Genomic DNA, 914,409 nt, shown 5'->3' on the forward strand with positions numbered 1-914,409 from the left:
GATCGGGCGGCAAGTGATCCTGCGCGGCGACGGCGACGATCCGGATCGCTATGGCAGGCAATCCGCCTTCGTATATCTTGATCCCTCTGCGCGTTCGATACAGAGTGAACTTCTCGAGCGCGGCGAAGCGCTTGCGTCAGGCGACATTGCTGACAAGGCCTGCGCGGCAGAACTTGCGACGGCGGAAGCGGCGGCGCGGCAGGCCCGGCGTGGAACCTGGGCAAACTCGTCCATCATAAAAAACGTTGAGAACCCGGTCGATATTTTGACACGCGTCGGTCAATTCACCGTCGTCGAGGGGAAGGTCCTGTCGGTCAGGCAAGCGGGCGGAACAATTTATGTCAACTTCGGCCGGCGCTGGACACGAGACTTTGCTGCGACTATTTCGAGGCGCATGATACCATATTTCGAGGCTGCGGGCATCGCTCCGGTCTCTTTGGAAAATCGCCGCGTTCGTGTCCGCGGCTGGGTCGAACGGCGGGGCGGACCGCGGATCAACGTGCTCCGGGTCGGGCAAATCGAAGTGATCGGCGACTAGTGCAGTTGGGAATTCGCTTCGAGCGAACCTCCAGGGCCCGGTCGCGACGGAATGGTAAGGTACTGGCGGTTCCATGCCCGGCATCCGCAAGGGTCTGCTGAAAAGTCGCGAATGTTGGAATACAACCACCAACCGAACGGAGACGTTGCGACGATGGCGGTGAGCGCAAAACGGCGCTGGACAGGAGCGGGTCGCCGCCTTTTGGCGACGGCGCCCGCCGCGCTGTTGTGCACGGCGTTTGTCCTTGCCGGCTGCGGCGACATGAGCCGATTCCAGACCGCATCGCATCCATCCGCCAAGCATGCAAAACCGGCGCGGACAGCGGTTCAGACCCCGGCCGCGGAACGCGAGCACGAGCGCATCCTCGCCTCTTACGGCGGCGCCTACGACGACCCCCGACTCGAGGCGCTGATCAACAAGACAGTCGCGCGCCTGGTCGCGGCGTCCGAGCGGCCCGATCTCACCTACAAGGTCACGATTCTCAATTCAGGCGCCGTCAACGCCTTCGCGCTGCCGACGGGCCAGCTCTACGTGACCCGCGGCCTCCTCGCGCTCGCCAACGACACCTCGGAACTGTCCTCGGTGCTGTCGCATGAAATGGCGCATGTTCTGGCCAAGCACGCTGCGATCCGCGAGGACCAGGCGCGTCAGGCCGCCCTCGTCAGCCACGTCGTTGCCGAAATGGGCACCGACCCGGATTTGTCGGCGCTGGCGCTCGCCAAGTCCAAACTGACGCTGGCGAGCTTTTCACGGGCCCAGGAATTCGAAGCCGACGGCATCGGCGTCGGGATTTCCGCGCGCGCCCATTTCGATCCCTACGGCGCCGCGCGCTTCCTGACGGCGATGGAACGCAATGCGGCGCTCAAGGCCGGCAAGTCATCGCTGGACCCGCGCTCGCAGGATTTCCTGTCGTCGCATCCCGCAACGCCGGAGCGCATCCAGAACGCCCAGGCCAATGCCCGGCAATACAGTGCGCCCGCGCAAGGCGAACGCGACAGCGAGGCCTATCTCGATGCGATCGACAACATCGTCTACGGCGAAGATCCAAGCGAGGGATTCGTTCGCGGCCGGCGTTTCCTGCACCCCAAGCTCGGCTTCACGTTCCAGGCGCCGGAAGGTTTTTCGCTCGACAATACCGCCCAGGCGGTGATCGGCGTCCGCGAAGGCGGCAGTCAGGCGATGCGCTTCGACGTCGTCCGGGTGCCTGCGGAACAGAAGCTCACAGAGTACCTCAACTCCGGCTGGATGGAGAATGTCGACAAGGCTTCGACCGAGGAGTTGACCATCAATGGTTTCCCCGCGGCAACGGCCGTCGCCAACGGCGAGCAATGGCAATTCCGGGTCTATGCCCTGCGCTTCGGCAGCGACGTCTATCGCTTCATCTTCGCAACCCGTCACAAGACGACGGAGAGCGAGCGCAATGCCCGCGAAACGGTCTCCTCGTTCCGCCGCCTGACGCTGAGCGAGATTCAGGCGGCGCGGCCGCTGCGGATCAAGGTCATCACCGTGCAACCGGGCGATACGGTGGAATCGCTGTCGCACCGCATGGCCGGCGTCGATCGTCCTGCCGAACGCTTTCGTGTGCTCAACGGCCTCGATCCGCGTGCGCAGGTCAAGGTGCGCAGCCGGGTCAAGATCGTGGTGGATTGATTCTGCGCCCGCGACGCAAGGACGGTTCAAACAGGCATCGCAACGAACGCCGCTCGACCTCTCCCGCATGCGGGGAGCGCCCTATCTCCGGGCTTGACCCGAGGATCGGCCGACAACGTCGGGCAGGGTGGAAACTCTTGTTGACCCCCTCATTCCCAGCCTGCCGCCGGCAAGAGGGAAAGCAAGTTCGCATCGCTTCGATGATCTGACGAACGCTCCAAACAAAAAGGCCGGCCAAGAGGCCGGGCCTTTCTTGTTCCTTGCAGTCGAGAAGCCGGTTACGCAGCTTCGTCGGCGACCGCCGCGTCGTCCCCGTCGGGGTCGGCGTCAATGTCGCCATCGGTCTCGGCGTCAGCCTCCGCCTTGGCGCCGCGGCGCGGGCTCTTGGCGAGTTGTCCTTCGATTTCCTTGACCGCTTCGGTTTCCGTCACATGCTGGACGACGGCGATCTCGCGCGACAGGCGATCGAGCGCGGCTTCGTAGAGCTGACGTTCGCTGTAGGATTGCTCGGGCTGCGACTCGGAGCGGAAGAGATCGCGGACCACTTCGGCGATCGCGACGATGTCCCCCGAATTGATCTTGGCTTCATATTCCTGCGCGCGGCGCGACCACATGGTACGCTTGATGCGCGCGCGGCCCTTCAGCGTTTCGAGCGCCCGCTTGACCAACGTCGGATCCGACAGCTTGCGCATGCCGACATTCGCGATCTTGGCAGTTGGGACCCTCAGGGTCATCTTGTCCTTCATGAAATTGATGACGAACAGTTCGAGCTTGGCGCCCGCGATCTCCTGTTCTTCGATCGCCAGAATCTGGCCGACGCCATGCGCCGGATAAACCACGAATTCATTGGTCTTGAAGCCCTGGCGCTGGGTCAGAACCTTCTTCGGCTCCTCGACGCGGAGCGCGCCGGCCTTGGCCGCGGGCTTCGCGACAACCTTACTGGCAACCACGGTTTTCGGCGCGGATTTCGCCGCCGGTTTCGCAGTCCTGGAACCTGCCTTCGAGGCCGATGCGGCCTTCTTCAAACCAGCAGTTTTCGAAGCAACGGTCTTGGCGGGCATTTTCGCAGTCTTGCTTGGCATTTCGCCTCTTTTATTTCTTGAGGGTTTTCCGGCCGAGCCCTTGGCAGCCGTCCGGGTATTCGTGGCGGCGGTCCGGGCACGCACTCGTATTGCACTGCGGCGAGCCGCAGACGCCCTGGAAATATTCTTTTTTCGTGTTTTCTGTGACACCGTGTGCGCGTGGACTTGCCACGCCCTGTTGGATGTTTTCACAGGAGCCCTTTGGGCTCGCAAGCAGCAAAAACGTAGTCGATCTCCGAAAACGCGCCTAATCTAGCACATTTTCCGCAAAAATCAATGGTTTATACCCGCGGACCCGCATTCGGGCGGGCTTTTCGGCGGTCCTGGTCAAAAAACAAGATTAAAGCGGCGCCCGGTCCGACCATATAGCCATAAACTCAGTCTCCGGAACCCGGGGCAGGAGAAAAATACTTCTCGAATTTACCTTCCACACCCTCGAATTCCTTGGCGTCCGGCGGGGCATCCTTCTTCTGCGTGATGTTGGGCCAGCTTCTGGCGTATTCCGCGTTCAATTCAAGCCACTTCTCCAGCCCCGGCTCCGAGTCGGGCTTGATGGCTTCGGCCGGACATTCCGGTTCGCAGACACCGCAATCGATGCACTCATCGGGATGAATGACGAGCATGTTCTCGCCCTCGTAGAAGCAATCGACAGGGCAAACTTCAACGCAATCGGTGTATTTGCATTTGATGCAGGCATCGTTGACGACGTAAGTCATCCAAGGCTCCGGACGGTCAGATTTGCAGGCTGGGGTACCGCAGGAACAGCGCTGCCGCAAGCCGCAGCGACGTGCCATGCGTGCGATCAGCTTCCGCCAGAAACGTCGGACGTTTCGTCATAAAGCGCTTTCGCGGCGGTGGCGTTGCCTCGCCGTTCGGCGAATCCGGTGACTCTGAGGATACGGACGCTCCGATCCAGTCTGATCGTGAGCACGTCATCGACCTTGAGGGGATGTCCAGGAGATTTTTCCCGCGCCCCGTTGACGCGGACATGGCCGGCCTCGACGAGGGCCGCAGCATGGGTCCTGGCCCTGACCACCCGCGCATGCCACAACCATTTGTCGAGACGCTGGCGCTGCAAGACACCCAACAAGGCCACACCAAGAAATCGCATCAAAGAATCACATCGGGAACGCAAATCGACCCACGGCGGGCGGGCGCCCGCTCAGTCCTTGCGACCGGAAAGTTGCTCCTTGAGCGCAGCCAGTTTTGCAAACGGCGAATTCGGGTCGATCGAACGCTCACGCTCGCGCGGCGCGCTGCTGGCGTAGGGGCGGTGGGAGGGTCCCGCATCCGGACGTCCGTCACGACCTCCCTTGCGGGAGCCCTGAAAACGGCTCTTGTCCTGATCCCTGTCCCTGCCCTTGCCCTGGAAACGCTCGCGCGGCGGACGTCCCTTGCCCTCGCGCGACTCACGGCCGGGCGCGCGCTCGCTCCCGGCGGACGCGGCTTCGGCTGGCGCATCGGCGGAGGGCCGGCGGCGGCGCCGCCCATGCCGCTCGCGTCCTTGCGTCCCCTCACCCGCTCCTCCATCCGCGGCCGCGGATTGTTGCGCGCCGTCCCGCCCGGGCTGTTGCCGGCGATGGCGATTGCGATCGTAGTGCGGACGCCGATCGGCAGACCGGCCACCCGGCCGCCAGACCTCGACCGTTGCGGGCTCGGCGTCCGTCGCGGCCGCCGGGGAGACATCGACCGCGGCGGTTTCGGCGGATGTTTCGCTCCCGGGCGCGCTCGCGGCATCGACGGCCGCTGACTCGCCTGGCGCTGTATCGGCGGGTGCGGATGCAGGAGTATCGGAAGCCGGCGAGACCGCGAAGTCGGACGACCCCGCCGCCGGCGGCTCCTCGACCACCCCAGATGCGACTTCGGTCGCCGCAGCGGTCACCTCCGACGAACCCGCCTCCGGCGTGGGCGCCGGCTCCGCAACCGATCCGGCATCAAGCGCGCCCGCGCTGTCCGGCGCAGGTTCCTGTCCTTCGGGCATGGCGTCCTGCGTAGCCGATTCCTCCGGCGCGCTCTCCGAGACTTCGGCGGGCGCTGCCTCCGCGCCATCGGTCGCCGGAGCGGCCTCTGTAACGGCTGGAGACGTAACGGGTGGAGGCGCCGGGCATCGCTCCATGCGATAGCCGAGCGCACGCAGGATGGAGGCGAATTCCTCGCCGGCGGTGCCGACGAGCGACGTCATCGCCTGGGTCACAACGAAGCCGCGACCATCGAATGCGCCGGCCGGCATCGAGCCGAGCGCGCCTTTCCGCCACGCCAGCGCCGGCCGGATCAGATCGGCCAGTCGTTCGAGAATATCGACGCGCACGACCCGCTCGCCACATTGCCGATAACCAAGCGCACGATAGGCGTCCTGACCGAGCAGCTTGTCGGCCGGAAACGAGGTGCGGCCGCTGGCGGCCAAGTGCTGCGCGCTCGACAGCGCCGACAGATCGACATTGTCCTGCTTCTGCGCCCATAGCAGCGAGGCCAGCGCGCGCGCCGCCGGTTTCAGAAGCGCCGGGAAATGGATGTGATAGGCGCCGAAGCGCACGCCGTACTTGCGCAAGGACGCGCGCGACGGCTGATCGAGATCTTTCATCTCAGTAGCGATCTTCGACCGCTCCAGCACGCCGAGCGCCTCGATCAACTGGAATGCGATGCCGCGCGCGATGCCGGTGACATCCTCCGCCTTGGTCAGTTCGAACAACGGTCCCAGCAATTTCTCGACGTGAGTCTTCAGCCACAGATCGAGCCGCGCCTGCACGGCATCGCGCGGCGCGCCGCTCAGCCGCTCGTCGGAAATGATCCGGATCCGCGGCCGGAGCACATCGTCGGCGGCGACCAGCCGCGCCACGGCGTCGCCGGTCCAGCGGATGGTGCCGTCCGAGGTCAGCACGAACTGATCGTCCGGCGCGGCGGAGAGCTTTTCTGCGCGCGCCTCGATTTCGCCGGCCAGCGCTTTCTGCGCGATCGCCTGCAACGCCTTGGCGTCCGAGCCGGCCTCAGTCGCATCGGGCGCGAACGTAAAGCCGTCGAGACGGCCGATGACATGGCCCTCTACGATCACCTCGCCGGTCTTGCCGATTTCCGTATCCAACATCGTGTTTTCCCGCAGGCGGCGCATCAATACACTGGTCCGGCGGTCAACGAAACGCTCAGTAAGCTTTTGGTGCAGCGCATCAGACAAATTATTTTCGGCCTCTCGCGCAATTTCCTGCCAGTGGCCGGGGTCTGCCAGCCAGTCCGGCCGGTTGGCGACAAAAGTCCAGGTCCGGATTTGCGCAATCCGCCCCGACAAAGTGTCGATATCGCCGTCCGTGCGGTCGGCCTGTGCAATCTGTGCCGCGAACCAGTCCTCGGGAACGCAGCCCTTGCGCATCAGGAAGCCGAACAACGTCACCACCAGTTCGGCATGGGCGGCCGGCGCGATCTTGCGGTAATCCGGAATCTGGCAGGCGTCCCACAACCTTTCCACTGCCGTCACGCCCTGCGCCATGGCGCGGACGTCGACATCGCCGGCGGCGTGATCGAGCACACGCAAATCCTCGGCGATCGGCGCGCGCGTCAGCGCCTCGTGCGATGGCGTCAGCGCCAGCGAGACCTGCAAGGCGTCCAGCGAGGAGAAGTCGAGATCGGAGTTGCGCCATTGCAGCGTCTTGACGTTCTCGAACGTATGGTTCTGCAGCGCGTTGACCAGTTCGGGCTCGAACGGCGCGCAGCGTCCGGTAGTGCCGAACGTGCCGTTGCGCGTCGCGCGGCCGGCCCGGCCGGCGATCTGCGCGAATTCCGCCGGTGTCAGCCTGCGAAACTGGAAGCCGTCGTATTTGCGGTCGGACGCGAAGGCAACGTGATCGACGTCGAGATTGAGGCCCATGCCGACCGCGTCGGTGGCGACGAGGTAATCGACGTCGCCCGACTGAAACATCGCAACCTGCGCATTGCGGGTGCGCGGGCTGAGCGATCCCAACACCACTGCCGCGCCGCCGTGCTGGCGGCGGATCAGTTCGGCGATGGCGTAGACTTCGTCGGCCGAGAAAGCGACGATCGCGGTGCGGCGCGGCTGCCGGGTGATCTTGCGGTCGCCGGCGAACTCGAGTTGCGACAGCCGCGGGCGGGTGATGATGTTCGCGCCCGGCAAGAGCCGCTCGACGAGCGGACGCATGGTTGCGGCGCCCAGGAGCAGCGTCTCGTCGCGGCCGCGCCGGTTGAGAATTCGGTCGGTGAAAACATGGCCGCGTTCGAGATCGGCACTGATCTGGATTTCATCGACGGCGAGAAACGAAACGTCGAGATCGCGCGGCATCGCTTCCACGGTCGAAACCCAGAAGCGCGGCCGGACCGGCTTGATCTTCTCCTCGCCGGTGATCAGCGCGACGGAATCCGCTCCCGTGCGCTCGACGATCCTGTTGTAGATCTCGCGGGCGAGCAGCCGCAACGGCAGGCCGATGATGCCGGAGGAGTGCGCCAGCATCCGCTCGATCGCAAGATGGGTCTTGCCGGTGTTGGTCGGACCAAGCACCGCCGTGACGCCGGCACCGGGCGCGCGACCGTTGCCGGGCGGAGAAGTCGAAGACGAAAAGACCATGTTTTCCGAAGGCTTTCGTGGCGCTGATGGAACGGAATCGGACCACTTGGATCAAGGGTGTTTCACTATGCGACGCCCGCAGGGCCGCGGCTTAAACTTTGGAACGAGTCCGGAACGAATCGCGCCCGAATCGCTGACTCTCATGCTCTCTGGCTTCGTTCACCGCAACATCTCGCGTTCAGATCGACATGCGGCAACTAGATCAAGTTCCGCCAAGATCAACAAGAGCGGTTGCTTCTCTTAAATTGTAAATTCACCGGACACATGAATCCTCGGCAGGAGTCAATAGGAATCCCGCGAAGCGAGACGCTTCCCGACCGAAGCGGCGGCGCCGCCTTTATTGCGTTTTGGACGCGGTCTTGGGCGGAATGGCCGTGGTGATGAACTGGGTCGCTTCCAACTTGCCGGTACCGAGCGGGGTCGGAATTGTCAGGCGATAAGGCACGAGCACACGCGTGCCGGCAATCGGCGCGAGCCAGATCTCCATGTCGCGCCGGGCGGCGAGATATTTGATCGCAAAGCGATCCGGAACATAGCCGGCGATCGGCGAGAAATAGATCGCGCAGACCACGACCGGGCCGTGATAGCCCTTTTCCGACTTCACCGTTTCCATGCGCTTGAAGTCGAGGCGCAGGTCGTAGCGCATGCGGCCGTCGAAGATCCCGGTCGAGGCATGACAGGCATCCGGACCGAGCGGATCGGCAGTGCCGGGGACACGCAGCAGCGTCGCGCTCATCGGGTCGAACACGCCGCGCTTGTGCGCATCCGTGACCGGAATGCGCTTGGCATCGACCGGAGGGGTCGGCTCGATGACGAAATCCTTTACATTGCCGCCGGCCAGCGACATGCGAATGGTCTCCGATTTCTTCGACGACGAGATGGTCGCGGTATAGGTCGCCGGAACCAGCGCGCCGTTGACGATACGGCCCTGCGAGGAGCCAGTGCCGCCGCCATGGGCAAACACCTTGAGAAGTCCGGTGGCGCCACCGCTCGCCGCGGCTGAATATTGATCGTCGAGGATATCGACCGCCCAGTCGCCGGTGCCGACAAGAATCCCCGCCAGGGTAACGTCATAGCGAGCCTCGAGCTTGCCCTGCGCGGCTGCCGGGGCGGTCATCGCCAGCATGGCCGCAAATATCGAGAGCGACGCGCCGGCCGCGAGCCGGACCGAGGCGGGCATGGACCGGAGCAACGTCATACGGATATGCTCACTTAAGGGGTAGTCCTGCACATTGGTCGCCGCGACGTCGCGGCTCGCACGCCGCCCATGCGCAAAGCCGGGCCAGAGCCATGATGTCGGAACGGATTGCGCTTTTTGTATGATGGAAGGGTTGCCCGTGAAACCGGCCAACGAAGCAGGACGCTCTCATTTCATGCGTAAATGACGAGAAGCCGCCTTCCGTGCCTTGACGCCCCGCCGCTCTCCTCCTATACGTCCGCGGTTCCTGAAATGGACGCGATTTCGAACGCCCCGAGCCCGCCCCCGAGGGCCGGCGCCGGGGACGACAGAGGATTTTCGCCATGTCCCGGCGCTGCGAACTGACAGCCAAGGCTCCCCTGGTGGGCCACAGGGTCAGCCACTCCAACATCAAGACCAAGCGGCGTTTCCTGCCGAATCTGGTGAACGTCACCTTCCTGTCCGAAGCTCTGGCCCGACCGGTGCGGCTGCGGGTGTCGACCAACGCGCTCAAGAGCGTCGATCATCGCGGCGGCTTCGACGCCTTTTTGCTCAAGGCGAGGGACTCGGAACTGTCGCCGAAGGCGATCGAGATCAAACGCCAGATCGAGAAGAAGCAGGCCGCCAAAGCGGGCTGACAGCGGCGAGCCGTCATTCGCTCGCGTTCATCGTCGCCGCGAAAGCATACAGGCCGGGATCGGGCGAGCCGAACCCGGCTTTTGCATTTGCAGACGCAATCGGTCTTCACGCAACAGGCTGCAAAGCTCAGTGCCCGTGAGGCCGCAATTCGCCGGGTACGCCGCGCTGTTCGAGCCCGCCTGCTGCGATCCATCGCTCGGTCTTCCTGGCTGCCCGCTCGATGTGTTCTTCGGTGCGCGAAAAATCATAGGGCGAGCCGACCAGCGGGCAGAGCGGCGGCACGACATGATACTCGATCGAGGGATCGATACGTTCCAGATCATCGACCATCTGCCGCGCGATCAGCAGCGTCACCGCGTGAAGCACGTTGGCGACCGCGCCTTTCGGCGGCACCTCGCCGGCACACGCCGTTCCGGTCGGCAGAATGATGAGACGCCGCGCGCCCTTCTCGATGGCGACCCCGATCGGCGTGTTGCTCGAGATCGCTCCGTCGGCGAGAAACATGTTTTTGTAGCGAACAGGCGCGAACACGCCGGGAATCGACGTGCTCGCCACGATCGCCTCGGCGGCCAGGCCTTCGGACAGCACGACGGCGCCGCCGGTCACGATATCGGTGGTGACGATATGCACCGGCAGCTTCGCGTCCTGAAGATTGTCGTAAGGCAGGTGATCGTCGATCAGCCTGCGCACGCCGTCGTGCGAGATCAGAAAATCCCGCCGCCATAGAAATCCGAGCAGGGTCCTGACCGAGACCGGAAATACGTCCTGACGGCGGAGGCTGCGCCAGATATCCGCGAGACGCTTCACGCCGTCGAGGGTTGGAACGCCGGCGTAATAGGCGCCGTTCAAGGACCCGACGCTCGATCCCACCACCATGTCGGCGACGACGCCGTGCGCGGCGAGGGCATGCATCATGCCGACCTGGATGGCGCCGAAACTCCCGCCGCCCGCGAACACGAACGCGGTTTTGCGGGATGAATCGCCGGACGATCGTATTGAAGCTGACAAACCCGCGGCTCCTTCTGGTGGCCCTGATTCTAACATCTGGAGTCCTCATCGTTTCACGGAAACGGTGAAGACTCGAGGTTCTCGATTTGACGCGTTTTCTTCACGCGAACCGGATTCCATCCTCACGTCAAGCCCGAGGACATGCTTCGCTCGAAAACGCTATAAGTCATGTTGGAGCGCCGACGCCCCGCCCTATTCGGCCAGCGTGAACTGCAACAGCAGCGTCCGCTGGATCAGCAAAAAATTGTCATCGGACACAAGCGTCACGACGATATCGCCATTGTCATCGACGAACGCGTCCAGCCCTTCGAAATTGTCGATCTCCTGCCCAAGGTCCGCGCCGAAAATCGAGGGGCCGTCCACCAGCGCTCCGGGTTCTATCGCCGTCATCGCGATGCGGCGGATGCGGACGCCGATACCGCCGGTCAGCGAGAATTTGCGTTCGAGGATCAGCAGGTCGCCCGTGGTGGGCAGCAGGCAGGCATCGCTGATGTCGAAATTGTCGGTGCGGCGGATCGCGAACTGACCGGGCGACGGTCCGCCGATCAGGAACGCCATGACATTGCGGCCGGCATCGAGTCCGCGTTCGGAGATCGCGATCAGCGTGCCGCTGAGCGGCCTGCCGGGTGGAACGACCACCAACGCCTCCAGCCCTCGGTTGAACGGCAGCCTGCGCACGGCCGGCGGCGCCTCGACGTCCTCGCCGCGCGCGCGCGTAAAGTCCTTGCCGAAATCGAACCGCATGATGCGGTTGACCCGCTCGATGCCGACATAGACGAACGATCCGTCGAGCGCGATCGACTCGGTGTCGAACCGGCCATGCGCGGTGATCGGCCTGCCGTCGCGACCCAGCATCGGCGCGGCCTCGACATCGGCCAGCCCGGTCATTTTCTTGGATTCATAGACGATCCGACCTGTGAACCAGGTGCCCTTGTCGCTCGCCGAGATGAATTGCCGCCCGCTTGGATCGAGCCGCAGGCTCGACAGCCCTCCGAAGCCGGGAAACGACGAGGTCAGGACCAGACCGCTGCGAAAGGCGAGCGCACCGAAACGCGTGCGCGAGCGGTCGCGCAGGTCGAAGGAGGAAATCGGCCTCGCATTGACCGTGATCGACACCGGCGCCGGGGGCGTCAGTTCGTCCGGGGGCGGCTGCGTCCGAGGATGCGTTGCGAATTGCGCGCGGGCGGCGGTGAGATGCGGCAACACGAGGCCCGTTGCCGTCAGGCTCAACAAGCGGCGGCGATCGATCAACGGAACCATTGCGGAGAGGACCATCTGTCAGCGATGTGTCCCGGACGCAGTGCGGCATTCTCATGCCGCGCTGCCGAGCCGGGACCGCTGCGAAGGCTGCCTGTGTAACGGTCCCGGGTCTGCGAAGCAACGCCATCACGCATCGAAGGCGCGCATGAACGCGCTGATGGCGTTGCGTCGCACCCGGGACACAGCCATGGGAAAAGTTACGAATGCAGCCTGCGCGAACCCCGCGCCGGAACCAGCGGCGGATCATGCGTCTCGCTGAACAGTTCAGCGAGCTGTTCGGTGATGGCGCCGCCGAGTTCTTCGGCGTCGACGATGGTCACCGCGCGGCGATAATAGCGCGTCACGTCGTGGCCGATGCCGATCGCGATCAATTCGACCGGCGAACGGGTCTCGATTTCATCGATCACCCAGCGCAGATGACGCTCGAGATAGTTGCCGGGATTGACCGACAGCGTGGAATCGTCGACCGGCGCACCGTCCGAGATCATCATCAGGATCTTGCGCTGCTCGCCGCGCGCAAGCAGCCGCTTGTGCGCCCAATCCAGCGCCTCGCCGTCGATGTTCTCCTTGAGCAGGCCCTCGCGCATCATCAGCCCGAGGTTTTTCCGCGAGCGCCGCCAGGGGGCGTCGGCGGACTTATAGATGATGTGACGCAGATCGTTGAGGCGACCCGGCGCGGCCGGCTTGCCGGCGGCGAGCCACGCCTCGCGCGATTGCCCGCCCTTCCACGCCCGCGTCGTGAAGCCGAGAATTTCCACCTTGACGCCGCAGCGCTCCAGGGTGCGCGCCAGGATGTCGGCGCAGGTCGCGGCCACCGTAATGGGGCGTCCGCGCATCGAGCCGGAATTGTCGAGCAGCAGCGTCACCACGGTGTCGCGGAAGGTCGCCTCCTTCTCGTGCTTGAAGGACAGCGGCTGATAGGGATCGATCACCACGCGCGACAGCCGCGCCGGATCGAGAATGCCTTCCTCCAGATCGAACTCCCAGGCGCGGTTCTGCTGCGCCATCAGGCGGCGCTGCAGGCGGTTGGCGAGCCGCGCCACGATGCCCTGCAGGTGCGCGAGCTGCTTGTCGAGATAGCTGCGCAACCGTTCCAGCTCGTCATGATCGCAGAGGTCTTCCGCCGCGATCACCTCGTCGAACTTCGGCGCGAAAGCATGATATTCGGGGCCACGCGGCTCGTTGGCGCCCCTGGCGTTGGGCCGCGTCGCCTCGCCCGGCGTCTCGTCGTCGCCAAGCTCGCCGTCGTCGAAAGTGTCGCTGGCGGCAGCCTGCGCGCCCTCGACGGCGCTGTCCGATATCTCGTCGGTGGACTGCTGCGCCTGATCCGCGCTCATCTCCTGCACGACATCGCTGTCGGACGAACCCTCCGCCCCGGACTGATCGCCGTCGCTTTCGCGGTCGTCGTCCTGGTTCTCGTCCTTGTCGGCTTCAGAGTTGGCGTCGCTGCCGAGATCGAGTGCGGACAGCAGGTCGTGCACGGCGTCGCCGAACTTCGCCTGATCCTCGGTAAGATGGCTGAGCTGGTCCAGCCGCGTGCCGATCTTGTCTTCCAGGTACGGACGCCACAGATCGACCATCTTGCGCGCGGCAGCCGGCGGCGCGAGGCCGGTCAGCCGCTCGCGCACCAGCATCGCCAGCGCATCCGGCAACGGCGCATCGGCGATGTCGGTGATCTCGTCGTACTTGCCGCGATGGAAATGGTCGTCGAGCATCGCGGTGAGATTCTTCGCGACGCCTGTCATCCGGCGCGAACCGATGGCCTCGACGCGGGCCTGCTCCACCGCGTCGAACACGCCGCGCGCCTGCGGATTGCCGGGCATCAGCTTGCGATGCACTTTCGGATCATGGCAGGCGATCTTCAGCGCGATGGAATCCGCGTGCCCCCGCACGATCGCCGCGTCGCGCCGGCTCAGTTTGCGCCCGGGCTCCGGCAACCGGGCCTTGCCCGGCGACAGGCCCGGCCGCTCGGCGGCAAACGTCACCTCGAGTTCCGATCTCCGGGCAATCGCGCGTAGGCAGGATGCGACCGCGCGCTTGAACGGCTCGCTCGGCGCCTCCTTCGGCCCGGTCCGGAACTTGCTGCTCGGTGGTGGTGTGCTCATGAAACCCTGACTGGTCGTCCTCGCGAACGCGGAGACGACCAAGCGATCCGCGTTCACCTTCAAATCCCGCCACCGTAAAGGGGAAGAGGGAGAATCAGCTCAGCGCCACATTGACCGCGGATTCCGCCAGTTCGACGTTGAAGCACCGCTGGTAGAATTCAGCGACCAGCGGCCGCTCAAGCTCGTCGCACTTGTTGAGGAACGTGACGCAGAACGCGAAGCCAAGATCGCCGAAAATCTCGGTGTTCTCCGCCCAGGTGATGACCGTGCGCGGGCTCATCACCGTGGAGAGATCGCCGTTGGCGAAAGCGTTGCGCGTGAGATCCGCAAGCCGCACCATCTTGCCGACGGTGTCGCGGCCTTCCGGCGTGCGATAGTGCCGAGCCTTGGCCAGCACGATCTCGACCTCGTTGTCGTGCGGCAGATAGTTCAGCGTGGTGACGATGTTCCAGCGGTCCATCTGCGCCTGGTTGATCTGCTGGGTGCCGTGATAGAGGCCCGAGGTGTCGCCGAGGCCGATGGTGTTGGCGGTCGCGAACAGGCGGAACGCCGGATGCGGCTTGATGACCCGGCTCTGATCGAGCAGCGTCAAGCGTCCGGACGATTCCAGCACGCGCTGGATCACGAACATGACGTCGGGGCGGCCGGCATCGTACTCGTCGAAGCACAGCGCCACGTTGTTCTGGTAGGCCCACGGCAAAATGCCGTCGCGGAATTCGGTGACCTGCTTGCCGTCCCTGACCACGATCGCGTCCTTGCCGACGAGATCGATGCGGCTGATGTGGCTGTCGAGATTGACGCGCACGCAGGGCCAGTTCAGCCGCGCCGCGACCTGCTCGATATGGGTCGATTTGCCGGTGCCATGGAAGCCAGAGACCATGACGCGGCGATTCCTGGCGAAACCGGCCAGAATGGCGAGCGTGGTGGCACGATCGAAGCGGTAGTCCGGATCGACATCGGGCACGTGCGGATCGGTTGCGGAATAGGCAGGGACCTCGAGATCGCTGTCGATCCCGAACACCTGCCGCACCGAGACCTTCATGTCCGGCAAGCCGGCGGAGGGCTCGGTCTTGGTCATGGCGGCGGTCGTCATCAATCCTCCGAGGTTCGGGCGCGCTCCCGAAACCAGAACTGCGCGTGGCTTGCGGATGAGTGGGTCGCGTGAAATTAGCAGAGAGCGGAAGCCGGCAGAAGCCCCCGCGCGATCAAAGTTCCTTTATGATATCATCAAGATATGCGCTGGCGGCGGATTTTGAAGGGTTATCCGGCGAATCAGCGGAGGCTGCGAGGACATCATCCGGAACCGAACCATCAACCGCCAAGGGCGTTGCCGACCGCAGAGTGTGCTAATTGGGGCCGGAAATCCGTCCCCGCGGGACGCCGGAAGCGGAATTTTCGTGAGTTCACTGATCGACCCATTGGTTGCTTTCGTCTCGGCCCACGCCTGGCTCGCCTATCTCACGATATTTCTCGCGGCATTGCTGGAGGCGGTTCCGGTGCTGGGTTCGCTCGTGCCCGGCTCGACCATCATTCTGGCGCTGAGCGCGCTGATTCCCGGTGGCGACCTCCAACTGCCGGTGGTGCTGGCCGTCGCGGCCTCCGGAGCCGTGATTGGCGACGGAACGGCGTTCTGGATCGGCCACCGCTCCAAACGCGAAATCCTCGACGCATGGCCGATGTCCAGATATCCCGGCGTGATCGCGCAGAGCGAGACGTTCTTCAATCGCTGGGGGACGCTCGCGGTGTTCTTCGCGCGATTCGTGCCGCCGATCCGGGCCTTCGTGCCGATCACGGCCGGCGCGCTGGCGATGCCGCCGTTGCGGTTTTATGCGGTGAACATTCCGGCGATCCTGCTCTGGGCTCCCGCGCACGTCTTGCCCGGCGTGCTGGCAATATCGGCGCTGCACGAGTATGGCGGGCTGCCTCACCATACTCACGTCGGCAAACTCATCTGGATTCCCGCGGTGATCGTCATCGCCGCGATCGCCGGCATCGTGACATGGTGGCGCCGCCGCCGGCGCGGCATCAACGTGCCCGCCAAAACCGCATCTGAGCGAACCGGCTAACCATCGGATCCGTCATGACCAAACCTCTCGTGGTTTCCATCCCCCATCGCCTCGGCAAGGATGAAGCATTGCGCCGAATGAAAGCCGGGCTCGACAGCGTCCAGACGCAATACGCCCAGTTCATCCAGGTCAATGAAGAAGTGTGGAGCGGTGACCGTCTGGCGTTTTCCGTCACCGCCATGAAGCAGCAGGTGTCGGGACTTCTGGACGTTTTCGAGGATCATGTCCGCCTCGAAGTGACCCTGCCGTGGCTGCTTAACAGCCTGGCCCACGGAATTCAGAGCGTCATCCGCAAAAAGGGCGCGCTGATGCTGGAGAAGAAGTAGATAACGCAAGACTTCAGGCGCCGCGCACCACCGTCTTCAGGTAATTGTACGCCTTGATGATCTCGATCAGGCGATCCTCCGTCGAGCGGTCGCCACCATTGGCGTCGGGGTGATGCTGCTTCACCAGCGCCTTGTATTTCGCCTTGACGGTTTCGATCGTGGCGTCGGCGCCAAGTCCCATCACCTGCAGCGCCTTACGCTCCGCATTGAAGATCTTGCGCGTCTCGGGTTTGGCTTCGAACCCCGTCCCCGGACCGGGACGCCACTTCCCGCGGCCGTTGAGTTCGCCAAGCATGCTGAAGGGATCGGCCATGCCGTCGAGATCGATGGTGCCGGTCTTTCCTTTGCCCCCGGTGCCGTTGGCGCCCATCTTCCAAGTCGGGCGATGGCCGGTCAGCGCGTCCTTCTGATAGCGCGCAACCGCCTCCGCGTTCATGCCCTGGAAAAAATTATAGGACTGGTTGTAGGCGCGGACATGGTCGAGGCAAAAATGGAAATACCCGCGTTCGTTGCCGCGGCCTTTCGGCGCGCGGTGCGATCCCCGGTTCTGGCAGTCGGGCCATTCGCACGCGGCCGCTTCCTCGCGCGCGCGCGGCTGCTTGGCACCAGCCCTCGGCTTGATGCGGATGTTGTCGAAGAATTTCGATGTATCGATCGGCATGACCATCTTTGACACCGCAACGCTCTACGCTTCAAGTCTTGACATCGCATTTATTCCGCCATCGCCTGCGCGCCATTGACGGACGAAAGCGATGAGCGTTAAGTCGCCCGCCATGAGCGTCAAGGACGACATCGCAAAGAAACTGACCGAGGCTTTCACGCCGGAGAGCCTCGACGTCGCCGACGAATCGCACCTTCACGAGGGTCACGCGGGCCATCGGCCGGGCGGCGGAACGCATTTCCGGGTTAATATTGTATCTCGGACGTTCGAAGGGAAGAGCCGGGTCGATCGCCACCGCATGATCAACACGCTGCTGGCGGAGGAGTTGGCGGGCGGCGTTCACGCGCTGGCGATACGGGCGCTCGCGCCGAACGAACAGCAGCGCTGAACGCGGTGCGCAGGCGATTCTCCTCTACCGGGAGGCGATCCCTTCGCGCCTTTTGCGCTAACGTTGATATCCGCGAATGGCCCGCAAAAGGCCTCTCGAAGCTGCGTCCGGCTGATGCCTGCGGCGGTCTGCCGCCGCTTCGTTCAAAGATTTCGACCTTGCCTTTATCGGAAATTAACCTGCTCCCCGGAACATCGGAACAAATTACCTCCGTCGTTACGGCAGAACGCGAACGCGGTCGAGCGTGACGCGCTCTGACTCGCTGGGATCACACCATGTCCGAAGCCGGCTCAACGGCGCTTATCGAGGAACTGGAAAGCGCAGTAAAGAGCGGCTCGTCCGAGCGGCGGCTCCAGATGCTTCGCCAGGTCACCGACCTGTTTCTGTCCGATGCGGACAGGCTGAACGAGAACCAGATCGGCGTCTTCGACGACGTTCTCGTTCGGCTCATGGAGCAGATGGAGGTGCGTGCGCTGGCGCAACTCGGCACCACGCTTTCGGGCTCGAAAGTCGCTCCGAGGGAGACTGTCCGCCAGCTTGCCTATCATGAGGAAGTATCCGTCGCGGCGCCGGTTCTGACGAGGTCCGCCAGGCTGTCCGAAGGCGACCTGATCGAGATCGCAAATCTGCGGGGGCCGCAACACCTGCTGGCCATCTCGCACCGGAACACTCTGAGCGAAGGCGTGACCGACGTCCTGCTCAGGCGTGGCGACTCGCAGGTCTCCCACGCGCTGGTTCGAAATACGGGCGCCCGCTTCTCTGAATTCGGCTACGCCACCCTGGTTGAAAACTCCGAAAAGGACGATGCGCTCGCCGAAAAACTCGGACTTCGGCTGGACATCCCGCTCAAGGTGCTGCGCGAGCTTCTTTCCAGAGCCGGCGCCGCCGTGCGCGACCGCCTGCTCAAGGCCGCGCCTCCGGAGATGCGGGAAAAGATTCAGGAGGCGATCCGGTCGGTCGTCGAACAGATCGCCTCCCCCGCCCTCGCTCCGCAGAATTATACCGAATCGGAATCGATGGTCCTTGCCCTGAACCGGGCTGGAAAACTGGGCGATCAAACCATCAACCGGTTTGCGACGCAGGGCGAATACGTTCACATCGTCGCGGCACTCTCGCTTTTGAATTCGGTAAAAATCGAAGCGATCGAGCCGCTGATCACCAACCCCCGTCCCGACGGACTGATCGTCGCCTGCAAGGCCTCGAGGCTGGACTGGTCGACGACCAGCATGATCCTGCGCAACCGCCCGCATTGCCGCCCGCTGACAAGGCAGGAATTCGAGAATGGCAAGGAGGTGTTCGACGCGCTCTCGCTGTCATCCGCGCAACGCACGATCCGGTTCTGGTCCGCGCGCGGCTCCGCGCGGAAAGCCGATGCGCCGAACACGGCAATCGCCATTTCGGATATCTGAGCCATGGGCTGGGGCAACCGAAAAGCGGATCGGGTGACGTTCGCCGCCGGCTATACCGTCCTGATAATGGGAATCGACGGAACGTGGCAACGGTCCTGCACCTTGCTCGACATTTCGAACAGCGGCGCGCGGCTTCAGGTGAAGGATTCGATCGAAGGACTGAACCTCAAGGAATTCTTCCTGCTGCTATCGTCGACCGGCCTCGCCTTTCGCCGTTGCGATCTCGTGCGTGTCAACGGCGACGAGATCGGCGTCAAATTCGTCGAGGACAAGGTTCCCGCCAAGAAGAAAGGCCGCGCGCTCGCCAGATCCGATTCGTGAGGAGACGGGTCCCGTGATTCGCCGTTGTGAACCGACGACGCAGACGTGCAGAGCCAGGCTGCATTCCGCTTTCGCACCTCGACCTCGAAGATCGCGCGCGCGCCGCCCGGGCCGTCAGAGCGCCGTTCGCTCCCTCTGAGGTCTGTTCTCCATCGCCTCCGCCTCCCGCGGCACCGGCTGGATGCGCAGCGCGGTGATGCGGTTGCGCTCGCGCCGCAAGACCCGGAAGCGAAAACCGTGAAACGTAAAATTCTGGCCGCGCTCGGGGATCGAGCGAGCCTCGTGGATCACAAGCCCCGCAATCGTGGTCGCCTCCTCGTCGGGAAGGTGCCAGTCCATGGCGCGGTTGAGATCGCGGATCGGCACCGAGCCGTCCACCACCACCGATCCGTCGGCCTGCTGCCGGACCCCGGCCACCACCACATCGTGCTCGTCGGAGATGTCGCCGACGATCTCCTCCAGAACGTCTTCCAGCGTCACCATGCCCTCGACTTCGCCGTATTCGTCGACCACCAGCGCGAAGTGGGTCTTGCGGCGGCGAAACGCCTTGAGTTGATCGGAGACCGGACGCATTTCCGGCACGAACCACGGCGGCAACGCAATGGCGCTGACGTTGATGCTCGCTATGTCGCCTTCGGAGGCGTCGATTGCCCGCAGCAAATCCTTGGCGTGGAGCACGCCGATAATGTTTTCCGGCTTGTCGCGCCAGAGCGGAATGCGGGTGTATTCGCTGGCAAGCACCTCGCGCACAAGCTCCTCCGGCGGCAGGTCGGCATTGATCGTCACCATTGCCGTGCGGTGGACCATCACGTCCGACACCGCGAGATCGCCGAAACGGAACACATTCTGGATGTATTCAGCCTCGCCGCTTTCGATTCCGCCGTGTTCGGCGGATACGCCGACCAGTCCTTCAAGCTCCGCGCCGGTCAAGACCTCGTGCTGGGAAACTTCCTTGACGCGAAGCGCGCGCAGAATGGCTCGCGACGCTGAATTGAGCAGCCAGTTCATCGGATAGAACAGGCGATAGGATACGTAGAGCGGATAGGCGATCCATTGCGACACCGGCTCGGGCTGGCGTATCGCCAGGGTTTTCGGCACCTGCTCGCCGATCACGATGTGCAGCGACGAGAACACCAGAAAGCCGGTGAGGAACGAGGTCAAATGCAGCGCCGGCTCCGGCATGCCGAGCGGCCGCAGCAGGGGGTCGAGCAAGGCCGCCACCGTCGGCTCGCCGACCCAGCCGAGGCCGAGCGAGGCCATGGTGATGCCGAGTTGGCAGCAGGCGAGATAGGCCTCGATATTGCCAAGGATGTCCTGCATCAGCCGCGCGCCGAACGCGCGGCGCTCCGCCATGGCCTTGACGCGAAAACCGCGGCTTTTCACCAGTGCGAATTCGGCCGCAACGAAGAACGCATTGGCCGCGAGCAGCAGCAATGCGAGCAATATCTGAAAGAGCGTCGAACTCATCGCGGGTCCATGACCATGCCGGACTATAACGTCTTCGTGCGAAGTAGGTTACTGGTTCGCGTCAAGAAAAAGCGTCAAATCAAAATCATAGAGCTCCGCTTCTGATCAGAAGCGGAAAGGCCTAGGCCGACGCGTCCGCGAGCTTGCGGGCAAGAAAATCGCGAACCGTCGACGGTTCGACATCGGAGGATACGACCGCCTGGCCGATCGCCTTCAGAAGAATGAAAGTCAGCCGACCGCGCTTCACCTTCTTGTCCTGCGCCATCAGCGCCATCAAGCCGTCCGCGTCCTCCAGACCTTCCTGCCTGAAACCGGCGATGTCCTGCAAGCGCGTCGGCAGACCCGCCTCCGCCAAATGCCGCTGGATACGGGACACGTCGGCATCCGCGATCATCCCGAGCCGTGCCGACAGTTCGGCGGCCAGCACCATGCCGACCGACACGCCCTCGCCGTGATAGAGCCGGTCGGAAAATCCGGTCGCGGTTTCCAGCGCATGGCCAAAAGTGTGACCGAGATTGAGCAGCGCCCGTTCGCCGGTCTCGCGCTCGTCTCGGGCGACAATGGCCGCCTTGGCGCGGCAACTGGCGGCGACTGCGTGTTCGCGCGCCGCGCCGCCCTTGACGATGTCCGCATGGTTGGTTTCCAGCCACGCGAAGAACGCCTCGTCGCCGAGCAACCCGTATTTGGCGACCTCGGCATAGCCGGCGCGAAACTGGCGCGGCGACAGCGTATCCAGCACCGCGGTATCCGCGACCACCAGGATCGGCTGATGAAAGGCTCCGACCAGGTTCTTGCCTTGCGGCGAGTTGATCCCGGTCTTTCCACCCACCGAGGAATCCACCTGCGCCAGCAACGAGGTCGGCACCTGCACGACATCGAGGCCGCGGCGGACAATCGCGGCCGCAAAGCCGGCGAGGTCGCCGACCACGCCGCCGCCGAGCGCAACGACGAGATCGTTGCGCTCGATTTTCGCTGCGATCAGCTCCTCGCAGACGAACTCGATGCCCTCGTAGCTCTTGGAGGTTTCTCCTTCGTCGACGACAACCCGCGAGGTCGCGATGCCGGCGTTTCGCAGCGACGTCTCGGTCGCACGCAGCCAATGGGTCGCGACACGCTCGTCGGTGACGACGGCCACGCGCGCGCCGGGACGCAGCGCGGCGACCCGTTCGCCGAGCGAGGACAGGATGTCGCGGCCGATGACGATGTCATAGGAGCGATCGCCGAGCGCGACGTCGACTATGATCGGGTCTGGATTTTTCAACGGAGCAGTCATCACGTGGCGTCAAATCCTTTGCGTCAGGTCCTTCGTCAGCTCCATCGCCGGGAGCCTCCGGCGGCTTCAGCTTGCCCGGCCCGCCGCCGCGAGCCTGCCGTGAAGCAGGTCGATGCATTCATCGACGATCCTATCATAGGGCACGTCGCGCGATGCGACGGTGATATCCGCCAGTTGGTAGATGGGTTCGCGCTCGGCGATAAGCCGCCCGATCGTCGCGGCGGGATCGGCCGTTTGCAGCAGCGGCCGATCAAAGCGGCGCCTGACCCGGCGCAGAATCACCTCGGCATCGGCCTTGAGCCAGATCGAGATTGCCCGCTCGCGGATACGCGCGCGAGTCTCCTCGCGCAGCACCGCGCCACCGCCGGTCGCAAGCACCAGCGAACCGTTTCCAAGGAGCCGCGCGATCACCCGCACTTCGCCGTCGCGAAAATACGGCTCGCCATGGGTTTCGAAAATTTCGGGAATCGACATTCCGGCGGCGAGTTCGATCTCGCTGTCGGCGTCGACGAACCGCAACGCAAGACGCGACGCCAGACGCCGGCCGATCGTGGACTTCCCGGCACCCATCATGCCGACGAGCACCAGGGACCGCCCGCCGAGCGCAGCAACGATCGCGGCTTCATGGGATCTGCCGGCATTGGCCGGTGAAACGGCATCGGAGGTCAAAGGGACACCTGTCGGAATGCGGTTGCTCACCGTGAACCGCTCCTGCCTGCCAGCTATACTACTCTCGTCGAGCTGGTCGCCAGAGACTCTTGCGCGGAGCCGGCGAACATGTTGGTACTCGTTGCACTCGCCCGAAAGGTTAACATCACGCTCAGGACTGCAAATGCCCAGCCTGCTCCGCTTCCTGACTGTCGTAGCAGCGATCGGCGCGATCGGCTACGGCGTGGTTTTCGCGCTGGCGAATTTCGTCAACCCGGCGCAGCGGGAAATGACCGTGACCGTCCACCCGGACAAATTTCTCAAGAAATAGCTGCTACGCTTGCGGCATGGGATCCGACAAAGCCTCAGACGCGAAGCTGACGAACCTTTTCCTCGATATGCTGGCGGCCGAGCAAGGCGCCGGCGGGAACACGCTCGGCGCCTACCGTCGCGACCTCGAGGACTTTTCCGCGTTCCTGACGCGCGCGGGCGAAAATTTCGTCACCGCCGGCACCCAGACGTTGCGGGACTATCTCGGCGATCTCGACATCAGGGGCTTCAAGTCGTCGAGCGTCGCCCGCCGTCTTTCGGCGATGCGCCACCTGTTCCGCTTTCTGCTGAGCGAGCGTATCAGGCAGGACGATCCTGCCGCCATCCTCTCGGGACCGAAGCGCGGACGAAGCCTGCCGAAAGTGCTGTCGATAGCGGATGTCGATCGTTTGCTGGCGCGGGCGAAGGCCGCGATCGATATGCCCGATGCCTCGGCCACCCGGCGACTGCGCGCCGCGCGGCTGTATTGCCTGCTCGAAGTGCTCTACGCCACCGGGCTCCGCGTGTCCGAACTGGTCTCGCTGCCGCTGTCGGCCGCGCGGCGCGACGCGCGCATGATCGTGGTGCGCGGCAAGGGCGACAAGGAGCGGCTGGTGCCGCTGAACGACGCCTCGCGACAGGCGATGGCCGCCTACCTCGCCGCGATGGACGACCGGCGGGGGGAGGGCGAGGCGGCCACGGCAAAGCCGAAATGGCTGTTTCCCTCGTTCGGCGAAAGCGGCCACCTGACGCGGCAGCATTTCGCGCGCGAACTGAAGGAACTGGCGGCGGCGGCGGGGCTCGCACCCCGGCTGGTCTCGCCGCACGTGCTGCGTCACGCCTTCGCAAGCCATCTGCTGCATAACGGCGCGGACCTGCGAATCGTCCAGACGCTGCTCGGCCACACCGACATCTCGACGACGCAAATCTACACGCACGTCGTGGAAGAACGGCTGAAGAGCCTGGTGCGCGACCTGCACCCGCTGGCGGAAGCCTGACGCACGGCGATGCAAGCTGGAATATCGGACCCTTGAAACGCCAACGGCATCCGGTGTTACCAGACCACCACACGGCCGCACCAAATCCGGTCTCGGTCAAGTTTCGTCTTCCATCCGGCGCTGGCCGTTCTAATCTGAGGGCAATTGTAAGGTCGATTCGCATCGGCCTCATGCCGCCGGTTCGGCGACCCACAGCAGCCGAACCGTCGGGCTACCTCAGATCCAGCTTGAAACCCCGGCAACGCCGGGGTTTTTTTGCGGGGTGATGCGCCCGCCGAAAAACCCGGACCTGCTCGGCACTTGACTTCGCGCCTATCAGCCGCGAAAGAGCGCAGCGCCTGCCCGCCGGCAACCGCTCCAGCCGTCTTTGTCGGACCCCATAAACGTTTGAACTAAAGGATTTTTTGCTCTCCCCGCCGATAACTTTCGTCCCCCGACCCGTTCGTCCTATATTGCTGAAATGCCGGACCCCATGCGCAGTTACCTCGATTTCGAAAAGCCTGTCGCCGAACTTGATTCCAAGATCGACGAACTCCGCGCGCTCGCCGCCTCCGGCAGCGACATCGGCCAGGAGATTTCGAGCATCGAGGAGAAGGCCGCGCAGGCGCTGAAGGACCTCTACGACAATCTGACGCCGTGGCAGAAGACCCAGGTGGCGCGGCATCCGCAGCGGCCGCACTTCTCGGATTTCATCAACGGCCTGATTACCGAGTTCACGCCGCTTGCCGGAGACCGCAAGTTCGGAGAGGACGAGGCGCTGATCGGCGGTTTCGGCCGCTTCCGCGGCGAAAGCATCTGCGTCATCGGCCAGGAAAAAGGCGCAACCACGGAGAGCCGACTCAAGCACAACTTCGGCATGGCGCGGCCGGAGGGCTATCGCAAGGCGGTCCGGCTGATGGACATGGCCGACCGCTTCGGCATTCCCGTGTTGTCGCTGATCGATTCCGCCGGGGCCTACCCCGGCATCGGCGCCGAGGAACGCGGTCAAGCCGAAGCGATCGCGCGCTCGACCGACACTTGCCTGTCGCTCGGCGTCGCCAATGTCGCCGTCATCATCGGCGAGGGCGGCTCCGGCGGCGCGATCGCGATCGCCACCGCCAGTCGCGTGCTGATGCTGGAACATGCGATCTATAGCGTGATCTCCCCGGAAGCGGCGTCGTCGATCCTGTGGCGGGACAGCAGCAAGGCGCAGGAAGCCGCGACCAACATGAAAATCACCGCGCAGGACCTGCTGCGTTTCGGCGTGATCGATGTCGTTCTCAAGGAGCCGCCGGGGGGCGCTCATCGCGACCCGGCAGCGGTCGTCGCACTCACCGGCGATGCCATTGCCGAAGCCTTCAACGATCTGCGCAATCTCGACCGCGACACGCTTCGCAAACAGCGACGGCAGAAATTCCTCGACATCGGGCGCAAACTGGGCTGAGCAGGGACCGCCGCTCTCGCCGGAATTGCGATGCGGATGCCTTGACAGCAGCGGGGCGCCGTCCGCGCTTCGCAGCCAGCGCGAATCAAGGCTTTTTCCGGACTGGGGCGAAACCGCCCTATTTCAGCCCGGTCCCGGATATTTAACCTCCGTTCACCATCCCCACCATGGATTTCGCCGTGCCGGCCGGTCCGGCTTGCGGGGTCTCAGGCTTAAGGATAATATTTTATTCAATGGCTTGGGGCACGGACGCCATGAATTTGGGGTGCAGGCTTGCCCGTCGCTTGCGGAGCTTTGCTTTGATCCATCGCTCGGCTTTGATCCATCGCACGCCCGGGCGCGCGATCATGACGTTGGCCGTGCTCGCATCCGGCGCCCTTCTGGCCGGCTGCAACACCGACGATGCCTCGCTCGCGAGCAACGCCAAGGCCAACCAGCCCGTCCCGCCAAAGCTCGTCGCCACCATGACCAAAAAGGACATGGAGCTGCAGTCGCCGATCCTGATCCGCCTGTTCAAGCAGGAAGCCGAGCTTGAAGTCTGGAAGCAGGACCGATCCGGCAAGTTCGCCTTGCTCAAGACCTACCCGATCTGCCGCTGGTCCGGCGATCTCGGCCCGAAAATACGCGAAGGCGACCGTCAGGCGCCGGAGGGATTCTATAGCATCACGCCAGCGCAGATGAATCCGCGCTCGGCTTACTATCTCTCATTCAACACCGGCTATCCCAACGCATTCGACAAGTCGCTGGGACGCACCGGTTCCGAACTGATGGTTCATGGCGACTGCTCCTCGCGCGGCTGCTATGCCATGACCGACGAACAGATCGCCGAGATCTACGCACTCGGCCGGGAAGCCTTTTTCGGCGGCCAGCGCGCCTTTCAGTTCCAAGCCTATCCGTTCCGCATGACGCCCGTGAACCTTGCGAAGCATCGCAACAACCCGAACATGCCGTTCTGGAAGATGATCAAGGAAGGCAACGATCATTTCGAGGTGACGCACCAGGAGCCGAAGGTCGAGTTCTGCGAGCATAAATACGTGTTCGATCCGGTAGCGCCTCCCGGCTCGACCAAGCCTCTGCAGTTCAACGCATCCGCGCAGTGCCCCGCTTACGTCGTCCCCGACGACATCGCGAGCGCCGTGCGCGAGAAGCAGCAGCGTGACAACGCCGAGATCGCGAAGCTGATCGCGAAGGGGACGCCGGTGGCCAGGCTCAACACCGGAATCGACGGCGGCATGAACCGTGTGTTCGCCGCGAAACTCCCGAACGGGCAGACGGGGTTGTCGGATCCGATTGAACCCGGCTTGAAAAACACGGCGTTCTCGCCGGCGCCAGGCACCATTCCACCGACCGTCAATCCTCCGCACGATCCGGCAGCGCCAACGGTCGCGACCGCATACGAGCCGGAGATCGAGGCGACGAGACCGTCGTCATCGCTGCTCGCCCCATCAACACCGAACAACATCTTCAGCAGCCTCGCCCACAAGATCGGCTTCGGCACCGCCGATACGACCGCCACCATCACGCCGGCCGCCGCTCCGGCCAAGCCGAAGGTGGTGGCCCGAGAAGCGCGTAGCGCTCCGCATCGCCCGGCCGTGGCTGCAAACCACGCAGCAACCAAACCGGCTGAAAAGAGCGCTGACAAAGCGGCAGGAGTAAAGCACGTCGCAGCCGCGCGGCCGCCGTTGAAGCCCTCTGTCGACGCATCCGCCCCGCCGCCAGCTTCGATTCCGGGCGCGGCACCGGTGGCATCATCGAACTCGTTCGACAGCCGCTTCTCGGCGTTCCGGTAGTTCCGCTTTTATCGGTGCCCGAGTTGCAAGGATCGTTATCCGCTTCGCCAAAATGAGAGCTGTGTAGCGGTTTCCGCCCGCTCCGGACCGGGGAAGCTGAGGTTGCGAAGCTTCAGTGTTCCACGGAGGGGCCGGATGAACATCCATAAGAATGCCCGACTGACGCTGATCGCTGATTCATAGGGTTCCGTGATAGTGGGCGAAGATTGCCCCGTTGCTGCCAGGCAAGGCGGATCCGGGGCGGAGGGGAGCGGACAATCGGCTGTTCGTGAACGGCTGCCTGTGGGTGCTGCGATCGGGCGCGCACTGGCGTGACCTGCCAGAGCGCTATGGCCGCTGGAAGACGGTGCATCGGCGGTTCAGCCGGTGGCGCCATGGCGGCGTGTGGGAACGGGTGTTCGCCGCCCGCCGTTTCGCCACCCGCTACGACGGACGCCATTCACTTCACAGGATTCGTTCACCTCGCCACAGCCATGATCTGGATACAATGAATGTCGATCGGCCCTAGCGCTATCCCTTTGAGGATGATCTTATCCGAAATCCGGTTTCCGCTTTTCGCCGGCGCGGCCCTTCGGAGCGGGACCAGCCCTGCAATGAACGCCGAATTTCGGCGAGCCGCCTTGAGAGCGTCGGCGCCGTTTCTCGTGAGACCTCCGACATGACTCGCATTGACGCTCACGGACTGAAGATCGCGCCGGTTCTGTTCGATTTTATCGAGCAAGAGGCTACGCCCGGGACCGGCATTTCGCCGGATGCCTTCTGGGCCGGGCTTGCCGCCATCGTCCGCGATCTTGGGCCGAGAAACCGCGAACTGCTCGCGGTGCGCGACGCGCTGCAGGCGAAGATCGACGGCTGGCATCGCGCCAACAGAAGTCATCCGTTTGACGTGGAAGCCTATGCCGCGTTCCTGAAAGAGATCGGCTATCTGCTGCCCGAGCCCGAGACCCATTTGGTCGAAACCGCCGATGTCGACGAGGAGATCGGAAAGATCTGCGGGCCGCAACTGGTGGTGCCGCTGACCAACGCGCGTTACGCGCTGAACGCCGCCAACGCGCGCTGGGGCAGCCTTTACGACGCATTGTACGGCACCGACGCCATCCCGCACGCCGCCGGCGAGACCAGAGGTTACGACAAGGCGCGCGGCGACAAGGTGATCGCGAAGGCCAAGGCGTTCCTCGACCAGGCCGCACCGCTTGCGGCCGGCAGCCATGCCGATGTCGTGGAGTACGTCGTGACCAATGGAGCGTTAAGGGCGAGACTCCATAACGGCGGCGAGACCGGCTTGACGTCGAAATCGCAGTTCGCGGGCTACCGGGGCGATGCCAGCGCACCGTCCGCGATCCTGCTGGTGAACCACGGCCTGCACATCGAGATTCAAGTCGACCGCAGCCACGCCATCGGCAAGGACGATGCCGCAGGGGTCGCCGACGTGATCCTTGAGGCCGCCGTCAGCACCATTCTCGACATGGAGGACAGCGTCGCAGCCGTCGATGCCGAGGACAAGGTTCTGGTCTATCGCAACGTCCTCGGCCTGATGAACGGCACGCTCACCGACACTTTCAAGAAGGGCGGCAAGACCATGACGCGCGCCCTTAACGCCGATCGGGTCTACACCGCGCCCGACGGCGGCGAGCTAAGGCTGCACGGGCGCAGCCTGCTTCTCATTCGCAACGTCGGCCATCACATGTTCACCGACGCGGTGCTGGACGAAAACGACGCCGACATTCCGGAAGGCATGCTCGACGCCGCGGTGTCCGGCCTGCTCGCGATTCATGATCTCAACGGCGCTTCGACAACGAGGAACAGCCGGACGGGTTCGGCCTATGTCGTCAAGCCGAAGATGCACGGACCGGACGAGGTCGCGCTGGCCTGCGAGCTGCTCGCCCGGGTCGAGACCATGCTGGAGCTGCCCGAGAACACACTCAAAATTGGCGTCATGGATGAGGAGCGCCGCACCACCGTCAACCTCAAGGCCTGCATCCAGGCGGCCGCGAAACGCGTCTGCTTCATCAACACCGGATTCCTCGACCGCACCGGCGACGAGATCCACACCTCGATGGAAGCGGGACCCATGATCCGCAAAAACGAGATGAAGGCGCAGCCCTGGATGAAGGCGTACGAGGATTGGAACGTCGACATCGGCCTGATCGACGGCCTGCCCGGCCACGCCCAGATCGGCAAGGGGATGTGGGCCGCGCCCGACAGGATGGCCGACATGCTGGCGCAGAAGATCGCCCATCCCGAGGCCGGCGCCACCACCGCATGGGTGCCTTCGCCAACCGCGGCGACGCTGCACGCGCTGCACTATCATCAGGTCGATGTGCTGAAACGCCAGCAGGAGCTGAAAGCCGGCGGCCGTCGCGCAAAACTTTCCGACGTCCTCACCATTCCAGCGTCACAGTCGAATTGGGCGCCCGACGATGTGAAGCAGGAGATCGACAACAACTGCCAGGGCATTCTCGGCTATGTCGTGCGCTGGATCGATCAGGGCGTCGGCTGTTCGAAGGTGCCCGATATTCACGATGTCGGCCTGATGGAGGATCGTGCCACGCTGCGCATCTCCAGCCAGCATCTGGCGAACTGGCTGCATCAGGGCGTCGTCACAGAGAATGAGGTGATGGAATCGCTCAAGCGGATGGCCGCCGTCGTCGACGCTCAGAACGCCGGCGATCCCCTCTACAAGCCGATGGCGCCGCAATTCGACGGGGCCGCCTTCCAGGCCGCGTGCGATCTGGTCTTCAAGGGACGCGAACAGCCGAACGGCTACACCGAATACATCCTGACCGGGCGGCGACGCGAAGCCAAGGCGAAATCAAGGCGGAGATAAAGAAGGGTCAAGACTGAGGTCAAGACGCCGGCCGAGGGTTGATCCTGTTGCTGGAAGGAATTGATCCTGTTGCTGGAAGGAAAATGTCCCCGACGCCGCCGCCGGGGATATTCTTGTTTGTCCAGGGCGCTGACGCCGGCTTCAGAATATCGGAAGATATCTCAGCGCCGAGGCAACACCCAGCACGATAACGGCGACGCGGGCGATCTGCTTGCTGCGGACGTCCAGCGGCGCCACGCTGATGAAGTACAGCACAAGAACAACGACGAAGAACGTAATCAGGACGCTGATGAGCATTATTGCCTCTCCACAATTGATCGCAAGATTTCAAGACGGAGAAAGCGCCCTCGCGACATTTGGCGCGCGAGGCAATCCCGACAGGGCCTGAAAGTTCCGCCGAGCGGCGCATGACGCGTCGGGCAATCCGACCATGTCCGCGCTATCGACCTCGTGGAGATCGATGGCTTCATCACCGCTTCCGGTCTGTCTTTCGCCGCCGAGAGGCGCCGAACAAGGGACAGTCTCGCCAACCGTCTGACGGACGGGTCGCGGAACTTAAGCCGCGACGGCACGTTGGTTGCGCATATCCGTTCGGTTTTCAGGAGCGTTGGATGGCAAGCGACGACGAGGAAGCAATGAAGAACTTGACCGATAAAGCGACTTACGACCGCCTTGAGAAGGATTTGTCAGCCGTGAAAAACGATATCTCCGCCCTGGCGGATCAAGTCTCCGACGCGCTTGGTACATTCACAGGCTCTGCTAAAAAACAGGCTCGCCGCGGGTACAGGCAGGCCAGGGCCAATGTGGATTCCGTTCTCTCCGATGTATCGGAGCGCGGCAATGCGGCGCTCGATGCGGCACAGAACGCCGTAAGCTCCATCGAGGACACGCTGGAGGAAGCAATCCAGCAGCGTCCTCTCGCAACGGTCGGGCTTGCGATCGGGCTGGGATTTCTGATCGGCGTGACCTGGCGCCGGTGAGGCGCCGGTGATTTCAGTTTGGTCGGGCCGCGGCGAACCTTGTCGCCGCCGCTCTGATTCTGCCAATCATTTCAACAATCGATTTTCAAGCCGGGCGAGGCGTTGAATGTTTCAGCGGGCGATCGATGACCTCAAGGAGAGCGCGGGCAATGCCGTGCGGCTCACCTCCGTCGCCGCCGTGGCGGTCGTCGCAGGCTCCGTCACAATCGTGTTTCTATGTGCCGCCGGGTTTGTCTTCGTGCTTCAGACCTACGGCTTGATCGAGGCTTGCCTCGCCGGGGCGGCTATCTTCTTCCTGATCACCGTGATCGCGGTCGCGAGCTATGCGATCCGGCGAAACGCCATGAAAAAAAGAGCAGCCCAAAGAACCAGAGCGACGGCGCAAAACTTTCTCGCCGATCCGATGGTCGTGGCGGCGGGGCTTCAGTTGGCCCGCACGGTCGGCATCAAGAAGCTGATACCGATCCTGGCCATCGGCGGCCTGGCGCTGGGATTATTCGCGGGCCGGCGCGACCGCGATGGCGACACCTGATTTCCTTGGCAATGACACAAATGGCAAACGTCAGGTCACGCAGCGGCCGGGCTGAAGCTGTTTGGCGATATCCGTTAGAAGACTCACCACCGGCTCGCATGCGATCATCCGCCTGGCACGGGATGACGACGGAGCGCGGCGTGAGCGCGGCTTCACGGCGCGATTGCCCGCTACCATGTGGCGGCCTTCCGGAATGCGGATGACGATCGAAGCATCCGGCAAGCGTTCAAGGCGAACGGAGACGGTTCGGCCCTCGGCCTGCGACGCTCGTACAACGCCGCGGTCAGCCTTGACGGCGCGATTGACCATTGCAGCGTTGACATTCTCGCTCGCAGCGAGATCCCGGCTCGACGCAAAATGCGTCGTACCCGGGAGCATGACCACCGCCAGCGCGCCGAGAACTCCTGCCGATACCCGAAACATCGTTGCCTCGCCCGTTGTCCGCGCATTGCAGCGACTTCGTGTCGTCGCTCACCGCGACGGAATAACGCGGTTGGCGAGACTTCGTTCAGTCGACGGTTCGAAAAAGAGAGCGGGTGGAACGCTTCCCGGATGGCCGCGTTATCGGTACAGCCGGTCACTCCCCTGCCCCGCCCGACCGGCTACGAGGACGCGGCTGATGGTGATGCCAGCCGCGTCCGTTTTTTGTTCCGCATGGGATCGCTGACCGCCGCGGAAGCGCTCGTCATGCCGTTGGGCCGTGGCCTGCGTCACGCTGGTTCGCAGTCTCGATCAGGACGCGGCGGCGCGCGGCTCCCTGTTGCGCGAATTCCGGTGGAAGAATAAGGCCTGGCTCGCGACCGCGGAGACCATGGCCGGCTGGAACGGTTTCGAGATAAGGAATGCCGGCTCGGGCCGCTCGCCCGTCAGGAACCGTTCCGGATAGGCCGTGATGAAAACGACGGGCACCTCGACGACGCGCAGGAGTTCGTTGACGGCGTCCAGCCCGGAACTGCCGTCAGCAAGCTGGATATCCGCCAGAATGAGACCTGGCTTCTTGGTTTTGGCCAGCGTGATCGCGTCGGAATGAGTGCGTGCAACGCCGATCACGCGATGTCCGAGATTCTTGACAAGACTTTCAAGATCCATCGCGATGAATGTCTCGTCCTCGATAATCAGGACGTCGGTTGCGATTTCAGCGGCCATTTCGCGGCCGGCGATATCGCTCAGCTTGCGAACCTCGCTAACGGGAGCCTGCAGGACGAACGCGGCCTCCTCCTCCGAGAAGCCTTCCAGCGACAGCAGCAGGAACGCCTGACGCGGCAACGGCGTGATGTTCGTCAGTCGCCGCTCCGTCGGCGCCAGGACCGGCACCTCGTCGATCCCGCCATTGATCGAAACCGAATTCCAGATCTGGGTAAACAACCGGAATAATCCCGCCCGTGGCCCGTGCCGCTCGTCGAGCAACGTCGGATCCTGGAGCAGCGCCTCAAGCATAGCCCCGACATAAGCGTCTCCGGACGCCTGGTTTCCAGTCAGGGCGCGCGCGTAACGTCGCAAGAGCGGCAAATGTTCGGCAACCACCTGTGATCGAAACATCCCAATTCATCCTTTTTGAGACGACTTAATCTCGGGCTCGCATCTCCTTAGACGACGCGCGGCGCATCGGCGAATCCCGGTCCGCCGATGCGTTTGTCTACGCCTCAGCACGACAAAAGTTCCCTGGCGCCGGAACTTTCCCTCACGCTTTGAATTAGCCCGCGAGAGTTCCGTGAAGACGGCGCAATGAACAGGAAATCAATCGATCTTTCAATAGCTTGAAACTCTGGGAATGAAGCAAGGTCATGAAAGATTCAAAGCCATCACCCGGCAAGGGCGGCCTCAATGCCGAGATTCAGTCCCGAATCGGACATCAGCTTCGCGCCATGTACGATGACGTCGTGAGGCAGGGGGTTCCGGACCGTTTTGCGGAATTAATCAGAAAGCTTGATGCGCCGGGACCCGATCATGCCCAAGTAAACCCCACGGGTGACTTCGATACCAAAAATGACGGGAGGGACTAATGCCTCTCACAGATTCACTTCGCGAGGACATCCTGGCATCGGTGCCGAACCTGCGCGCATTCGCGATTTCGCTGAGCGGAAATGGTGATCGTGCGGACGACCTCGTGCAGGAAACCCTGCTCCGCGCGCTCGCCAATATCGACTCGTTCCAGCCGGGATCGAACCTTCCGGCATGGTTGTTCACAATCCTGCGCAACCTGTTCCGCTCGGACTATCGCAAGCGACGGCGCGAGGTGGAGGATTCAGACGGCAGTTATGCGAAAACGTTGAAATCGCAGCCCAGCCAGAACGCCCATCTGGAATTCGAGGAATTCCGTGCGGCGCTCGACAAGCTGCCACAGGATCAGCGCGAAGCCTTGATCCTGGTAGGCGCTTCCGGATTCTCCTACGAGGACGCCGCGAAGATCTGCGGGTGCGCCGTCGGCACCATCAAAAGCCGCGTCAACCGCGCGCGATCGAAATTGAGCGCTCTGCTTTACGTCGAGGGCACAGAGGATTTTGGCCCGGACGACACCGTTCGGGCCGTGATCGGCAGCGGCCGATAGCTCCCCACGAAGCTCCGCAACGCCTCCCCGGAACGGCGGCGGGGCAGCGGGAATTTACTCTCCCGCCTTCCGCTCCAACCGGCCTCGAGTGCTTCGCACTTTGACGGAAGCATCCCGGTTATCCGTCATTGCCGGGTTCGACCCGGTGATCCATCGATCTTCAGAGAAGACGGATGGCCGGGTCGAGCCCGCGCATGACGCCGGAGCGCGGATTGATTCCGTGTCATCGTGAACCGCTCTAAGATGTGGCCGACCTGACGGGCGCGGATATCTGAGTGGTGCGATCTCTCTCCGTCACGTCCACGACGGTCTCCATCGGAGCGGCGAGTTCATAGACATAGCTCGCTTCGGTAAAATACCGTTTGGAAATGCCGCCCAACGCTTCCGGCGCAACGCGATCCAGCAGGATGATGCCGAAATCGCTGTCCTCGCGGCGGGTCGCGGCACTGGTATTGAATTCCTCCCACCGAAAGCGAAACGTCGCCTCGCTGCCCTCGCCCTCGACTCCCCAATGCACGACCACGTGCGGATGCTTGCCGACCAGCGAGAGTCCCTCGTCGGAATGCGATGCCAGTTCGAAGAATAACAAGGAAAGGCTCTGGGCTGCGCGCGCGCTCACGGTGATGTCCGGCCCGTTGATGGCGATGCGGTCAGCATGAGGAATGGCGCGGGCCTCGAACAGTCCCCTCAATTTGACGCCTTGCCACTGGCTCTCGCTGAGCAGCGAGACGACGTTGGACATGGCATGTATCCGGCCGATCAACAGTTCGCGGGCGACTTCGATGTCGGAGCCGTGCCGTAGCGTACGCGTGACGATCGATTGAATCACCGCAAGAATGTTTTTAACCCGGTGATTGAGTTCGTCGATCACAGCGGTCAGGCGCCGTTCGAAGCTGATCCGCACCTGGATTTCCCGACTCAGCCGCAGGTTGTTATAGGCGACATATCCGAACAGACCGCAAATGATGCTTGTCAACGCAAGACCTATCGCGGCGACCGCAGCGGCAAGTTTTCGCGCGCGGAGGACCGCGTTTGTTTTCGGGTAGTAGGCAAGCGACCAGTCCCGCCCGCCGAAAGTCACCGTTCGGACGACCCGCGGAACGGGATCGCCCGGCCGTCTGAGACGTGACGTGACATGACCACTGTCGTCGGAGATCCATTCCGACGCCGGGTTTCGCGGATCCTTCAGGACAACGGAGAACAACGACAATTCGTCGTTCGTCAGCATCAGCGACGCCAGCCGATAGGAAAACGTAATAAAGCCGGCCGCCGTCTCGCTTCCCTCCTGGAAAACCGGCGTTGCGATAACCAGCCCCATCGGGCCATCGGGCCGCAGCAGATTGATCGGATCCGACACCACCGATGTTCCGGTCTGCATCGCACGAGCGAGCATCGGCCCCAGGATCGGCTGCCCGTCGAGCGAGCGGCCTGGAAATGCGGATGTCTCCGCGTTCTGCGGCACGACGTCCATCAACACGTCGATCGGTCTGTTGAGCGACCGCAGATCGCGCGAGGTATCGTCAAAGCTCCTGATCTGCGGATTTGGAAACCCGGCCGACGCCAGGACCGCGCTGGCTTCCGAAAGCTCGCTCGGCTTCAGCCGTGCAACCCAGCCGGCTATTACGAAATCGGTCTTGAAGGCATAGATCGAGGCGCGCAACGGGCTGAGCATGTTGGCCTGCACCGTGGCGGGCGACCGAAACAATCCCGAAGCGACCCGCGCCAGCAGCTCTCGTTCGATGAGACGCTCCTGAACCAGGCTGGCATGGACGTCGATCGCGCGCGACAGCGCGATCCTGTCGATGGTCAGCTCCTGATCATGAGCGCGCCAGGCGGCAAGACCCGAGAGAAACACCCCGATCACCGCGACTATCCCGATAACGAAACCCAGCCGAACCACGTGCCTACCCGGAAATCAGGAGAATGAAGCCGTTCGCGCCATTGGCCGGCCGTTACCGTTGAGAAGCGGCGCCCCCGCCCCGAGGATATCCCACGTCAATCGTCCCGCCCCGGCCTGGTTCCGTCCCGGCCGGCGAAACCCGGGACGATCGTTAATAGACCCCGGCCAACCGCGTTCTGGATTTACGATGCTGAAAGGCTTGCAGCCCGCCCGCATCGACCCGTCGATGGCGGCGGAGCTAAGCCGCGGGCCGCAGTCGCGCGCCATCGTGGTCTGCCACCCTGAACGTGCGCACCGTGCCGGGCGTTTCTCCCGCAACCGCGACCGGGATAAAATGCTCGGTACGGCCCCGGGTGGCGCTTTCGATCAACACCTGACGCGTCGCGCCGATCTCCGCCGCCAGCCGCCGACGCAGCGCCGCTTCGGCCGCCGCGCGCAGCCGCCGCGCGCGGTCCCTGATCGCCCCGCCCGCGACCTGCGGCATCCGCGCCGCCGGCGTCCCCGGGCGCGACGAATAGGGAAATACATGCAGGAAAGTGAGATCGCACGCGGCGACCAGATCCAGCGATCGCGTGAACATCTCCTCGGTCTCGGTGGGAAAACCGGCGATGATGTCGGCGCCGAAGGCGATGTCCGGCCTCAGCCGCCGCACCCGCGCACAGAAGTCGATCGCCTCCCGGCGCGAATGCCGCCGCTTCATCCGCTTCAGGATCATGTCGTCGCCGGATTGCAGCGACAGATGCAGATGCGGCATCAGCCGCTCCTCGTTGGCAACGACGTCGAGCAGGTCCCGGTCCGCCTCGATCGAATCGATCGACGAGATTCGCAACCGCTTCACCTCAGGCACATGCCGGAGGATCCGCTTGACCAGTCCGCCCAGCCGCGGCACGCCCGGCAGGTCGGCGCCGTAGCTTGTGAGATCGACGCCGGTCAGCACGATTTCCGCATGACCCGCCTCGGTGAGCGCGCGCACCTGATCGACCACCGCGCCCATCGGCACCGAGCGCGAATTGCCCCGCCCGAACGGAATCACGCAGAAGGTGCAGCGATGGTCGCAGCCGTTCTGCACCTGCACGAAGGCGCGGGGCAGCCCGCCTTGAAAACCCTCGACGAGATGCGGCGCCATCTCCCTCACCGCCATGATGTCGGCAACCGCGACTTTTTCTTCGTTTGCGATCCCGAAACCGGCAGCGGCCGCGAATGCGGTCCGCGCCTCGCGCCAGGCGACACCTCGCATCTTGTCGTCGTTGCCGATCACGCGATCGACTTCGGTCATGCCAGCAAACATCGTCGGCTCGATCTGCGCCGCGCAGCCGGTAACGACGATGCGCGCCGACGGCCGTTCTCGCCTCAGCCGCCGGATCGATTGCCGCGCCTGCGCCACCGCCTCGTTGGTGACCGCGCAACTGTTGACGATGACGACGTCGTCAAGCCCGGCGGCGGCGGCGTTGCGGCGGATGACTTCGGATTCAAAGGCATTGAGCCGGCAGCCGAAGGTGACGACGTCGACCGGCATCACGCGACAGATGTGAACAATGCGGGATCGAACCTGCCGGCATATTCGAACACGGCCGGACCCGTCATCAGCACATGATCGCCGTGCTCGCACCACTCGATGGTCAGACCGCCGCCGGGCAGCAGCATCTCGACCGTGCGGTTGGTCCGTTTGAGCCGCGCCGCCGCCACTGCCGTCGCGCAGGCCGCCGAACCGCAGGCCTTGGTCAGGCCCACGCCGCGCTCCCAGGTCCGCATCACGATGTGATCGCGATCGACGATATGCGCCAGCGTGATGTTGGCGCGCTCGGGAAAGATAGGATGATTCTCCAATAGTGGCCCGAAGCGTTCAAGGTCATAAGCATTCACATCGTTGACCCAGAAGATCGCGTGCGGATTGCCCATGCTGACCACCGACGGCGAATGCAGCACCGGCGCATCGATCGGCCCGACCTGCAATTCGATATAGCGGGTGTCGCGGAATTCCTCGGCGAGCGGGATATCCCGCCAATCGAATTTTGGTAGCCCCATGTCGACGGTGTAGAAACCGCGCGTGGAACCTCGCCAGCAATTCAACAGCCCGGCACGGGTCTCGAAAGTCAGCACGGTCTTGCCCGTGGCCTCAAACACCTGCCGCGCCACGCAGCGCATGCCGTTGCCGCAGGCGTTCGCTTCCGAACCATCGTTATTGTAGATTCGAACGAAGGCCTCCGTGCGTGGCGTCCGCGGGGGCTGCAGGACCATCAACTGATCATAGGGAACGCCGCCCGGCGAGGCGATCGCGCGTGCCTCCTCGGCCGTCACCGTGGCGGCGCTGTCGCGCAGATCGACCACGACGATCTCATTGCCGATGCCGTTCATCTTGCTGAAAGCGTGGTTTGCGAGCGCGCCCATCTCCGGGATCCATTTTCCGGCGTCCGTCTTCCGCTTTATATGGCGAATAGGCCTGATTAGCCAGTGCGAGCGGCATCCGCCATGGTAAACGCAATATGTGAGCCTGCGCCCCACACCCGCCACGATGCGGCATGACATATTTTCTCATGACATACTCTGTCGCGAGTCGGATATCAGAACGGCTTATCAAACATCGCATAATTCCGCCGCAACGGCGGCTAAGGGTCAGGTCTTGCGGATATCGGCCAGCGAGACATCGGCCAGCACGATCAGGGAGACCCTCTCGATGAATTGCCCCCGCCTCTTTCGCCGCCTCGCGATCGCAATGATCGCGGTGGCCTTGTCACCGGGGCTCCCCGCCGTGTTCGCCCAGACGCCACCCGCAACCCCTCCCGGCGCAACGGCGCCCGCAACTCCCGCCCCGCCGGCTGCGCCGACCCCGCCCGGAACGGCAGCGCCGGCGACGCCGGCTCCTCCCCCGGCCGAAGTGCAGACGCCGGCGAATCCGACCGGCGAGGCTCCGAAGCCCCCGGCCACCGCGCCGGCGCAAACCGCCGATCCCTTCGGCGAGGAATTCATGCTGGTGCCGAAGACCGTCCTGACCCTGCGAAACAATGCCACCTGGGACACCGCGTTCGAGACGCTGATCGATTCCTTCAAGTCGCTTGCGGCCGTTCTAGACCAGCGCGGCGTCAAGGCCGCCGGCAACATGATGATCGTCTATACCTCGACCGACGACAATGGCTTCTCGTTCCTGGCGGAAGTCCCGGTCGACCAGGAACTGAAGGACCTGCCAAAAAACATGAGCATGGGCAAGTCACCGGAGGGCAAGGCGCTGAAATTCGTGCATCGCGGCTCCTACGACAACATGGACAACACCTATGAGGCGATCACCAACCACCTTGACGACAAGAAGCTCGAAGCCAAGGATACCTTCATCGAGGAGTACATGACCGATCCGTTGAAGACCGAGGAAGACAATCTGGTCATCAACATCTATGTGCCGCTGAAATGAGAGCCGTCATGCAGAACCGAACTCCCCTCTCCATCGCCGTAGCCGCCGTCGCCGCTCTAGCCGCGATGCCGGCGCAAGCCGATGGGACGCCGCCACCGGCGATCTCGGTGACCGGCGAGGCCACGATCTCGGCTCCGCCGGATCTTGCGCAGATCGAGGCCGGCGTCACCACCGACGCCAAGACCGCGCGCGAGGCGTCCAACGCCAACAATGCCGCGATGGGCAAGGTGCTGCTGGCGCTGAAAAGCGCGGGCCTGGCCGAAAAGGACTATCAGACCTCGCGGCTGTCGCTGCAGCCGCAAACCGCGCAAAGTCGTACTTCCGGTAATTCTCCGCAGATCGTCGGCTATCGCGCCACCAACCAGGTCACGATCAAGCTGCGCGATGTCAGCAAGATCGCCGGCGTGATCGACGCGGTGACCGCGGCCGGCGCCAACGACATCGGCGGCATCAATTTCACGGTCTCCAACGCATCGAAACTGCTCGACGACGCGCGCGCGCAGGCGATCGCCGACGCGCGGCGCAAGGCGGAAATCTACGCCAAGGCCGCCGGCGTCACGCTCGGCGCGCCCTTGAGCATTTCCGAGCACGGCGTGGCGATGCCGGTTTTGTATCGCCGCGCCGCAGCGCCGATGGCCGCGGAGGTTCCCATCGCGCCCGGCGAGGAAAGCCTTCGCGTGACGGTCGGCGTCTCCTGGGAGATCAAGGCTAATCCCTGAGGCCGGAGCGCATTATTCCCGTACGTCAAATTTCAAGAACCTGCCCCGGCTTCAGAACGAGAAAACGCTCGGCCGGAACGCCGGCTTTATCGAGCGCTTCGGCCAGCGCTATCGGGGGCGCGTCGATCGCCTCGTCGGTGAGCTGGAATGTGCCGTGATGATGGGCGAGCGCGATATCCGCGCCGCAATCGGCCAAAGCCTTTACGGCGTCTTCGGGGTTCATGTGCTGATTCTTCATGAACCAGCGCGGCTCGTAAGCACCAATGGGCAGGATCGCAGCGCGCAGCGGCCCGTGCCTTTCGCGCACGCGCCGGAAGTGCACGCCGGTGCCATAGCCTGAATCGCAGACGATGTAGAGCTTGCCGGCCGGCGTCTCCAGCACGAAACTCGCCCACAAGGTGCGGTTGCGGTCGAACAGGCCGCGCGCCGACCAGTGCCGCGTCGGCACCAACGTGACCGCGAGGCCGTTGCCAAGTTCGACCCGGTCGTGCCAGTCGAAAGCCTCCGCGCGGATCGTGGCGTCGGCAGCTCGCATGACGAGGTCGTTGCCAAGCGGCGTGATCACGCGCGGCGAGAACCGCGCGGCAAGCCGCGACAGCGTTGTGACATCCAGGTGATCGTAGTGTCCGTGCGAGACCAGCACGGTGTCGATCTTCGGCAGGGCCCCGAAGGCGATGCCGGGGTCGTTGTGCCGTTTCGGCCCGGCAAATGAAAAAGGTGAGGCGCGTTCCGACCAGACCGGATCGACCAGGATGTTCACCCCTCTCGTCTGGATCAGCCAACTCACGTGGCCGACGAAGGAGAAACGCACCTTGTCTCCGTCAACCCGCGACGGCGGCTTGTCCGAATAGGGCGAGGGCGCCCATTCTGGCCACCTATGGCGTTCGCGGCCGCCCTCGATTTGCCAGCGCAGCATTTCCGAGAGCCGTGGCGGTGCGCCGTCGGGATCGAAAAAATGTCTGCCGTCGAAATGATCGGAGATGGGGCCGGAATATGTTTTCATGCGAAACGCCAGATTGCGGACAGGGCGGCGGCCGTCCCGAGGCCGGCGAGCCCCGGGGAGAAACCGGCGACGGCACGGGCCCTCGGGAACTCGATTCGGCGGATTGCCTCGGCACCAAGTCTATATGACCGCCCGGCCGCCTCGCGAGAGGCCAGGTATTGGCCGTTTTTCTTGACTTTCGCCGCCAGCTCGCGATAAATCCGCCAGCTTTACGGAAAGACTCTTCTTTTCGACTCGCCGACCGGCCGCAGGGGCCGGAGGTCAACGCCCGACAGCGCTGTGCGCCCTCGGGCGCAAACGTGTTTTGGAACTTCGTCCCGGCGGTGGCTTGGACACTCTACGAGACGTCATCATCCGCGAAAGCGAATGATCCAGTATCCGAGAGCGCCTCGATTGAGCCGGGAAGCTTCGGAATACTGGATATCCGCTCTTGCAGGCATGACGGTGGTCATCGAGCGGCAGCGCCGCGCCTTGCCCCTCACCCGGACCGCTCATGCGATCCGACCTCTCCCCATCGGGGGGAGGTGGAGATAAGGAAGCAACCATGTTCGACAATCTGTCGGAACGGCTCGGCGGCATTCTCGATCGGCTGACGCGGCGCGGCGCGCTGACGGAAGCCGATGTCGACGCCGCCATGCGCGAGGTGCGCCGGGCGCTCCTGGAGGCCGACGTCTCGCTCGACGTGGTGCGCAGCTTCACCGACAAGGTCCGCGAGCAGGCGATCGGCGCCACCGTGGTCAAATCGGTGACGCCCGGCCAGATGGTGGTGAAGATCGTCCATGACGAACTGATCGCCACGCTCGGCGCCGACGGCCAGACCATCGACCTCAACGCGGTGCCGCCGGTCATCATCATGATGGTCGGCCTGCAAGGTTCCGGCAAGACCACCACGACGGCCAAACTGGCGCGACGGCTGACCGAGCGCGACAAACGCAGGGTCCTGATGGCCTCGCTCGACATCTACCGCCCGGCGGCGATGGAGCAGCTCGCGGTGCTCGGCCGCGACCTCGACATCCAGACGCTGCCGATCGTCGCGGGCCAGAAGCCCGAACAGATCGCGCGGCGCGCGCTGGAGGCCGGCAAGCTCGGCGGCTACGACGTGGTGCTGCTCGACACCGCCGGCCGCACCACGCTCGACGAAGAGATGATGTCCGAGGCGGCGAACATCAAAGCCGCCGCTCATCCGCATGAGGTGCTGCTGGTCGCGGACTCGCTGACCGGCCAGGACGCGGTGAACCTGGCGCGGTCCTTCGATGAGCGCGTCGGCCTCACCGGCATCGTGCTGACCCGAGTGGACGGCGACGGCCGCGGCGGCGCGGCGCTGTCGATGCGTCAGGTCACCGGCAAGCCGATCAAGCTGATCGGCACCGGCGAAAAGACCGACGCGCTGGAGGATTTCCATCCCTCCCGCATCGCCGGCCGCATCCTCGGCATGGGCGACGTGGTCACGCTGGTCGAAAAGGCCGCCGCCAATATCGACGCCGAGAAGGCCGCGCGCACAACCGAAAAGCTGCGCAAGGGCCAGTTCGACCTCAACGACATGCGCGAGCAGTTGCTGCAGATGGCGAACATGGGCGGCATCTCCGGCCTGATGGGCATGATGCCCGGCGTCGCCAAGATGAAGAACCAGATCGCCGCGGCCGGTCTCGACGACAGGATCATCAAGCGCCAGGTCGCGGTGATCGATTCGATGACGCGGCAGGAGCGCAAGCATCCCGATATCCTCAAGGCCAGCCGCAAGCGCCGCATCGCCGCCGGCGCCGGCCAGAAGGTCGAGGAGGTCAACAAGCTGCTCAAGATGCATCGCAGCATGGCCGACATGATGAAGATGATGGGGACCGGCAAACGCGGGCCCCTCGCCGGCATCGCGCAGGCCATGGGGTTCGGCGGCGGCATGCCGATGCCCACGCCCGAACAGATGAAAGCGCTTGCCGAGAAAATGCCCAAGGGCGCCGACGGCCAGGCGCAACTGCCGAAGGATCTGGCGGCGGGGCTGCGCGGCGGCCTGCCCAACCTTCCCGGCCTCACCGGACTTGGCGGCAAGCCCCGACTGCCGGGTCTCGGCTTCCCCCGGAAGAAGAAATGAGTCAGGGAGTGCAAGATGCTTGGAATTGGTCAATCATTTGGCCAAACATCATCACGATCGTAGTTACGATCGGAGCTTTCATCCTTGCTTACGTTACTTCGGTCAAAAGTACAGCCCGAATGACAGAGATCGTTCGCGATACAAAATTGGCGGATCTCAGAACTCGTTGGATCGAAGATACTCGCAAGGCTCTAGCTGATTTTGATGAGTTGGCAATAAACTTAGTCAATCCGCCTGATATGGCGGTCCAGAATGAGAATGTTGCGCGCCTACTTCGTCTCAAAACATACATTCGTCTAAAACTTCATCTTCCCGAAACGCTTCATGAGAAGGCAATGAAGCGTATCGAACAGATATTTTTACTCTCTAGCCAAGGGAAGCCTTTCGCGAACGAGAGCGAAGAAGTTGGTCGGTTGTTCAACAAAATCTTCAAGATCGAATGGAATCGCGTTCTCGTTCATCTGGGTGAGAAAACAGCCGAAGACGCAGAACGAGAAAAAACAGAACTTCTAAAAGGAGAATAAAATGCCCGTCGTGATCCGCCTCGCCCGTGCCGGCACCAAGAAACGGCCGGTCTATCATGTCGTCGCCGCCGATTCGCGCTATCCGCGCGATGGCCGTTTCATCGAGCGGCTCGGCTACTTCAATCCGCTGATGCCGAAGGACAATGCCGACCGCCTCAAGCTCGACCTCGACAAGGTCAAGGCCTGGCTCGCCAAGGGCGCGCAGCCGTCCGACCGCGTGGCGCGTTTCCTCGATGCCGCCGGCGTCAAGAAGCGCGCGGCGCGCAACAATCCGGAGAAGGCCGTGCCGCGCAAGGAGCGCAAGGCGCAGGCCGAAGCCGCCGCGAAGGCGTAAGGCCGAACCGGCATGACGGCGCGCATCTGCGTGGCCCGGATCGGCGCCGCGCACGGCCTGCGCGGCGAGGTGCGGCTGTGGACCTTCACCGAGGATCCGATGTCGGTGACACGATACGGCCCGCTCTCGACAAAGGACGGCGCGCGGCAGCTTGAGGTCGCGCGCGCGCGAGCCGCCAAGGACCACCTCGTTGCAACGCTTACGGGCGTGACCACGCGCGAGGAGGCCGAACGGCTTAACGGCGTTGAACTCTACGTCGCGCGCGAGAAGCTTCCCGCGACGGACGAGGGCGAATTCTACCACGCCGACCTGATCGGCCTCGCCGCGGTCGATGCGGCCGGTACGCGGCTGGGGACCGTCGCGGCCATCCATAATTTCGGCGCGGGCGACATCATCGAGATCGCGCCGCCACAGGGCGCGACCCTGATGCTGCCGTTTACCGATGCGGTGGTGCCGACCGTGGACATCGCCGGCGGCCGCGTGGTGATCGAGATGCCCGGCGAGATCGAGGGCGAGGAGCCGGATTCCGTTTAGAGCGTTTTCGAGCGAAGTGGAACCGGTTCGCGTGAAGAAAACGCGTCAAATTAAGTCGGTGCAAGGGACCTTCCAGCTCTGTGGTCATGCCCGGCCTTGTGCCGGGCATCCACGTCTGTCTTTCTATGCCACAAGACGTGGATAGCCGGGACGTCAGCGCGAAGACGCGCTTCGCGCTTTAGCCCGGCCATGACGTTCCTGAGTGACCGGCTTGGTGCCTATCGATGACCTGGAGCGTGACCGTCCTGACGCTGTTTCCTGACATGTTCCCCGGCCCCCTCGGCGTCAGCCTCGCCGGAAGGGCGCTGGCCGCCGGCCTTTGGGCGCTGGACATCCGCGATATCCGGCACTCGGCCACTGACCGACACCGCAGCGTCGACGATACCCCGGCCGGCGGCGGGCCCGGCATGGTGCTGCGGGCCGATGTGCTGGCCAGAGCCATCGACGCGGCGCAGGCCTCGCCGGACCGGCCGCGCCTGCTGATGAGTCCGCGAGGTCGGCCATTGACCCAGTCCCGCGTGGCGGAACTCGCCGCCGGAACTGGGCCGCTGATCGTCTGCGGGCGATTCGAGGGCGTCGACCAGCGGGTGATCGAGGCCCGCGGGCTCGAGGAGATATCCATTGGAGATTATGTGCTGTCCGGAGGCGAACTCCCTGCGATGACGCTGATCGACGCCTGCGTCCGGCTTTTGCCCGGGGTGATGGGCAAGGCGGAATCGGGCGCGGACGAGAGTTTTTCGCACGGACTGCTCGAATATCCCCAGTACACCCGCCCGCAGGAGTTCGAGGGTCGCCCGATTCCGGACGTGCTTCTGTCCGGCGATCACGCCAGGGTGGCGGCCTGGCGGCAGGCCGAGGCCGAAGCGCTCACACAGGCTCGGCGGCCTGATCTCTGGGCCGCGCGGAGCCGTCAAATTCCGCCAAAAAGCAAGACAGGCGGGTGACAAAGCCCCGGCTTTGCTCTATAGGGAGCCCGAAATCCGCGCAGCGAGCGTTTTCAGGCAAAGTGGAATCCGGTTTGCCGGTCGAAAATGCTCTCACTCGTTGAGTTGCGCGTATTCTGTTCGCAAAACCGGTACCCACTTTTGCGAAATACGCGCCACGGGATAGATGAATTCCGCGCAGCCCCCTCAAGCGGCCGGGCGCGCCGCCGAAGGAGATTTGCAATGAACATCATTCAGCAGCTCGAAAAAGAGCAGTTTGACAAACTGTCGGCGACCAAGACGATTCCCGAGTTCGGCCCCGGCGACACCGTGATCGTCAACGTCAAGGTGGTCGAAGGCGAGCGCACCCGCGTGCAGGCCTATGAAGGCGTCTGCATCGGCCGTTCAGGCGGCGGGCTCAACGAGAGCTTCACGGTCCGCAAGATTTCCTACGGCGAAGGCGTCGAGCGCGTGTTTCCGCTGCTCTCCCCGATGATCGATTCGATCAAGGTGGTGCGCCGCGGCAAGGTGCGCCGCGCCAAGCTTTATTACCTGCGCAACCTGCGCGGCAAATCGGCCCGCATCGTCGAGAAGCAGGACAAGCAAGACAAGCAGGCCGCAACGAGCTGAGCGCCTTCCCGCTCCGCCTGCAACGTTTTTGAAAGCGCGGCCGCTGCCGCGCTTTTTAATTGCTTCGCCCGCGCCTATCTATCCGGAATGCAAGCTTCGCCGATCATTAGAGCGTCGCTTCTGATGGAAACAGAAGCAAGGCTCCGCGATTTTGTTTTGACGCGTTTTCGTCACGCGAACCGGTATCCATCCTCGGTCAAGCCCGAGGATATGCGTCGCTCGAAAATGCTATAGATTGTCGCGGCGGATGCGGCCGTGGTAAAAGGCGGACATGGTTACGGATCATATCAGTAGCGACATCGGCCGATTCATGGCGCGCATCGTGATCGACGACCGCAGCCGCTTGCCCGGACGCTTCTTCGGACGGTTCACGACGTCGGCGACCTGACGCTGCATCCTCGCGCCGGCGATAGTCCCGCGCGCCCGCTGCGACTGCTCGAAGACTTCCAATAGGCTCACGTCCATGTCCAAACCGACCACCCTGTACGACAAGATCTGGAACGATCATCTGGTCCACGAAGCCGAGGACGGCACTTGCCTGCTCTACATCGATCGTCACCTCGTCCATGAGGTGACGTCGCCTCAGGCGTTCGAGGGCCTGCGCGTCGCCGGCCGCAAGGTCCATGCGCCGGAGAAGACGCTTGCCGTGGTCGATCACAACGTGCCGACGACCGATCGCAGCAAGCCCAATCCCGACCCCGAAAGCGCCGAGCAGATCGCGGCGCTGGCAAAGAACGCCCGCGATTTCGGAATCGAATATTATGACGAGTTCGACAAGCGGCAGGGCATCGTCCACGTCATCGGCCCCGAGCAAGGCTTCACCCTGCCCGGCACCACCATCGTCTGCGGCGACAGCCACACCTCGACCCACGGCGCGTTCGGCGCGCTGGCGCACGGCATCGGCACCTCCGAGGTCGAACATGTGCTGGCGACGCAGACACTGATCCAGAAGAAGGCGAAGAACATGCGCGCCGTCGTCGATGGCCGCTTGCCCGACGGCGTCACCGCCAAGGACATCATCCTCGCCATCATCGGAGAAATAGGCACTGCGGGCGGCACCGGCTACGTGCTGGAATACGCCGGCGAGGCGATCCGCGCGCTGTCGATGGAAGGCCGCATGACCGTCTGCAACATGTCGATCGAGGGCGGCGCACGCGCCGGCCTCGTCGCGCCGGACGAGAAGGCCTACGCGTTCCTGAAAGGCCGTCCCAAGGCGCCGAACGGCGCCGACTGGGATGCCGCGATACGATATTGGGAGACGCTGCGCAGTGACGACAGCGCCCACTTCGATCACGAGATTCGGCTCGACGCCGCGAAGCTGCCGCCGATCGTGACCTGGGGCACGAGCCCCGAGGACGTGGCATCGATTACCGGCGTGGTTCCGGATCCCCGCAAGATCGAGGACGAGGCCAAGCGCCTCTCCAAGGAGCGCGCGCTGCATTACATGGGGCTGACCGCGGGCACGAAGATCACCGACATCCGGGTCGACCGAGTGTTCATCGGCTCATGCACCAACGGTCGTATCGAGGATCTGCGCGCGGCGGCGAAGATCGCCGACGGCAGAACCGTGAACGGCAATGTCAACGCCATGGTCGTGCCGGGCTCCGGCATCGTCAAGGAACAGGCGGAAGCCGAAGGCCTCGACAGGATCTTCATCAAGGCCGGATTCGAATGGCGCGAGCCGGGCTGCTCGATGTGCCTTGCGATGAATCCCGACAAGCTGAAACCGGAGGAGCGTTGCGCCTCGACCTCCAATCGCAACTTTGAGGGACGGCAAGGTTTCAAGGGCCGCACGCATCTGGTGTCGCCTGCGATGGCGGCGGCCGCCGCGATCGCCGGACATTTCGTCGACGTCCGCGAGTGGCATTGAAGGCCTTCGAGCGGACTCACGCCCGGCACCAAGTACGAACGGATGATCGATCTGAAGTTTCTCGAACGGGCGTGACACGCTACTGTTTGTCGTGGTCGCGACGGACTTGCGCTCGTCGTCGCGATGAAGCACAAGATCAATCGCGCGATTGAGGCCAGCGCGTCCGGTCGCTCACCGAACGAGATTTACGAAGTCACTGAGATTCCGCGCGCATTGCTCCGGGCGAAACGCAGGAGCTGCCGATGATCGACAAGGCCGATCGGAACAGGTTATCAACGAGGGATACGACGGCAAATCCTTTCCGCCTCGACTGGGTGGGTTGCCTTTGCCGAAGAATTCCGTCACTCGTAATGACGTAATGAAAAAAGCCAAGACCAAAGCCCCTGCCCGCAAGGCAGCAAAAATGCCGCGTCAATCCGATAAGCCGAAGGCACCGCCAAACAAGAAGGCTGCAACGGCTTCCGCACGACCGACAAGTGCAAAAGGCCGAGCCGCCGCGCCAACGGCCGCAACGAAGACCGGCCGCAAGGCTACTCTGCATATGGCCGAGAAATCGTTCGCAACTGCCCAACAGAAGACTCCCGAATTGCTCTCGACGAAGCCGATCCTGACCCCGATGTCAGCAACCACAGCCGCGCCCGCCGAGACGGCCGCGCCAAAACCGGCGGTCAATCCGGCTTCGCGCGCCGACGTGCCCCCTGAAACCGGCTTTACGCTGCAGGTCGACGGGCATTTCAAGAACCAGTTCGACACCCTGGCTCAGGCAAAACAGGCCGCCACCGAATTGAAGTCGCGATTCCCGATCCTGCGCATCGAGATCTACGATGCGGAGAATAAGACACGGTTGCCGGTCTGACTTTGCGCCACCGCGCCGGCTTACGACGATCGTGACGGTTTGAAACCGCCGCACATACACCGTTTATGGATAAAAACGCCGCCATCATGAACCAATAGAGCGTTTTCAAGCGAAGCGGCTACCGGTTCGCGTCAAGAAAACGCGTCAAATCAAAATCATAGAGCCCGCTTCTGATTCCATCAGAAGCGGAAAGGCTCCAGGGCCGGGAAGCCCTCACCAGGACGGATCGAGGCCATAACCAAAGCCAAATGGAAAGAATGGCGCCGGCCCCCGCGGCACGTAGTAATTTGGCCGTTCATAATAAGGCCGATAAGGGCCGCTCACATAAACACGCGGGCGATGATGCCGACGGCCGTGAAGTCGATGCCCGCGATGGGCGCGCCGGGCCGCGCCGACATCAGTCAGCGGCATCGAGTGCGCGGCGACGGCGACAGAGCGGGGAGTCGCTTCTGCGCCTTCGATGGATGCCGCGCCTGACAACGCCATGATCGCCGCCGCAAGGCCGACGCCGAGACATATCTTCATGGCACTCCCCTTGGATTAATGCGCTTTCAAGCAAAGCGGATACCGGTTCGCGTGAAGAAAACGCCATAGCACCCATGATGTCTGCATTGCTCCAAAAAACAGGCCCGCAATGCAGGCCTGTTCGACTGGAGCCTTTCCGCTTCTGATGAAATCAGAAGCGGGACTCTATGATTTTGATTTGACGCGTTTTCTTGACGCGAACCGGTAGCCTCTTCGCTCGAAAACGCTCCAAGGGCATGTTTCGCCAGGCCGACTGCCAGGACCGGATCAGCGCCAGTGGCGATGATGTCCATGGTGACGATGATGATGGTAAGGCCGCCAATGATGGTGATAATGGCGATGGGGCCGCCAGTGGTGGTGATGGTAATGATGAGGCCGCCAATGGCGATGGTGATGATGACCCCACTGCACGTTGGTCGTCAGCTTGCCGGCGTCGCCCTGAGCGGTGGCGGCGATGCCCGGGCTGACGGGAGTTGCCGCCTGCGCCTGCTGCGCGGGAGCCGCGACGACCAGAAGCGCGCCGAGGGCGGCGAATCCTAGAATTTTCTTCAAAAGCATGTAGACCTCCATGGAACAGAACCGGTAACGGCGAACCGCAGCAGATGGTTCCATCGCCGTCGCGATGGGAACGACGAAGCTAGAGGCGCAGACGTGAATGCGACGTGAATGGGCTGGCCGCATGACCGGCGACGATGCGCCGCATCCTTGGCGCGTGATCCCCGGTCGAACTGTTTGACGTAAAGGCCACGCACATTGGCCGCATCTTACATCGCGATCCGACACAAAACGGTATCTGCTTTTGCGGATATCGCTGGGCCTCGCCGACTCGTTGAAAACCGATGCATGAAGACGGCCATCGCGTCCCCTGCGCCGGACCGTCAGCCGTGGCGCCAGTAACAATTCATCCGCGGCACGATCACGGTGCCGCTCGGCCGGAATTCCTGCACGTAATGCGCAGTGCAAGCGCGCACTGCGTCGGGACCGGGATTATATCTCGGATAGACCCCGCGCTCGTCCTCGCGATAGATGCGCACACGCGGCCGTCGCTCGCGCGCCCGGGATACGTCGGTTGTCACGGCGCGTTCAGCGTTCAGCGCCGTTTGCGCCTCTGCGCGATCCTCAAACATGATCGTCCCCGGCAGCAGAAGCAGAAGCACTGCCGCGCTCGTCGCCAGCCTTACCGCTGTCATCCTGATGTCCATCGCAGCGCCCCGGTTTTTCGTGTTCGCAGCCGACGGTCTCCGATTGCCGCGCCCGCGTCAACCGTGCCGCCGCCCGGATCGTAAAAAACGGTGCTCTGGCAACAAAACACGGTTAAACAAACGGCATGTGGACGTCCGCCAAGGCCCCCTCGCTGGCAGACATGGAAACCATGGCGCACGAGGCGTTTGCACGCCTGCCCGGGCATTTCCGGCGTCTGTGCGAGGGCCTCATCATTCGCGTCGAGGATTTCCCGACCGAGGAGGTACTCGACGAGATGAAGGCCGACAGCGAATACGATCTGCTGGGGCTGTTCCAGGGCACGGGCCTGCCGTTCCAGAGTCAGGACGACATCGCCAGGCTGCCCAACCTGATCTGGCTCTACCGCCGTCCCATCATCGACTACTGGGCCGAACACGACGAAACGCTGGATCACATCATCAGCCATGTGCTGATCCATGAAATCGGTCACCACTTCGGGCTCTCCGATGCCGACATGGAGGCGATCGAGGCGCAGGCGGCGGGTTAGGCCTTGGATCAAGGCCGGGATCGGGATAAAAACGGCTGCTCACGAGGATTCCTGTCATGGATAAATTCACAACGCTGGAAGGCGTGGCGGCACCGCTGAAGATCATCAATGTCGATACCGACATGATTATCCCGAAGCAGTATCTGAAAACCATCAAGCGCACCGGCCTTGGCAAGGGCCTTTTCTCGGAGCAGCGCTATAAGGAGGACGGCTCGGAGAATCCGGACTTCGTCCTCAACAAGCCGGCCTATCGCAACGCCAAGATTCTTGTCGCCGGCGACAATTTCGGCTGCGGTTCGTCGCGCGAGCACGCGCCGTGGGCGCTGCTCGATTTCGGCATCCGCTGCGTGATCTCGACCTCGTTCGGCGACATCTTCTACAACAACTGCTTCAAGAACGGCATTCTGCCGATCCGCGTGACCCAGGCCGACCTCGACAAGCTGTTCGACGACGCCGAGCGCGGCGCCAATGCGACCCTGACCATCGATCTCGCCAACCAGGAAATCCGCGGCCCCGACGGCGGCAAGGCGACATTCGCGTTCGAGATCGACCCGTTCCGCAAGCACTGCCTGCTGAACGGCCTCGACGACATCGGCCTGACGATGGAAAAGAAGTCGGCGATCGACAGCTACGAGAACAAGGCGAAGCGCGAGCGCGCCTGGGCCTGATCTTCCTCCTCGCGCGCGCCCCGAGAGCGCGGGCTGCCTTCCAAGCCTTGTCGAAAGCGTCCGGCTGTGGTTTCACCGTGCGGGCGACGGACGAGGTGCCACGTGAAAGCTTTCCCGCAACAACTGATCGACGGCTATCGGGCCTTCGCCACGCAGCGGCTGCCGACCGAGCAGTCCCGCTATCGCGCGCTGTCCGAACGCGGCCAGTCGCCCGAAACGATGGTGATCGGCTGCTGCGATTCGCGCGTCTCGCCGGAGGTGATCTTCGATGTCGGGCCGGGAGAGCTGTTCGTGGTCCGCAACATCGCCAACCTGGTGCCTGTCTATCAGCCCGACGCCAATGCCCATGGCGTTTCGGCCGCGCTGGAGTTCGGGGTGCAGGTGCTCAAGGTGAAGAACATCGTGATCCTTGGCCACGCGCAATGCAGCGGCATCAGCGCCATCATCAACAAGGCGGCGCCGCTGTCGCCCGGAGACTTCATCGGCAGGTGGATGGCGATGTTCATCAAGCCCGGCGAGGTGGTCGAGCAGCGCGATCGGGAAACGATGAAGGAATTCGCCACCCGCATCGAAAAGGCGGCGGTATTCCGCAGCATCGAGAACCTGATGACCTTTCCCTTCGTCCGGAACGCGGTCGAAAGCGGACATCTCAGCCTGCACGGTGCCTATTTCGGCGTCGCCGAGGGCTCGCTCTACGTGCTCGACCGGGCGGCCAAGGAATTCCGCAGCGTCAGGGACAACAGCCTGATTTGAGACGCAGTCCCTTGATGGAAACGCTTGCCGCGCACTCGGATATATTTCGGCGGGAGAGGGTTGGGGGTACGGACCGACGACTTGCTGCACCTCCTCACCCGGCACCATAACGCGTCGAAGCCGCGCGTGACGGCGCTTGTGGCGCCGACCTCTCCCGCCGGGAGAGGTAAAAGGACCAACACGTCATGGCGTCAATACGAAGCCGGAAACGCTCCGCGACTGAGAGCCTTTCCGCTTCTGATGGAATCAGAAGCGGGCTCTATATCTTTGATTTGACGCGTTTTCGTTGCGCGAACCGGTAGCCACTTCGCTTGAAAACGCTCTAAGTCAGGCAGCTTTCCGCTTGGCGCTGATCAGCTTGCGGTTGATCAGGCACTCGGCGATCTGCACCGCGTTGAGCGCCGCGCCCTTGCGCAGATTGTCCGACACGCACCATAGCTGCAGACCATTCTCCACCGTCGCATCCTCGCGGATCCGGCTGATATAGGTGGCGTCCTCGCCCGCCGACTCGTATGGCGTGACGTAGCCGCCAGGCTCGTGCTTGTCGATCACGAGACAACCCGGCGCGTTGCGCAGAATGTTGCGCGCTTCGTCCGGCGTGATCGGATTCTCGAATTCGATGGCGACGGCCTCCGAATGGCCGATGAACACCGGCACGCGCACGCAGGTCGCGGTCAGCCTGATTTTGGGATCAAGAATTTTCTTGGTCTCCGCCATCATCTTCCATTCTTCCTTGGTGTAGCCGTCCTCCATGAAGACGTCGATCTCGGGGATGACGTTGAAGGCGATACGCTTCGGAAACTTTTTGTTAACCAGTTCGCTCGCGGTATAGACAGACTTGGTCTGCGCGAACAGCTCGTCCATCCCTTCCTTGCCCGCGCCCGACACCGACTGGTAGGTCGCAACCACGACCCGCTTGATCACGGCCTTGTCGTGCAGCGGCTTCAAGGCCACCACGAGCTGGGCGGTCGAGCAGTTCGGATTGGCGATGATGTTCTTCCTGGTGAAGCCGGCGACCGCGTCGGCGTTGACCTCCGGCACGATCAGCGGCACGTCAGGGTCCATCCGCCAGGTCGAGGAATTGTCGATCACGACCGCGCCGGCGGCGCCGATCTTCGGCGACCATTCCTTCGACACGGCGCCGCCGGCCGACATCAGGCAGATATCGACGTCGCTGAAATCGTAATTCTCCAGCGCTTTGACTTTGAGGATTTTGTCGCCGTAGGAGACTTCGGTGCCGACGCTGCGGCGCGAGGCCAGCGCCACCACCTCATCAGCGGGAAATTTCCGTTCGTCCAGGATGTTGAGCATTTCGCGCCCGACATTACCGGTCGCTCCGACCAGCGCGACTTTGTAACCCATCGTTTTCTCTCCGAAGAAATTGTCTTCCTTGTCGCCCGCGCGCGAAATAGAGGAAGACGGTGCGCTTCTAGGCGAGAAACGCCGTCAAGACAACGCCACACCCTGGCTTCGGACGCGACCGATTCGGCGAGGCCCTGCCGAAACCCGTTCCACCTGCGTGGCCAGGGCGGCGCCGGCGCGCGACGGAGCGAAGTCTCCGCCCACCGCTCAGACCACGATTATATTGACCATATATAGATATAGGCGCGCGTTTTCCCTCGCTCCGCGCTTTGCAAATAGTTTATTGAAAACAGATGCTTATGGCTGTTTCGGACCAACCTCGTGATTGCTCCGTTTCCGACGCGCGGCATGTCTCAAGTCCCACCATCGAACCGGTGGATCAAACATGTCGATCCGAGGCAACGTTTCGTCGCCGTCTGCATTATTCTTCCAAGGTGTGGCCCAATTGGACTTGTCGCGTCCGCCCACCGCACGGTAAAAAGACGGTCACTCGGTTCTATGAGGACACGATGACTTTGAAATTCCCCGCCGCGAAAACCATCGCGCTGTTTCTTGCGGCGGCAGCCTTCGTAGCGGTCGGCTTTACCGCCACCGACGCAAGCGCGGCAAAGCGCAAGCACTATGATCGCAGCGGCGCTTATGGTCCGAGCGGGCCCAACGTGTCCTACCAGGCCGGGCCCCGCACGCGCGTGTATATCTCGAAGCGCTCGTGGCTGGATGCCGGCACCGAGGTGTTGCCAGGCGACCGCAAATTTACCGACTATGCCTTCCCGCCGGCCGTCGGCTATCCCTCGTTCGCCCGCGAGAATCTGAACCGGCCGATCGACCGTCAGCCGCTCAGTTCGCCGTCTGATCTCGGCGGATATCCGACCGCGTTTCCGCTGTACTGATCAAGAACCCGCCCGAAAAGAAAATGCCCGGCACAACCGGGCATCCTGTTGAGCGCCACCCTCGATTGGTCGTTTCCCGCGAAGGCGGAGACATACACCCCGCTGCTTGGCGACGCTGTCGGCTTCATGTCTCTGCCCAACCAAGACTCCTCGACATATGGTCCCTGCCTGCGCAGGGACGACGCCGGGTTGGCGCTCAGGCGTGCAGCGCCTGAAGTTCCTCCAGGACCGCCTCGCCCATCTGCGAGGTGCTGACCACGGTTGAACCTTCGGATTTCAGGTCGGCCGTGCGCAGGCCCTTCGCGAGCACCGCCGCGATCGCGGCATCGAGCTTGTCGGCGAGTTCGCCCATGTCGAAGGAATAACGCAGCGCCATCCCGAACGAGGCCAGCATCGCGATCGGATTGGCCGCGCCTTGCCCCGCGATATCGGGCGCCGAGCCGTGCACGGGCTCGTAAAGCGCGCGGCGCTTGCTGGTTTTCGCGTCGATGTCGCCGAGCGAGGCGGACGGCAGCATCCCGAGCGAGCCTGTCAGCATCGCCGCGATGTCGGAAAGCATGTCGCCGAACAGGTTGTCGGTGACGATCACGTCGAACTGCTTGGGACGACGGACGAGTTGCATGCCGCCGGAATCCGCGAGCTGATGCTCCAGCGCGACATCCTTGTACTCGCGCTGATGGACCTGCGTCACCACCTCGTGCCAGAGCACGCCGGACTTCATGACGTTGCGCTTCTCCATCGAGGTCAGCTTGTTGCGGCGTTTGCGCGCGAGATCGAAGGCGACGCGGGCGATGCGCTCGATCTCGTAGGTGTCGTAGACCTGGGTATCGACGGCGCGCTTCTGGCCGTTGCCGAGATCGGTAATCGTCTTCGGCTCGCCGAAATAGACCCCGCCAGTCAGTTCGCGCACGATCATGATGTCGAGGCCCTCGACGAGGTCCCGCTTGAGGCTGGAGGATTCCGCAAGCGCCGGATAGCAGATCGCCGGGCGCAGGTTGGCGTAGAGCGCAAGCTCCTTGCGCAGCCGGAGCAGGCCCGCTTCCGGCCGTACGTCGTAAGGCACGGGGTCCCACTTCGGACCGCCGACAGCGCCGAACAGCACGGCGTCGGCGGCGAGCGCCCTCGCCATGGTGGCGTCGGTGATGCTGACCTTGTCGGCGTCATAGGACGCGCCGCCGACCAGCCCATCCTCGGTGGCGAAATGCGCAATGCCCTGCGTATCCAGCCAGCCGACCAGCCGCTTCACCTCCGCCATCACCTCGGGGCCGATGCCGTCGCCGGGCAGCAGAAGCAGCTTGTAGGTCGCCATGACAAAGTCCTTGCAAGGTGATTGCGTCATTCCGGACGCCAAGCGCAAGCGCGGCGATCCGGAATCCAACCCAGATGTCAGATACGGACTCCGGACTCGCGCCCTTCGGCGCGCCCCGGAAATGACGGAAACGCCGATTGCTAGGACGGCCTTGCGCCGTTGGCAAGACGCCTTTCCGCCAATTGCCCGGCCGCCGGAAGCTGCCACAATACGCGCGGCCGGAGATTCTCGTTGAGCGCACCAGATCGACCAACCGTGCCCGCGAGCCTCGCGTGGCTGATGCTGATCCTGTCGCTTGCGCCCTGCATCGGCCTCGGCCTCGGCCGTTTCGCTTACTCGCTGGTGCTGCCGGACATGCGCGACAGCCTCGGCTGGTCCTATTCGGCAGCCGGCTTCATGAACACGATCAATGCGGCGGGTTATCTCGCCGGCGCGCTGATCGCGGCCTCGGTCGCAAAACGCTTCGGAACCGCGGCAAGCACACGCTGGTCCACGGCGGTCGCGGCCGCCTCGCTGGCGCTCTGCGCGCTGACGGGAAACTTCATCGTTCTCAGCTTCGCCCGCCTGATCGTCGGAATCGCCGCGGCGATCGGATTCGTCGCCGGCGGAACGCTGGCGGCCACGATCGCGCAATCGCAGCCGGCGCGATCGAACTTCCTCATCAGCCTGTTCTACATCGGTCCCGGCATCGGCCTACTCTCCTCGGGACTCATCGCGCCGTTCGTGCTGCAATATTTCGGACCGGGGTCGTGGTGGATCGTGTGGTGGGCGATGACCGCGCTCGCTCTCGTGATGACGGTGCCAATGTTCGTCGCGCGCTTCGAGATCGCCGCGCGCGGCCCGCAGACGGCACAGGGACGCTTCGCGATTCGTCCCGTCATTATCTTCCTCGCCGCCTACTTCCTGTTCGGCGCCGGCTATATCGCCTACATGACGTTCATGATCGCCTATGTGCGCGACGGCGGCGGCGGCGCGCTGGCGCAAAGCGCGTTCTGGAGCCTGATCGGCCTGAGCACGCTTGCTACCCCGTGGATCTGGCGCCGCACGCTCGGCCTCGACCGTGGCGGCCTCAGCATGGCCATCGTCCTCGGCGTCAACGCCGTCGGCGCGGCGCTGCCGCTGCTGGGCCATACGCCGCTCCTGCTCGGATTGTCGGCGCTGGTGTTCGGCGTGTCGTTTTTTGCGGTGGTGACCTCGACCACCGCGTTCGTGCGCTTCAACTATCCGCCCGCGGCATGGCCCACGGCAATCGCGGCAATGACGATATCCTTCGGCATCGGACAGACGGTCGGGCCTGTCATGGTCGGCGCGATCACCGACGCCATGGGCAGCCTGTCCTACGCGCTCAACGTCTCGGCGGCGATGCTGGCGGCCGCCGCGATCCTCTCCGCGTTCCAGCGGCGGTTGCCGCGCATCGCGTTGCCCGACTTTACTCGATGACGCCGCAGGCGATGCGGCCGCCGGCCTCGCCGGTCGGGTCGGTCTTGTAGTCGTCCGCCGCCGCGTGGATGACAATCGCCGTGCCGTTCGGCTTCAGGACCGAGTTCGGCTTGTCCTTGTCCAGCGTGACGGCGGTATTGACCACTTCGAATTTCAATTCGCCCGAGGCAGGCACGCTGATATTCGGCATGTCGCCGGCGTGGTGACCGTCGGCCGCCATCATGCCGTGCTTCCTGTTGCCGGGGTTGAAGTGCCCGCCTGCCGAGGTGAATGGCGGCTCGCATTTGCCGACCGCGTGAATGTGGAATGCGTGATCGCCGGGCGGCAGGCCTTTCAGGGCGGCCTGCAGCAAAACCCCGTCATCGACCTGCGTCAATTCGACACTGCCGACGTCGGCGCCCTCGACATTCTTCAGCAGCGCCTTGGCGGAATTGGCCGAAGCCGCGGTCACGGTCAGGATAAGAAGCGTCGTCGCCATCAACAGGATACGAGCGATCATGGGAACCTCCGGCTGCGGACATCAGCGCCTTGGACGAATGAGCGTCGTCGGCGCATGTTTATAACAGCCAGGAAGGACAGCGGCCAGTTGCGTCAGATGCCGCTAAAGGAATTATAACCCTGGTCCTCCCAGTAGCCGCCCTTATAGTCGTTGGTGACCTCCATCGAGATCACGTACTTTGGATTCTTGAAGCCGAGCTTGGTCGGAACCCGAATCTTCATCGGGTAGCCGTACTTGCGCGGCAGGATTTGACCGTCGAACTTGAAGGACATCTGGGTCTGCGGATGCAGCGCGGTCGCCATGTCCAGCGGGCTGTTGTAGCCGTCGACATCGGCGCACTGGAACCAGCAATATTTCGCGCGAGTGTCCGCGCCGACAAGTTTGAGGAAATCGCGCAACGGCGTCCCGCTCCAGCTTCCGATCGCGCTCCATCCCTCGACGCAGACATGCCGCGTGATCTGCGTGACCTCGGGCAGCTTGTAAAGTTCGTCGAGCGTCCACGATTTCCTGTTATCGACAAGGCCGCGCACCTCGAATTTGTAGTCCTCGCCGTCGAGGTCGGGCGCTTCGTCCTCGGAATAGTAGCCGTTGAACGGAAACGGCCGGGTGATGTCGGCTTCCGTATAGGTCGGCGCCAGCGTGTTCGGATTGAAGATCGCGGCCTGCACCTTGTCGTTGAACTTTGAAACCTGCGTGAGCAGCTTCTCCGCCGAGAAGCTGTCCGATACGTCGCATCCGGTCAGCAACGTCAACGCGCCGAGACTGGCGCCGCCGGCGACGAAGCGGCGGCGCGCCGGATCAGGCAGCAATTTCGTGGCGTCCCTGACAAGCAATTTCCTGTCGACGCCCGGGATCAGAAGCGAACGGAGACGGCGCATGGCTAGCTCTCCCAGAGCATGATCCCGAAAAGTGGAAACCGGATTTCGGATAAGATCATGCTCAATCAAAAGAATAAGGCCAGGTCTGATAGACCTAGCGACCCGTAACCATCGCGCGCAGGCTTTTTGGCACCAGCAGCGCGAGCGCGACATGCACGACGAGAAACGCGACGATCAGCGCCATGCAGGCGAAATGCACATAGCGCGCGAAATCGTAGCCGCCGAACACGGCCGTCAGCCACTGGAACTGGACCGGCTTCCAGATCGAGAGACCCGACAGCACCACCACGATTCCGGCGACGATGACGATGGCGTACAACAGCTTCTGCACCTGATTATATCTCGACAGATCGGCATGGGACAGCTTGCCGCTCAGCGCCGCCCTTGTATCGGCGGCCACGCCCGACGAGGTGATCGGCAGCAGTTTTCGGCGAAAGCGTCCGGTGGCGAGGCCGAGAACGAGGTAGACAAGGCCGTTGACCATCAACAGCCACATCGCCGCGAAATGCCACAGCAACCCGCCGGCGAGCCAGCCGCCGAGCGTGATCGAACGCGAGAAGGTAAAGTCGAACAACGGCGAGGCATTATAGATCTGCCAGCCCGACATGATCATGATGATCATCGCCACCGCATTGATCCAGTGGACGACGCGCACCCACGCCGGCTGAATGACCTTGGCGGGAGGAGAGACGGCGCGACCGTCGCTGGCTGAAACGCTTGTCATAAGAAAATCAACGCCCATCGGCCATCGGTGATGCGTGAGAAAGGTGCGCAGATATTGTATGCCGGTATCTATTACGGCGTTGCCGAATATCACCCGGATCGGCACGCCAATTCCTCACAAATTAGCGATCAGACCACCGGGATCAACGCCAGCAGGAACTTCGTCATGAACGCCAGCCTGTTCTCACGCCTGTTCGACGATCTCGGCGATCCGGGCCGGCTCGCGATCGAAATGCCGGACCGCCGTCGCATCACCTATGGCGACCTGATCGCATTCTCAGGAAGGCTGGCCAATATCCTGGTGGCGCGCGGCGTCAAGCCGGGCGACCGCGTCGCGGTACAGGTCGAAAAGTCGGTACCGAATCTCGCACTCTATCTCGCGACGTTGCGCGCCGGCGCGGTGTATCTGCCGCTCAACCCGGCCTATACGCTCAGTGAACTCGGCTATTTCATCACCGACGCCGAGCCGTCACTGGTGGTCTGCGATCCGTCGAAGGCGGAGGGCATCAAGTCGTTGGCGGCGAAAGTCGGCGCTGGTGTCGAAACGCTCGGCGCCGGCGGCGAGGGATCGCTGACGGAAGCGGCCATGGCGGCGGAGCCTGACTTCACGACCGTCGCGCGCGCCAAGGATGACCTTGCAGCGATTCTTTACACTTCGGGCACGACCGGGCGCTCCAAAGGCGCGATGCTGACCCACGACAATCTGGCGTCGAACGCCTCCAGCCTCGTCGACTTCTGGCGCTTCACCGACAGGGACGCGCTGATCCACGCGCTGCCGATCTATCACACCCACGGACTGTTCGTGGCGACCAACGTCACGCTGCTGGCGCGCGCCTCGATGATCTTTCTGCCGAAGTTCGATCCCGGCCTCGTCATCGAACTCATGACGCGCGCCACGGTGCTGATGGGCGTGCCGACTTTCTACACGCGCCTGCTGCAAAATCCGGCGCTGACGCATGAATCGACCAGCCACATGCGGCTGTTCATCTCCGGCTCGGCACCGCTGCTCGCCGACACTCACCGCGAATGGTCGGCCCGCACCGGTCATGCCATCCTCGAACGCTACGGCATGACCGAGACCGGCATGAACACGTCGAACCCCTATGACGGCGATCGCGTTCCCGGCGCGGTGGGGCTCCCGCTGCCCGGCGTCTCCGTCCGCGTCACCGATCCGGAAACCGGAACGGAACTGCCGCGTGAGACCATCGGCATGATCGAGGTCAAGGGGCCGAACCTGTTCAAGGGCTACTGGCGGCTGCCGGAGAAGACCCGAGCCGAATTCCGCGACGACGGCTTCTTCATCACCGGCGACATCGGAAAGATGGACGAAAAGAATTATGTGCACATTCTTGGCCGCGGCGCGGACCTCGTTATATCGGGCGGCCTCAATGTCTACCCGAAGGAAGTCGAGAGCGAGATCGACGCGCTGCCGGGCGTGGTCGAGAGCGCCGTCATCGGCGTGCCGCACCCGGATCTTGGCGAGGGCGTCACCGCCGTCGTGGTCCGCGGCAAAGACGCCGAAATCAGCGAGGCCCGGGTGCTTGACGCGCTCAAGGATCGGCTGGCGAAATTCAAGATACCGAAGCGCGTGATCTTCATCGACGAACTGCCCCGCAACGCCATGGGCAAGGTGCAGAAGAACGTCCTGCGCGACAGCCACGCCGGCCTCTACAAGACAAGCCAGCCCTGAAATCGTGCTTCAGGCATACCGCCTCCGGGCTTGTTATGTTAAGGAAACACGAGTGCTGTAACCCTGAACCACCATTCTCAAGAGCGATTTGAACGTTGCGCGGGCTGTTTCGACTCCATAAATATACAAAATGTATGAACCGAGTTTGCTTATCGCGGATCCCGACCGGGCTGGCGCCGCGCGCCCTCAACCAGCGAAGGCATCGATGACCGCCAGAATCGAACGTCCGCTTTCGCCGCACCTACAGATTTACCGCTGGACCCTGACGATGGCATTGTCCGTCGTCCATCGCGCGACCGGCATGGCGCTTTATTTCGGAACCCTGCTGCTGGTCTGGTGGCTGATTGCTGTGTCATCCGGGCCGGGCGCCTACGCCGCGGTCCAGTCCTTCACCGCGAGCTGGATCGGCCGGCTGATCGCATTCGGATACACCTGGGCGCTGATGCATCACATGCTGAGCGGCGTTCGCCACCTGGTCTGGGACCTCGGATACGGATTCAAGCCGGCCGAGCGCGAATGGCTCACGCGGGCGGCGCTGATCGGCGGCATCCTGCTCACCGTGCTGCTGTGGATCGTCGCCTATGCGATCGGAGGCGGACGATGACCATGCCGCCGCTTTCGGGTCCGAAGTCGATGCGGACGCCGCTGGGGCGGGTTCGCAACCTCGGCGCGGCCCATTCCGGAACCAGGGACTTCTGGCGGCAGCGCGTGACCGCGGTCGCCATGATCCTGCTGATCGTGCCGATGGTCGTGGTCATGATGATCCTGCTCGGCCGCAACCAGGCGGGGGCGGCGCAGATTCTCGGCTCGGCGCCGATCGCCATCATCATGCTGCTGTTCGTCGTCGCGAGCATCTGGCATATGAAGATCGGCATGCAGGTGATCATCGAGGACTACGTGCACGACGAGAAGATCAAGCTGATGTCGATCATGGCCAACAACTTCTTCTCCGTCACGCTGGCGCTCGCCGCCGCCTATGCCATCTTTAAACTGTCATCCGGAGTGTAGCATGGCCGGAAACGGCAGCGCGGCGGCCGCCAACGTCAAGGCCTATCCCATCGAAGACCATACTTACGACGTCGTCGTCGTCGGCGCCGGCGGAGCCGGCCTGCGGGCCGTCGTGGGGTGCGGCGAAGCCGGTCTGCGCACCGCCTGCATCACCAAGGTCTTTCCGACCCGTTCGCACACCGTTGCGGCGCAGGGCGGCATCTCCGCCTCGCTCGGCAACATGCACAAGGACGACTGGCGCTGGCACATGTACGATACCGTCAAGGGGTCGGACTGGCTCGGCGATCAGGACTGCATCGAGTACATGGTGCGTAACGCGCCGGAGGCGGTCTACGAACTCGAGCACTGGGGCGTGCCGTTCTCGCGCACCGAGGAGGGCAAGATCTACCAGCGCCCGTTCGGAGGCATGACCATCGATTACGGCAAGAGCCAGGCCCAGCGCACCTGCGCCGCCGCCGATCGCACCGGCCATGCCATGCTGCACACGATGTACGGCCAGGCGCTGCGCCACACCGCCGAGTTCTTCATCGAATTCTTCGCCATCGATCTCATCATGGACGATCAGGGCGCCTGCCGCGGCGTGATCGCGCTGAAGCTCGACGACGGCACGCTGCACCGCTTCCGCGCCCAGACCACCATCCTCGCCACCGGCGGCTACGGGCGCGCCTACGCCTCCTGCACCTCGGCGCACATCTGCACCGGCGACGGCGGCGGCATGGCGCTGCGCGCAGGGCTGCCGCTGCAGGACATGGAGTTCGTCCAGTTTCACCCGACCGGCATCTACGGATCGGGCTGCCTCGTCACCGAAGGCGCGCGCGGCGAAGGCGGCTATCTCGTCAACGCCGAGGGCGAACGCTTCATGGAGCGCTATGCGCCCTCCGCCAAGGACCTTGCCTCGCGCGACGTCGTCTCGCGCGCGATGACGATCGAAATCCGCGAAGGCCGCGGCGTCGGCAAGAAGAAAGACCACATCTTCCTGCACCTCGACCATCTCGACCCGAAAGTGCTGCACGAGCGGCTGCCGGGCATCTCGGAATCGGTAAAAATCTTCGCCGGCGTCGACGTCACCCGCGAGCCGATACCGATCCTGCCGACCGTGCATTACAACATGGGCGGCATCCCCACCAACTTCCACGGCGAAGTGGTGACCAAGAAGAACGGCGACGACAATGCGGTCGTGCCGGGCCTGATGGCGGTGGGCGAAGCCGCCTGCGTCTCCGTGCATGGCGCCAACCGACTCGGCTCCAACTCGCTGATCGACCTCGTGGTGTTCGGCCGTGCCGCCGCCCGGCGCTGCGCCGAAAAGCTCACCGCCGACGCCAAGCAGCCCGATCTGCCCGCGAACTCCAGCGAGATGGCGCTCGGCCGCCTCGACAGGTTTCGCTACGCCGCCGGCGGCACGCCGACCGCGAAACTGCGCGAAAGCATGCAGCGCGTGATGCAAGCCAACTGCGCGGTTTTCCGCACCCGCGACGTCCTGACCGAAGGTCAGAAACTGATCCACAAGGTTTATGACGGAATCGCCGACATCGCCGTGTTCGATCGCTCGCTGGTGTGGAACACGGACCTAATGGAGACGATGGAATACGATAATCTCATCTCCCAGGCGGTGGTGACGATGGAGTGCGCCGCCAATCGGACCGAAAGCCGCGGCGCCCATGCACGAGAGGATTATCCCAACCGCGACGATCAGAACTGGATGAAGCATTCGCTGGCGCGGCTGGGCGATCGCGGCGTCACCACGATCGACTACCGCCCGGTGCATGATTTCACGATGACCAACGACGTTCAGTACATCCCGCCGAAAGCGCGGGTATATTGATCTGAAACGAAGCGTCATGCGCGGGCTTGACCCGCGCATTGACCTTCACACGAAGATGGATCGTTGCCGGGTCAAGCCCGGCAGTGACGGGCAGACAGCAAGGGCAGACCCGATGGTTAAATTCGCGCTTCCGAGAAACTCAAAGGTGACCGGTGGCAAGACCTGGCCGAAGCCGGAAGGCGCGACCGAAACGCGCGAATTCAAGGTCTACCGCTGGAATCCAGACGACGACAGCAATCCCAGGGTCGATACCTTTTATGTCGACGTCAACGAGTGCGGCCCGAGGGTGCTCGATGGCCTGATCTGGATCAAGGACCACATCGACCCGACCCTGACCTTCCGCCGCTCCTGCCGCGAAGGCGTGTGCGGCTCCTGCGCCATGAACATCAACGGCCAGAATACGCTGGCCTGCACCAAATCGATGCACGACATCGCCGCCGATGCGGTGAAGGTCAATCCGCTGCCGCACCAGCCCGTCGTGAAGGACCTCGTGCCGGACCTGACGAATTTTTACGCGCAATACGCCTCGATCGAACCATGGCTGAAGACCACGACGCCGACGCCGCAGAAGGAATGGCGGCAGAGCCGCGAGGACCGCGAAAAGCTCGATGGCCTCTACGAGTGCATCCTGTGCGCCTGCTGTTCGACGGCTTGTCCGAGCTATTGGTGGAACAGCGACCGCTTTCTCGGCCCCGCCGCGCTGCTGCAGGCGGCGCGATGGGTCAGCGATTCGCGCGACGAAGCCACCGGCGAACGGCTCGACTATCTGGAGGATCCGTTCCGGCTCTATCGTTGCCACACCATCCTGAATTGCACCAAGGCCTGTCCGAAGAACCTGAACCCCGCGGAGGCGATCGCCATGCTGAAGCTGAAGCTGGTCGAGCGGCAGGTCTGATCTCCGGCGCGATAACGGCCCGCGCGCGCCGCCTCAATCCGTGATCACCATGGCCCAGAAGCGCCGATAGGGCGACGACGGCTTCGCAACCGACGCGACGCCGACACGCCGCGCGCCCGGCATCTGGAGATTGGCGCGATGTCCGCTGCTCGCATCCCATTGCCTGATCGTTTCCGCGCAAGTGAGAAAACCGGCCGCGACATTCTCCGCCGCCAGCCGGCGATGGACCGGCGCGATCCGAACAAAGAAATTGCCATTCACGTTGTGGCTCACCGTCTCCGCCCGTGCCATCGCCGCGGCCTGTCGCCGAGCGATCCGAACGAGCGCCGCATCGGCGCGAACGGCTGACAGTCCATGGGCGCGGCGATAGGCGCTGATCTCGGATGCGCAGCCGCCCGCATGAGCCGCGCCGTTCGCGATCATGGCCGACGCCACGACCATAACCAGGGAAACGGTTTTCATGCGAGCGTCCTCCTCACCGCAAGTTCCACGACGCCGACGCGCGGCGCAAGGGCCACAGCCGGTACCGGAACATCACGCCATGCGAACCGTTAGCACTGCAAGAGCCCCGATCTTCAAAGTCATGGAAGCAGCAATCAAGAATTGCTGCGGAGACATGCCAACTTCGGATGGAGATGCGTGATGGATGTTCAACCGACGGAAGTGCCGCCCGTCAAGCCGGGCCGTCCGACGGAGCCACCGCGCGAAGAACCGCCTGGAAGTCCGCAGCCAGGTCCCGACATTCCGCCGCCGGTGCATGAACCGAACTCGCCGTCCCCGCCTCCGCAAGAACTGCCGGGCCGGCAGCCGGAGGAATTACCGACACAGGCCCCGCCCACACCGCCCGCGCAGCCTCCTGCGACCGATTCAACGCGACGACGCGAATGATGCATGATCTGAATGCAACATGAATTCCAGGCGCTTTTTTTCAACGCCTCCGAAAATAAAATCGGTCTTCCCTGCTGATCGCTGCCACATTACAGCCTCATGACTATCCGTTGATCATGCAAATCTCCACCATCGGCCAGCAAGCTGTGGGTTTGTTGCCGAACTTTTTTATTGGGACAAAAATTGCCATGATGAACTTTCACCTCGTGCTGCTGGCCTCGTCGGCTCTCACTGTCACGTCGCTGACGACAACGCCGTCGCACGCGCAGTCCGCGCCGGTCCAACTCGCGCAGGCTTCCGCGCCCGCCGAACAGGGAGAGGAACGGCGGAAAGGCCCGCCTCCGAAGACCGCCCCGAATCATCGAGCCCCTCCCGGCGCGCCCGCACACCCTTCTCCTCCGTCTCATGCGGCGCCGCCCCACGCGCCGTCTTCTCCGCATGTGACTCCGCCGGCGGCCGAACGGCCAAGGCCGGTGGCACCGCCTTCCCATACAACGCCGCCAGTCGCGCCGAGAGCCGCGACGCCTCCGGCTGCCCCGAAGCCACCAGCGCCTCCAGCCGCCGCGCAGCCGCCGTCTCGATCAAAGAGCGCTCCGCCCCCGGCTGCGACAAGGCCAGCTCCGACACATTCTCCCAACGCACAACCGCAAACCACACCGCGCTCGACACCGCCCGCAAACGCGGAGCCGAATGCAATGCATCGTCAGGAGGGAGGCCGCAGTGGAGCGGGTCGCGAGCACGGCGGGCCTCGCGATCACAACGAACCTCGAGGTCGCGGCGGCCAACCGGCCGGCACTGCACCGGCGCAAACAGCCCCGACGCCCACCACGCCTTCGACATCGCCCCGCGCGACATCGCCCCGCGCGACATCGCCCCGCGCGACACCGACCACGCCATCCGCGCGCGAGGTTGTGCCGCCGAACACTGTCGCCCCCTCGCCGACTGCATCGCCGAACGGGACCAGGGCCGGATCACCGCCGAACGCCGCTCCCGGCGGCCAGAGCGCGCTGCCTCCGGGCGCGCCGGTCTCCCGTCACGGACCGCCCACCGTCACGACGCCGCTGCCGCCACCGCCGTCAAACGCTCAGGATTTAAGACCGATCGCGCCGGACGCAGCACGGAAGGGACCGCGCAATATCGATGCGTTCCGCTCCGAGCGTCGGCAGACCGAGCAGGGCGGCCGCACCATCATCACCGAGCCGGGCCGCGTGATTGTGCGCGATCCGAGCGGACGGTCGTTCATTCGGCATAACGAGGAAGATCGCTTCCGCTATGGCGCGCGCGATATCCGGCAGGAGCATGTCGGCAACGATACCCGCACAGTGGTTACGCGGCCCGACGGCACGCAGATCATCACCATCAACGATCGTGACGGCCGCATGCTGCGCCGTATTCGCCGCGACCAGCGCGGTCACGAAGTGATCATCATCGACAATAGCCGTGGCTACGGCGGCGTCGGGGCGGGCTTCGCCGCGGGCATGGTGGCCGGGGCGATCGGAGGCTATTTCGTCTCGCTGCCGCCGCCGCGTATCAGGATTCCGCGCGACCACTATATCGTCGAGGCCGAAGATGCGCCGCCGGAGTTGATCTACGATACGTTGATGGCGCCGCCGGTGGAGCCAATCGAGCGTGCCTATACGCTCGACGAAGTCCGCTACAGCCCGATGGTGCGCGCGCGGATGCCGAGCATCGACCTCGACACCATCAACTTCGAGACCGGATCGTGGGACATCACTCCCGATCAGGCATCGAAACTGAAGGTGATCGCCGACGGCATCAACCGCGCGGTCTCACGTAATCCCCGCGAGGTGTTCCTGATCGAGGGTCACACCGATGCGGTCGGCAATGACGTCGACAACCTGTCGCTGTCGGATCGTCGCGCCCAATCCGCTGCCGAACTGTTGACGCAGCAATTCCAGGTACCGCCGGAGAACCTGGTGACGCAGGGTTACGGCGAGCAGGACCTGAAGGTACAGACCGAGGGCCCATCGCGGGAGAATCGCCGCGTCACGGTGCGCCGGATCACGCCGCTGCTGGACGGCGGAACGGCCTCCGCCGCGCCGCCACCGCCGCGCTGATACGCGGTTCACGAGCACAAATGGCCGGGAGCGATCCCGGCCATTTCTGTTCTTGTCGAAAACCACTTTTCACTATCGTCATGCCCGGGCTTGACCCGCGTATCCATCCATCTCCTTCCGAAATGGATGGATTGCCGGGTCATAGTTCTTCGAACGGCTATGCCCGGCAATGACAACCTCCCGACCCTACAACCCCAGCTTCTTCCTGCGCTGGCCGAGCGTGCGCAGCCGCAACGCATTGAGCTTGATGAAGCCGGCCGCGTCGCGGTGATCGTAGGCCACCGCCCCTTCCTCGAAGGTGACGAGATCCTGATCGTATAGCGAGTATTCGCTGTCGCGGCCGACGAGGATGACGTTGCCCTTGTAGAGTTTGAGCCGCACCTGACCGGTGACATATCTTTGGCTCTGGTCGATCGCGGCCTGCAGCATCTCGCGCTCCGGCGAGAACCAGAAGCCGTTATAGATCAGCTCGGCATATTTCGGCATCAGCTCATCCTTCAGATGCGCCGCGCCGCGATCGAGCGTGATCTGCTCGATGCCGCGATGGGCGACGAGAAGAATGGTGCCGCCGGGCGTCTCGTACATGCCGCGTGACTTCATGCCGACGAAACGATTCTCGACCAGATCGAGCCGGCCGATGCCGTTGGCGCGGCCGAGTTCGCTCAGCTTCGCGAGCAGGGTGGCGGGAGACATTTTTTTGCCGTCGATGGCGGCGGCATCGCCCTGCTCGAAATCGATCGTGATGTAGGTCGGCTGATCCGGCGCAGCCTGCGGATCGATGGTGCGCGAATACACGTAGTCCGGCACTTCCTGCGCCGGGTCTTCCAGCACCTTGCCTTCGCTGGAGGCGTGCAGAAGGTTGGCGTCGACCGAGAACGGCGCTTCGCCGCGCTTGTCCTTTGCGATCGGGATCTGATGCTGTTCGGCGAATGCGATCAGTTGCTCCCGGGAACGCAAATCCCACTCGCGCCACGGCGCGATGATGGTGATGTCGGGCTTCAGCGCGTAATAGCCGAGTTCGAAGCGGACCTGATCGTTGCCCTTGCCGGTCGCGCCGTGCGCGACCGCATCGGCCCCGACTTTCTCGGCGATCTCGATCTGCTTTTTCGCAATCAGCGGTCGCGCGATCGAGGTGCCCAAGAGATACTGGCCCTCATAGACCGCGTTGGCGCGAAACATCGGGAACACATAGTCGCGGACGAATTCCTCGCGCAAATCCTCGATGAAAATGTTCGCGTCCTTGATACCGAGCAACTGCGCCTTCTTGCGCGCCGGCTCAAGCTCCTCGCCCTGACCGAGATCGGCCGTGAAAGTCACGACCTCCGCGCCATAGGTGGTCTGCAACCATTTCAAGATAATCGAGGTATCGAGCCCGCCCGAATAGGCAAGCACCACCTTCTTCACCTTCTTGCTCATGAAAACCCTGCGAACGACATGAATCCGGCGGGACTATAGGCGGAACCGAACCTCGTGCAAGGTCCCTCGGGCGCTTCAGACCGGCTTCTCCGGCGCAGGCGCCGGGCCGACATCGCGCCCCCACCACCGCTGCCGCATCCGATAGCCGGGCCAGGCGAAGCGCGTCAGCGCGGCGTCTATCTCCGCGTCACTCCTTCGCGTCGACGGCCAGCGGTAGATGTAGCCATGAACCAGCCAGATCACCAGAAACGCCACCAGACCGGCCGTCGCCACATCGGTGAAGAAATGACCACCGAACGCCATCCGCAGCACGCTGGTGACGACGCCGAACGTAACCGCGCCCGCATAGGCCAGCGGCCGCCACACCGGCGGCGTCAACGCGGCCGGCGCCAGGGTCCAGAACGCTGTCGCGCCTTCGCCGGAGAAAAATGAGCAGTTCCGGCCGCACTCGCCGCGCGGGTCCCACCACGCCATGAATTTCCACGGGCCGTTGAATTCCGTCACCATCACCGGCCGCGGCCGTCCCCAATGGCTCTTGAACGTCAGGTTGGTCAGGATGCCCGCGCTGAGCAGCATGGTGATCAACAGAAACGCCACGGTCCGGCCCGACATCATCAGCGGGCGATCCGGGCGAAACATCTTCACGGCCAGCGCGACGATCGCGGGCAGCGCAAAGGCCCACGCCACCCACATCGCAGCATAGCGCGCGAATGAGGCCAGCGCGTTCGACTTGAACGGAAAGGTTTTGGTCGCGGGATCGTAGAACAGCGCCGCGAGGCGCAGGTCATATTCGGGATGAATCCCGAACACGATCCCGATCACGAGCGCAAGGCCGAGCGCAATGATCAATCCGGCGCGGTTCATGACGTGCGGTTCAGAACACGATCCCGAAAAGTGGAAAACCGGTTTTCGGATAAGATCATGCTCAATCAAAAGGCGAAGGCTAGAGCGGGTTTGCTTTAGACGGAATCGGCAGTCCGTCATGCCCGGCTTTATGCCGGGTATCCACGCCTTCGGAATTCAGCAAAGAAAAGACGTGGATGGCCGGGACAGAGCCCGGCCATGACGAAGCAGGTGTTTCCATCAAAACCTAAACCGCTTTTGAGTCCGATTCAACGCGATTGAACCAGACTCTAGCCGACGACGACGGGCATGGAAAGCCCGCGCGATTTCAAGTCCGCGCCGGCAGATCGGGAGGCTGCGGCCCGCGCGGCGGCTCGCGCCACGCGCCGGCGTTTCGTCCGGCGATCAGCCAATAGGTAAAGCCCGCCATAACTCCGGCGCCGGTCATGATTTCCAGGTGGCGGCGCACGATGCCTTCGAAATGCAGGGTCGCGGGATCGAACGGGATCAGCCCGAGGTAGCAGGCGGCGCCGCAAATCGCGCCCCCGGCCGCGTAAGCCAGTATGCCGCGGATATGAAAGGCTTCGGTGATGAGAACCAGGATCATCGCCGGCACCAGAGCGAAGCCGCTGACGAAGATGAAACCGAAACCGAGCACGATGTTGAGCGTATCGGGATCGGGCGGCTCGATGCCGAGGTCGATGAATTCGGGATAGAGCAATGCAACCACAACAACCATCCCGGCAACGAAGCCGGCAGCCAGAAATCCGAACAAGATCGCGAAAAGCCGGCCGATCAGCGCCATGATCACGGTCCATTCGCGATAGCGGCGAGCATCTCTTTCGTCATGCCCGTGTCATGCCGGGCTTCCACGTCTTCCCTGTCTCTTCATAGAGACGTGGCCGGCCGGAACAAATCCGGCGATGACGGGCCTATATCTCATCCCAAACATGCACATGGCCTCAATCCGTCATCGCCATGGCGCGCAGCGCCTGACGCTCGCGGGCCGACAGTTTTTCGGTTTCGGACTTGAGCTGGCCGCAGGCAGCCAGAATGTCGCGGCCGCGCGGCGTGCGCACCGGCGAGGAATATCCGGCGTTGAAAATGTATTCGGAAAATTTCTCGATCTGCTCCCAATCCGAACATTCATAGCGCGTTCCGGGCCACGGATTGAACGGGATCAGGTTGATCTTGGCGTGAATGCCCTTGAGCAGCTTCACCAGCAGCTTGGCGTCGTCGAGCGAATCGTTGACGCCCTTCAGCATGACGTATTCGAACGTGATGCGTTTGGCGTTGGAAGCCGCGGGATAATCACGGCACGCCTGCATCAGCTCGGCGATCGGATACTTGCGGTTCAGCGGAACGAGCTGGTTGCGCAGCTCGTCGCGCACCGCATGCAGCGAGATCGCCAGCATGACGCCGATCTCCCCGCCGGCGCGGACGATGTTCGGCACCACGCCGGACGTCGACAGCGTGATGCGGCGTTTCGAGATGCCGATTCCCTCGTTGTCGGCAACGATCAGAAGCGCGTCGCGCACCGCGTCGAAATTGTAGAGCGGTTCGCCCATCCCCATCATCACGATGTTGGTGACGAGGCGATTGCCATGAGGCGTCTCGCGATCGGCCCAGTCGTTCAGCCGGTCGCGCGCGACCATGATCTGGCCGACGATCTCGCCCGCCGTGAGATTGCGCACCAGACGCTGGGTGCCGGTGTGGCAGAAAGAACAGTTCAGCGTGCAGCCGACCTGCGACGAGACGCACAGCGTGCCGCGATCGGTCTCGGGAATGTAGACGCATTCGACCTCGTGCGGCGTTTCGAGGTTGTCACCGCTCGGCAACCGCAGCAGCCACTTGCGGGTTCCATCGTTGGAGATCTGCTCGGCGACGACTTCGGGGCGATCGACGGTGACGTGCTTTTCCAGTTCGGCGCGCATGTCCTTCGAGACGCTGGTCATCTCGCCGAACGTCCTCGCACCGCGGACATACATCCAGTGCCAGAGCTGTTGCACCCGCATCCTGCGCTGCGCCGGCGCGACGCCGATGGCGGCGAGGTGTTCGGATAGCTGCGCGCGCGACAGGCCGATCAGCGACGGCCTCGCCGGCGGCACATAGGCTTCAAGCGGTTTCTTTTCCAATGGAGCGTCGCCGACCGACATGTCGCTTGCGTGCGACACGCCGGCGATGGCGGGGGCCTCAGCCGGACCGGTGTTCAAGTTGCGGGGCGCTTCGCTCATGCCGCATGACATAAGCCTTTCGCGGCCCCCTGAAAAGCCGGCAAATACTTCAGGCCGCTAGCGCCTGCAATCCTGCGCGACCTTGTCCAGCGCCTGTGACAAGCCCTTGAGGGAAAAGACGTCGGTGGTTTGCGTCCCCCTGGACGACACCCCCTTGACGGTCGCGTCGGCGGACTTGCGCATGGCGTCGATCAGCCGGTCTTCCTCGGCGGCGTTCTTGATCCAGATGCCATCGCCCTGCGTGTACATCTCGAAGTTCGCGCCGCCGACTTCAAACGTGGCTTCCGAGCCGGGTTTGAGCGGATAGCCCATCGTGACCGACACTTCGTTCACCACCTTCTCCGCCGGCCGGGTCGAAACGAAGGCGTAAGCCGGATCGCGCGGGCGGTTCGGCGGATTGGTTTTCGAGGAGGTCGGCTTGGAGAGAGCGAAGCAGACCTTCTTGCCGTTCGGCGATGCGGTGTAGGCGCCCCACGCGCCGAACTGTCCGAGCAGCGTTGGCTCCGAGCTGCCGGCCGTGGGCGCGCCGAATGCGGGAGCAAGACCCGCTCCCAGCAGGCTTCCCACCAGAACTGTCAGCAATTGCCGCATAGACATCATCAAATCTCGTCCTTCATCATGTGACTGGAAGATCGCTTGACGTGCGCGGATCACGCATCATCGGGAATAGCCGGAAATGCCTGATTTGTGAAGGCGGCCCCATCCTTGCGGCTTGCATCACGATTCGCAAGCGAACTGCGCGAATATTCCGTGCGTTCTGAAGCGAATGCCGAAACCGCGATCGTGAACTCAATCGCAGCAGTGCAAACCGTGCAATTGAACGTGCGGTGACGCGAGCGGTCGGATAACGGCGGCAGCAGGCCATGATCGCGTGCGCGGCCACCCCGCACGGTCGCATCATGGACCAGTAGATCATGCACGGAGCATTCAGGCCACTTCGTTCCCTATGCCACGCTTCAACGCCGCACGCGCGGCCTCGCGATGCTCCGGCTTGATATTGCCCGCGACGATCCTGATGGCGGTCGCAAGCACGGCGGCATCGTCGGTGAAACCGAGCACCGGTAATACGTCGGGAACAAAATCGAACGGCAGGATGAAATAGGCGATGGCGCCGAGCAGCGACGCCTGCACATGGCGCGGCGTCTGCTTGTCGAAAGCGCAGTAATAGGCGGCCAACAGGTCTTCGGCGAACGGCAGGTGAGCGACGACGCGTTTCAGCTTGCTCCAGAATTGCCGGCGCACGCTGTCGCGATCCTGCGCCAGCCGGTCGGCCGGCTCGAATCCCACGCTGTGTTCGGATGCCATCGTCGGAGCCCTGAATTGCGGTTGCCAGTTCCCTCTTACGTGGGAGCTGTTTTCCCCGCCGCAAGTATGGACATCGCTCCGTTCAGGCGCCGCCGCACTGCCGGGCGATCGCGTCCATCGCCTTGGCGAGCCTGATGTCGCGCTCGGTCACTCCGCCGGCGTCGTGGGTCGCGAGCACGACCTCCACCGTCTTGTAGATATTGCGCCATTCCGGATGGTGATCGTTCTTTTCGGCGACCAACGCGACTCGCGTCATGAAACCAAAAGCCTCATTGAAATCCCGAAACGTGAAAACCCGCGCGATGGCGTCGCGGCCCTCCACCCCTGACCAGCCGGACAGCGCCTCGAGCGCCGCTCTTCGCGCCTCCGACGACAAAAGTTCCGTCATGTCACCTCCTTTGATCCCTTCTTTCCAGTCGATGCCACAATGTGGGCAGAGAAGCGGCAACGATCTGAGCCATAACGAGAACGTAATTCCAATCCTGCCAACATCGCGCTCGAGCAGTTCCACAACGCGGTCGTAATATGGCTTTGATGCGTTTCAGACCACCGGACGCCTGAAAACTACCATGTAATATTGATTTTTTGCGAAAGTCGGCATATAAGATGCATTAACGATATATCTTATGGAAGGAGGCCGTGACGCACCGATCTCGTCCCAGCCTTGCCGATGTCCGGATCAGGCTCACGAGGTGGCGGGCGACAACAGCTTCCCGACCATGAGCTTGTGGGTATATGGTGGTCGCGACCGTGGATGCGTTGGCGCCGAGGCCGATCCAGTTCCTGTTCTATCCGGTTCCTGTTCTCGTGGAGTCTTCGAGATGACTTTCGTTGTCACCGAAAATTGTATCAAGTGCAAATACATGGATTGTGTGGAAGTGTGTCCCGTCGACTGTTTCTACGAAGGCGACAACATGCTCGTCATCAATCCCGATGAGTGCATCGACTGCGGCGTTTGCGAGCCGGAATGTCCGGCCGAAGCCATCTTCGCCGATTCCGAGCCGGGACTCGAGAACTGGCTCAAGCTGAACGCCGAATACGCTTCGGTCTGGCCCAATATCACCATCAAGCGCGACGCGCCTGCGGATGCGAAGGCTTTCGACGGGGTTACCGGCAAGCTGGAGCAATATTTCTCGGCAAACCCCGGGCAAGGCGACTGAGCGGACGGCTGCCGCGTTCAATAATCGCCAGACGCGATGGTGTGACCCGCATCTGAACGAAGAACCAAATGACACGGCTTGCAGCCGAGAACATCAAGTTGAAACGAGTCTACGAGCCTCCCGCGAAAAGCGACGGCACGCGGATACTGGTTGACCGCTTGTGGCCACGGGGCCTTCGCAAGGCTGACGCCGCCGTCGATCAGTGGATCAAAGATATCGCGCCAAGCACCGAACTGCGCAAATGGTTCGGGCATGATCCGGCCCGGTGGCAGGAATTCCGGCAGCGATACGCGGATGAGATTCACGAACACCCGGAGCAACTCGACGAACTGCGCGCCTGCGCCCGATCAGGCCGGATAACGCTCGTCTTCGGGGCTCACGACGAAGCACACAACAATGCGGTCGTCTTGAGAGACATTCTTCTGGGCCGCATTGGCGCGCGGTCTCTCCGTTCTCCCTCCAGCTAAACATCTTCGAGTGAAGCGTGTTCTCGGGCTTGACCCGAGCATGGATACCAGTTCGCGCCGCTATTCATGCGCCGCCAAAATATCCACCCTGATCGACGGCGACGCCGACGATGCGGCGAGATCAGCGATCATCCGGCGTCGTGCCTTCACGGCCGGACATTGCAGGCATCCGATTCAACGCAGTTGAACCGGACCCTGGATTCGACGCTTGCACAAGCCGCGGAAGCTAAGCCGACGAGCCACGCAAGCTCCGTTCAACGAGGCGGACAAGGCGCCTGGAAAACTCAAGCGCATCGCCGGGACGATCGCCGTCAAGCACGCGTGCGTCGTCGAGCAGCATTCGCGCCGCATCCTCCTTGAACGCGCGGTCGTTATCTCCAAGCGCCGCCAGAGAAGCAATCAGCGGATGCTTCGGATTCACCTCGAGAACCGGCTTGGACGCGCCGGCGAGTTGTCCGACGCCGACAAGAATTTTTTCGAGCTGCCGATCAGGTCCCGACTCCGCCGCCACGAGGCAGACAGGGCTGTCGGTGAGACGCTCGGACGAGCGCACGTCGGAAACCAGATCGGCGAGCGTCGCCTTGAGAAAGGAGAGGAAGTCCGTGACATCAGCACTGACGTCCTGCGAGGGCTCGGCGCCCGCGTCGACACGCGGGATCGCCGCCAAATCGGCTCCGCCCTGCGTCACGGATTTGAACGGCTTGCCATCGAAGCTCGGTCCCGACGTCACCCAGAAGCTGTCGACGGGATCGGATAATAGCAGAACCTCCACGCCGCGGGCGCGGAAACCCTCCAGATGGGGGGATGCCGCAAGACGCGCGGCGTCCTGCCCGGCGAGATAATAGATCGAGGTCTGGTTGTCCCTCAACGCGCCGACATAGTCCTTGAGGCTTCGCAACGATCCGGCCGTGGTCTTGAATCGACAGAGTCCGAGAATGGCGTCGCGCCGGTCGTAGGCATCATAAATGCCTTCCTTGAACATCGGACCGAAGGCATCCCAGATCTTTCCGTAAGCCGCCGCGTCTTTCTCTGCGAGCTTCTCGAACTCGCTCAGGATCCGGCCGGTGATGCTTTTCTTGATCGCAGCCAGAACCGGGCTTTCCTGAATCATTTCCCGCGAGATATTGAGCGGAAGATCGGACGAGTCGACGACGCCGCGCACGAACCGCAGATAGCGTGGCAGCAGATCGGCGTCGTCGGTAATGAAGACACGCTTCACGTAGAGCTTGATCGGCCCCTTGCGATCGGTCTCGAACAGATCGAAAGGCCGCGTTCGCGGCACGAACAGGAGCGCGGTGAACTCCTGCCGCCCTTCGGCGCGGAAATGCACCGTGAGCGCCGGTTCGTCGAATTGACCAGCAACGCTGCGGTAGAAATCGGCGTAGTCGGAAGCGCTGATCTCGCCGCGCGGCTTGGTCCACAGCGCCGCGCCATCGGCAATCTCGGTCGGGGCCGCTCCGGGCTTCTCGACAAGCATGATCGGGACCGGCACATGACCCGATTGCTCCTTGACGATCTGTTCGAGCTTGGGCCTGTCGGTATATTCCTTGGCCTCTTCCGTCAGGTGAAGAAGCACGCGGGTGCCTCTCGCAGGGCCCTCGCTCTCCTCCACCGGAGTAATCGTGAACGTCCCCTTGCCGTCAGAAGACCAGCGCCAGACTTCGCCTGCACCGGCGCGCCGCGAGATCACGTCGACCCGATCCGCCACCATGAAGGCAGAGTAAAAGCCGACCCCGAACTGACCGATCAGATTCACTCCGTCGCCTGCCTCGGCAGACTTCGCCTGCTCGATCTTGGCCTGCTCGATGAAGGCCTTGGTGCCCGAGCGGGCGATCGTTCCCAGCGCGTCGACCATCTCGTCATGGCTCATGCCGATGCCGTTGTCCTCGATCGCCAATTGCCGCCGTTCCGCGTCGACAATTATGGTAATCTGCGGCCTGGTGTCGTCCGCCAGCAACGCGGAATCGCTGATTGCTTCATAACGCAGCCGCTCACAGGCGTCCGCGGCGTTCGAGATCAACTCCCGCAAGAACACGTCCTTATCGGAATAGACCGAGTGCACCATCATCTGGAGCAGCTTGGCGACATCCGCTTCAAATACGCGGCTTTCGGCCGCGCCATCCCTGTCGATTGTCGAGGTCATAGTCGTCCTACCCTTGATCTACCCGGTTCCGATTCCAGCATTCGCATCCTGCACGGGTATGAGCCCCCGCGGAATCCGGACACCGACGTCGGATGATATAGAAAATATGCAGCCGCCGTACCAGTGGGCCGGTCATACCATTCCGCCCTCGTTCGCGCCGAAACGGTGGACGGTGAAACCGATCCGGTGTCCCTCCCTCATCGCTGCGCGACTTCGAGCGATCGTGCGACTCAAGGTCGCGCCGATGCAGAACCGTTATCGCCGTCGCGCCGGGCCCCATGCCTCGCTGCTCGCCGCTCCGCTTGCGCGGCCAAATATCACCATCCGTCGCGTGACGCCGCAAGCAAACAGCAGAGCATCGAGCCGCGTTATGAGTCGGTTCAGTTTAGAACAAACCTAATCTCGTCCTGTAGCAAAGCACGGGTGGCTTCGGTAAACAAATCACGCTGGCGACCGGTGCCGTTCGTACCTCTTCGATTTATGAAATCCGACAGCGCGGCGAGACGAATGGACAATTCCAGATTGATGGTCGGAAGCGACGAACTCTGGCAGCGAAAGAAACGTCGCGCTTTCTTTATCAACCAGCTTTATCAATGGCACTGGATCAGCTCGGGTCTCTGCCTGATCGGCATGTTGTTGTTCGCCCTCACCGGAATCACGTTGAACAATGCCGGAAAAATCGAGGCCAAGCCGACGGTGACGATGCGCGAAGGGCAACTGCCGCAGGCCCTGACCAACGATCTGAAGTCCGAGCCCGGCTCCCTCAAGGCGGCCTTGCCGCCCGGCGTCAGCGGATGGCTGCAACGCGAGATCGGCGTCAACACCGCCGGCCGCGACACCGAATGGTCAGACCAGGAAGTCTATGTGGCATTGCCGCGGCCCGGCGGCGACGCGTGGCTCAGCATCCAGCGCGACAGCGGCGCGGTGTCCTATGAAGTCACGGACCGCGGCTGGATCGCCTATTTCAACGATCTGCATAAGGGCCGCCATGCCGGCAAGACATGGAGCTGGTTCATCGACGTATTCGCGGCCGCCGCGGTCATCTTCTGTCTCACCGGTCTGTTGCTTCTGCAGCTTCATTCCAAGCGGCGCCCCGCCACATGGCCCGTGGTCGGCATGGGGCTGATTATTCCGACACTGCTCGCTGTTCTTCTCATTCATAGCTGAAGGTCAACAATGCGTCTCCTGATATCCGCCGCGCTCACCACCCTCGCCGCAGGCTCGTCGCTGGCTTCCGAAGCCACGATCGACATCGATATCCCGCAGCTCAACGTCGCCGAGTACCACAAGCCCTACGTTGCGATGTGGGTCGAGGCGGCTGGTGGTGGCAAGGTCACCAATCTTGCCGTGTGGTACGACATCAAGCACAAGGATAAAGAGGGCACGAAATGGCTCAAGGACATGCGGCAATGGTGGCGCCGCACCGGCCGCGAGCTGACGATGCCGGTCGATGGACTGTCGAGCCCCACTCGAGCGCCGGGCACCCATCAGATCAAATTCGATGGCGCCGGCAAACCCCTCGATAGGTTGACCCCGGGCAGCTATCAACTCGTCATCGAAGCCGCTCGCGAAGTCGGCGGCCGTGAGTTGCTGAAAATTCCGTTCGAATGGCCGCCGAAAGCTCCCGCAACCGGCGCGGCCAAGGGCGAACGCGAGCTTGGCTCGGTCTCGTTGAAATTGACCCCTTGATCCCGGTGCCGAGGCGAACTTCTGAACCGCCACGCCGGGCCAACGAATACGCCGCGCATTTGCCGCGCATCCAGCTTTCAAGGAAAGGGATTTCGCCATGACCCACCCTCTCAAACTCGCCCTGATCGCAGCCGCGGTCTCGCTGCTTGCTCTGCCCGCGCAGGCGCATCGCGGCTGGTTGCTGCCGTCGGCCACCGTCTTGTCGGGACCGGACGTCTGGGTCACCGTCGATGCCGCCATCTCCAACGACCTGTTCTATTTCGAGCATCACCCGATGCAACTCGACAATCTGTCGATCGAGGGTCCTGACGGCAAGGCCGTCACGCCGGAGAACATGGCAAAGGGCCGCTTTCGCAGCTCCTTCGATTTCAAGCTGGCGCAGCCAGGCACCTACAAATTGATGGTAGCCAATCAGGGTATGTTCGCGAGCTACAAGCTGGACGGCCAGAACAAGCGATGGCGCGGCAAGACGGAAGAATTGGCGAAGGCCATTCCCGCCAAGGCGACCGACGTCAAGGTCACCGAAAGCCGCAGCCGCATCGAATCCTTCGTCACATCGGGGAAGCCTTCGTCCGACACGCTGAAACCGACCGGCGTTGGACTTGAAATGGTTCCGGTCACTCACCCGAACAACCTCGTGGCCGGAGAGAAGGCAACGTTCCGCCTGATGCTCGACGGACAGCCGGCCCGGGACGTTGCTGTCGAGATCGTCCCGGGAGGGATCCGCTATCGCGACAAGCTGAACGACAGCAAGGTCACCACCGATGAGTCCGGCGCCTTCAGCGTCACATGGCCGGGACCCGGTTTCTACTGGATGAGCGCATCGGTGCGAGACGACAAGAGCACGATCAAGAACGCGCAGCGCCGCAGCAGCTACGCAGCCACGGTCGAAGTGCTGCCGCAGTAACGACGGTGATGACGGCTTCGGCCTTCCGGCGCGTGGCTATCCCGTCGGTGACGGCGATGCCACCCGCCATTCCCGCCGGGTCGCGCATGCAGGAACTGAGCGGAACGACCATGGGCACGACATGGTCGGTCAAGTTCGTCGGCTCGGCCGCCAGCCTGCAGACGCTGCGCCGGATGATACCCCTCGCGCTCGATCGCGTGATCGCGCAGATGAGCCCGTGGGAAGACCAGTCCGACGTCAGCCGGTTCAACCGCTTGCCGCTGAACCAGTGGCAGGAGCTGCCGCGCGAGCTGGGCCGGGTGATGGCGAGCGCGCTGCGTATCGCTGAGGAATCCGGCGGCGCCTACGACCCGACCGTGGGCGCGCTGGTCGACCTCTGGGGTTTCGGCCCGAGCGGACCTCGCGAAACACCGCCGCCGCCGGATGAGATCGCCCGGCTTCATCAGGCTTGCGGATGGCGGCAACTCGACCTCTGCGCCGAAGCCCGCCGTCTGCGTCGTCGCAATTACGCGTCGATCGATCTCTGCGGTATCGCCAAGGGCTTCGCCGTCGATCTGGTGGCGGAGACCTTGCTTGAGCTTGGCATTCACCATGCGCTCGTGGAGATCGGCGGCGAATTGCGGGGATGCGGGGTCAAGCCCGACGGCAACCCGTGGTGGGTCGGGATCGACCGGCCCGTCCATCTTTCGGCCAGCCCAACCCCCGAGCCAATCCTGGTTGCCCTGCACGATCTTGCAATCGCGACGTCCGGCTGCGAGCGAGGATTCACGCGTGGCGCACGGCGCTTTTCCCACACCATCGACCCGAGAACCGGATCGCCGGTCGCCAACGGCATGATCACCGCGACAGTCCTGCACCGCTCCTGCATGGAGGCCGATGCCTACGCGACGGCGTTGATGGTGCTGGGTCCGAACGCCGCCACCGAGTTCGCCGTCAGGCACCAACTCGCAGCTCTCATTCGCTTCACGGGCAACGACGGCGACAGCATCGCTGAACGGATCACTCCAGCCCTCGATGCCATGCTGGCTTGACTTCCGGACTTGTCCGCCGCCTTGTGTTTTTCAGTCGGGCTTCGCGGTCAGGTCTGCGCCCACTGTCGCAGCAGATTATGATACAGCGACGTCAGCGACACCACCGAGGGGTGCTCGGGATGGTCGGCGTTGAGGCGAATGATCGACATATCCAGATCGAACATCATCGCGCGTCTCGTGACCTCGGCGATCATGCTCTCGGTCCAGAAAAATGACGCGACGCGCGAACCGCGGGTCACCTTGGTGACATGATGCACGCTGGTGCCGGGATACACGATCATGTCGCCGGCCGGAAGCTTCACGGAATGCATGCCGTAGGTATCCTCGATCACCAGTTCGCCGCCGTCGTATTCCTCGGGCGATGACAGGAACAACGTCGAGGACACATCGGTGCGCACGCGAATTCCGGTCCCGGGAACGGTGCGAATGGCATTGTCGACGTGGGAGCCGAAATTCATCTCGCCCTCGGCGTCATAACGATTGAACAACGGCGGAAAGATCGTCTTCGGCAAGACTGCCGACATGAACAGCGGATTCCGGTTCAGCGCGGATAGCACCATGTCGCCGAGCTCGCGAGCTTCCGGCGTTCCCTCGGGCAATTGCAGATTGCGCTTCACCTGGGCCGATTGATGCCCGGCCGTGACGCGGCCGTCCACCCATGCCGCGCGCGCCATCACCTCGCGGCAGTGCTTCACCTGCTCCGACGTCAGGACATTCGGAATTCGCACCAGCACCGGGACATTCCTCGAGATAAGGAGCCGGCGCCTTACGACGCCGGCTCCGATACTGCCGCTTTCGCGATCGACCGTGACGCCGGCTACTTGCTCACGTAACGCGCAGCCTTTACCGGATAATCCGGAACCGGCGGTGGCGGCTCGAAGTGATAGCGATAGGTCAGGATCGCCGAGCGGCCGGCTGCCGGAACGGCATGGCCGCCATAATACTGCGCGTAGTAGTGCTCGTCGGTCAGGTTGTAGATGTTGAGCTGCAACGTCGATTCCTTCGTGACCTTGTAGCTCGCCATCACATCGAACTTCCAGTATTCGGGCACGTAGATGGTATTGGCGGTGTTGGCATAGGCTTTCGATTGATAGGTGGCTCCGCCGCCGACCGTCAGTTGCGGCGTGAAGTCATATGTCGTCCACAGGCTGAAGGCGTGCTCCGGAGTATTCGGCAACTGCTTGCCGACGGAGTAGCGATCCGCCGCCGAGGCCGTCGCGGGAACGCTGACGATCGAGGAATCCTGGTAGGTATAGCCGGCGAAGATCTGCCAGAGGTCGGTCAGCTTTCCCGCCAACCCGGTTTCGAAGCCCTGGACCCGCTGTTCGCCCGCCAGAATCGTCGGCATGGTCGCGGCATCGGGTCCGGCATTGGCGATGCGCGCGTTCTCCTTGAGGATATGGAATAACGCCGCCGTGTAGCTCAACCGCCCATTGAGAAAATCGATCTTGGTGCCGACTTCCGTGGTGGTGCTGGTTTCGGGCGCCAGCGACACCGTGCCCGACGACAGCGTGCCGAATTCCGCCGACGGATTGAACGAGGTGCCATGCGCGACATAGACGCTCGATTGCTGGGTGGGGTGGAAAACGCCGCCGACGCGCCAGCTCGTCTGCCGGTCGTGGGAATCGAACGCGCGGTTGGCGGGCGTTGCATTCATCGGGTCGCGATAGGAAGCACGCACATCGTCGTAGCGCACCGCCCCGAGCAATTCAAAATACTGGTTGATCTTGATCTGGTCGGACGCATAGACCGCAATGGTATCAATCTTGGTGCGATTCACGTTGCCGAACGGCCCCTGATAGACCGGTTGCGACACCGGATCGATCACGCTGGTTCGACAATAAGCGCCCGGCGTCGATACGCACCAGAAATTGGTGCGCCCCCGCTGATAGCGGGTCTGATGACTGGCCTCGATGCCGGTGGCGAGGGTATGCGTCAGCCCCCAGGTATCGAATTTCCCGACCAGGTCGGTCTGGTTGACCAGCAAGGCGTCGTTGGTCTGCGTATTCCAGTGCTCCTGCAACATCGTCATCTGATCGACGGGATAATTGTAGAACACCGGGGAAAGTGGGCTGGCAGACGTGTTCGTGAAAGCCGTATTGGTGTTGCCGCCGAGACCGCGCGGCGGCGTTGGCGCGGCATAGCGCTGGTTGTCGACATACCGTGTGGCATTGGTGAGCTTGAAGCCGTTGTCGAACTCGTGGTCGAACTTGAGCGTCGTGATGTTCGTGGTCGTTTCCACGATGTCGCGATATGGCCCGACCTTATTGCCGTAGAAGGTATTACGCGGCACCGGTATCGGCGTCACTGCGCGGCCGTCGCCATAATAGCCTCCGCTGACTCCGGTGCCGGCCCCGTTCACCATCGGCGCCGGCAGCCACGGATGGCCGTAGTCGGGAACGCTTTGCTCGCCCTGATAAATATGGCTCAACGTGATCTTGTCGCGGTCGGTCACATCAAAGGCGACCGATGGCGCGACGCCCCATCGCCGGGTGAAGACGCTGTCGCGGTCCGGCGTTGGCACGTCCTGATAAAGCGCCGCGATGCGCCCGGCGACATTGCCCTGCTTGCCGCTGGCGTCGAGGGTGCCGCGATATCCCGCGGCGCTGGTGCCGCTGATCGCTCCGTCGAAGAACGTCGCGCCGGTCGGCAGCTTGGACACCGTATTGATCGCGCCGCCGGTCGAGCCGCGACCGAAGGCGAACGACGAAGGTCCCTTGAGAACTTCGACGCGATCATCGCTGAACAGGTCGCGATTATACCAGCCGGGATCGCGCAAGCCGTCGCGGTACATATCACCACGCGCGGTAAAGCCGCGGATAAACGGGCTGTCGCCCTGCTGGCCACCCTCGCCGGCGCTGAACGTGATGCCCGGGACCGTTCGCAGCGCTTCCTCCATGCTGGTGAGGTGCTGATCCCGAATGACTTGCTGGGTCACCACATTCACGGTCTGCGGCGTATCGCGCAGCGGCACGCCGAGACGCGAAATCCCGGCCTGCGCGGGAGCCTGATAGCCGGTGACGCCATGTCCGTCACCAACGATCGGGTTGACCTGAACGTTGCTCGGCGGAGCGGCAACCGGCGCAGGCGCAGCCCGTACCGGCGCGCGGTGCACGGTTCTTTTCTTGGCCTGCCGCTTCGGCGCCGTGACGCGAACCTGCGGAAGATCGTCGGCGCTGGACGCGGGCTGAGCGTCGGCGGAGTCGGGGATCAGCATCACTGCGGCGACGCCGATCATCGCCTTGCCCCATCCGACGATTGATGAATGTCCTGCTGCTCCGTCGCCGTTACTTGCATTGCTCACGTGAGCTACCGATGAAATGCCCATTCGCCCCATCCTTGATTGCTGACATCGCAGAGACATAAATCGGTATCCGCAACGTCGCTCGTCATTAGCTAAAAATTTTCGGTGAGCAACACTCGCGCGCAGCAATTCGCAGCAGTCTATAGAGGTTCTAGTCTTCGTCGCCTTCGATTGAGACCGAATGTCGCAGGCTCATCCGTGTCGCGATATCGCAGCGGACATTCGTACCTCGCTTTTTGAGATCGCTGAGCAGAATGGTATGCGGGCAGCAAACTCTTATGGCGTGACGACGAATCAACGCGTGACAGCGGAAGCAACCGTGCCGTCGCGCCGCTCGTCTTAAAGAGATTCTAAGATGCACGCGCCGTTTCCCTGTTTGATTCAAAAAAATCAGACGCTAGACCAACCGTGGATGCTTGCGCATCCGTCTTCGTCCCCGCGCGAACGGTCCAGAACAGCGCATGATCATAGAGCGTACCAACATGAAGCTGTCTCCGAACCTCTCGAGCAGGACGGCGCGCAACGAGCGAACGCGAACCGCAAAAGCTTCTGCGATCGCGCTTGCATCTTTTTTGATGTTGTCGCTCGCCCCGCACACCGTCGGCGCACAGCCCCCGGCGCAGCCCGCCACGCACGAGGCGACTTCTTCCGGACAAGCTCCGACGGTCACGCCGCCAGCCTCTCTCGCGCCGCAGACGGCGCAACCCGCATCGCAGCAGCCGCCGCCTCAGCTATCGCCCGCCGGACCGCAGGCCACGCCGGCCGCGCCACCGTCTGAACATCAGGCGCCGCCCGCAGCGGAAATAGCCGACGTTGCCGAGTCGATTCTTCCACATGAGTTGACGCCCATCGGCATGTTCCTGGCTGCCGATTACATCGTGAAGACGGTGATGATCGGCCTGGCCCTCGCTTCGGTCGTAACGTGGTCGGTGTGGCTTGCGAAAACGATTGAATTGCTCGGCGCGCGGAGCAAACTGATGCGCGACCTCCACCGTGTGGAAGCCGCACACTCCCTTGAGGAGGCGAACAAGATACTGCAGCACGCCGGTAGCGATATCGCGACCCTGACCCACGCCGCGCGCGATGAGATTCGTCGATCGCAGGACGCCATGAACCATGATGGCGTCAAGGAACGGATCGCATCGCTGTTCAGCCGTATCGAGGCCGCCGCGTCACGGCGCATGACCCGCGGGACCAGCATTCTGGCCACCATTGGATCGACCGCGCCGTTCGTCGGCCTGTTCGGCACGGTTTGGGGCATCATGAATGCCTTCATCGGCATCTCGAAATCGCAAACCACAAACCTTGCCGTCGTCGCGCCCGGCATCGCCGAGGCATTATTGGCGACGGCGATGGGACTCGTCGCCGCAATTCCGGCGGTGATGGTCTACAATATGTTCGCGCGCGCCATCACCGGCTACCGCGGTTTGCTGGGAGACGGTTCTGCGGAGTTGATGCGCATGGTGAGCAGGGATCTCAACCGGGCCGAGATGATTCCCCATCAGCGAGCCGCGGAGTAACACGCGTGGGCGCCCAGCTTCAGCAAGCATCGCCCGAAGACGAGATGGCGCAGGTCAGCGACATCAACGTGACGCCGTTCATCGACGTCATTCTGGTGCTGTTGATTATTTTCATGATCGCCGCGCCATTGGCGACGGTCGATATTCCTGTCGATCTGCCGGCATCGACGGCCGTCAGACAGCCGCGACCCGACAAACCGATCTTTGTCACCTTGAAGGCCGACCGGACGATCGCAGTCGGCGAAAACCCGATCTCGCGCACCAATCTCGCCGGCTCGCTTGACGCCCTGACCTCGTCCGATCGGACCAAGCGGCTGTTCGTCCGCTCCGACAAGACCATCCCCTACGGCGAGGTGATGGCCCTGATGAACGATCTGCGGGGAGCGGGCTACCTGAAGATCGCGCTTGTCGGGCTTGAGTCCGCGGGCTCGCAGTCCGGCAACGCGACGCAATCCGGCGGGAGCGCGCAATGAATATTCCCTATCGTCGCATAACACGGCACGACCTGCTGCGCTGGGGTACCTGTTTCGTCGCGATGCTGTCGCTGCACGGCGCGGTCGCCGCGGCGTTGCTGATGACTCCGGAAGAAGGCGACACCTACGACACCGTGACGGCCATCGAAGTGGATTTCACCACGGAGTCTTTCCGCGAGGCCCAGGCCCGGGACGTCGCACCCGGCGAGGAGCAGATGCAGACTGACGAAGCCCCTCCGCCTCAGGAGAAGGCCGAAGTCAAGACGGAGAAGGAGCCGGAGCCCGAGCCGCCGCTTCCGCAGGTCGTCGAACCCGACGTCGCGCTCGAAACCCCTCCCGACCAGAAGAAGCCGGAAGAGGAAAAGAAGGACGAGAAAGAAAAGACGCCGAACGCAACGCCGCCGCTCGTTGCCGCGTCGGCGACGACGGCGCCGACGGCCGCGGCGGCACGCAAGGCCAGGCTGGTAAGCTGGAAGAGACAACTGGCCCTGCATCTGCAACGCAACAAGCGATATCCGCGCGAAGCCCAGTCGCATCACGAGACAGGCACCTCGAAGGTGACTTTCGTCGTCGATCGTCAGGGCCGCATCGTCTCCAGCAGAATCGTAAAAGGAAGCGGATCGGAAGCCCTCGATCGCGAAACGCTCGAACTGCTGCAACGCGCCCAGCCATTGCCTGAACCGCCCAAGGACGTAGGCGGAACGCAGTTCGCATTTACGATGCCGATCCTTTTTGAGTTTCGATGATCCTGCGCCTGGCCCGGCGCGCGCTGAGCTTCGGCATCCGCGGAAATCTGAAACAGTACGAAACGACGGCCCGCCGGATCATCGCTCTGGAGCCAGGTCACCGGCATCTCTCCGCCGAAGGGCTGCGTGATCGCGTCGCCGAACTACGACGACAGGTCCAAAGCGACATTGCCCTCGACAGGATCAAGGAAGAGACCTTCGCGCTGGTCCGCGAGGCGTCGCGTCGCGCATTGAACGAACGCCCTGTTCCGGCGCAGATCATCGGCGCCCTGGCGCTTCACGACGGCCATATCGCCGAGATGAAGACGGGCGAAGGCAAGACACTGACCGCCACGCTGGTCTGCACGCTCCATGCCTTGACCAGCGAAGGCGTCCACGTCGCCGTGCCCAACGATTATCTGGCCGAGCGCGATGCCCGCTGGATGCGGCCGCTCTACGATCTGTTGGGATTGAGCACCGGCGTCATCACCCAGGAGATGGACGACGACAGCCGGCGCGAAGCCTATCGATGCGACATCACCTACGGCGTCGCCAGCGAGTTCGGCTTCGACTATCTGCGCGACAATATGAAGTTTTCCCTCGCGGAAACCGTCCAGCGCGGCCATGCCTTCGCTCTGGTGGACGAGGCCGACGCCACGCTGATCGACGAGGCCGGCATGCCGCTGGCGTTGTTCGGCCCGCTCGGCGACCGGTCGGATTTTCATCAGGCGATCGATGCCGTCATCGCCTCGTTGCAGCCCTCGCATTACGAGATCGACCGTCGGCGGCGCGTCGCGCTGACCGAGGCGGGATACAGCGAAGTCGAGAAGCGACTGCAACAACGCGGACTGCTGAAGGACTCAACGACGCTGCACGACATCGCCTCGATTTCGCTGCTTCATCACGTCGTGCAGTCGCTGCGGGCTCACGTCGTGCTTGCACGCGACCGCGACTACGTCGTTTCAGACGGCGGCGTGACCATTGTCGACGGACTGACGGGACGGCCGATGCCGGGGCGACGCTATGACGAAGGGCTGCATCAGGCCCTGGAGGCCAAGGAAGGTTGCGCCATCGGCGAGGAAACGCAAACGCTGGCGTCGATCACGTTCCAGACCTATTTCCGTCGTTATGCCAGGCTTGCCGGCATGACCGGCACCGCGAGAAACGACGCCGGAGAATATAACGAGATCTACGGCCTCGACGTGATTTCGATTCCGACTCACCGCCCGATGATCCGGATCGACGAATCCGTGCTCCACGCCACTGCCGCCGGCAAGTTGCGGGCGATCCTGCGGGAGGTGGAAGACGCAGCCGCTCGCGGCCAGCCCGTGCTGATCGGCGCGCCATCCATTGCGCGATCGGAAGCGCTGGCGGCAATGCTTGAAGCCAATGGCTGGCGGCCGCGCAACGAGCAAACGCAGGACGACGACACGGTCCGCACGTTCGCAGTTCTCAATGCCAAACATCATGCCCGCGAGGCGCGGATCATCGCCGAGGCGGGCGCTCCCGGCGCGGTGACGATCGCCACTGCGATGGCAGGCCGCGGGACCGACATCCGGCTCGGCGGCGAACATGCGGACGAGGCCACCCGCGCCCGGGTGATCGCCGCAGGCGGGTTGCTGGTGACCGGCACGACCCATCACGATCACGGACGGATGGATGAACAATTGCGCGGCCGCGCCGGGCGGCAGGGCGATCCGGGGCGCTCCATCTTCCATGCCTCACTGGAAGACGAATTCCTGGTCAATGCCGCAATCGGTGTCCCGCCGGCAGACCGGACCGCCGCGATCGCATCGTCGGTCGCGACCCGCCTGATCCGCGCGGCCCAGAAACGGCACGAGACCCGCAGCTTCGATCGGCGCCTCGCACTTCTGCGATTCGACGCAATCGTTCAAAGCCAGCGCGATCATGTCTACGATTTGCGCCGCGACATTCGCGACGGAAACGATACCATTACATTGGCAAAGCGCCTGCGCCATGAAACGATCGACGACCTGATCGAGCGGTTCGCCGCTCCGGCCATCCCATGGGACATCGCCGGACTGGATCACGCGATCCGATCCGTCCTGACCCTCGCCGTCGATATCAGCTTTCCAACCGCGGGTTCCAGAGGCGACGCAAAGGCGCTCGCACAGCGCATTTGCGCCATAGCCGACCGCTGGATCGACGGCAAGATCGCCAGCATGGGCGAGACCATGTTTGCAGATATCCTTCGCCGGCTGATGATGGCGTCGATCGATCACCTCTGGTCGGAGCAGTCGGAGCGCCTCGATCATCTCAGGCGCCGGATCGGCGACCGCCGGCTCCCGCCGCACCAGGTGGTCGCGGAGTTTCAGATCGAAGCGTTCGCGCTGTTCGAACGGATGATCGCCGACTTCCGCCGCGACGTGACGGCATATGCCATGCGCGTGGGCATCCGTCCTGCATGACGGGGGCCAACAGAATGGAGCGGCCGCGAGGGATCCATCTCTCACGGCCGCTCCGGGGTCTCGAGTGTCGATCAGTCGATGCGCGGCAGGGTCTCGAACTGATGGAACGGCGGCGGTGACGGCAACGACCATTCGAGCGTGGTCGCACCGACTCCCCAGGGATTGGCCACTGCCCGCTCCTTGCGAACGAAGGCATAGATCATGCCGGCGACGAACACGGCCGCGCCTGCCGCCGATACGTAGGCTCCGATCGACGAGACGTAGTTGAAGCCGGCAAATGCATCCGGATAATCGGCGACGCGTCGCGGCATCCCCGCAAGACCGAGGAAGTGCATCGGGAAGAATGCCAGATTGACGCCGATGAACGTCAGCCAGAAGTGCAGCTTGCCGAGAAACTCCGAGTACATGTATCCGGTAATTTTCGGAAACCAGTAATACCAGCCGGCGAAGATGGCGAACACCGCGCCGAGAGACAGCACATAGTGGAAATGCGCAACGACATAGTAGGTATCCTGCAGGACCCGGTCGATGCCAGGATTCGCCAGCACCACACCGGTGACGCCGCCGATCGTGAACACGAATACGAAACCGGTCGCCCACAACATCGGTGTCTTGAAGGTTATCGAGCCGCCCCACATGGTGGCGATCCACGAGAACACCTTCACGCCGGTCGGCACCGCGATCACCATGCTGGCGAGGGCAAAGTAGGCCTGGGCGGTGCTCGACATGCCGACGGTGTACATGTGATGGGCCCAGACCACGAAGCCGATGACCCCGATCGCCACCATGGCATAGACCATTCCGAGATAGCCGAAGATCGGCTTCTTCGAGAACGTCGAGACAACATGGCTGACGATCCCAAAGCCCGGCAGGATCATGATGTAGACCTCAGGATGACCGAAGAACCAGAACAAATGCTGGTACAGCACCGGATCGCCGCCGCCCTCGGCGGCGAAGAAAGTGGTGCCGAAATTGCGATCTGTCAGCAGCATCGTGAGCGCGCCGGCGAGCACCGGCAGCGACAACAGCAGCAGGAACGCCGTGACCAGGACCGACCATGCGAACAACGGCATCTTGTGCATGGTCATGCCCGGCGCGCGCATGTTGAAGATCGTGGTGATGAAATTGATCGCGCCCAGAACCGAAGATGCTCCCGCGAGATGCAACGAGAGGATCACGAAATCCACCGCCGGGCCGGGATGACCGCTTGTCGACAGCGGCGCATAGAGCGTCCAGCCGGTGCCGGCACCATCCACGCCGGGCTCGCCTTCGACGAACATCGAAATGATGAACAGAGAAAACGACGCCGGAAGCAGCCAGAACGAAATATTGTTCATGCGCGGAAACGCCATGTCAGGCGCACCGATCATCAACGGCACCATCCAGTTGCCGAACCCGCCCATCATCGCCGGCATCAGCTTGAAAAAGATCATGATCAGGCCATGGCCCGTAACGAATACGTTGTAGGCATGCGGATTGGAGAAAATCTGGAGACCTGGCTCCTGCAACTCCATCCGCATCAGGACCGAGAAGGTCGCGCCAATCAATCCCGCGCAGATCGCGAACACGAAGTACATCGTGCCGATATCCTTGTGGTTCGTCGAATACACGTAGCGCCGCCAACCGGTGGGGTGAACGTGAGCGTGTGGATCATTCGTCAGAGCAGCGGATACCATATCGACCCTTTCCAAGCGATAGCCCGGATGACGTCATGACTTCACCCGAAGCCAGACCTTCATCTCGAGACAGAGGGTTCAGTTCCGAATCAAATGTTCGAAACGGCGGGTTCGATTGTTTGAATCGGATCGGGCCGAGCTTCTTTCACGGGTCAAACCCTTGGCGCCGAAGGCGTGAGGGAGTGAGCTTTTCGAAAGAAACCGCGTCATGCGGCGGCCGTTGTTTACTCTCGGCCGTTATCGACTTTTTGCAAGCGAGAAATATTGCACATTAAATTCGGGAAAACAGATATGTCGACGGGATCGGGCGCGGCGATGCGTTGTTTCGCATCGCGCGTCTCGCAACGTCAGAACGGGATATCGCGCTGGCCGTTCATGCTTCAAAAGAAACGATTTGAGAACGTCATCGCCGGGTGTGTTCGTCCGACGAACGGCGTCGCTTCGCTCGCCTGCGACACTCGCGACCATCATCCATTGCAGCATTTCAAGATGAATGCCCGGATCAGGTCCGCGCATAATAACCAATGATTCCGGCAGATGCCGAACCGCTCTAGAGCATGATCCCGAAAAGTGGAAACCGGTTTTCGGAAAAGATCATGCTCAAACAAAAAGATGAGCGACGAGTCTGGTTCAACGCAGTTGAAACAGACTCTAGATTCCGCGGCATCTTCGCGCCGTCGTCTCCGCTCTTTTCGCGTTTGGTGGCCTTTTCGGTTTTGAATGAACGATCTGGCGCATGGCCTCGATCGCGCTGGCAAATAAATCGCGATCGCCTTCGAGAGGATAGACGACGTATGCGGGCATCGAGAATTCAGGAGCGCCGCTGACCTGATTCAGCCGTCTGGTCTTCAGGTGAGGCATGACGATCCGCCTGGGAAAATAGCCGGAGCCTCCATTCTCCAGCACGTGCTGCAATCCAAGCCAGCCGATGTTCACGCTCAGCGGGGGGCTGCCAAAATTCGGAAAGCAGGCATTGTGCCGCGCATAGAACTCCGGTCCCCAGTCGACATACACATAGCCGGACCGAGGCTCGGGTTTGCCTTCCGGATCCGTTGAGACAAGGATGAGGTGCTCTTCGAACAACTGCTCGATCTTCAATCCCGGACGAACCTGCGGAGTATACATCACGCCGATGTCTATCCGCCCTTCGATGAGTCCCTGCATCAATTCCGGCTCATGGCCACTTTCGGCACGAATCGAGATTTCCGGCCTGGCCTCCCCTATGAGTTGAAGCCACTGCAACAGAAATTCTTCCCACAAGCCGATGCGGCACCCGACAACCAGCGTTCCGCTAAATCCTTCGGGTATGCCTATGTCATGACGCGCCTGCTCCATCGTCCGCACCAGTGTGGCCGCGTGCCGCTGGAATTGCCGGCCGGCGGAGGTCAGCGCCGTGCCGGCCTTGTTGCGGACGAAGAGCATGCAACCCAACTGGTCTTCGAGCGAGTGAATGCGCATGCTGACCGTCGACTGGCTGACGTGAAGCCGATCCGCCGCACTGATGAAGTTTCCCGACGTCACGACGGCGAGGAAGGTTCTGGCCAGTTCTGTATCCATTGAGGCGGTCTCCTGACGTCTGCCAAAAGCCGATCGCAAGTCCAGCGGATAATGTAAGCGGCCAGCTACCGAACCGGATTCGGCGATTGACGAGGCGCGGCTCCGCTCGCTCGGCTTCTAAGATCTTTGGCGCGAACGGCTCCTCCCCGCGAAGCCTGGCCTAGGGAAGGAATTTAGTCCGGCGGCACGGTTGACCTCCCTCACAATTACGGGCGCTTCCAAGCACGTGCTCGTGATCGTTCCGACAACCGGCGGTTTTCTTGCCGCCATCCGCGCCTGACGCACACGCGGTCCTTGCCGGCGGTTGGGGGAGCGAAATGCAGGTGAGCACAGATTCATTCTATTGTACGACGGATAGTGTATGATGGGGAACCAAAATGCTTGCGCGCCGGTTGTATCGTCCGGTGGAGACATCCATCCTGCATCATCCTCCTTATTCGGGCGCTGATCGCGGGGAGCATGGGGCAAATACGCCGTAAGACGCATTAATTTCCGGAAAAAACCGGCGCAGGGATAGACAGACAGGATGATGGAGGTCGTCACATGTTAAAGATGTCCGGTTTGCCGGCCGCCTTGGTCGCGGCTGCGGTTGCGATGTCATTCGGCGCAATGCCGTCTGGCCCGGCCGTGGCAAAGGACCTCGTCCTGGGAGCGTCCGTGCAATTGACCGGACCGATCGCCAATACCGGCCGGTATTATCGTGACGCCTATCAGCTCGCGGTCGACAAGATCAACGAAGCTGGCGGGGTCAAGGTCGGCAACGAGGCATACAATCTCGTGCTCAAGCTTTACGACAATCAGTCGGACGTCAATTTGAGCGTGCGCCAGTACACGCAACTTGTGTCCCGGGACAAGGTGAATTTCCTGCTGGGGCCGTTCGCAAGCAATTTCGCGCTGGCGGATTCGGCGGTGTCGGAAAAGTACCGGATTCCGATGGTCCAGGGCGGCGGCGCGTCGGACCAGATCTTCGCGCGCAAGTTCAAGTATATTTTCGGAACGCTGGCGCCGGCCAGCAACTATTTCGGCTCAACGGTGGAGATGATGAAGGGGCTCGACCCGGCCCCCAAATCGGTCGCGCTGCTTTATGCCGACGATGCCTTCGACGTCTCGGTCGCTGAAGGGACGCGGCCCAAATTGAAAGCGGCGGGCTTCACCCTTGCCATGGACGAGCGCTACAGCACCAACGCCACGGACTTCAATTCGCTGCTCTCGCAGGTCAAGAGCAAGAACGTCGATGCGGTGCTGGTGGCGGGCCACGAAACCGAAATTCTGAATTTCGTGCGGCAGGCCAAGAGTCTTGCTGTCGCGCCGAAGATGTATTCCTTCACGGTGGGCGTTCCCAGCGAGGATTTCCGCAAGGCCCTCGGCAAAGATGCCGACTACGCTTTCGGCATGACGGCCTGGCTTCCTTCCGCCGACCTCAAGGATCGCTGGTTCGGCGATGCCGCGCAATTCGCCTCGGCCTTCAAGACGAAGTTCGGCTACGATCCTGATTATCATGCCGCATCCGGCGCGGCCGACGTAGAGGCATTGGTGAAAGCGGTGGAAGATGCCGGAACGATCGACCCCGGCAAGGTGCGGGACGCCCTGTCGAAGGTGAAGTTCGACAGTCTTTACGGACAGATCGAGTTCGACGAGAATGGCCAGATTGATCTGCCGCAAACCGTCATTCAGGTGCAGGGAGATGAACTGGTTGCGATCTACGGCGTCCACGGTAAAATCGCATCGCCGAAATATCCGATGCCGGCCTGGAACGCGCGCTAGCATGGTCCCGGAAATATAAGATCATGCTCAATCAAGAAAATAAGGCTGGAGTCAGATTCAACCACGTTGAAGCTGACTCTGGCGGGAATCGCGAACGACCCGCCGGCTAAAAAGGGGGCTGGACGACGTTGGATCTGCTCGGGCAAGTCCTCATCAACGGCATCCTTCTGGGCGGGTTGTATGCGATGATGGCGCTCGGCCTCGCGCTGGTGTGGGGCGTGCTGAATATCGTCAATCTCGCGCACGGCGCGTTCATCATGCTCGGCGCCTATGTGTCGTGGTATCTCTTTACATACCTGCACATCGACCCGTTTCTGGGACTGCCGATCACCGCGGCGGTGATGTTCGCGATCGGGTACGGCGTCCAGCGCGGCATTTTGAACCTGATCGTCCGCGCGCCGATGTTCAACACGCTGCTGATAACGTTCGGTCTGGAGGTGGTGCTGACCTATCTCGCGCAGCTTGCCTTCTCGGCCGACTTTCGCACCATCAATCCCGCCTATGCGGGCGACAGCATTGTGCTGGGGCCGGTCGTGTTGCCGCTGGCGCGGCTTCTCGCCTTCGGCGTGGCCATCGCGCTGACGATCGGCATGTGGCTGTTCCTGCTGCACACGAGGCTCGGACGCGCGATCCGCGCCACCGCGCAGAATCTGGTGGCGGCCCGTCTCTACGGCGTTGAGCCGCGGCATCTCTACGCCGTCACCTTTGGTATCGGAATCGCGCTCGCGGGAGCGGCCGGAGGCCTTTATGGAACCGTATCGCAGATCAATCCGTACATCGGCGCGTCATTGACCGCGAAGTCGTTCGCCATCTCGATTATCGGCGGATTGGACAATCCGCTCGGCGTGATCGTCGGAGGCTTGTTTCTGGGAATCCTCGAATCGCTGACCGCGCTCTACGTCGGGCCGACTTACGCCGACGTGGCGAGCTTTGGCGTGCTGGTGCTGGTCCTGATCGTGCGGCCGACCGGCCTGCTCGGAAAAGCCGCGTGAGGGCGCTTCGCATACCGCTTATCCTGGCGGCGCTCGCCGTTCTCGCGGCGGTGCCGTGGTTCGGATCGGACGTCCTGATCCAGTTCGGAATCAACGCCTTGCTGCTCGCCGTTCTGGCGCAGGGCTGGAATATCATCGGCGGCTATACCGGCTACGCGTCCTTCGGCAATTCGGTGTTCTACGGGCTCGGCAGCTACGGCGTTGGCATCGCGATGGCGCAATGGCAATTGCCGTTCGCCGTCGGTCTGGTGTTCGGCGTGGCGCTTGCGGTCACCTTCGCCGTTCTCCTCGGAATTCCGGTTCTTCGGCTGAGGGGGCACTATTTCGCGATCGCGACGCTGGCGCTCGCTCAGGTCATGACCGCAATCGTCTCCAACGTGGGATTGGCCGGTCAGAATATCGGGCTCGTGCTGCCCCCGCTCAACAACGATTCTCTTTTTTACGAGCTGTCGCTCGGACTGCTGGTGGTGGCGACACTGACGGTTTTCTGGCTGACGCGCAGCCGCTTCGGCTTCGGACTGATCGCGATCCGCGAAAACGAAGAAGGCGCGGAAGTGATGGGCGTCAACACGACATTGTACAAGACAATGGCGTTCGCGCTTTCCGGCGTCTTCAGTGCGCTGGCCGGCGGCATTCACGCCTACTGGGTGACGTTCATCGATCCGGAAAGCGCATTCGATATCAGCCTGAACGTCAAGATGATCATCATGGCGGTATTCGGCGGCCCCGGCACGGTTCTGGGACCGATCGTCGGGGCGCTCTCGCTTTCGGCGATCTCCGAATTCCTGTCGAGCGAGATCACCAGCCTTGCGAGCCTTTTCTTCGGCATCGTCGTCGTGGCCGCGGTCGTCCTTATGCCGCGCGGTCTGGCGGACATGCTGCGGCGATTCCGCAAGACCGGGTGGCGGTACTTCGCCGAGAATATCCGGGCGCACCGGCTATGACCCCGGCGCTCGAAATCAGGAACGTGACCCGCCGCTTCGCCGGCCTGATCGCGGTCAACAACGTCAGTTTTCTGCTGCAGCCCCGGGAAATCCTCGGAGTGATCGGTCCAAATGGCGCGGGAAAAACCACGCTCATCAGCCTGATCAGCGGCACGCTCGCGCCGACGTCCGGAGACGTCCTTTTCGAAGGACAGTCCCTCGCCGGCATGCCCGCCTACCGCCGCGCCCGGCTGGGCATCGGGCGCACGTTCCAGATCATGCGGCCGTTTCCCGGCTTATCGGTGCTGGACAACGTCGCTGTCGGCGCCCTCTTCGGTCACGGCGGAGGACACGCCAGACTCGCGAAGGCCCGCGAGCAAGCCCGCGCTCAACTTGATTTTGTCGGGCTCGGCAAGTTCGTCGATCAACGCGCGGACGAGTTGGGAGGCCCCGGCCGCAAGCGGCTGGAGCTGGCAAAGGCTCTGGCGATGCAGCCGAAGGTGTTGCTGTGCGACGAGGTCATGGCCGGGCTGAACCTGGTCGAGATCGACGAGGTGATCGAGGTGATCCGCAAGGTTCGTGACACCGGAATCAGCGTTCTCGTCATCGAGCACGTCATCAAGGCGATCAAGAGCCTCTCGGATCGGCTGCTGGTTCTGCACCATGGGGAAAAAATCGCCGATGGCGAACCCGCAAGCGTGCTGGCGAACCAGACCGTCGTCGAGGCCTATCTCGGCAAGAGGCGGATATGAACGCGAAGCCGGCGGCCAAGAACCCTCTTCTGGACGTCCGCTCGGTCAGCGCGGGCTATGGCGGAATGCCGGTGCTGCACGATGTCGCCCTGACGGTCTATCCGGCCGAGATCGTGGCGCTGGTCGGCAGCAACGGCGCGGGCAAAACCACCTTGCTGCGCACGCTGTCGCGGGTGCTTTCCGCCACCGGTGGCATCGTCATGAACGGTCACGATCTGATGCCGATGACCTCCGATCAGGTCTTTGCCGCCGGACTGGTCCAGGTTCCTGAAGGCCGCCAGTTGTTCGACCGCATGAGCGTGCAGGACAACCTGCTGATGGGCGCCTACAGACGAACCGACAAGGCCGCCGTCGCGCGCGATCTCGATCGGATGTATGCGATGTTTCCGCGTCTGTCGGAGCGCCGTCGGCAACTCGCCGGAAGCATGTCGGGCGGCGAGCAGCAGATGTGCGCGATGGCGCGCGGCCTGATGGCGGCGCCGGTCCTGTTGACGATCGACGAGATGAGCCTGGGACTGGCGCCCGTTATCGTCGAACAGTTAATGGAGGTTCTGACGACGATCCGCGACGAAGGCGTAACCGTGCTGCTGGTCGAACAGGACGTCAATTTGGCGCTGTCGACCGCCGATCGGGGCTACGTGATGGAAACCGGTCGCATCGTTCATGGCGGCTCCGCCAAACAGCTCATCGACGATCCGGAAGTGCGGCGCGCCTATCTTGGTCTCTGAGCAACCGCTTATGGCGTTTCGAGCGAAGCATGTCCTCGGGCTTGAACCGATGATGGATCCCGGTTCTCGTACAGGGAATGCTCAGCGGTGGTCCCGTCCACCAGCGCCAGCGCCTCCTTCAAGACGTTGACGCCGGCATCGGCCTTCGCGCCGTTCTCGGCGAGATGGCGGCGGAACGCCCGCGCTCCCGGCACGCCATGAAAGGCGCCGACAAGGTGCCGGGTGATGGAATGCAATCGCGCGCCGCCCGCGAGTTGATCCTCGATGTAGGGAATCATCGCCTGGATCGCGCACTTCATCGTAGCGTGCGGCGGCTCCTCGCCGAACAGTTCGGAATCGACTTCCAACAAACGCCATGGCTCCTGATAGGCGGCGCGGCCGAGCATGACCCCGTCGACATGCGCGAGATGGCTTTTAGCTTCTGAAATGCTGTCGATGCCGCCGTTGATGATCACGGGCAGATCGGGAAACGACGCCTTCAACCGGTAAACCCTGTCATAGTCCAGCGGCGGAAGATTCCGGTTCTCCTTCGGCGACAATCCCTGAAGCCACGCCTTGCGCGCGTGGACGATCAGGGCGTCGGCGCCGGCGGCCACGACCTTTCGCGCGAAGGTGTCGAGGCCGGCTTCCGGATCCTGATCGTCGATCCCGATCCGGCACTTCACGGTGACCGGAACGGACACTGCGCGTTTCATCGCGTGAACGCCGTCGGCGACGAGATCCGGCTCGGCCATCAGGCAGGCGCCGAACCGTCCGTCCTTCACGCGGTCGGACGGACAGCCGACGTTCAGATTAATTTCGTCGTAGCCGAAATCCTCGCCGATGCGCGCGGACGCCGCAAGATCATCCGCGCGCGATCCGCCGAGCTGGAGCGCAACCGGATGCTCGACATCGCTGAACCCCAGCAAGCGTTTCCGCGCACCGTGAATGATCGCACCGGTGGTCAACATCTCTGTATAGAGCCAAGCATCGCGCGTGAGCAGGCGATGGAATACACGGCAATGCCGATCCGTCCAGTCCATCATCGGCGCAACGGAAAATCTATGTTGTTGATTTAGCTGCATTTTTTCAGTATATTCAGATCGTTAGGTTACGTCGTGTGCACTCGTTTCCACGCTGTCATACGACGTTTTTTCCGAACTTTCGACGCCTCAGTGCACACGTAATGGCGACTTTTACCAGATTGAAGTCCGGTTCGTGGCGGGTCCAAATCCGTCGCAAGGGGAAGTACGTCAACGAGACGTTCCTACGCCGGAAGGACGCCGAGGAATGGGCGCTAGACCTCGAACGACGAATTGATCGTCAAGAACCTGCAAACACGCGATCGCGGGACGTCAAGCTTTTCGGCGATCTCATATCCCTTCATCGGCAAGACCTTCAGGAAGTCGGCAAGAAGATCGGACGGTCGAAGAACGCCAGCTTGAACTTCCTGGATACGCGGCTTGGGCATCTCCGATACGGTGAGCTTGATCGCGAGCGGCTTATTAAATTTGGAAAAGAGCGTGCGGCTGAGGGTGCCGGTCCGGTCACCGTCGGCATGGATATCGGACATATCAAGACGATCTTGACCCATGCTGCGGCTATTCACGGCGTCGTCACCTCTGTCGAGCCGCTGGATCTTGCTCGAGTTGCGCTCGCTCGCCTCGGTCTCGTCGGCAAGGGGGATGAGCGCGATCGGCGTCCGACTCAAGACGAATTGGATCGGATTATCGCAGGCTTCCAGGCGAATGAGCGACAGCAGATCCCTGTTGATCGGATCGTTCGCTTCGCTGTTGCAACTGCAATGCGACAAGACGAGATTGTCCGCGTTGAATGGAGCGATTGGGATGCCTCAAATCGCATGTTGCTCATTCGCGACCGGAAAGACCCACGAAAGAAGAAGGGTAATGACCAGCGAATTCCGTTGTTGGATGTTTCCGGGTATGATGCAATGAAAATCATTGAGGAACAGGGGCGATATTCAAATAGCCGCGAAGGTCGCATATTCCCCTACAACGGAAAGTCAATCGGCACGGCGTTTCGCCGCCAGTGCAAAGATCTGAAGATAAAAGACCTGCACTTTCACGACCTTCGCCATGAAGGAACGAGCCGATTATTCGAAGCTGGATTTTCGATCGAGCAAGTTGCTCTGGTTACGGGCCATAAAGACTGGAAGATGCTTCGACGTTACACTCACATCAAACCCGAAACGCTTCACACAAACCGTGCATCGAAAGTGGCGTGATCCATCATCGCCCACCATTGTGGCGCCAATGAATTTACGGTCCTCCGGTTTGGCCGCAGAAGGGAAACAACATTCAGCAGTTGGGATATTGCTAATTGTCACGAAACTGGTGTTATGGCACGACAGCCGGATCCTAAAAAAAGGCGGCGACATGCTTTTCACAGTGTATTTGGTTGTCTTCACGTTGGCCTCATTGTCGTTGCTCCACCTCGTTCTAAGGCCGTACTTTGGACTGAGCGCTTCTGTTTGGATCTGGGTGGAATATATTTGGTGCGCTCTCTCATTTATCGCCCTGTTCCTCGCTAACATCCAAATTAAAGACAAGACGGAAGCGCTCGAGGCAGACCTTTATAAACCGCAGATAGCCAAGATGTGGGAAAACATTGTCGCCACGGGAAATGTCATCCAGGGCCACCTCACGCCGGAAGTGAAGCACTATTAAAAGAGCATCCATCCATTAACGCGACCGAGTTAATACAGATCGGACGCCTGAAGCGATTTGACGAAAAGATGCCGGCATATGTCGACCTACAGAACTTCTACTGGCGAGGTGGACCGTTTCTTTTTTGCAAGGCGATGTTTGGCGAGGACATGAACGTTGCGGAACAACGAGGGATCATTTCGACCTTCAAATTTAGCATGAGCCCTTCGGAGCATTTTTGGATCGAAGCTGCACAGGAATGTGCTGACGCGAGAGAACTCAGCGACAAATCGGTTTACCTCGTTGGCTATGAGAGTCAGAAATCTGGAATGCAGATCGCTTATAGCGTATCATATTTCTGGAGCTTCTTCCTTGCATTCGGATTAGCGCTGAAGCTGACAAAGACGACGAGCGATTTTGCAGCGCTGCGAAAACGAAAAGTGGCCGAGTCACCCGTATCAGCATCAACTTGACAGGTCATTCCCGTCCAGCACAGTGACATCGCAGCCTCGATAAGCTTGTCGCGGCTTCGAGCGAGAGTCAAGAAAGCGCGAATAGAAGGTCTTCAAGCCAACTGGCGCGATGAGAGTTGGAGCCGGAGATCCGAGTGTTGGCCTGAACGATGACATCAACGCCAAAGCGCGCCGACGCGGAAGCGTTTAGACGGGGTGGTGACTGTTCTCTAAAGGCCGCTCCCATCCCTCGTGAGGTACACAGAGACGTTCACGGGCTTAAATTGTCATCGGTCCTTATTCCGCGTTGGCTCCCGTAAGGTCAGCGCTCGCAAGTACATTATCATAGAACCCGCGCTTTCTCCGCAGCTCCCGAATATCGATTGCAACAGCTTCGCGAAATTTGTTGATCGCTACCGACGCCTCATCAATTCGGTTCGGCAGATCATTCCGCGCTTTCAGTTCAGATTCATCTATTTTTGCTTTGTCATCGTCGGAAAGGTCGTACTCGGGGTCGTCTGCGTAAACAGACCCATTGTAGTCCGACATACAGTTGCTGAGCCGCCCGAGGATATCGATAAGGTTTTGACGTGCCGACCGTTATCTCGGCCCCTCCCATATCTTTGCTCGGACCGGTCGAGGCATCGACGCGGTTGAGGGCCACCCAACTGGCATTGCCCTGTTGATTGAAGGTCAGCGTGGTCAGCGCGCCGACGTTGAAGGTGGTCCAGTTCAGGACCGCCTGGGAGGCGGTCTGGTTGACGGTGACGTTGGTCTGACCGGATGCATCGACCGACTGGGTCGGCTGATCGGCGCCGCTCCAGCCGGCCGGCGGATTCGGCAGCAGACCGCCGGCGCCGAGGCCGTTCGGGATGGTGGTCGGCAAGGTCGCGGATTTCTGCGAGGCCAGCGCAGCGGCGCGCGCGGCGGCCTGAACCCCCTGCAAGGCCTGGAGAGCCTGCGTGGCGCGCGCCAGCGAACTCGCCGCCTGCTTGGCGACAGCGGCAGCCTGCTGCGAGGCCTCGGTCGCGGCGTCCGACGCAATGGTTGGCGGCGCAATCGTCGTGCCGCCGCTGCCAAAGCCAGAGCGCGCATGTACCGCCGGCGCCGATGCGAACAGGATCGCAATGGCGCTGGTCCCCGCCAGCAGCGCTTGGCGCGACAGCGTGTGCCGCGCGATGCGCTGCAGCGGCATCTGCGCAGACGTGGTCTCGGCCATGTATGTTCGTTGGCGCGAACGGCGGGCATTGCGGATGGAGGTCGAGACCATGGCAGTCATCCCCGGGATGAAATCAGACTGGACTATTGAAGAGAGACCTTGGGTTGGCCCGGACTCTTGTCCGAAGCGCCGTCAGCGGCCTGAGCCTGGTTTTGCGCCTCGCGGTTTGGCGCGTCATTTTTCCTGGCCAACGCTTGCAAGGCTTCCCGCAGATAGCCGATCAGGTCCTGCAAGAGGCGGTCCCAGAGCCTCCGCTCGCGCAGGAGCAGATCACGTCCGTCCGGACGATCGATGGAAAAGGTCGGTGCCGGCAAGCGGGTGAAGGACAATGAGCTCTGAGATTCAATGGGCGCCGCAGCCAGAATGACGGCAGCAGGCAGGACGTTCGGGTCCCACAGCGTCAGCGCCTGATCGCTGCGCTGTCTGGGATCACACGGGAAACCTCAAGCCCCAGCGCTTCGCCAGCGCCAGGGCCACCTCCAGGTCAGGGGATGTTCCGCCAACGGCATGGAGATTCATCTGCGCGTACTCCTGGCGGTAGTCGGGATCGCGTCGCAGAAACTCCCAGGCAAACGCCGGGCGCTGTGCGTCATGGAGATAATCGGTCGCATCGGGCGACCGCCACCCTGCTCCGTCCGGCATGCGAAGCCTCCCGCGCTACGCAAAGGTGCATGCCCCCCGACCCAAAACCCAAGGTCGACTATTTGAATCCTCTCCGGCGCACAGAAGTCCCCGACTTCGCAAAGCGTATTGCATCGCGAGGCCGGCGATGGTGCGAAAGATGGCCGCGATATCCTGAAAAACGTGCGGCTGGTCAGATCATTGTGATGGCCGGAGCAGATCGCGGTAGCCGACGTGGCTCATCCATCGCGCACGTGCAAGATGACTGTCATGCACGATGCGCGCGCGCTCGGGTTCGCGCTCGGCATCGAGACCAAAGATGATCTGCACGACCTCGCGCCAGTCGGCCCCTTCTTCCGCAGCGTCAAGCAGGCGAAGATAAGTTCGTAAATGCCGCTCGTCATAGGGAGTGAGATGCGGCACGTCCGGAGGGCGGTCATCGAAAACAGCAATGGTCATGGGCAGTCGCCCGAACTCGTTTACGCGGATTTACGACGCCCTTGCTTCGCCTTGATGACGACCGGAGGGCATTTGTGGGACCGCCCGGCCGTGCCGTTGGCGTGAGGCGCTGGCGCGCCCCGGCCTGATTCAACAGATTCCCGGGGCGGGGCCAAGTCTTTTTGTCGAGTATACTCCGTAGTGAAATACACTGCACGAAGAACACTTCGCGGATGGATATTCGCGACGTGTTCGCGCGCAACCTGCGCCGCCATCGTTATGCCAAGGGCCTGTCGCAGGAAGCGTTGGCGCATGAGGCGGACATGGATCGGACTTATGTCAGCGCACTCGAACGCGGCCTCTACAGCGCCAGCATCGACACCATCGCGAGGCTTGCAGACGTGCTTGGCATCGAGCCCGACGAACTGCTGCGGCGTGCGAAGGCCTCGCGGAACAAGGCATCGAGTTCCGCGCGCGCCTGAGCGTCCCAGATGGGCGGGACCAAAACCGGAGGAGAGATGCTCATGTTCGCAACACGGGTTGCGTCGCGCGAAAACCTGTTTGCCTGATGCCGTTAAAGACTGTCGTGCAGGAAGCCCGAGGTCATCCCGGTTTCACAACGCATGCGTATGGGGGCTGCGAGGAGATCAAGGTATCAGCGATGACGAGCATTCGTCCCGAAGACCGTGCGCCCTTCATGGGGTTTCGCGATTGTCCGGCGTGTGGTGAGGCCTTGTTTGCCGCCGAGCAGGCCACATTCGCCTGTGTCGGCTACATCGTTTTGCGGTGGCGCTGCGACGCCTGCGACCACGCACTTCAGACTTACGCAGAGGTGCCGCGCGGCCCGTCGGCGCGCGCAGCTTAAGCGCTTTTGTCGAGCCGCGATGTGGCGCATGACGCTTTGGATGTGACGCGAGAGCATAAGCGATGCCCCGCCGCCCCACCTGGCCTTCTTCTCTCAATCCTCGTGCTGCAGTTCTGCTGTGCCAGCGCGATTGCAGACGATGCCACCGACATCAGAACCCGCCTGCAGCAATGGACAGCCACCTTCACCGGCCGAGACAAAGTTGGGGCTTGCGACCTGTTCTCAAAATCGCTGATTTCCGATGTGCGGGATCAGGGGGAGGCGAACTACGAAACGCGGTGCGCAATAATCAGCTAAGCGCCCGACGATCCGAAGCGGTCATTCCATTACGATCTCAACATCAAGGATGTCACCATGTAAAGTCCGTCCCAGCAGGCCGGCTGAGCACTGAAACTGACGATGCGCTCGCCAGGGGACATATCGCGAGCGCACGCGCTTTACCTTAAGGCCAGCGCTTTTTACGGCGCGTCCTTTCACCCCATCTACGGCGCCTCGTCGATCCAGATCTGAGCAACAGCGAGCGTGAGATCCATATCGCCGAGCCGTCGATGAGACGGCACGCGGTGTCTGCAAACTCTCCAGAACAATCTTGAGTTTCTCATCATCGATCCAGCGACGCCGTCGACCAGTCTCAACAACCTCGAGCCGTTCAACCTGAGCACTGAGCTTATTGCTGTCCATAAGGACTGTTACACAACACTCGTCTCAACCGGACAAGGCGGCCCTCACCGGAGGGAGACGATGAGGCGTGCCGATACGGCTGCATGACAAGGGCTCGGTTTATCCATCCTTCCATTTGATCGAGCAGCCAAGGGACGGGTTTTGATCGGCTGGCGCCACACCGGTCTTCGCAATCGCGCGCATGGCTTCGACGAGTTCTCGAGGCGCCCCCGCGCGGGGCGGAGTTTTGCGGCCTTCGTCGAGCCGGCCGCGGTACTTGAGCTTGCGGTCAGCGCTGTAACCGAAGAAGTCCGGCGTACACACTGCCCCATACGCTCGCGCGACTGCCTGGGTCTCATCGTGCAGATAGGGAAATGGAAAACCATGAGCTTTGGCGAAATGCTTCATATTCTCAAATGAATCTTCAGGATAGCTCGCCGCATCGTTTGAGCAAATCGCCACAAAGCCAATGCCCTCCGACATCAGCACCCGCGCATCCGCGACCATGCGGTCGATTATCGCTTTGACATAGGGGCAATGGTTGCAAATGAAGACGACGACGGTGCCCTTTGCGCCGGCAAGGTCGTCCACACTGTAAGTCTTGCCGTCGGTCGCCGGAAGCCGAAACTCCGGCGCCGGCGTATCGAAAGTAACTTGGTCGGCTGTCATCGCCATGTCGCGTCTCCTTTGTCGCCACGATAGAAATTGTGATCGGTTTCGAAGTGCCCTTCGGCTCAAACGGTGAACCTCTTCGTCCTCTCTTGTAGATCGCGGCAGTTCCAATCAAACGATAAACCATCAAATTGTCACGCTTGATGCCGTAGCTATCTACCAGCGCAATGAAGCGGTCGGGCGAGAGTTGAAACTTCCCAGGAGGGACCTCGTAGGGCAAGGGCAACTCCTCGAGCGACGCCTTGCCCTTCGGCGCCATCTTGCTACCTTTCTTCCACTGGCTATCGGATAACCTCCGAGGTCTGGTCAGTCCGATCCGGCGTTCCCGCGCAGGTCGGCCGCTTTGTCAGCAGGTTATCGGAGCTTGTCGCCGTGTGGAAGAAAGAGACCATCGCGCATCACGAGGCCGGACACGCCGTGATCGCGCGCGTGCTGGACATCCCGGTAAGCTGCGCGACCCTCGATGCACTCGACGGCGCCAGTGCCGTGGTGACGAGGTCAAGGGCGACACACCTCGCCTTCGACGACCTTGAGGCGCCGGAGAAGTACGCCATTGTTGCGCTGGCCGGCCCACAGGCCCAGCATCACTATCGTCCCATGTCCCTCGCGGCCCAGAATCGCGCGTGCGACGGCGGCTGGCGCGTGGATCGCGCCAACGCGACAAGCCTCCTGGCGATGCTTGTTTTGCGGCAGCACGGCAAGCCTGCGATGCCGGGCAGCTACGTCGAGTTGGACGGCCCTGAGACAGAGGAGTTCGACCGCCTATTCAGCCGTACGACCCAAAGGACTGCCGATCTGGTCGAGGAAAACTGGCCTGCGATCCAGCGCGTCGCTGCAGCCCTGCTGAGCCGTCCCGCGCTTACCGAAGCCGATATCGACGCCCTAATCGCGGGGCACGACAACTAGCTGGTCTATTCTATCCCGATGTCTAGTCTGCGTTCAAACCCTGCCTTTTCTCCCGGGCAATAGCGCGCAACCAGGGAAACGCCGAACGACGTCAGCACCGTTCCGCCGCCATTCTTGCCGCCGATGCGCCGGGCCACGGCTTTGCAGCCGCAGATATGATTAATCTCGTCAACCAGGTCCCAGGCTCGTTTGTACGACATATCCATTGCGCGCCCGGTCGCCGAGATCGAGCCGCAGGATTCGATAGCCTCAAGCAGTTTCAATTTTGCCGGGGCCGATGCGAGCATCCATCGCAAGATCGACGCGAAGAGACAGGGAAGGCGGGGACGTCGCGTGCTTATGCATATCACGATCCGCTTCAATCAATTTTGTGAGCCGAGACCTCGGCTCACAGCCGTTGCTGGCGGCGTCGCCGAGGCAAGCCGGACATCGTGTCCTACTGAATTCAGACGATGGGCTGGTCGGCCCGCTTCCGAGGCTTGGTTCCGTAGAAGTTGCCGTGCGGTTCGGAGGTTGTAAGCGTGCCGGCTTGGGCCGAGGCGATCAGGTCCTTGGTGTGGCGGATTTCCGCGGCGGCACGGTCGAAATAGCTGTCGAGCGTCGCGGGCTTGATGTCGCGGATCACGTCGGCGGCGTAGAGCGCCTTGACGTCGGCCACGACGCGGCTGATGTCGGCGGCGTTGAAGCCTTCCGTCGCCGCCTTGACCCGCTCTACGTCATAAGCGCCGAGCCTCTCCGGCAGCTTGGCAAGATTACCGTCGAGGATTTCCTGGCGGGCGCGCGCGTCGGGCAGTTTGGTCTCCAGCCATAGTTCGACGCGGCCGGCCCGCAGCAGTGCCGCGGGCATCTGGTTGGGATCCATCGCCGTCAGGATCACCGCGACCTTGCCGGAGGTTTCCGTCTCCAACCCGTCGAGCATCGTGAGCAGGTAGCGGTTGAGGCCATGCAACCGCTCGCTCTGCATCAACACGTCGGCATCGTCGATGAAGATCACGGACGGCGTGCAGAGCTTGGCCTGGTCGAACACTGCCCGCACCTTGTTGTAGAATGGATCGGCCGACTCGCTGAAGATGGTGCCATCGATCATGAAGAACTTGCCCTTCATGCGATGCGCAAGCGCGCGGCCGACGCTGGTCTTGCCGGTGCCGGGCGGGCCGTAAAGCAGGACGCCCTTCTTCGGGGTGAGACCGAGATCGCCGAAGCGGGAATCGAACAGCATCGGATTGACGATGAAGGTCTGCAGTTTCTCGGCGATCTCCTCGAAGCCCTTCAGGCTCGAGAAGTCCACCTTCGCGACCTCGCCGAGCGAGACGTTGCTGCTCAGCATGCGGGTGTCGAGCAGGTCGAGCACAGTCTGGTCGTTGGCCGCAACATCGTCGCGGATCAGCGCACAGACCTCGTTGAGCTGATAGACGGATAGCTTGGAGGCGAAACTGAAGATGCGCCTGGCATCGAGCCTTCTGGCCCGCTCCGCACCAAGGTTGCGCTCGAGGAAGAAGCTGTAGTCGTCCGGCGTCAGTGCACCGAGCGGCAAGAACACCGCGCGTCCGTCGAGCTGGGGAACCAGCTTGAGGCGATCTGTGGCGGTAAATACCAACCGCTTGCCTTCGGCGCGGGCTGTTTCGAACAACGCCTGTAATGTTGTGTTCAAATAGTACGGGCGCGGATAGGCCATTGGAAACTTATTCGTGAAGCAAAACAGGTCGAGGTCCTCGACAAAGACGATGTCGGCCCTGTCGAGCGCGGCGTCGACCACCCGGTGCAGCCCCTCTTCATACGAAGGATGGTTCGCCCCTTCGGAAGCCTGCAGCACGTCGCGGCAGGAGATGCGGATGCCGCCGAATTCCTCGATCAGCCTGTTGAGCAAGGTGGTCTTTCCAGCCCCGACCCCACCGATGAGCACCGTCACGGGAACAGCGAGAACGGTCTCCCGCAGTCGCTGGAGGGCGTCGGCCTGGGTGGGCGACAGTTCTGCCGGCGCTGCGGCGGAATGGCCATGCGCAAAGATGGAGGACGGAATCGACAGGTTCATGACGAAGTGTTCCTTTCAGTCAGGTCGGCAGGGTTGATCTGGCGATGGCAGCAATGAACGGTTGCGATCGGCATATCGGTAAGCCACGACCCGCCGCATTCGCCGGCGGCGAGGTAAATGATGCGGGTATGCAGGGCGGCGAGCGAGGCGCGGTGTCCCGCGCTCAGGATCGCCGCATCGGGAAGCCGTTCGGCGAGCAGGCGATGGAGCGCGACCTCGGACTCCTCGTCCAGCGCCGAGGTCGCCTCGTCGAGCAGCAGGATGTCGGGCCGGTGCAATAGCGCGCGAGCGAAGGCGATGCGCTGCCGCTCGCCGCCGGACAGGCCGGATGCGGATGCGAATGCGATGTCATCGTCGTCGAGCCGAGCGATAAGCGCCGGTAACCCGACCGCGACGAGCGCGTCGCGCAACATCCCGTCAGAGATCGAATCTGCGAGACCAGGATAAGCAAGCGCGTCGCGCAGTGCGCCGAGCGGCAGGTAACCGCGTTGCGGCAGCGCCATCAGGCGCGCCCCGCGCTTGACGCTCACGCTGCATTCGCCGAACGGCCAGATGCCGGCCAGCGTCCGTATCAGGCTGGTCTTGCCGGCGCCCGAGGGACCACGAAGCAGGACGCGCTCGCCCGGGGGCCAAGGCGAGGTGAGTAGCAGAAGCGATAGGCGCACCGTCCGGCCGCCGCACCACGAGATCGCGGGCAAGCAGCGCAGGACCATCGCCGTCATGCGCGACATGCTCGATCCGGCTGCCTGCGCTCTCCTGCACCGCCACAAGCGCGGTCTCGAAGCCCGACAACCGGTCGATCACCGCGCCCCAATCGGTGAGCTTGGTGTAGTTGCGCATCAGGAACGAGAGTTCCCAGCGGATGCGGAAGAACACCCCCGAGGTCTGGGTCACGCCGCCGAGTTGCATCGCGCCGGAGAAGTAAAGCGGCACCGACATCAGATAAGGAAAGGCGATCGCGATGCCGTTGAAGGCGGTCGCGACGACGCTCAGCCAGCGCTGCCGCGACAGCAGCTCGTACCAGTTGGTGATGATGAAACCGAAGCGCCGGTCGAGCCCGGCGCGCTCGGCCGCCTCGCCGCTGAAATGCGCCACCTCCTCGGCGTTCTCGCGCAGCCGCGCCAGCGAGAAGCGGAAATCGGCTTCCGCCTTCTGCTGCGCGGCGTCGAGGCCGACCAGCGAGCGGCCGACGAGATGCGTCACCCAGGTGACCGGGCCCGCGATGAGAAACGAGGTCGTCACCAGCAACACGGGCATGGAGACCGCGATCCCCATCAATTTGATCGGAACGTTGGCAGGGATTGTCGCCAGCACGGTGGCGAAGGAAGCCAGCGTCACCAGCGTGGTCAGAAGGCCGAGGCCGGTCGAGATCGCATACGTGACATAGAGGTTGACGTCCTCGGCGATGCGCTGGTCCGGATTGTCAGGCGCGTTGCCGGCAAGCTGCACCCCGTAATGCGCGCCGTCCGCGAGCCAGGCATCGAGATAGCGTCCGGTAAGCCAGCGCCGCCAGCGGATCGTGAGGCATTTGTTGAGCGTGATATTCCCGAACGCAAGAACAACGTTGACGATGGTGATGCAACTGAAGACCACAAGGAGCTGAAACAGGAAGGCATTCCAGTCCCTGGCGCCGACCGCGTTGAACAGCGCCGCGTTCCAGTAGCTCGACGCCACCGCCACGCCGACCCCAGTGAGATTGAGCGCGACCACCCCGGCCAGCAGCGCCCGCGCCTGCCAGCGCTCCTCCGAGCGGAGCCACAACACACCAATGCGCCAGCCGGCCTTCGCCAGAACGATCACGCGACGGCGCGAACTCGTCTCCTGCCTCGGCTGCGCAGGGTTACTCATGAGAGCGGCCTTTGCGCCGGGCGCATGGGACCGACGAGACGCAAACTTGTCGTTTCTCATGCCCCGACATCAGACCTTGATACGCGTAGATCAAAACTTGGCGGTGGCTGAAAACGTGTAAGTTCTCGGAAATCCAAGGGCGATGGCGCCGGCGCCGTTTTGAATCCAATAATGGTGGTCGGCGACGTTCTGCACGTTCAGGCGCATGATCACCGGTGTGCCGTTGAAGGCCGTCTCATAGCGCAGACCCACGTCACCGACAGCGTAGGCCGGAACAAGGAGTGTATTTCGCGCATCGAGATAAGACGAGCCGACGTAGCTCACGCCTCCGGTCAGGTAGAGACTCTGAAGGAAGGGCAATCGGTATTCGCCATAAAGTGACGCCCTCCATTTTGACACAGCCAGTGGTCGTTTGCCGAGAAGAGTAGGATCATTGGTTTTCGTTACTTCCGGATCGAGATAGGTGCCGCCGCCCCTGATGGTCAGGTCGTCGGTGACTTTGCCGGTTGCGGTGAATTCGATGCCCTTGTGGATCTGACGGCCGTCCTGGTTCTGGGTCAATGTGCCATCGGGGTTGGTGACAATATAGTTGTTCGCCTTATCGATCTGAAAGGCGGCGAGGGTGAGGAAAACGCCGCCGACATTGGCCTTTGCCCCGAACTCGATCTGCTTGCTGATTGTGGGCGGCAGAATCGCTCCGGCATTCGTATAGATAGGCTGAAGGGGAACAGTGCCACCGGCCTGGAGCGCTTCGATATAAGTGCCGTAGAGCGAGACGTTGGACGTCGGCTTGAAGATCAGTGACGCGGTCGGCGTGACGGCCGACTTGTCGTAGCTGTTGGCTCCTACCAGCCCTGTTTTTTGGTTGTAGTTCAGCGAAACAATCGACGCGCGGTTTACCCCGGCCAGAATCGAGAAATATCGATTGAGGGTAATGTCATCGCCGATAACGATATTGGTGGCCGAGACCTTGGCATAACGGGTTTCGGGGCCTGATCCCAGAGGGTCGAATACGAGTGGTGCGGAGTTCTGGAGAGCGGTAAGGGTTGGATATACGGGACTGGTGATGGTTTTATTGTAACCGGTTATTGGGGTGGAGAAGTCGGTTGTATTACCGTTTGCTCCGAACGTGAGCTTGTGCTGAATGCCGAACGTGTCGAACTTCCGGTCGACGTAGAGATAGCCGCCCGCCTCTTCCGATAGAGGTCCCTCTTGGGACCAAGCTTGGTAGTAGTACTTCCCATCGGCTCGTAGAAACAACCTGTTCGGTGCTGCGGTGGTTATGATCGCCTTGTTAGAGATGACAGCCGCCCGCACCGTCGTGTCGTCATCGATGTCCCATCGGACATTGGCGCCTACCAGGTCGTACGCGTTATGGGAGGTGCCCCAATTCGGCAGGAGAGGTCTATGCGTGTCGAAATCCGACGCGGAGGGAATTCGTCCTGCTTGTGCGACATTGAACCAGGTTGCGACGTCCCCGGTGGACCAATAGTCGTGGTGTGCCATGTTAAGCGAGACTTTGAGAGAGTCGGTCACATGCCAGTCCACCGCGCCGCTGACGAAGGCCCGCCTCTCACCGACGCCAAGGACGTTATCGCCGTCCTGATAAACCGCGTTGAACCGGTAGCCGAACTTCCCTTCCTTATCGATCGGGCCACCCAGATCGAGATGGTTGAGAAACTGCGTGCCGCCAGAATTGCCAACCGTATAATTGAACAGAGGCGTCGCGGTCGGACGTTTGAGGACATAATTCGTCATTCCGCCGACGCTGCCTGTGCCGTAAAGAAAGCCCGAGGCCCCGGAGAAAACTTCCACGCGCTCGAGGCCTTCTAGGTCGTTGTTGCCATACACGAACCCGGTGAGGGGGATGCCATCTATTTCAAGACCTGTACCGAAGCCTCTTGCGACGGGATGCAGGCCATAGCCCTGGTTACTGGTGCCCGACGTGACATAGACGAGAGGGTTGAATTTGAAGAGTTGATCGTCCGTCGCCGCGATCGTGTTTTGCAGCAGCTCCGCTGATGTCACGTCAATCGAATACGGTGTATTGAGAATAGGTTTGTCGCCCCAGGGGCCCGTGGTTTTGGCCGTCTCGACCCTGTAACCCTGCGCCGCGGTGCCCTCGTGCTGGTCGTCGGACGAGACTCTGTTGTTCGTCCTGATCGGACGTACTTCAACATGTTGCCGCACGTGAGAAGGTTGCGCGCGTCTTGCAGCGACGCGGCGTGCAGGACGGGAAGAACGAGCACGATGCGTCATTCGGTGGGGCTCGTCGACGTGAATCGCGGGAAGGTCCGACTGCTGCTGCTGTTGTTGCTGCGCAAAGGCTGGCCCGCTATCGCTGGTCATCAATGCAAGTGAACTCACCGCTCCCAGGCCGATGGCCTTGAGGAAATTCCCCGCTGCCCCATTCATCTCGTGTCCCTGCTTCCTTATTACTGGTCCTTCCTGGGACCTCAGTTGAAATTTGCGTTTCCCGTCTCCGACGTGCCTTTGCCAGACCAATCAGGTAGTAACGTTATATTCATAATAATATAACGTATAGCAGTAACCATAATTATGTCGATCAGGACAATGTCCAACGCTTCGCCGGACAACCCCCATCGTCCGGGCTCGGTAGTGCGCGAGCCATCGTTATGTCCGCACCAACACAGCGTGACTAAGCAAGATTCTTGTATACCGTCAAGAGGTATATACCGTAATAAGGTATCTACTGTGATGCGGCATCAACCTTGCAGACTCAGGTTTTCAGAGTGGGGGTTCTCTTCGAACGCTTGGATCAATAACGTGCCTTGGCTGAAATCCTGATTCGAGGGTGGGTATGTCAATCTGGCTTTTTTTCCGCATCGAGTTCACGCGCGTAAATCCCGTGGGACGCAAGAAGTTCGGATCTTTGGCGGGGATGGGTACCGGTAGAGTCTGCATCCTTGAAGCGATTGATCGATATGGTTCGATCTCGGCCGGCGCTCCTGCTGTCGGCCTCAAATTTCAGCAGTTCTGGCGACAAGTGCAGGACCTCAATACGCAATTCAAGGAACCGGTCGTCGATATCCGGCGAAGCGGGCGCAACAGGGGAGCGTTCTTGACGCCCTTGGGCAAGGAGGTAGTCAGACGCTATCGAGAAATGGAGCGCATTACCAATAAGACGCTTGAAAAGCATTATCGGGAGTTCGAGGCGCTGGTTGGCATCGATTCCACCACACCGCCGTTTGTCCCGCGCTGGGCGCAACTGATCGATCCGGGAACGATCGCCAAACCGGCAAAGAAACGCGCCAGGACGCGGCAGCCCGTCGCCAAGCGTCCGCCAAGTAAAAAGATCAACGCGCGAGCCACGAAGCGCGTACTTGGTCGCTCGCGCGAGAGCAGGTCATAGTATCTGACGTAAGAGCCCCGCTCTCAACCGAAGAAAATCGCGACGCGCAAGTCGGAGTTGTCGCGAACTGAGCGACGAGATGATGGAATGAATATCATGCATGCGCGGTGCGAATGCTGCGGTAGTCGGTATTCTCAGCGCGGCGCTTTCCTTTTCCTCACGATCTGGAAATCACCGCCATGGATCGTAGTTGTCCTGCTCGCTTTGGCTGGAGTCGTTTTCCATGGCATGTTGAGATGAACTCGGACATGTTGCGCTGTCTGGCGATAAGCGTCTTCCCCATAAGAACTATGTTGAATTTGAAGCAACACGCGGATGTCATGGGTCCAGTGCTGATCTATCGATATCGTCCCCAATTTCCTGCCGCAGCTTCGGCCCCTTGGCGAGCCGACGCCCTAGCGCTTCGAGGAACTTGTCGTAGAGCTCGCCGTCCTTCGCGTGGGTCGCAGCCTGGGCAGATTTCGGCAGCGGCGCACTGTGGGACTAAACACCTAGTCTAAATAACCATTTACTCCAGCGCAAACTATCGACCATCTCAGGCGCTGCTGCTCCAGGTCACGCCGCTTCATCAGGCTCCGGCGTTGGGCCATCACTTATGGTCAGTGTGACGGACGCTGGATGCTGGACTTGCCCTGCACTTGGCTGGTCCACTTCGAGACCATCATAGCAAACGTGATGATCGCCCAAGCGGTGAACCCGAACAGAGCCGTAGCAATCAACGTCTTCCGCATTGGGCGGTGCCCTTCAGCCAGCTAACGTGCTCGAAATCGCCGGAACTGTAGTCCGGATTGCGCACATGCGATAGCGCCCGGCGAAGTCTGATATACCGCCTATCTTCTATATCAGAGCAACGATCCAATAGACGCCAATCGCCATCTAAACGGCGAAGGCGGCGAAACGAGCGCTTACCGCCGCGACGCTCGTCGAAGTTAGACGAATGATCGATCCACCGGGACGGCGCGGGGCCGTTCGTCGTCAGTGATTCCAAGGGCGTGCCGATGGCCTACGTTCACTGCCGCGATGATCTTGAAGGCGTCCGCTTCGCTCACAGCCATCTGACTTCTGACTTCGCGAAGCACGCCGGATAGCGAACGGAATTGCGCGATAAGCGCCATTCCAGGAATCATATAGGCAATCGAGAGCGGGACTACAAAAGGGTTAAGCCAGTGCTGATCACCGCTTTCAAGCAAAACCCCCTTCTCACGCCCCAGGCGCAAGTCATGCTGGCGATTCGCTACGGCAAGTGGAAGCCGATGGGTCATGCGAAGTAAGTTCTTTGCCACCACGCTCGCTTTAGCTCTTTCATCGCCTGCGCTCGCAGAACCGGATCACCGGACAGGCGTCCGTCACAGACGCAACACGCTCGAAATTCATGGGTAGCGCATTCGCTTGTCGGGCATAGACGCGCCCGAGTCCGACCAGCTTTGTCGCGGTGACGACAGCTTGCAACATCGATGCGGTGCCAAGGCAGCTAACGAGTTAGATCGCTTCATTGCTGGCAGGTCGGTTGGCTGCGAAGGCGTCGGTCGGGATCAGTATGGGCGCACGGTCACGGTATGCTCGATCGATGGTGAAGACGTTGCGGACTGGCTTGTTCGAAATGGGCTTGCGTTTGATTGGCCGCGATACTCAAACGGAAAGTATTCAGGCGCGCAGAAGGAAGCGGAGCGCGCGGGGCGTGGTGTTTGGGCGGGATCGTATGTCGTGCCGTGGGCCTATCGGGCGTGCATCAGGAATGGCGGACGGCCTGGTGGATGTTCGGATTGATGCTTCTGCGAAGTGACCGCTCACCAAGAGTACTTTAACACCCCTTTGCCGGCGTAGCTTTCGGTTGTGTTCGAGAACTCGCCTTCGAAAGTGGCGGCGGCTGCGAACCCATTGGCCCACGTCATTTCAGCGGCAGCCGTGACCAGTGCGGCCTCGCGCGCTTGCGCCGCACCATTGACGACAAACGACGCACCGGGCAACGACTGGAACGTCGCCGCGATCACGCGATCGGTGTCGAAGTTGTGAGCCCACGCCGCGCGGCCACGCAACGTCAGGATGGCATCGTTGAGTGCGAACGACTTGTCGGTGCGCACGCCGAGTTCGGAGCGTGATGCAGTTGCATTCTTCGCCGCGTAGCTGAGCGCGAACAGATTACCGCCCTGTTCGGCATAGGCGGGCAGATCATAGCTGGTGAACTGCCCCGCGACATAGGGCGTGACGCCCATCCATGAGGCGGCAATGTGGTAGCCGCCTTCGAGCCGTCCCGAGAAAGCACTGGCGTTAAAATTCGCACGCAGCCGCTCGATGCCGTTCGTCGTCACGATACGGTCCGTGGTAACGTCCTGCCAACCATAGGCGAGTGCGCCGCTGAGATAGGCATTTCCGATACTGTGACGCGCGTTGACACCGACCTGGAATAGATCGGAGCGCCCGGTGCCGAACCCGTTGTCGACGCGGAACTGGGTTCCGCCGCCGGCCATTGCAAAGCCCACCAGCGTATCCGGCGATATCCGGTAATCGGCGCCGACGGCGGCACCATAAACACTGCTGGTCGCGGTGTTAGAGCCGCCAACGCTGTTGCCATCGGTGGTCTGCGAACCGCCGAAGCCCGCCGCCCAAACATTCCAGCGTTGATCGAAGGCCGGCACCAACGGAGGCGCTTTGCGATAGATCGCGGCATAGGCCTCGCGTTCGGAAGCGTTGCGCGTCTTGCCGTTGGCTGCATAGCCGAGCGCGCCGGCACCGTCTGCATAGGCCATTGGCGCCGATGCCGCGCCGATGCCACCACGCCCGGCCATAAACGGGTCGGTCATCACCCCCATGAACAGGCTCATTGCGTTGAATGTCGCCTGTTGGGTGCCGGTGCCCAGTTCGCCGGAAACTTGTGTCAGCCCCTGCGGCGACAGCGCGCCGAACGCCAACGGAATCCCGCCGGTGCTATTGAAGAAGTTGGTCAACGTGGTCGCAACCGCTTGTTGATTGCGATTGAGGCCGCTGGGCAGAGCAAAATTCAAAGTCAGGTCGAGATAGGCGTTGTTGCCGTCATAGGCGAGCGCCGCGGCCTTGAAGTTGGTCGGGAGGTTGGTGTTGACCGGGCCTGAGAACGTCCCGCTGATGCCGCCGTCCGCGGTAAGAATAGTGTAGCGCTTCCCGACGTATGCGCCCGGAGCGAACTGCGCAGCCACCGTCGCGCCGCCCAGCGCCGCGCTGCCGGTGACATGGGTGAAGTCGGATGCCGTCGGCGACACTTCGACCATGTAGGTCGAGGCCGCCGTCAGCGTCAGATTGCCGGCCACCGTCAGCGTGCCGATCGAATTGCCCGGCGCCAGCGTGCCGCCATCGATCGTGGTGTTGCCGACCGTGCCGTTGCCGCCGAGCGTGCCGCCCGTGTTCACCGTTGTCAGCGACGACGACGCGATCGAGCCGTTCACCGACAGCGTGCCGGCATTCACCGTCGTCGCGCCGCTGTAGGTGTTGATGCCGGTGAGGGTGAGCTTGCCGGTGCCGGCTTGCACGACCTTGCCGGCATCGGGGCCGTCGTCGGAGATCACGCCGCCAAAGCTGTAAGCGTTGGAGCGGTTGAAGATCAGCGTGCCGCCGTTGGTGACGTTGCCGGCGATGGAGCCGGTGGTGCCGCCGTTGCCGATCTGTAATGCCCAGCACGAACAGATCGCGGTGCCGCCGGTGTATGCATTGGCGCCGGTCAGGGTGAAGATGCCGCTGGTGCCGACGGTGCCGACCCGTAGCGCGACCGATCCAGCCGGGCCGTCGGCGATCGTGCCGGAGAAGGTGGTATTGACGCTGGTGCCGCCGACGGCCAGCGTCGCGGCACCGCCGCCGGAGTTGGTCACCTTCCCGGCGCCGCTCAGCGAGCCGATGAACTGAAATGAACTGTTGAGATCGAGAGTTGCGCTCGCGGCGACGGTAAAGTCACTGTTGCTGCTCAGCGTACCGGACGGGTCTGCCCGCAGCGTGCCCGTCACGACGTTGCTCGCGCCGGAATAGTCGGTGGAGCCGGAGATCAGCAGCGTACCGGCGCCGAGCTTTGTCAGCCCGCCGGTACCGGAAAGTGTCTGCGACAGATCGAACGTATGGTTGATGTCGGCAATATCGAAGCCGCCACCGTTGGCGCCCCAGACGATGGGGCGCGCGGTGGAATTGAACGTTGTCCCCGTCACCCGTAGCGTGCCGCCGTTAAAGGTCAGCGCGCCTGAAACATCGCCGAGGCTCGCATCGGACGACACCGACAACGTGCCCTGAGTCAGCGTCCATGGCGTCACCGCCGTCGTCGCGTTCGTCAGCGTCCAGGTGCTCGTGCCTGTCTTCTCGAAACTGGTGAACCCCTGATATTGCGCAGCCGCGCCGATCTTCGAGACATCGAAACTGCTGTCAGCCGACCCGCCGAGGGTCAGCATGTTGCCCATGCCTGCCGTCGCATCGACATTGCCGACGATCGTCGACCCTGCCTGCAATTCCAGCCGGTTGGTGCCACCGGTGAAGGTGACGGCGTTGGCCCGCGTCAAGCCATCGCCGCCCATTCCGCCGGAAATCGTCCCTGCATTGACGATGGTGAGGTTCGACCCGACGATGCCCACGCCACCGGCGCCGCCCGCGCCGGCCGTCGCGCCCAGACCACCCGGACCGCCGGAATTCGGACCGGGGCCGCCGCCACGACCGCCGTTACCGCCGGGACCGCCGAGACCGCCAGCGCCCGAGGTTCCCGAACCGCCAGAATCGCCAGGATCGCCGGAACCACCACTCAAACCTGAACCTGTACCGCCATTACCGCCCGCACCGCCAAAGCCACCGGAGCCACCGAGGGCCGGGAAAGAAGCGTTGCCGCCGCTGCCGCCGTTGCCGCCCGCGCCGCCGTCACCGCCACGGCCCTTGGCGGCAACGCCTCCCATGCCGCCGGCCCCGCCGTCCCCGCCGACGCCGGCGCCAGAGCCGCCAAGACCGCCACTGCCACCGATACCGCCCGATCCGCCATCGCCGGAGGTAGCGCCACCCGCGCCCCCTGGGCCGCCGGCCCCGCCGAGACCGCCCGTCCCGCTCGTGCCGGAGTTGCTTCGGCCGCCAGCCCCGCCAGCCCCGCCAGCGCCGCCAGTGCCGATCGAGCCGGCGCTGCCGCCAGCCCCGCCTGCACCGCCGCTACCGCCGATGTCGTTAACGCCGCCATTGCCGCCCGCGCCCCCTGCGCCGCCATTGCCGCCGCTGGTATTCTGGAGCCCCGGGGCGGCGCTGCCGCCGGCGCCTCCGTTGCCGCCGGCAATCATACCGGTATTGAGCAGGGTCAAGTTGCTGCCGCTCACCGCGGCCCCGCCTGCGCCGCCCGTGCCCGCCGTACCGGAAGCGCCACCGGCGCCCTGGTTGCCGCCGCTACCACCGTTGCCGCCGCTGCCGCCCGCGCCGCCGACGCCGCCGGTGCCCGAGGCTGCCAAGTTACCGTTGCCGCCACTGCCGCCATTGCCCGCCGCGCCGCCGCCGCCGCCATCGGCCACGCCGCCCGTGCCGCCCTGTCCGCCAACAATGGCCCCGGCATTTTGCAGGGTGAACCCGCTGCCGGCGACCGCCGCGCCGCCGGCACCGCCGACGCCAGCCTGTCCGCCGGCGCCGCCCGCTCCGCCGTTGCCGCCCGCGCCGCCAGGGCCGCCGTTGCCGCCGATGACAGCGGCATTCAGACCGGCTGCACCGTCCGCGCCGTTGCCGCCCGCGCCGCCATTGGCGCTGCCGCCGATGCCGCCGGTGCCGCCGATCACAGCCGTATTCCCGTCGATGGTGAAGTTCGCGCCGGGAGTGGCGGCGGCATCGCCCGCTCCACCGATGCCGCCGCTGGTCGCCGCGTGCCCCGCCGTGCCGCCGCTCCCTGAGGTTGTTCCTCCATCTCCGTTGGTTCCGTCGCCGCCGAGGCCGGGATCTCCCGTCGCGCCCACGGTGCAGGTTGCGTAACTGACGCCGTTGATCGAAGGACAGGGGGTTGCCCATGCCGACGGCGCGTATGATCCCGCCGTGAGCGCGGTGGAGCACAACAGGGCCAGCATCGCCGCGCGATGTCCGCGATTCGAAATTTTCGGCATTGCACGCCGGTCTGAGATTGCCGGCCGTCCCGGCCACCGATCCATGCCCATCCCGATGCCCCTGCCGATGCGGCGCCTCGCCCCTTCTGATCTTCCCTTAGACTGGCAAATAGCTGCCGACGCAATCCGGAAATTGCCGACTACCCTGTCAACCAAGTGCTGTTTTTAAGGGGGGGGGCGAAACCGGCAGTCACACCAGGCGGAAAGACCGCCCTGTCCGAAGCTCTACAGCTTAGCGGGCGGCCTCAGCGAGGTGACAGCGCTTGAGATCAGACACTGGACCACCTCCTTCATTGTTGATGATAAGGAGAAGCTAGTGAGTTTCTTTCTTAGGTCAAATATCGGCTAGGGCTCGCCCCGATCTGCCGCGCATCACTCATTGTCTTTTTCCTGCGTGATGAGCCTGGCGCTCCGCTGTCCGGTGAAATAAATCCAAAGCCAGTTTAATACGACGGCGAGGCGGTGGCGCAGGCCGATCAGGAAGTAGATGTGGGCGACGCCCCATAGCCACCAGGCAAGCCAACCCGTCAATCTGATCCAACCGAAATCGACGACCGCCGCGCGCTTGCCGATCGTCGCCAGGCTGCCGGCATCCTTGTAGCGAAATGGCGGCAAGGCATTCCCGCTGCACAGCCGCGCCTTGATCGTTTCGGCAACGTAGCGCCCTTCCTGCTTTGCCGCCGGCGCGATGCCGGGAACCGTCTTGCCGTCCGGCATCCTGACATGCACGGTGTCACCAATCGCGAAAATATTCGCATGCCCCGGCACGGTCAGGTCCGGCGACACAAGAATGCGGCCGGCCTTGTCCGCCGGCGCATCCAACCACTCCGCTGCAGGCGATGCCGCTACGCCCGCAGCCCAGATGACGGTCTTCGCCGATAGGTGTTCTGCGCCGCTCGTGACACCCTCCGCCGTACAGTCAGAAACCGCCTGTCCGAGCCTGATCTCGACTCCGAGTTTCATCAGAGCCTGACGCGCATAGTCGGACAGGCTTTCGTGAAAACCGGAAAGAAGGCGGGAACCGGCCTCGACAAGGACAACACGTGCCTGGCGGGTGTCGATGATGCGGAAATCCCCTCGCAACGTGTCATGCGCCAGTTCGGCGATCGTGCCGGCAAGCTCCACGCCGGTCGGGCCGCCACCGATGACGACGAATGTCAAGAACTCCGCGCGTTCCGCTCCGTTCGTTGAGCGCTCGGCCTGCTCGAACGCGCCAAGAACGCGCCGCCTGATCGTCGTTGCATCCTCGAGCGTCTTAAGCCCGGGCGCATGGCGTTCCCATTCGTCATGGCCGAAATAAGCGTGCCGAGATCCGGTGGCTAGAACGAGCGTGTCGAACGGAACGGCCGTACCGTCCGCGAGCAGAACCAGTTTTTCCCGGCTGTTGACGCCGACGACCCGGCCGAGCAGCGTCGTAACGTTGTCGCATCGACGAAGCAAGGAACGGATTGGCCAAGCGATTTCCGACGTTGCCAAAGAGGCGGTCGCGACCTGGTAGAGCAGCGGCTGAAACAAATGGTGATTGCGCCGGTCGATTACCGTGACGCGGACCTCCGCCTTCGCAAGACCCCGCGCGACGTCGAGACCGCCGAAACCGCCACCGACGATGACGACATGATGTGCAGAATCAGGAGCATTCGCGCTTCCGCTATCGGCCATGGGTCTGCTCCGCTATTGTGTTGCTAAACAAATGACTCGCGGCTCAACCGTGGGAGCAGGCGCACGGCATTCTCTCTCGTAATGGCGGCGATATCCGAGGACGTGAATGTCGCAGAATCCTGCATCGAACACATAGTCGCTGCCAAACAGAATTCTAGAACCGTCGACTATCGCAAGCAGAGACCGAAGGTGCACGGAGATGCTGAAAGCGCCGTATCGTAACAGAACCTTCCGAAAGACTATGCCGGCCTCTCCGGGAGCCCATCCTCCTTTATCGACCGATGGTCGATACGATAGACCATCAGTCGATTTGCAAGTCTGACCGATGGAGCGATGCCAATCCTCGCCGCCGCCACGACTGCCAAGAAACCGAACCGCCTTGCACGACGCTCATGACCTCGCGGCCGAGCTGACGGTCGACGACCGTCCGCCATGGGACAAGCGTGAACTCGTGCGCCTTCTCGATGATCGCGAACTTGCCGCCGGATAGCTGCGGTGCCGGTGAAGCACCATTGGAGTTGCTTGGTTGCGCCGCTAACCAGCTCTCCCATGCAATTTGATCAGCAAATGAAACTATCGGAAGGCCAGAACGCAACTCAGTCATTCTCTACCCTTAGTGCGGTCCGTGGACTCGATAAAGGTCCGCTTCCGTTAACCCGGGTCTGGTAGCTGCGCGATCCGCGAACAACCAATTGTAACCTTTCGCTCCGCCTCAATTTTGGCGAGCCATGGCGTAAACGCAGTTCTCCGTTTCATCGCGCCGGATGCCATATCATGCGTATGCAACTTGTTCGATCAGACCGCTTGGGAATCCTGAATGTCGATCCGGCCTGGCGTTGTCCCGCCGCCACCTCGTCATGCGTGCTCGGCGATCACCGCCAGGAAGGCCGGGCCGTAGCGGGCGAGCTTGGCGTCGCCGACGCCGGGCACCTTCGCCATCTCGGCGCTTGAAGCGGGACGCGCCGTCGCCAGTTCGATCAGCGTCTTGTCGTGGAAAATCACATAAGGCGGCACGTTCTGCGCGCGCGCCAGTTCTGTGCGCTTGCGCCGCAGCGCCTCGAACAGGTCGCGGTCGACGTCGGCGACGGCGGATTGCGCCACGCCGCGCGCGACCTTTTGGCGTCGCGCGCGCGGAGCCGCCGGCACGCGCAGCCACAGCGTCGGCTTGTCGCGCAGGAAATCGCGGCCGGCGGGCGCGATCGAGAGGCCGCCATGACCGGCGAGATCGACCTCGACAAGGCGCAGCGCGATGAGCTGGCGCAGGATCGCACGCCACGCGCGATTGTCGTGTTCAGCGCCGATGCCGAAAGTAGAAATGCGGTCGTGGCCGAACCGGGCGATGCGGTCGTTCTCGACGCCGAGCAGCACGTCGACGATATAAGCCTGCCCGAAGCGCTCGCCGGTGCGGTAGATGCACGACAGCGCCTTCTGCGCGGCGGTCGTGCCGTCGAACAATTCCGGCGGCGCGGCGCAGGTGTCGCAATTGCCGCACGGCTCGCAACGGTCGCCGAAGTAGGACAGCAGAACCTGACGGCGGCAGCCCGCCGTCTCGGCCAGCCCCAGCAACGCGTCGAGCTTCTGCCGCTCCATCCGCTTGCGCGGGTCCGGCGCGTCCGATTGCTCGATGAAGCGGCTGCGCAGCGCAATGTCCTCGGGGCCGTAGAGCATCAGCGTGTCCGCGGCCAGGCCGTCGCGCCCGGCGCGGCCGGTCTCCTGATAAAAAGCCTCAATGCTGCCCGGCAGGTCGATATGGGCGACGAATCGCACATCCGGTTTGTCGATGCCCATGCCGAAGGCGATGGTGGCGACCATCACGACCGCCTCGCCATGCTGGAAGCGCATCTGGTTGGCTTCGCGCGCCGCCTTCTCCATCCCCGCGTGATAGGCGAGCGCGTCATGGCCCTGCTCGCGCAGCCAGGCAGCGGTTTCCTCGGCCTTCCGTTTCGACAGGCAGTAGACGATGCCGCTCTCGCCCCCATGCCGCTTGAGGAAGTCCTTCAGTTGGGCGCGCGGATTGTCCTTCTCCTCGATCGCGTAGCGGATGTTGGGCCGGTCGAAGCCGGCGATGAAGGCGTCGCTCTCGGCAATGGCGAGATGCGACAGGATTTCGGCGCGCGTCGGCTCGTCGGCCGTCGCCGTCAGCGCCATCCGCGGTATGTCGGGAAACTGCCGGACAAGCGCGTCGAGCTGGCGGTAAGACGGACGGAAGTCGTGTCCCCATTGCGATAGGCAGTGCGCCTCGTCGATGGCGATCAGCGACAGCTTCGCCCCGCCGAGCCGCTCCATCACGTCGGGGCGCAGCAGCGTCTCGGGCGCAACATAGAGCAGGTCGAGATTGCCGTCATGGATGGCGCGCCACAGCGCGCGCCTTTCGTCCGGCCCCAGATCGGAATTGAGGGCGGCCGCCCTCACGCCCGCCTGCCGCAAGGCCGCCACCTGGTCGGCCATCAACGCCAGCAGCGGCGACACGACAAGCCCCATGCCGGGTTGGACGATGGCGGGGATCTGGTAGCAGAGCGACTTGCCGCCGCCCGTCGGCATCAGCACGAAGGCGTTGTTGCCGCCGATGACATGCGCGACGATGCGCGCCTGCGGCCCCCTGAACGCATCGTAGCCGTAGACGGTCTTGAGGATTTCGAGGGCTTTGGCGGTCATCGGCATCAGCACGGCGAATCACGAAAACGCCCTTCATAGCAGCTTCACCGTGATTGCGATCCTTGAAGATCGCCTATGGACCGCGTGGACCCATAGGTATCCGACGATCATCGGATGACGCCGCAAGCCAACGAACTTCCTCCTCATCAAGATGATCGATTTTCAGGTGCATCGGCCCGGCGTTTTGCCGATACCGGATTCCTTCGCTGCAATGCTTGTGATCTCACCATCCTCGCGGGAATACGTCGGTCGGACATGACGACCTCTAACGACCGACAACACGCCGGAACCAGTCGTCCAGCAACGCCTTCTCGTAGGCATAGCGGTCGCCGGATAATCGCGCTGATGGATTCATCTGGTAATTGATGTCTGTAAGTGTCTCCTCGCCGCTGCGCGTGCGCTTTCCTTTCTCGGTCAGGACATAGCTTAGCGTGATGCGCGGCGGAGTGACGTCACGCATGATCCTGACGTCAGAGAAACGCGATGGCTCGTTCTCTCCGGCAAGGTCGATATTCCGGATATCGATGGTCAGGTTCTGGTTGGACGCCAGAAGCCGTGCTCCGAGCTTCTCGAGGTATGCCCTGAACGCTGCAAGCGTGGCATCGACCCCTCCCGCGTCGAACGAACCGGCGTCCGCATAACGCTCAGGGTTTATGAAATGGACCTTGACGCCCGCGAGGCTCTTCCCGGGCGCAAGCGTCAGAACGACAAGTATGGCTCCAAGAAGCATATTCCGGATCATGGCGAGCCTCCGTGTTCTTTGGCAAATGGGTCTGCCGTGGAGCATCGTCCAGGCTCCGCTACATCCTGAACCGCACCGGAACCACGAGCTGCACGATCTGCGCGTTAAGCTCCGGCGGCGCTGGCGGCAGCGGCGAGGCGCGCTCGATCATCGCGAGAACCTCGTCGTCGAGTTCGGGACAGCCAGACGAGCGGACCAGATGATAGGTGAGCACGCGGCCGTCGCGATTCATCCCGAAGCTCAAGAGCGCTGTGCCCTCCCGGCGATGCGCGCGGGCCGCGTCCGGATAGCGCTTGTAGCGATCGAGGTGGGACAGCAGCTTGTTCTTCCAGGCGGACGGGACGTTGGAAGGCCTCGCGCTCACGCCGGTGGTCCCTGTCGCGCCGCCATCGTGAAGATCGGTCGCGGCGGGTCGATTCGATGCCGGCGCAATCGCCAATGGGGTGTCTCGACGCTTCGCGGGCGATATCCGGCGCGCAAAAGCCTGCGGCGTGGACGATGCGCGCTTGGCGGAAGCGACTGTCGTGACAGCGGTAGCCGCGGCCGCAGCCATAGGAGGTGCCGCCGGTGGCTCGTCCCGCTGCTCAACGGCGGCCGTTTGCAGCCGGTCGATTGAACCGGCGTTTCGGGGACTGTCATCGTCAGTCATGCTCGGCCGCCGATAAGTCATCGCTGCGAGAGGCGCCGGCGCAGACACGATGTCGACCGCAATGACCGTCGGCAGTTCGCCGAGGATCGGTTCACCCGCCCGCTGGTAGCCGAGCGCGGACAGCACCGCGAGGTGGCCGATCAAAACGACAGCGATGCCGCCGGTGCGCGCGACACCACGCCGTATCAAGCCGCCATGCGCGATCGCGGCCGGCATCAGGCCTCAGGCTCGGCCAGCATCGATATCCGGATTTGGCGGCATGGTCGTTTGCGCCTTTCGCTCTCATGGGCTGGATGCCTGCCCATCCGGAAATGATCCGGTCCCGGCCGGCTCCCGTGCCGATGAATGACAGATACGCCGGCGCCGCGGCTCCATCAATCTGCTGGTTTAATTGAAAATTTGAATTGTTCTAGTCTGGGCTGGCGGAATGAGCCGCAAGTAAATGGACCTCGATAAGTCGACAGAAGCTTATGAACTCGCTTTCGAGGCGATGACGAGATTCGCCACGATCGCGAAGCTTACCGAAGCATTCCCGCGCGGCGCGGGTCGAGAACCCTTGCAGGGATCATCAACGAACACGATGATGCGTCATCATCGATGGCGGGCCATCCTCCGATCGGATGATGTAGCCCACGCCTTTTCTGCTTATTATGACGGGGCCGTGGGCTTGCTTGTGGCCAACGCGCTTTCGGGTATCACTCAAGGAGGATGCCGCCAACGATAACCCACGGAGGATCACCTCAATGGGAAAGCCCAGCTATTCGAATGCCATCGCCGCGATCTACGAAGCGGCGGCGCAACCCGACCTGTGGCCCAGCGCATTGGAATTGATCGCCGACTACGTGGGCACCGACAGCGGGATGCTGCTGTACCTGCCCGCATCGCGGGATAATGGTTTCATCATTTCCGGCCGTCTGCGCGAGGATTTGAACCATCTTTTCCTGAAGCACCACACCAAAAATCCTTATGGCTGCGCTTTTGCGCGCGCGCCAATCGACCGGGCGCTTGCGACGGACATGGTCGTTCGAAAGGACATCCTCCATCGCAGCGCGTTCTATGCGGACATCCTCGCGCCGCAGGGAATTTCAGAGATCGTCGCCGTCAGGCACTCGTCCCTGTCGGGAGAAGGGCCGGGCGGCATCCTGTTCAATCTGTCGGCGGCGCAAACAAACGACGCGGAAAATGCGCTGGCGCGCCTCGACGAACTCAAATCTCACCTTTCTCGTGCGATCGACCTTACAATTCTGGCAAGTCGTTTGCCGGCCGAAAGCGACACCTCGATCAAGTGCTTGCGACGGTGTCCGGTGCCGTGGTCCTTCTGGATCAACACGGCGGCATCCTCAGAATGACCTCGAATGCTGAAACGTTGTTGCGGCAATCCGACGGGCTTGTCGTCGTCAAAAGCGACCCGCTGACACTCGCCGCACAGACACATGCAGATTCGTTACGGTTCGCGGCGAGCCTCAAGCAAGCGCTTGCGGTCGCAAAAGGTGAAGAGACGAGCCTGGAAGGGTTGATGCAAATCGAACGCCCGTCCGGCCGCCGGGCTCTGCTGATTCGCATGACACCGCTGTTGCCGCAGACATTGTCTCCGTGGAATGCGTTCGACGCGATGGCCCACGTCATGGTGCAGATTGTCGATCCGCAAGCCTCCGCCGAAGCACAAGCCGAGCACCTTCGCCTGCTGGTGGGATTGAGCGCCGCGGAGACGCGGGTTGCCGCCCTTTTGGGTGGCGGGCTTGGCCTGCCGGAGACGGCACGCGTGCTTGGCGTCTCGCTGAGCACGGTCAAGACACACACAAAGCGCATATTCCATAAAGCCGACGTGCATTCATCAACAGCCCTTGTCCGGCTGCTGGCCTCGATTCCGATCGGGCCGCCAGGCTAGAGTCTGTTTCAACTGTGTTGAATCAGACTCGTCGCTTGTCTTTTTGTTTGAGCATGATCTTTTCCGAAAACCGGTTTCCACTTTTCGGGATCATGCTCTAGAAGCGTCTTCAAGCAAAATGGCTACCGGTTCGCGTAAAGAAAACGTGTCAAAACCATAGAGCCCCGCTTCCGATTCCATCAGAAGCGGAAAGGCTCGAGTGGAGACATTCGTTACCCGGTTGGCAGCGAACGCGAGACGCGAATGTCAAATCCAAAACTCCACTGGAAACCCGATTTTAACATTTGCAAGGACGCCTGCTGCAACCGGATGCAAATGTCAGAATCGGACCGCCAGCAGGTTGTTCATCGCGGCAATCGGATGGGATGACCCGACGGCCTTCGGCGAGCGTCATCCGTGATCGCCTCGACGATATTTCCAAGCCCGAAGCCTCCGGCATCGTCCGATCGGGTGACGCATCAACCAGCCCGACTCGCTAAACTAACCGCCATGATCGGCCGAGATGCGAAGCGGGAAACGCCTGCGCGACGCCGATCGACGTGGGCATTCAAAAAGCCCGTCCTGACTTTGATGACTTCCGCCATGGCCAAGCTGTTCTCATTCGACGAATACTCGACCCGCATTCTGACCGGTCTCAACATCGTCGAGACTCATGAATTGCAGGAACTGGAGCAGGTCATTCCTTCGCTCGCGGAATGGAACGCCTACACGATGCAGCCCGTTTCCGAGCGCGAGAAGCGATGGGCCTATCTATCGCAAAAACACATCGAGGCGATCAAGCAATCGGCTGGATAAGCCTGCCATGCGATCGCCGGACTGCGATCATGCTTGCGCGCCGCCACCGGTCGTCGCGAGATAAAGCCGCATATCGCGCCTGATATCGCATTTACGCCGTTCCCGTGGCGGACGGTGCGCAGCATTCGGTGGAGATACGCCGCAGGCGCGAAGACCGTCAGACCTTGCCAGGGCCGCGATCGCGCGTTTCGCTGGAGCCGTTCCGGCCTTGATGGAATCAAAGCCGGGCTCTGGCTTTTTGTTTCGACGCGTTTTCTTTACGCGAACCGGCATCCACTTCGCTTGTAAACGCCATGGGCGCGTGCCGGACAGGGTGCCACCGGAGAACAGGGTACAGCGGAATCGAGTCGTCGCGAAGCGCCAGAACAAGCCGGTGAACATTGATCGGAATCAGCGCGCAGTGCAGCAGGGCGACCGGCATGAGGTGCATTCCGATTCCGTAGGTGAGGAACGCGACATTGCTGAAGAGCGCGACGATGCGCAGCGGGATCATGCGCTTCATGTAAAATGTCAGAAGCACCAGAAACGAGGCGATGTAGCCGACGTAATCCATGGCAACCCCTTCAACACGGAAAGGTCGCGCGCATGGCCATATCCAGCGCTTCATTTCAGAGGAGCACATCGCATGCAACCACGTCGTCCCCCGATCGGAGGATTGCGATCGTCTCGTTAGCGGAACGTTCATAACATCGCTAAGAGATGAATAAACGATCGTCCCCCGATCGGGGGATGCGCATCCCTCGAACGGAGGATAAAACAGGCATGCGGATGACGGTCATATTTGAGGGCAACGCATGGCGCAGGTTTTTGCGGAAATATAGCAGGGGTTCGCTATGTCGAGGCAGAAGACCTCTTTGCTCGACCTCATCTATAGCGCCATCGCCGATCCCGGCCGCTGGCCGGAGATTCTCACGCGCGTCGCCGATCACCTGGGTGCGGTCGGCGGATTGCTCATGCACATTCCGACGGCGGGCCAGGGCCGCGTCATCGACATTTACGGGCGGCTGTCCGAAGAACACGCCGCGATCGTTCGCGAGTACTACCCGTGGAATCCGTGGTCGAAAGCGATGCTCGACGTTCCCGTCAACCGGGCCGTCATCGTCGGCTCGCGTCTGAAGCCGGGCGAGATTTTCAAGACAGGGTTCTACGCCGACGTTCTGCGGCCCCAGGGTCTTGTGGACATCATGAATGTCAATCATGCCGCGTTGGCGCAGAACGGTGGCGTCGGCGGGTTCGGATTTTGCCTGTCGCCCCGCGGCACGGAGCAGGCTCATCATCGTGTCCGCCGCATGCAGCATCTGGTGCCACACCTCAGCCGGGCGCTCGAAGGTACCCTGCAACTCGGCCGTCTCGCTGACGGCAGGCAACAGTTGGCGAGCGTGCTGCAACTGATGCCCAACCCCGCGCTGCTCATCAACGCGAAAGGCCGCATCACGTTCGCCAACGCGGCGGCGGAGGTGCTGCTGCGGATGGGCGACGGTTTGTCGGCCGATAGCGAAGGCGACCTCCAGTTCACCGCCGCCTTTCCCGCCGAGAGCGCCGCGCTGACGGGAATGCTCTCGCAGGCGCTCGCCGTCGCCGCCGGCACCGGCGATACGCTCGGCGAGCCGCTGCGGCTCACGCGCCCCTCCGGCGCGCCGCCGCTGCTGGTGCTGCCGGTGCCGCTGCCGCCGCCCGCCTTCGAACTATGGAATCTGCTGGAGCCCGCGCGCGTCCTGGTGCTCATCATCGATCCGTCTGCGCAAAGGCGGCGAAAGGCATCGACGGTTCAAGCCGCATTCGGGCTGACACTCGCCGAAGCAAGGGTCGCCGTCCTCGTCGCCGACGGGCTGACCGGGCCGCAGACTGCGGACGCGCTGGGCATTTCGCTTTCGACCGTGAAGACGCATCTCAAGCGCTGCTTCGACAAGATCGGCATCCATTCGCAGGTCGCCCTCGCGCGCCTGCTCGCCACCCTGCCGATCGATCCGACCGGCGGATGGAACTGACATGGCACGCCGCCAGGACGCGCTCCTCGACCTGATTTACGGCGCGATCGCCAACCCGGACCGGTGGCCCGAAGCCCTGACGCAGGTAGCGGATCATCTCGGCGCCATCGGCGGAATGGTCATGCACATCCCTGCCGCCGGCAACGGGCATGTCACCGCGACCTACGGCCGCCTTTCCGCGCAATACGCGGCGGTCGTTCATAACCACTATGCCTGAAATCCATGGGCGGTCGCAATGCAGGCCGTCCCGTTGAATCAGGCGGTCGTCGCCAATTCGTTCTTGCAACCCGGACAATTGTTCAAGACAGCCTTCTACGCCGATGTCCTGAAACCTCAGGGAATCGTGGAGGCCATAAGTTCGAGGCATCATGCGTGTTCGCCGGAGGGCGGGACCGGCGGATTTGGATTCATGCTGTCGGCCCGAGGCGCGGGGCAGGCTCACCATAACGTTCGCCGCATGCAACGTCTGGTGCCGCACCTCAACCGGGCGCTCGACGGCACGCTGTACCTCGGCCGCTTCGCGGATGGCGCGCGTCAGTTGGCCAGCGTGCTGCAACTGATGCCAAATCCCGCTTTGCTGATCAACGCGAAAGGCCGCGTCGCGTTCGCCAACGCGGCGGCGGAGGTGCTGCTGCGGGCAGGCGACGGTCTGTCGATCGATCGTGACGGCGGCCTGCAACTCGCCGCCGCCGTTCCCGCCGAGAGCGCCGCGCTGGCGAGAATGCTGGCTCAGGCGCTCGCCGTCGCCGCCGGCACCGGCGATACGCTCGGCGAGCCGCTGCGGCTCACGCGCCCCTCCGGCGCGCCGCCGCTGCTCGTGCTGCCGGTGCCGCTGCCGCCGCCCGCCTTCGAACTGTGGAATCTGCTGGAGCCCGCGCGCGTCCTGGTGCTCATCATCGATCCGGCTGCGGAATGGCGCGGCAAGGCGTCAACGATCCGGGCGTCCTTCGGGCTGACGATGGCCGAGGCCCGCGTAGCCGTGCTGGTCGCCAGCGGCCTCTCGGGCCCGCAGGCCGCGGACGCGCTGGGCATTTCGCTTTCGACCGTGAAGACCCATCTCAAGCACTGCTTCGACAAGATCGGCATCCATTCGCAGGTCGCCCTCGCGCGCCTGCTCGCCACCCTGCCGACCGATCCGAGCGGCGGATGGAACTGACGTCACGGTGATCTTCGCGTCTCGCCACTGGGAACGGGCCGGCATCCACAGGAGATCCGATCTAATTTTTTATCCCCTCACCTTCCGGTCCCGATCGCTCCTTCAGCCCGCGACCACCGGGCCGCCGGCTTTTTTCCATGCATCGATGCCGCCCTCGATATGCGCGGCGTTGGCCAGGCCGGCCTCCTTCGCCGCGGTGACGGCCATGGCCGAGCGCTCTCCGAAAGCGCAGAAGAACACGATGCGGCGTCCGGTCGCGGCGGCGACTTCGCGCAGCATGCCGCCGGGCTTCAGGCTGTCGGCGATATCGGGATACGGCGCATGCAGCGCGCCCGTCAGCGTGCCGTGTTTGACGCGCTCGTGAGCTTCGCGCAGATCGACCAGCAAAATGTCGGGCTGGCCGAGCCGGGCGATCGCCTGGCGCGGCGTCAGCGCCAGACCCTGCTTCGCCAGATCGTCCTGCCTCAGGCCGACATGCATGTTGGCGGGGATCACCACGTCCATCAGCTTCGGGTTCGGCAATTTCAGGTTGTTCATCAGCTCGATATAGTCGTCCACCGAGCGCACCTGCAGCCGCGGATTGTAGCGCTTCTCCTCGCCGATGGTGGAAACCGTGTCGCCCTTGTAGTCGTGCGCGGGGAACACCATGGTCTCGTCCGGCAGCTTCAAGAGCCGGTTGAAGATCGAATCGTACTGCGCGCGCGCGCTGCCGTTCTGGAAGTCGGTGCGGCCGGTGCCGCGGATCAGCAGCGTATCGCCGGTGAAGACGCGGTCGCCCATCATGTAGCTATAGGAATCGTCGGTGTGGCCCGGCGTGTACATCACGTCGAGGCCGATGCCTTCGACCGTGATCTTGTCGCCGTCGCTGACGCGCATCGAGACCACGTCGGCCTTGGTCTGCTCGCCCATGACGGTGACGCAATGGGTGCGATCGCGCAATTCGCCGAGCCCGGTGACGTGATCGGCATGAAGATGCGTATCGACGGCCTTCACGAGCTTGAGATCGAGTTCGCGCAGCAACTGGCAGTAACGGTCGACCTTCTCCAGTACCGGATCGAGGATCAGCGCCTCGCCACCGGCGCGACTCGCCAGCAGGTAGCTGTAGGTTCCGGAGACGCTATCGAACAATTGGCGAAAGATCATGATCGCGCAACCCTGCTTTCCGGGGCAAATATTTCTCGCCCGTCGGATATAACAGTAAACTTATGCTGAGTTCGCGCGATTACAACGGATCAGAGATCCCGCCGACGGCTTGCGGGTCACTTTATCCTCCAACCCGCTTCAGCTCCGCGACCAGCCGGTCGATCGCATCTGGCAGCATCGGCCCGCCGCACACCGTGAGGTCTTCGGGAATGACGATGCGCCGCGACGGCGGATACAGCTTTTCCAGCGCCGGATGCAGCAGCAGCGCGCTGCCTTCGTCCTCGGCGACGTCGCGGCCGTCGGATATCAGGATGAAGTCCGGCCGATCGGCCACGATGGCTTCGAGCGTGGCAAACCCGCTGGCGTGGCTGCCAAGGCCGGCCGCGGCGTTCGACAGTCCCGTGATCGATAGCAACGCGCTGGTGATGCTGTCGTCGCCCGAAACCCAGCCGCGTCGCGACAGCGCCAGCACCCGATAGGGCTTGCGCGCCACTGCCTTTCTCGCACGGGCGATCGCGGCATCGAGACGCGCGACCTGGGCTTCCGCGCGATCCGGGTGCCCGACGAGATCGCCCATCCGGCGGATCTGCGCCTTCACGTCGTCGATCGACCTTGCGATGTCGAATTCGGCGACCCTCATTCCCTGGCGTTTCAGCAATTGGCGCGTCGCTCGCTTCATGTAGAGGCCGGCGACGACCACGTCCGGTTTGAGCGTCAGCACGTCTTCCGCTTCGCCCGACAGCCGCCGATATGTCCGCGCCTCGGCTGCCGCCCAGGAGCGCGCAGCGTCCCGCGAATAAGGGCTGAGGCCGACGATCTGGGCGGGATCGGCAAGCGTCATCAACAACTGATCGGTGCAGACGTTGATCGAGGCGACGCGCGGCAGGCCGGCGGCCTGCGCCTGCGTTGCAAGGGTCAATGTCAGGACAGCCGCGGCAAGGCCACTGCTATTCTGACCGATCCAGCTCCGGATCGCCTTGCGAAGACGATGCAACCGCGCGACAGGCGGCATCGCGATCATGCCTCCGACCATGGCACGATGACGGTTTCGCGTTGATAGTCGGCCCGATAGGTCCTGACGCGAAAGATAGTCTCGATGATCGTCTCCGAAAGTGCGTCTGCAGGCGGTCCCTGCGACACCAGACGCCCCTCGGACAGCACGAGAGCGATATCCGCAAACCGTGCCGCGAGCCCGAGATCGTGCGTCACCACGATGACGAGCGTTCCGTTGTCGGCCGCGGTCCGCAACCTGGTCATGACCTCGATCTGATAGCGTGGATCGAGCGATGCGGTCGGCTCGTCGGCCAACAGAATTGGAGCTTCCACGGCCAGCACCCGCGCCAGCGCCACCCGGCCGCGCTCGCCGCCGGACAATTCCGTCACCGGTCGATCACTTAAACTTACCACGTCGGTCGCCTGCATCGCCCGCATCACCGCGGCGGCGTCCGCCCCGGTCAGTCGCGCCGGATCGACCGCGCCATGCGGGTAGCGCCCGAGCGCCACGATATCCCGCGCCGGCAGCGGCCAGTGCATCTGGTGGCCCTGCGGCAGGTAGGCGAAACGGCGCGCGCGCGCATCGAGGGCGAGCGAGGACAGCGCGTCGCCGCAAACCTCGATCGTCCCGTCCGATGGCAGGAGGCCCGCCAACGCCCGCAGCAACGTGGTCTTGCCGGCGCCGTTCGGCCCGACCAGCGCGGCAAGGCACCCGCGCGGGAGCGCCAGCGAAATGTCGCTCAGGACAACCCGCTTTCCGAGACTCACCGACAGCGACGAGGCAATGAGAATGGCGGCTTCGCTCATGCGAGGCCTCCGCCCAGCGCGCGACGCTCGCGCACGATCATATACAGGAAGAACGGCACGCCGATCAGCGCGGTCAGCACGCCGACCTTGATGTCCGATGTCGAGGGAATGAGGCGAACCGCGATATCGGCCGCGAGCAGCAGCGCAGCGCCGGTCAGCGCGCTCGGCACCATCAGCCGCGCCGGGTCGTAACCGATCAGGGGACGCATCAGATGCGGCGCGACCAGGCCGATGAAGCCGATGGCGCCCGCGACAGCCACCGCGCCGCCGACGCCGAGCGCGACGCCGAGGATCGTCCACAACCGCAATCGGCCGACATCGACGCCGAGGCTCAGTGCGGATTCCTCGCCGAGGCTGAGCGCGCGAAACGCATGGCGCCGGCTCATCAGGATCGCGGCACCCACGACGATGAACGGCAGCGCCAGCGTCACATGGCGAAAGCTGCGGTCTTCCAGCGAGCCCAGCAGCCAGAACGCGATCTCCAAAGCAGCGAACGGGTTGCGCGACAGGTTCATGGTCAGCGACGTCGCGGCTCCCGCAAGCGAGGAGATCGCAAGCCCGGCAAGGATCAGGATCAGCAGGCTGGCATTGCGTCCCGCGACCGCGAGCAGCACGAACACGGAAGCAAACGCCGCGACGATGGCGGCGACCGGAAGCGCGAAGGACCGCACGTCGATCCCTCCGAGCGCGATGACCAGCACCGCGCCGAACGCCGCCGCCTGCGGCGCGCCGAACAGCGAGGGCGACGCCAGCGGGTTGCGCAGCAGGCCTTGCAAGGCCGCTCCCGACAAACCGAGAATGGCGCCGATCGCGAGCCCGAGAATCGCGCGCGGCAACCGGATGTCCTGCACGATGATCCGCTGGACCTCGCTGCCGCCGCCGAACAAGGCGTCGAGAACGGTCGCCGGCGACAGCCTCACAGGACCCACGCCGAGCGACACGAGCATCAAAAGCGCGACTCCCGCACACAGCGCGACCGTCACGACCGCTCGCCGGCGGGCCGCGATGTCTTGCGTCACCATGCAGCGCCGGTGCTGCGGCAACTCGTCGGACCAGCCGGTCCGACAGCACAGTTCGGGAAACCCAAAATTCGGGAAACCATGGCGACCCTTTCCGCCGACCCACCGTCGCGCGCGGTAAATTGCGTCACCGGCCGGTCTCCTGGCTCGCGGCCGTTATCCGGATCCGTCTTCCCTTACATGCGTGGCATGTTCGGCGGCGGAATGGACGTGGATGGCCGCTTACAGTTGCGGGGGCAGCCGCGGCGTTGGGACCGATAGCCCCGCACCGCGTTCCCGTTTCACCTCCCTTAGAGTGCTTCACGCTTTGACGGAAGCATCTCGATTAGCCGTCATTGCCGGGCTTGCCCCGGCAATCTTCAAGAGAAGATGGATGCGCGGGACATAGGCGAGCGAAGCAACGCCGTTCTTCGAACGGCTATGCCCGCGCATGACGCCGGAGCACGGAATTAATCCCGTGTAATCGTGAACCGCTCTTAGGAGGCACCGGTGACACCGCAAACAAGCACAGCGGAACAGGACGTGCAACCCATTGCCGGGATGAACATCAGAGCTGCGCGAGATAGCGAGGCAGTTCCTGTTCGAATTCCGGGAAATAGCGTGAAATCACCGAAACATCGAAGCGCGCGAGGATCGACTCCTTGGGCTCCCGGTCGAGCAGAAACCGAAAGGCGGCCTCGAGGCAGCGCTCGGGCGTGTGCGTGCCTCCCGTCAATTGCCTGCTTTTGGCGTCAGACATCGTGACGCGGTGATGGGTCTCGCTTTTTCCTTCCCGGACCACGACCTCGAAATCGAGCGGGTCACCCCCGCCCACGCGCTGAACCTCGATCATGCTGTTCCCTCCCGGCAATCCACGGCGCGACGCTCCATGGCGCAACGCTTTGTTCTCTCTCGATAAAAACAGATATCATGCAGCGCAACAATCCATCGAGACGGCGGACGAAAAATGTTCAAAAAACATCTGTCGATCCGGTTGTTCTTGATTGCGAAAAAATGGAGCCTATGCTTGCCGGCTAACTGCCGCTGTTTGCTCCTGCAAAAGAATGAGTTTTATGCTGACCATTGCATTTGGCGTCATCGCACTTGTTTTGAGTTTCGGGTTTCCTGTTCCTCAGGAATTTTCGGCGTTTCGGCTCATAGCAGCTTTCGGGGTGATGGTTGGATATCAAGCGGGCCAGCTTGTCAGCAGGTTCGTGAGACCGCGACCTAAGCGGTTCCTGACTCTGAGCGTCAGCGTATTATTCTGTTGTTATTTTGTGTTTGCCTATGCCCAAACGCTTAAAATGGGATCAGCCAATACGTCGGCCATCGTGAACCTGAGCGTGCTGTTCGGCCTGGCGTTTTTCTGGCTGGGATTTCTGTTGCCATTCACGCGTATTCCCAAAGAACTCAATATCCTGTCGTCAAAGGCGATCGAACGTTTCGCAAAACGCTCCGGGGATTGAGCCGATAAGTCGGTTCGCCCTTGAATTGAGCACACGCGAATAGATCATCGGGATTGTCCGCCGCATTCGCATCGGCTGATTCAACTCGCCGACGTGTGGCCATGGACTCCCGGCCGGATGAGAAAGGCGCTGATACCTTCGTCACGCGAATGAAAGGGGGCGCCGATTGCTCGACGCCCCGGGAGCCTGATTCAACTTCGCTGAATAAGCTCCAGCCCTGTCCTTGATTGAGTCCTTTGATTGAGCATGATCCCGTCCAAAAACCGGTTTCCACCCCGATTCAACGAGGCAGGCTTTTCGGGATCACACTCCGATCAAATCAGGTTGCAAAATACACGAGGTAGACAATCACGAAGGCAGCCACGACCAGCCCGGTCCCCGCGACCAAGACGTTCCTCACCGTGGGTCCGCGCTCTGCTCCTCGCGCTTCCATTGCAGTCTCGACTATGCGTCCGTTTTCTCGCTTCACCATCGTTCCTCCTGAGTGTGTTGGCATGGTGCTGGACGGGCGACACCTGGAGCCGACCAATCCAACCTGCGCTTGGTCCGAGATGATCTAGCCCGGACGTATCACCTCGTCGTTGTAGTAGTCGTCCAGCTCCGCACGTCGGGCCGACCAGTCAAAGAGTTCGGAGCCGTGCTTAGGGGCGCCTTTCAGGCGGTTTCCGCTTATGTCGCTGCGGTAACCGTCAAGGTCGGCGTCGTATCGGAGCAGTTTCCATGGCACCGGGTAATGATCGTCGCCGATGCCAAAAAATCCACCGACGCTGAGCACGGCGTAGGCAACTTCTCCGCTGGTCTTGTCAATCATGACGCAGTCAATCGAGCCGATCTTCTTGTCCTCGGCCCCGTAGACGGCCTTGCCCGATTCTTTGTCGCTGGCGGTCAGGTTTTCGGTGTTTCCTTCGATAGACATCAGCTTCTCCTTTGTGAGAGACAGAAGCGAACGATGCCGCAAACATTCCTCCATTGAGGCTGTCACTCGCTTGCCGGCGTGATGGGGGCCAACGCCCGGATCCGGGATTGGTTCACCGCCATCCGCGGCGCATTCGTTCTGGCGAGAACCGAGTGATGGAGTGATGAAGCGCGCAGTCCGCGCAGGGAAAGGAATGTTCCGTGATTCCCGCGCGCAAGACTGCCTTGACCTGGCGGTTGGAACCGGCGCACCGGCTCTCGGCTACTTGACTTCCCCGGCGGCGGTTCGTTTGTTCCAGCAACGTGCGCCGATATAACGCACGAACGATCGAGGTCTTGGAGAACTAACGGCTCTTGCGTCGTGACCCTTCAAGGTCATCGGCGCGTCCTCAGGCCTTGATGGCCGCCTTCAAGACAGCAAGTGTCAGCCGTGCGTCCATCGACCGACCGATAGCGTAACCAACGATCAACCGCGACCAGGCATCGAGAATGATGGCGACGTAGATAAAACGGCCGGCAAGGAGACATAGGTGATGTCGCTGACCCAAAGCTGGTTGGAACCACTCGGTATGATGTCCTTCGCCAAGTTCGGGGAAGATCGGACCATCGTGATCGCTGTCGGTCGTGGCGATGGACTGTCGCCTGATCTTCGGCAGCAGATCGTGTTCACGCATGAGGCGGCGAATCTCCTTGTGGTTCACGACAGTGCCTTGCTGCCGCAGGGCCGGCACCGACGCGGCGGTAGCCGTAGAAGCCGAACTCAATCCTCTTATAGTCCAATTTTTGGCCAACCACCACCACTTGCCACTTCGTTGATTTAATCTGACTGTCCTGCCATTAACATCGCGCGGACTTCGGTTACGCCATTCCCATCTAAAGAGAGGTCCAAGTGTTCAATGGTAAATCCGTATTTGTTTCCGGCGGTACGGGCTCTTTCGGACGCAAGTTTGCGAATATACTGCTCAAGCGCTACGACTTGGCGCGCCTCGTTTTCTATTCACGCGATGAGCTCAAGCAATTCGAGATGCAGCAGGAGGTAAACGCGCCCTGCATTCGCTGGCTGATCGGCGATGTACGTGATGGCGCGCGTCTGATCGAAGCGACGCGTGGGATTGACTATCTCGTTCATGCTGCCGCCATGAAGCAGGTGACAGCATCTGAATATAATCCAATGGAATGTATCCGCACCAACATTCATGGCGCGGAGAACATTGTGGCAGCTGCGCTTGCCAACAACATTGAGCAGGTGGTCGCGCTCTCAAGCGATAAGGCGGCTAATCCGATCAACCTGTATGGCGCCACCAAGCTTGCATCGGATAAACTGTTCATTGCTGCCAACAATATGGCAGGCAAACGACGTACCGCCTTCTCGGTCGTGCGCTATGGCAACGTTGCCGGCTCGCGCGGATCGGTCGTCCCATTTTTCGAAAAACTGATAGCGCAAGGCGCGACGTCATTGCCGATTACCGACACCGCCATGACTCGTTTCTGGATCTCGTTGCAGGAAAGCGTCGACTTCGTTCTGAAGTGCTTCCAACGTATGCAGGGCGGCGAAATCTTTGTACCGAAGTTGCCGTCGATCCGGATAGTCGACCTTGCAACGGCGATGGCGCCGCACCTGCCACAGAACTTGATCGGTATCCGGCCGGGCGAAAAGCTGCACGAGATATTGTGCCCTGCGGATAACAGCCATTTGACGCTTGAATTCAGCGATCATTATGTAATCCGGCCGTCGATCAAGTTCCACGATCGCGGTTATGATTATCTGGAGAACCGCCTCGGTGAGACGGGTGCTCCTGTAGCGCGAGGTTTCGAGTACAACTCCGGTACAAACCCCGTCCTGTACTCTGTGGAACAAATCCGGGAATTTTATGAACGGACCAAGACATGATTCCCTATGGTCGTCAGGACATCTCCAGCGCCGATGTCGAGGCGGTCGTCGAAGTCCTTCGGTCAGACTTCCTAACCCAGGGGCCGATGGTCCCCAGGTTTGAGGAGACGTTGGCGCGGGCAGTCGACGCGCCCGAAGCGGTCGCCTTTTCCTCGGCGACTGCGGCGCTGCACGTCGCCTGTCTTGCGCTCGGGCTCGGCCCATCGGATCGACTCTGGACGGTGCCGAACACCTTTGTAGCCTCCGCCAGGTCTCTACTGTGGAGCGACCGTCGATTTCGTCGATATCGATGCCAAGACCCGAAACATGGGCGTCGAGGCACTGGCCGCCAAGCTCGAAGCGGCCGAACGCGACGGCACCCTGCCGAAGGTTGTCGTTCCGGTGGACTTCGCCGGTACTTCCGCAGATCTTGCCGCCATCCGCCGGCTGGCGGACCGATACGGCTTCCGCATCCTTGAAGACGCGAGCCATGCCGTTGGCGGATGCTACCAGAACAGGCCCGTCGGTTCGGGCGAACTCGCCGACGTTACCGTTTTTTCGTTCCATCCCGTCAAGATTGTGACGACAGGAGAAGGCGGTGCGGCGACCACGCGTTCCGCCGAGATCGCCCATCGCATGCGCCTGCTTCGCAGCCATGGCATTTCGCGCGATCCCACTGACATGACCGCCGTTCCCGAAGGCCCCTGGTGCTACGAGCAGGTGATGCTCGGCTTCAACTACCGTATGACCGACATTCAGGCGGCGCTCGGCGTGAGCCAATTTGATCGCCTCGCCGACTTCGTCGCCCGGCGGCAGGCGATCGCGGCGCGTTATCACGAAGGGCTCGCCGGCCTTCCGGTGATCCGCCAGTTCGTGCCGGAGGGCACTCTCTCGGCGTTGCATCTGTACGTCATCGAACTGGATGAAACCGTACGACGCACGCGCGCCGAGGTTTTTGCGGCGATGCGCTCTTCAGGTATCGGCGTCAACGTCCATTACATCCCGGTCCATCTGCAACCATGGTACCGGGCCCTGGGATTCTCCCGTGGCGACTTTCCGGCTTCCGAAAAATATTACGACTTCGCGCTGACGTTGCCTATTCACCCGAACCTGAGCAACGCACAGCAGGATTACGTTATGGAACGGTTATCCCGCGCGCTCGAATCCTGAGGATCTAAATTGTTGTTTTCTGGTTGGTTTGCGTGATCAAAAATTTGAAAAACAGATCGCAGGGATCCTCGTGGCGCCATGAATATCAGCGAGTTTCTGGAAGAAAACCGGCGATTCTGGACATCCTCTACCCCGCCCAAGCCTACCCTGCCCAAGTCTGACTCGCCCCGGTCTGACGGCATCTTGATCCTGGACCTTTATCACAATGACAACGTGCACTCCCACCTGTTCGCAAATTGCGTCGTTGCGAAGTGCATACAGCAGATATGGGGAGGTGAAATCGTCGGGATTTTCGCCGATGACGTTGGTGATGTTCGAGGGGGTGATGTTCGAAGGACAGACGTTGAAGCGAACCTGGCGCTCGCTCGCTCGTTTGGCGTCAATCGCTTTTACAATATTTCCGAATTTCGCAATCGTCTCCTGTCCGATCCGGTTTGGCCAGCCAATGCAGAGAGTGAGCTTCGCAAACGACTGCACGGCAAGTCGGGATCCTCGCTCAGGCAGGCAATCCGCTCGTTGTCAGAACCGCGATCCCCACGATGCGGCCTTCTGATTTACAATGAATTTCTGAGGCGATTTGGCTTCGGCACCATCGACGATCCGAGCGACGAACTCATCGCAGTTGCTAAGCTCGTACTGGCCGACTACGAAGCCCTTCCCATGATGTTTGGAAAGTCCCCGGTTCGAGCGAGTGTATTGGGGCACATTTGCTATTCGGTATCGGGACAGCTGGCTGATTTTGCGGCCATGCACGGCGCGCCAACATTCCTGGTAGAACAGTACATCCCGGTTGCCGTTACGCGATATCGGGATCTGACCGACTTGTCGTGCGGTATTCCCGGCGACTGGAAGGAGATGGTGGAAAGGTACGCTTTCGATCAAGCTCTACTGGATGATCCCAGGCTTGACCTGTTCGGCGGCGCTGTTGAAGGCACGCTGGCGCGGACGATCGACCCGCTATTGAACCGTGATGTTGTCGATCGGCTACCGGCTTCTCGCGAAGCCTTCCTTGAGAACTGCGGTGTCAACCCCGAAAATCCTACGGTCTGCGTATTCGCGCATGTGTTTCAAGACGCCCCGCTGACGCGGCCAAGGCAACTCTCGGACGATTACTGGCAGGCTGTTGTCGACGTCGTCGATCTTGCGCGACAACTGACGCATCTCAACCTGATTATCAAGCCGCATCCGCTGAATGACAGCCATGATTGGAAGCGTTCGTGGGATACGCTGCGTAAATACTGCGCCGACATTGGAAACGTCGGATTTGCAGATGGCGCCCTCAGCGCCGGCGAGGTCATGAAGCATTGCGATGCCGGTCTCACGGTCCGTGGAACGGTTCTCTACGAACTGGCCGCGGCTGGACATCGAATGATCGCGACCGGCGAAGACAAGTTTTCCGGCCTTGGTATTATCGAGGAGGCGTCCAGCATGGAAGCTCTGAGGGGCATCCTGTTAGATGTGTCGCGAAAGGCGTGGTCGATGCCGCAGGATCAGCGTCGGCGCGCCGTGGCTTATTCCTACTGCATGCTCCATGGATTTCGCAGCAAATCGATTTTAATTCCCGACAAACGTTGGGCTCCTGAACAATATTTTCGCAGCGCGACGCTGGCGTTGTCGAATTTCAGATTGGAAGAGGATCCCCTCTTCATAAATCTCAAGTCGTTTCTCCGGGACGACCTGCCAATGCTGGTTTCGAAAGAGGCATTCCCGTGACCAGTTCGAAGCGGCAGGATTAATCTTTTCCGGACTCTGTTCAACCGACGTTAGCGGCGCCATGGCGGGACCGTCACGCGATCACGGACCACGTCAGCGCTTCACCATAGGCGATGTCGCGCGCGGCGGTGCGGCCGATGACGTCGGGCAGATGCTTCGGCGGCAGGCCGAAGCCGGGCCGGATGACGCGGATGTTCTCGCTCGTCAGAGGCTCCCCCGCCTTGATCGGCTTGACTGCGTAGATCGAACGGCGAAACCGCATGTTGGCCTTCTCGCTCCGGACGGGGCCATATCCGACAGATCCCAGCGCCGACCACGCCGACTTGCAGTCGTCGACCAGCCGCTTGAACTCGTGCGGTTCGAGCGAAAACGCGGCGTCCGGACCACCGTCGGCGCGCGAGATCGTAAAATGTTTCTCGATGATGGAGCCGCCCAGCACGATCGAAGCGACGCAGGCGGCGGAGCCCGGCGCATGATCGGAAAGGCCGGACACGGCGCTGAAGGTCCGGCCGAGATGCGCCACCGTCCGCACATTCGCTTCCTCGATCGGAGCCGGGTAGGCACTGGTACAGTGCAGCAGCGCGATGCCGCCGGCGCCGTTGCCGCGCGCTGTTTCGACCGCCTCCTGAATCTCGCCGAGGCTGGCCATCCCGGTCGAGAGGATCATCGGTTTGCCCTGCTTGGCGACATATTTGATCAGCGGCAGGTCGATCAACTCGAACGATGCGATCTTGTAGGCGGGCGCATCGAGCCCCGCGAGCAGGTCGACGGCGGTCTCGTCAAAGGGACTGGAGAACATCGTGATCCCAAGCTCACGCGCCCTCGCGAACATTTGCCCATGCCATTCATACGGCGTGTGAGCCTGCTGGTAGAGCTGGTGGAGCCCGTAGCCGTCCCACAGGCCGCCCTTGATCAAAAACTCCTCGCCATCGTGAGGAATGGTCATGGTGTCGGCCGTATAGGTCTGGATCTTGATCGCGTCGGCACCGGCGGCGGCGGCGGCTTCGATCAGCTCCAGCGCCTTCAAAAGCTTGCCGTTATGGTTCGCCGACAGTTCGGCGATGATGTAAGGAGGATAGTCCGGGCCGATCTTGCGCCCCCCGATGATGAGTTCCGGGCTCTGCGTCACAATTTACGCTCCTGGTTTGTCTTGCGCGACGTCAAAGGCGCTGCCCAGGAAGCCGGAGCACAAGCCGGGTTGCATGAGAGCATCCAGAAGGGCGGCGGAAACAGCGCCCAACGAGTCAGCCCGGTTGCGCCGGAACGCCCGCAACTCTGCGGGTGCAACGATTTCAAGTTCAGAATATTCGCGATTCCCCAGCGCCGCGAAGCGTCGCTGGATTTGCGCAGCCGAGGCGGCGGTCGCGAGCATGATTCCGACGTCGGTGACGTGGCTTTGCGGATCCTCGACGAGCGCGACGGCTCTGGAATGCTCCGACAGCTCGGACACTCCGATGCCGGTTTCTTCCTCGAGTTCGGTCAGGATGCATCGTTCGAGGCTCACCTGCCCGGTCGGCCCGACTGCCGCGTCGTCAACGCCGCCGGACGGCACCAGCTCCCAGCGCCCGGCGTCCATCTCGGAGCGGCCGCTGCGCCGGCCGAATAAGACGCCATCCGGACAAGACAGGATGCCCGTGACGGCGAGCGGCTTGATCTTCAGCGCGGCATGAAGGCTCGGCTCGCGCCGTTGTGCGAGGAAATAGCGGTACTCCGACATCCAGCCGACGATCGTTCTGGCATCACAACAATCGACGCTGAACAATCGCCCGTTGTGGAGATCGTGGGAGCGCAGCTCCTTTTCGCGCTGCCAGATTTCGTCCACGCGTGCCTCGATGTCCGGGCTAACGGTTGGCGCTTTCGCTGCCAGCGTTACTCTCGGCTCCGACTGAAGCAGATGAACATTCAGCATGCCGGTAGTCTTCCAAGGAGATCGGTGAGACGTTCGATGAACACGACCTGACCGGGCCACCCGGCGCGATTGTTCGGGGGCGCCAATGCCCACGTTTTGAGCCCCGCGGCAACTGCCGACATCGCGCCGATGCGGGAATCCTCGACGGCATGCGACAAGGCGGCCGAGCAATGCATCCGCCTCAGTGCCCTGATGTAGGGTTCGGCAGCGGGCTTGCCCGCGCTCACCTCATCGCCGCCGACGACATCGTCGATCCTGTCGGCGAGCCCTCCGGATGCGAGCCATCGTTGCGCGGACAATTTGGGCGACGACGTAACTATGGCGATCTTCAACCCGCACGCGCGGGCGTGCGCCAGCAATTCATGGGCGCCGGCAGCGGGACGCACGCTTTGCTGCGCCTGCGACACCATGGCCGAGTATTTTTGCAGGAGGTCGGCCGGTGTTCCGGGCAGTTTGTGAGCCATCCTCAGCCGTTCGATAATCTCGCCAAGCGGCGGTCCGTTGAGCCGCTGAAACTCGACCTCGTCGCCGCTCGCGCCGAAGGAGGCGAGAAAGGAATAATAGACGTTTTTCAGCGCCGTCAGGCTGTCGGCGAGCGTGCCGTCAAGATCCAGAAAGAGGCCGCTGTGGAGCGGGCTGGCGTCAGTTTCCGGCATCAAGGCTTCCGACAGACAAACATCCGGCCTTGCCCAAAGGCGCCGAATGCGTTCGATGTCTCCGCCGATACCGCTATGTTGAGCAGGGTTGCCGCATGGACCAGCGGATGGTCGTAATCCACGGTGCCCCCATTGATGGCCGGGACCAGCACATAGAGCATCAGGTCGTGAAGCGAAATGAAATCCTCGATCTCGACCTCAAGGCCGAGCGTTTTGAGGTGCGGCAGGATGCGTGTTTCGTCGAAGAACAAGTTGAATGCGGCGGGCGTGCGCGCGGGCAGGTCCAGCAGGGTGCGGCAATGATTTTGCCGATCATAGGTCGCCATCGAATTCTCGATCATGATCAGATGCCCGCCCTCCCGCACCCTTGCGGCAAGGCCGGTGATGGCACGCATCTGCAATTCGACGGATTCGATGTTGATCAGGCAGCGATCGGTAAAAACGACATCGTATTGCGCCAGCAATCCCGACGCCGCCGAAAGCTCGAGCGCGTTGCCGATCCGGAAGCTGGACCTGTCCTGGAAGCCGTTGGCCGCGGCTGCTTCACGCGCGGCGTCGATCATTTCCGCGGTATAGTCGATGCCGTCGAGTTGCATGCGCGGGAATTTTGCGGCAAGGCCGAAGCAGTTCAAGCCATTGCCGCAACCGACTTCGAGAACGTGTGCCGACGCATCGCCGAGCCCGATCGCGGACATCCGGCGCGCCAATGCGTCGATCTCGAGCATCTTCGCGGTTCCGGTTCTGGTGGTGGCGCCGAGCGCGGTGCCGAATTTCGATGCCCAGTCCCGCCAATGAGCCTTGACCTGCTCGGGATCCATCATAGCCCTTCCATCTGCCTCTTCCGCGGCTCGCCTGACATTGCCGGGGTTTACTCTCCTGTGCGCCCGGAGCCAATGAACGGAGCGGTGGCCTTCCGCAGGTTCGTGACGAGAGCATGTACAATGACCCGCTGCTCGTTTTAGTTGTAGTAATGACGTGAAACTTCAAGGGGAACCAGCACATATGACCCAGATCACAGCACAGGAGGAATTCTGGGCCGGGGAGTTTGGCGACAACTACATCGAGCGGAATCAAAGCCGGAACGTGCTGGCCGCCAAAACCGCGATGTTTGCCCGAATTGTCCGGCGATGCAGCAACGTGCGGTCGGTTCGGGAGCTTGGCGCCAACATCGGTCTTAATATCCTGGCCCTCAAGACCCTGCTTCCATGCGCAGCGTTCCAGGCCATCGAAATAAACAGCCTGGCCTTCGAAAGGCTGGCGACAATACCCGGAATAGCTGCTTCCAATACGACGTTGTTCGAACCGGTCGGGTGGTCGAGCGTCGATCTGGCGTTTACCGCCGGTGTCCTGATCCACGTCAATCCCGACATGCTGCCGGTGGCCTATGAAAGGCTCCATGAGGCCAGCAATCGTTATGTCCTCGTGGCGGAATACTACAATCCCTCCGTGGTCGAGATCAGCTATCGCGGTCACAGCGGGCGTTTGTGGAAGCGGGATTTCGCCGGCGAGATGATGGACAAGTACCCCGATCTAAAACTTGTCGATTACGGGTTTATCTATCATCGAGACCCGGCATTCCCTGCTGACGACCTGACGTGGTTCCTGATGGAAAAGCGGGCCTGAAAATGTCGGGAGGGTGCACTGGCGACGTCGTCGGCTATATGATGAGCGCCGTTCCCGGTTTCCACGATGCCAAATGACGTCGTCATCATCACCCAGGCGCGCATGACGAGCACCCGCCTTCCGGGCAAGATCCTGATGCGCGCCGGGGAACGCACACTTCTTGAAACGCATCTCGATCGCCTCGCCGATGTCGGCGTGCCCGTGATTGTCGCGACGACAACGAATCTCTCCGACGATCCCGTCGTCGAACTCTGCGCCGCACGCGACGTTCCGGTATTTCGTGGCAGCGAGAATGACGTACTGGAACGTTACCAGGGAGCGGCGCGGGCACACGAGGCTCGCCACGTGATCCGCGTGACGTCGGACTGCCCGCTCATCTGTCCAGACGTAATTCGCGCCGGCCTCGACGTCTATTCGGGCTTGAAGAGCGAGTCCGTTTATCTCTCGAACGTCGAAAAGCGGACCTACCCTCGCGGCATGGATTTCGAGATTTTTTCCCGGCGCTCACTCGACGTCGCAGCGGAGAATGCCAGGCTTCCGTCCGAGCGCGAGCATGTCACAGGATATATTCGCACGTCGATGCCGGATATTCGTCACGAGTCCTGCACGGATGAAGACGATCTCAGCGACTGGCGCATTACCGTCGACACCGGCGACGACTTCAAGCTCGCCAGGCTTTTGATTGAAGACCATCATGCAGCCGGGATGGATTATCCGGGCTTAAAGGCTTTGCTGAAAGCGCATCCGGAACTCAAGAAAATCAACTCTCACATTCAGCAGAAACCGATCTAAGAAACTGGAAAGACCCAACGGACATCACTGGAGGATGCGCGCACCTTGAGTCTCAAGATCAAAAAATGCCGGCCACGGCGCGGCTTATTCTCCTTGAGTCCACTCCGTCTAATATTCGCTCGGCAACAGAATGACGTTGTCGATAAACCATAGCGTAACACCAGGCGCCTGAAAGTCGGTAAAGATCATCTCCAGCCGATACAGACTGCCGCCGTTCCCGTCTTCGCATGTCGGCATGACCCGACTTTGCTCTACGGCCAGCTTCCACACCTGAAACGGCTGGCCGCGCACAGATGCATTAATTGTTCAAGTCTGTAAGAATATTGATGGTCATGTGATCCTCTCTTTGTTGGTCAAGAGTTGCATTGGCTGATGCAGCCTTGGCCCTCGCCGAGAGCGGGGTGTGCAAACCGCAAGAGAGAATCCGCCGGCGTGGAGCGGGCTGGAGCGAAACGACGACACGGCCCAAGGATTATCCTTGTGGTGCGCCGAGGAACGCCGTGATAGGCTTCAAGGCTGTCCAACTGCCACGCATCGACGACATGGAGCCACTCCGTGGCGAGAAAACGCGGAGTGAAGCTGGTCAGTGACGCCTCGCCCGCCGCCATCTTGAGCGCCCCGCGAATCTGGTCCTCGGTCGCCGCCCTCGGGTGGTGTCCGAAGGCCAGCGTGAACAGTTCGTGCGCTACGCTTTTGAAGGGCAGCACGGTCACGCGGGGAACGACGCCACTGTCTTCGCCAGCCAGTGAGGATGCGCAGCTTGCCTTCAGGCGCATTTGGCAAGCGGCAGCGAAAATGTCGTGAGTAATAGCCGCGCCTGCCGATGCTGGCGCAGGATGTTCGCGGCGCGATGTAGGGCAACGACGGTCTTGCCCGTTCCGGCGGAGCCGGAAATACCAGCAAGACCCGTGCAACCAGCGATACGACGCCATTCCTGTACGCTACCGTGTATTTTGCCACGCGACGCTTAAAATCTCTTATAGCTTCAATGGCTTAATTTTACCGAACGGTGGCGGAGAGAGTGACCGCCTCCGCCTAACTCATGAAGGACCGTAGAGAACCGCTAGCTGGCAAAAAAATATTAAGGCTACCGTGTGATACGACCGTTTTGATCGCCGAAGCGCGCCGATATAAACCGGTAAGAACCGGCTGCTTGACCGGGGGTCAACACGGGGGCGTATGATGGCGTTAAGTGCGCGGCAGGTTGATATCCTTAAAGCGCCGGGACGCTATGGCGACGGTCACGGCCTTTGCCTTCAAATCACGCCAAGCGGCGCTAAAAGCCAGACAACAACTTCTTGATGGTATCGATCGAAGCGCGCCGGTTCGAGCGCGCGAAAGCGGCTTTGGAAGCGTCAAAGGCGGTCACTTTTGAAGAGGCCGCGACGACGTATTTCGATGCCCATCAAGCGAAGTGGAGGAATGCGAAGCACCGCAACCAGTTTATCTCCACTCTAAAGGAATACGTGTTTCCCAAGCTCCGGAAGCTCGCCGTAGCGGATATCGACATAGGATCGGTTCTTTCGGTCCTTGAACCGATCTGGCCTACGAAAACTGAGACTGCCAGTCGTGTGCGCAGTCGAATCGAAGCCGTCCTCGATTGGGCAGCCGTCCGGAAACTACGGACCGGGGACAACCCGGCGCGCTGGAAAGGCAACCTGCAGCACGTCCTGCCCGCTCGCTCGCGGCTCGCCAAACCGCAGCATCATGCCGCGCTTCCCTATGCCGAGATACCGGTTTTCATGGCATCGCTTAGAAAGCGGGACGGCGTGGCAGCGCATGCACTCGAGTTTACGATTCTGACCGCGGCACGAACTGGAGAAGTGGTCGGCGCTCGCTGGGAAGAGATTGATCTCACCCCTACACTTTTTCCCAAAAATGGAAGCGCTATCTTCCATTCCCTGGAAATCTGCACTAGTATCCGTCCATGCTGGTGATCGGCACGGACATTGTTGAACAATATTGCGCCGAACGGTCCGGTCATCGGGGTATTGATGCGGCGCGCTCTCAATACAGAGCGTGGCTTGCGATTGCAGGAGTTTCGGATTGGCGGACGCCGCAGGACGTGAAGCGTTCGCACCCCAAGGCGAGCATCCTGAAAGGCGGACGGGTGGTATTCAATATCAAGGCCAATGACTTCCGGCTGATAGCCTTGATGCAGTATCGTGATGGCGTGGTGATGATCCGCTTTTTCGGCAGCCATGAAGAATATGACAAGTGAATGCGGAGACGGTGTGATGAAGACAACTTTGATCGTTATCCAGAACCAGGCTGATCATGAGGCGGCCAAGGCCCTTGTCGGCAAGCTGATCCAATCGAGCGATGCCGCCGATCGTGCGCGCATGGTGGCGCAATCGCGCCTTATCGAAGCCTATGAACGTACACGCTGGCCACGCAAGGCGCCGCCATTGCCTGATTTGCTGAGCTATCTGGTGGAGCACCATGGTTTGACGCGTGCCGATCTTGTGCCGCTTCTGGGCACGGCGAGCCGCGTTAGCGAAGTGATGTCCGGCAAGCGCGAATTGAGCATGACGATGGTGAAGCGTCTGCGCGAACGTTTCCACATTCCGGCCGACTTGCTGATTTCGGCAAGCGAGAGTGTTGCGGCTTAGGTGGATACCGTCCTTGCCGCGGCGGGCGAAGATGGCTTCCTTCTCGATCGTGGCAAGGGTGGAGCGGACCGCACGGGCCTGGGCTGTTTCGAGGTTGCGCCGCAGATCGTCATCCGCAAAGACCCTCGCCAGCGAAACCGAGCGCGGCGCGGAAAACGTCAGGTCGAAAGCAGGAACGCGCTGATCCGCCTTTCCGCCCGCATTGGTGATGAGCGATTGCCCGTTCTCGCCGAGCCATTCATAGAGGCGCGCGAACTCCTTCGGCTGGACCGTTGTCGCATCACGCCGGCCGAGATCGCCCGACGGCGCATATCAGACGCCGTCGAGCTCCCGCTCGCCAAGGTAATATCGTCACCGAGCACATAATAGGCGCTGGACGCCGCCACATTCCACGCTGCAACCACGGCAATGATCTCCAGACTCGAGACCATCGGGATGCAATCTTTTCAGGTGAGAGAGTTGGATTCTGACTCTCTTAATTGGCGCTTTTCACTCAGAATCCAAAAATGCGGAACAGCGAAGCGATAAGGAGCTTCTCACAAGGAAGTCGCCACACCTCCTTCATTGACCGATCGGGAGGTGCGATCAAAAAGAGCTATGGATTTCCCTGGCCGATCGGTTTTGTTTGCCGGCATCCGCCGAAGACTTGTCTGGCGCCTTGCTACCCCGGTCTCGTCCCGGTTTTAGCCGGGACCTACAAACGGGAAGAGTTGCATGCGCTTTTCAAGTCTTGTGGCTCCGAGCCGCGGGTGTCTTCGATCGCCCAAGTATGGAGTGTTGTTGATCTGCAAAAAGTCGGCGCCACCACGCCGGCGCGGAGCAAGACGATCGACTATTCCCCCCTCAGGAAATAGATAATCTACGGTTCGACTGACAATCCATCTAATGTTAAATCGAGCGAGCGAACCACCATAACAGGGTGCATGTTCTATATTACGGAGACTTCTAGTGAACGAAGTTGCTGGTGCGTCAAACGTTAGAGCGGCCTTTCCCGCCCACCCCGGGAAGGATGTCATCTTCGATAACGGAACTACCGTTATCTCGCTGAAGAAATCCCGAAGAAAAAGACATGACGCGATCGTCATTACCTTCGACCCCATGATGGCACTCGATATTTCTAAGCCGGCGTTTGGAGAAGCATTCTTGAGCGAGGCGGGCTTTGATCTTATAACCGTCCAAAAGCGTCGGGAAAATTGGTACCAAGATGTTTCGGACAGCGACATCGCCGCCATAACGAACGCGCATAGATTAAACTACGGCCGCGTGTTCACCTATGGGTCAAGTATGGGGGCATATGCGGCATTATACTTCGCCAGGTCGTTAAATGCTACTGCGTTGGCTTATTCGCCTCGCGATCCGACCTACTACCGATATGCCGGGGATCTAGCCTTCACAAAACGCTTCAACATGACGCACAGAAGCTTACGGGAAGTTGGCGACTCCAGCACGCGGCATCTCGTTATTTTCGATCCTTTAAATAATATCGACGGACCTTATTTCAAGCAAGAGGTGGCTCCAGTCTTTAAAGCAGCGATATTTGGGAAACTCCGGTATACGGCGCATCCATCAATCTATGCGCTCCATGAGGCGCGCCTGATCAAGGATATGGCCCTAGAGTTCTTCGGTAACAAATTTCCAAACATGCGAAATATCGCTTTGGCAACTCATACAACTAGAACCTACCTGACGAGCCTCGCCGCAGCGTGCGACAAACGTCATCCGCACTGGGCATCTTCGATTAGATCGAAGATTCTTCCGTCATCGTAACGGCGCGCTGTCCAACGCTCATTCAGCTCAGCGAGCATAAACGGCGTTTCCTCCAGCCGCGCCGGGTGAAAATTCCTTCCAGAGGCTCAGATGAGCGTCTAACATCTCGTCTTCGGTCCACGGCTGTTCGAGGGACCGGTTTGTCGCGATCCATTGCTGCTCGTTCCCAACCAGCTTCAACATAAGCTCGGCCAGAGACCGGCCGTCTCGCGGTGAGAAGGTGAACCCGTTTTTCTGCGGGATCACTCTTTCCTGCAGGGCTGCAATTGCAGAAGCAATGACCGGCCTGCCGAACATCCACGCTTCGGAGACGACAAGACCGAAAATCTCCCACCACGTTGAGGGCACGATGACCCAGTCAACCGATGCCATCCGCTCGGTCAGTTGATCGCGCGCATATGGGCCGTTCTCGCGCAAGGTAATCCTGCCGGATTGGGATTTGCGCAGCTCCTCTACCTGCTGATTGATTTTCTCCAGATAGGGGCCGGATGCGTAATGCTTGTTGCCGCCATTTATCTCGACCACGATACCTTCCGCCGGAAGCCGTTTCTCTCTTGCGAGTAACAACAAAGCATCCAGTATGACGTCCACGCCCTTGTTGTCGATGAACTGACCGAAAAATCCAAAACGATTGACTTGCCGGGAATGCTGACTGCGGTCAAATGCAGTGCCCAGGTTGGCTTGACCGTTTGGTATGACCACGCACTTTTCCTGAGGCAATCCCCATTCCACATATCGCTCGGCTATGAACTCTGATGGAAAGACAAAAACGTCGCACTCCGCAAGAGCCGCCTTCAGGCGCGTCGATCGCAGCGTCACAAACTCCGGACGAAGATCTGGAAAACATTTATTGCACGAGAGGGGAGAAGACGCCCGACAGAGATCGCGCGAGCCTTGCTTCACCATTTGCCCGTCGGCCATGCATATGGCCATCATTTCGTGGAACGTAAAACAGATGACTGCATTCGGTGCCGCGATCCTGGCCGCACGAATCGATTCCACCCCCACGCGATGATAGTGATGGAAGTGGATGACATCTGGCTTGAGCCGCTCGATCAATTCGCGAAAAAACTGGATCGAGCGCCAGTCTCCGACCGAAAGGTGCAGAAAGTCATAGTACTGGGGGAAGTAAAAGTACTGCCGCTCCTCTCCTTGGACGGGGACGATGGGTGCGCCCGGTTTGCCGTATACCTGATCGTGATTGGCCTCAAGCGCGGCGATAAAGTAGGCTTCGTGCTCCTGCTTCAGGCTAGCCTGAAACATTTCAAATGCCACCTGTTGAGCGCCTCCCGGTGCTACCGAAGGATGAAGGTAGCTAACGTAGATAATTCTCATGGAGCCCGCCTGCTCGTCTTGGCGAGATGCTTGTCGAAATAGTCGCCATGCTCCGCAGTAAAAAAGTAGCGGTTCGCTATCGATGCGCCGCGATATTCTTCACCTCGGGCACGCGACCCCTGTCCTTCGAGATGCACGAGGCGAATTTGCGGATGTATGCAAACGGGCCCGTTCAAAGCGCTCCAGCGCAACGATAAATCGGCATCTTCGTAGTGGCCATAGATGTAGCGCGTGGAAAACCCACCGAGCTTTTCAAATAGAGGCCTTTCAAAGCCCATCACCGCCCCGGTTATCGCCGGCACGGTCTTGGGCTTCTGCCACTCCCGTTCAGAGAAAGGCACGCCCTTGTCAAAATGCTCGACGCGCAACAAGCGTCCGTATGGAGCCAGCAGAGAATCGTCGGTCCGATTCAGAGAATTGCGGCGTACGAACGAATCGTTGTCGATGAACATGCCGGAATGCATGAGATTGTGATCGTCGTAGAACAGCAAACCGCCCCACAACGTTTTTCCCAATTTGGCTTCGGCCAGCACCTGCTTCATCTGCCGGGCGTAAGCGGGAACCGCGTATACATCAGGATTGATGATGAAGATTCGGCTGCTTGCCGCATGATCGATAGCGACATTGTTTGCCGCGCCAAAGCCTGCGTTATCGCCCAGAACAATGACAGTGATCATCACATCGTACAGGTCTGACATGAGGCGCGCATATCGCAGAACCTCGTCGGCGTCTTCGGGCGAGTTGCAGACGTAGATCCATTCGCCGAAGTCTATTCCGGAAGCCCTGAATAGCATCGGCTGAAGCTTGATCGGCTCGGTCGAACCAAATAGCACCGTCACGAAAGAGCTGGATACCTTGCGCGGCCTGAATCGCTCGACGTAAGAGCTCGAAACAGCTGACGTCACGTGAGACCGAAAAAGCTGGATCAGAGCCTTTCCGGAAGCTCCGCAGAGAAAACCATTCAGAGCCGCTTGTTTTCCAGAATGCGCTTCACACGTAGCGATAATTTGCAACAGCGTGTTAAGAACGCGCTTGTCGGACACGATCTCAGGGGTGACTTTTGTCTGAAAGGTGCCAGTCAGCGAGGCGACTTGAAACAGCAGCGACTGCTTCAAGAGAGTCTTCGAAGGAGACTGCCCAAAGGCAACAAACCCGTAGTCGTATGCGCCGTCCCTGACGTGCTGCTCGACGTCTTTCCGGGCCTGCCTGAAACAGGCCGCTGGCGGCAGTTCGATCGTGAACTCTCCACCGATCAGCTTCATCCGTGGGGTTTCACAACCCTCATCGGCGAGCCAGCCGATGATCAGACAGAACCCCGACTCCGACACCAGGTACCGTTCGACCGAGCAGGCCACGGTCCCGGTCTCCCGGCGAATGGTAGAGTGCTTGTTCTCATCGATGCCGAAGCGCAAATAATGATCCAGCGCACTAACTGCCTCACCCGAGGTCAACGCCGTGCGCGCTCCCGGATTGGATTCGAGATATCGGGCTTCGTCAAAGTTGCGAATAGCGACAGGAAGCACTTCTAACATATTCCTTCCTCAACTTAATTCAGCGGGGCGGGGCGGGGAGCGCCAGCTCGCGGTATCCGCGCCTGACAAAATCGTCGTGCGCCTGTTTTTCTTCAACAGATTGCCGCGCGCGCATATAACGGCGCGCATACCATTGGGCGTCGACGCCCGGCTTGGATGGCAACCTGCCTTCGGCATATCCGAAGTTTTCGAAGTGCTCAGCAGCGCTGGCTACTTTGCCATCGAGCATCGCCTCTGCAACGTCAGGATAAGTTTCGATATACCATTCGCTGTCTACGATCGGTCGGGAGCCGAGACGTCCCTCAAGATATCCGACCGCTCGAAAATGCGCCCACCCCGATGGAAACCCGTTACTGCTGACCGCGGCAGCGATGTCGGGATAAGTCGTAAGATACCAATCTTCATCGAAATCCCAGGACGAGATGTACAGATCGAGAAGCCTCGCCAGTATCTTCCGCGGGAGCTTGACTTCGTCTGCATCGGTCTTGAATTGATCAGGTAAATCACCAAAGGCAACCCGGGGATGCGGGATATTCACCATTCGACCTCGTCCTCATTAGAATTCCCCAACATGGGCGCTGCGGCATCCCCGTACACTTCAAAACCAAACCTTGGAGCCAGCTATCGAGAAAACGATTGCTCCTATGTGAACGACTGTCGTCCCCACAAATCCCCTCCTAATTCGTGCCCCTGAGACGCCTTGCGGCAAGTTCGGAGCCACGCGAACCGGCGCCTCGTACCAGCGTTTCCTTAGCAGGGCATCGCGATAGATACGTTGCAGCACGATCTTGTTCGTTCGCCCGAACATCTGAATGTTTTCTGCTATCATTGTAGGACTAAGGAATAACGCACAAGGTCGCGATCTATGGTTAGATAACAGCCTTTCATCCTGCCTCGCATGACGTACAGATATGGCTTTTTGCGAATATCCTGAAAGTTTCGATCGGAGGCCGTAAGATCGACTACCGAAGGGTAAGCATAGCGATCGCCACCGCAGGACTTGGACCACAGCATTTGGACGGAGAGGAGTATTCCTCCCGGTTTCCAATTCAACAGATCCTTCGAGGTCATGTAGCCGATCCGGCCAACTGTTTGATCTGCGCCCTGCGCGGAGTAGATCGCGATATATGTGTCGCCAGCCCGAACGATCGAAGATATACGGCCAGGTACGCTGAGCGGCTTACAGGGCTTGCGCCCACCCTTGTCGGAGTAAGGGTCGTAGGCGGAAGGCTCAAAGCCATCGCCAGTCCAATATCGCCACGCGGCGGCGTGCGTGAGATCGCTGGTGCGAAAAAGACAGGTACCTGAAGGCTGATCGCCGCCGCCGGTCGTGTAAATTGAGACGTAGAACTGGGTGCCTTGCTTAATGATGTTGGACGGGCCAAAAAATCCCCTCGGCACGCCCGGATGACTCCGATGGGTAAAGTCTGCAGCGCCGATCGGCTTCATCGGAAGCTTATGGAATGATCGGCCGCCGTCATTAGAGCGCAATGCAACGACAGCATTGTACCAGCATTGCAGATAGCTATGGAAAGGGCAGGCGCCCGCCACCTTTTGTCCGTGAAATTCGTTGTCGCCTAAAGCAAAGATAACGTTCCCATCGTCCGTCCACGTAGATGCAAGCCATGTCCGATAGGCAAATCGGGAAGGATCTGGATTCACTTCGCTTTCCATTACAGGAGTGCAGTCTCGTGAAAACGAGCCATCCGAGTGCATAAAAAGCGACCGAGTGATGTTGTGAGAAAGAAATCCAACGACTGTTCCATCATTCCTTCGAAATGCTCGAAATGGCTCATCAGGAATATTCAGCTCGCTGCACCGCTGTTGATTATAATTGTATATGATCTCGGGACCACCGCTTACCGCTAGTGATAGCGGAAACGCTGGGTTTACAGTGATAAGGGTGGCGGCTAGAAAGATTAGAGCGCTCCGCCACCAGGGGGATAAATGGCCTATCAGAGCTTTGACGGTCAAATTGGCGACTCCAAATCTAACGAGAAGCTGGATCGGATTAGACTACCCAATTCCCTGCAGGGCAAGTCCCTCTTGGATCTCGGGTGCAATGAGGGATTTTTCAGTATAGAAGCTGCGCGCCGCGGTGCATCTCGCGTGTTGGGAGTTGACCACGATGATCGGGCGTTGGGATCGGCACGCAGGCGAGCCGAACAATTGGATCTGAAGATCGAGTTCCGTAAAGGGAATATGACCGATCTTCCAAACGAAAAGTTTGATTATATTCTTTTGCTTTCAGCGTTGCACTATATAGCCGAGCCCGCGAGGCTTTTGGCCGGCATCCGCGACATTTTGAATGATGATGGTTTGTTAGTTCTCGAAATCGGTGTCGCGCGCCGAAATCACGCCACGACAATCGGGCGCGCATTACGTTCGATCGATGACCGCTTTTTTGCGACCGAGGAGCTCTTGCGCGGAGTTTGGCTGCGTGATTACGCGGTCAGAGATGTCGGCCCTAGCGTCGAACAAGAGGGCGATCCCATTCCGCGGCGGGTCTTCCATGCGAATAAACGTAGAACCGACGTTATTTTCGTTTTGGGTAAGGGAGGCATAGGCAAGACTTCCCTGGCGTGGCAACTTGGTAGCGCCGCTGTAATTTCCACTGACCAATTATTTACGCCGGCACGTGGGCATAAGCCAAAATCCTCAGTTTCTCAGATCTTGTATGATGCAGCAGTGCAGAAGGCAAATGGGTCTATTTGGGCTGCTTGGGACATGATTAAAGACAAGAATGAAGTGCGCCAAGGTTTTAGCGACGTGATCGCGCGCGCAATTCGCCAATGTGCCGGAGCTGATGTTGTCGTCGTGGAGGGCTTCGTACTTGAAGAAATCTTTATTGATGTGAAAACGTCCCTGGGTAGTGATTTTTCATGCTGGGTATGTCGTCAGGCTTAACGTTTGAAAAAGAACTTTCGGCAAACCGCCGAGGACATTTTTACTCTCCTTAAACGACCAAGCCACGATTGAATGTGCTGAGCTTCGTCTCAGGCATTTGACTTGATGTGGTCTGAACCGCTCCGGATTTGCCGGAGGCTCCAATTCCTGGGAAGTGGAGCTATAGGCAAGACGACGAACAAGTTCTCCCCGGGAGTGTGCCAGCGCGCGGTGCGGCTGGGCCCTACGTGGTATGGAAGGGACGCCGAGTTGTTCACCGTCAAAGCAGGCGCTGGTCGAGGCCTGGAGTCCTGAACAGATCGCGCATTGGCTTCAGCTCGATTACCCCAAGGATGCGACTACGCGCATCAGTCATGAGACAATCTATCAATCCCTGTACATTCAGGGACGCGGAGCATTGCGCCGCGAACTGACAGTCTGTTTACGTTCAGGCGTGCCTTGCGTCTTCCGCGAGAGCGGGCTCGATGCTGCGGTAAGTCGCTCGTCATGCTGCTGACCGAGGGGCAGATGAGCGACCACTAGGGCGCACGCCTGATGCTGGAGGCTCTGCCGCCCCGCGGCGCACTGATCGCCGACCGCGGCTACGACAGCAACTGCTTCCGCTCAGCCTTGAAAGCCCGAGGCACCGTGCCCTGCATCCCGCCGATCAGAAGCCGCAAAACACAGCTTCCATACGACAAGGCTCTCTACCGAACTCGCCACAAGATTGAGAACCTGTTTGCCAGGCTCAAGGACTGGCGGCTTATTGCCACCCGCTACGACCGATGCGCACACACCTTCATGTCCGCCATCCGCATCGCAGCAGCCGTCATCTTTTGGCTCTGATCAATGAGTCCTGAGCCTAGACCCGCTGTTGCGCTTTGATGCGGATCGAGCAGCAAATAGCTTCTTCGCGAGGGCCTAACGAAATCCGCCCAAGCCCTTCGATACTAAGTGAGCACACAGCCGAAACTGATCGTGCTGTAAACTTTTCTGCTATCAGCATGGCGCTCTTTTGCGCGACGGAGCCCAATCTCCGCCACAACTTTGGGCTCTAGTTTCGTAAGACATAACGATAGCAATAAACAATAAAGGTGAAGGGTGTTGCCTCTTTTAATAAAATTACTCTATGCGGTTTCCCGGGTTTGCGCTCAATGAACTTTGAGCTGGCTCAATAGCCAAAATGATTTGCCGTTCCCCGGCGCCTTGGACACATCGAAGCTTTGCACGTTCAGTCTCCTCCGGGACCCGCATTGATTTTGCTTGCTCGTTCCTTCCAGCGCTGCTTTAGACTTAACGCCTTAACTCAATTTACGTCTTAAGTTGCAACTCTGAGCTAGCTGTGTGTCACAGCGGAGAAGCTTCATAGTAAACTACGACTCCAAACATGCCCGTGCCAAAGACTTGCAAGGAATGCTATGATTCCGGATCTCTACAAGCGTCTCCGAGCGATTGAAGTCTCGCCTGAGTTTTCCGAAAAGGACCTTATGCGTCCCGGACTCGGTCCCGGCGCTGATAAATTCTACTTCGATGCAGGTAGAGGCGCGATCAGAATGATCCTTACAGCGCTTGTAGCTCGCCTCGGCTACGCGGGTGGTGTAGCGGAGCTTGAGGACATTCACGACTTCGGTTGTGGCTACGGCCGCGTGACGCGTTGGCTTAAAGCCGAATTTCCGAAAGCGCATATCTGGACTAGCGATATGGATGAAGGGGCTCAGCAATGGTGCCGCGACCACTTGGGCTCTACGATCCCTCGTGATGTTTATGCGAAAGAAGCCTTCGACCTAGTCTACCTAGGTTCAGTATTCACGCATCTAAAAGCCTCCGTCAGCGAAGCGCTGCTGCGGCAGCTTATTCCCTCACTGAAGCCGATGGGCGTTCTGTTGTTCACATCACAAGGTCGATGGTCCTACGAAGATATAAAGCGCGATCCCGAGAGGACAAATTATCGCACAAAGCTGCTCACGTCAGCTCGTCTAACCGAATTAGCTGATCAGTTTGAGCGTGAAGGTTACGCCTATCAGGACTACTCTTCACAACATGACTACGGAATCAGCTTGATCGATCAACGTTGGTTTGCAAGTCGCATTGGGCAAAGTCCCGATGTCACACAAATAATGATGCAAGAAAAAGCGTGGGGTAGTCACCAAGATGCATATGCTTACCTTAAGCTACCGATTGCCGAGCGACGCTTGGGTCACATGTGAGCACGGGAGATTAGCGATTAGTTGAGCCACGGATCCCTGGAGCCAGCCCGAGCAAACTTCGGATATTTTTAACATCACTCCGGGACTCCATGACATGCGTGGAGTCATCGTTTGTAGCGTTTTCGAGCAAAGTGGATGCCGGTTCGCGTGAAGAAAACGCGTAAAACAACAATCTAGGTGTTTAGGTCACGAACCCATAAATGGGATTCCGTTTGGACGGGAGGCGTGATTCAATCTCCGAAGCACGGGAGGATTGAATGGCGCGTTTTGATCTGACGGATTTTGAATGGTCTGTGATCCAGCCGCTGTTGCCGAACAAATCGCGCGGCGTTGCACGGGTGGACGACCGACGGGTGCTGAACGGGATTTTCTGGCGGCTGCGCACCGGCGCGCCGTGGGCGGACATTCCGGCGCGCTACGGCCCGCATACGACCTGCGTGAACCGCTTCAACCGGTGGCGCAAGGCCGGCGTATGGGATCGAATTCTGTCGGCGGTTTCAAAGGCTTATGAGGGCGACATTCAAATGATCGATTCATCGTCGATCCGGGTGCACCAGCACGCCGCCAACGGTCAAAAAAACAGACGCGATCCCGTTGCATGGGTCGCTCGCGCGGCGGGCTGACCACCAAGATCCACGCGCTGGTGGATGCGTGCGGCTTGCCGATCGTCCTCAAGATCACCGAAGGCCAGGCGCATGACGGGCGCAGTGCGCAGGACATGATCGACACGATTGGGCGCGGCGACGTGCTGCTGGCGGACCGGGCCTACGACTCCAACGCCCTGCGCCAGACCCTGGCCGCGCGCGGCGCGACAGCCAATGTAAAGCCGATGCCAAATCGCGTCATGGCCCTGAGGTTCAACAGGCGGCTCTATCGCAAGCGCAACCTGGTCGAACGCTTCTTCAACAAAATCAAGCATTATCGCGCTGTCGCAACCCGCTACGACAAGCGCGACGACAACTTCCTCGCTGCCATCAAGCTCGCCTCAATCCGAATCTGGTTGCGATTTAATGAGTCGATGACCTAGATGTTTAGTCCCACAGTGTGATGGCGTATCATTATCGTCGTCAGAGAGGGACGCGCTATGGGCCAAGTTCTTCACGGGAGCGCCACGACCACGCACGCCGTTCGAACGGAGCTACAGCGATCGCAGGCTTCAGCCGCGGAACTCGCGCGGCGCTTCGGGATCAACGAGAAGACCGTGAGGAAATGGCGGCTCCGTCAGACGGTCGAGGACGAGCCGATGGGTCCGAAACAGCAGCGAAGCTCCGTCCTCTCGGGCATTGAGGAGGCCGCGATCGTCGCTTTGCGCGTGCAGTCCCGTCTGCCCCTGGACGACGTCTTCGTCGCACTGAAGGACGTCATCCCGCACCTGACGCGCTCGTCATTGCATCGCTGCCTTCAACGTCATGGAATTTCTCGGCTGCCGAAGATCGATCGTGAAAAACCGAAGCGGTTCAAGGCTTACGAGATCGGCTACTTCCACATCGACATCGCCGAGCTGCGATATGAAGGCGGCAAGGCCTATCTGTTCGTGGCCGTGGACCGGACCTCCAAGCTGGTCTTCGCCAGAATCTATCGGAAGGCAACCAAGCTCGTGGCGGCGGGTTTCCTCAAGGCGCTGGTGAGAGTTATTCCCTACAAGGTCCACACGGTGCTGACGGATAACGGCGTTCAGTTCGTCCAGCACGACAAGAGAGCCGAGGGCGGCTTCGTCGCTCACGTCTTCGGAAGGGCCTGTGCCGAGAACAGTATCGAGCACAGGCTCACCAGGCCCTATCATCCTTGGACCAACGGCCAGGCTGAACGAATGGTCCGAACCATCAAAGACGCCACCGTTCGCGCCTTCCACTACGCCTCGATCGACGACCTGCGACGCCACGTCCGGGACTGGTTGCTGGCCTACAACTACGCCAAGCGGCTCAAGGCACTCCGCTTCAAAACCCCGCTCGAAGCCATCAAACAAATCAGCGCCGAAAAGCCACAGTTGTTCACCCGTCAGCCAAGCCATGACATGCTGGGACTAAACACCTAGGGTCCCGCTTCTAATTCCATCAGAAGCGAAAATTCTCTAAGGACCCATCGTGCGCCTTAGCGAAAGTATTATGGCCCGGTTTCGCCGGAAACTCGCACCGCTCTCGGTCCTTCTCGCGAAAACGTCTTTCGGCTCATCTGAGGCGAACTTGGTCGAGAGAGGTAGTTGATCCGCATCTGCTTCGGCCTAAAGAAGAATTGGAAACGGAGCAAAAGCATTCATTTCGAACCGACTGAACCGCCCCGGATTTGCCGGGAGGCCGTTTGGTTTGAGTCAGGCTGCAATGGCTAGCTCTTCGATTATGGCGTACTAGAGTCGGAATACGGCAAGGTTATCTTGCCCTTTGTTGTGCTGCGCCGCCTCGATTGCATCCTTGAACCCACCAAAGATGCCGTTCTGAACGCTCATGCCGGATCGCCGCCCGGCATAGACGAGCAAACCCGCGACATGATGTTGTATGGTGCGGTCGGCGGCGGCATCCGCGTTTACAACACCAGCCCGCTGACATTCGCCAAAATCAGGGCGCAGAACCCAAGCGACGTTCACAAGAACCTCATCGCTTACATCACGGCCTTCCCGGACTCGGTTCGGGATGTTTTTCTCGACAAGTTCCTTTTCACGGATCAACTGAAGCGGCTCGCCGACGCCACCATCCTGTGGAAGGTGTTCGAGCAATTCGCCTCGCTCGACCTTCGCCCGGAAGCCGTCTCGACGCTGGCGATGGGCTATCTGTTTGAAGACCTGATCCGCCGCTTCTCGGAAATCTCCAACGAAACTGCCGGCGAGCACTTCACGCCGCGCGAAGTGATCCGGCTGATCGTTGACCTCATCATCGTCAACGACGATGAAAAGCTCCGGGGCCAGGGGATCATCCGGCAGATTTACGACCCGGCGTGCGGCACCGGCGGGATGCTCGCGCTCGCCGAGGAGGCCCTGAAGGAGTTCAACCCCGATATCCGCGTCGAGCTTTTCGGCCAGGAATTGAACGGCGAGTCCTTCGGCATCTGCAAGTCCGACATGCTGGTGACGGGTCACGACCCGGAAAACATCGCCTTCGGCAACACGCTAACGCAGGACGCCCACAAGGACCGGCGCTTCCACTACATGCTGTCCAATCCTCCCTATGGCGTGGATTGGAAAAAGTATCAGGAGCCGATCCGGGAGGAAGCGGCGACCCTGGGCAATGACGGCCGCTTCGGCGCGGGCCTGCCGCGCATCTCAGACGGCCAGCTTCTCTTTCTCCAGCATATGATTTCCAAGATGCGGACCGACGAGATCGGTTCGCGCATCGGCATCGTCATGAACGGCTCGCCGCTCTTCACCGGCGGGGCCGGTTCGGGCGAGAGCGAAATCCGCCGCTGGATGCTGGAAAATGACTGGATCGAGGCCATTGTCGCGCTGCCAACCGACCTTTTCTACAATACCGGCATCCAAACCTATGTCTGGCTGCTGACCAACCGCAAGGATCGGAAGCGGCGCGGCAAGGTCCAACTCATCGACGCATCCGGCGAACGGTTCTGGACGCCCATGCGCAAGAATCTCGGCTCCAAGCGCAGGGAAATCCGCGACGACGGACGCGAGACCATCACGCATATCTTCCATGAGATGGCGAACGGCGGCGGGCCGTGGAGCGCGGTGTCGAAGATTTTCGACGCCAGCGATTTCGGCGTCCGCGAGATCAGGGTGGAGCGCCCGCTTCGCCTGAATTTCCAATCCAGCCCCGAGCGCATCGCGCGGCTGAAGCTCGCCAAGCCGTTCCTGAAGCTGGACCCCGCCGAGCAGGATGACGTTTTGAACGTCGTCGCCGATCGCCTGCCGACGACATTGTTCATGGAGCGCCCCGCCTTCGAGGTCGCCTTGACCAAGGCGCTCAAGGGCGCGGGCGTGAAAATCGGCGCGCCGGTCAGGAAAGCCATCCTTTCCGCGCTGTCGGAGCGGGACGAATCCGCCGCAGTCTGCCTCGATGGCGACGGCAGGCCGGAGCCGGACCCGGAACTGCGCGACCATGAGCTTGTGCCCCTCAAGGAGGATTGGAAGGATTATGTCGCCCGCGAGGTGACGCCCTTCGTGCCCGACGCATGGGTGGACGAGACCTATAAGGATGACACCGACAAGGGCGTCGGCCGCGTCGGCTACGAGATCAATTTCAACCGCTACTTCTACCGCTATGCCGCGCCGCGTCCCCTGGCCGAGATCGACGCCGAGTTGAAGACGCTGGAAACGAACATCGCCAACCTCCTGAAGGAGGTGGCGGGATGAGTTTCTGGTCAACGAAAGAAACAACGGAACTGAGACCGCTCAAATACCTGGCGCGATTCAATCCTGAAGTGTTGCCCGAGGATACAAACCCGGATTTCAAGTTCAACTATATCGACATCGGAGGCGTTACGCTCGAAGACGGGGTGCGCCACGAGGAGGCCATGCGCTTTGAAAGCGCGCCGAGCAGAGCGAGAAAGCCAGTCCGCGCGGGCGATGTGATCGTTTCCACTGTCCGAACATACCTCAAGGCTGTCGCAAGGATCGACGAAACCCATGACGGCGCAGTCGTCTCCACTGGCTTTGCCGTGCTTCGGCCCAACGCCGACGTTGATGCGGGTTATCTTTATCGGCTTTGCCAAGCAAATGCCTTTGTCGCAGACGTAGAGGCACGATCAACGGGCGTGAGCTATCCAGCGATCAACCCTTCGACTCTTGCGGCGATCAAGGTTCCCTTTTCCGACCTCACCACCCAAAAGGCCATCGCCGCCTTCCTCGACCGCGAAACCGCCCGCATCGACAAGCTGATCGCGAAGAAGGAGCGGCAGGTCGAATTGCTGCATAAGCGGGCCAGGCAGGCTGTCGCCGAGCTTGTGACGGGCGCTACCGTGGAGGGCATGGCTACCGTGGAGACGGGGCTCGACCATATTCCACGCATCCCCGCCCATTGGTCACTCCTGCGAGCGGGGCATCTTTTCCACGAGGTGGCGGAGCCCAATACCGATGACCTTCCGGTGCTCTCGGTCTCAATCCATACGGGCATATCGGACAGGCAGCTCGACGACGAGGAACGCGACCGCAAGGTAAACCTCATCGAAGACCGTTCGAGCTACAAATGCGTCAGGCCCGGATATCTGGCCTACAACATGATGAGGGCATGGCAGGGAGCAGTCGGTGTCTCGACTGTCGATGGCGCAGTAAGCCCCGCATACGTAGTCGCGAAGCCGACACGCGACCTCCATAGCCTATATTATCAGTTTCTTCTTCGCACCCCGCCCTTCATCGAGCAGATGCGGCAGGGGTCGAAAGGGATCACCGATTTCCGCCTGAGGCTATATTGGGAGCAATTCCGTCTCATCATGTTGCCTGTGCCTCCACTGGAGGAACAGCGCCGCATTGCGGCCGAAGCCGAGCGGGAGCTTGCCCATGCCGACGAGGTGGCGGCCAAGATCGTTCGCTCCGTTGCACTCCTACGGGAACACCGCGCCGCCCTAATCACCGCAGCCGTCGCGGGCCAGATCGACATCCGCGAAAATCTGCCGGCTGCCATACCCACGTCAGACCGGGACAGATTCCGCCTCGTCGTTGGGGCGGAGATCATCCACCAGCATCGAAGTAATCCTAAGTTCGGGCGGGTGAAGCTGCAAAAGGAACTCTATCTTGCGGAAACTCATGCCGGGATCAGCGAGCTTGACGGAAACTATCTGCGTGAAGCGGCCGGCCCTCTGGACCGTGTCCTGGTCGAGGAGACCGAAAGGGCATTGGAGGCGGAAGGTTTTTATCGCAAGCACCAGCCTGGCGGAGCGGGGACGCTCGTCACCTACACGCCACTATCGAAAGCTGGCCAACATGCCGACAACCTGAAAGCGCTTCTCGGTCCCCGAGCCGACACACTTCGTAGCCTCATCAATCTTCTGCGCGACCTCGATAAGGAGGCTGTTGAGGCCGTTACCACGCTCTACGCTGTCTGGAACGACGCCCTGATTGATGGCCATCAGCCCGACGACGTCACGATTATCAACGGCGTTTTGGCCGAGTGGCACGTCGAAAAGGGCAAGAAATTCAAAACCGATGACCTTTCCCGTTGGCTCGACTGGATGAAGCGGCAGGACCTCACACCACGCGGCCAAGGGACGAAAACAACAACGGGACGACTGTTCGTCTGATATGCCGGGAGGGGGCACCATGAAGCAATTTCACGGAACCATTGAGGAATTGAAGGCCGCCGTCGCAGCCTGCGGCCTTGCCGGTGACTGGACTGAACGCGCGGAAAACGGCGGGCACCATTCGTTCCGTGCAAAGACTGGTGAGATGCTCAACTGGTGGCCGCCCAAAGGCACGGTCAATTTTCAGGGTAAGAACCAAGATATATTCCGCGACAAACTGGCGGCTGCGCTCGGCGCACCGGCGCCGGTGAAGCCAGCAGAAGCGCCGGCAGCGGCGAAAATCTTTGTCGTCCATGGTCATGATCGCGATGCGCGCGACCAATTAGAACTCGTTCTTCGTCGCCTCGGGCTTGAGCCGTTTATCCTTCAAAACGCTGATGGCGGCGGAAAGACGATCATCGAAGCCCTTGAGCTCAACATTTACAAGGAAGCTGCTTTCGGCGTGGTGCTACTCACGCCTGACGACTATGGATATTCGAAGGCCGAAAATGAGGCAGATCGCAAGCCCCGAGCCCGTCAGAATGTGATCCTTGAAATGGGAATGGTTATGGCTTCGCTTGGGCGCGAACGCATGGCCATCCTCCAGAAAGGGGCACTTGAACGGCCGTCTGACACTGATGGCATCCTTCGCATCGAGTTCAATGACCATGTTCGGGAGATTGTACCGAAGCTGGTGCAGCGCCTTCAGGCCGCCGGGTTTCAGATTGACCCGCAGGCCATTGCGGCGGCGTCAGCATGATGCGCGCCGAGGTATTCACTGAAGAGGCCATGACCCGGCCGCTCTTCGAGGAACTCACAGGCGAACATGCCCGCGCGGATGAATGGTCAGGGCCGCACGGTTTTGCCCTCGGCGGGATGATGCAGGCCAACGCCGCATCGCTTGCGGAGGAATATTTTGTCGCCGCCAACGAGCTGGTGGACGCGATCAAGGACAAGCGCATCGCCGACTACCGGATCGGCAACGCGGCGCTGTTTCTCTATCGCCATTCCTGCGAACTCGTCCTCAAGGCCGCCATGCCCGATGCGAAGCGGGTTCATGACCTGATCGCCCTCACCGACAGATTCGTGGCGATGGTGAAGGAGCGATACGGGCAGGACGTTCCCGCATGGATCGTGCGGCGCATGAAGGAACTGGCCGCGATCGACCCAGGCTCGACCGCGTTCCGGTATGGCGCCTATGGGACGCCGATCGATGCGGCCGACCAGCCGATCGAGTTCGAAGCCTATGTCAGCCTGTCGCACCTGCAAGCGGCGATGCTGGCGCTCAACACGGCCCTGGTTTCGGCAGTCGATGAGATAAAAATGGCGGGGGGGGATCGGCCATGAATTACGAGCAGCCATCGACCTCGCACCCATATGCCAAGGGTTTTTCCGAAGACACCGTCCACCGGGAGGAGGTGCTGGAGGTCCACCTGTGCCAGGCGCTTGTGGAACGCCAAGGCTATCGTCCCCGCCGTCCTGAGGACTATGACCGCGCCTCCGCGCTCGACAAGACGCTGGTGATCGAGTTCGTCAAGGCGACGCAACCCGACGAATGGGTGAAGCTGGAAGGCCATTATGGTACTTCCGCCGAAGCCGAGTTCTTCAAGCAGCTTGAGCAGGGATTGAAGCAGCGCGGTACGCTGGATGTGCTGCGCAATGGGCTGAAGCTGGTTCCGAACCTAAAGTTCTTCTTGGCGGCCTTCAGGCCGGCGTCCGGCGTCAACCCGGCTTTGGTGACGCTGTTCGAGAGCAATATCCTCAGCGTCATCAATCAGCTTCGCTACAGCGCGAAGAACGAAAACGCCATCGACGTGGGGCTGTTCGTCAACGGCCTGCCAGTGGCGACGCTGGAACTGAAGAATACCCTGACCGGCCAGAATTTCCGCCATGCCGAGCGCCAGTATCGCCATGACCGGGCGCCCGCCAATGAGCCGCTGCTGACATTTAAACGAGGGGCCTTGGTCCATTTCGCGGTGGATCAGGACAACGTGTCCATGACCACTCGCCTCCAGAACGGAAAGACCCGGTTCCTTCCCTTCAATCGTGGGCATGACGGCGGCGCGGGCAACCCGGATATCGACGGGGAGTTTCGTATCGCCTATCTCTGGGCGGACCAGCCCGAAGGGCGGGCGATTTTCTCCCGCGACATCCTTCTCGACATCATCGGGCGGTTTCTCCACCTCGACGGCACGAACGGCAAGGAAACGCTGATCTTTCCGCGATTCCATCAGATCGACGCGGTTCTGAAGATGCTGGCCCATGCCTGCGTCAACAGCAGCGGCAACAACTATCTGATCCAACATTCGGCGGGATCGGGAAAATCTAACACGATCGCCTGGACGGCGCATCGGCTGGTGACGTTGCATGATCCGTCCGACCAGCCGATTTTCGACACCGCGATTGTGGTGACGGATCGCGTCGTTCTCGACCGACAGCTTCAGAACACCATTGCCCAGTTCGAGCAGACGCCCGGCGTCGTCCGCAAGATCGACGGAACCTCACGGCAGTTGAAGGCGGCGATCGAGGGTCAGGCGAAGATCATCATCACCACGATCCAGAAGTTTTCGACCGAACATCTTCGCGTCATCAGCGGACAGGGAACGCGGCGGTTTGCCGTGCTGATCGACGAGGCGCACGGCTCTCAGTCCGGCAAGAGCGCCCAGGCGTTAAGCGATGCCCTCAGTCGCGATGAAGAGGCCGGGACGCCCGACGAGATCGAAGACCTGATCGCGGAATACCAGCGCCAACGCGGCCCGCAGGCGAACATCAGCTACTTCGCCTTCACGGCGACGCCCCGCAATGTCACGCTTGAGCGTTTCGGCACGGTGGGCGCCGATGGCCTCCCGCATCCGTTTCATCTCTATTCCATGCGGCAGGCGATCGAGGAGGGTTTCATCCTCGACGTGCTTCAGAACTACATGACCTACAAGGCGTATTACGCCCTGGAAAAGACGATCGACGACGATCCGGAACTGGACACACGGCGCGCGCAACGGAAGGTCGCGCGGTTCGCCGCCCTGCATCCGACCGCCCTGAGCCAGAAGGTTGAGGTGATGGTCGAGCATTTCCAGCGCCATGTCAGACCAGAGCTGGACGGCCAGGCGAAGGCTATGATCGTGACCTCAAGCCGGGAAAGCGCCCTCCGCTATTATTTCGCGCTCAAGACCTACATCGAGGACAAGGGATATCGCGACCTCAAGGCGCTTGTCGCCTTCTCCGGCGAATTGCACGTCGATGGCAATACCTACACCGAGGCCGAGCTGAACGGCTTCGGCGAAGGCGAGTTGCCCAAGCGCTTCGATACGCCAGAATACCAAATCCTCGTCGTCGCGGAAAAATATCAGACCGGCTTTGACCAGCCAAAATTGTCCGGGATGTATATCGACAAGAAGCTGGCGGGGTTGCAGGCCGTCCAGACCCTGTCGCGGCTGAACAGGATTTACCAGGGCAAGGAACGAACCTTCATCCTCGATTTCCAGAACACGACGGATGACATCAAGGAAGCGTTCCGCCCCTTCTATGAGGTGTCCAGCCTCGAAGCCGTTTCCGACAAGAACCAGATCTACCAGTTGGAAACGCGCATCCGCACATTCGGCTATCTCGACAGCAGCGAGATCGAGCGGTTTGCCGCGACCTTTTTCAAGGGAACGCTATCCACTCAGGATCGCGTGACGCTGGAATCTCTGGTTCGTAACGCCGTGGCGCGGTTTGAAGCCGAGGATGACGAGGGCCGGCAGGAAGAGTTCCGGCAGCTATTGAGGAGCTACAAGCGGTTCTACAGCTTCGTCGCGCAAATCGTCCGGCTGGGAGATACCAGCTTGGAAAAGCTCTATGCCTACACCGATTGGCTGGACCGGATGTTGCCCAATCGGGAACAGCCGCCGGAAGTCGAGATAACGGATGAAATGCTGCGCCTGCGTGCCTTCCGTGTTCAACAGAAAGAAGCTGGCTCCGCGTCGCTCGCAGCGGGCGATGCCGTTCCGCTCACCGCGATCAGCGAATTTGGGGCCAAACCCTATACCGAAGATGAGGCGAAGGCACTTTCAGAGATTGTCCGTTCCTTCAACGACCGGCACGGAACGCAATTCACGGAAGAGGATTTCATCCGCCTCGAACAGGTGAAGCGCAAGGCGCTCGATGAGGAAATGGCGGCGGTGCTGCGGAACAATCCGCCGGATGTTTCCCGTCCGACTTTCGTGCGCCGCCTCCTCGAAGAGACAATCAAACAATATCAGCGCGACAGCAGCCTTCAAAGCATCATCATGACCAATGCGGAAGATCGCGATCGCATCTTCAACCACCTCTTCAGCCGGGCCTTGCGCGAGGTGCGAGAAACGCGAACCCCCTGATTTTCGCGATAGCGTGGCGGCGCTCGCGATCTCAGGGAGATGCCGAAGGAAATGGGTGAGCCATCTTGCGAGCGAGGTCGAGCAGGTTTCGGAGTATGGCGCTCTGATTGTAGGGCGACCAGACGGCCGAAAACGCAACCGGCTCCGGTTCGTCGGTGACAGGCAGGAACCTGACCCCGGGTGTCGGCAGCAGCGATGATGCCGCCGCGACGATAGTGATGCCGAAGCCTTGCCCGACCATCGACAGCAGCGTGCAGCGTTCCACGTCAAAGCGCAGGATCGAACGAGTGGGCCAGCGTCCGGCGAGGCGCAACAGGATATGGTCATGCGCCTGGGGTCCGGTGCCGCCGTGGCGGACAAGGAACGTCTCGCCGGCTAGATCGGCCCAGGTTACGGTGGGCCGTTCGGCGAGACGATGTCGATCCGGCAGCGCAGCCAGAAGCGGTTCGGTCCATATCCGGCGGGAATGGCAATCGGGCAGTTCAGGGATGCCCGCGACGAACACGATGTCTAGATGGTCGGCGCGAAGCTGCATCATTGTATCGCGCGCGGTGCCTTCGGTAATCTCCACGTCGATGCCTGGGTGGTCTTCCCTGTATCGCTCGATCAGTCCAGCGAGGAAGCTGCGCGGGATCAGGGCATGGACGCCGATGCGAAGTCGGCCACATTCCCCATGCGCCGCCATGCCGGCCGTTTTCACGGCATGGTCGAGTTGATCGACGCCGACCACAACAAGCTCAACGAAGTGACGGCCGGCTTCCGTCAGCCGAACGCCTCGCGCATGACGCTCGAACAGGAGGATGCCAAGGTCTTCTTCCAGCGTCTTCACGCGGGCACTCACGCTTGACAGGCTGACGCCCATGGCCTTGGCAGCATGGCGGAAATTAAGATGTTCGGCGACGGCGAGCGTCTGGATCAACGACGCAAGGGGAATGCGTCCGCGTAGCAAAAGCGACGGCTCAATAGGATCTGCAATCTTTCGCAATCGCCGCCGCATTCGTCACGTCCGCATCGCGATTGAATCATCTTTACAATTGTATAAATTTACACGATGGTATAAAAATGGCAATGCTGAAGCGAACAGAACGGTCTCGGAAGCTCATCCTTGACGCAGCGGACGAAGCGTTCCGCGAGTTGGGTTTTGCCAACACGTCGATGGAAGAAATCGCTACCCGCGCAGGGCTGACACGTAAGACGGTCTACAACCTGTTCAGCTCAAAGGATGAAATCGCGTGGTGGCTCATCGCCCGTGTGGAGGCCGGCGACGAGGCTTATCGGGTGCGAATAGAAGCAAACGAGGATGTTCGTGTGCTTTTGGAGAAAGTCTTTCTCGACAGCGCGGGCTGGTGCTTAGCCAATCCCTCGCTCGCGAGACTGGCCCTTGCCCCCACCGAGCGTCCATCTCTTGAACCACCTACCGACCGGCCTTCCTTTCAGCGGCTTGTGCGCGACATTCTTGTTCTCGGCCAACGTCAGGGCGTCATTCGCACGGACGACGACCCTAATTTCATGTCGCTTGTCCTGCTCGGTGTCTACGGCCAAGCGATGCTTACGGCTCTCGCGGGCGGCCCGTTCAGCGAAAATGACGTCAAACATATCATCCGCATCGTTATCGAAGGTATCGGCGAGAAATCCCTGCCTTCACTCACTTAGAAAGTTTTCCAATGGTTGGATCGGCGGTGCTGAAAGTACTTGGTCAAGAAATATGGATGGCTGATGGCTCCGATGTCCTGGCCATGATGGGGTTTCGCTATCCAACTCGCATGGCTGTCATAAAACTGACTAGCAAACGTCTTCTCGTTTGGTCGCCTATCGCGTTGACGACAGAAATTCGCAGCAAGGTCGATGCGCTCGGAGAGGTGCGCTATCTGATTGCTCCCAATTCGCTGCATCATCTATTTATCGCGGATTGGAAGCGCGCCTACCCGGACGCAAGGATATATGCAGCACCCGGCTTGCGAGAAAAGCGCAAGGACATTGACTTTGATAGTGAGCTTGACGGGACACCTCTTCCAGAATGGTCCAATGAGATTGAATATGTCGTAGTGCAAGGCAATTCGATAACGAGCGAGGTAGTGTTCTTTCATCACAAGAGCGCCACCGTGATCTTTACCGATTTAATCCAGCAGTTTCCCGAAGGTTGGTTTTCAGGCTGGCGCGCTGTCGTGGCGAAGTTGGACCTCATGATCGGTCGAGAACCATCGGTTCCTCGAAAATTCCGTATGGCTTTCACTAACCGTCATACAGCGCGCGAATCTATCGAACGCATCTTGGCTTGGCCGGCCGAGAAGATTCTAATGGCTCATGGGACGCCTGTGATGGAGAACGGCCAAGCATTTTTGCGACGTGAATTCGGATGGCTAGTCGCCTGAGCAATGTTCCAATCCCCTCTGCCGCCCCAACTGCCACGATACCGATCCGCCCTGCACGACGCCCGCGATCTCGCGGTCGGGTTGGCGGTCGATAATAAACCTCCGCAAGACAAGGCTATCCGCTCCGTTGCCTTTGCGCGGCGGTGCCGCGCGATGGCGGGCGGCGCTGCGATATTTGAGGTCTCCGCGCCGCCCGCCATCGGTCACGCCCGATCCTGTGGCGGCTGGATTCCGTCATGTGCGCCTGCTGGGCGGCCCGCGTCGAACGCCGCTTTCCCCTTTTCGACCCACAGCACCCGCGCGCGTTGGCCCTCCTCGCTTCGGAGCTTTTCGGCCATCCAGAGCAGCGCGCCGAGGATCATGGCGCGGTCATCGCCGGTCAGGTCCACGATGCCTGCCTTGATGACAAGGCCACCGAGTTCGATCAGGTGGCGCGTTCTTTTGCGGCGCTCGACCTGCCATGTCCGCATGTCATGCCGCGCCCGCGCCGCCTGATGCCGGTTGCGGGCCGCGCGGTTGCGATGGAGCACCGCCAGCGTCGCGATCAGGCGCTGATGCAGTTCGTCGCGACCGGCCTTGAAAGAACGCGGCACCGCGTTTCGCCCATGCCTCCCTCTTTCCGGCATCTTTGGTTTCGGCCAATGCGACCAACGCACCGGCCAGTTCGTCGGCGGTGAGCGCATCGGCCCCGGTGGCGATGACCAGTTCGCCAAGCTGCTGCACCTTACGGGTTTTGAGTTCCCGCGCCTTGTCCTCCAGCGCCTTCAGTTCCGCGTCATAGTCTCTGGGCTTCCGCATCATTGTGTCCTTTCCCGGTCGCAAGTGGATGATGCAGCAAGGATAGTTGCGCAGACGGAAGAGTGCAGTATTGTTGCCGGGACGGTTTGGCACGGCCCGGTCCATCCCGAGATTTTTTCGAGGGAGGGCGCGCTTATACGTCGTTCCGACGTGCGCTTGGCCGTGCCAATGCTTGATCGCGATGGCGATCTATCATCTTCACGTCAAGGTCATTGGCCGTAAGGCTGGGTCGAGCGCGGTGGCGTCCGCCGCCTACCGCTCGGCCTCGCGGATGCGCGACGAACGCATCGACCGCGTGCAGGACTTTACCGCCAAGCGCGGCGTCGTCCATTCCGAGGTGCTGTTGCCGGAGAATGCGCCTGAGCAATGGAGCGACCGCGAACAGTTCTGGAACGATGTGGAGGCGTTCGAGGTGCGCAAGGACGCCCAGCTTGCGCGCGAGGTGGAGTTCGCCATTCCGCGCGAGATGACGCAGCCGCAGGGCATCGAGCTTGCCCGCGACTTCGCGCAGGCGGAATTTGTCGATCAGGGCATGATCGCAGACCTCAATGTGCATTGGGACATCGGCGAGGACGGGATGCCGAAACCCCATGCGCATATCATGCTCACCATGCGCTCCGTGGACGAGAACGGCTTTGGCCAGAAGGTGCGCGACTGGAACCGCACGGAGATGGTGGAGCGGTGGCGCGAACGCTGGGCCGAACATGTCAACGAGCGGCTTTCCGAACTCGACATTGATGCGCGGATCGACCACCGCAGCTTTGAGACGCAGGGCATCGGGCTTGAGCCGCAAAGCCAGATCGGCGCACCGGCCCAAAGGATCGAAGGCGAAGGGATCGAGGCCGCCGACCGTGCGGACATGCACCGCGAGATCGCGCGCAGCAACGGCGCGCGCATCATCGCCGATCCTTCCATTGCGCTGGATGCGATCACACATCAGCAATCGACCTTCACACGGCGCGACATGGCGATGTTCGCGCACCGCCACAGCGATGGCATCGACCAGTTCAACGAAGTCATGGGCGCGATGCGTGGTTCGCCCGATCTGGTCGGACTCGGGCAAGACGGATGTGGCGAAGATCGCTTCACCACCCGCGACATGATCGAGGCGGAACAACGCTTGCATCGTGCGGCGGAAATGATGGCGGAACGCGAACGCCATGAAGTCAATGACCGCGACCGCGAAGCCGCATTGGCGCGGGCGGAACAGCGGGGCCTTGTCTTGTCCGGTGAGCAGGCCGACGCGCTGGCGCATGTCACGGACGGGCGCGATCTTGGCATTGTCGTCGGTTATGCCGGGACGGGAAAGAGCGCCATGCTTGGCGTGGCGCGCGAGGCTTGGGAGGCGGCAGGCTTTGAGGTTCGTGGTGTGGCGCTCTCCGGTATCGCGGCGGAGAATCTGGAAGGCGGATCGGGCATTGCTTCGCGCACCATCGCCAGCATGGAACACGGCTGGAAGAACGGGCGCGACATGCTCACTTCCCGCGATGTGCTTGTCATCGACGAGGCGGGCATGGTCGGCACGCGGCAGTTGGAGCGCGTATTATCTCATGCTGCGAAAACCGGAGCCAAGGTGGTGCTGGTCGGCGATCCGCAGCAGTTGCAATCCATCGAGGCGGGCGCAGCGTTCCGCTCGATCCATGACCGTCATGGCGGCGTCGAAATTCATGAGGTCCGCCGCCAGCGCGAGGACTGGCAGCGCGACGCCACCCGCGATCTGGCGGCCGGCAAGACCGGAACGGCGATCCATGCCTATGACCGTCATGGCATGGTGCATGAGGCACAGTCACGCGAGCAGGCGCGCGGCGATCTGATCGACCGCTGGGACCGCGATCGGCAGACGACACCCGACAAAAGCCGCATCATCCTCACCCACACCAATGCCGAGGTGCGAGAACTCAACAAAGCCGCCCGCGACCGGATGCGCGCGGCGGGCGATCTTGGCGAGGATGTGCGCGTCACGGTCGAACGCGACGCGCGCAGTTTTGCCGCCGGAGATCGCGTCATGTTCCTGCAAAACGAACGCGGGCTTGGCGTGAAGAACGGTACGCTCGGAACCATCGAGCAGGTTAGCGCCACCAGCTTGACCGTGCAGACCGACGATGGCCGCTCCGTCGCCTTCGACCTCAAGGATTACAACCGCATCGACCATGGTTATGCCGCGACCATCCACAAGGCTCAGGGCATGACGGTGGATCGCGTTCATGTGCTGGCGACGCCGGGTATGGACGCCCACGGCAGTTATGTCGCCTTGTCACGCCACCGTGACGGCATGGACTTGCATTATGGCCGCGATGACTTCGCCAGTCAGAACCGACTTGTCCGCACCCTGTCACGCGACCGAGCGAAGGACATGGCCTCGGATTACGAGCGCGCCGATCCGGAGCAAAGCTACGCCGAGCGGCGCGGCATCACCTTCCGCGAGCGTGTCGCCGAGATCGTCAGGAAGATCGTGCCGGAGAAGGTGCGCTCCATGTTCGACGATCTGCACCTGGCCGCAGACGGCGCGGCCGGTTCAGACGCGGCACAGCGGCCGGAACGGGAAAATGCCGGCATGGAGGCGCAGCGCGGCACCGCAGCGCCGGAGCGGGAGATTGCCGAAGACCCGGAAGCGGCCTTGCGCCACGCCCGCAGGCAGGCGCTCGTACGCCATGCCCGCGCGTCCGACGCGATCCTTGAGGCCAAGCATCGGAGCCTCACCCCTTCCTACGAGCAGCGGCGCGAGCTTGGCGCGGCAAGGCGCGCATTCGATGAGGTGCACCCCCACGGATGGCAGGATGCGGAAGCCGCCTACAGCAAGGACAACAGCCTCGCCCATGAAGCGGGATCGGGCCAGACTGGCCGCGCCATTCGCGCCCTTCAGCTCGAAACCGAACTCCGCACGGACCCGAACCGCCGCGCCGACCGCTTCGTGGAACGCTGGCAGAAGCTCGACCAGACCAGCCAGCACCAGTATCAGGCGGGCGATATGTCGGGTTACAAGGCTACGCGGTCGGCGATGGGCGACATGGCGAACAGCCTGCAACGCGATCCGCAGCTTGAATCCCTGCTCGCCATCCGCAAGCAGCAACTCGGCATCGGGACCGGGATCGAATCGCGCCGCAGTCTTGGCCGGGAACTCGCCTTCACGCATGGCCTCGACCTCGGCAGAGGCCGGGGCATCGGACTCTAGACCCGTCCTATTTGCCGCCGTTCGCCGTCGATGGCCCGACGACGCCTAAAACTCTCTTGCGCAACGATAAATCCCCGCCCCTGTCTGGTTCAGCAGCAACCAGAAACAGCCAGCAGGAGGCAAGACTACCATGCGCCAACCAGAGCGTATCATTCGCCTGAAGACCGTTCTTGCCCGCACCGGCCTGTCCCGGTCCACCATCTACCGCAAGATCGCCGAAGGCACCTTCCCGCGTCAGATCACGATCAGCACCAACGGCGCGGGCTGGCATGAAACCGATATCGATCGCTGGATCGCAAACCCTGTTGCGTGGCGGCCAGAAGCAGGTGTTGAAGATGCTCCGTGAGGCCGTGTGCAGTCGCATTCAGCGCACGAGCGAAGTTTTCCGTCATCGCGTTCGTTTCAATTTATCAATACAATCTGCCCACGCCTGCATCAATTCAATCCGCTCCGGCCAATAACTCGCCCGGTTATAAGCGCGCCGGATTTCGTTCTGCTCCTGATGCCCGAGCGCAGCCTCGATCACGTCAGGCCGAAAACCCCGTTCGTTCAATATCGAGCTTGCCGCCGCCCGGAAACCGTGAGCGGTCATCTCATCTTGGGTGAACCCCATCCGCCGCAGCGCGGCGTTCATCGCGTTCTCCGACAGGGGACGGGCATTGGAACGGATAGAGGGAAATACGAGCGCGCTCTCGCGTGCGACCTCCTTCACCTCGCGCAGCACATCGAGCGCCTGTCGCGAGAGCGGCACATCATGCGGTCTGCGAACCTTCGTGCGCGCGCCGTTGATGCGCCAGACGGCCTCCTCCAGGTTGATCTCTGCCCATGTGGCGCCACGGACCTCACCGGGGCGGGTGAAGGTCAGCGCCGTGAACTGGAGAGCACATCGGAGCGTCGGCCAACCGTCATAAGCGTCTACGGCAGCCAGAAGCGCACCGAGAAGTTTTTCGTCGGTGATCGCGGCCCGGTGCTGCACCTTGGGTGCCTTCAGGGCACCGCGCAAGAGAAGCGTCGGATCGTCCTTGGCTCGTAGCGTCGCAATAGCAAGCCGGAAGACGGTGCCGATCACGCTACGCAGCCGTCGTGCCGTTTCCCGGCGTCCGCTGCGTTCGATTTTTTGCAGTAGCGCGAGGATTTCCGCCGGCGTGATGTCCGCGATTGGTCGAGTGCCAAGATCGGGGCCAGCAAGGTCGATAAGCAGCCATCGGTTCTTCGCGACGGTGGACACAGCCGCGCCCTCATCCTCGATTCGTTGAAGATATTCCTCGGCGATGCCTCCGAAGGTGTTCGTCGCCGAGATGACGGCAGTTAGCTTCGCGGCCTTCTTGTTGGCCCCCGGATCGGTTCCCGAGGCCAACAGCTTCTTGGCCTCGTCGCGCAGCTCGCGCGCCTCAGCGAGGGATACGGTCGGATAGGCACCGTGGGAGAGCTTCTTCTGCTTCCCGCTGAACCGATACGCTTGGTTCCAGAGCCGCGTGCCGCTCGGCTTCACAAGGAGGTAGAGCCCGCCGCCGTCGGAGAGTTTGTATTCCGTTGCCCTACCCTTGGCGGTGCGGCACGCCGTATCTGTCAAAGACATTGACGCCTCCCGATTGTTGGCCTCAGGCCAACAAATACCGAGATGAGGCCAACATCAAGGCCAACAAATTTGTGGGATCGGATGATATTCGAAGATGCAGATTGAGACGAGCGGTGGCGTCAAAATTCAAAAATATTCAGTTACTTCAATCAATTATGAGGCAGAATGAGGCGTTCTGAGACAACGGGAGAAAAAGGTGATGGTGCCCAGGGGCGGGCGCAAAAAGAAGCGCAGAGACAAGTAGTTACGTGAGGTGGGAAATTCGTTTTGTTTCCCACTATTCCATAGCTTTTTGATTGCCCGTTCCCACCGATTTAACGGCGGCGGTTCGATTCCCAAAAGCGGAATCGAATTGACGCGATCTGCAACACAACAGGAAAACCCATGAGAGTCATTTCTATATCGCCCCCGCAGGGCGACCGCGAAGTCGCGCGCGCATCCATCGAGTTTGATGGTGGTGTCCGCCTTCACAACATCAAGATCACCGACCGCGGCGTGTTCGCACGCGATGCCAGCTTTGACCAGAGGGCCGTGAAGACCATCCTCGACCATGTGAGGCGCTCGCCTAATGACCACCGAAGCTAAGCCCGACTTAGACGCCCTGCCCCATCCCTACTGGGTCGACGGCATCAATGACCCCAAGGACACCAGCCGGCTTGTGAAGCGGGTGAAACTGTCAGACCTGATGAACTATGACCCGCGGGCCGCATACAAACACAAGCGCTTGTGGGAATTTCATCTCGGCTGGGCGCATAAGGATTACGGCTGGACCAGCCTCGCCAGTACCCGACGGATCCAGACCGAGATGCAGGCGCGCAGCCCAACCAGCGATGCGATGTCACTCCAGCACATCGCTGCTGGCAACCGGGATCTAGTCGAGTGGCAATATCTATTCGAAGAGGAGAAGGGCAAGGGCCATCGTGGTACCCGGTACAGCATCAACTGGAGCCTGCTTGAACTTGCCGCCAACGGCCAGTTTCCGGTTAGTGTACACCTACAGGGTGACGCTATTAGCGTACACCTTATAGGTGACGCTGCCGTCACCCACGTGGGTGACGCTAATTCGGTTAGCGTGCACCCTGTAGGTGACAAAGACCCTACTACTAAGACCCGTCTAAAAGACGGGGCTATAAGTAGTAGTAATTCTGCAGCGTCGGCTACGCCGCCCCACGTCGCTGGGCTGGCGCCCGCGTCGGGGGAAGCGCCGCAGGGGTTTGAAGAGTTTTGGACGGCCTATGCCCATAAGCAGCAACGCGCGAAGGCCAAGGCGGCATGGGCGAAGCTGGACCCATCACCGGAGCTTGTCAGCACGATCATCACCGAGGCTGGCCGGTGGGCGGCGCACTACGCGGAACACGCTGTGGAGCCACGCTGGCGCGTCCTACCCCATAACTGGTTGGCTGGTGAGAACTGGCTGCAGGATCTCCCGATTGTCCATAAGGACGCGAAGTCGGCCGCGATCGCGAATGTGAGGGGGAGGGCGAAACCCGCCTCCACCACCAAGTCAGCCACCCACGGCATCGGCGCGAACATCAAGCACTTCTCCGTTACCGGCTATACCGAGGAAGGCTCGCCTTTCAGCGACTGGTTTGCCACAGTCAGTTTTCAGGCCGACGACGGTACGGCGTTCAGCCAGCGCTTTCATGCGTTATCTATCGATGGGGACGGGCCAGACCTTGATGCTTATAATGCGATGGCCAAGGCCGTCTTCGGCAAGGGCAACCCGGTCGAGGATTGGGTTGGTCGGCGCGTTGGAGTGACCGACGACAAGGGTCTCGAATTCTGGTGGTTACCGCCCGAGGTGTCTCCGCCGCCCACCCCGGCCAGGCGCTACCTCACCGCCGACGAGGCCGAACGCGAGGCCTTTGAAGCGTGGTGCGCCGAGCAGGATGAAGCGGCATAGCGCCCAAGCGCACACACGGCCCGCTGTGGCCCCGCACAGCCCACCAAATTTATTTCCCGACCCCGTCCCGCTTTTTGCCAGCAGTTCGATATTTGTCTGTATGGCTCGTTGGCGAACCAAAACCACGACACTGAAGAACGGGACGCGCCGCGTTCTAATTTTCGGCGAGCGTTGACGCTCGCGCGCGCCGAACCTTAGCTTAGATCAATATTTATTTTCGCAGTACCAGGCAAAAATCCAGTCCATCGGTTCAAATCCTGGGTATGGGGCCACGACGAGGCCAACGGCACGGCTTAAACCGTGTCGCCGCCAGCGCGTTCGGCGAAATAGGCGCGCACTACGAGCAATCCCGAACTGAAACTAACAGACGGAGTCTGCATGCAATCCCATGCAAACGACAATACCCCCGCCACGGCTGGGCAATTCAAGACGCTTGCCGAAAGGCGGGCGTTTCTCGAACAGCAACGCGTCAGCCAGCCCGAGGGCGAGGAAAGCCACCGGGGCGGCGCGTGGCCGCAGGGGCAACGCCTGTTCAAGGCGGGCAACATGGTCAGGCTCACCGGCCTTGCACAATGGCAAATCGAAAACGCCATGCCACGGCTTTCGGCCGCGAACGATAACATCGCGGTGAATTTCGACCACACCGAAACCGTGCAGCGCGATAGCGTCGACGCGGATGAAATCGCCGAGGCGATAGAACTGGAGAAGGAGCACCCCGGCGAATACTGGCGGCCAGACAAACTGGAAGTCTACGTCCGCGACAAGTGGCGGAGCATCAATGCCGAGGTGGAATTCGCGCGCAAGCACTCCAGCTCCACTCCCGCCTGGCTCGTTGACGATGAAGACGAGGAAGACAAGATGGCGAGGGTTATCGACACCAACCGCCTCAGGCAGCGTCTAGGGCCGCAGACCTGCTCAATACTCGACGCCGCGGCCAGCGACGCCACTACGGAGGAAATCGCCGAAATAGCAGGGTGTGGCAGAAAGTCCGTACCTAAGCATGTGGACGCAGCGATTGATGAATATTTAGCAGTCGCCGCATAGCCGGCCAAAATCTGCGGCACCAAATCTAAAAGGGTGAGGGACGCGAAAATTAATGCGACCTCCGTTCCCCGCGCGCCACTGTCCCTCCCGACCGGGCGCGCGGGCATCCTTCATCATTCAGGCTTCCAGCTGTTGGCATCACGCGCCGCCATTCACTTCGATTCAATTCGTGGCGCCATCGCAGGCGGCATGTCTGATGCACAAGCGCTGAAGTCGATACCAGGCGCACCTTCACCGGGCCGGTGGTCAACATGGCTTTCGGACAATCCCGAGAAGAAAGCCGAAATCGAATCGCTTCGGCCTGGTCGCGCCACCCCCGGTGTCGACGCCATCGCCGCGAACTTCGACGCAATGCTGCGGTTGCTAGAACAGGGACACACACCCGAAAGCGCCGGCAAGGAACTTGGAATCTTCGGGCGCAGGCTGCACGACTACCTCCGCAAGAATCCCGAGAAACGCCCGGCCTATGTCGCAGCCCTGAAGAAGCGCGAGCGGAGTCCGAACAAGCGCGGGACTCGAATATCGAAAGAATTCAAGCGCAAGCGCTTCACCGTCGAGCAGTTCGATGATGCGGTTGAATTCATCCGCGACCACCGTGGCATGGACTTATCAGGCGCTTTGCTTAATCGGCGCGACCTTCCGGCGCTTGAGTCGATCATCTTTCGCGCGAACCGTAATCCTACATTCGCTGCGCAATACGCCAAAGCGATGGCCGCTCACGCGATGGCCAACGTTAATGTGTACATCAGGGACACCAGCGTCGCGCCGAGCCTCTTACTTTCGAGTTTAATGCGCCATCCGCTCTACGCTGCGGCATGGAAGCATTTCAAGAAACTTGAAGATCGCGACGACTTTATTTCGGAAACCATTCTCGCCGTGCTCGAAGGCGAGATTTCATCCGACGATATCGGAAAACGCGACACCTTCAAACGCATTCGCAGGCGAGCGAGTGGCCGCACGATTGAATCGCTCGACGTGCCGGCCTTTCGCGGGCGTGACAGCGACTCGCGTGAAAGCCTCGGCGACACCATGGCAAACGATACCCCGATTTTTCATTATTAGGAGAAACACGTGACTGACATCGCAATCACTGCCGACTCTGTTCTAGGCTCTGGCTCCGCAACCCGCGCGACTGGCACGGCTGGCGAGGCCATCACAGCGGGGCAGATCGTTTATTTCGACACGACGGTGAACAAGTGGAAGTTGGCCGATGCTGACTCAGCCACCGCAGCCGTCAACCACGCCGAAGGCGTTGCTTTGAATGGTGCCGCGCTTAATCAGCCGGTTACGGTGCAGAAGGACGGTGATGTCACGATCGGAGGGACGCTTACCGCGGGATCGCCGTACTACCTGAGCGGCACGCCTGGCGGCATTGCACCAGCCGCGGACCTCACCACTGGTGACAAGGTTTGCTTACTTGGACTTGCCAAGTCCACGACCGTGTTGACGCTTGATATCCAATTCCCTGGCGTGACGCTGTAGTGCGTCGTGAACATCCGCAAGAATGCGCCGGCCGTTTGGGCGGGGCGGATCGTCAAAACCGTTTCGTTTGATACGAGCGAAGCGTTGATTATCTGGATCGATCACCTCGGTAGAATTCAGGAACGTCACGTTCCGATTGCGTCGTTGACTTCGTTCGCCGACGCCATGCAGCCGCGGTCATGTTGGCCGGACGCAAACACTCAAGAAGAAACGAGCGCGCCGCGCATTCGTGGCTGGAGGGCAGCATAATGGGTTGGTTCTCCCGCAAATCCGCATCTGTGCCTGAAACAAAAAGCGAGTTGACTGATCCAACTTCGGATTCGTGGGCTGCGCTCTGCGACGCATTCAGCGTGTCGGCGTCTGGCGTCAACGTTACCGTCGACGTTCTCATGCGATGCCCGCCCGCTAAGGCCGCGGTCAGCATCTTGCGTGAGTCCACCGCGATGGTCTCATGTAGTCTATTTCGAGACGACGCAAACGATAGCGAGCAAGCGGCGAAGGATCATCCCGCGTTTGCGCTCGTCAATCGCTTCAGCAATGAGTTCATGTCCGCGGCAGAGGTTCGTCGCCGCGCAACGCAGGATGCCGTTATTTATGGTGACGGCTTCGCATTAGTGACGCGCATTGACGGCCGACCCGCGGAAATTCTTTACGTCCCGCACCAAGCAGTTGTTTTGGAATACAAGCCGGACGGTGAGCCGCGTTATCGCATCGATAGCCGCGAGTATGGCCCGGCTGATGTCATCCACCTGCAAACACCAAACCCAAGCAATCCGCTGCAACAGCGTGGACTGGGGTTGCTGCACACCGGCCGCGATGCGATCGGACTCGCGGTCCTTTTAGAGCGTAGTGCATCTCAACTCTTCAAAAACAATAGCCGGCCCGGTGGCGTCCTATCGTTTAAGGGCTCGCTCAATGCCACCGCAGCCGGCCGCATTGCGCAGATGTGGCGATCGGCGCACAGTGGCGACAAGGCAGGCGGTATTGCCGTCATTGACAACGAGGGCAGCTACACCCCGATAGCCTTCACTTCGGTCGACAGCGAGATGGTTGCGCAGCGCAACCTTGCTGTGTCTGAAATCTCGCGTTTAACCCAAGTCCCCGTCACGTTGCTGGCAGATATGTCGCGTGCGACATATTCGAATTCAATCCAGTACGATTTGCAATTCATCAAGTACGGATTGCAACCATGGCTCCGCGCCTGGTGCGATGCTTATGCACGTTGTTTGCTGTCACCCGACGAGCGCAACAGTATGCACTTTGAATTCGACCTCGATCAGTTGCTCCAGGCTGATCCAACAGCACGCGCCGCGGCGTTTGCACAGTATCGCTCGGCCGGTGTGCTGACGGCTAACGATGTTAGGCGCGATCTTAACAAGCCTCCGCTCCCCGACGGCGACGTGCTGGCGTCACCGCACGTTCAGTCCCCAACGAATGACAACACCAACCCCAAGGAAAATGCAGCTTGAAGACCGACCACGGCAGCGTCTTTGAATTGGACATTAAGTCAATTCAGGAAGACGGCACCTTCACGGGATATGCGAGCGTCTTTGACGTTGTAGACTCGCACAAAGATATCGTCGTCAAGTCTGCGTTTAAGAAGTCGCTCGTAAAACGTCCCGCCGCGAAAGTCAAAATGCTTCGGGAGCATGACCAATCTGAGCCGATCGGCAAGTGGTTGTCGCTGGTCGAAGATGACCGCGGATTGAAAGCAACCGGTCAGCTTATTCTGGACACCACAAAGGGTGCCGAGACCTACAAGCTGATGAAGGCCGGTCTGCTGGACAGCCTCTCGATTGGCTATCGCACCGTCAAAGATCGAATGGATCGGACCAAGGGTGCTCGCATTCTTGAACAGATCGACCTTTGGGAAATCTCCGTGGTCACGTTTCCAAGCAATACCGAGTCCACCGTCACCTCGGTGAAATCGAATCCCTCAATGCAATTCCGCGCGTTGATTGAGGCGATCAATTCAGCGCGTACATCTATTAACAGTTAGGATACGCACTTAAATGTCTTTCCACACTCGACTCGAAACCAAGAACGCGGCCGACAACGAAGAAGTCGACGGCGCTGCCGAAATCAAGTCGGCGCTTGAAGCCTTGACCGTTGACGTCAACACCAAGACCGCGCCGGTTGCCGACCTCACCAAGCGCCTCGACGATATCGAGACCAAACTGGCCCGTCCGAACATCCAGACCAATAAGGATGACGAGCCGTCTGCCGAGCGCAAGGCGTTCACAGGCTACTTGAGGTCCGGCAAAGAAACGCTCACCGCGGATGAAGTAAAGTCGCTCACGATCGCCCCGGATAGCTCGGGCGGTTATCTGGCTCCTGCAGAGTTCAGCGCGGAAGTTGTGAAGGGTATTGTCGAGCAATCGCCCGTTCGCCAGGCTGCTCGCGTGGGTAACACTTCAAGCGGCGAGGTTCTCATTCCTAAGCGCACCGGCAGACCGACCGGAAAGTGGGTTGGCGAAACCGAAACCCGCACCGGCACCGAGTCCAGCTATGGGCAGGTTGAGATCCCGATCCATGAAATGGCGTGTTACGTGGATGTCAGCCAGCGCCTTCTAGAAGACGCCGCGGTCAACGTTGAAGCCGAAGTGGCCTTCGACCTAGCCGAGGAGTTCGGTCGTCTGGAGGCTCTTGGTTTCCAGCGTGGTGACGGCGTCAAAAAACCGCTTGGCGTTATGGCGTCGGACGGTATCGCGTACACCCCAACGGGCAACGCTTCGACGCTCGGCACGAATCCTGCCGACACCATCATCGATGCCTTCTACGCGCTGCCGGCTTTCTATCGCAATCGCGGCGTATGGATGATGAATTCGAAAACCATCGCCGCGGTTCGCAAACTGAAGGATGGCTCGACGGGTGCCTACTTGTGGCAGTCCGGCCTTGCGCAGGGTGATCCGGCGACGATCCTCGGCCGCCCGTTGATTGAGGACAACACCCTCGACGATGTTGGCAGCGCAGCAGAGCCGATCGTGTTCGGCGACTTCGCGTCGGCATACCGAATTTACGATCGCGTCGCGTTGAGCCTGCTTCGTGACCAATATTCCCAAGCCACAGCTGGCCTCGTGCGGTTTCACGCGCGCCGTCGTGTTGGTGGTGCATTGGTCCTTGCCGATGCGCTCCGCAAGATCAAGTGCGCGACTTCGTAATCCCAATTGCTAAGGGTGGCCCACAGCGGCCACCCCATTGTCTCAATTCAAAAGGAACTTCTAATGCGCGATATCGCGAATAACATCGGTGTCGACCAGACGCTTGCCCCCGTCGATTATGCTGCCACCACCAAAGGCACGGCGGCCGACCTTCAGGGCTTCAACAGCGCGGCTGTGATCGTCAACACTGGTGCGATTACCAGTGCAGGCCTGTACGTCGTTAGCGTTCAAGAGTCAGACACCACGACGGACGGCGACTTTACCAATGTCGCGGCGGACGATCTTGTCGGCTCGCTGCCGGCCAGCCTTGCGGCCACGTCGGCCTACAAGGTCGGCTATGTTGGCGGCAAGCGCTACATCCGCGCGGTTATCACAAAGACATCGGGCACCTCGATCGTTGCCGGCGCCATCGTCGTGAAGGGCAACGCAGCCGACAAGCCGGTAGCCTAGCGATATGCGGCGCGCGACGTTTAGCTGAACGTGCGCTGCAGGGGAGTCGCTTGGTGTGTGGCGACTCCCCACCGTTTCCTTACAGGAGACCGACATGACCATCAGGAAGCCGATAGAGATCATCAAGCAATTGCTTGTGTCGCGCGGTGTAGACGATACCACGGCCGAGCAAATCATCGACGCTCTTGAAACCGCGGGTTGGCGGTTCATCCGCGATGCCGATGCCATCGTGTTTGCCTAATGCCCTTTGCCGCTCCACGACTCTGCACATGCGGCAAGGTTGTGCCTGCCGGTAAGCGGTGCCAGTGCGTAATCAAACGGAAAGCTGAACGTGACCGACTGCGACCTACAGCGCCGCAACGTGGATACGACTCTAGCTGGGGAAAGCTGCGAGCCTCTTGGTTGGCTAAGCATCCAGTGTGTGTCGACTGCGGTGGTGCTGCATCACTGGTGGATCACATACAGTCCATTCGTCGTGCTCCGCATCGCAGGCTTGATGTGACCAACCTCCAGTCAATGTGCGCAACATGTCATGGCCGGAAGACAGCGCGCGTTGATGGCTCATTCGGAAGGAAGACCAATGACGTGTAGCACCTGCAAGCGCATCAGATCGGCAGCATTCGCTGTCATCCGTACAGTGCTGCCAAAGGCTAAGGAAGACGCAGAGAAGCCCGCTGATGCGCCTTCGGATTGATGGCACCGCGTTGCGTCTCGCTTGAACCATCGCACCACGCGCCACACTGCCGCAGGGTCATGCCATCCCCCGGGTGGTCGCAGACTTCGGCCGATCGCCTAGCTACCGGCGGTCCAGCAGCGAACAAGAGGGCTGCTAATTGGGGCACCCTCTAAATCGTAGGATTGTCAATCACTTACGTGGACACTGATTGGACCCGCTCACGGCAATGGTTGCGATCGCGCATCTGCGTTTGCGGCTTACCATCCTCGAAAGACACCCGGAGTTTTTAATGGCCACACCTAAACTACAGGGCCTCGCAAAAGCAATGGCGATGCTCGAGCACAACCTAGAGGACGGCGCCGGTAAGTTGCTGTCCAAGATCGAGTCGGTCGAAACGCGCGGAGTCGCGGCCATCGCAAAGGGGCATAAGAAGATCGACGATAAGGCGGCCCTTGTCGATGAGATTGAGTCATACGTGACCGCGTTGGAAGGTGCCAATGGTGGCGACCCTTTGGAAGACTCTGCCGTTACATCAGATGCAGGCGCGCAGCCAGTGCATACGAATAGGTGGCCGTGATGGCGTTTGCAACCCTAGAGCAGCTTAAGGCCCAGACGAACACCACGTTCAACGATGATGACGACGTGCTGCAGCACTATCTGGATAGCGCGGAGGAGTACGTTCGCGGTTTTCTGGATGTTGATCCCGAGGCACAGGATCCGCCGTTGCCCGTGCCGGACACAGTGAACCAGGCGGTCCTGCTCATAGCGGCGGGCTGGTATGAGACGCGCGAGAACGCTGTACCCGACACCCTGCGCGAGATTCCATTCGGTGCGCGGGAATTGCTCAATCAGGTGAGAGGCTGGACGTTCGGATGAGCCACCATACGCGAGGGCGGAAGGGCGCGCCACAGCCGATTGCCGACGCGATCCGCACTGTTCCAGCTCCTCCGAAACACTATGGGCCGACCGCGAGGGCAGCGTGGCGCAAGATTGCGCCTGTCTTAGTCGAAAGGCGCGTGCTCAGTGCGGCAGACGTCCATGCGCTTGAGCGTTTCTGCGAGGCACAAGGCGACATTGCCGATGCGCGTGAGGCCATCGGGCGCGACGGTGCTTATGTCACCAACAGACTGGACGAGTTGAAGCGGCATCCTGCCTTTGCGACCTTGCGCGAGGCAACTGCGGAGTCGCGGCGATGGGCTGCTGAGCTTGGCATCACACCGGCCAGTAGATCGCGCGCTGGAGTTCACGAAGACTCCGACGACGGCGATGATAATCCTTTGAGTGTTGAATAATGACTACTGCTGGCGATTTACGGGAGAAGATTGAACTGCTCAAGCAGGTTTCCGTCAGCGACGGGGCAGGCGGTTCGACCTTATCGTGGGAAGTGCAGGTTACTGCGCGCGCTGCGATCAAGGTCTTGAAGGCATCCGAAACGGTGCTTGCCGGCCGTCTCCAAGGCACGCAGACGCTTGTCGTTACATTGCGCTGGCAATCTGCGCTCGGCGATGTCGATGGCACTTGGCGATTGCGCAACGTGCGCACTGGATCCGAGTATAACATTAGGGCTGTGACGCCCGACGTGCGCCGGCAGTGGGTTGATGTTCTGTGTGAGACGGATGCGCTCTGATCGTGGCGGGCAAAGATCCATACCCACATTGGTTGTTTGACGACACCGAGATTCCCGATCCGATGGGATACGGCGAGCGCGCCGTAAAATTTCTGCGGCGTTTGAAGCATCCCAAGAGCAGGGCGCCGGGCAACGCCTTCACTCTCGATCCCTGGCAAGAGAAAATCATTCGGGCCATCTATTCGCCGCGCAATCCTGACGGCTCGCGCATCGTCAAGACGGTCGTTCTGCTAATCCCAAGGGGCAATCGTAAGTCCAGCCTGAGCGCGGCGATTTCGCTAATCCACGCCATCGGACCAGAGAAGATTCCCGGCGGCGAATGCGTCCTGGCGGCTGCGGATCGCAAACAGGCTTCAATCGCCTTCAAAGAAGCGACCGACGTCGTTCGCATGGACAAGCGGTTGGTTTCCGCAACGCGCATCTACGATGCATTCAATTCGGCAAAGAAAATCGTTCTGAAGAAGGGCGGATCGTTTCTCGAAACTATCAGCAGCGATGCAGGCACAGCGCACGGCAAATCGATTGCCTGCCTTGTGGCCGATGAGTTGGCGCAGTGGCGCGGCACCGACCTTTGGATTGCGCTAAAGTCATCGCTTCCGAAGGTTCGCGACAGTTTGTTGGTTGTCGCGACCACAAGCGGCAAGGGTCAGTACAATCTCGCGTGGGAAATCGTCGACCGTGCGCGCAAGGTCGCGACCGGTGAGATCGACGACCCTTCGATGCTCCCGATCCTGTTCGAAACGCCGGCAGACGCCGACTGGAAGGATGAGGCGCTGCTTTATCGCGCGAACCCCGGCCTCGCGCTTGGCTATCAGGACATCACCGGCCTGCGGCAGCTTGTCAAAGAGGCTGAGACCAGTATGACGGCGCGCGAGATGGTACAAAATCTCCATCTTAATGTCTGGCTGGACTCGTCGGCCGCGCCGTTCGTCGATATGGCCGTGTACGATTCACAGGGCGGCGAGATCGATGTTGCCAGCCTTGAAGGGCAGCTCTGTTGGCTCGGCGTCGATCTATCCAGTTCGATCGATCTTTCGGTTATCGTCGCATGTTTCCGCGATGGCGATGATTATATCGTCGTTCCGCACTTCTTTTGTCCGGCCGATAACTTGCGGCAACGGCAAGAGGCAACCGGCCAGCCATATATCGAGTGGAGTAAGGCCGACCTGATAACGGCCACGCCCGGCAACGTGATTGACTTTCGCGCCGTCGAGGATCGTATCCGCGAGCTTTGCGAAACCTATAGCGTTCAAGAGATCGCCTTCGATCCGGCTCTCGCGCGAAACGTCATGAACAACTTGAGCGAGGATGGCTTGCCTGTAGTCGAGCATCGCCAAGGTTCGCTAAGCATGATGCCCGCGCTGGCCGAGCTAGAGCGGGCTATCGTCGCAAAGCGATTCAAGCATGGGAATCATCCGGTCCTCCGCTATTGCTTCGCCAATGCGGAAGCCGAGACCAATGCGGCCGGGCATATCGTGCGGCTCAAGAAATCCCGCAAGTGGCTGAGCATTGATGGCGCTATCGCTTCAGCGATGGCGTGCAACAGGGCGAGCGCTGGTGGGAGTGCGGCGGTGACTTCGCTGTATGATGACCCGGAGTGGGAGAGGGCGCTGGAGGGGTTTAATGGTTAGCGTGACGCGGCGGTGGTAAGCTCGTCAATAAGGACGCCAAGACGATGATCTACCTGTCGCAAAATCTCCTCAGCCTTCCTTTCGTCCTTATATTTAAGAGCTGCATCCATTGCGAAGTGAAGCCCCTGTCGAAGATCCCTTAAAGCGTCGAGAGTTGCGTCGTTCGCGCGCGGATTGTCAGACATTATTTCCCTTTCTTCAATCCGATCTCCACCAGCCAAAAAACGCTACGGGCTTGGCGTCCTATCTGCCACATCGAAATGAAAGATTGACTCAAGCCGACCATTCCAGTCGGGCTGGACAATGTCCCACGACAATACGAACAGGTCGGCATTGTGGTTTAGTGGTTCAACAGAGCCACTTCGGATATCGACAGAACGTAATCTATCTCGATCCTGTACCACCATCATTTCTCTGTCGCCAACGATCTGGATCAGACCAGGCGGTAAGTGATCCATGTCGAACCTAACCGACCTCAGAGCAACGAGAGAGCGCAAAGCAGCCCCAGGCAATGGCACGACGTCGGGACGATTAGCAGCAATCCGTATGGTATCTTTGGAAAGAATCAGCGGTGCATTTTGGTCAGACAAGTCACCACCATCCACTATCATAACGTAGTGGTTCTGGTCTTTTATTTGCGCCAATCCTATCTGCCCGCGCGTTGCTGTCTTGATTGGCTGTAGCTTGTACTTCGGAATTTCCATCTCGCCCCTCATTGTTTCCCGCCGCAACTACCTATAAAGGACAGGTATCGTCGCCACTTGCCCATGCTTCAATCCTGTCGATGTATGTATTGGTGGCAAGAGTATTTCCGGTTCGCATCGTCAACCTAGATCCTTTTGGCTGCTTTTCGATGCGCACCGATAAATAGTAATTTCTCGTGATCGTGTTAACGAGCGATAGCGTCACCTCTCCATAGCCCAGATCCGGATATAGGTCTGCGTCGACAGCGTATGAGGAATACGGACCAGTGTTGCGCGCAAAACAGCGCTTAGCGGTGGTCGAGACCCGACGATAGATTTCCTGGTAATTGTCAGGGTAGGTCTGAACGACGGGCGTCGCCTTGGCCTCAAGATCGGCCGGCGTTGTTGAGCAGCCAGCAAGAAGCAACGCAGCACAAAGCGCCGCAATTCCCAAAATACGCATTGATGAAATCCCCCAAACCCTGCACCACCATAAGGCGAGAAAGTCTGAAAGGGCAATCATGATTCGGTAGAGACGCTCCCCTTCACCATCTCCCCGACGTGCCCGATTGTGACCTGCGAGAACTTGGAGATGAATTCTAGGTCGGCGAACACCCTTCTCGCGCCCCGCTTGTGGGGCAGGTGATAGTCGATCGTATCGCTGCGCTCGCCGACCTTCCATTTGATCCGTGCCGCCGGGTTCGGTCCGAACAACCACACATCGACGGAGCCGTACTCAGGATCATTGTAGGATTCCCGATCGGCCGGTACGGCTTCCAACAGCGCCGCCAGCGCGTCACCGAAAGTCTTACCGCGAACCTCTTCCCCGAATTCGAGCGGCGCGTCTGCCACGAGTGGCGAATAAAGCCTGACCGTCTCCGCGCTGTCTTTTACGTTACGACTGCCGGCCACGGCGATCAGGAGATTCGCGGCATCCTCGACTGTCACCACCGACTTGCCGCGACCGCGTTGCCCCTCAGATCGGAGGCCGGCCGTTAGAAGATTGCGGTCATGAAGGATTACCGAGCCGACAGGCACTGCCGTCAGTTCAGCAACCTTTTCAACTAGTTGCTTGGGTGTTGCCACAGAAGCCTCCGTTGTGTTGCCAATAGCATAATCTTTTTTTGCGTAAAATACGGTTTTTGTCTTGCTTATTTTGTTTTTTGCGCTAAATAAGAATTATCGCTCAAAGCAGGAGACCAACATGAGCAAACCAAATACCACCAAGCCGAAGCGCAACTCGATGCAGACCACCACCGCACCCGCGCCAGCTAACCTTGTCGGCCCCGGTGGATGGGTCGTCAGTCCGCCTACATCTGTCCTTGGCGGCGAACTGCTGAAGCAACTCAAACGGGCCATCCGCGACTATGAGCTTCTTGACGAACACAAATGCTTCGACAGGGCCGATATTGCGATCAGTGCCGGGCACGAGATTGCGAATACGCTAGCCTTGGTCCCGCCACGGGGAGCCGAGGAAGCACTCGCCGCAGCAGCGTTTCTTTTCAGCGAAGCAGCCAGTTTTGAATGTGTTGACGAGTGGTCCAAGAAACAGCGCGAAGAAATGATCTTGCGCATGAAGCAGCGGGCGGCAGCGCTCGCCGCTTGGGTTGAGTCGACACACAAGGTCAATCGGCGCGACTTCCGTCTGGACTTTTTTTGCCCTGATGATGCGCGGGATGATGTGCTTCCGCACACAGCGTCGTCGCTGGACGTAAACCAGAAGACGGTGGCGGTGCTCTGATGACCAACCGTCGCAAACTAGCACAACAAGCTGTCACCGAGGCCGAGGAAGCCACCGAGGCCGCGTTCTTGGATATGGGTGCCGCCGAACTCGCGTGGTGCCACGCGAAACTGTCCTACCTGTACGACGAACAGGCTGAGTGCCTTAAGACTCTACGTCGCGCGAGGAGCGCATTTCGGAAACATCTTAAGGAGTGCATCAAGGCCAGAAAGGTCCATGAGCAGATTGCCGAAGAGCTAGATCGCAAGCGTGACCGGAGGCGTCAGCGCGAGCGCCTGCGCTCTGACCAAGACACACATGGTCTGCATAGGAGTGATCTTACTGGATATCACGCTGGGAGGTTTCAGCGCTGGGACCACGGCGACGATATGGAGGCTGCATGAACAAACTTCGCCACATCCGGCGCCGTGTCAGGAATGACATCTTATCCCCGCGCAGCATCATGTGGGCACGCCCCCAAACCGCGGTCATCAACCCGCTACCTATCACCAACCGAAGTGGGCGCCGCTTAGCTGCCAGCAAGGCGCGGGGCACCGCCCGAAAGGAGGCCAAACAGTGAGGATCATCTCCTACCGACCGCCGAGTCGTGGCATCGGGGTGGGCAGAAAGCTGAAAACCTGACCTGATAGCTCTTCGCAGGGCAACGAGGGCGCTTGGGCCATTGGTGGTGCGGGCGAACGGGATTTATGGGTGAAACTATGACTGAAGCAAAAAAGAAGCCGCCTGTGATGTCGCTCAAACAGGCTGAGATGCGTCGCGCGATACGTCGCAACAATGTGGTGCGAGCTTGGGAACGGGAGGCTGAGAAAGAGGCGAAGAGAGCCAAAACAGATTTGAGCAAGAATGGATTCTCAGTATCAGAGTCACCTCGCGGATACTTAATCTGGGCACCGGGTCGTGAGATCATTGGCTCCGTTGATTCCAGCGACCAAGCCGACATGATTGTTTCTGCCCTCAACGGTGGCGACGTAACTGCTTTGAAGCGCTGGCGCCGATCACCTGCTGGAAAGAAATTGCTAATGCGATTTCGCGAGGAGATTGACCTTCGACTCGCGTCAGCATGACCACCCACGCCAACGATAACCAACGCGGGGGTATTGTCCCCCGCGGCCTGCGCCGTGTTGATGCGGCGTCGTACATCTGCATCTCGCCGTCGTTGTTTGACGAGATGGTGAGGGATGGCAGGATGCCGGGACCACGCATGATCAATAGCCGAACGGTCTGGGACCGTTTCGAATTGGATGAAGCCTTTGAGGCGTTGCCCCGCAAAGAGGCCGCCAATCCGTGGGATGCGTAGGTGCCACGACCAAACCCGCCAAGGCTTACGAAGGACACAGACCGGCATGGCAACATCCGGTGGTACGTTCGCACGCTAGAAGGGCCGAAGGTTCGGTTACGGGAGGAGTATGGCACGCCTGCGTTCTGGCAGGCTTACCGCGACGCGCTGGCAGGTAAGATCAAACCACCAGAGCCAAGCCAGCGTGTCGCGCGCAAGCCTTTCGACAAGGATTCGCTAGCGTGGCTATGCAGCCAATATTACACCTCCGCCGAATACAAGCAGTTGAATGAGCGAACCCGATACGTGCGGCGCGCGACCCTTGATCACGTCTGCGCGGCGGATGGCGAGAAACCATACAAGCTGCTTTTGCCAAAGCATATCAGAACGCGCCGTGATGCGCGTGCAGACCGTCCGGAGTCGGCAAACGGCATGATTAAGGCGTTGAGGCAGGTGTTCGCCTTCGCCATTGACAACGACTACGTGGTCTCAAACCCAGCGCAGGCCGTTCCCTACCTGAAGGCAAAGGGCGACGGACACCACACATGGACGATCGATGAGGTGGAGCGCTTCGAGAAGAAGCACCCCGTTGGTTCCATGGCCCGCCTCGCGCTTGCGCTGGGGCTTTACACCGGCCAGCGGAAATCAGATGCCGTGCTGCTCGGGCCAAAACACGTCAAGGACGGCTGGCTGCACTTCACGCAATTCAAGGGACGGGAGCGTAAGCCGATCACGCTCGACATTCCTATCGTCGACGAGTTGCAGGCAATCATTGACGCCACCGCCTGCGGCAAGGAGACCTTTCTTCTGAACGGGCTGGGCCGATCGTTCACCGCCAACGGATTCGGCAACTGGTTTCATGATCGCTGCGTCGAGGCCGGCGTTCCCGGCCGCTTTCATGGACTGCGTAAGGCAGCCGCAACCCGCCTCGCCGAGCTTGGCTCCAGCGAGCACGAAATCATGTCGATAACCGGCCACACCACCTCCAAGGAGGTTATGCGCTACACCAAAGCGGCCCGGCAGAAGGTGCTCGCCGCCGCAGCAATGGCGCGACTCAAACCGAGCTCGGAAATCAACGTGACTTTCCCACCGGAGTCCCAGTCAAAAATCGGTGGGAAGAAACCGCTATCTAACGCATTGAAAAATAAGGAGATGGCAAATCTTATGGTGCCCAGGGGCGGGATCGAACCACCGACACTGCGATTTTCAGTCGCATGCTCTACCAACTGAGCTACCTGGGCGCCGCCCGGCGTCAAGCCCGGGTGCGCCGGTTTATAGTCAGGCACGATGGCGCTGTCCACCCGTCCGGCAGACCGCCGGGCGAACGCCGCGAAGCCTTCAACTTATTGACTGAGCAGCGAATCGCGAACCTCTGAAACGGCTGGTCTATTCCGCATCCTCCGCGTCAGTTTTGCTGGCGGGGATGGCATAGGCGCCTGAAAGCCAGCGGTTGAGATCGACATCGCGGCAACGCTCCGAACAAAACGGAAATGACGCCGCGACGGCGGGCTTGCCGCAGATCGGGCAGCGCTTTTTCGTGCGCCCGTTGGCTTTTTCAGCCGGCATTCAACCAGCCGGAGCGGATTGGAAATCCCTCGCCGCCGAGCAACGAGACCGATTCGTAAAGCGGCAGGCCGACCACATTGGTATACGAGCCTACCAGCTTGACCACGAAAGAGCCGGCAATGCCCTGGATCGCGTAGCCGCCTGCCTTGCCGCGCCATTCGCCGGAGCCGATGTAGGCCTCGATGTCGTCCTCGGCCAGCCGCTTGAAGCGCACGCGGGTCTCAATCAGGCGTTGGCGAAAGTTTTCCTTCGGTGTCACGACACAGACAGCCGTATAGACACGATGATTGCGCCCCGAGAGCAGCCGCAGGCACTGCGAGGCCTCGTCGGCCAGATCCGCCTTGGGCAGGATGCGGCGGCCCACCGCGACGACGGTGTCGGCGGCCAGAACGAACGAACCGCGCAGTTCATCGTCGACCTGCACCGACTTCAGCGCCGCCTCGGCCTTGGCGCGCGCCAGGCGATTGGCGCAGGCACGCGGCAGTTCGCCCCGCGTCGGCGTTTCGTCGACATCCGTCGGACGCAGAGCGTCCGGTTCGATGCCTGCCTGGTTGAGCAGGCTGAGCCGCCGCGGCGAACCCGAGGCGAGAACGAGCTTGGTATGGCCTGACATGCGGACTTCAGTTTGTCGGGGCGAGGATCGAGGCGCGCGCGGAACCTATCGGAACGCATCCCGTTCGACAACCGGCGATCGCCTTTGACTGCTCCCGGGAACCCGATGGAGAGTTCGCGCGGCGTAATGCCTACGCGCCGCGCCGGACGAACCCGCAATACAGCGCGACAGGAACCGCCAGCACGACCCAGGAAACGCCGTCCCAGATGCCGTCGCCGAGCAGCGCCGAGAGCAATCCGACCGTGCTCAGGACCGCGATGACGGCCGGCCACGCGAAAATCTGACGGAGGGTCCGCCGCCCGGCCCGCGCCGGCGTCATGACGACAACATCGGGCGGTTGACCGCCGCCGTGGCGTCCGCGCGTTCGTGCGCGGCGCTTTCGCCGGGCTTGCGCCGCCGCAGCCACAGATAGACGCCCGTTCCGAGCACGATGATGGTCATCACGTCGAGCAGCGCCCAGATGATCTTCAGCGGCATTCCGCCATAGTCACCGAAATGCAGCGGCTGCGAGACGAACAGCGTCGTGACGTACCACGGCATGTTACGGCTGTCGCTGAGCTTGCCGGTTTCGGCGTCGATCAGCGCCGGCTTGAGCAGCCGCGACGTCACCGGCGTATCGCCGCGCATGAAGACCGCATAATGGCTCTTGCTCGTGAAAATCGTGCCGGGGAAGGCGATGAACGACGGCAGCATGCCCGGCGCGGCCGCCGCCGCCACGTCCGCCGCCTCCTGAACCGGTGTCGGATGGGCGGGCAAAGTCCGACCACGATACTGCGCCGTCATCTCGGCCAACTGGCCCTGCTGCCACATCTTGAGCACAAGGTCGGCCCAGGTGTTGATGACGCCGGTAAACCCCACGACCAGCGTCCACATCACCAGCAGGATGCCCGCGAGGTTATGCAGGTCGAGCCAGCGCACCACGCGCGGACGCCCGGTGCGATAGGCGCCGAACTTCTGCTTGCGCATCGACGGCGCGTAAACCACGACGCCGGATATGACCGCGGCGCAGAACAGAAGGCCCATCAGCCCGAGGAACAGCTTGCCGGGCAGGCCGGCGAACATATCCGAATGCAGCCTGAGCATGATGAAAGTGAAGCGCCCGGTGACGTCGGGCGCATCGAGATAAGCTCCGGTATGAGCGTCGACGCGGACGATGCGGTTGTCTGCCGGATTGGCGTCGATGGTCTTGCCGACGCTGACCAGCATCGCGTTCGGATCGTCGCGGTCCCAGATCAGAAAATGCGGCACCTGCCCCGGCATGGCCGCCATGGCGCTCGCAACGACGCGATCGAGATTCGCCGGCGGCGTGCCTTCAGGGACGGCGACCGCCTCGACCTGGTCATGCAGCAGTCCGTCGATCTCATCGTGGAAGATCAGCGGCAGCCCGGTGATGCACAGCATCAGCATGAACAAGGTGCAAACGATGCTGGACCACTTGTGAGCCCAGCTCCATTTGCGCAAGGCGCTTGTCGTCATGCTCTAACTCACTTCGTGATCAGAGGCGGAGCGGGATCGGCGTTCCAACTATATTTTAGCGTGCCGAGCACGGTGCGGCCACTGCCCATCGCACAATACGGCAGCCCGGTCAGGCAGGACTGGACATAGAAGCGATCCGCAAGGTTGGTGGCGTTGACTTGCATTTTCCAACCCTTCATGTCCGGCCTCAGATAAGCCAGGTCGTAACTCAAGGTTGCGTCGAACAGGGTGTAGGGCGGAATCACGAAGGTGTTTCCGGCGTCTCCGTAGCTGTCGCCGACATAACGCACGCCAGCCCCGACGCCGAAGCCGGCCAGCGGTCCGTTGTACCAGGTGTATTTGCCCCACAGCGACGCCTGGTCGAGCGCAGTGCTCTGCAGATATTTGCCGGCATTGCCGGCAAGGCTCCTGGTCACCCGCGGATCGATGTGGCTGTAGCCGGCAATGATCTCGAACTCCCGGGTCACGTTGCCGCGCGCCTCGAACTCGAATCCGCGCGCCCGCGCCGCATCGGTCTGGGTACTGAGGAAGGGATTGACCGGATCGGCGGTCAGGACGTTGTCCTGATTGATCTCGAACAATGCCGCGCTCAGCATCAGGTTCATGCCGTTCGGCTTGAACTTCACGCCGATCTCCTTGCCCTCGCCCGTGGTCGGCCTGAAGGCATTGCCGAAGCGGTCGGCGCCGAGGTTCGGCGTGAACGAGGTCGAATAGCTGATATAGGGAGCGAGGCCGAAATCGAACAAATAGGTCAGGCCGACGCGGCCGGTCTGCGCCGAATCGAAGGTCCTGTAGGTGCCGGCCGGCGGCCAGAAGGCCTTGCTGATGAAACTGCTGCTCACCCAGTCCTGACGCCCGCTAACCGCCAGGGTCCAGCGATCCCATTTGATCTGATCCTGCAGATAGAGACCGGCCTGGCTCTGGCTGTCATCGCGCAGGATGAACGAACTCAACGAATTGAACGACGGAACCGCCGCGCCATAAACTGGGGCGTAGGCGTCGATCGGAGCAATTCCCGCAGACCGATAGTCGGTGCTGGCCGACAGGTTGAAGTAGTCGAACCCGGCGAGAACCTTGTGCACGAGGGGGCCGGTTCTGAAGTCCGCCTGCAACTGGTTGTCGAGCGTGTAGTTGCTGGCATGGGCAACGACATAATTGTAAGTCCGCGCGACCAGCCGGTCGCTCAGCATGCCTTCGCTGCGGGTCGCGGCGAGATTGTTATCGACGTTGAAGTAACGGAAGCTCTGCCTGAACTGCAGGTTGTTATTGAAGCGGTGCTCGAATTCGTAGCCCACCGAGAACTGCTCCAGCTTGAAGCCGTCCGGCCCCGGCTCGCCGAGATAGCGGCTGTAGGGAACGTGACCATTGGGATTTGGCAGAAACGATACCTGTCCCGGGACGTATTGCTGATACCCCTTGTTGTCGATCTTCGAATACTGCGACAGGATCGTTAAGCTGGTATCGGTGGTCGGCCGCCAGGTCAGGCTCGGCGCGAAGAATATCTTGTCGTCGGTCATGAAGTCGGTCTGCGTCTTGGAATCGCGACCGAGGCCGACAAGGCGATAGAGAAACTCGCCATTCCCGCCGACGGGACCGCCGATGTCGAAAGCGCCCTGGAAACGCTCGAACGAACCGAAGGTGCCTTCAACATCATAATGCGGCGTCGCCGTCGGCCTTTTGCTGACCATGTTGATGAGGCCTCCGGGATCGGACTGGCCGTAAAGCCCGGACGACGGCCCCTTCAAGACCTCCAGCCGCTCGAGCCCGTAGGTCTCGATGCGAGGAACGGCGAATGTCGTGGAGTCGTTCGGCAGGCGCAGTCCGTCGAGATAGCGCGGCGCGTCGAAGCCGCGCAGCTTCAGGAAATCGAAGAAGGTGTTGGCGCCGAAACTTTCGAGCGAGACGCCTGGCGTGTAGCGCAAGGCATCGTTGACGCTCTGCACGCCCTGCGCGGCGATCTGGTCCTGCGTCACCACGGAGATCGACTGCGGCGTTTCGAGGATCGGCGTATCGGTCTTGGACGCGGTCGCACTGCGGCTCGCGAGGTAGCCGTTCACATGACCCTTTGCGCGCTCGACGCCGGCGCCTGCATTCTCCTGCGGAACAACCGCCTGACGCTGCACGGGCGCGGCGGCACGGCGATTTGTCTGTGACGGGCGTGCTGCATGACGAACAGGTTTCGCCCGGCGCGCCGGCTTCGACTGCGGCGCGACCACCGTCACCGTCGGCAGCTCGGATTGCGCATGTCCTTCATCCGGCAAAGCGATCGACAATGCAACGATGCTGACGGTCGCAAGGCACACGCTCTTTGAATTCATTCTCAGCATCGTGATACGCCCCCATAATCGCGACCGAACGAGCCACGTCACTAGCATTGCGATTCACGCTGTCGACCGATGGACGATTAGAAGCTCTACAAACCTGCGCGGCTCGGATTGTGTGCGACGCGTTTGTGCCTGCGGCACAGTGGTTTCCTATGCCAATGGCGCCGGACATTTTGGAGCTTGTCTAATTCTAAATACGACGACGTGCCGGGATTTGGATCACGCCGATCCGGCGCGCCCCAACACCGCGCCATCTCGAAACCACCGTCGCCGCGCTTGCGAACCCCGCGCGATCAACGCTGCTTCCGCTAAAGGCCCATATTGCCGCCCCGCGCGAAACGCTTGCGGATGCGCGAGAGCAATCCGTCGCAAACGTCGCGGTAAGCCTGCATGCGCTGCTCGCGGTTGCCCTCGACGGCGGTCGGATCCGGCGTCGGCCAGTATTCGACGTCGGCGGCGATGGTGCGCGTCAGTTCCAGCGCCTTGTGATGGGCTTCCGGCGACAGCGTGATGATGAGATCGAAATTGAGACCCTCCCAGTCCTCGAGGTCCTCGAACGTCACCGGACGGTGTTTGGAAATGTCCTGGCCGAACTCAGCCATCACGGCGACGGCGAACGGATCGGTTTCGCCTTTCCTGACGCCGGCGGACCTCACATACAGGGTTCTCGGAAACATGTGCTGCAACAGGCTCGCCGCCATCGGCGAGCGCACGCTGTTGAGTTCGCAGGCGAACAAAACCGACTGCGGCCTGTGCACGCGCGCCGGCGCGTCCATGCGCTCAGGCCGCTTTCGTTTTGCGCGCGCCTTCCGCGCAACCGTTTCGCATGAAGCGCGACGACAGCCGGTGCTCCCTGATTCGAACCATCGCTAACCCTTCCAGTGCAGCACGGAAATCAACGTGAACAGCCGCCGCGCGGTCTCGAAGTCGACGCGGACCTTGCCGCTCAGCCGCTCCTGCAGCGTGCGCGAGCCTTCGTCGTGGACGCCGCGGCGACCCATGTCGAGGGCCTCGATCCGGTCGGGCGTCGCGGTCCGGATCGCCTGATAGTAGCTGTCGCAGATCATGAAGTAATCTTTCACGATCCGCCGGAACGGCGTCAGCGACAACAGGTGCGTCACCACGGGCGCGCCGTCTTCGCGCCGGATGTCGAACATCAGGCGGTTGCCGGTGATCGCGATGTGCAACGTGAACGGACCGCCGCCCGCGCCTTCCGGCGCGAACAGATTCTCTTCCACGAGATCGTAGATCGCGACCGCTCGTTCGTGCTCGATATCCGGCCCCGAACGCCCGATCGACTCCTCGTCGAGCGTGACCGCCACAATGCGATTCCGGGATTCTTCCTCTGACGGGGCCTTGCTCATTGCCTGCTGAGCCTACTGGTCCAATTCCAACATTCGCATCCCATTTCGGCGCAGTCCCTCTGCGAATGTGGGAATTTGGTGGAGCTTTGAATTTGACATTCGCCCTGGAAACCCTCGCGGCGAGAGGCGGATGTCAAATTCGATCCACTAATTGAGGCGCACTCCGACCGAACGGGCATGGGCGTCGAGCCCCTCCGCCTTGCCCAGCGTCATCGCCGCCGGCCCCAGCGCCCGCAACTGGTCCGGCCCGCATTTGAGAATCGACGTCCGCTTGAGGAAGTCAAGCACCCCGAGGCCCGACGAAAAGCGCGCCGAGCGCGCCGTCGGCAGCACGTGATTGGAGCCGCCAACGTAATCGCCGATCGCCTCCGGCGTATGCGGCCCGATGAAGATCGCGCCGGCATTGCGGATCCGCGCGGCGAGGCCTTCGGGATCCGATGTCATGATCTCCAGATGCTCGGCGGCGATGGCGTCCGCGAGCATCACGGCCTGATCGAGGTTCTCCACGAGGATGACAGCGCCGAAATCGTTCCATGAGGCCCGCGCGATCTCCGCCCGCGGCAGCGTGGCGAGCTGCGCTTCGACCGCACGCTCGACGGCGGCGGCGAGCGTCGCGCTGTCGGTGATCAGGATCGATTGCGCGCTGGCATCGTGCTCGGCTTGCGCCAGCAGGTCGGCCGCGATCCAGTTCGCATTGCCGGTGTCGTCGGCGATGACGAGCACTTCCGAAGGGCCCGCGATCATGTCGATGCCGACCTTGCCGAACACCTGGCGCTTGGCGGCCGCGACATAGGCGTTGCCGGGTCCCACGATCTTGGCCACCGGCGCGATCGTCGCGGTGCCGTAGGCGAGAGCGGCGACGGCCTGCGCGCCACCGACGCGATAGATTTCGGAAACGCCGCCGAGCCGCGCCGCCGCCAGCACCAGCGGATTGATCCGACCATCCGGCGAGGGCACCACCATGACCACGCGCGCGACGCCTGCGACGTTCGCCGGCACCGCGTTCATCAGCACCGATGACGGATAGGCCGCGGAGCCGCCCGGCACATAAAGCCCGACCGCCTCGATCGCGGTCCAGCGCGAGCCGAGTTCGACCCCGAGCGCGTCGGTGAAGCGGTCGTCCTTCGGCAGTTGCCGGCGGTGAAAGATTTCGATGCGCTCGCGCGCCAGCTTGAGCGCATCGAGCGTCGCCGCATCGCAAGCGTCCACGGCCGCGTCGATCTCGGCGCCGGTAAAGCGCAGGCCGGCGGCATCGACGCAGAGCCGGTCGAACTTGCGCGTCGCCTCGATCAGCGCCGCGTCGCCGCGCGCCTTGACGTCCTCGACGATGGCGCGGGTGGCAGCCTCAATATCGGCCGAAACCTCCCGCTTGGTCGCGAGAAACGCCTTGAAGCGCGAGGCAAAGTCGGCGCTGCGGCTATCGATGCGGATCGGCATGAGGATGTTTTCCGGCAAATAAACAAGAACAAGGCTCGTCGCGAGCACAGGGCTCAATGGCGCGGCCCCAAATCGCCGTCAACCCTTTGTGGCGGCAGACGAACCTATAAATTCCGACCCGGCTCCGGATGCCGCGGGACGATCCCCCGCTTCAGTCCCGGATCCGTTCGATCGAAGCGCCGCACGCCGACAGTTTTCTCTCCAGGTGCTCGAAGCCGCGATCGAGATGGTAGACGCGGTTGACCATGGTCTCGCCTTCGGCGGCGAGCCCCGCGATCACCAGCGACACCGAGGCGCGCAAGTCCGTCGCCATCACCGGCGCGCCGCGCAGCGTCCCGATACCCTCGATGGTGGCGGTCTCGCCGTCGAGATGAATGCGCGCACCAAACCGCGCCAGCTCCTGCACGTGCATGAAGCGATTCTCGAAGATGGTCTCGGTGATGCGGGACGCGCCCTTGGCGCGCGTCATCAGCGCCATCAATTGCGCCTGAAGGTCGGTGGGGAAGCCGGGGAACGGTGCGGTCGAGACCGTCACCGGATCGATGCCGGCGCCGTTGCGGGCCACCCGAATGCCTTCGTTGTTCGGCGTGATGACGGCGCCCGCCTCGCTCAGCACATCGAGCGCGGATTGCAGCAGTTCGGGGCGCGCGCCGCGCAGCAGCACCTCGCCTCCGGTCATCGCCACCGCCATCGCATAGGTGCCGGTCTCGATCCGGTCGGGCAGCACGGTGTGCCGCGCGCCGCCGAGCTTGCCGACTCCCTCGATGACGATCCGCGGCGTGCCTGCGCCGGACACCCTCGCGCCCATTTTATTGAGACAATCGGCGACGTCGGCGATCTCGGGCTCGCAGGCCGCGTTGGTGATGACGGTTGTGCCCTTCGCCAGCGTCGCCGCCATCAGCGCGACGTGGGTGCCGCTCACGGTCACCTTGGGAAAATCGATCTCGGCACCGTTCAGGCCGCCGGGTGCTTTCGCGATCACGTAGCCGCCGTCGATCGCGATCTCGGCGCCGAGTTTTCCCAGCGCCATGATCAGGAGATCGACCGGACGGGTGCCGATAGCGCAGCCGCCGGGCAGCGATACCCTCGCCTCATGCATCCGCGCCAGCAGCGGCGCGATCACCCAGAAACTCGCCCGCATCCGCGAGACCAGCTCGTACGGCGCCGTGGTGTCGATGATGTCGGCGGCCGAAATGTGCAGGGTCTGTCCCTGATATTCGTGATCGCCCGGGCGCTTGCCCGCCGACATGATATCGACGCCGTGATTGCCGAGGATGCGCTGCAACTGCGCAACGTCGGCGAGTCGCGGCACGTTGTCGAGGATCAGCGTCTCCTCGGTCAAAAGCGCCGCGATCATCAAGGGCAGCGCCGCGTTCTTCGCGCCGGAAATCGGAATGGTGCCGTTGAGCTTGTTGCCGCCGACGATGCGAATGCGATCCATGCCGATTCCTGTTTTCAATGCATGAAGTATAGGGCAAATCGCCCGGCGCTCCAAAACATGGAAAATTATGGCGATAGAGGGGGCTCAAGGCGCATTGGCTTCGGATAAAGCGGGCTTTCGCGGCAAGCCGTCGAACCTTGCCCGTCGCGCAGCGGAGAAACGACGGGCTTCGATGTCAATCGCCCCGACACTCCGAATCGGATTTGTCCGCATTCCCGGCTACAGCCTGATCGGCGCGGCCGCGAGACTGCAGTTTTCGCCGCTTGAGATTTTCGCGCAGCGCAGCGCGCAACCGCGTCTCGCGCCCCGCATCTGCTCCGTTGCGATCCGTGTCCGCTTTGTCGATCATGGCGCGCCTTGCTTGCTTGTCCGGACGCGCCCGTCCTGACCCGCAGAAAAAAATGGTGTGGAACGACGCCCGCAACATATACGTCACCGGCCTTGCGGCAACAGGCGCGGACGGTGCGGCTGTTCCTCGCCCAGCCGCCGCGCGCTTGCGCACCTTCCAGCCTTATGGCAAGGATCGGCCCGCCTTTGCGGGTCTTTTCAGGTTGATTCCCGCGCCGGGCCTGCTGCCGTAGCTCAGTGGTAGAGCACTCCATTGGTAATGGAGAGGTCGACAGTTCAATCCTGTCTGGCAGCACCATTTCCTTGAAAAGCGCGCCAGGCAATCCGCGGCGCAGGGCGCAGCGGCCATGGGAACCGCGCGGAACGGATCATGGGCAATGACTCGGCCCGGAGCGACCCGCTTTCAGCAAAAAAGCCTATGCGGATCCCGCCCCGGATCAGAACGAGGATTTCGCGAAAAGCGCCGATTTTTTGCTCTGCGGAAGGTACCGGATTAAGGCTTCATTTAGTTCTGATTAAGGCGTCGTTAGGCATGCAAGTTCCGTGGTTCCCCAATGGGTTACGAACGATCCTGAGTGTGGCCTATCGGTGACAGCATTCTGCACAGAATCGATCTAGGGTTCGATTGACGGGGCCGACCAACGGTTGCTCGGATATGGAATTCCTGGAGAACAAAATGAAAAAGATCCTTCTCGCCTCTGTGGCAATTATTGGTCTTGGCGCAATCGTGCCGGCACAGGCCGCCGATCTCGCTCCTCGCCACTACACCAAGGCTCCCGCCTACACGCCGGCGCCGATCTACAACTGGACCGGCTTCTACATCGGCGGTCACGTCGGCGGCGCTTTCGGCGGCGACGATAACGTCCTCGCTCCCGGTTTCAGAGCCGGTAACGACGGCGTGTTCATGGGCGGCGGCCAGATCGGCTACGACACCCAGTTCGCGCCGAACTGGGTCTTCGGCCTCGAAGCCAACTACAGCTTCCTCGACACCGGCAGCTCGTTCGCCAACCGCGGCCTGGGCTCGGTCACCGGCCGCCTCGGCTACACCTGGGGTCCGGCACTGCTCTACGTCAAGGGCGGCTACGGCTGGGCCGACTCGCGCTTCACCAACGGCTTCAGCGGCAACGGCGGCCGTGACGGCTACACTGTCGGCGGCGGTCTCGAGTACCTGTTCACCCAGAACTGGTCGGGCAAGATCGAGTACCAGTACTATGATTTCGGTACTGTGAACGCCCTCGACTTGAATAACAATCCGTTCCGCTTCCGCAACGACGAGCACACCATCAAGGTCGGTCTGAACTACCGCTTCAACTGGGGCGCTCCGACCGCTCCGCTCGCTCCGGGGTACTGATTTCCTGAACCCTGGCGGTTTCGAATTGTAGAGAAAGGCCGGCATTCAGATGCCGGCCTTTTTGTTTCAAACCGCATTACAAGACGATCATGGACGGTGGCCGATAAACCGAGGGCCTCATTCGAAATTGGCGGCACACCGTGGTATCGTCGCGCCGCGGAAGGCTGCCTGGAGCTGTTCCGGCTTTGATGGAATCAAAGCCGGGCTCCCGCCTTTTGTTTTGACGCGTTTTCTTCCCGCGAACCGGTATCCACTTCGCTTGAAAACGCTATAAGCACCTCTAGCGTAACGCGGCAATTAAAGGGATCGTCACGACATGGATGCAGCACCCGTTTCGTTCGACAGCGGCGACGATTCGTCCTCGTGCCTGCGCCACGACTGGACCCGGTCCGAAACCGAGACACTCTATAACCTCTCTTTCCCGGATCTGATCTTTCGCGCGCAGACCATTCACCGGCAGAATTTCGATCCCAATCACGTCGAGACCGCGAGCCTGCTCAGCATCAAGACCGGCGGCTGTCCGGAGGATTGCGGCTACTGTTCGCAGAGCGCGCATTACGATTCCGGCGTCAAAGCCACGAAGTTGATGGACAAGGAAGCCGTCATCGAAACGGCGCGGCGGGCCAGGGATGCCGGCGCCGGCCGGTTCTGCATGGCGGCCGCATGGCGCAATCCGAAGGATCGGGATCTCGACCGGGTCTGCGACATGGTCCGCGCCGTCAAGGAACTCGGCATGGAGACCTGCGCGACGCTGGGCATGCTCACGCCCGATCAGGCCAAGCGGCTGCATGAGGCCGGTCTCGATTTCTACAACCACAACGTCGACACCTCGCCCGAATTCTACGGCAAGATCATCACCACGCGCACGATGCAGGATCGCATCGATACGCTCGCCCATGCGCGCGATGCCGGACTCAAGCTCTGCTGCGGCGGCATCATCGGCATGGGGGAACAGGTCGGCGACCGGCTCGGCATGCTGATGCTGCTGGCCAATCTGCCCGCGCCCCCCGAAAGCGTCCCCATCAACATGTGGAACGAGGTCACGGCGGTGCCCGTCAATGCCACCGCCGAGCGGCCCGATCCGATCGCGCTGGTCCGCCTGATCGCGCTCGCGCGGATCATGATGCCAAAAAGCGTGGTCCGGCTGTCGGCGGGGCGTCAATACATGACCGACGAATTGCAGGCGCTTTGCTTTCTGGCCGGCGCCAACTCGATTTTCATCGGCGATGTCCTGCTGACGACAAAGAACCCGCAGACCGTCCGTGACGCGGCGTTGCTCGAGCGCCTTGGCATCCGCTCGCCGCTGGATGACGCAAAGGTCTGCGCTCCGTCCCACTGACCGAATCCGACAGGCTCATCGTGCGGGATCCGGCTAATCCCTGACGTGATCCCCATGGGTGTCCCGACGCGGTTTTCGGCTCCGGTAGCCTCATGGAGCGAGCCTGCCGGTTCGGGCACAAGACCGCACCGGTCCGAATCGGTTTGCGCTGGAGCAAATGAACGGCGATTTTTAACCCTGAAACGGCCGTATTGGCGGATTTCGTCTCGACAGCTCCGCTGGAAAGGCTCTAAAAAGGTCTTGCACGTCCGGCGTCCCGGGCTTTTTTCCGGATTTGGTCATGGATTATAGCAAGTTCTTCAGTAACGCGGTCGATCGCCTTCACGAGGAGCGTCGCTACCGCGTTTTCGCCGATCTTGAGCGCATCGCCGGCCGGTTCCCTTACGCTACTTTGCACTCGCTCAAAGGACCGCGCAGCGTCGTGATCTGGTGCTCCAACGATTACCTCGGCATGGGTCAGCACCCCAAGGTCGTCGGCGCCATGGTCGAGACCGCAACCCGCGTCGGCACCGGCGCCGGAGGCACCCGCAACATCGCCGGAACCCATCATCCGCTGGTCCAGCTCGAGCAGGAACTGGCTGACCTGCACGGCAAGCCGGCGGCGCTGGTGTTCACGTCCGGCTATGTCTCGAACCAGACCGGCATCTCGACACTTGCGAAGCTCATTCCGAACTGCCTGATCCTGTCCGACGCGCTCAACCACAATTCGATGATCGAAGGCATCCGTCAGTCGGGCTGCGAGCGAATCGTTTTCCGCCACAACGATGTCGCCCATCTCGAAGAGCTGCTTCGCGCGGCCGACCCTGACCGCCCGAAGCTGATCGCTTGCGAGAGTCTCTATTCGATGGATGGCGATATCGCGCCGCTTTCGAAGATCTGCGATCTCGCCGAACGCTACGGCGCGATGACCTATGTCGACGAGGTCCACGCGGTCGGCATGTACGGACCGCGCGGCGGCGGCATCGCGGAACGCGACGGCGTGATGCATCGCATCGACGTCCTTGAAGGCACCCTCGCCAAGGCATTCGGCTGCCTCGGCGGCTACATCGCCGGCAAATCCGAAATCATCGACGCCGTACGCTCCTATGCGCCAGGCTTCATCTTCACCACCTCGCTGCCGCCCGCGATCTGTTCGGCGGCGACCGCCGCGATCCGGCATCTCAAGTCATCGACATGGGAACGCGAACGCCATCAGGAGCGCGCGGCGCGCACCAAGGCCAGCCTGATCGCGGCAGGCCTGCCGGTGATGGTGAGTTCGACTCACATCGTTCCGGTCTTCGTCGGCAACCCCGAGCGTTGCAAGCTGGCGTCCGATATGCTGCTGCATGACCACGGCATCTACATCCAGCCGATCAACTATCCGACCGTTCCCAAGGGCATGGAGCGGCTGCGGATCACGCCGTCGCCGTATCACGATGACGACCTGATCGATCAGTTGGCGGAAGCCCTGCTTCAGGTCTGGGAGCGTCTCGATCTCCCGTTGCAGGCGAAATCCCTGGCGGCCGAGTAGGGACCTATCGGAATACGCTCGCTTTTTGTTGAAAACACGAACGCGTCCAATTGCGGTTTCCGCCCGCATTCCGCTCTCGCTCTCTTGTGTTTTCAATTTTGACGGGACCGCGTGCCGATAGCGTTTTCAAGCGAAGTGGCTACCGGCTCGCGTTCAGCTTGTTTCCGTCAAAATGCAAACCGCTCTAGGAGGCGGATAGCCGCCGGCGCGCGCCTGTCTCCGACAACACGATCCTGATCAGATCGGCGGTATTTTTGGCGCCGAGCTTGTCCATGATCCGCGCACGATGAACCTCGACCGTCCGCGGACTGATCCCAAGCCTGCGCCCTGCTTCCTTGTTCGACGCGCCCCTGGCCACCTGCGAGAGCACCTCGCGCTCCCGGCAGGTCAGCAGATGGCGACCGGGAAAATTGGCGAGCCCGTCGATCTCGCCGCCCCGAGCCTCGCGCCATACCTTCACCGCGGCGCGAACCCGATCGACGATCGCATCCGAGGAGAACGGCTTCTCCAGAAAATCGAGCGCGCCGTATTTCATGGCTTCCACGGCCGTTGCGATGTCAGCTACGCCGGAAATCACGAGAACCGGCGCGGCAACGCGCTCTGCCGCAAGCTTGCGCAGGATGTCCAGACCGGACTCGCCCGGAAGATGCAGATCGAGGATAACGCAGGCGGGCGGCCCGCTCCGGAACGCCTCGAGAAACGAAGCTGCGTCGCCGAAGCTTTGCGCGGCATAGCCCTCGATCTTCAAAAGGAGGATCAACGCGTCCCGCACCGACGGATCGTCGTCGACGATGAAAACCGGGATATCCGGCACGAAGGACACCAGTTGTCCCATCCGTGGCCTCCTCGCTGGATCACGATGACCTTGGATCGGGTCGATCCGAAATCACGACCATGATCGATTCCACCATTTCAAGACGCGGGATGCGGGGCGGAACACCGCTCCACATTTTCCTCATCCCGCTCCGACGCCTTTCCGCTTCCGCCAGAATGAAGCGGCATGCTGATTTTGATCTGACGCGCTCATTCCGCGCGAACCGGTATTCGCTTCGCCCGAAGACACTGTAGAAATCGGCAATTAACACAACTTTTACGTGTATAAGCTGATTCGTTACGGTGTGCAAATCATGACTGCGGAGGCGGCACATATAGATTTTCGAGCGAAGCACGTCCTCGGACCTGACCCGGGGGATGCAATCCGGTTCGCACGAAGGAAACGCGTCAAATCAAGACGCCTCATATGTTAGAATCGGACCGCTCGACGGTCGAGCAAGGTGCAAGGCAGCGCCTGCCGAAGGAGCCACCCCGCAATGCTGCATGACTGGGGCGTGATCGCCGCCGCCATCGGCTACATCGGCTTCCTTTTCCTGGTCGCGAGCTATGGCGACCGGGATTCGAGGTCTGCCCGCGGCGGCACCAGTTCGCTGATCTATCCGCTGTCGCTGGCGGTGTACTGCACCTCCTGGACGTTCTTCGGTTCGGTCGGGCTCGCGACTCGAACCGGACTCGAATTTCTCGCGATCTATCTTGGCCCGATCCTGCTGATCGGGTTCTGCACGCCGCTCTTGCGGCGGATCATCCGGCTGGCGAAATCGCAGAACATCACCTCGGTCGCCGATTTCATCGCCGCGCGCTACGGCAAGAGCCAGGCGGTGGCGGCAACCGTTGCCGTGATCGCCATGATCGGCTCGGTTCCCTATATCTCGCTTCAACTCAAGGCGGTTGCCTCGTCACTGGGAACCATCCTGATCGACGATCAGGCGATCGCCAAAATTCCCGTCGTCAGCGACATCGCCCTGCTCGTGACGATCGCGCTGGCCCTGTTCGCGGTGTTGTTCGGAACCCGGCAGACCGATGCGACCGAGCATCAACACGGACTGATGCTGGCGATCGCGACCGAGTCCATCGTCAAGCTGGTGGCGTTCCTCGCCGTCGGCGCCTTCGTCACGTTCTGGATGTTCAGTCCCGGCCAACTGATCGAGGCCGCGATGAATTCACCGGAGGCGGTACGTGCCATCGAGCACACGCCGTCGGTCGGCAACTTCCTGACCATGACGCTGCTGTCGTTTCTCGCGATCATGCTATTGCCCCGGCAATTCCATGTCAGCGTGGTGGAGAACTCCAGCGACGCCGAGGTCGGCCGGGCGCGCTGGCTGTTTCCGCTCTACCTGGTCGCCATCAACGTCTTCGTTGTCCCGATCGCGCTTGCCGGGCTGGTCACGTTTCCGTTCGGCATGATCGACAGCGACATGTATGTGCTGGCGCTGCCGATCGAGGGCCAGTCCAGGCTGCTCAGCATCGCGGTGTTCATCGGAGGGCTTTCAGCGGGAACCGCGATGGTGATCGTCGAATGCGTGGCGCTGGCGATCATGGTGTCCAACGACATCGTCGTGCCGCTGGTGCTGCAGCGCAGTCCGGCGTCCCGCGGCGGACGCAAGGACTTCGGCAACTTTCTGCTGAGGACCCGCCGCCTGGCGATCTTCGCCATCATGATCATGGCGTATTTCTACTATCGCGCGCTCGGCAGCGCGCAGCTCGCCGCGATCGGACTGCTGTCGTTCGCCGCCATCGCGCAGCTCGCGCCGGCGTTCCTCGGCGGCCTGGTCTGGCGGCGTGCGACGGCGCGCGGCGCGATGGGCGGCATGCTCGCCGGTTTTGCGGTCTGGGCCTATACGCTGTTCCTCCCGAGTTTCCTGGACGGAAGCGCCGGCGGCATGACGCTGCTGCAACACGGTCCGTTCGGCATCGCCGAACTGAAGCCGCAGGCGCTGTTCGGCGTCAGCCTGCCGCCGCTCATGCACGGCGTGCTGTGGAGTCTGTCGCTCAATGTCCTGACCTACGTCGCGCTGTCGCTGACGCGGCGGCCATCCTCGATCGAGCGGTTGCAGGCGGAAATCTTCGCACCCAACGCTGCGCCGTTGCCACCCCCGTTCAGGCGCTGGCGTTCGATGGTGACGGTGCGGGACATTTTCGACGCCGTGGCCCAGTACCTCGGTCCGAACCGCGCGCGGCAATCCTTCGAGGAGTTCGCCGCCATGCGACGCCTCAGCCTCGATCCGGCAGCGCCGGCCGCTTTCGAATTGTTGCAGCACGCCGAATACCTGATCGCGTCGTCGATCGGCGCGGCGTCGTCGCGGCTGGTGATGTCGCAGTTGCTCCGGCGCCGCACGGTGTCGGCGAAGGCGGCCTTGAAGCTGCTCGATGACGCGCATGCGGCGCTCCACTTCAACCGCGAGATGCTGCAGACCGCGCTGAACCACGTGCGGCAGGGAATCGCGGTGTTCAACCCGGATCTGCACCTCATCTGTTCGAACCGGCAATTCGGGGACATTCTCGGACTGCCGCCACAGGCCGTTCAGATCGGAATTCCGCTGACCGAGATTCTCGACTTTCTCGGCACCGTCGATCGCCCGCCGGTCGATCGCGAGGCTGCGAAGCAGGTCCGGCTGAGCGCATACACGACCGAAGGTCAGCCGTATCTGGAGCGGCTCCCCGACCGCAACATCGTGATCGAGGTGCGCGCCAACCGGATGCCCGACGGCGGCCTGGTGATCACCTTCTCCGACGTGACCCCGAGTTTCGAGGCCGCCGAAGCGCTGGAGCGCGCCAACGCCACGCTGGAAAAGCGCGTGCGCGACCGCACCGAGGAACTGACCCGGCTGAACTCCGAACTCGCGCGCGCCAAGAGCAATGCAGAGGACGCCAACAACTCCAAAACCCGGTTCCTGGCGGCGGCCGGCCACGACATCCTGCAACCGCTCAACGCCGCGCGGCTCTATGTCACGAGTCTGGTCGAGCGGCAGGCCGGCGGCGAGGATTCCAGGCTCGTTCAGAACATCGACGATTCACTCGAAGCCATCGAGGAGATCCTGGGCGCGCTGCTCGACATCTCGCGGCTCGACGCCGGCGCCATCACGACGTCGGTCACGAATTTCCGGGTCGGCGACCTGATGCGCTCGCTCGAAATCGAGTTCGCTCCGATCGCGCGGGCGAAGCAGGTCGCCCTGACGTTCGTGCCGTGCTCGCTGCCGATCGCGTCCGACCGGCTGCTGCTGCGGCGGCTGCTGCAGAACCTGATCTCGAACGCCATCAAATACACGCCGCACGGCCGCGTGCTGGTCGGATGCCGCCGCCATGACCAAACGCTACGCATCGATGTCTACGACACCGGCGTCGGAATCCCGATCCGCAAGCGCGGCGAGATATTCAAGGAATTTCATCGGCTCGAACAGGGAGCGCGCATTGCGCGCGGCCTCGGGCTCGGGTTGTCGATCGTCCAGCGGCTGGCGCGCGTGCTGGATCACAAGATCGCGCTGGACTCGAACCGGAGCGGCGGCTCGGTATTCTCCGTCACGGTTCCGATCGCGACCGCCGTCAATCACACCACCCACACCACCGCGGTGACCAGCAGCACGCCGCTGTCGCATGCGCCGATGAGCGGAGCCCTGATCGTCTGCATCGAAAACGATCCGGCGATCCTCGACGGCATGAAGACGCTGCTGACCTCCTGGGATGCGCGCGTGATCGCCGCGGTCGAGCCCGAGGCGGCAATCGAGGCGATCGAAGCGGCCGGCGGACGCGTCACCGGTCTGCTGGTCGACTATCATCTCAACCGCGGCAACGGCATCGCGACGATCCGGGAGATCCGACGGAAATTCGGCGAGACCATTCCGGCGATCCTGATCACGGCCGACCGCAGCCCCCACGTCCGCGAAGCGGCACAGATCGAGCAGGTTTCCGTTCTCAACAAGCCGCTGAAGCCGGCATCGCTGCGGGCGCTGATCGGCCAGTGGCGCAGCCGGCAGATCGCCGCGGAATAAATTAAACGAACGCTGTTCATCGGTTTCGCGTCGCGGCGGGCAACTTGATTTTAGCAAACTGCCAGAGCTATTCCGGCTTTGATGGAATCAAGCCGGGCTCTGGCTTTTTGTTTTGACGCGTTTTCTTCACGCGAACCGGTATCCACTTCGCTTGAAAACGCTCCAGGCGAAAATTCCGTCGTAGCCAGGACGCGGGGCGGCTTCAGTCAGACAGCCATTTTTGAACGTACGAGTCGATGAGGCCGCGTACAGATTCGGACTTGATCACGAGGCCGAGGTCGATCATCTCCGCCCCGATGGTCTGGACTTGGGTCTGCGCCGGCACCGGCCCGGGCACGAGCTGGTTGGCCTCTTCGCGGAAAAACACCGCCGCCACCACCCCGGCGAACCAGATGGTGCGCGCTGAATCGCCGCGCGGGCGCAGCGGATCGTCGCGCACCACGAAGACCGGGCTGCCGCTCGATCCGGGATACACAGCGGCGTCGATCAGGAATTGTTTTTGCCCCTCGAAGTCGAGTTCGAGCGGCGTGGCCGTGGTGCCGCGGCGCAAGATGGGCATCAGGTTGACCTGATCCCACACCCCGCTGGGATAGCCGACGAACAGCACGTCCTCCAGCGCGTCGAACCCCCGCACGGTCGCGGCGTCGGGAATGCGCTGGCTGTCGATCGGGTGATAATACAACTCCACGCCGAGATCGCGCGCCGCACGCTCCAGCGGCCGCAGCGGCACGATGGCCAGATCGACCTCGGGATCGGGATGGACGAACCACGCCGCCGTGAAGTCCTCGATGTTGAGCTGAAAGCGCTGGCCGAACGCCGGCTTGCCCTCGCTGACTTGGGTGAACACCAAGCCGCCGCGGCGCACGCCCTCGACCAGATGGCGGTTGGTGACGATGAACGGCGTGCTGCCGCGGGCATGGGCGTGGCTGAGGATGAAGGCCGTGCCCGAGCCGGCGCTGCCGTCCTCGAGTTCGGTATCCACCCGCACGGTGGAGAACAACAGCTTCTTTGCGATGGAGTCGATTTCCATGGGGCTCACGTGTGCGGGAGGGCGCGCCGGTTCAGGCGCTCGATCGCGGCCACCGCCGCGCGCTGCGCTTCCTCGGCCTCGGCCTCGTTGCCCATCATGGTCAGGCGGCCGAAAGAACCGAAGGCCTTGACGTCCACCAGGGTGATGTGCGCGGCCTTCTCGGCCTCGTTGGCGGCATAGACGATATAGCCCGCCGGCTCGACCTCCAGGATGAACATGCTCTTGCCGGGCAGGATCATCGAACCCTTGCGCAGTTGGCGGTTGATCAGCGTGGCATGGTCGGGGGTGATGGCGCGGATGATCTCGTTCCACGCCACCTTGCAGCGCAGCCGCGATTCCATGGTGGTGTTGAGCTGCCGCAGGATCAGTTCGCCCGCGGCAAGCACCTCGCTCTGGTTGCGAAAGTGCAGCTCCATGGAGCCGAAAGCGCGCTCGACGACCTGCTCGCCCATGCGCACATTGGTTTTTTTCAGCGCGATGTCCGAGAGGTTGTGCACCGCCATGCCGGGTGCGACCTCGATCCACATGCAGGCGTCGCCGGGCACCGGCAGAAAGCCCTGCGAGGACGTCGCGATGTAGGACGCGAGCTGCGGCTGCAACGCGTCCATGAATACGTAGGTGCGCAGGGTGATCTTCATCCTCGGCCCACCCTCACCGCGTCAGGCTCATGTAGAGCATGGGCAGTTTTTCCGGCAGGCGCTCGACCTGGTCGATGACGGTGAAGTTCTTCAGGCCGAAGATGCGCGACACATACTGGTCGGCATGCGGATCGAGCGACAGCGCATATACCGTGATGCCCTGGCGGCCGAGCTCTTCCACTGCGGCTTTGGCGTCGTGGCGCAGGTATTGCGGATCGGTCACGTCGTTGTCGGCCGGCTCGCCGTCGGTGACGACGAACACCACGCGCTTGCTCTTGGGCTGCTGCGCCAGGTCGTGGGCCGCGTGGCGCAGCGCTGCGCCCATACGCGTGGAGAGCCGCCCTTTCATTCCCGCCAGCCGCGCCCTGACCGTATCGTCATACGGCTGGTCGAAGTCCTTGAAGCGTTGATAGTGCACGTCGTGCCGGCCGTCGGAGCAGAAGCCATGGATGGCGAACGGGTCTCCGATGCGGTCGAGCGCGCCGGCCAGCAAGACAGTGGCCGCGCGGGTAAGGTCCATCACCGTGTAGTCGTGGCCCCGCACCTTGTCGTTGGACGATTCGGAGGTGTCCAGCAGCACCAACACCGCCAGGTCGCGCAACGCGCGCTTGTAACGTATCATGATGCGCGGATCGTGCTGCTGGCCGATGCGGATATCGATCATCGCGCGCACCGCGGCGTTGATGTCGATCTCGTCGCCGTCCTCCATGTGGCGGACACGCTGCATGCCCTGCGGCACCATCGACTCGATCAGGAACCTGAGTCGCGAGATCACCGGCTTGTGCTCGAGGATGATGCCTTCGATCAGCTCCAGATCGCCCCTCGGAGGAGTGTACTCAAGCAACGTCACCCAGTTGGGCCGCTCCAGTTGGATCTGGTAGTCCCATTCGGGATAGTGGAAAGGCTCCGAGACCGGGGGGCGGCCTTCGAGCGAGTTGATGGTCACGTCTTCCTGGTCGAGATAGAACTCGGTGGGCAGCTCCCACACCTCCTGCGCATCGTCGCCGGCGAACTCGACGTCGACCTCGTTCACCATCTCAATCACGTTGACTTTTCGGCGCACCTGCTGGCGGGTCTCCCAGGTGGCGGCCATCACCTGCGCCTCGTCGTATTCCTCCAGGTACCAAACGGCGCGATTATCGTCGCGGTAGATGGCGCTGAGACCGTCGGTGAGCTTGTTGTAGGCAGGCAGGTCGAGTTCGAACAGGCGGTGCGATAAATCCACGCCGAGATTCCAGCTCACCTGATTGCTGTCCAGATCGGCCTGAGCGCGAAACGCGGTCACGCCTTCCCTCACAAAGGGATGCGGGTCGGACGAATCGAGGTCGAGCAGCGCGCGGGCGAGGCGGTCGAGCAACTCGCCGACGGTCCGCGGCTGGACCGAATAGTCGAACACTGGATGCAGCGCCAGCCAGGCCTGGCGCATGCCGGGAAATTTTCGGATCGCAAGCTCCTCCACCCGCGCATCCTCGAAAAGCTCGATGACCGCCATCTGCACCGGCAGCAGTTGCTGCATCGACAGCGGCTTGTCGGTGAACACCAGATGCGCCGCGCAGTGGTTGGCCGCCGCGCGGTAGACCTCGAGCGCGCTGACGACCCGCTCGGGCGCAGTCGCATCCCCCTCGGGTTTGTAGTCGTCATAGGCGTCCGCGATGTAGATGACGTAATGTTCGATATACGGCCTGAGGCCGTCGCGGCTTTCGTAATCGCCTGCGGTGGGGCGCAGAAAAAAATCGCGGCCCCAGATCGCGCGCATGTAGATGTTGAGACGCCGCTGAATGTCGACGAACAGCGTGCCCTTGCGCTCCTGCTGCAGCACCGCCAGCGCATCGGCGCTCTGCAGTCCGAAATAGGCTGCCTGCCCTTCGAAATCGGTCTTGTATGCCTGCACGCCCCATTGCACCCAGCGACGCAGCCCGCCCAGCGTAAGCTGATTGAGCAGGCGGTCGAGGTTTTCCAGCATCGGCCGCAGGCCGCGCGGCGCCTGCGCCGCCACGATCTCCAGCACTTTCAGATAGTGGCGAAACAGATCGGGGTCGCCCACGCGGTGCGCCACCAGCGGCGCGGTGCCGGCGATCAGCGCCAGTACCTGCCCCGAGGTCTTGGACGCCATGCTCAACAGGAAATTGACCAGCTCGGGCAGCACCTCCTCGCCGATGGCGCGCCCGACCTCCGGCATGGACTGGATGAAACTCACCACCAGATCCTCGCCGCGGCCGAGCTGATGCAGCGCCACCGCGCCTTTCAGATAGCTGTCCAACCCGCGCGGGCTGATGGCCCGCGCCGCCTCGTTCCACGAGGCGCGCAGCAGCTCCTGCGCACCGCCGGGCAGTTCGTCGAGAAGCTCCTGAAATTCGTCGAGGTGGATAGCCATGATCTACAAATTCGGACTGCCTGGCGATGCTGCCTTGGCCGACCTCAAGTTTCCTTTCCCACCTCACCGCCCGGAAGCGGCTCGGAGACGTTCAGAAATACGTCGTCACTGCGGAATCGAGCGCGTCCCGCATATCGGGATCGTCGGTGATCGGGCGCACCAGCGCCACCCGGCAAGCCGCCAGCGGCGCGACGCCGCGGGAAATCAGCGAGCCGGCGTAGATCAGCATGCGTGTGGAGATGCCCTCATCCAGCCCATGGCCTTTGAGGTTGCGCGCATGTTCGGCGATGTGTACCAGCTTTTTCGCCGCGTCCAGCGCCACGCCGCTCTCGTGTACGACGATCTCCGCCTCGACCTCGTGCTCGGGGTAGTTGAAGTCCAGCGCGCCGAACCGCTGCTTGGTCGACTGCTTCAGATCCTTCATCAGCGACTGGTAGCCGGGGTTGTACGAGATGACGACCTGGAAATCCGGATGCGCCTCGACGATCTCGCCCTTTTTTTCCAGCGGCAGAATGCGGCGGGCGTCGGTCAGGGAGTGGATCACGACCGTGGTGTCCTGCCGCGCCTCGACCACTTCGTCGAGATAGCAGATCGCGCCAAAGCGCGCGGCCATGGTCAGCGGTCCGTCCTGCCAGCGGGTGCCGCTGGCGTCGAGCAGGAAGCGGCCGACCAGATCGCTCGCGGTCATGTCTTCGTTGCAGGCGACGGTGATCAGCGGCTTGCCGAGTTTCCACGTCATGTATTCGACAAAGCGCGTCTTGCCGCACCCCGTCGGACCTTTGAGCATCATCGGCATGCGGGCCGAATAGGCGGCTTCATATAGCCCGACTTCATCGGCCACCGGGCGATAATAGGGCTCCTTGGTCACGCGGTAGGCATCGAGCACGTCCGGAGAGCCGGCCGTAGTATCGGCCGCCGCGCGCAGGGCCACGCCGCCGGTCGCGGCAGAGGCCGCAGGCACGTGGAAGGCTGGGTCGCGTCGCGGCAGGTAGCCGCGCAGGGAGGGATCGTCACGCATGATCAGGTTCCTGGAAATCCTCAATCCGGCCAAATACGGTCGGGGAATAACTCCTCCACACTCCACGGCGGTTCGGCCGCCATTGAATCTGCAGGCGCGGGCTCGGTGGCGGCCGTCTCGGTGGCGGGAGTGGCCGAAGCCGAGCGCGGCGCCTTGCGGGTCTCGGCCTTTTCGGCGGGGGCGGACTCCGCACCACTCTTGGCCTGACGGACACTGCTGGCGAGCTTGTCTTTGATGCTGGTCATGCAAGAATCTCCTCGATGAGGTCCTCGATCTCCGCGACCGCGCTTTGGCCGCGCATCCCCAACTGGTATGCCGACACGCCCTCCAGCGCGGCGGTCTTGTAGATGCCGCGGCGGCGCACCGGAGTGCGCAGCACCGGCAGGCCGAACTCGGCCAGCGCTTCCTGCATCGCCGCCGACAGCGCACTGCGCGCCTCGATCTGGTTCGGCAGCAAGTAGGCGCGCAGCCGGGGATTGAGCCGCCGGGCCTCGTCGATATCCTGCGGCAACCGCAGGCTGGCCCAAAGATCCATCGGCGAGGGCAGCACCGGGATGACAGCCACGTCGCAGCTTTGCAGCGCCAGCGCCGCCGCACGGCTGTCGACCGCGGGCGGGCAGTCCAGCACGACGAAGGGGTAGGCGCGAAAGTCCCGCCGCAGATCGATCGCACCCGCGCCGACGCGCAACTGCTTGACCGTGGCGGGAAAGGATTGCGTTCCTGCCGCAGCCCATTGCGTGGCCGAGCCCTGCGGGTCCAGATCGACCACCACCGCCGATGCGCGTCGCGCCAGACCCGCACCGAGATGCATGGCGACCGTGGTCTTGCCGGCGCCGCCTTTCTGATTGATCACCGCGATGACCAGTGGCCCGCCCACAGCTCACTCCCCGCGCTCGGCCAGAGTGGCGATACGCCCGGCGAACCGTTCGTCCTCGGCGCTCAATGTGGCGCCATCGGCCGCACCGACCGTGACGTTGACGTAGGTGGTGCCGAAGTTGATGTTCTGCGGATGGCGCTGAAGCTCCTCGGACAGCGCCGAGAGCGCGTCGAGGAAGGCGCGGGTCTGCCCATATTGCGCGAACGCAAACCGGCGAAACAGCGTGGGCGGTTTGTCGCGGCGTTCCCAACCTTGAAAATCGTCAGTCATCGGCGTGCTACCCCGTTCGATCTGGATTACGTGGTCGAGATGCGCTCGCGCCTCCTGTAGCAAGGCGTCGAACGGAGACACGGTGTCGCTGCCGCATAGCCTGCGCGCATACGCGTGACGCTGCAGGATCCTGACCTCGGGCCGTCATGCGGCCCAGCCGCGCCGCGGGCAACCGCCCGCCGCAAGGTGTCATACCCGGCAAGACCTGCCGCTCCATCAAACACCCGGCATGACCCGGTTGCTCCGCCTCGGCGCGATGGTTGCGCGCCGGCTCGGGATCTCCCCGCCGGCGTGCGAGCACGCTTGCGCGAGATACCGCTGCACGCTGCCCGTCGCTGGTTAAGCGCGCGTGCGAGCCGGGCTCTCCGATCGGCCGCCATGGCGCCCTCCACGCAGGATCAACTGCGGGTGGACGTGGTCTCGGAGTCGCGGCCGCCGCCGTTCGATTCGGGTTTCGTCGGCAGGATGCCTTCGACCTCGTTGTGCACCCGCGCGATGATGTGCGCGGCCACCAGGCCGTCGCCCACGCGCTCGCAGGCGTCAGCCCCGGCGCGCACCGCCGCGTTGACCGCGCCGGTCTCGCCGCGCACCAGCACGGTGACGTAGCCGCCGCCGACGAATTGCCGGCCAATCAGCCGCACTTCGGAGGCCTTGGTCATCGCGTCCGCCGCCTCGATCGCGGGAACCAGCCCGCGGGTTTCAATCATGCCCAGTGCAATTCCGTTGACTTGTGCCATGTCGTTGTCCTTCCGTTACTAGCAGTAAAAAAGCCGGGCTTAGGCGCTCGGCGCCTTGGGCAGGATGCCCTCGACCTCGTTGTGCACCCTCGCGATGATGTGCGCGGCCACCAGGCCGTCGCCCACGCGCTCGCAGGCGTCAGCCCCGGCGCGCACCGCCGCGTTGACCGCGCCGGTCTCGCCGCGCACCATCACGGTGACGTAGCCGCCGCCGACGAATTGACGCGAGATCAGGCGCACTTCGGCGGCCTTGGTCATCGCGTCCGCCGCCTCGATCGCGGGAACCAGCCCGCGGGTTTCGATCATGCCCAGGGCAATGCCCATCGTCTCAGCCATTTGTTCGCTCCTTGTTGTCGAAAAAAAACAATCTCAAGCCAGTCGCTGCACCCTGGCGCCGCTGCGCGCGCCGTTTTGCTCTTTGTTCACTGCGTCGTCATTCCTCCTCCCAGCCGTCGATGATGCCGCAGATGGTGAGGTCGGTAGTCACCGTTCGATCCGGCATGGCCATCCGTGCGGCCGTGCCCCCGGCGGTGAACACCCATTTGCCAGGCGGCGCTCCGACCGGATCGGTCGCCACCGAGATTTCTCCCTTCTGGCCCTTCAGGATGCGAAGCGAAGCCGCACTCATCCCCGGCACGCGCCGGGTGCAGACCAGATCGTCCACCACGCGCCAGACTTCCATCACGCCCCCTCCGGATTCCAGTGGTCGATGATGCCGACGATCGTGAGATCGGACGGATACTCCCTTGACCCGGCGGCATCGCGCGCCGCGGAGGAGCCGACGCAAATCACCCAGTCTCCCGGGATGCAGCCCACGGCGTCGACCGCGACGCTGCGCGGTCCGTTCGGCGTCTCCTGCACGACCAGCAGCGGACGGTGGCCCATGGCATCGATTCGATTGGTCGACACGAGGGTGGTTTTCACACGCATGATTCTCATGACGCATCCGTCCTCAATGATCGTCGACGGCATCGTCGGCGACGAAGGCGCAGCACTCGCCGCCGGTGCGGTCGCTCACCGCGATCGCGCAATTGAGCAGGCCCCTGGCAACCAGATCGGGGTAACGCGCCTCGATCGCGTCACGCACCCGCCGGCCCCGCGCGATCGACCGCTCGCGTGACTCAGGAATCCGGGCGTCATATTCGAAGTGCACCAGCACCGGGACCGGCAGGCCGTGCGCGACATTGAGCTTGGCGAAGATCTCGATCCCGACATCCATGTCGGGCGCGCCTTCCTCGATGGTGTCGAGGTGGGCGAAATAAAACAGGTTGCGCAGTTGCAGCGGCCGCACCGCTTCGCCGGCGACGATGCATTCCTCGTCATGCCCGATGGTCGCGTAGCGCCCGGTGTGATGCTTGATGACGTATTCGATCTGCGACAGATTCGCCTCGGCCAGCGCCAGCACCAGGCGGCGCATGCCCTCGTGCATGCGGCCGTTGCCCTGACCCCAGCCGCCCATGCCCTCGGCATCGGCCACGATCTCGGCGATGCGCTTCCGCGCCGCTTCGGGCGCAAGCCCGAGGGTGTCGCGATAGACCTGCGCGGTCTCGAAATAGCGATGCGGGTTGACCTCGCCGAAGCCGTCGGGCAGGTGGATGCGCAGCGCGTCCAGATCGGTGTCCACGCCGATGAGCAGCACGTCGGGCGCGGCGCCCGCGCCGAAGGTCCGATCGATCGCCGCGCGCAGCTCATGCTGCAGGCGCTTCAGCGCCGCCTCGGTGGCCTGGCGGTCATTGCTGCCATGAGCGGCGCAACCGTGGCCGTTGGGCGAGGAACTGCTGAAGTGATAGACGGCGATCTTGAGGTAGTTCAGGCGCTCGCCATCGACCATCGCGCCCGACAGTCGCTCGACTTCGCGCTGCGCCCAGTCGCAGACATCCACCTCGACGTCGAACAGCGCGCCGGCATAGGCCTTCACCCGCACATTCGGCCCAGGCAGAATGCGCAGCACATAAGGGCTGACGCCCTGCAGCCGGCCGTCGGAACAGGGACTGATGTCCACGGTATGATAGCCGCAGGACCGCAGGAAGTTTTCATCGAGCGGCATGCGCTGGCGCCAACCGGCCTGCTCGGCCCGCGCATTGTCGACGCACGACTTCAGGCCGCTGAATATGCAGCGCGAGTGCAAGGCGGACAAATCGAGCCCGCACACCCAGGCGTCCTCGAGCACCTGCGACGGCAGATCGAAACCGAGCTGCTCGCTCGCGAGTTGCTGCGCGCGCTCGGTGAAGTTCGCATCGTGCTGATGCGTGGAGATGCGCTTGAGCACGTCGACGATGCGGGTGAAGCGCGAGCGCACCGTCCGCTCGTAGTCGAACAACAGACGGTTGAGGTCACGATCGACCAGCGCATGCTCGCACGTCTGCCCGCCGCCGATCATGCACGCCGGATGATCGGGCACGGCCGCCCTCGCGGGCGCCGCCGCCGCGGCAACCGGGTTGGCCTCTCGTTGCAGGGCCTGAAGGCGTTTGCGCGTATCCATCTCCGCGATCCTCAGCCGCGCGCCCCGCCGGAGACGGTCACCATGGCTCCGCCCCGGGTATTGCCGGCCGAGCCGGTGATCACGGATTCAGGCACTTCAGGTCGCTCGACGCTGCGAAACGCCATGGCGCTGGCACCGGTCCCACGTGACTGCCCGCGCATCGAGGGATTGCGCGACAGGCTGGACAAACCTTCGGTGCCGGTGACACGGCTGTTACCGTCCCATGCGTCTCCCGAGACCCGCCGACCCTGCTGGCTGCCCTCGCCGCTCAAGCGGCGCGCGGCGGGGAGGGACTGCTCGTCGTCGCGCGGACGGCGCATCTGATCGCCGTGGCGGAATTCGGGCGTGCCGGTGATCAGGCCATCGGCCTTGTTGATCGGGCCGGTGATGCGCGAGCCACTCAGGCCGCTGCCGGTGATAATCTCGGTTTGCCGCTCCTCGCGAGCCTGCCGCGCCGGAATGCTGATACTGAAGTCCCGGGGAGCGGGCGGACGTTGATCCACATCGCGCGCGCGGAAGCGGTCGCTCATCGCGCATTGCCCGGAGGCAATATTGTCCAGCCCGAGATAGGGCGTTCCCGAAATCGGCTCGCATGCGCCGCGCTCGTCGCCGGTGATTTGCGCTCCGCCCGCGCCCGGCCGATCGCCGGTGACGATAGTGGCAGGGATCACCGCGCTGTCGCGCACCCGCGCAGCCTGCTGCTGGCGCTGCGACGCCTGGCAGAACGCGGCATACTGGCCCCGGCCGATATACGGAGTGCCGCTGATCGGCGAACACGCGCCGGCCTCGTTGCCGGTGACGTGGTCCGCACGTCCCGCGGCGATGCCCGTGACCGTCTGGCCGTTCAGCGTGGCGTCGACCACGACCTTGCTCGCCGGAGAGACGGTAGGCGCCGCCGGACAGACCATGGCCAACTGGCGGGTGCCAATGTAGTCCGTGCCGGTGACGGGTTCGCACCCATATGACTCGTCACCGGACAATTTTGGGCTTGGAGCGACCTCCGAGCCGGTCACGGTCCGACCGCGCAGCGTCTGCATCTCGGCCACTTTCCGAGGACCGGGCGTCTTGCACAGCCCCGCGAAATCGGCGGTGGTGTAGTACTGGCTGCCGGTGATGCTGCGGCAGGAACCGACTTCGTTGCCGGTCACCTTGCCCGAACGACCGACGGCGGTCCCCGAGACGGTCTGATCGTCGCGGGTGGACATCACGCTGACCTTTCGCGGTCCTCCTGGGGGCGCCGTCCGGCAAAAATCGCGAAATTGCTCGACGGTATGATACTCGGTGCCGGTGACCGGGCGGCAGCTCCCGGCCTCGTCGCCGGTCTGCCGCTCGCTGCGGCCCACGACCGTGCCCGTCACGGGTTTGCCCGCGGCCGTATGAGTGACCGCCACTTTGGGCGGAGCGTCATCGGTCTCGGCCTGGCTGTAACGTGTACCGGTGATAGCCCGGTCGGAGCCGTGCTCAACGCCTGTGACGCGGCGCGGACGATCGACCAGCGCGCCGGTGACGGTCTGGCCCTTGTCGGTGCGGGTGAGCGCCACCTTCCCGAGCGGCGCGGACGGCCGTGTCGAACAGAACTGCTCGAAGCGCTCGCTCGAGAGATATTCGGTGCCGGTCACGGGGTGGCACGCGCCATGCTCATCGCCCGTGGTCTTGGTGGAGCGGCCCAGCGCGGTGCCCGTGATGCGTTGCTCGCGCAGCGTGGTGCTGACGGCAACCTTCGGCGCAGCCGGCTCGAGCCGGGTGCCGCAGAGGGTCTGGAACTGCTCGAAGCCGATGTACTCGGTGCCCGTGATCGCGCGGCAGGAGCCCGGCTCATTGCCGGTCACCTTGGTGCTGCGCTCGACCTGGGTGCCGGTGACGGTTTGTCCCGACAGGGTATGTCCCTGCTCGACCTTGTCGGGTGCCGGGACCACGTTGCGGGCACGCATCCGGCCGGTCGGACGAGTGCCGGCGCCGGAAGCCTTGTCGACCTGGCCCGCCAGCGCCTTCACCAGCCGCCGCTGCATCGCGACCTGACGGCCGGTCGCGCCTTTGAGCATGGCGCTCTGCCAATCCTGGCCCGGCATCGCCGCGGCGATCCGCGTGGCCTGGGCGACGCGCTTGAGCCCTGTTTTGCCATCTTGGTTCAGCGCAGCGCGGCGCATTTTGGCCAGCGCGCGGCCGGTAGCGGCCTCTTGCACGTTCGGCGCGGCGCGCTCCACCACCGGCGTGCCGGCCTGCGCCATTTCAATCCGGGTCGCCTCCTTGCGCCGCGCGCCGTCGGTGCCGCAGCCGCATTGCCCGCCGCAGCCGCAATCAGAGCCGCGCGCCTCGGCCGCCGCTGCACGGCTCGGGCGCAGATGCGCCGCGGGACGGGATGCAGCGCCGTGCCCGGCGTCCTGCAACGCCGCCCTCCCTGTCGTGGACAACGCATGCCGCCGGGCTCGCGCCGCCGATTTCGATGCCACCGGGGCAAGCGTGGACACCGTGCCCGCCGCCGACGCCATCGCCGATGCGGCCGGGACGGCACTGTGATGGGCGCTTGCGATCTGCCCGGCATTCAGTTGCAGGCGGCCGGCCCCCGCGCGCTTGTCGGTTTGCGCGGTCTGGATGACACGGGCCTTGCCGTGACGCGCCATGGCCTGCCGGCGTTGGAGCGCCAGCTCGCGGCCGGATAGGGTTGCAGAAGCATGACCAGGGGTGACGTTTGTCATACGGACCTCAGCACAAAGAACCGAACTCGATGAAGGGTGCGGCGCCGACGCGCCTCGCTCAAATCAGGGGCGCCGAATCGAGTCGGGTTCCAGCGCCCTCTCCTCATCAGCGATACACCACGAAGGCCGTGCCCTGGCTCTGGGAGTAGTTGTCGTAGGCGACGAACCGCACCATCTGATCCGGAAACTCGCGGTGGCAGGCCTCGATCTCGGCCATAACAGCATCGACGGACTGCTCGCCGAACAGCGGCAGTTTCCACATGTACCAGTAGCTCACCTTTGCGGGCGTGCCCTTTTCGGTGTGCTCGACTGCCGGATTCCAACCCTGGGCGATCGCGTAGGCGATCTGACGGCGCACCTGATCGGGCGTCATCGGCGGCAGATAGGAGAAGGTCTCGTACTTTTTCATCGAGCGGTAGGCTTGAACGGCCATGACTTCAGTCCTTTCGAAAGCAGTAAGTGCGGGGCGGCGGCGCGGCCCACAGGGCGCTGCCGACCGCAACCGGAAGCGATTTACTTGTTGGCGATAGCGAGCTTGTCCACGGCCTCGAACTCGAACTTGATCTCCTTCCACGTCTCCATGGCGATCTTCAGCTCGGGCGAATGGGCGGCGGCGGCGGTGAGGATCTCCTTGCCTTCCTTCTCCAGATGGCGGCCTTCGGCGCGCGCCTGGACGCAGGCTTCGAGCGCCACGCGGTTGGCGTGCGCGCCGGCGGCGTTGCCCCAGGGGTGGCCCAGCGTGCCACCGCCGAACTGCAGGACCGAGTCGTCGCCGAAGATCGTGACCAGCGCGGGCATGTGCCAGACGTGGATCCCGCCGGACGCCACCGCGAAGCAGCCGGGCATCGATCCCCAGTCCTGGTCGAAGAAGATGCCGCGCGAGCGGTCTTCGGGCACATAGGATTCACGCAGCAGGTCGATCCAGCCCAGGGTGGAGGCGCGGTCGCCCTCGAGCTTGCCCACCACGGTGCCGGTGTGCAGATGGTCGCCGCCCGACAAACGCAGAATCTTGGTCAGCACGCGAAAGTGGATGCCATGGTGCGGGTTGCGGTCGATCACGGCGTGCATGGCGCGATGGATGTGCAGCAATATACCGTTGTCGCGACACCAGTTCGCCAGGCCGGCGTTGGCGCAAAGACCTCCTGCGAGGTAATCGTGCATGATGATGGGGGCGCCGATTTCCTTGGCATGCTCGGCGCGCTTGTACATCTCCTCGGGAGTCGGCGCGGTCACGTTGAGATAGTGGCCCTTCCGCTCGCCGGTTTCCTGTTCGGCTTTCTGGACCGCCTCCATCACGAAATCAAAACGGTCGCGCCAGCGCATGAACGGCTGGCTGTTGATGTTCTCGTCGTCCTTGGTGAAGTCCAGACCGCCGCGCAGGGCTTCGTAGCAGGCGCGGCCGTAGTTCTTTGCGGACAGGCCGAGCTTGGGCTTGATGGTGCAGCCCAGTAGCGGACGGCCGTATTTGTTGAGCCTGTCGCGCTCGACCTGGATGCCGTGCGGCGGGCCGCCGCAGGTCTTCACGTAAGCGATGGGGAAGCGCAGATCTTCCAGACGCAGCGCCCGGACGGCCTTGAACCCGAACACGTTGCCCACCAGCGAGGTGAACACGTTGACGACCGAGCCTTCCTCAAAAAGGTCGATGGGATAGGCAATGAAAGCGTAATAGCACGTATCGTCGCCCGGCACGTCCTCAAGACGGTAGGCGCGTCCCTTATAGTAGTCGAGGTCGGTCAGCAGATCGGTCCACACCGTGGTCCAGGTGCCACAGGACGATTCGGCGGCCACCGCCGCCGCCGCCTCCTCGCGATCCACCCCGGGCTGCGGCGTAATCTTGAAACAGGCCAAGATGTCGGTGTCGAGAGGCACGTAATCCGGCTGCCAGTAGCTTTCTCGATATTGTGTAACGCCGGCCTGGTAGGTTTTGACTGCCATATTCGAGGACTCCTTCATGCGCGCTTTTGCGGTAAGCGAACGACGGGCAAAGACCCACCGCGGTGCAGCGGCCATCCGCATCCGGCCCGGGCGTGATGTTCTTCAGCACGGCCCCGCCGATTCCCGAGAACCACCCACAAATAAAAGAGCCTGGACATAAACGCTAATTGCGATTTTTGATCAAATGCCTTAGACTTACTTATGTATCAGCCATGTATCTCACTCTCAGACAGCTCCAGATCTTCGACGCGGTGGTTCATCAGCGGAGCTTTACGCGCGCAGCCAGCGCGCTGCACCTGACCCAGCCGGCGGTCTCGATGCAGATGCGACAGCTCGAAGAGCAGATCGGCGTGCCGCTGTTCGACTACGTTGGAAAACAGATCAAACCGACCGACGCCGGTCGCGAACTGCATCGTCACGTCACGCTGATCGGCGCCAAGATGCGCGATCTCGAGTCGGCAATGGAGGAGTTCCGCGGCATCGATCGCGGAGAACTCGACCTCACCGTGGCCAGCACGGCCAACTATTTCATGCCCAAGCTGATTGCAGCCTTCTGCGCCCGCCACGCCAAAGTGCAGGTGAGGCTGCAGGTGTCCAACCAGACGCATATCCTGGAGACGCTCTCGGCGTCGAACAACGACCTGGCCATCATGGGGCAGCCGGCAGAGAACGCCGAACTCGTCGCGCGCGGGTTTCTCGACAATCCGCTGGTGGTCATCGCCTCCCCCGAGCATCCTCTGGCCGAATGCCGGCAAATTCCGCTGGCGCAATTAGGTCACGAGCGCTTCATTACCCGCGAGCCCGGCTCGGGCACGCGCAACGCGGCGGAGCGGCATTTTTCGCGGCACGGCGTGGAATTCCATTCGGTGATGGAGATGAGCAGCAACGAGGCCATCAAACAGGCGGTCGAAGCCGGGCTGGGATTGGGCATCCTGTCGCTGCACACCCTGGAGCTGGAACTGGGGATGCGCCGCCTGATCACCCTCAACGTCGAGAGTTTTCCGATCGTACGGCAATGGTTCGTCGTGCACCGCAGCGGCAAGCGACTGTCGGCGGTGGCGCAGTCGTTCCTGGCGTTCCTTACCGAGCAGGCGCGCCCGCTGGCCTCGCCCAAGCATCCGTTTCCCGGCCGCTTACGCCATGAACTTGACCGGACGGCCGACCTGGATGTCGCTGACGAAAATCACCCCTGAATGGGCCTCGAAAAACGGCTGGAAACCCTCGAGCAGCGGATCGAACAGGCTTTGCGGCACGGCGACGATGATCATGATGAGGACATCATCCTCGTTGAACATCAGGTGCCCGCCATACATGCCGTGGCTGCCCTTGCCCGACAGATTGCCGACGATGGTATAGCCCTTGACGCCGGCGCGATCGAGCAGGTCGGTGGCGAATTCCTTGTGTGCGCCCTCGAGGATGATTTCCAGCTTTTTCAGCGGATGCAGCTTGATCGCGTTCATGCAGCGTATTCCTTCTCAGCAGAAGCCACCAGAGGCGGACGCTCCTCCCATTGGCCATTGTTGAAGACGAAAGGCTTGTAGCCCTGGGTAGGATCGATGACGATGGCGCGGATCCAGCCGCCGAGCACCAGGCTCTTGACCTTGACCACGCTTTGCAGCGCGCGGCCGGCAAAATCCAGCGGCGCCTCGATCAGCGCGATCATGCGCATGGGCTCGTGATAGGGCTGGCCCTCGCGCATCACCGTCTGCATCGGCAGGCCGGTGCGCAGATCGCTCAGGTTACCGGTCATCACGCCGAAGCGCCCGGCGACATTGTGATAGGCCTTGCTGCCGCTGCCCAGATGGGCATTGTCCACGGTTGAGAAGAAGTGTTCGAGGTTGATCCACTCGCCCACCACCACCGGCGCCGCCAACAGGTTTTCGAGCAAGCGTCCCTTGGGGTCGCAGCGCCAGTCGTACGACATCAGGAAGGGGCGCCCCTGCAGATCCGCGGCCTCGGTGAGGCTGCGACGCCCGATGATGCCGTACACGTTCTTCGACAGTCCCCACTCGGGCCGCGTCTGCGCCCAATCCACCGCCAGGCGATGTGCCAGGCGCCAGGCCTGCGTCGGCTCGATCGCCCGCGCCTCGGGCAGCAGCTTGGGTATACGCTCGGCCGCGGCCAGCTTGGACGCGGCAAGCAGGCCGTTGCGCAGACGATCCAGATAGACCAGGTGGCGCGGCGGCAGCAGATCGAGGTCGAACAGCTCGATGGCATCGGTGGTGGTGATGTGCAACGCGGGCAGGAACCAGGTGTCATCGGGAATGTCGATGCCCATGCCGCGCAGACGATCGCGCACCGAAGGCTTGTTGGCCATCTGCGCCAGCACCCGGGCATTGACCAGGCCGCTGGCGCCGCCGCAGGCGCCGCAGTCCAGCGCCGACTCGTAAGGGTTGTTCTCGGTATGCCCGCTGTGGCCCACGATGAGCACGAAGCGCGAGAAGGTCTGGGTCAGCCCGATCATGGTCAGGGCCGTGTGCACGTAGTTGACCTGCTCGTCGAGCGAGTAGCCGATGCGCCCCAGCCGTACGAGCTGATAATTGGCGTAGTCGGCATCGACGCGGTAGTCCTCGCGCAACTTGTCGATGAACTCGGCCTCCTGCTTGTCCGGCACGCCGAAGACCGTGCGCAGCCGCGTCGGCCCCTCGCGGTGACGCAGCGCGGTTTCGCGCAGTTCGCGGATCATGTCGTCGTCCACCCGCTCGCGCTCGATATGCAGCTCGGCATGCAGCGCCTTCGCGATCATCGCCCGCTGTAGCGCGCGGATGACGGAGTCGGCCTGCTCGCGGGTGAGCTTGTCCACCAACAGGCGGGTGACTGGCTTTTCGGCATCGATACGGCTGCGCCAGCGGCTGTAGCCCAGCGGCGCCAGGGTCTTGCCGAACAGGTCCAGCCCGAACAGGATGCCCACCGCCTCCACCATGACGTAGGGCGAGAGCACCGAGCTCTTGAGGTCGTGCAGGACATGGCCGAGGGTGCCGAGCAGGTCGTCCTCCTCGGGATCGAGTTCGGCGGGCAGCTCCAGCACCAGGTTCTTGGGCGTGACCACCGCCGGACAGAAGTGACTCTCGCTGCCCTTGCCGTAGCCGAGGAAGCCCACGGGCACGCCGAAGAAGCCGGCGATGCCGAAGGTCTGGTAATCGCCCACGCGCTCCAGGTGGCGGCGGATGGGCTCGGCGCGCACGTCGATGCAGAACCAGGCCTGCGCGAACGGCCGCTTGCCGGGCGGCAGATCCTGCGGCACTTGCACCTGCGCGAGCAACTCGTCGATGGACTGCGCCTCCATCGCCAGGGTCCAGACCATGCCCTCTTGCCGCGCAAACTCCTGCAGCCCCTCGATCAGTCCCGCGATATCCTCGGGCGAGAGCACATCGAGCGCCGCGGTCGCTTCCGCCGCGGTGGCGAGTTCGCGCAAGGCGGCGGCCTGATCCTGTCCCTGGCGGGCTTGCCACAATGGCCAGTAGCGTTGCAGCAGAGCCTCGCAGCGTTTGCCGCCGCCGCGCGACAAGGTGTCGTCGATGCGCTGCGCCCAATCGGGCAACACCTCGCCGCTGTGCAGCGCATTGCGCAGAAGGCATTCCGCGCCGCGTTCGTGCAGCAAGGCGCCGAGCTGTTCGCGCCGAACCGGCGTACGGCGCTGGCGCGCGCTTTCCTGCAGCAGCGCCAGCCCCACCACCAAGCGAACGGCCAGAAGATCGACGACGTCGGCGGGGTAGCGCTGCGCCCAGTAGTAATGCTTGGCGGACGAACGCCAGCGCACAAAGCCGGTCCAGCCGTGCAGCCGCGTGAGTTCGTGGGTGAAGTAGGCCGACCAGTCGTCGGCATCGATGCCCATCTCCTCCATGACGTGCACCACCGCGCTCTCGGCGTCCTGCACCCGATCGAGGATGCGCGGCACGTGCAGCCCGCGCAGGAACATGCGCGCATTGCGCCGCGCGATCTCGCTCCAGGCGGCGAACAGGCCGCGCTCGCGCCCGGGCATGCGCCAGGACGACTGGTCTTCGTCGAAGAAATCCAGGTAGCTCTTGATCACCAGCTCGTCGAGTTCGTCGGCCAGGCAGGTCCCCCACAATGCATCGACCGCCTCGGGCAGTGTGCGCGCGTGCAGGCGCCGTTCCAGATCGGGCAGCAGCGCGGCAACGTCCACGGCCTGCGCGGAAGGCGGCTGGCCGTGCAGCGCGGCGTGGACGTCCTGCGCGCGCGCACCCGGCACCACTACAGCGCGATCGTGCGCCGACCGCATCAAGGCCTGCAGCCAGCGCGGCCAGTCGATGCCCGGTACCGCGGGCAAGGCCCGCGAGCGGCGCGCGATCTCCTCGGTGAGAGTGTCCTGCCGCACCTTGCCCTCGCGCTGCCAGTGCTGGTAGTTGCTGCGCGGCAAGAACATGGGCGCGTGGAACAGCTCCGTCCCGCGGCGCACCGCCTGCTCGAAAGGCATGTGCTCGAGGCCGTAGAGCGGATTGTGGTGGATGAAGTTGCGCATCGGCCAGAAAAACGGCACCGGCTCACCCGCCACGTAGGCGGTCGAGCGCACCCGCAGACGCCGCCCGAGGTTCAATGCATCCACCATGACCATCCTCCGATCGAACCCAGCACCACGGCGGCGGCGAGCGCCAGCCACAGGGCGGTACCGCTGCGCGACAGGTCAACCGTGCCTGCCGCGCGCGGCCATTCGTCCCCGAACAGGCCGTGCTGCAACAGCACCGCGGCCGCCCAGCTCCAAAGCAGCCAGACCGCCAACACCACCGCCACGAGACCCGCTGGAATCTGCTGGAGCACCGCGATCATGGCGAAGAATCCCGGAAAAGGCGGTGCCGCCAGAGCCGCGAGCAGTGCCACTACCCAAACGCCCGTCAGCCGCGGAAAGGCCGGGCCGATGCGTCCGCGCAGCCCGAGATATGCTCCTCCGAGGCGGCGGCTCAGGCTGCAGCCGAGAATCATCAGGACAGCGGCGGGAAGCGTCACCGCCAGGGCCACGAGCACGAGGGCCACGCCGCTCATGCCATGCAGCCAGGCCAGCCACACCAACGGCCAGGCCGAGGTGGCTTGCAGCCGCGCCCAGATAAACACCTCCTGCACCGCCAGCAGCCGCCAAGCATAGAGGAGCGTGGTAAACGCCGCGAAGATCTGCAGCGCGGTAGCCAGCGGCGCGGGTGGCGCGGCCGTCTGACCGAGCAGCAGTGCGCCCGCTGCGGGCAGAGCGAGCAGCGCCGGGACGCGCATCCAGACGGGGAGCGCCTGGAGCCCTGCGTTGAACAACAGGCTCAGGGGAAACAGCGGCAGCAGGACCAAGGCAAGGAGCAGCGCGATCATGGCGGTTCAAACCCAGCGCAGCCAGATATTCACCCGCTTGGTCGCGGCCAGCGCGCCGCGCGACAGTTGGGCGTAAACGTCGGACACGTAGAACTCTCGCGAAAACAGGGTGTAGAGATTGAGGTAGATGGCGTTCCACAGCGTGCCGGGCTTTCCCGCGAGTTCGAGCGACTGCGCATAAAAAGTCACCAGCCAGGCGCCGACCAGCACCACGGTGAGGAACACCACCAGGATGTCGAAAGCCAGGACGTTGATGCCCGCCGCGGCATAGATGGCGTCGCGCAGCGCCGGGTCCGGATAGAGGAACGTTTCGAACGCATGCGCGATCAGGGTGTAGCCCACCACCACGATGAAGAAGGACAGAAGGACCATGGTCAGCGAGCGCCACGGTTTCTCGCTGGGCAGCTTGTGAATGGAGAAGAACACCTGCGCGCCGGTGACCCAGCCGAAGAACAGCAGCACCACCGCGCCCTGCTTGTGGAAGAAATCCTCCGCCACCAGCCAATGCGACAGGCTCAGCACCAACGCCGGCACCAGAACGGTGATGAGCGCAGCCAATAGCCAGGGCACCTTCACCGTGCGCAGCGGACGACGCTCGACCACGAAGGTGTAGATGTCGTCGGGCGGCACGCCGTCGTCGCGGCGGGTGTCGCCGATCACATTGCCCGAGTTGAGAAACAGCGTGGCTTTGAACAGCCCGTGTGCGATGAGGTGATAGACGGCGAGCGAGAATGCGCCCAGCCCGCATTCCATGATCATGAAGCCCATCTGCCCCATGGTGGAATAACCCAGGGATTTTTTGACGTCGTTCTGCGAGAGCATCAGCGCCGAGCCGGTCAGCGCCGTGACCACCCCGACGACGAACGTCAGGTGCAGCACGTCGGGCGCGTGGACAAACACCGGAGCGAAGCGATTGAACAGAAATCCCCCGGCGTTGACGATACCCGCATGCATCAGCGCCGACACCGGCGTGGGACCGTCCATTGTATAAGGCAGCCAGGTGTGCAGCAGAAACTGCGCCGAGCGGGCAAACGCCGCCAGCGCCAGCAGCAGCGCCGCCAGTGGCACCACCGCCATCCCGCCGAGCTGCACGCCGGGATCGGCGCCGATCCGCGCGAACAGCTCCGGCAGTTGCGCCGTGCCATATCCATGCCACAACAGCAGCGCCGCGCCCACCAGCGGCAGATCGCCCACGCGATAGGTCAGGAACGTCCAGAAGGCATAGCGGCCGCTGGCCTTGCGGCTGGCATCGAAGCCCAGCAGAAAGAACAGCAGCACCCCGATCAGGAACCAGGCGGCCAGCAGCGTGAGGAGGTCGGCGGCGGTGACCATCAGCAGGATCACGGCCGTCATCAGGTCCAGCAGGGCGAAAAACCGCGGATAGCCGGGCTCGTCGGCCATATAGTGCAATGCATAGACGTGCACCACCAGGCTGATCGCCGCCACCAGAACCGCCATCGCCACGGCGAGATGGTCGAGCAGCAAAGCCACCGGCCCGAGCTGCGCCAGCGCCACCTCTGTCTGTGGCGCCCACAGCACCGCGACCAACAGCGTCACCGCGACCGCGCAGGTGGCGCCGAGCATGGCAACGCTGACGCGCCCCGCCCGTGCCGGCCGGCCGACTCCAGCCAGCGGGGCGATGATCGCCGATAGCGCCGGCAGCGCGGACAACACCACGAGACACCAAGAGACCCACTGGTCCACGGCAGACACTCCTCGCCCGATCGGGATGGCACAATGTCGAAGCGGCCAGGGGACCAGCCCCGGCTGGCCGCCGGCGACCGGCCACATCACCATAGGGGACGACCATAGGGGACGAATTGAATAAGGAAAAATTTGATTTGTTTATTCAATACCTAAATCGAACTGATATATAATCTTTGACGACCGCCGCCCTGCAACTCGTTTTCACCTACAAGAGCTTTCCCATGAACAAATACGTCGGACTCGATCAGGACAGACATGGCATCACCCAACTCGGGCGCATCGTGCTGGATGCGCGCGTGTTCAGTCTCATCCCGGAGACGCAGGATTGCGCGGGCTGGACCGCCGGCCAGATGCAAGCGCTGAAGAACAAGGTGGAACAGCTCTGGGATCAGTACGGCAACCTGCCCAGCGCGCTACCGCCGGAGTTGGCCGAGCGCCACAACCGCATCTATGCCGAAGCCATCGCCCGCGCCAAGGCGCGCGGCTGGGACGCCGAACTGTCGGAGGAGGAATAGCCGCGGCGGGCAAAGGACGGTTTGCGTCGTGGAAAGAGCGAGGTCACCTTGCAGCAGGCCGGCGTCGACCGATCTGTATGGCGCTCTCGCTGTATTGGCGCCGATCCGTTGCGACCTCTTGCTTCGCGACGGCGCGGAAACGGAAACAGAGAAGGCGGATGTGCGTCCCGACAGCCTCGAAAGCACCCCTACTGGACATCCGGAACCTGACCAAAACCTATCCTTCGGGGCAGGAGCGGATCGCCGTTCTTCGCGGCGCCTGCCTGCGCGTCGACGCCGGCGAGAGCGTCGCGCTGACCGGAGAGTCGGGAAGCGGCAAAAGCACCTTGCTGCACCTGATCGCGGGCCTTGATCAGGCTGACGGCGGCTCCATCCGGCTCGACGACACCGAGGTGACGGCGCTGGCGGACCGGGGCCGCGCCGCGCTTCGCCGGAACCGGCTCGGCTTGGTCTTTCAGCAGTTCAACCTGATCCCCTCGCTCACCGTCGCCGACAACCTGGCTTTTCAGGCGCGCATCGCCGGGCGTCATGACAGTCGCTGGCAAGGCGAACTTGTCGACCGGCTGGGTCTCGGCGATTTGCTGAAACGCTATCCCGAACAACTCTCGGGCGGCCAGCAGCAGCGCGTTGCGATCGGGCGCGCGCTTGCGGTCAGACCGCCGCTGCTCCTCGCCGACGAACCGACCGGCAACCTCGATGAAGCAACGGCCGACGAGGTCATGGATCTCGCACGCGATCTCATCAGGCAAACCGGATGCGGCTTCCTGATGGTCACGCACAGCGCGCGGATCGCCGCGACGCTGGACCGGCAGGTCCTGCTCAGCGCCGGATTGATCGCGTGAAACAGGGTTCATGGATCCTCGCCGTTCTGCTCAGCCATTGGCGCCGGCATCCGACGCAGTTGGCGACCCTGATGATCGGCCTGATCTCCGCGACAGCATTGTGGAGCGGCGTCCAGGCGCTGAACCAGCAGGCCCGCGCCAGCTACGATCGGGCCGCGGCGGTCTTCGGGGGCGCCAGACCAGCGATGCTGGTCGGACAGGATTCCACATTCTCCCAAAAACTCTTCGTCGATTTGCGCCGGGCGGGATGGCCGGTCTCGCCCGTGCTCGAAGGCCGTGTCCGCGTTGAGGGAAGGTCATTGCGATTGTTGGGGATCGAGCCGGTCACGTTCCCGGCGGAGGCGGGATCGATTCCCTCGATCCGGACCTCGGATCTGCAAACCTTCATCGCGCCGCCGGGCGAGGCGCTGGTCGCGCCGGAAACATTGAGAGATCTGGGCAACGCTGAAGGCGCTGTTCTTCGAACAGACGATGGCGCAATGCTGCCGCCCCTCAAGGTTCGGCCGCAGCTCGCACCGGGCGTGGTGGTCGTCGATGTCGGAGTGGCGCAAAGCATTCTTCACCTGCCGGGGCAGCTTTCGCGCCTGCTGATCGGTCAGACGCGCGGCCCGCACGCGCCGCTTGAGGACGTCACCGGCGACAAGCTCAGATACGTTGCGCCGGACGCCGAAACCGATCTGGAGCGTCTCACCGACAGCTTCCATCTCAATCTGAGTGCCTTCGGGCTGCTGTCGTTTCTCGTCGGGCTCTTCATCGTCAACTCCGCGATCGGGCTCGCCTTCGAGCAGCGCATGCCGATGCTCCGGACCCTGCGGGCGTGCGGCGTGTCGTCCCGGATGTTGAACGGCACGCTGCTGGCCGAGCTGATGATGGTGGCGCTCGTGGCCGGCCTGATCGGGCTGGTCTGCGGCTATCTGATCGCAGCCGCGCTGCTGCCCGACGTCGCCGCAAGCCTGCAAGGATTGTACGGCGCCCGGATTCCCGGCGAATTGACGCTGAGGCCGCAATGGTGGGCTGCAGGACTCGCGATGAGCGCCGTCGGGACGTTGGCTGCGGCGGCGACGAGCCTCCTGCAAGCGATCCGCGCTCCGGTTCTCGCGATGGCGCAGCCTTATGCCCGCCGGCAAACGCAGCAGCGATGGCTCGGCTGGCAAGGCATCGCCGCCCTCGCGATGCTGGTTGCGGCGATCGCCGTGCTGATCGTCGGCCACTCGCTGGTCTCGGGATTCGCGGTTCTGGCGGCGTTGCTGCTCGGCGCCGCGCTGGCGCTTCCCGTGCTGCTCGCATTCGTGCTGCGCATCGGCGAGCGAAGCTCGCGCGGGCCGCTGGCGATGTGGTTTTGGGCCGACAGCCGCGAGCAGTTGCCGGGGCTGTCGCTGGCGCTGATGGCGCTGCTGCTGGCGCTCGCGGTCAATGTCGGCGTCGGGACCATGGTCGAAAGTTTCAGCAGGACCTTCGCCACATGGCTGGATGGCCGGCTCGCCGCCGACGTGTACGTCAACGCGCGCGACGATGCGCAGGCGCGCGACATTCAGGCAAGCCTGCGGGCGCGGCCGGAGGTCACCGCGATCCTGCCGAGCGGCCGGGCCGAGATCGAGATCGGCGGCTGGCCTGTGGAGGTTCTCGGTCTCGCCGACCACGCCACCTATCGCGACCACTGGCCATTGCTGGAGTCCGCGCCCGATGCCTGGGACGAGGTCAAGTCCGGTCGAGCGGCGCTGGTCAGCGAACAGCTCGCGAGAAAATTGAACCTGCGGCTGGGGGGCCGGCTCGATGTCAGCACCCCCACCGGCACATGGCCCCTGAGCATCGCGGCGATCTACGCTGACTACGGCAATCCCAAAGGGCAGATCGTCGTCAATGTCGATGCCTTCACGAGCCGGTTTCCGAACCTGCCGCGAACCCGCTTCGGCCTGCGCGTGACACCCGACAAGATCGCGCCGCTGATCGACGACATGCGCAAAACGTTCCATCTCGACGAGAACCGGCTGTCGGATCAATCCACGTTGAAAACGGAATCAACGCAAATCTTCAACCGGACCTTCACGGTCACGGCCGCGCTGAACACGTTCACCCTCGGCGTCGCCGGCGTCGCACTGCTCACCAGCCTTCTGACGCTGAGCAACTCCCGCCTTCCCTATCTCGCGCCGTTATGGGCGATCGGCCTGACCCGACGACAGTTGGCGGGCATCGAGCTTCTCAAGACGCTGTCCATTGCGTTCTTCACCGCGCTGCTGGCGCTGCCGCTGGGCCTGCTGGTGGCGTGGTGCCTGATCGCGGTGGTCAACGTCAGGGCATTCGGCTGGCGGCTGCCGCTCCATGTCTTTCCGCTGCATCTGGCCGAGCTTCTCGGCGTCGCGATGCTGGCGTCCCTGCTGGCGATGCTGGTGCCGGTCGTCAGGCTGATCCGCATGCCGCCGGCGGCGCTGATCAAGGTGTTTGCCGATGAGCGTTAGGGCACGACTCTCGCGACGCGCATTTGCGGCGGGACTGGCCGCGCTCGGACTCGGACGAAAGACTGCGTTGGCGCAGGGGTTCGCCGGCCTTGGGGTCGATGCGTCCGGCTTCGCCGCGGTCACGCCGGGCCGGCGCTTCGTGTTTCCGGCCGACCACGGTCCGCACCCGGATTATCGCATCGAGTGGTGGTACCTCACCGCCAATCTCAGCGACACGAAAGGCAACGCATACGGCACGCAGTGGACTTTATTCCGGCTGGCGATGCAGCCGGGTCCGCAGCGCGAAGGCTGGGCGAACCAGCAGATCTGGATGGGACATGCCGCCGTCACCCGCGCCGATACCCACCGCTACAGCGAAACCTTTGCGCGCGGCGGCGTCGGTCAGGCCGGCGTGGACGCGGAGCCTTTCCGCGCATGGATCGATTCATGGCGGATGCGCGGGCTCGACCCGATGTCGGCGGTCGAGATAGCGCCGCTCCAGGTCAACGCATCGGGCGCGGATTTCAGCTACGCGCTGCGGCTCGATGCGACGCGGCCGCTCGTGCTCGAAGGCGATGCGGGCTATAGCGTGAAATCCGAGCGCGGACAGGCGTCCTACTACTACAGCCAGCCGTTTTTCACGGCGAACGGCACCCTTACAATCGACGGCAAGTCCGCGAACGTCCGCGGACAGGCCTGGATGGACCGCGAATGGAGCAGCCAGCCGCTGGCCGCCGACCAGACCGGTTGGGACTGGTTCTCGCTGCACCTTGAGAGCGGCGAAAAACTGATGCTGTATCGCCTGCGGCAAACCCAAGGCGAGCCCTACCTGACGGGCAACTGGATCGAAGCGGATGGGCGATCGGTCGTGCTGTCCGCAAATTCCATCGCCATGACGCCGACGGCGACAACCGAGGTCGCGGGTCGCCGACTGCCGACGAGTTGGCGCATCGCCGTTCGCGATCGGGATTTCACGATCGAAACCGTCCCGCTGAATCCGGCAAGCTGGATGGGGACGAGTTTTTCCTATTGGGAGGGTCCAATCAGCTTCACCGGCACGCATTCGGGTGTCGGCTATCTCGAAATGACGGGTTATTGACCGAAACAGGAAGCGCGTGATGCCGTCTGGTTGGGCAAAACGTGCTCCGAACGGCATTATGGCGTTTTCAAGCGAAGCATGTCCTCGGGCTTGACCCGAGGATGGATACCGGTTTGCGCAAAGAAAACGCGTCAAAACAAAAATCTGGAGCCCGGCTTTGATTCCATCAAAGCCGGAATGGCTCTAGCGACGATAAGTCGCGAACCAATCAGCGCCTGGTCTTTGTCCTGATCTCCGGTGAACCGACTGGATTTCGCCGCAACAAAAAATTGCGTGTCGCGAATATCACCGCCAACGAAAGCGCTCGTCGGGCGACTTCAGCTCTTCCAGGAATCGGGCCTCGATTCCGCAAGCGGTCGAACAGAACGCGGAAAGGCTCTAGAATTGATTCAGGTGATATTGTTGCTCCCGTACGCGTGATCGGCATCGAACTATCTATCGTTTTCCGTTCGATCTGCTCCGAGCCGCGATCAATTCAGAACGTGAACGGGAACCGCCGAGGCTTCATGAAAGTTGTGATTTGAGGGCATCGCGGCGGCCGGGAGGCGACTATGCAGGGCAAGCAATCTGACGTCTTCGACCTGTTCTCCAGAATCTATAGTTCCGTCGCCCCGGAAGAGATGAGCCTCCAGCAATATCTGCTGGCGTGTCGGGAGGACAAGTCGATGTACGGCCTGGCGCCCGAGCGCATGGTCGACGCGATCGGCGAACCCAGACTGGTCGACACCAGCAAGGACGAGAGGCTCGGCCGCATCTTCGCGAACAAGACGATCAAGCTCTATTCCTCCTTCTCCGAATTCTACGGCATGGAAGACACCATAGAGCGGATCGTCGGCTATTTCCGCTATGCTTCGCAAGGACTGGAGGAGCGCAAACAGATCCTCTACCTGCTCGGCCCGGTTGGCGGCGGCAAATCGTCGCTGGCGGAGCGGTTGAAAAGCCTGATGGAGCAGCGCCCCGTCTATACGCTCAAGGCGGGGAATCAGATCAGCCCCGTTTTTGAATCGCCGCTCGGCCTTTTCAGCCCCGACCGCATGGCCGATCTGCTGGAAGACAAATACGGGATCGCGCGGCGACGCCTGAACGGCTTGATCTCGCCCTGGGCGCGAAAGCGTCTTGACGAACTGGCCGGCGATATTTCCAAATTTTCCGTTGTGAAGCTGATGCCGTCCCGGCTTCGCCAGATCTGCATCGCCAAGACCGAGCCCGGCGACGAAAACAACCAGGACGTGTCTGCGCTGGTCGGCAAGGTCGACATCCGTCAGCTCGAGAACTACAGCCAGTCCGACCCGGATGCCTATTCCTACAGCGGCGGCCTGAACCGCACCACGCAGGGGCTGCTCGAGTTCGTCGAGATGTTCAAGGCACCTATCAAGGTGCTGCACCCGCTGCTCACGGCGACGCAAGAGGGCAGCTACAACGGCACCGAGAATTTCGGGTCATTTCCGTACCAGGGAATAGTGGTGGCCCATTCCAACGAATCGGAATGGCTGCAATTCAAGAACAACAAGAACAACGAGGCGTTTCTCGACCGCATCCTGGTGGTCAAGGTGCCATATTGCCTGCGGATTACCGAGGAACGACAAATCTATGACAAGCTGCTGCGCGAAAGCGAACTCCTCGACAGCGCCTGCGCGCCCGAAGTCCTGGACATCCTCAGCCGGTTCACGGTTTCAACCCGTCTGGCCGAGCATGCCAACTCGCCCCTCTACACCAAGATGCGGATCTACGATGGCGAGAACCTGAAGGACGTCGACCCCAAGGCAAAGTCGGTCCAGGAATACCGCGACGCCGCCGGCGTCGACGAGGGCATGACCGGCGTCAGCACCCGTTTCGCTTTCAAGATTCTGTCGCAGACCTTCAATTACGACACCGAGGAAGTCGCCGCCGATCCCGTTCACCTGATGTATATTCTGGAAGATGCAATCAAGCGCGAACAGTTCCCGAAAAAGGCCGAAGCCGCCTATCTTGATTTCATAAAGTCGGAGCTCGCCACCCGGTACGCCGAGTTCATCGGCCACGAGATTCAGAAGGCCTATCTGGAGTCGTATAGCGAATACGGCCAGAACCTGTTCGACCGCTACATCGCCTACGCCGATGCCTGGATCGAAGACCAGGACTACAAGGACCCCGATACCGGTCAGATCCTCAATCGCGAGGTGCTGGACAACGACCTGTCGCAAATCGAAAAACCGGCCGGCATCGCCAATCCGAAGGACTTCCGCAACGAGGTGGTGAAGTTTGCGCTGCGGGCGCGGGCCCGCAATGACGGCCGCAACCCGTCATGGACAAGCTACGAGAAGCTGCGCGAGGTGATCGAGAAGCGCATGTTCGGCCAGGTCGAGGATCTGCTGCCCGTCATCAGCTTCGGCTCCAAGCAGGACAGCGTCACCGAGAAACGCCACCACGAATTCGTGCAGCGGATGATCGCGCGCGGCTATACCGAGCGTCAGGTGCGGCGGCTGGTGGACTGGTATATGCGAGTCAACAAGGCCGGCTGAAGGCGGAGGCATGCCATGCCGATTCTGATCGACCGGCGGCTCAACCCGAAAGACAAGAGCCTCGGCAACCGGCAACGTTTCCTGCGGCGCGCGCGCCAGGAATTGAAGCGCAGCATTCGCGACCGCGTCCGCAGCGGCAGGATTTCCGATGCGGACGGCGAACAGACGGTCTCGATTCCGACCAGAAGCACGGACGAGCCGCGCTTCAAGGAAACCAAGGACAGTGGCCGGCGTCAACATGTCCTGCCAGGCAACAAGCACTTCGTGCCCGGCGACCGGCTGCGCAAGCCCGGCCGGGGCGACGCCGGTACGCCCGATCCCTCGATGAAGGATTCGGACGACGATTTCCGCTTCGTGCTGTCGCGCGAGGAGGTGCTCGACCTCTTCTTCGAGGACCTCGAACTGCCCGATCTGGTCAAGCTCAGTTTGCACGAAATCCTTGCTTTCAAGCCGCGCCGGGCGGGCTTTGCCGCGACCGGCTCGCCGACCAACATCAATATCGGCCGTACCATGCGCAACAGCTACGGCCGCCGCATCGCCCTGAAGCGCCCTAAACGGGAGGAGGTCGATGCGATCCGGCAGCAGATTGCCGAACTCGAAGCGGGACCGTCGAGCCCGGTCGCCGGACAGCGCATCGCCGCGCTGCAGGCCGAAATGGAGCGGCTGGAGCGAAAGCGGCGGCTGATCGCCTATGTCGATCCGCTCGACATCCGCTTCAACCGCTTCGAGGCGCAGCCCGTTCCGAACGCCAAAGCGGTGATGTTCTGCCTGATGGACGTCTCCGGCTCGATGGGCGAACGCGAGAAGGATCTTGCAAAGCGCTTTTTCGTATTGCTGCACCTGTTCCTGAAACGCCGCTACGAGCGCATCGAAATCGTTTTCATCCGTCACACCCACGAAGCCCAGGAAGTGGACGAGGAAACATTCTTCTACAGCACGCAGAGCGGCGGCACGGTGGTCTCTACCGCGTTGGACAAGATGCATCGCATCATCTCTGAGCGCTATCCCGCCAGCGAATGGAATATCTACGCCGCACAGGCGTCCGACGGGGACAACCTCGCCGACGATTCACCGCGCTGCATCGCGCTCCTGGACGAGGAGATCATGCGGCTTTGCCAGTACTACGCCTATGTCGAAATCATCGATGAGCGGGAGCGCCATATCTTCGGCACGACCGAGAACGGGACCTCGCTTTGGCGAGCCTACAGCTCCGTCAACGAGAACTGGCCGAACTTCCAGATGACCCGCATCGCCGAGGCGGCCGACATATATCCCGTGTTCCGGCAACTCTTCACCAGGCGGGCAGCGGCGGAAGGATTGAGGATTCGCCGATGAATGTGGCCGCACGCAAGACCGGCCCGCTGTTCTCCGGTTCCGAGTGGGATTTCGGCACCCTGTCGCGGGCCTTCGACGTGATCGAACGGGTCGCCATTGAGGAGCTCAATCTCGATATCTATCCGGTGCAGATGGAGATCATCTCGTCCGAGCAGATGCTGGACGCCTATTCCTCCATCGGCATGCCGCTGATGTACCGGCACTGGTCGTTCGGCAAGCATTTTGCCTACCAGGAACAGCTCTATCGCAAGGGCGCTCGCGGGCTGGCTTATGAGATCGTCATCAATTCCAACCCGTGCATCGTCTATCTGATGGAAGAAAACACCATGGCGCTGCAGGCCCTGGTGACCGCTCATGCCGCGCTCGGCCACAATCATTTCTTCAAGAACAACTATCTGTTCAAAGAATGGACCGACGCCGGCGCGATCCTCGGTTATCTCGATTTCGCAAAGAATTACGTCGCCCGCTGCGAGGAGCGGCACGGGCTTGCCGCCGTGGAGGACATCCTCGACCCGGCGCACGCGCTGATGGAACAGGGCGTGTTCCGCTACCGTCGGCCTCCGAAGCTGTCGTCGGAGAAACAGCGGCAAGGCCTGCGCGAGCGCCTTGAATATGAGGAGCGGTCCTACAACGACCTCTGGCGCACCTTGCCGCCGTCGAAAGGCGAGAGCCAGGCCGATGAGAACGAAAGCAAGACGGCCGAGCGTCGCAAGTCGCTGAAGCTTCCGGAAGAGAACCTTCTCTATTTCCTGGAGAAGAACAGCCTGATCCTGGAGCCGTGGCAACGCGAAATCCTGAGGATCGTGCGCGTCATCGCCCAGTATTTCTATCCGCAGCGGCAGACGCAGGTGATGAACGAGGGTTGCGCCACTTTCGTCCATTACACGGTGATGAACGCGCTGTTCGACCGCGGGCTCATCAACGAAGGCGCGATGCTGGAAATCCTGCGCAACCATTCCAACGTGATCTTCCAGCCGGCCTTCGACGACCCGCGCTACACCGGCATCAACCCCTACGCGCTCGGGCTGGACCTCATGCAGGACATCCGGCGCATCTCGACCGAACCGACGGAAGAGGATCGCGACTGGTTCCCGGACATCGCCGGCAAAGGCGACTGGCGCGCCACGCTGCTCGATGCCTGGGCCAACCACCGCGACGAATCCTTTATCCGGCAGTATCTGAGCCCCACGCTGATCCGCAAATGGCGGCTTTTCCTGCTTTCCGACGCCGCCAGCGAGCCGCACTACGAGGTCGCCTCGATCCACAACGAGCGCGGGTACGAGAAGATTCGCTCCGCGCTTGCCCACAGCTACGATATCGGGGCAAGCCATTCCGACATCCAGGTCGTCGATGTCGATCTGCTCGGCGACAGACACCTGAGACTGGAGCACAAGATTTCCGACGGCGTCCTGCTGGAGGACGGCAGTTGCGACGCGACCTTACGATACATCCGCAGGCTGTGGGGTTATAAGGTTAGTTTGGCGGGCGTGGACGCAAATACCGGGGCGAAGCTCTATGAACGCCTGATCGATTGAGCCGTCGGAGCGGCTCGAAGACCGCAAATCCGGGGCCCCATGACACTGCGTGCGGCCGGTGCATGGCGGTCGCGTAAGTATTCCGTTGGCCCGGCGGCCGAGTAAAGGACGCTGCGCCGTGCATTATTATTGCGACATACCAATGCCGGGAGGTGGACTTGGCGAGAAAACGCATCGGCATTCTCACGGGCGGCGGCGACGTCCCCGGCCTCAATGCAATCATCAAGACCGTGACTTATCGCGGCAACGAGGACGACATCGAAGTCATGGGACTCCGCCGTGGCTGGGAGGCCCTGACGCACTTGAACCTCGAGGACCCGGCCAGCAGGTCTCGCTACCTTATCCCGCTGAACCGCGAAAACACCCGCACCATCGACCGGCACGGCGGGACCATGCTGCACTCGAGCCGCACCAATCCGTCCAAAATGAAAAGGCTACCCGATCATCTCGTCGACACTGACCTTCCGGTTAATATCAATACCAACGGCGGCATTGAGACCAAAAGCTGGGACCTGACCGGCCAGGTGCTCGCGAACCTGTCAGGGCTGGGAATCGAACACCTGATTGCCATCGGCGGCGACGACACGCTCAGTTACGCGGCCAGGCTCAACGAACTCGGCGTCAGGATCATCGCCATTCCGAAGACGATGGACAACGACGTCCGCAACACCGAATACTGCATCGGCTTCTCGACCGCGATCACCCGCGCCAGCGACGCCATCCAGCGGCAGCGCACCACCGTCGGCTCGCACGAGCGCATCGGCATTTTCCGCATCTTTGGCCGCGATGCCGGATTCACCGCGCTCTACACCGCGTACGCGACCTCGATTCGATGCGTCATACCGGAATACAAGGTCGATCTCGACAAGCTGCTCCGATTGCTTCTCGAGGACAAGCGCACCAACCCGAGCAATTACGCGCTGGTCGTGCTCAGCGAGGGCGCCGAGTGGGAAGGCTACAACGTGCAGGAATACGGCGACCCTGACGCTTACGGTCATCGCAAGAAGGCGAGCATCGCCGAAACGCTTGCCGACGAGATCAAGCAGCGCGCCGGCGAGGAGACGATCGTCTCCGACCTCACCTATGATCTGCGATCGGGCGATCCGGACTTCATCGACAAGCTCGTCGCCCTGACTTACGGCAACATGGCCTATGATGCGGTCCTGGAAGGCAGGACCGGCCTGATGTCGGCTCTGGTAGAGGGCCGCTACGATCTGGTGCCCATCCCTGACGCCAGGCTCGGGCCGCGCAAATTGGACGTGGCCGGCATGTACAACACGGAACGCTACCGTCCCCTCTACGCCAACAAGCGGGGTCTGCCGATCTTTCTCAACCGTGCGTCATAGAGCCTTTCCGCTTCTGATGGAATCAGAAGCGGGCTCTATGATTTTGATTTGACGCGTTTTCTTTACGCGAACCGGTATCCACTTCGCTTGAAAACGCTCTGGGGTGGCAATTGGTGCCCGCCCCCCGACGTATTTGCCGGCTCCATCGCTTTCAGGCCAGCATGGCCAGTGGGTATGAATACTCGAAAACTTGGCGGCAAGTCGTCTGCATCGCAGCGGTGCGGGGCGGTCCGTCGCGGCAAGGCTTGTTCTTGATCGCAGATTCCGGGTCATGACGAACCTCTACCGTCCCGTACTTCTTTGTGTGATCGCGCTGTTTCAGCCTTACCATTGACGTGGGCGGCGACGTCATGCCGCCATCATGTCGAACTCGACATGCACGCGGCGCCTGTTTTGGCAACTGCGAGTGCAGAGGGCAACGAACCGCTTGATGTCCAGGTAGAAAGAGCCAGCGGCCAAGCCATTCCATATATGAAAATACTATGGGCGGCGCCTCCGCCAGATCTCGAAAATATATGCCGTTCCACCGAGCTTTACGGACCGGACTACGGCTTCACGGAGATTGCCGCTTTCAGCGCGGCCCGTGAGCCGATGGAGAACGGCGCAATGTCCGACATTCTGCTGCTGGCTCTGGGCCTCGGCTGTTTCGCCCTTCTGGCCCTTTACGGCCTCGCCAGCGAACGGCTCTGAGGAGACGGCGATGCTCTTCGATGATGCGATGGGCGGCGGCGTGGCCGTGCTCATCATGCTCTATCTCGTCTATGCGCTGCTGCACCCCGAAAGGTTCTGAGCATGACCCTCAACGGCTGGATTCAGATCGCGATTTTCTGCGCGATCGTCGTTGCGCTGGTGAAGCCGCTCGGCTGGTACATCACGCGCGTCATGACGGGCGAACGCACGTTACTCTCGCCTTTCCTGCGCCCGGTCGAGCGCCTCCTCTACGCAGGCGCGGGCGTCGACGAGCGGCGCGAGCAGCATTGGCTGAGTTATGCGCTGGCGATGCTGATTTTCAACGCGGCCGGCTTCGTGCTGCTGTTCGCGCTGCAACGGCTGCAAGGCCTGCTGCCGCTCAACCCGATGCACATGGCGGCGGTCTCGCCGGATTCGTCATTCAACACCGCGCTCAGCTTCGTCACCAACACCAACTGGCAGGGCTATGCCGGCGAAAGCACGATGAGCTATCTCGTGCAGATGGCCGGGCTGACGGTGCAGAACTTCGTCTCGGCCGCGACCGGCATCGCAATTGCGATGGCGCTGATCCGCGGCTTTTCGCGCGCCTCGGCGCAGACCGTCGGCAATTTCTGGACCGACCTGACGCGCGCGACGCTCTACGTCCTGTTGCCACTGTCGCTGCTGTGCGCGCTGTTCTATGTCAGCCAGGGCGTCACGCAGACGCTCGATGCTTCGGTCGACGCCACGACGCTGGAAGGCGCGAAGCAGACCATCGCCGTCGGTCCCACCGCCTCGCAGCTTGCGATCAAGATGCTCGGCACCAATGGCGGCGGTTTCTTCAACGCCAATTCGGCGCATCCGTTCGAGAACCCGACCGCGCTCACCAACCTGATCGAGATGGTGTCGATCTTCGCCATCGGCGCGGCGCTGACCAACGTGTTCGGCCGCATGGTCGGCGACGAGCGCCAGGGCTGGGCGATCTTCGCCGCCATGGGCGTGCTGTTTCTCGCCGGCGTCGCCGTCACCTACTGGGCGGAAGCGAACGGCAATCCGGCCTTCGCCGCGCTCGGCATCGACGGCGGCAACATGGAAGGCAAGGAGGTGCGTTTCGGCATCGCCGCCTCATCTCTGTTCGCGGTGGTGACGACGGCGGCCTCCTGCGGCGCGGTCAACGCCATGCTGGACAGCTTCATGCCGCTCGGCGGCCTGATCCCGCTCGTCAACATGCAACTCGGCGAGGTGATCGTCGGCGGCGTCGGCGCGGGGCTCTACGGCATCCTGCTGTTCGTCATCCTCGCGATCTTCATCGCCGGGCTGATGGTCGGCCGCACACCCGAATATCTCGGCAAGAAGATCGAGGCGAAGGAAGTGAAGATGGCCATGCTCGCCGTGCTGTCGCTGCCGCTCGCCATCCTCGGCTTCACCGCCGCCTCCACTGTCCTGCCGCAGGGACTCGCCGGGCTCGCCAATGCCGGACCGCACGGCTATTCGGAAATCCTCTATGCCTACACCTCCGCCGCCGCCAACAACGGCAGCGCCTTCGCCGGGCTTTCGGCGAATACGCCCTGGTACAACCTCACCCTCGGGTTCGGCATGATGATGGGGCGTTTCATGGTGATCGTGCCGGTGCTGGCGATCGCCGGCTCGCTCGCCGCCAAGAAAACCGTGCCGGCCTCGGCGGGCACGTTGCCCACGCATAACGGCCTGTTCGTCGGCCTGCTGGTCGGCGTCATCCTGATCGTCGGCGGCCTGACCTATTTCCCCGCGCTCGCCGTCGGCCCGATCGTCGAGCATCTCGCGATGCTGGCCGGGCAATCGTTCTGACAGGAGGCGATCATGGCCAAATCTTCCATGACAAAGTCTTCGGAAATCAGCGTGTTCGATCCCGCCATCGTGGGACCGGCGGTCGGCTCGTCCTTCGCCAAGCTCGATCCGCGCGTACAGATCCGCAACCCGGTGATGTTCGTGGTCGAGATCGTCGCGATCCTCACCACCGTGATCTTCGCCCGCGATATCCTGTCCGGCGGCAGCCGCCTCGGCTTCTCGTTCCAGGTCATCCTGTGGCTGTGGTTCACGCTGCTGTTCGCCAATTTCGCCGAAGCGGTGGCCGAGGGACGCGGCAAGGCGCAGGCCGACGCGCTGCGCCGGACGCGCACCGAAACCGACGCCAGGCGTCTCGCGCCCGACGGCTCGACCTATGAACTGGTTCCGGCGACCAGCCTCAGGGTCGGCGACATCGTGGTGGTCGAGACCGGCGAGATCATTCCTTCGGATGGCGAGGTGATCGAAGGCATCGCCTCGGTCAACGAGGCGGCGATCACCGGCGAATCCGCACCGGTGATCCGCGAATCCGGCGGCGACCGCTCCGCCGTCACCGGCGGCACGCAGGTACTCTCCGACCAGATCAAGGTCCGCATCACCGCCGCCGCCGGCTCGACCTTTCTCGATCGCATGATCGGACTGGTCGAAGGCGCGCAGCGCCAGAAGACGCCGAACGAGATCGCGCTCAACATCCTGCTTGCGGGCATGACGCTGATCTTCGTGCTCGCGGTGGTCACCATTCCAAGCTTCGCCGCCTATGCCGGCGGCACCATCCCGATCGTCGCGCTGGTGGCGCTGTTCGTGACGCTGATCCCGACCACCATCGGCGCACTGCTCTCGGCCATCGGCATCGCCGGCATGGATCGCCTGGTGCGCTTCAACGTGCTGGCGATGTCGGGCCGCGCGGTGGAAGCCGCCGGCGACGTCGATACGCTCTTGCTCGACAAGACCGGCACCATCACGCTCGGCAATCGCCAGGCGACGGAATTCCTGCCGCTCAATGGTGTCGACGCGCGCGACCTCGCCGACGCCGCGCAGTTGTCGTCGCTCGCGGACGAGACGCCGGAAGGCCGCTCCATCGTCGTGCTCGCGAAAGAGAAATACGGCATCCGTGGCCGCGAGATGAGCGAGTTACACGCCCGTTTCGTTCCCTTCAGCGCGCAGACGCGCATGAGCGGCGTCGATATGGACGGCACGCGCATCCGCAAGGGCGCGGTCGATGCGATGCTCGGCGAGGTAGGCATCACGGGTGGCCGCGCCGGCAAGGCGAGCCACGCCGCGCGCGAACTTCAACAAATCGCGGAACGGGTCGCAAAATCCGGCGGCACGCCGCTGGCGGTGGCGCGCGACGGCAGGCTGCTCGGCATCGTGCATCTGAAGGACATCGTCAAGGGCGGCATCCGCGAGCGTTTCGCGGCGCTGCGCCAGATGGGCATCCGCACCGTGATGATTACCGGCGACAACCCGATGACCGCCGCCGCCATCGCGGCCGAGGCCGGCGTCGACGACTTCCTCGCGCAGGCGACGCCGGAGAACAAGCTGCGACTGATCCGGGCCGAGCAGAGCAAGGGCAAGCTCGTCGCGATGTGCGGCGACGGCACCAACGACGCCCCGGCGCTGGCGCAGGCCGACGTCGGGGTGGCGATGAACACCGGCACGGTGGCGGCGCGCGAGGCCGGCAACATGGTCGATCTCGACAGCGATCCGACCAAGCTGATCGAGGTGGTGGAGATCGGCAAGCAACTCCTGATGACGCGCGGCTCGCTGACGACCTTCTCCATCGCCAACGACGTGGCGAAATATTTCGCCATCATCCCGGCGATGTTCGTCGCCTTCTATCCGCAACTCCAGGCGCTCAACATCATGCGGTTGTCGTCGCCCGAAAGCGCCATCCTGTCGGCGCTCATCTTCAATGCGCTCGTCATCGTCGCGCTGATCCCGCTGGCGCTGAAGGGCGTCAAGTATCGCGCCATCGGCGCCGGCGCGCTGCTGCGGCGCAATCTTCTGATCTACGGCCTCGGCGGCGTCATCGTGCCGTTCCTCGGCATCAAGGCGATCGACGTCGTCATCACCGCCGTCGGCTTGGCCTGAAGGAGTTTGCCATGCTCGCCCATCTGCGTCCCGCTCTGTTCATGCTCGCGGCATTCACCCTCATCACCGGCCTCGCCTATCCGCTGGCCGTGACCGGCATCGCGCAGGCGGTGTTTCCGTCGCAAGCCAATGGCAGCCTGATCGTGCGCGACGGCCATGTCGTCGGTTCAAAGCTGATCGGGCAGGCTTTCGCCAGCGATCGCTATTTTCATCCGCGCCCGTCCGCGGCCGGCGACGGCTACGATGCGTCCGCCTCCGGCGGCTCCAATCTCGGCCCGACCAGCGCGAAACTGATCGCGCGCGTCAAGGCCGATGCCGGCGCACTGGCGCAACAGAATCCGGGCGCGCGGGTGCCGGTCGATCTCGTCACCACATCGGGGAGCGGCCTCGATCCGGACATCTCGCCGGAAGCGGCTTATTTCCAAATAGCGCGCGTCGCCAAGGCGCGCGGGCTTGCGCCGGATGTGGTGCGGGCGCAGGTCGCATCCCATATCGATAAGCGGGCCGTCGACCTGTTCGGCGAGCCGAGTGTGAACGTGCTCGAACTCAATCTGGCGCTGGACAAGACCGCCCCGCGATAAGCATGAATGACGGCGTGGCCCAAACGGACGACCGATGCCGGAGCAGAACGGAGAGCCGAAACGACCCGATCCGGAGGCCCTGCTGCGCGAAGCGGCGACGGAGACGCGCGGCCATCTGAAAGTGTTTCTCGGCGCCGCGCCCGGCGTCGGCAAGACCTACGAGATGCTGCTGAGCGCCGCCGCGCAACGCCGCGCCGGCGTCGATGCCGTCATCGGCCTCATCGAGACGCATGGCCGCGCCGAAACCGAGGCGCTGGTCCGCGACTTCGAAATCATCCCGCGCAAGCACATCGACTATAACGGCCGCCGTCTCGACGAGATGGACCTCGACGTTATCTTGGCGCGCAAGCCGAGCCTCGTTCTGGTTGACGAGCTGGCGCACACCAACGCACCCGGAAGCCGGCACCCGAAACGCTATCAGGATGTCGCGGACCTGCTCGCCGCCGGCATCGACGTCTACACGGCGGTCAACATCCAGCATCTGGAAAGCCTCAACGACGTCGTCCGGCAGATCACCCGCATCCGCGTACGCGAAACCGTGCCGGACGCTTTCCTCGACTGCGCCGACGAGATCGAGGTGATCGATCTGACCCCCGCCGACCTGATCCAGCGGCTGAAGGAAGGCAAGGTTTATGTTCCGGTGACGGCCGAGCGCGCGCTGGGGCATTATTTCTCGCCGGGCAACCTGACGGCGCTGCGCGAACTGGCGCTGCGCCGCACCGCCCAGCGCGTCGATCAGCAATTGCTCTCCCACATGCAGGCGCATGCGATCTCCGGCCCGTGGTCGGCGGGCGATCGCGTTCTCGTCGTCGTCAACGAACATCCCAAGGCGGCGGCGCTGGTGCGCTATGCGCGGCGGATGGCGGAGCGGCTGGGGGCGCGCTGGACCGCGCTCTATGTCGAGACGTCGCGCTCGCTGCGGCTCATTGAGGCGGCGCGCGACCGCATCGCCGAGACGTTGCGCATGGCCGAGCGGCTCGGCGGCGAGGCGGTGACGATTCCCGGCCGCGAACTGGCTGGCGAAATCCTCGACTACGCGGCGAAGAACAATTTCAGCCACATCGTCATCGGCCGCAGCGCGCGGCCGCGCTGGCGCGAAGTGCTGTTCGGCTCGATCACCTACGAGATCGTCCGCCGCGCGGGCAACATCGCCGTGCACGTCGTGACCGGCGACGAGAAGCTCGCGCCGGCCGCACAGGCGATCGATACGCGCGCGGCGTCGGCTCCGTTCGACCTGAAACCCTATCTGATGAGCATCGCGCTGGTCGGCCTCGCGGTGGGCTGCGGCGAAGTGCTGGAGCGCTTTCTCAACGCGCAGAACGTCGCGCTGGTGTTTCTGACGGCGGTGCTGGTCAGCGCCGTCGCCTTCGGCCTGCGCGCCGCGCTGTTCGCCAGCCTGCTCAGCGTGCTGGCCTTTAACCTGTTTTTCCTGCCGCCCTATTACAGCATCACCATTTCCGATCCCGAGAACGTCGTCGCGTTATTCTTTTTCCTCGTGGTGGCGCTGATCGTCTCCAACCTGACGGCCAACGTGCGCGCGCAGGCGATGGTGGCCCGCCAGCGCGCCCGCACCACCGAAGATCTTTATCTGTTCAGTCGCAAGCTTGCCGGCATCGTCTCGATGGATGACCTTTTGTGGGCGATCTCCTCGCAGGTCGCCTCCATGCTCAGGGTCAGGGTCGTGCTGTTTCTTCCGAAAAGCGGCGCGCTCGAACTCAAGACGGCATGGCCGCCGGAGGATGTCGCCGAGGAAGCCGATCTCGCGGCGGCGAAGTGGTCGTGGGAGAGCAACAAGCCCGCAGGCCGCGGTGCCGATACGCTGCCGGGGGCGAAACGGCTGTTCCTGCCGATGCGCACCGGGCGCGGCCCCGTCGCGGTGATCGGCATCGACAGCGACAAGCAGGGCCCGCTGCTGACGCCCGACGAGCGGCGCCTGCTCGATGCGCTGGCCGATCAGGCCGCGCTCGCCATCGAGCGCATCACCCTGTCGGAGGATTTCGACAAGGCGCAGCGCGCGGCCGAACGCGACCGGCTGCAAGCGGCGCTGCTCACCTCGATCTCGCACGATCTCAGGACGCCCCTCGCCTCCATTCTCGGCGCGGCGGACAGTCTCGCCGGGCTGCCCGACCTGTCGCCGGACGATCGCAATGCGCTGCTGTCCACCATTCAGGAAGAAGCCGAGCGGCTGAACCGCTTCATCGCCAATCTGCTCGACATGACGAAACTGGAGTCCGGCGCGGTCGCGCCCAACATGGCTCTGGTCGACATCGGCGACCTCGTCGGCAGCACGCTGCGCCGGGCGGACAGGATTCTGGCCGATCATCATATCGAGACGGCGCTGGCACCGGATCTGCCGATGGTGAGGCTCGATCCCGTGCTGTTCGAGCAGGTGCTGTTCAATCTCTTGGACAACGCGGCGAAATACGCGCCGGCCGGAACAATGATCCGGCTCGAAGCCGGGTGCGACGGCGCGTCGGTGCGTCTTCGGGTGCAGGACGAAGGATCTGGCATTCCGCAGGAGGAATTGGAGCGCGTGTTCGACAAGTTCTATCGTGTGCGCAAGTCGGACGGCCAGCGCGCCGGCACCGGCCTCGGTCTCGCCATCTGCCGCGGCTTCGTCGAGGCTATGGGCGGAACGATCGAAGCCGCCAACCGGACCGGCGGGCGCGGCGCGGTCGTCACTATCACGCTGCCGGTGCCGGACATCAATGAACCCAGGGCCAAAACGTGAATGTGAATGCCGCTACCATCCTGATCGTCGATGATGAACCGCCGATCCGCAGGCTGCTGCGTACGAGCCTCGCCTCGCAGGGCTTTCAGATCCGCGAAGCCGCGGATGGCCACAGCGCGCTGGCCGAGATCGAGCGATCCTGTCCCGATCTGGTCATTCTCGATCTCGGCCTGCCTGATATCGACGGCTCGGATGTAATCCGTCTCCTGCGAGGCAGCGGCAACGCCGTGCCGATCCTCGTGCTGTCGAGCCGTTCCGACGAAAAGGGAAAAGTCGAGGCGCTCGATCTCGGCGCCGACGACTATGTGACGAAGCCGTTCGGCACAGCGGAGCTTTTTGCCCGCATCCGCGCCGCGCTGCGCCACCGGCTGCAACAGCAGGGCGAGCCGCCGGTTTTCCGCAGCGGCGATCTCGAAGTCGATCTGGTGCGCCGTACCGTGCGCGTGCGCGGCGAGGAGGTGAAACTCACGCCGAAGGAATACGACATCCTGCGCATGCTGGTCGCCCATGCCGGCAAGGTGCTCACCCACCGCATGCTGATGAGCGAAGTCTGGCACGGCGAAACCGACGTGCAATATCTGCGAATTTACATCCGCCAGCTCCGGCAGAAGATCGAAAGCGATCCCGAACGGCCGCAGCACATCCTGACGGAAACCGGCATCGGATATCGGTTGAGGATGGAATGATCCGCCCAAGCCCCGCCACCCGGCGGTCATTTAAGCTCGAACTCTCGCGGTTCAGAGGCAATCGCGACGGTTTACCCGGTCAGAATCCGCATCCACCGCAAGCGATTCGAACGTCTTTCACCGCCAAACGCCGCCGTTTCTACACTTTTTTCACGCAGGCTATCTCTCGCTCTTCGCACGATCATAGCTTCGGCGGTTATCGGCGGCTTTATAGAGAGGGCAATCGACGGTTTTGGCGCGCCGTCTCAGGCGATGATGCGAACTATGTCTACTCCATAGCCCTCCAAGGCCCTCCCAAAGCCAATCGATAGTCGTTTTAAAGAATCCGCCATCATCAAGGGCGCTCATCATATTCGGAGCGCCCTCGGACAATCGTTCTCACGCCCGAAACCGCAGCGTCTCCACCAGAAGGGTGAATGCCGACGACGCGTGACGCCGGTGCGGATAGTAGAGGTGATAGCCTGGAAGGTCGGGCGTGAACTTGCCCAGCACCCGCACCAGCCGTCCGTCGTCCAGGTGGTGCTGAACCTGATCGAGCGGGAGATAAGCGAGCCCGTGGCCGTCGAGCGCGGCATCGAGGATCAGGTCGATGGTGTTGAGAATCAGCGGCCCCTCGACCCGCACGCGGACGTCGCGGCCGCCACGCTTCAGCCGCCAGCTATTGAGCGTGCCGGAGGTCGGCAGCCGCAGATTGATCGCGCGATGGTCAATCAGTTGCGCCGGTGACGCCGGCGCGGAGTGCGCGCGGAAATAATTCGGCGCGCCGACGATCGCCATCGGGATGTCCGGCCCGATGCGCATGGCGATCATGTCCTTCGCGATCTCGCCGCCGAGGCGAACGCCGGCATCGAAGCGATCGGCCACGACATCCGCCAATCCGTAGTCGATGGTGATCTCGACCTTGATGTCGGGGTTGTCGGCAAGCAGCCGCTTCATCGCGGGCACGAGGATGGTCTTTGCCGCGTGTTCGACGGTGGTGATGCGGATGGTTCCGGACGGGCGGTCGCGCAACTCGCCGAGCGAGGCGATCGCGGTATCGAGATCGTGCAGCATGGGGCCGAGAGCCGCGAGCAGACGCTCGCCGGCATCGGTCGGCGCTACGCTGCGTGTCGTGCGTGACAGCAGACGCAGCCCCAGCCGCTCCTCGATCCGCCGCACGATCTGGCTGAGCGCCGACTGCGCCATGCCAAGACGGGCGGCCGCCTTGGTGAAACTGCGTTCCTCGGCGACCACGACGAAGGCCGCCAGATCAGCAATCTCGTCCCGCCGCATTTATCACCTCAATGATAAGCCAAAGACAAATTACCCGTCTAATCCACGCAATCTTTCTGGCCTAGATTGCGTTCATCAGCAAGGGGGACTTCCCCAAAGTGGCGGCAACCGGCCGCGAGACGGTGAACGGAAAGGAACTGGACCATGGGCAAGATCAGCTTCGCCAATTCGAACAACCGGACCATCGCAATGTCGGCGGTGATCGATTTCCCCGCGGGCTTCGACGAGAAGAAGAACTATCCCACCATTGTCGTTTCGCACCCCGGCGGCGGCGTGAAGGAGCAGACCGCCGGCACCTATGCGAAGAAACTCGCCGAGCAGGGCTTCATTGCCATCGCGTTCGACCGATCCTACCAGGGCGAGAGCGGCGGCGAGCCGCGCCAGCTTGAAAACCCCTACATCAGCACCGAAGACGTCAGCGCGGTGATCGATTACCTGACCACGCTGCCTTACATCGACAAGGAACGCATCGGCGCGATGGGTATCTGCGCCGGTGCCGGCTACACCGCCAACGCCGCGATCCAGGATCGCCGCATCAAGGCGGTCGGCACCGTCAGCGCCGTCAATATCGGTTCGATGTTCCGCAACGGCTGGGAGAACAACGTCAAGTCGATCGATGCGCTGCCGCTGGTCGAGGCCGGCTCGAACGCTCGCACCTCCGACGCCGAAGGCAAGGGATACGCGACGATGCCGCTCGCGCCGCTGACGGAGAAGGACGCGCCGAACGAGGAACTGCGTCAGGCCTGGGAGTATTACCACACGCCGCGCGCCGAATGCGCCACCGCCCCCGGTGTCGCGACGCTGCGCAGCCTCAACCAGATCATCACCTACGACGCCTATCACATGGCCCACGTCTACCTGACCCAACCGATCCAGATCGTGGCCGGCAGCATCGCGGGCAGCAAGTGGATGAGCGACGACCTGTTCGATCGCGCCGCCAGCAAGGACAAGTCCTTCCACATCGTCGACGGCGCCAACCACATGGATCTCTATGACGGTCAGACGTTTGTCGATGAAGCGGTGTCGGTGCTCGCGCCGTTCTTCCGAAAGAAGCTGACGGGCGCAGCCGTGAAACAGGCGGCCGAATAACAAGATGCACCTACATGGAAGCCCATGCTTCCATGTTAGCCAGAAAGGAGAACCTCATGGAAACCGTGAATATCCGCAATCGCGACATGGATTGGGATATCGCCGCCGATATCCATTTCCCGCCGAACTTTGACAAGACGAAAAAGTATCCGGCCATCATCAGTGCCCATCCGATCGGGAGTTGTAAGGAGCAGACCTCGGGCAACGTTTATGGCGTGGCGCTGGCGAAGGAAGGCTTCGTCGTGATTGCGTTCGATCGCAGCTTTCAGGGGGCTAGCGGCGGGGAGCCGCGCTTCATTGAAGACCCAACCCTGACCGTCGAGGACTTCCGCCATGTCGCCGACTATCTGGTGACGCTGCCGTATGTGGATGAGGATCGTATCGGTGTTCTGGGTATCTGTGGCGGCGGCGGTTATGCGATCAACGCCGCGATGACCGAGCGGCGCATCAAGGCGGTCGGCACCGTTACCGGCGCGAACTATGGGCGGCTGATGCGCGGCGGTTTCGCCAAACTCGACCCCATCGGCTTGTTGGAAAAGATATCGAAACAGCGCACCGCGGAGGCACGTGGTGCCGAATGGCATGTCGATGATCTGCTGCCTCCTTCGGTCGAAGCCGGCAAGAAGGCCGGTATCAAAGATATCGATGTGCTGGAGGCGACGGACTACTATCGGACCCCGCGTGGTCAGAAACCTCACGGTTGCAACCGCTCGCTCCTATCGCACCAGGCTGCCGCTGTCGGCTGGGATGCGTTTCATCTCGCTGAGGTGCTTCTCACCCAGCCGCTTTGCGTGGTCGTGGGCGACAAGGTCGGAGCCTTCGGCGCCTATCGCGACGGCTGCGAAATCATCGAGCGCGCTGCCTCCAAGAACAAGGAACTGGTGGTGGTCGAAGGGTGGTCGCACTACGATCTCTACGACAAGCCCGAGCCGGTGCGTCAGGCGCTGGACAAGCTGGTGCCGTTCTTCAAGACGCATCTGAACGGTGCGGCCGCCGCAAGCCGGCCCCAGGCGGCGGAATAAGGGCGCTTTTCTCTGCGGAGCGGCGCCATTTCTCGCGCCGCTCCGCGTAATTTGTGAGGACGGAAAATGACCAAGGTGCTCGTTCTTGGCGCGGGTGGCCAGATCGCCCGCCACGTAGTGTCCATGCTGGAGAGCGACGCTGATGTGCATTTGACGCTGTTCGTTCGCAATCCCAGTCAACTGACGCATATGCCTGCGGACGCCAAACTCGTCCAAGGCGATGTACTCGACAGCGCAAGACTCAATGAAGCAGTCAAAGGGCAGAACATCGTCTACGCCAATCTGACCGGCGAGGATCTCGATGCGCAGGCCAGGAGCGTCATCGCGTCGATGCAAGCCATGGGCGTGAAGCGGCTGATCTTCGTCCTGTCGCTCGGCATCTACGATGAGGTGCCAGGTAAATTCGGCGAATGGAACAACGCGACCATCGGCGAGGACCTGAAACCGTTCCGCCGCGCCGCCGATGCCATCGAAGCCTCGCAGCTCGACTACACCATCATCCGCCCGGCTTGGCTGATGGACGAAGACGAGGTGGACTACGAACTGACCGAGCGTGACGCGCCGTTCAAGGGCACGGTTGTCTCCCGCAAGAGCGTGGCGGACCTGATCGCGAAGATCACCCGCTCTCCACATCTTCATTCGCGCGGGAATGTTGGCGTCAACAAACCGGGGACCGACGGCGACAAGCCCTACTTCATGTAGGCCGGATGTCAGACGCTCATCTCTGCGAAACGCGCAAGAGACGGCAGGAGACCGTTTCCGCTTCGTTCCGGATCAGAAATCGCCATTCGACCGGAAGCGATTCGAACTTTTTCACCGCCAAACGCCGCCGTTCCTACGCTTTTTCATACACAGACCATCTCCCGCTGTTCGCGGAGGCGTAGATTCGGCGGTTATCGGCGGTAATAGAGGGCAATCGGCGGTTTTGGCGCGCCGTCTCAGGTGATGATGCGAACTATATCTACTCCATAGCCCTCTAAGGCCCTCCTTCTTACTAAAACGCGGCTCATGTGAAGGGCTCGTGCCACGACTTGTTGAAAGCATGGACTTACGCAACCAACGACAGAGCGAGCACGACGCCTGGCGTCTGCGAGTTGAACTAGGCGGCGATGCTTGGTGCTTCATCGAGGCATCAGCAGTTGCTATTTCTATTTGCTACTTGCCTTCCGATATAGTCGTCAGCACTTTTTGAGCGCCGGACGTGATTGTTCCTTCGTTCAGCGCTGTGACATCGGTAAGGGTAAGCAGGCCGTCGGCGATCCCGTTGGTCATGCGCGTACACCACGCCTCGGCCACTTTTTCCACCGGCACGCTCATGAACTGGGCGGCGCCGGTCGGATTGTCGCCAATGCCTTGTTTGATGCAGGTCGCGATGGCGGATTGCCGTTCCGTATCATTTGCTTTCAGAGCCGCCGCCATTTGCTGAAACTCCTGCTCATTGTCCGCCAGCTGCGCCCATGCGGCCCTGACAGGCAGCAAGTTGAGAAGAATGAGTGCCGCGGCTATCGATTTGGTTTTCATGCTGTCGTCTTACTCCAGATCTATTTCCCGCGCATCATCGTGCCGTCGAAGCCGCAGGAGGCACCGTGATAGGCCGTGCAGGGTCCGGCAACTTCCGCCTTCAGCGCGCGCCTGCTATCCAGCGACAAATCCACGCGGCAGACTGGCGCGGACGGGTCTTTTGAGACGTAGCTCTCGCCAAGCACGGTAGCGCCGTTCGGCTTGCCGTATAGCGTGACAGCACCCGAGCAACCTTCCGAACCCGTACGGAGATCGATCACCAGATAATCGGGCTTGGCGGCGCCGCGCCGGATGGTGGCCGATAGCGCGCTGCCGTTCCATTGACCGACCCACGGATCGGAGGATGAACTGTCGGACGCGGTATCTGTTGGCGATAGCTTGGATGCGCGCACCTGCGGGCTGCCGACAGGCGCCAGATAGGCAAGGCAGACCCGCTTGTTGTCATCGTCAACATTCGGATCAGCCTCCTCGGCGGCATCGCGCATACAGGAACCATTGGCGGAGTAGACGAAGATTCCGCCATCGGCCGACATGTTGATCGGTCGCGTCTCGGACGATGCGCCGTGCGTGCCCTTGAGGCGGCGTGTCACCCGGCTGTCGGGGTCGGTGACGAGAAGCCCATCCTCACCGTTGTAGAACAGGTGAACCCCGGTCGGATCGAACTGGAAATTCTCCAGCTCCCAGCCGCCGGAGGCGATGACGCGCGGCTCCTTGTCGCCTCGTCGCGCAGCCAGCAGATCGAACGAGCCGTGCCCCTTGTTCTGCGCCCAGGCCGTGAAGGCACCGCCTTCCTGTTCGTTGTGGCTGTCGTCGTTGAAACCGGGTAGCGGTTTTTTCCCGATAACGTCGCTGGAAGCCGGCGCCGCTTTACGCGCAGCGTCGAAGACGGCAAATTGTTCGGCCACGTCAGACGGCAGCTCGCGTCGCTCCGCATAGCCCGCGATGTCAGCGCCAAATACGCTGCTGACGCCAAGCGGCCGGTTGGCGCGGACATAAAAGCGGCCGTCGCGTCCCCAGATCCACGGATCGAGCGCCGCAATGTCCTCGGGCTTTTCAGTCTTGCCTTTGTGCGTGCGCGGGGAGACGACGACCAGTCGTCCGCTCGCCGGCTCATAGAGCCAGACCTGCATCACGTAACCGGCGTCATTCTCGACACCCAGCGCCATCAGCGTCTTGTCGGGCGAGAACTGCGCCTGATAGGCGGCCTGTCGCCAATCGTCGGGATAGGCTGCTTGCAAAGGCTCGATCGGCACGGTCTTGATATCGAGCGGCACCAAAGGCGGCGCCGCGATATCCATGAGTTGGGCGATGCGCGGCGGATAGATCGCCTGAAGGCAAAGCAACTGCCCGAATTGCCGCGGGCTCAAGCCCTCTTCGTTGCCTGCCTTCGGCGTCACATTCGCCAGTCCGCAGCGGCGGTCACGCTCGGCAAGCCAGGCTTTCTGGCCGGCACGAACCGACGCAATGGCGGCGTCATCTTTCTGTGCCGTGAGAGTTGCCTTGAATGCAGCAGCCATGCGACCGTCGAGCGAGCCCACCGTATCCCAAGCACATATCGCCTTGTCGATCTGGCGCGTCGCCTTGGCACAATTGAAACCGGGGCTGCCAGCAAGAGCCGATATGGCAGCAAGCAAAGTCGACGCGGAAAACAGCGCCGCCGCGGTTAGATATCGGATCGATCGTATCATGCGGCTTATTCCTGTTCGCTGAAAAGCGCGCCCTGTGAACGCAGACGTCTCAACCCAAGCAGCACAAGCGCGAGTAACAGCGCGATCGTCGAATAAAATAGCGCTGCCACTACAAAAGTCGGCCAGGTGACGTCGTGCTGTTCACCATTGGCATGGGTACACCGGAAATTGTGCGCCACGCCGCTCTGACCCGGCCGATAGGAATAGTCCCGGGACAGGGCATCGCTCTTTCCGTCGCATACATAGGGCGCGGCAATCCCGACCACTGGCGGATAAAAAGCCCCGCCGACCGCGGCGATCATCGCCCCGGCAAAGATGCAGATCGCAATCACCAATGCCAGAGCGCCGGCCGCGTTACGCACCCGGCGTGGAAGAACCGAGAGTGCCAGGCAGGCGTAATCCAGCCGCCGCCACGGCTCGACGCTTCCTGCCGCACGCTGGGCCAATCCGATCGCCAACACCGCCGCCGGCACCACGAGCGCTATCGCGGCGATCAGGAGGAAGAATGTGAGATGGTTCATGACGCCTTGCCCCCTGGCTTGCCTTATTCCCGCGCGCCGGAGGAAGCGGCATTCTGGTCCATGAAGAACAGGACGCCGGTTGGGCTGTCTTGAGTAAAGTTGACGGCCGTCCACTCGAATGTCGTCGGCGAAATCTTCTTTGCCGAGAGCGGGCAGAACGCGACCAGATTGGTCGCAGCCCCCTTGTCGATTACGAGCCGATAATGGCCAACCGGCCCGCGCCAATGGCCTGCGGGGGCAGCAAGATGCGTGACGGTGTAAATGTCGTAGGAGAAAGGCTTGCGAAAGAAGGCCCGGCGCAGCGCGTCGTCGATGCAATAGGCTCGCGTCGCCGAGCCGTCAGGGGCGATTTCGGGAAAATGATCGACGGTAATATCGCTCCAGTATTTGGCGAGCGTGGCATAGCTAATCTCGACGCTTGTCTCGCCCGGTTCGAGCATTGCATCCCATGCGAAGTCGGCCTGATAGGTCCATGCCGCCGCATCGATACTAATCAGACGACTCGCTTCAAGCTTCGTCCGCACGTCCGGAGTCAAACGTCGCCACGCCGACCCGGCGGGACCGGAGAGCAAAGGCACGCCGGCATCGAGCAGTTGCCGTGTCACATCCTTGCCATCGAGCAACGCCCGGCCGTGGCCGCCGAGCACTACCGGTTTTCCATCCACACGGACCGACAGGTTCATATAGTTGGCAGGCTGCGTATCGGCGGCGAGCCCCGCGGCTTCGGAGTCTTTATCGAGCGCCGCGATATCCTCGCCGGCGTCGACCGGCATGTCCGGCAGAGCAAAGCGGAAATGCACCGTCAGGCGTCTGCGGGATTTGAAGACATAGGCGAGCCGAACGGAATAGAACGAGACATGAACCTCCAGCCGCTCGACGCTCACCCCGGCCGGCAAATCGAAAACCAGCCCGGTGGCGGCATAGCCGATGCCACGGCCTTCGTCGGCCGCAAGTGCCGGGGCTGCCGCGAGTGCGACCGCGACCGCGAACGAGATTGCCGCAAGCCGACCGCGCATCATTTGCCGGCCTCCGGCTTCGACAGCCGCGCCACACAAAAACGCTCGGGCGCGCCTTCTTCCTGTTCGGTCATGAACTCGTTGCCGCAGGCGTTGCGGGTGGACCAGACAACAAGGCTGAAATCGTCGGAAACCGCATAGGGCCGGTCGCCCCGCGAGGTGCCGGCAATGCGGCGCTCGCCATGCGTGGCCATGTCGAAAACTGCCATGCCGGTATCGGCCGGATAGACGAGTTGCGAGCGGTTCGTTTCGAAGAGGTAGCTCGCCAATTCCCCCATGCCACCGGCCGGGCGGGCGAACCGGCGGCGCGCTTGCGCGTTTTGAGTTCGATGGTGCCGTGCCCGCGGTCGTCGATCCAGACGAGGAAATCGCCATTGCCCCGGACGGCTTGCGGACTTTCGCCGTCGCTGTCCGTCATCTCGCCCCCCACCAGCTCAGTAGGCGCGCCGTCGCCGTCCAGCAGGACGACGACAGCGGCCGGCACCGTGCCCATCTGAGCGCTGCCGGCGAGCGTCGCGGCATAGACGGCGCTCGGCCCTTCTTCGCTTTCGCTACCGGCGCTCCAGAGCGCGAGCCGCACATAGAGCGTGCCGCCCTGCCAGGCGAGCGCCCTTATCGCCATCGGCGCGCCGTCCGGGTGCGGCTGCTGCATGTCCGGCATCGGCGTGGCGGCAGCGAGCCTGCCGTCGGCGACGCCGTAGAGCCACACCTGATCGGGGCCGTCGAGTTCGAGGCTGGGCAGCAGGATCGCGACCAGTGCCCCGTCCGGCGACATGCGGATGCCGGCGATGCGAGGTGTGCCGTCCTCGACGATCTGCTGGCGGGCCGCCGCGATCGGTTGGAGGTCGATTTCTCGGATACCGCCCGCTGGCAAGGGCGGCGAGGCAAGGTCCTGCAAGACGCGGCGGCGGTCGAGATAGGCGACGTTCAGGCATTCGTAAGCCTGCTTGCCCAACTCCGCCGCCGTGTCGGCCAATTCCGCGAACGTCCGGTCGGCGATGCAGCGCCGGTCGCGCTCGCGCACCCAGTCGCGCTGGGCAAGCACCAGATCGTCGCGGGCGGAGCCTGTCACGGTATTGCGCGCCGCTCGGTAGTTGCGCGACAAGCTAAGATCCTGCCAGCGGAGCACCGCCTGCGAGCAGATGAGTTTCTCGACCGTGCTGGCCGCCTTGGCGCAATCGAAGCTCGCCGGAACGCTCGCCGCATTCGCGGGCGCTGCGAACATCGCCCCGAGCACGAGCGCCGCGCCGACGACCTTGGCGAACACGCGCCTAGTCATGGACGACAAAGGTGCTGTTCTTGCAAAAATTCTGCTTGCCGGCCGGCTTGGGCTCCTCGCAGCACTCCGCATCGTCCTTGGCGACAACCACGGCGGTGTCGAAGGTGCAGACCTTGCGCCCGTCGGGAATGATGAAGGTGCGGCTGGCGCCCGGCTCCAGCGACCTGTTGCCGAACTCGCCGCTCTCGAACGAATTCACCCCGGCCTGCGAATAGGCAAAGCTCTGCAAAGGCAGCCTGGCCTTGTTGGTCACCGTGACGTCGAGGTCGTCGGCCGGTTTCGGGGCGTCGCAAGCCGCGAACATTTTGGCGGCGGTAGATTCGGAAACCTTATCCTTGGCGTAGCTTTGCGTGTGCCCCTTGACCGTGACCTCCAGCGATTCGTCCGAGGTCAGGATGCGTCGCAGCGCCTCGTCGGGCGGCAATTCAGCGTGAAGTTCGATACCGCCAGATTCCTGATTGGCCACCGCCTTATCGGAAAATTCGACCTGCCTGCCGGCTGTCGCCAGACGCACGCGCACCAGTTGACCCTCCTTCGCTCCGCTGTCATCGTCCTGGATTCCCACCTTCACCACCGGCGCTCCGGGTCGGCACGAGAAATTCAGGATGACATAGTCGCTGTCCGGCACGCCGTAGGCGAGCACCGTCTTCCCGTCGTAAGTGTTGCCGAACCAGCGCGGCTTGTCCTGATCCTGCGCCGCCGCCGGCCACGTCGCCGCTCCCGTGAGCGCGATCGCGGTTGCTGCGAGAAAACCGAGCCGTATCTTTCCGACGCGCGTCATGCTGCCCCTCGTTTGCGTGTGTCAGCCGCCGACCGAGCGGAAGAAGGTGATGACCGGCCGGAAATTCCAGCCGGAATGGCGGACGATCTCGATGATCGGCTGCTTCAGTTCGTTGAGGTCAAACGTGTAGGCGTAGCTGAGATCGAAGGTCGGCTTGCCGTCCTTGAATTGCAGCCCGTACACCCGCTCGTGCTGATATTCGAAGAAGGTGATGCCGAGCGACATGTTCCAGTTCAGGCTGAGCAGATCCGGCCCGCGCCCGGCAGACCAATCGAAGGAAGCGTAGCGGTCCTGTGCCCTCACATTGCGTGCGCCGTCATCGAAACGCAGCACCAGCCGGTAGCCTTTGCTCATGCCGTGCAGACGCATCAGGTCGAGCCATTTGGCATCGGCGTAGCGCCAATCCACGACGAGTTCGCTGGGGCGGTTGCCGCGCTTGATCGTATAGGGAACGTCCTGCTCGTTGATGGAAAGCAGGCGCTGCATCAGCGTTTCCACTGCTACCGGTGCGATGCCGGGAACGGCCGGGACCTGGCCGGCCCACGAGGCCACCCGCCCGAAGATGAAAAACTGCAAGCCGGCCCAGACGAAGATCCCGTAGAAGGCGACCTTTTTGATCGCCTCGCCGAAGGGGTCGGCCGGAAACGAGGGCGGCCCGTCGATCATGCCGTATTTCGCCTGCACCAGAGCGATGGCCAGAAAAGGAAGGGCGAATACGAAGCCAAAGAAATAGAGAAAGAACACCACCACCCGTCCGGCCTTTCCGCAACGAGGCGGTAGGTCGGACGAAGCTTCATCGCTGGCGCTAACAGTGCCGCCACCCCGCAAGCTCATGCAGGCCATTTCCCCTAACACCTTAATCGCGTTCATAATGCCTTTTCCGTTTCCCCTCGTCATGGACAGGAAGGAACCGGATACGGACAGGACGGAACAAAATTGACCTTCGGACGCCCCTGTTACATTGTCACGAGGGAGGAAGGATGAATGGGGAACCTGGACGAACCGGCCTCGTCCTCATCGCTGATTTTGTCAACGGCGGCACTGCCTGAGCGGGACCGGCTCCCGGTCTGGCGCGAGGTGTTCGGGCAGATGATGGTGCGGCTCGATATAGAGCCAGCGAACGATACGTCCTTTCACGCCGAAGGCGAACTGCTCATGCTGCCGGGCGCCGCTTGCGGCTCAGTTGCGGCTACTCCCTTTCGGGTGTCGCGCACGCAAAAACTTATCGCCGGCGACGAGGCGGACATGCTCTTTCTCGTGACAGCCGACGTACCGCTCCATGTCGCCCAAAACGGCCGCGAACAGGTACTCGACGCCGGGGACGCCATTTTCGTGAGAGGCGGCGAGCGCAGCGTCATCCAGTCCCGCGACAGGGCAAGACTCACTAACATCTCGGTTCCGATCGACGATCTGACACCGCTACTATCAACTTGCCTGAACCCATCGATGACCGTGGTAAGCCGCCAAAACGATGTGCTTGACTTGCTCCTCGGCTATGTACGCCTGCTACACGCTCGACAAAAACAGCACTCCGGCGAGTTAGGTCGGCTCGCCGCCGGCCATATCCGCGACCTGATGGCGGCCATGATCGGTGCCGATCCGGATGACAAAACATCGACCCATGAGTGCGGCGGCGTGCGCGCCGCGCGGTTGCGGGCCATCAAGGTTGATGTCGGCCGACAACTTTGTGATCCGGGACTTTCCGTCGAGGCGATCGCCATGAGTCACGGCATTTCACCACGCTACGTCCGCAAATTGTTTCAGGAAGGACAGACGACGTTCTCCGACTTTGTCCTGTCCATGCGGCTGGAGCGGTCACGGCAGCTGCTGCGCACTCCGGCACATGCTGTCTGCACAATTGCATCGATCGCGCATGCCTGCGGCTTCAACGACCTGTCCTATTTCAACCGCACTTTCCGCCGCAGGTATGGCATCACGCCGTCGGAATTCCGTAACGGAGCCCCATAGGCTCTGACCTCCAACGTGCTCTCAGCACAGCAATGGCAAGCTAACTCAGAGTTCGGCATTGAGGCGCAAAGCTGCCACTCAAACCCTCCTTTGTGATATTTGAGTAGAGAAAATCGGCTGATCGACCGGAAGCGATTCGAACTTTTTCACCGCCAAACGCCGCCGTTTCTACGCCTTTTCGCGCAAGGACCGTCGCACGCTCTTTACGTGGGTGTAGTTTCGGCGGTTATCGGCGGCAATAGAGGGCAATCGGCGGTATTTGGCGCACCGCACCGGGCGATGATGAGAACTACACCTACACAATAGCCCTCTAAAATTACACCGCGAAAACGGCCCGAACGGACTGGAATCGCTTCGATTTACGGCAATCAGGACGCTGCGGGTCAATCTCTCTGGCTGGTTACATTCTGAGACAAGTCGTGTAGCCGGCCTCCGCTCCGCTCAGGCCGACCTAGTGCAGGTATAAGGTGAAGCGCCGGTAGGCCGGCGCCTTCCGTGGTGGTTTCCGTGCGGATGCGGCTTTCAGCACTCCGACTCTGTCCTCCGCAAGGAGACCTCCATATCGCCGCCGAGTGTCAAGGTCGGTCGCCTCCTATGCCTTCCCTTGGAAGCCACGTCCGGTGTCCCGCTATTCGGCGCGGCGGCGGGCTGCCGAGCAGCGCAAGCCCGTCCCGATAGAGGGCATATCTGTATTCGGAATCTGGCGATCCTAGAACGGCGTCGTCACCGCCAAGTCCGAAGCCGGTTGGATCGACGCGGGGAAGCTCAAGCGTCTCCGGGAGATTGTCTCGGCCATTCCGAACGATCGCACTCAACGCGTTGAGGAAGCCCTCCGCTGCCTTCTCCTCCATGGCAAACCATCCGGCGAAATCGTCTCTGCCCCAAGACAGCGTTCGTGCTCGTCGAAGCGGCGGCCACCACCGTGGATGCCAAAATTCGTCCAGCCAGTCCGGGTAGCCACCAAACGGCCAACCCATCTCCATACTGCAAAGGAAAAATCGGCCCGCATAGGGAATCCGGATGAACGATGACGGCAGCATTTCGTCGGGGCGTTCGCCGTCGTCGCGAACCCAATCGATCCATTGCACGACGCTCGGTGCGTCCATTATCGCGAAGTTCGACCGATGCGCGGAGAGCGCGAGGGACGTGGGAGCGGCCTCTGGACTTGGTAGCGGCGCCGGTTGGGTGGGTTCGCGTCGCCTGCCACGTGGCTTCGAAATCAGCGTTTCGGCGACGTGCAGGAAGGCCCCTGCTGTTCCGGGTCGGGAGCCGAACGCGATCGAATATCCATGAATGACCTTGCCGTGTGGGGAGGCGGCAGCGAGATGAGGCCGCACCTGCCGCAGATACTTGCGCTTTGCCTCACGGGTCATCCCGGCCAAGCTAGTGCTTGCCGCGAAAGACCCATGGGCTTCGGCCAGGACCACGCCATGTCCCGATACTGCTCCGTCGGCGTAGATGAAATCTGCATGCGGCGCGAGCGAGCTCGACAGGCAAGAGGCGTTATCTCTCCAGGTAAAGCCCAATGCGTTCATCAGCAAATCCGTGATGCCGGCGCCTATGCGTCCTGCGAAGGATGTTCGCTCGGCATCCGCCAGCACCTGGAGATACTGCGACAATGCAAAGGTCGTTCCCTCTTCGACCAGCCACTCGACCTGCGTCAGGGCGCTGTCGCCCCATCGCGCCAACATTTCGGGGGGCGCATCTCGAAGAGTCGCCGTTCTCGCGATCGAAGCCGCCAACGCGCTTGGGCCGAACACAAGGGTTGTGTTCACCTGGGGCGGCTCAAAGCCCGATGAGATGGGGCTCGGCTTATGTCGGTGCCGAGTGTGGCCGCTGACAGCCACCCTCTTCTCAGCGCGCCATATCGAAGGAGTTGACAGAAGGGTGCTCAAGACGCGCTCCCCATCTGACCACCCTCACGCTTCATCCGACGACGGAAGGATCGACGCGAGCTCCGGTTCGACATCGAGGCTGTACTGGTATGCGAGGACTGCGATGTGTGCTCCGAACGTCGCCCTCAGCTCACCCATCGCAACGAAGAAGGACGGGCTCCCTTCTTCGTCGCCTGCGTGCTGCCTGCCATGCCATCGCATAAGGTTGCGAAAGTCGGGCATCGGCTCTTCAAGGAAGCGGCGACACGCAGTGCGCATCGCGCGAACGGAGCCCGCCGCCCGCGACGTTTCCGGCAGGGCCTGCAGGGTCTTTGTCAGGGTTTCTCGCATCTGGAGCACAGAGGACGTCACCTGCGAGACAACCTCCAGGTGATAAGGGACGAAGAGAACACGCCGATCCTCCAAAGCGGTGAGGAGACCTCTGACAATCTCGCGCTCGTCGGCAGGAGGCGTCCACTGGACGCCAAAGAACGGGAGTGAGAACCCGCTCAGTCGATGCACCAGCGACTTCGCGGCTATCCGGCCCTTCTGAGTGATATCGCGAGATTTGCTCATGGCTCACCCCCAATTTCTCGTTTTCTTGGCCGACCAAAGCTATTGGCCAAATCAAGGATTCATTCCAGTAGCCGCACCAGTCGTCTGGCTGTCGACGCTAAGACTTTCCCGCATTCACGCGTCTCCGGCCGATACCTCTCCCATTGATCGTGCTCTCTCACGATGGCAAACAAGCCGCCGCCGATGCTCATCCGTCAGCGGAATTGGGGAACTCCAACGGAGTTCGGCGCGCGCTTGCTCGCTGAGGCGGGGCGAGAATTCGGGCTTGCCCTGGTCATCGAAGGTCACGAGCGCACGATCGAATGCGGCATCCCATAGCGCTGACAATAGAAGCCCATTGTGTACGTTGAGCCGCTCGGCGTCACTCTCGCACTCGCTCCAAGGAATGATGTGAGACGCACGAAGCAGCGCTAGGTCCGTAATCCCGGTCAGGGGGCAGCGGCCTTGCCAGTAATCCATGAGGCTGGTGCGAAAAACATCCTGCCCGATGCGCTGAACAACAAACCGTTCGGCCTCGGTGACCTTCGGCAGATCCTTGATCTTCGCCTGGAACTCTCGCAAGGGAGCGTCGGGCAGGCTGGCCGCTAACTGATAGATGCGAGGCAACACGGCGTACAGTGCGCCCAGGGTGTCGAAAGCATATCGGGCACGTCCAGGTCCCGGCATCTCCATCGGAGATAGACTCAATTCCTCAACGACACCGGCATGTTCCAGGGCGAGAAACCATGGACCGGCGGCGCCGGAAGCGGCGAGCCAGATCGTTCCATACGCTGTCGTAGATTGAAATGCCGTCCAACCATCGTTTTCGCCAAGCACGCGTCGGAAGCCATTCTGTTCGGCTGCCTTCTGGCACTCCGTCGAAACGATGAAACTCTGAGGCATTTCGATCATCAAAAGTCCATTGTGAAAAGGCGCGCCTCAGCCGGAGTCGATGAAAGCTCCAGGCGTTTTGCATCATGCCGGCGCGCCCGCTGGGACGGCGCCGTCGTCGTCGTGATTATGTATTGAAATGGCGGCGGGGTGGCCTTGTCTTCTAGGCCCAAAACGAAATCGAATAGATTGGAATATATATCGGCATCCAGGTCAGCCTCGCGAGGGCTGTCATGGATGAGCAAAGACGGCATTCTCGCCTTACCATTCACGGAAAGGATCATTGCCGCCAGATCAAAAGCTACGATCTTGAACGATTCCACGGCGGCGGTTGACAGGCCGACCCCTCGCTCAAGGAGAATATCTGTGTGAAGACCATTGCCATCGAGGCGTATCTTCCCGGAGCACCCCTTGGGCATTAAGCTGGCGACGAGCTGTTGAAATACGATTTCCAGATCACCGATTGCAGCCGTTACCCGCTCCCTTTCCAGCTTGATGGAATCGCGCAGACCTTCGATTTTTGCTTCAACCGAATCGAGGCGCCTGACTTCCGTTTCTCGTTCAGCCATCTGACGGTCAAACCAACTCGCTTCTCTAACAAGCTCGCGCGCTCCGCTAACCTTGCCGTCGGTCGCGGACAATTGCTTTTCAAGACGATCGAATTCGTTGTCGACAGCCGCCAACTCCCGGTCGACTCGCGCAATCTCTGATCCGAGCTCCTCAATAGTCTTTGGAAGGGCAGCTTGTTGCTTGACCAGCTCCGCCACATTCCGTTCCGCAGCTTCAATGCGGTTTCGAACTGCACCAAGGTCGCACCGTTCGCGAGAGATCCTGCATCCCTCCGCGAGAACATCATCAATGCTGACCTGGCAGATAGCGCATCTGACTATTACGCCACTTTCCAGACGAGCTTGTTCTGTCCCTTGCTCTGCCCGCACAGCAGAAATCTGAGCTGGAAGCGCGCCGGCCAACGCTTGAGCATTCGCACGTTTTTCAAACGCTTGGTTCCTTGCGGCTTGCAATCGTCTTCTTTTTCCCTGCAAGTCCGCGGTTGGCGATTGTCCCTTATCGTGCTTCGCACCCGTGGCCTTCGCCAATTCTTCATTGGCTTTATCGATTAGCTCCCTTCTGACGGTTTCGTCTGACGGGTCGCGGTCCTTCGGCAAAGAAAGTCTCTCACATAATTCCTCGAAGCGATGTCTTTGAAACCAATCAAGATGATTAAGTTTCTGTTTGAGATCATCGCGTTCTCTCGCCAGAGCTCTGATTTTAACAGTGGCTGAGACTTCGTCCGCTGACAGCGCCCCGATGGCGAGGCGGACGACCGCAAGCTTCGTCTCGAGAGAGAGCTCTTGGGCAGGCGACCCGGAGCCAGAGCGCTTGGAGCGCCAATCGAATACATCGTCTAAGCGGCACTCCTGATCGCGCGAGAGCCACGCGAACAGAACGCCCCACACTTGGTCAGCGTTCAGATTGTCCGGCACCTGATCCCGATAGTCGACGCAGAATCGATCGGAAATCGTCGCCGCTATCGTGGGCGGATCGGTCGCTACAAGTAGTCGATCGAACGTATCCTCAATCCGATCGGCTCGTGCTGTGCGTGAAGGAACATTCATGCCGATCGGGCGCGTCACGACCCAGCATTCGCCGTCGACTATGACCTCGGCGCCAACGAACCCGTCGGGTAACTTATGCTGCATCAGCGGACGCTGATCTTCGTTGGCGAAGTGGCGTTCGCCGAGGCAATAGCGGATGAGCCTACAAAAGGTGGTCTTGCCGCTTCCGTGGGGTGTGGCGCCTTTTTCATTGGTCGCAAGGTCGGGCGACCAGATGATGTTCACACCCTGGCGTAAAGGAATGTTCCGCAGCAGCGTCGATGCGTCTTTCCACAGCCCGACGCGTCTGATCCAGAGCCGCGGGCCTAGCTGGTTGCCTGGCGGATTGAATTCGATTTTTTGCTGTTGGAAGAGACTAAGCTGCAAGACGCCCCTCCCGGATGAACGGTATGATCTCCGCAGAGAGATCAGTCAGCCCCTGGTCTAGATCGATCGATTGCAGTCTTGACCACGCAAACAGAGCGCGCCCGACAGCGGGGTCATCAACATGCAAGGTGGACCTGTCGAGCCTCGGTCCCGCGCTCCATCCGTTGCCATCTGCCGACACATCCAGGACGGCCGCCGACACCAATTCATTATAGGCGGAGCCCCACGCGGCATTAGTCGGCGGCGTCAGTGTGGTGACGCCTTCATTGGGCCGTGCCTGCGGCCCTATGATACGTTGCCACTCGACCCGGTCCGGGGCTGACAGAAAGCCACCAAGAAGACTCGGATTCAGACACGCAAGCGTTGCCAAACGGGCGCGACGGGCATCTGCACCGTTCGGCAGTATGCCTGCAATCGCGCGAAGTTGCGCCCGGACGCGGTCTCGTTCGTCAACGCCTTGCGTCCAGGCCCACACTCCACCTGGAATCTGGTCGAGCGACGGGAGCTGGATTGGTTGGGTTACAGAGATTGCATCGGCGCCAGAAAGGCCAAGCTCTGCGAAAGCCCCGTCCGCCTCCATCCGCTTCCAGGCGTCGAGCACCAGGCGCTCGGTGCGGTACTCTCCGTAGAGGCGGTTTTCCTTCTCCTTCAACACGCGGAAGGTTTCGGAGGGATAGTCGGCGCCCTTGACCTTGGCAGGATCGAGAACGTAGCGCTGCTCTTCCTCGGTTAAGCTGTATTTTCTGGCGAAGAAGACATCGAGTTCCGCGCGTAGTTGGGCACGGCGGTCCTCGTTCCACGCGAAAGGCTGACCAGAATATCCCAAATCCTCCGCCCAGGCCCTCATGGCGTGGCTGGTGTAAGTTAGCTCCAACATGCGCGGGCGGATAAAATCGAGGTCATTCTTAGAGAAGATGGAAGGAGGTAACGCTGCAAATTGTTTCAGATAGCTGTAGGTCAGATGCGTCCCACCTACGGACAGCCGAGCAATGAAATCGAATGTCAGGGACAACCACATTGCCAAATGTGCTGCGGCAAGCTCAGCGTCTCCATTCAAGAAGAAGATTGGCATGGTGTGTCCAACGCCCACCTTCGGAAATACACTCGCGATCACCGTCCGCTCGTCAGTCGAGCGACAGATGTCCCGCCACCCTATAAGCCAACGCGGCTGCTTGGCAGCAATCAGCAGTTCTGTGAGAGCGAGAGGGTCTTTCGGGCCATCGGCTATTAGGACGAGATTGGCCTCTGTCAGCGGTGTCTCGCGCTGCATCTCCGCCGCAGTGGCGAGTGTCTTTGGATCGAGCAGGAAGCGTTCGGGCGACGCCTTGAGCGCTCCACGCCAATCCTGCGCACGGCCAAGGAGACGGACGATGTCGACCTCTCTCGCTGGCGTTCCTTCAAGAGCGGGAATTGCGCCAGCCAGCCAGGTGACGAGCGCCTTGAGCGCCATGGCGCGAGCGCTCTCCTGCGCATCGGCGTCTGCCTTGCGGCGTCCCTTTCCGCCTTCCCCCACTGCCATCCTGACGGCACTTTTCAACGCCGATGGCACGCGGGCGGCTCGTAAGACGACCTCTTCCTCAGGCACCCAGTAACGCGGTGACGGCTCAAAGGTCGGGTCCTGCTTTTCGGCAAGAGTGCAATCGCGGGCGCCTTCCTCGTCGTCATTCGAATCCGCGCCATAGGTCGCCCAGCGATGATCGAAGTGGTGGATCATCTTGGCCTGATAGAGGGGTACACGGCGCTCAACACCTGTTACGAGCTCCCGTACCCAGTTCGTTCCCTCGCGCTGCCATCCTTCGGTTTCCAGTTGCGTCGGCGTGCGGAAGAAACTGGAATCGCCGGACATGTGGAACATCGTCTGGAATGAGATGCCCCAGAGGTTGATGTCGCCTCCATCGTCCTGAGCCCGCTCCTCGATCAGCACCGGGGCGTTCGAGTATATTTTCGCAATCAGATCCGCGTCTGAGCGTGTCCGAAAGACTGGGGCTGTTTTGGTATTCGGATTGATGGCGGCGATTTCTAACGGTGACAAATCAAAATGTCTTCTATCGTCCGAGAACTCCTCGATAGTGCGGGAGAAGAAGCTGAAAGCCACTTTCATTGGCCCCGTTCCCGGTGCGGCCAATGTAAGTAGGGCAAACTTGAACCGAGCGTGTCCGATCCGATCGAAGAAGCCGAGTCCTGTCTGAAAGTCGTGCATGCTTACTAGGCGGCGTTGATCCACCAGCGATGCGAAGAACGGCGCGGTTGTGATATCGGTGGCGATACCACTAGGCACGATTATTCCCGCCCGTCCGCGCGCTCCAGCCAACCGCGAGAATAGCTCAGCGAAGAGGGCATAGGTGTTGACATCGCCCCGGCCGGTGAGCGGATAGCGACCCGATGACCGCGCGAATTCGCTGGCCGCTTCCGCAGCGCGCTTAGCGAAGACGAAATCGCGCCACAGACGACCATCAGCACTGTCCGAATCGGCCTTTTCCAAGTTGTCGATCAGCTTCTGGCGTTCCGCCTTGTTGGCTGCACTGGCAATCACCGGTGAGCGCGTCGCGAAGAACTCCTGCTCCTGGAGCTTGATGCGCTCCCAAGGCGGATTGCCGATGACCACATCGAAGCCGCCATCGCGCTCCATGATCTCGGGGAATTCGATGAACCAGTGGAAGGCATTGACCTTCTCGGACGTCAGGCTCGCGCCATAGCGCAGATGTTCGGCGGGCGCCTGACCTCCCGCCGCCTGCCACACATGTTCGGTAAGCGGCATGATGTCCGTGCTTGCTGCGCTGCCTACCTTCGGCGTGAAGAAAGCCGCCATGTAGAAATTGGCCGAGATATAGAGGTCGCTGGCTGTCTTCAGGCGCTGCCAATCATCCGATGTGCGTATCGCCTCGAAGCCACGCGCCTTCGCCTCTACGCTCGCCAGATCGTCCTGCGCCATCTCCTTTAGCTTGTGATCGCGCTCGGCCAGGATTTCCGGCGGCGACCAGTCTTTGAACAGTTGGGGATGCCCCTTCGCTCGATCGCGCTGTTCTTTGTTGAGGCGAGCGTACCGGCGGGAAAGTTCCTTGTCGTCGCCGGTCAGCGGCTTGTAGGCTTCGTCCGGCAATCCCTCTCGCAGCATCCCACGGCCGAACACGCCGATTAGGCTGTCGCCGCAGCGAATCTGCGCATCGAAGAATGCGAGCGGCCGGCCCGGCTCCAGTGCTTCGATCCAGAGCGCAACCTTTGTCAATTCGACCGCCATGGGGTTGCGGTCGACGCCATAGAGGCAGCGGCACGCGACCTCGCGCAATGCGTGGCGGAAGTCGGCGGCCGAAGGGATGCCACCAGCGCGATATCGAGCAACACGGGTGGCTATGCGCCGCGCCGCCGCGAGCAGGAAATGGCCCGAGCCGCAGGCCGGATCGATGACGGTGAGCTGCAGCAGCTCTTCATCCGGATCGGCGGACCGGGCTTCGCGCTCATCCAGCACTGGATCAAGCGTGGTGTCGAGTAGGAGCTGCACAAGACTGTCCGGCGTATAATAGGAGCCGGTCGTCTTGCGCTGGTTCCCCTTCTGCTCGGCGGCTTCCGAGGCGAAGACGAGCGTCTTGCCGTCGTCGCCGAGTTGCGGCTGAAGTTCGAGCAGGGATTCGTAGACCGAACCCAACTCTTCGGTTTCCATCGCGCGCCAGTTCACCGGCACAATGCCCGTTTTGTCGGAGAGCCAGGACAGGCGGTAGAGCGCTTCCATGAAAGCGCGGTTGCGCAGGCGCGCAGTTTCGAGATGCGGCAGCTTGTCGGCGCTGAAAAGACCGCCAAGCGCCGGCAAGCCTAGCGCCTCCTGTCCGCGGGCAAGGGCGCGGAAGACAACCTTGATGCCTTCGTAACGGTCGTGGTGCTTGTCCCATGTCGCTGCGCGCGCAGCTTGCGCCCGAAGTGCGGCGAGGCTGTAGCCGTCAGAGTAGAGTTTTCGGACTTCTAGCTTTGTCGTCTCTGGGTGAAGCAGGTTCCTGTCTTCGGCCACCATCAGGAAGATGAGGCGATAGACGAGGCGCAGAAGCTCGTTGAACCACTCGGTCAGATTGACCCCGCCGGATTTCAGGTGAGCGGCGAGATCCGGATTAGCTTCGAGGAAACCGGAGCCTAGTACCTTGAGCGCGGTTTCGACCTGGGCCGCCAACCGGTCGCGGGCAGCCTCGCCTTCGCGGGAACCGGCCTCGCGCCAGCGTTCGAGCGCACAGTTGGTTATGAGCGTTTCGGCAGCACCGAACCGAGTCCGATGGATCAGCGACCAGAGAACCGCGAAGGAAGCGGCATCCTCGTTGGTGAAGATCGCGGCCAAGTCGGCCTCGATATAGGCTGGCCGGGTCAGCGAAGCGTTGTCACGCATGAGGCGGAGGACAGCGCCATTGGTCACGAAGCCCCAGAGCGCGTCATCGCTGTCGTTGAGATAGTCCTGAAGCGCGAATGCCGGGGACCGCGAACGGTCGGTCGAAAGCGTCGGACTGCGTCGATCAAGCTTTTCCTCAGACGGCGGCACGACGACGATCGGGACACGGCCGCCCGCAAGGAAGGAGATCACGCCATCGGTCGGGACGAGATCATCGAAGTCGAAGGTTTCCGCCAGGAAGGCCCGCACGAAGCGCCGCGTCGCCTCGGCGGAGGGATTCTGAAGTTTCACGAAAGCGTCGAAATGCGACTGGCCGACACGGAAGGCGGTCGAGATCTCTTCCCGGATCGTCAGCCCTTTGCGGATCCGGTAGTCTTCCTCCGTCTGTTCGGACGCTTGCCGGCGGTCGATGCTGGCGACCATGGCCGGAGCGATGAGGTTGCCCTCCAGCGTGAGCGAGGGCCAGGCCGACATGTCGGTGATGGGCTTGCGCGCCATGGCTCAGGCCTCTCCCGGCATAAGCACGGATAGGCCGATCACATCCGGCAGCAGCACGGCCTCCACGGTGACGCGCGAGGCGGAGCCCGACGCGGCGCGCAGGCGGGCGTGATCCTGCATGAGCTCTTGCGCGCGCGATCGGACGAAGTCGGCAATCGGCCCGGCGAGCAAGTCGGCCAAGTCCTCCTTCGCCTTCGCGATGAACCTGTCGCGTGCTACGGGCGCGAGATCGGACGTGGCTGGCGTACTGAGCCATTCCCGAGCGGTTTCACCGACTGCCACGATCCGGTTGCCCTGGATCGCAATGAGAGCCGCTTCCTCCGCCAGCAGCAGCCGCTCCTTGCGAGCATGGACGGTCAGCTTGAACCGAATACGCAGCAGAACAAGGCGAGTCAGATGCTGGACGGCAGCGGTCGGCCAGGCGCCAACCCGGCCAATGCCCAGGCCCGACATGGATTCCGGATCGAGCGAAGCCTCGACCAGAGCTTCGGCAAGCGTGGCCGTCAGGGGATGCGTCCGTGTGAGCAACGCCGTGCCGGACGGCGCCGGCTCGACCGTCGCCAGACGCACCGATCCGGTCAGATCATGCTCCTTCAACCGCTCGCGCAGTCCGGCATCGAGGGCGTCGACATGAGCTAGGAGCAAGGTTTTCCGGGTCTCCAGAGGCACGCCGAAACGGGCCATCGCCCGTTCGACGAAGAGTCTCGCTTCCGCCGGAGAGCCGAGGAGTGTGCGGACCTTCTCCCATTCCGGGGCGACTTCCTGTGGCTTCATCGCATTCTGGGCGAAACGCGCGCGAGACCGCTTCTCGTTTTCGGAAGCGTCGCGCCATCGCGCTTCCATGACCTTCGCCCCATCGTTGAGGCGAAGATCGAGCGTGAGCTGGCCGGACACGCCACGACGCAGCATCATCGACGCCATCAGCGCATCCGTTACCGGCCCTCGCTCCTCGGGCAGCGGCACCGTCACGCCCGTCGCCTTTCGAATCTCTTCGGCCTTGCGGAGGATGACTTCGAGCACCGCCCCGTCGATGGCACTGTCCGGCGAGAACATCATGATCGACCGTACGAGTTCCACTGGCTGGCCGAAGCGGTCCACCCGGCCCTCGCGCTGCTGGTGCCGGGTCGGATTCCACGACAGGTCATAATGGACAACAGTGTCGAAGAGCTGCTGAAGATTGATGCCTTCGGAGAGGCAGTCCGTGGCGACAAGGATGCGTTGGACTGGCTTTTCGTCGTCTGCTGTCGCCATGTCGGCGACACGATCGCGGCGCTCGTCCGGCGTGAGAACGCCCGTCACGGCCTCGATGGTCAGCTTCGGGAAGACCTTGCGTAGGCCGTCGCGGACATGCTCGGCCGTCGCCAGATAGCGGCAGAAGACGACGGGATTTGCGCCCTTCTTGACGAGAGGCGTCAGCGCATCGACCAAAGCGGCCAACTTCGGATCGGGCTTACCGACCAATTCCTCGGCGCGCTTCACCAGGGCAAGAAGTTCCGGATCGGCATCGAAGGCCGTACCCGGTTCGAGATCGACCGCGTCCTCGTCGTCGCTGTCGTCGTCGTAGATTTGTGGTTCGAGCCGGTCGCTTTCGCTGGACACTCGGTTTCGCAAAGCGCTCAGGGCCGCCGCTGGCGAAGATCCGACACAACGCATCAGGGCGAGCGTGCCCCAGAAGGCCAAGCGCCGCTCCCGCTGCCCCGTTCCCGCCCGCGAAACGATAGCGAAACAATAGTCGAGCACGGCTTCTTGAAACCCGCGATGGACCTCGGAGAGGCGATAGGCGAACTCCGTCGTCTCATGCTTCGGGAAAGCGCGGTCCTCGTCCCAATCCCCCGAGACGAGATCGATCCGGCGTCGCTGCACGAGTTGCCGGGCCAGGCGCTCGCGATACCGCGTATCCTCGAAATCCATCGAGGCAAATGACGGGTCGATCAGAGAAAGAAGACGCGCGAAAGCTTCTTCGTCCCCGGAATGCGGCGTCGCGGTCAGAAGGATCATCCGGCGCTCGGGATTCCGTGCCAGGCCCGACAGAAGCTCGAAACGCTGCTGCCGACCATGGTGCGTGCCGACGCAGGCGTGCGCTTCATCGACAATGACGAAATCTGGGCAGGTGCGCGCGAAGCTTTCGCGGCGTTTCTCAGCCTTGATGTAGTCGAGGCTGACGACTGTGAAGGGATAGGCGTCGAACAGCGTCTGAGCGAGCGGCAGGCCGCGTTCCAACCGGCTCGCAGTGCCTGACGTGACCGGGACGGCGTCGATACCGAAACGCGCCTTCAGTTCTCCGACCCATTGCTCGACGAGATGAGGCGGGCAGAGCACAGAAAAGGCATCCACTTCACCCCGGTCCGTCAACTCGCGCAGAATGAGGCCGGCCTCGATCGTCTTACCGATGCCGACGTCGTCCGCGATGAGCAAGCGTGGCACCGATAGACGAAGCGCCATCAGCAAGGGCACGAGCTGGTAGGTTCGCGGTTCGAAGGCGAGCTGAGCAGCAGATCTAAAGGGGCCTGCACCACGGCGTAGCGTCAGGCGCATCGCGTCCGCGAGCAACGCTGCTTTCGCCTGAACAGTTACCGTAGCGTCGGCAGGGAGATCGAAGCGGGCAGGCTCGACGGGCAAGAGTTCAAGCACGGGATCGAGCACAACCGTGTCGTTCTCGCCGCCCGACAAGGGACGTAGCGCCAGCACGCCATCCCGAGGGGACGGCAGCGCCACCCACTCACGTCCGCGTGCGCGAACCAAGTCTCCCGGAGCAAAGTTCACTGTCATCGGATCATTCCCCGAACATCGAGAGCATCGCGTCGGGCACACCCGCAGTGACGACTTCCGGCAATTCAAACAGTGTCCAGCCTTTGGTTTCCGCCTCCTGGCGCGTTGCCTCGGTCAATGGTGAGACACAAGCGGCGACGAAGTGGCTGCGCCAGGAGAAGCTCATCTCCTGATCCGAAAAGCTGACGGGGGAGCCATCCGGATGCGGAAGCCCCGCATCCTTGAAAGCGTTTGCCCACCCTCCATCTTCGGTCGACAGACCCGGCGCTGCGGTATGCACTACCTGCCCGCGCGCCAGATCGACCAGCATCTGCTTCGCTTCATCGCTCGTCCGGTCAATCAACTCGTGATCGGGCTGATTGAAATAGGAGAGCAAGCAACGATAGCACCCGCGAACACAGGCCTCTCCGTCGCGGCTGACGAGCAGTGTGGCGTTGCCCGCTGTGATCGCTTCATCGACCTTGTCGAAGTGCATCAGGGTCAGCGTTTCGCGCGCGACCTTGCCGAGCGCCTGCGGATCCTCGATCAGACGGCTCAACACACCGGCGCCGCCCTCGGTGGCTTCATAGGCCAGAATGGCGCGACGGTTATCGCGGGCGGGCAACGGCTCACCGAGAACCTCGCCCTCTTCCAGTTGGAAGACGACCTCAATGCCCCTCAAGAGGGCATGCTGAACCGTCGCAATCGTCTCCGGCGCATAGGCCGCAGGCTCGCTGAAACGGAAGAGCAGCGCATTCTTGTGGTCACGGACGATAGGGACGATCCGAACGGGCTTCACGACGTCCGGCGGAGGATCGACATCGGGATCTTCGTCGTTCGACTTCGCCCAGTAACCGCTGCGCGGATCGATATGGAAGCCGAAAACAGTCTGATTGGCGCGCCGCTTCAGCCCTTTGTTTATGCGGCTGATCTCTGCGCTGTTGGCGTATTGCAGGTTGAAAACCGATGTATCCTCGCAGCGGAAGTCGGCCTCGGTGATCTGCGCCCGGCCGTCCCGTCTCGGCCAGGAAAAGACGGTCTGAATGTCAAAGCCCTGCCGGACGCGCTCTTCGTCATTGGCGGTGATCCGCTCGGCCGGCGCGGCCTCGACGTTGTCGATCCTGAGCGTCCGCTGCACCGGAACCTCGCCCGCCATCGGACTCTTGCAGGCGTGGCAGCGCTCGACCTCGCTGTCATGACAGGCGCCGCAATTCGAGCAGATGTAAATGTCTCGGGTAGCGAGTTCCGATCCGTCCCCGGTCCTGACTTCCGGTGGCAGCTTCGCCTTCATGACCCGGTAGGCGCGACCTTCGTGATAGATCAGGCTGCGCGGACCAAATTCCGAGATAGCCAGGAAACGGGCGCGCTGGAGGAACGAACCTGTTTTTCCCTCTCCGGGTATGAAGGCATAGAGCGGCAGCCGGGGGAAATTGTAGCCCGGCAGGAAGCCTTCCGTTGCGAGGTAGCGATAAGAGTAAAAATCTGAGCCGTTCGAGGCCTTGCCCTGCTCGAGAATGGTGATCTGGTCGCTGGCTTGCATCTGCGCGGCCTTGATCCGGCGACGGTCCGCGCCTGAGAGCCCCGTGATCTCCGAACGGGCATTGGCCTCCATCAGCTGCGTGCGGGCCGAGTTGTAGAGTTCCCGCCAGCGATCGAAGGCCCGATCGAATTCCACAGGCGCACGCTGGGCCACCTGGGTGACGAACTCGTCTGGCTCGGTCATCCAGACCGGCTTCCGGCCATCCACGGAAGCGAGAATCTGATCAAGAATCCGCTTCATCGGAGCATGCGCCGCCGCGAGCTCGGGCCGGTTGATGACGTCGCGGATTTGCGGCTTCAGCGGGTAGCCCGTCTCCGTCAGGTCGAGGATTTCCGGAATATCGGGCGACAGGGCGAGCTTCGCCTCCGCGAGCCATACAGCATGCAGGTGCGAGCGGACGAGTTCTTCATTGGTGATGTCGAGCGCTGGAGGTCGGACGACGCCGGACACCATCTCATTGCGTCGCTCGAAGAAATACTGATCGTGCGGCGATTGCGCGGCGCAATAGGTCACGATGACGGCGGCCTGTCCTGAGCGACCGGCGCGACCTGCGCGTTGTGCATAGTTCGCCGGTGTTGGCGGCACGTTTCGCAGATAGACGGCATTGAGCGCAGAGATGTCGACGCCAAGCTCCATGGTCGGCGAACAGAACAGGGCAGGCAGAAACTGCTCTGATTCTCCTGCCGCCTTGAGATCGGCGACATTGCTGGCGAGGCTTTCCCGATCTTCCTTCTCGAAGCGGAAGCGCCATTCGCGCCATTCGCGCTGTCTCTGAGAGACTTGGGCCGTATGCTCACGGCCTTCGAGTCCCCAAAAATTGCTCATCCCAGCCTTCAGATCGGCCGCGATCTCATTGTACAGATCATTAAAGTAGCGGTTTCCCAGCGCCGTGCTTGTTCGGATCGCTTCGCCGGGCACAATACGAACGGCCGACGGCGACAAGCGCCACCCCTGCAAATCCGCTTCTATATCGACGCGCGACACGAGCCCCTCTCGGGCGAGGAGTTCCATCAGGCCCGTCATGACCGTCAGATAGTCCGCTCTGCCCAGTTTGGTCCCCATAACGCTGGTGCGATTGATGAGGCGCGCGATACGGGAATTGTGACCCGCCCTGACGATCGTCTGTTCCTCCCGCAGCCCGACGCGGTCCTTACCAGGCGCTTGCAGAAACAGAGTTGTTCGGCTTCTGGGCATCTCCTTTGCATCGATGGCCCAAGGGGCGCGCAGGAGATTTCGGGACTTCTGAGCGACGGTGTCGAGGACGGCCAGATCAAGCGCTTCCGTCCCGACGGCCAAGCCGTCAAGCATGGCGCCCAGGAGCTTCTTGAACATCTCCTTGCGCTTGGGCACGTCGAGCGTCCCCAAGTCTGGCAGGACGGCCGTGAGGCGCTCTGTATCTTCGGCGATAGCATCGAGCCCAATGAACGCGACGTCGATGAGCTTGAGAACGGAGAGGCTTGGATTGGTGTAGCGCCAGCCCCGGCGCAGGTCCGTCCAGAGCCGATGGGCAAGAACCTTTGCGAGGGAACGCTGAGCGTCTTCGCGGATCACAGCGCCGGCCTCGGGGTCCAGCATCCAGTGGATGCGCGCATCCTTGTTGGCCGCAGTGAATCCGAGCGCCTTCACGACCCGCAGCCCGAATTCGTCCTCGGCTATCCCATCGTCACCAGCGTCAAGCACGGCCCGGAGGATTGCGCCGCGCAGGAGGCTGACGAACAAAAAGTCGTTGAAGTGGCCTGCCTGAAGCGCGGCGTCCTGCCGGTTGTCGGTGAAGCCGAGGAGCTTGCGTTTCTCTTTGGGGACGCCGTTGTTGCGCCCGTTCATCCACTCCAGCGCGGTTGAAACGAGCAGCGTCGTGGCCGAACTGCGGCCTTCACCCGAGAGGCCCGCAAGCTTGGTGCGTTCGCGCATGCTGGGGTGCGGCTGATCGAGGCAGCACGGGCAGAATCCATATTTGCCGGGTATGAACCAGAAGCTCTTTCCCGATGAGTCGTACCGTCCATCCGGAGCGACCGTGATCATCTGCGGCATCCGGCGTTTCCTGTTCGCCCGAAGCCGCTCGATGCCATTACGCTCCTCGCGCCAATCTTCGGGGTAGGTCTCGATCTCCCCTGTGAAGGCGTATTCGGTATCCCCCTCTCCCGTAGGGATCAGATAGCCAGCAGCGTCCTCCTCCTGATCATCGAGCGGTGCATCGTCAATGTTCCTCGGCAGAAAGTGGATGCCGTCCGCGTCCTCGGTTCTGGCGACGACATGGACCTCATGTCCGCATTCCCGGCAGAACCGGGTCGGATAGAGACGATGACCCGGCGCGCTGGGATCTTCGAGCTGACCCTCGAACAGGACGTTTCTGGGCTTCCCGGTCAGCGTGGTGAAAACCTCGCCTGCGCCGGAGATGAACTGGTGGAGCTTGAAGGCCAGGAATGCACCTGTACCAGAGCCGCCCCGCTCCGTTTCCGGGAGGCTGACGCGGGTCAGGAATGCCTCGAGGCCTCTTCGGCAGGTTTCGACCTCTACGCCGCTGTCCTTTGACAGGAGTGCCACGGCCTCCTCTAAGGGGATGGGCTTCTTGCGCTTGAGCTCCTGTGCGTCGTCCAGACCGATCGCCAATTCGGTCCAGACCGCCAACGGGTGCTTCCTGAGAACCTCATCCGTCAGCGTGTCCGGCAGCGTATCCGTTAGGACGGGCGCGAGTTTCGGCCTCACCTCGTCGAGCTTCAGCCGATCGTCTGTCGCCCGTTCAAGCGACTCGTCGATGACCGATTCTGGTCCAATGGATGTCCCGAAAAGACGCGACGCGACGTCCGCGACGGCCTGTGCGCGGTTGGTGCCGGAACCTTCGCTAGCCATGGTAGCCGAAGTTCCGATGCAGATCGGTGCCTTGCCGGGTGTGCAGCGATTGCGAAGACGTCGGACGAGGATGGCGACGTCAGCGCCCTGGCGACCGCGATACGTGTGCAACTCGTCGAGAACGATGAAGTCCAGACCGCTTGCGTTCTCGATAACCTTGGTGTCGAGGCTGTCCTGCCTCGTCAGGAGCAACTCGGCCATCATGAAGTTGGTGAGCAGAATATCCGGCGGGTTGTCCGCGATCCGCTGCCGTTCCTCCTGGCTCTCTTGGCCGGTGTAGCGCCGCACAACAGGCTTGATCTCGGAGGGCAGGCCGGATTGGGAGATGAATTTCTCGATCTCATTGATCTGGCTGTTTGCCAGCGCATTCATCGGATAGACGATGATGGCGCCGGTTCTGCGCGCCTTGCCCGCCTTCCGCGTACGAATGATCGCGTCAACCACCGGCACGAAAAAGCAGAGCGACTTACCCGATCCCGTTCCAGTCGTGACCACAAAACTCTGGCCCGCCCGCGCTTTAGCGATGGACTGGGCCTGGTGGCGATGGAACCGCAGAGGCGACGGGCCGAACCGGAAGATTTTGCCGGTCGCCTCGTCGAGATCGCCGGAGACGACCAAGTCGTCAACTGTCGGCCCTTGAAGGAAGCGAGGGTTGATAGACAATAAAGCGTCGGGCCAGAAGCGCCCTGCATCATACTGGCGATCGATCTCGGACTTCAGGTCTTCCGATCGAATGGTGCTGAAGGAGCGCGAGAAACGCGCGTAGGAATCGATAAGGCGATGGTCAAATTCGAATGCCTTCATCGCCCATCTCCCCCCGCAATGCTTCTTGTTGTGCCGTAGATAATACCTTGGAATGACTCACCAATCAGTTTCGATGAAGGCCCGAGAATTCCAGCGCGTCCTGCAGCGAAGCCTGTGGCCGACCGCGCCCTTGCCCCCAACCTATCGTCCTGTCGAGCCATCGCACTCACCCCCACAAGCACGACAATATCGCCGAGGCTGACCAGCGCTACCGATTCACCGCCGACTGGCCTTGCCGGCAAGTGCCCGGCTTCGAGCGGCAACGGCTCCAACGCTATGTCGTCAGCGCCGTGTTCCTTCTTGCAGAGGGCGAGCAAATCGCTGAGAGCCGCTTCATTGGGAGTTCCGCCGGTCACAATCCGGCGCAAGGCGTCCCTCTGCCAAAAAGGACGATCAACCGACCAGTCGAGAATGGTTTCCAGTACTGTTTTGTTTGACTTTTTGCTCACCCTGTTGCCCCAACCGTGTGACTATTTCCCTCAAATTAGTATTTCGTTTTCACGTACGTGCCGAACGTGCCGTAGCATTCGTAGCCCGTCCGGTTGTTCTTGTGCTTGTTCAAAGTCGCGTCGTAGCTCTTCTTGTTGAACGTCTTTCCGCAGACTGAACATTTGAAGACGTAAGTCGGGCCACTTGCACCGGAGAAACCCGAGCTTCTAGTCGGCCTACGAGCGGGCGAACGCCGGATAACTGGCGCACGGCGCAGCCCGAAAGTTGCTCCTGAGCCGGAACTCGCGGTCTGGGGAATGCTTTGAGGGCCAGATGGCGTAAGTTCTATCGGGTAGCGCGGTGCGAATGGCGTTTGGGTGGCTATGACCCCAAGAATGCTATCGACCAGGTAGCTGCGCGGCTGGCCATTGTCCGCGCGCACTGCCATGAGCAGCACGTCCCCGGCCTGCGAACGGCGGAGCGAGTAGGCTTCGATCGCACGTGTGGAGCGGTTACCCTGCTTGTCGCGATAGTCGATTTCCACAAGGAGCCGGTTAGCCGCAGCGAAGCGGATCATCTCAATGAAGCTCTGGCCTCGACCGCCGCTGGGGAAAGCGATGACACGGTCGCGAATGAGTGCATCACCAGCGCCGATAGGCATCGGCGCGAGTGGCTGCGCGACGGCGCCTCCAAGCCAGGCGAAGATTTCTGGGAGCGCGTCCCAAAATGTTGCAACTGGTAGGAGCGCCGGAAGCTGGTGCTCCAGCATGTGGACCCAGCCGGTTTCAAGATCGGTGCGGTGCGGCTCAAGGTCTGCTATGCGCGGGATACCGATACCCTTGAACTCACACTTTGCGCGCAGCACTTCCATGAAGTGCTGCGGGTCGGGACGCGCCTCAGCGTTTCGGTAGAGATGCACGACGTCATAGAGGTCACGTGGGCGCGTCCGCTCTGCGAGCGCCCGGAATTTTTCGGCGAAGGCCTCGACGTAGTCATAGGCCAGGACCTCGATGCCGTCTTCTGGACCGTCGCTGTATGGATGGAAAATCTGCGCGCGGACGGGCGGTAGAACGACACGTTCATCAGCAGTCAGGTCGAGTTTGATGCGCGGAAGCGCGTGGGTTGATGAGACAGGCCCCTTATAGCTGATCTTTCCCTGGCAGGAGATTTGTCCGCGCGGATTCCGATAGATCTCGAACTCCTGCTTGTCGGCCGGAATCTCGATGCCGGTTTGTTCGTAGATCCATTCACCGATTTCAGAAAAAGTGCTCTTCAAAAAATCGGCGTCGAGTTGCTCGGGTTTGATAAGCGTGAAATCAAGATCTTCAGAAAAGCGATAGGTCTCGAAGAAACATTTCTTCAGGCACGTGCCGCCTTTGAACACCCAATTCTCTGCAAGGTCCTCGTGCCCGTAGATGCCGGCGAGCATCCACCCGAGGACGTAATCCTTCTCAACGACATGTGGCGTGAGAGATGTCTGCTGGGCGATGGCGAGGATTTCGCGCTTTTCGATCATGTCGTTACCTCGCGAGCCCAGCGCGGGGGCACGCGCAGTCGCCACTTTGTCACAACGTGCGGCCCATCTTGGGCGGGGTCGAGCTTAGCGTGGCCGCCGCTGAGATGGTGTTCGCAAAGGCGCGCGAGCGCCGCCCCTTCGGGGGAGCGCTCTGCCAGAAACCCCAGGCGCTTGAAAACGGCGCCATTGGCCAGACGCACCGCGTACTCGATGAGCTTTTCATCGTCGCGATCGTTGCGGCGCAGGTAGGCAGAAAGGCAATCGGCGACGTGCTGGATGCCGCCGCCGATCGCGGGGTCATCCAACATATCGATGATCGTGCGGTGCACGTCGGATACGGGCACACGCGTCTGATGGCGCCAGACGCTCTTCGTGCCAAAGAGCTTGCGCTCATCGATATGCTTCAATGAGAACAGCGTGCCGTGTCTCTCCTGGCGCTTCTGCCGCACGGCCTGTGTGGTCATCACGAGGATGTCTTTGAAGATTTGTTCGGTGAGGTCCCAATGCTCGGCCGCGGTGCGTCCCCCGATATAGGCTGGCGCGAAGAGCGCGGGGACAAGAACCCATGGATCATCAAGGACGCGATCCGACCCCATCGTATCGATTGACGCCGCGACATAGGCGCCTCGACCCACTCGGCTCAGCCATCCCTGCTCGACCCAGCGCGACAAACGCTGGGCGGCGGCGGTACGGTCAAGTTGGAGAGCAGCCACCACATCATCGACGTGAATCACATCGCCAGCCGCGGACAGCACGCGGACAAGCTGCGCGCGACCTTGGGGAAGATGGGGGGTGTTTTTCTCCATCAGCGAAACTTAGCCAAAAATGCGAATTTATGCAATTGAGATAACGAGTGCCAATTGTCGTATCACTTCAAATTTGCGATAAATGTGAATTAGAGCGAATATATTAATAGGGAGAGAGCGGCGACCTATCCGTCGCCCGATGCCGACGAGGTCGAGCGCCATCTGTCCTTCACGGCCCAACACTCCTTGAGCTGGTATGCAAAACAGGCACGCCGCGCCGGCATGATCGTCACTGACTGACATGCCGCTATCGCGCCCCGCCTCCGGGCGGGGCGCTCCGGCTCACGGACGCTTGCCTGCACCGCCAAAGTTATGCTCATGCCACTCTTCAATCGTCCATTTATACGGCGGCTTAGCAGGCTCCTTGCCGGCTAGCGCCATCCACTTCACGACGCCACGCCACGCTGCGTTGTCACAGGAAAAATTGCTGCGCCAGAAGCCCCGTTTCTCCACGTCATCTGGCGTGAACTCCGCCTTGTCGCAAAAATCAGCGAGCATCGCGCGCAAGGGCCATTCCAGGTGCAAGAGATTCGGCTGATCCGGACGGCGGTTGGCCTCGGCCAACTCCTGCTGGCGCTGTTCTTTCTTCTCCTCGCGCTCAAAGATCTGACGCACTCGGGGAACGGAGACACCATATTCTCGCGCCATGGCGGAGAAAGTCTCGCCATGTCGGCGACGTCTCAAAATCTCTCGATTCCGGTCTTCGGTCATCGCATAGCCGCATCGCCAATAGCGCAACAGTATTCGTATCCTATTCCGTTCGGCCAGAAGCTGAAACGGCGATCAGGATTCCATAGATCCGGGTCTCCTCACACCTCCCATTCTGATCCGGTCTTTGCGCCCGGCCTCCGCTCCGCTCTGGCCGGGCAAGCTCGCTAAGGGCTCCGCCCTCGCGGCGGGCAAGGGCGGCCGGGCGGTATCCCCAACCTTCCGCGCGGCCTCACTCTCACCTTCTTGCTCACGGCAGTAATCCGCTTGTGCAGGCCGGGTGATCCCCCTCCGCCCGGCCACCCTTGCCCTCTGCTACCCCGGTCTCGCCGACGGGCAGGGCTGCAGCGCAGCGCTGCGCTGCAACCCAAGCCCATAGGAGAAAGACCATGACCACGAATGCAAAAACTGCTCCCGTTATCGAGAATGGCGAAACGGTTTTCATCCCGCTCAACAAGCTCAAGAAGCACCCGAAGAACGCCCGAAAGACGCCGCACAGCGAGGCGTCTGTCGAGACGAAGGCCGCGAGCATTGCCGCCAAGGGGATGCTGCAAAATCTTGTGGTGGAGCCGGAGCGTGACGGTGACGGTGAGCCGACCGGCTGCTATCTCGTCAGCGTCGGCGAAGGCCGCAGGCTGGCGCAGCTTCTGCGCGTGAAGCGCAAGGAGATCAAGAAGACCGAACCGATCCGCTGCGTGATCGACACGGCGAACGACGCCGCCGAGATCAGCCTTGACGAAAATGTCACCCGCGAAAACCTTCATCCGGCCGATGAATTCGAACGCTTCCGCGAGCTTGCGGAAACACGAGGATGGGGCGCGGAGGAAATCGGGGCGCGCTTTGGTAGAACGCCGCAGTTCGTGCGGCAGAGACTTCGGCTCGGCGCTGTCAGCCCGAAGTTGATGCAGGTCTATCGCGACGGCGGTTTAATCCTCGACCAATTGATGGCCTTCGCCATTACCGAGGACCATGCGCGGCAGGAAGAGGTTTACGACAATCTCTCCTATAACCGCGATCCCTCGCAAATCCGGCGCGATCTGACCAAGATGAATGTGGCCGCGACCGACCGCCGCGCGATCTTTATCGGTGCGGAAGCCTATGCCGAGGCAGGCGGCAACATCATCCGCGACCTGTTCACCGAGGATCGCGGCGGCTTCTATGAGGATGCCGCGTTGCTCGACCGGCTTGTCATTGAGAAGCTGGAACGGATCGGGGCGCAAGTGCAGGAGGCCGAGGGATGGAAGTGGGTTTCGGTCAATATCGACTATCCGCATGGCAACGGCATGCGCCGCACTTATCCGCATCCGGTAGAGCTTTCGGAGGAAGACGAAGCAGCCTATGCCGCCGCGCAGGAGGGATATGACCGCCTGTCGTCGGAATACGAGGGCGCGGAGGAATTGCCCGACGATGTGGACCAGCGTTTCGGGGAGCTTGAGGCCGAGATCGAACGCATCGACGCCTTGCGCCACGCCTACGATCCCGACGAGATCGCGCGCGGTGGCGTGTTTGTCGTGCTGAACCATGACGGGGAAGCCCGCATCGAGCGAGGCTTCATCCGCGCCGAGGACGAGAAGCCCGAGCCGGAGGAAGCCGAGGATGGCGAAACCGCCATCGACGGCGTTCGCGTCAACGATGATGGCGAGATCATCGAGGATGGCGACCATGCAGGCGCGCATGACGCAGAAGACGAGGACGCGGAAGATGACGGCAAGCCGCTGTCGGACCTTCTTGTCCGCGATCTGACCGCGCATCGCACCCTTGGCCTTCGCCTCACGCTTGGCGAGCAGCCGGACATGGCCCTGATCGCTGTCACCCACGCGCTCGCCGCGCAGACCTTCTATCGCGGCGGCGACGCCCATTGCCTCGAAATTCGCCCCAGCAGCGCGCACCTTGCGAGCCATGCGGACGGCATCGAGGACACGGCGGCGGCGAAGGCGCTTGCGGATCGTCATGCGGGATGGGCGGCGGACATGCCGCGCGACGTAGCGGACCTGTGGGGCTTCATCGCCGGGCTGGACCATGCGAGCGTCATGGCGCTGTTCGCGCATTGCGCCTCGCAGACCGTCAACGCGGTGAAGCTGCCTTGGGAGCGCAAGCCTCGCGCCGTTGAGACGGCGGACAAGTTGGCGGGCGCGCTGGCGCTCGACATGACGGCGCATTGGACGCCGACGGTGCGGACCTATCTCGGCCGCGTCACCAAGGCGCACATCCTTGCCGCTGTGCGGGAAGCCGTCAGCGATGAGGCGGCGGATCGCCTCGCCAGCATGAAGAAGCAGCCTATGGCCGAAGCCGCCGAGCAGCTTCTTGCCGGGACCGGCTGGCTTCCGCCCTTGCTGCGCACCGAGCGGTCCGCGTGGCTGACCGACGAGCAGCCGGAAGCCCCGACCACCGAGGCCGAGGGTATGCCGGAAGCAGAGGCTGCCGAGAGCTTCCCCGTCGCGGCAGAGTGACAACGGCGAGCCGGGATCGTGTCAGCGGTCCCGGCTTTCCTTTCGAGAAAATCGCGGCCGCGCGGCTTCACCGCGCGGCCGGATGACCTCGACCGCCGCGAGGACAAACCATGTTCGCGGTCGACAGAGCTCGCACGGATTGTCATCGTAGGTGTGTCCGCAACGGAAGGAGCGAACAACGGCAATCCGCGCCAGTCGTGAAGGAGCAGAATAATGGTCGCTGTCATGCTAATGAGCGTTGTTCTGATCGCGATGCTTTGCGTCGCGGCCTATACGCTCGCTGTCTATGCACTCCCCTTCATGCTTGGTTTGAGCGCGGCGCAATTCGCTTATCACACTGGCTCCGGTCTCATCGGCGCGGGTCTTGTCGGCTTGGTCGCAGCCGGTGCAGCCTTCGGCATTCTGGCGCTTCTGTTCGACACGCTGCGCCAACCGATCCTGCGCCTGATCGTGGCGCTGATCTTCGCCGCGCCGGCGGCCGTGGCCGGTTACGCGCTGGTCCACGGCATCACCAAGGAAGCTGTGCCATCTGAAATCTGGCGGCAAATCTTCTGCATCGTCGGCGGTGGCTTCGTCGGAGTTTCAGCATTGATGCGGCTGGCCGCGCCAGCCCATATGCGGGCTGCTTGACGATAAACAGGGACGGCATTCGATCCACCCTTGCCGCCACTAGCCGGAGGTCTGGTTGAAACCAAAGAGGGAATCAATTTGCCAACCAGTGAAAAGCGCGACGAAGGAACGCCTGCCCGTCATCGGTGATTGGAAGGCCGTGAGCGATCAGCACCTTTCTCGTAGGCCACGCCAGAATGCTCCGGAGAGACTCGCGAGCAGCGCGGCGGCTGGTGAATGCGATGCGAAACTTCCGAGGCACCGTAGGTTCGCCGGCCACCATTAGGTCTAGCCGCGCAATAAGCGCGCGCCAGCCCTTAAACCACCCAGATGGGAACTGCTGAATCAAATCGGTGAAAATTACCGTCCCGCTTTCGTGGTGAAAGAAAACGACGTCCGTTGTGATTCGATTGCCCCACATGATGACTAAATCGATCTCACCCGCCCATGCCGCGATCGGGCTATCGCTAAAGTCGCCATCGAATCTGATGTCCTTACGCTTCTCCCGCAGGCCGGGTGGCGCATAAACCTTGGCATCGGGATAGGCCCGCTGCCAGTCGCCAAGAAAGGTGTGGTGGAGGGAATTGGGAGGGACCAAATAGCGCACCGCGCCCAATGCCTCCACCGCCGCGCGAAGATCGGCGGCAAGCGCGATTGGCGACCAAAGGACCAGATCGCCATTGGTCAACCTGATGACGGCCATGCGCGTGGGATAGTGAAATCCGGCCGCTGCCGTGACCGTCGAAATCCGCCATCATCGAGGCCGCTGTTGCGTCCTTCCTGTCCGGGGACTCGGCCGAGAAGCTGGAGGCGGCATTGTCGCGGCGCATGGACAAGCTCGGCCGCCAGCTCGACACGCTCGACGAAGATCTCGCCATCCTGGGCGAGACCGTCTCGCTGTTCATCCGCATCTGGCTCGCGGCCACGCCGCCACTGCCGGAGAGCGCGCAAGCCTCCGCCCGCGCGAAGGGTGCGGAGCGATTCGACGGTTTCATGCAGTCACTCGGCCGGCGGTTGGCGACGGGAGACAGGTTCCTGAAAGAGTTGTCGCGCGATGTCGATTCGCTTCGCGATAGTCCCTCGCAAGATCAGTCCGGGCCGGATAGGGATCGCCTCTGAATATTCGACCCATCCTATTTGCCACCGATAGCCGCCGATCCCCGCACGCGCTTAGATACTTGTTGAACCGGACCGATTTCCGGCTCTTTTAATCGACCCCGTTGCGGGGACCGTCTGTCGCGCCCCGAGAAGAAACGGGGCCACGATGACTGCCACACACCACAAACCGGAAGCGATCGCACGCGGCGCGCGCATGCTGCGCACCGCGCTCGGTTCGGCCATCGCCCGGTTTCTGGAAGACCCGGCCGTGGTCGAAGTGATGCTGAACCCGGACGGGCGCATCTGGATCGATCGGCTCTCCGAAGGGCTGAGTGACACGGGCGAGATGATGTCGCCCGCTGATGGCGAACGCATCGTGCGCCTGGTCGCGCATCACGTCGGCACGGAGGTGCATCCACGCAGCCCGCGCGTCTCGGCTGAACTGCCAGAAACAGGCGAGCGATTTGAAGGTCTCTTGCCGCCCGTCGTCGCCGCACCTGCCTTCGCCATCCGCAAGCCAGCGGTCGCGGTATTCACACTCGACGACTACGTGACCGCCGGCATCATGACCGCCGATCAGGCGGCAACTCTGCGTGCTGCCGTCGCGGCACGGTCGAACATTCTCGTCGCGGGCGGCACCAGCACCGGCAAGACGACCCTGACCAATGCGCTGCTCGCCGAAGTGGCGAAGGGCGCGGATCGCGTCGTCATCATCGAGGACACGCGCGAACTGCAATGCACGGCCCCCAACCTCGTCGCCATGCGCACCAAGGATGGCGTGGCGACGCTCTCCGATCTGGTGCGGTCTTCGCTGCGGCTGCGCCCCGACCGCATTCCGATCGGCGAGGTGCGCGGCGCCGAAGCCCTCGATTTGCTCAAGGCATGGGGCACCGGCCATCCCGGCGGTATCGGCACCATTCACGCCGGCACCAGCATCGGCGCGCTGCGCCGCCTCGAACAGCTCATCCAAGAGGCCGTCGTCACCGTCCCGCGCGCGCTGATCGCGGAGACCATCGATCTCGTCGCCGTGCTTTCGGGCCGCGGCTCAGCGCGCCGGCTCGCCGAACTCGCCCGCGTCGAAGGGCTCGGCCCGGACGGCGACTACCGCATCACCCCAGCTACAGCGAACACAGGAGCCCCGTCATGATCCGCACGCTCTCGCGCGGTTGTCGCGCCATCGCGACCACCTCTACCACGCTCACCATCACCATCATGTTCGCGCCGGCCGCCCACGCGTCCGGCTCGTCGATGCCATGGGAACAGCCACTCCAAAAGATCCTCCAGTCGATCGAGGGGCCGGTCTCCAAGATTATCGCCGTCATTATCATCATCGTGACTGGCCTGACGCTGGCTTTCGGTGACACGTCGGGCGGCTTCCGCCGGCTGATCCAGATCGTGTTCGGCTTGTCGATCGCGTTTGCGGCCAGCTCGTTCTTCCTGTCGTTCTTCTCGTTCGGCGGCGGGGCGCTCCTCTGATGGCGACCGCTTTCGAACAGCTCGACGCCGTGCCGGGATTCTCGATCCCGGTTCATCGCGCCTTGACCGAACACATCATGCTCGGCGGCGCTCCGCGATCGATCGCGATCCTGAACGGCACCCTCGCCGGGGCCGTGGGCCTCGGCCTGCGCCTGTGGCTGGTCGGGCTTGCCATCTGGGCCGTCGGCCATTTCGCGGCGGTCTGGGCGGCGAAGCGCGATCCGCTGTTTGTGGAAGTGGGGCGGCGGCATCTGCGCATCCCCGGCCATCTCGCGGTGTGAGGGCGCGGCCATGATGAACCTTGCCGAATATCACCGCACCGCTTCTCGCCTCGCCGACTATCTGCCCTGGGTCGCGCTTATCGACGAAGGAGTTGTGCTCAACAAGGACGGCAGCCTCCAGCGCAGCGCGCGCTTTCGCGGCCCCGATCTCGACTCCGCCGTCGCGGCCGAGCTGGTCGCGGTCGCCGGCCGCATCAACAACGCGTTCCGCCGCCTTGGCTCGGGGTGGAGCATTTTCGTGGAGGCACAGCGGCACGAGGCCGCGACCTATCCGCAGAGCACGTTTCCCGATCCGGCCTCCGCGCTGGTCGATGCCGAGCGTAAGGCCGACTTCGAGGAAGAAGGCGCGCATTTCGTATCGAGCTATTTCCTGACCTTCCTTTATCTGCCGCCGGCCGAAGAAGCCGCGCGCACCGAAGCCTGGCTCTACGAAGGACGCGAGCGGTCAGGCGTCGATCCTCATGAACTGCTGCGCGGCTTCACCGACCGCACCGCGCGCGTGCTGGCGCTGCTCGACGGCTTCATGCCGGAATGCGCCTGGCTCGATGACGGCGAGACGCTGACCTACCTGCACTCGACCGTCTCCACCAGGCGCCATCGCGTGCGCGTGCCGGAAACACCGATCTACCTAGACGCGCTGCTGGCCGATCAGCCGTTGACCGGCGGGCTGGAGCCGCGGCTTGGCGATCAGCATCTGCGCATCCTCACCATCGTCGGCTTTCCGACCGCGACGACGCCCGGCTTGCTGGATGATCTCAACCGGTTGGCCTTTCCGTATCGCTGGTCGACGCGCGCGATCCTGCTCGACAAGACCGACGCGACGAAACTGCTGACAAAGATCAGGCGGCAGTGGTTCGCCAAGCGCAAGTCCGTTGCTGCGATTTTGAAAGAGGTGATGACCAACGAGGCGTCCGTTCTCGTGGACACGGATGCCGCCAACAAGGCCGCCGACGCCGACATCGCCTTGCAAGAACTCGGCGCGGATGTCGCCCGCATGGCCTACGTCACAGCCACCATCACGGTCTGGGACGCCGATCCGCGCCTTGCCGACGAGAAGCTGCGCCTTGTCGAGAAGGTTATCCAGGGCCGCGACTTCACGGCCATGGTCGAAACGGTCAACGCGGTGGACGCCTGGCTCGGCTCGCTGCCGGGACATGCCTATGCCAACGTCCGCCAGCCGCCCATCAGCACTTTGAATCTCGCTCACATGATACCGCTGTCGGCGGTGTGGGCGGGGCCGGAACGGGACGAGCACTTCGACGCACCCGCGCTGCTCTATGGCAGGACCGAAGGCTCAACCCCGTTCCGGTTTTCTCTTCATGTTGGGGATGTCGGCCACACGCTCGTTGTCGGGCCCACCGGCGCGGGCAAGTCCGTGCTGCTCGCGCTCATGGCCTTGCAATTCCGGCGCTACGTCCGTGCGCAAGTCTTCGCGTTCGATTTCGGCGGCTCGATCCGGGCGGCCGCGCTCGCCGTGGGCGGCGACTGGCACGACCTTGGCGGTGGGCTGACCGAAGGTTCGGAAGCCTCCGTATCGCTCCAGCCGCTTGCGCATATCCATGACACCTACGAGCGCGCCTGGGCGGCAGACTGGATCGTCGCGATCCTCATCCGTGAAGGCGTCCCGATCACACCGGAAGCCAAGGAGTACATCTGGACGGCGCTGACCTCACTCGCCTCCGCGCCCGTTGAGGAACGCACCATCACCGGCCTGAGCGTGCTGCTTCAGTCGAACGACTTGAAGCAGGCCATGCGTCCGTTCTGCGTCGGCGGTCCCTATGGCCGGCTGCTCGACGCGGAATCCGAACACCTTGGCTCGGCCGACGTGCAGGCGTTCGAGATCGAGGGCCTTGTCGGAACGGGTGCGGCGCCGGCCGTGCTCGCCTACCTGTTCCACCGCATCGGCGACCGGCTCGACGGGCGGCCGACGCTTCTCATCATCGATGAAGGGTGGCTTGCGCTGGACGACGAAGGATTCGCCGGCCAGCTCCGCGAATGGCTGAAGACGTTGAGGAAAAAGAACGCCTCCGTCATCTTCGCCACACAGTCGCTGAGCGACATCGACAATTCGGCCATCGCGCCGGCCATCATCGAAAGTTGCCCGACGCGGCTTCTCCTGCCGAACGAACGCGCGATCGAACCGCAGATCACGGCGATCTATCGCCGCTTCGGCCTCAATGACCGCCAGATCGAAATCCTCGCGCGGGCAACGCCCAAGCGGGACTACTACTGCCAATCTCGGCGCGGCAACCGCCTGTTCGAGTTAGGTCTCTCCGAAGTCGGCCTCGCGCTCTGCGCCGCATCCTCCAAATCCGACCAGGCGCTGATCGCGCAGATCGTCGCCGAGCACGGCCGCGACGGCTTTCTCGCCGCCTGGCTCGCCGCTCGCGATGTGAGCTGGGCCGTCGATCTCATTCCCACTCTCACCAACAAGGAGATGTCCTCATGAACCTGCGCCGTTCCCTTAGCTGCCGGCTCGCCGTCGCGCTGTTGTCCGCCCCTCTCGCGCTGGCGCCGATGCTGGCGACGCCGGCTCACGCCATCATCGTGTTCGATCCGTCGAACTATGCGCAGAACGTGCTGACCGCCGCGCGGTCGCTGGAGCAGATCACCCATCAGATCACCTCGCTTCAGAACGAGGCGCAGATGCTCATCAATCAGGCCCGCAACCTGGCGAGCCTGCCGTATTCCGCGCTCCAGCAGATTCAGCAGAGTGTCCAGCGCACGCAGCAGCTTCTGAACCAGGCGCAGAATATAGCCTTCAACGTCCAGCAGATCGATCAGGCGTTTCAGCAGAAATATGGCAACGTCTCGCTGTCGGCCTCCGATCAGCAGCTCGTCGCCGATGCGCACTCGCGCTGGCAGAACACGGTCGGCGGCTTGCAGGACGCCATGCGCGTGCAGGCGGGTGTCGTCGGCAACATCGACACCAATCGCATGCAGATGTCGACGCTCGTCAGCCAGAGCCAGGGGGCGACCGGCGCGTTGCAGGCGACGCAGGCCGGCAATCAGATCCTCGCCCTCCAGTCGCAGCAGCTCTCCGACCTGATCGCGCTGATCTCGGCCAACGGCCGGGCGAGCGCGCTGACCGAGGCCGAGCGCGCGGCCGCTGCGGCGCAGGGACGCGAGCAGCGCCGCCGCTTCCTGATGCCCGGCAGCGGGTACAGGCCGGGCAACGCGCAGATGTTCAACACCGGTAACTGACGGGCAAAGGGGAAAGCATCGCCATGGACGGAAAGCTGCTGGCGCGGATCGGCGCAATCGTGTTCGTCGCCGTCGCCATTACGGCAACGGCGATCGAGATCACCCGTAAGGATGAACCGCCGGCAGCGCCGCCGGCACGTCTCGTCCAGCCGGAGCGCGATCCGTTGCGTGAGGGCCAGCGCCGGTGCCAGCAGCTTGGGCAGAAGGCGGCCGACGATGCGCAATGCCTGCGTGTCTGGGCCGAGACCCGCGACCGCTTCTTGCATCCGACCCCCGCGCCGTCCTCCAGCGAAGGGCGGTGACGCATGGGCGGCGCGGGCGTCATCGACAATTTCCTCGGCACCTTCACCCGCTATATCGACAGCGGGTTCGGCCTGCTCGGCGGCGAAGTCGCTTTTATCGCCACGACGCTGATCGTCATCGACGTGACGTTGGCCGCGCTGTTCTGGAGCTGGGGCGCGGACGACGACATCATGGCGAGATTGGTGAAGAAGACGCTGTTTGTCGGCGTCTTCGCCTATCTCATCGGCAACTGGAACAATCTCGCGAAGATCGTCTTCGAGAGTTTTGCCGGCCTCGGCCTCAAAGCCTCCGGCACCGGGTTTTCCGCACAGGATCTGATGCGTCCCGGCAAGGTGGCGCAAACCGGGCTCGACGCCGCCCGGCCATTGCTCGACTCCATCTCCAACCTGATGGGCTGGGTGGCGTTCTTTGAGAACTTCATCCAGATCGCGTGCCTACTGTTCGCCTGGGCGCTGGTCATCCTCGCCTTCTTCATTCTGGCGATCCAGCTTTTCGTGACGCTGATCGAATTCAAACTGTCGACGCTCGCCGGCTTCGTGCTGATCCCCTTCGGCCTGTTCGGCAAGACCGCCTTCATGGCCGAGCGCGTGCTTGGCAACGTCATTTCCTCCGGCATCAAGGTGCTGGTGCTCGCGGTCGTCATCGGCATCGGCTCGACCCTGTTCAGCCAGTTCACACAAGGTTTCGGCGGCCGAACGCCGTCGATCGACGACGCCATGGCTATCGTGCTAGCCGCGCTCTCGCTCGTCGGCCTCGGCATTTTCGGACCCGGCATCGCCAACGGTCTCGTCTCGGGCGGTCCTCAGCTTGGCGCGGGCGCGGCGGTCGGCACCGGGCTTGCCGTTGGCGGCGCTGCCCTTGCCGCTGGCGGCGGCGCGATGCTGGCCGCGAGAGGTGGCGCAGCCGCTTTCTCGACAGGTGCGGCCGCCATGCGTGGCGAGGCAACGGCAGCGGGCGCAGCCTCGGCCGCCTACAGCCTCGGCTCGCTCGGCCAATCCGGCGCGGCCGGTGTGGCGTCAGGTCTCGCCGGCGTTGCGCGCGCGGCCGGAGGTGCTGCGACATCGCCGCTTCGCCGTGCTGCCGCCAGCGTCAAGACCAGCTTCGCCAGCGGTGTGAAATCAGGCTTCGGCGCAACCGGCGGCTCTTCGACAATGGGCACGGCCGGCGGCAGCGCCACCGGTGGCGCTGCGTCTCCAGCGTCGGCCGCACAAGGGCCGCCGGCCTGGGCGCAGCGCATGCGTCGCGGCGGACACATGGGTCACGCCGTCCAGACCACCGCGCATGCCGTCCGCTCCGGCGACAGCCACGGCTCCGGCTCTTCCGTCAATCTCTCTGAAAGTGATCGCACATGAGCTTTTTCAAGCGACCCGCCGCGCATTACGGCAAGACACCCCAACCCGAAACACCATACCAGCGCGCGGCGCAGGTCTGGGATGAGCGCATCGGCTCGGCCCGTGTGCAGGCCCGCAACTGGCGCATCATGGCGTTCGGATCGCTGATCCTGTCGGCCGGCTTCGCCGTCGCCCTTGTCTGGCAGTCGGCGCACGGAATCGTCGTGCCGTGGGTGGTTCAGGTCGACAATCTCGGCCAGGCCCAGGCGGTCGCGCCCGCGACGGCCGACTACCGGCCGACCGATCCGCAGGTGGCGTGGCATCTGGCGCGATTCATCGAACAGGTCCGCTCGATCCCCGCCGATCCAATCATCGTCCGTCAGAACTGGCTGCGCGCCTACGAGTGGACCACGGATCGCGGTTCGGCGGCGCTCAACGATTACGCCCGCGCCAATGATCCCTTTGCGAAGGTCGGCAAGCAACAGGTTGCCGTCGAGGTGTCGAGCGTCATTCGCGCGTCACCCGACAGCTTCCGCGTCGCCTGGACCGAGCGCCGTTACGAGAGCGGGCAGCTCTCTACGACAGAGCGCTGGACGGCGATCCTGACCATCGTCATCCAGCCGCCGCGTGACGCCGACAGCCTAAAGGCCAACCCGCTCGGAATCTACGTCAACGCCATCAACTGGTCGCGGGAGATGAGCCAATGATGATGCTTCTCTCCCTGCGGGCTTCCGGCTGTGAGACTACGTCTCTCCGCAAATCCGTAGTCGCGGCTTTGCTGTTGTCCGGGACGATGCTCGCCGGGTGTGCCATTCCACAAAAGCCGCCGCAGATCAGTTACGACGCCGATGTGCCACCGCTGCCGGCTGTGCCTGCATCCGTCACCGACGATCGACTGAGGCCGCTGCATATCCCGCCGCCGTGGACGCCGGCGCGCGGCGGGACGGCCGCCGGCGCGCCGACCACGCGCGTTGAGAACGCCAATGCGGCGGCGCGCGTGCAGCCACGCCGCGAGGGCTATTATAACGCCATCCAGATTTACCCGTGGTCCGAAGGCGCGCTCTACCAAGTCTATGCGGCGCCTGGCCAGATCACCGACATTGCTCTTGAGCCGGGCGAGAGCCTGACTGGCGCGGGACCGATCGCGGCGGGCGACACCGCGCGCTGGATCATCGGCGACACCGAAAGCGGATCGGGCGTCACCCGCCGCGTTCATGTGCTCGTCAAGCCGTCGCGGCCGGACCTCACCACCAACCTGGTCATCACCACCGACCGGCGCACTTACATGCTCGAGCTGCGCTCCGGCCAGAAACCCTACATGCCCGCGGTGGCCTGGGCCTATCCGCAGCCGCCGGCCGGGCAGCGCCAAAGCGTGCCCGAGACGCCGGTGATTCCGGCCATTGCTGCGCGCAACTACCGCTATGGCCTGACCGGCGACAATCCGCCATGGAAGCCCGTCTCCATCTACGACGACGGCCGCCGCGTCTATGTCGAGTTTCCGCGTGGCATTGTGCAGGGCGAGATGCCGCCGATCTTCGTGATCGGCCCGGACGGCGAAGCGCAGATCGTCAACAGCCGTATCTACCGGAACATCCTGATCGTGGACCGCCTGTTCGGAGCGGCCGAGCTGCGGCTTGGCAGTGGCGACAAGCAGCAGACCGTCAGGATCGTCCGCACGGACGGGAGGCCGTCATGAGCGAGAATGATGAAACGAACGCGGTCGCACCGATGCGGCTTCGTGCCGAACCGCCCCGCGTCACCCGCCTGTCGCGCAAGGTGCTCGCCGGCATCGGCATTGTCGCATCCATCGGCGTCGGCGGTGCGCTAATTTACGCCCTTCAGACACGCACGCCCGGCGACGACGGCAAGGAGCTTTACTCCATCACCAACCGGCAACCCGCCGATGGCCTCTCCGGTTTGCCGCGTGACTATACCGGCCCGGTTCTTGGTCCGCCGCTGCCTGGCGACCTCGGCCGTCCGATCCTCGACGCACAGAACAGAGGTCAGCTGGTCGTGCCGCCAACCGTCATGACGCCCTCGGTCGATGAAGCCGAACAGCGCCGGCGCGCGGAGGAAGAGGCCGCGCGCACCAGTCGCGTCTTCTTCCAGACCGCGCCGGGCAATACAGCCACGGCCGCAGCATCAGGCAGCGCGACCATGCCAAATCTTGCCGGACTCGACCTGACGGGACAGCCCGGCCAGCAAACCGCGCAGGATAAGCAGCTCGCTTTCCTCAACGCCGCCGTCGATCGCCGCACCACGTCGTCGGATCGCGTCACGCCACCCGCATCGCCCTTTGTGCTCCAGGCGGGGGCGGTCATTCCGGCAGCACTGATCACCGGCATCCGGTCCGACCTTCCGGGTCAGATCACGGCGCAGGTGACGGAAAACATTTATGACAGCCCCACGGGACGTATCCTGCTCGTGCCGCAGGGCACGCGGATCATCGGCCAGTACGACAACAACGTGCAGTTCGGGCAGCGCCGCGTCCTGCTCGTCTGGAATCGCCTGATCCTGCCCAATGGCCGTTCCATCGTGCTGGAGCGCCAGCCCGGCGCCGACACGGCAGGCTATGCCGGCCTCGAGGATGGCGTCGACTATCACTGGTGGGATCTCGCCAAGGCCGCCGGCCTGTCCACCTTGCTCGCCCTCGGCGCTGAGCTTGCCGTCAACGACGAGGACCGCTTGCTACGCGCCATTCGCAGGGGTGGCCAGGACACCATCAACGATACGGGCCAGCAGATCGTGCGCCGCCAGTTGCAGATTGCGCCGACGCTGACCATCCGGCCGGGCTTCCCGGTCAGAATCGTGGTGACGCGCGATTTGGTCCTCGAAGCATATAGAGGCTGACCATGACCAAGCTGAAACTCGGCCCCATCGAAAACGACAAGCCCGTGAAAGTGACGCTCGAATTGCCGGCGCCGCTGTTCAGGAATCTGGAGATTTACGGGCGTCTGCTCGCGGATGGGGGACAGACGCCGATAGAGCCGGTGAAACTGATCGTGCCGATGCTGGAACGCTTCGTGGCAACAGATCGAGGATTTGCAAAGGCGCGGCGCGGTGCTGCCGGTCAAACCGCTGCCAAAGCCCCGTCCTCGTCATGACGAGGTAACGACCATGCCTATCCGGTTTTCACCCGAACGGAGACTGACATGATGGACCAGCAGCTCGTAGCGCGCATCAAGCGACGTAGCAAATACTGGGGCCAGACCGACCCTAATCAATGGTTCGATGTACGTGTCGTAGAGGACGCAGGCTATCGCCTCAGAGGCAACAACAATAACTACCGATTGGACGACGTGATTATCGGCGTGCGTCTCGCCAATGGCTTCATCGTCGATCTCGCCAACGGCAAGACCAGCGCTGGGTGAAAACCGGATAGGCATCGGGGTGCCGCCAGCGCATGAGTGTAAATGCGGCACGCTACAGGCCGCCGATCTCCCTCCATGGTTCGCCTAATTCCGCGGCTTCTTGCCGCCCGGAATCCCGCAACAGACCACGGAGGGTTCATGTGCGCGCAACGCCGTCGCGCCCGAAAGGGCCGCCCACGACAACCGGTCCCCAAAACACTTCCCGACAATCTTTATGACTACGCCGACGATCCAACGCAGGCTGTCAGCCGTCCGCGCTATCATCATGCTCGTGCCCGCGATCGTCAGACTCACGCATCCGATGTCGAGACGATGCGCGTCGTCGACGATTGGCCGGAATACGTGCCTATCACCGAAGCTGAAATCCTGGTGTTCGAGCGCTGGTTTGCCGATGTCTTCGAGGAGCTGCCCAGTCCGATCAAGCCACAAGAGGGCTTGCCAATCTTATCACAAACTGATAAGCATAAACCGTGAGCGAGGGTCGCGATCCGAGCCTCGACACCCTTCTCGAACTCGACGGTCAAGTGCTCGTCGTCGATCCAGAAGGCGGTCATTGGGTGAAGTTCGTCGTAACGCGCATTCCGGTCTCGCCGGAGAAGCCGCACGGCCTCGATTACTCGCTCACGCTTCACGGGCCTTCGGGCGACCGGCTGGTCGGCTTTGACAACGCCCATCCAGTCGGCCGAGGCAGGCGCGGCGAGCCGCTGGACCATCGGCACCGCCTCAAGACCGTGAAGCCCCACGCCTACGAGGATGCGGCCACTCTGCTGGCCGACTTCTGGCGGGCGGTGGACGCGGTGTTGAAGGAACGAGGCATGCTATGACGACGCTGAAGGTAGGAATTGCCGACTACGACGAGATGAAGGCCCGCACCATGCGGATCGCGCGCGGCGAGGAAAAGCCGGCGGCAAGCGATCCCAAGGTATGGTTCACCTCGACCGAATCTTTCGCCAAGGTGCTGTCGGCCGGCAATCGCGACTTGCTCCGCGTCATCGCCGACAAGGCGCCGGCATCGCTGGAAGAGCTGTCCGAGATCACCGGACGAGCCACGTCCAATCTCTCGCGCACTCTGAAAACGATGGAGACCTACGGCCTCGTCCGCTTGGAAAAGGGCCAAGGGCGCAAGCTCGCGCCAAGGGTGGTGCATGACCGCGTGGAGTTGGCTCTGCCGTTGGTCGACCGCGCCGGACACAAAAAGGCTTCGGGAGGCCGGCGATGAACATCCACAATCCCATTGTCACCATGCGCGCCGCGCTTTACCTGCGTGTCTCCACGACACGGCAGGCCGAGCATGACGTCTCGATCCCTGACCAGCGCAGGCAGGGTGAAGCTTGGTGCGCGGCCCGCGGCTACCAGCTTGTGGAAACCTTCGTGGAGGCCGGGGCCTCCGCCACCAACGACAAGCGCCCCGAATTCCAACGAATGATCGAGGCGGGCACGTCCAAGCCAGCGCCTTTCGATGTCGTCGTGGTTCACAGCTTCTCGCGCTTCTTCCGCGATCACTTCGAGCTGGAATTCTATGTCCGCAAGCTCGCCAAGAATGGCGTCAAGCTCGTCTCCATCACGCAGGAGATGGGCGACGATCCCATGCACGTCATGATGCGGCAGGTCATGGCGCTGTTCGATGAGTATCAGTCAAAGGAAAACGCCAAGCACGTCCTGCGCGCCATGAACGAGAATGCGCGGCAAGGCTTCTGGAATGGAGCGCTGCCGCCGATCGGCTATCGCATCGTCGCGGCTGAGCAGCGCGGATCGAAGACCAAGAAGAAACTGGAAATCGACCCGCTCCACGCCGACACTGTGCGGCTGATCTATCGCCTGTTCCTGGAGGGGAACGGCGTGTCCGGCCCGATGGGCGTGAAGTCCATCACCTGCCATCTCAATGAACGCCGCATCTTCACGCGCGATGGTGGGCGTTGGGGTCTCGCGCAAATTCACGCCATCCTGACCCGCACGACCTATATCGGCGAGCACAGGTTCAACACGCGCTCCCACAAGGACCGGGAGAAGAAGCCCGAGAGCGAGGTGGCGGTCATGGCGGTGCCGCCGCTGATCGACCGCGAGACGTTCGATGCCGTGCAGGCTCGCCTTAAATCGCGCAATCCGATGGTGACGCCGGCGCGGGTCTCCAGTGGCCCCACGCTCCTGACCGGCATCTGCTTCTGCGCCAAGTGCGGGGGCGCAATGACCCTCCGCACCGGCAGGGGCAGCGCGGGCGGGACATATCGCTACTACACCTGCTCCACCAAGGCGCGGCAGGGCAAGACCGGCTGCAAAGGCCGCACGATTCCCATGGACAAGCTTGACGATCTGATTGTGAGCCATCTGGAGGATCGCTTGCTTCAACCCGGACGGCTGGAAACCATCCTTGCCAGCGTTATCGACCGCCGTCAGGAACGGACCGAGCGACGCCAAGAACACCTTGCCGAACTCAACAGGCGAATCACCGAAACCGACCAGCGGCTGAATCGGCTCTACGACGCGATCGAAGCCGGTCTCGCCGATCTGAACGACTCAGTGCTGAAAGAGCGCATGGCCGGCCTCAAGGCGATTCGAGATCAGGCCCAAGCCGACGCTGAGCGTACCCAGACTACGCTCGACAACGCCGGCAATCAGGCGATTACAGTGGATATGATCAGCACCTTCGCCAGCGTGGCCCGCAACGGACTGCGACTTGAAGGCGGCGGCTATCGGCGGGATCACTTGCGGGCATTGGCGCAGCGCGTAGAGGTCGCAGATACCGAAGTTCGCATTATGGGATCGAAACCAGAACTCCTGCGAACGCTCGTTGCCGCTTCTAGCGTGAAATCGGCGGCATTTGGCGTTCATAGTTCTGTACTGAAATGGCGCACCCGACACGATTCGAACGTGTGGCCTCCACCTTCGGAGGGTGGCGCTCTATCCAGCTGAGCTACGGGTGCCTGTTGCTTACGCGGTGCTTACGTGAGTTTTTCGACCATGGCCAGTGATGACAGATAATCTCGTAAATCGTTGTATTTCAAGCCTCTTTCGAACTTCTTTTTTCGTCAACGGCCTTGACCTCAGTCTTCGGAGGGCGACGATCCAACTGAGCTATACAGGTACGAGGCATTCCATTTAGCTGATTGACAGGGAGTCGACAACGTCCTGCCGCTCCCAATTCGGAAATTGCCGCCTGGTCCAACCCGTCCCGCTGAAGCCCGAAAGCCTGTCGGATCGTGATCGCGCGCAACCGATCAATAGCCCAGCGCCACCGGGCGAAATGCCTGCAGCAAGTGCTGATCGAGCTTGTCGTCCATTTCTTCCATGATCGCGAAAGACTGGGCGTGGGTGAACGGAAGGCGATAGGCCCGCTTCTCGACCAGCGCCGCATGAATGTCCACGATAGTCGTCAGGCGCACGATGTCGCTGATCTGATCGCCGCGCAGGCCGTCGGGATATCCCGAACCATCGAGCAACTCATGATGGTGCAGGACGACATCGAGCATCTCCGGCGGGAACCCGCCCTGCTCCAGCAGGGCTTCGTAGCCGAGACGCGCATGCCGGCGAATTTTGTCCTTCTCCTCGTCGCTGAGTTTGCCGGGCTTATCGAGGATCGCGACGGGAATGAACGCCTTGCCCACGTCGTGCAGCAATGCGGCGCGCGCCAGCCGGCGCTGATCGTCCTCGCGCATCCCGAGATGCTGCGCGAACGCGACCGCGAAACCTGTGACGAACAGGCAGTGGCGATAGGTATGGGTGTGATGTCGACCGACGGTGCTCAGCCACTCACGGAGGGAGGATTGCTTGATGGCCTTCAGAATTTCATCTTCCGCCTCGATCACATCGCTGAAGGCGAGTGGAACGCCGGCCGGAAGCCGCTGGAACATCTTCACCAGCACGGCATGAGCCGCGGCAATGCCGCGATTGAGAGCCGTGCGGGTCGCCGCCGCTTCACGGTTGTCGTCGTTGGGAAATGCAGAGCAGATGCGTTGCAGGATAACTTGCGCGTCGAATGGCCGCGAGATCGTATCGGTGGCGCCGAGCGCCCACGCCTGCATCGACCCGTGGTGAAGCGCATCCGCAAGGACGAACAGCCGCGGCACCGATCGATAGGCTTCGGTACACAACTTGTCGCGCACCCGCAGCACGCTTTCGGCCGAGCGCAAATTAATATCGACGACGATGCCGGAAAGCTTGCGCGCCGGAGCATCCGGAATTTCCGAGGTCAAAGTGATATCGACGTCGCCGACGCGTTGCAGAATGGCTCCAAGATCGCCGCTTCGATCGCTGCGGTCGGACGCGAGGAGCAGGCGGCGTCTTGCGCGCGATCCGGTTGTGAGCGTCGTCATCGATCCTCATCGGCTTGCAGTTCGGCGCTGCAGGAACTTTAACCGACAAGTAGATTCGCGAAGATTAAGCGGTATTATTAACGCCGGCATAGCGGGCCGCCGATAATTCAACGGAAAACGCCGTGTTCGTTAACTCATTTGAGTTTCAACATCTGGCAGGTTCATCAGCCAAGCTGCGATGAGGATGTGCAAAATGCCGCAAGCACGCGCGGAAGCTCAAGCGCGAATGTGTCAGGATCGATCATCGAAGCCGGCAGAATTTCCGGATCGAGCTTTACATATCAGCAAGCACAAGGGCGGTCTCATGAAGCAGCGGACATTGGTCTTTGTCTCGAGCTGCGTTGCCTGTTTTTTCGCGGCTTGGATCGCCGGCGCACATGCACAGGAAGCGTCCCTGAACGCGCCTTATTCGCCTCCCTTCACATCGACGCTGTCGAACAACGCACCGTTGGCCTTCGGCATGGACGCGGTGGCCGCAGCGGATGCGCTCGGCGTGCCCCTGCACTACATCAGCGGACGCCCGGGCCGCGAGGTGTTTCTGGCGTTTCGAGGCCACGGCGGCAGCGGCTTCTTCGACCGCCAGGACCGGCTCTATCTGCAATTCCGCGAGGGTCGTCTTGTGGGCTGGAAAGGCGACTGGGGCCGCAACTGGATGTGGCGATAATGATAATAGCGGGAATGATGGCTTGCGCCTCGCCACTCATCTCAAAAAACAAGCCTTAACTGTCAGAACCATCGTTCATTGACGAGGACGGTGTCGCCGGGGCTGAGCAGGGTGGTGGTGGGCACGACGAGGCGGACGGTGCCGCGGGCGTCGGTGTGGGTGAGGGTGACGCGGTCGCGTTTGGCGCGGGGCGAGAAGCCGCCGGCGATGGCGACCGCGCTCTCGGCCGTCATGTTGGGCACGAACGGATACTGCCCCGGCGCGGCCACCTCGCCGAGAATGAAGAACGGCCGGTAGGCCTCGACCTCGGCGGCGACATAGGGCTCGCGGATATAGCCGTTGCGCAGGCGCGCGGCGATCGCGGCGGACAGCTCGGCCGGGGTGCGGCCGCGCGCGGCGACGGCGCCGATCAGGGGCATGGTGATGCTGCCGCCGGCATCGACCAGATAGGTGTTGGTGAGTCCCTCCTGTCCGTAGACCACGATGCGCAGCCGGTCGCCGGCATCGAGGCGGTAGGCGGGATCGTGCACGACGGGCGGCGGCGGCGCGGCGTAGACGACGGGCACGGCGGTGCGCGAGGGCCGGTTTCTCATGTCGCGGCGGACCACCGGTGGCGGCGCGGCGGCCCGCGGTCCGCCATAGGCCAGCGCATCGAGATCGTTGTGCGGACGCACCATCGCCGCCGGCGCCGGGCGCCGCATGCACCCCGACAGCGCCAGCGCGGTCAGCAGGGCCACCGACAACATTGGAAAAGCGCGCAGGAGCCGCACCGAGCCCGTCCCTTGTCACGAGAGCCCGGTTCTGCACCCTTATGGTTAACAGAAGGTATTTTCAACGAGGCATGGACAGAGCCCATGTCCTTGCGATTCAGTCCCGCGAGTATCCGATCAGCGGCCGCCGCGGCCGAAACGACAGCAGCAGGAGAATGCCCAAAAACGCCAGCACGGCGAAGGCTGGCTGGTTCAGAACCAGCTTGACGATATCCCACATCCAGGGAGCCAACGCTTCGATCCGGACGCGAGCCGCTTGCTGACTGGCCTGATGAATATCGTTCCAGAATTCTCCGAGTTTGGTCAGCCGCAGGGTCTGGTCGGCGATCGATCGCACACCGTCATAGACCAGAAAAATGAACCCTCCCGCGAGCAGCAGCAGCCCGATGAAACGGAAAATCCCGCGGATCATGGTTTCACCTGTTCTTCTGGCTGCCGAAACGCTGGCCGCCCCCTTAGAGCCTTTCCGCTTCTGATGGAATCAGAAGCGGGACTCTATGTTTTTGTTTTGACGCGTTTTCTTGACGCGAACCGGTAGCCACTTCGCTCGAAAACGCTCTAGCTGTCAAACGCCGGAAATTCAACCTCGGCAGCGTCATTCAAGGCCACAAGGCCTGTTTCCGTCGCACCAAGGAAGGCGTTGACGCTCGAAAACATGGCCTCTATAAGACCGGCAATGGCGGCGGAACGGATCCGCCGCCGCTGTTCTTTGAAGGGCGCCTTGCGAACCGGTTCGCTCCGAAGGTGGCATTTTCAGGAACGAACACATTCATTCAGACTCGCCCTCGCGATCGAATGACCGGCGATATTGACCGGCCTCTCGCCGTAGGACGCTGCCAAAGGATATTTCGAGACCATGGCCAATACGACCTCCGCCAGGAAGGCGACACGCAAGATTGCCCGCCGCACCGCCATCAACAAATCGCGACGGACCCTGATGCGTGGCTCGGTCCGGATCGTCGAGGAAGCGATCGCGAAAGGCGACCGCGACGCCGCGATCCAGGCGATGAAACAGGCAGAGCCGGAGTTGATGCGGGCCGGCCAGCGAAACATCGTTCACAAGAATGCCGCGAGCCGCAAGGTCTCGCGGTTGACGCATCGAATCGCCAAACTGGCAAACAAAATAGACTGATCCAGGACGTTATTCGTCATCCTTCGCAGACCCATCCTTTGCAGACCAAAGACCCGGCCAACCGCCGGGTCTTTTTTTGCGCAGCAGTTCCACGAGGCCTTCGGTCGCACGAACAATGAATAAGTGGCGAGGAGGCTTTCAACACATCGCGGGCACATATGGAACGCCGCATCGATCACCGGTCGCGCGCTTCACGCTCCGCGGATACGCGCTCAAGCTGCATGACAATTCAGTGACGACGAAGTCTCATCCTGCCTGCGACAACAGCCTGTCCGATTGACGTCGGCTCCCTCTCTCATGGCTGCCGACATGACCGTCGTCCGGGGCTGACGTCAGCCTCGAACGACACCCGTGACGCCCGATATATCGATTCGAACATAATGCAACCCGGTTTCGGAGCCCCCGCCACAGCGCGGGTTACCCGCAAAAACAGCCAAAAAAAAATGCGCGTTGCTAATCACTTATCCCCATAGTGTGATGAAGCACTTCCAAAACCAGCCGACGCGCTGGCGCGTTTTACGGTTTCTTAAAATATTTTGGACCGCGATGCGGATTTGTAACACCTGCCCGAACGCATCGAATCCACGCGAAAATTCAAAACGTTGCTGATGGAGGTATCGAACGTGGCCCGCGTCACAGACGTTCATTCGATTTGCGCGATGCAGCCGCGACGTGAAAGCCATTGCGGGAATTGGGGCGTCGTGTATTTCTTTGATGGCTCGCGGCACTCACGGCTCTTCAAATAGTGCGGATTAGAAAACCTTGGGTGGGCGTGCAGGTCGGCGGCGACATGTACGTTAGCGAAGCTTTCCATGTGATGGCGAAATTGCGACTCATAGCAACATGAGAACGGATGTCCTTTGCCCAAATTTCTCGATTGCAGCGTCTGCTTTGGAACGCCGCCAAACAAGAGAAATACGCTCAGGCCATGCCGAATATCCGCCTTAAGCGGACGAGTTAAGCTGGTGAGTTAGAGTGTGCGGCGTACGATCCGATAACGACGTCGGGTTTCGCAAACTATCTAAAATAGATGCGAGAAGATATCTCGACGCGGTTTATCGCAGCGAGGAGGGGGTTTATGTCAAACAAAAACAACACCACCGGATTTTATCCTTCAGATTATCTCACTGACATTTTCACGACGAGAATTGCCTTGCTGTGTTTCCCCACGCTGCCTTCGGGGCGTCCGTCCGGCTGTCGCTGACCCCCGCAGTCGCTCCGTCTTCCGTCATCTGAACCGCTCGCGGCGCCCGGCCGAACGGCGAGTCATGGCTGAAGCGAAGCGCGCGGGACGTGCATGCCTAAACGCGCGCCTCCCCGGAACGGTCGCATCGCAAACTCACTCAATCAGAAAAGTCGCCATAAAAATGTCAGACACAGAACAAGAGCGCTGGTCGCGGGTGAAGGGCCGGTTACGCTCCACCGTCGGAGAGGACATCTATTCGAGCTGGTTCGCCAGAATGGATCTGGAGAGCGTCCACGGGGAGAGTGTCCGTCTGTCTGTCCCGACCCGGTTTTTGAAGAGCTGGATTCAGGCGCATTACGCCGAACGGGTGCTCGCCTGCTGGCAGGCCGAACTGCCGGACGTTCACCGGATCGATCTCATGGTGCGCTCGGCCATGCGTTGCGCAGTGTCCGCAAAGGAAGCGCCCGCGGCCGATCAGCGGCGTGCCGAGCAGGGCGAGGGCCGGGTCGGCGCCGATCTGAAGACGGTTGCAACCGCGCCGGCGTCCGCGAACCACGACGCCCTCGGCGGTTCGCCGCTCGATCCGCGGCTGACGTTCGCAAGCTTCGTCACCGGCCGCTCCAATACGCTCGCCCACGCGGCTGCGCGCCAGGTGGCGGAAGGCCGGCGCGGCGACAGCGTCATGTTCAATCCGCTTTACATCCATGCCGGGGTAGGCCTCGGCAAGACCCATCTGCTGCAAGCCGTTACCTGGGCCGGCAACGCCGGAACCGAGCGCAAGGTGCTCTATCTGACGGCGGAGAAGTTCATGTACGGCTTCGTCGCCGCGCTGAAGACGCAGACGGCGCTCGCCTTCAAGGAAGCGCTTCGCGGCATCGACGTTCTGGTCATCGACGACCTGCAATTCCTGCAAGGCAAATCGACCCAGGCCGAATTCTGTCACACGCTGAACGCGCTGATCGATGCCGGCCGTCAGGTCGTGATCGCAGCCGACCGGCCGCCGTCCGACCTCGAAAGCCTCGACGATCGCGTGCGCTCACGGCTGGCCGGCGGCCTCGTGGTCGAAATGGGCTCTCTCGGCGAAGAGCTCCGGCTCGGTATTTTGAGATCCCGCGTCGAAGCCGCGCGAACGCATCATGCGAGTTTTGACGTGCCGGCGCCGGTTTTGGATTATCTCGCCAAGGCGATCACTCATAACGGCCGCGACCTCGAAGGCGCGATCAACCGCCTGCTGGCGCACAGCAAGCTCAACGCCCAGCCCGTGACGTTGGAGATGGCGGAGCGCGAGGTCCGCGACCTCATCCGTCCGCAGGAGCCCCGGCGCATCAAGATCGAGGACATCCAGCGCGTGGTGGCGAGGCAATACAACGTCAGCCGCTCGGACCTTTTGTCCTCGCGCCGGACCGCCACCGTGGTGCGGCCGCGGCAGGTGGCGATGTATCTGGCGAAAACGCTGACGCTGCGATCGCTGCCCGAGATCGGCCGCCGCTTCGGAGGCCGCGACCACACCACGGTGCTCCACGCCGTGCGCAAGATCGAGGCGCTAGTGTCCAAGGATGCCACGCTGTCCGACGAGGTCGAGCTGCTGAAACGCCAGCTTCAGGATTAAGGCAAACCGCGCGAATTCCGCCGAAATATCGGGAAAAAGCCGGAACCGGGCAAGCCAAGGCTTGCGCGGAGCGCGCTTCCGCGTCACCTTGCGGTCCCGCCGGATTTAAGCAAATCGGCCTTGAACTCGAGGTTGCTGCTGCGGCTTCCCGCGGCATTTTCAGCATGACGTGAATCTGGATCGGACGGATTTGCAATGAAGGTCACCGTCGAACGCGCGCAACTGCTGAAATCGCTGGGCCATGTGCACCGCGTGGTCGAACGGCGGAACACGATCCCGATCCTGGGCAACGTGCTGGTTCGCGCCGAGAACGCCAGGCTGTCGCTGAAGGCAACCGATCTCGATCTCGAAGTGACGGAAACGTTCGCGGCGGAAACCGGAACCGGCGGCTCGACCACGGTCCCGGCGCACATGTTCTACGACATCGTGCGCAAGCTGCCCGACGGATCGCAAATCGTGTTGGAGGCCGACGGTGACCGCTCGACGCTGGCCATTCGCGCCGGACGCTCGCGCTTTACCCTGCAGACGCTGCCGGAAAACGATTTCCCCGATCTCGCGGCCGGTGAGATGGCGCATTCCTTCACACTCGCGGCTGCCGACATCAAGCGGCTGATCGACCGCACCCAGTTCGCGATCTCCACCGAGGAGACCCGCTATTATCTCAACGGCATCTACCTGCACTGCGCGGGCAGCGCCAAGAGCGCGACGCTTCGCGGCGTTGCGACCGACGGCCATCGCCTCGCCCAGATCGATCTCGCGCAGCCCAAAGGGGCGGCCGGAATGCCCGGCGTCATCATCCCGCGCAAGACCGTCGGCGAAGTGCAGCGGCTGATCGAGGACAGCGAGACCGAAGTCGGAATCGAACTGTCGCAAGGCAAGATCCGTTTCACCATCGGCAACGTGGTGCTGACCTCGAAGCTGATCGACGGCACCTTCCCGGACTACGGCCGCGTGATCCCGCAGAACAACGACAAGGAACTCGTCGTCGACAAAAAGGATTTCGAGGCGGCGGTGGATCGCGTCTCGACGATTTCCAGCGAACGCGGCCGCGCGGTGAAGCTGGCGCTTTCGCCGGGCAAGCTCGTCCTGTCCGTGACCAATCCCGATTCCGGCAGCGCCACAGAAGAACTCGAAGTCGAATACGCCTCCGAACCGCTCGATATCGGATTCAACTCGCGCTACCTGCTGGACATCGCCGCGCAGATCGAGGGCGAGGCCGCGGTGCTGAAGCTCGCCGATCCCGGTTCGCCGACGCTGGTGCAGGACAGGGATTCCAAGGGCGTTCTTTACGTGCTGATGCCGATGCGGGTCTGATGGCCCCGTAGCCGCGCCCAGCGACAGCAAACCAACATCAAAGTCATGCCCGCGAAGGCGGGGCAATTTCGTTGCACATCCATTATTGCCCGCACGCGCCTCACGGACTACCGGATCATCCGCCTTCGCGGATGATGACCAGGGATGTGATAATCCTTGCCCATGATCCCCTCCCGCATTCGCCGTTTGGCCCTCACCCATTTCCGCAACTATCGCGCGGCAACTCTTGAGACGCGCAGCGACATCGTCGTGCTGGTCGGCCCTAACGGCGCCGGCAAGACCAATTGCCTTGAGGCCATCTCGCTGCTGTCGCCGGGACGCGGCTTGCGGCGCGCCGCGCGCGAGGAGATCGCGGATCACAGCGGCGACGGCTCCTGGGCGGTATCGGCCGAGGTGGAAGGCGCCCTCGGCCTCGCGACGCTCGGCACCGGTGTCGACGCGCCGGGCGACGACGCGGCATCGAACGGCCGCCGCTGCCGGATCGACCGCGAGCCCGCAGGCTCCGCGGCGGCGTTCGGCGACCATCTGCGCATGGCATGGCTGACGCCTTCGATGGACGGCCTGTTCACCGGGCCGGCATCGGAGCGGCGACGCTTTCTCGACCGTCTCGTGCTCGCGATCGACAGCGATCATTCCAGCCGCGTCTCCGCGCTGGAACGCAGCCTGCGCTCGCGCAACCGTCTGCTGGAGATGCGCAGCACCGACGATCACTGGTGCGACGCCGTGGAACGTGAGACGGCCGAGCTTGCCGTCGCGGTCGCGGCGATGCGCGCGCAAACCGCGACGCGCCTTTCGGCCGCGCTGGCGACGCGCGGCGCGGCTTCGGCATTCCCTTCGGCACGAATCGGACTCGACGGCTGGATGGAAAACGCGCTGCTCGCCGAACCGGCGACGAGCGTGGAGGATCGCTATCGCGAGATCCTGCGTAACAGCCGCGCCCGCGACGCTGCCGCCGGCCGTACGCTTGACGGCCCGCACCTCACGGATCTCGAGGTGATCTATGCGCCCAAGGACATCCCGGCGAAGGACGCCTCCACCGGCGAGCAGAAAGCGCTCCTGATCGGACTCGTGCTGGCGCATGCCAGTCTGGTGGCCGAGATGACGGGGATCATACCGCTGCTGCTGCTCGACGAGGTCGTCGCGCACCTCGACCCCGAGCGCCGGCGCGCGCTGTTCGGCGAGCTGTCCACGCTTGGCGCTCAGGTCTGGATGAGCGGCGCCGACCCGGCCGCATTCGCGAACGTCGGCGACGACAGCGAGACCTTCGACGTCGAGCAGGGCCGGATCGCGCCTCGGGCCTCGCCTTGAACCCGGGTTCCGCACAACCGTCGCGTTCAACCCGACGTAAGCGGGTCCGACTCACACATCGACGTTGGCGCTGAGCGAGTTGTCCTGGATGAACTCGCGGCGCGGCTCCACCACGTCGCCCATCAGCTTGGTGAAGATATCGTCCGCCTCGTCGACCTCCTTGACCTTCACCTGCAGCAGCGAACGCTCGCCGGTGTCGAGCGTGGTTTCCCATAACTGGTCGGGGTTCATCTCGCCGAGGCCTTTATAGCGTTGCAGCGTCACGCCTTTGCGGCCGGCGTCGGTCACGGCCTCGAACAGGCCGACCGGGCCGTGGATCGCGGTTTCGCTATCCTTGCGGCGCAGCAGGCCCGGCCGCGGATAGGCTTCCTGCAGCCTGCCGGCGTATTCGTCGAGCTTGCGCGCGTCGGCCGAGCCGAGCAGCGCGTCGTCGATCACGGCGACGTCCTTGACGCCGCGCACAGTACGCTCGAAGAAAAAACCTTCGCCCTCGGCAAAGCGTCCTGCCCAGCCGCGCTCGACCTCGTCGGCCAACGCGTCCATCCGCCTGGCGATGTAACCAGCGGCGGCATTGGCGGTCGCGAGATCGCCGGTGATCTTGGGGTTCATCACGCCGGCAATCGCCGCCTGCTCGATGACCTCGCGGTTGTAACGGCTGTGCAGATTGTGCAGCACGTTGCGGATGACGCGGGCGTCTTCCACCAGAGCCAGCAGGTCGCGGCCGCTGCGGTCTTCGCCGGTGGCGAGCTTGAACACGCAGTCGTCGAGCCCGGTCTCGATCAGGTAGTCTTCCAGCGCGCGTTCGTCCTTCAGGTACTGCTCGGACTTGCCGCGCGTGACCTTGTAGAGCGGCGGCTGCGCGATATAGAGATGACCGGCTTCGATCAGCGCCGGCATCTGCCGGAAGAAGAAGGTCAAGAGCAGCGTGCGGATATGCGCGCCGTCGACGTCGGCGTCGGTCATCACGATGATCTTGTGATAGCGCAGCTTCGACAAATCGAAGTCGTCGCGGCCGATGCCGGTGCCGAGCGCGGTGATCAGCGTGCCGATCTGCTCGGACGACAGCATCTTGTCGAAGCGCGCGCGCTCGACGTTGAGGATCTTGCCGCGCAACGGCAGCACGGCCTGGAATTCGCGGTTGCGACCCTGCTTGGCGCTGCCGCCGGCCGAGTCGCCCTCGACGATGAACAGCTCGGATTTCGCCGGATCGCGCTCCTGGCAGTCGGCGAGCTTGCCCGGAAGCGAAGCGATGTCGAGCGCGCCCTTGCGCCGCGTCAGTTCGCGCGCTTTTCGCGCGGCTTCGCGGGCTGCCGCCGCTTCCACCACCTTGCCGACGATGATCCTGGCTTCGGTCGGGTGCTCCTCGAACCACGCCGCCAACGCCTCGTTGATGACGTTCTCGACCACGGGGCGGACTTCGGAGGAGACCAGCTTGTCCTTGGTTTGCGACGAGAACTTCGGATCCGGCACCTTCACCGACAGCACGGCGGTCAGGCCCTCCCGGCAATCGTCGCCGGTCAGCGCGATTTTTTCCTTCCTGGCCATGGCGTCGGCATAGCCGTTGACCTGCCGCGTCAGCGCGCCGCGAAAGCCCGCAAGGTGGGTGCCGCCGTCGCGCTGCGGAATGTTGTTGGTGAAGCACAGCACGTTCTCATGATAGCTGTCGTTCCACCACAGCGCGGCTTCGACGCCGATGCCGTTCATGTCGGCGCGCACCATGATCGGCGCCGGCACCACGGCCTTCTTGTTGCGATCGAGGAACTTGACGAATTCCTCGACGCCGCCGTCGTAGCGCATCTCCTCGCGCTTCTCCACGGCGCCGCGCCTGTCGGCCAGCAGGATATTGACGCCGGAATTGAGGAAGGCGAGTTCGCGCAGCCGATGCTCCAGCGTCGCGAAATCGTATTCGATGTTCTTGAAGGTTTCCGTCGAGGCGAGGAACGTCACCTCGGTGCCGCGCTTGCCGCCGGCGTCGCCGACGACTTCCAGCGGCGCGACGGAGTCGCCATGCGCGAATTCGACGTAATGCTCCTTGCCGTCGCGCCAGATGCGCAGGGCGAGCTTGCTCGACAGCGCGTTGACGACGGAAACGCCGACGCCGTGCAGTCCGCCGGAGACCTTGTAGGAATTCTGGTCGAACTTTCCCCCGGCGTGAAGCTGGGTCATGATGACCTCGGCCGCGGAAATGCCTTCGCCCTTGTGGATGCCCACCGGGATGCCGCGGCCGTCGTCGTAGACGGTGACCGAGTTGTCGGGATTGAGCGTGACCTGCACCACCGTGGCGTGTCCCGCCAGCGCTTCGTCGATGGCGTTGTCGACGACTTCATAGACCATATGGTGCAGGCCCGAGCCGTCATCGGTGTCGCCGATATACATGCCGGGGCGCTTGCGCACGGCGTCGAGGCCCTTGAGAACCCGGATCGATTCCGCGCCGTATTCGACGGGCGCGACAGGCGGGGTGTCGGCAAGGTGCTGCCGGGCAGGTTCGTTCATGAAAGGCCTTCAGAAGATGGTCCCGAATCAGCGCGAATGATCGCGGCTGAGAAGGTCTATTTCTGGCATGAAAGCGGCACCGCGCCTAGCGCAAAGTTACCCCTTCCAAGCCATTGAATAGATGTGATTTTCATGCGGTTTTTCAAGGCCTGCGGGGGCCGGTTTCGCGGACCTGGAAAAGCCGGTTTGAGGGGACCGTTTCAGCGCTCGGAAAATCGCTCCCGCGAATGTTTTTCGAGTGGAGCAAATGCGCCGGATCATCCGTAGAATCCGCATCCCGATTCCATCGAAAGCTGAGCACTGGAGCATGATCCCGAAACGTGGAAACCGGTTTTCGGAAGAGATCATGCTCAAACAAAAAGATAAGCGACGAGTCTGATTCAACGCGGTTGAAACAGACTCTAGCCGGTCTCTGCGACACGTTCGGCGTTTCCGGCTGATGATTCCGGCCGCCCGGCCCATTCGGAGACGCATCTTTCCAGATCGGCGAGATTCTGACGCATCTGCTCGAGCGAAAAACCCAGCGCGAAAAATCGCTCGGTCATGTCGCCGGGCAGTCCGCGCGTCAGCCCCTCGCCACGCATCGCGGCTATCTCCGCTGCGTAAGCCTCGAGCGCCGTCTGCACCGGCAACAGCGCCGGCGCGGGCCCGCCAAGCCGCAACGCCTCGGCGGAAGCCTTCAGATAGTTGTTCATGACATCGCTGAGCCTCACGAGCGGCTGCGCGAGCCGCGACTGAAGATTGATCGGCAGCGGCGTCACGGTGGCGCGTCCGATCATCACGACGTCATGCCGCAGCCGCAACACGGTTCGCAACAGCGGTCCGGTGTCCGGCCCATGGGAGAGCCGCGCTGAGCGCTCGCGTTCGGCCTCGATGCCGATCGCGTTCAGTTCGCTGATGGCATGCCCTATTCCATCCTGAAGCGCGTGAAGCGCGTCGTTGTCGCGGCCCCGGGTCAGGCCCGCAAGCAACTCCTGCAATGCGTCGGCAAGAAGATTCAGCACGCGCGCGGCATTGGCGCGAATCTGGCCGTAGGCGCGCGACGGCAGCACCAGAAACGACACCAACAGCCCGGTGACGGCCCCGACCGTCACCTCCAATATGCGGTCGATGGCGGATTCGATCGGCGACATCTGCCCCATCGTCGGCAGCAGCAGCACGATGATTGCCGTCACGGTCGCAACGTTCAGGCTCGGATTGATCGCGGCCAGGAACGCCAGCGGCGCCACCGCCAGCACCAGCACCGCCAGCAACCCGCTTTCGCCGTGATGCGGGATCAGAATGGCGATCGCGCCGCCGTAGATCGCCCCGCCGACGGTGCCGATGAGGTAGTCGCGCGTCACCTTCAGCGAGCGGCCGACGCTCATCTGCGTCACGATGATCGCCGTCAGCACCGCCCACAGCGGCAGCCTCAGGTGCAGCGCGGTCGCGACCGCCAGCGCGGCGAAGGCGGCGGCCGTGACCCGCAAGCCCAGGCCCATCTCCACCTTTCGCGACCAAAGCCGCGTTGCCGTGCGTTTCAGCAATGAGATCATGCACCGCAGGGTTGGGTTATCCAGCCGTCCGGAGGTTAAAGCCGGTCACGCCGCTTTCCGCAATAGCGCGGCTCGGGCGGCGCGGATCCGCCCCCGGCATGATCGACGGGCTGCCGTGTTCTCGCCGGTCGGTCACATCTTCGTGCTAACCGGCGGCAAAGTCATCCTGAATTGTGGCGCATGAACCATATTCCTGACATTAGCTTGAACCTCAACCCGCCTTGCTGGAACCTAGCTGTGCGGGTTGCGTTTGTTTGTTTGAGTAAGCGTTGGTGTCGTGATGCCGGTTTTTCGTTATTTCGTGGTGATGGGCTGCTGTCTGGTCGGCTTGCTTTGGGTCACAGACTGGGTGTGGCCAGGCGATGCGGACGCCGTCCACCAGGCAAACAGCGACATCGCAAGCGTGGGAGGCGGCGTGGCGCCCACGAGCTTGCGCTCCACGGGCTCGACATCCAAGGACTTGAAATCCAAGGATCCGGCAACGAGGACCGGGACGGACTTGGGGACCGGATCGAACCTGGGGACCGGATCGGCGGTTCTCAGTTCGATCGATGACTGGCGCCGCTCCGAGGAGCGCTTTGAGCAGTCGAAGAAGGAGGACCCCCGCCCCATCGTCTATCCGGATATCGCCACGCTCGCGCCCACCCCCGATCGTCTGCAGTGGGAACGCCAGCTCCGCTACCTGCCGGCGAACCACGTCTACGAAGCGCGGGCGGAAATGCCCAAGGAAACGACAACCACCAAGGGACCGACCGTCGAATCCTCCAAGGTCGCTCAGAAGACCGCGCCGCGACGCAGGCACGTCGCTCACGCCCGCAGCGCGAGGATCGTGGCAGACGTCGAGCAGTCGGCTCCTCCGCGCTACGCCCGCAACAGCGTCTGGAACCCGTTCGGCCTGTTCGATTGATCGCTGGACTTCGATTGATCGCTGGACCTAGAGCACGATCCCGAAAAGTGGAAACCGGTTTTCGGAAAAGATCATGCTCAAACAAAAAGATAAGCGACGAGTCCGGTTCAACGCAGTTGAAACAGACTCTGTAGCCTCTTCCGCTTCTGACGGAATCAGAAGCGGGGCTTTATGGTTTTGATTTGACGCGTTTTCTTCACGCGAACCGGTAGCCATCTTCGGGTCAAGCCCGAGGACATGCTTCGCTCGAAAACGCTCTGACCGCGCCTATCCCAGCAACCAGCGGAACGCGCGGCGCAGTTCGTCCATGCCGTTGCGATCATACCACCGCCCATGGGCCAGGATGATCCGCTTCGGATTCCAGCCGATCATGGTCTCGACCGCGGCCCTCAGCCGCGCCTTGTCCCGATAGGCCATCCGCATGTCGCGCGGCATCGACCCGTCGGGGTCCTGCGCGCCGCCAAGCCGCGTCAGCCAGCGCATGAGAAATGAACCCAGCTTGCGTGGCTCGAAATTCTCGATCAGGTCGGTCAGCACCAGCGTCCCGCTCGCGCGATGAAGGAAGACGACTTCCGTCATGTACCTGCTCTCGACACGGAGCGTCGCGACGGCCTCGTCCCAGGGATAACCCCGGTCGCGATCGAGCGCGTGACAGTCAAAATCGATGCGGCCGCCGGCCTGTTCGCGAATGCGCGGCGCGAGATAGACCTCTGAGCGGGAGAAGGCCCTGTGCCAATCCGGAATCCACCAGTAATGCAGCCGGTTCGGTCCGACGATCCAGCGCACGCGGCCGAGGCCCTCGACTTCCGTCTTGAGTCCAGGCGTCAGCGGCGTCGGCGAATGGATGAGCAAATCATCACCCATGCGGATGACCGTCATGCGGGTCGAGAACGGCATCTTCAGCAACGGCGGGCCGAAGCGGATCGCCGGACCGTCGACGATCCAGACGTCGTCGGTCACGCGCTTGAGCGTGTCGAGCGGCGGATAGGTAGTGAACGAATCCCGTTCCATCATCCGTCAAAACCGTAACCGGCGGCATGCGGTGAGCGCTGTTGTCAGCGCCGCCGCGCACGATAATAATAGAGCTTAATGGTCGCGTCCGACGGAGACAACATGAGCTGGCTTCCCTCCAACGATCCGATCCTCGGCGATCCCAAGACGTGCGATGCGCTCGAACTCGTCGTCGTGCCGCGCGTTCGCGACCTCGGCGACGGATTCGCGGTGCGCCGCGCGCTGCCGCACGGCAAGCGGCAGATGGTCGGCCCGTTCATCTTCTTCGACCATTTCGGCCCGGTGCAGTTCGTCTCCGGCAAGGGCATGGACGTGCGGCCGCATCCGCATATCGGGCTCGCCACCGTCACCTACCTGTTCGACGGCAGCATCATGCACCGCGACAGCGAGGGCAACATCCAGGAAATCCAGCCCGGCGCCATGAACCTGATGACCGCGGGGCGCGGCATCGCCCATTCCGAACGCACCCCCGACGCGCAACGCGCCAGCGGGCAGATGATGCTCGGCCTGCAAAGCTGGATCGCACTGCCGAAAGCCAAGGAGGAAATCACGCCCTCATTCCAGCACTACGGCGCCGGCAGCCTGCCGACGGTGCAGGACAAGGGATTGCGCGCCCGCGTCATCGCCGGCCGGTCGTTCGGCGCAACCTCGCCGGTCGAGATGGTGTCGCCATGGTTCTATGCCGAGGTCGGCTTGGACGCCGGCATGAGCGCGCCGCTGGATGCAGATCACGAGGAGCGCGCGATCTATGTGGTCGACGGCGAGATCGAGATCGCGGGCGACCGCCACGAAGCGCCGCAACTTCTGGTTTTCCGCCCCGGCGACCGCATCACGGTGCGGGCGACAAAGCCCGCGCGGATGATGTTCCTCGGCGGCGACGCGCTGGAGGGACCGCGTCACATCTGGTGGAATTTCGTCTCTTCCAGCAGGGAACGCATCGAGCAGGCCAAGGAAGACTGGAAAACCGGCCGTTTCGCAGCCGTCCCGAACGAGCACGAGTTCATTCCACTGCCGGAAAGCTGATCCTTGTTTTGACGCGTTTTCCTTCCGCGAACCGGTATGCACCCTGCTCGAAAACGCTATAGCTCACACCGGCAGGCCATTTTCCTGCGCAAGTTGCTTCAGCGACACCTGGGGCCGTGCGCCGATGTGCTGGATCACCTCGGCCGCGGCGAGCGCGCCGAGACGCCCCGCGTCTTCGTGGCTCGCGTGGCGCGCCAGTCCGAACAGAAACCCGGCCGCGAACAGATCGCCGGCTCCCGTCGTATCGACCAGGGCGTCGATCGGACACGCCGGCACCGCGGTGACGCCGTCCGTCGTCGCAACCACGCAGCCCTTCTCGCTGCGGGTGACGACGCCGAACGCAATGTCATTGCGCAATTGCGCCAGCGCCGCATCGAAATCCGAGGTCTGATAGAGCGAATGCAGTTCGCTCTCGTTGGCGAAGATCAGATCGACGGCGCCGCTTCGCATCAGGCGCAGAAATTCGTCGCGGTAGCGATCGACGCAGAACGCATCCGACAACGTCAGCGCCACCTGCCGCTTCGCCCCGTGCGCGATCTGCGACGCCTTCAGGAACGCGTCTTTCGCCGCCTTGGGATCCCACAAATAACCTTCGAGATAGAGGATCGACGCGGCGGCGACGGCCTCGGCATCGATGTCCGCAGGCGACAGGTCCTGCGCCGCGCCGAGATAGGTGTTCATGGTGCGCTCGCCGTCGGGCGTCACCAGAATGTAGGAGCAGCCGGTCGCCGGGCCGTCGGATGCGGGCGGCGTATCGAAGGCCACCTGCGCGGCGCGAATGTCATGGGCATAGAGACGGCCGATCTGATCGTCCTTCACCTTGCCGACATAGGCCGTGCGCGCGCCGAATCCGGCGAGACCGACGATGGTGTTGGCGGCCGAACCGCCCGACATTTCCGTCGCGGGCCCCATATCGGCATAGATCGAGGCTGCGCGCGCCTCGTCGATCAGCGCCATGCCGCCTTTGGTCATGCCATGGGCGGCGAGAAAGCCCTCGTCGGTCCGCACCAGAACGTCGAAAATCGCGTTGCCGATCCCGAGCACGTCGTATTTCGCTGAAGTCATTAAGAATATCCCGTTGCGGCAATTGCGGGGAGGCGCGGAATCCGGTCAGACTCCCGCGAAATGGGGTTTGCCGCGACCTATCACGGTGCCTCCATGCCATCAAGCACGGCTCGGCTGATACCGCCATGATCCGCTCCGTCCTCACCGTCTCCTCGGGCACGCTGGCCTCGCGTCTGCTCGGATTCGCGCGCGACGCCCTGATCGCGGCGCTTATGGGCGCGGGCCCGGTCGCCGACGCTTTCCTGATCGCGTTTCAGCTCATCAATGTGATCCGCCGGATGCTCGGCGAAGGCGCGCTCAACGCGGCGCTGGTGCCGGCCTGGATGCGCCTGCGCGACGGCAACGGACCGGCCGTCGCGTCGGCCTTCGCCGGCGCGGTGCTCGGCACCGTGAGCGCGGCCCTGATCGCGCTTACCGTGATTGCCGCCGTCGCGATGCCGCTTCTGATGATGGTTCTGGCGCCGGGTTTCGCCGGGAGCGAGAGCCTGCGCCTTGCGGTGACCGACGCGCGGCTGATGCTGCCTTATCTCGCCTTCGCCGGCCCTGCGGCCGTCATGATCGGCCTGCTCAATGCCCGGCATCGCTTCGCGATTCCCGCCTTCGCGCCGCTCACGTTCAACACCGCCCTGATCCTTGTCGCCGCGGTCCTGCTGCTGTCGCATCGGGACTCCCGTTCCGCCGCGCTGATATTGGCGTCGGCCGTGGGCGCGGCAGGCCTTCTCCAACTGACGGTGCTTGCGATACCGAGCCGGCGCGACAGCCTTGCAAATCCCTTGCGCGTATCGTTTGACGCCGGGATGCGGGATTTCGTCCGCAAGGCCATTCCCGGCATGATCGCGAATACGGGACCGCAACTGCTCATCGTGGCCGGCGCGGCCGTGGCGTCGGCGTCGCCGTCGGCGGTGGCGTGGCTCTATTTCGCCAACCGCCTGGTCGAATTGCCGCTGGGGATGACCGGCGTCGCCATCGGCACCGTGCTGGTGCCGGAACTGAGTCGCGCCATCAACAAGGACGACACCGCCGCGCTGGCCGACGCCGAGTCGCGCGGCCTCGAGCTTGCGGCGGGCCTCGCTCTGCCCGCGACGCTCGGCCTGATCGTCCTCAGCGAGCCGATCGTGCGGGTGCTGTTCGAGCACGGCGCGTTCACCGCGGCCGACACTCACGCCACGGCGCTGGCGCTCGGCTGTCTCGCCCCCGGCCTGCCCGCTTATGTCCTGATCAAGGCGCTGTCGCCCGCATTCTTTGCGCGCGGCAACACGATGACGCCGCTAGTGGCGACGCTGAAGGGGCTCGCGGTCGCGGTCGTTCTCGCAGTCGTTTTCGGATGGATGTTCGGAGCCGGCGGCATTGCCGTCGCGCTGGCGTTCGGTGCATGGAGCAATGCGGCGAGTCTCGCCCGGAGCGTCACCGCGACGTTCGGATTTTCCGTCGACGCCGAAGCGCGCCGGCGCCTGCCGCGCATCGTGCTGGCGGCGACCGTGATGGGCGTGGTTTTATGGCTCGCGATCCGGCTGCTCCCGGCAGCGGACGGCGAGCACGCGATCCTGCAAGTCGTCCAGCTCGCGATCCTGATCGCCTTCGGGATCGCGGTCTATGTCCTGCTTCTTCTGCTATTCCAGGTGATCGACCGGCGCAGCATGTGGACCGCCTTGATGCGATCCGGCGGCTTGCGCCCCTAGTCGGCGCATGGCAAGGACGACACGCGGCGCCGGCCGCGTCGAACCGCGTCTCCGCAGCGCTTCGACCGACCGCCCCGGCAGGCAGGAAGAGAACGATGACACGGGTTTTTTCGGGCGTGCAGCCGACCGGCAATCTGCATCTTGGCAATTATCTCGGCGCCATCGTCAATTTCGTGACATTGCAGGCCGACCACGAATGCCTCTATTGCGTGGTCGATCTCCATGCCATCACCGTGCCCATCGCCGTCTGGGGCGGCCCGGAGGCGCTCCGCCGCAACACCCGCGAAGTGACCGCCGCCTTCATCGCGGCCGGCATCGATCCGAAGCGGCACATCATCTTCAACCAGAGTCAGGTGGCGGGGCACGCCGAACTGACCTGGGTGTTCAACTGCGTGGCGAGACTCGGCTGGCTCAACCGCATGACCCAGTTCAAGGAAAAGGCCGGCAAGGACCGCGAGAACGCATCGGTCGGGCTTTACGACTATCCGGTGCTGATGGCGTCCGACATTCTGGTCTATCGCGCCACGCATGTTCCGGTCGGAGAGGACCAGAAACAGCACCTCGAACTGAGCCGCGACATCGCCCAGAAATTCAACAACGACTTTTCCGGATCGATCGCCGCAAATGGTTTCGACGAAAAATTCTTTCCGCTGCCCGAGCCCGTGATCACGGGACCTGCGACGCGCGTGATGAGCCTGCGCGACGGCACCAAGAAGATGTCGAAGTCGGATCCGTCGGATTATTCGCGCATCAATCTCACCGACGACGCCGACACCATCGCGCAAAAGATCCGCAAGGCCAAGACCGATCCGGAACCGCTGCCATCGGAGGAAAAAGGGCTGGAAAGCCGCCCCGAGGCCGACAATCTCGTTGGCATCTATGCGGCGCTGTCGGGGAAGCCGAAGTCCGAGGTGCTCGCCCAATTCGGCGGCGCGCAATTCTCCGGCTTCAAGTCCGACCTCGTCGATCTCGCGGTCGCAAAGCTGTCGCCGATCGCGGCCGAGATGAAACGGCTGACCGACGATCCGGCCTATGTCGACCGCATTCTGATCGACGGCGCCGATCGTGCCCGCGCCATTGCCTCCGAAACCATGAACGCGGTGAAGGACATCGTCGGATTCGTCCACAGGCGCTGACGTCACGTCGCTCCCGGCAACCTCGGCCACCATTGATCGCGCTCCGCATCCGGCTTGTCGGGGCTGCCTCCGCCATGGCAGCATGGCTGCGGCTGGTTCAGCACCGGGACATGCATGAGCGCACAACGCCGAAGTTATGAGACGGGTCACAAGCCGAAATATCTCGTCGTCGTCGACGACAGCGCGGAATGGGACCGCGCCGTCTATTATGCGAGCCGCCGTGCCATTCGCGTCGGCGGCGGCATCGTGATGCTGCGGGTGATCGAGCCGGAAGACCGCAATCAGGAATGGCTCGGCGTCGCGGAGGTGATGCGCGCCGAGGCCCATGAAGGCGCGAACGCGGCGCTCGACCGTGCCTCCGGCCGGGCCAACGGCATTGCCGCGATTACGCCGGAACGCGTCATTCGCGAGGGCTCCCCGCTCGAACAGATTCTCGACGTCATCGACAAGGACCTCGATATTTCGATGCTGGTGCTGGCCGCCGGCGGCGGCCCCGAGGGCCCGGGTCCGATCATCACGACGCTGGCCAAGACCGCCGGCAACTTTCCGATCCCGGTGACGATCGTGCCGGGCAATCTGAACGACGAGGCGATCGACGCGCTGTCCTGAAAGTCCCGTCTTGAAGATTATGGCGTGGGCCGGTCCCTGTTTCGCCCGAAGCCGCGACGGAGGTCCGTTTCAGCCGCGGAGGACTGTTCCGCGCCCTTGATCGTGCTTTTGCGATGGCTATCTGCTAAGGGGAACCTACGCGCCGGCCTTGAACCGGCGACGACGGAGAAACCCATGTTCATTCAGACCGAAGTCACCCCCAACCCCGCCACCTTGAAGTTCCTTCCGGGCCGCACCGTGCTCGGCAAGGGCACGATGGAATTCACCGGTCCCGACACCGCCGGCCGCTCGCAGCTCGCCGTGAAGCTGTTCGCCATACATGGCGTCACCGGCGTGTTCTATGGCTCGGACTTCATCACGGTGACGAAGGACGACAGCGACTGGCAGCATCTCAAGCCGGCCATCCTCGGCGTGATCATGGAGCACTACATGTCGGGCGCGCCGCTGCTGGCGGACGGCGAAACCGATGACGAGGCCGACAAGGATGGCGCCGTTGAATTCTTCGACGAAGCGGACGCCGAGACCGTGACCCTGATCAAGGACCTGATCGAGACGCGGGTGCGGCCGGGCGTCGCCGACGACGGCGGCGATATCACCTTCCGCGGCTTCAGGGATGGCGTCGTCTATGTGAACATGAAGGGTTCGTGCTCTGGATGCCCGTCATCGACGGTGACCTTGCGCAACGGCATCCAGAACCTGTTGAAACATTTCATTCCCGAAGTGACCGAAGTGCGGCCGGTGTAGCGGCGCGGCTTTCGGCGGCGACTTCAGTCTCAGAGCTTTGCGACGACAACCAGCCGCTTGATCTGGCCGCTCTTGTAGGCGTGCAGGAACGCGGCATAGTTCCTGAATGACACGCAGCCGTTGGAGTCGCCGTTCGGCCCGAGCATGTAGGTATGCGCGAGCAGCCCGCTGCGCCCATATATCTCATCCTCGCCGCCGACCGGTTTCAGCCTGATCGCTTCCACGCCGTGGAACGGACGTTCGCGCAACGACAGGTCGTAGGTGTGTGGCGGCGTCACGCCGCGCATTTTCCGGTCGGCATAGCGCGGATCGTCCAGCATCTTGCCGAGCCCTGAATGCGCCTCGAGCTTGGTGCCGTCAGGCATGTAGACCGTGCGCGCGGAAATATCATAGACGGCAGTGTATCGGTCGTATTGCGGGAGGCGGCCGAGCGTCAGGCTCTCGCCCCCGCTCGTCACCCCGCCGTCGGGCGCAGCGAATGCGAGTTGCAGGCCGTTGGCCACGGATTTACCGAACAGCTTCTCGAAGATGGACGGCTTCTTCGGTTCGGGCTCCGGCTCCAGCGCGGCAGTTGCATTGGCCTGCGCAACCTCGCGGCGGGACGGAGCGGCAGCCTGCAACGAGCGCAGTTCGGCCGGACGCGGCGCAGGCATCGGAACGACGGCTGCGACCTGGGGCAGCGGCGGAAGCGGCAAGGTCTCCGGCGTTGACTGAGCCGGAAGCGCGGCAACCTCTACCGGAGCAGGCTCTACCGGTTCTACCGGCAACCGGAAGGTTCCCGGCTGCGGGCCAAGGAAGTGGGGACCGTAAAGCAATGCCGTGCGGGCCCGCGCGGCGGGATCTTCGATACGGGCGTTGACCGATGCGCGAAGCTCGGCCGTCGCCTGGGCGGCGGGCGGCCGGGGCATCTCGCGCAGCGCCTGGTATGCGGCCGCGATGCGATCGGCCGGTTCGGACCGAATGGATGCGGCCGGCGGCAGCGATGCCGTTACCAGCTCCGGGTCCCCGCCGGAAACATTGGCATAGAGAGTCCAGGCGCAGGCAAGCGCGATGCAGGCGAGCGCAGCGGCACCGACGATATTTTGAGGAACGGCCTTGCCCGGCGGAGCGGCGGAGTAAGCCGCCACATCATAATAACGTGTGCCCGTAACGTACGTCATTCGCCCCACGTCCAGAGTCACTTAGAGCCCGACCTTTGCAGGCGCACAACGCTCCCGCATGCCGCCCGCAGGTGCGGATACAAGACTGCTGCTCAAGGCTGATTCCCCGAAGTTCCGATGAACCTGTCGCAGACTTGCGGAGCGTCATTAAGGCGACTTTTAGTTAAATGCCGATTAAATGCTGGCCGGAACTTGGGCGCGGCGGGAAAATGGCCGGAATCGCGACAATATCGTGTCTAAAACCAGGCGCCGTTTATCGGGAACCGCGGGTCAATCATCAGGAACGATGCTAGAAAAGGAAACCGATGAGTTGACGATGAAGCATTTCAACGCGTCATGGCCGGGGCATAGCTGTTCGAAGAACGGCGTTCTGTCGAACGGCTATGGTCCCGGCCATCCACGTCTTTGATCCGGTTCGCGTTTCAAGACGTGGATGCCCGGCATAAAGCCGGGCATGACGTTTCAATCAAACTTCATCCCGCTCTAATCTGGCCTCACGATGCTTGTTCTTGCGATCGACACCGCGCTCGATGCCTGCGCCGCCTGCGTCCTGGACACCGACGCCGGCCGGCTCATCGCCCATGAAACGCTGGCGATGAAGCGCGGGCACGCGGAAGCGCTGATGCCGCTGATTGCCCGCGTGATCGAATCCGCCGATGTCGCCTTCGCGGCGCTGGACCGCATCGCCGCGACCACCGGCCCCGGCAGTTTTACCGGCCTTCGCGTGGGACTGTCGGCCGCGCGCGGCATCGCGCTTGCCGCCAATAAACCGGCGGTCGGCGTGACGACCCTAATGGCCTATGCCGCGCCGGTTGTCGGCGAGAACCGCTGCCCGCCGGTGATCTCCGCGATCGATGCCCGCCACGATCACGTTTACTTTCAGGCCGTCAGCGGCGACGGCTCCGCGCTGATCCCGCCCTGCGTCGCGCCGGTCGAGGAAGCGCTTACCGCCGCGTCGCGTTTCGGCGCGCCGCATCTGGTCGGCAATGCCGCGAAACTTCTGTTCGACCGCTGGCCTGCGAATGCGCCGACGCCGGTCGCGGTCGATCCGCAAGCGGCGCCCGACATCGCCTGGGTGGCATGGCTCGCCGCCGCGGTCAGTCCGGACGCCGCGCCGCCGCGCCCCACCTATCTCCGCGCCCCCGACGCCAGACCGGCCGGTGACCCCCTCCACAAAACAGCGAAGCCGGCTGCATCATGATGACATGGTTCTCGGGCAAAGAACGCGCAACGCCCGTGGTCGAGACAGCCGGCCCGCACGACGCCGCCCGCCTTGCCGCGATTCATGGAGCATCGTTTCATCGCGGATGGGGCGAGGACGAATTCGAGCTCATGATCGCGGAGCGCAACACGCTGGTTCAGCGTCTGCGGCTACGATCGAGCGTGATCGGCTTCGCCGTGTCGCGCATCGCGGCCGATGAGGCCGAGATCCTCTCGATCGCCATCGACGCCAGCCATCGCGGTCAGCGATTCTCGCGCGATCTGCTGTTCACGCATCTCGGCTACCTCGCAGGGCGCGGCGTGCGCACCGTGTTTCTCGAAGTCGAGGAAAATAATCAGCCGGCGCGGCGTCTCTATGAACGCGCCGGCTTCGCCGTCACCGGCCGCCGCGAACGCTACTATCGGGAGGCCGGCGGCCAGGAACTGAACGCCTTGGTGATGCGCCGCGACTTGTCGTAGTCTGCGCGCGGTGGCAAAAGGAAACCTGGAAACGATCGGCAACGATGGATCCGTTTTATATCCGGTCGCACCTCCCGAATATCGTTCGCGCGCATTATCTTCACGCCATGCGACCTACGCCCAGCGGAACCGGACACGTCATGACGGCCCTGAAACCGACGCCCTCGCATAATTCCACCAAGATCGAAGCGCGTTGCGCCGCCACCGGGATGCGCATGACCGAACAGCGCCGTGTTATCGCGCGCGTGCTGGCGGAAGCCTCCGATCATCCGGACGTCGAGGAACTCTATCGCCGCTGCGTCGCGGTGGATGACAAGATCTCCATCTCCACGGTCTATCGCACGGTCAAGCTGTTCGAGGATGCCGGCATCATCGAACGGCACGATTTCCGCGAGGGTCGCGCGCGCTACGAGACGATGCGCGACAGTCACCACGACCATCTGATCAATCTGCGCGACGGCACGGTGATCGAATTCACATCGGACGAAATCGAGACGCTGCAGGCCGAAATCGCCCGTAAGCTCGGCTACAGGCTGGTCGATCATCGGCTCGAGCTTTATTGCGTCCCGATGGACGACGATCAGTCCTGAGCGCCGATCGAAATGCCGGAAAGCCGCATGCCGCCTCGCAAGCTGCACATCAAGTCCTACGGTTGCCAGATGAACGTCTACGATGCCCAGCGCATGGCGGACACGCTGGCGGGCGAAGGTTTTGTCGAGACCGCCAGCGCCGAAGAGGCCGACCTTGTCATTCTCAACACCTGCCACATCCGCGAGAAGGCGTCCGAGAAAGTCTATTCCGAGCTCGGCAGGCTGCGCGCCGCCAAGGACCAGGCGGCACGCGATGGCCGCGGGATGAGCGTTGTGGTCGCGGGCTGCGTCGCGCAGGCCGAAGGCGACGAGATCATCCGCCGCGCGCCGGTGGTCGACGTGGTGGTCGGCCCGCAGAGCTATCATCACCTGCCGCAACTGCTGGCCCGCGCGAAGGCCGACGGCCGCGCGTTGGAGACCGAGTTTCCGGTCGAGGACAAGTTCGGCTTCCTGCCGCAGCCGTCGCGCCGGGCGATCCGCGCCCGCGGCGTCTCGGCGTTCGTGACGGTGCAGGAAGGCTGCGACAAGTTCTGCACCTTCTGCGTCGTGCCTTACACGCGCGGCGCCGAGATGTCGCGTCCGGTGGAGATGATCGTCGAGGACGTGCAGCGCCTCGCCGACAACGGCGTGCGCGAGATCACCCTGATCGGCCAGAACGTCAACGCCTATCACGGCGACGGCCCCGACGGACGGCCCTGGCCGTTCGGCAAGCTGCTCCACCGCCTCGCCGGAATTCCGGGCATCGTCCGCCTGCGCTACTCCACCAGCCATCCGCGCGACGTGGAGGAGACGCTGATCGAAGCGCACCGCGACCTCGCCGCGCTGATGCCGTTCGTGCATCTGCCGGCGCAGTCCGGCTCCGACCGTATTCTCGCGGCCATGAACCGCAGGCATACCGCTGATGACTACCGCCGCGTGATCGACCGGTTTCGCCGCGTCCGGCCGGACATTGCGTTCTCGTCGGACTTCATCGTCGGCTTCCCGGGCGAAACCGAGCAAGATTTCGCCGCGACCCTCGCGCTCGTCGCCCAAATCGGATACGCTGGCGCCTATTCGTTCAAATACTCGCCGCGGCCGGGCACGCCGGCGGCGGAGATGAAGGAGACAGTGTCAACGGCCGACATGGACGAGCGACTGGCGCGGCTTCAGAGCCTGATCGACAGCCAGCAATCCGCCTTCAACACGGCGTCGATCGGCAGGACGGTCGACGTGCTGTTCGAGCGCGCGGCGCGCAATGCGGGCCAGATCGTCGGCCGCACCGCCTATCTCCAGCCCGCGCACGTGATGGCGTCCGACGACATTATCGGACAGGTGCTGCCTGTCGCCGTCGAGAGCCTCGAGCGCTACAGCCTGCTCGGATCGCTTGCGTCCTTATCGCGCGCGCCGGTGAATGACGCTCCAGCGAAGGCCGCACCTTCCCAAGCGACCATGGGAGTCTGAGCCCTTGCCCAAGAGCGCATCGGATTCACCTTCGCTCGTTCCGACCCGGAAACTCGACATGCAAGCCCCGCCCGAAACGCAAGTCGTCATCGATTTCGACGACAATCGCGCGGTATCGGCGCTGGTCGGCCCATACGGCCAGAATCTCGCGCAGGTCGAGCGGCGGCTCGGAGTCGTCGTCGACTCGCGCGGCAACCACATTACTATCGCGGGGTCGCGCGACGGCTGCGACGCGGGGCGGCGCGTGCTGGAGACGCTCTATACCCAGGCGGCGCAGGGTCATGACCTCTCCCAGGGCGAGGTCGAGGGCGCGATCCGCGCCGTGATCGCGCAAGGCTCGCTGTTCGAATACGATCCCAAGACGCCGCGCTCGACGTTCGAGGCCATCAACCTGCGCAAGCGTCCGGTGCGGGCTCGCACTGCCGCGCAGGATCTTTATATCCGTGCCCTGAAGCGTCACGAGTTGGTGTTCGGCATCGGCCCCGCCGGCACCGGCAAGACCTGGCTCGCGGTGGCGCAGGCCGCGCAACTGTTCGAGCGCAAGGAAGTCGATCGCATCATCCTGACGCGGCCGGCGGTCGAGGCCGGCGAGCGGCTCGGCTTCCTGCCGGGCGATCTGCGCGAGAAGGTCGACCCCTACCTGCGGCCGATCTACGATGCGCTGTACGACCTGATGGACTCGCGCGTCGTCGAGCGCGCGCTGCAAAGCGGCGAGATCGAGATCGCGCCGCTCGCCTTCATGCGCGGCCGCACGCTGACCAACGCCGCGATCATCCTCGATGAGGCGCAGAACACCACCTCGATGCAGATGAAGATGTTCCTGACGCGGCTCGGCGAAAACAGCCGCATGATCGTCACCGGCGACCCTTCCCAGGTCGACCTGCCGAACGGCCAGACGTCGGGACTGGCGGAGGCGACGCGGCTGCTCGACGGCGTCGAGGGCGTCGCGCAGGTGAAATTCACCGCCGACGACGTCATCCGCCACGAGCTGGTGGCACGGATCGTCGCCGCCTATGAGGGGCTGCCGCAGCGGCCGGCGATCGAAAAGCCATGACCTGGATGGAGACAGCGGCCGGCGCGAGCGCGCAGCGGCGGCGAAAGATTCCGCAACGATGACCGGTTCCTCCCTGCCCGCCACCGAAGTTCTCGTCGTCGCCGATTGCTGGCGCGCCGAAGCCGACGCCGAGACGATCATCCATCGCGCGGTCGAGGCCGCGGCCGAGATCGCCGATACCGAGACCGGCGATGCCGAAATCGCGATCATGCTGACCGACGACGCCGGCATCCGTACGCTCAACGCCAACTGGCGCGGCATCGACAAGCCGACCAACGTGCTGTCGTTCCCGGCGTTGCCGCCGACGGGCCCGTCGCTGCCCGGCGGGCCGCCGCGCATGCTGGGCGACGTCGCGATCGCCTATGAGACCGTGCGCCGCGAGGCCGACGACGAACGCAAGGCCTTCGATCATCACCTCAGCCACCTCGCCATCCACGGTTTCCTGCATCTGATCGGCTACGACCACGAAACCGACGAAGAGGCCGCAGAAATGGAAGGCCTCGAGCGCAAAATTCTGGCGCGGCTCGGCATCCCCGACCCCTATGCGCCGCAAGAACGGATAGCCTGAGTGCCTTCGGAGGACGAACCCGGCGATACCAAACCGCCGCAGGACAACCGCAACCTGCCGGTGCCGGTGCATAATGGCGAGGTGCTGCGTCCGGCTTCCGAACGCTGGCTGATGCGGGCGATCCGCTCGCTGTTCGGATGGAAAGCAGGATCGGTCCGCGCCGATCTTCAGGTTGTGCTCGATGCCTCGACGCCGGACGAGACCAGCTTCAGCGCCGTCGAGCGCACCATGCTGCGCAATATCCTCAACCTGCACGAGCGACGCATCGCCGACGTCATGGTCCACCGCGCCGATATCGTCGCGGTCAAGCGCGACATCCCGCTCGGCGAGCTGATCAACCTGTTCGAGAGCGCGGCGCATTCCCGTCTCGTCGTCTACCACGAAAACCTCGACGATCCCGAAGGCATCGTCCATATCCGCGACCTGATCGCGTTCATGGCCGTGAGGGCGCGCACGGCGGTGCCCTCCAGGGCGAAACGCAAAAAAGCGCCGCCCGCCGGCCTCGACCTGCGCGCCATCGATCTGGCGCTGCCGCTGAGCGAAGCCAACATCATCCGCAAGCTGCTCTACGTGCCGCCGTCGATGCCGGCGATCGACCTGCTGGCGCAGATGCAGGCGACGCGCATCCATCTGGCGCTCGTGGTCGACGAATATGGCGGCACCGACGGCCTGGTGTCGATCGAGGACATCGTCGAGCAGATCGTCGGCGAAATCGACGACGAGCACGACGGCGACGAGCCACCCTCCATCGTGCGCCAGGCCGACAATTCCTTCATCGCCGATGCGCGCGCCAGCCTCGAGGATGTCCGCGCCATGATCGGCGACGCGTTCGTGACCGGTGAAGCGGGCGAGGACGTCGACACGCTCGGCGGCTTTCTCGTCACCCATGTCGGCCGCCTGCCGGTGCGAGGCGAGGTCATTTCAGGGCCGGGTCCGTTCGAGATCGAAGTGCTCGACGCCGACCCGCGCCGCGTCAAGCGGCTGCGGATCGGACTGCGCAAGGAGCGTCCCGCCGTCCGGCCGCGCGACGGGCGGCGGCGCGAGGCCGCGCCCGATGCGCCATCGCAACCGCAGGGCGACCCGGCCTCTCCTTCATCGCCGGGCGATGGAGGCGAAACCCCGTGAACATTGCAGGCAGCATCCGCACCACCGGCCTTGCCGTCACTCTGTCATGGGGCTGGAAGCGCGCCGTCATTGCGCTTCTCGCCGGCGCCGCGTCCTCGCTTGCGATGGAACCGTTCAACGCCTGGCCGGTGCTGTTCGTCACCTTTCCGATCGCGATCTGGCTGATCGACGGCGCCGGCGCCGGCCGGCTCGGCGGGGTGCCGGCCGCGGCGCTTGCGGGATGGCTGTTCGGCTTCGGCTATTTCGTTCCGGGGCTGTACTGGATCGGCAATGCCTTCCTCGTCGATGCGCAGACTTTCGCATGGCTGATGCCGTTCGCCGTCATCGGCCTTCCGGCGTATCTGGCACTCTTCACCGCGCTCGGCTTCGCGCTGGCGCGCCTGATCTGGACCAGGGACGCCTCGCGCATTCTCGCGCTCGCCGTGGCGCTCACGGTCGGCGAATGGCTGCGCGGGCATGTCCTGACGGGATTTCCGTGGAACGCATTCGGCTACGCGCTGACGGAGCCGCTGCCGCTGGCGCAAACCGCGTCGCTGATCGGACTGTGGGGCCTGACATTCCTCAGCGTCGCGATCTTTGCAAGCCCCGCCGTGCTGATCGACGGACGAGACCGAAGTCAAAGACCGTGGATCGCCCCGGTCACCGCAGTCATTCTGCTCCTCGCGATGGCCGTCTACGGCGCCGTCAGGCTGTCGCGCCATCCGACGGAATTCGTGGACAACGTCAAACTGCGCATCATGCAGCCCAATCTGACGCAGGACGCGCGCTTCAACTATTCCGCCAAGGCGGCGGTGATGCAGAAATATCTGACGCTCTCCGACCGCGCCACCGGACCGCATTCGGCTCGCGTCGGCGGCGCCACCATCCTGATCTGGCCGGAATCGGCGTTCCCGTTTTTTCTCGCCCGCGAAGCCGACGCCATGGCCCAGATCGCCGATCTGCTGCCGAAGGGCACGATCCTGATCACCGGCTCGGTGCGCGCGCCGGACCTGCCCCCTGGCGTCAGGATCACGCGGGCCTACAACTCGATCTACGTCATCGGCGACGACGGCACTATCCTTTCAACCTATGACAAGCTGCACCTGGTGCCGTTCGGCGAATTTCTGCCGTTCCAGGGCCTGATGGAAAAGCTCGGCTTCGTTCAGCTCACCAAGGTCCGGGGCGGTTTCATACCGGGGACGATACGGCGGACCATCGAGCTTCCCAACGCGCCGAGCGTGCTCCCGCTGATCTGCTATGAGGCGATCTTTCCCGGCGCCATCGAATCCCGCGGCGGCCGGCCCGGCTGGATCGTCAACCTCACCAATGACGGCTGGTTCGGGATCAGCACGGGACCCCATCAGCACCTCCAGCAAGCGCGGATGCGGGCGATCGAAGAAGGACTACCCCTCGTGCGCGCGGCGAACACCGGTATTTCGGTGGTCACCGATCCCGTAGGGCGTATTGTCGCACGGCTCGATCTCGGCGTCGAAGGGGTGCTGGATTCCCGCCTTCCCGTCGCAATACCGCCAACGCCCTACGCCCGCGCCGGGGATGTTCCCGCCGCCATTATGGTGACCATCGCGCTCGTTTTGGTAATTCGACGACGCCGCGAACACTGACCACGATGAATTTGGATCGAATCGATCCAAATTCATGAGCGTGATCGATCCCGATATTTTGGGATTTTGGGAAGCGGGATGCGGGCGGAAAACCATTACACGCTTTTCATCATCCCGCGACACCGGCGCGCGCGGAGGCCAGCCGACAGAGGCGCAATGCGGCGCTCCATTCGCCGATCGACATAATCAGTGTAACAATTTGCACGCTTGGTATAATGCGGCGGATGGAACCGCCCGAGATTAACCGCAAATTTTTATCACGTGATTCAGTTGCGTTTGACGATAATAGCACCGGAAGCGTATCCCATGGATCGCTCCCCCATTTGAGGAGGCCAAGGAGATGTCGACCAAGGCGCCCAATCCTGTTGACAAGCATGTCGGCAGCCGTGTGCGCATGCGCCGCATCATGCTGGGCATGAGTCAGGAAAAGCTCGGCGAGGCTCTCGGACTGACGTTTCAGCAGGTTCAGAAATACGAGAAAGGCACCAATCGCGTGGGCGCCAGCCGCATTCAGCAGATATCCGAAATCCTGCAGGTCCCGGTCTCGTTTCTGTTCGAGGGCAGCCCGGGCACGGGCGTCGCCAGGGTCGAGGGTCTGAGCGAAGCTCCGTCCCCTGCCTACGTCTCCGATTTTCTCGCAACCTCCGAGGGTCTGGCGCTGACCCGCGCATTCACGCGGATCACCGACGCGAAACTCCGCCGCAGCATCGTGGACATGGTCGAGCAGATCGCCGCCCGCGAACCGCCCGACCGGCGCTAGGCGGGCGCGGTCATTTCACCGTCTCCACCAGACGTCACGATGATGGCTGCCGCTTCCGATCCTTCCGACCTTCGTCCCGCGATCAATGATACCGTATTGCCGCGCAGCGGCGGCCGCGATTCCGGGCAAGGCTCGTTCTTCGGACGCCGCAAGGGGCACAAGCTGCGGCCGCATCAGAACGAACTGATCTCGCACCTGCTGCCGCGCCTCAGCGTCGATCCCGGCAAAACCGGAGCCGAGCCGGCTGCGCTGTTCGACCGGACGGTGGAGGAGATGCGTATCGAGATCGGATTCGGCGGCGGCGAGCATCTCGTCGCCGAGGCGCTGGCGTTTCCGCGCACCGGCTTCATCGGCTGCGAACCCTACGTCAACGGCATGGCGAAGATCCTCACGCAGATCGAGGCGCACGCTATCGGCAACGTTCGCCTGTTCGCCGGCGACGCATCGGACCTGCTGGCGGCGCTGCCGCGCGCCTCGCTGGCGCGGATCGATCTGATCCATCCCGACCCGTGGCCGAAGCGCCGGCATTGGAAACGCCGCTTCGTTCAGTACGCGACGGTCGCGGAGATGGCGCGCGTGCTGCGGCCGGGCGGCGAATTCCGTTTCGTCAGCGACATCGCCGACTATTGCGCATGGACGCTGTCGCATCTCGCGCGCTCGCCGGATTTCCTGTGGCTGGCCGAACGCGCAGACGACTGGCGCAACCCGTGGCCAAACTACACCATGACGCGCTACGGCCGCAAAGCGATGCGCGAAGGCCGCCGCGCCGCCTATCTGCGTTTCCGGCGCGAAAGAAATGCTGCATAGGCTTGTTGTTTTTCGGGCCAGCAGCCCCTTTTGCTGAAAATTCACCATTCGCTGCCCGGTCAAAAGCCGGACCCTGCGACGACGCGATGAAATCGGCGCTCGCGCCTCGCCCGGGCCTTGCCGGGGAGTTCGAAAACGGCTATATTCGTCGAAACTTTCTCATACGATCACGTATCGAGAGTGGGCCCGTCCGGACCCGCTCTTTTTTATTTCCTGAACGGACCTGATGCGCCCGGCGCTTCCAGGTTCCTTTCAGTCAGCTAGAGCATGATCCCGAAAAGTGGAAACCGGTTTTCGGAAAAGATCATGCTCAAACAAAAAGATGAGCGACGAGTCTGGTTCAACGCAGTTGAAACAGACTCTAGCGCCGGATCAACCGACAAGCCGGTCCGGCACAGCCCGCGTCAGATCCAATACAGAGCGACCCTGAACCTGAACATGATCGACCCCGCCGCCCAGATCCCGGACCATGAGTTGCTCGATGAGCCGCGTCTGGTGGTCGAGCCGGGCATGGCCGCGCGCGTCTCGTCGGTCGTCGCCCCGGTCCTGCATGGCATGGGATACCGCCTGGTCCGCATCAAGGTCTCGGGCGAAGCCGGTTGCACCGTCCAGATCATGGCCGAACGGCCGGACGGATCGATGCGCATCGAGGATTGCGAGGCGATCTCGAAAGCCCTGTCGCCGGTTCTCGACGTCGCCGATCCGATCGACAAGGCCTATCGGCTGGAAGTGTCATCGCCCGGCATCGACCGGCCGCTGGTGCGCCGCTCCGACTTCGAGCGCTACGCCGGCCACCTTGCGAAGATCGAGATGGCAGTCGCCCATCAGGGACGCAAGCGGTTCCGGGGCATCCTTCAGGGTGTGAGCGACAACGCGGTGCGCCTGCATCGGGACGACGTTCAAAATGACGCCGACGGCGACGTGCTGCTGATCATGGAGGACATCGCCGATGCCCGACTGGTCCTGACCGATGAATTGATTGCGGAATCGATGCGGCGGGGCAAGATCGCGGAACGCGAAATGAAGCGGGATCTCGGCATTCTGCCTCCGCCTCCCTCGCATGCAAAAAACGATTCGGCGAGACGCAAAGCGCCGAAGCCGAAACTCAGGGGCAGGACGAAGGTCCCCGCAAGGACGCCGCCGAAAAACACCAAGCAACATCGCCTCGACGCAGAACGGCTGCGGCGCGGCGACCTCGATTCCACCGAAGGAGAATAAGTCATGGCCGCTGTCAGCGCCAACAAGCTCGAACTGCTGCAAATCGCGGACGCGGTCGCGCGAGAGAAGACCATCGACCGCGGCATCGTAATCGCCGCGATGGAGGACGCCATCGCCAAGGCGGCCCGCGCCCGCTACGGCAGCGAGACCGACGTTCACGCGGAGATTCACCCCAAGACCGGCCAGCTCCAGCTCACCCGCCACATGCTGGTGGTCGATCAGGTCGAGAACGCCGCCAACCAGATCTCGCTGAAGGATGCCCAGCGGGCCAATCCGGGCGCGCAGATCGGCGACACCATCGCCGACACGCTGCCGCCGCTGGAATACGGCCGCATCTCCGCGCAGTCCGCCAAGCAGGTGATCGTGCAGAAGGTGCGCGAGGCCGAGCGCGACCGGCAGTATCAGGAGTTCAAGGACCGCATCGGCGACATCGTCAACGGCATCGTCAAGCGCGTCGAATACGGCAGCGTGATCGTCGATCTCGGCCGCGGCGAGGCCGTCATACGGCGCGACGAGATGCTGCCGCGCGAGGTGTTCCGCAACGGCGACCGCGTCCGCGCCTATATTTTCGATGTGCGGCGCGAAACCCGCGGCCCGCAGATCTTCCTGTCGCGCACCCATCCGCAGTTCATGGTGAAGCTGTTCGCGCAGGAAGTGCCGGAAATCTACGACGGCATCGTCGAGATCAAGGCGGTGGCGCGCGATCCGGGTTCTCGCGCCAAGATCGGCGTGATCTCGCGGGATTCCTCGGTCGATCCGGTCGGCGCCTGCGTCGGCATGCGCGGCTCGCGCGTCCAGGCGGTCGTCAACGAGTTGCAGGGCGAGAAGATCGACATCATCCCGTGGTCGCCGGACATCGCGACCTTCGTCGTCAACGCGCTGGCGCCGGCGGAAGTCGCGAAGGTCGTGATCGACGAGGACCGCGAGCGGATCGAGGTCGTGGTCCCCGATACCAACAACCAGTTGTCGCTGGCGATCGGGCGGCGCGGACAGAACGTGCGCCTCGCCTCGCAGCTGACCGGGTGGGACATCGACATCCTGACCGAGCAGGAGGAATCGGAGCGGCGCCAGGCCGACTTCGAGAACGCGACCCGCATGTTCATGGAGGCGCTGAACGTCGACGAGGTCGTCGGCCAGCTTCTGGCGTCGGAAGGATTCACCTCGGTCGAGGAGCTGACGCTGGTCGATCCGCGGGAACTCGCCGTCATCGAGGGCTTCGACGACGAGACCGCAAGCGAGCTGCAGAGCCGCGCCCGCGAATATCTCGAACAGCTCGAGGCCGAACTGGAAAACAGGCGCAAGGAACTTGGCGTGGACGACGCCTTGAAGACGGTGCCCGGCGTAACCTCGAAGATGCTGGTGAAGCTCGGCGAGAACGAGGTGAGGACCGTCGAGGACCTGGCCGGCTGCGCCACCGACGATCTGGTCGGCTGGACCGAGCGCAAGGACGGCGAAGCGGTCAAGCACGCCGGCTACCTCGACGGCATGGACATCTCGCGCGAGGACGCCGAGACCGTCATCATGCAGGCGCGGCTGATCGCCGGCTGGATCACCGAAGCGGACCTTGCGAAACCGGTGGAGGCCGAAGCCGCCGAAGATCAACCGGCTTGAGAACGGTGCCCGAAAAAACCAGGCATCGGCTCTGCGAGAAGACCTCGCGCCGATGACAAGCGCGTATTCCGCAAAAGTGGATACCGGTTTTGCGATCAGAATACGCGCCGGCCGGAAAATGCTCTAGGAGAATGCCCAGGACATGCTTGCCATCGCCGACCCGGCAGACCTTGATGACGGACCACGGACCAACAGGTCCGTGACGACGCGCATGTGCGCCGTCACGCGCCAGGTGCGGCCGGTCGGGGAACTGATCCGGTTTGTCGTGTCGCCTTCGGGCGAGGTTGTCGCCGACCTGAAACGGAAGCTCCCGGGCCGGGGTCTCTGGATTTCGGCGTCTCATGCCGCGGTTGCGGAAGCCGTCCGTCGTCACCAGTTTAGCCGGGGCTTCAAACGCGAGATCCGGGCCTCGGCGTCTCTGGCGGACGACACCGGACAGTCGCTGGTCCGCAGCGCGATCGACGCGCTGGCCATCGCCGCCAAGGCCGGTCGGGTCATCTCCGGTTTCGCCAAGGTCGAGGAGGCGCTTCTCCGGCGTCAGGCCGTAGCCCTGCTCCACGCCACGGACGGCGCCGCCGACGGAATCCGGAAACTGGACGCCATCGTCAGGAAAACAGCGGCGGATTCCGGCGAAATGCGGGAAATCCCGGTGATTGCCGCACTGACATCGGCGGAATTGGATTTGGCACTGGGCCGGTCAAATGTGATACATGCAGCCCTGCTCGCCGGTCCGGCGAGCGGGACGTTCCTGTCGCGCAGCCAGCTCCTGGTCCGATACCGGGATGGCGGGCGGCGGCAAGGCCGCTGAACACGGCATTAATTCTAACGACAAGACCTGTGCGATCGCGCATAGCGCAACAAGATTGGGACTGCTGAATGGTTGATACGAAAAATCCTGGCGACAAGACTCTGAGCGTCAGCCCGAGCAAGACCTTGACGCTCAAGCCGCGCGTCGAGCAGGGCACGGTGCGCCAGAGCTTCAGCCACGGCCGTACCAAGCAGGTGGTGGTCGAAAAACGCGGCAAGCGCCGGATCGGCGGCGACGCGCCAGCCACGGAACCCGCAGGCATTGCGGAACCGGCCACTCCCCGGACGCCCGCCGCCAAGGCTCCGCCGGCGCGTCCCGCGACGTCAGCCCCGCCGCGCGCCGGTTCGGGCGTGGTGCTGCGGACATTGACCGAGGACGAACGCAGCGCGCGCGCGAGCGCGCTGGCCGAGGCCAAGGTCCGCGCCGAGGAAGAACGCCGACTTGCCGAGGCCGAAGCCGCGCGCCGCAACAGCAAGGAAGGCATCGAGCAGGCCGAGCGCGAGGCCGCCGAGGCCCGCCGCAAGGCCGAGGAAGAGCGTCACCGCCAGGAAGAGGAAGCCAAGCGCAAGGCCGAACTCGAAGCCAAGCGCCGCTTCGGCGAAACCGAGACCAAGGCCGCGCCGGCCAAGACAACGACCACCACGCGCACGGCGCCTCCGGCGCGCCCGGCCGCCGTCGCCGCCGACGGCAGCGACGAGGACGAGGCTCCCCGCATGGTCCGCCGTCCCGGCGGCGGCCCCGCGCGTCCGGTGGTCGCGCCGAAGCCCGCCGCCAAGCTGGGGCCGCAGAAACAGCGCGGCCGCCTCACCGTGGTGACCGCGCTCAACGCCGACGACGTGCGCGAGCGATCGATCGCCTCGTTCCGCCGCCGCACCCAGCGCCTGAATCGAGCAGGCCGAGCGCGAGGCCGCCGAGGCCCGCCGCAAGGCCGAGGAAGAGCGTCACCGCCAGGAAGAGGAAGCCAAGCGCAAGGCCGAACTCGAAGCCAAGCGCCGCTTCGGCGAAACCGAGACCAAGGCCGCGCCGGCCAAGACAACGACCACCACGCGCACGGCGCCTCCGGCGCGCCCGGCCGCCGTCGCCGCCGACGGCAGCGACGAGGACGAGGCTCCCCGCATGGTCCGCCGTCCCGGCGGCGGCCCCGCGCGTCCGGTGGTCGCGCCGAAGCCCGCCGCCAAGCTGGGGCCGCAGAAACAGCGCGGCCGCCTCACCGTGGTGACCGCGCTCAACGCCGACGACGTGCGCGAGCGATCGATCGCCTCGTTCCGCCGCCGCACCCAGCGCCTGAAGGGCCACACCGCGAACGAGGCGAAGGAAAAGCTGGTCCGCGAGGTGATCGTTCCGGAAGCGATCACCATCCAGGAACTCGCCAACCGCATGGCCGAGCGCGCGGTGGACGTGATCCGGATGCTGATGAAGCAGGGCGCGATGCACAAGATCACCGACGTGATCGACGCCGATACCGCGCAGCTCATCGCCGAAGAACTGGGCCACACCGTCAAGCGCGTCGCCGCGAGCGACGTCGAGGAAGGCCTGTTCGACGTGGTCGACGATTCCACCGACACCGAGCCGCGCTCGCCGGTCGTCACCGTGATGGGCCACGTCGATCACGGCAAGACCTCGCTGCTCGACGCGCTGCGCCACGCCAACGTGGTATCGGGCGAAGCCGGCGGCATCACTCAGCATATCGGCGCCTATCAGGTCGCATCGCCCGACGGCAAGAAGATCACCTTCATCGACACCCCGGGCCATGCGGCCTTCACCGCGATGCGCGCCCGCGGCGCCAAGGTCACCGACATCGTCATTCTGGTGGTCGCCGCCGACGACGGCGTGATGCCGCAGACCATCGAGGCCATCAATCACGCCAAGGCCGCCAAGGTCCCGATGATCATCGCGATCAACAAGATCGACAAGCCCGAGGCGAAGCCGGAGCGCGTGCGCACCGAACTGCTGCAGCACGAAGTGCAGGTCGAATCGATGGGCGGCCAGGTGGTCGACGTGGAAGTTTCCGCCAAGAACAGGACCAATCTCGACAAGCTCCTGGAAATGATCTCCCTGCAGGCCGACCTGCTCGACCTCAAGACCAACGCCTCGCGGCCCGCCGAAGGCACCGTGATCGAAGCCAAGCTGGATCGCGGCCGCGGCCCCGTCGCCACCGTTCTGGTCCAGCGCGGCACGCTGCGGATCGGCGACATCATCGTGGCCGGCGCCGAGATGGGCCGCGTCCGCGCGCTGATCTCCGATCAGGGCGAAACGGTCGACGAGGCCGGACCCTCGGTGCCCGTCGAGGTGCTCGGTTTCAACGGTCCGCCGGAAGCCGGCGACCGATTGGCCGTGGTCGAAAACGAGGCCCGCGCCCGTCAGGTCACGAGCTATCGCGCCCACCAGAAGCGCGAAAACGCAGCCGCCAGCGCCTCCGGCATGCGCGGCTCGCTCGAGCAGATGATGTCGCAGCTCAAGACCGCGGGCCGCAAGGATTTCCCGCTGATCATCAAGGCCGACGTGCAGGGCTCGCTGGAAGCCATCCTCGGCTCGCTGGAAAAGCTCGGCACCGAGGAAGTCGCCGCGCGCATCCTGCATGCGGGCGTCGGCGGCATCTCAGAATCCGACGTCACGCTGGCGGAGGGCTTCAACGCCGCCATCATCGGCTTCTCGGTCCGCGCCAACAAGGAGGCCGCCGCCGCGGCCAAGCGCAACGGCATCGAGATCCGCTACTACAACATCATCTACGACCTCGTGGACGACGTGAAGAAGGCGATGAGCGGCCTGCTCGCGCCGACGCTGCGCGAAACCATGCTGGGCAACGCCGAGATCCTGGAGGTGTTCAACATCTCCAAGGTCGGCAAGGTGGCGGGCTGCCGGGTCACCGACGGCAGCGTGGAGCGCGGCGCCCATGTCCGCCTGATCCGCGACAATGTCGTGGTGCACGAAGGCAAGCTCTCGACCTTGAAGCGGTTCAAGGACGAAGTGAAGGAAGTCCAGTCGGGCCAGGAGTGCGGCATGGCGTTCGAGAACTACCACGACATGCGCGTCGGCGACGTCATCGAGTGCTATCGCGTGGAGACCATACAGCGCTCGCTGTGAGTCCAAATCTCACGGCGCGTTAGCCTCCTTCCTTTCGTCATTGCCGGACTTGATCCGGCGATCCATCCGCTGAAAGCGGACCCCTGAATGAACGATGGATGCCCGGGTCAGGCCCGGGCATGACCGGTGACTTGAATGCCGCGCCACCACAGGAAAGAGTCCGCTCCCGGCACCTCGCAGCGCCAGTTGCGCGTCGGCGAGACCGTGCGGCACGCGATCGCCGACATTCTTGCCCAGGGCCTCGTTCATGATCCCGTGCTCGAAGGGCATCTCGTCACCGTGCCCGAGGTCCGCATGTCCGCCGACCTCAGGCTCGCGACGATCTACGTGATGCCGCTCGGCGGCCGCGACACAGCCGATGTCATTGAAGCGCTCGAGCGCAACAGAAAATTCCTGCGCGGAGAAATCGCGCGGCGCGTTAACCTGAAATTTGCGCCTGACATCCGCTTTCGCGCCGACGAGCGATTCGACGAAGCGGAACGTATCGAGAAATTATTGCGAACACCTGCGGTGCAGAGAGACCTCGCACCGGATTCGGACGAAAGCTGACGACCATGACCGCACCTAATGCCGCCCTCGATTCGAAAATCGGCGAATCGGACGGCGCCGAGAAAAATAAATCTGCAGCCGAAAACGCCTTTCTCGACGCGCCCCGGAAAAGACAGAACAACCAGCCGCGCCGCGACCGCCGCGACGTTCACGGCTGGGTCGTCCTCGACAAGCCCGTCGGCATGACCTCGACCCATGCGGTGGCGGTCGTGAAGCGGCTGTTCAACGCCAGGCGGGCCGGCCACGCCGGCACGCTCGACCCGCTGGCCTCGGGCGGCCTGCCGATTGCCTTAGGAGAAGCCACCAAGACCGTGCCTTTCGTCATGGACGGCCGCAAACGCTACCGCTTCACGGTGCAATGGGGCGAGGAGCGCGACACCGACGACACCGAAGGCCGGGTCACGCGGACCAGCGCGAGCCGTCCCGATGCGGACGCGGTGCGGGCGCTGCTGCCGCGCTTCACCGGCGTCATTTTGCAAACCCCGCCGCAATATTCGGCCATCAAGATCCAGGGCGAGCGCGCCTACGATCTCGCGCGCGACGGCGAAGTTGTGGAACTGAAGCCGCGCGAGGTCGAAATCCACGAATTGACCCTTGTGGAACAGCCGGATAGCGCGACCTCCGTGTTCGAGGCCGAGTGCGGAAAAGGAACCTATGTACGGGCGCTGGCCCGCGATATCGGCCGGATTCTCGGCTGTTACGGCCACATCGGCGCGCTGCGGCGAACGCTGGTCGGCCCGTTCGGCGAGGCCGACATGATTCCGCTGGCAGAACTGGAGGCTTTGTGCAATAGAGCCGCATCCGGCGAGGGAAGCCTCGCCGACGCGCTTTTGCCCGTTGAGACCGCGCTGGACGACATCCCGGCACTGGCCGTCACTCGGGCCGATGCGGCAAGGCTCCATCGGGGTCAGGCCGTCTTGTTGCGCGGGCGGGATGCGCCTCAGAGTAGCGGCACAGTCTATGTCACGGTGGCGGGCCGGTTGTTGGCTCTCGCCGAACTGGGACATGGCGAACTCATCCCCAAGCGCGTGTTCAACCTGACCGGGCTGACAGCCAGTTCCGGTCGCAACGAAAGAGGCTGACGATGTCGGTGACCGCCGAACGCAAAGCGGAAATCATCAAGTCGAGCGCCCGCAAGTCGGGCGATACCGGTTCGCCGGAGGTTCAGGTCGCGATCCTGTCGGAACGCATCTCCAACCTGACGAACCATTTCAAGAGCCACACCAAGGACAACCATTCCCGCCGTGGCCTCCTGAAGCTGGTTTCCACGCGTCGTTCCCTGCTCGATTACATCAAGAAGAAGGACGAGGCGCGTTACAAGGCGCTGCTCGAGAAACATAACATCCGCCGTTAAGCGACCAGCGCATCCCCGCGCGCTGTGAATCGTGGACGTGAATGTCCACGCGATTCGTGATCTGCGACAAACGAAAGCCGTTTTTGAAAACAGATCGCGCCCAAGGAAGAGCGTGTCCAGCAGCAATCCGGCGGCTGGGCGATGACGGGTCAAATGCCCGTACCATCGGAAGGATGGACGCCATTCAAAACCAGAAGACCATGGCAGGATCGCCGGACGCCGGTGCTGCAACGCTAGTTGCCGCCAGCATTCCGCCATCCTCGCGCATGGTTTTTTGCGCTTTGACGTCCGTGCTTTCGTGAACCGATGAAAGACCAACCAATGTTCAACAAGCATTCAGTCGAGATCGACTGGGGCGGACGTCCGCTCAAGCTCGAAACCGGCAAGATCGCCCGCCAGGCCGACGGGGCCGTGATGGCCACTTACGGCGAGACTGTCGTGCTCGCCACCGTCGTCGCCGCCAAGACGCCGCGCGAGGGCGTCGATTTCCTGCCGCTCACTGTCGATTACCAGGAGAAGACCTACGCCGCCGGCCGCATTCCCGGCGGCTATTTCAAGCGCGAGGGACGCCCGACCGAAAAGGAGACGCTGGTATCCCGCCTGATCGACCGCCCGATCCGTCCGCTGTTCGCCGACGGCTGGCGCAACGAAACTCAAGTCATCGTCACCGTGCTGTCGCATGACATGGAAAACGATCCCGACGTGCTGGCGATGGTCGCGGCCTCCGCCGCGCTGACGCTGTCCGGCGCGCCGTTCAAGGGCCCGATCGGCGCGGCCCGCGTCGGCTTCATGAACGACGAATACGTCCTTAATCCGACGCTTGACGAAATGACCGACACCCAGCTTGAGCTGGTCGTCGCCGGCACCGCCGACGCCGTGCTGATGGTCGAATCGGAGGCCAGGGAGCTTTCGGAAGAGATCATGCTCGGCGCCGTGATGTTCGGCCACCGTCATTTTCAGCCGGTCATCAACGCCATCATCGAACTCGCCGAGAAGGCCGCGAAGGAGCCGCGCGAAGTCAGCCAGGCCGACGACAGCGCGCTCGAGACCGAAATGCTCGGCCTGATCGAGGGCGACCTGCGCCCGGCCTATGCGATCGCCGACAAGCAGCAGCGCCAGAACGCCGTTGCCGCCGCCAAGGGCAAGGTGATCGCGCATTACTTCCCGGAAGGGCAGGAGCCGAAATACGACAAGCTCCGCATCAGTGGCGTATTCAAGCACCTCGAAGCCAAGATCGTGCGCTGGAACATTCTCGATACCGGCAAGCGCATCGACGGCCGCGACGTCAAGACCGTGCGCAACATCGTCGCCGAGGTCGGCGTGCTGCCGCGCGCCCACGGCTCGGCGCTGTTCACCCGCGGCGAGACCCAGGCGATGGTCGTGACCACGCTCGGCACCGGCGAGGACGAGCAGTACATCGACGCGCTGTCGGGAACGTACAAGGAGACGTTCCTGCTGCACTACAACTTCCCGCCCTACTCGGTCGGCGAGACCGGACGCCTGGGCGGCGCCAAGCGCCGCGAGATCGGTCACGGCAAGCTGGCGTGGCGCGCGATCCATCCGGTGCTGCCGCCGCACCACGAATTCCCCTACACCATCCGCGTCGTCTCCGAGATCACCGAGTCCAACGGCTCGTCGTCGATGGCCTCGGTCTGCGGCGCCTCGCTGTCGCTGATGGATGCCGGCGTTCCCTTGAAGCGGCCGACGGCGGGCATCGCCATGGGCCTCATTCTCGAAGGCAGCCGCTATGCGGTGCTCTCGGACATTCTCGGCGACGAGGACCATCTCGGCGACATGGACTTCAAGGTCGCGGGCACTGAAGGGGGCATCACTTCGCTGCAGATGGACATCAAGATCGCCGGCATCACCGAGGAGATCATGAAGGTCGCGCTCGCCCAGGCCAAGGACGGGCGCGTCCACATCCTCGGCGAAATGGCGAAAGCGCTGACCAACGCCCGCGCCGAACTCGGCGAATACGCGCCGCGCATCGAGACCTTCAAGATCCCGACCGACAAGATCCGCGAAGTGATCGGCACCGGCGGCAAGGTGATCCGCGAGATCGTCGAGAAGACCGGCGCCAAGGTCAACATCGAGGACGACGGCACCGTGAAGGTGGCGTCCAACGACGGCGAGGCCATGAAGGCCGCGATCAAGTGGATCAAGTCGATCGCTTCTGACCCGGAAGTCGGCCAGATCTACGAGGGCACCGTGGTCAAGGTGATGGAGTTCGGCGCCTTCGTAAACTTCTTCGGCGCCAAGGACGGCCTCGTGCATATTTCGCAGCTTGCCTCCGCCCGCGTGCAAAAAACCTCCGACGTTGTGAAGGAAGGCGACAAGGTCAAGGTCAAGCTGCTCGGCTTCGACGATCGCGGCAAGACGCGGCTGTCGATGAAAGCGGTCGATCAGGAGACCGGCGAGGACCTGGAGGCCAAGCAAAAGACTGAAAAGGCCGACGCGCCGCGCGAGGCCGCTGTGGAGTAGCTCTCCCCAGAGCAAAGTCATCAATTAAAGGGGCGGCTCGAGAGGCCGCCCTTTTTGTTTGCTTGCATGTAAATGTTTTTTGAAAGCGCCTCATCGAAGCAGAGCGCGCTCCCTCTTCCGCTTGCGGGCCGCGCCGCGAGCAGCGCTGAGAGGGTTGGGGAGGGGACGCTGTCGGTGAAGATCCCCCACCCGCCCGACTTCGTCGGTCGACCTCTCCCACAAGCGGAAGGGGTTAAGAACCGTTCGCCTCCACGCACCCCTTCACCACATCGCCCAGCGCCGCGAAATCGGCCTTGCGCGGCGAGGTCCGGCGAAACGCCAGGCCGATGCTGCGGCCGGGCTGCGGGTCTTCCAGCCGCAGGATCTTGACGCGTCCGTCGCGCGCCTCGACGGCGGCTGCGATCTGCGGGATCAGCGTCACGCCGTAACCGCCCGCCACCATCTGCATCACGGTGGCGAGGCTGGATGCGCCGAACGTCATGCCGGTCGCGCCCGGCGAAGGCCCGCGCGGGATCGTTGCGCAAAACGCCAGAGCCTGATCGCGCAGGCAGTGACCATCCTCGAGCAGGATCAGGCGCGATTGATCGATATCGCGCGCCGCCACGCGGCGTCTGGCGGGCCGGGGATCGCTCGCCGGCACCGCCAGCAGGAACAGATCGTCGAACAACTCCATGGTGTCGATGTCGGGCTCGCCGAGCGGCAGCGCCAGCATCGCGGCGTCGAGCGCGCCGCCCTTGATCTCCTCGACCAGCAGCCGCGTCTGGGTCTCGCGCAGTTCGAGTTGCAAATCCGGAAATTGCGATTGCAGCGCCGGCAACATGCGCGGCAGCAGGTATGGCGCAAGCGAGGGAATAATGCCGAGGGTCAAACGCCCCGTCAGCGGCCTGGCGCGATGGCGGGCAAAATCGACGAGATCGCGCGCCGAGGCCAGCACGTCCTCGGCGCGGCGGGAAATTTCCCGGCCGATCTCGGTCAGCATCACCTCGCCGGGACGACGCTCCACCAGCGTGACGCCAAGAAACTGTTCGAGTTCGCGGATCTGCATCGACAGCGCCGGCTGGGTGATGGCGCAGGCGTCCGCGGCGCGTCCGAAATGGCCGTGGCGCGCGAGCGCGGCAAGGTAGCGAAGCTGCTTGAGCGTGACCATTCCCGATAAGATAAGCTTATTACAATGCGAAGGCAATTCGACTGGACCTGATGCCGGATATCTCCCAAACTCCGCTCACCCTCGCGTTGCGGGAGGACTGCGGCCTTGGATCAACGAACCTCGTCGAGCACCGGCGCCGGCGCACCCGGACAGGCGAACGCCGCCGCGCGCTCGCGCTGAGGTCTCGGCGGTGACCGCAACCCCGGAGTCGCCCCATGGCGGCCGTTCGGCAACGCGACAGCACAGCATCGGGAGACGAGCATGGACGCAAAGACGAACGACAAGGGCGCTGGCAAATGCCCGGTCACGGGCGGCCGGGGACGGCGCAATCGCGAATGGTGGCCGGAGCAACTCGACGTTCAGGTTCTCCATCACAATTCGAAGCTGTCCGATCCGATGGGCAACGACTTCGACTATGCCAGGGAGTTCGCAACCCTTGATCTGAACGCCGTCATCGACGACCTCAAGGCGCTGATGACGGACTCGCAGGAGTGGTGGCCGGCCGATTTCGGCCACTACGGCGGACTGATGGTTCGACTCGCGTGGCACAGCGCCGGAACCTATCGCATCACCGACGGCCGCGGCGGCGCCGGCGGCGGTCAGCAACGCTTCGCGCCGCTGAACTCGTGGCCGGACAACGTGCTGCTCGACCGCGCGCGCCGCCTGTTGTGGCCGATCAAGCAGAAATACGGCCGTAAGATTTCCTGGGCCGATCTCTACGTTCTCGCCGGCAACGCCGCGCTGGAATCGATGGGCTTCAAGACCTTCGGCTTCGCCGGCGGCCGTATCGACGAATGGGAGCCGCAGGAATTGTTCTGGGGGCCGGAAGGGACGTGGCTGGGCGACGAGCGCTACAGCGGCGAACGCGAACTCGCGGAGCCGCTGGCCGCGGTGCAGATGGGCCTGATCTACGTCAACCCGGAAGGCCCGAACGGCGAGCCGGATCCGATCGCGGCGGCCAAGGACATCCGCGAAACGTTCTTCCGCATGGCGATGAACGACGAGGAGACCGTGGCGCTGATCGCCGGCGGCCACACCTTCGGCAAGACCCACGGCGCCGGCGATGCATCGCTGGTCGGGCCGGCGCCGGAATCGGCCGCGGTCGAGGACCAGGGCCTCGGCTGGAAGAGCAGGTTCGGCACGGGCAAGGGAGCCGATTCGATCGGCAGCGGCCTGGAGGTCACCTGGACGCAAACGCCGACGAAGTGGGACAACAACTTCTTCGACACGCTGTTCAAGTACGAATGGGAATTGACCAAGAGCCCGGCCGGCGCTCACCAGTGGCAGGCGAAAAACGCCCCGGCGATCACGCCCGACGCCCACGACAAGTCGAAGATGCATGTACCGACCATGCTGACGACCGACCTGTCGCTACGCTTCGATCCCATCTACGGAAAGATCTCGAAGCACTTCCACGAGAATCCCGACCAGTTCGCGGACGCCTTCGCCCGCGCATGGTTCAAGCTGACCCATCGCGACATGGGACCGCGCGAGCGCTATCTCGGCCCCCTGGTGCCGAAGGAAGTGCTGCTCTGGCAGGACCCGATCCCGGCCGTTGATCATGAACTCGTCAACGACGCGGACGTCGCAAGCCTGAAAGCGAAGATACTCGCCTCCGGCCTGACGGCGCCGCAACTGATCTCCACCGCCTGGGCCTCGGCCTCGACGTTCCGCGGCACCGACAAGCGCGGCGGCGCCAACGGCGCGCGTATCCGTCTCGCGCCGCAGAAGGACTGGGAGGTCAACCAGCCGGAGCAGTTGAAAACGGTGCTGGCGAAGCTCGAGGCGATTCAGAAGGAGTTCAACGGTTCGGCCGGCGGCGGCCGGAAAATCTCGCTCGCCGACCTGATCGTGCTCGGCGGCAATGCCGCGGTCGAGAAGGCGGCCGGGGACGCCGGGATCGCCGTGAAAGTGCCTTTCACGCCGGGCCGCATGGACACCTCGCAGGAACAGACCGATGTCGAATCGTTCGCTCCGCTGGAGCCGCGCGCCGACGCCTTCCGCAACTACATCAGCAACAGGCACCAGTTCATGGCGCCCGAAGAGGCGATGGTGGACCGCGCGCAACTGCTGAACCTGACGGGGCCGGAGATGACGGTTCTGGTCGGCGGCCTGCGCGTGCTCGGCGCCAATGCCGGAGATTCCAGGCACGGCGTCTTCACCAGCCAGCCGGGCAAGCTGACGAACGACTTCTTCGTCAACCTGCTCACCATGGATACGATATGGCAACCGGCCGGCGACGGGGTCTATGAGGGCCGCGACCGCAAGACCAACGCGCTGAAGTGGACCGCCACCCGCGTCGACCTGATCTTCGGCTCGCACTCGCAGCTTCGCGCCTTCGCCGAAGTCTATGCCTGCGCCGACTCCAGGGAGACGTTCGCAAGGGACTTCGTCGCCGCATGGGCCAAGGTGATGAACGCCGACCGTTTCGATCTCGCGGACCGGCCGCAGACGCTGCAGGCCGCCGAATAAACCCGGCAGCAGGCCGATCAACAGCAAACCTCCGCGATTTTTAGCGGAGGTTTTTTATTCATGGCGTTTTCGAGCCGCGTTTTCGAGCGAAGCATGTCCTCCGGGATTGACCCAAGGAACCGGTTCGCGTGAAGAAACCGCGCCAACAAAACGTGGTCTTGCCGCTCTTGCCCATTTTGGACAATTGCCTCAAAGCAGTCGCCAAATTTCGCTTCGGGAGATTCGCATGAAACTCTATTGGTCGCCGCGCTCACGCTCCTTCACCACGCTGTGGCTGATGGAGGAAACCGGCCAGCCTTACGAGCGCGTGCTCACGGATATTTCCACGGGCGCGAACAAGACGCCGGACTATCTTGCGATCAACCCGATGGGCAAGGTGCCCGCGCTGGTGGATGGCGACGTTGCGGTGGCGGAAGCGGCGGCAATTTGCGCTTACGTCGCGGACCGTTATCCGCAGGCCAAGCTCGCGCCGCCCATCGGCGATCCGCGGCGCGCCAAATATCTGCAATGGATGTTCTTCGCGCCGGGCTGCATCGAGCCGGCGATCCTGCAGGCCTATCTCAAGTTCGAGATTCCGACCGGAAGCGCGGCATGGGGCAGCACCACGCAAACCTTCGACGTTCTCGATCAGGCTCTGGAGAAAGGGCCGTGGCTGCTCGGCAACGATTTCACGGCGGCCGATGTCGCCATCGGCGCGGGCATGAATTACGCCATCCGCATGTTCAAGATGGTGCCGTCGCGTCCATCGTTCGATCGCTACATCGAGGCCTGCGTGGCCCGGCCGGCGTTTCAACGCGCGGAAAAAATCGCGGCGGGATGATTCAACTTCTTCCCTTGTGGAAGAGCGGCGATGCGGCTTGCCGCACCGCTTTGGAGAGCTACTTCGCCGTGTCGTTCGGCGTTCCGTTGCTCATGCCTTCGCTGCGCAGCGCGTCGGGTTGGGGCATCGCGATGATGTTGTAGCCGGAATCGACGAAATGAATCTCGCCGGTGACGCCGCTCGACAGATCCGACAACAAATAAAGGCCGGCGCCGCCGAGTTCGTCGAGACTGACGCCGCGCCGGCGCGGCGAATGCTTCTGCTGGAACGCGAACATGAAGCGCGCATCGCCGATGCCGGCGCCGGCCAGCGTGCGGATCGGGCCGGCCGAAATGGCATTGACGCGGATGTTCTGCCCGCCGAAATCGACTGCCAGATAGCGCACCGACGCTTCGAGCCCTGCCTTGGCCACGCCCATCACGTTGTAGTTCGGCATCGCGCGGTCGCCGCCGTTGTAGGTCAGCGTAAGCATGCTGCCGCCGTCCGGCATCAGCGCGGCCGCGCGTTTGGCGGCCTCGGTGAAGGCGAAACAGGAGATCAGCATGGTCCGCGTGAAATTCTCCCGCGTGGTGTCGGCGTAGCGGCCGTTCAGTTCGCTTTTGTCCGAGAAGGCGATGGCGTGAACCAGGAAATCCATCCTGCCCCAGGCCTTGCCGATATCGGCGAACACCTTGTCGACCGAGGCGACGTCCTCGACATCGCACGGCAGCACCAGGCTCGCGCCGACCGATTCGGCCAGCGGCCTGACCCGCTTGGCCAGCGCCTCGCCCTGGTAGGTGAAGGCCAGTTCCGCGCCGTGCGCCGCCAGTGTCTTGGCGATGCCCCAGGCGATCGAGTGGTCGTTGGCGACCCCCATGATCAGGCCACGCTTGCCTTGCATCAGGTGTGTCATGCGAGACTCCGTCCTGCCCGCCCCAAGCCGGGCATCCACGCCGTTGCGACGCGGATATGTTGGAAGATTTGGATGGCCGGCCATCCGCGCAAGACATGCTTCGCGCTTCAGCCCGGTCTTTACGAAATCGGTACTGCGACAGCCGCTCTTGCGAGGAGCCGCACAAACAGATCAAGCATCCAGTCGTTTGAATACCAGCGTGGCATTGGTGCCGCCGAAGCCGAATGAATTCGACATCACCGTGCCAATTCTGGCGTTGTCGATACGCTTACGCACGATCGGCATGTCCGCGAACACCGGATCGAGTTCGGTGATATTGGCGCTTTCGCAGATAAAGCCGTTATTCATCATCAGCAGCGAATAGATCGCCTCCTGCACGCCGGTCGCGCCGAGCGAGTGGCCCGTCAGCGACTTGGTGGCGGAAATCGGCGGACACGCCTCGCCGGTGCCGAACACCTTGCGGATCGCCTCGATTTCCGGAGGGTCGCCGGCCGGCGTCGAGGTCGCATGCGGGTTGATGTAGTCGACTTTGGTTTTCACCGTCGACATCGCCATTCTCATGCAGCGCTCGGCGCCCTCGCCCGACGGCGCGACCATGTCGTAACCGTCGGACGTCGCGCCGTAGCCGACGACCTCGCCATAGATGCGCGCGCCGCGGGCCTTGGCGTGTTCGAGCTCTTCCAGCACCACCACGCCGGCGCCGCCGGCGATCACGAAGCCGTCGCGGCTGACGTCATAGGCCCGCGACGCCGTCGCCGGCGTGTCGTTGTATTTCGAGGACATCGCGCCCATGGCGTCGAACAGCACCGACAGCGACCAGTCGAGTTCCTCGCAGCCGCCGGCGAAAACGATGTCCTGCTTGCCGATCTGAATGGTCTCGTAGGCATTGCCGATGCAGTGATTGGAGGTCGCGCAGGCCGACGAGATCGAATAGTTGACGCCCTTGATCTTGAACCACGTTGCGAGCGTCGCCGAGGCGGTGGACGACATCGCCTTGGGCACCGCGAACGGGCCGACGCGCTTGGGTCCCTTGCTGCGGGTGATGTCGGCCGCTTCCACGATGGTGCGCGCGGACGGGCCGCCGGAACCCATGATGATCCCGGTGCGCTCGTTGGAGACGTCATCGGGCTCCAGACCCGAATCGCGGATCGCCTGCTCCATCGCGACGTGATTCCATGCCGCGCCCTCCGCCAGGAAACGCATCGCGCGGCGATCGATCACATCGGCGGGATTGAGCGTCGGCGCGCCCTGCACCTGGGAGCGAAAGCCGAGTTCCGCATACTTCTCAGCGCGCGTGATGCCGGACTTCGCCTCATACAGACTGGACAGCACCTCCTGAGTGTTGTTTCCGATGGACGAGACGACGCCCATCCCCGTGACGACAACCCTCCTCATGATCTCCTCGCACTATCGTTACGCTGTCTCATGAAGGCACCTTCGTCAAAAATCCGAAACACATCGACCGGCCGGAGCCATCGGCGCTTACGTTCCCGGCGCGGCATCCTGCTTGAACAGACCGACCTTCAGGTCTTTCGCGCGATAGATAATATCGTCATCGGCGGAAAGCCACCCGTCCGCGATCCCGAGCACCAGCTTCGAGCGCATCACGCGCTTGACGTCGACATTGTACACGACCTTGCGGACGTGCGGCAGCACCTGACCGGTGAACTTGAGATCGCCGAGACCGAGCGCGCGGCCACGGCCTTCGCCGCCGGTCCAGCCGAGATAGAATCCGACCATCTGCCACAGCGCGTCGAGGCCAAGACAGCCCGGCATCACCGGATCGCCCTTGAAGTGACAGCCGAAGAACCAGAGGTCGGGTTTCACGTCGAGCTCGGCGCGGATCAACCCCTTGCCGAACTCTCCGCCGTCCTCGGTGATCTCGGTGATCCGGTCGAACATCAGCATCGGCGGCAACGGCAACTGGGCATTTCCAGGTCCAAACAATTCGCCCCGGCCGCAAGCCAGCAAACCCTCGTAATCATAGCTGCCTCGCCGATCCTGCATACTGCCTGGCCTTTCTTTCATCGGGGAATGACGGTGCGCAAAAACGCCAAACGCGACTTTCGCGTGCGACAAGCGCCGGTCTCGGATCGGCGCCGCGGAGGTCTCTAACACAGGGTCCGGAGAAGGGTAAAGCAAGGCTGGCGGGGCGGTTCAGACGTTCGCTTCATTGCCAATCGACTCCGTCAAGCGACCTTCTGACCCCAAACCACGCTAGATCATAGAGTTGCTGGCGTCCCTTTGATTCCGACGTCCGCATCAAAGGTTCTGCAAGGGTCCGCGAACTTCGGAATCGGGACACCCGCGCCCTGAATCCGCTGTCGGATGTCCTCGCAGCAATCCCGACATGCGACTTGAAACAATGGGCGCCGGCAGGCTTGCGATTCGCGCATGCGGTCCCAACTCGAAGGCTGGTGCCGAGGACGCGTGGAGACATCCTGGGAAGCCTGATTTTTCAGGCCGGAGCACCGGCTCGCGGCTCAAATAAGAAGTAATTGATATATATGGATAACTTCGTCATCAACTGGCTCGATCCCGGTCGAGATCGCGTTGCCGCGAGATCAGTTTGGAGCCGTTCTAGTTGCGAAAAACTTGCATCTGGGTATGGTTTTTTCTATAGTTTCCAATGGTCGCGGGTAGATAAAGTCTAACGGCGTCGACGAGCTTTCAGGTGCATGGCGTGAGTATGAACGAAAATATCGTGATGGTGGCCGAGGACGAGCACGGAGTTGCGGCGATCCGTCACGGACGGCAGCCGACGCTGACGGGCTGCCCCTGGCACGACGTCAACGAAATGCTGCAGTCGGTCGGCCTTCGGCCCACGAGACAGCGCATGGCGCTGGGCTGGCTGCTGTTCGGCAAGGGCGCACGCCATCTCACGGCGGAAATGCTCTACGAAGAAGCGACCATCGCCAAGGTTCCGGTCTCGCTCGCCACGGTTTACAACACCCTCAATCAGTTGACCGATGCCGGACTGCTGCGCCAGGTCAGCGTCGACGGCACCAAGACCTATTTCGATACCAACGTCACCTCGCACCATCACTTCTATCTCGAGAACAATCACGAGCTGGTCGATATCCCCGACCCGCATCTGGTGTTGCAGAAGATGCCGACCGTGCCGGAAGGTTACGAGATCAGCCGCATCGACATGGTGGTGCGGTTGCGCAAGAAGCGCTGAGCAAGCGCGATGTCAGGCGCGGGCTAAAGCGCTTTCAAGCGAAGCATGTCGCCGGGCTTGACCCGAGGATGGCTGTCGGTTCGCGTGAAGAAAACGCGTCAAAACAAAAAGCTGGCGTCAGGCTTGATTCCATCAAAGCCGGAATGGCGCTAAAAGCGCGAAGCGCGTCTTTTGATCCTGGATGACCGGCGCATCCATCAATCTTCAATCGGTCCTTTCGCGACGTGACGGATTGCCGGGTCATGAAGCGACGCCGTCTTCGAACGGCGATGCCCGCCAATGACGGTACGATTTTGCAGCAAAGTCGGCGGCGACCGCGACGCGACGTTCAGTCGATGTTTTCGTCGGCATAGACGCCCCAGAGGCGCTGCTGCTGGATCCAGCCGTCAAAGCCGTTCCCCGCGATGTGGCACCATCCCTTCGCGCAATGCTTGACCTGCGCCACCACGCCGGCCTGCAAGCGGGCCGCCACCGCGCTCCGGGTATCGGCGCTGGTATAGAGCAGCGCCAAGTCGCCCTTGGTCTTCATCGTAACGACCGCGGTGCGGCGGCCGGACAGCAGCGAGTGATAGACCCAGCCCTCGGCTCCCTCCGAATCGCGGATGCGGCGCCAGTTCTCGAATTCCGCGGTGATTTCGACGGGGAGTCCGGCCTTGGTGTAGATCCAGTTGACGTCGTTGTCCTTGGTCGGGCCGGCGCGCACGTTCACGTGGTCGGATTTCAGGCTCACATAACGCGGTATCGGGAGCCCGCTCGCGGACAGCGCGGAGTCCCTGGCGTCGGCGGCCGCTTCAAACGCGACCACGCTCACCAGCGCCGTCGCAACCGCCATTGACGAGAAAAGCCGTTTCACCCTCATCACCCGCCCCCTTGCGAAAACCCGCCATGCCGCCGATCCAGGCCAGCCCGTGTTCCGGGCCGGGGGTTCTTGTCTTGGCCCGGCCTTCTGATAGAGAGGGACCAAATACCGGGCGACCGGAGAACCCGGGGAAGCTGCACGGAAGATGCGAGGGACCCAGGAAGCCAGGGAGACAGACGCCCGAAATCTGCAGGCGGCTGCAGTTTCGAACAATCGGGTTAACGGGGATTGAACGGTCCGTCGGCCGAACCCGAATTCACCGGATTGTGCGGCCGTCTCGGAGCCGTTCCGGAAATCGCAACACTTGAGCGGGATGACGAAAAGTGCGTCGCGGTTTTCCGCTCGCATCCTGCTCCAAAGATAGTGGAATCGAGCAACAGATGCCGGTGAAGAAGAAGCCTCTGGTCGTCGTCACGCGCAAGCTGCCGGATTCGATCGAGACCCGCATGCGCGAACTGTTCGACGCGCGGCTCAATCTCGACGACCAGCCGATGACGCCGGAACAGCTCATCGACGCCGTCCGCTCCGCGGATATCCTTGTCTCCACGGTGACCGACGACATCACCGCGGCCGTGCTGAATCAACCGGACTGCAAGCTGAGGCTGATCGCGCAGTTCGGCAACGGCGTCGACAATATCGATGTCGTCGCCGCGCACGAGCGCGGCATCACCGTCACCAACACGCCGAAAGTTCTCACCGAAGACACCGCCGACATGACCATGGCGCTGATTCTGGCGGTGCCGCGCCGCTTCATCGAGGGCGCGGCGCTATTGACCGCCGGCGGCGACTGGCCGGGCTGGTCGCCGACCTGGATGCTCGGCCGGCGGCTGGGCGGCAAGCGGCTCGGCATCATCGGCATGGGCCGCATCGGCCAGGCGGTGGCGCGCCGCGCCCGCGCTTTTGGCCTGCAGATCCACTACCACAACCGCAAACCTGTGGCGCCGAAGATCGCCGACGAGCTTGGCGCGACCTACTGGGATTCGCTCGACCAGATGCTGGCGCGGATGGACATCATCTCGGTGAACTGTCCGCATACCCCGGCCACCTTCCATCTGTTGTCGGCGCGCCGCCTCAAGCTGATCCGCAAGGACGCCTACATCGTCAACACCGCGCGCGGCACCGTCATCGACGAGGATACGCTGACCAGGCTGATCGAGGCCGGCGAGATCGCAGGCGCGGCGCTCGACGTGTTCGAGCACGAACCCGCCGTCAACCCGCGGCTGGTCCGCCTCGCCAAGGCCGGCAAGGTGGTGCTGCTGCCGCATATGGGCTCGGCCACCATCGAGGGCCGCGTCGAGATGGGCGAGAAGGTCATCATCAACATCCGCACCTTCCTCGACGCCCACAAGCCGCCGGACCGCGTGCTGCCGAGCATGTTGTGAAGGCATTGAGGCGCGTAGCGGCCACCGTTTCACCCTCTCCCGCAAGGGGAGAGGGTTTCGGCGTCAGCGATACGCGCTCAAATCGGTGATGGTCGGATGATCGCCGTTGAGCGGGTTCGACGGATCGCGCCGGTAGTGCAGCGTCTCGAACCGCATCGCGCGCGCGTCCACCATCAACAGGGCGGCTTAGTCGAATCTCCGACACTCATGGAGCGTCAGCGATACGCGCTCAAATCGGTGATGGTCGGGTGATCGCCGTTGAGCGGGTTCGACGGATCGCGCCGGTAGTGCAGCGTCTCGAACCGCATCGCGCGCGCATAGCCGCCCCACCAGCCCCTCGCCGAATCCGACGATCTCGCGAATGACCTCCAGCGCCGTCATCGAACCCAGCACGCCGGCCAGCGCGCCGACGATTCCGGCCTGCTGGCAGCTCGGCACCGTGCCCTCGGGCGGCGGTTCGGGGAAAAGGCAGCGATAGGTCGGGTTGAACTCGCCGTCGGCATTTTTTTCGTGAGCGCGGATCGTCGTCAGCGTGCCGTCGAACACACCCAACGCGGCGGTGACCAGCGGCTTTCTCGCCAGAAAGCAGGCATCCGCCACCAGATAGCGCGTGGCGAAATTGTCCGAGCCGTCGGCGACAAGGTCATAATCCGCCAGCAGCGACAGCGCGTTCGCCGCATCCAGCCGCATGTGGTGGGCGCGGAATACGACGTGCGGGTTGAGCGCGCGGATCTTGTCCGCGGCGCTTTCGACCTTGGGACTGCCGATGTCCGGCGTCGCGTGAATGATCTGGCGCTGCAGATTCGACAGCGTCACCACGTCGTCGTCGATCACGCCGAGCGTGCCGACACCGGCGGCGGCCAGATACATCAACGCCGGCGCGCCGAGACCGCCGGCTCCGATCATCAGCACGCGCGCGTTGCGCAACGCGTTCTGGCCGGGGCCACCGACCTCGCGCATCACGATGTGGCGGGCATAGCGTTCAAGTTCGTCGGCGCTCAGCATCGTCCCTGTCGTTCTCGTATCTCGATCCAGCGCCGCACACAGGCCCGAACCCGAGGGCCGCTGTTACCGACCACGCGAATGTGTTTCAATATAGCGTTTTCGAGCAAAGTGGAATCCGGTTCGCGTGAAGAAAACGCGTCAGACCAAGACTCTAGCGCCGTTTCAACGGAGACGAAAGCTGTCATGCGAGCGACGATCGCCGCAGTATTGATGATCGCGATCACCGCGATTTGCGCCGAGGCACGGCCTGCCGGCACGGTCGGACGCGCCGAGCCGAAACCGGCGCCCACCCACCCCGCGGTGCAAACTCCGGCCGATACCGCCAAGGCCATGACGCAGGCGGAGCGGCAGGCGCTGCAGTCCGACCTGGCATGGACCGGCCACTACAACGGCCTCATCAACGGCGAGGTCAGCGACCGTTTGATCGCAGCGATCAAGACCTTCCAGAAAGACCGTGGCGGCAAGCAGACCGGCGTGCTCAACCCGCAGGAACGCAGCGTGTTGACCACGGCCGCGCGGAAGGCGCGGAGCAATGCCGGCTGGAAGACCGTCACCGATGCCGCGACCGGCGTTCGGCTCGGCCTGCCGACGCGGCTGGCGCCGCGGCAGTCGAGCGCGGGCGACGGCACGACATGGCGTTCGGCGACCGGCACCATCCGGATCCTGCTGACGCGCCGCAAGGACGCCGGCCTCACCACCGCGAAACTCGCCGAGTCCGAGCGAAAGGAACCGGCCGGGCGCAAGCTCGATTACAGCACGGTCAAGCCGGATTTCTTCGTGCTGTCGGGCATGCAGGGCCTGAAGAAATTCTACGTGCGCGGCCAGCTTCAGGGCGGCGAGGCGCGCGTCCTGACCATCCTCTACGATCAGGCCACCGAAGGCATCATGGAGCCCGTGGTGATCGCGATGTCGAGCGCGTTCGATCCGTTTCCCGCGGATGGTCCGCCGCCGCGCAAGATTGTGGAGTACGGGACGGGCGTCATCGTCAGCAGCGACGGCGCGATCGTCACCGGCAGCGACGTCGCCGACGAATGCCGGTCGATCGTCGTCGCGGGCCACGGCAACGCCGAGAGGATCGCAAGCGACAAGGATCACGGCCTCGCGCTGCTGCGCATCTACGGCGCGCATGGATTGAAGCCGATCGCGCTCGATGGCGGCTCAGCCAAGGGCAGCCTCGAACTCGTCGGCATCACCGACCCGCAAAACCAGGGCGGCGGCTCCGCGGTGAGCCGCGTCAAGACATCGGTTGCGCAAGGAGGAGGCAGCGAACCGGCGCTATCTCCAGCGCCCGCGCCCGGTTTTTCCGGCGCTGCCGCACTCGACGCAAGCGGAAAGTTCGCGGGTCTCGTGCTGTTGAAGCCGGCGACGGTCGCCGGCCCCGCCGTGCAGACCGCCGAGGCCGTGCTCGCTCCCGCCGAGACCGTGCGGGCATTTCTGAAAGCGAACAAGGTGACGCCTGCAAGCGAATCGTCCGACGCCAAAGCCGCGGTGGTCCGCGTGATCTGCGTGCGGAAGTAGGCGACTGAAATGAAGAGCATCACGTCATTGCGAGCGTAGCGAAGCAATCCAGACGTTCTTTTGCTCTGGATTGCTTCGCTACGCTCGCAATGACGCATTGAGGCTCTTCAACCGTAACTCATCTCGGTTTGCTCCTACTTCTGACAACTCGGGCACCAGAACGTCGAGCGCCCGTTCTGGGTGAAGCGCTTCACCGTGCCCTTGCATCCGGGGGTGCGGCACTTGTCGCCCTCGCGGTCGTAGACCTGAAACGAATGCTGGAAGTAGCCGAGTTCGCCCGTGGTCTGCCGATGGTCGCGCAACGAGGAGCCGCCGGCCTTGATCGCCTGGTTGAGCACATCGTGAATGGCCTCGACCAGCCGGCCGGCGCGCCCGGACGGCGCGCCCGTTTTCAGGGCCAGCGTCGCGGCGAGACGGCGCGGCGACAGATGCGCGCGAAACAGCGCCTCGCAGACATAGATATTGCCGAGCCCCGCGACCACGCGCTGGTCGAGCAGCGCGGCCTTCAGGCTGGTTTTCTTGTCGCGGCACGAACGCGCCAGCATCGCCGCGTCGAATGCGTTGCCGAGCGGCTCCGGACCGAGCCCTTTCAGCAGCGGCTCGTCGTCGAGCGCCTCGCGGGCGACGACCTTCATATAGCCGAAGCGGCGCGGATCGTTGAACACGATCTCGGCGCCGGACGACATCGTAAAACTCACGTGATCGTGGGCGCGTCTCTCATCGCGCGGAAAATGAAAATCGCCCGGCGCCGTGGCGCCCGCCGCATCGATCACACGGAACGAGCCGGACATGCCCAGGTGCATCAGCAGCACGTCGCCGGATGCGAGGTCCGCCAGCAGGTATTTTGCGCGCCGCCCGAGCCCGGTCACGGCCTGCCCTTCCAGGCGGGCGACGAAATCTTTCTGGAACGGAAAGCGCAGGTCCTTGCGACGGGCCTCGGCGCGCAGGATGGTCGCGCCTTCCATCGCGGGCTGCAAGCCGCGGCGCACGGTTTCGACCTCGGGCAGTTCGGGCATCGGTCGGCTCGGTTCGTATGATTGTTCGGCGTCCTATTCCGTCTCCGCCTCACGCTCGCTGAAAACCAGCCCGTTGTAGAACGGGTCGGTCACGGTCATGGTGGTGGCGCCCCAGGGCTGACGGACCAGCCCGGGCCGCGCATAACCATATTGTTTGGCCAACAGCCTCGCCTGGTACTCGGCAAGCCCCGTCGTCTCGATGATGACCCGCGCGCCGGGCGCGCAGTCGCCGTGATGCTCGCTGAGATGCAACACCACCGAGTCCAGCGAAAGGCCCATGTAGAGCGGCAGGTCCGGCTCGAACCGATGCTCGAAATCGACCTTGAAGCCGAGAAAATCGAGGTAAAATTCCCGCGCCTTGCGGATATCGAACATTCGCAGGATCGGGGTTGCGCTGGTGAACTGCGTGGGCATGGCGCTTTCTCTCGATGTCGCCGGTTAACCACTGTCGGACGGCGATCCGTCTTCAGATGGACCTCGCTTGTAGCGCAGCGCAGCATGGCAGGCTATGGTCCGGACCATGGAGAGCACGGGCATGGATGGAAAGGACCAGACGACGCATTTCGGCTTCAGGGACGTTGCCGTGGAGGACAAGCAGCCGCTGGTGAACGAGGTGTTCCACAGCGTGGCGCGGCGCTACGACCTGATGAACGACCTGATGTCCGGCGGGCTGCACCGCGTCTGGAAGGACGTGATGATCACGGCGCTGAACCCGCCGCGCGGCGATGCACCGTTCGCGCTGCTCGACGTCGCCGGCGGCACCGGCGATATCGCCTTTCGCGCGGCCAAGGCCGCCGGCCGCGGATTCCGGGCCACCGTCTGCGACATTAATCCGGACATGCTCGCGGTCGGCCGCGAGCGCGCGGTCAAGGCGCATCTCGATGATCGGGTATCGTTCGTCGAAGGCAACGCCGAAACATTGGCATTCGCGGACCGCAGTTTCGACGCCTACACCATCGCGTTCGGAATCCGCAACGTGCCGCGCATCGATGCCGCGCTGCGCGAGGCGTTTCGGGTGCTGAAGCCGGGCAGCCGGTTTCTCTGCCTCGAATTCTCCACCGTCGACGTGCCCGGCCTCGAGAAGATCTACGAGCTGTTTTCCTTCAAGGTGATCCCGCCGCTCGGCCGCGCCGTCACCGGCGATGCCGGCTCCTATCAGTATCTCGTCGAATCGATCCGCAAGTTTCCGAAGCCCGACGCCTTCGCCGACATGATCCGCGACGCCGGCTTTGCGCGGGTCAACTGGCAGATTCTCTCCGGCGGCATCGTCGCGCTGCATTCGGGCTGGCGTTTGTGATCTCCGCATTGACCCATGCCGCGCGGCTGGCGCGCGCCGCGTTCGTGTTCGCGCGCGAGGGCGTGTTCGGCGTGGTCGATCCCTCGCTGGTGCCGCCGCCCGGACAACTCGCGCTGCGCATGGCCCGCCTGATCGAGCGCCGCGGCGCGAAATCCGGACCGCGGCTGTCACGGGCGCTGACCCGACTCGGGCCGGCCTATCTCAAGCTCGGACAGTTCCTCGCCACGCGGCCCGACGTCGTCGGCGTCGTGATGGCGCGCGATCTGGAAAGCCTGCAGGACCGCCTGCCGCCGTTTTCGCAAGCGGAGGCCGAAGCGGTGGTCGCGGCCGCGCTGGAAAAACCGGTCACGGACGCCTTCGCAAGTTTCGGACCTTCGGTGGCGGCGGCCTCGATCGCGCAGGTTCATCGCGGCGAGGTCGAGAAGGACGGCGCCCGCAGGCAGGTCGCGATCAAGGTGCTGCGGCCCAACGTCGCCGCGCGCTTCCGCCGCGACCTGGCCGATTTCTTCTTCGTCGCCAACCAGGCCGAAGTCTATTCCGCCGAAGCGCGACGGCTGCGCCTGGTCGAAGTCATCAACACCATGTCGCGATCCGTGGCGATGGAAATGGACCTGCGGCTGGAAGCGGCCGCGCTGTCGGAGATGGCGGAGAACACCCGCGACGATCCCGACTTCCGCGTCCCCACGGTCGACTGGGACCGCACCACCCACAACGTGCTGACGATGGAGTGGATCGACGGCATCGCGCTGAACGATCATGCGCGCCTTGCGCAATCGCACGTCGACCTGCCCGAACTCGGCCGCAAGGTGATCCAGAGCTTCCTGCGCCATGCGCTGCGCGACGGCTTCTTCCACGCCGACATGCATCCCGGCAATCTGTTCCTCGACAAGTCGGGCCGGCTGGTCGCCGTGGACTTCGGCATCATGGGGCGGCTCGGGCTGAAAGAGCGGCGCTTCCTCGCCGAGATCCTGCTCGGCTTCATCACGCGCGACTATCGCCGCGTCGCCGAGGTGCACTTCGAGGCCGGCTACGTGCCGAGCCATCACTCGGTGGAGAATTTCGCGCAAGCCATCCGCGCCATCGGCGAGCCGATCCACAATCGCACCGCCGAGGAAATCTCGATGGCCAAGCTGCTGACGCTGCTGCTCGAGGTCACCGGCCTGTTCGACATGCAGACGCGCCCCGAACTGATCCTGCTGCAGAAGACCATGGTGGTGGTCGAAGGCGTGGCGCGCAGCTTCGATCCCAGGCTGGACATCTGGACGGTGGCCGATCCCGTGGTGCGCGAATGGATCACGCAGAACCTTGGCCCGATGGGCCGGATGCAGAGCGCGGTGGCGGGCGCCGGCGAGCTTGGCCGGGTGCTCGGCGGGCTGCCGGCGATCGCTGCGCGAACGGTCTCCCTCATCGAGCAGTTCGAGACGATGGCGCGCGAAGGGCTGACATTGGGGCCTCACACGATCGCGGAGATCAAGCGGGCCGAGGCGCGCAGCCACCGCTGGAGCATCCTGGCGCTCTGGGTCATCGCGGCCGCGCTGGTCGGCCTGCTCTGGACCGCGCATTAGATCCATTTGATTGCAGTGATGTCATATTTTTGCTATCAATGATGGCGCGTTTGACCGCAGGAGCGTCATGGCCAGCCTGACCGTCCGCAAACTCGACGACGCCATCAAGACCGGGCTGCGGCTGCGCGCCGCCCGCAACGGACGTTCCGTTGAGGACGAGGTCCGCGTTATCCTGAGGGAGGCCGCGACCGCCCCCGACGCCACCGGCAATCGGCTATCCTGCAGCGCAACAGTCAGGGCCGATCAAAATTCACTCCATGGATCCAGTGACTTGTACAGCGTGACGCTGATTATCGGAGGCGGCATCGCGGCCTATAAATCGCTCGACCTGATCCGTCGGCTGAAGGAACGCGGCTTTATTGTGCATTGCGTCATGACAAATGCTGCGCAGCAATTCGTCACCCCGCTGAGCGCCAGCGCGCTGTCGCACACCCGCGTCCACACCGACCTGTTCGATCCCGGCAGCGAATTCGATGCCGGCCATATCAGGCTCGCGCGCGACTGCGACCTGATCGTCGTCGCCCCCGCCACCGCCGACCTGATGGCAAAGATGGCGCATGGCCTGGCCTCCGACCTCGCCACCGCGATCCTGCTCGCCGCCGACAAGCCGATCCTGCTAGCGCCGGCGATGAATCCGCTGATGTGGAACAACCCGGCGACGCGCCGCAACGTCGCGCAACTCATCCGCGACGGGGTCGCCATGATCGGTCCCAATGCCGGCGAGATGGCCGAAGCGGGCGAGACCGGCATCGGCCGCATGGCGGAGCCGACGGAGATCGCGACCGCCGCCGAGCGGATTCTCAGGCCCGCGCGCCCGCAGCCCCTCAAGGGTCGCCGCGTGCTGGTCACCGCCGGACCGACCTTCGAGCCGATCGATCCGGTGCGCTATATCGCCAACCGCTCCTCGGGCAAGCAGGGCTTTGCCATCGCGGCTGCGGCACAGGCGGCCGGGGCCGACGTGACGCTGATCGCAGGCCCGGTCGGCCTCGACGATCCCGCTGACGTCACCGTGAAGCATGTCGAATCGGCGCGCGAGATGCTGGTGGCCGTCGAGACCTCGCTGCCAACGGACGTCGCGATCTTCACCGCCGCGGTCGCCGACTGGCGCGTCGCGCACGAAGGCGCGCAGAAACTGAAGAAGACCGCGACCGGAATGCCGCCGCTGCAACTGGTCGAGAACCCGGACATCCTCGCAACCATCTCGAACCTGCGCGAGAACCGGCCGGCGCTGGTGATCGGCTTCGCCGCCGAGACCGAGCATCTGATCGACAACGCGACGGCGAAGTTCGCGCGCAAGGGCTGCGACTGGATGGTCGCCAACGACGTCTCGCCCGCAACCGGCGTGATGGGCGGCGACCGCAACACGGTGCATCTGCTGACGCGTGAGAGCGACGGCGAGATCAAGACCGAGTCCTTTCCCCTCATGACCAAGGAAGAGGTTGCCGCGATGTTGATCGAACGCATCGTCCCGGCCGTGACGGATCAGCCGGCATGAGCGGACCGATCAAGGTCGACGTCCTGCAACTGCCTCATGCCGAAGGTCTTCCGCTGCCGGCCTACCAGAGCAGCCAGGCCGCCGGCCTCGACCTGCTGGCCGCGGTTCCGGAGCAGGCGCCGCTGGTGCTCGCAGCCGGACAATACGCGATGGTCCCGACCGGGCTTGCCATCGCGCTGCCCGAGGGATTCGAGGCGCAGGTGCGGCCGCGCTCCGGCCTCGCCGCAAGGCATGGCGTCACCGTGCTGAATTCGCCCGGCACCGTGGATGCCGACTATCGCGGCGAGATCAATGTGCTTCTTGTGAATCTCGGTCAGGAGGCGTTCACCATCCGGCGCGGCGAGCGCATCGCGCAGATGATCGTGGCGCCGGTGACGCGCGCGGAACTCGCACGCGCCGATTCGCTCTCGGCCACCGCGCGCGGCAGCGGCGGATTCGGTTCGACGGGACGTTAATTGCTCTCCAAGACATAGACCGTCCGCTCGCGAAATCGATTCAATTTTACAACAATCGTTTCGGAAATGTCGCGGCCGGGCATTTTTCCATCGCCGGATTCCCGTTCACGGTCTGGACTCTTACCCCTCGACTCAGCTTGAGGATATGGTTGGTCGATTCGCGAACGGCGAGCGATCGCCGGTCGTGTCGTCGTGCGGTTTTGGGGCAAACATGTCGGACGTAGTCGCGGTGATGCGTCGGACCTTGCTGTCATGCACCTCGCTGGTGCAGGGCGGACTCGCGGGCGCCGGAATGGCCGGCGTCGTCGACATCTCGCCCGCATGGGCCGCGAAACCGGACCTGTCCGAGCGGCTAAGCCAGACCTTCATGAATCTCAGCCGGCAGGATCTGACGGCACTGGCGATGGCGCTGGGCGTGCTCGGCTTCTCGGTGGTCGCCGCCATCCTGCTGATGCGCACGCGCGTTCGCGCCGCCGCCAACGAACAGCGGCTGCGCGCCGAAATCCGCGAGCTTCAGTCGGAAGCCGACCGCTTTCGCGCGCTGCTGTTCGCAGAACCGCAAGTTTTGATTTCCTGGGGCGCGGGCGAGGACCGCCCTCAAATCAGCGGCGACACCGCGCTGCTGTTGCCACAAGATGCAAAACAGCCTTTGCGGATCGTTGCGTTCGGAACCTGGCTGCCGCCGGAGCCGGCATTGCAGATGGATCATGCAGTCGACGCGCTGCGCAGCGCGGGCGAAGGTTTCCTGCTCAACCTGGTCACCTCGGCCGGGCGGACGGTGGAAGCCATGGGCCGCGCCATCGGCGGCCAGGCCATCGTGCGGATCCGCGATCTCGGCGGATTGCGGCGCGATCTCGCCGAGATGACGCTGCGCCACGACAACCTGCTGGAAGAAACCGGAATGCTGCGGGCTTTCGCCGCCGCGGCGCCATGGCCGCTCTGGGCCCGCGGCGAGGACGGCAAGCTCAATTTCGCCAACGCCGCCTACGCGCGCGCCACCGAGGCCGCCGACGCCGCGGATGCGATCGAGCGCAATCTCGAACTGCTCGACAGCGACGATCGCATCGCGATGGCGCGGGCGCTGAACGAGCATGCGACCTTTACCGGGCGACTGCCGATCGTGATCGGCGGCGAGCGGCGGATGTATGACGTTCACGCGCTTCGCGCCGCCGGCGGAAGCGCCGGCATCGCGCTCGACGCCGGCGAAGCGGTCACGCTGCGCGAGATGCTGGCGCGGATGGCGGACGCGCATCGCCGCACCCTCGACCAGTTGTCCTCCGGCGTCGCCGTGTTCGACGGCCGGCGGCGGCTGGCGTTCTACAACGATTCCTATCGCCGGCTTTGGGACCTCGACCGCGCCTTTCTCGACGGCAACCCGGATGATTCCAGCGTGCTCGATCGCCTGCGCGCCGCGCGTAAACTGCCGGAGCAGCCGGACTTCCGCGCCTGGAAGGCCCGCCTGCACGAAGCCTATCGCGCCAATGAGGCCGCCAAGGATGTCTGGTATCTTCCGGACGGGCGCGCGCTCTCCATTGTCACCACGCCGAATCCCGAAGGCGGCGTGACCTATCTGTTCGACGACGTCACCGAAAGCCTCGATCTGGCGCGACGTTACGATCGGCTCATCACCGTGCAGCGCGAAACCCTGGACAGCCTGACCGAAGCGGTTGCGGTGTTCGGCAGCAACGGACGCGCGCAGCTTTTCAATCCGGCCTTCGCCCGGATGTGGAAGCTCTCGCCCGAGGCGCTCTCGCAGCAGCCGCATATCGATACCGTCGAGGCCTGGTGCAAGCCGCTATTCGACGACGACGGTGCATGGCAGACAATCCGTAATGCCGTCACCGGAATCGACAATCGCGTCGCGGTGCCGCTCAAGCTCGAGCGCAGGGACGGCAGCGTGCTGGACTGCATGACCATGCCGCTGCCCGACGGCGCCACCATGCTGACGTTCCACGACATCACCGACAGCGAGAACGTGGAACGCGCGCTGCGCGAGCGCAACGACGCGCTCGAGACCGCCGACCAGATGAAGGTCGATTTCGTCCATCACGTCTCGTACGAGCTGCGTTCGCCGCTGACCACCATCATCGGCTTCGCACACCTGATGAACGATCCCGGCACCGGGCCGCTTACCGACAAGCAGGCCGAATACGTCAACTACATCACCTCGTCGACCGATGCGCTGCTCGCGCTGACCAACAACATCCTCGATCTCGCGACCATCGACGCCGGCGCCATGACGCTCGAACTCGGGCCGGTCGACGTGCGCACGACCATCGCGGCGGCGGCGGAGGGCATTCAGGATCGCCTGACCCGCGACCGCATCGTCCTGAACGTCGATGTCGATCCGGACATCGGCAACTTCATCGGCGACGAGCGCCGCATCGTTCAGGTCCTCTACAACCTGCTCGCCAACGCCGCCAACTTCTCGCCGCCGGACACCGTGATCACGGTGAGCGCCCGGCGCACCGAGCACAGCGTGCGATTTGCCGTGATGGACGAAGGTCCCGGCATTCCGCCCGAGGTCAAGGACAAGGCGTTCGACTGGTTCGAGAGCCACGCCAACGGCTCGCGGCATCGCGGCGCGGGCCTCGGCCTGTCGCTGGTGCGCTCCTTCGTGGAACTCCATGGCGGGCGCGTGCATTTCGATTCCACCGTCAAGCACGGCACCCGGGTCGTTTGCGATTTTCCGCTTGACCAGACCGCGCATCGCAACGCCGCTGAATGAGCGAACCCTCGACATTCGCAACCGCACTCGCCAACGAGACCGAGACCGCGCATCTGATGGCCGACCTCGCGCTGCTGGTCGGCCCCGGCGACGTCGTCACGCTGTCGGGCGACCTCGGCGCGGGCAAGACCGCCGCCGCCCGCGCCATGATCCGCTACCTTGCCGGCGACGACGCGATGGAGGTGCCGAGCCCGACGTTCACGCTGGCGCAACATTACGATCTGCCGCCCTACCCGCTGCTCCACGCCGACCTCTATCGCATCAGCGGCCCGGGCGAGCTTGAGGAGATCGGCCTCGCGCCGCTGCCCGAAGCAACGGTGGCGCTGATCGAATGGCCGGAGCGCGCGGCCAGCGCCCTGCCCGCTGATCGCATCGACATCGCCTTCAGTCATCGTCCGGCGCTCGGCTCGACGGCGCGCGCCGCCGAGATCACCGGTTACGGCAAGGCCGCCACGCAGGTCGCGCGGCTGGCGGCGCTGCGGCAATTTATCAAGGACGCCGGATATGGCGATGCGAAGCGGCAGCGCATGGCGGGCGACGCCTCGACGCGCTCCTACGCCCGGCTGATCCGCGGCGACACGAGCGTCATCCTGATGAACGCGCCGAAGCGGCCGGACGGGTCCGCGATCCACGACGGCAAGTCCTACAGCGCGGCCGTGCACCTGGCCGAAGACGTCAAACCCTTCGTCGCCATCGCGCGCGGCCTGCGCGACCAGGGCTTTTCCGCGCCCGCGATCCATCATGCCGATCTGGAATGGGGATTCCTCATCACCGAGGATTTCGGCGGCGCGGGCTTCGTCGAAGGCACGCCGCCTGCGCCGATCGCCGAGCGTTATCAGGCCGCCACCGACCTGCTGGCGGCGCTGCATGGCCAGACCTTGCCCGAAATCCTTTCGGTCGCGCCGCATATCCCCTACGCCATTCCGATATTCGACATCGAGGCGTTGCTGATCGAAGTCAGCCTGATGCTGGACTGGTATCTGCCGGATCGCGGCGTCGAGCCGGGCGACGATCTGCGCGCGGAATTCATGACGCTGTGGCGCGCGTTGCTGACGGAGCCGGCCGCGGCACCGAAGACATGGGTGCTGCGAGACTTCCATTCGCCGAACCTGATCTGGCTGGCGCAGCGTCGCGACATCAAACAAGTCGGCGTCATCGACTTTCAGGACACCGTGCGCGGCCCCGCCGCCTACGATCTCGTTTCGCTTTTGCAGGACGCGCGGGTGGACGTGCCGGAACCGCTCGAACTCGCGCTGCTGGCCCGTTACGTGAAGGCGCGGCTCGACTCCACGGCATCGTTCGATCCCGCAGCCTTCGCCAGGCAGTACGCCGTGATGTCGGCGCAGCGCAACACCCGGCTGCTCGGCACGTTCGCGCGGCTCAACCGGCGCGACGGCAAACCGCATTATCTGCGCCACCAGCCCCGGATCTGGACCTATCTCACCCGCTCGCTCGCCCACCCCGCATTGTCGGCGGCCCGGGCCTGGTATCGGGCCCACGTTCCGCCCCCGGCGGCTTGACACCATTATTTGCTTTACGGCTTGTTAGCGGTCATGCCCTAACCTCTGCGACTCTAGGCCGCACGGCGGTGCGGTCCTCGACGACGGGAGCGGGCCATGGGTGCTGAACGGCGCAAGGGCGAACGCGTCACCTTCGAGCGCGGGTACAGCGCGCACATGATGGGCATCGACGGCACCTGGCGCCGTGACTGCACCATGGAGGATGTATCCGAACATGGCGCCAAGCTCACCGTCGAAGGTTCCATCGAAGGTCTCCATCTGAAGGAATTTTTCCTGCTGCTGTCATCCACGGGCCTTGCCTATCGCCGCTGCGAACTGGCCTGGGTCAACGGCGATCAGATCGGCGTCAATTTTCTGAACCCGAGCGACAAGAGAAAAAGGACCGCCCGGCGAAACGGCGCCCCCGCGGACGCCTGATCCGCGCAACGAAGGCCGCACCGCATCCGCGCGTCACGTCTTCGCCACGAAGGCGTCATGCCGGGCGGCTATCGCCTGAGCGATCGATGCGATTCGCCCCTGTCATGATATTGTTCAGTGAATCGACCAGAGCTATTCCGGCTTTGATGGAATCAAAGCCGGGCTCCAGCTTTTTGTTTTGACGCGTTTTGTTCATGCGAACCGGTATCCGCTTCGCTTGAAAACACCAGGAAGCGCCGGAGGCCTCGCCGAGAATGCCCGTCACCCCGACCAAAGCCATGGTGCTCGCCGCAGGCCTCGGCTTGCGCATGCGGCCGCTGACGGAACGGATGCCCAAGCCCATGGTGCCGGTGGCCGGCAAGCCGCTGCTCGATCATGTGCTGGACAGGCTGGCGGAGGCCGGCGTCGGCGAAGCGGTCGTCAACGTCCGCTATTTGCCGGACCAGATCATCGATCACGTCGCGCATCGCAGCCGTCCGCGGATCATCATCTCCGACGAGCGCGACGAGGTGCTGGGCACCGGCGGCGCCGTGGCCAAGGCCCTGCCGCTGCTCGGCGATGCGCCGTTCTTTCATCTCAACGCAGACACCATGTGGATCGACGGCGCGCGTCCCAACCTGACGCGGATGGCCGAGACCTTCGATCCCGCGCGCATGGATATCCTGCTGCTGATGGCGCCGACCGCCGGCAGCATCGGCTATGCCGGGAGCGGCGACTACGCCATGCTTCCCGACGGCGCATTGCAAAAGCGAAATGAAAACCAGGTCGTTCCGTTCGTCTATGCCGGCGTCGCCATCATGTCGCCCGCGCTGTTCGCCGACGCGCCCGTCAGCGAATTCTCGCTGACGACCATGTTCGATCGCGCCAGCGAGCGCGAACGCCTGTTCGGGCTGCGGCTCGACGGCGTCTGGATGCATGTCGGAACGCCCGACGCCATCGAGGCCGCCGAGAAAGCGGTGCTGGTCAGCGCCGCCTGAGCACGGTGTCGCGGGTCGTCGCCCGCCCCCGCACGTGCCATGATGGCCTGATCCCGAATCAAGGTCCTTCATGCGCGTCCGCAACGTCCCCCCGTCAGCGCCGTTTCTGCGCACCGTCATCACCGCGCTGGTCGATGGCGCGCTGATCGAGGGATTCCGTCCGCGCGCGCAGCCTGAACGGCTCGCCGAGGCCACGCTCTATCTGCCGACCCGTCGCGCCGGCCGCATGGCGCACGACATCTTTCTCGATGTGCTGAATGTCGATGCCGTGATCCTGCCGCGCATCGTCGCGCTCGGCGACATCGACGAGGACGAACTGGCCTTCGCGCAGGCCGCCTCCTCTTCGGCGGAGACGCTCGACCTGCCGCCCGCGCTTGACGGACTGTCGCGCCGGCTGGCGCTGGCGCAGCTCATCGACGCATGGGCGCGGCAACTGAGGCCCGGCGATCCGGCGCAGACGCCGCTGGTTCTCGGCGGTCCGGCCTCGACGCTGGCGCTCGCCGACGACCTCGCGCGGCTGATGGACGACATGGCGACGCGCGGCGTGGACTGGTGCGCGCTCGACGCCCTGGTGCCCGACGCGCTCGACAGATACTGGCAGCTCACGCTCGATTTCCTGAAGATCGCGCGCGAGTACTGGCCGGCGCACCTAAAGGAAACGGGGCGGATCGAACCGGCGGCGCGGCGCGACCGCCTGATCGAGGCTGAAGCCGCGCGGCTCGCCGCGCATGGCGCGGGGCCGGTGATCGCGGCGGGGTCCACCGGCTCGATGCCTTCGACCGCGCGGCTGCTGCATGTCATCGCCGGACTGCCGCAAGGCGCGGTGGTGCTGCCGGGGCTCGACACCGATCTTGACGAAGATGCGTGGCAACTGATCGGTGGCATCAGGGACAAGACCAGCGGCGACTTCACCACGCCGCCCGCCGCCGGTCATCCGCAGTTCGCGCTGCACGCCCTGCTCAAGCGGTTCGGCATCGCGCGCAGCGAGGTCGAAACGCTCGGCGCGTCTGCGCCCTACGGACGCGAACTGCTGGCCTCAGAGGCGATGCGCCCCTCGGACGCCACGGCGAGGTGGCACGCGCGACTTGCCGAGCCCGGGGTCGCGGAGAAGATCGCAGCCGGCATGACCGGCCTCGCCGTGATCGCCGCCGCCAATCCCGAAATGGAGGCGCTCGGCATCGCCGTTGCGATGCGCGAGGCGCACGACCAGAACAAGACGGCGGCGCTGGTGACGCCCGACCGCGCGCTGGCGCGGCGCGTGATGGCGGCGCTCGGGCGCTGGAATCTCGACTTCGACGATTCCGGCGGTGACGCGCTGATGGACACGCCCGCGGGAATTTTCGCGCGACTCGCCGCGAAGGCGGCCTGCAACGACCTTGAGCCGCCGACTCTGTTGGCGTTACTAAAGCATCCGCTGTGCCGGCTCGGCCGTGCGGCTGGCGGCTGGATGCGCGCGGTCGCAACGCTGGAACTGGCGATCCTGCGCGGCACGAGACCGCCGCCGGGCTGCAGGGGACTGGCGGACGAGTTCGCGCGCTTCTGCGGCGAACTGGACAAGCTCGGTTGCGGCGAGAATTCGTCGCTCCATCGCAGCGAGCGCCGCGCCGCGCTGAAACCGCATCAGCTCGACGATATCAGGGCGTTGATCGCGGCCTTGCAGGCCGCGCTGGCGCCACTCGAAGGCGATGGCGCAACGCAGTCGGCGGACTTCACCGTGCTCGCCGCGCAGCATCGCGACGCGATCGAGGCGTTGTCGCGCGACGAGCAAGGCATCGCCGCCGCGTTCGAGGGGCAGCATGGCGCGGCACTCGCCGCCGCGTTCGACGATCTCGGTCGGGGGGGAGAACGCAGCGGCCTGACGGTTAGGATCGCGGACTATCCGGAAGCGTTCGAGACCGCATTCGGCGACCGCATCGTGCGACGACCCCAGGCCACGACGTCGAGCCTGCGGATCTTCGGTCCTCTCGAAGCGCGTCTCACCCACTGCGACCGCGTCATTCTCGGCGGTCTCATCGAGGGCGTCTGGCCGCCGGCGCCGCCAAGCGATCCCTGGCTCAGCCGCCCGATGCGGCACGAGCTTGGGCTCGACCTTCCCGAGCGGCGCATCGGCCTGTCCGCGCACGATTTCGCGCAACTGCTCGGCGCACAGGACGTCATCCTCAGCCACGCCGCCAAGGCCGGCGGCGCGCCGGCAGTGGCCTCGCGCTTCCTGCATCGTCTCGAAGCCGTCGCGGGCAGCGAGCGCTGGGCCACCGCGCTGCAAGCCGGCGCGCGCTATATTCAATACGCCGAGGCGCTCGACCGTCCCAACGAGGTCAGGCCCATCGTCCAGCCCGCGCCGAAGCCGCCGCGCGCGGCGCGGCCGACGCGGCTGTCGGTGACCGCGATCGAGGACTGGCTGCGCGATCCCTACACCATCTACGCCAGACACATTTTGAAACTCACGCCGCTCGATCCCGTCGACATGCCGCTGTCGGCAGCCGATCGCGGTTCGGCCATTCATGACGCGCTCGGCGATTTCACCAAAGCCTATCCGGTGGCCTTGCCGGACAATCCCGCAGAGGTACTTCGCGCCATCGGCGAGACCCGCTTCGCGCCGCTGATGCAACGGCCCGAGGCGCGCGCGCTGTGGTGGCCGCGCTTCCAGCGCATCGCGGCATGGTTCGCGGATTGGGAAGCGTCGCGACGGGCGCAACTCGTGACGATCGACGCCGAGATCAGCGGGGCAATCGAGATCCCGATCGACGGCGATCGCAATTTTATCCTGTCGGCGCGCGCCGACCGCATCGAGCATCTCGGCGACGGAAGCTTCGCCATCCTCGACTACAAGACCGGCAGCCCGCCGAGCAGCAAGCAGGTGCGGCTCGGGCTATCGCCGCAGCTTACGCTGGAATCCGCGATCCTGCGCGGCGGCGGCTTTGCGGGCATCCCCACAGAAGCGTCCGTGAACGAACTCGTCTATGTTCGCCTCAGCGGCAACAATCCGCCCGGCGAACCCAAGCCGGTCGATCTCGACAGGAGCAAAACCGACAGGCAGTCGCCGGATCAGGCCGCCGATCGCGCCCTTGAGAAACTTACCGCGCTGATCCGCGCCTTCGACAATGAGGCGCAGGGCTATACCTCGCTCGACCTGCCGATGTGGAAGACGCGCTACGGCACTTACGACGATCTGGCGCGGATCAAGGAATGGTCGGCGGCTGGCGGGCTGGGACTGGAGGAATGGTGAAGGCGTCCCGCCCCGTTCATCCCGACGCCAGCGCGCGCCAGCAGCGCGCGTCCGATCCGGCGACCTCGGTGTTCGTGTCCGCCAATGCCGGATCGGGCAAGACTCACGTTCTGGTTCAGCGCGTGATCCGCCTTCTGCTCAATGGCGTCGATCCGGCGCGCATCCTCTGCATCACCTTCACCAAGGCCGCCGCCGCCAACATGTCGGAGCGGGTGTTCGCAACGCTCGGGCAATGGGTCGCGCTCGACGATGACGCATTGAACGCGGCGCTGCGCGACGTCGGCATCGCGCAGCCCGATGTGAAATGGCGCGAACGGGCGCGCAAACTGTTCGCCTCCGCGCTGGAAACGCCGGGCGGGTTGAAGGTGCAGACCATCCACGCGCTGTGCACGCGGCTGTTGCAGCAGTTTCCGTTCGAGGCGCGGGTGCCCGCGCGCTTCACCGTGCTCGACGAGCGCGACCAGACCGGGATGATGGAGCGCGCCAGCCTCGAGGTCATACTCGAAGCCTCGCAGAATCCGGACAGCGCCGGCGGCCGCGCGCTGCAATACGCCATGGGCGCGGCGGCCGACACCACGCTACGGGACGTCCTCAATCAGGCATGCCTCAGCCGCGACCACGTCATGGCCTGGACCGAGAATCGCGGCATCGAACAGACGATCCGCGATGTCGCCGCCGCACTCGGCGTCGATCCCGCCGGGCGGGTCGAGGATGTCGAACGCGAGATCGTCGATGGGCCGAACCTGCCGCGATCGGAATGGCGGACGCTCGCCGCGTTTCTGGAAGCGGGCAACAAATCCGACATTGAGCAAGCCAAACGCCTTCGCGAAGCGCATGCCATGGTCGGTGAAGCCGCGCAAACAGATCGCTATCTCGATGTCTTCCTGACCGGGGACGGCAACCCGCGCAAATCCTTCGTCACAAGGAAGATCAGCGATGTCAGGCCAGACATCGCCGAGATGCTCGCCGATGAATGCCTGCGTGTGATCGCGCTGCTCGAACGCCGCCGCGCGCTCACCATCCGCGACCGCACGCAATCGTTGCTCGTCATCGCCACCGCGATCGCCGCGAACTACCAGCGCGAGAACCAGGGCCGCGGCCTGCTGGATTATGACGACCTGATCGACAAGACGCTGGATATGCTGAACCAGACCTCGCCGGGCTGGGTGCATTACAAGCTCGACCGCGGCGTCGACCATGTTCTGATCGACGAGGCGCAGGACACGAGCCCGAAGCAATGGGACATCGTCGAGCGCATCATCGCGGACTTCACGACCGGCGAAGGCGCGCGCGCGGGCGTGCGGCGGACGGTGTTCGCGGTCGGCGACGAGAAGCAATCGATCTTCTCGTTCCAGGGCGCGGCGCCGCGCGAGTTCGACGAACGGCGAAGCAAGCTGGAACGGAAATTCACCGACGCGGAGCTTCCGTTTCGCAAGGAGGATTTCATTTATTCGTTCCGCTCCGGCAAAACGATTCTGGAATCCGTCGACTACGTGTTCCGCGACGAGGCGATCTACGGCAGCATCCATGCGGTCGGCGCACATCCCGTGCATGAATCGCTTGCCGACGCCGCGCCCGGCATCGTCGACCTCTGGAGTCTGGAGGAGCGCGACAAGCGGGAGGAGATCGAGGGCTGGCGCGCACCGTTCGACGCGGTGTCGGCGACCAGTCCGGAAGTCAAGCTGGCGCGACGCATCCAGCGCGAGATCAAGGCGCTGATAACGCGCGGCACCATGACAGGACATGAAGGCGCGCGCCGTCCGCTCAGATACGGCGACGTGATGGTGCTGGTGCGGCGGCGCGGCAACGCTTTTGATGCGATCATTCAGGCGCTGAAGCAGACCGGCATTCCGGTCGCCGGCGCCGACCGCCTCAAGCTGACCGAGCACATCGCGATCATCGACCTGATGAACCTTGCGGATGCGCTGCTGCTGCCGCAGGACGATCTGGCGCTGGCGGTGGCGCTGAAGAGCCCACTGTTCGGCCTCGACGACGACGACCTGTTCACGCTGGCCTGGCAGCGCGAGGGATCACTGCGCGACGCGCTCGCCGAGCACGCCGGGACGGGCGACAAGTTCCGCGACGCGTTCGATCGCCTGAAACTGTGCGAAGGCCGCGCCGCGCGCGAGACGCCGTTCGCGTTCCATGCGTGGCTGCTGGGCGAAGACGGCGGGCGGCGGCGAATCCTGCGGCGGCTGGGCCATGAAGCGAATGACGCGCTCGACGAATTCCTCGAACTGGCGCTGACCTATGAGCGCAAGGCTCCCGCGTCGCTGCAGGGATTCATGGCGTGGCTGCGCGCCGCCGACACCGAGGTGAAGCGCGACATGGAAATCTCGCGCGACGAGGTGCGGGTGATGACGGTGCATGGCGCCAAGGGGCTGGAGGCTTCGGTGGTGTTCCTCGCCGATACCGTGACCTCGCCGGCCGACACCGAGCGCCTCAGCCTGATCCGCATGGCGCGGGGCAACGCGCCCACCGATGCGGCGGGCGTCACGGTCTGGGCCGGCCGGAAGGCCGAGGATCCGCCTTGCGTGGCGCAAGCCCGCGCCGCCATGATCGCGGAAACCGAGCACGAATATCGCCGCCTGCTTTACGTCGCGATGACGCGCGCGGCCGACCGCCTGATCGTCGGCGGCTGCATGCCCGGCAACCGCAAGGAGGTCCGGGACTTGTCCTGGTACGACCTGATCGGCAAGGGCCTGGAAAAGTCCGGCCTCGCGATGCAGGAGATCGAGACCGTCGCCGGCACGGTCAGGCGCTACAGCCGGCCGGGGGAGGACGCATCGGCCGCCGCCGGTCCGGTGGCGGAGACCATCGCAGCGCAGGTCGCCCTGCCGCCGTGGCTGCTTGCGAGGGCTGCGCCGGCAGCGCCCGCGAACCGGCCGTTGCGCCCCTCGGAGGCGGACGACACGGCGCATCGACGCATCCGGCCCGGCGAAACCACCGGCCAGCGCAACCGCGCGCTGTTGCGCGGCACGCTGGTGCATCGCCTGCTGCAATCGCTGCCCGACATGGCGGCCGACCGCCGCCGCGACATCGCGCTGGCCCATCTCGCCCGCAATGCCAGCGGCTGGAGCGAGGCCGAGCGCGACGCGCTGGCGGCGCAGGTGCTGTCCCTGATCGCTGATGCGCGGTTCGCACCGGTCTTCGCGGACGGCAGCCGGGCCGAGGTGGCGATCGCCGGGCGGCTGACGACGCCGCGCGGCGATCCCGTGCCGGTCTCCGGCCAGATCGACCGCCTCGTGGTCACGCCGGAGGCGGTTCTGATCGTCGACTACAAGACCGGCCACGCGCCGCCCGCAAGCGCCGCCCAAGCGCCGCCGGCCTATGTTCGCCAGCTTGCGCTCTACCGCGCGTTGCTGGCCCGGCTGTATCCGCGATTGCCCGTCAGGGCCGCGCTGCTCTGGACCGAGACTCCTGAGTTGATGGAGATTTCGGCCGCGATGCTTGAGGCCGAGCTGAAAGCCCTCATCTCGGCGTGAGAAACCTTGACCCGGCAGGATCGCCTTCTTAACTTGGCACATAGTTCCAAGCGCGTTCTTTCACGGCGCGCTATCTCATCGAGGCAACGAGGTATTCCATGGCTGTTGGCAAGGTTTCGGACGCCAATTTCGAAGCGGAAGTGCTCAAGGCGACTGGCCCGGTCGTGGTCGATTTCTGGGCCGAGTGGTGCGGCCCCTGCCGCATGATCGGTCCGGTGCTGGACGAGATTTCCAGCGCCATGGGCAGCAAGGTCAAGATCGTCAAGCTCAACGTCGACGAAAGCCCGCGGACGGCCTCCAAATACGGCGTGATGTCGATCCCGACGCTGATGATCTTCAAGGGCGGCGAGCTGGCCTCGCGTCAGGTCGGCGCGGCGCCGAAGCAGAAACTGGAGCAGTGGATCACCGCCACGGTCTGATTCGTCCGCTTCCGATTTTTTGAAATTTTGCGAACGGCCGGTTCACCACCGGCCGTTTTTGTTTGGATGTGCCTCTTACCTCTCCCGCTTGCTGGGGAGGTCGAACGCGAAGCGTTCGGGTGGGGGCATCTTCACTGAAATTGCCCCCACCCTCCCCCGCAAGCGGGAGAGGGGGCTCGCAACGCATCACCGATACGTTTGCATTAAAATAATAATTTAGCTCGGCAACGTGCCGTTTTCCGCCAGCACGTGGCCGGCGAGATAGAGCGATCCCGCGATCAGGATGCGCGGCGGGATTTCATAGGCGAGCCGCGCCACCGACTGCAGCGCCGCGCTGACGCTCACCGCGGTTTCGGCGCGCATGTCGAACGCGCGCGCCGCATCCGCCAGCACGTCCGGCGGCATCGCATTGTCCGTATCCGGAATCGGCACGGCGATGACGTGGCGGGTCAGTCCTGCGAAGTTGGCGAGGAAGCCTTTCGCATCCTTGTTGCCCATCATGCCCGTTATCACCACCAGCGGCCGCGACACCCGCTCCTCCAGATCACCGAGCGCAGCCGCCGCCACCCGTCCGCCGTCGATATTATGCCCGCCGTCGAGCCAGAGCTCGGCGTCGCGCGGCGCTCGATCCACCAGCCTGCCTGACGTCAGCCGCTGCATCCGCGCCGGCCATTCCGCACTCGTGACGCCGCGCTCGACCGCCGCCGCGTCGATGTCAAACCGGTCCTGCGCCCGCAGTGTCGCGACCGCGAGGCCGGCGTTGTCGAACTGATGGCGGCCGAACAGCCGCGGCGCGGCAAGGTCGAGCAGGCCGCGCTCGTCCTGATAGACCAGCCGTCCATGCTCCATGCCGACGTGCCAATCCTGGCCGGCGGCGTGCAGCGGGCTGCGCACCTGCTTCGCCCGCTGCTCGATCACGGCCTGAGCCTCCGGCAACTGCGCAGCAGAGATCACCGGCACGCCGCGCTTGATGATGCCGGCCTTCTCGCCGGCGATCTGCATCAGCGTGCCGCCGAGGAATTCGACGTGGTCGATGCCGATCGGCGTGATGACGCTGACAAGCGGGGTTTCCACCACGTTGGTGCTGTCGAGCCGGCCGCCGAGGCCGACTTCCAATAGCAACACGTCGGCGGGCGTTTTCGCGAACAGCAGGAAGGCGGCCGCGGTCTTGATCTCGAACTGGGTGAGGGGCTCGCCACCGTTGGCGCGCTCGCAGTCGAGCAGCGCGTCCCGCAGGTCGTCGTCGCCGACCAGCGTTCCGGCCAGCCGCACGCATTCGTTGATCCGCACCAGATAGGGCGAGGTAAAGACGTGCACCCGCAAGCCGGCGGCCTCAAGGATCGCGCGCAGATAGGCGACCGTCGAGCCCTTGCCGTTGGTGCCGGCGACATGAATGACGGGCGGCAGCTTGCGTTCGGGGTGATCGAGCCGTTCGAGGATGCGCCACATCCGGCCGAGCGTGAGATCGATCTTTTTCGGATGCAGCTTCGAAATCCGCGCGACGACCTCGCCGAGCGGCGCTTGACGGGGCGGAACAGCGCTCACGCGGGAGGCGCGGGCGGCGGCGCCGCCTCCGCGGCTTGTACCGCCTCGGCAACCGCCTCGTCCGGAGTCGGGGTCGGCGGTTCTGCCGTGGCATCGAACGCCGGCGCCTTGGTCAGCAGCCGGCACAGCCGCGCCAGCGTCGGCCGCAACTCATGGCGATGCACCACCATGTCGACCATGCCATGGTCGCGCAGATATTCGGCGCGCTGGAAACCGTCCGGCAATTTCTCGCGGATGGTCTGCTCGATGACGCGCGCGCCGGCGAAACCGATCAGCGCGCCGGGCTCGGCGATGTGGACGTCGCCGAGCATCGCGTAGGACGCGGTGACGCCGCCGGTGGTCGGATTGGTCAGCACCACGATGTAGGGCTGGCCGGCCTCGCGCAGCATCTGCACGGCAACCGTGGTGCGCGGCAGTTGCATCAGCGACAGCACGCCTTCCTGCATCCGTGCGCCGCCGGAGGCCGCGAACACGATGAAGGGACATTGCTTCTCGACCGCGAGTTCGATGCCGCGCACGATCGCCTCGCCCGCCGCCATTCCGAGCGATCCGCCCATGAAATCGAAATCCTGCACCGCGACCACGACGCCGGCGTTTTCCAGCTTGCCGTATCCCACCTTCACGGAATCATGGAGCCCGGTCTTGGCGCGGGCATCCCTGATGCGATCGACATACTTGCGCTCGTCGCGGAACTTGAGCGGGTCGGCGGTCACCTCGGGCAAGGCGACGTCGTACCACGTCTCGTTGTCGAAGATCGACCGCAGCCGCGCGTCCGCGCTCATGCGCATATGATAGTTCGAGCCGGGAATGACGAACTGGTTGCTCTCGACGTCCTTGTAGAACACGAGCTGACCGGTGTCCGGACATTTGATCCAGAGATTCTCCGGCGTCTCCCGCTTGAGGATGTTGCGGATCTTGGGGCGGACGACGTTCGTCAACCAGTTCATGCTTCACTCCGTAACGCACACCGCTCCTTTACCCGCCTCACCGGATAAATGCGGTTCGGCACCCTCTCCCACAAGGGGAAAGGGAAAGTAAAGACTATTCCGCGGCCTGCCTGAATCATGATGGGAGCGGATGCAGGCGGAAAACCGCTGCACACACTTTTCCTCATCCCGCTCTGGCCGACCGCACGCCCTCGGCCAGCGACGCCGCGAGATCGGCGACCGCGCGCACCGTCCCGGCCGTCGCCTTGCCCTCGGTATCGAGGCTGCCGGAGAGCACGTCGACCAGCGCCGAGCCGACCACCGCGCCGTCGGCGCCCTCGGCAATGCCGCGCGCTGCCTCCGGGGTGCGGATGCCGAAGCCGACGCAGACCGGCAGGGCGGTATGGCGCTTGATACGCCCGACCGCTGCGCCGACGGCCGCCGCGTCCGCCGCCGCGCTGCCGGTGATCCCGGTGATCGAGACGTAATACACGAAACCGGAGGTGTTCGCGAGCACCGCGGGCAGCCGCCTGTCGTCGGTGGTCGGCGTCGCGAGGCGAATGAAATTCAGCCCGGCCTTCATCGCCGGGATGCACAGTTCGGAGTCTTCCTCCGGCGGCAGATCGACGACGATGAGTCCATCGACGCCGGCCGCCTTCGCGTCGACAAGAAACCTCTCGACGCCGTAGATGTAGATCGGATTGTAGTAGCCCATCAGCACGACCGGCGTCGCGTCCTCGCCTTTCCGGAAGTCGCGGATCATCTGCAGCGTTTTGGTCACGGTCATGCCCGCATTGAGCGCGCGCCGCCCGGCGGCCTGGACCGCGGGGCCGTCCGCCATCGGATCGGTGAACGGCATTCCGATTTCAATGATGTCGGCGCCGGCCTCAGGCAGCGCCTTGATGATCGCGAGCGAGGTCGCAGGATCGGGATCGCCGGCCATCAGGAAGGTGACGAAGGCCGCGCGGCCCTGCTTCCGCAATTCGGCAAAGCGCGTGTCGATACGGGTGGTCACTTCTTCCTGCCCTTCAAGATCTCGCCGACCTGCGGCACGTCCTTGTCGCCGCGGCCCGAGAGGTTGACCACCATCAGGTGATCCTTCGGCCGCTGTGGCGCGAGTTCGATGACACGCGCGATGGCGTGCGCCGATTCCAGCGCCGGGATGATGCCCTCCAGCCGCGACAGCAGTTGAAACGCGGCGAGCGCCTCCTCGTCGGTCGCGGACAGATAGGTGATGCGGCCGGTCTCATGCAGCCATGAATGCTCCGGACCGATGCCGGGATAATCGAGGCCCGCGGAGATCGAATGCGCGTCCTGGATCTGACCGTCGTCGTTCATCAGCAGATAGGTCCGGTTGCCGTGCAGCACGCCGGGCCGCCCGCCGGTGAGCGAGGCGGCGTGGAGCTTGTCGAGGCCGTGGCCAGCCGCCTCCACACCGAAAATCTCCACCGAGGAATCGTCGAGGAAAGGATGAAACAGCCCCATCGCGTTGGAGCCGCCGCCGATGCAGGCGATCAGCGAATCCGGCAGGCGACCTTCCGCCTCCTGCATCTGCGCGCGGGTCTCATCGCCAATGACCGACTGGAAGTCGCGCACCATCATCGGATAGGGATGCGGCCCCGCCACCGTGCCGATGCAATAGAAGGTGTTGTGCACGTTGGTGACCCAGTCGCGCAGCGCCTCGTTCATCGCGTCCTTCAGCGTGCGGGTGCCGGACTGCACCGGCACCACTTTCGCCCCCAGCATCTCCATGCGGGTGACATTGGGCTCCTGCCGCGCCACGTCGACCGCGCCCATATAGACCACGCAGTCGAGACCGAAGCGCGCGCACAGCGTCGCGGTCGCAACGCCATGCTGGCCGGCGCCGGTTTCGGCGATGATGCGCTTCTTGCCCATGCGGCGCGCGACCAGGATCTGGCCGAGCACGTTGTTGACCTTGTGCGAGCCGGTGTGGTTCAGCTCCTCGCGCTTCAGGTAGATTTTCGCGCCGCCAGCGCGGCCGGAGGCCGCGGAAATCTCCCGAAGATGCTCGGTCAGGCGCTCGGCAAAGTATAGCGGCGACGGACGGCCGATATAGTCCTTGCGGTAGCCGGCCATCTCGCGCTGGAACACCGGATCGCTCTTGGCCTCGGCATAGGCCTTCTCCAGATCGAGGATCAGCGGCATCAGCGTTTCCGCCACGAAGCGGCCGCCGAAAATGCCGAAGTGTCCGCGCTCGTCGGGACCGGATCGGAAGGAATTGGGGAGAGAGTTCATTGTCACCCTTCGTCATGGCCGGATTTATTCCGGCCATCCACGTCTTGCTTGCTGTGAATCCCGACAGACGGGGATGCCCGCGAAACGGACAAGCTTACGCAGTCTGCAACCGCTTTGCGCAGGCATGACGGCTGCCGTGGTTCTCCGAGACTATCCCACATGCGAGGTCGCTTCGCGCGAATTGGTTGCTCGCGCGGCCCGAATGAAATCCCGGATCATTTCCGGATCCTTGACCCCCGGCGCGCTTTCCACACTGGAGGAAACATCGACGCCGCCGGCGCGCGTGATCCGCACCGCGTCCGCGATGGTGCTTGCCGTGAGGCCGCCCGACAGCATGAAGGGTATCGGCAGATCGAGGTTCTCCAGAAGCCGCCAGTCGAAGGGAACGCCCAGGCCCCCCGGCCGCGTGGCGTCCTTCGGCGCGCGGGCGTCGAACAGGATGCGGTCGGCGACCGCGGCATAGTCAGGCAGCGCCGCGAGATCGGCGGCGGTCCCGACCCCGATCGCCTTCATGACCGGCAGCCCGAACCTCCGTTTGATCTTACGGGTACGCTCCACGGTTTCCCTGCCGTGCAACTGCAGCAGATCCGGCCGCAAGGCTTCGACGATGCCGTTCAGCGTCGCGTCGTCGGCATCGACGGTCAGCGCGACCTTGACGGCACGCCCGCCCGCTTGCGCGCCCAGTTCGCGCGCGCGCGACAGATCGAGATGCCGCGGCGAGGCCGGAAAGAACACGAATCCCGCCATATCCGCGCCCGCCTGCAATGCCGCATCGAGCGTCGCAGGGGTGGACAGGCCGCATATCTTGACGAGCAGGGACATGATCTCGCAGGGACAAGGTCTCGAACGATCGGCGCAAGCCGGACGACCGGCAAAAACCCGTCCGGTTCCGGGCATCAAGCACCGCGGGCGGGTTCTACAACGTCGCGCGCGGCTTGTCTCGCACGCACCGGTGCGCCGGACGGTTGTCCTGATCTGCGGCGGAAATACCGGGCCGCTATCCGACCCGCCGCGTCAGTTCGGGCAACCGCTGCGCGTCACGGGACTCCCAGCGCGACCGCAGATCGGCCAGTTCCACGCGCGCCGCCCGCGCATCCGTCTCATACCGGCGTACCATGTGACGCCAGTGGCGCTGACCGAACCAGGTTGCGACGCTGCCGGCCACCACGCCGAAGATCGCGACCGCGATGATGAGGATGAACAGCGGCAGGGTAACCGTGGCCATCCGGTCGTTCGCATCGAAGGGGTCGAACGTCACCGTCACCGGATGACGGTTTGCGAATGCAAACACGATGAAAAGGACGCCAAGCGGGATCAGGATCAGGCCGGTCAGAAATTTACGCATGATCTCTCCCGCGACGGTAGCGTCAAGCACTCATGCTGACGGCTTCTCTTGCCGATTCATGGGGCCGCTCCCCTGAACGTTTCCTAGGCGCTCGCTTCACTTGTCGCATTCTCGCGATTGAGTCGCTCGCGCATTTCCTTGCCGGTCTTGAAAAACGGCACACTCTTCTGATCGACCGGGACGTGCTCTCCGGTGCGCGGATTGCGGCCCGCGCGCGCGGGACGATGCTTGACCGAGAACGCACCAAAACCACGCAGCTCGACGCGATCGCCCCGTGCAAGCGCGGCGACAATCTCGTCGAGAATCGCATTCACGATGTTCTCCACATCCCGCTGATAGAGATGCGGGTTGTGCTCGGCGATACGTTGGACGAGTTCGGATTTGATCATCGAGACTGGGACCCATAGATGGGAGGACCCATTTCCGTGAAAACGGTCAGGACTGTCAAGTCGCTAAATGCGATACGCACGGTTAGAGAAGCAGCCGCGAGATTCTGCACCGCGGCATTCGCGTTTTTTCGCAGCGCGAAAATGCCTGCGCCCGCCCGATTCGAGCCTCAATTCGAGGGGGCAGGCTGCCATAACGCCAGCATTCCGTCCAGGCCAAGACGATCCGCCGCGCGAACGACGCCCGTCTGCTCGACCTGACGCGCGATGCCGCTCAATCCCAGCGCATCAAGGGTGACGGAGGCGGCAGTGCGCAGAAACGTCAGGTCGCCGAAACGCGGCGACAATTTGAAATCCCGCACCGGCAGACCCGGCTTGACATTCTTTGCGGAAACCAGCCAGGCGACTGCAGTTTTTTCATCGCCGAGCTGATCGATCAACTTGAGATCGATCCCCTGCCGCCCGGTGAAAACGCGGCCATCGGCCACTTTATCGAGTTGCGCATCATCCATGCCGCGCCGCTGCTTCACAAGGCCGCGGAACCAGGCGTAGGAATCCTTGACCAGCGCATCCAGCGCAGCGCGCGCTTCCGGACTGGTCGGCTCGTAACCGTTCGGCGCGGCCTTCAGCGGCGACGATTTCACCTCCTCGACTTTCACCCCGACCGTTTTCAGAAGGTCGGTGAAGTTCGGATATTGAAACAGCACGCCGATCGAGCCGACCAGCGCCGTCTGCTGCGCGACGATGTGATCGGACGCGAGCGCGGCGATATAACCGCCCGACGCGCAGAGCCCGTCCACCACCACGACCATCGGCTTCCTGGCCTTCAGGCGCATCAGGGCGTCGTAGAGCTGTTCCGAGCCGGAGGTGGTGCCGCCCGGCGAATTGATGTGCACGATGACCGCGGGCGCGTTCGACTTGCCCAACCGTTCCAGCGCCTCGACCCGCTTCTGATCGTTGCGGATCAGGCCTTCGATGTTGACGCGCTGGATCGCGGCCGCGCCGATCAGCCTGCTTCCCCACGGCGTGGCATAGGCCGCGGTGGCGACAATCGCCGCGATCGCGATCGCCGCCGACGCCACGCGCCAGAATGTGAGCTTGCGGCGCAACCTGCGGCGATCGACGATCACATCGGACTCAATCGACATCGAAAATTCTCCTCAAGGACGGCGATCGGGATTTGCGCCGCGATCTGCGCATGGCGCTGACTTGGGGCCAAGCGGGCCTCGGTCTGACCAGGCTACACCAATTGCGGCGCAATATGAAGAAAGCAAGGCCCGGTCAAGCCGTCGCCGCAAGGCGGAAGAACCGGCGCGGCGGGCGCGCTTCGATCGAATCCCGGAAGCGTGACGAGGAAAAGCGTGCCGCGGTTTTCCGCCCGCGCCCCGGTTCTCAAAATATTGAACCCGATCATGGCCATGATTTGGATCGATGCGATCAAAGTCATCGTGATCTAGACCATCGGCTGCCGCCCGCGCCGGTCCGGCGCGATCAGCTCCGACCGCGGTCCCGACAGCCGCTTGTGCAGGTGGACCATGAAAGCCATGCCGAACAGCGGCGTCGCCAGATTGACGATCGGAATCGCCACGAAGGCGGCGATGACGAGACCGGCCACGAACACCGTGGCGGCGTTGTCGCGGCGCATCGCCTTGGCCTCGGCCGGCGAGCGGAACCGCATCGCCGCGAGTTCGAAATATTCCCGGCCGAGCAGCCACGCGGTGGCGATGAAGAAGGCGATGACGCCAGCGCCGGCCACGAACACGAACGGCAACGCGATCAGGTAGACGAGCAGCGTCAGCAGCGCGGTCTTGATGCCCTCGATCATCGCGATGCCGAACGGCAGCGCCGCGCCTGGAGGGTCGGCCGGATAATGCTCGCGCTCGACGATCTCGCCGACGTCGTCGACGAACACGCCCGCGACCAGCGACGTGATCGCCGGCATCAGGAATACCGCGCCGAACACGATGCCGAGGCCCGCGGCGATCGAAATGATCCAGGCCAGGATGTCGAGCGGGGTGTGGAAGGCCGGCCCCAGCGCGGTCTCGGCCCAATGCTCGCCGGATCCGGCGAGCCAACTCAAGAGCCGCTGCAGTCCGACCGAGACGACGACGATCAGCACCAGCGCAAGCCCGATGGCGCGCCACAGGATGGCGCGCATCGGCGGCGACAGAATCTGTGTGAGGGCCTTGACGGCGGCGCCCATCATGACGGTCGATTCCCGGTAAACCCCTGCGCTCAGATAAACGCCGTGACCCGCCCCGGCAAGGGCGCGGACCGGCGCTGATGCCGCGGCCGAGACACGGAGGCGGATCGTGCCGGAGTTTTCTGCCCGGGACGGCGCGGCGATTCAGAAGCGGAACACTTCTATAGCGTTTTCAAGCGAAGCACGTTCTCCGGCTTGACCGAGGACGGATACCGGTTCGCGTGAAGAAAACGCGTCAAAAACAAAAAGCTGGAGCCGGCTTCGATTCCATCAAAGCCGGAATGGCTCTAATCCTTCACCACCCGCACGGCGCCGAGCGCGGCGCTGGTGGTGTGGGCGGCATAGGCCTTGAGCGCCATCGTGATCTGGCGCTTGCGCGGAGCGGTCGGCTTCCAGGCCGCATCGCCTTTCGCCTCCATCGCGGCGCGGCGGCGCTGCAATTCGGCGTCGTCCACCGCGAGATGCACCTTGCGATTCGGAATGTCGAACTCGATCGTGTCACCATCCTCGACCAGGCCGATCGCGCCGCCCTCCGCCGCTTCCGGCGAGGCGTGGCCGACCGACAGGCCGGCGGTGCCGCCGGAGAAGCGGCCGTCGGTGATCAGCGCGCACTGCTTGCCGAGACCTTTCGATTTCAGATAGCTGGTCGGATACAGCATCTCCTGCATGCCGGGACCGCCGCGCGGGCCTTCGTAACGGATGACGACGACGTCGCCTGCCTTGATCCTGTTGGTGAGAATGGCGTCCACCGCGGCGTCCTGGCTTTCGAAGATGCGCGCGGGGCCGGAAAACTTCAAAATACTGTCGTCGACGCCGGCGGTCTTCACGATGCAGCCGTCACGCGCGATGTTGCCGTAGAGCACAGCGAGGCCGCCGTCCTTCGAGAAGGCATGCTCGGCGTCGCGGATGCAGCCCTTGGCGCGATCGGCGTCGAGCTCCTCGAAGCGCCTGTCCTGGCTGAACGCGACCTCGGTGCGCACGCCGCCCGGCGCGGCCAGATAGAAATTGCGCACGCTGTCGCTTTTCGTCTGCTTGATGTCCCAGCGTTCCAGCGCATCCTTCAGCGAGGCGCTGTGAACCGTGGGCAGGCTGGCGTCGATCAACCCGGCTCGGTCGAGCTCGCCGAGAATGCCCATGATGCCGCCGGCGCGATGCACGTCTTCCAGATGCACGTCCGGCACCGATGGCGCGACCTTGCACAACACCGGCACGCGGCGCGACAGCCGGTCGATATCCTTCATCGTGAACGGCACCTCGCCTTCGTAAGCGGCGGCGAGCAGATGCAGCACGGTGTTGGTGGAACCGCCCATCGAGATGTCGAGCGTCATCGCGTTCTCGAACGCCCTGAAGCACGCGATCGAACGGGGCAGCGCGCGCTCGTCATCCTGCTCGTAATAGCGCCGCGCCAGATCGACGATCAGGTGGCCGGCTTCGATGAACAGGCCCTTGCGGTCGGCGTGGGTGGCGAGCACCGAGCCATTGCCGGGCAGCGCGAGGCCGAGCGCCTCGGTCAGGCAGTTCATCGAATTGGCGGTGAACATGCCCGAGCATGAGCCGCAGGTCGGACACGCCGAGCGTTCGAGCACCTCGACCTCGGCATCGCTCACCGCGTCGTCGGCGGCGGCGACCATGGCGTCGATCAGGTCGATCGATTTCACCTTGCCGTTGAGGTTGACCTTGCCGGATTCCATCGGCCCGCCGGAGACGAACACGGCCGGGATGTTGAGCCGCAGCGCCGCCATCAGCATGCCGGGCGTGATCTTGTCGCAATTGGAGATGCAGACCATGGCGTCGGCGCAATGCGCGTTGACCATGTATTCGACGCTGTCGGCGATGATCTCGCGCGAGGGCAGGCTGTAGAGCATGCCGTCGTGCCCCATGGCGATGCCGTCATCGACCGCGATGGTGTTGAACTCCTTGGCGACGCCGCCGGCCTTCTCGATCTCGCGCGCCACGAGCTGGCCGAGATCCTTGAGGTGGACGTGGCCCGGCACGAACTGGGTGAAGGAATTGACCACGGCGATGATCGGCTTGCCGAAGTCCTCGTTCTTCATGCCGGTGGCGCGCCACAGGCCGCGGGCGCCGGCCATGTTGCGGCCGTGGGTGGAGGTGCGGGAGCGATAGGCGGGCATGGTTTTTTCCCGGACGTCAACAGTTTGGCGGGACCATACAGCCGCGCCGCCGGAGGCCGCAAACAGAAAAGCGGCCGCGCTCGCCGCGCCGCCGCCTTCCGCTAACTCGTTGCTCCGCGCCGGCTCGGCGCGGGATCAGTGCACGCTGACGGCCTGCAGCTCGTTGCTCCAGGCGCTCGCGACCGCGGCCTCGCGCGAATCGGTCAGCATGATCGGCGTGCCGTCGGCGGCGTGCAGCGCGAACAGCATGAGGCCGGGCGCGATTTTCGGGGCCTGCGGAAACAGATCCGGCACGTCCTCGGAACGAACCTGCTTCACATAGGCGATATGGCCTTCGCCGAGCTGCGCCAGCGTCTCGATCGAGACGCTTTCGGGTCGGAATGTGGAACTCACTTCACTCATGGTCTCGACTCCTTCTTTGGATTAAGCGGTCGAGTCCGCTACTCGTTGCACTCGGATGCATGATTTTCGCCGGTCCTTGCTTGTCCGGGCCATGCATTATTCGTGTTCATTGATCGCGATTGTCTTAACGACCCGTTCAGGTTCCGGCCTGGCCAGATCGATGGACAATAGCCCGTTTTTCAGGTCCGCGCCCAGCACCAGCATCCCCTCCGCCAGCACGAAGGTGCGCTGGAAGTGGCGCGCGGCAATGCCGCGGTGGATGTATTGCCTGGCTTTATCCTCCTGCTGCCGGCCCCGGATCACAAGCTGATTTTCCTCAATGGTCACATCGAGTTGGTCGCGGGTGAACCCCGCCACCGCCAGCGTGATCCGCAGGCGCTCCGGCTCGCCGTTGCTGCGGTCGCACCGCTCGATGTTGTAGGGAGGATAGCCGTCGGCGCCTTTGACGACGCGGTCGAGCGCACGCTCGATCTCGTCGAATCCCAGGAGGAACGGGCTGGACAACGAAGGAACACGAGACATTCACAAAGTCCTCTCGAAGCGACTTTGGTTACGCCCGACCCGCGCCTTGGCGGATCATGCGCCGGGGCCCTTGCGGCACCCCCTTCGGGCCGTCTGGCGCTTGCCAGCCGGTCGAATCGAATATGGCGATGATCGACGCACCGTTCAAGATGTCGTGCGCGCCGTCCAACGCATTGGAATCGGGTCAGGAATCAAGTCGCTCGCGGCGGCGCCGGACGCAGTCCGGTGTCCCTGAGCCGACCGGAACCGCATGGTGGAGCCAGGCGGGATCGAACCGCCGACCTCTTGCATGCCATGCAAGCGCTCTCCCAGCTGAGCTATGGCCCCAAGATCACGATGATCCCCGATCGATTCGATCCAGAATCATGAACGTGATCGATTCCAATATTCCAGAGCGGATGCGGGCGGAAAACCGCTGCACGTTTTTCCTCGTCCTGCTCCAGACCGGTCCGCACCAAATCAGGGCGGGAGCGGCTTAGAGACCCTGAACCACAGTTCAGGGCCGATCTCAAGTCTCCTCGTCGTCGCCGACGTCGCCGATGATGTCGGTCACGTCCTCGTCGCCCTCTTCCTCATCGGCGATGAAGGTGGAGTCGTCGTCCTCGTCATCGTCGAGGGTGTCGTCGATCTCGATATCATCCTCCGATTCCGGGACGACCGCCTTCTTGACCTTGCCGGTGTTCTCCTCGGCGTCGGCCTCCTCCAGCGAAACCAGCTCTTCGGCCTCCGCCGGCTCCGGCGTCGTATCGGACGCGGACGCCGCGGCAGCGGCGGCGCGCGCAGCCTCGCCGCGGGTCCGCATCGGCGCCACAACGATCGGGACGACCTCGCCGGTGTAGGGCGAGATCACCGGGTTCTTGTTCAGATCATAGAACTTCTTGCCGGTGGTCGGGCAGATGCGCTTGGTTCCGAGCTCGGATTTGGCCACGTGTGGAATCCCGGGATATTCTGAAAAGCGGAGCTTCACTTGGCTAGTTGCGACGGCCCTGTCAATAGCGCTTTGCAGGCCAAGCCGCAGGCGTGACGCGCCGCCGCCCCTGTGATACCAGCCGCCCACCAACAGGAACCCGCGATCTTGACTCATTACGGCCAGCCGGCGCCGCTCGAAGCGCGAAAGTGCCAGTCCCTGACCGGCCGCGTCCGGGTGGGCGGCGACAAGTCGATCTCCCACCGGTCGCTGATCCTGGGCGCGCTGGCGGTCGGGGAAACCCGGATCTCGGGCCTTCTCGAAGGCGAGGACGTGCTCAACACCGCCAAGGCGATGCGGGCGGTGGGGGCCAGGGTCGAGCGCATGGACGAAAAAGGCGGAATCGTCTGGTCAGTGCGCGGCGTCGGCACCGGCGGGTTCGCGACGCCGGCAGCCCCGCTCGATTTCGGCAATTCCGGCACCGGATGCCGCCTGGTGATGGGCGCGGTGGCCGGTTGTCCGATTACCGCGACCTTCGATGGCGACAGTTCGCTGCGCTCGCGGCCGATGCGCCGCATCCTCGATCCGCTGGAATTGATGGGCGCGCGAGTGGTCTCGCAAAGCGACGGCGGCCGCCTTCCCCTGACGCTGGCCGGCGCGCGCGATCCGCTGCCGATCGTGTACCGCACGCCGGTCGCCTCGGCGCAGATCAAGTCGGCGGTGCTGCTCGCGGGATTGTCCGCGCCGGGCGTCACCACCGTCATCGAAAACGAGGCCAGCCGCGACCACACCGAACTGATGCTGAAGCATTTTGGCGCAACCATCGTTTCCGTGCCGGATGGCGCACACGGGCGCAAAATCTCGCTGACCGGGCAGCCCGAACTGCACGGCTCTGACGTCACGGTGCCGGCCGATCCGTCGTCGGCGGCGTTTCCGATCGTCGCCGCGCTGATCACCCCAGGCTCCGACATCATTCTGACCGATGTGATGACCAACCCGCTGCGAACGGGGCTGTTCACGACGCTGCGCGAGATGGGCGCCTCGATCGAGGAAAGCGAGACGCGCAGCGACGCCGGCGAGCCGATGGCGCAATTGCGGGTGCGCGCATCAAAACTGCGCGGCGTCGAGGTGCCGGCGGAGCGCGCGCCGTCGATGATCGACGAGTATCTCGTGCTCGCGGTCGCCGCCGCCTTTGCCGAGGGCACCACCGTGATGCGCGGCCTGCACGAGCTGCGCGTGAAGGAATCCGATCGGCTGCAAGCGACCGCCGCCATGCTGCGCGTCAATGGCGTCAAGGTCGAGATTTCGGGCGACGACCTGATCGTCGAGGGCTGCGGCCATGTGCCCGGCGGCGGGCTCGTCGCCACCCACATGGATCACCGCATCGCGATGTCGGCGCTGGTGATGGGCTGCGCATCGGACGCGCCGGTCAAGGTCGACGACACCGCCTTCATCGCCACGAGCTTTCCGGATTTCATTCCGATGATGCGGCGGCTGGGGGCGGATTTCGCATGATCATCGCCATCGACGGACCCGCGGCTTCGGGAAAAGGCACGCTCGGCAAGCGCCTTGCCGCGCATTATCACTTTCGTCACCTCGACACAGGCGTGATCTATCGCGCGGTCGCGAAGGCCCTGATCGACGCCGGCGCGGATCCGTCAGACGAAGCGCGCGCGGTGGCGGCCGCGCACGAAATCGACCCGGAAAAATTCGGCCATCCGGCCCTGAAAACCCGGGCGATCGGCGAGGCGGCGTCGGTGGTGTCGGCATTTCCAGGGGTGCGAGAGGCGCTCCTGACCTTTCAGCGCCAGTTCGCCGCCGAGCCGCCCGGCGCGGTGCTCGACGGCCGCGACATCGGCACCGTGATCTGCCCCGACGCCGACGTGAAGATTTTCGTCGTGGCCGATCCGGTCGTGCGGGCGCGCCGGCGCACGCTCGAGGCACGCTCGCGCGGCGAGGACGCCGACGAGGCGGTGGTCCTGGCCGACATCCTCAAGCGCGACGAACGGGATCGCAACCGGCCCGTCGCGCCGCTGAAAGCGGCCGCGGACGCCCATGTGCTCGACAATTCCAACCTCGACATCGAAGCCGGCCTGAAGGCCGCGATCGCCATCGTCGAGGCGGTCAGGGCGGGACGCTGAAGCTGGCGTAAGCGGGCCCAGCGTTTTCAGCGAGCTGCTGGCTACTTGAAGCACATTCCGCGCTTGCCGGATAATGTCTCAAGGGCTATATCCACGGCGTCCGGGCCGCCACCGATTATGTCGGGGCCGTCCGAGCGGGCCGGCCGGAGTTTCAAACTCTCGCCGTCATTGGAGGAACGCCCCGCTCAAGGTCTTGACCATCGATCGTTTTGCGATCGTCGAAGGTCCCGGAGACATTCATCGTTTCGAACGCGAAGGCTGCTGCCGGCCCGTCGTTGCATGTTCCCGCACGACGGTCGTCAGGATTGCGGGCCCCTGACCCTTCCCGCGCGAAACGCCCGTCAACCTGAACCGCCGGCAAGTATCCCGCTTGGAGAGCAAATGGCTTCGACTGATACCCATAACCCGTCCCGTGACGATTTCGCGGCAATGCTCGACGAGTCCTTCGCTGGCGGCAATCTGCAGGAAAGCTCCGTCATCAAGGGCAAGGTGGTCGCGATCGAGAAGGACATGGCCGTGATCGACGTCGGCCTCAAGACCGAAGGCCGCGTGGCGCTGCGCGAATTCTCCGGACCCGGCCGCGAAAGCACCCTGAAGGTCGGCGACGAAGTCGAAGTGTTCCTCGACCGCATCGAGAACGCGCTCGGCGAGGCCGTGCTGTCGCGCGACAAGGCTCGCCGCGAGGAAAGCTGGGGCAAGCTCGAAAAGGCGTTCCAGAACAACGAGAAAGTTCACGGCGTCATCTTCAATCAGGTCAAGGGCGGCTTCACGGTCGATCTCGACGGCGCGGTCGCCTTCCTGCCGCGCTCGCAGGTGGACATCCGCCCGATCCGCGACGTCGGCCCGCTGATGAACAACACCCAGCCGTTCCAGATCCTCAAGATGGATCGCCGCCGCGGCAACATCGTCGTCTCGCGCCGCACGGTGCTCGAGGAAACCCGCGCCGAGCAGCGCCAGGAACTGGTGCAGAACCTCGAAGAGGGTCAGGTGATCGATGGCGTGGTCAAGAACATCACCGACTACGGCGCGTTCGTCGATCTCGGCGGCATCGACGGCCTGCTGCACGTCACCGATATCGCCTGGCGCCGCGTCAACCATCCGACCGAGGTGCTGACCATCGGCCAGACGGTGAAGGTCAAGATCATCAAGATCAACCACGAGACCCACCGCATCTCGCTCGGCATGAAGCAACTGCTGGACGATCCGTGGCAAGGCATCGAGGCGAAGTATCCGCTGGGCGCGCGCTTCACCGGCCGCGTCACCAACATCACCGACTACGGCGCCTTCGTCGAACTGGAGCCGGGCATCGAAGGACTGATCCACGTTTCCGAGATGTCGTGGACCAAGAAGAACATGCACCCCGGCAAGATCGTCTCGACCTCGCAGGAAGTCGAGGTGCAGGTGCTCGAGGTCGACAGCGTCAAGCGCCGGATTTCGCTCGGCCTCAAGCAGACCATGCGCAATCCCTGGGAAGCGTTCGTCGAGAAACATCCGGTCGGCTCCACCGTGGAGGGCGAGGTCAAGAACAAGACCGAGTTCGGCCTGTTCCTCGGCCTGGAGGGCGATGTCGACGGCATGGTCCATCTCTCGGACCTCGACTGGAAGGTGCCGGGCGAGCAGGTCATCGACAACTTCAAGCGCGGCGACATGGTCAAGGCCGTCGTGCTCGATGTCGACGTCGAGAAGGAGCGCATCTCGCTCGGCGTCAAGCAGCTCGAAGGCGACCCGTTCGCCGAACCGGGCGACGTCAAGAAGGGCGCGGTCGTGACCTGCGAGGTGCTCGAGGTCAAGGATGGCGGCATCGAGGTGCAGATCGCCGGCACCGAATTCCAGACCTTCATCAAGCGCTCGGAACTGGCGCGCGACCGCAACGACCAGCGCAGCGAGCGTTTTGCCGTCGGCGAGAAGGTCGATGCCCGCGTCATCCAGTTCGACAAGAAGGCGCGCAAGGTGCAGGTCTCGATCAAGGCGCTGGAAGTCGCCGAGGAGAAGGAAGCCATCGCGCAATATGGTTCATCCGACTCGGGCGCGACGCTCGGCGATATCCTCGGCACGGCGCTCAAACAGCGCTCCGACAAATAATTAAGGGGCAACCTCCTGTTGCAGCGAACAAAGGCTCCGGTTTCGACCGGGGCCTTTTTATTTGGATCGCACTTCCCACCTTGGAACAGATCGACCCGCGCTAGCGTTGTGGAGACGTGCGCAGGTTCTCGCCGCGAGCGAGCCTGTGGAGGCAGGTCCGGTCGGCGGACGGGCCGCTTGCGGTGCAGGTCAGATGATCGACTTTTCCGGCCAGCAGCAAAGGTCGTTGATCAGGCACTCCTCGCAGCGAGGCGACCGCGCCAGACATGTGTAGCGCCCATGCAGGATGAGCCAGTGATGCGCATGCAGCATGAATTCGACCGGAATGACGCGCTCGAGGCCGACTTCGACCTCAAGCGGCGTCCTGCCCGGCGCCATACCGGTCCTGTTGGCGACACGGAAGACATGGGTGTCCACGGCCATGGTATGCTCTCCGAACACCATGTTGAGCACGACGTTTGCGGTCTTGCGCCCGGCGCCGGGCAGGGATTCGATTCCGGCGCGGCTGCGCGGGACTTCGCCGCCGAAGTCCGCAAGCAGTTTTTCCGACAGCGCGATGATGTTTCTCGCCTTGCTGCGATAGAGCCCGATGGTCTTGATGTAATCGCGGACCTTCTCCTCTCCGAGCGCCAGCATTTTGGCGGGCGTGTCCGCGACCGCGAACAGCGCGCGAGTCGCCTTGTTGACGCCGGCGTCTGTCGCCTGCGCCGACAACACCACCGCGACCAGCAGCGTGTAGGGGTTGAGGTGCTCGAGTTCGCCCTTCGGTTCGGGATTGGCCTTGCTGAACCGCACGAAGGCTTCGCGGACTTCAGCCCGCGTCCAGGGCCGGAGGGGCGACGTCGCCGATCCGCGCGCCGGCTTGGCGGCGGGCCGGACGGCGCCGGAGCCAGCTCCAGCCTTGGATGCCGGCTTTCGCGCTTTCTTTACTTTTGCCACCGCCGACTGCCCCAATTTCGCCGCAACGGATTCTTGCTGCCCAGGGTCCGCCGAAGGGTTTTTCGCAGGCTGTCTGGCCGATCCCGCACGGGCGGACCTCAGCCTTGCAAAGGTGCGACGGGTGTTTTTCGACATGATCGTGGTATACTGATTTCCAATGACACGCGACAATAATTCGGCTGGTTCGGAGGTCGCCGAGCAGACGCTGTTTTCAGCGCTGCTGACGCCGCATCGTTCCTTGACAAAAGCCGGCTTCATCGTGCTGATGACGATCATAACCGTGGGCAGCTTTGTCGCGGGAATGGTATTCCTGATGATGGGCGCCTGGCCGGTCTTCCTGTTTTTCGGGCTCGACGTGTTCATCGTCTACTGGGCCTTCCGGGTCAATTTCCTGCGTGCAAGAGCGACCGAGGAAATTTCCATCACCCATTTTGAATTGCGGGTGCGCCGCACCAGCCACCGCGGCCATATCGTCGAATGGGTTCTGAATCCGCTGTGGGTACACCTGGATCAGAAAATCCACGAAGAATATGGCATCGAGCGACTTTATCTGGTTTCGCGGGGCCGCCGGATTTCGATCGCAAGCTTTCTCGGTCCGGATGAAAAGTCGAGTTTCGTCAAGGCTTTTTCAACAGCGCTGCAAATCGCTAAACGCGGCCCGATCTACAATCCGATCACCTAGGGCCTTTCCGCTTCTGATGGAATTCAGAAGCGGGCTCGCTCCGAGATTTTGAATTGACGCGTTTTCTCGACGCGGACCGGCGTCCTCCACGGATTACCTGGGCCGGAAAATGCTCTCAGACCGACCGTCAAGACCGTGGCGGGAATCGGGTGGCTGCAACCAGGCGGTCGTCCTATTCTGGGCCATGATGACGCTTGTAAAAAATCCCACCCTGAGCGATTCGCGCCTCAAGAGACCGGGCGTACGAAGCGCAGCGCTTCGCGACTACGATACGGTGCGGCGTGCGATCGCTTTCATCTCGGAAAATTGGCGCAGGCAACCGACCATCGCGGCAATGGCTGACGCCGCCGGCGTGACGCCGGATGAACTGCATCATTTGTTCCGCGGCTGGGCGGGCCTGACGCCGAAAGACTTCATGCAGGCGCTGACGCTCGACCACGCCAAGGGACTGTTGCGCAAATCCGCCAGTGTACTGGACGCGGCTCTCGACTCCGGCCTCTCCGGCCCGGGCCGCCTGCACGACCTGTTCGTCACGCATGAGGCAATGTCGCCCGGCGAATGGAAGACCGGCGCCGCCGGCATGAGCCTGACCTTCGGCTTTCATCCCTCGCCGTTCGGAACCGCGATCGTGATCGCGAGCGACCGCGGCCTCGTCGGACTTGCTTTCGCCGACGCAGGCGAGGAGCAAAGCGCGTTGGCCGATATGAAACGGCGCTGGCCCAACGCGACCTATGGCGAGAATCATGCTCGAACGGCCGGACTCGCGCGGCGGGTGTTCGATACGAAACTCTGGCAAGCGGATCAACCGTTGCGCGTGGTTTTGATCGGCACGGATTTCGAGGTTCGGGTCTGGCAGACCCTGCTCAGGATTCCCATGGGCAAGGCAACGACCTATTCAAGCATCGCCGCAGACTTGGACCGCCCGAAGGCCTCGCGCGCGGTCGGCGCTGCGGTCGGCAAGAACCCGCTATCGTTCGTGGTGCCTTGCCATCGCGTGCTCGGCAAGAGCGGCGCACTGACCGGCTATCACTGGGGCATCACCCGCAAGCAGGCGATGCTGGGCTGGGAAGCCGGGCAGGTCGGCCTCGAGTAAGAGGCTTTCCGCAAGCTTTTCAGGCCGCCAGATCGAGCTTCGAGGCCACGGTCGCATCGGCATTCAGCCGGTAGATCAGAGGCGCACCGGTTGGAAGTTCGCGCTTGAGAATCTGTTCCGGCGACAGCTTCTCAAGCACCATGACGAGCGCGCGCAGCGAATTGCCATGCGCCACCACGAGCGTGCACTCGCCGCGCAATACGCACGGCAGGATCTCCTGCACGAAGTAGGGCAGCGTGCGCGCGAGCGTATCCTTCAGACTCTCGCCGCCGGGCGGCGGCACATCATAAGAGCGGCGCCAGATCAGCACCTGTTCTTCGCCCCATTTTTTGCGGGCCTCATCCTTGTTGAGGCCCGCAAGATCACCGTAATCCCTTTCGTTCAGCGCCTGATCTTTCCTGACCGGAATTCCGGTCTGGCCCAATTCGCTTAGCACCAGGTCGAGCGAGTGCTGGGCGCGGATCAACAGCGAAGTGAAGGCAATATCGAATGCAAAACCCTGCGCCTTCAGCTTGCGCCCCGCGTCTCTCGCCTCGGTCACGCCGAGTTCGGTGAGATCAGGATCCTTCCAGCCTGTGAACAGGTTCTTCAGATTCCATTCGCTCTCTCCGTGCCGCACGAGCACCAGAAGACGTTCGCTCATTCTGCCTGTTCCCGCTTTTTCAGTCCTGAAAGCCGCAAGCACTAAACGCCGCCCAGCCCGAGCACGTCGGCCATCGAATACAAGCCTGGTGCCTTGCCGTGCGCCCACTTCGCGGCCTTCAACGCACCATGCGCGAAGATCATCCTGTCTTCGGCATGATGAGACAACGTTATACGCTCATACGGACCCGCGAAGATGACGCTGTGATCTCCGGACACGGTGCCGCCGCGAAGCGAGGCAAAACCGATGTCGCCCGCTTTGCGGGCGCCGGTGATCCCGTCGCGCCCACGCGCCGCGTGCTGATCCAACACGATCTTGCGACCATCCGCCGCCGCCTGCCCCAACATCAGCGCCGTGCCGGAAGGCGCGTCGATCTTGGCTCTATGATGCATTTCAAGAATTTCGATATCGAAGCTCTCATCCAGTGATTGCGCCATCCGCTTCACCAGCGCGGCGAGCAGATTGACACCCAGACTCATATTGCCCGACTGCACGACCGCCGTGCGCGAGGTCACGCTCCGGATGACCACCATATCCGAAGCCGAAAGGCCGGTGGTGCCGATGACGTGAACCAGACCGCGCTCGGCGGCGATGGCAACATTCGCGATGGTCGCGGCCGGAACCGTGAAATCCAGAATGCCGTCGGCCTTCGCCGACAGCGACCAGAGATCCGCGGATACCTCGATTCCGTTGGCGGGCAGACCGGCCAGAATACCGGCATCCTTCCCCACCAGATCGGAGCCCGGCGACTCCAGCGCGCCCGCCAGCACCGCGCCGCCGGTTTCCGACATCGCGCGCACCAAAGCGCGCCCCATCCGGCCGCCCGCTCCCGCAACGATCAAACGCATGTCGGCCACGACCGAATCCTCAAGATATTCCGCGGGTATAGCGGGGGCTGCGTGTCCCGGCAACCGATCAGGCTCCGCATCAGCCTCTATGCTGGTGGCATCGAGCCGGATGCTTCAGCCGTTCGATGCGATCGTCGCCGCCGCCTGCGAACGGGCAGCAAACCCGCGCGTGAAAGCCCGGCCATGCGGTCCATATGCGCCCTGAACGTATGGAGACCCGGTCGATCGCATTTCTAAAGCAATGGCGGCAGCGAGGCGCCCACCCCTCAACCCCTGCGATACACCCAGACACGCGCGGGAGGAAGGTTCATCCAGATCCGCTCGGATGCTTCCGCCGAGATACCGGGTAGCGATTTAGGGATTGGAGGCACGACCGAATAGGTGAACTGCACGAACGGCGCTCCGGGGGCCAGCGCCACGAAGGCGTCCCGGATCAGCTTCAGCCGGGTCAACATCGGCTTGGTGACGAGCGGCAGACCGGAGACGACCGCCGAGGCGCGGGCGCTCAGTACGTTCCAGAGCGAATCCCGTAAACTATAGGCATCCCCCTGAACGACGGTCGCCTGGGGATAACGGTCGCGAAGCAGCGCACAAAACCCGGGATCATACTCGACCAGCACGAGACGCTTCTGCTCGACGCCATGCTCGATCAACGCATTTGTGATCGCGCCGGTTCCCGGCCCCAGTTCGACGACCGGGTCGGTCGATCCGACATCGACGTATTGGGCCATTGTGCGGGCCAGAAGGCGGCCGGACGGCATGACCGCGCCCATGTGGAGCGGTTTTTCGATCCACGAGCGGAGAAAACGAACCTCGTCGTCAAGACGAAGCGGTTTCTTCAACGCACGCGCGGACAATTGCGAAGGCATTTTGCACCCAGATGGGGTCATCACTGGCGGGATATCAAACTTAAGTTATACACAGGTACAGCCGGCAATCGGAGCGGTCAAGCAAAACGGTCATCACGGGCTGGCCCTGGTGCCAAAGAAGTCCTTGACCTTAGTGAAGAAACCAGCCGCCTCGGGTTGCGTTGCGCCCGACGATAATTTCTCGAATTCGGCCAAAAGATCCTGCTGCTTCTTGGTCAGATTTTGCGGCGTTTCAACCATCACTTGCACATACATGTCGCCGGTCTGGCGCGAGCGCAGCACCGGCATCCCTTTTGATGCGATGCGGAATCGTCGACCGGACTGGGTACCGGACGGCACGCGCACCTTGGTCTTGCTTTTGTCGATGGTCGGTACCTCGAATTCCCCGCCAAGCGCGGCCGTGACCATCGAGATCGGCACCCGGCAATGCAGGTCGGCGCCGTCTCGTTGAAAGAACTCATGCGAGGCGAGGGAGAGGAAAATGTAGAGGTCGCCCGGCGGACCGCCACGGATGCCGGCTTCGCCCTCGCCGGCCAGCCGGATGCGGGTGCCGTCCTCGACGCCAGCGGGAATATTGACGGACAGCGAGCGTTCGCGGCTGACACGGCCCGACCCGTTGCAGGACGGACAGGGATCCTCGATCATCTGGCCGCGTCCCTGACAGCCGGGACAGGTACGCTCCAACGTGAAGAAGCCCTGAGCCTGACGGATCCGGCCAGCGCCGCCGCACATCGCGCAGTTCTTCGGCTTGGTGCCCGCCTTGGCGCCGGTGCCCGAACAGGACTCGCAGGTAACCGAAACCGGAATCTCGATTTGGGCGGTCCTGCCCTGAAAGGCCTCTTCCAGCGAGATTTCCATGTTGTAGCGAAGGTCCGCGCCACGCTCCCGGCCACCGCCGCGGCCGCGCTGTCCGGCCATTCCGAACAGGTCCTCGAAAATATCGGAGAACGATGAAGCGAATCCCGCTCCGAATCCGGGGCCCCCGCCTCCCATGCCGCCATGTTCAAACGCGGCATGACCGAAGCGATCATAGGCCGCGCGCTTCTGACCGTCCTTCAGAACTTCATAAGCCTCGTTGATTTCCTTGAAGCGAATCTCGCTGGCCGCGTCGCCCGGATTTCTGTCCGGATGCCATTTCATGGCCAGTTTACGAAAGGCTGCCTTGAGCTTGGATTCGTCCGCGTTCCGGTCGACCTCAAGGGTTTCGTAGTAACAGCGCTTGGTCGACATCAGTCCGTACCGCCCGAACGTCGCTTCATCCCGCAAGACGCATGAAAGATTCGCCCGCCAGAGGATGCCGCGTCCCGCTTAAAGAAACATGACCCCCGCCCTTGGCCACGCTTTGCGTGCTCCGGGGAAGCGGGGATCATGGTCATTCCCGCCGCTTACGCAGACTTCTTGTTCTTGTCGTCATCGACCTCTGTAAACTCGGCGTCGACGACATCGTCCTTCGCGGCGTCCTTGGCTGCATCGGCTTCGGCCTGCTGCTTGTACATGGCTTCACCGAGCTTCATGGACGCCTGCGCCAGCGTATTCGTCTTGGCCTTGATCGCCTCGGCGTCGTCGCCCTTCAGCGCCTCCTTCAAATCGCTGACGGCATCCTCGATGGCGCGGCGATCGCTTTCCTCGATCTTCGAGCCGTGCTCCGAGAGCGCCTTCTCGGTCGAGTGCACGAGGCCATCTGCCTGGTTCTTGGCGTCCACGGCCTCGCGGCGCTTCTTGTCTTCCGCCGCGTTGAGTTCGGCATCCTTGACCATCTTCTCGATATCGGCGTCGGACAGACCGCCGGAGGCCTGGATGCGGATCTGCTGCTCCTTGCCGGTCGCCTTGTCTTTCGCCGACACGTTGACGATGCCGTTGGCGTCGATATCGAACGTCACCTCGATCTGCGGCATACCGCGCGGAGCCGGCGGAATGCCCATCAGGTCGAACTGGCCGAGGATCTTGTTGTCGGCCGCCATCTCACGCTCGCCCTGGAAGACGCGGATGGTGACGGCGTTCTGGTTGTCCTCGGCGGTCGAGAACACCTGGCTCTTCTTGGTCGGGATCGTGGTGTTGCGATCGATGATGCGGGTGAACACGCCGCCCAGCGTCTCGATGCCCAGCGACAGCGGGGTAACGTCGAGCAGCAGAACGTCCTTGACGTCGCCCTGCAGCACGCCGGCCTGGATCGCCGCGCCGATCGCGACAACCTCGTCCGGGTTGACGCCCTTGTGCGGCTCCTTGCCGAACAACTGCTTGACCACTTCCTGGACCTTCGGCATGCGCGTCATGCCGCCGACCAGCACGACCTCGCCGACTTCGCCCGCCGTCAGTCCGGCATCCTTCAGCGCCTTGCGGCACGGCTCGATGGTCTTCTGAACCAGATCGTCGACCAGCGCCTCGAACTTGGCGCGGGTGAGCTTCATGGTCAGATGTTTCGGACCGGACTGGTCGGCCGTGATGAACGGCAGGTTGATTTCGGTCTGCGTGGTCGACGACAGCTCGATCTTCGCCTTCTCGGCGGCTTCCTTCAGCCGCTGCAAGGCGAGCTTGTCGTTGCGCAGGTTGATGCCCTGCTCCTTCTGGAATTCATCGGCGAGATAGTTGACCAGGCGCATGTCGAAATCTTCGCCGCCAAGGAACGTATCGCCATTGGTCGACTTCACCTCGAACACGCCGTCGCCGATCTCCAGAATCGACACGTCGAACGTGCCGCCGCCAAGATCGTAGACGGCGATGGTGCCGCTCTTGGCCTTGTCGAGGCCGTAGGCCAATGCCGCCGCGGTCGGCTCGTTGATGATGCGCAGCACTTCGAGACCGGCGATCTTGCCGGCGTCCTTGGTCGCCTGCCGCTGGGCGTCGTTGAAATAGGCGGGAACCGTGATGACGGCCTGATCGACCTTCTGGCCCAGATGGGCTTCGGCGGTCTCCTTCATCTTCTGGAGTATGAAAGCCGAAATCTGCGAAGGGGAATAGGTCTTGCCGTCCACCTCGACCCAGGCGTCGCCGTTGCCGGCCTTTGCGATCTTGTAAGGGACAAGCTTCTTGTCCTTTTCGACCGTGGGGTCGTCGTAACGGCGGCCGATCAGACGCTTGACGGCGAAAATCGTCCGCTCGGGATTGGTCACGGCCTGGCGCTTGGCCGGCTGCCCGACGAGCCGCTCGCCGTCATCGCTGAAGGCGACGATGGACGGGGTGGTCCGCATCCCTTCCGCGTTTTCGATGACTTTCGGCGTCTTGCCGTCCATTACGGCCACGCACGAGTTCGTGGTGCCGAGGTCGATCCCGATGACCTTTCCCATGGTCCTATATCCCTCTTGTTGCGGCAGTCCGGCCGGGCCCTGACGGCACCCTCATCCAGACCCCCAGATATCAAATACTCGCGATATTGCGACGGTGTGCCTCATATAGGAGGGGGGGTGAAGGCCGCAAGGACTGGCGCGATGCTTCGTGGCGAAAACATCCATTTTTAAAGAAGCCGGCCCCTGATCCGGACAGTCCGGCAACCGCGAATAGCGGCCGGATGCGTTAACGGACCGCGAAGGCCGCTGAAACGGTCGACGACGACTGGCTGGCGGAAGCGGCGAGAGCGTTGTATCGAGCGATCATCGAACGGCCTCAATAGAAATCCAATAAGCTCGCATGAAATATCTTGCGCAACTGATGGTCACGCTGTGTCTGCTGACCGGCGTCGCTCCCGCCTTCGCCGGCGGCACGATCTATGCGCCGGGCACCCGGATCGGCTTGGTTCCGCTGATAGGCCTTTCCCCCTCCAAGACGTTTCCGGGCTTCGAAACCGACGATCATGCGGTCAAGGTCGTTGTCGCAGAACTTCCGGCCGCCGCCTTCCGGGACGTGGAGACCGTCGCCAAATCCGATTCATCCAGCATCAAGGGCCCAAAGCCTCAAGGCCTCGAGACCGCGAGCGGGCAGGGCTATTTCATCGTCGAGACTGCCAAGAACGGCAATGATAACGTCCGGCGCTATTCGATGGTGGTGTCGGGCGATACCTTTTCCGGATATGTCGCGGCCCAGGTGCCTGAGAACGTCGAAAAGATCTATTCCGACGAGGCCATGAAAAAGATGTTCGCAACGGTAGCGCTTCGCAAGGAAGTGCCGGTCGAGGAGCAGCTTGACCTGTTGCCCTTCAAGTTGACCGAATTGAGTTCTTTCAAGACCATCCGCACGTTGGGACCGGGAGCCATCCTGCTCTCCGACGCCGAAACGGGTCACGACATCGACAGCAAGGCCTTCCTGATCATCAACCCGATCGGATCGGTTCCCGAACAGCAGGATGATCGGGGGAGGTTTGCCCGCGACATCGCAACCACGATCCCCAACCTGCGCGAGGCTCATATCACCATGTCGGAGCCGATCAGGATCAACGGATCGCCCGGTTTTGAAACACGAATCGACGCTACCAACTCACAAACGAAAACGCCGGTGACCGTGGTCCAATGGCTGGTGTTCGGCGGCGGAAACACGGCAATGCGACTGATCGGCAGTACCCCGCGGGACGGGTGGGCCACCGTGTTTCCGCGTTTTCGTGCGGTTCGTGACGGCATCCGGCCGCGCTAGAGTCTGTTTCAACTGCGTTGAATCAGACTCGTCGCTTATCTTTTTGTTTGAGCATGATCTTTTCCGAAAACCGGTTTCCACTTTTCGGGATCATGCTCTAAAGTCTTTCACCGGTTCGCAGAAACGGGTTAAAGACCCAGGTTCTTCGACGCGTTTTCTTCTTCCCCGCGAACCGGATTCCACTTCGCTCGAAAACGCTATCGAATCCGCCGTTCGCCCCGACATGGCGCCGCCGTCAAGCGCAGTTCAGTAAACCGACATTGCAGCCCGCGAAAACTGGCCTCATTCGGAAGCCGTTGCCTTGACGCCACCCTTCGCAACGCCCACCAGCGCCGGGCGCAACACCCGTTCGCCGATCATGTAGCCGGCCTGAATGACCTGCGCGATCGTGCCCGCGGGAATCGACGAATCGGGAACTTCGTACATCGCCTGATGAACGTTCGGATCGAACTTTTCGCCGGCCGGATCGAACCTCCTCACGCCGTGTTTCTCCAGCGCGTTGTGCAGCGAGCGTTCGGTTAGCTCCACGCCCTCGATCAGGGATTTCAGCCCTGGATCGGCCGCGGCGCGCGCCTCGGCCGGCACCGCATCGAGCGCGCGCTGCAGGTTGTCGGCAATGTCCAGCACGTCGCGGGCGAACCCCGATATGGCATAGGCGCGCGCGTCCGACACCTCCCGCGCGGTGCGCTTGCGAAGGTTTTCCATCTCCGCCAAGGTGCGCAGCGTCCGGTCCTTAGCCTCCGCGAGTTCCTTGGTCAGCGCGTCCAGCGCCCCCTCTTCGGGATCGTCGGGCATGATGTACGGCTTTGATACAACCGGCTCGGCCTGCTCGGCAGGATCGCCGGAATTGTCTGTTTTGCCGTCGGAATCGGTCATTACGCAGCCTTCTCGCAAATGGTCTCGAACGGAAAGGGATGGTCGTGCGGGATATCGTGGTTCAGGCGCAAAAATCAAGCGCGGGCGGGGCGGGGCTCAGCCGCCGAGCATCCGGCTGACGATGCGGGCCGCGTAATCGACCATTGGGATCACCCGCGCATAATTCAGCCGGGTCGGTCCGATCACGCCGAGCACGCCGACGATATGGCCGGCGCCGTCGCTGTAGGGCGCGATGATCGTCGAGGACCCCGACAGCGAAAACAGCTTGTTTTCCGAACCGATGAAGATGCGGACGCCCTCGGCGCTTTCGGCGCGGCCGAGCAAATCAATCACGCCGCGTTTGGTTTCGAGGTCGTCGAACAACAGCCGCACCCGTTCGAGGTCTTCCATCGCGTGCAGGTCCTCAAGCAGATTGGCGTGGCCGCGCACGATCAGTTGCCGATCGTCGCTGTCGCCGCCCGACCAGCTCGCAATCCCGGCCGCGATGATCTTCTGGGTGAGAAGATCGAGTTCCGCCTTGCCTTGCGCCAGCGCGGACTCCAATTCAAGGCGCGCCTCGGCGAGCGTCCGGCCGCGGATTCGCGCATTGAGAAAATTCGACGCTTCGGTCAGCGCGGACGCCGGAACGCCGGACGGCAGCGTCAGCACGCGGTTCTCGACCTGCCCGTCCTCGGCGACGAGCACCACCAGCGCCTTCTCCGGCTCCAGCCTGACAAATTCGATGTGCTTCAGCCGCACGTTGGATTTGGCCGTCAGAACCACCGCCGCCGCGCGCGTCAATCCCGACAGCCGCGTCAAGGCTTCGCCGAGCGCGGCCTCCACCGACTGCGCCTTGCCGACCGCGGCGAGCTGGGTCTGGATCGACTGGCGTTCCGCCTCGGTGAGGTCGCCGACCTGCATCAGGGCATCGACAAAGAACCGCAGGCCGAGTTCGGTCGGCAGGCGTCCGGCCGAGGTATGCGGCGCATAGATCAGCCCGAGCTGTTCAAGGTCCGACATCACGTTGCGAACCGATGCCGGCGACAGCGGCACCGCGATCAGGCGGGAAATGTTGCGCGAGCCCACCGGCTCGCCGGTCGCGAGATAGCTCTCGACGATCTGACGGAAAATGTCGCGTGAGCGCTCATTCAACTGGGCAAGCCCGGCATTCGGTGCAATCAGGCCGATCGATTCGTGATGGACCAACGCTATCTCCCGCGCATCGTGACTGCCTCTAATTTGTCCCCCGGAGGCATCGGCTGCAAGCCGCCTTTGCGACGATCGACGCCCAAGCCTTGCGGCTGCGGCTTCCAGCCTTTTTTGATCGAGCGTGATCTTGTCCGAAAACCGGTTTCCACTTTTCGGGATCATGCTCTAAAAGCACCCCAAGACGATTTTCCCTCAGTTAGCTGGAGATACTCCCATGCGGCCGAGCCGCCGTGCACCCGATGAACTGCGCGCCGTGTCGCTCGAACGTGGCGTCGTCAAATACGCCGAGGGCTCCTGCCTGGTGAAATTCGGCGATACCCATGTGCTGGTGACCGCGACGCTGGAGGAGCGGCTGCCGCCCTGGCTCAAGGGCCAGGGGCGCGGCTGGGTCACGGCCGAATACGGAATGCTGCCGCGCGCTACGCTGGAGCGAACCCGGCGCGAGGCCTCCGCCGGCAAGCAGGGCGGCCGCACCGTCGAAATCCAGCGCCTGATCGGCCGCTCCCTGCGCGCCGCGGTCGACCTCGAGGCGCTCGGCGAACGCCAGATCACGATCGATTGCGATGTCATCCAGGCCGACGGCGGCACGCGCACGGCCTCGATCACCGGCGCGTGGGTCGCGCTGGCCGACTGCGTCGGCTGGATGAAGGCCCGCAACATGCTCAAGACAGGCGTGCTTCGCGACAACGTCGCGGCGGTCTCATGCGGCATCTATAACGGCACGCCCGTCCTCGACCTGGATTATGCGGAGGATTCGGAAGCCGATACCGACGCCAATTTCGTCATGACCGGCGACGGACGCATCATCGAGGTGCAGGGAACCGCCGAGAAGACGCCGTTCTCGGAAGATGAATTTCGCGCGCTGATAACGCTCGCAAAAAAAGGTGTCGCGCGGCTGGTGGATTTGCAGAAAATGGCGGTGGCGTGATTCGTTCCTCGCGCGTGTCGCCCGCAGGACCCGCGTCGTGTTGCGTGTTCGAGCGAAGCGGGTACCGGTTCGCGTCAAGAAAACGCGTCAAAACAAGAAGCTGAAGCCCGATCGGTCATGCATCGTCGAATCGCCGGCAAGCTCGTGATCGCCACCCACAATCCCGGCAAGCTCGCCGAGATGCGCGAATTGCTGGCGCCGTATGGCATCGAGGCGGTCTCCGCCGGCGAACTCGGTCTCGGCGAACCCGAGGAAACCGGCGACGACTTCCGCGCCAACGCCCGGATCAAGGCCATCGCTGCGGCGAGACGCGCAAAGATTCCGGCCTTTGCCGACGATTCCGGTCTTGTCGTCGACGCGCTCGATGGCGCGCCGGGCATCCATTCCGCGCGCTGGGCCGGCAAACCTGCGGATTTTACCGCGGCGATGACCCGGATCGAGCGGCTGTTGCAGGAGCGCGGCGCGACCACGCCGGAGCAGCGCCGGGCTCACTTCGTATCGGCATTGTGCGTCGCATGGCCCGACGACCATCTCGAGGAGGTCGAGGCCCGCGTGGACGGCACGCTGGTCTGGCCGCCGCGCGGCACGGCCGGTTTCGGCTACGATCCGGTGTTCCTGCCGGACGGTCACGCCCGCACCTTCGGCGAGATGACCGGCATCGAGAAGCACGGGCTGCCGCCTGCCGGCCTCGGCCTGTCGCATCGCGCCCGCGCGTTCGTGAAGCTTGCGGAGATTGTCCTTGATCGCCGCTGATTTGGAAACTGTCTTTCTTCAACTCTCCCGTGTGCGGGGGAGGTCGGCGCGCGAAGCGCGACGGGAGGGGCGTTTTGACTGAGTTACAGGAGAGCCCCCACCCTAACCCTCCCCCGCAAGCAGGGGAGGGAAGAACGAATGCTTTCGGCGTCTATGTGCACTGGCCGTTCTGCCTGTCGAAGTGCCCGTATTGCGACTTCAACAGTCATGTCCGGCATGCGCCGATCGATGAAGAACGCTTCGTGCGGGCCTTCGTGCGCGAGATCGAAACCACCGCCGCCCGCGCACTCGGCCGCGAGGTGTCCTCGATCTTCCTCGGCGGCGGCACGCCGTCCTTGATGCAGCCGCGAACCGTCGGCGCCATCCTCGACGCGATCGGACAGCATTGGAACGTTGCCGATGACGTCGAGGTCACGCTAGAGGCCAATCCGACCAGCGTCGAAGCAACGCGGTTCCGCGGCTATCGCACAGCCGGCGTCAATCGCGTCTCGCTCGGCGTGCAGGCGCTCGACGATGCCTCGCTGAAGGCACTCGGCCGGCTGCACACCGCGCGCGAGGCGCTGGAGGCGGTCGCGATCGCGCGCTCGGTGTTCGACCGCTATTCCTTCGATCTGATCTATGCGCGCCCCGACCAGACGCCCGACATGTGGGCGGAGGAATTGCAGCGCGCGATCTCGGAAGCCGCCGAGCATCTGTCGCTCTATCAATTGACCATCGAGGAAGGCACGCCGTTTTACGGCCTGCGCGCGGCCGGCAAACTCAGGACGCCGGACGAGGCGGTCGCGCGCGCCTTGTATGACGTCACGCAAGAGATCTGCGCCCGTCATGACTTGCCGGCCTACGAGATTTCCAATCACGCGCGGAGCGGAGCGGAATGCCGGCACAACCTGGTCTACTGGCGCGGCCAGGAATATGCGGGCATCGGCCCCGGGGCGCACGGACGTCTTGATATCGATGGCGACAGGCACGCCATCGCCACCGAAAAGCGGCCCGAGGCCTGGCTCATGCGGGTCGAGGCGAGCGGCAACGGAATCGTCGTCGACGATCTCCTGAACAGCGAAGAACGCGCCGACGAGTTCCTGCTGATGGGACTGCGCTTGCGCGAGGGCATCGATCCGCAGCGTTACGCGGCGCTGGCGGGCCGTCCTCTCGATCCGCGGCGAATCGCGATCCTGCGCGAGGAGGGCGCGATCGCGATCAGCCCCGACGGCCGTTTGCGGGTCACGCAGGACGGCTTTCCGCTGCTCGATGCCGTGGTGGCCGATCTCGCCGCCTGATTCCGGCCGCCAAGAGTGCCGACAAGGGATGCCGGCAAGAGATCAGGCGCCAAAGCTCTTGGGCGATCCGGCAACCGCTTGGCCACCGCCGGACGCGACGCGCATGACCGCAAGGCCCCGCTGGTTGGTGCCGTCCGAACGAAATCGAAACAGGCCGTCGATGCCGGCGAAGCCCGACGGGTTCGTCAGCGTCTCCGCCGCGAAGCGCTGCGGCCCCTGGGTGCGGGCGAGAGCCGCCACCAGCGCAACCGCATCATAGGCAAGGGTCGCCGTGCGCACCGGCTCGCCGCCGAACTTTGCACGGTAGCGGCCGGCGAAACTGCGGAAGCCGGCCGGGTCGGGAGCGGCGTAGAGACCGCCTTGCAGCGCCGCGCTGGCGAAGACGCGTGGGTTGTCCCACAGGCCCGTGCCGAGAAGCTGGACATTGCGCAGGTTGGCGCCCGCCGCCGTGAGCGCATCCGCGACCGAGACCACCGCATCGCCATCATCGGCGATGAGCAGCGCATCGGCCGAGCGCAGCGACTGCGCCACATTCTTCGCCGCGCCGGCACGATCCGCGCCATACTTCTCGAATGCAGCGATACGCCCGCCATGGCGGCCGACCGTCTGCTTGAAGGCGACCTCAACCACGTTGCCGTAGGCGTTTTCGGGCACCATGGCGGCGAACGAGCGCTTTCCGACGCTCGCGGCATACTCGACGATCCGGTTCACGTCCGACTCAGGGAGAAAGCTCAGGAGATAGACGCCCCGGCCCGCAACGCTTGAATCGGTCGAGAACGCAATCACCGAAATACCGCGCGTCCGCGCCGCCTGCGCGGTCGCCGGAACGGACGCTGCAAACAACGGACCGAGGATGATTTCGGCGCCCTCATCGAGGGCCTGTTGCGCGCCCTGCTGCGCGCCTTGCGCCGAACCGGCATCGTCCTTGACCAGCAACTGGATATTCGGATTCTGAAACTCCGACAGCGCCATCTCGGCCGCATTTTTCATCGACCGCGCCGCAATGCTCGCATTGCCTGCGGCCGACAACGGAAGAAGCAGTCCGACCTTGACCTGACCCGTTCCGACGGTAACACCCTGCTGAGGTGGCCCGGACGGCGCCGGCTGCGAGGAAGAACTGGTCAGCGTCTGCTGGATGCCCGAGCAGGCCCCGAGCAGGGGCGCGCCAATGACAAAACCCAACGCCGCCCGGCGGGTCGGGCCCGGGCGATCAGGTTTCGGTTTGAACGGGTCCGCCATTATTATCCTTGCCATGAACCCGTCCGCACAGGCCGAGCGCAATCTCCCGAGGGAATCAGGCATATTGCTGACGAATAGTTACCTGAACAAAGGGATCGTGTCCCGTCTCGACTTGACGCCGTACCCAACCTTGTGGACGGCGCGGAACCAGCCGACTTCACCGGAAAGGAGGTAAAATTCCCCTGAGCCGTTGCGGCCTCGATGAAGTCAGGAACGGCCACCGCTTTTCGCGACGGTTTATTCGTCCTGACGGGTTTTCTGGCCGCGAACCGGTATCCACTTCGCTCCAAAACGCTATAGAGTGCCGCGCCATGAGCGCAAAATCTGCCTCGCCGAAACCGGACGCCGAAACTCCCGGTATCCGGACCTTTTCGATCGCGGGTCATCGACTGGTCGCACCCAGGGCCGCGCCGGGCCTTCATCTGGTCGCAACGCCGATCGGCAACCTCGGCGACATCACCCTGCGGGCGCTGGAGACGCTCGCCGGCGTCGATATCATCGCCTGCGAGGACACCCGCATCACGCGTCGTCTCACCGAACGCTTCGCGATCACGGCCGTGCTCAAGCCGTATCACGACCATAACGCCGCGGCCGCCCGACCGAAAATTCTGGAGCAACTGGCGGCGGGGACCTCGATCGCGCTGGTCTCCGATGCCGGAACGCCGCTGATTTCCGACCCCGGATTCAAGCTGGTGCGCGATGTCTGCGCCGCCGGCCATCAGGTGACCGCGCTGCCGGGACCTTCGTCCGCGCTGGCCGCGCTTGCGGTCGCGGCGCTGCCGACCGACCGATTCTACTTCGAAGGTTTCCTGCCGGCAAAGGAGGCCGCACGCCGCACGCGCCTTGCCGAGCTTGCAAGAATCGATGCCACGCTGGTCATGTTTGAATCCGGCAGCCGCGTCCGGGAGTCCTTACGCGATCTCGCAGCCGTCCTCGGACATCGCGACGCCGCGATCTGTCGCGAACTGACGAAACTGCACGAGGACATCCGCCGCGCACCGCTCGGAGAACTCGCGAAAGCCGCAGACTCGCTGGAAACACGGGGCGAATTTGTGCTGGTGGTCGGCCCGCCTCCGGCTGACGCAAACATGATGTCATCCGAAGATCTGGATGACCTGCTGCTGGCTTCGCTGAAGGAAAGCAGCGTCAAGGACAGCGTCGCGCGGGCAGTCGAGATGTCGGGCCGTCCGCGCCGCGAAGTCTATGCCCGCGCGCTCGAACTTGCCGGGCAAAATCGGGCCGGGGACGACAATGGCCACGGGTAAAAATGACTCCCTCGACCCCGCGAGGACAGCAGCGCCGGAGCGCGTCGCGGCCTTCCGCACCGGTCTTTCGGCGGAGAGTCGCGCCGCCGCTTTTCTGATCGCCAAGGGCTATCGGATTCTGGCGCGACGGTTTCGCACGCCGCATGGCGAGATCGACATCGTGGCGCGGCGGCGGCAGCTTCTCGCTTTCGTCGAAGTCAAGGCCCGCCGCAGTCTCGACGAAGCCGCCTATGCGGTGACGCCGCGACAGCAGCATCGGATTATCGCCGCCGCGCAAGGCTGGCTGATGGCGCATCCCGAACACTCAGCTTTCGAGCTTCGTTTCGACGCCATGCTGATTGCGCCGCGACGCCTGCCGCGCCATCTGCCAGGTGCATTCGATGCCAGTACATAGCCCGAGGCGCTCGCGTGCCTCCGGCTGAAATCAACGGACAAGCAGGATGACATTGAAAGTCGCCGTTCAGATGGACCCCATCGCGCGCATCAACGTTCGCGGCGATTCGACGTTCGCTCTGTTGCTGGAGGCACAGAGACGCGGCCACACGGTCTCGTATTACACGCCGGACAAGTTGTCCCTGCGCGGCAAGGACGTGGTTGCACCGGTCCAGCCGCTGACCGTGCGCGATCAGGACGGCGATCATTTTACGCTTGGCGATGCGACGCGCACGCATCTGGAATCATTCGACGTCGTGTTGCTGCGACAGGATCCGCCGTTCGATCTCGCTTACATCACGAGCACTCACCTGCTCGAGCGCATCCATCCGGAGACGCTGGTGGTGAACGATCCCGCGAGCGTGCGCGACGCGCCGGAAAAGCTGTTCGTGATGGACTTTCCCGAACTGATGCCGCCGACGTTGATCTCGCGCGATCTCGACGAGATCAATTCGTTTCGCGCCGAGCACGGGGCGGTGGTGATGAAACCGCTGCATGGTCACGGCGGAGCCGCGGTGTTTCGCGTGATGCCGCAGGACATGAATTTCGGGTCGCTGTTCGACATGTTCTCGGTGACGTTCCGCGAACCCTGGGTGATCCAGCGCTTCCTGCCGGAGGTCAAACAGGGCGACAAGCGCATCATCCTCGTGGACGGCGAATTCGCCGGCGCCATCAATCGCGTGCCGGCCGCGGATGATCTGCGCTCCAACATGGTTCGCGGCGGCGCGGCGCGGGCAACCGACCTGACGCCCCGCGAGCGCGAGATCTGCGAGCGCATCGGCCCCTCGCTGCGCGAGCGGGGACTGCTGTTCGTCGGCATCGACGTCATCGACGGTAATCTCACCGAGATCAACGTCACCTCGCCCACCGGGATTCGGGCTATCGCCGCGTTCGGCGGCCCCGACATCGCCGCGAAAATCTGGGACCGGATCGAAGCGAAACGATCGTAGGGCTACCGCCAGCGGTTTTGTTCCCTTAATGTTCTTGCGTTCCGCCGGATTGTGAGCTAGCTTCGCCATGGCAGGGGGGCGGCCATGGTCCAGCGGGTATCCACCGTCGCATTTGAGGGCATCGAAGCGCGCGCCGTCGACGTGCAGGTGCAGGTCGCGCCGGGTCTGCCCGCCTTCAACATCGTCGGCTTGCCGGACAAGGCGGTTTCGGAGGCCCGGGAGCGGGTGCGGGCCGCCTTGATCGCTTCGGGCCTGGCGCTGCCAGCCAGGCGAATCACCGTCAACCTCGCCCCCGCCGACCTGCCGAAGGAAGGCAGTCACTACGATCTGCCGATCGCGCTCGGCCTGATGGCGGCGATCGGCGCCATTCCCTCCGACGCGCTGTCCGGATTTTCGGTGCTCGGCGAACTCGGCCTGGACGGTTCGATCGCGGCGGTGGCCGGGGTTCTTCCCGCAGCCATCGGCGCGAACAGCCGCGACGAGGGGCTGATCTGCCCCGCGGCCTGCGGCGCGGAAGCGGCCTGGGCGAGCCCGGATATCCAGATCATCGCCGCAAGTTCGCTGATTCAGATCGCAAACCATTTCAAGGGCACCCAGGTTCTGTCCCGGCCGCAGCCCCGGATTCGCGAAACCCAGGGTGTTGCTCTCGACCTTCGCGACATCAAGGGCCAGGAGAGCGCCAAGCGCGCGCTCGAAATCGCAGCCGCCGGCGGGCATCACCTCCTGATGGTCGGCTCCCCCGGCAGCGGCAAATCGATGCTGGCGGCGCGCCTGCCCTCGATCCTTCCGCCGCTGTCGCCGGCCGAACTGCTGGAAGTGTCGATGATCGCCTCCGTCGCCGGCGAAATCGACGGCGGGGCGCTGACCGCGCGGCGGCCGTTTCGCGCCCCGCATCACTCCGCCAGCATGGCCGCGCTGACGGGCGGCGGCACGCGCGCCAGGCCCGGCGAGATCTCGCTGGCGCATCATGGCGTGCTGTTTCTCGACGAATTGCCGGAGTTCGAACCGCGCGTGCTGGATTCGCTCAGGCAGCCGCTGGAGAATGGCGAGGTCGCGGTCTCCCGCGCCAACCATCGCGTGACCTATCCCGCACGTTTCATGCTGGTGGCAGCGATGAACCCATGCCGCTGCGGCCATGCCTTCGAGCCCGGCTACGCCTGCAAGCGCGGCCGCATCGACCGCTGCACTGCGGATTACCAGATGCGCATTTCCGGACCCCTGCTGGACCGGATCGATCTGCGCATCGAGGTCCCGGCCGTGACCGCCTCCGACCTCATTCTGCCGCCCGCCTCGGAAGGGTCTGCCGAGGTCGCGGCCCGCGTCGCGGCGGCCCGCGACATTCAGGCGGCGCGCTACGCCGCGCTGGGACTCCCGAACGTCCGCACCAACGCCGAAGCGCCGGCCGCCGCGCTGGACGATATCGCGCAACCAGATGCACAGGGACTGAAACTGCTCCGCGAGGCCGCGGAAAGCATGCGTCTGTCGGCGCGCGGCTATCACCGGGTGCTGCGCGTGGCCCGCACGCTCGCAGATCTCGACGGCGCCGACAAGATCGGCAGGCTGCACCTCGCCGAAGCGCTGTCCTATCGCGCGCTTGCGGAGGACCTCAGGCGCGCGGCCTGACCGGCGTTCGCTCCCATCGGGAGAACCGTGAACCGTCACTAAGACATTCTTAACCCTGTTCGCATCGGACAGGATTTTTGCCAGGTTCCTCAAACGCTTCGCAACACCGTTCTCCCATGCTGCGGCGCATTGCGTACGCTCCTGCGGCATGCCGACCTTGGACGAAAAATGCCGGACACAAGACGAACTCTGGGTAACCGATAATGGCGCGATTGTTCTGGCTCAAGGCGCGACTGCGCCGTCTGGTCCGACGACATCCTCGCCTGAGCTTTGTCCTTCGGACCTTCACGACCTTCTCGATCGCGTTCGGAGGCGCCTATGGCTTCATTTCCGGAAGCAAAAGTGCCGATTACGACCCGAATACCTTTGCAATCGGCGTGAGCTTCCTGTTCGCGCTGGCCTGCGTCGCGCTGGCAGTCCTCAGCATGCGACTGCGCTGGATAAGCAAAAAGCTTCGTAAGGCCGCTCTTCACAACGAAGCGCTCGCAGACCGGAATTGGGAATTGAAGGAAGCGGAAGAACGGGCGCGCAGCCTTTTCGAATCCCAGGGCGACCTGATCGTCCTGCGCAATTCGGACGGCGTTATCACCTCGGTCAACGACGCCTATTGTGTTCTGGCTCAGCGCTCCAGGGCCGAGTTGCTCGGCAGCCGGTTCGCGCTTCCCGTCCTTGAGCAGGGCGAGAGCACGCTTGAATCGAACGGCATGCGCAGCCACGACCAGCGCGTCGAAACCGCGCTCGGTCCGCGCTGGATCGCATGGCGCGAAGGCCTCGTGCGGATCGACGCCAATCATCCGGCTGAACTGCAATCCGTCGGCCGTGACGTCACCAGCCGAACCGAGACCGAGCGCGCGCTGGGTGAAGCGCGGGATCACGCCAACGCGGCCAACCGGGCCAAATCGCGTTTCCTCGCGATGACCTCGCACGAGTTTCGCACGCCGCTGAACGGCATCATCGGCATGAGCGGATTGTTGCTCGATACCTCGCTCACGCCCGAACAGGCGACCTACGCCAAGGCAATCAAGGCATCCGGCGACGCACTGCTGTCGCTGATCGAGGAACTGCTCGACTATTCCAAGATCGAGGCCGGCAAGATCGACCTCGAAGGCCGTCCTTTCATTTTGCCCGACCTGATCGAGGATATCACCGAACTGCTGGCGCCGCGCGCGCAGGCGCGGCAACTCGAAATCGCCGCCTATATCGACGAAAAACTCCCGATCGAGGTGATCGGAGACGCCGCGCGGTTGCGGCAGGTGCTGCTCAATCTGGCGGGAAATGCCATCAAGTTCACGGCGACCGGCGGCGTCGCGCTGATCGTCGAGCCGGGCGAGCGGCCGGGAGACATCTGCTTCATGGTTCGGGACACCGGAATCGGCATCGCCCAGGACGCGCAGGCGCGGATTTTTCGCGAATTTGAGCAGGCCGACGAACGAACAGCGCGCCACTACGGCGGCACGGGCCTGGGTTTGAGCATCAGCGATCGCCTCGTCAAAAGGATGGGCGGGCGCATCACGCTCGAGAGCAGACCGGGCGCCGGTTCGACATTCGAGGTGTCGATCCCGCTCCCCGCTCACGACAACGCTCCGGCGCGAAAACGCTTCCCCACGCCGGATTTGACCGGGCGGCCGATCATGCTGGTGAGCCTTCGGACGATCGAGGCGTCGCTGTTGGCCCGTCGGCTGGAGCAATGGGGCGCCGAGACCTGCACGATATCGGATATCGCTGTCGCCCACTCGCGGCTTGCCGAACGGCCGTGGCACACCGTGCTCGTCGATCATGCCATGGGCGGGGAGGATGTCTGGCGGTTCGGTCAGGCCGCCTGCCGGCACGCCACGCGGCGGATCGTCATGGTGACGCCGTCGACAAGGCACGAACTTCGGACCTCCGGCGCCGCGGCGTTCACAGGCTACCTGGTCAAGCCCCTGCGCGCTGCGTCGATCGCGGCGCGATTGACGGCGCCGGCCGACGGTTCGGGCGCTCCTATAGCGTTTTCGAGCGAAGTGGATACCGGTTCGCGTGAAGAAAACGCGTCAAATCAAGAATCCAGAGTTTTTGACGGTTTCCATGAAACGGTGAAAAACTCTGGCGCGATAGACGCCCAGCCTGATTGCCACAGGCTTGAAGGGTCCGAGACGCCGCTCCCGGCGCCAACGCAAAGCCTTTCGATCCTCGTGGCAGAAGACAACGAGATCAACGCTTTACTGATACGCTCGCTCCTGACTCGCCTTGGGCACGACGTGGCCGTCGCTGCAAACGGCGAGGACGCACTCGAATTATGGATCGCTGCCGAAGCCGCTGATACGCCCTACGATCTCGTCCTGATGGACGTCCAAATGCCGAAACTTGACGGCATCGAGACCACCCGGAAAATTCGCGAGCGGGAAGCCGGCCATCGCGTCCGCCGCACCACCATTCTGGCGCTGACGGCCAATGCGCTGGTTGACGATCGTCATGCCTGCTTCGAGGCCGGCATGGATGGCTTTCTCGTCAAGCCGCTGGATCAGGACAAGCTGGCCGACGAGCTTGCGAGAGTGATGGCGGCGCGTCACCTCGCAGCGTGAGGGCCTGAATCCAACGCCGTTGAATCCGGCCCTGTTTTTGATTGGGCATGATCCTATCCGGAAACCGATTTTCGGACCCGGATCAAGCCCGGGACAGGTTCTTTACGCGAACCGGTAGCCGCTTCGCTTGAAAACGCTCTAAAGCCGTCTCAGCGCCACCTGCTCGACGACATGGTCCGCTCCTTTCTTGAGAATCAGGGTCGCCCGCGGCCGTGTCGGCAAAATGTTGTCCTCGAGATTGGCGCGATTGGTGCGTTCCCAGATCGCGACCGCGGTCGCGGTCGCCTCGTCGTCCGACAGCAGCGCGTAGCGGTGAAAGTAGGATCGCGGATCGTGGAAGGCGGTGTCCCGCAGCGCCAGGAAACGCTTCACATACCAGTCCCGCAGCACCGGTTCCTCGGCATCGAGATAGACCGAGAAGTCGAAGAAATCGGAGACAACGGGGACGGCCCTGCCGTCGCGCGGCAGCGGGCCTGTCTGCAGCACATTGACGCCTTCGACGATCAGGATGTCGGGCTGACTGACCTCGTTCCAGCTTCCGGGCACGATGTCATAGGTCAGGTGCGAGTACACCGGCGCGCGCACCGGCGTACGGCCCGCCTTGACGTCGCTGAGAAACCCGAGCAATAGCGGCAGATCGTAACTCTCCGGAAAACCCTTTTTCTGCATCAGGCCGTGTCGCTCGAGCACCGCGTTCGGAAACAGAAATCCGTCGGTGGTGACGAGTTCGACCCTGGGGCGCGGCGACCATCGCGCAAGCAGCGCCTGCAGCACGCGGGCCGTGGTCGACTTCCCGACCGCGACCGATCCCGCCACACCGATGATATACGGCACCTTGCGATCGTGGATGCCGAGAAACTGGCGCTGGGCGACGAAGAGCCGCTGCATCGACGCGACATAGATCGACAGCAGCCTTGACAGAGGAAGATAAATTTCCTCGACCTCGACGAGATCGAGGCGGTCATGCATCGAGCGCAATGCCGCGATTTCATTCGCGCCCAGCGTCATCGGCATGTCGTGCCGTAGCTTCGCCCACTCGGCGCGGGAGAAAATCCGGTACGGATTATATTGCTGCTGCTCTGGCCGCGAATCCATCAAGCTCGCCCTCCGGCTACTCGCGATTGCGCGCGGCCTTCTCTTCGAGTCCCGACATCGTCGTGCGCTGCGCCAGGGCATCTTCGATATCCTGAAACTTCACGCCGCGAGCTTTCAACAGCACAAGGAAGTGAAACATCACGTCGGCGCCTTCGGCGATCAGGTGATCCCGGTCGTTTTCAACCGCTGCGATAACCGTCTCGACGGCTTCCTCGCCGAATTTCTTGGCGCAATGCTCGGGGCCCTTGTCGAGCAGCTTTCGCGTGTAGGACGCCTCGCCGCCGGAGGCAGCCCGGGCGTCGATGGTGGCGGCAAGATCATGGATCGTGAAACGCGGCATCTGTACTACTCGTCTAACCGCCCACACCCTGGAGCGCGATAATTCCCGAATACCTCAGTCCGATCAGGCTGCATTGAATCAGATCAGGCCCTGTTTTTTGATCGAGCACGATCTATTGCGAAAATCGATTTCACCCCGGATCAGGTCCGGGGCAGGCTTTCCGGGAACATGCTCTAGCACTTCCGCGATCCGGAGTCGTCAGGGATCGAGCCGCATCGGCAACCCGGCGCGGGCCATATGATCCTTGGCTTGGCGAATGGTAAATTCCCCGAAGTGAAAGATCGAGGCGGCAAGCACCGCCGTCGCATGGCCTTCGCGAATCCCATCGACCAGGTGGTCGAGATGACCCACGCCACCGGACGCGATCACGGGCACAGAAACGCTGTCGGCCACCAGGCGCGTCAGCGGCAGATCGAAGCCTTGACGAGTGCCGTCGCGATCCATCGACGTCAGCAGGATCTCGCCGGCGCCGAGCGACACCACCTCCTGGGCATATTCGATCGCGTCGATGCCGGTGGACTTGCGGCCGCCATGGGTGAAGATTTCCCAGCGGTCCGAGCCGCCGGCTTTCGACACCCGCTTGGCGTCGATCGCGACCACGATGCACTGGTCGCCGAACTTTTCCGCGGCTTCCCTGACGAACTCGCGCCGGCTCACCGCCGCGCTGTTGATCGAAACCTTGTCCGCGCCGGAGCGCAGCAGGACACGGATATCATCGATGGTGCGCACCCCGCCGCCCACCGTCACCGGCATGAAGCAGGCCTCCGCCGTGCGCCGGACCACATCCAGCATGATGCCACGATTTTCGTGCGTCGCGGTGATGTCGAGAAAGGTGAGTTCGTCGGCGCCAGCGGCATCGTAGGCGACCGCGGCTTCCACCGGGTCGCCGGCATCGCGCAGGTCCACGAAGTTGACGCCCTTGACGACGCGGCCATCCTTCACGTCAAGGCAGGGTATGACACGGACCTTGAACATCGCGCGCAAATACTCTCAGGCCGCCGCGCGTGCGGCGCGGATCAGCGCCAGCGCCTCAGTCGGATCAAGCCGGCCGTCATAGAGCGCGCGTCCGGCAATCGCGCCCGTAAGCTTCCTCGCGCGCGGCGCGAGCAACGCCTTCACATCCGCGATCGAGGCGAAGCCGCCGGACGCAATCACCGGAATCGAAATGCTCTCGGCGAGCGCGATGGTGGCGTCGAGGTTGAGGCCCTTTAGCAAACCGTCGCGGGCGATATCGGTAAAGATGATCGCCGCGATGCCGGCGTCCTCGAACCGTTGCGCGATGTCGAGCGCGGTCACTTCCGATGTCTCCGCCCAGCCTTCGACGGCAACCTTGCCATCACGCGCATCGAGACCGACCGCGACGCGCCCCGGAAATAACTTCGCGGCCTCTCTGACCAGAACCGGATCGCGCACCGCGGCGGTGCCGATGATGACGCGCGCGATGCCCTTGCCGAGCCACGCCTCGATCGTCTTCAGGTCCCGGATGCCGCCGCCGAGTTGCACCGGCATGGTGACGGCCTTCAGCATCCGCGCCACCGCGTCCGCATTGACCGGCTTGCCGGCGAAGGCGCCGTCGAGATCGACCACGTGCAGAAATTCGAAGCCTTGCGAGGCGAAGGCGCGCGCCTGCTCGGCGGGATCGAGATTGAACACGGTCGCCCGCGCCATATCGCCCTGCTCGAGGCGAACGCATTGGCCGTTCTTCAGGTCGATGGCGGGAAAAAGAATCACGGCTTCCACTTCAGAAAGTTCGAAATCAGCGCGAGCCCGAACCGCTGGCTCTTCTCCGGATGAAACTGGGTGCCGATCGCGGTGTCCCTGCCGACGACAGCCGTCACCGGGCCGCCATAGTCGGCACGCGCCAGCACATCGGCCTCATTGACGGCGTTCAGGTGATAGGAGTGCACGAAATAGGCGTGACGGCCTTTCGGTCCCAACGGCAGGCGGTCGAGCACCGGATGCTCACGCACCGGATCGAGCGTATTCCAGCCCATATGCGGAATCTTCAGGCTTTCGTCGCGCGGCGAAATCTTTTCGACGTCGCCCGCAATCCAGTTCAGACCATCGGTCGTGACGTGCTCCCTGCCCCGCGTCGCCATCAGTTGCATCCCGACGCAAATGCCCAGAAACGGGCGCGCCTTGTCGCGCACGACCTCCGTCAGAGCCTGGACCATGCCATCGAGCGCATCGAGTCCCCTGCGGCAATCGGCGAACGCGCCGACGCCGGGCAGCACCACGCGATCAGCCCGGAACACCACGTCCGGATCGCGCGTCACCACGATCTTTTCCAAACCTTCGATGCCGCGCGCCGCGCATTCGAACGCCTTCGCGGCGGAATGAAGGTTGCCGGAGCCATAGTCGATGATCGCAGCGCTCACCGCGGCATCCCGGGTTGCGGGAACAGGCCGACAATGTCCCCGCGCGGCAACTGCGGCGGCTGGCGCGGACCATTACGGGTCGGCGGCGGCGCGCCGCGGTCGACGGTCGTCGGATCGAAATCCAGACCTCGCATCGTCGTCCAGCGATCGAAAAAGCGGCGCTCTGCGGCCTCTCGATCATCTGCGACAACGACGCCGAGCTGACGCCATTTGCGTCGCGACAGCGTCCACCGCCGCAAGCTCACCGCTTCCAGTCCCATCAAGAGGGCGATGACGGCCATCACCGCGAAGCGTATTCCCCCGCTGGCGCGCAGCAGGCTGAGCATGACCTCCACCACGATCGAGAGCATCATATATCCAGCAAATGCCAGCCAAAGCCGTTGATAAAGCAACCACAGCGGACCGAATACGAAGGCCCAGAACGAAAAGCCGTCGCGCACGAACACGAACCGGTCCGTCGCGCCGCGGATATCCCCGTCGGCAGACGGCGCATGGACAGTATAGACCGGCATTTGTACCTCCGCCGACGACAGGGCGATCAGCCGCCGAGCTGACCTTTGGTTGACGGCACTTCGCCTGCGGCGCGCGGGTCGATCGCCACCGCCGCGCGAAGCGCCCGCGCCAGACCCTTGAAGCAGGATTCGGCGATATGATGGCTGTTCTCGCCATATAGGGTCTCAACGTGCAAAGTCACGCCCGCATTGACCGCAAAGGCATTGAACCATTCCCGCACCAGTTCGGTGTCGAATGCGCCGACCTTGTCGCGGGGAAACTCGACCTTGAACACGAGCACCGGACGACCCGAAATGTCGATCACGACGCGGGTCAGCGTCTCGTCCATGGGCATGTGAACGCCGGCGTAGCGGGTGATGCCGGCCATGGTGCCGAGCGCCTGCTTCACGGCCTGCCCCAGCGCGATGCCGACATCTTCGGTGGTGTGGTGATGATCGACGTGGAGGTCGCCGTCGGCCTTGACCGTGATGTCGATGCGCGAATGTCGGGCAAGCAGATCCAGCATGTGATCAAAAAAGCCGATGCCGGTGGCAACGCTGGACGCACCGGAGCCATCGAGGTTGACCGCGACCTCGATGTCGGTTTCCTTGGTTTTGCGCTTGATGGTAGCCGTGCGCATGTATCGGGCTCTCCGCGTCGCGCATGATCCGCCAAACGGGCGCCCGGATCATACGGGTCCTGAACGGGGTCCTTTTAACAGGCTCATGCCTCCTTCGCTACTGCGAGACGCCGCCTTTAGCGGGGCTTCTTCGCGCCATGGTGACCGGAATCCGTCAGTCCGAACGCCGATTGCAACGTCCCGTCGTAATGCCTAAATCTGGCGGATCACGAAGGGGGTCAGATGCAAGCATCACAGCCGGAGGTCTGGCACGGCACCACGATCCTGACCGTCCGCAAGGGCGGCAAGGTCGTCATTGGCGGAGACGGCCAGGTCTCGATCGGACAGACCGTCATCAAATCCAATGCGAAGAAGGTCCGGAAGCTCGGTAAAGGCGACGTGATCGGCGGGTTCGCGGGCGCCACCGCCGACGCTTTCACGCTGTTCGAGCGGCTGGAAAGCAAGCTCGAGCAATACCCCGGCCAGCTCACCCGCGCCGCGGTCGAACTCGCCAAGGACTGGCGCACCGACCGTTACCTGCGGCGGCTCGAAGCCATGATGCTCGTCGCCGACAAGGATGTGTCGCTGGTCCTGACCGGCACCGGGGACGTTCTGGAGCCGGAGGCCGGCGTGATGGCGATCGGTTCCGGCGGCAACTACGCGCTGTCAGCCGCGCGGGCTTTGATCGACTCCGACAAGGACGCGGAAACCATCGTCCGCCGCTCGCTCGATATCGCCGCCGACATCTGCGTTTATACCAACCGAAATGTCACGATCGAGACGCTGGCGGCGGGCTGACCCTATGCCCGTTCATACTGGGTCCGTTCATCCGTCGCGCGGTCTCTCCGTGCCCACTGGCGCATTGGTCGCCCTCGGCCTGCTGATCGTGCAGGCCGCGATCCTTTACGCCATGGGGCGGGTCCCGATCTGCACCTGCGGCTACGTCAAGTTCTGGCACGGCGTGGTGCAGAGTTCCGAGAATTCGCAGCACCTCACCGACTGGTACACCTTCTCCCACATCATCCATGGATTTCTGTTTTACGGCGCGGCCTGGCTGGTCCTGCCCCGCCCCCCATGGATCGCCCGCCTTCTGATCGCGATCGCGATCGAGGGCGCATGGGAGATCGTGGAGAACTCGCCCTGGATCATCGATCGCTATCGCGCAGCGACGATCTCCCTGGACTACTATGGCGACAGCATCGTCAATTCGCTGTCCGATACGCTCGCCATGATCGCGGGATTCGTGCTCGCGCGCAAACTGCCGATTGCCTTGACGATCGTTCTGGCGATTCTGCTGGAAGTACTGGTCGGACTGCATATCCGCGACAACCTGACGCTCAACGTCATCATGCTGATCCACCCGTTCGAAGCCATCCGGCACTGGCAGGCCGGACCGCCCATCATCTGACCGCTTGTTACCGCAACGTTTCACCATATCTTCGAGATCATGATGCACTTCTCTCCTCGCGAAATCGTTTCCGAACTCGACCGTTTCATCGTCGGCCAGACCGACGCCAAGCGCGCCGTCTCCATCGCCTTGCGCAATCGCTGGCGGCGCCAGCAGTTGACCGGACCGCTGCGCGAGGAAGTGCTGCCGAAAAACATCCTGATGATCGGCCCGACCGGCGTCGGCAAGACCGAGATCGCGCGGCGTCTGGCCAAGCTGGCGAACGCACCGTTCCTCAAGGTCGAAGCGACGAAGTTCACCGAAGTCGGATATGTCGGACGCGACGTCGAACAGATCGTTCGCGATCTCGTGGAGGTCGCGATCAACCAGACCCGCGAGCGCAAGCGCAAGGACGTTCAGGCGCGCGCCCAGCTTGCCGCCGAGGAGCGCGTGCTCGATGCGCTGGTGGGAGCTAATTCCAGCGCTGCCACCCGCGATTCCTTTCGCAAAAAGCTGCGGGCCGGCGAACTCAACGACAAGGAAATCGAGATCGAGACCCAATCCTCCGGCGGATCGCCGATGTTCGAGATACCGGGGATGCCCGGTGCGCAGGTCGGCGCGATCTCGATCGGCGATATCTTCGGCAAGATGGGCGGGCGGACCAAGACCCGCCGGCTGACCGTTGAAGACTCCCACGAAATCCTGGTCAACGAGGAATCCGACAAGCTGCTCGATACCGATCAGCTCACGCAGGAGGCGATCGCCGCGGTCGAGAACAACGGCATCGTGTTTCTCGACGAGATCGACAAGATCTGCGTGCGGGACGGCCGCAGCGGCGGCGACGTGTCGCGCGAAGGCGTGCAGCGCGACCTGCTGCCGCTGATCGAGGGAACGACGGTCTCCACCAAGCACGGCGCGGTCAAGACCGACCACATCCTGTTCATCGCGTCAGGCGCGTTTCACATCGCCAAGCCGTCGGACCTGCTGCCCGAATTGCAAGGCCGGCTGCCGATCCGCGTCGAACTGGACGCTCTGACGCGCGACGACATGCGGCGCATCCTGACCGAACCGGAGGCCTCGCTTCTCAAGCAGTATATCGCCTTGATGCAGACCGAAGGCGTCACGCTCGACTTCTCCGACGACGCCATCGATGCGCTTGCGGATATTGCAGTCGCGGTGAATTCCACCGTCGAGAATATCGGCGCGCGTCGACTGCAGACGGTGATGGAGCGGGTGCTCGACGATATCTCGTTCTCGGCCCCCGATCGTAATGGAGAGACGATCCGCATCGACGCCGCATACGTTCAGAAGCACGTCGGCGATCTGGCGAAGAATGCCGATCTGAGCAGATTCATTCTCTAGGTTAACAGGCTGTTGAAAAAGTGAACGAGGTTCCCGTTCCGATTCGGTTTCGTTCACGTCTGGATTCGGATGCGTTCATGGTCAAACGGACTTTTTCAACAGCCTGCTAACTCCGCGCGCGTCGCAAGCGGACATACAACGCGCCCTCGCCGCCATGGCCGACATGCGCCTCATCGAAGCCGGCGACCAGCGAGCGGAACTCCGGGAGGGCTAACCACTGCGGGACCCTCCGACGAAGCACGCCTGGTTCGGCGATTGTATCCGTCGCGCGGCCCTTGCCGGTAATGACGAGTACAAAAGTGAAGCCATCGCCCGAGGCCTTCTGCAAAAAGTGGAGCAGAGCGCGATGCGCGCGCGCCTGGGTCAGGCCATGCAGATCGATCCGTGCATCGATGTCTTTGCGTCCCCGCGACAGTTGCGATCGCTCGCGTCGTGTGAGCGATACGGGCGGCGGAGCTTTGGTCCTTCCGACTTTGGCGAGGCCGGGCGCCGCCGGCTTCGGCGCCGAAGCGGACGGCGCCGCGATGCTTGCTGCCTCGCGCGATCTCACGGAAACTCCAGTCGACCGAGGGCGTTTGCGTAACGGTTTCGCCTGTGCGGCAACGCTCTCCCACAATCGCTGCTCCTCCTCGGTGAGCGCACGCTGACGGCGCGACCTTCCGGGTGATTCCGGTGGCGGGTGCTTCATTGGAAGTGGCGATGCCAGCGCCGGTGGCGACCGGGCCTGCCCTCGGGCCGACCCGCCGGCAGCGGAATCGCTTCTGACGACGCAGCTTTCGCCGCGGATTCTGGAGCTGTCCTGGCCGGCTCGCCTGCTGGGGGACTGGGGGACGGTGCGGGCGCTTGCGGCGCAGCAGCCGGCGTCCGCTCCTTTGAAGGAAATAATTTCGCGATCTTCGCCGATGGCCGCTTTTCGGGAAGCGGCATGGTTCTGCCGCGGGCAACCGGATCGAGGTTGTTCGGGACGAGCATGACGAAATGCATATTGTGCCGCAGACGGCCCGACACCCGCCCCGCTTCAGGACCCGCGCCGAAATAAAGGTCCGCGCGAGCCGGACCAAGAATTGCCGAGCCGGTATCCTGCGCGATCATCAGCCGATGGAACGGAGTTTTCGCCTGTTCGGATTCGATCGGCAATTCGCCTTCGATGAAGAACGGCGTGCCGTAGACATGAAGCGACTTATCAACCGCGATCGACCGGCCGGGTACCAGCGGCAGCCCCTGTGCGCCCACCGCCTCGTCGTGGTCCGACAGCTTGACCTCGTGGAAGAAGACATACGACCGATTCTGGCGGCGCAGTTCGGTCGCGCCATCGGGGTTTTCGGTCATCCACTGCCGGATGCGCTGCATCGACATCTGATCCTTCGGGATGATGTTGCGGTCGATCAGAATACGACCGATCGCGGTATAGGGATATCCGTTATAGGAATCGTAGTTGATGCGTATGGTCGAGCCGTCCTCGAGCCGGACGCGCGCAGAGCCCTGGATTTGCGTAAAGAGCAGATCGGTCTGGCTTTTCAGCCAGCAGATTTCGAGGCCGCGGCCTGCGATCGCGCCATCCTCGATTTCGGCGCGATCATAGTAGGGAACCAGTTTCCGGCGACCGATCTTGCGATATACCGGACCGCTGTTGGGCAGGCTCGGCGCGCTCTGCGTGAAACCGCGGACGAAAAGGTTCGAGGGGCGCCGGTAAACCGGCACGGCGTAGACGTCCGTCCTGGTCCGTGATCCCTCAATAACAGGCTCGTAATAGCCCGTGACAAAGCCGTCGGCTTCGCCGAGACGTGAAAGTCGCACGGCCCGGAAATGCGTTTCGAAGAAAGCGCGGGCTTTGGCGTTGCTCGAGATATCGGCGGTTCTCGCGGCGCGACAGGGTTCCCGCAATGAGGTGCCGAGCGCTTTCAGGACGGTCGCTGAAGCCGGCCGTGCCGTTACCGCGCGGCAACTCGCGCGAAAAGCCTTGAAAGCATCGAGATGGTTGTCGTCGTTCCAGCCGGCGATATCGGCCCATGAGACGACCGGCGTATATTGACCACCTGCGATTTCAAACGGCCAAGCCAGGCGATGGCGGGTACCATGAGCCTCAGCTGCTGCAGGCGCGAGCACGGCGGCGACGCAGAGTCCGACGACGCGTCTTTTAAACCGATGAAGATCAGTCGCCGCTTCCGGTGCCAACCAGTTTCCAGTTCGGATCGCGCGAAGAGACATCGCGGGCAAACGTCCAAACATCGGTGATATCGGAAATCTTCTCGGGATTTCCGTCGACGATCGCTCCTGTCTTGTTGCGAGTGACCGAAATCATCTGCGAGATGAAGCGAACCGTCAGTTGCTCCGCATTGTCCCGCAATTCGGCGCCGATCAGCTCTACTTTGTCGATCGAGACAAATCGCGTTTCCGTCTGCTGTTCGAGTTTCTCACGATCCTTGATGGCGGCATCGAAGCTTTCAAAAACGTCTGACGACAGCAAATCCTTCAGGGTCCGGCGATCTCCGTTGGCGAATGCCAGCACGATCATTTCATAGGCGCTGCGCGCGCCGTTTAGGAAATGTTTCGGGTCGAAGGACGAATCCTGCGCCGCAATGGCATCGAGCCCGAGAGCGAGCGGCGTGCCGGGCTCTGCCAGACTTTTCCAGCGATCGGGGGAGGACGTCACGTCGGCCGCGGGCGCCGATGACGTCGGATCGACCGCGCCGCCTGGCATCGGGACAATATTATTGTTATTGTTATTATTGTTGTCCTGCTGCGCGCTGCGCAGAACTTCCCGCGTCGCGCGTTCATAAGGCGGACGCTCACTTCCCGTACGCTGTCCCAGGACACTGCGCAGGCGAAGGAAGATAAAGACCGCCAACGCCAGGAAAATGATGGTGTAAATATCCACGTCGTCTTCGCTTTCTGATCGGTCTGGTTCTCGTCCGGCGAACCAACGTCCAGCGGGGCACAGGTTCACATCAGATAGTTCAAACTATGTAGGTACGAAATCGGGTCCGGCCAAGAGCGCCTTTTAGCACAACGGACCGGCTCAAGGACGGTCTCCTTCACTGCCTTCTTCAAAAAATAATAGCGCGTTTCCGGTCAAGGAGGAAACCGGATCGCGGGCAGAAAACACGCTCCCTCAACAGTTTAGACGACCAGGCCATTAAAAAGGCAGGGGTTTCCGACCCTCCGGGCGAGCCGCGACCGCGATGTCGGCCGAGCGAACCAAATTTCCCGGTGCATTCCACCGTCCTTGTGGACAGCCGCAAGCTTATGATAGCCACTCGCCGACGCGGCAATTTGCCTCTTCAAGCAAGCCGATCATCACCGACTTCGCTTGAACGTTTCAGGAGAGATACCCAATGACCAACGGCAACGGCACACCTCCCGAGGCGGGCCCTTCACCCCAATTGAATGTGCTGGCCCAGTATATCAAGGATTTCTCGTTCGAGAATCCCAACGCGCCCGCCTCGCTCGCCCCTCAGCAGCAGCCGCCCTCGATTAACGTTCAGATCAACGTCGGCGCCACAAATGTCGCGGAGAACGACTTCGAGGTCGTGCTTAAAGTCGAGGGCAAGGCCGAACATACCGGCAAGCTGATGTTCAGTTTCGAGCTCGCCTATGCAGGCGTGTTCCGGATCGTCAATGTCCCCCAGGAAAACCTTCACCCGCTGGTCATGATCGAATGTCCGCGGCTGTTGTTCCCGTTCGCGCGCGAAATCGTCGCCACGGTCGTTCGCAACGGCGGATTCCCGCCGCTGATGCTCGACCCCATCGATTTTATAAGCTTGTATCGGCAAAATATGGAACGCCAGGCAGCGCAGGAAGCCGCGGCGCAGCAAAAGCCCAGCTAGAGCTATTGCGGCTTTAATGAATCAAAGCCGCAAATAGCTTCATCGTTCGGGGGAGTCCGTCAAGCGACCTTCGGAATCAGGATACATCCGAAGCGGACTTCTCCAAAATCTCGGTCCCGAGGAATTCCTTCCAGATTGCCTTCTCGCCCAGCGTGGCGACGAAATCGCGGTGCGCGATGCGGTCGGCATCGGTTACGCGCGGCGTCAGCGGCACAGGGCGCTGACGTCTCGGCATGTCAAGTGTTCCGCCGCTCTGGCGGGACACCGTTTCCACCAGGATCAATTGCGACTGTCGGGCGCCGATCAGGTCGATATAGACTTCCGCAAGCAGTTCGGCGTCGAGCAAAGCGCCGTGCTTGGTCCGGCGGCTATTGTCGATGGCGTAGCGCGAGCAGAGATCGTCGAGTCGATTCGACACGCCGGGATGCTTCCGTCGCGCCAGCAGCAGCGTATCCACCAACCGGTCCTTCCCGATCGCCTGCCGTTGAAGGCGATCAAGCTCCGCATTGATAAAGCCGATGTCGAACGATGCGTTGTGAATGACCAGCGGCGCATCGCCGACAAATTCCAGGAACTCATCGACGATCTGTTCGAAAAGCGGCTTGTCGGCGAGAAATTCGCTCGATAGGCCGTGCACCGCGAACGCTTCCTGCGGCACGTCGCGTTCCGGATTGATATAGCGATGAAAGGTCTGCCCCGTCGGCATGCGATTGAAAATCTCAACGCACCCGATCTCGACCAGACGATCGCCGCGCAGCGGATCCAGGCCTGTTGTTTCTGTGTCGAGAACGATTTCGCGCATGGGACTTCGTAAAAAATTATAGCGTTTTCGCGTGAATCGGGTCCGGTTCGCGCAAGAAAAGCACCAACCGCGTTCGAGCCGCTTTGAATCAAAAGGACGGACAACTCCAGCGAATCAGGATCGCCGTCGCGGCATTTTAACAGCCTGCGCCAGAATTTCCCGGATTTGCGCGCGCGCATGGTCAAGGCCATGCGAGGTATCCACGACGAAATCCGCCCGCCGGCGCTTTTCGGCGTCGGGCAGCTGCCGGGCCAGGATCGCATCCAGCTTTTCAGCCGTCATGTTGCCCCGGGCCAGAATGCGCTCGCGTTGCACATCCGTCGTTGTCGAAACGACGACGACGGCATCGACCTGCTTCTCGCCGCCGGTTTCGAACAGCAACGGCACGTCCACCACCGCCACATCGGCGCCCGATCGCTCGGCCTTGTCGAGAAACGCCCGGCGGTAAGCATGCAACATCGGATGTACGATCCGCTCGAGCAGCTCCATGGCCGCGGCGTCGTGCACCACCTTTGCCGACAGTTTCTCGCGGTCGACCTTGCCGTTGACGGTTGTTCCGGGAAACGCCGCCTCGATGGCTGGAGCCGCTTCTCCCTCATAAATTTTGTGAACGGTCGCGTCGGCATCATAAACCGGTACCCCGGCTTCCGAGAAAAGCCGGGCGGTGGTCGATTTTCCCATTCCGATCGATCCGGTCAGTCCCAACACCAGCATATCCAAGCATCCGATGTCACAAGGACAGCAGCCCTTGCCCGCGCAGAAAACCAAGCAGCGGCAGCAGCGGCAAGCCGAGAATGGTGAAATGATCGCCCTCGATCCGGCTGAACAGGTGGATCCCCGTGGTTTCGAGCTGATAGGCGCCGACACTGGCCGTGGCCGCATCGCCAGCCTCGTTCAGATAGGTCTCGATCGTGTCGTCGCTGAGTTCCCGCATCGTCATGCGAGCAACAGATAGATCCTCGAAAAGCAACCTGCCGTCGCGCACGATCGCGACGCCGGCGTGCAAGGTGTGAGTCCGGCCGGACAGCGCACGCAGGTGGGATGCCGCTCCCACGCGGCCGGCCGGCTTGTTGAACACGTGGCCATCGCATTCCAGTGTCTGATCGGCTCCGATAACGTAGCGGCCGGGCCAGCGCGATGAAACCTCGCGGGCTTTTTCGCGAGCCAGGCGAACGGCGATCTCGCCGCCCGTCGCCAGCCCGGAATTCCGTTGAATGGCTCGTTCGTCGATCGCGGCTGGAACGGTCTCGAATGACAGGCCGGCATTGGCGAGCAAGACCTGTCGCGCCCGGCTTTGCGACGCCAGTATCAAGGGTTTTGGTTCGCACCAGACAGCCATCTCCGGTTCTTACTCCGCTCGCCGCTGCCGTTGCCGGTCCGCAAACAACTTCATGATCGCCGCGGCGGTCTCCTCGATCGACCGGCGCGTCACGTCCAGTTGGACCCAGTCATGCTTGGCGCTGAGACGGCGCGCATAAGTCACCTCATCGGCAACCGCTTGTCGATCGATATAGCTGTCGTTGCCGGCGCCCGATCCGATGCTCAACAGCCGGTTCTGCCGGACTTGGATGAGACGCTCGGGTGCGGCATGAAGACTGACGACCAACGGCCTTCTCAACGATTCCAGTTGACGCGGGATGGAAATGCCCGGCACCAGCGGCACGTTCGCAGTCCGAATACCGCGGTTGGCGAGATAGACCGATGTCGGCGTTTTCGACGTGCGAGACACGCCGACCAGAACGACGTCCGCCTCCTCCAAACCTTCGACATGCTGTCCGTCGTCATGCATCATGGTGTAGTTCAAAGCATCGATGCGCTTGAAATAGTCCGCGTTCAGGGTGTGCTGAGCGCCGACGCGGCCGGTCGTGTCGGCGCCGAGAAAGGCCTGAAACAACTGCATGACGGGGCCTATGATCGAAAGGCTGGGGCTGTTGATCTCCTGGCACTTGGCTTCGAGACGCGCCACCAGATCCTTCTCCAGAAGCGTGAAAAGAACGATTCCCGGCGCTTCCTCGATTTCCGCAAGTACGCGGTCGAGCTGCTTCTGGCTGCGCACCAGCGGATAGACGTGTTCGATAGGCGTAACATTGGCATATTGGGCAGCCACCGCCCGCGACACCGTGATCAGCGTTTCGCCGGTCGAATCGGAAACCAGATGAAGATGAAAATTGCTGCCGGTGACGGGCGCCATGACCCCTGCATACCCTGTGTGTCGCTGTGGAATTTAAGCCGCGATATGGCGAATCCGGCAAGGACCGCGGAATAACGGGAATTTTTCTTCACAGGGTCTCGTGAAGGGAAAACTCCGTCAAGCATCACCGACAATAGTGAGATCGTGTGGACTTGTCTCTTGATAATCGCCCGCGCATGACCGGTAAGTACCTGAACCTCTACGGTCTTTTGGTTTATCATGGAACGCCGTGAATTCCCGGACAATGAGAGCAACCGTTTCAAAAGCCTGGGACAGTATTGTGCGGGCGCAATCCACGGTCACTTAGACTCAAACCTTAAGACTCTTAAAAGTTATTTTTAGAAAGAGTTGCTTGCGGATATCACCTCAATCGGGTCTCTGGCCAGTGCCGGAATAACCCTGATGCCGGCCATACGTTCCGACGGAGTGACAACCGTCGGGACGCCCTGAGCGAGAAGACCGATGTACGAATGGATCAAGGCATTTCACGTGATTGCCGTTATCTCCTGGATGGCAGGAATGCTCTACCTGCCACGACTGTTTGTTTATCATTGCGATGCCGAGATCGGTTCGAAGCAATCCGAAACGTTCAAAGTGATGGAGCGGCGGCTCTTCAAGGCGATCATCAATCCAGCGATGATGGTCGCCTGGGGGCTTGGGCTTTATATGATGTGGGTGCATCACTGGTATTCGGCAGGCTGGTTTCAAGGAAAGCTCGTGCTCGTCATCCTGATGTCTGCCATTCACGGCTATTTTGCCCGCCGCGTGCGGGATTTTGCGGCGGACCGCAATGTGATGAGTCAAAAGTTCTATCGCATAATCAATGAGGTGGTCACGGCTCTCATGGTCGGTATTGTCATACTGGTCATCGTCAAGCCTTGAGGTCATATCCAGGAAACGGATCGGATTAATCCAGAAATAACATGTTTTCGATCAATGATTTGCGTACCGTTCATGGCCGAACACGGAACCTGTTTCTTTGGAAATTTTCGCGCCGGGACGGACAGGCAAGACGCGTCGAGGATAAGGTGCTGGCTTCGGATTCGGGCGAGCGTCGAGATGCTTGAAGACGTCAGCCTTCGACAAAAGACCCATGCGCCCCTCCTTGCACGAAAGCGGTCAATTTTCTATATTGTGAACATCCCACCCCAAGCAGGCGGATGTGGTCGCGTTTCGGTTTCATTGGTGAGCCGGCCGCCACGCCAGGTTTGAAGCCTTTCGGCATCTTCCTCGCTCAAGGTTTTTTCACGGACAGGATCTGCGGACATTTCTCTCGGCCGTCCGTATCTTCATGAACCCGCCTGACGATCCTCCTCGAAGCGTTCCACAGGACCCTCCCAAATGCGGGAAATGAAACTTCAAGACCTCAAGGCCAAGACGCCAGCGGAACTCGTCTCGTTTGCGGAGGAGCTTGGGGTCGAAAATGCCAGCACCATGCGCAAGCAGGAGCTGATGTTCGCCATTCTCAAACAACTGGCGATTCAGGAAATCGACATCATCGGTGAAGGCGTGGTGGAGGTTCTTTCCGATGGATTCGGTTTTCTGCGCTCGCCGGACGCCAACTATCTGCCGGGTCCGGACGATATCTACGTCTCGCCGTCGCAGATCCGCCGCTTCGGTCTGCGGACCGGAGATACCATCGAAGGTCACATCCGCAGTCCGAAAGAAGGCGAGCGTTACTTCGCGCTGTTGAAGGTCAACACGCTCAATTTCGAGGATCCCGAGAAGTCCAAGCACAAGGTCAACTTCGACAACCTGACGCCGCTGTTCCCCGATCAGCGGTTCCGGCTCGAGCTGGAGGACTCAACCCGCAAGGACCTGTCGGCGCGCGTCATTGATATCGTCGCGCCGATCGGCAAGGGACAGCGCGCGCTGATCGTGGCGCCGCCGCGCACCGGCAAGACCGTGCTGATGCAGAATATCGCGCACTCCATTACCGCCAATCATCCCGAGTGCTATCTGATCGTTCTGCTGATCGACGAGCGTCCGGAGGAAGTCACCGACATGCAGCGCTCGGTGAAGGGCGAGGTCGTGTCCTCGACGTTCGACGAGCCGGCCGTGCGCCATGTCCAGGTCGCCGAGATGGTGATCGAAAAGGCCAAGCGGCTGGTCGAACATGGCCGCGACGTCGTCATCCTGCTCGATTCGATCACGCGTCTGGGCCGCGCCTACAACACCGTTGTGCCATCATCCGGCAAGGTGCTGACCGGCGGCGTCGACGCCAACGCCTTGCAGCGGCCGAAGCGGTTCTTCGGCGCGGCGCGCAATATCGAGGAAGGCGGCTCGCTGACCATCATCGCCACCGCGCTGGTCGACACCGGCAGCCGCATGGATGAGGTGATCTTCGAGGAGTTCAAGGGAACTGGCAACTCGGAACTGATCCTCGACCGCAAGGTCGCCGACAAGCGCACCTTCCCGGCGATCGACATCGCCCGCTCCGGCACCCGCAAGGAAGAACTGATCACCGATCCGCAACTGCTCAAGAAGATGTACGTGCTGCGGCGCATTCTCAACCCGATGGGTACCATGGACGGAATCGAATTCCTGCTGGATAAGCTGCGCAACACCAAGAACAACGCTGAATTCTTCGAGTCGATGAATACGTGATCTTGCCGCGTTTTTTGTCGTCATGGCGGGCGTAGCCATTCGAAGACCGGCGTCGCTTCGCTCACCTATTTAGACGTGGATGCGCGCGACGGGCGCAAGAATGACGAGTTTTGAACGACGGTGGTTATAGGTCTCTGCTTCGCAGGGACGATGCTGCTAGGCGGACACTCGTTGCTTCACAAGATCGATCAAAGCCTCCGGCGTCGTCACGGGCAGCGAGCAACTCTGGTTGCGGCAGACGAAGGCCGCCGCGCCTTGCACGGAATTAGCTTTGGCACGCGCGGGATGGTCGGCCGGCAGCGCATCGGCACGTGGCGCATGCAGCACGATGTTCGTGGCGTGCGGTAGTTTTCGTGCGGTGCCGAGCAGTGCGTCGGCTTGCGCGCCCTCCCCGACCACGACGATCTCCGCGCCGGTGAGACGGAGATCGAGCGCGTTCATCAACGATAGCTGGCCGAAGCCTGTCGCGGTCGCGTTCGGCAGCAAGGCGGCGAACAGCGCGTCGATGCGCTCGCGCCACTTCGTATCGCCGGTGAGCGCCGCGAGGCGCACCAGGTTTTGCGCGATCAGTCCGTCATGGTTGGGAATGGAGTCGTCGGCCGTCGCGTGCGGCCGCACGATCAGCCCTTCGGCGTCGTCGGCGGTGAGATAGTAGCCGCCGTGCTCGACGTCGGCGTAATGTGCGTCCAGCGTCGCCTGCCAGCGCAGCGCCTGCTCGAGGAACGCGTTGTCGCCGGTTGCTTCGAACAGCGCGAGGGCCGCGCGCCCCATCGCAGCATAGTCGGAAGCGAGCGCCGGAATCAGAAGCCTTCCCGCGCGCCACGAATGACCGAGCCGCCCGTCGCGGGTCATCGCGGTCCGAACGAAGTCGTACGCGGCGCGCGCGGTTTGCAGCCAGTCCGTGACGTCGAAAGCGCGGGCCGCGTGAACGAGCGCGGCGATCATCAGGCCGTTCCAGTCGGCCAGCACCTTGTCGTCGAGGCTGGGCCGGACGCGGCTCGCGCGGCGCGCCAGCAGCTTTTCGCGCAATGCCCGCGTGCGTGGACCATCGCTGTCGTTGAGGCCGAAACTCTTCAGGCGATTGGGAATGTTATGGCCTTCGAAGTTGCCTCTCGCGGTGATGTCGTATCGCGCGGCAAAATCGGCGGCGTCGGTCGCGCCGAGCACCTCCTCGATCTCTTTTAGCGACCAGACATAAAACTTGCCCTCCTCGCCTTCGGAGTCGGCGTCGAGCGAGGATGCAAATCCGCCCTCCCCGGTCAGCATTTCCCGGCGCAGCCAATCGACGGTCTCGATCGCGCGTTCGCGATACAGCGGATTGTGGCTGCGCGCGTAATCGAGCGCGAGCAGGTCGAGGATCTGCGCATTGTCGTAAAGCATCTTCTCGAAGTGCGGCACCAGCCACTTGTCGTCGACCGAATAGCGGGCATAGCCGCCGCCGAGATGATCATAGATGCCGCCCTGGCTCATCCGCGTCAGGGTCAGCGCGGTGGCGGCGAAGAAGCGCTCGTTGCCGGTGCGCGCGCCGGCGCGCCAGAGAAATTCCAGCACCGAACACTGCGGAAATTTCGGCGCGCCATGCAACCCGCCATTCACGGGATCGATTGAATGCGCGATCGAGGCGGCCGCGCTGTCGAGTTCGGCGGGGCCGAGGTTCGCCGGATTGTCTGACCTTGCGCGCTCGGAGAGCCGTGCGAGCAGCGCGTCGCGGTTGTGCGCGATCCGGTCGGGCTTGTCGTGAAAAACCTGCGCTACTGATTGCAAAACGTCGGTAAATGCCGGGCGGCCGTAATCCGGCAGCTTTGGAAAGTACGTGCCGCCCCAGAACGGCGATCCGTCTGATGACAGGAACATCGTCAGCGGCCAGCCGCCCTGTTCGCCGAGATGATGCAGCGCGGCCATATAGATCTGGTCGATGTCCGGCCGCTCCTCGCGATCGACCTTGATGCAGACGAACAACTTGTTCATCACGGCGGCGACTTCGTCGTCCTCGAAACTCTCATGCGCCATGACGTGGCACCAGTGACAGGCGGCGTAGCCGATCGACAGCAGGATCGGGCGGTTGGTCCGCTGCGCTTCGGCCAGCGCATCGGGTCCCCACGGCCACCAGTCGACCGGGTTGTGCTGGTGCTGCAGCAGGTAAGGACTTGTCTCCGCCGCGAGACGATTCGCGGGACGGCCGGAGCCGGCTGCGGCGTGATTCATGGCGAGGCGTCCTTCTTTCGAATATGGGATAATGGAGTGGCAGCAAGGCTTTGCCGCTGTCGTCCGCGTCTGTTGTGTCGTCGAAGTCGGTTAAGACAATAAGCAATGCACCCGCGAGAGCAAACGATCTTCGCCCTGTCGTCGGGCCGGCCGCCGTCGGCGATCGCGGTGGTGCGCGTATCGGGTGCGCAAGCGGGACCGGCGCTTGAAGACATTGCAGGAATGATTCCCGCCGCGCGCGTGGCGAAGCGGGTCATGTTGCGCGATTCGCGCGGTGAAGTGATTGATGACGCTATCGTTTTGTGGTTCCGCGCGCCTGCGAGCGCGACCGGCGAGGACGTCGCCGAGTTCCACGTTCACGGCGGCCGCGCGGTGCTGCATGCGTTGTTCGCTGCGCTGTCGTCCATCGACAATGTGAGGGCGGCGGAGCCGGGAGAGTTTACCCGGCGCGCCTTCGAGAACGGCAAGATCGATCTCACCGAGGCCGAAGGTCTTGACGATCTCATCCATGCCGACACCGAGCGGCAGCGCCGCCAGGCGTTGCGGCAGTTGCGGGGCTTGCTCGGCGATCGCGCGCGCGAATGGCGCAGGCAACTGATCGAGGCGTCAGCCTTGATCGAGGCCGGAATCGATTTTGCGGACGAAGGCGACGTGCCGGAAGACCTGCTCAAGCCAGCGATGGCAAAGATCGGGCAGCTCCGCCGCGAGATCGAACAAACCCTTGCGGCATCGGCGCAAAGCGAGCGGCTGCGCGACGGGTTGACGGTCGCGATTGCGGGGCCGCCGAATGCCGGCAAGTCGACGCTGCTCAATCGCCTGGCGCGCCGGGACGCCGCGATCGTCTCGCCATATGCGGGCACCACGCGCGATGTCATCGAGGTGCATCTCGATCTCGATGGTTATCCCGTGATGTTGATCGACACCGCGGGCATTCGCGAAACCGAGGACCCGGTCGAGCGGGAAGGCGTGCGGCGGGCGCAGGAGCGGGCGGCGGCTGCGGATCTGGTGTTATGGCTTGCGGATGATGATGGTGAGGACGCCCGTCCGCCGCGACCGATCGGCGAGGGGGGCGTGCCGCTCTGGGAGGTACGCAACAAGGTCGATCTTTCAAGTCTGGAGGATGATGGGGCGAAGCCAGGGCAGCTTGAGGCGAAACCGGGGCAGGGGGCGGCGACGCGGTATTTCCGGATTTCAGCGGTGCGTGGCGACGGCATCGATAATCTGGTTGCGGCGCTGGAATCGTTCGCCGGCGCCTGGTTCGGTTCAGGAGAAACGGCCGGTATCACGCGTTTTCGGCACCGCAACATATTGCGGGAGTCTGCAGCATCGCTTGCGAAGACGGAGGCTTTGGTCGGCCAGGGCGATGAATTTGTGGCGGAGGAGCTTCGGATTTCGATTCAGTTGATGGGGAGGCTGTTGGGCCGTGTAGATATTGATGACATTCTTGATTCGCTCTTTAAGGACTTCTGCATCGGGAAATAGATGGATCATTGTTCATTTCTTAATATGACCGGATCCGGTGATCAATCCGCGCGCTTGCAAAATGTTTCACGTGAAACCTCCCTGACCAGTGCGATAAAATCCGGCTATCAGGATCGCGCTCACCTGGGCTAGAAGTCGGGGCTAATAAATAATACGAAAACCCATGACACCATCATTCGACGTCATCGTGATCGGAGGTGGCCACGCCGGCTGCGAAGCCGCGACAGCGGCCGCACGAACGGGCGCCCGGACGGCGCTCGTAACCCATCGCTTCGCCACCATCGGCGCGATGTCCTGCAATCCGGCGATCGGCGGACTTGGCAAGGGCCATCTGGTCCGCGAGATCGACGCGCTGGACGGGCAGATGGGGCGCGTCACAGACGCGGCCGGCATCCAGTTTCGGATGCTCAATCGCCGCAAGGGCCCGGCGGTGCGCGGCCCGCGCGCGCAGGCCGACCGCAAGCTTTATGCCGCCGCGATGCAGGGTGCGATTCGGGAGACCGTAAATCTCCAGGTGATCGAAGGTGAGGCGGACGATCTGCTCGTTGCAAACGGCAGTATCGCCGGCATTCGCCTGAGCGACGGCCGCGAGTTCGGGGCCGGCGCGGTCGTTGTCACCACTGGCACCTTTCTGCGCGGGCTGATCCATCTCGGCGAGAAAACCTGGCCGGCCGGCCGGGTCGGTGAAGCGCCGTCGCTCGGCCTGTCCGCGGCCTTCGAGCGGATCGGCTTTACGCTCGGCCGCCTCAAGACCGGGACGCCGCCGCGGCTCGACGGCGCCACCATCGACTGGGCGGCGGTGGACATGCAGCCGGGCGACGATCCGCCGGAGCCGTTCTCGGCGATGACCGATCGGATCACGGTGCCGCAGATTGAGTGCGGCATCACCCGCACCACGCCGGCCACTCATGAGGTGATCCGGGCCAATGTCCACCGTTCGCCGATCTATTCCGGCCAGATCAGGAGTTCGGGGCCGCGTTATTGCCCGTCGATCGAGGACAAGGTGGTCCGCTTCGGCGACCGCGACGGGCACCAGATTTTCCTGGAGCCGGAGGGCCTCGACGATCCTACGGTCTATCCCAACGGGATTTCGACCTCGCTGCCGGAGGACGTGCAGCTCGCGATTCTGGCGACGATTCCCGGTCTCGAGCGCGTCCGCATGACGCGGCCGGGCTATGCCATCGAGTACGACCACGTCGATCCGCGCGAGCTGGAGCCGACCTTGCAGACCCGCCGCATGCCGGGGCTTTTCCTCGCCGGCCAGATCAACGGGACCACGGGGTATGAAGAGGCCGCGGCGCAGGGGCTGGTCGCGGGCCTCAATGCCGCGTTGGTGGCAGGCGGCGGCGATCCGGCCGTTTTCGACCGCGCCGACGGCTATCTCGGCGTGATGATCGACGACCTCGTGACCCGCGGGATTACCGAGCCTTATCGGATGTTCACCTCGCGCGCCGAGTACCGCCTGACGCTGCGCGCCGACAATGCCGACCAGCGGCTGACGGACAAGGGCATTGCCATGGGCTGCGTCGGGGCCGGACGCGCCACGCACCACAGGGCCAAGATGGCGGCGTTGGAGGCGGCGAAGGCGCTGGCGAAATCGCTGTCGGTGACGCCGAACGAGGCGGCCCGACACGGGCTGTCGCTCAACCATGACGGCCATCGGCGGTCGGCCTTCGAGCTTCTATCTTATGCGGAGATCGGGTGGAATGAGGTGACCGCGATCTGGCCGAAGCTGTTGGCCGTCGATCCGAAAATCGCCGTGCATCTGGAGATCGACGCCAAATATGACGTCTATCTGAGGCGCCAGACCGCCGATGTCGAAGCATTCCGGCGGGACGAGGGGCTCGTCCTGGCTGGAATCGACTATTCAGACGTACCCGGCCTCTCCAACGAGGCGCGCAACCGGCTGGAAAAAACCCAACCGCGCACGGTGGGGCAGGCGGGGCGGCTCGATGGCCTGACGCCAGCCGCGCTCGGCATCCTGGCAGCCTATTTGCGCCGGGAAGCCCGCAAGAGAGCCGCCGCAGCACCGGGTTGAGCGGATCTGGCCAGCGATGTTTCACGTGAAACATCGCTGCATGATCGCCGCCCCTGCCAACGCAGGGCCGGAGAGCGCGTTTTCAGGTGAAGTGGCTACCGGTTCGCGCAAAGAAAACGCGTCAAATCAAAACATAGACTCCGCTTCTGATTCCATCGGAAGCGGGAAAGGCTCTATGGCATGAAGGATCATTTGTCAGAGGAGCTGGGTCGTGCCGAACGGGGCCGCCGCGCAGTATGGGTCCCTGCTTTCGCAGGGACGAGCGGGGACCTATGGTGCCACGCCGCCCGGAATGCCGCGGTCGGCCATTGGCCGACCCGAGAGCCAAAAAAGCGCGCGGGCGGTTGTAAACAAATCTGGCCGGGAATCGGACGGTCGCCTATGCTGCCGTGTGGCCACGCCAAAATCGTTACAGCTCCAATCTGTTTCGGCCGTCGACAAGGCCGCCGCCCTCCGCCTCACCCCTGTTTCACGTGAAACCGAGGCGAGGCTGGACGCCTATGTCGATCTGCTCGGCCAATGGCAGACCAAAACCAATCTTGTCGCCCCATCGACGCTGCCGCAGCTTTGGACGCGCCACATCGCCGATTCGCTCCAGCTTCTTTCGCTGGCGCCGCAGGCGAAACTCTGGGCTGATCTCGGCAGCGGGGGTGGTTTTCCCGGTGTCGTGCTGGCCTGCGTTCTCGCGGATGTCCCAGGCGCGCGGGTCGACCTCGTCGAGCGCAATACCAAAAAGGCCGCCTTCCTGCGCGAGGCTGCCCGGATTACTGGCGCGCCCGCCGTCATTCACAACGCGGATATTGGGGATTATGTGGAAAGGTTGGAGAGCCGGATCGATTGCGTGACCGCGCGGGCGCTGGCGCCTCTACAAATGCTGCTCGGCTTCGCGGAACCTCTGGTCAAACGGGGAGCCAGGGCATTGTTCCTCAAAGGCCAAGATGTAGAGCTGGAATTGACGGAAGCTACTAAATATTGGAATATTAAGCCTCGCATTCATTCCAGCCGCACCGGCGGAGGGGGCTGGATCGTCGAGCTCGATCGCATCGAGCGGCGCGACAGTCCTCCGACAAAACAGACATGAAACACATACGGCGCAGCCATGACGGTAATTGATGATATTTATCAATATGATAGCGAGATCGAATCGTCCGCCCGCCATCCCCGGATCATTTCGCTCGCGAATCAGAAGGGCGGCGTCGGCAAGACGACGACCGCGATCAACCTCGGCACCGCGCTGGCAGCGATCGGCGAAAGCGTCCTGATCGTCGATCTCGATCCGCAGGGCAACGCCTCCACCGGTCTCGGCATCGACCGCCGCGACCGCAACGTCTCCACCTACGATGTGCTGATCGGCGAGGCGCCGCTGCGCGACGCCGTGGTGCCGACCGCGGTGCCGCGTCTGCACATCGCGGCCTCGACCATGGACCTCTCGGGTCTTGAACTCGAACTCGGCGCCACGAAGGATCGCGCCTTCCGCCTGCGCGATGCGATCACCGCGCTCAACGGCAATGCGGCTGATACCGCCGATTACACCTACGTGCTGATCGACTGTCCGCCCTCGCTCAACCTTCTCACCGTCAACGCGATGGCGGCGTCGGACGCGATCCTGGTGCCGCTGCAATGCGAGTTCTTCGCCCTCGAAGGCCTGTCGCAACTTCTGCAGACGGTCGAGCAGGTGCGCACCACGCTCAATCCGAATCTGTCGATCCACGGCATCGTGCTGACCATGTTCGACTCGCGCAACAACCTGTCGAACCAGGTCGTCGCCGACGTGCGCCAGTTCATGGGCGCGAAAGTCTACGACACCATGATCCCGCGCAACGTGCGCATTTCGGAAGCGCCGTCCTACGGCAAGCCGGTGCTGGTCTACGATCTCAAATGCAGCGGCAGCGAAGCCTACCTGAAGCTCGCGACCGAGGTGATCAAGCGCGAGCGCGACCTGCGCACGACGCATTAGGAAGGTATCGGCAAGCGTTGACCATGCCTTCGTCATTGCGAGCGCAGCGAAGCAATCCAGAACATCACTAAGGCAAGAACTGGATTGCTTCGTCGCTTCGCTTCTCGCAATGACGGACCGAGGCGATCCATGATCGTGGTATTAATCCGGAGTGTCCTGCGTGAATCCAAGGGAGCTGGCGATGGCCGACGAAGCGCGTTCGCGACTAGGCCGCGGTCTTGCAAGTCTGATCGGAGACGTCGGCGGCGAAGCGGCCCATGCCGAACGTCCGCGCGCGCAACGCAAGGTGCCGATCGAGTTCCTGAAACCCAATCCGCGCAATCCGCGCCGCGCGTTTTCCGATGTCGAGCTTGGCGAGCTGGCCGATTCGATTCGCCAGCACGGCGTGATCCAGCCGATCGTGGTGCGCCCGGTGAAGGGCGTTCAAGACCGCTTTGAGATCATCGCCGGCGAGCGGCGCTGGCGCGCCGCGCAGGCGGCGGGACTGCATGACGTCCCGATCGTTCCCGTCGACGTCAGCGACCACGTCGCGCTCGAGATCGCGATCGTCGAGAACGTGCAGCGCGAGGACCTCAACGCGATGGAAGAGGCGAAGGGCTATCACGCGCTCGCCGACGAATTCAAACGCACCCAGGAGGAGATTGCAAAGATCGTCGGCAAGAGCCGCAGCCACGTCGCCAACATGATGCGGCTGACGAAACTGCCCGAGGACGTGCAGGCGCTGATCGCCTCCGGCGAGTTGTCGGCGGGCCACGCGCGCGCGCTGATCGGCGTGCCCGATCCGTCCACCGCGGCGAAGCGCATCGTCGCGGAAGGGCTTAACGTGCGGCAGGCCGAGGCGCTCGCGCATGAGGCGGGCGTGCCGGAGCGCAAGCTGCCGGAGGCGCGCGCGGACAAGGCGCAGAAGGACGCCGATACGCTGGCGCTGGAAAAGCGCATCAGCGACGCGCTCGGCCTCGCGGTGACGGTCGATCACAAAAATCCCGGCGGCGTCGTGCAGATCCGCTACCGCGACCTCGACCAGCTCGACGAGATCTTGAAAAGACTGGATCCGAAGGGGACTTAGCCCCCTGCTCGTCATTGCGAGCGCAGCGAAGCAATCCAGGCTGCAGTATGAAACGGCCGTGCGTTTATATCGTAGCGAGCAAGCGCAATGGCGCGCTTTACACCGGCGTCACTACGAATTTGCAGCGTCGCATCTTCGAACATCGAGAAAGTTTGGTTGCGGGCTTTTCAAAGAAATACGGGTGCAAAATTCTCGTTTGGTACGAGGCGCATGAGACCATAACCGACGCAATTACACGCGAGAAGCAGATAAAGGCCGGCAGCCGTGTGAAGAAGCTTGCGCTGATCGAAGGTCTCAACCCCGAATGGATGGATCTTTTTGAATCGCTTTTCTGAATCAATACAAAATGAGACGATGCCGAAGGGTCGTCATTGCGAGGAGTGTATGCAACGAAGCGATCCAGCTCTTGCTTTCGAATTCTGGATTGCTTCGCTGCGCTCGCAATGACGGAACTAAGGTTGTTATCTCTATCCCCTTCGCCGCGCATTCACCGCGATCGACATCAGCGCGCGCTGTGCGATGACGGCGGCGAGTGACGACTGCCTGCGTATGTCCAGCGCGGCGGTGGCGAGCTGCTCCATCACCTGGATCAATCGCGCGGCGCTGAAATTGCGCAACGCGGTTTCCACCGCCGCCTTGCGCGAAAAATGCAGCCGCGGAAATCCGCTCTCGGCCGCCGATGAAGCCGACGCGCCGGCTTCCATCGCGAACGCCGCCTTGTGCAAGGCGGCGACCTGGCGCTGCGCGGCCGAAATGGCGAGGCCCGGATAGGTGCCGGCGACCATGGCCTTGGCGAATTCGGTTTCGACGATGGCTGGCTGTCCGGCGAAGGCTGCGTCGACGATCGGATCGAGCTTGAAGTCGGATGCGTCGGAGACCACGGCCATCACGTCCTCGAGCGCGATCTCGCGCGCGCCGTGGGCATAAAGCGCGACCTTGCGCAACTCGTTGCGCGAGGCCTGACGGTCGCCGCCGAGCAGCGACAGCAGCGCGGCGTGCGCATCCGGCGCGATTTTCAGGTCGGAAGCGCGCAATTCCTCGTCGATCAGGCGCGCGAGATCGCGTCCGGCGTCGGGATAGCAGGCGATCGCTACCGCGTTTTTCGCGCGCTCGCAGGTCTTGCGCAGCGGCGCTTCGGGCCGCAGCTCGCCGGCCTCGATCACGATCCGGCAATCCCGGATATCGAAGTTCGCCAGGGTCTCGACGCCGCTGGCGAAACTGCGCGATCCGGCCTTGACGCGGATGGCGCGGCGGCCGCCGAACAGCGGCACCGTCATGGCTTCGTCGACGAGGCGCGACGGCTCGGCGGCAAGCTCGTCGCCGTCGAGCCGCACCAGCGAAAACGGGTCGTCGGGATCGTCGACGGCAGAGGCCATCAAGGCGTCGGCGCGCTCGCGCACCAGACCGGCGTCGGGGCCGTAGAGCAGGATGATCGGGCGAGCCGGATCGGGCCGGGCGAGAAAGCTGTCGATGTCTTTTCCGCGTAGCGCGACCATGGGCGTTCAACCCAATCCCGTTTCGGCAAGAACGATGTTTCTTAACCTCTCCCGGCCGGGGAGAGGTCGGATCGCGCTCGCCCGAGCGATCCGGGTGAGGGGATTATCCGGACCGGGGTTTCCCCGAGTCTGGATGGGACAGGGAGCGGGCTTCCGATGCCGCCATACGGAAACGCTATCGCTTCGCCGAATGAAGGCGAATGGCGTTCTCACGTTCCCGAATAGAAATACGCCGCCAGACGCGTGTTGATGTTGTCGGCGATCTGCTGCGCGGCGCGGTCCTCCGCATCACGGAACGCACGAGCGCGCGCGAAACGCTGGAGCTGGCCAGGAATGTCGTAGGAGGTGCGGGTGAAGGTGTTCGCGTTGAGAACGGTCTTGCCGGTCGCGACCTCGATCAACTGGTAGCTCGCATTGATGCCGAAGCTTTCGTTCGAGGGCAGGGCGGTATTGGGATCGAGCATCAGCGACGAGCGGCTGGTGGTGAAACGGATCCTGAGCTGATGCGTCGGAGGTGCGCCGGTGGCGCCGCCGTAAAGCTTGAACGCGAGCGCGTTGCGAATTTCGACCCCGATCCGGGCATCGCGGGAGGCGTTGGGCTTGTCGATCGGCAGCAGCTCCACGCCCATCAGCTTGTCGCGCAAGGCCGGGCTGCCGTCCGCGTGTTCGGCATACATCGGACGGAAGCAGCCCGCCGTCAGCGCCGCCAGCACGGCAATGAGGCTCAGCCGGGCTACGAGGCGCGGACCAGAGCCATTTCCGTTTCGATAGAATCGGAACGGGGCTCTGGATTCTAATTTTGACGCGTTTTCTTGACGCGAACCGATATCCACTTCGCTCGAAAACGCGCTAAGCCATGAGCGAGCCGGTCGAGCCGACAACCTACCCCACCACATTCACGATCCTCTGCGGGACGATGATGATCTTGCGGGCCGGTTTGCCGCCCAGCGCCTGTCTTACCGCATCGAGCGCCAGAACGGCAGTCTCAATTTCCGGATTCGGCGCGCCGCTCGCCACCGTGACCTCGCCGCGTTTCTTGCCGTTGACCTGCACCGGCAGCGTCACGGTGTTTTCAACCAGCAAATCGCGCTCGATTTGTGGCCAGCGGGCTTCCGAGACGAGGCCGGTCTGCCCGAGCGCCTGCCAGCATTCCTCGGCGAGGTGCGGCATCATCGGGCTGAACAACTGGACCAGAATGGTGGCGGCCTCGCGCAGGCTCCAGCTCAGATCCGGCGCGGGGGTCGACTTGGTGGCGCGGGAGCGGGCGAGGGCGTCGGCCAGCTCGTTGGCGAACTCGCGGATATTGGCGAGGCAGACGTTGAAGTGCAGTCGCTCGATGCCGGTCGACACCTTGTCGAGCGCGCCGTGGGTCGCCTTCCGCATCGCCAGCGCCTCGGTGCCGAAAGTTGCCGGCCTGTCCTGCGGTGCGGCCTTGCCGGCCTCCGCCGATTCGTTGACCAGCCGCCACAGCCGCTGCATGAAGCGCGCCGCGCCCTGCACGCCTTCCTCGCTCCAGATCACGTCGCGGTCCGGCGGCGAGTCCGAGAGCATGAACCAGCGCGCGGTGTCGGCGCCATAGCTGCCGATGATGTCGTCGGGATCGACGGTGTTGCGCTTCGACTTCGACATCTTCTCGACCGCGCCGATCTCGACCGCTTCGCCGGTGGAGATCAGCGTGGCGCGACGGGTCTCGCCGCTGGCCTCGATCCGGACCTCGTCGGGCGAGGCCCAGCCGCCGTCGGCCTTGCGGTAGGTCTCGTGCACCACCATGCCTTGCGTGAACATGCCCTTGAACGGCTCGTCCATACTGATGTGGCCGGTGGCCTTCATCGCGCGGGTGAAGAAGCGCGAATACAGCAGATGCAAGATCGCGTGCTCGACGCCGCCGATATACTGGTCCACCGGCATCATGTGGTTGGCGATCGCGGGGGTGGTCGGCGCCTGCTCGTTCCACGGATCGGTGAAGCGCGCGAAGTACCACGAGGAATCGACGAAGGTGTCCATGGTGTCGGTTTCACGGGTGGCCTTACCCCCGCATTGCGGGCAGGTGACGTGCTTCCATGTCGGATGATGGTCGAGCGCGTTGCCGGGCTTGTCGAAGCTGACGTCCTCCGGCAGCGTGACCGGCAGGTCCGTCTCCGGCACCGGCACCACGTCGCACTTGGAACAATGGATCACCGGGATCGGGCAGCCCCAATAGCGCTGGCGCGAGATGCCCCAGTCACGCAGGCGGAAGTTCACCTTGCGCTCGGCGACGGGGACGAGTTTATCATGGCCCCCACCCGCCGCGCTTCGCGCGACTCCCTCCCCCGCAAGCGGGAGAGGGGAAGAAGAAACCGGGCGCGCTCCCTCTCCCGCTTGCGGGGGAGGGTTGGGGAGGGGGCTCTTGTCGGGGAGGGGACGCATTTCGCTTTCCAGCCGCTTGGCGACCTCTTCCTTCGCGGCCTCAGTGGTCATGCCGTCGAGGAAGCGGGAGTTGATCATCCGCCCGTCGCCGTCATAGGCCGTGTCGGTGATGACGAAGCTCGCGGGGTCTTGTCCCTCGGGGCAGACCACCGGCGTGTTGCCGAGGCCGTACTTGTTGACGAAGTCGAGGTCGCGCTGGTCGTGGGCCGGACAGCCGAAGATGGCGCCGGTGCCGTATTCCATCAGGATGAAGTTGGCGACATAGACCGGCAGCGCCCATGCCGCGTCGAACGGATGGATCGCGCGGATGCCGGTGTCGAAGCCCATCTTCTCCGCGGTGTCGATCTCGGCCTGCGCGGTGCCGCGCCGCTTGCACTCGGCGATGAAATCGGCGAGCGCGGGACTGTCTTTCGCCGCCGCCTGCGCCAGCGGATGATCCGGCGCGATCGCCATGAACTTCGCGCCGAACAGGGTATCGGGGCGCGTGGTGAAAATCTTAAGCTCGCTCTCACCGTTAGGCGTGGTCGCGGCGTCGAGCGCGAAGCGAACCAGCAGGCCCTCGGAGCGGCCGATCCAGTTGCGCTGCATCAGCCGCACCTTGTCGGGCCAGCGATCGAGCGTGTCGAGGGCGTCCAAAAGCTCCTGCGCGTACTTCGTGATCTTGAAGACCCACTGGTTCATTTCGCGCTGCTCGACCACGGCGCCGGAGCGCCAGCCGCGGCCGTCGATCACCTGCTCGTTGGCGAGCACGGTCATGTCGACCGGGTCCCAGTTGATCTTGCGCTTCTCGCGTTCGGCGAGGCCGGCGCGCAGGAAGTCCAGGAACATCTTCTGCTGGTGCTTGTAATAGGACGGATCGCAGGTCGCGAATTCCCGCGCCCAGTCGAGCGACAGCCCGATGGATCTGAGCTGCTTTTTCATCGCGGCAATGTTGTCGTAGGTCCACGCCTTGGGCGCGACCTTGCGCTCGATCGCGGCGTTCTCGGCCGGCAGGCCGAAGGCGTCCCAGCCCATCGGATGCAGCACGTTGTAGCCCTTGGCGCGCATGTAGCGCGCGATCACATCGCCAAGGGTGTAGTTGCGGACATGGCCGATGTGGATGCGCCCGGACGGGTAGGGGAACATCTCCAGCACGTAGTATTTTTCGCGCGGATCGTCGTTTTTGGTGGCGAAGATCGCCTCCCTGTCCCACTCGGCTTGCCAGCGCGGTTCGGCGTCACGGGCGTTGTAACGGTCTGATGTCATGGAAATGCGGTGTTTTTCGTGATTTACAGGCCTCGACTAGGCCACGAAAGCGGACCGTGGGTCAACGGGTTGGCCAGCCGCACCCTCGCGGTTTGCAAGCGGTGTGGTTTTGCGGTGTAAGCGGTCAGCCCACTGCGCCTCGGGAGTGATTCAATGGCCGACCTCTCCGCTTTTCCCGTCACCCGCCGTTGGCCGCCCGCCGATCCGGACCGCCTCCAGCTCTATTCGGCGACGACGCCCAACGGGGTGAAGGTCTCGATCATGCTGGAGGAAACCGGGCTGCCCTATGAGCCGCACCTGGTCGATTTCGACAAGGACGAACAGAAGAGCAGCGAGTTCCTGTCGCTCAATCCCAACGGCAAGATCCCCGCGATCCTCGATCCCGATGGCCCCGGCGGCAAGCCGCTCGCTTTGTTCGAGTCGGGTGCGATCCTGCAATACCTCGCCGAGAAGACCGGACAATTCCTGCCGGCCGATCCCGTGCGGCGCTGGCACACCCTCCAGTGGCTGCACTTCCAGATGGGCGGCGTCGGGCCGATGTTCGGGCAGGTCGGATTCTTCAACAAGTTCGCCGGCAAGGATTTCGAGGACAAGCGGCCGCGCGATCGCTATGTGGCGGAATCGAAGCGGTTGCTCGGGGTGATGGACGCTCATCTTTCGACCCATCGGTGGTTTGCGGGCGACGAGTACACGATCGCGGATATCTCGATGCTCGGCTGGGTGCGCAACCTGGTTGGATTTTACGGCGCACGCGAGATCGTCGAGTTCGACCACTTCCGCCATGTCGCGGCCTGGCTGGAGCGGGGCCTGGCGCGGCCGGCGGTGCAGCGCGGCCTCGCGATTCCGGCGCGGCAATGACCGCTGGAGCGACGGCGCCGATCGACGGCCTTGCTTCGGTGGAAGCCGAGATCGCGCGCGCTTGCCGGGACGCGCGGCGAGACCGATCCTCGGTGACGCTGGTGGCGGTGTCGAAGACCTTCGATGCGGACGCGATCGCGCCGGTGATCGAAGCCGGCCAGCGGGTGTTCGGGGAGAATCGCGTGCAGGAGGCCCAGCGGAAGTGGCCTGCCTTGATGGCCGCGCCCGGCATCGCGCTGCACCTGATCGGCCCGCTGCAATCCAACAAGGCGAAGGAGGCCGTCGCTTTGTTCGACGCCATCCATTCGGTCGACCGTCCGAGCATCTGCGAAGCATTGCGAAAGGAAATCGACAGGCAGAACCGGAGGCCCGATCTGTTCGTTCAGATCAACACCGGCGAGGAGCCGCAGAAGGCCGGCGTCGCGCCGTCGGATGCCGACGCTTTCATCGCGCGATGCCGCGACGCCTATGGGCTAACGATCGCGGGGCTGATGTGCATCCCGCCGGTGGATGACGCGCCGGCGCCGCATTTCGCGCTCACCGCCAAGATCGCCAGACGCAACGGCCTCACCCGACTGTCGATGGGCATGAGCGCGGACTTCAGCGTCGCGATCGCGCTCGGCGCGACCCATGTGCGGGTCGGCTCGGCGATTTTCGGGGCGCGGTGATTCTTCCCTGCTTCCTTTCCGCTTCTGGTGGAATCAGAAGCGGAAAGGCTCTAAGAGCGAGCTTCGCCCGTCTCGGTTCCCACAAGGAGGGAAGGAAGAAAGTCCGCCGCCTTTCAACGTCACCCGATCACAATTTTCGTGCGCGGTCCGATCCGCCGCAACAGCCGCAGCATCTCGGGCCGCGTCATCGCCACGCATCCTGCGGTCGGCCCAAAATTGTCGCGGGCCAGATGCAGGAACACGGCGCTGCCGCGTCTTGCGATGCGGGGGCGGGTGTTGTGGTCGATCTCGACGATGAAATCGTAGAGATGATCCTCGCGCGTCAGCCGGTCGCCGCTCGCGCCGCTCGTCAGCCTGATCGGCCGGTTGTAGCGGCGGTCGGCCGGATCCTCGCACCAGGCGTCAGTGGGCGCGATGGGACGCGCCGGCAAGACGGTCCGCGGCCGCGGATGCCGGTCCAGGCGCCACCACAGCCGCACGGGCCGGAAAGTCCCCTTCGGCGTGCCGCCGTCACCCTCGCGTTTGTCAGCCCGGATGCCGCCACGGCCGAGCGCCACTGGAATCGCCCGGCCTTCCGCGATCAGCCACCCTCGCTGCGGCCGGCCGGCCGCTGCGCGGACATAGATGGCGGCGAGCGGTCGATCACAGGAATGTGTCGCGCAAGGCATTGAAAAACCTGACATTCGCGTGGAATGAGGGGTCTTCGCACCGTTTATGACCAAAACATTGATCCGCTATCATTAAAGGAACATTCATCCAAATTCCCGCCGGTTCTGGAGTATCCTCCACATAAGGAGAATGAATCGCTGCAGGTTCATGCCTCCGGACGAATCACGACCTTAAATGAAGCTGGCTGGCGCCGCCGCCGGCCGTTTCCGCCGCCAGGAGGATCGCATCGATGGCCAACGCCCGTAAAATCCTGATCGTGGACGACGACACCGATCTGCGCGACACACTGGTCGAGCAACTTTCGCTGCATGAGGAATTCGAGGCGTCCGCCGTCGATACCGGCGCGAAGGGCGCCAGCGCCGCCAAAGCCCACTCGCCCGATCTCGTGCTGATGGACGTCGGCCTGCCCGATACCGACGGTCGCGAGGTGGTCCGCAGCTTGCGCAAGGGCGGCTTCAAGGCGCCGATCATCATGCTCACCGGACACGACACCGATTCCGACACGATTCTGGGCCTTGAATCCGGCGCCAACGACTATATCGCCAAACCGTTCCGCTTCGCGGTGCTGCTGGCGCGGATCCGCGCGCAGTTGCGTCAGCACGAGGCCAGCGAGGACGCGGTGTTTTCGGTCGGTCCCTACAGCTTTCGGCCCGGCTCCAAGATGCTGACGACCGCCACCGCCAAGAAGGTGCGGCTGACCGAAAAGGAGACCGCGATCCTGCGGTTCCTGTACCGGGCCGGGCAGATGCCGGTATCGCGCGAGACGCTGCTGCAGGAGGTCTGGGGCTATAATTCCGGCGTCACCACCCACACGCTGGAAACCCACATTTACCGTCTGCGCCAGAAGATCGAGAAGGACGCCGCCAATCCGGAGATTCTGGTCACGGAAGCCGGCGGCTACAAGCTGGTGCCGTGATGCGTCTTCAACCGGGTTGAATCAGACCCTGGCCCTATCTTTTTGAAGGAGCATGATCTTATCCGAAAACCGGGTTCCACTTTTCGGGATCATGCCCTAGAATCCCTCACCGTTTTACGGAAAACAGTGAAAGACTCTTAGGTTCTTGATCTGGCGCGTTTTTCTTCACGCGAACCGGATTCCACTTCGCTCGAAAACGCTATAGGCCGACAATTCGTATCAGCTCTCGTCACAACAGTTTTTCGGGTGGTCCCGGCACGGATCGCCGACGGGTCCTCTATGTCGATCGACGATGACGTTGTCCTGCTCGAGCGCGTCCCGACCCTGCGCCTGCTGGGCGCCGAGGCGCTGCGCGTGCTCGCCATCGGCGCCGAGCAGCAGCAGTTCGCGCGCGGCTCGATCCTGTTTCGCGCCGGCGACGACGCGGACGCAGGCTACGTCGTTCAGGACGGCGGCTTTCGCCTTCATGTTGTGGACGGCAGCGATCGGGAAGTCATCGCCGAGCGCGGCGCGCTGATCGGCGAACTTGCCCTGATCGTTCCGATGTCGCGCCCGGCCACGGCGGTCGCGCTGGAATATTCGATGGTGATCCGCATTCCGCGCACCCTGTTCCTGCGCGTGCTCGACAGCGATCCCGCCGCCGCCCGCCGCCTCCGCGATGAACTCGCCACCCGTACCCGGCAGGCGACGAGCGACATCCTGATGGCGAGCGCCAAGCTGAGCAGCTAGAGACATTCCGGCTTTCACTTCGTGAAAGATGGATGCCCGGATCAAGTCCGGGCAACACGAACAGGATTTCATCAAACGGAAAGACTCCAATTCCTCTCGTTCCGCGTTACACCTCGATCACCGCCGTCACCGGCACGTGATCGGACGGACGCTTCCAACCGCGGGCATCGCGGGTGATGCGGAAGTCGCGGATGCCGCCGCGCAGCGCCTCCGAGACCCAGATGTGGTCGAGCCTGCGGCCGCGGTCGGCGGCAACCCAGTCGGCGGCGCGATAGCTCCACCACGTATAGACTTTTTCCGACATCGGAATTCGCGCGCGCGCGACGTCGATCCAGTTGCCGTGGCTTTGCAGGCCGAGCAGCTTCTCGCATTCGACCGGCGTGTGCGAGACGATCTTCAGGAGTTGCTTGTGCGACCAGACGTCGTTCTCGTGTGGCGCGACGTTGAGGTCGCCGACCAGGACATGGCGGTCGCCGCCCTGCGGATGCAGTGGCGCGCAGGCTTTCATCTCGTCAAGGAATTGCAGCTTGTGGGCGAACTTCGGGTTGAGGGCGGGATCGGGAATGTCGCCGCCCGCCGGCACATAGAAGTTGTGCAGCACCAGCGGCGCGGCGAGACCCGCCCGGCCGCCGAAGGTCACGGTGACATGGCGCGAGTCGATCTTGTCGCAGAAGGTGCGGATGTCGCTGGCGTCGAACGGCAGCTTCGAGACGACGGCGACCCCGTGATATCCCTTCTGCCCGTTGAGCGCGATGTGTCCGTAGCCGAGCCGGCGAAAGCGTTTCAGCGGGAAGGCGTCGTCGGGGCATTTGGTCTCCTGCAGGCACAGCACGTCCGGCCGCTGCGCTTTCAGAAACTTCGCAACGAGGTCGATGCGCAACCGCACCGAATTGATATTCCAGGTCGTGAGCGTGAGCTGCATGGATTTCTGGGAAAGCCGCGACAAGCCAAGCGCCGTCATACGCGGGCTTGACCCGCGTATCCATCAATATTCGCAAGATTTCTGGATGGAATCCCGGCGATGATTCCGAGCGCCGCAGCGCTCAGTTGTTCGACGTCGGATACCTGGTGTAGTCGATCTTGAACAGGGCGGGATCGAGCTTCGCCGTGGAGTTCAGGTTGTAGATCGCCACCGTGGTGTCGTATCCTTGCGGATCGGTTACGGTCCACTGCTTGAGCTTGCCGTCCTTGACGCCGACCATCAGCATGAGACGGGAGGTGCCGACCAGCGCCTGCTTCTCCTCGATGGTGACGCTGATGTAGAGATCGTCAGACGTCACGCTGACGACGTTGGTGTCCTTCATCAGATCGATGCGATCCGACAGCAGATAGCGCAGCGGCGTTTGTGATAGCGGATAGATGTCCTGGGTCGCGAGCTTGGTGTCGCGAACGGCAAGCGAAGAGCCGTCGGAAATCATCGCGACCGGCGATGGAGGGTCGTATTCGAACCTCACCTTGCCCGGTTTCTGGATATAGAATTCGCCGGTCGAGCGGCTGCCGTCGGGACCGACCTGAACGAAATTTCCGGCCAGCGTGTGCAACGAGGACAGGTAGGCGCTGACCCGCGCGGCAGCCGCCTTCTGTTCCGGGCTGAAGGTCGTGAAAATATTCGCCGGTACGTTGCGGCGCGGGTCGGGAATGATCGGGTCGGGCGGTTGCGTGGTGCCGGTGACGTCAGGTTCGACGGTCTCATGAAGTTTCGCCATAGGCGCGCCGTTGCGGTCCTTCGGCGCCGGTCGTGGGATCGGAACGGCCTCGGCGAAGGCGGCCGGAATGAGAAGACCCGCGGTCAGCGCCGCAGCGAGCCAGACCGCGCCGGCCCGCGCGCAAATGCGGATCGGACGGCGGGCCGCGGATGAAGATGTTCTGTGTCTGCTCAATGTCCCGTCCTGTCCGCCCGAGGTGTGCTTTCTAGCGCATGATCCACCAAAGTGTGAGCGGTTTGGCGAAAAGATCATGCGCATTCTCGATATTTTGAGAAGCGCGATCGGACACGAACCGCTCCAAACGCTTTGTGCCGCGGATATCGCTTTTGCGGACGGGTCTCGCGCAGCGCTGTGGCGATTTCGCGACTCCGAAAGCGGGATCGTCGATCATGCCGGTCATGCGTCAGAAGTGGCCTTCTTCTTCCTCGATCAGGATCTCGCGCTTTCCGGCGTGATTGGCCTGCCCGACGATGCCTTCAAGCTCCATGCGCTCCATCAGAGAGGCGGCGCGGTTGTATCCGATCTGGAGGCGGCGCTGGATGTAGCTGGTCGAGGCCTTGCGGTCGCGCTTCACGATCGCAACCGCCTGCGCGAACAGATCGCCGCCGCCGTCGCTGCCCATGCCGGTCGAATCGAACACCGCGCCGTCCTCGTCGGTCGGCTCTTCCGCCGTGACCGCCTCGAGATATTCCGGCGCGCCCTGCGTCTTGAGGTGGCGCACCACCTTCTCCACCTCTTCGTCCGAGACGAACGGTCCGTGCACGCGCGAGATGCGGCCGCCGCCGGCCATGTAGAGCATGTCGCCCTGGCCGAGCAGTTGCTCGGCGCCCATCTCGCCCAGAATGGTGCGGCTGTCGATTTTCGAGGTGACCTGGAAGGAAATGCGGGTCGGGAAGTTCGCCTTGATGGTGCCGGTGATGACGTCGACCGACGGACGCTGCGTCGCGAGGATGACGTGAAGGCCCGCGGCGCGCGCCATCTGCGCCAGCCGCTGCACCGCGCCTTCGATGTCCTTGCCGGCGACCATCATCAGGTCGGCCATTTCGTCGACGATGATGACGATATAGGGCAGCGGCTCGAAGTCGAGTTTCTCTTCCTCGTAGATCGCCTTGCCGGTTTCCTTGTCGAAGCCGGTGTGCACCGTGCGCGTCAGTTCCTCGCCCCTGCCCCTGGATTCGATGAGACGCTGGTTGTAGCCGTCGATGTTGCGCACGCCGAGCTTTGACATTTTCTTGTAGCGCTCTTCCATCTCGCGCACGGCCCATTTCAGCGCGACCACCGCCTTCTTCGGATCGGTCACGACCGGCGTCAGCAGATGCGGGATGCCGTCATAGACCGAGAGTTCGAGCATCTTCGGATCGACCATGATGAGGCGGCACTGGTCCGGCCGCAGCCGGTACAGCAGGCTGAGGATCATGGTGTTGATCGCGACCGATTTGCCGGAGCCGGTGGTGCCCGCGATCAGCATGTGCGGGGTGCGTGCGAGGTCGATGATGACGGGATCGCCGCCGATGGTCTTGCCGAGGCACAGCGGCAGCTTGGCGACGGAGTCGGCGGCTTCCCTCGCGGTGAGCAATTCGCGCAAGTAGACTTTTTCGCGATGCGCGTTCGGCAGTTCGATGCCGATGGCGTTGCGGCCGGCGACCACCGCGACGCGCGCCGACAACGCGCTCATGGAGCGTGCGATATCGTCGGCGAGGCCGATGACGCGCGCCGACTTGATGCCGGGCGCGGGCTCCAGTTCGTACAGCGTCACCACCGGTCCGGGATTGGCTTTCACGATCTCGCCGCGCACGCCGAAATCGCCGAGCACGCCCTCCAGCGCCCGCGAATTGGCTTCCAGCTCCGATTTGCTGAGCGGCTGGCGATCGGCGGCGCGCGGCACGGACAGTACGTTCACCGATGGCAGGTCGAACTTGCCGGATTTTTTCGCGGGCGCGCGAGCGGCGGCCTTCCGGCGCGGCGCGCGAACGGACCGCGCGTCGTCTTCCTCTTCGTCTTCCTCCTCCTCCTCCTCATCGTGCCCGGGCACCAGGGACGGGCCGTTGGCGCCGCCGCCGAGATTCGGCTCCTGACGCTCATACGCCAGCGCCGCCGACTTTTGCGGCGCGCTCGACACCAGCGATTTGTAGGCCAGCGCGACGAGCGCGCCGAGATTGAGGCGCTTCAGGCGCGCCTTCGCGCTCATCAGCGCATGAACGAGCCAGCCCAGCGAGATCGAGGCGCGATCGTCGCCATCGTCAAAGGGTGCGTCGTCGTCGATCGCAAGTGTCTCTTCGGACACCCGCGATTTCATTCCGCTGGCCCAAAGAAACGTCGTGACCATAATGAGGAGGAAAATCGCGCCGAACGCGACGTGTTGCAGCACGCCGGCCGCGCCGAACAGGACAACGGGCGCCCGCACCAGCGCATCGCCGACCACGCCGCCGAGTCCGGTCGGCAGCGGCCACGCGCCGTTATGCGGCCAGCAACTGGCGAAACCGGCGGCGGCGGCGGTGCAGAGAAGCCAGCAGGCCAGCCGCGTCGCCGCGCGATCGAACGGGCGATGGGTCAGCATGCGCCAGCCCCAGATCGCCACCGGCAGGATCAGCATGATCGCGCCGAGGCCGAGGATCTGCATCAGCAGATCGGCGCCGATCGCGCCGGGATAGCCGAGGACGTTATGGATCGCGCGCGAGGTGGCGTGGCTGAGGCTCGGATCCTGCACCGACCATGTCATCAACGCGGCAGCAGTGGAGCCCGACAATCCGATCAGGCCGAGCCCGGTCAGTTCGCGCAGGCGCCGCGCCAGCGCCTCGCGGACCGGCGGCGGTAGATGATCGACGATGGGAAGGAGGCGTTCGATCGCTGCCATGCTCATGGGGCCCCGCGACTGAAATTTGCGATGGATCGAAGTATGGGACGAGACGGAGGCGCGCTCCCTCTTCTCGCCAGGGAGAGCGTGCTCCCTCTCTTATCCAACTCGGGTTTACCCGAGTTGGACAACCTTGACGTCAAAGTCGGATCAATCCGACCTCTCCCTATGGGAGAGGTGAAGGTCGCGCCTATGGCAGATCCCGAATCCAAATTCATAAACCCGATTCTAACCCAGAGTTTTCACCAGCCGATGCAACGCCTCGGCCGTGGTGTCGGTGTCCGCCACCAGCGCCAGGCGGATATAGCCCGCGCCGGGATTCGAGCCGTCGGCCTGCGGGCGCGACAGATAGCTGCCGGGAATCACGCGCACGCCGGCCTCCCTGTAGAGCTTCACCGTCGCAGCCTCGTCGCCGCCAAAAGCCGAAACGTCCAACCAGAGGCAGAAGCCGCCGGCGGGCCTGGCATAGCCGTAGCGATGGCCAAGGATTTCGTCGGCGAGATCGAATTTCGCCCGATAGAGCCGGCGGTTCTCCTCGACATGCGCCTCGTCGCCATAGGCGGCGGCGGCGACATGCTGCAGCGGCACCGGCACCTGGGGTGACGCGACGTTGCGCAGTTCGTGAAACGCGGCAAGGAAGTTGCGATCGCCCGCGACGAAGCCGACGCGCACGCCCGGCAGGTTCGAGCGCTTCGAGAGCGACTGGAACGCGACCACGTTGGCGAAATCATCGCCCGCGCATTCCAGCGCGCTGCCGGGCGCGGTGTGCGTGTAGATTTCCGAATAGCATTCGTCGGCGAATACGAGGAAGCCGTGACGGCGCGCCAGCGCGATCAGTCGCGCGAAATAATCGGGCGAGGCCACCGCGCCTTGCGGGTTGGCGGGCGAGGCGAGATAGATCGCGACGGTGCGCGCCAGCGTCGCCTCGTCGAGGGACTCGAGGTTGGGCAAAAATCCGCCTGCGCGCGTCGCCGGCAGCAGGACCGTCTCGCAATTGGCGGCGCGGGCGCCGGCGCCATAGGCCGGGTAGAACGGGTTCGGCATCAGGATTGCCGGCGTGCCCTTGCGGGCCGTCACGTAACGGGCGGCGGCGATCGCGGCGTAAAACAGCCCCTCGCGGCTGCCGTTCAGCACCAGAATCTCGGTCTCGGGATCGATCGCGCGGGGCAGGGCGAACCGCCTCGACAGCCAGTTGGCAGCGGTGCGGCGGAACGGCTCGATCCCCCGCGCCATCGGGTATCGCCTGAACTCATTGATATGCCACGACAATATCTCGCCGACGAAAGCGGGCGGCGGGTGCTGCGGCTCGCCAATCGATAGCGTGATCAGCGGCTGTCCCGGCTGATAGGGCGCAAGCAATTCCGCTGCCCGCGCAAAAGGCGACCGCTCGCCGGGCGCGGTGGACGCGGCCGGACTCGCGGCGGACCCGGCCGGGCCGGCGTCGGACTCAGTCGGGCCGGCGGCGCCTTGCGCCGCGCGCGATGAAGCGGTGGTTGCCATCGGTTAAGCGTCAACACTTTCAAGACGTTCGGCCACACCTTAGGGCCGGAACGAAGGCCAGTTGAGTACCATAGGTGCGGCGAGGTTAAGACGCGATTAACCATCGGCGGGAGGGCGTATTTTCTTGTTTTGTTCTTGTGTCGCCGCGGGTATTGGCATGTTTCCGACCACAGTCGCCAGTTTAAAGATGATAGTGGTCGAACCGGTATTTAGGCATGTCCGTGTTTCACACGGCCATACCTTCCCGGGTAACTCTGCAGGCCGCAGCTTTTACTGGGTACGATCCGAGGCCCAGACGTACCAAAGGGGCCTCCTTACGGAGACCCCTCGGCATGTAGCTCCCACTAGCGGGAAATGGTCACCCTTTCGGGGCCACGAGTGCAGTATAAATACACTCAGAGCCCGAAAGTTTCAAGAGGATTCTAGTTTGGATTCCCGGGAGTTAGCCAATTGAGCATCATGGCTAACACCTCCTTATACTCGTCTTCAGTGACTCTAACGATACCATTCTTCCCCGGCGTTAACCTGCTTACGGCTAGGGTCGTGGGCTTGTCGCAGATGGCCCAAGAAGGATTCCCGTCGATCGTTTTTGTCAGTTTGTAAGCCCACTTGTTTCCGGGCTGATCCTGCCCTGAGCATGGGATCACGGTCACCGCCCCACGTAGCGTGTTTCGGAATGACATTATCAGAACCGACCGCGTCTTCCAAAACTCCGGCAACTGGGCATCCTTAGGAAAGTCGCACCAATACAGCTGGCGCAGCTTTGGAGCCGCAGTAACGCGCGGTTTTACCCACGGAGGCCTTTCTTCGCCAACCGCTACAATAGTGGTTTCGGTCCTCTTGATCTCAAGAATTTTCATTGCCCCCACCTTCAGAGGCCACGCGTCGCTTCAGCCGCTTTAGGACCAAGCCAAGCTGGTCCGCGAGATCCTCGTAGCTATCCGCAGAGAGCGCGGCCGGAAATGACAGGGTCACAGGCCCTTCTTTCAGGTTGAAGCTTTCTTGCAGAAGACCTTCGCTCCGGCGAAGCAGCCCGGAGGGCTTGATATCGTGATGTAGGGTGGCTTGCATGAGCGTATCCTCAGCGGGAGGATTGCGATTGTACCCTTCGTCTGATCCGCCAACAAGTCGAAAAGTCGAGAGATAAGTTTCCGCAGCCTTCGCCGCAGCTTCGGCAGTGAAATGGCGTTTTACAAGCCAATATCGCAAGTTATTTTCGCTAGGAAGGCCTTGAAATTCTTGGCTAAGCTCCTGAAAGAGGGAAGGCTTCAAAGCGCTACGTTCAAGAGCTTGCTGACGCTCGTGAGATGTCTCTGGTGCCATTAACGTAGTAATCGCATCATCACTCAGGCGTAAATCGTCACCAGACCCTTCGATCAGTCCGTATGCGCGCACGGCGCCAATTTTTCCCAGGGCGCGGCCGTTCAGGCTGGAGTACCCCAAGTGCTGTGCCAGAACCAACCGCGAAAACTTATTGCGGTTCTCGGCCTTGAAAACCGGCCTAACGGCTTCCAAAGCGGCCTCTAAGTCGAGGGATGGATAGTTCGGGCTTCTGGTTTTCGCCATGGTAAGTATCCTCTCCCACTCGGGATATGAACCTTATCTCATGAACCCATAAAAATATAAAGAGATATAATCTTTCTACTAACTCATAATTTTGGAGGTTACGCTCATATGTTTATCTCATTGCGATCCGAAAAGGACCAGAATGCGAAAGGCCACCCCTTCCGATAAAAGGAAGGGGTGGCCGAGGAAGTTTCGAATTAGGACGCGAGTGGAAAAGTAAGGCTGCCCATAGGCCTTTTCCGCCGTCATGCTGCTGTTTGGGGAATAGTTCTTCAAGAACGCCAGTGCTAGGTGGTTTGCGGAGGCAACGACCCCCGTTGCCCTACAACGCCTCGCCCTTCAGCAGTCGCGGCACCTCGCCGGTCAGTCCGGCCGCCTGGCGGATGAATGCGTTTTTCAAGGGCGGCATGCGGTCGACCAGCCCGAGCCCGAGGTCGCGCACGCCGCGCAGAAGCGTCGATTCGTTGGAGAACAGAACGTTGAGCGTGTTGGTGGCGAAGCCCATCGCCATGGTGTCGAAGCGCCGCCAGCGCTGATAGCGCTCGAGCACATCGGCCTGCCCCGGATCGATGCCGAGCCTGACCGCATCGACCACGCTTTCCGCCAGCGCGGCGACGTCCTTCAGTCCGAGGTTGAGGCCCTGCCCCGCGATCGGATGGATCACATGCGCCGCATCGCCGACCAGCGCCAGCCGCTCGGCGATGAACGAGCGCGCGACGAAATACTGAAGCGGAAACGCCCGCGGCTTGTCGAGCGCCTCGATCTCGCCGAGGTGGAGACCGAAGCGCTGCTCCAACTCGGCGTGAAATTCGTCTGCCGCGAGCGCGACGATGCGCGCGGCGTCGGTGCGCTTCTCGGTCCACACCAGCGACGAGCGCCGTCCGGTCAGCGGCAGGATCGCGAACGGGCCCGCGGGAAGAAAATGCTCTTCGGCGCGGCCGTGATGATCGCGCTCATGGCCGACGGTGACGACGATGCCGGACTGGTCATAGTCCCAGCCGTGGGTGGCGATACCGGCGCGCTGGCGCAGCTTCGAGCGCGCGCCGTCGGCCGCCACCAGCAGGCTCGCATCGATCGTCGAGCCGTCCGCCAGCGAGACCGCGACGCCGCCCGGCCGCGTCTCGTTTGCCGTCACCGCCGTTGCGCGCAGGTCGACGCCCGCGGCTTCCGCGCGCGTCGCCAGCGCTTCGATCAGGTAGCGGTTCTCCACCATGTGCGCGAACGGCTCGCCGGGCTGGACGTCGCCGGTAAACGTCAGGAACACCGGGCGGGTGGCGTCCTCGAGCTTCGAATCCGTCACCACCATGTCGAGGATCGGCTGCGCGGTTCCGGCGACCTCGTCCCAGACCCCGAGCGTCTCGAACAGGCGGCGGCACGCGGCGACGATGGCGGTGGCGCGCGGATCGCGGCTCGGCCGGTTCGCCAGCATGGGGTCGGCGACCACGATCGGGACCTCCGCGCCCAGCCCCTGGCGCAACGCCAGCGCCAGCGCCAGCCCTGCGAACGCGCCGCCGCAGATGACAATGCTCCGTTGTGTCGTCATGATACGCCTGACCTTCTTGCGCCGGCACTATAGCCGGGCGAGACACGTTCACCAAACGCGGAGCGCGAGCGGCCGTTCCGGCCCCGGGACCTGGACGCGGACCCGCAATCCAGGTTCGAGCCCTTCGCCTCGTCCGCGATGACGGTCCCGATGGAAGGCATCCCGATGTCCAAAAGCCTGATCGACCTGATCTCGATCCTCGATCTGGAGCCGATCGAGGAAAACCTGTTCCGCGGCAACAGCCCGAAGACGAGCTGGCAGCGGGTGTTCGGCGGGCAGGTGATCGGACAGGCGATGGTCGCGGCCTGCCGCACCGTCGAAGGCCGCCTGCCGCACTCGCTGCATTGCTACTTCATCCTGCCGGGCGATCCGGCGGTGCCGATCATCTACGAGGTAGAGCGGCTGCGCGACGGCAAGAGCTATGCGACGCGGCGCGTCACCGCGATCCAGCACGGCCGCGCCATCTTCTCGACCATGATCTCGTTCCATGCCCATGAAGAAGGCGCGTTCGACCATCAGGACCCCATGCCCGACGTGCCGCCGCCGGAGAGCCTCTCGCCGGAGGAGTTCGCCAGGCAGCCGATGTTCAAGGAGATGCCGGAGTTCATCCGCAGGTACTACGAATCCGACCGGCCGATCGAACTGCGCCCGATCGAACTCAACCGCTACTTCGGCGAGAAGATCGCCGACGGCCGCGTCCATGTCTGGATTCGCGCCGCGGCGAAACTGCCCGACGATCCGGCGCTGCACATGTGCGCGCTCGCCTATGCGTCGGACTTCGCGCTGCTGGACGCGGTGATGGCGCGCTACGGCCGCACCCTGTTCGACAGGCGCATGATGGCGGCCTCGCTCGATCACGCGATGTGGTTTCACCGCCCGTTCCGCGCCGACGAATGGCTGCTCTACGCGCAGGATTCGCCGAGCGCGCAAAACGGCCGCGGCCTCGCCCGCGGGCTGATCTTCAAGCGCGACGGCACGCTGGTCGCCTCGGTGGCGCAGGAAGGCTCGCTGCGCGAGCGGCATTGAGGTGTCGCGCCCCGGAGGCTTGCGCAGCGCGCGAGGGAGCGCGCGGTTCACGCGGAACCCGGCCGGTCTGCACGACGGCCGCCACGCCAGCGACAACTCGCACGCATGTTTTTGGTCCGCTCTGCAAGTTTTTTGTGCGATTTGCACGGAAAGGTGTCAGACTTGATCATGCGAATTCGGTTAAGACCGTATTGTCCATCGAGCGGATGAGCCATCATGAAACTCGTTGTCGCCGTTATCAAACCCTTCAAGCTGGAGGAGGTGCGTCAGGCGCTGACCGCGCTCGGCGTGCACGGAATGACCGTGACCGAGGTCAAGGGCTACGGCCGCCAGAAGGGACACACCGAGATCTATCGCGGCGCCGAGTATGTCGTGAATTTCCTTCCCAAGCTGCGGATCGAGGTCGCGGTGCCCTCGGAGCTTGCGGACAAGACCGTCGAGGCCATCACCGCGGCCGCGCGCACCGGCCAGATCGGCGACGGCAAGATTTTCGTGACGCCGATCGATCACGCCCTGCGCATCCGGACCGGCGAGACCGACGACGATGCGCTGTGAGATTGAGATAGCAAGAGAGACGACCATTGTCGTTGCGAGCCAACGGGTCGGCGCGAAGCGGCGCCCGATGACAGGCTCCGCGAAGCGATCCAGTCAACGTATGACTGACATGTATGACTGACACGGGGACGGGATCGCTTCGGGGCTGTCGGGACGACGCTTACGCGCCGCCCTTGAACTCCTCGCAATGACGGACACAGCCAGGCTGGGGATCGACAAATGGGGGCACGTTCGCGTTGGGCGGCACGCGCCGCGACGGCAGTCCTTGCGATCGCGTTTTTCGCGACGACAGGCGCGCCGGCCTTCGCGGCCGGCGCCGCTTCGACGGTGAGCGCGGCTGACACCACCTGGATGATCGTCGCCACGGCCTTCGTGCTGATGATGACGATCCCGGGGCTGGCGCTGTTCTATTCGGGCATGGTGCGCAAGAAGAACGTGCTGGCGACGATGGCGCAAAGCCTCGCGGCGGTCGCCATGATTTCGATTCTGTGGGTGGCGTTCGGTTATTCGCTGGCGTTCACGGGCCACGGGCTGTGGCTGGGATCGCCCGGTCGCCTGTTTCTCGCCGGCATGAGCATGGACGCCGTCAATCCTGCGGCAAAGACCATCCCCGAAGCGCTGTTCATGCTTTACCAGATGACCTTCGCGATCATCACGGTGGCGCTGGTCGCGGGGTCGGTTGCCGACCGGATGCGCTTCTCGGCCTACCTGCTGTTTTCGATCGGCTGGTTCGTCTTTGTCTACGTTCCGCTCGCGCACTGGGTGTGGGGCGGCGGTTTCCTCAATGCGGCCGGCGTGCAGGATTTCGCCGGCGGGTTGGTGGTGCATCTGAGCGCCGGCATCGGCGGGCTGGTCGCGGCGAAAGTCCTCGGCAACCGTCACGGCTATGGCTCGGAGAATCTGTCGCCCTACGATCTGTCGCTTGCGGTCGTCGGCACCGGATTGTTGTGGGTCGGCTGGTTCGGGTTCAACGGCGGCTCGGCGCTGGCCGCCAATTCGCGCGCGGTGATGGCGATCATCGCCACGCACCTCGCAGCCTGCGCCGGCGCGCTGACATGGGGCGCCATCGAATGGTCGACGCGGCGCAAGCCTTCCGTGCTCGGCATGATCTCGGGCGCGGTCGCGGGCCTCGGCACGATCACGCCGGCCTCCGGCTTCGTCACGCCGTTGCAAGGCATCGTCATCGGCATCGTTGCCGGACTGGTCTGCTACTGGGCCTGCACCAGCCTCAAGCATCGCTTCCGCTATGACGACTCGCTCGACGTGTTCGGCGTCCACGGCATCGGCGGATTGACAGGAACCCTGCTGCTCGGGGTGTTTGCGACCTCCTCGGTCGGCGGCGTGTCCGGCCTGCTCGAAGGCAATCCGCGCCAGTTGCTGCTGCAGCTTTACGGCGTGGCTGTCACCCTGCTTTGGTCGGGCTCCGTGACCTACGGTCTCCTCAAGCTGGTCGGCGTTTTCGTGTCGCTGCGGGTCTCGCGCGAGAACGAGCTTGAAGGCCTCGACATTTCCCAGCACGGCGAGGCGCTGCAATAAGGCTGCAGCGCTCCAGGTCGGGGTCATGCCCGCGCAGGCGGGCATCCAGTATTCATTGCGTCGGCTTGGAATGACTGGATCATCCGCTTTCGCGGATGATGACCCGCGCGGTGATAGATTCGTCATTCGAAAATTCATGAGTTGTCCGGGTCGGTAGCGTGACGCGACAGGATCGGCGTGCCTGCATTTTGAGCAGTGCCGACCAGACATTGAGCGTCGGTCGTCGCTGCGTTCCGCCCGGCAGCGCGAGGTGCGCAAAAACATCCACGTTTCAGCGGTTAGAACGATCTGTCCGTGTTGGCACGGCATTTGAATTCTATCGTTGCGGCTGCGCTCCCGCCGCGACCTGTGCTGGCGGCGAGTCCTCGGCGGAGATCGCCCGGCATGTTGCGGCCGGGCTCTGATGTCGCGCTCATCTTTCCTCAATCAGGAGTAAGCCCATGAGGTTCGAACGCCCGGCCCGCGCGGGATTGGTCGTCGCAGCGATATCGGGCGCGGCCTTTCTCGCGGCCTTCGCCGACGCCGCGCTGGCCCAGACCGCCGCTCCGGCTGCTGCAACGCCTCCGCCCAAAATCGATTCCGGCGACACCGCGTGGATGCTGACCTCCACTGCACTGGTGTTGATGATGACGATCCCCGGCCTCGCTTTGTTCTATGGCGGCATGGTGCGCAAGAAGAACGTGCTCGCCACGGTGATGCAGAGTTTCGCCATCACCTGCCTCGTCACCGTGCTGTGGATGGTGATCGGCTACAGCTTCGCCTTCACCGAAGGCACCAATTTTCTCGGCGGCTTCTCGCGCATGCTGCTGATCGGCATGGGCACCGGCTCCGTCGCCAGCGCCGCGCCGACGATTCCGGAATCGGTGTTCATGTGCTTCCAGATGACGTTTGCGATCATCACCCCGGCGCTGATCTGCGGCGCGATCGCCGATCGCATGAAGTTCTCGGCGATGATGTGGTTCATGGGGCTGTGGTCGCTCTTGGTCTATGCGCCGGTCGCGCATTGGGTCTGGGGCGGCGGTTTCCTCGGCGGTCTCGGCGTGCTCGATTTCGCAGGCGGCACCGTGGTTCACATCAACGCCGGCGTCGCGGGCCTCGTCTGCGCACTGGTGCTCGGCAAGCGCAAGGGCTACGGCAGCGAGAACATGGCGCCGCACAACCTGGTGCTGACGGTGACCGGCGCGTCGCTGCTATGGGTCGGCTGGTTCGGCTTCAACGCCGGTTCGGCGGTGACGGCGGGCGGGCAGGCCGGCATGGCGATGGCGGTCACCCAGATCGCGGCCGCCGCCGCGGCGCTGGCCTGGATGGCCGTGGAGTGGGGCCTGCGCGGCAAGCCGAGCGTGCTCGGCATCTGCTCCGGCGCGGTCGGCGGCCTCGTCGCCATCACTCCGGCCTCGGGCTTCGTCGATCCGAGCGGCGCGCTGGTGATCGGCGCTGTCGCAGGCGCCGGCTGCTACTGGGGCGCGACCGGTCTCAAGCATATGATGGGCTATGACGACAGCCTCGACGCCTTCGGCGTCCACGGCGTCGGCGGCATCATCGGCGCGCTGCTCACCGGCGTGTTCGCCCGCGCCGCGATCAACAAGGCCGGCGCGGGCCTGATCGACGGCAACGCCCATCAGGTGCTGGTTCAGGTCTACGGGATCCTCGCCACCGTCGTGTACGACGCCGTGGTCACGCTAATCATCCTGCTTGCCGTCAAGGCGGCGATCGGCCTGCGCGTCACTGGCGACAACGAGCGCGAAGGCCTCGACATCACCCAGCACGGCGAAGTGGTGCAATGATGCGAAACGCCGCCAGAGTAGATTTGCTTTGGGCGGAATCAGCAATCCGTCATGCCTGGCTTTATGCCGGGCATCCACGTCTTAGGGCCTTTCCGCTTCTGATGGAATCAGAAGCGGGTCCCTGTATTTTTTATTCGACGCGTTTCTTCGCGCCGGAAAAAAGTTTAGATCTTCCTGGCCTCGTCCGGCAGCATGATCGGGATGCCGTCGCGGATCGGGTAGGCCAGTCTGGCCGAGCGCGAAATCAGCTCCCTGCGCGCGCCGTCGAATTCCAGCGGGCCCTTGGTCACCGGGCAGACCAGAACCTCCAGAAGCTTGGGATCGACGGTGTCTTCGGAACGATCGGAGGAGGTCGTCATGCGTGGTCTCTTCGAATAGGCCGACGGATCGGTTCACGGCGGTTGCGACGGTTCGGTTGCGATGTTCCCGGCTGGGGTCGAATCCAACTTCGTTGAATCAGGCTCCAGCCTTATCCTTTTGATCCTTTTGATTGGGCATGATCCGATCCGAAAACCGGTTCGCTTTTCGATCATGCCTTATTGTAATCCGGGGTCGCCGCTGGTGCGCTTTTTGGCGAGATCCATTTCGGTGACGGCGATCAGGATTTCGGCGCGTGTTTTCAGGTCGGTTGCCTCGAGCATCGCCTGCTTCTCCGGCGGCCCGTAGGGCGACATCATCGCCAGCGCGTTGACCAGCGCCTCGTTCGGGGCGTTCTCGATGCCGCTCCAGTCCACCTTCAGGTCGTTGACCTTGAGAAAAGCGGTCAGCACCTCGAGCAGTCGCTTGCGGTCGACGTCGTCCTCGCCCTTGCGCGCGGTCATATCGTCGGCATAGGCAAAAAAATCCACCTTGCACTGGCGGTAGGGCGTCAGCACGGTCAGCTCTTCCACGATCTTGAAACGCGAGACGCCGGTGAGTTCAAGGATGTAACGGCCGTCGCCGGATTCGGCGAACTGGGTGATGCGTCCGGCGCAGCCGACCTGGAACAGTTTCGGCTTGTCCTCGCTGGCGGAATGGGCGAGGTCGGGCTGGATCATGCCGATCAGGCGGTGGCCGTCGCGGAACGCGTCGTCGACCATCGCGAGATAACGCATCTCGAAAATATTGAGCGGCATCTGTCCGCGCGGCAGCAGCAGCGCGCCGGGCAGCGGAAATACGGGTATCACCTCGGGAAGGTCAGCGGGACCGCGATAGTCGGCATTGATGGGCATGGGCGGGTCCGGTGCTATCGAGCAAAGTGCCTGCGGAGTCGCATTGGCGCCAACCCTGCCGCAGGTGAATGGCTCCTAGGAAAACAGGATCGTCGACAGTCGTTTGCGACCCTCGACGGTGGCTTGGTCGGCGGCGCCCCACGCTTCAAAGAGTTGCACGAGCTGCTTGCGGGCGGCGTCGTCGTTCCATTTGCGGTCGCGCTTGACGATCTCGAGCAGGTGATCGGTGGCCTCGCCGCGCTTGCCGCCGGCGTTCAGCGCGGTCGCGAGATCGAATCGCGCCTGATGATCGAGCGGATTGGCCGCGACTTTCGCTTCGAGTTCGGCGACAGGGCCGAGCGAATTCGCCTGTTCGGCGAGATCGATCATGGCCTGGACGGCTTTTACGGCGGCGTCGCCGCGCTTGGAGTCCGGCACCAGCGCGAGCGTCTGCCTGGCCTTGTCGAGCGCGCCGGTGGTCGCGTAGCAGCGCGCCAGCCCCGCGATCGCCGGAAGATTGGCGGCGTCGAAACCCAGAACCTCGGCATAGATCGAGGCCGCCGTAGCCGGATCGTCGGCGGCGAGCGCGGCTTCCGCCTCTTGCAGGATTTCATCGATATTCGGTCCGCCGGGCGCCGCCATGCCCTGCGTCAGCTTGTCGATGAAGGCGTTGACCTGGCTTTCGGGCACGACGCCCATGAAGAAGTCGACCGGCCGCCCGCCGGCGAAGGCAAAAACCGCCGGTATCGACTGGTTGCCGGTCTGAGCCGCGAGCTGTTGAAAAATGGCGGGATGCTGGTCGATATTCATCTTGACCAGCCTCACCTTGCCGCCGGCGGCGCGCACCGCCTTTTCCAGAGTCGGGGTCAACTGGCGGCACGGTGCGCACCACGGCGCCCAGAAATCGACCAGCACCGGCTGGCGCATCGATTCCTCGACGACATCCTTCATGAACGTCTGGGTCGTCGTTTCCGTGATGAGATCCGACGTTTGCGGTGCCGGTCCGCTCCCTTGCTCGGCTATTGTCACGTGATCCTCATCTGATGGCCCCGGAATGGGCCTGTTCTACAACGGCCCGAACCCTTAATTGGTCCCTGCGCGGATATTTTGCAATCGGCGGAATCGGCTCGCCGACACCCTGCGGCGGCTATCTGGGACCGTAGCAGATTATCCGCCCGGTTTTCGGTTCCTCGATGGCTCGGAAGGGACCGGGCAGCGTGCGATTTCGAGACTGGCCGGACATTTTGCGAGGGCCCGATCAGGGGCGGCCCGCGATATCTGGCTGTTGCATTCGCAGGCCGCATTTGGCATAGGTCAGCGCTCCGGCGGCCGGCAATCGGCCGCCGGCTTATTCGGATGCGGGTGTAGCTCAGGGGTAGAGCACGACCTTGCCAAGGTCGGGGTCGAGGGTTCGAATCCCTTCGCCCGCTCCAGGTTTTTGGCGCTCGGTCCGCAAAGGGCGGATGCCAAATCGGCATACACGCAAGCCATTGATTGAGAGCGTTTTTTCGGCTGGCTGGATTCCGCTTGGAGCCTTTCCGCTTCTGACGGAATCAGAAGCTGGGCTCCATGATTTTGATTTGACGCGTTTTCTTTACGCGAACCGGTCGCCATCCTCGGGTCAGGCCGAGGACGTGCTTCGCTTGAAACCCTTCGAAACGCTCGGGCGTCCGGCCGGCTCCGGAGTAAACCCGTCGGCGCGTTGAATTGCCGCGGCTGTCGTCCCGGTGGAAGGGATCGGCGCGATTTTCCATCGGTTTTGCGCCCAGGCTCGCCAAAAAGCGATCGGGCCATATCAGCCGGAGGCCAGCTTATAGCAAATCTACGGAGGGCATTAACCTCGCTTTAACCGCCCCCGTTCATGGTCGGTAAACCAAGCTTGCGCCCGCGAGTCGTGAGCTTTGATGTTCTTGGACCTAACTCCTGGGGAGGATCAATGTTTTTCTTCAAAAAATGGTCAATCGCAAAAGAAAATGCGGCGAAAGCCGCAGCGATCAGCAAAGCTCAGGCCGTAACCGAATTCGGTCTGGATGGAACGATCATCACCGCCAACGAGAACTTTCTCAACATCCTCGGCTACTCGCTCGCCGAGGTTCGAGGCAAGCACCATAGCATGTTCGTGGAGGCCGACGAACGGAGCGGCGCCGCGTACCGCGAATTCTGGGCCAGGCTCAATCAGGGTGAATCGCAATCGGCCGACTACAAGCGCGTCGACAGCCACGGAGAGGAGGTCTGGATTCGGGCTTCCTATATTCCGGTGCTGGATTCGCGGGGCAAGCCGACGAAGGTCATCGAGCTCGCGGCCGATATCACCGCGCAAAAGATCAAGGCGCTGGACCATGCGGGTCAGGTTTCCGCCATCGACCGCTCGCAGGCGGTGGTCGAATTCAACCTGGACGGCACGATCATTACCGCGAACAGAAACTTCCTCAGCGCGATGGGCTATGCGCTCGGCGAAGTGCAGGGCAAGCATGACGGCCTGTTCGTGGAGCCGCTGGAGCGTGCGGGCGCCGCGTATCGGGAGCTCTGGGCGAAGCTCAATCGCGGCGAATCGCAATCGGCGGAATACAAGCGCATCACCAAGAGCGGGCAGGAGGTCTGGTTCCAGGCGACCTTCAACCCGATCGCCGACGAGAGCGGCAAGCCGTTCAAAGTCGTGACGTTCGCGACCGACATCACCAAGCAGAAATCGCGGATGGACGAGCTGGAAGGCCAGATCGCAGCTATCGAAAAGGCGCAGGCGGTGGTCGAATTCGGCATGGACGGAACGGTCATGACCGCCAACGACAACTACCTGAAAGCGCTCGGTTACTCGCGCGTGGCGGAGATCAAGGGCAAGCACCACAGCATGTTCGTGGAAGCCGGCGAGCGATCCAGCGCCGCATACCGCGAATTCTGGGCCAGGCTCAATCGCGGCGAGCCGCAATCGGCCGAATACAAGCAGATCGGCAAGGACGGCAAGGTGGTCTGGGTGCAGGCAACCTATAATCCGGTGCTGAATTCGAAGGGCAAGCCGACCAAGGTCATCAAGCTCGCGACCGATATCACTGCTCAAAAGCTCGAGGCGCTGGAGAACGCGGGCCGGATCGCCGCGCTCGACCGTTCGCAGGCGGTGGCCGCGTTCGAACTGGACGGCACGATCATCAGCGCGAACGAAAACTTCCTCAAGACGATGGGCTACGCGCTTGGCGAAGTGAAGGGCAAGCACGACGGCATGTTTGCCGAGCCGTCGGAGCGGCAGGGCGGGGCCTATCGCGAATTCTGGGCCAAGCTCAATCGCGGCGAATCCCAGTCGATCGAGTACAAGCGGATCGGCAAGAACGGCAAGGAAGTCTGGATCCAGGCGCTGTACAATCCGATCCTCGACCTCGCCGGCAAGCCGTTCAAGGTCGTCACATACGCACGGGAGATGAGCGCCTCGATCCGCGAGTTCTACGAAACCATGGTCAAGGCCGGCGTGCAAGAATCCGGACAGGATTTCACCGTGGTCGCGGACGATGCTGACGGCGCCGTCGCCTCAGAATCTGCGCCGCTGAGCATGCAGCGGCTGGAAGAGGCACGGCGCAGGACCGCGAATGCCCGTCGGTCTCCGTTCTCCCAGCTTCTGGGAAGTTTGCGGGACGGGTTGAGCCACGCAATGGTGTCTTCGACGAGAGCTGTCGCTAACTTTCTGTGACGAACTGACGGACAGGCGGCGAAAAACAAGTGCTGGCGACGGCGTCGAGCCGTCGCCAGTTTTTTGTGTCAACAGGCGAGCCCGAATTTCGCCGCAACCGGATGCGCTGATCAAAACGACGCTTCTCGCGAGCGTCGCACGTTTTGAATAAAAGGCGAATCTAAAAGTCGCGCGGCATCGTCCCCGGGGGTGGCATGGGCCGGAAAATCGTTCTGCTGTCCGACGGCACCGGAAACTCGGCGGCAAAGGTCTGGCGCACCAATGTCTGGCGCACGTTCGAAGCGCTTGATCTTTCGGGGACCGATCAGGTCGCATTCTACGACGACGGGGTCGGCACTTCGTCGTTCAAGCCGCTCGCCATTCTCGGCGGCGCGTTCGGCTTCGGATTGAAGCGCAACGTCATCGACCTGTACAAATTCGCATGCCGCAACTGGCGCGACGACAGCGACGAACTGTTCGGCTTCGGCTTCAGCCGCGGCGCCTTCACCATCCGCGTGGTGATGGGGCTGATCCTCAATCAGGGTCTCGTCGCCGCCGACAGCGAGGCTGAACTGACGCGAAAGGCCAAGGCCGCCTATCGCCAGTACCGGCGCGAGCGTTTTCACACGTTCTGGCACATCGAGGACATCTTTCGCGGCCTGCGCGACCTGTTTCTGCCGAAGGGTTACGACAAGCGCGGCAATCGCCAGGTGAACCATATCCGCTTCATCGGCGTTTGGGACACCGTCGCCGCCTACGGCCTGCCGATCGACGAGATGACGCGCGGCGTCAGCAGATGGATCTGGCCGCTGGAGCTGCCCAACCACACGCTCGACTGCGCGCGCGTCAGGCGCGCCTGTCAGGCGCTGTCGCTCGACGAGCCGCGCACCACGTTTCATCCGGAGCTGTGGGACGAGCGCAATGCGCCGCCGCTCACGCCGCGCGACGACGGCAAGCGCTATCTCGCCGACGAGCAGATCAGCCAGGTGTGGTTCGCGGGCGTTCATTCCAATGTCGGCGGCGGCTATCCCGACGATGCGCTGGCCTACATTCCTCTGGTCTGGATGATGACGGAGGCGCAACGCTGCGGCCTGCGGTTCAAGTCTGCCCATCATCAGCCGCCCGCCGATCCCGATCCGTTCAAGAACGCCATCTCGATGTGCGACAAGGACGGCCGGCTCTACGATCCGCGCAAGGGGCTCGGCAGTTACTATCGCTACGGGCCGCGCAAGCTGGCCGAACTCTGCCACTATCGCTTTTCCAAGAAGGACGAGGTCGTCGTCGAGCGGCCGAAGGTGCATGCCAGCGCGTTCAAGCGCATCGCCAGCCGCTCGCAAGGCTATGCGCCGGTCGGGCTGCCGAAGGTCTATGACGTCGTGACCGACGACGGGCTGGTGCTGACGCCGGATCAATACGGCTTCGAAAGCAGCGCCGGCGCGCTGGCGCGCAGCGAAACGCAGGAACATGTCTGGAACGGGGTCTGGAAGCGTCGGCTGGTCTATTTCGCGACCGTCGGCGCCACGGCCTGGCTGTTGCTCTATCCGCTGGCGCGCTCGCTGCCGCCTTCGGACGAATACACCAGCAGGTTTCGCTGGGTGTCGGACATCATCCGCGTTGTCGGCGGCTTCCTTCCCGGCTTCGCGCAGACCTGGATCAACGGCTATGCGCGCAGCCCGGTGCAGTTCGTGGCATTGCTCGGGCTCGCGAGCGTGCTGGCGCTGTGGGGCGTCGTGCTCTCGACCCGGATCACCGACGGCATGAATGCGATCTGGCAGAAGACGCCCGCCGCGCCGTCCGGCCTGCCGAGCAACTGGATCTACATCCTGCGTTCCAGCCGGCCCTATGTCTGGTTTCACCGGCAGTTGAAGCGTCGCTGGGCGCCGGCGTTCTTCGCCGCACTGTTCGCCTATCTCGGCGTCACCTTCGCCAGCCACGCGCTCTACAACGTGCAGGACGTCTACGGGTTGGCCTGCGATGAAAGTCCGAAGGCGCAGGGGCTCGCGCGCGGCAAGCAGGCGACGTTCAATTTCAGTACGTCGCAGTTCTGCGCCGGCACCGGCATCGCGGTGGACGGCTTCGGCGCGCGCTATCTGATCCAGGTCGAGACCACGCAGCCTTTCCGCGACGGCGGCATCCCCTCGCCGCTCGGCGGGTTCTACACGACCGACGCGCCGCACTGGTGGCAACGCGCGCTGCTGATGCTCGGCGTGCCGCTGCGCCGCGAACTGACACGGCCCTGGTTCCGCCTGGTGCTGCGCTATGGCGCGACCGGCGGCGAGGAAGTCTTCCTCGATCCCGATCCGGAGGACGGCAAGGTCGAGACGGTGATCCGGCCGACGCGGAGCGGCGAGCTTTTCATCTTCGTCAACGATGCGGTGCTGGGCATCCCTAAATTGTACGATGTGTTCTACCGCAACAATGAAGGCTCCGCCAAACTCGTCGTGACCCGCAAGTGAACGACCGGCCGGATTTCGGATCGCCGCTGCCGCGGTGTCCAGAGTTACGGCCGCTCTAAAACTCCGCCACCGCAGCCAGAATGCGCGCGATGTCCTGCGGGCGCGACAGCCGGTGATCGCCGTCCCGGATCACGGTCAGCACCACGTCGTCGCCCGGCAGCCGTTCGGTCAGCGCGAAGGCATGCCGCCATGGGACGTCGGCGTCCTGCGCGCCTTGCAGGATGCGCACCGGGCAGCCGGTCGAAATGGAGCCGCCGAGCAGCAGATGGTTGCGGCCGTCCTCGATCAGCTTGCGCGTGATCGGGTAGGGATCGCCGTAGTCCGACGGCCGCAGCCACGCGCCCTCGGTCTCGATGGCGTGCCTGGCCTCCGGCGGGAAGGCTTTCCACATCAGTTCCTCGGTGAAGTCGAGCGCCGGCGCGATCAGCACCAGCCCGGCCAGCGTGGCGCGGGACGATGCCCGCCGCGCGATCGCGCGCGCCAGCAACAGCGCGATCCAGCCGCCCATCGACGAGCCGACCACGACCTGCGGGCCTTCGCAGAAGGCGTCGAACACCGCGATAGCTTCCTCCAGCCAGCGGCCGATGGTGCCGTCGGTGAACTCGCCGCCGCTGATCCCGTGGCCGGAGTAGTCGAACCGCACGCAGGCCCGGTCCCGTTCGGTAGCCCACGCATCGAGCGCGAGTGCCTTGGTGCCCGCCATGTCGGACCTGAAACCGCCGAGCCAGAGCAGGCCGGGAGAGCCACCGCCTCGCGCGCGCACGGCGATGGAGCGCTTCGGCCCGCCGCCGCCGACCTCGATGAATTGTACCGCTTCGCCCGTCATGATGTCCGCCCGTTTTTTGTCGTATGTCGCGAACCGCCGCTCTCCGTCAACGAATGCCGGGGGAACAAGCGACGGCTTCCGGGGGTTGACCCGGAATCGACCGGCGTGACCAAAATACCGCGCATTCGACCGTTTTGCCGGTGTCGTGAATCCCGCCGCTTGCTCCTAGGCGGTTATTCCTTCAAAATAGGCGCTTCTTTCACAACATTGGAGAACCACCCATTCGCCGTCCCAACAGAGCGCCAATGCCCGTCGCGAAAGACGGGCCGCGCACCAACGATGAAATCCGCAATGCCCAGATTCAACTGATCGACCAGGATGGCACCAACCAAGGTACCGTGGAAACGATCGCCGCGATCAAGATGGCCATGGATGCGGGCATGGATCTGGTCGAGATCGCCCCGAACAGCAGCCCTCCCGTCTGCAAGATCATGGACTACGGGAAATACAAGTTTCAGGCCCAGAAGAAAGCCGCCGAGGCCCGCAAGAAGCAGAAGGTCGTCGAGATCAAGGAGATCAAGCTCCGCCCGATGATCGACGATCACGACTACGACGTGAAGATGAAGGCGATGCAGCGGTTCTTCGAGGAGGGCGACAAGGTCAAGATCACCCTGCGCTATCGCGGCCGCGAGATGGCCCACCAGGAGATCGGCACCAAGCTGCTCGACAAGGTGAAGGCCGACGTCGCCGCCTACGCCAAGGTCGAGCAGGACGCCAGGTTCGAGGGCCGCCAGGTGGTCATGGTGCTGGCTCCGCGCTGAGCTCCGCCAAACACGCAACTTGTCATTGCCGGACTTGATCCGGCAATCCATCCTTCAAAGATGATGGATCCCCGGGTCGAGCACGGGCATGATGAAGCATTTGGCTGCGCCGATCCTTATTGTTAGTCAGCGTTCCGTGTCGTCAGTTAGCAAATCCGTTGCCAATCCGGCCATCCTCTGCCATAAGCCTGTTCTTCGCCGCCCGGCTGATTCAAGGGCTGCCGTGGCGACGACCGTGCCGGGGACTTTCTTTCAGGAATAGCCGAGCACTTTCAGCGCTCTAAAAGCATAATTCCGACCCGAAGGGCCGCGCCCGCGCAAAGCGGAACCGCTTTTTCGGATAGGATCGTGCTCAATAGCGAGCAATTTCAGCCGCAGACCGCCTTTTCGGGCGGTTTTGTCGTGGCGACAGGAGAGCCAAATGCCCAAGCTGAAGACCAAATCGGGCGCGAAAAAGCGCTTCAAGATCACGGCCACCGGGAAGGTCAAGCACGCCCAGCGCGGCAAGCGCCACGGCATGATCAAGCGGACCAAGAAGCAGATACGTCAGCTTCGCGGCACCCGCGTGCTGTTCAAGACTGACGGCGACAACATCAAGAAATACTTCTTGCCGAACGCCTGACCTCCGCTCGCCGCGACAACGCGGCATCCCGCATTAACCCGTTGATTTTGAGAGGAGTTCAGTCATGGCTCGCGTCAAGCGCGGTGTGACGGCTCATGCCAAGCACAAGAAAGTCTACAAGGTCACCAAGGGCTTCTCCGGCCGCCGGAAGAACACCATTCGCGCCGCCAAGGCGGCCGCCGACAAGGCCGGCCAGTACGCCTTCCGCGACCGCAAGCGCAAGAAGCGCACCTTCCGCGCGCTCTGGATCCAGCGCCTCAACGCCGCCGTGCGGCCGTTCGGCATGACCTACAGCCGCTTCATCGACGGGCTGTCGAAGTCGGGCATCACCGTCGACCGCAAGGTGCTGTCGGACCTCGCCATCCACGAGCCGGCGGCGTTCCAGGCGATCGCCGAGAAAGCCAAGGCCGCGCTGGCGGCTTGAGCCGACACAGCACGTAGGGCGGTTGTTTCACCTCTCCCCAAAAGGGCGTTTACGCCCGTCTTCGACGGGCTATGGAGAGAGGTCGGCGCGTAGCGCCGGGTGAGGGGTTACAGCCTATCGATAGATTGTACCCCTCGCCCCAACCCTCTCCCCATGGGAGAGGGAGCGCGCCTCCGTTGTGGCAGATTGAACTGTTTTCAACTGCCTTTCCGAAAGGTCGCTCATGTCCGATCTCGATTCCCTTCAATCCCAGATCCTCGGCCAGATCGCAGCCGCCACCGACGAGGCCGCGCTGGAAGCGGTGCGCATCGCGACGCTCGGCAAGAAGGGCTCGATCTCCGCGCTGCTCGCGACCCTCGGCAAGATGTCGCCAGACGAGCGCAAGACCGAGGGCGCGAAGATCAACCTCGCCAAGGATGCGGTGACCGAGGCGCTGGGGGCGCGCCGCGAGGTGCTCAAGGCCGCCGCGCTCGATGCTCGCCTCGCCTCGGAAACCATCGACGTCACGCTTCCCTTGCGCGAGACGCCGGCGGAGGCCGGCCGCATCCATCCGCTGAGCCAGGTGTGGGACGAGGTCACCACCATCTTCGCCGACATGGGCTTTGCGGTCGCCGAAGGGCCCGACATCGAGACCGACGACTATAACTTCACCCGGCTGAATTTCCCCGAAGGCCATCCGGCGCGGGAGATGCACGACACCTTCTACTTCAACCCGAAGAAGGACGTTGCGTCGGAGCCCGGGACCGACCCGGGATCGTCGTCCGGGGCGGGCGGCTCGCGCCTCCTGTTGCGCACCCACACCTCGCCGGTGCAGGTGCGCACCATGCTCAGTCAAAAGCCGCCGATCCGCGTCATCTGTCCCGGCCGCACCTATCGCAGCGACAGTGACCAGACCCACACGCCGATGTTCCACCAGGTCGAGGGGCTGGTGATCGACAAGTCGTCGCATCTCGGCCACCTCAAGTGGATCCTGCATGAATTCTGCAAGGCGTTCTTCGAGGTCGACAACGTCAACATGCGCTTCCGCCCGTCGTTCTTTCCCTTCACCGAACCGTCGCTGGAAGTCGACATCCAGTGCCGCCGCGACAAGCACGAGATCCGCTTCGGCGAGGGCGAGGACTGGCTGGAGATTCTCGGCTGCGGCATGGTGCATCCGAACGTGCTGAAGCTCTGCGGCCTCGATCCCGAGGTCTATCAGGGCTTCGCCTGGGGCATGGGGATCGACCGCATCGCCATGTTGAAATACGGCATCGCCGATCTGCGGCAGTTGTTCGAAGGCGACGTGCGCTGGCTCAATCACTACGGCTTCAGGCCGCTCGAGATCCCGACGCTGGCGGGGGGATTGAGTTCGTGACGGGGGCGGTTGCGAACCTCATTGCAAAGGTGAGCGCCCCCTCCCTAACCCTCCCCCGCAGGCGGGAGAGGGGACAGGCTTTCTCTGCCGCAAGCGCTCTGTCTCAACACCAACTAACATTAGCGTCCTGCCGTGTTAGCATTGACCTCTCCAAGCAACAAAACGCGCTCCCTCTCCCGCCTGCGGGGGAGGGTTGGGGTGGGGGCAAGATGGACGACGAGCAAAAGCCCTCATGGCAAGTGACGTCGAAGCAGCGCAGCCGCGCGCGTACGCTCCGGAGAAATTCCACGGATGCCGAACGCTCGATGTGGACGATGCTGCGCGGCCATCGCCTCGATGGCCGGAGTTTTCGCCGCCAGTTTCCCATCGGGCCTTTCGTCGTCGACTTCGTCTGTCACGCCGCAAAACTGGTGATCGAACTCGATGGCGGTCAGCACTTCTCCGACGCCGGAGAAACGCGCGACGCGCGACGAACCGCTCTGATCGAAGCCAGAGGCTTCCGCATCCTGCGCTTCAGTAACCACGATGTCATGACCAACCGTACTGGCGTTCTCGAAGCCATCGCTGCCGCCTTGAAAGCAAGCGTCCACCCTCCCCCGCAAGCGGGAGAGGGGGCATGCAGAGGTCGCGGCGATGTCGAACAACAGAAAACGTAGACTTACATAATGACCGGCCCCAGCGAAGTGCAAGACAGATCCGATCGGCACAACCCGCCCCCTCTCCCGCTTGCGGGGGAGGGTCGGGGTGGGGGAGCTACAGCGATTCCGCAAATGTCGCCGAACGAAGGTCCGCAGCCATGAAATTCACCCTCTCCTGGCTGAAAGAGCATCTCGACACCGATGAGCCGCTGGACAAACTCGCTGACAAGCTGACCATGATCGGGCTCGAGGTCGAGCACATCGCGGACAAGTCGAGGGCGCTGGCGCCCTACACCGTTGCGCGCGTGGTCTCCGCCGCGCAACACCCGAATGCGGATCGTCTCAGGGTGTGCATGGTCGATACCGGCGAGACCAACGACAAGGGCGAGCCCGCTTATATCCAGGTGGTGTGCGGCGCGCCGAACGCGCGCGAGGGCCTTGTCAGCGTGTTCGCGCCGCCCGGCACCTACATTCCCGGCAAGGACATCACCCTCGGCATCGGCACCATCCGCGGCGTCGAGAGCCGCGGCATGCTGTGCTCGGCGGCCGAGCTTGAAATCTCCGACGACCATGACGGCATCATTGAATTGCCCGCCGACGCGCCGGTCGGCACCGGTTATGCGGAATGGGCCGGGCTCGGCGATCCCGTCATCGAGATCAACCTGACGCCGAACCGGCAGGACTGCACCGGCGTGCACGGCATCGCGCGCGACCTCGCCGCCGCCGACATGGGCAGCCTCAAAAATCCGACCATCAAGCCGGTCAAGGGCGAATTTCCCTGCCCCGTGAAGGTCACGATTGAAGACGCCGCGCTGTGCCCCGGCTTCGCGCTGCGGCTGGTTCGCGGGGTGAGGAACGGCCCCTCGCCGGAATGGCTGCAAAAGCGCCTGACCTCGATCGGCCTGCGTCCGATCAACGCGCTGGTCGATATCACGAACTTCATGACCTACGATCGCGGCCGGCCGCTGCATGTGTTCGACGCCAACAAGGTGCACGGCAATCTCACGGTGCGCCGCGCCCGCGCCGGTGAGACGCTGCTGGCGCTCGACGGCCGTACCTACACGCTCGATCCGGGCGTCTGCGTCATCGCCGACGACAAGGGTGTCGAATCGCTCGCCGGCATCATGGGCGGCGAGGAATCCGGCTGCGACGAGAGCACGACGGACGTGCTGATCGAATCGGCGCTGTGGAGCGAGATCAACATCGCGCAGACCGGCCGCAGGCTCGGCATCAATTCCGACGCGCGTTATCGCTTCGAGCGCGGCGTCGATCCCGCCTTCATGGTGCCCGGGCTTGAGATGGCGACGCGGCTGGTGATGGAATTGTGCGGCGGCACGCCGTCGGAGATGATCGTCGCCGGACAGGCGCTGCCCGACGACCGGGTGATCGATTTTCCGCTGACTGAAACAAAGCGTCTCGCGGCGATCGAGATGCCGCTGCCGGAGACGCGCCGCATTCTCAGCCGTCTCGGCTTCATGGTGGCCGGCAATGGCCCCGTGGTGAAGGTCGCGATTCCCACCTGGCGCACCGACGTTCACGGCAAGGCCGACATCGTCGAGGAGATCGTGCGCATCGTCGGCGTCGACAAGGTGCCGATGACGCCGTTCGATCGGGGCGACGCGGCACGCAAGCCGGTGCTGACGCCGATCCAGTCGCGCACGCGAAAGGCGCGGCGTGCGCTGGCGGCGCGCGGCATGGTCGAGGCGGTCAACTGGTCGTTCATCGCGAAATCGCAGGCCGAACTGTTCGGCGGCGGGAATGCGGAACTGGCGCTCGCCAATCCGATCGCGTCGGACCTCTCCGACATGCGGCCGAGCCTGCTGCCGGGCCTCGTCGCCATCGCGCAGGCCAACGCCGATCGCGGCTTCCCCGATGTGGCGCTGTTCGAGGTCGGGCAGATCTTCCGCGGCGACCGTCCGCAGGACCAATTCACCGCAGCCGCCGGCGTTCGCCGCGGCATCGCGTCGTCGGCGGGCGTCGGGCGGCACTGGTCGGGCTCGGCCGCGGCGGATGCGCTTGACGCCAATACATTCGATGTAAAGGCCGATGCGTTCGCGGTGCTCGCCGCCGCCGGCGCGCCTGCGCAGGCGATGCAGGTCGCCGCCGGCAATGAGTCGAAGAATTTTCCGGCATGGCTGCATCCCGGACGCTCGGCCGCGATCCAGATCGGGCCGCATAACGTGCTCGGCTATTTCGGCGAGTTGCATCCGCGCGTGCTCGAAGCGCTGAAGGCCGACGGCCCGGTGATGGCGTTCGAGGTGATCCTCGACCGCATTCCGGAAGGCAAGCAGAAAGCGACGCGCGCCAAGCCGGTGCTGGAGCTGCCGGCGTTCCAGCCGGTGTCGCGCGACTTCGCCTTCATCGTCGATCGCGGCGTGAAAGCCGCCGACATCGTGCGCGCGGCGCAAGGCGCGGACAAGAAACTGATCGCCGGCGTCACCGTGTTTGACGTCTATGAGGGCAAGGGCATCGAGGCGAACAAGAAATCGGTCGCCATCGCGGTGACGATCCAGCCGCGGGACAAGACGCTGACCGATCCGGAGATCGACGCGGTGGCGGCGAAGATCGTCGCCGAGGTCACGAAGAAAACCGGCGGGAGCTTGCGCGGATAGCGCGCATGGCGAAAAAAATGTCTCGCGATTACGCCGGCAACAGATCGCAATAGGCGAACCCGTCGCGCTCGACGATATCGCCGGACGCAACCTCGATCCGGTGTGAAAACATCGGACCAGCGACGACGCAGGTGTGGAACTCGCCGTTCTCGCCGCACGGATCGATCCCGGCTGGAAGGTTCGTCAGCAACGCCTGATCGAAGCTGCGGCCGGCAAACGAGCAGTCGAGTTTCGCCCGGTCGACCGAGACGAGACGCGCCTCGAAGCCGTTTGCGATCATCTCGCGCGCAAGCGCTGCGGTCGGGCGGCCCCACAGCGGAAAAACCGGCGCAATGCCGGTGCCGGCGAGCTTCTGCTCGCGATAGGCGCGAATGTCCGCGAGAAACAGATCGCCGAAGATGATATGCGTGATGCCCTCGCGCCTGGCGGCTGCCATCGCGGCTTCCATCCGCGCTTCATACGCCTCGTTGGAGCAGGGATGGGGAATCGGCACCACGTTCGCCGGCAGGCGAACGGCTGCGAGCTGCGACGTCAAGACCTCCTCGCGCACGCCGTGGATCGAGACGCGGCCGAAGGTCTCGTTCACCGTGGTCAGCGCGCCGACGACGTCGAACGCGCCCGCGCGACGGACCTCATGCAGCGCGAAGGCGCTGTCCTTGCCTGACGACCACGAGATCAGCGCTCTCGGTCGCGTCATTGGGGCAGCGGGAAGCCGAAGGCGTCCTGCGAACGCCGCGACGGCGCTCGTCTGTGATGTCGCGTCGGCTTGTGCGTTGATGCCGGTGGCCGTTCCGCCTCCCTGCGCGCCGCGATCTTGCGCAGCGCGGCGTCGGCGGCGCGCTCGCCGCTCTCCCATGCGCCGCCGGCGGTGCCCCACAGCGTCTCGTGCGCGGCCTCGCCGGCGAAGAACAGGCTGCCCAGCGGCTCCATCAGAATTTTCCGCGACGGCTGCCCGCCCGGTTCGGCTGCCGACATGGCGCCGAGCACATGGGGCGCCGCGTTCCAGCGGGTCGCGGCCGACCGTTTCACCGCGGTCGCCGCATCGCTGCCGAACAGTTTCGTCAACCATTCCGTGGCGAAGGCGATCATCGCAGCTTCGCCCTGCGCCGAGAGATCTCGGCCGAAGCCGCCCGCGACATCGATCGTGCATAGCGACGATGCGTTCGCTGTAAGAAGCGCGGTCTTGCCGTCGCTGCTCTGTTCGATCATGGTCTCGTCGGGACCGAGCCCCAGCGCATTGTCGGGCATCCATAGCGCGACGCGGTCGTAGCTGCCGAGCGACAGCCTGGCTGCGGCGTCGAGCTGCCGCTTCGGCAGCTCGGGCGTGAATCGGATGTTGCCCGACGCCAGCACGTTGGTGGAAACGGTGACGATGACGGCGCGCGCGCCGATGCGTCCGGCGGGCGTCTCGACGCCGACGTCGCGGCCGGTCCACGACACGCGGGTCGCGGGCGTCGACAGGCCGATCGGCAGGTTTTGACCGAGCGCCGCGAGCAGCGCGCCGACGCCCTGCTTGCAGCCGATCGCGGCGTTGCGATCGGCTGCGCGCGCCCGATCCATCACCGAGAGGTCTTTCAGGTCTTTTCCGGTCGCGCCGGGGCCGAGTACGAAGTCGATCGTCCCGGTCCAGACATCGAGATCGCCCGGCAGCACCGTGGCGCAGGCGACGTCGGTCCTGCCGCGCGCGGCCTCGCTGATAGCTCGCTTTGCGCGCACCAGCGCTGCAAGAAACTGTTCGGTTTCGCCGGCGCGGGCGTTGCGCCGTCCGATGCGGATTTTCTGGCCGGGCGGCGCGGAAAACACCTCGGTTCCTGCGGTTCGCGCCAGCGGGACCACCGGGTTGGTGTCGGGTTCATAGAGCCAGCGCGCGCCGCGATCGAACGGCATGCCGAACGTTGTCATATCCGTGTGACAGCGCCCGCCGATCCGGTCCGCCGCCTCGATCACGATCACCTTGCGGCCCGCGGCCCGAATCCGCCGCGCCGCCGCGATGCCCGCGGCGCCCGCGCCGATCACGACGACGTCCGCCTCGCGCGGCAGCGGCGCAGCGCGCGCCGCGCCGCTCTCTGCTCCCGCGGCGAGCGCGGCGAACGCCAGAAGGAGATCGCGGCGCGTCATTGTCATGGCATGGTTTCCGATGTCTTGAAAATTGCGGAACGTCCTGTGCGGCGGTTCAAAACTTCTGGTCGCCCTTGCTGCATGTTCAACGGAGAACTTTTCAAGCGAAATCGCGAGCGAATCGTGGATTTTAATCATCGAGCGGCAGGTTCCGGGTTTTTCCGGGCGCAGCGAGCTTGCCGCATCGATGCGTCTGCGACAACCGCCAGGGTGAATCAATCGTAATCTGGCGACCGCCGTCATGAACTAAATTGCAATGGCTTTTGACCATGCTAAGGAGTGAAAAACCGGTCAGGACGGACGGCGGAGAGAGACTGCCAATGGGCCTCGTGCTCGATACGGTCGGGAAATGGATCGCAGCCTATCTCCAGAAGGAGGTGTCCGGCTACGAACCGTTCACGCCGAGCGATCCGGAGCATCTGCGCGATCTCATTCAGGAGGGCGATGTTCTCCTGGTCGAGGGCAACAGCCGCATCTCCGGCATCATCAAGTATCTCACGCAATCGACATGGTCCCACGCCGCGCTTTATGTCGGCCCGATCGACGGCGCCAGCGAACCCGACGGCGAGCCGCATGTCCTGATCGAGGCCGAAATCGGCACGGGCGTCACCTCCGCGCCGCTTTCGAAATATTTTCAGTATCACACCCGGCTGTGCCGCCCGGTCGGCCTGTCCTACGAGGATCGCGTCACGGTGTGCCGATATGCCATCAACCGGATCGGCTTCGGCTACGACACCAAGAACATCGTCGATCTGATGCGATATCTTGTTCCCCTGCCGGTGCCGCAGCGCTGGCGGCGGCGCATGATCGCGTTCGGTTCCGGCGATCCGACCAAGATGATCTGCTCGGCGCTGATCGCGCAGGCCTTCGAGGCGGTGCGCTATCCGATCCTGCCGAAGATCACCCGCGCCGGCAGCCGCAACGCGCGGCGCGAGATTCTGCACATCCGCGATTCCTCGCTCTACATGCCGCGCGATTTCGACATCTCGCCCTATTTCGAGATCGTCAAGCCGACGATCGTGCTGGGTTTCGACTATCTGTCGCTGCATTGGGCCGACAAGCAGAAGCCGCTCGCGGAGGTAGCGGGCGCCGCGAATCCGTTTCAGGTCGGGGCCGGATCGCCGCCGCCTGTTTCCGAACCGGCTGACCAGCCTCAGCCGGTTCTTTCCGAAGAAGTGAGTGCGATGCGAGGACATTCATGACCGTGGCGGACGACATCGCTCCCGAGCTTGCGGTGTCGCAATGGTTCAACGCCGGCGAGCCGCTGACGCTGGCGGCGCTGCGCGGCCGCCCGGTGCTGCTCCATGCCTTCCAGATGTTGTGCCCCGGCTGCGTCGCGCATGGCACGCCGCAGACGCAGCGTGCCTTTGAGCTGTTCAAGGCGACCGACCTGCAGGTGATCGGCCTGCACACGGTGTTCGAGCATCACGCCGCGATGACGCCGGTTTCGCTTCAAGCCTTCATTCACGAATACCGGCTGACGTTTCCGATCGGCGTCGACGCCGCCGGCGACGGCACCCCGCTGCCGGTCACCATGGGCCGCTACGCCATGCAGGGGACGCCGACCAGCATCCTGATCGGCCGCAGCGGCCGCATCGTCCATCACGGCTTCGGCCAGCAGAGCGACATGGCGCTCGGCGCCATGATCGCGGCCGAACTCGCGGGCGCGCAGACCTACGCCGCCTAGAGCGTTTTCGAGCGAAGTGGCTACCGGTTCACGTCAAGAAAACGCGTCAAATCAAAAATATAGAGCCCGCTTCTGATTCCATCAGAAGCGGAAAGGCTCTAGGTGTTTAGTCCCAGCATGTCATGGCTTGGCTGACGGGTGAACAACTGTGGCTTTTCGGCGCTGATTTGTTTGATGGCTTCGAGCGGGGTTTTGAAGCGGAGTGCCTTGAGCCGCTTGGCGTAGTTGTAGGCCAGCAACCAGTCCCGGACGTGGCGTCGCAGGTCGTCGATCGAGGCGTAGTGGAAGGCGCGAACGGTGGCGTCTTTGATGGTTCGGACCATTCGTTCAGCCTGGCCGTTGGTCCAAGGATGATAGGGCCTGGTGAGCCTGTGCTCGATACTGTTCTCGGCACAGGCCCTTCCGAAGACGTGAGCGACGAAGCCGCCCTCGGCTCTCTTGTCGTGCTGGACGAACTGAACGCCGTTATCCGTCAGCACCGTGTGGACCTTGTAGGGAATAACTCTCACCAGCGCCTTGAGGAAACCCGCCGCCACGAGCTTGGTTGCCTTCCGATAGATTCTGGCGAAGACCAGCTTGGAGGTCCGGTCCACGGCCACGAACAGATAGGCCTTGCCGCCTTCATATCGCAGCTCGGCGATGTCGATGTGGAAGTAGCCGATCTCGTAAGCCTTGAACCGCTTCGGTTTTTCACGATCGATCTTCGGCAGCCGAGAAATTCCATGACGTTGAAGGCAGCGATGCAATGACGAGCGCGTCAGGTGCGGGATGACGTCCTTCAGTGCGACGAAGACGTCGTCCAGGGGCAGACGGGACTGCACGCGCAAAGCGACGATCGCGGCCTCCTCAATGCCCGAGAGGACGGAGCTTCGCTGCTGTTTCGGACCCATCGGCTCGTCCTCGACCGTCTGACGGAGCCGCCATTTCCTCACGGTCTTCTCGTTGATCCCGAAGCGCCGCGCGAGTTCCGCGGCTGAAGCCTGCGATCGCTGTAGCTCCGTTCGAACGGCGTGCGTGGTCGTGGCGCTCCCGTGAAGAACTTGGCCCATAGCGCGTCCCTCTCTGACGACGATAATGATACGCCATCACACTGTGGGACTAAACATCTAGGTCATCGACTCATTAAATCGCAACCAGATTCGGATTGAGGCGAGCTTGATGGCAGCGAGGAAGTTGTCGTCGCGCTTGTCGTAGCGGGTTGCGACAGCGCGATAATGCTTGATTTTGTTGAAGAAGCGTTCGACCAGGTTGCGCTTGCGATAGAGCCGCCTGTTGAACCTCAGGGCCATGACGCGATTTGGCATCGGCTTTACATTGGCTGTCGCGCCGCGCGCGGCCAGGGTCTGGCGCAGGGCGTTGGAGTCGTAGGCCCGGTCCGCCAGCAGCACGTCGCCGCGCCCAATCGTGTCGATCATGTCCTGCGCACTGCGCCCGTCATGCGCCTGGCCTTCGGTGATCTTGAGGACGATCGGCAAGCCGCACGCATCCACCAGCGCGTGGATCTTGGTGGTCAGCCCGCCGCGCGAGCGACCCATGCAACGGGATCGCGTCTGTTTTTTTGACCGTTGGCGGCGTGCTGGTGCACCCGGATCGACGATGAATCGATCATTTGAATGTCGCCCTCATAAGCCTTTGAAACCGCCGACAGAATTCGATCCCATACGCCGGCCTTGCGCCACCGGTTGAAGCGGTTCACGCAGGTCGTATGCGGGCCGTAGCGCGCCGGAATGTCCGCCCACGGCGCGCCGGTGCGCAGCCGCCAGAAAATCCCGTTCAGCACCCGTCGGTCGTCCACCCGTGCAACGCCGCGCGATTTGTTCGGCAACAGCGGCTGGATCACAGACCATTCAAAATCCGTCAGATCAAAACGCGCCATTCAATCCTCCCGTGCTTCGGAGATTGAATCACGCCTCCCGTCCAAACGGAATCCCATTTATGGGTTCGTGACCTAGAGTCTGTTTCAACTGTGTTGAATCGGACTCGTCGCTTGTCTTTTTGTTTGAGCATGATCTTTTCCGAAAACCGGTTTCCACTTTTCGGGATCATGCTCTTGCGGTGCGTCCGTCAAAGCCGCCGCCCGAATAGCTCAGTCCCAAAGCCCGTATTCGGGCCACTTCGATTTCGGGATCATCGCGCCGATGCGATAGGTGAACGACAGCACATTGAGGTGGTCGGGCGACGTCCTGCATTTGAAAGAGAACGCGTACCATTTTCCGCCGCTGCGGAATGCGCCGCCGCTGCCTTCGATGGTGTCGCCATGATGCCGTGGCGGGGTGATGACGTTGGATTTGGCGCGATCCGGTCTCGGAAGCTTCCCGTTCGTGCCGATGTGGTTGACGGCCGCGAGATCGCAGACCTGTTCCAGCCGTGTTTGCGGATCGAGCTTGCCGAGGCTCGCAATGAGCCTCGGATCGGCCGCGCCGGCGGACACGGTGACGGTGAGCGCGAAGGCGCAGATCAGCAGGAGGGATTTCGCGGGCGGCATCATGGCTCCCTGTAGATTTCGAACGATCGCGATCCAGTCGGTCCATGCTCGCGCGAAATCATGATGCGACCCGTCATCTCTACCGATTTCACCACGAGTATGGGACGCGAATGTTCGAATCGGACCACTTGCCGGCGTGATTCGCAACAGTTCAAGGCACCGTCGCCGGAGGCAGCGCCAGCACCGAATAGATCGCCTGCGCATCGCGCGAGGCGCGCAGCTTGTTGGCGATGTCCTGATCGCGCAGCAGTCGCGCGATTCGCGCCAAGGCCTTCAGATGATCCGCGCCGGCGCCCTCGGGCGCCAGCAAAAGAAAAATCAGATCGACCGGCTGGCCATCCATCGCTTCGAAATCGATCGGGCGGTCGAGCCGGGCGAACAGGCCGAATATCTTGTCGAGTTTCTGCAGCTTGCCGTGCGGAATCGCGACGCCGTAGCCGACAGCGGTGGTTCCGAGCTTCTCGCGCCGCAAAAGCACCTCGAAAATCGCGCGGTCGTTCTGTCCCGTCAATTCAGACGCGCGCGCGGCCAGTTCCTGCAGCGCCTGTTTCTTGCTGTTGACCTTCAATGCAGGAATGATCGCCTCGGGTGCGACCAGATCGGTAATCATCATATGACGTTCCGAGGTGAGTTTTGCCGTCAGGTTGCGAAAGAGACGTCGGACAAACAGCAACACGCGTGAGCCCACATACGGGCGAACGCACATGATTCGCGACCCGCGGCCCTCCGGCCGGGGTGACCGGCCTTATAGTCTAACGCGAGCCCAATGCCAATTCCTGAGCTTTTGTCCCGGGTCGGTGGAAAACCGGTCCCGAAAGGCCGCGGACCATAGGGATCGTTGTTCCGGGCGTCAATGGCGCGGGTCACGCGGAGCCATTGACCGCCGGCGGGTCGATCCAGCCGACATTGCCGTCGGGCCTGCGATAGATCACATTCACGCGGCCGCTGGAGCCATGCTGGAAAACCAGCACGGGCGCGCCGGTGAAATCGAGTTCCATCACCGCCTCGCTGACCGAAAGCCGCCTCAGCGAGGTCGTGGCTTCCGCGATGATCACCGGATTGAACGCTGTGACCTCGTCTTCGCCGTCCGCAGCCGGCGCTTCGATGACATAGCTCGGCGCGTCGATTTCGGCGATCGCTTCCGCCGCGGCGTGCGCCTTGCGGGCCGAGCGGTCCTTCTTGAGGCGGCTCTTGTAACGGCGCAGCCGTTTCTCGATCTGCAACAGCGCCTGATCGGCGCTCGCATAGGCATCCGCGGCGTTGGACTCGGCTTCGAGCGTCACTCCGGAATCCAGATGCAGCGCGCAGTCGGTGCGGAATCCGAAGCCGTCCTTGCTGAGCGTGATGTGACCCGAATACGTTCCGTCGAAATATTTTCGGAGAACTTCGTCGGTGCGACCGCTGAGACGCCCGCGCAGCGCCTCGCCGATATTGATGCTCTTGCCCGAAATTCGAAGTGTCATGGTCGCCTCGTCCATCATGAATAGGGACGGATTATCGGGCGCGGCGTGCGCGCAATCAAGCCGGTGTGGCGTCGCTGGAATGGTCGGGCGACGTGGGGGACGCCGCCCGCGGGTTGCCGGGCAGGTTTTGCTTATCGCGGCGGCGCTGCACCGAGGACGGAATTCGCAGCGCTTCGCGATATTTCGCGACGGTGCGGCGGGCGATATCGATGCCGCCTTCGCGCAACCGTTCGACGATGGTGTCGTCGGACAGGACGGCGGACGGATCTTCCGCATCGATCAGCCGCCTGATGTGGTGACGGACGGCCTCTGCCGAGTGGGCGGATCCGCCGTCGGCCGAGGCGATCGAGGCGGTGAAGAAATATTTCAGCTCGAAGATGCCGCGATTCGTCGCCATGTATTTGTTGGCCGTGACGCGCGACACCGTCGATTCATGCATCTGGATCGCGTCCGCCACGACCTTGAGATTGAGCGGCCGCAAGTGGGCGATGCCGTGCGTGAAAAAGCCGTCCTGCTGGCGTACGATCTCGGTCGCCACCTTGAGAATGGTGCGCGCGCGCTGATCGAGCGCGCGCACCAGCCAGGTCGCGTTCTGCAGGCAGTCGGTGAAATAGGTCCTGTCGCCGTCCTTGAGGATGGTCTTCGACAGTTCGGCGTAGTAGCTCTGGTTGACCAGCACGCGCGGCAGCGTATCGCTGTTGAGTTCCACGAGCCAGCCGCCGTCCGGGCCCGGCCGCACGTACACGTCCGGCACCACGGTCTGCGTGCGCGTGGCGCCGAACCTCAAGCCGGGCTTGGGATCGAGATGACGGATTTCGCCGATCATCTCGGCGAGGTCTTCGTCGTCGACGCCGCAGATCCTGCGCAAGGCTGCGAAGTCGCGTTTCGCCAGCAGTTCGAGATGTTCGACCAGCGCCTGCATCGCCGGATCGTAGCGGTCTTTCTCGCGCAACTGGATCGCGAGGCACTCGCTCAAATTGCGGGCGCAGATTCCGGGCGGATCGAAGGTCTGCAGCACCGCGAGCACGGCCGTCACTTCGCCGGTCTCGGCGCCGAGCTTGTCGCCGACGTCGCCGAGGTCGGACGGCAGGTAGCCGGCGTCATCGACGAGATCGATCAGATACTGTCCGATCATGCGCCGCGCCGGCGCCGTCATGGCGACCGCGAGCTGTTCGGCCAGGTGCTCGGCGAGCGTCACCTCTGCGGCGACGAAGGCTTCGAGATTGTAGCTGTCGTCATTCGAGGCGCCGCCGCCCCATTCGGTGAACGCGGTCGGCGCGGAATCCTGCGCGGTCCGGGCCGCGGCTTCGGACGGTTCTTCCGGAAAGACGTTTTCGAGGCCGCTGTCGAAGGTCTGCTCGATCTCGGCGCGGCTGCCGAGATCGCGGTTCATCCACTCTTCGGGCGCGGGTTCGGAATCCTGGCCGAGGGGGCGGTCGCCCGCACCGTCGTCCGCGAACGCTGCGGTGCTTTCGGCCGGGGCGGGGTCCGCGACGTCCGCCGCTGTCGGATCGGCGCCATCGCCGGCGCGCTCCAGCATCGGATTCCGTTCCAGCTCGCTTTCGACGAACGCGGCAAGGTCGAGATTCGACAATTGCAGCAGCTTGATCGCCTGCATGAGTTGCGGCGTCATCACCAGCGACTGGGACTGTCGGAATTCGAGTCTCTGCGTCAGTGCCATGCCAAGACCGGTCCAAAAATTGGTCCGATTCTTGCTTAACTTTTTTGCGGGCCGATGTACACGCCTTGACGGCGACCAAATGCGATTCCGCCAGAGCCGGAGTCTTCAAAAATACGTTTGTTCGCGTTGCCGTTTGCGCGCTCCGCGTGCGGCGGCGATCATTCATAGTCTTCAGCCGCCGGTGCGATCGTTGTGGCTGATCGCAGGTGCGGTCGTCTCGATGAGCGACGAAGTCCCCGTGAATGCGCGATCGAAGGCCCGGCGCCATAGCCGACCACCGCGCCGGCGCGCGCCCCGACCGGACCCAGGCCCACCGCGCCCACCCAATGCAGCGTCGCCGGCCCGCTCCTGCGCCAGCGCCGCCGAGGATAGCGGCCATGCTAACGCGACCGCAGCGACGGTTTCATGATTTTCATTTTACGCTCCCCGTGTGGCCCGCGAGGAAGATCGAAGAATGCGGCGAGACGGCGGTCATCGCGCCGCCGATAAGCCCGATCAGGTTCCAAATTTGGCCACCGACGCCGTTCAGCTTCGACAAGCTTGGCCGGCCTTCGCCATGCAGAGCATCACGGGAAATCTTTATGTTCAGGATGAGCATTGTTGTAGCCGCCGCGAGTTTGGCGTTCGGGCTTCCGGCGTCCGCTGCGGACCTTTCCTATGCGGGCGAGCCCCCGCAACTCGCGCCGGCCCCTCGGGCTCACATGGTTTGCGACGATTACGGGAATTGCTATCGCATGCGTGCGCAGCGTTACGTCGAACGCTGGCGTGGTGACGACGACGATGATGACGCCGACGTGTACGAACGCCGCGACTATCGTCCGCGCTATGTCGCGCCGCGGCCCGGCTTCTATCGTAGCGATGACGACGACGAGTAACCGGCTTACGGATTTCGCGAATGGACATGCTTGGGCATGGCCGTGCCGGCGCTTACGCGCTACAGCCGGAATTCCTCGCCGAGATATAGGCGCCGCACGTCGGGATCGTTGACGATCGCGTCGGGGGTGCCCTCGGTCAGGATTTCGCCGGCATAGACGATATAGGCGCGATCGGTGAGGCCCAGCGTTTCACGGACGTTGTGATCGGTGATGAGCACGCCGATGCCGCGGTTGGTCAGATGGCGCACGAGATCCTGGATATCGCCGACCGCGATCGGATCGATGCCGGCGAAAGGCTCGTCCAGCAGCATGTAGTTCGGGCGCGTCGCCAGCGCGCGTGCGATTTCCACGCGCCGCCGCTCGCCGCCGGACAGCGCGATCGACGGTGATTTGCGCAGGCGGCTAATGTTGAATTCCTCGAGCAGCGCATCGAGTTCGGCCTCGCGCTTCTTTTTGCTGGGCTCGACGACCTCGAGCACGGCGCGGATGTTCTGCTCGACCGTGAGGCCGCGGAAGATCGAGGCTTCCTGCGGCAGATAGCCGATGCCGAGCCGCGCCCGCTGATACATCGGCAGCTTCGTCACGTCGTGACCGTCGAGTTCGATCGCGCCGCGGTCGGCGGGAATAAGACCGGTGATCATGTAGAACACCGTGGTCTTGCCGGCGCCGTTGGGACCCAGGAGTCCCACCGCCTCGCCGCGCCGGACATAGATGCTGACGCCGCGCACCACCTGGCGCGAGCCGAAGCTTTTTTCCACGCCGTGCACGGCGAGGTAACCGGGACGCGCCGCCGTCCGCGGCGTGGTGCCGTTGGCGGCGGCACGCGGACGGGGAGCGTCCGGCGCGGGGGGCGCCGGCGGCCGGGATTGCGGAGCGGGCGGGGCCGGCCGGACATCGCGGTGAGTCCCGCGCGAGATCGGCGGCGCGTCGCGCACCGGGCTGGTCAGCATGTCGCCGATGGCATCGCCGGCCGCCGTGATGTCGGGCCGGTTTCGTGCAAACGTTTGTCGCCCGCGTTTTTGCGGCCGTTTGCGGAACACGTTGAAGATGTCCACCATGGGCGCTTGCTCAGCCTCTCACGGTCGTTCGCCCGCACCCGCATCGTGCCTGATTCGTCGCACGACCATGAAGGAGCAGATCGCACTTGCCCAGCGAGCCGCCGAATGAGTCGTGCTTTTCGGTGAGGCCGCGCGCACCAGATACAGAGCGTCGCGCGCGGATGCAACCTTGGAGGACGCGTCCGCCAGTCGAACACTATGATGTTACTTGGGTTTTTTAGGGGCGAGGGGAGCTATGGGCGACCGGGAAGAGGCGCAGCTTTCGTCCTTCTGGATGAACAGACCCTGAACCCTGCCGCTATTGGATTCGACGCGCGACACCCCGGTGGTCATGTTGACCAGCAGCTTGTCGCCACGCAACACGTTCTTGCACTGGGTCAAGACCACTTTGCCCTGCATCGTGATCAGGTTGGTCTTGGTGTCGAACACGGCGGTGTCGCCGGTCACGACCTGGTCCTTCTGGGTCACCACCACGTCGCCCCTGGCCTCCAGCCGCTTGATCGAGGACGCGCCTGACGGTCCGGGCGTCGCCGAGGCCATCGCCGTTTTCGCCGCCGCCTTGCCTCTGGCGTCGGTCGGCGTGCCGCTCTGGTAATAGACCACGAGAGTCCGGGACGTCATCGTGGTGTCGCCCTGCACCACCTTGACGTGTCCGGAAAAGGTGGCCTCCTTCTTCTTGTCGCGCATCTCCAGCGAGGCGGCCTCGATCTGGATCGGTTGATCGCGATTCTGTGAAAAGCCCTGCATCGCGTTGGGGACGCCCTGCACCGAACTTTGTCCGGCCGCCTCGTTGGCGGTCATCAAGGCGGCGGCGACCACTCCGCAGCGCAGCAGGCGGGCGGTGCGGGTCGCCAGCAATCGGCGAAGACGCTGCATGGCCGGATTCATTTTGGTTTGCCCGGATTGCCGCGTGCGTGCGACGGACTGTGCGAGGGGTGGGCAGCTTGCGCGCTCGCAGTCGGCGTCTCCTCGCCAGTGGGGTCTGCGGTCATGAGAGGGCGATCCATGATCAGGTGCATCACCACATTGTTTTCGAATCTCACCACGTCGCCCTTTTCGGTGACCTTCATGGTGTCGGCGGTCAGCGTCCCGTTCAGCAACTTGACATCGACCGGCCGGTCCGACGTGACGGTGCCGCGACCCATATCGACCAGCGCATGGCTCAGCCGCGCCTCGTATCCTGTTGACGACCGCATGAGGATATCCTTGTGCAGATCGAGGATTTGCGTTTTCGTATCGAACAGCCCGGTGCGGGAATTCAGCGTCACCGTCGAGCGGTCCTCCATCAGCACCTTGGCGCGTAAGGTGTGCAGTTCGACATGATCGGGATCGGTGGTGTCCTGCGTCGCCGTCGTGGCTTGCAGTTCATAGGGCCGTTGGTCCGGGGTGAAGCCGGACAGATGCGGTGATTCCATGGTGATCTTGGTGCCGGAAACGACGAGGTTGTCCATGTCGAGCGGCAGCTTCGCCAGCGCATGGAAGGGATTGAAGACCGCGATCATGACCAGCCCGGCCATCACGAGGCCGACCACCGCCGGCACCGCGATCCGCAACGCCCGCACCATGCGGCTGTGACGCGCCGCACGGGCGAAACGCGCCTCCAGGTTGGCCTGCATTGCGGCTTGAGAGATGAGGGGTCGAACCGAATACACCGCTGCTCCAGGTGCCTGTTCCTAAAGCATGATCCCGAAAAGTGGAAACCGGTTTTCGGATGAGATCATGCTCAATCAAAAGATGGGGCTGGAGTCTGACCAACGCGGCTGGGATCAGACTCCAGCCATTCTACCCCGAACCGCGAGGTTTCGCAGCCCGGGCATAATGCGCCGCCGCCTATGTTCGACATCGTGGCCCGCTGCCGCTGCCGGGATTGCAGACGCAGATCGCCCCATTCCCCGGAAGGTCGCCGCGAACCGGCGCCACCGAGGACGAGGAGTGTGACCGAAACGGGGCGAAAGGCCGGTGCAGTCAGCCTTCCTTGCACCGTCGCGGCGCGCGAAGCTCACGAATGCGCGAAGATGTCTTCGTCCTTCCAGCCGGCAAGATCGAGCCTGGCTCTGGTTGGCAGGAAGTCGAAGCAGGCTTGCGCCAGCTCGCTGCGATCCTCGCGCGCCAGCATGGCGTCGAGCTTGTCGCGAAGGGCGTGCAGGTGCAGCACGTCGGAGGCGGCGTAGGCGAGCTGCGCATCGCTCAGCGTCTGCGACCCCCAGTCGCTCGATTGCTGCTGTTTCGACAGATCGACGCTGAGCACCTCGCGCACCAGGTCCTTCAGGCAGTGACGATCGGTGTAGGTGCGGGTCAGCCGCGAGGCGATCTTGGTGCAATAGACCGGCCGCGGCATCACGCCCAATGCGTTGCAGAGCGCGGCGAGATCGAAGCGCGCGAAATGAAAGATCTTGACGATGTTCGGATCGGCCAGAAGTTTTTTTAGGTTCGGCGCATCGCGCTGCCCGTTCTCGATCTGGATCACGTCGGCCGAGCCGTCGCCCGGCGACATCTGCACCACGCAGAGCCGGTCGCGATGCGGATTGAGGCCCATGGTCTCGGTGTCGATCGCCGCCGAACCGGTGTAGCGCGCAAGGTCCTGGTCCGGCAGGTCGCCGCGGTGCAGGCGGATGGTCATGGTGTCTCGGCCTCGAAGATCATCGAATCGGCGCGGACCAAGCTACCGCCCAAATCCACCAGAAGCGAGAGCTGCCGTTGCCGGAAGGTTTGCGGGCTCACCGAACACCGATGGCGCTTGGGAAAGAATTGCGCTGTCCGACGGCGGTTACCGTTGAGACGAGGTTCTGGCAAGCCGCATCAAGAACTGCGGCTGCTCTCCTTCCGGGCGCTGTCCAGATCGTCCAGGTTTTTTCGCGATTTCGCGACATCGGCGTGATCGGGGCCAAGCCCTTTCTCCCGGATCGCCAGCGCCCGCTTGTAGAGCGGCTCGGCGTCGGCGTAGCGGGCCTCTTCTTTGTAGGCCGAGGCCAGATTGTCCAGCGCCGACGCGACCGAGGGGTGGTCGGGGCCGAGCGCCTTCTCGAAGACGGCCACTGCCCGTTTGTAGAGCGGCTCGGCGTCGGCGTAGCGACCCTGGGCTCTGTAGACGTTGGCCAGACTGTTCAACGACTGCACGATATCGGGGTGATCGGGCCCAAGGGCTTTTCTCCAGGTCGCCAGCGCACGCCTGCAGAGGGGCTCGGCCTCGGCGTAGCGGCCCTGGAGGCTGTAGAGTTCGGCCAGATCGGTCAGCCCCAGCGCGACAGAGGGGTGCTCGAGCCCGCGCGTCTTCGCGCAGATCGCCAATGCTTGTCTGTAAAGCGGCTCGGCTTCGGCGTAGCGACCCTCCTCTTTGAAGATCTCGGCCTGATCGTTAAGCCTTGCCGCAAGCATGATTTCGGATACTGCCATGAACGTTGCACTCCTGACGCACGGATGAGTTTAGCAAAAAAGCGGACGCCGGTAGCCCCTAATTCGCCCTGGATTTTCGATTCCTGACACATGCGGTTACTGCATATTAAGCGCTCTGCCGCTGCATAACGGCTGCGCCCGGCGCGTCCGCAAATTTCGGCATGGTCCGAGGACCGGCGTCGAGGCCGCCGACCGGATCTCGTTGGGTCGAGCGTCGTGAACCATTGAATCGGATCAAGGATGCGGATGTCCGGACGACATTTGCGCGAAGGGGTTTGCGCTTTAGAGCCTTTCCGCTTCTATGATTTTGATTTGACGCGTTTTCTTTACGCGAACCGGTAGCCACTTCGCTTGAAAACGCTCTACGACGCGTTGAAACGCTTCATCGTCAGCCTATAGCGTGTCAAGCGAAGCATGTCCTCGGGCTTGACCCGAGGATGGATACCTTTCCGCATTAAAACAATAACCCAGGGGTTCGCTTCTGATGATTCAATCAGAAGCGAAAATGCTGCAAGAACATGATCCCGAAAAGCGGAAACTTTTTCGGGATAAGATCATGCTTGATCAAAAGGACACGGCTAGATCCTGAGCAGGGGATCGGGCTGTCCCTCGGACAGGGGCCGGTCCTTTAACGTCCATTCACGCTGTATGTCATGCACATGGACGTCGCGAGCGCCGGCCTTCGTCAATATCTGGACGGCGCGTTTCTCTGCGTCATCGTCCCGTACGCTGACCCACACGACGGTCCCGCCCCGCGAAAGCTGCTTCGAAACGCTTTCGCTGTGGTGGTGCGCTATCGCGCCAGCCAAAAGAGCGCCAAGTCCGCCTCCCGCGGCGGCGCCGATAACCAACGTGCCGATTGTCGGCACCGCCAAACCACCGGTGCCGGCGGCTACCGCTGCGGCTGCGACGCAACCGATATAGAAGGGGATGCCTATGGCCGCCGCCTCGCCCTCGATACGGGAATCTTTTTCGGCGAAGGCAGCCCCCGGCGCCCGGCGGTCGTCCTCGATCTCAACGAGAGCGGGATAAAGGTTGTCCATTCGCTCCTTGACCTTCTTGTCGCTTGCAAGCACGGAAACCGCCGCTCTGTCGAAACCTGAAACCTCCAGTTCATCGATCGCGGTTTCCAGCGCATCGAAGTCGGAAAAAACTCCCACCGCTTCGCGCGCGCTATAATTCACCGTCCCGTCTGTATTTTCGGACATTTTCGGAAACTCCTGTCGGTTTTATCATTTTCAGCGACATTGCTCCGGCAACGCGCTCGGGTCGCCGATAGAACTCGATGCAAGGCGACAATGTTCCCGGCCGGGGCGGCAAGCTCGATGGACACAATCATTTGAAGCTGGAAGCGCGCGCACTGTCGAATTTGATGCCGGGTCCAGAAAACGCGCCAGACGGTTTTTCCTGCACGGTGAGCAATGATGGAGGCCGCCTCATTGTTCGACGGATAGTGCTGTCGTCCCGCTGATCGCCGCCGCTCTTGCCATGACAATGATTGCGGGCCCCTTCCCAAAGGGTTTCATCCGCGGAGCGTATTGCTCAGGCGGAAGGGGAGACGAGCTATCGATGCTTATCCGCGCGCGGCGACTGTGCGGGGCTCGGCGTCACGGCGGTATTGACGCAATCGTCGTTGCGCGGCCGGGTGAGCGCAACTCGCCGCAAGAGCGCAACTTCCTGAAGGGAAATGCTTCTTCAAGGCGATGGTGCCCAGGAAAGGACTCGAACCTTCACGACCTTGCAGCCACTGGCACCTGAAGCCAGCGCGTCTACCAATTCCGCCACCTGGGCACGGACCGGGTTAGTAGGCATCGGCCGCGCGCTTGTCAAATCCTTGAAGAGGCGACCGAATACGGGTGGGACATCGCGCCGGTTGACGGGCCGCGGAACGGCGGAATATCCCTTGTTTTCGACCTGATACCAGCGCCCTTGAGGACCAGACCATGGCATCGAATATGGACACCCTCGTCACGGTTTTCGGAGGCTCCGGCTTCCTCGGCCGGCATGTGGTTCGCGCGCTCGCCAAGCGCGACTACCGTATCCGGGTCGGCGTCCGGCGCCCCGAACTGGCGGGACATCTGCAGCCGCTCGGCAAGGTCGGCCAGATCCATGCCGTGCAGGCCAATCTGCGCTATCCGGCGTCGGTCCGCGCGGCGATGCGCGACTCCCATGTGGCGATCAACCTGGTCGGCATCCTGGGCAGGAGCGGCGCGCAGACCTTCGACGCCGTGATGGCCGAGGGCGCCGCGACGGTTGCGAAGGCGGCCGCGGCCGCCGGCGCGCGCATGGTGCATGTCTCGGCGATCGGCGCCGACGCCAGGTCGGCCTCGGCTTATGCCCGCGCCAAGGCCGCCGGCGAGAAGGCGGTGCTGGCGACGATGCCGTCCGCGACCATCCTGCGGCCGTCGGTGATGTTCGGCCCCGAGGACCAGTTCGCCAACCGCTTTGCCGCGCTGGCGCGGATCTCGCCGGTGCTGCCGCTGATCGGCGGTGGCGCGACGAAGCTGCAGCCGGTCTATGTCGGCGACGTCGCCACCGCCGTGGCGGACGCGGTCGACGGCAGGACCAAAGCGGGCGCGGTCTACGAACTCGGCGGTCCCGAGGTGCTGACGATGCGCGAGATCATGCAGATCATCCTGCGCGTCATCGAGCGCGACAGGATACTGGCGCCGCTGCCGTTCGCAATCGCGCGGCTCAAGGCAATGTTTTTGCAGTTCGCGCCGGGCGCGCTGAAACTGACGCCGGATCAGGTCGCGATGCTCAAGACCGACAACGTCGTCTCTGAGGCGGCGACCGCTGCGGGCCTGACGCTCCAGGGACTCGGGATCTCGCCGGACTCGATGGAGGCCGTGGTGCCGCAATATCTCTGGCGTTTCCGCAAGGCCGGCCAGTTCGCGACGAAGGGGGCGTGATCTTTGCCGCGCGTGCTCCGGACGCTGCGCGACACCACGTGCTGCTCCGCCGATCCGGGGCCGTGACGGGTCACTGCATTTGTTGCGGTCCGGGCTCGGCGGAGCAGCGTAAAGAACGTTGCACCGCGCCCGGAGACACGGGCAACCGCCGTCTACCGTCCCAGCGCCAGCGCGATCAGGCCGAGCGTGCCGACAATCACCCGCCACCACGCGAAGAAGGTGAAACCGTTGCGCGTGACGTAGCTCAAAAACGCCTTCACCACGATGATCGCGGTGATGAACGATACCACGAAGCCGATCGCGACGATCCCGAGATGATCGGCGGTCATGTCGGCGCGGCTCTTGTAGAAATCGTAGGCGAAGGCCCCGATCATGGTCGGGATCGCGAGGAAGAACGAAAACTCGGCCGCGGCGCGCTTGTCGGCGCCGAGCAGCATCGCCGAGACGATGGTGGCTCCCGAACGCGACACGCCCGGAATCATCGCGACGCACTGCGCGACGCCGATCCAGATATACATCGGCAGCGGAAAGGCGGTGGCGTCGTGTTCGTGCGGTTTGTGGTCGAGTTGATCGACCCACATCAGGACCGCGCCGCCGACGATCAGCGAGAAACACACCACCCACGGATTGAACAGCAGCTCCTTGATGTACCTGCCGGCAAGCAGTCCGACGATCACGGCCGGCATGAAGGCCGCAAGCACGCCGATGACGAAACGCCGGTCCGCGGCATTGGAGAACATGCCGAGCGCGATCCGCCACAGTTTCGCAAAATAGATGACGACAATCGCAAGAATTGCGCCGAGCTGGATCAGCACCGTGAACGTATTCCAGAAGTCGCCCGCGCCGAGATCGAAGAAACGCTCGGCCAGCAGCAGATGGCCGGTCGAGGACACCGGCAGAAACTCGGTGACGCCTTCGACGATCCCGAGAATGACGGCTCTGATCGCATCGGAAAACATGGAATACCTGCTCCGAATCGCATTCGACACCAGATGGCGGGCTTTTCTCGCTTATTCGCAGCATCGCGGCAATGCCGAAATTCGGCCGGTCTGCACACGGCCGCACCCCGGGGCTTTCCGCGGATTGAGGTCTGCGCCGTTAACGCATTAGAGATACTTTTTTAAGCATCGCAAATCTATCAAGGGCGTTATGTTCACGCTGTTTCACCATCCGTTCTGTCCGCAATCGCGCTTCATTCGTCTCGTTCTCGGCGAGCATGGCCTCGACGTGCGGCCGGTGGAGGAGCGCGTGTGGGAACGGCGCGAAGCGTTCCTGGCGCTCAATCCGGCCGGCACCACGCCGGTGCTGATCGCCGAAGGCGTCCCCGCGGTCCCAGGCGCGGGCGTCATCGCGGATTACCTCGACGAGACCTATGGCGAACGGGTCGGCGAGCGGCGGCTGCTGCCGGTATCGATGCCCGAGCGCATCGAGGTGCGCCGCCTGATGGCGTGGTTCAACGAGAAATTCTTCGAGGAGGCGTCCGGCCCGCTGGTGACGGAGCGCATCTACAAGCGCTTCATGCGCGAGGAGAACGGCGGCGGCCCGCCGGAGACCGACGTGATTCGCGCGGCAAAGGCGAATGTGCGCTATCATCTGGCCTATATCGGCTGGCTGGCGCGGACGCGGAATTATCTGGCCGGCGACAGGCTGACCTATGCCGATCTCGCCGCCGCGGCGCATTTGTCCGCGATCGACTATCTCGGCGACGTGCCCTGGGCCGAGGACGAGGCGGCGAAGGCGTGGTACGCGCGGATCAAGTCGCGGCCCTCGTTCCGGCCGCTGCTGAGCGAGTGGCTGGCGGGCGTGCCGGCGTCGCGCACCTACGTGGACCTGGATTTCTGAGGATTGCCTCCGTCTTCCATCTTCCATGAACGCCGGACACGCCCGTGCCGTCGTCCCATCCCGGGCATCAGCCATTGTACCGAGGCGTCCGAATGGGTGTCCGAACTGCGGTGGCTCAGGCCGTCATCGATCCATCGGCGCCATGGCGTATGGGTCCCTGCTTGCGCTGGGACGACGGCGATGGTGAGCGTCGTGCCGATTAGAGCGTTTTCGAGCGAAGCGGGGACCGGTTCGCGTGAAGAAAACGCGTCAAATCAAGAAGCCGGAGTCTTTCACCGTTTCCATGAAACGGTGAAGGACTCCGGAAGCGGAAGGCTCCAGCGCTGCGTCATTCCCGCCGGTTCTCGTAAGCCTTCAGATGCGTGTAGATCGTGCGCAGTTTCGGCGCCGGCAGCTTGGCGGCCTCGGCGCGGGCGACGAGGTCGCCGATGATATGATCGGCCTCGACCCGCGCGCCGGCCTCGATGTCGCGAAACATCGAGGCGGTCAGCGGCGAGCCCTCCGCCGTCAGGATTCCGGTGGCGGAGGTCAGAACCTCCTCGCGCGGCGCGTGCCCGGCCGCCCCGGCGATGGCGGCGATCTCGTCGCGCGCGCCGAGGATGAAATCGCGGCCGCCGGGGGCAGCGACGATCTGGCCGACGGACGCGCGCATCACGCAGGTGGCGCCGGCCAGCGTCGCCAGGAACACCCACTTCTCCCACATGTCCCGGATGATGTCGTCGGACGGCTGCGATCCGCAATCGGCGCCGGCGAAGACATCGGCGACGGCCTTGACCCGGTCGCTCATGCCGCCGTCGCGCTCGCCGAAGCGAAGCAACTGCATCGGCGCGAGATGGACGACTTCGCGCCGGTCGTTCAGCGTGACCGCGAGCGAGCACAGGCCGCCGAGCACGCGATCGCGGCCGAATTTGGCGTCGAGCGTCTCCAGGTGCCGCATTCCGTTGAGCAGCGGGATGATCGCGGTTCGCGGTCCGACCGCGGGCGCGAACGATCTGATCGCATCATCGAGATCGAACGCCTTGCAGGCCAGCAGCACGGTGTCGAACGTCTCGCTCAAGCCGTCGGTCTGCACGGTCCGAGGATTTTTCAGCGTCACGTCGCCGTGCGGACTCTTGATGACCAGACCGGCGCTTGCCAGTTCGGCGGCGCGCTTGGGGCGCACCAGAAAGGTGACGTCCCGGTCGGCCTGGAGCAATCGGCCGCCGAAATAGCCGCCGGTCGCGCCGGCCCCGACCACGAGAATGCGCATCGATTTACTCCGTATTTGTCATGACCCGATAGTTGACCCGAGTTGTCTTCGACGCCGGCTCGCGCCCGTACTGCTGTCGTCTCAGATCAGCCGCTCGATCTCGCGCTTGCGCCAGACCATCCGGTAGAAGCCCATTTGCAGCACCATCATCGGCATCAGCAACAAGACATCGCCACGGCGGTCGCGCGGCGGTCTTGATCCTTGTGGGAGTTCAGACGGCATCGCCGAAAGCGAGCTTGATAATGTGATCGCGGATGTCGTCCGGCCAGCCGGCGATCAGGCCAGCCAGCCGCCGCCGGTCGTCTGCGAACAGCGCGCGCGCGGCTTCCTCGAAGTTTGCAAGATTGCCCGCCATCGCCGACATGAAGTGATAGGCGGCGTCGCGCGCCGCGCGGCTGCGATCCCTGTCGCTGTTGGCGCGGCGGGCCTCGTCGACCAGTTTGCGCAAGGCGACCGATGCGCCGCCGGGCTGCGCGCTCAGCCATTCCCAGTGCCGCGGCAGCAGCGTCACCTCGCGCGCGACCACGCCGAGTTTCGGCCGGCCCCGGCCGCGCGGTCCGGTCGGTTCGGCTTGCAAGGTTCCCCGCAGGCGGGCCGCGATCTCGTCGTCGGATCCGCGCAGGTCGAGGTCGACCGGCCGCCCGGTCGCGTCGCTGTAGATCGCGATTGGCGCCGTCGTCCGCGTCCCGGCGCGCTTGACCGCGAGCGCGACGTCGGCGAGCGGGCCGGATGCGATGCGCCGCTGGCCCTCGAACGCGGTGAAACAGGAGGTCTGATCGTAGATCATCGGCATGTCCATTGAGGACTCACTAGTTTATTACCCGGATGCAATTCGTCCGTCAATATTACCCGGATAAATATTATTACGAGTGAAATGTCGTGCGGCGCAGCGTAGTGCTACAGATCGCATGGAGCGTCATGGCCGGGCATGACCCGGCAATCCATCATCTCCGAAGACGAAGATGTGATGCGCGGATCAAGTCCGCGCATGGCGACTGAGCGTTCGGCTAGAGCCTTTCCGCTTCTGATGGAAACAGAAGCGTGGCTCTATGTTTTTGTTTTGACGCATTTTCTTGACGCGAACCGGTAGCCACTTCGCTCGAAAACGCTCCAGTGCCCCGGCGGGGCAAAGCCTCGAAAGCTTTCCGCCTCAATATCCCGCAGCACGCGATCCGCGCGTTCGCGGATCCGCCGCTCCGAAGAAACCGTCCGGCGTGATGGCGATGGAATTGGCCGAGGTCTGTCCCATCGGCATGACGACGGTGTGGCCTCTCGCCCGCAGCCCCGTGATGATGTCCTCGGGGAAGCCGCGTTCGGCGCGGACCTCGTCCGGCAGCCATTGATGATGCAGGCGCGGCGCATCGACTGCGGCCGCGATGTTCATATCGTAATCGAGCGCGTTGACGATCACCTGCAGCACCGTGGAGACGATGCGGCTGCCGCCCGGCGATCCCGTGACCAGCACCGGCTTGCCGTCCTTCAGTACGATGGTCGGTGTCATCGAGGACAGCGGGCGCTTGCCGGGGCCGGGCAAATTCGCCTCGAACCCGACAAGGCCGTAAGCGTTCGATGCGCCCGGCGCCGCGGTGAAATCGTCAAGCTCGTTGTTGAGCAGGACGCCGGTGCCTTCCGCTACCAGTCCGAGGCCATAGCTGAAGTTGAGGGTGTAGGTATTGCTCACCGCGTTGCCGAAGGCGTCAGCCACGGAAAAATGCGTGGTGTTGTCGCCCTCGCGCGGTGGCGGCAACGGCACGGCGGCGGCGGGCGTCGCGCGCGCCCTGTCGATCGATGCGCGCTGCCTCGCGGCGTAGTCCTTGGAGAGCAGCGTTGCGATCGGAGCGCGCACGAAGGCGGGATCGCCGAGATAGCGCGCGCGGTCGGCATAGGCGCGCTTCATCGCCTCGATCAGAAGATGCAGCGAATCCACCGAACCTTGATGCAGGTCGCGCATCGGAAATCCTTCGAGGATGTTCAGCGATTCGATCAGCACGATGCCGCCGGACGACGACAGCGGCATCGAGACGATATCGTAGCCCCGATAGCTGCCGCGCACCGGCTCGCGGATAAGCGGCTTATACGACTTGAGGTCGTCCAGCGTCATGATTCCGCCGGCGGCGCGGATCGCCGTCACCAGTCTTTCCGCCACCGGCCCTTCATAGAAGCCGCGCGACCCGCGCTCGGCGATCGCGGTCAGCGTCGCGGCCAGATCGGCTTGAACCAGAAGATCGCCCTCGCGCAGCGGGCTGCCGTCCGGGCGCGAGAATATCGTCATGGACGACGGCCAACGCGCCAGACGCCGGCGCGATGGCGGCAGCGTGTCGGCGGTGTCGTCGGCGATTTTGAACCCGTCGCGCGCGAGCGCGATCGCGGGCCCGAGCAGATCGGCGAGCGTGAATTGGCCCGAACCGTATTGGTCGAGCGCCAGCGCGAGTCCGGCGACGGTGCCCGGCACGCCGATGCCGAGCGCCGAGTCGCGCGACCTCGCGGGCTCGGGCTTGCCGTCGGCGCCCAGGAAGATATCGCGCGTGGTCGCGCGCGGCGCGGTCTCGCGGTAATCGATGGCGATGTCTCGATTGCGGTCGGCAAGGTGAATCACCATGAAGCCGCCGCCGCCGATGTTGCCGGCGCGCGGATAGGTGACCGCCATCGCGAAGCCGGTCGCCACCGCCGCATCGACCGCATTGCCGCCACGCGCTAGCACGTCCGCGCCGATTCGGGCGGCGAGTTTTTCCTGTGCCACCACCATGCCGTGTTTCGCAGCGGTCGGCCGGACGGTGCCGGCGGCTGGCGGCCGGGAGACGCCGGGCCGCACATCCTGCGCGGATGCGGGTGTCCGGATCATCAAGGCGATAAGGGAAAAGGCGATCACGGAAAACATGCGCCGACCTGACCTGCGGGGGATCATCCATTGCTCCACGGGTGTTGCTGGTGTCGTTCCGTCAACCAATCGATGCTATAGGAATTTCGGCGCGCGAGGCCAGACGCCCCGCGTGGTTCCACGGGACATATCGATCATGACGATGACCACAGCCATGCCCGCAGGCAACGCCGGTGATCTCGAGGCGCGCTATGCGTCGCGCGCCGCGGTGGCGAGCTGGATCATGTTCGACTGGGCGGCGCAGCCCTATTTCACGCTGATCACGACCTTTGTCTTCGCGCCCTATTTCGCGACCTTCGTCGCGGCGACGCCGGCCGAAGGACAATCGCTGTGGGGATTTGCGACGGCCGCGGCCGGCATCGTGATCGCGCTGGCTTCGCCCGTGCTCGGCGCCATCGCCGATGCCAGCGGCCGGCGCAAGCCTTGGATCGCGGTCTTCGGCGCGCTGCTGGTGATCGGTTCCAGCCTGATGTGGATCGGCAGGCCCGGCGATCCGAGCGTGATCCTGCCGCTGCTGATCGCCTATGGCATTGCCACCATCGGCGTCGAATTCGCAACCGTGTTCAACAACGCGATGATGCCGTCGCTGGTGCCGCCTCACAAGATCGGGCGTTTGTCGGGAACCGGATGGGCTACCGGCTACATCGGCGGCATCCTCAGCCTCATCCTGGTGCTCGGCTTCCTTGCCGCCAGTCCCGCAACCGGAAAGACGCTGTTCGGCTTGTCGCCGCTGTTCGGTCTCGATGCCGCAACCCATGAGGGCGATCGCATCACGGGGCCGCTGACCGGCCTGTGGTTCATTATTTTTGTGTTGCCCATGTTCCTGTTGACGCCGGATTTTCCGGCCAGGCGTCCGGTGCGAGCGGCGCTGCGCGAAGGACTGATCGAACTGCGCAGGACGCTCGGCGAGTTGCCGAAACGGAAGTCGATGGCGACCTTCCTGCTCGCCAACATGATCTACACCGACGGGCTGGTCTCGCTGTTCGCGTTCGGCGGCATCTATGCCGCCGGCACCTTCGGCTGGCATACCATCCAGATCGGAACCTTCGGCATCCTGCTCGCCGTTGCGGGCACGCTCGGCGCGTGGATCGGCGGCAAGCTCGACGACCGGATGGGTCCGAAATTCGTCATCGCCGCAAGCATGATCATCCTGTTGTCGGCGAGCGTGGCGATCCTGATGGTCGATAAGGATTCGATCCTGTTTATGAAGGTCGCGCCGCCCGTTCCCGGCGGCGGGTTGTTCGCGGCGCCCGCCGAGAAGGCCTATCTTATCCTCGGCTGCCTGATCGGCGGCGCCGGCGGTCCGTTGCAGGCGGCCTCGCGGTCGCTGCTGATCCGGCTGGCGCCGAAGGAGCGCATCGCGCAGTTTTTCGGATTGTTCGCGCTGACCGGAAAGGTAACGTCGTTTGTCGGCCCGCTGCTGGTCGGCCTCGTCACCATGGTCACCGCAAGCCAGAAGGCCGGCATGACGGTACTGATCCTGTTCTTCTTCAGCGGGCTTGTGCTGCTGTCGCGCGTGCGGGAGTGATGGCGACGGCGCGGGTCGGTTTCGGCGACGCGCCGCCCGCGCTCAATCCGCGTTGATCGTCCCCGACGGCGGGGATTTGTCGCCAAGCAGGACGCCGTTCACGACCAAACCATATTTCGATGTCGGCTGGTCATGGAATCGCTTGCGGGTTTCCGCGACCGAATCGACGAACCGCGGATCCTGCGGCCGCTCCTGGCTGTCCATGTAGGTCGCGATGTCCCATGCCTGCTGATCGCTCAGCGAGCCACCGAGACCGAGCGGCATGTTGGCCTTGATGAAGCCCGCGGCATTGTTGATCGAGGCCATTCCCGCGCCCCAGTTGAACGAGCGCGGTCCCCATAACGGCGGGAACACGGTTTGGCCGTCGGCCGATTTCTGTCCCTGGCCGTCCGCGCCGTGGCAGAGCGAGCAATGCTGCGCATAGGCCTTGGCGCCGCGATCATAGTCCGCCGGCTGTTCCGGAGCTTTGAGCTTGGGATAGCCCTGACCTTTGACGACGACGCCGGTCGGGCCGCCTTTCGCCAGGAAGTAGGCGTAGCTCTCCAGCGCCACCAGCACCTTGTCGTTGAACGGCGGCGCCTTGCCGTTCATGCTGTAACGGAAGCAGCCTTGCAGCCGCTCCTGAAAGGTATTCACATGGCCGTTCTTGGCGCGATAGGCCGGGTAGAGAAGATAGGCGGCGCCGAGCGGCGCGGAATTCGGCTGGCGGCCGCGGTCGATGTGGCAGTTCGCGCAACTCAGGTCGTTGCCGACGAAGCCTTTCGCATTGTGCCGGGTGTCGTGAAAGATCGCCTCGCCGAGCCGTATCATGTCGCCGAACGGGCCGTGCGGAATGTCGCTGTCTGCGGGCGGCGTATAGGAGGGCCGGGCGGCTTCCGTTCTTTGTGCGGGAGGCTGCTCCGGCGTTGCGCCTGCGAGCGGCGCGGCGGCGCTGGCCGACAGCATGTATCCGATTGTGCCGGCGGTTGCGAGGACGAGAACGGCCGCGGCCGGGATCGAAGGAACAACCGGATTGCGTGTCATGGCTTGGCTTCCTGGCTCTTGGGCGGTGCCGCCACGGGCAGGCTCTCATAGTAGGCGGCGACGCTCTTGATCTGATCGTCGGTCAGCTTGCTCGCGACATTGGCCATCACGCCCATCGGATCGTTCTTGCGCGAGCCGTCCTTCCACGAGCGAAGTGCCTTCTCGATATAGACGGCCCATTGTCCCGCGAGGCGTGGAAAGTCCGTCCCGACGCCGAGACCGGCCGCTCCGTGGCATTGCGCGCATCCGGGCAGGTCTTTCGACCAGTCGCCGGTCGCGGCGAGCTTCGCCCCGGCCGCGATCACGGCCGCGTCGGCCGCCGCGGTCTCTGGCTTCGGCGTCGCCATGCCGGCATAATAGCGCGCTATCGCCTTTGCTTCATCGTCCGACAGGTCCGACGCGATCATCGTCATGATGCGATTCTTGCGCGTGCCGTCCTTGAAACTCGCGATCTGGCGACGGAGGTATTGTGCATTGAGACCGGCAAGGCGCGGCACGCCGGTTGTCGGCTGACCCTCTCCCTGCTCGCCGTGACACGGCGTGCAGGCTGCCGCACCACCCGGCGCAGCGCTCGTGGTGACGTTCTTTCCATTCGCCGCAAGCACCGGCAGCGCCGACATGCCAAGAAGCAGTAGTGCTCCGCCTGCCACCGATTTCATCCGCTTTGCCCCTCAAGTTTTCATGTCGTCGGGAGAAGAAAAACCGTAACGTCCGGAAAGGAAGGTCCGCAGTGTTTGCCGCCGAAAGATAAAAGTCGAGCCTCGCCTTGGTTCCGTGACGGCAAGCGTCAATGCCGGAAGTGCCTGATGCCGGTGAACACCATGGCGATGCCGTGCTCGTTGGCGGCCTTGATGACGTCTTCGTCGCGCATCGAGCCGCCGGGTTGAATGACGGCGGTGGCGCCGGCCTCGACGCAGGCAAGCATCCCGTCGGCGAACGGGAAGAACGCGTCCGAGGCCACGACCGAGCCTTTGGTCAGGGGCTCTGCGAGCTTTAAGTCGCGCGCCGCGTCCTCGGCCTTGCGAGCCGCGATTCGCGCCGAATCGACGCGGCTCATCTGCCCCGCCCCGATGCCGACGGTAGCGAGGTCCCTGGCATAGACGATGGTGTTGGACTTGACGTGCTTGCCGACGCGAAACGCGAAGCGCAGATCGCGCATCTCGGCCTCGGTCGGCGCGCGCTTCGTCACGACCTTCAGCGGCATATCGTCGACGACGGCGTTGTCGCGGGTCTGCACCAGAAGCCCGCCCGCCACCGTCTTTGCGCTCACTCCGCGCGCGCGGGGATCGGGCAGGCCGCCTGCGAGCAGCAGCCGCAGGTTCTTGCGCTTGCCGATGATGGCGATCGCCTCCTCGGTCGCGTCGGGCGCGATGATGACTTCGGTGAAGATGCCGGCCACCGCATTGGCCGCATCAGCATCGAGCGTGCGGTTGAAGGCAATGATGCCGCCATAGGCCGAGGTGGTGTCGCAGGCGAGCGCCTTGCGATAGGCACTGGCAAGATCCGCACCTTCCGCGACGCCGCACGGGTTGGCGTGCTTGACGATGACGCAGGCCGCGGTGCGCGCCGCATCGAATTCGGCGACGCATTCATAGGCCGCATCGGTGTCGTTGATGTTGTTGTAGGACAGTTCCTTGCCCTGCAACTGCCGCGCGGTGGAGACGCCGGCGCGCCGCTCGGGCGTGCGGTAGAACGCGGCGCTCTGGTGCGGGTTTTCGCCGTAGCGCAGCGTCTGCGCAAGACGGCCGCCGACGGCGCGATAGTCCGGCGCGTCGGTCCCAAGCTGCGCCGCGAACCAGTTGGAGATCGCGGCGTCGTAGGCGGCGGTGCGCGCATAAGCCTTGGCGGCGAGGCGCTGGCGCAGCGTTTGCGTGGTTGCGCCGGCGTTGGCGGTGAGTTCGTCGAGCACCGCCTGATAGTCCTGCGGTTCGACCACGACCGCGACGTCGTCGTGATTTTTCGCGGCGGCGCGGATCATCGCCGGGCCGCCGATGTCGATGTTCTCGATGCAGTCCTCGTAGGCCGCGCCTTTGTCGACGGTCGCCTCGAACGGATACAGATTGACCACCAGCAGGTCGATCGGCGCGATGTCGTGATCCGCCATCGCTTTCGCATGATCGGCGTTGTCGCGGATCGCGAGCAGGCCGCCGTGCACCTTCGGGTGCAGCGTCTTGACCCGGCCGTCCATCATTTCCGGAAACCCCGTCAGCTCGGAGACATCCTTCACCTTCAGCCCGGCCGCGGCGATCGCCTTGGCGGTGCCGCCGGTCGAGACCAGATCGATGCCGAGGCCGGCGAGAGCCCGCGCAAATTCGATCAGGCCGGTCTTGTCGGAAACGGAAAGCAGGGCACGCGTCACGTGGCGCGGTCGGTCGGTCATGGGCGGATCCTCTGTCTGAAGGAATACCTATGCCCAGGCGCGCGGCGGATATGTCCCGCGCTTCCCGATGGTGCTCCATCCAAGGTCGCCAGTCGCGCGAGCGAGGATTCGTTAGCAGCTTTTGCCGCCCTTCACAACGACCGGAAAAGGTCGAGTCGTACGCCTTACAGCGGCAATTCCGGCTGCCGGCTCGCACTGCGGCGGGCGTTGGTGGCGGTGGGCGAGGCGGCCGAACGGACGAAGCTCCATCGCACGCTGGGGGCTTCCCGCGCGTTCTGATGAATCACGATCTGCGCGGTGCGGCGCGGGCCGTCATTGCCGGCGAGAAACACGCTGTCTTCGAGGTGGACGCGGTCGTCGGGCGTCTCGAACGTCCAGACCTCGCGGTTTTGCAGCACCAGCATCACGCCGCGCGCATCGCTGAGGCGGCTCGCCTTGATCGACGGATGCAGATGGAAACGCAAGGCGTAATCGATCCGGCTGCCCTTCATGCGGCCGCCGGGCGCGGGCGCCAGCGTGTCCTCGCCCTCCAGCCGGGAGCCGTCGGTCGCCATCGTCAGCACGCGGCGATGGATCAGGCCGAACCGGGCAAGATAGCCGTCATGCGACGCCTCCAGCCGTTCGCCCTCCTCCACGATCTCGCGGGAGCTGTGAACATCGGCCGGGCCGCCGACGATCGGCACGCCTTGCAGCAGCCGTTTCATGGCCGATTGTTCGACGAACCGGCACGACGACGTCGCATGGCAGGTCAGCGTCGAATGAGCCGGCGTGGTGCGCGCGAAGGTGCGCCAGTTGTCGCGGCCGGTCGAGGGCGTGCCGCAATTGGTCACGATCCGGTTCAGACCGCAGGACAGCTCGAACGACAGGCACCCGGCATGCGCCTCTTCGCTGAGGTTCGACGGCGGCGGAGGTCCGGTATCGACGATCAGCGTCGTCACGCCGGCGTCAAGCCGCTGGAAGCCGGTGTGCGGCATGTTGGCCATCGGCATGCCGCGGGTGTCGTCATAGGCCAGAAGCGTTGCCAGGAGATCGGACGGCGTGCCGCTCATGCCGTTGAACAGCGCGAAATTGCCGTCGCCGTGGCGGAAGAAGCGCAGCATCGGCATCATGCGGTCGATGGCGTTCAATAGCGCCGGCGGCGGTGCGATGTTGCGCGCGGCGAAGGTCTGCCTGAGCGGCAACAGGTCGATCAGCAGTTCGATCAGGGCGCCGGGATTGCGCGAGACATGGCCGCCGTCGGGCAGGATCTGCCGCCGCAATTCGTCGGACAGCTTGCGCGTCGCGGTGCGGATCGCGCGGGCCTGGTTGGCAAGACAGAGCGATGCGTAGCACAGCGCGATCAGGACCTGGAGCCGAGCAACGCCGTCCGGAGCGTCATGCAGCCCGAAACGCAACAGGCGAATGTCGCGGGCGAGCGCGCGCAAATAGCGGCGATAGAATTTTCCGTCGGTGTCGCTGAGCACAAGCGGCGCTTGCGACAACAGCGAGATGACGCGGCGGGCCATCACATCGGCGCGTCGTCCCAGCGGCCGCCGGCGCACCGGATTCGACATCCAGTCGTCGACCAGCGATCGCGCATTGGCGCGCGTGATCGCGGTATCGGCGGCGCGCAGATGCCGCAGCCAGCCGAAACCCAGTAGCGCGGCCTCCCAATCTTCCGAAGGCGGTTCGAGATCGAAGATCGAGCGGGAATGGCAGGTGACGATCTTGCCCGCGAACACGAAGCGGCCGGCATAGATCTCGGCGGCGCGGGTGGCGTCGGCCGTGCGCAGATCATGCGGCGCGATCATCAAGCGGTCGGTGCGGCCGGGCCACAGCCGCGACAGGGCGGCAGAGCCGCCGCCCGCGCGCGCGGCTGCCCGTCGAGCGAAACGGCGGAGAACCAGCGTTGAAATGCGTCTGCGATGAGCGACCGACACGCGCGCCTTGAAAGAGTGAGGATTCCCGCGAATCCCGGTGAATTTGAAGAGAACTCTCTGCGAATCCTTTTTAATCCGCAACGGCCGGCAACGCACTATCTTGAAATGTGGCGAATCCTCTCGGGCGCGCTCTGGAGGTCAACACTTCGTCAGGCGCGCCGCGTAGAAGCCGTCCAGTCCGCCAAGTCTGAAATCCTCGCGCGGCAAATGGCAGGGAAGGGTGCGCACATCGCCCGCTGTTGTCACGATATCCGTCAGTCCGGCGACGTCTGCCGCGCTGACCGGCACGCGCCGCGCCGCTGTGTCGGACGCGAGCAGCGCATCGACGACCTGTTCGCTCTCCTCGGGTTCCAGGGAACAGGTACAATAGATCAGCGTCCCGCCTGGTTTGAGCAGCGAGAACGCTTTTTGCAGCAACCGGTTTTGCAGCGCTGTCAGCGCGGCGATGTCCGAATCCTGCTTGAGCCACGCCACGTCCGGATGACGGCGGATGGTGCCCGTCGCCGAGCAGGGCGCGTCGACCAGCACGCCGTCGAAGCCCTCGCCCGCGGCATCATCCTGCCATTCGACGGCGTCAGCGACGAGCGCGCGCGCGTTCAGCGACAGCCGGTTGAGATTTTCGCGCAACCGCGCCACCCGGTTTGGCGACCGGTCGATGGCGGTCACGTCCGCTCCCGCCTGCGCGAGCTGCGCGGTCTTGCCGCCGGGCGCCGCGCAAAGGTCGACGATGCGCCGTCCTTTGAGATCGCCGAACAAACGCACCGGGAGCGCGGCGGCGGCGTCCTGCACCCACCACCGCCCTTCCGAAAATCCGGGCAGCATCGTGACCGGGCCCTGCAACGAGGTGCGCACAGTCCCGGTCGGCAAGGCCTCGCCGTGCAGCCGCGCCGCCCAGTGCGCCGCATCCGTCTTGACGGTGAGATCGAGCGGCGGTTCGTGGCCGATCGCCACGGCGATGGCCTTCGCGGTGCTCTCGCCGTAGTGCGCGATCCACCGCGCCATCAGCCATGGCGGGACGTCGAGCGTCTCGGCGCAAACCTCATCGATCAGCGGCTGACCTTCACGCGCGCAGCGGCGCAGCACCGCATTGACCAGTCCCGCATATTTCGCCGCGCGGCGGTCCGATTGCACCAGCCGCACCGACAGATCGACTGCGGCATGATCCGGCACGTCCATCCAGAGAATCTGCGCCGCGCCGATCAAAAGCGCGCTCTGGGCGCGCGGCGCATCGGTCGGGATGCCGCGATCGAGCAGCCGCGACAGCAAATGGCCGAGGGTTCCGAGGCGGCGAAGGATGGTTGCCACCAGACGCCGCATCAAGGCGCGGTCGCGATCGGCAAGCGCCTTCAGGCCGGGATGCGCGGCGGCGCCCTCGAGCTGTTCGTCGAGCGTGCGACGCTTGTGCAGGACGCCGTCGAGAATATCCGCAGCGATGCGCCGGGCCGCGAGGCCTGGAACCTCGGTGGGCGGTGCGAATCGGGTTGACGGCATGAGACAGGCATCGCTTAAGAAGGAGAACATGAATAATGCGTCCGCTGCGCGCGTGTCGCAGCGGAACGTCATTCGTGACATGCGAATATGCCAAATATAAGAATCGCCATCATGTTCTTGCACCTCGAGCGTGATTTGCGACGGATGACATCGGAAATGCGATAACGGTGCCGATGGAGGATTGAGATGGCGGACGAGCCCTCTGGGTTGGCGGATACCGGCGGCGCCGCGCGCAAATCCCTGACGCCGGCGGCCGCGCGTGCGCTTGCCGAAGCCGAAGCCCGCCGCGCCGCCGCGCCGACCGCTGTTTCCGCGGGACCAAAGGAGATTCATGGGCCGAAGGGCCCCGAGCCGACGCGGTTCGGCGACTGGGAGCGCAACGGCATCGCATCGGATTTCTGAGCGGATCGTCGTTTCCGCGTCGCTTGCAGCTTGCGCGGGCTTGCGGTGCGGCGCGACTCACTCTATTCTAGGAATATGTACCCATATATCAGAATAAATGCATCGTCGGGGCCGCTTCGACGCGCTCGGCGGTCGCTGGTTCTGCCCTGGATTTTCACCCTGGGCGTCGTGGCGGGCACGATGCTGCCGATTCGGAACTGGGTGCACTGGCCGGCTGCTGTCGTTAACCAAACGTCGCTGTCGTCCGAGGCCGATGCGCGCGCGATTTGGGCCCGCGCCGCCGGTTCTGGGCTGCGGCACCCGGTCGACGTGGTCAGGACGATCGACGGCGATACCTTCGAAGCGGTCGTTCATCTCTGGCCCGGTCTCGACATGACGACGCGGGTGCGGCTGCGCGGCATCGACGCGGCGGAAATGAGGGCCGCATGTCCAGAGGAATTTCGGCTGGCGAAGGCCGCGAGCGCCGCCCTGCGCGATCTGCTCGGCGAGGGCGGCGTCACCATCTCCGACATCGGGCCCGACAAATATAACGGGCGCGTCCTCGCCGATGCCGCTACCGCGCACACCCCCGACGTCTCGGCGGCGATGCTGGCGAGCGGTCACGCCCGCAGCTACCACGGCGGACATCGCGGAAGCTGGTGCAATAACGCAAGCCGGTAGATGCGTATCGATCAGCGCCGCGTCACCACCACCGGCGTTCCGATCGAAACGCGCCGATAAAGGTCATCGATGTCGTCGTTGTACATGCGGATGCAGCCGTAGGACACGAAATGGCCGACCGATTGCGGCCGGTTGGTGCCGTGAATGGCGTATTGCCCGCCGCCGGACAGCGTCATCGCCGCGACGCCCATCGGATTCGACGGCGAGCCTCCGGCGATCACGTCCGGAATGTTCGGATGGTCGCGCTTGACGTCCGCCGGGGGCGCCCATGCGGGATTGCGATACTTGCCCTCGATGCGGGCGGTGCCCGCCCATTGCTTGCCGGCCTTGCCGACGCCGACGGGATAGCGGATCGCACGATCGGGATCGACGATCAGGTAGAGCCGGCGCTCGTTCGTTTTCACCACGATCGTGCCCGGCGCATAGTCGCCGCGGTAAACCACCATATCCGGCCGTGCCTCGGCCGATGCGATTCCGAGCAGACCCGCTCCGATGGTGACGGCAAGCGCCGCCGCAATTCTCGTCAACATCCCCTCGCTCCAGGGCCTGCGCCGCAGCCGGACGCATCGAACCGCACCGCGTCGGCATTCAAATAAAATTGCCCGGACAAAGTAAATGATTGGAAAACAACACCGGAATGCGGAACCGCCTCACGTGCGCTCCGGTCGCTGATGGCTGCGTGCCGGAAGCGTTGCGGCGGAGAGAGGATAAAGACGTTATCCCGTCCTCGCCAGCGCGCCGTCGATCATCGCGATCGCGTTCGGCAAGCCGTAGATTGCGACGAACGAGCCGAAGCGCGGTCCCTTTTCCTGCCCGAGCAGCACCTGATAGAGCATGTTGAACCAGTCGAGCGCGACGCCGGGGCGGCCGTCCCTGGCGAGCTTCTTGTGGTTGAGGAAGGGTTCGCGGCGGCCGATCTCATAGACCGCGTTCTGGATGTCTTCCGCCGAGGCGTCCGCGGGCAGTTGCGACAGCGCATCGCGCAGGTCCTGCAAGGCGGCGCGCTCGCTTTCGGTGGGTTTGCGGAATGTTTTCGCCGGCGCCACGAAATCGCGATAGTAATTGATGGCATAGCCGACCAGCGCATCGAGCTTCGGATGGGTCTGCGGCGTGACGCCGGGCCGGTAGCGGCCGATGAAGCCCCACAGGGTTTCGGCGTTCTCCGCGTTCGACGACGACACCAGCGTCAGCAGCAACTGGAACGTGACCGGCATGTCGGCCGCGGGTGGCAGGCCGGCATGGATGTGCCAGACCGGATTGGCGAGCTGCTGCCTCGCGTCCTGACGCGGATAGCCTTCGAGGAATTGCTGATAGTCGTCGACGTTGCGCGGGATGACGTCGAAATACAACCGCTTCGCCGACTTCGGCTCGCGATACATGAACAGCGACAGCGATTCCGGCGAGGCGTAGCGCAGCCACTCGTCGATGGTCAGGCCGTTGCCCTTCGATTTCGAAATCTTCTGGCCTTTGTCGTCGAGGAACAGCTCGTAGTTGAAGCCCTCCGGCGGCGTGCCGCCGAGCGCGGAACAGATCCTGCCCGACAGCTTGACCGAATCGATCAGGTCCTTGCCCGCCATTTCATAATCAACCCCGAGTGCGGTCCAGCGCATCGCCCAATCCGGCTTCCACTGCAATTTGCAATGTCCGCCGGTGACGGGGACCGTGACGCGCTCGTTGGTTTCGGGATCGTCGTAGGAGACCGTGCCGGCTTTCGCGTCGTGCGCAACGATCGGCACCTGCAACACCACGCCGGTGCGCGGGCAGATGGGCAGGAACGGCGAATAGCTCGCGGCGCGCTCCTCGCGCAGGCTGGGCAGCATGATCGCCATCACCCTGTCGATGTTTTCGAGCACCTTCAGAAGCGCGGCGTCGAAGCGGCCCGAAGTGTAGTAGGCGGTCGAACTGGCGAACTCGTAGTCGAAGCCGAAAGTGTCGAGGAAGGCGCGCAGGCGGGCGTTGTTGTGCTCGCCGAAGCTGTCATGGGTGCCGAAGGGATCGCGCACTTTCGTCAGCGGCTTGCCGAGGTCCCGCGCCAGCAGGTCCTTGTTGGGCACGTTATCCGGCACCTTGCGCAGGCCGTCCATGTCGTCGGAAAACGCCAGCAGCCGCGTCTTGATCCTGTCTTCGGTCAGCACCCGGAAGGCGTGGCGCACCATGGTGGTGCGCGCGACCTCCCCGAAGGTGCCGATATGCGGCAGCCCGGAGGGGCCGTAGCCGGTCTCGAACAGCACCTCGTCCTTCGGCGCCGTCCTCAGGCGCGCGACGATCTTCTTCGCCTGTTCGAACGGCCACGCACTGGACTGCTCGGCGAGGTCGCGCAGGTCGCCCGCGCTGACGGGATGGTCGTCTGGCATCGTCTCTCCGATCGGCATTTGTCGTCATGCCCGGCCTCGTGCCGGACATCCACGCCTTACAGCCGCGTGCGGAAACGCAAAGACGTGGATGGCCGGGACAAAAGGGTGTTCACGCCCGTCCTCGACGAGCTATGCCCGGCCATGACGGAACGTTGTCGAATGTCGCAGATGATCTAGCAGAACGAAACGCCCCGCGACAGTTCCACGCCGGCATCACAGGCCCACTCTACGCCTAAAACGGACTGACGGAAAAATACCGAAGCCACAGGTCGGTATAGCGGCCTTTTTCCCAGATCCGGAACAGCGCCCAGTTCAGCGCCTGGCGCAGCACGTCATTGCCCTTTTTCACGGCGATGCCGACGCCTTCGCCGAAATAGCGGCTCTCGACGAAGGCGCCGCCGCTGAACGCGCAGCAGCCTTGCGAATCGGTGCCGTTGATCCAGAACGCAAGCGAGATGGCGTCGCCGAAGATGAAGTCGACCTCGCCTTTCCGAAGCGCCTGCCGCAACGCCTCGCCGTTCGGATAGGCGTGCAGTTCGGCATCGGTGAAGAAAGCCTTGAGGTAGGCCTCGTGCGCCGATCCCGCGATCACGCCGACCTTCTTGCCCTCGAGATATTCCGGTCTCACCTCGGCCATGACGGCGTCGCGCCGCGACACGAATCGCGCCGGCGGCCGATAGTATGGATCGGTGATGTCCACCCGCTTGCGCAACTCCGGCGTTACCGCGAGCGAGGCGATGATGGCGTCGCCGCGATTGCTGATGAGCGCATCCACGAGCGTCTCGAAGCGTCGCATCTGAATTGTGCAGGTGACCTTGATCTCCTCGCAGAGCGCGCGCGCCAGATCGACATTGAAGCCGGCGGGATTGCCGTCGGGACCGGTGAAGTTGAAAGGCGGATAGTCGGTCTCGGTCAAAAAGCGGATCACGGTGAGACGGGACAGATCGGGGCGGTCCGGTCGGCGGCGCGGATCCCAGAAGCCAGGCACCGCTTGCGGCGCGACGGCCGCGGTCTTCGCGGCAGTGTTCGTTACTCCGGTTTCTGCGCGCGCGCCGGACGCTCCCAAGGCCAGCATCCCGCAGGTGGCGAGCAGGCAACCCAGCGTCGTCGCGCGGCTGCGCGTCAATCTTTCGTTGGCGGAGACGGTAATCTGTGGTTGCATCGCGCGGGGCTTTTCGGACGGAGGTCTTATAGACCATCCGGAGCGGGAGGCGAGTATCGTTTGTTGCGTAGGGGCGGCACTTGGCGAGACGGTACTTGGCGAGACGGAACCTGGCGGCGCGCGATCGCGTCGAGGACGGCGGACCGGCCGCCGCGCTGTTCCGCGCCGCGCCGGCGGGATCGCCGCTGCCATCCGGGGACGATGCTCGCGCTCCACAGTCGAGCAACGACAACTGGCTATATGATCCGGAACCGGGCCCGCCGGATGAACTGGATTGCCTGCGACTGGTTTTTGCTCCGGCCTTGCTGAACGAGGCAGAGGCGCGGGGCCGTGAGGTCGGGACCGGCGCGGATCAGGCGCTGATCCGGTCGGGCGTCATCGACGAGAACGCCTATCTGCAAGCGCTATCCGTTCACACGGGTCTTGCGGTCGAGACATTTGCGGAGATTTCCCGCGCCGATTGCCCCTTGTCCGATCGTCATTTGCCGCATACCGCGGAATACGGGCTGCTTCCTCTGCGCCGGCATGGGCAATTGGTCTGGGCCATTGCACCGCGCGGGTTCGCCGCGCGAAGGCTCTGTCGCCTGGTTGCCGCATATCCATCGCTATGCGATCGGGTCCGTCTGACTTCGATGCGAGACCTCAATCAGTTTCTGCTGCGGCAGGAGGCGGGCGACGCGCTCGGGCGGTCCGCCGCCCATGCGCTCGGCCGGCGATTCCCGACCCTGTCCGCGGCGCCTGTCGCCGATGGCGTGTTCGGCGGGCGGGCGATGCGGCGCTTCGCGCTGACCGGCGCGTTTGCCATCATGATGACGCTGGCGCCGGCCTCCGCCATGGGGGTATGGAACAGCGTGCTTGCGGTATGGTTTCTCGCATTCATCGGCCTGCGGCTCGCGGCCAGTTTGACACCGGCCCGCCCGGAGGCGTGGCAGCCGCGCATCCCGGACCACCGTCTGCCGGTCTACACGGTGATCGCGGCGCTGTATCGCGAGGCGGCATCGGTCGCGGCGCTGATGCAGGCCATCGGCGCGCTGGACTACCCGCGCGAAAAGCTCGACGTCATCATCGTGACCGAACTCGACGATCTGGAAACCCGCGCCGCTCTTTCGAAGCTCGGCCCGATGCCGCACGTCCAGGTCATGCCTGCCCCGGCGCAAGGGCCGCGCACCAAACCGAAGGCGCTGAATTGCGCGCTGCCGTTCGCGCGCGGCAGCTTCATCGCCGTGTTCGACGCCGAGGACCGCCCCGATCCGGGCCAGCTCCGCGCCGCGCTCGGAGCCTTTCGCGCTCACGGTGCCGACGTGGCCTGCGTCCAGGCCAGCCTCTGTGTCGAAAACCAGTCGGACAGTTGGCTATCGCGCATGTTCGCCGCCGAATATGCCGGACAGTTCGACGTTTTCCTTCCGGGACTGGCGGCGTTCGGCGTGCCGCTGCCGCTCGGCGGATCGTCGAACCACTTTCGCACGGCGCTCCTCCGCGAGGTGGGCGGCTGGGATGCCTACAACGTCACCGAGGATGCGGACCTCGGCTTTCGGTTGGCGCGCTTCGGCTACCGGTCGACCACCTTCGCGTCGACCACGTTCGAGGAGGCCCCGGCGCGGTTCGGCGGATGGCTGCGCCAGCGCTCGCGCTGGATGAAGGGGTGGATGCAGACCTGGAGCGTCCACATGCGTCGGCCCTGGCGACTGTGGCGTGATGCCGGTGCGAAGGGGTTTTTTACGCTGAACGCCGTCGTCGGCGGCAATGTGCTGACGGCGCTCGCCTTTCCGATTCTCGCGGCCGACATGACCGTCGATCTGCTGGGGCGCGCCGGCGGCGGAACGGGATGGGTTGCCGCCGGCCGGGTCGCGCCGCTGTATTTGACCGCGATCGTCGCCGGGTTCGTCTCGACCATCGCGATCGGCCTGATGGGCCTTGCGCGGCGCGGGCAATTGCGGCAGGGCTGGATCCTGGCGTTGACGCCGCTTTACTGGGGTTGTCTTTCGATCGCGGCGTGGCGCGCGCTGTATCAACTGCTGACCGAGCCCTATCGCTGGGAGAAGACCGAACACGGCCTGTCCCGGCAAATCCGATCGAACGCCCGTTCTCGGACGCCCGCCTCCCGCGCCATGGCTTTACAGCGGCGGCGGCGCTACAGATAGCGCTTGAGATCGGCGGCGGCGGCTTCGGGCGATCGGTTGAGATTGAACGGCGAAACGAAGTGGCCGTCGCGGTCCATCAGATAGATCAGCGCCGTATGATCCATCGAATAATCGCCGTCCTTCTGCGGAATCTTTTTGGCGAAGACCCGGTATCCGGACAAGATTTTCGCGACAGCGGCCGCATCGCCTGTCAGGCCCTTCAGGTGGGGATCGAAGCTGGAAAGGTACTCTTTCATCACAGCCTGGGTGTCGCGCTCGGGATCGACCGACACGAAATAGGCATTGACGCGGTCGGCGTCCTTGCCCATCGCCCGCAGCACCTCCGACATTTCGAACAGCGAGGTCGGGCAGACGTCGGGACAGTGAGTGTAGCCGAAGAAGATGAGCGTCGGACGGCCCACCAAACTCTTTTCGGTGACTGTCTGGCCGGTCTGGTCGGTCAGTTGGAACGGGCCGCCGATCTTCGCCGGCGTGGACTTGCCGAGGCCGCCACCAGTCAGCCCACCGCCGAGCCACAGCACCAGCGTGAGGCCAATGGCCAGGCTGCTGATGAAAGCCGCGAACACAACCAGCGGGCGGGTCACTCGATTTGTCATCAGACGTCCTTAGAGCATTTGCGGCTAGAGCCTTTCCGCTTCTGATGGAATCAGAAGCGGGCTCTATGATTTTGATTTGACGCGTTTTCTTTACGCGAATCGGTATCCACTTCGCTTGAAAACGCTAATTATAATAACTTGCGCATAGTCCGATCGCAAAATCAGTCTCCCTTTTGCGGAATACGCGCGAGTGTGCTGATTTCCGAAGCTCGCATGTCCTTGCAGTAACCTTTGATGCGAACGTCTGAATCACCACACTAGAGGCAGGCGGCGACGATGGAAGCCGGTTCCGTCGTGCATCTGGAAGTGCATCCGGAGCGCCAGCCCGCGCAGCAGCAATGCCGCACCGGCGGCCATGCTGCCTGCTGCCATCGTGGAAGCGAACCCGCATTGCGAGGCCGCCGTTTCTTGCAAGTCCCGTGTATAGTCCCACTCAATGTCGGCGGCTGTCCCGCCGATCCGGTGAGATTCAGATAAGGCCAGTTGCGACCCTAAGGCAAGCGCAACCGCCTGCGATCACGCGGTGATGAATTGGCCGGTATCAGCGCGCCGACGACGCCTGCGCGTTGAGGTAGCAGGGACGATACATACCGGCGAGCTGGCGGCCGCGCAGGAAGATCATGCGCCGCGTCAAGCCGCCACGCTGTTTGATCCAGCGCCGGACGGCCGACGGATACATCAGATACAGCATGTGGGTTGCTTCGGGATTTGTCACAGCCCGCCCGTCGGATCCGATGTCCCAGGCGGCATGGAATCCGAGAGCCGCATGGGACGTGACGCAAATCCTGTCATGCGGAACCGCGCCGAGAACGATGGTGCAGGCCGACGCGCATAGACCGTCGATGATGACGAACTGACCGGTCTCGCGAAGGTTCTGGTATTTGTCGACGTAGGTCCCGATCCGGCCGCCGCGATCTTCGGCGATTCGGACCACGGCGTGGCTTGCCGCTACATACCCAAGCACGAGAACCGCTGCGAGCAATGCCGTCACGACCTTCATAGTCCGCTCCGGTGCAAAAGCTGTCGATGCCGAATCTGAAGAACGTGTGCGACGGCAGGGCCATCACCCTCCTGTGAGATCGGCGTTTTGTCCAGTTCGCCGCGATCTCTCAAATCAGATTCAAATCCACTGTTGCCGATGCGCTGCACTTGCAGGCGAAGCGTCGCGCGGAAGCGGCGGATTTTATGGTTAACTTGCCCAAATTTTGGAATGGTCTTGGGAACCTGGCCGGCTTTGCCGCATCCATCTTCCGAGGATAGAGTATTTTCGAGATCGGGAGCGAGGCGCATGCAACAGGTTCAGTCCCGGCTGGCCGCGGGTCCGTGCGATGACGATGCGGAACTGGTTCGCCGCGCCCGCGCGCGCGACGAAGGCGCCATCCGCGCCATCCTGCGGGCGAACAATCGCAAGCTCTACCGGATCGCACGCGGCATCCTTCGCAACGACAGCGAGGCCGAGGACGTCGTGCAGGAAACCTACGTTCGCGCCTTCACGCATCTGGAGAGCTTTCGCGGCGACTCCCGGCTCTCGACCTGGCTGGCGCGCATCGCCATGAACGAGGCGCTTGGCCGGCTGCGGCGCCAGCGCCCGAGTGTCGACTGGACAACGTTGGAACCGGTGGCGTCGGACGCCCGCATCATCCAGTTCCCCGTCTCCGCCACCTCCGATGATCCGGAAAAAACCATGGCCCAGCGCGAAATGCATCACATCGTCGAGCAGGCGGTTGACGAACTGCCCGAGGCATTCCGTATCGTCTTCATCACCCGCGTGATCGAGGGAATGAACGTGGAGGAAACCGCCGCGATTCTCGACATCAAGCCTGAAACGGTGAAGACGAGGCTTCATCGCGCCCGCGCGATGCTGCGCGCGAATGTGGAAAAGAAGATCGGCCCCGTCGTGATGGAGGCGTTTCCCTTTGCCGGCAAGCGTTGCGCGCGGTTGACCGGCGCGGTTCTCAGCCGGCTCGGCCTGGTCAAATAATTCGGGAACCTGTTCCGCCTGGCCGCATCCAATCCTGTGTCTCAACCAAACGCCACGGCGATCCGGTCGCGGCGTCACAGGAGTATCAAACATGCTTTTTCGACTGAGTGCGGCGATTGGCGCCGCAATGCTGCTGAGCAGCGGTGCCTTCGCGCAGAACGCCAAACTCACCGATCCGCAGATCGCGCATATCGCCTACACCGCCGGCGTTATCGACATCACCGCGGCAAAGCAGGCGCTTGAGAAATCCGAGAACAAGGACGTGAAGGCCTTCGCCAACGATATGGTGCGGGATCACGAGGCGGTGAACAAGCAGGCATTGGACCTGGTCAAGAAGCTCAAGGTCACCCCCGAAGACAACGACACCAGCCGCACGCTGTCCAAGAACGCCGCCGCCGAGCTCAAGAAACTGTCGACGCTGAAGGGCGCCGCGTTCGACAAGGCCTATATCGACAACGAGGTCGCCTATCACAAGGCGGTCGACAATGCGCTCGAAACCCAACTCATTCCCTCGGCCAGCAATGCCGAGTTGAAGAGCCTGCTGCAGACGGGACTGAAGATCTTCCAGGGCCACGAGCAGCACGCCGAGCACGTCGCGGCCGAGTTGAAGTAAGGAACGCCCCCGTGACGCCGGGCGGACATGGTCCGATCGTTGCGACCCTGGGACCCGCGGCCTTGGGGCTGGCAGTCCTGGGGCTGGCAGTCCTGGGGCTCGCGGTTTCTGGAATATCCGTCCCGGCCCGCGCGGCGACGATTCAAATCTCGATGCAGGACCTGGAGTTCGTGCCAGCCGCGGCGAGCGCTAAAGTCGGCGACACCGTCGAATGGGTCAACAAGGACATTTTCGTGCACACCGCGACGGCGCGGAACGGCGACTGGGACGTGACGCTGCCGCCGAAAAAAACCGTCAGGCTCGTTCTTAAAAAGGCGGGAACGATCGACTATTTTTGTCGCTTCCATCCCAACATGAAGGCCACTCTGACGGTCGCGCCGTAGGGTTCACGCCTGACCGCGCGATCGCGACGGTTTCACGCGCCGTAGCGCCATCGCGAGGCAAATGGCCACGCCGGCCTGCCAGACCGGATAAAGCGCGGACGTCAGATCGAGGTTCAGCGCGTTGTCCAGCGCGAGCAGCGCGCCGGCGCTGGTGCCGATCACCAGCATCGGCAGCCATGCCAGCGGATCGCGCGGCCCCGCCGGCAGCAGGCTGATTCCGAGCGCCATGACGCCGGAGCCGACAAAACCTCCGGCCAGGCCTGACAGAACATTTCTGACCGCCCTTTCGGAAGCGGTGATCTGTCCGTCGATCCAGACCGCCGAGTCGACCGCCCAGACGAAAGCGATCATCGTCACCACGGCTCCCGCCGGCGCCGCCCACCTCGGATTATTCGAGTCGAACTGGATCAGAACGAGGACGAGGATCGCGAACGGCACCGCCAGAAGCGCAATCCGCACGTCGCCGGGAGAACCATTCATGTGGTCGATCAACGGCTGGAGCAGCGGCGTCAGGATGCCGGTCCCGATGCCTGCGGCGCCCGTCTTGAGGAGTTCGTCGCGGCTATCGTCATGCGGCGCGGCCATCCCGGTCACGGCCTCCCTGGTCCGCCCCAAGCGGCGATGATGGAGCGGGCGAAGGGAATCGAACCCTCGTATGCAGCTTGGGAAGCTGCCGTTCTACCATTGAACTACGCCCGCATGTCTGCTGTCCCTGATGTAGCCGAGACTGGCCGGTCCGCCAAGCGGCATGCGAACCGCGCCGCAAGGACGGAAATGTTCGTGGAATCGTTCCAGGGCTCCTGACGATGGATGTCCGGGATCAGCGCGCCGGCGGATAACACGACCGAAGCGATCATGTAAGCATCGGCCGTCGCCACGTCGCTCCGCTCGATGCCGGCGAGATAGCGGGCCAACGGATTCCCCCCGGCCTCCGGGTCGCGACGGCCGGAATAAACGTTCGTGTCAATGCTCTCGCCCCTCAGCGCCGTTCGGACACCCCGCCGAGGGCACCGATAACGACCAGAGGAACCAGCAGAAGGACCACCAGAGAAACCAGCAGGGAACCCACTGGGACCACCCCGGAATCTGTCAGATATGCGATCAGAACGGCGATCCAGCACAGACCGACGCCCCACAACGAGACTGACAGCGAATTTGGAAGCTTGGCCATAAGCGCCCTTTCTCGGGCGCAACGGGGGGAGGAAACAGTTCCTACCGACGCGAAAGCGCCCGGCAGGAGTCATCAGCCTTGCGGCGGTTATCGGGGAACCCCATCCCCATCGATTTGGATCATGCTAGCCGTATCGGCGCTCCGGTCAAGTCCGACCATGAGCAGGAAACGCCCGGTATGAGGATAACCGCCAGGACGCGCGTCCGTTCCGTCCGCTGCCCTACACCCGGAAATGCTTCGACAGCTTGAGGCCCTGGGCCTGATAGTTGGAGCCGATGCGCTGGCCGTACATCGCGGCGGGGCGAGCCAGCATCCTTTCATAAACAAGGCGGCCGACGATCTGACCATGCTCGAGGATGAACGGCACCTCGCGCGAGCGCACCTCCAGCACCGCGCGCGATCCCTGCCCGCCCGCGCTGGCATAGCCGAAGCCCGGATCGAAGAAGCCGGCATAATGCACGCGGAATTCGCCCACCAGCGGATCGAACGGCACCATTTCCGCGGCGTAATCGGGCGGCACCTGCACGGCTTCCTTGGATGCGAGGATGTAGAACTCGCCGGGATCGAGGATCAGGCTGCCGTCCGGCCGCGCCGCGATCGGCTCCCAGAACTCGCCGACCGCATAGCCGCCGCGGCGATCGATATCGATCACGCCGGTATGGCGCTTGGCGCGATAGCCGACGAAGCCGCCGCCGTTCTTGCCCGACAGATCGACGCTGAGCGCCACGCCGCTGGCGAAGTCGGTGTCGTCGCTATCGACCAGCCGTTCCCGCGCATGCAGCGCGTCGAGTTCGTCGGCATCGAGAACGGCGTCGCCGCTGCGGAAGCGGACTTGCGACAGTCGCGAACCCTCGCGCAGCAGCACCGGAAACGTCTTCGGGCTGATCTCCGCGTAGAGCGGACCGTGATAGCCGGCGCCGATCACGTCGAAGCGCCGGTTGCCGTCGGCGATCACGCGGGTGAACACGTCGAGCCGCCCGGTCGAGCTTTTCGGATTGGCGGCTGCGATGATCTCCGGCGGCAGCGCGAGGCTTTCCAGCAAGGGCACGATGTAGACGCAGTTGGTCTCCAGCACCGCGCCGTCGGAAAGATCGATTTCGTGCAGCTTCAATTCGTCGATGCGCTCGGCAACGGTCGCGCCCGGCCCCGGCAGAAAGCTGGCGCGCACCCGATAGGCGGTAGCGCCGAGCCGCAGGTCGAGACTTGCCGGCTGGATCTGGCTCTCGACGAAGGGATACTCGGGAAGAATCAGCCCTGCGTCCGCCATCGCCGCGATCATGCGGTCGGGCAGGATGCCGTTGGCGTCGGGCGGAAGCGTGAACGGCACGATGGCGTCCTGGCGGCGTGGGGCGATGGCGGCCCGATAGGCTTCGGTTATCCGACGGCCGCAGCGCGAATGTCAATTGATTGGCTTGACGGGCAGGACATGCCGGACTATGGCCTTTCCCGTGGTGATTTGAGCCGGCCGGCTTGCAGCCACGTTAAATAAGTCGCTAAACAGGCCGGGGACAATGTGATCCCGGCCCGTGGATTTTTCCAGGCCGGTTTTTTTGTGGCCGTTTTCCGAGGCGGTCGCGCAGGAGGTCACATGTCGCAGTCTTCGCCCGCACCCCGCTATCACCCCGAAACCCGGCTGGTCCATGCCGGCACGCTGCGCTCGCAGTTCGCCGAGACGTCGGAGTCTCTGTTTCTGACTCAAGGCTACGTCTACGACACCGCCGAGCAGTGCGAGGCGCGGTTCAAGGGCGAGGATCCCGGCTTCATCTACTCGCGCTACTCCAATCCCACGGTCGCCATGTTCGAGCAGCGGATGGCCGAACTGGAGGGCGCGGAGGCCGCGCGCGCCACCGCCACCGGCATGGCGGCGGTGACGACCGCGATGCTCGCTCCGCTCAAGGCAGGCGACCACGTCGTCGCGGCCAAGGCCCTGTTCGGCTCGTGCCGCTATGTGGTCGAGGACCTGCTGCCGCGCTACGGCATCGCCTCCACGCTGGTCGATGGCCTCGACCTCGATCAGTGGCGCGAGGCGATGCGGCCGAACACCAGAAGCTGCTTCATCGAAAGTCCGACCAACCCGACGCTCGACGTGCTCGACATCGGCGGTATCGCCGAGGTCGCGCATCAGGCCGGCGCGCGGCTGATCGTCGACAACGTGTTCGCGACGCCGATCTGGCAAAGCCCGCTGGCGCTCGGCGCGGACGTCGTGGTGTATTCGGCGACCAAGCACATCGACGGCCAGGGACGCACGCTTGGCGGCGTCATTCTGGCATCCAACGCGTTCGTGCAGGATCATCTGCAGACCTTCATCCGCCAGACCGGGCCGTCGATCTCGCCGTTCAACGCCTGGGTTCTCCTGAAGGGGCTGGAGACGCTCGGCGTCCGCGTCCGCCGGCAGACCGAGAGCGCGGCGGCGATCGCGGATGCGCTGGCGTCGCACCCCAAAGTGTCCCGCCTCATCTATCCCGGCCGGCCCGACCATCCGCAGGCGGCGCTGGTGAAGAAGCAGATGCGCGCCGGATCGACCCTGATCGGCTTCGAGGTCAAGGGCGGCAAGGCGGCCGCCTTCCGCTGTCTCAACGCGCTGAAGCTCGCGCGCATCTCGAACAACCTCGGCGACGCCAAGAGCCTCGTGACCCATCCGGCGACCACCACCCACCAGCGTCTCGCGCCGGAGGTCCGCGCCGGCCTCGGCATCGGCGAAGGCTTCATCCGTTATTCGGTCGGCCTCGAGCACAAGGACGACCTGATCGAGGACCTCGCCGCCGCGCTGGATATGGCGTGAACCGGCGCTTCGCAATCATCGTCATCCTGAGGTCATCGGTTCGGAAACGACTACCTCGTCGTGCCCCGGCCTTATGCCGGGCATGCACGTCTTGTGCAATTCGGTCAGAAAAGACGTGGATGGCCGGGACGAGCCCGGCCATGACGGAAAGCCGACTCTCGGTCAAACCCTCGGAACGTGCGGCGCGATCTCACAACGGCCGATCGGCGGTTGCGGCTGGCGGCAGCCTGACGGCCGCCTGGGCCTGACCCACCGACTGGATGATGTCGTCGCCGAGCAACTGGGCGAAACAGGCATAACCCCAGTCGTTCATGTGCAGTCCGTCCTTGGTCACGAAGGCGTCGAAGGGCAGCGACTGCCGGTCGTGCCAGTCGCGCATGACTTCGAAGCGCGGGAAGATCCCGATATGCCTGACGTGCGCGACCTTGCTCAGCAGGCGGACCATCCTGCCGGCAGTCTCGCCCCTGGCGTTGACGGCGGGCGCATATTGCGGATCGACCAGAACGAGATCGGCGCCGGAGGCCTGAATGGTCGCGACGCCGTCTTCGACGGTTTTCGCCGTGCTCGCGGGATCGAGATTGCGCAACACCGCGTTGGTGCCGACCTGCCAGATCACCATGTCGGGCTTGGCGTCGATCACTTCCGATCGCAGCCGCTTCATCATCTCCGGCGCGTCCTCGCCGCCCTTGCCGCGATTGATCACGGTGATGGAGGTCGTGGGATATTTGCGATGCAACCGGGCCGCCAGCCGGTTCGGATAATTGAATTCGGGGGACGTCGCGCCGTAACCCTGCGTCGACGACGAGCCGAAGGCGACGATGACGACCGGCTTGTTGGCGGCAAGCTTGGCCGCCACATGCGGCAGCGATCCCATCGACTGCGAGACGCCCTTCGGCGGCAGACAGGGGACGCGGCTGAGAATGTCGCGGCCGCGGGCGGCAACCGCCTTCACCATGTCGATCGTCTTTCCGGACGGGTCCGGCGTCGGCGTGCCGGGAGCCGCGGCCGCCGCGCCGGTCGACGGCGGCGCGGACAGGCCGGCGCCCATTGGCTGCGCGGTGGCGTTGGCCGCCGCGCTCTGGGCGACCACGCGCGAGGTCGGTGCGACAATCAACATGATCACCAGCGCGGCCGGACCGGAGACTCGGGAAAGGCGGCCGCGGATCGTCATTGGCGCCGGGTCTTGAGTTCGGCGGGATCGATATGAGCGGTGTTGATCACGAATGTCGACAAGGCGCGGCCGAGGCAATCGTGAACACGTTTGGCCAGATCGATACTGCGCACCGCGCTGAACAGATCGAATTCGCCGCTCTCCTTCCATTCGTTCATGATCGCAAACCGGTCGAACAGGGGAGCGTCGTGCTGTTGCGCGGCGAGCCGCATGTTGTCGATATAGGAGGCCGGTGAAACCATGGTTTCCGTGCGCGGGCTGTATTGCATGTTCATCAGCACGACGTCGGCGCCCGCTTTCTGCAAGGCGGCGACGCCTTGGTCGACGGCGCTGCGGAAGTTGTCGACGTCGACCGATCGCATAGCATCGACGGTCCCGGTCTGCCACACGACCAAGGTCGGCTTTTTCGTTTCCGCGAGCTTGCCCAGGCCCGGCGCGACCTCCTCGGCGGTCTTCCGGGGGGCCAGTTCCACCGACATGTTAACGGTGACGCCCGGCAATTTCTCGCGAAGCGCAGCCTGCAAGCGCGCGGGATAGGCGTCGCTCTCCGCTCCGGTTATGGTTGAGGAGCGGCTGCCGACAACCAGGATATCGACCGGTCCGCCGGTCTTGACCGCCGAGGCGACGCGGGACAGCGGGCTGTCGCTGGTCAAAAGATAGGCCGAAACGTCGCAGCTCTTGGGCAGGTCGTCGGCGCGCGCAAAGGCGCTGGCCCACAAACCGGCCAGCAAGAACACGACCGACGTCCAGCCGGCGCTCATGCTCCTCCTCCCGCCAGATCCGCGTCGCCGTCAGCGGCCCTGGTTCGGCTTCCGCCCTTTCCGGCAACCTTTTTGTACCATGAAAATATCCATGCGGCTGCCGACATGATCAGGATTCCGCAAACACTGATAACGAAGTGAATCCCGGCGCCGCCCGAGAATTCCGCCAGGATGAATTGTCCGGCGAAGGCCAGGAAGACGCCGATGCAGAAGATCTCCAGCGAATGCTGGCCGCACAGGATCATCGGCTGAAGCCATGGCGACGTCAGCCCCGGCCAGTCCCTCGGCAGAAAGCGGACGGTCAGCGCGGCGAGCGCCAGGAAATGGGCGATGCGAAGCACGTCGAGATTGGTCTTGTCGATGGGATACATCCACTGCTCGACGATGCCCGGCATGAAATGGTTGAGCTGGGGCACGTGCCAGGTCAGCGTGGTGTAGAAGGCGAACAGCAGATAGGCGACGCATATCCACAGCGTCACCGGCGACCAGATGATGCGCGACATCCGCTTCGCGCCTCCCAGCGCGCACCACGCGCCGAACACGAACAGCAACTGCCAGGCGAACGGATTGAAGTACCAGACCCCGTTGGGATAGGCCGGCAGCGCAAGGTCGAACTGCCAGGTGAGCGCATAAAGGGCTACCGACAACGCCAGCGTCACATCGGCCTTGCGCCGCATCAGCCACAAGATAAGCGGCAGGAACAGCATCAGCGCGATATAGAGCGGCAGCACGTCCATGTTGACGGGCCGGAACTTCAGCAGCAGCGCCTGCACGATCGTGACGTCGGGCTGCTTGAGGAAATCGAGAATGCCCATTTCCTCGGTGTAGAGCGGATTCTCGAAACGACTCGCGACATAGGAAATCTCCGCGAGAAAGATCGTGAACAGGAAGATGTGCGCCACGTATATCTGCCAGGCGCGCTTGAGAATGCGCGCGGCGGCGACGACGAATCCCCGCTGCGCCATGACCCGTCCGTAGACGAACGCCGCCGTATAGCCCGAGATGAAGATGAAGATCTCGGTGGCGTCGCTGAAGCCGTAATTGCGGATGGTGAGCCAGGTCAGAAGATTTTGCGGCAGATGGTCGATGAAGATCAGCCACAGCGCCAGCCCGCGAAACAGATCGAGCCGCAACTCGCGCTCGCGGGGTGCGGCGGGAATCGAAACGGCCGGCGCTTCGCGCGTGAGGCCGTCCGCCGCCACGCCGGCGCGGGCTTCGACAGCCGGATCGGCAACCGACGGCATGCGCTCTGCTTCGAAAAGGTCTCGGTCGCCCCCGGCCGAGACTGATTACGGGACGCCAGCTTCACGCTAACGGCGACAAAAAAGCAATATTGCGGTCGGAGTTCTATAGTCCGGAACCGCGCGCCATCACAACTAAGTGGGGGCTGGTTCCCCGGTCTGTTTTCGCTATGATCCGCCCCGACCTTTGAGCTTTCCGCTTCCGGTGACATCGGAAGCGGGGCTTTATGCTTTTGGTTTGACGAGGTTTCACGCGATCCGGTAGCTGGTTGCTGCAAAGGCATGCGAACTTCGGAATCCGGACACGCGTATTCCGTAACGAAGAGGATACCGGTTTTGCGGTCGGAATACGCGCAAGTTATAACTGACAGCGTTTTCTTCACGCTGACCGGATTTCACTTCGCCGGAAAATGCTCTAGAGAGAGTTTCAGATGTATCGCGCCGTTACCCGCCAGATCGAAGTCACCGTCGAACCGAACTTCATGCCGGAGCGGTCGTCTGCCGAGCGAGGTCATTTTTTCTGGTCCTACACCGTGGTCATCACCAACGCCGGGACGGATACGGTCCAGTTGCGTACCCGGCACTGGATCATCACCGACGCCTCCGGGCGGAAACAGGAAGTCCGCGGCGAGGGCGTGGTCGGCGAGCAGCCGGTGCTCGCGCCCGGCGAGCGCTTCGAATACACCAGTGGCGTTCCGCTGCCGACCGCCAACGGATTCATGAGCGGTCGCTATCAGATGATCTCGATCCGGAGCGGCGAGCCGTTCGAGATCGATGTTCCCACCTTCTCGCTCGACAGCCCCGACAGCAAGCGCGTGCTGAACTGAGGCGGCGCCGCGACGCAGCGGCGAGCGGACTCGATCCGCTGAGAGCCTGTTTGGAAAGTCACCGGGCACTTCCCGGCCGTTCCCCGGACGCAGCGCAGCGTGAAACGGTGCGCTGCTGCGCCGGGGTCTTTCGCGAGGTTTTCTGCAACGATCCCGGGTCTGCGCGGCGTCACGTCGTGCCGCGGCGCGCCCGGGACACCTGGAAAGCAAACTTTTCAAACAGGCTCTTATTCCACGCCGGCTTCCTGAGGGGTGAATTCGTACACCGAACTGCAGAACTCGCAGGTGACGGCGACCTTGCCGTCCTTCACCATCCCGGAGCGGTCCGGTGGCGCGAAGCTCTTCAGCATCGCCTCCACCGCGTCGCGCGAGCATGAACACTGCGCATGCAATTTTCGGGATGGAAACACCCTGACCCCGCGCTCATGGAACAGCCGGTACAGCAGGCGTTCGCCCGATAAATCGGGATCGATCAGTTCGAGATCTTCCACGGTGCCGATCAGCGACTGGCCCTCGACCCAGGCATCGTCCTCAGCAACCGTATGCACCGCGCTGCCCTCCGGCGCGTCGCCAGGATCGAGGTCGGCCTGACGCGCGCGCTCCGGCGCCTTGGGCAGGAACTGCAGCAGCATGCCGCCGCCGCGCCAGCCGCGCCTGGGACCACCGCCATCCCTGCGCCATTCCTCGCCGACCGCGAGGCGGACCCGCGTCGGAATCTGTTCGGAGCGCAGGAAATATTCATGCGCGGCGTCTTCGAGGCTGCCGCCTTCCAGCGCCACCAGCCCCTGATAGCGGCTCATGTCCGGCCCCTGGTCGATAGTCATGGCGAGATGGCCGCGTCCGAGCAGCGCGCCGGAATCCTGCGCACCGCCGAGCCGCGCCTTGTCGAAGCGGGCATAGGCCCGCAGCCGCGCCGGCGCGCGGAAGTCGACAATCAGGAACGACACCGGTCCGTCGGTCTGGGTCTGCAGGATGAAGCGGCCGTCGAACTTGAGCGAGGAGCCGAGCAGCGTCGTCAGCACGATCGCCTCGCCGAGCAGCTTGGCGACCGGCGCGGGATAATCGTGCCTGACCAGCAGTTCGTCGAGCGCGGGTCCGAGCCGGGTCAGCCGTCCGCGCAGATCGAGCGCGCTCACCTCGAACGGAATCACGGCGTCATCGACCGGAACGGCCGAGGGCGCGCGCGCCGGGGTTTCAAGCGATAGGGCGGGATCGGATATTGGTGAGGTCATGCCGCTCTATCTGGGGTCGGGGGCGCGGGATCGAAACCCCTTGAGAGCCGGATTCGGCACGCCGCTGCCCGCGTCCGCGCCGGTGCGGATCGAACCTGCCTCACACCCTTTTCATCTCGACAGACACTTTCGGTCCATTTTTGATGGTCTGATAGACGACGCAATAGCGCTCGGTCAGCTTGAGCAGGAGATCGAGCTTGTCCTGCGGCGCGTCGGTCTCGACATCGAACCGCAGGCGGATCGATTCGAAGCCGACCGGCGTTTCCTTATCGACGCCGAGCGTGCCGCGAAAATCGAGATCGCCCTCGGCGCTGACGTGGCCGGATTTCAGCGGCACCTCGATTGCGGTCGCGACCGACTTCAACGTGACTCCGGCGCAGGCGACCAGCGCCTCCAGCAGCATGTCACCGGAGCACAATTCGAGGCCGGAGCCGCCGGTGGCCGGATGAAGCCCCGCGACCGCAAGCGCGCGGCCGGTCTCCACCTTGCAGGCGATGCCTTCGCTGTCGATCGAACCCCGCGCCTTCAGCGTGATCAGCGCTGATTTCGGGTCGCTCTTGTAGCGCTCCTTGATCGGGGCCTGCGTGGCGCGAAGCTCGGCGGCATCCATCGACGTCTCCTTTTCTTCTTTCTGAACTCGTTTGGCGAACGTAATCGCGGCGCGTCGGGTTCACCACCACAACGCATCGCCGGCCTCGGCCGCGGCGGCCGGGGCGGGCGCGGCCTGGTCGAGCGAGCGGTCGAGCGCTGTCAGGATGCGCCGCTTGGTGGTCTCGAACAGCTCCGAATTGCGGTCGCGCGGCCGCGCCAGGCTGATGTCGACGCCCTCGAACAGCCGCCCCGGCCGCGGCCGCATCACCAGCACCCGGTCCGCCAGCACCACCGCCTCGTCGACGTCGTGGGTCACGAGCACCAAGGTCGGGCGCGTCTCCGACCACAGATCGAGCAGGTGGTCCTGCAGGTCGCGCCGCGTGAAGGCGTCGAGGGCGGAGAACGGCTCATCGAGCAGAAGCACTTCCGGCCGCACCACCAGCGCCCGCGCGATCGCGACGCGCTGCGCCTGTCCGCCCGACAGTTCGCGCGGCCACGCCTTCGCCTTGTCGGACAGGCCGACCTTGGCGAGCGCGGCGGCGACGCGTTCCCGCCGCTCGGTCGCAGACACGTCCGACAGACCGAAGCCGATATTGTCGGCGACGCTCAGCCACGGCAGCAGCCGCGGTTCCTGGAAGATGATGCCGACCTTCGGATGCGGCGCGGTGAGGGCTTCGCCGTCGAGGGTGATGGCGCCGTAGCTGGCGCGGTCGAGGCCCGCGATGGCGCGCAGCAGCGTCGATTTTCCGCAGCCGGAGCCGCCGATCACGGCGACGATCTCGCCGAGCCGGATCTCGGTGGAGAACCGCTCCAGCGCATGGACGCCGTTGGGATAGGTCTTGCCGACGCGGTCGAGCACCAGCATCAGAACGCTCCGCGGCCGGGCGCGAATGCATCCTGCCAGCGCAGGAACGGCATCGCCGCGATCTCGATCAGCCAGTCGGTGGTCTTGCCGAGGATCGCGAAGATCACGATGGCGGCGAGAATCTGCGCCGGCTTGCCGAGTTGCTGACCGTCGATCAGGAGATAGCCGAGCCCTTCGGACGCGCCCATGAATTCCGCCGCCACCACGAACATCCAGCCGAGGCCGAGCCCGACCCGCAATGAGACCACATAGGCCGGCAGCACCGCGGGCAGCAGGATGCGCCGGATCATCGCCGGTCCGCTCAAACGAAATGTGCGGCCGACCTCGACGATCTTGCGGTCGACCGACAGGATCGCGCCCATCACGCCGAGATAGATCGGGAAAAACACGCCGACGGCGATCAGCGCGACCTTGGACAGTTCGAAAATGCCGAGCCACAGGATGAACAGCGGCACCCAGGCGATCGAGGGAATGGCGCGAAGCGCCTGAATGGTCGGGTCGAGCAGTTGCCGCGCCAGTCGCCAATAGCCCGAGATCGCGCCGAGTACCGTGCCGGCGGCGACGCCGAGCGCGAAGCCGGCGCCGACGCGCTCGAGCGTGGCCGCCATGTGGCGGAATAGCTCGCCGCTGCGGGCGAGTTCGTCGATCGTCGAGATCACCGTCGACGGCGGCGGCACCAGCCGCCCGTCGGACCAGCCGGCGGCCACCGCCCATTCCCACGCGACCGCCGCGGTGAGCGGCAGCAGCAGGCCGAGCGCCGGACGCGTCCAGCGCCGCCACCGCGCCGCGGATGGCGGTGCGAGCGTTTGCGGGCTCTCCGCGGAGGTGTCCAGCGTCATCGTCATTGCCAAACCCCGTCGGGCCGCCGATTGCAAGACCAAAAACGGCGAGGCCCGGCAGGCCGGTTCTCGCCGTTCCGGACGAGTCGACCGATCAGTTGGCCGGCAGCGGAATCTGGTCGTCGATCAGATTGTCGAGCGCGGCCTTCACGTCGACCTTGGCGTCGAGCACGCCGGCCTGCTGAAGGGCAAGGCCGGCCGCGAGAATGCTGTCGCGCTGGGCCTTTCCGATCTTGCCGTTCGAGATGTCGGTGCGCTCGCGCAACTGCTTCTCGACCACGTCCTTGGGCAGCTTGGTGGCGGCGATGAAGCTCGCTTCCAGTTCCTCGGGATGGGCGACCGCATATTTGCGCGCGGTCTCGTAAACGGCCAGCACCCGCTGCGTGATCTTGGGATACTTCTTCAGGAATTCCTCCCGCACGTTGAGGATCCCGTAGGTGTTGGCGTCGGCGTCGCGGTAGAACAGCCGCGCGCCGTCCTGCAGTTCCGCCTGCGCCATCATCGGATCGAGCCCGGCCCAGGCGTCGACGTCGCCGCGGATCAGCGCGGTCTTGCCGTCCGGATGCTGCAACAGCACCGGCACGATGTCCTTTTCAGACATGCCGAACTTCTGCAGCGCGCGCACCAGGAAGATGTGCGGATCGGTGCCGCGCGTGACCGCGACGCGCTTGCCCTTGAGGTCGGTCACCGTCTTGATCGGTGTGTCCTTGCGGGTGACGAGCGCGGTCCATTCCGGCTTCGAATAGACATAGATGGATTTGATCGGGTTGCCGTTGATCTTCGCCACCAGCGCCGCGGAGCCGGCGGAGGAGCCGAAATCGATCGAGCCGGCGTTGAGGAACTCGAGCGCCTTGTTGGAACCGAGCGTCTGGACCCAGCGCACGGCAATGCCGTCCTTGGCGAATTCCTTCTCGATCAGGCCCTTGTCCTTCATCAGCATCGACACCGGGTTGTAGGTCGCCCAGTCGATATGGATTTCCTTCGGCGCGTCGGCGGCGAACGCCGCCGCCGGCAAGAGCGCGGTTGCGGCAAGGGCGGCGAGCACGGCGCGGCGTGCGGGCTTGAACATTGGTCATCTCTCCTGAAAATTGATCTGGCGCGAGCCGGTCGACAGAATGAAAAAGCTATCTTATGTCAAATAGTTGTAAACCTCAGTCAACGAGAAAATAGATTGTCTGGAAGCTTCCGCCGGAGCACATCGTTGCTCAAAACGGATAGCGCAAAGCATGAATCCGTCGCGTGCGGCCGACAATCTGCGGTGACAGCCCGCGTAGCGTCCGTTATCCGGATAAGCAATGGATCTCGCAACGACCAATAACGCGGCCGGAGCCGCCGACGGCTTCGATACCGTAAGGATCACCGGCGACATCGACGCGCTGGCGGAGAAGCATGCCGGGCACGAGGACCTCTTCCGCGCCGCGGTCGCCAGGCTGTTGAAGGACGAATTCGCCAGGGTGCGCGATGCGGCGCAGGCAAATCTCCTCAAGGATCGCCACGGACGGCGCTGCGCCGAACGGCTTTGCTTCGCCCAGGACGAAATCATCCGCGTGGCGTTTTCGGCGGCGACCCGTCACCTCTATCACTCCCCGATTCCCTCCGACGGCGAACGCATGGCGGTGGTCGCGACCGGCGGTTACGGGCGTGGCCTGATGGCGCCGGAGTCCGATCTCGATCTGCTGTTCATCCTGCCGTACAAGCAGACCGCGTGGGGCGAGCAGGTCGCCGAGGCTATCCTGTATTGCCTGTGGGACATGGGCTTGAGCGTCGGCCACGCGACGCGCTCGGTCAACGAATCGATCCGGCAGGCACGGCGGGATATGACGGTCCGCACCGGGATTCTGGAAACCCGGTTCCTCGCCGGCGATCGGGCGCTTTACGATGAACTGGTCAGGCGCTTCGACAGGGAAGTGGTGCAAGGCACGGCGGCGGAATTCGTCACCGCCAAGCTCGCCGAGCGCGAGGAGCGCCATCGCCGCGCCGGCCAGTCGCGCTATCTGGTCGAGCCCAACGTCAAGGACGGCAAGGGGGGGCTGCGCGACCTGCACACGCTGTTCTGGATCGCGAAGTACGTCTACCGGGTTCATGAAAGCCGCGAGTTGCTGGAATGCGGGGTGTTCGATGTCCGCGAGTACCGGACCTTCCGCCGCTGCGCCGATTTCCTGTGGTCGGTACGCTGCAACCTGCATTTCGCGACGGGGAGGGCGGAGGAACGGCTGTCGTTCGACTTGCAGCGCGAAATCGCGGTACGGCTCGGATATACCTCTCATCCGGGAATGCAGGACGTCGAGCGCTTCATGAAGCACTACTTCCTGACCGCCAGGGATGTCGGCAACCTCACCGCGATCCTGTGCGCCAAGCTCGAAGACCAGCAGGCCAAGCCGGCGCCGGTCCTCAGCCGCATGATGTCGAGACGTCAACCCGCCACGGAACTGCGACGGGTTCCGGGCGGCGACGACTTCATTATCGACAACAACCGCATCAATCTCGCAGCGCCCGACGTCTTCAAGCGCGATCCCGTCAACCTGATCCGGTTGTTCCGCCTCGCGCAGAAGAACAACCTGGCCTTCCATCCGGACGCTCTGCGGAGCGTGACGCAGTCGCGGCGGCTGATCAACGCGCAGCTTCGCGAGAACCCGGACGCCAACCGGCTGTTCATGGAAATCCTGACGTCCAACGACGCGGAGACCGTGCTGCGCCGGATGAACGAGACCGGCGTGCTCGGTCATTTCATCGGCGCGTTCGGCAAGATCGTCTCGATGATGCAGTTCAACATGTACCATCACTACACGGTGGACGAGCATCTGATCCGCTGCATCGGGATCCTTCAGGACATCGAGCGTGGCGGCAACGACGAAGTCGCCCTCGCCAGCGAGCTGATGCGCAAGATCCGTCCCGAGCACCGGCCCGTCATCTACGTCGCGACCCTGCTTCACGACGTCGCCAAGGGGCGCCCCGAGGATCACTCGATCGCGGGCGCCAGGGTGGCGCGGCGCTTGTGCCCGCGCCTTGGCTTCAACGCATCCGATACTGAACTGGTCGCATGGCTGATCGAGCAGCATCTGACGATGTCCAAGGTAGCCCAGTCGCGCGACCTGTCCGACCGCAAGACCATCGAGAACTTCGCGGCCGTGGTTCAGTCGGTCGAGCAGATGAAGCTCTTGACGATCCTGACCACCGCCGACATCCGCGGCGTCGGCCCCGGCGTCTGGAACGGCTGGAAGGCGCAGCTTTTGCGCACGCTTTATTATGAGACCGAGCCGGTGCTGACCGGCGGCTTCTCCGAGGTCAATCGCGTCGAGCGCATCGCGGCGGCTCAGGCCGAGTTCCGCGCCGCCTTCACCGAGTGGTCCGAGCAGGAACTCAACGCCTACATGTCGCGGCATTATCCGGCCTACTGGCTCAAGGTCGATCTCGCGCACAAGATCAGCCATGCGCGCTTCCTGCGTGCCGGCGAGCGAAGCGGCCGGAAGCTCGACATCAATGTCGGCTTCGACGAAGCGCGCGGCGTCACCGAGCTGACGATCCTCGCCGCGGACCATCCCTGGCTGCTGTCGATCATCGCCGGCGCGTGCGCGTCGGCCGGCGCCAACATCGTCGATGCGCAGATCTACACGACCACCGACGGAAAGGCGCTGGATACCATCGCGATCTCCCGCGAATACGACCGCAACGAGGACGAGGGCCGGCGCGCCGCCCGCATCGGCGAGATCATCGAGCAGGTGCTCGAGGGCCGGCTGCGCCTGCCCGATGTGGTGGCTCGCCGCGCCGCCGGAAGGACAAGGCTGCGGCCGTTCGTGGTCGAACCCAAGGTCACCATCAACAACCAGTGGTCGGACCGCCATACCATGATCGAGGTTTCGGGGCTGGACCGGCCCGGCCTCTTGTTCCAGCTCACCACGGCGATCTCCAAGCTCGATCTCGATATCGCGTCCGCGCATGTCGCGACATTCGGCGAGCGCGCGCGCGACGTGTTCTACGTCACCGACCTGCTCGGCGCCCGGATCACCGCTCCGACGCGGCAGGCCGCGATCAAGCGCGCGCTGGTCCATCTGCTCGCCAACGGCAACGCGGCGGAACAATCGGCCGTCTGAGCCACGGCGACTTTCAGGCTCCCCATCTTGCAATGGTTGTGGGCACGATCATGCATCTGGTGAGCACGATGATGGGCAAGACAATGAGGAGCAGGCTCCCGTGGGCCGCTGTGCTGGCGCTCCGGGCCCCTAATCTTACGTTAACATTGCGGTAACCGTCTCTTAAACCCGGAACGCTAGCGTGCCGCGGGGTGTGAGCGTAGTTGTATGGCGTGGGGACGAAAAAAGCGTGGCGGACGCAAGGAGCCGGTGTTCAGCGGATTTGCCGCGTCGCTCTCGGAGTTGCGCCTCAAACCGCTCGATCGCATCACGATTGCCGACGACAGGCCGGCCAGTCGCGCCGCGCCGCGCAAGTCCGCCGGTTCGGGAGACGGCGGATCGTCCGAGCGCAAGCCGTCGTCCGATCGGAAAGGCCGTAAGGGGCGGGCGAAGAAGCGGATGCGCGTCCGCCTGTCCCGGCTGTTGTATTGGGGCGCCGTGCTGGCTTTGTGGGCGGTTATCGCCGTCGTCGGCGTGGTGGTCTATGTTGGCGCGCATCTGCCGCCGATCCAGTCGCTCGAAATTCCAAAACGTCCGCCGACCATCCAGATCGTCGGCGCTGACGGCAGCCTGCTGGCGACGCGTGGGGAAATGGCCGGCAGCAACGTTTCGCTGAAGGACCTGCCGCCCTACTTGCCGAAAGCCTTCATCGCGATCGAGGACCGCCGGTTCTATTCGCATTACGGCGTCGATCCGATCGGCATCCTGCGCGCGGCCGTGGCCAACATCCTGCACCTCGGGGTGTCGCAAGGTGGCTCGACCCTGACCCAGCAGCTCGCCAAGAACCTGTTCCTGACCCAGGAACGGACGCTTGAACGAAAGCTTCAGGAAGTCGCGCTCGCGATCTGGCTCGAGCACAATCACACCAAGGCGCAGATTCTCGAACTCTACCTCAACCGGGTCTATTTCGGCTCCGGCGCCTATGGGGTCGAGGCGGCTGCGCAGAAATATTTCGGCAAGCCCGCGAAGAACGTCACGCTCGCGGAGGCCGCCATGCTGGCCGGCCTCGTCAAGTCGCCGTCGCGGCTGGCGCCGGACCGCAACCCGGAAGGCGCCGAGGCGCGCGCCAAGGTCGTGCTCGCGGCGATGGTGGACGCGAAATTCATTACCCCGCAGCAGGCGCATGCCGCCAGCACCCATCCCTCCTACGCGGTGAAGCCGGCCAGCGCCGGAACGATCAACTATGTCGCCGACTGGGTCGGCGAAGTGCTCGACGATCTGGTCGGCCGGGTCGACCAGAACATCATCGTCGAAACCACCATCGATCCGAAATTGCAGAGCGTGGCGGAAACCGCCATGATCGACGAACTGGCCGCGAAAAGCGTCAAGTTCAACGTCAGCCAGGGCGCGCTGGTGGCGATGACGCCCGACGGCGCGATCCGCGCCATGGTCGGCGGACGCAATTACGCCGACAGCCAGTTCAATCGCGCGGTGATGGCGAAGCGCCAGCCCGGCTCCGCGTTCAAGCCGTTCGTCTATCTCACCGCGATCGAGTCCGGGCTCACGCCCGAGACGATCCGGCAGGACGCTCCGCTCGACGTCAAGGGCTGGCGCCCGGAGAACTACGGTCACGAGTACTTCGGCGCGGTGACGTTGACCCAGGCGCTTGCGATGTCTCTGAACACCGTCGCGGTTCGGCTCGGGCTGGAGGTCGGGCCTGCGAATGTGGTCCGCACCGCGCACCGGCTCGGCATCACATCGAAACTGGAGCCAAACGCCTCGATCGCGCTCGGCACCTCCGAGGTGTCGCCGCTGGAACTGGTCGGCGCCTATGCGCCGTTCGCCAACGGCGGTTATGCCGCCACGCCCCATATCGTCGATCGAATCCGCACCGTCGACGGCAACAGGATTCTCTATGCGCGCGCCGCCGAGACGCCCAATCGTGTGATCGATCCGCGCAGCGTCGCCATGATGAACACCATGATGGAGCAGACGATCATCAGCGGCACTGCGCGCAAGGCGGATGTTCCCGGTTGGACCGCCGCCGGCAAGACCGGCACCAGCCAGGATTTTCGCGATGCCTGGTTCGTCGGCTACACCGCCAAGCTCGTGACCGGGGTGTGGCTCGGCAACGATGACAACACACCGACCCGCAAGGCCACCGGCGGTGGCCTGCCCGTGGAAGTCTGGACGCGCTTCATGCGCGCCGCGCATCAGGGCGTGCGGCCCGAACCGCTTCCAGACACCCGGCGGGGCGGGTTCCTGCCGGATATCGCGCAGCTTGGCCACCAGGTCGTCGCGCCGGCTCCCGCCATCGCGCCAGTGTCTCCCGCCGGCCGGCCTCCACCGGTCCGGACCGACGTCCGGCCGGAAGCCGCAAGCGGACTGGACGGCTGGCTGGTGGACCGGCTGTTCGGCGGGCGATAGAGCGGTTCACGATTACACGGAATCAATCCGCGCCGGGGCGTCATGCGCGGGACTGAACACCTAATCCTGAATGCCGTAGCGATGCAGATCGTTGCCTTCGGCGTCGAGCCATCTCTTGGCCCGCTCGACCTGATTGCAGATGCGCGCCACCACCTTCCAGAATCGCGGCGAATGATTCATTTCGACGAGGTGGGCGACCTCGTGGGCGGCGAGATAGTCCAGCACGAATGGCGGCGCCAGGATGAGTCGCCATGAGAATGACAGCGATCCGGCCGACGTGCATGATCCCCACCGGCTGGACTGGTCGCGGATCGAAAGCCGCTTGACCTTGACGCCCAGACTGTCGGCGTAGCGTTGCGCGGCCTTGTGCAGGTCGCGCCGTGCTTCCCGCTTCAGAAAGTCGTGCACGCGCCGGTCGAGATATTCGAGCCCGCCTGCGACGCAGAGTATGCGCTCGCCGCTGTCGCGCGTTTCGGTCCACACCGTACCGCGCTCGCCCGCGCGATGCACGATCCGGTGGGCGACGCCGCGCAGTGGAATGACCGCGCCGTGATGAAATGGCGCGGCCTTCGGCAAACGCCCGAGCCGCGCCGCGATCCAGGCGCCGTGACGTTGCGCGAAATCCTTGGCGTCGGCGAGCGTTCCGCGCGGCGGCATCGTCAGGATCGCTTCGCGGTCGCTCGGGTGGATTCGCAATGTATAGCGGCGCGCGCGACGATGCCGGCGCAAGCGCACCGAGTAAATCTGCGAACCGTGCTTGACCAGAAGCCGGGACGGTTCGGCGGGACGTCGATAGAGGAGTGCGCGGGCCATTTCAGCAAATCCGGGGGCAGTAGCGCCTGGACTTTGCCATAACCGCCGCCAGTCAAATCGTTCGGCGCAAAAACAAATCATTTGCCCAATATACAGGGGTGATTTTTTTACGCTCCCCTACAGGATGGGGGTCGGAACAAAAATTTTTCGCTTCATTCCACCGCATCCGACTAGTCTAGGCATGAATGTCAGCTCATTCCTTGAAACGGACGAAATCGGTTCAATTCTCTGATTATTCCAGCGGCTTAGCCGGATCGGACCCGGACCGCGTCCTCCTGCGCAGAACAGCTTTCGTGTCATGCGGATTCATTCCGCAGCCGCGCGGATCGCGGATCGTGCCGGTCTTGTCGTGACCGACTGCATGAAGTCGTTGATGCGCGGCACGATCTCCGACTTGAACCGCGAACCATTGAACACGCCGTAGTGGCCGACGCCTTTCTGGACGTAGTGTGTCCGCCGGCTGGCCGGGATCGATGTGCACAGTGCGTGCGTCGCCTCGGTCTGGCCGAGCCCGGAAATATCGTCGTTCTCGCCTTCTATCGTCATCAGAGCGACGCGGGTGATCTTCGAGGGATCGACAGGCCGGCCGCGATGGGTCATCTCGCCCTTCGGCAATGCGTGCTTGACGAACACGAGATCGACCGTCTGCAGATAATACTCCGCGGTCAGATCCATCACGGCGAGATACTCGTCGTAGAAATCGCGGTGCTTGTCGACCAGATCGCCATCGCCCTTGACGAGATTCTTGAACAGACTCTTGTGCGCGTCCATGTGGCGATCGAAGTTCATGCTGATGAAGCCGTTGAGCTGCAGGAAGCCCGGATAGACATCGCGCATCACGCCGGGATGCGGAAACGGAACCTTGGTGATGACGTTTTTGCGGAACCAGTCGATGCCCTTCTCGGCGGCGAGTTTGTTGACCGCCGTCGGGTTTCTACGCGTATCGATCGGGCCGCCCATCAGCGTCATGGAGAGCGGAACACACGGATCGCCCTCCGCCTCCATCACCGAGACCGCGGCCAGCACCGGCACCGACGGCTGGCAGACCGCGATGACATGAACGTTTCCACCCAGCACATGCAGCATCTCGATCAGGTAATCGACATAGTCGTCGAGATCGAAGCGCCCTTCCGACACCGGCACCATCCGGGCATCGGTCCAGTCGGTGATATAGACGTCATGCGTCGGCATGAACGCCGCGACGGTGCCGCGCAGCAAGGTCGCATAGTGGCCAGACATCGGCGCCACCAGCAGCACGCGCGGCTGCGGTTTCCGCAGCGGACGCGCGTGCATGCGGTCGAAGTAGAGCAGGCGGCAGAACGGCTTCGCCCAGACCGAACGGATCTCGATCGGCGTGCGCACGCCGTCGACCTCGGTCTCATGCAAGCCCCATTCGGGTTTTCCGTAACGGCGCGTGGTGCGTTCGAAAAGCTCGCAGCCCGCGGCAATGGTTTTGCCGAACTCGGTGTTCGACCACGGATTGAGCGGATTCTGGAACAATATCCTGGTTGCATCGGTGACGGCGCGCGCCGGATTAAGCGATGCCTGCGCCATCTCGTACATCCAGTACATCGGCGCCGTCATCGTCGGACTGACTTCCGCCGGCAGCTCCGGCGTCTGTCCAAATTCACCGATCGGCATTCTGCTCAATCCCCTTTTTGCATCGCAGCATAGTGACGGCTGCGAGACGCAGCGTCAATCCACCTCTAGCATATATGTAGTAGGTCGGTGCTGGCGGAGACCGTATATGGCAAATATACCCGCCATGCCGAAGGCAGGACGGCGCGCAGAACAGCGCAAAATCGGGCGCGCCCTCGAAGGTTCTCCGATCGGACGCGTCGATCGGTTGCGCTTCCACCATTCGCCGACCGCGACCGACAACGTCTTTGAATCAGGCCGCTCAGCCTTATCCTTTTGATTGAGCGTGATCTTATCCGAAAACCGGTTCCCACTTTTCGGGATCATGCTCTAAACTTGAGGAAATGACCGACGCTGCCGCTTCCGATTTCCGCCACCCGCGCCGCTACGTCCGGCTGGATACGATCTTACGGCTGCGCTGGCTCGCGGCGCTGGGACAACTCGTGGCGATCTTCATCGTCGCGCATGGACTGGAATTCGATCTGCCGATCGTTCCCTGCGTGACGATCGTCGGGCTGTCGTCGCTGCTCAATCTCGCTTTGCAGGTTATCTTCAATCCGATGCAGCGGCTTGAGCCGCGTTATGCTGCGGCGCTACTTGCGTTGAACATTACGGAACTGGCCGTGCTGCTGTTCTTCACCGGCGGTTTGCAAAATCCGTTCTCCTTTCTTTTTCTTGCGCCCGTGCTCATCTCCGCCACCGCATTGCCGACACGGCTGACCATGGCGCTCGGCGCGTTTGCGATCGCCTGTGCGACGGTGCTGGGCTTCACCCACTTGCCGCTGCCATGGGATGTGTCCCATCCGCTGATCCTGCCGCCGATCTATCTCGCAGGCGTCTGGTTTTCGATCGTGCTCGCGATCGGCGTGACCAGCCTTTATACCTTCCAGGTGACGGAGCAGGCCCGCAAGCTGTCCGATGCGCTGGCGGCGACCGAACTGGTCCTGACGCGCGAACAGCATCTGACCCAGATCGACGGCCTCGCGGCCGCCGCCGCCCATGAACTCGGAACGCCGCTGTCGACCATCTTCCTGATTTCCCGCGAACTGGAAAAAGCCTTGCAGGAGAAAGGCGCGCAGGATCCCCAGCGGCTCGCGGGCGATCTCGGCATCGTGCGGGAGCAGGCGCAGCGTTGCCGCGACATTCTTGCCAAGATCGCCCAACTGTCGTCGTCCGGCGCTCCGTTCGACCGGATGCCGCTGTCGACCCTGATCGAGGAAACCGTTGCTCCGCATCGCGACTTCGGCATCGACATCAAGGTCCGGATCGCGGACGCCGGCGACTGCGAGCCGGTCGGCATGCGCAATCCCGCGATCCTCTACGGCGTCGGCAACATTCTGGAGAATGCGGTCGATTTCGCGCGCACCGAGGTCGAAGTAAATGCCTGGTGGAACGGCGATGCCGTCGGAATCGTGATTTCGGACGACGGGCCGGGCATCGCTCCCGATATTCTCAAGCGGATCGGCGAACCTTACCTGTCGCGCCGCCGCAACGTCGGCGACGTGCAAGGCGGACGGACCGGCCTCGGTCTCGGTATATTTATCGCCCGCACCTTGCTGGAGCGGACCGGCGCGAAGGTCTCGTTCAGCAACCGGACTTTTCCGGAGCACGGCGCGGTGGTTCAGATCGTGTGGCCGCGCGCCCGCTTCGAAATTTCGAAAACGATCGCGGAGACAATGGTTTAGATATGAACCTCTGCAACCACGAGCGTCGATCGCTTGCGGCGCGCGTTTCCGCGCCCATATGATTTCAGAGGCAACCAGATGCGAGGTACCAACGTGAACGCGACCCCCGACGTTTTTCCGCAAGCCGACCGCTCGCTGCTGATCGTCGAGGATGACAAGCCGTTTCTGGAGCGCCTGTCGCGCGCCATGGAAACGCGCGGCTTCAATGTGACGTCATGCGACAGCGTCTCCGACGGCCTCGCGCATATCGGAAAATCTGCGCCGGCCTTTGCCGTGGTGGATTTGCGTCTGGGTGACGGTAACGGCCTCGACGTGGTGTCGGCCCTGAAGCGGGAGCGGCCCGACGCCCGCGCGATCGTGCTGACCGGCTACGGCAATATCGCAACCGCTGTGACCGCGGTGAAGATGGGCGCCGTCGATTATCTGTCCAAGCCTGCCGATGCCGACGATGTTGTCGCTGCGCTGCTTGCGAGCGGCACGGAGAAGTCCGAATTGCCGCAGAACCCGATGTCGGCCGATCGCGTGCGGTGGGAGCATATCCAGCGCATCTACGAGATGTGCAATCGCAACGTGTCGGAAACGGCCCGGCGTCTCAACATGCACCGCCGCACGTTGCAACGCATTCTGGCGAAGCGCGCGCCGCGCTGACGTCAAACCCGACTCCTTCCGTCGCCTGTCATGGCCGGGCATGGCGATCCGGTCGCATTCTTATCACGCCTTAAGCGTCCTCGGCATGGCCTTGCGGATCGGCGAGGCGATTGAGCCGATGCGCCGCCGTCATTGCAAAGCGGAGCATCATCGCCTTGCGCGTGGGCGCGGGCAAGCGATGCTCGGGCGCCTCGCAATGCAGATAAGCGCCATAGGCGTCGGCGACGATCAGGCCGGTGTCGCTGGGAAAGATCTCGCAGGGGAGATCGTGCCTGAATGCGAAGAACAGGCGGTCGCAATGCGCGCGGTAATCCTGCCACTTCCGATCGGCGCGCAGATCCTCGGTCGATGACTTGATCTCGACGATCCAGATCTCGCCGCGCGCGTTCAGCGCCACCAGATCGGCGCGCCGTCCCGACGGCAGCGGCAGTTCGCTGACGCAGCAAAATCCCAGCGATCGCAAAAACCTTGCCGTCCCGCGCGCGACCGCCAGCGCCGTCTCCGACTGGCGGCGATCCGGCGAGGGGACGAGGACGATGGGGGTGGCGTTCGATTCCATTTGCCGCCACCATAGCAAAAAAATGAGGACGCAGGCCATGCCGGCGTTCTCGCCGGCGCGCGCGATCGGAGATCGCTGCTCAAATCGCTTGGCGGCGTCACAAAAATCGGCATTGTGCAGACATGACCCAAGAGAAACGGACCGACGGCCAAACCAAAGCCGGGATCACCATCATCCCGGTGACTCCGCTTCGGCAGAACTGCACGCTGTTGTGGTGCGAAGCCACCAGGGACGCCGCGATCATCGATCCCGGCGGCGATGTTCCACTCATCAAGACCACTATCGAAAAGGCCGGCGTGACGGTCAGAAGGATCTGGCTCACGCACGGTCACATCGATCATGTCGGCGGCGCTGCGGAATTGCGCGACGCGCTGAAGGTCCCGATCGAGGGGCCGCACATCGCCGACAAGTTCCTGCTCGATCATGTGGTCGAGAGCGGACGCGGCTACGGCATGACCGGAATGCGCAACTTCGCGCCGGACCGCTGGCTCGAGGAGGGCCACCGGCTCGAGATCGGCGAACTCGCATTCGATGTTCTGCATTGCCCCGGCCATTCGCCGGGCAGCGTGGTTTTTTTCAACAGGGAGATGGGCTTCGCGCATGTCGGCGACGTTCTGTTCAACGGCTCTATCGGCCGCACCGACCTGCCCGGCGGCAATCACGCGACGCTGATCAAATCCATCACCGACAAGCTGCTGCCGCTCGGCGACGACGTCGCTTTCATCTGTGGACACGGTCCGGGATCGAGCATCGGCCACGAGCGCAAAAGCAACCCGTTCCTGACCGGCGGAATGTGATGCCGCGTCCGAACGGAAAGAAGGCCGCCTGCGACGGCGGCCCTCTTCATGCTCGGTTTGGTTTAGAGCGTTTTCAAGCGAAGCGGCTACCGGTTCGCGTCAAGAAAACGCGTCAAATCAAAATCATAGAGCCCCGCTTCTGATTCCATCAGAAGTGGAAAGGCTCACATCTAGTCGATGATCTCGACGATCCGGTGGGTTCGGGGATCGACCAGCACGGTCGTATCGTTCACCACGGTGTAACGGTACTGCGACGCGCCGTATTCCGCCGGCACCTCATAATAGGTCACGCCCCTCTCCGGCAGCACGGTCCCGACGCGGACCTGCTCCCGGTAGTGAAAGGAGGGGTGGTGGTGCTCGACCACGTAATGGCGGAAGCGCGGACGCTGATCGACGCCAAGCACACCGGCCACGCCGCCCGTGATGGCGCCGACCGTCCCGCCGACAACGGCGCCGACCGGACCTGCTGCCCGGTCACCTTCGCGAGCGCCGTGTTCCATGCCACCCACCACGCCCTGCGCGATAGCAGATGCCGGAAGACTCAACGCTGCCGCAATTGCGGCAGTTCCAATAAAACGACGGACCATCAAACTCTCCTCCGATCATGAATGTGCGCATGGCAAGTCCAGGCCGGGGCAATTCGTTCCGCCGGATTTCGCAAGCAAAGGGCCGGTTCCCCATGGAACAAAATCGTTTCGGCGCAGCGGCGGTCCCGCGCGGTGCGGCGATGACGACGCCATTGGGTCGGCGCTTTCAGCTGGAGATGATGTCGCGCACCCGTTGCGACAGATGGCCGAGATCGAACGGCTTGGTGATCATGTCCATGCCGGGCTGGAGGAAGCCTTCGGCATTGGCGGCGTTTTCCGCATAGCCTGTCATGAAAAGGATTTTCAGGTCCGGCCGCAGTTCCCGCGCCTGATCCGCGAGCTGGCGACCGTTCATGCCGGGCAGTCCCATGTCCGTCAGCAGGAGATCGACGGGCTTGTCCAGTTGCAGAATCCGCAAGCCAGCCGCTCCGTCGGAGGCTTCGCGCGTCAGATAGCCCTGATCATGCAGCATCTCGATGATGACGCCGCGCACCACGGGTTCGTCTTCGACGACCAGCACGGTTTCGCCGGTCGCGACCATCCTGTCCCGGCCGGCCTGGGACGCCTGATCGGTCTCGGGGACGCCATCATGACGAGGCAGGCAAAGCCTGATCGACGTGCCCCGTCCCGGCGCGGTGTCAAGGGTGATGTGGCCGTTCGATTGCCGCGCGAATCCATAGATCATCGACAGGCCGAGTCCGGTTCCCTGGCCGATCGGCTTTGTGGTGAAGAAAGGATCGAAGGCGCGCGCCGCCACGTCGGCGGTCATGCCCGTTCCGGTGTCGGCGACGGTGATGCAGATATAATCGCCCGGCTGCATGGCGGAGGAGCCGGCATCGGCGGCGCCGACGGTCGTGTTAGCCGTGGCGATCGTGAGCCTGCCGCCGCCGGGCATGGCGTCCCGTGCATTGATGGCGAGATTGAGCAGCGCGCTTTCGAGCTGGTTCGGATCGCACAGCGTCTGCCACAGCCGTTTGGACGGCGCGATCTCCAGGTCGATTGCCTCGCCGATGGTCCTGCGCAGCAAGTCTTCGAGCGACAGGACGAGCTGATTGGCGTCGACCGGCTTCGGCACCAGGGGCTGCCTGCGGGCGAACGCCAGCAGCCGGTGCGTCAGCGCCGCGGCACGATTTGCCGAAGCCATCGCGGCCTCGATGTAGCGGCCGGCGCGATCGGTCCGGCCCTGATTGAGACGCGTCTGCATCAGATCCAGCGAGCCCACGATGCCGGTGAGCAGGTTGTTGAAGTCGTGAGCGATGCCGCCGGTCAACTGGCCGACCGCTTCCATTTTCTGCGACTGACGCAGCGCCTCCTCGGCGGCCCTCAACCGCTCGGCCGCGGCTTTCTCCGCGGTGACGTCGCGCGCCACGGCGTAGATCAGGTTCTGATCCGGGACCGCGGTCCATGACAGCCACCGGTACGAGCCGTCCTTGTGCCGGAGCCGGTTTTCGAATCGCACGGTGGCCTTGCCGCGTGCGAGGCGGCGAACCTCCACCCGGGTCTTGACGATATCCTCGGGGTGCTCGATCCATTCGGCGGTGCGCTCCAGCAGCTCGGCTTCGTTCCAGCCGAGCGTTCTGGTCCAGGCGGGATTGACGGAACGCCAGACGCCGTCACGGTCGGTGACCAGCAGCAGGTCCTGCGATACGTTCCAGATGCGGTCGCGCTCGCGGGTCTTCTCCTCGACGCGTTCGGCGAGCGTCGCGTTCAGTTCGGCGAGCTTGCCGGCGATCCGCTTCTGATCGTGAACGTCGGTGTTGGTGCCGATCCAGCGTGTGATGCGGCCGTCTTCATCGCGCGCCGGCACCGCGCGCGCCAGAAACCAGCGATAACTGCCGTCCGCCCCGCGCAACCGGTATTCGATCTCGAAGGGCTGGCCGCGGGTCACCGCACGGGTCCATGCCGTGGCCGAGGCGGATGCGTCGTCCGGATGGATTACCTTGCTCCAGATTTTGCCGCCGAGTTCGCCCGGCCGCGCGCCGACATAGTCGTAGACGCGCGGATTGAACCAGTTGAACGAGCCGTCGGAGGTCGCTGTCCAGACATGATGCGGCAGCGCTTCCGCAAGCGTGCGGAATTCCTCCTCGCGCTGGCGGATGGAGCGCTCCGCCTCCACCTGATCGGTGATGTCGATGTGCGCGCCGAACAGACGGATCGCTTTGCCGTCGGCGTCGCGTTCGATCACCGATCGCGCCGAAATCCAGCGTGTCTCGCCGTCGTTCGGCCGGATGATGCGGTAACGCACCGCGTATTCGCGATCACCGCCCCGCACCGCGTCGATGAACTGTCCTTCGGCAACGGCGCGGTCATCGGGATGAACGCGGCGGAGCCAGTCGGCGTGGCTTTCGTTGACAGCTTCCGGCGGGAGACCGTGTATCTTGATATATTCCGGCGACCTGCGACTGCGATGGCCGGTGCACAGGTCGACCTCGAGGCCGCCGATCCGGCCGATCGCCTGCACGCGCGCGAGTTCGGTCTCCCGCTCCTGCAAGGCGATCTTGGCAAGATGTTCGCGCGTGACGTCGCGGCACACCACGAGCACCCCGCCGACACCGTAATCCTCATCGATCGGGCTGAAGCCGTAGGTCCAGTAGACCTGCTCCAGCCTGCCGTGCCGCGTGACCGGAACGAGCTGGTCCTCATGCCAGGTCGCGCCGCGCCCGGCCATGACGTGCTCGATCTGTGGGCCGATGATGTCCCAGATCTCGGCCCAGCATTCCCGGCCTCTCTGGCCGAGCGCGCTGGGGTGCCGTTCCGGTCCCATGGTCTGGCGATAGGCGTCATTGTAGAACTGGATCAGGTCCGGCCCCCACCAGATGAACATCGGGTGGTTGGTGTTGAGCATGATACGGACAGCGGTCCGCAGGCTCTGGGGCCAGGTTTCCGGGGCGCCGAGAGATGTGCCGGTCCAATCGAAACGGCGCGTCAAATCGCCCATCTCCCCGCCATCTGCGAGAAAAGCCCGGCTACTCACACTTTACCTTTTCCAGCATCAAACAGACAGATTGTTGGGCAGGCCGGCCTGCATCCCAGGACGCTGCATACCGAGTCACAATTGGAACGAAACGCCGTCTCCCGCTCTTTGGTTCCACCAATTTTTTGCGGGCGGCAAGTCCGGGTTGTCGCGGGCTGGAAAACCCCCGGCAAGGACCCGCTCCGGCCAGCCAGGATCGTTGATATCCCCCGGCCCGGCGAACAGGATCTCAGGCGGCCGACGACCTCGCCGACCGGACGAGGCGGCGTCAGCGGCTTCTGACGTCGCAGGTCATTCGCAGGTCATGCGCGCTAGCCCCAAGGCCCGCGCGGGCGCGACTGCCCGCCCCACGGGCCGCCCGAACGGCCGCCATCCGGCGCGGCCGGAGCAGGGCCCGATGATCCGGCCAGCCGCTGCAGGGCCGCGATGCGGTTTTCGGTCGAAGGATGGGTGGCGAACAGATTGTCCATGCCGCGCCCCGACAGCGGATTGATGATGAACATGTGCGCGGTGGCGGGCGCTCGCTCCGCCGCCATGTTCGGCACCTGATGCGCCGCATTGTCGATCTTGGCCAGCGCCGAGGCCAGCCACATCGGCTGGCCGCAGATGCGCGCACCCGTCTCGTCGGCGGCGTATTCGCGGGTCCGGCTGATCGCCATCTGCACCAGCATGGCGCCGAGCGGCGCGAGGATCATCATCGCCAGCGAACCGATGATACCTGGGCCGTTGTTATTGCGGTTGCCGCCGAAGAACATGCCGAACTGCGCCAGCATCGAGATCGCACCGGCGATGGTTGCGGTGATCGTCATCAGCAGCGTGTCGTGGTGCTTGACGTGCGCGAGTTCGTGCGCGATCACGCCCGCCAGTTCCTCGCGGCGCAGGGACTGCACGAGTCCTGTCGTCACCGCCACGGCGGCGTTCTCCGGATTGCGGCCGGTGGCGAAGGCGTTGGGCTGCGGATTGTCCATCAGGAACACGCGCGGCATCGGCAGTCCGGCGCGCCCCGCGAGTTCGGCCACCAGGCGGTGCAGGTCCGGCGCCGTGCCGGCATCGACCTCGTGGGCGCCATACATCGACAGCACCATGCGGTCGGAGTTCCAGTAGGCGAAGATATTGGTCGCGGCCGCGACAGCGAGCGCGATTATCGCGCCATTGGCGCCGCCGATCAGATAGCCTACACCCATGAACAGGCCGGTAAGGCCCGCCAGCAGGATCGCAGTACGAAAATAGTTCATCCAGCTCCTCGGATCGCTCCCGGACATGGGGGCGGCACCACAGAACATGGGAATTGCGGATCGGCGCGCGCAAGTGCGGCGGCCCGTCGCGGCAATCCTTCGTCGTCAGCCAGGGCCGCGCGTCGCCTGTTCGACTGGAATCGTCGTGCTCCCCTCGCCGAGCGAGAGCTGCATCGTCACGGTGTCGAGCCAGCGGCCGAACTTGAGGCCGACCGCGGGATGGGTGCCGACCGTTGTGAAGCCGGCGCGCGCATGCACCCCGATCGATCCCGCATTGGCGGAATCGCCGATGACGGCGATCATCTGGCGACAGCCGCGCGCCTCGGATTCGGCGATCAGGCGGCGCAGCAACTGTAATCCGACGCCGCGGCGCTGGGCGGCCGGCGCCAGATAGATCGAGTCCTCCACGGTGAAACGATAGGCCGGTCGCGGCCGGTAGGGGCCGGCATAGGCATAGCCGACCACGGCTCCCGCCAGTTCCGCCACCAGATACGGAAAGCCGCCGTCCCGCAGTGCGCCGAACCGCCGCGTCATCTCAGTGAGATCGGGCGGCACAAGCTCGAAGGTCGCGGTCCCGAAACGGACGGCGTGCTCATAAATCCCGGTGACGGCCGGGAGGTCGGCCTCATTGGCGGCTCGGATCACGGGATCGGACATGGCGCGAGGATTATGCCGGCTTCCGCAAAAGTGTCACTGTTTCCGCGGATCGTTGCCGTGGCAACACGTCGAATTCCACGCATAAAAAGGCCGCATCGCGATACGATGCGGCCCTCTTGCCCACTCCCCCAAGCTTTCACGCAGCCTGCACCGGGCCTTGAGGTCCGGTGCCGTCGCGATCAGTATTTCGTAACTACCGGCGTATTGAAGTGATAGTTCAACCCGGTGCGGAAGATGTGCTCCTGCGCACCGGTGGTCAGCACGCCCGGCTGGCCGGGGGCGCCAGCGAGGGTAAAGTCGTGGGCGGCCTTTCCGAGATCGACATAGAGATATTCTGTCGTCGAGGTCCAGTTCGGCCCGAACAAACCGAATAGGTCGAATGGCGTTTCGATCCCCGCGCCGACGGTCCAGCCGGTGCGGGTATCCGAGAAGCTCACTTCATTGATCGCGGTCTTGACGTTGCCGTAGGCGAAACCGCCGGTGGCGTAGAACAGCGAGGGGCCGATTGCGTAGCCGAGGCGGCCGCGGACGGTACCGAACCATTGCAGTTTCGCATTGAAATCGAGCGAGGCGCTCGGCGCGCAGCCGAAGCAGGTCTTGTTGTCTTCCTGTGTCGAGCCCTGGAAGTCGGTCTCGAGGCCGTAGACGATGTTGCCGGCCTGCCAGTTGTAGCCGATCTGGCCGCCGCCGATGATGCCGTCGGGCGCGAGATTGAAGAGCGCACGGGTTCCGGTGGTGACGTCTTCTAGCGTGGTGCGGTCGCGGCTGGTGCCGGAGCCGACATTGCCGCCGAGATAGAAGCCGGTCCAGTTGGCGGTGGCCATCGGTGTGTAAGCGCCGTTGCCGCCGATGCGATAGTTCAGGCCGACGCGGAAGATGTTCTCATGGAACGTGTTGCGCATCGGGACCGTGTTGGCGATCAGGTCGGTGCGGTCGCCGAGGTCGAGATAAAGGTATTCGATCTTGCCGGTCCAGTTGCCGCCCAGCGCGGCCTCGACGCCGCTGCCCCAGGTCCAGCCGTCGCGGTTGCCGCTGAACGGCGGCGCGCCGACCCCGGTGAGCGTTGTGTTGACGTGGCCGTAGGCGTAGCCGCCGGTCAGGTAGGTCAGGGTCGGACCGGTGACGAGACCGACGCGGCCGCGCGCGGTGCCGAACCAGTCGAGCGTCTGATTGTATGGAACCGGGAAGTTCGAGCGGTTGTCGCTCATGTCCGCGCCCTGGATGTCGGCCTCGACGCCGAACACCAGCGGGCCCAGGAACGAATTGGTCTGCCAGTTGTAGCCGATCTGGCCGCCGCCCAGCGCGCCGAACGGCGCCAGGTATTGCGAAAAACCGCCGCCGTTGCCGAAGATCCGGTTCTGGTTGCGGCCGAGGCCGAGCCCGGCGTTCACGCCCAGATAGAAGCCGGTCCAGTCATAGACCGGAGCCACCGGCGCCTTGTAATAAGGGGCCTTAACCGCGAGATCGGCCGCCTGGGCGCTCATTGCGGTGCTGGCCAGCAGAGCGCCAAGCAGAATTTTTTTCATTGTGTTCCCCATGTTCCCCGTCCGCGTAGGTGTGCGAAACTGTACGCTTCGCCCGGTAACTTGTCTGTGTTTCGGTAGCCACAGTCGCCGGGAATGATGGCTGTCTTGCTCAAAAGTGCTGAAAAATCAGTGATCCGGCATGCGGTTCGCCGATGTCTGCGCAAATCGCGCCGGCGGCTCCGGCCACGCGAAGCAGCCAACCCGCCGGGCGGATCGACGTGCCTGATTCGCTGCGATCCCCGGGCTCGACCGGACAAGCAGGACCGCCTACCTCTCGGGGCGTGGACATCGCCGATCGCGAAGAACGGCTCCTGTTGCCCGATGGCTTCCTGCGCTGGTTCGCGGCGCGGGGGTGGTCGCCGCGCGCGCATCAACTGGCCTTGCTGCGAAAGGCGCGTGCTGGCCGCTCGGCGTTGCTGATCGCGCCGACCGGCGCCGGCAAGACGCTGGCGGGATTTCTGCCGACGCTGGTGGAGCTTTCACCTCCCTTGAGGGGGAGATCGACGCCCGAAGGGCGGCGGGAGGGGGGTAGGCCACAAACTCCCAGTATTGCGGCCTACCTCCCTCCCCAACCCTCCCCCTCAAGGGGGGAGGGAGTAATCCGCCAAGGCCTCCACACGCTCTACATCTCGCCGCTGAAGGCGCTGGCGGTCGATATCGCCCGCAACCTCGAAGCCCCGATCGCCGAGATGAGGTTGCCGATCAAGGTCGAGACCCGCACCGGCGACACGCCGGTGTCGCGGCGGCAACGGCAGCGGCGCTATCCGCCGGATATCCTGCTGACGACGCCGGAGCAGATGGCGCTGCTGCTTGCTTCGGATGATGCGCCGTTCCTGTTTTCGTCATTGCGGCGCGTGGTGCTCGACGAACTGCATGCGCTGGTGACCTCCAAACGCGGCGACCTGCTGTCGCTCGCGCTGGCGCGGCTGTGGCGGCTCGCGCCGCGGATGCGCACGATCGGGCTGTCGGCGACGGTGGCGGAGCCGGAGTCGCTGGCGCGATTTCTGGTGCCGCAGATTGTTTCCTCGCTTCCGAGCGAAGGGAGCGGTGGTAAACCCTCTCCCCTTGCGGGAGAAGGTGGCACGCCGCGGAGCGGAGGGCAGGGTGACGCGGACGCATCGCAAGTCGCTCACCCCCCATCCCAACCCTCCCCCACAAGGGGAGAGGGAGGAAGGGCCGCCGACATCGTCACAGCCGGCGGCGCGGCCGCTCCCATCGTCGAGATGCTCGACACCCGAGAGCGGCTGCCATGGGCCGGGCATTCGGCGCGCCATGCATTGGGGGAGGTCTACGATCTGATCAGGCGCAACAGGACCACGCTGGTGTTCGTCAATACCCGCAGCCAGGCCGAGATGCTGTTCCAGGACCTTTGGCGCATCAACGACGACGGTCTCGCCATCGCGCTGCATCACGGCTCGCTCGACGTCGCGCAGCGCCGCAAGGTGGAGCAGGCGATGACGGCGGGCCGCCTGCGCGGCGTGGTCTGCACCTCCTCGCTCGACCTCGGCGTCGACTGGGGCGACGTCGATCTCGTCATCAACATCGGCGCGCCGAAAGGCTCGTCGCGGCTGATGCAGCGCATCGGTCGCGCCAATCACCGTCTCGATGAAGCCTCGCGCGCGGTGCTGGTGCCCGCGAACCGGTTCGAGGTGCTCGAATGCCGCGTCGCCATCGATGCGGTGAACGAAAACGCGCAGGACACGCCGCCGCTGCGCTCAGGCGCGCTGGACGTGCTGGCCCAGCACGTGCTGGGCTGCGCCTGTGGCGAGCCGTTCCACGCCGATCAGCTCTTTGATGAGGTGCGCACGGCCGCGCCCTACGCAAACCTCACGCGTACCGATTTCGATGACGTGATCGATTTCGTCGCCACCGGCGGCTACGCGCTGAAAACCTATGAGCGCTTCGCCCGCATCAGGCAGGACAAGGACGGCCGCTGGCGCGTGGCCAATCCGCGCGTGCGGCAGAGCTATCGCCTCAATGTCGGCACCATCGTCGAGGAGGCGATGCTGAAGGTGAAACTGGTGCGCTCACGACACCGCGGTTCGGGATCGACCGGCGCGATCGCGCGCGGTGGGCGGATGCTGGGCGAGATCGAGGAATATTTCATCGAGGGACTTGTTGCCGGCGACACCTTCGTATTCGGCGGCGAGATCGTGCGCTACGAGGCGCTGGTGGAGGATCAGGTCTATGTCTCCCGCGCCAATGACGACAGTCCCAAGGTGCCGTCCTACATGGGCGGCAAGTTCCCGCTCTCGACCTATCTGGCCGAACGGGTGCGCAATCTGCTGGACGACAAGCGCGCATGGAACAACTTGCCGGATCAGGTGCGGGACTGGCTGTCGCTGCAGGCTTCCGTCTCGCGCGTCCCACATGCGCGCGAGATGATCGTCGAGACCTTCCCACGCGCCGACAAACACTACCTGGTCTGCTATCCCTTTGAGGGACGGCTCGCGCACCAGACGCTCGGCATGCTCCTGACGCGGCGGCTGGAGCGGATGCGCGCCCGTCCGCTCGGCTTCGTCGCCAACGAATACGCGCTGGCGATCTGGATGCTCGGCGATGCGTCATCGATGATCCGCCACGCGCGCCTCGATCTCGACGCGCTGTTCGATCCGGATATGCTGGGCGACGATCTTGAGGCGTGGCTTGCGGAATCCGCGCTGATGAAGCGCACCTTCCGCAGTTGCGCGATCATTTCGGGGCTGATCGCGCGCCGCTTCACGGGCGAGGAGAAAAGCCGGCGACAGGTGCTGTTCTCGACCGATCTGGTCTACGACGTGCTGCGCAAGCACCAGCCCGATCATGTGCTGCTGCGCGCGGCGCGCACGGACGCCGCGACCGGACTGCTGGATATCCGCCGCCTGAGCGATATGCTGGCGCGGATCACGGGGCGCATCACGCACAAGCCGCTCGATCGCATTTCGCCGCTCGCGGTGCCGGTGATGCTGGAAATCGGCCGCGAGGCCGTCTATGGCGAAGCCTCCGATGAGTTGCTGGCCGAAGCCGCCGAGGACCTCGTCAAGGAAGCGATGGGGCGGTGATGCCATCGCGGTCCATATTTGCCGGGTTCCCTTGGTCTCGGCTCTTTTCGGAAGCTCGTTCGCATGATCTATGAAAGCAACGAGCCTCTTTCCGATTCGGATCATCTCTTGAGCGTGTTGGCCATCAACGACGTCGGGCTGCGGCAAGCCATGCGTGTTGGCGCAGCCGATTTTCTCGCCGATCTCTCCGGCGCGTTGTTCTGGGAACAGGAGCGGCTGCTCGTCGTCTCCGACCTGCATCTGGAGAAAGGCTCCAGTTTCGCCATGCGCGGCGTGCTGCTGCCGCCCTATGACACGCAGGCGACGCTTGCGCGGCTCGCGGCCGTCATCTCGCATTACGATCCGTGCATCGTGATTGCGCTCGGCGACAGCTTTCACGATCGCGATGCCCATCAGCGGCTGTCGACGCCGGATCGCGAGGCGCTTTCCGCTCTGCAAACCCGCCGCGACTGGATCTGGATTTCGGGCAATCACGATCCGGCGCTGCCGCCCGATCTCGGCGGCCTGGTCGCAACCGAGGTTGCGCTGGGCGGGATCGTGTTTCGCCACGAGCCGACAGGTGAGTTCGGAGAAATCGCAGGTCACCTGCATCCGAAGGCGCGGGTCTCGACGCGTGGCCGTTCCATGGAGCGGCGCTGCTTTGCAAGCGACGGCGAACGCGCCGTAATGCCGGCGTTCGGCGCCTATGCCGGCGGCCTCAGCATCCGCGACAGGGCGTTCGCCCGGATCTTCTCGACCGATTTCGTGGCGCATGTGCTCGGCGACAGCCGGATGCACGCGATCGCGGCATCGCGCTGCCGTTGATCACGCCGCCTCCGCCTGCACCGAATTGCAGAAATCCGCCAGCAGATCGGCGACGCGCAGCGTGGCCGAACTCGCCTCCGGCGTAGCCATCAGCGCCACCTCGGTTTTGTCGATCGGCGCAAAGCCGTCCTTTGCGGTCAGGACGCGATGCGTGGGCTGAATCGCGATCTCGGAGAGAAGACCCAGGCCCAGGCCGGCGGCGACCGCGGCCTGGATTCCCGCGAGGCTCGAACTGGTATAGGCCATGTGCCAGGTGCGGCCCGCGCTTTCGATGGCGTGAATGGCGCCGGCCCGATACAGGCAGCCGGGCGGAAAACCGATCAACGGAACCGATTGCGTTCCCGGATCGACGGGATGGACCTTGCTGGTCACCCAATGGACCCGCTCCGGCCACACACCGATGCCGCCCTTTTCGCCTGCGGGCCGCTTGAGCAAAGCGAGGTCGAGTTCGCTGCGTTCGAGGTCGCGGCGCAGACACATGCTCTGGTCGGCGCGGACGTCGAGCCGCAGACCGGGATGCGACCGCTTGAAACTCGCCAGCAATTCGGTCAGGCGATAGGCGGCGAAGTCTTCGGGAATTCCGAGCTTGACGACGCCTTCGCCTTTCGGCCGCGCTAGCACGTCGCGGGTTTCCTCCGCCAGCGCCAGCAGACGCCGCGCATAGGCCAAAAGCCGCTCGCCATCCTCCGTGGGTACGACCTTCTTGCCGATGCGGTTGAGAAGGGGACGGCCGAAATCGTCCTCCAGCCGCTTGATCTGCTGGCTGACGGTCGACTGGGTGCGGTGGACGCGCTCGCCGGCGCGGGTGAAGCCCCCGGCGTCGACGACCGATACGAAACTGCGCAACAGCTCCAGATCCAGCATGGCGCATACCATTCGAAAATCCACTTATCGATATTTTATCATTTAATTTCCAAATGACAAGGCTTGGGCCTACATCGGGGGCAAAGGAGACTTCCCGATGTCCCTCATCTCGTCATCCGTTGCCTCGCCCGCGGCACCACGCTCCGCCCTCAACGCGCTGCCGCTCGCCATTGTCGCGTTCTGCCTGCTGTGGAGCTTCGCCTTCGTCGCCGGCAAGGTCGGCGTCACCGACTGCCCGCCGCTGATCCTGCTCACGGCGCGATTTCTGCTGGCGGGCATCCTGATTTTCGGCATTGCCATGCTGCGCGGCGAGGGCTGGTCACTCTCCCGCCGCGACGTCGCGATCTTTGCGCTGCTCGGCATCGCCAACAATGCGCTGTATCTCGGTCTTGGCTACACCGGACTGCAAACCGTATCGGCCGGTCTCGGCGGCCTGATCGTCAGCGCCAACCCGGTATTCACTGCTGTGCTGGCCGCTGTCTTTCTCGGCGAGAGCCTGACCTGGCGCAAGATCGCGGGCCTGCTGCTCGGCATCGCCGGTGTCGCCTTCATCGTCTGGGATCGCGTATCGGTCGGCGCCGACAGCCTGCACGGCGTTGCATACACGCTGGCTTCGCTGGCCTCGATCGTGGCCGGCACCATCCTGTTCAAGCGGCTCGCGCCGAAGGGCGATCTCTGGCTCGGCAACGGCGTCCAGAATCTGGCTGGCGGCGTTGCGCTGCTGCCGTTCGCTTCGGCTCTTTCGAGCGTGGGTGATATCGTGCCGAGCTGGCGCCTGCTGGCGGCGTTTGCCTATCTCGTGCTGTGCGGCTCGATCCTTGCCTATGTGCTGTGGTTTCACCTGCTCAAGGTCTGCGGCGCGACCGCTGCAAGCGCCTATCACTTCCTGATGCCGCCGCTCGCCATGTTCTTCGCCTGGCTGGTGCTCGGCGAGCACCTCGCGCTCCGCGATCTGCTCGGGATCGTTCCGGTGGCGCTCGGCATTCATCTCGTCACCCGTCCCGCGGCCACCCCAGCGCGGCCTGCAAGATAGGAGACTGCCATGACCTCGCTTCGTATTACCCTGATCGGCGGCCCGACGGCCCTGATCGAAGTCGGCGGCTTTCGTCTGCTGACCGATCCGACCTTCGACGCGCCCGGCTCGTACATGCTGCCGCAGGTGACGCTCGAAAAGTTGTCAGGTCCTGCGCTCAGCGCCGACAAGATCGGTGCGGTCGATGCGGTGTTGCTCAGCCACGATCAGCACCGTGACAATCTCGACAACTCGGGCCGGGATTTTCTGAAAACCGCAAGCCGCGTGCTGACAACGGTCGCGGGGGCGAAGCGGCTCGGCGGCCATGCCGAAGGCCTGGCGCCATGGGCGAGCGCCGACCTCACCAAGCCCGATGGAAGCGCGTTGACGATCACGGCTGCGCCTGCGCGGCATGGTCCAGCCGGGATCGAGCCCATCGCGGGCGATGTCATCGGCTTCGTTTTGACTCCGGCCGATCCGGGCATCCGGCCGGTCTACATCACCGGCGACACGGTCTGGTTCGACGGGGTCGCCGAAGTGGCGAAGCGCTTCAAGGCAGGGATCGTGCTGCCTTTCGCGGGCGCGGCGCAGACGCGCGGGCCTTTCCACATCACCATGGACACCAACGACACCATCGAAACGGCCAGAGCTTTTCCAGAGGCCATGATCGTGCCGGTGCATCACGACGGATGGAAGCATCTGAGACAGAATGGCGATGATCTCAGGTCGTCGTTCGACATACTCGGTTTTGGCGCACGGCTGAAAATGCTGGAACCGGGGATCGCGACCGAGATCGAAATCGCCGCAATAGACTGATCCGCGTTGCGCGCAACGGCGGCTTCGCTGGCCGCCTGGGGGTCGCTTCCGGAACCGGAATTTGCCCACCGCGTTGTCTGGCGCGGCTGGAGCGGGCATGACAAAAGCGGTGCGAGGACCACGTCAAGAGGCTGGCCGGAACGGCCGGATACTAAAAAGCGCGCCGTCGTTCCGGTGGCGCGCTTTCTTCAAAACGCTCGGTCCGGGCCTCATCACCGGCGCGGCGGACGACGATCCCTCCGGCATCGGCACCTATAGCCAGACCGGCGCGCAGCTCGGCTACGCCGCGAGCTGGACCATGGTGCTGACGTTTCCCCTGATGGCCGCGATCCAGGAGATCTCCGCGCGGGTCGGCCGCGTGACCGGACATGGCATCGCCGGAAACGTCTGCCGCCATTATCCCGCAAGCCTCCTGAACGGCATCGTCGCACTGCTGTTCGTCGCCAACACCATCAACGTCGCCGCCGACCTCGCCGCCATGGCGGATTCGTTCAAGCTTTTGTTCGGCGGCCCCGCATTCGCCTATGTGCTTTTCTTCGGCGTCACGTCGGTCGCAGCGCAGATCTTCCTTGATTACGCGCGCTATGTCGCCGTCCTGAAGTGGCTGACGCTGAGCCTGTTCGCTTATGTCGCCGCGCTTGCGGTCGCGCGCGTGTCCTGGGGCGAGGCGCTCGCAGGACTGCTGATTCCACGCGTCGAGTTCACCGCACCGTTTCTCACCACCGTCGTCGCCATCCTCGGGACCACGATCTCGCCCTATCTGTTCTTCTGGCAGGCCTCGCAGGAGGCCGAGGATCAGCGCGTCGATTCCGGGAAACGGCCGCTGATCGACCGGCATCACGGCGCGCGAAAGGAATTCCACCGCATCCGCGCCGACACCATCGTCGGGATGGCGTTCTCGAGCCTGATCGCGGTCGCGATCATTCTCACCGCCGCCGCGACGTTTCATGCCGCCGGCAAGACCGACATCGAGACCTCGGCGCAGGCCGCTGAAGCGTTGCGGCCGATCGCGGGCCAGTTTGCTGAGGTGATTTTCGCGCTCGGCATCGTCGGCACCGGACTGCTGGCGGTTCCGGTGCTGGCGGGTTCGGCCGCCTACGCCGTCGGCGAGGGACGGCGATGGCCGGTCGGGCTGGCGCGCAAGCCGAAGGAGGCGGCCGCGTTCTATGCGGTGCTGGCGCTGTCGGCGGCGATCGGAATCGCGCTCAACTTCACGCCTGTCGATCCCATCCAGGCCTTGTATTGGAGCGCGGTCATCAACGGCGTGCTCGCGGTCCCGGTGATGGCGCTGCTGATGGCGATGGTGCGCCGCCGCGACGTCATGGGCGGGTTTATCGTCACGGGCATGCTGTACTGGCTGGGGTGGCTTGCCACCGTCGTGATGGCCGCGGGAGTCGTGGCAATGGCCGTCGCATGGGCGCTGTAGCGCGTAGTCCGCAAAACTGGATATCGGTTTTGCGGCAAGAATCCGCGCGAGCTACGGATTGATCATCAGTCCCTGCGGAAGACGATCGACGCCATCCAGCCCGCCATCAACCCCATGCACGCTGTCGCCACGCCGTAAAGGACGCCGTGCTGTCGGGCGGCAGTGGCAACGAGATGCTCGAAGCCGACCTTGACGATCTCGAACGCCGTATCGGTCTTTGCGATCAGCGCGCCGCCGGCAAGCAGCTTGATGCCGATGGTGTAGGTGCCGGTCGGCACCTCGGCCGGAAGCGGAATGCCGGTGCGGAACAGGCTCGGCGTCAGGAAGGTCACGGCCGAGGTGTTCTCGCGGTACAGTCCATGTTCCATGCGCAGCCTTATGAAGGCGCGGCGGAACGGGTCGCTCGCCACGACGTCGGCATAGTCGGAGCCGACGCGCTGGGTCAGCAGCACGTTGTTCAGTCCGAGTTGCTGCCGGCGCAGGACGTCCGGCGCCGCGATCTTGTCCAGCGGCCGGTTGGCGAAGGTCGCGAGATAGGCCGGGACCTTGAGGAATTGTCGCGAGCCGGCATTCACCCAGATGCCGAACCTGCGTTCCTTGCGACGCGTCACCATGTCGATCCCTGGACCCCTGACGGTCACGACGAGATCGTAGCCGGAGCGCGGAACCGGGGTATCGCCGTCGCGCTCGATGGAGCCGAACAGCACCAGCTCCTCCCCTGAATAGTTCGGCGTCACGGTGATGCGATGGTTCGACACCGAGACGATCAGGTGTTCGGCGCGCACATCACCCGCGATGAAAGTCGTGCCGAGCAGCAGCGCCAGGCCCATCGCCGAGCATGTCGCGCGCGTCCTCATATGCCGCCCGTGGTCTCGCGGACGGTGTAAAGGTCGGCGGGACGAATTCCCAGCTCGACCGCAAAGCGGATCCCGACCGCCAGGATCAACAGCCCGAGCAGCAGGCGCAGGTGTTCGCCGCGGATGCGCTGGCCGGCGCGGGCGCCGAATTGCGCGCCGGTCACGCCGCCGGTCATCAGGATCAACGCCAGCACGGCGTCGACGAGGTGATTGGTGGCGGCGTGCAGCACGGTGGCGAACGTCATGGTGACGAGGGTGAGCAACATGGAGGTGCCGATCACGGTCGACGTCGGTACGCGCAGCAGGTAGATCAGCAGCGGCACCAGAATGAAGCCGCCGCCGATGCCCATGATCGCGCCGATGAAGCCGATGAAGAGGCCGATGGCCACGACGGGAATGGCCGACAGGTAGATTTTGGATCGCTTGAACCGGACTTTCAGCGGCAGGCCATGAACCCAGCCATGGCCGCCCGGACGCCGCCGCAGCAGCGCGGTCTGGCCTTGCCGGGTCCGCAGCATGGCGCGCAGACCCTCCCAGAACATCGCTCCGCCGACGCCGGACAGCAGCACCACGTAGGCCAGCGCGATCAAAAGATCGAGCTGGCCCAGTTCGCGCAGCCGCGTGAAGGTCCAGACGCCGAGCGTGGTGCCGACCATGGCGCCGCCCAACAGGATCAGCGCGAGCATCGGATCGATCGCGCGCTTGCGCCAATAGGACAGCGCGCCGGAGAAAGAGGAGGCGGCGATGTGGCTCGCGACCGTCGCGACCGCGACTGCGGGAGTAATGCCGACGAATATCAGCAGCGGCGTCATCAGGAAGCCGCCGCCGATGCCGAACATGCCGGATACGAAACCCACCGCCGCGCCCATCGCCAGGATGAGGAACACGTTGACCGGAAGATCGGCGATCGGGAGATAGAGCTGCACGCGCGTTCGTTTTCGGATTTCGCCGCGGGCCGGCCGGCGCCTTTCCGCAGCATGGACCTTCGGTTGCGGCGCGGCCGCAAGCCGCGTCTCCTGCATAACCGAAATCATCAGCGGCCGGGGTTAAAGAATTAGGGACGGGCCGGCTTTTTCGCCGGGCGCGCCGATCCGGTCCGAAGGTGGCGAATACCTGGATTAACGGGCGACGTGTCCGGCCATCGCCCGCTTTGCGGTTGCGGGCCGCTTTGCCGTCGTGGATCGGGCTGCCGTGGTTTTGGCGGGAGCCCGCGCGGTTGCGCCGTCCCATCCGCCGGCGGGGGCTGCGACGTTGATCGCATCGTCAGGCTGAGGCTTGGGAACGAACGTTTGAACCTCCAGCTTGGCCGCCGCCAGCGTCTGTGGATCGAGGCGCTTGGCGATCTCGTCGCGCTTGCGACCGGAATCCACGTCGCCCTGGGCGGCTGCGAGGCTGAACCACTTGTAGGCTTCCGCAAGATTCTGTTCGATGCCGATGCCGCGGGCATAGAGAATGCCGATGTTGAACTGGCTGTCTGTGACGCCGCGCTCGGCCGCCTTGCGGAACCACTGCGCCGCGCTCGTGTAGTCGGCGCCCTTGCCGCCGCCGTCGGCGTCGAGCACCGCGAGGTTATGCATGGCCTTTGCATTGTCCCGTTCGGCCGCTTGCATGTAGTAGCGGCGCGCCGCGTCGAGATCCTTGGCGACCCCGAGGCCTTTTTCATGCAGGGTGCCGAGCCTGAACATGGCGGGTACGACGCCGGCTTGCGCGGCGCGATCATACCATTTCGCGGCTTCGACGTAATTGACGGCAACGCCCTTGCCCTCCGCATAGCGGAGGCCGACCTCAAATGCCGCTGCGGGGTCGCCGTGGAGCGCTGCGGTCCGCAGCTTCGGGCCGCCGATGCCATCGGGGAGTGATTCCGAACGGGGAATTGCGATCGGCTGCGGTGGATGTTCCTCCGGGACGGCTGCGGGTGCGATCGGAAGCGAGCCGGTGACGTCGGCGGATGTGGTCTCCGGCGGGCTCGACGGCGCCAGCTCCGACGGGGATTCGGCCGGAGCCGGACTCCCGGCCGACGGCGGCGAATTCATCGATTGCCGGTCGATCGGCGTCGGCGAGGTCATGGACGGCATTTCGGGAATCGCGCCCGGGTGATCCGTTCCGGGCTGGGCGTCAGCGTCTGCCGGCGGTTTTGTTTCGGGCGAGGTGACCGGACCGGGTTCGCTGACCGCTGCGCGCTGGTTTCCATCGAGCAGCGACATTGCGAGCTTGAAACCGCCGAGTACGATCACGACCACGCTGGCTCCGACCAGCAGCGACCGGATCTTGGAAGTGAGGCCGGAACCGCCGCCTGCGGCGGGACGCGCCGGCTCGATGGCGATCTTGGTTCGGCCGGCCTTGTCGGACGACGGCGCCGCGGCGGTGGCTGCCCGCGCTGCGCGGCGCGCAGCCGCGATGAATGATGAACCCGATTGCTCGCCGGGCGTCCCGGTAATGTCGCCGAGCGCGCTCTCAGAGGCCGCGATGCGCGCCGCAGCTCCGCGTGCGGGCGGGCGGGTCCCCGGTTCCAGCGGATGATCGGGTGGCAGGTCCGGGTCGATCGCCGGACGCGGTGACTGCGGGCGCGGCGTTGCCGATTGTGGGAGGTGCTCGGGCTCGAAGCCGTCCGTCCGGGTTTCGGGCGTCGCGCGCGGCGGGATCGGACCTGACGCCGGAGCGGCGGGAGCGGGCTGCGGCGGCGCCGTCTGCGAGAGAACGGGATTGGGGAGTTCGGGCTTCGGCGGCAGATGCGCGGGCGATTCCGGAATCGCGCCGCGAGACGGTTCGGCCCGCGGGCCGGGCATGGCGCGGACTGCGCGCAGATCGCCTTCGATCATCGCGAGCCGATCGACCACGTGCCCGAGCGTATTATGAACGGCCTCAAGCGCGTCCTGGGTGTGACGGTCGGTTTCCGACTGGCAGAAGCGCATCTCCGACAGTTCGCGCTTGATCGCCTCGACGACCTCGCTGTCCATGGCCAGGCCTGCGCTGCGCGGACCGCCTTCGGCCAGCGCCGCGAGTCCGGCCTGCTGCCGTTCCAGATGATGCAGGATGTCCTGCAAGCCTTCCTCGACACGCGTGAGATTGATTCCTGCGAGATCGGCGCCTGAGCGGCCGCCGGCGGTCTCCAGGCGTTCGAGCAGCAGCGACACTCGCTGTTCGAGATGCGCCAGCGTCGCCGACGAATCCTGACCGGCCGGCAGACGGTCGAGACGGTCGGACAGCGCGCGTACGGCTTCCTCGAGTTGCTCGGAACTGCCGGAGACGGGGCGTTCGCGGTTTTCCAGAGTCGCCGTCAGCGCAGCGACGCGCTGTTCCAGCGCGGAGAACGAATCGCCATTGCCTTCGGACCGGCCGAGCAGGTCGACTTTCGACGACAGCAGAATGAGATCGTCGCTAAGCCGCGCCAGCGCTTCGTTGGAGGCGACGTTGGACACGATGCCGCGAAGCGCGACGATCGCGTTTTCGAGCTGCTGCACCACGCCGTTGTCGCCGCTGTCGCGCACGATCGTGTCGATCTTGGCGCCGAGATTGCGGATTGCGTCGTCGAATCCCGCAAGTTGCTCAGCCGGCTTCAGCGATCGCAGCGCGTCGTAGATCTCATTGAGGGCGCGTTCGATATTGGCCAGCGCCTGGCCGTCGCTGCCGCTTTGGCGCACGTCGTCGATGCGCCGCGACAGCAAGCGAATCTCGTCCTCGATCGATTCGATCGCGCGGCGCGGCATCGCCTCCGTGATGATGTGGCGGATACCGGCAAGCTCGCTGCGGAATGCGATGATCGACTGCTCGATCCCGTCCGGGCGCTGCAGCGATTCGATCTGGCTCGTGATCTTGAAGAGCTGCCGCTCGAGGCTGGAGAAATCCGATGCCGGCCGCAACGTCGTCATCGCCGGGGCGACGGGGGACGAGCCGGGCGACGGCGATGCGCGCGACGCGCCGTCGAGTTCATGCTGGCGCGCGGCGACTTCCGCGATCGCGAATTCGAGCGAGACGGGATCGGGCGGCGTCGACCGGCTGTAGATCTCGGCTGCGGCGCGCTCGACCCGGTCGGCGCGGTCCTGCGCATTCTCCGCGGGCGCGTGGGCGGCGACACGGGCGAGGCGGGCGTCAAGCCGCGAAATGGCGTCGTTGAGCTGGCGGGCGACGGCAGGTTCGCCGTGCGTGGCCGGGCTCGACAACTGATCGATCTGACGCGTGATGGAATCGAGCCGCTGATGGATGTCCGCGACGTCGCGGCTGTCCTGGCTCGGGACCGGCGGCTGCGTCATCCGGGAATCCGGGATAGCGTTGCCAGCCGTGGAATTGAGCCACTCGTTGAGGGACATGCCAGCCCGTCGCGCAGCGGCTTCGGCCCGCTCGCGAACGGATGGTTCGGTTCCGTCGTCGCTCCACGATCCGCGCGAATTCATGCTGTCGTCCGGTGTCTGAACTGGCGCATCCGATGCGCCCACAGGTTCCGCGCGCCCCCTTCGATAGACAATCCCAAGCCGGCGCACCCTCTGCATCTCGGGCTCAACCTTTTCGTGTTAGGGTAAACAACGGGTTAAGGAGCCGGGCGGCCGCCGCCAAAAGTTGCATTTTGGGACAGGATGCGCGGCCCAGGCAGGCCAATGCAATCGATGATTGCATTTTCGACAAGGCACCCTTCAAACGAAATCCCGGCCGCGGTTGCGCATATAAAGAATTTGCAGCCGAGCCCGGAAATCGTCGACCACCTCGACCGACGCGAGCATGACGACCCGAAATTCGGAGGAGTGAGCGGATTCGGGCGGAATCGCCTTCGTCGTGCTTCCCGCTCGCCGGTGGTTGCCCGCGCCTCGGACGCGTCGGGAGTCGCGATTGATGCAGTTGCATCGAGTGCGGTAAGCTGCCGGCGGCGCATAGGGGTTTCATGACGAGACGCAAACCGTCGATCGAGGCCGCCGCTGCCTGGATTCGCCTGATGCGCGTGCGGAGCCGGGTGCTGGCTGCCGTGGAGCAGGAGTTGAAGAAGGCTGGTTTTCCGCCGCTGGCCTCCTACGACGCGCTGCTCGCGCTGTCGCGCGCACCGGCAGGCGAACTGCGGCCGGTCGAACTGGAAAAGCGGATGCTGCTGCCGCAATACGCGACCTCGCGTTTGATCGACCGCCTGGTGGAGGAGGGGCTCGCGATGCGGCGCGAGTGCAAGGCCGACAAGCGCGGTCAATTCGTCGAGATCACCGACGCCGGGCGCGAGCTGCGGAAGAAGATGGGACAGGCCTATTCGATGGCGATCGAAAAGCATGTCGGCTCCAAACTCTCCGACGCAGACGCAGCAAAGCTTTGCGGGCTGCTTGACCGGCTCGGTTGTTCCTGCAATGAGGCTCAGGCGCTGGCTGTGAGAGACGGTGCGTCGGCGCGATGATGTCTCTCTCGCCATTCGCGATTGCGGACCGTCGTCCGGTTTGCATTCCCTACCTGCACCGCGTGCGTTCGGTCGAAACGCTCCACACCTGGATTTTTCATGGCGCGTGACCAGATCGATATGACGCCGCTGCAATCGCGCGACCAACTGGTGGCGTGGCTGGAAGCCGGCGTGAAGCCCGCATCCGAATTCCGCATCGGCACCGAGCACGAAAAAACGCCGTTCACGCTTCAGGGTCACGACCCCGTGCCTTATGAAGGCTCGCGCGGCATCGGCGCGTTGCTCGAAGGCATGCAGCTTCTGCTCGGCTGGGAGCCGATCATGGAGCAGGGCAACATCATCGGCCTTCATGACGTCACCGGCGGCGGGGCGATCTCGCTGGAGCCGGGGGGGCAGTTCGAACTGTCCGGCGCGCCGGTCGAGACGGTGCATCAGACCCAGTCCGAACTCGCCGCGCATCTGGCGCAGGTCAAGGAGATCGCGACGCCGCTCGGCATCGGGTTTCTGGGCCTCGGCATGACGCCGTCATGGTCGCGGGCGCAGATTCCGATGATGCCGAAGGGGCGTTACCGGATCATGCGGGATTACATGCCGAAGGTCGGTCGCTACGGCCTCGACATGATGTTCCGGACCTGCACGGTGCAGACCAATCTCGACTTCTCGTCCGAAGCCGACATGGTCAGGAAGCTCAGAGTCTCGGTCGCGTTGCAGCCGGTTGCGACCGCGCTGTTCGCCAATTCTCCTTTCACCGAGGGCAAGCCGAACGGCTTTCTCTCGTTCCGCTCGGAAATCTGGCGCGACACCGACAACGCGCGCGCCGGAATGATACCGTGGGCGTTCGAGGACGGCATGGGGTTCGAACGCTGGGTCGACTACGCGCTCGACGTTCCCATGTATTTCGTCAAGCGTGGCGAAAACTACATCGACGTGTCGGGCTCCTCGTTCCGTGATTTCTTCCACGGCAGGAACCAGGCCATCCCCGGCGAGCGGCCGACCCTTTCGGATTGGGCCAATCATCTGTCGACGATTTTTCCCGAGGTGCGGCTCAAGCGCTATCTGGAAATGCGCGGCGCCGATGGCGTGCCGTGGGGGCGCCTGCCCGCGCTTCCGGCGTTCTGGGTCGGATTGCTCTACGACGACGCCAGCCTCGATGCGGCCTGGGATATCGTGAAGCGCTGGAGCGCATCGGAACGTCAGGCGTTGCGCGATGACGTGTCGCGGATGGGTTTCAAGTCCCGGATCAAGGATCGTTATCTGTTCGAGGTCGCGAAGGAATGCCTGGTGCTGGCGCATGCGGGTCTGCGCCGGCGCGGCCATGTCGATCATCTCGGCCGCGACGAGTCGCGGCATCTGGAGCCGCTCGATCGCATCCTGGACTCGGGCCGCTCTCCCGCCGAGGAGATGCTGGAGAAGTTCAACGGCGCATGGGCAGGATCGGTCGAGCCGGCCTACAGCGAATACGCATTCTGAAATCCGCGTGGGACGAGGAATCGAGACTCGGCCGATCTTCGGATCAGCGGCGAGCTCGTTCATCCACCATACATCAAGGTGTCGATTTAATGAGCCGCGTCCGCGCTCTTCTTGTCCGGGATACGCTGTTTTGCGGCATCTGTTGAAAGCCTGCGCATTGAGAATCGGCTTAATCGTGCTGGCGGGGCTGTCATCGATGGCCTTTCTGGTGGCGCGACCGGCGCATGCCCAGACCAATTTCGACCGGCCCGGCGCCGATTATCTGCGAATGTCGCTGCGCTCGGGCGATCCGGCCGACTGCGCGCTGGCGTGCGAGCGCGACCGCCATTGCCGCGCCTGGAGTTTCAGCTATCCCAGCGAACGTTCGGAGGTAGCCGTCTGCTGGCTCAAGAATGCCGTTCCGCCGCGGATCGCGAATCCGTGTTGCGTATCCGGCGTGCGTGGAGCGGGCGTGATCGAGCGACGAATCGGCCCGGTCGAAACATCGACGGATCGTTCCGGGGGCGACTATCGCGTCTTCGAATTCAAGAAAGACGAGAGAGCCGATGCCGATCAGGTCTGCCGGCATGCGTGCGATGCCGACAGCAAGTGCCGGGCGTGGACCTATGCGCGGCCGGGCTATGCCGGCAAAGCCGCGCGGTGTTTTCTGAAAAAGGAAATCAAGCCGCCGCGCCGCCGGCCGGGCTTCACGTCCGGGGTGGTGCGGTAGGCGCCGGTCGCATCAAGCGCCGTGGGGCGCTTGCGATCACGCTTGATTAATGCCGCTATAATGCCGTTCAGTGCCTTCTTCGACGCCGGCGCGCCACTGGCGGAGCAGAAGCGGCTCGACGCGCGCGCGCGTCGCCTTGGACAGGCGGATCAGCATCATCGGATGATCGCGGTAAGGGTCGGTGACATAAAACACCTCTGGCCGGCTTTCTATCAGGACGGCACGCTCGTCCTGCGGTACGCCCGGCATGACGAGACTGTCGCCGTCCTCTTTCAGCCGCACCGGCATCTTCTTGCACACCTTGAGGGCAGGCGTGCCATAGGAGGTGCCGTCCTCCACCTCAGGCCAACGCAGCGCGATGGCTCTGATATCGTCGAAGGTCATGGCGCGCGGTCCAGCGCGTAGCCCGCAAGGCGGACACCGGTTTTTTTTAATGCACCGCCGTGAAAAAACGCGCGAGGCGGAAACCCGATAGCCAGGTCCACACCGGCTGGCTGCGGATGCCCAGGTCCCATGATCCGACGATGGCATCGACCCGGCCGACCAGGTCGTCGGTCGGGAGCAGGCCGACGCCGCCCTCGCGCACGGGCACGCGGCTGTCCGCGGAATTGTCGCGGTTGTCTCCCATCACGAACAGATGGCCCGGCGGCACGGTCACCTCCGCCGTATTGTCGAGCCGGCCGTTGTCGTGAATCTTGAAAATAATGTGCGAGACGCCGCCCGGCAGCGTTTCCACATAACGTTGCGCAGGTTCGCTCGAGCCGTTGTCGTTCTCGGCCTCGCCGAGGCCGTCCGGTTTCAGCTCCGCCGCATGGCCGTTGATCCAGACACGACCGTCGCGCATCTGGATGTGGTCGCCGGGCAGGCCGATGACGCGCTTCACCCAGACCTGCGAGCGGTCGCCGGGCCAGCGGAACACAACGACGTCGCCGCGTTTGGGCAATTCGCCGAAGACGCGCGATGTCTCCGGAAAAGAGATATGGATTGGCATCGAGGCGGTTGAGTAGCCGTAAGGGTATTTGGTCGCCAGCAGCGCGTCGCCGATCAGAAGCGTCGGCTCCATCGAGGCCGACGGCACATAGAACGGCTCGGCCAGCGCGCCCTTGGCGATCAGCACCACCAGCACGATCGCCGCGATCTGGACGATCTGTCCGCCCCAGCGGCGGGCCAACGAATCCGATGTCGAGGAGTCCGTGCTCATCCGCCCGTTCCTCCGACCGTGATCCGTTCCATGCGCAGCGTCGGCTGGCCGACGCCGACCGGCACGCCCTGTCCGTTCTTGCCGCAGGTGCCGACGCCGTCGTCGAGCGCGGTATCGTTGCCGACCATGGTAATGCGATGCAGGTCGGTCGGTCCGTTGCCGATCAGCATCGCGCCCTTGAGCGGCGCGCCGAGCTTGCCGTTCTCGATCCTGTACGCCTCGGTGCACTGGAACACGTACTTGCCCGAGGTGATGTCGACCTGACCGCCGCCGAAATTCGCGGCGTAGATGCCGTTCTTCACCGAGGCCAGGATTTCCGCGGGGTCGCGGTCGCCCGCCGGCATATAGGTATTGGTCATGCGCGGCATCGGCACATGGGCATAATCCTGGCGGCGGCCGTTGCCGGTGGGCTTCATCCCCATCAGCCGGGCGTTCTGGCGGTCCTGCATGTAGCCGACCAGGATGCCATCCTCGATCAGCACGGTGCGGCTCGTCGGCGTGCCCTCGTCGTCGATCGACAGCGAGCCGCGCCGCGCCGAAATGGTGCCGTCGTCGACCACGGTGACGCCCTTGGCCGCGACCTGCTGACCCATCAGCCCCGCGAAGGCGGACGTCTTCTTGCGGTTGAAGTCGCCCTCCAGGCCGTGCCCCACCGCTTCATGCAGCATCACGCCGGGCCAGCCGGGACCGAGCACCACGTCCATCTCGCCGGCGGGCGCAGGAATCGATTCCAGATTGACCAGCGCCTGACGGATCGCGTCGTCGGCGACCGATCGCCACGCCTTGGTCTCGATGAACCGGGCATAGCCCTCGCGTCCGCCATAGCCGTGGCTGCCGGTTTCCTGCCGGTCGCCCTGTCCGGCGACGACGGAAATGTTCATCCGCACCAGCGGGCGGATGTCGCGGTAGCTTTCGCCGTCCGGCCGCATGATTTCGACAACCTGCCAGGTCGCGCCGAGGCTGACGGACACCTGGCGTACCCGCGGATCCTTGTCGCGGACATAGGCGTTGATTTCGGCGAGCAGCTTGACCTTGGTCTCGAAGCCGAGGCCGTCGAGCGGATTGTCGTCGCCGTAGAGCCGTACGTTGGTGCGTGAGGGAGCTGCCGCGAAGGTCCCATCATAGCCGCCGCGCACGGCGCCGACGGCATCGGCGGCGCGGATCAGCGCGGGCATCGAAATGTCCGACGAATGAGCATAGCCGACCGCGTCGCCCTTGACGGCGCGAAGCCCGAAGCCTTGCGAGGTGTCGTAGGTCGCCTGCTTGAGGCGGCCGTTGTCGAACATCAGCGCCTCGCTCTGGCTGTACTCCAGAAACAGTTCCCCGTCGTCAGCGCCTTTGAGGCCTCGCGCCACTTCGTTGCGCACGGAATCGCGATCGAGATCGGCACGGTCGAACAGGGAGGTAGTGAGGGGGCTGGTCATGGCTTGCTCCGAATTCAACGCGAATATGCGGCCGTTCCGTGTCGTCCGAAGCGGTCGAGGTTCAAGATAGGCACGATTGCCGCAAAAAGGGAGACTCTTTCGAAATCTTCATTCGGAGGGTTCGGATCAAATCGCTACGGCAGTTTGTCGTAACCTTCGCCCAGCCCGTTCAGGCTGAGCGGGAAACCGATGCCCTCCTCGGGCGTCTCGAAGATGATGAACGTCGCGGTCTTGGCGCTGCGCAACTGCCCGAGCAGCTTGTCATCCAGCACGACCTCGGCCACGCAGCCGTTGGGAAGACAGCGAACGAACCCGGCGCGACCGACGTCGACATTGTCGAGTTTCAGGCCGAGGCCGGAGGGCAGCAGCACGCCAAGCGGCGCCACCACCCGCATCAGCCGGCTTTTCTGGTCGGCGGTCTTGAGCACGATGACCGTCAACCCGGCGTTGGAGCGGTCTTCCGCCACCACGCTCTGGATCAATGCGCATTGCTCGGCCTTGGCGCCGGGCGGGGTGTCACAGCGGATCTGCCAGTCGCCATGGACCGATTTGACCGCTCCCTGCGCGTTGGCGGCGCCGGCGAAGCCTGCAACGAGGAAGACGGCGGCCCAGCCCGTCAAAGTGCGGACCGGCTGACGATCCGCCACGGCTTTGCGTCCTGAGCTATGCCTGATATGCCGTTTCAAAGGCCCCATCCGGGTCGATCCCCTGCTCTCACATGCCACACTCTGGCTCGCCGGCCTGACCGGCAATGACGGCGCCTTGAAGGCGATCGCGCCCCGGATCAGCCCGAACCGATGCCGATTCTGTGAGGCCGGCTGGCGTCTGTGCCTACATCGGGCATTCCGCCTGTCAAGCGGCATCCGGCCGCAACGGTCCGGTTGCGTTCTGTTTTATCCGTCGGATGCGGTTGCCCGCCGAATGCGCTGGACCGCGGTTCGACGGCATTGCTCGACTCGCTGTCTTGGTCCTTGCGGGGTGCGACAAATTATGGTTTGAGAGGGGCGGCTTTGGACGCATTCTAGCCAAACGGCTTACCGGCCGTCCGTGGAAAGCGTCATGTCGACCAGCAGACTTGCCGCCGGCGGGAACTGCTTAGGGGGTTCGTTTAGGGTTTATTTATGACAAGGAGCGCGAGCGGCATGAAGATGTCGAAGGGCCTGATTGGCCGCCGGTTTGGCCGCCGGTTTCTGGGATTGGCGTTTTTGTTGGCGGCGGTTGCTGCCGGAGGGACGGTTTCGGCGGAGGAGCTTGTTGGTCAGCCGAATGCATGGGCGCTTGACCTGCAGGGCGGCGTGACGCCGGTGATGGACAGCATCGCGAAGATGCACAACGGGCTTCTGGTTGTGATCACGTTGATCACGCTGCTGGTGACGTCGCTTTTGGTGATTGCGATGGTGCGGTTCAACGCGCGGGCCAATCCCGTGCCGTCGAAGACGACGCACAACACGCTGATCGAGGTTGCGTGGACGATTATCCCGGTTTTGATTTTGGTTGGCATTGCGGTTCCGTCGTTCCGCCTGCTGTTTGAGGAGCTTGACATCCCGAAGGCCGACCTGACGGTGAAGGCGACGGGCAAGCAGTGGTACTGGAGCTATTCCTATCCGGACAACGGCAAGTTCGAGTTTGACTCGCTGATCGCGGAGGACAAGAAGCCGCGGATGCTTGCGGTGGACAACGAGCTGGTTGTTCCGGTGAACAAGGTGGTTGTGGTTCAGGTGACCGGGGCCGATGTCATTCATTCGTTTGGCGTTCCGGCGTTTGGGATCAAGGTGGACGCGATTCCGGGCCGTCTCAACCAGACCTGGTTCAAGGCCACCAAGACCGGCATGTTCTACGGGCAGTGCTCGGAACTGTGCGGCCGGGATCACGCCTTCATGCCGATTGCGGTGCGGGTGGTGAGCGATCAGGATTTTGCAGCCTGGGTTGAGACCGCGAAGAAGAAGTTTGCTTCGAACCCGGAGAACGCGGTGGCGTCGGCTGCCGACGTGATGCGCTAGGCGAGAGCGACAGCCACAAGGTTCGAAGGACTTCAAGGGACGAAAGACAGGATTAGACAATGTCAACAACCGCAGCATCTGCTCACGACCACGACCATGATGACCATGCGCACCACCCGACCGGGTGGCGGCGCTTTGCGTATTCGACCAATCACAAGGACATCGGGACCATGTACCTGGTGTTCGCCATCGTTGCGGGCATCATCGGCGGCCTGATGTCGATGGGCATCCGGGCGGAACTGATGTATCCCGGGGTGCAGGTTTTCCATCCCGCCCACGAGTACAACGTGTTTGTGACCTCGCACGGCCTGATCATGATCTTCTTCATGGTGATGCCTGCGATGATCGGCGGCTTCGGCAACTGGTTCGTGCCGCTGATGATCGGGGCGCCCGACATGGCGTTTCCGCGCATGAACAACATCTCGTTCTGGCTGCTGCCGGCGGCGTTTGCGCTGCTGCTGCTGTCGACGGTGATGGAGGGCGAGCCGGGGGCGCTTGGCGCGGGCACGGGGTGGACGCTGTACGCGCCGCTGTCGACGAGCGGCCATCCTGGACCGTCGGTGGACTTCGTGATCCTCGCGATCCATCTGGCCGGCGCGTCGTCGATTCTGGGCGCCATCAACTTCATCACCACGATCTTCAACATGCGCGCGCCCGGCATGACCATGCACAAGATGCCGCTGTTCGTGTGGTCGATCCTGGTGACGGTGTTCCTGCTGCTGCTGTCGCTGCCGGTTCTGGCGGGCGCGATCACGATGCTGCTGACCGACCGCAACTTCGGCACCACGTTCTTCGCGGCCGACGGCGGCGGTGATCCGGTGCTGTTCCAGCATCTGTTCTGGTTCTTCGGTCACCCCGAGGTGTACATCCTGATTCTGCCGGGCTTTGGCATGATCAGCCACGTTGTGTCGACCTTCTCGAAGAAGCCGATTTTCGGTTATCTCGGCATGGCCTATGCGATGGTCGCGATTGGCGGCATCGGCTTCGTGGTGTGGGCGCACCACATGTACACGGTCGGCATGGTGTCGTCGGCGCAGGCCTACTTCGTCGCGGCGACCATGGTGATCGCGGTGCCGACCGGCGTGAAGGTGTTCTCGTGGATCGCCACCATGTGGGGCGGCTCGATCGAGTTCAAGGCGCCGATGCTGTTCGCGCTCGGCTTCATCTTCCTGTTCACGGTCGGCGGCGTGACCGGCGTGGTGCTGGCCAATGCGGGCGTCGATCGCGTGCTGCAGGAGACCTACTACGTCATCGCGCACTTCCACTACGTGATGGGCATTGCCGCGGTGTTCTCGATCTTCGCGGGCTGGTACTACTGGTTCCCGAAGATCTCCGGCTACATGTACAACGAGACCATCGCCAAGGTGCACTTCTGGCTGATGTTCATCGGCGCCAACGTCCTGTTCTTCCCGCAGCACTTCCTTGGTCTGCAGGGCATGATGCGGCGCTCGGTCGACTATCCGGATGCGTTCGCGGGCTGGAACGAGGTCTCGTCCTACGGCGCCTTCATGGCGGGGCTGGGCGCGTTGGTCTTCCTCTACGGCCTGGCCGATGCCTTCATGCGCAAGCAGCCGGCAGCGGACAATCCGTGGGGCGAAGGCGCCACCACGCTGGAGTGGACGCTGTCGTCGCCGCCGCCGTTCCACCAGTTCGGAACGCTGCCGAAGGTGCAGTAATGTGACTGTGCGCGGCGCGCCCCTCGTGCGCCGCGCACCCAACAAAGCGAACCGGACGCGGCGCGCCTGAGGCGCCGCGCACCCCCAACAAAGCGAGTTGTGTCGTGTCGGTTGTCGATCAGAAAGCCATCGAACTGCCGCCCCGGGTCTCGGAGGCGAGCGTCGCCGATTACTTTGCGCTGCTGAAGCCGCGGGTGATGTCGCTCGTGATCTTCACCGCGCTGGTCGGACTGATGATCGCGCCGGGCCACGTTCACCCGGTGCTGGGCTTCATTTCGATCCTGTGCATCGCGGTTGGCGCCGGCGCCTCCGGGGCGCTGAACATGGCGCTCGAAGGCGACATCGACGTGCTGATGTCGCGCACGGCCAACCGGCCGATCCCGCGCGGCCGCATCACGCGCGGCGAGGCGATCGGGTTCGGCCTGACGCTGTCGTTCTTTTCGGTGATGACGCTGGGCACGCTGGTCAACTGGTATGCCGGCGGGCTGCTCGCCTTCACGATCTTCTTCTACGTGGTGATCTACACCATGGGACTGAAGCGGCGGACCGCGCAGAACATCGTGATCGGCGGCGCCGCCGGGGCGCTGCCGCCGGTGGTGGCGTGGGCGGCGGCGACGGGGTCGCTGTCGGTCGAGCCGCTGCTGCTGTTTCTGATCATCTTCTTCTGGACGCCGCCGCATTTCTGGGCGCTGGCGCTGTTCCGCTCCGACGATTATGCCCGCGCCGGGGTGCCGATGCTGCCGGTGGTCGCCGGTCCCGATGCGACGCGGCTGCAGATCCTGCTCTATACCATCGTGCTGGTGGCGATCGCCGCCGCGCCCTGGCCGCTCGGCTATTTCGACTGGGTCTACGGCATCACCTCGCTGGTGCTGGGCGCCGGCATGTTGGTGCTCGCGATCAATGTCTACCGGCGCGCCACGCGGCGTCTGTTCGCGTTCTCGATCCTCTATCTGTTCGCGCTGTTCGCCGTTCTGCTGCTCGATGTGGTCGTGAAGGCCGTCGCGCCGTTGATCTGGTAGAGAGGGCGCATGGTGCGATGGACAGCCAAGACGAGAAGCCGGACAGGGTCGTTCTCACCGAGGCCCAGAAGAAGCGCCAGCGCGAGCGGTCGATCGCGATCGCCTGGGCGCTCGGAATCCTGGTCCTGCTGTTCTTCGCGGTCACCTTCGTCAAGGGGCCGGGCGTTCTCGTCCGGCCGATGTGATTGACATGACCGGCGCGCCGCACCACCCGCAGCAACCCGTCCCGACGACGTCCCCGGCGACCCCGGCCGCGCCGAAGGCTGCGCGCCGCGTCGGCCGCGACGTGAAGATCGGCGCCGCCTGCGGCCTGCTGGTCGCGCTGATGATCGGGGCGGCCTATGCGGCGGTGCCGTTCTACAACTGGTTTTGCCGCGCCACCGGCTTCAACGGAACCACGCAGGTCGCGAACGTGGCGCCGAAGGCCGCGCCGCTTTCGCGCACGGTGGCGGTGCGCTTCGACTCCAACATCTCCAGCGGGCTGCCGTGGAAGTTCGCGCCGGAACAGACCGAGATAAACGTGCGGATCGGCGAGGTCGCCACCGTGTACTACACCGTCACCAGCACGGCGGCCGCGGCCACGACGGGGCAGGCGGCCTATAACGTCACGCCGCTGACGGTCGGATCGTATTTCACCAAGATCAACTGCTTCTGTTTCACCGAGCAGACCCTGGCGGCGGGCGAGAAGCGGGAGATGGCCGTTGTCTTCTATGTCGATCCGGCGTTCGCCGCCGACAGCGAGAACGACGGCGTCAATACCATCACCCTGTCCTACACGTTCTTCCCGGTGAAGGACGCCGCGCCCAAGCCGGTGGCGGCGGGCGAACCGGACAGGCCAGGGGGAAGTGGAAGTATCTGACCTTCGACGGCTGAGGCGTTTGTTTTTGAGATCAATATAAGGTGCCCGATTCCGCCCGGCACCGCTAACGGAGAGAGACCGCAATGGCTACGGCGCAAGTCAAGCACGATTATCACCTTGTCGACCCGAGTCCGTGGCCGATCGTCGGCGCGACCGCGGCCTTCATCATGGCCGTCGGCGCCATCCTGTGGATGCACCATCTGACCGCGGCCGCGCCGATCATCTTCGGCATCGGCCTGGTCGGCGTGCTCTACACCATGGCGAACTGGTGGTCGGACGTGATCCGCGAGGCCGAACACAAGGGCGACCACACCCGCGTGGTGCAGATCAGCCACCGCTACGGCATGATCCTGTTCATCTGCTCCGAGGTGATGTTCTTCGTCGCCTGGTTCTGGGCCTTCTTCAATTCCTCGCTGTTCCCGGGCGATCCGGTGCACATGACGCGCGATGCCCTGTTCGGCGGCGTCTGGCCGCCCAAGGGCACCGAGGTCTTCGATCCCTGGCACCTGCCGTTGCTCAATACCCTGCTGCTTTTGACCTCGGGCACCACGGTGACCTGGGCGCATCATGCCCTGCTCAATGGCGACCGCAAGGGGCTGAAGTGGGGGTTGATCTTGACCATCGCGCTCGGCGCCACCTTCACCGCCGTGCAGGCCCACGAATATTCGGAAGCGGCCTTCCACTTCGCCGGCAACGTCTATGGCGCCACCTTCTTCATGGCCACCGGCTTCCACGGTTTCCATGTGATCGTCGGCACCATCTTCCTGATCGTCTGCCTGTTCCGCGCCAATGCGGGACACTTCTCGCCGACCCAGCACCTCGGCTTCGAATTCGCCGCCTGGTACTGGCATTTCGTCGACGTGGTGTGGCTGTTCCTGTTCGTCTGCATCTATGTCTGGGGCAATGGCGCCGCCGCCATGGCACACGCCGCGCATTGATCGGACGAAACCTGCTCACTCTTCAAGGGCATATCAAGGGCGGCCGCGGGGCCGCCCTTTTCTCTTCCGGAGAAGGCCGATGTCCAGTTTCTACCCCCGGGCGACCTTGGCCCAGAGCATCCTGCGCGGCCTCGCCTGCAAATGTCCGCGCTGCGGCAAGGGCAGGCTCTTTTCCGGGTTCCTGACGCTGCGGCCCTCCTGCGAACGCTGCGAACAGGATTACTCCTTCATCGACGCCGGCGACGGACCCGCCGTCTTCATCATCCTGATCGCAGGATTCATCGTCGTCGGCTGCGCCCTCGTCGTCGAGGTCAAGTATCAGCCCCCGTTCTGGGTCCACGCCGTGCTCTGGATCCCCCTCGTCCTCGCCGTCACCCTCCTCCCCCTCCGAGCCATGAAGTCCCTCCTCATCAGCCTCCAGTTCCATCACAACGCCGCAGAAGGACGGCCCATCAAAAAAAATCCACTATGAAAAACCCAAAGGGCCGGGCGCGCGAGAAGTTAAACCTTGCCGCTCGACCGGAATGGCCTTGTTCTGACGGCGCCGCGCGAGCATAACCCTCAAAGCCGGAATAGCTTTAGCGCGTGTTCCGTAAAACATTTCCGAAAAAGCGGACACCTGTTTTGCGATCAGAACACGCGCCGCGAGTTAATGATCGAGAGCATTTCTTCACGTGAACCGGATTCCATTTGGAGCATGATCTTTTCCGAAAGCCGGTTTCCACTTTTCGGATTCATGCTCCGGATATTTGGCAACATACGCCGCCGTTGGAGGCCGGCTTGACGCACTATCTTTCGACTCGGGGTGAAACCCGGAAACTCGGATTCTGCGACGCGATGCTGAGCGGGCTCGCCCGCGACGGCGGTCTCTATGTGCCCGAGGTCTGGCCGCGGCTGCCGCCCGAGACGATCACGGGATTTTTCGGCCGACCCTATTGGGACGTCGCCGTCGAAGTGATCAAGCCGTTCGTTGCAGGCGACATCTCCGATTCCGATCTCGGACGCATGGCCAGCGAAGCCTATGCGACGTTTCGGCATCCGGCGGTCGTGCCGCTCGACCAGATCGGGCCCAATCAATTCATGCTGGAGTTGTTTCACGGTCCGACGCTCGCGTTCAAGGACGTGGCGATGCAGCTCCTGTCGCGGCTGATGGATCACGTGCTGGCGCAACGCGGCCAGCGGACTACCATCGTCGTCGCGACCTCGGGCGATACCGGCGGCGCCGCGGTCGATGCGTTCGCCGGCCGCGACAACGTCGACCTGATCGCGCTGTTCCCGGATGGCCGCATTTCCGAAGTGCAGCGGCGCATGATGACCACGAGGGATGCGTCAAACGTCCACGCGCTCGCGGTCAAGGGCACCTTCGACGACTGCCAGGCGATCGTGAAGGGGCTGTTCAACAATCACCGTTTCCGCGACGAGGTCTCGCTTTCCGGCGTCAACTCGATCAACTGGGCGCGGATCGTCGCGCAGGTGGTATACTATTTCACTTCGGCCGTCGCGCTCGGCGCGCCGGCGCGCACCGTCGATTTTACCGTTCCGACCGGTAACTTCGGCGATATTTTCGCCGGCTACGTCGCGAAAAAAATGGGGCTGCCGGTGCGTTGCCTGCGCATTGCCGCCAACGTCAACGACATCCTGGTGCGGACCTTGAAGAGCGGCGTCTACGAGGTGCGCGAGGTTCATGCCACCGCATCGCCCTCGATGGATATCCAGGTGTCGTCGAACTTCGAGCGGCTGCTGTTCGAGGCGACCGGTCGGGATGCCGCGCGGGTGCGCGCGTTGATGGCGTCGCTGCAGCAGTCCGGCCGCTTCGTGCTGCCGGAGCAGGTTCTGGCCGCTATCCGCGGCGATTTCGACGCCGGGCGCGCCGACGGGACCGAGACCACGGCCGCGATTCGCGCGGCGTGGCGGGGCGCCGGCGATCTCGTCGATCCCCATACCGCGGTGGCGCTGGCGATAGCCGGTCGCGACACCTCCGACCCCAAAATTCCCAATATCGTGCTGGCGACGGCGCATGCCGCGAAGTTTCCCGATGCGGTCGAGGCCGCCTGCGGCGTGCGGCCGCAGTTGCCGGCGTGGCTCGACGGGTTGATGAGTCGTCCCGAGCGGATCACGGTCGTGACCAACGATCAGGCGGAAATCGAACGGTTCGTGCGGTCCGTCAGCCGCGCCGCCAAGCACGGAGTTGCCGGATGAGCGTTGACGTGACCAAGCTGCCTTCCGGCCTCACGGTTGTCACCGACACCATGCCGCATCTGGAAACGGCCGCACTCGGCGTCTGGACGGGGGTCGGCGGCCGGGACGAGAGGCTGAACGAGCATGGCATCTCGCACCTGCTCGAACACATGGCGTTCAAGGGAACCACCACGCGGTCGGCGCGGGAGATCGCCGAGGAAATCGAGGCGGTCGGCGGCGATCTCAATGCCGCCACCAGCGTCGAGACCACAGCCTATTACGCGCGGGTGATGAAGGCGGACGTTCCCCTCGCGCTCGATGTGCTGAGCGATATCCTGTCCAATCCGAGCTTCGCCGCGGACGAACTCGAGCGCGAGAAGAGCGTCATCGAGCAGGAAATCGGTGCCGCGCAGGACACGCCCGACGATGTCGTGTTCGAGCATCTCAACGAGCTCTGCTATCCCGACCAGCCGATGGGGCGCTCGCTGCTCGGCACGCCGGAAACGCTGAAGCGGCTCAACAGTGATATGCTGCATGGATATCTCACGACTCACTATCGCGGGCCGGACATGGTGGTGGCCGCCGCGGGGGCGGTCGAGCACAAGGCGGTCGTTGCCGAGGTCGAACGGCGTTTTGCAGGCTTCGACGCCGCGCCGGCGCCGAAGCCGCAGGCGGCGAAGTTCGGCCAGGGCGGCTCGCGCGTGGTGCATCGCGACCTCGAGCAGGCGCATCTGACGCTTGCGCTTGAAGGATTGCCGCAGACCGATCGCTCGCTGTTCTCATTGCAGGTGTTCACCAGCATTATTGGCGGCGGCATGTCCTCGCGGCTGTTTCAGGAGGTCCGCGAGAAGCGTGGGCTGTGCTATTCGATCTACGCCTTCCATGCGCCCTTTGCCGATACCGGGTTCTTCGGACTCTACACCGGCACCGATCCGAGCGACGCGCCTGAGATGATGGAAGTCGTCGTCGACGTCGTCAACGAGGCGGTGGAGACGCTGACCGAGGCCGAAATCGCGCGCGCAAAGGCGCAGATGAAGGCCGGCCTGCTGATGGCGTTGGAGAGTTGCAGCGCCCGCGTCGAACAATTGGCGCGCCATATGCTCGTCTACGGGAGGCCGCAGAGCGTGTCCGAATTGATGGCCAGGATCGATGCCGTTACCGTCGAGTCGGCCCGCGACGCGGCGCGCGGCCTGCTGGCACGCAGCCGCCCCGCGGTCGTTGCGCTCGGCAACGGCAGAGGACTCGACACGGCGGTCGCTTTTGCGGAAGGATTGGCGCAGTCGAAGGCCAGAGCGCTGCTTCACTAGAGTCTGATTCAACGCCTGTTGAAACGAACCCTAGATTGAGATTGGGCTGGCCGGAACGGCGTCGAGGAGCGGCCCATGGCCCTGTTTCGTTTGCCATCCAGCGCGCCGGCGCTCACGCCGCGGGGACAGGGCCTGCTGCTGCGGGCGCCGGAGACGTCCGATTTTCTGCAATGGACGCGGCTTCGCGAGTATAGCCGCGCCTATCTGACGCCATGGGAACCGATCTGGCCATCGGATGACCTGACGCGCGCCGGCTTCCGGCGGCGGCTGCGTCGCTACGCGGAGGATATCGCCGGCGACAAATCCTATCCGTTCGTCGTGTTCCGAGAATCCGACGGCGTCATGCTCGGGGGCGTCACGCTTGCCAACGTCCGGCGCGGCATCGTGCAGGCCGGCACCATCGGATACTGGATCGGAGAACCCTATGCGGGACAGGGCTATATGACTGCGGCGCTGCGGGTATTGCTGCCGACGCTGTTTGGCGAACTGAACCTGCACCGTATCGAGGCCGCCTGCATTCCCGGCAATGTGCCGTCGATCCGGGTGCTGGAAAAATGCGGCTTCAAGCGCGAGGGACTTGCGCGGCGCTATCTCTGCATCAACGGGATCTGGCAGGACCACCTGTTGTTCGGGATGTTGCACGAGGATTTTCACGACTGAGCCTTTCCCAAGATCGCGCGGACGCGGGTCGCGAGCGCGCCGCGTTCAGATTTGCGTGAACAAACCGTCAGGACCTGGCGGATGCATCTCGCTTGATCGGAACCGGGCGTAGTGAGCCGTTTTGCGCCTTGGGATTTCCGTCATGGCCTTGCTATAAAGCGGCCGCGTGGAAACAACGATCGGACGACGCGAATGGCTCCTGTTGCGGATTCGACCGAAGCGCGTGGATCGGCTGAAGCCGGGCAACCACGGCGCTTTCCGTTTCGTCTGGCGGCCCTGGCGACAGTCTGCTGCATCGTTGCGGCCGTGCCGGCGCAATCGCAATCGCTTGGCGATCGTTTCAAAAGCCTGTTCGGCATCAAATCGCAGCCGGAGCGGGCGGCGCCGGCATCCGGCGCGACGGCTTCCGTGCCGGACGATCTCACCTGTCCGCCCGTGACCATCCGTTCCGGCGCATCGACTTATGCGGTAGGCCTGCCGGGCAAGCCGGCGAGCGGCACCGATCTCCGCTATCAGGCGACCATCGGCCAGACCGCGCGAGAATGCGACTACAACACCGACACGCATCAGATCGCGATCAAGGTCGGGATCCAGGGGCGGGTCATCGTTGGGCCGGCGGGCGCGCCGCCGACAGTGGAGGTGCCGTTGCGCGTCGCGGTGGTCGATGACGGCGTTTCCTCGAAAACCATCGCCACCAAGGCCTATACGGTTACGGTGAACGTGCCGAGCGACGACGGCGCGACCTACAGTTTCGTGTCGGACGACATTGCCTATCCGGCGCCGCAAGGCGCGGCCGCCGAGCGATACGTGTTTTATATCGGGTTCGATCCCCAGGCGCTGAAGCCTGAGCCGCGCTCGCGCGGCAGGCGAAGGTAATCAAGCGGGGTTGCGAGGCGCGTCGCGCCCGCGTCTGCCCGGCCGTTATTTTTCCGAACTCGATGGAAGCAAACTCGGGCTCGGCTCTTGCTTCGACGTGTTTTCTTGACGCGAACCGGTCGCCGTCCCCGCGTCATCATCCGCGAAAGCGGAATGATCCAGTATCTCAAGAGCCACGTGGTGAAAATCGCAACGGCTGCGGCGTACTGGATACCCGCTTGCACGGGGATGACGGCTATAGAGCGTTTTCGAGCGAAGGGACTACCGGTTCGCGTCAAGAAAACGCGTCAAAACAAAAACATAGAGCGCTTCTGATTCCATCAGAAGCGGAAAACTCAGTTCAGCTTGGCGCGAACTTCGCTGACGCCCTTGGCGAGCAGATCGTCGGCGAGTTGTCCCTTCACCGATCGCGACAGAATGGCGGACGCGGCGGCAACGGCTGCGTCGGCTGCTGCGGCGCGGACGTCGGCGACGGCCTGGGCTTCCGCCGAGGCGATCTTGCCTTCGGCCGCCTTGGTGCGGCGTGCGACGAAATCCTCCATCTTGACCTTTGCTTCGGCCGCGATGCGTTCGGCCTCGGCTTTGGCAGAAGCGATGATGTCCTGCGCCTCGCGCTCGGCGCTGGCGCGGCGGGCTCTGTAGTCGGCGAGCAGCTTGGCGGCTTCGTCTTTCAGGCGGCGCGCATCGTCAAGCTCGCCCTTGATGCGCGCGCTGCGACGATCGAGCGCGGTCAGCACGGTGCGATGCACCCCGACGTAAGCCAAGATGCCCATCAGAATCAGGAAGGCTATGGCAACCCAGGTTTCCGGCTCGGCGAACATGGTCTCGTCATCCCTTCATCGAGGCTTCGACGGCACCGTCGACGAGTTTGCGGTCAGGCGTTGCGCCGGTCAGTTGCTGCACGATAGCCATTGCCGCATCGCTGGCGATGCCGCGGACATTGCTCATCGCCGCCGCGCGCGTCGAGGCGATGGACTTCTCGGCGTCGGCGAGCTTGACGGACAGGCGTCCCTCGAGAGTCTTGCGCTCGGCGTCGGCCTCGGCGTTCAGTTTCTCGCGGGTCTCGTTGCCGATCGCCTGCGCACGGGTCCGCGCGGCCGCGAGTTCGGCCTCGTAGGCCTTCAACGCGGCGTCGGACTCGTCTTTAAGCTTTTGCGCCTGCGCGAGATCACCGTTGATTCGGTCATGGCGGTCGTCGATGGTCTTGCGCACGCGCGGCAAGGCCAGCCGTGACGAGATCAGATAGAGCGCAACGAACGCGATCGTCAGCGACACCAGTTGGGACGCGAACGTGTCCTTCTGGAACGGCGGAAACGGGGCCTTGTGGCCGCCGTCGGCTTCGGTGTGGGCCGTCGCGCCCTGTGCGTTGCCATGACTCTCAGCCACGGACCTCTCCTCTGCGGTCGATCGGGACCCGGTTTTTTCGGGTCCCGTCAGCCAGTCAGTGATCTTAAAGAGCGAACAGCAGCAGCAGCGCGATCAGCAGCGAGAAGATGCCGAGCGCTTCGGTCACGGCGAAGCCGAAGATCAGGTTGCCGAACTGGCCCTGGGCGGCCGACGGATTGCGCACCGCCGCGGCCAGATAATTGCCGAAGATGATGCCCACGCCGGCGCCGGCGCCACCCATGCCGATGCAGGCAATACCAGCGCCAATATACTTCGCGGCGATCGGATCCATAGAACAAACTCCTTGCTGAGGCTCGTGAGAGTGATTTTGAGAGGTTGCGGGAACCGGTCCTAGTGACCGGGATGGATAGCATCGTTGATGTAGATGCAGGTGAGGATGGTGAAGACGTAGGCCTGAAGGAATGCGACCAGCAACTCGAGCGCGGTCAGCGCCACGACCAGCGCCAGCGGCAGCGCGGCGCCGAATACGCCGACGATGCCCATGGCCCCCAGCATGGTGACGAAGCTGGCGAACACTTTCAGCGTGATGTGGCCCGCCAGCATGTTGGCGAACAGACGCACGCTGTGCGAGACCGGGCGCGACAGGAAAGAGATCACCTCGATCACCACCACCAGAGGCAGGATCACGATCGGAATTCCAGAAGGCACGAACAGTTTGAAGAACCTCAAGCCGTTCTTGTAGAACCCGTAGACCAGCACGGTAAAGAAGACGAGGAGCGCCAGAGCGGCCGTGACGATGATGTGGCTCGAGATCGTGAACGCATAGGGAATGATGCCGACCAGATTGGAGACGGTCACCAACATGAAGATCGAGAACACGAAGGGGAAGAACTTCATGCCGTCCTTGCCGGCGGTCGTGCGTATGGTGTCGGCGACGAATTCGTAGCTGATCTCGGCGACCGACTGCATGCGTCCGGGCACGAGCTTGCGGCCGGTGGCCAGCATCAGAAGCGACGTCAGCACCACGGCGAGCAGCATGTAGGCGGAGGAATTGGTGAAGGCGATTTCCTGGCCGCCGATATGGCCGATCGTGAAGATCTTCTCGATGTTGAACTGGTGGATCGGATCCATCATCCGCGTGCAACTTTCGGTCTGCCGGCAGGCCGGCGTTCAAGCAACTCAGTCTTCCGGCAGCCATCCGTCATCGGTCGGTCTGCTCGGGAACCACGCCCGCCGACCGCATCACGTTGATCACGCCGGCCGCGAAGCCGAGCAGGAAAAACACGATCAGTCCCCAGGGCGAGGTCGACAGCAAGCGGTCGAATCCCCAGCCGATCACCGCTCCGACGACAACGCCCGCGATCAATTCGGAGGATAGGCGGAAACCCCGCGCCATCGCTGACGCTCTGGCGGCTCCGTCTCCGCTTCCATCTCCGGATTGGTCAGTCTCATTCGCGCGGGTGCCTCGAAGCCGGGACAGCCGCTGATCGAGATTTCCGAGCCTTGCGGAAAGCGCAGCTTCATCGGGAGTCGAATGCTCGCGATCTCCATTCTCGCTGCTGTTTTTGTCCGTGCCGTCAGCCATGCTCTCGACACCCGACACCAACGCCCGCGATCTCAGGAAATAACGCCCGTTACCCTCAAAAGCCGCGCGGACCATACTGACGGCCACAGGTCAAGTCAAGATTGTGCCGCAACAGCCTATATCGTTGAATTAGCTGATTTTATTTCAAAAAATCGAACCGGCTGCGCTCAGTTGCCGCGCTGCGAAAGCGGACTCGCGGAACCGGACGGCTGCTTTCGCTTCACGGCGCGGCCGGGACAAACCGGAAGCCGGCGGCGGACAGTCGCGGGCGTTTTGTGTTTTTGGCTCGATCGGCATCGGGCACGGCGGTCATGCGAAGCTCCATGAACCTTGTAAGACATTATAATATAAGTAAAAATTACTCCTCATCGGTCCAAACTGCGCGGTTCGCCCTTGTCGACGGCGGTCAAGGGCGAGCGCCGGTTGCGGAACGGCCTGCCGATGCGTTGAAATCCGGCCTGTGCGTCCTATAGTTCGAAGGCTGCCGTGACGAAAACGACGGCCCGGCGTCGAAGCAATCGGCATTGACGGAGCAAGAGCATGAGCGCAGCGACGCCGCTTCCTCGACTGCTGCGGATTTCCGCGACTGCCGCGATGCTCGGTTGCCTCTGCGCACCGGCGCTGGCGCAAGGGCCGCCGGATACGGAGAAGGGTCGCTATACCCTGACGCCGATGAGCGGCGGCTTCATCCGGCTGGACACGCGCACCGGCGTGGTTTCGCACTGCGCGGACAGGGGCGGCGGCTGGGCCTGCTATGCCTTGCCGGAAGAGCATGTCGCGCTGGACAAGGAAATCGGCCGGCTGCAGGCGGAGAACCAGCAACTGAAGGCGCAGCTCGCTGCGCGCGATTCGGCTGTCGGCGGCAAGACTCAGAAGGTTTTGCCCAAGGAGGAATCGCCGAAGCCGGGCGAGCTTGGCGCCGCCCCAAAGGCCCACGGACCGAAATCCGCCGACGCCGAGCGCAACAGCATCGAGGTTCCGCTGCCAAGCGATCGCGACATGGATCGCATGATGTCGTTCGTCGAGCGCGCCTGGCGGCGGCTGCTCGAAATGGCCGCGCGCGTCCAGCGCGATCAGTCCGGCGGAATCTAATCGGCGCTCAAGACGATTCGATTTAATGCGCAGAGTCCCGGCCACGGGGCCGATGATCGCAAGCCGACCGCGACGATCTGACGCAAACATCTTGCATCTCTGCCGGAACTCGAACTGGGCGAACCGGTTTGCCCTTCATCCATCACAACGAAGGGAAGAATCATGCGCCTGTTGAGTATCCTTGCTGCCGCGCTCGTGGTGAGCGTTGCGTCACCGTCGATTCAGCCTGCGGCAGCCGCGCCTTTGCTGGCCGACCGGTCGCTCGCGGCTCCCGCGGGACTGCAGCCGGTTCAGTACTGGCGCCATCATCATCACGGGTGGCATCACCATCATCATGGGTGGCATCGGCATCACGGGTGGCGGCATGGTTACTATGGCCCGGGCCCGATGATGGGCGGGCTGGCGGCTGGCGCAATCATCGGCAGCGCCATTGCAGGAAGTCAGGCGCGTGCCGCGGACGGCGACGCCTATTGCTTCCGCCGCTTCAAGTCCTATGACCCTGCCTCCGGGACATATCTTGGTTACGATGGCAATCGCCATCCCTGCCCGTAGCTGGGACGAGGGCGAACCTCGTCCGGCGCGACGGTCCGGCTGCTTCGCGCAGCCGGACCATTTTCGTTTCGGGAAATTGCTCCGGGATCGACCGGGATCGGGCCGGGCCGTTAACGCCATCACATGATCCGCGGCATTGCGTCTTGCAAGACAGGTTCGCGCGGAGGACAATCAGGGTTTCGGAGGTACGCACCCGGCCTGGGATCGCAATGAACGTGAACGCCTGGCAAGCCCACGGATTCAATGACCGCTTCAGACAATACCCATATCGTGATCGCCGATGACCATCCCTTGTTCCGCGACGCGTTGCGGCAGGCGATTGCGAGCATCGTGCCGGCGAAAATCAGCGAAGCCGGCACGTTCGAGGAATTGACGGCGCGGCTGGAACAGGAAGCCGCCGACGTCGATCTGATCCTGCTCGACCTGTCGATGCCGGGGATCAGTGGGTTTTCCGGACTGATCTATCTGCGCGCCCAGTATTCGGCGATTCCGGTGGTCGTGGTGTCGGCCAGCGACGACGTCGGGACGATCCGCAGTTCGATGGATTTCGGCGCCTCCGGATTCATCCCCAAGCGGCTCGGAGTCGAGGCGCTGCGCACGGCGATTCTCAAGGTCATCGAGGGTGATATCTGGATTCCGCCCGATGTCGATCTGTCCGCCGCCGCTGATCCGGAGATGGCGCGGTTGCGCGACCGCCTCGTCACGCTGACGCCGCAGCAGGTCCGCGTCCTGATGATGCTGTCCGAAGGCCTGCTCAACAAACAGATCGCCTACGAGCTTCGCGTGTCGGAGGCGACCATCAAGGCGCATGTCTCCGCGATTCTGCAAAAACTCGCGGTCGAGAGTCGCACCCAGGCGGTGATTGCCGCGGCAAAGATCGCCGGCGATCAGTGGCGTCAGAGCGAGCCGTCCGCGGGTTGATGACAGCGGGATGAGGAAAAGTGCGGAGCGGTTTTCCGCCCGTACCCATATCTGGAGCAGATTTCGATCGGATCGGACCACCGTGCGGCTGCGGGTTCGCCTCTCCCAAAAGGGGCGTTTGCGCCCGTCTTCGACGCTCTAGAGCGTTTTCAAGCGAAGTGGCTACCGGTTCGCTTAAAGAAAACGCGTCAGATCAAGAACATAGAGCCCCGCTTCTGATTCCACCAGAAGCGGAAAGGCTCTAGAGTCTGTTTCAACTGCGTTGAATCAGACTCGTCGCTTGTCTTTTTGTTTGAGCATGATCTTTTCCGAAAACCGGTTTCCACTTTTCGGAATCATGCTCTAACTCGCTTTCGGCTTCGAGACGGCTGCAGTTCTCGGACGCTTCGCAGGGCGTGAGCGGTCGTGTGTGGCCACGCCCTTCATCTTCTTTTTCTTTACGTCGATCTTCTTCACCTCCGACGCCGCCAGCCTGGCGCCGCGATTGTGCTTCGCATATTCCTCGCCGTCGATCGGCGCGACATGCGGCGGATCCCTGCCGTGATACGGACGCCCGAGTCCGAATTCCTTCCCGTGCGCATCAATCCACTTCCAGAGTTTTTCCGAGGAAGCAAATCGCTGGTCGCGCGTTCTGCCCTCGACGCTCACCACATCGGCTGCGAGCCCATGCCCATAGCCGCCACGCAAGCTACCGCCGTGATACGACCTGTTGTTCGCCGCCTTGAGGCCGCTTGCGATCGACTGGCGATAGTCGTCACGGAATCCGCTGGTGATGCCGGGCGAAAGGCCCGCCGCCTCCGCCGCATGAAGCATATGAAACAATTTCAGCTTGAAACTCCGATCCATGCCGCCGATCACATAGTCCATCATCGGCATGCCGGCGCGTTCCGCCGCCTTCGGATCCTTCCACCCGAAATCCTGATCGACGAGCCTGGTGAAGGCTCTGGACACAGTCACCCTCTTGCCCTTCCGTTTGACGGTCAAGTGTCTCCATTCGCGTGTTCTGACAGTATCTTCCTTGGGCGTGCGTTGATAAAGCGTCCACAGATAGCGATCGACGCAGATGTCCACGACCAGGCACGGGTCGACGATCCCGACGGACTTCGCGGCTTTGGCGGCATCGACGGGTTCGACGTCCGATGGGTTCGCGCTTGCGATTTGCACAGGCGCCGGTTCGGTTGGCGACCCATCCGGCGCATGGCTCGCTTCAACAACGGACTTCGGCACGCGCGGAACGGCCGGTGCGTGGGCGACATCTCCCGCAAGCGATTGCGGCGCCGCACCGGTGGTCTGGAGTCCTTCCGGCCCCGCCGCGAGCAGGCCGAAAATTCCGATCGTCAAAATGACGGACAGCAACGCGGGCGTCAGCGCTGAAAGTTGCCGCGGGTTCATCATTCCAGCCTCGTCGGAACCGGATTACATAGCCGAAGATGCGGATGCGACAATTGTTCCGGCAAGGAAATAGTCGCGCAATGGCGCGAGCGGGCAGATCGTGTCCTTTTTCCGGAAGTGTTGCCTGTACGCAACAGAAACCGGGCTTGCGAACGCTGGCTGTCCGTTTTGCGCCCATTTCAGTTGCAAGCATCCTTGGTCCTCGCGAGTCGGATATGTGAGGCTGGTCTCGGCAGCGGACATGCGCCGCAACGGGGAATGGAATGGCGAAGCGATCGACGTCGGCGAAATCAACCGTGGCAATGCGCCATTGGGGGCGTTCAGCCGTCGTGATGTTTGCGGCCATCGTGCTGATCGGACCGATCGCCGACGCAACCGCGAAACAGGCGCGGCGCGCGCAACCCGCCGAAACAAGCGCGCCACGCGAGGCAGGCGAGCCGATCATGGCGATCGTGTCGCTCAAGAGCCAGCAGGTCACCTTCTATGACGCCAATGGATGGATGCTGCGCGCGCCGGTATCGACAGGCGTCAAGGGGCGCGAGACGCCGGCCGGGGTCTTCGCCGTCGTCGAGAAGGACAAGGACCACCACTCGACCATGTATGACGATGCCTGGATGCCGAACATGCAGCGCATCACCTGGAACGGCCTCGCCTTGCATGGCGGGCCGTTGCCCGGCCATGCGGCCTCACACGGCTGCGTGCGAATGCCTTACGGCTTCGCGGAGAAGCTGTTCGACAAGACCCGGATCGGAATGCGCGTGATCATCTCGCCGGACGATGCGGCTCCTGTTGCATTTTCCCATCTGGCGCTATCGCTCTTTACGCCGAACGCGGAGGCTATCGCAGCCGCTCCGGCAAAGGCCGAGACGCTCTCGCGCGAGGCCGCGGACGCTGCCGCGACGGCCGACGAGGCCAGGAAGGCGGCTGCGGCGGCGGTCCGCGAGTCGGCACAACTCGCGGACGGCCTGCGCAGGCTGGCACGGCTCAAGACCCGCGCCGACGCCCAGCTCTTATCCGCCGACAGGGCGCTGGCCGCGGCCAAGACCGATCAGGCGAGGGCGAAGGCCGAGGACCGCAAACAACAGGCTGCTGCCAGGGCAGCGGAGTTGGGGACCCGGCTCGACACCGCCAAGGCGGACGCATCATCAAGGCTCGATGCAGCCAGCACCGCAAGAGAAGCGGCCAGGGCGGCTCAGGCAAAGAAGGCCGACGCCGCCAGGGCGGCGCTCGACGCGAAACTCGTGCTCGAGCCGGTCTCGATCTACATCAGCCGCGCGACGCGGATGCTTTATGTCCGGCGCAACACGCACAAGCCGGCCCCGGACGGGGGCGGTGAGGTGTTCGATGCGACCCTCAAGGTCCCGGTCACGATCCGCGATCCCGGCAAACCGCTCGGCACGCACGTATTCACGGCGGTGGCGCGCACCGACGCGGGCCTGCGCTGGACCGCGGTCACGATCGAGAATGGAGATGATGCCAAAGACGCGCTCGACCGCATTGCCTTCCCGAAGGAAGTCCTCGATCGCATCGCGCCGACCGCAGCGCCGCGATCTTCGATCGTCGTCTCCGACGAGCCTTTGAGCGAGGAGACCAACTATCGCACCGAGTTCGTTGCGGTGCTGAGCGACCAGCCCCAGGGCGGCTTCATCACGCGCAAGCCGAGCGAGGTTCTCGCGGCGGACGACAACGGCTGGGTCAACGACAACCGACAGGACGACGACGGCTTCGGCTTCTTTTTCCAGCGCAATCCGAATCCGCAACCACACAATACGCGCCGGGGCGGCGGCCGGTTCTTTCCTCCGATGCAACAAGGCTGGTGGTAAGACGTAACACGCCGCGCGATAGCGCGTTTGAACGGCGCAGCACTCGATGATTTTGATTTGACGCGTTTTCTTGACGCGAACCGGTAGCCATCCTCGGGTTAGGCCCGAGGACATGCTTCGCTTGAAAACGCTCTAAGTGAGATAGATCAGCAGCCTCGCCGGATCGCGCGTAAAGGTGGCATGAAGGTCGGGAATGGCTGATGAGCCGATGCCTGGCCTGGGCGAGAATTTTTGATTTTGGTTTGAGATGGGACTGCTGCTTGATGCGTTTTCCGACATCGCAGCGCTCGCCGCGACGGAGCTGAGCGAACCCGCGCCTACGGATTGATTTCAGGCTCGACAAGTCTCGTGAGCTTGCAAAGGGATTCCTGCCAGCCGAGATAACAGGCCTCGGCGGGAATCGTATCCGGCACGCCCTGCTGTTCGATGTTGATTTCTGTGCCGAGCGAAACAGCCTTCAGGATCACCGTGACCCTCATCTCGCCGGGCAAGTGCGGGTCATCGAACTTGTCCGTGTAGACGAGACGCTCGCCCGGAACGAGTTCCAGATACGAACCGCCAAAGGAATGACTTTTCCCGGTGGTGAAATTCCGGAATGACATTCGGTGATTGCCGCCGACTTTCGCATCAAGTTCGTGAACGGTGCAGGTAAACCCGAACGGCGGGGAGCCAGCTTGCAATCGCATCCGGTTCGAGGAAGGCGCGGTAGAGCTTCTCAGGCCTGGCGGCAATGACGCGATGCAGACGGATCGTGTTGGGCATGATGTCTCCCTGCGGTCCGGCTTCATCAAAGTTGTTCGATTGTCTCCTGGAGACTTTCACTGGGACCCAGACCGCTGTGCGCAAAGGCGGGTTGGAGCCCCATTGCTCTCCGCTCAGGGTCAGCTTTTTGCCGGCTGTTCGCGTTCGCGCAGGTAATCGTCGGTGGTGCGCGGCGCCGGGCGCTCTGAAACACCGGCAAACGGGCTGAAGCCATCCTCGCTCATGGTGATGACGCGACAGTCGGCGCACATGCGGATGGCGGCGACGCGTTTGTCGGCGTTGGGATACATCCAGTGCCGGCCCTCCAGCTTCGCCGCGACCCGGTCGATGGTGCTTTTGACGCCGAACGGCTTCTGGCAGCGAATGCAAAGCGCCGGCTCTTCCTCCTTGAGCGTGCGCGCGGGCGCCGTGGCGGCGCGGAAGTCGATTTGCGGCACCAGTTTGATGACCTTTTCCGGGCACGTCGCCTGGCACAGACCACATTGCACGCAGGCATCCTCGGCGAATCGAAGCAGCGGCCGTTCCGGATCATCGCGCAGTGCGCCGGTGGGGCAAACGGAGACGCAGGACAGACAGAGCGTGCATCCTTCGACATTGACCTCGAGGGTGCCGAACGGCGCGCCATCGGGAAGCGCGATCACATCGACCGGCGCCGGCGCCACCCGATGCAACTCCTGCAATGCGAAACGCAGAACGTCGCGCGGCCTGCCGACCGTCCTGAAGCTCGCCGGATGCTGGACGGCAGCGGCCGGCGTGATGCCGTACAGCGCCGCGCCGAGCGCATCCGGGTCGTCGGTTTCGATCGTCGAAACACGAGGGCCGTGGAGCCCGAGCCCCGCGAGAATCGTCTCGGCCAGCGCCATCGTTTTGCCAAGCCCGACGCTGGCGTGGCGGGGTTTTGCCCGCAACAAGACGCGCAAGCCGGCGGCGCCATAGGCGAAGGCCGCCACAATCGCTTCCAGTCCGACCTGCGTCACCTCATTGACGCCGAGCGGCAGCACGTTGGCGGGAAGGCCCTCGCCGTAACGCGCGAGCGCCTCGATCAATGGCGCGCCATGCTCGTCATCGTGCAGCAACACGATGGCATCGGCGCCGCCGGCTCCATGGTAGGCCATCAGCATCGCGCGCAATTTGTGAAGCAGCACATCCGCCGGAGGCAACGTATAGGATGCGGCCCCGGTCGGACATGCCGCGGCGCATTGGCCGCATCCGGCGCAAACTTCCGCATTGACGATGACATGGTCGCCGTCGGGTGTGATCGCGCCGGTGGGGCAGAGATCGAGGCACCGCCGGCATCCGACGATATTCGAACGCGAATGGGCGCAAAGCTCCGCGGTGAAGTCGATGTAGCGCGGCTTGTCGAAGCTGCCGACAAGATCGCGGGCCTTGAGCACCGCGCGCAGGACCGCTGCCGCATCCCGGGGATCGGCCCGCACGTAGCCGTCGCGCAGATCGTGCGCCGGAAACAACGGAGCGCCGCCGGTGAGATCAAGGATGAGATCGCAGCGCGAGACTGCCCCGTTGCGCGGCTGTTCGAATATCAGCCTGTCGCGTGAAGACGGCCGGGCCAGCGCGTAATCGTCGACCGTCAATTCAAACGCACCGAGGTGGCCCGTCGCTGCGCGGATGGTTCCTTGCGCGATCGGAAACGTGGCCACGCCGGGCGGCTCCAGCGCCTCCGGCTGGCTGAGCAGGACAGTCACGTCGAGTTGATCAGCCAGCAGGTTCCCGGCCTCGATCGCGCGTTCGTCCCGGCCATAAATCAGAATGATGCCTTCGCTCGACAGGCTGACCAGCGGAAAGTCCGGCGAAGGTTCGGTCGCAACCGCGAGCAGCGCGGCCATTTTGGGACCCGCGTTGTCTCCCTGCGCGGACCAACCCGCGGTTTCGCGCACGTTGACGAAACTGACCGGAATGTCGCGCTCGCCGGCCAGTTCCGAAAACAGCGGCGCCTCCTGGGTACAGCCCACAGTCAGCGCGGCGCCGTCCTGCAGGGCATCGCGGAATCGTTCCACCTCGGTCCGGCACATGTGACGAAAGGTGGAAACCTCGGCATTGGGGCACGCCTTTCTGACCGCGGCCGAATCCAAGCGCATCGTGTCCTCGCACGAGCACATCAGGATTTTCCGGGGTCGATCCGTCATTGTTTCTCCCTGTGCTGTCGCAGCCACGGGACTCGCATCGGAAGCTGGGAGCTTATAATTATATGGGAACGAATGAAAGTCGCCGGAGATCGTCTTGCCGCCGACCATGCGCGTCCGCGCTCCCTTCGAACAGGGTCTCGATCTGCCGCCGCCGTTTACGCCGGTCGGGCTGCGCGAGCGTTTCGATGCATTCACCCACGCGGTCGATATCGCCTCGCAATGCGGCGCCGGCACGCTGGTCCATGTCGGCCGTTTCGACCTCGCGGAATTCGCGGTGGTTCTGGAACCGGATGAACCGTTGCGCACGGCGCGCCGCGCGCTTTACGCCGGCATGGTCGCGTTGAGCGACGCCCTCGTCGCCGGCGCGCCTCCGGGAAAGCTGGTGACGATCGAGTGGCCGGACGTCGTTCGCATCGATGGCGGTCTGATCGGCGGCGGGCGTCTGGGATGGCCGGAAATGACGAGGGAAGACGAACGCCCGGAGTGGCTGGTGTTCGGTGCCATGATCCGCACGGCGTTGATGTCGGGGGAAGAGCGGGGCGCGCATCCGCTGGCGACGTCGCTCGAGCAGGAAGGGTTCGGCGATGTCGGCGCGGCAAGGCTGACCGAGGCTTTTGCGCGTCACCTGATGACGGCATGCGATGTCTGGCAGTCGGATGGATTTGACAGCCTTGTACGGCAATTCGTGCAACGGTTGCCGCGCACGCCGGGCGTCATTCACGAGATCGCCGAAAATGGCGATCTGCTCGTGCGCCGGACAGGCGACGCGGACGCCGTGCGCTGCGCGTTGCTGCCGGCGTTGAAATCGCCGTCGTGGCTTGATCCGGATACGGAAGGTCCGCGCCTGTGAAGCTGCTTCGCACAGTCGCGCTCGATCCGTCGGATACATTCGTGTTCGATCCGCCCGCCGAGCCCGGCGAATGGGCGGTGCCGGGCACCTTCCGGTTCTGGAGCGATGACCCGGCGGCGCTGCAGGGCAAGGCGCGCTCCGCGTTTCGCAGCGGATTTCTCGGCTTGCAATCCTGGGGCTGGTCGACCCTCGTTCAGGTCGTGGACGTGAAGGATGGCGAGCGCGATACGGTCGTGGACCTGCTTGCGCACCGTCTGGTCGAGCGGCTCGGCGCGCCCGACCTCGCCGTCGCGCGAGCAGCGGCCGAGGACGAAGTCGCTTTTGCCGAATCGCTTTGCAGCGAGCCGGCGGGCATCCTCATCGCGATCCGCCGCACGATGGAGGGCGGCGAGATCCGCGAAGCGTTCCGCGCGCTGCGGTCGCGCGGCGGATCGCAACCTCATCGCGCGTTCTCGTTCCTGGAAGTCGATGACGAACAAGCGGCGGAGGAGATCGATCTGGCCGGCGCCTTTCTAGGGCGTGAAAGCAAATGAGGGATTTCTGGATATCCTGCGGCCATCATCTGCTCGACCGCGCACCGGGCGGCGGGTTGGCCGTGACCGACGAATTTCTCAAGGCTTATTTCATCCGGCCCGAATTGACGCCGCCGACGGATGCCTGCGTGCTCGAGCGAAAATTGCATGAGGCGCTGCTGGCCGAACCACGACGGCCGGTTGACGCGGCCGACATTTCCGCAATCGCCGATCCCGACGCGCGGGAAAACTGGCGGTTCGTGCTGGCGTTTCGCGAGCTGCTGTTGCGCCATCCGACGCTCGAGGCCGCCTATCTCGCCTTGATGCGCGGCGGGCCGGTGAGCTTGCCGCCGCTGTTCGTCAATCAACTCGCTCACGTCATCCTGCGCAACGCGCTCGATGGCTGCGACGATCCGTTCGTCTTGCGAGCCGGCGAAATGTTTTTCCGGCCGCAGCGGATCATGATGAATCAACAGTCCTTGATAGCGGCCGACGAGGAATGGATCGCGAGCGCGCATCCGCAGTCCGTTGCGCCGCTGCTGTCGTTGCTGGACATGGCCGCTGACGCCCAGATCGAGATCATGGACGACGCGAATGCCGCCAGCTACTGGCGTCGCAGCGATATGTTCGACCTCGGGCTGGATCTCTCGGCCGCGGGATGCGGTCGCGCAGCCCTTGCGGAAGCAATGACCCGCTGGATCAGGCATCTACTCGCTGTCGATGTGACGATCGAGCCGGTCGCGGAACTGCGCGACGCAGGTTTCACCTGGTACGTCGGACTTGACGCCGAGGCGACCAAAATCGGCGACCGGCTCTGGAATGACGGATTCCTCGACGAGGGCATGGCCGGTCGCGTCGTTGCGCTTTTCCAGCTTGTGTTTCCGGACCATGCGGCCATCATCGACGGGCGGGTGAACGAGCCGGTTTATCTGATCTTGGCGGCATCGCCCGATCGGATTTTGCGCATGAAACCGCAGAACCTGGTCACCGGGCTGCCCATCAGGCATCTGGAGGCCGCGAGTTGAGTCCTGCCGCATTACCGCTTGTGAGCATTCCTGTCGGCGTGGTGATCGAACGCCGCGCGGCGGCATCCGCCTGGACCGATTTTATCTGGCGCGCGGTCGGCGTGCTGCCCGACGCGCCCGACCTCGCGCCATGGACGCGGCTGCACGCCGAGGCGGACAGCACGCTCTATTATGCCGGAAGCGCCGCGATCGATCTCTACCGCTCGGAGACCGCGCGTTATCGCGAAAACCTGGCTTCCGGTTCGGCCAGCATCTGGGTGATCCTGAGTCCGTCCGAAGGTTCGTGGCCGTATGCGGTCACCGCGGTCACGGCCGACTCCGCCGAGGGCGAGAGCTTCACCGACGCGTCGACCAATCTTGTCGAACCGGTGCCGATGCCGGATGTCATCCGCAGCGCCATTGAACGGTTCATCGCCGAACACCACGTCGAGAGGGAAGAGTTCGTCAAGCGCAAGCGCGGTCGCGCCGATCTCGAAGCGTTGGCGCGACGCGGTCGCGGAGGCCGGGACGAATGACGGACGAGGACTTCCTGAGCCGCTGGTCGCGCCGCAAACGCACGGCGAACGCGCCCGCCCCCTCCGAAGCGCCTGCTACCGGGTTGGAGGAGGCGAAGGACGAGAATGTCCCGCCGTCTTCGACCGGCGCGGCGGATCCGGTCGAGGAATTCGATCTCTCGACGTTGCCGCCGCTTGAGTCGATCTCGGCGACCACCGACGTCACCGCGTTCCTGCGCAAGGGCGTTCCGCCGGCATTGAGCCGGGAGGCGCTCCGCCGGGCCTGGATCGCCGACCCGACCATCCGCGACTTCGTCGGGCTCGCCGAGAATGCCTGGGATTTCAACGATCCCGATGCGATGCCGGGGTTCGGTCCGCTGGACTATTCGCCGGAAGAGTTGCGCGATCTGGTCAGCAGGATCGTCGGGGGCGTTGGGCGCGCGGCCGACGACATCGCAGAACTTGCCGCGCCGCATGAGGGTACCGATCAGGCTCCGTCGGCGCGGGCTGAGCGCGATCGGCTGCCGGGCGAGGTCGATATGCCCGCCGCGGCGGCCGGGCAAGTCGCCCACGAGGTGGAGCATCACGAGCCAGGGCATGTTGCGGTGCCAGATGCCAACCCTGCTCCGCAGGAACGGCAGGATGGCGCTCAAGGCAGCGCTGATGTCTCCCCGGCGGTTCGTCGCACCCACGGCGGCGCATTGCCGAGATAGGGTTTCGACCAAAGATATAGGCCGATCCTATAGTTGGCGGTTGACGACCGCCGGCGCACGGGCCTAGTTTTTTAACCGTTCCAAAGAGTAAAGACGCGTCTGGGAACGCTCGCTCGGGAAACAAAATATGCGCGATGCGGGATTAAATCGGGCAATTCAGGTGGCGGGCGGGCAGGCCGAGCTTGCCCGCAGAATAGGCATTACGCAGCCCTCGGTCTCGAGCTGGAACAGGGTGCCCGCGGAGCGGGTGATCGCCGTGGAAGCCGTAACCGGCATATCGCGCATCGAACTTCGTCCCGATCTTTATAGCGAGCTGGCCGTGGCTGATGACGTTGACGACGTTAATATCGGTCGTGCTCGGGAATATGCGCTGCTTTCCACGCTGCTCTCGCGCGCCCCTTCGGAGACCTTGCTCGCACAGATCGCCCGGCTGCGCGGCGATGCGACGCCGCTTGGGTCGGCGCATGCCCGGCTGGCGGACGCGGCATCGACAATTGCTCCCGCAGTCGTCGAACGCGAATATTTCGACCTGTTCCTCGGCCTGGGACGAGGCGAATTGCTGCCCTACGCATCGTTCTATCTGACCGGCTTTCTCAACGAACGTCCGCTGTCGCGCCTGCGGCAGGATCTCGCCACGCTCGGCATCGAGCGCGTCGAGACCAATTACGAGCCGGAGGATCACGCGGCAACGCTGTGCGAGATCATGGCTGCCCTGGCGGGCGGCCGCATTCCGGCCTCCGAAGATGCTCAGCGCCTGATGTTCGAGAAGCATATCGCGCCCTGGATGGGACGTTTGTTCTCCGACATGGAGAACGCCGCCGCCGCCAATTTCTATCGATCGGTCGGTTCGCTCGGCCGCCTGTTTCTGGAAATCGAGGCGGCGGCCTTTACGCTCACCGATTGAGCAGCAAGCCACGGGAGGACTCGCGATGAAGAACGACAACAATGATGGCAAGGCAGCCGTCGGCCGTCGTGGTTTCCTGCGCGGGGTCGGCATCGGCGCGCTGGGCGTCGGCGCGATGGCTGCAGCGCCGCTTGCGACTCCCGCCATGGCCGATAGCGAGACCAACGACGAGAAGCGCAAATCGCGCTACCGGGTGACCGACGACGTCAAGGCGTATTATCGCGTCAACCGCTATCCGGGCTGAAGGAGGCTGCCGTGCTGATCAAGAGAGCGCAGCGACAGAATGCGCAAATCGCGCGCGGCGGTTCGGCTCTCGCGACGCCGGCCGAGCATGGACAAGGCTTCGACCGCCGCACGTTCCTGCGCCGTTCGGGTCTGGCCGCCGGCGGCCTTGCCGCGTTGAGCACGCTGCCGCTCGGCGCCGTCCGCAAGGCCGAAGCGGCGGTGGTCGCGGGGCCGCTGACCTCGGGCGCCACGGTTCGCAAGAGCGTGTGCACGCATTGCGCGGTCGGCTGCACCGTCACCGCCGAGGTGCTGAACGGGGTCTGGATAGGCCAGGAGCCGAGCTGGGATTCGCCGATCAATCGCGGCTCGCACTGCGCCAAGGGCGCCTCGGTGCGCGAACTCGTCCATAACGAGCGCCGCCTCCGCTACCCGATGAAACTCGTCGACGGCCAATGGACGCGCGTTTCATGGGAGACGGCGATCGACGAGATCGGCAACAAGCTGATGCAGGTCCGCGAGACGTCGGGCGGCGATTCGGTCTATTGGCTCGGCTCGGCGAAGATGACGAACGAAGGGTCGTATCTGTTCCGCAAGCTCGGTGCGTTCTGGGGCACCAACAACACCGATCACCAGGCGCGCATCTGCCATTCGACGACCGTGACCGGCGTGGCCAACACCTGGGGCTACGGCGCGATGACCAACAGCTTCAACGATATCCGCAACTCCAAGACCCAGATCATCATGGGCGGCAATCCCGCCGAAGCGCATCCGGTTTCGCTGCAACACCTTCTTGAAGGCGCCGAACTGAACAAGGCGAATGTCGTCGTGATCGATCCGCGCATGACGCGGACCGCCGCGCACGCCACCGAATACGTGCGGCTGCGGCCGGGAACGGACATTCCGGTTCTGTACGGAATGATGTGGCACATTCTCAAGAACGGCTGGGAAGACAAGGAATTCATCCGGCAGCGGGTTTACGGCTTCGACGATCTCCGCAAGGAAGTGGAGAAGTGGACTCCGGAGGAAGTCGAGCGCGTCAGCGGCGTTCCGGGCGCGCAGCTTGAGCGCGTCGCCAAGATGTTCGCGACGGAAAAGCCCGCGACCTTGATCTGGTGCATGGGACAGACCCAGCATACGGTCGGCACGGCGAACGTGCGCGCGAGCTGCATCGCGCTGCTGCTGACCGGCAACGTCGGCAAGCCTGGCACCGGCGCCAACATCTTCCGCGGCCACGACAACGTGCAGGGCGCGACCGACGTCGGGCTCGATATCGTGACGCTGCCCTTCTACTACGGCCTGGCCGAAGGCGCCTGGAGGCACTGGTCGCGAGTCTGGGAGGTCGATTACGACTATCTGCGGTCGCGTTTCGACGACAAGAAATCGATGGAGACGCCCGGCATTCCGCTGACGCGGTGGTTCGACGCGGTCATCCTTCCGAAAACCGACGTGGCCCAGAAGGACAATGTGAAGGCGGTGTTCGTGCAGGGACACGCCAGCAACAGCATTACCCGGATCCCCGAATCATTGAAGGGACTGAAGGCGCTGGAATTGCTCGTCATCGCCGACCCGCATCCGACCACCTGGGCTTCGCTGGCGGTGCAGTCCGGCCGCAAGGACGGTGTCTACCTTCTGCCGGTCGCCACGCAGTTCGAATGCAAGGGGTCGCGCGTCGCCTCGAACCGCTCGCTGCAATGGGGCGAGCAGATCGTGAAGCCGACTTTCGAATCCAAGGACGACCTCGAGGTGATGTATCTTGTCGCCAAAAAGCTCGGCTTCGCCGACAAGCTGTTCAAGAACATCAAGGTCGAGAACAACCTGCCGGTGGCGGAGGACATCCTTCGCGAGATCAATCGCGGGAGCTGGTCGACCGGCTATTGCGGCCAATCGCCGGAACGCCTCAAGGCGCACATGAAGAACCAGCACAAGTTCGATCTGGTCACCATGCGGGCGCCAAAGGACGATCCGGAAGTCGGCGGTGACTATTACGGTTTGCCGTGGCCGTGCTGGGGTTCGCCCGAGGTGAAGCATCCGGGCACCCCGCTGCTCTACAACACCAATCTCGCAGTCATGGATGGCGGCGGCTGCTTCCGTCCGCGTTTCGGACTCGAGCGCGAGGAGAAACTGCCCGATGGCAGCACCCGCAAGGTCAGCCTGCTCGCGGATGGATCCTATTCGAAGGATTCGGAAATCAAGGACGGTTATCCTGAATTCACGCTGGCGAGCCTGAAGAAGCTCGGCTGGGACAAGGATCTGACCGAGAGCGAGATGGCCACGATCAACAAGGTCAATCCCGCCAAGCCGGATACGGTGTCGTGGTCGCTCGATCTTTCGGGCGGCATCCAGCGCGTCGCGCTGATGCACGGCTGCGTTCCCTACGGCAACGGCAAGGCGCGCATGAATGCCTTCGGCCTGCCGGACCCGATCCCGGTGCATCGCGAGCCGATTTATTCGCCGCGTGTCGATCTGGTGTCGAAATATCCGACGTTGCCGGACGCCAGGCAGTTCCGTTTGCCCAATATCGGCTTCTCCGTGCAGAAGGCCGCGGTCGAGAAGGGAATCGCCAAGCAATTCCCGCTCATCCTCTCCTCGGGTCGTCTGGTCGAATATGAGGGCGGCGGCGAGGAGACGCGGAGCAATCCGTGGCTGGCCGAATTGCAGCAGGACATGTTCATCGAGATCAGCATCGCGGACGCGGCCGAACGCGGCATCAAGGACGGCGGCTGGGTCTGGGTGACGGGCGCCGAGAACAATTCGAGAGCGAAGATGAAGGCGCTGGTGACGGAGCGGGTCGGCAAGGGCGTGGCGTGGATGCCGTTCCATTTCGGCGGCTGGTACGCAGGCGTCGATCTGCGCGGCAACTACCCGAAGGGGGCCGATCCGATCGTGCTGGGCGAGAGCGCCAATACGATCACGTCCTACGGGTATGATCCCGCGACGGGCATGCAGGAACCGAAGGTCACGCTCTGTCAGATCGTCGCGGCATAAGGAGCAACAGCCATGGCCCGGATGAAGTTTCTCTGCGACGCCGATCGTTGCATCGAATGCAACGCTTGCGTCACCGCGTGCAAGAACGAGCACGAGGTGCCGTGGGGGATCAACCGGCGGCGCGTCGTGACCATCAACGACGGCAAGCCGGGTGAGCGCTCGGTCTCGATGGCCTGCATGCACTGCACCGACGCGCCATGCGCCGCGGTGTGCCCCGTGGACTGCTTTTACACCACGGAAGACGGCGTGGTGTTGCACTCCAAGGATCTTTGCATCGGCTGCGGCTATTGTTTCTATGCATGTCCGTTCGGCGCGCCGCAGTATCCGAAGGTCGGCAACTTCGGCTCGCGCGGCAAGATGGACAAGTGCACGTTCTGCGCCGGCGGGCCGGAGGTCGACGGCTCCAAGGCTGAATACGAAAAATACGGAGCCAATCGTCTTGCCGAAGGCAAGCTGCCGCTGTGCGCGGAGATGTGCTCGACCAAATCGCTGCTCGCGGGCGATGGCGATGTGATTGCGGAAATCTACAAGGAGAGGGTGACGAAACGGGGATATGGTTCCGGCGCATGGGGTTGGCAGACAGCCTACCGGGAAAACATTGCGTCGTGATTGGCGGGAGGAAGCGGCTGCGCGACAGGCGCGGCTGACAACCGAGGGAGAATCCTCATGGCGTCTTTTGCAAGATACGTTCGCTTCGTCGCCTGCGCCTGGACCTTGTTCGTCGTCATGGTTTTCGCCGTTCCGGCATCCGCCCAGCAGCCGTCCCGCGTCGACCCCAACGCAAGCGCAGTGACGGAGCAGAAGCTTTTTCAGGAACACAGCCGTATCCAGGGACGCGTCAGCATTCCCGATCAGCGATCGAGCATGCTGGAACAGCCGGCCGGCCGGGACTGGCGGCATTTCCGCAATGTCACGCTGCGCTGGATTGGCGGGATCGCGATCCTCGGGATGCTTGCCCTCCTCAGCGTTTTCTATCTGGCGCGGGGCATGGTGCGCATCGAAAGCGGCCGTTCAGGCCGCACCATTGTCCGCTTCTCGGCCTTCGAGCGTTTCGTGCACTGGATGACCGCGACCTGTTTCATCATTCTCGCGATTTCGGGCTTGAACATCACCTTCGGCCGCCCGCTTTTGCTGCCCTTGATCGGTTTTGATGTGTTTTCGGAATGGTCGCAGTGGGCGAAGTATGCGCACAATTACCTGAGCTTCCCCTTCACCATCGGCGTCGTCCTGATTTTCCTGATGTGGATCGCCGGCAACATCCCCAACAAGGTCGACGTGGAGTGGCTCAAGCGCGGCGGCGGGATGGTCGGCCATGACCACCCGCCGGCGTACCGCTTCAATGCCGGTCAGAAGGGTGTCTACTGGATCGTCGTGATCGGCGGCGGCCTTGTCGCGGCGACCGGCTATCAGTTGATGTTTCCTTTCTATCTGACCGGCATCGAAGGCATGCAACTCGCGCACGTCGTTCACGCCGTGGTCGCGGTGCTGTTCGTCGCCGTCATGCTGGCCCATATCTATATCGGCACGATCGGAATGGAGGGGGCGTTCGAAGCGATGGGCGAAGGCACGGTGGACGTGAACTGGGCCAGGGAACATCACAGTCTCTGGCTCGATGAACAAAACGCCCGCACTCCCTCAACGAACGAGACGCGCCGTAAGCCGTCGGCCACGCCTGCGGAGTAAAAGTTCAGGTCGTCGTGTTTGTCCCGTTTGTCCGGCCGGCGGTTGTCATGGCACGTTTTGTCAGGACGTCTGGCAGGTCTTGCGGCGGTCTCGTCGAAACGGGATCGGATCCCATTGCAAATGATACCTCGTTCCGGAGGACACTCGAATGAAAGCCTTTCTGCTGGCGTGCGTCTGCGCCGTGGTGCTCGCGCTCGTGGCCGTCGAGGGCCTTAACGTCGTTCAGAAACCGGTCAGCGTTGCCTTCTCCACGTCAGCCGTTCGCCTTTAATCCGGCACCGTACTGCTTGATCGGCACGTGATGAGAAAAAGCGCAGCGGCCCGTATTCAGGCTTCTGCCGCTCCATTGGTTTTCTCTATCAGGAAAACGATGCGCTGCTCGCTGCGTTCGGTAATCTCGACCTTGTCGCCGGTTTCGCGGATCAGATTTGGAATATCGATGACCGACAACGGATCGGTGCAGTGCACTTCGAGCTGATCGCCCGTCCGCAACGGCTTCAGCGCCTTCCTGGTTTTCAAGGCGGGCAAGGGACATTTCAGTCCGGTGAGATCGAGCTTCGTCCTGTTCATGCGCGCAGGATGAAGGTGGGAGCGCCCAAGGTCAACGCAGCATCCTCATAGCAGGCCGGCGTAGGGAAGAAACCCGACGTCCTGCCCGGGCTCGACCCGGGTCACGGTCTCCCCGAGTTCGACCAGGCCATCGGTATCGACCAGCGAGGATAAAAGCCCCGCGCCCTCGCGCGGAAACTTGATAGCTTCGATCGCACCATCGTCGGCCCTGCGCAAGCTGGCGCGGACATATTCGCGTCGGCCGGACTTTTTCTTGTAGGTGAAAGCCGCGCGTACCGGCATCGGAATAAGCGGTTCGGGCAAGGCGCCCGACAACGCCAGCACGGTCGGCCGCACCACGTGGACGAAGGTGATGAAGCTTGCGACCGGATTGCCCGGCAATCCGATCAGGGGTGTGCCGCCGATGATCCCCATCGCGACGGGACGGCCCGGCTTGATCGCCATGCGCCACATCACCAGCGTCCCGATGCTTTCGACCGCCGCCTTGACGTGATCCTCTTCGCCGGTTGAAACGCCGCCGCTGGTCAGGATCAGATCGCATTCGCCCGCGACATTCTTCAAGCCGCCGGCGAGCGATGCGGGGTCGTCGCGCAGGATGCCGAGGTCGGTGACCCCGCAGCCGAGCCTGCGCAGCATCGCCATCAGCATGAAGCGGTTGGAATCGAAGAGTTGCGCGCCGGCACGCGCTTGGCCGGGCGAGGCCAACTCGTCGCCGGTCGAAAATACCGCGACCCGAATCCGCCTGACGACCTTGAGATGCGTCAAGCCGAACGCGGCCGCGAGCGCGACGTGCTGCGGGCGCAGGCGCTGGCCGGCGCGCAAGCCGATCTCGCCTTGTCGGATGTCCTCACCCGCAGGACGGACATTGGCGCCCGGTTTCAAGCCGGGCGGCAAAACCACCTTGCCTGATGGATCGATGCGGACGTCTTCCTGCATGAATACGGTATCAGCGCCCGGCGGGAGCGGCGCGCCGGTAAAGATTCGCGCGACGTGACCGGGCTCCAGCGGCCCGCATGCCGCAGCGCCAGCCTGAATGCGGCCGGCCACCGGCAGGATCTGCTCCGCCGTTTTTGCAATCTCCCGGCTCCGCGCCGCGTAACCATCGACCGCGGAATTGGTGAAGGGCGGCAGCGGCAACGGCGCGATCACGTTGCCCGCGAGCACGCGTCCATCGCTGTCGGAAAGAGGCACCGTTTCGAAATCCGTGATCGCGTTGACGCTCGCCGCGATCAGGCTGACCGCGTCGTCGACCGACATCATCGGTCCGCCGAAGGCGAAGCAATCATCGGACAATTGAGCCATGGCGCTCCTTCAGCCCCGCGCCGCGCGCGCGGTATCGATCTCCTCCACCGGCATCGCCGCGCGCCGCACGAGCGTGGCGACCGCGGGGATATCATCGAGATGGGCCACCGGCAGCCGGGTTTCAAGCGAAACGTCGGCGACGACGCCGACGATGTGATCGTCGTCGGGAAACAGGAAGGGCTTGTCGTTGCCGGCCCGGTGGACCTCGATCTTGGGCAGCGGCGCGCGCTTGAACCCTTCGACGACGACGAGGTCGACCGGAGCCAGCTTTTGCAGCAATTCAAAAAGATCGAGTTCGGGCGCTTCGTGCAGTTCGTGCATCAGCGCCCAGCGCCGCTCGGATGACACCAGGACTTCGGTCGCGCCCGCCTCGCGGTGGCGCCAGGAATCCTTGCCGGGCACGTCCACATCGAAATTGTGGTGAGCGTGCTTGATGACGGAAATGCTTACGCCCTCTTTCAGCAAATGCGGGATGAGGCGCGTCAGCAACGTGGTCTTTCCGGCGCCGCTCCATCCTGCCAGGCCGATCACTTTCATCCCGGTCCCCGGAACCCGCCACGTCATTCATTCTCCGTATGTTTATATCGGTTCAATGCCAGTGTCATGCTAGCGTCTTCGGATGATGAAGATCGAAAAACCGCCGGCTCCCCTGATTGTCCCCAGCCCGGACGATTCACGGCTGACCCGGCTCGTTACGGGGACCGACCAGACCGGCGCGAATGTCGACATCAAGGTGCCGATGGAGCGGCCGCTGACGCTCTACCTGAACGCTCAGGAGATCGTCACCATGATGACGATCGGCGACCATCCAGAATACCTCGCGCTCGGCTACCTGCTCAACCAGAACATGCTGAAATACGACGACGTCGTCACCGAGGTCGAATATGACGACGATCTTCAGGTCGTTGTGGTCAGGACCGGGCACCACACCAATTTCGAGCACAAGCTGAAGAAGCGCACGCAGACCTCCGGCTGCGCCCAGGGCACCGCGTTCGGAGACCTGCTCGAAGCTGTCGAAAGCGTCGAACTTCCCCAGGCGGAATTGCGAACGTCCTGGCTGTACCGGATGACGCATACGATCAACACCATGCCCTCGCTTTACCTTGAGGCCGGCGCCATCCATGGCTGCGTGCTGTGCAGGGAAGGCGAGCCGCTCTGCTACACCGAGGACGTCGGCCGCCACAACGCCGTCGACAAGATTGCCGGCTGGATGTACCGGCACGGGGTCGATCCCGCCGACAAGATTCTTTATACCACCGGACGGCTGACCTCGGAGATGGTGATCAAGACCGTGCGCATGGGCATTCCGATCCTGGTGTCGCGCTCGGGCTTCACCGCCTGGGGCGTCGATCTGGCGCGACAGGTGGGACTGACGCTGGTCGGGCGCACGCGGGGAAAACGCTTCATCGCGCTGTCGGGCGAACAGCGCATCGTCTACGATCAGAACCTCGCTTATGTCGAGGACGAGTCGGCGCGGCACCAGCGCAAGGGAGAAGGCGGTGACGATTGAGATTCCGCCGACCCCCGGCGTGCTGCTCGCCGGCGGCCTGGCGCGACGCATGGGCGGCGGCGACAAGCCGATGCGGACGATCGCCGGTCGCACCATTCTGGAGCGCGTGATCGCGCGGCTGAAGCCGCAATGCGACGGAATCATTCTCAACGCCAATGGCGATCCCGAACGGTTCGCGACGTTCGGGCTTACGGTCATAGCCGACGACGTGCCCGATTTTCCCGGGCCGCTCGCCGGCATTCTCGCTGCGCTCGACTGGGTGGCCGCGAACCGCCCCGGGGTCGAATGGATGCTGAGCGCCGCCGCGGATTGCCCGTTCCTGCCACGCGATCTGGTCGCGCGCCTGCATCAGGGCCGCGCGGCGGAACAGGCCCAGCTCGCGGTTGCCGTGTCCGGCGGACAAATGCATCCGGTGATCGGACTCTGGCATGTCGGCTTGCGTGAGGAGCTGCGCCGCGCGCTAGTCGAGGACGACATCCGCAAGATCGACCGCTGGACCGCGCGTTACCGGCTTGCGTCCGTAAGCTGGCCGGCGGAGCCGCTCGATCCGTTCTTCAATGCCAACACGGTCGAGGACATCGCCGAGGCGGAACGGCTGGCGGCTCTCGACGGGGGGTAACCGTCACGCCCGCCGAAAGCCGGCATGGGCCAGCGCGGCGCGGATTTCCTCCGATGCCAGCGCGTCGAGAAAAGCCTGTACTGCGGGACGTTGCTTTCGCGCCGTCACCAGCGCGAAATCGTAATGTTCCTCGGCGAGCGGAATGAAGCCGAGACCGTAGGCCCGCGCCACCGGAGCAATGGTCATGCCCCAATCGGCACGATGCTGGGCCACGGCTGCTGCGACCGCATTGTGCGAACGCGGCTGGTTCCAGTATCCTTCGGGCCGCGCGCCTGCGAGCAGCCGGTCGATCAGGATGCGCGTGCCCGCGCCCTGGTTGCGATTCACCATGATGCAGGCGGGATCGGCCAGCGCGGCGCGCACGGCGTCCTGCGCAGTCGCGCCTTCGAACCGTTGGTCACCTTTGCAAAACACAAGGCCCTGCATGCGCCGCCAACCCGGCAGCAATTCGAGTCCTTCGGCTAGGAAAGGCATGTTGTAAGTCTCGGTCTTGTCGTCGAACAGATGGATGGGCGCGAGATCGCACTCGCCGCGCCGCGCCGCCGCCAGTCCGCCGAGGCTTCCGACTGCGATCGTGCGCACCATGAGGCCGGCGCGCGCAAGCGGCGTGGTAACGAGATCAAGTCCGGTGCAATGGCTCCCTATGATGACAAGGTCCGGCGCCCGGACGTGCGGAGTGAACAGCGTGACGTCCGCCGCGGTGTCGGCCGGCATGTGATCGGCCAAGGTATCGATGCGCAGGAAGCCGTCGGCCTGCGCGAACGAGGTGATCGCGCCCGAGCCCTTGCCGGTGGGATAGGCGATCAATCCGTCGCGACCCTCCACCAGCGAGACCATGACGAATTCGGCGCGGCCGAGTTCGGAAGCGATCCGCACCGGCACCTTCGCGCCGATTTTGGCATCGGCGCGCGGCGGCAGGCCGGCCATTCGTCGCAGCACCGGCACGATCATGTCGTGAAAGGTGAACATCGCCGAGGTCGGAAATCCGGGCAGGATCACGACCGGCTTGCCGTCACAGACGGCGAGGCATAGCGGCTTGCCCGGCTTGAGGGCAACGCCATGCGCGATGATGCCGGGCCTGCCGAGCCGGGTGACGATGCGGTGGGACAGATCGCCGGCGCCCTTGGAGGTGCCGCCGGACAAGACCAGCATGTCGCTTTCGAGAAGCGCGCGCCGCATCGCCGCCTCAAGCTGTGCATCATCGTCCGGGACCGCGCCGAGAAAGACCGCATCGCCGCCGTTCTCATCTATCGCAGCAGTGATGATCGCGCCGTTGGTGTCAAAGATCGCGGCCGGGCGCAGCGGCGAGCCCGGCTGCACCAGTTCGTCGCCGGTCGAGATGACGGCGACGCGCGGTCTGCGCGCGACGCTGACATCCGCGATGCCGCATGCCGCCAGAATACCGACCTCGCGCGAGCCGATCACCGTTCCGGCCCGCAGCAACGTCTCGCCGCGGGCGATGTCGGATCCGGCGTAGGAGACGAACTGTCCGGGCGAAACGGTGCGGCGCACCTCGATGCGGGAGCCGCTCGCCGGCTGGGTGTGCTCGACCATGACGACGGCGTCGGCGCCGCGCGGCAGGGGGCCGCCGGTCGCGATCGCCGTCGCCGTTCCCGGCAGCACCGGCTTGGTGGGCGCGGTGCCGCACGCGATCGCTTCATCGTTGAGCACGAGCCGCACCGGGGTTCCTTCGCCCGCCGAGGACAGATCGATCGAGCGGACGGCAAACCCGTCGACGTTGGAACGGTCGAAGGGCGGCACGTCGAGCGGCGCCACCACGTCGTCGGCGAGCGCGCCGCCGAGCGCATCGGCGAGCCTGCGTTGTTCCCTCGTGACCGCGCGTGGAAACAGCGCGGCCTCAAACCGCCTAACGGCTTCTTCGCGCGACAGGATCGTCAGGAACTGGTCCTGCTCGCCGCTGTCGCGGTTATTCGGGGATGGAGCCTCGGTCATCTTCCAATCCATGTCATTCCCGCCATAGATAGGCATCGACCGGCGCGCCTGCCGCGAATCCTTCGCTGGACCCCGGGATCAGCAGCCACGCATCCGCGCGGGCCATGATATGAAGCGGCAGATCACCGGTCGCGAGGGGAAGCCATGCAGCGTCCCGTTCCTCGAGCAAAGCGATCTCGGCAAGGCCGACGCTTGAGGCGATCTTGCGCGACAGAGGCAGGCGCCGCGATGGCCGCGATTGTCGTCCGGACAGGCGCTCCAGTACGGGAAGCGCCAAAGCGAACCATGCGGCGAGCGCGTGATCGGGAGCGCCGGGCATCACCAGAACAGGGACTGTACCAACTCGCCCGATGGCCGCGGTGCGTCCGGGCTGCAGCGCGACGCCATGGGCCAGCACTTCGCCGCGGCGAGCGAGCGCGGTGACCGTCGCATCAAAGCGGCCGACGCCGCTGCCGCCCACGGCGATCAACAGGTCCAAGCCATCCGGGTCGAGCACGTCCGCGATGGACGCCGCATCGCGTGCTGTGGCTTCGATCTCCGTGACGGAAGCGCCATTGGCGCGAGCATGGTCGGCGATCAGGCGGGCCGTCGCCGTGCCACCGGGAAGGTTGACGATGCGGAGCCGCGGACGGCGCACATTGAGGGTTTTCAGCCCGGCGATCCGCGCGGTGAGAAGATCGCGTGGCCGGATCAGATGGCCGGGCGCAATCGGCTGGTCGCCCCCGACGACGTCGCTGCCGGCACGCCGGACGCCCTGTCCGGGCGCACCTTCGACGATAACCTCGACGAGGGGACCCGACGTAACGACCGCGCCGGCATCGAGCACGCAGTCGCAATGCTGCGGCATCACATCGCCCGCATCGACCCAGGCCGGCGGCTTCGCCAGGGCCAGCGGCGAATAGGATGAGGCGCCGACCACATCATTGGCGTTCACCGCCCAGCCGTCGGCAGCGGCACGATCATGGGCCGGAACGAACGGAAGAGCCGGCATTTCGGCCGCGACGCAGCCGAGCGCTTCGGCCAGGGGAAGCTCCCTCGGCGCGACCGCCTCGCGTTCGTGCAGCAAAGTTGCAACCGCCGTCTCGAGCGTCGTGAGCGATGCCGGCAGGCCCTGCGTCATGAGAGGTGTCCGTTGCCAGATGATGAGTCCGATTTGGGTTTCGCGAAGAGAGGTGCCAGGGCATGATCCCCGAAAAGTGGAGCCGGTCTTCGGATAAGATCATGCTCATTCAAAAGGATAAGGCCGTCGCGTTTTCAAGCGAAGCGTGTCCTCGGGCTTGACCCGAGGATGGATGCCGGTTTGCGTGAAGAAAACCGTCAAGCCGGAATAGCCTTAAGTGTAGCTTAGGTCCCGATATCGGACCCGAAATCAAATCCGGGCATCCGTGACGTCTGTTGACGGCCTTGAGAGGAAACCGCCGGCGGCAATCGAGCTGCCGGGGAAGTTCGGCAGGAGCGGCCGTTCTGTTACCGAACAAACGGCGAACATGCTGCGCGAGGCATTTCTGGCCGTGACCACGCCTCCCGGCGTATGGTGCGAGTCGTCCGGTGCTTCGCGCGCTTATGGCGAGGCAGTCGACCGCGATAGGCGTATGGGACGTTTATGAACGGGGCCGAAGATACCAGCCGATTCCGCCGCGGGGGCTTGTTCGCCAAGTACGTCATGTCGCTCGTCGGCCTGGTGGTGTTCGTTCTCCTGGTCAATGGCGCGCTCGAGATCTGGATCAGCTACAACCAGACCAGGACCGCGCTCATTCATGCGATGTCGGAAAAGGCCGATGCGACGGCGCATCGCGTAGAACAGTCGATCGTGGATCTGGAACGCCAAGTCAGCTGGGTGACGCGCGCCAGCGTCGTCACGGTCGAGCAGCGGCGCGCGGACTACGCCGAATTGCTGAATCGGGTTCCTGCCGTCAGTCGCATCTTCCAGCTTGACGGGCAGGGGCATGAGCAGCTCCGCCTGTCGCGTCACTCCGTTTCGTTCGGCAGCGGCGCCGACTTCTCCCAAGATGTGAGGTTTACGCACACCGTCGCAAACGGCGTCACATACGCGCCGGTTTTCTTCCGCGAGCAACAGCCCTTCATGTCGATCGCCGTCGCTCACTCGGGACAGAACGCCGGAGCGTCCGTGGCGGAAATCAACCTCGGTTTTCTGTCCGGCTATGTCGGCGAGGCGCAGGCCGGCAAGGTCGGCATGGCCTATCTCGTGGACTCGAACGGCATTCTGCTCGCCAGCTCGGACAAGAACGTGCATCCAGGCGAGAGCCTGTCGGCGTTGCCGCAAGTCGCGGCCTTGCTGAACCCCGGCAACAAGCCGCCTAGCTCGGGAACGAACGACGAAGGCCGGGACGTGCTGATCGCGTCCAGTCCGGTTGCCAAGCTCGGCTGGTTCGTGCTGTTCGAACAACCCGCAAGTCAGGCGCTCGCGCCGATCCATGATCTTTTGATTCGTATCGGCGTTCTGGTCGGATTCGGTCTTGTGCTCGCGATCCTTGCCGGAATGCTGCTGGCGCGGCGCATGCTGATCCCGATCCAGGCTCTCAACACCGGCGCGCAGCGTCTCGGTGGCGGCGACTTCGAACACCGTATCGACGTCAGGACCGGCGACGAACTGGAGCAACTCGCCGGGCAATTCAACAGCATGGCCGATCAGCTTCGCGAGACCTATTCCGACCTCGAACGCAAGGTCAAGGAGAGGACGCGCGAGCTGGCGCAGTCGGTGAGCGAACTCAAGGCGCTCGAGGAGTTCGGCCGCGCGGTCGCATCCTCGCTCGATCTCAACGCCGTGCTCCGCACGGTCGCCGGACGCGCGCTCGCGATCTCCAAAGCGGATGCCGTGCTGATCTATGGCTTCGATGCGGAAGCTCGCCGCTTTGATCTCATCGAGGCCAGCGGCACGGAGAAGCCGGCAGACGGCAGCCACGGCGTCATCGGCGCCGACGACGGCCTGCTTGGTCAGGCCGCCGCAAATGGCGAGCCGATCGCAATTGAAGACTTCGCAACGTCGGACGCAAATCCGCTTAAAGATGCCGCCGCCGCGGCCGGTTTCCGTTCCGCGCTGGCGGTGCCGCTGGTCGACCAGCAAGGCGTTCTCGGCGCGCTGATCGTGCTGCGCCGGAGCACCGGCGCATTTTTGCCGAGCCTGCTCGGGTTGATGCAGACGTTTGCTCATCAGTCGGTGCTGGCGATGCGCAACGCGCGGCTTTTCCACGAGGTCGATCAGAAAGGCAAGGAGCTTGCGACCGCGCACGGCATCGTGCAGCAGCAAGCCGACAAGCTGCAGCAGCAGACCTATCAACTGCTCAACTGGAACAAGTCGCTCGAGGAGCAGGTCGGCAAGCAGCTCGGAGAGATTGAGCGAATCCGGCGGCTCGAACGTTTTCTCGCGCCGCAGGTTGCGCAACTCGTCGCGTCGTCCGATGGACGGAATTCACTGCTCGACAGCCACCGGGGTGAAGTCACCGTTGTGTTCTGCGATCTGCGCGGCTTCACGGCGTTCACCGAAAGCTCGGAGCCGGAAGAGGCGATGAACGTGCTGCGGGAATATCACGCAGCGCTCGGCGAACTGATCTTCAAGTATGAAGGCACGCTGGACCGTTATGCGGGCGACGGCGTGATGATCCTGTTCAACGCTCCGATCCCGGTTCCCGATCACACGCCGCGCGCCATCCGGATGGCGGTTGAAATGCGCGATGCGATCGGGATGCTGTCGCAGAAATGGCGAAACCGCGGCCATAGCCTTGGCTTCAGCGTCGGGATCGCGGTTGGCTATGCGACGCTGGGCCAGGTCGGCTTCGAGCGGCGGCTCGAATATGCGGCGATCGGCAGCGTGACCAATCTTGCCTCGAGGCTATGCGACGAAGCCAGGGCAGGCCAGATCGTGGTCAATCAGCGTGCTTACGGCATGGTCGAGCATCTCGTGGAGGCGACGGCCTTGGCGCCGCTGGTCCTGAAGGGCTTCCACCATCCGGTCGCGGCCGTCGAGATTCATCGCTGGCAGGATCGCGCGGGCGGCGACACCGCGCTGCGTGCGGCGGCGGGTCGGTCTGGATGAATTTATTCGATCGTGCCGCGCGTTCGATCGCCCCGGTTGTTGAATCGCCACCCCGGCTTGAATAGGCTTTGCGCTCCATGGATTCCGCAGCGACCGCTGGCTGTCGCTGCGATGAGTGCGCGGTGTTTTTTTCGGAAAGAATCTTACGATGCCGATGAAATTCCCTGACTCGCATCACGTCGCGACGCGGGCGGCCGCTCTTGCCCTTGGGCTTGGAATGGCGGTCATCGCGTCTCGGGGGCTCGCGGCGGGCGACGAGAACACCCCCGACGGCGCCGCCGTGACCGTCCTGAAAGCGACCAGGTCCTGCTTTTCCGATACCGTCGAGGTCGCCGGAATCCTGATCCCGAAGAATGAGGCGGCCGTACGCCCGGAGCGGCCGGGACTGAAGGTCGCCGAGATATTGGCCGAGCCGGGACAAAGCGTGACCGCCGGTCAGACGCTCGCCCGTCTCAACCGCCCCGAGGGCGGATCGACGCAGGTTCAGGCGCCGGTCGCCGGACTGGTCAGCAGGTCCACGGCCGAGATCGGCGCGATTGCCTCGGGCAAGGGCGAGGCGTTGTTCAATATCGTCACCGGCAACGAGTTCGATCTGGTCGGCCAGGTGCCGACCGCTGATCTGGCGAAGCTCGCGGTCGGTCAGACCGCGAGGGTCGTGGTCGTCGGCGCCGGCGACATGGATGGCAAAGTCCGGCTCGTCGCGCCGACGGTCGAACCGAACAGCCAGCTTGGACAAGTCTTCATATCCGTCGATCCGAACAGGCACCTGCTGGTCAATGCGTCCGGCCGCGCGATCGTCAAGACCGGCGAGAGCTGCGGCATCGCGGTGCCGCTGACGGCGATCCTGTACGGGAGCGCGGGCACCGTGGTTCAGGTCGTCCGGCGCGAGCGGGTCGAAACGCGACGCGTCGAAGTGGGCTTGATGTCGGGAGGACTGGTCGAGATCCGCGAGGGCTTGTCGGAAGGCGACGTGGTGGTGGCGCGCGCCGGCGCCTTGTTGCGGGAGGGCGATCCGGTCAGGCCGGTCGCGAGTGTGAAGTAAGCCGCTCGGAGGCTTGATCCAACTTCGTTGAATCGACCTCTTATCCGAAACGGTTCTCAACCCGGATCAAGTCCGGGGCTGGCTTTTTTGAGACTCGGCTTAGGTTTTGATGGAAACACCCTGTTCCGTCATGGCCGGGCATTGCCGTTCGAAGAACGGCATCGCTTCGCTCGCCTATGGTCCCGGCCATCCACGTCTTTCTTCTTTCTTCGCTGAAATTCCAAAGACGTGGATGCCCGGCATAAAGCCGGGCATGACGGGTCGCTGATTCCGTCTAGAGTCTTTCCGCTTCTGATGGAATCAGAAGCGGGGCTCTATGATTTTGATTTGACGCGTTTTCTTGACGCGAACCGGCATCCATCCTCGGGTCAAGCCCGAGGACATGCTTCGCTTGGAAACGCTCTCAGGCAAACCTGCTCTAGCTGCCCGCCTTGCGCGACGCCATCGCGGCATCAGCCCTGAACGGCACGTCCTGAGCCAAGGACGACGACACCGCCGGAACCTGTTGGCCCCCGCTCGCGCGGGAAACGGCGACTCGCGTCTTGTTGAACGCGGCTTCGGCGTCGGGATTCGGCGTATCGAGGCTTTTGAGCAATTTCGCCATCAGCAGACTGTATTGTCCGCCGGATTCGTCAACCACTTGTCCGGGCGTCGCCGACGACAGGATCAGCGCATTGTCCGGCACATTGATCGGCGCAAGGCCGTGAGAGTAGGAGCGGAAGCGCCGCTCATAGGGGTTGCGCCGCGATGCATCGATCACCGCGAGCTTGACCCTGGCGGAGCGTTCTTTCATCGCGCCGAGCACGGTTTCGACGGACAACCCGTCACGCCTGACGTCGGCTTCCTTCCAGATCCGCGCATCCACCGGAATCATGTAGCTCTCGCGGCCGGACTGTATGCCGAAGCCGCTGAAGAACAGGAGCGCCGTCGTATCGGGGCCGATCTTCGATTCCAGGCGGCGCACCGCGCGATGCATATCGTCCCTGTTGGCGTCCTCCACCATGATGACGTCGAAGCCGTCGCGCCGCAGGATCGTCGTCAGCGCCCGGGCATCGTTGATGGACTGCTTCAAGGGCCGGTTCGCGTCCGGATAGTGTCCGTTGCCGATGACCAGCGCGACCCGCTGCGGCTTGACGGTAATGCTGCCGGTCGTGTCGGCGACAGCGAGGGCCTTCGCGACATCCAGGCTGCGCTTGTTGAGCGCGGCATGGGCTCCGATCGCCAGCGACACCATCCCGACGAGGATGGTGGCCACCGTGACCGAGCGGGGGGAAACGCGAAACTGCCCGAATGTCATAACGATCAATTCCTGGTCATGCTTGACGGCGCTCGTGAGTCGCGCCAATGCCGGATTGGTTTCAGGGGACACCCGGACTATTGCCGCCAAATACGCTTGTTTTGCGGCGCAGCATCGCGAGGTCATACCCTTGCCGGCCTCCATGAGCAACACGAAACCTTTATTTATTGGAAACACAACTGGTTAAGCACGTTGCGGCGGCTCTGCGGAAAACGACGGGGCGGATCGCGAAATTTCTGGAACGGGATGTCACGGAGACCCAACCTAACGCGGCCTTGCGGCCCGATGCCGTGACTTAAGTCACGTTTGTCTTTCCTGTCTATTCGTATAGTTTTTCAACAGGTTGTCTGAAGCAGGCCGTGACGCGACGCCGTCAGCGCGCCCGTGGGCGCGGAAAGAACATCATGACTGCTCGCCATGTTGCCGGCGCCGTCTATCGCGCGCTGACGAACCGCAAGAACGGCCCCTCGCTGTACGAGCTGTGCGATCCGTTGCTGTTGCGCCACCACGGCGGCGACGCTCACCTGGCCAAGTTCTACAGGACCGCGCTCGCCAATCCTGCCCTGCGTCCGCTGCTGCGGCGGGCCGGCCTGCCGGAACTGCGGGACGAGGGCCGGTTTGGGGAACTTCAGGACGCGCTGCGGCAGGCGCGAGACGATGTGTCCCCGGACTGGGCGGCGATCGGCCGGCCGGTGGCCGCGTTGCTGGACACCGTGACGCTGCACCACCCCCGACCCAACCGGGCGGCCGCGGCGGGAGCGCGGCCGGGCCTTGCCGAGATCGAGCGCATCATCCGGACCTGCGGCGCGCACCTGCTCCGGTCGTTTGAGAAGAACGGCTTCATCCCGACCTATGCCGCGTTCAACCTGATCGGCGATCCGGATCTGCGCGGCCGGGATTTTCTCGCCGCGCTTACCGGCCTCGATGCGCGCGGCTACAAGAACTCGACGCTGCTGTTCAATCTGGCGCGGGTCTTCATCGCGCGGTCGCCGGCGCGCGAGGTGATCAACCCGCCGTGGCGCGGCATCGCCGAACCGATGTGGGAGCCGGTGCAGATCCGCCATCGCTCGGCCTATTACGACGCGTTCTTCACCGAAGCGCTTTTGAGCTTCGGTGAAACCGGCCTCGCCACGCCCGCGGAAACCGAGGCGATCCGCCGCGCCAGCGCCGCGGTGGTCGATTTCTGCCTCACGACCAGCCGCGAGGACGTGCTGTCGCGTGACGGCGAGCGCGTCAGCGTGATCACCGCGCTGGCGCCAAATCCCCATCCACGCTTCAGCCGCTTCTTCGCGCAGATCAAGCAGGACCTCGGCTTCGGCATCTACGTTCCCGACTGCGACACCACCGCCTGCGCGTTCTCGGCCGCGACGCAAGCCGGCTCGACCGATCCGATCCTCGATCAGCCGCTGCTCGATTTCTACGCCGGCTATCAGGCAGGCGGCGGCGCCAACGAGCGGCTGGTGACTGTGCCGCTGAACGACAACATCGACTATGATGGCGGCATCGTGACCTGGATCGACAACCTCGCGGGCGATCGCCCTTACGGCAACGATCTCGACCCCACCCTCAACCTCGACGTTCTCGAGGTCAGCTTCCGCAATTGTTCGCGGTGGCGCGTTCTGGAAACGCCGCGACGCCTGCAGACGGTGCAGCGGATCATCGGCTTCCAGAGACGGCTGGTCGAGAGCGGCGCGTTCAGTAATCCCAGGTCCCATATCTACTATCTGCCCGAACTCTACTGCGCCTACTTCGGACGCTGCCATGCGGCATTCGCGGCGCTGCCCGCCGCCGCCCGCCGGGCCGTCGATCCCGATGACAGCTTCGGCTATATCCGCGGCCGGGTTCTGGCGTATGTGCAGGACACGTTGATGTCAGCCGAGATGAACGCGTTCGACGCCGCGCTGGCGCTGATCGCGTTGGGCCATCTCGGCGCCGACGCAGCCGCCTTCACGCCCGCGCTCAACTGCATCGCCGGCCAGGTCGGCGAAGGCGGGCGACGCGGACCTTTCAAGGCCTACGAATGGAACAAGATGAAAACACCGACGCGCATTGTGGTGGGCGGGCCGGAAGTGACATCGGCCTTCGTGCTGATGGGACTGGCGCTTGCCCGCAAGGCGATGCGACCACCGGCAAAACGGTAGATCTCGCAGTTCCATGGATGCGCATGTATAGGATGGCGGCCCGGGCCGGGTCGTCCACGGCGGGGATCGTCCGTTTCAACGCAAGGAGCAGCATTGTGGTGACCGCCATCGAGACGATCGAGCAGCTCGAGGCCATCTACGGCCAGCCTGGCGAGGCGGCGACCATCAAGGTGGCCCGTAGCATTACGCCGTCCTATCGCGCGCTGATCGAAAGTTCTCCGTTCGCCATATTGGCGACCTGCGGCGAGGAGGGACTTGACTGCTCGCCGCGCGGCGATCTGCCGGGCTTCGTTCGCGTTCAGGACGAGGTCACCTTGATCATCCCGGACCGGCGCGGCAACAACCGCATCGATTCGCTGCGCAATCTCATACGCGATCCCCGGGCGGCGTTGCTGTTCCTGATTCCGGGATCGGGCACCACCCTGCGGGTCAACGGGCGGGCGCTGGTGTCGGCCGATCCCGGGCTGCTGGCGTCTTTCGGGGTCGAAGGCAAGACGCCGCGCTCGGTCATCGTCATGAGCGTGGAGGAGATCTACTTTCAGTGCGCGCGCGCCATCATTCGTTCGCATCTCTGGGATCCCGCCCGTCACGTCGACCTCAAGAGCTTGCCGACGCCCGGCGAAATCCTCGCGGAGATGAGCAAGAGCCGCGTCGGCGGCGAGGAATACGACAAGGCATGGCTGGAGCGCGCGCGGCAGACGATGTGGTGATGTTTGCGAGTGAAATCTTGCAGTTAGAGCATGATCCCGAAAAGTGGAAACCGGTTTTCGGAAAAGATCATGCTCAAACAAAAAGATGAGCGACGAGTCTGGTTCAACGCAGTTGAAACAGACTCTAGCGGCCGAATAGCTGTTTCATGATCTCATCGACGGGCGGCTGCTTGTCATGGGATGACGGGTTTTGCGATGAAGAGTCTTGGGAGGGCCGGTTCGCGGGCGGCCCGCCGGGACCGGTTGCTGCGCCGAGTCCCTGCCGGATCAGGCTATCAAGAGTTTCTCCGAATTTGGGACCGGATTTGTCCGGGCCTCCAGCCCCGCTTTGGCCGAACAGTCCCTGTCCCAGTTCCCGGAGCTTCGCATAGGCCGCAGCCGGATCGTCGAGAATGCCGGCCACGTCCGGATAGATTCGCGGTTCGCTCCACGACCCCTGCACGACGACCGGAATGCCGAGGCCGATCGGATCGGCGCCGCCGCCCTGACCCTCGGTTGTCATGACGAGCTTCGGCTCGACCCGGAAAGCCAGCGTCTTCGAGCCGAGATCGACGGTGCCCGCGCCTGTCATCCGCACCAGCGGCCCGGCCAGGAACAGGTCGTTGGTGACGGCCCGTCCTTTCGCGATGGTTGCGGTTGCGCTGAGCTGCGACAGGTCGGTGGCCTGGTCCGGGCGCTTCTGCCATCCGGACAATGTGCCCGACGTCAACGCACGGATCATTTTCGCGATGTTGAGATGGCGGATCGCTCCGTCGCGAATGTCGATCGAAGCCGACCCGGTGAGGCTCGACAGGATCGCGCGCAGATTGGCGCCGGTGCCGCGCACGTCGGCCGTCGCGCGCATCCTGCCGTCGACACTGTTGAAATCCGCAAGCCCCGACAGCAACGGCAGCGCGCGGACGCCCGTTACATCGGTCTTCAGCGCATATGACGGATTGCTCGCTTTCGCGTCGATCGCCAGGACACCTCTGGCTTGCCCGTCATATGCGCCAAGGTTGGAGAATGTCGCTTTCAGAAGGCCGCCGGCGATGTCGGCCTCGACCGAGGCCGGCGCAAAGCGCGCTTCGCCGATCTTCAGTTCGGCCGCGGAAAGGGTGATCTGCGCATCGACATAGTTGAGCCCGCGGACATCGATCGGCGCATCGCTCCACGGCTGCGCGCCGGATCGCGGGACACCGGTCCGGGGCGGCCGCGCGCCGAGATCGAGCCGCTGAAAATCGAGATCGACCTTCACGAGCGGCTTGCTTGCAAGATCGACCGACGCCCAGCCGTTGAACTTGCCGCCGTCGAGCGATCCCGACAGGCCATTGACGAGAAGCATCTCGCCGTTGATCCGGACCTCGGCCCTCGCTGTCAGTCGGCGGGCCGGCGCGCCGGAAATCTCGAGCGTCAACTCGGTCGGGATATTCTGGGGCCCGAGCGGACCAGCGGGCGGCGTCGCGGCGATGCTGAAGGTCAGCGCCCGGCCGCCGGGACGCGCATCGCCGGTGATGTTGATTTTCCGGTCGGCAGCGGACGTCACGCTGGCGTTGATGTCGCCGACGGCGTCTTCCGAGCCGGTTTGCGGATCGAAGAAAACGATCGTGCCGTTGGAAACCGTCACGCGCTCGATCGGAAATGCCGCCTCGTTGTCCGGCGTATTTTCAGGGCGGCCCGGGCCGGCCGGGAGGCTGGCGCCGGTGCGTTCGCGCAGCATCGGCAGCCGCAGCGTCGGATGGTCTATCGCCAGTTCCGAAATTTTCGGAGCGCCCGACAGCAGGCTCGCCAATTCGAGACCGGCGCGGATTTCCCCCACGGCAAGCCGTCCGTCGCTCGCAGAACTCCCCGGCCTGTCGAACGTGACCTTGTGCAGCGTGAGGCTTGGCGACGGCCATAACCCGATCTCGGTCTTGCCCTTGATCGCGACCCTGTAGCCGGTCTCTCGCGCGATCCGGTCCTGCACGAACGAGGCGACGAAAGCGGAGGGGATTGCGGTCAAGAAGAGAGCGATTGCGACCACGATGAGGCATGTTGCGGCGCCGCCTGCGATTTTCAAAGCTCTCATCTTGCCATCTCGGAAAATGTGGATCCTTGCTCGCGGCCGCGTATCGGTTAGTGGTGCTTCGATCTTATGTTCGCAACAAGGCTCGCTGAAACGGGATGCGAATGTTAGAATCGGACCACTGGAATCTCCGTGACCTATGACACACTTTTGTCCGGGTTTGATCGAGCATAGTGAAACACGCGATGCATGGGCAGGCATCGGCGGCGTCATTTCAAAGGTTATGACGACTACAACCTGCCGGCGTCCCGGCAGTCGGTCTCAAGGGTGAATTGCGATGAGCAAGCAGTCGGAATTCGCGGTCATTCTCAAGATGAACCCGCTGTTTTCGGATCTCGGCGCGGACGATCTGCAGCGCATGGCTGGGCTTTGCCATACCCAGCAGCTCGCCGTCGGCGAAGTCCTGTTCCAGAAGGGCGACGAAGGCGATGCGCTCTACGGCGTGCGCCGCGGCCAGATCCGCATCGAGACCGGCGCCTCCGACGGTGGCCGGCTGACCCTGAACTTCCAGGGGCCGGGAGACCTGTTCGGCGAAATCGCCGTGCTCGACGGGCAGTCGCGCACCGCCGACGCGGTGGCGGGCGAGCCGGCCGAGCTGTTCGTCCTGCGCCGCGGCGATCTGCTGGCGTTTTTGGAGCGGGAGCCGAAAATCGCGATCCGCCTGATCGAACTGTTGTGCCAGCGTATCCGCTGGATCAGCGAGCGCATGGAGGAATCGGTGCTGCAGCCGCTGCCGGTGCGGATGGCGCGGAGGCTGTGCGCGCTGGCCGACGACTACGGCTCGGAGGTCCATATCTCGCAGGAGCAGCTCGGCGTTTATGTCGGCGCGGCGCGGGAGAGCATCAATCGCCAGCTCCAGCAATGGCGCAAGGACGGCATCCTGGATCTTCAGCGCGGCCGCATCCTGCTCAAGAACATGAGCCGGCTGACCGACGTGGCGCGCAATGCGTGAAGGAGGATCGTCGTCACCGGGCTTGACCGGTGATTCGTCCGCCATGAACGGCACTCGACGAAGCTCGATGGATACGCGGGTCTAGAGCATTTCCTATTTTTTAGGTAGAAGCGTATCCTGCGTTGATGAAGTAGTTTTGGCATTCTGCTGGCTGGATGGCTTGGACGAGTTCGCCGAGGGTGCGGCAGACATTGTCGATGGTTCGCCTTTGCGCGATGCGCATCCAATGCTTGATCTTTGCGAAGGTCTGCTCGATTGGATTGAGATCGGGAGAATAAGGCGGCAGATACCAGAGCCTGGCTCCTGCGGCGTTGATCATGCGGCGCAGTTCTGCGGATTTGTGGCTGCCGAGATTGTCCATGATGACGATGTCGCCGGATTTGAGAACCGGCACGAGTTGCTGGGCGACATAGGCGCGGAAGCACTCGCCGTTGATTGGCCCGTCGAAGACGCAAGGGGCCGTGAGGCGATTCCAGCGCAGCGCGCCGAGGAAGGTCAGTGTGCGCCAGTGACCGTGCGGTGCGAAGGCCCGCAGGCGCTCGCCCTTTGGAGCCCATCCGCGCAGCGGCGCCATGTTGGTCTTGATCCAGGTCTCGTCGATGAAGACCAGCCGGCGAGGATCGAGGCCCGCTTGCCATGATCGCCAGCGTCGACGTCTGCGCAGGACGTCGGGCCGGCCCTGCTCAAGGGCGAACAGTGTTTTTTTTGAACCGTAATCCCTCGCGCCGCAGGAACAGCCAGATCGTATTATGCCCGACCTTGATGCCGCGCGCGGCCAATTCGTCCCTGAGCTGGTGCAGCGTCACATGAGGCGTCTGGCGGATCCGGGCCGCGATAAAGGCGCGATGCGCTTCCAGCACCGCCTTGCGATGGCCGCCCATCTGGCCCGGCGCAACGGACCCGGTCGCACGATAGCGTTGAGACCACTTCACGACCGAGGAAATCGCAACCCCGAACCGTGAGGCAACCGAGCGGCAGCTCTCACCTTTCGAGACCGCTGCCACAACCCGCCGTCGAAGATCGCCAGAAAGTGGTCGTCCCATCCTTGCTGGCCTCCAATCCAGCAAGAATCTTGAATCAGAAGACCCCTGATTTGAAAACCAAAATCCGATTCCGCCTAAACAGGAACCGGTCTAAAGCGTTTTCGAGCGAAGTGGGGACCGGTTCGCGTGAAGAAAACGCGTCAAATCAAAATCATAGAGCCCCGCTTCTGATTCCATCAGAAGCGGAAAGGCTCGCGCCCGCGTATGACGCCCTCGTTTCATTGGGCTGCCGTGCATGAAAGCTGCGTTACTTGCGCTCGATTGTCGCGGACTGCTCGGCCGCCTCGACGCCCGACGTCAACATCCGTTTGCCGTAGCGCCAGGTGAACTTGCCGACATCGTCCATCACCAGGAACATCGCGGGCACGAACACGAGCGATAGCAGCGTCGAGAACAGCAGACCCCCGATCACCGCCAGCGCCATCGGCGAGCGGAACTCTCCGCCGGCGCCGAACGCCAGCGCGCTCGGCATCATGCCCGCGACCATCGCGATGGTGGTCATCACGATGGGGCGGGCGCGCTTCATGCCGGCGTCGATGATCGCCTCCTCGCGCGCACGCCCCTCGCGGATCGATTCGACGGCGAACTCCACCAGCATGATGGCGTTCTTGGTGACGATGCCCATCAGCATCAGGATGCCGATCCAGACCGGCGTCGTGAGCTGCTTTCCCGTGAGCAGCAGCGCCATGATCGCGCCGCCGATCGACAGCGGCAGCGAGAACAGGATGGTGATCGGCTGCAGGAAGGTGCCGAACAGCAGCACCAGCACGGCGTAGACCATCATCAGGCCGGCTGTGATCGCGGTCGCAAATCCGTCCGACAATTCGTTCAGGCTTTCGGCGTCGCCGGAAGGACTGACCTTCACGCCTTTCGGCAAGGTCTTCATCACCGGCAGGTCGTCGATTTCCCTGGTCGCGTCGCCGAGCGCGGCGGTGCCGACCAGATCGGCCGCGACCGTGGCCTGCCGCTGCCGGTCGTAGCGGTTGATGCTGGTCGGACCCTGATCCAGCCGGATATCGGCGACGACCGACAGCGGGACGTGGCCGCGGCCGCCGCCGATCGGCACTTGCATCTGCTCCAGCGTCTTCAGGTCGGCGCGGGCGCTGTCCTCCAGTTGCACGCGGATCGGAACCTGGCGGTCGCCGGCGTCGAACTTCGCCAGCGCCGGACCGACGTCGCCGATGGTCGCGACGCGGATGGTTTGCGACAGTTGTTCGGTCGATACCCCGAGGCGCGCTGCGAGGTCCGCGTGCGGCCGGATGCGCAGTTCGGGGCGGTCGAGCGAGGTCTCCGGCGTGACGTTGGCGAGCAGCGGAATGCGCTTCATCTGCGTCGCCAGCTCGCTCGCGACATTGCTGACGATGCCGATGTCGGGTCCGGTCACCACCAGCGATACCGCGCGCAGGCCGTTCTCGTCGAGGAACCAGTAACGGATGTCGGGAACGCTTTCGAGTTCCTGCCCGATCGAGAGTTCAAGCTCGCGCTGGGTCATGCTGCGGTCTTGCTTCGGCGTGTAGTTGATGATCAGGGACGCGCGGCGCACTTCCTTAAGCCCGGGCGGCACGCGCCCGCCGTCGACGAACACGCTCTTCACCTCCGGCCGCTTGCGCAGCCGCGCCGCGATGTCTTCCGTCACCTTTTCGGTATAGGCGAGCTGCGATCCCGGCGGCAGCTCCATCGCCAGCAGCGAACGCGCGGTGTCCTGCGCAGGCAGGAAGCCCTGCGGCAGCAGCTTGATGCTCCAGATCGAGGCGGCGAAGATCGCAAGTCCGATCAGGACCGTCACATAGTAGTGCCGCACCGACCAGGTGACGAGGCCGGTGTAGGCGCGCAGCACCCGGCCGGGCGGCGGTGCCTCGTGCGGATGGTCCTTCATGAAATAGGCGGCGAGCACCGGCGTCACGAAACGCGCGGCCAGCAGCGAGAAAAACACCTGCACCGAGACGGTGATGCCGAACTGCTTGAAGAACTGCCCGGCGATGCCCGACATGAAGCTCGCCGGCGCGAAGATCGCGATGATGGTGAGGCTGATCGCGATCACCGCGAGACCGATTTCGTCGGCGGCTTCCAGCGCGGCGCGGTAGGGCGATTTGCCCATTCGCATGTGGCGCACGACGTTCTCGATCTCGACGATGGCGTCGTCGACGAGGATGCCGGTCGAGAGCGTGATGGCGAGGAAGCTGACCAGGTTCAGCGAGAAGCCGAGAATGTCCATCGCCCAGAACGCCGGGAAGATCGACAGCGGCAGCGAAATCGCCGCGATGATGGTCGCTCGGATGTCGCGAAGGAACAGGAAGACGATGATGACGGCGAGCGTCGCGCCTTCGAACAGGGTCGAGATCGCCGCCTCGTAGTTGCCATGGGTGAAATCCACAGAGGTGTCGATCAGCTTCAGATCGACGTCGGGATATTGCTCTTTCAGAGCGTCGATCCGTTGCTGCACCGCCTTCGCCACCACGACATCGCTCGCGCCCTTGGAGCGCTTGATGCCGAGCGCGACCACGGGCTCGCCGTTGAAGCGGGCGAAGGTCCGGCGGTCGGCGATGGTGTCGGTCACCGTGCCGAGATCGTCGAGCCGCAGTTCTCCGCCGGCCGGGAGCGAGATCATCGTTCCCGCCAGTTCGCTGATGGTCTTGGCGCCTGCGAGGGTCCGGATGACCTGATCGTTCTGTCCGATCTCCGCCCGTCCTCCGGCGACGTCGACATTGGTGCCGCGCAGGCGCTGGCTGACGTCGACCGCCGTCAGACCCGCAGCGCGCAGGCGATCCGGATCGAGCGAGACCAGGATCTCGCGCTCGACGCCGCCGATGCGCTCGACCTGGGCGACGCCGCGCACGCCCTGCAGCGCGCGCTTGACCACGTCATCGACGAAATACGACAGTTGCTCGGGCGTCTTGCCCGGCGAGATCGCGGCGTAGGTGACGATCGGCAGTCCGATGACGTCGACGCGCTGGATCAGCGGCTCGTTGACGTTCTGCGGGAGATTGGCGCGGACGCGCGTCACCGCGTCCTTGACGTCGTTCAGCGCCCGGTCGGTATTGGTCTCCAGCGCGAACTGGATCGTGGTCAGCGACAGGCCGTCGGTGATCGACGACGAAATATGCCGGACGCCCTCGACGCCCGAAACGCCGTCCTCGATGGTCTTGGTAACCTGCGCCTCGAGTTCGGCCGGCGCCGCGCCGAATTGCGAGACCGCCACCGAGATCACCGGGATATCGGCATTGGGCAGCCGCGTGATCGCGAGCCTGGTGAAGCTGACCCAGCCCAGCAACAGCAGAATGATCGAGAAGACGACGGACGGGAGCGGGTGCCGGATCGACCAGGCGGAAACATTGAGGGTCATCAACGGGCTCGCGATCGATCGAGGTCATCCGGAAACATGGCCCTGACCCGGTCGCCGTCATGCAGCGACGTGCCGGCATCGGCCACGACGGTTTCTCCGACTTTCAGGCCCTCGAGGATTTCGACGGCGGTGTCGGATGTCAGCCCGACGCGAACGTGTCGTGTCTCCACGATGTCTCCGTTGACGACCTGAACCGCCAGGTGATCGACAGCGGAGCGCGGAATGGCGACGCCGCAACTGCGTCTGGCGTCGATGCTGGCGCGGGCGAACATTCCGATCCGCAAAGTCGGGTCCGCGCTCAGGGACAGCCGGACGTGACCCATCTGGGTTTTGCGGTCGATCTCGGGCGACACCAGGCGGACACGCCCGACCAGGTCGGGCCCATCCTCGCGACTGACGCGCGCGCTCGCGCCCGGTTTGAGCTTGAGCACATGGATCGAAGGCACCTCGGCATCCAGTTCGATCTCGCCGTTGACCGCGATCCGAAACATCGGCGGAGCCTGTGGCGATGCCGGCGCTCCGACGGCGGTGCGAACCTGGGTGACGAGTCCGGCGGCGGGCGCGCGCAGGACGACGGCGCCCGGTTTGCCGGGAAGCGGCGCCAGCTTTGCCAGTTCCTGATTGAGCCTGACCGTGTCGCCCTCGCGCACCAGCACGTCGGTCACGCGCGACCCTTCCTGGTCCGGGATGACAACCGCTTCCTGGCGCGGAACGGCGAAGCCGGTCACACGGACCATGTCGGAAAAGCAGGCGTTGGTCGCACGGGCGACGGCCACGAGAGCGCCTTCGGACGGTCCGCTGTCGTCGGCGGACCGCGACGGGCTCACGACACCGATCGTTGCCGCCAGCATGCCCAAAAACAGGCCGGAGACGACCTTACGCCCGCATCGCGGCCGATATCCAGAATCCGGAAGTCGCGTCACCTTGCAATTCTTTCACGGGCACGCCGCGTGCCTCGACGGATGATGGTTTATGGCTGAAACGATGCTTCAACGCACGCCGTAGCCGGCAAACTCCTTCACGATATCAGGGTCCATGGCCTTGGCGTTGGCGATGTCCAGATTGCCCTCCGCGACGGCGCCGCTGCGCTGCCTTGCGAGGCCTCTTCCGTAAAGCGACGAGGTCAGCCTCGGGTTGATTCTGAGCGCGGCGTCGAAGTCCGCGATCGCGTCCTTGTTCGCGCCGCGTTTGAGGTTGAGCAGGCCGCGGCTGTCCAGCGCGTCGACGAAATCCGGCCGCAGCCTGAGCGCCTCGTCGCAGTCGCGCCGCGCCGACCGCAGGTCGCCGATCACGGTTCGGGTCCAGCAGCGATTGTTATAGGCCTCGACGTCCTTCGGATTGAGCCGGATCGTCGCATCGAAATCCTTGATGGCAAGCGCATAGGCGCCCTTGCTGGCATAGACCTGTCCGCGCCGGTAAAATGCGTTGGCGTCGTCGGATCTGGCGGCGATTCGGGAGGTCAGCGATTTGATCGTCGGATCGTCGGCCAGCGCAAGCGCGCTCTTGCCGTGGTCCTGCGGTCGCGGCGTTGCTGACGCTGGAGACGTTGTGGCGGGGCCGGGCGATGGTTCGGGCGCCGGAGGTTCGGACGCGACCGCGGCGGGCGTCGGCGGGCCGGATGCAACCGGGGCCGGAATAGCTGGCGGTGGCGCAACGGGCGGAGCTGCGCCGGGCGGCGACGCCGTCTCCGGACGCGGCGGCAAGGATGGAGGCGCCGCGGCAATGCCGGGCGTGCCGTGCTGGCCGGGAATGAAATAGAAATCCTCGGCCAGAGACGACGAAATCCACGGCACCTGTTCGGCGCGCGAGGCTCGCGTCACGCCGACGCGGGTGCGGTTCAGCGTTTCCTCGGCCGTCAGGTCCGGGACGCGAATCTCCTTCAGCAACTCGTTGACGAACAGGCTGTGACCGGTGCTGGCATCGCTGACCACCGAACTTAGCGCGGCCGAATACATCACGAGCGTTCCGCTCGGCGCGATCACCGGCGCCAGACCCGCCGAGAAGCTGCGGAAGCGGCGCTCGAACGGATTGCGGCGGGATGCGTCCACGAGCGCGATCTTGACGCCGGCGCCGCGATTGTTGATCTCGCCGAGGATGGTCTCGAGGCTGAAGCCGTCGCGCCGGACATCCGCTTCGGTCCAGATCTGCGCATTGACCGGAATGAGATAGCTCTGCCGTCCGGACTGGATGCCGTATCCGCTGAAGAAAATCAGCACGACGCTGCCCGGCCTGATGCGGCTGTAAAGACGCTTGAGCGCGAGCCGCATGTCCTCGCCCGTCAGATTCTCGCCGGTCTCGACGTCGAACCCGTCGTGCTTGAGTTCGTCGGCCACGTCGCGGGCGTCGTTGACCGGCTCCGTGAGCGGCGTTTCGCTGTCGGGGTATTTGGCGTTGCCGATCACGAGCGCGACCCGCGCGCCGGTCTCCGTCGCGGCCGCCGGCGCCATCGCGGGCAACGTCGTCAGCATCAACACGGCCAGGCCAGCAACTCGTAGGTTCATGCGAACGCCGTCCACCTGTGAGCGCCATTCCAGCCGCGCCGAGCCGACTTTATATGACGCTCTCCGCGTTTTCAAACCGCCGGTGCGGCGCTTGTCAATGCCCGGTGAATCGGGTCGCGATCAACCGCATTGACGCTGAATAGCGGCAGGCGAGCGCGGCCGCTCGCGTCGCCGCCGTCATTTGTTCGCGGCCTGCTGTTTCGCGGCCATGTTGACGACCTCGACGCGACGATTTTCCGGAGCGAACGGCTCTGCGGGATTCTTGTACCCCTCCTTCCCATATCCGGCCGAGATCAGGTTCGCCGCGGGAATCTTATACGTCTCAATGAGGAAGCGCTTCACGGCGGCGGCCCGGCGCTCGGAGAGCCCCTGATTGTAGGCGTCGGATCCCTTGCCGTCGGTGTGGCCGCCGAGCATGATGACGGAGCCCGCGAGTTCGTCGCTCGTCAGCGCCTTCCCGAGGCTGTGCAATTGTGGTTCGGCGCGCGGAGCAAGCGCCGCGGAATCGAAATCGAAATTGATGTCGAGGTCGATCTTCGGGCGTTTGGCGGCAATCGCGGCCAGGTGATCGCGGTCGCCCATCGACAGCGAGCGGGTCTTGCCGCGCACGCTCTTGACGAAGTCCAGATCGCCCTGGGTCAGCGCGGGCTGTGCGGGCGCGCTCAGGCTCCGCGTCCGTGACACCTTCAGCCCGTCGATGATCTGCTGCGCAGAGAGGTCTCCGGCCGAGACCTGCGGTGTTGCGATCACCGCCAGGCCGACCGCCAGCACGGCTGCTCTCAATCCTTTTCCGGACGTCGTCCGACGAGACATGATCTTCTCCTGTCCTTCATGGCCCGCCCCGCGACGAGGGCGGCTGACGCACTCTGGGCCGGGGTATCGGGCCATACTGTGATTTGCATCACGCTGATCTAAAAGGATTGCCGCCGCCCCCGACGGCCTTGATTCGACGCCATCGGGTCCGGTTTCGTTCAAGATTATTCAATGCGCCCCGGCGCATCAATGCCAAGCGGTCGGGAAACCTGCGGGGAACCGAATGCGGAGCTGCGCGTTTCCGCCATCCAGCCAAAACGATCGAAGGGCCTTCATTGCAGGATTGCACGGATCGGATCGTCGAGACCGACATTCCCGCGCGTCTCGACAGCCTGCGCTGGAGCATGTTTCATACGCGGGTCGTCACCGCGCTGGGCATCACCTGGATCCTCGACGGACTGGAGGTGACGCTCGCCGGCGCGCTGTCCGGCGCGCTCAAGGACAGCCCGACGCTGCGATTCACCAACCTGGATATCGGCTTGGCCAGCAGCGCCTATCTCGCCGGGGCCGTGCTCGGGGCGCTGGGTTTCGGCTGGCTGACGGACCGCATCGGGCGCAAGAAACTTTTTTTCGTCACGTTGGCTCTTTACCTGACGGCCACGGCGGCCACCGCGCTGTCATGGAATATCGGCAGCTTCGCGCTGTTCCGGTTCCTCACCGGCGCAGGCATCGGGGGCGAATACACCGCGATCAATTCGACGATCCAGGAACTGGTGCCGGCGCGCTATCGTGGATGGACCGATCTGACCATCAATGGCAGTTTCTGGGTCGGCGCCGCGCTCGGCGCGGTCGGCGCGATCGTCCTGCTCGATCCGCAGGTGATCGATCCCGAGCTTGGCTGGAGGCTTGCATTCCTGACCGGCGCCGTGCTGGGACTTGTGGTGTTCGTGATGCGACTGTGGATTCCGGAAAGCCCGCGCTGGCTGATCATTCACGGAAGGCCCGAGCAGGCGATGCGCATCGTCGCCGGCATCGAACGGATGGCGGCTCGCCATCCGGATGCGGCCGCAGATCGGGTGTGGCCGACGATCAGGCTTCGGATGCGCGACCACACGCCGTTGCGCGAGGTGGCGCGGACATTATTTTTCGTCTATCGGCAGCGGTCGCTGGTCGGCCTGGCGCTGATGATCGCGCAGGCGTTCTTCTACAATGCGATCTTCTTCACATACGCGCTGGTGCTGTCGGCCTTCTTCGACATTCCGGCGAACCGTATCGGCTGGTACATCCTGCCGTTCGCGGCGGGCAACTTTCTCGGACCGCTGTTGCTCGGGCGGCTGTTCGATACGGTCGGACGCCGCGCGATGATCGCCTTCACCTACGGGATCTCGGGCGTTCTGCTGGCCGTATCGGGCTATCTTTTCGCGGCAGGCGCTCTGACTGCGCAGACCCAGACGATCGCATGGATGGTGATCTTCTTTTTTGCCTCGCCGGCCGCCAGCGCGGCCTACCTGACCGTCAGCGAGACCTTTCCGCTTGAAGTGCGGGCGCTGGCGATCGCGATGTTCTACGCCGTCGGGACGGGGGTCGGCGGCGTCGCCGGCCCTGCGCTGTTCGGCGCCTTGATCGACAGCGGTTCGCGTGACAGCGTGTTCGCGGGATACTGCCTTGGATCGGCGCTGATGATCGCCGCCGCGCTGATCGGCTGGCGATACGGGATTGCCGCCGAACGGCGTCCGCTCGAATCGGTGGCGTCGCCGCTCGCCGTTGTGGAGTCGTGATGAATCGGGACTTAATGGAAACCGCGTCGAAGAAATCCGCTTTCATGGCCGACAACGAACCTCTTATGCCTCCGCTCGGCGCGTCCGCGCTGTTGCTCGATATCGACGGCACGCTGCTCGATCTCGCCCCGTCGCCGAGCGAGGTGCGCGTGCCCCCGGGGCTCGCAACATCGCTGTCACGGCTGCTGTCGCGGACGGATGGCGCGCTGGCGCTGGTCAGCGGGCGCCCGCTCGGCGACATCGACCGGATTTTCGCGCCGATGCTGTTCCCGGCCGTCGGCGGCCACGGCGCGGAGATGCGGATTTCGGTCGAAAGCGAGGCCGTGGCTTCACGCGCGCCGCCAATGAGCGTGGATTTGATCCGGCGTTTCGCGGCCATTGCCGAACTGCACGCCGGCATCCTGGTCGAGAACAAGGGTTATTCGCTGGCGCTGCATTTCAGGAAGGCCCCGGATGCAGAGCAGGCGATCTATGACGCGGTTTCGGCGGTTCGCGCCGACCTGCCGAACGCGCCGATCGAAGTGTTGCCCGGCAAGTTCGTATGCGAGATCAAGCCTTCCGGATTCACCAAGGCGACCGGCGTGACCGAATTGATGTCGCATGAGCCGTTCAAGGGGCGGCGCCCGGTCTTCATCGGCGACGACGTGACCGATGAAACGGTGTTCGCGATCATGCCGGATCTGAAGGGCCTGTCGTTTTCGGTGGGCCGGCGCGCCAAGGGTGTCGATGGCCACTTTCCCGCTCCCCGCGAGGTCAGGGCCTGGCTGAGCCGCCTCCTCGACGATGAACAGGCCGCCGCGGAATGACGGATCATGGCCTGGACCTCGCCGTCATCGGCAATTGCCGCACGGCCGCGCTTGTCGATCCGACCGCGCGGCTGGTGTGGTGGTGTTTCCCGCGCTTCGATTCCGACCCGGTGTTTTCGCGCCTGCTCGCGGGCAATGAAGAAAAGGGTTTCAGCGATGTCGTGCTGGACGGCATGGTCGATTACCAGTCGGATTATGTCCGCAACACCGCGGTCGTATCGACGGTCCTGACCGACAGCCGCGGCAATGCGGTGCGTGTCACCGACTTCGCGCCGCGTTTCCGGCAGTATGGCCGCATCTTTCGGCCGCCGCAGTTGTTTCGCATCATCGAGCCCGTCGCGGGCCTGCCCCGCATCACGATTCGCATCCGGCCGACGCACGCCTACGGCAAGCCGCTCAAGCGGCGTTCGATGGGCAGCAATCACATCCGCTACTTCGAAGACGACGATACGGCGATCCGCGTGACGACGGATGCGCCGCTGGCGCTGATCGAAAACGAAACGCCGTTCGTTCTGACGCGGCCGATGCATCTGGTGTTCGGCAACGACGAAGCCTTTCCCGGCGATCTGGCGTCGACCGCCCAGCGTTTTGCCGAGGAGACAAAAACCTATTGGCTGGGCTGGGTGCGGCGCCTCTACATCTCCTATGAATGGCAGGAAGCCATCATCCGTGCGGCCGTCACGCTCAAGCTGTCGAACTTCGAGGAGACCGGCGGCATCATCGCCGCGCACACCACGTCGATCCCCGAAGCGCCCGGTTCGGGCCGCACCTGGGACTATCGCTATTGCTGGTTGCGCGATGCCTATTTCGTCGTGAAGGCGCTCAATCGCGTCGGCGCGACGCGGACGATGGAGGATTTCATCGGCTTCACGCTGTCGATCGCATCGAATGCCGACGAGGATCTGAAGCCGGTCTACAGCGTGGTCCCGAACCTGCCGCTGGTCGAGTGGGTCGCCGCCGATCTTCAGGGCTATCGGGGCGACGGGCCGGTGCGTGTCGGCAATGCCGCGGTCGACCAGATACAGCACGACACCTACGGCAGCGCCATTCTGGCGGCGTTGCCGCTGTTCTTCGACCGCCGGCTGCCGCGCCCCGGCGACGAAAGTCTGTTCGCCCTGCTCGAATCGCTCGGCCACAAGGCGGCCAGGGTCGCGATGACCGGCGATGCCGGCATCTGGGAGTATCGCGGCCGCCAGCGCGTCCATACCCATTCCGCGGCGATGTGCTGGGCCGGGGTCAATCGGCTGGCGGCGATTGCGGAACGGCTTGGCCTGCCGGAGCGCGCGACGCACTGGAATGCGGTGGCCGACCCGTTGCATGCCGAACTGATGGATCGCGCCTGGAATCCGAAGCGCGAGGCCTTTACTTCCGCGTTCGGCTCCGACGACCTCGACGCGAGCGTGCTTCTGCTGCCCGAACTGGGCGTTTGCGAGGTCGATGATCCGCGATTCGTGAAAACCGTCGCCGCGATGGAGCGCGAGTTGCTGCGTGAGAAGCATGTGATGCGTTACGCCGCGGAGGATGACTTCGGCGTTCCGGTGACTGCGTTCCTGATCTGCCGGTTCTGGCTGATCGACGCCTGGTGGGCGCTGGGGCGGCGCGAGGAAGCGCGGGAGGCTTTTGTCGACGCGCTCGCGCATCGCAATCGTTTCGGGCTTCTTTCGGAAGACATCGATCCGAAAACGGGCGCGCTGTTCGGGAATTTTCCGCAGACCTATTCCATGGCGGGATTGATCCTGACCGGCATGAAGCTGTCGCGGAACTGGGAAGATCGCTACTGGCGCAGTTGATTGAATGACAGACAGACACGCTTCGTAAACGACGTTGTGACAACGAAGTTATTTCTTCGAGACGGGAACTTTGAGTATCGTTCCATCTTGCCCGAATTTGGCGTCAATTTGGTTGGAAGGAGGCGAGGAACCATATTGATGAACGAGCGTTTATCTGAAGGGCGTAATAATCAGGAGGGACCCTGTGAACCTCGTTGTGGTTTCGAATCGGGTAGCGCGAGCGCGGGCCAACGAGCCCCTGACAGGCGGCCTTGCGGCGGCGTTGTTGCCGGTTGTTGAAAAATCAGGCGCGATCTGGGTGGGTTCCAGCGGTCGTGTGCGCGACGGTTCGCACAAGGAATCATTTGCAGAAGTGGAAGCCCTGGGCGCCGGAGCGCTGGCTTTGCTCGATCTGCCGGCGGCGCATTACGGCGGATATTACGAAGGTTTCGCCAACTCGGCGCTATGGCCGGCGCTTCATTCCCGATCCGATCTCATTCGCGCGTCGCTGGACGATTATCAGTCGTACCGCGAGGTCAACGCCTTCATGGCGCGGGCCCTGATGCGTTTCCGCAAGCCGGACACCGCGTTCTGGATTCAGGATTATCATTTTCTGTCGCTGGGAGCCGAACTGCGCGATCTCGGTGTCCGGAATCCGATCGGCTTTTTCCTTCATACGCCCTGGCCCGCCCGCGCCATCATCGGCGCCGTTCCGCACCATTGCGAACTGGTCGAGGCGATGCTGGCTTACGACCTGATCGGATTCCAGACCGACGACGACTGCGACAATTTCCTCGACTATCTTCAGTCCGAACTCGGCCTCAAGGTCGAGGAGGGTGTCGTGACCTCGCGTTACGGCAAGTCGCGATGCGGCGTTTTTCCGATCGGAATCGATGTGGAGAAATTCGCGGTGCAGGCCGCCAGGGCCATCACCCATCCCGACGTCTCGCGGTTGCGACGCAGCCTGAACGGAGAACGACTGGCGATCGGCGTCGACCGGCTGGATTATTCGAAGGGGCTGGTCAACCGGATCAATGCATTCGACCGCATGCTGACCTCGCAGCCCGCGCTGAAGCGCGCCGTCTCGCTGCTGCAGATCGCCACTCCCTCCCGCGGCACCATCGCGGCATACGGCAACCTGCAGAGCGAACTTGCGAAACTCGTCAGCGACGTCAACGGCCGTCACGGCGAAACCGACTGGATGCCGATCCGCTATCTCAATCGGGGATTCAGCCAGACCGTGCTTTCAGGTCTTTACCGCACGGCGCGGGTGGGCGTGGTGACGCCACTGCACGACGGAATGAATCTCGTCGCCAAGGAATATGTTGCCGCGCAGAACCCGGAAGATCCGGGCGTGCTGGTATTGTCGAAATTCGCTGGCGCGGCCAATGAATTGCAAACGGCGCTGCTTGTGAACCCGCACGAAATCGACGGCATGGCGCGCGCTATCGCCACCGCCTTTTCGATGCCGCTGACAGAACGCCGGATGCGCTGGGAAGCCATGATGCGGAAGCTGCGCGCCGGCACCATCCAGCAGTGGTTTGCGGATTTCTCGGATGCGCTCCAGGATGCGCATGCCACAAACAAGGAATCGGCAAGCGATCGTCTTGCTGTCGGATCGCCGAAGCCGTGGCCGCTGCACGTGGTCGGCTCGCGGAGCGGCGCGGGCATTCATTAGAGCCTTCTCCGAATCCTTCGATTGAGCGGCGGTTGCCGACGCGCATGGCGTCGGGAGGTGCGGGGTGAGCCCTATGCCGCGCAGTTTCGTAACGCGACTTCCGCTTCAGCGTCCAGGTCGTCGAGGACCGCCTCAAAGGCGACGATCGCACTTTGGATGGAGGCGATTTCCGAGATTTGTTGTTTCGACAGCGGGCCGTGTTGTCCCATCAGCGCGACTATCAAGTCGCGACGGCGCTCCTTCAATTGAACGAGGGGCAGTCCGTGGTCTTCGAGCAGCGCAGGCATTGTAGCAATCTCCAGCCAACGCCGGAACAATAGCTAAAAAGTGCTGAGATCAATTTTCACTGACAGCTAAAATTATTTGGATCGGGCCATATGGTTGGCTGCCGGCAGCGGAAAGAAGCCGTCGTTCCGCCGCCGGGACGCAGTCCGGCCGGCCAAGGGATGTCTGGGTTGGTTAAGGAATGTCCGGGTCAGGTCGTGCACGAGACGGCGTGGCGTTTTCGGCAGGCCGCGGCGACCTATTGCTGTCCCCCCATTATCCAGATCGTCGTCATGGTGATGACAATCGCAATGAACTGCATGACGATGCGCATTCGCATCAGGTTCTGCGAACGGTTGGGGCTGCCGCCGCGCATCATGTTGATCAGACCCATCAGCAATACGACGACGACTGCGGCCAGCGCGACTGGAATCAGGATTTTGCTCAGGAATAGGGTCATGCCGATTGGTCTCCTGCCCGCGGGAAGTAACAGCGTGAGACGGGAGTGGTTCCGGCCAACCGCGCGTTGCCGGGCCACGGCCAGCCTGGAGAACCCCGCTCCGGCGGGGGTCTCACGAGCGCCATCCGCATGGCTTAATGCTGATCTGGAGCGTTAACTGATTGGGGCGTTTCACTGGATACGCCTCCGAGCGGCGGTCTCGGCATCCCTTGCACGGTCTTGCACAAGAGGATGTTGTTGACCGCTGCTGGAATCTCATAAACATCGCCTCGGTTTTCCTTCTATTTCTTCGCCGGCCTGCGCTGGACAGGACGAAGCGCATGGTTCGCGATCAGGAGCATCGTCTGGAACTGGTCCCGGACAGCTTCGATATCATCAAGGTCGTTGGCCGCTTTTATCAATCTTTTGATCGAGATCAGAGCTTGTCGCTCGTTCATCAAGCCTCCCGTCCCCACCGAGAATGCACTGCCGATCCGCGGAGGATGTGGGACATCAGACCGGCAGTCCAGCGCCGGGTATGCCCGGCCTTCTGACCATATCCGAAACCGCCACCGGGATGCTTTCACGAGAGTGTGTGTGCCGTTGTTTGGGCCGGGCCGCTTCCGGCAGGATTTTTGTCGGAACGCCGAGTTGCGGGAGCAGGCAAATCATGAGCGTGATCCCGCCATTCGTGGTCGTCTGAATCGATAGCGGACGCCTGCTGCCACATTGCGGGCGAAGGCGTCGGCTTGCGGCAAACGACTGAGGCGATGCGGATCATCTGCTATTCCATCGCACGCGTTCATGCCGCGAAAGACATGGCATTTTGTATTTTTCATGTATTTATGGAAAATCCCGGCCTCAGGACGCGGCTCTCTTGCAAAAAGCGGCACGTCCCGTCATGAGAAAGCGCCCGGAGAGATGGCCGAGTGGCTTAAGGCGCACGCTTGGAAAGCGTGTGTGCGGGAAACCGTACCGTGGGTTCGAATCCCACTCTCTCCGCCATATCGCATTGATATACGATAATATTTACGGATTTTGTGCATCCGACCCCCGGATCTACCCCCAGCAAGATCCAGCATCAGCGGCCGATCATCGTTAAAATATCATTGTTTTAACGATTCGGCTCAAATCGGCTGAAAGGGCATTCGTCCAATTCCATAAAAATTCTAGGCCCCAGCGAATCGCACTATGCGAGCAGAATCGTTGGCTGGGCAGCCTTTGATTGGGGTGACGATGGCAACATTTCATGGGTCCATTGATGAACTAAAGGAAACGATAGCTGCGGCTGGAATTCCGGGAGAGTGGCACTAAAGCATGATTGTTTCATGTTGAAGCGTATCCGGCATTGGTAATGTAGTTGGCGCATTCCTGCGGGGTGAAGCGGTCCAGCAAGGCGCCGATGCGCATCCATGTGGCTTCGACGGTTCGCTCGGCGGCCTTTCGGAGCAGGGTCTTGAGCTTGGCGAAGACCTGCTCGATTGGATTGAGGTCGGGACTGTAGGGCGGCAGGAAGAACAGTTTGGCGCCCCCCGAGCGAATGGCACGGCGCACGGCTTTGCCTTTGTGGCTGCCGAGATTGTCAATGATGACGATGTCTCCAGGCTTGAGGGTCGGAACCAGCACCTGCTCGACGTAAGCCAGGAAGCTCTCGCCGTTGATCGGACCATCGATTACGCAGGGAGCGTCGATACGGTCGTGGCGTAGCGCAGCCAGAAAGGTCAGTGTCCGCCAGCGGCCATGGGGCACCTTGGCGACCAGTCGCTCGCCACGGCGTGCGCGGCCATGGGTTCGCGTCATGTTAGTCTTGGCCCAGGTCTCGTCAATGAAGACCAGTCGGGAAGCATCAAGCCGTCCTTGATACTTTTGCCATTGCGCCCGCCGCCGCGCGACGTCGGGACGATCCTGCTCGCTGGCGTGCAGGCTTTTTTTGAAGCTGATGCCTTCGTGCTCGAAGAAGTGCCACACCGCGTAATAGCTGACCGTGATTCCACGCCCGGCCAGTTCCGCAAGCAGCGCGCGCAACGTCACGTCCGGTTGTTCGGAAAGCCGCTTGAGCAGCCAGGCGCGTTCGGAAGACAGCACGTAGGGACGATTGCCGCCCATCTGCCGCGCCGCCGCGCTTCCGGTCTCGCGAAACCGCTGTGACCACTTCACCACGCTGGCAACGCTGACCTTGAAGGTGGCTGCCACCGATCGACAGCTTTCTCCAGCCGCCACAGCGGCAACGACACGTTCGCGCAGATCAAGAGAATAGGCTCGCCCCATCGGATGCGGCCTCCACCCAGCAAGCATGGTGATGATGTGGACGCCCCTGCACCGGCCAGCAGCCGCTATGCTGTCGATCGGCACCGAAGCAGGAGAGGAGCGTGTACGATGACGATCTCCCTGCTTCGAGATGCCCGTGGGCTTGAAATACGCTCTTCGCCAGATCATCTAGAAGCCCAACAATTGTTGGCGAATGGTCCTCAAGGACCGATCGGGCCTTAATTGGTCATCCAGCAAGGGCACCGTTTGGTTTGACGGTCCGAATGAAGCGAAAGGCCAGCCTTGAAGCGGCTACGATAGCGGTGCTGAACGGTGGGAAAAAGGTTCTTTCCGCGTTTTGTGCTGCATCACTTGCTGACCAACTATTGCTCCAGCCGAACCTCCGATCAAGGCAATGATCAACAGGGTTCCTTCGGAAATGCGCCACAGCCGATCTTGAGCTGCATGCTTATCATAATAGAAGAGAACAAATTCCGTGAGATTCAGAATGATCAACAGAACGGCAATAAGCAAAACCGCAATCCAGCGTTTTTCCATTTTATCTCATCGACATCTGATTATGATATCCATTTCGGGATAGATATGCCGGAAAGGCTCGTCAACTATCCTAATGGCGCCGGATGCTGACGTAGCCGCTCCTTACGTGAGAGTTATTACAGGTGCGACCAATTCTCGGCCGCTCGAAGAATCTCGCTAAGAAGCGCCTGCTGTTCTTTGACCTGTTGTGGCTTGAGAAACATTTGAATTGAAGCTTGGCCTTATTCTCCGCCCCGAGTCCCGCCTCTTCTAATTTCGTCATGAATGCAGGCTGTTTCTCAGACCCGACCTTGAATCGTACAGGACAATGGGTAGCGATCTTTCGCGGAAAAAAGTTCGCAAACATGTAGCATGAAGCCCGACTGCAATATGCGTCCGATTGTATGTCACTTTCGGTTCAACACCGGCACCTGCAATCAGGGCGATATCGCGTCGGCGCTCGTTCGCGATGCGCGTGCGCGTTTCAAGTATCTTACGCGATCGCTGATGCAGCCTGACGGAACGCTTGCCCCGGCGGTGGTCTCCGGCGGCTCGCCCGGCTCGACCTTGCCGCCAGTAATTTCCCACAGCCCCGCGAGCGTTTTGCCTTCCGGTCGCTGAGGATACGTTTGTTGGCATCGACCAGCGCGCAGGCAACGACGAGTGTCAGTTTGATGTCAGTTAGGTGGCTTTCATTAGACGCAATCGGCTGCGATTCTATCGCCTCGGCTGGCAATATGTCAGCTGCACGGATACTGCACGACGGAGGACACGCGTGGAAACAGGTAATAGCTCTCGCCGATCGGGACCGTTCCGCTAATCGTATAACCAAGGTTGGGCGTGTATTGGTACGTGACCTCACCGAGTATCAACGATGCGTTGGCCGGCGAGGGAGTGCCGAGAGCCGATGGCAAAGTTACCGGCTGATTGACTGGCCGCGGGGATCCGTTGAGCGCCTTGCTCCACGTCACGATCGCCTTGCCATTGGCGTCTGTAGATACTTACGATACCGTTACCGTCGCGTTCGCGGCGGAATAGGGTGCGATCGTCGCCGACGACGCGCCAAGCATAATGCTCAACGCTGAGTCGGTGACGCATGCGTTTCGTGATACCAGGTCCGCGACCGTGTGGGCGGTCTCGCTGACCTTGACGCTGATCGCTAGCCCGTTCGCGAGTTCAACGCCGCCCACATAGAGCAGCAGCATGAACGGCACCAAGATGGCGAATTCCACCGCGGCCACGGCCCGATCATCGACCCAAAAATTCCGCACGCGATGAAGCCTCCGGATCATGAGTTGGTAAAAGCTGTCATTCGGCATGCAAAATTGACCCCGTAAGCCGGGGGATCGGCGTCCAAAATTGACCCCCTACAGGTTGGCTGTTGCGCTGCCTGCTTTGTCATGAAGCAGGTGGTCGGGGATGCTGATCGTGGAGACGATTGCGCGGATACGGCGCGAGCACTTCATCAAGGGCAAGACGATCAAGGAGATTGCCCGTGACCTGAAGGTGTCGCGGAACACGGTCCGGAAGGTGCTGAGGTCGGGAGAGACCTCGTTCGAGTATGAGCGTTCGATCCAGCCGCGCCCCAAACTCGGGCGTTGGGCGCCGGAGCTTGATGACCTGCTGGCGGCGAACGCGGCCAAATCCGCTCGCGAGCAATTGACGCTGATCCGGATCTTCGAAGAGTTGCGCGGCCACGGCTATGACGGCGGATACGATGCCGTGCGGCGTTACGCCAGGCGGTGGAGCAAGGAGCGCGGACAATCGACCGCGACGGCCTATGTTCCGTTGAGCTTCGCGCCGGGCGAAGCTTACCAGTTCGACTGGAGCCACGAGATCGTTTTCCTCAATGGCGTGACGGTGCTCGTGAAGGTCGCCCACGTCCGGCTGTGCCATAGCCGCATGCTGTTCGTGCTGGCCTATCCGCGCGAGACGCAGGAGATGGTGTTCGATGCCCATGACCGGGCCTTCGCGCTGTTCAAGGGCACCTGCAGCCGCGGCATCTACGACAACATGAAGACGGCGGTGGAGACGATCTTCGTCGGCGAGGATCGCCGCTACAATCGCCGCTTCCTGCAGATGTGCAGCCACTATCTGGTCGACCCGGTCGCCTGCACGCCGGCGTCGGGCTGGGAGAAGGGACAGGTCGAGAACCAGGTCGGACTGGTCCGGGAACGGTTCTTCACGCCACGGCTGCGGTTCAAAAAGCTGGACGAACTAAACGCCTGGCTGCTCGACAAAGGCATCGCCCATGCCAAAGCGCATCGACATCCAGAACTGGCCGATCAGACGATCTGGAACGTGTTCGAAGCCGAACGCCCCAGGCTCGTTCGCTATGCCGGTCGGTTCGACGGATTCCGTGCTGTGTCGGCGTCGGTCTCCAAGACCTGCCTGGTGCGCTTCGACAACAACAAATACTCGGTTACAGCCAGCGCCGTCGGACGTCCGGTCGAGGTCCAGGCTTATGCCGACCGCATCGTGATCCGTCAGGACGGGCGCATCGTTGCCGAGCATCCGCGATCATTCGGCCACGGCGAGACGACCTACGATCCCTGGCATTACGTGCCGGTGCTCGCGCGCAAACCTGGGGCCTTACGTAACGGCGCACCCTTCAAGGATTGGGGTGCTGCCGGCCGCGATCGAGCGGATCCGACGCAGGCTCGCCAGCACCGACGACGGCAATCGGCAGATGGTCGACATCCTCAACGCGGTGCTGACCGATGGTCTGCCGGCGGTCGAAGCGGCCTGTGCCGAAGCGCTTGGTCATGGCGTCCATTCCGCTGACGTCGTTCTCAACATCCTGGCTCGCCAGCGTGAGCCCGCCCCGCCGGCCAACATCATGACGCCAGCGGCACTGACGCTCCGCCATGCGCCGATCGCCGATTGTGCCCGCTACGACAACCTCCGGAGGATCATTTGATGGAACGAACTCAAATCTTCGACCTCATGGGCGAACTCAAGCTTTACGGCATGAAGGCCGCCTTCGACGAGATCATGGCGACAGCCGTCAAGCGCCAGCACGAACCCCAGCGCATCGTCGGCGACCTGCTCAGCGCCGAGATCAACGAGAAGCAGGCGCGGTCGATCAGGTACCAGCTCACCATCGCCAAGCTGCCATTGGCCAAGGATCTCGATGACTTCCAGTTCGAAGGCACGCCGATCAATCAGACGCTCGTCAATGATCTCGCCGCCGGCGGTTTCATTGCCCAGCAGCGCAACGTCGTGCTGGTTGGTGGCACTGGCACAGGTAAGACTCACCTGGCCATCGCCATCGCCAGAAGTTGCATCCGATCCGGTGCCCGTGGCCGCTTCTACAACGTGGTCGACCTCGTCAATCGCCTCGAGAGCGAGACCCGTAATGGACGTCAGGGCCGGCTTGCCGAACATCTGACCCGGATGGACTTCATCGTGCTGGACGAGCTCGGATACCGTCGCCCGCCTGCGCTCGACCGCCTCGCGCGTGTTCCAGTTTGGCATCGGCGCTTCGTATTGCACCATCGATCCGACGCGCGATCTGACCCACGCGCTCACCAGAGCGCCCAAGGCCAATCCCCGCCCGGCGCTGACCGACCCCGACGACGTTGGCGACCTGATGCGCCGGATCGAAGTCTACGACGCCAAGAACGGCGGGCTGGTGCGCTACGCGCTCAAAATGATCGCCTTGACTATGGTGCGGCCTGGCGAGCTGCGGCTCGCCGAATGGACCGAGTTCGACGAAAAGAACCGCGTTTGGGCGATCCCTGCCGAAAAGATGAAGATGCGCGATCACCACGAAGTGCCGCTGTCGTGCCAGGCGCTTGCGATCCTTGCCGAGTTGCGACCTCTGACCGGCCGTGGTCGTTACCTATTCTCCCACGACGACGAAGTGCCGATGTCCGACAATACGATCAACAAGGCGCTGCGCATCATGGGCTACGACACCCGTCCGGGCGGCGATCATTGCGCGCACGGCTTCCGTTCCACGGCCTCGACCTTGCTCAACGAAGAAGGCGAGTTTGATGGCGATATCGTCGAGGCTCAGCTTGCCCATGAAACGGATGAAAAGAAGCGCCGCCGCCGCGACGAGGTTGTCCGGCGCCAGCTTGCCAAGGGCGACAAGAACAAGATTCGCGGCATCTATAATCGCGCCGCCTATTGGCGCGAGCGCGTGCGTCTGATGCAGCATTGGGCCGATCGCCTCGACCGCCTGCGAGAAAGCGTCGTCGTGCCGCTGCGCAAATCGGCTTAAAGTGCCGCCCGCGATTCAACCCGCGGCAGCGAGGCGTGATATTCGTCGATGCTGTCGAGGTCGATGAGGGTCTTGCCGCCCATCTTGTAGGCCTTGATCCGCTCCCGCGCGATCAGTTCATAAGCCTTGGTTTTGCCGAACCTGCCATAGCGGCAGCCGTCCTTGAACTCGACGAGCCGCCGTCTGTTGTCATGAATGTCAGCCATGTCCATACAGGCGCTTTGATAGTCTCCGCCACGGTCGTATCGAGATCAACTGTGGAGGTGTTGTTGGAGTGCGATTGACTCTTACGTTGCCAACGATGCCGACGAAAAGGTCCTTCGATGCGGTCGCCAACTCCTGCGTAGAGGAGAGTAAAAATCGGATAGGCGGACACGCTGCCGATGGTCTCTTTGCAGGACGCGCCGAACCAAATCGAAAGCAGAAGCGTCTTTCCGGCCTGTTCCGAAGCGTCTTTCCGGCCTGTTCCGAACGCACGAGCAGCGGTGAGTAACATGATCGGCTTTCGATGGTCGTGGGGCCAAATTGAGCAGGACTGCGATCCTACACCGGCGACGTATAACCTGGCCGGCCATGAATGGTGCAAATCCTCAACTTACTGAAATATAATAATATATTGATTTTACTTGGAAAATAATTGAATGGTGTCGGGTTTTGTCCTATATAGAGTGTCGGGTTTTTGTAAGGAATGCCACCCCATGCCCCGGAAGCTGACAATGCGGGAGAAAATAGAACGGCAAATCGCCCGAAAGCAGAGCGATGACGTGTTCCTGACGCGCGAGTTCAAACGGCTCGGCGGTGAGGATCAGGTGCTGCGCGCCCTCCGATCGCTTGTCAAAGATGGCCGGTTGGTGCGGCTTGGCTATGGTGTCTACGGGCGCGCAATGCGGTCCCGCTTGAGCGGCAGACCGATGCTCAGCAGCCACGAGGGATTCTCCGGAGTCGCTCGGTGTCGCATGGGAGCCGACCAGGGCCGAGCGCGCCTATACTGAAGGTCGCTCGACGCAGGTCCCGGTGAATCCCGTCGTGCGGGTGAAAGGGCGCTTCTCACGCCAACTCCGTTATGGAAATTCGGAGTTGGTCCTTGAGCGTTAGGCCCACGGCCCAAGAACTGCTTGAGGTCCAGGAGTTCTTCGGGCTCCCAAGCCCTGGCTTGGTCGAGAAGGACTGGCACGTCGTCAAAGCGCTCGCCGCCATTACCGCCGTCGATCCGGGTGAGTTTCGTCTGGTGTTCGGCGGCGGCACGGCCCCGCAAGGCGAAGGACGCCGCATTGGAGGGACGGTTCAGCATCAACCCGTCCATCACCAATGAAGGGTGTTGGAACGCGCTTGTCCTTGACGATCTCTTTGACACGGGCGCCACGATGGACGCCGTCTGCAAAACGCTGCGCACGTACAAGAAAATCAACCACGTCTACGCCGCTTCGATCACATGGAAGTAATGCCATGACCACTGTCTTCATTGCCGGATCAATCTCCATCAGCCGCCTGCATGAGAAGGTGGCGGATAGGATCAACAAGATCGTGTCTTCAGACTTCAACGTCGTGGTCGGAGACGCCGATGGCGCCGATACCTCAATTCAGGAATGCCTCCAGCGGTACCAGGCCGGAAAGGTGACCGTGTATTGCACCGGGGACTCGCCCCGGAACAATGTCGCAGAATGGCCGGTCCACAGGGTCGTCTCGAAGGCGAAGGCGGGCACGCGCGCCTATTTTACTGCCAAAGACCTGGCGATGGCGCGCCACAGCGACTATGGCCTCATGGTCTGGGATTGCAAAAGCACCGGCACGCTCAGCAACGTCATCGAGCTTCTTCGAGAAAAGAAGAAGTCCGTGGTCTTCGTGAACAAGAACAAGGATTTTGTAACCGTATCGGACAAGGACGACTTGGAGCGCCTTGTCGACTTCATGTCGGAAAATGCTCGCGCAAAAGCGGAAGAGAAGATCGGCCTCACCGCGAAGATCGCTAGCGTTGCCCACGAGCAATTCTCGCTGGACATTGGTGCGAATAGTGAATCGTCAGCAGGCCCGGTGAACGATCTGGAGCAGTCAGCACCAGCAGAGGCGAGCCCGGAGCAGAGCGAGAGTGCAAAGTTGCGCGCAGTGCTCATGAGGGCGCTCAAGGAGCATATTTCCCGTGCGCATCTAAGCCAGTCTCAAGCGGCCAAGGTCTTTGGCGTGACCCAGCCGCGGATCTCCGACCTCACCCGTGGCAAGGTCGACCTTTTCGGCCTCGACGCCTTGGTTAATATGGCCGCTACCGCCGGCTTACGCGTGGAGATGCACGTTCGCGACGCCGGCGTTGTCGCTCGCTGACCCCGACGCTCCCGAATGCGCCAATCCGACCAGGCGCGATTCGAACTTTCTCACCGCCGATTGCCGCCGTTTCTACGCTTCTTCACCGCAGGCCATTTTTCGGGCGGCAATCGGCGGTGTTCGGCGTTCTTAAATCGCGCAGATTTGGAAGAATTTGGCGCACCCGACACGATTCGAACGTGTGACCTTTGCCTTCGGAGACCAAGCTCTGAATATGGACGTCGCTCGGACATGATGCCCGAGCGACCACATTGGCCCCAGCGGTCGAGGCCAGTGCCTACACGCCACGAGCAAAACTCGTCGGCGCGAGGCCCATGCACTCGATCTTGATCCTGTAATGATCGTAATGGCAAAGGCGAAGCTAGACGGCAGGACATATCCGTCCAGCTGTGGATCTGCGCCGACACATACGGCATCGCTCGTCATTTTGCGGGTCATGGTGGCTACGCACAGCAGTCGATCCCAAATTTCATTTGAGCCTCATCAGAGCACGCACAACAGCGGATGGAGGGTCTGAAGTTTTGTATTTTCACACGCTATGTCCGTAGAGAGTGCCAAGAGTTTGAAACGTTCCTCTTACCAACGTGGCTCAGGCTGGTAGGCAATTTGCTCTAATGCCTTATTGGCATCACGGCGGCCCTGATAGCTGCCGATTTGCGTCCCCACATCTTCCAAGGTCGCAACGCGAAAAAGATTCCAGCGTTTATCTTTGTCCAGACAAATACGAAATGCTCGGCCGTTGCGTCGACAGTAAAGGTCTTTGCGGCCCTCTACAGGCGTCCAGCCACAATCTGCACCTGAGAGAAATCTTTGCTGCGCTTGGATGCGTTCTTGCTCTCTTGCTCGGCGACAAGATTGCTCCCGCTCCATCGCTAAGCGGCTTTCTTCGGCCTCGATGTATTCTTGCAAAGCGCCGATGATGGCGGGCATATCGATGCCCTGCATCTTTTCCATCTCGTAAAGCGCGAGGCAGCCCTCCTTTAGCTCGTCGTTGGGATAGGAGGTGTAGGGCTCCTCCCAGATAGCCCGGAGTCGTTGAGCTACGTCAGTATGCGTCAGATGGGGGCCGGGGAGATTGTTCAGAAAAGTTCTCAGGTCTTCCGTGGGAATCCAGCAAGGTGCTGCTGCCTTTATAATATCCTCTCGCACACCTTCCCATTTGGACCAAATGGAGCCCGCGCGATCTACGGCTCGGACAATCTCCTGGGCTAGCTTTTGTAGACTGTGGTGATCCCGGATAAGCCGAAGGGAGGGGCTTTTGACGTAATCAGATAGCTTCGAGATGACGGTGTACAGACGATCGTTGTCCATGACCGATCCTCGTGTGATGGGAAATCGCTATCCCCGAATCCCCTTTTTGCCGGAAGTTTTACTCCAAGCTAAGGGAAGCACTTGACGAACGGGTCATGATTTCGATTTTCCAGTCCAGCATGTCGAAGCACAAAGGGATTTGGCCAAGACTTATTGGCATTTTCGCAGCCATCAGCCATGCAAAAGCGCTGGGTACACTGGCGGGTATACTGAGGAAGCCGCTTTGGAAAAATGACGTGTTTTCAATTTGATAGGCGAAGGTTCGATGCCGCCACTGGGCACCATTACCTAGTCCACAACAGTCAAAACCAATTGAAATCGCATCGCTTTCGGCTGCATCGTAGTCTACAGACGTCCACCGAAATCCACCTAAAAGGCCAACATCGTTGGCCTCAGTGTTGGCCCCGGCGGATGCTGTTGGCCTCGGGGTGCTGCGGTGGCGCTGACGAAATCCGCGTTGAACGGCATCGTGAAGGTGTCGGACGGCGGTGGCCTTCAGCTTTGGATCAAGCCGAACGGAACGAAGGCTGTGGTGCGTGGCCTACAGATTCGACGGCAAGCAACGAAAACTGTCGCTCGGCGAATATCCCGCCGTCGGCATCGTTGAGGCGCGCCTGCAGCGCGACGACGCGAAGCGACTGTTGAGCGAAGGCGTCGATCCGGCCGAACCGCGGCGCGCCGAGAAGGCGGCTCGGAAGACCGCAGCCGCTGTCACGTTCGACGTCGTCGCCAACGAGTACCTCGCGAAGTTGACGCGCGACGGCCGCACCGACAGCGCCGTCGACAAGAACCGGTGGTTGCCCGCGTCAAGCTCTATGTGAAGCTTCCTGAGTGAAGCTTCCTGACTGGTTTTCAGTTCCGACGCCGATCGGCAGCTACAACCCGGATTGGGCGATCGTCATGGATATGGGCGAGGGCCAAGACTGGCTTTATCTGGTACGTGAAACGAAGGGATCGACTGATTTGAATAAGCTGCGTCTGGATGAAGCTCGAAAGATCAAATGCGGCGAGAAACATTTCATAGATACATTGGGTGTCAACTACAGCGTAGTTACATCAGCGGCGGAATTGCCGTAGTCGCCGGACCATCGAAGTGCGTTCATATCGCTTGTCCGCGACTAATTTTCTCTGCGCTCTTGTTGCACCGCGCGCACCAAGGCAGGCGCGTCAAAGCCTAGAATTTCCGCAAGCTCTATAAATTCAACAACATCAATCCGCCGCTGGCCGCTTTCGAGCCTTGCCACGAAGGACTGATACTCGCCCAGCCGCTCGGCAAGGTCGGCTTGCGTGAGGCCCGCCGCTTCTCTCTTTTGAATGAGAAGGTCTATCAGCGCCTTATGGCGTGCCGATCCAAGCGTTTTGCCCAATTGTGCCCCGCCGCTGCCGATGCGGGGTTTTCAAATAATCTGAAATCTGGATTATCTTAAAATCAGATAATCAATTGGATCGGCTGCGATGATCTTCGGGAGCGCATTCGTCGTTGCATTGGCTACGCTTCCGATGTGGGGAACGCCGGTCTGGCATATTTGGGAACTGGACATACGGCCGCGCCTGATTCCGGCTGAAACGATCCAGCAACTGGCCGACAAGCTTGTTGCCCTGCACGGGTCACGCGCCGAAGAAATGGCCTTCATCGAAGAGGATCGAGCGTGGCGCTATTCCGAAACCTTCGAACAAAGGAAATGGCGTCGTGTCCGCCATGAGCTTGCACGGCGCTATGAAGCCAAAGTATGGCCGAACCGGCGACAAGGTGGTCTATAGCTATACTTTGCTTCGATACGTCCATGACGTGCTAACGGGCGAATGCCTCAATGTTAGGTGTTCTCCTTGTCGTTCCGACGATGGGGCGCGTTCTCTTCAAAACATGCGATACGATTGACCTTGACGGCGATGCTTTTCACGCTGCTATGCATGCCGTGCATCGAAGCCTAAAACTGACGGCGGGCTCAAGCCTCGCCAACAGTGATGCCGCTGCGATCGCGCGAAATGCCGTCCCAAATGACGATAGTTCGCTTCAATGGTCGCTGCCGGGAATCGGGTTAACGTGATCAGCTTTCGATGGTCGATCTCCACAGGACGCGCGACCAGTACGGTGCCGCCGAAACCGCTGCGCTGGCGCATGAGGTCATGACGTCCGATGCGCAGGCGCGCGGTGACAGATTCCCGGCCTGGCAAAAGGATCCTCTCCGCGAGACGCTTCGCGCCATCGAAGGGATACCAAAAGATAAAGCGTTCGTTGATGGCTATGCCGAATTTCAGCGCGACATGGTCTATGGCGAAAGACCGGATTTCAACACCGCAATGGCGCCGCTGAAAGTTCTCGCCGACCGTCTTGGAAAATTGACTGGCTGAGGAGCTTCAGTAAGCCGCAGGCGTGCCTCTGCGTACTGCAGACGAGAAGAGAGGCATGAGCGGACAGAGATTATCGCTATTCGTCTCGAACTCCGGCTAAAGCCCGCCGCCAGCCAAGAAGCCATATTCCGGGAGGCGCCGTTGCGCCTCGGGCGACATCAGGTAAAGCGCGAAACGATAGGCGGCTTCCTTGTGATCCGCTTCCTTGATTGTCGTCAGTATCGTCAGGCCATAGTCAATGGGAACGGCAAGCGCTTGAGGCACTTCGACCCGCGTGATCGGCAAATCCGACGGCTTTTCAGTTTCGGCGCCGATCTTTGTATGCGAGCTGCAGTAGCCGATGAAGACGTCGGCTTCGTGCCGTGTGAAAAAATAATGCGTCGCCGTTTCGCCCGCAGGCAATTTAGAGCTGGTCGGTCCGCCAACCAACTGACGCGCGTTTTTGACGAGCGCTTCCTTGGCCCCGGCGCGAACCGTCTCCGCTCGATCGAAGAATTGCCAGGCGTAGTCGCCCCCCGGATCGGCACCGGGCGTGGACGTTCCGATCTTTGTGGATGGCTCAAGCAATTTGTCGAGCAGAGTTGCTTGGGTAAGGCCGAGATCCGCACGGCCCGTCACGCAAAGTCGATTCCTGGCGAAGATGACAGGGCGCGTGCCAAGCCCTTCGACGAAAAGTCGCCGCGGATGCGCCATATTGGCGGAAACATAAATGTCCGCGCCGCCTTCCTTCCTGATTCTGTCCGAGAGCAGACCTGCCGGGCCGAATGTGAATGCGAATCTCTGGCCCGTCGCCTTGGTGTAATCGTCTGCAATCGCAGCGAGGACTCCGCGCGTGCTGCCGGCCGCGTAAACCCGCAACGGCGCCGCCTGTTCCTGCGCTTCAGCGCAGCGTGTGACGACGATCGCCGCCAGAGCGAGAATGCTTGCGCATGTGGCTGCTATGATGCGGGTCTTCACAGTTCAACCTGCAACGATGCGCGGAAAGTCCGCGGCGCGCCCAAAGTACCGGTCGCCGAACCTGTCGCATTATATCCATTCTGAGCGGCCGGCGTCACGTTGGCCCAATAATGAAGATCCCCGATATTGAAAACGTCGAACCTGAACGTGACCCGCTTGTTGGCGACGAGCTGCGCGTAGCGCATGCCAAGATCGAACACGGTATAACCGGAAACATACGATGTGTTCGCATAGTTGGTGGGCCGGTTCGTCGCGTAGGTGACATTCCCGCTGAACGTCAGTCCCTGAACAGTGGGCACATGATATTCGACCAAAAAATTCGTGACGAATTGAGACAAGCCCAGAATGCGTTTGCCGTCGGTTTGAGGCGAGCCCGTGTTGTAGAGCCGAGGGTCAATGAACGTCATCCCGCTGAACACCGTCCATTCATCGTTGATGGCGCCTGACCCCATCAGCTCAATTCCGCGATTGATCTGTGTCCCTTTCACGGAAAAAATGTTGTCCGTTCCGGTGTAAGCGTAGGGCCGTTCGATTCTGTAGAGCGCGGCATTCAGATTGAAGCGCCCGAAATCGAATTTGACGCCAAGTTCATTTTGATTGCTTCGATAGGGGGCCAGGACTTGGCCCTGATTGGCCGTGCCGGCCGGCGCGCTGTCGCCTTGCTGCAAGCTGTCCGCATAGGTGTAATAGGTTGTTATGTCCTTACGTGGCTTGAACATGATGCTGCCGAGCGGGCTCCATCCAGTAGCACTGGACGCGCTCGTGAGGCTGCCAACCGAGTTGTAATTGTGGGTGTCGATCCAACTGTCGCTGATCGCGCCCATCACTGACCATTGATCGTTGAAAGCGACAGTGTCACCCAAGGTAAGCGACTGCTGGAAGGTGTTCACGGATCTGTAGCGGTTTTTGAAATCCGGGAAATTCGGCTCGGGGTAGACCAACGGATTGTCGAGACTGGCGCTTCCGGCCCTGATGGCGCCCGTCTTGAACGGCGTGTAGCGATCCCACACAAAACCGTTTGTGGCGAGAACCAGATCGTGCTTGAGCGAACCTGTCTCGAAACGGCCGTTCAGGGCGGCTTGATTGCTATTGACCGTGTCGAGACTATAGGTCGTTGTCGCTGCGGTCGTTACGTAATTTCCGGCGTTGTTCGTGATCGTATTTGTCGGAACGGTAGAGGCGCGATCGCTGGTATTGCGCGAGACTCCGGCAGAGAAGCTCCAATTCTCGTTAAAATCATGCTTGATGCGACCACTCAGGAATGTTGTCGTATTGTCATCGCCTCCCCATGGCTGGCCGTAACCAACCTTTGTCGGGTCGACCGCCGCTGGAAAGAGGACGCCCTTTGCAACGGCGAACGTTCCGGGCAATCCCTCTGTTTTGTAATGATAGATGCTCGCATTCGTCTCGAGAACCGTGTCGGGACTGAAGTGAATATCGCCGCCGAAACTGGCGAGTTGGCGCTGCAGCCGGCTGTTGTCGACGTAGCTTGCGCCATCCTGATCGAGAAGGTTCAATCGATAGCCGAAGCGATGTTCCGGGTCGGCGAAGCCGCCGAGATCGGCGTGCGCGAGCCATTGGCCCGTGGAAAGATAGCCCGCCGTTAAACGCTGCAATGGATCGGCGGTCGGGCGCTTCATGACGTAGTTGAAGGTTCCACCCGGTTGAGCCGGGCCAAACAACGCGCCGGCGATCCCGTTCAACACGTCAATGCGTTGAAATTCTTCGATCGGATATTCAGTTGTTGCGGCAATATTCAAGCCATCGATGCGCGTGTTTTGCACGACGCTCGCTTGAACGCCGCGCGTCTGCGGGCGGACGTTCTCGCCCTGAACCGAAGGAATGAAGCGGAACGCTTCACGCACGCTTTGGATCTGCTGATTCTCGGCGAAACCTTCTGAAATCGTGTTGACCGAGAACGGCGTGTCAAGCAGGGACTTCTTGCCCAGGGGCCCGAGTTCTACGCGGTTGACCTTATAATCAGGGGTCACGTCGGCCGCCTGCGACGCGTCGCTCCGGACATCGATCGTCGGAAGCATCTCTTGAGCCGACGCACTTCCACACAACGCTACCAGGATCGACAATGGAGGAATTCTGCGAAAGCGGTAACGCTTGTGGCGACGATCGGACGGCATCTGGCCTTCCTTTATTGTACACATTGATATATACGTATGCATATAACGATAATGCTGCATAGGGTAAAAATGACACAGCGTCCGAGTTCTGTGATGGAGATCGACGGATATTGCTGATTACTCGAACGTCGCAATGCAGGTCACACGTGAACTTGGCGTTCAAACGAAAACTGCCTGACTTAATCTGATGAAGCTGCGGAAGCGCGCCGACCGGAGTGGTGATGGGGACGCTGTTTGGCTTCGCGCCGGTGGTTCGCGTCGCGCGGCTGGACCCGGTGGTAGCGCTGTCAAGTCAGTAGGAACGAGGAATGGGAGAAGATGACGAGATTTGCAACAGGGGCGGCACGTCTGGGGTTTGTCGTCGTGCTCGCCGTTCTTGCGGCTGCGGTGCAGGCAGACGCGCAGCAGCAAACGTTGCCGGCGACCACTGCCTCGCCATTATCTTCAACGCCATCATCGCCGATATCGTCAGCAACTTCACCTGCGCCGGATGCGGCGGCGACCGCCGCGCCGGCATCCGGAGAGAGGCCTGCGCCACCTGCGCCTGATGCCGCCACGCAGGGATCTCCGCCCGCATTGTCGTCCGAGCCGACTGCCGCGGATGCGCGGCCTGCTCGAGGTGTGGCGCCGGCTTTTGTCCTACCGCAGGATTTGTCGCCATGGGGGATGTTTCTGAATGCCGACATCATCGTGAAGTCGGTGATGATCGGGCTGGCGTTTGCTTCCTTTGTGACCTGGACGATATGGCTCGCCAAAGGCGTTGAACTGGCGGCGTCGCGGCGGCGGGCGAATGCCTGCATGCGCAAGCTCACTCGCGCTCACAACCTGGAAGCGGCGCGCGCCGAGATTGCGAACGTCTGGGCCGGCAAGAACAGAGCGGCGGACATGATCGAAGCCGCGGAGAGCGAACTCCGGCAGTCGAAGGATCTTTCAGCCGAAGGCATCAAGGAGCGCCTTGCCATCGCGCTGTCGCGCATCGAGGCCAAGGCCTTCCGCGACATGTCGCGTGGCACCGGACTCCTGGCCACGATCGGCGCCACTTCGCCCTTCGTCGGCCTGTTCGGCACGGTGTGGGGAATCATGGACGCCTTCATCGGTATCTCGCAGTCGCATACCACCAATCTCGCGGTGGTGGCGCCGGGCATCGCCGAGGCGCTGCTCGCCACCGCTCTCGGTCTTGTGGCCGCCATTCCGGCGGTCGTCATCTACAACTTGTTTGCCCGCACGCTCGCCACCTATCGGGCGTTGCTGTCGGATGCTTCCGGCGTGATCCTTCAGCTCATCTCGCGCGATCTGGAACGGCTGGAGCGCGGACTGGTCTTGTCGGTGATGTCGCCGTCGCGCGATTGCCCCGCCGCCGAGTGATGTGCCATGGCCGTATCACTCAAAGACCCGCAAGATGGCGGCAGCATCAATGAAATGAGCGAAATCAACGTCACGCCGTTCATCGACGTGATGCTGGTGCTCCTGATCATCTTCATGGTGGCGGCGCCGCTGTCGACGGTGGATGTTGCGGTCGACCTGCCGGTGTCGAACGCGCAGTTGCAGCCGCGTCCCGACAAGCCGGTATTCCTGACCGTGAAGCAGGATCTGACGCTGGTGCTCGGCAATGAGGACGTGCCGCGCAGCACCTTGCAGGCGGCGCTGGATCAAAAGACCGAGAACGATCACGAGCAACGCATATTCCTGCGCGCCGACGGGGCGGTGTCCTACAGCGAGTTGATGAAGGTGATGAACCTGTTGCGGCAGGCCGGCTATCTCAAAATCGCGCTGGTGGGACTGGAGGACACCGGGCAGGCAGCGGCAGCGCCGGTGGCGGCGACGCGGCCATGAGGACCGGCTGGCGCGACCTCGATCGCCGGATCGGCGGCGAAGTAACGCTGCGCTCGGCGTTGCGCTGGACCGCAGCCGGGATCGCCGTAGCCGGGCTGCATGCGGGCGGCGTGTGGCTGACGCTGAACTGGCCGAGGGCGGCCGAAGCGCCCGGCAATCCGTCGCCCGCGATCATGATGGAGCTCGCGCCGCTCGCCGTCTCACCCGAGGTGCCGCAGCAGGACATCGCGCCGGGGCCGCAGGCGGAGGAGGCCGAGGATCAGCCGGAGCCGGAGAAGCCGATCGAGGAGAAGCTCGAGCCCGAGCCCGACGTCAAGCCGGTGGAGACCGAGATCAAGCCGCCGGAGCAACCGAAGGTGGAGCAGGCGGAGGTCATGCTGCCGCCGAAGGTCGAGCCGAAGCCGCAACCCAAGCCGAAGAAGAAAAAGCAAAAGAAGGCGCCGCGCACCAGCGCGCCGCCGAGCTCGCAGACGCGCCGTGCCGACCGTGCCGCCGCACCGGCCGAGGGGCTGTCGTCATCGACATCGCGGGCTTCCTGGCACAGCGCGCTGATGGCGCATCTCAACCGCTACAAGCGCTTTCCGCGGGGCGCGACGGGCGCCGGGGTTGCCACGGTCGCGTTTACCATCGACCGTTCGGGCCGCGTGCTTTCCACACGGCTGATGCGTTCCTCCGGAGACGCCGCGCTCGACGCCGAGGCGGCCTCATTGCCGCGCCGCGCCAGCCCCGTTCCCGCGCCGCCTCCGAACGTTGGCGGCCGTTCGATCGCGCTCGCCGTTCCAATCAGGTTCTCACGATGAGCATGTCGCCGCCTATCAACGTGGGCTACAAGGTCACCGACAACTTCGAGGTGGCGGGCGGCGTCAAGAACCTGCTCAACCAGAACGTGGGTTCCGCTGCGCGACCTGTCTGATGGAGCGATCGATGGTCTCCGGGATTTCGCCGGGCTGCCGCGTGACATTACTGGTGGCGTTCTCGATCTCGTCGATGCCTTGACTTCGACCGATGAAATGGATGATCCAGTTGCACTTTCAATTGCGTCTACTCATGCGAGCGCCGGTCCGTCACGCTGCTCGGACTCCGGCGTCTCTCCGCTGCCCGAGACTGGAGCGGGATGCGAAAAAGTATGGTGCGGTTGTCCCCCCCCCCCGCATCCCACTTCTTCTCAAAATGTCGAAATCGATCACGTTCATGATTTTGGATCGACCCGATCCAAAATCATCGTGATCCGCTCGGGTCGAGCGGCAACCGATTTACGGCTGACATACGTCGCGGGCTTGCTAAACAGATGAAATGCAAAGCCGAGCGATTCGCCGCTGCATACAGATCGTCGTCTGCGCCCTGTTGCTTGCGCCGTCCGCCGCCGTTTTCGGAGGCGCGAGGTTTCTCGTGACGGCTGGCGTGATGGCGCAGGCCGCCACCCCGGCAGCCGTTGCCGACTATCGCCGCAAGCTGAGGGCGTATCAGGAAGCGCGCGCCGCGTTTGAGGAAGAGGCCGGGGTCTACTGGAATGCGATCGCCGACAAACGGCGCGTTCGCAACGCCAAGCGGCGCAACCACGAGCCCGTCACGCTCGACGACTACGTACTGACGCAGCCGCCGCTCTATGACGGGCCGGGGCGGCCGGTCAATCCGGAGCCGGAAGAAGAGCATCCGCCACGTCAACGCAAGTACATTCCCGTCGTCGCCGATCTCCTGAAGGCCGCGGCGGAGCAGTTCCGGTTCGTGCCGCAGCGTCCCAGAACCGAAGCGGATTTCAAGCGTGCCTATGCACGAGTGGCGCGCTCCTGCGGCCTGACGAAAGAGCAGGCGGTGCGGGTGTATTCATTCGAGACCGGCGGCAACGGCAATCACGACATGCAATCGGGCCTCAGCGCCTCGCGACCGGGATCGCGCGCGATCTCAACCGCGATCGGCTACAACCAGTTGCTCACCACCAACAGCGTCGAACTGCTTGCGGAGCAGGGCCACGACATCCTGCGCGCGCTCGGCGAGAAAGCGTCCCGGCTCTCGGGATCGCAGCGCGCGGCAATGGAACGCAAGATCGCGGTGGTGAAGCGCATGGTTGTTTATACGCGCTCGGTGCCGGATACCTGGAGCGCGCATGAGAAACTTGCCGATACGCCGAAAGGCTGGGCGATCCATTCGTTGGTGCTGGATATCGACGTCGGCCCCCTGCTGCAGGCCCACAAGCTGCTGACCTCGATCATCTTCGCGCGCAGCAAGGGCTACATGCGTCCGCTGACCGCCGCCGAACTGGAGATGATGAATCTCACCGGCGACGGAACCGGCCTCGACATGGTGACGATGCCGCAGGCGCTGCGCGAGCGAGTGCCGACCTCGAATTTTTTCCAGCGCCGTGGCTATGAACGTAACCCGGTCGCGATCCGTAACAACACGGTAGCGAAACTCTTGGCGGTCACCGATGTCCGGATGGACAGCAACAGCGCCAAGCCGGGCGCGCGGGAGCTGGCGGCGGCGTTCTAACCGATTAGAGCGGGTTTCGAGCGAAGTGGCTACCGGTTCGTGTAAAGAAAAACGCGTCAAATCAAAAACACGGAGCCGCGCTTCTGATTCCATCAGAAGTGGAAAGGTTCTAGCCTCCCGCCTCGGCGCTGAGGATGTCGCCGAAAAACACGCCATCGCCCGTTCCTGAACTGCATCCTCCGAAGCTGTTCGATCGCCGCAAAGTCGGCGGCGGCTCTCTGGTCTCGGCTTTTTGAGTTGTGGTGCTGCTGCCACCCGGCGCGGCCGTGTTTCATGACCATTGCAACGAGACGAGGTTCAGTATCGGCGCGGACGCTCTTCCGCAACGCGGCAAGGCGGACGCAGAGCAAACATGGTTGGAGGATTTCCTTCCGTTGCCTGCCGTTGCTTGACTTCAGCGACGTGCCGGCTGCATGAATGTCGCTCTGCCACTCGTCCGCCGAGATCGCAAGGCCGTATTTTGCCATGGTTCTGATTGCCGGGCAGAGGCCGTCATGGGGATGAAACGCGCGCGGCTCGTGAGGGCGATGCCTGAGGAGTCGCCAGGGGGAGCGCCGTGAACGAAGTGGTCGAGCTCGCGCGCCATGACGGCACCGTGGTTATCACCATCAACGGTCCTCCGGTCAATGCGTTGGGCGCGGCAGGACTCGCAGCATCGTTCGCGGGCTACCGGCGCGGTCGGTCTTTCGCTCGATACGCCGTTCGGCGAGGCGGTGAAGAAAGAACGCGAGCTTTTCCTCAATCTGCCGCATGATGGCGGCCGAGCGCAGAGCTTTCAATGTCTCGCCAGCGTCTGTCGGATATCCTGACAGATATTCAACAGGAGGTCGCCGATGACCGAAGCCGTGATTGTCTCCACCGCCCGCACCCCGATCGGCAAGGCCTATCGCGGCGCCCTCAACGCCACCGAGGGCGCGACCCTGTTCGGCCATGCGATCGGCGAGGCCGTTGCTCGGGCCGGGATCGATCCGAACGAAATCGAGGACGTGGTGATGGGCTCTGCGATGCAGCAGGGCGCGACCGGCGGTAATATCGCCCGCAAGGCGCTGCTTCGCGCCGGGCTTCCCGTGACCGTGGCCGGCGCCACCGTCGATCGCCAATGCGCCTCTGGCCTGCAGGCGATCGCGCTCGCCGCACGCTCGGTCATCTTCGACGGTGTCGGGATCGCGGTCGGCGGCGGCGGCGAATCGATCAGCCTGGTGCAGAACGAGCACGCCAATACCTTCCATGCCGAGGATCCGGCGCTGCTTGAGATCAAGGGCGAGGTTTATATGCCGATGATCGACACCGCGGAGGTGGTGGCGAAGCGTTACGGCATCTCGCGCCAGGCGCAGGACGAATACGCGCTGGAGAGCCAGCGCCGCACGGCTTCCGCGCAGCAGGGTGGCAGGTTCAAGGACGAACTGGCGCCGATCGCGACCAGGATGGCGGTCGTCGACAAGGAAACCAAACAGGTCTCGTTCAGGGACGTGACGCTGTCGCAGGACGAAGGCCCCCGTCCGGACACCACACTCGAAGGTCTCGCCGGCCTCAAGCCGGTGCGCGGCGAAGGCTTCACCATCACGGCCGGCAACGCCAGCCAGTTGTCGGATGGCGCCAGCGCCACCGTGATCATGAGCGACAAGCAAGCCGCAAAGCGCGGGCTGAAACCGCTCGGCATCTTCCGCGGCTTCGTCGCCGCCGGCTGCGAGCCCGATGAAATGGGCATCGGTCCGGTGTTTGCGGTGCCGCGCCTGCTCAAGCGCCATGGTCTTGGCGTCGATGATATCGACCTCTGGGAATTGAACGAGGCGTTCGCGGTGCAGGTGATCTATTGCCGCGACAAGCTCGGCATCGATCCCGGGAAACTCAACGTCGACGGCGGCGCGATCGCGGTCGGCCATCCCTACGGCATGTCGGGAGCGCGCCTTGCCGGCCACGCCCTGATCGAAGGGCGCCGCCGCAAGGCCAAATACGCCGTCGTCACCATGTGCGTCGGCGGCGGCATGGGCGCGGCGGGCCTGTTCGAGGTGGTGCAGTAAATCACGGACAACCGCCGTTCCCCGATGCGCAACCGCGCGCCCGGGGACGCGCGGTGTGCGAATCCAAATCCGCGGAAGATCAGATGAATGGATTTTGGATCGCCGCCGTCGCGGGGTCCGGGACGACGGTTGGACCGGTTTGATCGCTCTCCGGAAGCATGGCGCGGCGCGCTACTCCGGCCCGATCTTGGTAATGGTCTTGGGGTCGCCGCTGTCGCTGACCGAAAACTTTACCTTGTCGCCGGCATGCACCGTCTCGACCAATTTGGGATCGATCTTGAACCGCTCGGTTATGCCCTCGGGTTTCGCCGCCTCCGGCTTTGCTGCCTCCTTCGCCCCTTCCGCTTTTTCTCCCTCCGCTTTCGCGCCATCCTGAGCTTTCGTTCGATCAGGCTTGTTCGGCTCCGCTCGAATCGCGACGGTGTTGTTAAGCCGGTCGACGACCGTCACCAGGCCTTTCTGGGTCCCCGGAGGCGGCGGCGTTTCCTTGATCGTGGGCGTCGCTTGAGCGTGGGCGACCTGAGCGTGGGCCATAGCGCTGACGACCGTGAGCGCGGAGCCAGCGAGAATCATCTTTGCCAGTCTCATCGAAGATCTTTCGTTTGTTGAACAGTCATGGACAAGAGGGGAACGGACGGTTTTGTTCCTGTGAGCATCGTGGATGAAACGCATGCCAGTTTAACACCTTACCCTGTTGGCGGGAGCAGCGTGAATCAAAACGGCGGCACAACTTGACCCTGGATGCGCAATCCGCTTGCCTTGGCGCAGCCGTTGCGCACGCCCACGGGCTCGGGAAGAACATCATGGTCACCCACGTCCTCGCCATCGATCAGGGCACCACGTCCTCGCGGGCCATCCTGTTTGGCGGCGACATCTCCATCGCCGCGATAGCCCAGCAGGAATTCCCGCAGCACTTTCCGGCATCTGGCTGGGTCGAGCATGAGCCGGAGGACATCTGGACCTCGACGGTTGCGACCTGCCGCGAGGCCATGAACAAGGCTGGCGTCACGCCGAAAGACATCGCCGCCATCGGTATCACCAACCAGCGCGAGACCACCGTGGTCTGGGATCGCGCCACGGGACAGGCGATCCACCGCGCCATCGTCTGGCAGGATCGCCGCACCGCGGATATCTGCGCGCGGCTGAAGGCCGACGGTCATGAACCTGCGGTATCGGCAAAGACCGGCCTGATCATCGATCCCTATTTCTCCGGGACCAAGATCGCCTGGATTCTCGATCGCGTGCCCGGCGCCCGTGCGCGAGCGATGCGCGGCGAACTGCTGTTCGGCACTGTGGACTGCTATCTCTTGTGGCGGCTGACCGGCGGTAAGGCCCACGCGACCGACGCCACCAACGCTTCGCGCACGCTGCTGTTCAACATTCACACCGGGCAGTGGGACGACGAGCTTCTGGATATCCTGCAGGTTCCGCGCGCGATGCTGCCGGAGGTGAAGGATTCCTCCGCGCATTTCGGCGACAGCGTGGCCGGGCTGTTCGGCGCGCCGATCCCGATCCGCGGCATTGCCGGCGACCAGCAGGCTGCCGTGGTTGGGCAGGCCTGCTTTGATCCCGGCATGATCAAGTCGACCTACGGCACCGGTTGCTTTGCGCTTCTCAATACCGGCGCGACGCCGGTCACCTCGACGAACCGGTTGCTGACGACGATCGCCTATCAGTTGAACGGCCAGCGCACCTACGCGCTGGAAGGCTCGATCTTCGTCGCGGGCAGCGCGGTGCAGTGGCTGCGCGACGGCCTCGGCCTTATCAGGCAGGCCTCCGAGGCGGGCCCGCTGGCCGAGAAATCCGACACCATGCAATCGGTGTACCTGGTGCCGGCCTTCGTCGGCATGGGCGCGCCCTACTGGAATCCGAATGTGCGCGGCGCGCTGTTCGGCCTGACGCGTAACACAGGCCCCGCGGAGTTCGCTCATGCCGCACTGGAAAGCGTCTGCTACCAGACTTTTGATCTGTGGGCGGCGATGCGCGCCGACTGGCCGGAGGCCGGTGCCGCACACACCGTGCTCCGCGTCGACGGCGGCATGACCGCGTCGGACTGGACCATGCAGCGCCTCGCCGACCTGCTGGACGCGCCGGTCGATCGGCCCGTCATTCAGGAGACCACCGCGCTCGGCGCCGCCTATCTCGCAGGATTCTCCGCAGGCGTCTATCCGGAGCCAGCAAAATTCGCCGACAACTGGCGGCTCGAGCGCCGCTTCAGGCCCGCCATGAGCGCGGCGACGCGCACGCGAAAACTCAGGGGCTGGGCTGCGGCGGTGCGCGGCGTGCTGGCGAGCGATGAAAGCGAGACCCGGTAACTCTCACGGCTCGCGCCCCGCTGATGTCCAAACTGCCGCGCGCGCGGGGTCGGCGACGGGAATCGACGCAGTTCGAACGACCGCCTGGACGCATCGTTAAGCAAACTGCGATACGATCAGGCCTTGTTGCTGCGCGCAGCACCGCGTCCGCAGCGCCGATAAAGGCGCCTTCCCGGAAGGAGATTTCCAATGCTGAACCGTCGCTCGTTCTGCCAGTGTGCTTCGCTTGCGCTGTTTGCCGGCGCTTCAGTGGGGAGCGCGCGGGCCGAACCCACGGAATGCGCAGTGTTCACGCCGGATCGGCAGCAGCACATCAGTCCCGACGAGGCGATCGCGCGGCTCAAGGCCGGCAACGATCGTTTCGTCACCGGCGCGACGGTCAACTGCGATCTGATGAGACAGGTTCGGGAAACCGCGAAGACGCAGGCGCCGTTTGCGGCCATCGTCGGCTGCATCGATTCGCGGGTACCGCCCGAACTGGTGTTCGACCAGCGCATCGGCGACGTGTTCTGCGCCCGCATCGCAGGCAATTTCATCAACGATGACATCATCGGCAGTCTGGAATTCGCCACCGAGGTCTCCGGCGCACGCGCCATCGTGGTGCTCGGACATTCCAATTGCGGTGCGATCAAGGGCGCGATTGACGGCGTCAAGCTCGGTCATCTGACCGGGGCGCTCGCCCACATTCAGCCCGCGGTTTTAGCCAGCAAGGCCGAGGGCAGGCCTTCGTCGAAAAACGACGCCTTTGTTCAGGCGGTGGCCGAGACCAATGCGCGCATGGCCGCGGCGGCGCTCACAAAGCGGAGCCCGATCCTGAAGGCGCTGGCGGCGAAAGGCGAATTGCGCGTCGCGGCGGCCATGCATGATCTCGCCACCGGACGGGTGAGCTGGTTGAGTTGATGGACGTGGACGTCATTGTGCGGCCGCGGCGGCCTTGCGGCGCAGTTGACGGATTTCCTCGAAACGGGCGGTGACGTCGCGCAGCACCGACACCAGCCCGGTGATGCGGCCGGCGGCGTCCTTGACCGGCACGATGGTGAATTCGAGCGAGATACGCCGGCCGTCCTTGTGAAGCGCGGGAACGGCGAGCACGTCGCCGCTGCTGTAACGGCTCTGCCCGGTCCGCATCACCGCGCGGTATCCGGCCCAGTGCCGGGCGCGCAGGTTTTCGGGAATGATCAAGTCGAGCGACTGGCCGGTCGCCTCGTCCGCGCTATGGCCGAAGATCCTGACCGCCCCGGGGTTCCAGAACGTGACCGCGCCGTCGCGATCGGTGGCGATGATCGCGTCCGCCGATGAATGCAGCAAGGCGGCGGCGATCGCGGAGGTGTCCATCGGCTATCTCGCGATCATCCCGCCCGCGCCGCGGTCTTGCGAAGCTGCAAATGGACCGCGCACTGGCAGCCCGGCGGATGATCGGCGACGTCGGCGGATGCGTCGTTGGCCGGCGGTGGCACCGGCGTCGCGGCGGACTTTCCGGACTGGCCGGGAATGTAGTTCAAAATCGACGCCAGCCAGCGCTCGATCTCGGCGACCTCCATCCCCTTGCGGGCGGCATAGTCCTCGACCTGATCGCGTTCGATCTTGCCGACGCCGAAATACTGGCTTTCGGGGTGGCTGTAATAGAGACCGGAGACCGAGGAGCCGGGCCACATCGCAAAGCTTTCGGTCAGCTCGACGCCGGTGGCGCGGGTCGCATCCAGCAGGCGGAACAGCGTCGCCTTCTCGGTATGGTCGGGCTGCGCCGGATAGCCGGGCGCGGGGCGGATGCCTTTGTATTCTTCCCTGATGAGTTGATCGTTGGTCAGCGCCTCGTCCGGCGCATAGCCCCAGAATTCCGTGCGCACGCGCTGATGCATCCGTTCTGCGAAGGCTTCGGCGAGACGGTCGGCCAGCGCCTTCACCAGGATGGACGAGTAGTCGTCATTGGCGTTCTTGAAGCGCGCGGCGATTTCGTCCTCGCCGAGCCCGGCGGTGACGGCGAAGCCGCCGATATAGTCGGCGATGCCGCTCTCCTTCGGCGCGACGAAGTCCGCCAGCGCGGCGTTGTGGCGGCCGGCGCGCTTCTCGAGCTGCTGGCGTAGCGTGTGATAGGTCGCGATCCGCGTGGTGCGACTTTCGTCGCTATAGACCGCGACGTCGTCGCCGACGCTGTTGGCAGGCCAGAGGCCGATCACGGCGGACGCCTTGAACCACTTCTCCCTGACGATGCGGTCCAGCATCTTGCGGGCGTCGTCGTAGAGCGCGCGCGCGGTCTCGCCCACCACCTTGTCGTCGAGGATCGTTGGGAAGCGCCCGGTCAGTTCCCAGACCTGGAAGAACGGCGTCCAGTCGATCACCTCCGCCAGCTCTTCCAGCGGATAGTCGGTGAAGGCTTTGGTTCCGAGGAATGTCGGCTTGACGGGGCGATAGGCGCTCCAGTCGATCGGCACGGCGTTGGCGCGCGCGGCCGCGAGCGGCAGCCGCTTCTTGTCCTGCTGGGCGCGCAGGTGCGTCGCGGAAATCTTTTCGTATTCCGCGCGCACCCCTGCGGCGTAAGCCTCGCGCCGCTCGGGCGACATCAGAGAGGCGACCACGCCGACGGCGCGGCTCGCATCGTTGACGTGGACCACCGGACCGTTGCGGTAGTTCGGGTCGATCTTCACCGCGGTGTGGACGCGGCTGGTGGTCGCGCCGCCGATCAACAGCGGCAGGTCGAGGCCCTGACGTTCAAGCTCGGCCGCGAAATAGCCCATCTCGTCCAGCGAGGGCGTGATCAGGCCGGAGAGGCCGACGATGTCGGCCTTTTCGGCCTTCGCGGTCTCGATGATCTTGGCGGCCGGCACCATCACGCCGAGGTCGATCACCTCGTAGTTGTTGCACTGGAGCACGATGCCGACGATGTTCTTGCCGATATCGTGGACGTCGCCCTTGACGGTGGCGAGCACGATCTTGCCGGCGGACGTGCTGCTCGCGCCGTCGATGCCGGCGGCCTGGTTGCGCGCCTTCTCCTCTTCCATGAACGGCATCAGGTAGGCGACCGCCTGCTTCATCACGCGCGCCGACTTCACCACCTGCGGCAGGAACATCTTGCCGTCGCCGAACAGGTCGCCGACCACGTTCATGCCGGCCATCAGCGGGCCTTCGATCACCGACAGCGGGCGGTCCACCATCCGCCGCGCTTCCTCGGTGTCCTGCTCGATGTATTCGGTGATGCCATTGACAAGCGCGTGGGAGAGCCGCTTTTCCACCGGCCATTCGCGCCAGGAGAGATCCTTCTCCTTCACTTCCTTGCCCGCGCCGCGGAATTTTTCCGCCAGCGCCAGCAGCCGTTCGCCGGCGCCCGCGTCGCGGTTGAGGACGACGTCCTCACAGGTCTGGCGCAACTCGGGATCGATGTCATCGTAGACGATCATCTGCCCGGCATTGACGATGCCCATATCCATGCCCGCCTTGATGGCGTGATACAGGAACACCGAATGCATCGCCTCGCGCACCGGCTCGTTGCCGCGGAACGAGAACGACAGGTTGGAGACGCCGCCTGAAATATGCGCGTGCGGAAGATTCCGGCGGATCCAGCGCGTCGCCTCGATGAAATCGACGCCGTAGTTGTTGTGCTCCTCCAGACCCGTCGCGATGGCGAAGATGTTCGGATCGAAGATGATGTCTTCCGGCGGAAAGCCGACCTTCTCCGTCAGAATGTCGTAGGCGCGCTTGCAGATCTCCATTTTGCGCTGACAGGTGTCGGCCTGTCCGGTTTCGTCGAAGGCCATCACCACCACCGCCGCGCCGTGGCGGCGCGCGATCCGCGCCTCAAGCAGGAACTTCTCCTCGCCTTCCTTCAGCGAGATCGAGTTCACCACCGGCTTGCCCTGAATGCACTTCAGCCCGGCCTCGATCACGGAGAACTTGGACGAATCCACCATCACCGGCACGCGGGCGATGTCGGGTTCGGACGCGATCAGGTTGAGGAAGGTGACAATCGCCGCTTCCGAGTCCAGAAGGCCCTCGTCCATGTTGACGTCGATGATCTGCGCGCCGTTCTCGACCTGGCTGCGCGCCACGTCGAGAGCCGCGGTGTAGTCGCCTGCCTTGATGAGGTTGCGGAATTTCGCGGAGCCTGTGACGTTGGTGCGCTCGCCGACGTTGACGAAGGGAATATCGGCCGTCAGCGAGAACGGCTCCAGTCCCGACAGCCGCAGTCGCGGGGCGATCGTCGGCACCACGCGCGGCTTGTGCGGCGCGACGGCGGCGGCGATGGCGGCGATATGATCGGGCGTGGTGCCGCAGCAGCCGCCGACCACGTTGACGAGCCCGGCTTGCGCGAACTCGCCGACCAGTCGCGCCATGTAGTCGGGACTCTCATCGTACTGGCCGAATTCGTTGGGCAGGCCCGCGTTCGGATAGGCGCACACCAAGGTATCGGCGACGCGGCCGATGTCGGCGACATGCGCGCGGAGGTCTTCGGCGCCGAGCGCGCAATTGAAGCCGATGGTGATCGGGCTGGCGTGTCGTACCGAATGCCAGAACGCTTCCGGCAACTGGCCCGACAAGAGCCGCCCGGACTTGTCGGTGATGGTGCCGGAGACCATCACCGGAATGGCGATGCCGCGCTCCTCGCCGATCTCGGCGATGGCGTAGAGCGCGGCCTTGGCGTTCAGGGTGTCGAAGACGGTTTCGACCAGCAGCAGATCGGCGCCGCCGTCGAGCAGGCCATTGATCTGCTCGCCATAGGCCTTGCGCAGGTCGTCGAAGGTGACGGCGCGGAAGCCGGGATTGGCGACGTCCGGCGAGATCGACGCGGTGCGGTTGGTCGGGCCGATGGCGCCGGCGACGAAACGCGGCCTGCCGTCGCCGGATTCCGCGCGCCTCGCGGCATTGCGCGCAAGTCGCGCCCCCTCGCGGTTGAGTTCGTAGGCGAGGTCCGACATCTCGTAATCGGCCTGCGCGATCGAGGTCGAGGAAAACGTGTTGGTCTCGACGATGTCGGCGCCGGCCTTGAGATATTCGTAGTGGATGTCCTCGATCGCCTGCGGCTGGGTGAGGATCAGAAGGTCGTTGTTGCCGCGCACGTCGCGATGAAAATTCCTGAACCGCTCGCCGCGAAACGCCGCCTCGTCGAGTTCGAGCCGCTGGATCATGGTGCCCATGGCGCCGTCGAGCACCAGAATGCGCTCGCGCGCGAGGGCGCGGAATTTGTCGGCTACGGCGGAAATATTGCGGGAGGTCATGGCGGATTCGACTCTACTCCCTCTCCCCATCGGGGAGAGGGTTGGGGTGAGGGGGGACCGACGTTGCTTTGGATAAAGTCAGGAGAATCTCGCCCAACACGCCGTCGATATTGGTCAACACGTCGTTGTTCCAGAAACGCAGCACGAGGTAGCCCATCGCGGTAAGAACGTGCGTGCGCTCCGTATCCCGCGAAGCCTGAACCGCGTGCTGGCCGCCATCCAGTTCGATGACGAGCTTACCGCCGGCGCAGCAGAAATCGACCACGAATCTGTCGATCGGCACCTGCCGCTTGAACTTCCATCCGCCGAGTCTTCGATCGCGAAGCCGGAGCCAGAGCGCACGCTCGGCATTCGTTTGTGATTCTCTCAAGCGGCGTGCGACAGGCGTGTTTCTTGTCATCGATTTTACTCGATATGCCCGACCCCCCTCACCCCGACCCTCTCCCCCACGGGGAGAGGGGGAAGCGGCCGCGCGTCGATGGGCCAGCACTTACGCCGCCTTCCGCGCGGCGTCCGGGCGGATGCCGAGCAGGTGGCAGATCGCGAAGACGAGGTCGGCGCGGTTCATGGTGTAGAAGTGGAAGGTATCGACGCCGCGCTTGGCGAGCTTTTGCACCTGTCCCGCCGCCACGGTCGCCGCGACCAGCTTGCGCGTTTCGGCGTCGTCGTCGAGGCCCTCGAACTTTTCGGCGAGCCAGGACGGCACGGTGGTGCCGGCCCTGGTCACGAAGTTTCTCGCCTGCCTGAAATTGTGCATCGGCATGATGCCGGGCACGATCGGAATGAAGATGCCGCGGGCGCGGACGCGATCGAGATAGCGAAGATAAAGGTCGTTGTCGAAAAACACCTGGGTGATGGCGCGGGTCGCGCCGGCATCGACCTTGGCCTTCAGGACATCGATGTCGGCATCGATGTCGGGGCTTTCCGGGTGCTTCTCCGGATAGGCCGAGACCGAGACCTCGATATCGCCATGCCGCCGCTTGATGCCGGCGACCAGATCGGCCGAGCTGCGATAGCCCTCGGGGTGGGTGCTGTAGGCGGTGCCGATGCCGCCCGGCGGGTCTCCCCGCAGCGCGACGATATGGCGGACGCCGATGTCGCGATAGCGGCTGACGATCTCGTCGATTTCCCCGCGCGCGGCGCCGACGCAAGTCAGATGCGCCGCCGGCCGCAGTTCGGTTTCGGACAGGATGCGCGCGATCGTCGAATGGGTGCGTTCACGGGTCGATCCGCCGGCGCCGTAGGTGACGGAGACGAAGCTCGGGTCCAGCGGCGCAAGGCGGGTGACGGTGTCCCACAGATTGCGCTCCATCTCCTCGGTCTTGGGCGGAAAGAACTCGAACGAGATCGCGGGGCGTTTTTGCGCAACAACGTCGTCATGCACCGGAGCGGAAGGGTCGATCATCGCTCGTCAAACTCCACTTCGTCGGCCTCAATATTTTCCGCCAGACGGGTCGCTTCGAAAAATGAGCACCGCCTCGACGGCCGGCGGTTCAGTCAAGGCATTCCAGACAGAATAGCCCAGGAGTCTCGCCCGATGTGATGGGAAATAGCCCAATAATCCTGATAAATAGGGCGAAAGATCTCAATATGCCAGTTTTGTGGGCAGCAATTCTTACAATCAAATAATTGATTATACTGTACTAATTGATAAAATGTTTTTGGGAAAAAATAGTTTATCAAAAGATGGTAACTTATCTGCCCAACCATATCGAGGCGCGAGCGCGCCACAGGCTGCGATCAGCCCGCCTGTTCGCGGAAGGTCGCGCGGAACGGATGAGCCGGATAGACCCCGACGATACGAAGCTCCTTGGAGAAAAACGTCAACTCCTCGAGCGCAAAAGTCAGCGCGCGGTCGTCGGGGTGGCCTTCGACATCGGCATAGAATTGCGTCGCGAAGAAATTGCCGTCGACCATGTAACTCTCGAGTTTTGTCATGTTGACGCCGTTGGTGGCGAAGCCGCCCATCGCCTTGTAGAGCGCGGCCGGCAGGTTGCGCACCCGGAAGACGAAGCTGGTGACCAGCGGCCCGGATCCCTGTTCGGCCCAGCGGGCCTCTCGCGCCAGCACCACGAAACGCGTGGTGTTGTGGGCCTCGTCCTCGATGTCCTCGGCCAGGATGTCGAGGCCGTGGATGTCCGCGGCAAGGCGCGAGGCGATCGCCGCGCAACTGCTGTCGCCGCGCTCGGCGACGATGCGCGCCGCGCCCGCGGTGTCGCCGGAAATGATCGGCCTGATCCCGAGCTTGCGGATGATGCGGCGGCATTGCCCTAGCGCGTGAACGTGGCTTTCGACGGTCTTGATGCCGGCGAGCGTCGCCCCGCGCGGCGCCACCAGTTGATGCCGGACCGGCAGGAAGTATTCGCCGACGATGAACAGTCCGGATTGCGGCAACAGGTAGTGAATGTCGGCGACGCGGCCGGCGACCGAATTCTCGATCGGGATCATGCCGAGGCCGGCTTCGCCTGATGCGATCGCGGCGAGAGCATCTTCGAAGGTCGCGCACGCCAACGGCTCGGCGTCGGGATAGGCATCGGCAATGGCGATGTGCGAATTCGCGCCAGGCTCGCCCTGGAAAGCGATTTTCATGGTCTGGGTCATGACGTCTTCTATCAGCCGGTCAGGTTTTCGCCAGCCAGAATACGGCGCGCGGTTTCGAGGTCGGCGGGGGTGTCGACGCCCCGCGGCACGTCATCCACGATCATGATGTCGATCCGCATTCCGTCTTCGAGCGCCCGCAACTGTTCGAGCCTTTCCTGCTGCTCCAGCGGCGAGGGCGGCAGTTCGACGAAGCGTTGCAGGGCCTTGCGGCGATAGGCGTAGAGCCCGATGTGGTGGTAGCGCGGCCCGTCGCCGTGTGGCGCGGTGGCGCGGGTGAAATAGAGCGCGCGCAGCCGGCGCGGAGCGACCCGCGATCCCACGGCCTTGACGACGTTCGGGTTGGTGGCCTCTTCCTCGGTGTGGATTTCGGCGGCCAGCGTCGCGATATCGACCGCGGGGTCGGCCAGAGGCTGGAGCACGTCGCGGATAATGTCGGGGCGGATGGTCGGGAAATCGCCCTGCAGGTTGACGATCGTCTCGATACGGCCTTCGGGGTCAAGCCGGCCGAGCGCCTCGAACACGCGGTCGGATCCGGACGGGTGGTCGGCGCGCGTCATGATCGCTTCGCCGCCATGGGCCGTCACCGCGGCCGCGATGGCGGGCGTGTCGGTTGCGACGGCGACGCGGCCGATCCCGGCGGCCTCCGCGCGCCGCAGGACGTGGACGACCATCGGCAGGCCGCCGATATCGAGAAGCGGTTTTCCGGGCAGTCGGGTGGCGGCCATGCGGGCCGGAATCAGCACCAGATTGCGAGTGTCGGTCATCGGTCGGGAAGTCCGCGGCCCGGAGAACATGATCGGAAATCGGGCGGTTTTTCAAAGGCTGCAGCGTTTATACGGGTTGTCAGGACATGGGCAAACCGTTATTCGTCCCGCCGCCCCCGGCGATATACTGATCGGTCGTCGCGGCGGCATTCGGTGGTCGTCCGCTCGGCCCCTCGCCGACCGTGGAAGACCTGGAGCCTGAAGACAGAGCCTGGCAAGGACTGGAGCCTGACCGAAAATGGACTCCTTCGATATCAATAAATTTCTCGGCGTGCTGCTGGGCACCTGCATTTTCGTGCTGGTCATGAATCTCGTTGCCCAGACCATTTTCGCGCCGGTCGTGCCGGCGAAGCCGGGTTTCAAGATTGACGTCAAGGAAGAGCCGGCGGCGGCTGCCAAGGAAGCCAAGGCTGACAATGCGGCCAAGCCGGCTGCCGAGGCGTCGATCGCGAAGCTGCTGCAGACGGCGTCGGTCGAGAAAGGCGCCGCTGCGGCCAAGAAGTGCGCCGCCTGTCATACTTTTGAGAAGGGCGGGCCGAATCGTGTGGGTCCCAATCTCTACGGCATTGTCGGAGAGCCGCGCGGCCAGGGTCGCGGGTTCAATTTTTCGGAGGCCATGAAAGCCAAGGGCGGCACCTGGACCTTCGAGGAGTTGAACAAGTTCCTCGCCAACCCGAAGGGCTACATCCCCGGCACCGCCATGTCGTTCGCCGGCGTGCCGAAGGACAGCGACCGCGCCGACATTATTGCTTATCTGAACAAGAACTCCGACAAGCCGGAGCCGCTGCCGGCCGTCACGAAATAGCTGCGCTGGCCTTCGGTGTGGCACGAGGGGCGAATGTGAGCCGCGAGGATTTCCCGGCCACATCGCCAACGGTTCTCCAATTCTCCCGACGTTTCACCGCACAAGTGCGGGAGGTGGGGTAGCGTCATCCCGAAAAACCGACATAATCGGCCGAAACAGTACGTCGCGCCGTAGCATTGGCGCGCCCGACAAATCGCAGGAATTTTGCTTTTGGCCTTCACCCGACGACGTCTTCTTCATGGCGGAGCCCTGATTGCAGCCGCTCCCGCGATTAAAGTCCTGACCGGCGCTCCGGCGTTTGAGGCGGCCCGCGCGCAGGCTGAGTCGGCCGCTCTCAAATGGCGGCATGGGGTTTCGCTGTTCGGCGACGTGAAATATCCGGAAGGCTTCAAGTACTTCGATTATGTCAATCCGGATGCACCCAAGGGCGGCACGGTGCGGCAGATCGCGCTTGGCACCTTCGACAATTTCAACCTTGTCGTGTCGGGGGTGAAGGGCTCGATCGCCGGAGCGGTCGGGCTCATCTATGAGTCGTTGACGACGCCATCGCTGGACGAGGTCGCGACGGAGTACGGCGCGCTCGCGGAGTCGGTCGGCTATCCCGACGATTTCTCCTTCGTGACCTATCGGCTGCGCGCGCAAGCGAAGTGGCACGATGGCAAGCCGGTGACGCCGGACGACGTGATTTTCTCGCTCAATTCGTTCAAGACGCATCATCCGTTCTATGCCGCCTATTATCGCCACGTCGCCAAGGTGGAGAAGACCGGTGAGCGCGACGTCACCTTCACCTTCGACGCGCCAGGAAACCGCGAACTGCCGCAAATCGTCGGACAACTGGTGGTGCTTCCCAAGCACTGGTGGGAAGGCACCGATGACGCCGGCAAGAAGCGCGACATTTCCGCGACCACGCTGGAGCCGCCGCTCGGCAGCGCCGCATACAGGATCAAGGGTTTCGAGGCGGCGCGTTCGGTCACGCTGGAGCGGGTCAAGGATTACTGGGGCTTGAACACCGGCTTCAATGTGGGCCGCAACAATTTCGACGAGTTGCGCTACGAGTATTTCCGCGACAGCACCGTTGCGCTCGAGGCCTTCAGGGGCGGCCAGATCGACTGGCGCATGGAGAACGTGGCCAAGAACTGGGCCACCGCTTATGACTTTCCGGCGGTGAAGGAAGGGCGCGTCATCCTGGAGGAATTCCCCAATCGCAGCTCGGGCGTGATGCAGGCATTTGCTCCCAACCTTCGCCGCGACAAGTTCAAGGACGCGCGGGTGCGGCGGGCGCTGAATTTCGCCTTCGATTTCGAGACCATGAATGAGCAACTTTTCTTCGGTCAGTACAAGCGCATCGCAAGCTATTTCGAGGGTACCGAACTGGCATCGAGCGGCCTGCCCGAGGGCCGGGAGCTTGAAATCCTCGAAACCGTCCGCGCTGAAGTCCCCCCGTCCGTGTTCACGACGCCCTACAGCAATCCGGTCGGCGGAAGTTCCGAGGCGGTTCGCAACAACCTGCGCGAGGGCATGAAACTCCTGAAAGAGGCGGGTTACGAAGTGCGCGGCGGCAGGCAGGTCGACGGCAAGACCGGCGCGCCGTTCGAGATCGAACTGCTGTCGGAAGATCCGAGTTTCGAACGGGTCCTGCTGTCCTACAAGCCTTCGCTGGAGCGCATGGGTCTTACCGTCAGCATCCGGACCATCGATTCGACACAGTACGAGAACCGGCTGCGGAACTGGGACTTCGACATGGTGGTCGCGTCGTGGGGCGAATCCCTGTCGCCGGGCAACGAACAGCGCGAGTTCTGGGGCTCGCGTGCGGCGGACATGCCCGGCTCGCGCAACGTTGTCGGCATCAAGAATCCCGCCATCGACAAGCTGATCGAGCGCGTGATCTTCGCCAAAGATCGCGCCGATCTGGTTGCCGCGACCCACGCGCTCGACCGCGTGCTGCTGCATCATAATTATGTCGTGCCGCAGTGGACCTATTCGAAAGTGCGCACGGCGCGATGGGATCGCTTCGGCCGGCCGGTCGAAATGCCGAAGTACGGTCTTGCGGCTTTCCCGGCGTTGTGGTGGTACGACGCCGACAAGGCGGCCAAGGTCGGCAATCGATCTTGAGGAGTTTCGTGCGGATGAGCCAGCCCAGCCGCCGGCAGGTGATAGGTCTCGGTATCGGTGCGGCAGCCACGGCCTGGTTCCGGCCGGCGGCCGCGGCCGGCGCGGAGACCGACTCCCAAGGAGAATCTCATGGCATGTCGGCGTTCGGCGACCTGAAATATCCGGCCGACTTCCATCATTTCGATTACGTCAATGCCGATGCGCCGAAGGGCGGACTGTTCTCGACCATTCCCTCGAGCCGCGCCTTCAATCAATCGTTCTTCACCTTCAATTCCCTCAACGCCTTTATCCTGAAAGGCGACGGCGCGAAAGGCATGGAGATGACGTTCACGTCGCTGATGGCGCGCGCAGGCGACGAGCCCGATGCGATGTATGGCCTGGCCGCGAAGTCGGTTCGCATCTCCGCCGACGGACTGACTTATCGCTTCACCATGCGGCCGGAGGCGCGGTTTCATGACGGGCAGAAGCTGACCGCGCGCGACGCCGCCTTTTCGCTGACGATTCTCAAGGCCAAGGGGCATCCCCTGATCACGCAGCAGATGCGCGACGTGGTGAGCGCGGAAGCATCCGACGATGCGACGCTGGTCGTGACCTTCGCAGCGAAGCGCGGACGCGACGTGCCGCCGTTCGTCGCCGGCCTGCCGATCTTTTCGCGAGCCTACTACACCGCGCATCCGTTCGAGGAATCGACGCTCGACATTCCGCTCGGCAGCGGGCCGTACAAGGTCGGCCGGTTCGAACCCAATCGTTTTATCGAATTCGATCGCGTGAAGGACTGGTGGGGCGCCGACCTTCCGGTCTGCCGCGGCAGCTACAATTTCGACACGGTGCGGTTCGATTTCTATCGCGACCGCGACGTGGCCTTCGAGGGCTTCTCCGGCCACAGCTACCTGTACCGCGAGGAGTTCACGTCGCGGATCTGGAATACGCGCTACGATTTCCCGGCGCTGATTAATGGCCGCGTCAAGCGCGAGCAGTTGCCGGACGAGACGCCGTCCGGCGCGCAAGGCTGGTTCATCAACACCCGACGCGACAAGTTCAAGGACCCGCGCGTCCGCGAGGCGCTCGACTGCGCTTTCGATTTCGAGTGGACCAACAAGAGCATCATGTACGGGGCCTACGTGCGGACGGTGTCGCCGTTCCAGAATTCCGACCTGATGGCGACCGGTCTGCCGTCGCCGGAAGAGGTGGCGCTGCTGGAGCCGTTCCGCGGCAAGGTGCCCGACGAGGTGTTCGGCATGCCGTTCGTGCCGCCGGTGTCCGACGGTTCCGGGCAGGACCGCAAGCTGTTGCGCAGGGCCACGCAACTGCTCAACGACGCGGGCTTTCATATCAAGGACGGCAAGCGGGTGACCCCGCAGGGCGAAGTGTTCCGCGTCGAGTTCCTGCTCGACGAGCCCGCGTTCGAGGCCCATCACATGCCGTATATCAAGAACCTCGGAACCCTCGGCATCGAGGCGACGCTGCGGCTCGTCGATCCCGTGCAGGCGAGGGCGCGACGCGACGACTTCGATTTCGATATGGTGATCGAACGTTTCGGCTTCTCGACCGTTCCGGGCGACTCGCTGCGGCCGTTCTTTTCGTCGCGGGCAGCGAGGACCAAGGGATCGAACAACCTCGCCGGGATCGCCGATCCCGCGGTCGATGCCCTGATGGAACAGGTGATCGCGGCCGATACTCGCGCAAAACTCGTGTTCGCCGCGCGCGCGCTGGACCGCGTCATTCGCGCCGGCCGTTACTGGGTGCCGCAATGGTACTCGAACGTGCATCGGCTGGCCTATTGGGACGTCTTCGCCCATCCGCCGAGCCTGCCGAAGTATCTCGGCGTGATGGCGCCTGACATCTGGTGGTCGCAGCCGGCCAAACCGGCCTCATCCGGACAGGCGAAATAGGCATGAGCGCTTATATCGTCCGCCGCCTCCTTTTGATGATTCCCACGTTGCTGGGCATCCTGTTCGTGTCGTTCGTCGTGGTGCAGTTCGCGCCCGGCGGTCCGGTCGAGCGCGTGATCGCGCAACTCAGCGGTTCGGACACCGGCGGAATGTCGCGCATTTCCGGATCGTCCGGCGGCGATTTCGGCGCGCGCAGCCAGGTCGGAGCGTCTTCCGACGCCATCAATTCGAAATACCGCGGCGCGCAGGGGCTCGATCCCGCCTTCATCAAGAGCCTCGAAAAGCAGTTCGGCTTCGACAAGCCGGCGCCCGAACGCTTTCTGCTGATGTTGTGGAACTTCTCCCGTTTCGATTTCGGCAAAAGCTATTTCCGCGACACCACCGTGATCCAGCTCATCAAGGAGAAGCTGCCGGTTTCGATGTCGCTCGGCATCTGGATGACGCTTCTGACCTACCTGATTTCGATCCCGCTCGGAATCCGTAAAGCCGTGAAAGACGGATCGCGCTTCGACACCTGGACCTCGGCGGTGATTATCGTCGGCTTTGCGATCCCCGGATTTCTGTTTGCGATCCTGCTCATCATCCTGTTCGCCGGCGGATCGTTCTTCAGCATCTTCCCCTTGCGCGGATTGACGTCGGACGGCTGGAGCCAGTTTCCCTGGTACTGGAAGATCCTCGACTATTTCTGGCATCTGACGCTGCCCATCGTCTCGATGGCGCTTGGCGCCTTCGCGACCATGACGCTGCTGACCAAGAATTCGTTCCTCGACGAAATCCGCAAGCAGTACGTGATGACGGCGCGCGCCAAGGGGTGCAGCGAACGACAGGTGCTTTACAATCACGTGTTTCGCAACGCCATGCTGATCGTCATTGCCGGCTTTCCCGGCGCATTCGTTCACGCCTTCTTTTCAGGGTCGCTTTTGATCGAAACCATCTTCTCGCTCGACGGGCTCGGCCTTCTGGGTTTCGAGAGCGTGCTCAACCGCGACTATCCCGTGGTGTTCGGCACGCTCTTCATCTTTTCGCTGATCGGGCTTGTCATCAACCTGATCTCCGACCTGACCTATATGTGGATCGACCCGCGGATCGACTTCGAGGCGCGGGAGGTCTGATGACGGTGACGTTGCCAAAGCCCGTCGAAGCCGAAGCCGTCTCGCCGCTCGGCGAGGCCGTGCCGCCGGGACGGCATCGGCTCCGTCTGTCGCCGCTCAACCGCCGCCGCTGGCAGAGTTTCAAATCGAACCGGCGCGGCTACTGGTCGCTCTGGATATTCACGATCCTGTTCGTCATTTCGTTGTTCGCGGAATTGATCGCCAACGACCGGCCGTTGCTGATCCGGTTCGACGGGCACTTCTATTTTCCGGCATTCGTGACCTATCCGGAAACCGCGTTCGGCGGCGATTTCGAGACCGCCGCCGATTATCGCGACCCCTATGTTCAGAAGCTGATCAAGGGCAAGGGCGGCACCATCATCTGGCCGCCGATCCGCTATTCCTACGACACCCACAACCTCGATCTGCCGACGCCGGCGCCCTCGAAGCCGACCTGGCTCTTGACCGAGGCCGAATGCAAGGACGTGGTGCAGCGCAAGCACCTCACGGGCTGCCGCGATCTCGAATACAACTGGCTCGGGACCGACGATCAGGGCCGCGATGTCGTGGCGCGGCTGATTTACGGATTCCGGATTTCGGTGCTGTTCGGGCTTTGCCTGACCATCGTGTCGTCGGTCATCGGCATCGCCGCTGGCGGCGTGCAGGGCTATTTCGGCGGCTGGGTCGATCTCGCCTTCCAGCGCTTCATCGAGGTCTGGACCGCGATTCCCTCGCTCTACCTGCTCCTGATCCTGTCGTCGGTGCTGGTGCCGGGATTCTTCGTGCTGCTCGGCATCCTGCTGCTGTTTTCATGGGTGTCGCTGGTCGGTCTGGTGCGCGCCGAATTCCTGCGCGGCCGCAACTTCGAATACATCACGGCGGCGCGGGCGCTCGGCGTGTCGAATGCAACCATCATGTTCCGTCACCTTCTGCCGAACGCCATGGTCGCGACCATGACGTTCCTGCCCTTCATCGTGTCGTCGTCGGTGATGACCCTGACCGCGCTGGATTTCCTCGGCTTCGGTCTGCCGCCGGGTTCGCCCTCGCTCGGCGAAATGCTGGCGCAGGGCAAGGCCAACGTGCAGGCGCCGTGGCTCGGCTTCACCGGATTTTTCGCGCTCGCGATCATGCTGTCGCTTTTGATCTTCATCGGCGAGGCGGTGCGCGATGCCTTCGATCCGCGCAAGACGTTCAGGTAAGGCTCGCATGGACGCCATCGATCAGCCGCTGCTCGAGGTTCGCGACCTGTCCGTCGCGTTTCACCATGCCGGCGGAACGTCGGTCGCCGTCGATCGCATTTCGTTCGATATCAAGCGCGGCGAGTGCGTGGCGCTGGTCGGCGAATCCGGGTCCGGGAAATCCGTCAGCGCGCTGTCGGTCCTCAAGCTGCTGCCCTATCCGGCGGCGTCGCACCCCTCCGGCCATATCCGCTTCGAGGGCCGCGAGTTGCTCGGCCTGTCCGAACGCGAGATCAGGAGCATTCGCGGCAATGATATCTCGATCATCTTCCAGGAGCCGATGACCTCGCTCAATCCGCTGCACACGATCGAATCGCAGATCGGCGAGACCCTGCTGTTGCACGGCGGGGCTCGCGGCGCGACGGCGCGGCGGCGCACGATTGAGCTATTGACGCAGGTCGGCATTCCCGAGCCGGAAACCCGGCTCGCCAGCTATCCGCACCAGTTGTCCGGCGGCCAGCGCCAGCGCGTGATGATCGCGATGGCGCTCGCCAACGAACCCGACCTTCTGATCGCGGATGAGCCGACGACAGCGCTCGACGTCACCGTGCAGGCGCAGATCCTGGCGCTGCTGGCGGATATCCGCGCCCGGCTCGGAATGAGCCTTTTGTTCATCACCCACGATCTCAGCATCGTCCGCCGCATCGCCGACCGTGTCTACGTGATGAATGGCGGAAAGATCGTCGAGAAGGGGCCGGTCGCGCAGGTCTTCGAATCGCCGCGGCATCCCTACACGCGCGAGCTTCTGGCCGCGGAGCCGAAGCCCGATCCGGCGCCGCCGCGCCCCGAATCGCCGGTCGTGATCGCCGCCGACGATCTCAAGGTGTGGTTTCCGATCCGGCGCGGGGTGCTGCGCAAGACGGTCGGCCATATCAAGGCGGTGGACGGCGTGACGCTGACAGTGCGCAAGGGCGAGACGCTTGGCGTCGTCGGCGAATCCGGATCCGGCAAGACCACGCTCGGGCTGGCGCTGTTGCGGCTGATCTCGTCGGACGGCCCGATCGTGTTCCTCGGCAAGAACATCCAGGGTTTGCGTTTCAAGCAGATGCGGCCGTTCCGCCGCGACATGCAGATCGTGTTTCAGGATCCGTTCGGGGCGCTGAGCCCGCGGATGTCGGTCGGCGATATCGTGGCCGAGGGCTTGAGCGTGCATCAGCGCTCGCTGTCCGACGCCGAACGCGAGGCGCGGGTGGTCAAGGCGCTGACGGATGTCGGGCTCGATCCAGCGACGCGCTTTCGCTATCCGCACGAATTCTCCGGCGGCCAGCGCCAGCGCATCAGCATCGCGCGCGCCGTGGTGCTGGAGCCGGATTTCGTCGTTCTGGACGAGCCGACCAGCGCGCTCGACATGCTGTTCCAGGCGCAGATGGTCGATCTCCTGCGCGATCTGCAGCGCAAGCGCGATCTGACCTACATGTTCATCTCGCACGACCTGCGCGTGGTCGCCTCGCTCGCCAGCCATCTCATCGTGATGCGGCACGGCAAGGTGGTGGAGGAGGGGCCGGCATCGGCATTGTTCAAGAGCCCGAAGTCGGATTACACGCGCGCGCTGTTCGCCGCGGCGTTCCGGCTGGAGACTGCAAACGTGGAAGCCTGAGACCCCGTTTGGGGTTCGTGTCGGACGTGTCCCGGCTCAGCACCGCAGCGCTGGCGCGCTGCGGTGCATCCGGGACACGGGCGCTGCTACAGCCGCCTCACGCTGGTCACGTCGCTTCCTGCCGCCCTGATGCGGGCGATCGCTTCGTCAATGTCCTCGATGGCTGTTGCCATGTGATGCGCGTTGGCGTGGACAAGCGTGGTTGCGTTGCGGACGATGGCGACGTGGCCTTTCCAGAAGATGAGGTCGCCGCGCCGCGGCTGTTGCGCCTCTGCTGGTGACAACGCGCGTCCCAAAGCGGTTTCCTGCATGTCGCTGTCGCGCGGACAACGGATGCCGGCGGCGTTGAGCGCCACCTGCACGAGACCGGAGCAGTCGATGCCGAGACTGGTCTTGCCGCCCCAGAGATAAGGCGTTCCGGCGAACATTTCGGCGACCGCGACGAAATCGCCGGCGATATGATCGAGCGGCGCGACATGGACCGCGGGGATGTAGAGATCGCCGGACGCGATGGCGAAGACGCCGTCATGACGCTGGACGCTCAGGCGCGCGCCGAGCGGCAGCGTCTGCGCCGGCGCGAGTTTGATCGACGGCCCCGGAAAGGCGAACGTCCGCAGCGCGATGACCTTGTGGGTCGGTGCTGCGCGGGGCCTTGCAAGCGCGCGGTCGGGAATCCATCCGACATAGCCGTCGCTTTTCAATTGGCACCAGGCCCAGCCTTCGGCGCTGTGATCGTAGACCGTGACGCGCTCGCCGTAGAGAGCCTGGGTGTCAATCATGGCGTCGGGCGCAGGCCCGCGCTGCAGCGGCGCAACGGCGTCGACGACCTCGCGCTCCTCGCCGTCGACGTAGCGCGCGGCCTTGATCCGGCCTTCGAGATAACGCGCGGCAATGTCGGGCCGCGCCGGCGTCAGGCGCGGATCATCCATGACGTTCGCCCAGCAGTCGGTAGATCGCGCGCACGGCCTGGCATTCGCCGCCCTCGGGTCGCGCCGGCTTCGCCGACGGCGTCCAGCCGTAGATGTCGACGTGAAGCCAGCTTGTCGTCGCCTCGACGAAGCGTTGCAGGAACAGCGCGCAGGTGATCGAACCGGCGAAGCCGCCCGATGGCGCATTGTTGATGTCGGCGACCTTGGAATCCAGCCACGCGTCGTAAGCGGGCCATAGCGGCATCCGCCACAGCGGATCGTTCTCGGCCTGCGCGCAGCGCGCGACGTCGCGCGCGAGTGTCTCGTCGTTCGTATAGAAAGGCGGAATGTCCGGTCCGAGCGCAACGCGCGCCGCGCCGGTGAGCGTGCCGAGATCGATCAGAAGATCGGGTTTGTCTTCATCGGCCAGCGCCAGCGCGTCGGCGAGAACCAGCCGGCCTTCGGCGTCGGTGTTGCCGATTTCCACCGTCGGTCCCTTGCGCGACGGAAAGATATCCAGCGGTCGAAACGCGTTGCCGGCCACCGCGTTCTCCACCGCCGGGATCAGGACGCGCAGCCGGATTTTCAGCTTCGCATCCATGACCGTCTGCGCCAAAGCCAGCACATTGGCCGCGCCGCCCATGTCCTTCTTCATGATCTGCATGCCGCTGGCGGGTTTGAGATCGACGCCGCCGGTGTCGAAGCAGACGCCTTTGCCGACCAGCGTGACCTTCGGATGCGCCGGGTCGCCCCAGGCGATGTCGATCAGGCGCGGCGCGCGCGGCGACGCCATTCCGACCGCGTGGATCAGCGGGAAATTCCTGTGCCTCAGATCGTCGCCGACGATGCAACGGAATTCCGCGCCGAAGTGCTGCGCGAGATTCTGCGCCACTGCGGCGAGTTCTTCCGGTCCCATGTCGTTGGCGGGCGTGTTGATGAGATCGCGGGCGAGCGCCGCGGCGTCCGCCATCCGCGAGATATCGGCGACGTCGACGCCATCGGGCGGCACCAGCCGCGCTTTCGGCGCGTCGGCCTTGCGGTAGCGATCGAAGCGGTAGCTGCCGAGCGCAAAGGCCAGCGTCGCGAGATGCATATCATCGGTCGCGTTGGCGAAGCGGAATGTGCCGGCGGGCAGCAGGCCCGGCAGCTTGCCGGCGAGGAAGGGATCGTGCGAGCGGCCCGCCGTATCGCCGAGTCCGAAAAGGATGTGCGAGACCTCGCCGCTCGCTCCGGGCAGCGCGAGGTACTGTCCCGCCTTCGCCGCAAAGCCGTTCGCCTCGGCGAACCGGCGCGCCGGACCGTCGAGCGTTGCGCCGGTTTTTTCCCATGCCGCCGCGGCCACGAGGGTGATCGGAACGGCCTCCCCGGCCGGCGCGGTCGAAAACGCGGGATGCATGGTTGTCTCGATCTCTGTTCGATGAGGGAAAGTCTAGCGGCTATAGCATTTTCGCGCGAAGTGGAATCCGGTTCGCGTGAAGAAAATGCGTCAAATCAAGCATCTGGAGTCTTTCGCCGTTTCCGTGAAACGGTGAGAGACTTCAGGCGCGCGGGCGTCGGTCGGCGTAGTTAACCAGACGTTAGGGTTAACAGTCTATTGCTGAAATCGTCCGGCTTTCCGATCAGCCCGCGAATTGTGAGTCAAAGTGCCATGCGTCAGCAATCTTGTCTCGCCAGGCTTCTCGCATCCGCCGCTGTGACGGCGCTGCTGGCGATCGGCCTCGGCGGTTGTCAAACCACGGGCATGTCCGATATCACCGGCTCGCTGGGCGTGAAGGCAAATCTTGAATCCGATCCTCATCGCGCTGTGGAAATCTATGGCGAGCGATTTCGCGCCAATCCCCGCGATCCCGACGTCGCCTTGAAATACGGACAGGCGTTGCGCGCCATCGGGCAACGTGCCCAGGCCGTCGCGGTGCTTGAGCGCGCCGCGATCCTCAATCCTGGCAACAAGGCGGTGCTCGCCGGCTGGGGGCGGGCGCTGGCCGATAACGGTCAGTCACAGGAGGCATTCGATGTGCTCAGCCGGGCGCACACGCCGGCAAATCCGGACTGGCGGATTCTCTCGGTGCAGGGAACCACGCTCGACAAGCTCGGCCGTCACGACGAAGCGCGCCGCTATTATGCGAGCGCACTCAGGCTCATGCCGAACGAGCCGTCGGTGCTGTCCAATCTGGGCATGTCCTATGTCCTGACCAAGGACCTTGCAAAAGCCGAGGAGGTACTGCGCCGCGCTTATGCCGGCGCTCGGTCCGACAGCCGGATCCGGCAGAATCTGGCGCTTGTCGTCGGCCTGCAGGGCCGGTTCGACGAGGCTGAGAGCATCGTGAAGGCCGATCTGCCCGCCGACGAGGCCGAAGCCAACGTCGCCTATCTCAAGCAGATGCTGGGGCGCGGCGGCAATGCGCGCGCCGGCGCGGGTGATGCTCTCGGCCCGCATTCCAGCAGGTCGTGAAGACCTGGAGAAAAGCCTGAACGCGGTTCGTGGCGGGGAGCGACCGGCCTGGCGGATTCCCCGGCGGGCCGATTGCAGGCCTCAATGCATCTGGGCCGCGACCTTGATGCCGGTCGGTCCGAGAATGACCACGAACAATACGGGCAAAAAGAACACGATCATCGGGACCGTCAGCTTGGGCGGCAGGGCGGCCGCCTTCTTCTCGGCTTCGGACATGCGCATGTCGCGGTTTTCCTGAGCCATCACGCGAAGGCTCTGGGAGAGCGGAGTGCCGTATCGTTCCGACTGCTGGAGCGCGAGGCACACGGACTTCACGCCTTCGACCCCGGTGCGTTTCGCCAGGTTCTCATAGGCGACCTTGCGGTCCTGAAGATAGGACAGCTCGGCCGTGGTCAGCGTGAACTCCTCGGCCAGAGCGACCGACTGGGACCCGATTTCCGTGCTGACCCTGCGAAACGCGACTTCGATGGACATGCCGGATTCGATGCAGATCAGCAGCAGATCGAGCGCGTCCGGAAAGGCTCGCTTGATCGAGAGCTGGCGCTTGGCAATGGCGTTCTTCAGAAACAGCATCGGTGCTTGCAGGCCGAGGAACGCGGCGCCGATGCAGATGCCCACCTTGAGCGGCATGGAATGCTGCATGCCCGATAACAGAAAAACGTAGCCGGCGGCCCCCATCAGCATCACGATCGGGGTGACCATGCGGAAGAACAGGAAGGTGATGTAGGGAGCCTGACCGCGATACCCCGCCATGACGAGCTTCTCGCGCGCGGCCTCCTGAGCCACCCACTTTCCGAGATTGAGATCTTCCACGACCCTCGAGACGAGTTGCTTTGGAGCTTGACGTAACGAGACCTTTTCGGATTTCGCGAGACGCTCGCGCTCGCGCTGCCTGATGCGCTCGCGCTCGCTGGCGACCGCCTTCATCCGCTTGGCGAGGCCCTCCGCCGCGAAGAACGGCGTAATCAGCGTGTAGGCAGTCGCGCTGGCGGCAATGGCGGCGAGAACCATCGTCATGAACCGGGGATCGTGAATTTTTTCGATCAGAAGGTCGAGCATGTTGCACCGTCAGAAGTCGAAATTGATCATTTTCTTCATCACGAAGATGCCGGCCGACATCCATATGACGCAGCCGGCCAGCATCAGCCGCCCGGTAGGATGGGTCCACAGCAGCGCGATGTAATCCGGCGTGGTCAGATAGACCAGCAGCATGACGACCGGAGGCAGCGCGCCGATGATGGTGGCCGACGCTTTTGCTTCCATCGACATGGCCTGGATCTTTTCGGCCATCTTCTTGCGGTCGCGCAGCACCTTGGACAGATTGCCGAGAGCCTCGGACAGATTGCCGCCGGATTTCTGCTGGATCGCGACAACGATGCCGAAGAAGTTCGCTTCGGGTAGCGGCATCCGCTCGTACAGCCGGGAACAGGCGTCGCCGAGCGGCATGCCGATCGCTTGCGTCTCGATGATCGCCGCAAATTCGCTTTTCAACGGCTCCGGCGAGTCGGCCGCGACGACCTTGAGGGATTCGAACAGAGGCAGGCCGGCCTTGATGCCGCGTACGATTACATCCACCGCATCCGGAAGCGCGCGCAGAAAGGCCTTCTCGCGACGCGTTTTGAGGAAGCCCAGCAGCCAGCGCGGCAAACCGAAGCCCGCCGCGAAGGCAAGCCCGATGGCGGCGATAGGCCCGGCGTCGAGCATGAGCGGAACCGCAAAACAGACCGCCGCCAAAATGCCGGAGACGATCAGGAATTTCTCCTTCGACCAGGACAGGCCCGCCTGGGCGATCCGGTTGTTGAGCGTGATCTTGCTGTCGCGCCTGTTGCGCTGCTCGATTTCCCGCAGCGATCCCTCGATCTGTTCGCGCCGCGAGCGCTGGGCCCGGTCGATCTGGCGGACCGCCGGCGCAGTCCGCGCGAACGCGGCACGGCGCTTCTCCGCCTTTGCCTCTCCGGACATCGCCGGATACAGAAATACCCATGCGATGCCGCCCACCGCGGTCGCAGCCATGAATGCCAGTGCGAGGGTCTGCAAGTTCATGGGCGTCCTCAGATATCGATCTTGACTTCCGCCGCATCCAGCGCTGCCGCGAGCCGCTTTTCTTCATTGTAATATCGCGCGCGTTCCCAGAACCGCGGACGGCCGATTCCCGTCGAACGGTGCCGACCGATCACCTTTCCGTTGGCGTCCTCGCCAAGCAGATCGTAGACGAAGATATCCTGGGTAATGATGGTGTCGCCTTCCATCCCCATCAACTCGGTGATGTGAGTGATGCGCCGCGAGCCGTCGCGAAGACGGGCAGCCTGGATGATGATATCGATCGAAGCGCAGATCATTTCGCGAATGGTGCGCGAAGGCAACGCGAAGCCGCCCATCGTGATCATCGACTCGCAGCGTGACAGCGCCTCGCGCGGGTTGTTGGCATGCAGCGTTCCCATCGAGCCGTCATGACCGGTGTTCATGGCCTGCAGCAGGTCGAATGCCTCGGGTCCGCGAACCTCGCCGACGATGATGCGTTCGGGGCGCATGCGCAGGCAGTTGCGGACCAGCTCGCGCATCGTCACCTGACCCTCGCCTTCGATGTTGGGCGGACGGGTTTCGAGCCTGACGACGTGCGGCTGCTGCAACTGGAGTTCGGCAGCGTCTTCGCAGGTGATGATGCGCTCGTCGTGATCGATATAGTTCGTGAGGCAATTCAATAGCGTCGTCTTGCCGGAGCCGGTGCCGCCCGAGATCAGCACATTGGCGCGGCAGCGCCCGATGATCTGCAGGATGGTGCCGCCTTCCGGCGTAATGGCGCCGAACTTCACCAGTTGATCGAGAGTCAGCTTGTCTTTCTTGAATTTCCGGATCGTCAGCGCGGGTCCGTCGATCGCGAGCGGCGGAACGATGGCGTTGACGCGGGAGCCGTCGGCGAGCCGCGCGTCGCATATCGGCGAGGATTCGTCGACCCGGCGGCCGACCTGGCTGACGATCCGCTGGCAGATGTTGAGCAGTTGCTGGTTGTCGCGGAAGCGGATTCCGGTCCGCTGGATCTTTCCGGCGACTTCGATGAAGACCGTGCCGGCGCCGTTGACCATGATGTCAGCGATGTCGTCGCGCGACAGCAGAGGTTCAAGCGGACCGTAGCCGAGGACGTCGTTGCAGATGTCGTCGAGCAGCTCTTCCTGCTCGGCGATCGACATCACGATATTCTTGATCGCGATGATCTCGTTGACGATGTCGCGGATTTCCTCGCGCGCGGATTCGCTGTCCAGCTTGGCGAGCTGGGCGAGGTCGATCGCCTCGATCAGGGCGCCGAAGATCGTTGCCTTGACCTGATAATAGGTATCGGACCGGCGGGAATCGATGGTCGGCGCCGGCGGCGCAGGCCGGGTCGGCGCCAGCGACGGCGAGGCGACGATCGGCGAAGCAATCTCTGCGGGCGCCCGCGCATTCTGGCCGGCCGGCATGGCCTCCAGGGTCAGACCTCCCGGCTTTCGGCCCTCGTTCTCCGGTCCGCTACGCTTGCCAAACACGACAGTACTCCACGCGATGACTTATCTTGCCCGCAACTTCTCGATGAATGGAGGCAGAAGCGATTTCCGCGGCTTCTTGGCCCCGCCGCGGCCGGTCAGGCGCTGCGCGATCTGCAAGAACATTTCCGTGGTGCGGTGGCTCGCCGCGATTTCAGCGATCATCTGGCCGTTGTTCGCGGCCGACCCGAACATCTGCGGATCGAACGGGATGCTGACGATCGGCTGGCTTTCAATGGCCTTTGCGAATTCGTTGGGGCTGATCTCGGGCCGTTTCGGAACCCCGACCTGATTGAGGCAATAGAGCGGAGGCCGGTCGTTCGGCCGCGCCAGCTTGAGCAGATCGAACAGATTCTTGGTGTTGCGAAGATTGGCGAGGTCCGGCGTCGCGACGATGAGGATGTCATCCGCGCCGATCAAGGCCCGCTTGGTCCAGCCGGACCATTGATGCGGGATGTCGAGTACGATGCAGGGCATCGTGGTCCTCAGGGTATCGAGAATCGAGTCGAACGCCTCGGTCCCGAAGTCATAGACCCGGTCCAGCGTCGCCGGCGCGGCCAGCAGGCTGAGATGGTCGGTGCATCGCGACAGCAGGCGGTCGACGAACGCGGTGTCGATGCGATCCGGCGAAAAGACGGCGTCGGCGATGCCTTGAGGCGGGTCCTGATTGAAATCAAGCCCGGCCGTGCCGAAGGCGAGATCGAGGTCGGCGACGACCGAATCAAGCGCCAGGTCGCGCGCGATCGCCCAGGCGACATTATGGGCGATCGTCGAAGCGCCGACGCCGCCCTTGGCGCCGGCGACGGCGATGACGCGGCCGACCGCCTTCGCTTCAGGGGTCGAAAACAGCCCGCAAACCGAGCGCACGACGGCGATTGCCGTGACCGGCGCCATGACGTAATCGCTGACGCCGCGCTTGACCAACTCGCGATACAGCGTGACGTCGTTGACGCGGCCGATGACGACGACGCGGGTGCCGGCGTCGCAGACGGTTGCAAGCTGGTCGAGCGCGGCCAGGATGTCGCCGCGCTGTTCGGCTTCGAGGATGATGACGTTCGGTGTCGGCGCCGAGCGGTAAGCCTCTACGGCGGCGGCCATGCCGCCCATCTGAATCTTGAGATGGGCCTTGGCCAGCCGGCGATCCTCGGCGGCCGACTGCACGACCGTGGCCGTTTCCATCGTCTCGCAAAAGGCCTGCACCGATACGCGCGGCGCCGGCGCGACATGTTCGTCGGCCCCCGGCGGAGGAACGGCGGATGGCTCTTCTGCGTCCTGGCGAGTGTAACTGATCATTGTCCCACACTGCTGATTTTGTTCTTGTCCGCGTCCGGATAGACGGTGGCTGACGATTGACCCTGTCGGTACTTGTCGAGTGCGTAGGTCCGGCGGGGAGTATAGGCCGGCGTTTCCGGGCGCGGTTGGACGAGGTCAGAGGGGTTATCGACCATTGCAGCAAGATTGCGCTGGCTTGCGCACCCGAAATTCCAGTACGGCTTGTTGTCGAGATAGCCTTTGTTCTTGATCGAGGGGCCGAGGTCTTCGGGCCAGACCCCGCAGGGGCCGGCCACGGCCGCGATTCGCGGATAGGTCAGGCGAATGGTCGCGAACAGGCGCGGGTCGGCGGGCCGGTAATGCCGGACGATAATCCCGCGCGGCGGCACGCCGGCGGCGGCCAGCAGCGAGCGCACCTCCCTGAATGAATCGGCGGTGGCCCTCGCATTGCTGGTGCCGGTCGGAACTTCAGCGACGATGGCGCCGGTTCCCTCGCGGAGCCAGACGCTCGCAAGCCCGACGACATCGGCGCGCTGCGATGCCGACAGGCCGCCACGCGTATCGCCGACGAAGATATTGACGGTTCGATCGGCTTCCTGAATCGCGATGGGGTGCCGCAAGCGATAATCGTCCGGAATGCTCGCGGTGGTGTTCTCCTGGCTCGTATGCGTACAGGCCCCCAGCGCGCCGGCGAGGCCGGCGACGAGGACAGCTATGCGAAGCCTGCGGCAGCGTTCGGCGGAATCTTCGGATGTCATCGTTTTGTTCCTTGCCCCGCCTCAGTCGGTGATGAAGCCATAGGTGCCGCGATACTGACGCGCGGGTTCGACACGGCCCGGAGCGCCGTAGATGCGATTGATGCTGCCCAGCAGGTCGGATTGCGGATCCGATGCATCGGTGAAGCCGTCGTCGGGTCGCGAAAGATCCTTCTGCGCGACGGCGCGCACGACATAGGGCGTTACGAGGATCATCAACTCGGTGTTGTTGTTGACGTAGTCGCGGCTGCGGAACAACGTTCCCAGCACCGGGATCTGGGATACTCCCGGCATGCCGCTGATGGACTGCTTGGTCTGCTGCTTGATGAGGCCGGCCATCACCATCGAGCCGCCGGATGGAATCTCGAGCGTGGTATCGGCGCGGCGGGTCTTCAGCGAGGGGATCGTCGTGCCGCCGACGCTATAGGAGCCCTCCTGAGAAAGCTCCGATACTTCGGTTGCGACGTGCAGGCTGATCCTGCCTCCGCTCAAGACGATCGGCGTGAATCCGAGCGAGATACCGAATTTTTTGAACTGGATCGTCTGCGTACAGGTCTGCACCGGGCCGGTGCCCGTGCAACTCGGCAGGCCGGGGACGGGAAATTCGCCGCCGGCGAGGAAATTCGCCGATTCGCCCGAGATTGCGGTCAGGCTGGGTTCGGCGAGCGTGCGGACGACGCCTGAGTTTTCCATCGCGCGCAGCGTCGCCTGAACGCTGGGGACGCCCGGAGTCCCGCTTTTGCCGAAGCCGCCTATCGCGCTGTTTCCCGGCACCAGCGCCGATCCGTTCGCGGTGAACGGATTGGAGTTGTTGAAATTCACGACGGCGGTGCCGTAGCTCATGTTGGCGCTCAAATCGATGCCGAGCTGCTTGACGATGTCGCGCTGCACCTCCGCGACGACCACTTTCAGCATGACCTGGTCGCGGCCGCGCACGGCGATATTATTGACAACCTTTTTCGGATCGCCGGCGAGGCGTGCGGCGAGATCGGCCGCCTGCTGGGCTTCCACGGGGTTCTGGGCCCAGCCCGAAAGCATGACTCCGTCGCCCAGGCCGTCGACCTTGATCGCGGCGTCCGGCAGGAGTTGTTTGAGCGCGGCGCGCAAGCCGTTGAGGTCGCGCGTGACCGCGATGTCGTAGGCCGAAATCTGCTGGCCGTTGCTGTCAAAGAATATGATGTTGGTCTGACCGACCGCCGCGCCGATGATGTAGGCGCGCTGCGCCGACCTCACCACGGCGTTTGCGATCTTGGGGTCGGCGACCAGGACGTCCTTGACGTCACGGGGCAGGTCCACCACCACGGACTTTCCGATGCCGAGCGAGAGAGGTTGCGCGTGCATGTTTGAGCCCTTCGTTGCGGCGGGCACGCGGTAATCGCTGGCGAACACCGGCATCATCGCCGGATTCAGCGTGAAGGCCGCGACCGCCGCAAACGAGAGGGACCGCGTCACAAGGGCCTGGAACGGTGTCGGATTGGTCGTCCACTTCATGACAGGCGTCCTTGATTACCTCTGTACGGTGGTCTGGGTTCGAACGCCGTAACGAACGACATTGACGTTGTCGCGCTTCTGGTCGTCGTTGCTGCTTTCCGGGGCGTTGGCGTCGGCGAGGCTGCGCAGCGCCAGCGACAGGGTTCCCATCTGGCGGGACCGCGCCAGCGTCTCCGCCTGCTCCGGCTTCAGTTCGAGCGTCGCGGTCTTGCCGACCACGACCTTCTGACCGTTCTTCTCCGCGATGGTCTGGTCGATCGCGAGAACCCGCACGTTGCCGAGAATGATCTCCGAATTGACGGAGTCCGCGCTTGAATGGTCCGCGTTTTTCTCTCGTTTCGAGAGGATCACGTCGACGCGGTCGTTGGGGAGAATAAAGCCGCCGGCGCCCGTTTCAGGCGAAATCTCGGTCGAGATGGCCCGCATGCCCGTCGGCAGGATCGCGGCCATGAAGCCGGACCCCTTCGCACTGACGAGCTTGGGTTCGCGAATCGGCTCCCCCGCGATGAAGGGCGAGCGGGCGATCGATCCCGCCAGTTCCGCGGTCGCATTGGGATGCTGATCGCGGCGGATGAAGCTGTTGCTGGCGGAATTCGCAGGCCACGCCTGCCATGCCACGTCGTTCGCGGTCACCGCCTGGCCGAGCTGGATGTCCGACTTCGCGACCAGAACGTCCACGGTTTTGAGTTGCGCGGTTTGAGCGGGGTGCGGTTTCTTGCTGTCGGATCCGCTCGCGAGATAGGCGGCGAGGCCGCCGGCGCCGACGGCGATGGCCAGGACGACAATGCGTGCGGTGTTCATGCGCTTCGCTTTCCCAATGACGGTGCGACGCTTGCGCCGCCCGTACCGGGAGTTGAGCATTTATTCGTCAAAGCATGGTTAATGAGGCGTATCTAAATCGCGTTAACGAGACCTTGCTTGCGCGAGGTCAGTGAAGCGCAAAGCGCGCCAGGTCGACAGCCCGGATCCACTCGGTCTCCGGATAGATCAGCAGCGCGCCGAGCGCGAGCGCGATCCCGTAGGGAATTCCGCTCTCACTACTGTGCAGCCGCATCAGCCACGGCTGACCGTAAAGCCTGGCCGGAAGCGGCCATTGCCGGAACTGAAGCAGCAGCAACGTCAGGGCGCCGCCGAACACGGAGGCGATGAGCAGATAAGGCAGCAGGAAACTGAACCCGAACCACAATGCGGCGGCGGCGGCCACCTTGGCGTCGCCGCCGCCGACCCAGCCCATGGCAAAGCAGGTAAACGACAGCGCCAGCACGATGGCGCCGGCCGCGATATGCAGACCGATCTCGGTCGGGCCCATGCCGGAGGCGAGCGCGAGCGCGAGGAAACCGGCGATCAGCAGCAGCGATACGCGGTTGGAGATCGTCATGGTCAGGAGATCGCTGGAGGCGGCGAATGCCATCAGGGCCGGAAACAACAGAAGCCGGAGGAGGTCGAGGATCATGGTGCTGCCCGTGTCGCGGATTCTTGGCGCGGAAAGCTAACCGACGAACAGTGAACAATCGCGAAATGCGCGCGACGCTTCACAAGACGCTGACGGCCCGGATCAGGAGGACGGCTGAGGCCAGCGCGAGCGCCATGCAGACGGTCTGGAGAACCTGTCGTGTCCGCTCGCGCTCAGGCGAGGGGAACAGTCCTGGACGGGCGAACTTCAACGGAGCCATTGTGGTCCACTCGAATTGCGGTTCACTCGAATTGTCGTCTCGGTTCGGTGCGGCGGAAGCGAAGAAGAAAAAAGGGTCCCGGGTTGCCGGGACCCTTTCGTGGCGAAACGAAAGCTGACGATTAGGGGGAGGTGGTGCTGCCACCGCCGGTGCTGCCACCCAGCTTGGTGTTCACATCCGCGAATACGCCGTTCAGCGTGCCGCCGAGCGTCTGGACGGCGACGATGATCGCGACGGAGATTCCGGCGGCGATCAGGCCGTATTCGATCGCGGTCGCGCCGGACTCGTCCCTGGCGAAACGCTTGACCAGATTCTTCATAGAAAACTCCCTGTGTTCATATGGCTGTCGAAATGCACCTGGTCCCAACGGCGTTCTCAGCACCGCGACCATGGCGCCACCATAGACAGCAGGAATTGCAGCGCGGTTAATTCGGTTGCATAAACCCAGTCGCAACGGGCGTTTCTTTGGCACGGTGAATTTAGATTTAAGGAAGATTGATAAAAATGCATTCGACACGGATACCGCCCTGCTCGAATGTCTTCCGCTCCGGTTCGGGAGCGAACAATTCCTCGCGTTGATCCAGGCCGCATTCGCGTCTCCTTGCGTATCGGTCTTTGGCAGGGGTGAAGACGCGGATTGCGCGTGGCGCCCGCTCTCCCTGTCCGCGGCGGTGGCTCCCAGGCAAGCGCGTTTGCAGTTCGTTCATCAATTAACGGCAGATTTGCCATGTCAGACGCCGGCGGCATCGTTCTCGGTTTGCCGGCTCGTATTCGCTCCGGAGTAGAGTATGTGGTTCAAGTCCCTGTTCGGCCATTCGCGTGCTCCGGTCCTCGGCCTGTCGCTTGCAGCCGCGGTTTTGCTTGGTCCGGCGGCGACTCTCGCCGAAGTGACTGATCCGATCTCGGTCAATGTGGACCAGGCGAAACTGGTCAAGCTGCCGGGTCATGTCGCGACGATCGTGGTCGGCAATCCGCTGATTGCCGATGTCACCCTGCAGCCCGGCGGTCTCGTGGTCGTGACCGGAAAGGGCTACGGCGCAACCAACGTGATTGCGATGGATCGCGCCGGAAGCATCCTCGTGGATCGCGTCATTCAGGTCGAGGGACCGAGCGATCAGGTCGTGACGGTCTATCGCGGCGTGGAGCGCGAGTCGTATAGCTGCATGCCGGTTTGTCAGAAGCGGGTCACCCTCGGGGACAGCCCAGGCTACTTCAAGGCCGCGATGGATCAGGCCAATAATCTGAGTTCGCAGGCCAGCGGAACGTCCTCAAAATAATAAATCCGGTCGACGGTCGGCAACACGCGCCGGCGCGCGTCCCCGCAATTGCGCTGCCCGGTCCCATCCGAGAGTGGTCAATATTGCGTATACGGCCAGGGGCATTTTGCTTCTATCGGGCGAAACACTTCCACAATTAGTTTCGGCTAGCGTCCCGTTTTCCGGAGTTCGCATATCCTTGCAGCCTCCATTGATGCGAACTCCGGAAATCAGAGGACACCAGCAACCTTATAGTTCTGGTGTGGTTTTGGTCCGGACGTTCGCTTAAGGAGCTTGCAGGAGATCGAGCGAACGTCCGAGCCGCCACACCGGTCCTTGACGGTAAATAAATCCCGCCGTGTGCAAGGATTCTACGATGTCGCCGTTCTTCCGTCTCAAGACCGCAGCAGCAAGGGCGGCCAATCGTCTTCGCCGCAACCAAAGTGCGTCTGCGGCGGTGGAATTCGCCCTCGTCGCACCGCTGTTCTTCGCATTGCTGTTTGCGATCATCGAAACGGGACTGGTGTTCTTTGCGAGCCAGAGCCTGGAGACCGCGGTGCAGGACTCGGCGCGCACGATCATGACCGGCCAAGCGCAGGTCGCCGATTACGACAAGCAGGGCTTCAAGAAAAATGTCGTCTGTCCGAACGTGAGCGTCCTGTTCAACTGTACGAGCGGCATCTACGTCGATGTCCAGAACTATCCTTCCGGATTCGGGAGCGTGACGATCGACGATCCGATCACGGACGGGAATTTCGTCGACCGTACGCAATATAGCCCGGGGGGACCTTGCGCCATCGTCGTCATGCGGCTGTTCTATCAATGGCCGCTGTTCGTGACCCGTCTCGGATACAACATTGCAAATCTGAGCGGCGGCGAGCGATTGCTGTCGGCGACGGCCGCCTTCAAGAACGAGCCCTTTAACGGGGGGTGCCCGTGAGATTTGTGTTCACAACCTATCGGCGCTTGCGGCACGCTGCGAGTGAATTGCGCAGCGACGCGCGCGGTTTGGCGGCCACCGAGTTTGCCATGATCGTGCCGCTGATGCTGGTGATGTTCCTCGGGACGGTCGAGGTCTCGACCGGCGTCGCCATCGATCGCAAGGTCACGCTGGTCGCGCGGACGCTGTCCGATCTGACGTCACAGTCGAAGGCGGTGGGCGACACGGACATCGCGAACTTCTTCGCCGCGAGTTACGGCATCATGTGGCCATACCCCTCGGCGCCGGTCCGGGCCACGATTTCCGAACTGTACATCGATCCGGCGACGTCGGTGGCGCGGGTGCAATGGAGCAAGGGCACGGCGCCGCGGGACCCGGGAACGCCGGTCGATATCCCCTCGGGGCTCATCGGCAAGGATTCGTCGGAAAAGACGCTTCCCGGTCAGTACCTGATCTTCAGCGAGGTCAGCTACCTCTACCAGCCGGGCATCGGTTACGTCGTGTCGAAGGCCGGCGTGACACTGAGCGACACCACCTATACGCGGCCGCGTCAGTCGACCTGCGTCATCTATCCCACGCCGGCCGCCGGCACCCCTTTTCCTTCTTGCCCGACGAATTGAAGTTACGCGAACACTTCCGAAATCAGCATAAAAAAGGCCGCACTCAAAGCGCGGCCTTTTTCTCGATCTGATCTTTTCGATCTCGATCACGCCCTGGGGCGCGCATGCTGTCTAGCCGGCGGCGCGTAGATTGTCGGCTGATGATTTTCCAGAGCGGCGGTCAGCGACGATCTCGTAGCTGATCTTCTGTCCTTCACGCAGCGTCCCGAGTCCGGCGCGTTCAACCGCGCTGATGTGAACGAACACGTCGTTGCCGCCATCGTCGGGTTGAATGAAGCCGTAACCTTTGGTCGCGTTAAACCACTTCACGGTTCCCATGCTCACGGGTAGTCCCTTTATCAAGTACGTCTATCGAAGCCCGCTTTCGGCGGGCTGGTGAGTTTGGATTTTTGGAAGGGTCGTCAGTGTCTAAACCGGCTGTACCGGTGGTAGCTAATGTCGTCCGGCCGAAAATCGCTGTTTCTATATTATTCGAACCCCGGCTCCAAAACAATCCTGACGTGCACGATTTTTTGAGGTTTGCGGAATTGCCGGCGCGGCCGAGGACGCTTTTGTCCTGATATCGGCGTGTCTTCCACACTCGACACGATTATCTGCGGCGGAACTGGCCTCCTCGGGGCGGCGCTCCACGCGGCGCGCCGCCGCCGGGGCGCTCATCCTTGTGCCGGAAGATCAGGCGGCCCTTTTCGAGATCGTAGGGGGACATCTCGATGGTGACGCGATCGCCGGCGAGCGTCTTGATCCGGTTTTTTTTCATCTTGCCGGCGGTATAGGCGACGATTTCGTGTCCGGCATCGAGCTGCACCCGATAGCGGGCGTCGGGGAGGATTTCGGTGACCAGTCCTTCGAACTGGATCAGTTCTTCTTTCGCCATGGGGGTCTCCGGATCGGGTGGCGTTTTATGAGCGTTGAGGACGTGGGTTGGATTTCGAGCGCGCGGGGCGGCTTTCCCGGTGCAGGAAGGCGACGCCCTGCATCCCGTCGGGCTTGCCGCCTCGCGAAGGCCGGGCGGACTCATGCCGGACGGTGTCCGGCCGGCTCGTTTGCGGCGCGCCGTCGCCGTGACGGCCGCGGCGGCGCGGACCTTTCGCGCCGGGCGCGGCATCGCCGGTCCTGGTCGCGTGACCACGGGGCGCGGGACGTCCGGCGCGATGCTGCTGGCGGGCTGGCGCCGCCTCGCGCTGCCCCGGCGTCCGGCGATCTTCTCTCGGCAACGCCACGCGGATCAATTTTTCGATATCGCGGAGATAGGCCATTTCCTCGGCGCCGGCGACCAGCGAGATCGCCGCGCCGTCGGCGCCCGCCCGCGCGGTGCGGCCGATGCGATGGACATAGGTCTCGGGAACGTTCGGAAGGTCGAAGTTGACGACGTGGCTGATCCCGTCGACATCGATGCCGCGCGCCGCGATGTCGGTCGCAACCAGCGTGCGGATCTCTCCGGTCCGGAACGCCGCCAGCACGCGCTCGCGGTGGTTTTGCGATTTGTTGCCGTGGATCGCATCGGACCTGATGCCGGCCTTGGCGAGGCTCTTCACCACCTTGTCGGCGCCGTGCTTGGTGCGCGTGAAGATCAGCGCGCGGTTGACCGGCTCCTGCTTCAGGAGCTGGGCCAGAAACGCCGGCTTGCCGGCGTGATCGACCTGGATGATGCGCTGGGCGATGCGGTCGACGGTGGAGGCGACCGGCGTCACCGCGACGCGCGCCGGATCGCGCAGCATCTGTTCGGCGAGTTCGGCGATGTCCTTCGGCATGGTGGCCGAGAAAAACAGCGTCTGCCTCTTGACCGGAAGCTTGGCGACGACTTTGCGGATGTCGCGGATGAAGCCCATGTCGAGCATGCGGTCGGCTTCGTCCAGCACGAGAAATTCGACCTGGCCGAGCCTGAGCCCGTTGCTTTGAACGAGATCGAGCAGGCGGCCAGGCGTCGCGACCATCACCTCGACGCCTTGCATCACCGAGCGGACCTGACGTCCCATCGGAACGCCGCCGATCGCGAGCGCCGAGGTCAGGCGCAGGTGGCGGCCGTAAGCGTTGAAGCTGTCGAGGATCTGGCCCGACAGTTCGCGCGTGGGGCTGAGCACCAGCACCCGGCAGCTTTTGGGCTGCGGCTTGATGCGGTTCTGCAGCAGGCGATGCAGGATCGGAAGAGCGAACGACGCGGTCTTTCCGGTGCCGGTCTGGGCAATTCCGACGATGTCGCGTCCGGCAAGGGCAAGAGGAATGGTTTGAGCCTGGATGGGCGTGGGCGTCAGATATTTCTCTTCAACGAGCGCACGCGCGATGGGATCGGCAAGGCCGAAATCCTGAAAGGAGGGCAAAAGGTTGTTTCTTTCCATTATGCGGCTGGACGCCCGGCGAGGTCGGCCGGAGCGTGCCAAGGTGTCTATAGACACCCGCGTGCTTGGGGCGTCGATTGAGATCAGCTAGATTAAGGGCAAGCCAGAAACCGTCGAACGGGCTCAGAACACGCGGCTCGCAGCGACCCGATTATTCGCGAGGTCGCGCCACCATATGGAACAGGAACGCGGCAGATTCAAGGTGAATCGTCGAGGCTGCGCCTGGCCAAGGTTCCCGGCAAGCCAATCACGCCGCGCCACGCCGCCTCCGTCCGGTCTTTGTGCCGTTACTCCCCGTTCCACCCGCACGCCCTGAGCCGCGCGTGCAGATGCATGGGCGCGGGCGCGGTGACCACGACGGGCGGCTTGGTCTTCGACAGGGGGATCGCGATCTCGCGCGCATGCAGGTGCAGGCCGGGTTCGTCTGCACGCGGGATGTATTGTTCGTTGCGCTGGCGTCGCAAGCTTGCCTGCGTTCCGTAGATATTATCGCCGGTGATCGGCCAGCCCATCGCCGCGCAGTGGACGCGCAGTTGATGGGTTCGGCCGGTGACCGGCTCCAATGCAAGCCAGGTCAATTGAACTCCCTCTCCCATCACTCTTGCTCCCTCCCCCCTTGCGGGAGAGGGTCGGGGAGGCTGATGAGCTGCGGGTTCAGTCGGGCTCGAGTTCGTCGCTCTTCGGATTGCTTCGGGTTCGATTTCCTCGACGAGGGGGGAGGTGGTTAGCGATCCGCGCCCCAGCACCCTCCATTTCGTCACCGACGGCAGCCCGTCCGGGTCGGGCTTCTGCCACCAGCCGCGTTCATGGTTCAGTCGTCCGAGCGGAATGTCGATGGTCCCCTCGTCGTCAGAGGGGCCGCCCTCGACCACGGCCCAGTAGGTTTTCGAAATCCTGCCGTGCTTGAACAACAGGCCGAGCGAGGCCGTCGCCTTGCGATGGCGTCCGAGCACCAGACAGCCGGAGGTGTCGCGGTCGAGCCGATGGGCAAGCACCGGCGGCCGCGGCAGGCCGAACCGCAGCGCCTCGAACGAGGCTTCGAGATTGGCGCCGCCCTTGGGGCCGCGATGCACGGGGATGCCGGCCGGCTTGTCGATCACCAGCATCAGCCCGTCGCGGTGGAGCACGCGGGCCCGGATTTCCTCCGGTGTCGGCTGTGGGGTGTCCATAAGTCACTTTAATCTGATTGCGGCATGATCCTATCCGAAAACCGGTCTCCACTTTTCGGGATCATGCCGCGCAAGTCTTTCGCTCGCAGGTCGAAACGGCTAACACACCTCCACGATGAGCGACAGCACCGACGACAAATCGAAACAGAGCTGGTGGCGCAGGCTGTCCGGCGGCCTCAAGCGGACCTCCACCTCGATCGGCACGGCGGTGGCCGATCTCGTCATCAGGCGCAAGCTCGACCGCGCGATGCTCGACGATATCGAGGACGTGCTGCTGCGCGCCGACCTCGGAACCGCGGTCGCGGAGCGGATCGCGGCCGCCGTGGGCGAGGGGCGTTACGACAAGGCGATCTCCGCCGACGAGGTCAAGACTGTCGTCGCGACAGAAGTGGAAAAAGTCCTCGCGCCGGTGGCGCAGCCGCTGGTCATTGACGAAACCCAAAAGCCGTTCGTCATCCTGATGGTCGGCGTCAATGGCTCCGGCAAGACCACGACCATCGGCAAGCTCGCGGCAAAACTGTCCGCCGAGGGCCGCAAGGTGATGATGGCGGCGGGCGACACGTTTCGCGCGGCAGCCATCGATCAATTGAAGGTCTGGGGCGAACGCACCGGATCGCCGGTCGTCGCGGGCGCGCAAGGATCGGATTCGGCGAGCCTTGCGTTCAACGCGCTGACCGAGGCGCGCAACGACCGGCGCGACGTGCTGCTGATCGACACCGCCGGCCGTCTGCAGAACAAGGCGGAACTGATGAACGAACTGGAAAAAATGGTTCGCGTCATCCGCAGGGTCGACGAATCGGCGCCGCATGCGGTGCTTCTGGTGCTCGACGCCACCGTCGGACAGAACGCGCTGTCGCAGGTCGAGGCGTTTCATCGCACCGCAGGCGTCACCGGCCTGGTGATGACCAAGCTGGACGGCACCGCGCGCGGCGGCATTCTGGTGGCGCTGGCGGAAAAGCACAGACTGCCGGTGCATTTCATCGGCGTCGGCGAGGGGGTCGACGATCTTGCGCCGTTCACCGCGAAGGACTTTGCCAAGGCGGTTGCGGGGATCGAGGGTTAGAACAGTTCATCTTCAAATGGAAACGCAACTCGTCGTCATCGCGAGCGGAGCGAAGCAATCCAGTCCGCTTTAAAGCATCTGGATTGCTTCGTCGCCCCGCTCCTCGCAATGACGAGAACAGAGTCCCGATTCCATCAAAACCGGAAGCCCTAATGGACAAGAAGCAACCGCATCCTCTCTTCAAGCTCGCGACCGAACTCGGCCCGCTCCTGGTGTTCTTCGCCGCCAACGCGAAGTTCAACCTTTTCGTCGCGACAGCCGCGTTCATGGTGGCGATCGTCGCCGCGATGATCGCGTCCTACATCGTGACGCGACATATCCCGCTGATGGCGCTGGTCACCGGCCTCGTCGTCCTTGTGTTCGGTACGCTGACGCTGGTGCTGCACGACGAGACCTTCATCAAGGTCAAGCCGACCATCATTTACGGGCTGTTCGCATCCGTGCTCGGCGGCGGATTGTTGTTCGGCCGCTCCTTTATCGCGATGATGTTCGATCAGGTGTTCAACCTGACGCCGAAGGGCTGGCGGGTGTTGACGCTGCGCTGGGCGCTGTTCTTTTTCGGCATGGCGGTTCTGAACGAGATCATATGGCGGACCCAGAGCACGGACTTCTGGGTCAATTTCAAGGTTTTCGGTGCGGTCCCGCTCACCATGATCTTCGCGATGATGCAGATGCCGCTGGCCAGACGCTACGAACTCGCGCCCGAATCGCTCGAGGCCAGCGACGCGAAGGAGGGGGATATCGGGAAAGGCTAGAGTCTTTCCGCTTCTGATGGAATCAGAAGCGCGGTTATGCCCTCAAGGACTATTCGTCGACGACATAAAAATGCGGTGCAAGGCGAACAACGTTCCTAAAACGGTCGGACCCAATGCGTTTGGAAAATTGAGCTGATCGCTTCGATGCAGGCAGCATGATCTCATCGCTCTCGTCGTAGACGACAAACCGGTTCAGACCGACCATGGCGTTGCCGCCCCAATCGAAGAAAGCCAGTCGCGCGTCCTTTTGGTCGAGATGGGCAATATGGTCCCTATACTCATTTTCGTACAAAAGAAAATGAACGCGGTCGACGACCGTCGCTGCGTGGCGAGCGAAGGGAAGCGCTGCCAACAGCAACAATGGAAATGCGCAGGCTGAGATTGCCATGCGCCACTGACGACGAATTGCGGATCGGATGATTGTCCAGAGGACTACGACGGATGAAATGATTATTATAAAGGCTAAAAACGGAGCCCACATCAAGAACAGCATCGAAAAAGCGATCGCGGCAACGGGCCACGAGAGCACAAAAGCGGCAAAGAGCATTACGGCGGCACCGGCATACGTCGGCCAGTAAATGAATCTGTCCTCAAATGCCAAAGGCTTTTCTGAGGCCTTCGCCGAATCTGTAGCGGGGTTTCTCATGGCGGTGTGCCGCCGCATCGGCGCGTGAGCGCCGATGCGTTCAAAAAGAACTCGGCGTTACTTCGGCTGCGACGCGATGATCTGGCTGGAGATCTTCTTGTAGGTCGCTTCGGGAAGAATCTTCTTGGAGACGAGCTGGTCCTTCTTGGCGTAGGGACGGCCGGCGATGATCTTGTCGGAATACTTGTCGCCGATGCCCTTGAAGGCCATCAGTTCTTCCTTGGTCGCGGTGTTGATGTCGAGTTTGGCCGCCTCGGAGTTCGCGGGCGCCATCTTGCCGGCGGGTGCCATCTTTCCGGCAGGCGCCATCCTGTCGGACTTGGCGGCGGGCTGGGTCGACTGGGCCATCGACGGCGTTGAAGCGAGAAGACCGAGCGCAAGCGCGGCGGCGGTGATCGAGGCGAGCGTGAAATGACGCATGAAAAATCTCCCTCCCGGGGGCTGTTGCTATCGATGCGAAGCTATCTGCGGATTTGGGGCGGCGCGATGGCCGCCAAATGAACGGCAGATAAAAGTGGAAAATTATTGTAACCGTCATTCCGGGACGTGCGAAGCACGAACCCGGAATCCAGTAAAGTTGCGCGCGACTTGTGTCCGGATTCCGGGTCTGGTCCTGCGGACCGTCCCGGAATGGCCGGTGACGGCTTTTGCTGCGTCAAAGCCGATCTCAGGAGCCTGTTTTCAGCGCCTTCTCGATTTCCGGCCTCAAGACCGCGTCGACGTTTTCCGGCGTGATCGCCCCGACCAGCTTGTAGGCGATGGTGCCGTCGCGTCCGACCACGAATGTCTCCGGCACGCCGTAGACGCCCCATTCGATCGAGGCGCGGCCGTTGCCGTCAATGCCGACCATGTCGAACGGATTGCCGTAGCGGCCGAGAAAACGGCGGGCGTTGTCCGGCGCGTCCTTGTAGTTGATGCCGACGAATTGAACCCGCCGGTCCTTGGCAAGTTCGATCAACAGCGGCACCTCGGCGTGGCAGGGGACGCACCAGGACGCCCAGACGTTGACCAGGCTGACCTTGCCCTTGAAACTCGCGGGATCGATGCCCGGCACCGGCTTGTCGTCGCTGACGAGACCGGGCAGCGGAGGAAGCGTGGTTTTGGGCGCGGGATGGCCGATCAGCGCCGACGGGATCCGCGAAATGTCGGTGTCGCCGAGCCGGAGCCAGAACACCAGCGCCAGCGCGGCGAATACCGCCAACGGCAGCGCCATCAGCCAGCGTCGTTTCGGCGCTTCGCCGGGAATTGCGGGGTCGGTCATTTGACGTTCGCCGCGCTTCGTCCCGATCGCCTGACGGCGCCGGCGGCCTCGAGGTCGCGCAAGCGCGCTTTCTGGCTCCGGTAGTCGGTGATCACCCAGATAATGAGCGCCGCGACCACCGCCGCGACCGCGACATAGGACATGATGATGAAGGAGGCGTAGGGACCGAGCGTCATGTCATCACGCCGATTTGCTGGCTTGCAGCATCTGCAGGGTGCGGACGCGGCGGCGCAGGATTTCATTGCGCATCGCCGCGATATGCAGGGTCAGGAACAGCAGCGTGAATCCGACCGCCATCACCAGCAGCGGAATCAGGAAGGCGCGGTCCAGCGTCGAGCCGCCCATGCGGAGCACCGAGGCCGGTTGATGCAGCGTGTTCCACCAGTCCACCGAGAACTTGATGATCGGAATATTGATCGCTCCGACCAGCGTCAGCACCGCCGCGGCGCGCGCGGCGCGCGATGGGTCCTCGACCGCGCGCCACAGCGCCATCAGGCCGAGATACATCAGGAACAGGATCAGCACCGAGGTCAGCCGCGCGTCCCACTCCCAGTAGGTGCCCCACATCGGGCGGCCCCACAGCGATCCCGTCAACAGGGCCAGGAACGTGAACGCCGCGCCGATCGGAGCGGCGGTCTTGGCCGCGACGTCGGCCAGCGGATGCCGCCACACCAGCGTGCCGAGCGCCGCGACGCTCATCACGCTCCATACGAACATCGACAGCCAGGCATTGGGAACGTGGATGAACATGATCTTGACGGTCGCGCCCTGCTGGTAGTCGTCGGGCGCGGTCGCGGACTGGTAAAGTCCGATCGCGAGCACAAGCACGGTCAGGGCCGCGAGCCACGGCAGAATCCGGCCGGCCAGCGTGAGAAATCGGGAGGGATTGGCGAGATCGATCAGCGTCATGGCACCACTGATAGTCGCCGAAGCCAGCGCAGGCAATGCGGATTTGAGCCAGGTTTCCCGCATGAGCAAAAGTTGATCGGCCGCATCGGGCGTCAATCCAGCCCGTGCCGCAGGCTCGTCGCGGCGGCGAACGGGCCGATCACGAGGCTTATCAGCGACAGTGCGCACAGAATCGAGAACGGCGTGCCGAACGGTGACGGTCCGGACACCGCGGCGTTGGAGGCGGCGACGCCGAAAATCAGCACCGGAATCGACAGCGGCAGCACCAGCACGGAGAGCAGCAGGCCGCCGCGACGGAGCACGACGGCGAGCGCGGCGCCGATCATGCCGGTGAAGGTGAGCGCGGGCGTTCCCGCCAGGAGCGTCAGCGCCACCGCGCCGGTCGCGGTGCCGTCGAGGTTGAGAAGCAGCCCCAGCACCGGCGTCGCGGCGACCAGCGGCAGCCCCGCCGCCAGCCAGTGCGCCAGCGCCTTCGCCGCGCAGGCCAGTTCGAGCGGCGTGCGGCTCATGACGATGAGGTCGAGCGAGCCGTCGTCGTGATCGGCTGTGAACAGGCGATCGAGCGTCAGCAGGCTTGCAAGCAGCGCGCCGAGCCAGAGGATCGCGGGGCCGAGTTTTTTCAAAAGCGCGAGGTCGGGGCCGACCGCGAACGGCATCAGCACCACGACCGTGAGGAAGAACAGCACGCCGATCAGCGCGCCGCCGCCGACGCGAAGCGCGACGCTGATATCCCGGCGAATCAATGCGGCGAGGGCGGTCATGCCTTCCTTCCCGGTGCGCGTTCTTTTTTGCTGGAAACAAGCCACGTATGCAGCGTGCTCCCTCTCCCCTTGTGGGGGAGGGGTGGGGAGAGGGGTAATACGATCCGTAAACTATATTTGTCGGGAGACGTCGGGGCGCGGTCACCGGAAGTACCTCCGGGCGCTGCAAGGCACGCCCCTCCCTGGTACTCCCCCACAAGGCGGCAGGGAACAGAAAGCATCGACGCCGGAAACAGGATCGGCTTGTTCACGCCGTCCCCCCGATCCGAAGCTCCTGCGCGGCGATGCCGAGCGGGGTGTGCGTTGCGGCCAGGATGATGCCGCCGTCCGCAAGATGGGCGCTCATGATGGCGGCGAAGGCGCTTTGGCCGGCGGCGTCGAGCGCCGAGGTCGGCTCGTCCAGCAGCCACACCGGCCGCTTCACCGCCAATAGCCGCGCGATCGACAGTCGCCGCCGCTGCCCGGCCGAGAGATAGGCCGCCGGCAGATGCGCCACGTGGTCGAGTCCGACCGCAGCTAACGCCTGCGCGGCGTCGGCCTCCGATGAGCGCGCCGCGCCGCCGAGAAATTCCCGCCAGAACGACAGATTTTCATTGACGCTGAGCGCGGGTTTCAGGGCGTCGCGATGGCCGAGGTAGTGTGCCTGCTCGGGCAGCGTCAGCTCGGGGTCGCCGCCCTCGAGGCTGATCGAACCGCCCGCCATCGCCAACAGCCCCGCCAGGAGTCTCAGCAGGGAGGTTTTCCCGGCGCCGTTGGGACCGGTGATCGCCACCGCCCGGCCGGCTTCCGCCGTCACATCGAGGCCGGAAAAAACCTCCCGTCCGCCCCGTACGCACCGCAAATCCTGCCCTGAAAGTTTCATGATGACCCTAGTTTGCGGAGCCTCGCGCGGTCTCCGTGCATGGCTGAAAGGCGGGGAGCAAGCATAGTTGGCGTGGCGGACGATCCGGAAAGACTCTATAAAACGGGAACTTGATGCAGCACAAAATCTCCCGCAGCGAAACCCCGCCCACCAGTCTCTTTTTGCGGTGTTTTAGTACCGTCAGGTCGCTTACTAACGTCCAACCTTGGATCGGGATTCCACATGGCCTCGCTCGACAGCTTCAAATGTTTGAAAACCCTCAAGGTCGGCGGCAAGAGCTACGCCTATTACAGCCTGCCGGCTGCGGAGAGAAACGGTCTCAAAGGCATTTCCAGGCTGCCATATTCCATGAAGGTGCTGCTGGAAAATCTGCTGCGCAACGAGGACGGCCGCTCGGTGACGAAGGAGAGCATCGTCGCGTTCTCCAAATGGCTGAGGAAGCGCACGCTCCAGCATGAAATCTCCTTTCGTCCGGCGCGCGTCCTGATGCAGGATTTCACCGGCGTGCCTGCGGTGGTCGACCTCGCGGCGATGCGCAACGCGATGCAGAATCTCGGTGGCGAGCCTGCGAGGATCAATCCGATGGTGCCGGTCGATCTCGTCATCGACCACAGCGTGATCGTGAACTTCTTCGGGGACAACAAGGCGTTCGCCAGGAACGTGGTCGAGGAATACAGGCAGAATCGGGAGCGCTACGAGTTCCTGAAGTGGGGCCAGAAAGCGTTCTCGAATTTCTCCGTGGTGCCACCCGGCACCGGCATCTGCCACCAGGTCAATCTCGAATATCTGGCGCAGACGGTCTGGACCAGGAAAGAGAAGCTGACGATCGGCAAGAAGAAAGGCACTTTCGAGGTCGCCTATCCCGACACGCTGGTCGGCACCGACTCCCACACGACAATGGTCAATGGCCTCGCCGTTTTGGGCTGGGGCGTCGGCGGCATCGAGGCGGAAGCCGCGATGCTCGGCCAGCCGCTGTCGATGCTGCTGCCCGACGTGGTCGGCTTCAAGCTCAAGGGCGCGTTGAAGGAGGGCGTGACCGCGACCGACCTCGTGCTCACCGTCACGCAGATGCTGCGCCAGCAGGGCGTCGTCGGCAAGTTCGTCGAGTTCTATGGTCCCGGCCTCGACCATCTGTCGGTGGCGGACAAGGCGACCATCGGCAACATGTCGCCGGAATACGGGGCGACCTGCGGCTTCTTCCCGGTCGATGCCGCGACCATCGATTATCTCAAGACCTCCGGCCGCGCGGCGGCCCGCGTCGCGCTGGTGACGAAATACGCCAAGGCGCAGGGCCTGTTCCGCACCGCCGCGTCGCCCGATCCGGTCTTCACCGAAAAGCTGACGCTCGATCTCGGCACGGTGGTGCCTTCGCTCGCGGGACCGAAACGTCCCGAGGGCCGGCAGCCGCTGCCCGCGATCGCGGACGGTTTTGCGAGCGCGCTCGCCAGTGAATACAGAAGGACCGACGCCGCGGCGCGTTTCCCTGTGGAGGGCCATAACTTCGACCTCGGACATGGCGATGTGGTGATCGCGGCGATCACCTCATGCACCAATACGTCCAATCCCAGCGTATTGATCGCCGCCGGGCTGCTCGCGCGCAAGGCGGCGGCGAAGGGACTGACCGCGAAGCCGTGGATGAAGACCTCGCTGGCGCCGGGCAGCCAGGTCGTCGCGGAATATCTTGCGAACTCCGGGCTGCAACTCGATCTCGACAAGGTCGGCTTCAACCTCGTCGGGTTCGGCTGCACCACCTGCATCGGCAACTCCGGGCCGTTGGCGCCGGAGATTTCGAAATCGGTCAATGACAACGGCATCGTCGCCGCGGCCGTTCTCTCGGGCAACCGCAACTTCGAGGGCCGCGTATCGCCGGACGTGCAGGCGAATTATCTCGCCTCGCCGCCGCTGGTGGTCGCCTATGCGCTGGCGGGCTCGGTGACCAGGAATCTCGCGCGCGAGCCGCTGGGCGCGGACAAGGACGGCAAGCCGGTGTACCTGAAGGACATCTGGCCGACATCGAAGGAGATCAACGCTTTCATCAAGAAGTTCGTAACCTCGAAGATCTTCAAGAAGAAATATGCCGACGTGTTCAAGGGCGACGCCAACTGGCGCGGGATCGACACCGTGCAGAGCGAGACCTATCGCTGGAACATGAGTTCGACCTACGTGCAGAACCCGCCTTACTTCGACGGCATGAAGAAGGAGCCGGAGCCGATCGCCGACATCGTCGACGCCCGTATCCTGGCCATGTTCGGCGATAAGATCACCACCGATCACATCTCGCCGGCGGGCGCGATCAAGCTGACATCGCCGGCCGGCAAATACCTGAGCGAGCATCAGGTCCGTCCGGCGGATTTCAATCAGTACGGCACGCGGCGCGGCAATCACGAGGTGATGATGCGCGGCACCTTCGCCAACATCCGCATCAAGAACTTCATGCTGAAGGGCGCCGACGGCAATATCCCGGAAGGCGGATGGACCAGGCACTGGCCGGACGGCGAGCAGATGTCGATTTACGACGCGGCGATGAAGTACCGGCAGGAGAACGTGCCGCTCGTCGTGTTCGCCGGGTCTGAATACGGCAACGGCTCGTCGCGCGACTGGGCGGCCAAGGGCACGCTGCTGCTCGGCGTTCGCGCGGTGATCTGCGAGAGTTTCGAGCGCATCCATCGCTCCAACCTGGTCGGCATGGGCGTGCTGCCGCTGACCTTCGAGGATGGCGCGTCATGGCAATCGATCGGACTCCGAGGCGACGAGACGGTTACGATTCACGGCTTGCAGGGCAATCTGAAACCGCGCCAGAAGCTGACGGCGGACATCGTCTCGCGCGATGGATCGCTGCATCGCGTTTCGCTGCTCTGCCGCATCGATACGCTCGACGAGCTCGACTATTACCGCAACGGCGGCATTCTGCATTATGTGCTGCGCAAGCTCGCGGCGTGATCTCGTGCTCCGATTGCGGCATTCGCGCCCCATTCCGGCGGTGACGGCCTCACCGCGAATTGAGTGGCAGGTGAGCGAAAGGCGGCCTATGAAAATGCCGGCCTCTCGCGGTCGGAAGCATGCTTCCCTTCATAACGCGGGCACACGTCGTGCCGCGGTTTCGGTGTGGCCTCGATGATGTCTCAAGGCTGTTTGTCGCGTGATCGTTTGTCTCAACTGTTCGGCGTTTGCGCGCTGGGCGTTTGCGCGTCCGTCGCGGTCGCTCGTCCTGCCCTGGCGGATCCGCGCGCCGTGGTCGAACTGTTCACGTCGCAAGGCTGTTCGTCATGCCCGGCCGCCGACAAGATTCTTGGCGATCTCTCCAACGATCCCTCGATCGTTGCGATGAGCATGCCGATCGATTACTGGGACTATCTCGGCTGGAAGGATACGCTGGCCGACAATCGCTTCACCGCGCGCCAGAAGGCCTATTCGCTGATGCGCGGCGATCGCGACGTCTATACGCCGCAGGTGATCGTCAACGGATCGGCCCATGTGATCGGCAACGATCGCGCGGCCATCGACATGGCCGTTCGCGATACGCGGAAGAACGACGAGGTGATGTCGGTGCCGGTTTCGATGACGGTGTCGGGCAGGCAACTCAATGTGTCGGTCGCATCCGCCAAAGCCGATCATCCTTCCGATCACGGCGAGATCTGGATATGCGCGATCGCGAGAGCGGTGCCGATCGCGATCGGGCGCGGTGAGAACAGCGGCCGCGAAGTGACCTACCACAATGTCGTTCGAGGTTGGCTCAAGGTCGGCGACTGGACCGGCAAGGCCGGTACCTGGGCGGTGCCGATGGAGAATATCTTGCGGGATGGCGTCGACGGCGTCATCGTGTACGTGCAGGACGGCAATCGCGACAGGCCTGGTCTGATGCTTGGCGCGGCCTACACCTCGCTGCGCTGAATCCGCCGCCTGGTCGTCTTCAGTTTTCAGCATCGTTATTCCCGGAGGTCTTGTCCGGCCCCGCCACGTCGACGCGGGCGATGCAGGTCCTTGGCGCATGATCGGGCATCGAGGATCGCGTCTCTCGAAAGCGCAATTTCAAAAAGAAAAAAGGACCAGCTTTCGCCGGTCCTGTGCGGTCTGGAGGTTTGCTTTCCCTGCGAAGGGGCCCGACCCCGACAGCGCCGGGGGGCTGGGGGCTGAGGATCCGGTGCCGAAAGGATCGGGCCATCGCAGAGAGTTCCGTATCGCAGTCCAGCGGGGCGGTTGCTTGACGGAAATTGGGCTGCATTATGATTTTTGATCATTGATCTCAGGAATCGCTGTTCCGGTCGCGGGAGGCCGACGCGGCCCGGCAAGGTCGAGACGGCTTTCTCTTTGAGATTCTCTCCAGAGACTTCGATCTCTCCGGAGACATCGCTCCGAAGGCCTCTTGCGGCGAGGCGCATCCGGGGCGATCATGCCGTCACTTTGACAGGAGGCGCCGATGAGTTCGCCGTCGGACGAGGTTGATCCAAGCGAGAGCCGCGCGGCAGAGCGCAGTCTCGCCGCGCTTCCCGTGTCGGGTCGGGTGACATTCGACCGTCTCGAACTCAATCGCATCCTCAATCTTTACGGGCGTATGGTGGCCGACGGCGATTGGCGGGATTATACCATCGATTTTCTCAAGGATCGCGCGGTGTTCTCCATCTTTCGTCGCGCTTCCGAAGTCCCGATCTACCGTATCGAGAAAGATCCGCGGCTGGCGCGCAAGCAGGGCGCCTATAGCGTGATTTCGGCCAGCGGCCTGGTGCTGCGTCGCGGCCACGAACTCGATCGCGTCCTGCTCGTTATCGACCGCAAGCTGGCGCTGGTCTGACGCGACCTCGGCCGGCAGTCGCTTCGACGCCGTGATGGGATCACGCGCCGGCTTTGTGAGAGCGTTTTCGAACGGCCGCTCCGCTGCCGTTCACGGAAAGTAAAGGCGGGATAAATCTCAAACCGGGGATGACAAGGCAGCGATATTTCCTGAGAATCATTCGCTCCAAACAGCGATGGGACGGGGCGGTTGGCGGTGGCTGGCGCGAGAAGATTTCTGGCCGAGGTCGCAATAGGGTGCGGCATGGCCGTGCTGGTCTTTGCCGACGCGCATGCCGGATGGTGGTCGCATGCGCCGGTTGACTTCGAGGAATGCGCCGCGGGCGCGGAAAAGAACGCGACCTCGCCCGAAGACAAGAATGCGCGGCTTACGGCATGTGAGGCCCGGTTCGCCGGCCGGCGCAAGCCCGGCGGCGGCTACACCTACTTTGATTTTATGCAGAACCGGCATTTCGATATCGCGGGACCGAACCCGACGGCGGCAGAGCAGAAATACATCGATGAGCAGTATGCCGCTTTTCTCAAGGACCAGCGGCGCAGCATCATCGCGGCGGCGTTTTTCCGGGAAAGACAGCAGGTCGGGCAGGCCAGGACGACGATCAAGACGACGATCAAGGCTGATGACGTGGCCGGCTCCGGCAATATCAACGTCAGGCCGACGACAACGCCGAAAACGGTCAAGCGCGCAACCTTGCTCCCACGCCCGCGCCCGAAGATGATCCCTCACTGTGAGGAGCAACTTTTCTCGACCTGCAACTGGTCGCGAATTTCAAACGGCATGCGGAACCTCAAAAAGGCTCTGTTCGGCGCTTTTCTCAAGGATGAGCGGGGCTCATGATCTCCCAAAAGCCTGCCTCGGACTTGATCCGGGGCCGGGAATCGGTTTTCGGATCGGATCATGCTCAATCAAGATAAGGCGCGTGTTTTCGAGCCGGGCACGTCCTGACTTGACGATGGAACCGGTTCGCGTGAATCACGGAACACGCTTCTGACGAAGCAAAAAGGCGCCAGTGGTCGCCTCGGTTACCGATAATGCCTTCGCTCGCGAAAAGCGGCGCGCGGATTGATGCCGCAATAGGCGTAGGTGCCTGATGCCGTGGCCATGCACTGCCTGTAGGTGGAGAATTGGCAGTTTCCCGGATAACCCCACTCCCTGCCCTGCAGACAGTACCTATACTCGTGCGCCGAGGCCGGCGCGGCTGCCGCGGAAATCGTCAGCACGGAAGCTGCGGCTAGAAATGCACCGATCAGGTAACGCATGTTGCTTCTCCGTGGAGTGATGAATCACGCTCCAACCAATAATGCCCGGCCCGCCGGATGGTTGCGGGAACCGAGCATCCTCGGAGTCATCAGAACATGCAAGCCGTCGGATATCGTATTATTCGGCGCTGCTGACGAGCTTGATCCTCGGCGTCGCGGCCTCGATCAGTTCGTGATAGGCATCGAGGTAGTCCAGCGCCATGCGCCGCGCCGTGAAACGCGCCTCGAACTCTTCCCGGATCGCCACGCGATCGAGCGACGCCAAGCGGCTGACGGCGGCGACGGCGCTGATCTCGTCCTCGACGATAAAGCCGGTCCGGCCGTCCTCGACGATCTCGGCAACGGAGCCGTGATTATAGGCGATGACGGGCGTTCCACACGCCATGGCCTCGATCATCACGAGGCCGAACGGCTCGGGCCAGTTGATCGGCAGCAGCAGGCCGATCGCTCCGCTGAGGAAATCCGGTTTCTCGCGATCGCTGATCTCGCCGATGTAGTCGACCAGCGGATGGCTCATCATCGGGCGGATGCATTCATCGAAATAATCCTGATCCGCGCGATCGACCTTGGCGGCGATCCTGAGCGGGATGCCGCATTGAATGGCGATCCTGATCGCCCGGTCGACGCCTTTTTCCGGAGCGATGCGGCCAAGCACGGCAAGATAACCCGGCGTGATCGGTTGCGGCGTCAGCAGGTCTTTCGGCAGCCCGTGATAGATCGTGCGCAGCCATCGGGCCTGCGGGACCGGGCGGCGTTGCGCGTTCGAGATGGAAATCACCGGAATTGATGAAAATGCGTTGAATACCGGCTGATGCTCCGGAAGGTCGAGCCGCCCGTGGAGGGTCGTGAGGAACGGCGTCGGTTGCCGCGAGAACAGGGAGAAGGGGTAATAGTCGAGATGGAAATGGAGAAAGTCGAATTCTTCATTGTCGCATTTCCGGCGGACCCGCTCCAGCATCACCATGTGCAAGGCGTTCGGGTCCCGCACCGCGCCATCGAGCCGCAAAGCTTTCGGCCATGTCGCATCGAGCCGGGCGGAGGTATGGGAATCGCCGCTGGCGAAAAGCGTCACGTCGTGGCCCAGGGAGACGAGCTCCTCGGTCAACCAGTGAACCACGCGTTCGGTGCCGCCATACAGTTTCGGCGGGACAGCCTCCGTCAACGGAGCAACCTGCGCAATGCGCATCTAATCGCCTCCTATCACATTTACGTTTCATGAGATCTAAAATCATGGGATTCGAGGAACGCTCTTGCGTCGGCGCAGTTCCCCACATTCTTCCACATTGTCGTCTTGCTGATGCCATCACAGCCTTCCAGATAGGTTAGGCGGTCATTGCAACGAAGTTTCTGCGCATTGACGGCTTTTCTGAGGGTCTTGTGCGGCGACGGCCGAACCGGCTCTCGCGAAGACTTCAACAATCCGGCAACCTCAAAGCGCCTCGGTGGGAACATGGACGATTTCTCGGGATACGCCGGTCGGCCTTTCTCATTCATGCTGCGTTATTGCCGACAGCGGTTGGCTTCGCATCTTTCGATCCTTTTTTGCATCGTGGCGGCGGTCGCCTGTTCGGTGGGAACGCAATACGGCGTCAAGTCGCTGGTCGATGCGCTGGCATACGGGCCTGCGCACAGCGGCGCCGTATGGCTGGCATTCATCTTTCTCATGTCGCTGATCGCCGCCGACAACTTCATGTGGCGGATCGCGGGCTGGGTCGCGAGCTTTACTTTCGTCGGCGTGACGGGCGACCTGCGCCGCGACATTTTCCGGCATCTGACGGGCCATGCGCCGAGCTACTTCGCCGATCGGATGCCGGGGATGCTGACGAGCCGGATCACGGCGACGTCGAACGCCGTTTATACCGTCGAAAACATGCTGGTCTGGAATGTGCTGCCGCCCTGCATCGCGACCATCGCCGCGATCATGTTGATCGGAACCGTCAGTCCGTCGATGGCGGCGGGGCTGACGATCGTCGCAGGCGTCATGGTCGCCGCGATGTTCAAAATGGCGGCGGCGGGCAAGCCCCTGCATGACGATTTCGCCAACAAGGCTGCGGCGGTCGATGGCGAGATGGTCGATGTCGTCAACAACATGCCGCTGGTCAGGGCGTTCTGCGGGATCGATCATGAGCATGACCGGTTCGATACGACCGTCGGCCGCGAGCTGAGCGCGCGCGGGCGGAGCCTTCGCTACCTCGAAAAGCTCAGGATCACCCATGCCGCCGTCACCGTTGCATTGACCATTTCGTTGTTGGCATGGGTCATCACGCTCTGGCAGCGCGGCGGCGCCACGACCGGCGACGTCGTGCTGGTCTGTACGCTCGGCCTGTCGATCCTGCATGCGACGCGCGATCTGGCGGTCGCCCTCGTCGATATCACCCAGCATGTCGCGCGGCTGTCCGAGGCGGTCGCGACGCTGCTGGTGCCCCACGAATTGATCGATCACCCGGAAGCGGAGCCGTTGCATAAAAACGGCGCGGCCGTCGCGTTCAACACGGTCACGTTCCGTTATCCCGGCAGTCAGGCGGTGTTCGAGCGGTTCAGTCTCCGGCTTCAGCCCGGGCAGCGTGTCGGTCTGGTCGGCGAATCCGGCGGCGGCAAGTCGACGCTGTTCGTCCTGTTGCAGCGGTTCTACGATCCCGAGCGCGGAAGCGTCACGATCGACGGCCAGGACATCTCGCGGGTCACTCAGCAGAGCCTGCGCGCCGCGATCTCCGTGGTGCCGCAGGATATTTCCCTGTTTCATCGCTCGATCCTCGAGAACATCCGCTATGGCCGCCCTACGGCGACCGACGACGAGGTGCTGCGCGCGGCCATCGCGGCGCGCTGCGATTTCGTCGAGAGCCTGCCCGAGGGGCTCGCGACCGTGGTCGGCGATCGCGGCGTGAAACTCTCCGGCGGCCAGCGCCAGCGCATCGCCATCGCGCGCGCCTTCCTCAAGGATGCGCCGATCCTGCTGCTTGACGAGGCGACCGCGGCGTTGGACAGTGAATCCGAAGAAGCCATCCGCGAGGCGCTCGGTCGCCTGATGCGGGGCCGCACCGTGATTGCGATCGCGCACCGGCTTTCCACCCTGCGCGATTTCGATCGCGTGGTCGTGCTCAAGAAAGGAAAGATCATCGAAGATGGTCAACCCAGCCGCCTGATGCGCAAGGACGGGCATTACCGGCAGCTTGTCGTCAGGGAAATGAGCCGCCTCTCGGCTCACGCGGCCTGAAACGCCGGCCGGGGTTGGGCGTCGGTGTCGGCGGGGGCCGCACGATGATAAGGGGTCCGGGGGGAGTCAGATGATGGCAGGCAAGGCGACGGCTCAAATCACGATCATGCCGTCATCCGATGGTCTCGTGTCGGAATCGCCGTTCTATATTCCGATGACCGGGCCCTCGGCCCGCCCTCGGCGAACGTTGAAACACGACGATACCTTTGTCGTGCTGGACAGCCACGGCGATATCGGAGCTTCCGCCGGAGGACCCGACGGGTTGTTCAATACCGATACGCGCTATCTTGCCAGGCTCGAGCTGGTTCTCAACGACATGCAGCCGCTGCTGCTCGGCTCCAACCTGCGCAACGACAATTCCGGCCTGACGGTCGATCTGACCAACCCGGATATCTATGATGGCGACCGCATCGTATTCCGCAAGGACGCCATCCATATCGTGCGCACGATCTTCCTCTGGCGCGGGACCGCGTATCAGAGGATCGGCATTCAGAACCACGGCGAGCAGACCGCGAGCTTCGATCTTTCCCTGCTGTTTGACAACGATTTCGCGGATCTGTTCGAGGTGCGTGGCGAGCGGCGGGCCCGCCGCGGCGTCGGCGCCGGCGAACTGTCCGATTCTTCAACCGTCGTGCTGTCCTATATCGGCCTCGACGACGTCGTCCGAACCTCGCGCCTGCATTTCGAGCCGCGCCCGACGCGCCTGTCCGTCAACAGCGCGATCTATCACTTCGATCTGCCGCCGCAGCGGACAACCGCGATATTTTTCACCGTGTCCTGCAACAAGCCGGCGACGGAGATGCCCGCCCCGTTCTATCGGGGACTGCTGGCGCATCGCCGCGAAATGCGGCGCGCCTGGTCTGGCGCCACGAACATCGAGACCTCGAACAACATCTTCAACGAGGTGTTGTGCCAGTCGATGGCCGATCTGAATATCCTGATGACGCAGACGCCAAACGGCCGCTACCCCTACGCCGGAATCCCCTGGTACTCGACGACGTTCGGGCGGGATGGGCTGATAACCGCGTTGCAGATGTTGTGGATCGATCCCGGCATCGCGCGCGGCGTTCTCAGGAGGCTCGCTGCGTTTCAGGCTCAGGTCATTGATCCCGCCGCGGATGCCGAGCCCGGAAAGATTCTTCACGAGATGCGCGGCGGCGAAATGGCCGCGTTGGGCGAGGTGCCGTTCGCGCGATACTACGGCAGCGTCGATTCGACGCCGCTGTTCGTGCTGCTGGCGGGGCTTTACGTCGAACGCACCGGCGACGAGTCGATCCTGAAAGAACTGTGGCCGGCGATCGAGGCCGCGCTGGGCTGGATCGACGGCCCGGGCGATCCGGACGGCGACGGCTTCGTCGAGTATCTGCGCGCGTCCGAGCAGGGGCTCGCCAATCAGGGCTGGAAGGATTCATTTGACGCGATCTTCCATGCCGACGGCACGCTCGCGGAAGGCGAGATCGCGCTAGCCGAAGTGCAGGGTTACGTCTTTGCCGCCAAGCGATCGGCGGCAGGGTGCGCGCGCGCGCTCGGCCTGACCGACCGCGCCGGCGAACTGGAACGCGCCGCTGAACGCCTGGCCTCCCGGTTCGAGGAAGCGTTCTGGCTGCCGGATCTGCGCACCTACGCGCTGGCGCTTGATGGAAAGAAGCGGCCCTGCAAGGTGCGAACCTCGAACGCGGGACAGTTGCTGTTCACGGGACTGGTCCGCGAGGAGCGGGCACGCATGGTCGCTGCCGATCTGATGCGGCCGTCGTTCTTCACCGGATGGGGAATTCGCACGGTTGCCAGTGGGGAAGCGCGCTACAATCCGATGTCGTATCACAACGGCTCGATCTGGCCGCACGACAACGCGTTGATCGCGCTCGGCCTGGCGCGATACGGCCTCAAGCATTCGGTCGAACACGTCTTCAAGGGACTGTTCGATGCGGCCACATACATGGATTTGCGGCGGCTGCCGGAACTGTTCTGCGGTTTCCGGCGCGAGCCGCGGCGCGGACCTACGCTTTATCCCGTCGCCTGCTCGCCGCAGGCATGGGCGAGCGCCACGCCCTTCACGCTGCTGGAAGCGGCGCTGGGCCTGGAGTTCGATGCTGCGAGGAACGAGATCAGGCTACGCAACCCGCGGCTTCCCGCGTTCCTCAACGAGGTGATCCTGCGCGGGCTGTGCCTCGGTGAATCAAGCGTCGATCTGCGCCTGCGCCGTCATGACGAGGATGTCTCGCTCGAGGTGTTGCGGACGCGAGGTCACATTCAGGTCTCGATCGTGCTAACGCGCTAAGCCGCTTTCGCGCTCCACGATGCAATTGGATCAATTGGGCAGCGAGGATTCATGTCTCGAAAAGGCTCGATCAATGCCGGTCTTCTCGTAGCCGCCCTGGTTTTCGCCGCCACGCGCGCGATGGCCGACGACGCGGGTCAGCCGCAAAAAAATCCCGACCCGGCCAATCCGCCGGCGGCTGCAAAGCCTTCGGACAAGGCGACCACTCCGCCGCCATCGATCACCGTGATTCGCCCCGCCGACGCGCATGGCGTGTTGGGACGCGAGGTGCGGAGCACGAGCGGTCAGAACATGGGACGGATCGTCGACGTGATCGTGGACCGGACCAGTGCGCCTCGCGCCGCCGTGATCGATTTTGGCGGCTTCCTCGGGGTCGGCAGCCGGAAGATCGCGGTCGACTGGAATGCGCTCCGGTTTGGCAAGGTGAAGGGCTCGAGCGACAGCATCAGCCTCGAACTGACTCAGGACCAGGTGAAGGCGGCGCCGGAATACAAGGAAGGTGCGCCGGTCGTGGTGCTGGGCGCGTCGGGAGCGCTGCAGCCCCTCAATGTGGGCCCGTGATCAAGGGGAGGACCTCCGATCTGCTTTGCGCGATTGGCCCGACGATCATCCGATCCGGATAGCGCGCGCCAGCGGCGGGCGGGCGTGGGCGATGTGAAACTGCCGCCCGCGGCCGGCGGGCGGGACCCCCATCCGTCGACGCAAAGCCAGCGCGGTCTCGACTGGTTCATCTTCTTTCTCGCCGACGTGCAAACCGGATTCGGCCCCTTCGTCGCGGTCTATCTCACCACGCAGAAGTGGACACAATCCGAGATCGGGTTGATCCTGTCGATCGGCGGTATCATCGGTCTGATCGGTCAGATGCCGGGGGGCGCCATTGTCGATGCGGCGCGCTCGGAGCGGCTGGTCGCGGGGCTCGCCGTCGCCACGATCGGCGGCAGCGCGCTGGCCTATGCGGCCTGGCCGATCTTTCCGGTCGTTGCGTTGGCTGCGATCCTGCACGCCGCGGCGAGTTGCGTGCTCGGGCCTGTGATCGCCGCGATCAGCCTCGGTCTTGTCGGACCACATGCGATCGGCGAGAGACTCGGGCGCAATGCGCGCTTCGCATCGCTCGGCAACGGCGTGGCGGCGGGCGTGATGGGCGCCGTCGGATACCTGCTGTCGAGTCGCGCCGTGTTCGTGGTGAGCTTCGCGTTCGCGTTCGCGACGCTGCTGTCGCTGGCGCGAATCCGCGACCGGGAGATCGATCCCGAACAGGCCCATGGGGCGCTTGCGCGCGCCAAGCCGGATCCCGATGCGACCAGCGTCCTCCATCTTCTGCATCGGCGGCCGCTGGTCGTTTTTGCCTGTACGGTTTTCCTGCTTCAGCTCGCCAATGCGGCGATGCTGCCATTGATGGCGGGCATCGTCACCGAACGTTCGAGCGCGGGCGCGCCGGCTTTGATCGCGATCTGCATCATCGTCCCCCAGGCGATCGTCGCCTTGATGTCGCCTTCGGTCGGCCGCAAGGCGCAAGCATGGGGACGCCGTCCGCTGCTCATGGTCGCTTTCGCCGCGCTGGCCGTTCGGGGAGCGTTGTTCGCGACAGTCCACGATCCGTCGCTGCTGGTCGCCGTGCAGGTGCTGGACGGCGTCACGGCCGCGGTCTTCGGCGTCATGACGCCGCTCATTGTCGCAGACGTCGCTTTCGGCTCCGGTCATTTCAACCTCGCGCAGGGCGTCATCGGTACCGCGGCCGGAATAGGCGCCTCGCTCAGCACCTTGATTACCGGCTATGCGAGCGATCATTTCGGGCACGGCATCGCGTTCATGGAACTGGCCGCCGCCGCGCTGTTGGGGCTGCTCGTGGTCTGGCTTCTCATGCCGGAAACCCGCCTCGCGAAGGGATCGGAACGAGGGTCGTAAGCTGAGCGGCCCCATAGAGCTTTTTCAAGCGAAACATGTGCTCGGGCGGCCTCGACCCGAGGACGGACACCGGTTCGCGTAAAGAAAACGCGTCAAATCAAAACAGTGGGGAGCCTGCTTCTGATTTCATCAGAGGCGGGTTAAGGCTCTAATGGCTCCAGGGTTCTGAGTTGCGTTTCTCGATCTCCGCGATCCGTGCCTCGTATTCTTCGGCGAGCTTGAGCAGGCGCTTTTCGGTGAACGGATCGGTCCCCTTTGCGAGACGGCGGCAGCGCTCTGCCTGTTGCCTTAGGAATTCGATATCCATGATGCCATCGAATCTCGTGATTCCTGGAATCAGTCCGCTTTCAATGCCCGCCATCGAAGCCACCGGTGACCTGAATAAAAAAGAAAAGCTATGATCCACCAAATCAAAGCAAGTGCTTGGTAACCCACGCCGAGGTCTTGCGTTCCCGGTTATGCACAAGAGTTGCGGTGACCTGAGGAAAAGCAGCGCGTCCAAACGCCGCGGATGTCGTGTAGTATCGGAGAGACTCAGGGCCTGGAAACCGTCTCTGGGCGGCGGCGCCCGGACTTGGCGGCGGTCGTCGTCCTGCCGGCCCTCAGCGTATTCGCCGGTCGCGCCCCGTTTCAGCGAGGATCCATGGAAACGTTGCTGCTTCCCTTTTCGCCGCGCTTCATCGTCCTGACGATCTGCGCGGTGGTCACGGCGCTGCTGGTCGGCTTCGGGATCGAGGACCACGAAACTTTCAAGGTCGTGATCGTTCCGATCCTGATCTTCGGAGCGCTGACCGCGCTCGGTATCCGTGACCTTCTGCAAAAGAGCCACGCCGTCCTGCGAAATTATCCGATTTCGGCGCATATCCGTTTCCTGCTGGAGGAAATCCGTCCCGAGATGCGGCAGTATTTCTTCGAGAGCGAAAAGGACGGCATGCCGTTCAGCCGCGACACCCGCTCCGTGGTCTACCAGCGCGCGAAGATGATGCTCGACAAGCGTCCGTTCGGCACCCAGGAAAGGGTCTATGCCGAAGGCTACGAATGGATGCACCATTCGATAGCGCCGATGCCCCATGCGACGGAGAAATTCCGCATCACGATCGGCGGGCCGGATTGCGCGAAGCCTTATTCGGCGTCGGTTTTCAACATATCCGCGATGAGTTTCGGCGCGCTCAGCCCCAATGCGGTGCGCGCGCTCAACGCCGGCGCGAAAAAAGGTGACTTCGCCCACGACACCGGCGAGGGCGGCGTCAGTCGCTACCATCGTGAAGGCGGCGGCGACCTCATCTGGGAAGTCGGCTCCGGCTATTTCGGCTGTCGCACCCGCGACGGCGGCTTCAATGCCCGCGAATTCGCCCGCGTCGCGGCCGACGACCAGATCAAGATGGTCGAGCTCAAGATCAGCCAGGGAGCCAAACCCGGTCATGGCGGGGTTTTGCCCGCAGCCAAGGTCTCCGCGGAGATTTCCAGCATTCGCGGCGTCGGCATGGGCGAGGACTGCATTTCGCCGTCTCGTCACAAGGCGTTCTCGACGCCGGTCGGCATGATGAAATTCATCGCCGAGATGCGCCGGCTGTCGGGGGGCAAGCCGGCCGGGTTCAAGCTCTGCATCGGGCACAAATGGGAGTTCCTCGCCATCTGCAAGGCGATGCTGCAAACCGGAATCTATCCCGATTTCATCGTCGTCGACGGCAACGAGGGCGGCACCGGCGCCGCGCCGCTGGAGTTCATGGATCACCTCGGAATGCCGATGCGCGAGGGCGTCAACTTCGTCCACAACGCGCTGATCGGCATCAATGCGCGCGATCGCATCATGATCGGCGCGTCCGGCAAGATCGCGACGGGTTTCGACATCGCGCGCGCCATGGCGCTGGGCGCCGACTGGTGCAACTCGGCGCGCGGCTTCATGTTCGCGCTCGGCTGCATTCAGTCGCTGAACTGCCACACCGATCGCTGCCCGACCGGGATCGCCACGCAGGATCCATCGCGCAGCCGCGCGTTGGTGGTGCCGCACAAGCTCGATCGGGTCTACAATTATCATCGCGCCACGCTGCTGGCGCTGACCGAACTGATCGCGGCGGCGGGGCTGGAGCATCCGAGGGAGCTGCGCCCGGTCCACTTCTCGCAGCGCGTATCGAACACCGAGGTGGCGTCGTTCGATACGCTTTATCCGACATTGCGGCGAGGGGAACTGCTCGACGGCACCGCCGATCCGCGCTTTCGCGATGCCTGGGCGCAGGCGCAGGCGGATTCGTTCGCGCCGGCGGGTTGAAGTCGCGGCACCTGCAAAGCATCCGTCATTGCCGGACTTGATCGGCAATCCATCTTTCCCCAGGATGATGGATGCCCGGGCCAGGCCCGGCCATGACGATGGTCTTCAAAACTCCCCGTGCAGCCGTCCGGAAAACACGTGCACCGGGCCGCGGTCGGCGTTGTAGGCAGGGTTCGCAATGAACTGATAGTCGGCGGTCAGCGTGAACCGCTTGTCCAGCGCATAGGCATAGTAGGCTTCCAGCACGCGTTCGCGGCGGTAATTGAGCTGGCCGTCGCCGACGAGGATGCCGAGGCCGCCGGCGGCGATGAAGTCGCGATGGTCCCGTGACAGCGCGTTGATCGCGCCGCCGAGGCCGATCACGTCGTCCGGCCGCCCCCAGCGCGTGCCCTTGATCGAGGCGCCGAGCGCGAGGCTGGCGTCGATGTCGGTGAAAGCCATGATCTCGGTCTTGCCGTCGTTCCAGCTCCAGCGGCCGAACAGCCCGATATCGTCGGTGACCGCCTGTTCGACGTTGAGGACGTAGCCGTACTTGATGCGCCCTGTGCGGGTCCGTGCGATGTCGAGATCGAACGCCGGATTGTCCAGCGTGTCGCGATAGCTGCCCATGTAGGCGCTGTTGAGCCAGCCGATGGTGCGGAGCTTGCCAGGCTGGTCGAACAGGGAATAGCGCGTCTCCAGTTCCAGCAGATACTCGCCCCGCTTGAACAGGCGGGTGTCGAAGCTGTTGGAGTTCGATTCCGAGTCCATCAGGAAATAGCCGCCGCGCAGCGCCCAGCGTTTCTGGTTCAGCTCCGCTGTCACGCCGTAGCTCAGTCCGAGCTTGTCGGCGGAATAGTCGAAGGCGCCCGGCGCCCACAGCGACCAGTTCATGAAATCCTTGCGGGTATCCTTGGCATAGGCGTTGCCGTCGAAGACGTCGGTCACCGCGAATTTACCGACCTGCAGCGTCAGCCGCGAGATATCGGCCTTGCCGGCGATCTGCGACGGCCCGCTCGCCAGTTCTTCCTGCTCGCCGCCGAAGCCGAAGGTCTGGCGCACAAAAAGCCGTGAAGCATTGTAATGGGGATAGGGGAAGTCGGACTTCTGCGCCTCGCCGCTCGGGAAGCCTGCGACGCCGAAAGTATTGCTGAGGCCGAAACCCTGAAGCAGCTCGGGATTGTAATAGACCTCGCCGCCGTCCCACAGCCGCGCGTTCAGAAACAGGCTGTTGCTCCAGCTCGCCTGATATTGCGCGGCCGGACTCAGGCTGTTGACGCCGCTGTAGGGCGCGCGAAAGGACGGATACCCTTGCCCGAGATACGTGGTCTGGCCGTGAATCTCCCAGCGGTCGGATTCGGGATCGGTCGGCGGCTTCGCCGACGGGTCGGGGATGTCGCCAAATCCGTCGAGCTCGCGGTTGAGGCCGATGCGGACCGACTGGAAGTCCATGGCCGCGGCATATTGCGCGCCCGAGGGAAACCGGAGGTTGGTCTTGTCGAAGCGGTAGGAGAGATATTCGAGCCGCGCGCTCCAGTGCGGTGCAAAGGCATAGTCCAGTCCGCCGCCGGCGACCCAGCCGAGCCGGGCGTCCAGCAATTTCTCCTGATCGCCCGGCGGCAGATTGTTCAGATAGCGTTCGCCGGCAACGGCGAGACCGCCGGTGGCATAAGCGAGCCACGGGCCCGTTGCATAGCCGACCCGTCCGCGCGCCGTTCCGATGAAGTCCCATTGATGCGTGACCTCGGAGCGAGGGGTCGCGAGCGTTGAGACGATCGAATTGGACTCTATGTAGCTTGGAAATGAGACGTCGGTTTCGAGGCCGAGCAATAGACCCGAGGAAAGCCGAAAATTGTAGCCGGCCTGGAGCCCGCCGATGGAGCCGCCGAAATCATTACGGCCGGAGGTCGGCGCGGGGTCGGTGAGCGACGCCGTCGACCGGCCGCCGCCGAACCCGGCATGGGTGCCGATATAGAGGCCGGTCCAGTCGAACGCCGTCAGGGGATGAGCCGCCTTGACCGCAGGCCGGTCCGCCGCGCGCGCGAACTCTTTCTGCGCCAGCAGGCTCACCGCTAGGCCGGCGAGGAAGCATGTCACGGGACGCGACACCTGCACCAGGCCGAATTGACCAGACCTGTTCAATCGGACCGCTGTCACATGTTTCCCCTGGGGGAAGCCAGCACTGTTTCCATTTGGATTTTGCTGAATGCCGCCGTCATTGATCCCACGGATTCCACGCATTTATTGCAACTGATTTGCAATAGCAAGTAATTATTGAAGCGATCCGCGAGGTGATACGTCCTCACCGAATCCCATTTGAGCATGACGAAGGTACGACAGGATGTGCCGGCCGTTCAGCCCCGATCGCGCGGGCCGTCCGCCAGCACCGCCGGATCGAACCTTGCCATATCGGCCAGTAATTCGCAGAACGCGCGCGCGCCGTGCTCGATCAGTCGCTCGCCTTTTTCCGCGGACGCCTGCGTCGCATCGCCTACCGCGCCGCTCGGGTGAAGGTCCTGCGCCTGCCAGGCAAATGGCGCCGGCCGTTGCGTGCCGAGCCGGCGATAGGTCTTTTCGATCGCGATGCTCGCAGGCCGGAAGTTTGCGATCCTGTCGCGGCGCACCTGTTCCGGGTAGCGCGCCAGCATGATCGAGGTTTCAACCGCGCCGCCATGGATGCCGTGACGCAATTCCTCCGCATCGAACAGTCCGTCCGGCACGCCGAAACGCGACCAAGCGGTGGTGACCGCAAGCATCCGATACCGCGCGCGCAGATCCTGCGCCACCATCGTCATTGCGGCGCTGTTGCCGCCGTGACTGGACACCATCACGATTTTTCGAAACCCGCGCCGCGCCACCTCTTCGCCCAGCGCCGTCCAGGCCTTCAGCGCCGCCTCGTTGGTCAATGTCTGCGTGCCCGGAAAATCGGTGTGCTCGGTGGAAATGCCGATCCGTTGCACCGGCAGAACGGTCGCGGGTATGTCCTGCGGCAGCAGCTCGCGAAGGCGCGCGAGATAGGCTTCCGCGATCAGCACGTCGGTCGAAAGCGGCAGATGCGGACCGTGCTGCTCGGTCGCCGCCAGCGGCAGCACCGCGATCCAGTTCGCGGCCGCGCCGGGCGGCGCGTCGGGCCAGCGGATGGCGGCCCAGTCGAACGGGGGTGTTCCGGTCATATCGCGCAACGTTTCATCGAGCCGAAATGCGGGTTATAGCGTTTTCGAGCCGGGCATGTCCTCCGGCCGCCGGGATTCGCGCCGGTCCGGGTCGCCTCCTGATCATGAGCCAGAACCATCGAGAGAGTCCAATGATGCGTGTTGTCCTTCTGCTGCGAACGTTAACGGCCGGACTGGTGCTGGCGCTCGGCCTCACCGCGGGCGCGGCGGCCTCGCCGGTGCTGGACAAGGTTTCCTTCGGCACCAACTGGGTGGCCGAGGGCGAGCACGGCGGCTTCTTTCAGGCGCTGGCCGACGGCACCTACAAGAAATACGGTCTCGACGTCACCATCGTGCCGGGCGGCCCAAACGTGAACAACCGGGTTTTGCTGATCTCCGGCAAGCTCGATTTCTTCATGACGGCGAACACGCTGCAATCGTTCGATGCGGTTGCCAACAACGTACCGGTCGTCGCGGTCGCCGCCATGTTCCAGAAGGATCCGCAGGTTTTTCTCGCGCATCCCGAATCGAAGGTGACGAAAATCGAGGACCTGAAGCCGCTCACTTTGTTCGTGTCCAAGGAAGGCATCGCGAGCTACTTCCAGTGGCTCAAGTCGGAGTACGGATTCAGCGGGGCGAAGGTCAAACCCTATACCTTCAACGCGCAGCCCTTTCTCGCCGACAAGAACAGCGCGATGCAGGGCTACGTCACCTCGGAACCGTTCGCGGTGGAGAAGCGGGCCGGTTTCAAGCCGACCGTAATTCTGCTCGCCGACGCCGGGTTCAACCCGTATTCGACCCTGATCGAAACCCGCCGTGATTTGGTCGAGCACAAGCAGGACCTCGTGCAGCGCTTCGTCGACGCCTCGATCGTCGGCTGGTATACATACCTGTACGGCGACAACACGGCCGGCAATGCCATGATCAAGAAGCTCAATCCCGAAATGACCGACGATCTCCTGGCCTATTCGGTGGCGAAGATGAAGGAGTATGGCATCGTCGATTCCGGCGATTCCTTGCGCGACGGCATCGGCGCCATGAGCGATGCGCGCTATGCGAGCTTCTTCGACAAGATGGTGCGGGCAGGCGTTGTGCGCCGGGACATCGATTTCCGCAAAGCCTACACGCTGCAGTTTGTCAACAAGGGCGTCGGCCTCGACTTGAAACCCGAGGACTTGCAGATCAAGAAATAGATCGGGTGCCGATGACAGAATTCGCTTCAGCGCTGTCCGAAGCCGGCACGGATCCGCGCGCGGGTGACGCCGTGAGGCTGAGGGACGTCACAAAACGCTACGACGGCGGCGTGGCGGCGCTGGGACCACTCGATTTCAATGTGCGCAAAGGCGATTTCGTGTCGCTGCTCGGGCCGTCCGGCTGCGGGAAATCGACCGTGCTGCGGATCATCGCCGGCTTGAGCGCGCCGACCTCCGGCACGGTTCATGTTGCCGGCGGCGGCCGCTCCATCGGCTTCGTGTTTCAGGAGCCGACGCTGATGCCGTGGGCGAGCGTGCGCGACAACGTGGCGCTGCCGCTGAAACTTGCGCGCCGTTCACGCTCGGACATCGAGGGACATGTCCGGCCCGCGCTGGCGCGGGTCGGGTTGACTGAATTCGTGGCCGCCTATCCGCGCGAACTGTCCGGCGGCATGAGGATGCGGGTGTCGCTGGCGCGCGCGCTCGTCACCGACCCGGATATTCTTTTGATGGACGAGCCGTTCGCGGCGCTCGACGAGATCACCCGCTTCCGCCTCAACAACGACCTGCTGGCGCTGTGGCGCGACTTGCGCAAGACCGTCATCTTCGTCACCCATTCGGTGTTCGAGTCGGTCTATCTCTCGCGCCGCGTCGTGGTGATGACGCCGCGACCCGGCCGCATCAGCGCCGAGCACCGCATCGTCACGGCCGAGCCGCGGGACGAGGATTTCAGGACCTCGGCGGAATACGCCGCCTATTGCCGCGAGGTGTCGGCCGCGCTGTCGCGGGCGGCGGCACGCCCATGACCGTCTCCGCTTCGTCATCGCCAGCCGGCAGCGAGGCATCTGAGCGCGACCGGGGCGCGCCGGTCGCGCGCGTGCTGTTGCCGGTCGCGGTGCTGGGAGCCGGCGTACTGGCGTGGCATATCGTCGTGCAGGTCTACGCCATTCCGCCTTATGTGTTGCCGGGTCCCATGCTGGTGGCGACGACGCTGGTGCGGGACTGGCCGATCCTGTGGCAATCGCTGCTGACGACCCTGCTGACCACCGCGGAAGGTTTTGCCGCGGCAGTGGTGGGCGGCATCGCGCTGGCGCTGTTGTTCAACCAGTCGAAATGGCTGGAGCATGCGCTCCTGCCCTATGCGATCATCCTGCAGGTCACGCCGGTGATCGCGATCGCGCCGCTGCTTCTGATCTACCTGCCGCAGCAGACCGCGGTCGTCGTCTGCGCCTGGATCGTCGCGTTCTTTCCGGTGCTGTCGAACACCACGCTGGGCCTCAATTCGGTGGACCGCAATCTGGAGGGGATGTTTCGTCTCTACGGCGCATCGCGGCTGCAGACGCTGCGCTACCTGAAGCTGCCGGCGGCGCTGCCCTACATTCTCGGCGGATTGCGTATCGCCGGAGGCTTGTCGCTGATTGGCGCGGTGGTCGCGGAAATCGCGGCGGGTTCGGCCGGCGCGGGTTCGGGTCTCGCCTACAGGATCGCGGAATCCGGCTACCGGCTCAACATTCCGCGCATGTTCGCGGCGTTGTTGTTGCTCTCGGTTGCGGGCATTGTCATTTATATGTGCCTTGCGGCGGTGTCGTATCTGATGTTGCGACGCTGGCACGAAAGCGCGCTCGGGAGGGAGAATTGATGACCGCGAACGGGCCGCCGGAAAAGATCGACCTGCTGATTTACGGGCCGCGCAAGCCGACCATCGACAACGGCTTTGACGAAGGGTTCGTGCTGCATCATTGCGAACAACACGCCGATCTGGACCGGCTTGCGCCTGCCGTCGCCGGGAAAATCCGGGGCATGGCCGTCACCGGTCTGGTTCCTTGCGGCAGCGCGGTGCAGGCGCGCTTTCCCGAACTCGAAATCATATCGACCTTCGGCGTCGGCTACGACCATGTCGATACGGGTTACGCGCGCGACCACGACATCGTCGTCACCAACACGCCGGACGTCCTGACCGAGGAGGTCGCGGACGTCGCGCTCGGCCTTCTGATCGCGACGCTACGCGATTTCGTCAGGGCGGATCGCCATGTGCGGGAGGGATCGTGGGCGACGCGGAATTTTCCCTTGAGCGCCGGCTCGCTGCGCGACCGCACGGTCGGCATGGTCGGCATGGGCCGGATCGGTCAGGCGATCGCCCGCCGGCTCGCTGCGTCGCGGGTGCCGGTTGTCTACCACTCGCGCCGTGCGGCCGCGGGCGTGTCCCATCGGCACTATCCGAACCTGATCGAGATGGCGAAGGAGGTGGACACGCTGATCGTCATCACGCCGGGAGGGGCATCGACCGAGAAGCTGATCAATGCCGATGTGCTGGCAGCGCTCGGGCCGCGCGGCGTCGTCGTCAACCTGGCGCGCGGCTCCGTCGTTGACGAACCGGCGCTGATCCATGCGCTGAGATCCGGTGTTATCCTGGCGGCGGGTCTCGACGTGTTCGCCCATGAGCCGCACGTTCCGGAGGAGTTGCGCGCGCTACCCAACGTGGTGCTGTTGCCGCACATCGGTTCGGCGTCGGTGGTGACGCGCAATGCGATGGATCAACTTGTCGTCGACAACGTCACGGCCTGGTTCGCCGGTAAGCCGCCGCTGACGCCGGTTCCGGAAACGCTGGTGGAGGGACGCTAGCATGACGATCATAAACCGCAGCAAGCCGTCATGGCGGAAACGGAGCGCCTTTCTCGCCGCCGCCGTCGTGCCGCTGATGACTTGCGGATCGGCCGCATCGGCGCAGGATGCCGCAGCCTTGAAAAAGAACATGATCGGGCAATGGGAGCTGTCGACCACCGAGCGCAGCAAGACCTGCGTCGTGACGCTCAAGGGCGATCCATCGCCGCACGGTCTCAAGCTCGACCTCGAACCGGGCTGCGCGGCCTCGCTGCCGTTCACGAAGGACATCGCGGCCTGGACCGTCGCCGGCCTCGACATCGTGCGCTTGCAGACCGCCGCCGGAGAACCGGTGATCGATTTTACCGAGGTCGAGAGCGGTATTCTCGAAGGCCGGCGGCAAAATGAAGGCATCTACATCCTGCAAAATCTCGCCGAGGCCCGCTCGCTCGCCAGATCGATGGACCAGATGATCGGCGACTGGGCTTTCGTACGCGGCGACGGCCAGACCGTCTGCGGCATCACGCTGACCAACACCGAAGTCCCGCCGGACAATTTCCAGGCATTTCTCAAACCCAAATGCGATCCTGCGATCGCCGGCTTCAGGCCCGAAGTCTGGCGGCTCGAGCATGGCGAAATCCTGCTGATATCCGCGAGCGGCGAGACCTGGCACTTCCAGGCGGACGATAACGCCCAGTGGCGGCTCATTCCCGACACCGCGAATCCGTTGATTCTCATGAGGCAATGACACGAATCTAGATCAGCCGCAGACCTTTCAGGCTGGCGTGGCCGTTCTTGCCGACGATGATATGGTCGTGCACGGAAATCCCGAGTGGCGCCGAAATGTCGACGATGGATTTCGTCATCTGGATGTCGGCCTGCGACGGCGTCGGATCGCCACTTGGATGATTGTGGACCATGATGATCGCGGTCGCCGACAGTTCGAGCGCGCGCTTGACGACCTCGCGCGGATAGACCGGCGTGTGATCGACGGTGCCGACCTGCTGCAATTCGTCCGCGATGAGCTGGTTGCGTTTGTCGAGGAACAGAATGCGGAACTGCTCTTTGTCCGCGAATGCCATGGAAGTCCGGCAATAGTCGATCACCGCGGCCCACGATGACAGCATCGTTCGCTGCTTCAGTTGTCCCTTGGCCACGCGGCTGGCGCTCGCTGCGATTAGCTTGATTTCGATGATCGCGGCTTCGCCGAGCCCGCTGATCTCGCGCAGCCGGGCGTCGGGCGCATGAACCACTTCGGCGAACGACCCGAACCTGCCGATCAGGGATTTGGCGAGCGGTTTGACGTCGCGGCGGGGCAGCGCGCGAAACAGCACCATTTCGAGCAGTTCGTAGTCGCTGAGCGCATCCGGCCCGGCGTCCCGGAACCGCTCCCGCAGCCGCTCGCGATGGCCGTGATAATGCGGCGCTTCGGCAAATCCTGCGGGGTTGTCGGTGTCTGCGGGCATTGGTGCAGCGAACCAGCTCTTGGTTACCGCAACCTTGCCGTGGCCGGCGGCATTTGCAACCCCAATTCAGGGATGTGAAGTCACAGTCCTGCGCGATCTTCTCCGGGGGGCAGGTTCAGCCGCCGTATGGCGGCTTGTCGAGCTTGCGCGGCGACAGCGTGAAGATCTCGACGCCGGTCTGGGTCACGCCGACCGAATGTTCGAACTGCGCCGACAGCGAGCGGTCGCGCGTCACGGCGGTCCAGCCGTCCGACAGGATCTTCACGTGCGGCTTGCCGAGATTGATCATCGGCTCGATGGTGAAGAACATTCCCGGCCTGAGCGGCACGCCTTCGCCGGGCCGGCCGATATGGATGATGTTCGGTTCGTCGTGGAACATGCGGCCCAGGCCATGGCCGCAGAAATCGCGCACCACGCTCATGCCCTGCGGTTCGACGAAGCTCTGGATGGCGTAACCGATGTCGCCGGTCGTCGCGCCGGGCTTGACCGCGGCGATGCCGCGCATCATCGCCTCATAGGTCACCTCGATCAGCCGTTCCGCCTTGCGCGCGATCGGGCCGGTCGCGTACATCCGGCTGGAATCGCCGTACCAGCCATCGACGATCAGCGTCACGTCGATATTGACGATATCGCCTTCTTTCAGGATGCGATCGCCGGGCATCCCGTGACAGACCACGTGGTTGACGGATGTGCAGGTTGAATAGCGATAGCCGCGATACATCAGCGTCGCCGGATAGGCGCCATGACTGAAAGCAAATTCGCGCACGAAATCGTCGATGTGCGACGTGGGCAGGCCCGGCTTCACCAGATCGGTCAGTTCGTCGAGACAGCGTGCGGTGAGGGCGCCGGCCTCGCGCATTCCGGCAAATCCGCTTGGGCCGTGCAGCTTGATCTGTCCGGTTTTGCGCAGGGAGGTTTCTGAGGCTTCGACGTAGGTCATCGACGGTCTGGTTGGCGAACAGGAGCAGTTGGCCTCTAATCTAATGGATGGCGCTGTCAGCGCAAGCGGCACCTGTGCAGCGCTGTCAGGGGCTGAACGGGGATCGGGATGGCTCATCGCTGTCAAAGGACAAAGGCGGCTTGCGTTCGCGCTTTCGAGCCTTGAGCGCATGAGTCAGCGGACAGAAATCGGTTGGCGCGCCGCGTCAGCGACGATAAGGATGAAAAAGCAAGTGTTTACCGCTTCGGACCCCTGATGGCATCTCTGGATTCGGTCAGTCTGGCGATCCTGCTCGGCGCGATTCTGGTCATGGCCGGAATTCTGTCGAGCCTTTTGGCGCTGCGGTTCGGCGCGCCCTTGCTGCTGGTCTTTCTTTTCATCGGCATGCTGGCCGGCGATTCCGGCCCCGGAGGCCTGACCTTCAGCGATGTCCAGAACACCTATCTCGTCGGGTCGGCCGCGCTGGCGCTGATTCTGTTCGACGGCGGCCTGAAGACCCGATTCCAGAACATCCGCACGGTCCTGGCGCCCTCGATGGTGCTCGCCACGCTCGGCGTGCTGCTGACCGCGCTCGTCACCGCGCCGGTCGCAAAATATGCGCTCGACCTCAACTGGACCGAGGCGCTCTTGATCGGCGCGGTCGTTGCCTCCACCGACGCGGCCGCGGTGTTTCTGCTGGTGCATGCCCAGGGGTTGCGGTTGCGTCCGCGGGTCGGTGCGACGCTGGAAGCCGAGTCCGGCACCAATGATCCCTTCGCGGTGTTTCTCACGCTGATGCTGGTGGAACTGATCTCGGTAGGCGACAGTTCGGTCTTGCATGTGGTGCTTGAGTTCCTTCGGGAGTCCATGCTTGGCGGGGTCGTCGGGCTGATCGGGGGGCGGATCGTGGTCGCGGCGCTGAACCGCGTTGAGCTTCCCCAGGGGCTGCATGCGCCTTTCGTCACGACTGCGGCGCTCGTGATCTTCGGGGTGGCGCAGATATCCCACGCGTCCGGGTTTCTTGCGGTCTATCTCGCAGGGATCATCATCGGCAACCGTCCGACCCGCGCTCACAGTTCCGTGGTGACGTTCCTCGATGCCGCCACCTGGCTGGCGCAGATCGTGATGTTCGTGCTGCTCGGCTTGCTGGTCTCGCCGCATCGCCTGCTGGACAGCGCTCTGCCCGCGGTGATGGTTTCGCTGGTGCTGATGCTGGTGGCGCGGCCGCTCGCGGTGTTTCTCTGCCTCGCACCGTTTCGCTTCAATTGGCGGGAAAAGCTGTTCATCGCCTGGACCGGGCTGCGGGGCGCGGTCGCGATCTTCCTCGCCTCGATTCCGATGCTGGTGGGGCTGTCGAAGGCCTACCTGTATTTCGACGTCGCTTTCGTGGTGGTGATCACCTCGCTGCTGCTGCAGGGCTGGACGCTGGCCGCGGCCGCGCGGCGGCTGCATGTGGCGCTGCCGCGCGCCGAACGGGGGCCGCGCCGCGTCGAACTCGATCTGCCGGGGCAGCTCGAGCAGCAGTTGGTCGGCTATCCGGTGCGGCAGAAGAGCCTGTTCCTGCGGCGTGGGCTGATTCCATCCTGGTCGAAGCCGACGCTCGTGATCCGCAACGAGAAAATCCTGACGCCGGTTGAGGCGGAGCCGATCGCGGCGGGAGACTACCTCTATCTGCTGGCGCCGCCTGAAAAGGCTGAGGCGCTCGATCGTTTCTTCGTCGACATGCAGCCGATGGCATCGCCCGACCCGCATCTGCTTGGCGATTTCCTTGTCTCGGGCGAAATCACCGTCGGTGATATCGCACAAATCTACGGCGTCTCCGTTGATCCCGCTGTCGCGCAGTTGACGCTGGCGGATTACTTCGACGTTCATCTCGACCGCGCTCCGAAGGAGGGTGCGACGCTTCCGCTCGATGCCATCGTTCTTGTCGCGCGCAACATCAGCCAGGGCCGCGTCAATGTGGTCGGGCTCCGTTTGCCCGAGGACGAAGAGAAACGGCCTCCGCTGACACGGACGGAAGCGCTCCGACAGAAAGTGGCGGAAGCCTGGTCGTCGATTGCACGGATTTGACCAGCAAATCAGACGGGGAGGATCTCGGTGCCTCCGAATGCGGCGACGCGTCCGCGTTTCAGCATCACCACTTGCGAAGCGAGCTGGCGCAGTTCATCGGGATCGTGGCTGACGTAGACCATCGGCACGCCGGCTTCGTCGCGCAGCCGCATCAGGTAGGGCAGGATCTCCGCCTTTCGGTCCTCATCGAGCGACCCCAGAGGTTCGTCCAGCAACAGGAGCCTGGGGCGTGAGAGCAGCGCGCGGCCGAGCGCAACCCGCTGGCGCTCGCCGCCCGAGAGCTGGCCGGGACGGCGATCCAGCAGGTGACCGATATTGAGCATGTCGTTGAGCCGTTTTTCCTGCGCCGGGTCGCGGGTCAGGCGGTTCATCCGGCGTCCATAGTCGAGGTTCCGGCGCACATCGAGATGCGGAAACAGCCGCGCATCCTGGAAGACATAACCGATGCGGCGCCGATGCACGGCGATATGGAGGGGCTTCGTCGTGTCGTCGAGCGCTTCACCGTCGACGGAGATCACGCCGCGATCGGGCTTTTGCAGCCCCGCGATCATGCTGACCAGCGATGTCTTGCCGGCGCCCGAGGCCCCGAACAGCCCGGTGACGCGTCCCTCGCTCGCAAACGCGACATCGACCGAGAAATTGCCAAGCTGTTTCGAAACTTCGACGCGCAGCATGGTCAGTTTCCGTGCAAACGCCGCGTCGCGCGCCGGGCGAACACCTCGGAAGCGACCAGCGCCACCATCGACATGACGACCGACACGATCACCAGCCGCAGCGCCGCCGTATCGCCATCGGGGGTCTGGATCAGCGAATAGATCGCCGAGGAGATCGTCTGGGTTTCGCCGGGAATATTGGACACGAATGTGATGGTCGCGCCGAATTCGCCGATCGCCTTGGCAAAACCCAATACCATGCCGGCCATAATGCCAGGCAACGCCAACGGCACGGTCACGGTCGTGAAAACTCGCCACGGCGACGCTCCAAGCGTGCTCGCCGCCTGTTCCAACCTCCTGTCTATGGCTTCGATCGACAGCCGGATCGGCCGTACCAGCAGCGGGAAGGACATCACGCCGCAGGCGAGCGCGGCTCCGGTCCAGCGGAATGCGAAAACGATCCCGAGATGATCGGCGAGCCAGCCGCCGACCAGCCCGCGTCTGCCGAAGGTGAGGAGCAGCAGATATCCGGTCACGACAGGAGGAAGGACCAGCGGCAGGTGAACGGCAGCGTCGAGGATCGATTTTCCCCAGAACTCGTACCGCGCCAGCGCCCACGCCAGCATGATGGCGATCGGTGTCGCCACCAGCACTGCGACCACGCCTACCCTGAGCGAGAGCAGGACCGCCGTCCATTCGGTGGGCGAGATATCAAACATGAGGTCTCGATATGTTCTGGCATGACGGCCGAGACACGATTGGCAGAGCCAACATCGCTCCCGGCTCAAGAACAATGCGTCGCAATCGTCCCGACCGCGACAACGCAATTCCCCCTCCCTGATCGTCCAGCGTCTTGCGAGGGAGAGAAGGGAGGGAGACTTGTTGGATTGCTGCGGCTCACGCGCAAAACCGACCGGAGCTGGTTTCGTCGCGAGCCCGCACTGGCGGCATAATTTAGGTGGCGGGGTGGGCCAGGAACGAGAAACCGTATTTCTCGAAGATCGTCTTGGCTTCCGAACTGCGCAGGAAGGCGAGGTAATCGTCCGTGCCCTTATGAGCGGTCGAGGTTGCCGCCACCGGATAGACGATCGGCGGATGCGAGTTCGCCGGGAATGTGCCCACGATCTTCACGCCGGGTTCGACCTTGGCGTCGGTGGAATAGACAATGCCGAGCACGGCTTCGTTCCTTGCCACCAGCGCCAGCGCCGCGCGGACGTTTTCCGCCATCGCCATCTTCGGTTCGACTGCGGTCCATGCGCCGAGCTTTTCAAGCGCCGCCTTGGCATATTTGCCGACGGGTACGGCCTTGACGTCGCCGGTCGCGACCTTGCCGTCGCCTGCGAGTTTGGCGAGATCAAACCCCTGGTCGATGGTGACTTTGCCGATCTTCGAATCTTTCGGTGCGATCAGCACGATGCTGTTGCCAAGCAGGTTGACGCGGGTCGGTTCGCTGATGGCTTTCTTGTCTTTCACGTAATTCATCCACGCCGTATCGGCGGATATGAAAACATCGGCCGGTGCGCCCTGTTCGATCTGCTTGGCCAGCGCCGAACTCGCGGCATAGCTCGCAACGATCTTCACGCCGGTCTTGGCGGTATAGGCTTTATCGACGTCGTCGAGCGCGTTCTTCATTGAAGCTGCGGCGAACACGGTCAGCGTCTTGTCCTGTGCGGCGGCAGGCGCCATGGCCGAGGGCTTGGCGTCCTTGGCGGAGGCCGGCACGGCGAGGAAGGCACCAACCAGCAATGCCGAGACGAATGAACGGATGAACATCTTCATGAGGCGCTCCAAATCGATCCGGCGCGAATGATCGCGCAGGTTTTGCGAGGGATTGATCAAGGCGATCGATGGAAGCGCCGTTCCAGGGGTTTCCAGCAGGCTTACGGCCAGCCGGAAAGATCGCTCGGTTCGACAATATCAGCCGCAGTCCATACGTAAAGGGCTGCGGCTATTCGTTTTTAGCGGGTGGCCGGGGAAAATGCGAGGTTGATGGTATTCTTGGCGGCGCCGCTGACCTGTATGATCACCGGGCCGGCGGAAAGCTCGTACCGGACGCTTTTTCTGACCCCGGCGCAGCCCGTGACGCCGCCGAACGAGTTTACCTTGAGGTACGCGTCGTTGCGGATGACGTCGATCCAGCCGTATTCCGATATTGTCACGACGTAGAGTCCTGCGGAAGGCACGTCCGCGCGAACGAACCCGGCATAGCTGCCCGGCTTCTGTTGGCGCTCCGGCGGTTTGGGCAGAACTGCCTCGGAGATAGGACTCAGCGTCATCGTGACGGCGGCCGGCGGTGGCGGAGTTTCTGCGCCCTTTGCCAGTTTGGGCAAGGAAGGCGCGATGAGGAGCGCAATTTCCTTCTCCATCGGCCATTTGAACTTGTCGCACCCGACGGGGTCCGCGGCGAAGGCCGGGGTTGTGGCAATCAGAAGCAGCGCAAGTGATAGGTTCGGGTTCATGTCAATTCACCAATCTTGACGTCAGGATATAACCGCTCCCGCTCCCGATGCGGGGGCGTACGGTCATCGCTTTTCGTCTCGACGACGGTGCGTTTGATCGGTTGCATGCATCGATACTCATGACGGCTCGTCGCAATGCCACGCTCGCGACAAAACGCCGCGTTGGGGAATGGGATGAGAAAACGGGGTGACAAAGGGATCAGTTGCTCTGGTCCGCAGACTCGCCGGCGCTTACGGCGCGGCGACGGTCGATAGTAGCGGGATCTCAGGCTGAAAGAAACCTCTCGCTCGCGGCTGCGGCATGGCTATTGCCTGGCAGCGGGGGCGGCCAGAACCTGACGGCAATCCGCAGGCAGTTGCGACAGCGTGATCGGCGGCTTCGGCTTCGGGGGCACCTTCGGCGGCTTGGGATGCAGCACGGCGTCGCTGAACCAGTAGGCCAGATCGCGGGCGCTGCACCCCTCATCCTCCTTCGGCGGGGGCTGGGGTTCGCACTCGGGATTGCCCGGCGGGCACTTGATGCGGATATGGAAGTGGTAGTCGTGGCCGTACATGGGACGGATCTTCCAGAGCCAGCCGCGGTCGCCTTTGGCCTCTCGGCACAACGCCTTCTTGATTGCGGCATTGACGAAAATGCGTTCGACCGACGGCTCCTTCGCTGCATCGCGGATCACGGCAAGATGGCTCGGCGTCCAGGCACGGGGATCGATGTCGAGACGATCCTTGCGCACCATCATGACCGCCGACATGTCCTCGCGCTCGTTGCGCGACAGCAGCCGGTTCGGCATCGGCGTCAGCCAGACGTCGGCATCCAACCCGATCTGGTGGCTGGCATGACCGGTGATCATCGGCCCGCCGCGCGGCTGCGCCATGTCGCCGATCAGAAGCCCCGGCCAGCCGGCGTCCCGGTGCACCTTGGCCGACAACCGCTCGAGCAGCGCGACCATGGCGGGATGGGCCCAGTTGCGGTTGCGCGACAGTCGCATCACCTGCCACGTCGGCCCGGTGATCGGCAGCGCCTCGGCGCCGGCGATGCAGCCCTTGGCGTAAAAGCCGATGACGTGCGGCGGGCCGGCCGTGGGCAGCAGCTTGCGGCCAAACAGTTGCTTGGCGGCGAGCGTGGGATCGTCGGGATCGGCCAGCGGCGGCAACGGCTTCGGGTGCAGCGTGCCCTTGGTCTGCGCGAAGGCGCCGGTCGCCAGCGCGCCGCCGCCCAGGACGGCGACAACAGAGGCCAGAAGCAGGGAGAGAATCGCGCGGATGGTCATGACCGGCGATTCTATAGCGTTTTCGCGAAGCCGCGGCCACAATGGTGGTTCCGCCGCGCCGCCGCCATGACGGCCGCAGCCGGTTGCATTAAGAGCCTGTTTGGAAAGTCACCGGACACCTCCCGGCCGTTCCCGGACGCAGCGCAGCGTGAAACGGTGCGCTGCTGAGCCGGGGTCTTTCGCGAGGTTTTCTGCAACGATCCCGGGTCTGCGCAGCGTCTCGTCGTGCCGCAGTGCGCCCGGGGCACCCGGAAAGCGCACTTTTCAAACAGGCTCTAAGAGGGGACGGAAGGCGTGTGCCCCAAGGCTCCGCTATCGCTTGCGCGTCGTTTTCTTCGATGTGGAACGCTTCGCGGCGTTACGCTTGCGGGTCGCCGCCGCCTTCCTGGCCGAGCGCGACCGATCGGCTGCCGAACGTGAAGCCGCAGCCTTGCCGCCGCGCGGCCCGCCGATGCGGCCGCCGCGTTTCGAAGACACCTTGGTGGTCTTGCGGCCGCGGCCCGAGCCGCTCTTCTTGCCGCCGCCGCTTTCGCGGTTCACGGTGGCCCATGCCCGCCGCTCGGCCTCCTTCTTCTTCAGGCCGCGCTTCTCGTAGCCTTCCTCGATGTGCAGCGCTTTTCGCTTCTGCTTGTCCGTATAGCTCGACTTGTCGCCGCGCGGCATGATGCCTCTCCCGGTTGCGTTTCGATGGACTCGAAACGCTCGGCGGTTGCGGGGGTTCCGTTTGGGCGGGTGAACTCAGGCGATGCTCAGCTATCTGCCGCCAGCGCGGTCGCGGCCTGACGCGAAGCGTCAGCTATCGACCTTCAGCGCGGCGATGAAAGCTTCCTGCGGAATGTCGACCTTGCCGAACTGCCGCATCTTCTTCTTGCCTTCCTTCTGCTTCTCCAGAAGTTTGCGTTTGCGCGAGACGTCGCCGCCATAGCACTTCGCGGTGACGTCCTTGCGCAGCGCGCGCACCGTCTCGCGCGCGATCACCTTGCCGCCGATCGCCGCCTGGATCGGAATCTGGAACATGTGCGGCGGGATCAGTTCCTTCATCTTCTCGACCATGGCGCGGCCGCGCCCCTCGGCGCGCGAACGATGCACCAGCATCGACAGCGCATCGACCGGCTCGCCGTTGACGAGGATCTGCATCTTCACGAGGTCGGCCGGCTTGTAGTCGGTGAGATGATAGTCGAACGAGGCGTAACCCTTGGAGACGGACTTGAGCCGGTCGTAGAAATCGAACACCACTTCGTTGAGCGGCAGATCGTATTTCACCATCGCGCGCGAGCCGACGTAGGTGAGTTCCTTCTGCGCGCCGCGCCGTTCCTGGCACAGCTTCAGCACGCTGCCGAGATAGTCGTCGGGGGTGAGGATGGTGGCCTCGATCCACGGCTCCTCGATCTCGGCGATCTTCACCACGTCGGGCATGTCGATCGGGTTGTGAATCTCGATCTCGCCGCCGTCGGTCAGCTTCATCTTGTAGATGACGCTCGGGGCGGTGGCGATCAGGTTGAGATCGAACTCGCGGCTCAAGCGCTCCTGGATGATTTCCAGATGCAGCAGGCCGAGAAAGCCGCAGCGGAAGCCGAAGCCGAGCGCGGCCGAGGTTTCCATTTCAAAGGAAAAGCTGGCATCGTTGAGGCGCAGCTTGCCCATCGCCGCGCGCAGCGTCTCGAAGTCGTCGGCATCGACCGGAAACAGGCCGCAGAACACCACCGGGATCGCCGGCCTGAAGCCGGGCAGCATCTCCGTCACCGGCTTGCGATCGTCGGTGATGGTGTCGCCGACGCGGGTGTCGGCGACTTCCTTGATCGCCGCGGTGATGAAGCCGATTTCGCCGGGGCCGAGTTCATCCACCTGCTGCATCTTCGGGGTGAAGAAGCCAACGCGCTCGACATCGTAGGCGGCGCCCGTGCCCATCATCCGGATGCGGCTGCCCTTCTTCATGACGCCGTCGACGATGCGCACCAGCACGACGACGCCGAGATAGACGTCGTACCAGCTATCGACCAGCAGCGCCTTGAGCGTGGCGTCGCGGTCGCCCTTCGGCGGCGGCAGGCGGGTGACGATGGCCTCCAGCACATCGGGCACGCCGAGGCCGGTCTTGGCCGAGATCATCACCGCATCGGAGGCGTCGATGCCGATCACGTCCTCGATCTGCTGCTTCACCTTGTCGGGCTCGGCGGCCGGCAGGTCGACCTTGTTGAGGACAGGCACGATCTCGTGATTATTGTCGAGCGCCTGATAGACGTTGGCGAGCGTCTGCGCCTCGACGCCCTGGCTCGCATCCACCACCAGCAGCGAGCCTTCGCAGGCGGCGAGCGAGCGCGAGACCTCGTAGGCGAAGTCGACGTGGCCGGGCGTGTCCATCAGGTTGAAGACATAGTCCTTGCCGTCTTTGGCCCGGTATTTCAGCCGCACGGTCTGCGCCTTGATGGTGATGCCGCGCTCGCGCTCGATGTCCATGGAGTCGAGCACCTGCTCCTTGCCCGCCATCTCGCGATCGCTCAGGCCGCCGGTCATCTGGATCAGGCGGTCGGCCAGCGTCGACTTTCCATGGTCGATATGGGCGACGATGGAAAAGTTGCGGATGTTTGAAATGGAGGCCGCCCCCTGCTTCCGGAGTTCGTCAGACATCGCGGCAACCTCTAGCACGAACTTCGGAAGTCAGGGGGTGCCGCCTCCTCGAAGCGAGGAAACTCAATCGGCGGCACTGATCACGGGCTGGGTAGATAGCATTGGCACCTCGCCCATCCAAGGGTTGAATGACCGTTGCCATCGCGAGGATCGTCAGGAATTCGCGGCCGAATCAGGCGTTTCAGAGGTGTTGAGCGGCGGCGGGTCCGGCTGCACCAGCCGGACGGAGAGAATCACAGTCATGGCGACCACGCCCAGCAGCCAGTCTTCCCACAGCCCAAAGTTGACCAGCGTTGCTCCCGCGAAAGCCGACAGCGCAGCCATGAAGAAGACGATCTCTGGTCGCGTGTCATTCCAATACCGGGCCACGCCGGCGCACATGGTCAGAATGACCAGTGCGGCGCCAATCACTCCGAATTCGAGCAGAATCTGCAATTCGACGTTATGAGTGTGAAGGTTGGCGAACGTCTGCGGGATCGTCGTCGTGTAATGCTTGTAAAGAACCGGATCGCCCAGCGTGTGTTCCGCATTGAATCCGAAACCGGTCCACGGCCGTTGCCAGAAAAAATCGGTATAATACGCCCAGATTTGCATTCTCGCGTTGGCATGAAAGGCTGCAAGGCGCTCGCCGATGTTGAGCGACAGCAGATGGCTGTCAAGCTTGCCGAGTACCAGGGCTGTCGCGAAACCGAATAACACGATCAGGAACGGAAAAAGAACCGCCGCGCGTTTGTGGAAAGAGCCTAAAGCGACCGTGACGAGCGCCGCCAATATGGCGATACCCGATGCTCCGCTGCTTGACGAAAAAACGAGCGCTGCGGCGACCGCAACCAGCAGAGCCGCCGCCGTTTTCCGGCCGGTCAGGACAAGCCATCCGGCCGCGGGCCATACCGTCAATGCGATGGCAAAGGCGGAGCCGGTCTTGTCGGGCTGCATACCCTCGCGACAGCAATGGATCAACGTCCGGGCGATTCCCGAGGTGAGAAGGTTGAACACTGCAAACGCGACCGCAATAATCGTAGCGACAACGAGCCACGGGAATATTCGTGCCTTGGGGATGGTTCGTAGCGCACCTGAAACGGTGATGGCGGTGGCGATGTAAAGCGCAATCGTCAGTGAGCGCGTGAGGGACCGATGCAGGTCTGGCGCCCAAAAGGACGAGAGCAACATCCAGCCGGCGATAAGACAGGCGAGTTTTCCCGACCATGTCCGACTGGCAGAAATCCAGACGTCCCTCATGGCCGCACGGGCGCCCGGCGCGACAAGCGCGAGAAAGATCAGCGCCGCGACGGCGATAGGCAGCGTATTTTGCGGCAACCGGTAGCGGATCGTGGTGGCGATAGCGACCGTTGTGACAATCGCGATGAGAAAAATTTCGGCGATCTTGCGCCAGCTTGGCCGATCGGTTGCCCGCGTCATTCCTAGCCTGATAGACTGTTGTTCCAGCTAAGAGCTGCGTATAGCACCCTCTGCGGTCAAACCCAAAATCCGGGGTGATGAGTGCAATTGGTCTTTCCAGGTTTCGAGAGAAAGGTGCGGCGTTTCGCGCAGCGTGCTGTCGGCTCGCTGTTTCGTCTCCGACGTGCCGCACCTTTCCAGATCCGACAGGTCAATCGGATTCTCTTGGTGCGAACCGACAAGATCGGCGATGCCATCGTCTCCACGCCGGTTCTGCAGGCGCTTCGGCAGCGTTATCCGGACGCACGCATCGATGTCGTGCTGGGCCGGCGTAACCGTGCGGCCGGTTCTTTGCTTCCGTTCAAGGACAGAATTCTGGTGGCTGAACGCGGCGCGATGAAGATGCTGTCATTGATCCGCAAGTTACGCGCGGAGCGTTATGACCTCGCCATCGATATGCTGCCAAGCGACTCGGTGACCGCGGCGATCGCGACCGCCGTTTCCGGTGCTGCGATGAAAATCGGTTTCGAGGATAGCGCGTCGGCCTTTTACAACGCGGCCGTGCCGCATCCTGCAGGGCTTGAGCATCATGTTCCGCGTCTGTTGCGTCTGCTGACGCCTTTGGGCGTCGTCGTGACGCCTGATCAGGCGCTGCCATCGATTGCGCTGCCGGCTTCGTCCTGTGAGACAGTCCGCGCTCTGCTCGCGGAATGGCGGGTTTCGCAGGCGCCTTTTATCCTCATAAATATCTCCGGCTCTTCGCCACGCAAATTCTGGGGCGTTCAGAATTTTGTCGCGTTGGCGCGGGGGCTGGCACGCTTGAATGTCGAAATCGGGTTGCTTTCGGCGCCTGCCGATGGGGGGCTGTTGCAGCAGATCGCTGCCGAAGCCGGAGTGCGTTCAATCCCTCCAATGCCGCGTCTGGAGGATTTCTCCGCATTATTGTCCTTCGCCGATCTCGTCGTCAGCCCCGACACGTCGATCGTCCATATCGCCGCCGCGCTTGGTAAACCGGTGGTCACGCTGACCGGACAAGGCGACCTTGCGACCGAGTGGGCCCCCTGGGGCGTGCCGTATCGGGTGGTGACCGGTCCCGGGCTTATCCCGGACATCCCGGTCGCCGAGGCTCTTGAAGCGGTGCGTTCGCTGGCGAAAGAGGTGCTGCCGGTGGAGGCGGGGGTTACGTAGTCTTTCGCCAGCTAGAGCGTTTTCAAGCGAAGTGGCTACCGGTTCGCTTAAAGAAAACGCGTCAGATCAAGAACATAGAGCCCCGCTTCTGATTCCACCAGAAGCGGAAAGGCTCTAGGTCGATCGCAAATCGCTTTCGGCCTGAAAACGCCAGGACCGGCCTCAATCACCCTCGCCGAATTTGCTGCTGACGAGATCGGCGATGGCCTTGACCGCTTCGGCAGCTTCGGCGCCGGTTGCGGAAACGGTGATGGTTGTGCCCGGTCCTGCGGACAGCATCATCAATCCCATGATCGAGTTGCCGCCGACGGTCTCGCCGTTGCGCGTCACGCTGACGTCGGCATTGAAGCGCTCGACCATCTGCACGAATTTCGCGGACGCCCTCGCATGCAGGCCGCGCTTGTTGACGATCGAGATTTCGCGGGAGACCGCGCCTGCGGGAGATGTCTTCTTCGCCGCCTGCGCGTCGTTCGACGAAACAGTGTCGTCCGGCTGCCCGGTCATTTCCCGGCGAGCACCCGGCTGGCGATCGTGACGTATTTGCGCCCGGCCTCCTGCGCCATTGCGATGGCGTCGGGCAGCGTGCGTTCCTCGCGCACCTTGGCGAGCTTGACCAGCATCGGAAGATTGATTCCCGCGAGCACCTCGACCTTTGGTCGGCTCATGCAGGAGATTGCGAGGTTCGAGGGCGTACCGCCGAACATGTCGGTGAGAATGGCAACGCCGTCGCCGCTGTCGACGCGGTTGACGGCTTCGATGATATCGCCCCGACACAAGTCTGCGTCGTCTTCGGCGCCGATGGTGATGGCTTCGATTTGCTTTTGCGGGCCCATTACGTGTTCGAGCGCCGCCTTGAATTCATCGGCGAGGCGCCCATGGGTCACAAGTACCAGACCAATCATTGAAAACTCCTCGCGGGTGCCCTTGGTGCACCGCACGAACCGGCCACTTTGACCATCCGGAGCCCTCATGCAAGGGGGGACGGCGGGTTTTTCCCTGAAAAGGGCCGCTCAGGAAGCTCGTCTATTCCGTAGCTTTAGCGGGATTCATATGGTTATCAAATTCCTCCGGGCAATCGGCGGCGGGACGCGGGTGGCCGCAACCTGGGACAGTCGTCAGCGCGGCGAGCGTCACTGGAAGGGGCGAAAAAGCGGCCGCGACCGGGATTCGGGCCAACTCGATCCCGAATAGGGTGGTTCGCAGCGCGTCTGGCGGCGGCAGGCGCTCGGCATCGGGCGCGTCGAGATCGACGACGAGGCCGACCGGAGCCTCCGCGACAAAGGCATGCCGGCGAATGCCGAGCCCGCGGATTTCCAACAGCCCCTCGAGTTCAGGATGCGGCCTGACGAGGAGGCAATCGCGGGCCGGCTCCAGGCAAAGGCGGTCATCTCCGACCAGCGTCGCCGGCGGGATCTGGCCGCCGCGGCCGGCCAGGATGAGATCGAAAGCAAGACGCGACTTGCCCGCCCCGGAAGGCCCCCGGATCAGAACGGCGCGATCTCCGACCAGCACCGCGGAGCCGTGGATCGTCGGACCTGAACCGGACGACGCGGTCATGTTGCCGGAAGGCGGACCACGAAGCGGGCGCCTGCGATCCGCGTGTCGCCATGCGCATCGGTTGGGCCGGGACGGTTTTCGGCCCAGATGCGCCCGCGATGCGCTTCGATGATCTGCTTGGAGATCGACAGGCCGAGACCGGAGTTCTGGCCGAACCCCTGATGCGGCCGGTCGGTGTAGAAGCGCTCGAACACGCGCTCCAGCGCGTCGGGTCTGATGCCCGGCCCGTCGTCCTCCACCACGATTTCGATTTCGGATTTCAGGCGGCGGCATACGATGCGCACACGGCCGCCGGATTTCGAGAACGATTGCGCATTGGTCAGGAGGTTGGAGATCACCTGGCCGAGCCGCGAGTCATGCCCCGGCACCGAGAAGGTATCGGCTCGATTGCCTTCGAAGCGCACGTCGACGCCGACGTCGTGGCCAAGCTTGGTTTCGTTCGCGACGGAGGTCAGCGTGGTCAGCAGACGCCGGACATCGACCGGGGCCACGTCCTGGCGCTGCAATTCTGCATCGAGACGGCTTGCGTCGGATATGTCGGAGATCAGGCGATCAAGCCTGCGCACATCGTGCTCGATCACTTCGAGCAGGCGGTGGCGGCTGGTCTCGGTCTTCGCGAGCGGCAGCGTCTCCACCGCCGAACGCAGCGAAGTCAGGGGATTTTTCAGCTCATGGGAGACATCGGCGGCGAAAGTCTCGATCGCCTCGATGCGGTTGTAGAGCGCGTCGGTCATGTCGCGCAGCGCGCCGGACAGGTGGCCGATTTCATCGCGGCGGCGGGTAAAGTCGGGAATCTCGATGCGCGTCTTGATGCGGCGGCGAACCCGCTCCGCGCCGTCGGCGAGCCGCCGCACCGGCCCGGCGATCGTGCTGGCCAGCAGCAGCGACAGCACCATCATGACGACCACGGCGACGCCGAACACTTTCAGAATCGCCAGCCGTTCCGCGGTTACCATCTGATCGATGTCGTCGCCTTGCGTGGACAGCATCAGCGATCCGAAGATGGTGGCGCGCGGCCGCTCCACCGGAACCGCGACCGAGACGATGATTTCGCCGCGGTCGTTGATGCGCACCATGCTGGACTTCTCGCCCTTGAGCGACTGCGCGACCTCCTGATAACCGTTGCCGTTCTCGGGGCCGAGCTCGCGGTAGAGCGGAAGATCGCCGCGGTTGAGCCAGGTGCGGATCGCGATCATGGTGCGCTCCAGGAAACCGGGTTTGACGTCGGTCGGAGGCGGCAGTTCGAAACGTATGACGTCGCCGCGACGAAAAAGACTGCGGCTGTCGAGGATCAGCACCCCGTCGCGATCGTAGATGCGCGCGCGGGTCTTGGTCGGAGAGATCAGCCGCCGCAGCACGGGAGCGACGCGCTCGGGATTGATGGGAAAATCCAGGCCGGAGAATTCGTCCGGCGCGCCATAGCTTTCGCCGGGCTTGAGATCGAGCAGGCGGTCGGGGTCGACCGTGATGGTGTTGGTCTCCACTGTCGCCGAAGCGGCAATGGCGCTTGCGATGATCTCGCCCTGCACCAGCAGGCTTTGCGCGCGCGCGTCGATCAGGCCGGCGCGGAACTGCGACAGATACAGAATGCTGGCCGCCAGCGCGATCAGGCCGGCGAGATTCAGCGACACGATGCGGCGGGTTAGGCTCGAAAAACTGAGCGTAAAAAGAAACTGCCCGGCGCGGCTCAGCCACTCCCGCGGCCGCCGCCAGCGCGGCGTCGGCTCGACATGATCGGCAGGGGCTTCCGTCGCGAGGACCTGCGAGGTGTCCTCGGTGGTATCCGGATTGAGATCAGGCTGCGTTCGATCAAGCAATGACTGAAACTGCCCGGTTATCGGTCCCACATTTCACTATTCACTATCGTCATTCCCGGCACTTCGCGTTCACGCTGAGGATGCATCCATGCCGACCAACGTTTCGCCGCCGCGCCCGAGCCCTGCCTCGGATGTGAACCGCGCGTCGGGAAGGCTTGCCCCAAGCATGAATCGGCTCGCGGGCTGCGCACCCCGGAGTGGCAGTTTATCAGGTTTCCTTGAAGCGGTAACCCACGCCGTAGAGGGTTTCGATCATTTCGAAGTCGTCGTCGACGACTTTGAACTTCTTGCGCAGCCGCTTGATGTGGCTGTCGATCGTGCGGTCGTCGACATAGACCTGATCGTCGTAGGCGGCGTCCATCAACGCGTTGCGGCTCTTGACGACGCCGGGACGGGTCGCCAGTGCCTGCAGGATCAGGAATTCGGTGACGGTCAGCGTGACGGGCTCGTTCTTCCAGGTACAGGTGTGGCGCTCCGGATCCATGCGCAGCAGGCCGCGATCGAGCGCCTTGGCGTCGGTCTCCTTGGGAGTCGCCGCCGGGTCTTTCGGACAGGAGCGGCGCAGTACCGCCTTGACGCGTTCTACCAGCAGCCGCTGCGAGAACGGCTTGCGGATGAAGTCGTCGGCACCCATCTTCAGACCGAACAGTTCGTCGATCTCTTCGTCTTTGGAGGTGAGAAAAATAACCGGCAAGTCGGATTTCTGACGCAGCCGTCGCAGCGTTTCCATTCCGTCCATGCGCGGCATCTTGATGTCGAGGATCGCGAGATCGGGCTGACTGGTGCGGAAGCCGTCGAGTGCCGACGCACCATCGGTGTAGGTCATGATGCGATAGCCTTCGGCTTCGAGCGCGATCGAGACCGATGTGAGAATGTTGCGGTCGTCGTCGACCAGGGCAATTGTGGGCATATATGCCTGCTTTCCGAAGCGGATGGCGAGAGGCGAATGATTCGACCGTCTGCCGTTGGAGTGGCTCAAAGAACGCAGTCAACGAGCAATGCAAGCTGGGCTGAAGTGTGACCGAGTTCCCGGAAACGCGCGAGAGGCGCCACCGTTCCGTAACTGTTCAACTATCCGCTTTTAGCTTGGAAGGGTGGTTTTTTCAAATGGAATTGAGGACTTAGCCATGCAGCCGACCGCCAATTTCACAGCCTCGAATCTTGCCCGATCGCTGTTGCGTCGCAGCCGGCAGGGCGCGCTCGCAACCCTCATGCCAGGCACCGGCGACCCCTATTGCTCCCTGGTCAACGTTGCAAGTCATTACGATGGCTCACCAATTCTTCTGATATCGCGGCTTGCCGTCCATACCAAGAATGTGATCGCCGATGCCAGGGTGTCGCTGATGCTGGACGAGCGCGCCGAGGGCGATCCGCTGGAAGGCTCGCGGATCATGGTCGCGGGAACCGCCGAGGAAGCCAGCGGGGAACTGAGGACGACGCTGCGGCGGCGCTATCTCAACGCCCATCCATCGGCGGAATCCTTCGCCGATTTCAATGATTTTTCGTTCTTCCGGATCCGGCCGACGGGCGTTCATCTGGTGGCGGGCTTCGGGCGCATCGTCGATCTCAAGCCCGAAAAGATTTTGACCGACCTTGAGGGCGCGGATGCGTTGCTCGAGGCCGAACAGAGCGCGATCGATCACATGAACGCCGATCATCTCGACGCGTTGAATCTTTATGCGACGCGATTGTTAGGCGCGGAAGCCGCCGACTGGCGCTGTACCGGTTGCGATCCCGATGGCCTCGACATGAGCGCCGACAAACAGGACGCGCTGCGGCTAAATTTCCCGCGGCGGATCGTCGCTCCCGGCGAGCTTCGCATTGTTTTGAAGGAACTGGCGGAGAAGGCCCGCGCCGTAAACCAGTCTTGATGGGTTTCGGCCGCATTGGACTGAACCGAGTATCAGGATCGGCCCGCCGGATCCGGCATTCATCAAAATCCGTTCGCCGGACCGAATCTGTATGGCTATACTGATATCGTGACGGCGGAGGCGGTTGGCGACGGTCGCGCCGGCGATGGGGGAGTTCGAGGAGGAATTCTCCGTGCAAGAGAGCGGCGTGCGCAACGATGACTTCGGCGCCGACAAGTTCGGCCTGAGGAATCTCAAGGCCGTCCACTGGAATCTCGGCGCGCCGCAACTCTACGAGCACGCGCTACGCAACGGCGAAGCGATGGTGAACGCCGACGGCGCGCTGTGTGCGGACACCGGCGTGTTCACCGGCCGCAGCCCGAAGGACAAGTTCACGGTGCGCGACGCGACCACCGACAAAAACGTCTGGTGGGCCGGCAACCAGTCGATCACGCCGGAGCAATTCGCGGCGCTGTATGCCGACTTCGTCGAGCACGCCCAAGGCATGACGGTGTTCGCGCAGGATCTTCATGCCGGCGCCGACCCGAATTTCGGCATCAGGACCCGCGTTTTCACCGAGCTGGCCTGGCATTCGCTGTTTATCCGCACGCTATTGCGCCCGCCGGAAACGTCGGCACTCGCAGGATTCGTTCCCGAATTGACCGTCGTCGACCTGCCGAGCTTCCGCGCCGACCCAAAACGGCACGGGGTCCGCTCGGAGAATGTCGTGGCACTCGATCTCACCCGCGGGATCATTCTGATCGGCGGGTCTCGTTATGCCGGGGAGATGAAGAAGAGCATCTTCACCATGCTGAATTACCTGCTGCCGGACAAAGGCGTGCTGCCGATGCACTGCTCGGCCAATGTCGGCCTGGCCGGCGACAGCGCGATCTTCTTCGGCCTCTCGGGTACGGGAAAAACCACGCTCTCCGCCGATCCAAAACGCACGCTGATCGGAGACGACGAGCATGGCTGGAGCCGGGACGGAATCTTCAATTTTGAGGGCGGCTGCTACGCCAAATGCATCAGGCTGTCGCGGGAGGCCGAACCGGAGATTCATGCGGCCTCGAAACGCTTCGGCGCGGTGCTTGAAAACGTCGTGCACGATAAATCCACCCGCCTGCCCGATTTCGATGACGGCTCGAAGACCGAGAACACCCGTTCGGCCTATCCGCTCGAATTCATTCCGAACGCCTCGCCGACCGGCCGCGCCGGCCAGCCCAGGAATCTGGTCATGCTGGCCGCCGACGCCTTCGGCGTGCTGCCGCCGATCGCCCGACTGACGCCGGCACAGGCGATGTATCATTTTCTGTCCGGCTATACCGCGAAGGTGGCGGGTACCGAGCGCGGCCTCGGCAGCGAGCCGCAGCCTGAATTCTCGACCTGCTTCGGCTCGCCGTTCCTGCCGCGCGATCCCAGCGTTTACGGCAACATGCTGCGCGAGCGGATCGCGAAGCACAACGTCGATTGCTGGCTCGTCAACACCGGTTGGACAGGAGGCAAATACGGCACCGGCCGCCGCATGCCGATCAAGGTCACGCGCGCGCTGCTTGGCGCTGCGCTCGACGGCTCCCTGCGCAACGTCCAATTCCGCACCGACAGGTATTTTGGATTCGCGGTGCCGACATCGGTGCCCGGCGTCGAGCCGCATATCCTCGATCCGATCAGGACCTGGGCCGACAAGGCCAAGTTCGACAAGACCGCGCGCGCTCTGGTCGGCATGTTCCGGAAGAACTTCGCCAGATTCGAGAATGACGTCGATGCCGAGGTGAGTGCCGCGGCGCCCGAGGCCAGGATGGCGGCCGAGTAGGCTCCGCACGATCAATCTTGCGAAATCATAAAGGGGTGTTCGATCCTCGCCTTTTTTAATCCCGAGTCTTCTTATTAATGCGGGGTCGTCACGTTAGAGCGTTTTCAAGCGAAGTGGCTACCGGTTCGCGTAAAGATAACGCGTCGAATCAAAATCATGGAGCCCCGCTTCTGATTCCATCAGAAGCGGAAAGGCTCCAGGTGTTTTGATACTGCTGCTTTCGACATCCTTGGCGCAAGGGAAGATGAAGACATGATCGGCAGACGACGTTTGTTGCATGCGGCGGGCGTGGGTCTGGCCGCGGCTTTTACCATGGGCCGCGCGGGCAGTGCTCAAGCCGCGGCGACTTTGCAGGAAAGATTTGTCGACGAATTGAAGCGGTTGGAAAGCGAAAGCGGCGGGCGGTTGGGCGTCACGCTGCTCGATACAGGGGCCGGCCGGCGCATTGGTCATCGGATGGATGAGCGGTTTCCGATGTGTAGTACTTTCAAGGTGCTGGCATCGGGAGCCGTTCTTCACGGCGTCGATGCAGGCAAGGAAAGTCTGGCACGACGGATTTATTTCACTGACGTCGATCTCGTGACGCATTCGCCGGAGACGCAGAAGCATGTCGGCCCGGTCGGAATGACCGTTGCCGAACTTTGCGATGCCGCCATGACGCTCAGCGACAACACCGCAGGCAATCTGTTGCTCGCAAGCATCGGCGGTCCGCAGGGCCTGACCGCCTTCGTGCGCAAGCTGGGCGACGAGGTGACGCGCCTCGACCGCACCGAAACCGAACTCAACGAGGCGGCGCCAGGCGATCCGCGCGACACCACCACGCCGAACGCGATGGCGTCCAGCCTGCGCGCGCTGGCGCTGGGCGATGTGCTGTCGGCGAAATCGCGCGCGCAACTCGCGGTATGGCTTACCGCCAACACGACCGGCGGCAAGCGCCTGCGCGCCGGACTGCCGGCCGGCTGGCGTATCGGCGACAAGACCGGAACAGGCGAGCGAGGAACGGCGAATGACGTCGCCGTGATCTGGCCGCCGGACCGGGCGCCGATTGTCATAACGGCCTTTCTCACCGGAGCGGCAGTCTCGGCTGACCGCCAAGATACGATCATGGCGACGGTCGGACGCGCGGTTACGACCGCATTCGCGTGATTTTGGGCATGACGGCGCTCGCCTTCAACGCCCATTCAGAGTGTTGCTGGGGGTGGGGCGATCGATGATCTGCCGTCCGAACAGGCTCGCGATCAGTTCGACCGCGACCCGCGCGGTGCGTCCGCGTTCGTCGAGAAACGGATTGAGTTCGACGATATCGACGGAGCGGACCAGCCCGGAATCGTGCAACAGCTCCATGACGAGATGCGCCTCGCGATAGGTGGCGCCGCCGGGGACGGTGGTGCCGACGCCGGGTGCGACGGCGGGATCCAGCACGTCGAGATCGAAGCTGACGTGCAGCACGCCGTTGCGCGCTCTGACCCGATCGATGACGCGGCGGATCAGCACCGCCACGCCGAACTCGTCGATCTCGCGCATGTCGGCGATGGCGATCTGCCGGTCATGCACCAGCTTCTTCTCGAGCGGATCGATCGAATGGATGCCGAACAGGTCGAGATGAACTGGTGTGATCGAAGCGCGCGGCTCGTCGCCGAGCAGGCCGTCGAGGCCGCCCTCGCCGCACAGGAAGGCGGCGGACATGCCGTGCATGTTCGCGGTCATCGTCGTCAGCGGCGTGTTGTAGTCGGCGTGGGCGTCGAGCCAGAGCACGAACAGCTCGCGGCCTTGTTCATGCCAATAGCGCGCGACGCCGTTGACCGAACCCATCGACAGGCTGTGGTCGCCGCCGAGAAAGATCGGGACGGCACCGGACTTCGCCAGATCATAGGCACGGGGACTGAGCGCGCGGGTCCACGCCTGGATGTCGCGGTAGTGGTTGGCGTTTGCGGGAACAGGGCCGGTTGCCGGCGCAAGGTTATCGATGGAGACGTCGCCGTGATCGATCACGTCGATGCCGAGGCCCTCCAGCACCGGCTTGATGCCCGCGGTGCGCAACGCCGCCGGCCCCATCAGGGTGCCGCGTTGCGCTGCGCCCATGTCGATGGGAACGCCGAGCAGCGCAACCTGTCCGGCACGGCCGCCGGTCGTCTCCGTCATCGGACCAGCTTCCCGATCGCGGCCGTCAGCGGGCGCGCGTCCTTGCCGTAGTCCGACCACGCCTTGCTCTTGTTCAGAAGATCAGGCGCGGTGCGCAGCGTGAAGCGCCTGGGGTCGAGGCCGGCCTTCACCTGCGACCAGTTCAGCGGCATCGAGACGGTGGCGCCGGCGCGCGCGCGCGGCGACAGCGGCGCGACCGCGGTCGACTTGGTGTCGTTGCGAAGATAATCGAGAAAGATTTTGTTCTCGCGCTGCTTCTTCGACATGTTGACGAGATAGTTTCCCGGTGCGTCGGCGGCCATTTGTTCGCAGACGGCCTGCGCGAACATTTTTGCCTGCTTCCAGTTCAACCTGTCCTTTGGCCTGATTGCAAGTGGCGTGACCACGTGCAGGCCCTTGCCGCCGGTGGTCTTGCAGAATGTTGCAAGTCCGAGCGCTTCAAGGCGCTCCTTCATCTCTTTAGCGGCGGCGATAACGCGGGCGAACGCCACTTCCGGCCCGGGGTCGAGATCGAACACCAGTCGCCCCGGCACGGCATATTGATCGGGCGCGCAATTCCACGGATGCAGTTCGATACCGCCGATCTGCGCTATTGCGACGAGTGCTTCGACGCGGTCGATCTGCAAATAGGGCTTGCGGTCGCCGGACACCTTCGCTTGCGTGACAAGATCCGACAGGCCCGGCATGGCATGGCGTTGAAAGAATTGTTGACCGTCGATGCCGTCCGGAGCGCGCACGATCGAGCAGGGCCGCCCCTGAATGTGGGGCATCATCCAGTCGCCGACGGTCTCCATATATTCAGCAAGATCGCGCTTGGTCACCGGCCGATTGTCTCCGGCATCCGGCCACAGCGCCTTGTCCGGGTGCGAGATGACGACGTCCATGACCGTGGAGCGATCCCGCGCCGCGGTGGTGCGCGGCTGGCGCGACGTCGTGGTCTGCGTGCGCGCTGCGGCCGCCGCCCTTGCATCGAGCTTGGGCACCGCCGCACGGGCCGGCATCTCCGCCTTGACATCGCGGGCCGGCTTGTCCGCTCGCAGTCCCTTGAACGCCGCCTGGCGGACCATGCCGTCATTGGTCCAGCCGGCGAATTCGATCTCGGCGACCAGCTCAGGTCTCAACCAATGCACGTCGCGTCCGCCGGATGGGGCATTCTTGCCGGAGAACGGGCTTTTCGAGGCCGCGGCGGCCTTCAGCGCCGGCATGATGCGCTTCACGGTGTCGCGGCCATAGCCGGTGCCGACGATGCCGGTATAGACGAGACGATCGCCCTTGTAGACTCCGGCCATCAGGGAGCGGAATTTTCCGCCCGTTGTTTTCCAGCCGCCGATCACGACCTCATGGCCGGGGCGGCTCTTGACCTTGAGCCAGCTTCCGCCGCGGCCGGCGCGATAGGGCGCATCCACTTGCTTTGAGATAATGCCTTCGAGGCCGGACTTGCGAGCCGATGCGAGCATCTGTTCACCGTCTGCGTCGAAATGCTCGACGTAGCGGATCGGCGAGCGGCTCGATTGCGCCGAGCGCCCGAGCAATTTGCGAAGCCTCTCCTTGCGCGCGAGCAGCGGCAGCGGGCGCAGATCCTCGCCCTCGGCGAACGGCAGGTCGAACGCGAAGAACACGAGGTCATCCGTCTTGCCGTCGGACAGTGCGGCCTGCATTGCGGAAAAATCCGGATGGCCCTTGCTGTCGAGGGCGACGATCTCGCCGTCGATGATGGCGTCGGGCAACCTTGCGGCGGCTTTTGCGATCGCCGAAAACCTGTCGGTCCAGTCGAGCCCCTTGCGGGTTTTGAGTGTCACCTCGCCGTTCTCGATCCGCATCTGGATACGGTAGCCGTCGAACTTGATCTCATGCACCCAGCCTTCGGCCGTCGGCGGCCGCGCCGAGATTTCGCATAGCTGAAATCCGGTGAAGTCGGGCATATCGTCCTTGATGGCGCGGGCCTTGTTTGTTTCTGCCTTGCTCGTTTGTGGCTTGCTCGCTGGTATCTTGGCTTTACTTGGCGCTCGCTTGCGGGTCGAAGCAGGTTGGGCGCTTGTCTTTGTCGCGCGCGCCTCTGCTGCAATGCCTTTGTTGGAATTCCAGACCGCATCGGAACCGGCGATCCGCGCGGTCATCATGAAAGGCTCCGGCGCCTTGCCATGGCCTTGCGCGATCTGGTCCAGCGTGCGGCCCGACGCGACCGAGCGGTCCTGCTTCAGCACGTCTTCGCCGCTGCCCGGCTTGGCGTAGTCGTCGCGGTGCTTGATCAGCAGCCAGTTGGTGCGCTTGCCGCCGCTGCGGTCATGCCTCATGCGCACCAGCACCCACTCGCCCTTGAGCTTCTCGCCCATCAGCGCGAATTTGAGGTCGCCCTTGGCGAGACCTTTCGCCGGATCTTCGGCGTACCAGTAGCCGCGGTCCCAGATCTCCACGGTGCCGCCGCCGTACTGGCCCTTGGGGATGGTGCCCTCGAAGTCGCCGTAGTCGAGCGGATGATCCTCGACCTCCACTGCCAGCCGCTTCCCACCCGGATCGAGGGAGGGCCCGCGCGTCACCGCCCAGGACTTGAACACGCCGTCATATTCGAGGCGGAAATCGTAATGCAGCCGCGTGGCGGCGTGCTTCTGGATCACGAATCGCCGTTGGTTTGAAGCCGCGACGCGCGCTTTGCCGCTCGGCTCCGTGGTTTTCGAGAAGTCGCGCTTCTTGATATAGGTGCTGAGCTTTCGGGAGGGCACGGCGTCGGTTCCAGTTGGATCATCCGATGTGCAACGCCCGGAAACGCTCGCGGGTGCCGCGACGTTACGATTTTTTGCGTTTCGCGCCCGCGCTCTTGCGCAGCGCGTCCTTCAAGTCGATCGGCACCCCGTGTTTCTTCAGAAGATCCGCGAATGCCTCGTCGGCCAGATCCTGTATCGTCGCCATGCGATCCCGGCCAAGACGCGTCAGCGCCGCCATGGTCTCGTCGTCGAAGGCGATCAACTTGCGCATCGGCGCGATGAGCTAACCGGTCTTGCGCTTCGCCGCGGGCGTCTTGTTCGCGCCGCGCGTCCTGGCCGGACGCTTCGCAGGCTCGCGCTTGGACTCCTTTGCCGCCTTCTTGCCCTCGATCGGAAACAGCATCTCGCGCTGGCCCTCGATGCGCTTCTTGGGCTTCCTGCCTTTTGCTGGCGCCGGCTTGTCGCTTGCGGCCGGCGCGGATTTTCCGCCCTTCAAGCTCTGCCGTAGCGCGTCCATCAGATTGATGACGTTGCCTTCGGTTTTGACCTTGGCCTTGGCGATCGGGTGGCCGGCCTTTTTCTGCTCGATCAGGTCCAGCAGCGCGGCCTCATAGTGGTCCTCAAAAGCGGTCGGCTCGAAGCGGCCCGATTTCTGCTCGACGATGTGCCGCGCGAGATCGAGCATGTCCTTGGTGATCTTCACGTCCTTGATGTCGTCGAAATAATCCGATGCGTCGCGCACCTCGTAAGCGTAGCGCAGCAGCAGGCCGACCAGCCCGTTGTCGCGCGCTTCCAGCGCGATGACGTGCTCGCGGTTGGTGAGCACCACCCGCGCCAGCGCGACCTTTGCCGTCGCCTTGATGGTGTCGCGGATCACGGCATAGGCATCGTGGCCGACCTTGCCGTCGGGCACGAGATAATACGGCCTGACGATATAGAGATCGTCGATCTCGGCGCGGGGCACGAACTGGTCGATCTCGATGGTGTGGGTGGACTCGAGCGCGATGTTGTCGAGTTCGTCTTTCGTCACTTCGAGATAGGTGTCGCTGTCGACCTTGTAGCCCTTGACGATGTCGTCGTTGTCGACCTCCTCGCCGGTCTCGGCATCGACCTTCTGATATTTGATGCGGTGGCCGGTCTTGCGATTGATCTGGTTGAAGCTGACCTTCTCGGACTCCGACGTCGCCGGAAACAGGGCGACCGGACAGGTCACGAGCGAAAGGCGCAGAAAGCCTTTCCAGTTCGCACGCGGGGCCATCGGACAAACTCCATACGCGACGGGCCGGGGGACGGCAGAACTGATTCAATATCACGGAGCGGGAAACGTTCCGAGTCGGGAACGTGGTAAACGCCGGGCGGCATCGCCGCAGCCCGTGCGTTCCGGTTGTGTTCTTGATAAAGTCCGAAGCGGTTACCGGTTGAGGAATTCGCTCGCCTTGTACAGCGCGCGGAACGGCACGCCGGCCTGCGCGAAGGTTTCCGCCGCGCCCTCCTCGCGGTCCACCATGGTGAACACCAGCACGATCTCGCCGCCGGCTTCGCGCACGGACTCCACCGCCTTGATGGCGGAGCCGCCGGTGGTGGTGACGTCCTCGACGATGACGACGCGCTTGCCCTTGAGGCTCTCGTCCTTGGCCAGGCCTTCCATCGCCAGCCGCGCGCCGTGCTCCTTCGGCTTCTTGCGCACGAAAAACGCGGCGATCGGCCGATGCTTCAGCCATGACAACTGTGCGATGGCGCCGGCGAGGGGCACTGCGCCCATCTCCAGCCCGCCGATATAATCGAGTCCGTCGTCCTTGAGCGCCTCGAAGCTCAGTTCCGCGAGCAGCGCCGCGCCCTCGGGGTCGAGCATGGTCGGCTTCAGGTTAAAGTAGAAATCGCTCTTGCGGCCTGAAGCCAGCGTGATTTCGCCGCGCCCGAACGAGCGGGTGCGGATGATCTCGGCGAGGCGGGCGCGGGCGGATTGGGACACGGACAGGCTCGAAAGGGTGATGGGAAGAGGCAATCTAGAGCATGATCCCGAAAAGTGGAAACCGGTTTTCGGACAAGATCATGCTCGGTCAGAAAGATAAGGCCAGGGTGAACCACTTTTCCGCGCGCCCATCAACAGTTCAGTGCGGCACCATCAGCGGGCGGTGCTGAAGGCGAACCAGACGGCGATGGCGGCAAGCGCAACCGCCAGCACGCGGCGGATGCCCCGTCGCTTCTCCGGCGTTTGGATCGTGCTTTGCAGGCGCGAGGCCAGCAGCACGATGACGAGGTGGACCAGCGTGGCGATGCCGACATAGAGCGCCGACAGCGCAAGCGTCTGCATCGCGACCGATCCCCTGCCGGGCTGGACGAAATCCGGAAGCACCGCGACGTAGAACACTGCCGCTTTCGGATTGAGCAGGTTGGTGATCAGGCCGCGGCGAAATGCCTGTCCGGGCCGGATGTCGGGATCGCCGGCTTTTTCGGGGGCGGTCTCCGCCTCTTTTCCCCACGCCTCCCAGGCGAGCCACAGCAGATAGGCGACGCCGCCCCACCGCAGCACCTCATAGAGCAGCGGCGAATTGTCGATCGCCGCGCTGAGGCCGAGCGCCGCCACGGCCCCATAAACGGAGAGTCCGAGCGCGACGCCGACGACGGCGGCGAGCCCGGCGCGGATGCCTTGCGACAGCGACAGCGCCGTAAGATAGGCCATGTTTGGCCCCGGCGTCATCTCGATGACGAGCGAGGTCAGCGCGAAGGCGGCGAGCGAGCCCGAAAAAATGTCGCTCATCGGTCAGGCCGCAGGCATGCTTTAATGCGCCTCGTCCCAGTTGTCGGCCGCGCGGGCGTCGACCCGCAGCGGCACCGACAGCAGCACCGCCGGGAATGGCGCGTCCTGCATCACATGCTGCACCACCGGCAGCGTCGCGGCCACCTCGTCGTCGGGCACCTCGAAAATCAGTTCGTCGTGCACCTGAAGCAGCATCTTCGCCGACAGCTTCTTCTCGGCCAGCGCATTGTCCATCCGCGCCATGGCGCGGCGGATGATGTCGGCGGCGGTACCCTGCAATCGCGCATTGATCGCGGCGCGCTCGTTGAAGGCGCGGTGCGAGGGGTTCGGCGACCTGATGTCGGGATAGTGGCATTTGCGGCCGAACAGGGTGGTGACGTAGCCGTGCGCGCGGCAGAAGTCGCGGGTCGCATCCATGTAGGCGCGGATGCCGGGAAAGCGCTCGAAATACTTCTTGATGTAGGCGGCCGCTTCCTCGCGCGGGATGCCGAGCTGGTTGGCGAGGCCGAACGCCGAGATGCCGTAGATGATGCCGAAGTTGATCGCCTTGGCGCGGCGGCGGATTTCGCCGGGCATGCCCTGCACCGGCACGCCGAACATTTCCGACGCCGTCATGGCGTGAATGTCGAGCCCGTCGCGGAACGCCTGTTTCAGGACCGGAATGTCGGCGATCTCGGCGAGCAGCCGCAACTCGATCTGGGAGTAGTCGGCCGACACCAGCTTGTGGCCCGGCGTCGCGATGAAGGCGCGGCGGATTTTGCGGCCCTCTTCATTGCGCACCGGGATGTTCTGCAGGTTCGGCTCGTTCGAGGACAGGCGGCCTGTGGTGGTGGCGGCGAGCGCGTACGTCGTGTGGACGCGGTGGGTCTGCGGATCGACGTGTTCCGGCAGCGCGTCGGTATAGGTCGATTTCAGTTTCGAGACCTGCCGCCAGTCGAGGATCTTGCGCGGGAAGTCGTGGCCCTGCTCGGCGAGTTCGTCGAGGATCTGCGCCGAGGTCGACCATGCGCCGGTCTTGGTCTTGCTGCCGCCCGGCAAGCCCATCTTGCCGAACATGATCTCGCCGATCTGCTTCGGGCTGCCGACATTGATCGGCTCGCCCGCGAGTTCCTGGATCTCGGCTTCCAGCCGCGCGGCGGTCTGGGCGAATTCGCCCGAGAGCCGCGACAACACCTGGCGGTCGACGGTGATGCCGCGCTGTTCCATGCGCGCCAGCGTCGCGATCATCGGCCGCTCCAGCGTCTCGTAGACGGCGTTCATGCGCTCGGCGACCAGCCGCGGCTTCAAGACCTGCCACAGCCGCAAGGCGAGGTCGGCATATTCCGCTGCATAGGTGGTGGCGCGATCGATCGGCACCTGATCGTAGGCAAGTTTGCTCCTGCCGCTGCCGATCAACTCGCCGTAAATTTGACTGACGTGGCCGAGCCAGCGCTTTGCCAGCGATTGAAGATCATGGGAGCCGCGCCCGGCATCGAGCGCATAGGAGATCAACTCGACGTCGTCATTGTTCTGCATGACGACGTCGTGCCGGGCCAGCAGTACGGCAGTGAATTTGACGTTGAAGCCGACCTTCAGATGGCCGCCGGATTCGAGAACCGGCTTCAGCAGCTTCAACGCATCGGGGGTCGCGATCTGGTCCGGCGCAAGCCCGGCGGCGAACAGCCCGGCCCCGTCTCCGGATTGCCTGTGGCCAAGCGGGATGTAGCAGGCATCGTTCGGCGCGACCGCCAGCGCGATACCGCACAATTCGGCCTGCATGGGATCGATCGTCGGCGCCAGCGCCTCGACCGCGAAGCTGCCGTCGTTGTCGATGCGGGCAATCCAGCTCTTCAGCCGGTCCAGCGAGCGGACGATCTCATACTTGTCCGGCTGAACCGGCAACTTGCGCACGGCTTCAAGGCGCGCCGCAGCGAGGGCTTGCGGCGTCAGGAGTTGACCATCTGCTTGGGCCTGGCTTCTCCCGGCATGTTGTGCGTTTCCTCCCCCCTTGTGGGGGAGGGGTAGGGAGGGGGGTGAGCCGAAGAGGTCGCCTGGTATGGCCCCCCCACCTTGACCCTCCCCCGCAAGGGAGGAGGGAGCAGAAAGAGCAGCGCCGCTCGCGTTTTTTCTGTCCGGCTCGATTTCGGCGGCATTCACTTGCGAATACTCCGCGACGCGCTTCGTCAGCGTGGTGAACTCCATCGCCTTGAGGAAGGCGATCAGCTTGCGCGCATCCGGCTCCTGCACGGCCAGGTCTTCCAGCGGCACGTCCAGTGCAACGTGATCGTCGAGCAGCACGAGCTGCCGCGAAATGCGCGCCTTCTCCGCATTCTCGATCAGCGCCTCGCGCCGCTTGGGCTGCTTGATCTCGCCGGCGCGCGCCAGCAGCGTTTCGAGGTCGCCGTATTCGGTGATCAGTTGCGCCGCGGTCTTGACGCCGATGCCGGGCACGCCCGGAACGTTATCGATGCTGTCGCCTGCCAGCGCCTGCACCTCGACGACCTTTTCCGGCGGCACGCCGAATTTCTCGATCACCTCGGGAACGCCAAGGCGGCGATCCTTCATGGTGTCGTACATGGTGACGCAGTCGGTGACGAGCTGCATCAGGTCTTTATCCGAGGACACGATGGTCGCGGTCGCGCCGCGCTCGCAGGCCTGTCGCACATAGGTCGCGATCAGGTCGTCGGCCTCGAAGCCGATCTGTTCGAGGCAGGGAAGATCGAACGCCTTCACCGCCTCGCGGATCAGCGCGAATTGCGGAATCAGGTCGTCGGGCGCGGGCGGACGGTGCGCCTTGTAGTCCGAGTAGAGTTTGTTGCGGAACGTGACCTCGGACTTGTCGAAGACGATCGCGAGGTGGGTCGGCTTGTCGTCCTTCGGCATGTCGCGCAACAGCTTCCACAGCATGTTGCAGAAGCCGAGCACCGCATTGACCTGCAGCCCGTCGGATTTGCGGTTCAGCGGCGGCAGCGCGTGATAGGCGCGGAAGATGTAGGACGAGCCGTCGACCAGGAAGACGTGCCGGCCCTGCATGCCGCCACCTGCTGCTGGAGCGGTGCGGGTTGTGGTCTTGGCTGCGTCGGGTGTCGCGGCGGCGGGCTCAGTGGCTGGCTTCTTCGGCATGGCCGCAACTTAGGGATTTTTGCGGCGAAAGACAGCCTCCGAGCAGGATTCCGATTGGTTTTGTCGGGCATATCACCAGACGCGAGTCATCGCCCGGCTCGACCGGGCGATCCAGTATCCTTGTGCCGGGTTACTGGTTCCCCGCTTTCGCGGGGATGACGTCTTTATGGTGCAGTGACCGTTTGCTTTACTCTGCCGCCTGCAGCGCGGCCGGGCGCTTTCTCGGCGCGATCCAGAAGGCGTCAGGACGCTCGAACAGGAAGTTCGCCCGCGTGTTGCGGCAGGCCCACCAGATCAGCAAGGCGCCGATCACGCCGGTGACGGTGACGATCAGCGACACCAGGCCGATATCGTGAATGAGGCCCGTCTTCAGCAGGATCGTGCGGGAGGCGGCCATCGGCAGGAAGAAGGCGAGATAGATGACGATGGAATGCTCGCCGCAATAGCGCACGGCGTCCAGCCAGTGCATCTTGGCCAGCAGCGTACCGATGGTGATGATGGCGCATGCGCCGGCAAGACCAAGCGCGAGCGAGATAATGGGCCATTCGCTGGCGCCGATATAGACGAGGCCGGCGTCGGTAACCGCCCACAGCGCCAGTCCGGCGAGCGCAAGCGCCGGATAGGCGCGGGCACGGTTCGACAGCGCAAACACATGGCTTGCGAACAGGTAGCCGGAATAGATGTAGACGAAGCGCGCGGCGAATTCGTCGATCGCGGTCCAGCCTGTGGAGATATGCGCCATCTCCAGCGCCGCGGCGGCACCCCAGATCGCCCATGGCGATATCCGGCGCGCGGCCTTGATGACCACGAAAAACACCGGCAGCAGATAGATGAACCACAGCGTGCCGAACGGATCGATGAACGACATCAGATAGAGATGGACGACGCCCGGCCATCCAACCTCGGCGGCAAAGTGGGGGGCCTTGAAACCGAACTGGATCGCGGTCCACAACAGATAGAAATAGGCGAAATGCACCACCTTGCGGTCGAGATAGATGCGCCAGTCGCGATCGATGACGAGCGGCAGGAACAGGCCGGAAATCATGAAGAAGTCCGGCATCCGGAACGGTTTGGCGAAGGCGACCACGAGGTGCATGAACCCGGTCTGTCCGGCTGCGGCCTCGACCCCCAGCACCGAGTGCATCATCACGACCATGATGATACAGATGCCCTTGGCATAGTCGACCCAGTCGACCCGCTCGGTTTTCAATGCGGCTGTGCCGTTTCCGGTCATGGGTGTCCCTTTTCGGCGCGATCGGACGCGTTTACAGGAGGATCGGTTGCGTTCTCCTTTCACCAATCAAATAATGTGCCGGGTTTCGGGGATCGTGATCGGGACGCGCCATTAACCATTGAATGGATCGCCGGTGTGCGCGAACCGGTTGTCATGCCTCGCGAGGGCGGGATATCCAGGACCCCTGCCTTTGGAATCATTGAAACCCGCTTTTACTGAATCACCCGCTTTCGCGGGTGATGACGGAACCGAAACGGTGATCCGAGAATTCGCCACGCCGCTCCCGATCGACGCTGTGCTCGACGAACTCGGACGAGCGCTCGCCGCGCGCAATACGGCCGTGCTGGTGGCGCCGCCCGGCGCGGGCAAGACGACGCGGGTGCCGCTGGCGCTGCTCGATGCGCCCTGGGCCGCGGGCAGGAAGATCATCGTGCTGGAGCCGCGCCGGATCGCGGCGCGCGCCAGCGCGGAGCGAATGGCGCAAACGCGGGGCGAGCGCGCAGGCGAAACGGTCGGCTATCGCGTGCGCTTCGGCTCGAAAGTGTCGCGCGCAACCCGCATCGAAGTCGTCACCGAGGGAATCTTCTCGCGGCAGATTCTCGACGACCCGGAACTGACCGGCATCGCAGCGGTGCTGTTCGACGAGTTTCACGAACGCTCGCTCGACGCCGACATGGGACTTGCGCTGGCGCGCGACGTACAGGCCGGACTGCGCGAGGATTTGCGCATCCTGGTGATGTCCGCGACCATCGACGGCGCGCGTGTCGCAAAGCTGCTCGGCGATGCGCCGGTCATCGAAAGCGAGGGCCGCGCTTTTCCGATCGAGACGCGCTATCTCGGCCGCAGGCCCGACGCGCCGCTCGAACGGCAGGTGGCCGACGCGATCGCCATGGCGCTGCGCGCCGATGCCGGCTCGGTGCTGGCATTTCTGCCGGGAGCGGCCGAAATCCGCCGCACGCAAAATATGCTCGCTGAACGGGTTCACGACGCATCCGTCGAGATCGTTCCGCTGTTCGGCGCGCTCGACGCCGCGGTGCAGGACCGCGCCATCGCGCCGGCGCCGCGAGGCCATCGCAAGGTGGTGCTGGCGACGTCGATCGCGGAGACGTCGCTGACGATCGAGGGGGTCCGTATCGTGGTGGATTCCGGCCTGGCGCGGGTGCCGCGCTACTGAGCCCGACATCGGCCTGACGCGGCTCGAAACCGTGCGCGCCTCGCTCGCCGCGGTGGATCAGCGCCGCGGCCGCGCCGGCCGCACCGAGCCCGGCCTGTGTTATCGGCTCTGGGACGAGCCGCAGACCGCCTCGCTCGCCGCTTACACGCAGCCCGAGATTCTCAGCGCCGATCTGTCGACGCTGGTGCTCGATCTCGCGCAGTGGGGCGTGGGCGATCCGGCGACGCTGACGTTTCTTGACCCCCCACCGGTCCCCGCCTTGAACGAGGCGCGCACCCTGTTGCGCGAACTCGGCGCGCTTGATGGCGACGGCCGCATCACCGACGAGGGCAAAAGCCTGCGCGCGCTGGCGCTGCCGCCGCGGCTCGCGCGCATGATCGTCGATTCGCATCGGCTCGGCGCGGGCCGCGAGGCCGCCGACATCGCGGCTGTTCTGACCGAGCGCGGCCTCGGCGGCGACAGCATCGATCTCGACGCGCGGCTCGATAATTTCCGTCGCGACCGCTCCCCTCGCGCCTCGGGCGCAAGGCAGCTCGCCGAGCGATGGGCGTCGCAGATGGCGGCTGCGGAAAACGGCACGAAGGCCACGGCGCATTTACCGACGCGCGGCGTGCAGACGCCTCTTTCTCCCTCCCCCGCGAGCGGGGGAGGGTTGGGGAGGGGGCAAGCAACATATCCGGATCTACCCTCCTCCCGAACCGCTGCGCGGTCCGACCTCTCCCGCAAGGGGGAAGGTGACACGGAAATTTCGACCGGCATGATGCTCGCGCTCGCATTCCCCGATCGCGTGGCGCGCAATCGCGGCAACGGCTCGTTCGTGCTCGCCAATGGCCGCGGCGCGTCGGTCGATCCGGCCTCCCGCCTGGCGCGAGACCCCTTCATCACGGTTGCCGAACTGACCGGAACCGCCGCCAACGGCCGCATCCTGCTGGCCGCGCCGATCGCGCAGGCCGACATCGAGGCTCGTTTCGCCGACCAGATCGAGGCCGATGATGAGGTCACGTTCGACCGCGCGGCGATGGCGTTGCGGGCGCGCCGCCGGAAACGGCTGCATGCGATCACGCTCTCCGAGGCGCCGCTGGCGGTCGTTCCTTCGCCGGAGACCGCGCGCATCCTCGCGGAAGGACTGATGGGTGCGGGACCGGACCGCCTGCCGTGGTCGAAATCGCTCAAGCAATGGCGCGACCGGGTGATGTTCCTGCGCAGGGCGGAAGGCCGGAAGGGACTCGATGAGTGGCCCGATCTCTCCGATGCCGGACTTGCCGCCGAAGCCGAAAGCTGGCTGGTGCCCGCGCTGTCCGACAAGACATCGCTGAAGGATTTCTCCGCGAGCGATCTCTCGGACGCGCTGATGGCGCTGTTGCCGTGGAGTTTGCGCGCACGGCTGGAGCGGGAGGCGCCGACGCATTTCGAGGCTCCGACCGGCACGATGCTGGCGATCGACTATGGAGCGGAGCAGGGGCCGACCATCGCCGTCCGGTTGCAGGAATTGTTCGGCCTGACGGCGCACCCGACGATCGCGCAAGGCAAGGTGCCGCTGGTTCTGGAATTGCTGTCGCCGGCGCATCGTCCGGTGCAGGTGACGCGCGACCTGCCCGGATTTTGGCGCGGCAGCTATGCTGGGGTACGCTCCGATCTGCGCGGGCGCTATCCCCGGCATCCCTGGCCGGAAGATCCGGCGAACGCGCCGCCGACACGCCGGGTCAAGCCGCGCGGGACCTGAAGGCTCGCGTATCCGGGAACCCGTGCTGTCGACGCAGCGTTGGCCACGACATCTCGCCCCGAGGCTCCCATCCGAGGCTCCCATGGACATGCCCCTGCAACCGACCTGGCCTGATATCGCGATCCGTCTCGCCTTGACCATGGTCGCCGGCGGCATCGTTGGCCTGGACCGGAGCACGCGCGGACACGCGGCCGGATTTCGCACCACCATTCTGGTGGGACTCGCCGCCTCGGTCGCCATGATCCAGGCCAACATCCTGCTGGCGGCGAGCGGCAGGACGGCGGCGTCCTTTGCCGAGATGGATGTCATGCGTTTGCCGCTCGGCATCCTGACCGGCGTCGGCTTCATCGGCGCCGGGACCATCTTCAAGAAAGGCGATCTCATCACCGGCGTCACCACCGCGGCGACGTTGTGGCTGATCACGGTGATCGGTCTCTGCCTGGGCGGCGGTCAACTGGTGCTTGGCGCCGCCGCGACGGTGCTGGCGGTCATGACTCTCTGGGCGCTGAAATGGGTCGACTATGTCATCCCTCGCGAGCACCGCGTCCGGGTGGTGGTCGCAGCCGATGCAGACATGCGAGCGATCGTCGAACTGCCGCGCCTGATCGGAGGCTTCGGCTATCACGCCCGCTTCGCCGATGTGAAACGGCAGGATGACGGGTCGATCGATTGTTCATTCGATGTCTCGTGGCGGCGCGCCGAGCGATCGGTACGGCCGACCGATCTGCTGGCGCTGATCCGCAAGAGCTATGAGATCAAGGCGTTCGCCTTGAGCACGGAAGACGGCCGCTAGGGCATGATTTCCGGAAAGTGAAAGTGGTTTTCGGGTAAGATCATGCTGGCGCAGGATGACGGAAGCGTGCAGCGGGTTGTCGATGCGCGCCATGGATTTCGCATTAACGCTTCGCTCATCCTTTTCCCAAATAAAGAGCCTCACGGCCGTTACGGGTTACGGCCGGCCGATGACCGCGCGTAAGATCGCGACGGCCGTTTCGTTTGTCAGTGAGTGTGCGCCATGCGTAATCTGATGATCTTTGCCGCGCTTCTTGTCGGAGCCGGCACCTACATGGCGCAACTGGCCGACAAGATGACCGCAACCGCGGCGGCGCGGGCGACGACACCCGTGCAGCAGGCGACGTTCGAGGATAACGCCGGTCGCCGCAGCGTCAGCATCGCGCGCGATGGCCGTGGTCACTTCCAGACCGAAGCCCGGATCGACGGCCAGCGCGTCGGCTTCATGGTCGATACCGGGGCGTCGGTGATCGCGCTCAATGAAAGTTCAGCCGCGCGGATCGGCGTGCGGCCCTCGCAGAACGATTACGACGCGACGGTGACAACGGCCAACGGCAAGGTCAAGGCGGCGCGCACCCGGCTCGCCATGGTCGACGTCGGCGGGCTGATCGTGCGCGACGTTGACGCCATGGTGCTGCCCGACGAGGCGCTGTCGGAGAACCTGCTCGGCCTGTCGTTTCTGTCGAAACTCAGGCGCTTCGAATACGCCAACGGCCGCATGGTGCTGGAACAATAGGCTGAGGCCGCCGTTGTCGAGGTCGCAGGCCACGCGCGCTGCCGTGGCGCTGCGAATTATGCCGCAATTGCCTCTCACAAACCCGCTCCCGCATTTCCGGCAGCCACGGCATTTCAAGGCTGCGCTTTTTATGTTCCTGCCCTTATCCTGACGAGGCCATCTGCATGTTTCCGAAGCCGAAACCCGTTCTGGCGCCGAATACCTATGCCTACGAATCCGAGCCGATGGTGAAGGCGACCGGCTTTCGCGAATACGACGCGCGCTGGCTGTTCGGCAAGGAAATCAACCTGATGGGCATTCAGGCGCTGGGCATGGGGCTCGGCACGCTGATTGGCGAGCTCGGCCAGAACAAGGACATCGTCACCGGGCACGATTTCCGCAGCTATTCGTCGTCCATCAAATACGCGTTGATCTCGGGCCTTCTGGCGTCCGGCTGCAAGGTCCACGACATCGGACTGTGCATGACGCCGATGGCGTATTTCGCGCAGTTCGAACTCGACGTCCCCTGCGTCGCCATGGTGACGGCCTCGCACAACGACAACGGCTGGACCGGCGTCAAGATGGGCGCCAACCGGCCGCTGACCTTCGGACCCGACGAGATGAACCGGCTGAAGGAGATCGTGCTCGGCGCCACCTTCGCCGACGGGACCGGCGGCTCCTATCAGTTTCACGAGAATTTTCCGGCGCGCTATATCGCCGACCTGACGAAGCGGCCGAAGCTGAAGCGCAAGCTGAAAGTCGTGGTGGCCTGCGGCAACGGCACCGCGGGCGCCTTCGCGCCGAAGGTGATGGAGGCGATCGGCTGCGAGGTGATCCCGCTGGACACCGAACTCGATCACACCTTCCCGAAGTACAATCCGAATCCCGAAGACATGAAGATGCTGCACGCGATCCGAGACGCGGTGCTGGAGCACAAGGCCGATGCCGGCCTCGGCTTCGACGGCGACGGGGATCGCTGCGGCGTGGTCGACAACACCGGCGAGGAAATCTTCGCCGACAAGGTCGGCGTGATGCTGGCGCGCGACATGTCGGCGATCCACAAGGATGCGCATTTCGTGGTCGACGTGAAGTCGACGGGTCTGTTCGTCACCGATCCGGTCTTGCAGAAGCAGGGCGCCAAGGTGACCTACTGGAAAACCGGCCATTCCTATATGAAGCGGCGCACCAACGAACTCGGCGCGCTCGCCGGTTTCGAGAAATCCGGCCACTTCTTCTTCAACGCGCCGATGGGCCGCGGTTACGATGACGGCCTGATCTCGGCGATTGCAATCTGCGAGATGCTCGACCGCGCTCCGGGAAAATCGTTGGCCGACCTGAAGGACGCCTTGCCCAAGACATGGTCGTCGCCGACCATGTCGCCGCATTGCGCCGACGAAGCCAAATACGGCATCGTCGACAGCGTGGTGAAACATTTCGAGACCGCCAGCGCCAACGGCGACAAGGTGGCGGGACAGCCGATCCGCGATCTCGTCACCGTCAACGGTGTCCGGGTCACAGCGGAGGATGGAAGCTGGGGTCTTGTGCGGGCGTCGTCGAACAAGCCCGAACTGGTGGTGGTGGTGGAAAGCCCGGTCTCCGAGCAGCGCATGCACGACATGTTCGAGGCGATGGACAGCGTGCTGCGCACCCATCCCGAAGTCGGCGAATACAATCAGAAGATTTGACGCGGATGTCATTGCCGGACTTGATCCGGCAATCCATCAGGCGATGGATACGCGGGTCAAGCCCGCGTATGACGATTGAAATCGCTACACCACACTCACCGCCGGCACCGGCAGCGCCGTCACCGATTTGATCTTCTCCATCGCGAAACGCGAGGTGACGTTCTTCAGCGCCACGGCGCTGATCAGCTTCTTGTAAAAAAGATCGTAGCTCGCCATGTCGGCGACCACGACGCGCAGCATGTAGTCGACGTCGCCCGCCATGCGGTAAAGCTCCATCACCTCGGGCATGGCGCTGACCGCATCGGCGAACGTCTTCAGCCAGGCATCGGAATGGTCGCCGCTCTCCACCGACACGAACACCGAAATGCCGAGTCCGATCTTGTTCTGATCGACCAGCGCCACCCGGCGCAGGATGATGCCGTCGGCTTCGAGCCTTTGAATCCGCTTCCAGCAGGGCGTCGAGGACAACCCGACCCGGTCGCCGATCTCGGCCACGGAGAGGGATGCATCCTCCTGAAGCACGGTCAGGATCTTGCGGTCGATGGCGTCGAGACGACGGCCGGACTCAGAGGTCTGGAGGGCGAGATCGCTCATGATTAGAACATTGTTCCAATATGGAAGTTATTCAACCTCATATATAGAAAAATATTCCAATGCAAGGGCGGTCGCTCTGCACTAAGCAGAGGTCGGGGCAGCTTCTCTCAAAAACGCTTCCACTTCAGAACGTTGCGGGCAGGCGAAGGCGCCGCCGAAGCGGGTGCATTTGATCGCGGCGGCGGCGGAGGCGAATCGGAGCGCCTCCTTTATCTTCTGGTTTTCGGTCATGGCGAGGGCGAACGCGCCATGAAACACGTCCCCGGCTCCCAGCGTGTCCACGGTCTGGACCGGAAAGGCCGGCGTTTCCCGAAGCGCGCCGTTGGAATCGAGCCACAACGTGCCCTGCGGTCCGCGCGTTCCGGCAAGAAAGGACGAGGTGAGCCCGGCGAGCGTCCGCAGCGCCGCCGCATCGTCGTCGGTGCCGGCTGTGGCCTGAAGCGCTTCGCTGGAGAAAATCAGATGCGACGATGCGGTCAGCAGGCCGCCGCGCATCGGCATGGCGCTGTCGATATCGACGACGACGGGAATGCCGCGCCGGCGCGCCTCCGTGCAGAGATCGGTGCAGAAGGGCGCGCAGCGACTCTCGACCAGGATGGCGTCGCAGCCGGTGAGCAGCCGCTCGGTGTCGGGCAGGCGCACTTTCCACAATTCGGGATCGCGGAAGGTAATGATGGTGCGCTCGCCGCCGGGATCGATCATGACGCTGGAGATCGGCGTCACCAGAGCCGGCATGTGGACGATGTCCTGCATCGCGATGCCGAGTTCCGCCGCCTTGTCGAAGATGTAGCGGCTGGAGGTCTCGCCGGCGTCGCCCATGGGGCCGCAGAACGACGCGTGGCCGCCGAGCCTGGAGATGGCGACCGCCGCGTTGAGCGCGTTGCCGCCGGCGATTTCCTCGAAGCGCTCGGCGCCGATCTTGAAGCCGCGTTCCGGCAGGCCCTGAATATGAAAGGTCAGATCGCGCACCGGTATCCCGACGCACAGGATGCGTGGCAGGCGCTTGGGCGCGGCGTCACGAAAGTTCATCGCTGGTTCCCTTGTCGTCTCCGCAACCGACATTCTAACGGTCTAACCGAATCCTGTCCTCCGCCTGATCGCCCCCATGAGCGCCTCAAGTTCCGCCGCATCGTAGTCGAGCGCGGGCGCCGCCCCCCAGACCGGGCGGGGCCATGCGGCGTCTCCTCTGCGGCGCGCGATGATATGGACGTGGAGCTGCGGCACCTGATTGCCGAGTGCGGCCACATTGAGCTTGTCGCAACCCGTGACGTCCTTGAGCGCTTCGCAGACCTCACCGATCTCCGTCATCAGGCTTGCGCGGTCGTCGCGATCGAGGTCGATGATCTCGACCGCTCCGGCCCGTCTTGGCACCAGAATGAGCCAGGGATAGTTGGCGTCCTTGTTGAGCAGGAGTCGGCTGAGCGGCAGGTCGCCGATGCCGACCGCGTCATTGTCGAGCTGCGGGTGAAGCGACCAGGCCTCGGACATCGTTTGCGGCCACTTTTTTGAGGAGTGCCGAGGCAAACTGGCCCGACGATTCACGAAGGTCAATGGCCCGGAACGGAATGCCGCGGCCGCTTGCTTTCCGGTCCTTTTGGCCCCAAATAGAGACCGGGAGATTGGCGGTGGACGAGCCACTCGCCAACCGGGTCAGGTCCGGAAGGAAGCAGCCCTAACGAGGTCCGGATCGGGTCGCTCGTCAGTCTCCTACCTGTTTTTGGCGAGCCATGTTTTTCGGGACTCTTGCCGGCGCCGATTCGGGCGCGGCCCGAAAGATCGCCCGTTGCTCCGCAAGCCGGCTTCGAGAGAGAAAATTGCGGATCGCTCAATGACCGACGCTGGCCATTCCTCAACGCCCTCCGATGACGCCGCCGGCCAGACCGGCCTCGACCTCGGCGCGCGGGCATCCGAGTCCGGCGCCGAGTACCGGGTGCTGGCGCGGAAATACCGTCCTGCGAGCTTTGACGATCTCATCGGACAGGAGGCGCTGGTGCGCACCGTGTCCAATGCCTTCGAGACCGGGCGGATTCCCCAAGCCTGGATTCTCACCGGCGTACGCGGCGTCGGAAAGACCACCACCGCGCGCATTCTCGCCCGCGCGCTGAACTACGAATTGCCTGATGGCTCGGTGAACGGACCAAGCATCCGGATGCCGACGCTCGGCGTGCATTGCCAGGCGATCATGGAAAGCCATCACATCGACGTGCTGGAAATGGACGCCGCCTCCCACACCGGCGTCGACGATGTCAGGCAGATCAACGACAGCGTGCGCTATGCGCCCTCAAGCGCGCGCTACAAGGTCTATATCATCGACGAAGTCCACATGCTGTCGACGGCGGCCTTCAACGCGTTCCTGAAGACGCTGGAGGAGCCGCCGGAGCACGCGAAATTCGTGTTCGCGACCACCGAGATCCGGAAAGTCCCGGTGACGGTGCTGTCGCGTTGCCAGCGTTTCGATCTCCGGCGCGTCGATGCCGACGTCCTGGTGTCGCATCTGGCCAATATCGCGGCGAAAGAGAACGTCGAGGTCGAGCCGGAAGCGCTCGGCATCCTGGCGCGGGCGGCCGAAGGCTCGGTGCGGGATTCGCTGTCGCTGTTCGACCAGGCCATCGCCCACGCCGCCGGCATGGTGCGGGCCGATGCCGTGCGGCAGATGCTGGGGCTCGCCGACCGCACGCGGGTGATCGATCTGTTCGAATCGCTGGCGCGCGGCGATATCGCGCGCGCGTTCGGCGAATTTCGCGACCAGTACGATACCGGCGCCGATCCGGTCGTGGTGCTCAGCGATCTGGCCGAGTTCGTCAATTTCGTCACCCGCATCAAGATCGTCCCCGCGCTCGCCGACAATGTCGCATTCGGCGAGACCGAGCGGATGCGCGCCCGCGATTTCGCCGCGAAACTGTCGATGCGCGTGCTGTCGCGGATGTGGCAGATGCTGCTGAAGGGCATCACCGAGGTGCAGGGCGCGACGCGGCCGGCGGCGGCGGCCGAGATGGTGCTGGTGCGCATCGCCTATGTCTCAGACCTTCCGACGCCGGACGAAGCGATCCGGATGCTGCATCAGAGCGGCGGCGAATCGCCGGTCGCTACCGGCAGCACTGCGCCGCAGAAAACCTCCGGTGCGTCGGTGTCTTCCGCGTCTGCCGCCCGCACCGTGTCGGCGCCGCGCGCCGCCGCCGAGCCTGTGTCCCGCCCGCCGGCGGTGGCGCCGATGGCCGATCCGGCACCCGCGCTGCGGCTCGAAAGTTTTACCGAACTCGTGGCGCTTGCCGGCGAAAAGCGTGACCTGATCATCAAGGCCGCGCTCGAGGCCGACATGCGCCTTGTCCGCATGGAGGATGGCCGGCTCGAGGTCGCGCTCGAACGCAGCGCGGCGCGCACCCTGGTGAACGACCTGGCGCGCAAGCTGGAGCAGTGGACAGGCCGGCGCTGGACCGTGATCGTGTCCAATGAGGCGGGCCAGCCGACGCTGCGCTCGCAGGCGCTGCTGCAAAAGAACGAGCGCGAGCGCGCCGCCGAGGCCGATCCGCGCGTGAAGGACGTGCTGGCGCGATTTCCCGGCGCCAGGGTTGTCGAGGTACGAAAGCTCGCTTTGTCGCCGCCGGATTCCGATGCCGCTCCTGACGAGCTGGCCGACGGCTTCGACGGTGGCGACGAATAGCAAAGAGGAACGTGTGATGGCTGACTTTCTTGGCATGATGAAACAGGCGGCTCAACTGCAATCCAAGATGAAGGAGATGCAGGACGAATTGAGCCACGTCGAGGTCGAAGGAACCTCCGGCGGCGGTCTCGTCAGTGTGCGGATGACCGCGAAGATGGAAGTCAAGGCGATCTCGATCGATCCGTCGCTGATCAAGCCGGACGAGCGCGAGATTCTCGAAGACCTCGTGGTGACCGCGCTTGGCGATGCGCGCCGCAAGGCGGAGGTCGCGATGCAGGAAAAGATGCAGGCATTGACCGGGGGACTCGGTCTGCCGCCCGGCCTGGGATTCGGCTGATTGGCCTTCAGGGTGTTGTCGTTCAGTATCGGGGCACGAGTGCTGGAATCGGGCAACTAGACGATGTCGTCCGCTGTTACTGGACCCGAGATTGACCGCCTGATCCAGTTGCTTGCGCGGCTGCCGGGGCTCGGCCCGCGCTCGGCGCGTCGGGCGGCGCTGCATCTGATCAAGAAGCGTGACGCATTGATGACGCCGCTGGCGACCGCGCTTCAGGTGGCGATCGACAGGATCCGGGTCTGCGGGGTCTGCGGCAACATCGATACGCGCGATCCATGCACCGTGTGCACCGACACGCGACGCGATCCTTCCATCATTGTCGTGGTTGCCGACGTGGCCGATCTCTGGGCGCTGGAGCGCGCCGGCGCCACCAACGGGTTCTATCACGTGCTCGGCGCGACGCTGTCGCCGCTCGACGGCGTCGGCCCGCAGGATCTCACCATCGATGCGCTGGTGTCGCGGGCGCACGATCCGCGTGTGACGGAAATCGTTCTGGCGTTGAATGCGACCGTCGATGGCCAGACCACGGCGCATTACATCACCGACCTGCTTGGCGACGCCGATGTGAAGGTGACGCGCCTGGCCCACGGCGTTCCGGTCGGGGGCGAACTCGATTACCTCGATGAAGGGACGCTGTCGGCCGCGATGCGGCAGCGCACGCTGTTTTGACGCTCTTCGCCGTTACCTCTCCCCCATGGCCCGTCGAAGACGGGCGTCAACGCCCTTATCGGGGAGAGGTCGGGTCGCTCGGCACGCAATAGAGCGTTTTCGAGCGAAGTGGCTACCGGTTCGCGTAAAGAAAACGCGTCAAATCAAAAACATAGAGCCCCGCTTCTGACTCCATCAGAAGCGGGGCTCTATGGCGCCGGAGATCATGCGCTCAGGACTTGTTCTTGCGTTCGCGCAGCTCGGCAAACACGTCGACCCCGCTGGCTCCCTTCATGTGAACTCCGGCCGCCACCGCAGGATCGTCGGCGCGCAGGAACACGTTGGCCTTCTTCTCCTCGCCCATCAGGGTCGGCACCGTCGGCTGGCCCCCGGCGCGCAGCCGCGCGACGTCCTCGGCCCTCGCCCTGAGCGCCGGATTGTTCGGCTCGATGGTCAGCGCGAATTTCACGTTCGACGCGGTATATTCGTGGCCGCAATAGAGCCGGAAATCGTCCGGCAGCGCGCGCAGTTTCAAAAGCGAATCCCACATCATCGGATAGGTGCCCTCGAACACCCGGCCGCAGCCGATCGAGAACAGAGTGTCGGCGGCGAACACCACTTTCTCGTCGTCGAAGATATAGCTGACGTGATCCAGCGTGTGGCCCGGCGTCTCCAGCACGCGGCCGAGCAGCGTCCCGACCTTGACGATATCGCCCTGGCTGACGCGCAGATCGACATTGGCGATTCCGGCACGCTTGTCATGCGGTGCGACCACCCGGCAATTGTATTTCTGCTTCAGTTCGGCGATTCCGCCGACATGATCGGCATGGTGGTGGGTGACGAGAATATCGGTCAGCCTCCAGCCTTCGCGCTCCAGCGCCCCGATGATCGGCCCGGCCTCCGGCGCGTCGATGGCGGCGGTCGCATCGGTCGCGGCGTCGTGAATCAGGGCGCCGAAATTATCGGTGAGGCAAGTGAACAGGCGAATTTCGGCGGTCATGTCGTCTCCGTGAAGCCGGGAGGTCGGCGCGAGTGGAGTAAATCTAAAGAAAATGCGCCAAAACAAAAAACCAGGCTGGGCTTTGATTCCATCAAAGCCGAATGGCTCTAGAGTCCGTTTCACTGGCGTTGAATCAAACTCTCTACCCATCCTTTCGAACGGGCATGATCTTATTCGAAAACCGGTTCCCACTTTTCGGGATCATGCTCTAGCATAGCCATGTATGCGGTGAAACACGGCGTTAACAGTGGCGAGACGATTGCATAAATCGTGGCGGGCGGGGGTGCCGGTCCCACCGGCGACATGGTAGACGTGAGCCATGGCGATCGATGTTATCGACCTCCGCGATTTCTATTCGCAGCGCCTCGGCGTCGTGGCGCGGCGGCTGATCGGTCGCGGCATTCAAGCGCATTGGCCGAGTCTGGAAGGTCAGTGCGTGGTCGGCCTCGGTTATCCGACGCCCTATCTCGGACTGTTCCGCGAGGGCTGCGAGCGCTGTATCGCCCTCATGCCGGCGGCGCAGGGCGTATTGAAATGGCCGACGGCGCGGCCGGCGCTGGCGACCCTGGTCGACGAGCTTTCGTTGCCGCTGCAGGACGCGGTGGCGGACCGCATCCTGCTGGTCCATGCGCTCGAAATGTCGGACGATCCGGAAAATCTGCTGCGCGAGGTGTGGCGCGTTCTATCGCCGTCGGGCCGTATGTTGGCGGTCGTTCCCAATCGCCGCGGTATCTGGACTCGCACCGACGCAACGCCGTTCGGTCACGGCCGGCCGTATTCGCGCCCGCAGATCACCCAATTGCTGAGGCAGACATGGTTTACGCCGTCGGCATGGGGTGAGGCGCTGTTCGTTCCGCCGATCAAGAGCGGTTGGTTCCTGCGTTCGGCCGCGGCGTGGGAGCGCATCGGCGCGGCGCTGTCGTTGCCATTCGCCGGCGTTCATATCGTGGAGGCGACCAAGCAGGTCTATCGCCCCATTGCCGCAAAGAGGGAGCACAGCCGGTTGATCCCGGTTTTGCCGCCGGTGCTGGCGCCGTCGTCATGCAGTGCCGACGAATGATATCCGACCGAGACCTTTAGCCGTCCCGCCCCCATCCGGAGACAGGGCGAGATGCGTCGCGCTATTCGTTGCTGGTGTTGAAATCCTCGCCGGGAGTGGACGGCTGCTGCGCCATGCCCTCCGGACGCGGACCCTGCGGGCGTCTGCGACGGCGCGGCGGGAATCGGTCGTTGCGCTCGCCGCCCTGATGGCCGTTGCCTTCGAACCGGCCGCCGTTCGCCTGCTGCGATCCCGTGATGAACGAAGGCAGGCGATCGACGCCGCCATTGTTGTCGGGGGGTTGCATCGCCGGTGGCTGGTATTGCGGCTGCGGCTGACGGTATTCGCGGGGCTGTTGCTGATCGCGCTGAAAGGGCTGCGGATCCCGCTGATGATTGTCGCGCGGCTGCTGAACCGGAACGAAGCCCGGCTCCGCCCCGAAATTCGAATAGTTTTCGCTATCGTCGTCGCCGGCATCCTCCGATGTGTCGACGTCGATCCGCGGCTGTTGCTGCGGCTGGCTCTGGCGGAACTGTTCCTGTGCCGCGGCGATCAGGCGAAAATAATGCTCGGCGTGCTGATAGTAGTTTTCGGAAGCCACGGGATCGCCGGATGAGCGGGCGTCGCGGGCGAGCTGGACGTATTTCTCGGCGACGTGAGAGGCGGTGCCGCGGATCTTGATGTCGGGGCCGTTGGATTCGAAAACCCGCGTCATCGGGTTCTGGCCGCGTCGGTTGTTATTGTTATTATTATTGTTGTTGTTCCGGTTACGCATCCGCTTGTTGTTATTCTGACCGTTTCTCATGTCCCGCCTTCAGTTGCCAGTCTTGAAGTTTCCATCCTTGGGGAATTGCCTAGATCACGAGCGTGATCAATTCCGTATTTTGGGAAGCAGGATGCGGGCGAAAAACCGCTACACACTCCTCATCCGCTCCAGTCGCTTTGCAGTAATTGCCGCCGCGGCGGCCTGAGGGCGCGCATCGGCGCCATCCATCTCCATACTCGGTTTCGTCAATCGTCGCGTTCAGCAAAAGACGCGTTCCCCGGTCGCCGGCAGGTGCATCACACCAGCATGGCCAAGTCATCCAGCCAGCCAATCAAATCAGGTCTTCTCGCGTGGGTCTTTAAGCGCAATATCAGGCTTTCGTTCGCTTCCCGGTCGCAAGCAGCGCAGCTCTCGGCTCTCGCGCTTGATATAACCTGCCTCTTCAGGAATCGTTCACTCGGGCAGGTTCTCTCCTCGAGAACTGTGGGCTCACCTGCAGCAAGCCTGCGGAGCCAGCAACCCGGGACCATGTTGACCGAAACGTAATCGCTCCCGAGGGATATTCCAAGTGGTTTTTTATCGTGCAATCGGGCTTTATGGAGGCAATTTCCCCACGATGACACGGCCGATGCCCGCCAAGTCGGCCCTTGGGGAGCCCGCGACCGTTAACCCTGCGGCCGCTACCAGTTGGGCAACGTCACCGTCTCGTCCCTGTCCGATCTCCAGCACGAGATGGCCGCCGGGCGATAGCAGTCCTGACGCTTGGGGCGCGATCCGGCGATAGGCTTCGAGCCCGTCATCGCCGCCATCCAGCGCGAGATGCGGATCGTGATCGCGGACCTCCGGCGCGAGAGACGCGATATCGGCCGTGCGGATATAAGGCGGATTCGAGACGATCAGGTCGAACAGGCCGGTCAGCCCTTCCGCGTAGTCACCGACCAGGAAGTCCGCGCGCGGCGTAAGACCGAGGGCTTGCGCGTTGTCTTTCGCGGTGCCGAGCGCGGCCGCACTCAGATCGGTGCCGATGCCGGCGGCGTTCGGCAGTTCGCTCAGCAATGCGAGCAGGATCGCGCCGCTGCCGGTGCCGAGATCGGCGATGCGGAGCGGTGATTTCGCGCGGCCTTCGGCGCGGAGAATGTCGAGCGAAGCCTCGACCACGGTCTCGGTATCCGGCCGCGGCACCAGCGTCTCCGCCGAGAGCTTGAGCGGCAGCCCCCAGAATTCCTTCGTTCCGAGAATGCGCGCAACCGGCTCGCCCGCGATCCGGCGGCGCACGAAAGCGTCGAGGCGTGCTGCGGCATCCATGGTGAGCGGGCGCGGACCGTGCGTGATCAGCCCGGTGAGATCGAGCTGCAGCGCCGCGCCGGCCAGCATTCGGGCATCAAGCGCGGCGCTGTCGATCCCCGCGGCCTCGAAGCGCGCCGTCAGCAATCGCCGCGCGGTCTCGATGCTCTGTCCGGCCAATGAACCGCTCACGCGCCATTCTCGGCCGCGAGCTGCGCCGCCTGGTGCTCCGTGGTCAGCGCGTCGATCAGTTCGTGCAGTGCGTCGCCGGCGATCACCTGCGGCAGCTTGTAGAGCGTCAGGTTGATGCGGTGATCGGTGACGCGGCCTTGCGGAAAATTGTAGGTGCGGATGCGCTCGGACCGGTCGCCCGATCCGACCTGATCCTTGCGGTCGGCGGAGCGCGCGGCGTTGATGCGCTGCCGCTCGGCGTCGTAGATGCGCGAGCGCAGGATGTTCATCGCCGAAGCGCGGTTCTTGTGCTGGGAGCGGCTGTCCTGCATGTTGACGACGATGCCGGTCGGGATGTGGGTGATCCGGATCGCGGACTCCGTCTTGTTGACGTGCTGGCCTCCCGCGCCCTGCGCGCGCATGGTTTCGATGCGAAGATCGTCGGGCTTGATCTCGACGTCGACCTCTTCGGCCTCCGGCAGCACCGCCACGGTCGCCGCCGACGTATGGACGCGTCCCTGCGCTTCGGTATCGGGCACGCGCTGCACCCGGTGCACGCCGGATTCGAACTTCAACTTGGCGTAGGCCCCGCGGCCCCGCACCTCGGCGACGATTTCCTTGTAGCCGCCCATGGTGCCTTCGCTCGCCGACACCACCTCCACCTTCCAGCCCTGCAAGCCTGCGAAACGCTCGTACATGCGAACAGATCGCCCGCGAACAGCGAGGCTTCGTCGCCGCCGGTGCCGGCGCGGATTTCGAGCATCACGTTACGCTCGTCCATCGCATCTTTTGGCAGAAGGGCGATTCGGATCTTCTGGGCGAGTTCGTCGCCTTGCGCTTCCAGCGCCGGGCGCTCGGCTTCCGCCATCGCCCGCATCTCGGCGTCGGTGGCGGGATCGGCGATCATGGCGTCGATGCCGGCGATCTCGGCCTTGACCACGCGCCAGTTCTTCACCGCCTCGACGACAGGATTGAGTTCGGCCAGTTCGCGCGTCATCTGCACGTACCGGTCGGCGCTGACCTGGCTCAGCAGCTCGCTTTCGAGCGCGGCGTGGCGGGCCAGCATGAGGTCGAGTTTGGCTTCGGGAAGTGCGGACATGATTGAATTTCCGGGATGGATAAGGGCACGCGCGGCGGTGGCACGCTACAACGCCAGCCCTTCTGCGTCGGCGAAGTCCTTGAGCCTGTCGCGGATGGATATGCTGCCGGAGGGGGCGTCCAGCAGAGGCATGATCGCCGCTTCGGCCTTCTGCGCATCGAGATCGAGGATCATGGCCTTGACGGGACCATGCGCCGTGGCCGACAGCGACAGTGAGCGGTAGCCGAGCGCGATCAACACCAGCGCGCCGAGCGGCTGCGACGCCATTTCCCCGCACAGCGAGGCGCTTTTCCCGGCTGTTTTCGCCTTGGCCACGATGTCGCGCAGGGCCCGGAGAATCGGCGCCGACAGCGTATCGAAGCGGTTGGATACCTTGCTGTTGCCGCGATCGACCGCGAACATGAACTGGAACAGGTCGTTCGATCCGACGGAGACGAAATCGACCTTCCCGAGCAATTCGTCGAGCTGGTACAGCAGCGCCGGCACCTCGACCATGGTGCCGACGTCAACGCGTTCCGGCAACGCGTGGCCGTGCTGGCGCAGATAGGTGAGTTCGCGCTCGACGATGGCCTTGGCCTGATCGAATTCGGCGACTTCCGAGATCATCGGGAACATGATGCGCAGCGCGCGTCCGCCGCCGGCGCGCAGCAGCGCGCGGACCTGCCCGCGCAGCAGACCGGGGCGGTCGAGCCCGAGCCGGATCGCGCGCCAGCCCAGCGCCGGGTTTTCCTCTGCCACGGTTTCCATGTAGGGCACCGCCTTGTCGCCGCCGATGTCGAGGGTGCGGAAGGTCACGGGCTTGTCGCCGGCGGCGTCCAGAACGGCGCGGTACAGCGCAAGCTGCTCGCTGGTGCGCGGCAGGTTCTGGCCGACCATGAATTGCAGCTCGGTCCGGAACAGGCCGATGCCGGAGCAATTGGTATCCTCCAGATGAGGCAGGTCGATCAGGAGGCCGGCATTGATCATGAGATCGACCGGCTGGCCGTCCCGGGTGACGCAGGGCTTGTCGCGCAGCGCGATGTACTGCGCCTGCCGGCGGGCGCGAAAGCGAACGCGCTCGGCGTAAGCCGATTCGATTTCCGCCGACGGTCGCACGTAGATTGCGCCCGAGGTGCCGTCGACGATGATGGCGTCGCCGGGGTCCGCGATTCCGGGCGCGTTCGGCACCTCGCCGACGGCCGGGATGCCCAGCGCCCGCGCGACGATGGAGACGTGCGAATTCGCCGTGCCCTCTTCCAGCACCAGGCCGCGCAACCGCTTGCGGTCATAGTCCAACAGGGCCGCCGGTCCCATGGCGCGCGCGATCAAAATCGCATTTTCCGGGAGCTGCTCGCGCGACGGCGCATGGTCCTGCCCGGCCAGTTGCCGCATCAGGCGGTGGCCGAGATCCTCAAGGTCGTGCAGGCGGTCGCGAAGATAGGGGTCGGTCGAGCGCAGCATCCGCGCGCGGGTATCCGATTGCACGCGCTCGACGGCGGCCTCGGCCGTGAGGCCGGTCGCGACCGCCTCCTGCAGCCGGTGCGACCAGCCGTGATCGTTGGCGAACATCCGGTAGGCCTCGAGCACGTCGCGGTGCTCGCCGCCGTCCGCAACGTCGCCGCGCTCCAGCATGCGGTCGAGGTCGGCGCGCAGTTTGGCGAGCGCCGCCTCAAGCCGCCTGATTTCCTTCGGCAGGTCCTCGGCGATGTAGTTGGTGATGACGACGCGGGGCTCGTGCAGCACGACATGGCCGAGCGCGATGCCGTCGGACAGGATCGCGCCGGTCTGGCGGATCGAGCGGCGCACGGCCGGCTCGAGGCCGGGCTGGGCGAGCGCGGCCAGTTCGCCCGAGGCGATCATCTCGGCGAGCACCATCGCCGTGGTCTGGAGCGCTTCGACCTCCTCCTCGACATAGGTGCGCCTGGCGCGGTTCTGCACCACCAGCACGCCGAGCGTATTGCCCGCGCGCAGGATCGGCACGCCGAGGAACGAATTGTAGATTTCTTCGCCGGTTTCCGGGCGGAAGGAGAACGCGGGGTGACTCTGCGCGTCCGGCAGATTAAGCGGCGTCGCTTCGCTCGCGACGAGGCCGACCAGGCCCTCGTGCGCGGTCAGCACGGTGCGATGCACGGCGTCGCGATTGAGACCTTCGGTGGCATAGAGTTCCAGGGTGTTGTCGACGCGCAGCACGTAGGTCGAGCACACCTCCGCCACCATGTTGGCGGCGATCAGCACCACGATCTTGTCGAGGCGCTCCTGTGCGCTGACCGGCTCCGCCATGACTTCGCGGAGCCGTCTCAACAAGACGCGGGGGCCGCTCGACGCGCTCCGCATGTCCCGGTATCCTCCCTGCGAGGCCGCCTTTTGATAAGCCTCGGAAAAACAATGACTTTACCGCGTCAGAAGCGTAGCAGCGCGGTGCATGGCCGAATGATTGTCTGCAGCCGTGGCGCCTGTCGCGAACGGCCACGTCATGAGGCCGTATAGCCAATCGACGTCCGTTTTGCCAAGCAAAACACCTGCCGCCGACGGGCGCACAGTTTGGAAGAACTGCACCCTGCGCGCGTGACCCGGGCGGCACTGCGTTGCGCCGGTTCAGGCGGCGCAGCAACCCTCAGGCTTGATCGAGTCCGTACAGCGTGTGCAGCGTCCGTACCGCCAGTTCGGTATAGGCGGTGTCGATCAGCAGCGAGAACTTGATTTCGGAGGTGGTGATGGCGCGGATGTTGATGCCCTTGTCCGACAGCGCCTTGAACGCCTGTGCCGCGACGCCGGCATGGCTGCGCATGCCCGAGCCGATCACCGAGATTTTCGCGACGTCGGTGGCGCTATCGAGGCGCGCATAGCCGATGGTGTCCCGGGCCGCGGCGATGGTCTCCCTGGCGCGGGCATGGTCGGTCGCCGGCACCGTGAACGTCAGGTCGGTGGTCTTGCCGTCCTCCGAGACGTTCTGCACGATCATGTCGACGTTGATGTTGGCGTCGGCGAGCGGAACAAAAATCGAGGCGGCGACACCCGGCTTGTCCTCGATCTGGCGCACCGAGATCTGCGCCTCGTCCTTGGAGAAGGCGATGCCGGTGACGACGTGGCTTTCCATGATGTCCTCCTCGCCGCAGATCAGCGTACCCGGCGGCGTGCCATGGGGATCGATGTCCTCCGGCCTGTCGAAACTGGAGCGAACGAAAATCGGCATGTTCTGGGTCATGCCGAGTTCCACGGAACGAACCTGCAGCACCTTGGCGCCCTGCGACGCCAGTTCCAGCATGTCCTCGAACGCGATCCTGTCGAGCCGGCGGGCCTTGGGAACCACGCGCGGATCGGTGGTGTAGACGCCGTCGACGTCGGTATAGATGTCGCAGCGGTCGGCGCGGATGGCGGCGGCGACCGCCACCGCCGAGGTGTCGGATCCGCCGCGGCCGAGCGTGGTGATGCGGCCGGTCTGCGGGCTGATGCCCTGGAAGCCGGCGATCACGGCGACCTCCTTGCGCTCCCTGAAGCGGTTGACGAGGTCGCCGCCGTCGATCCCGATAATGCGCGCCGAGGCGTGGGCGTCGCTGGTCCGGATCGGGATCTGCCAACCCTGCCAGGAGCGCGCTTGAATGCCGAGCGATTGCAGCGCGATGGCCAGCAGCCCTGAGGTGATCTGCTCGCCGGAGGCCACCACGGCGTCGTATTCGCGCGCGTCGTGCATCGGCGAGGCGTCGCTGCACCAGGCCACCAGTTCGTTGGTCTTGCCCGCCATCGCCGACACCACCACCGCGACGTCGTGGCCGGCGTCGACCTCGCGTTTGACATGCCGCGCGACGTTGCGGATGCGGTCGAGATTGGCGACGGAGGTGCCGCCGAATTTCATCACAAGGCGGCTCATGACGGGTGGTGCGTTCCCAAGGCGAACTGGATAAAAGAGCTAGCGGTATAGATATAATGTCATGCGAAAAGCGGGACGCACGGGCGAGAAGGCGCGTATACATACCCGCGCCGTCGCGGGCGGGCAACCCGGCTTTCGGCCAGTTCGCGGGAGGCCGGACGATCCAGGGAACGCGCGTGAGGCAGGCCGATGGGGCGTTATATCGACGATATTCTGCAACCGGGCGAGAAGGTGTTGTATTCGACCAACGTGCATTGGATTTTCTATCTGCCGGCCATCGCCGCCTGGGTCGTGGCGCTCGCCCTGTTCGTGGGGTCGCAGATGTTCGTGACCGAGACGCCGATGCTGCTATGCTTGTCGCTGGCGGTCATTGCCGCGCTCCTGGCATTGTACTGGATGCTGAGGGCATGGTTTCGCCGCTGGACCACCGAGACCGACGTGACCAATTTGCGGGTTGTGCACAAGAGCGGCTTTATCAGGCGGCGCACTTTCGAGATGAGTCTGGACAAGGTCGAGAGCGTGGATGTCAATCAGAGCATTCTCGGCCGTATTCTCAACTACGGCGACGTGACGGTGCGCGGGGTCGGCGAGGGAGCCGAGAGGATCAGAACCATCGCTTCGCCGCTGGCGTTCCGCAGCCACATCACGGCGCGATAGGAGCCGCGCAGCCATGACCACGCCAGTCAACCCTTCCGCAAGGTCTTCGGCCGCGTCGGGATCGACGGTCGATCCGGCCGAGATCGCGAAGTTCTCCAAACTGTCGCAGGAGTGGTGGGATCCCAACGGCAAGATGGCGCCGCTGCACAAGATCAACCCGCTGCGGCTCCAGTTCATCCGCGACGCCGCCTGCCGCAAGTTCGAGCGCAGCGCGCGCAGCCTGAACTGCCTGGCGGATTTGAGGCTGCTCGATATCGGTTGCGGCGCCGGCCTTCTGTGCGAACCCTTCACGCGGCTTGGCGCCGAGGTGATCGGGGTCGATCCGTCCGCGTCCAACATCGCCGCGGCGAAGCTGCACGCCGAGAAAGCCCACCTGTCGATCGATTATCGCTGCACCACCGTGGAAGACATGGATGTGCGCGAGCGTTTCGACATCATCCTCGCGATGGAAGTGGTGGAGCATGTCGCCGACGTCGGCCTGTTCATCGATCGTTGCGCCGCGATGCTGAAACCGGGCGGCATGATGGTGGCCTCCACCCTCAACCGCAACTGGAAGAGCTTCGCGCTCGGCATCGTGGCGGCGGAATACGTGCTGCGCTGGCTGCCGCGCGGCACCCACCAGTGGGACAAGTTCGTCACCCCCGATGAACTCGCGCGTCATCTCGAGCGCAACAGGCTCGGCATCACCGAGCAAAGCGGCGTGGTCTACAGCCCGTTCGCGGACAGATGGAGCCTGTCGTCGGACATGGACGTCAACTACATGGTGGTGGCCGAAGCCGTGGGGTGAAAGATCAACGGGCGCAGCCCGCATCGCTCGTCATTGCCGGGCATAGCCGTTCCGGCGTCGCTTCGCTCGTCTATGCCCCGGCAATCTAGCGCTTTCTTAAAAGATGGATACGCGGGCCGAGCCCACCTATGACGACTTTTAGCAGGCCCGCATTACCGCCATGACGTCGCTCCCGTTGACGCCGATGACGGGGACCGGCACGGTGGGCGGCGTTCAGCGGTTCAAGCTCCCATCATCCTTCATGTTCACCATCGCCTCGCTCTGGATTCCCTTCACCGTCACGGCCGCGTTCGCACAGGTCGCGCGCAATGCGATGCAGCGGTCGCTGACCGGTCCGCTCGGCACCTGGGGCGCGACCAACATCCGCTTCCTGTTCGGTTTCCCGTTTGCGCTGATCTTTTTCGCCCTGGTGATCGTGGTCACCGGCGACCCGGTCCCGTGGCCGTCCGCCGTCTTCTGGCTGTGGCTGCTGCTCGGCGCGCTCACGCAGATCGTCGGCACCGGCCTGATGCTGCTTGCGATGAACGACAGCTCGTTCGTGGTGACCATAGCGTATCTCAAGACCGAAGCGATCCAGGCCGCGATCTTCGGGTTTGTTTTTCTCGGCGATCATCTGACCTTGCTGAAAGTGGTCGCGATCGTGATCGCGACCGCCGGCGTCATCATCACCGCGCTCCGGCCCGGCGGCGCCAGGGGCTTCGCCGACATCAAGCCGACGACGTTGGGACTGCTCGCGGCCGCCTGCTTCGCGCTGTCCGCGGTCGGCTTTCGCGGCGCTATCATCATTGTGCCGGGGGTATCGTTCGTCACCGCGGCGACCTACACGCTGGTGTTCGGCCTGTTGGTGCAGACGGCGGTGTTGACGGCCTATCTGTTTCTGCGCGCGCCCGACGTGCCAGGAAAAATTCTCGCCCTGTGGCGGCCGTCGATGTTCGCGGGTTTTCTGGGCGCGTTCGCCTCGCAATTCTGGTTCCTGGCGTTCGCGCTCACCGCCGCAGCCAACGTCCGCACGCTGGCGCTGGTCGAGGTGCTGTTCGCGCAGGCGGTGTCGTATTATTCGTTCAAGCAGCCGCTTTCCTTACGTGAAGCTGGCGGGATCGTGCTGATCGTGATCGGCGTCGGGCTGCTGGTCAGCGTTTGAATGCAATCAGCACCGCGCCGCTTGCGATCAGCGCGATGCCGAGCCAGCCGTTGAGCGATGGCCGTTCGCCGAGGAAGGCGACGCCGAACAGCGCCACCAGCACCACGCTCAGCTTGTCGATCGGCGCCACCAGCGTCACCGGGCCGAGTTTCAGCGCGCGGAAATAGCAGATCCATGACGCGCCGGTTCCGAGCCCCGACAACACCAGGAAAATCCAGCTCCGGGTCGGGATCGAGCCGGGTCGGCTGAATTGCCCCGTTGCAAACAGGATCGCGCTCAGGCCGACCAGCACGACGATGGTGCGGATCCAGGTCGCGAGATCTGAACTGATGTCCTCGACGCCGACCTTGGCAAAAATGGCGGTCAGCGCCGCGAACACGGCCGATAACACGGCCCAGGCTTGCCAGCTCGCAAGGGCCTGTGTGCTCATCAGTTCCGGTCGTCCCGCAGCAGCGGCAGCGACCCGACGTCGACGCCTTCCTCGATCAGCGATTTCGCTTCCTCCGGCGATGCCTCGCCGTAGATCGGGCGATGCTTGATATCGCCGTAATGCATCTTACGGGCTTCGTTGGGAAAGCGCGCGCCCACGTCGTCGGCGTTCTTGACAAGATGATCGTGCAACTGTTTGAGCCCGGCGCGCAGTTCGCGTTCCTGCGCCATTGCTACCGACTCGGATAAATCCGCCGACGCCGCCGACCCGCGCTTTTTGGTTCCGGCGATTCGCGGCGCCATGATCGCCTTCTCGACCTTGGCCGAGCCGCAGACCGCGCAGGTCACGAGCTTGCGCTTGAGCTGCGAATCGTAGGCCGACGAACTCTGGAACCAGCTTTCGAAGCTGTGACCGCGCTCGCAGCGCAGGTTGTAGCGGATCATGCCGAACCTCCCTCGGGAGGGTCGATCGTGAACGCGGGAGCGGCCGCGATCCGCCGTGGGCCTTTCTTCTTGCTGCCCCCGAGCCGCGGCGCCATGATCGCCTTCTCGACCTTCGCCGAACCACAGACCGCGCAGGTCACGAGCTTGCGTTTGACCTGCGAGTCATAGGACGCGGAGCTTTGGAACCAGCTTTCGAAGGTGTGGCCGCGCTCGCAGCGCAGATTGTAGCGGATCATGCCGAACCTCGCACCAGATGCAGATGGTCGCCTGTCGACTTATGATCGGCGAAGGAAAAGCGTCGCCCGTGCTGCAACGACGGCACGGCGTTGCGCGCGGCCGCGACCTTGGCCGGGTCGATCGTCGCCAGCACGACGCCGGGCTCAAGGCCGCCGGCTTCGGCCAGTATGGCGCCCCAGGGATCGACGATCAGCGAATGGCCGAATGTTTCGCGCCTGTTCTCGTGCAAACCGGCCTGAGCGGCGGCGAACACGAAGCAGCCGTTTTCGATGGCGCGGGCGCGCAGCAGCGTGTGCCAGTGCGCCTCGCCGGTCTTTCGGGTGAAGGCCGAGGGCACGGTGAGGAACGACGCGCCGGCCTCGGCCAGCGCGCGGTACAGCGCCGGAAAGCGGAGGTCGTAGCAGATCGTCATGCCGAGCCTGCCCCAGGGCAGGTCCGCGATCACGGCGGTTTCGCCGGGCTGATAGTTGGCGGACTCCCGGTAGCTTTCGCCGCCGCCGAGATCGATATCGAACATGTGGATCTTGTCGTAGCGCGCAAGGACGTCGCCGGACGGCCCGATCAGGAACGAGCGGTTGACGGCTTTGTCGGGCGTGGCCCGTAATGCCAGCGAGCCGACGTTGAGATGGATTTTCAACTCGCGCGCCAGATCGCGGTAAGCGGCGAGCGAGCGGTCGTCGTCCTCGCTTCGCAGGTGCTCGAACAGCGCGATGCGATCTGTCTGCATGATGTTGCTGACTTCGGGAGTCTGAATGAAGTGCGCGCCTTGCGCCGCCGCCTCGCGGATCAGCCTTGCGCCCTGATCGAGATTCGGCTCCGGCAGAAGACCGCTGCGCATCTGGATCATCGCCGCGACGAACGTGGTCTCGGTGCTCATGTCGTTGCCTTTCGCCCGCGAACAGGAACGAGGCTCCGGGTTCGAAGTTCAATTTATATGGGAGCTTTCATGGTGTCGACAACCCGGGCGAACACCAGCACGTCCACCTGTGCGGCCTTGGCGCGCAACAGCACGCGCGCGCAAGCATCCACCGTCGCGCCCGAGGTCAGGACATCGTCGATCAGGACGATCCGGCGGCCTTGAATCTGGCCGGCGCGAGCGGTCGCGACCTTGAACGCGCCCTGCACGTTGCGGGCGCGGTCGGTCCGCGACAATCCGACCTGCTGCCGGGTTGGGCGGATGCGCTGCAGAGCATCGGCCCTGACCGGCACGCCGGATTGTGCGGCGATGACGCGCGCCAGCGCGCCGGACTGGTTGTAGCGGCGGCTCCAGCCGCGCCGCCAATGCAACGGCACGGGAATCAGAATATCAGCGCCGTCGAGCAGTTCGGTGCCGGCGCGCGCCATCCAGCGTCCCATCGCGGGCGCGAGGCCGGTGCGGTCCTGATATTTCAGCGCGTGGACCAGCACCTTGGCGACATCGTCGTAGCGCACCGCGGCGCGGGCGCGCTGATAGGCGGGAGGATCGGCGATCGCCTCCATCGACAGCATGTCGGAGCCCGGATCGTAAACAAAGGGGATGCCGAGGCGGGGACAATAAGGGCGTTCGATGAACGACAGTTGCGTCCAGCACGCCGCACAGACGCCGACGCCCGCGACCGGTTCGCGACAGGCGACGCAGAGCGTCGGCAGTGCGATATCGAGCGCCGTTCGCGCCGCGTGGGACAATGCGCCGGAACAGGCCCGCCACACGCCGCGCAGCCGATCGGCTCGGGGCGGCGAAGCCCGGCTGTCCGTCGAGGCGTCCATGGGTGATGAGGCTAATCCTCGAGGCGGCGGTACTCAAGCCGGACAGAACAAGTCCCTTGCCCCGGACGCGATGCAATACGCAGTATTGCGTCGCTGAGCCGGGGCCGCCGCGTTGCGAGGCAACGGCCGGTTCTGCAACGAGACAACCGCATTGCGCAGCCGACGGATGCAGGAGCGTATGGGTCCCTGCGTGCGCAGGGACGACCTGCGGTGAACGGTTGCGATTGCCAGCGGCCGCATGATCGGCGTACCAAGCCGCATGGCCCCGAACCCGTCCCCGCCTGTTCTGTTCGACCGCGCTTTGCTGCGCGTGCGGCAGGGCCGCGCGGCCAGAACGGGACCCGCGACGTTCCTGCTCGATCGCGTCGCGGAGGATATGGCGGAGCGCCTGCGGGCCGTGTTGCGCATCTTCCAGCATGGAGCGGATGTCGGTACGCCGGGCGATCAGGTGTGCGGTGCGCTGGCGGCGCAGGTCGCGGAATTGTCGCGCGTCGATCTTTCCACTGATGAGAGCGAAGCCCTGGGGCTGACGCCGCAATCGCTCGACATCGCCGTCTCCGGGCTGGCGTTCCAGTTCGTCAACGACCTGCCGGGCGTGCTCGCGCAGGTCCGCCGCGCGCTGAAGCCGGACGGGTTGCTGCTCGCGGCCACCATCGGCGGGGAGACGCTGACCGAATTGCGTCAGGCGTTCGCCGCCGCCGAGTCCGAGCTTGAAGGCGGCGTCTCGCCGCGGGTCGCGCCGTTCGCCGATCTTCGCGACGCCGGTGCGCTGTTGCAACGCGCCGGCTTCGCGCTGCCGGTGACGGACGTCGACCGCGTCGTGGTGCGCTACGGCGATGCCTTGGCGCTGATGCACGACCTCCGCCGTATGGGCGCGGCCAATATCATGACCGAGCGGCGGCGCACACCGTTGCGTCGCGCGACGCTGTTGCGGATGGCGCAAATCTATCATGAGCGCTTCACTGACCCCGACGGCCGCATCCGCGCGACCTTCGACATCGTCTGGCTGTCGGGCTGGGCGCCGCATGAGAGCCAGCAGAAGCCGTTGCAGCCGGGATCGGCCAAGGCCAGCCTGGAGGAGGCGGTGAAGGGACGCGGCAAGACCGAATGCAAGCCGGAATGATCGCGTCCCGGGCGCGGTGCGGCATTCCCGATGCCGCTCCGCAGAACCGGGACCGCCCGAGAACGCAACCTTTGCAACGGCCCCGGCTCTGCGCAGCATCGCTTCGCGCTGCGGCGCGTCCGGGGCAAGGGTTTCTACATCAGCAACTCGATCAGCGGCGGGATCAGCGGGATGTCCGCCGGCGGCATCGGATAGTCGCGTAAGCAATTGGCGCGGACCCACTTCAGCGCCTGTCCCTCTTTCGAGACCACCTCGCCCTGCCAGCGCCGGCAGACGTAGAGCGGCATCAACAGGTGGAAACTCTCATAGGCGTGGCTGGCGAAGGTCAGCGGCGCGAGGCAGGCTTCCTGCGTCACGATGCCCAGCTCCTCGCGCAATTCGCGGATCAGCGCCTCTTCGGGGCGTTCGCCGGGCTCGAACTTGCCGCCGGGAAATTCCCACAGCCCGGCAAGCTGCTTGCCTTCGGGCCGCTGTGCGATCAGCACGCGGTTGTCGGTGTCGATCAGCGCGCAGGCGACGACGAGAGTGAGCTTCATCTGGAATGCCTTGCGTCGGAAGCAAAGTAGCCGTCAGACATGACAGCGTCATGCCCGCGCTTGTCGCGGGCATCCACGTCTTGACAGCGGCGCAGCAAGAAAGACGTGGGTGGCCGGGACGTCAGCGCGAAGACGCGCTTCGCGCTTTTGCCCGGCCATGACAAATGCAAGAATCCTTCATCGCTCACGACCGGTAATCGCCGTTGATCGCGACATACTCCTTGGTGAGGTCGCAGGTCAGCACCCGGTCGCGGCCCTTGCCCAGCCCGAGCGCCACGCTGATCCGGATGGTCGGGTTCTTCATCGCGGCTGACACTTCCGCCTCATCATAGGACGGATCGCGCGCGCCGCGGGTAGCGACGCGGATGCCGTTGAACGAAATCGAGAGCTTGTCGCGATCGGCCGGCTCGCCGGCCTTGCCCACCGCCATGACCACGCGGCCCCAGTTGGCGTCCTCGCCGGCGATCGCGGTCTTCACCAGCGGCGAATTGGCGATCGACTTGGCGATCCTGCGCGCCGACAGCTTCGAGACCGCGCCCTCGACGATGACCTCGACCAGCTTGCGCGCGCCTTCGCCGTCGCGCGCCACCTGTTCGGCGAGATCAGCCAGCACACCGTGGAACGCTTTCGCGAATGCCTTCAGGCGAGGATCGCCGGCGCGGGAGATTTTCGGCGCGCCGTGGGCGCTCGCTGCTCCGGTCGCGAACGCCAGCAGCGTGTCGGAAGTGGAGGTGTCGCTGTCGATGGTGACGGCGTTGAAGGTGTCCTCGACGCCGTTTTTCAGCAGCGACTGCAACGCCGCCGCCGAAACCGGCGCGTCGGTGAAGACGAACGACAGCATGGTCGCCATGTCTGGCGCGATCATGCCGGCGCCCTTGGCGATGCCGTTGATGGTCACAGTAGTCTTGCCGAGTTTCACGCGCGCGGTCGCGACCTTGGGAAAGGTGTCGGTGGTCATGATGGCGCGGGCCGCGTCCATCCAGCGATCGGGCGCGGCATCGCGCGCCAGCCTCTCCAGCACGCCGTTGAATTTCGTCGCATCGAGCGGTTCGCCGATCACGCCGGTCGAGGCCAGGTAGACGTCGTTTGCCTTGCAGTCCGTAGCCTTGGCTGCGATGTCGGCGGTCAGTCTGGTCGATTGGCGGCCGGTCTTGCCGGTGAAGGCATTGGCGTTGCCGGAATTCACCACCAGCGCCAGTCCTGCCTTGGAGGACTTGCCGTCCTTCAATCGCGCGCGGCACCACTCGACCGGCGCCGACGGGCACTTCGATCGGGTGAACACGCCGGCCACCGTGGTGCCTTTGTCCAGCAACGCCAGCAGCACGTCGGTGCGGCCCTTGTAGCGGATGCCGGCCTCCGCGGTCGCGAGGCGAACGCCCGCGACCGCGGGCATGTCCGGGACGTCGGTCGGGGCGAGGGGGGAGACGGCGGTGGACATGTGTGGGGCCTGTCGACAGCAAATTTCGTCGTCATGGCCGGATTTATTCCGGCCATCCACGTCTTTCTTGTTTTGAGCGCATTCCAAAGACGTGGATGGCCGGGACGCCCGCGCGAAGACGCGCTTCGCGCTTTTGCCCGGCCATGACGATTGTCAATACTATGGTTTTAGCGAAGTGACAGCGAATTTTACTTCTTCGCCGGCGCCGTCTTGCCGTCGGCGGGCTTCGCGGCGCTGGCCTTGTCTCCGCCTGCCGCAGCCGCCGGCTTGTCCATGCGTTCGACCTTCGCCGTTTCGCGCAGCTTGGCGACGTAATCGGCCTGCGCCTTGCGCGTCACATATTGCTCGATCTGCGGCTTCACCTGATCGAAGGTGGGGGCCTTGCGGTTGCGCTTCTCCTCGACCTTGATGATGTGCCAGCCGAACTGCGTCTTCACCGGATCGGAAATCTTGCCGGGCTCCAGCGAAAAGGCGACCTTGGAAAATTCCGGCACCATCTGCTCCTTGGTGAAGAAGCCGAGGTCGCCCCCGTCCGATGCGCCGGGGTCCTTGGACTCCTTCTTGGCGAGTTCGGCGAAATCCGCGCCCTTCTTCAGTTGCTCCTCGATTTTCTTGGCCTCTTCCTCGGTCGGCACAAGGATGTGGCGGGCATGCACTTCCTGTTCGCTGGTGATCTGCTTGGAGGCATCCTCATAGACTGCCTTCATGGCTTCGGGGGTGACCGCCGCCTTGCCTTCGGACGCCAGCAGCTTGTCCATGAGCAGACGCTCGCGGGCGAAGGCGAGCCGTTTTTTGAAGTCGTCGCTGTTTTCGATCTTCTTGTCCTCGGCGGCCTTGGCGATGATCTTCATGTCGATCAGGAACGACAGCACGTTCTCCTGCTTTGCCGCCGGATCCATCTGCGCGAGACTCGGACCCAATTCCTCCTCGGCGACCTTGACGTCGCTTTGGCGGATCTCCGAGCCGTTGACCTTCGCCAGCACGGGATTCAAATCATCCGCGCGGGCCGGCGTGCCGGCGAGCAGGGCCACCGCCAGCCAGCCGCCGAGGGCGGACGAGGCCAGGCGAACGCGCAGGCTGGGTTTCGTAGCGGGCAATGAGGTGGTCATGGGAAGTCCTTGATCTCCAGGAGGAGTGGTTTTGGGACGGCGGACACTCGCTCAATCATGCGGCCTTGGCAACGCGAAAACTCTGTCAAAATCATGAATTTCCGGACAGGAAGGCGGCTGCGCTTTCAGCCGTGGGGCGCTTCGCGTCGGTGGCCCGGCAACCGTTGACAACCCACCGGGTGGGCCATATCTCTGCCGGACCGGGCCGACGGCAAAGGCAGGTTCTGGCTGTGCTTTTGCGATTGAACCCCGGGTCGCCGAATCTCAACCCATGACACGGATGCTCGGCTTCCGGGACTTTCAGCCCTGATGCGTCACGATGAGTTGAGCAGATAAGGGGGGCGTGGTGGTTCAGAAGCTCGCTTCGTGGTCTCGGCGAATTCTGTCGTGATTCTGTCGTGATCCAGAGCATGATCCTGAAAAGTGGGAACCGGTTTTCGGATAAGATCATGCTCGATCGAAAGGATCAGGCTCGAGGAGACCGCCACATGGCTGCAACGCCGAACCGCGAAGACAGGAATTAGGCATGATCGGCGCGCTTGCCCGCAAGTTTTTCGGTTCCGCCAACGATCGGCGGGTCAAGGGATATCAGTCCCGCGTCAAGGCGATCAACGCTCTCGAGCCTGAAATCGCCGCGCTGTCCGACGAAGCGCTGCGGGCGCGTACCGACGAATTCAGGCAGCAGCTCGCCAACGGGGCGACCCTCGACGACCTCCTCGTTCCCGCTTTTGCCACCGTGCGCGAGGCCGGCAAGCGAACGCTCGGCCAGCGCCACTTCGACGTGCAGTTGATCGGCGGCATGGTGCTGCACGAGGGCGACATCGCCGAGATGAAGACCGGCGAAGGCAAGACGCTGGTCGCAACCCTTGCGGTCTATCTCAACGCGCTCGCCGGCAAAGGCGTCCATGTCGTCACCGTCAACGACTATCTCGCCCGCCGCGACGCCGCCTGGATGGCGCAGATCTACTCCTTCCTCGGACTGACCACCGGCGTGATCGTCCACGGCCTCGACGATGTCGAGCGCAAGGCGGCCTACGCCTGCGACATCACCTACGGCACCAACAACGAATACGGCTTCGACTATCTGCGCGACAACATGAAGTACCGTCTGGAGGACATGGTCCAGCGCGAGCACTTCTTCGCCATCGTCGACGAGGTCGACTCGATCCTGATCGACGAGGCGCGCACGCCGCTGATCATTTCCGGCCCGCTCGACGACCGCTCGGAGTTCTACAACACCATCGACACCTTCATGCCGAACCTTGAGAAGGTGACCGATTGCGAGGTCGACGAGAAGCAGCGCACGGCGACGCTCACCGAAGCCGGCATGGAGAAGATCGAGACGCTGCTGCGCGATGCCGGCCAGCTCAAGGGCGAATCGCTCTACGACATCGAGAACGTTTCCGTCGTCCACCACATCGGCCAGGCGCTTCGCGCACACTCGCTGTTCACCCGCGACAAGGACTACATCGTCCGCGACGGCGAGGTCGTCATCATCGACGAATTCACCGGCCGCATGATGCCGGGCCGCCGCTATTCGGAAGGCCTGCATCAGGCGCTGGAGGCGAAAGAGCATCAGCCGGTGCAGCCGGAGAACCAGACGCTCGCCTCGATCACCTTCCAGAACTACTTCCGGATGTACAAGAAGCTCGCGGGCATGACCGGCACCGCGGCGACGGAAGCCGACGAACTGGCCGACATCTACAAGCTCGAGGTCGTCGAGATCCCGACCAACCTGCCGATCGCGCGCCTCGACGAGGACGACGAGGTCTACCGCACCCAGAACGAGAAGTACGCCGCGATCCTGGCCGAGGTCGAGCGCGCCAACGCGCGGATGCAGCCGGTGCTGGTCGGCACCGCCTCGATCGAGAAGTCGGAAGTGCTCGCCGACTATCTGAAGAAGCACGGCTACAGGCAGATCGACTTCACCGATCCCAAGTCGATGCGGAAGCTGTACGCGGCGGCCCGCGCCGGCAAGCCGGCCAAGCTGTTCGCGGTGCTCAATGCCCGCTTCCACGAACAGGAAGCCTATATCGTGGCTGAGGCCGGCGTGCCCGGCGCCATCACCATCGCGACCAACATGGCCGGCCGCGGCACCGACATCAAGCTCGGCGGCTCGCTGGAGATGCGCGCCCAGTTCGAGACCGCCGACATCGCCGGCGAAGCTGAAAGGGAAGCGAAGCTCGCGGAGATCAAGGCCGACATCGAACGCTTCCGCGACATGGTGCTCAAGGCCGAGGAGGTCGTCGAGATCGAACCGGCCAAGGGCTCGAAGCCGGCCAAGACCGTGACCCGGCCCGGCGGCCTCTACATCATCGGCTCCGAACGTCACGAGTCGCGCCGCATCGACAACCAGTTGCGCGGCCGTTCCGGCCGCCAGGGCGATCCGGGCCGCTCGAAGTTCTTCCTGTCGCTGGAAGACGACCTGATGCGGATCTTCGGATCGGACCGGCTCGACACCATGCTGCAGCGGCTCGGCCTCAAGGAAGGCGAGGCGATCACCCATCCCTGGATCAACAAGGCGCTGGAGAAGGCGCAGCAGAAGGTCGAGGCGCGCAACTTCGACATCCGCAAGAACCTGCTGAAATACGACGACGTGCAGAACGATCAGCGCAAGGTGATCTTCGAACAGCGCGTCGATCTGATGCAGAACGACAGCGTCGCGGAAACCGTCGCCGACATGCGTCATGCGTTCGTCGAGGATCTCGTTTCCAAGCACGTGCCGGAGAACCAGTACGCCGAGCAATGGGACGTCGCCGGCCTGAAAGCCGAGCTGAAGCGCGTGCTCGACATCGATCTGCCGGTCGACGAATGGGCCGCGGAAGAGGGCATCGCCGACGAGGAGTTGCTGTCGCGTATCGAAAGCCGGGTCGACGAGCACATGGCGGCCAAGGTCGGGCAATGGGGTCCCGACGTCATGCGTTACGTCGAGAAGACCATCCTGCTGCAGACGCTCGACCATCTCTGGCGCGAACACCTGGTAATGCTCGATCACCTGCGCCAGGTCATCGGCCTGCGCGGCTACGGCCAGCGCGATCCGCTGCAGGAATACAAGTCGGAAGCCTTCTCCCTGTTCGAGGCCCTGATTGCCCACCTGCGCGAGGCGGTAACGGGCCAGTTGATGCGCGTCGAGATCGTGCCGCCCGAGGAAGAGCAGCCGGTGCTGCCCGCGATGGAAGTCCACAAGCTCGATCCCCATACCGGCGAGGACGAGATGGCGTTCGCGCAAGGCAGTTTTGCCCGGGCCTCGCTGGCGCCGGTCGTGAATGCGGACCCTTCCGGCCGCGACCCGGGCAATCCCGCGAGTTGGGGCAAGGTCGGCCGCAACGAGGATTGCCCCTGCGGATCGGGCAAGAAATACAAGCACTGCCACGGCCGCTACGCCTAGAGTCTGTTTCAACTGTGTTGAATCAGACTCGTCGCTTGTCTTTTTGTTTGAGCATGATCTTTTCCGAAAACCGGTTTCCACTTTTCGGGATCATGCTCTAGGACCAAGGTCTCTTGGAGGGCGATGAGGAGAGTGTGTAGCGGTTTCCGCCCACGTCCCGCTTTACAATATCGGAACAATATCGGAACCGATCAGGCTCATGATTCTGGATCGGTTCGATCCGAAATCGTGAACGGCTACGCGCGTCGCTCGCTCACCTCCTGCTGACCCGAGGTGGCCGTGCAAGCATCAAAATCCCATAAGCAAACCGGTCTGCCGTTCCACCGATCGGTCCACCAGCAGGGGCGCATTCCGGGCCGCAGCTATTGTTGCGCGCCCTTGTAGTAGGCGATGATATCCTTCGGTTTCAACGTCCGCGCCGACCGGCGGCCAAGAAAGTAGACCGCGCTCGCGCCGTCGGCCGCATGTGCCCGCTTGGAGAGTCTTTCGAAATAGCGAAGCCAGAACAGCCCGGTCGCCGCCATCGTGCCTATCTTATAGCTCCCGAAAAGAGAGCCGACGAAGTAGCGGATGGACCAGAGCATCACAATCGCGGGGCCGCGCGTAATGCCGCCGTCGATTTCTTCAAAATGGCGGAACAGCCAGCGATGTCCGCTAAGGGTGAAGCGGGTGAAATCGTAGGCCCCTTCGTGGACTTGCTGCATGAACGGCGTCTCCGCATAGACCACGCCGTCCGGGACCAGGACGCGATAAATCTCGGCGACGACCTGCTCGGGCGTCAGGACGTGCTCCAGGACGGCCTGGATCCAGACGCCGTGGACTGCTCCCGAGGCCAGGGGAAGCTGGTGCCCATCCGCGATAATCACGGTGAGGTCGGATTTGTAGACATCCGTTCCGATCAAGGTGAGGTCGGGATCTCGATAAAGCGCATCCGCGTCGCTGCCGATTGCGCCGCCTCCGATGATCAGGATGGTGGGGCGGGCATCCAGGCGCTTCACCTCCGCGATGAAACGATCGGCATTGGAGGCGGTCGGGCTGTCGGATCGCCAGAAGAAGCCGTGGACCTTCTGAAGAAAGCCCATGCTGCGGTCTTTGTAGGAGCTTCCAGCGGTAAGCTGCACCTCCTCGCGGGACAGCACGGAGTTGTCGAAATCGACCAGGAGGGGAACGCCGTCGAGAGCCGGAAATCCAGCTTGCGATAGCTCGCAGTTGGGGTCCTTGCATACGAAGGCGCGCCCCGGCGCACCCTCCTCGACAGCTTCAATGCGGGATTTGCAGCGCGGGCAACGCAATAGCGCCTGCACGGATAACTTCTTGGCTACCGAATTCACCTTGCCTCCGGTGGCTTACGCGTTGCCAGCCGACCGTCATGCCTCAACCTGCCCTCCGGATACGACGGTGCGCAACTGCTCCAAGGTATTACCTCCTCCGGGTTTGCGCTGGGCGACGCGGCTGGAGGCATATTGGCTTGCTAAGCTGCGGTCCAGCCGCCGTCGATCGACAGGTTGCTGCCGGTGATCTGCGCGGCATCCTCGCCGCACAGAAAGAGCGCGAGCGCCGCGACCTGCTCCACGGTGACGAACTGCTTGGTCGGCTGCGCATCCAGCAGCACATCGTTGATGACCTGCTCCCTGGTCATGTTGCGCGCCTTCATGGTATCGGGAATCTGCCTCTCCACCAGCGGCGTCCAGACATAGCCGGGGCTGATGCAGTTGCAGGTGATCTTGTGGGTCGCAAGCTCCAGCGCCACGGTCTTGGTGAGCCCGGCGATGCCGTGTTTGGCGGCGACGTAGGCCGATTTGAAGGGCGAGGCCACCAGCGAATGCGCCGAGGCGGTGTTGATGATGCGGCCCCAGCCGCGCGTCTTCATTCCGGGAACGGCGGCGCGGATGGCGTGGAACGCGGACGACAGGTTGATGGCGATGATCGCGTCCCACTTTTCGACCGGAAAGTCCTCGACCGGCGAGACGAACTGAATACCCGCGTTATTCACGAGGATATCGACCGAACCGAAGGTCGTTTCGCCGAGCGCGATCATGCCCGCGATCTCGGCAGGCTTGGTCATGTCGGCCGGCGAATGGACCGCCCTGACCTCGAACTCGGCCTCGATGGCGGAGCGTTCCTTCTCGATGTCGGCCGCTGCTCCGAAGCCGTTGATCACGACGTTGGCGCCGGCGCCGGCGAAGGCGCGCGCATAAGCGAGGCCTATGCCGCTCGTGGATCCCGTCACGACCGCCGTCTTGCCTTTCAAATTCGTCATCGTTGTCTCCTGTCGGAGCCTTCACGCAGCCGTTATCGTTCCTCGGTGGTTGCCAGAACGAGCGTCCAGAACACCTTGTACTTGGTGTCCGGAGCATAGGTCGCGGCGATGCCCAGTTTTGTGACGCCGTTCTTGAGCATGTTCGCCCGGTGAGGCGGCGAATCGCGCCAGCCCGAAAATGCCTCGGCGAGGGTGTGATAGCCCGCGCCGATGTTCTCGACCGCCAGCGTCGCCGGATAGCCCGCCGCCGCCAGCCGTTTCGGCAACGTTCCGGCCACGTTGTGGTCCATCTTGTTGCGTTTGGCCATGGCCATCGATTGCGTTTCGGCGACCTGCATCAGTTCCGGATCGACCGTCACCGGACCGAGACCATTATTGGCGCGATAGCCGGAAATCATGGACGCCGCCACCACGGGATCCAGCTTCGCCCCGCCGTGGGCCATGTCGAGATAAAACGCCGGCTGCTCCGGAGCAGGCGGTTTGTCCGCGGCGCATCCGGCGAGCGCCAGAAGGCCGAGAATCGCGGCAAAGGTACGGATCATTCATAATTCCCCCATTAGCGGGCGTTGTTGCACACCAACCGTGGCTGAAAGGTGAACGATCTCAGGCCGGGTCCGCGAAAATGCGGTAGCGCCTGGGCTGCAGGCCGACGACCTCGCCGTCGCGAAGATCGCGGTCGCGCGGTGCGTCGATTTCAATGACGGTCTCGCCCCGGCTGCCGGACAATGCGATGTCGGCGCGCTGGATCGGGCCGAAGGTCCGTACCCGCCGCACGGTTCCTTCGAGACCGCCCCAGCCGGGCGGACTGATCTGCATATCGTGACGGCGAACGAACAGTTTCGACGGCCCCGATGTTCCGCACTCTGCGGCGATGTTCAGCGGCGTGTCGCCGAGCCGGATCACCCCGTCCTGAACGTCGACCGACAGGACGATCGATTCACCGATGAAGCCGTGGACGAACGCCGTCTGCGGGTTGTCATAGACGTCGGTCGGCGTTCCGATCTGCTCGATGCGTCCCTTGTCCATCACCACAACGCTGTTGGCGACTTCGAGCGCCTCCTCCTGATCGTGGGTCACGAAGATGGAGGTGACGTTGATTTCCTCGTGCAGCGAACGCAGCCAGGTCCGCAGTTCCTTGCGCACCTTGGCGTCGAGCGCGCCGAACGGCTCGTCGAGCAACAGAACCCGCGGTTCGATCGCGAGCGCGCGCGCCAGCGCGATGCGCTGACGCTGGCCGCCCGAGAGCTGGCCCGGATAGCGGTCGGACAGCCAGTCGAGCTGGACGAGGTCGAGCAGGTCCTTGACGCGCGCGCGGATGCCGGCTTCATCCTTGCGAACGGCGCGGGGCTGCACCCGCAAACCGAACGCGACGTTCTCGAACACCGTCATGTGGCGGAACAGCGCATAATGCTGGAAGACGAACCCGACGCTCCGTTCGCCCGCGCCGCGCGCCAGCGCGTTCTCGCCGTCGAACGAGACCTCCCCGGTATCCGGCCAGTCGAGCCCGGCGATAATGCGCAGCAGCGTGGTCTTGCCGGATCCCGATGGCCCGAGCAGCGCCATCAGCTCGCCATGCGGAACCTTGAGATCGACATGGTCCAGCGCGACGAAGGCGCCGAACTTTTTCACGATATTACGAACTTCAATGGTCACTCGGTCGTTGTCCTTCGTCGAGATGCCGCTCGAGAACGGTCTTCACCACCAGGGTGACCAGCGCCAGCATGGCCAGCAGCGAAGCGATCGCGAACGCCGATACGAACTGATATTCGTTGTAGAGGATTTCGACCAGCAGCGGCATGGTGTTGGTCTCCCCGCGGATATGACCGGAGACGACGGACACCGCGCCGAATTCGCCCATCGCGCGGGCGTTGCAAAGCAGCACGCCGTACAGCAACCCCCATTTGATGTTCGGCAGCGTGACGCGGAAGAAGGTCTGCAACCCGGACGCCCCGAGCGACAGCGCCGCTTCCTCCTCCGCCGTGCCCTGCTCCTGCATCAACGGGATCAACGCGCGCGACACGAAGGGAAAGGTCACGAACGTGGTCGCCAGCGCGATGCCGGGCAGCGCGAACAGAAGCTGGATGTTGTGATCCTGCAGCCAGGGCCCGAGGAGACCCTGCCCGCCGAACAACAGCACGAACACCAGACCGGCGATGACCGGACTGACGGAGAACGGAAGATCGATCAATGTGATGAGCAGCGTCTTTCCGGGAAACTCGAACTTGGCGACGGCCCATGCGGCGATCAATCCGAACACCAGATTGAGGCCGACCGAAATCGCCGCGACGATCAATGTCAGCTCGATCGCCGACAGAGCCTCGGGATCGGCAAGAGCGACGAAATAGGCATGCGCCCCCCTGGCGAATGCTTCCGCGAATACGATCGCCAGCGGCAACACGATGAACACGGAGAGAAACAGGATGGTGAAGCCGATCAGCAGAGCGCGCACCCAGCGCGGCTCGGAACGGGCGTCGGTCCGCTCGAGCGGAACCGCGATCGCGGTTTCAGGCATCGAGGTCGCCTCTCAATGCGCCGGCACGCGTAGCTGCGCCCAGCGTTGCATGCGGTTGACGAGGAAGATGACCATGAACGCCACCACCAGCATCACGACGGCGATCGCCGTCGCGTCGGCATAGCGGAATTCCGACAGCCGGATCACGATCAAGAGCGGCGCGATCTCCGACACGTTCGGCAGGTTTCCGGCGATGAAGATCACCGAACCGTATTCACCGACCGCGCGCGCGAATGCGAGAGCAAAGCCCGTCAGCAGCGCGGGCAGAAGGCTCGGCAGAATGACGCGGGACACCGTCTGCCAGCGGTTGGCGCCGAGGCTCGCGGCCGCCTCCTCGATCTCCGGATCGAGATCGATCAGCACCGGTTGCACGGTGCGCACCACGAAGGGAATGCCGATAAACACCATCGCGACGAAGATGCCGAGCGGGGTGAACGACACCTTGACGCCGAGCACCGCCAGCGGCGCGCCGAGCCAGCCGTTCTGCGCGAACAGCGTCGTCAGCGCGATTCCCGCGACGGCGGTCGGCAACGCGAACGGAACGTCCACGATCGCATCGAAGATGCGGCGGCCGGGGAACCGGTAACGCACCAGCGCCCAGACGATGACGCTTCCCATCACCAGGTTGACCAGCGCGGCAAGGAACGCGAGTCCGAATGAAATCTTGAGCGCATTCAACGTTCGCCGGCTGGTGACGATGTCAAGGAACTGGGCGAGGCTCAAGTCGGACGACTTGAGAAACAAACCTGCAAGCGGAATCAGGATGATGACCGAGAGCCATGTCAGCGTCAGCCCCATGGTGAGGCCAAATCCCGGCAAGGTCCGTCGTCGTCCCGATCCTCCGTTCACGTGGTCCTGCTCCGCCCCGCCGCATCAGTTCTTGTAGATCTGATCGAAGACGCCGCCTTCGCCGAAGTGGACCTTCTGCGCCTTGGTCCAGCCGCCGAACACATCGTCGATCTTGAACAGTTCAACCTTGGGAAATGCATCGGCATACTTCTTGATGATGTCGGGATCGGTCGGACGATAGAAATTCCGCGCAGCGATCTCCTGCGCCTCCCGCGTATACCAATACTTCAGATATGCCTCGGCAACGGCACGCGTTCCCTTCCTGTCCACCACTTTGTCGACCACGGCAACGGGCGGTTCCGCCAGGATGGAGATCGACGGCACCACGATCTCGAACTTGTCCTTGCCGAACTCCTTGAGCGCGAGAAAGGCTTCGTTCTCCCAGGCGAGCAACACGTCGCCGACGCCGCGCTCGACGAAGGTGACTGTCGAACCACGGGCGCCGGTATCGAGCACCGGAACGTGCTTGTAGATATCGGCGACAAATTGTCTCGCCTTGTCCTCTCCACCGAATGTCTTCAGCGCATAGCCCCATGCCGCCAGATAATTCCAGCGCGCGCCGCCGGAGGTCTTCGGATTCGGCGTAATGACGCTGACGCCCGGCTTGATCAGATCGTTCCAGTCCTTGATGCCCTTGGGATTGCCCTTGCGCACCAGGAAGACGATGGTGGAGGTATAGGGTGAGGAATTCCGCGGCAGCCGCTTCTGCCAGTCCTTCGCCAGCAGTCCCCGTTCGGCGATCGCGTCGATATCGTAGGCGAGCGCCAGCGTGACGACATCGGCCTGCAAACCGTCGATCACAGAGCGCGCCTGTTTTCCGGACCCGCCGTGGGACTGCTTGATCTCGACGCTCTTGCCGGTTTCCTTCTGGTAGGCCGCGGCGAAAGCCTTGTTGAAATCGACATAGAGTTCGCGCGTCGGATCGTATGAGACATTCAACAGCGAGACGTCGGCCGCGTATGCAGAGCCGGTCCAGATCAATCCGGCCAAGACTAGAAAGCTACGACGAAGCATTTTCATCTCCATAAGGCCCGCTCGCGCGATCATCGCCGCGGACCCATGAAACTCGTCAAACGGCAGCTTCAAGTCAACGAAACCACATTTCAATGTTTGCGGCGGCGCAGGGTCATTCCACTACGAAGTCTTCATCGTGTGGATGCCGCATTCCGTCTTGGCCCTGCCGCGCCAGCGGCCGGCGCGCGCGTCTTCATCGGCGCTGGCGCGCGATGTGCATGGCATGCAGCCGACGGACAGAAATCCCGATGCGACGAGCGGGTGCGGCGGCAGCTTCGCCGACGCATAGATCGCCTCGATGTCGGCGCGCGAGGCATTCGCGAACGGATTGAATTTCAGCCGCGCCCCGTCATCCTCGACCACCGGAATGTCGACGCGCAGGCCGCCCTGAAACCGCTTGCGACCGTTGATCCAGGCGTCGAACGGCGTAAGCGCGCGCGCCAGCGGCTCCACTTTCCGGATGCGGCAGCAGGCATCGGGATCGGTGAACCACAACTCGCGATCGGGGTCCTTGTGTTTCAACGCATCCTCGGACGGTTGAATGGAGCGGACGTCTTTCAACCCGAGCACCGAGATCAACGTGTCGCGATAGGCGAGCGTCTCCTCGAACAGCCATCCGGTGTCGAGGAAGATCACGGCAATGGCCGGATCGACGTCCGCCATCACCTTCAGAAGCGCCGCCGACTCGGTGCCGAACGAGGATACCAGCGCCAGCCTTTCGCGTCCGACCGTGCGCAGCGCCGCCTCGATGACATCCGCTGGCGAAGCATCGCGCAACGCGTCGTTCAGCGTCGACGCGGACAGAAACGCCGGTGTCGCGCTCGTCGACGCCGGCCGTGTCGCCGCGCTTGAAGCGGCACTTTTGTTGTCAGGCAAAGACGTCATTCGGCCGCCATCCGGAATGTCTGCGACAGTGAATTCGGGTTTGAGTTGCGCCACGGCGCGGAGCGCGAAACCACATCGCCGATTACGAGAATCGCAGGGCCGCCGTCGATCCGGCGAACCAGCGCCGGCAGGCGATCCAGCGTGCCGACGACGGCTTTCGCATCAGGACGGGTGGCGCGCGCGAACACGCCGACCGGGGTTTCCGGCGAACGCCCGGCCGCGAGCAGGCCGGCACAAATCGCGTCGGCCGCCGTGATTCCCATGTAGACGACGACCGTCATCTTCCGGTCGGTCAGCGCCGACCAGTCCACGCTCTCCGCATCCCGCGCTTTGTGCGCGGTGAGGAAGGTGACGCGCAGCGCCTCGTGGCGGAAGGTCAGCGGCACCTCCGATTCCGCAGCCGCGCCGAGCGCGGCCGTGATTCCCGGAACCACCGAACAGGCGACACCGGCCTCACGCAAGGCCTCGACCTCTTCGCCGCCGCGCCCGAAAATAAAGGGATCGCCGCCCTTGAGGCGCACGGCCCGCTGCCCCGACTTCGCCGCATCGATCAGCAGGCGGTTGATCGCGTCCTGGCCGATGCCGGGCTTGCCGACGCGGCGGCCCACCGGGATGCGCGCGGCGTCGCGGCGCGCGCGATCGAGGATTTCCGGCGAAACCAGTTCGTCATAGAAGACGATGTCGGCGTCCTGCAACGCACGCAGCGCTTTAATGGTGAGCAGATCCGGATCGCCCGGCCCGGCGCCGACCAGCGTGACGCGACCTTCGGCCTGTCGCGATGCCTGTTCGCCCGCGTAAGCGGACGGATCGGCAATCGCTGTCAGCGCGTCGTCGGCCTCATTGGAGCGGCCGGCGAGAACCGCAGCGCCGATCGGACCATCGACGACGCGCTCCCAGAAGCGACGACGCAACGGCGCATGAGCAATGCGATCGTGAACCGGCTTGCGCCAGCGCCCGATCAGGGCCGCGAGATCACCGATCCGCGCCGGCAATGCTGCCTCGATGCGCTCGCGTACGCGGCGCGCCACCACCGGCGACGCGCCGCCGGTGCCGACCGCCGCCACCACGTCGCCGCGATCGACGATCGCCGGGACGATGAAACTCGAATGCGCCGGATCGTCCATCACGTTGACGGGTACACCGGCCGCGCGCGCGCGCGCCGCTACAGTCACGCCGATCTCGCTGGCCCCGGCGCAGAACACCGCTGCGATGCCACTCAGATCGGCCGTGAGGGGGTCGCCTTCTACATGCTCGATCCGCGATGCGGCGGCAGGATCGAAACCGGTAATCGCAAAATCGCCGTCGGTCGCATGCCAACGCACGCGCGCCTCCGCGGCCAGCAGCAGGCGCAGCCTGGCCCGAACTGGATCGCCCGCTCCGATCAGAAGGATCGGGCCGGCGTGCGTATCGAGAAAGATCGGAAGGAATTTCATTGATGTTTCGTCTTCCCCATCATCGGGGTTGACTGAAATTATTTTCTATTTATGTATCTTGCAAGCTCATCAAACAGAAAATTATTTCTTCTATGCGCGCACGAAAGTATAGAACTTTCTACTTCCAAATACCGCACGGAAGAGATGCATCTTCTCAGCCTCCGAAATCCGCAATTTGGCGGCCGCTGACGTCGACGATCAGCGGCTTGGCCGTCGACCGCCTGTAGCAAACGCGCATGTAAGCCAAGGAGCAGGCCATGCAGCCTGGAATGGACCACCTCGATGCGCTGGAAGCGCAGAGCATCTACATTTTTCGGGAAGCCTTCGCCCGTTGAAAAAGCTCGCGCTCTTGTGGTCGCTCGGCAAGGATTCCAACGTGATGATCTGGCTGGCGCGCAAGGCCTTCTTGGGCCGGGTGCCGTTCCCGGCGCTGCACGTCGACACCGAGAAGAAATTCCCCGAGATGTACGCGTTCCGCGAGCGCTATTCGAAGGAATGGAATCTCGACCTCAAGGTCGATTACTGCCCGCCGGTCGAGGCGGTCGACCCGACGCTGCCGCCGGCCGCGCGCTCCGCCGCGCGCAAGACCGAGGGACTGAAACTCGCACTGAACAAATACGGCTTCGACGGGTTGATCGCCGGCATCCGCCGCGACGAGGAAGCGACCCGCGCCAAGGAGCGGGTGTTTTCGCCGCGCGGCCTTGAGGGCGGGTGGGACGTGCGCGACCAGCCGCCGGAATTCTGGGACCAGTTCAACGCCTCGCCGCCTCCCGGCGCGCACCTGCGTATCCACCCCATCCTGCATTGGACGGAATCCGATATCTGGGCCTACACCAAGCGCGAGAACATCCCGATCATTCCGCTCTATCTCGCGAAGGACGGCAAGCGCTATCGCTCGCTCGGCGACGCCGACATCACCTTTCCCGTCGCCTCCACCGCATCGAGCATCGACGAAATCCTGATCGAACTCGAGGGCACCAAGATTCCCGAACGCGCCGGACGCGCGCTCGATCATGAAACCGAAGACGCGTTCGAGCGGCTTCGGGTCGCCGGCTATCTCTGACCTGACTCGAAATCGAGCGTTTTCCGATGAATATGATCGCCCCCACCATCGCACCGAACACCGTCCTCGCGACACCGAACGGCACGACACGTCCGCAGGTCCGCATCGTCATCGTCGGCCACGTCGACCACGGCAAGTCGACGCTGGTCGGACGGCTGCTGCACGAGACCGGCAGCCTGCCCGACGGCAAGCTGGAGATGCTGAAAGCCGTCAGCGCCCGGCGCGGCATGCCATTCGAATGGTCGTTCCTGCTGGACGCGCTGCAGACCGAGCGCGATCAGGGCATTACCATCGACACCACGCAGATCCGCTTCCGCACCCGCTCGCGCGACGTGGTGCTGATCGACGCGCCCGGCCACGCCGAATTCCTGCGCAACATGATCACCGGCGCGGCGCAGGCCGATGGCGCGGTGCTGATCATCGACGCGCTCGAAGGCGTGCGCGACCAGACCCGGCGGCACGGCTATCTGCTGCATCTGCTCGGCGTCAAACAGGTCGCGGTGGTGGTGAACAAGATGGACCGCGTCGATTTCAGCGCGGAACGCTTCGACGCGATCCGCGACGAGATTACCGCGCACCTGACCGGCCTCGGCCTCGCGCCGACGGCGGTGATTCCGATCTCCGCCCGCGACGGCGACGGCGTTACCGACCGCACCGCGAAGATCGCATGGTACAAAGGGCCGACCGTCGTCGAAGCCCTCGACGCTCTGCAACCGGCGCGGCCGCTGGACGAATTGTCGCTGCGGCTGCCGGTGCAGGCGATCTACAAGTTCGACGATCGGCGCATCGTCGCCGGCCGCATCGAGTCGGGCAGTCTGGCCGCTGGCGATGAGATCGTGATCATGCCGGCCGGCAAGATCGCGAAGATCCGCAGCATCGAAGGCTGGCCGTCAAGTCCGACTGTCGCGCAAGGCGCCGGACGGTCCGTCGGCATCACGCTCGATCGCGAACTGTTCGTCGAGCGCGGCGACGTCATCGCCCATGTCGGATCGGCGCCGCGCGATACGCGGCGGATTCGCGCGCGCATCTTCTGGCTGCACGAGACCCCGCTCGCGGCCGGCGCTTCCATTCTGCTCCGGCTCGGCAACAAGGAAACCCGCGCCGTCGTCGTCGCCATCGAGAAGGCGGTCGACCCGGGCGAACTGGCGAGCGCCGAGGCCAAGGCGATCGCACGCAATCATGTCGGCGAAATCGACATCTCGCTGGCGCAGCCGCTCGCCGCCGATCCTTACGTCGACAATCCCCGCACCGGCCGCCTCGTGATCGAAGTCCAGGGGCGCATCGCCGGCGGCGGCCTCGTGCTCAGCGTCGACGCGGGGCAGCGCGCGGCGGTCGACATCGTGCCGGTGGAATCGGCGCTGCGCCCTGACGAGCGCTCCGCGCGTTATCGTCACAACGGCGCGGTCGTCTGGCTGACGGGATTGCCCGGTTCGGGCAAATCGACGCTGGCGCGCGCGCTGGAGCGGAAACTGTTCGGCGACGGCGGCTCGCCGATCCTGCTCGACGGCGACACGCTGCGCGCCGGACTGAACGGCGATCTCGGCTTTTCGCCGCAGGACCGTGCTGAAAACATCCGCCGGCTCGCGGAAGTCGCCGCGCATCTGGCGCGCAACGGCCATGTTGCAATCGTGGCCGCAGTCTCGCCGTCGCGCGAGGATCGCGCCGCGGCGCGGCGCATCGCCGATACCGCCTTCCGCGAGGTCTATGTCGCAACGCCGGCCGATGTTTGCGAGAGCCGCGACCCCAAGGGGCATTACGCCAAGGCGCGCGCCGGCGTGCTGCATGGCTTCACCGGCATCGGCAATGACTATCAGCCGCCGGAGTCGGTCGAACTGACGATCGATACATCATCGCGCACGGTAGCCGATGCCGCCGACGAGATCGAGCGGATGCTGATCAGCACCGGTATTCTGTTCGATGAACTGACCGACGTCGCCGCCAACATCTGAGCCTGCGAATCCCGCAGGCGCTGGACCGACGCCGCCGCGAGCCTAACCGCAGCGGCCGTTCGATTTTTGATGCGGCTATTCACCTTTTTGTAGGAGCTCACGGCCCCGGCTTTGGCGCTAGTCGAATCGTCCGCGTATGACCGCCCGTTGTCAGCTAAGCACGCTTCCCGAAAACGAGCACATGCAGGCCGAGCTTGCGGCGCACGATCCAGAACAGCAGCACCGTCTCGAACACGAGAGACATCGAGGTGGCGGCGGCGGCGCCGTGGCCGCCGTAGCGCGGCACCAGCGTGAAACACAGCGCGACGTTCATGCCGAAGGCCAGCGCGTAAGCCGACGCGCAGGCGTGCTGATGGCCGAGCATGTTGAGAAGCCGCTCGACCGGGCCGATGGCGGAACGCACCACGAGCCCGATCGCGGCGACGAACATGATGCTGTAGCCGGCGACGAATTGCGGGCCGAACAGCCACAGCATCGGCCTGCCGAGCGCGAGCAGCACCAGCGTCGCGGCGAGGGAGGGCCAGAACGTCCACTTGATCGCATGAGCGACGTAGGCCGAAAGCCGCTCCTTGTCGCCGGCGGCATGATATTCGGTGAAGCGGTGCGCGGTCGTTGCCGACATCGCGTAGTGGATGAACGACACCAGCGCCAGCGTCTTGACCACCGCGAAGTAGACGCCGACCTCCTCGGAGGAGCGGAACTGCTGCAGCACCAGCACGTCGGTGTAGGACAGCAGCAGATAAAAGCTTTCGACCAGCAGGATCGGCAGCGAGACCGCCAGCCAACCGCGGAAATCATGGACCTTCGGCCCGGCCGCGACGACCGTGCCGAGCCTGCGATTGAGCACGATCATCTGGCCGACCATGGCGATCCACACCGCGGCCACGCTGGCCAGCATGGCGACGGTGGCGCTGAGATGGAATCCCAGGACGAAAGCGCCGGCGGTGAAGCCGATGATCAGCGATTGCCGCACGATGAATTGCGGCATCAGCCCGAGCCGCATCCAGTCGTGGGAGCGCGCGATGCCGTCCTGCGTGTTGGCGACGACAAAGGCCGGAAGCGTCAGGCAGCCGATATAGAGCGGCACGATCGTCGCCGGATCGATCCACGGCGACAGCGCCTTGACCAGGCCCGCGAGAGCAATCGAGATCAGCGCGGCGACGATGAACGTCATCCAGCGGCTGCCGCTCAGGAAGCCGCGCAGCCGCGCGTCGTCACCGCCGGCGCGATATTCCGGAATGATCTTCTGCGCGGAGGCCGAGATGCCGAAATCCATCATGCTGCCGAGCAGCAGCACCCAGGTCCAGACATACACGTAAACGCCGTAGTCGGAACTGCCCATCCAGCGCGCCAGCAGAATCTGCGCGACGTAGGCGAGGCCGGCGCTGATGACGCGAATCATAAAGATCGTGCCGGCGAGGCGCCTGGTCAGCGAAGCCTCGCTCGATCCGTTCAGCGTCGCGCGCAACCGCCCGATCAGGCCGGGCGGCCGCCTCGCAGGCGCGGTGTGGGTGTCCGTTACGGCCACGGCGGAATCCTGGGGCGCGGGAAGCGCGCCACGATCGTGACCTAGCAACGCTTCGTTAAGATTCGGTTGGGCGGGAACCGTAATCGGCCGGCTTGCGACGACTGCGCCGTCAGTCCAGATTGATATTGAATTCGTAGGCTTGCTTGCCGCCCACCAGCGTCAGCTTCAATGCGGCGCCGTCCGGACTCGTGTTCGGCGGCAAACCGTCGAGCTTGAACGAAAACCGTTTCACGCCGCGCGGCGCATGGCTGAGCCGGGTCGGAATCGGCAGCGCCCAGTCCGGTGTCGGGCCTTCGACGAAGAGGCTGACATCGTCCTTGGGATTGCTGGACACGACATCGACGATCACGCGCGATTTCCCCTTGCGCTTGACGTCACGGATCGTCAGCGGATTGGGATCGCCGATCCGGGCCGGCTTCGGCACCGTATCGAGGGCCGCGGCGAGAGCGCTGTCCTCGGCGCTCGCGACGCTGACGAAAGGAAGCTCGACATCGGCATCGACGGGCACGCACAGCTTGGCGCACACCGCATAGTTGATGGTTGCGCGGAGCGTGAGCGGCTTGTCGGCATTCTTGGCCGCGATGCGCAGCGGCAGCACGACCTGATCACGGTAGCCGAACGAATGCCCGCCCGCGCCGTCGGGAAATTTCGATGGCGCCGGCCACAACACGGTCACGGCGTCGATGTTGTCCGACTTGGAGAAATCGAAACGCGGCGGCATGCCGGAATCGCCCGGCGTACGCCAGTAGGTTTTCCAGCCCGGGTCGAGCTGAAACGCGATGCCGCCGAGCAGCACCGCGCCGCTGCGCGATCCTGCGAGCAGACGCACCGCCGAGTGGCTGCCTCGCTGCCATGGCGAGGCATCCTGGGCCGTCGCAGCGGCCGAAAGCGCGCAAGCCAGCAACGCGACCGCGACGCCGGGCACGGCGTGAAAGGGAACCTTGGTGATCATCCGACGTCCTTACAGGCTGGTGGCGCGCCAAACCATTGAAATGCTTGTGATCCGTTGTTTGATCATGGCGCGAGGGTTGATTGACAGAACGGACCTCCGATATCAGGATGGGAGGGCAAGATGAGGGTCATTTGCTGATGAATCCAGCGCGTAAGGGGCCCGTGAAGGGCCGTCGTCAGGCGGAGGATGCGGACGCCGACGATCCGGACCGGAGCTATCTGGACGGCCAGTTGCTGATCGCGATGCCGGTCATGGAAGACGAGCGGTTCGCGCGCTCCGTGATCTATGTTTGCGCGCATTCCTCCGAGGGCGCGATGGGAATCATTCTCAATCGCCCCGCCGGAAGCGTCGACTTCACCGACCTGCTGGTGCAACTCGACATCATCAAGAGGTCCGACCGGATCAAGCTGCCGGAAACCGCTGAGGCGATGAAGGTGATGAAGGGCGGCCCGGTCGAAACCGGCCGCGGATTTGTCCTGCATTCGAGCGATTTCTTCATCGAGGACGCGACGCTGCCGATCGACGAGGGCATCTGCCTGACCGCGACGCTCGATATCCTGGAAGCCATTGCGAAAGGCGCCGGGCCGAAACATGCGATTCTCGCGCTCGGTTATGCCGGCTGGGCGCCGGGCCAGCTCGAGACCGAAATCCAGGACAACGGATGGCTGCATTGTCCGGCCGATCAGGACCTGATCTTCGGCCGCGATATCGAGGACAAATATGCCCGCGCGCTGCACAAGATCGGCATCGATCCCGGCATGCTGTCGAACGAAGCCGGCCACGCCTGAGCGGACGGTTTTCTGCTTTTCATGACAGCGGCATCATTACGCGCGGACCTGATCCGGGCGTGATGAGGGAGTGCGGTCATGAGAGAGAGCGCCGTGTCCGGGCGCTGCGCGAGCCGTGAAGCGCTGCGCCGCCGGACCAGGACCGTTGCGAGCCCCGCTCTCGGCTCGGGGCGACCCCCGAGTAGCGCAGCGGCACACACGTTGTGCCGCAGCGCATCCGGTAGGGGCGTGATCAGGCCATGGCTCGAAACTGCGCCTTGCCTTCATGCAAGAAGCACGCTTTTGAGAAAAGCCCCACATCTACTTTGTTGGGCAAGCGTATGTCCTGCATACCCGGCAAAGGCTTTGCCTCTGGATCGTATGAACGGTCAATCTGGGAGATGAAGGCGAGAATAATGCCGGTCTTTCGAGCGAACTTTTGAAGGGACGTTATTTGCTCCGAAAGCTCGGGCTTGTTTCTCCGTTGATCGAGGATTTGCAGGTAGTCGATAACGGCGACTGTCCCCCGGGAGGCGTCGGCAAGATGGCGCATGATATAATCAGCGCAAATCTCGTCAGAGGTTACGATCTCCAGAGCATCACCGACGCCCGAGGTTTCGCCTTCCAGCGACCGGATGCGCGCATGGGTTTCCTGTTCGGTATATTCGAGGGTGAAGAAGACACCGCGCCGGCCGTCACGGATGGCATCGAGCAGGAGCCGAAGCCCGAGCAGGGTCTTGCCGTGGCCGGGCCGCGCTCCCAGCAAGAGCATATCGCCATCGGAAAGCCGGGACAGCATTTCACCTGTCGTCGCATACGTTGCAACTCGGGCGGAAAGCAGGCTCCACCCTGCAAAACCTTCGTCGCGCGCTATGCGGTCCAACGCCGTGTGCAGGGGAATTTTTTCATTCCGAGCCATCAACCTGGCTCGGCGCTTCAGTTGGTAGATCGGAGCGGACAGCTTCATCGCGGAACCTCCATTCCGAGCAGGAAACGCAACCCCTCCTTATGCGGCGCTCGAACAGATGGTTCGATGATCTCAATACCCCGTATGAACGATACTTCCCCGATGGGAGGGAGGAGGCGCGGGCCAAGCCTGTTCGCCGACTATAGCCTAATGTGCGTGTCGCGAAAATCCCGAAGCCCGCAACATGGCGTGTTTTAGGAGTTGCGCGCCAAGACGGCTGCCTACCTGCCCGGCCAGGGCGGAGAGGTTGATTCAACCCCGCTTCGTCGCGCTTCAGCTTGCCGCCTCGAGCCGCTCCTGGGCCAGAAGCCGCATCGTGGCATCGGCGTCCATCGGCTCGCCGAAGGCGAAGCCCTGCGCGTATTCGCATCCCAGTTGATAGAGTTCCACCGCATCGGAGTCGGTCTCGGCGCCTTCGGCGACCACGTCCATGCCGAGATCGTGCGCCAGCGCGATGATCGACTTCAAGATGACGGGCCGGGTGCCGCGTTTGGTGGTGCGGACAAACGACTGGTCGATCTTGATGGTGTCGAACGGGAAACGCTGCAGATAGGACAGCGAGGAATGTCCGGTGCCGAAGTCGTCGAGCGCGAGCCCGATGCCGAGTTCGCGAATCCGTTGCAGCATTTGCGCGGCTTTTTCCGGATTTTCCATGACAAGCGATTCGGTCAATTCCAGTTTCAGCGTGCCGCGCGCGATCGAGGAGCGCGACAGCACGGAGCGGATATCGTGGATCAGGTCGTGGCGCAGCAATTGGCGCGAGGAGACGTTGACGTTGGCGAAGATCGGCGCGCGAGACCGCATGGCGCGTTGCCAGATCGCGAGCTGGCGTGCGGTCTGGTCCATCACGAAGGTGCCGAGATCGACAATCAGGCCGGCTTCCTCGGCGATGGTGATGAACTCGTCCGGCGCCATCCGTCCGAGCTTGGGATGATCCCAGCGCGCCAGCGCTTCGAATCCGGCGATCGAGCGGTCCTCCAGCCGGACGATCGGCTGGTACAGGATCGCGATCTCGCGCCGCTCGAGCGCCCGCCGCAGCTCGCCTTCCAGCGTCAGCCGGTCGTTTTTCCGGGCGCGCATCGCCGGCTTGTAGACGTCGATGCGATCGCCGCCGATGCGCTTGGAATGGTACATCGCCAGTTCGGCGTCCTTGATGATCTCCTCCGTCAATTCCGTCTGCGGGTCGCTCAGCGCGAGCCCGATCGAGGCGGTCAGGAAGATCTCGCGGTCGTTGAAGCCGATCGGCGCGCGGATGGTCTTGCGCATGGTTTCGGCGAACGCCGTGATGCGCGCCGGGTCCTGCTCCGACATCAGGATGAGGCCGAACTGATCGCCGGCGAGCCGCGCCAGCGTGTCCTGGGGTTTCAGGATTCGCGTGAGCCGCCGCGCCAGCGTCAGCAGGATCGAATCGCCGACCGCGACGCCGACGGAATCGTTGACCTGCTTGAAGCGGTCGAGGTCGATCACCATCACCGCCGGCCGCAGGCCCGGCATGGTCTTGGCGAAGGTCGCGACCGCGTTGAGGCGGTCGATGAACAGCTTGCGGTTCGGCAGGCCGGTCAGATTGTCGTGCACCGAGTCGTGCAGCATCCGCTCCTCGGCTTTCCTGATCTCGGTGACGTCGGTGAGGGTGCCGACCACGCGGGAGACCTCGCCGTCGGAGCCGACCACCGGGCGCGCCTTCAGCGCGAACCACATGAAGTGGCCGTCGGGCGTGCGCAACCGGAAGTCCTGCACCAGCCTGCCGCGGCGCTGATCGAGCACGCTGTCCAGCGCCGCGCGGAACCGATCCTGGTCGAGCGGATGCAGCACCTCCAGCCAGGTCGCCGCCGGTCCTTCGAGCGCGCCGCGTTTCAGGCCGAGCAGGCTTTCGGTTTCGGGACTGGTGAAGACCTTGTCGGCCGAGACGTCCCAGTCCCAGACCAGATCGCCTGAGCCGGTCAGCGCCAGCGCGCGGCGCTCGACGTCGGACACCACGCCGGCGGCCGCGCCGCCGCCCGCGAACGCGTGCTGCATCACCGTGAATCCGATCAGCATCACGATCAGCACGAGGCCGCCGAGCAAAGCCGGGCCGACGATGTCGTTGGTGACGTTGCCTTCGATCGTCATGCCGGCGGCGCCGACCCACACCACCAGCAGGAACCAGGTCGGGATCAGCAGCACCGCGCGATCGAAGCCGTGAATCGCGAGATAGACGATCAGTCCGAAGCCGAACACCGCAATCAGCGCCAGCGACATCCGCGCGATGCCGGAGGCGACCGCGGGATCGAACAGAGCAAGGGCCACCAGCGAGCCGAGAAACGCGAGCCAGCCGAGGGTGATGTGCGAATAGCGGACGTGCCAGCGGTTGAGATTGAGATAGGCGAACAGGAACACCAGCAGCGTCGCGGCGAGGATCGCTTCGCCAGAGGCGCGCCAGATCCGCTCGGCGCCGGCCGACATGTCCAGCACCTTGCCCCAGAAGCCGAAATCGATGCCGATATAGACCAGCACCGCCCAGGCCAGCGCGGCGGCGGCCGGGAACATGATGCTGCCCTTGACCACGAACAGGATGGTCAGCACCAGCGCCAGCAGCCCGGAGATGCCGATGACGATGCCATGGTAAAGAGTGAAGGAATTTATCTTGTCCTTATAGGCGTCGGGCTCCCAGAGATAGAGCTGCGGCAGCTTGTCCGTGCGCAATTCCACCACGAAGGTGATGACGGCGCCGGGATCGAGCGTGATGCGGAAGACGTCGGCGGTGTTGCTCTCCTGTCGCTCGGGACGATCGCCGGTCGACGGCGTGATGGTCGCGATGCGCGATTGACCAAGGTCCGGCCAGAGCAGTCCCGACGACACCAGGCGATAATGCGGCGCGACGATCAGGCGGTCGAGCTGGTCGTCGGTGTTGTTGGCGAGCGCGAACACCACCCAGTTATGGCCGCCTTCGCGCGCGCGCACCTCGACGCGGCGAACGATGCCGTCGGTGCCTGGCGCGGTCGAGACCTGAATGCGGTCGGTGTCGCTGTGCTGATGATCGAGGATGGCGGTGAGGTCGATGGCGGGCGCGTCGCTGCGGACGCTGACCGCGTCGATCGCGCGTGCCGGCGATGCCGCGGCCAGAATCATGAAGGCCAGTGCGAGACACGCAAGCCACCTGACCGCACGCAATGTCAATTCCCCACGTTCAACTTGCAGTCTCGCCGCATTGCGCGCGTGACCGATCGTACCGCGCGAAGACGACCCTGGAAGACGATTCCTGCATGTCACAGGATGAAAGCGAATTTCGCGCAACCCCGCCGCCCCGGCCTTCGCCGAAACACAACGGTTGGGTGAGATAGATGACATAATCGGAAAAGAAATTATAGGCTCTCGTGGTCCGGTTCTAACATTCGCCCCCCGTTTCAGCAGGTGCGAATGTTACGGGACCACCAGCAATTCTAGTGGGTTTCGAATTTGCGATTCGCTCGCTGGGTTTGCTGCAAAGGAGGTAACGAATGTCAAATTCGACTCCACTAGAACGTTTTCAAGCGAAGTGGCTACCGGGTCGCGTAAAGAAAACGCGTCAAATCAAAATCATAGAGCCCCGCTTCTGATTCCATCAGAAGCGGAAAGGCTCTAGCAGGTTCGCGGCGGTCTAAACCGTCAACACAATTTTGCCAATATGTGCGCCGGTTTCCATCCGCCGGTGGGCGTCCGCCGCCTTTTCGAGGGGGAAGCTGCTGTCGATCAGCGGCTTGATTCGCCCCTCGCGCATCAGCGGCAGCACCTTCGCTTCGATAGCGCTGACCATCGCGGCCTTGTCGGCCACCGACCGTGGCCGCAGCGTCGAGCCGGTATGATGAAGCCGCTTCACCATGAGCTTGGCGAAGTTGACGCTCGCCTTTGCCCCGCCCAGAAATGCGATCTGGACGACGCGCCCCTCGATCGCCGCGACGTCATAATTCTTTTCGATGTAGTCGCCGCCGACCATGTCGAGAATGAGATTGGCGCCGGCGCCGCCGGTCAGCGCCTTCACCTCCGCAACGAAATCATGGGTCTTGTAGTTGATGGCGTGATCGGCGCCGAGTGTGAGGCAGGCGTCGGCCTTGTCCTGCGATCCGACGGTCACGATCACCTTGGCGTCGAACGCCTTGGCGAGCTGGATCGCCATGGTTCCGATGCCGGACGAGCCGCCATGGATCAGCAGCGTCTCGTTGGCCTTCAGGCCGCCGCGCTCGAACACGTTGTGCCATACCGTCATCAGCGTTTCGGGCGTTGCGCCGGCTTCCAGCATCGACAGTCCGGGCGGGATCGCCATCGCGATCGTTTCGTGCGCGACGCAGTATTGCGCGTAGCCGCCGCCCGCAACCAGCGACATCACTTCATCGCCGCGCTTGTACCTGCTGACGGCCTTGCCGAGCGCGACCACCTCTCCGGCGACTTCCAGGCCGGGCAGGTCGCTCGCCCCCGGCGGCGGCGGATAGCTGCCGGAGCGTTGCAGGGCATCCGGGCGGTTCACGCCTGCCGCCGCGACCCTGATCAGGATTTCGTTCGGGCCTGGCGCGGGAACCGGGCGGGTCTCCGGCACAAGGACCTCCGGCCCGCCGGGTTTGCTGATGCCGATGACGGTCATTTGCGCAGGCAGCTTTTCCATGTTTTGTCACCGGGGAAAACGCGGGAAATCAGCGGCCCTTTTTGATTAGACGGCCGGTCGCGAGCTGGCAACCACGCTTCACGGACGAGCGCAGGCGGGAGCACGATCCATGGCGAGCGAAGACGACGACAAGCCGAGGAAAAAGGTCGCCCACGAGATCGGTCAGGATCTCTCGTTGCTTTCGGTGGACGAGCTTGGCGAGCGCATCGCGTTGCTGACGGCGGAGATCGACCGCCTGCGAGCCGCAGAGGCGAAGAAGCGCGCCTCGAAGGACGCCGCCGACCGCTTTTTCAGGTCCTGAATGTCGTCCGCGGGAGGAAAGGATAATACAGCGGGCCTTGCCTTGCCCAAATTGCAAACGAAAGCTGAAGAAATTCGTTCGTTTACGATTGGTTAAGCTTTCCCGGTTATGACTCGAATGTCCTTCATTGGACATTCGAGTGGCTTCCTGTCCACTCTGTTTGACGCCTCCCTGTTATCAACTTCAAGCCGCCGGAAACGGCGGCTCTTTTTTTTTGCCCTGCAACGTTACGGCTCGAAGTTCGGAACTGCGCCGCGCGCTGTTTTCGGGAATCCATCAACCCTCATTAACCTTTGCCGATACCTCCGCTGGACTTCCGCCCTTCCGGCGGGCAATGATTTGTTCATCATAAGCCGGCTCGCAAGAAAGCCCGGCAGACGGGGTTTCCAGTGGCGTGAGGCGCGAACATGTCCGATTTCTTGGTGGACACTACCGGTCCGATCCAGTTCAGCGAACGTCTCGCCGGTTCTTCGGCATTCACCGCCCTGTTCCGGGAAGGCATGGATCTGGTCGAGGAAACCGCAGCCTATCTCGACGGTGACGGCCGCGCCGAGGCCAAGGCGCTCGAGCGCTCGGTCAGCCTGACCTATGCGACCGAGAGCATGCGGCTGACCACGCGGCTGATGCAACTCGCGTCGTGGCTCCTGCTGCATCGCGCCGTGAAGGAAGGCGAGATGACGCTGGCGCAGGCCAACCGCGAAAAGACCAGGGTCAAGCTGACCGCGGCGGATCCAGGTCCGCAGGACATGGTGATGAAACTGCCGGAGCGGTTGCAGGACCTGATCGTGCGGTCGATGAACCTGCAGGCGCGGGTGCGCCGTCTCGACACCACCATCCACGCGCCGGCCGCCGAGCAGGGGGCAACCGGCAATCCGCTGGTGCCGCACCTCAACCGCCTCAGGGAAGCCTTCGAGCGCCAGACCGGCTGAGAGCCTGTTTGAAAAGTTTGCTTTCCGGGTGTCCCGGGCGCGCTGCGGCACGAAGTGACGCCGCGCAGTCCCGCAAAGACCCCGGCTCGGCAGCGCACCGTTTCACGCTGCGCTGCGTCCGGGGAACGGCCGGGAGGTGCCCGGTGACTTTCCAAACGGGCTCTAAGATTTTTACCGTTTCGTGGTCTGGCGTCGTTCAGGGGAGTTTCACCGCGCGATACATCGCGCGTTAAATTTATACGGGCAAAGTGAAAGGATGCCGCATTCTTCATCCTTGCCCTCAGAACTTGCGCCGCCCTCAGAACTTGCGTCCGCCGCAGTCCTGCGGCGGAATTGCCGGAATCTCTGGATCGGGATCGGGATACTGCTGGTAACGACAGTCGCGAGCCTGTTGGCAACGGGCCTGAGCGTCGATCTCAAAGCAAGTCCGGCGATATTGGCTCCGGTCGCGATCTTTGCCGCCGGGGCCTGGTTCTATTCCAGGATACGCCCCGATGCGGGGCTGGCAAATGCGCTGTCCGGGCTCATTCAGCTTCTTTTGATCGTCCTGATCTGCGCTGTCCTGACATACCCGGCGGCAAAGGCGGGATTTCCGTATCGGGACGCCTCGTTGTACCAATTGGATCAGTGGCTTGGGTTCGACCGGGCGGCTTATCTCCGTGCCTTCACCGACCAGCCTTGGAAGCAGAAGCTTAGCGATTCCGTCTATCTGTCGATGCTGCCAGAGATGGCCGTGATACCTCTGGTCCTGATCCTGGCCCGGCGTACCGAGCGATTCCAGAGGTTTATCGCCGCTTACGGACTGGCATTGGTCTTAACGTCGGCGATCTTTATTTTCATGCCGGCCGTTGGAGCGCTCGTCTTTATCGATTTGCCGTCGTTGAGCTATGCGGAACTACCAAGCTATGCCCGGACCCTCGATGCCCTTCGACGGGGCGAGATGACGACGATCTCATTGCTCAATATTGAGGGGTTTATCACCTTCCCAAGTTTTCACACCCAGTCGGCGATTTTGTATACGTGGGCGCTTTGGCCGATAAAATGGGTGCGTTGGCCCGCTGTCTTGCTCAACGTGGCGATTATCTCGACGACGCCCGTGTCCGGTGCCCACTATGCGGTGGATGTGATCGCAGGGGCTTTGCTGGTTGTTCCCGTGATCGTGCTGAGCCGGAAGCTGTGCGAGGATTTCAGTGTGCCGCTGGCGGATGAAAAGGAATGGTCTGCTCGCCAGCATGCCGGGGCGAGGATCAGCACGGCTGCGGCGGAATAGTCCGCCCAGGGTCTTAGAGCATTTCCTATTTTTTAGGTAGAAGCGTATCCTGCGTTGATGAAGTAGTTTTGGCATTCTGCTGGCTGGATGGCTTGGACGAGTTCGCCGAGGGTGCGGCAGACATTGTCGATGGTTCGCCTTTGCGCGATGCGCATCCAATGCTTGATCTTTGCGAAGGTCTGCTCGATTGGATTGAGATCGGGAGAATAAGGCGGCAGATACCAGAGCCTGGCTCCTGCGGCGTTGATCATGCGGCGCAGTTCTGCGGATTTGTGGCTGCCGAGATTGTCCATGATGACGATGTCGCCGGATTTGAGAACCGGCACGAGTTGCTGGGCGACATAGGCGCGGAAGCACTCGCCGTTGATTGGCCCGTCGAAGACGCAAGGGGCCGTGAGGCGATTCCAGCGCAGCGCGCCGAGGAAGGTCAGTGTGCGCCAGTGACCGTGCGGTGCGAAGGCCCGCAGGCGCTCGCCCTTTGGAGCCCATCCGCGCAGCGGCGCCATGTTGGTCTTGATCCAGGTCTCGTCGATGAAGACCAGCCGGCGAGGATCGAGGCCCGCTTGCCATGATCGCCAGCGTCGACGTCTGCGCAGGACGTCGGGCCGGCCCTGCTCAAGGGCGAACAGTGTTTTTTTTGAACCGTAATCCCTCGCGCCGCAGGAACAGCCAGATCGTATTATGCCCGACCTTGATGCCGCGCGCGGCCAATTCGTCCCTGAGCTGGTGCAGCGTCACATGAGGCGTCTGGCGGATCCGGGCCGCGATAAAGGCGCGATGCGCTTCCAGCACCGCCTTGCGATGGCCGCCCATCTGGCCCGGCGCAACGGACCCGGTCGCACGATAGCGTTGAGACCACTTCACGACCGAGGAAATCGCAACCCCGAACCGTGAGGCAACCGAGCGGCAGCTCTCACCTTTCGAGACCGCTGCCACAACCCGCCGTCGAAGATCGCCAGAAAGTGGTCGTCCCATCCTTGCTGGCCTCCAATCCAGCAAGAATCTTGAATCAGAAGACCCCTGATTTGAAAACCAAAATCCGATTCCGCCTAAACAGGAACCGGTCTAGAGACTGTTTGGGAAGGCACCGGGCACCCACCTCCCGGCCGTTCCCCTTGACGCGGCGCAGCGTGAAACGGTGCGTTGCTGAGCCGGGGTCTTTGCGAGGTTTTCTGCAACGATCCCGGGTCTGCGCAGCGTCTCGTCGTGCCGCAGCGCGCCCGGGACACCGGAAAGCAAACTTTTCAAACAGGCTCTAACGAAAAAAGCCACGGCGATGCGCGGGGATTTTTTCGTCTCAAATGTCCGGGGATCGCTTCGGGCGGCGGGAAACGACCTGCGCCAGGGCTCAGTCCTTCTTGAGGAAGCCCGAGAATTTCTTCTGGAATCGTGAGACCCGGCCGCCGCGGTCGAGGATCTGCTGGGAGCCGCCGGTCCAGGCCGGATGCGACTTCGAATCGATATCGAGGTTCAGCGTGTCGCCGTCCTTGCCCCAGGTGGAACGGGTCAGGTACTCGGTGCCGTCGGTCATCACGACCTTAATTGTATGATAATCCGGGTGAATTTCGGCTTTCATGACATATCCTAGCAAAGGCGGATGGTTTTGGGCGGATTTGGCCCGCTCTATATCGCACCAGGGTGTGACGGACAAGCGCGCCTCGCGGATTTGCCAGCGCGCGCAGGGGGGCCTATTACGTGCTTTAACAGCAACAGCGTGGTTCGACGATGAGCTCGGTAGACGTGCGTGAGAATACCTCGAAATCCCAGGTCATTGCGCTGCCGCTCGACGGCGCGTCGAAAGTCGACGGCCGTCTGAAGCCAGGCCCGGAGGCTGCCGAGCCCGCCATGACCGGCCCGGCTCCGCAGCCGTCCACCGCCCGCGGTGCGCGGTTGCGACCGCTGCTCGCGCTCATGCCTTATATCGCTCGCTACCGCGGACGGGCGCTGCTCGCGCTGGTCGCGCTGGTCGTCGCCGCATTGACGACGCTGGTGGTGCCGGTTGCGGTGCGCCGGATCATCGACTTCGGCTTCACCTCCGAAGGCGTCGCGATGATCAACAACTACTTCAGCATGATGATCGGCGTCGTCGCCGTTCTCGCCGGCGCCAGCGCGGCGCGTTATTTCCTGGTCACGACCACCGGCGAGCGCATCGTCGCCGATCTCCGGCGCGACGTGTTCGCCCATCTGATCTCGCTGTCGCCGGTGTTTTTCGACAGCGCCCGCAGCGGCGAACTGATCTCGCGGCTGACCGCCGATACGACCCAGATCAAGTCCGCGGTCGGATCGTCGGTTTCGATCGCGCTGCGCAATCTCGTGCTGTTCCTCGGCGCGGCCTCGATGATGGTCATCACCAGTCCGCGCCTGTCCGGCCTGGTGCTCGCGGCGATCCCGCTGATCGTGCTGCCGCTGGTCGCATTCGGACGCTGGGTGCGCCGCCTGTCGCGGAGCGCGCAGGACAATCTTGCGGATGCCACGGCCTACGCCTCCGAACTGGTCGGTGCGATCCGGACGGTGCAGGCCTACACCAACGAACGGCTTGCCGACGTGCGTTTCGGCGGCGAGGTCGAACAGGCCTATGTCGCGGCGCGCAACTCGGCGCGCGCCCGCGCCGTGCTCACCGCGATCATCATCTTCATCGTCTTCACCAGCGTGGTGCTGATCCTCTGGATCGGTTCTCGCGACGTTCTGAGCGGCGACATGACGCCGGGCCGGCTCGGCCAGTTCGTGCTGTATGCCGCGTTCGCCGCGACCGGCCTCGGCCAGTTGAGCGAAGTCTGGGGCGAGGTCGCCGCGGCATCGGGCGCGGCCGAGCGGCTGTTCGAACTGCTGCGTGTCAAGCCGGTGATCGCGGCCCCGCCGTCGCCGCGCGCGCTGCCGACGCCGTCGCGCGGCGACGTCACGCTGGACAATGTCAGCTTCGCCTATCCGTCGCGGCCGCAGATCAAGGCGCTCGACGGCGTCTCGCTGGCGGTGAAACCCGGCGAGAAAGTCGCCGTCGTCGGCCCGTCCGGCGCGGGGAAAAGCACGCTGTTTCACTTGTTGCTGCGGTTCTACGATCCGGCCTCGGGCACCATCTCCTTCGACGGCGTTCCGTTGCGTTCCGCCGATCCGCGCGAAATTCGCGCGCGCATCGCGCTGGTGCCGCAGGATTCGGTGGTGTTCGCAGCCTCCGCCCGCGAGAACATCCGCTTCGGCCGGCCCGATGCGTCCGACGCCGAGGTCGAGCGGGCCGCCGAACTCGCCCATGCAACCGAATTCATCCGCCGGCTGCCCGGCGGCTTCGAGGCGCTGCTCGGCGAGCGCGGCGTGACGCTGTCCGGCGGACAGCGTCAGCGGATCGCCATCGCCCGCGCGATCCTGCGCGACGCGCCGCTTTTGCTGCTCGATGAAGCGACGTCGTCGCTCGACGCCGAATCCGAGACGCTGGTGCAGACCGCGCTGGAAGAGCTGATGAAGCACCGCACCACGCTGGTGATCGCGCACCGCCTCGCGACCGTGCTCTCCTGCGACCGCATCATGGTCATGGATCAGGGACGGATCGTGGAGCAGGGCACGCACGCTTCGCTGGTCGCCGCCAACGGACTGTATGCGCGCCTGGCGCGGCTGCAGTTCGAGGGGGTGTAGACGGTCTCTTGTGTGCCCCGGATGCCGCGTAGCGCGTAGCGGTGCGCTGCTGATCCGGGGCCGCTACAAAAGCCACCGGTTGAGATGGTCCCGGCTCTGCGGAGCAGCGTCAAAACGCTGCACCGCGTGCGGGACACGGCTCCCACAGGTGAGAGTAAAAGTGGTCACGCCTTCCATACCATCTTCTTGACCGGCCGCCCCGACGTCGGATTGACGTCGTCGCCCGCATGCGCGAACCCGTTGCGCGCATAGAAGCGGATGGCGCGCGCATTGTCGGTGTTGACCAGGAGCGTGATTCCCGACGGCGACAGCCGCTTCGCCTCGTTCATCAGCGCGTTTGCGATAGCGCCGCCCCAATGCGCGGGGTCGACCACGAGCTGGTCGAGATAGCCTTCCCTGTCGATGGTGACGAAGCCGACAAGTTCGCCGGATCGCTCGGCGACGACGATCGCAGCGTTCGGCGCCAGTTCGTTGCGCCAGCGCTCGCGCCACCACGGCACGCGCGCGGCGAAGTCGATCGCGGGATAGGTCCGCTGCCACGTCGCCTGCCACAGTGAGATCGCGGCGTCCTCGTCGGCAGGCGCGTAGGGGCGAAGCTGAAACGAGGCCGTCATCCAAGCACTGCCGTCATGGCCGGAACAAGTCCGGCCATGACGAAAAACAAGGAATCGCATAATGGCATCACCGCTCCGTCAGCTTCAATTCGATGCGGCGGTTGCGTTTGTAGGCCTCTTCCGTCGTGCCGGCATCGAGCGGCTGGAATTCGCCGAAGCCGGCGGCGACCAGGCGCTGCGGCGGCACGCCGCGCGAGATCAGATACTGCACCACCGAGATCGCGCGCGCAGCCGACAAGTCCCAGTTCGACTTAAACACCAGGCTGTTGATCGGCCGCACGTCGGTATGACCATCGACCCGCAGCACCCAGGCGATCTCGCTCGGGATCTGCTTGTCGAGATCGGTCAACGCGCCGGCCACCTTGTCGAGTTCGGCCTTTCCTTCCGGCAGCAGCGTCGCCTGCCCGGTATCGAAGAAAATCTCCGACTGGAACACGAAGCGGTCGCCGACGACCCGGATATCCGGCCGGTTGCCGAGAATGCTGCGCAAGCGCCCGAAGAATTCCGAACGGTAGCGCGACAGTTCCTGCACCCGCTTGGCCAGCGCGACATTCAGGCGCTGTCCGAGATCGGCGATGCGGTTCTGCGACTCCTTGTCCTTTTTCTCGGAGGCGTCGAGCGCGTCCTCCAGCGCCGCCAGTTGCCGGTGTAGCGCGCTGATCTGCTGCGTCAGCACCTCGACCTGCGCCAGCGCGCGGGCCGAAATCTGTTTCTCGGAAGCCAGCGCCTTGTTCAGTTGGGTGTTGCGGCCGGCGGCGTCGTTGCCGGCGCCGGCGAGGCCGTCATAAAGACCCTTGATGCGGTCGCGCTCGGCTTCCGCCGAGGCGAGGCCCGCGCGCAACTGGCTGACCTCGTCGCCGAGACTGAGCTTTCCGAGCTTTTCCAGCGACAGCAGATCGGTCAACTGCGCGATCTTGGCATTGAGCTGGTCCAGCGCCTTGTCCTTGCCGGAGACTTCCTGCGACAGGAAGAACTGCACGACCAGAAACACCGACAGCAGGAAGACGATCGCGAGCACCAGCGTCGAGAGGGCGTCGACGAATCCCGGCCAGTAGTTGAAGCCGCTCTCGTTTCTGCGGGTGCGCGCAAGGGCCATCTTTCTTTGCTCTCAGGCTTCGGCCCCGGCCGCGGGCGACGCCGGGCGCGAGGCGGCCGCCGGAGGCAGGGAGACCGCTGCCGTGAGTTCTTCTCCCGTCTGCTGTGCGAGAAGCTCCAGCAGTTTCCTGATCTCGCGGTTCTGCTCGCCCTGTTCGTCGGCCCATTCGCGGATCATCTGCTGTTCGGTCCGCATGTGGCTGACGAGCCCCTGGATGGCTTCCGCGAGGCCGGCCATCGCGGCGGTTGTATCCTTGCCGGATCCCGTCTCCGCCACTGTGACGCGAAGCCGCTCGATCGCCGTCTTTATCTCGGCGGCCGGATCGGCGCGGGTCTCGCTGCTATACTCGCGAACGGTGGTGGCGAGCCAGTCCTCCAGGTCGGTATAGAAGCGGTTCTGCGCCTGGCTGGATTGCAGGTCGAGAAAGCCCAGGATCAGCGATCCGGCGAGGCCGAACAGCGACGACGAAAAGGAGATGCCCATGCCGCCGAGCGGCGCGGCGAGGCCTTCCTTCAGCGTGTCGAACAGCGATCCGGCGTCGCCGCCGACCTTCAGACCGTCGATTACCTTGCCGACCGAGCCGACGGTTTCGATCAGGCCCCAGAACGTGCCGAGCAGACCGAGGAACACCAGAAGGCCCGTCATGTAGCGGGAGATGTCGCGGGCCTCGTCGAGCCGGGTGGCGACGGAATCGAGCAGATGCCGCATGGTCTGCTGCGAGATCGACATGCGACCGGCGTGTTCGTCCCCGAGAATCGCGGCCATCGGCGCCAGCAGCCGGGGCTTCCGGGCGGGCCCCGCCCGGCCCGGGCTGGCGATGCGGAAACTGTTGACCCATGCGATCTCGGGATAAAGCCGGATCACCTGCCGGAATGCGAAAATGATTCCGATCGCCAGCACCGCGGCGATCAGCGCGTTGAGGCCGGGATTGGCGAAGAAAGCCAGGACGATCTGCTTGTAGAGCACCACCGTCACCAGGGCGCACAACACGACGAACACCAGCATGCGCACCAGGAATATCCGGGGCGGCGACAGCTTGGTCAGTTCGATCTCCGGTGCGGAGCGGGGGGTCGTGCCTTGCGCCATGAGCGAGCTTGTTCATCCGTGAGGAGAGAGGCCGAGAGTCGCGACGGGCCGCATTATGCCACGGTGTCGCAGGCAAAAAATAGCTGATCCACCGGTTTTGCGGCCCGCGCGCGAAGCGGGTATCTTTTTGTCCGTCGGTAGGCGAGGACGATGCGCGCGGCTTCGCGCCCGGCATGCTCCGGCCGCGCGTTGCCGTACGCGGCGCAACGTCGCATGTTGCGGCCCCGCATCTGCTTACTTTTTTCCTTCGATCGGCATGGAACCCGGCTCACGACCGTGTGAATCTGAAAAACACAAGTGCCGTCAACCCCATGACCTTTGTGTGACATTGCGCCGCCGCGACCGGTTATTGCATCGCAGGTGGTGCCGTCTAAGCTGAGCCGATCAGACATCGCACGGATTCGCGCATGATTCCGCAAAGCGTCGCGCTTCGTGGAATGCGGTCCTCAGCGCTCCGCACACCTACCGCATCACGGGGTCTCCAGGTTTCAATGCCAAGTATGAATAGACGACTGACGTCCGTCGCTGTTTTGATCGCCGGATTGTCGCCGCTCCTTGGCGGCTGCAACGAGCCGACCGCGGCGGAAGCTTCGACCGGCGCGGTCACTCCCGAAGTCAGCGTCGTCACGGTGGTTCCGAAACCCCACGCGATGGTGCGCGAGTTGCCGGGCCGGATCGCGCCGCTGCGCGTTGCCGAGGTGCGTCCGCGTGTTTCCGGCATTATCACCAAGCGCCTGTTCACGCAGGGCGGCGAGGTCAAGGCCGGCGATCCGCTGTATCAGATCGATCCCAAACCGTTCGCGGTCGAAGTACAGGCAGCGGAGGCGGCGCTGGCGAAGGCCGATGCCGTATTCGAGCAGGCGTCCCACCATGCGAGGCGCATCGCGCAACTGACCGCCCGGCACGCCACGTCCGAGGCCGAAAACGAGAAAGCGATCGCCAGCATGCGTCAGGCGGAGGCTGATGTCGCCGGCCGCAAGGCCGACCTCGCCCGGGCGCGGCTGCATCTCGATTACACGACGATTCGCGCTCCCATCGACGGCGTCGTCGGCGCCGCCCAGGTGACCGAGGGCGCGCTGGTCGTCCAGAACGAGACGGCCAGCCTCACGACGGTGCAGCAACTCGACACGATCTACGCCGACTTCACCCAATCGGTGAGCGAACTCAACAGTCTGCGCCGCGCGTTCGAGACCGGCGACCTGGAGCGCATCGCGCCGGACGCGGCCAAAGTCCGCCTCGTGCTCGACGATGGATCGCTCTACCCGCTGCCCGGAAAATTCCTGTTTTCCGAAGCCAAGGTCGATGCCTCGACCGGGCAGGTGACGCTGCGCGGCGAATTCCCGAATCCGAAGCGCGAGCTTTTGCCGGGCATGTACGTCCGCGTGCTGCTGGAGCAGGGCGTCGATCGCGATGCGATCGCCGTTCCGCAGCAGGCGGTGCAGCGCGACTCCGGCGGCGGCAGCGAGGTCTTTGTCGTCCGGGACGACGGCCGCGTGATCGCGCGCCCGATCCGGACCGCTTTCGTCCAGGACGGCCTGTCGATGGTGAGCCAGGGGCTCAAGGCCGGCGACCGCGTCGTGGTCGAGGGCTTCCAGAAATTCACAGCCGGCGACAAGGTTCGCGCCGTGATGTGGGCGGAAGCCGATGCGTCGCGGGAGACCGGCGCGCTGCCGGGCGAGACCGCATCCGCCCGGCGGTAGCCGACCATGCCGGCTTTCTTCATCGACCGGCCGGTCTTTGCATGGGTGATCGCGCTGTTCATTTGCCTGATCGGCGCGATCTCGATTCCCCTTCTGGCGGTGGCGCAGTATCCGATCATCGCGCCGCCCTCGATCTCGATCTCGACCGCCTATCCCGGCGCGTCGCCACAGAACCTCTACAACAGCGTCACGCGCCTGATCGAGGAGCAGCTCAACGGCGCCTCCGGCATCCTCAGTTTCGAATCGACCAGCGACTCCCTGGGGCAGGTCGAGATCACCGCGTATTTCGTTCCCGGCACCCAACTCGACATGGCGTCGGTGGACGTGCAGAACCGGATCAAGCGCATCGAGGCGCGGCTGCCGGCCGTCGTGCTGAAGGAAGGCATCCTGGTCGAGGAAGCCTCCAGCGACACGTTGCAGATCATCACGCTGCGCTCGACCGACAACAGCCTCGACGAGGTCGGCCTCGGCGATTTCATGATGCGCAACGTCATCGGCGAGATCCGCCGCCTTCCCGGCGTCGGCCGCGCCACGCTGTTTTCCACTGAACGTTCGCTGCGCATCTGGATCGATCCCGAGAAGCTGGTCGGCTACGACCTGACATCGGACGACGTCACCAAGGCGATTGCGGCGCAGAACGCGCAAGTGGCCTCGGGCAGCATCGGCGCGCCGCCGAGCCGGGCCGGGCAGCAAACCGCGGCGCTGGTCCTGGTGAGGGGGCAGCTCACCACGCCGGAGGAATTCGGCTCCATCGTACTGCGCGCCAACCGCGACGGCTCCACGGTGCGGCTGCGCGACGTGGCGCGGATCGAGGTCGGCGGCATGGATTACCGCTTCACCACCCGTCTCAACGGCAAGCCGACCGCAGGCCTGTCGGTGATGCTCGCGCCGGGCTCCAACGCGCTTGCCACCGCAAGCGCGGTCAGAGCCAAGATGAAGGAATTGTCGAAGTTCTTTCCGGCGACCATCGCCTACGACATTCCTTACGACATCACGCCGGTGGTGGAGGCCTCGATCGAAAAGGTCGTCCATACCCTGATCGAGGCGGTGGTGCTGGTGTTCCTCGTGATGTTCCTGTTTTTGCAGAACATCCGCTACACCCTCATTCCGACCATCGTGGTGCCGGTGGCGCTGCTCGGCACCTGTTCGGTGCTGCTGGCCGCGGGCTATTCCATCAACATGCTGACGATGTTCGGCATGGTGCTTGCGATCGGCATTCTGGTCGACGACGCCATCGTCGTGGTCGAGAACGTCGAACGCATCATGGCGGAAGAGGGCCTGCCGCCGAAGGAGGCCGCGCGCAAGGCGATGTCGCAGATCACGAGCGCCATCGTCGGCATCACGCTGGTGCTGATGGCGGTGTTCGTGCCGATGGCGTTCTTTCCGGGCTCGGTCGGCATCATCTACCGGCAGTTCTCCATCACCGTGGTCGCGGCGATCGGCTTCTCCGCCCTGATGGCGTTGTCGCTGACGCCGGCGCTCTGCGCCACGCTGCTGAAACCGGTCGAGGCCGGGCACGGCCACGCGCGCAAGGGCGTGTTCGGCTGGTTCAATCGCACCCTCGACGGCGTGCGCGGCCGCTATGTCTCGACTGTCGGCTGGTCGCTGAAGCGGACTGGACGGCTGATGCTGATCTACGCGGTCCTGGTGGGTGTTCTCGCCTTCGCATTCGTCCGCCTGCCTGCCGGCTTCGTGCCGGTGGACGACCAGGGGTTCATCACGACGGACGTGCAGACGCCGTCGGATTCGTCGCACGGCCGGACCGAAGCGGCGGTCGAGGCGGTCGAGACATATCTGGCCAAGCGGCCCGGGATTGAGGACGTCACCTTCCTCACCGGCTTCGCCTATTCGGGACAGGGCATGAACACGGCGCAGGCGTTCATCACCCTGAAGGACTGGTCGGAACGGCCGGAGAAGGATTCCGCCGCCAATATCGTGGCCGACATCAATCGCGATCTGTCATCGCTGCGCGACGCCAAGATCACCGCGCTGCAGCCGCCGCCGATCGACAACCTCGGCAATTCCTCGGGCTTCAGCTTCCGCCTGCAGGATCGCGGCCAGAAGGGCTATGCGGCGCTGATGCAGGCGACCAAACAGTTGGTCGCGGAGGCCAATGCCAGCCCGGTTCTGCAGAACGTCTATGTCGAAGGCCTGCCGCCGGCGCCGCTGGTCAATCTCGTGATCGACCGTGAGAAGGCCAGCGCGCTCGGGGTCACGTTCGAGGCCATCAACGACACCATGTCGACCAATCTCGGATCCACCTACGTCAACGACTTCCCCAACCGCGGACGGATGCAGCGCGTGATCGTGCAGGCGGACCGCGACGGCCGCACCACGGCTGACGATATCCTCAACTACAATGTCAAGAACAGCAGCGGACGGCTGGTGCCGTTCTCGTCGTTCGCCTCGATCGAATGGTCGAAGGGACCGACGCAGATCGTCGGCTTCAACTACTATCCGGCCATGCGCATCACCGGAGAGGCGCGGCCGGGCTACACGTCAGGCGACGCCATCGCCGAGGTCGAGCGGCTCGCGAGCCGGCTGCCGCGCGGTTTCGGCTACGAGTGGACCGGCCAGTCGTTGCAGGAAAAACTGTCGGGCTCGCTGGCGCCGTTCCTGCTCGCGCTCTCGGCGCTGGTGGTGTTCCTCTGTCTTGCCGCGCTCTACGAGAGCTGGATCATTCCGCTGGCCGTGCTGCTGACGGTGCCACTCGGCATCTGCGGCGCGGTCATCGCGGCCAGCGCGCGGGGCCTGGCCAACGACGTCTATTTCACCGTCGGGATCGTCACCATCATCGGCCTGGCCGCGAAGGACGCCATTCTCATCATCGAGTTCGCCAAGGATTTGCGCGCGCAGGGCAAGCCGCTGATCGAATCGACGGTCGAGGCCTGCGCGCTGCGCTTCCGTCCCATCCTGATGACCGGCCTCGCCTTCGTCTGCGGCGTGCTGCCGATGGTGGTCGCGCAGGGAGCGGGCGGCGCGAGCCAGCAGGCGCTCGGCACCAGCGTGATGGGCGGCATGATTGCGGTGGTGGTGCTGGCGCTGCTGATGGTGCCGGTGTTCTTCGTCGCCGTGATGCGCGTGCTCGCACGCGACAAAAGCGGATTGGAGCCGGCGGGCGAGCCTGAAATCCACGGGCCGCCGGCGCCGCTGCGCCCGGCGGAGTAACGCGGAGCGATCCGGGTGAGCGGGCTACCCTCGAACGATCGTCCGTAACCCCTTGACGTCATTGCGAGGCGCACCGCGCCGAAGCAATCCAGAAGCCACAAGAAAGAGCTGGATTGCTTCGCTTCGCTCGCAATGACGCATATTTTTATTATCACAACGGCCTGATGATCCTCACCAGTTCGCCGTGGACGAACTCGTTGCCGCAGATCACGTCGCCGGTCACAAGCGGATCGTCATCGCCCTGGATGCCGCTGACGATGCCGCCGGCCTCGCGCACGATGATCTGTCCGCCCGCGATGTCCCACGGTTGCAGGTTGCGTTCCCAGTAGCCGTCGAGACGTCCGGCCGCGACATAAACCAGATCGAGCGAGGCCGCGCCGAAGCGGCGCAGGCCCGCCACCTTGGGCTGAAGGGCCGCCATTTCCCGCCGCGATAGTTCGTGGTCGCCGCGTCCGATGTGCGGCAGGCCGCAGGCGATGACGCAATCGTTCATCTGGCGCCGCCCGGCCACGCGCAGCCGCTGGTCGTTGAGAAATGCGCCCTTGCCGCGCTCGGCGGTATAGAGTTCGTCGGTCGCCGGATTGTAGACCAGCCCCGCGATCAGCACGCCGTCGCGCTGCAGGCCGATCGAGATGCCGAAATGCGGAATGCCGTGCAGGAAATTGGTGGTGCCGTCGAGCGGATCGACGATCCAGGTGTGGCTCTTGTCCGTGCCCTCGCGGTTGCCGCCTTCCTCGCCGAAAAAGCCGTAGCCGGGCCGCGCCTTGCTGAGATCCTCGTAAATGATTTCCTCGGCGCGCTTGTCGGCGAGGCTGACGAAATTCGCCGGTCCCTTCAGCGACACCTGAAGATTTTCGATCTCGCCGAGATCCCGTTTCAGGCTGCGGCCCGCGCGGCGCGCGGCCTTGACCATGACGTTCATGAGGGCGGATTGCAGCATGATTTCGGCTCGGAATGAAGGGTGCGGATTGGGTGCCCTGCGCCAACGCCCCCGTCAAGGCATCATTTGATTCCGAGCCATTTGCGGGCGGCGTCCTGGGCCTTGGCGCGCTCTTCAGGCGTCGCCTGCGCCAGCGCCTCGTCGAGCTGCAAATCGCCCTTGCCGGCGGTTTTCGCAACGATATGCCATTTCAGGCCTTCGACCTTGTCCACCGGCGCGCCCATGCCGAACACGAGGACGTGCGCGAGACGATTCTGCGCGATCGCGCTGTTCTGCCTGGCGGCCTTGCGCAGCAGCGATACCGCGGCCGCCTCGTTCTTCTCGGTGCCGGTGCCGTTGAACAGCGCGATCGCATACTCGACCTCGGCGTCGACGTTGCCGGCCAGCGAGGCCGCCTGCAGCAGGCGCACCGACTTGTAGAGATTTTTTTCGACGCCGGTGCCCTCCTTGTAGAACGTCGCCAGCGCATATTGCGCTTCCGGGTTGCCGGCATCGGCGGCGAAGCGCAGCAATTCGGCGGCGCGCTTGAAATCCTGCGGCAGCGTCTGTCCGTCCATGTAGAGCAGCGCAAGATTATAGGCAGCCTTGGGCTCCCCGAGCTTGGCCGACGAGGCCAGCAATTTCACGGCCGCCTCCTTGTCGGGTGGGCTGCCGCGCCCGCTGATCCGAAGCATGGCGAGTGCGAACATCGCTTCGCGGTCGCCGAGATCGGCTGCGCGCTGGTACCACTCGATCGCCTTGCCGTAGTCGCGCTTGATGCCCATCGAGTTGGCGTAGAGCACGCCAAGCATGGTCATGGCGGCAGGGTCCTTGTTGTCCTGCGCCCGCTTCATCGCGAGATCGAAAGCGGTCTTGTACAAGCCGCGCTGATAGGCGCCGTAGACCAGATCGACGTTCGGATTGTCGGGAGCCGGCGCGTCGGCCTTGGCGTCCGCCGCAGGCGCCGGCTTCGCGGGTTTCGCGGCCTCCTTCGGCGGCGGGGGCTTGATGGTCTTTGTCCTGACGCTCCTGCTCGCCTTGGGCGGCGCATCGGTCGGCGTCAACTGGAGCTGCGCCAGCGCGCTTCCTCCGAGCATGAGAACGCCCGCGACAACGGCGAGGGGACGGGCGGCAGGATGCAGGACAATCATCCGGCGTCACCTCCCTGTCCGGCTGCGTTCGCGGGCATCGCCCGGTCGCCTTGCGAACCGTGACCATGCCTGATCGCCTGCGCGACATCTATCAGTGCCGACTCCGCGCCGCGCGGATCGTTCCAGACGAGGTCGCCCGCAAGAATGAAATCCGCGCCGGACGCGGCGAAGGTCCGCGCCTCGTCCAGGCTTGCGGCGTAGCCGACGCAGGGCGGTTCGAACAGTTCGGCCCACCAGGCCAGCCGGTCCGCGATCGCATCCGAGGACGGCCGCTCGCCGGCTTTGTCCGGCTCGCCGAACAGCACGTAGTCGGCGCCGGCCTCGCCCGCGATCATCGAGTCATGGCGCGTCGACAGCCCGCCCGCGCCGGCGATGCGATCGGGTTTCAGCGTCGGCAGCGCCTCCTGCAATGCCGCGATGCCGGTGAGATGCGCGCCGTCGGCGCCGGAGCGTGCGACCAGATCGGCGTGACCCTCGAGCAGGAGCGCCGCGCCGCCGGCCTGGATCACGGGCGCCAGCGCCTTGATGCGCGAGATCAGCGCGCGCGGATCGGAAGGGGACAGACGCAGCAGGACGGCTGCGACGTCGGCGGCGGCGAGCAGCGCGGCAAGCCGTGCCGCTACTGGCGACGGGTCGACGACGACCGGCGTCGCGAGATAGATTCGCGGGAGCGGTCGGGACGGCGCGACTTTCGGCGACATCTGAAGCCTGAACCTTTTGAGCGTTTCAGATGATGAAGAAACGCATCGTCGAGCACTGCGAAACTCCCTCTCCCGCTTGCGGGCCGCGCCGCGAGCAACGCTGAGAGGGTTAGGGAGGGGGCAATGAAGAGGCCCCCACCCGACCGGCTTCGCTGCGCTTCGCCGGTCGGCCTCCCCCGCAAGCGGGAGAGGTGACGAGTTACTCGTTGCAATTCAATGCGAACTGGGCGTGCTTCGCTGCGCTCGCAATGACGGCGAAATCAGGTCCGTGCGGAAAGCTCACGCAGCCTTCGTTTCCAGGTCGGCTTTCCATTCGCCCTTGCTGGCGAGCGAATTCATCCGGGCGCGGTGGTTGAGGGCGCGTTGCCCGGCGGTGACGTTCGCGGCCTTGCCGGACCACGCCTTCTGCGGCGCGGCCTGGAGCGCGCGGCCATAGGAGAAGGTGAGCTTCCACGGCAGGTTGCCGATCCGGTTCATGGCGTCGAGATGAGCGGTCGCCTCCTCGTCGGACTGCCCGCCGGACAGAAAGGCGATGCCGGGAACGGCGGCCGGCACGCAGGTCTTCAGCATGCGCACGGTTTTTTCCGCGACCTCCGCCACCGACGCCTGCTTCGCGCACTTCTTACCTGAGATCGCCATGTTCGGCTTCAGGATCATGCCTTCCAGCGCGACGCGCTGCTTGCGCAGCTCCTGGAACGTCACGTTGAGCACCCGCGTGGTAACTTCGTAACAGCGATCGATGTCGTGATCGCCGTCCATCAGCACTTCGGGCTCGACGATCGGCACGATCTGGGCGGCCTGGCACAGCGCGGCATAGCGCCCCAGCGCATGGGCGTTGACGCCGACCGCCGTCATGCTCGGGATGCCGCCTGCGTTGATGTCGATCACCGCGCGCCACTTCGCGAAGCGTGCGCCCCGCTCGTAGTATGTCTTCAATCGCTCGGCGAGCCGGTCCAGTCCGACGGTCACGCGTTCGCCGGGGCATGCGGGCAGGGGCTGCGTGCCCTCGTCGACCTTGATGCCGGGAATGGCGCCCGCCTGCTCGATCAGCTTGATGAGCGGCGTGCCGTCCCTGGCGTCCTGCCAGATGGTTTCGTCATAGAGAATGACGCCGGAGATGTATTTCGTCATGGCGTCGGTTGAGCGGAACATCATCTCGCGATAGTCGCGGCGGCTGTCCTCGGTGGAGGTCACGCCGATCGCGTCAAACCGTTTGGTGATGGTGGGAGAGGATTCGTCGGCGGCGAGGATGCCCTTGCCGGGCACGACCATGGCTTGCGCCACCTTGTTGAGGTCAGCGAGGTTCATCAGCGTCTCCTCCTGCAGCGTCTCCTCCTGCGAGCTTTTCCGAAACGAAGATGTCGGTTTCAAGAACAGGCGGGCATCGGAACTGCCGCTTTTGGGTGCTGCAACTCATTTTGCCGCGAGCGGCAGCGTCATTTTGCCCGCAGCACCTCCACGCCCGGCAGCGGCTTGCCTTCCATCCATTCCAGGAAGGCGCCGCCGGCGGTCGAGACGTAGGAGAAGTCTCCGGCCACCCCGGCCTGATTCAGCGCCGCGACCGTATCGCCGCCGCCGGCGACGGATACCAGTTTCCCGGCCTTGGTGCGGGCCGCGGCGTGTCGCGCGGCGACCACGGTGCCGCGATCGAACGGCGTCAGCTCGAACGCGCCGAGCGGGCCGTTCCAGACCAGCGTTGCGGCATCGTCGATGGCGGAATGAACACGCTCCACCGACTGCGGCCCGACGTCGAGGATCATGCCGTCGGCCGGGATCGCGTCCAACCCGTAGGCGTGGGACGGCGCGTTGGCGGCGAAATGGAACGCCACCGTGGCGTCGACCGGCAGGATGATGGCGCAGTTGGCGGCCTGGGCCTTGTCGAGGATGCGCAGCGCGGTCGCGGCGAGGTCCTTCTCCGCCAGCGATTTGCCGACGTTGACGCCCTGCGCGTGCAGGAAGGTGTTGGCCATGCCGCCGCCGATCACCAGCGCATCGACCTTGCTGACGAGGTTTTCCAGAAGGTCGATCTTGGTCGAGACCTTCGCGCCGCCGATGATGGCGATGACGGGCTTGGTCGGCGCCTCGAGCGCCTTGTTCAGCGCTTCGAGTTCGGCCTGCATGGTGCGTCCCGCATAGGCCGGCAGCTTGTGGCCGAGGCCCTCGGTCGAAGCGTGGGCGCGATGGGCGGCGGAGAAGGCGTCGTTGACCCAGATGTCGCCGAGCCTGGCGAGTTCGGCGACGAAGGCCGGATCGTTCTTCTCCTCCTCCTTGTGGAAGCGGGTGTTTTCCAGGCAAAGAACGTCGCCGTCCTTCATCGCGGCGACGGCCTTCTGGGCGGCCTCGCCGATGCAATCACCGGCGAACGCGACGGGCCTGCCGAGAACGTTCGCCAGTTCGGTCGCGACCGGTCGCAGCGAGTCCTTGGCGTCGGGGCCCTTGGGCCGGCCGAAATGCGCCAGCAGGATCGCCTTGCCGGCCTTGTCCGAAATTTCCGTGATCGTCGGTGCTATGCGATCCAGCCGCGTGGTGTCGGTGACGCGACCCTGCTCCATGGGAACGTTGAGATCGACGCGCAAAAGGACGCGCTTGCCGCGGAGATCGACGTCGTCAAGAGTACGGAAGTTGCTCATGGTTCACCTCTGCCGTCATGGCCGTGCTTGTCACGGCCATCCACGTCTTTTGACTTGCAAGGTTGGTAAGACGCGGATGCCCGGCACGAGGCCGGGCATGACGAAAACACTCAGATCAGCTTCGCCATCGCGACCGCGGTGTCGGTCATGCGGTTGGAGAAGCCCCATTCGTTGTCGTACCACGACAGCACGCGGACCAGCGTGCCGTTCTGCACCTTGGTCTGGTCGATGTGGAACGTCGAGGAATGCGGATCGTGATTGAAGTCGCTGGAAACGTTGGGCTGGTCGGTGGTGCCGAGAATGCCCTTCAGCTCCTGCGAGGCGGCGCGCTTCATCGCCTCGTTGATCTCCTGAGCGGTGGTCTCTCTCTTGGCGATCACCTTGAGGTCGACCACCGAGACGTTCGGCGTCGGCACGCGGATCGCGACGCCGTCGAGCTTGCCCTTCAACTCCGGCAGCACCAGGCCGATCGCTCTTGCGGCGCCGGTCGAGGTCGGGACCATCGACAGCGCCGCGGCGCGGCCGCGGTAGAGGTCCTTGTGCATGGTGTCGAGCGACGGCTGGTCGCCGGTGTAAGCATGGATCGTGGTCATGAAGCCGGTCTCGATGCCGACCAGGTCGTTGATGACCTTGGCGACCGGCGCGAGGCAGTTGGTGGTGCAGGAGCCGTTCGAAACCACCAGATGGTCCTTGGTCAGCTTGTCGTGGTTGACGCCGTAGACCACGGTCATGTCGGCACCCTCGGCCGGAGCCGAGACCAGCACGCGCTTGGCGCCGGCGGCGAGATGCGCGGCGGCCTTGTCGCGCGCGGTGAAGAAGCCGGTGCACTCCATCGCGATGTCGATGCCGAGTTCCTTCCAGGGCAGCTTGGCGGGATCGCGCTCGGCGGTCACCTTGATCTTGTTCTTGCCGATGACGATGCTGTCGCCTTCGACCTTCACCTCATACGGGAAGCGGCCATGCACGGAATCGAAGCGCAAGAGATGCGCGTTGGTTTCGACCGGGCCGAGATCGTTGATGGCCACGATCTCGAGATCGTCGCGGTTGGCCTCGTAGATCGCGCGCAAAACATTGCGGCCGATGCGGCCAAACCCGTTGATTGCGACCCGGACTGCCATGTCTTCCTTCTCCTTCAAATAGGGGCGTCATCTCCGCGCAACCGCAAGTTTAGCTCCGCGCGCGAGCATCGACGCTGTGTCGCCCGGTTCCGCCGGGCGGCGACCATTGGTGATGTCCAGCGATCCGATTTTAGCATTCGCGTCCCGCCTTGAGCGAGAGAATCCGCGAACGTCAAAATCAAAGGACCACCGGCAAAATAAACTGCCGGCGGAAACCTGGATCTGACATTCGCATCTCGAACCTGTGGGAGGCCGATCCGCTCATGTCAAATCCACATTCCGCATTCCGCATTCCGCGCGTTTTAGCTAGCGCCTTTTTGATTTTGAGGCAATCTCAACCTCAACGAAGGCGCTTCTCCGCAGCGCTGACCACGGCCTCGGCGGTGATGCCGAAGTGCTTGTAGAGATCCTTGGCGGGCGCGCTGTGGCCGAAGCTGTGCATGCCGACGAACAGGCCGTCGGGCCCGATCACCGCGTCCCAGCCGAAGCGGACGGCCGCTTCCACGGCGATCTTGACCGGCGCCTTGCCGATGATGGCATGCCGGCGTTCCTCGGGCTGTTCGAGCAGCAGTTCCAGCGAGGGCACCGAGACGACCCGCGACGCGATGCCGCGCCCCGCGAGCTGTTGCTGCGCCGCGACCGCGATCTCGACTTCCGAGCCCGACGCGAAGATCGACACCTTCGCTTCGCCGGAGGCCGCGACCAGTTCATAGGCGCCATGCGCGCAGCGATTGTCCGCATGCGGGGTCTTGCGCACGGGCGTCAGGTTCTGCCGCGACAGCGCCAGGACCGTGGGTCCTTTCGGCCGCTCCAGAGCGAGCTGCCAGCACTCGGCGGTCTCCACCGCGTCGGCAGGGCGGAACACGCGCATGTTCGGCATCGCGCGCAAGGATGCCAGATGCTCCACCGGCTGGTGGGTGGGGCCGTCCTCGCCGAGCCCGATCGAATCGTGGGTCATGATGTAGATCACCGGGATATGCGCCAGCGCCGAAACGCGCATCGCCGGGCGGGCGTAGTCGGTGAAGCACATGAAGGTGCCGCCGGCGGGGGCGAATCCGCCATGCAGCGCAATGCCGTTCATGGCCGCGGCCATGCCGAGTTCGCGGATGCCGTAATGGATGTAGCGGCCGTCGTCGTGACCCGGCTCGACCTCCTTCAATCCCTTGGGACGGGTGTTGTTGGACGGCGTGAGGTCCGCGGAGCCGAGCAGCAGTTCCGGCACCGCCGGCACCAGCACCTCGAGCGCCATTTCGCTGGCCTTGCGGGTGGCGACCGTCGGCGGCTCGGCGACCAGCTTGTCCTTGAGCTTGCGGATCACCTCGTCGAGGTTTTGCGGCGGCTTGCGGTCGACGGCGCGGCGCGTGAACTCGCTGCGCTCGGCCTCGGACTTGGCCGCGAACTTCGCGCGCCACTCCTTATTGTGCCGCTTGCCCCTGCGTCCCGCGCTGCGCCAGACCTTGAGGACATCGTCGGGGATTTCGAACGGGCCGTAATTCCAGCCGAGCGCTTTCTTCGCGCCCGCGAGTTCTTCCGCCCCGAGCGCTTCGCCGTGCGCCTTGGAGGTGCCGGCGCGGGTGGGGGCGCCGAAGCCGATGATGGTCTTGCAGGCGATCAGCGACGGTTTGTCGGACCTCTGCGCCCGGCGGATCGCGGCCGCGACCGCCTTCTGATCGTGACCGTCAACCCGTCTTGCGTCCCAGCCGCAGGCCTTGAAGCGCGCCACCTGATCGACGTCGTCGGCCAGCGTGATCGGTCCGTCGATGGTGATGCCGTTGTCGTCGTACAAGAAAATCAGCTTGTTGAGCTTGAGATGACCGGCCAGCGCGATGGCCTCGTGGCTGATGCCCTCCATCAGGTCGCCGTCGGAGCACAGCACATAGGTGTAGTGATCGACCACGTCGCGGCCGAACTGGGCGGCCAGCAGGCGTTCCGCGAGCGCGAAGCCGACCGAGGTGGCGACGCCCTGGCCGAGCGGGCCGGTGGTGGTTTCGACGCCCTCGGTGACGAAATTCTCGGGATGCCCCGGAGTCTTGGAGTTGAGCTGCCGGAAATTCTTGATCTGGTCGAGCGTCATCTCCTTGTAGCCGGTCAGGTACAACAGCGCATAGAGCAGCATCGAGCCGTGGCCGGCGGAGAGAATGAAGCGGTCGCGGTCCGGCCAATGCGGATCGGCGGCGTCGTATTTCAGGAATTTGGTGAACAGCACTGTGGCGACGTCGGCCATGCCCATGGGAAGGCCGGGATGGCCCGATTTTGCTTTTTCTACGGCGTCCATCGCGAGCGCGCGGATTGCATTCGCCATACGGGAGGAATCGACGGTCGGCATGTGGGATATCCGGTCCAGACTAGATGAGGAGGGCTAAACGGTTCGCATTGGAATTCGATGCAGCCCGGCGGAGCCGGACTGGCGTGCCGGGGGCATAGCACCTGCGTCGGCGGAGTCCAAGTGCGGGAGAGCCCCCTCACGGGGAGAATGTTTTGCGGTGAATAGCTATGCTGCGGCGTTGCGCTGGCCTCGCCCGCCACGTAAATTTCAGTCTCTAAGGGCTTGCCGAGCCGTAGCTTTGTAATCCGGTCTACAACCGGCCGAGAGGCGTGCAGAGCGAACATGAACGACCGACCCGCCAACCGTTCCGCCAGTGCCGAACCGGCCAATAACGGTACGGTCGACATCGACGCTGCGACCCGACGATTGACCGCCGCGCTCGATGCGCTGGAAAGAGCGGTGGAGCGACGGCGCGAGGCGGATCGCGACGAGGACGAATTGGCGAGCCGCATTCAGGCGCTGGGCGCGGACCGCTCGCGGCTCGCGGATGAACTCGACGGCTCGCTGGTGCGCACGCGCAAGCTCGAACGCGCCAATCGCGAAATCGCCGAAAAGCTCGACGCGGCGATCGGCACCATCAGGTCCGTGCTCGAAGCGGCGGGAGAGAAGCCATGAGCCATGTCAACGTCACCATCAACGGTCGACAGTACCGGATGGCTTGCGAGGATGGCCAGGAAGACCGGCTGCAGAAACTTGCAGGCGATCTGGAACGCCGGATCGGCGAGTTGCGCGGCAAGTTCGGCGAGATCGGCGATCAGCGGCTCGAAGTCATGGCGGCGCTGACGGCCTCCGACGAACTGTTGGATGCGCATCAGCGCATCCACGCACTGGAGAACGAGATCAACGCATTGGGCGACGTGCGCGCTGCGGCCGCCGAGCGCGCGCGCGCCACGCAGGCGGCGGTGGCGGCCGCGCTGAACATGGCGGCGCAGCGCATCGAAAAGACCACGCAGGTCCTGAACCGCACCGTCGGCGGCGGCATCGCCATCGGGTGACGATTCCCTGCGGACGTGTTGGGTCGCTCGCGCGATTGGCGCCGGCCCGTTTCGTGCCTTGAGCATGATCCCGAAAGGTGGGGACCGGCTTCGGATAAGATCGTGCTCGATTAAATAAAATAGTAATGCCGCCGGCACGCCGTTTGGCATGATGCGCTGCTGATCGGGGGCCGTTGCGAAGTTTCCGGGACGGTTCCGGTTCTGCGAAGCGACGTCATGCGCCGCATCGCGCCCGCGACATGCCGATAGATACACGTCGTCACCTGAGACGCCGCTGGCATCCGCGTCCATTCCCGCCTACATTAGCGTCGCGAGGCTGCGCCGCGCGTCAGGAGCCACACATCCCCGGGGCCTTATCGATCCTTAAGGGAACTGTCCCTGGCCGGGTCCGTGGACCCGATCATATGGTGCCCACCTACTTTCGTAGGGAACTCCGGGATCGAGCGCTCCAACGGCGATCGCGGCTTCGCACTTTTCCAAGGCTCCGTCTTGGGGCGTCATGCTCGCCAACGGGTCCGGCTTTCGCAGGCCCGATGACGGGCTCCAGCGGGCATCCAGTATTCACGTCATCGGCTTGGGCTGCGCTGGATCATCCGCTTTCGCGGATGATGACGGCGAACTAAACATTCGGCGCGCAGCGTCATCCGCTCGCCTTGCGGATCGACGCAATACGCTTCGCTCTTGCGCCCTTCGCCGCCATGGACAGCCGATTAACCTCTGAACGCGTACTTTCGGTCCGATGGCAGCGGGGCGACATCTTTTGCCATGTCCCTCACCAGCTTTGATGGCTCCAGTCCCAGCAACCGGGCAATGTGAACCATTTCCGCGACGTCCAGCCGCCTCTCTCCGCTTTCATACTTGAACACGAACGATTGGGGTCTTCGCAGAGCGTCGGCGATGGCCTTCTGCGTGACACGCCGTTCTCGCCGTGCCTTTTTCAAGGCCGCCAGAAGACGCTGGTAATCTGTCTCATAGATGGAGCGCAAGAACCGTTCATTTCAGAAATTAATCCCAGTTCTGAATATTTCTCCTTGACACTTTTATCCGAAAACAGGATTTATCAGGTCGAGGGGCGATCCCCTTGGTCTCATCGTCTTTGGGGGTAACAAAATGAAACAGATCGTTTTTGCTTTAATGTCTGCGGCCGCTTTTTGCTCGGGTGCGAGCGCGGCTGATCTTCCTGCTCGCAAGGCACCGGCTCCCCATGTCGCTCCCCTCTTCGCATGGACAGGTTCCTATGTCGGCGTGAACGCCGGCTATGCCTGGGGCGACGACAGGACGCTTGAGAATGTCGATGTGAACAGCACGGTTATTCCGGGCTTTTCGCGTTCCCTTGACGGTTTTGATTTCCTGCGGAATTCGAATGGTGCTTCGTTTACCGGCGGTGCCCAGATCGGTTACAATTACCAGATTGGAAGCATCGTCCTCGGTCTCGAAGCCGACATCAATTATGTGGGTCTGAAAACGACATATGCTGCTGGAGGTGACCGTTTCGGCCTCTACCATGACGTCCTATCGGCGGAGAACCATGTCGAGTGGTTCGGAACGGTTCGCCCCCGTCTTGGATTTGTTGCAACGGATCGCTTGATGATTTTTGCGACCGGCGGTCTTGCTTACGGCCAAGTCAAAACGCAGGCCGGAATCAATGACTACGATTATGCAACGGGAGCACGGCTGGCCGGAATCAACGGGTCGGAGAGTGATACCCGCACCGGTTATACGGTCGGCGGCGGTGCCGAATATGCCCTCACCGATAACCTGACGATCAAGTGCGAATATGCCTATGTCGATCTCGGCAGCAGGTCCCACCGTTTTTATGACAATGACGCGTCCTATCCAGGCGCCGGCCTGTTCGTGACGGCAAAAGACCAGGCGAACTTCCACCTTGTCCGGGCGGGTGTGAACTACAAGTTTTGAATGGGGATCGCCGGGGCAGCCGGGCAATTCCGGGATCGGGCGATTCAACGGCGATTGCGGCTTCGCGCTTTCCTTTCCTCTCCATCGGCCGTCACGTCCGCGAATGCGGGCATCTATAGCGGTTTAGGTTTTGATGGAAACACCCGTTGCGTCATGGCCGGGCTTGTCGCGGCCATCCACGGCCCCCTCCCTTTATCCCTCCCCCGCTTGCGGGGGAGGGTAGGGTGGGGGCCGTAAGACGTGGATGCCCGGCATAAAGCCGGGCATGACGGGTTGCTGATTCCGTCTAAAGCGAACCCGCTCCTATTCATGTCGCTCGCGTTGGATGTACCGGATCATCCGCTTTCGCAGACGATGACGTTGAACTAAACATCCAGCATGTCGGTTTCCCCGAACGCCCCATCGAAAAGCGAGCTGCGCGCCGCAGCGTTGGCTCGTCGCGATGCCTTGAGCGCGGAGCAGCGCGTCGCGGCGGCGCGCGCGATCGCGGCGCGGATGCCGCCGCTCGAAACAACGTCGTCGCCGGTCGTCGCCGGCTACGCGCCGATCCGCAGCGAGATCGATCCGGTGCCGCTGATGAAGAGCCTGGCCGCGCGGGGCGCCGTGCTTGCGATGCCGGCGATTGCAGCGCGCAACGCCGCGCTCCTATTCCGCGCGTGGAAGCCCGGCGAGGCGCTGGTGCGGGGTGCGTTCGGAATTGCCGAGCCGCCCGCCACCCTGACCGACGTCGTCCCGGACATCGTGCTGGTGCCGCTCGCGGCCTTCGATCGCGCCGGCCATCGGATCGGCTATGGCGCCGGCTATTACGACCGCACGCTTGCGCAGTTGCGCGAGAGCAAGCCGATCACCGCCGTCGGTCTCGCTTTCGCGGTGCAGGAGATTCCGCAGGTGCCCGCATTGGCGCACGACGCGCGGCTCGATTATGTGCTAACCGAAGCCGGGCTTTTCAGCTTTGGAAAGCCGCGTTGAAATCGGAACAGTAAAGCCGTGCGTATTCTTTTCATCGGCGACGTCGTCGGCAAGACCGGACGAACCGCCATCAGCGAACACCTGCCGGCGCTCATTGCCCGGTGGAAGCTCGATCTTGTCGTCGTCAACGGCGAGAATGCCGCCGGCGGCTTCGGCATCACCGAGGCGATCTACCAGGAGTTTCTCGATGCCGGCGCCGACGCCGTCACGCTCGGCAACCACGCCTGGAATCAGAAAGAGGCGCTGGTGTTCATCGAGCGCGCGCCGCGGCTCATTCGCCCGTTGAATTTTCCGCGGCATACGCCGGGCCGCGGCGCCGCGCTGATCGATATCAGGGACGGCCGCCGCGCGCTCGTCATCAACGCCATGGCGCGCATCTTCATGGAGCCGCTCGACGATCCCTTCCGCGCCATCGAGCGTGAGCTGGACGCCTGCCCGCTGCGGGAAGCGGCGGACGCGATCGTCGTGGATTTCCATGGCGAGGCGACCAGCGAGAAGCAAAGCATGGGTTTCTTCTGCGACGGCCGCGCCAGCCTCGTGGTCGGCACGCACACCCATGTGCCGACGGCGGATCATCGCATCCTTCCCGGTGGCACCGCTTATATGAGCGATGCCGGCATGACCGGCGATTATGACTCGGTGATCGGGATGCAGAGGGAGGAGCCGCTGCGCCGCTTCACTACGGGCATCCCGAGCGGCCGGTTCGAGCCGGCCGGCGGCGTCGCCACCTTGAGCGGCGTCGCGGTCGAGACCGATGACGCGACCGGGCTGGCACTAAAGATAGCGCCGGTGCGGCTCGGCGGACGGCTCGAGCAGGCGGAGCCTGCGTTCTGGTCGTGAGGGGCGATCAAACTTCGATCAAGGATACCGGATGCTTCGCGCCAGTCTTTGATTTCGACCGGTCCCGGCTTATAACGCCGCGCCGCTTCCACCTTTGCAAGAGGGCGCCGGTGCCGCCGCCGGCACCTGCCCCGGATTCGAGAGAGACCTGCCGATGGCCGGACATTCCCAGTTCAAGAACATCATGCATCGCAAGGGCAGGCAGGATGCCCAGAAGTCGAAGCTGTTCAGCAAGCTCGCGCGCGAAATCACCGTGGCGGCCAAGCTCGGCACGCCCGATCCGGCGATGAATGCGCGGTTGCGCGCCGCCATGATCGCGGCGCGGGCGGAAAACATGCCCAAGGACAATATCGAGCGTGCGATCAAGAAGGCGAGCGGCAACGATGCGGAGACCTATGACGAATTGCGCTACGAGGGCTACGGCCCGGGAGGCGTCGCCGTCATCATGGAAGTCCTGACCGACAATCGCAACCGCGCGGCTTCCGACATCCGCTCCTACTTCACCAAGTCCGGCGGCAACCTCGGTGAAACCGGCTCGGTGTCGTTCATGTTCGACCGGCTCGGGGTGATCGAATACGACGCGGACAAGGCGTCCGCCGACGACATGCTGGAAGCCGCGATCGAGGCCGGCGCCGACGACGTGGCGTCGGGCGAGGGCGGTCACGAAATCTATGCCTCGCAGGAAACCTTCCGCGACGTCGCCAGGGCGCTCGAAGGCCGGTTCGGCGAGGCGCGCAAGGTGGCGTTGATCTGGAAGCCGCAGAACACGGTCGCCGTCGACGACAACACCGGCGAGAAGCTGCTCAAGCTCATCGATCTTCTCAACGAACACGACGACGTCCAGAACGTCTACGCCAACTTCGAGGTCTCCGACGCGCTGATGGCGAAGCTCGGCGGGTAGCCTTCTTCCGCGGGCGACCGTGACAACGTCGTCACCAGAATTTCTGCGTCATACGCGGGCATAGCCGTTCGAAGAACGGCGTCGCTTCCACTCGCCTATGACCCGCGTACCCATCAATCGTCAAAAAGGATGGATTGCCGGGTCGAGCCCGGCAATGACGCCCGATATCACCACCACGCGCTTTTTCCCTTGACGCGGTCCGGCCGAAGGATCATGTCAGGCTCAAGCGGGATGCTGCGGCCCCGGCCGCGCGCCCTTCACTGGAACACCACTCATTATGCCAAGCGACAGTCCTGGTAACTTGCCAGGTACCTTGCCAGGTACCTCGCCGACAGCGGCACCGGTCTGAGAGCTTGATGAGCTCACAAGGCCTGCCGTTGCCGGCAGACCCCGAAGGTGAGCTATGATGGATACCCCCACCGCCACGGACGGCGACCTCGACGTGTTCGCGTTGGCCTCGCGCCTGAGCGACGGCCACGTCGCCGACAACGTCGAAATCCTCAACCTGCTCGCGCCGCAGGACGCGGCCGCGGTGCTGGTGCTGCTGCCCGTCGATATTTCGGTCGAGATCCTCGACAAGCCAGAGCTGAACTTCGGACCCGAGATCGTCGAGGCGCTGCCGCGGCAGACCGCCACCATTCTGCTCGCCGGCATGTCGGCCGACATGGCCGCCGACATCGTGCGGCAGCTCGAGGAGCCGGCCCGCACCGAACTGATGCAGGGTCTCGACGCGGCGACGCGCACGACCATCGAGGGCCTGCTCGCCTATCCGGAGAATACCGCCGGCGCGATGATGACGACCGAATTCGTCAGCGTGCCCGCGACCTGGACGGTGGAGCGCACCCTGCAGCATATCCGGCAGGTCGAGCGCACCCGCGAGACGGTTTATGCCATTTATGTGCTGGACGCGTTCACCCGCCGCCTGGTCGGCGCGGTGTCGCTGCGGCGGCTGGTCGCCGGCGAACCGTTGGCCAGGATCGCCGATCTGGCGCGCTCGCCGATCACCACCTCGCCGCTGGCCGACCGCGAGGACGTGGCGCGGCTGATCACGCGGCACGACATGCTGGCGGTGCCCGTCGTCGACAAGGCCGGCCATGTGCTCGGCATCGTCACGGTCGACGACATCATCGACGCCATCATCGAGGAAAATACCGAGGACGTGCAGAAGTTCGGCGGCATGGCCGCGACCGACGAGCCTTATCTGCAAATCGGACTGCCGGGCATGATCCGCAAGCGCGGCGGCTGGCTCTGCGTGCTGTTCCTCGGCGAGATGCTGACCGCGAGCGCCATGCAGCACTTCGAGGGCGAATTGGAAAAGGCCATCGTGCTGACGCTGTTCATCCCGCTGATCATGAGTTCCGGCGGCAATTCCGGGTCGCAGGCGACCTCGCTGTTGATCCGCGCGCTGGCGCTGCGCGAGGTCAGGCTGCGCGACTGGTGGCGTGTCGCGTTGCGCGAATTGCCGACCGGCATCATTCTCGGCGCGATCCTCGGCGTGATCGGCATGACCCGGGTGGTGATCTGGCAGAAGTTCGGCATCTTCGATTACGGCGAGCATTGGGTGCTCGTCGCCATCACGGTCGCGGCCGCGCTGATCGGCGTGGTGACGTTCGGCTCGGTGGCGGGCTCGATGCTGCCGTTCATCCTGCAACGGGCGGGGTTCGACCCCGCCAGCGCCTCGGCGCCGTTCGTCGCCACGCTGGTCGACGTCACCGGGTTGATGATCTATTTCAGCGTCGCGCTGCTGATCCTGAGCGGGACGCTGCTGTAGCGGCGCTGCCGCACTCTCCTCCATCTCCGTCGTCACGGCCGGGACGATCCCGGCCATGACGAGAGGAGATGCTCCCGCCGTGGCCCTTCCCGGGGCGGACGCGGCGGGGCGGTTGCGGTAACATGGGTCATGACCTCCTCACCGATTCGCATCCTGGGCATCGACCCGGGCCTTCGCCGCACCGGCTGGGGCGTGCTCGACATCGAGGGCAACCGCCTGATCTTCGTCGGCTGCGGCTCGGTGGAGACGCGCGAGGGGGTGGCGTTGGCGAGCCGGCTCTTGGCGATCCATGAGGGGCTCGGCCAGATCCTCGACCGGTTTCGCCCGGCCGAGGCGGCGATCGAGCAGACCTTTGTCAACAAGGACGGCGTGGCGACGCTGAAGCTCGGGCAGGCGCGCGGCGTCGCCATGCTGGCGCCGGCGATGTTCGGCATCGCGGTTTCGGAATACGCGCCCAATCAGGTGAAGAAGACGGTGGTCGGCGCCGGCCATGCCGACAAGACCCAGATCCAGGCGATGCTGAAGATCCTGCTGCCGAAGGCCGACCCGAAGAGCACCGACGCCGCCGACGCGCTCGCCATCGCCATCACCCACGCGCATCACCGGGGCAGCGCGGCGATCGCGGCGCGGATGAAGGTGGCGGGATGATGAATGTGTTGGTTTGTATCAGGGGTAACGGTGGGCGCAGGCTGCTCCCTCTCCCGCTTGCGAGGGAGGGTTGGGGAGGGGGCAGGGTCTTGTTGTCCGGAGGCGCGGCGGCCCCCACCCGCCGCACCTCGGCGCGCGAGGGCGCTGCCGGTTGCGTCGACCTCCCCCGCAAGCGGGGGAGGTGAAAGAGCTATCCATGATCGGCAAGCTCAAGGGTCTCATCGACTCCTATGGCGAGGATTACGTCATCCTCGATGTCGGCGGCGTCGGCTATCAGGTGCATTGCGCGTCGCGCACGTTGCAGGCGCTGCCGTCGCCGGGCGAGGCGGCGGTGCTGGCGATTGAGACCTATGTGCGCGAGGACCAGATCAAGCTGTTCGGATTTCGCACCGATCACGAGCGCGAGTGGTTTCGCCTGTTGCAGACGGTGCAGGGCGTCGGCGCGCGGGTGGCGCTCGCGGTGCTCGGCACGCTGTCGCCGGCCGATCTCGCCAACGCCATTGCCTTGCGCGACAAGGCGTCGGTTGCGCGCACGCCCGGCGTCGGCCCGAAGGTCGCCGAACGCATCGTGACTGAGTTGAAGGACAAGGCACCGTCCTTCGCCAATGTCGATCCTGCGGTGGTGCATCTCGCCGGCGCGATCGATGACCGCCGCGCGCCGGGTCCGGTGGCGGATGCGATCTCTGCGCTGGTCAATCTCGGCTACGGTCAGCCTCAGGCGGCGGCTGCGGTTGCGGCCGCCTCGCGCAGCGCCGGCGAGACAGCGGAGACCGCGCAACTGATCCGGCTCGGACTGAAGGAATTGGCGCGGTGAGAGTACTGATGGTTCATGCGATTGCCCCGGTGACGGAGCGCTCCCTCTCCCGCTTGCGGGGGAGGGTTGGGGTGGGGGCATCGAGGGTGGGGGCATCTGCCGGCGAGCCGTTATGGCGTGACAGCCCCCTCCCGGCGAGCTTCGCTCGCCGACCTCCCCCGCAAGCGGGAGAGGTGAAGACCGATCGGGGCCTGGCGTGCCCATGACCACGCCCTCCCGCATCGTCACGCCCGAGCGCCGCGCCGATGATGTCGGTGACACCGCGCTGCGGCCGCAAAAGCTGGCCGAGTTCGTCGGGCAGGCGCAGGCCCGCGCCAACCTGCAGATCTTCATCGATGCCGCCCGTAAACGAAAAGAGGCGCTCGACCACGTGCTGTTCGTCGGCCCCCCCGGTCTCGGCAAGACCACGCTGGCGCAGATCGTCGCGCGCGAACTCGGCGTCGGCTTCCGCGCCACCTCCGGCCCGGTGATCGCCAAGGCCGGCGATCTCGCGGCGCTTCTGACCAATCTCGAAGAGCGCGACGTGCTGTTCATTGATGAAATCCATCGTCTTTCGCCGGCGGTGGAGGAGGTGCTGTATCCGGCGATGGAGGATTTCCAGCTCGACCTCATCATCGGCGAAGGTCCGGCGGCGCGCTCGGTCAAGATCGAGCTGGCGAAGTTCACGCTGGTCGGCGCCACCACGCGCGCGGGGCTGCTCACCAATCCGCTGCGCGACCGCTTCGGAATTCCGGTACGCCTGAATTTCTACACCATCGATGAGTTGGAGAAGATCGTCAGCCGCGGCGCGCGCGTGCTCGAAGTCGGCATGACGGCGGACGGCGCCAACGAGATCGCCCGCCGCGCCCGCGGTACTCCGCGCATCGCCGGTCGGCTGTTACGCCGGGTGCGCGACTTCGCGTCCGCCGCGGATGCGTCCGCCATCGATCGCAGGATCGCCGATCACGCGCTCGGCGCGCTGGAAGTCGATGCCGCGGGGCTCGATGCCATGGACCGCCGCTATCTCACCACCATCGCGCTGAACTACGGCGGCGGGCCTGTGGGTGTGGAAACCATGGCGGCGGCGCTGTCGGAGCCGCGCGACGCCATCGAGGACATCATCGAGCCGTTTCTGATTCAATGCGGCTATCTGCAGCGGACCCCGCGCGGACGGCTGCTCACCGCGCACGCCTTCCGCCATCTCGGCCTGACTGAGCCCTCGCGCGATCCGGCGCAGTTCGGATTGTTTGGGCAGGACGAAGATCAATGAATGCTCGCCCCATGAACGCGCCGCCGCAGGCCGAACAGCTCGACGGTATCATCCGCGACGGCAAGCATCACATGCGGATTCGCGTGTATTACGAGGACACCGATTTTACCGGTCGCGTCTATCACGCCAATTATCTGCGCTTCATGGAGCGCGGGCGCAGCAACTACCTGCGCCTGCTCGGCGCCGATCAACGCGCGCTGTTCGACGAGGCCGAAAGCGAAGCGCCGGGCTTTGCGTTCGTGGTGCGCTCGATGCAACTCGATTTCATCAAGCCCGCGCATATGGACGAGGTGCTCGACATCGTGACCCGGCCGCTGGAGGTTCGCGGCGCCTCGATCACCTTGCATCAGGAGGTGCGGCGCGGCGACGTGCTGCTGCTGGATGCGAAGGTGAAGGTGGCGTTCGTTTCCGGCGGGCAGGCGAGGCCGATACCGAAGCCGCTGCGCCTGGCGATGAAGGCGGATCAAGTCTGATCACCGGCGATCACGTTCGCAGGATCGCGTGGTCCGCGGCGCGATCATGTCTCGCCGGAACCCGCCGGTCGCTGGCGAGTTGCCTCGCATGCATCAGCTTGCATGCAACGATTGGAGCGCGCCATGCCCAGGATCACCCCCTTCCTTTGGTTCGATACCCAGGCCGAGGAAGCTGCGAAATTCTATGTCTCGGTGTTCGACAATTCGAGGATCGTCGAAACGACGTATTACGGCGAAGGCAGTTCGAAGCCGGCCGGGACCGTGCTGACCATAGAGTTCGAGCTCGACGGCACCCGCTTCCTGGCGTTGAACGGCGGACCGCATTTCCAGTTCAGCGAAGCGACCTCGTTCAGCATCGACTGCAAGTCGCAGGACGAGATCGACTACTACTGGAACAAGCTCACCGCCGGCGGCGGCGGCCCGCTCAAGGGGGGCTGGCTCAAGGACAGGTTTGGCGTGTCATGGCAGGTGGTGCCCGATATGATGCCGCGCCTGTTGCAGGATCCGGATCGCGCCAAGGCCAGCCGCGCCATAAAGGCGATGCTGAAGATGAAAAAGATCGTCATTGCCGATATCGAGGCGGCTGCGAACGGAACGGTTAACGCCTGAGGCGGCGCTGTCCGCATGCATGTCGATCGGCTGATGGAAAGCGATCGGGCGCAGACCTATCTTACATAGAAGATGCAGGCGGCGATCACCAGCAGCGACGTCACCGCCATGACATGTGCGAACAGGTGCGCGAGCGCGCCGGAAAACGTCCGCTTTGTTGCATCGGTCATGATATCCCCGCGATTTGCTTTGGCCGACGGTTTTTGGCCGGGATGGTTTTGGCATGACTCATCGCGGCGCGAATTGCGCGAGCCAGAATCGGAATCGATGTACGCGGAACGCCCCTTGGAATGCTGCGGCCGCATTTGTCCCCACGGCCGAAGCAATGATGCGAGCGTGATCAAGCAATGCGGCAGGAATTTGTTTGCGAAGAAACGCGCGCGATGCGCTTGCATCTTGTCTGGCGGCGCGTGACAGCGTCCGTTGCGCGCCATCGTCTCATCATGCGCGGTGCTGCAAGCGCTCGCTCCTGATGGTCCCGCGCCTTCCCTTCTGCTTATAGAGGATGTTCACATGGGTCATCCGGGTGAGGATGCCTTCGCTTGCCAGTCGTCAGCCGGTCGGCAATAGGCAATATCCGACAAGATCGATACACGCATGGGCGCCGGCGCTGCCGCCGCATCAAGGAGACCATGATGTCGTTGACGCTCTATCTCCATCCGCTGTCGTCCTATTGCCACAAGGTGCTGATCGGGCTCCATGAGAACGCGACGCCGTTTACGGCCGCGTCAGTCGATCTCGGCGATCCGGACGAGCGCGCCGTGCTGCTGAAGCTGTGGGGTATCGGCAAGTTTCCGGTGTTGCAGGATGCCGCGCGCGGCAAGGTGGTGCCGGAATCCAGCATCATCATCGAATACCTTGATCGGTATTATCCGGGCGCAACGCGGTTCGTGCCGGAGGATTACGATGTCGCGCGTGAGGTGCGGCTGAAAGATCGCTTCTATGACCTGCACATCCATAACCACATGCAGAAGGTGGTCGGCGACCGGCTGCGGCCCGCGGGCAGCAAGGACCCGCAGGGCGTGGAGGATGCAAAGACCCGGATGCGCGCCGCCTACGATATCGCCGAGCGCGAGATGGCATCCCGCCGCTGGGCCGCCGGCGACGATTTCTCCATGGCGGATTGCGCGGCCGCGCCGGCGCTGTTCTATGCCGCCAAGGTGCTGCCGTATGCGGACAGCCATCCCCATCTTGCCGCCTACCTGGAGCGGCTCAAGGCGCGGCCGTCCTATGCCCGCGTGCTGAGGGACGCCGAGCCGTACTTCCATATGTTTCCCCAGGGCGACCAGGCAGAGGGCGCCTGAGAGGCCGGCTTGCGCGCCGAAAAATTTTTGCGGGGCCGGGCCGGGCGGAAAGATTGGTCGGCCTCCGGGCTGAGCCGAACGAAACCAGTGACGTCCCTCCGCGCCTCATGTAAACATCATTCACATGAGCTGGCGCAAGGACCATCGCCGCCCCGAGCGCGGCTACCATCACGGTAATCTGAAGGAAGCGCTGTTACAGGCGGCGCTCGGCCTGATCGCGGAGAAGGGACCGGCGGGTTTCACCTTCGCCGATGCCGCGCGGTCGGCCGGCGTCAGCCCGGCGGCTCCCTACCGGCATTTCCGCGACCGCGACGAATTGCTGGCGAGCATCGCGCAGCGCGGCTTCGAGCAGTTCGAGGCGGTGTTGACGAAAGCCTGGGATGATGGCCGCCCCGACACCGTCAGCGCGTTCGAGCGCGTCGGCCGTGCCTATCTTGCCTTCGCCCGCAACGAGCCTGCCTATTATTCGGCGATGTTCGAATCGGGCGTGCCGGTCGACGTCAATCCGATGCTGTCGGCTGCGAGCGAACGCGCCTTCGCCATCATCCGCGCGGCGGCGGAACGGCTCGCCGCGCTGACGCCGCCGGGCGTCGCCCGGCCGCCGGCGCTGATGATGGCGCTGCACATCTGGTCGATGTCGCACGGCATTGCCTCGTTGTTCGGCCGCGGCGATGCGGCGCGCCGCAAGCTGCCGATGTCCGCCGAAGACCTGCTTGAGGCCGGCGTGCTGATTTATCTGCGCGGGCTCGGCTTTCCCGCCGAGCGCAAGCCGCCGAATGAGGCGGCTCGACCTGAACCGCCGCCGGAACCTGGGCCGCCGCGGGGACCGTGGGGTCACAAATCCGCGACCTGACCGCGCGGGCGCGTCCATTCGGAGGCCGGTCTGATCCGTCGCCGCATGCGTGATACGGCCAAAATCTTCTGGCGGATCGTCTTTTTACCCCGGGACAGCTCGGAGACCGGACGGCGCCAATGTGATGGGTCGTCACAATCGGGAACCGCGCGTCCATTAACACCGCTGTTTCCGGGCCATTCCGCGCTTGACAAAATCCCTTAATGATCTACTTATGTAAATGTTATTTACATTCACGCGGCATGACGCCGTTCATGGAGAAGGCCATGGCCCAAACCGCTGACTACGACCGTTGGAACGGCCCCAACCACATGCAGGGCCAAGGTTGCTACCCCTATTCCCGCTTCATGAACGCGCCGTGGCATCCGCTTCGGATCGTCCTGATCGTGCTGGGTTTCATGGTGTGGTGGCCGATCGGTCTCGCGATTCTCTTCTTCACACTCGGGAGCAGGAAAATGGGTTGCTGGAGCAACGATCGTTTCGAAAACAAGATGCAGCGGATGCAGTACAAGATGGAGCGGATGCGCGATCACATGGAGCGCAGGGGCTTCGGCTTCACCGGCTTCGGTGCGCCTTCCAGCGGCAACCGCGCCTTCGACGAGTATCGCATGGAGACGCTGCGGCGGCTCGAGGAGGAGCAAAAGGAATTCAAGAGTTTCCTGGAGCGGCTGCGCCACGCCAAGGACAAGGAAGAGTTCGATGCCTTCATGGCGCAGCATCGCACCCGTCCGACGCCGTCCAACGATCAGTCCCAAGGTCAATAATCGAGACTGGGGTCTTTCACCGTTTCACGGAAACGGTGAAAGACCCGGGTTTCCGATTTGACGCGTTTTCTTCACGCGAACCGGATTCCACTTCGCTCGAAAACGCCATGGTAAATCGAGATCGATAACTGCGCGCGGATATCATCGGCTTTGGTGCCGCCACAACGTTCGACGCCGACATCACCGCCCGCCTGTCCGACAGGCGGGCGGTTTTTGCGCGCGCACCGAAGCGAGTCCGTTCGCGCCGCGGCTCGCCTCGCAAGGCACAGCGAAACAAAGCGATTTCACGGGGGAATATCTTTTTGGTAACCCGGTTTTAACCAAGATTAGCGCTTGGTTACAGTCGTGAAGCCGCGCCGGCAGCCCTCGTTTTGACACGTTGGCGGGGGATGCAGGACCCGCCTTTGGACGGGCCCTCCATGTGACTCAACGGGGTTTTCGCGTTGGCGCTTTACGCCGCGCGCGATGCATGGCTGCGAAACCGGCGGCGGAACCGGCGGCGGAGCCGCTCCGGGTCAATAGGGGATATCTTGCGTTGAGAGGACACTGCTCATGAATCCGGCCGACGTGGCGCAGTCCGCCTTGCCCCTCGCCTCAGCCGACGTGTCGCTGATTACGCTTTTTTTCCACGCTCACTGGATCGTGAAGGCGGTCATGCTGGGCCTTTTGGGCTGCTCGGTGTGGGTCTGGGCGATCGCGATCGACAAGACGTTTCTCTACGCCCGGACCAAACGCGCGATGGACCGCTTCGAGCAGGCTTTCTGGTCGGGGGAGTCGATCGAGGATCTGTACCGGACGCTGTCGGCCAAGCCGACGCAGTCGATGGCCGCCTGTTTCGTGGCGGCGATGCGCGAGTGGAAACGCTCTTTCGAAAGCCAGGCGCGTTCGTTCGCCGGACTTCAGATGCGGATCGAGAAGGTGATGAACGTCTCGATCGCCCGCGAGATCGAACGGCTGGAACGGCGGCTGCTGGTGCTCGCGACGGTCGGTTCGGCCGGCCCCTTCGTCGGGCTGTTCGGCACCGTGTGGGGCATCATGTCGAGCTTCCAGTCGATCGCCGCGTCGAAGAATACCTCGCTCGCGGTGGTGGCGCCGGGAATCGCCGAAGCGCTGTTCGCAACGGCGGTCGGCCTTATCGCCGCCATTCCGGCGACTATTTTCTATAATAAGTTCACTTCGGAAGTGAATCGTCAGGCTCAGCGGCTTGAGGGTTTCGCCGACGAGTTTTCCGCGATCCTGTCGCGCCAGATCGACGAGAGGACGTGAGGGTCAAAGACATGAAAACGGAGGGTCGATCATGTCGATGAATCCGGCAGCGGCTTCTTCCGGCGGCGGTGGACGGCGCGGGCGGCGGCGATCCCAGCCGATGGCCGAGATCAACGTTACGCCGATGGTCGACGTCATGCTGGTGCTTTTGATCATCTTCATGGTGTCGGCGCCGCTCCTGACGGTAGGGGTACCGCTCGATCTGCCGCAAACCCAGGCCAAGAGCCTCGAGCAGGACAAGACGCCGCTGCAGTTGTCGGTGGACATAAAGGGACGGATCTTCATCAACGACACCGAAGTCACGATGGAGGAACTGATCCCGAAATTGACGGCGATCACCGAGACGCGCGGCGGCCATGACGAGCGTATTTTCATGCGTGCCGACAAGAAGGCCGACTACGGAACGGTGGCCCGGGTCATGGGCAAGCTGTCGGGCGCCGGCTTCAAGCGTCTGGCGCTGGTCACCGAGGTGGATCAAGGATCGTAGTGGAGTGAGTTTGGCATCCGGTACCCGCGTTGGACGTGCGAACTTTGGGGCACTAGCTTGAAGCTCAAGGTCGACAAGACACTGGCGGCGTCGATCGCCCTGCACGTCCTCGTGATCGGGTGGGGTCTGGTGTCGTTTTCGTCGAAGGCCTTGGAGTCGGTGCCGGAGGAATCCCTGCCGGTCGACATCATCTCCGCCGACCAGCTCGCCCATGTGACGGCGGGCATGAAGACCGGCAAGAAGGAAAACCCGAAACCGCTGGTCGAGAAGGTTGCCGACCCTACGCCGCCGCCGGAGGACACTGTCGGCAAGATCGACGACAAGAAGCCTCCGGTCGTGACCGAGACCTCGCCGCCACCGGCGCCGAAGCCCATGAAGAAGCCGGTCGAGAAGAAGCCGGATCCGCCCAAGCCCGTCGTCGAGAACAAGCCGAAGCAGGAACCGAAGCCGATCGAAAAGAAACCCGACCCGCCGAAGGTCGATCCGATCGCGGAGGCGCTGAAGAAGGAAGAAGCCAAGAAGCCCAAGCCGAAGCAGCAGGCCAAGGCCGCCACGCCCAGGCCCGAAAAGCCGAAGGCCGAGCGAGTCTTCGACGAGTCGAAAATCGCGGCGCTGCTGGACAAGCGCGATCCAACGCGCCGTTCGGTCGCCGGCGCCACGCTGAATTCGAACGCCGCGCTCGGCCTTGCCCACGGCAAGTCTGCCGATAATTCCGCGACATGGGGGGCGATGTTTCGCAGCCAGGTCGAGCGCTGCTGGAAGAAGCCGTACGGTGGCCTAGAGGCGCGAACAACGCAGGCCATCTTTTCGATCAAGCTGAAGCGCGACGGCACGCTGGAGACGACGCCGGTCGCGGTCAGCAATCCGACCACGCCATACTTCCGTGTCTATCAGGAGAGCGCAATGCGCGCGATCATCGAATGCCAGCCGTACAATCTGCCTGCACAGTTTTTCGATGAGTGGAAATTTTTCGAGCCGGTGTTCACCGAGAATCAGACCTAACGGTGCAACCGTTTGTGCCCAGGGCGAGTGGAATGACGAAAGACAGCAGGTTTCCGAAAATGCCGATCTATTTCTCGCGCCGCGAACTGATCGCCGGCGGCAGCGCGATCGGATTCGCGCTTGCTGGAGGCCTCGCTTTCGGGCAGACGCGCGTAGAGGTGCCGGGCGGCGAATATGCGCCAATTCCGATCGCCATTCCGAACTTCGTCGCCGGTTCGCCGTCGGACAGCGAAGTCGGCGTCGGCGTTGCGCAGGTCATCACCAATAACCTCAAGCGCAGCGGATTGTTCGCGCCGATCGATCAGGCCGCGTATATCGAGAAGATCACCAATATCGACGTGCCGCCGCAGTTCGCCAACTGGAAGGCCATCAACGCGCAGGCGCTGGTGACCGGACGCATGACGCGTCAGGGCGACGGGCGGCTCAAGGCCGAGTTTCGCCTGTGGGACGTCGCGACCGGCCAGCAGCTTGCGGGCCAGCAATATTTCACCTCGCCCGAATACTGGCGGCGGATCGCGCACATCATCTCGGATCAGATCTATGAGCGATTGACCGGCGAAAAGGGCTATTTCGACAGCCGGGTGGTGTTCGTCGACGAGAGCGGGCCGGCGCAGCACCGCATCAAGCGTCTGGCCCTGATGGATCAGGACGGCGCCAACGTGCGTTATCTCACGCGCGGCGCCGACCTCGTGATCACCCCGCGCTTTTCGCCGTCGACCCAGGAAATCACCTACATGGAATTCGGGCAGGGCGATCCGCGGGTCTATCTGTTCAACATCGAGACCGGGCAGCGCGAAATCGTCGGCAACTTTCCCGGCATGTCATTCGCCCCGCGTTTTGCACCCGATGGCCAACGCATCATCATGAGTCTGCAGCAGGGCGGCAACGCCAACCTGTTCGTGATGGATCTTCGCTCGAAGTCGACGACGCGCCTGACCGACACGCTGGCCATCGACACCTCGCCGTCCTATTCGCCCGATGGCGGCCGCATCTGTTTCGAGTCGGATCGCGGCGGCAAACCCCAAATCTACATCATGGCTGCGACGGGCGGGGCGGCGCAGCGCATCTCCTTTGGCGACGGCACCTATTCGACCCCGGTCTGGTCGCCGCGCGGCGATTATATCGCATTCACCAAGCAGGGCGGCGGCGAGTTTTCCATCGGCATCATCAAGCCGGACGGCTCGGGCGAGCGGATCCTGACCTCGGGATTTCACAACGAAGGGCCGACCTTCGCGCCGAACGGCCGGGTCCTGATGTTCTTTCGCGACCCCGGCGGCAACAGCGGGCCGTCGCTCTATACCATCGACATCTCCGGCCGCAATGAATTGAAGGAACCCACGCCCGGTTTCGCATCCGATCCGGCATGGTCGCCCCTGCTTTCATAGTCCCGGGCGCGTCGTCCTGCATGCAGCCCCGCAGCCCGGATCGCCACACCGAGTGAATTGACATTGGCGACCCGTTCGGGGGGCGCGTTCGGGGCGCGAATGTTAAATTCGAGGCTATGCCGGCCACGTATATTTGCTAGGGGTTCCCCGCCCTTAACATTCGCAAGAAGGTTCGCGGAAACGAGGCGCGAAAGTTCGCTAGCCTGCTGATTCGGGGAGACAAATCCCGTTTTTCGATGATTGGCTCAACGTCTCGCTAACGATGTTCGCTCAGAAAGGCTTCACCGGCACTCGGTAACACTGTGCATCCGGAAAAAGGATGCGCACGCACCCGATGCAATTGGCCGATCACCATCGCGATCCCGATACGATGTCGCCAGCGATATATGCGGCGCTCGTAGGGTCGCTATTTCAGAACCCGGCGCCGATGTTCGCCGGAGCGGTTTGCGCGGCGATCGCCGCCACCATGACCGCATTGAAAACCGGCAATCATCTGCTGTGGCCGTGCGCGGTGCTCCTGGTCCTCATCGGCGCGCTCCGCAGCTTCGATATGATGAAATACAAGCGCCGCCGCTCGGAGCTGACCGCGACCGAGGCAACGCGCTGGGAGATCAGGTACCAGACCGGAGCGGTGCTTTACGCGATCGTGCTCGGCGCGTGGTGCGCCATCGCTCTTCTAATGACTGACGATGCTGTTGCGCATATGATCTGCATCTCGGTCACCACGGGATACGTGGCGGCCGGCGCCGGCCGCGCCTACGGGCGCCCGTGGATTTTCCATCTGCAGATTCTGCTGACCAGCGGACCGATGGCGGCAGCGATGGCGTTGCGCGCCGACCCCTACTATGTCGGGACGGCCCTTCTCACCGTGCTGTATTTCCTCGGCCTGGAGAGGATCACGACAAGGCTGCAGGCGATTTTCGTTCGCGCGCTGATCGCGCGCGAGCGCGAAGCGGCGCTCGCCGGCCAGTTCGACACCGCGCTGAACAATATGCCTCATGGCCTGTGCATGTTCGGCGCAGACGGTCGTCTCGGCGTGATGAATTACCGCTTCAGCGAAATGATGCGTCTCCCCGACGGTTTCGTGCATCGCAACGTCGGTGCGGCAGAGGTCATCGCGGCATGCGTAGCAGCGGGAGCGATGTCATCCGAAAACGGAAAGACGATCATCTCGGAGGTCGAGAATTCGCTGGACGGGGCTATCGTGACCGCCGACGCGGATACGGAACACGGTCGGGCACTGTCGTGGACGTTCCAGCCGATGGCCTGCGGCGGCACGGTCATTCTCGTCGAGGACATCACGGAGCGGCGCGAGGCGGAAGCGAGAATCAGCCATCTCGCCCGCTTCGATTCGCTCACGGAACTGCCCAACAGACTGAGCTTTCGCGACGAAATCGAACGCCTGCTGGCTTTCTCGAACAGCGAGTCGCGGTTGTCGGCGTTGCTGTTCATCGACCTCGATCAATTCAAGCAGATCAACGATACCCTCGGCCATCCCTGCGGCGATCGCCTGTTATGCATCGTTGCCGACCGGCTGCGCGGGATGCTGCGCCCGGAGGATTTCGTCGCGCGTTTCGGCGGTGATGAATTCGTCATATTCCAACAGAACATCCGGTCAGCGGAGGAGGCGGCCACGCTGTCGCGCCGCGTCGTCGAGCGGCTGACCGAGAGATACGAGGTCGATCACCACCTGGTCGAGATCGGCGCGAGCATCGGCATCGCGCTGACGTCGCCGGGCGTCACAGCCGACAACCTTCTCAAGAACGCCGACATGGCGCTCTATCGCGCCAAGGCCGACGGCCGCGGAACCTTCTGCTTCTTCCGTAACGAGATGGCGGAAATCGTCGAAGCGCGTCGAGTCCTCGAACTCGATCTGCGCAAGGCGTTGGCCAACGAACAGTTCGAGCTGTTCTATCAGCCGCTGGTCAACCTGAGGTCGGGACGGATCACCACTTGCGAGGCGCTGCTGCGCTGGAATCATCCGACGCGCGGAACCGTCTCCCCGATGGACATCATTCCGGTAGCGGAGGAGATGGGTCTCATCATCGATCTCGGCCGCTGGATTTTGCGCAAGGCCTGCATGGAATGCATGACGTGGCCGGACGCCGTCAGCGTCGCCGTCAATTTTTCGTCACAGCAGTTCCACCAGCGCGACATCCTGAGCGAAGTTCGTTACGCGCTGGAGGTGTCCGGTCTTCCCGCGCACCGTCTGGAAATCGAAATCACGGAATCGTCCTTGCTGCGCAACACCGACTGGACGCGGGACGCGCTGACGCAGTTGCGCTCGGCAGGCGTGAGGATTTCGCTCGACGACTTCGGCACGGGTTATTCGAGCCTCAGCTATCTGCACAACTTCCCGCTTCAGAAGGTCAAGATCGACCGCTCGTTCCTCGATGGGATCGAGGCGGACCGGCCGCTGACGCTGCTCCGCGGCGTGGCACGTCTGAGCGCAGATCTCGGCATGTCCGTCGTCGTCGAAGGCATTGAAACCAACGAGCAGCTCGAACTCATCAGTGCGGACGGCACTGTGTCGGAAGCGCAGGGCTATCTGTTCAGCCGCCCGGTGGCCGCGGCGCGGATTCGCCAGCTTCTGGATGCCTCACATGGACGGCATTTGCGTGGCGACAATGTGAAGGTGCTACCGTCCCGGTCTATCGCTTGAAATTTTCTCCTCCAATTCGCCCGCCTCGAATTGAAAATCTTCTAATCCCGGTGAAATGGAATTGTTAAGATCGATACGAAATAAAATAACAAGGAGGAGACGAATTAACTCTAATGCTTCGTTATCTTTGCAATATGTTAGCAAAGCGCTAACCTTTGGCCGTCGGCTGGGATTCAAAATGGATCGGGGGTGTTCCAATGGGTTCAGCTCAACAGGTGGCGGCCAAGCCGGCGGAACGCGGGATCGAGCTTCTCGATCGCATCGATTATCGTCTGATGGAGACGCCCGCGGACCGGGACATCATCTACCGCCTTCGATATCGCGCCTATCTGAAAGAAGCCGCGATCGACCCTAACCCGGATCGCAGGATCACCGATCGTTTCGACGACATGCCGAACTCCTGGATTTTCGGCGTCTATCTGGACGGCGCGCTGGCCAGCTCCATTCGCCTCAGCATTTCATCGCCGGAATATCCGCTTTGTCCGTCGGTGGACGTGTTTCAGGATTACCTCCAGCCGGAGGTGGATCGGGGCAAGGTCATGGTTGATCCGACCCGCTTTGTCGCGGATCCGGAAATCGCGGGACGATTTCCCGAACTGCCCTACCTCACGCTCCGGCTCTGCTTCGTCGCCTGCAACTTCTTCAATGCCGATCTCGGTCTGGCCACCGTTCGTCCCGAGCACCGCACCTTCTATACGCGGCTGTTCAATCACCAGCCGCTAAGCCCGCCTCGCGTCTATCCGGGCCTGATCAAGCCGATTTGCCTGATGGCGGTCGATTTTCCGGCGTCCCGCGAAAAGGTTTTCGCCCGCTATCCTTATCTGCGTTCAAGTTATTTCGAACGTCGGATGTTGTTTGAGCGTGGATCCGGCGCCTTGGCCCCGGCGCTGACCGGTTCCGCGCTTCCGTTCGCCCGCGCCTCGATCGTCCCGAAGTCTTGATCCTGTTCCTTGTCGGACGACGGTGCGATGCCCGATCGCCGTGAATTCTGAAGCGGCTGCGGACGTGCGCCGGGCGGGAAAACCGCTGCCGGTTCACCGTCACGCCACATTTCCAACCCATTAACCATGCGGGCGCTTCTTCCGAAAAAAATGGCATTTGATGCAGTCGGGCAACGTCTCATCAAGGTTGACGGAACGTTCGCTTAACCATCGCGCTGTAGAGCGGATGACAGTTGGAAAAACGTGAGCGTGGAGGCTCCGGAATGTTAGATCAGAAGCGAATGCTCCGGGGATTGAAGCTGGCTGCCGTGCTCGCCGTGGCGTTGTCGATGGGGGCTTGCGCCAACAAGAATCCTCTGGACGGGAGCGCGATGGCCAATGCCGCGACCCCCGGCAGCCAGCAGGATTTCGTGGTCAACGTCGGCGACCGCGTCTTCTTCGATAGCGACCAGACCAATCTCTCGCCACAGGCGATCACGACGCTGGAGAAACAGGCGCGCTGGCTGCAGACCTACAATCGCTATTCCTTCACGATCGAGGGCCATGCCGACGAGCGCGGCACCCGCGAATACAACATTGCGCTCGGCGCACGCCGCGCGCAGACGGTTCGGGCCTTCCTTGCATCGCGCGGCATCGACCCGAGCCGGATGCGGACCATTTCATACGGCAAGGAGCGCCCGGTTGCGGTCTGCAACGACGTCTCCTGCTGGTCCCAGAACCGCCGCGCCGTCACGGTGCTGAACGCCAGTTCCTGACGTTTCCCGCATGTCGATTCCGGCCGGCGCCTTCGAGGCGCCGGTTCTGTTTCGGACGGAACCCAAGACCATCCAGACCAAGACCATCCAAGACCAAGACCAAGAAAACGTCTGTGGCGTTTTCGAGCGAAGCATGTCCTCACGCTTGAACCGGGGATGGATACCGTTTCGCGTGAAGAAAACGCGTCAAATCAAAACCGTAGACCGGCCTCCGATTCCATCGGCAGCGGAATGGCTCAGAGATGAGACTGGCCGGGACGGAAGATCGTCGTAAAGTGATTGCCGGTGTTGGACCAAGTCACATTTTCGGCGCAGTCGGGTTTTCAATGGATGCGCTTTCGATGTGACGTTCATTTCAATCGTCAGGCCAAAATGTCATCCATAGCCTCGAGGCTTGCGCGCGCAGCGGCCGTTGCCGCCGTGCTTGCGCTGTCGTCACCCGCATTCGCGCAATACGATGGCGACCCTGAAATCCGCATTCAGCAGCTTGAAGATCAGCTCAGAACGCTGACCGGGCAGAACGAGGAATTGCAACACCGCAACAAGCTGCTCGAGCAGCAATTGCAGCAGCTCCAGCCTGGAGCCGCGCCGTCGGGCGTCGCCGCCGCCGCTCCGCCGCCGCAACCGGGTCCGGGGTACAGCCAGCCGGGCTACGATCAGCAGGGAGGTCAGGCGCCCGCCGTTCAGGAGCAGGCTGTGACCGTGCCCGCGCAAGGCCATCGCGGCGATGCCTTCGATCCCAGCCAGAATCCCAACGCGCCGGGCGCTCCTCGCGCGCTGGGCGGTGGTCGGATGCCGCTGCCCGCTGAAGCCGTCGATGCGCCCGGCGGCCGGGAGGCTGGCGCCCCGCTCGATCTCGCCAATACCGGTTCCCGCCGTCCGGGATACTATCCGCCCGAATCCGCTCCGTCCAATACCGGGGGCTTGACCACCCTGCCGCCTTCGGCGTCGCCGCGCGACGAGTTCGATCTGGGCATCGGTTACATGGAGCGCAAGGATTATGCACTCGCCGAGGAAACCATGCGCAATTTCACCCAGAAATACCCGTCCGATGCGCTGACCGGCGATGCGCAGTACTGGCTCGGTGAAAGCCTGTTTCAGCGCCAGAAATATCGCGACGCGGCCGAAGCTTTCCTCGGCGTCACCACGAAGTACGATAGTTCGCCGAAGGCGGCCGATGCGTTGCTGCGGCTCGGACAATCGCTGGCCGCGCTGAAGGAAAAGGAGGCCGCCTGCGCCGCGCTCGGCGAAGTCACGCGCAAATATCCCCGCGCTTCCGCCGGGGTGAAGCAGGCCGTGGACCGCGAGCAGAAGCGGGTGAAGTGCTGAAGAACGAGCCCCGCGCCTGATTCCATCAGCGGCGCAAAGGCTCTAAACATTGCGGCATGATCGAGGACGACGCCTCGCCGATTTTGGCAACGGAAGCCAAGCTTTTGTTTGCGGACTGGAAAGCGGCCCGCGCGCTCGTCCTCGCCGTGTCCGGCGGCCCGGATTCGATGGCGCTGATGTGGCTTGCGGCGCGCTGGCGGCGCGGTCTGAAATGCGGCCCCGATCTGATTGCGGTCACCGTCGATCATGGCTTGCGGCGCGAAGCGGCGCGCGAGGCACGCAATGTGAAGCAACTCGCCAGGTCTCTTGGCATTTCTCATCGCACCTTGCGCTGGATCGGCAAGAAGCCGGCGACCGGCCTGCCCGCAGCCGCGCGCGAGGCGCGATACGCGCTGCTGTTCAAGACGGCGCGGTCCCATGGCGCCAGCCACGTTCTGACCGCGCATACCTTGGACGATCAGGCCGAGACGGTGTTGATGCGGATATCGCGCGGCAGCGGCATTGCCGGCCTGTCCGCCATGGCGCGCGAAACCTCGCGTGAGGGGGCCGCCCTGGCCCGCCCGTTGCTGCATGTCCCGAAGTCGCGGCTGATCGCGACGCTCGGAAAAGCCGGAATCGGCTATGCGGAGGACCCGACCAACCGCGACGTCAGCTTCACGCGGCCCCGCTTGCGCGCGCTGATGCCGGCGCTGGCGAACGAAGGATGCGACGCCCGCAACCTGGCGCGGCTGGCGTGGCGTCTGGCGCGGGCTAATATGGCGCTCGAACTTCTTGTCGACGGCGCCGAGCGCTATCTGGCGTTGCGGGATCGCGCCGCGCACCATTCAGGTTTTCAGGCAAGCGCCTTTGCCGCCCTGTCCGAGGAGATCAGGGTTCGGTTGCTGTTGCGGGCGATCGGTCGCGTCGGCTGCGAAGGATCGGTCGAACTGGGCAAGGTCGAGTCCCTTCTGGCGGCTCTTGATCGCGCGGCGGCGGATAACGTCGCCGCGGGGCGTCGGATTCTGCTGAGGCGGACATTGGCGGGAGCGCTGGTGACGCTCACCGCCGAGCGGATCACCGTTGAGCCGGCGCCGCCGCGGCGCCGACAGGGCTGACGCGGCAGGGCCTTGCGAGGGCGGCGCGTTAACCGTCGCGCAAAACGCCGCGTCATGACGAGCCGGAAAAGGGTTATATATTCTATATTGCGCCAGGTTCCATATGAGGCCTGCGTGCATCGGCGATCATGCGCCTAACTGAAGCGTGAAGGGCCATGCCGATCGCCTGAGCCCGTTGAAAGGTGAAGCGGATCAAAGAGGTGACAGAACCCGGCCCCGCGGCGCTGAAATGCCTTGTAGCTGAAATGCCTTGTAAACGTATCCCGGCCGAATAGGTTTAAATTTGACGAGAGTCTCGCGCGGTTCCCTTGGCAGCGGCAATCGTCGCGCCTAGATTGTATACGTGTCGGCAACCCTTATCTGTTGAGTCGATGCAGGGACATCCGGCTGCGATCCGCGCGGCCCCGAAGGAAAATCGATGAACGCCAATATGCGCAACTTCGCCCTCTGGGTCATCATTGTCTTGCTCCTGTTGGCATTGTTCACGCTGTTCCAGAATCCTGGCCATCATACGGCCGCGCAGGATATCTCGTTCTCGCAGTTGCTGACCGAAGTCGATCAGAACAATGTCCGCGACGTCGTGATCCAGGGGCAGGAGATCCACGGCACCTTCACCAACGGCTCCAACTTCCAGACCTATGCGCCGGCCGATCCGGGACTGGTCAAGAAGCTCTATGACGCCAAGGTGCAGATCACCGCGAAGCCGCCCGGCGACGCCGTACCGTGGTTCGTTTCGCTGCTGATTTCGTGGCTGCCCTTCATCGCGCTGATCGGCGTGTGGATTTTCCTGTCGCGCCAGATGCAGGGCGGCGCCGGCAAGGCGATGGGGTTCGGCAAGTCGCGCGCCAAGATGCTGACCGAGGCCCACGGCCGCGTCACCTTCGAGGATGTGGCGGGCGTCGATGAGGCCAAGCAGGATCTGCAGGAGATCGTCGAGTTCCTGCGCGACCCCGGCAAGTTCCAGCGGCTCGGCGGACGCATTCCGCGCGGCGTGCTCCTGGTCGGCCCGCCCGGCACCGGCAAGACGCTGATCGCGCGCGCAGTCGCGGGCGAGGCCAATGTGCCGTTCTTCACCATTTCCGGTTCCGACTTCGTCGAGATGTTCGTCGGCGTCGGCGCGAGCCGCGTCCGCGACATGTTCGAGCAGGCCAAGAAGAACGCGCCCTGCATCATCTTCATCGACGAAATCGACGCGGTCGGCCGTCACCGTGGCGCCGGTCTCGGCGGCGGCAATGACGAGCGCGAGCAGACGCTGAACCAGTTGCTGGTCGAGATGGACGGCTTCGAGGCCAATGAGGGCGTGATCCTGATTGCCGCGACCAACCGCCCCGACGTGCTCGATCCCGCGCTGCTGCGTCCCGGCCGCTTCGACCGGCAGGTCGTGGTGCCGAATCCGGACGTCGTCGGCCGCGAGCAGATTTTGAAGGTGCACGTCCGCAAGGTGCCGCTGGCGCCGGACGTCAATCTCAAGACCATTGCCCGTGGCACGCCAGGGTTCTCCGGCGCCGACCTGATGAACCTCGTCAACGAGGCGGCGCTGACGGCCGCCCGGCGCAACAAGCGCATGGTAACCCAGTCGGAGTTCGAGGAAGCCAAGGACAAGGTGATGATGGGCGCCGAGCGCAAGTCGCTCGTCATGACCGAGGAAGAGAAGATGCTGACGGCCTATCACGAGGGCGGTCATGCCATCGTCGGCCTCAATGTCGTCGCCACCGATCCGATCCACAAGGCCACCATCATTCCGCGTGGCCGGGCGCTGGGCATGGTGATGCAGCTTCCCGAGCGCGACAAGCTGTCGATGTCGCTGGAGCAGATGACCTCGCGGCTCGCCATCATGATGGGCGGGCGCGTGGCGGAGGAAATGATCTTCGGACACGAGAAGGTGACGTCCGGAGCGGCCTCCGACATCGATCAGGCGACGCGCCTGGCGCGCATGATGGTGACGCGCTGGGGCCTGTCGAAAGAACTCGGCACCGTGGCCTATGGCGAGAACCAGGACGAGGTGTTCATCGGCATGTCGGTGAGCCGCCAGCAGAACGTCTCCGAGGCGACCGCGCAAAAGATCGACTCCGAGGTCAAGCGTCTGGTCGAAGCCGGCTACAAGGATGCGACCCGTATTCTCACCGAGAAGCGGGCAGATCTGGAGACGCTCGCCAAAGGTCTGCTTGAATTCGAAACGCTGACCGGCGACGAGATCACCGATTTGCTGAACGGCAAGAAGCCGAACCGGGAATCGGTGCTGGAGCCGGCCACCCCGCGCACCTCGGCGGTGCCGCCGGCCGGAAAAACCCATCCGCCGCGCTCCGACCCGGATCCGGGTCTCGAACCGCAGCCGCAGGCCTGAGGTCATTCGCGAACCGTCTATCGGCGAACAGCAGACGAAACAGAACAGCCCGGCGCAAGCCGGGCTGTTCTCACGATTCGACTGTTTTTCACGATTGGCATTGCCGCGAAGCCGGAATGGGTGAGGCGCGCGGAAAGCGTTCGGCCAAGGAAACGGCGGCTCGCGCAGCTTGCGTGGAGTCGTCGAAACGTGGTGTAAGGCGAACACGCTTTCCTTCACGTGGAATGGTTTCACCGCATGGCCAAAGTCGCCTCGAAGTCCAAAAAGCCCGCTGCGAAATCAAAGTCATCGGCGACACCTCCGGCCAAGGCCGCAAGCTCCGGCAGCGCGCGCAAGGCGATGAATAAGGCGACAAAAGCCGCGCCGCTCCTGAAGGACAAATGGGTCTATGCGTTCGGGGGCGGCAAGGCGGAAGGCAAGGCGGAGCTGAAAGAGTTGCTCGGCGGCAAGGGCGCCAATCTCGCCGAGATGGCCAATCTCGGTCTGCCGGTGCCTCCCGGTTTCACGATTCCGACCTCGGTCTGCACGTTTTTCTATACGCATGACAAATCCTATCCCAAGGAATTGAAGCCGCAGGTCGAAAAGGCGCTGCAACAGATCGCAAAAATTACCGGGAAAGTGTTTGGCGACGTAAAGCGCCCGCTGCTGGTCTCGGTGCGATCGGGGGCGCGCGCGTCGATGCCCGGGATGATGGACACCGTGCTCAATCTCGGCCTCAACGACGAGACCGTCGAGGCGCTGGCCGCGATGTCCGGCGACCGGCGATTTGCCTATGACAGCTATCGACGCTTCATCACCATGTATTCGGACGTCGTGCTCGGCTTCGCGCATCATCACTTCGAAGATATTCTGGATACGTTCAAGGACACCAAGGGCTATTCGCTCGACACCGACCTGACCGGCGACGACTGGATCGAGATGGTGGGCAGGTACAAGACCGCCGTTGCCCGCGAGACCGGCAAGGATTTTCCGCAGGATCCTCATGAGCAGTTGTGGGGCGCGATCGGCGCGGTGTTCTCGTCCTGGATGAATGCGCGGGCGGTCACCTATCGCCGCCTACACAGCATTCCGGAATCGTGGGGGACCGCCGTCAACGTGCAGGCCATGGTGTTCGGCAACCTCGGCGAGACCTCGGCGACCGGTGTGGCGTTCACGCGCAATCCCTCGACAGGCGAGGGCCGTCTCTACGGCGAGTTTCTGATCAACGCCCAGGGCGAGGACGTGGTGGCGGGCATCCGCACGCCGCAGGACCTCACCGAGGCGGCGCGCCAGGAATCCGGTTCCGACAAGCCATCGATGGAAACCGCGATGCCCGAAGCTTTCAAGGAGCTGACGCGCATCTACACCCTGCTCGAAAAGCACTATCGCGACATGCAGGACATGGAGTTCACCGTCGAGGACGGCAAGCTCTGGATGCTGCAGACCCGCAGCGGCAAGCGCACCGCGCGTGCCGCGCTGCGCATCGCGGTCGAACTCGCCAATGAGGGCGTGATCTCGAAGAAGGATGCGGTTGCCCGCATCGATCCGGCCTCGCTCGACCAGTTGCTGCATCCGACCATCGATCCCGACGCGTCGCGCGAGGTGATCGCCACCGGGCTGCCGGCGTCGCCGGGCGCCGCGGCCGGCGAGATCGTGTTCTCCCCCGATGACGCGGCCAAGCTGCAGGCCGACGGCCGCAGGGTCATCCTGGTGCGGATGGAGACCAGCCCCGAAGACATCCACGGCATGCACGCCGCCGAGGGTATCCTGACCACGCGCGGCGGCATGACCTCGCATGCGGCCGTGGTCGCGCGCGGCATGGGCAAGCCCTGCGTGTCGGGCTGCGGCGGCATCCGCGTCGATTACGGAAGCGGCACCATGAGCGTCGGCGACCGCGTCTTCAAGGTCGGCGACGTCATCACCATCGACGGATCGCTCGGAGAGGTGCTGGCGGGACAGATGCCGATGATCGAACCCGAACTGTCGGGCGAGTTCGGCACGCTGATGGGCTGGGCCGACGAGGTTCGCAAGCTCGGCATCCGCGTCAACGGCGACACGCCGGCCGACGCCCGCACGGCGGTGAAATTCGGCGCCGAGGGCATCGGCCTGTGCCGCACCGAGCACATGTTCTTCGAAGAGACCCGAATCCGCACCGTGCGCGAGATGATCCTGGCTGAAGACGAGCAGGCGCGCCGCGCCGCGCTGTCGAAACTGCTGCCGATGCAACGCGCCGATTTCGTCGAGCTGTTCGAGATCATGAAGGGCTTGCCGGTCACGATCCGGCTGCTCGATCCGCCGCTGCACGAGTTCCTGCCGCATACGCAAGCCGAGATCGAGGAAGTCGCGCGCGCGATGAATACCGATCCGCGGCGGCTGGCCGAGCGCGCCCGCAGTCTGGCCGAGTTCAATCCGATGCTCGGCTTTCGCGGCTGCCGCCTCGCGATCGTCTATCCGGAGATCGCCGAGATGCAGGCGCGAGCGATTTTCGAGGCCGCGGTCGAGGCGGGCAAGCGCACCGGCAAGGTCGTCGCGGCCGAGGTCATGGTGCCGCTGATCGCGACCAAGGCGGAATTCGATCTGATCAAGGCGCGGATCGATGTGACCGCGCAGTCGGTGATGCGCGAGACCGGCGCCAAACTGAGCTATCAGGTCGGCACCATGATCGAATTGCCGCGCGCCTGCCTTGTGGCGGGCGAGATCGCTGAGAGCGCGGAGTTCTTTTCGTTCGGCACCAACGATCTGACGCAGACGACCTTCGGCATCAGCCGCGACGACGCCGCGAGCTTCCTCGGCACCTATATCGCGAAGAACATTCTGGAGATCGATCCGTTCATCTCGATCGATCGCGGCGGCGTCGGGGAACTGGTGAAGATCGGTGTCGTTCGCGGCCGCAAGACCCGGCCGAATCTCAAGGTCGGCATCTGCGGCGAACACGGCGGCGATCCGGTGTCGGTGGCGTTCTGCCACGAGATCGGATTGAATTACGTGTCGTGCTCGCCCTACCGCGTGCCGATCGCGCGCCTTGCCGCCGCGCAAGCCGCGCTTCGAAAGACCGTCGCAAGCAAGGCCTGATTGCCCGCCTGGTCGGGATTATGCCGGCCCCATCTTGATCACGCCGCGGCCTTCGCTCGCGTGGATTTGTCCCTTCGCTCTGCGGCCGGCTGCGGCCGGCGTTGACCTGATCTTTACCATTCCGCCGGAGCCGTTGTTTACCAACGTTTGCAGTTTCTCGGCGCGATCGCGATGCGCTCTTGCCTGTGGCGCGCGCGCACCGCCGGTTAACGCCCTCGCAACTTTAATGGGATATTACCGAAATCGATCGAATTGCACCGGACGTTGCGGATCGATCGCGTGTGTGGCGTTGCGTGAGCGTATCGATGTCTGTGTTGCGTAACCAGCCGAAGGGTGCGCGCCTTGCGCTTTTCGGTTTAGCCCTCTGCTTCTTCGCATTGATCCCGAACGAAACCGGCTATCAGGACATTGCCGCGCTGCTTGCGCGCCAACCCGGCGTGGCGGAACGCTGGCAGAAGCGTATTTTCGCCTCCGCGGTCAGTTCCATTCAGGTCGCGACCTTCAGCTTCGGGCGTCCGGTAGGGACTTCAGCGCCGCGTGCGGCGACGCTCATGCTTGCCAGTCTCGAAGGCCAGGATGTTGACGCTTTCACGCACAACCGGCTGATGCGGCCACCGCCGCGTTATCGGGCTTCGGATTTTCCCAAGGTCAATCGGGCGCTGAAAGGCGATCGTTTGACCATCGTGACGCCGGGCAGGAAAACGGCCGTGCCGCCGAGCGTTGCGCCAACGGATCCATCGACATCCAATGCATCGGTGATGGGTGAAAAGACGGCGACGGCCGTGCATGCCGCCGATCCCGTGGCTCTCGACCCCGAATTGACGGACGCCCTGAACGCACCGCCGCTGCCTCAATACGATGTCTCGCTGTCGCCCGAGTCGCAGCCGCTCGACGATCTCAAGCGGCATGACAAAGCCGACGATGCGGCCATCGAGCCGCAGCCTTTCGCCGATGGGTTCTCGATCAAGACGGCAAGCCTGTATTTCGGCGGTTCGTCGCTGGGAGCCGAGAGCGGCGGCCTTCAACGCTGGCAGCCCGGCGAGGAGCCGACGATCGTGACGCCGGGTCCGGCGGCGGATCCCGATATGAAGGCGTCCATGCCGCCGCGGCAGGACGTCGGGAAGGCTGGCGAAACCGTCGTCGGCAAGGGCAAGATCGAAACGCCGGCGGAGCGACTCGGCTTGCTGGACCAGAAGAAACGCGCCAAGCAAGAAAAATGCCTTGCCGAAGTGGTCTATTTCGAAGCGCGCGGCGAAGCGGTCCGCGGCCAGATCGCGGTCGCGCAGGTGGTCATGAACCGCGTGTTCTCGGGCTACTACCCGACCACCGTGTGCGGGGTGGTCTATCAGAATGCGAACCATCATCTGGCTTGCCAGTTCACCTTCGCCTGCGACGGCATTCGCGACGTGGTCACCGAACCGGACATGTGGGACCGCGCCCGCAGGATCGCGAAGGCCACGCTCGATGGGCGGCTGTGGCTGCCGGAAGTCGGCAAGTCGACGCATTATCACGCGTACTGGGTGCACCCGTCGTGGGTCCACGAGATGAGGAAAATGTATCGTACCGGCGTTCACACCTTCTATCGCCCGCGCGCCTGGGGCGACGGCCGCGATGAGCCGAGTTGGGGCTCGACGGCCCAAACCGCCGAGATCTCTGCGAGACTGGCGGAGGCCGCGCACAGCTCGGCCGAACTGCGCGCCAGGCGGTAGCTCCGCAGGTGATCAACCTGCCGATCGTCGAAGCCCGGTCCGGCGGGCGGTTGCGCAGCCTGCCTAATGGGTTCAATTTCCCGGAAGGCTCGTCCAGATATCGGGGAGCGGCAGCGATGGCGACATTCAAGGCGATCCGGATCGACAAGACCGGGAACGGCACGACGGCCGCGCTGACCCAGTTCGATGAAGCCGAGTTGATGGATGGCGACGTCACCGTTCGCGTCGAATGGTCGACGCTGAACTACAAGGACGGCCTGGCGCTCACCGGCAAGGCGCCGGTGGTGCGGCGCTTTCCCATGATCGCGGGCGTCGATTTCGCCGGCACGGTCGAGCGGTCCTCTCATCCCTCCTGGAAGGCGGGCGACAAGGTGATCTGCAACGGCTGGGGCATGGGCGAAACCCACCTCGGGGCCTATGCGGAAAAGGCCCGCGTCAAGGGCGACTGGCTGGTGGCGCTGCCCGAAGGTGTGACGGCGCGCGACGCCATGGCGATCGGGACCGCGGGCTACACGGCGATGCTGGCGGTGCTGGCGCTCGAAAGGCATGGCGTGATGCCGAAGGACGGTCCGGTGATCGTGACCGGAGCCGCCGGCGGCGTCGGGTCGGTGGCGACGGCGGTCCTCTCGAAGCTCGGCTACCATGTCATCGCCTCCACCGGCCGTCTGTCGGAAGCCGGATATCTCAAGGATCTCGGCGCGGCCGAGGTGATCGACCGCAACGAACTGACGGGTCCGGTCAAGCCGCTTGCGAAGGAACGCTGGGCCGGCGGGATCGACAGCGTCGGGTCCACCACCCTCGCCAACCTGTTGTCGATGACGAAATACCGGGGCGCGATCGCCGCCTGCGGCCTCGCCGGGGGCATGGACCTGCCGTCCTCGGTCGCGCCGTTCATTCTGCGCGGGGTATGTCTGCTCGGCATCGACTCCGTGATGTGCCCGATCGAACTGCGGAATACCGCATGGCTGCGGCTTGCGACCGATCTGGATCGATCGAAGCTGACTGAAATCACTCATGAAATCGGGCTGGACGACGTTATCGGGAGTGGCGCGTCGATCCTCGCCGGCAGGGTCCGCGGGCGCATCGTGGTTAAAATTCTCTAGGGATGTTCAGACTTTACCAACCAACCTGCTCCAATGTTGCCACGGTTGGTATGGTAAGCAGCGGGTAAAGGCGTCAGCCGTTGGCGGTTACCCCGCGCTCATGTTTGTCGGAGTTGCAGTATGCTCGCGCGTTTCGTGTCAGGGGCCCTGGTTGCAGGTGCGATCGCCGCACCGGCAATGGCCGGTCACATGATGAATGCCGACGAGGCCAGGCGTTTCGTCGCCGGCAAGGTTTTCGCCTTCACCTGCTTCGACGGCACGCGCGGCGCGGGCCGGGTGTTCGAGGACGGCAGCGCGGCCGGCGCGGTGCAGTTCAGCGGCTCTGGTCCGGTTCGCCACATGAGGCTGCCGGGCAATACGCTTCAGGTGCGTGGTCAGGCGGTCTGCGCCTCGCTCAAAGGGCTTCCGTTCGAGCCGTGCTTTAATCTCGACAAGCAGAGCGATCGCAGCTTCCGCGGTTCGGTTTCCGGCATGGGCTTTGCCTATTGCGACTTCAACCATCAGGGCGGCAGGCAGATGCTGCTGGCGCGCGCCGCCGCGCATCCCCGCGCTCGCCGCAAGGTTTCGCGCACTGCCGCCGCGCCGAAGACGGAGGTGACCGCGCGGGTCGAGACCCCGCGAGTGGAGAGCGCCGGACTCGACCCCGTCAAGCCGGAAGCGAAGCCGGCCAAGGTCGAGGGCGCCTTGGAACTCCGCCGTTCCACGGACTGAATCGGGCGGAGGGCGAAAAAACGTGCCGGATCGATTACCCGGCGCGCGCCCTTCATCGAAAAAAGGCAACGCGCGGCCATCGTGCGGTCAGCGAGCGCCGGTTGTTGATCAGGCTGCGGTCGTCAAGGGATTATAATTATATCGGAGTCGATTTGCCGCGCCGCTTGCTCAGCGAACCATAAAATGCATATCCGGATCTGCGACCCGCTATCAGAGTTGGGTGTCTGGCGATGAAAAAGCCGGTGGTCGGCGTGATCGGCAATTCGCACCGCCTCGAGAGCCGATTTGAAATGCAGATGGTCAGCGAGAGGAATCTGCGGGCGGTCGCGGAGGTCGCGGGCGCGTTGCCGCTGATGTTCGCGGGCTGCCCGGAGGTCACAGACATCGGAGCGCTGCTCGATGTCGTCGATGGCGTTGTGTTGGCCGGGGCGCGCGCCAACGTCCATCCGAGCCGTTTCCGCGCCGAGCCGGATCCGAGGCATGAGCCTTACGACCTCAACCGCGACGATCTCGCATTGTCGTTGGCGCAAGCCTGCGTCGCCCGTGGCGTTCCGATCTTCGGCATCTGTCGCGGCTTGCAGGAGATGAACGTCGCATTCGGCGGCTCGCTGCATCCGGAGATTCGCGAGTTGCCGGGACGCCTGAATCACCGGATGCCGCGGCTGGAGAACGGCGAGATTCATCCGGACCCGACCGTGATATTCGCCGATCGCCACGATGTCAGGCTGGTCCAGGGCGGAGCGTTCGCGCGATTGCTCGGCCGCGAAACCATTCGCGTCAATTCGCTGCACGGGCAGGGTATCCTCGAACCCGGCAAGCGCATCGTGGTCGAAGGCGTGGCCGAGGACGGCACCATCGAGGCGATCCGCATCGCGGATGCGCCGGCCTTCGCGCTCGGCGTTCAATGGCACGCCGAATATGAACCGCTGCGCAATTCGATCAACCGCGCGCTGTTTGAGGCGTTCGGCGAGGCGCTGCTTGCGCGTCGGTGCGTGGCCTGAGTGTTACTCGCGAACTCGTCATCCGCCGCCAAAAAATCTTCAAAACTTCGTACGGTTTTGGTCACGATTGACTCAATAATCGCCGCATCTACCGTCGCACCCTCACTTCTCCCCGGTCGACTCCTGCACGTGGCGACCTGACCAGACCCTGTAACACCTCATGGAGTGTCCCATGCGAGCGCTTTTCCTCGCTCCCCTAGCCATGGCCTTTTGTCTGAGCGCATCGGCCGCGCAGGCGGCTGACTCCGCCGACTCCCACGATATCAAGGGTCTGTATCTGATGACCGACTATCCTGCGGTCACCGTCAGGCCCGGCACGACCTCCACCATTCCGCTCCGCCTGCAAAACTACGGTCTCGCGCCGGAGCGATATCAGTTGTCGATCGCCGGCGTTCCGGGCGGCTGGACCGCGACGCTGCTGGGCGGAGGCCAGCCGGTCGCAGCGGCGATGCCGGGGCCCGACTCCAACGTCTCGCTTCAACTGCGCCTCGACGTGCCGAAGAATGCCGGCATGACCGCAAAGACCCTGACGGTGAAGGCGGAAGGGCAGGGCAATCAGGCGGTCTTGCCGATCGACGTGGCGCTGGCGAAGGATTTGCCGGCCAAGCTCACGGTGGAGTCGAAGCTGCCGGAGCTGCGCGGCAGTCCAAAATCGAATTTCGAATATACGCTGACCATCAAGAACGACAGCGGCCGCAATCTGGTCGCGAGCTTTGCCGCCGACGCGCCGCCCAATTTCGAAACGTCGTTCACGGAAGCCTACGGAACGCAGGAACTGTCGTCGATTCCGATCAATGCCGGCCAGTCCAAGGACATCAAGCTCAAGGTGCGGCCTCCCGGCACGATCGACGGCGGGCACTTTCCTATCGGCGTGACCGTGAAAGCCGAAGACGCAACCGCGAAGACCGAGCTTGCGCTCGATATCACGGGTCAGCCACAGCTTCATGTTTCCGGACGCGAGGGACTGCTGAGCGCAAGCGCGGTTGCCGCCAAGCAGAGTTCGATCCCGATCGTCGTCACCAACAGCGGCAGCGCGCCCGCCGACAACATCAGCCTCTCGGCCAGCGCGCCGACCGGCTGGAAAGTTACGTTTCAGCCCGCCACGATCGATCGGCTGGTGCCGGGCAAGGATGCCCAGGTGCAGGCGCTGCTCACGCCGAGCGATAAATCGCTCGCCGGCGATTACATGACCACCATCACCGCGACCTCACGAGGCGATACGGCCTCGGGTCAGTTTCGCGTCATGGTCTCCACATCGACGGTCTGGGGAATTGCCGGCGCCGGCGTCATCGGCGCTGCGCTGCTTCTGATGCTGGGCGCGGTTGCAAGGTTTGGACGCCGATGACCAGCGAAACGGGAGAGGACATCGTTATCACCGCGCGCGACCTGACCAAACGCTATGGCAAGGCTCACGTCGTCGATGGCATCAACTTCGACATCGCCAAGGGTGAAACCTTTGGATTGCTCGGACCGAACGGCGCCGGCAAGACCACCACCATCCTGATGATGCTCGGACTGACCGAGATTTCCGCAGGAACGGTTCGCGTGCTCGGCAGCGACCCGGCGCGAGCGCCGCTTCAAGTCAAGCGCAGGGTCGGCTATCTGCCGGATTCGGTCGGCTTCTACGATCACCTTACCGCGGTCGAAAACCTGGCTTACACCGCCAAGCTGATGGGATTTCGACCCGCGGAACGGGCGCGCCGGATCGCCGCGGCGCTCGGGCGTGTCCGGCTGCTCGACGTAGCTGACAAACGCGTCGCCACGTTCTCGCGCGGCATGCGTCAGCGGCTTGGGCTCGCCGAAATCATCGTCAAGCAGGCCGAAATCGCGATCCTCGATGAGCCGACCTCCGGGCTCGATCCCCAGTCGACGATCGAGTTTCTCGGCCTGGTCGGCGAGCTGAGGGCGGATGGCATCACAGTGCTGCTGTCGTCGCACATGCTCGATCAGGTGCAGCGGGTCTGTAGTCGCGTTGCGTTGTTCCAGTCCGGACGCATCGTGCTGATGGGCGCGGTCGCCGACCTGGCGCGGCAGGTGCTGGGCGCGGGCTTCGTGGTCGAGGTGGAGGCTGATGGCGGCGGTCTGGACCGGCGGCTCGCCGCGATACCGGGCGTCACCGGCGTCGAGACGCTGGCAGCGGATCGTTTCCGTCTGACCGCCGACCGCGACGTGCGGCCTGACGCCGCGCGTGCGGTGGTGGCGGCCAACGGATCGCTGCGGCGCCTTTCGGTCGACGAGCCGAGCCTTGAGACCATCTACGCGCGCTACTTCCAGGACCAGTCCGGAGAAACGCAGGGGGCGCGGCATGCGGCGTGAGGGATCGCCTTTTCAGGGTGTCGGGACTGTCGTCGTCAAGGAACTGGCGGACAATCTTTCAAGCGCTCGCATGTTCGTGCTCGAATGGCTGATCGTGCTGACGGCGCTCGCAGCCCTTTACAGCGCCATCGACAGCCTGCGGCGCACCACGGCGCAGGATCCGTTCCTGCTGTTGCGGCTGTTTACGGTCAACCACGAGCCGCTGCCTTCCTTCGTCGCCATTCTCGGATTCCTGATCCCGCTGATGGCGATCGGATTGGGTTTCGACGCGATCAACGGCGAGCATAACCGGCGCACATTGTCGCGTATTCTGGCGCAGCCGATCTACCGCGACGCGCTGCTGATCGGAAAGTTCCTTGCCGGTCTGGTGATGCTGGCTATGAGTCTCGCGGCGCTGTGGCTGATGGTGATCGGTCTGGGCCTGATCTTCCTCGGCGTGCCGCCGGGCGGTGAGGAGATGTCGCGGTCACTGGCCTTCCTGGTGATCGCGGTGTTCTACGCAGGTGTCTGGCTCGCGCTCGCGATGCTGCTGTCGATCGTGTTTCGCTCGGCCGCCACGGCGGCGCTGGTGGCGCTCGGCATCTGGCTGTTCCTGACGGTGCTGTGGCCGATGCTGGCGCCGGCAATTGCACAGATGATCGCGCCGCCTGATCCGCGTTACGCGATACTGGGAATGGAAACGCCGGATACCGCGATCTGGACCCAGATGCTTTCGCGCATATCGCCGAACGATCTGTTCAGCGAAGCGATGGTCGCCGTGCTGTCGCCGACGACGCGAACGCTGGGCCCGGTGTTTCTCGATCAATTGCGTGGCGCGGTGCTGGGTTCGCCGCTTCCCTTGAGCCAGAGCCTGATCATCGTTTGGCCGCAGACCGTCGGGTTGATCGCCGGCACCATCGCGCTGTTCGTGATTGGCTACGTCGTGTTCCAGCGTCAGGAGGTGAGGGCCTGACGCTGACCGCGCATCAATCCAGATCGACGCGGAACGGCCGGCCTTCGATCGCCATGTTGCCGGGGCCTATCTCGTCGAGCGCGCGCAGCATCCGTCCCTCGCGGCCGAGCGCCTTGTCCGCCAACGCCACGATCAGCCGGTTCGGCTGCGCGACCGGCGAGGCCGCGCGAATCTGCCGTGCGATGGAAATCTCGTCGCGATGCGGATTGAGCGCGCAGGCGGCGGTGAAGGCGCTCGCGCTCGATCGGCTGATCCCGGCGTAGCAATGCACCACCAGCGGCGCCTTGCGGTCCCAGCCGCGCACGAAGGCGAGAAGCTGGATGATATGGCCGTCGTTCGGCGCGATGAAGCCGTCCGCGGGCTCGTTGATGTCGTCCATCGACACCTTCAGATGATTGGCTTCGAGCACGGAGCGCGGACGCTGCACCTGATCGACATTGGCCATCACGGTGAGGATATGGCTGGCGCCCGTGGTTCTGACGGTATCGGCCAGCAGGGCAAGCGAGCAGACGTGGATCATGGCATTCCTGGTTTTCTCGGGAATATAGGCTCGTAAGCGCAGGGGCGAAAGGCGGTCTCCCGCCTGGGAACCGCCTGGAGCCAGCCTAAGCCATCAAGCCTGCAGGCTCTTGAACCGCGCCAGGAACCGCTTCTCGGCCTTTCCTGCCGACCATGGAGTCAGGTAGTCGTCGATCAGCACCGCCGGCAGGCCGGGATCGCTGCCGAACAGGCGCTTCGCCTCGGGTTCGGAGAAGCCCGCAAGATGCGTCGCCTCGAGATAGGCCGCCCCCATGTCGGCATCCTTGATCTGCCGCGCGATATCGGTGGGCAGCGCCGGTTGCAGCCCGAAGCGGACGTGGATCGCCGACAACAGCCGCTTCTCCACCGTCTTGTAGGAACCGCCGATCACCGCCTTGAACGGCGAGATCATGTCGCCGATGACATATTCCGGCGCGTCATGCAGCAGCGCCGCCAGCCGCACGCCGATATCGACGCGCGGGGTATGCTCGCGCATCACGGCTTCGACCAGCAGCGTGTGCTGTGCGACCGAGAAAATATGCGCGCCGCGGGTCTGGCCGTTCCATCGCGCCACCCGGGCGAGGCCATGGGCGATATCCGCGATCTCGATATCGAGAGGGGAGGGATCGAGCAGGTCGAGCCGTCGGCCGGACAGCATCCGCTGCCATGCGCGCGACGAGATTTTCGGAGCCGCTTTTGCCGTCATATCGTCGCAAGGCGCGGCTTGCGGGTCTGCTTGCCGCATCTCTCATGGCAATGGCACGTCACCAGATGGTCGTTGACCATGCCGGTCGCCTGCATGAAGGCATAGACGATGGTGGGGCCGATGAACTTGAACCCGCGCGAGGCCAGTTCCTTCGAGATCTTGATCGAGAGCGGCGTCGAGGCCGGCACGGTCGCGGTGGTCTTGAAGCGATTGACCTTCGGCGCGCCATCCATGAAGTCCCACAGCAAAACGGAAAAGCCCGGACCCTGCTCCATGATCGCCAGATAGGATTTCGCGCTTGCGACGGCGCCCTCGATCTTCGCCCGGTTGCGCACGATGCCGGCGTCGTTCATCAGCGCGTGGATTTTTTTGTCGCCATAGCGCGCGATCTTTTCCGGGTTGAAGTCGTCGAAGGCGCTGCGGAAGTTGTCGCGCTTGCGCAGGATCGTGATCCACGACAGGCCCGCCTGAAAGCCGTCGAGGATCAGCTTTTCGAACAGCGCGCGGTCGTCGTATTCGGGTATGCCCCATTCGGTGTCGTGATAGGCGAGATAGAGCGGATCGTCGCCGGGCCACGGACAGCGGGTCAGGCCGTCGGCATGCAGGCGCGCGGATTGCGTCATGCGACCGTCTTCTTCGCCGCGAGCTTGAGGTCATCAGGATCGGCGATACGGATCGTCACGGCACCCGCCGTCAACGCAATCCCGGCCTCGATCGCGTCCGCGGCGCGATCCAGCCGCAACAGCGCAAGCCCATGGCCCGCGGCCGACGAGCCCATGGTGCCCACCGGTTTGTCCGCCGCGACGACGGCCGTGCCGGCCTCCGGCGCGCCATCGTCGAAAAGCACGCGCACGATCCGGCTGCGCGCGGTGCCGCGATGCTCCATGCGCGACACGACTTCCTGGCCGACATAGCAGCCCTTGTCGAAATCGACGCCGTGCAGCCGGTCCATGTTGGCTTCATGCGGAAAGGCGTCGCCGAACGTGAAATCGGCGCCGCCGCTCGGCACGCCGGCTGCGATCCGGTGGGCCTCATAGTCGGAGCTTTCGACCAGTTCGGCGCCGATCACGGTGGCCGCCCGGGCCGCGAGGTCCTGCGGTGCGAGAATGCGCCAGCCGAGCTTGTCGCTGCGCGGGTCGGCGAAGGTCAGGTCCGGCTTCATGGCGGGTTCTCCGTCCCAGGCCGCCAGCACGCCGAGCGTGCTGGAGATGTTGTCGACCGTCACCTTGGCGCGCAGCTTGTAGAAGCCGAGCTTGGTCGCAAGCGGTTGCGCCAGCGGCAGCGGGCAGTCGATCAGAAAGCCGCCGCCATGGCCGGGCTGCGCTTCGGTGATGAGGAAATCGAAGGTGATCTTGCCCTGCGGCGTCAGCAGCGCGCCGAACCGCCCGAGCCCCGGCTGGACCTTGGTCACATCGGTGGTCACGAGACCGTTGAGAAAATTGCGTGCGTCGTCGCCGCTGACCTTGACCACCCCCCGGTCGGGAAGAAACGCTGCTTTCATGACACTATCTCTTGGCCGGGCATTGTTGTCTTGGCGGGTCTTGCGCAGTACCCCGGGGAAACCTGCGTGCCGATTTCGCTTCGCAACGTAAGCCGCTAAGGTGCCGGCAACAAGGGTCCGCATGGCGCTGCGGCGTGCGGAAAAAGCTGTCGGAAACGATGATCGGAACAAATGGCCAAGACATTTGACGTGATTCTCAGAGCGGGCACCATCGTCAATCAGGACGGCGAGGGGATCGGCGACATCGGCGTTTCCGGCGGCCGCATCGCCGCCATCGGCGGATTGGGCCACGCCGACGCCGGCGAGGTGATCGACTGCCGGGGACTGCATGTCCTGCCCGGCGTCATCGATACCCAGGTGCATTTCCGCGAGCCGGGACTCACTCACAAGGAAGACCTCGAAACCGGCTCGCGCAGCGCCGTGATGGGCGGCGTGACAGCAGTATTCGAGATGCCGAACACCAATCCCCTGACGGTGACGGCGGAAACCTTCGCCGCGAAGATGAAGGCGGCGCACCATCGCATGCATTGCGACTTCGCCTTCTTCATCGGCGGCACCCGCGACAACGTGCGGGACCTGCCGGAACTGGAGCGCGCGCCGGGCTGCGCCGGGGTCAAGGTGTTCGTCGGATCGTCCACCGGCGCGCTGCTGGTCGAGGACGACGACGGCCTGCGAAAAATCTTCAACGTGATCCGCCGCCGCGCCTCGTTCCACGCCGAGGACGAATACCGCCTCAACGACCGCAAGGGGTTGCGTATCGAGGGCGATCCGCGCTCGCATCCGGTGTGGCGCGACGAGACCGCCGCGCTCAAGGCGACGCAGCGGCTTGTCAGCCTCGCCCGCGAGACCGGAAAGCGCATTCACGTGCTGCATATCTCGACCAAGGAAGAGATCGAGTATCTGCGCGACCACAAGGACGTGGCGTCCTGCGAGGCGACGCCGCACCATCTCACGATGGTCGCGCCCGCCTGCTACGAGCGGCTCGGCACGCTGGCGCAGATGAACCCGCCGGTGCGCAATGCCGCGCATCGCGCAGGCATCTGGAACGGCATCAAGCAAGGCATCGTCGACGTGCTCGGCTCCGATCACGCGCCGCACACGCTGGAGGAGAAGCAGAAAGCCTATCCCGCCTCGCCCTCGGGCATGACCGGCGTGCAGACGCTGGTGCCCGTGATGCTGGATCACGTCAATGCGGACCGGCTGTCGCTGGCGCGCTTTGTCGATCTCACCAGCGCCGGACCGGCGCGGCTTTTCAACATCGCCTGCAAGGGCCGGATCGCGGCCGGCTTTGACGCCGACTTCACGGTGGTCGATCTCAAGCGGAGCGAGACCATCACCAACGAGTGGGTGGCCTCGCGCGCGAGCTGGACGCCCTATGACGGCGTCGAGGTGACGGGCTGGCCGGTCGGCACCTTCGTGCGCGGCCGCCGCGTGATGTGGCAGGGCGAATTGACGACGCCATCCGCGGGCGAACCGGTGCGCTTTCTGGAGACGCTCAAGGCATAGCGAGGGCTGCAATCCCGGACGTCATCATCCGCGAAGCCGGATCATCCAGTATTGCAGAGCGCTGAGGTGGGCTGGAATATCGTCATCGCCCGGTCGGGCCGGGCGATGACGGCGGCGGATGAATAGCTACTGCTTCGCCAGAGCGATCGAGAATTCGCCGTTGCGGACGCGGCTTGCAAGACCTTCGACGAAATTCGCCACGGCATCTTCGCCATAGGTGCCGACGAGTTCCGCGAAGGCCGCGAACAGGCTGGCCTGCGCCAGGCAGTCACCATCGACCCCGTCGTGCCGCGCCTCCGCCCACGCTTCGTTAAGGTAACTCAGCGCAGCCTGTTTCTGCTCCTGATCGGGCAGCGAGTCGCGGGCCGGGCTGAAGGTAAATGGCGGGCGCATGAAAAATCCGGTCGTCTGACGAAACGAAGCGCTTAACGGCCTTGGTTTAGCACGCGATTCGGTGCTCGACAGCCAGTTCTTTAGGAAAGGTTAACGGACCTCGGCGCATTTGAGTTGGAATTCGGGGCTGTCTGCGAGCGCGAGAGCACGACGCCGGTCAGTTCGCGTATCTGGCGGTCAGGTTGCGGGCAATCTTCGCGCCTTCCGCGATATAGCGGCGGATCGCGACATTGGCGGCCGGGGTGCATACCCGGTAGGTCTGCTGGAACCCGGCGTAGCCGCGGTTGAAGCCTGCGATCATCCTGGCGCGGCGTTCGCCGGTGGGCGTCTCCGCGTCGACCAGGGCCTGCATTTCATTGCGCCATTTGGCGCCTTCATTGGCGCCGCAGATGCCGCGCAGATAGTGCAGCGTGCCGAGGATCTCGGCCAGCCGCTGCAGGTCGGCATCGAACGGCGCAGCCCCTTCCTGCCCGCGCGCGGGCAACGCGCAGCAGATCGCAGTCAGAACAACAACGGCAAAAACCGGTTTGCGCATAAAGAACCCAGAACCATCGTGATATGCCTTTTCAATGCGATGGAAGCAAGGCAGCGGTGGTCGGCGGACAGCTTTCAAAGACTGCGGCTTACGCCGCGATGAGCCGCCGCGCCGAATCGATGATGCTTTGCAGCCCTTCGGTGACCTGCAAATCGTCCGGCAGGTCCGGCGCGAGCCAACTGAAGCCGTCGAGTTCGTCGCTCAGGACGGGCTCGCCGCCGACCCAGCGCGCCGCGAACGCCATCACCACGAAATGCCCGTGGGAGGGCTTGGCCGGAAGCACCTCGCGCCAGCCCGCGGGACCGACGATCTCGATCCTCAGCCCGGTTTCCTCCGCCACCTCGCGATGCAGCGCCGTCGTCATGGTCTCGCCGAATTCGACGCGGCCGCCGGGCAGCGAATGCAAGCCCTTGCCGGGCGGCCGGGCACGGCGCACCAGCAAAACCTTGCCGTCGCGAAAGATCGCGGCGCTGACGGCGAGCCGGGGAGTTTGGCAAGGCTCGGGCGACGGCATCAGTGGTTCATGATGTAATCGACGTCGGTTTCGCCACGCTCGCCGTTGATGACGCCGCCAGCGAGCGTGACCAGCGGCTTGATCCAGTTCGTCGCCTGAATGGCGAGGATCGCGCGGGTTTTGTCCTGGCGGACGCCTTTCATCGCTGACGCCACGGCGGTCAGGATGGTCGTCATGTCGTCGGTCAGCTTGTCGAACTGAGTGCGAATGTCGGGTTCGGCCTGTTCATAAGCCTCGATCGCGAGATCGCGGGCCTTGAAGTTCGAGGCCGTGAAGTGCTCCGGATAGGTCCGTGGTTGCCAGTCCAGGAAATCTGCGGCGCACTCTGGCATGTCCGGGATCATCTCGAGCAGCATGATGGCTTCGTTGAAATGATTGAGATAGTCGGTTGCGAGACCGGTTCGCGGGTTGATGTTGGCAGCCGCGAGCATGGCCTGCCAACCGGCCCTGTCGAGGTCGATCCGTTTGGCGGTTGAAATGCGGAATGGTTTGCTCGACGCCGATGCCATTGGTTGCAGTGTTAGACTTTCCGATTAATACCAGTTGAATTTCTCACCTCCGGAACACAACAAAATGTGCGGACGCTATGTGATCCTGTCGCCGCCGGAGGCGATTCGCCGGGCGTTTGACTACGCCGAGCAGCCGAATTTCCCGCCACGGTACAATATTGCGCCGACGCAGCCGGTTCCGGCCGTCGTTCTGGAAAATGGAGGCCGGCATTTCCGCCTGATGCGATGGGGCCTGATTCCGGCCTGGGTCAAGGATCCCCGGCAGTTCGCGCTTCTCATCAACGCTCGCACCGAGACGGTGCTGGACAAGCCTGCGTTCAAGAACGCAATGAAAAGGCGGCGCTGCCTGCTTCCGGCCGACGGATATTACGAATGGCATCAATCGGAGGGACGCAAGCGGCCGCTCTTCATCCGGCCGCGCAACGGCGGAATGATCGCCTTCGCAGGGCTTTCCGAGACCTGGGCCGGGCCGAACGGCGAGGAACTCGATACGGTGGCCATCGTCACAACGGCATCGCATGGCGAACTCGCTGCCCTGCATCCGCGGGTGCCGGTGACGATCGCGCCTGCGGATTATGCACGCTGGCTCGACGGCAATGCTGCCGATGCCGGAGAGGCCGTGTCGTTGCTGCGCGCGCCGGGAGACGGCGAATTCGTCTGGCATGAAGTCTCGACGCGCGTGAACCGAGTCGCCAACGATGACGCGCAATTGGTGCTGCCGATCTCTGTGGAGCAGGCGGAGGCCGAGGCGACGAAGGCGATGAAGCCAGCCGCGGTTCGCAAGGCCACGCGCGCCGTCTCCGGCGATGACGGCCAGGGCTCGTTGTTTTGACGGACGACCGTGGGGTCTCGGGCGCGCCGGCTCGCGCGGGCGCTCACAGCACCTTGCCCGGATTCATGATGCCGAGCGGATCGAGCAGCGCCTTGATGCCGCGCATCACTTCGATCGCCGTCTTGTCTTTCACGCCGGGCAGGTCATCGCGCTTCAGCACGCCGATGCCGTGCTCGGCGGAGATCGACCCGCCCATCCGCAGTGCGATGGCGAAGACCACGGCATTGACCTCGTGCCAGCGGCCGAGAAATTCCTGCGCCGTCGTTCCGGTCGCGGGCTGGCTGACGTTGTAGTGGATGTTGCCGTCGCCGAGATGGCCGAAGGCGACCGGGCGCGCGCCGGGAATGAGCTTCGTCACGGCGGCATCCGCCTCGGCGATGAAGGCGGGCACCGCGGCGACCGGCACCGAGATGTCGTGCTTGATCGAGCCGCCCTCCGGCTTCTGCGCCATCGGGATCACCTCGCGCAGTTTCCACAGCGCCGCGCGCTGCTGGAGACTGGCCGCGATCGCCGCATCCTTGACGGCACCATCCGCCGCGCCCCGCCCCAGAATGGCTTCAAGGGTCGCGGCCGCGTCGTCGCGCGACGACGAGATTTCCATCAGGATGTACCAGGGATGGCGGTGGGTAAGCGGATCGCGGATATCGGAGCCGTGTTTGATGCAGATATCGACGCAGATTTCGGCGATCAGTTCGAAGCCGGTCAGGTTGTCGGCGGCTTCGGCCTGCGAAATGGCCAGCAGTCTCAAGGCATCGGCCGGCGACGTCAGGCCGACGAAAGCGGTCGCCACCGCGCGCGGTCGCGGAAACAGTTTCAGGACCGCGGCGGTGATGATGCCGAGCGTGCCCTCCGCGCCGATGAACAGGTTGCGCAAGTCGTAGCCGGTATTGTCCTTTTTCAGTTTCGACAGACCGTTGAGGATGCGCCCGTCGGCGAGCACCACCTCGAGGCCGAGCGCCATGTCGCGCGCCACGCCGAAGGCCAGCGCGCCGGTGCCGCCCGCATTGGTCGAGAGATTGCCGCCGATGGTGCAGCTTCCTTCCGCGCCGAGCGACAGCGGAAACAGGCGGTCGACCTCGCCGGCGCGCTGCTGGACGATCTGCAGCACCGCGCCGGCTTCGACCGTCATGGTGTTGGAGGCGGTATCGATCTCGCGGATTTTATCCATCCGCCGGGTCGAGACCACCACCTCGCCATGATGCGGCGTCTGTCCGCCGACGAGGCCGGTATTGCCGCCCTGCGGCACCAGCGCGATCCGGTGCTCGGTCGCCAGCCTGCAGATCGCGGACACCTCCGCCGTCGATGCCGGACGCAGCACCAGCGGAGAGCGTCCGTGAAACAGGTTGCGCTGCTCGGTGAGGTATGGCGCCAGCTCGTCAGCGTCGGTCACCGCATATTTGTCGCCGACGATCGATGCAAAGCGCGCGATCAGATCGGGCGACAGCGGTGGCGATGCGGATCTTGGCGGAACGATGGTCATGGCGCGTCAGGTGTCCGATGGATTGGACGATGTGTCCATTAAAGCGTTTTCGAGCGAAGTGGCTGCCGGTTCGCGTAAAGAAAACGCGTCAAAACAAAAACATAGAGTCTGCTTCTGATTCCATCAGAAGCGGAAAGGCTTTAGTCTTGCGGCGCGGCGGCGCGACGCAGCCGGTCGTTGATGGCTTCTCCGAGTCCATGGTCGGGGACCGGCATCACCGCGATGGTCCGCGCGCCGCTGGCGTCGAGGGCGCGAAGATAGCCGAAAAGATTGGCGGCGGCCTCCTTGAGATCGCCACGCTCGGACAGGTTCATCACCGCAGTCGCGGTCTCGCTGCCCGCGAGAGCGGCCGGACCGAAGGCCAGCAGCGCCTCGCCGCGTGAAAGGCTCGTGGCATCGAGGCGGACCTTGGCGCGCGGCGCGTAGTGCGAGGCCAGCATCCCGGACGCCGGCGGTCGTCCGTCGATCGCGCCGGAATCGGGTCGCGCCAGCGGACTACCGAGCACGCGCTCGATGTCGGCGCGAGGAATTCCGCCGGGACGCAGCAACGTCGGGGATGCGAAACAGCCGACGATGGTGGATTCGACGCCGACCTCGACCGGCCCGCCGTCGACGATCAGGTCGATCCGCCCTGAAAGATCGCTTTGCACATGCGCCGCCGTCGTCGGCGAGACATGGCCGGACAGGTTGGCGGACGGCGCAACCACCGCGTCGCCGAACTCGCGCAGGATGGCGCGCGCCACCGGGTGGGCGGGGAGGCGGATTGCAACGGTGTCGAGGCCAGCCGTGGCAAGTTCGGCCACCGGGCAGTGCGGAGCCTTCGGCAGCACCAGCGTCAGCGGGCCCGGCCAGAACGCGTCAGCGAGCGCAAGCGCCGTGGCATCGAAACAGGCGATCCGTCGCGCGGCTTCGAGATCGCCGACATGCACGATCAGCGGATTGAAGGCGGGCCTGCCCTTGGCACGGTAGAGCCGTGCGACGGCTTCCGCGTTGGCGGCGTCGGCGCCGAGCCCGTAGACCGTCTCGGTCGGGAACGCGACCAGTCCGCCGTCGCGGAGCGTGCGAACGGCCGCTGACGCCGCGGCTTCGCCGGCCGGTCTGATCTGCGTTGTCAATTCCACGGTCATCGGAATTTCGGTTCTCGATCCAGCTTCTTGCGGTGCGCGAAACCCGAGGCTATAAGCCGCGTCTTGTCGGAGTGTGGCTCAGCCCGGTAGAGCACTGCGTTCGGGACGCAGGGGTCGCAGGTTCGAATCCTGCCACTCCGACCATTATTTCAATGACTTATAGTTTTGATGCCTCGGCCGCGCAACGCAGCCGCGCGACGAATTGACCCGTCATGCATGCTTTTGGCCATATGACGGGCTCCGGTGATCACCGGTCGATGGCGGCCAAGGCGCGAACGCGTCGAAACGATCAGTTTTTGCCGCGACCGCCGCCGACCGGCGCCTGCGGCAGGAATTGCCTGCCGTTGGCGACCAGAAAATCGAGCATTTCCTGCGCCGGAGGGAGCAGGACCTTGTCCTTTCGCCTGACGACGAACCACTGTCGCACGATCGGGAGCCCGGCAACGTCGAGCATAATCATCCGGCCCTCTTTCAGCTCGGTCGCGACCGTGTGCGCTGAAATGAATGCAATCCCCAGACCGGCGATAACCGCCTGCTTGATCGTCTCGTTGCTGCTCATCTCCATGCCGATCTGAGGCCGAAGAGAGATGTTCTCGAAGAACTGCTCCATCAGGAACCGCGTCCCCGAGCCCGCCTCGCGGGAAATGAAGGTTTCCTGTGCCAGATCAGCCGCCTTTAGCTGCGTCGCGCCCGCAAGCGTGTGTCCGGTCGGCGCGACGACGACGTGCGGATGGTCGCCGAGCAGATGGAGATCCATTTCGATGTCGGGCGGCGGCCGGCCCATGATGGCAAAATCAAGCGCATAACCGTGCAACGCCTGACGAATATCGTGGCGATTGACGATCGTAAGACTGATGTCGATCCCCGGATGAAGCTTCGAGAATGCTGAAATCGCAAAAGGAACAAAATATTTTGCGGTGCTGACGGCGCCGATCGCTACGCGTCCGCCGGTTCGGCCGGCAATCATGTCGAGCGACGTCGCGCAGCTTTCGATCGCGGCCTCGACGCGTTCGAAAAGCTTGTACAATTCCTGTCCCGCCTGCGTGAGAACCATGCCGTCGCTGGTTCGCTGAAGCAGGGGCAGTCCACAGAGTTGTTGCAGGTTGCGCAACTGCAGGGTGACCGCAGGTTGGGTCAGATGCAGCTTGTTGGCCGCCGCCGTGACGCTGCCACCGGTCGCAACAGATGCCAAGGCGCGCAGTTGCCGAATGGTGGCGTCGCGGAGACTGGAGTGCATATAAGAAAATTTTTGGCCCGATGAAGGATATTGAAATTGTACTTATTACATGCAACGAGTCAATATCCCGCAATGCTCTGGAAAGCGCCAAAACGGCTGTTTGGAGATTGCGGCCGAGAGGAAATCTGGATGAGCCAGGAGCTTACATTACAACAGCGGTTGGAAGCATGCGCGGGTCCTGATCCGCTTCACCGAGCGGTCAAGGACGCCGTAGCCGCGCTTGCGCAAGCTTCGATCGAAATCTCCGACCTGACATCCCGTGGCGCGCTCGCGGGGATAACCGGACAGGCACGCGGACGCAATACCGACGGCGACGTGCAGAAGGATCTTGATGTTCGCGCCGACGACATCATTCGCGCGGCTCTTGGCCGCCTTCCGATCGGCGTGCTCGCTTCGGAAGAGATGGCGGATTTGGACATCCTCGATGCGAACGCTCCGATCAGCATCGCGTTCGATCCGCTCGACGGTTCATCGAATATCAACACCAACATGTCGGTCGGCACGATCTTTTCGATCATGCCCACGACAGCCGATCCGAGCGCGACTTTCACTCAGCCGGGCTCCGCGCAGCTTGCCGCCGGGTTCGTCGTGTACGGACCGCAAACGTCTCTCGTCCTGACCATCGGTCACGGCGTCGATATTTTCACGCTCGATCGCGACTCGCGCGAATACAAGCTCACGGGATCGATGGTGCAGATCCCACCGGATGCGAATGAGTTCGCGATCAATTCTTCGAACCGGCGTCATTGGGATGCGCCGGTGCGCTCCTATATCGAGGAATGCGTGATGGGCGCGGAAGGCCCGTGCGGCAAGGACTTCAACATGCGCTGGATCGGCTCGCTGGTCGCTGAAGCTTTCCGCATTCTCGTTCGCGGCGGCATTTTCCTCTATCCGAGCGATGGTCGTCGTGGCTACGAGGAAGGGCGGTTGCGTCTGGTCTACGAAGCTCACCCCATGGCGTTCATCGTCGAACAGGCGGGCGGCGGCGCCATCACCGGCCGCACGCGCATTCTCGATATCTCACCCGCCAGCTTGCATCAGCGCGTTCCGCTGATCATGGGCTCGATCAAGAACGTCCAGCGTGTCGAACACATGCATTCACAGCCCGAGGTCGCGTTGGAAGCCAACGCGCCGTTGTTCGGGCATCGTGGCCTGTTTCGCATCTGATTTCGAAGGTTTTTGTTCATCGTGTCCAGAAAACATCCCATCATTTCCATCACCGGTTCGTCGGGCGCCGGAACGACATCCGTCAAGCGCACTTTCGAACAGATTTTCCGCCGCGAGAATGTCGTGGCCGCGTACATCGAAGGAGACGCATTCCACCGTTATAACCGCGCCGAGATGCGCACGCGCATGGCCGAGGAGTCGGACAAGGGCAACAAGCACTTCAGCCACTTCAGTCCCGAGACCAACTTGTTCGCCGAACTCGAATCCGTGTTCCGCAGCTATGGCGAAAGCGGAACCGGCAACACGCGCTACTATGTCCATGACGATGCGGAATCGGCGCTGCATGGGGTCCCGCCCGGGACATTCACGGACTGGCGGCAACTGCCCGAGAACTCGGACCTGTTGTTTTACGAAGGTCTGCACGGCGCGGTCGTGACCGACAAGGTGAATGTCGCCCAGTATGCCGACCTCAAGATCGGCGTCGTTCCGGTGATCAATCTGGAGTGGATCCAGAAGCTGCACCGGGATCGCAGCGCTCGGGGTTATTCCACCGAAGCGGTTACCGACACCATCCTTCGCCGCATGCCGGATTACGTCAACTATATCTGCCCTCAGTTCGCAGAGACGGACATCAACTTCCAGCGCGTGCCGACGGTGGATACGTCGAATCCGTTCATCGCCAGATGGATACCGACGCCCGACGAGTCGATGGTCGTAATCCGGATGAAGAATCCGCGCGGCATCGATTTCCCGTACCTGCTGTCGATGATCCCGAACAGCTTCATGTCGCGCGCGAACTCGATTGTCATTCACGGGTCCAAGCTCGATCTGGCCATGCAGTTGATCCTGACGCCGCTGATCCTTCAGCTTATCGAACGGAAGAGGCGCGCATGACCGGCGAATCGATGCTGACAAGCAAAATCGCGGACGTGAGGAACCGCCGCAACGACGGCGGGAACCGCGACATCGAGGTGGTTGATCGGTACATGGGCAACGGGAGTATAATCCCCGTCGTGACTCGTATCAGCGCATCCAAAGTGTGAGGGTGAGGAAAAAATGGCTCGTATTACTCTGAGACAATTGCTGGATCATGCGGCCGAGCATGGCTACGGCGTGCCGGCGTTCAATATCAATAACATGGAGCAGGGTCTCGCGATCATGGAGGCGGCCGCCGCCGTCGACGCTCCTGTCATTCTTCAGGCTTCGCGCGGCGCGCGCTCCTACGCCAACGACATCATGCTGGCGAACATGATCGACGCGCTCGACCAGATGTATCCGCATATTCCGCTGTGCATGCATCAGGATCACGGCAACGAGGAGGCGACCTGCGCCACCGCGATCAAGTACGGCTTCACCTCGGTCATGATGGACGGTTCGCTCAAGGCCGACGCCAAGACCGCGGCGGACTATGATTACAACGTCGACATCACCCGCCGCGTCGTCGACATGGCGCATTGGGTCGGCGCTTCGGTGGAAGGCGAACTGGGCGTGCTCGGCTCGCTCGAGCACGGCGGCGGCGAGCAGGAGGACGGCCACGGCATCGAAGGCCCCGTCAGCCACGATCAACTGCTGACCGATCCGGATCAGGCCGTCGATTTCGTCCGCGCCACCAAGGTCGACGCGCTGGCGATCGCGATGGGTACCTCGCACGGCGCCTACAAGTTCTCGCGCAAGCCGGACGGCGACATTCTCGCCATGAAGGTGGTCGAGGAGATCCACCGTCGTCTTCCCAACACGCATCTGGTGATGCACGGCTCGTCCTCGGTGCCGCAGCACCTGCAGGACCAGTTCAACAAGTTCGGCGGCGAGATGCCGCAGACCTGGGGCGTGCCGGTCGAGGAAATCGTGCGCGGCATCAAGCACGGCGTCCGCAAGGTCAATATCGATACCGACTGCCGTCTGGCGATGACGGCGGTCTTTAGAAAAGTCGCGACCGACAACAAAAGCGAATTCGATCCGCGCAAGTTTCTGAAGCCTGCGATGGACGCGATGCGCGACCTTTGTCGCGAGCGCTTCGAACAGTTTGGTACCGCCGGAAATGCCGCGAAGATCAAGGTGATCCCATTGGCTGAAATGGCCAAGCTTTATCGCACGGGCAAACTTGATCCGCGCATCGGCGATACGGCCGTCGCCGCGGAGTGAGATTGGATCGAACCTCCGCGGATCAACAGAGAGAAGAGAGAAGGAGCACGATATGAATGCCCAAAACGAGAAATCGCTGACCGTCCGCGGCAAGGATCGCTACAAATCCGGCGTCATGGCCTACAAGAAGATGGGCTATTGGGAGCCCGACTATACGCCGAAGGACACCGACGTCATCTGTCTGTTCCGGGTGACGCCACAGGACGGCGTCGATCCGGTCGAGGCCTCGGCGGCGGTGGCCGGCGAGTCCTCGACCGCCACCTGGACCGTGGTGTGGACCGACCGTCTGACGGCGGCGGAGAAGTATCGCGCCAAGTGCTACCGGGTCGATCCGGTCCCGGGGGCGGAAGGCCAGTACTTCGCCTATATCGCTTACGATCTCGACCTGTTCGAGCCCGGCTCGATCTCCAATCTCACCGCCTCTGTGATCGGCAACGTGTTCGGCTTCAAGCCGCTCAAGGCCTTGCGTCTCGAGGACATGAGATTGCCGACCGCCTATGTGAAGACCTTCAAGGGCCCGCCGACGGGCATCGTCGTCGAGCGCGAGCGTCTCGACAAGTTCGGCCGTCCGCTGCTCGGCGCCACCGTCAAGCCGAAGCTCGGCCTGTCCGGCCGCAACTACGGCCGCGTTGTCTATGAGGCGCTGAAGGGTGGTCTCGACTTCACCAAGGACGACGAGAACATCAACTCGCAGCCCTTCATGCACTGGCGGGAACGTTTCCTCTACTGCATGGAGGCGGTCAACCGCGCCCAGGCTGCGACCGGCGAGATCAAGGGCAGCTACCTCAACGTCACCGCGGCGACGATGGAGGACATGTACGAGCGCGCCGAGTTCGCGAAACAACTCGGCTCGGTGGTTGTCATGATCGACCTGGTGATCGGCTACACGGCGATCCAGTCGATGTCGAACTGGGCGCGCAAGAACGACATGATCCTGCATCTGCATCGCGCCGGCCATTCGACTTATACCCGGCAGCGCAGCCACGGCGTGTCGTTCCGCGTCATCGCCAAGTGGATGCGGCTCGCCGGCGTCGATCATATCCACGCCGGAACCGTGGTCGGCAAGCTCGAAGGCGACCCGCTGACCACGCGCGGCTTCTATGACGTCTGCCGCGAAGAGTACAATCCGATGCAGCTCGAGCATGGCATCTTCTTCGACCAGAACTGGGCGAGCCTCAACAAGATGATGCCGGTCGCTTCCGGTGGCATCCATGCCGGTCAGATGCACCAGCTCATCCAGCACCTCGGTGAGGATGTGGTGTTGCAGTTCGGCGGCGGCACCATCGGTCACCCGATGGGCATCCAGGCCGGTGCGACGGCGAACCGCGTGGCGCTGGAAGCGATGATCCTCGCCCGTAACGAGGGCCGCGATTACGTCCACGAAGGGCCGGACATTCTGGCCAAGGCGGCCGCAAGCTGCACGCCGCTGAAGCAGGCGCTCGAGGTGTGGAAGGACGTCTCCTTCAACTACGCCTCGACCGACGCTCCCGATTATGTGCCGACCGCCGTTCCCGCGGCGTAATGGAGGATATCATGCGTATTACCCAAGGTTGCTTTTCGTTTCTGCCCGATCTGACCGACGATCAGATCTCCAGGCAGATCCAGTACTGCCTCAGCCAGAAGTGGGCGGTGAACATCGAGTTCACCGACGACCCGCATCCCCGCAACACCTACTGGGACATGTGGAATCTCCCGATGTTCGATCTGCCGGATGCGGCAGGCGTGCTGATGGAGCTGAACGAGTGCCGGAAGGTCTATGGCGACCGCTACATCCGGATCTCCGCGTTCGATTCCAGCCACGGCTGGGAGTCGGTGAAGCTGTCGTTCATCGTCAACAGGCCGAAGGACGAGCCGGGATTCCGGCTCGAGCGCCAGGAATCCGACGACCGCAACATCCGCTACACCACGACGTCGTATGCGGTGGCCGCACGTCCCGAGGGTCAGCGTTACTCCTCGTGACATGATTCCATCCGGTTCAAGCCAGGGCGGTTCGTCCTCCCGATCGCCCGGCTCCGGATGTACTGCTCCGTCGTCTTGATGACGACGGAGCTTTTCTCACGGAGCAGTTTTCGAAAAAAGCTCCAGATCGAGTTAGCAGGACGGCGTTGATGCAAGAAAAAATCAACCTTCGCGAGGAACTCGAGGCCGTTGGAATCGGCGAGATCCTCAAGCAGCTCGATCAGGATCTGATAGGTCTCAAGCCCGTCAAGACGCGTATCCAGGAGATCGCGTCGCTGCTGCTTGTCGAGCGGATCCGGAAGAAACTGGAGCTGACGTCGGAGAACCCGACGTTGCACATGTCGTTTACCGGAAATCCCGGCACCGGCAAAACCACCGTTGCCTTGCGGATGGCCGATATCCTCCATCGGCTGGGTTACGTGCGCCGCGGCCACGTCGTGTCGGTCACGCGCGACGAACTGGTCGGACAGTATATCGGCCACACCGCTCCGAAGACCAAGGAAATACTGAAAAAGGCGATGGGTGGCGTGCTGTTCATCGACGAAGCCTATTACCTCCACCGGCCCGACAACGAACGCGACTACGGCCAGGAAGCCATCGAGATTCTGCTTCAGGTCATGGAATCGCAGCGCGAGGATCTGGTGGTGATTCTCGCAGGCTACGCCGACCGCATGGAGAAGTTCTTCTCCAGCAATCCCGGCTTCCGCTCGCGCATTGCGCATCACATCGACTTCCCCGACTACTCCGACGAGGAACTGCTCGCGATCGCGGAAGTCATGCTGCGCAACATGAACTATAAGTTCACCTCCGACGCCCGCGATGCGTTTGTTCGCTACATCGCCTTGCGCAAGGCTCAGCCCCTGTTCTCCAATGCGCGTTCGATCCGCAATGCGCTCGATCGTATTCGCTTGCGCCAGGCCAATCGCCTGGTCGCGGACGAGAACGCCATTCTGTCGGTCGAGGATGTCCAGTCGGTGGTGGCATCCGACGTTCTTGCCAGCCGCGTGTTTGCGGAGCCGGCGGCCGATAACGTCGAGCGTCTGAAAGAGAAGCGGAAGTAAATGGCGATGCCGCCCCGGCTTTAGGCCGAGGCGGCTTGGGCGACCACCGGTCGCCGGAGCGGGCTTCCCTCGAAGAAGGGATGTTCCGTAAGAACAAGGCCCGTCGCCCTTGAAATGGGCACCGCGTCCCGTGACAATGAATGAACGGGAGAGGTGCCATGAACATTCAGGAGAAAAGCCGCTATCGCGAAGTTTACGCCCGCTCGCTCGGCGATCCCGAGGGTTTCTGGGCCGACGTCGCACGCGACATCGACTGGATCGAGCCGGCGAAAAAGATCTTCGATCCGTCGATGGGGCTTTATGGCCGCTGGTTTGCCGGCGCCGTCGTCAATACCTGCTATAACGCGCTGGACCGCCACGTTGCTGGAGCCCGCGCCGAGCAGGTCGCGCTGATCCATGATTCGCCGCTGGCCAATCCGGGCGGGCCGAGCGTCATCACCGCTTTCACCTACGCGCAACTGCTCAAGGAAGTGGCGACGCTCGCCGCCGTGTTGCAGGATTTCGGAGTCGCCAAGGGCGACCGTGTCGTTCTCTATATGCCGATGGTGCCGGAGGCCGTGGTTGCGATGCTGGCCTGCGCGCGGATCGGCGCGGTGCATTCGGTGGTGTTCGGCGGCTTCGCAGCCAGGGAACTTGCGACCCGGATCGACGACGCCAAGCCGAAGCTGGTGTTTTCGGCGAGCTGCGGCCTGGAGCCGGGCCGCATCGTGCACTACAAGCCGCTGCTCGACGAGGCGATCAACCTTGCCGCGCACAAGGTGCCGGCCTGCATCATCCTGCAACGGCCGCGGCAGCGCTGCGACCTGATCGCGCCCCGCGATCACGACTGGGCGGCGCTGCGCGAAGCCGCGATGGCGGCCGGGAAGTCCGCGGCTTGCGTGCCGGTGCTCGCCACCGATCCGCTGTACATTCTCTACACCTCCGGCACCACCGGGGTGCCGAAAGGCGTGGTGCGCGACAATGGCGGCCATCTGGTCGCGCTGAAATGGTCGATGTTCAACCTCTACGGCGTCGAGCCGGGCGAGGTCTGGTGGTGCGGCTCCGACATCGGCTGGGTGGTCGGCCACAGCTACATCGTCTACGGGCCGCTGATCCACGGCGCGACAACGGTTATGTACGAGGGCAAGCCGATCGGCACGCCGGACGCAGGCGCGTTCTGGCGCGTGATCTCCCAGCACGGGGCGGTGGCGTTCTTCACCGCGCCGACCGCCTTTCGCGCCATCAAGAAGGAGGACCCTGACGGCGCCTTCATCCGCGAATACGATCTGTCAAAATTCCGCACGCTGTTTCTGGCCGGTGAGCGCGCCGATCCGCCGACGGTGGAATGGGCGGAAAGGCAGTTGAATCGGCCGGTCATCGATCATTGGTGGCAGACGGAGACCGGCTGGTGCGTCGCCGGCAATCCTGTGGGCCTCGGCATGCTGCCGGTGAAGCACGGCTCGCCGACAGTGGCGATGCCGGGCTATCAGGTCGATATCGTGGATGAAGCGGCCAAACCGCTGCCGCCGAACACGATGGGCTCCATCGTCATCAAGCTGCCGTTGCCTCCGGGTTGCCTGCCGACGCTGTGGGAGCAGGACGCGCGCTGCCGGGAAGCCTACCTCAGCGAGTTTCCCGGCTACTACAAGACCTCGGACGCCGGCTACAAGGACGGCGACGGCTACATCTTCGTCATGGGCCGCACCGACGACATCATCAACGTCGCCGGCCATCGGTTGTCCACCGGCGGCATGGAGGAGATCCTCGCGTCGCATCCCGATGTCGCGGAATGCGCGGTTCTCGGCGTCAGGGACGCGATCAAGGGCGAGGTTCCGTGCGGCCTTCTGGTGCTGAAGGCCGGCGTGAGCCGCGATCCCGGCGAGATCGAGAAGGAGGTCGTGGCGCTGGTCCGCGAGAAGCTCGGGCCCGTGGCGGCCTTCAGGCTTGCGGTCACCGTGAACAGGCTGCCGAAGACGCGCTCAGGCAAGATCCTGCGCGGCACCATCAAAAAGATCGCCGATGGCGATCAATGGACGATGCCCGCCACTATCGAGGATCCCAAGGCGCTCGACGAGATCGAGGCCGCGCTGGAAAAGCGGACGTGAATGGTGCGTCGGATATGCGATGGACTTACAATTCCCGCAATTGAGTCCGAACAAGCTGCGACAATCCGGGAACGACGATGCACCTAAAGACATTCATGCCCCTCGCGGTTGTCGCCGTGGCCACGCTGTGGCTCGGCGGCTGCGCCAATCTCGAGCGGCACAATCCAAGCGCCGTCTCGCAGGGCGATGACGATGCCTATTGCCAGGCGCATGGCGGGCCGCAGGGTTCCGCGGCCTATAGCGCCTGCCGCAAGGATCGCGACGTCGCCGCCACCCGGTCGGATCGGATGGAGCGCACCCACCGCGATCTTGCCGAACGGATGCTGAACGGGCAGTAGCGGATTCGTCAAGCTTCGACGTAATTGGCGATACTTGCTGGAGCCGGGATCGCCAGCCCGTCCTCGTTCAAACCGGCGATATGAAAGCGAATGGCATCACGGATTTCGCGTTCGACGGCTTCCACGCTCGCCCCGGTAGCAACACAGCCGGGCAAGTCCGGCACATAAGCCGAAAAGTTGTTTCCTGCCTTCTCGATCACCACCGCGTAACGCATCGGCGCCGTTCCTTCAGACCGGCCTGCTATCATACCGTCGGGTCCGGGATTTTCGAGGTCGAGGCAACAACCTTTATTCCTCGTCCTCCCGCTTCTTGCCGCCGATGGTCTTCAGCTTGGCGAACACGGCGTCGACGTTGAGATCCTCGCGCTGCTTCTCGGTCGGCTCGAATTCGGCGTCCTTGCGCGTGGTCTCGGACGCCGGCAGCAGGGTGGCGCCGCCATACTGCTGATCGGTCGGCTTTTCCTTGGCCGCGCGCTGCACCTCGAAGTCGAGCTCGATCTGGGAGCAGAGGCCGAGCGTCACCGGGTCCATCGGCGTCAGCGTCGAGGCGTTCCAGTGGGTGCGGTCGCGGACCGCGGCGATCGTGGTCTTGGTGGTGCCGACCAGGCGCATGATCTGCGCGTCCTTCAATTCGGGGTGGTTGCGCACCAGCCAGAGGATCGCGCTCGGCCGTTCGTGACGGCGCGACACCGGGGTATAACGCGGACCCTTCTTCTTGGCGGCGGGCGGCAGCACCACCTTGCTCTCGCTGAGCTTGAGGCGGTAGTCGGGGTCCTTCTCGCCCTTCTCGATCTCGTCGCGGGTGAGCTGTCCGGTGGAGATCGGGTCCATGCCCTTGATGCCCTGGGCGGCGTCGCCGTCGGCGATGGCGCGGACCTCCAGGGGATGCATCTTGGTGAAATCGGCGACCTGGTCAAACGACAGCGCGGTATTGTCGACGAGCCACACGGCAGTCGCCTTCGGCATCAGCGGTGCATTGCTCATGGCAAATCTCCTTTGCGCTCCGCCCACCCCTCAGGAGCAGAGCCTTTTGGTCATCGACGATGACGGGAATTGGCCTATATAAGCCGGCGGGGGTGGAGTGCGCAATGGTTTGCTGCCGACGGCCCCATGGCTTGATGGATCGGCTTGACGGAACAGCCTTGACAGCGCCCGAAAGCCGTCCAAAGTCGTTTCTCGCATTGGCCGTTCGCGCCCCGCCGGGGTGGGGGTGATTCGGCCCTGGATCGCCTTAATGGAAGCCAAACCGAAGCTGAAAATCGTGCTTTGTTCGCCCCGCGGTTTCTGCGCGGGAGTGGTCAGGGCGATCGACACCGTTGAACGCGCGCTGGCGCTGTACGGCGCGCCGGTCTATGTGCGTCACGAGATCGTGCATAACCGTTACGTGGTCGACAGCCTTCGCGCCAAGGGCGCTATCTTCGTCGAGGAACTTGCGGAGATCCCCGACGACACCAAGGCGCCGGTGGTGTTCTCCGCCCATGGCGTGCCGAAGTCGGTGCCGGCCGACGCGCAGCGCCGCAATTTCTTCTCGCTGGACGCCACCTGTCCGCTGGTCACCAAGGTCCACCGCGAGGCGGCGATCCATTTCAAGCGCGGTCACGAGATTCTGCTGATCGGTCATTCACATCACCCGGAAGTCGTCGGCACGGTCGGGCAACTGCCGGCGGGTGCGGTGACGCTGATCGAGACCGCCGAGGACGCCGAACGGTTCGCGCCGAAGGACGCCGATAATCTTGCCTTCGTGACCCAGACGACGCTGTCCATCGACGACACCGCCGAGATCGTCGCGGTGCTGAAACAGCGCTTCCCCAATATCCACGGGCCGCACAAGGAAGACATCTGCTACGCCACCACCAACCGCCAGCTCGCGGTCAAGAAGGTGGCGCCGGTGGTCGATGCGCTGATCGTGGTCGGCGCGCCGAATTCCTCGAACTCGCAGCGGCTTCGCGAGGTTGCCGAGCGGGAGGGCTGCAAGGTGTCGGTGCTGGCGCAGCGTGCCGGCGATCTCGACTGGGGCATGTTCGAAGGCATCAGGAGCCTGGGCATCACCGCGGGCGCCTCGGCGCCGGAAGTGATCGTCGAGGAAATCATGGGTGCCTTCGCGGCGCGATACGAACTCGATGTGGAGACGGTCTCGGCGGCGGAAGAGAACGAGTTCTTCCCGCTGCCGCGCTCGCTGCGGCCCGACGCGGCCTGATTGCGGCCTGCGGTCTTCGGAATGGGGATACGAGATGGCGGTCTATACCGACGTCGCCGCCGACGAACTCGCGGATTTCCTGAAAGCCTACGATATCGGGGAATTGCTGTCCTACAAGGGCATCGCCGAAGGCGTCGAGAATTCCAATTATCTGCTGCATACCACCTCCGGCCCCTTTTTCCTGACGTTGTATGAAAAGCGCGTCGCGGCGGCCGATCTGCCGTTCTTTCTCGGCCTGATGGGTCACCTCGCGGCGCGCGGCATCGTGTGTCCGCAACCGGTCAAGGCTCGCGACGGCGAAACCCTCGGCCGCCTTGCGGGACGTCCCGCCGCCATCATCGACTTCCTCGAGGGGGTATGGCCGCGCAAACCGACCGTGAGACACTGCGCCGCGACAGGCGAGGCACTGGCGAAGCTTCACCTCGCCGGCCGCGATTTCGGCATGAGACGCGACAACGCGCTGTCGGTCTTCAGTTGGCGGCCGTTGTTCGATCAGGCCGCGCCATGCGCCGATACCGTCCAGCATGGTCTGCACGATTTTCTCAAGGCCGAACTCGATCATCTCGAACAGCATTGGCCGAAACATCTGCCGTCGGGCGTGATTCACGCCGATCTGTTTCCGGACAACGTTTTATTTCTCGGCGACAGGCTGTCGGGGCTGATCGATTTTTATTTCGCGTGCAATGACTTTTTCGCCTATGACGTCGCGATCTGCCTCAACGCCTGGTGTTTCGAGCCGGATCATTCCTTCAACGTTACCAAGGCGCGCGCGCTGCTCGGCGCTTACAATCGCGAACGTGCGCTGTCCGAGGCCGAACAGGAGGCACTGCCGCTTCTGGCGCGCGGTGCCGCGCTGCGGTTTCTGCTGACGCGGCTGGTCGATGCCCTCAACGTGCCCGCGGGTGCGCTGGTAAAACCGAAGGACCCGCTCGAATACGTCCGCAAGCTGCGCTTCCAGCAACGCGTCGTCAATATCCGCGACTATGGCCTCGCGGTGTCGGGGCTGGTGGCTTGAATTCGCCTGCGCTTCCGCATGTCACGATTTTCACCGACGGCGCCTGCTCCGGCAATCCGGGGCCTGGCGGCTGGGGCGCGATCCTGCGTTTCGGCGAGATCGAAAAAGAATTGAAGGGCGGCGAGCCGCACACCACCAACAACCGGATGGAATTAGTAGCGGCGATCTCGGCGCTGGAGGCGCTGAAGCGTCCGGCGCTGGTCGATCTCACAACTGACAGCCAATATGTGCGGCAGGGCATCACCGGCTGGATTCACAACTGGAAACGCAACGGCTGGCGCACCGCCGACCGGAAGCCGGTGAAGAACGCCGACCTGTGGCAGCGGCTCGACGCGGCGCTGCAGCCGCATCAGGTGCGCTGGCACTGGATCAAGGGCCATCGCGGCCACGAGGAGAACGAGCGCGCCGATCAACTCGCGCGCGAAGGCGTGGAGATGGCGAGGTTGAAGTGATTTTCCCTCTCCCGCAAGGAGAGGGAAAGACTTGAGGCGACTCCCTCCTGCTCTGCACAGTCATGCCCCGCGCCGGCGGGGGCATCCAGTAATCACCGATATACCGGCTCCATCGAGCGCTGGCAGATACTGGATCGTCCGCCTTCGCGGACGATGACCGGAGCAATTACAACTGTCCCAATAGCGCGTCGCCGCCGGAGACCTCGACCTTGCCGGGCGAGTCCTCGACATTGAGCTTTTTTACCACGCCGTCCTCGACCAGCATGGAGTAGCGCTTGGAGCGGATGCCGAGCCCCTTCTCGGTGCCATCGAACTCCATGCCGAGCGCCCTGGCGAACTCGGCGTTGCCATCGGCAAGGAACGCCGCCTCGTTGCGCTGGTCGGTGTCGCGCTTCCAGGCGTTCAGGACGAACACGTCGTTGACGGAGGTGATGGCGATCTCGTCCACGCCCTTGTCCTTGATGGCGCGGGCGCTGGCGAAAATGCTCGGAAGATGCTGCTTGTGGCAGGTGCCGGTATAGGCGCCCGGCACCGCGAACAACGCAACCTTTTTGCCCTTGAAGATATCGGCGGTGCTTTTGGTCTGAACCCCGCCCTCGGTCATGATGCGGAACGTCGCGTCGGGCAGGCGGTCGCCAACTTTGATGGTCATCGTCGTATCTCCCTGGAATGTAGCATGTATGTGGACCGCGGCGGGCATTGGCACAATATGATGCAGATGCGAAACGGCAATCGGGGCTGCTCACCGTTCCGTCATTAGCTTGTTTTTGGGCGAAGCGGAACGCGCGACAAAACAAAGGAGCTATCGGGCGAACCCGCCCGCGTCGAGGAAGGCCTGTTCCTCCGCGCTTGTCGTGCGGCCGAGCAACGCATTGCGGTGAGGAAAGCGGCCGAACCGGCGAACGATGTCGGCATGCACTTCCGCGAATTTGAGATTTTCCGGCCGGCCGCGGCTGCGAAACAGCGCGACGCAGCGGTCCTGGTCGGCAAGCCGTTCGGAATGCATGAACGGCATATAAAGGAATTCGACGAGGTCGGGCGCGATGCGCGCGTCGGCTCCTCGTGCGATAGCGCGCTCCGCTACCGCCAGCGCCCGGTCATCGGTCGAAAATGTTTTCGCGTCGCCGCGGAACATGTTGCGCGGAAACTGGTCGAGCACGATGACGAGCGCCAGCGCGCCGTCGTCGGTCGCCTCCCACGCGGCGAGTTCGCCGGCGCGCGCCGCCTCCCAAAGCTCCAAAAAGCGGCGGCGCACCTCGGCGTCGAACGCCTCGTCCTTGGTGTACCATTTGGCCATGCCGGCATGACGCCAGAAGGCAAGGACGTCGGCGGGAGAGGAGATGGAAGCGGGCGGATTATCGGAATTCATCACACAACGGTTTCCATCGTCGTCTTCGCGCGCGCGGGAATCTACAACGCTTGGCGTCGATGGAGATGGAAAGGATCGACGTCATCAACCGAAATCGGAGTCCCCGCCATATGGGTCCCGGCTCTCGTGCGAAACGGCACCTGGCCGGGACGACCATGAGTGGCATCACGCCGCCGTTTTGCTCTCCTCGCGCAGCGCGCGGCGGAGGATTTTTCCGACATTGGTTTTCGGCAGGGAGTCGCGGAATTCGATTTGTCGCGGCACCTTGTAGCTCGTCAATTCCGTGCGCGCGAACTTGATGATGTCCTCGGCCGCGAGGTTCGGATCCTTCCTGACCACAAAGGCTTTCACAGCCTCGCCCGATTTCCTGTCCTTGACGCCGATCACGGCGCATTCCAGCACGCCCGGATGGCTCGCAATCACCTCCTCGACCTCGTTCGGATAGACGTTGAAGCCCGAGACCAGGATCATGTCCTTCTTGCGGTCGACGATTTTTGTGTAGCCATCCGGTGACATCACGCCGATGTCGCCGGTGCGGAAGAAGCCGTCCGCCGTCATCACCTGCGCGGTCTCGTCCGGCCTGTTCCAGTATCCCGGCATCACCTGCGGACCCCTGGCGCAAATCTCGCCCGCTTCGCCGAGCGGCACCTCGCGGCCCGCATCGTCGCGGATGGAGATGTATGTCGAGGGCATGGGAAGGCCGATCGAGCCGGTAAATCTGTCGCTGTCGGAGGGATTGCAGGTCAGCGTCGGCGAGGTTTCGGACAGGCCATAGCCTTCCAGCAACGGGCAACCCGTCACCTTCAGCCACTTTTCGGCGACCGCCTTCTGGACCGCCATGCCGCCGCCGACCGAGGTCTTGAGCTTGGAGAAGTCGACCTTGTCGAAACCAGGCGCGTTGAGGAGAGCGTTATAGAGCGTGTTCACCGCCGGGAAGCAGTTGATCTGATACTTCATCAATTCCTTGGTGAAGCCGGGTATGTCGCGCGGGTTCGGAATCAGCAGATTGACGCCGCCGGCGCGCATCGCCAGCATGAAGCACGCCGTCAGCGCGAAGATGTGATAGAGCGGCAGCGCGCAGACGACGAAAAGCTGGTCGACCGCCGGCGGCTTCTTCAGCGCCGGCTGCAGCCAGGCGTCATTCTGCAGCATGTTGGCGACGATGTTGCGATGGAGCAGCGTCGCGCCCTTCGAGACGCCGGTGGTGCCGCCGGTATATTGGAGGAAGGCGACGTCGTCCGGCGCGAGTTTCGGCCTGACCAGCGTCATGCGGCGCCCCGCGGCGAGCGCGTCGTTGAATCTGACCGCGCCGGGGATCGCTGAGGGTGGCACCATTTTCTTGACGTGACGGACCACGAAATTGACGATCACGCCCTTGATGCCGAGCAGGTCGCCCATGCTGCCGACGATGACGTGCCGGAGGCCGGTTTTGCCGACTACCTGCTGCACCGTCGCGGCGAAGTTCTCCAGCACGATGATCGCCTCCGCGCCGCAATCCCTGAGCTGATGCTCAAGCTCGTGCGGCGTGTAGAGCGGGTTGACGTTGACGACGGCATAGCCGGCGCGCAGCACGGCCACCGTCGAGACCGGATGTTGCAGCACGTTCGGCATCATCAGCGCGACGCGCGCGCCTTTCTTCAGTCCCCTGCCTTGCAGCCAGGCGCCGAGCGCGAGCGACTTTTCGTCGAGATCGCGATAGGTGATCGCCTTGTCCATGCAAATGAAAGCCTTGCGATCACGGTATTTGGCGAAGCTCTCCTCGAGCAACTCGACAAGCGAGGCGTACTGCGACGCGTCGATGTCGGCGGGCACGCCGGCGGGATATTGCTTGAGCCAGATGCGCTCCATGTGACTCCCCGGATCATCCCTCGTGCAACGAAGGCAGGTCTATGCGGGGAGTATTGAGCAAGGCGGTTGTCCAAGGCAAGCGGCTGTGCGGTAACGACGCATCAGCACCGCCGCGGGCTACTGTCTGGCTTCGCTTTTGGCGTTTCCCGCCTGCTTCGGCTTGATGGCCCGAGCGGCGGCGGCCTGCTTGGCGCGGGTGGCCCTGGCGTTCGCACCCTTGGTGCGGTCGCTTTTGGCCGCGGACGGTTTCGCGGTCTTGCCGGGGTTGATCGTCACCGACGCCCGGTGCTTCGATTTCGGTTCGGCGCCCGCTTCGGATTTGACTTCGGTTTTGGGCGCGGCGTTGCCGCCGCGTTTCGCGTGAGCGATCTTGCCGCGCTTCCTGGCTTTCGGAGGAGCGTCGCGCGCGGCGTCGGCTTCCGCGGCTGCGGCGATGGCGGCGCCGGTTCGCGTCGGTCCGGTATAGACGATGACGGGCTCGGAGGGAGCCGGTGCCGCCGCGATCAGGTCGGCCGGCCGCAGAGCCGGCGGCTGCAGGCCGGTCGAAAGAAACGACATCACAGCGGCGCCGGTCGCCGTTGTGTTGGCGGCAACATCGTCATCCTCGTCGCTGGCGGGATGCTTGCGTTTCGGCCCGCACATCTCGTCGCGCAGATTGGGAGGCGCGGCCGCGATCGGCGCCAGCTTGTCGACCGTGCCGAGCGCCGGACGCAGCCACGACAATGTGTTGTTGGCGAAGCCGCGCTCCAGCATCTGCGCGGCGCGCACCGCGCGCATCGTGCCGGACGAAGCGCCGAGCACCACCGCGATCAGGCGTTTGCCGTTCTGCGTGGCCGAGCCGACGAGATTGTAGCCGGACGCGCAGATGAAGCCGGTCTTGAAGCCGTCGGCGCCGGGAAAGCGCCCGATCAGCTTGTTGAAATTGTACGTCACCCGGTGGCCGTAGCGGATCGAGGGAATATGCACGAAGTATTCATATTCCGGCAGATCGTGAATGATCGCGCGCGCGAGAATGGCGAGATCGCGCGCCGAGGTGATCTGGCCGTCGGCCGGCAACCCGTTCGGGTTGACATAGCTCGTCTGAGTCATGCCGAGCCGCTGTGCGGTTGCGTTCATTTCGGCCAGGAAATTGTCGACCGATCCGCCGCCGACGCCTTCGGCCAGCACGTAGGCCATGTCGTTGGCCGACTTCACCATCATCATCTTCAGCGCGTTGTCGACGGTCACCTGGGTGCCCGGCCGGAACCCCATCTTCGAAGGCGACTGCGCGGCTGCCGTTGGCGATACCGTGAACAACGTGTCGAGCGTGATGCGTCCTTGCTTGACCGCCGTGAGCGTGACGTAGGCGGTCATCAATTTGGTGAGCGATGCCGGGTACCAGGGGTAGGTGGCGTTCTCCGCCTCCAGCACTTTTCCGGAATCGGCTTCAATCAGGAGATGCGCTTCGGTGGCGTGAGCCGTGCGCAACGGCGCGGCCGCAACCATCAGGCCGGCCGCAAGGACCATCCAGGCCGGCAACGATTTGCGGAACAGGACGATGGCTTGGCGAAGCGGGACGATGAATAAATGCACGGTGGTTCCGGTCCTTTGAGACCCGCCTTTGGCAAGGAGGCCTGCTTTCGGGTTTCAAGCGTGTCCGGCGCCGTCGTTCGCGGCGGTCCCAACCTATACCCGCTCGACAGGCTGGAACAGGGGGAAGGTGCTAATTCCCCGACGAAAGGGGCCGAATTTCGACGCTCGAAGGAGTTTGCGACGACGCTTGGCCTGCGGGAATGTCCCCGGAGACGAATTGCGCTTTCGCAAGCCGGGCGAAATGGCCGCCGGCAGCCAGCAGTTCGTCAAAGGTTCCATTTTCGATCACGCGCCCGTTCTCGAAAACCAGAATGCGGGTGGCATTGCGGATCGTGGACAGCCGGTGCGCGATGACGAAGGTCGTGCGGCCCTTCATCACCTCGTCCAGCGCGGCATTGACCCTGGCCTCGGTCACGGCGTCAAGTGCCGAGGTCGCCTCGTCGAGGATCAGGATCGGCGGATCCTTCAATAGCGCGCGGGCGATCGACAGCCGCTGCCGTTCGCCGCCGGACAGCATGCGTCCGCGCTCGCCGGCGTGAGTGTCGAATTTCTTCTCGCTGCGCTCGATGAAATCCAGCGCCTGGGCGCGTTCGGCCGCGAGTCGCATCTCTTCTTCGGATGCCTCGGGTTTGCCGACGCGCAGGTTCTCGGCGATCGAGCGGTCGAACAGCAACGGCTCCTGAAACACCACGCCGATGTTTCGCCGCAACGCCGTCAGCGTGAGCCCGCGGATATCCATGCCGTCTATCTTGATGATGCCGGATTGCGGGTCGAACGCCCTGTGCAACAGGGCGATGGCGGTGGACTTGCCTGCGCCTGTCGGACCGACCAGCGCAACGGTCTGGCCGGGCAATGCGACGAAGGAGAGGTCGTCAACCGCGGGCCGCTTGCCGTCATAGGAAAACGATACGTCGTTGAATTCGACGAGACCCTGCAATCGGCCGGGATCGACGGCGTCGGGACGGTCGCGCACTGCGGGAACGGCGTCCAGCACGTTGAAGAACTCCTTGAGTCGCGGCGCTTCCATGAAGACGCCGTTGATGAAGGAGACGACCTGCTCGAGCTTCTGGATCAGCATGGTGGCGAAGCTCACGAACATCACGATCTCGCCGACCGATGTCATTCCGCGCTGGTTCAACGCGATGCCGACGGCGAAGATCGCCAGAATGGTGATCGTGGTCGAGGCGCGCGTCATCACGGTGACGACGGCCCACCACGACAGCACCGGCATCTGCGCCGCCAGCAACTTATCGACGACGAACCTCAGGCCCTGGACCTCGGCATCGACGCGCACGAAGCTTTGCACCAGCGCGACGTTGCCGAGCGCGTCGGAGGCGCGCGCGGAGAGGTCGCTGAAATGAGTCTCCACCTCGCTCTGCATGTCGAAGGTCTTGCGCACCACCAGCGTCGTCAGCATCGTGAACACGATGCAGAGCGCGAACAAAAGGATCGCCAGCCGCCAGTTGATATAGAGCGACAGCGGCAGCAGCACCACGAGCGACATGAGCGCCGCGAAATGCTCGCGGAAGAATCCGAGCCATAGCCGCCACAGCGCGTCGGTGCCTTGCAGCATCACCTTCATCAGCCGGCCCGAATGAGTGCCGGCATGGTAGGTGAGCGGTAGCTGCATGATGTGCTCGAAATAGCCCGTCAGCACCGCCTGGCGCTGACGATGCGAAAGACGGTCGGCCTGCAAGGCTACGATCACGCCGCACAGGATGGTGAACAGGCCGAAGGCCGCCCAAACCGCGAGCAGAGGCCATGGCGAAGTCGACGTCGTCCCGAAAGGGCCTGCGGCGGGATTGCCGGAGAGGACGTCGATGATGCGGCCGAACAGCACCGGCTCGGCGAATTGCGCGCCGGCCAGAAGGAGATTGGCGGCGGCAAGAATCCAGCCAAGCCGCGCTTCCTTGCCGAGCAATTCAAGAACGCGTGTATAAAGGTGGGCCATCGTCATCGGGAAAACGCTCTTGCGGATCGCGCAGCGGCGGTATTCCGGCAGCGAAGGAGAGAAGCGCCGGGCTGGAAGACGCGACGGTATTCCAATCAGGGACCAGCCGGGGGATACAGCGGCTTGTGCCGTGTTATTCGGCCTGCGTGATGTTGCGATCGCCGGCCGGCGGCAGAAAACTGTCGTCGAAAATATCTGCGGCTGTCGGGCGATGACGGAATTTGAAGTCTTCCGCAATCTGGTCGAGCGACTTCTCGAACCGGGCCGGATCGATACCCCCGATACCGCTGTGTTTGACCGCGCCGGTCAGAATATTGTCGCTCAATACCGCATGGAGACGCTCAAGCTCAACCTCGCGCGATCCGTTATCCATCTGAGCCACCACATCGTCGACAGCCTGCTCGGGCGCCTTGATGGTCAGCCGCAGTCCGGCGATCACCGCGCGCACAAACGCCTTCACCGCCTCCGGCTTGCGGGAAGCGAATTCCGGGTTGACGATCAGGACCTTGCCGTAAGCGGCGCAGCCGTAGTCGGCGAATCGCAGCACGGTGATATCGTCGGCCGGGATGCCGCGATTGCGCAGGTCGATCGCCGACAGATAGGACAGACCGGATATGGCATCGAGTTGGCCTGCCGACAGCATCGGTTCGCGAACGGCGGGACCGACCTGCTGCAGTTTCACGGTTTTGAGCGACAACCGGTTTAACCGCGCGAGCGCAGGCCAAAGCCTGATGGACAGGTCGCCGTCGGTGACGCCGACCAGCTTGCCTGGCATGTCGGCAAGTGTGTTGATGCCCCGACTCTTGCGCGCAATGAACGCATAGGCCGCCTTGTCGAACAGCACGAATACCGCTTTGACCGGTGGCACGCCCGCCTCGTCACGAAAACGGATCAGGGCGTTGATGTCGGCCAGCGCCAGTTGACTCGTGCCGACCGCGACGCGCGCAATGGCATCCGTCGTGTCGGAGGCGACGGTCGTGTTGACATTCAGGCCTTCGGCACGGAACAGACCCCTGGTCGATGCCAGCACCACCGGGGCCATGGCGGCATTGATCGGGCCATCGAGCGAAAACTCGACCTGGATGGGCGCGCCGGCTCCGGCCCGGCTGTCCGCGATGCCGAAACGCGCGATACCGACCGTGCCCAGAAGCACAAGCAGAACAAACCAGAGAGGACGCATCGAATGTGCTTGCATGGGATATTGCAGCGATTGGCCGGTTGCGGAGGGTTGTGGGAGAGTACGCGAATTTCAGAGCCTGTTGCACTCTAACAGAGACAATCTGAAAGCGCGATGGATGACTGTCACGATTTGCCGCGGGGGCCCGGGCACCGGATCGGGAACTCGATTTCGAGCCGATGGTTGTCGTTGGATCGGCCTCAAGGGCCCCGGGGCAAGGGCCCGGAACGTCATCGGAGGATATTTCAGATGTCGCGCAGGAATGTTAAATTTTCGACCGGCCGGAGTGTCGTTTTGGCGACGGTTGCGGTGATGGCTCTGACTATGGCTGGCCCGTCTTTCGCCGGCTCGGCGGCGCCCGCCTCCAAGAAAATCTCGGCGACGGGATTGTCCGGCGGCGTCACGGATTTCAGCGCGGCGCGTCGGCACCGGCATCACCGCCGTCATTATCGAGGAGGTGATGCGGCGGCGGCCGCCGCGTTCGCCGGGATCATGGGCACCGTCGGCGCGATCGCGGCCAGCCAGGCCCGTCGTGACGCCTATTACGACTACGGTCCCGGATATTACGGGCCCCGATATTATGGCCCGCCGCGAGGCTATTACTCCGGCGGCCCCCGATACTACGTTCCTTACTGAGGATTTCCGGGAATTTAAGTGCGACGGACGCCGGCTGCGGTCGCGGCCGGCGTCGTTTTGAATGCCGGCGTTAATATGGCGGCCATGTGTTTGCGCTACCGTGGCCGTCATGAGTGATTCGCTGGAGCGGCTTTATCAGGCGGTGATCGCGGCGCGGGATCTCGATCCCGCCGCCTCGCGAACCGCGCGGCTGTTTCAGCGCGGTCCCGCCAAGATGGCCAAGAAGGTCGCCGAGGAGGCCTTCGAAGTCGCGATCGATGCCGTGAACGGCAAGGCCGGCGCGGTCGTCCGCGAAAGCGCCGATCTGTTTTACAATCTCGCCGTGCTTTGGGCCGCGGTCGGGGTCCGCCCCGAAGACGTCTGGGCCGAGATGAATCATCGCGAGCGCAGGTTCGGAATAGCCGAGAAATTGCCAAAGGCCGCGGCGAAATCGGTCAAGCAGTCCGAAGGAATGGCCCGGCTTCCGATCGTCGCGCTCGACGCTCATCGGCTGCGCAAGCGACGCTAGAGTCTGTCACCGTTTCATGGAAACGGTGAAAAACTCCAGTTCTTGATCTGACGCGTTTTCCTCACGCGAGCCGGATTCCATCCTCGGGTCAAGCCCGAGGACATGCTTCGCTCGAAAACGCTATGAATCCCCGCCTCAGCCATGGACAAATCGGCCACGCAATGGTTCATCGCGCCATGCTGAGACGGACCTATGACTGGTGCATCGCCGCCGCCGACAAGCCTTACGCGCTGTGGATTCTGGCAGCCGTGGCTTTCGCGGAAAGCTCGTTCTTTCCCGTGCCGCCCGACATCATGCTGCTGCCGATGTCGCTGGCGCGGCCGCGGCGCGCCTGGCTGTTTGCGACGCTCTGCACCGTTGCCTCGGTTGCCGGCGGCGTGCTCGGCTATGCGATCGGGGCGCTGCTCTACGACTCGCTGGGTCAGTGGCTCATTCAGCTCTACGGGCTTGGCGACAAGGTCGAGGCATTTCGCGAGTCGTATGCGCAATGGGGAGCCTGGATCATCATCGGCAAGGGGCTGACGCCGATCCCCTACAAGCTCGTCACCATCACCTCGGGGTTCGCCGGATACAATCTCTGGCTATTTGTTCTGTGCTCGATCGTTGCCCGTGGCGGCCGCTTCTTTATCGTCGCGATCGTGCTTAATCGCTACGGCGACGCCATCCGGCGGGAGATCGAGAAACGGCTCGGCCTGTGGGTCGCGACCGGCGCCGCCGTCATCGTCCTTGGATTCGTGATCGCGTTCCGCCTGATCTAGGGGGCATTGATGGCTAAGCGGGAGTTGGAATAGATGGACGCGAAATCGCGATTCCAACGGATAAGATCACCTTTCAGCTCGGCGGGGCACGGAGGACGATACGATGAGGAGCAATGACGAGCTGGAGAAATTCAGGCAAGCTAAGGCGCTGGCGTTCCGACTCGGGCTGGTTGTTCGCCATGCAGATGACCCCGATGGTCCCAAACGCTACACGCTGGTTCGCCAGGCCGTCGAAACGGAGTTCGCGACCATCGACGAGGTGCTGGCGGAGCTCAAGCGGCTCAAGTGATCGGCCGATGCCTGGCGCGCCCGCGCCGGTTCGGACAATGACGGGTTCCCGGTTAACGATCCATTAACCATAACTGAGGCACCTTCAATTCCCGAGCCGGTATGAATTTGCTGCCGGCGCCGTCGATTTCCGGCCGGTACGGGCAACGGGTGATGAATCGCGATCTCGCGTCGGAAAAGACACCGGCGACCATCAATGAACTGCAGGCGCGCGTGGCCGCCGCGTTCGGCAGGCACCCACTGTGTCGCGACGTGCGGTTCGACATTGTCAGAACGCCGAGGACCCGTAGCGGCGCCAACTGGACCGTCAGCATGAGCGCGGTCCCGCCGGACGCCATATGGGAGGCATCCGAACTCGTCGCCGACATCCAGAACGCCTATATTCTGGCGGTTTGACGCGCGGCCGATCTAGGCTCCAGGGATCACCGTGAGAAACAGCCTGCCTTGCACGGGCAAGCCTTGATTCCTATCGATTTGTGAGGACAATCGGCGGCTGTTCGTGGCTGACCCGGAGATTTTCTTTGACGCGGACCATGACGGTTTTGGCGCTCGCGTGCTGCGTCGTCGCCGGAGTGGCGTTGGCGGGGGTCTTCGGCCACGGCGACGTTCTGTTCGTGCGGTTTGTCGCAGAGCAGCCACGGCCAGCGGCGGAAGCGCCGCCGGTCGCCAATCGCGATGCCAAAGCCGATAAGCTCCCGGTCGTGACGCAGGTCGCTGCCGGCGACATTGGTGAGGAGGTGGGGGCGCCTGCACCGTCGCGGGAGGCCCTTGCAATCGACCTTCCCCTCGATGCCGAGCTTGGGCCGCCGACGGCGCCGATCAAGGACCCGCGGCTGCCTCGTCCGCGGCCGAAGCTCGCAAACCAGCTCGTTCAGAAGAATTACTCGCTGCTCAGCGACATGCAGATCGCAGCGCTGAAGGGGCGGCTGCAACTCACCTCTGCGCAGGAGCCCTACTGGCCGGCTGTGGAGAGCGCTTTACGCGATCTCGCCCGGAAGATCCACGAGCGGCGTGCAGCGCCGGGGCGGCAGGCCGCTCTCAGTCCAGGTGAGATCGAGCAGATCAAGGTCGCCGCCCGGCCGCTGCTGTCGCGGCTGCGCGAGGACCAGAAGCGCGAAGCGCGCGCGCTCGCGCGCATCATCGGGCTAGAGGCTATCGCGTCGCTGATTTGAGCAGTCGTAAAAAAACCCGGACGCCATAATGCTCGGATACGATCGCGTTTGGTGCCCCTGGCCGGAATCGAACCAGCACTCCTTGCGGAACTCGATTTTGAGTCGAGCGCGTCTACCAGTTCCGCCACAGGGGCATTCGCGAGCCGGCCGAAAAGGCGAGCCGCGAAGCGGGCGGACTATAGCGGGCGTTCCCTCCCGGTCAACCCGGCGCGGCGCTGCGCCGCCGGGACCGCGACAGCCGAGACAACGCAGTGTGATGACCGCCGGCTCGACAGCGACGAGGCGCGAGGTTACGACGTTTGAGCGGGATAAGGAAAGTAAAGTGTGGAGCGGTTTTCCACCCGCATCCCCGCTCGAACGATTAGAATCGATCACGTTCATGATTTTGGATCGATTGGATCCAAAACCATCGTGATCCAGCGCAATCGAAGCAGCCAGCCGGAGCCCGCCGTGAATTCCGATGCCGTCGTCAAATCCTCCTCTGCGGCTCGCGGCAAAAAAACTGCGTTGACCACGGCGCTGGCCGTGGCTCTCATCGCCGCGGCGACTCTCGCGGGCGCATGGTTCTTCCAGCTCGTGCTGGACATCCTGCCATGCCCGCTCTGTCTCGAGCAGCGCTACGCCTACTATCTTGCCATTCCCCTCGGCCTGTTCGTGGCGTTTATCGCCGCCAAGGGCGCGCCGCGTTGCCTCATCATGCCGGGTCTCGCTGTTCTTGCGCTGGCCGCGCTCGGCAATGCCGGGCTGGGCGCCTATCACGCCGGCGTGGAATGGGGATACTGGCCGGGACCGACCGACTGCACCGGACCGGTGCTCGATCTCGGCAAGGCGGGCCTGCTCGACAACCTCGACAAGGTGAAGGTCGTGCGGTGCGACGAGGTTCAGTGGCGCTTTCTCGGCCTGTCGTTTGCCGGCTACAACGCGCTGATCTCGCTGTTGATGGCGGCTCTGGCCGGATGGGGCATCGCAGCCCTGGCAGGCAAAGTCAGGTAATGGCCCGCTCTTGCCGGAGGGCGAGCCCGACAATGTCGGAGGCTGGTTAACCACCGACACTATCGGGCGCGTCGA

The 914,409-nt window shown here is 63.4% G+C and carries 838 protein-coding genes, 10 tRNA genes, 2 other RNA genes, 26 pseudogenes and 4 riboswitches (1 of these 880 running past the window's edge); of the genes and pseudogenes, 447 read left to right on the forward strand and 429 right to left on the reverse strand.

Annotation, left to right across the window (positions count from 1 at the left end; all coding sequences use genetic code 11):
• Positions 1-538 carry the 3' portion of a thermonuclease family protein gene (locus tag ACMDCM_RS12260; RefSeq protein ID WP_412773816.1) on the forward strand. The gene continues 242 nt to the left of window position 1, outside the view, so 538 of the gene's 780 nt are visible here — the last part of the coding sequence; the start codon falls outside the window, past its left edge; its stop codon occupies positions 536-538.
• A 153-nt stretch (positions 539-691) separates the two neighbouring features.
• A complete protein-coding gene (locus ACMDCM_RS12265) occupies positions 692-2,188 on the forward strand; it encodes a M48 family metalloprotease (RefSeq protein ID WP_412773817.1) in 1,497 nt (498 codons plus the stop codon).
• 278 nt (positions 2,189-2,466) lie between these two features.
• Here the strand turns inward: ACMDCM_RS12265 and ACMDCM_RS12270 are convergent, their stop codons facing one another.
• The 5 genes from ACMDCM_RS12270 to ACMDCM_RS12290 form a co-directional block, all read right to left on the reverse strand.
• A complete protein-coding gene (locus tag ACMDCM_RS12270) occupies positions 2,467-3,270 on the reverse strand; it encodes a CarD family transcriptional regulator (RefSeq protein WP_412773818.1) in 804 nt (267 codons plus the stop codon).
• Positions 3,271-3,647: 377 nt separating this feature from the next.
• Positions 3,648-3,986 (reverse strand): ferredoxin FdxA, encoded by a 339-nt coding sequence (gene fdxA, locus ACMDCM_RS12275; RefSeq protein ID WP_292619006.1) that lies wholly within the window; start codon positions 3,984-3,986, stop codon positions 3,648-3,650.
• An 86-nt stretch (positions 3,987-4,072) separates the two neighbouring features.
• Positions 4,073-4,348, reverse strand: a complete 276-nt coding sequence (locus tag ACMDCM_RS12280; protein ID WP_412774740.1) for an RNA-binding S4 domain-containing protein — start codon at positions 4,346-4,348, stop codon at positions 4,073-4,075.
• Positions 4,349-4,432: 84 nt separating this feature from the next.
• Positions 4,433-7,837: a helicase-related protein gene (locus tag ACMDCM_RS12285; RefSeq protein WP_412773819.1), complete on the reverse strand. Its 3,405-nt coding sequence runs from the start codon at positions 7,835-7,837 to the stop codon at positions 4,433-4,435.
• 337 nt (positions 7,838-8,174) lie between these two features.
• Positions 8,175-9,017: a DUF3108 domain-containing protein gene (locus ACMDCM_RS12290; protein ID WP_412773820.1), complete on the reverse strand. Its 843-nt coding sequence runs from the start codon at positions 9,015-9,017 to the stop codon at positions 8,175-8,177.
• A 341-nt stretch (positions 9,018-9,358) separates the two neighbouring features.
• On the opposite strand from ACMDCM_RS12290, the gene rpmB reads away from it, so the two are divergent.
• Positions 9,359-9,652: a 50S ribosomal protein L28 gene (rpmB, locus tag ACMDCM_RS12295; protein ID WP_292619011.1), complete on the forward strand. Its 294-nt coding sequence runs from the start codon at positions 9,359-9,361 to the stop codon at positions 9,650-9,652.
• A gap of 127 nt (positions 9,653-9,779) precedes the next feature.
• Here the strand turns inward: rpmB and ACMDCM_RS12300 are convergent, their stop codons facing one another.
• The 4 genes from ACMDCM_RS12300 to cobS form a co-directional block, all read right to left on the reverse strand.
• Entirely contained in the window at positions 9,780-10,661 is an 882-nt protein-coding gene (locus ACMDCM_RS12300) for a patatin-like phospholipase family protein (protein ID WP_412773821.1), read from the reverse strand.
• 192 nt (positions 10,662-10,853) lie between these two features.
• Positions 10,854-11,936: an esterase-like activity of phytase family protein gene (locus ACMDCM_RS12305; protein WP_412773822.1), complete on the reverse strand. Its 1,083-nt coding sequence runs from the start codon at positions 11,934-11,936 to the stop codon at positions 10,854-10,856.
• 182 nt (positions 11,937-12,118) lie between these two features.
• Entirely contained in the window at positions 12,119-14,026 is a 1,908-nt protein-coding gene (gene cobT, locus ACMDCM_RS12310) for a cobaltochelatase subunit CobT (RefSeq protein WP_412773823.1), read from the reverse strand.
• Between the two features lie 94 nt (positions 14,027-14,120).
• Positions 14,121-15,119: a cobaltochelatase subunit CobS gene (cobS, locus tag ACMDCM_RS12315; RefSeq protein WP_412773824.1), complete on the reverse strand. Its 999-nt coding sequence runs from the start codon at positions 15,117-15,119 to the stop codon at positions 14,121-14,123.
• Between the two features lie 304 nt (positions 15,120-15,423).
• Here cobS and ACMDCM_RS12320 point away from each other — a divergent pair, with 304 nt between their 5' ends.
• Positions 15,424-16,092 carry a DedA family protein gene (locus tag ACMDCM_RS12320; RefSeq protein ID WP_412773825.1) on the forward strand — a complete coding sequence of 223 codons (669 nt, stop codon included), beginning with the start codon at positions 15,424-15,426 and terminating at the stop codon, positions 16,090-16,092.
• Positions 16,093-16,106: 14 nt separating this feature from the next.
• Positions 16,107-16,418 carry a polyhydroxyalkanoic acid system family protein gene (locus tag ACMDCM_RS12325; RefSeq protein ID WP_412773826.1) on the forward strand — a complete coding sequence of 104 codons (312 nt, stop codon included), beginning with the start codon at positions 16,107-16,109 and terminating at the stop codon, positions 16,416-16,418.
• Positions 16,419-16,431: 13 nt separating this feature from the next.
• Here ACMDCM_RS12325 and ACMDCM_RS12330 read toward each other — a convergent pair whose 3' ends face one another.
• Positions 16,432-17,079, reverse strand: a complete 648-nt coding sequence (locus ACMDCM_RS12330) for a J domain-containing protein (protein ID WP_412773827.1) — start codon at positions 17,077-17,079, stop codon at positions 16,432-16,434.
• A 112-nt stretch (positions 17,080-17,191) separates the two neighbouring features.
• Here ACMDCM_RS12330 and ACMDCM_RS12335 point away from each other — a divergent pair, with 112 nt between their 5' ends.
• The 3 genes from ACMDCM_RS12335 to ACMDCM_RS12345 all read left to right on the forward strand — a co-directional run bounded on the left by ACMDCM_RS12335 (position 17,192) and on the right by ACMDCM_RS12345 (position 19,197).
• Positions 17,192-17,467, forward strand: coding sequence for a BolA family protein (locus tag ACMDCM_RS12335; protein ID WP_412774741.1), 276 nt, complete (start codon positions 17,192-17,194; stop codon positions 17,465-17,467).
• A 275-nt stretch (positions 17,468-17,742) separates the two neighbouring features.
• Positions 17,743-18,876, forward strand: coding sequence for a DUF2336 domain-containing protein (locus ACMDCM_RS12340; protein WP_412773828.1), 1,134 nt, complete (start codon positions 17,743-17,745; stop codon positions 18,874-18,876).
• A gap of 3 nt (positions 18,877-18,879) precedes the next feature.
• Positions 18,880-19,197: a PilZ domain-containing protein gene (locus tag ACMDCM_RS12345; RefSeq protein ID WP_412773829.1), complete on the forward strand. Its 318-nt coding sequence runs from the start codon at positions 18,880-18,882 to the stop codon at positions 19,195-19,197.
• Positions 19,198-19,311: 114 nt separating this feature from the next.
• Here the strand turns inward: ACMDCM_RS12345 and ACMDCM_RS12350 are convergent, their stop codons facing one another.
• The 3 genes from ACMDCM_RS12350 to ACMDCM_RS12360 all read right to left on the reverse strand — a co-directional run bounded on the left by ACMDCM_RS12350 (position 19,312) and on the right by ACMDCM_RS12360 (position 22,606).
• Entirely contained in the window at positions 19,312-20,664 is a 1,353-nt protein-coding gene (locus ACMDCM_RS12350; protein ID WP_412773830.1) for a hemolysin family protein, read from the reverse strand.
• A 121-nt stretch (positions 20,665-20,785) separates the two neighbouring features.
• Complete coding sequence (aroB, locus tag ACMDCM_RS12355; protein ID WP_412773831.1) at positions 20,786-21,937, reverse strand: 3-dehydroquinate synthase; 1,152 nt, start codon at positions 21,935-21,937, stop codon at positions 20,786-20,788.
• Between the two features lie 66 nt (positions 21,938-22,003).
• Complete coding sequence (locus ACMDCM_RS12360) at positions 22,004-22,606, reverse strand: shikimate kinase (protein WP_412774742.1); 603 nt, start codon at positions 22,604-22,606, stop codon at positions 22,004-22,006.
• Between the two features lie 163 nt (positions 22,607-22,769).
• Here ACMDCM_RS12360 and ACMDCM_RS12365 point away from each other — a divergent pair, with 163 nt between their 5' ends.
• The 6 genes and pseudogenes from ACMDCM_RS12365 (at position 22,770) to ACMDCM_RS12390 (ending at position 29,932) form a co-directional block, all read left to right on the forward strand.
• Complete coding sequence (locus ACMDCM_RS12365; RefSeq protein ID WP_412773832.1) at positions 22,770-22,916, forward strand: histidine kinase; 147 nt, start codon at positions 22,770-22,772, stop codon at positions 22,914-22,916.
• A gap of 16 nt (positions 22,917-22,932) precedes the next feature.
• Positions 22,933-23,892 carry a site-specific tyrosine recombinase XerD gene (gene xerD / locus ACMDCM_RS12370; RefSeq protein ID WP_412773833.1) on the forward strand — a complete coding sequence of 320 codons (960 nt, stop codon included), beginning with the start codon at positions 22,933-22,935 and terminating at the stop codon, positions 23,890-23,892.
• 460 nt (positions 23,893-24,352) lie between these two features.
• Positions 24,353-25,315 (forward strand): acetyl-CoA carboxylase carboxyltransferase subunit alpha, encoded by a 963-nt coding sequence (locus ACMDCM_RS12375; RefSeq protein ID WP_412773834.1) that lies wholly within the window; start codon positions 24,353-24,355, stop codon positions 25,313-25,315.
• Positions 25,316-25,632: 317 nt separating this feature from the next.
• On the forward strand, positions 25,633-27,105 hold the full coding sequence (locus ACMDCM_RS12380) for a L,D-transpeptidase family protein (protein WP_412774743.1): 1,473 nt from the start codon (positions 25,633-25,635) through the stop codon (positions 27,103-27,105).
• A gap of 205 nt (positions 27,106-27,310) precedes the next feature.
• A pseudogene (locus ACMDCM_RS12385) lies at positions 27,311-27,505 on the forward strand (transposase); the annotation flags it as partial.
• A 258-nt stretch (positions 27,506-27,763) separates the two neighbouring features.
• Positions 27,764-29,932 carry a malate synthase G gene (locus ACMDCM_RS12390; RefSeq protein ID WP_412773835.1) on the forward strand — a complete coding sequence of 723 codons (2,169 nt, stop codon included), beginning with the start codon at positions 27,764-27,766 and terminating at the stop codon, positions 29,930-29,932.
• A gap of 141 nt (positions 29,933-30,073) precedes the next feature.
• On the opposite strand, the gene ACMDCM_RS12395 is transcribed toward ACMDCM_RS12390, so the two are convergent.
• Positions 30,074-30,229 carry a Thivi_2564 family membrane protein gene (locus ACMDCM_RS12395; protein ID WP_412773836.1) on the reverse strand — a complete coding sequence of 52 codons (156 nt, stop codon included), beginning with the start codon at positions 30,227-30,229 and terminating at the stop codon, positions 30,074-30,076.
• Positions 30,230-30,543: 314 nt separating this feature from the next.
• On the opposite strand from ACMDCM_RS12395, the gene ACMDCM_RS12400 reads away from it, so the two are divergent.
• Both ACMDCM_RS12400 and ACMDCM_RS12405 read left to right on the forward strand, forming a co-directional pair.
• Entirely contained in the window at positions 30,544-30,912 is a 369-nt protein-coding gene (locus ACMDCM_RS12400) for a DUF883 family protein (protein ID WP_412773837.1), read from the forward strand.
• Between the two features lie 106 nt (positions 30,913-31,018).
• Positions 31,019-31,444, forward strand: a complete 426-nt coding sequence (locus ACMDCM_RS12405; protein WP_412773838.1) for a hypothetical protein — start codon at positions 31,019-31,021, stop codon at positions 31,442-31,444.
• Positions 31,445-31,474: 30 nt separating this feature from the next.
• On the opposite strand, the gene ACMDCM_RS12410 is transcribed toward ACMDCM_RS12405, so the two are convergent.
• Positions 31,475-31,867: a hypothetical protein gene (locus tag ACMDCM_RS12410; RefSeq protein WP_412773839.1), complete on the reverse strand. Its 393-nt coding sequence runs from the start codon at positions 31,865-31,867 to the stop codon at positions 31,475-31,477.
• Positions 31,868-32,176: 309 nt separating this feature from the next.
• Positions 32,177-32,983: a response regulator gene (locus ACMDCM_RS12415; protein ID WP_412773840.1), complete on the reverse strand. Its 807-nt coding sequence runs from the start codon at positions 32,981-32,983 to the stop codon at positions 32,177-32,179.
• Positions 32,984-33,228: 245 nt separating this feature from the next.
• On the opposite strand from ACMDCM_RS12415, the gene ACMDCM_RS12420 reads away from it, so the two are divergent.
• The gene (locus ACMDCM_RS12420; RefSeq protein WP_412773841.1) at positions 33,229-33,447 is read left to right on the forward strand and encodes a NepR family anti-sigma factor; all 219 of its coding nucleotides are present in this window, start codon (positions 33,229-33,231) and stop codon (positions 33,445-33,447) included.
• Complete coding sequence (locus tag ACMDCM_RS12425) at positions 33,447-33,992, forward strand: sigma-70 family RNA polymerase sigma factor (protein WP_412773842.1); 546 nt, start codon at positions 33,447-33,449, stop codon at positions 33,990-33,992. Before ACMDCM_RS12420 ends, ACMDCM_RS12425 begins: the two co-directional genes overlap by 1 nt.
• A gap of 238 nt (positions 33,993-34,230) precedes the next feature.
• On the opposite strand, the gene ACMDCM_RS12430 is transcribed toward ACMDCM_RS12425, so the two are convergent.
• The 3 genes from ACMDCM_RS12430 to dapF all read right to left on the reverse strand — a co-directional run bounded on the left by ACMDCM_RS12430 (position 34,231) and on the right by dapF (position 38,280).
• Positions 34,231-35,892, reverse strand: a complete 1,662-nt coding sequence (locus ACMDCM_RS12430) for a CHASE domain-containing protein (RefSeq protein WP_412773843.1) — start codon at positions 35,890-35,892, stop codon at positions 34,231-34,233.
• A gap of 238 nt (positions 35,893-36,130) precedes the next feature.
• Positions 36,131-37,408, reverse strand: a complete 1,278-nt coding sequence (gene mtaB / locus ACMDCM_RS12435; RefSeq protein WP_412773844.1) for a tRNA (N(6)-L-threonylcarbamoyladenosine(37)-C(2))-methylthiotransferase MtaB — start codon at positions 37,406-37,408, stop codon at positions 36,131-36,133.
• Positions 37,408-38,280: a diaminopimelate epimerase gene (dapF, locus tag ACMDCM_RS12440; protein WP_412773845.1), complete on the reverse strand. Its 873-nt coding sequence runs from the start codon at positions 38,278-38,280 to the stop codon at positions 37,408-37,410. Before dapF ends, mtaB begins: the two co-directional genes overlap by 1 nt.
• Before the next feature lie 286 nt (positions 38,281-38,566).
• Between dapF and ACMDCM_RS12445 the strand changes: the two genes are divergently transcribed.
• A complete protein-coding gene (locus ACMDCM_RS12445; RefSeq protein WP_412773846.1) occupies positions 38,567-39,295 on the forward strand; it encodes a GyrI-like domain-containing protein in 729 nt (242 codons plus the stop codon).
• Between the two features lie 8 nt (positions 39,296-39,303).
• Positions 39,304-40,014, forward strand: coding sequence for an SIMPL domain-containing protein (locus ACMDCM_RS12450; RefSeq protein ID WP_412773847.1), 711 nt, complete (start codon positions 39,304-39,306; stop codon positions 40,012-40,014).
• 25 nt (positions 40,015-40,039) lie between these two features.
• Here ACMDCM_RS12450 and ACMDCM_RS12455 read toward each other — a convergent pair whose 3' ends face one another.
• On the reverse strand, positions 40,040-41,017 hold the full coding sequence (locus ACMDCM_RS12455; RefSeq protein ID WP_412773848.1) for an MBL fold metallo-hydrolase: 978 nt from the start codon (positions 41,015-41,017) through the stop codon (positions 40,040-40,042).
• 544 nt (positions 41,018-41,561) lie between these two features.
• Between ACMDCM_RS12455 and ffh the strand changes: the two genes are divergently transcribed.
• The 6 genes from ffh (at position 41,562) to rplS (ending at position 46,048) form a co-directional block, all read left to right on the forward strand.
• Entirely contained in the window at positions 41,562-43,103 is a 1,542-nt protein-coding gene (ffh, locus tag ACMDCM_RS12460; protein ID WP_412773849.1) for a signal recognition particle protein, read from the forward strand.
• The gene (locus ACMDCM_RS12465) at positions 43,100-43,627 is read left to right on the forward strand and encodes a hypothetical protein (RefSeq protein WP_412773850.1); all 528 of its coding nucleotides are present in this window, start codon (positions 43,100-43,102) and stop codon (positions 43,625-43,627) included. Before ffh ends, ACMDCM_RS12465 begins: the two co-directional genes overlap by 4 nt.
• A 1-nt stretch (position 43,628) precedes the next feature.
• Positions 43,629-43,961 (forward strand): 30S ribosomal protein S16, encoded by a 333-nt coding sequence (gene rpsP, locus ACMDCM_RS12470; protein WP_319797147.1) that lies wholly within the window; start codon positions 43,629-43,631, stop codon positions 43,959-43,961.
• Positions 43,962-43,973: 12 nt separating this feature from the next.
• Positions 43,974-44,495 carry a ribosome maturation factor RimM gene (gene rimM / locus ACMDCM_RS12475; RefSeq protein WP_412773851.1) on the forward strand — a complete coding sequence of 174 codons (522 nt, stop codon included), beginning with the start codon at positions 43,974-43,976 and terminating at the stop codon, positions 44,493-44,495.
• Between the two features lie 224 nt (positions 44,496-44,719).
• The gene (gene trmD / locus ACMDCM_RS12480) at positions 44,720-45,439 is read left to right on the forward strand and encodes a tRNA (guanosine(37)-N1)-methyltransferase TrmD (RefSeq protein WP_412773852.1); all 720 of its coding nucleotides are present in this window, start codon (positions 44,720-44,722) and stop codon (positions 45,437-45,439) included.
• A 222-nt stretch (positions 45,440-45,661) separates the two neighbouring features.
• Positions 45,662-46,048 (forward strand): 50S ribosomal protein L19, encoded by a 387-nt coding sequence (gene rplS, locus ACMDCM_RS12485; RefSeq protein WP_319797150.1) that lies wholly within the window; start codon positions 45,662-45,664, stop codon positions 46,046-46,048.
• A gap of 282 nt (positions 46,049-46,330) precedes the next feature.
• On the opposite strand, the gene ACMDCM_RS12490 is transcribed toward rplS, so the two are convergent.
• Positions 46,331-46,507 carry a hypothetical protein gene (locus ACMDCM_RS12490; protein WP_412773853.1) on the reverse strand — a complete coding sequence of 59 codons (177 nt, stop codon included), beginning with the start codon at positions 46,505-46,507 and terminating at the stop codon, positions 46,331-46,333.
• Positions 46,508-46,511: 4 nt separating this feature from the next.
• On the opposite strand from ACMDCM_RS12490, the gene leuC reads away from it, so the two are divergent.
• Positions 46,512-47,918 carry a 3-isopropylmalate dehydratase large subunit gene (gene leuC / locus ACMDCM_RS12495; RefSeq protein WP_412773854.1) on the forward strand — a complete coding sequence of 469 codons (1,407 nt, stop codon included), beginning with the start codon at positions 46,512-46,514 and terminating at the stop codon, positions 47,916-47,918.
• Positions 47,919-48,243: 325 nt separating this feature from the next.
• Complete coding sequence (locus ACMDCM_RS12500; RefSeq protein ID WP_412773855.1) at positions 48,244-48,774, forward strand: hypothetical protein; 531 nt, start codon at positions 48,244-48,246, stop codon at positions 48,772-48,774.
• A gap of 213 nt (positions 48,775-48,987) precedes the next feature.
• Here ACMDCM_RS12500 and ACMDCM_RS12505 read toward each other — a convergent pair whose 3' ends face one another.
• From ACMDCM_RS12505 to ACMDCM_RS12515, 3 genes are all read right to left on the reverse strand, one after another.
• Entirely contained in the window at positions 48,988-49,299 is a 312-nt protein-coding gene (locus tag ACMDCM_RS12505) for a hypothetical protein (RefSeq protein ID WP_412773856.1), read from the reverse strand.
• 267 nt (positions 49,300-49,566) lie between these two features.
• Positions 49,567-49,857, reverse strand: coding sequence for a hypothetical protein (locus ACMDCM_RS12510; RefSeq protein ID WP_412773857.1), 291 nt, complete (start codon positions 49,855-49,857; stop codon positions 49,567-49,569).
• A 320-nt stretch (positions 49,858-50,177) separates the two neighbouring features.
• The gene (locus ACMDCM_RS12515) at positions 50,178-50,501 is read right to left on the reverse strand and encodes a hypothetical protein (protein ID WP_412773858.1); all 324 of its coding nucleotides are present in this window, start codon (positions 50,499-50,501) and stop codon (positions 50,178-50,180) included.
• Positions 50,502-50,626: 125 nt separating this feature from the next.
• On the opposite strand from ACMDCM_RS12515, the gene ACMDCM_RS12520 reads away from it, so the two are divergent.
• The 3 genes from ACMDCM_RS12520 to ACMDCM_RS12530 all read left to right on the forward strand — a co-directional run bounded on the left by ACMDCM_RS12520 (position 50,627) and on the right by ACMDCM_RS12530 (position 52,449).
• A complete protein-coding gene (locus ACMDCM_RS12520; RefSeq protein ID WP_412773859.1) occupies positions 50,627-51,028 on the forward strand; it encodes a metallopeptidase family protein in 402 nt (133 codons plus the stop codon).
• 56 nt (positions 51,029-51,084) lie between these two features.
• Positions 51,085-51,696 (forward strand): 3-isopropylmalate dehydratase small subunit, encoded by a 612-nt coding sequence (gene leuD / locus ACMDCM_RS12525; RefSeq protein ID WP_412773860.1) that lies wholly within the window; start codon positions 51,085-51,087, stop codon positions 51,694-51,696.
• Positions 51,697-51,798: 102 nt separating this feature from the next.
• A complete protein-coding gene (locus ACMDCM_RS12530) occupies positions 51,799-52,449 on the forward strand; it encodes a carbonic anhydrase (RefSeq protein WP_412773861.1) in 651 nt (216 codons plus the stop codon).
• Positions 52,450-52,776: 327 nt separating this feature from the next.
• On the opposite strand, the gene ACMDCM_RS12535 is transcribed toward ACMDCM_RS12530, so the two are convergent.
• Entirely contained in the window at positions 52,777-53,811 is a 1,035-nt protein-coding gene (locus tag ACMDCM_RS12535) for an aspartate-semialdehyde dehydrogenase (RefSeq protein ID WP_412773862.1), read from the reverse strand.
• A 509-nt stretch (positions 53,812-54,320) separates the two neighbouring features.
• Here ACMDCM_RS12535 and ACMDCM_RS12540 point away from each other — a divergent pair.
• Positions 54,321-54,701, forward strand: a complete 381-nt coding sequence (locus ACMDCM_RS12540; protein WP_412773863.1) for a hypothetical protein — start codon at positions 54,321-54,323, stop codon at positions 54,699-54,701.
• A 196-nt stretch (positions 54,702-54,897) separates the two neighbouring features.
• Here ACMDCM_RS12540 and leuB read toward each other — a convergent pair whose 3' ends face one another.
• Positions 54,898-56,010 (reverse strand): 3-isopropylmalate dehydrogenase, encoded by a 1,113-nt coding sequence (gene leuB / locus ACMDCM_RS12545; RefSeq protein ID WP_412773864.1) that lies wholly within the window; start codon positions 56,008-56,010, stop codon positions 54,898-54,900.
• A 231-nt stretch (positions 56,011-56,241) separates the two neighbouring features.
• Here leuB and ACMDCM_RS12550 point away from each other — a divergent pair, with 231 nt between their 5' ends.
• A complete protein-coding gene (locus tag ACMDCM_RS12550; RefSeq protein WP_412773865.1) occupies positions 56,242-57,450 on the forward strand; it encodes a YbfB/YjiJ family MFS transporter in 1,209 nt (402 codons plus the stop codon).
• Here the strand turns inward: ACMDCM_RS12550 and ACMDCM_RS12555 are convergent.
• From ACMDCM_RS12555 to ACMDCM_RS12565, 3 genes are all read right to left on the reverse strand, one after another.
• Positions 57,440-57,949 (reverse strand): superoxide dismutase family protein, encoded by a 510-nt coding sequence (locus ACMDCM_RS12555; protein ID WP_412773866.1) that lies wholly within the window; start codon positions 57,947-57,949, stop codon positions 57,440-57,442. The two genes, ACMDCM_RS12550 and ACMDCM_RS12555, sit on opposite strands and share 11 nt — an antisense overlap.
• Positions 57,950-58,041: 92 nt before the next feature.
• On the reverse strand, positions 58,042-58,827 hold the full coding sequence (locus tag ACMDCM_RS12560) for a molybdopterin-dependent oxidoreductase (RefSeq protein ID WP_412773867.1): 786 nt from the start codon (positions 58,825-58,827) through the stop codon (positions 58,042-58,044).
• Positions 58,828-58,921: 94 nt separating this feature from the next.
• Positions 58,922-59,551 carry a cytochrome b/b6 domain-containing protein gene (locus ACMDCM_RS12565; protein ID WP_412773868.1) on the reverse strand — a complete coding sequence of 210 codons (630 nt, stop codon included), beginning with the start codon at positions 59,549-59,551 and terminating at the stop codon, positions 58,922-58,924.
• Between the two features lie 165 nt (positions 59,552-59,716).
• Here ACMDCM_RS12565 and ACMDCM_RS12570 point away from each other — a divergent pair, with 165 nt between their 5' ends.
• The 5 genes from ACMDCM_RS12570 to ACMDCM_RS12590 all read left to right on the forward strand — a co-directional run bounded on the left by ACMDCM_RS12570 (position 59,717) and on the right by ACMDCM_RS12590 (position 64,965).
• Positions 59,717-61,240, forward strand: coding sequence for a malonate--CoA ligase (locus ACMDCM_RS12570; RefSeq protein ID WP_412774744.1), 1,524 nt, complete (start codon positions 59,717-59,719; stop codon positions 61,238-61,240).
• 205 nt (positions 61,241-61,445) lie between these two features.
• Positions 61,446-61,844, forward strand: a complete 399-nt coding sequence (gene sdhC / locus ACMDCM_RS12575; RefSeq protein ID WP_412773869.1) for a succinate dehydrogenase, cytochrome b556 subunit — start codon at positions 61,446-61,448, stop codon at positions 61,842-61,844.
• A gap of 29 nt (positions 61,845-61,873) precedes the next feature.
• Positions 61,874-62,248: a succinate dehydrogenase, hydrophobic membrane anchor protein gene (gene sdhD / locus ACMDCM_RS12580; RefSeq protein WP_412774745.1), complete on the forward strand. Its 375-nt coding sequence runs from the start codon at positions 61,874-61,876 to the stop codon at positions 62,246-62,248.
• Between the two features lies 1 nt (position 62,249).
• Entirely contained in the window at positions 62,250-64,070 is a 1,821-nt protein-coding gene (sdhA, locus tag ACMDCM_RS12585) for a succinate dehydrogenase flavoprotein subunit (protein ID WP_412773870.1), read from the forward strand.
• 112 nt (positions 64,071-64,182) lie between these two features.
• Complete coding sequence (locus ACMDCM_RS12590) at positions 64,183-64,965, forward strand: succinate dehydrogenase iron-sulfur subunit (RefSeq protein WP_412773871.1); 783 nt, start codon at positions 64,183-64,185, stop codon at positions 64,963-64,965.
• Positions 64,966-64,998: 33 nt separating this feature from the next.
• Here the strand turns inward: ACMDCM_RS12590 and ACMDCM_RS12595 are convergent, their stop codons facing one another.
• Both ACMDCM_RS12595 and ACMDCM_RS12600 read right to left on the reverse strand, forming a co-directional pair.
• A complete protein-coding gene (locus tag ACMDCM_RS12595) occupies positions 64,999-65,427 on the reverse strand; it encodes a CAP domain-containing protein (RefSeq protein ID WP_412773872.1) in 429 nt (142 codons plus the stop codon).
• 660 nt (positions 65,428-66,087) lie between these two features.
• Entirely contained in the window at positions 66,088-66,750 is a 663-nt protein-coding gene (locus ACMDCM_RS12600; RefSeq protein ID WP_412773873.1) for a hypothetical protein, read from the reverse strand.
• Positions 66,751-66,764: 14 nt separating this feature from the next.
• Between ACMDCM_RS12600 and ACMDCM_RS12605 the strand changes: the two genes are divergently transcribed.
• A complete protein-coding gene (locus ACMDCM_RS12605) occupies positions 66,765-67,931 on the forward strand; it encodes an OmpA family protein (RefSeq protein ID WP_412773874.1) in 1,167 nt (388 codons plus the stop codon).
• Between the two features lie 186 nt (positions 67,932-68,117).
• Here ACMDCM_RS12605 and ACMDCM_RS12610 read toward each other — a convergent pair whose 3' ends face one another.
• The 7 genes from ACMDCM_RS12610 to ACMDCM_RS12640 all read right to left on the reverse strand — a co-directional run bounded on the left by ACMDCM_RS12610 (position 68,118) and on the right by ACMDCM_RS12640 (position 74,117).
• The gene (locus tag ACMDCM_RS12610; RefSeq protein WP_412773875.1) at positions 68,118-69,347 is read right to left on the reverse strand and encodes an argininosuccinate synthase; all 1,230 of its coding nucleotides are present in this window, start codon (positions 69,345-69,347) and stop codon (positions 68,118-68,120) included.
• Between the two features lie 75 nt (positions 69,348-69,422).
• Positions 69,423-70,211 (reverse strand): phosphatase PAP2 family protein, encoded by a 789-nt coding sequence (locus tag ACMDCM_RS12615; RefSeq protein ID WP_412773876.1) that lies wholly within the window; start codon positions 70,209-70,211, stop codon positions 69,423-69,425.
• 307 nt (positions 70,212-70,518) lie between these two features.
• Positions 70,519-70,995 (reverse strand): hypothetical protein, encoded by a 477-nt coding sequence (locus tag ACMDCM_RS12620; RefSeq protein WP_412773877.1) that lies wholly within the window; start codon positions 70,993-70,995, stop codon positions 70,519-70,521.
• 157 nt (positions 70,996-71,152) lie between these two features.
• On the reverse strand, positions 71,153-72,346 hold the full coding sequence (gene rlmN / locus ACMDCM_RS12625) for a 23S rRNA (adenine(2503)-C(2))-methyltransferase RlmN (RefSeq protein ID WP_412774746.1): 1,194 nt from the start codon (positions 72,344-72,346) through the stop codon (positions 71,153-71,155).
• A gap of 135 nt (positions 72,347-72,481) precedes the next feature.
• Positions 72,482-73,024, reverse strand: coding sequence for an invasion associated locus B family protein (locus tag ACMDCM_RS12630; RefSeq protein WP_412773878.1), 543 nt, complete (start codon positions 73,022-73,024; stop codon positions 72,482-72,484).
• 327 nt (positions 73,025-73,351) lie between these two features.
• Positions 73,352-73,729: a YkvA family protein gene (locus ACMDCM_RS12635; protein ID WP_412773879.1), complete on the reverse strand. Its 378-nt coding sequence runs from the start codon at positions 73,727-73,729 to the stop codon at positions 73,352-73,354.
• A gap of 82 nt (positions 73,730-73,811) precedes the next feature.
• Positions 73,812-74,117, reverse strand: coding sequence for a 4a-hydroxytetrahydrobiopterin dehydratase (locus ACMDCM_RS12640; protein WP_412773880.1), 306 nt, complete (start codon positions 74,115-74,117; stop codon positions 73,812-73,814).
• Between the two features lie 433 nt (positions 74,118-74,550).
• Here ACMDCM_RS12640 and fdxA (ACMDCM_RS12645) point away from each other — a divergent pair, with 433 nt between their 5' ends.
• Together fdxA (ACMDCM_RS12645) and ACMDCM_RS12650 are read left to right on the forward strand one after the other, a co-directional pair.
• The gene (fdxA, locus tag ACMDCM_RS12645; protein WP_412774747.1) at positions 74,551-74,889 is read left to right on the forward strand and encodes a ferredoxin FdxA; all 339 of its coding nucleotides are present in this window, start codon (positions 74,551-74,553) and stop codon (positions 74,887-74,889) included.
• Between the two features lie 68 nt (positions 74,890-74,957).
• Positions 74,958-75,356, forward strand: coding sequence for a DUF488 domain-containing protein (locus ACMDCM_RS12650; RefSeq protein WP_412773881.1), 399 nt, complete (start codon positions 74,958-74,960; stop codon positions 75,354-75,356).
• A gap of 226 nt (positions 75,357-75,582) precedes the next feature.
• Here ACMDCM_RS12650 and htpG read toward each other — a convergent pair whose 3' ends face one another.
• Complete coding sequence (gene htpG, locus ACMDCM_RS12655) at positions 75,583-77,499, reverse strand: molecular chaperone HtpG (RefSeq protein WP_412773882.1); 1,917 nt, start codon at positions 77,497-77,499, stop codon at positions 75,583-75,585.
• A 165-nt stretch (positions 77,500-77,664) separates the two neighbouring features.
• Here htpG and ACMDCM_RS12660 point away from each other — a divergent pair, with 165 nt between their 5' ends.
• The 4 genes from ACMDCM_RS12660 to ACMDCM_RS12675 all read left to right on the forward strand — a co-directional run bounded on the left by ACMDCM_RS12660 (position 77,665) and on the right by ACMDCM_RS12675 (position 81,126).
• On the forward strand, positions 77,665-78,666 hold the full coding sequence (locus ACMDCM_RS12660) for a PepSY-associated TM helix domain-containing protein (protein ID WP_412773883.1): 1,002 nt from the start codon (positions 77,665-77,667) through the stop codon (positions 78,664-78,666).
• Between the two features lie 9 nt (positions 78,667-78,675).
• Positions 78,676-79,188 carry a DUF2271 domain-containing protein gene (locus ACMDCM_RS12665; protein WP_412773884.1) on the forward strand — a complete coding sequence of 171 codons (513 nt, stop codon included), beginning with the start codon at positions 78,676-78,678 and terminating at the stop codon, positions 79,186-79,188.
• Positions 79,189-79,285: 97 nt separating this feature from the next.
• Positions 79,286-80,095, forward strand: coding sequence for a DUF4198 domain-containing protein (locus tag ACMDCM_RS12670; protein WP_412773885.1), 810 nt, complete (start codon positions 79,286-79,288; stop codon positions 80,093-80,095).
• An 8-nt stretch (positions 80,096-80,103) separates the two neighbouring features.
• Positions 80,104-81,126, forward strand: coding sequence for an FAD:protein FMN transferase (locus tag ACMDCM_RS12675; RefSeq protein ID WP_412773886.1), 1,023 nt, complete (start codon positions 80,104-80,106; stop codon positions 81,124-81,126).
• Between the two features lie 47 nt (positions 81,127-81,173).
• Here ACMDCM_RS12675 and ACMDCM_RS12680 read toward each other — a convergent pair whose 3' ends face one another.
• Together ACMDCM_RS12680 and ACMDCM_RS12685 are read right to left on the reverse strand one after the other, a co-directional pair.
• Entirely contained in the window at positions 81,174-81,860 is a 687-nt protein-coding gene (locus ACMDCM_RS12680) for a Fe2+-dependent dioxygenase (RefSeq protein WP_412773887.1), read from the reverse strand.
• Between the two features lie 83 nt (positions 81,861-81,943).
• Entirely contained in the window at positions 81,944-84,454 is a 2,511-nt protein-coding gene (locus tag ACMDCM_RS12685; protein WP_412773888.1) for a TonB-dependent receptor, read from the reverse strand.
• 458 nt (positions 84,455-84,912) lie between these two features.
• Between ACMDCM_RS12685 and exbB (ACMDCM_RS12690) the strand changes: the two genes are divergently transcribed.
• The 4 genes from exbB (ACMDCM_RS12690) to ACMDCM_RS12705 are packed head-to-tail and all read left to right on the forward strand — an operon-like array spanning position 84,913 to position 89,577.
• Entirely contained in the window at positions 84,913-85,950 is a 1,038-nt protein-coding gene (exbB, locus tag ACMDCM_RS12690; RefSeq protein ID WP_412773889.1) for a tonB-system energizer ExbB, read from the forward strand.
• A 5-nt stretch (positions 85,951-85,955) separates the two neighbouring features.
• Entirely contained in the window at positions 85,956-86,423 is a 468-nt protein-coding gene (gene exbD, locus ACMDCM_RS12695; RefSeq protein ID WP_412773890.1) for a TonB system transport protein ExbD, read from the forward strand.
• Positions 86,420-87,169: an energy transducer TonB gene (locus ACMDCM_RS12700; protein WP_412773891.1), complete on the forward strand. Its 750-nt coding sequence runs from the start codon at positions 86,420-86,422 to the stop codon at positions 87,167-87,169. Before exbD (ACMDCM_RS12695) ends, ACMDCM_RS12700 begins: the two co-directional genes overlap by 4 nt.
• Positions 87,166-89,577: a preprotein translocase subunit SecA gene (locus ACMDCM_RS12705; protein ID WP_412773892.1), complete on the forward strand. Its 2,412-nt coding sequence runs from the start codon at positions 87,166-87,168 to the stop codon at positions 89,575-89,577. Before ACMDCM_RS12700 ends, ACMDCM_RS12705 begins: the two co-directional genes overlap by 4 nt.
• 71 nt (positions 89,578-89,648) lie before the next feature.
• On the opposite strand, the gene ctaD (ACMDCM_RS12710) is transcribed toward ACMDCM_RS12705, so the two are convergent.
• Both ctaD (ACMDCM_RS12710) and ACMDCM_RS12715 read right to left on the reverse strand, forming a co-directional pair.
• A complete protein-coding gene (gene ctaD, locus ACMDCM_RS12710; RefSeq protein WP_412773893.1) occupies positions 89,649-91,253 on the reverse strand; it encodes a cytochrome c oxidase subunit I in 1,605 nt (534 codons plus the stop codon).
• A 651-nt stretch (positions 91,254-91,904) separates the two neighbouring features.
• Positions 91,905-92,810, reverse strand: coding sequence for a LysR family transcriptional regulator (locus tag ACMDCM_RS12715; RefSeq protein ID WP_412773894.1), 906 nt, complete (start codon positions 92,808-92,810; stop codon positions 91,905-91,907).
• Between the two features lie 543 nt (positions 92,811-93,353).
• Between ACMDCM_RS12715 and ACMDCM_RS12720 the strand changes: the two genes are divergently transcribed.
• The 5 genes from ACMDCM_RS12720 to ACMDCM_RS12740 all read left to right on the forward strand — a co-directional run bounded on the left by ACMDCM_RS12720 (position 93,354) and on the right by ACMDCM_RS12740 (position 97,969).
• Positions 93,354-94,574, forward strand: a complete 1,221-nt coding sequence (locus ACMDCM_RS12720) for an amino acid ABC transporter substrate-binding protein (RefSeq protein WP_412773895.1) — start codon at positions 93,354-93,356, stop codon at positions 94,572-94,574.
• A gap of 128 nt (positions 94,575-94,702) precedes the next feature.
• Entirely contained in the window at positions 94,703-95,566 is an 864-nt protein-coding gene (locus tag ACMDCM_RS12725; RefSeq protein WP_412773896.1) for a branched-chain amino acid ABC transporter permease, read from the forward strand.
• Complete coding sequence (locus tag ACMDCM_RS12730) at positions 95,563-96,510, forward strand: branched-chain amino acid ABC transporter permease (RefSeq protein ID WP_412773897.1); 948 nt, start codon at positions 95,563-95,565, stop codon at positions 96,508-96,510. The genes ACMDCM_RS12725 and ACMDCM_RS12730 overlap by 4 nt, the downstream gene beginning before the upstream one ends.
• Entirely contained in the window at positions 96,507-97,241 is a 735-nt protein-coding gene (locus tag ACMDCM_RS12735) for an ABC transporter ATP-binding protein (protein WP_412773898.1), read from the forward strand. Before ACMDCM_RS12730 ends, ACMDCM_RS12735 begins: the two co-directional genes overlap by 4 nt.
• The gene (locus ACMDCM_RS12740) at positions 97,238-97,969 is read left to right on the forward strand and encodes an ABC transporter ATP-binding protein (protein ID WP_412773899.1); all 732 of its coding nucleotides are present in this window, start codon (positions 97,238-97,240) and stop codon (positions 97,967-97,969) included. The genes ACMDCM_RS12735 and ACMDCM_RS12740 overlap by 4 nt, the downstream gene beginning before the upstream one ends.
• 8 nt (positions 97,970-97,977) lie before the next feature.
• Here the strand turns inward: ACMDCM_RS12740 and dusA are convergent, their stop codons facing one another.
• A complete protein-coding gene (gene dusA / locus ACMDCM_RS12745; RefSeq protein WP_412773900.1) occupies positions 97,978-99,033 on the reverse strand; it encodes a tRNA dihydrouridine(20/20a) synthase DusA in 1,056 nt (351 codons plus the stop codon).
• A 101-nt stretch (positions 99,034-99,134) separates the two neighbouring features.
• Between dusA and ACMDCM_RS12750 the strand changes: the two genes are divergently transcribed.
• The 3 genes from ACMDCM_RS12750 to ACMDCM_RS12760 all read left to right on the forward strand — a co-directional run bounded on the left by ACMDCM_RS12750 (position 99,135) and on the right by ACMDCM_RS12760 (position 101,087).
• On the forward strand, positions 99,135-100,193 hold the full coding sequence (locus ACMDCM_RS12750; RefSeq protein ID WP_412773901.1) for a site-specific integrase: 1,059 nt from the start codon (positions 99,135-99,137) through the stop codon (positions 100,191-100,193).
• A 28-nt stretch (positions 100,194-100,221) separates the two neighbouring features.
• Positions 100,222-100,635: a hypothetical protein gene (locus ACMDCM_RS12755; protein ID WP_412773902.1), complete on the forward strand. Its 414-nt coding sequence runs from the start codon at positions 100,222-100,224 to the stop codon at positions 100,633-100,635.
• 68 nt (positions 100,636-100,703) lie between these two features.
• A complete protein-coding gene (locus tag ACMDCM_RS12760; protein WP_412773903.1) occupies positions 100,704-101,087 on the forward strand; it encodes a hypothetical protein in 384 nt (127 codons plus the stop codon).
• 466 nt (positions 101,088-101,553) lie between these two features.
• On the opposite strand, the gene ACMDCM_RS12765 is transcribed toward ACMDCM_RS12760, so the two are convergent.
• The 4 genes from ACMDCM_RS12765 to ACMDCM_RS12780 form a co-directional block, all read right to left on the reverse strand.
• Complete coding sequence (locus ACMDCM_RS12765) at positions 101,554-102,336, reverse strand: hypothetical protein (protein ID WP_412773904.1); 783 nt, start codon at positions 102,334-102,336, stop codon at positions 101,554-101,556.
• A gap of 32 nt (positions 102,337-102,368) precedes the next feature.
• Positions 102,369-102,614 (reverse strand): hypothetical protein, encoded by a 246-nt coding sequence (locus tag ACMDCM_RS12770; protein WP_412773905.1) that lies wholly within the window; start codon positions 102,612-102,614, stop codon positions 102,369-102,371.
• A gap of 100 nt (positions 102,615-102,714) precedes the next feature.
• Positions 102,715-102,927 carry a transcriptional regulator domain-containing protein gene (locus tag ACMDCM_RS12775; protein ID WP_412773906.1) on the reverse strand — a complete coding sequence of 71 codons (213 nt, stop codon included), beginning with the start codon at positions 102,925-102,927 and terminating at the stop codon, positions 102,715-102,717.
• Between the two features lie 177 nt (positions 102,928-103,104).
• Entirely contained in the window at positions 103,105-103,365 is a 261-nt protein-coding gene (locus tag ACMDCM_RS12780; RefSeq protein ID WP_412773907.1) for a DNA -binding domain-containing protein, read from the reverse strand.
• A gap of 212 nt (positions 103,366-103,577) precedes the next feature.
• Between ACMDCM_RS12780 and ACMDCM_RS12785 the strand changes: the two genes are divergently transcribed.
• Positions 103,578-103,826 carry a helix-turn-helix domain-containing protein gene (locus ACMDCM_RS12785; protein ID WP_412773908.1) on the forward strand — a complete coding sequence of 83 codons (249 nt, stop codon included), beginning with the start codon at positions 103,578-103,580 and terminating at the stop codon, positions 103,824-103,826.
• Positions 103,827-104,989: 1,163 nt separating this feature from the next.
• On the opposite strand, the gene ACMDCM_RS12790 is transcribed toward ACMDCM_RS12785, so the two are convergent.
• A complete protein-coding gene (locus ACMDCM_RS12790) occupies positions 104,990-105,544 on the reverse strand; it encodes a thioredoxin family protein (RefSeq protein WP_412773909.1) in 555 nt (184 codons plus the stop codon).
• A 369-nt stretch (positions 105,545-105,913) separates the two neighbouring features.
• Here ACMDCM_RS12790 and ACMDCM_RS12795 point away from each other — a divergent pair, with 369 nt between their 5' ends.
• On the forward strand, positions 105,914-106,447 hold the full coding sequence (locus ACMDCM_RS12795) for a hypothetical protein (RefSeq protein ID WP_412773910.1): 534 nt from the start codon (positions 105,914-105,916) through the stop codon (positions 106,445-106,447).
• A 59-nt stretch (positions 106,448-106,506) separates the two neighbouring features.
• On the opposite strand, the pseudogene ACMDCM_RS12800 reads toward ACMDCM_RS12795, so the two are convergent.
• The 5 genes and pseudogenes from ACMDCM_RS12800 to ACMDCM_RS12820 form a co-directional block, all read right to left on the reverse strand.
• A pseudogene (locus ACMDCM_RS12800) lies at positions 106,507-106,792 on the reverse strand (winged helix-turn-helix domain-containing protein); the annotation flags it as partial.
• A 100-nt stretch (positions 106,793-106,892) separates the two neighbouring features.
• The gene (locus ACMDCM_RS12805) at positions 106,893-108,479 is read right to left on the reverse strand and encodes an AAA family ATPase (protein WP_412773911.1); all 1,587 of its coding nucleotides are present in this window, start codon (positions 108,477-108,479) and stop codon (positions 106,893-106,895) included.
• Positions 108,476-109,210 (reverse strand): ATP-binding cassette domain-containing protein, encoded by a 735-nt coding sequence (locus ACMDCM_RS12810; RefSeq protein WP_412773912.1) that lies wholly within the window; start codon positions 109,208-109,210, stop codon positions 108,476-108,478. Before ACMDCM_RS12810 ends, ACMDCM_RS12805 begins: the two co-directional genes overlap by 4 nt.
• Positions 109,211-109,259: 49 nt before the next feature.
• Positions 109,260-110,387 (reverse strand): annotated as a pseudogene (locus ACMDCM_RS12815) (SbmA/BacA-like family transporter); the annotation flags it as partial.
• 30 nt (positions 110,388-110,417) lie between these two features.
• Entirely contained in the window at positions 110,418-112,742 is a 2,325-nt protein-coding gene (locus tag ACMDCM_RS12820; RefSeq protein ID WP_412773913.1) for a TonB-dependent siderophore receptor, read from the reverse strand.
• Positions 112,743-113,229: 487 nt separating this feature from the next.
• On the opposite strand from ACMDCM_RS12820, the gene ACMDCM_RS12825 reads away from it, so the two are divergent.
• Positions 113,230-113,700 (forward strand): winged helix-turn-helix domain-containing protein, encoded by a 471-nt coding sequence (locus ACMDCM_RS12825; RefSeq protein WP_412773914.1) that lies wholly within the window; start codon positions 113,230-113,232, stop codon positions 113,698-113,700.
• 94 nt (positions 113,701-113,794) lie between these two features.
• A pseudogene (locus ACMDCM_RS12830) lies at positions 113,795-113,940 on the forward strand (chromate transporter); the annotation flags it as partial.
• Between the two features lie 78 nt (positions 113,941-114,018).
• Here ACMDCM_RS12830 and ACMDCM_RS12835 read toward each other — a convergent pair.
• Both ACMDCM_RS12835 and ACMDCM_RS12840 read right to left on the reverse strand, forming a co-directional pair.
• A pseudogene (locus tag ACMDCM_RS12835) lies at positions 114,019-114,171 on the reverse strand (CopG family transcriptional regulator); the annotation flags it as partial.
• Positions 114,172-114,629: 458 nt separating this feature from the next.
• Entirely contained in the window at positions 114,630-114,962 is a 333-nt protein-coding gene (locus ACMDCM_RS12840; protein ID WP_412773915.1) for a hypothetical protein, read from the reverse strand.
• 127 nt (positions 114,963-115,089) lie between these two features.
• Between ACMDCM_RS12840 and ACMDCM_RS12845 the strand changes: the two genes are divergently transcribed.
• Complete coding sequence (locus tag ACMDCM_RS12845; protein ID WP_412773916.1) at positions 115,090-115,467, forward strand: thermonuclease family protein; 378 nt, start codon at positions 115,090-115,092, stop codon at positions 115,465-115,467.
• Positions 115,468-115,487: 20 nt separating this feature from the next.
• Here ACMDCM_RS12845 and ACMDCM_RS12850 read toward each other — a convergent pair whose 3' ends face one another.
• The 6 genes and pseudogenes from ACMDCM_RS12850 to ACMDCM_RS12875 form a co-directional block, all read right to left on the reverse strand.
• Positions 115,488-119,765 carry an autotransporter domain-containing protein gene (locus ACMDCM_RS12850; RefSeq protein WP_412773917.1) on the reverse strand — a complete coding sequence of 1,426 codons (4,278 nt, stop codon included), beginning with the start codon at positions 119,763-119,765 and terminating at the stop codon, positions 115,488-115,490.
• 372 nt (positions 119,766-120,137) lie between these two features.
• Complete coding sequence (locus ACMDCM_RS12855) at positions 120,138-121,424, reverse strand: NAD(P)/FAD-dependent oxidoreductase (RefSeq protein WP_412773918.1); 1,287 nt, start codon at positions 121,422-121,424, stop codon at positions 120,138-120,140.
• 301 nt (positions 121,425-121,725) lie between these two features.
• Positions 121,726-121,972: pseudogene (locus ACMDCM_RS12860) on the reverse strand (DUF3363 domain-containing protein); the annotation flags it as partial.
• 307 nt (positions 121,973-122,279) lie between these two features.
• On the reverse strand, positions 122,280-124,079 hold the full coding sequence (gene recQ, locus ACMDCM_RS12865; RefSeq protein WP_412773919.1) for a DNA helicase RecQ: 1,800 nt from the start codon (positions 124,077-124,079) through the stop codon (positions 122,280-122,282).
• Positions 124,080-124,344: 265 nt separating this feature from the next.
• Positions 124,345-124,821 carry a DUF3016 domain-containing protein gene (locus ACMDCM_RS12870; RefSeq protein ID WP_412773920.1) on the reverse strand — a complete coding sequence of 159 codons (477 nt, stop codon included), beginning with the start codon at positions 124,819-124,821 and terminating at the stop codon, positions 124,345-124,347.
• A gap of 58 nt (positions 124,822-124,879) precedes the next feature.
• The gene (locus ACMDCM_RS12875) at positions 124,880-125,686 is read right to left on the reverse strand and encodes an energy transducer TonB (protein WP_412773921.1); all 807 of its coding nucleotides are present in this window, start codon (positions 125,684-125,686) and stop codon (positions 124,880-124,882) included.
• 226 nt (positions 125,687-125,912) lie between these two features.
• Here ACMDCM_RS12875 and ACMDCM_RS12880 point away from each other — a divergent pair, with 226 nt between their 5' ends.
• The 4 genes from ACMDCM_RS12880 (at position 125,913) to ACMDCM_RS12895 (ending at position 128,153) form a co-directional block, all read left to right on the forward strand.
• Entirely contained in the window at positions 125,913-126,194 is a 282-nt protein-coding gene (locus tag ACMDCM_RS12880) for a hypothetical protein (RefSeq protein ID WP_412773922.1), read from the forward strand.
• Positions 126,195-126,213: 19 nt separating this feature from the next.
• A complete protein-coding gene (locus ACMDCM_RS12885) occupies positions 126,214-126,819 on the forward strand; it encodes a hypothetical protein (RefSeq protein WP_412773923.1) in 606 nt (201 codons plus the stop codon).
• Positions 126,816-127,358 carry a helix-turn-helix transcriptional regulator gene (locus ACMDCM_RS12890; RefSeq protein ID WP_412773924.1) on the forward strand — a complete coding sequence of 181 codons (543 nt, stop codon included), beginning with the start codon at positions 126,816-126,818 and terminating at the stop codon, positions 127,356-127,358. The genes ACMDCM_RS12885 and ACMDCM_RS12890 overlap by 4 nt, the downstream gene beginning before the upstream one ends.
• A gap of 582 nt (positions 127,359-127,940) precedes the next feature.
• Positions 127,941-128,153 (forward strand): hypothetical protein, encoded by a 213-nt coding sequence (locus ACMDCM_RS12895; RefSeq protein WP_412773925.1) that lies wholly within the window; start codon positions 127,941-127,943, stop codon positions 128,151-128,153.
• A 217-nt stretch (positions 128,154-128,370) separates the two neighbouring features.
• On the opposite strand, the gene ACMDCM_RS12900 is transcribed toward ACMDCM_RS12895, so the two are convergent.
• Positions 128,371-128,706, reverse strand: a complete 336-nt coding sequence (locus tag ACMDCM_RS12900; protein WP_412773926.1) for a hypothetical protein — start codon at positions 128,704-128,706, stop codon at positions 128,371-128,373.
• Positions 128,707-128,986: 280 nt separating this feature from the next.
• Between ACMDCM_RS12900 and ACMDCM_RS12905 the strand changes: the two genes are divergently transcribed.
• From ACMDCM_RS12905 to ACMDCM_RS12915, 3 genes are all read left to right on the forward strand, one after another.
• Positions 128,987-130,141 carry a LuxR C-terminal-related transcriptional regulator gene (locus ACMDCM_RS12905; protein ID WP_412773927.1) on the forward strand — a complete coding sequence of 385 codons (1,155 nt, stop codon included), beginning with the start codon at positions 128,987-128,989 and terminating at the stop codon, positions 130,139-130,141.
• Between the two features lies 1 nt (position 130,142).
• Complete coding sequence (locus ACMDCM_RS12910; RefSeq protein ID WP_412773928.1) at positions 130,143-130,358, forward strand: hypothetical protein; 216 nt, start codon at positions 130,143-130,145, stop codon at positions 130,356-130,358.
• A 192-nt stretch (positions 130,359-130,550) separates the two neighbouring features.
• The gene (locus ACMDCM_RS12915; protein WP_412773929.1) at positions 130,551-131,297 is read left to right on the forward strand and encodes a helix-turn-helix transcriptional regulator; all 747 of its coding nucleotides are present in this window, start codon (positions 130,551-130,553) and stop codon (positions 131,295-131,297) included.
• A gap of 102 nt (positions 131,298-131,399) precedes the next feature.
• Here ACMDCM_RS12915 and ACMDCM_RS12920 read toward each other — a convergent pair whose 3' ends face one another.
• From ACMDCM_RS12920 to ACMDCM_RS12940, 5 genes are all read right to left on the reverse strand, one after another.
• A complete protein-coding gene (locus ACMDCM_RS12920) occupies positions 131,400-132,440 on the reverse strand; it encodes an MBL fold metallo-hydrolase (protein WP_412773930.1) in 1,041 nt (346 codons plus the stop codon).
• Between the two features lie 121 nt (positions 132,441-132,561).
• Positions 132,562-133,452 carry an ABC transporter substrate-binding protein gene (locus ACMDCM_RS12925; protein WP_412773931.1) on the reverse strand — a complete coding sequence of 297 codons (891 nt, stop codon included), beginning with the start codon at positions 133,450-133,452 and terminating at the stop codon, positions 132,562-132,564.
• Between the two features lie 5 nt (positions 133,453-133,457).
• A complete protein-coding gene (locus ACMDCM_RS12930; RefSeq protein ID WP_412773932.1) occupies positions 133,458-134,240 on the reverse strand; it encodes an ABC transporter ATP-binding protein in 783 nt (260 codons plus the stop codon).
• The gene (locus ACMDCM_RS12935; protein WP_412773933.1) at positions 134,237-135,262 is read right to left on the reverse strand and encodes a FecCD family ABC transporter permease; all 1,026 of its coding nucleotides are present in this window, start codon (positions 135,260-135,262) and stop codon (positions 134,237-134,239) included. Before ACMDCM_RS12935 ends, ACMDCM_RS12930 begins: the two co-directional genes overlap by 4 nt.
• Positions 135,263-135,374: 112 nt before the next feature.
• A riboswitch (cobalamin riboswitch) is annotated at positions 135,375-135,583 on the reverse strand.
• A gap of 223 nt (positions 135,584-135,806) precedes the next feature.
• Positions 135,807-136,091, reverse strand: coding sequence for a hypothetical protein (locus tag ACMDCM_RS12940; protein ID WP_412773934.1), 285 nt, complete (start codon positions 136,089-136,091; stop codon positions 135,807-135,809).
• A 220-nt stretch (positions 136,092-136,311) separates the two neighbouring features.
• Between ACMDCM_RS12940 and ACMDCM_RS12945 the strand changes: the two genes are divergently transcribed.
• A complete protein-coding gene (locus ACMDCM_RS12945; protein ID WP_412773935.1) occupies positions 136,312-136,704 on the forward strand; it encodes a hypothetical protein in 393 nt (130 codons plus the stop codon).
• 319 nt (positions 136,705-137,023) lie between these two features.
• Here the strand turns inward: ACMDCM_RS12945 and ACMDCM_RS12950 are convergent, their stop codons facing one another.
• The 3 genes from ACMDCM_RS12950 to ACMDCM_RS12960 form a co-directional block, all read right to left on the reverse strand.
• The gene (locus ACMDCM_RS12950; protein ID WP_412773936.1) at positions 137,024-137,176 is read right to left on the reverse strand and encodes a hypothetical protein; all 153 of its coding nucleotides are present in this window, start codon (positions 137,174-137,176) and stop codon (positions 137,024-137,026) included.
• Between the two features lie 84 nt (positions 137,177-137,260).
• Complete coding sequence (locus ACMDCM_RS12955; RefSeq protein ID WP_412773937.1) at positions 137,261-137,620, reverse strand: PRC-barrel domain-containing protein; 360 nt, start codon at positions 137,618-137,620, stop codon at positions 137,261-137,263.
• A 388-nt stretch (positions 137,621-138,008) separates the two neighbouring features.
• Entirely contained in the window at positions 138,009-138,320 is a 312-nt protein-coding gene (locus ACMDCM_RS12960) for a hypothetical protein (protein WP_412773938.1), read from the reverse strand.
• Between the two features lie 188 nt (positions 138,321-138,508).
• Between ACMDCM_RS12960 and pseB the strand changes: the two genes are divergently transcribed.
• The 3 genes and pseudogenes from pseB (at position 138,509) to ACMDCM_RS12975 (ending at position 142,372) form a co-directional block, all read left to right on the forward strand.
• Complete coding sequence (pseB, locus tag ACMDCM_RS12965) at positions 138,509-139,510, forward strand: UDP-N-acetylglucosamine 4,6-dehydratase (inverting) (RefSeq protein ID WP_412773939.1); 1,002 nt, start codon at positions 138,509-138,511, stop codon at positions 139,508-139,510.
• Positions 139,507-140,659 (forward strand): annotated as a pseudogene (gene pseC, locus ACMDCM_RS12970) (UDP-4-amino-4,6-dideoxy-N-acetyl-beta-L-altrosamine transaminase). The gene pseB and the pseudogene pseC overlap by 4 nt, the downstream one beginning before the upstream one ends.
• A gap of 78 nt (positions 140,660-140,737) precedes the next feature.
• Complete coding sequence (locus ACMDCM_RS12975; protein ID WP_412773940.1) at positions 140,738-142,372, forward strand: hypothetical protein; 1,635 nt, start codon at positions 140,738-140,740, stop codon at positions 142,370-142,372.
• Between the two features lie 73 nt (positions 142,373-142,445).
• Here the strand turns inward: ACMDCM_RS12975 and pseI are convergent, their stop codons facing one another.
• The 4 genes from pseI to ACMDCM_RS12995 all read right to left on the reverse strand — a co-directional run bounded on the left by pseI (position 142,446) and on the right by ACMDCM_RS12995 (position 145,758).
• Positions 142,446-143,501: a pseudaminic acid synthase gene (pseI, locus tag ACMDCM_RS12980; RefSeq protein ID WP_412773941.1), complete on the reverse strand. Its 1,056-nt coding sequence runs from the start codon at positions 143,499-143,501 to the stop codon at positions 142,446-142,448.
• Positions 143,502-143,504: 3 nt separating this feature from the next.
• The gene (locus ACMDCM_RS12985; protein ID WP_412773942.1) at positions 143,505-144,134 is read right to left on the reverse strand and encodes an NUDIX hydrolase; all 630 of its coding nucleotides are present in this window, start codon (positions 144,132-144,134) and stop codon (positions 143,505-143,507) included.
• Positions 144,135-144,274: 140 nt separating this feature from the next.
• The gene (locus ACMDCM_RS12990) at positions 144,275-144,937 is read right to left on the reverse strand and encodes an HAD family hydrolase (RefSeq protein WP_412773943.1); all 663 of its coding nucleotides are present in this window, start codon (positions 144,935-144,937) and stop codon (positions 144,275-144,277) included.
• Entirely contained in the window at positions 144,937-145,758 is an 822-nt protein-coding gene (locus tag ACMDCM_RS12995) for a class I SAM-dependent methyltransferase (protein WP_412773944.1), read from the reverse strand. Before ACMDCM_RS12995 ends, ACMDCM_RS12990 begins: the two co-directional genes overlap by 1 nt.
• A 181-nt stretch (positions 145,759-145,939) precedes the next feature.
• Here ACMDCM_RS12995 and ACMDCM_RS13000 point away from each other — a divergent pair, with 181 nt between their 5' ends.
• Both ACMDCM_RS13000 and ACMDCM_RS13005 read left to right on the forward strand, forming a co-directional pair.
• Positions 145,940-146,560, forward strand: a complete 621-nt coding sequence (locus ACMDCM_RS13000) for a pseudaminic acid biosynthesis-associated methylase (protein ID WP_412773945.1) — start codon at positions 145,940-145,942, stop codon at positions 146,558-146,560.
• A gap of 66 nt (positions 146,561-146,626) precedes the next feature.
• Entirely contained in the window at positions 146,627-147,352 is a 726-nt protein-coding gene (locus tag ACMDCM_RS13005) for a cytidylyltransferase domain-containing protein (protein WP_412773946.1), read from the forward strand.
• 108 nt (positions 147,353-147,460) lie between these two features.
• On the opposite strand, the gene ACMDCM_RS13010 is transcribed toward ACMDCM_RS13005, so the two are convergent.
• The 3 genes from ACMDCM_RS13010 to ACMDCM_RS13020 form a co-directional block, all read right to left on the reverse strand.
• Positions 147,461-147,643, reverse strand: a complete 183-nt coding sequence (locus tag ACMDCM_RS13010) for a DUF6876 family protein (RefSeq protein WP_412773947.1) — start codon at positions 147,641-147,643, stop codon at positions 147,461-147,463.
• A 62-nt stretch (positions 147,644-147,705) separates the two neighbouring features.
• Positions 147,706-148,065, reverse strand: coding sequence for a hypothetical protein (locus tag ACMDCM_RS13015; protein ID WP_412773948.1), 360 nt, complete (start codon positions 148,063-148,065; stop codon positions 147,706-147,708).
• A gap of 53 nt (positions 148,066-148,118) precedes the next feature.
• Positions 148,119-148,304 carry a UvrD-helicase domain-containing protein gene (locus ACMDCM_RS13020; RefSeq protein WP_412774748.1) on the reverse strand — a complete coding sequence of 62 codons (186 nt, stop codon included), beginning with the start codon at positions 148,302-148,304 and terminating at the stop codon, positions 148,119-148,121.
• 349 nt (positions 148,305-148,653) lie between these two features.
• Between ACMDCM_RS13020 and ACMDCM_RS13025 the strand changes: the two genes are divergently transcribed.
• Genes ACMDCM_RS13025 through ACMDCM_RS13035 form a run of 3 tightly spaced genes read left to right on the forward strand, consistent with a single transcriptional unit; the run spans position 148,654 to position 149,964 of the window.
• The gene (locus tag ACMDCM_RS13025; RefSeq protein WP_412773949.1) at positions 148,654-149,289 is read left to right on the forward strand and encodes a tyrosine-type recombinase/integrase; all 636 of its coding nucleotides are present in this window, start codon (positions 148,654-148,656) and stop codon (positions 149,287-149,289) included.
• Entirely contained in the window at positions 149,280-149,573 is a 294-nt protein-coding gene (locus tag ACMDCM_RS13030; RefSeq protein ID WP_412773950.1) for a type II toxin-antitoxin system HigB family toxin, read from the forward strand. Before ACMDCM_RS13025 ends, ACMDCM_RS13030 begins: the two co-directional genes overlap by 10 nt.
• Positions 149,574-149,589: 16 nt before the next feature.
• A complete protein-coding gene (locus ACMDCM_RS13035) occupies positions 149,590-149,964 on the forward strand; it encodes a helix-turn-helix domain-containing protein (protein WP_412773951.1) in 375 nt (124 codons plus the stop codon).
• 63 nt (positions 149,965-150,027) lie between these two features.
• Here ACMDCM_RS13035 and ACMDCM_RS13040 read toward each other — a convergent pair.
• A pseudogene (locus ACMDCM_RS13040) lies at positions 150,028-150,183 on the reverse strand (relaxase domain-containing protein); the annotation flags it as partial.
• A 729-nt stretch (positions 150,184-150,912) separates the two neighbouring features.
• Between ACMDCM_RS13040 and ACMDCM_RS13045 the strand changes: the two are divergent.
• Positions 150,913-151,731, forward strand: a complete 819-nt coding sequence (locus tag ACMDCM_RS13045) for a hypothetical protein (protein ID WP_412773952.1) — start codon at positions 150,913-150,915, stop codon at positions 151,729-151,731.
• Positions 151,732-151,758: 27 nt separating this feature from the next.
• On the opposite strand, the gene ACMDCM_RS13050 is transcribed toward ACMDCM_RS13045, so the two are convergent.
• The 4 genes from ACMDCM_RS13050 to ACMDCM_RS13065 all read right to left on the reverse strand — a co-directional run bounded on the left by ACMDCM_RS13050 (position 151,759) and on the right by ACMDCM_RS13065 (position 156,272).
• On the reverse strand, positions 151,759-153,066 hold the full coding sequence (locus ACMDCM_RS13050) for a glycosyltransferase (RefSeq protein ID WP_412773953.1): 1,308 nt from the start codon (positions 153,064-153,066) through the stop codon (positions 151,759-151,761).
• Positions 153,063-154,598: a glycosyltransferase family protein gene (locus tag ACMDCM_RS13055; protein ID WP_412773954.1), complete on the reverse strand. Its 1,536-nt coding sequence runs from the start codon at positions 154,596-154,598 to the stop codon at positions 153,063-153,065. The genes ACMDCM_RS13050 and ACMDCM_RS13055 overlap by 4 nt, the downstream gene beginning before the upstream one ends.
• A gap of 19 nt (positions 154,599-154,617) precedes the next feature.
• Positions 154,618-155,139: a hypothetical protein gene (locus ACMDCM_RS13060; protein WP_412773955.1), complete on the reverse strand. Its 522-nt coding sequence runs from the start codon at positions 155,137-155,139 to the stop codon at positions 154,618-154,620.
• A gap of 284 nt (positions 155,140-155,423) precedes the next feature.
• Positions 155,424-156,272: a hypothetical protein gene (locus ACMDCM_RS13065; protein WP_412773956.1), complete on the reverse strand. Its 849-nt coding sequence runs from the start codon at positions 156,270-156,272 to the stop codon at positions 155,424-155,426.
• A gap of 273 nt (positions 156,273-156,545) precedes the next feature.
• Here ACMDCM_RS13065 and ACMDCM_RS13070 point away from each other — a divergent pair, with 273 nt between their 5' ends.
• From ACMDCM_RS13070 to ACMDCM_RS13125, 12 genes and pseudogenes are all read left to right on the forward strand, one after another.
• Positions 156,546-157,505, forward strand: a complete 960-nt coding sequence (locus tag ACMDCM_RS13070; RefSeq protein WP_412773957.1) for a methyltransferase domain-containing protein — start codon at positions 156,546-156,548, stop codon at positions 157,503-157,505.
• A gap of 215 nt (positions 157,506-157,720) precedes the next feature.
• Positions 157,721-157,970 (forward strand): annotated as a pseudogene (locus ACMDCM_RS13075) (IS30 family transposase); the annotation flags it as partial.
• Between the two features lie 69 nt (positions 157,971-158,039).
• Complete coding sequence (locus ACMDCM_RS13080) at positions 158,040-158,330, forward strand: transposase (protein ID WP_412773958.1); 291 nt, start codon at positions 158,040-158,042, stop codon at positions 158,328-158,330.
• Positions 158,331-158,902: 572 nt separating this feature from the next.
• Entirely contained in the window at positions 158,903-159,691 is a 789-nt protein-coding gene (locus ACMDCM_RS13085) for a class I SAM-dependent methyltransferase (RefSeq protein ID WP_412773959.1), read from the forward strand.
• Between the two features lie 257 nt (positions 159,692-159,948).
• Positions 159,949-160,718, forward strand: a pseudogene (locus ACMDCM_RS13090) (IS5 family transposase).
• A gap of 57 nt (positions 160,719-160,775) precedes the next feature.
• Positions 160,776-161,726, forward strand: a complete 951-nt coding sequence (locus ACMDCM_RS13095; protein ID WP_412772957.1) for an IS481 family transposase — start codon at positions 160,776-160,778, stop codon at positions 161,724-161,726.
• A gap of 324 nt (positions 161,727-162,050) precedes the next feature.
• Positions 162,051-162,392 (forward strand): annotated as a pseudogene (locus ACMDCM_RS13100) (type I restriction-modification system subunit M N-terminal domain-containing protein); the annotation flags it as partial.
• 54 nt (positions 162,393-162,446) lie between these two features.
• Positions 162,447-163,985, forward strand: a complete 1,539-nt coding sequence (locus ACMDCM_RS13105) for an HsdM family class I SAM-dependent methyltransferase (RefSeq protein ID WP_412774749.1) — start codon at positions 162,447-162,449, stop codon at positions 163,983-163,985.
• The gene (locus ACMDCM_RS13110) at positions 163,982-165,868 is read left to right on the forward strand and encodes a restriction endonuclease subunit S (RefSeq protein WP_412773960.1); all 1,887 of its coding nucleotides are present in this window, start codon (positions 163,982-163,984) and stop codon (positions 165,866-165,868) included. The genes ACMDCM_RS13105 and ACMDCM_RS13110 overlap by 4 nt, the downstream gene beginning before the upstream one ends.
• 19 nt (positions 165,869-165,887) lie before the next feature.
• Entirely contained in the window at positions 165,888-166,607 is a 720-nt protein-coding gene (locus tag ACMDCM_RS13115; protein ID WP_412773961.1) for a TIR domain-containing protein, read from the forward strand.
• A 29-nt stretch (positions 166,608-166,636) separates the two neighbouring features.
• On the forward strand, positions 166,637-167,194 hold the full coding sequence (locus tag ACMDCM_RS13120) for a hypothetical protein (RefSeq protein WP_412773962.1): 558 nt from the start codon (positions 166,637-166,639) through the stop codon (positions 167,192-167,194).
• Positions 167,191-170,199 (forward strand): type I restriction endonuclease subunit R, encoded by a 3,009-nt coding sequence (locus ACMDCM_RS13125; RefSeq protein ID WP_412773963.1) that lies wholly within the window; start codon positions 167,191-167,193, stop codon positions 170,197-170,199. Before ACMDCM_RS13120 ends, ACMDCM_RS13125 begins: the two co-directional genes overlap by 4 nt.
• A 31-nt stretch (positions 170,200-170,230) precedes the next feature.
• Here the strand turns inward: ACMDCM_RS13125 and ACMDCM_RS13130 are convergent, their stop codons facing one another.
• Complete coding sequence (locus ACMDCM_RS13130; RefSeq protein WP_412773964.1) at positions 170,231-171,196, reverse strand: LysR family transcriptional regulator; 966 nt, start codon at positions 171,194-171,196, stop codon at positions 170,231-170,233.
• Between the two features lie 65 nt (positions 171,197-171,261).
• On the opposite strand from ACMDCM_RS13130, the gene ACMDCM_RS13135 reads away from it, so the two are divergent.
• Entirely contained in the window at positions 171,262-171,852 is a 591-nt protein-coding gene (locus ACMDCM_RS13135; protein WP_412773965.1) for a TetR/AcrR family transcriptional regulator, read from the forward strand.
• 26 nt (positions 171,853-171,878) lie between these two features.
• The gene (locus tag ACMDCM_RS13140) at positions 171,879-172,571 is read left to right on the forward strand and encodes a DUF4336 domain-containing protein (RefSeq protein ID WP_412773966.1); all 693 of its coding nucleotides are present in this window, start codon (positions 171,879-171,881) and stop codon (positions 172,569-172,571) included.
• Between the two features lie 203 nt (positions 172,572-172,774).
• Here the strand turns inward: ACMDCM_RS13140 and ACMDCM_RS13145 are convergent, their stop codons facing one another.
• Together ACMDCM_RS13145 and ACMDCM_RS13150 are read right to left on the reverse strand one after the other, a co-directional pair.
• A complete protein-coding gene (locus ACMDCM_RS13145) occupies positions 172,775-173,101 on the reverse strand; it encodes a conjugal transfer protein TraD (protein WP_458575142.1) in 327 nt (108 codons plus the stop codon).
• Positions 173,043-173,369 carry a conjugal transfer protein TraD gene (locus ACMDCM_RS13150; protein ID WP_412773968.1) on the reverse strand — a complete coding sequence of 109 codons (327 nt, stop codon included), beginning with the start codon at positions 173,367-173,369 and terminating at the stop codon, positions 173,043-173,045. The genes ACMDCM_RS13145 and ACMDCM_RS13150 overlap by 59 nt, the downstream gene beginning before the upstream one ends.
• Before the next feature lie 181 nt (positions 173,370-173,550).
• Here ACMDCM_RS13150 and traA point away from each other — a divergent pair, with 181 nt between their 5' ends.
• Positions 173,551-176,541, forward strand: coding sequence for a Ti-type conjugative transfer relaxase TraA (gene traA / locus ACMDCM_RS13155; RefSeq protein ID WP_412773969.1), 2,991 nt, complete (start codon positions 173,551-173,553; stop codon positions 176,539-176,541).
• A 130-nt stretch (positions 176,542-176,671) separates the two neighbouring features.
• Entirely contained in the window at positions 176,672-176,887 is a 216-nt protein-coding gene (locus ACMDCM_RS13160) for a helix-turn-helix transcriptional regulator (protein WP_412773970.1), read from the forward strand.
• A 42-nt stretch (positions 176,888-176,929) separates the two neighbouring features.
• Here ACMDCM_RS13160 and ACMDCM_RS13165 read toward each other — a convergent pair whose 3' ends face one another.
• Positions 176,930-178,120, reverse strand: a complete 1,191-nt coding sequence (locus ACMDCM_RS13165) for a tyrosine-type recombinase/integrase (protein WP_412773971.1) — start codon at positions 178,118-178,120, stop codon at positions 176,930-176,932.
• A gap of 384 nt (positions 178,121-178,504) precedes the next feature.
• Here ACMDCM_RS13165 and ACMDCM_RS13170 point away from each other — a divergent pair, with 384 nt between their 5' ends.
• From ACMDCM_RS13170 to ACMDCM_RS13245, 16 genes are all read left to right on the forward strand, one after another.
• Positions 178,505-178,705 carry a hypothetical protein gene (locus ACMDCM_RS13170; RefSeq protein WP_412773972.1) on the forward strand — a complete coding sequence of 67 codons (201 nt, stop codon included), beginning with the start codon at positions 178,505-178,507 and terminating at the stop codon, positions 178,703-178,705.
• Complete coding sequence (locus ACMDCM_RS13175; protein ID WP_412773973.1) at positions 178,689-180,023, forward strand: hypothetical protein; 1,335 nt, start codon at positions 178,689-178,691, stop codon at positions 180,021-180,023. Before ACMDCM_RS13170 ends, ACMDCM_RS13175 begins: the two co-directional genes overlap by 17 nt.
• Positions 180,024-180,401: 378 nt before the next feature.
• Positions 180,402-181,067, forward strand: a complete 666-nt coding sequence (locus ACMDCM_RS13180) for a hypothetical protein (protein WP_412773974.1) — start codon at positions 180,402-180,404, stop codon at positions 181,065-181,067.
• 132 nt (positions 181,068-181,199) lie between these two features.
• Complete coding sequence (locus tag ACMDCM_RS13185) at positions 181,200-182,129, forward strand: hypothetical protein (protein ID WP_412773975.1); 930 nt, start codon at positions 181,200-181,202, stop codon at positions 182,127-182,129.
• Positions 182,130-182,138: 9 nt separating this feature from the next.
• Positions 182,139-182,549: a hypothetical protein gene (locus ACMDCM_RS13190; RefSeq protein ID WP_412773976.1), complete on the forward strand. Its 411-nt coding sequence runs from the start codon at positions 182,139-182,141 to the stop codon at positions 182,547-182,549.
• Positions 182,550-182,797: 248 nt separating this feature from the next.
• Positions 182,798-184,018 carry a phage portal protein gene (locus ACMDCM_RS13195; RefSeq protein ID WP_412773977.1) on the forward strand — a complete coding sequence of 407 codons (1,221 nt, stop codon included), beginning with the start codon at positions 182,798-182,800 and terminating at the stop codon, positions 184,016-184,018.
• Positions 184,015-184,548, forward strand: a complete 534-nt coding sequence (locus tag ACMDCM_RS13200) for an HK97 family phage prohead protease (RefSeq protein WP_412773978.1) — start codon at positions 184,015-184,017, stop codon at positions 184,546-184,548. The genes ACMDCM_RS13195 and ACMDCM_RS13200 overlap by 4 nt, the downstream gene beginning before the upstream one ends.
• Before the next feature lie 13 nt (positions 184,549-184,561).
• A complete protein-coding gene (locus ACMDCM_RS13205) occupies positions 184,562-185,710 on the forward strand; it encodes a phage major capsid protein (protein ID WP_412773979.1) in 1,149 nt (382 codons plus the stop codon).
• A 63-nt stretch (positions 185,711-185,773) separates the two neighbouring features.
• Entirely contained in the window at positions 185,774-186,160 is a 387-nt protein-coding gene (locus ACMDCM_RS13210; RefSeq protein WP_412773980.1) for a hypothetical protein, read from the forward strand.
• A gap of 94 nt (positions 186,161-186,254) precedes the next feature.
• Positions 186,255-186,401: a hypothetical protein gene (locus ACMDCM_RS13215; protein WP_412773981.1), complete on the forward strand. Its 147-nt coding sequence runs from the start codon at positions 186,255-186,257 to the stop codon at positions 186,399-186,401.
• Positions 186,401-186,751: an HNH endonuclease signature motif containing protein gene (locus tag ACMDCM_RS13220; protein WP_412773982.1), complete on the forward strand. Its 351-nt coding sequence runs from the start codon at positions 186,401-186,403 to the stop codon at positions 186,749-186,751. Before ACMDCM_RS13215 ends, ACMDCM_RS13220 begins: the two co-directional genes overlap by 1 nt.
• Positions 186,752-187,044: 293 nt before the next feature.
• A complete protein-coding gene (locus tag ACMDCM_RS13225) occupies positions 187,045-187,413 on the forward strand; it encodes a hypothetical protein (protein ID WP_412773983.1) in 369 nt (122 codons plus the stop codon).
• Positions 187,413-187,712, forward strand: coding sequence for a head-tail connector protein (locus tag ACMDCM_RS13230; RefSeq protein ID WP_412773984.1), 300 nt, complete (start codon positions 187,413-187,415; stop codon positions 187,710-187,712). Before ACMDCM_RS13225 ends, ACMDCM_RS13230 begins: the two co-directional genes overlap by 1 nt.
• Positions 187,709-188,128 carry a phage terminase small subunit P27 family gene (locus ACMDCM_RS13235; RefSeq protein WP_412773985.1) on the forward strand — a complete coding sequence of 140 codons (420 nt, stop codon included), beginning with the start codon at positions 187,709-187,711 and terminating at the stop codon, positions 188,126-188,128. The genes ACMDCM_RS13230 and ACMDCM_RS13235 overlap by 4 nt, the downstream gene beginning before the upstream one ends.
• Positions 188,128-188,463, forward strand: coding sequence for a phage head closure protein (locus ACMDCM_RS13240; protein WP_412773986.1), 336 nt, complete (start codon positions 188,128-188,130; stop codon positions 188,461-188,463). Before ACMDCM_RS13235 ends, ACMDCM_RS13240 begins: the two co-directional genes overlap by 1 nt.
• Positions 188,464-188,525: 62 nt before the next feature.
• Positions 188,526-190,094, forward strand: a complete 1,569-nt coding sequence (locus ACMDCM_RS13245; protein ID WP_412774750.1) for a terminase large subunit — start codon at positions 188,526-188,528, stop codon at positions 190,092-190,094.
• 227 nt (positions 190,095-190,321) lie between these two features.
• On the opposite strand, the gene ACMDCM_RS13250 is transcribed toward ACMDCM_RS13245, so the two are convergent.
• Genes ACMDCM_RS13250 through ACMDCM_RS13260 form a run of 3 tightly spaced genes read right to left on the reverse strand, consistent with a single transcriptional unit; the run spans position 190,322 to position 191,863 of the window.
• Positions 190,322-190,798: a hypothetical protein gene (locus ACMDCM_RS13250; RefSeq protein WP_412773987.1), complete on the reverse strand. Its 477-nt coding sequence runs from the start codon at positions 190,796-190,798 to the stop codon at positions 190,322-190,324.
• Between the two features lie 31 nt (positions 190,799-190,829).
• On the reverse strand, positions 190,830-191,240 hold the full coding sequence (locus tag ACMDCM_RS13255) for a hypothetical protein (protein WP_412773988.1): 411 nt from the start codon (positions 191,238-191,240) through the stop codon (positions 190,830-190,832).
• A 56-nt stretch (positions 191,241-191,296) separates the two neighbouring features.
• Positions 191,297-191,863: a hypothetical protein gene (locus tag ACMDCM_RS13260; protein WP_412773989.1), complete on the reverse strand. Its 567-nt coding sequence runs from the start codon at positions 191,861-191,863 to the stop codon at positions 191,297-191,299.
• A gap of 118 nt (positions 191,864-191,981) precedes the next feature.
• Between ACMDCM_RS13260 and ACMDCM_RS13265 the strand changes: the two genes are divergently transcribed.
• From ACMDCM_RS13265 to ACMDCM_RS13285, 5 genes and pseudogenes are all read left to right on the forward strand, one after another.
• The gene (locus ACMDCM_RS13265; protein WP_412773990.1) at positions 191,982-192,518 is read left to right on the forward strand and encodes a hypothetical protein; all 537 of its coding nucleotides are present in this window, start codon (positions 191,982-191,984) and stop codon (positions 192,516-192,518) included.
• Positions 192,518-192,901 carry a hypothetical protein gene (locus tag ACMDCM_RS13270; RefSeq protein WP_412773991.1) on the forward strand — a complete coding sequence of 128 codons (384 nt, stop codon included), beginning with the start codon at positions 192,518-192,520 and terminating at the stop codon, positions 192,899-192,901. Before ACMDCM_RS13265 ends, ACMDCM_RS13270 begins: the two co-directional genes overlap by 1 nt.
• A 315-nt stretch (positions 192,902-193,216) precedes the next feature.
• Positions 193,217-193,582, forward strand: a complete 366-nt coding sequence (locus ACMDCM_RS13275) for a hypothetical protein (RefSeq protein WP_412773992.1) — start codon at positions 193,217-193,219, stop codon at positions 193,580-193,582.
• A complete protein-coding gene (locus ACMDCM_RS13280; protein ID WP_412773993.1) occupies positions 193,579-193,815 on the forward strand; it encodes an XRE family transcriptional regulator in 237 nt (78 codons plus the stop codon). Before ACMDCM_RS13275 ends, ACMDCM_RS13280 begins: the two co-directional genes overlap by 4 nt.
• 576 nt (positions 193,816-194,391) lie before the next feature.
• A pseudogene (locus ACMDCM_RS13285) lies at positions 194,392-194,754 on the forward strand (tyrosine-type recombinase/integrase); the annotation flags it as partial.
• A 205-nt stretch (positions 194,755-194,959) separates the two neighbouring features.
• Here ACMDCM_RS13285 and ACMDCM_RS13290 read toward each other — a convergent pair.
• The 10 genes from ACMDCM_RS13290 to murA form a co-directional block, all read right to left on the reverse strand.
• A tRNA-Phe gene (locus tag ACMDCM_RS13290) sits at positions 194,960-195,035 on the reverse strand.
• Between the two features lie 145 nt (positions 195,036-195,180).
• Positions 195,181-195,360, reverse strand: coding sequence for a DNA gyrase inhibitor YacG (yacG, locus tag ACMDCM_RS13295; protein WP_412773994.1), 180 nt, complete (start codon positions 195,358-195,360; stop codon positions 195,181-195,183).
• A complete protein-coding gene (locus tag ACMDCM_RS13300) occupies positions 195,350-195,973 on the reverse strand; it encodes a Maf-like protein (RefSeq protein WP_412773995.1) in 624 nt (207 codons plus the stop codon). The genes yacG and ACMDCM_RS13300 overlap by 11 nt, the downstream gene beginning before the upstream one ends.
• Before the next feature lie 130 nt (positions 195,974-196,103).
• The gene (locus ACMDCM_RS13305; RefSeq protein ID WP_412773996.1) at positions 196,104-196,292 is read right to left on the reverse strand and encodes a hypothetical protein; all 189 of its coding nucleotides are present in this window, start codon (positions 196,290-196,292) and stop codon (positions 196,104-196,106) included.
• Positions 196,289-197,449: a PepSY-associated TM helix domain-containing protein gene (locus ACMDCM_RS13310; protein WP_412773997.1), complete on the reverse strand. Its 1,161-nt coding sequence runs from the start codon at positions 197,447-197,449 to the stop codon at positions 196,289-196,291. The genes ACMDCM_RS13305 and ACMDCM_RS13310 overlap by 4 nt, the downstream gene beginning before the upstream one ends.
• Positions 197,450-197,457: 8 nt before the next feature.
• Complete coding sequence (locus ACMDCM_RS13315) at positions 197,458-199,767, reverse strand: TonB-dependent siderophore receptor (protein WP_412773998.1); 2,310 nt, start codon at positions 199,765-199,767, stop codon at positions 197,458-197,460.
• A 314-nt stretch (positions 199,768-200,081) separates the two neighbouring features.
• Positions 200,082-200,549 carry an arsenate-mycothiol transferase ArsC gene (locus ACMDCM_RS13320; RefSeq protein ID WP_412773999.1) on the reverse strand — a complete coding sequence of 156 codons (468 nt, stop codon included), beginning with the start codon at positions 200,547-200,549 and terminating at the stop codon, positions 200,082-200,084.
• 93 nt (positions 200,550-200,642) lie between these two features.
• Positions 200,643-201,137 carry a UPF0262 family protein gene (locus ACMDCM_RS13325; RefSeq protein ID WP_412774000.1) on the reverse strand — a complete coding sequence of 165 codons (495 nt, stop codon included), beginning with the start codon at positions 201,135-201,137 and terminating at the stop codon, positions 200,643-200,645.
• Positions 201,138-201,284: 147 nt separating this feature from the next.
• The gene (gene hisD, locus ACMDCM_RS13330; protein WP_412774001.1) at positions 201,285-202,574 is read right to left on the reverse strand and encodes a histidinol dehydrogenase; all 1,290 of its coding nucleotides are present in this window, start codon (positions 202,572-202,574) and stop codon (positions 201,285-201,287) included.
• 151 nt (positions 202,575-202,725) lie between these two features.
• A complete protein-coding gene (murA, locus tag ACMDCM_RS13335) occupies positions 202,726-204,015 on the reverse strand; it encodes a UDP-N-acetylglucosamine 1-carboxyvinyltransferase (protein WP_412774002.1) in 1,290 nt (429 codons plus the stop codon).
• A 401-nt stretch (positions 204,016-204,416) separates the two neighbouring features.
• Here murA and ACMDCM_RS13340 point away from each other — a divergent pair, with 401 nt between their 5' ends.
• The 5 genes from ACMDCM_RS13340 (at position 204,417) to hemA (ending at position 208,563) form a co-directional block, all read left to right on the forward strand.
• The gene (locus ACMDCM_RS13340) at positions 204,417-204,596 is read left to right on the forward strand and encodes a hypothetical protein (protein WP_412774003.1); all 180 of its coding nucleotides are present in this window, start codon (positions 204,417-204,419) and stop codon (positions 204,594-204,596) included.
• Positions 204,587-204,661 (forward strand) — tRNA-Thr (locus ACMDCM_RS13345). The genes ACMDCM_RS13340 and ACMDCM_RS13345 overlap by 10 nt, the downstream gene beginning before the upstream one ends.
• A 378-nt stretch (positions 204,662-205,039) precedes the next feature.
• Positions 205,040-205,714, forward strand: a complete 675-nt coding sequence (locus ACMDCM_RS13350; RefSeq protein WP_412774004.1) for an outer membrane protein — start codon at positions 205,040-205,042, stop codon at positions 205,712-205,714.
• Positions 205,715-206,030: 316 nt separating this feature from the next.
• Positions 206,031-207,053 carry a biotin synthase BioB gene (bioB, locus tag ACMDCM_RS13355; protein WP_412774005.1) on the forward strand — a complete coding sequence of 341 codons (1,023 nt, stop codon included), beginning with the start codon at positions 206,031-206,033 and terminating at the stop codon, positions 207,051-207,053.
• 280 nt (positions 207,054-207,333) lie between these two features.
• Positions 207,334-208,563, forward strand: coding sequence for a 5-aminolevulinate synthase (gene hemA / locus ACMDCM_RS13360; RefSeq protein WP_412774006.1), 1,230 nt, complete (start codon positions 207,334-207,336; stop codon positions 208,561-208,563).
• Between the two features lie 184 nt (positions 208,564-208,747).
• Here the strand turns inward: hemA and ACMDCM_RS13365 are convergent, their stop codons facing one another.
• Complete coding sequence (locus tag ACMDCM_RS13365) at positions 208,748-209,398, reverse strand: response regulator transcription factor (RefSeq protein ID WP_412774007.1); 651 nt, start codon at positions 209,396-209,398, stop codon at positions 208,748-208,750.
• A gap of 475 nt (positions 209,399-209,873) precedes the next feature.
• Between ACMDCM_RS13365 and ACMDCM_RS13370 the strand changes: the two genes are divergently transcribed.
• Positions 209,874-213,383: a PAS domain-containing hybrid sensor histidine kinase/response regulator gene (locus tag ACMDCM_RS13370; RefSeq protein WP_412774008.1), complete on the forward strand. Its 3,510-nt coding sequence runs from the start codon at positions 209,874-209,876 to the stop codon at positions 213,381-213,383.
• Between the two features lie 202 nt (positions 213,384-213,585).
• Here the strand turns inward: ACMDCM_RS13370 and ACMDCM_RS13375 are convergent, their stop codons facing one another.
• The 15 genes from ACMDCM_RS13375 to ACMDCM_RS13445 all read right to left on the reverse strand — a co-directional run bounded on the left by ACMDCM_RS13375 (position 213,586) and on the right by ACMDCM_RS13445 (position 227,440).
• Positions 213,586-214,413, reverse strand: a complete 828-nt coding sequence (locus ACMDCM_RS13375; RefSeq protein ID WP_412774009.1) for a S1 family peptidase — start codon at positions 214,411-214,413, stop codon at positions 213,586-213,588.
• Between the two features lie 5 nt (positions 214,414-214,418).
• Positions 214,419-215,051, reverse strand: coding sequence for a hypothetical protein (locus ACMDCM_RS13380; RefSeq protein ID WP_412774010.1), 633 nt, complete (start codon positions 215,049-215,051; stop codon positions 214,419-214,421).
• A gap of 13 nt (positions 215,052-215,064) precedes the next feature.
• Positions 215,065-217,425 (reverse strand): nitric oxide reductase activation protein NorD, encoded by a 2,361-nt coding sequence (locus tag ACMDCM_RS13385; protein WP_412774011.1) that lies wholly within the window; start codon positions 217,423-217,425, stop codon positions 215,065-215,067.
• A gap of 91 nt (positions 217,426-217,516) precedes the next feature.
• Positions 217,517-218,443 carry a CbbQ/NirQ/NorQ/GpvN family protein gene (locus ACMDCM_RS13390; RefSeq protein ID WP_412774012.1) on the reverse strand — a complete coding sequence of 309 codons (927 nt, stop codon included), beginning with the start codon at positions 218,441-218,443 and terminating at the stop codon, positions 217,517-217,519.
• 20 nt (positions 218,444-218,463) lie between these two features.
• Positions 218,464-218,688, reverse strand: coding sequence for a hypothetical protein (locus ACMDCM_RS13395; protein ID WP_412774013.1), 225 nt, complete (start codon positions 218,686-218,688; stop codon positions 218,464-218,466).
• Positions 218,685-219,320 carry a ParA family partition ATPase gene (gene parA / locus ACMDCM_RS13400; RefSeq protein WP_412774014.1) on the reverse strand — a complete coding sequence of 212 codons (636 nt, stop codon included), beginning with the start codon at positions 219,318-219,320 and terminating at the stop codon, positions 218,685-218,687. The genes ACMDCM_RS13395 and parA overlap by 4 nt, the downstream gene beginning before the upstream one ends.
• 3 nt (positions 219,321-219,323) lie before the next feature.
• Positions 219,324-219,671 (reverse strand): 4a-hydroxytetrahydrobiopterin dehydratase, encoded by a 348-nt coding sequence (locus tag ACMDCM_RS13405; protein ID WP_412774015.1) that lies wholly within the window; start codon positions 219,669-219,671, stop codon positions 219,324-219,326.
• Positions 219,672-219,988: 317 nt separating this feature from the next.
• Positions 219,989-220,327 carry a BMC domain-containing protein gene (locus tag ACMDCM_RS13410; RefSeq protein WP_412774016.1) on the reverse strand — a complete coding sequence of 113 codons (339 nt, stop codon included), beginning with the start codon at positions 220,325-220,327 and terminating at the stop codon, positions 219,989-219,991.
• Between the two features lie 39 nt (positions 220,328-220,366).
• Complete coding sequence (locus tag ACMDCM_RS13415; RefSeq protein ID WP_412774017.1) at positions 220,367-220,663, reverse strand: BMC domain-containing protein; 297 nt, start codon at positions 220,661-220,663, stop codon at positions 220,367-220,369.
• Positions 220,664-220,760: 97 nt separating this feature from the next.
• A complete protein-coding gene (locus tag ACMDCM_RS13420) occupies positions 220,761-221,009 on the reverse strand; it encodes a carboxysome peptide B (protein WP_412774018.1) in 249 nt (82 codons plus the stop codon).
• A complete protein-coding gene (locus ACMDCM_RS13425) occupies positions 221,009-221,266 on the reverse strand; it encodes a carboxysome peptide A (RefSeq protein WP_412774019.1) in 258 nt (85 codons plus the stop codon). Before ACMDCM_RS13425 ends, ACMDCM_RS13420 begins: the two co-directional genes overlap by 1 nt.
• A 13-nt stretch (positions 221,267-221,279) precedes the next feature.
• Positions 221,280-222,809, reverse strand: a complete 1,530-nt coding sequence (locus tag ACMDCM_RS13430) for a carboxysome shell carbonic anhydrase (RefSeq protein ID WP_412774020.1) — start codon at positions 222,807-222,809, stop codon at positions 221,280-221,282.
• Positions 222,810-222,820: 11 nt separating this feature from the next.
• Positions 222,821-225,505: a CsoS2 family carboxysome shell protein gene (locus ACMDCM_RS13435; protein WP_412774021.1), complete on the reverse strand. Its 2,685-nt coding sequence runs from the start codon at positions 225,503-225,505 to the stop codon at positions 222,821-222,823.
• Between the two features lie 106 nt (positions 225,506-225,611).
• Complete coding sequence (locus ACMDCM_RS13440) at positions 225,612-225,938, reverse strand: ribulose bisphosphate carboxylase small subunit (RefSeq protein ID WP_412774022.1); 327 nt, start codon at positions 225,936-225,938, stop codon at positions 225,612-225,614.
• 80 nt (positions 225,939-226,018) lie between these two features.
• Positions 226,019-227,440 carry a form I ribulose bisphosphate carboxylase large subunit gene (locus ACMDCM_RS13445; protein ID WP_412774023.1) on the reverse strand — a complete coding sequence of 474 codons (1,422 nt, stop codon included), beginning with the start codon at positions 227,438-227,440 and terminating at the stop codon, positions 226,019-226,021.
• 212 nt (positions 227,441-227,652) lie between these two features.
• On the opposite strand from ACMDCM_RS13445, the gene ACMDCM_RS13450 reads away from it, so the two are divergent.
• The gene (locus ACMDCM_RS13450) at positions 227,653-228,633 is read left to right on the forward strand and encodes a LysR family transcriptional regulator (RefSeq protein WP_412774024.1); all 981 of its coding nucleotides are present in this window, start codon (positions 227,653-227,655) and stop codon (positions 228,631-228,633) included.
• Here ACMDCM_RS13450 and ACMDCM_RS13455 read toward each other — a convergent pair.
• Genes ACMDCM_RS13455 through ACMDCM_RS13470 form a run of 4 tightly spaced genes read right to left on the reverse strand, consistent with a single transcriptional unit; the run spans position 228,574 to position 234,457 of the window.
• Entirely contained in the window at positions 228,574-228,900 is a 327-nt protein-coding gene (locus ACMDCM_RS13455; RefSeq protein WP_412774025.1) for a P-II family nitrogen regulator, read from the reverse strand. The genes ACMDCM_RS13450 and ACMDCM_RS13455 overlap by 60 nt on opposite strands.
• Positions 228,897-232,010, reverse strand: coding sequence for a DUF2309 domain-containing protein (locus tag ACMDCM_RS13460; RefSeq protein WP_412774026.1), 3,114 nt, complete (start codon positions 232,008-232,010; stop codon positions 228,897-228,899). Before ACMDCM_RS13460 ends, ACMDCM_RS13455 begins: the two co-directional genes overlap by 4 nt.
• Positions 231,995-232,753 carry a hypothetical protein gene (locus tag ACMDCM_RS13465; protein ID WP_412774027.1) on the reverse strand — a complete coding sequence of 253 codons (759 nt, stop codon included), beginning with the start codon at positions 232,751-232,753 and terminating at the stop codon, positions 231,995-231,997. Before ACMDCM_RS13465 ends, ACMDCM_RS13460 begins: the two co-directional genes overlap by 16 nt.
• Before the next feature lie 6 nt (positions 232,754-232,759).
• Positions 232,760-234,457, reverse strand: a complete 1,698-nt coding sequence (locus ACMDCM_RS13470; protein ID WP_412774028.1) for a proton-conducting transporter transmembrane domain-containing protein — start codon at positions 234,455-234,457, stop codon at positions 232,760-232,762.
• A gap of 176 nt (positions 234,458-234,633) precedes the next feature.
• Between ACMDCM_RS13470 and ACMDCM_RS13475 the strand changes: the two genes are divergently transcribed.
• From ACMDCM_RS13475 to ACMDCM_RS13545, 15 genes are all read left to right on the forward strand, one after another.
• Positions 234,634-234,975: a hypothetical protein gene (locus ACMDCM_RS13475; protein WP_412774029.1), complete on the forward strand. Its 342-nt coding sequence runs from the start codon at positions 234,634-234,636 to the stop codon at positions 234,973-234,975.
• Between the two features lie 158 nt (positions 234,976-235,133).
• Positions 235,134-235,817, forward strand: a complete 684-nt coding sequence (locus ACMDCM_RS13480) for an ABC transporter ATP-binding protein (RefSeq protein WP_412774030.1) — start codon at positions 235,134-235,136, stop codon at positions 235,815-235,817.
• Positions 235,814-238,273, forward strand: coding sequence for an FtsX-like permease family protein (locus ACMDCM_RS13485; protein ID WP_412774031.1), 2,460 nt, complete (start codon positions 235,814-235,816; stop codon positions 238,271-238,273). Before ACMDCM_RS13480 ends, ACMDCM_RS13485 begins: the two co-directional genes overlap by 4 nt.
• Positions 238,263-239,351 carry a lipocalin-like domain-containing protein gene (locus tag ACMDCM_RS13490; RefSeq protein WP_412774032.1) on the forward strand — a complete coding sequence of 363 codons (1,089 nt, stop codon included), beginning with the start codon at positions 238,263-238,265 and terminating at the stop codon, positions 239,349-239,351. The genes ACMDCM_RS13485 and ACMDCM_RS13490 overlap by 11 nt, the downstream gene beginning before the upstream one ends.
• Positions 239,352-239,902: 551 nt before the next feature.
• A complete protein-coding gene (locus ACMDCM_RS13495; protein WP_412774033.1) occupies positions 239,903-241,852 on the forward strand; it encodes a PrkA family serine protein kinase in 1,950 nt (649 codons plus the stop codon).
• A 15-nt stretch (positions 241,853-241,867) separates the two neighbouring features.
• A complete protein-coding gene (locus ACMDCM_RS13500) occupies positions 241,868-243,187 on the forward strand; it encodes a YeaH/YhbH family protein (protein ID WP_412774034.1) in 1,320 nt (439 codons plus the stop codon).
• Positions 243,184-244,722 (forward strand): SpoVR family protein, encoded by a 1,539-nt coding sequence (locus ACMDCM_RS13505; RefSeq protein WP_412774035.1) that lies wholly within the window; start codon positions 243,184-243,186, stop codon positions 244,720-244,722. The genes ACMDCM_RS13500 and ACMDCM_RS13505 overlap by 4 nt, the downstream gene beginning before the upstream one ends.
• Positions 244,723-244,880: 158 nt before the next feature.
• Entirely contained in the window at positions 244,881-246,068 is a 1,188-nt protein-coding gene (locus ACMDCM_RS13510; protein WP_412774036.1) for a 6-phosphofructokinase, read from the forward strand.
• 375 nt (positions 246,069-246,443) lie between these two features.
• Positions 246,444-246,758: a hypothetical protein gene (locus ACMDCM_RS13515; RefSeq protein ID WP_412774037.1), complete on the forward strand. Its 315-nt coding sequence runs from the start codon at positions 246,444-246,446 to the stop codon at positions 246,756-246,758.
• Between the two features lie 10 nt (positions 246,759-246,768).
• Positions 246,769-246,858, forward strand: coding sequence for a K(+)-transporting ATPase subunit F (gene kdpF, locus ACMDCM_RS13520; RefSeq protein WP_412774038.1), 90 nt, complete (start codon positions 246,769-246,771; stop codon positions 246,856-246,858).
• A 2-nt stretch (positions 246,859-246,860) separates the two neighbouring features.
• Positions 246,861-248,564: a potassium-transporting ATPase subunit KdpA gene (gene kdpA, locus ACMDCM_RS13525; RefSeq protein ID WP_412774039.1), complete on the forward strand. Its 1,704-nt coding sequence runs from the start codon at positions 246,861-246,863 to the stop codon at positions 248,562-248,564.
• Between the two features lie 12 nt (positions 248,565-248,576).
• Entirely contained in the window at positions 248,577-250,652 is a 2,076-nt protein-coding gene (gene kdpB, locus ACMDCM_RS13530) for a potassium-transporting ATPase subunit KdpB (RefSeq protein WP_412774040.1), read from the forward strand.
• Between the two features lie 11 nt (positions 250,653-250,663).
• Complete coding sequence (gene kdpC, locus ACMDCM_RS13535) at positions 250,664-251,233, forward strand: potassium-transporting ATPase subunit KdpC (RefSeq protein ID WP_412774041.1); 570 nt, start codon at positions 250,664-250,666, stop codon at positions 251,231-251,233.
• Between the two features lie 34 nt (positions 251,234-251,267).
• Positions 251,268-253,964 (forward strand): DUF4118 domain-containing protein, encoded by a 2,697-nt coding sequence (locus ACMDCM_RS13540; RefSeq protein ID WP_412774042.1) that lies wholly within the window; start codon positions 251,268-251,270, stop codon positions 253,962-253,964.
• Positions 253,965-253,966: 2 nt separating this feature from the next.
• A complete protein-coding gene (locus ACMDCM_RS13545) occupies positions 253,967-254,650 on the forward strand; it encodes a response regulator (protein ID WP_412774751.1) in 684 nt (227 codons plus the stop codon).
• Between the two features lie 378 nt (positions 254,651-255,028).
• Here the strand turns inward: ACMDCM_RS13545 and ACMDCM_RS13550 are convergent, their stop codons facing one another.
• Positions 255,029-255,922, reverse strand: coding sequence for a LysR family transcriptional regulator (locus ACMDCM_RS13550; protein ID WP_412774043.1), 894 nt, complete (start codon positions 255,920-255,922; stop codon positions 255,029-255,031).
• 144 nt (positions 255,923-256,066) lie between these two features.
• Here ACMDCM_RS13550 and ACMDCM_RS13555 point away from each other — a divergent pair, with 144 nt between their 5' ends.
• The 3 genes from ACMDCM_RS13555 to ACMDCM_RS13565 all read left to right on the forward strand — a co-directional run bounded on the left by ACMDCM_RS13555 (position 256,067) and on the right by ACMDCM_RS13565 (position 258,735).
• Complete coding sequence (locus tag ACMDCM_RS13555) at positions 256,067-257,011, forward strand: alpha/beta hydrolase (protein ID WP_412774044.1); 945 nt, start codon at positions 256,067-256,069, stop codon at positions 257,009-257,011.
• 56 nt (positions 257,012-257,067) lie between these two features.
• A complete protein-coding gene (locus ACMDCM_RS13560) occupies positions 257,068-258,033 on the forward strand; it encodes an alpha/beta hydrolase (RefSeq protein ID WP_412774752.1) in 966 nt (321 codons plus the stop codon).
• A gap of 66 nt (positions 258,034-258,099) precedes the next feature.
• Entirely contained in the window at positions 258,100-258,735 is a 636-nt protein-coding gene (locus ACMDCM_RS13565) for an SDR family oxidoreductase (protein WP_412774045.1), read from the forward strand.
• A 453-nt stretch (positions 258,736-259,188) separates the two neighbouring features.
• Here ACMDCM_RS13565 and ACMDCM_RS13570 read toward each other — a convergent pair whose 3' ends face one another.
• The 7 genes from ACMDCM_RS13570 to ACMDCM_RS13600 all read right to left on the reverse strand — a co-directional run bounded on the left by ACMDCM_RS13570 (position 259,189) and on the right by ACMDCM_RS13600 (position 265,709).
• On the reverse strand, positions 259,189-259,554 hold the full coding sequence (locus tag ACMDCM_RS13570; protein ID WP_412774046.1) for a hypothetical protein: 366 nt from the start codon (positions 259,552-259,554) through the stop codon (positions 259,189-259,191).
• 20 nt (positions 259,555-259,574) lie between these two features.
• A complete protein-coding gene (locus ACMDCM_RS13575; RefSeq protein ID WP_412774047.1) occupies positions 259,575-261,242 on the reverse strand; it encodes a lysozyme inhibitor LprI family protein in 1,668 nt (555 codons plus the stop codon).
• A gap of 5 nt (positions 261,243-261,247) precedes the next feature.
• Positions 261,248-261,763 carry a hypothetical protein gene (locus ACMDCM_RS13580; RefSeq protein WP_412774048.1) on the reverse strand — a complete coding sequence of 172 codons (516 nt, stop codon included), beginning with the start codon at positions 261,761-261,763 and terminating at the stop codon, positions 261,248-261,250.
• A 23-nt stretch (positions 261,764-261,786) separates the two neighbouring features.
• Positions 261,787-262,782: a DUF4424 family protein gene (locus tag ACMDCM_RS13585; RefSeq protein WP_412774049.1), complete on the reverse strand. Its 996-nt coding sequence runs from the start codon at positions 262,780-262,782 to the stop codon at positions 261,787-261,789.
• 67 nt (positions 262,783-262,849) lie between these two features.
• The gene (locus ACMDCM_RS13590; RefSeq protein ID WP_412774050.1) at positions 262,850-264,046 is read right to left on the reverse strand and encodes a lysozyme inhibitor LprI family protein; all 1,197 of its coding nucleotides are present in this window, start codon (positions 264,044-264,046) and stop codon (positions 262,850-262,852) included.
• 4 nt (positions 264,047-264,050) lie between these two features.
• Positions 264,051-264,839, reverse strand: a complete 789-nt coding sequence (locus tag ACMDCM_RS13595) for a hypothetical protein (protein WP_412774051.1) — start codon at positions 264,837-264,839, stop codon at positions 264,051-264,053.
• A gap of 21 nt (positions 264,840-264,860) precedes the next feature.
• Positions 264,861-265,709: a hypothetical protein gene (locus ACMDCM_RS13600; protein ID WP_412774052.1), complete on the reverse strand. Its 849-nt coding sequence runs from the start codon at positions 265,707-265,709 to the stop codon at positions 264,861-264,863.
• Between the two features lie 114 nt (positions 265,710-265,823).
• Between ACMDCM_RS13600 and ACMDCM_RS13605 the strand changes: the two genes are divergently transcribed.
• Positions 265,824-266,807 (forward strand): helix-turn-helix transcriptional regulator, encoded by a 984-nt coding sequence (locus ACMDCM_RS13605; protein WP_412774053.1) that lies wholly within the window; start codon positions 265,824-265,826, stop codon positions 266,805-266,807.
• A gap of 575 nt (positions 266,808-267,382) precedes the next feature.
• Here ACMDCM_RS13605 and ACMDCM_RS13610 read toward each other — a convergent pair.
• The 10 genes from ACMDCM_RS13610 to ACMDCM_RS13655 all read right to left on the reverse strand — a co-directional run bounded on the left by ACMDCM_RS13610 (position 267,383) and on the right by ACMDCM_RS13655 (position 287,666).
• Entirely contained in the window at positions 267,383-268,582 is a 1,200-nt protein-coding gene (locus ACMDCM_RS13610; protein ID WP_412774054.1) for a hypothetical protein, read from the reverse strand.
• 144 nt (positions 268,583-268,726) lie between these two features.
• Complete coding sequence (locus ACMDCM_RS13615; protein WP_412774055.1) at positions 268,727-269,257, reverse strand: DUF6650 family protein; 531 nt, start codon at positions 269,255-269,257, stop codon at positions 268,727-268,729.
• Between the two features lie 114 nt (positions 269,258-269,371).
• Positions 269,372-270,148 carry an HNH endonuclease gene (locus ACMDCM_RS13620; RefSeq protein ID WP_412774056.1) on the reverse strand — a complete coding sequence of 259 codons (777 nt, stop codon included), beginning with the start codon at positions 270,146-270,148 and terminating at the stop codon, positions 269,372-269,374.
• The gene (locus ACMDCM_RS13625; RefSeq protein ID WP_412774057.1) at positions 270,148-272,109 is read right to left on the reverse strand and encodes a DUF2326 domain-containing protein; all 1,962 of its coding nucleotides are present in this window, start codon (positions 272,107-272,109) and stop codon (positions 270,148-270,150) included. Before ACMDCM_RS13625 ends, ACMDCM_RS13620 begins: the two co-directional genes overlap by 1 nt.
• Complete coding sequence (locus ACMDCM_RS13630; protein ID WP_412774058.1) at positions 272,099-276,973, reverse strand: Eco57I restriction-modification methylase domain-containing protein; 4,875 nt, start codon at positions 276,971-276,973, stop codon at positions 272,099-272,101. Before ACMDCM_RS13630 ends, ACMDCM_RS13625 begins: the two co-directional genes overlap by 11 nt.
• A 3-nt stretch (positions 276,974-276,976) precedes the next feature.
• On the reverse strand, positions 276,977-279,742 hold the full coding sequence (locus ACMDCM_RS13635) for a DEAD/DEAH box helicase (protein WP_412774059.1): 2,766 nt from the start codon (positions 279,740-279,742) through the stop codon (positions 276,977-276,979).
• Between the two features lie 4 nt (positions 279,743-279,746).
• Complete coding sequence (locus ACMDCM_RS13640) at positions 279,747-284,915, reverse strand: DEAD/DEAH box helicase (protein ID WP_412774060.1); 5,169 nt, start codon at positions 284,913-284,915, stop codon at positions 279,747-279,749.
• Complete coding sequence (locus ACMDCM_RS13645; RefSeq protein ID WP_412774061.1) at positions 284,912-285,364, reverse strand: hypothetical protein; 453 nt, start codon at positions 285,362-285,364, stop codon at positions 284,912-284,914. The genes ACMDCM_RS13640 and ACMDCM_RS13645 overlap by 4 nt, the downstream gene beginning before the upstream one ends.
• Positions 285,365-285,399: 35 nt before the next feature.
• Positions 285,400-286,860, reverse strand: coding sequence for a nucleotidyl transferase AbiEii/AbiGii toxin family protein (locus ACMDCM_RS13650; RefSeq protein ID WP_412774062.1), 1,461 nt, complete (start codon positions 286,858-286,860; stop codon positions 285,400-285,402).
• Entirely contained in the window at positions 286,857-287,666 is an 810-nt protein-coding gene (locus tag ACMDCM_RS13655; RefSeq protein WP_412774063.1) for a type IV toxin-antitoxin system AbiEi family antitoxin domain-containing protein, read from the reverse strand. Before ACMDCM_RS13655 ends, ACMDCM_RS13650 begins: the two co-directional genes overlap by 4 nt.
• Before the next feature lie 102 nt (positions 287,667-287,768).
• On the opposite strand from ACMDCM_RS13655, the gene ACMDCM_RS13660 reads away from it, so the two are divergent.
• Positions 287,769-287,906 carry a DUF2958 domain-containing protein gene (locus ACMDCM_RS13660; protein ID WP_412774753.1) on the forward strand — a complete coding sequence of 46 codons (138 nt, stop codon included), beginning with the start codon at positions 287,769-287,771 and terminating at the stop codon, positions 287,904-287,906.
• A 42-nt stretch (positions 287,907-287,948) separates the two neighbouring features.
• Here ACMDCM_RS13660 and ACMDCM_RS13665 read toward each other — a convergent pair whose 3' ends face one another.
• Positions 287,949-288,377, reverse strand: coding sequence for a hypothetical protein (locus ACMDCM_RS13665; protein ID WP_412774064.1), 429 nt, complete (start codon positions 288,375-288,377; stop codon positions 287,949-287,951).
• A 386-nt stretch (positions 288,378-288,763) separates the two neighbouring features.
• On the opposite strand from ACMDCM_RS13665, the gene ACMDCM_RS13670 reads away from it, so the two are divergent.
• Both ACMDCM_RS13670 and ACMDCM_RS13675 read left to right on the forward strand, forming a co-directional pair.
• On the forward strand, positions 288,764-290,824 hold the full coding sequence (locus tag ACMDCM_RS13670) for a ParB/RepB/Spo0J family partition protein (protein ID WP_412774065.1): 2,061 nt from the start codon (positions 288,764-288,766) through the stop codon (positions 290,822-290,824).
• A 213-nt stretch (positions 290,825-291,037) separates the two neighbouring features.
• Positions 291,038-291,454: a hypothetical protein gene (locus ACMDCM_RS13675; RefSeq protein ID WP_412774066.1), complete on the forward strand. Its 417-nt coding sequence runs from the start codon at positions 291,038-291,040 to the stop codon at positions 291,452-291,454.
• 73 nt (positions 291,455-291,527) lie between these two features.
• Here ACMDCM_RS13675 and ACMDCM_RS13680 read toward each other — a convergent pair whose 3' ends face one another.
• Positions 291,528-292,181, reverse strand: coding sequence for a DUF4336 domain-containing protein (locus ACMDCM_RS13680; protein ID WP_412774754.1), 654 nt, complete (start codon positions 292,179-292,181; stop codon positions 291,528-291,530).
• Between ACMDCM_RS13680 and ACMDCM_RS13685 the strand changes: the two are divergent.
• From ACMDCM_RS13685 to ACMDCM_RS13765, 17 genes and pseudogenes are all read left to right on the forward strand, one after another.
• A pseudogene (locus ACMDCM_RS13685) lies at positions 292,175-292,552 on the forward strand (CopG family transcriptional regulator); the annotation flags it as partial. The gene ACMDCM_RS13680 and the pseudogene ACMDCM_RS13685 sit on opposite strands and share 7 nt — an antisense overlap.
• Before the next feature lie 145 nt (positions 292,553-292,697).
• Positions 292,698-293,678: a P-type conjugative transfer ATPase TrbB gene (gene trbB / locus ACMDCM_RS13690; RefSeq protein WP_412774067.1), complete on the forward strand. Its 981-nt coding sequence runs from the start codon at positions 292,698-292,700 to the stop codon at positions 293,676-293,678.
• The gene (locus ACMDCM_RS13695) at positions 293,675-294,007 is read left to right on the forward strand and encodes a TrbC/VirB2 family type IV secretion system protein (protein ID WP_412774068.1); all 333 of its coding nucleotides are present in this window, start codon (positions 293,675-293,677) and stop codon (positions 294,005-294,007) included. Before trbB ends, ACMDCM_RS13695 begins: the two co-directional genes overlap by 4 nt.
• On the forward strand, positions 294,007-294,288 hold the full coding sequence (locus ACMDCM_RS13700; RefSeq protein ID WP_412774069.1) for a VirB3 family type IV secretion system protein: 282 nt from the start codon (positions 294,007-294,009) through the stop codon (positions 294,286-294,288). The genes ACMDCM_RS13695 and ACMDCM_RS13700 overlap by 1 nt, the downstream gene beginning before the upstream one ends.
• 10 nt (positions 294,289-294,298) lie before the next feature.
• Complete coding sequence (gene trbE, locus ACMDCM_RS13705; protein WP_412774070.1) at positions 294,299-296,737, forward strand: conjugal transfer protein TrbE; 2,439 nt, start codon at positions 294,299-294,301, stop codon at positions 296,735-296,737.
• Positions 296,734-297,492, forward strand: coding sequence for a P-type conjugative transfer protein TrbJ (gene trbJ, locus ACMDCM_RS13710; protein ID WP_412774071.1), 759 nt, complete (start codon positions 296,734-296,736; stop codon positions 297,490-297,492). Before trbE ends, trbJ begins: the two co-directional genes overlap by 4 nt.
• Before the next feature lie 23 nt (positions 297,493-297,515).
• Complete coding sequence (gene trbK-alt, locus ACMDCM_RS13715) at positions 297,516-297,794, forward strand: putative entry exclusion protein TrbK-alt (protein WP_412774072.1); 279 nt, start codon at positions 297,516-297,518, stop codon at positions 297,792-297,794.
• 3 nt (positions 297,795-297,797) lie between these two features.
• The gene (gene trbL, locus ACMDCM_RS13720; RefSeq protein ID WP_412774073.1) at positions 297,798-299,147 is read left to right on the forward strand and encodes a P-type conjugative transfer protein TrbL; all 1,350 of its coding nucleotides are present in this window, start codon (positions 297,798-297,800) and stop codon (positions 299,145-299,147) included.
• Positions 299,144-299,833 (forward strand): conjugal transfer protein TrbF, encoded by a 690-nt coding sequence (gene trbF / locus ACMDCM_RS13725; RefSeq protein ID WP_412774074.1) that lies wholly within the window; start codon positions 299,144-299,146, stop codon positions 299,831-299,833. The genes trbL and trbF overlap by 4 nt, the downstream gene beginning before the upstream one ends.
• Before the next feature lie 2 nt (positions 299,834-299,835).
• A complete protein-coding gene (gene trbG / locus ACMDCM_RS13730; RefSeq protein ID WP_412774755.1) occupies positions 299,836-300,822 on the forward strand; it encodes a P-type conjugative transfer protein TrbG in 987 nt (328 codons plus the stop codon).
• Positions 300,819-301,976: a TraB/TrbI/VirB10 family type IV secretion system protein gene (locus ACMDCM_RS13735; protein ID WP_412774075.1), complete on the forward strand. Its 1,158-nt coding sequence runs from the start codon at positions 300,819-300,821 to the stop codon at positions 301,974-301,976. Before trbG ends, ACMDCM_RS13735 begins: the two co-directional genes overlap by 4 nt.
• Before the next feature lie 2 nt (positions 301,977-301,978).
• Entirely contained in the window at positions 301,979-302,230 is a 252-nt protein-coding gene (locus ACMDCM_RS13740) for a DUF2274 domain-containing protein (RefSeq protein WP_412774076.1), read from the forward strand.
• A gap of 48 nt (positions 302,231-302,278) precedes the next feature.
• The gene (locus tag ACMDCM_RS13745) at positions 302,279-302,497 is read left to right on the forward strand and encodes a hypothetical protein (RefSeq protein ID WP_412774077.1); all 219 of its coding nucleotides are present in this window, start codon (positions 302,279-302,281) and stop codon (positions 302,495-302,497) included.
• Between the two features lie 138 nt (positions 302,498-302,635).
• Complete coding sequence (locus tag ACMDCM_RS13750; protein ID WP_412774078.1) at positions 302,636-302,971, forward strand: hypothetical protein; 336 nt, start codon at positions 302,636-302,638, stop codon at positions 302,969-302,971.
• A complete protein-coding gene (locus ACMDCM_RS13755; protein ID WP_412774079.1) occupies positions 302,968-303,321 on the forward strand; it encodes a toxin-antitoxin system TumE family protein in 354 nt (117 codons plus the stop codon). Before ACMDCM_RS13750 ends, ACMDCM_RS13755 begins: the two co-directional genes overlap by 4 nt.
• Positions 303,318-303,716, forward strand: coding sequence for an HVO_A0114 family putative DNA-binding protein (locus ACMDCM_RS13760; protein WP_412774080.1), 399 nt, complete (start codon positions 303,318-303,320; stop codon positions 303,714-303,716). Before ACMDCM_RS13755 ends, ACMDCM_RS13760 begins: the two co-directional genes overlap by 4 nt.
• Before the next feature lie 23 nt (positions 303,717-303,739).
• Positions 303,740-304,129: pseudogene (locus ACMDCM_RS13765) on the forward strand (recombinase family protein); the annotation flags it as partial.
• Between the two features lie 3 nt (positions 304,130-304,132).
• Here the strand turns inward: ACMDCM_RS13765 and ACMDCM_RS13770 are convergent.
• On the reverse strand, positions 304,133-304,435 hold the full coding sequence (locus ACMDCM_RS13770) for a hypothetical protein (protein WP_412774081.1): 303 nt from the start codon (positions 304,433-304,435) through the stop codon (positions 304,133-304,135).
• Between ACMDCM_RS13770 and ACMDCM_RS13775 the strand changes: the two are divergent.
• A pseudogene (locus ACMDCM_RS13775) lies at positions 304,337-304,765 on the forward strand (recombinase family protein); the annotation flags it as partial. The gene ACMDCM_RS13770 and the pseudogene ACMDCM_RS13775 overlap by 99 nt on opposite strands.
• A gap of 246 nt (positions 304,766-305,011) precedes the next feature.
• Here the strand turns inward: ACMDCM_RS13775 and ACMDCM_RS13780 are convergent.
• The 3 genes from ACMDCM_RS13780 to ACMDCM_RS13790 form a co-directional block, all read right to left on the reverse strand.
• Entirely contained in the window at positions 305,012-305,326 is a 315-nt protein-coding gene (locus ACMDCM_RS13780) for a hypothetical protein (protein ID WP_412774082.1), read from the reverse strand.
• 15 nt (positions 305,327-305,341) lie between these two features.
• A tRNA-Arg gene (locus ACMDCM_RS13785) sits at positions 305,342-305,418 on the reverse strand.
• 294 nt (positions 305,419-305,712) lie between these two features.
• Entirely contained in the window at positions 305,713-306,807 is a 1,095-nt protein-coding gene (locus ACMDCM_RS13790; protein ID WP_412774083.1) for an HD-GYP domain-containing protein, read from the reverse strand.
• A 304-nt stretch (positions 306,808-307,111) separates the two neighbouring features.
• Here ACMDCM_RS13790 and ACMDCM_RS13795 point away from each other — a divergent pair, with 304 nt between their 5' ends.
• Positions 307,112-307,471: a hypothetical protein gene (locus ACMDCM_RS13795; protein ID WP_412774084.1), complete on the forward strand. Its 360-nt coding sequence runs from the start codon at positions 307,112-307,114 to the stop codon at positions 307,469-307,471.
• A gap of 62 nt (positions 307,472-307,533) precedes the next feature.
• On the opposite strand, the gene ACMDCM_RS13800 is transcribed toward ACMDCM_RS13795, so the two are convergent.
• Complete coding sequence (locus ACMDCM_RS13800; protein WP_412774085.1) at positions 307,534-308,217, reverse strand: polysaccharide biosynthesis/export family protein; 684 nt, start codon at positions 308,215-308,217, stop codon at positions 307,534-307,536.
• A 121-nt stretch (positions 308,218-308,338) separates the two neighbouring features.
• On the reverse strand, positions 308,339-308,653 hold the full coding sequence (locus ACMDCM_RS13805; RefSeq protein ID WP_412774086.1) for a hypothetical protein: 315 nt from the start codon (positions 308,651-308,653) through the stop codon (positions 308,339-308,341).
• Between the two features lie 444 nt (positions 308,654-309,097).
• Between ACMDCM_RS13805 and rpsT the strand changes: the two genes are divergently transcribed.
• The 4 genes from rpsT (at position 309,098) to recF (ending at position 314,790) form a co-directional block, all read left to right on the forward strand.
• Complete coding sequence (gene rpsT / locus ACMDCM_RS13810) at positions 309,098-309,373, forward strand: 30S ribosomal protein S20 (RefSeq protein WP_412774087.1); 276 nt, start codon at positions 309,098-309,100, stop codon at positions 309,371-309,373.
• Positions 309,374-310,740: 1,367 nt separating this feature from the next.
• Positions 310,741-312,168, forward strand: a complete 1,428-nt coding sequence (gene dnaA / locus ACMDCM_RS13815; RefSeq protein ID WP_412774088.1) for a chromosomal replication initiator protein DnaA — start codon at positions 310,741-310,743, stop codon at positions 312,166-312,168.
• Between the two features lie 195 nt (positions 312,169-312,363).
• Positions 312,364-313,482 carry a DNA polymerase III subunit beta gene (gene dnaN / locus ACMDCM_RS13820; RefSeq protein WP_412774089.1) on the forward strand — a complete coding sequence of 373 codons (1,119 nt, stop codon included), beginning with the start codon at positions 312,364-312,366 and terminating at the stop codon, positions 313,480-313,482.
• 162 nt (positions 313,483-313,644) lie between these two features.
• On the forward strand, positions 313,645-314,790 hold the full coding sequence (gene recF / locus ACMDCM_RS13825) for a DNA replication/repair protein RecF (RefSeq protein WP_412774756.1): 1,146 nt from the start codon (positions 313,645-313,647) through the stop codon (positions 314,788-314,790).
• Between the two features lie 51 nt (positions 314,791-314,841).
• Here recF and gyrB read toward each other — a convergent pair whose 3' ends face one another.
• Together gyrB and ACMDCM_RS13835 are read right to left on the reverse strand one after the other, a co-directional pair.
• Positions 314,842-317,283, reverse strand: a complete 2,442-nt coding sequence (gyrB, locus tag ACMDCM_RS13830; protein ID WP_412774090.1) for a DNA topoisomerase (ATP-hydrolyzing) subunit B — start codon at positions 317,281-317,283, stop codon at positions 314,842-314,844.
• Positions 317,284-317,684: 401 nt separating this feature from the next.
• Positions 317,685-318,815 carry an FUSC family protein gene (locus ACMDCM_RS13835; RefSeq protein WP_412774757.1) on the reverse strand — a complete coding sequence of 377 codons (1,131 nt, stop codon included), beginning with the start codon at positions 318,813-318,815 and terminating at the stop codon, positions 317,685-317,687.
• A gap of 283 nt (positions 318,816-319,098) precedes the next feature.
• Here ACMDCM_RS13835 and ACMDCM_RS13840 point away from each other — a divergent pair, with 283 nt between their 5' ends.
• Positions 319,099-319,725 (forward strand): hypothetical protein, encoded by a 627-nt coding sequence (locus tag ACMDCM_RS13840; RefSeq protein WP_412774091.1) that lies wholly within the window; start codon positions 319,099-319,101, stop codon positions 319,723-319,725.
• Between the two features lie 267 nt (positions 319,726-319,992).
• On the opposite strand, the gene ACMDCM_RS13845 is transcribed toward ACMDCM_RS13840, so the two are convergent.
• On the reverse strand, positions 319,993-320,739 hold the full coding sequence (locus tag ACMDCM_RS13845) for a DUF4336 domain-containing protein (protein WP_412774092.1): 747 nt from the start codon (positions 320,737-320,739) through the stop codon (positions 319,993-319,995).
• Positions 320,740-320,838: 99 nt separating this feature from the next.
• On the opposite strand from ACMDCM_RS13845, the gene ACMDCM_RS13850 reads away from it, so the two are divergent.
• Positions 320,839-321,759: a pirin family protein gene (locus tag ACMDCM_RS13850; protein ID WP_412774093.1), complete on the forward strand. Its 921-nt coding sequence runs from the start codon at positions 320,839-320,841 to the stop codon at positions 321,757-321,759.
• A gap of 63 nt (positions 321,760-321,822) precedes the next feature.
• On the opposite strand, the gene ACMDCM_RS13855 is transcribed toward ACMDCM_RS13850, so the two are convergent.
• The gene (locus tag ACMDCM_RS13855; protein ID WP_412774094.1) at positions 321,823-322,824 is read right to left on the reverse strand and encodes an adenosine kinase; all 1,002 of its coding nucleotides are present in this window, start codon (positions 322,822-322,824) and stop codon (positions 321,823-321,825) included.
• Between the two features lie 125 nt (positions 322,825-322,949).
• Between ACMDCM_RS13855 and murJ the strand changes: the two genes are divergently transcribed.
• The 4 genes from murJ to ACMDCM_RS13875 all read left to right on the forward strand — a co-directional run bounded on the left by murJ (position 322,950) and on the right by ACMDCM_RS13875 (position 326,992).
• Positions 322,950-324,503, forward strand: a complete 1,554-nt coding sequence (gene murJ / locus ACMDCM_RS13860) for a murein biosynthesis integral membrane protein MurJ (protein ID WP_412774095.1) — start codon at positions 322,950-322,952, stop codon at positions 324,501-324,503.
• Positions 324,504-324,598: 95 nt separating this feature from the next.
• Positions 324,599-325,639, forward strand: coding sequence for a tryptophan--tRNA ligase (trpS, locus tag ACMDCM_RS13865; protein ID WP_412774096.1), 1,041 nt, complete (start codon positions 324,599-324,601; stop codon positions 325,637-325,639).
• A gap of 114 nt (positions 325,640-325,753) precedes the next feature.
• Positions 325,754-326,248 carry a universal stress protein gene (locus ACMDCM_RS13870; RefSeq protein ID WP_412774097.1) on the forward strand — a complete coding sequence of 165 codons (495 nt, stop codon included), beginning with the start codon at positions 325,754-325,756 and terminating at the stop codon, positions 326,246-326,248.
• A 174-nt stretch (positions 326,249-326,422) separates the two neighbouring features.
• Positions 326,423-326,992, forward strand: a complete 570-nt coding sequence (locus ACMDCM_RS13875) for a NifU family protein (RefSeq protein ID WP_412774098.1) — start codon at positions 326,423-326,425, stop codon at positions 326,990-326,992.
• A 29-nt stretch (positions 326,993-327,021) separates the two neighbouring features.
• Here the strand turns inward: ACMDCM_RS13875 and ACMDCM_RS13880 are convergent, their stop codons facing one another.
• Positions 327,022-328,152 (reverse strand): tlde1 domain-containing protein, encoded by a 1,131-nt coding sequence (locus ACMDCM_RS13880; protein ID WP_412774099.1) that lies wholly within the window; start codon positions 328,150-328,152, stop codon positions 327,022-327,024.
• A 499-nt stretch (positions 328,153-328,651) separates the two neighbouring features.
• Here ACMDCM_RS13880 and tsaB point away from each other — a divergent pair, with 499 nt between their 5' ends.
• The 19 genes and pseudogenes from tsaB (at position 328,652) to pnp (ending at position 348,882) form a co-directional block, all read left to right on the forward strand.
• Positions 328,652-329,353, forward strand: coding sequence for a tRNA (adenosine(37)-N6)-threonylcarbamoyltransferase complex dimerization subunit type 1 TsaB (gene tsaB, locus ACMDCM_RS13885; protein WP_412774100.1), 702 nt, complete (start codon positions 328,652-328,654; stop codon positions 329,351-329,353).
• Positions 329,350-329,832 carry a ribosomal protein S18-alanine N-acetyltransferase gene (gene rimI / locus ACMDCM_RS13890; RefSeq protein ID WP_412774101.1) on the forward strand — a complete coding sequence of 161 codons (483 nt, stop codon included), beginning with the start codon at positions 329,350-329,352 and terminating at the stop codon, positions 329,830-329,832. Before tsaB ends, rimI begins: the two co-directional genes overlap by 4 nt.
• A gap of 140 nt (positions 329,833-329,972) precedes the next feature.
• Positions 329,973-330,422, forward strand: coding sequence for a Fur family transcriptional regulator (locus ACMDCM_RS13895; RefSeq protein ID WP_412774102.1), 450 nt, complete (start codon positions 329,973-329,975; stop codon positions 330,420-330,422).
• Positions 330,423-330,449: 27 nt separating this feature from the next.
• Positions 330,450-331,862 (forward strand): tRNA (N6-isopentenyl adenosine(37)-C2)-methylthiotransferase MiaB, encoded by a 1,413-nt coding sequence (gene miaB, locus ACMDCM_RS13900; RefSeq protein ID WP_412774103.1) that lies wholly within the window; start codon positions 330,450-330,452, stop codon positions 331,860-331,862.
• 4 nt (positions 331,863-331,866) lie between these two features.
• The gene (locus tag ACMDCM_RS13905) at positions 331,867-332,916 is read left to right on the forward strand and encodes a PhoH family protein (protein WP_412774104.1); all 1,050 of its coding nucleotides are present in this window, start codon (positions 331,867-331,869) and stop codon (positions 332,914-332,916) included.
• A gap of 58 nt (positions 332,917-332,974) precedes the next feature.
• Positions 332,975-333,484, forward strand: a complete 510-nt coding sequence (ybeY, locus tag ACMDCM_RS13910; RefSeq protein WP_412774105.1) for an rRNA maturation RNase YbeY — start codon at positions 332,975-332,977, stop codon at positions 333,482-333,484.
• Complete coding sequence (locus ACMDCM_RS13915) at positions 333,485-334,609, forward strand: hemolysin family protein (RefSeq protein WP_412774106.1); 1,125 nt, start codon at positions 333,485-333,487, stop codon at positions 334,607-334,609.
• Positions 334,606-336,210, forward strand: a complete 1,605-nt coding sequence (gene lnt, locus ACMDCM_RS13920; RefSeq protein WP_412774107.1) for an apolipoprotein N-acyltransferase — start codon at positions 334,606-334,608, stop codon at positions 336,208-336,210. Before ACMDCM_RS13915 ends, lnt begins: the two co-directional genes overlap by 4 nt.
• A 34-nt stretch (positions 336,211-336,244) precedes the next feature.
• Positions 336,245-336,454 carry a hypothetical protein gene (locus ACMDCM_RS13925; RefSeq protein WP_412774108.1) on the forward strand — a complete coding sequence of 70 codons (210 nt, stop codon included), beginning with the start codon at positions 336,245-336,247 and terminating at the stop codon, positions 336,452-336,454.
• Positions 336,455-336,550: 96 nt separating this feature from the next.
• A complete protein-coding gene (locus tag ACMDCM_RS13930) occupies positions 336,551-336,970 on the forward strand; it encodes a helix-turn-helix domain-containing protein (RefSeq protein ID WP_412774109.1) in 420 nt (139 codons plus the stop codon).
• A gap of 39 nt (positions 336,971-337,009) precedes the next feature.
• Positions 337,010-337,777, forward strand: coding sequence for a tRNA (guanine(46)-N(7))-methyltransferase TrmB (locus ACMDCM_RS13935; protein WP_412774110.1), 768 nt, complete (start codon positions 337,010-337,012; stop codon positions 337,775-337,777).
• Positions 337,778-338,215: 438 nt separating this feature from the next.
• Positions 338,216-338,995: a ribosome maturation factor RimP gene (rimP, locus tag ACMDCM_RS13940; protein ID WP_412774111.1), complete on the forward strand. Its 780-nt coding sequence runs from the start codon at positions 338,216-338,218 to the stop codon at positions 338,993-338,995.
• Between the two features lie 3 nt (positions 338,996-338,998).
• Positions 338,999-340,606, forward strand: a complete 1,608-nt coding sequence (gene nusA, locus ACMDCM_RS13945) for a transcription termination factor NusA (RefSeq protein ID WP_412774112.1) — start codon at positions 338,999-339,001, stop codon at positions 340,604-340,606.
• A 142-nt stretch (positions 340,607-340,748) separates the two neighbouring features.
• Positions 340,749-341,414, forward strand: coding sequence for an RNA-binding protein (locus ACMDCM_RS13950; RefSeq protein ID WP_412774113.1), 666 nt, complete (start codon positions 340,749-340,751; stop codon positions 341,412-341,414).
• 68 nt (positions 341,415-341,482) lie between these two features.
• Positions 341,483-344,498 (forward strand): annotated as a pseudogene (infB, locus tag ACMDCM_RS13955) (translation initiation factor IF-2).
• A gap of 135 nt (positions 344,499-344,633) precedes the next feature.
• On the forward strand, positions 344,634-345,047 hold the full coding sequence (rbfA, locus tag ACMDCM_RS13960; RefSeq protein ID WP_412774114.1) for a 30S ribosome-binding factor RbfA: 414 nt from the start codon (positions 344,634-344,636) through the stop codon (positions 345,045-345,047).
• A gap of 5 nt (positions 345,048-345,052) precedes the next feature.
• Positions 345,053-346,129, forward strand: coding sequence for a tRNA pseudouridine(55) synthase TruB (gene truB / locus ACMDCM_RS13965; protein WP_412774115.1), 1,077 nt, complete (start codon positions 345,053-345,055; stop codon positions 346,127-346,129).
• A gap of 2 nt (positions 346,130-346,131) precedes the next feature.
• Positions 346,132-346,401: a 30S ribosomal protein S15 gene (rpsO, locus tag ACMDCM_RS13970; RefSeq protein WP_079445085.1), complete on the forward strand. Its 270-nt coding sequence runs from the start codon at positions 346,132-346,134 to the stop codon at positions 346,399-346,401.
• Between the two features lie 321 nt (positions 346,402-346,722).
• Entirely contained in the window at positions 346,723-348,882 is a 2,160-nt protein-coding gene (gene pnp / locus ACMDCM_RS13975; RefSeq protein WP_412774758.1) for a polyribonucleotide nucleotidyltransferase, read from the forward strand.
• A 232-nt stretch (positions 348,883-349,114) separates the two neighbouring features.
• On the opposite strand, the gene ACMDCM_RS13980 is transcribed toward pnp, so the two are convergent.
• Positions 349,115-350,029, reverse strand: a complete 915-nt coding sequence (locus ACMDCM_RS13980) for a LysR substrate-binding domain-containing protein (RefSeq protein ID WP_412774116.1) — start codon at positions 350,027-350,029, stop codon at positions 349,115-349,117.
• A gap of 261 nt (positions 350,030-350,290) precedes the next feature.
• Between ACMDCM_RS13980 and katG the strand changes: the two genes are divergently transcribed.
• Together katG and ACMDCM_RS13990 are read left to right on the forward strand one after the other, a co-directional pair.
• A complete protein-coding gene (gene katG / locus ACMDCM_RS13985) occupies positions 350,291-352,501 on the forward strand; it encodes a catalase/peroxidase HPI (RefSeq protein WP_412774117.1) in 2,211 nt (736 codons plus the stop codon).
• Between the two features lie 226 nt (positions 352,502-352,727).
• Positions 352,728-353,321, forward strand: a complete 594-nt coding sequence (locus ACMDCM_RS13990) for a glutathione S-transferase family protein (protein WP_412774118.1) — start codon at positions 352,728-352,730, stop codon at positions 353,319-353,321.
• 58 nt (positions 353,322-353,379) lie between these two features.
• On the opposite strand, the gene fabI is transcribed toward ACMDCM_RS13990, so the two are convergent.
• The 3 genes from fabI to fabA form a co-directional block, all read right to left on the reverse strand.
• Positions 353,380-354,213 carry an enoyl-ACP reductase FabI gene (gene fabI / locus ACMDCM_RS13995; protein ID WP_412774119.1) on the reverse strand — a complete coding sequence of 278 codons (834 nt, stop codon included), beginning with the start codon at positions 354,211-354,213 and terminating at the stop codon, positions 353,380-353,382.
• Between the two features lie 171 nt (positions 354,214-354,384).
• Complete coding sequence (gene fabB, locus ACMDCM_RS14000; protein WP_412774120.1) at positions 354,385-355,608, reverse strand: beta-ketoacyl-ACP synthase I; 1,224 nt, start codon at positions 355,606-355,608, stop codon at positions 354,385-354,387.
• Positions 355,609-355,695: 87 nt separating this feature from the next.
• Positions 355,696-356,220, reverse strand: a complete 525-nt coding sequence (fabA, locus tag ACMDCM_RS14005; protein ID WP_412774121.1) for a bifunctional 3-hydroxydecanoyl-ACP dehydratase/trans-2-decenoyl-ACP isomerase — start codon at positions 356,218-356,220, stop codon at positions 355,696-355,698.
• Positions 356,221-356,902: 682 nt separating this feature from the next.
• Here fabA and irrA point away from each other — a divergent pair.
• A complete protein-coding gene (irrA, locus tag ACMDCM_RS14010) occupies positions 356,903-357,394 on the forward strand; it encodes an iron response transcriptional regulator IrrA (protein ID WP_412774759.1) in 492 nt (163 codons plus the stop codon).
• 328 nt (positions 357,395-357,722) lie between these two features.
• Here irrA and ACMDCM_RS14015 read toward each other — a convergent pair whose 3' ends face one another.
• Complete coding sequence (locus ACMDCM_RS14015) at positions 357,723-358,226, reverse strand: SH3 domain-containing protein (protein WP_412774122.1); 504 nt, start codon at positions 358,224-358,226, stop codon at positions 357,723-357,725.
• A 407-nt stretch (positions 358,227-358,633) separates the two neighbouring features.
• On the opposite strand from ACMDCM_RS14015, the gene ACMDCM_RS14020 reads away from it, so the two are divergent.
• Positions 358,634-359,635 carry a 2-hydroxyacid dehydrogenase gene (locus ACMDCM_RS14020; protein ID WP_412774123.1) on the forward strand — a complete coding sequence of 334 codons (1,002 nt, stop codon included), beginning with the start codon at positions 358,634-358,636 and terminating at the stop codon, positions 359,633-359,635.
• A gap of 215 nt (positions 359,636-359,850) precedes the next feature.
• Here the strand turns inward: ACMDCM_RS14020 and ACMDCM_RS14025 are convergent.
• Positions 359,851-360,640, reverse strand: a pseudogene (locus ACMDCM_RS14025) (HesA/MoeB/ThiF family protein).
• A 183-nt stretch (positions 360,641-360,823) separates the two neighbouring features.
• On the opposite strand from ACMDCM_RS14025, the gene ACMDCM_RS14030 reads away from it, so the two are divergent.
• A complete protein-coding gene (locus tag ACMDCM_RS14030; RefSeq protein WP_412774124.1) occupies positions 360,824-362,158 on the forward strand; it encodes a serine protease in 1,335 nt (444 codons plus the stop codon).
• 134 nt (positions 362,159-362,292) lie between these two features.
• Here ACMDCM_RS14030 and mutM read toward each other — a convergent pair whose 3' ends face one another.
• Both mutM and ACMDCM_RS14040 read right to left on the reverse strand, forming a co-directional pair.
• Positions 362,293-363,174: a bifunctional DNA-formamidopyrimidine glycosylase/DNA-(apurinic or apyrimidinic site) lyase gene (gene mutM, locus ACMDCM_RS14035; protein WP_412774125.1), complete on the reverse strand. Its 882-nt coding sequence runs from the start codon at positions 363,172-363,174 to the stop codon at positions 362,293-362,295.
• Between the two features lie 33 nt (positions 363,175-363,207).
• A complete protein-coding gene (locus ACMDCM_RS14040; RefSeq protein ID WP_412774126.1) occupies positions 363,208-363,588 on the reverse strand; it encodes a glyoxalase superfamily protein in 381 nt (126 codons plus the stop codon).
• 121 nt (positions 363,589-363,709) lie between these two features.
• Here ACMDCM_RS14040 and ubiE point away from each other — a divergent pair, with 121 nt between their 5' ends.
• The 7 genes from ubiE (at position 363,710) to ACMDCM_RS14075 (ending at position 372,651) form a co-directional block, all read left to right on the forward strand.
• The gene (ubiE, locus tag ACMDCM_RS14045) at positions 363,710-364,471 is read left to right on the forward strand and encodes a bifunctional demethylmenaquinone methyltransferase/2-methoxy-6-polyprenyl-1,4-benzoquinol methylase UbiE (protein WP_412774127.1); all 762 of its coding nucleotides are present in this window, start codon (positions 363,710-363,712) and stop codon (positions 364,469-364,471) included.
• A complete protein-coding gene (gene ubiB, locus ACMDCM_RS14050) occupies positions 364,468-366,036 on the forward strand; it encodes a 2-polyprenylphenol 6-hydroxylase (protein WP_412774128.1) in 1,569 nt (522 codons plus the stop codon). Before ubiE ends, ubiB begins: the two co-directional genes overlap by 4 nt.
• 67 nt (positions 366,037-366,103) lie before the next feature.
• On the forward strand, positions 366,104-367,531 hold the full coding sequence (gene coaBC / locus ACMDCM_RS14055) for a bifunctional phosphopantothenoylcysteine decarboxylase/phosphopantothenate--cysteine ligase CoaBC (RefSeq protein ID WP_412774129.1): 1,428 nt from the start codon (positions 366,104-366,106) through the stop codon (positions 367,529-367,531).
• The gene (gene dut, locus ACMDCM_RS14060; protein WP_412774130.1) at positions 367,528-367,986 is read left to right on the forward strand and encodes a dUTP diphosphatase; all 459 of its coding nucleotides are present in this window, start codon (positions 367,528-367,530) and stop codon (positions 367,984-367,986) included. The genes coaBC and dut overlap by 4 nt, the downstream gene beginning before the upstream one ends.
• Positions 367,987-368,197: 211 nt before the next feature.
• The gene (locus ACMDCM_RS14065; RefSeq protein ID WP_412774131.1) at positions 368,198-370,714 is read left to right on the forward strand and encodes an ATP-binding protein; all 2,517 of its coding nucleotides are present in this window, start codon (positions 368,198-368,200) and stop codon (positions 370,712-370,714) included.
• Positions 370,711-372,234 carry a tRNA (adenosine(37)-N6)-threonylcarbamoyltransferase complex ATPase subunit type 1 TsaE gene (gene tsaE / locus ACMDCM_RS14070; RefSeq protein WP_412774132.1) on the forward strand — a complete coding sequence of 508 codons (1,524 nt, stop codon included), beginning with the start codon at positions 370,711-370,713 and terminating at the stop codon, positions 372,232-372,234. Before ACMDCM_RS14065 ends, tsaE begins: the two co-directional genes overlap by 4 nt.
• A 96-nt stretch (positions 372,235-372,330) precedes the next feature.
• The gene (locus ACMDCM_RS14075; protein WP_412774133.1) at positions 372,331-372,651 is read left to right on the forward strand and encodes a PilZ domain-containing protein; all 321 of its coding nucleotides are present in this window, start codon (positions 372,331-372,333) and stop codon (positions 372,649-372,651) included.
• A gap of 55 nt (positions 372,652-372,706) precedes the next feature.
• On the opposite strand, the gene ACMDCM_RS14080 is transcribed toward ACMDCM_RS14075, so the two are convergent.
• Positions 372,707-372,847: a hypothetical protein gene (locus ACMDCM_RS14080; RefSeq protein WP_412774134.1), complete on the reverse strand. Its 141-nt coding sequence runs from the start codon at positions 372,845-372,847 to the stop codon at positions 372,707-372,709.
• 58 nt (positions 372,848-372,905) lie between these two features.
• Between ACMDCM_RS14080 and ACMDCM_RS14085 the strand changes: the two genes are divergently transcribed.
• From ACMDCM_RS14085 to trxA, 4 genes are all read left to right on the forward strand, one after another.
• Complete coding sequence (locus ACMDCM_RS14085; RefSeq protein WP_412774135.1) at positions 372,906-373,628, forward strand: nucleotidyltransferase family protein; 723 nt, start codon at positions 372,906-372,908, stop codon at positions 373,626-373,628.
• A gap of 70 nt (positions 373,629-373,698) precedes the next feature.
• Positions 373,699-376,854 (forward strand): double-strand break repair protein AddB, encoded by a 3,156-nt coding sequence (addB, locus tag ACMDCM_RS14090; RefSeq protein WP_412774136.1) that lies wholly within the window; start codon positions 373,699-373,701, stop codon positions 376,852-376,854.
• Entirely contained in the window at positions 376,848-380,339 is a 3,492-nt protein-coding gene (addA, locus tag ACMDCM_RS14095) for a double-strand break repair helicase AddA (RefSeq protein WP_412774137.1), read from the forward strand. The genes addB and addA overlap by 7 nt, the downstream gene beginning before the upstream one ends.
• A 98-nt stretch (positions 380,340-380,437) precedes the next feature.
• On the forward strand, positions 380,438-380,758 hold the full coding sequence (trxA, locus tag ACMDCM_RS14100; RefSeq protein ID WP_009796619.1) for a thioredoxin: 321 nt from the start codon (positions 380,438-380,440) through the stop codon (positions 380,756-380,758).
• A 216-nt stretch (positions 380,759-380,974) separates the two neighbouring features.
• Here trxA and ACMDCM_RS14105 read toward each other — a convergent pair whose 3' ends face one another.
• The 14 genes from ACMDCM_RS14105 to ACMDCM_RS14170 all read right to left on the reverse strand — a co-directional run bounded on the left by ACMDCM_RS14105 (position 380,975) and on the right by ACMDCM_RS14170 (position 393,403).
• Positions 380,975-382,303: a bifunctional folylpolyglutamate synthase/dihydrofolate synthase gene (locus tag ACMDCM_RS14105; protein ID WP_412774138.1), complete on the reverse strand. Its 1,329-nt coding sequence runs from the start codon at positions 382,301-382,303 to the stop codon at positions 380,975-380,977.
• Positions 382,300-383,250, reverse strand: a complete 951-nt coding sequence (gene accD / locus ACMDCM_RS14110; RefSeq protein ID WP_412774139.1) for an acetyl-CoA carboxylase, carboxyltransferase subunit beta — start codon at positions 383,248-383,250, stop codon at positions 382,300-382,302. Before accD ends, ACMDCM_RS14105 begins: the two co-directional genes overlap by 4 nt.
• 163 nt (positions 383,251-383,413) lie before the next feature.
• On the reverse strand, positions 383,414-384,244 hold the full coding sequence (gene trpA, locus ACMDCM_RS14115) for a tryptophan synthase subunit alpha (protein ID WP_412774140.1): 831 nt from the start codon (positions 384,242-384,244) through the stop codon (positions 383,414-383,416).
• Positions 384,241-385,485, reverse strand: coding sequence for a tryptophan synthase subunit beta (gene trpB, locus ACMDCM_RS14120; protein WP_412774141.1), 1,245 nt, complete (start codon positions 385,483-385,485; stop codon positions 384,241-384,243). The genes trpA and trpB overlap by 4 nt, the downstream gene beginning before the upstream one ends.
• A gap of 150 nt (positions 385,486-385,635) precedes the next feature.
• Positions 385,636-386,307 carry a phosphoribosylanthranilate isomerase gene (locus ACMDCM_RS14125; RefSeq protein WP_412774142.1) on the reverse strand — a complete coding sequence of 224 codons (672 nt, stop codon included), beginning with the start codon at positions 386,305-386,307 and terminating at the stop codon, positions 385,636-385,638.
• A gap of 175 nt (positions 386,308-386,482) precedes the next feature.
• On the reverse strand, positions 386,483-386,830 hold the full coding sequence (locus ACMDCM_RS14130; protein WP_412774143.1) for a LapA family protein: 348 nt from the start codon (positions 386,828-386,830) through the stop codon (positions 386,483-386,485).
• 83 nt (positions 386,831-386,913) lie between these two features.
• Positions 386,914-387,219 (reverse strand): integration host factor subunit beta, encoded by a 306-nt coding sequence (locus ACMDCM_RS14135; RefSeq protein WP_009796612.1) that lies wholly within the window; start codon positions 387,217-387,219, stop codon positions 386,914-386,916.
• Between the two features lie 167 nt (positions 387,220-387,386).
• The gene (gene sppA, locus ACMDCM_RS14140; protein WP_412774144.1) at positions 387,387-388,364 is read right to left on the reverse strand and encodes a signal peptide peptidase SppA; all 978 of its coding nucleotides are present in this window, start codon (positions 388,362-388,364) and stop codon (positions 387,387-387,389) included.
• Positions 388,365-388,669: 305 nt separating this feature from the next.
• A complete protein-coding gene (locus ACMDCM_RS14145; RefSeq protein WP_412774145.1) occupies positions 388,670-389,422 on the reverse strand; it encodes a sulfate transporter family protein in 753 nt (250 codons plus the stop codon).
• A gap of 284 nt (positions 389,423-389,706) precedes the next feature.
• Positions 389,707-391,551: a dihydroxy-acid dehydratase gene (gene ilvD, locus ACMDCM_RS14150; protein ID WP_412774146.1), complete on the reverse strand. Its 1,845-nt coding sequence runs from the start codon at positions 391,549-391,551 to the stop codon at positions 389,707-389,709.
• Positions 391,552-391,686: 135 nt separating this feature from the next.
• Entirely contained in the window at positions 391,687-391,953 is a 267-nt protein-coding gene (locus ACMDCM_RS14155; RefSeq protein ID WP_412774147.1) for a BQ00720 family protein, read from the reverse strand.
• A 96-nt stretch (positions 391,954-392,049) separates the two neighbouring features.
• Positions 392,050-392,475, reverse strand: coding sequence for an Hsp20 family protein (locus ACMDCM_RS14160; RefSeq protein ID WP_412774148.1), 426 nt, complete (start codon positions 392,473-392,475; stop codon positions 392,050-392,052).
• A gap of 251 nt (positions 392,476-392,726) precedes the next feature.
• Positions 392,727-392,802: transfer RNA gene (locus ACMDCM_RS14165), tRNA-Ala, on the reverse strand.
• 181 nt (positions 392,803-392,983) lie between these two features.
• Positions 392,984-393,403 (reverse strand): TIGR02300 family protein, encoded by a 420-nt coding sequence (locus ACMDCM_RS14170; RefSeq protein ID WP_412774149.1) that lies wholly within the window; start codon positions 393,401-393,403, stop codon positions 392,984-392,986.
• A 147-nt stretch (positions 393,404-393,550) separates the two neighbouring features.
• On the opposite strand from ACMDCM_RS14170, the gene aroA reads away from it, so the two are divergent.
• The 3 genes from aroA to rpsA all read left to right on the forward strand — a co-directional run bounded on the left by aroA (position 393,551) and on the right by rpsA (position 397,605).
• Positions 393,551-394,897, forward strand: a complete 1,347-nt coding sequence (gene aroA / locus ACMDCM_RS14175; protein ID WP_412774150.1) for a 3-phosphoshikimate 1-carboxyvinyltransferase — start codon at positions 393,551-393,553, stop codon at positions 394,895-394,897.
• Positions 394,894-395,523, forward strand: a complete 630-nt coding sequence (cmk, locus tag ACMDCM_RS14180; RefSeq protein ID WP_412774151.1) for a (d)CMP kinase — start codon at positions 394,894-394,896, stop codon at positions 395,521-395,523. Before aroA ends, cmk begins: the two co-directional genes overlap by 4 nt.
• Before the next feature lie 381 nt (positions 395,524-395,904).
• Positions 395,905-397,605 (forward strand): 30S ribosomal protein S1, encoded by a 1,701-nt coding sequence (gene rpsA, locus ACMDCM_RS14185; protein WP_412774152.1) that lies wholly within the window; start codon positions 395,905-395,907, stop codon positions 397,603-397,605.
• A 189-nt stretch (positions 397,606-397,794) separates the two neighbouring features.
• Here the strand turns inward: rpsA and nth are convergent, their stop codons facing one another.
• The gene (gene nth, locus ACMDCM_RS14190) at positions 397,795-398,679 is read right to left on the reverse strand and encodes an endonuclease III (RefSeq protein ID WP_412774153.1); all 885 of its coding nucleotides are present in this window, start codon (positions 398,677-398,679) and stop codon (positions 397,795-397,797) included.
• 22 nt (positions 398,680-398,701) lie between these two features.
• On the opposite strand from nth, the gene ACMDCM_RS14195 reads away from it, so the two are divergent.
• Both ACMDCM_RS14195 and ACMDCM_RS14200 read left to right on the forward strand, forming a co-directional pair.
• Positions 398,702-399,226, forward strand: a complete 525-nt coding sequence (locus ACMDCM_RS14195) for a DUF2244 domain-containing protein (RefSeq protein WP_412774154.1) — start codon at positions 398,702-398,704, stop codon at positions 399,224-399,226.
• Positions 399,227-399,410: 184 nt separating this feature from the next.
• Positions 399,411-400,319, forward strand: a complete 909-nt coding sequence (locus tag ACMDCM_RS14200; RefSeq protein ID WP_412774155.1) for a methylated-DNA--[protein]-cysteine S-methyltransferase — start codon at positions 399,411-399,413, stop codon at positions 400,317-400,319.
• 19 nt (positions 400,320-400,338) lie between these two features.
• Here the strand turns inward: ACMDCM_RS14200 and ACMDCM_RS14205 are convergent, their stop codons facing one another.
• The 5 genes from ACMDCM_RS14205 to dnaK all read right to left on the reverse strand — a co-directional run bounded on the left by ACMDCM_RS14205 (position 400,339) and on the right by dnaK (position 405,963).
• Positions 400,339-400,962: a 2,3-bisphosphoglycerate-dependent phosphoglycerate mutase gene (locus ACMDCM_RS14205; protein WP_412774156.1), complete on the reverse strand. Its 624-nt coding sequence runs from the start codon at positions 400,960-400,962 to the stop codon at positions 400,339-400,341.
• Between the two features lie 41 nt (positions 400,963-401,003).
• Positions 401,004-401,819: a 4-hydroxy-tetrahydrodipicolinate reductase gene (gene dapB, locus ACMDCM_RS14210; protein ID WP_412774157.1), complete on the reverse strand. Its 816-nt coding sequence runs from the start codon at positions 401,817-401,819 to the stop codon at positions 401,004-401,006.
• 257 nt (positions 401,820-402,076) lie between these two features.
• Positions 402,077-402,679, reverse strand: a complete 603-nt coding sequence (locus ACMDCM_RS14215) for a class I SAM-dependent methyltransferase (RefSeq protein ID WP_412774158.1) — start codon at positions 402,677-402,679, stop codon at positions 402,077-402,079.
• Positions 402,680-402,772: 93 nt separating this feature from the next.
• Positions 402,773-403,909, reverse strand: coding sequence for a molecular chaperone DnaJ (gene dnaJ / locus ACMDCM_RS14220; RefSeq protein WP_412774159.1), 1,137 nt, complete (start codon positions 403,907-403,909; stop codon positions 402,773-402,775).
• A 155-nt stretch (positions 403,910-404,064) separates the two neighbouring features.
• Complete coding sequence (gene dnaK, locus ACMDCM_RS14225; protein ID WP_412774160.1) at positions 404,065-405,963, reverse strand: molecular chaperone DnaK; 1,899 nt, start codon at positions 405,961-405,963, stop codon at positions 404,065-404,067.
• A 340-nt stretch (positions 405,964-406,303) separates the two neighbouring features.
• Here dnaK and ACMDCM_RS14230 point away from each other — a divergent pair, with 340 nt between their 5' ends.
• On the forward strand, positions 406,304-407,239 hold the full coding sequence (locus ACMDCM_RS14230; protein ID WP_412774161.1) for a hypothetical protein: 936 nt from the start codon (positions 406,304-406,306) through the stop codon (positions 407,237-407,239).
• Between the two features lie 282 nt (positions 407,240-407,521).
• Here ACMDCM_RS14230 and grpE read toward each other — a convergent pair whose 3' ends face one another.
• The gene (grpE, locus tag ACMDCM_RS14235; RefSeq protein ID WP_412774162.1) at positions 407,522-408,115 is read right to left on the reverse strand and encodes a nucleotide exchange factor GrpE; all 594 of its coding nucleotides are present in this window, start codon (positions 408,113-408,115) and stop codon (positions 407,522-407,524) included.
• Positions 408,116-408,211: 96 nt separating this feature from the next.
• On the reverse strand, positions 408,212-409,300 hold the full coding sequence (gene hrcA, locus ACMDCM_RS14240) for a heat-inducible transcriptional repressor HrcA (protein ID WP_412774163.1): 1,089 nt from the start codon (positions 409,298-409,300) through the stop codon (positions 408,212-408,214).
• A 217-nt stretch (positions 409,301-409,517) separates the two neighbouring features.
• On the opposite strand from hrcA, the gene rph reads away from it, so the two are divergent.
• From rph to hemW, 3 genes are all read left to right on the forward strand, one after another.
• Positions 409,518-410,231, forward strand: a complete 714-nt coding sequence (rph, locus tag ACMDCM_RS14245; RefSeq protein WP_412774164.1) for a ribonuclease PH — start codon at positions 409,518-409,520, stop codon at positions 410,229-410,231.
• Between the two features lie 117 nt (positions 410,232-410,348).
• On the forward strand, positions 410,349-410,984 hold the full coding sequence (rdgB, locus tag ACMDCM_RS14250) for an RdgB/HAM1 family non-canonical purine NTP pyrophosphatase (protein ID WP_412774165.1): 636 nt from the start codon (positions 410,349-410,351) through the stop codon (positions 410,982-410,984).
• 155 nt (positions 410,985-411,139) lie between these two features.
• Complete coding sequence (hemW, locus tag ACMDCM_RS14255) at positions 411,140-412,261, forward strand: radical SAM family heme chaperone HemW (RefSeq protein WP_412774166.1); 1,122 nt, start codon at positions 411,140-411,142, stop codon at positions 412,259-412,261.
• Between the two features lie 42 nt (positions 412,262-412,303).
• Here the strand turns inward: hemW and ACMDCM_RS14260 are convergent, their stop codons facing one another.
• Positions 412,304-413,500, reverse strand: coding sequence for a penicillin-binding protein activator (locus ACMDCM_RS14260; RefSeq protein ID WP_412774167.1), 1,197 nt, complete (start codon positions 413,498-413,500; stop codon positions 412,304-412,306).
• Between the two features lie 311 nt (positions 413,501-413,811).
• Between ACMDCM_RS14260 and rsmI the strand changes: the two genes are divergently transcribed.
• From rsmI to ACMDCM_RS14285, 5 genes are all read left to right on the forward strand, one after another.
• Positions 413,812-414,765, forward strand: coding sequence for a 16S rRNA (cytidine(1402)-2'-O)-methyltransferase (gene rsmI, locus ACMDCM_RS14265; RefSeq protein ID WP_412774168.1), 954 nt, complete (start codon positions 413,812-413,814; stop codon positions 414,763-414,765).
• Positions 414,752-415,159, forward strand: a complete 408-nt coding sequence (locus ACMDCM_RS14270) for a YraN family protein (RefSeq protein ID WP_412774169.1) — start codon at positions 414,752-414,754, stop codon at positions 415,157-415,159. The genes rsmI and ACMDCM_RS14270 overlap by 14 nt, the downstream gene beginning before the upstream one ends.
• Positions 415,160-415,205: 46 nt before the next feature.
• Positions 415,206-416,147 carry a glutathione synthase gene (gene gshB / locus ACMDCM_RS14275; RefSeq protein WP_412774170.1) on the forward strand — a complete coding sequence of 314 codons (942 nt, stop codon included), beginning with the start codon at positions 415,206-415,208 and terminating at the stop codon, positions 416,145-416,147.
• An 84-nt stretch (positions 416,148-416,231) separates the two neighbouring features.
• Positions 416,232-417,770: a YifB family Mg chelatase-like AAA ATPase gene (locus ACMDCM_RS14280; RefSeq protein ID WP_412774171.1), complete on the forward strand. Its 1,539-nt coding sequence runs from the start codon at positions 416,232-416,234 to the stop codon at positions 417,768-417,770.
• 203 nt (positions 417,771-417,973) lie between these two features.
• The gene (locus ACMDCM_RS14285; protein WP_412774172.1) at positions 417,974-420,331 is read left to right on the forward strand and encodes a response regulator; all 2,358 of its coding nucleotides are present in this window, start codon (positions 417,974-417,976) and stop codon (positions 420,329-420,331) included.
• A gap of 138 nt (positions 420,332-420,469) precedes the next feature.
• Here ACMDCM_RS14285 and coaA read toward each other — a convergent pair whose 3' ends face one another.
• The 7 genes from coaA to hisB form a co-directional block, all read right to left on the reverse strand.
• Complete coding sequence (gene coaA, locus ACMDCM_RS14290; RefSeq protein ID WP_412774173.1) at positions 420,470-421,426, reverse strand: type I pantothenate kinase; 957 nt, start codon at positions 421,424-421,426, stop codon at positions 420,470-420,472.
• 16 nt (positions 421,427-421,442) lie between these two features.
• Positions 421,443-421,766, reverse strand: coding sequence for a phosphoribosyl-ATP diphosphatase (locus ACMDCM_RS14295; protein ID WP_412774174.1), 324 nt, complete (start codon positions 421,764-421,766; stop codon positions 421,443-421,445).
• 198 nt (positions 421,767-421,964) lie between these two features.
• Complete coding sequence (gene hisF / locus ACMDCM_RS14300; RefSeq protein WP_412774175.1) at positions 421,965-422,741, reverse strand: imidazole glycerol phosphate synthase subunit HisF; 777 nt, start codon at positions 422,739-422,741, stop codon at positions 421,965-421,967.
• Positions 422,742-422,756: 15 nt separating this feature from the next.
• The gene (gene hisA, locus ACMDCM_RS14305) at positions 422,757-423,506 is read right to left on the reverse strand and encodes a 1-(5-phosphoribosyl)-5-[(5-phosphoribosylamino)methylideneamino]imidazole-4-carboxamide isomerase (protein WP_412774176.1); all 750 of its coding nucleotides are present in this window, start codon (positions 423,504-423,506) and stop codon (positions 422,757-422,759) included.
• Positions 423,494-424,144 carry an imidazole glycerol phosphate synthase subunit HisH gene (gene hisH / locus ACMDCM_RS14310; protein WP_412774177.1) on the reverse strand — a complete coding sequence of 217 codons (651 nt, stop codon included), beginning with the start codon at positions 424,142-424,144 and terminating at the stop codon, positions 423,494-423,496. Before hisH ends, hisA begins: the two co-directional genes overlap by 13 nt.
• Positions 424,141-424,656: a DUF2628 domain-containing protein gene (locus ACMDCM_RS14315; RefSeq protein WP_412774178.1), complete on the reverse strand. Its 516-nt coding sequence runs from the start codon at positions 424,654-424,656 to the stop codon at positions 424,141-424,143. The genes hisH and ACMDCM_RS14315 overlap by 4 nt, the downstream gene beginning before the upstream one ends.
• 26 nt (positions 424,657-424,682) lie before the next feature.
• Entirely contained in the window at positions 424,683-425,276 is a 594-nt protein-coding gene (gene hisB / locus ACMDCM_RS14320) for an imidazoleglycerol-phosphate dehydratase HisB (protein ID WP_412774179.1), read from the reverse strand.
• A 222-nt stretch (positions 425,277-425,498) separates the two neighbouring features.
• Here hisB and hslV point away from each other — a divergent pair, with 222 nt between their 5' ends.
• Genes hslV through hslU form a run of 3 tightly spaced genes read left to right on the forward strand, consistent with a single transcriptional unit; the run spans position 425,499 to position 428,004 of the window.
• Entirely contained in the window at positions 425,499-426,053 is a 555-nt protein-coding gene (hslV, locus tag ACMDCM_RS14325) for an ATP-dependent protease subunit HslV (RefSeq protein ID WP_412774180.1), read from the forward strand.
• A gap of 4 nt (positions 426,054-426,057) precedes the next feature.
• Positions 426,058-426,663, forward strand: coding sequence for a DUF2585 domain-containing protein (locus ACMDCM_RS14330; RefSeq protein WP_412774181.1), 606 nt, complete (start codon positions 426,058-426,060; stop codon positions 426,661-426,663).
• 39 nt (positions 426,664-426,702) lie between these two features.
• On the forward strand, positions 426,703-428,004 hold the full coding sequence (gene hslU, locus ACMDCM_RS14335) for an ATP-dependent protease ATPase subunit HslU (protein WP_412774182.1): 1,302 nt from the start codon (positions 426,703-426,705) through the stop codon (positions 428,002-428,004).
• 106 nt (positions 428,005-428,110) lie between these two features.
• On the opposite strand, the gene ACMDCM_RS14340 is transcribed toward hslU, so the two are convergent.
• From ACMDCM_RS14340 to ACMDCM_RS14350, 3 genes are read right to left on the reverse strand one after another with little or no spacing between them, the layout of a single operon-like run.
• Complete coding sequence (locus tag ACMDCM_RS14340) at positions 428,111-428,692, reverse strand: Smr/MutS family protein (protein ID WP_412774183.1); 582 nt, start codon at positions 428,690-428,692, stop codon at positions 428,111-428,113.
• Entirely contained in the window at positions 428,689-430,179 is a 1,491-nt protein-coding gene (gene mltA / locus ACMDCM_RS14345; RefSeq protein WP_412774184.1) for a murein transglycosylase A, read from the reverse strand. The genes ACMDCM_RS14340 and mltA overlap by 4 nt, the downstream gene beginning before the upstream one ends.
• The gene (locus tag ACMDCM_RS14350; RefSeq protein WP_412774185.1) at positions 430,157-430,882 is read right to left on the reverse strand and encodes a Tim44/TimA family putative adaptor protein; all 726 of its coding nucleotides are present in this window, start codon (positions 430,880-430,882) and stop codon (positions 430,157-430,159) included. The genes mltA and ACMDCM_RS14350 overlap by 23 nt, the downstream gene beginning before the upstream one ends.
• Positions 430,883-431,339: 457 nt before the next feature.
• On the opposite strand from ACMDCM_RS14350, the gene secB reads away from it, so the two are divergent.
• Positions 431,340-431,831 (forward strand): protein-export chaperone SecB, encoded by a 492-nt coding sequence (gene secB, locus ACMDCM_RS14355; RefSeq protein WP_412774186.1) that lies wholly within the window; start codon positions 431,340-431,342, stop codon positions 431,829-431,831.
• A gap of 76 nt (positions 431,832-431,907) precedes the next feature.
• On the opposite strand, the gene dnaQ is transcribed toward secB, so the two are convergent.
• The 4 genes from dnaQ to ACMDCM_RS14375 form a co-directional block, all read right to left on the reverse strand.
• Positions 431,908-432,633, reverse strand: a complete 726-nt coding sequence (dnaQ, locus tag ACMDCM_RS14360) for a DNA polymerase III subunit epsilon (RefSeq protein WP_412774187.1) — start codon at positions 432,631-432,633, stop codon at positions 431,908-431,910.
• Positions 432,634-432,747: 114 nt separating this feature from the next.
• The gene (gene coaE / locus ACMDCM_RS14365) at positions 432,748-433,347 is read right to left on the reverse strand and encodes a dephospho-CoA kinase (RefSeq protein ID WP_412774188.1); all 600 of its coding nucleotides are present in this window, start codon (positions 433,345-433,347) and stop codon (positions 432,748-432,750) included.
• 16 nt (positions 433,348-433,363) lie between these two features.
• Positions 433,364-433,972 (reverse strand): Maf family nucleotide pyrophosphatase, encoded by a 609-nt coding sequence (locus ACMDCM_RS14370; protein WP_412774189.1) that lies wholly within the window; start codon positions 433,970-433,972, stop codon positions 433,364-433,366.
• Positions 433,973-433,981: 9 nt separating this feature from the next.
• Complete coding sequence (locus tag ACMDCM_RS14375; protein ID WP_412774190.1) at positions 433,982-434,824, reverse strand: pyruvate, water dikinase regulatory protein; 843 nt, start codon at positions 434,822-434,824, stop codon at positions 433,982-433,984.
• A gap of 462 nt (positions 434,825-435,286) precedes the next feature.
• Here ACMDCM_RS14375 and hemJ point away from each other — a divergent pair, with 462 nt between their 5' ends.
• Entirely contained in the window at positions 435,287-435,706 is a 420-nt protein-coding gene (gene hemJ, locus ACMDCM_RS14380) for a protoporphyrinogen oxidase HemJ (protein ID WP_412774191.1), read from the forward strand.
• Positions 435,707-436,165: 459 nt separating this feature from the next.
• Positions 436,166-437,431: a transcription termination factor Rho gene (gene rho / locus ACMDCM_RS14385; RefSeq protein ID WP_412774192.1), complete on the forward strand. Its 1,266-nt coding sequence runs from the start codon at positions 436,166-436,168 to the stop codon at positions 437,429-437,431.
• A 156-nt stretch (positions 437,432-437,587) separates the two neighbouring features.
• Here the strand turns inward: rho and ACMDCM_RS14390 are convergent, their stop codons facing one another.
• Positions 437,588-439,636 (reverse strand): thioredoxin domain-containing protein, encoded by a 2,049-nt coding sequence (locus tag ACMDCM_RS14390; protein ID WP_412774193.1) that lies wholly within the window; start codon positions 439,634-439,636, stop codon positions 437,588-437,590.
• Between the two features lie 105 nt (positions 439,637-439,741).
• On the opposite strand from ACMDCM_RS14390, the gene mnmE reads away from it, so the two are divergent.
• The 6 genes from mnmE to ACMDCM_RS14420 all read left to right on the forward strand — a co-directional run bounded on the left by mnmE (position 439,742) and on the right by ACMDCM_RS14420 (position 446,514).
• A complete protein-coding gene (gene mnmE / locus ACMDCM_RS14395) occupies positions 439,742-441,118 on the forward strand; it encodes a tRNA uridine-5-carboxymethylaminomethyl(34) synthesis GTPase MnmE (protein ID WP_412774194.1) in 1,377 nt (458 codons plus the stop codon).
• 163 nt (positions 441,119-441,281) lie between these two features.
• Positions 441,282-443,156: a tRNA uridine-5-carboxymethylaminomethyl(34) synthesis enzyme MnmG gene (gene mnmG / locus ACMDCM_RS14400; RefSeq protein WP_412774195.1), complete on the forward strand. Its 1,875-nt coding sequence runs from the start codon at positions 441,282-441,284 to the stop codon at positions 443,154-443,156.
• A 391-nt stretch (positions 443,157-443,547) separates the two neighbouring features.
• Positions 443,548-444,237, forward strand: a complete 690-nt coding sequence (gene rsmG, locus ACMDCM_RS14405) for a 16S rRNA (guanine(527)-N(7))-methyltransferase RsmG (RefSeq protein WP_412774196.1) — start codon at positions 443,548-443,550, stop codon at positions 444,235-444,237.
• Positions 444,238-444,255: 18 nt separating this feature from the next.
• Entirely contained in the window at positions 444,256-445,113 is an 858-nt protein-coding gene (locus ACMDCM_RS14410) for a ParA family protein (protein WP_412774197.1), read from the forward strand.
• A gap of 181 nt (positions 445,114-445,294) precedes the next feature.
• Positions 445,295-446,179: a ParB/RepB/Spo0J family partition protein gene (locus ACMDCM_RS14415; RefSeq protein ID WP_412774198.1), complete on the forward strand. Its 885-nt coding sequence runs from the start codon at positions 445,295-445,297 to the stop codon at positions 446,177-446,179.
• Positions 446,180-446,226: 47 nt separating this feature from the next.
• Positions 446,227-446,514, forward strand: a complete 288-nt coding sequence (locus ACMDCM_RS14420; RefSeq protein WP_412774199.1) for a GIY-YIG nuclease family protein — start codon at positions 446,227-446,229, stop codon at positions 446,512-446,514.
• Positions 446,515-446,646: 132 nt separating this feature from the next.
• Here the strand turns inward: ACMDCM_RS14420 and holA are convergent, their stop codons facing one another.
• The 4 genes and pseudogenes from holA to ACMDCM_RS14440 form a co-directional block, all read right to left on the reverse strand.
• Positions 446,647-447,675 (reverse strand): DNA polymerase III subunit delta, encoded by a 1,029-nt coding sequence (gene holA, locus ACMDCM_RS14425; RefSeq protein WP_412774200.1) that lies wholly within the window; start codon positions 447,673-447,675, stop codon positions 446,647-446,649.
• A 209-nt stretch (positions 447,676-447,884) separates the two neighbouring features.
• Complete coding sequence (gene lptE, locus ACMDCM_RS14430) at positions 447,885-448,394, reverse strand: LPS assembly lipoprotein LptE (protein WP_412774760.1); 510 nt, start codon at positions 448,392-448,394, stop codon at positions 447,885-447,887.
• Positions 448,395-448,557: 163 nt separating this feature from the next.
• A complete protein-coding gene (locus ACMDCM_RS14435; RefSeq protein ID WP_412774761.1) occupies positions 448,558-449,916 on the reverse strand; it encodes a class I tRNA ligase family protein in 1,359 nt (452 codons plus the stop codon).
• Positions 449,917-450,045: 129 nt separating this feature from the next.
• Positions 450,046-451,326: pseudogene (locus tag ACMDCM_RS14440) on the reverse strand (class I tRNA ligase family protein); the annotation flags it as partial.
• 153 nt (positions 451,327-451,479) lie between these two features.
• Between ACMDCM_RS14440 and ACMDCM_RS14445 the strand changes: the two are divergent.
• Both ACMDCM_RS14445 and ACMDCM_RS14450 read left to right on the forward strand, forming a co-directional pair.
• Positions 451,480-452,184, forward strand: a complete 705-nt coding sequence (locus tag ACMDCM_RS14445; RefSeq protein ID WP_412774201.1) for a glutathione S-transferase family protein — start codon at positions 451,480-451,482, stop codon at positions 452,182-452,184.
• On the forward strand, positions 452,181-452,852 hold the full coding sequence (locus ACMDCM_RS14450; RefSeq protein ID WP_412774202.1) for a YggS family pyridoxal phosphate-dependent enzyme: 672 nt from the start codon (positions 452,181-452,183) through the stop codon (positions 452,850-452,852). The genes ACMDCM_RS14445 and ACMDCM_RS14450 overlap by 4 nt, the downstream gene beginning before the upstream one ends.
• 119 nt (positions 452,853-452,971) lie before the next feature.
• On the opposite strand, the gene ACMDCM_RS14455 is transcribed toward ACMDCM_RS14450, so the two are convergent.
• On the reverse strand, positions 452,972-453,520 hold the full coding sequence (locus ACMDCM_RS14455) for a L,D-transpeptidase family protein (RefSeq protein WP_412774203.1): 549 nt from the start codon (positions 453,518-453,520) through the stop codon (positions 452,972-452,974).
• 230 nt (positions 453,521-453,750) lie between these two features.
• Here ACMDCM_RS14455 and ACMDCM_RS14460 point away from each other — a divergent pair, with 230 nt between their 5' ends.
• Positions 453,751-454,437 (forward strand): response regulator transcription factor, encoded by a 687-nt coding sequence (locus ACMDCM_RS14460; protein WP_292619498.1) that lies wholly within the window; start codon positions 453,751-453,753, stop codon positions 454,435-454,437.
• Positions 454,438-454,716: 279 nt separating this feature from the next.
• Positions 454,717-455,166: a cyclic nucleotide-binding domain-containing protein gene (locus tag ACMDCM_RS14465; RefSeq protein ID WP_412774204.1), complete on the forward strand. Its 450-nt coding sequence runs from the start codon at positions 454,717-454,719 to the stop codon at positions 455,164-455,166.
• Between the two features lie 106 nt (positions 455,167-455,272).
• Here ACMDCM_RS14465 and ACMDCM_RS14470 read toward each other — a convergent pair whose 3' ends face one another.
• From ACMDCM_RS14470 to ACMDCM_RS14505, 8 genes are all read right to left on the reverse strand, one after another.
• On the reverse strand, positions 455,273-456,088 hold the full coding sequence (locus tag ACMDCM_RS14470) for an exodeoxyribonuclease III (protein ID WP_412774205.1): 816 nt from the start codon (positions 456,086-456,088) through the stop codon (positions 455,273-455,275).
• 121 nt (positions 456,089-456,209) lie between these two features.
• Positions 456,210-456,959 carry an outer membrane lipoprotein carrier protein LolA gene (locus tag ACMDCM_RS14475; RefSeq protein WP_412774762.1) on the reverse strand — a complete coding sequence of 250 codons (750 nt, stop codon included), beginning with the start codon at positions 456,957-456,959 and terminating at the stop codon, positions 456,210-456,212.
• 118 nt (positions 456,960-457,077) lie between these two features.
• On the reverse strand, positions 457,078-457,272 hold the full coding sequence (locus ACMDCM_RS14480; RefSeq protein WP_412774206.1) for a hypothetical protein: 195 nt from the start codon (positions 457,270-457,272) through the stop codon (positions 457,078-457,080).
• Between the two features lie 3 nt (positions 457,273-457,275).
• The gene (locus ACMDCM_RS14485; RefSeq protein WP_412774207.1) at positions 457,276-459,732 is read right to left on the reverse strand and encodes a DNA translocase FtsK; all 2,457 of its coding nucleotides are present in this window, start codon (positions 459,730-459,732) and stop codon (positions 457,276-457,278) included.
• 222 nt (positions 459,733-459,954) lie between these two features.
• Complete coding sequence (locus ACMDCM_RS14490; RefSeq protein ID WP_412774208.1) at positions 459,955-461,226, reverse strand: aminotransferase class I/II-fold pyridoxal phosphate-dependent enzyme; 1,272 nt, start codon at positions 461,224-461,226, stop codon at positions 459,955-459,957.
• 422 nt (positions 461,227-461,648) lie between these two features.
• Positions 461,649-462,086: a type II toxin-antitoxin system PemK/MazF family toxin gene (locus tag ACMDCM_RS14495; protein WP_412774209.1), complete on the reverse strand. Its 438-nt coding sequence runs from the start codon at positions 462,084-462,086 to the stop codon at positions 461,649-461,651.
• Complete coding sequence (locus ACMDCM_RS14500; RefSeq protein ID WP_412774210.1) at positions 462,073-462,792, reverse strand: hypothetical protein; 720 nt, start codon at positions 462,790-462,792, stop codon at positions 462,073-462,075. Before ACMDCM_RS14500 ends, ACMDCM_RS14495 begins: the two co-directional genes overlap by 14 nt.
• A 322-nt stretch (positions 462,793-463,114) precedes the next feature.
• Positions 463,115-464,335 (reverse strand): ubiquinone biosynthesis hydroxylase, encoded by a 1,221-nt coding sequence (locus tag ACMDCM_RS14505; RefSeq protein WP_412774211.1) that lies wholly within the window; start codon positions 464,333-464,335, stop codon positions 463,115-463,117.
• A 165-nt stretch (positions 464,336-464,500) separates the two neighbouring features.
• Between ACMDCM_RS14505 and tesB the strand changes: the two genes are divergently transcribed.
• The 4 genes from tesB to ACMDCM_RS14525 all read left to right on the forward strand — a co-directional run bounded on the left by tesB (position 464,501) and on the right by ACMDCM_RS14525 (position 469,236).
• Positions 464,501-465,361 carry an acyl-CoA thioesterase II gene (tesB, locus tag ACMDCM_RS14510; protein ID WP_412774212.1) on the forward strand — a complete coding sequence of 287 codons (861 nt, stop codon included), beginning with the start codon at positions 464,501-464,503 and terminating at the stop codon, positions 465,359-465,361.
• Positions 465,362-465,577: 216 nt separating this feature from the next.
• A complete protein-coding gene (locus ACMDCM_RS14515) occupies positions 465,578-465,916 on the forward strand; it encodes a P-II family nitrogen regulator (protein ID WP_412774213.1) in 339 nt (112 codons plus the stop codon).
• Between the two features lie 219 nt (positions 465,917-466,135).
• A complete protein-coding gene (locus ACMDCM_RS14520; protein WP_412774214.1) occupies positions 466,136-467,452 on the forward strand; it encodes an ammonium transporter in 1,317 nt (438 codons plus the stop codon).
• Between the two features lie 440 nt (positions 467,453-467,892).
• The gene (locus ACMDCM_RS14525; RefSeq protein WP_412774215.1) at positions 467,893-469,236 is read left to right on the forward strand and encodes an ammonium transporter; all 1,344 of its coding nucleotides are present in this window, start codon (positions 467,893-467,895) and stop codon (positions 469,234-469,236) included.
• A gap of 164 nt (positions 469,237-469,400) precedes the next feature.
• On the opposite strand, the gene ACMDCM_RS14530 is transcribed toward ACMDCM_RS14525, so the two are convergent.
• From ACMDCM_RS14530 to ACMDCM_RS14540, 3 genes are all read right to left on the reverse strand, one after another.
• Positions 469,401-469,595, reverse strand: a complete 195-nt coding sequence (locus tag ACMDCM_RS14530; protein WP_412774216.1) for a Trm112 family protein — start codon at positions 469,593-469,595, stop codon at positions 469,401-469,403.
• 177 nt (positions 469,596-469,772) lie between these two features.
• A complete protein-coding gene (locus ACMDCM_RS14535) occupies positions 469,773-470,447 on the reverse strand; it encodes an LON peptidase substrate-binding domain-containing protein (protein WP_412774217.1) in 675 nt (224 codons plus the stop codon).
• A 75-nt stretch (positions 470,448-470,522) separates the two neighbouring features.
• On the reverse strand, positions 470,523-471,455 hold the full coding sequence (locus tag ACMDCM_RS14540; RefSeq protein ID WP_412774218.1) for a tetratricopeptide repeat protein: 933 nt from the start codon (positions 471,453-471,455) through the stop codon (positions 470,523-470,525).
• Between the two features lie 329 nt (positions 471,456-471,784).
• On the opposite strand from ACMDCM_RS14540, the gene ACMDCM_RS14545 reads away from it, so the two are divergent.
• From ACMDCM_RS14545 to ACMDCM_RS14555, 3 genes are all read left to right on the forward strand, one after another.
• A tRNA-Gly gene (locus ACMDCM_RS14545) sits at positions 471,785-471,859 on the forward strand.
• A 503-nt stretch (positions 471,860-472,362) separates the two neighbouring features.
• Positions 472,363-474,102, forward strand: coding sequence for a PAS domain-containing protein (locus ACMDCM_RS14550; protein ID WP_412774219.1), 1,740 nt, complete (start codon positions 472,363-472,365; stop codon positions 474,100-474,102).
• A gap of 194 nt (positions 474,103-474,296) precedes the next feature.
• Entirely contained in the window at positions 474,297-476,537 is a 2,241-nt protein-coding gene (locus tag ACMDCM_RS14555) for a DUF2235 domain-containing protein (RefSeq protein WP_412774220.1), read from the forward strand.
• 55 nt (positions 476,538-476,592) lie between these two features.
• Here the strand turns inward: ACMDCM_RS14555 and ACMDCM_RS14560 are convergent, their stop codons facing one another.
• On the reverse strand, positions 476,593-477,363 hold the full coding sequence (locus ACMDCM_RS14560) for an alpha/beta hydrolase (RefSeq protein WP_412774221.1): 771 nt from the start codon (positions 477,361-477,363) through the stop codon (positions 476,593-476,595).
• Positions 477,364-477,584: 221 nt separating this feature from the next.
• On the opposite strand from ACMDCM_RS14560, the gene infC reads away from it, so the two are divergent.
• The 6 genes from infC (at position 477,585) to pheT (ending at position 483,774) form a co-directional block, all read left to right on the forward strand.
• Positions 477,585-478,124, forward strand: a complete 540-nt coding sequence (infC, locus tag ACMDCM_RS14565) for a translation initiation factor IF-3 (RefSeq protein ID WP_412774763.1) — start codon at positions 477,585-477,587, stop codon at positions 478,122-478,124.
• Positions 478,125-478,545: 421 nt separating this feature from the next.
• A complete protein-coding gene (rpmI, locus tag ACMDCM_RS14570; RefSeq protein WP_009796600.1) occupies positions 478,546-478,746 on the forward strand; it encodes a 50S ribosomal protein L35 in 201 nt (66 codons plus the stop codon).
• Between the two features lie 64 nt (positions 478,747-478,810).
• Positions 478,811-479,170 carry a 50S ribosomal protein L20 gene (gene rplT / locus ACMDCM_RS14575; protein ID WP_292610534.1) on the forward strand — a complete coding sequence of 120 codons (360 nt, stop codon included), beginning with the start codon at positions 478,811-478,813 and terminating at the stop codon, positions 479,168-479,170.
• Positions 479,171-479,393: 223 nt separating this feature from the next.
• Entirely contained in the window at positions 479,394-480,524 is a 1,131-nt protein-coding gene (gene pheS / locus ACMDCM_RS14580) for a phenylalanine--tRNA ligase subunit alpha (protein ID WP_412774222.1), read from the forward strand.
• 305 nt (positions 480,525-480,829) lie between these two features.
• Positions 480,830-481,180 carry an endonuclease domain-containing protein gene (locus ACMDCM_RS14585; protein WP_412774764.1) on the forward strand — a complete coding sequence of 117 codons (351 nt, stop codon included), beginning with the start codon at positions 480,830-480,832 and terminating at the stop codon, positions 481,178-481,180.
• Positions 481,181-481,320: 140 nt separating this feature from the next.
• Positions 481,321-483,774: a phenylalanine--tRNA ligase subunit beta gene (pheT, locus tag ACMDCM_RS14590; protein WP_412774223.1), complete on the forward strand. Its 2,454-nt coding sequence runs from the start codon at positions 481,321-481,323 to the stop codon at positions 483,772-483,774.
• 28 nt (positions 483,775-483,802) lie between these two features.
• Here pheT and ACMDCM_RS14595 read toward each other — a convergent pair whose 3' ends face one another.
• Together ACMDCM_RS14595 and ACMDCM_RS14600 are read right to left on the reverse strand one after the other, a co-directional pair.
• On the reverse strand, positions 483,803-484,471 hold the full coding sequence (locus tag ACMDCM_RS14595; RefSeq protein ID WP_412774224.1) for a Dph6-related ATP pyrophosphatase: 669 nt from the start codon (positions 484,469-484,471) through the stop codon (positions 483,803-483,805).
• Complete coding sequence (locus ACMDCM_RS14600; RefSeq protein ID WP_412774225.1) at positions 484,468-485,898, reverse strand: flavin monoamine oxidase family protein; 1,431 nt, start codon at positions 485,896-485,898, stop codon at positions 484,468-484,470. The genes ACMDCM_RS14595 and ACMDCM_RS14600 overlap by 4 nt, the downstream gene beginning before the upstream one ends.
• A 314-nt stretch (positions 485,899-486,212) precedes the next feature.
• Here ACMDCM_RS14600 and ACMDCM_RS14605 point away from each other — a divergent pair, with 314 nt between their 5' ends.
• Both ACMDCM_RS14605 and ACMDCM_RS14610 read left to right on the forward strand, forming a co-directional pair.
• Positions 486,213-487,094 (forward strand): YiiX/YebB-like N1pC/P60 family cysteine hydrolase, encoded by an 882-nt coding sequence (locus tag ACMDCM_RS14605; RefSeq protein ID WP_412774226.1) that lies wholly within the window; start codon positions 486,213-486,215, stop codon positions 487,092-487,094.
• Entirely contained in the window at positions 487,091-487,579 is a 489-nt protein-coding gene (locus tag ACMDCM_RS14610) for a peroxiredoxin family protein (protein ID WP_412774227.1), read from the forward strand. Before ACMDCM_RS14605 ends, ACMDCM_RS14610 begins: the two co-directional genes overlap by 4 nt.
• 98 nt (positions 487,580-487,677) lie before the next feature.
• Here the strand turns inward: ACMDCM_RS14610 and ACMDCM_RS14615 are convergent, their stop codons facing one another.
• From ACMDCM_RS14615 to ACMDCM_RS14645, 7 genes are all read right to left on the reverse strand, one after another.
• A complete protein-coding gene (locus tag ACMDCM_RS14615; protein WP_412772957.1) occupies positions 487,678-488,628 on the reverse strand; it encodes an IS481 family transposase in 951 nt (316 codons plus the stop codon).
• A gap of 57 nt (positions 488,629-488,685) precedes the next feature.
• A protein-coding gene (locus tag ACMDCM_RS14620; RefSeq protein WP_412771778.1) for an IS5 family transposase occupies positions 488,686-489,455 on the reverse strand; the annotation gives its coding sequence in 2 pieces (ribosomal slippage) (positions 488,686-489,119 and positions 489,119-489,455; 771 coding nt in all).
• 210 nt (positions 489,456-489,665) lie between these two features.
• On the reverse strand, positions 489,666-490,064 hold the full coding sequence (locus ACMDCM_RS14625; RefSeq protein WP_412774228.1) for a DUF930 domain-containing protein: 399 nt from the start codon (positions 490,062-490,064) through the stop codon (positions 489,666-489,668).
• A gap of 151 nt (positions 490,065-490,215) precedes the next feature.
• Complete coding sequence (gene ptsN / locus ACMDCM_RS14630) at positions 490,216-490,677, reverse strand: PTS IIA-like nitrogen regulatory protein PtsN (RefSeq protein WP_412774229.1); 462 nt, start codon at positions 490,675-490,677, stop codon at positions 490,216-490,218.
• 250 nt (positions 490,678-490,927) lie between these two features.
• The gene (gene hpf, locus ACMDCM_RS14635; protein ID WP_412774230.1) at positions 490,928-491,527 is read right to left on the reverse strand and encodes a ribosome hibernation-promoting factor, HPF/YfiA family; all 600 of its coding nucleotides are present in this window, start codon (positions 491,525-491,527) and stop codon (positions 490,928-490,930) included.
• Positions 491,528-491,582: 55 nt separating this feature from the next.
• A complete protein-coding gene (gene rpoN, locus ACMDCM_RS14640) occupies positions 491,583-493,208 on the reverse strand; it encodes an RNA polymerase factor sigma-54 (protein WP_412774231.1) in 1,626 nt (541 codons plus the stop codon).
• A gap of 412 nt (positions 493,209-493,620) precedes the next feature.
• Entirely contained in the window at positions 493,621-493,806 is a 186-nt protein-coding gene (locus ACMDCM_RS14645; protein ID WP_412774232.1) for a hypothetical protein, read from the reverse strand.
• Between ACMDCM_RS14645 and ACMDCM_RS14650 the strand changes: the two genes are divergently transcribed.
• Positions 493,799-494,083 carry a hypothetical protein gene (locus tag ACMDCM_RS14650; protein WP_412774233.1) on the forward strand — a complete coding sequence of 95 codons (285 nt, stop codon included), beginning with the start codon at positions 493,799-493,801 and terminating at the stop codon, positions 494,081-494,083. The two genes, ACMDCM_RS14645 and ACMDCM_RS14650, sit on opposite strands and share 8 nt — an antisense overlap.
• Positions 494,084-494,142: 59 nt before the next feature.
• On the opposite strand, the gene lptB is transcribed toward ACMDCM_RS14650, so the two are convergent.
• The 6 genes from lptB to ACMDCM_RS14680 all read right to left on the reverse strand — a co-directional run bounded on the left by lptB (position 494,143) and on the right by ACMDCM_RS14680 (position 499,742).
• Positions 494,143-495,141, reverse strand: coding sequence for an LPS export ABC transporter ATP-binding protein (lptB, locus tag ACMDCM_RS14655; RefSeq protein ID WP_412774234.1), 999 nt, complete (start codon positions 495,139-495,141; stop codon positions 494,143-494,145).
• Between the two features lie 204 nt (positions 495,142-495,345).
• A complete protein-coding gene (locus tag ACMDCM_RS14660) occupies positions 495,346-496,017 on the reverse strand; it encodes an LptA/OstA family protein (RefSeq protein WP_412774235.1) in 672 nt (223 codons plus the stop codon).
• Between the two features lie 8 nt (positions 496,018-496,025).
• A complete protein-coding gene (gene lptC / locus ACMDCM_RS14665) occupies positions 496,026-496,757 on the reverse strand; it encodes an LPS export ABC transporter periplasmic protein LptC (RefSeq protein ID WP_412774236.1) in 732 nt (243 codons plus the stop codon).
• A gap of 383 nt (positions 496,758-497,140) precedes the next feature.
• The gene (locus ACMDCM_RS14670; protein WP_412774237.1) at positions 497,141-497,761 is read right to left on the reverse strand and encodes a ribonuclease D; all 621 of its coding nucleotides are present in this window, start codon (positions 497,759-497,761) and stop codon (positions 497,141-497,143) included.
• A 179-nt stretch (positions 497,762-497,940) separates the two neighbouring features.
• A complete protein-coding gene (locus ACMDCM_RS14675) occupies positions 497,941-498,534 on the reverse strand; it encodes a tetratricopeptide repeat protein (RefSeq protein WP_412774238.1) in 594 nt (197 codons plus the stop codon).
• Between the two features lie 578 nt (positions 498,535-499,112).
• Positions 499,113-499,742, reverse strand: a complete 630-nt coding sequence (locus ACMDCM_RS14680; protein ID WP_412774239.1) for a hypothetical protein — start codon at positions 499,740-499,742, stop codon at positions 499,113-499,115.
• A gap of 77 nt (positions 499,743-499,819) precedes the next feature.
• On the opposite strand from ACMDCM_RS14680, the gene ACMDCM_RS14685 reads away from it, so the two are divergent.
• Positions 499,820-500,005, forward strand: a complete 186-nt coding sequence (locus tag ACMDCM_RS14685) for a hypothetical protein (protein ID WP_412774240.1) — start codon at positions 499,820-499,822, stop codon at positions 500,003-500,005.
• A gap of 233 nt (positions 500,006-500,238) precedes the next feature.
• Here the strand turns inward: ACMDCM_RS14685 and ACMDCM_RS14690 are convergent.
• Positions 500,239-500,325 (reverse strand) — tRNA-Leu (locus ACMDCM_RS14690).
• A 152-nt stretch (positions 500,326-500,477) separates the two neighbouring features.
• Between ACMDCM_RS14690 and ACMDCM_RS14695 the strand changes: the two genes are divergently transcribed.
• A complete protein-coding gene (locus ACMDCM_RS14695) occupies positions 500,478-501,446 on the forward strand; it encodes a complex I NDUFA9 subunit family protein (RefSeq protein ID WP_412774241.1) in 969 nt (322 codons plus the stop codon).
• A gap of 152 nt (positions 501,447-501,598) precedes the next feature.
• Here the strand turns inward: ACMDCM_RS14695 and ACMDCM_RS14700 are convergent, their stop codons facing one another.
• Positions 501,599-502,405, reverse strand: coding sequence for an undecaprenyl-diphosphate phosphatase (locus ACMDCM_RS14700; protein ID WP_412774242.1), 807 nt, complete (start codon positions 502,403-502,405; stop codon positions 501,599-501,601).
• Between the two features lie 190 nt (positions 502,406-502,595).
• Here ACMDCM_RS14700 and ACMDCM_RS14705 point away from each other — a divergent pair, with 190 nt between their 5' ends.
• Complete coding sequence (locus tag ACMDCM_RS14705; RefSeq protein ID WP_412774243.1) at positions 502,596-503,288, forward strand: glutathione S-transferase family protein; 693 nt, start codon at positions 502,596-502,598, stop codon at positions 503,286-503,288.
• A 328-nt stretch (positions 503,289-503,616) separates the two neighbouring features.
• On the opposite strand, the gene panE is transcribed toward ACMDCM_RS14705, so the two are convergent.
• The 3 genes from panE to ACMDCM_RS14720 all read right to left on the reverse strand — a co-directional run bounded on the left by panE (position 503,617) and on the right by ACMDCM_RS14720 (position 505,336).
• Positions 503,617-504,537, reverse strand: a complete 921-nt coding sequence (gene panE, locus ACMDCM_RS14710; protein WP_412774244.1) for a 2-dehydropantoate 2-reductase — start codon at positions 504,535-504,537, stop codon at positions 503,617-503,619.
• 81 nt (positions 504,538-504,618) lie between these two features.
• Positions 504,619-504,759, reverse strand: coding sequence for a hypothetical protein (locus tag ACMDCM_RS14715; protein WP_412774245.1), 141 nt, complete (start codon positions 504,757-504,759; stop codon positions 504,619-504,621).
• Positions 504,749-505,336: a DUF2239 family protein gene (locus ACMDCM_RS14720; RefSeq protein ID WP_412774246.1), complete on the reverse strand. Its 588-nt coding sequence runs from the start codon at positions 505,334-505,336 to the stop codon at positions 504,749-504,751. The genes ACMDCM_RS14715 and ACMDCM_RS14720 overlap by 11 nt, the downstream gene beginning before the upstream one ends.
• A gap of 129 nt (positions 505,337-505,465) precedes the next feature.
• Between ACMDCM_RS14720 and ACMDCM_RS14725 the strand changes: the two genes are divergently transcribed.
• The gene (locus ACMDCM_RS14725) at positions 505,466-505,627 is read left to right on the forward strand and encodes a hypothetical protein (protein ID WP_412774247.1); all 162 of its coding nucleotides are present in this window, start codon (positions 505,466-505,468) and stop codon (positions 505,625-505,627) included.
• Positions 505,628-505,687: 60 nt separating this feature from the next.
• On the opposite strand, the gene ggt is transcribed toward ACMDCM_RS14725, so the two are convergent.
• Positions 505,688-507,442 carry a gamma-glutamyltransferase gene (ggt, locus tag ACMDCM_RS14730; RefSeq protein WP_412774248.1) on the reverse strand — a complete coding sequence of 585 codons (1,755 nt, stop codon included), beginning with the start codon at positions 507,440-507,442 and terminating at the stop codon, positions 505,688-505,690.
• A 115-nt stretch (positions 507,443-507,557) separates the two neighbouring features.
• Here ggt and ACMDCM_RS14735 point away from each other — a divergent pair, with 115 nt between their 5' ends.
• Positions 507,558-508,943, forward strand: coding sequence for an MFS transporter (locus ACMDCM_RS14735; protein WP_412774765.1), 1,386 nt, complete (start codon positions 507,558-507,560; stop codon positions 508,941-508,943).
• A gap of 42 nt (positions 508,944-508,985) precedes the next feature.
• Here the strand turns inward: ACMDCM_RS14735 and ACMDCM_RS14740 are convergent, their stop codons facing one another.
• The 5 genes from ACMDCM_RS14740 to ACMDCM_RS14760 all read right to left on the reverse strand — a co-directional run bounded on the left by ACMDCM_RS14740 (position 508,986) and on the right by ACMDCM_RS14760 (position 515,756).
• Positions 508,986-509,966, reverse strand: a complete 981-nt coding sequence (locus ACMDCM_RS14740) for a c-type cytochrome (RefSeq protein WP_412774249.1) — start codon at positions 509,964-509,966, stop codon at positions 508,986-508,988.
• A complete protein-coding gene (locus ACMDCM_RS14745; RefSeq protein ID WP_412774250.1) occupies positions 509,963-510,625 on the reverse strand; it encodes a c-type cytochrome in 663 nt (220 codons plus the stop codon). The genes ACMDCM_RS14740 and ACMDCM_RS14745 overlap by 4 nt, the downstream gene beginning before the upstream one ends.
• A gap of 128 nt (positions 510,626-510,753) precedes the next feature.
• Entirely contained in the window at positions 510,754-512,346 is a 1,593-nt protein-coding gene (gene purH, locus ACMDCM_RS14750) for a bifunctional phosphoribosylaminoimidazolecarboxamide formyltransferase/IMP cyclohydrolase (RefSeq protein ID WP_412774251.1), read from the reverse strand.
• Between the two features lie 24 nt (positions 512,347-512,370).
• A riboswitch (ZMP/ZTP riboswitch) is annotated at positions 512,371-512,452 on the reverse strand.
• A 58-nt stretch (positions 512,453-512,510) separates the two neighbouring features.
• On the reverse strand, positions 512,511-514,265 hold the full coding sequence (locus ACMDCM_RS14755; RefSeq protein WP_412774252.1) for a heparinase II/III family protein: 1,755 nt from the start codon (positions 514,263-514,265) through the stop codon (positions 512,511-512,513).
• A gap of 138 nt (positions 514,266-514,403) precedes the next feature.
• Complete coding sequence (locus ACMDCM_RS14760) at positions 514,404-515,756, reverse strand: RsmB/NOP family class I SAM-dependent RNA methyltransferase (RefSeq protein ID WP_412774253.1); 1,353 nt, start codon at positions 515,754-515,756, stop codon at positions 514,404-514,406.
• A 186-nt stretch (positions 515,757-515,942) separates the two neighbouring features.
• Between ACMDCM_RS14760 and ACMDCM_RS14765 the strand changes: the two genes are divergently transcribed.
• Complete coding sequence (locus tag ACMDCM_RS14765) at positions 515,943-516,158, forward strand: DUF1674 domain-containing protein (protein WP_412774254.1); 216 nt, start codon at positions 515,943-515,945, stop codon at positions 516,156-516,158.
• A gap of 75 nt (positions 516,159-516,233) precedes the next feature.
• Entirely contained in the window at positions 516,234-516,818 is a 585-nt protein-coding gene (locus ACMDCM_RS14770) for a thermonuclease family protein (RefSeq protein ID WP_412774255.1), read from the forward strand.
• 11 nt (positions 516,819-516,829) lie between these two features.
• Here ACMDCM_RS14770 and ACMDCM_RS14775 read toward each other — a convergent pair whose 3' ends face one another.
• The 3 genes from ACMDCM_RS14775 to ACMDCM_RS14785 all read right to left on the reverse strand — a co-directional run bounded on the left by ACMDCM_RS14775 (position 516,830) and on the right by ACMDCM_RS14785 (position 520,334).
• Entirely contained in the window at positions 516,830-517,348 is a 519-nt protein-coding gene (locus ACMDCM_RS14775) for a L,D-transpeptidase (protein WP_412774256.1), read from the reverse strand.
• Positions 517,349-517,534: 186 nt separating this feature from the next.
• Entirely contained in the window at positions 517,535-519,172 is a 1,638-nt protein-coding gene (locus ACMDCM_RS14780; protein WP_412774257.1) for a lysine--tRNA ligase, read from the reverse strand.
• Between the two features lie 232 nt (positions 519,173-519,404).
• Positions 519,405-520,334: a transporter substrate-binding domain-containing protein gene (locus ACMDCM_RS14785; RefSeq protein WP_412774258.1), complete on the reverse strand. Its 930-nt coding sequence runs from the start codon at positions 520,332-520,334 to the stop codon at positions 519,405-519,407.
• Between the two features lie 95 nt (positions 520,335-520,429).
• On the opposite strand from ACMDCM_RS14785, the gene ACMDCM_RS14790 reads away from it, so the two are divergent.
• Positions 520,430-522,475: a glycosyltransferase family 2 protein gene (locus ACMDCM_RS14790; RefSeq protein ID WP_412774259.1), complete on the forward strand. Its 2,046-nt coding sequence runs from the start codon at positions 520,430-520,432 to the stop codon at positions 522,473-522,475.
• Here ACMDCM_RS14790 and ACMDCM_RS14795 read toward each other — a convergent pair.
• From ACMDCM_RS14795 to ACMDCM_RS14810, 4 genes are all read right to left on the reverse strand, one after another.
• A complete protein-coding gene (locus ACMDCM_RS14795; protein WP_412774260.1) occupies positions 522,466-523,071 on the reverse strand; it encodes an SCO family protein in 606 nt (201 codons plus the stop codon). The two genes, ACMDCM_RS14790 and ACMDCM_RS14795, sit on opposite strands and share 10 nt — an antisense overlap.
• 249 nt (positions 523,072-523,320) lie before the next feature.
• A complete protein-coding gene (locus tag ACMDCM_RS14800) occupies positions 523,321-523,443 on the reverse strand; it encodes a hypothetical protein (RefSeq protein ID WP_412774261.1) in 123 nt (40 codons plus the stop codon).
• A gap of 169 nt (positions 523,444-523,612) precedes the next feature.
• Positions 523,613-524,071 (reverse strand): hypothetical protein, encoded by a 459-nt coding sequence (locus tag ACMDCM_RS14805; RefSeq protein ID WP_412774262.1) that lies wholly within the window; start codon positions 524,069-524,071, stop codon positions 523,613-523,615.
• Entirely contained in the window at positions 524,068-524,361 is a 294-nt protein-coding gene (locus ACMDCM_RS14810) for a hypothetical protein (protein WP_412774263.1), read from the reverse strand. The genes ACMDCM_RS14805 and ACMDCM_RS14810 overlap by 4 nt, the downstream gene beginning before the upstream one ends.
• Between ACMDCM_RS14810 and ACMDCM_RS14815 the strand changes: the two genes are divergently transcribed.
• The 3 genes from ACMDCM_RS14815 to ACMDCM_RS14825 all read left to right on the forward strand — a co-directional run bounded on the left by ACMDCM_RS14815 (position 524,360) and on the right by ACMDCM_RS14825 (position 526,048).
• On the forward strand, positions 524,360-525,052 hold the full coding sequence (locus tag ACMDCM_RS14815) for an RNA polymerase sigma factor (protein ID WP_412774264.1): 693 nt from the start codon (positions 524,360-524,362) through the stop codon (positions 525,050-525,052). The genes ACMDCM_RS14810 and ACMDCM_RS14815 overlap by 2 nt on opposite strands.
• A gap of 91 nt (positions 525,053-525,143) precedes the next feature.
• Positions 525,144-525,665, forward strand: a complete 522-nt coding sequence (locus ACMDCM_RS14820) for a DUF4142 domain-containing protein (RefSeq protein ID WP_412774265.1) — start codon at positions 525,144-525,146, stop codon at positions 525,663-525,665.
• A 68-nt stretch (positions 525,666-525,733) separates the two neighbouring features.
• On the forward strand, positions 525,734-526,048 hold the full coding sequence (locus ACMDCM_RS14825; protein ID WP_412774766.1) for a cupredoxin domain-containing protein: 315 nt from the start codon (positions 525,734-525,736) through the stop codon (positions 526,046-526,048).
• A 3-nt stretch (positions 526,049-526,051) separates the two neighbouring features.
• Here the strand turns inward: ACMDCM_RS14825 and ACMDCM_RS14830 are convergent, their stop codons facing one another.
• The 4 genes from ACMDCM_RS14830 to ACMDCM_RS14845 form a co-directional block, all read right to left on the reverse strand.
• A complete protein-coding gene (locus tag ACMDCM_RS14830; protein WP_412774266.1) occupies positions 526,052-526,633 on the reverse strand; it encodes a hypothetical protein in 582 nt (193 codons plus the stop codon).
• Positions 526,634-526,673: 40 nt separating this feature from the next.
• Positions 526,674-526,747: transfer RNA gene (locus ACMDCM_RS14835), tRNA-Gly, on the reverse strand.
• 280 nt (positions 526,748-527,027) lie between these two features.
• On the reverse strand, positions 527,028-527,219 hold the full coding sequence (locus ACMDCM_RS14840) for a hypothetical protein (protein ID WP_412774267.1): 192 nt from the start codon (positions 527,217-527,219) through the stop codon (positions 527,028-527,030).
• Between the two features lie 56 nt (positions 527,220-527,275).
• Positions 527,276-527,336, reverse strand: a riboswitch (Fluoride riboswitch).
• Positions 527,337-527,439: 103 nt separating this feature from the next.
• Positions 527,440-528,546 (reverse strand): 2'-deoxycytidine 5'-triphosphate deaminase, encoded by a 1,107-nt coding sequence (locus tag ACMDCM_RS14845; RefSeq protein ID WP_412774268.1) that lies wholly within the window; start codon positions 528,544-528,546, stop codon positions 527,440-527,442.
• Positions 528,547-528,657: 111 nt separating this feature from the next.
• Positions 528,658-528,737, forward strand: a riboswitch (SAM riboswitch).
• A gap of 70 nt (positions 528,738-528,807) precedes the next feature.
• Here ACMDCM_RS14845 and ACMDCM_RS14850 point away from each other — a divergent pair.
• Complete coding sequence (locus ACMDCM_RS14850; RefSeq protein ID WP_412774269.1) at positions 528,808-530,001, forward strand: O-succinylhomoserine sulfhydrylase; 1,194 nt, start codon at positions 528,808-528,810, stop codon at positions 529,999-530,001.
• A 190-nt stretch (positions 530,002-530,191) separates the two neighbouring features.
• Here ACMDCM_RS14850 and ACMDCM_RS14855 read toward each other — a convergent pair whose 3' ends face one another.
• Genes ACMDCM_RS14855 through ACMDCM_RS14865 form a run of 3 tightly spaced genes read right to left on the reverse strand, consistent with a single transcriptional unit; the run spans position 530,192 to position 533,177 of the window.
• Positions 530,192-531,172 carry an SGNH/GDSL hydrolase family protein gene (locus ACMDCM_RS14855; protein ID WP_412774270.1) on the reverse strand — a complete coding sequence of 327 codons (981 nt, stop codon included), beginning with the start codon at positions 531,170-531,172 and terminating at the stop codon, positions 530,192-530,194.
• Positions 531,169-531,933 (reverse strand): GDSL-type esterase/lipase family protein, encoded by a 765-nt coding sequence (locus tag ACMDCM_RS14860; protein ID WP_412774271.1) that lies wholly within the window; start codon positions 531,931-531,933, stop codon positions 531,169-531,171. Before ACMDCM_RS14860 ends, ACMDCM_RS14855 begins: the two co-directional genes overlap by 4 nt.
• The gene (locus ACMDCM_RS14865; RefSeq protein WP_412774272.1) at positions 531,930-533,177 is read right to left on the reverse strand and encodes an OpgC family protein; all 1,248 of its coding nucleotides are present in this window, start codon (positions 533,175-533,177) and stop codon (positions 531,930-531,932) included. Before ACMDCM_RS14865 ends, ACMDCM_RS14860 begins: the two co-directional genes overlap by 4 nt.
• Before the next feature lie 428 nt (positions 533,178-533,605).
• Between ACMDCM_RS14865 and apaG the strand changes: the two genes are divergently transcribed.
• Positions 533,606-534,001 (forward strand): Co2+/Mg2+ efflux protein ApaG, encoded by a 396-nt coding sequence (gene apaG / locus ACMDCM_RS14870; RefSeq protein ID WP_412774273.1) that lies wholly within the window; start codon positions 533,606-533,608, stop codon positions 533,999-534,001.
• 227 nt (positions 534,002-534,228) lie between these two features.
• Here apaG and ACMDCM_RS14875 read toward each other — a convergent pair whose 3' ends face one another.
• From ACMDCM_RS14875 to ACMDCM_RS14895, 5 genes are all read right to left on the reverse strand, one after another.
• Entirely contained in the window at positions 534,229-535,233 is a 1,005-nt protein-coding gene (locus ACMDCM_RS14875; RefSeq protein WP_412774274.1) for an Hsp33 family molecular chaperone, read from the reverse strand.
• A gap of 100 nt (positions 535,234-535,333) precedes the next feature.
• The gene (locus ACMDCM_RS14880) at positions 535,334-535,843 is read right to left on the reverse strand and encodes an OsmC family protein (RefSeq protein WP_412774275.1); all 510 of its coding nucleotides are present in this window, start codon (positions 535,841-535,843) and stop codon (positions 535,334-535,336) included.
• A gap of 60 nt (positions 535,844-535,903) precedes the next feature.
• The gene (locus ACMDCM_RS14885) at positions 535,904-536,689 is read right to left on the reverse strand and encodes an ABC transporter ATP-binding protein (RefSeq protein ID WP_412774276.1); all 786 of its coding nucleotides are present in this window, start codon (positions 536,687-536,689) and stop codon (positions 535,904-535,906) included.
• Positions 536,689-537,534: an ABC transporter permease gene (locus ACMDCM_RS14890; RefSeq protein ID WP_412774277.1), complete on the reverse strand. Its 846-nt coding sequence runs from the start codon at positions 537,532-537,534 to the stop codon at positions 536,689-536,691. Before ACMDCM_RS14890 ends, ACMDCM_RS14885 begins: the two co-directional genes overlap by 1 nt.
• Positions 537,535-537,622: 88 nt before the next feature.
• Complete coding sequence (locus tag ACMDCM_RS14895) at positions 537,623-538,597, reverse strand: aliphatic sulfonate ABC transporter substrate-binding protein (RefSeq protein WP_412774278.1); 975 nt, start codon at positions 538,595-538,597, stop codon at positions 537,623-537,625.
• 226 nt (positions 538,598-538,823) lie between these two features.
• Here ACMDCM_RS14895 and ACMDCM_RS14900 point away from each other — a divergent pair, with 226 nt between their 5' ends.
• Positions 538,824-541,619: a [protein-PII] uridylyltransferase gene (locus ACMDCM_RS14900; protein WP_412774279.1), complete on the forward strand. Its 2,796-nt coding sequence runs from the start codon at positions 538,824-538,826 to the stop codon at positions 541,617-541,619.
• A 207-nt stretch (positions 541,620-541,826) separates the two neighbouring features.
• The gene (locus ACMDCM_RS14905) at positions 541,827-544,025 is read left to right on the forward strand and encodes a transglycosylase domain-containing protein (protein WP_412774280.1); all 2,199 of its coding nucleotides are present in this window, start codon (positions 541,827-541,829) and stop codon (positions 544,023-544,025) included.
• A 60-nt stretch (positions 544,026-544,085) separates the two neighbouring features.
• Here ACMDCM_RS14905 and ACMDCM_RS14910 read toward each other — a convergent pair whose 3' ends face one another.
• Together ACMDCM_RS14910 and ACMDCM_RS14915 are read right to left on the reverse strand one after the other, a co-directional pair.
• The gene (locus tag ACMDCM_RS14910; protein WP_412774281.1) at positions 544,086-544,919 is read right to left on the reverse strand and encodes a M48 family metallopeptidase; all 834 of its coding nucleotides are present in this window, start codon (positions 544,917-544,919) and stop codon (positions 544,086-544,088) included.
• Between the two features lie 225 nt (positions 544,920-545,144).
• Positions 545,145-546,479, reverse strand: a complete 1,335-nt coding sequence (locus tag ACMDCM_RS14915) for a polyhydroxyalkanoate depolymerase (RefSeq protein WP_412774282.1) — start codon at positions 546,477-546,479, stop codon at positions 545,145-545,147.
• Between the two features lie 341 nt (positions 546,480-546,820).
• Here ACMDCM_RS14915 and ACMDCM_RS14920 point away from each other — a divergent pair, with 341 nt between their 5' ends.
• Positions 546,821-548,161 carry an ActS/PrrB/RegB family redox-sensitive histidine kinase gene (locus tag ACMDCM_RS14920; protein WP_412774283.1) on the forward strand — a complete coding sequence of 447 codons (1,341 nt, stop codon included), beginning with the start codon at positions 546,821-546,823 and terminating at the stop codon, positions 548,159-548,161.
• A 78-nt stretch (positions 548,162-548,239) separates the two neighbouring features.
• Positions 548,240-548,809, forward strand: a complete 570-nt coding sequence (locus ACMDCM_RS14925) for an ActR/PrrA/RegA family redox response regulator transcription factor (RefSeq protein WP_412774284.1) — start codon at positions 548,240-548,242, stop codon at positions 548,807-548,809.
• Between the two features lie 70 nt (positions 548,810-548,879).
• Here ACMDCM_RS14925 and ACMDCM_RS14930 read toward each other — a convergent pair whose 3' ends face one another.
• Complete coding sequence (locus tag ACMDCM_RS14930; RefSeq protein WP_412774285.1) at positions 548,880-549,368, reverse strand: MmcB family DNA repair protein; 489 nt, start codon at positions 549,366-549,368, stop codon at positions 548,880-548,882.
• A 122-nt stretch (positions 549,369-549,490) separates the two neighbouring features.
• Here ACMDCM_RS14930 and ACMDCM_RS14935 point away from each other — a divergent pair, with 122 nt between their 5' ends.
• Positions 549,491-550,165, forward strand: coding sequence for an MBL fold metallo-hydrolase (locus ACMDCM_RS14935; protein WP_412774286.1), 675 nt, complete (start codon positions 549,491-549,493; stop codon positions 550,163-550,165).
• 170 nt (positions 550,166-550,335) lie between these two features.
• Here ACMDCM_RS14935 and ACMDCM_RS14940 read toward each other — a convergent pair whose 3' ends face one another.
• The 5 genes from ACMDCM_RS14940 to ACMDCM_RS14960 form a co-directional block, all read right to left on the reverse strand.
• Positions 550,336-550,752, reverse strand: coding sequence for a DUF1236 domain-containing protein (locus ACMDCM_RS14940; RefSeq protein ID WP_412774287.1), 417 nt, complete (start codon positions 550,750-550,752; stop codon positions 550,336-550,338).
• 166 nt (positions 550,753-550,918) lie between these two features.
• Positions 550,919-553,690, reverse strand: coding sequence for a hybrid sensor histidine kinase/response regulator (locus ACMDCM_RS14945; RefSeq protein ID WP_412774288.1), 2,772 nt, complete (start codon positions 553,688-553,690; stop codon positions 550,919-550,921).
• Between the two features lie 347 nt (positions 553,691-554,037).
• Positions 554,038-554,961, reverse strand: a complete 924-nt coding sequence (htpX, locus tag ACMDCM_RS14950; RefSeq protein ID WP_412774289.1) for a zinc metalloprotease HtpX — start codon at positions 554,959-554,961, stop codon at positions 554,038-554,040.
• A 105-nt stretch (positions 554,962-555,066) separates the two neighbouring features.
• On the reverse strand, positions 555,067-555,618 hold the full coding sequence (locus ACMDCM_RS14955) for a GNAT family N-acetyltransferase (RefSeq protein WP_412774290.1): 552 nt from the start codon (positions 555,616-555,618) through the stop codon (positions 555,067-555,069).
• A gap of 179 nt (positions 555,619-555,797) precedes the next feature.
• Entirely contained in the window at positions 555,798-557,144 is a 1,347-nt protein-coding gene (locus tag ACMDCM_RS14960; protein ID WP_412774291.1) for an outer membrane protein, read from the reverse strand.
• A 281-nt stretch (positions 557,145-557,425) separates the two neighbouring features.
• Between ACMDCM_RS14960 and ACMDCM_RS14965 the strand changes: the two genes are divergently transcribed.
• Together ACMDCM_RS14965 and pdeM are read left to right on the forward strand one after the other, a co-directional pair.
• Positions 557,426-560,185, forward strand: coding sequence for a ligase-associated DNA damage response DEXH box helicase (locus tag ACMDCM_RS14965; protein ID WP_412774767.1), 2,760 nt, complete (start codon positions 557,426-557,428; stop codon positions 560,183-560,185).
• 150 nt (positions 560,186-560,335) lie between these two features.
• Complete coding sequence (pdeM, locus tag ACMDCM_RS14970; RefSeq protein ID WP_412774768.1) at positions 560,336-560,989, forward strand: ligase-associated DNA damage response endonuclease PdeM; 654 nt, start codon at positions 560,336-560,338, stop codon at positions 560,987-560,989.
• On the opposite strand, the gene ACMDCM_RS14975 is transcribed toward pdeM, so the two are convergent.
• Entirely contained in the window at positions 560,990-561,853 is an 864-nt protein-coding gene (locus ACMDCM_RS14975) for a LysR family transcriptional regulator (protein ID WP_412774292.1), read from the reverse strand.
• A 97-nt stretch (positions 561,854-561,950) separates the two neighbouring features.
• Here ACMDCM_RS14975 and ACMDCM_RS14980 point away from each other — a divergent pair, with 97 nt between their 5' ends.
• The 3 genes from ACMDCM_RS14980 to ACMDCM_RS14990 all read left to right on the forward strand — a co-directional run bounded on the left by ACMDCM_RS14980 (position 561,951) and on the right by ACMDCM_RS14990 (position 565,107).
• The gene (locus tag ACMDCM_RS14980) at positions 561,951-562,886 is read left to right on the forward strand and encodes a DMT family transporter (RefSeq protein ID WP_412774293.1); all 936 of its coding nucleotides are present in this window, start codon (positions 561,951-561,953) and stop codon (positions 562,884-562,886) included.
• Between the two features lie 9 nt (positions 562,887-562,895).
• Positions 562,896-563,681, forward strand: coding sequence for an MBL fold metallo-hydrolase (locus ACMDCM_RS14985; RefSeq protein ID WP_412774294.1), 786 nt, complete (start codon positions 562,896-562,898; stop codon positions 563,679-563,681).
• A gap of 97 nt (positions 563,682-563,778) precedes the next feature.
• A complete protein-coding gene (locus ACMDCM_RS14990) occupies positions 563,779-565,107 on the forward strand; it encodes an NRAMP family divalent metal transporter (protein ID WP_412774295.1) in 1,329 nt (442 codons plus the stop codon).
• Positions 565,108-565,172: 65 nt separating this feature from the next.
• Here ACMDCM_RS14990 and ACMDCM_RS14995 read toward each other — a convergent pair whose 3' ends face one another.
• From ACMDCM_RS14995 to ACMDCM_RS15005, 3 genes are all read right to left on the reverse strand, one after another.
• Positions 565,173-565,964, reverse strand: coding sequence for a TIGR02186 family protein (locus ACMDCM_RS14995; RefSeq protein ID WP_412774296.1), 792 nt, complete (start codon positions 565,962-565,964; stop codon positions 565,173-565,175).
• The gene (locus ACMDCM_RS15000) at positions 565,961-566,890 is read right to left on the reverse strand and encodes a sulfite exporter TauE/SafE family protein (RefSeq protein ID WP_412774297.1); all 930 of its coding nucleotides are present in this window, start codon (positions 566,888-566,890) and stop codon (positions 565,961-565,963) included. The genes ACMDCM_RS14995 and ACMDCM_RS15000 overlap by 4 nt, the downstream gene beginning before the upstream one ends.
• Positions 566,891-567,082: 192 nt before the next feature.
• Positions 567,083-570,355: a tetratricopeptide repeat protein gene (locus ACMDCM_RS15005; RefSeq protein WP_412774298.1), complete on the reverse strand. Its 3,273-nt coding sequence runs from the start codon at positions 570,353-570,355 to the stop codon at positions 567,083-567,085.
• A gap of 482 nt (positions 570,356-570,837) precedes the next feature.
• Between ACMDCM_RS15005 and ACMDCM_RS15010 the strand changes: the two genes are divergently transcribed.
• The 3 genes from ACMDCM_RS15010 (at position 570,838) to ACMDCM_RS15020 (ending at position 573,508) form a co-directional block, all read left to right on the forward strand.
• The gene (locus ACMDCM_RS15010) at positions 570,838-571,329 is read left to right on the forward strand and encodes a MarR family winged helix-turn-helix transcriptional regulator (protein WP_412774299.1); all 492 of its coding nucleotides are present in this window, start codon (positions 570,838-570,840) and stop codon (positions 571,327-571,329) included.
• 99 nt (positions 571,330-571,428) lie between these two features.
• Positions 571,429-572,799 carry a glutamate--cysteine ligase gene (locus ACMDCM_RS15015; protein WP_412774300.1) on the forward strand — a complete coding sequence of 457 codons (1,371 nt, stop codon included), beginning with the start codon at positions 571,429-571,431 and terminating at the stop codon, positions 572,797-572,799.
• A 196-nt stretch (positions 572,800-572,995) separates the two neighbouring features.
• Positions 572,996-573,508: a PAN domain-containing protein gene (locus tag ACMDCM_RS15020; RefSeq protein ID WP_412774769.1), complete on the forward strand. Its 513-nt coding sequence runs from the start codon at positions 572,996-572,998 to the stop codon at positions 573,506-573,508.
• Positions 573,509-573,544: 36 nt separating this feature from the next.
• Here ACMDCM_RS15020 and ACMDCM_RS15025 read toward each other — a convergent pair whose 3' ends face one another.
• The 4 genes from ACMDCM_RS15025 to ACMDCM_RS15040 form a co-directional block, all read right to left on the reverse strand.
• Positions 573,545-573,892 (reverse strand): MmcQ/YjbR family DNA-binding protein, encoded by a 348-nt coding sequence (locus ACMDCM_RS15025; protein ID WP_412774301.1) that lies wholly within the window; start codon positions 573,890-573,892, stop codon positions 573,545-573,547.
• A 46-nt stretch (positions 573,893-573,938) separates the two neighbouring features.
• Positions 573,939-574,709, reverse strand: a complete 771-nt coding sequence (gene lepB, locus ACMDCM_RS15030) for a signal peptidase I (RefSeq protein WP_412774302.1) — start codon at positions 574,707-574,709, stop codon at positions 573,939-573,941.
• On the reverse strand, positions 574,706-576,133 hold the full coding sequence (tldD, locus tag ACMDCM_RS15035) for a metalloprotease TldD (RefSeq protein ID WP_412774303.1): 1,428 nt from the start codon (positions 576,131-576,133) through the stop codon (positions 574,706-574,708). Before tldD ends, lepB begins: the two co-directional genes overlap by 4 nt.
• 134 nt (positions 576,134-576,267) lie before the next feature.
• Positions 576,268-576,828, reverse strand: a complete 561-nt coding sequence (locus ACMDCM_RS15040) for an invasion associated locus B family protein (protein ID WP_412774304.1) — start codon at positions 576,826-576,828, stop codon at positions 576,268-576,270.
• A 447-nt stretch (positions 576,829-577,275) separates the two neighbouring features.
• Between ACMDCM_RS15040 and coxB the strand changes: the two genes are divergently transcribed.
• The 11 genes from coxB (at position 577,276) to ACMDCM_RS15095 (ending at position 587,646) form a co-directional block, all read left to right on the forward strand.
• Positions 577,276-578,133, forward strand: coding sequence for a cytochrome c oxidase subunit II (coxB, locus tag ACMDCM_RS15045; protein ID WP_412774305.1), 858 nt, complete (start codon positions 577,276-577,278; stop codon positions 578,131-578,133).
• Between the two features lie 59 nt (positions 578,134-578,192).
• Positions 578,193-579,809, forward strand: coding sequence for a cytochrome c oxidase subunit I (gene ctaD / locus ACMDCM_RS15050; RefSeq protein WP_412774306.1), 1,617 nt, complete (start codon positions 578,193-578,195; stop codon positions 579,807-579,809).
• 104 nt (positions 579,810-579,913) lie between these two features.
• Complete coding sequence (locus ACMDCM_RS15055) at positions 579,914-580,828, forward strand: heme o synthase (protein WP_412774307.1); 915 nt, start codon at positions 579,914-579,916, stop codon at positions 580,826-580,828.
• A 17-nt stretch (positions 580,829-580,845) separates the two neighbouring features.
• On the forward strand, positions 580,846-581,013 hold the full coding sequence (locus ACMDCM_RS15060) for a CoxF protein (RefSeq protein WP_412774308.1): 168 nt from the start codon (positions 580,846-580,848) through the stop codon (positions 581,011-581,013).
• A gap of 5 nt (positions 581,014-581,018) precedes the next feature.
• Positions 581,019-581,687: a cytochrome c oxidase assembly protein gene (locus ACMDCM_RS15065; protein ID WP_412774309.1), complete on the forward strand. Its 669-nt coding sequence runs from the start codon at positions 581,019-581,021 to the stop codon at positions 581,685-581,687.
• A gap of 83 nt (positions 581,688-581,770) precedes the next feature.
• Entirely contained in the window at positions 581,771-582,625 is an 855-nt protein-coding gene (locus tag ACMDCM_RS15070; protein WP_412774310.1) for a cytochrome c oxidase subunit 3, read from the forward strand.
• Between the two features lie 79 nt (positions 582,626-582,704).
• Entirely contained in the window at positions 582,705-583,097 is a 393-nt protein-coding gene (locus ACMDCM_RS15075) for a DUF983 domain-containing protein (protein ID WP_412774311.1), read from the forward strand.
• Between the two features lie 308 nt (positions 583,098-583,405).
• A complete protein-coding gene (gene thrC / locus ACMDCM_RS15080) occupies positions 583,406-584,824 on the forward strand; it encodes a threonine synthase (RefSeq protein ID WP_412774312.1) in 1,419 nt (472 codons plus the stop codon).
• Positions 584,821-586,110, forward strand: a complete 1,290-nt coding sequence (locus ACMDCM_RS15085; RefSeq protein WP_412774313.1) for a M16 family metallopeptidase — start codon at positions 584,821-584,823, stop codon at positions 586,108-586,110. The genes thrC and ACMDCM_RS15085 overlap by 4 nt, the downstream gene beginning before the upstream one ends.
• Before the next feature lie 75 nt (positions 586,111-586,185).
• Complete coding sequence (locus ACMDCM_RS15090; protein WP_412774314.1) at positions 586,186-586,770, forward strand: GNAT family N-acetyltransferase; 585 nt, start codon at positions 586,186-586,188, stop codon at positions 586,768-586,770.
• A 192-nt stretch (positions 586,771-586,962) separates the two neighbouring features.
• A complete protein-coding gene (locus ACMDCM_RS15095; protein WP_412774315.1) occupies positions 586,963-587,646 on the forward strand; it encodes a hypothetical protein in 684 nt (227 codons plus the stop codon).
• Positions 587,647-587,981: 335 nt separating this feature from the next.
• Here the strand turns inward: ACMDCM_RS15095 and ACMDCM_RS15100 are convergent, their stop codons facing one another.
• The 5 genes from ACMDCM_RS15100 to ACMDCM_RS15120 form a co-directional block, all read right to left on the reverse strand.
• Positions 587,982-588,467 carry a F0F1 ATP synthase subunit B family protein gene (locus ACMDCM_RS15100; protein WP_412774316.1) on the reverse strand — a complete coding sequence of 162 codons (486 nt, stop codon included), beginning with the start codon at positions 588,465-588,467 and terminating at the stop codon, positions 587,982-587,984.
• A 7-nt stretch (positions 588,468-588,474) separates the two neighbouring features.
• Positions 588,475-589,032: a F0F1 ATP synthase subunit B family protein gene (locus ACMDCM_RS15105; protein WP_412774317.1), complete on the reverse strand. Its 558-nt coding sequence runs from the start codon at positions 589,030-589,032 to the stop codon at positions 588,475-588,477.
• Positions 589,033-589,096: 64 nt separating this feature from the next.
• Positions 589,097-589,324: a F0F1 ATP synthase subunit C gene (locus tag ACMDCM_RS15110; protein ID WP_009796340.1), complete on the reverse strand. Its 228-nt coding sequence runs from the start codon at positions 589,322-589,324 to the stop codon at positions 589,097-589,099.
• A 59-nt stretch (positions 589,325-589,383) separates the two neighbouring features.
• The gene (locus tag ACMDCM_RS15115; RefSeq protein ID WP_412774318.1) at positions 589,384-590,127 is read right to left on the reverse strand and encodes a F0F1 ATP synthase subunit A; all 744 of its coding nucleotides are present in this window, start codon (positions 590,125-590,127) and stop codon (positions 589,384-589,386) included.
• A 67-nt stretch (positions 590,128-590,194) separates the two neighbouring features.
• Complete coding sequence (locus ACMDCM_RS15120; protein WP_412774319.1) at positions 590,195-590,578, reverse strand: AtpZ/AtpI family protein; 384 nt, start codon at positions 590,576-590,578, stop codon at positions 590,195-590,197.
• Between the two features lie 540 nt (positions 590,579-591,118).
• On the opposite strand from ACMDCM_RS15120, the gene ACMDCM_RS15125 reads away from it, so the two are divergent.
• From ACMDCM_RS15125 to ACMDCM_RS15135, 3 genes are all read left to right on the forward strand, one after another.
• Positions 591,119-591,670, forward strand: a complete 552-nt coding sequence (locus ACMDCM_RS15125; protein WP_412774320.1) for a hypothetical protein — start codon at positions 591,119-591,121, stop codon at positions 591,668-591,670.
• A 162-nt stretch (positions 591,671-591,832) separates the two neighbouring features.
• Positions 591,833-592,222: a BA14K family protein gene (locus tag ACMDCM_RS15130; protein WP_412774321.1), complete on the forward strand. Its 390-nt coding sequence runs from the start codon at positions 591,833-591,835 to the stop codon at positions 592,220-592,222.
• 243 nt (positions 592,223-592,465) lie between these two features.
• Positions 592,466-593,143 carry a response regulator gene (locus tag ACMDCM_RS15135; protein ID WP_412774322.1) on the forward strand — a complete coding sequence of 226 codons (678 nt, stop codon included), beginning with the start codon at positions 592,466-592,468 and terminating at the stop codon, positions 593,141-593,143.
• A 342-nt stretch (positions 593,144-593,485) separates the two neighbouring features.
• On the opposite strand, the gene ACMDCM_RS15140 is transcribed toward ACMDCM_RS15135, so the two are convergent.
• Entirely contained in the window at positions 593,486-594,538 is a 1,053-nt protein-coding gene (locus ACMDCM_RS15140; RefSeq protein ID WP_412774323.1) for a peptidase M15, read from the reverse strand.
• Positions 594,539-594,798: 260 nt separating this feature from the next.
• On the opposite strand from ACMDCM_RS15140, the gene ACMDCM_RS15145 reads away from it, so the two are divergent.
• Positions 594,799-596,358, forward strand: a complete 1,560-nt coding sequence (locus ACMDCM_RS15145) for a L,D-transpeptidase (protein ID WP_412774324.1) — start codon at positions 594,799-594,801, stop codon at positions 596,356-596,358.
• 317 nt (positions 596,359-596,675) lie between these two features.
• Here ACMDCM_RS15145 and ACMDCM_RS15150 read toward each other — a convergent pair.
• A pseudogene (locus ACMDCM_RS15150) lies at positions 596,676-597,120 on the reverse strand (SRPBCC family protein).
• A 119-nt stretch (positions 597,121-597,239) separates the two neighbouring features.
• A complete protein-coding gene (locus ACMDCM_RS15155; RefSeq protein WP_412774770.1) occupies positions 597,240-599,216 on the reverse strand; it encodes a 4Fe-4S dicluster domain-containing protein in 1,977 nt (658 codons plus the stop codon).
• 154 nt (positions 599,217-599,370) lie between these two features.
• Between ACMDCM_RS15155 and ACMDCM_RS15160 the strand changes: the two genes are divergently transcribed.
• From ACMDCM_RS15160 to ACMDCM_RS15210, 11 genes are all read left to right on the forward strand, one after another.
• Entirely contained in the window at positions 599,371-600,114 is a 744-nt protein-coding gene (locus tag ACMDCM_RS15160; RefSeq protein ID WP_412774771.1) for a biotin/lipoate--protein ligase family protein, read from the forward strand.
• Positions 600,111-600,647 carry a DUF6505 family protein gene (locus ACMDCM_RS15165; RefSeq protein ID WP_412774325.1) on the forward strand — a complete coding sequence of 179 codons (537 nt, stop codon included), beginning with the start codon at positions 600,111-600,113 and terminating at the stop codon, positions 600,645-600,647. The genes ACMDCM_RS15160 and ACMDCM_RS15165 overlap by 4 nt, the downstream gene beginning before the upstream one ends.
• Complete coding sequence (locus tag ACMDCM_RS15170) at positions 600,644-601,651, forward strand: DUF6352 family protein (RefSeq protein ID WP_412774326.1); 1,008 nt, start codon at positions 600,644-600,646, stop codon at positions 601,649-601,651. Before ACMDCM_RS15165 ends, ACMDCM_RS15170 begins: the two co-directional genes overlap by 4 nt.
• Positions 601,648-602,166 carry a DUF3305 domain-containing protein gene (locus ACMDCM_RS15175; RefSeq protein WP_412774327.1) on the forward strand — a complete coding sequence of 173 codons (519 nt, stop codon included), beginning with the start codon at positions 601,648-601,650 and terminating at the stop codon, positions 602,164-602,166. The genes ACMDCM_RS15170 and ACMDCM_RS15175 overlap by 4 nt, the downstream gene beginning before the upstream one ends.
• A complete protein-coding gene (locus ACMDCM_RS15180) occupies positions 602,163-602,858 on the forward strand; it encodes a DUF3306 domain-containing protein (protein ID WP_412774328.1) in 696 nt (231 codons plus the stop codon). The genes ACMDCM_RS15175 and ACMDCM_RS15180 overlap by 4 nt, the downstream gene beginning before the upstream one ends.
• A 127-nt stretch (positions 602,859-602,985) precedes the next feature.
• Positions 602,986-603,762, forward strand: a complete 777-nt coding sequence (locus ACMDCM_RS15185; protein WP_412774329.1) for a Cro/CI family transcriptional regulator — start codon at positions 602,986-602,988, stop codon at positions 603,760-603,762.
• Between the two features lie 25 nt (positions 603,763-603,787).
• Positions 603,788-604,006: a formate dehydrogenase gene (locus ACMDCM_RS15190; RefSeq protein ID WP_412774330.1), complete on the forward strand. Its 219-nt coding sequence runs from the start codon at positions 603,788-603,790 to the stop codon at positions 604,004-604,006.
• Between the two features lie 11 nt (positions 604,007-604,017).
• A complete protein-coding gene (locus tag ACMDCM_RS15195; RefSeq protein WP_412774331.1) occupies positions 604,018-606,972 on the forward strand; it encodes a formate dehydrogenase subunit alpha in 2,955 nt (984 codons plus the stop codon).
• Between the two features lie 12 nt (positions 606,973-606,984).
• On the forward strand, positions 606,985-607,581 hold the full coding sequence (gene fdh3B, locus ACMDCM_RS15200; RefSeq protein ID WP_412774332.1) for a formate dehydrogenase FDH3 subunit beta: 597 nt from the start codon (positions 606,985-606,987) through the stop codon (positions 607,579-607,581).
• 57 nt (positions 607,582-607,638) lie between these two features.
• Positions 607,639-608,655 carry a formate dehydrogenase subunit gamma gene (locus ACMDCM_RS15205; protein ID WP_412774333.1) on the forward strand — a complete coding sequence of 339 codons (1,017 nt, stop codon included), beginning with the start codon at positions 607,639-607,641 and terminating at the stop codon, positions 608,653-608,655.
• Positions 608,656-608,803: 148 nt separating this feature from the next.
• Complete coding sequence (locus ACMDCM_RS15210; protein ID WP_319797746.1) at positions 608,804-608,926, forward strand: hypothetical protein; 123 nt, start codon at positions 608,804-608,806, stop codon at positions 608,924-608,926.
• Between the two features lie 56 nt (positions 608,927-608,982).
• On the opposite strand, the gene ACMDCM_RS15215 is transcribed toward ACMDCM_RS15210, so the two are convergent.
• The 3 genes from ACMDCM_RS15215 to mobB are packed head-to-tail and all read right to left on the reverse strand — an operon-like array spanning position 608,983 to position 611,064.
• Entirely contained in the window at positions 608,983-609,225 is a 243-nt protein-coding gene (locus ACMDCM_RS15215) for a sulfurtransferase TusA family protein (RefSeq protein WP_412774334.1), read from the reverse strand.
• Between the two features lie 45 nt (positions 609,226-609,270).
• Entirely contained in the window at positions 609,271-610,527 is a 1,257-nt protein-coding gene (locus ACMDCM_RS15220) for a molybdopterin molybdotransferase MoeA (RefSeq protein ID WP_412774335.1), read from the reverse strand.
• Between the two features lie 9 nt (positions 610,528-610,536).
• Positions 610,537-611,064 carry a molybdopterin-guanine dinucleotide biosynthesis protein B gene (mobB, locus tag ACMDCM_RS15225; protein WP_412774772.1) on the reverse strand — a complete coding sequence of 176 codons (528 nt, stop codon included), beginning with the start codon at positions 611,062-611,064 and terminating at the stop codon, positions 610,537-610,539.
• 82 nt (positions 611,065-611,146) lie between these two features.
• On the opposite strand from mobB, the gene fdhD reads away from it, so the two are divergent.
• A complete protein-coding gene (gene fdhD / locus ACMDCM_RS15230; protein WP_412774336.1) occupies positions 611,147-612,037 on the forward strand; it encodes a formate dehydrogenase accessory sulfurtransferase FdhD in 891 nt (296 codons plus the stop codon).
• Entirely contained in the window at positions 611,982-612,656 is a 675-nt protein-coding gene (mobA, locus tag ACMDCM_RS15235; protein ID WP_412774337.1) for a molybdenum cofactor guanylyltransferase MobA, read from the forward strand. Before fdhD ends, mobA begins: the two co-directional genes overlap by 56 nt.
• A 3-nt stretch (positions 612,657-612,659) precedes the next feature.
• Here mobA and ACMDCM_RS15240 read toward each other — a convergent pair whose 3' ends face one another.
• Positions 612,660-614,609: a molybdopterin biosynthesis protein gene (locus ACMDCM_RS15240; RefSeq protein WP_412774338.1), complete on the reverse strand. Its 1,950-nt coding sequence runs from the start codon at positions 614,607-614,609 to the stop codon at positions 612,660-612,662.
• Between the two features lie 13 nt (positions 614,610-614,622).
• Positions 614,623-615,729, reverse strand: coding sequence for a molybdopterin-binding protein (locus ACMDCM_RS15245; protein ID WP_412774339.1), 1,107 nt, complete (start codon positions 615,727-615,729; stop codon positions 614,623-614,625).
• Between the two features lie 483 nt (positions 615,730-616,212).
• Here ACMDCM_RS15245 and ACMDCM_RS15250 point away from each other — a divergent pair, with 483 nt between their 5' ends.
• Together ACMDCM_RS15250 and ACMDCM_RS15255 are read left to right on the forward strand one after the other, a co-directional pair.
• Positions 616,213-618,663: an adenylate/guanylate cyclase domain-containing protein gene (locus ACMDCM_RS15250; RefSeq protein ID WP_412774340.1), complete on the forward strand. Its 2,451-nt coding sequence runs from the start codon at positions 616,213-616,215 to the stop codon at positions 618,661-618,663.
• Positions 618,664-618,817: 154 nt separating this feature from the next.
• Positions 618,818-619,705, forward strand: coding sequence for an efflux RND transporter periplasmic adaptor subunit (locus ACMDCM_RS15255; protein ID WP_412774773.1), 888 nt, complete (start codon positions 618,818-618,820; stop codon positions 619,703-619,705).
• Positions 619,706-620,123: 418 nt separating this feature from the next.
• On the opposite strand, the gene ACMDCM_RS15260 is transcribed toward ACMDCM_RS15255, so the two are convergent.
• Positions 620,124-621,002 carry a caspase family protein gene (locus ACMDCM_RS15260; RefSeq protein WP_412774341.1) on the reverse strand — a complete coding sequence of 293 codons (879 nt, stop codon included), beginning with the start codon at positions 621,000-621,002 and terminating at the stop codon, positions 620,124-620,126.
• Positions 621,003-621,406: 404 nt separating this feature from the next.
• Between ACMDCM_RS15260 and ACMDCM_RS15265 the strand changes: the two genes are divergently transcribed.
• Positions 621,407-623,143 (forward strand): hypothetical protein, encoded by a 1,737-nt coding sequence (locus ACMDCM_RS15265; protein WP_412774342.1) that lies wholly within the window; start codon positions 621,407-621,409, stop codon positions 623,141-623,143.
• Positions 623,144-623,241: 98 nt separating this feature from the next.
• A complete protein-coding gene (locus ACMDCM_RS15270; RefSeq protein ID WP_412774343.1) occupies positions 623,242-623,853 on the forward strand; it encodes a pyridoxamine 5'-phosphate oxidase family protein in 612 nt (203 codons plus the stop codon).
• 124 nt (positions 623,854-623,977) lie between these two features.
• Here ACMDCM_RS15270 and ACMDCM_RS15275 read toward each other — a convergent pair whose 3' ends face one another.
• On the reverse strand, positions 623,978-625,897 hold the full coding sequence (locus tag ACMDCM_RS15275) for an AsmA family protein (RefSeq protein WP_412774344.1): 1,920 nt from the start codon (positions 625,895-625,897) through the stop codon (positions 623,978-623,980).
• Positions 625,898-626,171: 274 nt separating this feature from the next.
• Between ACMDCM_RS15275 and ACMDCM_RS15280 the strand changes: the two genes are divergently transcribed.
• Positions 626,172-626,846, forward strand: coding sequence for a Crp/Fnr family transcriptional regulator (locus ACMDCM_RS15280; RefSeq protein ID WP_412774345.1), 675 nt, complete (start codon positions 626,172-626,174; stop codon positions 626,844-626,846).
• Positions 626,847-626,946: 100 nt separating this feature from the next.
• Here the strand turns inward: ACMDCM_RS15280 and ACMDCM_RS15285 are convergent.
• From ACMDCM_RS15285 to ACMDCM_RS15305, 5 genes are all read right to left on the reverse strand, one after another.
• Positions 626,947-627,889, reverse strand: a protein-coding gene (locus tag ACMDCM_RS15285) for an IS630 family transposase (protein ID WP_412772097.1) whose coding sequence is annotated in 2 segments (ribosomal slippage) — positions 626,947-627,552 and positions 627,554-627,889 — 942 coding nt in all. Because the reading frame shifts where the segments join, the coding sequence is not laid out codon by codon here.
• 247 nt (positions 627,890-628,136) lie between these two features.
• Complete coding sequence (locus ACMDCM_RS15290; protein ID WP_412774346.1) at positions 628,137-631,232, reverse strand: efflux RND transporter permease subunit; 3,096 nt, start codon at positions 631,230-631,232, stop codon at positions 628,137-628,139.
• Entirely contained in the window at positions 631,232-632,083 is an 852-nt protein-coding gene (locus tag ACMDCM_RS15295) for an efflux RND transporter periplasmic adaptor subunit (protein WP_412774774.1), read from the reverse strand. The genes ACMDCM_RS15290 and ACMDCM_RS15295 overlap by 1 nt, the downstream gene beginning before the upstream one ends.
• 138 nt (positions 632,084-632,221) lie before the next feature.
• Positions 632,222-633,733, reverse strand: coding sequence for a caspase family protein (locus ACMDCM_RS15300; protein ID WP_412774347.1), 1,512 nt, complete (start codon positions 633,731-633,733; stop codon positions 632,222-632,224).
• 177 nt (positions 633,734-633,910) lie between these two features.
• Entirely contained in the window at positions 633,911-634,546 is a 636-nt protein-coding gene (locus tag ACMDCM_RS15305) for an OmpA family protein (RefSeq protein WP_412774348.1), read from the reverse strand.
• A 344-nt stretch (positions 634,547-634,890) separates the two neighbouring features.
• On the opposite strand from ACMDCM_RS15305, the gene ACMDCM_RS15310 reads away from it, so the two are divergent.
• From ACMDCM_RS15310 to ACMDCM_RS15325, 4 genes are all read left to right on the forward strand, one after another.
• Complete coding sequence (locus ACMDCM_RS15310) at positions 634,891-636,264, forward strand: MFS transporter (RefSeq protein WP_412774775.1); 1,374 nt, start codon at positions 634,891-634,893, stop codon at positions 636,262-636,264.
• 44 nt (positions 636,265-636,308) lie between these two features.
• Complete coding sequence (gene otsB / locus ACMDCM_RS15315; protein WP_412774776.1) at positions 636,309-637,070, forward strand: trehalose-phosphatase; 762 nt, start codon at positions 636,309-636,311, stop codon at positions 637,068-637,070.
• Positions 637,067-638,860, forward strand: coding sequence for a glycoside hydrolase family 15 protein (locus tag ACMDCM_RS15320; protein ID WP_412774349.1), 1,794 nt, complete (start codon positions 637,067-637,069; stop codon positions 638,858-638,860). The genes otsB and ACMDCM_RS15320 overlap by 4 nt, the downstream gene beginning before the upstream one ends.
• Before the next feature lie 184 nt (positions 638,861-639,044).
• Entirely contained in the window at positions 639,045-640,517 is a 1,473-nt protein-coding gene (locus ACMDCM_RS15325) for a trehalose-6-phosphate synthase (protein ID WP_412774350.1), read from the forward strand.
• Between the two features lie 71 nt (positions 640,518-640,588).
• Here the strand turns inward: ACMDCM_RS15325 and ACMDCM_RS15330 are convergent, their stop codons facing one another.
• Complete coding sequence (locus ACMDCM_RS15330) at positions 640,589-640,804, reverse strand: hypothetical protein (RefSeq protein ID WP_412774351.1); 216 nt, start codon at positions 640,802-640,804, stop codon at positions 640,589-640,591.
• A gap of 236 nt (positions 640,805-641,040) precedes the next feature.
• Entirely contained in the window at positions 641,041-641,241 is a 201-nt protein-coding gene (locus tag ACMDCM_RS15335) for a twin transmembrane helix small protein (protein ID WP_412774352.1), read from the reverse strand.
• 894 nt (positions 641,242-642,135) lie between these two features.
• Between ACMDCM_RS15335 and ACMDCM_RS15340 the strand changes: the two genes are divergently transcribed.
• A tRNA-Ser gene (locus tag ACMDCM_RS15340) sits at positions 642,136-642,225 on the forward strand.
• A gap of 321 nt (positions 642,226-642,546) precedes the next feature.
• Here ACMDCM_RS15340 and ACMDCM_RS15345 read toward each other — a convergent pair.
• From ACMDCM_RS15345 to ACMDCM_RS15360, 4 genes and pseudogenes are all read right to left on the reverse strand, one after another.
• Complete coding sequence (locus tag ACMDCM_RS15345) at positions 642,547-643,488, reverse strand: IS630 family transposase (protein ID WP_412774353.1); 942 nt, start codon at positions 643,486-643,488, stop codon at positions 642,547-642,549.
• 291 nt (positions 643,489-643,779) lie between these two features.
• Positions 643,780-644,025, reverse strand: coding sequence for a DUF1294 domain-containing protein (locus tag ACMDCM_RS15350; protein ID WP_412774354.1), 246 nt, complete (start codon positions 644,023-644,025; stop codon positions 643,780-643,782).
• A gap of 515 nt (positions 644,026-644,540) precedes the next feature.
• Positions 644,541-644,710, reverse strand: a pseudogene (locus tag ACMDCM_RS15355) (NUDIX domain-containing protein); the annotation flags it as partial.
• Between the two features lie 295 nt (positions 644,711-645,005).
• Complete coding sequence (locus ACMDCM_RS15360; RefSeq protein ID WP_412774355.1) at positions 645,006-645,323, reverse strand: TadE/TadG family type IV pilus assembly protein; 318 nt, start codon at positions 645,321-645,323, stop codon at positions 645,006-645,008.
• 100 nt (positions 645,324-645,423) lie between these two features.
• On the opposite strand from ACMDCM_RS15360, the pseudogene istA reads away from it, so the two are divergent.
• The 3 genes and pseudogenes from istA to ACMDCM_RS15375 all read left to right on the forward strand — a co-directional run.
• Positions 645,424-646,915, forward strand: a pseudogene (gene istA / locus ACMDCM_RS15365) (IS21 family transposase); the annotation flags it as partial.
• Positions 646,916-646,923: 8 nt separating this feature from the next.
• Positions 646,924-647,433 (forward strand): annotated as a pseudogene (locus tag ACMDCM_RS15370) (ATP-binding protein); the annotation flags it as partial.
• Between the two features lie 31 nt (positions 647,434-647,464).
• A complete protein-coding gene (locus ACMDCM_RS15375) occupies positions 647,465-648,232 on the forward strand; it encodes a tyrosine-type recombinase/integrase (protein WP_412774356.1) in 768 nt (255 codons plus the stop codon).
• Here the strand turns inward: ACMDCM_RS15375 and ACMDCM_RS15380 are convergent.
• Positions 648,229-648,438, reverse strand: a complete 210-nt coding sequence (locus ACMDCM_RS15380; RefSeq protein WP_412774357.1) for a hypothetical protein — start codon at positions 648,436-648,438, stop codon at positions 648,229-648,231. The two genes, ACMDCM_RS15375 and ACMDCM_RS15380, sit on opposite strands and share 4 nt — an antisense overlap.
• Positions 648,439-649,316: 878 nt before the next feature.
• Between ACMDCM_RS15380 and ACMDCM_RS15385 the strand changes: the two genes are divergently transcribed.
• Positions 649,317-649,544, forward strand: a complete 228-nt coding sequence (locus ACMDCM_RS15385; protein WP_412774358.1) for a hypothetical protein — start codon at positions 649,317-649,319, stop codon at positions 649,542-649,544.
• 134 nt (positions 649,545-649,678) lie between these two features.
• The gene (locus ACMDCM_RS15390) at positions 649,679-650,548 is read left to right on the forward strand and encodes a helix-turn-helix domain-containing protein (protein WP_412774359.1); all 870 of its coding nucleotides are present in this window, start codon (positions 649,679-649,681) and stop codon (positions 650,546-650,548) included.
• Positions 650,549-651,124: 576 nt separating this feature from the next.
• On the opposite strand, the gene ACMDCM_RS15395 is transcribed toward ACMDCM_RS15390, so the two are convergent.
• Complete coding sequence (locus tag ACMDCM_RS15395) at positions 651,125-651,859, reverse strand: hypothetical protein (protein ID WP_412774360.1); 735 nt, start codon at positions 651,857-651,859, stop codon at positions 651,125-651,127.
• 95 nt (positions 651,860-651,954) lie between these two features.
• Here ACMDCM_RS15395 and ACMDCM_RS15400 point away from each other — a divergent pair, with 95 nt between their 5' ends.
• The 3 genes from ACMDCM_RS15400 (at position 651,955) to ACMDCM_RS15410 (ending at position 652,936) form a co-directional block, all read left to right on the forward strand.
• Positions 651,955-652,110: a hypothetical protein gene (locus ACMDCM_RS15400; protein ID WP_412774361.1), complete on the forward strand. Its 156-nt coding sequence runs from the start codon at positions 651,955-651,957 to the stop codon at positions 652,108-652,110.
• Between the two features lie 237 nt (positions 652,111-652,347).
• Complete coding sequence (locus ACMDCM_RS15405) at positions 652,348-652,680, forward strand: Arm DNA-binding domain-containing protein (protein ID WP_412774362.1); 333 nt, start codon at positions 652,348-652,350, stop codon at positions 652,678-652,680.
• 10 nt (positions 652,681-652,690) lie between these two features.
• Positions 652,691-652,936 (forward strand): restriction endonuclease, encoded by a 246-nt coding sequence (locus ACMDCM_RS15410; RefSeq protein WP_412774363.1) that lies wholly within the window; start codon positions 652,691-652,693, stop codon positions 652,934-652,936.
• A 41-nt stretch (positions 652,937-652,977) separates the two neighbouring features.
• Here ACMDCM_RS15410 and ACMDCM_RS15415 read toward each other — a convergent pair whose 3' ends face one another.
• The gene (locus ACMDCM_RS15415) at positions 652,978-653,226 is read right to left on the reverse strand and encodes a helix-turn-helix domain-containing protein (protein WP_412774364.1); all 249 of its coding nucleotides are present in this window, start codon (positions 653,224-653,226) and stop codon (positions 652,978-652,980) included.
• An 88-nt stretch (positions 653,227-653,314) separates the two neighbouring features.
• On the opposite strand from ACMDCM_RS15415, the gene ACMDCM_RS15420 reads away from it, so the two are divergent.
• The 3 genes from ACMDCM_RS15420 to ACMDCM_RS15430 all read left to right on the forward strand — a co-directional run bounded on the left by ACMDCM_RS15420 (position 653,315) and on the right by ACMDCM_RS15430 (position 654,211).
• Positions 653,315-653,620, forward strand: a complete 306-nt coding sequence (locus ACMDCM_RS15420; protein WP_412774365.1) for a hypothetical protein — start codon at positions 653,315-653,317, stop codon at positions 653,618-653,620.
• 50 nt (positions 653,621-653,670) lie between these two features.
• Positions 653,671-653,907 carry a hypothetical protein gene (locus ACMDCM_RS15425; protein WP_412774366.1) on the forward strand — a complete coding sequence of 79 codons (237 nt, stop codon included), beginning with the start codon at positions 653,671-653,673 and terminating at the stop codon, positions 653,905-653,907.
• Positions 653,908-653,986: 79 nt separating this feature from the next.
• Positions 653,987-654,211, forward strand: a complete 225-nt coding sequence (locus tag ACMDCM_RS15430) for a hypothetical protein (protein ID WP_412774367.1) — start codon at positions 653,987-653,989, stop codon at positions 654,209-654,211.
• Between the two features lie 96 nt (positions 654,212-654,307).
• Here ACMDCM_RS15430 and ACMDCM_RS15435 read toward each other — a convergent pair whose 3' ends face one another.
• Together ACMDCM_RS15435 and ACMDCM_RS15440 are read right to left on the reverse strand one after the other, a co-directional pair.
• Complete coding sequence (locus ACMDCM_RS15435; protein WP_412774368.1) at positions 654,308-655,069, reverse strand: substrate-binding domain-containing protein; 762 nt, start codon at positions 655,067-655,069, stop codon at positions 654,308-654,310.
• Between the two features lie 95 nt (positions 655,070-655,164).
• Complete coding sequence (locus ACMDCM_RS15440) at positions 655,165-657,303, reverse strand: TonB-dependent receptor (protein WP_412774369.1); 2,139 nt, start codon at positions 657,301-657,303, stop codon at positions 655,165-655,167.
• Positions 657,304-657,621: 318 nt separating this feature from the next.
• On the opposite strand from ACMDCM_RS15440, the gene exbB (ACMDCM_RS15445) reads away from it, so the two are divergent.
• The 5 genes from exbB (ACMDCM_RS15445) (at position 657,622) to ACMDCM_RS15465 (ending at position 663,644) form a co-directional block, all read left to right on the forward strand.
• Entirely contained in the window at positions 657,622-658,668 is a 1,047-nt protein-coding gene (exbB, locus tag ACMDCM_RS15445; protein WP_412774370.1) for a tonB-system energizer ExbB, read from the forward strand.
• A gap of 6 nt (positions 658,669-658,674) precedes the next feature.
• Positions 658,675-659,136 carry a TonB system transport protein ExbD gene (gene exbD / locus ACMDCM_RS15450; RefSeq protein ID WP_412774371.1) on the forward strand — a complete coding sequence of 154 codons (462 nt, stop codon included), beginning with the start codon at positions 658,675-658,677 and terminating at the stop codon, positions 659,134-659,136.
• A complete protein-coding gene (locus ACMDCM_RS15455) occupies positions 659,133-659,936 on the forward strand; it encodes an energy transducer TonB family protein (protein WP_412774372.1) in 804 nt (267 codons plus the stop codon). The genes exbD (ACMDCM_RS15450) and ACMDCM_RS15455 overlap by 4 nt, the downstream gene beginning before the upstream one ends.
• 493 nt (positions 659,937-660,429) lie before the next feature.
• The gene (locus ACMDCM_RS15460; RefSeq protein ID WP_412774373.1) at positions 660,430-661,623 is read left to right on the forward strand and encodes a hypothetical protein; all 1,194 of its coding nucleotides are present in this window, start codon (positions 660,430-660,432) and stop codon (positions 661,621-661,623) included.
• Positions 661,624-662,456: 833 nt separating this feature from the next.
• Positions 662,457-663,644, forward strand: coding sequence for an acetyl-CoA C-acyltransferase (locus ACMDCM_RS15465; protein WP_412774374.1), 1,188 nt, complete (start codon positions 662,457-662,459; stop codon positions 663,642-663,644).
• A 171-nt stretch (positions 663,645-663,815) separates the two neighbouring features.
• Here ACMDCM_RS15465 and ACMDCM_RS15470 read toward each other — a convergent pair whose 3' ends face one another.
• Complete coding sequence (locus tag ACMDCM_RS15470) at positions 663,816-664,232, reverse strand: hypothetical protein (protein ID WP_412774375.1); 417 nt, start codon at positions 664,230-664,232, stop codon at positions 663,816-663,818.
• 215 nt (positions 664,233-664,447) lie between these two features.
• Here ACMDCM_RS15470 and glpK point away from each other — a divergent pair, with 215 nt between their 5' ends.
• Positions 664,448-665,959: a glycerol kinase GlpK gene (gene glpK / locus ACMDCM_RS15475; RefSeq protein ID WP_412774376.1), complete on the forward strand. Its 1,512-nt coding sequence runs from the start codon at positions 664,448-664,450 to the stop codon at positions 665,957-665,959.
• A gap of 189 nt (positions 665,960-666,148) precedes the next feature.
• Positions 666,149-666,859 carry a carbonic anhydrase family protein gene (locus ACMDCM_RS15480; protein ID WP_412774377.1) on the forward strand — a complete coding sequence of 237 codons (711 nt, stop codon included), beginning with the start codon at positions 666,149-666,151 and terminating at the stop codon, positions 666,857-666,859.
• A gap of 12 nt (positions 666,860-666,871) precedes the next feature.
• Here ACMDCM_RS15480 and ACMDCM_RS15485 read toward each other — a convergent pair whose 3' ends face one another.
• From ACMDCM_RS15485 to ACMDCM_RS15510, 6 genes are all read right to left on the reverse strand, one after another.
• Positions 666,872-667,294 (reverse strand): PAS domain-containing protein, encoded by a 423-nt coding sequence (locus ACMDCM_RS15485; RefSeq protein ID WP_412774378.1) that lies wholly within the window; start codon positions 667,292-667,294, stop codon positions 666,872-666,874.
• Positions 667,295-667,308: 14 nt separating this feature from the next.
• The gene (gene metH / locus ACMDCM_RS15490; RefSeq protein ID WP_412774379.1) at positions 667,309-671,169 is read right to left on the reverse strand and encodes a methionine synthase; all 3,861 of its coding nucleotides are present in this window, start codon (positions 671,167-671,169) and stop codon (positions 667,309-667,311) included.
• A 13-nt stretch (positions 671,170-671,182) separates the two neighbouring features.
• A complete protein-coding gene (locus tag ACMDCM_RS15495) occupies positions 671,183-671,569 on the reverse strand; it encodes an endonuclease domain-containing protein (RefSeq protein WP_412774380.1) in 387 nt (128 codons plus the stop codon).
• 90 nt (positions 671,570-671,659) lie between these two features.
• A complete protein-coding gene (gene metF / locus ACMDCM_RS15500) occupies positions 671,660-672,574 on the reverse strand; it encodes a methylenetetrahydrofolate reductase [NAD(P)H] (RefSeq protein ID WP_412774381.1) in 915 nt (304 codons plus the stop codon).
• 335 nt (positions 672,575-672,909) lie between these two features.
• Complete coding sequence (locus tag ACMDCM_RS15505; protein WP_412774382.1) at positions 672,910-673,770, reverse strand: prephenate dehydratase; 861 nt, start codon at positions 673,768-673,770, stop codon at positions 672,910-672,912.
• An 11-nt stretch (positions 673,771-673,781) separates the two neighbouring features.
• On the reverse strand, positions 673,782-674,534 hold the full coding sequence (locus ACMDCM_RS15510) for a 3-deoxy-manno-octulosonate cytidylyltransferase (RefSeq protein WP_412774383.1): 753 nt from the start codon (positions 674,532-674,534) through the stop codon (positions 673,782-673,784).
• Positions 674,535-674,772: 238 nt separating this feature from the next.
• On the opposite strand from ACMDCM_RS15510, the gene ACMDCM_RS15515 reads away from it, so the two are divergent.
• The 6 genes from ACMDCM_RS15515 (at position 674,773) to ACMDCM_RS15540 (ending at position 683,269) form a co-directional block, all read left to right on the forward strand.
• Positions 674,773-675,339 carry a c-type cytochrome gene (locus ACMDCM_RS15515; protein ID WP_412774384.1) on the forward strand — a complete coding sequence of 189 codons (567 nt, stop codon included), beginning with the start codon at positions 674,773-674,775 and terminating at the stop codon, positions 675,337-675,339.
• Between the two features lie 210 nt (positions 675,340-675,549).
• Positions 675,550-677,451, forward strand: a complete 1,902-nt coding sequence (locus ACMDCM_RS15520; protein WP_412774385.1) for an extracellular solute-binding protein — start codon at positions 675,550-675,552, stop codon at positions 677,449-677,451.
• Between the two features lie 14 nt (positions 677,452-677,465).
• Positions 677,466-679,343, forward strand: coding sequence for an extracellular solute-binding protein (locus ACMDCM_RS15525; RefSeq protein WP_412774386.1), 1,878 nt, complete (start codon positions 677,466-677,468; stop codon positions 679,341-679,343).
• Positions 679,344-679,345: 2 nt separating this feature from the next.
• Complete coding sequence (locus ACMDCM_RS15530) at positions 679,346-680,455, forward strand: microcin C ABC transporter permease YejB (protein WP_412774387.1); 1,110 nt, start codon at positions 679,346-679,348, stop codon at positions 680,453-680,455.
• The gene (locus ACMDCM_RS15535) at positions 680,455-681,633 is read left to right on the forward strand and encodes an ABC transporter permease (protein ID WP_412774388.1); all 1,179 of its coding nucleotides are present in this window, start codon (positions 680,455-680,457) and stop codon (positions 681,631-681,633) included. The genes ACMDCM_RS15530 and ACMDCM_RS15535 overlap by 1 nt, the downstream gene beginning before the upstream one ends.
• A gap of 7 nt (positions 681,634-681,640) precedes the next feature.
• The gene (locus ACMDCM_RS15540; RefSeq protein ID WP_412774389.1) at positions 681,641-683,269 is read left to right on the forward strand and encodes an ABC transporter ATP-binding protein; all 1,629 of its coding nucleotides are present in this window, start codon (positions 681,641-681,643) and stop codon (positions 683,267-683,269) included.
• Positions 683,270-683,355: 86 nt separating this feature from the next.
• On the opposite strand, the gene ACMDCM_RS15545 is transcribed toward ACMDCM_RS15540, so the two are convergent.
• Complete coding sequence (locus ACMDCM_RS15545; RefSeq protein ID WP_412774390.1) at positions 683,356-684,198, reverse strand: C40 family peptidase; 843 nt, start codon at positions 684,196-684,198, stop codon at positions 683,356-683,358.
• Positions 684,191-685,573 carry a leucyl aminopeptidase family protein gene (locus ACMDCM_RS15550; protein ID WP_412774391.1) on the reverse strand — a complete coding sequence of 461 codons (1,383 nt, stop codon included), beginning with the start codon at positions 685,571-685,573 and terminating at the stop codon, positions 684,191-684,193. Before ACMDCM_RS15550 ends, ACMDCM_RS15545 begins: the two co-directional genes overlap by 8 nt.
• A gap of 252 nt (positions 685,574-685,825) precedes the next feature.
• On the opposite strand from ACMDCM_RS15550, the gene ACMDCM_RS15555 reads away from it, so the two are divergent.
• On the forward strand, positions 685,826-686,629 hold the full coding sequence (locus tag ACMDCM_RS15555) for a tetratricopeptide repeat protein (protein WP_412774392.1): 804 nt from the start codon (positions 685,826-685,828) through the stop codon (positions 686,627-686,629).
• 81 nt (positions 686,630-686,710) lie between these two features.
• Here ACMDCM_RS15555 and ACMDCM_RS15560 read toward each other — a convergent pair whose 3' ends face one another.
• From ACMDCM_RS15560 to ACMDCM_RS15600, 9 genes are all read right to left on the reverse strand, one after another.
• Positions 686,711-687,688, reverse strand: a complete 978-nt coding sequence (locus tag ACMDCM_RS15560) for a type II secretion system F family protein (RefSeq protein ID WP_412774393.1) — start codon at positions 687,686-687,688, stop codon at positions 686,711-686,713.
• 9 nt (positions 687,689-687,697) lie between these two features.
• Complete coding sequence (locus ACMDCM_RS15565; protein ID WP_412774394.1) at positions 687,698-688,672, reverse strand: type II secretion system F family protein; 975 nt, start codon at positions 688,670-688,672, stop codon at positions 687,698-687,700.
• Between the two features lie 8 nt (positions 688,673-688,680).
• On the reverse strand, positions 688,681-690,150 hold the full coding sequence (locus ACMDCM_RS15570) for a CpaF family protein (RefSeq protein WP_412774395.1): 1,470 nt from the start codon (positions 690,148-690,150) through the stop codon (positions 688,681-688,683).
• Positions 690,151-690,171: 21 nt separating this feature from the next.
• Positions 690,172-691,440, reverse strand: coding sequence for an AAA family ATPase (locus ACMDCM_RS15575; RefSeq protein ID WP_412774396.1), 1,269 nt, complete (start codon positions 691,438-691,440; stop codon positions 690,172-690,174).
• Positions 691,437-692,177, reverse strand: a complete 741-nt coding sequence (locus tag ACMDCM_RS15580; RefSeq protein ID WP_412774397.1) for a CpaD family pilus assembly protein — start codon at positions 692,175-692,177, stop codon at positions 691,437-691,439. The genes ACMDCM_RS15575 and ACMDCM_RS15580 overlap by 4 nt, the downstream gene beginning before the upstream one ends.
• A gap of 21 nt (positions 692,178-692,198) precedes the next feature.
• Positions 692,199-693,665, reverse strand: coding sequence for a type II and III secretion system protein family protein (locus ACMDCM_RS15585; protein ID WP_412774398.1), 1,467 nt, complete (start codon positions 693,663-693,665; stop codon positions 692,199-692,201).
• 15 nt (positions 693,666-693,680) lie between these two features.
• Entirely contained in the window at positions 693,681-694,466 is a 786-nt protein-coding gene (gene cpaB / locus ACMDCM_RS15590) for a Flp pilus assembly protein CpaB (RefSeq protein ID WP_412774399.1), read from the reverse strand.
• A 127-nt stretch (positions 694,467-694,593) separates the two neighbouring features.
• Positions 694,594-695,118, reverse strand: a complete 525-nt coding sequence (locus ACMDCM_RS15595; protein WP_412774400.1) for an A24 family peptidase — start codon at positions 695,116-695,118, stop codon at positions 694,594-694,596.
• Between the two features lie 341 nt (positions 695,119-695,459).
• Positions 695,460-695,657 carry a Flp family type IVb pilin gene (locus ACMDCM_RS15600; RefSeq protein WP_412774401.1) on the reverse strand — a complete coding sequence of 66 codons (198 nt, stop codon included), beginning with the start codon at positions 695,655-695,657 and terminating at the stop codon, positions 695,460-695,462.
• 469 nt (positions 695,658-696,126) lie between these two features.
• Between ACMDCM_RS15600 and ACMDCM_RS15605 the strand changes: the two genes are divergently transcribed.
• The 3 genes from ACMDCM_RS15605 to ACMDCM_RS15615 all read left to right on the forward strand — a co-directional run bounded on the left by ACMDCM_RS15605 (position 696,127) and on the right by ACMDCM_RS15615 (position 698,154).
• Complete coding sequence (locus ACMDCM_RS15605; protein WP_412774402.1) at positions 696,127-696,615, forward strand: pilus assembly protein N-terminal domain-containing protein; 489 nt, start codon at positions 696,127-696,129, stop codon at positions 696,613-696,615.
• Positions 696,616-696,970: 355 nt separating this feature from the next.
• Positions 696,971-697,534, forward strand: a complete 564-nt coding sequence (locus ACMDCM_RS15610; RefSeq protein WP_412774403.1) for a TadE/TadG family type IV pilus assembly protein — start codon at positions 696,971-696,973, stop codon at positions 697,532-697,534.
• A complete protein-coding gene (locus ACMDCM_RS15615) occupies positions 697,531-698,154 on the forward strand; it encodes a TadE/TadG family type IV pilus assembly protein (protein ID WP_412774404.1) in 624 nt (207 codons plus the stop codon). Before ACMDCM_RS15610 ends, ACMDCM_RS15615 begins: the two co-directional genes overlap by 4 nt.
• 111 nt (positions 698,155-698,265) lie before the next feature.
• On the opposite strand, the gene ACMDCM_RS15620 is transcribed toward ACMDCM_RS15615, so the two are convergent.
• The 4 genes from ACMDCM_RS15620 to ACMDCM_RS15635 form a co-directional block, all read right to left on the reverse strand.
• Positions 698,266-698,478, reverse strand: a complete 213-nt coding sequence (locus ACMDCM_RS15620; protein WP_002714433.1) for a cold-shock protein — start codon at positions 698,476-698,478, stop codon at positions 698,266-698,268.
• Between the two features lie 265 nt (positions 698,479-698,743).
• The gene (infA, locus tag ACMDCM_RS15625; protein WP_412774405.1) at positions 698,744-699,028 is read right to left on the reverse strand and encodes a translation initiation factor IF-1; all 285 of its coding nucleotides are present in this window, start codon (positions 699,026-699,028) and stop codon (positions 698,744-698,746) included.
• A gap of 25 nt (positions 699,029-699,053) precedes the next feature.
• Positions 699,054-700,490 (reverse strand): DEAD/DEAH box helicase, encoded by a 1,437-nt coding sequence (locus ACMDCM_RS15630; RefSeq protein WP_412774406.1) that lies wholly within the window; start codon positions 700,488-700,490, stop codon positions 699,054-699,056.
• A 287-nt stretch (positions 700,491-700,777) separates the two neighbouring features.
• Positions 700,778-701,659, reverse strand: coding sequence for an RluA family pseudouridine synthase (locus tag ACMDCM_RS15635; protein ID WP_412774407.1), 882 nt, complete (start codon positions 701,657-701,659; stop codon positions 700,778-700,780).
• A 115-nt stretch (positions 701,660-701,774) separates the two neighbouring features.
• Between ACMDCM_RS15635 and ftsY the strand changes: the two genes are divergently transcribed.
• Both ftsY and ACMDCM_RS15645 read left to right on the forward strand, forming a co-directional pair.
• Positions 701,775-702,722: a signal recognition particle-docking protein FtsY gene (gene ftsY / locus ACMDCM_RS15640; RefSeq protein ID WP_412774408.1), complete on the forward strand. Its 948-nt coding sequence runs from the start codon at positions 701,775-701,777 to the stop codon at positions 702,720-702,722.
• Between the two features lie 152 nt (positions 702,723-702,874).
• A complete protein-coding gene (locus tag ACMDCM_RS15645; protein WP_412774409.1) occupies positions 702,875-703,477 on the forward strand; it encodes a septation protein A in 603 nt (200 codons plus the stop codon).
• A 49-nt stretch (positions 703,478-703,526) separates the two neighbouring features.
• Here ACMDCM_RS15645 and ACMDCM_RS15650 read toward each other — a convergent pair whose 3' ends face one another.
• From ACMDCM_RS15650 to ccmA, 7 genes are all read right to left on the reverse strand, one after another.
• The gene (locus ACMDCM_RS15650; protein ID WP_412774410.1) at positions 703,527-704,123 is read right to left on the reverse strand and encodes a hypothetical protein; all 597 of its coding nucleotides are present in this window, start codon (positions 704,121-704,123) and stop codon (positions 703,527-703,529) included.
• 57 nt (positions 704,124-704,180) lie between these two features.
• Positions 704,181-704,543, reverse strand: a complete 363-nt coding sequence (locus ACMDCM_RS15655) for a ComEA family DNA-binding protein (RefSeq protein WP_412774411.1) — start codon at positions 704,541-704,543, stop codon at positions 704,181-704,183.
• Positions 704,544-704,790: 247 nt separating this feature from the next.
• The gene (locus ACMDCM_RS15660) at positions 704,791-705,384 is read right to left on the reverse strand and encodes a DsbE family thiol:disulfide interchange protein (RefSeq protein WP_412774412.1); all 594 of its coding nucleotides are present in this window, start codon (positions 705,382-705,384) and stop codon (positions 704,791-704,793) included.
• On the reverse strand, positions 705,381-705,560 hold the full coding sequence (ccmD, locus tag ACMDCM_RS15665; protein WP_412774413.1) for a heme exporter protein CcmD: 180 nt from the start codon (positions 705,558-705,560) through the stop codon (positions 705,381-705,383). The genes ACMDCM_RS15660 and ccmD overlap by 4 nt, the downstream gene beginning before the upstream one ends.
• Before the next feature lie 4 nt (positions 705,561-705,564).
• Entirely contained in the window at positions 705,565-706,293 is a 729-nt protein-coding gene (locus ACMDCM_RS15670; RefSeq protein ID WP_412774777.1) for a heme ABC transporter permease, read from the reverse strand.
• 92 nt (positions 706,294-706,385) lie between these two features.
• Complete coding sequence (gene ccmB / locus ACMDCM_RS15675) at positions 706,386-707,054, reverse strand: heme exporter protein CcmB (protein WP_412774414.1); 669 nt, start codon at positions 707,052-707,054, stop codon at positions 706,386-706,388.
• Between the two features lie 247 nt (positions 707,055-707,301).
• A complete protein-coding gene (ccmA, locus tag ACMDCM_RS15680) occupies positions 707,302-707,916 on the reverse strand; it encodes a heme ABC exporter ATP-binding protein CcmA (protein WP_412774415.1) in 615 nt (204 codons plus the stop codon).
• A 222-nt stretch (positions 707,917-708,138) separates the two neighbouring features.
• On the opposite strand from ccmA, the gene acnA reads away from it, so the two are divergent.
• The 4 genes from acnA (at position 708,139) to ACMDCM_RS15700 (ending at position 713,542) form a co-directional block, all read left to right on the forward strand.
• The gene (gene acnA / locus ACMDCM_RS15685) at positions 708,139-710,856 is read left to right on the forward strand and encodes an aconitate hydratase AcnA (RefSeq protein WP_412774416.1); all 2,718 of its coding nucleotides are present in this window, start codon (positions 708,139-708,141) and stop codon (positions 710,854-710,856) included.
• A gap of 174 nt (positions 710,857-711,030) precedes the next feature.
• Positions 711,031-711,807 (forward strand): DUF1223 domain-containing protein, encoded by a 777-nt coding sequence (locus tag ACMDCM_RS15690; RefSeq protein WP_412774417.1) that lies wholly within the window; start codon positions 711,031-711,033, stop codon positions 711,805-711,807.
• Between the two features lie 526 nt (positions 711,808-712,333).
• Positions 712,334-712,705, forward strand: coding sequence for a DUF2794 domain-containing protein (locus tag ACMDCM_RS15695; RefSeq protein WP_412774418.1), 372 nt, complete (start codon positions 712,334-712,336; stop codon positions 712,703-712,705).
• A gap of 195 nt (positions 712,706-712,900) precedes the next feature.
• Positions 712,901-713,542, forward strand: coding sequence for a hypothetical protein (locus tag ACMDCM_RS15700; RefSeq protein ID WP_412774419.1), 642 nt, complete (start codon positions 712,901-712,903; stop codon positions 713,540-713,542).
• Positions 713,543-713,727: 185 nt separating this feature from the next.
• Here the strand turns inward: ACMDCM_RS15700 and ACMDCM_RS15705 are convergent, their stop codons facing one another.
• Together ACMDCM_RS15705 and ACMDCM_RS15710 are read right to left on the reverse strand one after the other, a co-directional pair.
• A complete protein-coding gene (locus ACMDCM_RS15705; protein WP_412774420.1) occupies positions 713,728-713,964 on the reverse strand; it encodes a DUF3551 domain-containing protein in 237 nt (78 codons plus the stop codon).
• A gap of 118 nt (positions 713,965-714,082) precedes the next feature.
• Positions 714,083-715,150 (reverse strand): glycosyltransferase family 4 protein, encoded by a 1,068-nt coding sequence (locus ACMDCM_RS15710; protein ID WP_412774421.1) that lies wholly within the window; start codon positions 715,148-715,150, stop codon positions 714,083-714,085.
• 264 nt (positions 715,151-715,414) lie between these two features.
• On the opposite strand from ACMDCM_RS15710, the gene ACMDCM_RS15715 reads away from it, so the two are divergent.
• From ACMDCM_RS15715 to ACMDCM_RS15730, 4 genes are all read left to right on the forward strand, one after another.
• Positions 715,415-717,178 (forward strand): ABC transporter ATP-binding protein, encoded by a 1,764-nt coding sequence (locus ACMDCM_RS15715; RefSeq protein WP_412774422.1) that lies wholly within the window; start codon positions 715,415-715,417, stop codon positions 717,176-717,178.
• 73 nt (positions 717,179-717,251) lie between these two features.
• Positions 717,252-719,456 (forward strand): amylo-alpha-1,6-glucosidase, encoded by a 2,205-nt coding sequence (locus tag ACMDCM_RS15720; RefSeq protein WP_412774423.1) that lies wholly within the window; start codon positions 717,252-717,254, stop codon positions 719,454-719,456.
• 51 nt (positions 719,457-719,507) lie between these two features.
• Entirely contained in the window at positions 719,508-720,017 is a 510-nt protein-coding gene (locus ACMDCM_RS15725; RefSeq protein WP_412774424.1) for a PRC-barrel domain-containing protein, read from the forward strand.
• 93 nt (positions 720,018-720,110) lie between these two features.
• A complete protein-coding gene (locus tag ACMDCM_RS15730; protein ID WP_412774778.1) occupies positions 720,111-721,361 on the forward strand; it encodes an MFS transporter in 1,251 nt (416 codons plus the stop codon).
• A gap of 148 nt (positions 721,362-721,509) precedes the next feature.
• Here ACMDCM_RS15730 and ACMDCM_RS15735 read toward each other — a convergent pair whose 3' ends face one another.
• The gene (locus ACMDCM_RS15735; protein ID WP_412774425.1) at positions 721,510-721,668 is read right to left on the reverse strand and encodes a hypothetical protein; all 159 of its coding nucleotides are present in this window, start codon (positions 721,666-721,668) and stop codon (positions 721,510-721,512) included.
• A 336-nt stretch (positions 721,669-722,004) separates the two neighbouring features.
• Here ACMDCM_RS15735 and ACMDCM_RS15740 point away from each other — a divergent pair, with 336 nt between their 5' ends.
• A complete protein-coding gene (locus ACMDCM_RS15740; RefSeq protein WP_412774426.1) occupies positions 722,005-723,630 on the forward strand; it encodes an FMN-binding glutamate synthase family protein in 1,626 nt (541 codons plus the stop codon).
• A gap of 105 nt (positions 723,631-723,735) precedes the next feature.
• On the opposite strand, the gene ACMDCM_RS15745 is transcribed toward ACMDCM_RS15740, so the two are convergent.
• Both ACMDCM_RS15745 and ACMDCM_RS15750 read right to left on the reverse strand, forming a co-directional pair.
• Positions 723,736-725,751, reverse strand: a complete 2,016-nt coding sequence (locus ACMDCM_RS15745; RefSeq protein WP_412774427.1) for a carbohydrate porin — start codon at positions 725,749-725,751, stop codon at positions 723,736-723,738.
• Between the two features lie 212 nt (positions 725,752-725,963).
• On the reverse strand, positions 725,964-726,782 hold the full coding sequence (locus ACMDCM_RS15750; protein WP_412774428.1) for a creatininase family protein: 819 nt from the start codon (positions 726,780-726,782) through the stop codon (positions 725,964-725,966).
• Between the two features lie 134 nt (positions 726,783-726,916).
• On the opposite strand from ACMDCM_RS15750, the gene ACMDCM_RS15755 reads away from it, so the two are divergent.
• The 5 genes from ACMDCM_RS15755 (at position 726,917) to ACMDCM_RS15775 (ending at position 731,303) form a co-directional block, all read left to right on the forward strand.
• The gene (locus ACMDCM_RS15755; protein WP_412774779.1) at positions 726,917-727,954 is read left to right on the forward strand and encodes an ABC transporter substrate-binding protein; all 1,038 of its coding nucleotides are present in this window, start codon (positions 726,917-726,919) and stop codon (positions 727,952-727,954) included.
• 11 nt (positions 727,955-727,965) lie between these two features.
• A complete protein-coding gene (locus tag ACMDCM_RS15760) occupies positions 727,966-728,760 on the forward strand; it encodes an ABC transporter ATP-binding protein (RefSeq protein WP_412774429.1) in 795 nt (264 codons plus the stop codon).
• Positions 728,757-729,593 carry an ABC transporter permease gene (locus ACMDCM_RS15765; RefSeq protein WP_412774430.1) on the forward strand — a complete coding sequence of 279 codons (837 nt, stop codon included), beginning with the start codon at positions 728,757-728,759 and terminating at the stop codon, positions 729,591-729,593. The genes ACMDCM_RS15760 and ACMDCM_RS15765 overlap by 4 nt, the downstream gene beginning before the upstream one ends.
• Positions 729,593-730,576 (forward strand): 2-hydroxyacid dehydrogenase, encoded by a 984-nt coding sequence (locus ACMDCM_RS15770; protein ID WP_412774431.1) that lies wholly within the window; start codon positions 729,593-729,595, stop codon positions 730,574-730,576. Before ACMDCM_RS15765 ends, ACMDCM_RS15770 begins: the two co-directional genes overlap by 1 nt.
• A gap of 76 nt (positions 730,577-730,652) precedes the next feature.
• Positions 730,653-731,303, forward strand: a complete 651-nt coding sequence (locus ACMDCM_RS15775; RefSeq protein ID WP_412774780.1) for an AprI/Inh family metalloprotease inhibitor — start codon at positions 730,653-730,655, stop codon at positions 731,301-731,303.
• Positions 731,304-731,310: 7 nt separating this feature from the next.
• Here the strand turns inward: ACMDCM_RS15775 and radC are convergent, their stop codons facing one another.
• The gene (gene radC, locus ACMDCM_RS15780; protein WP_412774432.1) at positions 731,311-732,021 is read right to left on the reverse strand and encodes a RadC family protein; all 711 of its coding nucleotides are present in this window, start codon (positions 732,019-732,021) and stop codon (positions 731,311-731,313) included.
• A 115-nt stretch (positions 732,022-732,136) separates the two neighbouring features.
• On the reverse strand, positions 732,137-732,961 hold the full coding sequence (gene map / locus ACMDCM_RS15785) for a type I methionyl aminopeptidase (RefSeq protein ID WP_412774433.1): 825 nt from the start codon (positions 732,959-732,961) through the stop codon (positions 732,137-732,139).
• Positions 732,962-733,216: 255 nt separating this feature from the next.
• On the opposite strand from map, the gene ACMDCM_RS15790 reads away from it, so the two are divergent.
• A complete protein-coding gene (locus ACMDCM_RS15790; protein WP_412774434.1) occupies positions 733,217-735,010 on the forward strand; it encodes a potassium/proton antiporter in 1,794 nt (597 codons plus the stop codon).
• 8 nt (positions 735,011-735,018) lie between these two features.
• Here the strand turns inward: ACMDCM_RS15790 and modC are convergent, their stop codons facing one another.
• The 8 genes from modC to ACMDCM_RS15830 form a co-directional block, all read right to left on the reverse strand.
• Positions 735,019-735,684 (reverse strand): molybdenum ABC transporter ATP-binding protein, encoded by a 666-nt coding sequence (gene modC, locus ACMDCM_RS15795; protein WP_412774435.1) that lies wholly within the window; start codon positions 735,682-735,684, stop codon positions 735,019-735,021.
• Between the two features lie 2 nt (positions 735,685-735,686).
• Positions 735,687-736,382, reverse strand: coding sequence for a molybdate ABC transporter permease subunit (modB, locus tag ACMDCM_RS15800; protein ID WP_412774436.1), 696 nt, complete (start codon positions 736,380-736,382; stop codon positions 735,687-735,689).
• 235 nt (positions 736,383-736,617) lie between these two features.
• Entirely contained in the window at positions 736,618-737,442 is an 825-nt protein-coding gene (gene modA, locus ACMDCM_RS15805; RefSeq protein WP_412774437.1) for a molybdate ABC transporter substrate-binding protein, read from the reverse strand.
• 179 nt (positions 737,443-737,621) lie between these two features.
• Positions 737,622-738,122: a hypothetical protein gene (locus ACMDCM_RS15810; protein WP_412774438.1), complete on the reverse strand. Its 501-nt coding sequence runs from the start codon at positions 738,120-738,122 to the stop codon at positions 737,622-737,624.
• 305 nt (positions 738,123-738,427) lie between these two features.
• Positions 738,428-739,390, reverse strand: coding sequence for a penicillin-insensitive murein endopeptidase (gene mepA / locus ACMDCM_RS15815; protein ID WP_412774439.1), 963 nt, complete (start codon positions 739,388-739,390; stop codon positions 738,428-738,430).
• Positions 739,391-739,702: 312 nt separating this feature from the next.
• Entirely contained in the window at positions 739,703-740,053 is a 351-nt protein-coding gene (locus ACMDCM_RS15820) for a plasmid stabilization protein (protein WP_412774440.1), read from the reverse strand.
• 129 nt (positions 740,054-740,182) lie between these two features.
• Complete coding sequence (lepA, locus tag ACMDCM_RS15825) at positions 740,183-742,015, reverse strand: translation elongation factor 4 (protein WP_412774441.1); 1,833 nt, start codon at positions 742,013-742,015, stop codon at positions 740,183-740,185.
• Between the two features lie 153 nt (positions 742,016-742,168).
• A complete protein-coding gene (locus ACMDCM_RS15830) occupies positions 742,169-742,951 on the reverse strand; it encodes an O-antigen ligase family protein (protein ID WP_412774442.1) in 783 nt (260 codons plus the stop codon).
• A gap of 597 nt (positions 742,952-743,548) precedes the next feature.
• On the opposite strand from ACMDCM_RS15830, the gene ACMDCM_RS15835 reads away from it, so the two are divergent.
• The gene (locus ACMDCM_RS15835; protein ID WP_412774443.1) at positions 743,549-744,601 is read left to right on the forward strand and encodes a glycosyltransferase family 9 protein; all 1,053 of its coding nucleotides are present in this window, start codon (positions 743,549-743,551) and stop codon (positions 744,599-744,601) included.
• Positions 744,602-744,763: 162 nt separating this feature from the next.
• On the opposite strand, the gene ACMDCM_RS15840 is transcribed toward ACMDCM_RS15835, so the two are convergent.
• The 5 genes from ACMDCM_RS15840 to ACMDCM_RS15860 all read right to left on the reverse strand — a co-directional run bounded on the left by ACMDCM_RS15840 (position 744,764) and on the right by ACMDCM_RS15860 (position 748,885).
• The gene (locus tag ACMDCM_RS15840) at positions 744,764-745,105 is read right to left on the reverse strand and encodes an HPr family phosphocarrier protein (RefSeq protein ID WP_412774444.1); all 342 of its coding nucleotides are present in this window, start codon (positions 745,103-745,105) and stop codon (positions 744,764-744,766) included.
• Positions 745,102-745,503: a PTS sugar transporter subunit IIA gene (locus ACMDCM_RS15845; protein ID WP_292611080.1), complete on the reverse strand. Its 402-nt coding sequence runs from the start codon at positions 745,501-745,503 to the stop codon at positions 745,102-745,104. The genes ACMDCM_RS15840 and ACMDCM_RS15845 overlap by 4 nt, the downstream gene beginning before the upstream one ends.
• 121 nt (positions 745,504-745,624) lie before the next feature.
• Positions 745,625-746,158, reverse strand: coding sequence for an HPr kinase/phosphorylase (locus ACMDCM_RS15850; RefSeq protein ID WP_412774445.1), 534 nt, complete (start codon positions 746,156-746,158; stop codon positions 745,625-745,627).
• On the reverse strand, positions 746,155-747,975 hold the full coding sequence (locus tag ACMDCM_RS15855; protein ID WP_412774446.1) for a stimulus-sensing domain-containing protein: 1,821 nt from the start codon (positions 747,973-747,975) through the stop codon (positions 746,155-746,157). The genes ACMDCM_RS15850 and ACMDCM_RS15855 overlap by 4 nt, the downstream gene beginning before the upstream one ends.
• A 208-nt stretch (positions 747,976-748,183) precedes the next feature.
• A complete protein-coding gene (locus ACMDCM_RS15860; protein ID WP_412774447.1) occupies positions 748,184-748,885 on the reverse strand; it encodes a response regulator transcription factor in 702 nt (233 codons plus the stop codon).
• Positions 748,886-749,102: 217 nt separating this feature from the next.
• Here ACMDCM_RS15860 and ACMDCM_RS15865 point away from each other — a divergent pair, with 217 nt between their 5' ends.
• From ACMDCM_RS15865 to bla, 3 genes are all read left to right on the forward strand, one after another.
• The gene (locus ACMDCM_RS15865) at positions 749,103-749,846 is read left to right on the forward strand and encodes a HugZ family pyridoxamine 5'-phosphate oxidase (RefSeq protein WP_412774448.1); all 744 of its coding nucleotides are present in this window, start codon (positions 749,103-749,105) and stop codon (positions 749,844-749,846) included.
• Positions 749,847-750,018: 172 nt separating this feature from the next.
• Positions 750,019-751,635, forward strand: a complete 1,617-nt coding sequence (locus ACMDCM_RS15870) for a phosphoenolpyruvate carboxykinase (RefSeq protein WP_412774781.1) — start codon at positions 750,019-750,021, stop codon at positions 751,633-751,635.
• A 312-nt stretch (positions 751,636-751,947) separates the two neighbouring features.
• On the forward strand, positions 751,948-752,781 hold the full coding sequence (gene bla, locus ACMDCM_RS15875; RefSeq protein ID WP_412774782.1) for a class A beta-lactamase: 834 nt from the start codon (positions 751,948-751,950) through the stop codon (positions 752,779-752,781).
• Positions 752,782-752,805: 24 nt separating this feature from the next.
• Here the strand turns inward: bla and rocF are convergent, their stop codons facing one another.
• The 8 genes from rocF to ACMDCM_RS15915 all read right to left on the reverse strand — a co-directional run bounded on the left by rocF (position 752,806) and on the right by ACMDCM_RS15915 (position 763,576).
• Positions 752,806-753,777 carry an arginase gene (rocF, locus tag ACMDCM_RS15880; RefSeq protein ID WP_412774449.1) on the reverse strand — a complete coding sequence of 324 codons (972 nt, stop codon included), beginning with the start codon at positions 753,775-753,777 and terminating at the stop codon, positions 752,806-752,808.
• Positions 753,774-756,497 carry a DNA ligase D gene (gene ligD / locus ACMDCM_RS15885; protein ID WP_412774450.1) on the reverse strand — a complete coding sequence of 908 codons (2,724 nt, stop codon included), beginning with the start codon at positions 756,495-756,497 and terminating at the stop codon, positions 753,774-753,776. Before ligD ends, rocF begins: the two co-directional genes overlap by 4 nt.
• Before the next feature lie 64 nt (positions 756,498-756,561).
• Complete coding sequence (locus tag ACMDCM_RS15890; RefSeq protein WP_319798081.1) at positions 756,562-756,750, reverse strand: hypothetical protein; 189 nt, start codon at positions 756,748-756,750, stop codon at positions 756,562-756,564.
• Positions 756,751-756,762: 12 nt separating this feature from the next.
• A complete protein-coding gene (ku, locus tag ACMDCM_RS15895; protein WP_412774451.1) occupies positions 756,763-757,737 on the reverse strand; it encodes a non-homologous end joining protein Ku in 975 nt (324 codons plus the stop codon).
• A 153-nt stretch (positions 757,738-757,890) separates the two neighbouring features.
• A complete protein-coding gene (gene pyrE, locus ACMDCM_RS15900; RefSeq protein WP_412774452.1) occupies positions 757,891-758,451 on the reverse strand; it encodes an orotate phosphoribosyltransferase in 561 nt (186 codons plus the stop codon).
• Between the two features lie 153 nt (positions 758,452-758,604).
• On the reverse strand, positions 758,605-759,240 hold the full coding sequence (locus ACMDCM_RS15905; protein WP_412774453.1) for a LysE family translocator: 636 nt from the start codon (positions 759,238-759,240) through the stop codon (positions 758,605-758,607).
• Positions 759,241-759,261: 21 nt separating this feature from the next.
• On the reverse strand, positions 759,262-762,342 hold the full coding sequence (gene polA / locus ACMDCM_RS15910) for a DNA polymerase I (RefSeq protein ID WP_412774454.1): 3,081 nt from the start codon (positions 762,340-762,342) through the stop codon (positions 759,262-759,264).
• A 187-nt stretch (positions 762,343-762,529) separates the two neighbouring features.
• Positions 762,530-763,576 (reverse strand): acyltransferase family protein, encoded by a 1,047-nt coding sequence (locus ACMDCM_RS15915; RefSeq protein WP_412774455.1) that lies wholly within the window; start codon positions 763,574-763,576, stop codon positions 762,530-762,532.
• Between the two features lie 256 nt (positions 763,577-763,832).
• Here ACMDCM_RS15915 and hrpB point away from each other — a divergent pair.
• The 4 genes and pseudogenes from hrpB (at position 763,833) to ACMDCM_RS15935 (ending at position 769,665) form a co-directional block, all read left to right on the forward strand.
• Positions 763,833-766,473, forward strand: a pseudogene (gene hrpB, locus ACMDCM_RS15920) (ATP-dependent helicase HrpB).
• Between the two features lie 82 nt (positions 766,474-766,555).
• Entirely contained in the window at positions 766,556-767,266 is a 711-nt protein-coding gene (locus ACMDCM_RS15925) for an MgtC/SapB family protein (protein WP_412774456.1), read from the forward strand.
• Positions 767,267-767,488: 222 nt separating this feature from the next.
• On the forward strand, positions 767,489-768,001 hold the full coding sequence (locus ACMDCM_RS15930) for a TIGR02281 family clan AA aspartic protease (protein ID WP_412774457.1): 513 nt from the start codon (positions 767,489-767,491) through the stop codon (positions 767,999-768,001).
• A 164-nt stretch (positions 768,002-768,165) separates the two neighbouring features.
• Positions 768,166-769,665, forward strand: a complete 1,500-nt coding sequence (locus ACMDCM_RS15935; protein ID WP_412774458.1) for a phosphomannomutase/phosphoglucomutase — start codon at positions 768,166-768,168, stop codon at positions 769,663-769,665.
• Between the two features lie 84 nt (positions 769,666-769,749).
• Here ACMDCM_RS15935 and ACMDCM_RS15940 read toward each other — a convergent pair whose 3' ends face one another.
• The 3 genes from ACMDCM_RS15940 to ACMDCM_RS15950 all read right to left on the reverse strand — a co-directional run bounded on the left by ACMDCM_RS15940 (position 769,750) and on the right by ACMDCM_RS15950 (position 771,747).
• Positions 769,750-770,259 carry an Lrp/AsnC family transcriptional regulator gene (locus ACMDCM_RS15940; RefSeq protein WP_412774459.1) on the reverse strand — a complete coding sequence of 170 codons (510 nt, stop codon included), beginning with the start codon at positions 770,257-770,259 and terminating at the stop codon, positions 769,750-769,752.
• 81 nt (positions 770,260-770,340) lie between these two features.
• Positions 770,341-771,288: a sugar kinase gene (locus ACMDCM_RS15945; RefSeq protein ID WP_412774460.1), complete on the reverse strand. Its 948-nt coding sequence runs from the start codon at positions 771,286-771,288 to the stop codon at positions 770,341-770,343.
• A 42-nt stretch (positions 771,289-771,330) separates the two neighbouring features.
• A complete protein-coding gene (locus ACMDCM_RS15950; protein ID WP_412774461.1) occupies positions 771,331-771,747 on the reverse strand; it encodes an HIT domain-containing protein in 417 nt (138 codons plus the stop codon).
• Between the two features lie 126 nt (positions 771,748-771,873).
• On the opposite strand from ACMDCM_RS15950, the gene ffs reads away from it, so the two are divergent.
• The 4 genes from ffs (at position 771,874) to recR (ending at position 774,926) form a co-directional block, all read left to right on the forward strand.
• An RNA gene (gene ffs, locus ACMDCM_RS15955) (signal recognition particle sRNA small type) lies at positions 771,874-771,970 on the forward strand.
• Between the two features lie 117 nt (positions 771,971-772,087).
• Positions 772,088-773,920, forward strand: a complete 1,833-nt coding sequence (locus ACMDCM_RS15960; RefSeq protein WP_412774462.1) for a DNA polymerase III subunit gamma/tau — start codon at positions 772,088-772,090, stop codon at positions 773,918-773,920.
• 16 nt (positions 773,921-773,936) lie between these two features.
• Positions 773,937-774,257 carry a YbaB/EbfC family nucleoid-associated protein gene (locus ACMDCM_RS15965; protein WP_412774463.1) on the forward strand — a complete coding sequence of 107 codons (321 nt, stop codon included), beginning with the start codon at positions 773,937-773,939 and terminating at the stop codon, positions 774,255-774,257.
• Positions 774,258-774,320: 63 nt separating this feature from the next.
• Positions 774,321-774,926 (forward strand): recombination mediator RecR, encoded by a 606-nt coding sequence (gene recR, locus ACMDCM_RS15970; protein WP_412774464.1) that lies wholly within the window; start codon positions 774,321-774,323, stop codon positions 774,924-774,926.
• Positions 774,927-775,137: 211 nt separating this feature from the next.
• Here the strand turns inward: recR and gloB are convergent, their stop codons facing one another.
• Positions 775,138-775,905 (reverse strand): hydroxyacylglutathione hydrolase, encoded by a 768-nt coding sequence (gene gloB, locus ACMDCM_RS15975; protein WP_412774465.1) that lies wholly within the window; start codon positions 775,903-775,905, stop codon positions 775,138-775,140.
• Positions 775,906-776,224: 319 nt separating this feature from the next.
• Here gloB and ACMDCM_RS15980 point away from each other — a divergent pair, with 319 nt between their 5' ends.
• On the forward strand, positions 776,225-776,965 hold the full coding sequence (locus ACMDCM_RS15980; RefSeq protein WP_412774466.1) for a methyltransferase domain-containing protein: 741 nt from the start codon (positions 776,225-776,227) through the stop codon (positions 776,963-776,965).
• Between the two features lie 61 nt (positions 776,966-777,026).
• On the opposite strand, the gene ACMDCM_RS15985 is transcribed toward ACMDCM_RS15980, so the two are convergent.
• The 5 genes and pseudogenes from ACMDCM_RS15985 to ACMDCM_RS16005 form a co-directional block, all read right to left on the reverse strand.
• Positions 777,027-777,749 (reverse strand): DUF4167 domain-containing protein, encoded by a 723-nt coding sequence (locus tag ACMDCM_RS15985; protein WP_412774467.1) that lies wholly within the window; start codon positions 777,747-777,749, stop codon positions 777,027-777,029.
• 555 nt (positions 777,750-778,304) lie between these two features.
• Entirely contained in the window at positions 778,305-779,186 is an 882-nt protein-coding gene (prmC, locus tag ACMDCM_RS15990; protein ID WP_412774468.1) for a peptide chain release factor N(5)-glutamine methyltransferase, read from the reverse strand.
• Positions 779,183-780,264 (reverse strand): annotated as a pseudogene (prfA, locus tag ACMDCM_RS15995) (peptide chain release factor 1). Before prfA ends, prmC begins: the two are co-directional and overlap by 4 nt.
• Before the next feature lie 45 nt (positions 780,265-780,309).
• Complete coding sequence (gene ptsP, locus ACMDCM_RS16000) at positions 780,310-782,577, reverse strand: phosphoenolpyruvate--protein phosphotransferase (RefSeq protein ID WP_412774469.1); 2,268 nt, start codon at positions 782,575-782,577, stop codon at positions 780,310-780,312.
• Between the two features lie 280 nt (positions 782,578-782,857).
• Positions 782,858-784,111, reverse strand: a complete 1,254-nt coding sequence (locus ACMDCM_RS16005) for an aspartate kinase (RefSeq protein ID WP_412774470.1) — start codon at positions 784,109-784,111, stop codon at positions 782,858-782,860.
• 189 nt (positions 784,112-784,300) lie between these two features.
• Here ACMDCM_RS16005 and ACMDCM_RS16010 point away from each other — a divergent pair, with 189 nt between their 5' ends.
• From ACMDCM_RS16010 to ACMDCM_RS16020, 3 genes are all read left to right on the forward strand, one after another.
• Positions 784,301-784,768 carry a PH domain-containing protein gene (locus ACMDCM_RS16010; protein ID WP_412774471.1) on the forward strand — a complete coding sequence of 156 codons (468 nt, stop codon included), beginning with the start codon at positions 784,301-784,303 and terminating at the stop codon, positions 784,766-784,768.
• Positions 784,769-784,781: 13 nt separating this feature from the next.
• Positions 784,782-785,555, forward strand: coding sequence for a bifunctional 2-polyprenyl-6-hydroxyphenol methylase/3-demethylubiquinol 3-O-methyltransferase UbiG (gene ubiG, locus ACMDCM_RS16015; protein WP_412774472.1), 774 nt, complete (start codon positions 784,782-784,784; stop codon positions 785,553-785,555).
• 241 nt (positions 785,556-785,796) lie between these two features.
• A complete protein-coding gene (locus ACMDCM_RS16020) occupies positions 785,797-786,696 on the forward strand; it encodes an EamA family transporter (RefSeq protein ID WP_412774783.1) in 900 nt (299 codons plus the stop codon).
• Here the strand turns inward: ACMDCM_RS16020 and ACMDCM_RS16025 are convergent.
• From ACMDCM_RS16025 to ACMDCM_RS16045, 5 genes and pseudogenes are all read right to left on the reverse strand, one after another.
• Positions 786,686-787,126, reverse strand: coding sequence for an EamA family transporter (locus tag ACMDCM_RS16025; RefSeq protein ID WP_412774473.1), 441 nt, complete (start codon positions 787,124-787,126; stop codon positions 786,686-786,688). The two genes, ACMDCM_RS16020 and ACMDCM_RS16025, sit on opposite strands and share 11 nt — an antisense overlap.
• Entirely contained in the window at positions 787,126-787,569 is a 444-nt protein-coding gene (locus ACMDCM_RS16030; protein ID WP_412774474.1) for a DUF1178 family protein, read from the reverse strand. Before ACMDCM_RS16030 ends, ACMDCM_RS16025 begins: the two co-directional genes overlap by 1 nt.
• Positions 787,570-787,601: 32 nt before the next feature.
• A pseudogene (locus tag ACMDCM_RS16035) lies at positions 787,602-787,805 on the reverse strand (DUF1178 family protein); the annotation flags it as partial.
• Positions 787,802-788,683 carry a carbon-nitrogen hydrolase family protein gene (locus ACMDCM_RS16040; protein WP_412774475.1) on the reverse strand — a complete coding sequence of 294 codons (882 nt, stop codon included), beginning with the start codon at positions 788,681-788,683 and terminating at the stop codon, positions 787,802-787,804. The gene ACMDCM_RS16040 and the pseudogene ACMDCM_RS16035, both read right to left, overlap by 4 nt.
• A gap of 53 nt (positions 788,684-788,736) precedes the next feature.
• Positions 788,737-789,552, reverse strand: coding sequence for a ComF family protein (locus tag ACMDCM_RS16045; protein WP_412774476.1), 816 nt, complete (start codon positions 789,550-789,552; stop codon positions 788,737-788,739).
• Between the two features lie 238 nt (positions 789,553-789,790).
• Between ACMDCM_RS16045 and ACMDCM_RS16050 the strand changes: the two genes are divergently transcribed.
• The gene (locus tag ACMDCM_RS16050; RefSeq protein ID WP_412774477.1) at positions 789,791-790,675 is read left to right on the forward strand and encodes a methyltransferase domain-containing protein; all 885 of its coding nucleotides are present in this window, start codon (positions 789,791-789,793) and stop codon (positions 790,673-790,675) included.
• Between the two features lie 134 nt (positions 790,676-790,809).
• Here the strand turns inward: ACMDCM_RS16050 and mutT are convergent, their stop codons facing one another.
• The 3 genes from mutT to ACMDCM_RS16065 all read right to left on the reverse strand — a co-directional run bounded on the left by mutT (position 790,810) and on the right by ACMDCM_RS16065 (position 793,758).
• Positions 790,810-791,211: an 8-oxo-dGTP diphosphatase MutT gene (gene mutT, locus ACMDCM_RS16055; protein ID WP_412774478.1), complete on the reverse strand. Its 402-nt coding sequence runs from the start codon at positions 791,209-791,211 to the stop codon at positions 790,810-790,812.
• 184 nt (positions 791,212-791,395) lie between these two features.
• Positions 791,396-792,649, reverse strand: a complete 1,254-nt coding sequence (gene argJ, locus ACMDCM_RS16060) for a bifunctional glutamate N-acetyltransferase/amino-acid acetyltransferase ArgJ (RefSeq protein WP_412774479.1) — start codon at positions 792,647-792,649, stop codon at positions 791,396-791,398.
• Between the two features lie 188 nt (positions 792,650-792,837).
• Positions 792,838-793,758, reverse strand: coding sequence for a peptidylprolyl isomerase (locus tag ACMDCM_RS16065; RefSeq protein ID WP_412774480.1), 921 nt, complete (start codon positions 793,756-793,758; stop codon positions 792,838-792,840).
• A 526-nt stretch (positions 793,759-794,284) separates the two neighbouring features.
• Here ACMDCM_RS16065 and secA point away from each other — a divergent pair.
• Positions 794,285-797,146: a preprotein translocase subunit SecA gene (gene secA / locus ACMDCM_RS16070; protein ID WP_412774481.1), complete on the forward strand. Its 2,862-nt coding sequence runs from the start codon at positions 794,285-794,287 to the stop codon at positions 797,144-797,146.
• 362 nt (positions 797,147-797,508) lie between these two features.
• Here the strand turns inward: secA and ACMDCM_RS16075 are convergent, their stop codons facing one another.
• The 9 genes from ACMDCM_RS16075 to cysG all read right to left on the reverse strand — a co-directional run bounded on the left by ACMDCM_RS16075 (position 797,509) and on the right by cysG (position 806,099).
• Positions 797,509-798,477: a methyltransferase domain-containing protein gene (locus tag ACMDCM_RS16075; protein ID WP_412774482.1), complete on the reverse strand. Its 969-nt coding sequence runs from the start codon at positions 798,475-798,477 to the stop codon at positions 797,509-797,511.
• Between the two features lie 140 nt (positions 798,478-798,617).
• A complete protein-coding gene (locus ACMDCM_RS16080; RefSeq protein WP_412774483.1) occupies positions 798,618-799,406 on the reverse strand; it encodes a 3-hydroxybutyrate dehydrogenase in 789 nt (262 codons plus the stop codon).
• Between the two features lie 32 nt (positions 799,407-799,438).
• Positions 799,439-799,948, reverse strand: coding sequence for a CAP domain-containing protein (locus tag ACMDCM_RS16085; protein ID WP_412774484.1), 510 nt, complete (start codon positions 799,946-799,948; stop codon positions 799,439-799,441).
• A gap of 61 nt (positions 799,949-800,009) precedes the next feature.
• On the reverse strand, positions 800,010-801,059 hold the full coding sequence (locus tag ACMDCM_RS16090; RefSeq protein ID WP_412774485.1) for a sulfate/molybdate ABC transporter ATP-binding protein: 1,050 nt from the start codon (positions 801,057-801,059) through the stop codon (positions 800,010-800,012).
• Positions 801,049-801,918 carry a sulfate ABC transporter permease subunit CysW gene (gene cysW / locus ACMDCM_RS16095; protein WP_412774486.1) on the reverse strand — a complete coding sequence of 290 codons (870 nt, stop codon included), beginning with the start codon at positions 801,916-801,918 and terminating at the stop codon, positions 801,049-801,051. Before cysW ends, ACMDCM_RS16090 begins: the two co-directional genes overlap by 11 nt.
• A gap of 12 nt (positions 801,919-801,930) precedes the next feature.
• Complete coding sequence (cysT, locus tag ACMDCM_RS16100; RefSeq protein ID WP_412774487.1) at positions 801,931-802,767, reverse strand: sulfate ABC transporter permease subunit CysT; 837 nt, start codon at positions 802,765-802,767, stop codon at positions 801,931-801,933.
• A 24-nt stretch (positions 802,768-802,791) separates the two neighbouring features.
• On the reverse strand, positions 802,792-803,781 hold the full coding sequence (locus ACMDCM_RS16105; protein WP_412774488.1) for a sulfate ABC transporter substrate-binding protein: 990 nt from the start codon (positions 803,779-803,781) through the stop codon (positions 802,792-802,794).
• A 120-nt stretch (positions 803,782-803,901) separates the two neighbouring features.
• Complete coding sequence (locus tag ACMDCM_RS16110) at positions 803,902-804,666, reverse strand: phosphoadenylyl-sulfate reductase (RefSeq protein ID WP_412774489.1); 765 nt, start codon at positions 804,664-804,666, stop codon at positions 803,902-803,904.
• Positions 804,663-806,099, reverse strand: coding sequence for a siroheme synthase CysG (gene cysG / locus ACMDCM_RS16115; protein WP_412774490.1), 1,437 nt, complete (start codon positions 806,097-806,099; stop codon positions 804,663-804,665). The genes ACMDCM_RS16110 and cysG overlap by 4 nt, the downstream gene beginning before the upstream one ends.
• A 257-nt stretch (positions 806,100-806,356) precedes the next feature.
• On the opposite strand from cysG, the pseudogene cysD reads away from it, so the two are divergent.
• Together cysD and cysC are read left to right on the forward strand one after the other, a co-directional pair.
• Positions 806,357-807,162 (forward strand): annotated as a pseudogene (gene cysD, locus ACMDCM_RS16120) (sulfate adenylyltransferase subunit CysD).
• Between the two features lie 26 nt (positions 807,163-807,188).
• Positions 807,189-809,111 carry an adenylyl-sulfate kinase gene (cysC, locus tag ACMDCM_RS16125; RefSeq protein WP_412774491.1) on the forward strand — a complete coding sequence of 641 codons (1,923 nt, stop codon included), beginning with the start codon at positions 807,189-807,191 and terminating at the stop codon, positions 809,109-809,111.
• Positions 809,112-809,265: 154 nt separating this feature from the next.
• On the opposite strand, the gene ACMDCM_RS16130 is transcribed toward cysC, so the two are convergent.
• Both ACMDCM_RS16130 and ACMDCM_RS16135 read right to left on the reverse strand, forming a co-directional pair.
• Positions 809,266-810,639: a flippase gene (locus ACMDCM_RS16130; protein WP_412774492.1), complete on the reverse strand. Its 1,374-nt coding sequence runs from the start codon at positions 810,637-810,639 to the stop codon at positions 809,266-809,268.
• Between the two features lie 109 nt (positions 810,640-810,748).
• Positions 810,749-811,591, reverse strand: a complete 843-nt coding sequence (locus ACMDCM_RS16135) for a protein-disulfide reductase DsbD domain-containing protein (protein WP_412774493.1) — start codon at positions 811,589-811,591, stop codon at positions 810,749-810,751.
• Between the two features lie 137 nt (positions 811,592-811,728).
• Here ACMDCM_RS16135 and ACMDCM_RS16140 point away from each other — a divergent pair, with 137 nt between their 5' ends.
• Positions 811,729-812,379 carry a YqgE/AlgH family protein gene (locus ACMDCM_RS16140; RefSeq protein ID WP_412774494.1) on the forward strand — a complete coding sequence of 217 codons (651 nt, stop codon included), beginning with the start codon at positions 811,729-811,731 and terminating at the stop codon, positions 812,377-812,379.
• 232 nt (positions 812,380-812,611) lie between these two features.
• On the opposite strand, the gene ACMDCM_RS16145 is transcribed toward ACMDCM_RS16140, so the two are convergent.
• The 3 genes from ACMDCM_RS16145 to ACMDCM_RS16155 form a co-directional block, all read right to left on the reverse strand.
• The gene (locus ACMDCM_RS16145) at positions 812,612-813,325 is read right to left on the reverse strand and encodes a DNA helicase (protein WP_412774495.1); all 714 of its coding nucleotides are present in this window, start codon (positions 813,323-813,325) and stop codon (positions 812,612-812,614) included.
• A 273-nt stretch (positions 813,326-813,598) separates the two neighbouring features.
• Positions 813,599-816,475 carry an EAL domain-containing protein gene (locus ACMDCM_RS16150; RefSeq protein ID WP_412774496.1) on the reverse strand — a complete coding sequence of 959 codons (2,877 nt, stop codon included), beginning with the start codon at positions 816,473-816,475 and terminating at the stop codon, positions 813,599-813,601.
• A 466-nt stretch (positions 816,476-816,941) separates the two neighbouring features.
• Entirely contained in the window at positions 816,942-817,940 is a 999-nt protein-coding gene (locus ACMDCM_RS16155; RefSeq protein ID WP_412774497.1) for an NAD(P)H-quinone oxidoreductase, read from the reverse strand.
• A 109-nt stretch (positions 817,941-818,049) separates the two neighbouring features.
• On the opposite strand from ACMDCM_RS16155, the gene ACMDCM_RS16160 reads away from it, so the two are divergent.
• The 3 genes from ACMDCM_RS16160 (at position 818,050) to ACMDCM_RS16170 (ending at position 820,440) form a co-directional block, all read left to right on the forward strand.
• A complete protein-coding gene (locus ACMDCM_RS16160; protein ID WP_412774498.1) occupies positions 818,050-818,241 on the forward strand; it encodes a DUF1192 domain-containing protein in 192 nt (63 codons plus the stop codon).
• Between the two features lie 407 nt (positions 818,242-818,648).
• Complete coding sequence (gene rcdA, locus ACMDCM_RS16165) at positions 818,649-819,170, forward strand: protease adaptor protein RcdA (protein WP_412774499.1); 522 nt, start codon at positions 818,649-818,651, stop codon at positions 819,168-819,170.
• A 391-nt stretch (positions 819,171-819,561) separates the two neighbouring features.
• Entirely contained in the window at positions 819,562-820,440 is an 879-nt protein-coding gene (locus ACMDCM_RS16170) for a phosphatase PAP2 family protein (RefSeq protein ID WP_412774500.1), read from the forward strand.
• Positions 820,441-820,472: 32 nt separating this feature from the next.
• Here the strand turns inward: ACMDCM_RS16170 and ACMDCM_RS16175 are convergent.
• A protein-coding gene (locus ACMDCM_RS16175) for an IS630 family transposase (protein ID WP_412772097.1) occupies positions 820,473-821,415 on the reverse strand; the annotation gives its coding sequence in 2 pieces (ribosomal slippage) (positions 820,473-821,078 and positions 821,080-821,415; 942 coding nt in all).
• Between the two features lie 373 nt (positions 821,416-821,788).
• Positions 821,789-822,016 (reverse strand): 50S ribosomal protein L31, encoded by a 228-nt coding sequence (gene rpmE / locus ACMDCM_RS16180; RefSeq protein WP_079448021.1) that lies wholly within the window; start codon positions 822,014-822,016, stop codon positions 821,789-821,791.
• Between the two features lie 269 nt (positions 822,017-822,285).
• Between rpmE and ACMDCM_RS16185 the strand changes: the two genes are divergently transcribed.
• Complete coding sequence (locus tag ACMDCM_RS16185; RefSeq protein WP_412774784.1) at positions 822,286-824,064, forward strand: ABC transporter transmembrane domain-containing protein; 1,779 nt, start codon at positions 822,286-822,288, stop codon at positions 824,062-824,064.
• Between the two features lie 164 nt (positions 824,065-824,228).
• Here the strand turns inward: ACMDCM_RS16185 and ACMDCM_RS16190 are convergent, their stop codons facing one another.
• From ACMDCM_RS16190 to ACMDCM_RS16205, 4 genes are all read right to left on the reverse strand, one after another.
• Complete coding sequence (locus ACMDCM_RS16190) at positions 824,229-824,678, reverse strand: GNAT family N-acetyltransferase (protein WP_412774501.1); 450 nt, start codon at positions 824,676-824,678, stop codon at positions 824,229-824,231.
• Positions 824,679-824,745: 67 nt separating this feature from the next.
• Positions 824,746-825,774, reverse strand: a complete 1,029-nt coding sequence (locus ACMDCM_RS16195) for a peptidoglycan -binding protein (RefSeq protein ID WP_412774502.1) — start codon at positions 825,772-825,774, stop codon at positions 824,746-824,748.
• Between the two features lie 12 nt (positions 825,775-825,786).
• Entirely contained in the window at positions 825,787-826,860 is a 1,074-nt protein-coding gene (locus tag ACMDCM_RS16200; protein WP_412774503.1) for a flagellar motor protein MotA, read from the reverse strand.
• A 53-nt stretch (positions 826,861-826,913) separates the two neighbouring features.
• Positions 826,914-827,252, reverse strand: a complete 339-nt coding sequence (locus ACMDCM_RS16205; RefSeq protein WP_412774504.1) for a hypothetical protein — start codon at positions 827,250-827,252, stop codon at positions 826,914-826,916.
• Positions 827,253-827,351: 99 nt separating this feature from the next.
• Between ACMDCM_RS16205 and ACMDCM_RS16210 the strand changes: the two genes are divergently transcribed.
• Both ACMDCM_RS16210 and ACMDCM_RS16215 read left to right on the forward strand, forming a co-directional pair.
• Positions 827,352-828,560, forward strand: a complete 1,209-nt coding sequence (locus ACMDCM_RS16210) for an efflux RND transporter periplasmic adaptor subunit (protein WP_412774505.1) — start codon at positions 827,352-827,354, stop codon at positions 828,558-828,560.
• Between the two features lie 6 nt (positions 828,561-828,566).
• The gene (locus tag ACMDCM_RS16215; protein ID WP_412774506.1) at positions 828,567-831,728 is read left to right on the forward strand and encodes a multidrug efflux RND transporter permease subunit; all 3,162 of its coding nucleotides are present in this window, start codon (positions 828,567-828,569) and stop codon (positions 831,726-831,728) included.
• A gap of 151 nt (positions 831,729-831,879) precedes the next feature.
• Here the strand turns inward: ACMDCM_RS16215 and ACMDCM_RS16220 are convergent, their stop codons facing one another.
• From ACMDCM_RS16220 to tkt, 7 genes are all read right to left on the reverse strand, one after another.
• The gene (locus tag ACMDCM_RS16220; RefSeq protein ID WP_292695702.1) at positions 831,880-832,668 is read right to left on the reverse strand and encodes an inositol monophosphatase family protein; all 789 of its coding nucleotides are present in this window, start codon (positions 832,666-832,668) and stop codon (positions 831,880-831,882) included.
• 62 nt (positions 832,669-832,730) lie between these two features.
• Positions 832,731-833,798: a tetratricopeptide repeat protein gene (locus tag ACMDCM_RS16225; protein WP_412774507.1), complete on the reverse strand. Its 1,068-nt coding sequence runs from the start codon at positions 833,796-833,798 to the stop codon at positions 832,731-832,733.
• A complete protein-coding gene (locus tag ACMDCM_RS16230; RefSeq protein WP_412774508.1) occupies positions 833,795-834,499 on the reverse strand; it encodes a thiamine phosphate synthase in 705 nt (234 codons plus the stop codon). The genes ACMDCM_RS16225 and ACMDCM_RS16230 overlap by 4 nt, the downstream gene beginning before the upstream one ends.
• A gap of 279 nt (positions 834,500-834,778) precedes the next feature.
• Positions 834,779-835,807: a class I fructose-bisphosphate aldolase gene (locus ACMDCM_RS16235; RefSeq protein WP_412774509.1), complete on the reverse strand. Its 1,029-nt coding sequence runs from the start codon at positions 835,805-835,807 to the stop codon at positions 834,779-834,781.
• Positions 835,808-835,935: 128 nt separating this feature from the next.
• Complete coding sequence (locus tag ACMDCM_RS16240; RefSeq protein ID WP_412774510.1) at positions 835,936-837,129, reverse strand: phosphoglycerate kinase; 1,194 nt, start codon at positions 837,127-837,129, stop codon at positions 835,936-835,938.
• A 110-nt stretch (positions 837,130-837,239) separates the two neighbouring features.
• Positions 837,240-838,247 (reverse strand): type I glyceraldehyde-3-phosphate dehydrogenase, encoded by a 1,008-nt coding sequence (gene gap, locus ACMDCM_RS16245; RefSeq protein ID WP_412774511.1) that lies wholly within the window; start codon positions 838,245-838,247, stop codon positions 837,240-837,242.
• Positions 838,248-838,587: 340 nt separating this feature from the next.
• Positions 838,588-840,573 (reverse strand): transketolase, encoded by a 1,986-nt coding sequence (tkt, locus tag ACMDCM_RS16250; protein WP_412774512.1) that lies wholly within the window; start codon positions 840,571-840,573, stop codon positions 838,588-838,590.
• A gap of 282 nt (positions 840,574-840,855) precedes the next feature.
• On the opposite strand from tkt, the gene ACMDCM_RS16255 reads away from it, so the two are divergent.
• The 3 genes from ACMDCM_RS16255 to ssrS all read left to right on the forward strand — a co-directional run bounded on the left by ACMDCM_RS16255 (position 840,856) and on the right by ssrS (position 842,039).
• Complete coding sequence (locus ACMDCM_RS16255) at positions 840,856-841,188, forward strand: DUF4164 domain-containing protein (RefSeq protein WP_412774513.1); 333 nt, start codon at positions 840,856-840,858, stop codon at positions 841,186-841,188.
• Positions 841,185-841,568, forward strand: a complete 384-nt coding sequence (locus ACMDCM_RS16260; protein ID WP_412774514.1) for a cell division protein ZapA — start codon at positions 841,185-841,187, stop codon at positions 841,566-841,568. Before ACMDCM_RS16255 ends, ACMDCM_RS16260 begins: the two co-directional genes overlap by 4 nt.
• A gap of 310 nt (positions 841,569-841,878) precedes the next feature.
• Positions 841,879-842,039, forward strand: a non-coding RNA gene (gene ssrS / locus ACMDCM_RS16265) — 6S RNA.
• 239 nt (positions 842,040-842,278) lie between these two features.
• Here the strand turns inward: ssrS and ACMDCM_RS16270 are convergent.
• A complete protein-coding gene (locus ACMDCM_RS16270; protein ID WP_412774515.1) occupies positions 842,279-842,554 on the reverse strand; it encodes a helix-turn-helix domain-containing protein in 276 nt (91 codons plus the stop codon).
• Between the two features lie 124 nt (positions 842,555-842,678).
• Between ACMDCM_RS16270 and ACMDCM_RS16275 the strand changes: the two genes are divergently transcribed.
• From ACMDCM_RS16275 to ACMDCM_RS16425, 31 genes are all read left to right on the forward strand, one after another.
• A complete protein-coding gene (locus ACMDCM_RS16275) occupies positions 842,679-843,485 on the forward strand; it encodes an outer membrane protein (RefSeq protein ID WP_412774516.1) in 807 nt (268 codons plus the stop codon).
• A 378-nt stretch (positions 843,486-843,863) separates the two neighbouring features.
• Positions 843,864-844,454: a 5-formyltetrahydrofolate cyclo-ligase gene (locus ACMDCM_RS16280; RefSeq protein ID WP_412774517.1), complete on the forward strand. Its 591-nt coding sequence runs from the start codon at positions 843,864-843,866 to the stop codon at positions 844,452-844,454.
• Between the two features lie 18 nt (positions 844,455-844,472).
• Positions 844,473-845,294 (forward strand): TIGR00282 family metallophosphoesterase, encoded by an 822-nt coding sequence (locus ACMDCM_RS16285; protein ID WP_412774518.1) that lies wholly within the window; start codon positions 844,473-844,475, stop codon positions 845,292-845,294.
• A gap of 154 nt (positions 845,295-845,448) precedes the next feature.
• On the forward strand, positions 845,449-846,195 hold the full coding sequence (locus ACMDCM_RS16290; RefSeq protein ID WP_412774519.1) for a YebC/PmpR family DNA-binding transcriptional regulator: 747 nt from the start codon (positions 845,449-845,451) through the stop codon (positions 846,193-846,195).
• 403 nt (positions 846,196-846,598) lie between these two features.
• The gene (gene mgtE, locus ACMDCM_RS16295) at positions 846,599-847,966 is read left to right on the forward strand and encodes a magnesium transporter (protein ID WP_412774520.1); all 1,368 of its coding nucleotides are present in this window, start codon (positions 846,599-846,601) and stop codon (positions 847,964-847,966) included.
• Positions 847,967-848,095: 129 nt separating this feature from the next.
• A complete protein-coding gene (gene ruvC, locus ACMDCM_RS16300) occupies positions 848,096-848,614 on the forward strand; it encodes a crossover junction endodeoxyribonuclease RuvC (RefSeq protein WP_412774521.1) in 519 nt (172 codons plus the stop codon).
• 196 nt (positions 848,615-848,810) lie between these two features.
• On the forward strand, positions 848,811-849,428 hold the full coding sequence (ruvA, locus tag ACMDCM_RS16305) for a Holliday junction branch migration protein RuvA (protein ID WP_412774522.1): 618 nt from the start codon (positions 848,811-848,813) through the stop codon (positions 849,426-849,428).
• A 202-nt stretch (positions 849,429-849,630) separates the two neighbouring features.
• The gene (gene ruvB, locus ACMDCM_RS16310) at positions 849,631-850,677 is read left to right on the forward strand and encodes a Holliday junction branch migration DNA helicase RuvB (RefSeq protein ID WP_412774523.1); all 1,047 of its coding nucleotides are present in this window, start codon (positions 849,631-849,633) and stop codon (positions 850,675-850,677) included.
• Positions 850,674-851,150: a tol-pal system-associated acyl-CoA thioesterase gene (ybgC, locus tag ACMDCM_RS16315; RefSeq protein WP_412774524.1), complete on the forward strand. Its 477-nt coding sequence runs from the start codon at positions 850,674-850,676 to the stop codon at positions 851,148-851,150. The genes ruvB and ybgC overlap by 4 nt, the downstream gene beginning before the upstream one ends.
• A gap of 123 nt (positions 851,151-851,273) precedes the next feature.
• Entirely contained in the window at positions 851,274-851,759 is a 486-nt protein-coding gene (locus ACMDCM_RS16320; RefSeq protein ID WP_412774525.1) for a VOC family protein, read from the forward strand.
• A 635-nt stretch (positions 851,760-852,394) separates the two neighbouring features.
• Entirely contained in the window at positions 852,395-853,063 is a 669-nt protein-coding gene (locus ACMDCM_RS16325; RefSeq protein WP_412774526.1) for a glutathione S-transferase family protein, read from the forward strand.
• 124 nt (positions 853,064-853,187) lie between these two features.
• Positions 853,188-853,916, forward strand: coding sequence for a TetR/AcrR family transcriptional regulator (locus ACMDCM_RS16330; RefSeq protein ID WP_412774527.1), 729 nt, complete (start codon positions 853,188-853,190; stop codon positions 853,914-853,916).
• Positions 853,917-854,182: 266 nt separating this feature from the next.
• Positions 854,183-854,680: a DUF2852 domain-containing protein gene (locus ACMDCM_RS16335; protein ID WP_412774528.1), complete on the forward strand. Its 498-nt coding sequence runs from the start codon at positions 854,183-854,185 to the stop codon at positions 854,678-854,680.
• A gap of 552 nt (positions 854,681-855,232) precedes the next feature.
• Positions 855,233-855,946, forward strand: coding sequence for a protein TolQ (gene tolQ, locus ACMDCM_RS16340; RefSeq protein WP_412774529.1), 714 nt, complete (start codon positions 855,233-855,235; stop codon positions 855,944-855,946).
• Between the two features lie 31 nt (positions 855,947-855,977).
• Positions 855,978-856,433 (forward strand): protein TolR, encoded by a 456-nt coding sequence (gene tolR / locus ACMDCM_RS16345; RefSeq protein ID WP_412774530.1) that lies wholly within the window; start codon positions 855,978-855,980, stop codon positions 856,431-856,433.
• Between the two features lie 57 nt (positions 856,434-856,490).
• Positions 856,491-857,435, forward strand: a complete 945-nt coding sequence (locus ACMDCM_RS16350) for a cell envelope integrity protein TolA (RefSeq protein ID WP_412774531.1) — start codon at positions 856,491-856,493, stop codon at positions 857,433-857,435.
• Positions 857,436-857,494: 59 nt separating this feature from the next.
• Positions 857,495-858,820 (forward strand): Tol-Pal system beta propeller repeat protein TolB, encoded by a 1,326-nt coding sequence (tolB, locus tag ACMDCM_RS16355; RefSeq protein WP_412774785.1) that lies wholly within the window; start codon positions 857,495-857,497, stop codon positions 858,818-858,820.
• 334 nt (positions 858,821-859,154) lie between these two features.
• On the forward strand, positions 859,155-861,482 hold the full coding sequence (locus ACMDCM_RS16360; protein WP_412774786.1) for a putative bifunctional diguanylate cyclase/phosphodiesterase: 2,328 nt from the start codon (positions 859,155-859,157) through the stop codon (positions 861,480-861,482).
• Between the two features lie 197 nt (positions 861,483-861,679).
• Positions 861,680-862,423, forward strand: coding sequence for an N-acyl amino acid synthase FeeM domain-containing protein (locus tag ACMDCM_RS16365; protein ID WP_412774532.1), 744 nt, complete (start codon positions 861,680-861,682; stop codon positions 862,421-862,423).
• A 263-nt stretch (positions 862,424-862,686) separates the two neighbouring features.
• Positions 862,687-863,178, forward strand: a complete 492-nt coding sequence (pal, locus tag ACMDCM_RS16370; protein ID WP_412774533.1) for a peptidoglycan-associated lipoprotein Pal — start codon at positions 862,687-862,689, stop codon at positions 863,176-863,178.
• Positions 863,179-863,550: 372 nt separating this feature from the next.
• Positions 863,551-864,507, forward strand: coding sequence for a tol-pal system protein YbgF (ybgF, locus tag ACMDCM_RS16375; protein WP_412774534.1), 957 nt, complete (start codon positions 863,551-863,553; stop codon positions 864,505-864,507).
• 56 nt (positions 864,508-864,563) lie between these two features.
• Positions 864,564-865,601 carry a tRNA lysidine(34) synthetase TilS gene (tilS, locus tag ACMDCM_RS16380; RefSeq protein WP_412774535.1) on the forward strand — a complete coding sequence of 346 codons (1,038 nt, stop codon included), beginning with the start codon at positions 864,564-864,566 and terminating at the stop codon, positions 865,599-865,601.
• Between the two features lie 418 nt (positions 865,602-866,019).
• Complete coding sequence (ftsH, locus tag ACMDCM_RS16385; RefSeq protein ID WP_412774536.1) at positions 866,020-867,945, forward strand: ATP-dependent zinc metalloprotease FtsH; 1,926 nt, start codon at positions 866,020-866,022, stop codon at positions 867,943-867,945.
• Positions 867,946-868,182: 237 nt separating this feature from the next.
• Entirely contained in the window at positions 868,183-870,996 is a 2,814-nt protein-coding gene (gene ppdK / locus ACMDCM_RS16390; RefSeq protein ID WP_412774537.1) for a pyruvate, phosphate dikinase, read from the forward strand.
• Between the two features lie 305 nt (positions 870,997-871,301).
• Positions 871,302-872,705, forward strand: coding sequence for a cell wall hydrolase (locus ACMDCM_RS16395; protein WP_412774538.1), 1,404 nt, complete (start codon positions 871,302-871,304; stop codon positions 872,703-872,705).
• A 116-nt stretch (positions 872,706-872,821) separates the two neighbouring features.
• Entirely contained in the window at positions 872,822-873,808 is a 987-nt protein-coding gene (gene acuI / locus ACMDCM_RS16400) for an acrylyl-CoA reductase (NADPH) (protein ID WP_412774539.1), read from the forward strand.
• 120 nt (positions 873,809-873,928) lie between these two features.
• Entirely contained in the window at positions 873,929-874,519 is a 591-nt protein-coding gene (locus tag ACMDCM_RS16405) for a hypothetical protein (protein ID WP_412774540.1), read from the forward strand.
• A gap of 230 nt (positions 874,520-874,749) precedes the next feature.
• Positions 874,750-875,520, forward strand: a complete 771-nt coding sequence (locus ACMDCM_RS16410) for a gamma-glutamyl-gamma-aminobutyrate hydrolase family protein (protein WP_412774541.1) — start codon at positions 874,750-874,752, stop codon at positions 875,518-875,520.
• 172 nt (positions 875,521-875,692) lie between these two features.
• A complete protein-coding gene (locus tag ACMDCM_RS16415; RefSeq protein ID WP_412774542.1) occupies positions 875,693-876,865 on the forward strand; it encodes a COG1470 family protein in 1,173 nt (390 codons plus the stop codon).
• A complete protein-coding gene (locus tag ACMDCM_RS16420) occupies positions 876,862-877,836 on the forward strand; it encodes an ABC transporter ATP-binding protein (RefSeq protein ID WP_412774543.1) in 975 nt (324 codons plus the stop codon). The genes ACMDCM_RS16415 and ACMDCM_RS16420 overlap by 4 nt, the downstream gene beginning before the upstream one ends.
• Positions 877,826-878,788 carry an ABC transporter permease gene (locus ACMDCM_RS16425; RefSeq protein WP_412774544.1) on the forward strand — a complete coding sequence of 321 codons (963 nt, stop codon included), beginning with the start codon at positions 877,826-877,828 and terminating at the stop codon, positions 878,786-878,788. Before ACMDCM_RS16420 ends, ACMDCM_RS16425 begins: the two co-directional genes overlap by 11 nt.
• A 13-nt stretch (positions 878,789-878,801) precedes the next feature.
• Here the strand turns inward: ACMDCM_RS16425 and ACMDCM_RS16430 are convergent, their stop codons facing one another.
• The 4 genes from ACMDCM_RS16430 to ygfZ all read right to left on the reverse strand — a co-directional run bounded on the left by ACMDCM_RS16430 (position 878,802) and on the right by ygfZ (position 881,514).
• Entirely contained in the window at positions 878,802-879,308 is a 507-nt protein-coding gene (locus ACMDCM_RS16430) for a tyrosine phosphatase family protein (protein WP_412774545.1), read from the reverse strand.
• A gap of 93 nt (positions 879,309-879,401) precedes the next feature.
• On the reverse strand, positions 879,402-880,013 hold the full coding sequence (locus tag ACMDCM_RS16435) for an HD domain-containing protein (protein ID WP_412774546.1): 612 nt from the start codon (positions 880,011-880,013) through the stop codon (positions 879,402-879,404).
• Positions 880,010-880,636, reverse strand: a complete 627-nt coding sequence (locus ACMDCM_RS16440) for a DNA-3-methyladenine glycosylase I (protein ID WP_412774547.1) — start codon at positions 880,634-880,636, stop codon at positions 880,010-880,012. The genes ACMDCM_RS16435 and ACMDCM_RS16440 overlap by 4 nt, the downstream gene beginning before the upstream one ends.
• Entirely contained in the window at positions 880,633-881,514 is an 882-nt protein-coding gene (gene ygfZ, locus ACMDCM_RS16445; RefSeq protein ID WP_412774548.1) for a CAF17-like 4Fe-4S cluster assembly/insertion protein YgfZ, read from the reverse strand. The genes ACMDCM_RS16440 and ygfZ overlap by 4 nt, the downstream gene beginning before the upstream one ends.
• Before the next feature lie 171 nt (positions 881,515-881,685).
• Here ygfZ and ACMDCM_RS16450 point away from each other — a divergent pair, with 171 nt between their 5' ends.
• Positions 881,686-883,020: a dihydroorotase gene (locus ACMDCM_RS16450; protein ID WP_412774549.1), complete on the forward strand. Its 1,335-nt coding sequence runs from the start codon at positions 881,686-881,688 to the stop codon at positions 883,018-883,020.
• Positions 883,021-883,146: 126 nt separating this feature from the next.
• On the opposite strand, the gene ACMDCM_RS16455 is transcribed toward ACMDCM_RS16450, so the two are convergent.
• The 4 genes from ACMDCM_RS16455 to ACMDCM_RS16470 all read right to left on the reverse strand — a co-directional run bounded on the left by ACMDCM_RS16455 (position 883,147) and on the right by ACMDCM_RS16470 (position 884,971).
• A complete protein-coding gene (locus ACMDCM_RS16455; protein ID WP_412774550.1) occupies positions 883,147-883,413 on the reverse strand; it encodes a hypothetical protein in 267 nt (88 codons plus the stop codon).
• Positions 883,414-883,570: 157 nt separating this feature from the next.
• Complete coding sequence (locus tag ACMDCM_RS16460) at positions 883,571-883,948, reverse strand: TIGR02301 family protein (protein ID WP_412774551.1); 378 nt, start codon at positions 883,946-883,948, stop codon at positions 883,571-883,573.
• Positions 883,949-884,036: 88 nt separating this feature from the next.
• The gene (locus ACMDCM_RS16465) at positions 884,037-884,462 is read right to left on the reverse strand and encodes an NUDIX hydrolase (protein ID WP_412774552.1); all 426 of its coding nucleotides are present in this window, start codon (positions 884,460-884,462) and stop codon (positions 884,037-884,039) included.
• On the reverse strand, positions 884,462-884,971 hold the full coding sequence (locus tag ACMDCM_RS16470) for a hypothetical protein (protein WP_412774553.1): 510 nt from the start codon (positions 884,969-884,971) through the stop codon (positions 884,462-884,464). Before ACMDCM_RS16470 ends, ACMDCM_RS16465 begins: the two co-directional genes overlap by 1 nt.
• Before the next feature lie 64 nt (positions 884,972-885,035).
• Between ACMDCM_RS16470 and ACMDCM_RS16475 the strand changes: the two genes are divergently transcribed.
• Positions 885,036-885,803 (forward strand): SOS response-associated peptidase, encoded by a 768-nt coding sequence (locus ACMDCM_RS16475; RefSeq protein ID WP_412774554.1) that lies wholly within the window; start codon positions 885,036-885,038, stop codon positions 885,801-885,803.
• Between the two features lie 43 nt (positions 885,804-885,846).
• Here ACMDCM_RS16475 and ACMDCM_RS16480 read toward each other — a convergent pair whose 3' ends face one another.
• The gene (locus ACMDCM_RS16480; RefSeq protein ID WP_412774555.1) at positions 885,847-887,283 is read right to left on the reverse strand and encodes an FAD-binding oxidoreductase; all 1,437 of its coding nucleotides are present in this window, start codon (positions 887,281-887,283) and stop codon (positions 885,847-885,849) included.
• Between the two features lie 140 nt (positions 887,284-887,423).
• Positions 887,424-888,410 (reverse strand): L-threonylcarbamoyladenylate synthase, encoded by a 987-nt coding sequence (locus tag ACMDCM_RS16485; RefSeq protein WP_412774556.1) that lies wholly within the window; start codon positions 888,408-888,410, stop codon positions 887,424-887,426.
• 67 nt (positions 888,411-888,477) lie between these two features.
• Between ACMDCM_RS16485 and ACMDCM_RS16490 the strand changes: the two genes are divergently transcribed.
• Positions 888,478-888,554 (forward strand) — tRNA-Pro (locus ACMDCM_RS16490).
• Positions 888,555-888,699: 145 nt separating this feature from the next.
• Here the strand turns inward: ACMDCM_RS16490 and ACMDCM_RS16495 are convergent.
• Positions 888,700-889,647, reverse strand: a complete 948-nt coding sequence (locus ACMDCM_RS16495; RefSeq protein ID WP_412774557.1) for a LysR family transcriptional regulator — start codon at positions 889,645-889,647, stop codon at positions 888,700-888,702.
• Positions 889,648-889,776: 129 nt separating this feature from the next.
• On the opposite strand from ACMDCM_RS16495, the gene ACMDCM_RS16500 reads away from it, so the two are divergent.
• From ACMDCM_RS16500 to ACMDCM_RS16540, 9 genes are all read left to right on the forward strand, one after another.
• Complete coding sequence (locus ACMDCM_RS16500) at positions 889,777-890,814, forward strand: class 1 fructose-bisphosphatase (protein ID WP_412774558.1); 1,038 nt, start codon at positions 889,777-889,779, stop codon at positions 890,812-890,814.
• A 21-nt stretch (positions 890,815-890,835) separates the two neighbouring features.
• Entirely contained in the window at positions 890,836-891,708 is an 873-nt protein-coding gene (locus tag ACMDCM_RS16505) for a phosphoribulokinase (RefSeq protein ID WP_412774559.1), read from the forward strand.
• Positions 891,705-891,857, forward strand: a complete 153-nt coding sequence (locus ACMDCM_RS16510) for a hypothetical protein (protein ID WP_412774560.1) — start codon at positions 891,705-891,707, stop codon at positions 891,855-891,857. Before ACMDCM_RS16505 ends, ACMDCM_RS16510 begins: the two co-directional genes overlap by 4 nt.
• A 13-nt stretch (positions 891,858-891,870) precedes the next feature.
• Positions 891,871-892,956, forward strand: a complete 1,086-nt coding sequence (gene fba, locus ACMDCM_RS16515; protein ID WP_412774561.1) for a class II fructose-bisphosphate aldolase — start codon at positions 891,871-891,873, stop codon at positions 892,954-892,956.
• Between the two features lie 52 nt (positions 892,957-893,008).
• Entirely contained in the window at positions 893,009-894,478 is a 1,470-nt protein-coding gene (locus ACMDCM_RS16520; protein ID WP_412774562.1) for a form I ribulose bisphosphate carboxylase large subunit, read from the forward strand.
• 11 nt (positions 894,479-894,489) lie between these two features.
• Entirely contained in the window at positions 894,490-894,915 is a 426-nt protein-coding gene (locus ACMDCM_RS16525; protein ID WP_412774563.1) for a ribulose bisphosphate carboxylase small subunit, read from the forward strand.
• A 149-nt stretch (positions 894,916-895,064) separates the two neighbouring features.
• Complete coding sequence (gene cbbX, locus ACMDCM_RS16530) at positions 895,065-895,976, forward strand: CbbX protein (protein WP_412774564.1); 912 nt, start codon at positions 895,065-895,067, stop codon at positions 895,974-895,976.
• A gap of 158 nt (positions 895,977-896,134) precedes the next feature.
• On the forward strand, positions 896,135-898,060 hold the full coding sequence (locus ACMDCM_RS16535) for a propionyl-CoA synthetase (RefSeq protein WP_412774565.1): 1,926 nt from the start codon (positions 896,135-896,137) through the stop codon (positions 898,058-898,060).
• A 77-nt stretch (positions 898,061-898,137) separates the two neighbouring features.
• Positions 898,138-898,398 carry a hypothetical protein gene (locus tag ACMDCM_RS16540; protein ID WP_412774566.1) on the forward strand — a complete coding sequence of 87 codons (261 nt, stop codon included), beginning with the start codon at positions 898,138-898,140 and terminating at the stop codon, positions 898,396-898,398.
• An 8-nt stretch (positions 898,399-898,406) separates the two neighbouring features.
• Here ACMDCM_RS16540 and ACMDCM_RS16545 read toward each other — a convergent pair whose 3' ends face one another.
• Positions 898,407-898,613, reverse strand: coding sequence for a type II toxin-antitoxin system HicB family antitoxin (locus ACMDCM_RS16545; protein WP_412774567.1), 207 nt, complete (start codon positions 898,611-898,613; stop codon positions 898,407-898,409).
• 73 nt (positions 898,614-898,686) lie between these two features.
• Positions 898,687-899,382: a DUF1013 domain-containing protein gene (locus ACMDCM_RS16550; protein ID WP_412774568.1), complete on the reverse strand. Its 696-nt coding sequence runs from the start codon at positions 899,380-899,382 to the stop codon at positions 898,687-898,689.
• A gap of 250 nt (positions 899,383-899,632) precedes the next feature.
• Between ACMDCM_RS16550 and ispH the strand changes: the two genes are divergently transcribed.
• From ispH to rnhA, 3 genes are read left to right on the forward strand one after another with little or no spacing between them, the layout of a single operon-like run.
• Positions 899,633-900,595: a 4-hydroxy-3-methylbut-2-enyl diphosphate reductase gene (ispH, locus tag ACMDCM_RS16555; RefSeq protein WP_412774569.1), complete on the forward strand. Its 963-nt coding sequence runs from the start codon at positions 899,633-899,635 to the stop codon at positions 900,593-900,595.
• Between the two features lie 34 nt (positions 900,596-900,629).
• The gene (locus ACMDCM_RS16560) at positions 900,630-901,610 is read left to right on the forward strand and encodes a homoserine kinase (RefSeq protein ID WP_412774570.1); all 981 of its coding nucleotides are present in this window, start codon (positions 900,630-900,632) and stop codon (positions 901,608-901,610) included.
• Positions 901,607-902,062 carry a ribonuclease HI gene (gene rnhA, locus ACMDCM_RS16565; RefSeq protein WP_412774571.1) on the forward strand — a complete coding sequence of 152 codons (456 nt, stop codon included), beginning with the start codon at positions 901,607-901,609 and terminating at the stop codon, positions 902,060-902,062. The genes ACMDCM_RS16560 and rnhA overlap by 4 nt, the downstream gene beginning before the upstream one ends.
• A gap of 166 nt (positions 902,063-902,228) precedes the next feature.
• On the opposite strand, the gene ACMDCM_RS16570 is transcribed toward rnhA, so the two are convergent.
• The 6 genes from ACMDCM_RS16570 to ACMDCM_RS16595 all read right to left on the reverse strand — a co-directional run bounded on the left by ACMDCM_RS16570 (position 902,229) and on the right by ACMDCM_RS16595 (position 909,997).
• Positions 902,229-902,714, reverse strand: coding sequence for a peroxiredoxin (locus ACMDCM_RS16570; RefSeq protein ID WP_412774572.1), 486 nt, complete (start codon positions 902,712-902,714; stop codon positions 902,229-902,231).
• Between the two features lie 150 nt (positions 902,715-902,864).
• A complete protein-coding gene (locus ACMDCM_RS16575; protein WP_412774573.1) occupies positions 902,865-903,431 on the reverse strand; it encodes a DUF924 family protein in 567 nt (188 codons plus the stop codon).
• A gap of 165 nt (positions 903,432-903,596) precedes the next feature.
• Positions 903,597-905,279: a long-chain fatty acid--CoA ligase gene (locus ACMDCM_RS16580; protein ID WP_412774574.1), complete on the reverse strand. Its 1,683-nt coding sequence runs from the start codon at positions 905,277-905,279 to the stop codon at positions 903,597-903,599.
• Positions 905,280-905,396: 117 nt separating this feature from the next.
• The gene (locus ACMDCM_RS16585; protein ID WP_412774575.1) at positions 905,397-906,851 is read right to left on the reverse strand and encodes a D-alanyl-D-alanine carboxypeptidase family protein; all 1,455 of its coding nucleotides are present in this window, start codon (positions 906,849-906,851) and stop codon (positions 905,397-905,399) included.
• Positions 906,852-906,981: 130 nt separating this feature from the next.
• The gene (locus ACMDCM_RS16590) at positions 906,982-908,808 is read right to left on the reverse strand and encodes a glucan ABC transporter ATP-binding protein/ permease (protein ID WP_412774576.1); all 1,827 of its coding nucleotides are present in this window, start codon (positions 908,806-908,808) and stop codon (positions 906,982-906,984) included.
• 127 nt (positions 908,809-908,935) lie between these two features.
• Complete coding sequence (locus ACMDCM_RS16595) at positions 908,936-909,997, reverse strand: ABC transporter substrate-binding protein (protein WP_412774577.1); 1,062 nt, start codon at positions 909,995-909,997, stop codon at positions 908,936-908,938.
• A gap of 306 nt (positions 909,998-910,303) precedes the next feature.
• Between ACMDCM_RS16595 and ACMDCM_RS16600 the strand changes: the two genes are divergently transcribed.
• The 6 genes from ACMDCM_RS16600 (at position 910,304) to ACMDCM_RS16625 (ending at position 913,341) form a co-directional block, all read left to right on the forward strand.
• Positions 910,304-910,615, forward strand: coding sequence for a hypothetical protein (locus ACMDCM_RS16600; protein WP_412774578.1), 312 nt, complete (start codon positions 910,304-910,306; stop codon positions 910,613-910,615).
• A gap of 109 nt (positions 910,616-910,724) precedes the next feature.
• Positions 910,725-911,123, forward strand: coding sequence for a phosphoribosyl-ATP diphosphatase (gene hisE / locus ACMDCM_RS16605; protein ID WP_412774579.1), 399 nt, complete (start codon positions 910,725-910,727; stop codon positions 911,121-911,123).
• A gap of 176 nt (positions 911,124-911,299) precedes the next feature.
• Positions 911,300-911,881, forward strand: coding sequence for a YqaA family protein (locus ACMDCM_RS16610; RefSeq protein WP_412774580.1), 582 nt, complete (start codon positions 911,300-911,302; stop codon positions 911,879-911,881).
• Between the two features lie 103 nt (positions 911,882-911,984).
• Positions 911,985-912,170: a hypothetical protein gene (locus ACMDCM_RS16615; protein WP_412774581.1), complete on the forward strand. Its 186-nt coding sequence runs from the start codon at positions 911,985-911,987 to the stop codon at positions 912,168-912,170.
• A 152-nt stretch (positions 912,171-912,322) separates the two neighbouring features.
• Positions 912,323-912,565 (forward strand): hypothetical protein, encoded by a 243-nt coding sequence (locus ACMDCM_RS16620; protein WP_412774787.1) that lies wholly within the window; start codon positions 912,323-912,325, stop codon positions 912,563-912,565.
• 137 nt (positions 912,566-912,702) lie between these two features.
• Positions 912,703-913,341, forward strand: coding sequence for a hypothetical protein (locus ACMDCM_RS16625; protein WP_412774582.1), 639 nt, complete (start codon positions 912,703-912,705; stop codon positions 913,339-913,341).
• A 49-nt stretch (positions 913,342-913,390) separates the two neighbouring features.
• On the opposite strand, the gene ACMDCM_RS16630 is transcribed toward ACMDCM_RS16625, so the two are convergent.
• Positions 913,391-913,475: transfer RNA gene (locus ACMDCM_RS16630), tRNA-Leu, on the reverse strand.
• A gap of 316 nt (positions 913,476-913,791) precedes the next feature.
• On the opposite strand from ACMDCM_RS16630, the gene ACMDCM_RS16635 reads away from it, so the two are divergent.
• A complete protein-coding gene (locus tag ACMDCM_RS16635; protein WP_412774583.1) occupies positions 913,792-914,334 on the forward strand; it encodes a disulfide bond formation protein B in 543 nt (180 codons plus the stop codon).
• Positions 914,335-914,409: the final 75 nt, after the last annotated feature.

Source organism: Nitrobacter sp. (genome assembly GCF_047149785.1).
Lineage (GTDB): Bacteria > Pseudomonadota > Alphaproteobacteria > Rhizobiales > Xanthobacteraceae > Nitrobacter.

Coding starts and splice junctions, on each gene's coding strand:
- ACMDCM_RS15485 (WP_412774378.1), bottom strand. CDS start 667,294: ATGGACACCTCCGCGATCGCCGCCGCCTTGCTGCATTCATCGGCGGAC.
- ACMDCM_RS13480 (WP_412774030.1), top strand. CDS start 235,134: ATGTGCGTCCCGACAGCCTCGAAAGCACCCCTACTGGACATCCGGAAC.
- ACMDCM_RS12990 (WP_412773943.1), bottom strand. CDS start 144,937: ATGCCGGAAACTGACGCCAGCCCGCTCCACAGCGGCCTCTTTCTGGAT.
- ACMDCM_RS16155 (WP_412774497.1), bottom strand. CDS start 817,940: ATGGAAAAGCTGCCTGCGCAAATGACCGTCATCGGCATCAGCAAACCC.
- ACMDCM_RS14550 (WP_412774219.1), top strand. CDS start 472,363: ATGTTTTTCTTCAAAAAATGGTCAATCGCAAAAGAAAATGCGGCGAAA.
- ACMDCM_RS14410 (WP_412774197.1), top strand. CDS start 444,256: ATGACGGTAATTGATGATATTTATCAATATGATAGCGAGATCGAATCG.
- ACMDCM_RS13840 (WP_412774091.1), top strand. CDS start 319,099: ATGCCGGTTTTTCGTTATTTCGTGGTGATGGGCTGCTGTCTGGTCGGC.
- ACMDCM_RS16570 (WP_412774572.1), bottom strand. CDS start 902,714: ATGACCATCAAAGTTGGCGACCGCCTGCCCGACGCGACGTTCCGCATC.
- bla (WP_412774782.1), top strand. CDS start 751,948: ATGGGCCGCGCGGGCAGTGCTCAAGCCGCGGCGACTTTGCAGGAAAGA.
- ACMDCM_RS15600 (WP_412774401.1), bottom strand. CDS start 695,657: ATGAAGAATCTGGTCAAGCGTTTCGCCAGGGACGAGTCCGGCGCGACC.
- otsB (WP_412774776.1), top strand. CDS start 636,309: ATGGCCGACAACGAACCTCTTATGCCTCCGCTCGGCGCGTCCGCGCTG.
- secB (WP_412774186.1), top strand. CDS start 431,340: ATGACCAACGGCAACGGCACACCTCCCGAGGCGGGCCCTTCACCCCAA.
- ACMDCM_RS15635 (WP_412774407.1), bottom strand. CDS start 701,659: ATGGACACCCCACAGCCGACACCGGAGGAAATCCGGGCCCGCGTGCTC.
- ACMDCM_RS12465 (WP_412773850.1), top strand. CDS start 43,100: ATGAGTCAGGGAGTGCAAGATGCTTGGAATTGGTCAATCATTTGGCCA.
- hisD (WP_412774001.1), bottom strand. CDS start 202,574: ATGCCGATCCGCATCGATAGCCGCAGCGCCGACTTTGCCTCGCGCTTC.
- ACMDCM_RS13870 (WP_412774097.1), top strand. CDS start 325,754: ATGAGCGCACAACGCCGAAGTTATGAGACGGGTCACAAGCCGAAATAT.
- nth (WP_412774153.1), bottom strand. CDS start 398,679: ATGTCGAAAAACACCCGTCGCACCTTTGCAAGGCTGAGGTCCGCCCGT.
- ACMDCM_RS14530 (WP_412774216.1), bottom strand. CDS start 469,595: ATGACGACCTCCTCCGATCGTTCCGAAGACACCGTCGATCCCAAGCTT.
- ACMDCM_RS13630 (WP_412774058.1), bottom strand. CDS start 276,973: ATGGCGCGCAAGCCCATCACCGACATGTCGGCCTGGCCCTCGCTCACG.
- ACMDCM_RS13080 (WP_412773958.1), top strand. CDS start 158,040: ATGCTGGAGGCTCTGCCGCCCCGCGGCGCACTGATCGCCGACCGCGGC.
- ACMDCM_RS14500 (WP_412774210.1), bottom strand. CDS start 462,792: ATGGCGAAAACCAGAAGCCCGAACTATCCATCCCTCGACTTAGAGGCC.
- ACMDCM_RS13245 (WP_412774750.1), top strand. CDS start 188,526: ATGGGATACGGCGAGCGCGCCGTAAAATTTCTGCGGCGTTTGAAGCAT.
- ACMDCM_RS13855 (WP_412774094.1), bottom strand. CDS start 322,824: ATGACTTCAGCGAAATACGACGTGCTCGGGATCGGCAACGCGATTTTC.
- murA (WP_412774002.1), bottom strand. CDS start 204,015: ATGGATCGCATTCGCATCGTCGGCGGCAACAAGCTCAACGGCACCATT.
- ACMDCM_RS13575 (WP_412774047.1), bottom strand. CDS start 261,242: ATGATACGATCGATCCGATATCTAACCGCGGCGGCGCTGTTTTCCGCG.
- ACMDCM_RS13550 (WP_412774043.1), bottom strand. CDS start 255,922: ATGCGGCGGGACGAGATTGCTGATCTGGCGGCCTTCGTCGTGGTCGCC.
- ACMDCM_RS15430 (WP_412774367.1), top strand. CDS start 653,987: ATGACGTCCGATGCGCAGGCGCGCGGTGACAGATTCCCGGCCTGGCAA.
- ACMDCM_RS14735 (WP_412774765.1), top strand. CDS start 507,558: ATGACCACAGCCATGCCCGCAGGCAACGCCGGTGATCTCGAGGCGCGC.
- ACMDCM_RS15585 (WP_412774398.1), bottom strand. CDS start 693,665: ATGAAGTGGACGACCAATCCGACACCGTTCCAGGCCCTTGTGACGCGG.
- ACMDCM_RS12330 (WP_412773827.1), bottom strand. CDS start 17,079: ATGCCGATCGATACATCGAAATTCTTCGACAACATCCGCATCAAGCCG.
- ACMDCM_RS13990 (WP_412774118.1), top strand. CDS start 352,728: ATGAAACTCTATTGGTCGCCGCGCTCACGCTCCTTCACCACGCTGTGG.
- dut (WP_412774130.1), top strand. CDS start 367,528: ATGAGCGGACCGATCAAGGTCGACGTCCTGCAACTGCCTCATGCCGAA.
- leuC (WP_412773854.1), top strand. CDS start 46,512: ATGTCCAAACCGACCACCCTGTACGACAAGATCTGGAACGATCATCTG.
- ACMDCM_RS14855 (WP_412774270.1), bottom strand. CDS start 531,172: ATGACGATCCGCGGCCGCCTTTCCCGAGTCTCCGGTCCGGCCGCGCTG.
- ACMDCM_RS15120 (WP_412774319.1), bottom strand. CDS start 590,578: ATGGCTGACGGCACGGACAAAAACAGCAGCGAGAATGGAGATCGCGAG.
- ACMDCM_RS16240 (WP_412774510.1), bottom strand. CDS start 837,129: ATGAGCAACTTCCGTACTCTTGACGACGTCGATCTCCGCGGCAAGCGC.
- ACMDCM_RS12735 (WP_412773898.1), top strand. CDS start 96,507: ATGACCCCGGCGCTCGAAATCAGGAACGTGACCCGCCGCTTCGCCGGC.
- ACMDCM_RS14490 (WP_412774208.1), bottom strand. CDS start 461,226: ATGGCAACCACCGCTTCATCGCGCGCGGCGCAAGGCGCCGCCGGCCCG.
- ACMDCM_RS15565 (WP_412774394.1), bottom strand. CDS start 688,672: ATGAACTTGCAGACCCTCGCACTGGCATTCATGGCTGCGACCGCGGTG.
- ACMDCM_RS14800 (WP_412774261.1), bottom strand. CDS start 523,443: ATGGCAGCAGGCAGCATGGCCGCCGGTGCGGCATTGCTGCTGCGCGGG.
- pdeM (WP_412774768.1), top strand. CDS start 560,336: ATGCGTGTTGGCGCAGCCGATTTTCTCGCCGATCTCTCCGGCGCGTTG.
- ACMDCM_RS15580 (WP_412774397.1), bottom strand. CDS start 692,177: ATGACATCCGAAGATTCCGCCGAACGCTGCCGCAGGCTTCGCATAGCT.
- ACMDCM_RS14135 (WP_009796612.1), bottom strand. CDS start 387,219: ATGATCAAATCCGAACTCGTCCAACGTATCGCCGAGCACAACCCGCAT.
- ACMDCM_RS16160 (WP_412774498.1), top strand. CDS start 818,050: ATGGCGAGCGAAGACGACGACAAGCCGAGGAAAAAGGTCGCCCACGAG.
- ACMDCM_RS13495 (WP_412774033.1), top strand. CDS start 239,903: ATGCAGGGCAAGCAATCTGACGTCTTCGACCTGTTCTCCAGAATCTAT.
- ACMDCM_RS13655 (WP_412774063.1), bottom strand. CDS start 287,666: ATGGAGAAAAACACCCCCCATCTTCCCCAAGGTCGCGCGCAGCTTGTC.
- trbE (WP_412774070.1), top strand. CDS start 294,299: ATGATGAACCTTGCCGAATATCACCGCACCGCTTCTCGCCTCGCCGAC.
- ACMDCM_RS14960 (WP_412774291.1), bottom strand. CDS start 557,144: ATGAAAAAAATTCTGCTTGGCGCTCTGCTGGCCAGCACCGCAATGAGC.
- trbJ (WP_412774071.1), top strand. CDS start 296,734: ATGAACCTGCGCCGTTCCCTTAGCTGCCGGCTCGCCGTCGCGCTGTTG.
- ACMDCM_RS16025 (WP_412774473.1), bottom strand. CDS start 787,126: ATGAGCACACAGGCCCTTGCGAGCTGGCAAGCCTGGGCCGTGTTATCG.
- ACMDCM_RS14340 (WP_412774183.1), bottom strand. CDS start 428,692: ATGAAGCACCCGCCACCGGAATCACCCGGAAGGTCGCGCCGTCAGCGT.
- ACMDCM_RS14460 (WP_292619498.1), top strand. CDS start 453,751: ATGGCCAACGCCCGTAAAATCCTGATCGTGGACGACGACACCGATCTG.
- ACMDCM_RS12850 (WP_412773917.1), bottom strand. CDS start 119,765: ATGCCGAAAATTTCGAATCGCGGACATCGCGCGGCGATGCTGGCCCTG.
- ACMDCM_RS13180 (WP_412773974.1), top strand. CDS start 180,402: ATGCAATCCCATGCAAACGACAATACCCCCGCCACGGCTGGGCAATTC.
- ACMDCM_RS12675 (WP_412773886.1), top strand. CDS start 80,104: ATGACGGCTTCGGCCTTCCGGCGCGTGGCTATCCCGTCGGTGACGGCG.
- ACMDCM_RS13130 (WP_412773964.1), bottom strand. CDS start 171,196: ATGCGGCGGCGATTGCGAAAGATTGCAGATCCTATTGAGCCGTCGCTT.
- sdhC (WP_412773869.1), top strand. CDS start 61,446: ATGACCGCCAGAATCGAACGTCCGCTTTCGCCGCACCTACAGATTTAC.
- ACMDCM_RS15940 (WP_412774459.1), bottom strand. CDS start 770,259: ATGAGCGATCTCGCCCTCCAGACCTCTGAGTCCGGCCGTCGTCTCGAC.
- pheS (WP_412774222.1), top strand. CDS start 479,394: ATGTCCGATCTCGATTCCCTTCAATCCCAGATCCTCGGCCAGATCGCA.
- ACMDCM_RS13700 (WP_412774069.1), top strand. CDS start 294,007: ATGGCGACCGCTTTCGAACAGCTCGACGCCGTGCCGGGATTCTCGATC.
- cpaB (WP_412774399.1), bottom strand. CDS start 694,466: ATGAACACCGCACGCATTGTCGTCCTGGCCATCGCCGTCGGCGCCGGC.
- ACMDCM_RS16255 (WP_412774513.1), top strand. CDS start 840,856: ATGAACGACCGACCCGCCAACCGTTCCGCCAGTGCCGAACCGGCCAAT.
- ACMDCM_RS15025 (WP_412774301.1), bottom strand. CDS start 573,892: ATGACCTTCGACGATATCAGAGCCATCGCGCTGCGTTGGCCTGAGGTG.
- tolR (WP_412774530.1), top strand. CDS start 855,978: ATGTCGATGAATCCGGCAGCGGCTTCTTCCGGCGGCGGTGGACGGCGC.
- ACMDCM_RS15790 (WP_412774434.1), top strand. CDS start 733,217: ATGGCATCTCTGGATTCGGTCAGTCTGGCGATCCTGCTCGGCGCGATT.
- cmk (WP_412774151.1), top strand. CDS start 394,894: ATGATCATCGCCATCGACGGACCCGCGGCTTCGGGAAAAGGCACGCTC.
- leuD (WP_412773860.1), top strand. CDS start 51,085: ATGGATAAATTCACAACGCTGGAAGGCGTGGCGGCACCGCTGAAGATC.
- ccmD (WP_412774413.1), bottom strand. CDS start 705,560: ATGACGCTCGGTCCCTACGCCTCCTTCATCATCATGTCCTATGTCGCG.
- ACMDCM_RS14535 (WP_412774217.1), bottom strand. CDS start 470,447: ATGCCCATCAATGCCGACTATCGCGGTCCCGCTGACCTTCCCGAGGTG.
- ACMDCM_RS13380 (WP_412774010.1), bottom strand. CDS start 215,051: ATGAAGATCACCCTGCGCACCTACGTATTCATGGACGCGTTGCAGCCG.
- ACMDCM_RS16050 (WP_412774477.1), top strand. CDS start 789,791: ATGATCGGCGTACCAAGCCGCATGGCCCCGAACCCGTCCCCGCCTGTT.
- ACMDCM_RS13095 (WP_412772957.1), top strand. CDS start 160,776: ATGGGCCAAGTTCTTCACGGGAGCGCCACGACCACGCACGCCGTTCGA.
- ACMDCM_RS15845 (WP_292611080.1), bottom strand. CDS start 745,503: ATGATTGGTCTGGTACTTGTGACCCATGGGCGCCTCGCCGATGAATTC.
- ACMDCM_RS14795 (WP_412774260.1), bottom strand. CDS start 523,071: ATGACAAATCGAGTGACCCGCCCGCTGGTTGTGTTCGCGGCTTTCATC.
- ACMDCM_RS12350 (WP_412773830.1), bottom strand. CDS start 20,664: ATGAGTTCGACGCTCTTTCAGATATTGCTCGCATTGCTGCTGCTCGCG.
- ACMDCM_RS16020 (WP_412774783.1), top strand. CDS start 785,797: ATGTTCACCATCGCCTCGCTCTGGATTCCCTTCACCGTCACGGCCGCG.
- ACMDCM_RS13650 (WP_412774062.1), bottom strand. CDS start 286,860: ATGATCGAAAAGCGCGAAATCCTCGCCATCGCCCAGCAGACATCTCTC.
- ACMDCM_RS14775 (WP_412774256.1), bottom strand. CDS start 517,348: ATGTTGACGAGAATTGCGGCGGCGCTTGCCGTCACCATCGGAGCGGGT.
- ACMDCM_RS16235 (WP_412774509.1), bottom strand. CDS start 835,807: ATGAACCTCGCTGACCTCAACAAGGTGGCGCAAGCCATGGTCGTGCCC.
- ACMDCM_RS12975 (WP_412773940.1), top strand. CDS start 140,738: ATGAATATCAGCGAGTTTCTGGAAGAAAACCGGCGATTCTGGACATCC.
- ACMDCM_RS13395 (WP_412774013.1), bottom strand. CDS start 218,688: ATGACCAGCATCAAAGACAAGCTCGCCAGCAGTGTCCGTCAGGCCAAG.
- ACMDCM_RS12650 (WP_412773881.1), top strand. CDS start 74,958: ATGACACGGCTTGCAGCCGAGAACATCAAGTTGAAACGAGTCTACGAG.
- ACMDCM_RS13750 (WP_412774078.1), top strand. CDS start 302,636: ATGTGCGCGCAACGCCGTCGCGCCCGAAAGGGCCGCCCACGACAACCG.
- ACMDCM_RS13760 (WP_412774080.1), top strand. CDS start 303,318: ATGACGACGCTGAAGGTAGGAATTGCCGACTACGACGAGATGAAGGCC.
- apaG (WP_412774273.1), top strand. CDS start 533,606: ATGTATCGCGCCGTTACCCGCCAGATCGAAGTCACCGTCGAACCGAAC.
- ACMDCM_RS15750 (WP_412774428.1), bottom strand. CDS start 726,782: ATGACCGGAACACCCCCGTTCGACTGGGCCGCCATCCGCTGGCCCGAC.
- ACMDCM_RS15010 (WP_412774299.1), top strand. CDS start 570,838: ATGACGAGACGCAAACCGTCGATCGAGGCCGCCGCTGCCTGGATTCGC.
- ACMDCM_RS15820 (WP_412774440.1), bottom strand. CDS start 740,053: ATGCCGCGCGGCGACAAGTCGAGCTATACGGACAAGCAGAAGCGAAAA.
- ACMDCM_RS15075 (WP_412774311.1), top strand. CDS start 582,705: ATGTCCAGTTTCTACCCCCGGGCGACCTTGGCCCAGAGCATCCTGCGC.
- ACMDCM_RS14705 (WP_412774243.1), top strand. CDS start 502,596: ATGTTCACGCTGTTTCACCATCCGTTCTGTCCGCAATCGCGCTTCATT.
- ACMDCM_RS15060 (WP_412774308.1), top strand. CDS start 580,846: ATGGACAGCCAAGACGAGAAGCCGGACAGGGTCGTTCTCACCGAGGCC.
- ACMDCM_RS15560 (WP_412774393.1), bottom strand. CDS start 687,688: ATGCTCGACCTTCTGATCGAAAAAATTCACGATCCCCGGTTCATGACG.
- ACMDCM_RS14895 (WP_412774278.1), bottom strand. CDS start 538,597: ATGTTCAAGCCCGCACGCCGCGCCGTGCTCGCCGCCCTTGCCGCAACC.
- ACMDCM_RS12890 (WP_412773924.1), top strand. CDS start 126,816: ATGACCTCGAATGCTGAAACGTTGTTGCGGCAATCCGACGGGCTTGTC.
- ACMDCM_RS15020 (WP_412774769.1), top strand. CDS start 572,996: ATGGCCTTTCTGGTGGCGCGACCGGCGCATGCCCAGACCAATTTCGAC.
- ACMDCM_RS13165 (WP_412773971.1), bottom strand. CDS start 178,120: ATGTCTTTGACAGATACGGCGTGCCGCACCGCCAAGGGTAGGGCAACG.
- mgtE (WP_412774520.1), top strand. CDS start 846,599: ATGATGGATACCCCCACCGCCACGGACGGCGACCTCGACGTGTTCGCG.
- ACMDCM_RS16205 (WP_412774504.1), bottom strand. CDS start 827,252: ATGTCTGATCGGCTCAGCTTAGACGGCACCACCTGCGATGCAATAACC.
- ACMDCM_RS15850 (WP_412774445.1), bottom strand. CDS start 746,158: ATGACCGCGTCGTCCGGTTCAGGTCCGACGATCCACGGCTCCGCGGTG.
- ACMDCM_RS14015 (WP_412774122.1), bottom strand. CDS start 358,226: ATGGCGGTTGCGACGGCGCTGGTGAGCGTGGTCGCGTTTGAAGCGGCC.
- ACMDCM_RS14815 (WP_412774264.1), top strand. CDS start 524,360: ATGCAACAGGTTCAGTCCCGGCTGGCCGCGGGTCCGTGCGATGACGAT.
- ACMDCM_RS15725 (WP_412774424.1), top strand. CDS start 719,508: ATGTCTCGAAAAGGCTCGATCAATGCCGGTCTTCTCGTAGCCGCCCTG.
- ACMDCM_RS16495 (WP_412774557.1), bottom strand. CDS start 889,647: ATGCACTCCAGTCTCCGCGACGCCACCATTCGGCAACTGCGCGCCTTG.
- ACMDCM_RS14480 (WP_412774206.1), bottom strand. CDS start 457,272: ATGACCGGCATGATCGACGATCCCGCTTTCGGAGTCGCGAAATCGCCA.
- ACMDCM_RS12375 (WP_412773834.1), top strand. CDS start 24,353: ATGCCGGACCCCATGCGCAGTTACCTCGATTTCGAAAAGCCTGTCGCC.
- ACMDCM_RS13120 (WP_412773962.1), top strand. CDS start 166,637: ATGACCCGGCCGCTCTTCGAGGAACTCACAGGCGAACATGCCCGCGCG.
- ACMDCM_RS15300 (WP_412774347.1), bottom strand. CDS start 633,733: ATGAACCTACGAGTTGCTGGCCTGGCCGTGTTGATGCTGACGACGTTG.
- ACMDCM_RS15335 (WP_412774352.1), bottom strand. CDS start 641,241: ATGACCCTATTCCTGAGCAAAATCCTGATTCCAGTCGCGCTGGCCGCA.
- metH (WP_412774379.1), bottom strand. CDS start 671,169: ATGACCTCCCGCAATATTTCCGCCGTAGCCGACAAATTCCGCGCCCTC.
- ACMDCM_RS13850 (WP_412774093.1), top strand. CDS start 320,839: ATGAGCTGGCTTCCCTCCAACGATCCGATCCTCGGCGATCCCAAGACG.
- ACMDCM_RS16560 (WP_412774570.1), top strand. CDS start 900,630: ATGGCGGTCTATACCGACGTCGCCGCCGACGAACTCGCGGATTTCCTG.
- ACMDCM_RS14885 (WP_412774276.1), bottom strand. CDS start 536,689: ATGCTGGTGCTCGACCGCGTCGGCAAGACCTATCCCAACGGCGTCCAT.
- ACMDCM_RS13305 (WP_412773996.1), bottom strand. CDS start 196,292: ATGACGCCGGCGCGGGCCGGGCGGCGGACCCTCCGTCAGATTTTCGCG.
- ACMDCM_RS12945 (WP_412773935.1), top strand. CDS start 136,312: ATGCTGACCATTGCATTTGGCGTCATCGCACTTGTTTTGAGTTTCGGG.
- ACMDCM_RS12410 (WP_412773839.1), bottom strand. CDS start 31,867: ATGTTTCGGGTATCGGCAGGAGTTCTCGGCGCGCTGGCGGTGGTCATG.
- ACMDCM_RS14485 (WP_412774207.1), bottom strand. CDS start 459,732: ATGAGCATGGCAGCGATCGAACGCCTCCTTCCCATCGTCGATCATCTA.
- acnA (WP_412774416.1), top strand. CDS start 708,139: ATGGCCTCGCTCGACAGCTTCAAATGTTTGAAAACCCTCAAGGTCGGC.
- ispH (WP_412774569.1), top strand. CDS start 899,633: ATGGAAGCCAAACCGAAGCTGAAAATCGTGCTTTGTTCGCCCCGCGGT.
- ACMDCM_RS13025 (WP_412773949.1), top strand. CDS start 148,654: ATGGTATCGATCGAAGCGCGCCGGTTCGAGCGCGCGAAAGCGGCTTTG.
- ACMDCM_RS16200 (WP_412774503.1), bottom strand. CDS start 826,860: ATGGCGCAAGGCACGACCCCCCGCTCCGCACCGGAGATCGAACTGACC.
- ACMDCM_RS15605 (WP_412774402.1), top strand. CDS start 696,127: ATGTGGTTCAAGTCCCTGTTCGGCCATTCGCGTGCTCCGGTCCTCGGC.
- ACMDCM_RS13195 (WP_412773977.1), top strand. CDS start 182,798: ATGGGTTGGTTCTCCCGCAAATCCGCATCTGTGCCTGAAACAAAAAGC.
- ACMDCM_RS14820 (WP_412774265.1), top strand. CDS start 525,144: ATGCTTTTTCGACTGAGTGCGGCGATTGGCGCCGCAATGCTGCTGAGC.
- ACMDCM_RS16440 (WP_412774547.1), bottom strand. CDS start 880,636: ATGACGCAATCCGCGCGCCTGCATGCCGACGGCCTGACCCGCTGTCCG.
- ACMDCM_RS15830 (WP_412774442.1), bottom strand. CDS start 742,951: ATGCAGCCCGACAAGACCGGCTCCGCCTTTGCCATCGCATTGACGGTA.
- ACMDCM_RS13790 (WP_412774083.1), bottom strand. CDS start 306,807: ATGACGACGCTCACAACCGGATCGCGCGCAAGACGCCGCCTGCTCCTC.
- ACMDCM_RS14805 (WP_412774262.1), bottom strand. CDS start 524,071: ATGAAGGTCGTGACGGCATTGCTCGCAGCGGTTCTCGTGCTTGGGTAT.
- ACMDCM_RS12780 (WP_412773907.1), bottom strand. CDS start 103,365: ATGACCATTGCTGTTTTCGATGACCGCCCTCCGGACGTGCCGCATCTC.
- ACMDCM_RS13005 (WP_412773946.1), top strand. CDS start 146,627: ATGCCAAATGACGTCGTCATCATCACCCAGGCGCGCATGACGAGCACC.
- ACMDCM_RS13125 (WP_412773963.1), top strand. CDS start 167,191: ATGAATTACGAGCAGCCATCGACCTCGCACCCATATGCCAAGGGTTTT.
- ACMDCM_RS13365 (WP_412774007.1), bottom strand. CDS start 209,398: ATGGGACAACTGGTGTCCTTCGTGCCGGATATCCCGGTTTTCATCGTC.
- ACMDCM_RS15890 (WP_319798081.1), bottom strand. CDS start 756,750: ATGCGCAAGTTGATCGCCTTCGACGACGAGACCATGGCGGCGCTGACG.
- ACMDCM_RS15040 (WP_412774304.1), bottom strand. CDS start 576,828: ATGGGGCCTTTGAAACGGCATATCAGGCATAGCTCAGGACGCAAAGCC.
- ACMDCM_RS13270 (WP_412773991.1), top strand. CDS start 192,518: ATGACCAACCGTCGCAAACTAGCACAACAAGCTGTCACCGAGGCCGAG.
- ACMDCM_RS15330 (WP_412774351.1), bottom strand. CDS start 640,804: ATGCCTGCGCTGCTCGAAGACCACGGACTGCCCCTCGTTCAATTGAAG.
- ACMDCM_RS15110 (WP_009796340.1), bottom strand. CDS start 589,324: ATGGATCCGATCGCCGCGAAGTATATTGGCGCTGGTATTGCCTGCATC.
- ACMDCM_RS14445 (WP_412774201.1), top strand. CDS start 451,480: ATGGCCGACCTCTCCGCTTTTCCCGTCACCCGCCGTTGGCCGCCCGCC.
- ACMDCM_RS13050 (WP_412773953.1), bottom strand. CDS start 153,066: ATGAGAATTATCTACGTTAGCTACCTTCATCCTTCGGTAGCACCGGGA.
- ACMDCM_RS12425 (WP_412773842.1), top strand. CDS start 33,447: ATGCCTCTCACAGATTCACTTCGCGAGGACATCCTGGCATCGGTGCCG.
- ACMDCM_RS13280 (WP_412773993.1), top strand. CDS start 193,579: ATGACCACCCACGCCAACGATAACCAACGCGGGGGTATTGTCCCCCGC.
- ACMDCM_RS15085 (WP_412774313.1), top strand. CDS start 584,821: ATGAGCGTTGACGTGACCAAGCTGCCTTCCGGCCTCACGGTTGTCACC.
- sppA (WP_412774144.1), bottom strand. CDS start 388,364: ATGTCGATTGAGTCCGATGTGATCGTCGATCGCCGCAGGTTGCGCCGC.
- ACMDCM_RS15470 (WP_412774375.1), bottom strand. CDS start 664,232: ATGAGACTGGCAAAGATGATTCTCGCTGGCTCCGCGCTCACGGTCGTC.
- ybgC (WP_412774524.1), top strand. CDS start 850,674: ATGAATGCTCGCCCCATGAACGCGCCGCCGCAGGCCGAACAGCTCGAC.
- ACMDCM_RS15705 (WP_412774420.1), bottom strand. CDS start 713,964: ATGCGTTACCTGATCGGTGCATTTCTAGCCGCAGCTTCCGTGCTGACG.
- ACMDCM_RS13585 (WP_412774049.1), bottom strand. CDS start 262,782: ATGATGCGCGGTCGGCTTGCGGCAATCTCGTTCGCGGTCGCGGTCGCA.
- ACMDCM_RS14865 (WP_412774272.1), bottom strand. CDS start 533,177: ATGCCGTCGGTTGCCGATCCGGCTGTCGAAGCCCGCGCCGGCGTGGCG.
- mtaB (WP_412773844.1), bottom strand. CDS start 37,408: ATGCCGGTCGACGTCGTCACCTTCGGCTGCCGGCTCAATGCCTTTGAA.
- rho (WP_412774192.1), top strand. CDS start 436,166: ATGCGGGAAATGAAACTTCAAGACCTCAAGGCCAAGACGCCAGCGGAA.
- pheT (WP_412774223.1), top strand. CDS start 481,321: ATGAAATTCACCCTCTCCTGGCTGAAAGAGCATCTCGACACCGATGAG.
- dnaA (WP_412774088.1), top strand. CDS start 310,741: ATGTCAGACACAGAACAAGAGCGCTGGTCGCGGGTGAAGGGCCGGTTA.
- pal (WP_412774533.1), top strand. CDS start 862,687: ATGTTAGATCAGAAGCGAATGCTCCGGGGATTGAAGCTGGCTGCCGTG.
- mnmG (WP_412774195.1), top strand. CDS start 441,282: ATGACACCATCATTCGACGTCATCGTGATCGGAGGTGGCCACGCCGGC.
- ku (WP_412774451.1), bottom strand. CDS start 757,737: ATGGCCCCGCGTGCGAACTGGAAAGGCTTTCTGCGCCTTTCGCTCGTG.
- ACMDCM_RS15130 (WP_412774321.1), top strand. CDS start 591,833: ATGCGCCTGTTGAGTATCCTTGCTGCCGCGCTCGTGGTGAGCGTTGCG.
- ACMDCM_RS15545 (WP_412774390.1), bottom strand. CDS start 684,198: ATGGATGATCCGCGCCTGACGCCGGCGCGGCCCGACATTGCCGCGCGT.
- ruvB (WP_412774523.1), top strand. CDS start 849,631: ATGACCACGCCCTCCCGCATCGTCACGCCCGAGCGCCGCGCCGATGAT.
- ACMDCM_RS14030 (WP_412774124.1), top strand. CDS start 360,824: ATGCGAGCGACGATCGCCGCAGTATTGATGATCGCGATCACCGCGATT.
- ACMDCM_RS13560 (WP_412774752.1), top strand. CDS start 257,068: ATGGAAACCGTGAATATCCGCAATCGCGACATGGATTGGGATATCGCC.
- ACMDCM_RS15655 (WP_412774411.1), bottom strand. CDS start 704,543: ATGCGTCATTTCACGCTCGCCTCGATCACCGCCGCCGCGCTTGCGCTC.
- ACMDCM_RS14495 (WP_412774209.1), bottom strand. CDS start 462,086: ATGAAAATTCTTGAGATCAAGAGGACCGAAACCACTATTGTAGCGGTT.
- ACMDCM_RS15840 (WP_412774444.1), bottom strand. CDS start 745,105: ATGACCGGGCAGCCGGACGACACTGTTTCGTCGAACGACGCGCAGGCG.
- ACMDCM_RS14260 (WP_412774167.1), bottom strand. CDS start 413,500: ATGGCGGACCCGTTCAAACCGAAACCTGATCGCCCGGGCCCGACCCGC.
- sdhA (WP_412773870.1), top strand. CDS start 62,250: ATGGCCGGAAACGGCAGCGCGGCGGCCGCCAACGTCAAGGCCTATCCC.
- mepA (WP_412774439.1), bottom strand. CDS start 739,390: ATGACCATCCGCGCGATTCTCTCCCTGCTTCTGGCCTCTGTTGTCGCC.
- ACMDCM_RS16065 (WP_412774480.1), bottom strand. CDS start 793,758: ATGACCACCTCATTGCCCGCTACGAAACCCAGCCTGCGCGTTCGCCTG.
- mutT (WP_412774478.1), bottom strand. CDS start 791,211: ATGAAGCTCACTCTCGTCGTCGCCTGCGCGCTGATCGACACCGACAAC.
- irrA (WP_412774759.1), top strand. CDS start 356,903: ATGAACGAAAATATCGTGATGGTGGCCGAGGACGAGCACGGAGTTGCG.
- metF (WP_412774381.1), bottom strand. CDS start 672,574: ATGATCGACCCTTCCGCTCCGGTGCATGACGACGTTGTTGCGCAAAAA.
- ACMDCM_RS14955 (WP_412774290.1), bottom strand. CDS start 555,618: ATGTCCGATCCCGTGATCCGAGCCGCCAATGAGGCCGACCTCCCGGCC.
- ACMDCM_RS12365 (WP_412773832.1), top strand. CDS start 22,770: ATGCCCAGCCTGCTCCGCTTCCTGACTGTCGTAGCAGCGATCGGCGCG.
- ACMDCM_RS13895 (WP_412774102.1), top strand. CDS start 329,973: ATGACGGCCCTGAAACCGACGCCCTCGCATAATTCCACCAAGATCGAA.
- trpS (WP_412774096.1), top strand. CDS start 324,599: ATGACACGGGTTTTTTCGGGCGTGCAGCCGACCGGCAATCTGCATCTT.
- lepA (WP_412774441.1), bottom strand. CDS start 742,015: ATGTCTGACGAACTCCGGAAGCAGGGGGCGGCCTCCATTTCAAACATC.
- ACMDCM_RS12590 (WP_412773871.1), top strand. CDS start 64,183: ATGGTTAAATTCGCGCTTCCGAGAAACTCAAAGGTGACCGGTGGCAAG.
- ACMDCM_RS14995 (WP_412774296.1), bottom strand. CDS start 565,964: ATGAGGACGCGCGCGACATGCTCGGCGATGGGCCTGGCGCTGCTGCTC.
- argJ (WP_412774479.1), bottom strand. CDS start 792,649: ATGTCCACCGCCGTCTCCCCCCTCGCCCCGACCGACGTCCCGGACATG.
- ACMDCM_RS14415 (WP_412774198.1), top strand. CDS start 445,295: ATGGCCGACGAAGCGCGTTCGCGACTAGGCCGCGGTCTTGCAAGTCTG.
- fba (WP_412774561.1), top strand. CDS start 891,871: ATGGCTCGTATTACTCTGAGACAATTGCTGGATCATGCGGCCGAGCAT.
- ACMDCM_RS13880 (WP_412774099.1), bottom strand. CDS start 328,152: ATGACGTACGTTACGGGCACACGTTATTATGATGTGGCGGCTTACTCC.
- ACMDCM_RS16470 (WP_412774553.1), bottom strand. CDS start 884,971: ATGGCATCGGCGTCGAGCAAACCATTCCGCATTTCAACCGCCAAACGG.
- ACMDCM_RS13615 (WP_412774055.1), bottom strand. CDS start 269,257: ATGAGCAAATCTCGCGATATCACTCAGAAGGGCCGGATAGCCGCGAAG.
- ACMDCM_RS13540 (WP_412774042.1), top strand. CDS start 251,268: ATGCCGGAGCAGAACGGAGAGCCGAAACGACCCGATCCGGAGGCCCTG.
- ACMDCM_RS12630 (WP_412773878.1), bottom strand. CDS start 73,024: ATGATGTCTATGCGGCAATTGCTGACAGTTCTGGTGGGAAGCCTGCTG.
- ACMDCM_RS16580 (WP_412774574.1), bottom strand. CDS start 905,279: ATGGAGCGCATCTGGCTCAAGCAATATCCCGCCGGCGTGCCCGCCGAC.
- ACMDCM_RS14315 (WP_412774178.1), bottom strand. CDS start 424,656: ATGCCGGTCTATACTGTCCATGCGCCGTCTGCCGACGGGGATATCCGC.
- ACMDCM_RS16425 (WP_412774544.1), top strand. CDS start 877,826: ATGCGGCGTGAGGGATCGCCTTTTCAGGGTGTCGGGACTGTCGTCGTC.
- ACMDCM_RS16415 (WP_412774542.1), top strand. CDS start 875,693: ATGCGAGCGCTTTTCCTCGCTCCCCTAGCCATGGCCTTTTGTCTGAGC.
- exbB (WP_412774370.1), top strand. CDS start 657,622: ATGACGAGATTTGCAACAGGGGCGGCACGTCTGGGGTTTGTCGTCGTG.
- rlmN (WP_412774746.1), bottom strand. CDS start 72,346: ATGTCGGTCGGCGACGCTCCATTGGAAAAGAAACCGCTTGAAGCCTAT.
- ACMDCM_RS16480 (WP_412774555.1), bottom strand. CDS start 887,283: ATGACCATCGTTCCGCCAAGATCCGCATCGCCACCGCTGTCGCCCGAT.
- ACMDCM_RS15070 (WP_412774310.1), top strand. CDS start 581,771: ATGGCTACGGCGCAAGTCAAGCACGATTATCACCTTGTCGACCCGAGT.
- ACMDCM_RS16085 (WP_412774484.1), bottom strand. CDS start 799,948: ATGATCCGTACCTTTGCCGCGATTCTCGGCCTTCTGGCGCTCGCCGGA.
- ACMDCM_RS13450 (WP_412774024.1), top strand. CDS start 227,653: ATGTATCTCACTCTCAGACAGCTCCAGATCTTCGACGCGGTGGTTCAT.
- ACMDCM_RS15155 (WP_412774770.1), bottom strand. CDS start 599,216: ATGCGCTTGGATTCGGCCGCGGTCAGAAAGGCGTGCCCCAATGCCGAG.
- ACMDCM_RS13935 (WP_412774110.1), top strand. CDS start 337,010: ATGATGGCTGCCGCTTCCGATCCTTCCGACCTTCGTCCCGCGATCAAT.
- ACMDCM_RS12805 (WP_412773911.1), bottom strand. CDS start 108,479: ATGAACCTGTCGATTCCGTCCTCCATCTTTGCGCATGGCCATTCCGCC.
- ACMDCM_RS13845 (WP_412774092.1), bottom strand. CDS start 320,739: ATGATGGAACGGGATTCGTTCACTACCTATCCGCCGCTCGACACGCTC.
- ACMDCM_RS13490 (WP_412774032.1), top strand. CDS start 238,263: ATGAGCGTTAGGGCACGACTCTCGCGACGCGCATTTGCGGCGGGACTG.
- rbfA (WP_412774114.1), top strand. CDS start 344,634: ATGCCGCGCCACCACAGGAAAGAGTCCGCTCCCGGCACCTCGCAGCGC.
- ACMDCM_RS14890 (WP_412774277.1), bottom strand. CDS start 537,534: ATGACGATGACGCTGGACACCTCCGCGGAGAGCCCGCAAACGCTCGCA.
- fdh3B (WP_412774332.1), top strand. CDS start 606,985: ATGGCCCGGATGAAGTTTCTCTGCGACGCCGATCGTTGCATCGAATGC.
- trbG (WP_412774755.1), top strand. CDS start 299,836: ATGCTTCTCTCCCTGCGGGCTTCCGGCTGTGAGACTACGTCTCTCCGC.
- ACMDCM_RS12400 (WP_412773837.1), top strand. CDS start 30,544: ATGGCAAGCGACGACGAGGAAGCAATGAAGAACTTGACCGATAAAGCG.
- ACMDCM_RS14595 (WP_412774224.1), bottom strand. CDS start 484,471: ATGACGCGACCGAGAGCGCTGATCTCGTGGTCGTCAGGCAAGGACAGC.
- ACMDCM_RS13580 (WP_412774048.1), bottom strand. CDS start 261,763: ATGAACCATCTCACATTCTTCCTCCTGATCGCCGCGATAGCGCTCGTG.
- ACMDCM_RS12755 (WP_412773902.1), top strand. CDS start 100,222: ATGAATTTACGGTCCTCCGGTTTGGCCGCAGAAGGGAAACAACATTCA.
- ACMDCM_RS12445 (WP_412773846.1), top strand. CDS start 38,567: ATGAATTGCCCCCGCCTCTTTCGCCGCCTCGCGATCGCAATGATCGCG.
- ACMDCM_RS15310 (WP_412774775.1), top strand. CDS start 634,891: ATGTTTCATACGCGGGTCGTCACCGCGCTGGGCATCACCTGGATCCTC.
- ACMDCM_RS13600 (WP_412774052.1), bottom strand. CDS start 265,709: ATGAACGCGATTAAGGTGTTAGGGGAAATGGCCTGCATGAGCTTGCGG.
- rpmB (WP_292619011.1), top strand. CDS start 9,359: ATGTCCCGGCGCTGCGAACTGACAGCCAAGGCTCCCCTGGTGGGCCAC.
- ACMDCM_RS12790 (WP_412773909.1), bottom strand. CDS start 105,544: ATGGCGATGACAGCCGACCAAGTTACTTTCGATACGCCGGCGCCGGAG.
- ACMDCM_RS15015 (WP_412774300.1), top strand. CDS start 571,429: ATGGCGCGTGACCAGATCGATATGACGCCGCTGCAATCGCGCGACCAA.
- ACMDCM_RS15145 (WP_412774324.1), top strand. CDS start 594,799: ATGGCGAAGCGATCGACGTCGGCGAAATCAACCGTGGCAATGCGCCAT.
- gshB (WP_412774170.1), top strand. CDS start 415,206: ATGACATTGAAAGTCGCCGTTCAGATGGACCCCATCGCGCGCATCAAC.
- ACMDCM_RS16190 (WP_412774501.1), bottom strand. CDS start 824,678: ATGACGGCCTCGTTTCAGCTTCGCCCCTACGCGCCTGCCGACGAGGAC.
- ACMDCM_RS13695 (WP_412774068.1), top strand. CDS start 293,675: ATGATCCGCACGCTCTCGCGCGGTTGTCGCGCCATCGCGACCACCTCT.
- ACMDCM_RS13505 (WP_412774035.1), top strand. CDS start 243,184: ATGAATGTGGCCGCACGCAAGACCGGCCCGCTGTTCTCCGGTTCCGAG.
- ACMDCM_RS15390 (WP_412774359.1), top strand. CDS start 649,679: ATGACCACTGTCTTCATTGCCGGATCAATCTCCATCAGCCGCCTGCAT.
- trbL (WP_412774073.1), top strand. CDS start 297,798: ATGGGCGGCGCGGGCGTCATCGACAATTTCCTCGGCACCTTCACCCGC.
- ACMDCM_RS16360 (WP_412774786.1), top strand. CDS start 859,155: ATGCAATTGGCCGATCACCATCGCGATCCCGATACGATGTCGCCAGCG.
- ACMDCM_RS13555 (WP_412774044.1), top strand. CDS start 256,067: ATGGGCAAGATCAGCTTCGCCAATTCGAACAACCGGACCATCGCAATG.
- ACMDCM_RS14625 (WP_412774228.1), bottom strand. CDS start 490,064: ATGCCGCCCGCGAAATCCCTCCTGCTGATCTGCGCCTTCGCGCTCACC.
- ACMDCM_RS12325 (WP_412773826.1), top strand. CDS start 16,107: ATGACCAAACCTCTCGTGGTTTCCATCCCCCATCGCCTCGGCAAGGAT.
- ACMDCM_RS14850 (WP_412774269.1), top strand. CDS start 528,808: ATGTCGCAGTCTTCGCCCGCACCCCGCTATCACCCCGAAACCCGGCTG.
- ACMDCM_RS12875 (WP_412773921.1), bottom strand. CDS start 125,686: ATGCCGGCCGCGATCGCGCATGGCGGCTTGATACGGCGTGGTGTCGCG.
- ACMDCM_RS16550 (WP_412774568.1), bottom strand. CDS start 899,382: ATGAGCAATGCACCGCTGATGCCGAAGGCGACTGCCGTGTGGCTCGTC.
- ACMDCM_RS14525 (WP_412774215.1), top strand. CDS start 467,893: ATGAGGTTCGAACGCCCGGCCCGCGCGGGATTGGTCGTCGCAGCGATA.
- ACMDCM_RS14760 (WP_412774253.1), bottom strand. CDS start 515,756: ATGCCGTCAACCCGATTCGCACCGCCCACCGAGGTTCCAGGCCTCGCG.
- ACMDCM_RS15250 (WP_412774340.1), top strand. CDS start 616,213: ATGAACGGGGCCGAAGATACCAGCCGATTCCGCCGCGGGGGCTTGTTC.
- ACMDCM_RS15100 (WP_412774316.1), bottom strand. CDS start 588,467: ATGTTCGCCGAGCCGGAAACCTGGGTTGCCATAGCCTTCCTGATTCTG.
- ACMDCM_RS12455 (WP_412773848.1), bottom strand. CDS start 41,017: ATGAAAACATATTCCGGCCCCATCTCCGATCATTTCGACGGCAGACAT.
- ACMDCM_RS13390 (WP_412774012.1), bottom strand. CDS start 218,443: ATGCGTGACGATCCCTCCCTGCGCGGCTACCTGCCGCGACGCGACCCA.
- ACMDCM_RS15140 (WP_412774323.1), bottom strand. CDS start 594,538: ATGATGAACCCGCGGCAACTTTCAGCGCTGACGCCCGCGTTGCTGTCC.
- ACMDCM_RS12775 (WP_412773906.1), bottom strand. CDS start 102,927: ATGCCGGACGGAGCAGGGTGGCGGTCGCCCGATGCGACCGATTATCTC.
- ACMDCM_RS12305 (WP_412773822.1), bottom strand. CDS start 11,936: ATGGTCCTCTCCGCAATGGTTCCGTTGATCGATCGCCGCCGCTTGTTG.
- ACMDCM_RS12335 (WP_412774741.1), top strand. CDS start 17,192: ATGAGCGTCAAGGACGACATCGCAAAGAAACTGACCGAGGCTTTCACG.
- ACMDCM_RS15170 (WP_412774326.1), top strand. CDS start 600,644: ATGAGGGATTTCTGGATATCCTGCGGCCATCATCTGCTCGACCGCGCA.
- ACMDCM_RS13410 (WP_412774016.1), bottom strand. CDS start 220,327: ATGGCACAAGTCAACGGAATTGCACTGGGCATGATTGAAACCCGCGGG.
- ACMDCM_RS14205 (WP_412774156.1), bottom strand. CDS start 400,962: ATGAGCGAACGTCTTCTGGTGCTCGTGCGGCACGGAGAGAGCGAATGG.
- ACMDCM_RS15540 (WP_412774389.1), top strand. CDS start 681,641: ATGGACGCCATCGATCAGCCGCTGCTCGAGGTTCGCGACCTGTCCGTC.
- ccmB (WP_412774414.1), bottom strand. CDS start 707,054: ATGACCGCCCTCGCCGCATTGATTCGCCGGGATATCAGCGTCGCGCTT.
- tilS (WP_412774535.1), top strand. CDS start 864,564: ATGATCGAGGACGACGCCTCGCCGATTTTGGCAACGGAAGCCAAGCTT.
- ACMDCM_RS16600 (WP_412774578.1), top strand. CDS start 910,304: ATGGCTGGCCCGTCTTTCGCCGGCTCGGCGGCGCCCGCCTCCAAGAAA.
- ACMDCM_RS12610 (WP_412773875.1), bottom strand. CDS start 69,347: ATGAGCAAGAAGGTGAAGAAGGTGGTGCTTGCCTATTCGGGCGGGCTC.
- ACMDCM_RS14145 (WP_412774145.1), bottom strand. CDS start 389,422: ATGATGGGCGCCGCCGTCAAGGCCCTCACACAGATTCTGTCGCCGCCG.
- ACMDCM_RS13440 (WP_412774022.1), bottom strand. CDS start 225,938: ATGGCCGTTCAAGCCTACCGCTCGATGAAAAAGTACGAGACCTTCTCC.
- ACMDCM_RS14605 (WP_412774226.1), top strand. CDS start 486,213: ATGGGCCTCGTGCTCGATACGGTCGGGAAATGGATCGCAGCCTATCTC.
- ACMDCM_RS16220 (WP_292695702.1), bottom strand. CDS start 832,668: ATGCTGCAATCCGCCCTCATGAACGTCATGGTCAAGGCCGCGCGCCGC.
- ACMDCM_RS15670 (WP_412774777.1), bottom strand. CDS start 706,293: ATGACGCTGATCGATCTCGCCAATCCCTCCCGATTTCTCACGCTGGCC.
- ACMDCM_RS12515 (WP_412773858.1), bottom strand. CDS start 50,501: ATGGACATCAGGATGACAGCGGTAAGGCTGGCGACGAGCGCGGCAGTG.
- rplS (WP_319797150.1), top strand. CDS start 45,662: ATGAACATCATTCAGCAGCTCGAAAAAGAGCAGTTTGACAAACTGTCG.
- hisB (WP_412774179.1), bottom strand. CDS start 425,276: ATGCGCACGGCTACCATCAAGCGCAAAACCAAGGAAACCGACATCGAG.
- glpK (WP_412774376.1), top strand. CDS start 664,448: ATGGTCACCCACGTCCTCGCCATCGATCAGGGCACCACGTCCTCGCGG.
- ACMDCM_RS14720 (WP_412774246.1), bottom strand. CDS start 505,336: ATGGACATGCCGATGATCTACGATCAGACCTCCTGTTTCACCGCGTTC.
- ACMDCM_RS15460 (WP_412774373.1), top strand. CDS start 660,430: ATGCAAAGCCGAGCGATTCGCCGCTGCATACAGATCGTCGTCTGCGCC.
- ACMDCM_RS12935 (WP_412773933.1), bottom strand. CDS start 135,262: ATGGTGACGCAAGACATCGCGGCCCGCCGGCGAGCGGTCGTGACGGTC.
- ACMDCM_RS13325 (WP_412774000.1), bottom strand. CDS start 201,137: ATGAGCAAGGCCCCGTCAGAGGAAGAATCCCGGAATCGCATTGTGGCG.
- ACMDCM_RS12750 (WP_412773901.1), top strand. CDS start 99,135: ATGGCGACTTTTACCAGATTGAAGTCCGGTTCGTGGCGGGTCCAAATC.
- ACMDCM_RS15065 (WP_412774309.1), top strand. CDS start 581,019: ATGACCGGCGCGCCGCACCACCCGCAGCAACCCGTCCCGACGACGTCC.
- ACMDCM_RS16145 (WP_412774495.1), bottom strand. CDS start 813,325: ATGAAGCTGTCCGCTCCGATCTACCAACTGAAGCGCCGAGCCAGGTTG.
- ACMDCM_RS13135 (WP_412773965.1), top strand. CDS start 171,262: ATGGCAATGCTGAAGCGAACAGAACGGTCTCGGAAGCTCATCCTTGAC.
- ACMDCM_RS15550 (WP_412774391.1), bottom strand. CDS start 685,573: ATGCATCCCGCGTTTTCGACCGCGCCGGCCGGGGAGGCCGTTCCGATC.
- ACMDCM_RS12955 (WP_412773937.1), bottom strand. CDS start 137,620: ATGTCTATCGAAGGAAACACCGAAAACCTGACCGCCAGCGACAAAGAA.
- ACMDCM_RS13170 (WP_412773972.1), top strand. CDS start 178,505: ATGAGAGTCATTTCTATATCGCCCCCGCAGGGCGACCGCGAAGTCGCG.
- rimM (WP_412773851.1), top strand. CDS start 43,974: ATGACGGCGCGCATCTGCGTGGCCCGGATCGGCGCCGCGCACGGCCTG.
- trpB (WP_412774141.1), bottom strand. CDS start 385,485: ATGAACTCTCTCCCCAATTCCTTCCGATCCGGTCCCGACGAGCGCGGA.
- ACMDCM_RS13465 (WP_412774027.1), bottom strand. CDS start 232,753: ATGATCGCGCTGCTCCTTGCCTTGGTCCTGCTGCCGCTGTTTCCCCTG.
- ACMDCM_RS13235 (WP_412773985.1), top strand. CDS start 187,709: ATGAGCCACCATACGCGAGGGCGGAAGGGCGCGCCACAGCCGATTGCC.
- ACMDCM_RS12880 (WP_412773922.1), top strand. CDS start 125,913: ATGGACCTCGATAAGTCGACAGAAGCTTATGAACTCGCTTTCGAGGCG.
- ACMDCM_RS16275 (WP_412774516.1), top strand. CDS start 842,679: ATGAAACAGATCGTTTTTGCTTTAATGTCTGCGGCCGCTTTTTGCTCG.
- ACMDCM_RS12595 (WP_412773872.1), bottom strand. CDS start 65,427: ATGAAAACCGTTTCCCTGGTTATGGTCGTGGCGTCGGCCATGATCGCG.
- ACMDCM_RS12390 (WP_412773835.1), top strand. CDS start 27,764: ATGACTCGCATTGACGCTCACGGACTGAAGATCGCGCCGGTTCTGTTC.
- polA (WP_412774454.1), bottom strand. CDS start 762,342: ATGCCGAAGAAGCCAGCCACTGAGCCCGCCGCCGCGACACCCGACGCA.
- hslU (WP_412774182.1), top strand. CDS start 426,703: ATGATGCACTTCTCTCCTCGCGAAATCGTTTCCGAACTCGACCGTTTC.
- nusA (WP_412774112.1), top strand. CDS start 338,999: ATGGCCGCTGTCAGCGCCAACAAGCTCGAACTGCTGCAAATCGCGGAC.
- ACMDCM_RS15770 (WP_412774431.1), top strand. CDS start 729,593: ATGACCGCGAACGGGCCGCCGGAAAAGATCGACCTGCTGATTTACGGG.
- ACMDCM_RS12785 (WP_412773908.1), top strand. CDS start 103,578: ATGGATATTCGCGACGTGTTCGCGCGCAACCTGCGCCGCCATCGTTAT.
- ACMDCM_RS14930 (WP_412774285.1), bottom strand. CDS start 549,368: ATGGAATCGAACGCCACCCCCATCGTCCTCGTCCCCTCGCCGGATCGC.
- ACMDCM_RS15530 (WP_412774387.1), top strand. CDS start 679,346: ATGAGCGCTTATATCGTCCGCCGCCTCCTTTTGATGATTCCCACGTTG.
- ACMDCM_RS14065 (WP_412774131.1), top strand. CDS start 368,198: ATGTCGGACGTAGTCGCGGTGATGCGTCGGACCTTGCTGTCATGCACC.
- ACMDCM_RS14945 (WP_412774288.1), bottom strand. CDS start 553,690: ATGGGCGATTTGACGCGCCGTTTCGATTGGACCGGCACATCTCTCGGC.
- modC (WP_412774435.1), bottom strand. CDS start 735,684: ATGCTGCGCGTCGAAGTTTCGAAACAGCTTGGCAATTTCTCGGTCGAT.
- coaE (WP_412774188.1), bottom strand. CDS start 433,347: ATGCTGGTGTTGGGACTGACCGGATCGATCGGAATGGGAAAATCGACC.
- ACMDCM_RS12415 (WP_412773840.1), bottom strand. CDS start 32,983: ATGTTTCGATCACAGGTGGTTGCCGAACATTTGCCGCTCTTGCGACGT.
- tesB (WP_412774212.1), top strand. CDS start 464,501: ATGTCCAAAAGCCTGATCGACCTGATCTCGATCCTCGATCTGGAGCCG.
- ACMDCM_RS16080 (WP_412774483.1), bottom strand. CDS start 799,406: ATGACGAATTTGAAAGGCAAGACGGCGGTCGTGACGGGATCCACGAGC.
- ubiE (WP_412774127.1), top strand. CDS start 363,710: ATGGATGGAAAGGACCAGACGACGCATTTCGGCTTCAGGGACGTTGCC.
- exbD (WP_412774371.1), top strand. CDS start 658,675: ATGGCCGTATCACTCAAAGACCCGCAAGATGGCGGCAGCATCAATGAA.
- ACMDCM_RS12930 (WP_412773932.1), bottom strand. CDS start 134,240: ATGAGCGAAGCCGCCATTCTCATTGCCTCGTCGCTGTCGGTGAGTCTC.
- ACMDCM_RS16005 (WP_412774470.1), bottom strand. CDS start 784,111: ATGAGCCGCCTTGTGATGAAATTCGGCGGCACCTCCGTCGCCAATCTC.
- ACMDCM_RS16225 (WP_412774507.1), bottom strand. CDS start 833,798: ATGATTGTCCTGCATCCTGCCGCCCGTCCCCTCGCCGTTGTCGCGGGC.
- ACMDCM_RS15945 (WP_412774460.1), bottom strand. CDS start 771,288: ATGAACTTTCGTGACGCCGCGCCCAAGCGCCTGCCACGCATCCTGTGC.
- ACMDCM_RS15595 (WP_412774400.1), bottom strand. CDS start 695,118: ATGATCCTCGACCTCCTCCGGCTTCTGTTGTTTCCGGCCCTGATGGCA.
- ACMDCM_RS13675 (WP_412774066.1), top strand. CDS start 291,038: ATGGTCGCTGTCATGCTAATGAGCGTTGTTCTGATCGCGATGCTTTGC.
- miaB (WP_412774103.1), top strand. CDS start 330,450: ATGCCGCCTCGCAAGCTGCACATCAAGTCCTACGGTTGCCAGATGAAC.
- ilvD (WP_412774146.1), bottom strand. CDS start 391,551: ATGCCCGCCTATCGCTCCCGCACCTCCACCCACGGCCGCAACATGGCC.
- ACMDCM_RS13275 (WP_412773992.1), top strand. CDS start 193,217: ATGACTGAAGCAAAAAAGAAGCCGCCTGTGATGTCGCTCAAACAGGCT.
- ACMDCM_RS12705 (WP_412773892.1), top strand. CDS start 87,166: ATGATCCTGCGCCTGGCCCGGCGCGCGCTGAGCTTCGGCATCCGCGGA.
- ACMDCM_RS16105 (WP_412774488.1), bottom strand. CDS start 803,781: ATGCTTCGTCGTAGCTTTCTAGTCTTGGCCGGATTGATCTGGACCGGC.
- ACMDCM_RS12840 (WP_412773915.1), bottom strand. CDS start 114,962: ATGACCCATCGGCTTCCACTTGCCGTAGCGAATCGCCAGCATGACTTG.
- ACMDCM_RS13515 (WP_412774037.1), top strand. CDS start 246,444: ATGCACGCGGCGCCTGTTTTGGCAACTGCGAGTGCAGAGGGCAACGAA.
- ACMDCM_RS14740 (WP_412774249.1), bottom strand. CDS start 509,966: ATGACACGCAATCCGGTTGTTCCTTCGATCCCGGCCGCGGCCGTTCTC.
- ACMDCM_RS12740 (WP_412773899.1), top strand. CDS start 97,238: ATGAACGCGAAGCCGGCGGCCAAGAACCCTCTTCTGGACGTCCGCTCG.
- ACMDCM_RS15660 (WP_412774412.1), bottom strand. CDS start 705,384: ATGACCGACCCCGCAATTCCCGGCGAAGCGCCGAAACGACGCTGGCTG.
- htpX (WP_412774289.1), bottom strand. CDS start 554,961: ATGAACTATTTTCGTACTGCGATCCTGCTGGCGGGCCTTACCGGCCTG.
- ACMDCM_RS15525 (WP_412774386.1), top strand. CDS start 677,466: ATGAGCCAGCCCAGCCGCCGGCAGGTGATAGGTCTCGGTATCGGTGCG.
- recQ (WP_412773919.1), bottom strand. CDS start 124,079: ATGACCGCCAAAGCCCTCGAAATCCTCAAGACCGTCTACGGCTACGAT.
- ACMDCM_RS13265 (WP_412773990.1), top strand. CDS start 191,982: ATGAGCAAACCAAATACCACCAAGCCGAAGCGCAACTCGATGCAGACC.
- kdpC (WP_412774041.1), top strand. CDS start 250,664: ATGCTCGCCCATCTGCGTCCCGCTCTGTTCATGCTCGCGGCATTCACC.
- ACMDCM_RS13430 (WP_412774020.1), bottom strand. CDS start 222,809: ATGGATACGCGCAAACGCCTTCAGGCCCTGCAACGAGAGGCCAACCCG.
- ACMDCM_RS14160 (WP_412774148.1), bottom strand. CDS start 392,475: ATGTCTCGTGTTCCTTCGTTGTCCAGCCCGTTCCTCCTGGGATTCGAC.
- ccmA (WP_412774415.1), bottom strand. CDS start 707,916: ATGAAACTTTCAGGGCAGGATTTGCGGTGCGTACGGGGCGGACGGGAG.
- yacG (WP_412773994.1), bottom strand. CDS start 195,360: ATGCCGGCTGAAAAAGCCAACGGGCGCACGAAAAAGCGCTGCCCGATC.
- recR (WP_412774464.1), top strand. CDS start 774,321: ATGTCGTCCGCTGTTACTGGACCCGAGATTGACCGCCTGATCCAGTTG.
- ACMDCM_RS16525 (WP_412774563.1), top strand. CDS start 894,490: ATGCGTATTACCCAAGGTTGCTTTTCGTTTCTGCCCGATCTGACCGAC.
- hemA (WP_412774006.1), top strand. CDS start 207,334: ATGGATTATAGCAAGTTCTTCAGTAACGCGGTCGATCGCCTTCACGAG.
- addA (WP_412774137.1), top strand. CDS start 376,848: ATGGTGAAGGCGTCCCGCCCCGTTCATCCCGACGCCAGCGCGCGCCAG.
- ACMDCM_RS14455 (WP_412774203.1), bottom strand. CDS start 453,520: ATGCCTTGCGCGACACATTCCTGTGATCGACCGCTCGCCGCCATCTAT.
- ACMDCM_RS15360 (WP_412774355.1), bottom strand. CDS start 645,323: ATGCCGAATGACAGCTTTTACCAACTCATGATCCGGAGGCTTCATCGC.
- trbF (WP_412774074.1), top strand. CDS start 299,144: ATGAGCTTTTTCAAGCGACCCGCCGCGCATTACGGCAAGACACCCCAA.
- kdpF (WP_412774038.1), top strand. CDS start 246,769: ATGCTCTTCGATGATGCGATGGGCGGCGGCGTGGCCGTGCTCATCATG.
- modA (WP_412774437.1), bottom strand. CDS start 737,442: ATGAAGATGTTCATCCGTTCATTCGTCTCGGCATTGCTGGTTGGTGCC.
- ACMDCM_RS14200 (WP_412774155.1), top strand. CDS start 399,411: ATGATGACGCTTGTAAAAAATCCCACCCTGAGCGATTCGCGCCTCAAG.
- ACMDCM_RS12885 (WP_412773923.1), top strand. CDS start 126,214: ATGGGAAAGCCCAGCTATTCGAATGCCATCGCCGCGATCTACGAAGCG.
- ACMDCM_RS16195 (WP_412774502.1), bottom strand. CDS start 825,774: ATGGCCCTTGCGCGCACCCGCAGAAACGAGAGCGGCTTCAACTACTGG.
- rpsA (WP_412774152.1), top strand. CDS start 395,905: ATGGCTTCGACTGATACCCATAACCCGTCCCGTGACGATTTCGCGGCA.
- ACMDCM_RS15180 (WP_412774328.1), top strand. CDS start 602,163: ATGACGGACGAGGACTTCCTGAGCCGCTGGTCGCGCCGCAAACGCACG.
- grpE (WP_412774162.1), bottom strand. CDS start 408,115: ATGACCGATTCCGACGGCAAAACAGACAATTCCGGCGATCCTGCCGAG.
- ACMDCM_RS14780 (WP_412774257.1), bottom strand. CDS start 519,172: ATGCCAGACGACCATCCCGTCAGCGCGGGCGACCTGCGCGACCTCGCC.
- ACMDCM_RS12760 (WP_412773903.1), top strand. CDS start 100,704: ATGCCGGCATATGTCGACCTACAGAACTTCTACTGGCGAGGTGGACCG.
- ACMDCM_RS13105 (WP_412774749.1), top strand. CDS start 162,447: ATGGGCTATCTGTTTGAAGACCTGATCCGCCGCTTCTCGGAAATCTCC.
- ACMDCM_RS13435 (WP_412774021.1), bottom strand. CDS start 225,505: ATGACAAACGTCACCCCTGGTCATGCTTCTGCAACCCTATCCGGCCGC.
- ACMDCM_RS14900 (WP_412774279.1), top strand. CDS start 538,824: ATGGATCTCGCAACGACCAATAACGCGGCCGGAGCCGCCGACGGCTTC.
- ACMDCM_RS15440 (WP_412774369.1), bottom strand. CDS start 657,303: ATGCCGTCCGATCGTCGCCACAAGCGTTACCGCTTTCGCAGAATTCCT.
- ACMDCM_RS13210 (WP_412773980.1), top strand. CDS start 185,774: ATGCGCGATATCGCGAATAACATCGGTGTCGACCAGACGCTTGCCCCC.
- ACMDCM_RS12555 (WP_412773866.1), bottom strand. CDS start 57,949: ATGATCGCTCGTATCCTGTTGATGGCGACGACGCTTCTTATCCTGACC.
- ACMDCM_RS13460 (WP_412774026.1), bottom strand. CDS start 232,010: ATGGTGGATGCATTGAACCTCGGGCGGCGTCTGCGGGTGCGCTCGACC.
- sdhD (WP_412774745.1), top strand. CDS start 61,874: ATGCGGACGCCGCTGGGGCGGGTTCGCAACCTCGGCGCGGCCCATTCC.
- hpf (WP_412774230.1), bottom strand. CDS start 491,527: ATGACACTTCGAATTTCGGGCAAGAGCATCAATATCGGCGAGGCGCTG.
- ACMDCM_RS15295 (WP_412774774.1), bottom strand. CDS start 632,083: ATGCTGGCGGCAACGATCGGTGTCGTGAGCCCGTCGCGGTCCGCCGAC.
- ACMDCM_RS14925 (WP_412774284.1), top strand. CDS start 548,240: ATGCGAGGTACCAACGTGAACGCGACCCCCGACGTTTTTCCGCAAGCC.
- ACMDCM_RS14680 (WP_412774239.1), bottom strand. CDS start 499,742: ATGTCCGAAAATACAGACGGGACGGTGAATTATAGCGCGCGCGAAGCG.
- xerD (WP_412773833.1), top strand. CDS start 22,933: ATGGGATCCGACAAAGCCTCAGACGCGAAGCTGACGAACCTTTTCCTC.
- ACMDCM_RS16430 (WP_412774545.1), bottom strand. CDS start 879,308: ATGATCCACGTCTGCTCGCTTGCCCTGCTGGCCGATACCGTCAGAACC.
- rimI (WP_412774101.1), top strand. CDS start 329,350: ATGATGACATGGTTCTCGGGCAAAGAACGCGCAACGCCCGTGGTCGAG.
- ACMDCM_RS15860 (WP_412774447.1), bottom strand. CDS start 748,885: ATGCCCACAATTGCCCTGGTCGACGACGACCGCAACATTCTCACATCG.
- ACMDCM_RS14675 (WP_412774238.1), bottom strand. CDS start 498,534: ATGGCAGTATCCGAAATCATGCTTGCGGCAAGGCTTAACGATCAGGCC.
- rpoN (WP_412774231.1), bottom strand. CDS start 493,208: ATGGCACTGACGCAGAGACTCGAATTCCGACAGTCCCAGTCGCTGGTG.
- traA (WP_412773969.1), top strand. CDS start 173,551: ATGGCGATCTATCATCTTCACGTCAAGGTCATTGGCCGTAAGGCTGGG.
- ACMDCM_RS13150 (WP_412773968.1), bottom strand. CDS start 173,369: ATGCGGAAGCCCAGAGACTATGACGCGGAACTGAAGGCGCTGGAGGAC.
- ACMDCM_RS13310 (WP_412773997.1), bottom strand. CDS start 197,449: ATGACGACAAGCGCCTTGCGCAAATGGAGCTGGGCTCACAAGTGGTCC.
- cbbX (WP_412774564.1), top strand. CDS start 895,065: ATGCAAGAAAAAATCAACCTTCGCGAGGAACTCGAGGCCGTTGGAATC.
- ACMDCM_RS16485 (WP_412774556.1), bottom strand. CDS start 888,410: ATGACCGTGGAATTGACAACGCAGATCAGACCGGCCGGCGAAGCCGCG.
- ftsH (WP_412774536.1), top strand. CDS start 866,020: ATGAACGCCAATATGCGCAACTTCGCCCTCTGGGTCATCATTGTCTTG.
- ACMDCM_RS15125 (WP_412774320.1), top strand. CDS start 591,119: ATGAGCGCAGCGACGCCGCTTCCTCGACTGCTGCGGATTTCCGCGACT.
- ACMDCM_RS15755 (WP_412774779.1), top strand. CDS start 726,917: ATGCGTGTTGTCCTTCTGCTGCGAACGTTAACGGCCGGACTGGTGCTG.
- ACMDCM_RS14080 (WP_412774134.1), bottom strand. CDS start 372,847: ATGAACAAAACGCGTCAAAACAAAAAGCTGGAGCCCGGCTTTGATTCC.
- ACMDCM_RS13320 (WP_412773999.1), bottom strand. CDS start 200,549: ATGGACGCGCCGGCGCGCGTGCACAGGCCGCAGTCGGTTTTGTTCGCC.
- ACMDCM_RS12820 (WP_412773913.1), bottom strand. CDS start 112,742: ATGAATGGGGCAGCGGGGAATTTCCTCAAGGCCATCGGCCTGGGAGCG.
- ftsY (WP_412774408.1), top strand. CDS start 701,775: ATGAGCGACAGCACCGACGACAAATCGAAACAGAGCTGGTGGCGCAGG.
- ACMDCM_RS16010 (WP_412774471.1), top strand. CDS start 784,301: ATGGGGCGTTATATCGACGATATTCTGCAACCGGGCGAGAAGGTGTTG.
- ACMDCM_RS15400 (WP_412774361.1), top strand. CDS start 651,955: ATGATTTCGATTTTCCAGTCCAGCATGTCGAAGCACAAAGGGATTTGG.
- ACMDCM_RS13175 (WP_412773973.1), top strand. CDS start 178,689: ATGACCACCGAAGCTAAGCCCGACTTAGACGCCCTGCCCCATCCCTAC.
- ACMDCM_RS14085 (WP_412774135.1), top strand. CDS start 372,906: ATGCCCGTCACCCCGACCAAAGCCATGGTGCTCGCCGCAGGCCTCGGC.
- ACMDCM_RS15535 (WP_412774388.1), top strand. CDS start 680,455: ATGACGGTGACGTTGCCAAAGCCCGTCGAAGCCGAAGCCGTCTCGCCG.
- ACMDCM_RS15650 (WP_412774410.1), bottom strand. CDS start 704,123: ATGAGAAACCCCGCTACAGATTCGGCGAAGGCCTCAGAAAAGCCTTTG.
- ACMDCM_RS14650 (WP_412774233.1), top strand. CDS start 493,799: ATGAGCATTGTTGTAGCCGCCGCGAGTTTGGCGTTCGGGCTTCCGGCG.
- ACMDCM_RS12920 (WP_412773930.1), bottom strand. CDS start 132,440: ATGATCTTTCGCCAATTGTTCGATAGCGTCTCCGGAACCTACAGCTAC.
- ACMDCM_RS15205 (WP_412774333.1), top strand. CDS start 607,639: ATGGCGTCTTTTGCAAGATACGTTCGCTTCGTCGCCTGCGCCTGGACC.
- ACMDCM_RS12600 (WP_412773873.1), bottom strand. CDS start 66,750: ATGGCGTGGTCGGTGTCGCGCGGGGCGATGTCGCGCGGGGCGATGTCG.
- ACMDCM_RS16140 (WP_412774494.1), top strand. CDS start 811,729: ATGAATCCAGCGCGTAAGGGGCCCGTGAAGGGCCGTCGTCAGGCGGAG.
- ACMDCM_RS14130 (WP_412774143.1), bottom strand. CDS start 386,830: ATGCGTAAATTTCTGACCGGCCTGATCCTGATCCCGCTTGGCGTCCTT.
- purH (WP_412774251.1), bottom strand. CDS start 512,346: ATGACCGACCGACCGCGCCACGTGACGCGTGCCCTGCTTTCCGTTTCC.
- ACMDCM_RS12285 (WP_412773819.1), bottom strand. CDS start 7,837: ATGGTCTTTTCGTCTTCGACTTCTCCGCCCGGCAACGGTCGCGCGCCC.
- ACMDCM_RS14745 (WP_412774250.1), bottom strand. CDS start 510,625: ATGAAATCGGTGGCAGGCGGAGCACTACTGCTTCTTGGCATGTCGGCG.
- ACMDCM_RS14660 (WP_412774235.1), bottom strand. CDS start 496,017: ATGCAGCGTCTTCGCCGATTGCTGGCGACCCGCACCGCCCGCCTGCTG.
- ACMDCM_RS15160 (WP_412774771.1), top strand. CDS start 599,371: ATGCGCGTCCGCGCTCCCTTCGAACAGGGTCTCGATCTGCCGCCGCCG.
- ACMDCM_RS12405 (WP_412773838.1), top strand. CDS start 31,019: ATGTTTCAGCGGGCGATCGATGACCTCAAGGAGAGCGCGGGCAATGCC.
- ACMDCM_RS13795 (WP_412774084.1), top strand. CDS start 307,112: ATGAAGCAGCGGACATTGGTCTTTGTCTCGAGCTGCGTTGCCTGTTTT.
- ACMDCM_RS15495 (WP_412774380.1), bottom strand. CDS start 671,569: ATGACAAGAAACACGCCTGTCGCACGCCGCTTGAGAGAATCACAAACG.
- dapF (WP_412773845.1), bottom strand. CDS start 38,280: ATGGGCGCGCTCGCAAACCACGCTTTCAGCAAGATGAACGGCATCGGC.
- accD (WP_412774139.1), bottom strand. CDS start 383,250: ATGAACTGGTTGACGAACGTCGTCCGCCCCAAGATCCGCAACATCCTC.
- ACMDCM_RS13740 (WP_412774076.1), top strand. CDS start 301,979: ATGACCAAGCTGAAACTCGGCCCCATCGAAAACGACAAGCCCGTGAAA.
- ACMDCM_RS16230 (WP_412774508.1), bottom strand. CDS start 834,499: ATGTCGCCGAAAGTCGCGCCGTCCCGACCGCTCCCGCGAATCTATCTC.
- mnmE (WP_412774194.1), top strand. CDS start 439,742: ATGCACCCGCGAGAGCAAACGATCTTCGCCCTGTCGTCGGGCCGGCCG.
- ACMDCM_RS16325 (WP_412774526.1), top strand. CDS start 852,395: ATGTCGTTGACGCTCTATCTCCATCCGCTGTCGTCCTATTGCCACAAG.
- truB (WP_412774115.1), top strand. CDS start 345,053: ATGACCGCACCTAATGCCGCCCTCGATTCGAAAATCGGCGAATCGGAC.
- cysC (WP_412774491.1), top strand. CDS start 807,189: ATGAATATGATCGCCCCCACCATCGCACCGAACACCGTCCTCGCGACA.
- ACMDCM_RS13500 (WP_412774034.1), top strand. CDS start 241,868: ATGCCGATTCTGATCGACCGGCGGCTCAACCCGAAAGACAAGAGCCTC.
- rpsO (WP_079445085.1), top strand. CDS start 346,132: ATGTCGGTGACCGCCGAACGCAAAGCGGAAATCATCAAGTCGAGCGCC.
- ACMDCM_RS12560 (WP_412773867.1), bottom strand. CDS start 58,827: ATGCGCCGTCTCCGTTCGCTTCTGATCCCGGGCGTCGACAGGAAATTG.
- fabB (WP_412774120.1), bottom strand. CDS start 355,608: ATGAGGAGGGTTGTCGTCACGGGGATGGGCGTCGTCTCGTCCATCGGA.
- cysG (WP_412774490.1), bottom strand. CDS start 806,099: ATGAAATTCCTTCCGATCTTTCTCGATACGCACGCCGGCCCGATCCTT.
- ACMDCM_RS13565 (WP_412774045.1), top strand. CDS start 258,100: ATGACCAAGGTGCTCGTTCTTGGCGCGGGTGGCCAGATCGCCCGCCAC.
- ACMDCM_RS16045 (WP_412774476.1), bottom strand. CDS start 789,552: ATGGACGCCTCGACGGACAGCCGGGCTTCGCCGCCCCGAGCCGATCGG.
- ACMDCM_RS15740 (WP_412774426.1), top strand. CDS start 722,005: ATGGAAACGTTGCTGCTTCCCTTTTCGCCGCGCTTCATCGTCCTGACG.
- ACMDCM_RS16320 (WP_412774525.1), top strand. CDS start 851,274: ATGCCCAGGATCACCCCCTTCCTTTGGTTCGATACCCAGGCCGAGGAA.
- ACMDCM_RS14075 (WP_412774133.1), top strand. CDS start 372,331: ATGGGTGCTGAACGGCGCAAGGGCGAACGCGTCACCTTCGAGCGCGGG.
- ACMDCM_RS13925 (WP_412774108.1), top strand. CDS start 336,245: ATGAGCGTGATCGATCCCGATATTTTGGGATTTTGGGAAGCGGGATGC.
- ACMDCM_RS12505 (WP_412773856.1), bottom strand. CDS start 49,299: ATGAAGATATGTCTCGGCGTCGGCCTTGCGGCGGCGATCATGGCGTTG.
- ACMDCM_RS14860 (WP_412774271.1), bottom strand. CDS start 531,933: ATGAGCGCCGGCTGGACGTCGGTCGTGTTCTTGCTGGCCGGTTTGTGG.
- holA (WP_412774200.1), bottom strand. CDS start 447,675: ATGGTCGCGCTACGCGGAAAAGACATCGACAGCTTTCTCGCCCGGCCC.
- ACMDCM_RS14560 (WP_412774221.1), bottom strand. CDS start 477,363: ATGACGGGCGAAGCGGTACAATTCATCGAGGTCGGCGGCGGCGGGCCG.
- addB (WP_412774136.1), top strand. CDS start 373,699: ATGCGCGTCCGCAACGTCCCCCCGTCAGCGCCGTTTCTGCGCACCGTC.
- modB (WP_412774436.1), bottom strand. CDS start 736,382: ATGTTTGATATCTCGCCCACCGAATGGACGGCGGTCCTGCTCTCGCTC.
- ACMDCM_RS14810 (WP_412774263.1), bottom strand. CDS start 524,361: ATGCGCCTCGCTCCCGATCTCGAAAATACTCTATCCTCGGAAGATGGA.
- ACMDCM_RS12340 (WP_412773828.1), top strand. CDS start 17,743: ATGTCCGAAGCCGGCTCAACGGCGCTTATCGAGGAACTGGAAAGCGCA.
- ACMDCM_RS16215 (WP_412774506.1), top strand. CDS start 828,567: ATGCCGGCTTTCTTCATCGACCGGCCGGTCTTTGCATGGGTGATCGCG.
- ACMDCM_RS14230 (WP_412774161.1), top strand. CDS start 406,304: ATGAAATATCTTGCGCAACTGATGGTCACGCTGTGTCTGCTGACCGGC.
- ACMDCM_RS12420 (WP_412773841.1), top strand. CDS start 33,229: ATGAAAGATTCAAAGCCATCACCCGGCAAGGGCGGCCTCAATGCCGAG.
- ACMDCM_RS15190 (WP_412774330.1), top strand. CDS start 603,788: ATGAAGAACGACAACAATGATGGCAAGGCAGCCGTCGGCCGTCGTGGT.
- ACMDCM_RS16625 (WP_412774582.1), top strand. CDS start 912,703: ATGACGGTTTTGGCGCTCGCGTGCTGCGTCGTCGCCGGAGTGGCGTTG.
- ACMDCM_RS13455 (WP_412774025.1), bottom strand. CDS start 228,900: ATGAACGCGATCAAGCTGCATCCGCTGAAAAAGCTGGAAATCATCCTC.
- ACMDCM_RS15465 (WP_412774374.1), top strand. CDS start 662,457: ATGACCGAAGCCGTGATTGTCTCCACCGCCCGCACCCCGATCGGCAAG.
- ACMDCM_RS12290 (WP_412773820.1), bottom strand. CDS start 9,017: ATGCCCGCCTCGGTCCGGCTCGCGGCCGGCGCGTCGCTCTCGATATTT.
- ACMDCM_RS16365 (WP_412774532.1), top strand. CDS start 861,680: ATGGGTTCAGCTCAACAGGTGGCGGCCAAGCCGGCGGAACGCGGGATC.
- ACMDCM_RS16510 (WP_412774560.1), top strand. CDS start 891,705: ATGACCGGCGAATCGATGCTGACAAGCAAAATCGCGGACGTGAGGAAC.
- rocF (WP_412774449.1), bottom strand. CDS start 753,777: ATGACGGAGACGACCGGCGGCCGTGCCGGACAGGTTGCGCTGCTCGGC.
- ACMDCM_RS14020 (WP_412774123.1), top strand. CDS start 358,634: ATGCCGGTGAAGAAGAAGCCTCTGGTCGTCGTCACGCGCAAGCTGCCG.
- ACMDCM_RS12450 (WP_412773847.1), top strand. CDS start 39,304: ATGCAGAACCGAACTCCCCTCTCCATCGCCGTAGCCGCCGTCGCCGCT.
- ACMDCM_RS12855 (WP_412773918.1), bottom strand. CDS start 121,424: ATGGCCGATAGCGGAAGCGCGAATGCTCCTGATTCTGCACATCATGTC.
- ACMDCM_RS16500 (WP_412774558.1), top strand. CDS start 889,777: ATGAGCCAGGAGCTTACATTACAACAGCGGTTGGAAGCATGCGCGGGT.
- mobB (WP_412774772.1), bottom strand. CDS start 611,064: ATGAAAGTGATCGGCCTGGCAGGATGGAGCGGCGCCGGAAAGACCACG.
- rpsP (WP_319797147.1), top strand. CDS start 43,629: ATGCCCGTCGTGATCCGCCTCGCCCGTGCCGGCACCAAGAAACGGCCG.
- ACMDCM_RS16615 (WP_412774581.1), top strand. CDS start 911,985: ATGAGGAGCAATGACGAGCTGGAGAAATTCAGGCAAGCTAAGGCGCTG.
- ptsN (WP_412774229.1), bottom strand. CDS start 490,677: ATGATGATTACCGATCTGGTCGCACCCGAGGCGATCATTCCTGCATTG.
- ACMDCM_RS14975 (WP_412774292.1), bottom strand. CDS start 561,853: ATGCTGGATCTGGAGCTGTTGCGCAGTTTCGTATCGGTCGTCGACGCC.
- ACMDCM_RS13300 (WP_412773995.1), bottom strand. CDS start 195,973: ATGTCAGGCCATACCAAGCTCGTTCTCGCCTCGGGTTCGCCGCGGCGG.
- ACMDCM_RS13350 (WP_412774004.1), top strand. CDS start 205,040: ATGAAAAAGATCCTTCTCGCCTCTGTGGCAATTATTGGTCTTGGCGCA.
- ACMDCM_RS15280 (WP_412774345.1), top strand. CDS start 626,172: ATGAGCAAGCAGTCGGAATTCGCGGTCATTCTCAAGATGAACCCGCTG.
- fdhD (WP_412774336.1), top strand. CDS start 611,147: ATGATGAAGATCGAAAAACCGCCGGCTCCCCTGATTGTCCCCAGCCCG.
- ppdK (WP_412774537.1), top strand. CDS start 868,183: ATGGCCAAAGTCGCCTCGAAGTCCAAAAAGCCCGCTGCGAAATCAAAG.
- dnaK (WP_412774160.1), bottom strand. CDS start 405,963: ATGGGAAAGGTCATCGGGATCGACCTCGGCACCACGAACTCGTGCGTG.
- ACMDCM_RS15005 (WP_412774298.1), bottom strand. CDS start 570,355: ATGAATTCGCGCGGATCGTGGAGCGACGACGGAACCGAACCATCCGTT.
- ACMDCM_RS13240 (WP_412773986.1), top strand. CDS start 188,128: ATGACTACTGCTGGCGATTTACGGGAGAAGATTGAACTGCTCAAGCAG.
- ACMDCM_RS12910 (WP_412773928.1), top strand. CDS start 130,143: ATGGCACGCCGCCAGGACGCGCTCCTCGACCTGATTTACGGCGCGATC.
- ACMDCM_RS16030 (WP_412774474.1), bottom strand. CDS start 787,569: ATGATCCGCTACAACCTGCGCTGCGAGCGCGGTCACAGCTTCGAAAGC.
- ACMDCM_RS14600 (WP_412774225.1), bottom strand. CDS start 485,898: ATGACAATGACGCGCCGCGATCTCCTTCTGGCGTTCGCCGCGCTCGCC.
- ybgF (WP_412774534.1), top strand. CDS start 863,551: ATGTCATCCATAGCCTCGAGGCTTGCGCGCGCAGCGGCCGTTGCCGCC.
- ACMDCM_RS13425 (WP_412774019.1), bottom strand. CDS start 221,266: ATGAGAATCATGCGTGTGAAAACCACCCTCGTGTCGACCAATCGAATC.
- ACMDCM_RS16185 (WP_412774784.1), top strand. CDS start 822,286: ATGACCGGCCCGGCTCCGCAGCCGTCCACCGCCCGCGGTGCGCGGTTG.
- rplT (WP_292610534.1), top strand. CDS start 478,811: ATGGCTCGCGTCAAGCGCGGTGTGACGGCTCATGCCAAGCACAAGAAA.
- ACMDCM_RS15690 (WP_412774417.1), top strand. CDS start 711,031: ATGATGTCTCAAGGCTGTTTGTCGCGTGATCGTTTGTCTCAACTGTTC.
- ACMDCM_RS14670 (WP_412774237.1), bottom strand. CDS start 497,761: ATGACCATCCGCCTGCACCGCGGCGACCTGCCGGACCAGGACCTTGCG.
- ACMDCM_RS14295 (WP_412774174.1), bottom strand. CDS start 421,766: ATGCCGCGTTTCACGATCCATGATCTTGCCGCCACCATCGACGCCCGG.
- ACMDCM_RS14770 (WP_412774255.1), top strand. CDS start 516,234: ATGTACCCATATATCAGAATAAATGCATCGTCGGGGCCGCTTCGACGC.
- ACMDCM_RS14980 (WP_412774293.1), top strand. CDS start 561,951: ATGTCCCTCATCTCGTCATCCGTTGCCTCGCCCGCGGCACCACGCTCC.
- ACMDCM_RS15715 (WP_412774422.1), top strand. CDS start 715,415: ATGGACGATTTCTCGGGATACGCCGGTCGGCCTTTCTCATTCATGCTG.
- ACMDCM_RS13445 (WP_412774023.1), bottom strand. CDS start 227,440: ATGGCAGTCAAAACCTACCAGGCCGGCGTTACACAATATCGAGAAAGC.
- ACMDCM_RS15135 (WP_412774322.1), top strand. CDS start 592,466: ATGACCGCTTCAGACAATACCCATATCGTGATCGCCGATGACCATCCC.
- ACMDCM_RS15095 (WP_412774315.1), top strand. CDS start 586,963: ATGGCTCCTGTTGCGGATTCGACCGAAGCGCGTGGATCGGCTGAAGCC.
- ACMDCM_RS12395 (WP_412773836.1), bottom strand. CDS start 30,229: ATGCTCATCAGCGTCCTGATTACGTTCTTCGTCGTTGTTCTTGTGCTG.
- ACMDCM_RS16535 (WP_412774565.1), top strand. CDS start 896,135: ATGAACATTCAGGAGAAAAGCCGCTATCGCGAAGTTTACGCCCGCTCG.
- ACMDCM_RS15930 (WP_412774457.1), top strand. CDS start 767,489: ATGCGTAATCTGATGATCTTTGCCGCGCTTCTTGTCGGAGCCGGCACC.
- ACMDCM_RS16455 (WP_412774550.1), bottom strand. CDS start 883,413: ATGCGCCCGCCATTTACCTTCAGCCCGGCCCGCGACTCGCTGCCCGAT.
- ACMDCM_RS15765 (WP_412774430.1), top strand. CDS start 728,757: ATGACCGTCTCCGCTTCGTCATCGCCAGCCGGCAGCGAGGCATCTGAG.
- ACMDCM_RS15455 (WP_412774372.1), top strand. CDS start 659,133: ATGAGGACCGGCTGGCGCGACCTCGATCGCCGGATCGGCGGCGAAGTA.
- coaBC (WP_412774129.1), top strand. CDS start 366,104: ATGGCCAGCCTGACCGTCCGCAAACTCGACGACGCCATCAAGACCGGG.
- coxB (WP_412774305.1), top strand. CDS start 577,276: ATGAAGATGTCGAAGGGCCTGATTGGCCGCCGGTTTGGCCGCCGGTTT.
- ACMDCM_RS12265 (WP_412773817.1), top strand. CDS start 692: ATGGCGGTGAGCGCAAAACGGCGCTGGACAGGAGCGGGTCGCCGCCTT.
- ACMDCM_RS14695 (WP_412774241.1), top strand. CDS start 500,478: ATGGCATCGAATATGGACACCCTCGTCACGGTTTTCGGAGGCTCCGGC.
- ACMDCM_RS12270 (WP_412773818.1), bottom strand. CDS start 3,270: ATGCCAAGCAAGACTGCGAAAATGCCCGCCAAGACCGTTGCTTCGAAA.
- panE (WP_412774244.1), bottom strand. CDS start 504,537: ATGCGCATTCTCGTGGTCGGGGCCGGCGCGACCGGCGGCTATTTCGGC.
- ACMDCM_RS13205 (WP_412773979.1), top strand. CDS start 184,562: ATGTCTTTCCACACTCGACTCGAAACCAAGAACGCGGCCGACAACGAA.
- ACMDCM_RS14840 (WP_412774267.1), bottom strand. CDS start 527,219: ATGGCCAAGCTTCCAAATTCGCTGTCAGTCTCGTTGTGGGGCGTCGGT.
- ACMDCM_RS13085 (WP_412773959.1), top strand. CDS start 158,903: ATGATTCCGGATCTCTACAAGCGTCTCCGAGCGATTGAAGTCTCGCCT.
- ACMDCM_RS13030 (WP_412773950.1), top strand. CDS start 149,280: ATGCTGGTGATCGGCACGGACATTGTTGAACAATATTGCGCCGAACGG.
- trbK-alt (WP_412774072.1), top strand. CDS start 297,516: ATGGACGGAAAGCTGCTGGCGCGGATCGGCGCAATCGTGTTCGTCGCC.
- exbB (WP_412773889.1), top strand. CDS start 84,913: ATGAAGCTGTCTCCGAACCTCTCGAGCAGGACGGCGCGCAACGAGCGA.
- acuI (WP_412774539.1), top strand. CDS start 872,822: ATGGCGACATTCAAGGCGATCCGGATCGACAAGACCGGGAACGGCACG.
- ACMDCM_RS14725 (WP_412774247.1), top strand. CDS start 505,466: ATGACCCGGCAATCCATCATCTCCGAAGACGAAGATGTGATGCGCGGA.
- ACMDCM_RS14420 (WP_412774199.1), top strand. CDS start 446,227: ATGAAACGGCCGTGCGTTTATATCGTAGCGAGCAAGCGCAATGGCGCG.
- ACMDCM_RS15515 (WP_412774384.1), top strand. CDS start 674,773: ATGGACTCCTTCGATATCAATAAATTTCTCGGCGTGCTGCTGGGCACC.
- ACMDCM_RS14915 (WP_412774282.1), bottom strand. CDS start 546,479: ATGCCGATCGGTGAATTTGGACAGACGCCGGAGCTGCCGGCGGAAGTC.
- ACMDCM_RS12715 (WP_412773894.1), bottom strand. CDS start 92,810: ATGGATACAGAACTGGCCAGAACCTTCCTCGCCGTCGTGACGTCGGGA.
- bioB (WP_412774005.1), top strand. CDS start 206,031: ATGGATGCAGCACCCGTTTCGTTCGACAGCGGCGACGATTCGTCCTCG.
- ACMDCM_RS13415 (WP_412774017.1), bottom strand. CDS start 220,663: ATGGCTGAGACGATGGGCATTGCCCTGGGCATGATCGAAACCCGCGGG.
- ACMDCM_RS16135 (WP_412774493.1), bottom strand. CDS start 811,591: ATGATCACCAAGGTTCCCTTTCACGCCGTGCCCGGCGTCGCGGTCGCG.
- mobA (WP_412774337.1), top strand. CDS start 611,982: ATGTCGAGGACGAGTCGGCGCGGCACCAGCGCAAGGGAGAAGGCGGTG.
- ACMDCM_RS15935 (WP_412774458.1), top strand. CDS start 768,166: ATGTTTCCGAAGCCGAAACCCGTTCTGGCGCCGAATACCTATGCCTAC.
- ACMDCM_RS15735 (WP_412774425.1), bottom strand. CDS start 721,668: ATGGATATCGAATTCCTAAGGCAACAGGCAGAGCGCTGCCGCCGTCTC.
- ACMDCM_RS14450 (WP_412774202.1), top strand. CDS start 452,181: ATGACCGCTGGAGCGACGGCGCCGATCGACGGCCTTGCTTCGGTGGAA.
- hisE (WP_412774579.1), top strand. CDS start 910,725: ATGAGTGATTCGCTGGAGCGGCTTTATCAGGCGGTGATCGCGGCGCGG.
- trxA (WP_009796619.1), top strand. CDS start 380,438: ATGGCTGTTGGCAAGGTTTCGGACGCCAATTTCGAAGCGGAAGTGCTC.
- ACMDCM_RS14765 (WP_412774254.1), top strand. CDS start 515,943: ATGGCGGACGAGCCCTCTGGGTTGGCGGATACCGGCGGCGCCGCGCGC.
- tkt (WP_412774512.1), bottom strand. CDS start 840,573: ATGCCGACCGTCGATTCCTCCCGTATGGCGAATGCAATCCGCGCGCTC.
- ACMDCM_RS13735 (WP_412774075.1), top strand. CDS start 300,819: ATGAGCGAGAATGATGAAACGAACGCGGTCGCACCGATGCGGCTTCGT.
- ACMDCM_RS12565 (WP_412773868.1), bottom strand. CDS start 59,551: ATGACAAGCGTTTCAGCCAGCGACGGTCGCGCCGTCTCTCCTCCCGCC.
- ACMDCM_RS16280 (WP_412774517.1), top strand. CDS start 843,864: ATGTCGGTTTCCCCGAACGCCCCATCGAAAAGCGAGCTGCGCGCCGCA.
- ACMDCM_RS15480 (WP_412774377.1), top strand. CDS start 666,149: ATGCTGAACCGTCGCTCGTTCTGCCAGTGTGCTTCGCTTGCGCTGTTT.
- kdpA (WP_412774039.1), top strand. CDS start 246,861: ATGACCCTCAACGGCTGGATTCAGATCGCGATTTTCTGCGCGATCGTC.
- ACMDCM_RS12810 (WP_412773912.1), bottom strand. CDS start 109,210: ATGTCGCGCATGACGGCGATGGTCCTGCGCTGCTTGCCCGCGATCTCG.
- ACMDCM_RS14470 (WP_412774205.1), bottom strand. CDS start 456,088: ATGCAGCTCACGCTCACGACCTGGAATATCAATTCGGTGCGGTTGCGC.
- ACMDCM_RS13230 (WP_412773984.1), top strand. CDS start 187,413: ATGGCGTTTGCAACCCTAGAGCAGCTTAAGGCCCAGACGAACACCACG.
- ACMDCM_RS15275 (WP_412774344.1), bottom strand. CDS start 625,897: ATGAGAGCTTTGAAAATCGCAGGCGGCGCCGCAACATGCCTCATCGTG.
- ACMDCM_RS16260 (WP_412774514.1), top strand. CDS start 841,185: ATGAGCCATGTCAACGTCACCATCAACGGTCGACAGTACCGGATGGCT.
- secA (WP_412774481.1), top strand. CDS start 794,285: ATGATCGGCGCGCTTGCCCGCAAGTTTTTCGGTTCCGCCAACGATCGG.
- ACMDCM_RS13215 (WP_412773981.1), top strand. CDS start 186,255: ATGACCATCAGGAAGCCGATAGAGATCATCAAGCAATTGCTTGTGTCG.
- recF (WP_412774756.1), top strand. CDS start 313,645: ATGATCCCCTCCCGCATTCGCCGTTTGGCCCTCACCCATTTCCGCAAC.
- ACMDCM_RS14910 (WP_412774281.1), bottom strand. CDS start 544,919: ATGATTTGTTTTTGCGCCGAACGATTTGACTGGCGGCGGTTATGGCAA.
- ACMDCM_RS15305 (WP_412774348.1), bottom strand. CDS start 634,546: ATGTCTCGTCGGACGACGTCCGGAAAAGGATTGAGAGCAGCCGTGCTG.
- ACMDCM_RS14920 (WP_412774283.1), top strand. CDS start 546,821: ATGACCGACGCTGCCGCTTCCGATTTCCGCCACCCGCGCCGCTACGTC.
- ACMDCM_RS13805 (WP_412774086.1), bottom strand. CDS start 308,653: ATGATCCGCGGGATTTTCCGTTTCATCGGGCTGCTGCTGCTCGCGGGA.
- ACMDCM_RS13635 (WP_412774059.1), bottom strand. CDS start 279,742: ATGACAGTGAACTTTGCTCCGGGAGACTTGGTTCGCGCACGCGGACGT.
- ACMDCM_RS14155 (WP_412774147.1), bottom strand. CDS start 391,953: ATGAGTGAAGTGAGTTCCACATTCCGACCCGAAAGCGTCTCGATCGAG.
- ACMDCM_RS12535 (WP_412773862.1), bottom strand. CDS start 53,811: ATGGGTTACAAAGTCGCGCTGGTCGGAGCGACCGGTAATGTCGGGCGC.
- ACMDCM_RS16395 (WP_412774538.1), top strand. CDS start 871,302: ATGTCTGTGTTGCGTAACCAGCCGAAGGGTGCGCGCCTTGCGCTTTTC.
- ACMDCM_RS15810 (WP_412774438.1), bottom strand. CDS start 738,122: ATGAACCCGAACCTATCACTTGCGCTGCTTCTGATTGCCACAACCCCG.
- rdgB (WP_412774165.1), top strand. CDS start 410,349: ATGCATCGTCGAATCGCCGGCAAGCTCGTGATCGCCACCCACAATCCC.
- ACMDCM_RS14610 (WP_412774227.1), top strand. CDS start 487,091: ATGACCGTGGCGGACGACATCGCTCCCGAGCTTGCGGTGTCGCAATGG.
- ACMDCM_RS15265 (WP_412774342.1), top strand. CDS start 621,407: ATGACTGCTCGCCATGTTGCCGGCGCCGTCTATCGCGCGCTGACGAAC.
- ACMDCM_RS12665 (WP_412773884.1), top strand. CDS start 78,676: ATGCGTCTCCTGATATCCGCCGCGCTCACCACCCTCGCCGCAGGCTCG.
- ACMDCM_RS12825 (WP_412773914.1), top strand. CDS start 113,230: ATGGGTACCGGTAGAGTCTGCATCCTTGAAGCGATTGATCGATATGGT.
- ACMDCM_RS12700 (WP_412773891.1), top strand. CDS start 86,420: ATGAATATTCCCTATCGTCGCATAACACGGCACGACCTGCTGCGCTGG.
- ACMDCM_RS13745 (WP_412774077.1), top strand. CDS start 302,279: ATGATGGACCAGCAGCTCGTAGCGCGCATCAAGCGACGTAGCAAATAC.
- ACMDCM_RS15510 (WP_412774383.1), bottom strand. CDS start 674,534: ATGACCGACACTCGCAATCTGGTGCTGATTCCGGCCCGCATGGCCGCC.
- gloB (WP_412774465.1), bottom strand. CDS start 775,905: ATGACCGCCGAAATTCGCCTGTTCACTTGCCTCACCGATAATTTCGGC.
- ybeY (WP_412774105.1), top strand. CDS start 332,975: ATGACCGGTTCCTCCCTGCCCGCCACCGAAGTTCTCGTCGTCGCCGAT.
- ACMDCM_RS15960 (WP_412774462.1), top strand. CDS start 772,088: ATGACCGACGCTGGCCATTCCTCAACGCCCTCCGATGACGCCGCCGGC.
- infA (WP_412774405.1), bottom strand. CDS start 699,028: ATGGCGAAAGAAGAACTGATCCAGTTCGAAGGACTGGTCACCGAAATC.
- ACMDCM_RS15290 (WP_412774346.1), bottom strand. CDS start 631,232: ATGACCCTCAATGTTTCCGCCTGGTCGATCCGGCACCCGCTCCCGTCC.
- ACMDCM_RS15350 (WP_412774354.1), bottom strand. CDS start 644,025: ATGGAAAAACGCTGGATTGCGGTTTTGCTTATTGCCGTTCTGTTGATC.
- ACMDCM_RS14985 (WP_412774294.1), top strand. CDS start 562,896: ATGACCTCGCTTCGTATTACCCTGATCGGCGGCCCGACGGCCCTGATC.
- ACMDCM_RS13595 (WP_412774051.1), bottom strand. CDS start 264,839: ATGACGCGCGTCGGAAAGATACGGCTCGGTTTTCTCGCAGCAACCGCG.
- ACMDCM_RS16590 (WP_412774576.1), bottom strand. CDS start 908,808: ATGACGATGGCCCACCTTTATACACGCGTTCTTGAATTGCTCGGCAAG.
- ACMDCM_RS14465 (WP_412774204.1), top strand. CDS start 454,717: ATGTCGATCGACGATGACGTTGTCCTGCTCGAGCGCGTCCCGACCCTG.
- ACMDCM_RS12635 (WP_412773879.1), bottom strand. CDS start 73,729: ATGGCATCCGAACACAGCGTGGGATTCGAGCCGGCCGACCGGCTGGCG.
- ACMDCM_RS15760 (WP_412774429.1), top strand. CDS start 727,966: ATGACAGAATTCGCTTCAGCGCTGTCCGAAGCCGGCACGGATCCGCGC.
- ffh (WP_412773849.1), top strand. CDS start 41,562: ATGTTCGACAATCTGTCGGAACGGCTCGGCGGCATTCTCGATCGGCTG.
- ACMDCM_RS13370 (WP_412774008.1), top strand. CDS start 209,874: ATGCTGCATGACTGGGGCGTGATCGCCGCCGCCATCGGCTACATCGGC.
- ACMDCM_RS13420 (WP_412774018.1), bottom strand. CDS start 221,009: ATGGAAGTCTGGCGCGTGGTGGACGATCTGGTCTGCACCCGGCGCGTG.
- ACMDCM_RS15555 (WP_412774392.1), top strand. CDS start 685,826: ATGCGTCAGCAATCTTGTCTCGCCAGGCTTCTCGCATCCGCCGCTGTG.
- ACMDCM_RS13375 (WP_412774009.1), bottom strand. CDS start 214,413: ATGGAAATCGACTCCATCGCAAAGAAGCTGTTGTTCTCCACCGTGCGG.
- ACMDCM_RS15115 (WP_412774318.1), bottom strand. CDS start 590,127: ATGATGGATCCGATCCACCAGTTCAACATCGAGAAGATCTTCACGATC.
- ACMDCM_RS12900 (WP_412773926.1), bottom strand. CDS start 128,706: ATGGATTACGTCGGCTACATCGCCTCGTTTCTGGTGCTTCTGACATTT.
- ACMDCM_RS13065 (WP_412773956.1), bottom strand. CDS start 156,272: ATGGAAAGCGAAGTGAATCCAGATCCTTCCCGATTTGCCTATCGGACA.
- trmD (WP_412773852.1), top strand. CDS start 44,720: ATGACCTGGAGCGTGACCGTCCTGACGCTGTTTCCTGACATGTTCCCC.
- ACMDCM_RS15915 (WP_412774455.1), bottom strand. CDS start 763,576: ATGACCGGAAACGGCACAGCCGCATTGAAAACCGAGCGGGTCGACTGG.
- ACMDCM_RS14935 (WP_412774286.1), top strand. CDS start 549,491: ATGACCCAAGAGAAACGGACCGACGGCCAAACCAAAGCCGGGATCACC.
- ACMDCM_RS13070 (WP_412773957.1), top strand. CDS start 156,546: ATGGCCTATCAGAGCTTTGACGGTCAAATTGGCGACTCCAAATCTAAC.
- ACMDCM_RS15865 (WP_412774448.1), top strand. CDS start 749,103: ATGCAGCCGACCGCCAATTTCACAGCCTCGAATCTTGCCCGATCGCTG.
- ACMDCM_RS14375 (WP_412774190.1), bottom strand. CDS start 434,824: ATGGCGCCCGTCACCGGCAGCAATTTTCATCTTCATCTGGTTTCCGAT.
- ACMDCM_RS14125 (WP_412774142.1), bottom strand. CDS start 386,307: ATGTCCCTGCTCGTCAAGATATGCGGCCTGTCCACCCCTGCGACGCTC.
- ACMDCM_RS13115 (WP_412773961.1), top strand. CDS start 165,888: ATGAAGCAATTTCACGGAACCATTGAGGAATTGAAGGCCGCCGTCGCA.
- ACMDCM_RS14505 (WP_412774211.1), bottom strand. CDS start 464,335: ATGACGACACAACGGAGCATTGTCATCTGCGGCGGCGCGTTCGCAGGG.
- ygfZ (WP_412774548.1), bottom strand. CDS start 881,514: ATGAAAGCAGCGTTTCTTCCCGACCGGGGGGTGGTCAAGGTCAGCGGC.
- ACMDCM_RS14040 (WP_412774126.1), bottom strand. CDS start 363,588: ATGCCCACGCAGTTCACCAGCGCAACCCCGATCCTGCGAATGTTCGAT.
- ACMDCM_RS13035 (WP_412773951.1), top strand. CDS start 149,590: ATGAAGACAACTTTGATCGTTATCCAGAACCAGGCTGATCATGAGGCG.
- ACMDCM_RS14875 (WP_412774274.1), bottom strand. CDS start 535,233: ATGACCTCACCAATATCCGATCCCGCCCTATCGCTTGAAACCCCGGCG.
- lepB (WP_412774302.1), bottom strand. CDS start 574,709: ATGAGCACGGACTCCTCGACATCGGATTCGTTGGCCCGCCGCTGGGGC.
- ACMDCM_RS16595 (WP_412774577.1), bottom strand. CDS start 909,997: ATGCAAGCACATTCGATGCGTCCTCTCTGGTTTGTTCTGCTTGTGCTT.
- ACMDCM_RS12905 (WP_412773927.1), top strand. CDS start 128,987: ATGTCGAGGCAGAAGACCTCTTTGCTCGACCTCATCTATAGCGCCATC.
- ACMDCM_RS15610 (WP_412774403.1), top strand. CDS start 696,971: ATGTCGCCGTTCTTCCGTCTCAAGACCGCAGCAGCAAGGGCGGCCAAT.
- ACMDCM_RS14880 (WP_412774275.1), bottom strand. CDS start 535,843: ATGGATGCCGCCGAGCTTCGCGCCACGCAGGCCCCGATCAAGGAGCGC.
- ACMDCM_RS12540 (WP_412773863.1), top strand. CDS start 54,321: ATGACTTTGAAATTCCCCGCCGCGAAAACCATCGCGCTGTTTCTTGCG.
- ACMDCM_RS14830 (WP_412774266.1), bottom strand. CDS start 526,633: ATGGCCGCGCCGCATGACGATAGCCGCGACGAACTCCTCAAGACGGGC.
- tsaB (WP_412774100.1), top strand. CDS start 328,652: ATGCTTGTTCTTGCGATCGACACCGCGCTCGATGCCTGCGCCGCCTGC.
- ACMDCM_RS16545 (WP_412774567.1), bottom strand. CDS start 898,613: ATGCGTTACGCGGTGGTGATCGAGAAGGCAGGAAACAACTTTTCGGCT.
- ACMDCM_RS16335 (WP_412774528.1), top strand. CDS start 854,183: ATGGCCCAAACCGCTGACTACGACCGTTGGAACGGCCCCAACCACATG.
- ACMDCM_RS16575 (WP_412774573.1), bottom strand. CDS start 903,431: ATGAATTCCGATAATCCGCCCGCTTCCATCTCCTCTCCCGCCGACGTC.
- ACMDCM_RS13930 (WP_412774109.1), top strand. CDS start 336,551: ATGTCGACCAAGGCGCCCAATCCTGTTGACAAGCATGTCGGCAGCCGT.
- ACMDCM_RS15220 (WP_412774335.1), bottom strand. CDS start 610,527: ATGGCTCAATTGTCCGATGATTGCTTCGCCTTCGGCGGACCGATGATG.
- ACMDCM_RS14330 (WP_412774181.1), top strand. CDS start 426,058: ATGCCCGTTCATACTGGGTCCGTTCATCCGTCGCGCGGTCTCTCCGTG.
- ACMDCM_RS16540 (WP_412774566.1), top strand. CDS start 898,138: ATGCACCTAAAGACATTCATGCCCCTCGCGGTTGTCGCCGTGGCCACG.
- ACMDCM_RS14685 (WP_412774240.1), top strand. CDS start 499,820: ATGCAAGGCGACAATGTTCCCGGCCGGGGCGGCAAGCTCGATGGACAC.
- ACMDCM_RS16420 (WP_412774543.1), top strand. CDS start 876,862: ATGACCAGCGAAACGGGAGAGGACATCGTTATCACCGCGCGCGACCTG.
- ACMDCM_RS15980 (WP_412774466.1), top strand. CDS start 776,225: ATGGCGATCGATGTTATCGACCTCCGCGATTTCTATTCGCAGCGCCTC.
- ACMDCM_RS13640 (WP_412774060.1), bottom strand. CDS start 284,915: ATGAAGGCATTCGAATTTGACCATCGCCTTATCGATTCCTACGCGCGT.
- ACMDCM_RS14280 (WP_412774171.1), top strand. CDS start 416,232: ATGGTCCAGCGGGTATCCACCGTCGCATTTGAGGGCATCGAAGCGCGC.
- ACMDCM_RS13055 (WP_412773954.1), bottom strand. CDS start 154,598: ATGTTAGAAGTGCTTCCTGTCGCTATTCGCAACTTTGACGAAGCCCGA.
- rph (WP_412774164.1), top strand. CDS start 409,518: ATGCGGCCGAGCCGCCGTGCACCCGATGAACTGCGCGCCGTGTCGCTC.
- ACMDCM_RS14645 (WP_412774232.1), bottom strand. CDS start 493,806: ATGCTCATCCTGAACATAAAGATTTCCCGTGATGCTCTGCATGGCGAA.
- ACMDCM_RS15775 (WP_412774780.1), top strand. CDS start 730,653: ATGACTTGCGGATCGGCCGCATCGGCGCAGGATGCCGCAGCCTTGAAA.
- mutM (WP_412774125.1), bottom strand. CDS start 363,174: ATGCCCGAACTGCCCGAGGTCGAAACCGTGCGCCGCGGCTTGCAGCCC.
- ACMDCM_RS13340 (WP_412774003.1), top strand. CDS start 204,417: ATGGTGTGGAACGACGCCCGCAACATATACGTCACCGGCCTTGCGGCA.
- ruvC (WP_412774521.1), top strand. CDS start 848,096: ATGACCTCCTCACCGATTCGCATCCTGGGCATCGACCCGGGCCTTCGC.
- ACMDCM_RS15695 (WP_412774418.1), top strand. CDS start 712,334: ATGAGTTCGCCGTCGGACGAGGTTGATCCAAGCGAGAGCCGCGCGGCA.
- ACMDCM_RS14270 (WP_412774169.1), top strand. CDS start 414,752: ATGGCCACGGGTAAAAATGACTCCCTCGACCCCGCGAGGACAGCAGCG.
- ACMDCM_RS13255 (WP_412773988.1), bottom strand. CDS start 191,240: ATGCGTATTTTGGGAATTGCGGCGCTTTGTGCTGCGTTGCTTCTTGCT.
- ACMDCM_RS16290 (WP_412774519.1), top strand. CDS start 845,449: ATGGCCGGACATTCCCAGTTCAAGAACATCATGCATCGCAAGGGCAGG.
- tolQ (WP_412774529.1), top strand. CDS start 855,233: ATGAATCCGGCCGACGTGGCGCAGTCCGCCTTGCCCCTCGCCTCAGCC.
- ACMDCM_RS12670 (WP_412773885.1), top strand. CDS start 79,286: ATGACCCACCCTCTCAAACTCGCCCTGATCGCAGCCGCGGTCTCGCTG.
- lptB (WP_412774234.1), bottom strand. CDS start 495,141: ATGGTGGACATCTTCAACGTGTTCCGCAAACGGCCGCAAAAACGCGGG.
- ACMDCM_RS15630 (WP_412774406.1), bottom strand. CDS start 700,490: ATGGAAAGAAACAACCTTTTGCCCTCCTTTCAGGATTTCGGCCTTGCC.
- ACMDCM_RS12640 (WP_412773880.1), bottom strand. CDS start 74,117: ATGACGGAACTTTTGTCGTCGGAGGCGCGAAGAGCGGCGCTCGAGGCG.
- ACMDCM_RS16040 (WP_412774475.1), bottom strand. CDS start 788,683: ATGAGCACCGAGACCACGTTCGTCGCGGCGATGATCCAGATGCGCAGC.
- rpsT (WP_412774087.1), top strand. CDS start 309,098: ATGGCCAATACGACCTCCGCCAGGAAGGCGACACGCAAGATTGCCCGC.
- ACMDCM_RS15240 (WP_412774338.1), bottom strand. CDS start 614,609: ATGACCGAGGCTCCATCCCCGAATAACCGCGACAGCGGCGAGCAGGAC.
- ACMDCM_RS15425 (WP_412774366.1), top strand. CDS start 653,671: ATGTTAGGTGTTCTCCTTGTCGTTCCGACGATGGGGCGCGTTCTCTTC.
- ACMDCM_RS14940 (WP_412774287.1), bottom strand. CDS start 550,752: ATGGTCCGTCGTTTTATTGGAACTGCCGCAATTGCGGCAGCGTTGAGT.
- radC (WP_412774432.1), bottom strand. CDS start 732,021: ATGCCCGCAGACACCGACAACCCCGCAGGATTTGCCGAAGCGCCGCAT.
- ACMDCM_RS14715 (WP_412774245.1), bottom strand. CDS start 504,759: ATGCCGTCTGAACTCCCACAAGGATCAAGACCGCCGCGCGACCGCCGT.
- ACMDCM_RS13385 (WP_412774011.1), bottom strand. CDS start 217,425: ATGGCTATCCACCTCGACGAATTTCAGGAGCTTCTCGACGAACTGCCC.
- rpmE (WP_079448021.1), bottom strand. CDS start 822,016: ATGAAAGCCGAAATTCACCCGGATTATCATACAATTAAGGTCGTGATG.
- ACMDCM_RS12510 (WP_412773857.1), bottom strand. CDS start 49,857: ATGCTTTTGAAGAAAATTCTAGGATTCGCCGCCCTCGGCGCGCTTCTG.
- ACMDCM_RS15925 (WP_412774456.1), top strand. CDS start 766,556: ATGGACATGCCCCTGCAACCGACCTGGCCTGATATCGCGATCCGTCTC.
- ACMDCM_RS15985 (WP_412774467.1), bottom strand. CDS start 777,749: ATGAGAAACGGTCAGAATAACAACAAGCGGATGCGTAACCGGAACAAC.
- ACMDCM_RS12345 (WP_412773829.1), top strand. CDS start 18,880: ATGGGCTGGGGCAACCGAAAAGCGGATCGGGTGACGTTCGCCGCCGGC.
- ubiG (WP_412774472.1), top strand. CDS start 784,782: ATGACCACGCCAGTCAACCCTTCCGCAAGGTCTTCGGCCGCGTCGGGA.
- ctaD (WP_412774306.1), top strand. CDS start 578,193: ATGTCAACAACCGCAGCATCTGCTCACGACCACGACCATGATGACCAT.
- ACMDCM_RS15575 (WP_412774396.1), bottom strand. CDS start 691,440: ATGATCAGTTACACTCGCCAGGACGCAGAAGAGCCATCCGCCGTTCCT.
- ACMDCM_RS12570 (WP_412774744.1), top strand. CDS start 59,717: ATGAACGCCAGCCTGTTCTCACGCCTGTTCGACGATCTCGGCGATCCG.
- ACMDCM_RS15210 (WP_319797746.1), top strand. CDS start 608,804: ATGAAAGCCTTTCTGCTGGCGTGCGTCTGCGCCGTGGTGCTCGCGCTC.
- ACMDCM_RS16475 (WP_412774554.1), top strand. CDS start 885,036: ATGTGCGGACGCTATGTGATCCTGTCGCCGCCGGAGGCGATTCGCCGG.
- ACMDCM_RS12620 (WP_412773877.1), bottom strand. CDS start 70,995: ATGGCGCTGATCGGCCGGCTTTTCGCGATCTTGTTCGGATTTCTGGCT.
- ACMDCM_RS12870 (WP_412773920.1), bottom strand. CDS start 124,821: ATGATCCGGAATATGCTTCTTGGAGCCATACTTGTCGTTCTGACGCTT.
- ACMDCM_RS13570 (WP_412774046.1), bottom strand. CDS start 259,554: ATGAAAACCAAATCGATAGCCGCGGCACTCATTCTTCTCAACTTGCTG.
- aroB (WP_412773831.1), bottom strand. CDS start 21,937: ATGACTGCTCCGTTGAAAAATCCAGACCCGATCATAGTCGACGTCGCG.
- ACMDCM_RS16405 (WP_412774540.1), top strand. CDS start 873,929: ATGCTCGCGCGTTTCGTGTCAGGGGCCCTGGTTGCAGGTGCGATCGCC.
- ACMDCM_RS16450 (WP_412774549.1), top strand. CDS start 881,686: ATGGCCAAGACATTTGACGTGATTCTCAGAGCGGGCACCATCGTCAAT.
- ACMDCM_RS14215 (WP_412774158.1), bottom strand. CDS start 402,679: ATGCCTTCGCAATTGTCCGCGCGTGCGTTGAAGAAACCGCTTCGTCTT.
- gap (WP_412774511.1), bottom strand. CDS start 838,247: ATGGCAGTCCGGGTCGCAATCAACGGGTTTGGCCGCATCGGCCGCAAT.
- ctaD (WP_412773893.1), bottom strand. CDS start 91,253: ATGGTATCCGCTGCTCTGACGAATGATCCACACGCTCACGTTCACCCC.
- ACMDCM_RS14905 (WP_412774280.1), top strand. CDS start 541,827: ATGGCGTGGGGACGAAAAAAGCGTGGCGGACGCAAGGAGCCGGTGTTC.
- ACMDCM_RS16620 (WP_412774787.1), top strand. CDS start 912,323: ATGAATCGCGATCTCGCGTCGGAAAAGACACCGGCGACCATCAATGAA.
- cobT (WP_412773823.1), bottom strand. CDS start 14,026: ATGAGCACACCACCACCGAGCAGCAAGTTCCGGACCGGGCCGAAGGAG.
- ACMDCM_RS12915 (WP_412773929.1), top strand. CDS start 130,551: ATGCTGTCGGCCCGAGGCGCGGGGCAGGCTCACCATAACGTTCGCCGC.
- ACMDCM_RS13315 (WP_412773998.1), bottom strand. CDS start 199,767: ATGAATTCAAAGAGCGTGTGCCTTGCGACCGTCAGCATCGTTGCATTG.
- ACMDCM_RS16330 (WP_412774527.1), top strand. CDS start 853,188: ATGAGCTGGCGCAAGGACCATCGCCGCCCCGAGCGCGGCTACCATCAC.
- pnp (WP_412774758.1), top strand. CDS start 346,723: ATGTTCAACAAGCATTCAGTCGAGATCGACTGGGGCGGACGTCCGCTC.
- ACMDCM_RS13980 (WP_412774116.1), bottom strand. CDS start 350,029: ATGGTCACGCTCAAGCAGCTTCGCTACCTTGCCGCGCTCGCGCGCCAC.
- ACMDCM_RS16460 (WP_412774551.1), bottom strand. CDS start 883,948: ATGCGCAAACCGGTTTTTGCCGTTGTTGTTCTGACTGCGATCTGCTGC.
- ACMDCM_RS14585 (WP_412774764.1), top strand. CDS start 480,830: ATGTGGACGATGCTGCGCGGCCATCGCCTCGATGGCCGGAGTTTTCGC.
- rsmI (WP_412774168.1), top strand. CDS start 413,812: ATGAGCGCAAAATCTGCCTCGCCGAAACCGGACGCCGAAACTCCCGGT.
- cysW (WP_412774486.1), bottom strand. CDS start 801,918: ATGCCTGAAACCGCGATCGCGGTTCCGCTCGAGCGGACCGACGCCCGT.
- ACMDCM_RS12720 (WP_412773895.1), top strand. CDS start 93,354: ATGTTAAAGATGTCCGGTTTGCCGGCCGCCTTGGTCGCGGCTGCGGTT.
- dusA (WP_412773900.1), bottom strand. CDS start 99,033: ATGCAGCTAAATCAACAACATAGATTTTCCGTTGCGCCGATGATGGAC.
- htpG (WP_412773882.1), bottom strand. CDS start 77,499: ATGACCTCGACAATCGACAGGGATGGCGCGGCCGAAAGCCGCGTATTT.
- ACMDCM_RS13800 (WP_412774085.1), bottom strand. CDS start 308,217: ATGTTGTCGGTGGCCCTGCTGACCGCGCTGGCGCTGTCGGGGTGCATG.
- ACMDCM_RS13665 (WP_412774064.1), bottom strand. CDS start 288,377: ATGACCGAAGACCGGAATCGAGAGATTTTGAGACGTCGCCGACATGGC.
- leuB (WP_412773864.1), bottom strand. CDS start 56,010: ATGGCGACCTACAAGCTGCTTCTGCTGCCCGGCGACGGCATCGGCCCC.
- ACMDCM_RS13160 (WP_412773970.1), top strand. CDS start 176,672: ATGCGCCAACCAGAGCGTATCATTCGCCTGAAGACCGTTCTTGCCCGC.
- ACMDCM_RS16435 (WP_412774546.1), bottom strand. CDS start 880,013: ATGACGGCAAAAGCGGCTCCGAAAATCTCGTCGCGCGCATGGCAGCGG.
- trbB (WP_412774067.1), top strand. CDS start 292,698: ATGACTGCCACACACCACAAACCGGAAGCGATCGCACGCGGCGCGCGC.
- ACMDCM_RS14195 (WP_412774154.1), top strand. CDS start 398,702: ATGACACGCGACAATAATTCGGCTGGTTCGGAGGTCGCCGAGCAGACG.
- gyrB (WP_412774090.1), bottom strand. CDS start 317,283: ATGAACGAACCTGCCCGGCAGCACCTTGCCGACACCCCGCCTGTCGCG.
- ACMDCM_RS16465 (WP_412774552.1), bottom strand. CDS start 884,462: ATGCCGTCGCCCGAGCCTTGCCAAACTCCCCGGCTCGCCGTCAGCGCC.
- ACMDCM_RS13780 (WP_412774082.1), bottom strand. CDS start 305,326: ATGAACGCCAAATGCCGCCGATTTCACGCTAGAAGCGGCAACGAGCGT.
- hslV (WP_412774180.1), top strand. CDS start 425,499: ATGCAAGCATCACAGCCGGAGGTCTGGCACGGCACCACGATCCTGACC.
- ACMDCM_RS15710 (WP_412774421.1), bottom strand. CDS start 715,150: ATGCGCATTGCGCAGGTTGCTCCGTTGACGGAGGCTGTCCCGCCGAAA.
- fdxA (WP_412774747.1), top strand. CDS start 74,551: ATGACTTTCGTTGTCACCGAAAATTGTATCAAGTGCAAATACATGGAT.
- ACMDCM_RS16110 (WP_412774489.1), bottom strand. CDS start 804,666: ATGACGTCTTTGCCTGACAACAAAAGTGCCGCTTCAAGCGCGGCGACA.
- ACMDCM_RS13670 (WP_412774065.1), top strand. CDS start 288,764: ATGACCACGAATGCAAAAACTGCTCCCGTTATCGAGAATGGCGAAACG.
- tolB (WP_412774785.1), top strand. CDS start 857,495: ATGCCGATCTATTTCTCGCGCCGCGAACTGATCGCCGGCGGCAGCGCG.
- ACMDCM_RS15645 (WP_412774409.1), top strand. CDS start 702,875: ATGGACAAGAAGCAACCGCATCCTCTCTTCAAGCTCGCGACCGAACTC.
- rcdA (WP_412774499.1), top strand. CDS start 818,649: ATGTCCGATTTCTTGGTGGACACTACCGGTCCGATCCAGTTCAGCGAA.
- ACMDCM_RS14990 (WP_412774295.1), top strand. CDS start 563,779: ATGACAAAAGCGGTGCGAGGACCACGTCAAGAGGCTGGCCGGAACGGC.
- ACMDCM_RS13220 (WP_412773982.1), top strand. CDS start 186,401: ATGCCCTTTGCCGCTCCACGACTCTGCACATGCGGCAAGGTTGTGCCT.
- dnaJ (WP_412774159.1), bottom strand. CDS start 403,909: ATGTCGACCAAGCGCTGTTACTACGAAACCCTTGAGGTCGACCGGAAC.
- ACMDCM_RS12685 (WP_412773888.1), bottom strand. CDS start 84,454: ATGGGCATTTCATCGGTAGCTCACGTGAGCAATGCAAGTAACGGCGAC.
- ACMDCM_RS13110 (WP_412773960.1), top strand. CDS start 163,982: ATGAGTTTCTGGTCAACGAAAGAAACAACGGAACTGAGACCGCTCAAA.
- ACMDCM_RS13250 (WP_412773987.1), bottom strand. CDS start 190,798: ATGGAAATTCCGAAGTACAAGCTACAGCCAATCAAGACAGCAACGCGC.
- ACMDCM_RS15090 (WP_412774314.1), top strand. CDS start 586,186: ATGGCCCTGTTTCGTTTGCCATCCAGCGCGCCGGCGCTCACGCCGCGG.
- ACMDCM_RS14370 (WP_412774189.1), bottom strand. CDS start 433,972: ATGGCTGTCTGGTGCGAACCAAAACCCTTGATACTGGCGTCGCAAAGC.
- tsaE (WP_412774132.1), top strand. CDS start 370,711: ATGAGCGAACCCTCGACATTCGCAACCGCACTCGCCAACGAGACCGAG.
- katG (WP_412774117.1), top strand. CDS start 350,291: ATGGACGCAAAGACGAACGACAAGGGCGCTGGCAAATGCCCGGTCACG.
- tldD (WP_412774303.1), bottom strand. CDS start 576,133: ATGACCAGCCCCCTCACTACCTCCCTGTTCGACCGTGCCGATCTCGAT.
- map (WP_412774433.1), bottom strand. CDS start 732,961: ATGACCTACGTCGAAGCCTCAGAAACCTCCCTGCGCAAAACCGGACAG.
- ACMDCM_RS15215 (WP_412774334.1), bottom strand. CDS start 609,225: ATGAACAGGACGAAGCTCGATCTCACCGGACTGAAATGTCCCTTGCCC.
- ACMDCM_RS14555 (WP_412774220.1), top strand. CDS start 474,297: ATGGGCCGGAAAATCGTTCTGCTGTCCGACGGCACCGGAAACTCGGCG.
- fabI (WP_412774119.1), bottom strand. CDS start 354,213: ATGACACACCTGATGCAAGGCAAGCGTGGCCTGATCATGGGGGTCGCC.
- ACMDCM_RS13620 (WP_412774056.1), bottom strand. CDS start 270,148: ATGATCGAAATGCCTCAGAGTTTCATCGTTTCGACGGAGTGCCAGAAG.
- ACMDCM_RS14520 (WP_412774214.1), top strand. CDS start 466,136: ATGGGGGCACGTTCGCGTTGGGCGGCACGCGCCGCGACGGCAGTCCTT.
- ACMDCM_RS14390 (WP_412774193.1), bottom strand. CDS start 439,636: ATGAATCACGCCGCAGCCGGCTCCGGCCGTCCCGCGAATCGTCTCGCG.
- ACMDCM_RS14700 (WP_412774242.1), bottom strand. CDS start 502,405: ATGTTTTCCGATGCGATCAGAGCCGTCATTCTCGGGATCGTCGAAGGC.
- coaA (WP_412774173.1), bottom strand. CDS start 421,426: ATGGATTCGCGGCCAGAGCAGCAGCAATATAATCCGTACCGGATTTTC.
- ACMDCM_RS16410 (WP_412774541.1), top strand. CDS start 874,750: ATGAAAAAGCCGGTGGTCGGCGTGATCGGCAATTCGCACCGCCTCGAG.
- ACMDCM_RS12765 (WP_412773904.1), bottom strand. CDS start 102,336: ATGGTCTCGACCTCCATCCGCAATGCCCGCCGTTCGCGCCAACGAACA.
- ACMDCM_RS14785 (WP_412774258.1), bottom strand. CDS start 520,334: ATGCAACCACAGATTACCGTCTCCGCCAACGAAAGATTGACGCGCAGC.
- hisF (WP_412774175.1), bottom strand. CDS start 422,741: ATGTTCAAGGTCCGTGTCATACCCTGCCTTGACGTGAAGGATGGCCGC.
- ACMDCM_RS12995 (WP_412773944.1), bottom strand. CDS start 145,758: ATGATGGATCCCGAGCAGGTCAAGGCTCATTGGCGGGACTGGGCATCG.
- ruvA (WP_412774522.1), top strand. CDS start 848,811: ATGATCGGCAAGCTCAAGGGTCTCATCGACTCCTATGGCGAGGATTAC.
- ACMDCM_RS16610 (WP_412774580.1), top strand. CDS start 911,300: ATGCTGAGACGGACCTATGACTGGTGCATCGCCGCCGCCGACAAGCCT.
- ACMDCM_RS12950 (WP_412773936.1), bottom strand. CDS start 137,176: ATGGTGAAGCGAGAAAACGGACGCATAGTCGAGACTGCAATGGAAGCG.
- cobS (WP_412773824.1), bottom strand. CDS start 15,119: ATGACGACCGCCGCCATGACCAAGACCGAGCCCTCCGCCGGCTTGCCG.
- lptC (WP_412774236.1), bottom strand. CDS start 496,757: ATGCAGGCCAACCTGGAGGCGCGTTTCGCCCGTGCGGCGCGTCACAGC.
- dnaQ (WP_412774187.1), bottom strand. CDS start 432,633: ATGCGCGAAATCGTTCTCGACACAGAAACAACAGGCCTGGATCCGCTG.
- ACMDCM_RS15245 (WP_412774339.1), bottom strand. CDS start 615,729: ATGACGCAGGGCCTGCCGGCATCGCTCACGACGCTCGAGACGGCGGTT.
- ACMDCM_RS12940 (WP_412773934.1), bottom strand. CDS start 136,091: ATGATCGAGGTTCAGCGCGTGGGCGGGGGTGACCCGCTCGATTTCGAG.
- hemJ (WP_412774191.1), top strand. CDS start 435,287: ATGTACGAATGGATCAAGGCATTTCACGTGATTGCCGTTATCTCCTGG.
- ACMDCM_RS12520 (WP_412773859.1), top strand. CDS start 50,627: ATGTGGACGTCCGCCAAGGCCCCCTCGCTGGCAGACATGGAAACCATG.
- ACMDCM_RS15720 (WP_412774423.1), top strand. CDS start 717,252: ATGGCAGGCAAGGCGACGGCTCAAATCACGATCATGCCGTCATCCGAT.
- fabA (WP_412774121.1), bottom strand. CDS start 356,220: ATGCAGGATCGGCGAGGCAGCTATGATTACGAGGGTTTGCTGGCTTGC.
- ACMDCM_RS14615 (WP_412772957.1), bottom strand. CDS start 488,628: ATGGGCCAAGTTCTTCACGGGAGCGCCACGACCACGCACGCCGTTCGA.
- ACMDCM_RS16210 (WP_412774505.1), top strand. CDS start 827,352: ATGCCAAGTATGAATAGACGACTGACGTCCGTCGCTGTTTTGATCGCC.
- ACMDCM_RS14285 (WP_412774172.1), top strand. CDS start 417,974: ATGGCGCGATTGTTCTGGCTCAAGGCGCGACTGCGCCGTCTGGTCCGA.
- ACMDCM_RS12895 (WP_412773925.1), top strand. CDS start 127,941: ATGGCCAAGCTGTTCTCATTCGACGAATACTCGACCCGCATTCTGACC.
- ACMDCM_RS15345 (WP_412774353.1), bottom strand. CDS start 643,488: ATGGGGCGAGCCTATTCTCTTGATCTGCGCGAACGTGTCGTTGCCGCT.
- rpmI (WP_009796600.1), top strand. CDS start 478,546: ATGCCCAAGCTGAAGACCAAATCGGGCGCGAAAAAGCGCTTCAAGATC.
- ACMDCM_RS15950 (WP_412774461.1), bottom strand. CDS start 771,747: ATGTCCGAGGCCTGGTCGCTTCACCCGCAGCTCGACAATGACGCGGTC.
- ACMDCM_RS13875 (WP_412774098.1), top strand. CDS start 326,423: ATGTTCATTCAGACCGAAGTCACCCCCAACCCCGCCACCTTGAAGTTC.
- ACMDCM_RS15420 (WP_412774365.1), top strand. CDS start 653,315: ATGATCTTCGGGAGCGCATTCGTCGTTGCATTGGCTACGCTTCCGATG.
- ACMDCM_RS13060 (WP_412773955.1), bottom strand. CDS start 155,139: ATGGTGAATATCCCGCATCCCCGGGTTGCCTTTGGTGATTTACCTGAT.
- fdxA (WP_292619006.1), bottom strand. CDS start 3,986: ATGACTTACGTCGTCAACGATGCCTGCATCAAATGCAAATACACCGAT.
- ACMDCM_RS15965 (WP_412774463.1), top strand. CDS start 773,937: ATGGCTGACTTTCTTGGCATGATGAAACAGGCGGCTCAACTGCAATCC.
- ACMDCM_RS13950 (WP_412774113.1), top strand. CDS start 340,749: ATGCTTGCCATCGCCGACCCGGCAGACCTTGATGACGGACCACGGACC.
- ACMDCM_RS15185 (WP_412774329.1), top strand. CDS start 602,986: ATGCGCGATGCGGGATTAAATCGGGCAATTCAGGTGGCGGGCGGGCAG.
- ACMDCM_RS12925 (WP_412773931.1), bottom strand. CDS start 133,452: ATGCCGCCTGTCGCGCGGTTGCATCGTCTTCGCAAGGCGATCCGGAGC.
- ptsP (WP_412774469.1), bottom strand. CDS start 782,577: ATGCGGAGCGCGTCGAGCGGCCCCCGCGTCTTGTTGAGACGGCTCCGC.
- ACMDCM_RS15905 (WP_412774453.1), bottom strand. CDS start 759,240: ATGAGCGACATTTTTTCGGGCTCGCTCGCCGCCTTCGCGCTGACCTCG.
- kdpB (WP_412774040.1), top strand. CDS start 248,577: ATGGCCAAATCTTCCATGACAAAGTCTTCGGAAATCAGCGTGTTCGAT.
- ACMDCM_RS13605 (WP_412774053.1), top strand. CDS start 265,824: ATGGGGAACCTGGACGAACCGGCCTCGTCCTCATCGCTGATTTTGTCA.
- ACMDCM_RS13000 (WP_412773945.1), top strand. CDS start 145,940: ATGACCCAGATCACAGCACAGGAGGAATTCTGGGCCGGGGAGTTTGGC.
- ggt (WP_412774248.1), bottom strand. CDS start 507,442: ATGATCCCCCGCAGGTCAGGTCGGCGCATGTTTTCCGTGATCGCCTTT.
- ACMDCM_RS15395 (WP_412774360.1), bottom strand. CDS start 651,859: ATGGACAACGATCGTCTGTACACCGTCATCTCGAAGCTATCTGATTAC.
- rimP (WP_412774111.1), top strand. CDS start 338,216: ATGATCGACCCCGCCGCCCAGATCCCGGACCATGAGTTGCTCGATGAG.
- ACMDCM_RS15260 (WP_412774341.1), bottom strand. CDS start 621,002: ATGACATTCGGGCAGTTTCGCGTTTCCCCCCGCTCGGTCACGGTGGCC.
- ACMDCM_RS16520 (WP_412774562.1), top strand. CDS start 893,009: ATGAATGCCCAAAACGAGAAATCGCTGACCGTCCGCGGCAAGGATCGC.
- ACMDCM_RS14515 (WP_412774213.1), top strand. CDS start 465,578: ATGAAACTCGTTGTCGCCGTTATCAAACCCTTCAAGCTGGAGGAGGTG.
- ACMDCM_RS15505 (WP_412774382.1), bottom strand. CDS start 673,770: ATGACCCAGACCATGAAAATCGCTTTCCAGGGCGAGCCTGGCGCGAAT.
- murJ (WP_412774095.1), top strand. CDS start 322,950: ATGATCCGCTCCGTCCTCACCGTCTCCTCGGGCACGCTGGCCTCGCGT.
- ACMDCM_RS15255 (WP_412774773.1), top strand. CDS start 618,818: ATGAAATTCCCTGACTCGCATCACGTCGCGACGCGGGCGGCCGCTCTT.
- ACMDCM_RS15380 (WP_412774357.1), bottom strand. CDS start 648,438: ATGGCTGACATTCATGACAACAGACGGCGGCTCGTCGAGTTCAAGGAC.
- ACMDCM_RS12615 (WP_412773876.1), bottom strand. CDS start 70,211: ATGAACCGCGCCGGATTGATCATTGCGCTCGGCCTTGCGCTCGTGATC.
- dnaN (WP_412774089.1), top strand. CDS start 312,364: ATGAAGGTCACCGTCGAACGCGCGCAACTGCTGAAATCGCTGGGCCAT.
- ACMDCM_RS15320 (WP_412774349.1), top strand. CDS start 637,067: ATGACGGATCATGGCCTGGACCTCGCCGTCATCGGCAATTGCCGCACG.